Source organism: Tessaracoccus pujii, from assembly GCF_054483895.1.
In genome coordinates this window covers 732,146-1,633,083 of the sequence record NZ_CM137012.1, presented here as the reverse complement: position 1 = coordinate 1,633,083, position 900,938 = coordinate 732,146, and the positions used below count along the sequence as shown (strand labels likewise).

Below are 900,938 nucleotides of genomic sequence, written 5' to 3'. Positions count from 1 at the left end.
TGGCGCCCAGGGCCTCGGCGCGCTCCGTGTCCATGAAGGACGCGTACAGGGCCGCGACCTTGCCCTCGTCGGTGGCGACATCTCCTGCCGGCAGCTCGGTGACGAGCGCCAGCACGTCCTTCTCTGCCTGCTCCACGAGATCGACGAAACCTCCCGCCGACGACCGGTCCGGCGCGATGGTCGCGCTGCGCAGCCAGGTCCCGTTGACGTGACGGAAGAGGTCGTCGCGGGGCCGGACGGCCGGGTCGAAGTGCTCGAAGGTGATGGCAGAAGTCATGCCCGCCAGCCTAGCGAGCGGGCGAAGCCCTGAACCGCGGCGACCGTCGGGGATCAGCGCTCGTCGGCCTCCCACGTGTCCGGGCCCGCGATCACAGCGGCCAGCGCGGCGCCCGTGTCTTCGGCCCGGACTGCCGCGATCTGGTCGCGCAGCAGGTCGTCGTAGCTGGGGCGGGGTACGCGGCGGAAGATGCCGATGGGCGCCTGCCGGAGGACGCCGGTCTCCGTGAGCCGCGACAATGCGAACGCCTGCGACGGGTCCGCCCGCGTCTCGTCGTGGATGACGATGCGGGATTGATCCGCGGTGGCGGTGTCGACGATCTTGAGGTCCCCGTCGGCGTCCCGGATCACGCACTGCTCGCCGCCGGCGAACACGATGGGCTGCCCGTGCTTGAGCGAGATCAGCGCGCCCTCGGGGCCCTTGAGCGTGGCGAAGGCGTCGTCGTTGAAGATGGGGCAGTTCTGGTAGATCTCCACCAGTGAGGCGCCGCGGTGCTGCGTGGCGGCAGTCAGCACCTCGGTCAGGTGCGCGCGGTCCGAGTCGATGGTGCGGGCCACGAACGAGGCCTCGGCGCCCAGCGCCAGCGACACCGGGTTGAAGGGCGTGTCCAGCGAACCGTACGGGGTGGACTTCGTGACCTTGCCCAGCTCGGAGGTGGGGGAGTACTGGCCCTTGGTCAGCCCGTAGATGCGGTTGTTGAACAGCATGATGGTGATGTTCACGTTGCGGCGCAGGGCGTGCACGAGGTGGTTGCCTCCGATGGACAGCGCGTCGCCGTCGCCGGTGACCACCCAGACGTTCAGATCCGGCCGGGTCACCGCGACACCGGTGGCGATGGCCGGCGCGCGCCCGTGGATCGAGTGCATCCCGTAGGTGTCCACGTAGTACGGGAACCGCGACGAGCAGCCGATGCCCGAGACGATGACGGTGTTCTCCCGCTTGATGCCGAACGTGGCCATCATCGACTGGAAGGTGGACAGGACGGCGTAGTCGCCGCACCCGGGGCACCAGCGCACCTCCTGGTCGCTGGTGTAGTCCTTCTTGCCCAGTGGCTGAAGGCTCAGCGGAACTCCGACGAGGCCGGTGGTCATCAGTTCTCCTCCTGAAGTGCGTCGATCTCGGCGATGAGGTCCACCTCGAGCTCGCTGAGCGAGATCGGGAGGCCGCGGACGCGCGAGTAGCTGGAGATCTCGACGAGATAGCGGGCCTGCAGGACGGAGGCGAGCTGGCCGAGGTTCATCTCCGGCACCACCACCTTGTCGTAGGCGCGCAGCACGTCGCCGAGGTTGGCGGGCATGGGGTTGAGGTGCCGCAGGTGGGCGAGCGCCACGTGGCGTCCGCTGAGGCGGACGCGGCGGGCGGCGGCGGTGATCGGCCCGTAGGTGGAGCCCCAGCCGAGCACGAGGACGCGCGCCTGTCCGCTGGGGTCGTCGACGACGACGTCTGGGATGTCGGCGACGATCCCGTCGATCTTGGCCTGCCGGGTGCGGGTCATGAGCTCGTGGTTGTCCGGGTCGTAGGACACGTTGCCGGTGCGGGCAGCCTTCTCGATGCCGCCGATGCGGTGCTCGAGGCCGGGGGTGCCGGGGACGGCCCAGGCGCGGGCGAGGGTGTCCGGGTCCCGGTCGTAGGGGAGGAAGACGTCCTTGCCCTTCTCGTCGGTGGCGTTGGGGCCGACGGCGAACCCGGGCTCGATGGGGGCGATGGCGTCCAGGTCGGGGATCTTCCACGGCTCGGCGCCGTTGGCGAGGTAGCCGTCGGAGAGCATGATGACGGGCGTGCGGTACTTCACCGCGATGCGCACCGCCTCGATGGCGGTCTCGAAGCAGTCCGTCGACGACTTGGCGGCCAGCACCGGCACGGGGGCCTCGCCGTTACGCCCGTGGAGCGCCTGCATGAGGTCCGCCTGCTCCGTCTTGGTGGGCATGCCGGTGGAGGGCCCGGAGCGCTGCACGTTCACGATCACCAAGGGCAGCTCGGTCATCACCGCCAGGCCGATGGCCTCACCCTTGAGTGCCATGCCTGGGCCCGACGTCGTGGTGACGCCCAGCGCGCCGGCGAACGAGGCGCCGATGGCAGCCCCCACGCCGGCGATCTCGTCCTCGGCCTGGAAGGTCATCACGCCGAGGTCCTTGCGCCGCGACAACTCGTGCAGGATGTCCGAGGCGGGGGTGATGGGATACGAGCCGAGGAACAGCTGCATCCCTGCCTTGTGGGCGCCGGTGATGAGGCCGTAGGCGGTGGCGATGTTGCCCGAGATCTGGCGGTAGCGGCCCTGTGGCATGGGGGCGGGCGCCACGTGGTAGCGCACCTCGAACGCCTCCGTCGTCTCGCCGAAGGCGTAGCCGGCGTTGAAAGCCGCGATGTTCGCGTCGCGGATGAGCGGCACCTTCGCGAACTTCTGCGTGAGGAACTTCACCGTGCCCTCCGTGGGGCGCGAGTACAGCCAGCTCAGCATCCCGAGGGCGAACATGTTCTTGGTGCGCGACGAGTCCTTGCGGGAGAGGTCGAACTCGGCGACGGCGCCGGTGGCCAGGCCCGTGAGGTCCAGGGCGTGTACCGAGTAGTTGGCGAGCGTGCCGTCCTCGAGCGGGTTGCTCGCCCATCCGATCTTGGCGAGGTTGCGCTTGGTGAAGTCCGCGGTGTCGACGATGATCACTCCGCCGCGGGGCAGGTCACGCAGGTTGGCCTTCAGCGCTGCGGGGTTCATCGCCACGAGCACGTCCGGCACGTCACCGGGGGTGACGATGTCGAAGTTGGCGAAGTGCAGCTGGAAGCTGGAGACGCCGGGAAGCGTGCCCTGGGGCGCGCGGATCTCGGCGGGGAAGTTGGGCAGCGTGGCAATGTCGTTGCCGAAGCTCGCCGTCTCTGCCGTGAACCGGTCGCCGGTGAGCTGCATGCCGTCGCCGGAATCGCCGGCGAAGCGGATGACTACTCGGTCGAGGGGGAGCTGGTCAGCCACGTGCTATCTACCTCAGGGAATCTCGGGGTCAGTCGTCTGGCCCAGTGTACGGTTCTCGCCCCCAACCCCCGGCCTCGTTGGTTGCGCTGAGGGTGAACGGGCAGAAGTAGACTGCCCCTCATGCTGGCTGCCCGCGACTGGTTCGACGACGCGACGGTGTTCGTCGTCGACGTGCCGTTGGCCTGCTGCGCGCTGGAGACGCAGGCCGCAGCGGGGGAGCGTCCCGCCGTCGATCCGTCGTCGATTCCGCCGGGCGCCGCCCTGGTCGTGACGCTGTCGGGCACCCTCACGGCGCCGCTCGTGCCCGCCGTGCAGGACGCCCTGGATCGGCTGCGGGTCGATCGGACGGTGGTGGCGTTCGGGGCGTGCGCCAGTGCCGGAGGCCCGTACTGGGACTCCTACTCCGTGCTCGCGGGGGCCGGGTCGGTGGTGGCCGTGGACCATTTCATCGCGGGCTGCCCGCCGCCGCCGGAGGCGCTCGACCACTTCCTCGAGGGGGTCCGCCGTGCGCGCCTCGACCTCTGAGCGCCTGGCCGCCCACCCGAACGTGGAGATGGTGGACGCGGGGGCGTGGCGCGGCAGGGTCGCCGCCGCGCGCGCCGAGGGGTTCACGTTCCTGGCCAACCTCACCGCCGTCGACGACGTGGGCCTCTCGGACCACATCCGCGTGCTGCTGTGGCTGGAGAACCCAGACGACGGCGCCCGCACCCACCTGGGCGTCCTCACTCCGCGCGACGATGCCCACCTGCCGGATGTCGCGGACCTGTACCCCGGTGCCGCGTGGCTGCAGCGCCAGGTGCACGACTTCTTCGGCGTGCAGTTCGACGGCGCGGACAACCGTCCGCTCATCCACCACGCCGGAGGTGCCCCGCTGCGCAAGGACGCCCTGCTGGAGCCCCGGCAGACCCGCCACTGGCCGGGGGCGCTGGAGCCCGGCGAGTCCGAGCAGTCGCCTGGCCGGCGGAAGCTGGTCCCACCCGGGGTCCCGGACCCCGCGGTCGTGGCGGATCCGGCCGCGACACCGGCCGACATCGCGCTGTCGGCGACCGGGAGCCGGGTCAGGAGGGTCACGTGAGCGTGGCCCACGGCTCCATCGCGCTGATCGAGGAGCGCTGTACGTCCTGCATGATCTGCGCGCGCGAGTGCCCCACGTGGTGCATCACGCTGACGTCCCACCTCGAGCAGAGCGTCCCAGCGCCCGGGGCTCGTCCCCGCACGCACAACGTGCTCGACACCTTCGCCATCGACTGGGCGCTGTGCATGTACTGCGGGGTGTGTATCGAGCAGTGCCCCACCGACGCCCTGGAGTGGGGAGGCGGTCACGTGCCCTCCGCGGACCGGTTGGTGGACCTGGTGCACCGCCGCGATCAGTTGGCCCCCCGACGGGAGGGCGGTGAGTAGCCCTCTCGCGCAGGCGGCCCGTGATCTCAGACAGGCGGCGTCCACGCGCGCCGTCTGGTTCGGCTTCATCGGCACCTTCGGCATCCTCCTCGGCTCGCTGAGCCCGGCCTATCTCCCGCAGGCCTCGCCCATGTGGGACGTGCTGCGCGGCCTGGGAATCGAGGGAGCCACCACGAAGGTCGTCGGCACCGTCACCACACTGGTGGGTCTGGCGCTGCTGCTGGAGGCCTGGTTCCGGCTGCGACCGGCCCGGCGCCGGGCGATGGGGCAGCCGCAGCTCAGGCACTGGGCGGTGCTCACCATCATGGCCCTGCCGTTGGCGGCCGGGCCGCCGATCTTCTCCCACGACGCGTACTCCTACGCCGCGCACGGGTGGCTGATCCACAACAACCTCAGCCCGTACCAGGTGGGACCCGGGATTCTCCCCGGGTACTACGCGGACCAGGTGGCGTGGGTGTGGCGGGAGACGACGGCGCCCTACGGGCCGCTGTCGCTGTGGATGAGCCACGGGATCGTCCTGGTGGCGGGCCTCGACCCGTTCGTGTCCGCCGTTCTCATGCGGGTGCCGGCGCTCGTGGGCGTGGTCCTGATCGGCGCGCTGGTGCCCCGGATCGCCCACCGGGTCGGGGTGGACCACGCCGCCGCCAGTTGGTTCGCCGTCCTCAACCCCATCCTGATCATCGACTTCGTGGGTGGCGCCCACAACGACGCGCTCATGGTGGGCCTGATGGTGCTGGGCATCTGGCTGGCGATGCGCTGGCGACGGTGGTGGGCGGCGGCGCTCGTCATCGGGGTGGCCGCCGCCATCAAGCAGCCCGCCTTCCTCGCGGCGGTGGCGTTGCCCTTCCTGGTCACGCCGTGGACGTCGTGGCATCCCCGCGACGTCGCCTGGGCGGCCGGGAAGGCACTCGCGTCGCTTGCGCTGGCCGTGGGGGTGTTCGCCCTCATCTCGGTGGGCTCAGGCATGGGATTCGGATGGATCAACGCCATGAACGTCCCCGGGATGGCCGAGACCGTCTCGCCCTTCACGCTGCTGGGGCACGCCCTCCAATACCCCGCCACGCTTCTGGGTCTGGACCCGAGCGGGCGGGCTGTGGTCACCGTCGTGCGCGCCGTCGGCGCCGTGGTGTCGGTGGCGGGCATCGCCGTGTTCGCGTACCGGCACCTGGGGCGCCGGCCGCTGCACTTCCTCGCGTACTCGTTCCTCTGGTTCGCCCTCTGCGCGCCGGCGCTGCACTCGTGGTACCTGCTGTGGGGGGCGGTGCTGCTGCCCATGGCGCACCCGTCGTCCAGGCTGTTGCGGGCAGCGATCGTCATCACGGTCGTCCTGCTGGGATTCGCGGCCATGACGTTCGGGCTGCGCAACGGCCCGTGGATCCTGGTGCTGGTCCTGTTCGCGGCGGCCTACTGGATGATGCACACCCATGAGCTGAGCCAACCGATGGAGGAGCCGCAGCCGGTCAGGGCGTGAGAGGCGTCGTCGGGGGCGCGTAGTCCACGACGACGGGGGAGTGGTCGCTGACGCGCTCGTCGTAGCTGGGCTCGCGGCCCACCCAGGCGGCCGTGGCGCTCCTGGCCAGCGCGGCCGAGGCCAGGTGGTAGTCGATGCGCCAGCCGGCGTCGTTGGCCCAGGCCTGGCCACGCCAGGACCACCAGCTGTACGGACCCTCCGCCTGCGGGTGCACGTGACGCACCACGTCGACGAGGCTCCGGGGGCTGAGGATGGAGCTGAACCACTCGCGCTCCTCCGGCAGGAACCCCTCGGACCGCTGGTTGGTGCGCCAGTTGCGCAGGTCCTGGCGGGTGTGGGCGATGTTGAAGTCCCCCATGACGAGGAACTCGCGCCCCTCGGCCGCCGCCTCCCGCCGCGACGACGTCAGGAGCCGGGCGAACCCGCGCATGAAGCGCATCTTGCGCTGGTACTTCACCTCGCCACCCTCCTCGTGGGGCCACGCGGCGCCCTTTGGGAGGTAGACCGACGCGACGCGCAGTGGTGCGTCGGCCAGGTCGACCTCGAGGTAGCGGCCCTCGGTGGCGAAGCGGGCGAGGTCGCGGTTGACGATGCGTTCGGCCGGCACGTACTCGGGCTGGAGGTCAGGTCCGAACTGGCACGCCGTGCCGTCGAGCGCCCGGACGCGTGCCGGCCTCACCCGGGTCAGTACCGCGACGCCGTTGCGCCCTGCCGTGAGTCCGGTGTCGAGGGTGACGTGGTAGCCGTGGAAGGCCTCGAGCGGCAGGTCGTCGACGCGGCACCGGACCTCCTGCAGGGCGATCACGTCCGCGGCGGTACGGTCCCAGTAGGGGCGGAACCCTCGCCTGAGGGCGGCGCGGATGCCGTTGACGTTATGGGTGCCGATGCGCATGGGGGAGAGTCAGCGGTAGTTGACGTACTGGACCGCGAAGTCGTAGTCCTGCTCCTTGATGAGCGTCTGCACGGTCTGGAGGTCGTCGCGGCTCTTTGAGGTGATGCGCAGTTCGTCGCCCTGAATCTGGCACTTGACGCCCTTGGGGCCCTGGTCGCGCAGCAGCTTCGAGATCTTCTTCGCGTCCTCCTGCTGGATGCCCTGCTTGGTGGTGGCGGTGATCTTCCACAGCTTGCCGGACGCGCGGGGCTCCCCGGCGTCGAGCGCCTTGAGGCTCACGCCCCGGCGCGCGAGCTTGGACTGGAACACGTCCAGGACGGCCTTGACCCGCTCCTCGGACACGGCCTCCATCTCGATGTTCTCGCCCGACCAGACGATTCTGGCGTCGGTGTTCTTGAAGTCGAAGCGCTGGCTGACCTCCTTGGCGGCCTGGTTGAGGGCGTTGTCGACCTCCTGACGGTCGACCTTGCTCACGACGTCGAACGAGCTGTCTGCGGCCATGGGTGTGCCTCCTGCGGGGCTCTGTAGGTGTCCGACCATTCTGCCAGCCGCGCGGGTGGGAGGGTGCGTTGGCGATGTGGCGCGGGCGCTGATATGCTCGTGCGTCGCCGGGATTCCCGGCATGGCAGGTTGCCCGAGTGGCCAAAGGGAGCGGTCTGTAAAACCGTCGGCGTAGCCTACGTTGGTTCAAATCCAACACCTGCCACTAGGCCTCGAATCGGATTGGTTCGGGGCCTAGTTCTGCTTCACCCACCGCCAGAGAGGGGCCGACGATGGCCACCCCACACATCGCCTGCGAGCCCGGCGACATCGCACCACTCGTGATCATGCCCGGAGACCCCCGGCGGGCCGAGCGCATCGCGAACACCCGCATGCGCGACGTCCGACTCGTCTCGGACGTCCGCGGCATCGCGGCCTGGACGGGCACCGTCGACGGGGTGCCGATGACGGCGATGGCCTCCGGCATGGGCGTTCCGTCACTGTCGATCTACGCCACCGAACTCTTCTCGCAGTTCGGCGTGAAGCGGATCTGCCGCGTCGGAACCTGCGGCGGCATCTCGTCGAAGGTCGCGGTGAAGGACGTGATCGTCGCGTCCTCGGCGCACACCAACTCGGCGGTGTCGACGATCGACATCCCGGGGGTGTCCCTGTCGCTGGCCGCGTCCTACGACATGCTGCGCGGCGCCGTCGAGTTCGCACGCGGCCAGGGTCGGCCGGTCCACGTGGGCGCCGTGTTCACCAGTGACCTCTTCTACTCCTCCCGCACGGACGTGATCCCCGGCCTCGACAGGTTGGGCACGCTGGGAGTCGAGATGGAGGCCGCCGGCCTGTACGCCTGCGCGTTGGCCAACAACGCCGAGGCGCTGGCCGTGCTGACCGTCTCGGATCACCTGAAGGACGGCTCCTCGGACCTCTCCGCGGACGAGCGGGAGACCTTGTTCCAGGGCGCCCTCGAGGTGGCGGTCGCGGCGTTGAAGGCCTGACCCACGGCGATTTGTGGCCGCTGGCGGACGGCGTGTATGGTTGGTCGTCGGCTGGCCCCTATAGCTCAGTAGGTAGAGCGTCTCCATGGTAAGGAGAAGGTCTGCGGTTCGATTCCGCATGGGGGCTCGGTTCTTTCCCGGAACATCGGGACGGAACTCTGACGGGGTAGCTCAGTCGGTAGAGCAAGCGGCTCATAATCGCTGTGTCGCGGGTTCGAATCCCGCCCTCGTCACCACAACCGCCACACCAGCGCTCCGCGCGAAGCCAACTAAGGAATGTGACCATGGCCAAGAAGAGTCAGGACGTTCGTCCGAAGATCACGCTCGCGTGCACCGAGTGCAAGGAGCGCAACTACATCACCAAGAAGAACCGCCGCAACGATCCTGATCGCCTCGAGATCAAGAAGTTCTGCCCGCGTTGCCGCACCCACAGGGCGCACCGCGAGACCCGCTGAGCTCCTCCCCCGCATACGCCGAGACCGGCCACCCCACGGTGGCCGGTCTCGTTGCGTATTACACGCCGACCGCGCAACTGTGCAGGGCCGACGCGGCGCCGCGGGTGCCGGTAGCCTTGCGCCCATGCCCATCACCTCCGAGCATGTCGGGCGCCGCTATCCGGCCGCCCCGCCCTATGTGGTCAGCCACGCCAAGATCGCCGAGTTCGCCGAAGCGCTGCGTGACGCCAACCCCGCCTACTCCGGGGAGGATCCCATCGCTCCGCCCACCTTCGCCGCCGTCATCGCGGCCCAGGCATGGGGGAGCCTCTTCGCCGACGACGAGCTGGGCCTGGCGCTCAACCGCACCATGCACACGGACCAGACGTTCACGTTTCACCGGCCGCTGCGCCCGGGGGACGCCGTCGTCGCCGAGCTCAGCATCGAGAAGGTGCGCGGGCGTGGCGCCCTGGACATGATCACGGTCCTGGTGGACCTCGCCGTGGACGGCGTCACGGCCTGTGAGGCCCGCTCCACCCTCATGCACACCCGGGAGGATGACGATGCCTGAGGCATACGCCGGCCTTGAGCTGCCGCCCCTGCGGGTCCGCGTCACCCGCTCGACGGTGGTGCGCTACTCCGGGGCCTCCACGGACTTCAACGAGATCCACTTCTCGGACCGCCACGCCCGCGCCATCGGACTGCCCGGAGTGGTGGCCCACGGGATGTGGACCATGGGGGCCGGCCTGACGGTGGTCACGGACTGGATCGGCGACCCGGCGCGCGTGGTCAGCTACTTCGTCCGCTTCACGCGCCCCGTCGTCGTGCCGGACACGGACGAGGGCACCGAGGTGCTGTACGCCGCGACGGTCACGCACGTGGCCGACGGCCTGGCCACCGTCTCGCTGACCGCCACGTGCGGCGACGAGGCGGTCCTGGGTGCGGCCAGGGTCCAGGTGCGGGTTGACTGAGTGCCGGATCGACCGGCTGTCGGTGGACACCGGCAGCCCGGAGGTCGCGGCCTCGGCCCGCCTGGCGGACCACACGACGCTGCGCGTCGGCGGTGAGGCCCGGCGGTTCGAGGTGGCGACGACGGAGCGCGAGCTGATCGACCTGGTCACGGCTTGCGACACCGCCGGAGAGCCGCTGCTCATCCTCGGCGGTGGCTCCAATCTGCTGGTCGCCGACGACGGCTTCCCCGGCACCGTGGTCCGGGTGGCGCTCAGCGGCCTCGACGCGGACGTGTCCACCTGCGGCGGGGCGGCGATCAGGGTCGCGGCGGGCGAGAACTGGGACGACGTGGTGGCGTACGCCGTCGAGCAGGAGTGGAGCGGGCTGGAGACGCTCTCCGGCATCCCGGGCTCGGTCGGTGCCACCCCCATCCAGAACGTCGGCGCCTACGGCGCGGACGTCTCGCAGACCATCACGTCGGTGCGCACCTGGGACCGCCGGGACCGCACCCAGCGCACATTTCCCCTCAGCGACTGCGGCTTCGCGTACCGCACATCCCGGTTCAAGCGCGAACCCGGCCGCTTCGTCGTGCTCGAGGTGGGCTTCCAGCTTCCCCTCGGGTCCCTCGGCGCGCCGATCGCCTATCCGGAGCTGGCCCGGCACCTGGGCACCGAACCCGGACGGCGCGCACCCGCGGCGCGGGTCCGCGAGTCGGTCCTGGCGATCAGGGCGGGCAAGGGCATGGTGCTCGACGAGGCCGATCACGACACGTGGAGCGCGGGGTCGTTCTTCACCAACCCGCTCCTCACCCCCGATCAGGCCGCCGCGCTGCCGGACGACGCCCCCCGCTACCCGACCGACGAGGGCACGGTCAAGACCAGCGCGGCGTGGCTCATCCAGCACGCCGGCTACGCCAGGGGGCACGGCAACGCCCGCGCCGCCCTGTCGTCGAAGCACGTGCTGGCCCTCACCAACCGGGGCTCCGCGACCGCGGCAGACCTGGTGGCGCTGGCCCGCGAGGTCCGCGACGGGGTGGAGCAGCGGTTCGGGGTCCGACTGGTCCCGGAGGTCAACCTGGTGGGGCTCAGCCTCTGACCCGGGATGCGGTGCGGGGCACGCGTCAGTCCCGACGCTCCAGCACCGCCTGCGCCGCCGCGACGTAGCCCGCTGCGAAGGTGTGCGCGGCGAGCCGCAACGCGTCCCGGCCGGGCAGGAAGGCGCCGTGGTGCAGGCCCACCCCGTCGGCCCGCCCCGTCCCGATGAAGCACATCACGGAGGCGGTGGCCAGGCCGTACTCCCCGAAGTCGTCCGAGCCGCAGGACCGGAACGGCGTCTCCGCCACGATGACGCCCATGGCCGCGAGGATGGGATCGAGCCGCCGCACCAGCCCCGGGTCGTTGACCAGCGCCGGCCCGCCGTGGATGAAGCGCGTCCCCGCCGCAGCGCCCCGCGCCAACGCCACGGCGTCGGCGGTGCGGGCGATGGCGTCGTGCAGGAGGGCGCGGTCGTCGTCGGAGTAGGTCCGGATGGTGCCACGGCAGCGGGCCTCGTCGGCGATGATGTTGGCCGCCGTCCCGCCGGAGATCTGGCCGATGGACACCACCGTTGGGTGGGTGGGGTCGATGATCCGCGTGGGCAGCCCGGAGACGGCGGTCACGATGCTGGCCAGTGTGGTGATGGGGTCGATGGCCACGTGCGGGTAGGCGCCGTGCCCCGGGCGCCCGCGCACCACGATCTCGAACTCGTCGTAGGCGGCGTTGACCGCGCCGGCGCCGGTGGACACCACGCCGCGTTCGACCTGCGGCTGGACGTGCACGCCGACCATGGCCTCGATCTCCTGATCGTCCAGCAGCCCGGAGGCGACGATGTCCCCGGCGCCCGCCGGGGTCACCTCCTCCCGGGGCTGCAGGATGGGCACCATGCCGACGGGCAGATCAAGATCCCGGGCCGCCGTGATCAGGGCCCAGAGCGCGCCGAGATGCACGTCGTGGCCGCAGGCGTGCATGACGCCCGGCCGCCGCGACTCCCATTCGATCCCCGTCGACTCCGTCACCGGGAGCGCGTCCAGTTCGGCGCGGAGCCCCACCGCCGGCCCCGCCGGCCCCAGCCGGGCCCAGGCGCCCGTGTGCGCCAGGTGGGTCCAGTGGGTCCACTCGGCCGCCCGGACGAACGTGTCGCGGGTGGGTTCCTCCTCGCCGCTCAGGTGCGGCTCGGCGTGAATGGCGCGCCGCAGCGCCGCCGCGTCGGGAAGCACCCGGTCGATGCCCTCGATGAGGGCGCTGAGCAGGGCCGACGTCATAGCCACCCAGTCTAGGCCTTCGACGATGAACGGGGGCCGCAGTAGCCTGTCCGGGTGCCTCAGCCCCTCACCAACCCGGTTCGCCCCGCCGCGCCCCGTCGCTCCAGCCTGGTGCGGTTGCTGCCCTACCTGCTGCCGTTCTGGCGGCAGTTCGCGCTGGCTCTGGCCCTGGCGCCCATCGGTGTGGCCATGGCCGTGCTCATCCCCCTGCTGCTGGGCCGCATCGTCGACGGCCCCATCGCCGGGCGGGATCCGTGGGGGGTGGCGCTGTACGCGCTGCTGATCCTGGCGGCCGGGGCCGTGGACGCGTCCATCAACCTGGCCCGGCGATGGATGCTCACCCGGGCCACGTCGTCCCTGGAGGCCAACATCCGCCTGGACCTGTTCGACACGCTGCAGGCCCTCCAACTCGGCTTCCACAAGCGCTGGGAGTCGGGGCAACTGCTGTCGCGGATCATGAGCGACCTCGGGTTGCTGCGCCGCTTCATGTCCTTCGGCGTGCTCATGCTCATCATGAACACCATCCAGATCGTGGTCGTGGTGTCCATCATGGTGGCCATGCACTGGCCGCTCGGGGTCGCGGTGCTGGTCTCGGTGGTGCCGGTGGTGGCGGCCACCACCTACCTCGTCCACCGCTTCGGGCTGGTGTCGCGGCAGGTGCAGGATCGCACCGGAGATGTGGCCTCCGCGGCGGAGGAGGCGCTGCACGGCGTCCGGGTGATCCGCTCCTTCGGCCGGGTGCCCTTCGCGTTCAGTGGTTTCGACCGCCGCGCCGTGGCGCTCCGCGACGCGGGGGTCCACAGGATGAGGCTCGCCTCCGTGCTCTGGACGCTGCTGGAGGTGTTCCCCTCGGTGCTGCTGGTGGTGGTGCTCGGCGGCGCCGCCGTCGCCTCAGCGGACGGGCTCCTGACGCTGGGCCAGGTGGTGGCGTTCGTCACCCTCCTGCTCTCGCTGGCGTGGCCCGTGGGGTCGCTGGGGTTCCTCCTGTCCTTCATGCGTGAGGCGCAGACCGCGGCGGACCGGGTGTGTGAGGTGTTCGACGCGCCCGTGACGATCACCTCCGGCACCCGCCGCATCGCGCGGCCGCGCGGCGCCCTGAGCCTGCGCCACGTCCAGTTCCGGTTCGACGACGCCGACGCTCCCACGCTCACGGACGTGACCCTCGACATCGCCCCCGGTGAGACCGTGGCCCTCGTCGGCGGCACCGGATCCGGCAAGTCCACGATCGTCTCGCTGATCCCGCGCCTTCAGGACGTCACGGGGGGAGCCATCCTCCTCGACGGCGTGGACATCCGTGAGCTGGAGCTCACCCAGCTGCGGTCCCTCGTCGCCACCGCCTTCGAGGACCCGATCCTCTTCTCCATGTCGGCCCGCGAGAACCTGACCCTGGGCCGGCCCGACGCGTCGGACGGGGACATCGCGGAGGCGCTCCGGGTGGCGTCGGCGGAGTTCGTCCACGACCTGCCGTGGGGCCTCGACACCAGGCTGGGCGAACAGGGTCTCAGCCTCTCCGGCGGCCAGCGCCAGCGGCTCGCCCTGGCCAGGGCCATCCTCGTCTCACCCAAGGTCCTCGTCCTCGACGACACCCTCAGCGCGCTGGACATCCACACCGAGGCCGAGGTGGAGGCCGCGCTCAAGGCCACCCTGGTGGGGGTGACCGGCATCGTCGTGGCCCACCGGGCCTCGACGGTGCTGCTCGCGGACCGCGTCGCGATGCTCGTCGAGGGCCGCATCGCCCACGTCGGCACGCACCAGGAACTCCTGGCGACCGTGCCGGAGTATCGAGAGCTGCTGTCCGCCGATTACAGCATCGAGCCCGACCTGGCAGAGGAGGCGGCCCGATGACCGATACCCGCGACACGGCGCTCGAGGACTGGCGCGGCGTCAAGCAGGAGATCTCGGAGGAGACCGACTCCACGGTGGCCCTCAGACCCGCGAGCCGGAGGCTGCTGGCGGACCTGGTCCGCCCCTACCGACGCTGGGGTGCCGTCCTCGTCGTCGCCGTGGTGCTGGAGTCGCTGGCTCGCCTCGCCGTCCCCGTCCTGGTCCAGCGCGTGCTCGACGACGGCATCCCGGCGCTGCAGGGCGGCGTGTCCTCGACGCTGGTCACCCTCCTCGGGGTGATGGTGGGCGCCATCGTCGTGCAGGTCACCTGCCGCTCGTTCTTCCTGCGGAGGTCCGGCGTGATCGGCAACGACCTGCTGCTGACCCTCCGCCGCCGGCTGTACCGGCAGTTCCAGCGGCTGAGCGTCGGGTTCCACGACCGGTACACCTCCGGCAGGGCGGTGTCGCGGATGACCAGCGACGTCGAGGCCGTCCAGGAACTCGTCCTCCAAGGCATCGACGTGGTGGTCGCGGCCCTGCTCACCATCGTCGGCTCCACCGTCATCCTGCTGCTGCTCGATTGGCGGCTGGCGCTGGTGGCGTTCTTCACCTATCCGTTGCTGTGGCTGCTCATGAGGTGGTTCGCCAAGGCGTCCACGCGGGCCTTCCGGCACGTGCGGACCCTGTCGGCCATCGTGATCGTCCAGTTCATCGAGACGATGACCGGCATCAAGGCCGTGCAGGCCTTCCGCCGCGAACCGCGCTCCCGCGAGATCTTCGAGGCGGTGGCGCTGCAGTACCGCGACGCCAACACCACGGCCCTGCGGGTGTTCGCGCGCGCCATGCCGGGCATCCAGTTCGTCGGTCACGTGGGCGTCGTGGTCGTGGTGGCGGTCGGTGGTTTCATGGCGCTCGGTGACCAGTTGAGCGTCGGCACCCTCGCGGCGTTCGTGCTGTACGTGAGGATGTTCTTCGATCCCATGCAGGACATCGGGCAGTTCATCTCGTCGCTGCAGTCCGCGCTCACCGCGCTGGAGAAGGTGGCGAGCGTGATGGACGAGGAGCCCGACGTCCGCGACCCTGAGCACCCCGTCGCCCTGCCGACCGCGCGCGGGGAGGTGGCGCTCGACGGCGTCACCTTCTCCTACATCGAGGGCGCCACCGTGCTCCCGGGGCTCTCGCTCTCCATCGACTCCGGCCAGACCGTCGCCCTCGTCGGGACCACCGGGGCGGGCAAGACCACCATCGCCAAGCTCGTGGCGCGGTTCTACGATCCCCAGGCGGGATCGGTGCATCTCGACGGCGTCGATGTGCGTCACCTCGCCGACGACACCCTGCGCCGCCACGTCACGCTCCTCACGCAGGAGAACTTCATCTTCGCCGGCTCCGTGGCGGACAACATCGCATTCGGCAGGCCCGGGGCAACCCGCGAGCAGGTGGTCGCGGCGGCCCGTGCGGTGGGGGCCGACACGTTCATCGAGGCCATGCCGAGGGGATACGACACGGACACCGGAAAGCGGGGGTCGCGGCTCTCGGCGGGCCAGCGCCAGCTGGTGGCCTTTGCCCGCGTGGTGCTGGCCGATCCGCGGGTCCTCATCCTCGACGAGGCCACGTCCTCGCTCGACGTCCCCACGGAGCGGCTCGTCCAGCGCGCGTTGCGCACCATCCTCGCGGATCGCACGGCGATCATCATCGCCCACCGTTTGTCGACGGTGGAGATCGCAGACCGCGTGCTCGTCCTCCAGCACGGCCGCGTGGTGGAGGACGGAAGCCCGGCGGACCTCGTCGCCGGCCAGGGAAGGTACGCGGATCTGCACCGGGCATGGCTGTCGTCACTGGCCTGACCTGGTTCGCATCTGGGGTGCAAACCGCATATAGTTGGGGATCACCGGTAGTTATTGCCATGGTCGTCGTGTGCTCAAAAGCACCCGGCGCGTGGCGGTCCAACCGCCAAAGGGTAGTAGCTCAATTGGCAGAGCAGCGGTCTCCAAAACCGCAGGTTGGGGGTTCGAGTCCCTCCTGCCCTGCTAGGTAGCCGTCGATTCCGGCCGCCTCGCACGCCTGCCGACACACGTGGTCGGTGAGGCATTTTGTTTGTATATGCGAAGGGAAGTCCAGCGTGAGCGACAAGTCGCGCGACGCAGAGCCGGAGGGCCAGGAGTTCGTCTCCGAGGACGCCAGCGCGCCCGACGCGGACGAGATCGTCGCTGACGAGGACGCCCTCGCGGCCGCCGAAGCCGACGCCATGGCAGCCGACGAGGACGTGACCCTTGTGGGCGCGGAGTCCGAGGACGAGATCATCGCCGGGCTCGAGCACGAGTTCGACGACGAGGACCTCGCCGCGGCGCCCGTCATCGCGCGCAAGACAGCCAAGGCGCCGGTGCGCAAGAGCGCCCCCACCCGGAAGCGCAACGCCGCCCTCGCGGAGGGCGAAGACCCGTACGCCGCCCACAACCCCGCCGAGTTCGTCCGGCAGTCCGCCGGCGAGCTCAAGAAGGTTGTCTGGCCCACATGGCCGCAACTCGTCACCATGTTCGGCGCGGTGCTGGTCTTCGTGCTCATCATGATTTTCTTCGTGGGAGTGCTGGACATGGCGTTCGGCTGGTCACTTCTGCAGATCTTTGGGAGCAATGCATGACCGACTCTGACAACAACGACATCAACTTCGAGATCGACCTCGGCAGCTTGGAGGACGCCGCCACCGACGACGTGGAGATCGACCTCGGCGACCTGTCGGCGGACGCTGACGCTGACGAGTCGCCCGTGCTGCTGGCCGAGGAGCCCGCCACGCCGGAGGAGGACCAGGCCGAACAGGACGCGGACGACGCGGTCGCGGCCGCACTGGCCGAGTTGCGCGAAGAGCTCGAGTCGAAGGTCGGCGAGTGGTACGTGATCCACACGTACTCGGGCATGGAGAACCGCGTGAAGCAGAACGTGGACTCCCGCGCGCAGACCCTCAACATGGAGGAGTTCATCTTCGAGACGGTCGTCCCCACCGAGGAAGTCGTCGAGATCCGCAACAACGCCCGCAAGACGGTCACGCGCTGCGTGCTGCCGGGCTACGTGCTCATCCGGATGGAACTGACCGACGACTCGTGGAGCGTCGTGCGCCAGACCCCCTCCGTCACCGGCTTCGTCGGCCACGGACAACAGCCGGTGGCGCTGTCCATCGACGAGGTCCTCAACATGCTGACCCCGTCCGTGCATGCGAAGGTGAACGCCGAGCAGGCGGGCGCCGCCGTCTCGCGGAAGCGCAAGGTGGAGGTCGTGGACTTCGCAGTCGGCGACTCCGTCATGGTGACCGACGGCCCCTTCACCGGGGTCCACGCCACGATCACCGAACTCAATCCGAACAATCAGCGGCTCATCGCCCTCGTCGAGATCCTGGGGCGCGAGACACCCGTCGACCTCGAATTCAAGCAGGTCGAGAAAGTCGTCTAAGATTGTGCGTTGCGCCCGCCTGCGGGCACTTCCACCCATTTAGGTAAAGGACCCACCCATGCCTCCCAAGAAGAAGGTCGCGGCCCTCGTCAAGGTCGCTCTGAACGCCGGCTCAGCCACGCCCGCGCCCCCGGTCGGTACCGCACTCGGTCCGCACGGTGTCAACATCATGGAGTTCGTGAAGGCGTACAACGCCGCCACGGAGTCCCAGCGCGGCAACGTCATCCCCGTCGAGATCACGATCTACGAGGACCGCACGTTCACCTTCATCACGAAGACGCCGCCCGCCGCTGAGCTGATCAAGAAGGCCGCCGGCATCAAGAGCGGTGCTGCGAACCCGCTGACCACCAAGGTCGGCAAGCTCTCCAAGGACCAGATCCGCGAGATCGCGCAGACCAAGCTCCCTGACCTCAACGCCAACGACATTGAGGCCGCCATGAAGATCGTCGAAGGCACCGCCCGCTCCATGGGCGTCACCGTCGACTGATCCACCCCCCGTTCACTCTCCCTGGTAGGGGACAGCACCCCGCACCAGAACTGGTGGACCGGCCTACGAGGCCGGCAGACAAGAAGGAACCAGCATGAAGCACAGCAAGGCATACCGAGGCGCCGCAGAGAAGCGCGCCGAAGCACAGGCGTACAGCCCCGACGAGGCGCTTCGCCTCGTCAAGGAGATGGCCTCGGCCAAGTTCGACGAGACCGTCGACGTCGCCGTCCGCCTGGGCGTCGACCCCCGCAAGGCGGACCAGATGATCCGCGGCACGGTCAACCTTCCGCACGGCACAGGCAAGACGGCTCGGGTCCTCGTCTTCGCCGCCGGTGACAAGGCTGACGCCGCCCGGGCCGCTGGCGCCGACGAGGTCGGCACCGACGAACTGATCGAGAAGGTGGCCGGCGGCTACCTGGACTTCGACGCCGTCGTCGCCACCCCGGATCTCATGGGCAAGGTCGGCCGCCTCGGGCGCGTCCTCGGCCCGCGCGGTCTGATGCCCAACCCCAAGACCGGCACCGTCACGATGGACGTCGCCAAGGCCGTGGCCGACATCAAGGGCGGCAAGATCGAGTTCCGCATCGACCGCCACGGGAACCTGCAGTTCCTCATCGGGAAGGTGTCGTTCACGCAGGAGCAACTCACGGACAACTACTTCGCGGTGATCGAGGAGATCGTGCGTCTGAAGCCGTCCGCGTCGAAGGGCCGCTACGTCCGCAAGATCGCGGTCTCGGCCACCATGAGCCCCAGCGTGCTCGTCGACACCTCGATGACCAAGCCCCCCGAGGCCTGAGCTCCACCACCCACACCGCGCTCTCGGGGCGGGCACCATCGCGGTGCCCGCCCCGAGGCGCGTCTGGTGACAGGATGGCCCCATGGCCACCGTCGACCTCCGCCGCCAGGGCAGCATCGCCGTCATCACGCTCAACAACCCCGGCAAGCGCAACGCGATGACCGACGACATGTGGCGCCGTGTGCCCGCGCTGATGCGGGACCTCGACGCAGATCCGGAGGTGGCCGTCGTGGTCCTCACCGGTGCGGAGGGAACCTTCTGCGCCGGGTCGGACATCGGTGGGCTCGATGAGCTCCACCATGCCGAGCGCCCCATCAACGCCGAACTGGCCATCGCCCGGAGCCCCAAGCCCGTCATCGCCGCCATCGAGGGCGCGTGCTACGGCGGGGGCCTGGAGTTGGCCCTGGGCTGCGACCTGAGGATCGCCGGGGCCACGGCCACCTTCTCCGTCCCCCCGGCCACGCTGGGGATCGTCTACCCGGTGTCGGCCACCGAGCGGATGATCCACCTCATGGGCCCAGCCGTGACCAAGGAGTTGCTGTTCACCGCGGCCCGCGTGGACGCGGAGCGCGCGCTGGCGGTGGGCCTGCTCAACCGGGTCGTGGACGCCGGAGACGCCCTGTCAGCGGCCATCGGAGTGGGTGAGCAGATGGCGGGCCTCTCGCAGCTCACGCTCCGGGCCTCCAAGGAGATCGTCGACGGCCTGGTCCACCGCGACCTGGAGGCGGAGACGGCCATCTCCTGGGTCCAGCGGGCGAACGCCGGCCCGGACAAGGAGGAGGGGATCGCCGCCTTCCGTGACCGCCGGCCGCCACGCTTCACCTGGCGGCCGGACTGACGCGCGTCCTGGCCGTGGGCGCGGCCGCGTCGTAGGGTGGGGGACCAGCACGACGGAAGGGACGCCCATGACCACTGTCGCCACCGAGGGCTCCGCGACGGGACCGGCCGAGATCGTCCTGGTCAGGCATGGCCAGAGTCTCGGCAACGTTGCCGACCACGCCGCCATAGCCGCCAAGGCGCACCGCCTCGACCTGCCCACCAACGACGAGCTGATCGACCTGTCGGGTGAAGGCCGGCGCCAGGCCGAGGCACTGGGGCGCCACATCGCCGCGCTCCCCGCCGGCGAGCGGCCCACCGTCGTCGTGAGCTCACCCTTTCGCCGAGCCCGAGCCACCGCAGAGCGCGCACTGGCGGCCTTGCAGGGGACGGAGATCCTGCTCGACGAGCGCCTTCGGGAGCGTGAACTCGGCATCTTCGACGGCGTGACGTGGTACGGCATCAAGGCGGAACACCCGGAGGAGTCCGAACGCCGCGACAGGGTGGGGAAGTTCTACTACCGGCCGCCCGGCGGCGAGTCCTGGGCAGACGTGATCCTGCGGATCCGCAGCCTCCTGGTGGAACTGCAGGCGCGCTACGCGGGGGAGCGGGTCTGGCTGTTCAGCCACGAGGCGGTCATCCTCGCCTTCCGCTACGTTCTGGAGGGTCTCGAGGCGGCGCAGGTGGTGGCCCTCCAGAAGGAGGAGCCCGTGGCCAACTGCTCCATGACGCGCTACATCGAGCGCGACGGCGCCCTGCAGCTGGCGGCCCGCGACGACGTGAGTGCGCTGCTGGGCAGCGGCGAGGCCCGCGTGACGCGCGAGCCCGGCCATGCCCGGGAGGGCGGCGACGGAGGCGCCGAGGCGCAGCCGTCGCGGAGGGGGGAGGGATGACCGACGCGCGGGACCGGCCGACCGTCATCACCCCTGCCGTGCTGCGCGACTGGCCCCTGCCGTCGCCGCGGGGGAGCAAGGACGCCCGGGGGCGCGCGCTGATCGTCGGTGGCAGCGTGCCCAATCCAGGCGGTGTGCTGCTGGCGGCGCGTGCCGCCATGCGATCGGGCGCTGGCAAGACCCAGCTCGTGGTGCCTGAGCCGGTGGCGGTGCCCATGGCCGTGGCGATGCCCGAGTCGCTGGTCCGCGGGGCGCAGTGCTCGGCGGAGGGCGATCTCACCTGGGCGGCCGCGACGGTGGTGGTCGACTACTCTCCGGGCGCGGACGCCACGCTGATCGGCCCCGGCATGCTCGACGTCGGCCGAGCGGTCGCGTTGATGGAGGCCGTGGCTCCCCTGCTCCGCGGGACCGTGGTGCTCGACGCCCTGGCGCTGGCCTGGCTCACGGAGGACCCGTCGCGAGGGGGTGCCCTCGACGCGCTGGTCCTCTCGCCCAACCTGAGCGAGCTGGCGTTGACCTTGGGCGTCGACGAGGAAGAGGTGCGCCGGGACCAGGGGGCCGCGGTCCTCCGCCTGGCCGAGGCCACCGGGGCCGTGGTGAGCTCAGGATCCTCCAGCACCTTCATCGGCACTCCCGACGGGCGGCTCTGGCGCAGCGACGAGGGCAACGCGGGGCTGGGAGTCGCGGGTTCGGGCGACGTGAAGGCCGGCATCGTGGTGGGTCTGTGCGCGCGGGGCGCGGAGCCGGCCCAGGCCGCGGTCTGGGCGGCCTATCTGCACGGCACGGTGGGCGGGAGGTTGGCGTCCAGATTCGGGCCGACGGGCTACCTCGCGGGCGAGTTGCCCTCCGAGATCCCGCTGGCCCTCCTCGAGATCGGCTGAAGCCCGGCGGCGGGTGCCCTCAGAGGACCTTGGCGAAGAAGTCCCGGGTGCGCTGCTGCTGTGGGTGGTCGATGACCTCGGCCGGGGTGCCGCGCTCGACGACGACGCCGTCGTCCATGAACACCACCTGGTCCGCCACCTCGCGGGCGAAACCCACCTCGTGGGTCACCACGATCATGGTCATGCCGCTGGCCGCCAGCTCCTGCATGACGCTCAACACCTCGCCCACCAGCTCGGGATCAAGGGCAGAGGTGGGCTCGTCGAACAGCATCAGCTCCGGCTCCATGGCCAGGGCGCGGGCGATCGCGACGCGCTGCTGCTGACCACCGGAGAGCTGGGACGGGTAGTGGTCCGAGCGGTCCGAGAGGCCCACGCGCTCGAGCTGGTCACGGGCCAGGGACTCGGCCGCGGGCTTGGACAGCCCGCGCACCTGACGTGGCGCCTCCATCACGTTCTCGAGAGCGGTCATGTGTGGGAACAGGTTGAAGCGCTGGAACACCATGCCCACCTTGGACCGCTGCTGCGCGATCTCCTTGTCGCTGCGGCGATGCAGGCGGCCGTTCACCTCGCGCAGCCCCATCAGCTCCCCGCCGACGAACATCCGGCCGGAACTGATCTGCTCCAGCTCGTTGATGCAACGGATCAGGGTGGACTTGCCGGACCCCGACGGGCCCAGCACCACGCACACTTCGCCCCTGCCGACGGTGAGGTCCACGCCCTTGAGGACGTGCAGGTGACCGAAGAGCTTGTGAACACCCCGTGCCTCGACCATCGCGCTCATGGGGTCACCTCCAGATTCGGATCGGTGTGCACCGTGCCCGCGGCGAGGATGGCCTGCTGCCGCCGTGACATGCCCTTGGCCGGCTTCGCGCGCCCCGTGGTGTCGGTGTCGAAGCCGCGACCGTAGTACGCCTCCAGGTAGGACTGGCCCACCATCAGGATCGACGTCACCACCAGGTAGTAGATCGCGGCGACGATGAGCAGCGGGACGGGGAGGAAGTTCTTGTTGCCGATGGCGTTGGTGACGAACGTCAGCTCCAGGCTGAACGGGACCGCGAGCACGAGCGAGGTGGTCTTCAGCATGGAGATGGTCTCGTTGCCGGTGGGCGGCACGATGACGCGCATGGCCTGCGGGATGATCACCCGGCGCAGCGTCGTGGAGCGCTTCATGCCCAGCGCCGTCGCAGCCTCCCACTGTCCCTTGTCCACTGAGTTGAGGCCCGAGCGCACGATCTCCGACAGGTACGCGCCCTCGTTGAGCCCCAGGCCCAGGATGGCCGCGACGCCCGCGTTGATGACGTCCTGCGTGGTGAACTCGAAGAACTCGGGGCCGAACGGGATGCCGAGGCTGAGCCGCGGGTAGAGCACCGGCAGCAGGCCCCAGAAGACCAGCTGGGTGTAGACGGGGGTGCCGCGGAAGAACCAGATGTAGGCCCATGCCACCGCCTGCAGGATGGGGTTGGTGCCCATCCGCATCATCGCCGTCGTCACCGCCAGCGTGATGCCCAATGCCATGGCGCCGACGGTGAGCAGCAGTGTCCAGCCCAGGCCGGAGATGATGCGCGGATCGAGCAGGTGCCCGGCGACCACGTCCCAGTGGTAATTGGGGTTGGTCAGCAGGCCGTGGACGAGCATGCCCACGAGCACCAGCACGACGCCGGCCCAGATCCACAGGCTGGGCCTGGGGACCGGGCGGGCGTGGATCAGCTCCGGCGTGGGCTGGCGCATGCTCAGGCCTGCGGGTGGATCTCGGCCATGTCGAGGCCGGCCTCGGTGACACCCCAGCTGTCGAGGATCGCGGCCCATGTGCCGTCGTCCATGAGCGACTGGACCGCCTGCTGGATGGCGGCGGTGAGCTCGACGTCGTCCTGCGCCACGACGATGCCCTGCGGGGCCGCGTCACGCACGCCCCCGACCACCTCGAGCTGGTCGTTGGTCAGCGCCACCGCGTAGGAGGCCACCGTCGAGTCCGCGTAGAAGGCCTTCACCTTGCCGCCCACGAGGTTGGTGGTGACGTCTGACTGCTTGGCGTAGGGGAGGACCTCGATGGGCTCCTGGCCCTCGTCCTCGCAGGCCTGCGTGAACCCGGCGAGTTCCTCCTCCTGCCAGGTACCGGTCTGGACGCCGATCGTCTGGCCGCACAGGTTCTCCGGGTCGAACGCCTCCGGGTTGCCCTTCTTCACGGCGAAGCTGGAGCCCACCGTGATGTAGGAGATCATCGTGAAGTTCGCGGTGCGCTCCTCGGTGACCGTGAACGAGGAGATGCCGATGTCGTACTTGGTGCCGATGCCGGGCAGCAGGGAGGCGAACTCACCGTCGACCACCTCGGTCTCGACCCCGAGCACCTTCCCGATCGCCTTGCCGAGGTCGACGTCGTAGCCGATGGCGGTGGTGAGATCGTCAGCGCGGAACTCGGCCGGCGCATAGTCGGTGGCGGCACCGATGGTCAGCGTGCCCTTGTCTGCGATCTCCTGCGGCAGCAGGGCTGCGATGTCGTCCACCTTTGCCACGCCTGAGACGTCGTAGGTGCGGTCGGTGGAGTCCGCCGGAGCGGAGGAGGGGTCGGTGGTGGTCGACGGGGCGCTGCAGGCGCTCACGGCGAGGGTGGCCAGTAGGCCGGCGGCGAGGATGCGACGCATGAGGGTCCTCTCGGAGTGGAACAGATCAACATGTCGAGGTTAGTGCACGCCGCTCAAGTCGACACGCCCGGGCTCACGGGGCAGCCCGCGTGCCCGATTTGGGGCGGCGTCGGCTCCTGGGTATAGTTCGCAGAGCCGAAGACCGCAGGTGGCATCCCAGCCATAAACGCCGCAAGGCACCCGCGCAGGTGTACGTGTCAGCTTCCCGTTCCACGGGTCGCCCCGCGCCGCCGGCGTCGGGGCGTTTTTTGCGTCACTGCACTTCGGCCCTCCCGCCGCCCACCCGGGCGGACGGAGGCTGTTAGACCGGAAGGAGACCACATGGCGAGGCCGGATAAGGCTGCCAAGGTCGCGGATCTCACTGACCAGTTCAGTAACTCCGCGGCGGCAGTGCTGACCGAGTACCGCGGTCTCACCGTCAAGGATCTGAAGACCCTTCGTCGATCCCTCGGTGAGAACGCAACCTACGCCGTTGCGAAGAACACCCTTGCGGCGATCGCAGCCAAGGAAGCCGGCATCGAGGGAATCGCAGACTCCCTCACCGGCCCCACAGGCATCGCGTTCGTCAGCGGTGATATCGCTGCCGCCACCAAGGGGCTGCGTGACTTCGCAAAGGCCCACCCGTCTCTGGCAATCAAGGGTGGTGTGCTCGAGGGAAAGTTCCTCGACGCCCAGGCCGTCCTGAAGCTCGCGGACCTCGAGTCCCGCGAGGTTCTGCTGGCCAAGATGGCCGGCGCACTGCAGGCCAACATGGCCAAGGCCGTCTACATGCTGGCCGCCCCGCTGTCGCAGGGTGCCCGCCTGTTCGGTGCTCTGCAGACCGCTGCCGAGGCCAACCCCTCCCTGATCGGTGGCGCCGGCTCCGCGCCTGCCGCCGACGCCACAGACGAGACCCCCGCCGCTGATGCGGCACCCGTTGCAGCTGACGCTGCGGAGTGATCCGTTGCAGCGCCGCTGCAATCACTGATCTTTCTACGAAAGGAAACGCCACCATGGCGAAGCTCACCACTGACGAGCTCCTTGACGCCTTCAAGGAGATGACCCTCATCGAGCTCTCTGAGTTCGTGAAGCTCTTCGAGGACACCTTCGGTGTCACCGCTGCCGCCCCCGTCGCGGTTGCCGCCGCTGCCGCCCCCGCGGCTGGCGACGACGCCGGTGCCGACGAGGAAGTCTCGGACAAGGTCGACGTCATCCTGACCTCCGGCGGCGAGAAGAAGATCGCCGTCATCAAGGAGGTGCGCGCTCTGACCTCCCTCGGCCTGAAGGAGGCCAAGGACCTCGTCGAGGGCGCCCCCAAGCCTGTGCTGGAGCAGGTCGACAAGGAGACCGCGGCCAAGGCCAAGGAGGCCCTCGAGGCCGCCGGCGGCTCGGTCGAGCTCAAGTGATCTGACCCCTCAGCTCACAGCGATCAACGGCCCGTCCCCTGCCGGGGGGCGGGCCGTTGCACGTGCTGCCGCGACGCGCCGGGGGCGGGGTTGCGCCGGCCGCCGCGGCCGCTATCATCGTGGCGTAGAGATCAAAGGGGATCGAAGTCGACCGCATGACCAGCAGGGCCTGCGGTAGTTGCCGTCCTGTGCCTATTGCTCTATAGTGGTTGTTTGCCCAGCTATGCGTTGCGCCCCGTGACTTGACACGGGAGCTTCGCCATGCACGGAAACATTTTGCTTCAAGCGTTCTTGGAAGGACCGTATCTTGGCCGCCTCGCGCTCTGCGTTGAAGAACACCAATGTCGTCTCATCCACCGGCCGAATCTCCTTCGCGAAGATTCATGAGCCGCTAGAGGTCCCCAACCTCCTGGATTTGCAGATCGACGCCTACAACTGGCTCATCGGTAACGAGGCCTGGGTGGAGAAGGTAGAGGGACAGCTGGCCGCTGGCCGTACCGACGTCAACACCCGCTCCGGCCTGGAGGAGATCTTTGCGGAGATCTCGCCCATCGAGGACTTCAACGAGACCATGTCTCTGTCGTTCCGGGACCACCGCTTCGAGAGCCCCAAGTGGACCATTGAGGAGTGCAAGGACCGGGACGTCACCTACGCGGCCCCCCTCTTCGTCACCGCGGAGTTCGTCAACAACGACACCGGCGAGATCAAGAGCCAGACGGTCTTCATCGGCGACTTCCCGCTCATGACGGATCGCGGCACCTTCATCATCAACGGCACCGAGCGCGTCGTCGTGTCGCAGCTGGTCCGTTCGCCCGGCGTGTACTTCGAGCAGACCCCGGACAAGACCTCGGACAAGGACATCTTCTCCTGCAAGGTGATCCCGTCGCGCGGTGCGTGGCTGGAGTTCGAGATCGACAAGCGCGACATGGTGTTCGTCCGCCTGGACCGCAAGCGCAAGCAGAACGTCACCGTTCTTCTCAAGGCCCTCGGCTGGTCCGAGGACAGGATCCTCGAGGAGTTCGGCGAGTACGAGTCCATGCGCCTGACGCTGGAGAAGGACTCCGTCAAGACCCAGGACGAGGCGCTGCTGGATATCTACCGCAAGCTGCGCCCTGGCGAACCGCCGGCGCGGGATGCCGCCCAGGCGCTGCTGGACAACTACTACTTCAACCCCAAGCGCTACGACACGGCCAAGGTCGGTCGCTACAAGATCAACAAGAAGCTCGGCCTCGACCTGCCGTTCGACCAGCAGGTCCTGACACTTGAGGACATCGGGGCCGCCATCCGCTACATCGTGGCGCTCCACGAGCACCGCGACACGCTGGGTGACCTTCCGGTGGAGCCTGACGACATCGACCACTTCGGTAACCGTCGTCTCCGCACGGTGGGCGAGCTCATCCAGAACCAGCTGCGCACCGGCCTCGGCCGCATGGAGCGCGTGGTGCGGGACCGCATGACCACGCAGGACATCGAGGCCATCACGCCGCAGACGCTGATCAACATCCGGCCCGTCACGGCGGCGCTCAAGGAGTTCTTCGGCACCTCGCAGCTGTCGCAGTTCATGGATCAGAACAACCCGCTCGCGGGCCTGACCCACAAGCGTCGCCTCTCCGCGCTCGGCCCCGGCGGTCTCTCCCGTGACCGCGCCGGCATGGAGGTCCGTGACGTCCACCCGTCGCACTACGGCCGCATGTGCCCCATCGAAACCCCTGAAGGCCCCAACATCGGCCTCATCGGCTCGCTGGCCTCCTTCGCCCGCGTCAACGCCTTCGGGTTCATCGAGACCCCGTACCGCAAGGTGGTCGAGGGCGTCGTCACGGACCAGATCGACTACCTCACCGCGGACGAGGAGGATCGCTACTCCATCGCGCAGGCCAACGCCCACGTCGGCAAGGACGGGCGGCTCTCCGAGGAGCGCGTGCTCGTGCGCCTCAAGCACGGTGACGTGGACCAGATCCCCGGCACGGACGTGGAGTACATGGACGTGTCGCCCCGGCAGATGGTCTCCATCGCCACGGCGCTGATCCCGTTCCTCGAGCACGACGACGCGTCGCGAGCCCTCATGGGCGCCAACATGCAGCGTCAGGCCGTCCCGCTGATCCGCAACGAGGCCCCCTTCGTCGGCACCGGCATGGAATACCGCGCGGCGGTGGACGTCGGCGACGTGACCCTGGCCAAGAAGCCGGGCGTGGTGACGACGGTCTCGGCCGATCTCCTCGAGATCGCCAACGACGACGGCACCTACCAGTCCTACAAGCTGGACAAGTTCGTCCGCTCCAACGCGGGCACCTGCATCAACCAGCGCCCGCTGGTGAAGCCGGGTGACCGCATCGAGGTGGGGACTCCGCTCGCGGACGGTCCCTGCACGGATCAGGGCGAGCTCGCCCTGGGCAAGAACCTGCTGGTTGCCTTCATGCCGTGGGAGGGCCTCAACTACGAGGACGCGATCATCCTCTCCCAGCGCATCGTCCAGGACGACGTCCTCACCTCGATCCACATCGAGGAGCACGAGGTCGACGCCCGCGACACGAAGCTGGGCGCGGAGGAGATCACCCGCGAGATCCCCAACGTCTCCGACGAGATGCTCGGAGATCTCGACGAGCGGGGCATCGTGCGCATCGGTGCCGAGGTCTCGGCCGGAGACATCCTGGTGGGCAAGGTCACGCCGAAGGGCGAGACCGAGCTGACGCCCGAGGAGCGCCTGCTGCGCGCCATCTTCGGCGAGAAGGCCCGCGAGGTGCGCGACACGTCCCTCAAGGTGCCCCACGGCGAGTCCGGCACGGTCATCGCGGTCCGCGTGTTCAACCGCGAGGACGACGACGAACTGCCTCCCGGCGTCAATGAGCTGGTGCGGGTGCACGTCGCCCAGAAGCGCAAGATCTCCGACGGCGACAAGCTCGCCGGCCGCCACGGTAACAAGGGCGTCATCTCGAAGATCCTGCCCATCGAGGACATGCCGTTCATGGAGGACGGCACCCCGGTGGACATCGTCCTCAACCCCCTGGGCGTCCCCTCCCGGATGAACGTGGGGCAGGTGCTGGAGAACCATCTCGGGTGGATCGCCAAGACCGGTTGGGACGTCTCCGAGGTGCAGGAGGAGTGGGCCGAGCGCCTGCGCGAGGTCGGCCTCGGCCGCATGGACGGCAACGCCAAGGTCGCCACCCCGGTGTTCGACGGCGCCTCCGAGGCCGAGATCAACGGGCTGCTGGCCAACTCGCTGGTCTCGCGTGACGGGGTACGCCTCGTCGACGGCGGCGGCAAGGCCCAGCTCTTCGACGGTCGCTCCGGCGAGCCCTACCCGCAGCGCGTCGGCGTGGGCTACATGTACCTGCTGAAGCTGCACCACCTCGTCGACGACAAGATCCACGCGCGCTCCACCGGCCCGTACTCCATGATCACGCAGCAGCCGCTGGGTGGTAAGGCCCAGTTCGGCGGTCAGCGGTTCGGCGAGATGGAGGTGTGGGCCCTCGAGGCCTACGGCGCCGCATGGGCTCTCCAGGAGCTCCTGACCATCAAGTCCGACGACGTGCCCGGCCGCGTGAAGGTCTACGAAGCGATCGTCAAGGGCGAGAACATCCCCGAACCGGGCATCCCGGAGTCGTTCAAGGTGCTCGTCAAGGAGATGAAGTCCCTCTGCCTGAACGTGGAGGTGCTCTCCGACGACGGCCGGGTCATCGACCTGCGCGATTCCGAGGACGACATGCGCTCTGCCGAGGACTTCGGCATCGACCTCGGCCGCCGCCCCGGCAGCGACAACTTCATGGATGTCGGCGAAGTCTGAGCGCACGGGGGGCGAGCCCCCCGTGGACCCCCCGGTGGGGGTCGATTCGCTCGAACATCGCTGAGGCCGTGGCAGGCGGACGACGTCCGCCTTCCACGAGGGGCTTCGCCCCCATCCTCCCCAGGACAACTTGAACCAGATTCACCCTGATCTCCAGGGCCCGTCACCGGCCACTGGAGGGGAAAGAGAAGCAACGTGCTGGACGTGAACTTCTACGACGAGCTGCGGATCGGTCTCGCCAACGCAGACCAGATCCGCGAGTGGTCGCACGGCGAGGTCAAGAAGCCGGAGACCATCAACTACCGCACGCTCAAGCCTGAGCGCGACGGTCTCTTCTGCGAGAAGATCTTCGGCCCCACCCGTGACTGGGAGTGCTACTGCGGCAAGTACAAGCGGGTCCGGTTCAAGGGCATCATCTGCGAGCGCTGCGGCGTCGAGGTGACTCGGTCCAACGTGCGCCGCGAGCGCATGGGCCACATCGAGCTCGCCGCCCCGGTGACGCACATCTGGTACTTCAAGGGCGTGCCGAGCCGGCTGGGCTACCTGCTGGACATCGCCCCGAAGGACCTCGAGAAGGTCATCTACTTCGCCGCGCACATGATCACCGCCGTCGACGAGGAGGCCCGTCACCGGGATCTCGCGTCCCTGCAGGCCAAGGTGGAGGTCGAGTCCAAGCAGGTCGCGTCCCGCCGCGACGCCGACATCGAGGCGCGCATGCGCAAGCTCGAAGAGGATCTCGCCCAGCTCGAGGACGAGGGCGCCAAGGCAGACATCAAGCGCAAGGTCCGCGAAGCGGCCGAGCGTGAGGCCGGCCAGATCCGCACCCGCGCGCAGCGTCAGCTGGACCGCATCGACGAGGTGTGGCAGCGCTTCAAGAGCCTGAAGGTCCAGGACCTCGAGGGCGACGAGATGCTCTACCGCGAGATGAAGAAGCGCTTCTCGAAGTACTTCGAGGGCTCCATGGGCGCCGAGGCCATCCAGAAGCGCCTCCAGTCCTTCGACCTCAAGGCCGAGTCCATCAACCTGCGCGAGATCATCGCCACCGGCAAGGGCCAGCGGAAGACCCGTGCGCTCAAGCGGCTCAAGGTGGTCGCGGCGTTCCTGTCCGGGCAGAACCATCCCTCGGCCATGGTGCTCGACGCCGTGCCGGTGATCCCGCCGGACCTGCGCCCCATGGTCCAGCTCGACGGTGGCCGTTTCGCCACCTCGGACCTCAACGACCTCTACCGTCGCGTGATCAACCGCAACAACCGCCTCAAGCGGCTGTTGGATCTCGGCGCGCCCGAGATCATCGTCAACAACGAGAAGCGGATGCTTCAGGAGGCCGTCGACTCGTTGTTCGACAACGGCCGCCGCGGCCGCCCCGTCACAGGACCGGGCAACCGCCCGCTCAAGTCCATCTCGGACATGCTCAAGGGCAAGCAGGGCCGGTTCCGCCAGAACCTCCTCGGCAAGCGCGTGGACTACTCGGGCCGTTCCGTCATCGTCGTGGGGCCGCAGCTCAAGCTGCACCAGTGCGGGCTGCCGAAGGCCATGGCGCTGGAGCTGTTCAAGCCCTTCGTCATGAAGCGCCTGGACGACCTCAACCACGCGCAGAACATCAAGGCCGCCAAGCGCATGGTGGAGCGTCAGCGCCCCGTCGTGTGGGACGTACTCGAAGAGGTCATCGCCGAGCACCCGGTGCTGCTCAACCGCGCACCCACGCTCCACCGCCTCGGCATCCAGGCCTTCGAGCCTCAGCTCATCGAGGGCAAGGCCATCCAGATCCACCCGCTCGTCTGCACCGCGTTCAACGCGGACTTCGACGGCGACCAGATGGCCGTGCACCTGCCGCTGTCAGCCGAGGCCCAGGCCGAGGCGCGGATCCTCATGCTGTCGACGAACAACATCCTCAAGCCCGCTGACGGTCGTCCGGTCACCATGCCCACGCAGGACATGATCATCGGCCACTACTTCCTGACGCTGCTGCGTCCGAGGGCAGGCGAGGGCCGCTCGTTCTCGTCGCTGGCCGAGGCCATCATGGCGTTCGACCGCGGGGACCTCGCGATCGGCTCGAACATCCACATCCGCCTGACGAACGTCGTCATCGACGGTGAGGAGGCGCGCCCCGACGGTTCGCACCTCGTGGCGACCACGCTCGGCCGCGCCCTCTTCAACGAGGCGCTGCCGGACGACTTCGCCTTCGTCAACACCGTCGTGGGCAAGAAGGTCCTCGGGCAGATCGTCAACGACCTGGCCGAGCGGTACCCGAAGGTGGTCGTTGCGGCAGCGCTGGACAACCTCAAGGACCTCGGTTTCAGGTGGGCCACGCAGTCCGGTGTGACGGTGTCCATCTCGGACGTCCAGACCCCGCCGCAGAAGGCCCAGATCCTCGAGGGTTACGAGGCCCGCGCGTCGAAGATCGACAAGCTCTACGAGCGCGGCACCGTGACGGAGGATGAGCGCCGCCAGGAGCTCATCGCGATCTGGACGGACGCGACAGCCGAGCTCACCGAGGCCATGAAGGCCAACTTCACGGCGGACAACCCCATCTTCATGATGGTGGACTCGGGGGCCCGAGGAAACATGACGCAGATGCGTCAGATCGCCGCCATGCGAGGGCTGGTGGCCAACCCCAAGGGCGACATCATCGCCCGCCCCATCAAGTCCAACTTCCGTGAGGGGCTGTCGGTCCTCGAGTACTTCATCTCGACGCACGGTGGTCGTAAGGGTCAGGCTGACACCGCTCTGCGTACCGCAGACTCGGGCTACCTGACCCGACGCCTCGTGGACGTCTCGCAGGATGTCATCATCCGCGAGGAGGACTGCGGCACCGAGCGCGGCCTGACCAAGGTCATCGCGAAGTGGACCAGGCCGGGCGCCGACGACATGGGTAAGCCGGTGCGGGTGGCGGCCGAGCCGTTCGCGGAGGGCGCCACGGTGGAGACCTCACCCGAGGTCGAGACCGCCGTCTACGCCCGTGCGCTGGCCGTCGACGCCGTCGACGCGGAGGGGACCGTCCTGGTCGAGGCCGGGACGGACCTGGGGGACGCTGAGATCAACGTCATGGTCGCGGCGGGCCTCACCGAGGTCAAGGTGCGTTCCGTCCTGACCTGTGAGTCCGCGTTCGGCACGTGCGCCCTGTGCTACGGCCGTTCGCTGGCCTCCGGCAAGGTGGTCGACGTCGGCGAGGCCATCGGCATCGTCGCGGCCCAGTCGATCGGCGAGCCCGGCACCCAGCTGACGATGCGTACCTTCCACACCGGTGGTGTGGCCGGGGACGACATCACGCAGGGTCTGCCCCGCGTGACGGAGCTCTTCGAGGCGCGTCAGCCCAAGGGCAAGGCCCCCATCGCGGAGGCCGACGGCGTGGTCCGGATCGAGGACGGTGACCGCAGCCGCAAGCTCGTCATCGTCCGCGACGACGGCGGCGAGGACCTCGAGTACCCGGTGGCGCGCCGCGCCCGCCTGGAGTTCGAGGACCACCACGGCAACCGGACTCACATCGAGGACGGCGTGCGCGTCAGCATCGGTCAGCAGCTGACCGCCGGCCAGGTGGATCCGCAGGACGTCCTGCGGATCCGGGGCCTGCGGAAGGTGCAGGAGCACCTCGTGGAAGAGGTCCAGCGGGTGTACCGCACCCAGGGCGCCCCCATCCACGACAAGCACATCGAGATCATCATCCGGCAGATGCTCCGTCGCGTGACGGTCATCGACTCCGGAGAGACGTCGATGATGCCAGGTGAGCTCGTGGACCGCGCCTCCTACGAGGCGGCCAACCGTCAGGCGTTGACCGAAGGCGCCAAGCCGGCCGAGGGTCGCCCGGTCCTCATGGGCATCACCAAGGCGTCGCTGGCCACCGAGTCCTGGCTGTCGGCGGCCTCGTTCCAGGAGACCACCAAGGTCCTCACGGACGCGGCCATCCAGGGCAAGAGCGACACGCTCAAGGGCCTCAAGGAGAACGTCATCCTGGGCAAGCTGATCCCGGCCGGTACCGGTCTCGAGCGGTACCGCAACATCCGGGTGGAGCCCACCGAGGAGGCCCGCGCGAGCGCCTACACCATGAGCTACGACCCGTACGACTACTCGTTCGGTTCCGATGTGGTCGGCCCCGCCGTCCCGCTCGACGAGATGGACTTCGGCGAGATTCGCTGACACCGTCCCATGGGGAGGGCTCCGGACTCGCGTCCGGGGCCCTCTTCCCTGTTTTGACCCTGGTGACGCGCTGGAGTAACCTTGTGAGGCGTGCCCGGTTGCTCGGGCCCATTTGTGCGTGCCCTGGCATGATCCTGGCGCTCTTATTCGTTGCGAAGAGACCAGACCTGTGCGGAGTTCGCACGGCAACTCGATGCGTCGTGAGGCTGGAAACGGTGACCTTGCCCCCCGCCGACCAGAGTTGCGCCAGGGAAAACCAACGTCCGCCCAGACAACGAAAGTGATACCAACAGGTGCCAACTATTCAGCAGCTGGTCCGCAAGGGCCGCACCGACAAAGTCTCGAAGAACAAGACGCCCGCGTTGAAGGGTTCCCCTCAGCGCCGTGGCGTGTGCACCCGTGTGTACACCACCACCCCCAAGAAGCCGAACTCCGCGCTGCGCAAGGTCGCTCGTGTGCGCCTGAGCTCCGGCATCGAAGTCACCGCCTACATTCCGGGTGTCGGCCACAACCTGCAGGAGCACTCGATGGTGCTCGTGCGCGGTGGCCGTGTGAAGGACCTGCCCGGCGTTCGCTACAAGATCATCCGCGGCTCCCTTGACACCCAGGGCGTCAAGGGCCGCAAGCAGGCCCGCAGCCGCTACGGCGCGAAGAAGGAGAAGTAATGCCTCGCAAGGGTCCCGCCCCGAAGCGCCCGGTCATCATCGACCCGGTGTACGGCTCCCCGCTCGTCTCTCAGCTCGTGAGCAAGATCCTGCTCGACGGGAAGAAGACCATCGCGCAGTCCATCGTCTACGACGCCCTGGAGGGCACGCGCACCAAGACCGGGACGGATCCGGTGCAGACGCTCAAGCGCGCGCTGGACAACGTCAAGCCGTCCGTCGAGGTGAAGTCCCGTCGCGTCGGTGGCGCCACCTACCAGGTGCCGATCGAGGTCAAGCCGGGCCGCCAGAACACCCTGGCCATGCGCTGGCTCGTGAGCTTCTCCCGCGCCCGCCGCGAGAAGACCATGACCGAGCGCCTCATGAACGAGATCCTCGACGCGTCCAACGGCCTCGGTGCCTCGGTGAAGCGTCGCGAGGACACGCACAAGATGGCTGAGGCCAACCGCGCCTTCGCGCACTACCGCTGGTGATCGGATGCCCCCGGGTTTCAACCCCGGGGGCCTTCACCGTCTACTACCCAGAGACATAAGGACTGCACAGTGATCGACCTTTCCAAGGTTCGCAACATCGGCATCATGGCGCACATCGACGCCGGCAAGACCACCACCACCGAGCGCATCTTGTTCTACACCGGCAAGACCTACAAGATCGGTGAGGTTCACGAGGGCGCCGCCGTGATGGACTGGATGGAGCAGGAGCAGGAGCGCGGCATCACGATCACGTCGGCCGCCACGACCTGTTTCTGGAAAGACAACCTGATCAACATCATCGACACCCCCGGGCACGTCGACTTCACCGTCGAGGTGGAGCGTTCGCTCCGCGTGCTCGACGGCGCCGTCGCGGTGTTCGACGGCGTGGCCGGCGTTGAGCCGCAGTCGATGACGGTGTGGCGTCAGGCCTCCAAGTACGGTGTGCCGCGCATCTGCTACATCAACAAGCTGGACCGCACGGGCGCCTCGTTCGACCACTGCGTCAAGACCATCCGTGAGCGCCTGAACACCGATCCGGTGCTCCTGCAGCTCCCGATCGGCTCCGAGGGCGGCTTCCTGGGTGTCGTGGACCTCGTGGAGATGCGGGCGCTCACGTGGCGTGGCGAGACCACGATGGGTGAGGACTACACCGTCGAGGAGATCCCCGCCGACCTCAAGGAGGCCGCTGAGGCCGCCCACGCCATACTGATCGAGCGCGTCGCGGACGTCGACGACGACATCATGGAGCTCTACATGGAGGGCGAGGAGCCCACGGTCGCGCAGGTCAAGGCGGCCGTCCGCAAGGGCGTCATCACCAACACGTTCACCGCTGTGGTCTGCGGCTCGTCGTTCAAGAACAAGGGCGTCCAGCCCCTGCTCGACGCCGTGGTGGCCTACCTGCCGTCCCCGCTCGACGTGCCCGCCATCGAGGGGTTCAAGCCCAACGACGAGTCGGTCCGCATGGAGCGCCACCCGGCCGAGGACGAGCCGCTGTCGATCCTGGCCTTCAAGGTGGCCGCCGATCCGCACCTCGGGCGCCTGACCTTCGTGCGCATCTACTCCGGTGTGCTGCACTCGGGGTCCCAGGTGCTCAACGCCACGAAGGGTCGCAAGGAGCGCATCGGCAAGATCTACCAGATGCACGCCAACAAGCGCGAGGAGATCGAGCAGATCGGCGCCGGCATGATCTGCGCGGTGATGGGCCTCAAGGACACCACCACCGGTGAGACCCTGTGCGACCCGGCCAACCCGATCGTGCTGGAGTCGATGACCTTCCCCAACCCGGTCATCGAACAGGCCATCGAGCCCAAGACCAAGTCGGACCAGGAGAAGCTCTCCAACGCCATCCAGCGCCTGGCGGAGGAGGACCCGACCTTCCGCGTCCACACGGACGAGGAGACCGGCCAGACCATCATCGCCGGCATGGGCGAGCTCCACCTCGACGTCCTCATCGACCGCATGCGTCGCGAGTTCAAGGTCGAGGCCAACATCGGCAAGCCCCAGGTGGCCTACCGCGAGACCCTCCGCAAGAAGGTGGAGAAGGTCGAGTACACCCACAAGAAGCAGACCGGTGGCTCGGGTCAGTTCGCCCGCGTCATCATCGACCTCGAGCCGACGGAGCCGGGTTCGGGATACGAGTTCGTCAACGGCGTCACCGGCGGCCGCATCCCGCGGGAGTACATCCCCGCGGTCGACGCCGGGATCAAGGACGCGCTGCACTTCGGTGTCCTGGCCGGTTACCCCGTGGACAACATCAAGGTGACGCTGACCGACGGCGCCTACCACGACGTCGACTCCTCCGAGCTGGCCTTCAAGCTGGCCGGCGCGCAGGCGTTCAAGGAGGCCGCCCGCCGTGCGGACCCGGCCATTCTCGAGCCCGTCATGGCCGTCGAGGTGACCACGCCCGAGGACTACATGGGCACCGTCATCGGCGACCTCAACTCCCGTCGCGGCCACATCCAGTCGATGGACGAGGCTCACGGCAACCGCGTCGTGCGGGCGCTCGTGCCGCTGTCTGAGATGTTCGGCTACGTCGGTGACCTCCGGTCGAAGACCTCGGGCCAGGCGTCGTACTCGATGGAGTTCGATTCCTACGCCGAGACCCCGAAGGCCATCTCCGAGGAGATCGTCGCCAAGGCCCGCGGGGGCGAGTGACCCCGGTCGCGGCGCACGGCGTCGCGCAGTGACACACGGATGGCCGGGGGAGACCCCGGCCATCCGGCGTTGTCCGCCCGGCCTCGGCCGGCGACGGCTGCGCGATGAACCCGGTTTGACTGAGAACGGTGCTCCTATAGGATTGGTCAGGTATGCGTTTGGGCGCTAAGCTCAGATGCTGACCTCTACTGAGGAACCACAAGCGACGCCCCGCAACCAGCGAGGCGAGATCCCAAGAAGGAGCCCTCGTGGCAAAGGCCAAGTTTGAGCGGACTAAGCCGCACTGCAACATCGGCACCATTGGACACGTCGACCACGGCAAGACCACTCTGACCGCGGCGATCACCAAGGTGCTCCACGACAAGTACCCCCAGTGGAATGCTGTGTCGGCGTTCGACCAGATCGACAAGGCGCCCGAGGAGCGTCAGCGCGGTATCACCATCTCCATCGCGCACGTCGAGTACCAGACCGAGAAGCGTCACTACGCGCACGTCGACTGCCCCGGCCACGCGGACTACGTCAAGAACATGATCACCGGTGCTGCCCAGATGGATGGCGCGATCCTCGTCGTGGCCGCCACTGACGGCCCGATGGCCCAGACCCACGAGCACATCCTCCTGGCCCGCCAGGTCGGCGTTCCTGCCATGGTCGTCGCCCTCAACAAGTGCGACATGATCGACGACGCGGACGCTGACCTGATCGAACTGGTCGAGATGGAACTCGACGAGATCCTGACGGCTCAGGGCTTCGAGGACACCAAGGTCGTCCGCGTCGCCGCGTTCCCCGCGCTCCAGGGCGACGAGAAGTGGAGCGCGACCATCCTCGAGCTCATGGACGCCGTCGACGAGTACATCCCGCAGCCCGCGCGTGACACCGAGAAGCCCTTCCTGATGCCCGTGGAGGACGTCTTCACGATCACCGGTCGTGGCACCGTCATCACCGGCCGCATCGAGCGCGGCATCGTCAAGACCGGCGAGACGGTCGACATCATCGGCATCCGTGAGACCAAGCAGTCCTCCACGGTCACCGGTGTGGAGATGTTCCGCAAGATCCTCGACGAGGGTCGCGCGGGCGAGAACGTCGGCCTTCTGCTTCGCGGCACCAAGAAGGAAGACGTGGAGCGCGGCATGGTTGTCATCAAGCCCGGTTCCACCACGCCGCACACGGACTTCGAGGCCAACGTCTACGTGCTGGCGAAGGAGGAGGGTGGCCGTCACAAGCCGTTCTTCTCGAACTACTCCCCCCAGTTCTACTTCCGCACCACGGACGTGACCGGGGTCGTCCAGCTGCCTGCCGGCACCGAGATGGTCATGCCTGGTGACAACACCGAGATGACCGTGCACCTCAACAAGCCGATCGCCATGGAGGAGAACCTCAAGTTCGCCATCCGTGAGGGCGGCCGCACCGTGGGTGCAGGCAACGTCGTCAAGATCCTCAAGTGATCTTGGCCTGAAAAGCCCGAAGAGGGCCGTGCAGCTTCCGCTGCACGGCCCTCTTCGCGTTCCCGGCGGGGAGGGCTCAGCCCCGCTTCTGGATGGCCACCCACTCATCCCGCAGGCCCACGGTGCGATGGAAGTGCATCGGCTCGTCCAGATCCGCGGCGAAGTAGCCCAGGCGCTCGAACTGCACCACCTCACCGGGCCGCGCGTCGAGCAGCGCCGCCTCAACCTTGGCCCCGGCGAGCACCTCGCGTGAGTCGGGGTTGAGGTCGTCCAGGGCCTCGCCCGTCGCGTCGCCCGGAGCCTCGGCGGTGAACAGCCGCCCGTACAGCGCCACGGTGGCCGACACCGCGTGCGGCGCCGACACCCAGTGCATCGTGGACTTGACCTTGCGGCCGTCGGGTGAGTTGCCACCCTTGGAGGCCGGGTCGTAGGTGGCGAGCACCTCCACGACGTTGCCCTCCTCGTCCTTCACGACGTCGGTGGCGGTCACGAAGTAGGCCCCCCGGAGGCGCACCTCGCGGCCGGGCGAGAGCCGGAAGTACTTCGGCGGGGGCACCTCCTGGAAGTCCTCCCGCTCGATCCAGAGGTCGCCGCTGAACGCGACGCTGCGGGTGCCGTCGTCGGCCCGCTCCGGATTGTTCGCCAGCTCGAAGTGCTCCACCACGGGCTGGCCGGCCTCGTCGACCGGCCAGTTGGTGATACGCAGCTTGAGCGGGCGGATGACCGCCATCCGGCGCTGGGCAGACGTGTTGAGTTCGCGTCGGACGTAGCTTTCGAGGGCCTCGATGGACTGGCGCGAGTTGGTGCGCGTGGTGCCCACCTCTCGGCAGAAGGCGCGGATGGCGGCCGCAGGGTAGCCCCGCCTGCGCAGGCCGCGCAGGGTGGGCATCCGGGCGTCGTCCCACCCGTCCACCACCCCGTCCATCACGAGCCTGGCCAACCGTCGCTTCGACGTGACGGTGTGGGTGAGCTCGAGGCGGGCGAACTCGTACTGGCGTGGGGGCTCGTCGACGCCGAGCCGGGCGAGGAACCAGTCGTAGAGGGGGCGGTGGGACTCGAACTCCAGCGTGCAGATCGAGTGGGTGACGCCCTCGATGGCATCGGACTGGCCGTGGGCCCAGTCGTAGGTGGGGTAGATGGACCACGCGTCCCCGGTGCGGTGATGCACCACCCGGCGGATGCGGTACATGATCGGGTCGCGCATCTGCATGTTCTCGTGGGACATGTCGATCCTGGCGCGCAGAACGCGGGATCCGTCGGCGAACTCGCCGGCGCGCATCCGGCGGAACAGGTCGAGGTTCACCTCCGCGGACCGGGTGCGGAACGGAGAGTCCACACCGGGCCTGCCGAAGCCACCCCGGCCGGCCGAGATGGCCTCGCCGTCCTGGTCGTCGACATAGGCATGGCCCTCGGCGATGAGCTGCTCAGCCCAGCGGTAGAGCTGCTCGAAGTAGTCCGAGGCGTAGCGGACGTCCGCCGGCTCGTAGCCGAGCCACTCGATGTCCTCGACTATGCCCTCGACGAAGCTGGTGTCCTCGGTCTCGGGGTTGGTGTCGTCGAGGCGGAGGATGCAGATGCCGCCGAAGTCCGCCGCCACGCCGAAATCGACGACGATGGCCTTGGCGTGACCGATGTGCAGGAATCCGTTGGGTTCGGGTGGGAACCTCGTCTGCACGCGTCCGCCCCGCTTCCCCACGACGACGTCGGATCTGACGGCGTCGTAGATGAAGTTGGAGGGGGCGGGGGAGGGGTCGGTCATGCCGGTAAGTTAGCATGCCCCCCGCGTCGCGGACGCTCAGCCGGCGGTGGCGATGAGCTGGTTGACTCCAAGGATCACGACGACGGGGATCGCGACGATGACGGCGAGCAGGACGAGCGCGAGGCCGCCCACTCCCATCCAGTACTTGACCGATGCCTGGCGCACCAGCTCGCGGTTCTCGATGGTGCGGTTGAGCAGCCTGAGGTTCTTCTTGTTGGATCTGAAGGCCACGTCGAAGAAGGCGCCGATGAACGGCACCATGCCCACCAGCCAGTCCAGCACCGAGTTGCCGACCATGCGGGTCAGCACCGGGAGCGGGGCCCGGAGGCGGATGGCGTCGACGAGGACCACCCCGCCGAACACGGCGCCCACCGCGGTGCCGGCCCAGGGGATCAGCGACAGCACGGGGTCCAGCCCCACGCGCACCTTGGTACCGGGCACCTGCACCAGGTCGTCGAGCAGGTAGCTGAACGCGCGGGTGAGCTGCGCCGGCTTCGGGGGCGGCGCGTCGGCGAGGTCCGCGCGGATCTTCCCGCGTGCGGCGTCACCCACCACGCCCTGCGCGTGCTGGAGTGCCTTGGCGGGGGTGGGGCCCGGTTCGGTCGTCATGGGTCCAAGTTTGCCCGATAGGGTGAAGCCACTATGAGCGCCACTCCCAGCCCCGCCCGAACCCGCGTCGCACCCTCACCTACCGGCGACCCCCACGTCGGCACCGCCTTCATGGCGCTCTTCGACCTGGCGTGGGCCCGCAAGACCGGTGGCGCATTCGTGCTGCGCATCGAGGACACCGATCGCAACCGCCTGGTGGAGGGTAGCGAGCAGCAGATCTACGACTCGCTCGAGTGGCTCGGTCTGCGGGCCGATGAGGGCCCGCACATCGGTGGCGAGTACGGGCCTTACCGGCAGTCGGAGCGACTGGACACCTACCGCCCGTTCGTGGACCAGCTCCTCGCCGAGGGACATGCCTACCACTGCTGGTGCTCGCCGGAGCGCCTGGCGGAGCTCCGGAAGGAGCAGGAGGCGCTGAAGCTGTCGGTGACCGGGTACGACCGGTTGTGTGTGGGGAAATCGCGCGAGGAGCGGGCAGCGCTGCCGGGCTTCTCGGAGACTCCTGTGGTGCGGATGCTCATCCCCGACGACGTGCCGCTGGAGTTCGAGGACATCGTGCGCGGCATCGTCAGGGCACCTCGGCCGGATGACCAGGTGATCCTCAAGGCCGACGGCTTCCCCACCTACCACCTGGCGGTCGTGGTCGACGATCACCTCATGGGGATCGACACGGTGGTGCGTGGGGAGGAGTGGATCTCGTCCACGCCCAAGCATGTCCTGCTCTACGACTGGCTCGGCTGGGAGCGGCCCGCGTTCGCGCACATGCCGCTGCTGCGCAACACCGACAAGTCCAAGATCTCCAAGCGGAAGAACCCCGCCGCGCGCCTCATGTGGTTCAAGGAGCAGGGCTATCTCCCGGAGGCCGTGCGCAACTTCCTGCAGCTCCTCGGCTACGCCGGCGACGAGGACGCCGAGGTCAAGAGCTTCGACGAGTTCGTGGCCGACTTCTCGTGGGACAAGGTCAACACCGTCGGGCCCATCTTCGACCTCAAGAAGCTGGACTGGCTCAACGGGCACTACATCCGCGCCCTCAGCGCCGGTGAGTTGGCCGACCGCATCCTGGAGTTCGAGCGGGAACGGTGGGCCCCGACTGCGGAACAGGCCGAGCTCCTGCGTCGCGCCGTCCCGATCATCCAGGAGCGCCTCGTCCTGCTCAAGGACGCGCTGCCCCAGCTGGACTACCTGTTCGTCGACGACGCCGCGCTGAGCCTCGAGGAGGAGGCCGTGGCCGCCCTCCCGGACAGCGCCGGGGCGGTCCTGGATGCCGCCGTCGCCGTCGCGGAGTCGGTGCCGTTCGACGCGGCCTCCATCCAGGCCGCGTTGAAGGAGCGCATCGTCGAGGGGATGGGGATCAAGGCGAAGTTCGCGTTCGCGCCGATCCGTGTCGCGGTGTCGGGGCGCCGGGTGTCGCCGCCGCTGTTCGAGTCGATGGAACTGCTGGGCCGCGAGTCGTCCCTGGCGCGCCTGAAAGCCCTGAGCGCAACCCTGCGCTAGGCAACGTCGACGTCCGACGTCACTCCCGGCATCTCCAAGGCGTGAGAGAGCGATCAGTCACGATGCGCCCACCTACTCGTCGAGGCCGCCGGCCCGACCCCGTCCCGCCCTGCCGGTGAACTCGCCTGCTTCATTTCCCCTGCGAAGCTGAGCGCGCCTCGGTCTGCTCGATGATGCGCCAGATGCCGTTGATCCAGTTGGACGACAGCGCGTCCTTCGCACCGTCCAGATCCTTGTTGATGAGGCAGGTGGCGATCGTCTCGTGCTCCACCGCGTGACGACGGATCTTCGACCCCGAGTCGACGATCTCGTACTCGTAGCGGTGTTCGGCCAGCTTGAGGGAGCGCAGGAGGGAGAGCAGTCGTTCGTTGGGGCAGGCGCTGGTGAGGAGCTCGTGCCAGTCGGCGTCCCGCATCGTCACCTCGCGGTGATCGGCCACGGAAGCCGGGAAATCGCGTGCCCACTCGAGTAGCTGGGGAGCGATGCGGTCCCACTCGTCCTCAGGGGTGAGGTCCAGAGCGAGGCATTCGAGCTGGGCGATGATGGGGGCCAATTGTGCGAGCTCGTCGATGCTGGCGGGCGCGAAACGGAAGCCCTTGCCCATCTCCGATTCGATCTGCCCTTCGGTCTCCAGCGCGATCAGCGCCTCCCGCAGTGGGGTGCGGCTGACTCCCAGCTCCGCGGCCAGCGCGGCCTCATTGATGCCGGTGCCCGGCGGGATCGACCCGCGCCGCAGCCGGTTGAGAAGCTCGTCGCGCACCTGCACCCGCAGGGTCTGCCTCTGAATCAGCACTCTTGCTCCGTTTCAGGGCCGCCTGCGTCCCTCCCGGGTTCCGGCGGCCACACATCAGTTTTGTGAAACCGGGGTCTGGGCCCTGGTCCACAGTGTACCGTGCTCCTACATTCAGTATACAAAATTCAGAATGCGAGGAGCTCCGATGAAGAAGCCCACGTTCGTCCTCACCACCGTCGCCGCCGCAGCAGTGCTTCTGTCAGGGTGCGCCATGGGCGGCACGGGGACCACTCCGCAGAGCGCGCCAAGCGTCGCCGTCAGCCCCTCCGGGGAGGTCTCCGGCGAGATCACCGTCTGGAGCTGGGACGTCGCGGCCGCTGCCCTGACGCGCTACGCCGAGGACTACGTTGCAGAGCACCCGGGCACCACGATCGATGTCGTCGATGTCGGGTACGACAACGCCTACGACAAGATCTCCGTCGGCCTGCAGGCCGGCACGGGATTGCCGGACCTGATCACCATGGAGACGGAGCGGATGCCCGGCTACCTCGAATCCTTCCCCGGCGAATTCGTCGACCTGACCCCCGCCATCGGAGCGGATGAGGCCGACTTCGACCCGTCCAAGTGGGCCGCGGCATCTGTCGACGGCAAGATCTACGCGATGCCGTGGGACTCCGGCACCGTCGCCCTCTACTACCGCTCCGACTACCTCGCCGAGGTGGGGGCCACCCCAGCGGACATCACCACGTGGGCCGATCTGACCGCGGTGGCCGAGAAGATCCATGCCAAGAACGGCGCCACGTTGCTGGACGCCGACCTCTCGACGGGCTCGATGTTCCTGCGCCTGCTGCAGCAGCAGGGGGCAGGTATCTTCGACGAGGCCGGAGACATCGTGATCAACTCCGACAAGGCTGTTTCGACCCTGACCTGGATGCAGGAGTTGCGGAGCAAGAACCTCATCAACAACGTCAAGGGCTGGGACGCCCGCGTCACCGCAGCGAAGGCGGGCAAGTCCGCCTTCCTCCCCGAGGCGGTCTGGTGGATGGGCACGCTCAAGGGCGACGCGCCCGAACTGAGCGGCACGTACGGGGTCGCGCCGCTGCCCACGTTCAACGCCGACGACCTCACGACCTCGAACAACGGTGGCTCCAACCTGGTCATCCCCGCCCAGGCGGCCAATGCCGAGCTCGCCATCGACTTCGCGTCCTACGTGCTCATGGATGTCCCGAGGCAGGTGGAGATGTCCGAGACTGACGGGCTGTTCCCGGCCTACCTCCCCGCCCTGCAGGACGCCGCCTTCGAGGCCGAGGACGAGTACTTCGGCGGGCAGCAGGCCTTGAAGGTCTTCGCCGACCTCACCGCGAGCATCCCGCCCGTCTACTTCACCGGCGACTACGCCAAGGCCAGCGAGATCGTGGCCAACGCGACGGTGGAGGCGATCCTGAACGGGACGGATGCCAAGGCTGCGCTGGACGGTGCCGCAGAGGCGATCGCGCAGCAGACCGGACGCACGGTCAGCTGAGGTCCGTGACCACCGCCATGGCGACGGGGCAGAGATCCCAGGCGACGCGGAGATCGCGTCTGTCCCGTCGCACCGCCCGCTCCGGTTGGCTCTTCGCGTCGCCCGCCGTGGTCCTGTTCGCGGTCTTCTTCGTCTACCCCCTGGCGGCCTCCCTGCTGCAGAGTCTGTACACCAGCGACAGGGGCGTCGCGGTGTGGGCAGGGGCCGGCAACTACGTGAAGCTGATGGGCGACGCACAGTTCCGCACCAGCATCGCCAACGCCCTGCTGCTGCTGGTCATCCAGGTCCCACTAATGGTGGGCCTGGCGCTGGGGCTGGCGACGCTGCTCAACCAGGCGTGGCTCAAGTTCCGCACCATGTTCCGGTTGATCCACTTCCTGCCGGCGGTGACCACCCTCGTCGCCTACTCGCTGGTCTTCCGGCTGATGCTGCAGACCGACGGCGGCATCGTCAACCAGTTCCTGGCCCTGTTCGGGGCGGCGCCGATCGACTTCCTCAACAACCCGCTCTGGGCCAAGGCGTCGCTGATCGCTTCCATGACCTGGCGTTGGACCGGCTACAACATGGTGCTCGTGCTCGCTGGTCTGCAGGCCATCGCCCACGAACTCTACGAATCGGCGGCCCTCGACGGCGCCGACGGGTGGCGCACCTTCCGGCATGTGGTCATCCCCGGGGTCAAGCCCGTGCTGCTCTTCGTGTCCATCACGTCGACCATCGGCACGCTGCAACTCTTCGACGAGAACTACACCCTCACCGGCGGGGGACCCTCCGATGCCACACTCACCCCGGTGCTGTACCTGTACCGAGTGGGCTTCCGGCAGTTCGACTTCGGCTACGCCTCGGCCATCGCCTGGGCAGTGGTGCTGATCATCATGGTGCTGTCCCTCGTCCAGTTCTGGCTCACGAGGGGCAGCGATGACTAGCCACGCCCATCCCATGGTCAAGGTCGTCAGCTACCTGGTGCTCCTGGGGGGTGCCGTCGCGTCGATGGTGCCGTTCGCCTGGATGATCATCGCTGCCACCCACACCACCGCTGACCTGTTCGGTACCCCGCCGCCGTTGGTGCCGGGCGACCAGTTCCTCGTCAACCTGGTGCGCCTGCAGGAGTCGACGGGGTTCGCGCGTGTGATGGTCAACTCGCTGCTGATCGCCGTCGTCTACACGGTGTTCAGCTCGCTGGTGTCGGCCATGGCCGGGTTCGCCCTGGCCAAGTACCAGTTCCGGGGCCGGAACCTCGTGTTCCTGTTCATCATGGCCACCATGATGATCCCGATGCAGGTGCTCCTGGTGCCGCTGTTCCAGATCATGGCCTCGCTGGGATGGATCAATACCTACCAGGCTGTCATCATGCCCTTCCTGGCGAGCGCGTTCGGGATCTTCCTCATGCGGCAGTCGTTCCTGAACTTCCCCACGTCGATCATCGAGGCGGCCCGGATCGATGGGGCCAGCGATCTGCGCATCTTCTTCACCACGGTGCTCCCGATCGCCCGGCCGCAACTGGGCGCACTGATGATCTACACGTTCATGTCCCAGTGGAATTCGTTCCTGTGGCCGCTCCTGATGCTCAACGACGAGGCCATGTACACCATCCCGGTGGCCCTCAACACCATGGTGGGCCTGTCCCGCGTCGACTACTCCGGCCTGATGATGGGCTCTCTGCTCACCACCATCCCCATGCTCGTCATCTTCCTGCTGTTCCAGAAGCAGTTCGTCGCCGGCCTACTCGGCGGCGCAGTCAAGGGCTGACTCTCTCCCACCCAACCACGACTCGAAGGACCCGCCATGGCAGTTGTCCATCCCTATATCCCCAACAGCGCGCCGCAGGCCAAGCGGGCCATGCTGGCCGCGGTCCAAGCTGAGTCGGTGGAGGACTTCTACGCCGAGATCCCCTCGCATCTGCGTTTCGACGGCGTGCTGGACCTTCCGCCGGCCATCCTCACCGAGCACGAACTGCGTCGACACTTCACCCAGCTCATCAGCGTCAACTCATCCTCCGACGAGGTGCTGAGCTTCCTCGGACAGGGCACCTACCCGCACGCGGTGCCCGCCGTGGTCACCGAGGTGATCAACCGCGGGGAGTTCCTCACTGCTTACGCGGGCGAGCCCTACGAGGACCACGGGCGATTCCAGGCGTTGTGGGAGTACACCTCACAGCTTGCGGAGGTGCTGCAGACCGACGTGGTCACGGTCCCCACCTACGACGGCTACCAGGCCACGGCCACCTCCCTCGCGATCGCGGGCCGGGCCACGGGGCGGCGACGGGTGCTGCAGGTCAGCGACGTGCTCGACGACAAGCTCGCGCGGGTGCGCGACTTCGTCGACCCGAACCTGGACCTCGTCCCGGTTGCCCCCAAGGACGGGGTGGCGGACCTCGATGCCGCTCGCAGCGCGGTGGCGGACGACCTGGCAGCGATCTGGGTGGAGTCGCCGTCCGCGCACGGTGCGGTGGAACCGAACCTGCGCGAGCTGGCCGCCCTGGCCCATTCCGTCGGGGCGCTCCTGATCGTCGGCACAGACCCCATCGTCCACGGCGTGCTGGAACCGCCGGCCGGTCAGGGCGCCGACATCACTTGCGGTGACATCCAGTCCCTCGGCCTCGGGCAATGGTTCGGCGGCGCACACGCGGGCTTCATCGCCATGGCCGACGACCCGCGCCTCGTGATGGAACTGCCCGCCCGCCTGTTCGGCCTGGTGGCCACGTCCGTGCCCGGCGAGTACGGATTCGGCGACGTGGCCTACGAGCGCACCTCGTTCGCCGTCCGGGAAGACGGCAAGGAATGGGTGGGCACAGCCGCAGCGCTGTGGGGGATCGCGGCCGGGGTCTACCTCTCGCTCATGGGCCCCGACGGGATGGCGGAACTCGGCGAGACGCTGGTGCTGCGCACGCGGTACGCCCAGACCCGGCTCGCGGACGCAGGGTTCCCCACCACCGACGACGCGCTGCACATCCGGGAGTTCAGGGTGCGCACGCCCGTGCCGGCGGCCGAGCTGGTCGCCGCCGCCAGGAGCCGGGGCGTTGAGCCGGGCGTCGTGACCGGCGAACACCTCTTGACGATCTGCATCACCGAAATCCACACCCAGGCCGACATCGACCTGCTCGTCGCCACCCTGGCCGCGGCCGCGAAGGAGAACTGACATGACCGACACCCCAGGACTGCCCGTCGCGGCGAAGCCGGGCCTGCGCCGGTTCCACCAGGCCCGCTGGGACGAGCCGCTGGTGTTCGAGCTCTCGGCCCCCGGCGAGCGCGGCGTGCTGGTCGCCCGGCCCGAGGAGGAGGTCGTGGCCACCACCGGCGGCCTCGACGCGGTGCTGCCCCCGGAGCTGAGGCGCACCAGCCCGATGGGTCTCCCCGAGATGGGCCAGATGCGGGTCCTGCGCCACTACGACCGACTCTCGCAGGAGAACCTGGGCGCCGACCTGAACGTGGACATCGGACAGGGCACCTGCACCATGAAGTACTCGCCCAAGGTCAACGACCAGCTGGTCAACACGCCGAAGCTGCGCGACCTGCATCCGCTGCAGGACCCGGACTCCGTCCAGGGTGCCCTGGCGTTGTTCTGGGAGACCGAGCAGATGATGTGTGCGATCTCGGGCATGGCCAGGGCCAGCATGCAGACCTCCGGCGGCTCGGGCGCCATCTGGGCCAACGTGGCCATGATCCGGGCGTATCACGCTGCCAACGGGGAAGCCGACCAGCGCCGCGAGGTGATCACGACGATCTTCAGCCATCCCAGCAACGCCGCGGCCGCCAAGACCGCGGGCTACGACGTCATCACGCTCTACCCCGATGCTGACGGCTACCCGGACCTGGATGCGCTCAGGTCGGCCATCGGCCCGCAGACGGCGGCGCTGCTGATCACGAACCCGGAGGACACGGGCATCTACAACCCGCGCATCCGCGAGTTCGTCGAGGCCGTGCACGAGGTGGGGGCTCTGGCCTGCTACGACCAGGCCAACGCCAACGGCATCCTCGGCATCACCCGCGCCCGCGATGCGGGCTTCGACCTGTGCCACTTCAACCTGCACAAGACCTTCTCCACGCCCCACGGCTGTGGCGGGCCCGGCGGTGGCGTCAGCGCGGTGGCCGAGCACCTCGTCGACTTTCTGCCCTACCCGTTGATCACCAAGGTGGGGGAGCGCTACGAGCTCGACTACGACCGGCCGCGGTCGATCGGCAAGATCGGTCCCTTCTACGGGGTGACGCCGGTGATCGGCCGCGCCTACGCCTGGATCCGCGCGCTGGGGCCCGAGGGGCTTCGCGCGGTCAGTGAGATCGCCGTGCTCAACAACAACTATCTCCTCAAGCGGGTGCTGGAGATCCCCGGCGCGTCGGCCCCCTACGCCGCAGGGCGGCGGCGGATCGAGCAGGTGCGCTACTCGTGGCAGGAGTTGTACGAGGACACGGGGATCAGCACGGAGCAGATCGGGATCCGCATGTCGGACTACGGCATGCACTACTGGTCCAGCCACCATCCGTTCGTCGTCCCCCAACCCTTCACGCTGGAGCCCACCGAGGCGTACTCCATGGCGGAGCTCGACGAGTACGTGGCGACCCTGGCGGAGGTGGCGCGGCAGGCCCGCGAGGAACCGCGCACGGTGATCGACGCCCCTCACCGCCAGACGATCCACCGGATGGTCAACGAGGAGGCGGACCTCGACGACCCCTCGCGGTGGGCCGTGACCTGGCGGGCGTACCAGCGCAAGTACGGGCAGCCGGGGTGACGCGGCGTCAGCAGGTGATCGGGCTGGTGGTCAACCCGGTGGCCGGGATCGGCGGGCCGGCCGCCCTGAAGGGCAGCGACGGGGCCCGGGTGCAGTCGCTTGCCCGCGACCGTGGATCCTCGTCCCGAGCTCAGGCGCGGGCGACAGAGGCGATCCGGAACCTGCACGGCCCCGTGCTCACGTCGGCCGGGCCGATGGGGGAGCTCAGCGTGCTTGACGCAGGGCTGCCAGCCCAGGTGGTGCATGCCGCCGTCGGGCCCGAGACCTCGGCGGCAGACACCTCCGCCGCGGTGCGGGCGCTGGCCGACGCGGGAGCGACGCTGATCCTGTTCGCCGGTGGTGACGGCACTGCGGGCGACGTCGCGGCCGCGATGGAGGGCCGCTCCGGCGTCGCGGCGCTAGGCATACCCTGCGGGGTCAAGATGTACTCCCCGGTGTTCGCGGTCAGCCCCGCCGTGGCCGGCCGCATGGCCGCGGCCTGGCAGGGCGCAGCCGCACCCCGCACGGAGATCAAGGCGGTGCTCGACATCGATGAGGACGAGGTGCGCGCCGGTCGCGTCGTGCCCCGGCCGCGTGGGGAGCTGCAGGTACCCGTCGCCGGGGGCCGGACTCAGGCGCGGAAGGTCGCCGCCGAGCAGGGCCCGGGGTCCATCCCGGCTGGCATCGCCTCTGCCGTGGCGGACCGCCTCCGACTGGGGAGCTGGCTGCTCGGACCGGGCAGCACGATGGAGGCCGTCGCCGCCGAACTGGGCATCGCCAAGACGCCCCTCGGAGTCGACGTCGTGCACGACGGCACCGTCGTGCTGGCGGACGCGGACGAGGAGCAACTTGTGGCATGGACGGCGGAGCACCCGTCCCGGGCGGTGCTGACCGTCATCGGGGGACAGGGCTTCCTGCTGGGCCGCGGCAACCAGCAGCTGTCAGGTCGGGTGCTCGCCCATCTCGCTACCCCGGCGCTCCTGGTGGTGGCGACCCCCGACAAGCTCCGCGGCCTTGCCGGGCCACTGCTCATCGACACCGGCGACGACCGGGTCGACGCCGCGTTGAGCGGCTACCACCGCATCATCACCGGGGTCCAGGACACCGCCGTCGTGCGGGCCGTGGCCGCCTCGACAGATCAGACACTCAGAGAGGAGTGAGCATGCTGTTGCTCAACAAGCGCGCCATCGTGACCGGGGGCGCAGGAGGAATCGGCGCTGCCACCTGCCGGGCCATGGCACGCGAGGGCGCCGCCGTCGCAGTGGTGGACCTGAACCGGGCGGCAGCCGAGGCCGTGGCGCAGAGCATCGTCGCCGAGGGCGGGCGGGCCGTCGGCATCGGTGCCGACGTCTCCGACGAGGCCGCGGTGGAGAGCGTGGTGGCGCGGGTTGCGGACGAGTTCGGCGGGGTGGACGTGGTGTTCAACAACGCGGGGATCGTGCGGCGGACCACAGCGGTGGAGACTGCGGTGGAGGACTGGGACCTCAGCTTCGCAGTCAACGTGCGGGCCATCTTCCTCATGGTCAAGCACACCGTGCCCCTCCTCGAGGCCGCCGGCGGTGGGTCGATCATCAACACCGGGTCCGGGTGGGGCCTCAAAGGCGGGGGCCGGGCGCTGCCGTACTGCGCCAGCAAGGGCGCCGTGGTGAACATGACGCGCGCCATGGCGATCGACCACGGCCCGGCCAACATCAGGGTCAACTCCGTCAACCCGGGTGACACCGACACCCCCATGCTGGCCGCGGAGGCCGACCAGATCGGGTGGGACATGCGCTCGTTCCTCGCCGACGCGGCGGATCGGCCACTGCGCCGCGTCGGGCTCCCCTCTGAGATCGCCGACGTGGTGGTCTGGCTGGCGAGCGACCGGTCGAGCTTCGTCACCGGCGCCGCCATCCTCGCGGACGGGGGCGGCAACGCCTGACCGGACCCCGTCGAAGGCTCCTGGAGTCCGAGGTCGCGACGTTGAGTCTCCTCCGCTCAAGGGGCTTGACCTTGTAGTTGAGCGAGGTACACTCAAGGCAAAGAGTCCGGCACTCATGACACAGAAAGGACACACACATGCCTGGCTTCGACCCCTTCCGCGACATCGACCGCCTCCTGAGCGACGTCTCTCGCACTCCGGCCTCCGTGGCGATGCCGATGGACCTCTACCGCACCGGCGACGAGTTCGTCGCGCACATCGATCTGCCCGGAGTGGATCCGGGGAGCATCGACATCGACATGGACGGCGCCACCGTGACCGTCCGTGCGGAACGCAAGTCGCCCGTCGAGGACGAGGGCGCGCAGTGGCTCACCCGTGAGCGGGCACTGGGCACCTTCGCCCGCCAGCTGACACTCGGCCGAGGCCTGGCCACGGACAGGATCAGCGCCTCGTACTCCGACGGCGTCCTGAAGCTCACCATCCCGGTGGCGGAGACCGCCAAGCCCCGCAAGATCGAGGTGCAGCACTCCGCGCAGGTCAACCAGATCGAGGGCAGCGTCGACGAGTCGCAAGCCGCGAGCTGATCGCTCCCGCAACGGCGGGGCGTCCCATCGGGGGCGCCCCGCCGTCGTGTCCCCGTGGTGTCAGCCGCGACCGTGGGGCGAGGTCCACCCACTCAGGTCCGGCCCCTTGGGCACGATGCTGAGCGGGTTGAGATCCGTGTGCACCACGTAGTAGTGCCGCTTGATCTGCTCGAAGTCCACGTTGGTGCCGAAGCCCGGCGTCTGGTAGAGGTCGCGGGCGTAGCCCCAGAGGTTGGGCAGCTCGGTGAGCTTGGAGCGGTTGCACTTGAAGTGGCCGTGGTAGACGGGGTCGAAGCGCACCAGCGTGGTGAACAGCCGCACGTCGGCCTCGGTGATCGTGTCTCCCATGAGGTAGCGGCGCCCCGCCAGCCGCTCCTCGAGCCAGTCCATCGCCGTCCAGAGCCGGTCGTAGGCCGCGTCGTAGGCCTCCTGCGAGCCGGCGAAGCCGCACCGGTAGACGCCGTTGTTGACCTCGGTGTAGACGCGGCGCATCACCTGCTCCATCTCGTCGCGGAGGTGGGCGGGCCACAGGTCCGGGGCGTCCTGCTTGTGGAACGCTCTCCACTCGAAGAAGAGGTCCTCGGTGATCTGCGGGAAGTCGTTGGTCACCACTTTCCCCGTGGGCACGTCGACGATGACCGGGACGGTGATGCCGCGCGGGTAGCCCGGGAAGCGCTTCTCGTAGGTGTCCTTGATCCGTGGGATGCCCAGGACCGGGTCCACGCCCCCGGGGTCCAGGTCGAAGGTCCAGGAGTCCGAATCATGCGTGGGGCCCGGCGTGCCCAGGGAGATCACGTCCTCCAGACCGAGGAGGTCGCGGACGATGATGCTGCGGTTGGCCCAGGGGCAGGCGTAGGCCGCGATCAGGCGGTAGCGCCCGGGCTCGACGGGGTGGTCGTCGGTGCCAGGGCGAGGCTCCGCCACGATGCGGGTGTCGATGTAGGTGGAATCGCGGGTGAACTCCCGGCCCTTGACGGAGTAGACGCCGCCGGTGGAGTGTTCGTCGTGCTCGCTCATGCCCCCACGATAACCGTCCCGGCAGCGCGTCAGCCGCGAAGCCAGGCCCGGACGGCCGTGACGCGGTCGTCGACCTCACTCTGCGAGGCCTGGGCAAGCGAGGGGCCGCCGCATTCGCGCCGCAGGTCCGCGTGCACGTGGCTGTGCGGCACCCCCTTGGCGCGCGCGTACTGCGCCACCAGCGAGTTGAGCTCCTTGCGCTTCGACGACAGGGCCCGGTGCAGCGCCACCTCCGGCTCGGCCTTGCGGTCGTCGCGCTCACGCCGCCTCAGCTGCCGGCGCTGCCGGTCCGCCAGCAGGGCGCTGACCTGGGCGGGCTCCAGCAGGCCGGGCAGCCCGAGGTAGTCCTGCTCGTCGGCGGAGGTGGGCTCGGCGTGCATGCCGAAGGCCTGGGAGTCGAACAGCACGTGGTCGAACGTGGCCGATGATTCGAGCGCCTCGAACTGGCCGAGCAGATCGTCGGACGCGGAGTCTCCGCGGTTGGCCTGCTCGATGAGGGCCTCCGTCTCGGCCCAGATGTCGACGGCATCACCGGACTTCGGCCTGCCGAGGACGTGGTCGCGTTGCCGCTCGAGGGTCGCGGCGTGCGCCAGCAGGACCGGGACGGTGGGCAGGAAGACGGTGGCCACCTCACCGCGGCGACGGCTGCGGACGAACCGGCCGACGGCCTGGGCGAAGAATAGCGGGGTGGAGGTGGCGGTGGCGTACACCCCGACGGCGAGGCGTGGCACGTCGACGCCCTCCGACACCATCCGCACCGCCACCATCCACCGCTCCTCCGAGGTGGAGAAGGTGTCGATCCGGGCGGTGGCCTTGGTGTCGTCGGAGAGCACGACGCAGGGCTTGGTGCCGGTCATCTCGTGCAGGAGACGGGCGTAGGCGCGCGCGGTGGTCTGGTTGGTGGCGATCACGAGGCCGGCCGCGTCGGGGACGTGCCGCCGGACCTCGGTGAGCCGCCGGTCGGCTGCCCGCAGCACGGCGGGGATCCACTCCCCGGTGGGCGCCAGGGCGGTGCGCCACGCGTGCGCGGTCAGGTCCCGGGTCATGGGCACGCCCAGGTCCGCGCCCAACTCGTCGCCCGACTTCGTCCGCCAGCGCATCTGCCCGCCGTAGTTCATGAACAGCACCGGCCGCACGACGTGGTCGGCGAGTGCCTCGGTGTAGCCGTACGTGTAGTCCGCCCGTGACTGCTGCACCCCAGGCGCCACATCGTCGTAGGCGACGAACGGGATGGGATGGTCGTCCGAGCGGAACGGGGTGCCCGTCAGCGCCACCCGACGGGTGGCGTGGGAGAACGCGTAGGTGATGGCCTCGCCCCAGCTCTTGGAATCTCCCGCGTGGTGGATCTCGTCGAAGATCACCAGGGTCTCCTTCGAGTGGCAGAGCGCCTCGTACACGTAGGCGCGGGCCGCGACGCCCGCGTAGGTCACGGCCGAGCCGTGGTACTCCTTGGCCCGGCCGCGGCGCGACGAACCGCCCAGGCCCGGGTCCAGTTGAATGCCCACGCGGGCGGCGGCGTCGGCCCACTGGACCTTCAGGTGTTCGGTGGGCGTGACCACGACGATGCGGCGGATGGTGCGCGACGCCAGGAGGGCCGTCGCGATGCGCAGCGCGAAGGTGGTCTTGCCGGCGCCGGGGGTGGCCACGCACAGGAAGTCACGGGGCTGGTCCCGCTCGTACTGATCCAGCGCCGACGCCTGCCACGCGCGGAGCGATGACGCGGTGCCCCACGCCGCGCGTTGCGGGAAGGCGGGAGACAGGTGGTCCAGCGCGGAGGAAGACATACGGTCGGTGACTCTAGCCAAGAGGTGTGTCGGGGCCCAAGCCCCGACACGCCCGGGACACCCGGATCAGCTCCCCTGGGAGGCGCGCATCGACTCGTACGCGGCGAGGGCCCGGGCGCGGCCGTCGCTCAACGCGATCGTGGGTTCGCTGCGTTCGGTGAGGTCGACGTGCCACGAGACGGGGGCTGCAGCGGCGAACCGCCGGGCGCCTTCCGCCGACGGCGAGAGCCAGTGGCGGCGGTACGCGCCGTGCGGGTCGAACCTGGTGGCCTGGGTGTCGGGGTTGAAGATCCGGAAGTACGGGGAGGCGTCGGGTCCGCAGCCGGCCACCCACTGCCAGTTCATGGCGTTGGACGCCGGGTCCCAGTCGGTGAGCGTCCGTTCGAACCAGGCCAGGCCGACGCGCCAGTCGGTCAGCAGGTGCTTGGTCAGGTAGCTGGCGGCGATCATCCGCACGCGGTTGTGCATCCGGCCGGTGGCGAACAGCTCACGCATGCCCGCGTCCACCATGTCCACGCCGGTGCGGCCGCGGCGCCAGAGTTCCGCGGACTCGCCGTCGCCGTCCCAGGGGAAGGACTCCCATTCGGGCCGCCAGCACCGCTCCCCGAGCGTGGGTGCCTCGGCGAGGAGGTCGCGGGCGAACTCGCGCCACGCCAGCTCGGAGAGGAAGGACTCCACCCCCGGCGCGCCGGCGCGCCACGCGGGCAGCGACGTGTGCCAGATCCGGCGGGCGCTGATCTCGCCGACGGCGAGGGCGTCGGAGAGCCCGGAGGTGGCGGTGCGCCACGGCTCGTCGCGCTGCACCGGGTAGTCGGTCACCGGCTCGTCGAGGAAATCGACGAGTCGACGCATCGCGGGCCCCTCGCCGGGCTCCACGGCGGCGGCCACGACGTCCCACCCGCGTCGCATGGCCTGGCGGGCCTCGGGCCAGTCCGGCCCCTCCGATGACGGCCAGTCGTCGGGGGAGGCGAGCTCCGGGGCTTCCAGGGGCGCGGTGATCGGGACCTGCTTGAGCGCCTTGAAGAACGGCGAGTAGACGCGGAACACGCCGCCGGACCCGGTGCGTACGGAGCCGCGGGGCACGAGGTCGGCCGCCGGGTGCAGGTGCAGGCGCGCACCGGACTGCCGCGCCGCGTCCTCGAGGCCATCGTCTGAGGAGAACGGGAAGCCGTGTGTGGTGTGGACCGATGACGCGCCGACCTCGCGGACGACGGCGCCGAGAACATCGTCGGGCCGTCCCCGGCGCACGATGAGCCGGCTGCCGCGGCGACGGAGTTCGGCGTCCAGGACGGGCAGGCTCATCACCTGCCGCTGGGCGGAGGCGGGGTGGGCGGCAGCCTCCTCCGGGTCGAGGATCACCAACGGCACCACGACGCCCTCCCCGGCGGCGGCCACCAGCGCCGGATGATCGTCGAGGCGCAGCACGCGCCGGAACCAGCAGATGGTGCTCATGAGGGCTCCTCGGCAGCCCGCCCGGACGGCGGGACGGTGGGGTCGGTGGGACTGTGGGGGTTCACGAGAGGCGCAGGAGGTGGCCGAGATCCCTGACCCCCAGCTCCTGGGCGAGCGCCAGGTACAGCTCGGCACAGGCCAGGGCGTCGACGACGGCGTCATGGCCGCGGTAGCGCGGGAGGCCCGCGCGGGATCGCAGCTTCCACAGGCGCAGGGCGTCGCGCGGGTGGTCCTCGTCGAACCCGAGGGCGCGGTGGCCCAGCACCATCGTGTCCACCGCGGGCACGTCGATGCTGACGCCGTGGAGCCGCCGCACCGCCGCGGTGAGGAAGCCCACCTCGATGGCCGCGTGGTGGGCCAGCAGGACCCGTCCGGTGAGCCGGTCGAAGATGGCCTCCACCGCCTCTGCGCTGGTGACGGCGTCGGCGAGTTCGTCGTCGGTGATCTGGTGGATGACGGCGGATTGGCCCACCTCCTGGCCGGGGTTGACGTAGAAGTTGGTGGCGGTTCCCATCGGGATGCTGAGTCCGGTCACGTCCACCATGCCCACAGAGAGCAGGTGATCCGTGCCGGGCGTGAGGCCGGTGGTCTCGAAATCCATGGCCAGCAGTGCCACCTCGGCCAGCGGCGTGTGGCGCGGCTGCGGCTCGGTGGTGAGGAAGCGGCGCAGCGCGCCCTCGGGCACCTTGGCCGCCGCGGCGGCGTTGGTGCGCCGGAACGGCCAGATCATGAGATGAACTGGGTCTGGAAGGTCACGGTGAGGGCGGACTGGGCCTTGCCGACGATGGAGAACGCGTCGCGCAGGTGGCGGCGTTCGAAGTCGGAGAGGTCCTCGGGGTCGATGTGGTTGTCGGGCTCCTGGCCGGCGGCCACCTGCCGGCCCTGGTGCTTGAGGCGCGTGTAGCCGAGGAACTCGTAGGCGTCGAGCAGATTGTCCACCTGGGCGCCGTGCTCGGCGGCCGCGAGGAGCCGCCCCCGGGTCGAGACCTGTGGCAGGCCCTTGTGGAGCGCGTGGATGCGGGCGACGTCGACGATGGGGTTGATGCCCCCGAGCTTGATGTCGAGCCGGGCGCGGTGCTGGCCCTTCTTCTCGACGACGAGGCCGCGCAGGAAGCCGATGGGCACCTCGGCGTCGTTGACGTGCTTGGCGAGGTGACCGAGGAAGCGCGTGGACGACGGCGCGGTCCGCAGGACGCGGTGCTGGAGCGCTGCGTAGAGGGTGTGGTCGCCGTGCACGGGCCGCATGTCGAAGAAGATCGACGAGTTGAGCACGGCCTCCGACGTGGGCGAGGCCAGCCAGGTGCCGAACTCACGGCTCCACGCCCCCAGCGTCTTGCGCCAGCGAGGGTTGGTGGCCATGGCCTCTCCCTTGCAGCGCGGGAAGCCGCATTCGACGAGCGCCGAGGTGACGAACTCGGCCAGCTGCCCGAAGTACCCGGAGTGCTCGTCGCGATAGTCGTCGCTGAGGATCAGCGCGTGGTCCTGGTCCGAGGCGAGCGCCTGCTCACCGCGCGCCAGCGAGCCGAGCGCCACCCAGCAGTAGGGAACGGGCGGCGGGCCGAGCCGCTCCTGGCCGAGGTCCAGCAGGCGCTGCCACAGCGCCTCGGTGGTCCGGCTGACGATGCGGGTGATGTCCTCGGCGGTGGCGTCCTGACGAAGCAGCCGGCCCACCAGTTTCGGCACGCGGGCCATGACCCGCGCCAGCCCGGCCGGGTCCGACTGTCGGGCGAGGTCGCCCACCACGTAGAGAGGGCTCGAGCGCTCGAGGCGCATGAGGTCGCCGGAGGTGACCATCCCGAGGATGGTGTCTCCGTCCATCACGGGCAGGTGGTGGATCCGGTGTTCCACCAGGTTCAGCAGCACGTCGAGCGCGAGGGCGTCGTGCGCGATGGTGTGCGGGGCCGTGGACATGGTCTCCGCGAGGGGTGAGGACGGCGGGACGGCCCGTGCCACCACCCGGCGCAGGTCCCGGTCCGTGAGGATCCCGACCAGCCGTTCCTCCTCGGTGACGAGGATCGCCGACACCCGGGCCTCGTCCATCGCCTGGGCGGCATCGCCCACGGTGGCGCCGGAGTGGATGGTGACGGGGGAGCGGGTGAGCATATCGGCCACCGGCATCTGCAGTACGGGGCCGCCCTCGGGGACCTGGCGGGTGACGTCGCTGAGCCGGGACTCGGTCAAGTACCGCCGCACCTCCGGCACGGCGACGAGTTCGCGCACCACGTCCGGGGCGAACGCCCAGAGCAGGGTGTCCTCGAGTGCGGTGAAGGTGAAGCGCGAGGGACGCTCCTCGATGATGGACGACTGGCCGAAGCAGGCGCCCTGCTCGTCGTGGTCGACGAGGTTGCCGCCGGCGTCGAGGATCTCGACGGCGCCCGAGCGGACCAGGAACATGGCGGTGGGCGCCGCGCCGGCGGCGAGTACCACGGTGCCGCGGCGGACGTAGCGTCCCTCGGCCCGCTGCGCGAAGGCGGCGATGCGCCCGGGTGGTAGGAGCGACCATGGCTCGCGGGCGGCGAGGAACGCGGTGATGTCGGCGAGCTCGGACACGGCGGATCCCCCTTGATCGGTCGGTGTCCGCAGCCTACCCCGGCTTGCGGTGGAGACCTCCGGTCTGTGGATAGGGTGAGGGGGCAGTCGAACAGTGGAGGCAGAGAAGTGTCGGAGATCGTGTCGTTCTCACCTGGGTCGGGGAACCGGGTCCAGCCGCGGTCGCGGATCGCCTCTGATGCCCCCGAGATCGACCTGAGCGGCCGGTGGCGGTTCCGCTTCTCGCCGAGGCCGGATGCGGCCCCGCGGGGTGCCGCCGGCGTGGACTTCGACGACTCCGGGTGGGACGAGATCCCGGTGCCCAGCCACTGGGTGCTGCAGGGCCGAGACGACTGGGGCAGGCCCGCGTACACCAACGTCGACTTCCCGTTCCCCGTAGAGCCGCCGTTCGTGCCCGACGACAACCCGACGGGCGACTACCGGGTCGAGTTCGAGCTTCCGGCGGGCTTCGGCGAGCGCGTCCACCTCCGCTTCGACGGCGTCGAGTCGCTCGCCATCGCCTCGCTGAACGGGGAGCAGGTGGGCGTGGTGCGCGGCAGCCGCCTGGCGCAGGAGCTCGACGTCACCGCCCAGGCGAGGCCCGGGCGCAACGTGCTGCACGTGCGGGTGCACCAATGGTCGGCCGCGAGCTATGTCGAGGATCAGGACCAGTGGTGGCTGCCGGGCATCTTCCGGCCCGTGACCGTACTGGCCCGTCCCTCGGCCGGCGTCGACGACGTGTGGCTGCGCGCCGATGTCGACCCCGCCACGGGTGAGGGCCGCCTGATCCCCGAACTCCGCGCCTCCGACGCGGCCTACCCGATCACCGTCACCGTCAAGGAGCTCGGCCTCGCCGCGACCTTCGCGTCCCAAGCCGACGTCGCCCCGATCCCGGCCGGGATCGTCGACCCGTGGAGCGCGGACCGCCCCCGCCTGTACGACGCCCAGGTGAGCAACGCCGCCGAGACCCGGACGCTGCGCGTGGGGTTCCGGCGGATCGAGATCGTGGGCCACGAGTGGCGCGTCAACGGCCGCAAGCTGCGCATCCGCGGCGTCAACCGCCACGAGTACGACCCGGATCACGGCCGCGTGTTCGACAAGGACTCGGTGCGCGCGCAGCTGCACCTCATGAAGCGGCACAACATCAACGCCGTGCGCACCTCGCACTATCCGCCGCACCCGGACTTCTTCGACCTCACCGACGAGATCGGGCTGTGGGTGATCGACGAGTGCGACCTCGAGACCCACGGCTTCGAGCGCGGCGGCTGGGTGGACAACCCCACCGACGACCCCCGCTGGCGAGACACGCTGCTGGACCGGGCCGAGCGGATGTTCGAGCGCGACAAGAACCACCCGTCGATCGTCGCCTGGTCGCTGGGCAACGAGTCGGGGACCGGTGCCAACGCCGCGGCCATGGCCTCCTGGCTGCACCGCCGCGACCCCGAGCGCCCCGTCCACTACGAGGCGGACTTCGAGGGCCGCTACACCGACACGGTCTCGCGCATGTACGCCACCGTGGAGGAGATGGAGGACATGTCGGCCGGCATCGGGCGCAACCTGCACGGCTCGCCAGGACGCATGGCCGAGCTGGCCTCCCGGCCGATGATCCTGTGCGAGTACCTGCACGCCATGGGCAACGGCGCGGGCGCCGTCGTCGACTACGAGGAGCGCTTCGACACCCTCCCGCAGTGGCACGGCGGCTTCGTGTGGGAGTGGCGGGACCACGGGCTGCGCACCGCCACCGCCGACGGCACCCCGTACTTCGGCTACGGCGGGGACTTCGGTGAGGAGCTGCACGACGGGTCCTTCGTCTGCGACGGCATGGTGCTGGCCGACGGCACCCCCACCACGATGCTGGCGGAGTACGCCGCCGTCGTGACGCCGGTCAAGCTCACCATCACCGACGAGGAACTGGGTGTGGAGAACCGCCGACACGACGGCGACACCGCGGACCTGCGCATCGTGTGGCGCGACGAGGTGGACGGCCGCGAGGTCGCGTCCGGCGAGGTGGACATCCGCACCGTCGCGCCCGGCGAGCTGGTGTGCGTGGAGCTGCCCCCGTTCCACCCGCCGGCGGCGGGCGAGCTGTGGCGCACCGTCGAGGCAGTCACCGCCGAGGACGGGCCGTGGGCCGGCGCCGGGCACGTGGTCAGCCGGGTCCAGTCGCTGCTCGCGGAGGCGCCCCGCGTTCCCCGCGCCCCGGTGACGGGCGAGCCGCCCGCTGCCGTCGAGGGTGTCTACGCGCTCGGGGCCGCCCGCTTCGACGCGCGTACGGGCGACCTCGTGGAGCTGGCCGGCCGCGACGTCCGGGGCCCCAGGCTGGAGCTGTGGCGCGCCCCTACCGAGAACGACTCGCTGACCGGGTTCAACTCCTACGTCGACGTCGAGGCCACCGCCTCCCGCGGCGTCGGGGCCCCGGCGCCCGCGTGGCTCGAGCAGTGGCGGGCGGCCGGCCTGGACCGCCTGCACCGCCGCGTGCTCTCGGTGACCCCCGGCCCGGGGCGCCTGACGGTGCTGCAGCGCTACGCCCCGGCAGCCACCCGCCAGGCAGTGACACTCCAGCTCATCTGGAGCCTCGACGGCGACGCCCTGCGCCTCGACGCCTCCGCGGAGCCGACGCAGGGCTGGACGGGCACATGGCCGCGGATCGGGCTGCACTTCGAGCTGCCCGCCGGCCTCAGCCAGGCCGCCTGGTTCGGCACGGGGCCGCACGAGAGCTACGTGGATTCGGCCACCGCTGCGTACGTGGGCCGCTTCCAGTCCAGCGTCGCGGACCTCGTCGTCACCTACGCCGTGCCGCAGGAGAGCGGCCACAGGATGGACCTGCGCGAGCTTGCGCTGCCGGAACTCGGGCTCAGCATCCATGCGGACCGAGCGGCGGGCGAGCTGCCCGGCTTCACGCTCCGCGAGCACGACGCCCACCAGGTCACCGCCGCCAGGCATCCGCACGAGCTGCCGGCATCCACCGCCACGCACCTGTACCTCGACGCGCAGCAGCACGGGCTGGGGTCTCGGTCCTGCGGCCCGGACGTGCGGCCCGAATACATGCTCCGGCCGAGGGCGGCAGCCTGGTCGGTGGGGTTCGTCGTCGAGTAGGTCGGACCAACAAGGGGGCGGGGTCGCGGCGGTTCCTACGAGGAGTAGTATCAATTCCATCGTTGGCGACACCGCGGTGGCCGGCTCCTGGACGGAACCGCCCGGTGGTCGGTCCGCGGTGCTGCCGATCAGACACAACCGTCCGATATCTGGGAGCACCATGACGGCCTCGGCCACCCTCCACGCCACCACCTCCGCCGGCGATGCCTGGCGCGGATTCCAGCCGGGGGACTGGCAGCACTCGGTCGACGTGCGCGGCTTCATCCTGGCCAACTTCACCCCCTACCTCGGCGATGCGCGCTTCCTGTCCGGCCCCACGGCGAAGACGCTCACGGTGTGGGAGACCCTGCAGCGCGACTACCTGAGCGTGGAGCGCGCACGCCGCGTCTACGATGTGGAGACCCACATCCCCGGAGACGTCGACGCCTTCCCGGCGGGCTACATCTGCGCAGACGACGACGTCATCGTCGGCCTGCAGACCGATGTTCCCCTCAAGCGGCCCATGATGCCGGCCGGAGGGTGGCGGATGGTCGAGACCGCCATCAAGGAGGCGGGGCTCGAGCCGGATCAGCGGATCAAGGAGATCTTCACCCGCTACCGCAAGACGCACAACGAGGCCGTCTTCGACATCTACAGCCCCCGCATCCGCAAGGCCCGCAGCGCCCACCTCATCACCGGGCTGCCGGACGCCTACGGCCGCGGGCGCATCATCGGGGACTACCGCCGCGTGGCCCTCTACGGGCTCGACCGGCTCATCGAGGCCAAGCGCACCGACCTCGACTCCGTCGCGGACCAGCCCTTCTCGGAGAACTGGGCGCGCTACCGCGAGGAGCACGCCGAGCAGATCAAGGCACTGAAGAAGCTGGGTAACCTCGGCGCCAGCTACGGCATCGACCTGGCACGCCCCGCGGCGACGTTCCTGGAGGCCGTCCAGTGGACGTACCTGGCCTATCTGGCCTCCGTGAAGAGCCAGGACGGTGCCGCCATGAGCATCGGGCGCCTCTCGGGCTTCTTCGACGTCTACGCCGAGCGCGACCTCGCCGCCGGCGCGCTGACCGAGGAGGGGGCGCAGGAGATCATCGACGCGCTGGTCACGAAGCTGCGCATCGTCCGGTTCCTGCGGACCGAGGACTACGATCAGATCTTCTCCGGAGACCCGTACTGGGCCACCTGGTCCGACGGCGGGTTCGCCGACGACGGCCGCACCCTGGTGACGAAGACGTCGTTCCGGCTGCTGCAGACGCTGCGCAACCTCGGCCCCGCGCCCGAGCCGAACATCACCATCTACTGGGACGCCGCACTCCCGGCAGGCTACAAGGACTTCTGCTCGCTGATCTCCATCGAGACCTCGGCCCTCCAGTACGAGTCCGACGCCGAGATCCGGTGCCACTGGGGCGACGACACCGCCATCGCGTGCTGCGTCTCACCCATGGCCATCGGCAAGCAGATGCAGTTCTTCGGTGCGCGGCTCAACACCGCCAAGGCGTTCCTCTACGCCATCAACGGCGGGCGCGACGAGATGACCGGCGCGCGGGTGGTGGAGGGCTACGCACCGATCACCGGAGACGCGCCGCTGGACTTCGACACCGTCTGGGCGCGCTACGACGAGATGCTCACCTGGGCCGTCGAGACCTACGTCGAGGCGCTCAACATCATCCACTACTGCCACGACAGGTACGCCTACGAGGCGATGGAGATGGCCCTGCACGACGATGAGATCGTCCGCACGCTGGGCTGCGGCATCGCCGGCCTCTCGATCGTCGCGGACTCGCTGGCGGCCATCCGGTACGCCACGGTCACGCCCGTGCGCGACGAGACGGGACTGGTGATCGACTACCTGACGGAGGGTGATTTCCCGCGCTACGGCAACGACGACGACCGGGCCGACGAGCTGGCCCAGCTCGTGGTGTCGACGGTGATGGACAAGATCCGCCGTATCCGGCTGTACCGCGACGCCGTGCCCACCCAGTCCGTGCTCACCATCACGTCCAACGTGGTCTACGGCAAGGCCACCGGCGCGTTCCCCTGCGGGCACGCGGCCGGCACCCCGTTCGCGCCCGGCGCCAACCCGGAGAACGGGGCGGACACCCACGGGATGCTCGCCTCCATGATGAGCGTCGGCAAGCTGTCCTACGACGACGCCCTCGACGGCATCTCGCTCACCAACACCATCACGCCCCAGGCGTTGGGCCGCACCGAGGCCGAGCGCGTGGCCAATCTCGTCGGCATCCTCGACGCCGGCATGGGGGAGGGGCTCTACCACGCCAACATCAACGTGCTCAACCGCGAGACCCTCCTCGACGCCATGGAGCACCCGGAGAACTACCCGCAGCTCACCATCCGCGTGTCCGGGTACGCGGTGAACTTCGTGCGTCTCTCGCGCGAGCAGCAGCTCGACGTGCTGTCGCGGACCTTCCACGAGGCCCTGTGACGCTGACCCTGACGGTCCCGGGATCCGTGGGCCCGAGGGTCGCGGCTCCGGTCGAACGGCGGCCGCGGGCGTCGGCGATGCTCGGCGGCATTCCGGTGGCGCACCACCTCACCCGCTCCGAGCTCCTGGCCGCCCAGCGGTCGGGGGAGGTGGGGTCCGTGCACTCGTGGGAGCTGGTCACCGCCGTCGACGGCCCGGGCACCCGGATGACCACGTTCCTGGCCGGGTGCCCGCTGCGCTGCCTCTACTGCCACAACCCGGACACGATGGCCGCCTCGCGCGGGCTGCCGGTGCTGGCCACCGACCTGCTGGCGCGGTTCCGGCGGTACCGCGGGGTGTTCCGGGCCGCCGGTGGCGGCATCACCCTCTCGGGCGGGGAGGTCCTGCAGCAGCCGGCCTTCGCCGCCCGGCTCCTGAGGGGGGCACGGGAGATGGGCATCCATACGGCGCTGGACACCTCGGGCTTCCTCGGCCGGCGCGCCACGGACTCGATGCTGGCGGACGTGGACCTGGTCCTCCTGGACGTCAAGGCCGGTGACGACGCCACCCACCGTCGGGTCACCGGACGCGAACTGGCTCCCACGCTCGAGTTCGGCCGGCGCCTGTCCGATCTGGGGATCGAGACCTGGATCCGGTTCGTCCTGGTCCCAGGGCTGACCGACGACCCCGTCACGATCGCCGGGGTCGCCGACTACGCGGCCACGCTCCGTGGCCTCACGCGGGTCGAGGTCCTGCCCTTCCACCAGATGGGCCGGGACAAGTGGGCGGAGCTGGGCATGGTCTACGCTCTCAGCGACACGCGCCCACCGTCGCCGGAGGACGTGGACGCGGCGCGGGCCGTCTTCCGGTCCCGCGGGCTCCTGGCCTACTGAGTCCCGGCGCGCGGCACGCCCCGATTTGGCAGCCCGCCCGGGCCGTGCCAGAATGGTCCGGTTGCTCCGCGAGGGGTCGGTGTCCTGTGACGCCATGCCCCACGAGCGAGGTCGAGCAGACGCCCAAGCGCGAGATGTGGCCTTCCCACCCGGAAGGTGTACCTCAACTTGTGGCCGAGGCCCCGACACTCCCGACCTCGGGGGTTGGAGTGACAAGGGGTTATACCCCGCAGGAACGTGAAATTTCCACAGGGCTAGAGAAGAAGGAACGACGTGGCTGGACAAAAGATCCGCATCAGACTGCGGGCCTATGACCATGAGGTCATCGACAGCTCGGCGCGCAAGATCGTCGACACCGTGACTCGCACGGGCGCCAAGGTGGCCGGCCCGGTGCCGCTGCCGACGGAGAAGAACGTGTTCTGCGTGATCCGTTCGCCCCACAAGTACAAGGACAGCCGCGAGCACTTCGAGATGCGTACGCACAAGCGCCTGATCGACATCCTCGATCCGACGCCGAAGACCGTCGATTCGCTGATGCGTCTCGACCTGCCTGCCGGCGTTGATATCGAGATCAAGCTCCCGTGAGGTCTGAAGTGATGAGTGAACGAATTGTGAAGGGCATCCTGGGCACCAAGCTCGGCATGACCCAGCTGTGGGACGAGAACAACAAGATCGTCCCCGTGACCGTGATCCAGGCCGGTCCCTGCGTCGTGACGCAGGTCCGCACGCCGGACACGGACGGCTACTCAGCCGTCCAGCTCGGCTTCGGCGCGATCAAGGCCAAGAAGGTGACCAAGCCGTCCGCGGGACACTTCGCCAAGGCCGACGTCACCCCCCGCAAGCACCTCGTCGAGCTCCGCACCGCCGATGCGTCGGAGTTCACCCTCGGCCAGGAGCTGACCGCTGAGCTCTTCGCCGACGGCGAGATCGTCGACGTGACCGGCACCACCAAGGGCAAGGGCACCGCGGGCGTCATGAAGCGCCACGGCTTCCACGGCCTCAAGGCCTCGCACGGTGTGCACCGCAAGCACCGCTCGCCGGGCTCCATCGGTGGCTGCTCCACCCCCGGCAAGGTGTTCAAGGGGATGAAGATGGCCGGCCGGATGGGCAACGCGAAGGTCACCATCCAGAACCTCAAGGTCCACGCCGTCGACGCGGAGCGTGGACTGCTGCTGGTCCGCGGCGCCATCCCGGGTAACAACGGGTCGCTCGTCGTCGTCCGCAGCGCAGCCAAGAAGGGTGTCGTCTCATGAGCGACCTGACCGTTGACGTCGTCGACGCCAAGGGCAAGAAGGCCGGCAAGGCCGATCTCCCCGCCGCGCTGTTCGACACGCAGACCAACATTCCCCTGATCCACCAGGTGGTCGTGGCCCAGCTGGCCGCGGCCCGTCAGGGCACGCACTCCACCAAGACCCGCGCCCAGGTGCGCGGCGGTGGCATCAAGCCCTGGCGCCAGAAGGGCACCGGCCGCGCCCGTCAGGGTTCGCGCCGCGCCCCGCAGTGGGCCGGTGGCGGTGTGGTCCACGGACCGCAGCCCCGCAGCTACGACCAGCGCACCCCCAAGAAGATGATCGCGGCCGCCCTCCGTGGCGCGCTGTCGGACCGGGCCCGCGAAGGGGCCGTGTTCGTCATCTCCGAGATCGTCGCGGGCGAGACGCCCTCGACGAAGGGTGCCATCGCGGCGCTGACCGGTGTGGCCGGTGACCTGTCCAAGGTGCTCGTCGTGCTCGACCGTTTCGAGGACGTCGCCTGGCTGAGCCTGCGTAACGTCCCCACGGTGCACGCGCTCGCCGTCGATCAGCTCAACACCTACGACGTGCTCGCCAACGACAAGGTGGTCTTCACCTCCGCAGCCCTGGCCGCCTTCACCGCCGGTTCGCCGACGGGGAAGTCCGTCAAGGCCGTGGCGACCGAGTCCGAGGCCGCAGCCGAGGAGAGCCAGGCCGACGAGGCCCCCAAGGCCACCAAGAAGACTGAGGAGAAGGACCAGTGACGACATCGCTGAAGATCCGCGATCACCGCGACGTCATCCTGCGTCCCGTGGTGAGCGAGAAGAGCTACAACCTGCTCGATGACGGGAAGTACACCTTCATCGTCTCCCCGGACGCCAACAAGACCGAGATCAAGATCGCCATCGAGGCCATCTTCGACGTCAAGGTCACCTCCGTGAACACCCTCAACCGCACCGGCAAGCGTCGCCGCACGAAGTACGGGTACGGCAAGAAGGTCGACACCAAGCGTGCGATCATCACCGTCGCTGAGGGCCAGAGCATCGACATCTTCGGAGGCCCGGTCTCCTGACCGGCGAGCCACTGAGAGAAGGAACGAAAACTCATGGGTATCCGTAAGTACAAGCCGACCACGCCGGGCCGCCGCGGCTCCAGCGTGTCAGACTTCGTCGAACTCACGCGCTCCACGCCGGAGAAGTCGCTGCTCGCGCCGAAGCCGAAGACCGGTGGCCGCAACAACACCGGACGCATCACCACGCGTCACATCGGTGGCGGCCACAAGCAGGCCTACCGCATCATCGACTTCAAGCGCTATGACAAGGACGGCGTGCCGGCCAAGGTCGCTCACATCGAGTACGACCCCAACCGCACCGCCCGCATCGCGCTGCTGCACTACGCCGACGGCGAGAAGCGCTACATCATCGCGCCGAACGGCCTGACTCAGGGCACCGTCGTCACCGCCGGTGAGGGCTCGGACATCAAGCCGGGCAACAACCTCGAGCTGCGCCAGATCCCCGTCGGCACCACGGTGCACGCGGTGGAGATGCGCCCCGGCGGCGGCGCCAAGCTCGGCCGCTCGGCCGGCGCCGCCATCCAGCTCGTCGCCCGCGAAGGCAAGTTCGCCACCCTGCGCATGCCCTCGGGCGAAATGCGCCTGGTGGACATCCGCTGCCGCGCGTCGATCGGGACGGTCGGCAACGCCGAGCAGTCCAACATCAACTGGGGCAAGGCCGGCCGCAACCGCTGGAAGGGCATCCGCCCGACCGTCCGCGGCGTCGTGATGAACCCCGTCGACCACCCGCACGGTGGTGGCGAGGGCCGCACGTCCGGTGGCCGTCACCCCGTGTCGCCGTGGGGCAAGCCCGAGGGCCGCACCCGCGACAAGAACAAGGCGAGCAGTCGCCTGATCGTCCGCCGTCGCAAGACCGGTAAGAAGCGCTGATAGGGAGCCTGAGGAAAAATGCCACGCAGCTTGAAGAAGGGCCCCTTCGTCGACGACCACCTGCAGAAGAAGGTGGATGTTCAGAACGACAAGGGCACCAAGAACGTCATCAAGACCTGGTCACGTCGCTCGATGATCATCCCCGACATGCTCGGGCACACCATCGCAGTGCACGACGGCCGCAAGCACATCCCGGTGTTCGTCACGGAGGCGATGATCGGTCACAAGTTGGGCGAGTTCGCTCCCACGCGCACCTTCCGGGGTCACGTGAAGGACGACAAAAAGGCCCGTCGCCGCTGAGGCGCGAGATAAGGAACTGAATCAACTATGAGCAACGAGAACGGCAACAGCCGTCGTCGCGAGAACCTGCTCGGTGATCGTCCTGGCTCGTACGCCATCGCGCGCCACGTCCGGATGAGCCCCACCAAGGTGCGTCGCGTCGTCGACCTGGTCCGCGGCATGAGCGTCAAGGACGCCCTGGTCGCCCTCAAGTTCGCACCGCAGGCGGCTTCCGAGCCGGTCTACAAGGTTGTGGCTTCGGCCGTGGCCAATGCGGAGAGCGCCGAGGCGCTGCGGTCCGACGACCTGTACATCTCCAAGGCGTTCGTCGACGAGGGCGTGACCCTGCGGCGAATCCGCCCCCGAGCGAAGGGTTCGGCCAGCCGCATCCTCAAGCGCGGTGCGCACATCACCGTGGTCGTCGAACCCCGCGAGACGAAGGGAGCCTGATTATGGGCCAAAAGATCAACCCGATTGGCTTCCGCCTCGGCATCACCACCGATCACACGAGCCGCTGGTACAGCGACAAGCAGTACTCGGAGTTCGTGGGTGAGGATGTCAAGATCCGCGGTTACCTCACCAAGACCCTCGAGCGCGCAGGGGTCTCGTCCATCGAGATCGAGCGTCGCTCGGAGCGCGTCACCATCTTCCTGCACGCCGCACGTCCGGGCATCGTCATCGGCCGTAACGGCGCCGAGGCGGAGCGGGTGCGCGCCGAGCTGGAGAAGCTGACCGGCAAGCAGGTCCAGCTGAACATCCTCGAGGTCAAGAACCCCGAGATCGATGCGCAGCTCGTGGCCCAGGGTGTCGCCGAGCAGCTCGGTGCCCGCGTGGCCTTCCGCCGCGCGATGCGCAAGGCTCAGCAGACCGCCATGCGCTCCGGCGCGATGGGCATCAAGATCAAGTGCTCGGGCCGTCTCGGTGGCGCGGAAATGTCGCGCTCCGAGGGGTACCGCGAGGGTCGCGTGCCGCTGCACACGCTGCGCGCCGACATCGACTACGGCTTCTTCGAGGCCCGCACCACGTTCGGCCGGATCGGCGTCAAGGTGTGGATCTACAAGGGCGACGTCGTGGGTACCCGCGCCGAGCGTGCTGCCCAGAAGGCCGCCCGCAATAACGCCCCCGGTGGCCGTCAGCAGCGTCCGGGCCGTCGCCCGGCTCGCGGCGAGGCTCGTGGGGATCGTCCCGAGCGCGGCGGTCGCCGTCGCGCCGACGCAGCCCAGGTTGAGGCCCCGGCTGCGCCCGCCACCGAGAACGCAGGAGCCTGATCATGCTGATTCCTCGTCGCGTGAAGTTCCGTAAGCAGCACCACCCCACGCGTGACGGTGCGGCCAAGGGCGGCACCAAGCTCGCCTTCGGTGAGTACGGCATTCAGGCGCTCGAGTCCTCGTACCTGACCAACCGTCAGATCGAGGCCGCTCGTATCGCCATGACCCGCCACATCAAGCGTGGCGGCAAGGTCTGGATCAACGTGTACCCGGACCGCCCCCTGACCAAGAAGCCTGCCGAGACCCGCATGGGTTCCGGCAAGGGTTCCCCCGAGTGGTGGATCGCCAACATCAAGCCCGGACGCGTGTTGTTCGAGCTCTCCGGCGTGCCGGAGGACGTGGCCCGCGAGGCGCTGCGTCTGGCCATCCACAAGCTGCCCTTCAAGGCACGCTTCATCAAGCGCGAAGCAGGTGACATCTGATGAGTAACTCTCTCGCCGCACACGACCTGCGTGGTCTGTCGCGTGATCAACTCAACGCCAAGGTCGTTGAGTTGAAGGAGGAGCTGTTCGGCCTTCGTTTCCAGGCTGCCACCGGCCAGCTGGAGTCGAGCAGCCGGATGCGCAACGTCCGCAAGGACATCGCACGCATCTACACCGTTCTGCAGGAGCGCAACCTCGGCATCGTCGACGAGCCGGTTGTTGAGGAGAAGTGAATATGAGCGAAGACATCACCACCACTGAACAGCGCGGCGCCCGCAAGGTCGTGCAGGGCGTCGTCGTGTCCGACAAGATGGACAAGACGATCGTGGTCCTCGTCGAGGACCGTGTGAAGCACCCGCTGTACGGCAAGGTCATGACGAAGTCCTCGCGCCTCAAGGCGCACGACGAGGAGAACTCGGCCGGCATCGGCGACCGGGTCCGCGTCATGGAGACCCGTCCGCTGTCCGCGCAGAAGCGCTGGCGCCTGGTCGAGATCATCGAGCGCGCCAAGTAAGTCAAGCGCACGCACAGATCGGCCCGTCCCCGTGGGGGCGGGCCTTTCCGTGTGTCCGGAGGCTGCCGAGCTGCCGGTCGGTCAGTGCGGCACCAGCGCGAGCCCGTTGCTCACCACCCCGTCGATGGCAGCCCAGGCCGGGACTGCGGCGTCGTGACCGGTACCGGCAGTGTGGGCGTCGGAGCGGGCGTCGGGCTGGGCTCGGGTGGCGCGGTGATCAGCAGGGTCTGCGTGGGATGGCCGAGCTCGTGGCGCACGACGATGGGGGCCCGGCTCGTGTGGGTGAGGGTGACCGTGGCCTCGGCGGAGTAGCAACCTGGTTCGGTCAGGTGGGCTCGCGCGAGCCCGGTGGTCACCGCCGTCTCCAGGGGACGTGCGTCATAACTCGCCACCGTCGGCGCCTGTGACCACTCCACCGCCTCACAGCTGGTGGACGCCCCCGCCACGCGCGGTGCCACCGGGCCGACCAGGCGGCCGCTGGCGACGATGGTCACCTCGGACGAATCCGGAACCGCCCTCCCCGGCACCCCGTCGAGGCGCAGTGCGTCCGAGGCCTCCACACCCGCCTCAGCGGTCCCGTGGGGGCTCAGTTCCGTGGTGACCGACGGGGCGAGCACCAGACTCGTCTCGGGCTGCTGCGGCCACCCGGGCGCAGGGGGAGGGGAGACGAACTCGGCCGGGGCGAGCGCTTCTGCCCAGTGGTAATACCCGGCCTCGGGAAACGACAGGGACGTGGAGGCCGCCTCCGCCGAGCCGTCCTCGCCGTAGCGCCCGGAGAAATGTGCTTCGCCCACCCGCCGCTCGTCGCTGGGCGTGGCAGCGGCGAGGTCGTCGAGGGATGTGAACGGGCCGTAGAGGGTGGTGGTGCCGGAGAACCGTGCACCGGGGCGACCACCGGTCAGGGTCACGATGTCCACCGCGGCCTCGCCGGCCAGGGCGACCACGTTGCGGGTGCGCGTGCTGACCGTGGGTGTGAAGCGTGGCGAGAGCGACGCCTCTGCGCCGGCCGCCACCGACACCCGGGCGGGCGCGAGCAGCAGACGCTGGACGGTCCGTTCGGAGGGCACGAAGACACGCGGGGCTGCGCCTGCGAGCCCGGAGAACGTGACGGTGACCCCGCCGTCGACTGGGTCCGACCCTGGCAGGGGCATCGTCACGCCGAACCTCGCAACGCCGGAGCCATCGGTGACGGACGGGGGTGCCGACACAGTGACCGCCCCGGTGCCGGCCACCGACACCGTGATGCCGGGCACAGCGACCCCGGAGCGGGAGGTCACCGATGCCCGCAGCAGCCCGCTGGGCTCCGTGAGCGTCGGGCGCTCCACCCAGTCCAGGTGGGCCGTGTACGGTCCCGCGAATCTGGCCGCCTCGCGTGTCAGCCTCTCGAACTCCGTGCGCGCCCCAGGATGGGCCGCGGTCACCGCCGACCAGCGCTCGGTTTCGCGGGCTGTCTGCTCGGCGCCGTCGACCGTGCGGAGCCGGACGAAGTGCTCGACGGCGGCACCGGTGTCCGCGGCGGGACTCTGCCCGGTGTGGGTGAGGACCCAGGCGAGGTCCGCCGCCTCCGCGTCGGAGACGGTCGTGGTGCCGTTCCCGTGGGGGACCGGGGCGCCGCCGGCAACCCCCGACTGCTTGGTCAGCGGCGTGCCGGCAGGCAGCTCGGTCCATCCGGTGGCGCGCCGCGGCGGCGCGGACATCAGGTCGGCGCAGTAGGCGGTGACCTGCCCCAGGTGGTAGGCGCCGTACCAGTCCCGCCCCGTGCGCGGCATGGACACGGTGTGCCCGGCGCCGGCCAACGGGCCGTCCTGGGGCCGGGCATCGGCCGGGGCGGGCGCGACGAGCAGGGTGAGGATGACGGTGATGAGCAGGACGAGGGCGGGGCGTGGTCTCATGATCAGGGGGCTTCCTGGTTGCGGTGGGGTTCGCACCACTCTTGGTGAGAGCACCGCGCCTTTCCCAGGTCAAGCCCGGCCTGTGGAGAACGGTCCGGCCGCCGTCCCTCGGGCTCAGGAGCCCTCGGGCCAGGAGTCCGGAGTGGGCTGGTTCGTGTCCTCCCCCGCCGGGGAGTGGTCCGTCCACGAGTCCCTGGGACGGTAGCCCAGCTCCAGCATGGTGTTGGTGAGATCCCAGCGACGGTTGGGGTTGTCCGAGACGGCGTAGTAGAGACCGAAGCGGACCGGTGCCTCGATGGCGCACCGCACCACCTCGACGGTGTCGTCCTCGCTCAACCACATCGCGCGCAGCAGATCGAGATCCGTGCCGAGGGTGTCCTTCGTGCTCCAGCCGATCCGCAGCGAGATGAAGTCCATGCCGTGCTGGTCGTGGTAAAAGCGGCCGAGCGCCTCGCCGAACACCTTCGACACCCCGTAGAGCGAGTCCGGGCGGGGGAGCATGTGTGGATACACGGGCCACTGCTCGTCGCGGTCGTACATCCCCATCGCGTGGTTGGACGAGGCGAAGACGAAGCGCCGCACCCCGGCCTCACGGGCGGCCTCCAGCGCGTTGCGCAGGCCTATGATGTTGGCGCTCAGCACGGCGTCCCACGTCGACTCGGGCGACGCCGCGCCCGCCATGTGGACGACGGTGTCCACCCCCTCCATGAGCGCGAGGGTGGCGTCGTAGTCCGTGAGGTCGGCGATGCGGATGGTGTCCGGGTCGTCGTCGTCGGGGTGGCGCCCCTGGAGGACGAGGTCGTACTCGCCGCGCAATCGGCGCGCCAGGAGCGCCCCGATCCCGCCGGTGGCGCCAGTGATGAGGAGTCTGCGCGGTGCCATGACGTCCATCCTGCCAGCGGGGACGACGCACGATGCGGCCTCTGCGGAACGCGTGGGGTAGAGTGATCCTCAGCACTCGGATCGTTCTGCTCTGAGTCCCCGAGCTTTTCTTTTCCTGATGCCATCGCGCTGCGGACGCCTAGTCCGCGCCGGGCAGAACCGCTGCATCACCCCCACACGGGAGTTTTTCTCATGTCTTCACTGTCTTTCGGCGCGCTCGGCGTGCCCTCCACGCTCGCCACCGTCCTCGCGGACCGCGACATCACCCTTCCCACGCCCATCCAGGCCGCGACGCTGCCTGACTCGCTGGCGGGCCGCGACGTGCTGGGCCGTGGCCGCACCGGATCGGGCAAGACCTACGCGTTCCTGCTGCCGCTGGTGGCGCGGCTCGCCGCGTCCGGGACGCGCCGCACCCCGAAGCGTCCCCGGGCGCTCATCCTGGCTCCCACCCGCGAGCTCGCCCTGCAGATCGATGAGGCGCTCGCGCCCCTGGCGGCCACTGCCGGACTCACGTCGCGCACCATCTTCGGCGGTGTCAACCAGAAGCCGCAGGCCCTCGCGCTGACCAGGGGCGTCGACGTGATCGTCGCCTGCCCCGGACGCCTCGAGGACCTCATTTCGCAGGGCGTCGCCTCCATGGGGGGCATCGAGATCACCATCATCGACGAGGCCGACCACATGGCGGACCTCGGGTTCCTGCCGTCCGTCAGGCGCCTCCTGTCGCAGACGCCGAAGGCTGGGCAGCGCATGCTGTTCTCGGCCACGCTCGACAAGGCGGTGGGCACGCTGGTCGACCAGTTCATGCACAACCCCGTCGTCCACGAGGCGGACTCGGCCGAGTCGCCTGTCTCCACCATGACGCACCACGTCCTGCACGTGGCCGACGACCGGCACCTACCGGTCCTCATCGACCTCACCGCGGCCCCCGGGCGCTCGGTCGTGTTCACGCGCACCAAGCACCGCGCCAAGAAGATCGCCAAGCAGCTCAACGCGGCCGGAATCCCGGCCGTGGAACTGCAAGGCAACATGAGCCAGAGCGCCCGCGAGCGCTCGATGGCCGCATTCCACGCAGGCACCGCGCAGACGCTCGTGGCCACGGACGTCGCCGCCCGCGGGATCCACGTCGACGACGTCGGCCTGGTCATCCACGCCGACCCGCCGGTGGAGCACAAGGCCTACACGCACCGCTCGGGCCGCACCGCCCGCGCCGGCGCCGAGGGCACCGTCGTCACGCTCATGCTCGACGCGCAGCGCAACGATGTCCGCGACCTCACCCGCAAGGCCGGCGTCAAGCCCACCGTCACCAGGGCCGACGAGCGGCACCCGGTGCTGCGTGAAATCGCCCCGGGGGAGCGCTCCTTCCCCGGCGGGATCATCAAGGCGGAGGCGCCGGCCCCCCAGGGCGGCGGCCGTCGGCGCGAGCCGGCCCGCGAGGGTCGCGGCAGGGGTGGCGAGCGTGGTCAGAACCCCCGTGCGGCGGGTCCCCGGGTCAACTCGGACGGCCGCCCGGCCCGCCCGGCGCGCCCCTCCGGATCCCGGACGGGCAACGGCCAGAGCGCCTCCGGAGGCGCTGCCGCCTTCTCCACGGCCACCGGCCGCGGGCGTCGTCGGGGCTGATTTCTCCCGTGGGGCACCACGGGGCTAGACTGTTCAAGTTGCCTTGGGTCTGTGCCCTTTCGAGGGGACCTTTCCCGGGTTCACATCGCTTCCTCTCTCTCGAGTTGGATGCCGCCTCCTGGCAAAATCCAGGGGGTTCGTTTCTAGTTCCACCAGGCCTCATGCATGGGAACCGGTGGATCAAGGAGAAGTCAATGATCCAGCAGGAGTCGCGACTGAAAGTCGCCGACAACACTGGTGCCAAGGAGATCTTGTGCATCCGTGTGCTCGGCGGCTCCAAGCGCCGCTACGCCTATCTCGGTGACACCATCGTCGCCACCGTCAAGGACGCGATCCCCGGCGGTAACGTCAAGAAGGGCGACGTGGTCAAGGCCGTCGTCGTCCGTACCGTCAAGGAGCGTCGTCGCGCCGACGGTTCCTACATCAAGTTCGACGAGAACGCCGCCGTCATCCTGAAGAACGACGGGGAGCCCCGCGGCACCCGCATCTTCGGCCCGGTGGCGCGCGAACTGCGTGAGAAGAAGTTCATGCGCATCGTCTCGCTCGCTCCGGAGGTGATCTGACATGGCATCGCTCAGCATCAAGAAGGGTGACCGTGTCAAGGTCCTCTCGGGCAAGGACAAGGGCGTCATCGCCGAAGTCATCGCCGTCGATCCGGCCACCGAGCGCGTCACCGTGCAGGGTGTCAACCTCGTGAAGAAGCACCGTCGCGAGTCGCAGACCGCGGCCGGCCGCAAGGTCGAGGGCGGCATCATCACCGTCGAGGCGCCGATCCACGTGTCGAACGTGCAGCTGGTGGTCAAGGTTGACGGCAAGGAGGTCGTGACGCGCATCGGTTACAAGCGCGTCGAGGTCACCAAGCGCCGTCCCGACGGCTCCGAATACACCAAGGAGCGCTCCGTGCGCATCGCCCGCAAGACCGGTGAGGAGATCTGATGACCGCCACCGTAACCCCCACCGCGATTCCGCGCCTCAAGGCCAAGTACCGCGAGACCATCGTCCCGGCGCTCCAGGAGGAGTTCCAGTTCGACAACGTCATGCAGATCCCCGGTCTGGTCAAGATCGTGGTCAACATGGGTGTCGGCGAGGCCGCGCGCGACTCGAAGATCATCGAGGGCGCCATCAAGGACCTCACCGCCATCACCGGCCAGAAGCCTTCCGTGACGAAGGCCCGCAAGTCGATCGCCCAGTTCAAGTTGCGTGAGGGTCAGCCCATCGGCTGCCACGTCACGCTGCGCGGCGACCGGATGTGGGAGTTCGCGGACCGGCTGCTGACGCTGGCCCTGCCCCGAATCCGTGACTTCCGTGGCCTCAACGGCCGCCAGTTCGACGGCAACGGCAACTACACCTTCGGGCTCTCGGAGCAGGTCATGTTCCTCGAGATCGACCAGGACCGGATCGACCGGGTCCGCGGCATGGACATCACGTTCGTCACCTCGGCCACCAACGACGTGGAGGGTCGCGCGCTGCTCAAGCTGCTCGGCTTCCCGTTCAAGGCCACCGACGATCCGACGAAGCAGAAGTCGAAGCGCGGCCCCGCGTTCTACGCCAAGAAGAAGAAGTGAGCTGACCCATGGCAAAGACAGCACTCAAGGTCAAGCAGTCCCGCAAGCCGAAGTTCGGTGTGCGCGCCTACTCCCGCTGCCAGAAGTGCGGCAGGCCCCATTCGGTCTACCGCAAGTTCGGGCTCTGCCGCATCTGCCTGCGCGACCTCGCGCACGCGGGCGAGCTGCCCGGCGTGACCAAGTCGTCCTGGTGACCGGACACACTTCCACCACGATTCCAAGTTGCGACAGGTCCGGGTCCCCGGAAACCGGCGCGAGAAAGAGGCAATAAGTCATGACGATGACTGATCCGATCGCTGACATGCTGACGCGTGTCCGCAACGCCAATCAGGCGTTCCTGGACTCGACGTCCATGCCGTCGTCGAAGATCAAGGTGGGTATCGCCGAGATCCTCAAGACCAACGGTTACATCGCGAGCTACGAACTGGCAGATGTCGAAGGCCAGGTCGGCAAGACGCTCAAGGTGACCCTTAAGTACGGCGATTCCCGCGAGCGTTCCATTGTGGGACTGCGTCGCATCAGCAAGCCCGGCCTGCGTGTCTACGCCAAGGCCACCGAGCTGCCGAAGGTGTTGGGCGGTCTGGGTATCGCCATCATCTCGACCTCCCAGGGGCTTCTGACGGACCGTGAAGCAAACGCCAAAGCCGTAGGCGGCGAAGTCCTCGCCTACGTCTGGTGACCGGGCGAAGGTAAGGAGAGAAACAGTTATGTCTCGCATTGGCAGACTCCCCATCGCCATCCCGTCCGGTGTCGACGTGTCGCTCGATGGCCGCAACGTCGGTGTCAAGGGCCCCAAGGGTGCCCTGACGCTGACCGTGGCCGAGCCGATCACGATCGACAGGAACGAAGAGGGCCTACTCGAGGTTGCGCGTCCCAACGACGAGCGCGAGAGCAGGTCCCTCCATGGCCTCACCCGCACCCTGGTCAGCAACATGATCGTCGGGGTGACCGAGGGCTACGAGAAGAAGCTCGAGATCGTCGGCGTCGGTTATCGCGTCATGGCCAAGGGCCCGCAGCAGCTCGAGTTCGCTCTCGGCTTCTCGCATCCCGTCGTCGTGAACGCTCCTGAGGGCGTCACGTTCGTCGTCGAGACCCCCACGCGCTTCAGCGTCCAGGGCATCGACAAGCAGCTTGTTGGCGAAACCGCGGCCAACATCCGCAAGCTCCGCAAGCCTGAGCCCTACAAGGGCAAGGGCGTCCGCTACGCGGGCGAGCACGTCCGCCGCAAGGCCGGAAAGGCTGGTAAGTAATGGCCATCTCGCTCAGCAACCGCAAGGGGCTGGCTCCCAAGACGGCGTCCCGCGCCCGTCGGCAGCTGCGTGCGCGCAAGAAGATCAACGGTTCGGCCGAGCGTCCCCGTCTCGTCGTCAGCCGGTCGTCGCGACACCTGTTCGTTCAGGTGATCGACGACGTCCAGGGCACGACGCTGGCGTCCGCGTCCACCATGGAGGCCGACCTGCGCGGCGTCGAGGCGGACAAGTCGGAGAAGGCGCGCAAGGTCGGCACACTGATCGCCGAACGCGCCAAGGCCGCCGGAGTCGAGCAGGTCGTCTTCGACCGTGCAGGTAACAAGTACCACGGTCGGATTGCGGCTCTGGCCGATGCCGCCCGCGAGGCCGGGCTCGGCTTCTAACTCGACGAAAGGAAAGGTTTTTCACGATGAGTGAGACCCAACAGCGCCGCGGTGGCGGCGCGACCGGTGAGCGTCGTGGCCGTGACGATCGTCGTGGCCAGGCTCCCAAGGAAGAAAGCAAGTACCTCGAGCGCGTTGTCACCATCAACCGCGTGTCGAAGGTCGTCCAGGGTGGTCGTCGCTTCAGCTTCACCGCACTGGTCGTCGTCGGCGACGGCGAGGGCATGGTCGGTGTCGGCTACGGCAAGGCGAAGGAGGTGCCGGCCGCTATCGCCAAGGGTGTGGAAGAGGCCAAGAAGCACTTCTTCCGCGTGCCGCTGATCCAGCGCACCATCCCGCACCCGGTCCAGGGCGAGAAGGCCGCCGGCGTGGTCATGCTGCGCCCGGCGTCCCCGGGTACCGGCGTCATCGCCGGTGGCTCGGCCCGCGCCGTGCTCGAGTGTGCGGGCGTGCACGACGTGCTCGCCAAGTCGCTCGGGTCGTCGAACGCCCTCAACGTGGTGCACGCCACGGTGGAGGCGCTCAAGCAGCTCGAAGAGCCGCAGGCCGTGGCGAATCGTCGCGGCATGCGGGTCGAGGACGTCGCCCCGGCGGCGCTCCTCCGCGCTGCCAGGGAAGGGGTGACTCACTGATGGCTGAGTTGAAGATCACCCAGGCAAAGTCTGGGGTGGGCGGCAAGCAGAACCAGCGTGACACGCTGCGGACGCTCGGGCTGAATCGCATCGGCGCCTCGGTGGTCCGCGAGGACCGCCCCGAGGTGCTCGGCATGATCCGCACCGTGGCCCACCTCGTTACCGTGGAAGAGGTGAAGTGATGACGCTCAAGCTGCATCACCTGCGTCCGGCACCGGGCGCCAAGACGGCGAAGACCCGTGTCGGCCGTGGTGAGGGATCCAAGGGCAAGACCGCCGGTCGCGGCACGAAGGGCACCGGTGCACGCAAGAACGTGCCGGCGAACTTCGAGGGTGGCCAGATGCCGTTGCACATGCGCCTCCCGAAGCTGAAGGGGTTCAAGAACCCCTTCCGGGTGGAGTTCCAGATCGTCAATGTCGGCCGTCTCGCCGAGCTGTTCCCCGAGGGCGGCTCCGTGGGCATCGAGGACCTGGTGGACGCCGGCGCAGTGCGCTCCGGCAACCTCGTCAAGGTGCTCGGCAACGGTGACGTGGACGTGGCGCTCGACGTGACCGCCCACGCGTTCTCCGGCTCCGCCAAGGCGAAGCTCGAGGCCGCCGGCGGCTCGGTGACCGAACTCTGAATCGGTTCCACCGCATATTCACCACCGACGGGGTGGGCTCGGACTCTCCGGGCCCACCCCGTCGGCCTTGTTCCCGAGCTGCTCACCGCGGCCTCCGGCGTTTTGGCGCCCGTGGCCCGCTTGATAGGCTTCCCTGGTTGCCGTGCCTCCTGCGCACTGTGCCGTGTTGTCAACGAACCGAAAGTAGGGCCGGATGATCTCCGCCTTGGCCAACGCGCTGAAGACCCCGGATCTTCGCAAGAAGATCCTCTTCACGCTGGGCATCATCGTCGTGTTCCGTCTGGGATCGACCATCCCGTCGCCCAATGTGAACATCTCGCGCATCGACCAGTGCCTGGCGCTGGCCGAGCAGGGGGACTCCGCCGGCATCTATTCGATGATCAACCTGTTCTCGGGCGGCGCGCTACTGCAGCTGACGATCTTTGCGCTCGGCATCATGCCCTACATCACGGCGTCGATCATCCTCCAGCTCCTGACGGTGGTGATCCCGAAGCTCGAGGCCCTCAAGAAGGAGGGCGGCACCGGTCAGCAGAAGATCACCGAGTACACCCGTTACCTCACCCTCGTGCTGGCCGTCCTCAACGCGACGGCGTTCGTCACGCTCGCCCGCACGGGGCAGCTGTTCCAGGGCTGTGACGGGATCCTCTACACCGATGAGCTCCTGCCCCTCATCACCATGGTCCTCGTGATGACAGCCGGCACCGGCATCATCATGTGGATGGGTGAGCTGATCACCGAGCGCGGCATCGGCAACGGCATGTCCATCATGATCTTCACGCAGATCGCGGCCAGCTTCCCCTCCGGCCTGTGGTCCATCAAGCAGAGCCACGAGGGCGTCACGGGCTGGTTCCTGTTCTTCCTCGTCATCGGCATCGGCCTGCTGGTCATGCTGGGCATCATCTGGGTGGAGCAGGGTCAGCGGCGGATCCCGGTGCAGTACGCCAAGCGCATGGTGGGCCGTCGCCTCGTGGGTGGGTCCACCACCTACATCCCGCTGAAGGTCAACCAGTCCGGCGTCATTCCGGTCATCTTCGCCTCCTCCATGCTGTACCTCCCGGTCCTGTACTCGACCTTCAGGCCCGACGGCGTCGTGTCTCAGTGGATCCAGGCGAACTTCACCGGCCAGGGTGCGCAGTCCTGGGTGTACAACCTGACGCAGTTCTTCCTGATCATCGCGTTCTGCTACTTCTACGTCTCCATCACCTTCAACCCGGAGGAGGTCTCGGACAACATGAAGAAGTACGGCGGCTTCATCCCGGGCATCCGTGCGGGGAAGCCCACGGAGCGGTACCTGGCCTATGTCCTGTCTCGGCTGACGGCTCCCGGCTCGCTCTACCTCGCCACCATCGCTCTGATCCCCACCATCGCGTTCATGGCGGTGGGTGCGCAGCAGAACTTCCCGTTCGGCGGCACCTCCATCCTCATCATCGTCGGCGTGGCCCTGGACACCGTCAAGAAGATCGAGAGCCAGTTGCAGCAGCGCAACTACGAGGGGTTCCTGCGATGAGGCTGCTGATCATGGGCGCCCCCGGTGCAGGGAAGGGGACCCAGGCCACGGCACTCGCCGAGCGCTACGGCGTCCCCGCCATCTCGACGGGCGACATTTTCAGGCATCACATCAAGACCCAGACGCCGCTGGGGATCAAGGTCAAGGAGATCATCGACGCGGGGGAGTACGTGCCCGACGATGTGACCGAGGAGATCGTCGCGGACCGGCTCGGCGACGCGGACTGCGAGCCGGGCTTCCTGCTCGACGGCTTCCCGCGCACGATGCACCAGGTGTACTTCCTGGACCGCTACCTCGCCGGCCGCGGCGAGCAGCTCGACGCCGTCGTCTCGCTGCACGTGGAGCCCGAGGCCCTGGTGCAGCGCCTGCTCGCGCGCGCGGAGAAGGAGGGCCGGGCGGACGACAACGCGGACACCATCCGCCGCCGCATGGAGGTCTACGCCGGCCAGACGGCGCCCCTGCTCTTCCACTACGAGAACAAGAACCTGCTCGTCGACGTCGAGGGCACCGGCACGGTCGACGAGGTGCAGCAGCGCATGTTCGACATGGTCGACGCCCACACCGGTACCACGCCGTGAGCATCGAGCTGAAGTCTGCCGCGGAGCTGCGCCTGATGCGTAAGGCCGGTCTGGTGGTCGCCGCTGGGCTGGAGGCCATGTGCGGCGCCGCTGACGTCGGCATCACCACGGGTGAACTGGACGCCATCGGCCGCGACGTCCTGGCCCGCAACAACGCGGAGTCCTCGTTCCTGGACTACGGCTCGGACTGGGGTAACGGGTTCCCCGGGGTGGCCTGCATCTCCGTCAACGACGTGCTCGTCCACGGTATCCCGGGCGAGCGGGTGCTCGCAGACGGCGACGTCGTGTCCATCGACTTCGGCGCGATCGTGGAGGGCTGGCACGGTGACGCGGCCCGCACCGTCGTCGTCGGCGCGCCGGCCCCGGAGGACGTCGCGCTGATCGAGGCCACCCGCGAGGCGATGTGGGCGGGAGCCCGCGCCATGCGGGCCGGTGGGCGGGTGGGTGACGTCTCGCGCGCCATCGAGGACTACGTCAAGACGCTGCCCGTGCGCTACGGCACGCTGCGCGAGTACACGGGCCACGGCATCGGCTCGGAGATGCACATGGAACCCGACGTGCCGAACTGGCACCGCCGCCGCCCCACCCCGAAGCTGGCGGTGGGGATGGCTCTGGCCATCGAGCCGATGCTCACCACCGGTCTGCATCAGACGCTGGAGCTGGACGACGGCTGGACCGTGGTGAGCAGGGATGCGTCGCGGGGTTCCCACTGGGAGAACACGGTGGCGCTCACGGAGCACGGCCTCTGGGTGCTGACCGAACCCGACGGCGGTGCCGAGCGGCTGGGCGACCTGTTCGGGCCGCTGGCGGACTGAGCGCCCCACCCCGTCGGACGCGGGCCCGGTGCTTGCGGCGCGGCCTATGATGGCCCCATGGCGCTCCCTCCGTCCTCCAAGTACCTGCAGCGGGCAGCGGACCCCGTCGACGAGCGGGAACGCGAGTCGCTGACCGCTCGCCTCAACGGTGCGTTCGCGGACGGGCGCATCACCCATGAGCAGTACGCCGAGGCGATGGATGTGGTCTACGCCGCCCACTCGCTGGGGGACCTCGTGCCGGTCATCGAACGGCTGCCCGCCGCCGTCGCCGAGGTGCCGGCCATCGTGGCGCGGGGCGGCAGCACTCCGGCGGGGCGGGTCTCCGAGTCCCGGAACCTCCTTCCTCTGGCCGTCGGTGTCGGTGTCGTCGGGGTGGCGCTGGTGAGCATCCTCGTGCTGCTGCTGATGGTCGCCTTCCTCTGAGCAGGTGCCGTGACGCAGGAATGGCATCACGAGCCGCCCGAGCCGGGCATGACGCCGGCGATGAAGGTGGGGGTCGCGGCACTGGCCGTGACGGTCGCCGCCGCGCTCACCGTCGCGGGTTTCACCGTCGCGTCCCGCTCGTGGCCCTCGACGGACGCGGCACCTGCCGCCACGTCGCCGTCGGCGACCGTGATCGCGTCCCCCGCCCCGCTGCCCGGAGCAGCCGAGTGGATGTTGCCCGACCGGTCCTGGGCGCCCCTGCCACCCGCGGACCCCGCGTCCCCCTGGGCGGCGGCGCAGCGGACCGCCCTCGATGACGTGCGGCCCGCGACCTTGATCGGATGCCCACCGCCGGGTGTCGCGGCGTCGCGGGAGGCCTGGCAGGCCGCCGTCAGGAGCCAGTGGGAGTGCCTCCACGCCGCGTGGCAGCCCACCCTCCGGCAGATCGGCTGGCCCGACGCGCAGCCGGCCCTGGAGTTCTTCGACGGCGCCGGCACGGCCAGCGACTGCGGCTACCTGGAGGCCCCGGCCTTCTACTGCTCCACCGGCGAGGGGACCGTCCACTTCGGAGACGGCCACTTCCACATGGCCCAGACCTGGGATCTGGCCGTCAACGAGATGGTCAACCACGAGTACGGGCACCATCTGCAGCACCTCGCTGGGATCACGGCCGTGAAGATCAGCCTCGATCCGTCGGCCGAGATGGAGCGCCGCGCGGAGCTCCAGGCCACCTGCTGGTCGGCCCTGATGACCATCCACAACCCGGCGGTGCCCTTCAACGACGTGACTCTGGCGTCCTGGCAGGCCCGGCTGGACACCATGCTCGTGGACGGGGTCCACGGCAGCCGGGACTCGATGCGGCACTGGGGGGCCCGGGGGCTCTATGCCGAGACGCTCGGAGACTGCAACACGTGGGTCGCGGCGCCGGAGCTGGTGTCGTGACGCCCGGAGGGTGGCCACCGCCGCAGCCCCGACGGTCCCGCACCGGCGGGGTGCTGGTGGTGGTGCTCCTTGTGTTCGCCGGGGTGGGTCTGCTGGCGGTCGCGTCCGTGATGGGGGCCCTGTCGGATCTCGTCTCGGCGCGGCCCCCCTCGGCGGTGCAGTCGGATCCTCCCGAAGAGCCCCCGCCGCCCAGCGCGGCGCCCACCGTCGCACCGTCGCAGCCCGACGAACGCGGCCTACCCGCCCGGGAGTGGCCGCAGCTGCCCGCCCCCGATTCGACGGACCCGGACTGGGTCACGCTGCAGCAGAACCCGTTGTACGCGACAGCGGTTCCCCCGATGCGCGGGTGCCCCGAACCCTCCAGCGTGACCACCATGACGGCACTGGAGGAGGCGGCGGTGGCCCAGATGGACTGCATCCAGGCGGCATGGAGGCCCGCGATGGCCTCCCTCGGCCACAGCACGGGCGATGTTCCGGTCTACTTCTACGGCGGCGACACCGTGGACACGCCCTGTGGTGAGGTATCCGCCCCGGCCCTCTACTGCTCCGCCCAGGGCGGCGCCATCTACTTCGGCGAGGCCACCCTGAACGGGGCCAGCTGGCACGACTTCGGGGTCAAGGACATGGCCGGCCATGAGTACGGGCACCACCTGCAGTCAGAGGCGGGGATGTTCGTCGCCGAAGTCAATGTGGCCGGTGGCAACGAGGCCGCGCGGCGCCTGGAACTGCAGGCCACCTGCTTTGCGTACGCGATGATCGCGCGGGACTCGTCCTTCACGATGACGCGCGAGGTCTACGACTCCTTCGAGCCGTACCTGCGTGCCGTCATCGAGGACGGCATCCACGGCTCACGGGACTCGATGGCCTCCTGGGGGATGCGAGGGCTCTACTCGGACACGTTGGGCAACTGCAACACCTGGACGGCTGACCCGGCCGACGTCGACTGACCCTCAGTGCGGGTGTCTCGCCCCCGCGTCGGATGCCATCGCGAACGTGCCGCGCGCCCTCCTGACGCCCTGGACGGGATGGTCCGGCAGCAGATCGTGGAGGAAGCCGTAGTCGCGCAGCACGTAGGCGGCCTTGAGGTCGCCGTCGGCGGCGCGGGCGGAGTTGAGCCGCCACCAGTCCGCGATGTCGCCCCAGCCTGGCGCCGCCAGCGATCCGCCGAACTGCCTGACCGCCAGGGACGAGCTCAACGCCGCGAAGCGTAGGCGGTCCTCGAGCGGCCACCCCGCGAGGGTGCCGAGCAGGATGGAGGCTGCGAAGACGTCCCCGGCACCGGTGGGATCGATGGCGTCGACCGCGACGGCGGGGCAGTACGCCTCCTCGCCGGATGCCTGGTCGATGGCGAAGGAGCCCCGCACGCCGTCGGTCACCACCGCGAGGGGCACGAGATCGGCCAGCCTGCGGACGGCGTCGGTGGGCCTGTCCGTGCGCGTGTAATGCAGGGCCTCGACCGCATTGGGGGTGAAGGCGTGGCAGTCCTCGAGCAGGCGCAGGACGGACTGGTCCCAGTGCCCCGTCTCGTCGAACCCCACGTCGGCGAAGATCAGCGTGCCGCGGTCCTTGAGAGTCTTCCACCAGGGGGCGGGACTCCTGAGATCGACGGTGGCGGATCGGGCCGCCGGTGCGGCCAGCAGGTCCGCCTCCAGCGACTCCGGCAGCGGATGCATGTGGGTGACCATGCCACGGTCGTCGTGGAAGGCCATGGACACCGTGAGCGCGGAGTGGAAGTTGGAGAACCGACGCGAGGCGCTGAGGTCGATCTTCTCCTGCCCGCTCAGCGTGTCCCACATCCAGTCTCCGTACGCGTCGTCACCGAAACCGGCCACCAGCCCTGTGCGCAGGCCCAGCCGGGCCGCCGCCGTCGCGAGGTTGGCGATCCCGCCCGGGCAGGAGCCCATGCCCGCGCTGTACAGTTCCTCCCCCGGCTCCGGCAGCCTGGGGAGACCGGTGAAGATGATGTCGAAGAAGATGGTGCCGGTGGTGAGGACGTCCAGCGGGGGATCGCCGGCGCTGCGCCGCGCCTCGAGCGGATCCCAGGGGGAGCACTCCTCGCACACGGTGACGTCGCTGCTCAGGGGGTGGTCGTGCTCGGTCATTCCTTGGCCGCTCCTTCCAGCATGCCGGTGATGAAGTAGCGCTGCAGGAGGAGGAACACGATGATGATGGGCGCGGCGATGATGACTCCGGCCGCCGCGATCAGCGCGTTGTCCGCGGTGTACTGGCCCTTGAAGATGGCCAGCCCGAGCGGGGCGGTGCGCCACCGGGCCCCCGGGCTCATGATCAGCGGAATGAGAAACTCGTTCCACGTCCACATGAACATCAGGACCGCGACGGTGGCGATCGACGGCAGCGACGGCGGCACGACCACCCGCCACAGGGTGCTCATGCCGGTGACCCCGTCGATGGCGGCCGCCTCGATCAGATTGGGTGGAAGGGCCCGGAACTGGGCGCGCATCCAGAACGTGCCGAAGGCCACCGACTGCGCGATCTGGGGAAGCGCGACGGCCCAGATCGTGTCCGTGAGGCCCACGGTCCGCAGGTCGAAGAACAGCGGGATGATGATGGCCTCGGCCGGCACCATGAGGCCGAGCAGGAAGAGGTAGAACAACGCCGTCGAGCCGGTGAAGCGCATGGTGCCGAACGCGTACCCGGCCAGGACCGACAGGGTCAGCGCCGCGCCCACGACCAGTACCGCGACCATGAGTGAGCGGGTGAGCGCCTCGGCAAAGCCGCCGATCTCCCAGGCGTCGGCGATGTTGGAGAAGTGGGGTCCAGGCGTCGTCACGCGGCTCTGTGGGCCCAGCGCGGTGAGCGCGATCGTCAGGATGGGAAACAGCGCGTACGCCGCGAAGAGCGTCAGGACCACGTAGTTGAGCACCTTCTCACCCGCACCGACCCTCATCGCCCGATCACCCTCTCCTCACCGATGCGCGAGATGACGACGTTGATGCCGAACACCAGGAGGGTGAGCACGATGGCCACGGCGGATGCGGAGCCGACCTCCTTGAGGTTGAATGCCCGGTTGTACACCTCGTAGGACGGCACGGTGGTGGCGGTGCCCGGACCGCCGGAGGTGGTGACGTAGACGAGGTCGAAGGTCTTGAGCGCCGCGATGACCGTGAGCACCAGGGCTGTGGTGATCTCGGCCTTGACGCTGGGGAGGCTGATCGCGAAGAACTCACGCACGGGCCCGGCCCCGTCGAGCCGCGCCGCCTCGTACAGGTCGTTGGGGATGCGGCCCATGCCGAGCAGCAGCAGGAGCATCACCAGGCCCGTCGACAGCCAGAACCCGATCATGCCGACGGCGGGCAGGGCGAGGGTGGGATCACCCAGCCACCCGCGGGCCAGGTGGCCGAGGCCGAGCAGTGCGAGGGCGTCGTTGAGGATGCCGCTGGGGGAGTAGATCTGGTGCCAGGCGACCGCCACCACCACCAGGGCGATGACCTGGGGCATGAAGATGACCACGCGGAAGAAGCCCAGGCCCCGCACCTGGCCGCGTCGCAGGATGGCGGCGAGGACCAGGCCGACCGCCAGCGGCATGATCGAGTAGAAGAGGATCAGCGTCAGGGCGTGGGCGATCGCGTCGAGGAAACGACCGTCGCCGAGGAGGTCGGCGTAGTTGCCGAGCCCCACGAACCGGGAGGGTCCGAACCCTGGCCAGTCGTACAGGGAGAACTGAGCGGCCCTGACGAGGGGGTACAGCAGGAAGAGCCCGTAGACCAGGAAGGCGGGCAGGATGTAGAGGTACGGTGTCACCCGGCCCTGGACGACCGCCGACGGCCTGCCCCGCCTCCTCGTCGCGGCTCGCATGCTCAGCCGCCGACGAACGCCTGATAGTCGGCCTCGAAATCAGCCAGCACATCGGTCGGCGACTTCTGCCCACCGAGGACCTCCTGCAGTCCGGTGCCCGCGGTGTCGCTGAACGACGGGGTCGCGTAGTCGAGGTAGGGCAGCAGGGTGCCCTCCTGCGAGACCTTGTCGAAGGCCTCGTAGATGTCCTTCTGCACGCCCGACGCCGGCGCGAGCTCGGCGGTGCGGAGCACCGGCATGCCTCCGTTGTCGGCGATGACCTGCATCGCCTCCTCGCTGGTGATGAAGTCGATGTAGGCGGCCGCGGCGACGGGGTTCTTCGCCTTGGCGGGGATGGAGAAGGGGATGCCGGTGCCGCCGGTGGTGGCCAGCGTCCCGTCGACCGCAGGTGGCGGGGCCATGAAGCGCAGATCCTCACCCACGACGGCCTCCATGTCGGTGGCCAGCCAGGAGCCGCCGGGGAGGAAGACGCCAGTGCCCTGGGTGAACTCGGTCCACGCGGCGTCGTAGTCCAGGCCGTTGGGGGAGGTGCCGAAGTTGCCCTCCGCGCCCCAGGTGGCGAACTGCTCCATGGCGGCGACGTTGGCCTCGTCGGTCCAGGTGGCGCCCGCGTTGCCCATGCCGAGCTGCACGATCGTGTCGGGCTCCACGTAGTGGGCCTGCAGGGGGCCGAACACGTGCAGCGCGGGCCATTTCTCGATGTTGCCCAGCACCATCGGCTGCTCGCCGGCGGCCTTGGCCGCGTCGAGGAGGGCGAGGTAGTCCTCCCACGTCTCCGGGGCCTGGCCGCCGATGGCGTCGAGCTTTGCCTGCGAGTAGAACAGTCCGACGATCTCGCCGGTCTGCGGGAGGCCGTAGAGGTTGCCGTCACCGAAGGTCGTGGCGTCGGTGGAGTAGCGCACCTTGCCGAGCACGGAGGCGGGGAAGCGGTCCTCCCAGCCGTACTGGGTGGCGTAGGGGCTGAGGTCCAGCAGTTGTCCGGCCTTCACGAACTGGCCCATGTCGCCCCGCGCGTTGTTGACCTGCACGACGTCGGGGACGTCGTTGCCGCTGAGCGCGAGCGACACCTGGGCCTTGAGGTCGTCGAACGACTGGCTGGTGCGGGTGATCGTGATGTTGGGGTACTTCTCCTCGAACGCCGCGATCAGCGCGACGAGGGCGTCGTTCTGGCTGCCGCGAACCTCCTGGTCCCACACCACGAGCTCGACGTCGCCCAGCGCGGCGGGGTCGGTCTGCGCGGGAGCCGGTGCGCTCCCGGAGGCGGTGGTGGCGGGAGCGGGTGAGTCTCCCGGGGCGCACGCGGCCAGCACAGCGGCACTGGCAAGTCCGGCACCGTGGAGAAAGTGGCGGCGGTTGATCGGGCGAAGCGTCATGGTCCCTCCTCGGACATCTATATGCTCGATACTGCCACTAAAGACATGGTTGTGAACCCCGCATTGGCGAGTCTCCGGGCGGGAGGCCATGCGCGATCGGGAGGTCCACACCGTCATGAAACTCGTGATCCTGGGTGGCGGCGGCTTCCGCGTGCCGCTGATCTACGACGCCGTGGCCACCAACGCCCTGGCGGCCGCCGGTCGGCCCGCCGTCGACATCACGGAGGTGGTGCTCTACGACACGTCGGCCGCCCGGCTGGACGCCATCGGGCGCGTCGTCGCCGAACAGTCCCGGGGCCTGGTGGACCCGCCGCGCGTGCGCGTCACCACGGACCTGCGTGACGCCCTCGCCGGCGCCCACTTCGTGTTCGCCGCCATCCGGGTGGGCGGGGCGGAGGGGAGGATCAGCGACGAGCGCGTCGCGCTCGATCTCGGCCTGCTGGGGCAGGAGACGGTCGGACCCGGCGGCCTGGCGTACGCGCTGCGCACCGTCCCCGTGATGAGGCACGTGGCGGAGGTCATCGCGCAGGTCGCGCCGGAGGCGTGGACGATCAACTTCACCAACCCCGCGGGCATCGTCACCCAGGCCATGCGGGCGGTTCTCGGTGACCGGGTGGTCGGCATCTGCGACACGCCCATCGGGCTGGTGAAGCGGGTGTCGCGGCTGCTGGGGGTCTCCCTCGAGCACGACCGCGACCGTGTGGACTACGACTACGTGGGGCTCAACCACATGGGGTGGCTGCGGTCGGTGAGCGTCGACGGCGTGGACAGGCTTCCCGGGCTCCTGGCCTCGGACGAGGCGCTGGAAGGCGTCGAGGAGGCCCGGCTTCTCGGCAAGCCGTGGGTCCGGGCGATGGGCGCCCTGCCCAACGAGTACCTGTACTACTACTGGAAGACCGACGAGGCCATCCGCACCATCCGGGACTCCAGCCAGACCCGCGGCCAGTACCTGCACCGCCAGCAGGGCCGGTTCTACGACGAGGTGGCGTGCTGCGAGTCCCCCCTCGGCCTGTGGCGCGAGGCGCTCCGCGAGCGGGAGGCCTCCTACATGGCCGAGGCCCGCGATGCCGACGAGGCCCGGCGCGACGAGGACGTGGCCGGAGGCGGCTACCAGGAGGTGGCCCTGCGGCTCATGACGGCGCTGGCCACGGGGGAGCCCGAGCGGATGATTCTCGACGTGGCCAACCGCACCGACGGGGTCCGCACCGCGGCCGGCCTGCCTGACGACGTGGTCGTGGAGGTGGGGTGCGTCGTCGACGCGTCGGGCGTCCATCCCCTGCCCGTGGCCCCGCTCACCCTCCAGCAGCTCGGCCAGATGGGCACGCTGCGGGCATCCGAGCAGGCGATCGCCGAGGCTGCGCTGACCGGGAGCCCCGAGAAGGCGTGGGAAGGATTCTCCATCCACCCGCTGGTGGGGTCACCGCGGCTCGGGAGGGCGCTCCTCGAGGGCTACACCGCGGCGCACCCGTCGATCGCGGCCCTGCTGCAGGGCTGATCAGCCCGCGGAGAGACTCCCCAGGACCGGGCTCCATTCCTCGACGGAGCGCTCCGCGACGAGCCCCGCCGTCCAGAACGGATCGCGGTCCAGCAGCGCCTCGAGCTCGTCCGCCGACTCCGCCCTGAAGATCAGCAGCGCGCCGGGGAGGCTGCTGCCGACGTAGGGCCCGCTGGTCACCAGGGCCCCGTCGAGGAGCGTGGAGAGGTAGGCGCGGTGGCTCGGGCGCTCGGCGTCGAGGCCGGCGGTGTCGTCTGCGTAGGTGTACTGCACGGCGAAGTAGCTCATGGGCACAGCGTATCCACCAACGGAGACGGCGATGTTTGGCCTAGCGAGGGCGGCAGCGTAGAATGTCCGATTGGTACTGTCCGGCGCGCAGTGGGTGAGCCGGGGTAATGAAAGAGAGTACATGGCGAAGAAAGAAGGAGCCCTCGAGCTCGAGGGCACCGTGGTCGAGGCCCTGCCCAACGCGATGTTCCGCGTGGAGTTGGCCAATGGCCACAAGGTCCTGACGACCATCAGCGGCAAGATGCGCCAGCACTACATCCGCATTCTGCCCGCGGACCGCGTCGTCGTGGAGCTGTCCCCCTACGACCTGACGCGCGGTCGCATCGTCTACCGTCACAAGTGAGCGCTGCGGCCACGGCCGCACCCCACTGGGAAGGGCATCGCCGGTGACGGCGGCGCCCTTTTTTTCATGCCCGGGCCGCGCAGGCGGGGGAGACCGTCCCGGCACCACCCGTTTTGGCGAACCGTGACCCCGTCGCGTAGAGTGGTGCGTCGGTCGTCTATGCCCGGTCACGCACGCGTGCCCGGCTCTGCGGCCAAGCACATCCACCACAAGATTGGGCGCGTCCGCGCTCCCAGTCGCCGATTGAAAAGGTTGCTCGAATGAAGGTTCAGCCGAGCGTCAAGAAGATCTGCGACAAGTGCAAGGTCATCCGCCGGCACGGTCGTGTGATGGTGATCTGCGAGAACCCGCGCCACAAGCAGCGTCAGGGCTGACCCGGGGCCACCAGGCCCCTGGTACGCAGAACACCGCGGGACGGGTCGATCGCCCACTCCGCCGACAACTGAAATCAACGTGATTGCAAGGACCCTCCGGGGTCCCCACCCCTGGGCGAAGGCCAGGGCCCCGTCGGTGCACAGAGCACCACAGGCGGCGGGGACGCGTCACGCCACACACCTTCGCGGTCCGCGACCGGGCTCAGCAGTGAGTCAGGACCGAAACTTGAGAAAGGTAACCGCCTGATGGCACGCCTCGTCGGTGTTGATCTTCCGCGTGAAAAGCGCCTGGAAGTCGCACTCACCTACATCTTCGGTCTCGGTAAGACCCGGGCCGCTGAAACCCTCGCCGCCACTGGAGTCAGTGGCGACACCCGAGTCCACCAGCTGACGGAGGACCAACTCGTCGCCCTGCGCGACCACATCGAAGGCAACTACGAGATCGAGGGCGACCTCCGCCGTACGGTTGCCGCCGACATCCGCCGCAAGGTGGAGATCGGCAACTACCAGGGCCGTCGCCACCGCAGTGGTCTCCCGGTCCGTGGTCAGCGCACGCGTACCAACGCGCGCACTCGCAAGGGCAAGAAGAAGGCCGTCGCTGGCAAGAAGAAGGCGCGCTAACCGCGCCCCTCTGCAGGACTTAGGAGAGAGACTCAATGGCTACTGCAAGCCGCAAGGCGGCCGCCTCCAAAACAAAGGTGCGCCGCAAGGAAAAGAAGAATGTGCTGGCCGGACAGGCGCACATCAAGAGCACGTTCAACAACACCATCATCTCGATCACCGATCCCACCGGTGCCGTGATTTCGTGGGCCTCTGCCGGCACCGTCGGCTTCAAGGGTTCCCGCAAGTCCACGCCGTTCGCCGCGCAGATGGCCGCCGAGGCCGCTGGTCGTCGTGCCATGGAGCACGGCATGAAGCGCGTCGACGTGTTCGTCAAGGGCCCCGGCTCCGGTCGTGAGACCGCGATCCGCTCGCTCGGCTCCGTCGGCCTCGAGGTCGGCGCCATCTCTGACGTGACCCCGACGCCGCACAACGGCTGCCGCCCGCCCAAGCGCCGTCGCGTCTGATCGCCTGAGAGAGAAAAGGACACATAGATAATGGCTCGTTACACCGGCCCCATGACCAAGAAGTCCCGTCGTCTCGGGACTGACCTGGTCGGCAATGACAAGGCCTTCGAGCGCCGTCCGTACCCCCCGGGTGTGCACGGCCGCGGCCGAACCAAGGACTCCGAGTACTCGCTGCAGCTCAAGGAGAAGCAGAAGGCCCGGTTCGCCTACGGCGTCCTGGAGAAGCAGTTCCGCCGCTACTACGAGGAAGCCGACCGTTCCCCCGGCAAGACCGGTGACCGTCTGCTTCAGATCCTCGAGTCGCGTCTGGACAACGTGATCTACCGCGCCGGCTTCGCCTCCACGCGTCGGCAGGCCCGCCAGCTCGTCGTGCACGGTCACTTCCTGGTCAACGGCCAGCGCGTGAACATCCCGTCGTTCCGCGTCCGCGCGCACGACATCATCGATGTCGCCGAGAAGTCGCTGACCATGACGCCGCTCGTGATCGCACGTGAGACCCACAGCGACCGTTCGGTTCCCGCATGGCTGGAGGCGCGTCCCAACCGGATGCGCATCCTCGTGCACCAGCTCCCCGTCCGCGAGCAGATCGTGGTGGACGTCCAGGAGCAGATGATCGTCGAGCTGTACTCCAAGTAACGCACGGGGGCTTCGCCCCCGTGGGCCCCAACGTGCTCGCTCCGCTCGCGCGGCTAGCTGTTCCGGTGAACCAGGCGACTTCGTCGCGGTTCACCGGGCTCCGCGAGCGGAGCGGTCACAGGGGTGCCACTGTCGGAAACAAGTGAATACAGGCCGCGCTGCATGGTGCAGCGTGGGCGCACGGCGGCCGTAGCCCCCGTGCTTCGCACCCTCAAATTGCGGTCGGTGCGGGAAGGATTAACGAATATGCTCATTGCACAGCGCCCCACCCTCGCCGAGGAGGTCGTCTCCGAGTACCGGTCGCGGTTCATCATCGAACCGCTGGAGCCCGGATTCGGCTACACGCTCGGCAACTCGCTGCGACGCACCTTGCTCTCCTCCATCCCTGGCGCCGCGGTGACCAGCATCAAGATCGAGGGCAACCAGCACGAGTTCTCCACGTTGGCGGGCGTCGTCGAGGACGCCACCGAGATGATCCTCAACATCAAGAGCCTCGTGCTGTCCTCCGAGGAGGACGAGCCGGTGGTCATGTACCTGCGCAAGGCAGGTGCCGGCACCGTCACCGCCGGTGACATCCAGCCCCCGGCCGGTGTCGAGATCCACAACCCGGAGCTGCACATCGCCACGCTCAACGACAGCGGGAAGCTCGAGATGGAGCTGGTGGTCGAGCGCGGCCGCGGTTACGTCTCCAGCGTGCAGAACAAGAACCCCGACGCCGAGATCAGCCGCATCCCCGTGGACTCGATCTACTCGCCGGTGCTCAAGGTGACCTACAAGGTCGAGGCCACCCGTGTTGCGCAGCGCACGGACTTCGACCGGCTGATCATCGACGTCGAGACCAAGCCGTCGATCGCGCCCCGTGACGCCATGGCCTCCGCCGGCCGCACCCTCGTGGAGCTGTTCGGCCTGGCCCGCGAGCTCAACACGGACGCCGAGGGCATCGAGATCGGTCCGTCGCCCGTCGACGAGCAGATCGCGGAGTCGCTGAACCTCCCCGTCGAGGATCTCGAACTGTCGGTGCGCTCCTACAACTGCCTCAAGCGTGAGGGCATCCACACCGTGGGTGAGCTCGTGGCCCGCAGCGAAGAGGACCTGCTCGACATCCGCAACTTCGGCTCGAAGTCCATCGACGAGGTCAAGGAGACCCTGGCCGGACTCGGCCTCGCTCTGCGTGACTCGCACCCCGGTTTCGACCCGATGCAGGCCATCGAGCGGTACGACGAGGACAACGACGAGGACGTTGACTTCGCCGAGACCGAGCAGTACTGACCGCCCACACACCGCACACAACTGGAGATTGACTCATGCCCAAGCCAACCAAGGGCGCTCGTCTGGGCGGCAGCCCCACCCACGAGCGCATCATCCTGCGCAACCTCGCCACCCAGCTCTTCGAGCACGGCCGCATCACCACCACGGAGACGCGCGCCCGCCGCATGCAGCCGCTGGCCGAGAAGCTGCTGACCAAGGCCAAGCGCGGTGACCTCCACGCCCGCCGCCTGGTGCTCACGTCCATCACGGACAAGGACGTCGTGCGTCGGTTGTTCGACGAGATCGCGCCCACCCTTGAGGGACGTGAGGGTGGCTACACCCGCATCACCAAGATCGGCAACCGCAAGGGCGACAACGCGCCCCTCGCGGTGATCGAGATCATCACCGAGCCCGTCGTGGCGAAGCCGAAGGCCGCCAAGGCCGAGGCCAAGCCGGCAGCTGTGGCCGCCGAGCCCGAGGTCGCGGAGTCCGAGGACGCTGCTGTCGACGAGGCCGCCGAGGCCGAGGTCGAGGAGGCCGCTGCCGACGAGGTCGTGGTCGAGGATGCGGCGGACGAGGCTGAGGTCGCGGAGACCGACGCGAAGTAGTGGCTGAGCGTTGAAGGGGTCCCTCCGGGGGCCCCTTCAACGCTGTCCGGGGTCCGGCCAACCGGGCCCGGTTTCAGTCCCGTCGCTCCGCGCCGATAAGGTTGAGCGACCTGTCGAGAGGAGACGCGATGTTGCGACGTGCGGTAGCGGGTGCTGCCCTGGCCGGAGTGCTGCTGATGAGCGGGTGCGCCGTGGGCGCCACACCGGCCGTCACCGGCTCGGAGCCGGCGCCGTCGGTCTCCGGGAGCGCGGCGTCGGAGAAGCCGTCGGTGTCCATCGGGGCCGTGACCATCGTGTCGCACCCCTCCCTGGACCTCGTCTACGAGGGGATCCGGGAGGGACTCGCCCAGGCCGGCTACGTCGAGGGCGAGAACCTGACGCTGGACTTCCAGAACCCGCAGGGGGACCAGGCCACGCTCACCTCCATCGCCAACACGTTCGCCGCGTCGGACAAGGACCTGTTCGTGGCAATCGCGACGCCCCCGGCCCAGGCGCTGGCCCAGGTGATCCAGGACCGGCCCATCGTCTTCGCCTCCGTCACCGACCCGGTCGCCGCCGGCCTGGTCGAATCCTTGGAGGCGCCCGGAGGTAACGTCACCGGCACCAGCGACCAGCTTCCCACCGGCGAGCAGCTCGCCGTCATCCAGCGGATCCTGCCCGAGGTGCAGTCCGTGGGCATCGTGTACTCGTCGGCGGAGGTCAACGCGCAGGTGCAGGCCCAGGCCGCCATCGAGGCCGGGGCCGAGCTCGGCATCGAGGTGAAGACCGCCACCATCACCAACTCCTCCGAGGTGCAGCAGGCCGCGGAATCCCTCGATGTCGACGCGTACTTCGTGCTGGTGGACAACACGGTGGTCTCGGCGATGGAGTCCATGATCCAGGTGGCCGAGCAGCGCCAGCGCCTCCTCGTCACGTCGGACCCGGACTCCGTGGAGCGCGGTGCGGCCGCGGCGCTGGCCACCGACTACAAGGCCCAAGGGGTGCAGACCGCCGGCATCATCGCCCGCATTCTCGAGGGGGCCGATCCGGCGGAGACCCCCGTCGAGCTGCAGCAGACGCTTGAGCTCGTCGTCAATCCCGGGGCCGCGGAGCGGATGGGCATCACCCTCCCCGACGACGTGCTCGACGACGCCGCCACCACCTACTGACACGTGGACGGCGTCGGAGCGATCCGCGCCGGAAAACTACGCTTAGCCATCTGCGAACCCCCTCCAAGGAGAATCATGAAGCTCAAGGCCCTCGCGATGGGTGCCGTCGGCGCCCTCGCCCTCACCGCCTGTGGTGGCGCCTCCACCACGCCCACCTCGTCCTCTGACGGCTCACCCGCCGCATCGGCCGCCTCCAGCTCGGCCGCCGCGTCGACCCAGGCCGCGCCGGAGTCGATCAAGGTCGGCGTGGCCACCATCGTGGCGCACCCCGCGCTCGACGCCGCCCAGCAGGGCTTCATCGACGCGCTGGCCGAGGCCGGTTACGTCGAAGGTGAGAACGTGGAGTTCGACCTGCAGAACGCGCAGGGAGACCAGTCGACGCTCACCAGCATCGCCAACACCTTCGCGTCGTCGGACTACGACGGGTTCCTCGCCATCGCCACGCCCACCGCGCAGTCGTTGGCCAACGTGATCACCGACCGGCCCATCGTGTTCGCCGCAGTGACGGACCCGGTCGCGGCCGGCCTCGTCACCTCCTGGGAGGCACCTGACGCCAACATCACCGGCGTGTCGGACCTCAACCCCATGAAGGAGCAGCTCGAGCTGATCAAGGAGGCGCTGCCCGAGGTGGCGTCCGTCGGCATCGTGTACTCCTCCGGCGAGGTCAACTCCGAGGTGCAGGTCGCCGAGGCGGAGGAGGCGGCCGCGGAGATGGGAATCGAGATCATGACGGCCACCGTCACCAACTCCTCGGAGGTGCAGCAGGCCGCCGAGTCGCTCGACGTCGACGCGTACCTCATCCCCACCGACAACACGGTGGTCTCCGCTGCCGAGTCGCTCATCCAGGTGGCCGAGCAGAAGCAGAAGCCCGTCTTCGCCTCGGATGAGTCGACGATGGAGCGCGGCGCCGCCGCCGGGCTCTCGGTGAACTACACCCAGCAGGGCAAGGACGCCGCCGCGGTGTTCCTGCAGCTGCTCGAGGGCACCCCTGCCTCCGACATCCCGGTGGAGACCCAGAAGGAGTTCGACCTCTTCGTCAACGTGGATGCGGCCCTGAAGCAGGGCCTCACGCTGCCCGAGGCCATCGTCTCGCGCGCCACCAAGCAGTTCTGAGACGACCAGCACGATGATCATCGCGTCTGAGATCGGGCTCCTCTACGCCGTCATGGCGTTGGGGGTGTACCTCACCTACCGGGTCCTGGACTTCCCGGACCTCACGGTGGACGGCTCGTTCACGACGGGGGCGGCCACCTGCGCCATCCTCATCGTGAACGGGGCGCCGATCCCACTCGCGATGGTCGCGGGCGTGGTGGCCGGCATGATCGCCGGAGCCGTCACGGGCCTCCTGCACGTCTGGGGGAAGATCAACCCGCTGCTGGCGGGCATCCTCACGCAGATCGCTCTCTACTCCATCAACCTGCGGATCATGGGCAACAAGGCCAACGTGCCGCTGCTGCGCCAGGAGACCCTGTTCTCCGGGCTGCGGGCGGATCGGGTCCTCGGGACGTGGGTGTCCGTGGCGCTCTTCGCCGTCGTGGTCGTCGTCATCGGCGCGCTGGTCTACTGGTTCCTGGGCACCAGCTACGGCGTGGGCATGCGCGCCACCGGCGACAACGAGCTGATGGCACAGTCCCAGGGCATCAACACCGGCATGACCAAGATCGTGGGCCTCATGCTCTCCAATGGGCTGGTCGCGCTCTGCGGCACCCTCGTGGCGCAGTATCAGGGGTTCTCCGACATCTCGATGGGCATCGGCCTCATCGTCGCGGGCCTCGCCTCAGTCATCGTCGGTCAGGCCATCTTCGGCCTGACGGCCGTGTGGCAGGCCGTGATGGCGGCAGCGCTCGGCTCGCTGATCTACCGCGGGGTGATCCAGATCGCGCTCAACAACGGCTTCAACCCCAACGACATGAAGCTGGTCTCGGCTGTCCTCGTGGTGCTCGCGCTCGTGGTGCCCGCGTCCGGTCCGCTGCGGCGCTTCCGCTCTCAGCGTCGGCGCGGCAAGGCGCTGGCAGAGGGGGCGGTGGCCTGATGCTCAAGCTGGTAGGCGTCACCAAGCGGTTCTTCCCGGGCACCGTCAACGAGCGCGTGGCGCTCGACGATCTCACGCTCACGCTCCACGAGGGAGACTTCGTCACCGTCATCGGCTCCAACGGCGCCGGCAAGTCGACCATGCTCAACGTCGTCGCAGGACGCTACCTGGCAGAGGGCGGCCAGGTGGTCATCGACAACCGCGACGTCACGCGGATGCCGGAACACAGCCGGGCCCGCTGGGTGGCGCGCGTGTTCCAGGACCCGATGGCCGGAACCTCCCCGCATCTCACCATCGAGGAGAACCTGTCCATCGCGTTCGAGCGCGGCAAGCGCCGCGGCCTGGGCATGGCCGTCACCAAGCCCAAACGCGCGCTGTACCGCGAGGCTCTGGCGACGCTGGAGCTCGGCCTCGAGGACCGGTTGCAGATGCGCGTCGGCATGCTGTCCGGCGGGCAGCGGCAGGCGCTGAGCCTGCTCATGGCCACCTACGCCCAACCGTCGATCCTGCTGCTCGACGAGCACACGGCCGCACTGGACCCGTCCCGGGCGGAGCTGATCACCCGGCTGACCGGAGAGGCCGTGGCCCGGCATCGGCTGACCACTCTGATGGTCACCCACAACATGCACCAGGCCATCGAACTGGGCAACCGGCTGATCATGATGCACGAGGGCAAGGTGGTGCTGGAGGTGGACGAGGCGGAGAAGAAGCACATCACCGCCGATCACCTGCTCGCAGAGTTCTCCAAGATCAAGGGCGCGACGCTGGCTGACCGCACGTTGCTCGACTGAGGCACGACAAGGCGAGGAGGGGCCCCGGGGATCTCCCCGGGGCCCCTCCTCGCGTGCGACGGTTCGCGTCAGGCGAGTGCGGCCGAGGCCGCCTGCGCCTTCGTGAAGCGCTCGGTGACGTCGGCCCAGTTGACCACGTTCCACCAGGCGTTGACGTAATCGCCCTTGACGTTCTTGTACTGCAGGTAGAAGGCGTGCTCCCACATGTCCAGCTGCAGCAGCGGGATCTGGCCGGCCGGCAGGTTGCCCTGCTGGTCGAACAGCTGGTTGATGTTCATCCGCTGGCCGAGCGTGTCCCACACGAGCATCGACCAGCCGGAGCCCTGGATGCCGTTGGCCACCGCGTTGAAGTGCTTCTGGAAGGCGTCGAAGCCGCCGAAGTACTCGTCGATCGCGGACGCGAGCTCGCCGTCGGGGCGGCCGCCGCCGTCGGGCGACATGTTCTTCCAGAACACCGAGTGGTTGATGTGGCCGCCGAGGTGGAACGCGGCGTCCTTGCTCAGCTTGTTGACGGCGCCGAGGTCGCCCTTGTCGCGCGCGGCGGCAAGCTGCTCGAGCGCGTCGTTGATGCCTTTGACGTAGGCGGCATGGTGCTTGCTGTGGTGCAGCTCCATGATCTCGGGGGCGATGTGGGGCGCAAGCGCGCTGTAGTCGTAGTCGAGGTCCGGGAGGGTGTAGGTCATAGCTCGCTCCTTCAGCTGAAGACTCGCGCCCTGGGGCGCGCTGACAGAGCCATCCTATGCCGTAAAAATAGTTCGTGCTTCAACTATGCCGCGGACGGTCAGTCGAGGCAGAACTCGTTGCCCTCGGGATCCCGCATCACGATGAAGCCGTGGCTCATCGGCGGGTCCGGTTCGAAACGCTGGACCTGGGAGGCGCCCAGACCGACGAGCCGACTCGCCTCGGACTCGAGGACGGCCATGCGCTCGTCGCCGCGCAGGCCCTCGCCGGCGCGGACGTCGATGTGGAGGCGATTCTTGGCCGTCTTGGGCTCCGGCACCTTCTGGATGAAGATGCGGGGGCGGGCGCCGTCCGGGTCCACGAGGGCCATGGCGTCGTCCCAGCGCTCCTCGGGAAGCCCGGAGACGGCCAGGAAGTCCAGCCATGCCGCGACAGTCACGTCCGCCGGGCCGATGCTGCCTCCCGGCGGGGGGTCGACGGCGTATCCCAGGGCCTCCACCCAGAAGAGGCCGAGCCGCCTGGGCGAGGTGGCGTCGAACGTGAGTTGCAGCGCTGGCCGGTACATGAGTTGCTCCCTCCCCGCACCAGCCTGCCACGCCGGCGGCGGGCGGGAGGTCACTCGGGCGGAGAGGCGTGTGACACCTCGAGGATCCGGAAGCCCTTCGCCGAGGTGATCCGCTCCGTCGGGTACCCCTGGTCGATGAGCCAGCGCTGCAGCGAGTCCCCACCGAGGTTCTTGCTCACCACCAGCCGGGCCACACCGTCGGGCGTGAGGCGGGGAAGCCAGGTGAGCAGCAGCGCGTGCAGGGCCTCCTTGCCGATGCGGATCGGGGGGTTGGACCAGATCTGGGTGTAGCGGGCCTCCGGTGCGACGCCCTCAGGGACGGTGGCGCGTACCCGGTCCGCGACCCCTGACTGGGCCGCATTGGTGGTGGTGAGGTCGACGGCGAGCGCGTTGACGTCCACGGCGTCCACCGTGACGTCCGGCGACGCGACGGCAAGGGCCACCGCGATGGGCCCGAACCCGCATCCGAGGTCCAGGAGGTGGCCCGTCTCGGGCGGCTCGAACGCGCGCAGGAGCACGGCCGTGCCGGGGTCGAGCCGGGCGCCGGAGAACACCCCGCCTGCGGTGGTGAACGTGAGGGTGTGGTCCCAGATGGTCGCGGTGATCTGCCTCGTCGTGACCGGTCCGGTCGGCGTGTGGAAGTAATGGCTCACTCGTCCTCCAGGGTGCGCATGGCGCGGGACGCGAGAGCACGCGCCGCGAGATCCTGATCCGGCGGATAGCCGACCTCCTCCAGCGTGAGCCCGCGCGCGGGCATCACCAGCACCTCGCCGTGCCGGGCGCGCTGGGAGGCGACGCGGTGCAGCCAGGCGAGGTCGCGGCGGCCTCCGGCGACGGCGCTCAGCGCACCGACCAGGGACCGGACCATGGAGTGGCAGAACGCGTCGGCCAGGAGGTGTACCTCGATCAGCCCGTCGGCGTGCCGGACGGCGCTGAGCTGCTTGAGGTCGCGGATGGTGGTGGCGCCGGCCCGGGGTTTACAGAAGGGCGCGAAGTCCCGCAGCCCCAGGAGCGACGCGGCGGCGGTGTTGAACGCCTCCATGTCCACGGCGTGACGCAGGGCGACGACGTGCCCGCGGAGCAGCGGGTCCGGGGGCGTGGTGGCGTCCAGCATCCGGTAGCAGTAGCGCCGCCAGATCGCCGAGAAGCGGGCGTCGAATCCGGCCGGGGCGGGGGAGACGGATCGGAGGACGACATCGGCGGGGAGCGCGCGGCGGAGGCGTCGGAGGAGCTCGTCGTAGAAGCGGTCTGGCGCCTCCCCGGGGAGCGCGCGCACGTCGGTGCGCCTGCGCCGCGCGGGGAGCCCGGTCTCGATGACTGCGGCTGGGAGATCCACGTGGCACACCTGGCCGCGGGCGTGGACGCCGGCGTCGGTGCGCCCCGCCGCCATCACCAGGGGCGGCGCGGGGAGGCGCAGCACCTGCCCGATCCACTCCTCCACCACGCCCTGCACGGTCCGGAGGCCGGGCTGCGTGGCCCAGCCGTGGAAGTGCGTGCCGTCGTAGGCGACGTCCAGCCTAAGCCGCATCGATCCTCCGATAGGTGAGGTCGTACACCCGGCGGCCGGCCGCGAGTCCGCGGGCCTCGTACTTCGTGAGGGGTCGCTCGGCCAGCCGCGGGGCCCAGCCGTCGTGGACGTTGGCGAGACCGGGCGCGGCGTCGAGGTGGTCCCGCATCCAGAGGGCGTAGTCCTCCCAGTCCGTCGCCAGCCGCCACAGCCCACCGGGAGCCAGCTTGGCCGCGACCACGTCGGCGAAGTCCGGGCCCACGAGCCGCCGCTTGTGGTGGCGCTTCTTGTGCCAGGGGTCTGCGAAGAAGGTCCACAACTCGCCCACGGAGCCGTCGGCGAACAACTGCCGCAGGCCCTGGGCTCCGTCAGCGACGACGATCCGCACGTTGCTGACGTCGTCGCGGGCGAGGCGGCCCAGGGTGGAGGCGACCGCCGGTTCGAACACCTCGAAGGCCACCACGTCCGAACCCGGGTGCCGCGCAGCCATGGCTGTGAGCGACTCACCGGCGCCGGAACCGATCTCCACGATCAACGGCGCCTCGCGCCCGAACTCGGCCGCCCAGTCGACGGTGGCGCCGTCGGCGAGGGAGGTGGACAGGTGGCCGCGGGGCACCTCGATGACGTAGTGCCCGCGGTGTCGTTCCCAGGACTTCGCCTGCGACTCGTTCATCCGGGCGCTCCGGCGGACGAAGCTGACCACGTCACGGCGCAGGCGAGGGGGCAACGGATCCACCGGACCAGCCTAGTGGTCGTCTCCCACTACCCGCCGCGGGGTGCTCCGGGCAGCGCCTACCCTTGTGGTGTCACCGTCCACGCAGCAGGAGAAGGATCATGCGCACACTGCTCAACATCATCTGGGTCGTCCTCGGAGGGTTCTGGCTCGCGCTGGGCTACTTCCTCGCGGGCGTCATCGCCTGCATCTTCATCATCACCATCCCCGTGGGCGTGGCGTCCTTCCGGATGGCCCGCTACGTGTTGTGGCCGTTCGGCAAGAGCGTCGTCCCCAAGCCAGGGTCCGGCGCCGGCTCCGCCATCATGAACGTGATCTGGTTCCTCATCGCCGGATGGTGGCTCGCGTTGGCCCACGTGGCCGCGGCGCTGGCGCAGGCGCTGACCATCGTCGGCATCGCCAACGCCTACGTGAGCCTCAAGATGATCCCCGTGACCTGCTTCCCGTTCGGCAAGCGCATCGTGGACAACGGCGGCATCTTCTGAGCGGACCCGGACCGGGCCGCCCTGGGCGCGGCTAGACAACCCGACTCAGCGCCCCGCCCTTCTCAGAGGCGCGGCTGGTTCCACCGGCCGGGACGCGTCAGCGTGTCCGTCGAGACCGTGACCCCGTCCCCGTCCACCGAGGCGACGGCCACCAGCAGGCTGAGCGTGGGGTATCCGTGGGGACGGTTGTCGCGGATGATGGCGCGGTCGTCGCCGGCGTCGAGCCGGGCGCTGTCCTCCAGCACCGCCATCCATCCGGACCACCATGGGCCGGCGGGGGCGTCGACGGTGGGCGTGGCGGCGAAGGCCCCCAGCCAGGCGGCGATGCGCGCCGTGGCGGGATCGTCGACGTCGTCGTGGGCCACCATGTGTGTGCCCGGCACCAGGTCCGTCACCCGGGGCTCCCCGCCCTCCCACGAGGTGACCCGTGCGCCTGCGGCGTTCGCCTCCACGAGGTTGAACCCCAGCGTGGTGAGCGGACGGGGGAGGGGGCGTCCTGCCAGGGAGTCCAGCACCAGTGAACCGCGGGAGGTGGGCCGCTCCACGTCCGTGCCGCCGGCGCGGTTGAGGAGGACGGCGAGCCGGTGGTCATCAGCGGCCAGCCAGGCGCCGCCGGCCAGCTCGTCCATCACCCCGCGTACCTGCGGCCGGCCCGGCCACCAGGCGCCGAGGGGGCGCCACGGCCGGAGCGGGTCCTCGTCGCGGACCGCCAGTACCCGGACCGGGCCGACTCCTGGCTCCGGGACCCTGATCACCACCGTGCACATGCCGCGAAGCGTACCGGGGGTTAGACGAGACCCACGGTACGGGCGTCGAACCTGAGAGAATCGGCGCATGGTCATCGTCGTGGGAGTCACGGGCGGCATTGCCGCCTACAAATCGGTCCACCTGGTGCGGCTGTTCGTCCTCGACGGTCACGAGGTGCACGTCGTCCCCACCGAGGATGCCCTGCGTTTCGTCGGCCTGCCCACCTGGGAGGCCATCTCGCGCAACCGGGTCACCACGTCGGTGCACGACGACGTTCCGGAGGTGCGGCACGTGGCGCTCGGGCAGCGCGCCGACCTGGTGGTGGTGGCTCCCGCGACCGCCAACACCATCGCATCCATGGCTGCGGGCCTGGCCTCGGACCTCCTGGGCACCACCCTGCTGGCAACGCGCGCGCCGGTGCTCGTCGCGCCGGCCATGCACACCGAGATGTGGCAGCACCCGGCGACGGTCGCCAACATGGCGACGCTGGCCTCCAGGGGCGTGCACGTGGTGGGGCCGGCCGTGGGTCCGCTCACGGGCGGTGACTCCGGACCGGGCCGGATGAGCGAGCCGGAGGAGATCCACGACCTGGCTAACGCGCTGCTGGCGTCCGGCCAGGACCTGGCCGGCATGACCGTCGCAGTGTCCGCCGGCGGGACCCGGGAGCCCATCGATCCGGTGCGGTTCCTGGGCAATCGGTCGAGTGGACGCCAGGGCGTGGCGCTTGCCGCCGCGGCCGCCGCCCGCGGGGCCAGAGTGCTGCTGGCGGCCTGCAACATCGAAGGCGAGGTGTTGCGCGAGGCGCGCCGACCGGGGATCGAGATCGCGACGGCGGGGTCCGCGGCCGAGCTGTCCGCCGTGATGACGGGGGCGTCGACGGACGCCGACGTGGTGATCATGGCCGCCGCGGTGGCCGACTACCGGGTAGCGGAGGTATCGGAGGGGAAGCTGACCAAGGAGGCGGGCAGCGCCCCCGTCCTGACGCTGGTGGAGAACGAGGACATCGTCGCAGGGCTGGCGGCCCGACGCCGTCCGGGGCAGGTCGTGGTGGCCTTCGCGGCGGAGACGGCCACGGGCGGGGAACTGCTGGCGCGGGCCGTGCGGAAGCGCCGTCGCAAGGACGTGGACCTGCTCGCGGTCAACGAGGTGGGGTGGGAGAAGGGCTTCGAGGCGGCCGACAATCGGCTGATCATCCTCGACAGCGACGACCGTGTCGTGGCTGAGACGGCGGGCAGCAAGCGTGAGGTCGCCGACGCGCTGCTCGACGCCGTCGCGGTGGCGTTGTCCCGGCGACGCTGAGGCGGGTGCCGCGTCCGGCTCGACGAGGGGTGACCCCAGCGTCGAGCCGGACCAGCGTCACTGTTTCGGCCAGAGCTCCTGAGGCATCAACTCGTAGCCGTGGAACTCGCGGGTGAAGCTGCCCGTGCCCTGAGCGACGCCACGCAGGTCGATCGGGTAGGTCACCAGCTCGCTCTGCGGAACCAGCGCCTCGATGGTGGCGTGGCCGTGCCCGTCGAGGTCGCTGCCCTGCACCTGGGCCCTGCGGCCGGCGAGATCCGTGAGCACCGAGCCCATGAACGAGTCGCCCGTGGTGACCCGCACGCGGTCGATGGGCTCCAGCAGGCCCACCTTCCCGGGACCGGCCGCGTCCCGGAGGGCGAGTTGGCCGGCCACCTGGAACGCCATGTCGGAGGAGTCCACCGAGTGCGACTTGCCGTCGTGGAGGGTCACCCGCACGTCCACCATCGGCATCCCGAAGGTGGTGCCGTGCGCCAGTTGCTGCTCAAGGCCCTTCTGGACGGAGCCGATGTAGGCGCGCGGCACCGAGCCACCGACCACCTTGTCCACGAACTCGAAGCCGCCGCCGCGGGGGAGCGGCTCCACCTCGACGTCGCAGACCGCGAACTGCCCGTGCCCGCCGGACTGCTTGACGTGGCGGCCCTTACCCCTCGACGGCGCCACGAACGTCTCCCGCAGCGCCACCCGTACCGGCTCCTCCTTGAAGCCCACCTGGTAGCGGTCCCGGAGCCGCGCCAACAGCAGTTCCTTGTGTGCCTGGCCCATCACCCACAACAACTGCTGCTCGGTGCCCGCGTTGCGCTCCAGATGGACCGTGGGGTCTTCCAGCGCGAGGCGGTGCAGCGCGGAGGCGAGCTTGTCCTCGTCGCCGCGGCTGGCCGCATGGATGGCGACAGGCAGCTGGGGCGTGGGCAGCGACCAGGGCGGCAGCAGTGCGGGGCGGGCGGGATCTGACAGCGTGTCCCCGGTCTCCGCCTTCGAGAGCCGGGTCACCGCGACGATCTCGCCCGCGACAGCCACGGGCTTGGCGAGAATCTCGCCGCCCAGGGTGATGCTCATCGGGCCGATGCGCTCGTCGTCGTCGTGGTCGGGATGCATCGGGTCGGCGTCCGCGCCGAACAGCTCGCGGTGCCCCGAGACGTGGACGACATCGTCGACCCGCAGCGACCCGCTGAAGATCCGGACCAGGCTGGTGCGGCCGGCGAAGTTGTCCGACGTGGTGCGGATGACCTGGGCGATCAACGGGCCCTGGGGATCGCCGGTGGCAGCGGGCAGGGTGGCGCCGTTGGGGGTGGTGATCTGGGGAATGTGGTGCGACGCGGGGGCCGGGAACCCGCGCTCGATCCAGCGCAGCAGCTCCTCGGTTCCCTTGTCGGAGGTGGTGTGCGCGGGGAGGACGGGGAAGAAGCGCCCCGACTCGACGGCGGCCAGCAGGGCGGCGTGCACCTCCTCGGCGGCCAGCTCCTCGCCCTCGAGGTAGCGCTCCATCAGGTCTTCATCCTGGACCTCGGTGATGATGGCCTCCAGAAGGGGGGCGCGGCGCTCGTCGATGAGTGCCAGCTCCTCCTCGGTGGCGTCCCGCGACGTCCTGGTGCCCGACGAGTAGTCGTGGGCGCGCTTGTTGAGCAGCGACAGGTTGCCGACGTTCTCCCCGCCCACCTCGAGGGGGATGAGGGCGGGGATGATGTTCACGCCGAAGGTGTCCTGGACGATCGAGACCATGTGGTCGAAGTCCGCACGCCCCTGATCCAGCTTGGTGATGGCGATGATCCGGGGCATCTCGACGCTCTGGCACTCGTGCCACAGCGCGACGGTGCTGGCGTCGATGTCCTCGCCGGCCGCGACGACGAAGATCGCCGCGTCCGCGGCCCGGAGGCCGGCGCGCAACTCACCGATGTATTCCGCGTGCCCGGGCGCGTCGAGCAGATTGATCTGCACGTCGTTGGTGGGGATGGCGGCCAAGGTCAGCGATGCCCCCCTCTCCGGTGTCTCCTTCTCCCCGCGGTAGCCCTCGATGCGGGCGCGCAGAAGATGTTCGAACAGGGTTGTCTTGCCCGAGCCACTGGCTCCCACGAGGACGACGTTACGGACGTCGCTGGGTGCCGTGATGGCGATCTGGGGACTCGTCTTTGAGGCCATGGCCAATACGTTAGACCCCCTGTGGTGTCCCGTTGGGCGGACCCCCTCAAATCCACCGTCCTCAAGGCGTAGTCAGGCGCTAGGGTTGGGATGGACGGGGCCGACGCAGGCGCCCGGGGGCCTCGCGTGACCCGGCCCGTGCGCAAGGCGCCGGGCGCGCCTTCGCCTGATCGTGGTGCCTCACTGTCAAGTCCCCGGATAGTGGGGGGCCGTGCCTCACATAGTTTTCCCCGTGTAACGGGTTAGCTGGCTCGGGTCTTGAGGACACCGGGGGTGGGTGCTTTCCAGGTGATCTGGTCTTGGAGTCGCCGTGTTTTCCCGGCGGCGAGTCGGGTGAGTTCGTGTTGGATCTCGGTGATGGCGCGGGCGATCGCGGCGGGTTGCAGGGTGGCTTTGTAGGCGGCGAGTTCGGCTTCTTGGGCGGAGCTGAGGACGCCGGCGGCCAGCAGCCGCTGATACGGGGAGCGGGGCTGGTCGTAGAGCCTCTTGCGTCGCCCGATGGTGTCGGTGGACCAGCCGACGGGTTTCTTGGTCGGGGTGAAGAAGTTGAGTCGGTCGTTGACCAGGGTCCAGAGCTGGTTGAGCAGCGTCAGCTCGGTAGGGGTGTCGTAGCGGTGGTAGAAGCCGTAGCGGCGCACGAGGTGGTTGTTCTTCGACTCGATGGTGGCCTGGTCGTTCTTCTTGTAGGGCCTTGAGCGGGTGAAGAACACGTCGCGTTGGCCGGCCCAGTCGATGAGTTGGTGGTTGATGAACTCAGAGCCGTTGTCGCTGTCGATGCCGGTCACGGCGAACGGTACCTGGTCGATGAGCAGGTCGAACGCGCTCCGGATGTGGATGTGGGCGTTGTTGCGGATCGCGTGGGTGAAGGTCCAGCCGGTGTGCATGTCGGTGAAGTTGACGCTGCGGGCGAACTCTCCTTGCAGGGTGGGGCCGCAGTGGGCGACGGTGTCGACCTCGAAGAACCCGGGTTCGGCTTCGACCTCGTCACCGGCTTTGCGGATCTGGATCGAGTTGCGAAGCAGGCTTCCCTGCCTCGTGGCGGACTTCCCGCGGAGTGGGTCTGTGGCTCGGGCAGGGGCCAGGTAGCGGTCGATCGTGGCCGGCGACATCGACTCGAGTTCGGCTCTGACCTCAGCGCTGTACCGATCCTGGCCGGAGACCAGGGAGCCTTCGGTTTCCATTGCGTCGAGCCAGTCGGTCATCGCAACAGCGAGGTACTTGCCGCAGCTGCCCCCGGCAGTGGCCCAGACCAGTTGAAGGACCTTGATCGCATCGTAGGAGTACTTCCGCGGTTTGGTCTTGCGGCGGTCGATCACTGCGACGGTGGCAACCGCCCGACCGGGGGCCTGTTTCAGCCGGGCGACCAGCTGTTGACGGGCGTGATCACGGTTCCAGCCGGTGACCTCGACCACGTGGTCCAGGATCACGCTCTTGCCCTTCCTCGGGGCCGCGGCGTAGGCCTGGGCGTACTTCTTCGTGACTTCGAACCGGGCTGCCATCGACAGCTTCTCCTCAACCTCCACACCCCATCGTGGCCAGCCTCCACGTTCGCGGGGAAAAGTGTGTGAGGCACGGCCCCTACGTACGCGGGGACTATGTGTGAGTCTCGTCGCTGATTTGCCCAGCCGCGCCCCCGCATCGTAAGCTTGGTAGCTGTTGCGCGCCGTGTGGCCAGTGCGGCTCCTTGAGCCGACGCCGCCAGTGCACTCCACAAGTTTGTTTGGAAACGAATGGAAGTTGGTCTCGTGTCTACGTACACCCCAAAGCCGGGCGAAATCGCCCGGAACTGGCATGTGATTGATGCCGAGGACGTCATCCTCGGGCGTCTCGCCGTGGCCGCTGCCACCCTGCTCCGGGGCAAGCACAAGGCCACCTTCGCCCCCCACGTCGACGGTGGTGACTTCGTGGTTGTCGTCAACGCCTCGAAGATCGCCCTCTCCGGCAACAAGCGCAAGGACTCGAAGCGGTACACGCACTCCGGCCGTCCGGGTGGTCTGACGACCATCTCGATCGGTGACCTGCTCGAGAAGGATGCCCGCAAGGCCGTCGAACGCGCCGTGTGGGGCATGCTGCCCAAGAACAAGCTGAGCCGTCAGCTGATCAGCAAGCTCAAGGTCTACTCGGGCCCCGAGCACCCGCATGCCGCGCAGCAGCCGCAGGCCTACGAGATCACCCAGATCGCCCAGTGAGCGAGAGCGAGACGCACCCCATGACCCAGACTGATATCGACGAGACCACCGTCGAGGAGATCACCCCCTTCGTCGACGACGAGAACCGTGAGATCGCCTACCGCTCGGACGCCAACCCGGCCGCCGCCGCCGGCGCCGACGTGCGTCCGGCGATGGTCGCCCCGATGGGCGCCACCGGCCGCCGCAAGGAGGCGATCGCCCGCGTGCGCATCGTCCCCGGCTCGGGCTCGTGGATCATCAACGGCCGCACCCTCGAGGACTACTTCCCCAACAAGGTGCACCAGCAGCTGGTGAGCGATCCGTTCGTGACTGCCGGCGTCAACGGCTCCTACGACGTGATCGCCCGCATCCACGGCGGCGGCATCACCGGCCAGGCCGGCGCGCTGCGCCTCGGCGTGGCCCGCTGCCTCAACGCGGTGGACACCGAGGCCTCCCGCCCCGGCCTCAAGAAGGCCGGCATGCTGACCCGCGACGCCCGCATCAAAGAGCGCAAGAAGGCCGGCCTCAAGAAGGCCCGCAAGGCGCCCCAGTACAGCAAGCGCTGATCCCAGCACTGTCGTCGAACGCCCATCCCCACTGCGGGGGTGGGCGTTCGTCGTCTGCCGGGGGATTCGTCCAGCCGGATCGGGCGGCGGTATTGTCGCCTGCGTGGCACGACTCTTTGGTACCGACGGCGTCCGTGGCGTCGCGAACAGTGAACTGACCGCCGAGCTGGCGCTCGACCTCTCCGTCGCGGCGGCGCACATCCTCGGTGAGGCCGGTGTGTTCGAGGGGCACCGTCCATTGGCGCTCGTCGGCCGCGACCCTCGGGCCAGCGGCGAGTTCCTCGAGGCCGCCGTCATCGCGGGCCTCGCCTCGGCGGGGGTGGACGTGATCCGCCTCGGCGTCCTGCCCACCCCGGGGGTGGCGTTCCTGGTCAACGATCTCGACGCCGACCTCGGCGTCATGATCTCCGCCTCCCACAACCCCATGCCGGATAACGGCATCAAGTTCTTCTCCAAGGGCGGCGTGAAGCTCGACGACTACCTGGAGGACGCCATCGAGGCCCGGATGGGCGAGGGGTGGACGCGCCCCACAGGGAGCGCCGTCGGGCGCATCCGCAGCGACCTGGGCGCCGTCGAGGCCTACGTCGCGCACCTCGTGGGGTCCCTGGGCGAGGACGCCTCGCTGGCGGGCCTGACGGTGGTCATCGACTGCGCCAACGGCGCGGCGTCCACCACCGCGCTTGAGGCGTTCGCGGCGCAGGGCGCGCGGATCATCCCGATCCACGCCGAGCCCGACGGCCTCAACATCAACCAGGACTGCGGCTCCACCCACATGGGTGACCTCATCGAACGCGTCAGGGCGGAGGGCGCGGACCTCGGCATCGCGCTCGACGGCGACGCGGACCGGTGCCTCGCCGTCGACCATGAGGGCAACGTCATCGACGGCGACCACATCCTGGCGATCCTCGCCATCGCCATGAAGGAGGAGCACCGCCTCCACTCGGACACCCTCGTGGCCACCGTCATGAGCAACCTGGGGCTGATCAACGCCATGCGCGAGCACGGCATCCGGGTGGACCAGACGAAGGTGGGGGACCGCTACGTGCTGGAGTCGATGGCCGCGAACGGGTTCGCGCTGGGGGGCGAACAGTCCGGCCACGTCATCATCAACGAGTTCGCCAACACCGGCGACGGCACCCTCACGGGCCTGCACCTGGCGGCCCGGATGATGTCCACCGGCAGGTCTCTTCAGGACCTCGCCTCCGTGATGACCGTGCTGCCGCAGGTGATCATCAACGTGCGCGGCGTGGACAAGCTCCGCGCGGGCGTCGACACGGAGGTGCAGAGGGCCGTGGCGGCGGCCTCGCGTGAGCTGGGCACCACCGGCCGGGTGTTGCTGCGCCCCTCCGGAACCGAGCCGGTGGTCCGTGTGATGGTGGAGGCCCCCACGGACGAGCAGGCCACCCGCATCGCCGAGGACCTGGCGCAGAAGGTCAAGAGCCGCCTCGCGCTCTGAGCGGACCCGCGCGGGAGGGCCGGCGGGTATCCTGGGGCGCACCCAACTGGATAAGGATTGTCCGAATGCTCGCAGACCCCGCCGATCAACGCACGCTGCTCACCCTGGCAGACCTCGATTCCGAAGTGGCGCGGGTGCAGCACGCGGCCAGGGTCCTCCCGCAGCACAAGGCCATCGCCGAGCTCATGGCCTCGCGCCAGCAGGCGACGGATGAGTTGATCTTCTCCACCACGGAGGTCGACGACCTGCAGGTGGCGGTGGCCAAGGCGGAGGCGGACCTCGCGCCGGTGCGCGCCCGCCTCGAGCGCGACGAGCGGCGCATCATCGACGGCTCCGTGTCCGACGGCAAGATCCTGCGCTCCCTGCAGGACGAGGTCGAGCACCTCAAGCGCCGGATCTCCGACCTGGAGGACACCGAACTGGAGCTGATGGGCAGGCTCGAGGACGCGGCCGCCCACCGGGACAGGATCGTGGCCCGCCGCACCGAGATCGAGGTGCGGCTCCGCGAGGAGGTGGCCACGCGCGACGAGCAGGTGGCCAGGCTCAGCCAGGAGGCGAGGGACCTCAGCCTCACTCGGGCGCCCCTCGTCGGCCGCCTGCCCGCGCCGCTGGTGGCGCTGTACGAGAAGATGCGGGCGTCGTCGGGTCTCGGCGCAGCGCTCCTCAAGGCCGGCCGCTGCGGCGGCTGCCAGCTGCAGCTGACCGTCTCAGACCTCGACACCTACCGCCGCGCCTCCGAACATCAGGTGCTGCGCTGCGTGGAGTGTGACCGCATCCTGGTGCGCACGGCGGAATCGGGTCTCTGATGCCGGCGGCGCATCTGGACATCCGCAACATCCCGGCGGAGGTGCGTGAGGCGCTCACCGCGCTGCAGGCGCGCCTGGAGCTGCCCCGCTCCTTCGCGCCGGAGGTGCTCGCCGAGGCGGAACTGGCTGCCGGGATCCCGCCGTCGGAGCACGTGGACCGCACCGACATCGAGTTCGTCACCATCGATCCTGAGTCCTCGACGGATCTGGATCAGGCGCTGCAGATCGAGCGCGACGGACCTGGCTACCTGGTGCGCTACGCCATCTCCGACGTCGCCCACTTCGTTCGCGTGGAGACGCAACTGGAGGCCGAGACGCATCGCCGCGGGCAGACCTTCTACGCGCCCAGCGCCCGCGTGCCGCTGCACCCTCCGGTCCTCGCCGAGGGCGCCGCCTCGCTCCTGGCCGACGGCACGCCACGGCCCGCCATGCTGTGGGAACTCCGGCTCGACGCGGCCGGGGAACTGCGCGACGTGGCGCTGACGCGAGCGCTCGTCCTCAGCCGGGCCAAGCTGAACTACGAGGGCGTCCAACGGGATCTCGACCGCGGCGCGCCGCACCCCAGCATCGCCCTGCTGCCCGAGGTGGGGCAGCTGCGCCAGCGCCTGGAGATCGCCCGGGGCGGTATCTCGCTCAACCTGCCGGAGCAGGAGATCGTCGAGCACGACGGCTCGTGGGAGCTGGAGTTCCGGCACCTGGTGCCGGTGGAGGACTACAACGCGCAGATCTCGCTGCTGACCGGCTTCACGGCGGCCGGCATCATGATCGACGGCGGCGTGGGGATCCTCCGCACGCTGCCTCCCGCCGAGGACTGGTCGCTCGAGAAGCTGCGTCGCGCGGCGAAGTCGCTCGGTGTGTCCTGGCCCACGACGATGAGCTACCCCGAGTTCGTCAGGTCCCTCTCGCCGGAGAATCCCCGCGAGCTGGCCGTGCTGACGAAGTGCACGATGCTGTTCCGCGGCGCCGGCTACCTGGCCTTCGACGGCGCGGTGCCGGACGGACACCTGGAGCACTCCGCGCTCGCGGCGCCCTATGCGCACACCACCGCGCCGCTGCGGCGGCTCGTCGACCGCTACGTCCTCGAGGTGTGCCACGCGCTGGTCAACGGGCTGGAGGTGCCGCAGTGGGCACGCGACGGACTGTCGGTCCTGCCGCAGGAGATGGCCGAGTCCAGCCGCCTCGCGCGGGCCTACGAGAACGAAGTGATGGACCTCGCCGAGGCGTTGGTCCTCCGCGGCGAGGTGGGGCGCATCTTCACCGGGGTGGTCACCGACGTACACCCCAAGACCGGCATCGGGACGGTGCAGGTGCCTGACCCGGCCGTCGAGCTGCGGGTCAAGGCCTCCCAGAAGGAGGTGGGCTCGGAGATCCGGGTCCGCGTGGACAAGGTGGAGGTGCGGACGGGGCGGGTGACGCTGTCGCGGCCGAACTGACGCCACCGTCGAGGCGGTAGGATGGTGCGTGGACGAGTCGGCCAGATGATCGCGGCTGCTTCACGGCAGCTGAGGAAAGTCCGGACTCCACAGAGCAGGGTGGTGGGTAACGCCCACCCGGGGTGACCCGCGGGACAGTGCCACAGAAAACAGACCGCCTGGTGACAGGTAAGGGTGAAACGGTGGTGTAAGAGACCACCAGCGCTCCGGGTGACCGGAGCGGCTAGGTAAACCCCACCCGGAGCAAGACCAAGAAGGTCGGCCACGGCCGGCTGCGGACGCCGATCGAGCGCTGCTCGCGCGAGGCGTCCGGGTAGGTTGCAGGAGCCCGGCGGCAACGTCGGGCCTCAGATAGATGATCATCCTTCGACAAAATCCGGCTTACCGGCCGACTCGTCCCCCAACCGGCCGGCGCCGTGGAGCGCTAGGGTGGCGGGCGTGACAGCCGAGGCAGCACCGACCACCGAGGTGGCCGCCTATCGACGGCGGCTGACCGCGGGATGGGACGAACTGACCTCCGGGGCCGGGACCGGGCCCGCGCAGAGTCTCGTGGCGGACGCCATCGAGGCGCTCGGGCTTCCCGGGCTCCTGGACGCCCGCGACGAGATGGCCCGCCTGGTCCGCGACGAGGGCATCCTCTACGGCGGTGAGGCGGGGCGCAGCTGGGTGGTGGACCCGCTGCCGCTGGTCCTCGGGGCCGACGAATGGGCGGCGCTCGAGGCGGGGCTGGAGCAGCGGGCGCGCCTGCTGGGGCTCGTCCTGCGGGATCTCTACGGCGAGCAGCGCCTGCTGTCCTCGGGTGCCGTACCCCCGGAGATCGTGTGGGGGCACCGGGGATTCCTGCATCAGGCCAGCGGGATCGACACGCCCAGCCACACCTGGCTGCCGCTGGCCGCCATCGACCTAGGCCGCGACGCCCAGGGCACCTGGACGGTGCTGGCCGATCGCACGGACGCGCCGTCGGGCATGGGGTACGCCATGACGAACCGGCGCCTGACCTCGCGCGTCATGGCGGGCCTCCACCACGACGCCCGGCCGGCCCGCCTCCGCAGCTACTTCTCCGCCATGCGCGCCGGGCTCCAGCAGCTCGCGCCCCGCCCTGGCCACACGCCCAAGGGCGTCCTTCTGTGGGCCGGCGCGGCGGGCGAGACCGCCTACGAGCAGGGCTTCCTCGCCACTCTGCTGGGCTACGCCCTCGTCGAGGCCGAGGACCTGGTGCTGCGTGACGGGCAGGTATGGGTCGACTCCGCGGAGGGCCGCGCCCTGGTGGACGTCATCCTGCGGCGCGTGGACTCGGACCTGTGCGACCCGCTGGAATTCCGCAGCGACTCCCAGCTAGGTGTGTCCGGCCTCGTCGAATCCGTGCGCCTCGGGAACGTGGCCACCCTCAACCCGCTCGGCAGCGGCGTGCTGGAGAACCCCGCCCTGCTCGGGCTCCTGCCGGGACTGGCGCCCCAGCTGCTGGGCGAGGAACTGCTGCTGCCCTCGGTGCGCACGTGGTGGTGCGGCGACGATCTGCAGCGCGCGCACGTGCTGGCCAACCTGGACTCCATCGTCCTCAAGCCGCAGGGTCGCGGCCTCGGCAGCGCCACGCTGGCCGGTTGGGAGCTCGACGGGCGCGCCAAGGAGGAACTGAGGGCCCGGATCGCCGCCGAGCCCTGGGCCTGGTGCGGGCAGGAGCCGCTGGAGCTGTCGACCAGCCCGGTGGTCACCGACGCCGGCCTGGAGCCGCGGCGCGTCGTGCTGCGCTGCTTCGGCGCCCAGGTGGACCACTCGCACGTGTTCCTCGCCGGCGGACTGGCGCGCGTGGCGTCACACGACCGGTTCCGCATCACGACGATGAGCGGTGCGCTCGCCAAGGACGTGTGGATCCTGGACCCCACGGAGGTCCAGGAGACCTGGACGCCGACGTTCGACGGCGGCCCCATCGCCATCCAGCGTGTCGCGACACTCGCGCCCCGCGTCGCCGACAACCTCTACTGGTTCGGCCGCTACACCGAGCGGGCCGACGGCACGGTCCGGCTGCTGCGTCTCGCCCTGGACCTCGCCGCGGACCACGGCCGCAGCCCCGGGACACGCGGCGGCCAGGTGCTCGCCGCGATGCTGTCGGCCGCGGAGGGCATCACCGATCTGGACCTGTCGAGTTCGGACATCGGCGGCGCGCTGGCCCGGCTGCGGCCGGCCGTCGTCGACGGTGACGCCCCCGGCTCCGTGGCGCACGCGGTCGCACGCCTGGCAGCGGCCGCCCACGAGGTGCCAGACATCATGTCCTCCGACCTGTGGCACGTGTTGAGCCAGCTGGAGCGCCTCGTCGCCGTGGCCACCGGGCGCGCGGACCTGGCCGGCGTGCTGGACGAGCTCGTCGCCGGCACCCTCGCGGTGGCCGGCATCACGGCGGAGAACCTCACCAGGGACGTGACGTGGGCCTTCGTGGACGCCGGGGTGCGGATCGAGCGGGCTCAGCGCACCCTGGCCCTGGTGCGCCACACGCTCGGCGTCGACCGGGCCGCCGTCGTGGAGAACCAGCTCTCCGACGCCATCCTCGAGGCGGGGGAGTCGTTGATCACCCAGCGGCGCAGGTCCGCCTCCGGCGAGGGGCCCCGTCGCCCGGCGCTCGCCGCGACCCAGCTGCTTCTCAGCGACCGGTCGAACCCCCGCTCGGTGGCCGCACAGCTGGACCGGCTCGTCGAGGACCTCAGGCTGATCGGCGACGACACCCTCGCGGCCCGCTGCACCGACCTGGTGACGGTGTTCGCCAACGCCGACCTCGTGGGGTTGTTCGCGGGTCCGCGCGCCCTGGTCGGCGATTTCGCCGCGGCCGAACTCTCGGAGTTGCGGGCGATCTCCGACGAGCTCACCCGCCGCCACCTCGCCAGGCAGGCCCCCCGCCGGGCGACGCTCGGCGAGTGGAGCCCTGGGGCGTACCTGCGGGAGGACACGTGAGGCAGCGGCCCGAGAACCTGACGCCGCGGCGCTACTACGTCAAGCACCGCACCAGCTACGAGTACCCGGAGGCGGTGACGCTGTGCTACGAGCGCGGCTTCCTCACCCCGCGGGCCACCGCCTCGCAACGGGTGCGCGCGCACGGCACCCGGGTGCTGCCCCACCCGCTGCTGCAGACCGAGCATGTGGACCGCTTCGGCAACACCAGCCACTATCTGGAGATCCACTTTCCGCACACCCACCTTGAGGTGATCAAGGAGGCCATCGTGGACGTCGAGTGGCCGCTCATCGACGTGGACCCGCTCAACCAGTGGACCCTGGCGTCGGCCCGTCGGGCCGTCGCGGGCAACCCCGCCCACCGGATGGACCGCGCGATGTTCGGGCTGCCGACCAAGCACGTGGCGGTCTCGTCGCCGGAGCGGCTCGCGGCCTACGCCGACACCATCCTGGCTCCGGCCCTCGGCTTCGGGGACGCTCTGGTGGAGCTGACCACCGGCATCCGGCGGGACTTCGCCTACCGGCCGGGCGTCACCTCGGTGCGCACCACCGTCGACGAGCTGTTGGACCTGCGGGGCGGGGTCTGCCAGGACTTCACCCACCTGGGCATCGCGATCCTGCGATCGCTGGGCATCCCCGCGCGCTACGTCTCCGGCTACATCGAGACCGCCACCGCACCGGGCCAGCAGAAGCTGGAGGGCGCCGACGCCTCGCACGCGTGGATCTCGGTGCTGTCGCCCGCGGGGACGTGGATCGACATCGACCCCACCAACGCCCAGTTCGCGGACTCCCGCTACATCGTCACGGCGTGGGGCCGGGACTTCGCCGACGTGAGCCCCCTGCGCGGCGTCATCGTCACCGATGCCGCGACGTCCCGGCTGTCGGTGGGCGTCGACGTCGTGGCCATGCAGGGCGACGAGGCGCCTCAGGTGAGCGTCTTGAAGCTGAAGTTGTCGTCGTAGGGGAGGGCACCGTCGACGCCGGCGTCGACCCTCAGCCGGGTGAGGGCAGTGCGTCCGCCGAGGGTGGTCATGAACGCGGTGTCCGCGGCGTCGCGCCCCGTGCAGATCCGCACCATGGAGGTCCGCGGGGCCAGTCCGGTGGCGTCGAGCAGGTACCAGGTCCCGTTCCAGTAGGCCTCGGCGACGGCGTGGAAGTCCATCGGCACCAGGCCCGGCGCGTACACCGACACGAGCCGGGCCGGCATGTTGAGCCCCCGCAGGAACGCGACGACCAGGTGCGCGGAATCCCGGCACACACCCGCGCGGCTGAGGTAGGTCTCCAGCGCGCCGTCGACGACGCGGCTCGAGCCCGGCCGGTAGATCACCTTGGTGCGGACCCACTGGGTGACCGCACTCATCAGCTCGAACCCCGTCAGGCCCGCGAAGTGCGTGTGGCTGAGGTTGGCCAGGCGGTCAGAATCGCAGTAGCGCGACGGGCGGGTGTAGAGGATCTCGTCGATGCCCTGGATGGCGGACTCGGGTGCCGGGGCGAGGACGCGCGCCGCGTAGTCCACGTGGAGGGTGCCGACGGGGGTGTCGCGGAGGCGGTGGAGCCGGCTGCCCGACGGGGCGATCAGCTCCTCGGCCTGCACCTCGTCGTCCCCGACGCGGAAGGTGAGGGTCTCGTCCACCTCCGGGTAGTCGCTGCTGACGGCGACGGAGAAGATCAGGTCAGCGGGGGCGCTGACCTGCACTTCCAGGTGGCTGGAGGCGTGGCGGACGCTCACGCGAGGTCGCCGGGAAGCGTGAGGATCTCGGCGCCGTCCGCGGTGACCACCAGGCTGTGTTCCCACTGCGCCACCCGTGACTTGTCCCTGGTCACGACGGTCCAGTCGTCGTCCCAGAGGTCCGTCTCGTGGGTGCCGAGGGTCAGCATGGGCTCGATGGTGAAGGTCATGCCGGTCTGCATGACGGTGTTGACCCGCGGCTCGTCGTAGTGCAGGACCACGAGGCCGGAGTGGAAGGCGGTGTGCACGCCGTGGCCCGTGTAGTCGCGCACCACGCCGTAGCCGAAGCGCTTGGCGTAGGACTCGATCACGCGCCCGATCACGGAGATGGGGCGGCCCGGGCGCACAGCCTTGATCGCCCGGTTGAGGGCCTCCTGCGTGCGCTCCGTCAGCAGCCGCGACTCCTCGTCGACGTCACCGCAGTAGAAGGTGCCGCAGTTGTCTCCGTGGACGCCGTCCTTGAAGGCCGTCACGTCGATCTTGACGAGGTCCCCGTCCTCCAGCGGGCGGAGATCCGGGATGCCGTGGCAGACCACCTCGTTGACGGAGGTGCAGATGGACTTGGGGAACGAGCGGTAGCCCAGCGCCGACGGGTAGGCCCCGTGGTCCAGCATGTACTCGTGGGCCACCGCGTCGAGGTGATCGGTGGTGACGCCGGGGGCGATGGCCTTGGCGGCCTCGTGCATGGCGTTGGCGGCGATCCGCCCGGCCACCCGCATCCGCTCGATCACGTCCGCCGGCTGCACATCGGATCCGGTGTAGCGCTGCGGCGCGGGCCGGCCCACGTACTCGGGGCGCGCGATGCCGCGCGGGACGTCGCGGAGGGGGGTGAGATCGTGGGGTGTCACTGGGGTCACAGTGCCGCAGTCTACTTCGCCGCGCCTCACCCGTCGTAGCGGAGCGTGGCCAGCGACACGTCCACCTCGGCCTTGTTCTCGTCGTGCCCGATCGTGACGCAGGAGACGTAGACGGCGAAGCGGTCCCTGTCGTCGGTGGGCACCAGGATGATGTCGACGACGTCACCCTCGATGCCCAGGTGCTCCATGTTGCCGACGTGGATGTTGGACGTCAGCCGCCACCCGATGCGGTTGGACACCACGTAGTCCTCGTTGATGAGGACCTCGCGCTTCTCGAAGTCGCGGAACATGCCCGAGGACGCCATGCAGGTGACGAACTGCTCAGCGGCCCTGCTCATCACGCCGGAGAAGCCGTCGGAGACCAGGATGTAGCCGACGTTGACGTTGCTCATCCATCCGGGGGCGATGTCGCGCGTCATGCCGTTGTTGTCGTGCAGCCAGTCGATCCACGCCCCGCGCTCCTCCCACAACGGGCCCGCGGGCGGTTCGATGGACAGGCCGCCGCCGTGCAGCCGCCCGTCGCGGATGTCGCTGCGGGGGACGTCGGCGATCGGGCAGTCGATGGGCTGACCGAACCCGGACTCGACGGGGGTGGGGCTGGGGGTCTCGCTGGGCACCAGCTCGTTCCACTGCGTGCCGGATGGGCGGGCCGAGCGCGCGTCCTCGGGGGTCGCGGCGAAGGGATTGGCGGCGCCGGGGAACAGGATGATCGCGGCCACCACGCCGCCGACCACCAGCAGCGCGATGACCAGCCACAGGACCGTTCCGGGGCCCTTGCGGTCTGGCCCCGAGCCCATCCAACGCCGGCCGTCCCAGTAGCGACGACCCTGCGGCGCCGTCGGATCCGCGTACCATCCGGGCTCTGCCATGGGGCCAATAGTAGGCGCCGGCGAGGGGACGGCCGCCCCTCGAATGCGCGGCCCCACAGGGTCGAACGCCGCGGGTCGTCATGCGCCTGAAACAAATCACGGGCAGACTGGGGCCCATGGATAGGCAGACTGAGTTCGTCCTGCGTTCAATGGAGGAACGGGGCATCCGGTTCGTCAGGCTCTGGTTCACCGACGTGTTGGGCTCGTTGAAGTCCGTCGCGATCGCTCCGGCTGAGGTGGAGGGCGCGATCGCCGAGGGCGTCGGGTTCGACGGCTCGGCCATCGAGGGCTTCGCGCGGGTCTTCGAGTCGGACATGGTGGCGCACCCGGACCCGTCGACCTATCAGGTGCTGCCCTGGCGGCAGGCGGGCCGCTCGACCGCCCGCATGCTGTGCGACATCAAGCTGCCCGACGGCTCACCCAGCTTCGCGGACCCGCGGTTCGTGCTGAAGCGGGCGCTGCAGAAGGCCGGGCAGATGGGCTTCACGTTCTACATCCACCCCGAGATCGAGTTCTTCCTGCTGCGCTCCCTCACCCCGCCCGTCCCGTTGGACGAGGGCGGCTACTTCGACCACACCACTCTGGGCGACGGCACCGACTTCCGCCGCGACGCCATCACCATGCTCGAGCAGATGGGCATCTCGGTGGAGTTCAGCCACCACGAGGCCGCCCCCGGTCAGCACGAGATCGACCTGCGCTACGCGGACGCCCTGACCATGGCGGACAACGTCATGACGTTCCGGGTGGTGGTCCGCGAGGTGGCCGTCAGCCAGGGGATCAACGCGTCGTTCATGCCCAAGCCGTTCTCCGAGCATCCCGGGTCCGGCATGCACACCCACATGTCGCTGTTCGAGGGCGACACCAACGCCTTCTACGACGCCTCGGACGAGTACAACCTCTCCAAGACGGCCAAGCAGTTCATCGCCGGGCTGCTGCGCCACGCGCCGGAGATCACCGCGGTGACCAACCAGTGGGTCAACTCGTACAAGCGGCTGATCGGCGGCGGCGAGGCGCCGTCGTACGCCTGCTGGGGCAGGGCCAACCGCTCGGCGCTCGTCCGGATCCCGCAGTTCACGCCCGGGAAGACCTCGTCGGCCCGCATCGAGTACCGCGCCGTCGACGCCGCCGTCAACCCGTACCTCGCCTACGCCGTGATGCTCAACGCCGGCCTCAAGGGCATCGAGGAGGAGTACCCGCTCCCCGAGGAGACCGAGGACGAGGTGTGGCGCCTCACGGACCGCGAGCGCCAGGCCATCGGCATCCAGGAGCTGCCGCGCAACCTCGACGAGGCCCTGCGTCTCATGGAGGCGAGCGAGCTGGTGGCCGAGACCCTCGGCGAGCACGTCTTCGAGTACTTCCTGCGCAACAAGCACGAGGAGTTCGCCGCCTACCGCAAGCAGGTCACGCCCTGGGAGCTGGAGCGCCACATCCGCGTGATGTGAGCCCGGCCGGTGTCGCTGCAGGGGGGTTGGCGGGGGCCGGGCGTTGAGCCGATGGATGGGTTCGCGGAGCGTCCCCGCGTGGCTTGAGCGTGGCGCCCGCCGCGAACCCATCCATCGGCTCAAACCGCGGGGCCGGGAGGCCAGGGCTCAGAGGGGGAAGACGCGCGCTGCCTCGGCGGCGTGCACCCCCGACGCGCTGACCCGCGCGTCGTGCCAGGCCAGGCGGCCGACGGCGAGGGCCACGAACGTCTCCGGCGGCATCTCCACCACGTTGGGCGGCGTGCCGCGGGTGTGCTTCGGGCCGGTGTCGAAGCCGATCTGCACGGCCGCGAACGGCGGCACCCGCACCTCGATCGACGCCCCGGGGTGCCGCTCACCCAGCAGTGCGCAGCCGGCCCGGCAGACCGCGGCCGTGAGCTCGCGGGGCAGCGGCCTCGGGTCCGCCGCCGCACGGAGCAGCACGGCCGTCAGGTCCGGGCGACGGCGGGCCAGCTCAGCCTCAAGCGCCGGGTCCGCGCCCAGGCGCTCCCGCAGCGCCGCTACGACCGTCGGGGTGGGTTTGAACATGATCGGGCCAGGATATCCGCCCCGCCGCGACACCTGCGCCCCCGGTGGGCCGCGGCGTGACGAGGACTCACCCGCCGGCGGTCCCCCGTCGATAGTCTGGGCGCGTGGCCAGGTATCAGTCGCAGCCGGGGGAGTTCGCCCGCCGCGGGTTCGACTCAGCGACGGCGAGCGCGCGCGTCTGGGAACGCTGGCAGCAGCGGCTGGGCGCGGATCCGCCCGTGGATCTTGCGGTCTTCGAGCCGGTGGCGGACCGGGACCTGGCACTGGACTGCCTGGAGCGCCTGTCCGCGGCCGCGCCTGAGATGTTCGCCCGCATCGTCGACGAGGACGCCTGGCTCCGGCGGCTGGTCCTCGTGCTCGGCGGCTCGTCGGTCCTCGCCCAGACCCTCGTCCGTCACCCGGAGGAGGCCGAGAGACTCCGCGGGGACCCGCGCCCCCGGGGTCGCGGCGGGTGGCGCGAGTTCTTCGCCACCCGAGTCGGCGTGGTCGACGGCGTGGCGAGCGGGTCCGGGGACGCCCTCCGGCTCGCCAACCGGGTGGCGCTGCTCGAGATCGCCGCGCGCGACCTCAGCGCGACCGACCCCTTCGCCATCGCCGACGACATCGCCAACGAGATCGCCTACGTCGCCGACGCGGTGCTGGAGATGTCGCTGGCGCACGCCAGGGCCGAGGTCCCCGGATGGGAGAAGGCCCGGGTCGCGATCCTCGCCCTCGGCAAGACCGGCGCCGAGGAGCTCAACTACATCTCCGACGTCGACGTCGTCTACGTGGCCGAGCCCGCCCCGGGGGCCACCACGGACGAGGCCATCACCGTCGCCACCAGGCTGGCAGCCGCCCAGGCCAGGCTCTGCTCCGCCCACACGGCAGAGGGCACGATCTGGCAGGTCGACGCGGCCCTCCGCCCCGAGGGCAAGGCCGGTCCCCTGGTCCGGACGCTCACCAGCTACCGCTCCTACTACGAGAAGTGGGCGAAGAACTGGGAGTTCCAGGCCATGCTCAAGGCCCGGCCCGCCGCCGGCGACCTCGCGCTCGGCCAGGACTTCGTCGACATGGTGTGGCCGATGGTGTGGCAGGCCGGTGAGCGGCCGGAGTTCCTCGCCGAAGTGCGCGCCATGCGGGAGCGGGTGATCTCGCTCATCCCGGCCAAGCAGGCGGACAAGGAGATCAAGCTCGGTTCGGGGGGCCTGCGCGACACGGAGTTCTCCGTCCAGCTGCTGCAGCTGATGCACGGCCGCGCCGACGAGCGGCTCCGCGTGCGGGGCACGTTCACCGGGCTGAAGGCGCTGGTCGGTAACGGCTACATCGGGCGGGCCGACGGCGCCGAGATGATCGCCGCCTACCGGTTCCAGCGCGTCCTGGAACACCGGGTGCAGCTGAGGCGGCTGCGCCGCACCCACCTGGTGCCCGACGAGGAGGTGGCGGTCCGTCAGGTGGCCCGCTCGCTCGGACTCACGGGTGAGGAGCTGCTCGCCCGATGGCGGGACTCCACCCGCCGCGTCCGCCGGCTGCAGCAGCGCATCTTCTTCTCACCGCTGCTCGACGCCGTCAGCCACCTGCCCACCGATGGGCTCAAGCTCACGCCGGAGGCGGCCAAGACCCGCATGCGCGCCCTGGGTTTCGCGGATCCGCAGGCGGCGCTGGGCCACATCCAGGCCCTCACCCGCGGCGCCGACCGCGGGGCCGAGATCCAACGCCAGCTCCTGCCGGCCATGCTCGAGTGGTTCGCAGAGGGCCCCAACCCGGACTTCGGGCTGCTGGCCTTCCGGCAGCTGTCCGAGGCGCTGGGCACCTCGTCGTGGTACCTGCGGGCGCTGCGCGACGAGGGCTACATGGCGCACCGCCTGGCGCGGGTCGCCTCGTCGAGCCGGTACGTGGTGGACCTGCTCAAGCGCGCCCCGGACCACATCCAGATGCTGGCCGGCACCGACGAACTGCGCCCCCGCTCCGTCGAGGAGCTGACCGACGCCATGACGCGCGCCGCCAGCCGGCAGGATGATCCGGACAAGGCCATCGCCTCCGTGCGGGCGCTGCGTCGGGCCGAGCTGTGCCGCATCGCGTTGACCGACGTGCTCGGCAGCGCAGACCTGGCCACGGTGGGCTTGGCGCTGAGCGACCTCGCGTCGGCCACCATCGACGCCGGCCTGCTGCTGGCGCGCCGACGCGTGGACGCGCCCGAGGTGGGCGTCATCGCGCTGGGCCGCTGGGGCGGACGCGAGATGTCCTACTCCTCGGACGCGGACTGCATCTTCGTGGTCCCCGACGGCGTCGAGGGGGAGGACCTGACCCGCGCCACGGAGCTGGTGCGGCACCTGGCCGACATCGTCGGCAAGCCGGGCCCGGATCCGGCGCTGGTGCTGGACACGGACCTCCGGCCCGAGGGCAAGGGCGGGCCGCAGGTCCGCACTGTCTCCTCCTACGCCTCCTACTACGCCAAATGGGCCTCCACCTGGGAGGCGCAGATGCTGCTCAGGGCCAGGCCCGGCGCCGGGGACAGAAACCTGGCGGCCACCGTGGTGTCGGGCATCGACGGCTTCCGGTATCCGGACGGCGGGCTGCGGCCAGCGCAGGTGGTCGAGATCCGGAAGCTGAAATCCCGCATGGAGAACGAGCGGATCCCCAAGGGGGTCCCGCGGGAGCGGCACCTCAAGCTCGGCCCCGGCGGGCTGTCGGACGTGGAGTGGACGGTCCAACTGCTGCAGTTGCAGCACGCGCACGCCCACCCGGGGCTGCGCACCACCTCGACGCTGGACCCGTTGAGGCTCCTCGCCCGCCTCGACCTGCTGCAGGACTCCCAGGCCGCCCGGCTCGAGGCGGCGTGGGTGCGGGCCAGCGCGCTGCGTGACGCGATCATGCTGGTGCGTGGGCGCGCGGGCGATGCGCTGCCCGCGGACATCCGGGAGCTCGCGGCCATCTCCGTGCTGCTCGGGTACGGCCCAGGGGAGGCCTCCCGGCTGGTCGACGACACCCGTCGCCTCCTCCGCCGCGCCGGCGACGTGGTGGAGACCGTGTTCTGGGGCGGTTGAGACACCCCGTCGGGGGCCGCGGGGCCCGGTGCTACCATCGGAGGCAAACGTGTTCCGGGGTCGGTGCAAGTCCGAACCGGCGGTGACAGTCCGCGACCCCCGAGGCCCAGCAGGGCCGAAGGGTTGACTCGGTGGAATTCCGAGACCGACAGTCAGAGTCTGGATGGGAGGAACACGCGCCACGACGGCGCGCGCACGTCAACTGCGCGCACTCACGCCGTCGTCCCTGCGCGTACCCCGGGACCTGAATCGAAGGACCGGGCAGATGACCATCCAGGAGCGGCGGCGGGCGCGCACCCTCGCGCATCTCGGCGTGTGGTCGGCCTACCCTGCCCGCACCCGCCCCGCGGTGGGGGGCTGGAGGACCACGGTCGCGGCCTTCGCGGCCGTGCTGCTGCTCTGGTGGGCGGTCACCGCGGCCGGGCTCGTCGCCCCGCTCTACCTGCCCAACCCGGTCGACGTCGCGGCCCGCCTCGTGACGCAGGCCACCACCGGCGTCGCCTGGCGGTACCTTGCGCCCACGCTCGGTGCGGCGCTGCTGGGCGCCGTCCTGGCCATCGCCGTGGCCATCCCGCTCGGCGTCGTCATCACCCACTCCCGCCTCCTGGCGGCCGTGGTCGAGCCCTTCGTCGCCATCTCCCAGACCGTCCCGCTCGTGGCCATCGCCCCGCTGCTGGTGCTGTGGATCGGCTACGGCACCGTGCCCATCGCCGTGCTGTGCGCCATCATTGCGTTCTTCCCCATCGTCACCACGACGGTGGTGGGCCTGCGCTCGCTCGACATGCGGGTGGTGGAGAACGCGCTCCTCGACGGGGCCACCGCGTGGCAGCGCCTCGTGCACATCGAGGGACCCATGGCCGCCCCGGCCATCCTCGCCGGCGTCCGCGGAGGAGTGGTGCTTACCATGACCGGCGCCGTCGTCGGCGAACTCGTCATGGGCGGCGCCGGCCTAGGCACGCTCCTCACGCTCACCAGGGAGGCGGCAGACACAGCCGGACTGTTCGCCGTCGTCGCCTGGATCAGCCTCACCGCACTCACCCTGCACGGCCTCGTCCACGTCGCGGAACGCGCCGCCGTCGCCAGACTCCAAGGAGAAACCTCATGATCGCTCGTCGTTGCCTGCTGCTGGGCGGGATCGCCGCCGCCGGCGCCGTCGGACTCGCCGGATGCAGCCGGCCCGACGCCCGCCTGGCCGACGGCGCGCTCACCGTGGGACTCACCTACATCCCCAACGTGCAGTTCAGCGCCTTCTACCTCGGCGTCGCGCAGAGCATCTTCGCCAAGCACGGCCTCGACGTGACCCTGCGGCACCACGGGCAGCAGGAGGATGTGTTCGGGGCGGTGCTGGCGCGCGAGGAGCACGTCGTGTTCGCCTCCGCCGACGAGGCGATGGTGGCCGCCGCCAACGGCCAGGACCTGCGCACGTTCGCCACCAGCTACCAGACCTACCCGTTGGAGGTCATGGGCAGCGCGGCCCTCGGATCGGCCGACGACGGACTGGCCGTGCTGGCGGGGCGCAGACTCGGCATCCCCGGGCACTACGGCTCCAGCTACTACGCGGCGTTGGCCGCCATTCACGAGGCGGGCCTCACCGAGGGGGATGTGACGCTGATGGACATCGGCTACACGCAGCTGAGCGCGCTGGCCGCGGGCCAGGTGGACTTCATCATGGGATTCCGCAACAACGAGCTCATCCAGCTCCAGGCGCAGGGGGAGCCGGTGCTCTCCATCCCCATCTCCGACCCGGCGTCGCCGCGGCTCGTGGGCCCGAGCCTCGTCACTGTCGGGACGGAGGTGTCCGAGGACGTGCTGGCCGCGGTCGCGGCGGCCATGAAGGAGGCGGAGGAGGCGGTCATCGCCGACCCGGAGGCCGCGCTCGACGCCACCGCGGAGGAGGTGCCCGCCCTGGCGGACCCGGCCCAACGCGAGTCCGCCGCCCGGGTCCTGGAGGCGACGACGGCGCTGTGGACGCGCGACGGGGCGGTGGACGTGTCGCTGGACGTCGCGGCGTTCGGCCGGATGGCGGAGTTTCTCGTCGAGGTCGGCGTGATCGAGCAGGCCCCGGCCAGCCCCTACGTGGACCTGGCCTGACCTCGGGATCAGGGGGAGCGGTCAGATCTCGACGAGGGTGCGCCCGTGGCGCCGGCCCGCCAGCAGGTCCTCGCCGGCCGCGATGACTCCGTCGAGGCCGATGCGCGTGGTCATCGCGTCCAACAGGTCGACGTCGACGCCCCGGGCCAGCACCCGCCAGGCGTCGGCGCGGTCGTCGATCTCCGCCCACACCGAGTCGATGCCCGCGAGAGTCACGCCCCTCAGGATGAACGGCAGGACGCTGGTGGGCAGGTCCGCCGAACCGGCGAGCCCGCACGCCGCGACCACGCCGTGCGGCGCCGTCTGGGCGATGGCGTTGGCGAGGATCTGGCCCCCGACCGAGTCGATGACGCCACCGTAGGCGGCCTTCTGCAGGGGCCGGCCGGCGGCGCCCAGCTCGTCGCGCGGGACGACGGTGTCCGCGCCCAGCTCCCGGAGGTAGTCGCCGAGCTCCTCCGGCCTGCCGGTCACGGCCGTCACGTCGAAGCCCGCCGAGGCGAGCAGCATCGTCGCGATCGACCCGACGCCGCCCGTGGCCCCGGTCACCAGGACCGGTCCGTCGCCGGGGGAGACGCCCTCCATCACGAGCCGCAGCACGGCGAGCGCGGCGGTGTAGCCGGCGGTGCCGAGGGCGGCGGCGCGCTCGGGGGTGAGGCCGTCGGGGACGCGGACGGCGAGGTCGGCATCCGCTCGGGCCAGGGTGGCGTACCCGCCGTGCCTGGTCTCCGACAGGCCGGCGCCGTTGAGGACCAGCCACTCGCCCGGTGACCAGCGCTCGTCAGGGGATTCGACGACGCGGCCCACCATGTCGATGCCCGCGATGAGCGGCTTCTGCCGCACCACCCCCGGGCGTCCGGTGACAGCGAGGGCATCCTTGTAGTTGAGGTCCGAATAGACCACCTGCACCAGGACACCCTCGTCGGTCAGCAGCTCCTCGCAGCCCTCCTCGAGGGCCACACCGTCATCTCGCACCACGATTCCACGCATGGCACCACCCTACGGGGTGCGCCCGGGGAGGGACCTGCGATCGGAGTCGAGTTTCGCGGGCCACCAGATGGCGGGCCCGATGTCGTGGCTGAGCGCCGGCACCAGCAGCGTGCGCACCAGGAAGGTGTCGATGAGCACGCCGAACGCGACGATGAACGCCAGCTGCAGCAGGAACAGGATGGGCAGCACCGCCAGGGCCGCGAAGGTCGCGGCGAGCACCAGCCCGGCCGAGGTGATCACACCGCCGGTGACCGCGAGGCCGCGCGTGATGCCCTCCCGGGTGCCGTGCGCGAGCGACTCCTCCCGCACCCTTGTCATGAGGAAAATGTTGTAGTCGATGCCCAGGGCCACCAGGAACACGAACCCGTACAGCGGCACCGACGGGTCGGCCCCCGGCAGGTCCAGCACCCGGTTGAACACCAGCGCGGCGGTGCCCATCGCGGTGCCGAACGACAGCACCGTGGTGATGATCAGCACCACAGGGGCCACGATGCTGCGCAGCAGCAGGATGAGGATGAGCAGGATCACGACCAGCACCAGCGGGATGATGACGTTGCGGTCGCGGATGGACGTGTCGCGGGTGTCGATGTTGGTGGCGGTCTCGCCGCCGATTTGCGCGCTGCCGTCGAGCTCCGCGCGGAGCGCGCGCACGGTGTCGGCGGCCTCGTCGCTGTCCGCGCTGTCGGCGAGCGTGGCCAGCAGCATGACCTGGCCGTCGCTGACCGTGGGCGCAGGCGCGGGTGTTCCGGGCGGGCCGAGCGGCTGCACGCCGTCGGCGGTCACCGGGGCCGTGCCGGCTGGGGAGTCCGCGGCCACGACGGAGACGGAGTCCACGCCGTCGCCGGCGAGGAGGCGGTCGGTGACCTCCTGCAGGCGGGCCTCGTCCGTCAGCACGCGGGCGGGGCTGCCGGAGCCGGCGGGGAAATGCTCCGCGAGCTCGGCCTGGCCGTCGCGGGCCTCGGACCGGCCGAGGACGAACTCGCTCGGCGGCACGCCGTCGGCCTTGAGGGTGGGCACGAACGCCGCGCCGAGGGCCAGGAGGAGGGCGGAGACGATCCACACGGTCCGCGGGCGCCTGGCGACCAGGCCCGCGGCCTTGGCGTAGACGCCGGTGGTCATCTGGGTGTCGTCGCCGCGGTGCGGGTCGAAGCGGGGGCGTCGGGGCCAGTAGGAGGCGCGGCCCATGAGGTAGAGCATGCTCGGCAGCAGGGTGAGCGCGGCCAGCATCGCGAACACGATGCCGATGGCGGCGACGGGGCCGAGGGAGCGGCTGGATCCGAGGTCGCTGAGCAGCAGGCACATGAGCCCGGCGATGACGGTGCCGCCGGAGGCGAGAACGGGCTCGACGACGCCCTTGATCGCGGCCCTGGTGGCCTCCGCCCTGGACGCGCGGCGCTTCAGCTCCTCGGCGTAGCGGGCCGTGTAGAGCAGCGAGTAGTCCGTGGCGGCGCCGATGACGAGGATGAACAGGATGCCCTGGGTCTGCCCGGTGAGCGTGACGACGCCCGCCTTCGCCAGCCACCAGTTGGTCAGCAGCGCCACGCACAGGGCGAACAGGCTGGTGGCCAGGACCGCGAACGGCAGGACGAGCGAGCGGTACACCACCAGCAGGATCACCAGCACCACGGCCAGCGCGACGATGAGCAGCAGCCCGTCGATGCCGCTGAACGCCTCGGTGATGTCGGCCGTGAAACCGGCCGGGCCGGTGACGTACGTATTCACGCCGTCGGGCAGGCCCTCGGGGAGATCGGTGCGCAACTGCTCGACGATCCCCGCGATATCACCCTCGGAGTCCACGCCCGCGAACACCTGCGCTGCCATGCCGTCCTCCGACGGGATCAGCGGCGAGATGCTCTCCACGCCCTCGACGTCGACCAGCGCCGCCGCGCGGTCACGCAGCTCGGCCAGGGTCTCGGCCGAGAGCGCCTCGTCGGAGCTGAACAGCACGATGGCCGGCACCGTCGAGCTGTCGACGAAGTCCAGGTAGCGGTCGCCGACGATCGTGGCCTCCGAACTGGTGGGGAGGAACGTGGATTGGTCGTTGGTGGCCACCTCGTCGATCCGGCCGAAGTAGGGGCCCCCGATCCCAGCGCTGACGAGCCAGATGAGGATGAGGGTGAGGGGGATCGCGATGCGCGCGAGTCTGGTCTTGGGCACGGGCTCAGCCTAGGGTCGCGCGGCTGCGCGGTGGAGGGTCGCGGGGTCGGCCAAACGGTTGATGTCAACGCCGGCGGCCCCCGGCGCTGCACTGCTGCAGGGCCGGGGGCCGCCGTCTGGTCTCACATGTCAGAGCGCGTAGTACAGCTCGAACTCGTGCGGGTGCGGCCGCATCGCGATGGCCTGGATCTCAGCGCGCTTGAGCTCGATCCACGTCTCGATGAGGTCCGGGGTGAACACGCCACCGGCCAGCAGGAACTCGTGGTCCGCCTCGAGGGCGTCGAGCACCGCGCCGAGCGAACCCGGCACCGTCGGCACCAGAGCGTGCTCGTCCGGGGGCAGCTCGTAGAGGTCCTTGTCGATCGGGGCCATGGGCTCGATGCGGTTCTGGATGCCGTCGAGGCCGGCCAGCAGCATGGCCGCGAAGGCCAGGTACGGGTTCGACGACGGGTCCGGGCAGCGGAACTCGATGCGCTTGGCCTTCGGGTTGGATCCCGTGATCGGGATGCGGATGCACGCGGAGCGGTTGCGCTGCGAGTAGACCAGGTTGACCGGGGCCTCGAAGCCGGGCACCAGGCGGTGGAAGGAGTTCACCGACGGGTTGGTGAACGCCAGCAGCGACGGGGCGTGCTTGAGCAGGCCGCCGATGTACCAGCGGGCCATGTCGGAGAGCCCGGCGTAACCGTTCTCGTCGTAGAACAGGGGCACGCCCTCGTTCCAGATGGACTGGTGGCAGTGCATTCCGGAGCCGTTGTCACCGAAGATGGGCTTCGGCATGAAGGTCGCCGTCTTGCCGGCCTCCCACGCGGTGTTCTTGACGAGGTACTTGAACTTCATCACGTCGTCTGCGGACTTCAGCAGCGTGTCGAACTTCCAGTTGATCTCGGCCTGGCCGGCGGTGCCGACCTCGTGGTGGGCGCGCTCGACGATGAGACCGGCGTTGGCCATGTGTCGCACGATGTCGTCGCGGAGGTCACCGAAGTGGTCCACGGGGGCGACGGGGAAGTAGCCGCCCTTGAACTTCACCTTGTAGCCGCGGTTGCCGCCGTCCTCGACGCGGCCGGTGTTCCAGGCGCCGGCCTCGGAGTCGATGTGGTAGTACGACGAGTTCGCCGTCGTCTCGAACCGGATGTCGTCGAAGACGTAGAACTCGGCCTCGGGGGCGAAGTAGGCGGTGTCGCCGATGCCGGTGGAGGAGAGGTACGCCTGCGCCTTCCGCGCGATGTTGCGCGGGTCGCGGGAGTAGGGCTCCTTCGTCAGCGGGTCGTGCACGAAGAAGTTGACGTTGAGCGTCTTCGACTTGCGGAAGGGATCCACGTAGGCGGTGGTGGGATCGGGCATCAGCGACATGTCCGACTCGTGGATCTTCTGGAAGCCCGTGATCGACGAGCCGTCGAAGTTCAGCCCCTCCTCGAAGACCTCGGGGCCGAAGAACGCGGCCGGGACGGTGAAGTGCTGCATGACCCCGGGCAGGTCGCAGAAGCGCACATCGATGGTCTCGATGCCTTCTTCCTTGACGTAAGCCAGCAGGTCGTCTGCGCCTTGGAACATGGGCGGATCATTCCTAACGTGTCGGTGTAGTGGTGCTGACGTTACTGTGGCATCTTTGCTCGGCAGTTGCCGGTGGGTAACAGCACTGTTACAGCTTCGGCGAGGGCGGGGCGGTGCGGGGACCGGCGTCAGCGGGTCTGGCGGGGCATCGACGCGGCCGCCAGGATCAGCATGCCGACGACGAGCCCCGCCAGGAGCCCGATCCCCACCCACGTGCCGGACGCCACCTCCGCGTTGCCGGTCAGATCCACCACGGCATCGGCGGCCCACGTCATGGGCAGGACCCGCGCGACGGCGGCCAGCGCGTCGGGCATCTGGTCCACGGGAGCGAAGAGCCCGGACAGGAAGATCTGGGGCCCGATGAACATCGGCATGAACTGCACCGCCTGGAACTCGGTCCGGGCGTAGGCGCTGGCCAGCAGCCCGAAGGACACCCCGACGAGGGCGTCGAGCAGGGTGATCACCAGCAGCACCCAGAGGGGACCCTCGATGTCCACGCCGAACACGCCCAGCACGAACGTGGCGAGCAGCGAGGCCTGGGCCACGCCGAGCACGCCGAACACCAGCCCGTAGGAGGCCAGCAGGTTCCAGCGGCTCAGCGGTGTGGTGAGCAGCCGCTCGAGGGTTCCGGTGGTGCGCTCGCGCAGCATCGCGATGGACGTGACCAGGAACATCAGCATCATCGGCAGCACGGCCAGCATCGTCGGCCCGATCCTGTCGAACGCCGTCGGCGCCCCCGGCGGGGTGGGCAGGTCGATCATCACATAGTACAGCAGCGAGATGAACACGAGGGGCAGCACCATCACCAGGCCGATGGTGCGCGGGTCCGCGTGCAGCTGGGCCAGGATCCGGGCGACGGTGGCCAACGGTGCCATGCGGCTGCGCTCCGCGGCGTGCCGCGGCCCGCTCATGCCGCGACCTCGCGTCGGACGAGCGCCAGGAAGGCGGCCTCAGGGGTCGCGGCGCCGCTGGCGGCCAGGAGTTCGTCCATGTGCCCGCTGGCCAGGAAGTGGCCCTCGCGCATGAGCAGGACGGAGTCGCAGCGGGTGGCCTCGTCCATGACGTGGCTGGAGACCAGCAGGGTCGTCCCGCCCGAGGCGAGCTTCCGGAAGTGCTCCCACAGCGATTCCCGAGTCAGCGGGTCGAGTCCGACGGTGGGCTCGTCCAGGATCAGCACCTCCGGCTTCCCGACGAGCGCGCAGGCCAGGGACGCCCGGCTGGCCTCGCCGCCGGAGAGGGTCTCGACGCGCCGGTTCGCCAGGGCCGCCAGTTCGACGTAGGAGATCGCGTCGTCGGCGGCCTCGTCGGGGGCGCCGTGGAGGCGGGCGAAGAGGAGGACGTTGGCGCGCACGGAGATGTCACGGTAGATGCTCAGGGCCTGGCTGGTGTAGGACACGCGACGGCGCAGCTGCGGATCCCCGGCAGGGAGGCCGAGAACGTTCAGCGTGCCGGACGTGATCTTCTGGACCCCCACCATCGACCGCATCAGGGTGGTCTTGCCGCACCCGGACGGGCCGAACAGGCCGGTGACGGAGCCGGGGGCGAGGGTGAAGTCGATGCCGTGCAGGATCTCGTTCCTGGCCCGGTGGACGACGAGGCCGCGGGCCTCTGCGGCAGGATGCGCCATGCCCAGGAATCTACTCCTGGCCCGATGTCCCAGGCCCTGGGGACGCATGGCGCGCCGACGCCCCGCCTCCGTGCGGGGGCGGGGCGTCGGCGGTTGTTCAGGCGCTGAACTGCGGCCGGGCGTCGTAGACGCCCTGGTCCAGGATGCCCTCGCGCTTGCCGACGATCGCCGCCACCAGCGCCTGGCCGGTGACGTTGAGCGCGGTGCGCCCCATGTCGACGATGGGCTCCACGGCCAGCAGCAGTCCCACGCCGGCCAGCGGAAGGCCGAGCGTCGACAGCGTCAACGTCAGCATCACCGTCGCGCCGGTGGTGCCGGCGGTGGCGGAGGACCCGAGCACCGCGACGAACGCGATGAGCAGGTAATGGGTGAGGTTGAGGTCGATGCCGTAGAACTGGGCCACGAAGATCGAGGCGAGCGCGGGGAACACCGCGGCGCAGCCGTCCATCTTCGTGGTGGCGCCCAGCGGCACGGCGAAGCTGGCGTACTGGCGCGCGACCCCGAGGTTGCGCTCGACCACCTGCTCGGTGACGGGCATGGTGCCCATCGACGAGCGGGTCACGAAGCCCAGCGAGATGGCCGGCCAGACGTTGCGGTAGAACTGGCGAACCCCGAGGCCGTGCAGCCTGAGGATGGCGGGGTAGACGACCACCCACACGATGATCAGGCCGATGTAGAGCGCCACGACGAAGGATCCGAGCGAGGCCAGCGAGGTCCACCCGTAGGTGGCCACGGCCTTGCCGATGAGCGCCGCGGTGCCGACGGGGGCCAGGCGGATGATCCACCACAGCACCTTCTGGATCACGGCAAGCGCGGACTCCATGAAGCCCACGAGGGGTGCGGCCTTGTCGCCCACCTTGACCGCGGCGATGCCGAAGAGGATCGACACCACGAGGACCTGCAGGACGGAGAAGTTGGGCGCGGCCGTGAAGCCGGCCTCGGCGTCACCTGAGACGCGGATGCCAAGGCCGAGGATGTTGGACGGGATGAGGCCGAGCAGGAACGCCGACCAGGACCCGACACGGCCGGGTTCGGCGGCGGTCTCGGGGTTCACCCCGGCGGTCAGCCACGGCCCGGAGACCAGGCCGACGGCGATGCCGACGACGACGCTCGCGAAGGCCGTCACGGCGAACCAGATGAGCGTCTGAACGGCCAGCCGGGCCGCGTTGGTGACCTCGCGGAGGCGGGCGATGGACGAGATGACGGCGGTGACGACGAGCGGCACCACCAGGAGGGTGAGCAGGCTGACGTACGCGCTGCCCACCTCGGACAGGAGCGTGGCGAGCCAGTTGCGTTCCTGGCCGGCGGGGCCGATGGCGACGGCCACCAGGCCGAGGATCAGGCCGACGACGAGGCCGACGCCGATCTGGAATCCGAGGTTGGCATAGAAGGGTTTGCGGGGCTGCGGCGTCGCCTCAAGGGCGCGCTCAGAGGTGGCTGTGGACATGATGGGGTGTTTCCTTTGCTGGGGTGGAGGGGCCGGCGGAGCGAGGTCAGCGACAGCCGCTGACCTGGACGCGGCAGAGGTCCACCCACAGGCGGACGACGAGCAAAGGCATGCACCCACCTTCCCACGCCGTGCCCGTGGGGAGCAAAAGCGTTCGCCACCGGCGGATCGGGCGCTGCTAGGCTGCCGCGCGTGACCACCACCCCCGCTGAGTACCCCGGCTCCACCCTCGGCCTGCGCGTCTCCGGGCCGGGCTCGCTGGCGTCGTGGCGGGCGCGCGTGGCGGCGATGATCGGCGACTGGGCCGCCAGCATGGTCGTGGCGATCGCGCTGTTCGGCATCGAGGTGATGACGGCATCCGGCTGGAAGTCGTTCATGATCCTGGCCGTCTACTTCGTCGAGGCGAGCCTCCTGACGGCACTGGCCGGGGGATCCTTCGGCCAACTCATCGCGCGGATCGGCATCACGAGGACCGACGGGGGGCCGCTGGGCTGGTGGCGCCCCGTGGTGCGCACCGCGCTCAAGTGCCTCGTGGTCCCCGCGATCGTGGTCGGCGCGGAGCGCCGGGCGCTCACCGATCTCCTCCTCGGCACCGTGGTGGTCAACCGCCGTTGACCGCCTTCAGCGGCGGCCCCACTCCCAGGCGGGCCGGCTGAGCATGCCCTGGCCGTCGACGATGGTCTCACCCAGGTCCTTGACCAGCTCCACCACCTCCAGGTCCTCGTCCGGCACCGCATCGGTGAGGGCCCCCACCAGCGCCGCGGAATGCGTGACCACGACGATCTGGGTGTCCGCCGACGCCCGGCCGATCAGCCGCGCGAGCGGCGCCACGAGGCTGGGATGCAGGCTGTTCTCCGGTTCGTTGATGGCCATGAGCGGCGGCCGGACCGGCGCCAGCAGCGCCGCCAGCCACATGAGGTACCGCAGCGTCCCGTCCGACAACTCGGCGCCGCGGAGGGGACGGAGCATGCCCGGCTGCTGGAGCGTCAGCTCGAACACGCCGTCGCGCACGTCCACGCGCACGCGGCTGCCGGGGAACGCGTCCGCCACGGACTCCGGGAGGGGCTCCTTCCCGCGCTCGACGATGGTCTGCACCGCCGCCGCGACGTCCGAGCCGTCGGAGGCCATCGCCCACGTCCTGGTTCCGACGCGCGGCTGGCGGGCTGGGGCGTCGGCGTCTGTACGCAGCGCGTCGTAGAAGCGCCAGGCGGCGAGGTGATCGCGCAGCGGGCGGAGCTCCGGCGCGTCCGCCAGCATGGAGGCGTGGGTGGGCAGCTGGAAGGGCAGCTCGTGCCAGGGGCCCTCGTCGCGGACCTCGACGGCGGAGCGGCGCCGCCTCGCCACCATGGTGCCGGGCCGCATCACGGGGCCGCCCCAGGCGGCCTCGCGCTTGATCTCCGGGTCCCGGCCGAACGCCGTCGAACAGTCCGGCGTGGGGAGGCCGAGGTCGATGAGGTAGGACAGCGCGTCCGCGCCGACGCCGAGCCGCAGCGACACCGGGCCCACCCGTCGGGTGCCCTCGACGGCGTGCCCGCGGCGCGCCCCGGCCAGCGACTCGGGCCCGGCCCACAGGGCGGAACTCAGACCGCCCTCGCGGGCCAGCGAGCCGACCGCGTCTCCCAGCGCGCAGCCCGCCAGCAGGCGCAGCGCGCGGTACAGGCTGGACTTGCCTGAGCCGTTGGCGCCAGTGACGACGGTGACGCGCCCGAGGCGGACCACTACATCCCGCAGTGAGCGATACCCGGCGACGGCGAGGGTGCGATACATGCCGGCCACCCTAGGCGGCCCCTCCGACGCTTCTCAGGGCTGCCTGCTGGCTGGGGCATCGAGTTGAGCCGATGGAGGGGTTCGACGGCTGGCCCCCGCGTGACCTGAGCGCGACCCTCGCCGCGAACCCCTCCATCGGCTCAACGCACGACCCTCGCCGCGAACCCCTCCATCGGCTCAACGCACGACCCTCGCCGCGAACCCCTCCATCGGCTCAACGCGCGTGCCCGACGGTGGGGTCAGTCGGCCGTCTCCAGCCACGCCTCTTCGAGCCGCTCGTACCGGGCCTCGGCCTCGCGCAGGGCCTTGTCCAGGTCTCCCAGCTGGCCGAAGTCCGTGGCCGCGTCCGCCATCCTGGCGTGCAGGCGGTCGATCTCCGCAGCGGTCTTCTCCAACTGGCCCTCGATCCGGGACAGGTCCTTCTTCCGCTGCCGCTCCGTCGCGGCATCCGATCGCGCGGCCGGGCCGGCGGAGGAGGCCGCCTGGCCCGCCGTGGACTTCGCCCGCCTGCGCCGGTCCAGGTACTCCTCGACGCCGCCTGGCAGCAGCGCGCAGGAGCCGTCGCCGAGCAGCGCGTAGGTGTAGTCCGTGATCCGCTCGAGGAAGTACCGGTCGTGGCTGACCACGATCAGGGTGCCCGGCCAGCTGTCGAGGTAGTCCTCGATGATGGTGAGGGTGTCGATGTCGAGATCGTTGGTGGGCTCGTCGAGGATCATCACGTTGGGCTCGGTGAGCAGCAGCCGCAGCAGCTGAAGGCGCCGACGCTCGCCGCCGCTCAGATCACCGATCCGGGCGACCAGCTTGTCTCCGGTGAACCCGAACTCCTCGAGCAGAGACGACGCCGTGGCCTCGCGGCCGGTGGCGAGCTTCGTCTCCTCCTTGAGGCGCTTGACCGAGTCCAGCACGCGGTCCGCGTCGTCCAGCTCGCCGACGGTCTGCGACAGGTAGCCCAGCCGCAACGTCTTGCCGCGCTTGATCCTGCCCGACTGCGGCTCGCGGTCCCCCGAGAGCAGATCCAGCAGGGTGGTCTTCCCTGCGCCGTTGACGCCGACCAGCCCGATCCGGTCGCCGGGCCCGATGGACCACGTCAACCGGTCCAGGAGCGTGCGGTCCTCGACGGCGTAGGTGACGTTGGTGAGGTCGAACACGTCCTTGCCGAGCCGGGTCACGGCGAACTGCTGCAGCGCCATCTTGTCGCGTGGCTCGGGCTCGTCGGCGATCAGGACGTTGGCGGCGTCGATGCGGAACTTCGGCTTCGACGTGCGCGCGGGCGCGCCCCTGCGCAGCCACGCCAACTCCTTGCGGGCCAGGTTCTTGCGCCGCGACTCGTTGACCGATGCCTGCCGCTGGCGTTCCACGCGGGCGAGCACGTACGCGGCGTATCCGCCGTCGTAGGCGTCGATGACGCCGTCGTGCACCTCCCAGATCCGCGTGCAGATGGCGTCGAGGAACCAGCGGTCGTGGCTGACCACCAGCATGGCCAGCCCCGCCCTGGTGCGGGCCTGCAGGTGGGTGGCGAGGAAGGCGATGGCCTCGACGTCGAGGTGGTTGGTGGGCTCGTCGAGGACGACGAGGTCGTGGTGGCCGAGCAGCACCGCGACCAGCCCGACGCGGCGTCGCTCGCCGCCCGAGAGCGTGTCCAGGCGCCTGTCGAGCTCCACGTCAGCCAGCAGCGCCTCGACGACACCGCGCTTGTCCGCGTCCGCCGCCCACACGTGGTCCGGTTCGCCGTCGACGATCCAGTCTCGCACCGTCTGGGCGTCGTCGCCGACGGTGGTCTGGGTCAGCACGCCGATGGAGGAGTTGGTGGCCACGGTGACGCGCCCGGCGTCCGGCTCGAGGTCGCCGGTGAGGATGCGCAGCAGCGTGGTCTTGCCGTCGCCGTTGCGGCCCACGACGCCGATCACCTCGCCGACGCCGAGGCCGAGGGAGACCGAGTCGAGCAGGATGCGGGTCCCGAAGCCGTGCGTGACGGCCTCCAGGTTGACCAGGTTCGCCACGCGTCAGCGGCCGCGCATGGCGGACCGGGCGCCCTTCATCTGGATGGGGCCCTTCGGGATGGGGGCCTTCGGGCGCATGGCGTCGAGGGCGCGCAGGCGCTGGCTGACCTCGGTGATCTTGGCCGGCGTGAGGGTCTTGGGGAGCTTCTTGATCTCGGCCGCCAGCTTGTCCAGGGGCACCTGGCCGGCACCCTTGCCCATCTGGATGACCTTCACCGCGACCCCGAACGCGACCTGCTCGTGCTTCTTCTTCTCCGCCGCCAGCAGGGGCTTCAGCCGGGCCGGCTCGCCCTCGCCGATCAGGACCAGGCCGCCGGGGCCCAGCGTGCGGTGCACCGCGTCGAGGCTCCTCGTCGCGGTGATCACCGGCGTGGAGATCCACTGCTTGGGCAGCATCTGCAGCGCCACCTCGGCCGAGCCGGCCTGGCCCTCGAAGCGGCGGTAGACGGCCTTGCGGGCACGCCACGTGAACACCGACATGGCGCCCAGGACGCCGGCGGAGATGCCGACGATGCCCCAGATGAGCCAGGCGTCCAGCACGATGCCCAGGATCAGCAGCGCGGCGAACGGCACGACGAAGCCGCCGAGCATGAGCCACGGGAGGACCTTGTCGAACTGCGATGTGACCTTGTAGGTCTCGCGCAGCTGGCGCCACCAGCCCCAGTCCTTGGGGTCTGTGGAGTTCTTCTTCGCCAGTTTGGCGGCTTTCAGTTCAGCCTTCTGCTTCTCCGCTAGCGCCTTGGCTCTCTCGCTGGCCATCGTGTCTCCGTCTCAGCTGATCTTCATGCGGGCGTCCATCGCCGTCCGGTAGAGGCGGCCCGCCCGATACGACGAGCGGACCAGTGGCCCGGACAGCACGCCAGAATATCCGATGCCGCGCGCCTCATCGGCCAGGGCCTCGAACTCCTCCGGCGTGACCCACCTGTCGATGGGGTGGAGGGTGGCGTTGGGTCGCAGGTACTGGGTGATGGTGATGAGCTCGGTGCCGGCGTCGTACAGGTCGCGCAGCGCCTGGCTGATCTCCTCACGCGTCTCGCCCATGCCGAGGATGAGGTTGGACTTGGTGACCAGGCCGGCCTCGCGCGACATCGTCAGCACCCGCAGGGACCGGTCGTAGCGGAAGCCGGGACGGATCCGCTTGAAGATGCGCGGCACCGTCTCGACGTTGTGGGCGAACACCTCCGGGCGGGCGTCGAACAGCTGCTGCAGGAGCTCGGCCCTGCCGGAGAAGTCCGGGGCGAGCATCTCGACGCCGACGCCAGGATTGACGGCGTGGATCTGGCGGATGGTCTCCGCGTAGAGCCAGGCGCCCTCGTCGGGGAGGTCGTCGCGGCAGACGCCGGTGACGGTGGCGTAGCGCAGCCCCATCTTCCTCACCGACGCCGCGACGCGCAGCGGCTCGGACGGGTCGTAGCTCTCGGGCTTGGCGGACTCGATCTGGCAGAAGTCGCAGCGGCGGGTGCACTGGTCACCGCCGATGAGGAAGGTGGACTCCCGGTCCTCCCAGCACTCGTAGATGTTGGGGCAGGCCGCCTCCTGGCAGACGGTGTGCAGGTCGCCGGAGCGCACGATGTTCTGCAGGTCCGTGTAGTTGGGCCCCATCCTCGCGGTGGTGCGGATCCAACTCGGCTTGCGTTCGATCGGGGTCTCGGCGTTCTTCGCCTCGACTCGGAGGAGGCGTCGTCCATCGGGCTGCACTGCGGTCACCCGGACAGCCTACCCGCTGCGGGCCGGGGGTCCCCGGTCGTGGCGGTAGTCTGAGCCGGTGCTCACGCGCCCTGCCCCCTCGACCCCTCCGGTGACCGCTGGTGTCGCGGCGCTGGTGGTCGCCGGCATCGCGTGGGGCACGTCCGGCACGCTCGGCACTCTTCTGCGCGGCACGTCGGGGCTCGGATTCCTAGCCGTCGCGGGGTACCGGATCCTCGTGGGCGGGCTCCTGCTCATGCTCGCGGTGGCGCTGACCGGCCGCGTGCGGTGGCCGCGGCGTCGCTCCGGGTGGACCCGGGTGGCGGCCATGGCCGCGTGCTCGGCGGTGTACCAGTTCGGGTTCTTCAGCGCGGTGGGGTTGCTGGGCGTGTCCATCGCCACGCTGGTCACCGTCGGCTCGGCGCCCGTGCTGGTGCTGATGGTGGACCTCGCCACGGGCCGGCAGCGCCTCACGCAGCCGTTGGCGTTGGCGCTGGGTTTCACCGCCGTCGGTCTGGCCCTGTTCATGGGCGCACCGCCGCAGGGGGCCTCGGCGGCGGATGCGCTGTGGGGGGCGGGGCTGGCGCTGGTGGCGGGGGCGGCGTTCGCGGTCATGAGCCTGCTGGGCGCCAGGCCGGTGCCGGACTACCACGACGCCACCGGCTCGGCCCTGGCGTTCCTCCTCGGGGGCGCGGTGGTGCTGGTCGCCGCCGCCGGCGCGGGCCAGAGCGTCCGGTTCGATCCGGCGCCCGCGAGCGTGGCCCTGGTGGTCGCGCTCGGGCTCATCCCCTCCGCCATCGCCTACCTCGCCTACCTGCGGGGCCTGCGCACGCAGAGCTCGACGACAGGGGTGATGGTGGCGCTCCTGGAGCCGCTCACCGGTGCCGCGCTGGCGTTCCTGGTGCTGGGGGAGCGCCTCAGCCCCGCCGGGCTCGTCGGCGCGGCGCTGCTGCTGGGTGCGGTGGTGCTGTCGTCGCGGCGGGCGGCCGCGCCGCCCCATGCCGTCGAGTGATCAGCCGAGAAGTGGGGCCAATGCGCTCGCCAGCGGGGCCCGAAGGTCGTCGGCCACGCCCTTGACGCTCCACTGGCCGGGCAGTTCCTCGACGATGGAGGTCACGCCCGCGTCGGCGATGCCGCAGGGGATGATGTTGCTGAACCGCTCGGCGGAGCTCAGGACGTTGAGCGCGAAGCCGTGCATGGTGGTGCGCCGTGCCACCCGCACGCCGATGGCGCAGATCTTGCGCTCCGGCCTGCCTGCTCCGGCGGGCAGCCACACCCCGGTGCGGCCCTCGACCCGTCCGCAGTCCAGCCCGTATCCCGTCAGCAGGGTGACGACGGCCGACTCCAGCGTGCGCACGTAGTCCACCACGCCGACGCCCTCCCGCAGCCGCACGATGGGGTATCCGACGAGCTGGCCCGGCCCGTGGTAGGTGATCAGCCCGCCGCGGTCCACGTCGATCACCGGCGTGCCGTCCACGGGGCGCTGGTCCGGCGTGGTGCGCCTGCCCGCGGTGTAGACCGGGGAGTGCTCCACCAGAAGGATCCGCCCGGGAGCGCCCGCCGCCACGTCGTCGTGCAGGGCGCGCTGCCGGTCCCAGGTCTGCTGGTAGTCGGCGAGCCGCTGGCCGAGCCCCTCGTCGTCGTAGGTGAGCATGTCCACGATGCTATCCCGGGTCAGAACAGGGCCGCGGTGAGCGAGACCAGCGGGGGAGCGAGCAGGAGGGCCGGCAGCAGATCCCCGACGGGGATCTGCTTGAGGTTGAGCAGCCGTAGCCCCAGCGCCAGCAGCACCACACCGCCGGTGGCGGTGAGCGCGTCCACCTGGGCGGTGCTCAGCACGTCGCCGGCGAAGTAGCCGACGGCGGTGAGCGAGCCCTGGATCAGCGCCACCGCGCCCGCGGAGGCCAGCACCCCCCAGCCCAGCGTCGAGGCGAACGCCATGGCGGCGAAACCGTCGAGCACGGACTTGACGAGCAGTTGGTCAGCGCCCCGGCCGAGGCCGTCGGAGAGCGAGCCGAGGATGGCCAGCGGGCCGACGCAGAACAACAACGTCGAGGTGACCATGCCGTCGACGAACCGCGACGCGTCGCCGGAGGCCGTGAACCGCCCGCGCAGCCAGGCCGCGCCCTGCTCGAGTCGGTCCTCGACGCGCAGCCAGGAGCCGAGCAGCGCGCCCAGCAAGAGGGCGGCGAGGACGATCAGCATGGCGGCGCCGTCCACGTCCGCACGGAGTGCCTCGGAGCTCATCGCCATGACCGACATGCCGCCGAGCACGATGGTGATGAGCCCCAGGACGGAGGTGACCGTGTCCTTGGTCTTCTCGGGGATGCGGTTGCCCAGCGCGATGCCGATCAGCGAGCCGACGACCACTGTGATGACGTTGACGACCGTCCCGAGCCCGATGAACACGTCCGCCATCCAATCAGATCGCCGCATCCCGGGACGACTCGGGTCCATCCGTGGCAGCGTAGGGGCGTGTGGCGTCAGGCCACCGCGCGGCTTGTTCAAACTTTGTAGAACCTTTAGGGTGGGGTCACCGACGGGAGAAGGGGGGCACCGTGCGCCGACTACTGGGCGAACCGCGCGCCTTCCTCGCCGCCGCCCTGATCAACCCCGTGGAGAGGGTCCGCACCGAGACGCCCGGCATGCGGCGCCGTCGCAGGGTCGTGGTGGGCATCACCACGGCGCTGGGCGCGGTCGCGCTGGGGCTGGCGCTGTCCATTCAGCCGGGAGCCCCCGAGTTCTACGCCGCGACACTGGGTGTCGCGGGGCTGTGGATCGGCGGCGCCTTCCTCTCCGGGCCGCTCTACCTCGGCGAGGGCCGCACCCGCGACGGCGGCCGCAGCAGGGGCGTGCTGCAGGGCTTCGTGCTGGGCCTGATCCTGCTGGCCGTCTTCGTGGCGGGCGCCCTGGTGGTGACCCGGATCCCGGCGCTGGCAGCACCCGTCGAGGACCTCCTGGACCACGCCCGGTTCGGGTCGCTGTGGCTCGTGGCGCTCATCACCGCGATCAACGGCGTGGCCGAGGAGTTGTTCTTCCGTGGCGCCGTCTACGCCTCGCTGGACCGACGATTCAACGGGATCGGCTCCACCGCCCTGTACGCGGCGTCCACACTGTTCACAGGCGTACCTCTCCTGACGTTCGCCGCGGTCTGCCTGGGCCTGCTCACGGCGGCGCAACGCCGCGTCACCGGGGGTGTCCTGGGCCCGATCGCGTCGCACCTCACCTGGTCCCTGGGCATGCTCTTCCTACTGCCGCCGATCCTGAGCCCTGGAGGCTGACATGACCACCCGCACGGCTCTCGTCACCGGGGCCACCGGCCACGTCGGGGCCCAGCTCGTCCCCGCCCTGCTCGACGCCGGGTGGAGCGTGCGCGTCCTGGCCCGCAGCCCCCAGAAGCTCGACCGCGCCTGGCGCGACCGCGTGGAGGTGGCCACCGGCGACGCCACCCGCCGAGGCGACATTGTGCGCGCCCTCGACGGAGTGGAGGTGGCGTACTACCTGCTGCACTCCATGGACGGCCGGGGCGACTACCGGCGCCGCGACCTCGCCCTCGCCGAGACCTTCGCCGAGGCCGCCCGCACGGCGGGTGTGGAGCGGATCGTCTACCTGAGCGGGCTCCATCCCGACGGCGAGCTGTCCGAGCACATGGCCTCGCGCGTCGAGGTGGGCGAGGTGCTCATGGCCTCCGGCGTGCCGACGGCGGTCCTGCAGGCCGGCGTCGTGCTGGGCGCCGGATCCGCCTCCTTCGACATGCTGCGCCACCTCTCAGAGCGGCTGCCGGTGGCCGTGGGGCCCAAGTGGCTGCGCAACCGCATCCAGCCCATCGCCATCGACGACGTGATCCACTATCTGGTGCGCGCCGCCGATCTGCCGGCGGAGGTCAACCGGTCGATCGACGTGGGCATGGACGAGGTGCTCACCTACGTCGAGATGATGCGCCGCTACGCCACCGCGACGGGGCTGCAGCCGCCCATGGTGGTCACGCTGCCGGTCCTCACGCCCAACCTCGCGTCGCTGTGGGTGGGGTTGGTGACGCCGGTGGACCCGGGGGTCGCGCGGCCGCTGGTGGGCAGCCTCATCCACGACGCCATCAAGCGGGATTCGGACGCGGCGCACCTCCTCGGCGACCCGGAGGGAGGCATCACGGGCTTCGACGAGGCCGTCCGGCGCGCCACCGCCGCCGTCGACCCGGCGGGTCCGCGGCGATGGTACGCGCGGGTCGGCTCGGTGCTGCTGGGGGTCGCGCTCCTCGTCGTGGCCGTCAAGGCCGTCCGGGCCTGGACGGGCCGCTGACATGCATGACCGGTACCCGCGGCTCCGCCGCTCCACCACGGCGGACGCCTTCGACCGCGGCGCGAAGCGCTACGACCTCATGGTGGCCCTCAACCCCGGCTACCACCGCGAGCTGCGGCGGGCCGCCGCGGCGCTCGTCGGACGGGTGGGGGCGCGGGAGGGACTGACGCTGATCGACCTGGCCTGCGGCTCCGGCGCCTCGACGCGGGCGCTGGTCGACGCAGCACCCCCGGGCACCACGGTCCTCGGCCTCGACGCGTCCCGCGGCATGCTCGCGGAGGCCACCGGCAAGCGGTGGCCGGCGGGGGTGAGCTTCGCGCAGGTGGTGGCCGGGGAGATGGACCTCGACGAGGTGGGCGGCGGCCGCGACGGCATCCTGACCTGCTACCTGTTCCGCAACGTGCCCGAGGACGCGCGGGACCGGGCGGTCGCGGAGACCTTCGCGCTGCTGAAGCCCGGCGGCTGGCTCGTCGTCCAGGAGTACTCGGTGGCCGGCGATTCCCGCGCCCAGCGCGTGTGGGACGCGGTGTGCCACGCCTGCATCATCCCCCTGGGCGCCGTCGTCGACCGCAACGTCCGCCTCTACCGCTACCTGTGGCGCAGCGTCCGCGAGTTCGACTCGGTGGCGCGTTTCACCGGCCGGCTCGCCGCCGCCGGTTTCACCGGCATCGAGCACCGCACGGCCGCGGGATGGCAGCGCGGCATCCTGCACACCGTCGTCGCCCGCAAGCCCGAGGAGCCCGCATGACCCCCCGCCCGTACCCAGGCCGCGACCCTCGCGCCGTGCGTCACCCCGGCCCCACCGGATCGTCGAGGGTGGGCGACGCGCGCAAGGTCGCGGTGGTGGGCGGCGGCATCGCGGGCCTGGCGGCCGCCGTCGGGCTTGCCGAGCGTGGGGTGGCGGTGACGCTGCTGGAGTCGTCGGACCGGCTGGGCGGGCGGGTCGCGGCCTGGCCCCTGGGCGACGGCCGCACCATGAGCCGCGGGTTCCACGCCTTCTTCCGGCAGTACTACAACCTGCGCGCGCTCCTGCAGCGCATCGACCCGGCGCTCGGCATGCTGGTGCCCATCGAGGACTACCCGCTGCAGCGGCCCGACGGTATGCGCGATTCCTTTACGGGGTTGGCCACCACGCCGCCGTGGTCGGTGATGCAGTTCGTGCTGCGCAGCCCCGCCTTCACCGGGCGGACGCTCGCGGGCGTGAACGTGCCCGCGGCCGTGGAGCTGTTGCGGGTGAAGTTCCCCGAGACGTACTCGGCCTACGACGGCGAGTCCGCGGCCGCGTTCCTCGACCGGCTGCGCTTTCCCGAGGCCGCCCGCGACCTGGCGTTGGAGGTCTTCGCACGGTCCTTCTTCGCCGATCCGTCGCAGTTCGGCGCCGGCGAGCTGGTGGCGATGTTCCACACCTATTTCATGGGGTCGGCCGAGGGCCTGCTCTTCGACGTGCCCGACGACGACTACGACACGGTCCTGTGGGCGCCGCTGGGCCGCCACCTCGAGCGCCTGGGCGTTCAGGTGAGGACGGGTGCGCACGTGGAGGCGATCGGGACCGGGCAGGGCGCGGCCACGGTGGTGGTCGACGGCGAGGCCGGCCCGTTCGACGCGGTGGTGCTGGCCACGGACCCGCGCGCCGGCCGGGCACTGATCGCCGGCCTGGAGGGGCCGGGTCTCGAGCCCTGGCAGCGCCGGGTGGCGGGCACCGTCAACGCCCCGCCGTTCGTGGTGGTGCGGTTGTGGCTGGACCGCGCCGTCGACGCGGCGCGCCCGGCGTTCGTGGGCACGTCGGGGTACGGGCCGCTGGACAACGTCTCGGTGCTGGAGCGCTTCGAGCGGGGCGCCGCGGACTGGGCGCGGCAGCACGGCGGTTCGGTGGTGGAGCTGCACGCCTACGCGGCCGACCCGGCGGTGTCCTCGGATGCGGCGGCGGGCGAGGTCGCGGCGAGGCTGGAGGCGGAGCTGCACCGGATCTTCCCGGAGACGGCGTCGGCCGTCGTGTTGGAGCGCGAGGTGCTGGTGCGCGACGACTGCACGCTCATCGGCCCGGACCGCTGGGCCGACAGGCCGGGCGTGCGGACCCCGTCGCCCCGGCTCGTCGTGGCAGGAGACTGGGTGCGCTGCGACTACCCGGTGGCGCTGATGGAGCGGGCCGCGACGACGGGCTTCATCGCGGCCAACACCCTCCTCGCCGGCTGGGGCGCGGCGGGCCACGACGTGTGGACGGTGCCGATGCGGGGCCTCCTGGGCCGCTGGCCCCACCGCTGAGCCCTGTTCGGTCTCAGGGGACGTTGGGTCGGGGCAGCCGCCCAGCGACCGCCCTCGCCGCGACCCACAGCTTCTCCCGGGTCGGCACGCGGATGCGACCCGAGAACACGTCGTAGTCCGCCGCCTCGATCCTGTCCAGGATCCGGCTGTACAGCACCAGGGCCGTCCCGACGCAGCGCCGCGACGCCGGCGGCAGCAGGTCCAGCCCCCGGGCCCCCTCGGCGTACAGCTCGCGGTTGCGCGCCACCTGCTCGGCCATCATGGAGCGCCACTCGGGCGTGACCCGACGAAGGCGCGGGTCCGCGCCGTGGCGAGCCAGATCCTCCTGCGGCAGGTACACCCGCCCGCGGTCGAGGTCCTCGTCGACGTCGCGCAGGAAGTTGGTGAGCTGGAACGCCTGCCCCAGCGCCCGCGCCGGTCCCATCGCCTCGGGCGTCAGGGGCTCCAGGACCGGCAGCATCATTTCGCCGATCACCGCCGCCGACCCCTCCATGTAGCCGTCGCGCAGATCCTCCCACGTGTCCCACGTCGACCGGGTGAAGTCCGAGGCCATGGCGTCGAAGAACCGCTCGAAGCACTCGGGGTCGGTGCCGCGACGGTTGATGCTCTCGACGATGGCCGCCATCACCGGCTGATCGGCCGTCCCGCGCGCCAACGCGTCGAAGAAGGAGGCGCGGAAGGCGGCCAGGCGCTCGTCCGGCGTGCCGTCGCGGGGGACGGCGGCGTCGTCGGCGTCCACCTTCTCCGGCTCGTCGACGATGTCGTCGGCCAGCCGGCACAGGGCGTAGACCGTGAACACGTCCCTGCGCTGGGACTTCGGCAGCAGCAGCGCCCCCCAGTAGTAGGTGGTGCCGTGGTCGCGGGTCAGCTCGGCGCAGCGGCGGTAGCCCGCCTCGAGGGACGCGCTCACCGGCCCATCTCCGCGACGCGCGCCGCCGCCAGCTTGCCGGAGACCAGCACCATCGGGATCCCGACGCCCGGGGTGGTGCCGGAACCCGCGAACACCAGCCCCGGCACCCGCCGGTCGATGTTCTTCGGCCGGAACGGCCCGGTCTGCGGGAACGTGTGGGCCAGCGCGAACGGCGTGCCCGCGGCCATGCCCTGACGCTCCCAGTCCGCGGGCGTGACGAGTTCCTCGGTGACGATGTCGGTGGGGTAACCCAGGCGCTCCAGCTCGCGCAGCATCCGTTCCCGCAGCAGCGGCCCGTCGACGTCCCAGTCCAGCCGGCCCACCTTGAGGTTGGGCACCGGCTCCAGGAAGTAGAGCGTGTGGCAGCCCTCGGGAGCCGCGCCGGGATCGTCCATCGACGGGACGGACAGGAACCGCGACGGGTCCGTCATGGCCACGCCGTCGTCGAGCAGTTCGCGGAACGACTCGTCCCACGCCTTGCCGAAGTGGATGTTGTGATGCCCCACGCCCTCGGGCAGCTCGCCGCGGACGCCGACGTGCCACACCAGGGCGCTGGGTGAGTAGCGGCCCTTCCGGGCCACCCTCGGCGCCGGCAGGCCCGGCAGGAGCGTGTCGTAGGCCACCGGCAGGTCGGCGGTCACCACGACGGCGTCCGCGGCCACCACCTCACCGTCGGCCAGCCGCACCCCGGCGGCGGACCCGTCGGCGCGGCGCTCCACCCTCGCGACGGGCGTGGAGTAGCGGAACTCGACGCCCGCGTCGGTGGCCGCCTGAGCCATGGCCCGCGGGACGGCGTGCATGCCGCCCTCGGGGAAGAACACGCCCTCGATGGAGTCCATGTAGGTGATCACCGCGTACAGCGCCAGCGCCCGCGCCGGCGCCAGGCCCGCGTACATCGCCTGGAAGCTGAACACGCGGTGCAGCCTGTCGTCGTCGAACCGGCGGGCGACGGAGGGGCCGAGCCGGCCGAAGCCGCCGAGCCGCACCAGCTCCGCGGCCGCGATCGGCGAACGGAACAGGCTGAGCGGGGAGTTGAAGTTGGCGTCGATGAAGTGGGGCAGCTCGACGTCGTTGAGGCGCTTGAGCCAGGCTACGAACTTGTCGAACGCCGCCGCGTCCTTCGCGCCGCTCTGTGCCGCGATCTCGGCGCGCATCGCCTCGTGCCCGGGCCGCACCAGCAGCGTCGACCCGTCTGCGAAGTGCGCGTGGTAGGCGGGGTCCAGGAGCTTGAGGTTCACGTGGTCGGCCACGCGGCTTCCGACGGCGTCGAAGGCCTCCTCCAGCAGCGAGACCATCGTGAAGACGGTCGGGCCGGTGTCGAAGCGGAAGCCGTCGCGCTCCAGCGAGCCGTTGCGCCCTCCCGGAATGGCCTCGCGCTCGATCACGGTGACCCGGTGCCCCGCGCCGGCCAGGTGCATCGCCGCCGCGAGCCCCGACAGCCCGGCCCCCACCACGGCCACGTGCCGCCTGCCGCCGCGGGGCGCGCCGGTCGCGGTGCGACGGCGCCCGATCATGATTCCCTCCACGCCAGCGAGCGGGCGGCCTCGCGGAGTCCGGCCACGCCGCCCTCCACCAGAGTCAGGGGGTCGAGACAGGCGAGGCCTGAGGTCACTTCATCTCCGATCATCGTTTCCAGCTCGTCGGCCACGCCGACGGCGCGGATGGCGTCGGCGAGGCGGTCCACGTCGTCGCGGCTGAAGTCCTGCCCGCCGAGCCGGGCGATCAGCTCGGCGTCGGCGCCGGTCAGCCGTTCCTGAGCCAACGCCAGGAGCACGGTGGCCTTGGCCTCCAGCAGGTCATCCCCTGCGGGCTTGCCGGTGACGGCCGGGTCCCCCCAGACGCCCAGGTACTCGTCGCGCAGCGCGAAGGCCTGCCCCAGGTGGTCGCCGCACGCCATGAGGGCGGACTGGACCGCGGGGCCGGCGTTGGCGGCGGTGGCGCCCAGCTGCAGGGGGCGCGCGACGGTGTAGCGGCCGGTCTTGGCTCGCGCGATGTGCTCGGCGTGCGCGCGGTCGCGGCGGGCCGCCGCGGCTCCCGTGAGGTCCGCGCGCTGGCCGGCGATCAGCTCCACCGACAGCGCGTACCAGACCTCATGCAAGGGCTGGGGCAGGCCGTCGACGAGGCGGTCGGCGATGGTGTGTGCTAGGTCGCCGAGCAGGACGGCGATGTTGCGGCCGAACAGCTCCGGCTCGCCGCTGGCGCCGGCGGCCCGATGCCAGGTGGAGCCCTCGACGTGTGCCGAGGGGCGCCCGCGCCGCGAGTCGGACTCGTCCATCACGTCGTCGTGGATGAGCGCGAACAGGTGCAGGGTCTCCAGCGCGGCCGCGGCGCGGATGAGGTGGCGGTAGCCGGTGGAGCCGTGGGTCCCGCCGGTGGCGATGAAGCCCCAGTAGGCCAGCGCCACCCTCAGGCGCTTGCCGTGCCCGACCAGGAGGGTGCCGAGCCACTGGGGCAGGTCCGCCTGGAGCACGTCGAGCTCGAGGTCCCCGGCGTAGCTCTGCCACTCCACCGACAGCGTGTTGACCTCGGCCGACAGCAGCGCGTCAACGTCGGCGATGGCGGCGTGGACGTCGACGGTGGGGGGCGCCGGGCGCCACGCCGCGTCGGGGTGGGCGGTGGCGATGAGCGGCACCTGGAGGGCGGCCCACGGGCTGTAGACGTGGGGGGTCGCGGTGATCGCGGCCGACAGGTTCTCCCAGGGCACCCACGCCCACTCGGCCACCTCGTCGGCGTTGGGGACGGGCTGCTCGTCCGGCACGAACGCGGCGAACACGGGGCAGATCTCGTTCTCGACGATGCCGGAGGCGTCGACGGCGCGGTAGCGGAAGTCCGGCAGCAGGCTCACCAGGGGACCGACGCTCATCCCGAGCTCCTCGCGGATGCGGCGGCGGGCCGCGTCCTCCAGCGATTCGCCGGGCTTCGGGTGGCCGCAGCACGAGTTGGTCCACACGCCGGGCCAGGTCTTCTTCGCCAGAGCGCGGCGGGTGACCAGCACCTCGCCGCGGGCGTTGAACACGTAGGTGGAGAAGGCCAGGTGCAGGGCCGTGTCCGTGGTGTGCACTGCCACGCGGTCTGCGCTGCCGATGGGCGTGCCGTCGTCGGCGAGGAGGACGACCTCGTCGCGGGCGGCCGCGTTGCCCCTCAGCCTCGGGGATCTCGATTCAGCGATCATGAGCTGTCCAATGTTTGTCTAAGCTTGTGTCGACGATAGCGGGAGAAGGCCGCCGGTGCAACGTCGTGCACAAGGTTTGTTCAATGTTTGCTAGCGTTGACCCTGCACGGACGTTGAGCCGGGGAGGACGTGGATGTACACAGTCAAGCAGGTTGCCTCGCTGACCGGGGTGGCCGAGGCGACCCTGCGGGTCTGGGAGCGCCGCTACGACGTGGTCCGGCCCTCCCGCACGCCCGCGGGGTACCGGCTCTACGACGACGCCCAGGTGGCGGCGCTGCGCGAGATGGCCGCGCTCGTCGAGGCCGGCGTGCCCGCTTCCCGGGCGGCCGAGGCGGTGCGGGGTCTGGCGGGCACGAGGGTCGCGGCGGGGGCCTCGGTGAACGGGTCGGGGGCGCGGGAGCCGTCGTCGGAGCTGCCCGGCGAGGACGCCCTGGTGTCCGCCGCCGAGTCGCTGGAACCGGCCAACCTGGCCGACGTGATGGGCCGCGCCTTCTCCGGCGGTCCGTTCGAGGAGGTGGCCGATCGTTGGATCCTGCCGCAGCTGACCCGCATCGGCGAGGCGTGGGAGTCGGGCCGGTTGTCCGTGGCCCAGGAGCACTTCGCCAGCGCGGGACTCATGCGCGCCATCTCGGCGGTGTTCGACGCCGCCCCCACCGCCCCCACCGGGCCGACGGTGCTCGTCGGCCTGCCGCCGGGGGACCGGCACCAGATCGCGCTGTTCACCTTCGCCACGTGCCTGAAGCGTCGCGGCGTCAACGTGGTCTACCTGGGCGCCGACATCCCCGTCGACGAGTGGGTCCGGGCGGCCGACGGTCGCGGCGCGCGCGGCGCCGTCATCGGGGTGACGGGGGAGCGGTTCGTCGAGCGCGCCCAGACCGTCGTCGACCAGCTGGCCGCGGTCACGCCGCCGCTCTCGGTCTGGGTGGGCGGGTCGCGCCGCGACGCGGTCTCGGGCGTGCATCATCTCCCCGACGCCGTCGCCGAGGCCGCGTCGATCCTCCACGTCAGCCTCGCCGCCGGCCGCATCTGACCCGCCCGCCCGCGTGTCCGCCCCCGCGCCCGTACCCGTCCCCGGGCTGGGAGCGGAGTTGAGCCGGACACGGCTCTCGCGGGGACACCTTGAGCCGGACACGGCCTTCGATGCTCGATCTGGTCGCTTTGAACGATCAAGACACGATTGAGAGCAGTTTCCGGCTCAAGTTGGCCCGCCGGCACGCACTCGCACCACGACGCGACAAGGGGGCGCCACCCCGCAGGATGGCGCCCCCTTGTCGTCGATCAGTGACTCAGAGCCCGAACTCGCCTCCGAAGTCCCCGTCCTCCAGCCGCGCCTTGACGGCCGAGAGGAACCGGGCCGCGACGGCGCCGTCGATGAGACGGTGGTCGTAGCTGAGCGACAGGTACATCATGTGCCGCACCGCGATGGACTCCTGGCCGAACCGGTCCTCGATCACGACGGGCCGCTTGACCAGCGCGCCGGTGCCGAGGATGGCGGCCTGCGGCTGGTTGATGATGGGCGTGTCGAACAGCGTGCCCGCCGAGCCGTAGTTGGTGATGGTGAACGTGCCGCCCGAGAGCTCGTCCGGCATGACCTTGCTGGCCCGCGTCCGCGCGGCCAGATCCGCGATCTTCTTCGCCAGGCCGGTGAGGTTGAGGTCACCGGCATCCTTGATGACGGGAACCAGCAGGCCCTTCTCCGTGTCCACCGCGAGGCCGATGTGCTCGCCGTCGGCGTAGGTGACGGTGCCCGCCTCCGTGTCGATGGTGGCGTTGACGATCGGGAACTGCTTGAGCGCCTCGACGGCGGCCATCGTGATGAACGGCAGGTAGGACAGCGAGGCGCCCTCGCGCTTCTTGAAATCGTCCTTGACCTGCGCACGGATGTAGCTGATTGCGGTGACGTCCACCTCGACGGTCGCGGTGAGCTGGGCCGAGACCTGCAGCGACTCGACCATGCGGGTGGCGATGGTCTTCCGCAGCCGCGACAGCTTCTCCGTGGTGCCCCGCACCTGGGCCGCAGCGGGCGCAGCCTTCGGCGCCGCCGGAGCAGCAGCAGCCGCCGGAGCCGCGGGGGCAGCGGCAGCCTTCGCAGCCTCCGCCTTCGCGGTCTCCGCCGCGGCGATCACGTCCTGCTTGCGGACGCGGCCACCGACGCCGGTGCCCTTCACCGCGGAGAGTTCGACGCCGTGCTCCTTCGCCAGCTTCCGCACCAGCGGGGTGACGTAGGTGCCGTCGGTTGACGCCTCAGCGGCGCGACGCGCCACGGCGGCCTCGACGGCGGGGGAGTGCTCCGGCTTCGGCTCGGCCTTGGCGGGGGCCGGGGCGGGAGCTGGGGCTGGCTCCTTCTTGGCCGGGGCGGATTCAGCCTTCGGTTCGGCCTTCGGCTCGGGCTTGGGCTCCGCCTTCGGGGCGGGCTCGGGCTCAGGTGCCGGCTCAGGGGCAGCCTCAGCCGCCGCGGCGTCGCCGATGATGGCCAGGACGGCGCCCACCTCGGCCACCTCGTCCTCCTTGAACCGGATCTCCAGCAGCGTGCCGGCGGCCGGGCTGGGGATCTCGGTGTCCACCTTGTCCGTGGAGACCTCCAGCAGCGGCTCGTCGGCCTCGACGGTGTCTCCGATCTCCTTCAGCCACCGCGACACCGTGCCCTCGGTGACCGACTCGCCCAGCGCGGGCAGCGTCACCTCGACACCGGAGGACGACGCGGCGGCCGACGGCGCGGACGCGGGTGCGACCGCGGGGGCCTCGGCCGCGGGCGACTCCTCGGCCTCCTGCGCCTCGACGGGCTCCTCCTCCGCGTTCTCCTCCTCGGGCACCGGCTCGGGCTCGGGAGCGGCGTCCTCAGCGGGAGCGGCGGCGGGCGCGGAGCCCGACTCGTCCGCGTCCCCGATCACGGCGAGGACGGCGCCGACCTCGGCCACGTCGTCCTCCTGGAACCGGATCTCGAGCAGCGTGCCCGCCACGGGGCTGGGAATCTCGGTGTCGACCTTGTCGGTGGAGACTTCGAGCAACGGTTCGTCGGCTTCGACGGTGTCCCCAATAGCCTTCAACCAGCGTGAAATGGTGCCTTCGGTGACTGACTCGCCCAGCGCCGGGAGAGTTACTTCGGTTGACATGTGAGATGGCTCCTTTGCAGACCGCGGTAGTTCCCCCAGCCTATAGGTGAATCAGGCGTGCATGTGCAGGGGCCGCCCGCCCAGAGCCCAGGTTGCTTCGGCGAGTGCCTCGCTGAGGGTAGGGTGAGGATGCACGATTCCGGCCAGGTCCTCGGGCGTGGCCTGCCACCCCACGAGCAGGCCGCCCTCCGCGATGAGCTCGGCCACGTCCTCACCGACGGCGTGCACCCCGACGATCGCGCCCTCCCGCCCCCGCACCATGCGCACGACACCGATCTCCCGCTCGCCGGGGGCCCTGAGGATCTGGGCGCGGCCGTTGCCGGTGAGGTGGTAGTCCACCACCTCGGCCTCGGGCCCGGCCTGCTCCGCGGTGAGCCCGACCGAGGCCACCTGCGGGCTGGAGTAGGCCACCCGGGGCATGTCCGAGTCGCGCGGCAGGATCGGGCGCTCCGAACGCCTGCCCTGCAGGTGCGCGATCCGCTCGGCCAGGAAGAGTCCGTGCGCATAGCCGCGGTGCGCCAGCTGGGGCCCGGCCACCACGTCGCCCGCCGCGAACACGCCGCGCACGGCGGTCTGCAGCTGGTCGTCGACGACGACGTGTGCGCCGTCGCTCACCTCGACGCCCGCCTCCACGAGCCCGAGCCCGTCGGTGACGGGACGACGGCCCACGGCCACCAGCAGGACGTCCGCCCGCAGCGTCTCGCCGCCGAGGTTCACCGCGACCCCGTCGTCCCCGGTCTCCGCGCCCTCGACGGTGGCGCCGAGCCGCACGTCCACGCCCCTGCCCCGCAGGGCCCGAGCCAGGATCCTCGAGTGGCCCGGCTCCTCCGCCGGCAGCAGCCGGTCCATGGCCTCCACGAGCGTCACCGCGACCCCCAGGTCCGCCCACATCGACGCGAACTCCACCCCGATCACCCCGCCGCCCAGCACGACGGCGCGCTCCGGCAGCCGCTCCAACCGCAGCGCGTGGTCGCTGGTGAGGATTCGTCGACCATCCACGGGGAGGCCGAGGGTGGCCGGGGCGGCCCCCGTCGCGACGACGACGGCCCGCGCCCGGTGCACCACCGCACCCGTCTCGATGCCGGGCCCCCGGTCGTCGACCATCAGCCGGCCGCGCTCCCGGATCACGGTGATCCCGCGCTGCGCGATGAGCCCCTCGAGCCCGCGGTGAAGGTTCGCCACGACACCGTCGGCATAGCGCCGCACGGCGCCCGCGTCCGTGGCGCCGAGCTGCGCCTCGATCCCGAACGACGGTGCCTTCGCGACGGTGCGGCGCACCTTCGCGGCCTGCAGCCATGCCTTGGTGGGGATGCAGCCGCGGTGCAGGCACGTGCCGCCGAGGGGGGTGTCGTCGACGAGGGCCACCCGCAACCCCAGCTGCGCCGCCCGCAACGCGCAGGCGTAGCCGGCCGAGCCGGCGCCGAGAACGGCCACGTCGAAGGCATCAGTCATGCGCCCCAGTCTCCCACGGCGCACCCACCTTGCCGCCGCTCGGCATAATGGGCGCGTGGGGTGGTTTCGACGGCGACAGCGCGAGGCACAGGTGGCCCGGGAGGACCGCCAGGTGCCCGATGCCCTGCGCGACCACCTGAGCCAGTTCGTCGCCACCCGTCGAGGCGTGGAGGCGTGGGTGGAGCAGCCCACGTCGTTCAACAAGCCGTCGCTGCTGCTGGTGGCCGCCGACGGCGAGTCAACCCGGCGCGGCCTCCCCAGCGCGGCCTACGGCTACGAGTTCGCCGCCCGCTGCAACATCCCCTGCTACGACGCCGGGGTGGTGCCGTACCCGAAGCGCATGCGCGAGTACGGCCTGCGCGCCAAGCGCGCCCGCCAGGCCTGACCCCGCCGGGCAGACCCCCGCCGGGCCGGGCCTCAGCCCTGCAGCAGCTTCGCCAACGCCACGAGCGTCCGGACGCCCACCCCGGTGCCGCCCTTGGGCACGTACCCGTACGGCGCGTCGGCGTTCTCCGCGGGTCCGGCGATGTCCAGGTGCGCCCAGGCCACGCCGTCGGCGACGAAGCGTTCCAGGAACGCCCCCGCCACCAGCGCGCCACCCCAGCGGTGACCGGCACCGGACTTCATGTCCGCGACCGTGGACTTCAGCTGTTCGCGCGTGTGCTCCGTGATGGGCAGCTCCCAGAAGTCCTCGCCCGCCGCCTCGGCCGCGTCGAGCAGCAGGTCCGAGGTCTCCTCGCCGTTGGTGAGCAGGCCGCCGGTACGCATGCCCAGCGCCACCATGCAGGCTCCCGTCAGGGTGGCCACGTCGACGATGAGGTCCGGCTTGTCCTGCCCGGCGCGCGCGATGGCGTCGGCCATCACCAGGCGGCCCTCGGCGTCGGTGTTGTAGTTCTCCACCGTCTGCCCGTCGACCATGGTGAGCACGTCGCTGGACCGGTACGAGGTGCCCGACGGGAGGTTCTCCGCCAGCGCCGCGTAGGCGGTGACCTTGACCTTGAGCCCGAGTGCGGCGATGGCGCGCGTGGCCGCGACCACGGCGGCCGCGCCGGACATGTCGTACTTCATGCCCGCCATCTGGCCGGCGGGCTTGATGTCCAGGCCGCCGGAGTCGAACGTGATGCCCTTGCCCACCAGCGCCAGGTGTGTCACCGCGCCGCGGGGGGTGTAGCTCATCCGCACCAGCCGTGGGCCGCGCGCCGAGCCGCCGCCCACGGCGAGGATGCCGCCGTAGCCGCCCCGCTCGAGCGCCTTCTCGTCGAGGATCTCGACGGTGATCCGCTCGTCGCGCAGATAGCCGCGCGCCGCCTCGGCGAACGTCTCGGGGTAGAGCAGGTTCGGGGGGGTGTTGCCCCAGTCGCGCGCCTGGCAGACGGCCTCGGCGATGGACTTGGCGCGCGTCACGGCGTCCTTCTGCTCGGCGCCGAGCAGCGTGGACACCAGCGCGACCGAGGCCACCGCCGTCGGAGTGTCCTTGGCCGTGATGGGCTCGAACCGGTAGGCCCCCAGCAGGGCGCCTTCACCGGCGGCCTGGAGGAGCTCGGGGTCCGTCACCTCCAGGGAGACGGCCACCTCCAGCCCGGAGGCGTCCGGCAGCTCGGCGATCTTCCGCAGCGCGGAGCCCACCGCGAGCCGAGTGCCCGCCGGGGTGACGTCCGCGTCCCCGAGGCCCACCACCGCCACGCGGGCGCCGTCGACGGCCGGGAGGAAGGTGACGTCCTCGCGCTTGGACGACGCGCCCATGGACCTGGCGAGCTCGGCCACGCCGCGACCGTAGGTCTTCGTGCACGCCTTGTCGAGGTCGCCGACGAGGCCGACGAGGGCCTGGTCCGCGTCGTTGATCGTCACCAGGCCGAGGACGACCACGTCGGTGGACCTCGGCAGGGTCTTGGTCAGGGTCAGGTTCGGATTCATGCGGGTCACCCGGCCAGCCTACCGAGTTGCGAGTTGGGCGTCGCGGCCCACGCAGGTAGCTTTGCCCGCATGATCAAGCGGGCGGGTCTCTTGGCGTTCATCGTGGCGGGCCTTGCCGTCGCGGCCTGGGGCGTGGTGTCGTGGGCGTCGCCGTCGACGTCCTGCCGCGGCATCGAGATGGGCCCGGGCGACACCTGTGAATACTCCAGCCTCACCAACGAGCGCGGCGGCAAGGTCCAGCTCTACGAGGACCGGATCGCCATCGCCCGCCAGCAGGCGCCGTTCGCCGTGGCGGCGGGCCTGGGGATGGTGGCGTTCGGGGTGGTGGTGGCTCGGCAGGGCCGGGTCACGGATGCAGCGACATCGGACCGTAGATGAGGCGGTCCTCCTCGTAGAGGCTCACCTCTGCCACGCCGTGCTGCAGCAGCTCGCCGTAGAACAACCCCAGCCATTCCTCGGCCGCTGCCTGGTCCTCGAAGCTGTGCAGCAGGCCGGCGGACTCGAGATCCGCGACGGCGAACGCGCCGGTCTCCGGCGTCCAGTGGTAGCTCATCAGATGGGATCCCCGCGCTTGATGCGCGCGGCCGGCTGGCGGAAGCGTCGGATCATCAGCGACCGGTTGAACATGTAGACCAGCAGGCCCTTGGTGGAGGCCTCGGGGTGACGCTCGGCCAGCAGCTTCTTGAAGCCGCGCCACATGATGCCCACGTTGATGACGGTGAAGCCCAGCAGCACCCACAGGCTCATCGAGATCCAGCTGGAGAGCAGCACGTTGTTCATGGTGACCATGACCGCGGCCATGACGAGGATCATGGCGGGCAGCATGAACTCGGCCACCGTCCAGCGCGTGTCCACGTAATCGCGCACCAGCTGACGCTCGGGCGAGTTCTCCACCCGCTCCCACGACGAGTTGCGGGCCGTCGAGCGGGCGCGCGCGTCCGCCTTCCGCTGCTCCTTGGCCGAGAGGGTGGGGTGCAGCCGCTCCATCCGGGCCGCCTCGGCGGCGCGACGGGTGGGGGTGGCGCCCTGCTTCTTCCGAATGACCTGCTTCTGCGGGCCGGGCGCCTCGACGGCGGGTTCAGGGGCGACGGCGGGCGTGGGGGACGCCTTGGCCGCCGCCTTCTCGCCCTTGGGGGTGAGCGTCGAGATGCGGTCTGTGGAGCGCGACTTCTCGGTGCGCTCGTACGGGCGGAACAGTGCCACGGTGCGGTGTCCTTGTGCAGGGGTCGGATACGTCCGCCCATTCTACCTGAGGTGTTTCAGGGTTGAGTCAGGGCTCGGGCGACTCCGGTGGGACCTCGGCCGCGCTACCGTGGAGGCGAACATCGCACGTTCCGTGGAAGGACACCCCGTGGCCAGCATTTTCGAACGCATCTCCCTGGTCTTCAAGTCGAAGGCCAACAAGGCTCTCGACAAGTATGAAGACCCCCGCGAAACCCTCGACTACTCGTACCAGAAGCAGCTCGAGCTGCTGCAGAACGTCCGCCGCGGCGTCGCGGATGTCGCCACCAGCCGCAAGCGCGTGGAGCTGCAGGCCACGAAGATGAGCCAGGAGGTGTCGCGGCTGCAGTCGGCCGCGCAGCGCGCCCTGGAATCCAACCGTGAGGACCTCGCCCGCGAGGCGCTGACCCGCAAGGCCGGTCTGCAGACCCAGCTCGACGAGCTGCAGACCCAGCACGCCCAGCTCCAGGGCGAGGAGGAGAAGCTGGTTCGCGCCAGCTCCCGCCTGCAGGCGAAGGTGGACGCGTTCCGCACCCGCAAGGAGACCATCAAGGCCACCTACTCGGCGGCCGAGGCGCAGACGCGCATCAACGAGGCGTTCACCGGCATCTCGGAGGAGATGGGCGACGTCGGCCTCGCCATCCAACGTGCCGAGGACAAGACCCTGCAGCTGCAGGCGCGGGCGTCCGCCGTCGACGAGCTTCTCGCGTCCGGTGCGCTCGAGGACCCCACCGGCACCGTGAAGGACGACATCACGCGCGAGCTGGACGCTCTGGCGTCCGACTCCACCGTCGAGAGCGAGCTGGCGGCCATGAAGGCCCAGCTCACCGGCGGACCCGCCGCGCGCGCGGAGCTCTCCGCCCCCGCCGAGGGCGCCACCGCCCCGGCCGGCGCTGAGGCGCAGCAGGCCGCCTCCCAGGAGGCGCCGGGTCAGGGGTCGCAGGCATGATCGTGAGGATCATGGGCCAGGGCCAGTGGGTCCTGGAGCCCGAGCACCTGATGGAGCTCAACGAACTGGACCGGGCCCTGGAGGAGCGGGTGGACGCGGGCGACGAGCCGGGCATGCTCCTGGCGCTCCAGCAACTCGTGGAGGGCGTGCGTACCCGCGGCATCGAGGTGCCGGAGGACGTGCTGGCGGAGTCGGACCTGGTCCTCCCGGACGTGGACGTCACCCTGGAGGAGATGCGCGCGCTGCTCGAGGAGATCAGCGAGTACTACGGCCTCATCCCCGATGCCGATGACGAACTCCACGAGGGCGACCCGGAGGCCACCGAACTTTGAGAGTCGTCGTCGCCTCCGACGCCCTGGCCGGGCTGAGCGCGGCTCATGCGTCGGAGACCATCGCGCATGCCTTCGCCGAGCGCGGGGCGCAGGTGGTCGTCGTGCCCCTGGGCGTGTCCGGTGCGGCGCTGCGCGAGGCGGTGGGTGTCGCGGCTGCCGGCGCCACCCTCGCCTCACCCGCGGATGCCGCCGAGCTGGGCCGCGTGCTGGCGCAGGCACAGGGTGACCTCGTGGTCGATCTGACCGGCTGCCACGTCGCGGACCTGGGGCGGGAGGTGCTCGACGCGTTCGACGAGCACCCCCTTCCGGCGCTGAGGGCCGCGAAGGAGTCGTGGGCCGGGCGTCGGCTCGTGGCGCTCGTCGACGAGGGGCAGCCCGAACGGCCGCTGACCGGGCTCACGGGCCTGGCCGCGACGGAGGGTCGCGAGCGCGGGGCGGATCTCGGCGCGGTGCTCGCGGCGGACTCGGTCGCGGGGCGGTGGGCGGCGCACCTGGGCCTCGCCTCCGTGCCCGGCGCCGGCGCCGCCGGGGGAGCGGGCCTGCTGATCCAGGCGATGGGCGGCGTGGTGACGGACCCGCTCACCTACCTGGAGGAGAGCTACGGCCTGGCCGGCACGCTGGCGCAGGCCGACGTGGTGGTCACCGGTGCAGATTCGCTGGACTTCCACTCCGTCGGCGGGCCGGTGGTCAAGCGCGTGGTGACCCTGGCCGGCGAGGCGCTGCGCCCTGCGATCGCCATCGTCGGCCACAACTTCGTCTCCGCCCGCGAGCTCCGCCTCGCAGGACTGGAGGCCGCCTACCCGATCCTCCCCGGAGCAGAGGGCGCCCCGACCCCCGAGCAGCTGGCCGACGCGGCCGCCAGGGTGGCGATCACCTGGTCCTGGTGACCGGCGTTCGCCGTCGGCTCAGCCCAGGGATGGGGTTTCCGGCAGAAGCAACGTAGAATCGACACACACCCGAACACCACGAACGACTTGGAGCCAAGCGTGACCGATACCCAGATCCAGACCGGCGTCGTCCTCACCGACGTCGCCGTGCAGAAGGTCCGCGCCCTGCTGGACGCTGAGGGCCGCACAGACCTCTCGCTGCGGATCGCAGTGCAGCCGGGCGGTTGCTCCGGCCTGCGGTACCAGCTCTACTTCGACGACCGTGAGCTCGACGGCGACGTCACTACCAACTACGACGGCGTGCTCGTCGTGACGGACAAGATGAGCTCCCCGTACCTCGGTGGCGCCAGCATCGATTTCGTCGACACCATCGAGAAGCAGGGCTTCACGATCGACAACCCCAACGCGCAGGGCTCCTGCGCCTGTGGGGACTCGTTCCACTGAGTTTCGCCCAAACTTCCTATCGTAGGCCACCCCCGCGGAGACATCTCCGCGGGGGTGGCCTTTTGCGTTAAGGTAGGCGCCAACAGTGGTGTCCTGTGGTCCTGCGCGGATTCTCACGGGGCTGTTGGTCTACGGAAGGGCAACTTGTGAGTGGCAATCCTGCGCCATTGCGTCGGCGATCGGCTCGTGCAGCCTTGCTCGTCGGAGCCTCGGTGTCGCTGCTGGGACTGACGGCGTGTTCCGGCCAGGGGGCCCGCTTCGGTCTTCCCGAGGCGGCCACCGAGCAGGCGCCGATCATGGGCAACGTGTGGGTGGGCGCCTGGATCGCCTCCCTCGTCATCGGCGTGCTCGTGTGGGGGCTCATCGGATGGGCCGTCATCCGCTACCGCCGCAAGGACCAGGACAACATCGACGCCCCTGCGCCGCGCCAGACCACCTACCACCTGCCGCTGGAGCTGCTCTACACGCTCGTGCCGTTCCTCATCATCGGGGTGCTGTTCTTCTACACGGTCAAGGCGTCCGACGCGGTGCTCCAGACCTCGGATGATCCGGACGTCACCATCAACGTGATCGGCCAGAAGTGGTCGTGGACCTTCAACTACATGGAGGCGGACAACCCGGACATCGGCACTGACGCCCACGAGACTGGCACGCTGGAGAAGATCCCGGATCTGTACCTCCCCGTGGACAAGACCGTGCGGTTCAACCTGCAGTCCGCAGACGTCATCCACTCGTTCTGGGTGCCGGCCTTCTACTTCAAGATGGACGTCATCCCCGGCAACCCCAACTCGTTCGAGGTCACGCCCAACAGGCTCGGCACCTACGACGGCAAGTGCGCCGAGCTCTGCGGCGAGTACCACTCGTTGATGCTGTTCAAGCTCCACGTGGTATCCGAAGAGGAGTACGCGGAGAAGATCCAGGAGCTGGCCGCCTCGGGCAACGCCGGCGAGAAGAAGCTGCAGGAGGCCTTGCAGGCCGTTCTGCCCACGGAAGCCCCGGAGGAGGACAAGTGAGCAGCGCCACCGTCACGGAACGCACCTCGCTCCAGCAGGAGGCCCTGGTCGAGCCGCACCGGCTTGGCAAGACCATGATGAAGTACCTGACGACGACGGACCACAAGGTCATCGGCAACATGTACTTCGTCACAGCGTTCGGCTTCTTCATGTTCGGCGGCATCCTGGCGCTGTTCATCCGCGCCGAGCTCGCCGCGCCGGGAATGCAGTTCGTCAACTACGAGACGTTCAACCAGTTCTTCACCATGCACGGCACGATCATGCTGCTGATGTTCGCCACGCCTATGTTCGCGGGCTTCGCCAACGCCATCCTGCCGCTGCAGCTCGGGGCGCCGGACGTCGCGTTCCCGCGCATGAACGGCTTCTCGTTCTGGCTGTATCTGTTCGGCTCGCTGATGGCCTCGGCCGGCTTCCTCAGCCCCGACGGCGCCGCCAGCTTCGGCTGGTTCGCCTACGCACCGCTGTCGAACGCCATCCACTCGCCCGGCGTCGGGCACGACCTCTGGCTCATGGGCCTCTACCTCCTCGGCCTGTCCACCATCCTGGGCGCGGTGAACTTCATCACCACGATCATCACCATGCGCGCCCCGGGGCTCACCATGTTCCGGATGCCGATCTTCTGCTGGAACATCCTGGTCACGTCGCTGATGGTGCTCATCGCGTTCCCGGTGCTGGCGGCCGGGCTGCTGGTGCTCGAGGCGGACCGCGTCCTCGGCTCCCACGTGTTCGACCCGGCCTCGGGCGGCCCCGTCCTGTGGCAGCACCTGTTCTGGTTCTTCGGCCACCCCGAGGTCTACATCATCGCGCTGCCGTTCTTCGGCATCATCACCGAGGTGCTGAGCGCATTCAGCCGCAAGCCGGTGTTCGGCTACTACGGCCTGGTGTTCGCCACGCTGTCCATCGGCGCGCTGTCGGTGTCGGTGTGGGCGCACCACATGTTCGTCACCGGCTCGGTGAACCTGCCGTTCTTCTCGTTCATGACGTTCATGATCGCGGTGCCCACCGGGGTGAAGTTCTTCAACTGGATCGGCACCATGTGGCGAGGATCGTTGACGCTCAACACGTCGATGATGTTCGCCATCGGGTTCCTCACCACGTTCCTGTTCGGCGGCCTCACCGGCATCATCCTCGCGGCGCCGGCGCTGGACTTCCAGGTGTCGGACACCTACTTCGTCGTGGCGCACTTCCACTACGTGCTGTTCGGCACCGTGGTGTTCGCGATGTTCGCCGGCTTCTACTACTGGTGGCCGAAGTTCACCGGCAAGATGCTCAACGAGACGTGGGGCATGGTGCACTTCTGGACGCTGTTCGTCGGCTTCCACACCACCTTCCTGGTGCAGCACTGGCTGGGCGTCGAAGGCATGCAGCGCCGCATTGCGGATTACGGCGCATGGGAGGGCTTCACGTTCCTCAACCAGCTGTCGACGTTCGGCGCGTTCCTGCTCGGCGTCTCGATGCTGCCGTTCCTGTGGAACGTGTGGATCACCCGCAAGGCACCGCTGGTGGGCGTCAACGACCCGTGGGGCTGGGGCCGCTCGCTGGAGTGGGCCACGTCCTGCCCGCCGCCGCGGCACAACTTCGACTCGCTGCCCCGCATCCGCTCCATCAGCCCCGCGCTGGACATGTCGCGTCCGGAGCTCGTGGAGCACGCGGACCTGCACGCCAATGACCCGGGCGAGCTGCTCGACAGGGTCGACCCCATCGTCGAGCCGGAAGGTGCCAAGCAGTGAAGCCCGAGAAGTACGTCTTCTGGTTCATCTTCGTGTTCTTCGCGGTGGTGACGCCCATCTACTGGTTCATGGCGCGTGAGATCGCCGGCACGTTCGTGCTGGGCTTCTCAGGCCTCCTGGGCCTCATGATCGCGGGCTACCTCACCCTCACGGCGCGCCGGTTCGACCCGCGCCCGGAGGATCGGGAGGATGCGGAGGTCATCGAGGGCGCCGGCACCATCGGCTTCTTCGCCCCGAAGAGCGTCTGGCCGTTCTGGGCGGCCGCCACGGTGGCGATCATCTTCCTCGGCCCGGCGCTGTCGCAGCCGTGGATCAGCCTCGTGGGCTTCGGCATCGGCATCTGGTCGGCCAGCGGCTGGATCCTCGAGTTCTACCGAGGCGACTACAAGCACTGAGTGATGCCACAAGGAAGGCCCGCCCCGGTGGGGCGGGCCTTCGCATCTCGCTGGAGGGGCAGCTTGCGCGGCCGGGAGCGATCTAGGAGTAGCAGGGGCAATCGGGCGGGGTCGATCCCACACTGAATACGCCAGTGGCCTTAGTGTGCGGGTAGTTGTCAGGAGCGGCGTGTTGCCACGTGAGCTCGACGTATCCATCGAAGACTTTGTTGGCCGAGTTCGTGGAGAGGAACACGAAGGTGATGGTCTCAGTGTCCCCAGCCGCGATCGTGTAGTCCTCTCCCGGAAGCTTCTTCCACGTGTAGGGACCGGCCGGGCAGTCGGCCCCGCTGGTGCAGAACATCTCTGCATTCGTGATGTAGATCGTCTTATCGTCGTTGTTCGTGACCTCGTAGGTCAGCGCGTAGCCAAACTTGAAGGTTGCGCAGCTGCCTCCTGGTGACTTGCAGGCCGACACAAACTTCATGGTCGGCGCCGGACCGGAGACGGCGAAGGCCGGGGCCGTGGACGCGATGGCGACGGCGGGCACCGACCAGGCGATGCCCTTGGCCACGGTGCGACGATTGATGGGTGCGGCTGAGTCAAAAGCCATAGTGGTTCTCCCCCTTGGGTCCGGCACGTGAGCGCCGAGGCGTACGGACACGTTCACTCTAACACCACTACGGGGCGCGCGAGAATAGCGTCCCGACGGCGAATGTTACAACCTGGGGACAAGCTCATGGCCGATGGTGAGGATCCTTGTCGGCCGGAAGTTAGCCCACAGGCGCTCACCAGCTCTGGTCGAGCGGGCGGCCCTCCTCGTAGCCGGAGCCGGACTGGACGCCCACAACGGCGCGCTCGGTGAACTCCGCCAGGCTCCGCGCCCCGGCGTAAGTGCACGAGGACCGCACCCCGGAGGTGATCCAGTCGATGAGATCCTCCACGCCCGGGCGCCGTGGGTCCAGGTACATCCGCGACGACGAGATGCCTTCCTCGAACATCGCGGCGCGCGCCCGGTCGAAGGCCGACTGCTCGCGCGTGCGCTGCCGCACCGCGCGGGCCGACGCCATGCCGAACGACTCCTTGTAGACGCGACCCTGGTTGTCGACGATCTGGTCCCCCGTGGACTCGTGCGTCCCGGCGAACCAGGAGCCGATCATCACGGACCCCGCGCCCGCGGCGAGCGCGAGGGCCACGTCGCGGGGGTGTCGGACGCCGCCGTCGGCCCAGACGGACTTCCCGCGCTCCTTCGCCGCCTCCGCGCACTCCAGCACCGCGGAGAACTGCGGCCGCCCCACGCCGGTCTGCATGCGGGTGGTGCACATGGCACCCGGCCCCACGCCCACCTTGAGGATGTCGGCGCCGGCGTCGATGAGGTCGTCGCAGCCCTCCGTCGTCACCACGTTGCCGGCGACGATGAGTACACGTCGGCCGGTCTCGGCCGCGAACGCGTCGCGCGCCTCCCGGGCGAGGCTGAGCGCGGAGATCATCTTCTCCTGGTGCCCGTGGGCGGTGTCCATCACGATGACGTCGGCCCGACCCTCCAAGGCGGCCCGGACCTTGGCCCGGATGTCGCCGTTGATCCCCACCGCGACACCCGCGCGCAGCCGTCCCTCGTGGTCGACGGCGGGGGAGTAGATCGCCGAGCGCAGGGCGCCCTTGGGCGTCATGAGCCCCACGAGCCGCTCGTCCGCGTCGACTGCCACCGCCACCTTCTGATGCTGCTCGCTCAACGCGGCGAACACGTCGGCCGGCGTCGCGTCGGCGGACACGCGGGTGACGTCACTGGTCATGACGTCCTTGGCCTGGGCGAAGCGGTCGGAGTCGACGGTGTCCAGCGGGGTCACCAGGCCCACGACGCGTCGGTCCCTGTCGACCACGACGGCCACCCCGTGCGCGCGCTTGCCGATGAGGCCGAGCGTCTCGCCGACGGTCGTGGTGGGGGAGACGGTGACGGCGGTGTCGAAGACGGGGTGCGCGGCCTTGACCTTGTCGATGGACCTGGCCACCACGTCGCCCGGGATGTCCTGCGGGAAGATCGCCAGCCCGCCGCGGCGCGCCATGGTCTCGGCCATTCGTCGCCCGGAGACGGCGGTCATGTTCGCCGCGACCAGGGGTGTGGGCGTGGCCAGCCCGTCGGTGGAGGTGAGATCCACGTCGAGCCGTGAGCTGACCCCCGAGCGGGAGGGGACCATGAAGACGTCGCTGTAGGTCAGGTCGTAGCTGGGGTCACCGTGTAGGAATCGCACGAGGGGCGAGTCTACCCTTCAGGCGAGGCCCGAGGGCGGCCGCACACCGCACCGCGACCCCCCGCCGCCCCCCGCGACCCCCCGCCGCCCCCCGCGACCCCCCTCCGCGACCCCCGCGACCCCCCGCGACCCCCATTCGTGCACGACACGCCGACGAAGAACCTGCCGACGACCGCATGTGGCTCCGGGGGTGCCAAAGGACGGTCATTGGTGCCGCCGCAGTCGGAGAATTGAGGACGGCAGAGCGGGCGCCGGGTAGCGTGGAGTCCACGTCGACCAAGGAGTGGACATGAGCAACACCGAGGCCTCGCCGCAGATGCTGGACTGCGAGCACCACAACCACCCGCCCGCCGAGGTCCAACGGCTCGCGCCGAAGCTCGTCAGCCTGGGCGAGGGCCCCGACGCGATGACGGTCCGACGAACCCTCCCGCAGCTCGAGCGCTCCTTCGTCGGCGCCTGGTGCTTCGCCGACCACTACGGCCCCAACCTCGTCGAGGCCACCGGCGGCATGGACGTGGCCCCGCATCCGCACACCTCGCTCCAGACCGTCAGCTGGCTGTTCGACGGCGAGATCGAGCACCGCGACTCCGGCGGCGTCCACGACCTCGTCCGCCCCGGCGAGGTCAACCTGATGACGTCAGGCTTCGGCATCGCCCACTCCGAGGTGACGACGGCGCAGACCGAGTACCTGCACGGCGTGCAGCTGTGGGTGGTCCTGCCCGAGCACGCCAAGGACATGGAGCGCGGCTTCCAGCATCACCGTCCCGACCCCGTCGAGATCCCGGGTGGCACCGCGCGCGTCATGGTGGGCAGCATCGCCGGCGCGACGTCGCCCATCGTCACCGAGACCGGCCTCCTCGGCGTCGAGGTGATCCTCCGGGCCGGCGCCGAGTGGGAGTTCGACGTGGACCCGGGCTTCGAGCACGGTGCGCTCGTGGACATCGGCGCCGTCGAGATGGACGGCGTGCTGATCGACAAGGACGCCATGGGCGTCCGCGACGCCGGCCTCGACCACCTGCGCCTCCGCAACCCCACGGACAAGGACGCCCGCCTCATGCTGCTCGGCGGCGAGCCGTTCGAGGAGGGGATCGTGATGTGGTGGAACTTCATCGGCCGCAGCCACGAGGAGATCGTCGAGCTCCGAGCGGCGTGGCAGGCCGGCGACGACCGCTTCGGCGGTGTCCGCGGCTACCAGGGAGCGACGCAGCGGCTCGAGGCGCCCCCGATTCCGACGGCGAGGCTCAAGCCGCGCTTCCGCCGTCGACGCTGACCCCGACCGGAAGCGCGGAGGGCGCCGTCTGCTCGACGACGCCCTCCAGCTCTGCAACCCCCGCGAGCCTAGTGGTGCAGGCCCGCCCGTTCGGGGCCGTGACCCGTGCTGTGACGCGGGCCCTCCACCCCGCTGCCGTCGAGCGAGGCGCCGTCGAGCTCCGGGCCGTGATCGTCCAGCCCGTTCAACTCGTGCTCATGAGCCGCATGCGCACCGTGGTGGGACGCCGCCTCAAGCTCCGCGACGCTCGGCTTGGCGATGTCGTGCCCGAGGTACCACCGCGACAGTCGGGCCCGCAGCTTCGACACCCCGCCCGTCTTCCGACGGACGCCTGCGGCGTCGTTCTCGGACCCTGTCTCCAGGACGCGGTGCTGCAGGTGCTGCGTGAGCGTGAACTGCTCGTCGACGCTGAGGGGCACGTGTGCCTCGGAGTAGCCGCCGCCGGGGGAGCGGACGATGACGCCGTCCTCGGAGCCGTGCAGCGCCCGCTCACGGTCCGCCCGCTGCAGGCTGAGCGCGATCCGCTTGGTGATGATGAACGCCACGACCGGGGCGACGAACACCGCGACCCTCGTGAACTGCGTGATCACGTTGAGGTCCAGCGCGAAGCGCGTGGCGATGATGTCGTTGCCGCCCGCGATCCAGAACATGCCGTACCAGGTCATGCCCGCCACGCCGAGGGCGGTGCGCGTGGGCGCGTTGCGCGGCCTGTCGAGCAGGTGGTGTTCGCGCTTGTCCCCGGTGATCCACGCCTCGATGAACGGCCACAGGCCGAGCCCGGTGAACAGGACGCCCATCAGGCCGACGCCGGGCAGGAACACGCTCCACGTCCAGGTGGTGCCCCAGAAGCTGGACTCCAGCGCGGGCATGATGCGGATGGCGCCCTCGACCCAGCCCATGTACCAGTCGGGCTGGGAGCCTGCCGTGACCTTCGCCGGGTCGTAGGGGCCGTACAGCCACACCGGGTTGATCTGGAACAGCCCGCCCATGAGGACGAGGAACCCGAACACGATGAAGAAGAAGCCGCCGGCCTTGGCTGCGTAGACGGGGAACAGCGGGTAGCCGACGACGTTGTTCTCGCTGCGTCCGGGGCCGGGGTACTGCGTGTGCTTGTGGTACACCACGAGCGCCAGGTGCGCCGAGATCAGGCCGAGCAGGATGCCCGGCACCAGCAGGATGTGCACCATGTAGAGGCGCGGGATGAGGATGTCGCCCGGGAATTCGCCACCGAAGACGAAGAACTCCGCCCACGTCCCGATGATGGGGATGGATCTGATCAGCCCGTCGACGAACCTCAGGCCCGTGCCGGACAGCAGGTCGTCAGGCAGCGAGTAGCCGGCGAAGCCCGCGATCAGCGACAACGACAGCAGGCCGACGCCGATCAGCCAGTTCACCTCGCGCGGCTTGCGGAACGCGCCGGTGAAGAACACGCGCAGCATGTGCACGGTGGCCGCGGCCACGAACAGAAGCGCCGCCCAGTGGTGGATCTGGCGCACCAGCAGGCCGCCGCGCACGTCGAAGGAGATGTCCAGCGTGGACGCGAACGCCTCCGACACCGGCATGCCCTTGAGGAGCTGGTAGGAGCCGTCGTACTCGATCTCCGCCATCGACGGCTTGAACCAGATGGTGAGGAACACGCCGGTGATCAGCAGCACGATGAAGGAGTACAGCGCGATCTCGCCGAGCAGGAAGGACCAGTGGTCCGGGAACACCTTGCGCAGCCCCGCGCGGCCGATCTTCGCCAGGCCGATGCGGTCGTCGGCCCACTTCACGGCCCCGGGCATCTGCGGGTTGGTGGCCGGCGCGACCTGGGGCTCAACCGTCGGCGACGACGGCGCGACACTCGTGGGCTTGGCCATCACGCGTCACCTTCCTTGAAGTCCTGGCTCGAGTCACGCTCGAAGTAGCTCGGGCCGACGGGGACCGTGAAGTCTCCCTGAGCCACGAGGTAGCCGTCGCTGTTGACCCGGATGGCCAGCTGCGGCAGCGAACGGGCCGCGGGCCCGAACACCACGACGCCGCTGTCACCCAGGTCGAACGTCGACTGGTGGCACGGGCACAGCAGGTGGTGCGTCTGGCGCTCCCACAGCGAGATGGGGCAGCCCACGTGGGTGCAGATCTTGGAGTAGGCGAGGATGCCGGACACGTGCCAGTCCTTGCGCGATTCGGGGATCTTGATGGAGTTGGGGTCCATCCGCACGAGGATGACGGCGGCCTTGGCCTTGGCCTGGTGGGCCTCCACGCCGTGGAGTTCGCGGAGGTTGGCGGGCTGGGCGTTGACCAGCTGACCCACCTCCAGCATCTCCGGGCGGATGGGCAGCCAGTTCTCGTCGTTGAGGATGAGAACGTCCTCCGCCCAGATGGTCCGCTCGACGGTCTCCTCGCGCAGCCCCTTGACGGGGTGGGGGCCCATGTCCGCCAGCAGGATGACGGCGGGCACCAGGGAGATGCCGACGGCGCCGCCGAACGCGCCGAGGAGGAGCTTGCGACGGCGCACCGCGGACTGCTCCACGCCGTCGTTCCACAGCTCCATCACCGCCGTGCGGTCCTCCTCAGTGGAGGACGCGGCGTGGCGCATCTCGACCGACTCCTCGTCGCCCATCAGCACGCGCGCCCACTGGATCACCGCGACCCCGATGAGCACGGCCGCGAGGCCGCCGGTGAGCCCGAAGCCCACGTTCTGGGCGTTGGCCTGGAGGATGCCGAAGTCGAGGTACATGTCGCGGGGCACCGCGAAGTAGATCACGACGAACGCGATCGCCAGCACCGGCACCGCGGCCAGCATCAGCAGGATGGCCGCGTACGCGCGGTTGCCCGCGCCCTTGTCGACGTCCGTGTAGCGGGGGAGGTGCTCCTCGAGGCCGGGGTTGGCGACGCTGTGCCCAAGGTCGGCGTCGCGCACCGGCAGATTGTCGTGGCTCATCGGGCCCGGGCCCCCTTCTTCGCGATCCAGGTGGCCACCAGCGCGAGTCCGCCGATGCCGAGCACGAAGGCCCACAGGCCCTCGGACACGGGGCCGGCGTCACCCATGGTCAGGCCGCCGTAGTTGGGCTGTTCGTGGACCTCTTCGAGGTACCCGACGATCTCCTTGACGCTCTGGTCCGGCATGACGTCCTTGGAGAACGAGGGCATCTGCTGGGGGCCGGTGCGCATGGCTTCGTAGATGTGGACCGCGCTGGTCTCCACCAGGGAGGGGGCGTACTTGCCGTTGGGCATCGCGCCGCCGCCGCCGACGACGCCGTGGCAGGCGGAGCAGTTGGCGCGGAAGAGGGCGCCGCCGCGGGCGATCTCCTCCTCGGTGAGGCCCTCGGGCGAGTACTGGCTCTCCGCCGGGATGGCGGGGCCGGCGCCGAGGGTGGCCACGTACGCCGCGACCGCCTCGATCTGCTCCTGCGAGTAGTTGACCTGCCGGGCGGGCAGCTGCGCCTGCTCGCGGGCGGCCGGCATGCGGCCGGTGCCCATCTGGAAGTCCACCGATGCCGCGCCGACGCCGATCAGCGACGGCCCCTGCGTGGTGCCCTCACCGCCCAGGCCGTGGCACGACGAGCAGGTGAAGTCGAACAGGGCCTTGCCCTCTTCGATCTGTTGGGTCATCTCGGTCTCCGCTGAGGACCGCTGCGGGCTGACGACGCTGTAGCTGAGGCCGACGACGAGGAGGGCCAAGATCAGCAGCAGTGGCCGCGCCGCCGTATGCCGCCGGAGGTTGGTCAGAAACTTCACGGTGTGTGTCTCCAGGTCTTCTGAGCTAGCGGAGGAAGTAGAGAACGCCGAAGAGCAGGATCCAGATGACGTCGACGAAGTGCCAGTAGTAGGACACGACGTGGGCGCCGACGGTCTGCTCGTGGGTGTGGGTGCGGGTCATGTAGCTACGCGCCAGGACGAACCAGAAGGCGATGATGCCGCCCAGCACGTGGAGGCCGTGGAATCCGGTGGCGAGGAAGAACACGGACCAGTACTGGTTGGTGGAGATGAACAGGCCCTCGTTGAACAGGGTGAAGTACTCCCACACCTGGCCGGCGACGAAGACGGAGCCCAGGATGGCGGTGATGATGAACGCCTCACGCATGCCCCACCGCAGCGGGTTGAGCCACGGGCCCGACGCGCGCCCGGCCTCGGCGGCGTTGGCGCCCAGCTGGGCGGTGATCGACGACGTCACCAGGATTGCCGTGTTGATCGACGCGAAGGTGATGTCCAGGTGCTCGGTGTTGATGGCCCACAGCGACTCGACGCCCGCGGCGGCCGCAGCGTCGTTGGTGATGCTGCGGATCCAGAAGTAGGCGGCGAACAGGGCCGCGAAGAACATCAGCTCGCTGGCCAGCCAGACGATCACGCCGACGGCGACAGTGTCGGGCCGGCCGTAGGGCTTGTTCAGCCGCGCCGAGGGGATCTGATGGACTGCGCCCGTCGGCAGCTGCGCCGGCGCGGTGAGGGTGTCATGATTCGTCGCCACGGGGTCATTATTGCGGTAAAACCCGTTGAGGTCACGCCAGTGACCGGATTAGGCCCACCCCCCTGTGAACGGCCGGATGCCCCGTGCCATAATCCGCGCATGTTTCCCCGGGCTCTGGCCGTACTTCCGCTGCACGCCAAGCCCGACGACGACATCATCCCGCTCGAGGGCGCGCGCTACGTCACGGCCTGGGAATTCCCGCTGTACGCCGTGCTCGCGCTGCTCATCGTCGGGGGCCTGTACGTGTGGGGGGTGCGGACGCTGCACCGCCGCGGGGACCGGTGGCCGGTCTCGCGCACCGTGTCGTTCCTCGGCCTGGGGCTGGGCAGCGTCGCGGTGGCCACGTTCAGCTTCCTCGGCGTCTACGACACGGTGCTGTTCTGGGCCCACATGATCCAGCACATGCTGCTCAACATGATCGCGCCGGTGTTCCTCGTGGCCGGGGCGCCCGCCACCCTGGCGCTCCGCGCGCTTCCGAAGCGTCCCCGGGCGTGGCTGCTGGCGGTGCTGCACTCGACGGTGGCGAAGGTGCTGCTGTTCCCGCCGCTCACCACCGGGCTGATGGTGGCCAGCCCGTTCGCGCTGTACATGTCCGGCTGGTACGAGCTGACGCTGCGCAGTGACTTCTGGCACGACTCGCTGCACTTCTATCTGGTCACCGTGGGCTGCCTGTTCTTCTTCCCGCTGCTGGGTGTGGACCCGGTGCCGATCAAGATGCCCTACCCCATCCGGATCCTGCTGTTCCTGCTCACCATGCCGTTCCACGCGTTCCTGGGGGTGACGATCATGGGGTCGACGCAGCTGATCGCGGAGGAGTGGTACCTGGCGTTCGAGCGGTCGTGGGGCCTGTCGCCGATGGAGGACCAGTCCTGGGCGGGCGGCCTGATGTGGGCCACGGGCGACATCACGATGTTCGCGGCGATGAGCACGATCTTCATCCAGTGGATCAAGGACTCGAAGAGGGAGGCCACGCGGATGGACCGGGCGCTGGACCGGGAGGAGGCCCAGCGCGCCAGGCGGGCCGGTCTTGGCTACGATGACGGCAAGGACAACGCGAAGGAAGACCCAAGATGAGCGAAGCTACCGTCAAGGTGCTGGTTTTCTCCGACGACCGCACCGTGCGCGAGCAGGTCCGGCTGACGTTGGGCAGTCGCGTCGCCAGCGACCTGCCGCAGATCGAGGTGCTGGAGGTGGCCACGCAGGGCGCGCTGTTGCGCACGCTGGACGCGGGCACGGACTACGCGGTGATGATCTTCGACGGCAATGCCCAGCCCTCCGGCGGTTTCGGCCTGGCCCACCAGGTGAAGGAGGAGTACGCCGACTGCCCGCCGGTGATGCTGCTCGTCTCCCGCGAGGCCGACGCATGGCTGGCCTCCTGGTCGCGCGCCGAGGCCGTGGCGCCCTTCCCGATCGACCCTGTCACCATGCCGGTGCAGGCCGCCAATCTCATCCGCGCCCGCCTGGCGCAGGTGGGCTGATGTCGGGCTACACCTGGCCGGACATCCTCACCGGCCTGGTGCGCAGCGAGGGGCTTGAAGCCACCGCCGCCACCTGGGCCCTCAACGAAATCCTCGCGGGGCGCGCCTCGGACGTTCAGATCGCGGCGCTGCTCACCGCGCTGCGCGCCAAGGGCGAGTCCGAGGACGAGATCGCCGGGCTTGCGGATGCGATGCTGGCCAACGCGCTGCCGATCGCCCTGGATCCCGACGCGGTGGACATCGTCGGCACCGGCGGCGACCGCGCCAACACGGTCAACATCTCGACGATGGCCGCCATTGTCGCGGCGGGCGCGGGCGCGAAGGTGGTCAAGCACGGCTCCCGGGCGGCGTCGTCGATGTCCGGCACGGCGGACACCCTCGAGGCGCTGGGCGTGAAGATCGACGTGGAGCCAGCCAAGCAGGCCGGCATCCTCGACGAGGTGGGCCTGGTGTTCCTCTTCGCGCAGCTGTACCACCCGGCCATGAAGAACGTGGCAGGGGTGCGGAAGGCGCTGGGCATCCAGACCACCTTCAACTTCCTCGGCCCCCTGGCCAACCCGGCCCGCCCCCGGGCGATGGCGCTGGGCGTGGCCAACGACGACGTGGCCCCGGTCATCGCACGCGTGCTCGCAGAGCGTGGCACGCGGGGCATGGTGTTCCGCGGCTTCGACGGGCTGGACGAGCTGACCACGACGTCGGAGTCGGACGTGTGGATGATCTCCGAGGGGCGGGTGCACCGCACGGTGCTCGACCCGGAGGACCTGGGCCTTGAGCCCGCGGCCCCGCACGACCTCCACGGCGGCGACCCGGCCCACAACGCGCAGGTGGCGCGCGACATGCTGGCCGGCCAAGCCGGCCCGGTCCGAGACATCGTCGTCCTCAACGCCGCGGCCGCGCTCCTCGCCTACCGGGGGATTTCGACGGTCCTGCCGCTGGTGGACCAGATGCGCGAGCCGCTGCGCGCGGCCAATGAAGCCATCGACACCGGCGCGGCAGCCTCGACGCTGGACCGCTGGGTCGAGGCCACCAACCGCTGACGGCACCCGGGGCAGGTCTGCGCCGCGCTGGGGTTGTCAACCAGTCGAGTCATCTCATCACCCAAGCCGCGACAATCGGTCCCAGCCACAACGCCGGCCCGTACGGGAAGTGCTTCGGACGATCCTCATCCCGCCGCGCCCACAGCGCATGCCCGACGGCGTGCACAGCGCCCAGGGCGGTGCCGAAGAACAGCGCCGCCGTCCACATCGACACCCCCGACTGACCGGCCACCGCACCGATCAGCAGCGCCAGCCGAACGTCGCCGAAGCCGAGTCCGGGGGAGAGGTACCACGCCAGGTACAGCAGCCCGAACGCCGCCACCGCCCCGACGACGGCGCCCACGGCCGCCCGGATGTCCAGCACCGCCAGCCCCACCAGTCCCAGCCCCATCGCCGCGACACCCACGTAGTGCAGCTGTTTCGGCAGGAATGTGGTCCGGAGGTCGACGTAGGCCAGGGGGGCGCCGATCCCGAGGTACGGCACCCACAGCCACCACAGCTCCGTCGGCAGTACCCAGAGCGCCAGGGCCGCCAGGAACGCCCCGGCCGTCACCCCCGCAACGCTCCATGCGTTGACCAGCGTGGCAAAGTCCGGCGCCTCGTCGTCGTCCAGCACGCGCACCCGTGGCACCGCGAGCGCCATGACGACGGCGGCCACCACCGCGACCACCCCGGCAGCCACCCACACCATGCCCCGACCCTAGCCCCTGCCCGGTCCTCCTTGATGGCCAAGGTCGTGCCAGGCGTCCTGCGGTGAGGATCTGCAAAGTGCCAGCACACAAGGCTGCAAAGTGTAAGCGTAGAGCGCTGCAAAGTGTAAGCTTTCCCACGATCCAACCCCGGTTGATAGGAGGCGAGATGGATTACCTTCCCCGGATCGTCGACACGCTCCTATCGGCCCGCCTGGCATCCTCGGGTGCGGTCCTGATCGAGGGGCCCAAGGCATGTGGCAAGACCCGCACAGCCCAGCGGGCGTCCGCCAGCGCGGTTTACCTCGACGTCGATGAGGCTGCCCTTCGTGCGCTGGAAGTCGATCCCGCCTTGGTGCTGTCAGGTGCCGCCCCACGCCTCATCGATGAGTGGCAGCTGGATGGCACTCGTGTCTGGAACTTCGTGCGTGCTGAGGTGGACAAGCGTGGCGCACCTGGACAGTTCGTCCTGACCGGTTCGGCGGTGCCCAGCGATGATGTGCGCCGGCATTCCGGCGCTGGGCGATTCGCGCGGCTGGTCATGCGCCCGCTGTCCCTCTTCGAGTCGGGGGAGTCCACTGGGGTGTTGTCCCTCGAGGCCATGCTTGCTGGCGATCGCCCCACTTCGCCAGCTGATGCCACGACCCCCCAGCGGACAGCAGAACTGGTGGTTCGAGGCGGCTGGCCGTTGAACCTCGGTTTGTCGACGCGTGATGCAGCTGCGGCAAACCGTGACTACCTGCGCACAGTCGCAGAGGTCGACCTCCCACGGATTTCGGGGCCTCGCCGAGACCCTGTGCGGGTCATGCGATTCATTCAGGCACTGGCCCGAAACACGGCGATGGAGCACAACGTGACCAGGTTGGCCACAGAGGCTGAAGGCCTCGACGCCACAGTCTCGCGGCTCTCGGCCCATGAGTATCAGGATGCACTCACCAGGCTCATGCTCCTTGAGGTACAGCCGGCATGGGCGACGCACCTGAGATCTCGGGCGCGACTGCGGGGGAGGCCGCGAACCCATCTCGTAGACCCCTCTCTCGCTGCGGCGGCCCTGGAAGCCAGCCCGACGAAACTCGTGCGAGATCTCAACACCTTCGGACTACTTTTCGAGTCGCTGGCGGTCCGGGACGCTCGTGTCTACGCTGATGCCCTCGATGGTTCGGTCTACCACTACCGTGACTCCGATGGGCTGGAGGTGGACCTGATCATCGCGACCCGGGACGGGACCTGGGGCGCGTTCGAGGTCAAGCTGGGGCCGGGACAGGTGGACCGAGCGGCGTCTTCTCTGCTGAAATTCGCGGCCAAAGTCGACACCGACAAGAGCGGTGCCCCGGCCGTCCTCGGGGTGATCACCGCGAGTGGCTACGGCTACACCAGGCCCGACGGAGTGATGGTGATCCCGATCGGTGCCTTCGGGCCGTGATCCCAGGCGCGCTCGGGGGCAAGGCGCAGGGGCGTACCGGGCTCGCGCCTCGGGTCCAGTGCCAGCCGCCTATCCTGTCCCAATGCCGCGACACTTGAGCCCAGCGGAAGCCAGACGACTCGCCATCTCCGCGCAGGGCCTAGCCGCGCCACGCCCGACGACGCCCACCACCGCGTCCATCAACCGGGCGATCGCACGTATGGGCGTCCTCCAGCTCGACACCGTCAACGTCTTCGAGCGCTCCCACTACCTCCCGCTGCTCGCGCGCCTCGGGCCGTATCCGAAGGCCGCCCTCGACGCCCTCCTCCACCACGACACCCCCGCCACACCGCGCCTCGGCCGCTACACCGAGTACCTGGCCCACGAGGCCACCGTCATCCCCGTCTCGGACTGGCCGCTGTGGCACTGGCATCGCGTCGCCCCGAAGCGCCCGGGCTTCCAGAACTGGGCCACCGAGAACAAGGAGCTGATTGCCGACGTCCTGGCCGAGTTCGCCGACCGAGGCCCGCTGCGCATCCGCGACCTCGACCATCCCCAGAACGTCTCCCTCGGCGGCGGCTGGTGGAACAAGAACGACGTGCACTGGGCAGCGCAGTACCTGTTCCGCACCGGCGATCTGGTCACCGTCGGCCGCCAACGCTTCGAGCGCGTCCTCGCCCCCGCCACCGCCGTCCTCCCACCCGAAACCCTCGAACCCATGCCCAAGCAGGACGCCGTCCGCGAGCTCGTCCGTCGCGCCGCCGTCGCGCATGGGGTCGCCACCCTCGACGACCTGGCCGACTATCCCCGCCTCAAGATCGCCGACGCGCGCCTCGCCGTCGAGCAGCTCGTGGCCGACGGCGAACTCCAGCCCGTGACCGTCGACGGGTGGGCGAAGGACGCGTGGATGCCGGCCGGCCGGCGCATCCCCAGGCGGGTCCATGCCGACGCGTTACTCAGCCCGTTCGACCCCCTGGTCTGGTACCGCCCCCGCGCGGAGCGGCTGTTCGACTTCCATTACCGCATCTCCATCTACACGCCCAAGGAGCAGCGCGAGCACGGCTACTACGTGCTGCCGGTGCTGCTCGACGACCAGATCGCGGCCCGCATCGACCTCAAGAGCGACCGCAAGGCCGGCATCCTGCGCGTCCAGCACGCCCACGTCGAGCCGACACATGAGGGGAGCGTCGACGACGTGGCGAGGCGCGTTGCCTCCCTGCTGACCGAGGCGGCCGAGTGGCAGGGCCTGTCCGACGTCGCGGTGACCGGCCCCGGCACCCTCGCCCCAGCACTGGCCGGACTCGTCAGCTGAGGGTCGCGAACTTCCCGACGCTGGGCGCGTCGGTCGATGTGCTCGATCTAGGGGCGACCGCATCCTACGGCCGACGGGGGACATGGTCCGGCCGTCGATCCTGGCCCCTCAAGTACAGCTGCATCCGTTTCGTGGGCGAGATCACCGGTTTCCTGGTGACTGGATCGAACGTGACGGTCCACTGGTCCGCGGCGTCGTTGAAGCGCTGCGGCTCTACGACCGCGTGGTGGTGGGCGCAGAGCAAGACCATGTTTCCCAGCGATGTGGGCCCGTCGAGGTACCACGGCACGACGTGGTGGGCCTCGCACGCCGTGTCCGGTGCGGTGCAGTTGGGGAAGGCGCAGCCTCCGTCGCGGATGGAGAGCGCCTTGCGCAGCCCGGCGGGGACGAGCCGCTTCGTCAGGCCGAGGTCCAGCACCTCGGACCGGGCGCCGAGAACCGCGGGCGTGAGGTCCGCGTCGCAGCAGAGCCGGCGCAGGTCCCCAGGCGCGATCTCCGCACCCGACGCCAACACGCCCACCGCCTCTGCGCGCTCCCGCAGGTCCGACTCCTGGATGGTGACGACGATCCGCGGCCGGTCTCCGGCCACCGTCGGCGCCCCGCGATGCTCCTTCATCAAGGTGGCGAACGCGTCCGCCCGGCGCTGCTCGGGGGTGCGGCCCTGATCCGCCGCCGCATGGTCGCGCAGCATCTGCGGGCCGGGGCGCAGCGCCCGGACGTCTGCCAGCCGATCCCGCGCCGCGCGTCGGTCCGCCTGCACGTACGCCTCGACGGCCGCCACGAGCGGCGCGGCGTCCACCGCGGGCAGCGACCCCCGGAACCACACCGACCCGTCGCCGTCGTCGCCGTAGCTGAACGCCCGCTTCGCACGGGCCCGTCGCGCCTGCGCCTCGACGTCCGCCACCCGCTGCTCCGGCGTGGGGACCTGCTCGGGTGCGACCTCCGCCAACACCACCGGCGCCAGCTTCGACAACTCGCGCGGCGTGGTGGAGCCCGCGCGCCCGAGGAACACCTCCTCAGCCCGCACAAGCTGCTCCGGGCTCAGCCCGGCCGGCAGCTGCGACATGCCCTGGGAGATGGCCACCGCATGCGCGGGCGAGACGTCACCGTCCAGCGCGGCCTGCTTCACCTGGGAGTGGGCGGCCACGTCGCGTGCCTGGAACACCTTCGCGGCGGCCTCCTTCGCGTCTCGCTGCTCCGTCACAGCAAGGAACGATGTGAGGGGAGTCCCGGCCGCCCTCATCGATGCCTGCGCCCGGTTGGCCTCGTCGGTGAGCACATGGGCGAGCGTCTCCAGCCGCTCCGACAACCGCCGCGCACGCTGCATCAGCCGGAGCCTGGCCGGGGCGTCGAGCCTCTCGCGCTCAGCGTGGTCCACCAGCGACAGCGCGGATTCCAACGCGCTGAGCGCCTGGTCCGTGGTGAGCCGCTTCTGGAACATGCCTCCATGCTAATCGAACACAAGAGCCATTCCAAGCCCCAGGGGAGACTGTTATCCAATCGTGATAATCGAACGCGTGAGCGGTAACGGGCTGAGGGTGGCCCCGGAGGAAGCGACCACCCGATGGAGGTTTGAGACGCCAAGTTCTGGGTACGAGACAGGTAACCATCTACCCCACAGGAGGAATCATGGGAGCCGACGACAAGATCCGCAACGCCGCTGAGGAAGCGGGCGGCAAGGTCAAGGAAGGCCTCGGCAAGGTCACCGACAACGAGCGCCTCGAAGCCGAGGGCAAGGCCGACCAGACCTCGGCCGATATCAAGCAGGCCGGCGAGAAGGTCAAGGACATCTTCAAGTAGCCAGCCCAGCCCCGACGACGGCGGCCGGTCACCTCAGCAGGTGGCCGGCCGCCGCCACGTCCATCCGCTCGCCGAGGAGGGCCCGCGTCTCGAAGGGGCGAGACCCAACGTCACCCGCCCAGCCGCGACAATGCTCCGACGATGACCCCCAGGTACCCGTCGATCTGCCGAGCCGCGACCCCAGCAGCCTCCGATCCCCGACGGTACGGATCCGCGACCTCGTCGCCCTCCTCGGACGTCCGGTGCCGCCACAGGTGCTCAACCACGGAATCCAACGTCACCTCAGCAGGCAGTTCGCCCAGCACCCGCGCCGCGTGCCCGATGACGAACGCCTTTCGCCCGAGCGCCGGCCACTCGTCGAGGATGTAGCGACGGTGCTCCGCGGCCATGGCCAGGATCAGGTCCGCCTCCTCCACCAGGGAGCGCGTCAGCTGCCGTGCCCGGTGCGCGTCCGCCTCTCCGCGACCCCCGAGCTCCGCGGCCATCGGCGGATCGATCCCCTGCCCGACGAGGGCGCGCGTCCCGGCCGACACGAACACCACCCCCTCCGGAGCCGACGCCCCTGCCGCGACCTCGGCATACGCCGACCGGCAGATGTTCCCCGTGCACACGAACAGCACGGTGTACGGCCGCTCACGCCCAGCACCCCCCGCCATGGCCGCCCCGGACGCCACCGGCACGGCAGCCACAGCCCCAGCCCCGGATGACTCGACGGCGCCCTCACCGGCGACGGCGCCACCGGACCCCGCTGGGCCGCTCTGTCGGGGCAGGTGGTCGATCAGATCCAGCCACGCGTTTCCAGGCCGGAAACCGCTGGCCTTGATCCGTTCGAGGCTGAGCACCCCCTCCTCCACGGCCGTACCGCCTGAATCCCCGACGGCGGTCTGCACCAGCCGCGGATCGGCGCCCATCGCTTGGTAGACGCGCCGGGCCACATCGGCCCAGCTGACCCCACGCGACCGTCGCCGGTCAGGTTGTAGGTGCCGGCCGCGACCCCGGCGTCCAGCAGGTGCGTGATCCCGGCGGCCAGCTGCGTGGCGAACGTCAACCGCCCGCTGCGCTCGCCGTCGACGGTGACCCGCTGACCGTGACGGGCGGAGGTCACCAGGTCGTGCACGAACCCCTCGTCCCGTCCCGCCACCCATCCGGTCCGTACGACGAGGTGGCGCGGCACGCCCGCCGCCACGGTCTCGCCGGCGGCCAGCGCCTGCCCGTGCGCGGTGGCGAGGCTCAGCTGGTGGTTCTCCGGGTGTTCGGGGGCGGGGCGGTCGAAGGGGCAGTCCGAGGACACGTGCACGTATCGCATGCCGTGCCGGCGGGCGAGGTCTGCCAGGCGCTGCGCCCGCCCTGCCGCGACACTCCAGCTCTCCCGCGCCCCCGTCTCGCCGGGGCGCCCGGTGGCGGTGGCTCCGTGGGCGTGGACGAGGGTGTCGTAGGCGGAGGCGTCGACGGCGTCGGGGCCGTCGAGGTCCTCGGCGGAGATCCCGTCAGCGCGGGGGAGCGCGGCCCGCAGGGCGCGGCCCAGGGGGGTGTCGGTGCCCAGCACCAGGGTACGGCGCGGCTCGACGGGTGTGGCGTCGGCGAGGAGGGGGTAGAGGGAGTCGCGGTGGGCAACGATGGCGCGGTCGCTGCTGATGGGCCAGGGGATGTGCAGGGCCGGGTCGAACAGGTTGATCGACGAGTACGTTCTCCGCGCCTGAGCGGACCAGTGGTGGTCCAGCAGGTAGGTGAGCGTGGTGTCGTCCTCGAGCACCTGGTGGCCGTTCGCGACGCCGCGGGGGACGAAGGCCGCGGTGTTGGGGTCGAGGTCCGTCGTGAAGGTGCGGCCGTAGCCCTCCCCGGCCCGCAGGTCCACCCACGCTCCCATGGCGCGGCCGCGCACCACGCTGACCAGGCGGTCCCACGGCTCGGCGAGGAAGCCCCGGGTGATGCCGCGCTGCACCATGTGGGTGACGTTGTGCTGCACGGGCTGGAAATCGGGCAGCCCGAGGGCGGTCATCTTGGCGCGGTGCCAGTTCTCCTTGAACCAGCCGTCGTCGTTGTACTGCACGCCCAGGTGCAGGATCAGCAGACCCGGGATCTCGGTGTGGGTGATGCGAAGCTCGTGCACGGGTCTCCTCTCTGGCCGCTGGGTACTACTGGAGCTGGTCCACAACCTTCTGCGCGATCTCCGCCTGCGCCTCACCGGACAGCGTCTCGCCGTCCCCGGCGCCGGGCTGCCCCACGTTGACGAACGTGCCGTCGACGGCCTCGACGGCGGCGCGGATGGTGCGGCCGTGCAGGGTGAGGAAGTACGGCACGGAGCCCTCCGTGGTGACGGGGGAGATGGCCACCAGCTCCGCATCCGGCAACGCCTGCCGCAGCGCGTCGAAGTACTTGGTCGCCGGGTCGGCGAGGCTGTAATCGCCGTCGGAGGTGCCACCGAACGTGACGACGACATCGGGCTCGGCCTCGGCGATAGCCGGGGATAGTGCGGACGAAGCTCGACGTCGCAGGACCTCGGTGCGGTCAGGTAGCCACGCCGGGGGAGGCGAGGTTGATGACGGTGCCCCAGCCGAGTTCTTCAGCGGCGCTGCCCACCCAGCTGTCCGACCGCTCACCGAGCGAGAAGCACTGTTCAGTCCGGATCCCGGCGAGCTGAGATTCGCGGGCGACGGACGAGCATTCCTGGCTGGCACCTGAGCCTGTTGCCGGGACGACAAGGGCGACGCCCCCGTCGGGGAGCGCCGCCCTTGTCATTGCGGTAATGCGTTACCGCTGGGCCTTCGTGAAGCCGGCCGCCTTGGCCGCGTCCTCGGAGTTGAACCACACCTCGGCGATGGTGCGGTCATACCCACCGCTGCCTGCCACGTGGTACTTCTTCGAGCGCTCGTTGCCCTTGATGGTGAAGCCCTCCGGCGGCTCGGTGCCCACGTAGGCGCCCTCACCGTAGGTGGCCTCGACAGCCGCGACACCCGGCTCCTCAACCGGCTCCGGCGTCCCGCCGTCGTGGTAGGCATCCTCGGCCACGCTATGCCCGAAGGCCTCGTCGGCCGGCTCGGGGGTCGTGTCCTCGACGGGCACGTCCGTCTGGACGCTCTCGTCGGTGGGGGTGACCACCTCGTCGGGCTGGCCCTCCGGTGCGGTGTCGGCGGCGAACTTCGCCGCGGTGGAGAAGGTGTCGTTGTTGTTGACGTACGCCTTCGACGGCTCGTGGGCCGTCCAGCCGTCGTCCTTCGGGGCAAGGAAGTGCCGCACAGCGGCGACGGCGCCTGCGACGATCGCGGCGATGGCGAGGAACTTGCCGAACCCCTTCAGCTTGGAGTGCTTCGGCTTCGGGGCCAGTTCGCCCTTCAGTGCCATGACGGCGGCGCCGCCACGCTTGCTGGCCTCGGCGATGGCCGGGTGCTCGGCCGCGGCGTGCAGGACCTCCTGCAGCCTGGGCAGGAAATCGTCCTCCACCCTCTCGCGCGCAGCGTCGACGGCGGGCGTCACGCGGTCCAGCGCGTCCTTGATGTGCGGCTCCAGATCATCCAGCCTGCGTGAGGCGAAGTCCGCGGAGCGGACCCTCGCGTCGTGCAGGATGGGGCCGGCCTGGTGGCGGGCCTCGTCCAACAGGACCTGGGCGCGCTCAATGCCTTCCTTGAGTGCGTGCTGACCGTACTCGGCGGCGGCGGAAGCGGATTCCGCGGCGGCCTTCTTCAGCTCTTGTGACTTCTTCACAAGTACCTCCCTAGTTGTGGCTCGTAATCGAGCAGTTTCTACGCTACCCGCTTGTGGGGTTCATGCAAGGTGCGTTTGAGGAAGATTGGTAGGGGATAGGGTCTGCGCGTGAGCTATCTGGTGTTGGGGAACCTGACGTGCGCCGTTCTACTGGCCGTCTCCGGGTGGGCCAAGCTGCGCGCGACGGCCGAGACGCGCGACGCCTTCCAGGCGCTGCGGCTGCCGGAGTGGCTGCGCCGCTCGCCGGCGCCGTCGCTGCTGCCGTGGGCGGAACTGGTGCTGGCCGTGGTGCTGGTGCTGGGGACGGGCTGGGTGCTCGTCGCGGGCTCGGTGGCCGCGGTGGCGCTGTTCGCCGCCTACGCCGTCGTGATCGGGCAGGCGCTGCGCTTCGACGAGCCGGTGCGCTGCAACTGCTTCGGGGCGCTGGGCTCGCACGACGTCTCCTGGCGGACCCTGGTGCGCAACCTGCTGCTCCTCCTCATGGCCGTGCTGGGGGTCATGGGCGTCCTTGTGGGGGTCGAGCTCTACAACCTGGAGGGCGGCAGCTGGGGCTGGGTGGCGATGGCCGCGCTGAGCACCGTCGTCGTGACGTTGTCGCTGGTACCGGGGCGCGACGCGGGGGCGGGTACCGGGGACAGGCCGCTCGGCTTCGCGGCGAACCTCAGCCTCACCGATGCGGAGACCGGCAAGGGCGTGCAGCTGCGCGCCCTCGCGCACCAGCACCGCGGGATGGTGCTGCTGTTCGTGGTGGCCGGCTGCGGCGGATGCGAGCGGGTCCTCGCCCAGCTGCCCGAGTGGCTGGCGCGGGTGCCCGGGCGCGTCATCGTCCCGGTGCGACCCGCCGGCTACTCCCTGCACGACCCGAAGTGGACGGACCTCACCCACCTCCACGACGACTGGGGCTCCAACGTCGCGCAAGCCCTCGTCGGCCCCTACACGCCTGCCGCGGTGGAACTGGACGCCAAGGGCGCCGTGGTGGGGTCCCCGGCCGTCGGAGAGAAGGCCGTGCGGGACCTCATCCTCCGGACCGCCGCCGAGCCGGAGGCGGCCGGGGCACCCGCGGCCAAGCCAGAGCCGGAAGCGGTGGAGCCCGAGCCTGCCGTCGTCGAGGAGGACGACGGCCTCGAGGACTATCAACGCCTCCCCATCCCAGACGGCGTGCTCCTGCGCCCCGACGGCGAGCCCGTCACGCTGCGGGCGCTCGCCGCGCAGCACGCGCAGCTGCTGGTCACCATCGACTGCCTGTGCGCTCCGGCCCGCGAGGCCATCGCCCGCGTGGGGGAGTGGCAGCGGCGTCTTCCGGTGCTGGAGGCCAAGCTGGTGCCCTCGATCCGCCCCTCGACGGGCACGCTGACCCGGGAGGTGGAGGCGGTGTCGCTGTACGACCACGACGGCGTCGCGGCCCGGGCGCTGCGCGCGACGGGCAAGGTCGCGGCGGTGCTCCTGGGCGCCGACGGCATGATCGCCGGCGGACCGGTCTCCGGGATCGACGCCGTGGAGGAGTTCGTGGCCGACATCGAAGCCCAGCTCCCGCCGTCGGAGTGACCCGCTTGCCCTCCTCTGCCACACTGGTCCAGACCACGAGAGCCAACCGAAAGGACCCTTTGTGAGCACCGCTACGCTCCACACGAACCACGGTGACATCGTCATCGAGCTCTTCCCGGACCACGCGCCCAAGACCGTCGAGAACTTCGTCGGCCTCGCCACCGGCACCAAGGAATACTCCGACCCGGCCACGGGGAAGAAGACCACCGGCAACTTCTACGACGGCCTCACCTTCCACCGCGTCATCGACGGCTTCATGATCCAGGGCGGCTGCCCCAACGGTGACGGTCGCGGCGGACCGGGGTACCAGTTCGGCGACGAGTTCCACCCGGAGCTGACCTTCAACAAGCCCTACCTGCTGGCCATGGCCAACGCCGGGCCCGGCACCAACGGCTCCCAGTTCTTCATCACCGTGGGCCCCACGCCGCACCTCAACCGGCGCCACACCATCTTCGGTGAGGTCAAGGACGAGGCCAGCCAGAAGGTGGTGGACTCGATCGCCACCACGAAGGTCGGTCGCGGCGACAACCCGGTCGAGCCCGTGGTGATCAACTCCGTCACGGTCGCCTGACCCAGATCGTCGAGAACGCCCGCCCGGCTGAGCCCGGGCGGGCGTTTCCGTTTCACAGCCAGCGAGGGGAGCGCGTCAGAGCTCGCGGCGCTCGAACACCCGGGCCGTCGCCCACACCAGCACGGCGGTCAGCGCCGCCGTCGTGAGCGCGGGCCACAGGAGGGAGACCTCGACGTCGGCACCGAGCGCCACCGGCGCGTTGACCATCCCCGCGGGCGTCCAGCGGAGCATCGGGCCCCAGATCCCCGAGATCATCAGCAGGAAGAAGAAGCCCAGCCCGATGCCGGCCGCGCCGGCGCCCGAGTCCACCGCCGCGGAACCCAGCAGCACCACCGCCACCAGCAGCAGCGCGAACAGAAGCCACGCCGCCGTCGCCGCCAGCAGGGGGCGCAACGGCGCGTCGGGGAACCAGATCAGCGTCACGCCCCACGTCACGAGCATCGCGGCCAGGGTGGCGCCCACCAGCAGCACCGCCGTCGAGACGAACTTCGACACCACGAAGCCCGCGCGCGACACCGGCTTGGTCAGCACCATGACGGCGGTGCCCGCGCGCTTCTCGCCGGAGATGGCGCTGCCCAGCATGATGACGAGAGCGAAGGCGACGATCTGGCTGAGGTTCTTGGTCCACTGCGCGTAGGAGTCCACCCAGGTGGGGTCCGGCATCTCGGCGGTGAAGATGTCGCCGCCGAGCGTGGCCAGCAGCTCGGGCGTGTAGGCGGCCGTCGGGGGCCCGGTGACGGCCGAGAACAGCAGGATCCCCGGCAGCACCCAGATCCGCCACGTGCGGACGATCTCCACCAGGTCCTTGGCCAGGAAGGCCCTGAAGCTCCTCATCGGTTCACCCCCACCAGGCCCACGAAGACCTCCTCGAGCGAGACCTCGAGCTCGTCGAAGCGGCGCAGCCCGAGCCTTAGCCCGGCGACGAGCCCGGGGAGTGCCTGCCGCGCGGCGGCGAGATCGCTGACCACCACGTCGATCGCCTCGTCATCCCGCGGCACCGGCATGTGCCGGACCGCCCACGGCTCGGCCGCGACGGCGGCGACCAGCGCCTCGATGCCGTGCGTGACGGCGATGCGCACGGTCGTCGAGCCGCCGTGGGAGCGACGGAGGTCAGCCACGGTGCCCTGCACTACGAGCCGGCCGTGGTCGAGGACGGCCACCTGGTCGCAGATCCGCTCCACGTCGCCCAGCAGGTGGCTGGAGAACAGGACGGTGGTGCGGCCCCGCAGTGAGGCGATCATCTCCAGCACCTCCGCGCGTCCCAGCGGGTCCAGGGCCGACGTCGGCTCGTCGAGGATCAGCAGGTCCGGCGCGTTGATGAGCGCCTGGGCGATGCCGAGCCGCTGCTTCATGCCGCGCGAATAGCCGCCCACGGGGTGGCGGTTCCCGGCCAGGCCGGCCATCTCGAGGAGGGCGTCGGCGCGCTGGGCGAGGACCGGCTCGGCGATGCCGAAGAGGGAGCCGGCCAACCGCATGAATTCCGCCCCGGTCATCCAGGGGTAGAAGCCGGGCACGTCCGGCAGGAACCCGACGCGGGCGTGGACGGCGTCCCGGCCGGCATGGGTGTCGTGGCCGAAGATCGTCGCGCCACCGGAGGTGGGACGCGCCAGGCCGAGCAGGATCCGCAGCATGGTGGTCTTCCCGGCGCCGTTGGGGCCCAGGAAGCCGAACACGGAGCCCTCCGGCACGGTCAGGGTGACGCCGTCGAGGGCGTGGACGTCGCCGTACAGCTTGGTGAGGTCGTGTGTCTCGACGACGTTCAACTCTTGTCCTCGTTCGTGCCGTAGAGGAGGTCGGCGGTGTCTGCGGCCGTGCGGCCGGCCGCGTGGCGCGCTCCGGGCTGGGCCTCCGGCTGCGCGGCTGCGGTGGCGTACCTGGCCTCGCTGCGCCGGACCAGGAGGAAGGCGATCGGGCCGAGGATCTGCACGAAGAGGATCAGCGCCAGCCACACCCACTTGTTCGGCTTCGGCATGAGCGCGTCAGGGGTGCGGGCCCAGGTGACGACGCCCACGATGAGGAACGCCAGTTCGATGACAAGAACGATGCCCAGCACCACGAGGAGCCAGGCGGGGAGGTCGAGGAGCTGCTCGAGAGGCATGTCTGTTCCCTTCTGTCGGGCGGGCGGCGTGTGGACGGACCGCGGCCCGTCGTCGCGCCATCGCCACTAGTCAACCGTAGTCCTCTCCCGCGGCGGAGGAGCCGCGGCGCGGCCGTCGATCCCTTCCGTGAGGAGGTCCGCCTGGGGAGAGGCGCGGGCCGTCTCGAAGGGTTGTGACGAGAGCTTCGAGCGGGACCGGCTGTCGGGGAGGGTTACGACCCTTCGAGACGCCCAACGGTCGCTTCGCGACGTGGGGCTCCTCAGGGGGCGAGGGAGGGTTCCGCCGGTGGAGCGGCGCGGGTTGTCAAATCCGTTCCCTGAGGAGGTCCGTCCGCGGAGCGGCGCGGGCCGTCTCGACGGGTGAGACTCCCGACTTCCTTCTCAGCCAGTTCAGCGAGGGGCAACGGTGATCGGCCCGGGAGATCGCTGCGTTCGGGATCCTACTTGCGCTCGTCGCGAGCCTGGAAGCCCACACGGCGCCGCGAAGCGTAGTACCCCCGACGGCTGGAGTCGAGGATACTGCGGGCTTCTTTCATTGCTCGCTCGTAGTACGCCTGTGCTTCGGGTCCGCTCGCCGAGACACCTCGGTCGCGGTCGTCGTTGCTCATTCGCACGTCAGTCATGATTCACCCTCCTCCTTCATAACAGCGTAGGCCACCGACAAAGTCCGGGCGAGGAGTTCCAGAACGGTTTCGTCGATGCCTGTGAACACATCAGCAACCTCGGCATCGATGTTCAGCATGCCGTAGACCTCGCCTTTGACGTCGAGGATGCCGCAGGTGCTGAAGGTCGCGTACTTGTTGCTACCAGGGATGAACCCCGGCGGCTGGTGTTGTGCCAAATCTGGGTAGGTCTTCGGCTTCCCGGTGCGGGCGGTCCGCCAAGCCTCCTTGTCGGCCAGCCCTCGGCCGCGGGCGGCGAACCGGCGCTGCGAAGGCTGCCCTGAGCTGAACCTGTCCAGCTTCGGCTGCAGGAACCCGTTTGTTGCTTCGAACAGGACACCGCGCACCCGAACGTCCGAGGGCCCGCAGATGTGGTCCGCCGCACTGATGATTGCCTCCTCGACGGATGCCAAGTGCTCCTTGCTCGGCTGTCCGACTTGCCTGGCCAATCGCATCAGAATTGGAAGGTAATAGAACTGAACCAATGCGATGAGCTCCTCAGCAGTGGCCCGCTCGTACTCGCGCGTCCACTTCGAACGCAGGCTTGGCAAGCCCAGGACGGCCATTACGATCACGACCGCCCCTACGATGGCTAGGACTGTGAACCGTCCTGGCGGGATGCTGCCGAGGTAGGCGCCGAGCAGCACCAACCCGACGTTCAGTACGACGATGATGGGCCAATAGAGCCAGCCTGTGACAAGGCTCCTGAGGAAGTCACCACCAGTCCTGGAGATCGGTGGGCTTGCGGTGGGTTGCACGGCCGGGAGTCTATTGCCTCGTTGGGTCCAATCCGGGCTGGTGGACCGGCCAGCTCCGCTAAGAGGCGAGGAGGGCCGCGACCGTTCGCCCCAGCGGATCGTCGACAGGCAGGGGCGGTGCCGGGCCGAGCAGCTCGTGGGCCAGGGCGCCGTCGGGTAGGCCCGCGTGGAGAGGCCAGGCCCACTCGCCGTCGGTCTCGATGAGGCGGACGCCCGGCAGCTCCAGCCACGCCGCGATCCGTTCGGCCTCCTCGACGCTGCCAGCGGGAATCCCGCCGCGCGGCGGGAGGATGGTCTCTGCCGCCGCCATGGCCTCCTCGGCCGCGGTGCGCGCCCGGGCCGAGGGCGCCGTCGTGGCGGCGGCGAGCTTCCCGTAACGGATGACGTGGATGTCCCAGCCCGCGGCCGACGGGATGGCCGCCACGAGCTGCCGGCACAGCGCCAGGGACCGCAGGCGGTGGAAGCGGATGGATGTGCGGTAGTAGGCCGTGAGCCGGTCCGAGATGGTGCCGGCCTCCTCGAAGCGCTCCTGCGCCACCAGCTTGCGCATCCGCACCCGCACGCTCCGCAGCACCGGGCGCACGTCGCCCAGCCAGCTGCTGGACACAGCCTCGGCGATGGCGGGGTACTGGGCGGCGCCGTCGCCCAGCTCACACGGCGCCACGCAGCGGCCCATCTCCCCGAGCGCGCAGGAGGAGGAGGGCTTCTTCGCCGAGAGTCTGGTGGTGCAGCGGCGGAGGCGGAAGGCGTCGTAGAGGGTGAGCGCGGCCTCGTCCGCGGCGTCGCGGCTGCGGAAGGGGCCGAAGTAGGTGCCGTCGTCGCGGACCTGCGTCACGATCGACAGCCGAGGAAACGCCTCGTCGGTGAGCTTCAGCCAGCTGACCTTGCGCTGGTTCTTCGAGCGACGGTTGTAGCGCGGGGCCAGCGACTCGATCATCCGCAGCTCCCGCACCTCCGCCTCCAGGTCCGTGGCGCAGGGCACGAACTCCACGCCGGTGGCCACGCGCACCATCTCGTGGATCCGGCCGCGCTTCTCCGCGGCGGAGAAGTAGGAGCGGACCCGGCGGCGGAGGTTGGTGGACTTGCCGACGTAGAGGACCTCACGCTTGTGCTCGCCGGTGGGGGTGACGGAGTCCGTGTAGAAGTAGTAGACGCCCGCGCACTCCGGGGCCGTGGTGGCCCAGGTGCGCTTGGCCCGCCTGTCCGGGGAGACCTGCAGCGCGAACTCGGTGAGGTCCTCCAGCGTGTGCACACCGAGGTTGCCCACGCGCTCCAACAGGCCGTGGAGGACGTCGACGGTGGCGCGGGCGTCGCTGAGGGCGCGGTGGTTGGGCTCCGTGCCGGCGCTGAAATAGCGGGCAAGGGTGGCCAGCTTGCAGTTGGGCACCTCGTCGCGAAGCAGCGCGGTGCGGGCCAGGGCGACGGTGTCCACGACGGTGGGCCGCGGCCACGCCAGGCCGAGCTGCTCGTATCCGCGCTTGAGGAAGCCGGTGTCGAAGCGGGCGTTGTGCGCCACGATCACCGCGCCTGCGGCGAACTCCGCGAAGGCGGGCAGCACCTGTGACGGCGGGGGAGCGGTGGCCACCATCTGGTTGGTGATGCCGGTGAGCACCTGGATCATGGCGGGGATGGGGGCCGACGGGCGGACGAGGGTCTGGAACTCGCCCAGGATCCGGCCCCCCTGGACCTTCACCGCGCCCACCTCGGTGATCTCCGAATCGGCCGAGCCCCCCGTCGTCTCCAGGTCCACCACCACGAACGTCACCTGGGAGAGGTGGACGCCGAGGTCCTCGAACGAGGGTTGCGCGACGGAGACGGTGGCCATGGGGAGAGGCTAGGTGGGCGGTCTGACAGAACTGTCGGTGGGGTGGGGGAGGGTGGGGCGCATGGCTACCTTGCATGTTGACTGCAACTCCTGTTCCGAGCGCGGCGCCGCGTGCTCGGACTGCGTGATCTCCCTGCTCCTGGGGCCGCCGGACGTGGGCCTCGAGGACGACGAGCAGCAGGCGCTGGTGGTGCTCGCGGAGGCCGGCCTGGTGCCACCGCTGCGGCTCGCGCACGACGGCGGGCACCGGCGCGCGGGCTAGTTGCGGGGCTCCCGATGGACACGGGAACTGGGACTTTGAGAAAAGGCTGAAGGCGCTTAGGATTCTCTCAGACTTACCCCCTCACCTGGAGTACCCGTGAACCGAGTCCGCATCGCCCTCGTCAGCAGCCTTGCTGCCGTCCTCGTCGCCACGTTGGGCATCTCCGCCCAGGCAGACCCGGCCGCCGTCGAGAAGGCCCGCGAGGAACTGGCGCGCATCCACCAGGAGTCCTCCGCCATCGACCAGGAGCTGATCGAGGCCAGCGAGCGCCTGCAGCAGGCGGAGGTGAAGCTCACCACCATCTCGGCTGACCTTCGGACGCAGGAGTCCAAGGTCGAGAAGCTGTCGGCGCAGATCGGCGACGTCGCCACGCTGCAGATGCGCAACGACTCCTTCAGCGTCACCGCCAAGCTCCTCACCAGCGGTTCGTCGGACAACCTGCTCAGCGGCCTCGCCGCGTTCCAGACCGAGATCGACCGCTCGAACGCGGGCGTCCAGCAGCTCCAGCTGGTCCAGGCCAAGCTGGCCACCCTGCGCGAGGACGCCGCCGCCACCGAGGCCGCGCTGAAGAAGGACACCGAGGCCAAGAAGGACCTCGCGAAGCAGTTCGAGGCCAAGGAGGCCGAGGCCGAGCGCGTCTACAACCGCCTCTCCGAGGAGGAGCGTCAGCGTCTCGCGGCCATCGAGGCCGAGCGCCAGCGTGTCGCGGCAGAGGCCCAGGCCGCCGCCGAGGCCCGCGCCGCCGCAGCTGAGGCCGCCAGCCGCTCCCGTGAGACCACCTCCAGCACGTCGGCTCCCGCCGCTGCCGCGGCCCCCAAGGTCGAGGCCGCCGCGCCGGTCAGCGACGGCGCCGCGTCGTCGCGCGCCCAGGGCGCCGTCAACGCAGCGCTCGCCAAGGTGGGCAGCCGCTACGTGTGGGGCACCTCGGGTCCCGACACCTTCGACTGCTCCGGCCTGACCAGCTACGCGTACCGCCAGGTGGGCATCACGCTGTCGCGCTCGTCGCGGACGCAGTACTCCAGCGAGGGCCGGAAGGTCTCGCTGTCGGAGATCAAGCCGGGTGACCTGGTGTTCTACTACAGCCCGGTCAGCCACGTCGCGCTCTACATCGGCAACGGCAAGATCGTCGACGCTGCCAACCCGCGGACCGGGGTGCGGATCGCGAGCCTTCAGTCCATGCCGATCACCGGCGTGCGCCGCGTCGTCGGCTGACGCTCGCCCCCTGGGGTCAGCGGAGGGATGTGATGAACCGCCGCGACTCCGCGACGATCAGGTCCGCGTCGTAGTCCAGCGTCGCCACGTGGTAGCTGCGGTCCAGTGAGGCGAGCCGGACGTCACGCACGTCGCGGCGAATGATCTCCGAACCCAGCGGCTCGACGACGTGGTCCACCGCGGACTTCATGAGCAGGACCGGCGCGTCGATGCGGCGCAGACCCTCCTGCACCTCGCGCCAGAGGCCGGCCATCGTGGCCGCGCTCCTCGCCGAGAAGCGCGGATAGGCCAGCTCCACCACGCCGGGCTTGGCGATGTCGGACGAGATCCCCGGGAAGGACGGCAGCAGCCCCGGCAGACGGGTCACCACCGGTGCCCGCCGGTCCGTCGTCGCGATCGACGGGTTGACCAGCACCACGCCGGCCACCGAATACTGGGCGGCCAGGTGCAGGGCGAGCGCCCCACCCATCGACAGACCGGCCACGAAGACGGTCTTGTGCTGCCCGGCGAGCTCCAGGTACGCGTCCTCGACGGCGCCGTACCAGTCCCACCAGCGGGTGCGCGCCAGGTCCTGCCACGAGGTGCCGTGCCCCGGGAGGCGGGGAGCGACGACGCGGGCCCCGGCCCAGTCGCCGTCGGAGGTGGCCAGCGCCTCGGCCCAGCCCGCGATCGCCTGCACGGACCCGGTGAAGCCGTGGATCATCACCACGCCGACGTCGCCGCCGCCGAGATGGAGCGGGCGCGCCTCCGGCCAGACGGGTGTCGCGGTGGGGCGGGGGAACAGCGAGCGCAGCATGGTCCGAGGATAGGCGCCTTCGGCGATCCGGGTGGGCGGCCCGGCCCCTGCCATAGACTGCGGCGCATGTGGTACCGCCTGTTCAAGACCCTGATCTTCCGCCCCCTGGTGAAGTACGGATACCGGGCCAAGGTGATCGGCGCGGAGAACTTCCCCCGGTCCGGCGGTGCCATCCTGGCCAGCAACCACATCGGGGCGCTCGACTCGCTCGTCGTCCCCGCCATGATGCCGCGACCCCTCACCTTCCCCGCCAAGGCCGAGCTGTTCGCCGGGCAGGGCGGGCTCGCCGGTAAGGCCATCGCCTGGTTCCTCACGGTGGTGGGCATGGTGCCCATGGACCGCAGCGGCGGCCGGGCCAGCGCCGACGCCCTCGGCGCCATCTCCGACGTCCTGGCCGAGGGCCGTGTCGTCGCCATCTACCCCGAGGGCACCCGCTCGCCCGACGGCCGCCTGTACAAGGGCAAGACCGGCATGGCGCGCATCGCGCTCATCAACGGCGTGCCCGTCATCCCCGTCGGGGTCATCGGCACCAAGTCCCACAAGGGCATCTTCGGCATCCCGTGGGCCAGGCGCCCCGTCGTCATCATCGGCAGGCCGCTGGACTTCTCCGAGTTCGGCCACGTCCCCGGCAACACCAAGGTGCTGCGCTGGGTCACCGACGAGGTCCTCGCCTCCATCCAGCGACTGACCGGCCAGGAGTACGCCGACGTGTACGCGGCCCGGGTCAAGCACGGCGACCTCAAGGACACCGGTTCCGACGCCTTCCTCCTCCCGCGCCCCGGCGGAGGCGCGAAGCCCCAGCTGCAGGCGACGGAGCCCGTTGAGTGACCGGCCCGCGCTGATCGACCGCACCCTCCTGCGCCGGCTCGGCCGGCCCAGCGCCGAGCGGATGGGATTCCGCGACCGCTCGGACCTCCTGGGCCGCGTCTACACCGTCGCGGTGGTGGCACGCTCACTGCTGGGGCTGCACGCCGTGTTCGTCAACCTCTTCTACGTGGTCAACTACACCGACAAGCCGCTGGGCGTCGTCGCCGCGACCCTCGCGCTCATCGCCTGGCACCTCTTCATCTCCTGGCGGATGCGCACCCCCGCCAACCGCACGTGGCAGGCGCACGTGGCGGACCTCGGCGTGACCGTCACCCTCATCCTCACCACCGTCGTCACCGTCCCGCCGCTCGCGGCGCCCCTGTCGCTGGCGGGGTACTGGATCAGCGGCTGCGCGGCCTACGCGGCCATCTTCCTCAGCACCCGGTGGGGCGTGGCCTTCGCCCTCGTCACGTCCGCGGCGCTGCTGGGGGTGCCGTCGCACTTCGAACTCCAACGCCTCGGCGCGGCGTTCGTCACCGTCATCCTCATCGCCAGCCTGGGCGTGCTGATCGAGCAGTTCCGGGCCACCATCGTCGAGCAGGAGGAGGAGCGCTCCCGCACCGCGGCGCTCGCGGAGCGGGAACGGCTCTCGCGGATCGTGCACGACGGCGCACTCCAGGTGCTCGCGCTGGTGGAGCGGGAGGGGCCGGGGCTCGGGGGTCGCGGCATCCGGCTGGCGGCGCTTGCCCGCGAATCGGAGGCGCAGCTGCGGGTGCTGCTGCAGGATCGCGAGATCGCGGCCGTCGAGCCCACCGCGTTGGTGGATCTGGCGGCGGCGCTCGACCGGTTCCATGCGGCGCGGGTGACGGTCTCGACGATGGCCAGCGTCGTGAGGGTGCCGCGGCATCTCGCCGCCGAGGTGCAGGCCGCGCTGACGGAGGTGCTGAACAACGTGGAGGCGCACGCCGGCGACGACGCGCAGGCCTGGATCCTGCTGGACCAGGAGCGCGACGACGAAGTGATCCTGTGGGTCCGCGACAATGGAGTCGGCATGGACCCCAGCCAGGTGGTCCAGGCCGCCGAGTCGGGCCGGATGGGCATCAAGGACTCGATCGTGGGCCGGATGACGGCCCTCGGCGGGTCGGCGATCCTCAAATCCTCACCCGGCGCCGGGACGGAGTGGGAGCTGCGGTTCCCCATCGATGTCGAGGCAGTGGAGCAGGAGCGATGACGCACGCAGACGAGGTGCCGGCGCGGCGGCGGGTGATGCTCGTCGACGACCACCCCATGTGGATCGACGCGCTCAGCGAGGACCTCACCGAGGTGGGGTTCGAGATCGTCGCCGTGGCCAAGAGCGGCGTCGACTGCCTCACCCGGGCCCGCGCCAGCCGCCCGGAGATCGTCGTGATGGACCTGCAGATCCCGGCACCCGACGGCGCCACCTGCATCGAGATGCTGCTGCAGGAATTCCCGGACCTCCAGGTGCTGGTGATCTCCGCGTCGGGGGAGCGCGACGACGTGCTCCGCGCCATGAAGGCCGGCGCCAAGGGCTACCTGGTGAAGTCCGCGTCGAAGGAGGAGTTGATCGACGGGGTGCGCAGGACCGCGGTGGGCGACGCGGTGTTCACTCCCGGGCTCGCCGGCCTCGTGCTGGGGGAGTTCCGGCGGATGGTGAACCTGGCCAGGTCGCTGAACGAGGAGAGTCCCGCGCTGACGTCACGCGAGATCGAGGTGCTGCGCCGTGTGGCGAAGGGCATGGCGTACCGGGAGATCGCCGACGAACTGTTCGTCTCCCACCGCACGGTGCAGAACCATGTGCAGAACGTGTTGAAGAAGCTGCAGCTGCACAACCGGGTGGAGTTGACGCTGTACGCCATCGACCAGGGCCTGCACGACCCGTCGGCGTAGTCCACCGTCGGCTCCGGGGCGAGGGCCGATTGCGGCGGTGCAGTAACCTTCGGGGCATGTCTAGCATCATCTCCCGGGAAGAACTACGCGCGCTGCCGATGGTCCAGCAGCCCACGTACCCGGACCAGGCAGCCCTGGACAAGACCATCGACGCGCTGGAGTCCCTGCCCCCGCTGGTGTTCGCCGGCGAGTGCGACGACCTGCGCCACAAGATGGCCGACGTGGCCGAGGGCAAGGCCTTCCTGCTGCAGGGCGGGGACTGCGCGGAGACGTTCGACGCCGTCACCGCGCAGAACATCAAGTCCAAGCTGCTGGTGCAGCTGTCCATGGCCGTGGTCATGACCTACGCCGCGCAGGTCCCCGTCGTCAAGGTGGGGCGCATCGCCGGGCAGTACGCCAAGCCGCGCTCCAACGACCTCGAGACCCGCGGCGGCGTGTCGCTGCCCGCCTACCGCGGCGACGCCATCAACGGCTTCGACTTCACCCCGGAGGACCGCGCCCACGACCCCGCGCGCCTCCTGCAGGTCTACAACTCCTCCGCCGCGACCCTCAACCTGGTGCGCGCCTTCGTCAAGGGCGGCTTCGCCGACCTCCGCGGCGTCCACACCTGGAACGGCCAGTTCGTCCGCGATTCCGAGGTGGAGGCCGAGTACGAGGAACTCGCCTCGGAGATCGACCGGGCGCTGGCGTTCATGGTGGCCTGCGGCGTCCACGACTCGGCCCTCGACACCGTGGACTTCTACGCCTCCCACGAGGCCCTCCTGCTGGAGTACGAGCGCGCGCTCACCCGCGTCGACTCCCGCTCCCAGGAGCTCTACACCTGCTCCGGCCACATGCTGTGGATCGGCGAGCGCACCCGGCAGCTCGACGGCGCCCACGTCGAGCTGCTGCGCCGCGTGCAGAACCCGCTGGGCATCAAGCTCGGCCCCACCACCACCGCCGAGCAGGCCATCGCGCTCGCGGACCGGTTGGACCCGAACCGCATCCCCGGCCGCATCACCTTCATCACCCGCATGGGCGCCAAGAAGGTGCGCGACGTGCTGCCGGGCGTCATCGCCGGCGTCGAGGCCACCGGCCGCAAGGTGGCCTGGGTGTGCGACCCCATGCACGGCAACACGTTCGAGGCCGCCAACGGCTACAAGACGCGTTCCTTCACCGACGTCGTCGACGAGGTGCACGGCTTCTTCGACGTCCACGAGCAGCTCGGCACCTGGCCCGGGGGGCTGCACGTCGAGCTCACCGGCGACGACGTCACCGAATGCGTCGGCGGCGTGATGAACCTCGTGGAGGACGACCTCTCCAGCCGCTACGAGACGGTGTGCGATCCCCGGCTCAACCGCAACCAGTCACTCGAACTGGCCTTCACCGTCGCCAAGCGCCTGCGCTCCGGGCGCCTCGGGCGGGTGAACCCGGTCCAGGAGTACAAGGCCAAGGACCTGTGATCGACCTCCGCTCAGACACCGTCACCCGGCCCAGCGCCGGCATGCTGGCCGCCATGGCCGAGGCCCCCGTCGGCGACGACGTCTACGGCGAGGACCCGACCGTGCTCGCCCTGGAGGCGCACGTCGCGGGGCTGTTCGGCAAGGAGGCGGCGCTGTTCTGCGCCACCGGGAGCCTGTCCAACCTGCTCGGCATCTGGCTGCACACCGAACCCGGCCGCGAGGTGCTGTGCGACGCGCACGCGCACATCGCCCGCGCCGAGATGGGCGCCCACGGCGCGCTGCACGGCGTGACGATGCGCACCTGGGTCTCGTCGTCGGGGCGGTTGGTGGCAGGCGACGCCCTCAGCCTGGTGGCGGTCAACTGCCGCCCGTACCTGGTGGAGACCGCCTGCCTCGAGGTGGAGGACACCCACAACTTCGGCGGCGGCACCGTGCAGGACTACGCGGAGCTCGTGGCGCTGAGCGAGGGGGCGCGGGACCTGGGGGTCGCGACGCACCTCGACGGCGCGCGCCTGGCCAACGCGGTCGCGGTGACCGGCCGGCCGCTCACCGACTACGGGCGGTTGTTCGACACCGTCTCCCTCTGCCTCTCCAAGGGCCTCGGCGCCCCCGTCGGCTCCGTGCTCGTGGGCACGGCCGACGAGATGGCGCGGGCCCGCGTGCAGCGCAAGCGCCTGGGTGCCGGGTGGCGCCAGGCCGGGGTGCTGGCCGCCGCCGGCCTGTACGCGCTGGAACACAACCTGGACCGGATCGTCGAGGATCACCGGGCCGCGTCGACGCTCGCGTCGGCCATCAACGAGGCGTGCCCGGGGGCGGTGGACGAGGCGTCGGTGCAGACCAACATCGTGATGATCCCGGCCGACGGGGCCCCCGGTGTCGCGGCGGGGCTGGCCGAACGGGGCGTGCGGGTCAGCGTGCTGGGGCCGTCGTCGCTGCGGGCGGTCACCCACATGGACGTGACGGAACAGGAGTGTCGCGAGGCGGGGGCCGTCATCGGCGCCGCCCTGGCGTCGCCCTCCGCCTGATCCCACTTCCTCTCGGGTGACGCGTGTGGGTTTGGCTCGGGCTGGGTATGGGTTTGAGCCGATGGATGGGTTCGTGGAGACCCTCCCGCGTGAGGTGAGCGTGGCCTGCTCCGCGAACCCATCCATCGGCTCAACCCCACCCCCCAGCCGGGGCAGCGCCCCAAGCCGCCCCGGCTCAGGCGTCGTAGGCCAGTTCAGCGATGGGGCGCGGCCAGGCGCCCAGTTGGCGCCACACGTGGTCCGGGACGCGGGCGAAGAAGCCGTGCAGGAAGCGCGAGGCCGCGTCGATGTCCTCCGGATACCAGGACCCGCCACCCCCGACGAGGATCCGGTCACCCGCGACGGCGAACTTCGGCGCACCGCAGCCCATCAGGTACTCCATCTGCCGCTGGTGGATCACGTCCGAGGCGAACCGTGGCGCCGAGGAGCGCACCTTGTAGCGGCGGTTGAACTCCTCCCACTCGAACTTCTGCGCCGCCCCGAACAGCTCCCAGTTCACCGACAACGCGTGGAACGGGAACGTGGTGCGGAATTCGCACAACTCCTCGCTGTGGTGGCGGGTCTCCGTGCGCGTGCGGCCCTCGGAGTCCGTGCGCGTGTGGGTGGTCTCCCACTCGTGGCGCAGGCGGAGGAACGGGAGGCCGTCGTTGTCGGAGTAGATGATGTCGTGCGCCTCGTGCCTCCGGCCGCCGCCGGTGTGGTCGAGCAGCGCCAGGTAGCTGTCGTCGCGCGGCACGTAGGTCCACCCCGGGCGCTGGTAGAAACTCAGCGACGGCGGGGCGGCCGGGCCCACGAAGGTCGCGGCGGGGGAGGCCAGCAGGCGAGAGCGGAGTGCGGCGAGCTGCTCGACGGCGGCCGCCAGCTCCTCGGCCGGCTTCGGCGCGTCGACCAGCACGAGGCGGTCGTGGTCCACCGTGACGCGGAACGGCCCCTGGAGCGGCGTCGCGGCGGCCTCGACGAGGGCCTGCGCGTAGCCGGCGTCTCCCGCGGCGGCGGTGAGATCGCCCAGCACCATCGTCTGGCCGGGGATGCTGAGCGTGGGCGCGGCGGTGCGGAAGATCTCGGCGGGCTGGAGGGGGCGTGGCAGGGGCATGGTGACGACGTAGCCGTCGGACCTCCACTGCGAGCACTTGTAGCGGAACGCGGAGAACCCGGTGCCGTCCGAGGCGCGGCCGAGGATCTGGTCGTCCACCGAGCGCTGGAACCCCATCCCGAACGGGGGCACGTTGAGGCCGTAGACGATCCCGATCGACGGTGAGGTCACGAACGTCCAGCCGCGCTCGCGGAGCTGCTTCACGTACTGGTGGCGGTGGATCCCCCACGCGGCGAACCCGAGGGCGGCCAGCGCCGCGACGACGATGAGGATCCAGACGATCTCGGACATGGATACGAGTGTGACAGGCGCGGGGGTCGCGCCGGATCGGAGAGCGGTCGCTCGCCTGCCCGGGAGGAGCTGCAGGATGCTATCTATACAGCGGCTTCTGCGTATATGCGCAGAAGCCGCTGTATAGATAGCAGGGTGCAGGAGCGAGCATCGCTCAGCCGACGGAGGCGACCTCAGGTATCGCCGAACGGCGGGGCAGGACCGCCAGCAGGAGCGCGCCCAGCACCAGCGATCCTCCCGCCAGCATCGTCACCGTCAACGGCTCCACCCCGAGGCCGACGGCGAACACGGCCGCCCACAGCGGTTCGGTGCACATGATCACCGCGGCCGGCGTGGCGGGCACATGGCTCTGCCCCCAGCTCTGCAGCAACAACGCGACCGCGCCGCAGATGATCCCCAGGTACAGCAGCTGCGCCCACGTCACAGGGTCGGTGGGCAGCGGCTCGCGCAGCAGCGGCCACAGCGCCACGCTCACCGCGACACCCGCGCCCGCCTGCGCCACCGTCAGCTGCACCACGGTGTTGCGCGTCACCCGCCTGCCGAGCAGCACGATGTGGACGGCGTAGAGCACGGCGCTCAGCAGCGTGAGGGAGGCGCCGACGGCGAAGTTGGTCGACTCGCCGTCGTGACCCAGCGCGAGCACCGTGATCCCCGCGACCGTCAGCAGCACCGCCACCCACGTCGCCGCCGGCTGGCGCTGGCGCAGGAACACCGCCGAGATCAGCGCGGTGAAGATCACGTACGTGGCCGTGAGGAAGCCCGTGGTCGACGGCGCGATCAGCTGCAGCCCGAGCGTCTGCGTGGCGAGGCCCGCGAACAGCAGCAGCCCCAGGCCGGCGCCGACGGCGGCCTCCCGCAGCGGCATCCGCAGGCGGTGCGGGAACATCAGCGCCAGCGTCACGCCGGTGAGGAACAGGCGGATGGCCACCACCCCGAGCGGCGACATGGTCGCGAACGCGCTCTTCGTCACCACCACCGTCGATCCCCACGCGACGGCGGCCACCAGCAGCGCGGCGACGGGCAGCCAGGCGCCGCGGGGGGAGGTCACGCGGTCACGCTAGCGCAGTTCGGTCAGGCGACGTGGAGGATGACCTTGGTGCCGACCGGCACGGATGTGCCCTCGCCCGGGTCCGTGCCGGAGGCGATGTCCAGCGGGATCGGGAAGTCCGACGACCTCCGCACCTCCACCACCAGATCCAGGTCCGTCAGCAGCTTCGTCGCCTCGTCGGTGCTCTTCAGCCGCACCGACGGGATGGTCACCATCACCGGCCCCAGCGAGCGGGTGATCGTGATGGTGTCGCCCCGCTTGCCCGTGCCGGTCCTGGGGTCCTGCTTGATGATCCGCCCGGCCTCGACCGTCGCGGAGTTCTCCTCCTTGACGCTCACCTTGAAGCCGAGCTTCTCCAGCTCCTTGACGGCCTGATCCGACTTGTCGCCCGTGAGATCCGGGATCCTGATCGGCTCCGGACCCTTGGACACCGTCATGTCGATCACCGTGCCCGGCTTCAGCTGCGCGCCCACCTCCTGCGACGCCTTCAGCACCTCGCCGGCCGGCCGCGACTCGGACCACGCCTCCGTGACGGTGCCCACCGCCATCCGGCCCTCCACGATGGCCCGCTCGGCCGCCTCGCGGGTGGCGCCCACCACCTTGGGCATGGGGTACCGCTCCGGCCCGCGCGACATCACGACCGTCACGGTCGAGCCGCGCAGCAGCCGGTCGCCCGCCGTCGGATCCGTGCTGATCACCAGCCCGGCGGGGACGGTCTCGGAGTACTCCTCGAGGGTCTCGATCACCACCGCGTTGGCCTCGGCCGCCTCGCTGGCCTTCGCCTGGTTCAGGTTCGCCATCGCCGGCACGGTGGTGAACCGCCCCGCCATCCACCACCACGAGCCGACGCCCGCGCCCACGGTGAGCATGACGATGAGCAGCATCGCGATCACGCCGCGACGCCGCCGGTGCACCGGGTCGTGGGAGACGTGCAGCTGGGGGAAGACGGGGGTGCGCTGGCTGCGCGGGCCGGCGCCGGGATGCGGGCGCGGCGAGACCGGCGCGCGGTCCGGGTGGCCGGCCTGCGCGAGGGGCGGCCGACGTTTCCCGGCCGGGTTCGCCGTCGACGAGGCCGCGACCCCGGCGACCGACCCGCCCGATCCCGTCCCCGCGACACTCGCGCCCCGCCAGTCATCGCGCTCACGCCGCACGACGACGGTCTCGGGCGTGTGCGGCGACGACGGCCTGGGCCGCTCGGAGGTCCGCGGATACCCGGGGGAGGGCTCGTCCTCCGCGGGGCTGGCCGGCAGGATCGCCGCGGCCAGCGCCGGATTGTCCGAGCCGCCGGTGCGGGACAGCTCGTGCCGGATGCGCCGCACCGCCGTCAACAGTTCCCGCCCGTCGGCGATCCGGGCCCGTGGGTCGCGCGCCACGCACGCGAGCACCAGCGTGTCCACATAGTCCGGGATCTGCCACTCGGCAGCGTGCCCGATCTCGCTGAGCCGCTCCGACGGCTTCTCGATGTCCACGTTCACGTGCCGGTAGGCGATCTGGTAGTTGTTCTCGCCCGTGTGGGGCTTGCGGCCGGTGAGCATCTCGAACATCATCACGCCGGCGGAGTACACGTCGCTGCGGCCGTCGGGCCTCGAGTGCGTCACCAGCTCCGGCGGCAGGTAGCTGGCCGTGCCGACCAGGACGCCGGTGGCCGTCATCTGCGGGGAGCCCACCTGGCGGGCCAGCCCGAAGTCCGCCACCTTGATCTGCCCGCGGGCGGTGATCATCACGTTCTCGGGCTTGATGTCGCGGTGCACCACGCCGGCCTCGTGCGCGCAGGCCAGCGCGGCGGCCACCTGCTCGAAGATCTCCAACGCCCGGTCCGGCGGCAGCGGGGCCTCGCGGCTGATCACCCGGCGCAGCGTCTCGCCGTCGATGAACTCCATCACGATGTAGGGCTGGCCCTGCGAGCTGCCCTGGTCGAACACGCTGACTACGGCCGGGTGGCTGAGGACGGCGGCGGAGCGGGCCTCCCGGTCGAACTTGGCGGCGAACTCGTCGTCCTCGCCGAGGTCGCTTCGCATCACCTTGACTGCCACCGCGCGCGACAGGCGCAGGTCGCGCGCGCGATAGACCGTGGCCATGCCACCGCGCGCCACCTTCGCCACAATCTCGTAGCGGCCGTCGAGCACGTGACCGACCAACGGGTCGAAAGTGCTGTTCATACCACTCCATGCACGGTCGGGGAAGAGGCCGTACGAGCCCGTCTGGACCCCGAGTGTAGTGCCGGTGGCGCGCCGAGCCGGTGCCGACGCGGCGGCGAGTCGGTGAGGAACCCGGAACAACGTGCCCGCCGCGGGCTAGATTGGGTCACATGACCGCTCTCGTCGGACTCAAGACACGCCTGCGCATGGCCCGCCTCGCCCTCGTGATCCCGCCGGATCAGGCGGACGCCTCAGCCGCCGATTTCGCCGCCCACGGCGCGGACCTGCTGATCCTCAGCCGCGGCGGGCGCAGCGTCGACGAGGCCGCCGAGGTGCTCGACGTGGCCCGCCGTCGCCTCTTCGGGCTGCAGACCATCGTCGCCACGGATTCCGCCGACGTCGGCGAGGCGTGCAACGCCGACGTCGTGTTCTACCGCCGCCCCGGCTGGCGCCCGTTCGGGATCCGCCGCCCGCACGACTTCTCCCTGCTCGGCCGCTCCATCGACGGGCCGGAGGACGCGGACAAGATCGACGGGGACCCGTTCACGTTCGGCTTCGTCGGCCCCGCCGTCGTCGACGGACGGGTGAGCGACGAGGTGGCCGAGATGGCGCGGCAGTACCCGCCCATGTCGCTGCCCGCCGCGCCCGTCTGGTTCGCCGCGGGTGGCATCGAGATGGGCAACCTCGCCGAGGTGCTGGCCGCCGGCGCCCGCCGCGCGGTGGTGTCGACGGCGGTGTTCCGCGCCGCGGACCCGTTCGCGGCCACGCAGGAGCTGGCCGACGCCCTCAAGGCGGCGTGGCTCGTGGAACCCGGCGCCGAGCACTACGGCGACGACGCCTACCACGCCTGACGCCGTCGTCCCCTGCCCGGCTCCCAGACGACGGGGCGTTCCCCGCGCACGGCGGCCGTGACCCACCACGTCGCCTCGACCACCGCCATGCCGACCGCCCCCGCGACGAGGCCCACCGTCAGCGCCGCGGGGTTCGTCGTGTCCAGCACCAGCGCGTCGTGCCACACGGGGATGTAGAACATCAGGAAGTAGAACCCGTACGCGAACGCCACCAGCCCCAGCCGCCACCAGTAGTAGGGCCGCGCGACGGTGGCCAGCACCCACGTGGCCGTCATGATCAGCGCCACGAGCGTCGCCGTCGACGCCTGCTGCTGCACCGCGTCCGGCACCTCACCGAAGCCGCGGGTCATCACGTAGGTGACGGTGGCCACCGCGGTCACCGTGAGGCCACCGGGGACCGCGACCGTCAACGTCCTGCGCACGAAGCCGGGCCGGGCGCGCTCCCGGTTGGGGGCGAGGCTGAGCAGGAACGCCGGGATGCCGATGGTGAACCACCCCACCACCGTCATCTGCAGCGGCAGGAACGGGTTGGGCAGCCCCATGAGCCCGATCACCAGCGCCAGCCCCACGGCGTAGATGGTCTTGGTGAGGAACAGCTTGGCCACGCGCTCGATGTTGCCGATCACCCGCCGCCCCTCCGCGACGACGTGGGGGAGCGTGGCGAACCTGTCGTCGAGCAGCACGATCTGCGCCACCGCGCGCGTGGCGGGCGCGCCGGACCCCATCGCCACACCCAGGTCCGCGTCCTTGAGCGCCAGCACGTCGTTGACGCCGTCGCCGGTCATCGCCACCACCTGCCGGCGCTGCTGCAACGCCCGGACCATCTGCCGCTTCTGCTCCGGGACCACCCGGCCGAACACGTCGTTGGCCTCGACGGCGTCCGCCAGCTCCTCGGATCCGCCGGCGGGGAGTGAGCGGGCGTCGATCGGGTCGCCGATGTCCATGCCCAGCGAGCGCGTGACGGCGCCGACGGAGGCCGCGTTGTCGCCCGAGATCACCTTCACCCTCACGCCCTGGTCCTGGAAGTAGGCCAGCGTCTCCGCCGCGTCCGGGCGGATCAGCTGGTCCAGCACCACCAGCGCCAGGGGGGTGAGGTGCCCGGGGGCGTCATCGTCGTCCACCCGCGCCGCGCAGCTGCCCAGCATCAGCACGCGGCGCCCGGACGCGGCGATCGCGTCGGCTTGGGCGGCGACGGCGGGCCCGGCCAGCACGTCCGGCGCGCCCAGCACCCACGACTCGCCACTGCCGAAGCTCGCCCCGGACCACTTCCGGGCGGAGGTGAACGGCGCCCGGGCGATCACCGGCCACGGCTCGGCAGCGGGCCCGATGGCCGCGGCCACGGCCTGCATCGACGCGTTGGGCGCGGGATCCGCCGCCACCAGCTGCGCCAGCACCTCGCGGGCGCGGGCGTCGTCGCCGGCGAGGCACACGATCTCGCCGAGCGTCATCGCGTGCTGGGTGAGGGTGCCGGTCTTGTCCGCGCACACCACGCTCACCCGCGCCAGGCCCTCGATCGCGGGCAGCTCCTGCACCAGGCACTGCCGCCGGCCCAGCCGGATCACGCCCAGCGCGAACGCCATGGAGGTCAGCAGCACCAGCCCCTCCGGCACCATCGGCACCAGCGCCCCCACCATCCGCAGCGCCGACTCCTGCCACGTCGTGTCCGGCTGGTTGAACTGCACGTAGATGGTCAGCGCGCCCACGGGCACGAGCAGGAACGAGACGTACTTGAGAATCTGGTTGATGCCCTGGCGCAGCTCCGAGTGCACCAGCGTGAACTTCGCGGCCTGCGCGGTGATCTGCGCGGCGTAGGCGTCGGCGCCGATCTTCTGCGCGGTGTAGGCGCCGGACCCGGACACGACGAAGGCGCCCGAGAGCACCTCGTCGCCGGGGCTCTTGGCCACCGGGTCCGCCTCGCCGGTCAGCAGCGACTCGTCCACCTCCAGGTAGTCCGCCGCCACCACGGTGCCGTCCACCACGATCTGGTCCCCGGGGCGCACGACGATGAGGTCGTCGAGCACCACGTCGTCGCGGGCGATCTGGCGGCGTTCGCCGTCGCGCACCACGACGGGGTGCGCCTCGCCGACCACCGCCAGGTTGTCCAGCGTGCGCTTGGCGCGCAGCTCCTGCACGATGCCGATGACGGAGTTGGCGACGATGAGCAACGCGAACGCGCCCTGGCTCGGGCTGCCGGTACTGAGCACGATGACGAACAGCACCAACAGGATGCCGTTGACGCGGGTGAACACGTTGGCCCGCACGATGCCCCACGTGGTCCGGCCGGAGCGCGACGGCAGGGTGTTGACCTGGCCGGCCTCGACGCGGGCAGCGACGTCCGCGGCGGTCAGGCCGCTCAGTTCGGGGTCAGTGGACACGCTGCACGCTCCGCGCGGCGAGCTCGCCCAGCGCGGTGCGGCCGTCGTGGGTGAGGGTGGCCCGGTCCAGCACGGCCAGCGCACGGGTGAGGCTGTCGTCGATGACGGCCTCCACGTGGGCGCGGGCGCCCGAGGCGTCGATGAGCTGTCCGGCGCGGGTGACGTCGCCGTCGGTCAGGCCGGGCGCGCCCAGCAGGTCCCTGAGCTCAGCGGCGGCGTCGGGGGCGGAGTCCCTCAGCGCGGTCAGCACCAGCACGGTCCGCTTGCCCTCATGGATGTCGCCGCCGTAGGGCTTGCCGGTCACGGCCGCCTCGCCGTAGACGCCGAGCACGTCGTCGCGCAGCTGGAACGCGCGCCCGATGATGGAACCGAACTCGCCGAGCGCGTCGATGAGCGCGTCGTCGGCCCCGCCGAGCGCGGCCCCGATCTGCGCCGGGCGGCGGATGGAGTAGCTGGCCGACTTGTATTCCAGCACCCGCTGCGCCACCTCGAGCTCCTCGGCGACCGTGGACGCGCCGGTCACGCCGTACTGGGCCGCGACGTCGAGGTACTGGCCGGCGGTGACCTCCGCCCGCATGAGGCTGAGCAGGGGACGCGCGCGGTCGAGGTGGGGTGCGCCGGAGGCGTCGACCAGGTCCAGGCTCCACATGAGGAGGAGGTCGCCGAGCAGGATGGCCGACGACGTGCCGAACGCCTCGGCGCTGCCGCGGCCCTCCCGGGCCGCATGCAGCTGCTCGAACCGCTTGTGGGCGGCGGGAAGGCCGCGCCGGGTGTCGGCCGCGTCGATGAGGTCGTCGTGCACCAGGGCGCTGACGTGCAGCAGGTCCAGGGAGGAGGCCACCTTGAGGACGGCGGTGTCGTCGTCCGGCCGGCCAGCGGCCGCCACGGAGGCCCAGTAGCAGTAGGCGGGACGCAGCCGCTTGCCGCCGGCGGTTGCCTCGCGGGCCACGTCGAGCATCGCCTCGGCCCCGATGGCCCGCAGCATGGGCTCCTGCGCCGCCAGGTAACCGTCGATGGTTTCGCTGACCGCGGACAGGAGTGTCGCGGCGAGCGGAAAGGCGGGGTCCAGGGAGCGGCTCACGCATCGAGCGTAGTCGCCCGAACCCTATTGTTGCCCCATGCCTGTGACTGAATCGAGCCTGCGGACCGTGGGAGAGCTGTTCCGCTCAGCCCTGGGTCCCCTCTACTCGTTCGAGTTCTTCCCCCCCAGGTCCGAGGACGAGGAGCCCATCCTGTGGGCCGCCGTCGAGGCGCTGGCGCCGCTGGAGCCGTCGTTCGTGTCGGTGACCTACGGGGCGAACGGGTCGCGGCGGGACCGGACGATCAGCGCCACGCGCCGGATCGCGGCGTCTGGCGGGCCGCTGACCGTGGGGCACCTGACGTGCGTGGGGCAGTCCAAGGCGGACCTGTCGGCCGCGCTCGCGGAGTACCGCGAGGCGGGCGTGACCAACATTCTGGCCATCCGCGGCGACATGCCGGGCGGCGGCCCCTGGACCGCGCACCCCGACGGCCTGCCCAACGCCACGGAACTGGTGCGCTTCGTGAAGGCCGAGGGCGACTTCTGCGTGGGTGTCGCGGCGTTCGCGAACCCGCACGAGACCAGCAACGACCCGGACCTCGACGCCCGGATCCTCCTGGACAAGGTGGAGGCGGGGGCGGAGTTCGCCATCACGCAGCTGTTCTTCGAGGGGGAGCGCTACGGCGAGCTCGTGGAGCGGATGCGCGGCCTGGGCTGTGGGATCCCGATCATCCCGGGGATCATGCCGTTGACGGTGATCTCGCAGATCGAGCGGTTCGCTGCCTTGTCAGGCCGGGAGCTGCCGTCTGGTTTCGTCGCGGAGCTGCGGGCCTGCTCGTCGAAGGAGGAGGTCCGGGAGGTGGGCCTGGCCGCGGCGGTGCGCATGTGTCGCGGCCTGCTGGACGCGGGCGCCCCTGGGCTGCAGTTCTTCACGCAGAACCGCTCGAAGGCCACCCGCGAGGTCCTCGCCGAGCTGAAGCGCCAGGACTGACGCCCGTTCCCTGGGGAGCCGCCTCGCCTTTCGCGGGAGTCCATCCGCAGGGATCCGCAATTGGCCCGTCCAGTGGTGATATCTGGTCGGTCTGCCATCCATGGATCCCCACTGTGGAGCGCTCCTCGGGATGATCAGGCGAGGAGGGCCTGCCAGCGCGAGGTGCCGAGGTCCAGCGTCACCATCCGCTGCGTCGCCCGGGTCAGCGCGACGTACAGCACCCGCTCCGCGCCGGGCGCCTCCGCGACGATCGCGTCCGGCGCCACCACCACCACCCCGTCGTACTCCAGGCCCTTCGCCTGCAGCGCCGTCACCACGATGAGCCGGTTCTCGAACTCCCGCAGCCGCACGTCCTGCATCACCAGCCGCTGCACCTCCTGGGCGAGCGACGGCGGGCAGATCACGCCGATCGTGCCGCTGACCTGACCGGCCAGCTCCAGCAACTCCTCGCGCAGCGCCTCGTGAAGGCGCTCGGAGGTGGCGTGCGCCAGCCTCGGCTCCACGCCCGTCGAGCGCACCGCCTTCGGTAGCTCCGCGCCGGGGAACACCTTCGTGATCACCCGCGCCGCCAACGCGAACACCTCGCTGGGGGAGCGGTAGTTGGTGCTCAGCGTGAAGGTCCGGTTCGGGCCCCGACCCACAAGGTCCGCCAACGCTCGCGCCGTCTCCTCCTGATGGGGATAGGAACTCTGCGCCGGGTCCCCGACGATGGTCCACGACGACTGCGGCCCCCGTCGGCGCAGCATCCGCCACTGCATGGGCGTGACGTCCTGGCCCTCGTCGACGAGGATGTGCGCGTAGGTGGTCTGTGGGTCGTCGTCGAGATCCACCACACGTTCGAAGCGCAGCAGGTCCGCCGTGCTCAGCACCTCCGGCACGTCCCCGCCCTCGAGGAACACGTCCATCTCCGGCTCCGGGTCCTCCGGTGCGGCGCCCAGCACGTCGATCAGCTCGTCGAGCAGCGCGATGTCGGCCACCGACCAGCCGCGCACGATCTCCGGCCCCTCGTCGCTGCCGCCCACCCACGCGTAGGACCGCACCAGAGCCTCCCGCTCGGCGGGCGTCAGGTCGGGCGCCACCTGCTCCACGACCGCGGGCTCCGCCAGCCGCGACAGCACGCGCGTGGCGGTGAGCGTGGGCCACCAGGCGTTCATGAACATCGCCAGGCTGGGGTGCTCCCGGACGCGGTCCTCCAGCTCGGCGGGCTCGATGGGCACGTCGTCGGGGAACTTGCGCATCAGCGCCTGAGCCACCAGATCCGTGGCCTGCTTGCGGCCGCGGTTGAGCTTGGTGCCGGACAGGACCTGGTCCCGGATGCGGCCGAGCTCGGACTGGCCGAGCCCGAGCACCTCGCCCTTGACGGTCACCCGCACCCGCAGCGCCTCCGGGTGGTCGATCAACGGGGTGCGCACCAGCCGCCGCAGCACCGAGAGCATGCCGAGGCTGCCCTTGACGGTGGCCGCGGCGGCCTCGTCGACCCGCTCGCTGGTGAGGCCCAGCACGTCGCCGGCCACGCCGCCGATGGCCTTGAGGGTCACCGAGTCCTCCCCGAGGCTGGGCAGCACCCGCTCGATGTAGTTCATGAACACGTTCGACGGGCCCACCACGAGCACGCCGCCCTTCTCGAGGCGGGCGCGGTTGGTGTAGAGGAGGTAGGCGGCGCGGTGCAGCGCCACGACGGTCTTGCCGGTGCCGGGGCCGCCGGCGATCACGGTGACGCCCTGGTAGGGGGCGCGGATGGCCTCGTCCTGCTCGGCCTGGATGGTGGCGACGATGTCGCGCATCGTGCGGCCTCGGGCCCGGCTGAGCGACGCCATCAGCGCGCCCTCGCCGAAGATCGGCAGGTCCGACTCGACCGAGTCGTCGAGCAGGTCGTCCTCGAGGCCGATCACGCGGTCGTCGCGGCACCGGAGGACCCGACGGCGCACCACGTTCATCGGGTCCGCCTGCGTTGCGCGGTAGAACGGCTCGGCGGCGGGGGCGCGCCAGTCGATCACCAGCGGCTCGTACTCCTCGTCGCGCACGCCGATGCGGCCGATGTAGCGCGTCTCCTCGACGGCGAGGTCGATCCGGCCGAAGACCAGGCCCTCGTGCTCGGCGTCGAGGATGGCGAGGCGACGCGCCGCCTGGTAGGCGAAGGCGTCGCGCTCGAACAGCGCGGTGCCGTCCTCCTCGCGGAGGAAGTTGGTGCGGTCGGTGAGGAAGATCTCGCGTCCCTGTTGGGCCATGGACTTCGCCGTCGCGGTGGCGGTGGACAGGTTGGCGTAGACCTTGTCCACGTGCCCCTGTTCCAGGGCGATCTCTCGTTCGAGGTCAGCGCGCGATGTAGACAAATCAATGCATCCTCTGGGTGAGACAGACAGTCAAGCCTACTCGGTGCGCGAGGGTCGCGGCGACGGGTCCGCCTGGCTCCGCCGTCGGCGCTGCCTCGGGTCCTGACGCCTGGTTGATGGCCACAGACGCGCTGTCACACCTATTTGTTTTGACAATTGAGGGACGAAATAGCCCAGCCCCCCTGTCCCAGCGAACTAAGTCATGTCAAACTTGTCCCGTGGACCCTTATCGCCAACGCCTGTTCCCCGGCCTCTTCTTCATCGACGCCGTCCTTGAGGCCGCCGACACCAAGGCGGAGATGTCGCGGCGGATCACGCTGCAGTACCTGCAGCGCGCCGCCATGGCGGGCATCCTCATCGGGCTGTTCTACCTGGCCTACTTCACCGTGCTGTCCGTCGTCGCCTCCGTCCCGGCCCTGGGGGAGGGCGGCTACGGGCTCGGCAAGGCCATCGGTGCCTTCGTGTTCGGCTGGGCGCTGGTGTTCATCTACTACACCAAATCCGAGCTCCTCACCTCCAACATGATGGTCAGCGCCATCGCCGTCTACCACCGCCGGCTCGGGCGGATGCGCGGGCTCCGGCTGCTGGGGCTGTGCTTCCTGGGCAACGCGCTGGGGGGCCTCGTCCTCGCGATCATGGCGAGGTTCTCCACCCTGACGGGCGGCGCCGTCGGCGAGAAGATGCTGGGCGCCGTCGAGGTGAAGCTCGGGTACATGTCCTCGATGTCCGGCGTCGGCGACCTGTTCGTCCGCGCCATCCTCTGCAACCTCATGATCAATGTGGCGATGCTGCTGGTCTACAACGGCTTCCTCAAGGACTCCATCACCATGGCGCTGACCATGGTGATGTCGGTGTTCATCTTCGCGTTCCTGGGGCTCGAGCACTCCGTGGCCAACACCATCCTGTTCACCATCGTGGGCTTCACCCAGGGGGTCGACGTGTGGCCCGCCATCGGCAACGTCGCGGTGGCCCTGCTGGGCAACTTCATCGGCGGCGGCGTGCTCATCGGCGTCTACTACGCCCATGTCAACGACGACCGGCGGCTCGCGGCGCGCGCCTGAGGTCACCGCCGCGCCCGGTTGGTGGGGCGCGCGTCCTCACCCGTGAGGCGCTCGTGCACCTCGTAGACCGCCAGGGCCGCGCTGGCCAGCTCGGCCCACGGCTCGGGGCCGGCGGGGGAGCACGACGACGCGGCCGGGACCGCCCCGACCACGCGCGGCCGGCGCAGCGCCGCCCGCCCCGACGTGGGCTCCAGCCCCCAGGCGAGGTCCGGCCGAGCGCGGGTGAAGTCCCACGTCAGCAGCCGATCCCCGTCCGGGCCGGGCGTCCGCCAGGTCACCACCGGCTGGGCCCCGGTGTGGTCCACCGCCTCGCCCGCCACGCCGCCACGGTCCGCCACCGAGGAGCCGACGGCGGGCGCCAGGGCAGGGCGCGCCCAGCGGGGGCGACGGGGGAGGCAGTCCACCGCGGGCGCCGCGGGGGCGCCGTCGACGACCTCCACCCGGCGCGTGGCCAACCGCCCCTCGAGCAGATCGACCAGCCGCGTGGCGCTCTGCGTGCGGCCGGCGTCGTCGACGACGATCCACCGCCCGAACGTGCGCTCCACCACCAGCCGGGTGGCCAGCAGCGCCGGGGCGCGGCGGGACCGGGTGCCGGCCGGCGGGGCCAGGTCCAGCACGATCCGCGCCAGGTGGGGATGGCCCACGCGGTCCGCGACGTCGGCGAGGGTGCGGTCCAGCAGCAACGCCCGGCGGTCCGCCCGGGTGGCCGGCGCGTCCGGGCGCTCCACGCCGAACCGCCGCGCCGCGAGCCAGGCGTCGTCCAGGGTGTCGAGGGTGTCGCGCCACCGCTCCGCGACCGGCCGCCCGTACCGGCTGCTGAGGACGGCGAACTGCTGCCCGCGCTCGGTGGGCAGCGCGAGCTCGGCGCCGTCGTCGAAGCGGTGGACGGCGGGCGGCGCCTCCGTCATGGCCAGGCCGGCGCGGGCCAGCTCCGCATCGAGGGTGCGGCCCGATTTCTTGAACAGGTCGCGCCAGGGGGCCGGCAGCGTCACGACGGGGGGCAGCTGCCCACGCTCGGCCGCCCACCGGCCGCCCATGGCCTCACCGCAGAGGTCGAGGCGCACCTGGTGGCCCAGTTTCGCGAGCCGGGCGGCGCAGGCCATGCCGGCCAGCGTGCCGCCGCGGATCGTGAGCATGCCGCCCAGGATAGGGGTTGACGTTCTGTCGGTGGGGGGGCATATAGTAGGAACTACCGAACGCCTGTTCTATTAGTTCGGGGAAGCTCTGGTGGAACAGGCGCACGGTATGGGCCGCCCTGGCCCGGCGTAGCTTCGACCCCTACGCCGGGCCAGGGCTCCCGGGTCGAGAAGCACAGTCTGCACCCCCTCATCTCCCCGGAAGGCCGCCATGCGCATGTACGACGAACCCATCCACGTGCTGTTCAGCGACGAGCCCCGCCAGTTCATCTGGCGGGACCGGCTGCTGCTGGTCAAGGAGGTCCAGGGGCGGTGGAGCCGCGCCACGCCGTGGTGGTCCGGGCGGCAGGTGCGCGCGGCGCGGGGCGAGGAGGTCGCGGCGGAGCGGGGCGAGGAGGTCGCGGCCCGCGACCTGCTCGGCGAGCGGGAGGTGTGGCGCGTCGAGGCCGGCAACGGGCGGCACCGCGGCGTCTACGAGCTGGCGCGCACGGTGGACGCAGAGGACTGGGTGCTCCAGGCGGTGCTGGACTGATGTCGGAGTTCGTGCACCTGCGCGTGGCCTCCGGATACTCCTTCCAGTACGGCGCGTCGCACCCCGGTGAGCTGGTGGCCGAAGCGGTGCGCCACGGCATGGACGCGCTCGCGCTCACGGACCGCGGCGGCCTCTACGGCGCGGTCCGTTTCGCCAAGGCCTGCCTCAAGGCCGGGATCGCCCCCATCGTCGGGGTGGACCTGGCGGTGCGCCCGGCCGGGTGGCAGGCCACGCGGCGCCCCTCGGCGGCCCGCGGCGGGCAGTTGCGCGACGAGCGCCTCCCGCGCGTCGTGGTGCTGGCCACCTCCAGGGCGGGGTGGGGCACGCTGTGCGCGCTCATCACCGAGGCCCAGCTCACGGGCGAACGCGGTGATCCGGTGGTCTCCCTCGGCATCCTCGCGCGGCACTGCGCAGGGCACGACGCCGTGGTGCTGCTCGGCGCGGATTCGGAGGTGGGCGAGGCGCTCGCCGTGGGCCGCCCGGATCTGGCGGAGGTCGCGGCCAGGCGGTGGCGCGCGGAGCTGGGCTCCGGCCTGGTCCTGGCCGCCACCAACCACCAGGTGGGTGGCCGCGGGGCGGGGTCGGCGCACCACGCGGCGGGCATGATCCGCCTGGCCCGCCGGCTGGGCCTCCCCGTCGTGCTCACCAACGCGGCACGGATGGCGCGCCGGGAGCAGGCCGCCACCGCGGACGTGCTGGACGCCGCGCGCCGCCTGGCGCCGCTGGACGTGCGCACCATCGACAGGCGAAACGCGGAGGGCTACCTGAAGACGGGGGAGGCCATGGCGGTCGCGGCGGACGAGGCGGCCAGGCTCGCCGGTGAGCCGGACGGCACGGCCCTGCTGCGCGCCACCCGGCACCTCGCCGAGCGGTGCCGGCTGGACCCCGTCGGGGACGTCGGGCTGGGGGAGATCCGCCTGCCGGAGTTCGAGACCCTCGGCACCACCGTCGAGCTGGCGCCCTCGGTGCTGCGGGCGCGCTGCGAGGCGGGCCTGGCGCAGCGGTACGGCGCCCTCACCGCAGAGGTGACCGGCCGCCTCGACGACGAGCTGGCCGTCATCGGAAAGCTCGGTTTCGAGTCCTACTTCCTCACGGTCGCCGACGTGGTGGGCCTCGTCCGGGAGCTGGGCATCCGCTGCGCCGCCCGCGGCTCCGGCGCCGGCAGCCTGGTCAACTACGCCCTCGGCGTCTCAGGGGTGGACCCCATCCGGCACGGCCTGATCATGGAGCGCTTCCTGTCCCCGCTGCGGGTGGCGCTGCCGGACATCGACCTCGACGTGGAGTCCGCCCGCCGCACGGAGGTCTACGACACGATCCTGGCCACCTTCGGCGGCCAGCGGGTGGCGTGCGTGGCCATGATCGAGACCTACCGGGTGCGGCACGCCGTGCGGGACGTGGGCGCCGCGCTCAGCCTGGCGCCGGTGGAGGTGGACGCCATGGCCAAGGCCTTCCCGCACATCCGCGCCCGGGACGCGCGCGCCGCGCTCCGGGACCTGCCGGAGTTGCGCGCCGCGGGCCTGGGGGAGGAGCGGCTGGACGTGCTGTTCTCGCTGGTCGAGTCGCTCGACGGGCTGCCCCGGCACATCGCCCTGCACCCCTGCGGCGTGATCCTCAGCGATTCGTCGCTCGGGCAGCGCACCCCGCTGGAGGCCAGCTTCGGCGGCTACCCCATGAGCCAGTTCGACAAGGACGACGTGGAGGATCTCGGCCTGCTCAAGCTGGACGTGCTCGGCATCCGGATGCAGTCGGCCATGGCGCACGCGCTGACGGAGATCGGGCGCACCTCGCCGTCGGGGCCCCCGGCCCTCATCGACGAGCTGGAGCCCTTCGACGACCCGGCGGTCTACGACATGATCGCCCACCGCGCCACGCTCGGCTGCTTCCAGATCGAGTCGCCCGGCCAGCGGGAGCTGGTGGGCAAGTTCGGGCCGGAGACCTTCCACGACATCATCGTGGACATCTCCCTCTTCCGGCCCGGCCCCGTGAAGTCGGACATGGTCACCCCGTTCCTCGAGGCGCGGCAGGGCTGGGCGGAGCCGGAGTACCTGCACCCCAGCCTCATCCCGGCGCTGGAGCAGACCCAGGGCGTCGTCGTGTTCCACGAGCAGATCATCCAGATCATCTCGGTGGTCACGGGCTGCTCGCTGGCCCAGGGCGACGAGGTGCGCCGGGCGCTGGGGGACAAGGAGGGCCAGGCGCAGGTCAAGGAGTGGTTCTGGCCCAAGGCGCGCGCCCGCGGCTACGAGGACCCCATCGTCGAGCAGATCTGGGACATCCTCGAATCGTTCGCCTCCTTCGGGTTCTGCAAGGCGCACGCGGCGGCGTTCGCGCTGCCCACCTACCAGTCGGCGTGGCTGAAGCGCTATTACCCGGCGCATTTCCTGGCCGGCATCCTCACGCATGATCCGGGCATGTACCCCAAGCGGCTCCTGCTGGAGGAGGCGCGTCGGATGAACATCGCGGTCCTCGGGCTGGACGTCAACCGCAGCACGGCGCAGTACCGCGCCGAGCGCCTGGCCGACGGCGAGGCCCCGATGGCCCTGCCGGAGCACCTCGCCATGGGGGCCCCGCCCAGCACCGACGGGCTGCCTCAGATCGACGGGTGGGGCATCCGGCTCTCGCTGGCGGACGTCAAGGGCATGGGGGAGGCGGAGATGGAGCGCATCGTCGCCGGCCAGCCCTATGCCTCGCTCTCGGACTGCTGGGCGCGGGCGCGGGTGGCGGAACCCGTCGTCGAGCGGCTGATCCTCGCCGGCGCGTTCGACCACCTCTACGGCATCGGCCGGCACGCGTCGGTGCAGCGCCGCGGCCAGGTCACCCGCCGGGATCTCCTCCTGGCGCTGGCGGACCTGCACCGCGAGCGACGGGCGGACGAGCGGGCCGCCACCCGCGCGAAGGGCCGGCGCCGCGCCGTCGCCGGGCAGGACCCCGGTGACCTCGCCTGGGCGCAGCGGCAACGGCTGGGCCACGCGCCGCAGGCGGTGCAGGGCGCGCTGGACTTCGGGGACGCGGAGGCTGAGCCGACGGCGGACGTCCCCGTCACCGGCCTGCCGGAGATGGACGACGAGCAGCGCCTGAAGGCGGAGCTGGAGATCCTCGGCCTGGACGCCAGCCAGCACATCATGGAGCGCTACCTCCCGCTGCTGCGGGCGCTGGGCGCCACCAGTTCCCGCACGCTGCTGGAGCAGCGCAACCAGTCCGAGATCCTCGTCGCCGGGGTGAAGGTGGCCACGCAGACGCCGCCGGTGCGGTCGGGGCGGCGGGTGATCTTCCTGACCCTGGACGATTCCACCGGCCCGGTGGACACCACCTTCTTCGAGGACGCGCAGGGGCCGTATGCGGCCACGGTGTTCTCGTCATGGATGGTGCTGGTGCGCGGCAAGGTCCGCCGCACGGGGCCCAGGGGCGTGTCCATCCGCGCCACCGGCTGCTGGGACCTGGGCCGGCTGGACCAGGCGTGGCGCGCGGCGCTGGCGGAGGGGGCGACGGAGGCGGAGGCGGTCGCGGCGGTGGTGGCCATCATCGACGAGGAGCCCGTGGGGTACAGCATGGTGGGCGAGTGGCGCCCCTCGAAGCCCTCGCCGGAGGTCGTCCCGGCGCCCCGGCCCGGCCCCGCAGGCCAGGACGACGAGCCGCCGCCGGATCCGCAGGAGCACACCCGCGCCGGGGGCATGGGGCGCCGTCGCGTGCTGGTGCACGCCAGCGGCTTCACGCAGTCGCCGTACTCGGACATCAAGCCGGCGGGCACGGGCGCGGCCGAGGCGCCGCGCAAGCTGTGGCATTCCAGCCCGGGAAGTTCGGGGAGGTGACATGCGCGTCATCGCACACGTGGACATGGACGCGTTCTACGCGTCGGTGGAGATGGCCCGCCACCCGCAGCTGCGCGACGTGCCGATGTTCGTCGGCGGCTCCACCCGCGGGGTGGTGCTCTCGGCCAACTACCCGGCCCGCCGGTTCGGGATCAGCGCGGGGATGCCATCGAGCCGGGCCCGGCGGCTGTGTCCCCAGGTGGCCGTCGTCCACCCGGACTTCGACCACTACTCCGCCGTCTCGGCGGGCGTCAGCGAGATCTTCGACACGCTGACGGACAAGGTGGAGATGGCCTCCATCGACGAGGCGTTCATCGACCTCACCACCGCGCTGCGCCGGCTGGGCGGAGACCCGGTCTCCGTCGCGGAGCAGCTGCGCGCCCAGGTGATGGACGAGCAGAGGGTGGCGTGCTCCGTCGGCATCGGCCCCAGCAAGTTCATCGCGAAGCTGGCCTCCAAGCAGGCCAAGCCCGACGGGTTGGCGCGGGTGCGCGACGAGGAGGTCATCGCCTTCCTGCACCCGCTGCCGGTGGAGGCCATCTGGGGAGTGGGGGAGGCGACGGCGGAGCGGCTGCACCGGCTGGGGCTCAGCACGGTGCGGGACCTCGCCACCACCCCCCGCGCCACCCTGCAGAGGGCCCTCGGCGACGGCCAGGGCGCGCTGCTGTCGGACCTCGCCTGGGGCCGCGATGAGCGCTCGGTGCTGTCCCGGGAGCCGGCGGAGCACAGCGTCGGCTCGCAGGAGACGTTCCCGCAGGACACCGACGATGCGGAGGTGGTCGCCACCGAAATCCTGCGGATGGCGGACCGCACAGCCTCGCGGATGCGGGCACAGTCCATGGTGGGGCGCACGGTGACGCTCTCGGTGCGGTTCGCGGACTTCACCACGATCACCCGCACCGGCACGCTCGCCGCGCCCACGGACCGCACCAACGACGTCTACGCCGAGGCGATGCGCCTGTTCACCCGGCTCAACCTCCAGCGCGCCCGGATCCGCCGGGTGGGGGTGCGGGTGGAGAAGCTGGTGCCCAGATCCAGCACCTACCAGCAGCCCGCCCTCGACGAGCCGGCGCGCGGATGGGCGGAGGCGGAGGAGGCGATAGACAAGGCGGTGCTGCGGTTCGGCCCGCATGCCGTGCAACGGGCCCGGCTCGCCCGCCGAAAGGACCCCCGATTGATCCACGCCTGATACCCGTTCGCAACGCGTCATGAGCACGATGGGTGAGATGAAGCTCCTTGTCATCGCCCCCGCCTCCCGCTACGAGCCCGGGCATTTCGGCGAACTCCTCACGGCCCTGGCGGACCGCACCGTGGACCTCGCCGCCGACGAGGGGTGGCAGGCCACCCTCATCGGCCTGCAGGACTGCGGAGACCACGTGTGGCACACCGCGCTGGCCGCGGCGGACGCCGTCGTCCTGCTCGGCGGGCACGACGTGGACCCTCGGGTGTACCACGGCCGCTCCGAATACCCCGGGTCCGGTGACCATCTCGGCACAGCGGACCGCCGCTCCATCGCGGTGGTGCAGGCCTGCGTGGCGGATCGCCGCCCGTTGCTCGGGATCTGCCGCGGCCTCCAGCTCATCAACGTCGCCTACGGCGGTGACATCGCCCAGCACCTACCCACGCACCTCACCCACCGGCTTCCGGACGGCGAGCGCGGCATGCGCGATCACCTCGTCGACGTGGCGCCCGGCTCGCAGCTGGCCGACGCCCTTCCCGGCGAGCAGCTACTGGTGCGCAGCTCTCACCATCAGGGTGTCGAACGGCTCGGCGCGGGCCTGGTGGCCACGGCGTGGGCCACGCATGACGGCGTCATCGAGGGCCTCGAGGACCCGGAGCGCCCGGTGCTGGCCGTGCAGTGGCACCCGGAGGACGCGGGGGCGGAGCCGGCTCAGCTGACCGGGCTCCTCGCCTGGCTGGAGGCGCACGTACGCGCGCAGCGGCTCAGCGCCTGATGTGCCTCAGAGGTCGCCCTGTTGGCGGCGGCGCCACCGCTCCTCGAGCTTGTCCATGAAGTCCTGCGAGGAGGTGGACGACGGGGGCCTGGGGGCCTGCGGGCGCAGCTTGCTTGCGTGCCCGCCGTCGTCCTCGACGCGGCGCCACGAGTGGATGCCGATGAGTGCCCCGCCGAGCATGAGCAGGAAGCCCAGCACGCTCACAGCCGGGTGAACCTGCACGCCCACGAGCAGCACCACGACCCCGACGATGAAGCCCAGCCCCGCGACGGCCGCCCGACGGCGGTGGATCCGGATGGACGACGACCCGCTCAGCGCATCAGCGAGCTTGGGGTCCTCGGCCATGAGGGACGCCTCAAGCTGCTCCAGCAGCTTGCGTTCCTGCTCAGAAAGCGCCATTGGTTCTCCCTCGTCCAGCCTTTCATCCCAGTCTATGCGCGGGGTCAACCCGCTGGAGCCCGCCTCCAGAGAGAGGCTGGAAGCAGTACCGCGCGGGCCCGGACCATGGGCGTGGACCGCGCCACCAGCGCGGCGCGCAGGGCCCGCACCTCGGCGGGGAGCCGCCCGGGATCCGCGGCCGTGCGCGAGAACCGGCTGACCTCGACGGTGTGCGCGATCGCCTTGAGAGCGGCGGCGCCGTTGGCGCCCAGCCCCTCGGCAGCCGCGACAGCCACGGGTCCGGGGGAGCCGTCGGGCCATGGGCGCCCGAAGTCGCGGAAGAGCGACTCCACCTCGAGCCAGGCGGACCCCGCCGCGACCCTCGGGTCCCCGCCCCGCAGCCGCCACCAGCGCTGGATGAGGCGCACGAGCGCGGGCAGGGCCAACAGCACCAGCACGCCGACCCCGACCAGCAGCCAGATCGTCCAGTCGGTTCCGCCGAACCCGCCGGGCGCAGTGGGGGTGAGCGTGGGCGTGGGGGCCTCCGGCGGGAGGGCCGAGGGCGTCGCGGACGCCGACGGGCTGGGCGAGGCCGACGCCGACGGGCTCTCCGAGGGCTGCGCGGCGGGATCGGTGTACTCCGTGGGCCCGTCGTAGGCAGGCGTGGGCTCGAACGGGATCCAGCCGAGGCCGTCGAAGTAGAGCTCGGGCCACGAGTGCGCGTCGTGGGCGGTGACCTCGAAGGAGCCGTCCTCGAGGCGCTCGCCCGGCGCGAACCCGATCGCCATGCGCGCGGGGATCCCCTCGGTCCTGGCCATGGTGATCATCGCGGCCGCGAAGTGGATGCAGTAGCCGGCCCGCTCGTCGAGCAGGAAGCTGCTGATGGCGTCGGTCCCCGTGGACGGCGGCGCGTCGAAGGAGTAGGCGAACTCCTCCGAGCGGAGGAACTCCTGGATGGCAAGGGCCTTCTGGCCGCTGGTCTCGGCGCCGGCCACCACCTCGGCGGTCAGCTCGGCCACCCCGGGGTCCAGCCCCTCGGGCACCGCCAGGGTGACCGCGTCGGTGCTGCCCGCCTCGGCGGCCTCGATGTCCTCGCGCGTCGGGGAGGGCATGGTCGAGACCACTGAGTAGGTGAGGTCGATGGTCTGCTCGAGGCGGTCCGGGCCGGAGGCCACCACACTCATCGTGTCCGGGTCGAAGCTCCAGCTCCCCGCGGCGTCGATGGAGTCGACGGCGAACGGCGCCGGGAGGTATTCCGAGGGGACGCCGGCCATGGTGACCTCGACCTCCACCCGTTCGCCCGGGAACGAGTAGGCGCCCGACAGCCCGAAGCGCGACAGCCGCATGGGCAGGAGCCGTGCCCCTGACGTGCTCAGTTCCGGCAGTGCGACCGTGCGGATGTAGGCCGGCTCGTCGTTGCTTGTGCGGTAGGTCAGCACCCGGCTGTCCTGGGGGCGTTTGAGGTCCTGCTCGAGGCGCACCGTCGGGTCGCTCAGCTGGATGGGGCCGTCGAGGCCCGTGGTGTTCCAGGGCTGCTTCTCGCCCAGGGGCACCAGCGGCGCCAGTAACAGGGCCAGAACAACGGCCACCGCGCCGGCCGCCACCGCCACCTGCGTGCGCGACAGCAGGTAGGCGCCCACCCGCGACGCCTTCCCGGTGACCTCGTCGGCGAGGCCCGTGGCGCTCAGCAGAACGGCCAGGTAGCCCACCACCACGGGCAGCAGGTAGGGGAACTCGAGGTCGGTGACCAGCGTGACGGCCGCGATGCCGTAGGCCAGTCCCAGCGGTGCGATGGCCCACCCCGGCTGTTCCAGCACGTTGATCAGCAGTTCCACCACCAGCACGAGGAGTGCGGTGAGGGCCACGATCAGCCACATCAGGCCGGGGGTGGGCTCGACGGGCGCCGCGCCCGTGCGGATGGTGAGGACCCCCTCGGCCACCAGTGACCCGATGGAGGAGACCGGCGCCATGATCCCGGCGCCGGCCAGCGCCGTCGCCCGCCAGGCGACGTAGGCGCCGACGGCCAGGATCTGGGCAAGGAGGACCAGCGCCCGCGGTAGCCGCAGCGCCGCCAACCCCGCCCCGAGCACGCCTGCCCCAGCCGTCACGACGGCCGCCTCGAGGAGGTAACCGGTGCCCTGCACCATCGTCGCCAGCGGGAGCAGCCCGAGCCACACGGCCACGGCGGCCACGACGCTCGTCCAGGGGTGGTAGCTGAATCTCACCGCGACACCCGGGTCCACACCTGCGGCACCGGCTCGCCGGGCCGGTAGCTCTCCAGGGTCCAGCCGTGGTTGCGCAGGAGCCGGCAGGCGTCGTCGTGCTCGTCGTCGACAGCTCCCCACGCCCGGGCGTCGGGGACCAGCGCCACCAGGCTGCGCGCGCGCCCGCCCGCCGCGACCAGCGCCGCCGCGTCAGCCGCGCGCAGCAGGCCCGTGGCGGCGATGATGGAGGCGGCCGAGGTGAGCGCCTCCGTGTCCGTGACGGCGCGACCGAGCCACGTCTCCTCCGACGGCGCCAGGTCCGTCATCGCCTCGAGCAGGGCGTGCTGGGCGCCGTGCCCGACGGCGTGTCCGGACTCGAACACCGTGCCCGACGGCGCCACCACCGCGAGCCGGTGGCGGCCCTCGACCAGGAGCGCGGCGATGGAGGTGACCGCGGAGACGGCCCACTCGAGGCTTCCCGTCGGCCCCTCCCCGCGGTGGGCGGCGAGGCGGTTGTCCACGACGAGCGTGCTCGACGGGTCCCACGGGTGCTCCTCCAGCCGGACCATGAGATCGCCCTGTTTGGCGGACATCTTCCAGTGCACGCGCCGCATGTCGTCGCCGTGGCGGTGCTCGCGCACCAGCACGTCGTCCTGCCCCGCCTGGCCGATCCGCTGCGGCGTGGCGTCGCCCGCCGCGCCGAGCCCGGCCCCGCCCGTGAGCTCGCCCAGCGGCCACACCCTCGGGGTGACGCGCAGGAGGGAGGAGTCGCCGGCCGAGGTGAACGTGCGGGTGGCGAGCCCGAAGGGGTCCGAGGCGTTGCCGAGCAGGGGCCCGACCTCGAACCGCCCCCTCAGGTCGGCCTCGAGGGTGTAGCCCACGGCCTGGCGCCACCGGCCGAAGCCGCGGGCGATGACGAAGCGGGCCCCGCCGCCGAGCACCTCGGGCGCCTCGTCGAGGAAGCGCAGCGCGCTGGCCTGCGCGGGGGACTGGTTGGCCACCTGCAGCACGATGCGGGTGGAGGAGCCGACGGGGATGGTGGCGGGGGTCAGGGAGCGCTGGTGGCTCACCCGTGGGCCCGCCAGGATCAGGTAGCCGACGGCGAGCAGCGGCAGGACCGCGAGCGTGAGGGCCACCCACATGAGGTCCCGCTCACCCAGGTAGCCCGAGCCGACGGTGGCGGCGGCGCCCAGGACCAGCAGCATGATGCCGCGGCCCGTCAGCCGTGTGCCCCGTTTCGGCAACGTGTCAGCCCCTGTTCGGCGCGGCGGTGGCGTCAACGATGGCGGCGACGATGCCCTCCGGGTCACGCCGCGACACCAGCGCCTCGACGGTGGGCAGCACGCGGTGCGCCAGCACGGACACCGCCAGGGTGTGCACGTCCTCCGGGATCACATAGTCCCGGCCGGCCAGCGCCGCCTCGACGCGGGACGCCCGCATCAGGTGCAGCGACGCGCGGGGGCTGGCCCCCAACCGCAGGTCGGGGTGGTGCCGGGTGCCCTCGACGATGGCCACGATGTAGTCGTTGATCACGGGCGCCACGTAGACCGTCCGGATCGTGCGGATGGCGGCGGCGATGGCGTCGGCGTCCGTGACCGGCGAGATGCTCGCCAGCTGGTCGCCGCCGGCGTTGTGCGTGAGCATCGCCACCTCGGCCTGCCGCGCCGGGTAGCCCATGGTGATCCTCGCCATGAAGCGGTCCCGCTGCGCCTCGGGGAGGGGATAGGTGCCCTCCATCTCGATGGGGTTCTGGGTGGCGATCACCATGAACGGCTCGCTCAGGTGGTAGGTGTGGCCGTCCGCCGACACCTGTCCCTCGGCCATGGCCTCGAGCAGCGCGGACTGTGTCTTGGGAGACGCGCGGTTGATCTCGTCGCCCAGCACGATGTGGGCGAAGATGCCGCCGGGCTTGAACTCGAACTCCCGCGTCGACTGGTTGAACACCGACACGCCCGTCACGTCGCTGGGCAACAGGTCCGGCGTGAACTGGATCCGCTTGACGTTGCCCGAGATGGCGCGGCCCAGCGATTTCGCCAGCACCGTCTTCCCGACCCCCGGCACGTCCTCGATGAGCAGGTGCCCTTCCGCCAGCAGCACGGCCACAGCCATCCGGATCTGATGCGGCTTGCCCTCGATGACCCGTCCCATCTCCTCAGCGATCCGGCGGGCGAGCTCGGACACCTCGGCGAGCGAGGGGGTGGCGGGTTGGTTCACCGGGACTCCTTGGGCTGACGGGTCGGGACGGCGAGTTCCAGCGTAGTTGAGCGCCGCAATGCGCAGCCAACACGCCGAAAAGTGGTGTGCTGGTGGAGGGAAGTGGGGTACGGTGGGGCGAAATGGAGTGAAGTGGATGGAAAGTGGAGCGAAAGGAGGTGCTCGGTCATGTTTCTGGGGACGTACACACCCAAGCTGGACGACAAGGGGCGCCTCATTCTCCCCGCGCGATTCCGCGACGCACTGGAGGCAGGACTGGTCGTCACCCGCACGCAGGAGCGGGCGTTGGCCGTCTACCCCAAGGACACGTTCGAGGCGCTGATGGCCGAGGCCATGTCCGCCCCGAGCACCGTGAAGCAGGTCCGCGATTACCAGCGCATGATGACCGCGGGCGCCAGCTTCGAAGTTCCGGACCGGCAAGGGCGGGTGACCATTCCCCAGATCCTGCGCGACTACGCCGGCCTGGATCGAGACGTCGTGGTGATCGGTGCGATGAACCGCGCCGAGATCTGGGACGCCGAGACCTGGCAGAAGTACTCCCAGGCCAGCGAGGAGAACTTCTCCGAGATGGACGACGAGCTCACCACCTTCCAACGGTTGTGACGGCCCACCCGGTGGCTCCCGGCCGGCGGCCCTGACCTCACTTCCCCGAGGTCAGGTCCACTCCGGAAGGGAACCTCCGGGTGGGGCGCGAGACGACGAACACGCACGAATCAACAGGACAAGGGTCGAGACACATGCAGGGCTACGCCGACGTTCATGATCCGGTCATGCGTGACCGCATCGTCGAGCTCCTGCGCCCGGCCCTGCAGCACCCGGGCGCCGTGTACGTCGACGGCACCCTCGGCCTCGCCGGCCACGCCATCGCCGTGCTCGAGGCGTGCCCCGAGGCCCGCCTCGTCGGCATCGACAGGGATCCCGACGCCCACGCCGTCGCCCGTGAACGCCTCGGTCCCCTCGCCGAGCGCGCCACGCTGGTGCACGCGGTCTACGACGAACTGCCGGACGTGCTCGAGGACCTCGGGCTCACGTCGGTGGACGCCATCCTGCTGGATCTCGGCCTGTCGTCGCTGCAGATCGACCGCCCGGACCGCGGCTTCGCCTACCGCATCGATGCGCCGCTGGACATGCGGATGGACCCGACGGAGGGCGCCACGGCCGCGGACGTGCTCAACACGTATTCCGCGGGGGAGCTTGCCCGGATCCTGAAGTGGTACGGCGAGGAGCGGTTCGCGGACCGGATCGCCCGCGCCGTCGTCGCGGAGCGTGCGCGTGAGCCGTTCACGCGCTCGGGGCGGCTGGTCGAGGTCATCTCCGGCGCCATCCCGGCAGCTGCCCGCCACACCGGCGGCCACCCCGCCAAGCGCACGTTCCAGGCCCTGCGGATCGAGGTGAACCGCGAGCTCGCGGCGCTGGAGGGCGTGATGCCGGCCGCCGTCGACGCCCTGGCGCTGGGTGGCCGGATCGCAGTCCTCGCCTACCACTCGCTCGAGGACCGGCTGGTCAAGCGCACCCTCGCGGCCAGGTCCGCGGACCGCGCCCCCCGGGACCTCCCCATCGTCCCCGAGAACCTCAAGGCCGAGCTGTCGCTGCTCACCCGCGGTGCCGAACGGCCCAGCCCGCATGAGACCGCCACCAACCCCCGGGCCGCCTCCGCACGGCTCCGGGCCGCAGTTCGCATCAGGGAGGCCACCGCATGAGCGCCCAGCCGATCACCGCCGCAGACACCACCGTCACCCCACGCCTGCGCGTGGTCAGGGTGCCCGGGGCCGCCGTGTCCACCCTGGGGTTCGCCGTCATCGTGCTCCTGCTCGTCGCGGCGGGTCTCGGCGCGGTGATGGTGGTCACCACGTCGGTGGGCGCCCAGTCCCGCGAGCTCGCCGCGCTGCGCCGCGAATCCACCGAGCTCGGCTACACCCAGGCCGCGCTGACCTCCCAGCTGCAGAAGGTCTCCAGTGCCAACGCGCTGGCGCTGCGCGCCTCGCAGCTCGGGATGGTGCCCAACCCGTACCCGGCCTTCATCCACCTCGCCGACGGGACGGTCACCGGGGTGCCCACGCCCGTGACCGGTGACGAGCTGCCCTTCCTGCGCGGCCGCCGGTCGGAGGCGCCGCCGGCGTCGGCCACCGTCACCACGCCGAGGCCGGTCGCCCCGTCACCCCAGCTGCCCGACGACCTCGTCGCCGCCGGAACGACGGGGGCATAGCAGTGTCGGACCGTACCCCGCCCCCTCGTCCCGCCAAGGACCCCCGCGGCACCGGCTCCGGGAAGTCCGCGGGCTCCGGCAGGTCCGCGGGCTCCGGCAGGTCCGCGGGCTCCGGTAAGGTCGCCGGCTCCGGCAAGGCCGCCGGCTCCGGCAGGGCCAAGGGCTCCGCCCGAACCTCCGCCGACCGCGCCGCCGCGGCCCGCACCGCGTCGGGCCGCGGATCGAAGTCCGCCCCCCGCCCGGCCGCGAAACCGGCCGCGAAGCGCCCCGCCCGCCCGAAGGCACCCACGGCCACCCCCGCCGCGCGCCGCTACCGCAAGACGATGCGGCTGCCCGTGGGGCGCACCAGCGTGCGGATCCGCGTGTTCATGGTCACCCTCGGGGTCCTGCTGTCCATCGCCGGCGTCCGCGCCGTCCAGCTCCAGGGCATCGACGCCCAGGCGTTCGCCGCTGAGGCCGCCGCGCAGATGCAGTCCACGCGCGAGCTGCCCGCCACGCGCGGCACCATCACCGACCGCAACGGCGTCGTGATGGCCGCCACCGAGCCCGCGATGATCGTGTCCATCGACCCGGACATGATCCGCACCAACGGGGCCGACAAGCGCTACGCCATGAGCGAGAAGAAGCAGGAGGAGGCCGCCGCCGCCCCGGACGCCGTCGCCGACATCCTCGTCAAGCACCTCGGGGGAAAGAAGTCCACCTACCTGGACCTCATCGCCACCCCGGACTCCCGCTACGAGATCGTCGAGCGCAAGGTCTCGGCCGCTCTCTACACGGCCATCCAGGCCGACATGAAGCTCGGCCTGGGCGGGGACGGGACGCGCCCCTGGAAGGGCGTCTTCGGCGACCCGGACCCCATCCGCGTCTACCCCAACCGCTCCGTCGCCGCCAACATCGTCGGCTTCGTCAACAGCGACGGGGCGGGCGCCGCCGGTCTCGAGTACGCCCTCAACGAGAATCTCGACGGCACGGCCGGCGCGATGGTCTTCGACTGGTCGACCTACGGCCGGATCCCGCTGGGCACCAACATCATGACCCCGGCCGTCGACGGCGACTCCTACGAGCTGACGATCGACTCGGACCTCAACTGGATGACCGAGCAGATCCTGGCCGAGTACGTGCGGCAGGCGGGGGCCTCCACCGGCAAGGCCGTCGTGATGAACGTCAAGACCGGCGAGGTCCTCTCCCTCGCCAACTGGCCCGGCTACGATTCCGCCAACCCCGCCGGCGCCGACAACGAGGACCTCGGCAACCGCTCCGTCACGGAGGCCTACGAGCCCGGGTCGGTGGAGAAGGTGCTCACCATGGCGGCCCTGGCGGACCAGGGGCTGGTCACGCCCAGCACCAAGGTCAAGGTTCCGGGGCGGATCGCCTCAGGCGCCGGGTACGTGCGCGACTCCTTCGAGCACGGCGACATCCAGCTCACCGCCGCCGGGGTGGTGGCGCAGTCCTCCAACATCGGCACCATCCTGCTGACCCGGCAGATGGAGAAGGACACCCTCGCCGATTACCTCACCAATTTCGGTCTGGGCTCGAATTCCGGCGTCGGCCTCCCCGGTGAGACGCCCGGCAGCCTGCCCGGAGCGGACATGGCGGACTACACCCGCGACCAGATCTCCTTCGGCCAGGCCCTGTCGGTCAACGCCATCCAGATGGCGGCCGCCATCAACACCGTCGCCAACGGCGGCGTCTACGTGGCACCCACCATCGTGAAGTCCGCCAAACGGGCCGACGGCACGGCCGTCGAGCTGCCGGAGCCCGCCACCCGCCGCGTCGTCTCCGAGGAGGCCGCGGACGCCACGCTGACGATGATGGAGGCCGTGATCGGGCTCAACGAGAACCGCGCCATCCCCGGCTACCGCACCGCGGGCAAGTCCGGCACCGCCCAGCGCTTCGACTCGTCCTGCAAGTGCTACAACGGCTACACCGCCAGCTTCGTCGGCGTGGCCCCCGCGGAGGATCCGCAGATCCTCGTCTACGTGGTGCTGGACCAGCCCACCAACGGCAACCTGGGCAGCCGGCTGGCGCTGCCGGCGGTCAACGACATCCTGGAGCTCGCGCTGCCCCGCTACAACGTGGCGCCCTCGACGACCCCCGCACCTGAGATCCCGCTAACGTTCAGCTGATGGACACGCCGCTTCGCCCCGCGCCCCCGCCCCCCGCGCCGCTCGCGGTGCTGGCCGACGGGTTGGCGCTGCTGGGCGATGCGCAGGCCGGCGTGGCCGTGGCGGGCGTCACGCTGGACTCGAGGGCCGTCGAGCCCGGCTGGCTCTACGTCGCCCTGCCCGGCACCCGTAGCCACGGCGCGTCCTTCGCGCAGACCGCCGTCGAGGCAGGTGCCACCGCCATCCTCACGGACGCGGCCGGCCGCGCCCTCCTCCCCGAGCTGGGCGTGCCCGTGCTCCTGGCCGACGACGCCCGCCACGCGGCGGCCGTGGTGGCGGCCCGGTTCTACGGCGAGCCCGCCCGCGCCATGACCATGCTCGGCGTCACCGGCACCAACGGCAAGACCACCACGGTGGCGCTGCTGCAGGCCGGGCTGGCCGCAGACGGACGGCTCGCGGGCACCATCGGCACCATCGGATTCAGGCTGGGCGCCGAGGAGCTGCGCACCACCCGCAGCACGGTGACCACGCCGGAGTCCCCGGACCTGCAGGCCCTCCTGGCGCTCATGCAGCAGCGCGGGGCCCGGGCCGTGGCCCTGGAGGTCAGCTCGCACGCGCTCGCCCTGGGCCGCGTCGACGGCATGGCCTTCGACGTGGTGGGATTCCTCAACCTCGGCCGCGACCACCTGGACTTCCACCGCGACCTCGACGACTACTTCGAGGCCAAGGCCCGCCTCTTCGCCCCCGGCCGCGCCGCGGCGAGCGTGGTGTGGATCGACGATCCCAGGGGCCGCGAGATCGCCCACCGCGTGGCCACGCACGGTCGCAGCCGGCTGGTCACCGTCGGCACCACCCCGGACGCCGACTACGTCCTCACCGGCTACGGCGCCGTCGCCCCGCTGGGCGGTCGCGCCACCCTGACGCGGGCAGGGGAGCCGCTGGCATTGGAGCTGACGCTGCCCGGCGAGTACAACATGATCGACGCCGCCGTGGCCTTCGCGATGCTCGAGGTGGTGGGCGTCCCCCCGGAGGCGGCCCTCACCGGACTGAGGCACGCGCAGGTCCCCGGACGCATGCAGCGCGTCGACCTCGGCGACGACGCCCCCCTGGTGGTGGTGGACTTCGCGCACACCCCCCAGGCCGTGGGAGCCGCCGTCGACGCCCTGGCCGGCCTCGGCCGCGTCGTCACCGTGCTGGGCTGCGGCGGGGACCGGGACCCGGACAAGCGCCCCGAGATGGGGGCCGCGGCCGCCCGCGGGAGCGACCTCACCATCATCACCGACGACAACCCGCGCACCGAGGACCCCGCCGCCATCCGCGCCCAGACCCTCGCCGGGGCCCAGGCGTCCCGCCGGGCCGGGGCGGAGGTCCGGGAGGTGCCCGGGCGGCGCGCCGCGATCGAGAGCGCGCTCCGGGGGGCCGACGCCGGTACGGTGGTGGCCATCCTCGGCAAGGGACACGAGCGCGGGCAGATCCTGGGGGACCGCGTCGTCGACTTCGATGACGTCGAGGAGGCGACGCGAGCGTGGCGCCGCCTGACCGAGGAAGGGGCGTCCGATGCGGCCGCGCACACTGAATGAACTCGTCGAGCTGATGCAGCCGGCACCCGTCGAACTCTTCGGCGACCCGGCCGACGCCGTGGTGGGCCCGGACGTCGTCATCGACAACCGGGCCGCCACGCCCGGCGCCCTGTTCGTCGCCATTCCCGGCGAGCGGGTCGACGGCCACGCCTACGCCCCAGCCGCAGTGGAGGCGGGCGCCGCCGCCGTCATCGGCCAGGCCCTCACGGCAGCGCCTGTGCCGCACATCCTGGCCGAGGACTCCGTGGCGGCCCTCAGCTGGCTGGCCCGCGGCATCGTGCGCGAGGCCCGGGCCCGCGGCATGATCAGCATCGGCGTGACGGGCAGCTCCGGCAAGACCAGCACCAAGGACCTCCTGGCGCAGGTGTTCGAGGCCGCCGGCCCCACCGTCGCCCCCGCAGGCTCACAGAACAACGAGGTCGGCGTACCGCTCACCGCCTGCCGGGTGGGCGACGACACCGCCTATCTCGTCTCCGAGATGGGCGCGCGGGGCGTCGGCCACATCGCGTGGCTCACCTCTCTGGTCGGCCTGGACATCGGCATGTGCCTCAACGTGGGCCGCGCCCACGTCGGCGAGTTCGGTGGCGTGGAGGCCACGGCTCGGGCGAAGTCCGAGATCGTCGCGGGCCTCGCCGAGGACGGCTGGGCCGTGCTCAACGCCGACGACCCGGCGGTCGCGGCGATGCGCGGGCGCACCCGGGCCCGCATCGCGTGGTTCGGCGAGGGCGACCTGCCCGACGGCGGGCTGCGGGTCACGGCCCGCAACGTCACGCTCAACGCCCTCAGCCAGGCCGCCTTCGACCTCGTGGTCGACGACGGCGAGGGCGAGCGCACCGCCCGCGTGACGCTCACCGTGATCGGGCGCCACCAGGTGGGCAACTCGCTCGCGGCCGCCGCGGCCGCCGTGGCCGCCGGGCTGGACCTCGGCCTCATCGCCTCCGCCCTTTCGGGCGCGGCCCCCCGGTCCAGCTGGCGGATGGAGCTGCACCCGCGCGCCGACGGGGTCCTCATCCTCAACGACGCCTACAACGCCAACCCCGATTCCATGGCGGTGGCACTGCGCACCGCCGTCGAGCTGGGCCAGGGCACCCGCACCGAGCATCCGGAGGCCCGCGTCGTCGCCGTGCTGGGCGACATGCTGGAGCTGGGCCCGATGGCTCCGGCGCTGCACGAGGAGGTGGGCCGGCTCGCGGCAGATCTCGGCGTCGCCGAGGTCGTCGCGGTGGGGGGACTGGCCGAGCACGTGGTGGCCGGCGCGGCCGCCGAAGGGCTGTCCGCGCGCGTCTCGGATCGGGATTCGGTGGCCGCTTCCCTTACCCTGGCACCCGGCGACGTGGTGCTCATCAAGGGCTCCCGCGGCGTCGGATTGGAAACGGTCGCGGCGGAGCTCGCGGACGGAAACGGAGGCGACCAGTGATCAACATCCTGACGGCAGGGGCCTTGTCCCTGCTGTTCGCCATGGTGGGCACCCCGCTGCTCATCAAGTTCCTCACCCGCCGCCAGTACGGCCAGTTCATCCGTGAGGACGGACCGACGGCGCACTACGTCAAGCGCGGCACGCCCACCATGGGCGGGCTCGTCATCATCGGTTCGGCCGTGCTGGCCTACTTCCTCTCCCACCTGGTCAGGTGGCAGGCGCCCAGCCTGTCGGGCGTCCTGCTGGTCGGGCTCGCCGTCGGCATGGGGTTCCTCGGCTTCCTCGACGACTGGGCCAAGATCTCGCAGGAGCGCAGCCTCGGGCTGACCGCGCGCGGGAAGCTGATCGGGCAGTTCGCCATCGGCGGCACCTTCGCGCTGCTCGCCCTCAACTTCCCCGACGACCGCGGCCTGACCCCCGCCTCACCTGCCGTGAGCTTCCTGCGCGACCTCCCCTGGCTGACGCTGCCCCTGGTGCTTGCGGTGGTGTTCATCATCTTCCTCATCATGGCCTGGTCCAACGCCGTCAACCTCACCGACGGCCTCGACGGCCTGGCCGCCGGCAGCGCGACACTCGTGTTCGCGGCCTACGCCATCATCAACATCTGGCAGTTCAACCAGTGGTGCGCACGCACCTCCACCGCCGGGCCCCGCTGCTACGAGGTGCGCGACCCGCACGACCTCGCGGTGGTCGCCATCGCCTTCGCCGGCGCCTGCTTCGGCTTCCTCTGGTGGAACGCCAAGCCGGCCAAGATCTTCATGGGCGACACCGGCTCGATGGCCATCGGCGCCACCCTGGCCGGCCTGTCGATGATGACCCGCACCGAACTGCTGCTGGTCATCCTCGGCCTCCTGTTCGTCATCGAGGTGGGCTCCGTCGTGCTGCAGGTGGGCTACTTCAAGGCCACCAAGGGCAAGCGCATCTTCAAGATGTCGCCCATCCATCACCACTTCGAGCTCCTGGGCTGGGACGAGGTGACGGTCGTGATCAGGTTCTGGATCATCGGCGGCCTCTGCGTGGCGCTGGGCGTGGGCGTCTTCTACGCCGAATGGGTGGTGGGTCAGTGACCGTGGACTGGATCAACGACGCCACGCGTCTCTCGGACTGGCCGTCGGCGCAGGTGGTCGTCGCGGGCCTCGGCGTGTCCGGCTTCGCCGCCGCCGACGGCCTCATCTCGCTCGGCGCCCGGGTGGTGGTCCTCGACGAGTCGGAGGCCCACGCGGACAAGGCCACCCTGCTGCAGCACCTCGACGCGACGGTGCTGCTCGGCCCGGGATCCACCGCGCACCTGCCTCCCGGCACGGATCTGGTGGTCACCTCGCCGGGCTGGCGCCCCAGCGCGCCGCTGCTGCGTCAGGCCGTCGCGGAGGGCGTCCCCATCTGGGGCGAGACCGAACTGGCCTGGCGCATGATGCAGCCGGACCGCGCCATCCCGTGGCTGGCGGTCACCGGCACCAACGGCAAGACCACCACCACCCAGATGCTCGAATCCATGCTCATCGCCGACGGCAGGAAGGCCGCCGCCGTCGGCAACATCGGCCGCCCCATCATCGAGGCGATCCTCGACGACGTGGACTACGACGTGTTCGCCGTAGAGCTGTCCAGCTTCCAGTTGCACTGGATGAACAACGTCAACCTTCACTCGGCCGCGGTCCTCAACCTCCACCCGGACCACCTCGAGTGGTACGAGGGCGACGGCGACCCCATGGCCCGCTACGCGGCGGACAAGGCGAAGATCTACCACGGCGTCACGCACACCTGCGTCTACAACGTGGCCGAGCCGATGACCGAGACCATGGTGGAGGAGGCCGACGTCGTGGAGGGAGCCCGTGCCGTCGGTTTCACGCTCGGCACGCCGGCCGTCTCCATGCTCGGCATCGTCGACGACCTCATCGTGGACCGCGCCTTCGTCGAACAGCGTCGCGATTCGGCCATGGAGCTGGCGAAGGTGGCCGACGTCCAGCCCTACGCACCGCACAACGTGGCCAACGCGCTGGCGGCGGCGGCGCTGGCGCGCAGCTACGGGGTCAAGGCGTCGTCGGTGGCCGGTGGACTCAAGCGGCTGCGGCTGGCCGGCCACCGGATCCAGCAGGTGGCCGACGACGGGGGAGTGCGATGGGTCGACGACTCCAAGGCCACGAACCCGCACGCGGCCAACTCGGCCATGCAGGCCTTCGATTCGTTCGTGTGGATCGCGGGCGGCCAGGCGAAGGGCACCACGTTCGACGACCTCATCCGGCACCACCGGGCCAAGCTGCGCGGTGCGGTGATCATCGGCGTGGATCGTCGGCTCATCGCCGACGCGCTTGCCCGACACGCGCCCGAGGTCCCCGTCCACGTGTTGGACAGCACTGAGACTGGGGTGATGGACGAGGTGGTTGCCCTGGCGGGTGCCTTGGCGCGTCCGGGGGACACGGTGCTGCTCTCCCCGGGATGCGCCAGCCTGGACATGTTCGACAGCTATTCAGCCAGAGGCGAGAAGTTCGCCGAGGCGGTGCAGCGGTACCTAGCCGGATAAGGAGGAAACCCGATGGCGTCCGACGCAGCTTCCCCGGCGCGGCCGATCACCGTCTGGTCCCAGGTCAAGACGCTGGCCGCCTCCCCGATGGCGCCCTACTACTTCATCGTGGCGAGCGTCACCGTTCTGGTGGGCCTGGGCTCGCTGATGGTGCTGTCCGCGTCCTCGGTCCTGGCGCAGGCCACCGAGGACGGCCCGTACTACTTCACCGTCAGGCAGATGGGCTTCCTGGTGGGCGGCGTGGCGGCGGCGCTGGTGCTGAGCAGGCTCAGGCCCGAGCATCTCCGACGGCTGGGCTGGCCGGCGTGGGGGCTCGCGGTGGTGCTGCTGATCCTCGTGGTGACGCCGATGGGCGTCAGCGTCAACGGCAACCGCAACTGGCTGGCCATCGGGAGCCTCCAGTTCCAGCCCTCGGAGTTCGCCAAGCTGGCCCTGGTGGTGTGGTGCGGAGCCGTGTTCCACATCAAACGCGGACGGCTGCACGAGCCGGGCCAGCTCGCCATCCCCCTGATCCCGCTGGGCGGGCTGATCCTCGCGCTCGTCCTGGCCGGCAAGGACCTCGGCACCGGCCTCATCGTCGGCGTGATCCTGGTCCTGGTGCTGTTCTTCGTCGGCACCTCGATGCGCGTGCTGGTCCCGCTGGGCGCCTCCGCGCTGGTGCTGGTGGGGCTCCTGGTGTACGGCTCCGGCAACCGGATGGACCGCATCAGCATCTTCCTCAACCCGGACTCCAACACGGACCTGTCCTCGCAGCCCATGGCCGCGCTCTACGCGTTGGCCTCCGGCGGCTGGTGGGGGCTGGGGCTGGGTGCGAGCAAGCAGAAGTGGGGCGGGCTCAAGACCGGCGCCCACACCGATTACATCTTCGCGGTGATCGGCGAGGAGCTCGGCCTGTTCGGCGTGCTGCTGGTCATCGTGCTGTTCGCGCTCCTCGGGTGGGCCGGTCTGGAGGTGGCCATCCGCTCCGAGGCCATGTTCAACAAGGTGGTGGCCGCCGGCATCACGGGCTGGTTCCTGGTGCAGGCCGTGATCAACATCTTCGTCGTCCTCCACCTGCTGCCCGTCCTCGGAGTGCCGCTGCCCTTCGTCTCCTACGGCGGATCGGCGCTGCTGTCGAGCCTCATGGCCGTGGGGGTCCTGCTGGCGTTGGCGAAGGACACCCCCGAGGCGCGGGTGTTCCTCGCCTCCAGACCCAAGAAGTCACGGCCGCGGATGACCAGCGTCATGGCCGCCACCAGGGAGGACTGACATGCCCAGCATCGTGCTGGCCGGCGGAGGCACCGCCGGCCATACCTCGCCGCTCATCGCCACCGCCAAGGCCATCCAGGAGCGCGCGGACGCGGACATCGTGTGCATCGGCACCGCCAAGGGGCTGGAGACCCGCGTCATCCCGGAGGCGGGCCTCGAGCTGCGCCTCATCGAGCCGGTGCCGCTGCCGCGCACCGTCAACCTCGAGCTGGCCAGGCTGCCCCTCACGCTGACGCGGTCCGTCCGCCAGGCCCGGCGGATCCTCACCGACGCCAGGGCCGACGTGCTGGTGGGCTTCGGCGGCTACGTGTCCATCCCGGCCTATCTCGCCGCCAGGCTGTCCGGCGTGCCGGTGGTGGTGCACGAGGCCAACAAGCTGCCCGGCATCTCGAACCGGATCGGCGCCCGCTTCGCCCGCTTCGTCGCCACCACGTTCAAGGAGACGACGATGCCCGGTGCCCGGCTGGTGGGCATGCCGATGCGCCGCTCCATCACGGATCCCACCGTCACCCCCTCCGAGGCCCGGGAGTCCTTCGGGCTCAGCGCAGACCTGCCCACGCTGCTGGTCAGCGGCGGTTCGCAGGGCGCGCGCAGCATCAACCTCGCCGTCGAGGAGGCCCGCGACGAGCTGCTCGCCGCAGGCATCCAGATCCTGCACGTGCTGGGCCCCAAGAACATGACGGAGTCCCACGTCGTCGTGACGCACCCCCTGGGCGCGAGGTACGTCCCGGTGGCGTTCGTCTCCGACATGGCCGTGGCCTACGCCGCCGCGGACCTCATGCTGGGCCGGGCCGGAGCGGGCACGGTGATGGAGACGGCCGTCTCCGGGCTCCCCGTGATCTTCGTCCCGCTGCCCTACGGCAACGGCGAGCAGGCGCGCAACGCCGCGGAGCTGGTGGCCGCGGGTGCGGGCTTCCTGGTGCCGGACGGGGAGATGACCGCGGCTAGACTGACCCAGCTGGTGCTGGACACGTTCGGAGACCCCGGGCGGCTGTCCGCAATGTCGGAGGCGTGTCGCGGGATGTACCCGTCCAACGCCGCCGACGTGCTCGCAGAGGCCGTCCTCGAGGTGGCCGCACATCGAAAGGGTTCCCACTGATGCTCCTCAATCCCATTGAGGTCCTCCCCGCCGATCAGGTCGGGCCCGTCCACTTCATCGCCGCCGGCGGATCCGGCATGAGCGGCATCGCCCGGCTCTACGCCGAGCTGGGCATCAAGACCTCCGGCTCGGACCGCTCGGACTCGACGGCGCTGCGCAGCCTCGCGCGCGCCGGCATCACCACCTACGTGGGTCACGAGGCGTCGCAGGTCGGCGACGCCCGCACCGTCGTCATCTCGTCGGCCATCCGCGCGGACAACGTGGAGCTCATCGAGGCCCGCCGCCGCGGTCTGCGGATCTGGCACCGCTCCGCCGCGCTCGCCGCCCTCATGCAGGGCAGGCGGGCGGTCTCCGTCGCCGGCACCCACGGCAAGAGCACCACCACCGCCATGACCGCCGTCATGCTGAGTGAGGCGGGCCGGGACCCCAGCTACGTCATCGGCGCCCCGCTGTCCACCACCGGCGCCAGCTCCGCCGTCGGCTCCGGGCCGGCGTTCGTCGTCGAGGCCGACGAGTCGGACGCGTCGTTCCTGCAGTACCCCACCGAGATCGCGGTGATCACCAACGTCGAGGCGGACCACCTCATCAACTGGGGCACGCCGGAGGCCTACGCCGACGGGTTCCGCGCCTACGCCACCCGGCCGCACGTCAAGCACGTCATCATCAACGTCGACGACCACGGCTCCCGCGCGCTCGCCCACGACCTCGTCGGCGAGGCCAAGCACATCATCCGCTACGGCGAGGCGGAGGACGCCGACGTGCGGATCACCGACGTGGAGGCGCACGGCAACGGGGTCGCGGCCACGCTCACCTACGGTGAGGACTCAGGCCGCATCGTGTTGCAGGTCCCCGGCAACCACAACCTCGCCAACGCGTCGGCCGCATACGCCGTCGGCCGCGTGCTCGGCCTCACACACCAGGAGGCGGTGGACGCCCTCGGCCGGTTCGAGGGCACGCTGCGCCGCTTCCAGCTGATCACGCACACCGCGGGCGTGCGGGTCTACGACGACTACGCGCACCACCCCACCGAGATCCGCGCAGCGCTGACCGCCGCCCGGCGTGCCACCGCGGCCGGCAACGAGGCCACGGGCCTGCCGGGCCGGCTCATCGCCTGTTTCCAGCCGCACCTGTACAGCCGCACGGTGGACTTCGCCGACGAGTTCGGCGAGGTGATGACCCTGGCGGACGTCGCGGTGATCAACGACGTCGACGGTGCCCGCGAGGACCCGGTGCCGGGCGTCACCGGGCAGCTCGTGGTGGACGCCGCGCTCAGGCACGGCGCCCAGGACGTGCACTACGTCAAGGAGAAGTACGACCTGCCGGCGGCCCTCAACGAGCTCGCCCGCCCGGGCGACCTGGTCATCACGCTGGGCTGCGGCGATGTGACCATCGTCGGCCCGCTGCTGGCGGACCTGCTCAAGCAGCGCCCCGACGCACAGGTGTCGTGACGGAGGCGCTCCCACCGGGCGAGTTCGCGAAGGCGCTGCAGCACAAGCGGCTCTCCGACCGGCGCCGCCGGTGGATCCTGCGCGGCTCCCTCATCGGAGCCGTCGTGCTCCTCCTGCTGGGGGGCTGGTTGGCGTACTTCTCCCCGGTGTTCGAGACGCGCGCGGTCGTCGTCGAGGGCACGGTGCTGCTCACGACGGAGGAGGTCGCGGCCGCGGCGGCCGTCGAGATGGGCATCCCGTTGATGCGTCAGGACGTGGCCGCCATCACCGAGCGGGTGCGGGCGTTGGCGCCGGTACGCGAGGCGCGGGTGTCGCGGCGGGCGCCGGACACCGTCGCGGTCGTGGTCACTGAGCGGGAGGTCGCGTTCCAGCGCCAGCGCGACGGTCAATGGGACTGGGTGGACGCAGAGGGCGTGCCCTTCCACCGCACTGCGGAGCCGCACGGGGCTGCCATCCAGGTGACCAGCAGCAGCACCGACGAGCGGCTGCTGCGCGACGTGGCCGTCGTCGCCGGCCGCGTGCCCGACGAGCTGCGGCCGGAGGTGGTGCGGATGACCGCCGAGGCGGTCGACCGGATCACCCTCACCCTCGACGGGGGCCGCACGCTGGTGTGGGGGAGCGCGGAGGAGTCGGAGCTGAAGTCCGAGGTGGCCTCGGCGCTGGTCAGCTCCGTCGACGCGAAGGTCTACGACGTCTCGGCCCCCCGCCACCCCACCACCCGGTAGGCCCATCCGCGGCTGAGGTGCGGCGCGGCTCCTGCGCTCAGCCCACCCGGTCATCGGCTGCCGTCAGCGCGCGCTGATCACCTCAGGTGAACCCTGAAGTAGCACTTGAGGTCAATCCGGATCGATTACGTCGTGCCGTTGGACGCTGGCCGCGCCACTCCCATAACCTTCGGGACATGGCAAGTGCATCTCAGAACTACCTCGCGGTGATCAAGGTCGTCGGCGTCGGCGGCGGCGGAGTCAACGCCGTCAACCGCATGATCGAGGCCGGCCTCCGCGGTGTGGAGTTCATCGCCATCAACACGGATGCGCAGGCGCTGCTGATGAGCGACGCCGACGTGAAGCTTGACATCGGCCGCGAGCTGACTCGCGGCCTCGGCGCAGGGGCGGATCCGTCGAAGGGCCGCCAGGCCGCCGAGGACCACTCCGAGGAGATCGAGGAGGCGCTCAAGGGCGCCGACATGGTCTTCGTCACCGCGGGCGAGGGCGGTGGTACGGGCACAGGCGGGGCACCGATCGTCGCGAAGATCGCCCGCTCGCTCGGAGCGCTGACCATCGGCGTCGTCACCCGTCCGTTCTCGTTCGAGGGCCGCCGTCGCTCCTCGCAGGCCGAGACCGGCATCGAGGGGTTGCGCGAAGAGGTCGACACCCTCATCGTGATCCCCAACGACAAGCTGCTGCAGATGACGGACCGCCAGGTGGCCATCCTGGACGCCTTCAAGCAGGCTGATCAGGTGCTCATGCAGGGCGTCTCCGGCATCACGGACCTCATCACCACGCCCGGGCTGATCAACCTGGACTTCGCGGACGTCAAGTCCATCATGAGCCAGGCCGGCTCGGCCCTCATGGGCATCGGGTCGGCGCGCGGTGAGGACCGCGCACGCGCCGCCGCCGAGATGGCCATCTCGTCGCCCCTGCTCGAGGCCAGCATCGACGGCGCCCACGGCGTCCTGCTGTCCATCGCGGGCGGCTCGGACCTGGGCCTGTTCGAGGTCTCCGCCGCGGCGCAGCTGATCGAGGAGGCCGCGCACGACGAGGCCAACATCATTTTCGGCACCGTGATCGACGACGCCCTCGGCGACGAGGTGCGCGTCACCGTCATCGCTGCCGGGTTCGACGGCGGCCAGCCGCAGAAGCGCCAGGCCCGCCCCATCGAGCAGCGTCCTGGGCAACCCTCGCGTCCCGCCGCCCAGGCGGCGGCGGTGTTCACCGCGCCGCAGGCCAGCCCGATGCCCGGCCAGCGCCCGGCCCCCGCGCCCCAGCCGGCGGCCAAGCCCGTGCTGGACGACGACGACCTGGACGTGCCCGACTTCATGAAGTGATCGGCGCGCTTCGGTGCGTCGGGCCCCCATTACCGGCGGTGCGCGCTAGCCTCGTGGCAATATCTATGAAGGAGGCAACGTGGGCGTTCGGAAGCTTGCTGCGTGGATGGGCCTCGTCGAGGACGGCCGCTACCGTGACGACGAGCACCAGGACGTCGACGGGGACCTCACCGACGACATCTACGTGGACGAGGAGAGCGAAGAGATGAGCAAGGTGGCTGCGCTGCCCACGCGCCGACCCGTGCCGGTGGCCGCCGTCCCGCAGAAGGAAGTGGCTGATCTCAGCCGCATCGTCAGCGTCCGGCCGCGGTCCTACAACGAGGCCCGCGTCATCGGGGAGAACTTCCGCGACGGCATCCCGGTCATCATGAACCTGACGGACATGGAGGACGGCGAGGACAAGCGCCTCGTGGACTTCGCCGCCGGCCTGATCTTCGGGTTGAAGGGCAACATCGAGCGCGTGTCGAGCAAAGTGTTCCTCCTGTGCCCGGTCAACCTCGTCGTGGGGCCGGAGGACAAGGAGCGCATCGCCTCCGGCGGCTTCTTCAACCAGAGCTGAGCCCGTGGTCGCCTACATCCTCTGGTGGCTGATCGGCCTCTACATCTGGGTCCTGCTGGCGCGGGTGATCCTCACGTGGATCCCCATGTTCGCGCCCACGTGGACGCCCCGCGGCTTCGTGCTGGTGATCGTCGAGTTCATCTACACGCTCACGGATCCCCCGGTGAAGGCGCTGGGTCGATTCATCAAGCCGGTCCGCATCGGCAACGCCTCGCTGGACCTGAGCGTCCTGGTGCTGTTCATCGGGCTGCAGATCCTGCAGTCCTTCGTCGGTCTCATCCCCTTCTGACCCAGCCCTCAACCCCAGCTGTAGCTGTTGGCCGGGGCGCGAAGCGCTACGCTAGCCTGAACTGAGCCGGGCCTGACCGGTCCGATCCGACTTCTATTGGAGCAACTATGAGCCTGACCCTGGATGAGGTTCGCCAGATCCGCTTCCGCATGTCGCGCCGTGGCGAGACCGGCTACCAGGTCGGTGACGTGGACACGTTCATCGACAAGGTGGAGCTGACGTTCGACGAGTTCGACAAGGAGCGCGAGCGCATGCGCCGCGAGCTCGAGTCCGCTCAGACCTCCAGCGTCTCCGGTGGCAACGATGCGCAGGCCGGTGCCGCTCTGCAGGAGAAGGACCGCGAGATCGAGTCCCTCCGGGCAGAGGTGGACCGCCTCAACGCAGCCATCACCGAGGGCGGCGAGTCCAGTGCTGCCCTGTCGGCCTCCGAGCAGCGCGTGCGGGAACTGTCCGCGGAGAACGATCAGCTGCGCGAGCAGCTGGAACAGGTCCGCTCCGAGTTCGACCGCGTCCGCTCCGAACGGGTCACCTCGGCCGGCGGCGTGCAGCACCTCACCGTCACCTCCAGCGAGGAGGCCGCTCCGGCCGTCACCCGCCTGCTGCAGATGGCCACGGACCAGGCCACCACCCTCGTCAACGAGGCCCAGGTGGAGGCCCAGCGCAAGCTCGACGAGGCCGAACAGCGCGCCAACGAGATCAAGACCGACGCCCGCACCAAGGCGGAGCGCATCGAGTCCGAGGCCCGCGTCAATTCCGAGCAGATGACCAACGAGGCCTCCTCGCGGGCCGCCGCCGTCGACCAGCAGGCCGCAGACCGCCGCCGCGAACTGTTCGCGGACCTGGAGCGGGAGCAGGGCGAGCTCACCGCCAAGGTGAACCACCTGCGCACCTTCGAGTCCAGCTTCCGCGAGAACATGACCGGCGTCCTGCACCGCTTCATGAGCACCCTCGACGGCGAGCGCCCCGAGCCCGATGACCAGCCCGAGCTGGCCCAGCGCTCGGAAACCCCCCGCCTCGACGCACTCGCCGGCGGAGATCAGCAGTAGTCACCCACACCTGTCAACAGGCCGACGCCTTCGGGCGTCGGCCTGTTCACGTGATCGGCGTGTGGTGTACCCTTCCCGAACAGCCCTGAGCAGGAGAGCAGACAATGCCCACGTCGAAGAAAGCCGCCGAGCCGATCGCGGTGCTTCCGGTCCTCGAAGGAGAGGAGCCCTGGACGCCCGAGGAGGTGGCCGAGCAGCGCGCCGAACTCCACGATGAGCTGGCGCGTCTCGAGCGCCGGATCGCGGCCACCGAAGCGGAGCTGGAGGCCCTCCTCAAGGGCGGCACCGACGGCGCCGGCCGGGATCCGGCGGACGTCGGATCCAGCAACTTCGAGCGGGACCAGGAACTGTCCCTGGCGCAGAACGTGCGCGAGATGGCGGAGCAGCTGCGGCTGGCCATCCACCTGTTCGACAGCGGCGAGTACGGCAACTGCGAAGTGTGCGGCAACGCCATCGGCAAGGGTCGCCTCCAGGTGTTCCCCCGAGCCACCCTGTGTGTCACCTGCAAGCAGCGCGAGGAACGGCGCTGACCGCCCGGCGCCGCGGCATCCGCAGGATCGCCGTCGGCATCGGGCTTCTCGGAGTGGGGCTGGACCAGCTCGTGAAGCTGGCCAGCCTCGCCGCGCTTGAGCCGGGCGTCCCGGTGGAGCTGGTGGGGCAGTGGCTCCGCCTCAATCTCATCTTCAACCCGGGCGCGGCGTTCGGCATGGGCGCGGACGCCACCGTCGTGTTCTCCGTGTTCGCCGTCGTGGCCCTCGCCGCCTGCCTCGCCGTGGCGCTGCCGCGGATCACGAGGCTGTGGCACGGCATCGCGCTCGGCCTGCTCCTGGCCGGTATCGCCGGCAATCTGGTGGACCGGATGACGCGGCCGCCCGCTTTCCTCCACGGGCACGTGGTGGACATGTTCCAACTGCAGTACTTCGGCGCCATCTTCAACGTGGCGGACGTCTGCATCACGTCAGCGGCGGCGCTCATCGTGATCGGCGGATTCCGCGATGAGCGGCAGGAGGCCAAGGCCGAGCTGCGGGCCTCCGAGGCGGGGCGCGCGTGAGCCTCTTCATCATCCCCGACTCACTGGCCGGTGAGCGGCTGGACGCCACCGCCGCGCGCATCTCGGGCTACAGCCGCTCCCGCATCGAGACACTCATCGACGCCGGCGGGGTGCAGCTCGACGGGACGGTCATCGGCAAGGGGTCCCACCGCGTCGGCGGCGGGGAGTTGCTGGAACTCACGGACGACGCCGCCCCCGCGGGTGTGCGGGTGTCGCCGCACCTGGCCGACGGCGTGCGGATCGTGTTCGAGGACGCGGACCTCGTGGTGATCGACAAGCCAGTGGGTGTGGCCGCGCACCCCAGCGTCGGATGGGAGGGCCCGTCGGTGGTCGAGCACCTCGCCGCCGCCGGCGTGCGGGTCTCCACCTCCGGGGTGGCCGAACGTCAGGGCATCGTGCAGCGGCTCGACGTGGGTACCAGCGGGCTCATGGTGGTGGCCAAGTCCGAGGTGGCCTACAGCGTGCTCAAGCAGGCCTTCCGGGACCGCACGGTGGACAAGACCTACCACGCGCTGGTTCAGGGCCATCCGGACCCGTTCGAGGGCACCATCGAGGCGCCCATCGCCCGGCATCCCGGCTCGGACTGGAAGATGGCCATCGTGGACGGGGGGCGGCACTCCGTCACGCACTACGAGACCATCGAGGCGCACCGCGCCGCCACGCTGCTGCGCATCCACCTCGAGACCGGCCGCACGCACCAGATCCGGGTCCACATGGCAGCCATCGGGCACCCGTGCGTGGGCGATCCGCTGTACGGGGCCGACCCCGTGCTGGCCACCCGGCTGGGGCTGGTGAGGCAGTGGCTGCACGCCGTCGAACTCGGGTTCACGCACCCCACCTCGGGGGAACAGGTCGTCTTCGGCTCGTCGTACCCCGCCGACCTCGAGCACGCCCTGGAGCTGGTCCGCGAGGGGTGAGTCGCCCCGTCGGGGCCCCCGGTGCGTGGCCGGACCTGTTCCGGTAGGGTTGCCCCGTGCGTAGAGCAAAGATCGTATGTACCCTCGGCCCATCGGCCGAGACTGTCGAGCGTCTGACTGAGCTCCTGAACGCGGGCATGAACGTCGCCCGCCTCAATATGAGCCACGGCGATTACGAGGAGCACGGTAACCGTCTCCGCAACGTCCGGGCGGCGGCGGAAGCCACCGGCGCCACGGTCGGCGTGTTCGCAGACCTCCAAGGACCCAAGATCCGCCTGGGCCGGTTCGAGAACGACCAGAAGGTCTTCCTCGCCACCGGTGCCCGGTTCACCATCACCATCGACGACATCCAGGGCACGGTCGAGCGCTGCTCGACCACCTACAAGGGCCTCCCCGGCGATGTGTCCGTGGGTGACCACATCCTCATCGACGACGGCAAGGTGGGCCTCAAGGCCATCGAGGTGACTGCCACCGACGTGGTGTGCGAGGTCACCGTCCCCGGCACCGTGTCGAACAACAAGGGCATCAACCTGCCCGGCGTCGCCGTCTCCGTCCCCGCGCTCAGCGACAAGGACGAGCGGGACCTGCGGTGGGCGCTGCACCAGGACGTCGACATGGTGGCCCTGTCCTTCGTCCGCTCTGGAGACGACGTCAAGCGCGTCCACGAGATCATGGACGAGGAGGGGCGTCACGTCCCGGTCATCGCCAAGCTCGAGAAGCCGCAGGCGATCGCCAACCTGCAGGACATCATCGATTCGTTCGACATGTTCATGGTCGCCCGTGGTGACCTGGGCGTCGAGCTGCCCCTCGAAGAGGTGCCGCTGGTGCAGAAGCGGATCATCCGCGCGGCCCGCAAGTGGGCCAAGCCGGTCATCGTCGCCACGCAGATGCTCGAGTCCATGATCACCAACCCGCGCCCCACGCGGGCCGAGGCCTCGGACGTCGCCAACGCCATCCTCGACGGCGCTGACGCGGTCATGCTCTCGGGCGAGACCTCCGTCGGTGACTTCCCGGTGGAGACCGTCGCCACCATGGCTCGGATCGTCGAGAAGACCGAGCGTGAGGGCCACGCCGAGATCCACATCATCGACTGGGACCCGCACACCACTGGCGGCATCCTGGCCAAGGCTGCGGCTGAGGTCGCGGAGCGCATCGGCGCCCGGTACCTCGTGGCCTTCACCAAGTCGGGTGACACGGGACGCCGGCTGTCGCGGCTTCGTTCCCCCATCCCCATGCTGGTGTTCTCCCCGGAGAAGTCCACGCAGCGGACCATGACCCTGTCGTGGGGCGTGGACACCCAGGTCACGCCTGAGTTCGCGGAGCAGGAGGAGATGGTCGAGGCCGTGGACCGTCACCTGCGCGAGCGCGGCATGATCGAGGTGGGCGAGCGCATCGTCATCGTGTCGGGCTCGCCCATGGGCATCCCCGGCAAGACGAACAACCTGCGCGTGCACAAGGTCAAGGAGCTCGGCGAGAGCTGAGTCCACCAGACAGCGAAAGGGAGCCCTCAGCGGGGCTCCCTTTCTGCGTTGCGGTGGTGCCCGGGAGGGGAGTCGAACCCCTAAGGCCTTTCGGCCAGACGGGTTTGAGCCGTCCGCGTATGCCATTCCGCCACCCGGGCGCAGCGCGTCAAACATTGTGCCACACCCTGCGTTCCGGCGCTGACTGGGCAAGCTGTGCTGATGCCGAGTAGGATCAGCGCAGTATTTCGGCCACCGCTCGTAGCCGGCCCGAGGAAGAAGTGACCAACAAGATGAACAAGAAGCCCACTGTGATCGTCGCTGAGGACGAGGCGCTCATTCGCCTCGACCTGGTGGAACTCCTCACCGAGGAAGGGTACGAGGTGGTCGGCGAGGCCGGCGACGGCGAAGAGGCCGTCAAGCTGGCCCGCGAACTCGAGCCGGACCTTGTCATCATGGACGTGAAGATGCCCAAGATGGACGGCATCAGCGCCGCGGAGATCATCGCCGAGGAGCGGATCGCCCCCGTCGTCATGCTCACCGCCTTCAGCCAGCGGGACCTGGTCGAGCGCGCCCGCGAGGCCGGCGCCATGGCCTACGTCGTCAAGCCGTTCGGCGCCTCGGATGTGATCCCGGCCATCGAGATCGCCATGGGCCGATTCCAGGAGATCAAGGCCATCGAGGACGAGTTGGTCTCCCTCGAGGAACGCCTCGAGTCGCGCAAGGTGATCGACCAGGCCAAGGGCATCCTGCAGCAGGACCTCGGGCTCACGGAGCCGGAGGCCTTCCGCTGGATCCAGAAGACGGCCATGGATCTGCGCAAGTCCATGCGCGACGTCGCCGAGGGCGTCATCTCGCACAAGAAGAAGTAGCCTTCCGAGGGCTCTCGTGGCGGGGGGCGTGTCTGGCGGGACCCCCGCGCCGGCCCGCTGCCTCCCGCGCACGCACGCCCGCCCGTCGCGCCCCGCCCGCCCGCCGCGCCCCCCGCGCACGCCCCGCCGCGCCCGCCGGCCTGCTTCGAAATGTGCACGACACGCCGGCCCGCTTCGAAATGTGCACGACACGCCGTCGAACCCTGCACCGGAGACCGAATACGACCGCCATGGGTGCAAACGGCGTGTATTGGTGCGCGACGGACGACGCCGCGGCTGGCTCAGCGACGCAGACCGCGCGTCCGCAACGCGGACAGGACGTCCGCGAGCACCTCGTCCCACTGGGCGATGACCTGGTGCCAGGTGATCCGGATGACAACCAGCCCCAGGCTCGCCGCGACCCTGTCGCGCCGTCGGTCCTCTTCGAAGCTGCCGTCCTGTGTGTGGTATTCACGGCCGTCCACCTCGATCACCAATCGGCCGATCATGAGATCCACTCGGCCGAGACCGGGCACCTTCACCTGAAGCCTTGGGCGCAGTCCGGCCGCGCGCAGGCGTTGCCGGACGATGGATTCGAGCGCGGATTCCGTGCGCGAATCGGCGCGCGGCAGGAGGAGCGGGGCGGTCTTCCCGTATTCGAGCAGCATCGATTCGAGCTCTGCGCGGCTGTACAGGCGCTGGTGAAGGATGGAGTCGAGAGCCATGACCACCTCCTCGGGGCCATGGTGGCGGATCGCGGCTCCAAGCGAGGCGGGAATGCCGTCAAGCGGCTGGGTGGTCGGGCCTGCTGGGCTTGAGCACAGGCGTGCACCAGGTGGGAGGCTGCGTCGACGCATGCCGTAACCGAGACGGCGGAGGTGCAGACCGCTCGACGGCATGGTCCAGATGCCGTGCGCCGCGAGCGCGGAAACGCAGGTGAGCGTGGCATCAGCCCGCGCTGCCTCGACCACGTCGGCGTTGGCATCGGGCCTCGCGTAGCGGCTCCGGTCCACCCGCACGAGCGTGCCGTCGCGTTCCTCTGCCTCGATCCGCCGTCGGGAGTAGCCCTCTGCGAGGAGTTCCTTGCGTGTGACGACGCCGCCGGCGCCATGAGAGTGGTAGATCCGCACCCTGCCTTGATCGTCGGGCGTTCCCCGGATTTCCCGGAGCGGCTCGCGCTGTGGAGGGGCGTGCACCAATGTCCACAGTTGTTGCCACTCAAGCCCGGTGGGAGGCTCCGGGGAGGGGTTCGACGGCGTGTCGTGCCCGGGGAGGTGGGCACGGAACGTGCGGTAGACGCGCGGTACGGATGAGCTGTCAGCGGGGAAGGGCGATCATCTGGCAGGTGAGCCGGCCGACGGCGGTGGTGCGGCCCTCGTCGTCGACGATCTCCACCGAGTAGGTGACCACGCGCCCACCGAGGCGGACCGCGGTCGCGGTCCCCGTGACGCGCCCGGAGCGGGCCGCTCGCACGTGTGTGACGCTCAGGTCCACGCCGACGCCCGCGCGCTCCGGGTAGCCGTACGCCATCGCGCCCATCGACGCCAGCGTCTCGATCAGCACGCCCGACGCGCCGCCGTGCAGGAGGCCGAAGGGCTGCTCGTTGCCCTCAACGGGCATCGAGCCGACCACGCGCTCCGGCGTCAGCTCGGTGATCTCGACGCCCAGTTTCACGTCGAGGGGGGAGACGACGTCCGCCAGCCACGGGGGAACCCTGTTCATGGGGGAACTCTGCCACACGTGGCGCGCCTCAGGAGAGGCGCTGCACGCGGCACGATTCGCCGGTGTGCCGGCTTCGGTAGGCTCGCCGGTGTGACTGACTCGGGCAAGCTGCTGTTGATCGATGGCCATTCGGTGGCCTACCGCGCCTTCTTCGCGCTGCCCGTGGAGAACTTCGCCACCACGACGGGGCAGCACACCAACGCGGTGTTCGGGTTCACGTCGATGCTGATCAACGTGCTCCGCGACGAGATGCCCACGCACCTGGTGGTGGCCTTCGACGTGGCGCGCGAGTCGTTCCGCACCGAGCAGTACCCGGAGTACAAGGCCAACCGGGCCAAATCGCCCGAGGAGTTCAAGGGGCAGGTGGCGCTCGTCAAGGACGTCCTCGACGCCCTCAACATCCCCTGGCTGGAGATGCCGGGTTACGAGGCCGACGACATCATCGCCTCGCTGTCGACCCAGGCGGCCGCCGAGGGCTACGACGTCTACATCGTCTCGGGTGACCGGGATGCCATGCAGCTGGTCAATGACCACGTCACCGTGCTCTACCCGCGCAAGGGCGTCTCGGATCTCGCCCGCATGACGCCGGAGACCGTCACCGAGAAGTACCTGGTTTCCCCCACCCGCTACCCGGAGCTGGCGGCCCTCGTCGGTGAGACCAGCGACAACCTGCCGGGCGTCCCGGGCGTCGGCCCGAAGACGGCCGCCAAGTGGCTGGACCAGTTCGACGGGCTGGACAACCTCGTCGCCCGCGCCGAGCAGGTGCCGGGGAAGGCGGGGGAGTCGTTCCGCGCCAACCTCGACGGCGTGGTGCGCAACCGACGTCTCAACGCTCTGGTGTGCGACCTGGACCTGGGCATCACGCTGGACGCCACGCAGCGCCACGAGTGGGACCGCGAGCGCGTCCACCAGCTGTTCGACGCGCTGGAGTTCCGCGTGCTGCGCGAGCGGCTGCTCGAGCTGGCGCCGGCCGAGCCGGCCACGACGGAGAGCTTCTCGGTGCAGGGCGAGCGGGTGGCCACAGGAGGGGTCGCGGCGTGGCTCCAGGCCCACGCCGTGGGCCGCACGGCCGTGCACTTCGTCGGCCATTGGGGCGGCGGAGGTGGGGACGTCACGGCGCTGGCCCTTGCCGCCGCTGACGGTGCGGGTGCCTACATCGACACCGCGGACCTCTCGCCGGCCGACGACGCCGCCCTCGCGGAGTGGCTCGCGAATCCGGCCCACGCCAAGCTGGTACACGGCTCCAAGGGCCCCACGCTGGCCTGCTGGTCACGCGGGTGGGACCTCGTCGGCGTGGCCCAGGACACCCTGCTGGCCGCCTACCTGCTCCGTCCGGACCAGCGCACCTACGACCTGGGCGACCTCGTCGTCCGCTACCTGCAGCGTGAGCTGTCGGCGGAACCCGCCACCGCGGAGGCCCCGCAGGCGGCCCTGGACTTCGGCGACGCGGACGACGGCTCCGTCGACAGGGCGCTGCTGCACGCACGCGCCGTCTTCGACCTCGCCGACGCACTGGAGGCACAGCTGGTCGAGCGCAACGCCACCGCGCTGCTGGCGGACCTCGAACTCCCCTTGCAGCGCACCCTGGCCGAGATGGAGCGCGTGGGCGTCGCCGTCGACACGGCCCGGCTGCAGGCGCTGCGCGACGAGTTCGACGCGGCGGTCGCGGCCGCCCAGCAGGCCGCCTTCGACGTGCTGGGCCACGAGGTCAACCTCGGCTCACCCAAGCAGCTGCAGGCGGTGCTCTTCGACGAGCTCGCCATGCCCAAGACCCGCAAGACCAAGTCCGGCTACACCACGGACGCAGAGGCCCTGGAGTCGCTGTTCGCCAAGACGGAGCACCCCTTCCTCGGCCACCTGCTGGCACACCGGGACCAGATCCGGCTGCGGCAGACCGTCGACGGGCTGCTGGCCGCGATCGGCGACGACGGCCGCATCCACACCACCTACGTGCAGACCATCGCCGCCACGGGACGCCTGTCGTCGACGGACCCCAACCTGCAGAACATCCCCATCCGCACGTCCATGGGCCGCCAGATCCGCTCCGCGTTCATTCCGGGCGAGGGGTACGAGTCGCTGATGTCGGCGGACTACTCGCAGATCGAGATGAGGCTCATGGCCCACGCGAGCGGCGACGAGGGGCTGATCGAGGCGTTCACCTCCGGCCGCGACTTCCACAACGAGATGGCGTCGCTGGTGTTCCGCGTCGAGCCCGAGGACGTCACCGGTGAGATGCGCGCCAGGATCAAGGCCATGAACTACGGCCTGGCGTACGGCCTCAGCGCGTTCGGTCTGTCCAACCAGCTCAAGATCTCCGTGGGGGAGGCGAAGGCGCTGATGGAGGACTACTTCTCCCGGGTCGGCGGAGTCAGCGCGTACCTGGCCTCCGTCGTCGACGAGGCGCGTAGGACGGGGTTCACCGAGACCATGCTGGGCCGACGGCGGTACCTGCCGGACCTCACCACCACGAACCGGCAGCGCCGCGAGATGGCGGAGCGGGCGGCGCTCAACTCGCCCATCCAGGGATCTGCCGCCGACGTGATCAAGGTGGCCATGATCCGCGTGGCGAGCGCGCTGTCACGGGAGGGGTTGGCCAGCCGGATGCTGTTGCAGGTGCACGACGAGCTCGTGTTCGAGGTGGCGCCGGGCGAGCGGGAACGGTTGACGGAAGTGGTGAGGGCGGAGATGACCGGTGCCTTCACGCTGGCCGTGCCGCTCGAGGTGTCGGTCGGGGTGGGCGGCTCGTGGCAGTCCGCCGCCCACTGACTCAGGCCGGGACCGGGGTTCCGTAGAAGAAGATCCGCGAGTCCCAGTCCTCCGTGGAGCGGTTGAAGTCCCAGCAGATGATGATGGCCAGCTGCGGGTCGCCCGTGTAGTCCACCATGACGTCGGAGTTCGGGTCGTAGTCCGCCACCCACACCTTGGTGGCGCCGGTGAATTCGTAGCACTGGACCTGGCCGTCGTCGCCGTACAGCTTGATCAGGTCCCCGGCCGCCAGCTGCGGCTGGCCCCCCGCGTAGAGCTCGTTGCCGAGCGCCTTTCCGGTGCGGTACGTGTGGATCGACAGCAGCGCCTTGCCCGCGTCGCTGCCTGGCATCGGGCCCGCGTTCCACCAGGACGCGGTGCGGGGCTCGTCCTTGGGTGGGGCCGCGATATTGCCGTCCTCGTCCAGGTTGAGCGACACGACCCGCTCGTCGGCGCCCATCGCGGGAATCGCGAAGCGGGTGGGGACGAATCCGCCGGCCGGCACCGTGCAATCCGCCAGTGCCGGGTCGGCCGGAGCGGAGGGGGACGGGCTGGCCGTCAGGGAGGGGATGGCTGACGGGGTGGCAGCCGGCGTCGGGGTGGGGGAGGCGGTGGGCGTCGGTGACGCGACCGGCGCCGCCACAGTGTCCCCGCCGCGGGGGAGGATGAGCGCGATCAGCGCGACGACGGCGACTGCGACGGCGAGGACGACGACCAGCGTCAAGCGGGAGCGACGGGGGTGCGGGGTGGAGCTCACGGAGCCAGCTTATGCAGTGGTCGGTTCGGGCCGGAACGGCCGGCCAGGCCAAGCCGGGAGAGCGGCGCTCGTCAGGTTGCTCTCGACCCCTCATGGCAGCTACGCTGAGCGGGCATTGTGGCCTGCATTCCCTCAGACGGAGTAGGGACCGCGCGTTTCGACAGGGCCCCGGTGCATTGTCATTCATTTTCGGAGCCCTACTACATGACCTCCTCCACTGAGGCATCGACGATCGCCGTCGACGACTTCGCATCACCTGAGGCCTTCATGGCCGCGGTGGACGCCACCATCAAGTACTTCAACGACGGAGACATCGTCTCTGGCATCGTCGTCAAGGTCGACCGGGACGAGGTCCTGCTCGACATCGGTTACAAGACCGAAGGCGTCATCCCCTCCAAGGAACTCTCCATCAAGCACGATGTGGACCCGTTCGACGTCGTCAAGGTCGGCGACGAGATCGAGGCCCTCGTCCAGCAGAAGGAGGACAAGGAGGGTCGTCTGATCCTGTCCAAGAAGCGCGCACAGTACGAGCGCGCCTGGGGCACGATCGAGAAGATCAAGGAAGAGGACGGCGTCGTCACCGGCCACGTCATCGAGGTGGTCAAGGGTGGCCTCATCGTGGACATCGGCCTGCGCGGCTTCCTGCCGGCCTCCCTCGTCGAGATGCGTCGCGTCCGCGACCTCCAGCCCTACGTGGGCATGGAGCTCGAAGCCAAGATCATCGAGCTGGACAAGAACCGCAACAACGTGGTCCTGTCCCGCCGCGCCTACCTGGAGCAGACGCAGTCCGAGGTGCGCCAGACGTTCCTCACCGGCCTGCAGAAGGGCCAGATCCGCAAGGGTGTCGTGTCCTCCATCGTCAACTTCGGCGCGTTCGTCGATCTGGGCGGCGTGGACGGCCTCGTGCACGTCTCCGAGCTGTCCTGGAAGCACATCGACCACCCCAACGAGGTCGTCGAGGTGGGCATGCCCGTCACCGTCGAGGTGCTCGAGGTGGACATGGACCGCGAGCGCGTCTCGCTGTCGCTCAAGGCCACGCAGGAAGATCCGTGGCAGACGTTCGCGCGCCTGCACCAGATCGGCCAGATCGTTCCCGGTAAGGTCACCAAGCTCGTCCCCTTCGGCGCGTTCGTGCGCGTCGGCGAGGGCATCGAGGGCCTGGTGCACGTCTCCGAGCTCGCCGAACGCCACGTCGAGATCCCGGAGCAGGTTGTCTCCGTGGGCGACGACCGCATGGTCAAGGTCATCGACATCGACCTCGAGCGTCGCCGCGTCTCGCTGTCGCTGAAGCAGGCCAACGAGGGCGTCGATGTCGCGGCTGACGACTTCGATCCGCTGCTCTACGGCATGCAGGCGTCCTACGACGATCAGGGTAACTACATCTACCCCGAGGGCTTCGATCCGGAGACCAACGACTGGAAGGAAGGCTTCGACGAGCAGCGCGCTGCCTGGGAAGCCCAGTACGCCCAGGCGCACGCACTGTGGGAGACCCACAAGCGTCAGGTCGAGTCCGCTGAGACCGCGGATCGCGACGCCTCCACGCTCGCCGCGGCCGGCTACACCACCGAGTCCGAGGGTTCGGGCGAACTCGCCTCCGATGAGACCCTGCAGGCTCTGCGGGACAAGCTCACCGGCGGTCGCTGACCGACAGGCACCAAGGAGCCGCCCCCCTCATGCGAGGGGGGCGGCTCCTTGCGTATGTCAGACTGCGCGCCGGCCGGTGACCAGGTTGTAGACCAGGATGGCCAGGGCGACGAGCAGCAGTAGGTGGATGAAGCCACCGGCGACCTTGGCGATCAGCCCGATCAGCCAGAGCGCAATGATGACCACGAACACGATCCACAGGATTCTTGCCATGGACGGAACCTCCTCAGGTAGGTGAGCGTGTCTCCAGCCTAACGGCGATAGCATCGGGCCATGGCACGGATCGCGCTGACGGGGGGCATCGCCTCCGGCAAGTCCATGGTGGCCGACGAACTGGCCAGGCTGGGCGCCGTCGTCGTGGACGCGGATCTCATCGCCCGCGAGGTGGTTGAGCCGGGCTCTGAGGGGCTCCGGCGCATCGTCGAGCGGTTCGGTGCCGGGATGCTGCGCCCGGACGGCACGCTGGACCGCGCCCAGCTCGGTGACCTGATCTTCGCCGATGACGAGGCGCGGGAGGATCTCAACGCGATCGTGCACCCCCTGGTTCGGGCCCGCTCGGACGAGCTGGTCGCGGCCGCACCCCCCGGGTCGGTGGCCGTCCAGGTGATTCCCCTGCTCGTGGAGACGGGCCTGGACAAGGCCTTCGACCACATCATCGTCGTGGACGTGCCGACCGAGACCCAGGTCCGGCGCCTCATGAACCGCAACGACCTCGGCCCCGACCAGGCACGCGCGCGGGTGCGCGTGCAGGCGTCCCGGGCGGACCGCAGGGCGGCGGCGGACTGGGTGATCGACAACTCGGGGGACCAGGCCGCCACGGTCGCCCAGGTCGAGGCGCTCTGGCCCAGCCTCGTCGCCCTCGCCGGGTGAGCGCTACGCGTCGGTGCCCTCCCATGGGGGGCAGGCGCACACCAGGTGGCGGTCGCCGTAGGCGTTGTCCACCCGGCCGACGGGCGGCCAGTACTTGTCCACCCGGAACGCTCCCGGCGGGAAGCAGCCCTGCTCCCGCGAGTACGGGCGGTCCCACTCACCCACCAGGTCCTGGGCGGTGTGCGGGGCGCGCCGCAGCGGAGACTCCTCGGCCGTCATCCCGCCCGCGACCACCACGTCGGCCTCACGCGCGATGTCGAGCATCGCGGTGACGAAGCGGTCCAGCTCGGCCAGGGTCTCCGATTCGGTGGGCTCCACCATGAGCGTCCCCGGCACCGGGAACGACATCGTGGGGGCGTGGAAGCCGTGGTCGATGAGCCGCTTGGCGATGTCGTCGACGGTGACACCGTGGGCGGCGTAGCCGCGGGGATCCAGGATGCACTCGTGCGCCACCCGCCCTCGCGCCCCGCGGTAGAGGATCGGGAAGGAGCCGCTGAGCCTGGCCGCCAGGTAGTTGGCGCTCAATATCGCGACCCTCGTGGCCTGGGTCAGCCCCGCCCCGCCCATCAGCAGCACGTATGCCCAGGAGATGAGGAGGATCGACGCGGACCCGAGCGGCGCCGCCGACACCGCGCCGGGCTCGCCGGTCCGCGGGTCGCCGGGGAGGTGCTCGACGAGATGACTCTTGACCCCGATCGGACCCATGCCCGGGCCGCCGCCTCCGTGGGGGATGGCGAAGGTCTTGTGCAGATTGAGGTGGGAGACGTCTCCGCCGATGTCGCCCGGCCGCACGAGACCCACCATGGCGTTCATGTTGGCGCCGTCGATGTAGACCTGCCCGCCGAACTCGTGGGTGATGTCACACACCTGCCGTACGGATTCCTCGAACACGCCGTGGGTCGACGGGTAGGTGAGCATCACCGCGGCCAGCGCGTCGCCGGCGGACTCCGCCTTCGCGCGGAAGTCGTCGACGTCGATCTCGCCGTCCACGGTGGCCCTGACCGCCACCACCCGCATGCCCGCCATCTGGGCGGACGCGGGATTTGTGCCATGGGCGGAGGTGGGGATGAGGCACACGTCACGCCGCTCACCGCGGGCGCGGTGGTAGGCGGCGATGGTCAACAGCCCCGCGTATTCGCCCTGGGCGCCGGAGTTGGGTTGCATGGAGAACGCGTCGTATCCCGTGATCTCGCACAGCTTCCGCTCCAGGTCCTCGACCATCTCCGCGTAGCCGGCGGCCTGATGGGCCGGCGCGTAGGGGTGGAGGGCGCCGAACTCGGGCCACGTCAGCGGCATCATCTCGGCCGCGGCGTTGAGCTTCATGGTGCACGAGCCGAGCGGGATCATGGCCCGGTCCAGCGCCAGGTCGCGGTCGCTCAACCGCCGCATGTAGCGCATCATCTCGGACTCTGCCCGGTTCATATGGAAGACGGGATGGGCCAGGTACTCGCTGGTGCGCAGCAGCGCGTCCGGGATGGCCGGCTCGTCGGCCAGGCCCGGGCGCTCGTCGATGCCGAAGGCGTCCAGGACCCTGCCGAGCACGTCGAGGTCCGTGGTCTCGTCGAGCGAGATGCCCACCCGGTCACGGCCAACGCGGCGCAGGTTGATGCCCCGATGCTCGGCGGCCGCCAGGATGCCGGCCTGACCCACGCCCACCCGCACCGTGACGGTGTCGAAGAAGTGCTCCGGCTCCACCTCGGCACCGTTGGCGCGCAGCGTCGACGCGAGGGTGGCGGCCATGAGGTGGGTGCGCTGGGCGATGGCGCGCAGCCCGACGGGGCCGTGGAACACGGCGTAGAACGATGCCATGACTGCCAGCAACGCCTGCGCCGTGCACACGTTCGACGTCGCCTTCTCCCGGCGGATGTGCTGTTCGCGGGTCTGCAGCGCAAGCCGGTAGGCCCTGGTGCCCGCGGCGTCCACCGAGACCCCGACGAGCCGGCCGGGCATGGCCCGTTTCAGCTCGTCGCGGCACGACAGGAACGCGGCGTGCGGGCCGCCGAAGCCCATGGGCACGCCGAAACGCTGCGCCGAGCCGATGGCGATGTCCGCGCCCATGGCACCCGGCTCCTTCAGGACGCACAGGGCCAGCAGGTCCGTGGCGACGACGGCGATGCCCCCGGCCTCGCGGACCGCGGCGCACTGCGCGGTGAGGTCGCGCACGTGGCCGTAGGTCCCGGGGTGCGCGAAGATGGCCCCGCACAGGTCGTCGGCGACGAACCCGTCGACCGGACCCACCACGAGTTCCATGCCCAGCGGCCGCGCGCGGGTCGCGAGGACGGCGAGCACCTGGGGGTGCAGGTCGTCGGCGGCGAAGAACCGGCTGCTCGTCGACTTCGCCGTTCGCCTGGCCATCCCCATGGCCTCCGCCGCCGCGGTGGCCTCGTCCAGCAGGCTGGCGTTGGCGATCGGCAGGCCGGTGAGGTCCGCCACCATGGTCTGGAAGTTGAGCAGCGCCTCGAGCCGGCCCTGGGCGATCTCCGGCTGGTATGGCGTGTAGGCCGTGTACCACGCCGGGTTCTCCAGCACGTTGCGCTGAATGGCCGGCGGCGTGACCGTGCCGTAGTACCCCTGGCCGATGAGGGAGGTGGCCACCTGGTTCCTGGCGGCCACGGCGCGCAGCCGCTGCGTGAGCTGATGCTCGGTGAGAGCCTCCCACGTCAACGGGTCCGCCTGCCGGAGCCCTTCGGGGACCGTCTGGTCGATCAGCTCGTCGAGAGAGCCGACGCCGATGGCCTCGAGCATCCGCTCCATCTCGGCCGGGCTGGGCCCGATGTGGCGACGGTGGGCGAAGTCGTCCGGGTCGTAGTCGACCCGCTGCCAGGCCCCCGTCATGCGCCGATGAGTGCGGTGTAGGCGTCCTCGTCGAGGAACTGGTCCACGTCGTCAGGATCGGTGGGGGTCATCCGGAAGAACCAGGTGCCCTCCGCGTCCTCGTTGACCAGCCCGGGATTGTCCGCCAGTTCGCCGTTGACGGCGGTCACCACGCCGCTGATGGGGGCCATGATCTCGGAGGCCGCCTTGACGGACTCGATCACCACCACCTCGGCGCCCGCGACCAGCTCCGTGCCCACCTCGGGCAACTCGATGAACACGATCTCGCCCAGCTCCTTGGCGGCGAACTCGGTGATCCCGACGGCGAAGTCGGACCCGTCGGTGTCGATCCACTCGTGGCTCTCGGTGTACTTGATCATGGGGGTGTCTCCTCAGCGCTTGTAGGACGGGGTGATGAAGGGGAGGTCGACGACATCGACGGGGACGCGCTTGCCGCGCAGCTCCGCCACGACGGTGGGGCCAACGTCCGTGGGGAGCATGGCCATGGCGATGGGGTGGGCCACGGTGGGCCCGTAGCCGCCGGACGTCACGGCCCCGAGGGGCTCGGTGGCGCCCGCGTCGGCGAACAGGAGGACGCCCTCCCGGATGGGGGCCCGGCCCTCGGGGCGCAGCCCGCGCCGCACCCGCGCGGCGCCGTCGCGCAGCTCGGCCAGCACCACCTCGGCGCCGGGGAAGCCGCCCGCGCGCGCCCCGCCGTCGCGGCGCACCTTGGGCACTGCCCAGCCGAGCGCGGCCTGGGCGGGTGTGATGTCCGGGGAAAGATCGTGCCCGTAGAGCGGCATCCCGGCCTCGAGGCGCAGCGAGTCCCTGGCGCCGAGTCCGGCGGGGAGCACCCCGTCGACCGAGAGGAGCGCGCGGGCGAAGCGCTCTGCGTCCGCGTCGGGGACGGAGATCTCGAAGCCGTCCTCGCCGGTGTAGCCGGACCGCGACACCCACACCTCCCGACCCTCCCACTGGAGGGGGAGCGAGTCCATGAAGGTCAGGCCGGTCACCGCCGGGATGAGGGTGGCCAGCGCGGCCTCGGATTCCGGGCCCTGCAGCGCCAGCAGCGCCCTGTCGGTGACGTGCTCGACGGTGACGTCCTCCAGTTGCGCCAGCCAGGCCAGGTCGTGTGCGGTCCGCGCCGCGTTGACCACGAGGAGGAACCGGTCACCGTGGTGGGCGACCATCAGGTCGTCCAGGATGCCCCCGTTCTCGTCGGTGAACAGTCCGTACCGCTGCCGGTGCTCGGCCAGGCCGAGGATGCTGGCGGGGATCAGCCGCTCCAGCGCCACCGCCGCGACACTCGTGTCCCCGGGCCGCGGCCGGACCAGCACCTGACCCATGTGGGACACGTCGAACAGGCTGGCGCGCGAGCGGGTGTGCAGGTGCTCAGGCATCACCCCGGCGAACTGCACGGGCAACTCCCAGCCCGCGAACTCGACGAGCTTCCCGCCGGATTCGAGGTGGAGATCGTGCAGTGCAGTGGTCAGCAGTGACATGGCTTGCCCCTTCCCGCCGGGTGACGGCGCCGTCGGGCGGCGTGATCCACCCTAGCGCCCCCTCTGTCGCGGTGCCTGAGATTTTTGATCCGTCGGCGGGCCTGGCGGCCTCTTTCCAGAGCTTGTCCTGCGTGCGCGGTCCTGGGGCCTGAGAGTTTCCGGGGCGGTTGCTCCTTCGGCATCGGCAGAGCCGATTCTCCCGCGAACGGGCCTCACTCTAGACGACGACGGGGCCCGAGGTCACGCGGCAGCCGTCAGTGGACCCCGGCCCACGCGACCGCGTGGCGAGGCTCCAGCCCGGCGGCGCGGTAGCAGGCGTCGATGACCTCCATCGTGGCGATGGAATCAGCCGCGTCGATCACCACGGGCCCACCGTGCTCGACGGCGGCGACGAACGCGGCGAGCTGCTCGCCGTAGCTGGTCACGTCCGGGGCCACCGTCTCCGTCGTGGACTGCCCGTCCACCGTCACGGTGAGCGAGTTGCCGCCGTGCGGCTTGACGAAGCCCTCGATCTCGAGGGTGCCGAGGGTGCCGACGAGGCGCGCGGACTGCTTCTCGACGTCCTCGAAGAGCGAGCTGGATGCGACGGCGGTGATGCCGCCGGGGAACTCGAGCTGCGCGGTGAGCGCCTCGTCGATCTGACCGCCCGCGAATCTTCGCGCCTCGGCGGACACGACGGTGGGCTCCGCCTTGAGCAGCGTGCGCAGCAGGTGGATGGAGTAGCAGCCGAGATCCATCGTGGCGCCGCCGGCAAGCTCCCAGTTGTACCGGATGTTGCTGCGGTCCGCCACCTGCACGTCGAACACGGCGCTGGCGGACAGGACCGGGCCGATGGTGCCGGCGGCCAGGATCTCCTCCGCGCGGTGGATGAGGGGATGGTGCCGGTAGTGGAACGCCTCCATCACGACCACCGGCAGGCCCGAGACGGCCTCGACGACCCGCCTGGCCTCCTCGGCGTTGGAGGCGTACGGCTTCTCCACCAGGACGTGCTTGCCGGCCTGGGCCGCGCGGACGGTCCACTCGGCGTGGGCGGAGTTGGGCAGCGGGATATAGACGGCGTCCACGTCCGGGGAGGCGAGGAGGGCCTCGTAGGACTCCAGCACCTGCTCGACGCCGTGCTCGGCGGCGAACTCCTCCGCGCGCCCGCGGTTGCGGGCCGCGACGGCGGTGAGCCGCACGTCGTCGTTGGCCCGGGCGGGGGCGATGAGGGCCGAGGGGGTGATCCCGGCGGCGCCGAGGATGCCGAAACGCACGGTCATGGTGGCCTCTCTTCAGTGGTGGTGCGGTCAGTCTAGGGGGGCCTCCGGGAGGGGCATGGCCCGAGGGCTACCTGCTGGCCTCGATCATGGCGCGCAGTTCCTTCTTGAGGTCCGCCACCTCGTCGCGGTGGCGGGCCGCCACCTCGAACTGCAGCTCGGCGGCCGCCTGGTGCATGGCGGAGGTGAGCTCCTCGATCAGCGTGGCCAGCTCGGTCTGCGCCATCGTCGACGGGTCCAGTCCCTTGCGGCCGGAGGGCTTGGCGGCCTCGAGGAGCTCGTCGGTGTCCGCGTCCTCCCGGGCGAGCATCTCCGACACTGCGGCGATGCGCTTGCGCAGGGGCTGCGGGTCGATGCCGCGCTCGGTGTTGTAGGCCACCTGGATGGCGCGGCGCCGGTTGGTCTCCTCGATGGCCGCCTCCATCGACGGGGTGATCTTGTCCGCGTACATGTGCACCTGCCCCGCCACATTTCGGGCGGCTCGCCCGATGGTCTGGATGAGCGAGCGGGCCGAGCGGAGGAACCCCTCCTTGTCCGCGTCGAGGATGGCCACCAGCGAGACCTCGGGCAGGTCGAGGCCCTCCCGCAGCAGGTTGATGCCCACCAGCACGTCGTACTCGCCCAGCCTCAGCTCGCGAAGGAGCTCGATGCGGCGGATGGTGTCGATGTCCGAGTGCAGGTAGCGGGTGCGGATGCCGTGGTCCATCAGATAGTCGGTGAGGTCCTCGGCCATCTTCTTGGTGAGGGTGGTGACCAGGACGCGCTCGTTGCGTTCGACGCGCAGCTTCACCTCGGCCATCAGGTCGTCGATCTGGCCCTTGGTGGGCTTGAGGATCACCTCCGGGTCCACCAGCCCGGTGGGACGGATGATCTGCTCGACGAAGCCGTCCGAGCGCTCCATCTCGTAGGGGCCGGGGGTGGCGGACAGGTAGACCGTCTGGCCGATCCGCTGCACGAACTCGTCGAACTTCAGCGGCCGGTTGTCGATGGCGCTGGGCAGCCGGAACCCGTGCTCCACCAGGGTGCGCTTGCGGGAGGCGTCGCCCTCGTACATGCCCCCGATCTGCGGGATGGTGACGTGGCTCTCGTCGACGATGAGGACGAAATCCTCCGGGAAGTAGTCCACCAGACAGCTGGGCGCCGACCCGGCCGTGCGCCCGTCGATGTGGCGGGAGTAGTTCTCGATGCCCGAGCAGGTGCCGATCTGACGCATCATCTCGATGTCGTAGCTGGTGCGCATCCGCAGCCGCTGCGCCTCCAGCAGCTTGCCCTGGGACTCGAATTCCGCCAGCCGCAGCGCCAGCTCCGCCTCGATCCCGCTGATCGCCCGCTCAATGCGGCCCGGGCCGGCCGAATAGTGCGTGGCGGGGAAGATGTAGATCTCCTGCTCCTCCCGGATCACGGTGCCGGTCAGCGGGTGCATGGTGGCGATGCGCTCGATCTCGTCACCGAAGAACTCCACCCGCACGGCGTTCTCCTCATACACGGGGAAGATCTCCAACGTGTCGCCCTTGACGCGGAAGGTGCCGCGGCCCGCCCCGATGTCGTTGCGGGCGTACTGGATGTCCACCAGGTGCCGCAGCAACTCGTCGCGATCCATCTCGCCGCCGACGCGGAGCGTGACGCGCTGCTCGAGGTACTCCTGAGGCGTGCCGAGGCCGTAGATGGCGGAGACGGTGGCCACCACGATCACATCCCGGCGGGTGAGCAGGGAACTGGTGGCCGCGTGGCGCATCCGCTCCACCTCCTCGTTGAGGGAGGAGTCCTTCTCGATGTAGGTGTCCGTCTGCGGAAGGTAGGCCTCCGGCTGGTAGTAGTCGTAGTAGGACACGAAGTACTCGATGGCGTTGTTGGGCAGCAGGTCCCGCAGTTCGTTGGCGAACTGCGCCGCCAGGGTCTTGTTGGGCTGCATCACCAGCATGGGCCGCTGAAGCCGCTCGGCCAGCCACGCGACCGTGGCGGTCTTGCCGGTTCCGGTGGCGCCGAGGAGCACCACGTCCTGCTCGCCGCTGCCGATGCGGCGCTCCAGCTCGGCGATGGCGCGGGGCTGATCTCCGGACGGCCGGTACTCGGAAATCACCTGCAGCGGCGCCACCTGGCGCTGGAGCTCTTCGATGGGACGCATACCAGCCAGGGTAATAGGCCCCGGCGACAGTCTCGCCGGTGGCGAGCGCCCGTCAGGACCAGGAGCGGATCAGCCGGGGGGACTTGACGCCACGCGCGAGCCAGGCGATGAGGTCACCGGCGGGCCCGCGCACCTCTGCCCGGTCTCCGTCACCCTCAAGCGTGGCCTCGTAGCCCTCGTCGGCCACCAGCCGCAGCGACGGTGGGTGGTGGCGCTCGGTCATGCGCTCCACCTGGAACGCCAGCAGCGACACCGCCGTCTCCGGTGCCAGGTCGGTGGTGGAGGTGTCGCTTCCCATGTCCATGTGGTGCAGCACCACCTCGCCCAGCCGCGCCAGGGGGATCTGCCAGGCGTGGATGGGATAGTCCGGCCGCAGCCACACCCGGGTGTCGTCGCCCTCCAGCGCGCCCAGGAGCTCCTGGAGCTCGCTGGCGGTGGTGTCCAGGTGGATCTGCAGCTCGAGGCCGCCGGCCAGTGCGCCGAGCTCGATGCTGCGGCGCTCCGCGTCGTCCGAGACGTGCATGGTGCAGGGCCGTCCGGAGTGCATGCCGTCGATGACCCTGACGAGGCCGCGGGCCCCGTCGACGAGGTGCGCGGCCACGTGGCTGCGGGTCCAGCCCGGCAGCGTCGTCGGCCTGGCCCAGTCCTCATCCGAGAAGCTGATGGTGTGCCCCAGGAGGAGGGAGGTGTGCTCGCGGACGGCGGCCACCACGTCTGCGAAGCGGGCGCGGCTCGTGGACATGGTCCCAACCTAGCAAAGCCGTACCATGGCGGGCGTGAATGATCGGCTCGTCGTGCGGGGTGCCCGCGTCCACAACCTCAAGAACGTGTCGCTGGATCTGCCCCGGGACGCGCTGATCGTGTTCACCGGGTTGAGCGGGTCGGGGAAGTCGTCGCTGGCGTTCGACACGATCTTCGCGGAGGGCCAGCGCCGCTACGTCGAGTCGCTGTCGGCGTACGCCCGCATGTTCCTGGGCCAGATGGACAAGCCGGACGTGGACTTCATCGAGGGGCTCTCTCCGGCGGTCTCGATCGACCAGAAGTCCACCAGCCGCAACCCGCGCTCCACCGTGGGCACCATCACGGAGGTCTACGACTACCTGAGGCTCCTGTTCGCGCGGATCGGGGTGCCGCACTGCGAGGTGTGCGGCGCGGTGATCGGGCGGCAGACGCCTCAACAGATCGTGGACCGGCTCATGTCCATGGACGAGGGCACCCGCTTCCAGATCCTGGCGCCGCTGGTCCGCGGCCGCAAGGGCGAACACGCGGAGCTGTTCCGCCAGCTCGTCGGCGACGGCTACAGCCGCGTCCGGATCGACGGCGACACCTTCCCGCTGACCGAGCTGCCGGCCATCGACAAGAACCGCAAGCACGACGTCGAGGTGGTGGTGGACCGGGCCGTGGTGCGGCCCAATGCCAAGCAGCGGATCACCGAATCGGTGGAGACCGCGCTGGGCCTGGCCGGCGGCGTGGTGACGATCGACTTCGTCGACCTGCCGGCGGGCGATCCTGAGCGCGAGCGCCGGTTCTCGGAGAAGATGGGGTGCCCCAACGAGCACGACGTCAACATCGACGAGCTGGAACCCCGCCAGTTCTCCTTCAACGGCCCCTGGGGCGCCTGCCCGGACTGCTCCGGCCTCGGCACGCTCCTGGATCCGGACCCCGAGCTGATCATCCCCAACGACGACCTGTCGCTGGCCGACGGCGCGCTGGCGCCCTGGAACACCCCCACCATCAAGGCCCACTACGAGCACGTGCTCCGCTCACTGTCCGAGGAGCACGGCTTCTCCGTCGACGTGCCCTGGCGGGAGTTGAGCGCGGCGGCGAAGAAGGTGCTGCTGCAGGGGGTCAAGGGCAACGTGGTGGTGAGCTACCGCAACCGCTTCGGCCGGGTGCGGTCCTTCTCCCAGAAGTACGAGGGGATCATCCCGTTCATCCGCCGCCGCTACGACGAGGCGGAGACCGACGCCGCCCGCGACCGGTGGGGCGGCTACATGCGCGAGATCAACTGCGCGGCCTGCGACGGGGCGCGCCTCAAGCCCTCCAGCCTGGCCGTGACCGTGGCGGACCGGACCATCGCAGACCTGTCGGCCCTGTCCATCGGTGACGCCGCGACCTTCCTCGCCACGCTGGAGCTGACGGAGCGGGAGGCGACCATCGCCGAGCGCCTGGTCAAGGAGATCAACACCCGCCTGCGGTTCCTTCTCGACGTCGGGCTGGACTATCTGACGCTGTCGCGGGCCGCGGGGACGCTCTCCGGCGGTGAGGCGCAGCGCATCCGGCTGGCCACGCAGATCGGCTCCGGGCTGGTGGGCGTGCTCTACGTCCTCGACGAACCCAGCATCGGCCTGCACCAGCGGGACAACCTCCGCCTCATCGAGACCCTCCACCGGCTCAGGGACCTCGGTAACACGCTCATCGTCGTCGAGCACGACGAGGACACCATCCGCGCGGCGGACTGGGCCGTCGACATCGGCCCCGGGGCGGGCGAGGGCGGCGGTGAGGTGGTGGTGTCCGGCCCGGTCGAGGCGTTGCTCAACCATCCCGAGTCCCGCACCGGCGCGTACCTCTCCGGCCGCCTGTCCATCCCCGTGCCCGCCATCCGCCGCCCCGGCAACGGGAGTCAGATCGTGGTGAGGGGCGCGCGGGAGCACAACCTGCGCGGCGTCGACGTCGCCTTCAACCTGGGCCAGTTCATCGCCGTCACCGGGGTGTCGGGCTCGGGCAAGTCCTCGCTGGTCAACTCGATCCTCTACACCGCCGCCGCCAAGGCCATCTACGGCGCCAAGGCGGTGCCGGGGCGGCACAAGTCCGTGCAGGGTCTGGAGCACATCGACAAGGTCATCCAGGTGGACCAGTCGCCGATCGGCCGGACCCCCCGGTCCAACCCCGCGACCTACACCGGCGTGTTCGACAAGATCCGCACGCTGTTCGCCAAGACCCCCGAGGCGAAGGTCCGCGGCTACCAGCCGGGACGGTTCTCCTTCAACGTCAAGGGCGGCCGCTGCGAGCACTGCATGGGCGACGGCACCATCAAGATCGAGATGAACTTCCTGCCCGATGTCTACGTGCCCTGCGAGGTGTGCCACGGCGCGCGCTACAACAGGGAGACCCTCGAGGTGCACTACAAGGGCAAGACCATCGCCGAGGTGCTGGACATGCCCATCAGCGAGGCGGTGACCTTCTTCGAATCCATCACGTCCATCGCCCGCTTCCTTCAGACGCTGACCGAGGTGGGTCTCGGCTACGTCCGATTGGGGCAGCCGGCCACGACGCTCTCGGGCGGTGAGGCGCAGCGGGTCAAGCTGGCCGCCGAGCTGCAGAAGCGCTCCACGGGACGGACGCTCTACGTGCTCGACGAGCCCACCACGGGCCTGCACTTCGAGGACATCCGGCGCCTGCTCGCGGTGTTGCAGCGTCTCGTCGACGCCGGCAACACGGTGGTGACGATCGAGCACAACCTCGACGTGATCAAATCAGCCGACTGGGTCATCGACATGGGGCCCGACGGCGGCAACCGGGGCGGGCAGGTGATCGCGACGGGAACCCCTGAGGAGATCGCCGTCACCGAGGGGTCCGCCACGGGAACGTTCCTCAAGGCGCTCCTCGACCGCGCCTGAGCCGAGGCTGCGGTGCCGTGGCGGGTCGGTTGGTCCTTGAGCGCTGTGGTCAGGTTGGACGTCGTGTGGTGGGGGCCGGGCCGCCCATGGTGCCGGCCGCGGCGTTTCGCGTTGGCCGTCGTCGAAACACCCCGCACCCGGTGCAGGGAGCCCGGACACGAGGCACAGGCGGCCGCTCTCCCCACGTCAGTACGCATTCGCCAGCTGGCCTGGAGTCAGGTATCGAGGCCGCCCGTGCCTCGTCTCCCGTCTCCCTGCACTGGATTGCCCGTGGCATGGTCGCGTTCGGGCGCGACCCGGCAGGGCGGCCCTGGGTCGAGCCTGTCTGGGCGGGAAGCCAGTTGGGTGATCGTCGGGTTGGGCACCGCTGCGCAGTGCCGCCCTGCCGTTTCCCGCCCTCGCGTCCATGGCGCGTTGCCCTAGCAAGTCCGGTTGCCTGGCTGTCACTTCTGGTGCCGTAGTCGACACCAGAAGTGACGGTCAGCGCTCCTGCCTCCAACTCCGTCCCGCTAAGAGTCAGAGGTGGCGGCGTAGTCGACACCAGAAGTGACATTTAGGCTGTCGGACCCAGCCCATCGACACGCAGGGAGGTCCAAACCCCTGGGGCATTCTCGGTCTGCAGAGTGGTGTCAGCCGGAGATGATCAGGTCGGTGCCCGATTCGGTGAGGGTGGCGCGCACCAGCGGGTCCGTGGCCGGGCCCTGCAGCGGCGTGCCGTCGAGGAGCGCGAAGAGCGAGCCGTGGCACTTGCAGAAGATGCCGTCGTCGCGCACGTCGGAGACAGTGCAGCCCTGATGGGTGCATCGCGACGAGAAGGCGAAGAACGCGCCCTCCTCGGGCTGGGTGACCACGAACCCCCCGTCGAGCACCAGACCGCCGCCGACAGGCACGGAATCCTTGCTCACCGTGACCTCATCGGCGGGGGCTGAGCTGGACGACGTCACATCCGCCGCGCACCCGGCCAGCAGGGCGGTGGCGATGGCGGCACCGGCGGCGATCAGCTCTCTCCGCGTGGTCATGGGCCCACCCTACGCACCTACACTAGCCGGCATGGCCGATCCCGCGAGCTACCGCCCTGCTCAGGGCAGCATCCCCACGGATCCCGGCGTCTACCGCTTCTTCGACGCGTTCGGCAACGTCATCTACGTGGGCAAGGCCAAGAACCTGCGCCAGCGCCTCAACTCCTACTTCGCGGACCCGTCGGCCCTGCACTTCCGCACCCAGACCATGGTGCGCACGGCCGCCAAGGTGGAGTGGACGGTGGTGGCCAACGAGTTGGAGGCGCTGCAGCTCGAGTACACGTGGATCCAGCAGTTCGACCCGCGGTTCAACGTCAAGTACCGCGACGACAAGTCCTACCCGTGGCTCGCCGTGACGATGGCCGAGGAGTACCCGCGCGTGTTCGTCGGACGCGGCGCCAAGAAGCGCGGCACCCGCTACTTCGGCCCCTTCGGGCAGGCGTGGGCCATCCGCGAGACCGTGGACCTCCTGCTGCGGGTGTTCCCGATGCGATCGTGCACCCAGGGCGTGTTCAACCGCGCCCGGTCGTCGGGCCGGCCGTGCCTGCTGGGCGACATCGGCAAGTGTTCGGCCCCGTGTGTGGGGCGGGTCACCGCGGAGGAGCATCGCGTGATCGCAGAGGACTTCTGCTCCTTCATGGGCGGCAACACCGGCGGCATCATCGGCCGCATCGAACGCGACATGTACGCGGCCTCGGCCGAGCTCAACTTCGAACGGGCGGCCGTGCTGCGGGACTCGCTCGGAGCGCTCAGGCGCGTGCAGGAGAAGAACTCGGTGGTGCTCAGCGACGGCACCCGCGCGGACATCGTCGGCCTCGCCGACGACGGGCAGCAGGTGGCCGTCCAGGTGTTCCACGTCGTGGACGGGAGGATCCTGGGCGAGCGCGGCTGGATCGCCGACCGGGCCGACGACCGCCCACTGACCGAGCTGCTGGAGGCGTTCCTCGAGACCGTCTACACCGACGACCTGGAGATCCCGCCCCACATCCTCAGCTCCGTCGAGGCCGAGCGGACGCTGGTGGAGCACCTCAGCCGGCGGCGTGGGTCCAAGGTGTCGATCAAGGTGCCGCTGCGGGCCGAGAAACGCGCCCTGCTGGACACGGCGGTGAAGAACGCCGAGATGGCGCTGACGCAGTCCAAGCTGCGCCGCGCCTCGGACCTGACGACGCGCAACGCTGCGCTCGACGAGATCGCCGACGCGCTCGGGCTGGCGGACCCCCCGCTGCGCATCGAGTGCTACGACATCTCCCACACCATGGGTTCCGAGGTGGTGGGCTCGATGGTGGTGTTCGAGGACGGGCTGCCGCGCACCAGCCAGTACCGACGGTTCATCATCAAGAGCTTCGAGGGGTCCAACGACGTGGCCGCCATCAGCGAGGTCCTCAGCCGGCGGGTGCGTCGCCTGCTCGACGAGCGCTCCTCCGACGTGAAGGTGGACGCCACGACGGGTGAGGCGGCCAGGTTCGCCTACCCGCCGGCCCTCATCGTCGTCGACGGCGGCCTGCCGCAGGTCAATGCCGCGGCGGCGGTGCTGCGCGAGGCCGGCCTCGACGGGGAGATCGCGCTGTGCGGGCTGGCCAAGCGGCTCGAGGAGGTGTGGGTGCCGGGGGAGGATTTCCCGGTGATCCTGCCCCGGGCGTCGGAGGGGCTCTACCTGTTGCAGCGGCTGCGCGACGAAGCCCACCGCTTCGCCATCACGCATCACCGGTCGCGGCGGGCCAAGCAGGTGGTCGAGTCCGTCCTCGACGACGTCCCGGGCCTGGGCGACCTACGGCGCAAGGCGCTGCTCACCTACTTCGGCAGCCTACGGAAGCTGCGGTCGGCCAGCGTCGAGGAGATCGCCGCCGTGCCGGGTTTCGGCCCCCGGCTCGCCCAGACCGTCAAGGCCGCCGTGGCCGACACGGGCGGCGAGGCGATCAATCTCACCACGGGCGAGGTGACGCAGACGTGACCCGATTTGAACATCGTTCAATCTCCAGGGCAAGATGGGGCCACCCCGTACCTCAGGAGCACGACATGACCACCACCACCGCCCCCTCCGTCCGGAGCTTCGCGCCGGCCGACCTCGCCTACGTCGCGGTCTTCGCGGCCCTGATCGCCGCGCTCGCGCTGACGCCCGCCATCCCGATCGGCAGCCTCGGCGTCCCCATCACGCTGCAGACCCTCGGGGTCGCGCTGGCCGGACTCTGCCTCGGGGCGTGGCGGGGCGCGGCGGCCGTGGGCCTCTATCTGCTCGTCGGTCTCGCCGGGCTTCCGGTGTTCTCCGGAGGCAAGGCCGGCCTCGCCGTCCTGGTGGGCCCCACCGGCGGATACCTCGTCGCCTTCCTCGTCTCCGCCTTCGCGGTGGGCCTCGTCGCCCAGTGGGTGGTGCGTCGCGGCCTGAGCCCGTGGACCCCGGTCCTGTTCTTCCTCGGCGTGTTCGCCGCCCGCGTGCTGATCATCTGGCCCCTCGGCGTGGTCGGCATCGCGCGCGCCGTCGGCAAGCCCGTCGGAGACATCTGGCTCAGCGACCTGGCGTTCTGGCCGGGCGACATCCTCAAGGGCATCATCGCCGCGCTCATCGCCTACGCCGTGCACAAGGCCTTCCCGAGGCTGCTGGGCCGATGATCAGCCTGCACGCGGTCACCGTCGTCATCCCGGCCGTGCGCCGGGGCGACGCGGACCACGTGCTGCTTCACCCCCTCACCCTCGACCTGTCCGAGCGACGCATCGCGGTGGTCGGGGCCAACGGGTCGGGCAAGTCCACGCTGCTGCGCCTGCTCAACGGCCTGCGCACCCCGACGGCGGGGACGGTCACCGTCGACGGGCTGGACACGGTCAAGGACGCCAGGGGGGTCCGGTCCCGGGTGGGCTTCGTCTTCACGGACCCGTTGGCGCAGCTGCTCATGTCCACCCCCGTCGAGGACGTCGAACTCAGCCTCCGCGGCCGGATCAAGGGTCGCGGAGAGCGGACGCGCCGCGCCCTGGACCTGCTCGAGGGTCGCGGACTGGGGCATCTGGCGCACCAGAGCATCTACGACCTCAGCGGCGGCGAGCGGCAGCTGGTCGCGCTCACCAGCGTGCTCGCCGTCGACCCGGCGATCCTGGTGGCCGACGAGCCCACCACCCTGCTCGACCTGCGCAACAAGCGGGCGCTGCGACGCACCTTCGCCGGCCTGGACCAGCAGATCATCTTCTCCACCCACGACCTCGAGGTCGCGGCGGACGCGGACCGCGTCCTGGTGCTGCACGAAGGTCGCGTCATCGCCGACGGGGCCCCCGCCGCGGCCCTGGCCGCCTACGAGGACGTGCTGGTGTGAACGCGCACGCGTCGCTGCTCGGGCTGTACGAGCCGGGGGAGGGCTGGCTGTTCCGGCTCCCCGCCGGCGCGAAGTACGTCCTGATGCTCGCCGTCACCGTCCCGCCGCTCGTCGCGGGCACGTGGTGGGCCACCGCGGCCGCCCTGATGGTCGTGCTGGGGCTGCTGTGGACCTCGGGCATCACGCCGTGGCGCGCCCTGCGCATCGGGTGGGTGCTCTGGATCCTGCTCGCCGTCATGGCGGTCTACCACCTCATCTCGCTCAACCCCGGCGCCGCGGTGGTCCAGTCCGGCACCATCCTCGTGGCCGTCCTCGCCGCGAGGATGCTGACCCTCACCACGTCGACGCCGGTGCTCATGGACGCGCTCGGCGCGGCACTGGGCCCGGTCCGGTGGGTCAGGCTCGACCCCCGGCAGGTCGCGTTGGCGGTCGCCCTCATGATCCGCTCCGTGCCCTACCTCATAGGGTCCATCGACGACGCCCGCGACGCCGCCCGCGCCCGAGGCCGGGACCGTAACCCGGCCCTGCTCCTGACGCCCGTGGTGGTCGGGGCCGTGGCGTACGCGGAGCGCACCGGTGAGGCCCTGCACGCCCGCGGACTCCCGGACGACGCCTGACCGGAGCGCATCGGGGCGCGCTCAGGATGCCTCCGGCTACTAGGCTGGCGCCATGACCGATGCCCCGCAGGAGATCGCCCTCATCACCGGCCTGTCCGGCGCGGGCCGCCGGACAGCGGCGCACACCATGGAGGACCTCGGCTGGTACGTGGTGGACAACCTGCCGCCGGTGATGCTGCCCAGCCTGGCCCAGACCCTCCGCGGCTACGGCACCCGGCGGATCGCCGTCGTCGCCGACGTGCGCTCCCGCGAGCAGTTCGAGCAGCTCCCCGAGGCCATCGACCGCCTCAAGGCGGAGGGCGCGACGGTGACCACCGTGTTCCTGGAGGCCGCCGACGACGTCATCGTCCGGCGGCAGGAGTCCAACCGCCGGCCGCTCCCGCTGCAGGGCGGCGACCGGCTGATCGAGGGCATCGAGCGCGAACGAAGGCTCCTGGCGGACCTGCGGGCAGACGCGGACATCGTCGTAGACACCACCTACCTGTCCGCCCGGCAACTGACGCAGCGGGTGGCCAACCACTTCGGCGACGAGGCCACGGACAAGCTCAAGATCGCCCTCATCTCCTTCGGGTTCAAGAACGGGGTGCCCATCGACGCGGACATGGTCTTCGACGTCCGATTCCTGCCCAACCCGTACTGGATCCCCGAACTGCGCCCCAAGTCCGGCCTCAGCAAGGACGTGGCGCAGTACGTGCTCAAGCACGACGCGGCGCAGACCTTCCTGGTCGCCATGGTCAACCTCCTCGAAGGGGTGGCGCCCGGCTACCTGGCGGAGGGCAAGCGTCAGGTCACCGTCGCCATCGGCTGCACCGGCGGCAAACACCGCTCCACGTCCATGAGCGAGGACTTGTCGCTGCGGCTCCAGGGTCGCGGCTTCCCGACCACCGTGCTGCATCGGGACCTGGGCAAGGAATGAGCCTCCAGCATCTTCCGCGGGTGGTGGCCCTGGGCGGCGGACACGGCCTCGCCACGTCGCTGACGGCGCTGCGCCGCGTGACGGACCGGCTCACCGCGGTGGTCACGGTCGCGGACGACGGCGGCTCCTCCGGCCGCCTGCGGCAGGAGCTGGACTGCCTGCCGCCGGGCGACCTCCGGATGGCGTTGGCCGCGCTGTGCTCCGACGACCACGTGGGGCGCACCTGGGCGAGCGTGCTGCAGGCCCGCTTCCACGGTGACGGGCCGCTCGGCGGCCACGCCATCGGCAACCTGCTGATCGCGGGCCTCTGGCAGCAGCTCGACGATCCCGTGGCAGGGCTGGACATGGTGGGGGACCTGTTGCGGACCCGCGGCCGGGTGCTGCCCATGAGCTCGGTGCCGCTGGACATCGAGGCGGACGTCGTGGGCCTGGACCCGCTGGCGCCCGACGAGGTGTGCACACTGTCCGGGCAGGCCACCGTCGCGAAGACGCGGGCCACCGTGCAGTCCGTCCGGCTGATCCCGGACCGCCCCCCCGCGCGGCCTGAGGTGCTGGCCGCCGTGCGCGAGGCGGACAGCGTGGTGCTGGGCCCGGGATCGTGGTTCACCAGCGTGATCCCGCACCTGCTCGTCCCGGAGCTGGCCAAGGCGCTGCTGGAGACGGACGCGCAGCGGGTCCTGGTCCTCAACATCGCTCCTGCCGAGGAAACCGACGGCTTCTCACCGTCACGGCACATCGAGCTCCTCGCGGAGCACGCGCCGGGCCTGATGCTGGACGTGGTCATCGCCGACAGCAGCTTCGCCGACACCGATCACCACCTCGAGGCCTACATCCGCTCCCTGGGCGGGACCCTCGTCACCGCGGACGTGAAGTCGCGCGACGGGTCGCCGACGCACGACCCGAACCGGCTCGCCGCGGTGTTCAGCGAGGTCCTCGGCCGCTGAAGCTGTGCCGGGGGGTGTGGCAGACTGCCCGCATGGCCCTGACCCAGAAGGTGAAGTCCGAGCTCGCCACCGTCCTCGCGCCGCACCCCTCCGTGCGCCGCGCCGAGGTCGCGGCGATGCTGCGCTTCGCCGGCGGCCTGCACCTGGTGGGGGGCCGCATCGTCGTGGAGGCCGAGCTGGACACCGGCTCCGCCGCACGCCGCCTCCGCACGTTCATCACAGACCTGTACAACGTCGAGAGCGACCTGCTGGTGATCAACGGCTCCGGGGTGCGCCGCGGCCCCCGCTACACCCTGAGGGTCGTCCGCGACGGAGAGCAGCTCGCGCGGCTCAGCGGGCTGGTGGACCAGCACCGCCGCCCCGTGCGGGGGCTGCCGCCGTCCGTGGTCGGTGGGTCCCTGGCCGACGCGGTCGCGATGTGGCGGGGCGCCTTCCTGGCCCGCGGGTCGCTCACCGAGCCAGGCCGGTCGATGTCGCTGGAGATCACGTGCCCCGGATCCGAGGCGGCGCTGGCACTGGTCGGCGCGGCGCGCCGGCTGGGCATCTCGGTCAAGGCCCGGGAGGTACGCAACATCGACCGCGTCGTCATCCGCGACGGCGACGCCATCGCCGAGCTGCTCACCCGCATGGGCGCGGGGGAGACGCGCCTGGCCTGGGAGGAGCGGCGCAAGCGACGCGAGGTGCGCGCCAGCGTCAACCGCCTCGCCAACTTCGACGACGCCAACCTGCGCCGGTCCGCCCGCGCCGCGGTCGCGGCGAGCGCCAGGGTGGAACGTGCGCTGGAGATCCTCGGCGAGAACGCTCCGGAACACCTGCGCACCGCGGGCGAGCTGCGGCTGGAACACCGCCAGGCCAGCCTGGAGGAACTGGGGCGCCTGCACGAGCCGCCGCTGACCAAGGACGCCGTCGCCGGCCGCATCCGCCGGCTCCTGGCCACCGCGGACAAGGCCGCCGAGGACGCGGGGCTCCCCACGACCGAGGCCAGCCTTCCCGCGGACATGGCAGACGACGACTGACCCCTCCCCGCCCGCGGAGGCAAACGACCCCCGCTCTTGCCGCGCGTCGGCATCTGGATAGGATGAGGGACGTCCGCATGCGCTTCTCGCGCAAGGTAGCTGAAAGGGATCGATTTCCTCATGACCGTAAAGGTTGCAATCAACGGCTTTGGCCGTATCGGCCGTAATTACTTCCGCGCGCTCGTCGCGTCGGGTGCTGATCTTGATGTCGTCGCCGTCAACGACCTGACCGACAACAAGACGCTGGCCCACCTGCTCAAGTACGACTCGATCCTCGGACGCTTCCCCGGCGAGATCACCTTCAACGACGACGCGCTCACCGTCGACGGCAAGGAGATCAAGGCCTTCGCGGAGAAGGACCCGACGAATCTGCCCTGGGGTGACCTGGGCGTCGACATCGTCATCGAGTCCACCGGATTCTTCACCGACGCCACGAAGGCCCAGGCCCACATCGCGGCCGGCGCCAAGAAGGTGCTCATCTCGGCCCCGGCCAAGAACGAGGACATCACCATCGTCATGGGCGTCAACGACGACAAGTACGATCCGGCGGCGCACAACATCATCTCCAACGCCTCCTGCACCACCAACTGCCTCGCCCCGATGGCCAAGGCGCTCAACGACGGCATCGGCATCGTCAAGGGCCTCATGACCACCATCCACGCGTACACGCAGGACCAGAACCTGCAGGACGGCCCGCACAGCGACCTGCGTCGCTCGCGCGCCGCGGCCCTCAACATGGTCCCCACCACCACCGGTGCGGCCAAGGCCGTGTCGCTGGTGCTCCCGGAGCTCAAGGGCAAGCTGGACGGCTACGCCATGCGCGTGCCCACCCCCACCGGCTCCGCCACGGACCTCACCTTCGAGGCCGCCCGCGAGACCACCGTCGAGGAGATCAACGCGATCGTCAAGGCGGCCGCGGACGGCAAGATCCTCGTCTACACCGATGACGAGATCGTCAGCAAGGACATCGAGACGGATCCCGCTTCCTGCGTGTTCGACTCCAAGCTCACCAAGGTGATCGGCAACCAGGTCAAGGTCCTCGGTTGGTACGACAACGAGTGGGGCTACTCCAACCGCCTCGTCGACCTGACCGTCCTGGTCGGCTCGAAGCTCTGATCTGACTCCCAGTGGTCGATACGACGGCCCTGTGATCCCCGACCGGGATCACAGGGCCGTCGTCGCCTCACAACACCTATGAAGAAGAAAGGCTCACTGTGAAGTCTGTTGCAGATCTGACAGATCTGGCCGGCAAGCGGGTACTCATCCGCTGCGATTTCAACGTCCCGCTGGACGGTGACAGGAACATCTCCGACGACGGCCGCATCCGCGCCGCGCTGCCCACGCTCAATGCGCTGCGCGAGGCCGGCGCCCGCGTCGTCATCATGGCCCACATGGGCCGCCCCAAGGGCCAGGTCAACCCCAAGTACTCGCTGGCGCCGGTCGCCGAGCGGCTCGGTGAGCTGCTCGGCGTCGAGGTGAAGCTGGCCGACGACGTCGTCGGCGAGTCCGCCGCCGCGACGGTCGCGTCGCTGGCCGACGGCGATGTGGCGCTCCTCGAGAACGTGCGCTACGAGCCGGCTGAGGAGTCCAAGGACGAGGCGGCCCGCCAGGAGTTGGCGGCCAGGTACGCGGCCTTCGGCGACGTGTTCGTCTCCGACGGTTTCGGCGTGGTGCACCGCAAGCAGGCGTCGGTCTACGACGTCGCGAAGCTGCTGCCGAACATGGCGGGCTTCCTGGTGGCCAAGGAGGTCGACGTGCTGCGCCGGCTCACCGAGACCCCCGAGCGCCCGTTCGTGGTGGTGCTGGGAGGCGCGAAGGTCGCGGACAAGCTCTCTGTGATCGACAACCTGCTGAAGGTCGCCGACACGCTCGTGATCGGCGGCGGCATGGTCTTCACCTTCCTCAAGGCCCAGGGCCACGAGATCGGCGACTCGCTGCTCGACGAGACCAACCTCGAGACCTGCCGCGGCTACCTTGAGGAGGCCAAGGCCAAGGGCAAGACGATCCTGCTGCCGGTCGACGTGCGCATCGCCGACGGGATGGACTTCGACGCCCGGGAGGTCACGGGAGAGGTGGACGTCGTCTCGGCTCACGCCATTCCCGCTGGGAAGCAGGGCCTGGACATCGGCCCGGAGTCCGAGAAGCTGTTCGCGGATGCCATCACCGGCGCCAAGACGGTGTTCTGGAACGGCCCCATGGGCGTGTTCGAGATCGAGGCACTGTCGCACGGCACGGCCGCTGTGGCCGAAGCACTGACGAAGGTCGACGGTCTCTCGGTGGTCGGTGGCGGAGACTCCGCCGCGGCCGTGCGGGTCCTCGGCCACGCCGACGACGAGTTCGGCCACATCTCGACGGGTGGCGGCGCCTCCCTCGAGTTCCTGGAGGGCAAAGAACTGCCCGGCATTTCTGTACTGGAGGAGAACTGATGACCCGCAAGCCGATCATGGCCGGTAACTGGAAGATGAACGTCGACCACATCGAGGCCACCGGACTGGTGGAGAAGATCCACTACGCACTGCTCGACAAGGACTACGACCCGTCGAAGTCCGAGGCCGTTCTCATCCCGCCGTTCACGGACCTGCGCACCGTGCGCACTCTCATCGACGGCGACCGCCTCCCGTTCCAGCTCGGTGCGCAGACCGTCTCCGAGCACGACAACGGCGCCTACACCGGCGAGATCTCCACCTCGATGCTGGTCAAGCTCGGGGTCTCCTACGTGGTCGTGGGCCACTCGGAGCGCCGCCAGTTCTTCGGTGAGACCGACGCGATCATCAACGCCAAGGCCGCCAAGGCCCTGGCCGCGGGCATCACGCCCATCATCTGCGTCGGCGAGGGCCTGGACATCCGCAAGGAGGGCCGCCACGTCGAGTACACGCTCGAGCAGGTGCGCGGCACCCTGGCCGGCCTGACGGCCGAGCAGGTGGCCGGTCTCGTCATCGCCTACGAGCCCGTGTGGGCCATCGGCACCGGCGAGGTCGCCACCCCCGAGGACGCACAGGAGGTGTGTGGCGCCATCCGCAAGGAGGTCGCCGCACTGTACGACGGGCCCACGGCTGAGGCCGTGCGTATCCAGTACGGCGGCTCGGTCAAGGCGGACAACGTCGCGCAGATCATGGCCCAGCCCGACGTCGACGGTGCTCTCGTCGGTGGCGCCAGCCTGAAGCCGGACGAGTTCGCGGCGGTCGTGCGGTTCTACCAGTTCTGAGGCTCGGCATGGGGAAGCGGCGCGGGCACCACGCCCGCGCCGCTCTTTCCGTTCCGTGGCCCGGCTGCGGTGGGCGAAGCAGGGCCGAATGTGGATTACCGGGCCGCGTCGGATAGTCTTGACGGCGTGATTGTCCCCCTCGTGTCTTGGCCGGTGACGACGCTCTCGATCATTGCGATTGTGCTCAGCGTGTTGCTCGCGGCCACTGTCCTTTTCCACAAAAGTCGTGGCGGAGGAATGTCAGATCTGTTCGGTGGCGGAATGTCGACCTCCATGGGTGGGGCGTCGACGGCGGAACGCCGGCTCGACCGCATCACGGTCGTTCTGGCACTGGCCTGGCTTCTGACGATCATCGGGCTTCTGGTGCTGTACCGCATCGGCGCCTGACCCCGGCACGACCCTTCATCACTGCTCTCAAGGAGAAACACAAGTGGCAGGTGGCAACGCCATTCGCGGCAGCCGTGTCGGCGCCGGTCCCATGGGTGAGGCCGAGCGGGGGGACACCGCTCCGCGGCTCCACGTCTCGTACTTCTGCGCGAGCGGTCACGTGACGCGTCCCGCGTTCGCGATCGACGCACCCATCCCCGAGTCCTGGGACTGCCCCAGGTGCGGGCTCCCGGCGAACACGGACGCGGACAACCCTCCGCCTCCGCCGAAGATCACCCCGTACAAGACGCACCTCGCCTACGTGAAGGAGCGCCGCTCAGACGCGGAAGCCGCTCAGATCCTCGAGGAAGCCGTCACGTCGCTGAGGGCGCGGCGCGCCTCAGGCGAGATCATCTACTGATCCCGACGCCCGGCGGCGCTCTTCAGAACGGGCAGGAGTACTGCTCGGGCAGACCGGAGGCAGCCGGGTCGTCGAGGTACCAGAAGGTGGCCACCTCGCCTCGGATGTGGGCAGCGGGAAGGCTGAGGTCGCCCTTGAGGGCGCGCGCGAGGGCGTCTGCCTTCGCCTCGCCGGTGGCCATCACCCAGATCTCGTCGGAGCGGTTGAGGGCCGGAATGGTCAGGGTGATCCGCTCCACCGGCGCCTTGGGTGCCTCGGTCACACCGATGACGTTGCGGGTGGTGGGATCGAAGCTCGGGTGGCCGGGGAACACGGAGGCGACGTGGCCGTCCTCACCCACGCCCAGCAGCGTGACGTCGAAGTGGGTGTCACCCAGTTCCGCCTCGTAGGCGGCGGCGCACTCGTGCGAGTCCTTCCGGCCGTCCTGGGCCGCCATCATGTGCGTGTCGGCCGACTTGATCGACACCGTGCGCGCCAACCGCGACACCGCCTGCAGGGAATTGCGGTCCGGGTCCGTGGCCGGCACGAACCGCTCGTCCCCCCACCACAGCTGCAGCTTGGCCGCGTCCAGCTCTGAGCCCTCCGCCAGCTCCGCGAACCGTTCGTACATGGCGTTGGCGGCGTTGCCGCCGGTGAGGCACACGTGCACGATGGGCTGCGTCTCCTGCAGCTCGATGAGCCGATCCAGCAGCCGCTGGGCCACGAGGTCGCTCACCTCGTCGGCCCGGGGCATCCGGATGACGCGGGTGTACACGTCAGCGGGCCTCGGCGTCGGCGACGATCTGCGCGCTCGCGGCCTCGAAGATGTCGTCGGCGTCCATGCGCTGCAGTTCCTCGGTCAGGAGGTCGGTCAGGGGACGACGGCGGAGGGCCACCGTGCGCTGTGGCTGGTGTGGCACCTGGTAGAGGGCCGTGCCCTCCGCCACCCGTCGGACGGTGATGTCGCCCTCGGTGGTGGTGAGCCGAACCTCGTTGACGCCCGGGCGGTCGCCGTCGAGGCGCTCCACCGTCACCCCCAGCCGGTCGCTGAGCCACGCGGCCAGCAGCGTCGCGGGGGCGTTGTCCGGGGCGGCCATCACCATGGCGCCCGTCACCTCGGCCTGGGTCTGATCCATGGCGGCCGCGAGGAGCGCGCGCCACCGCGTCAGCCGGGTCCAGGTGAGGTCAGTGTCCCCCGGAGCATGGTTGCGGGCCCGGCGCAGCAGGGCGTCCTGCGGGTCGTGACAGCCCGCAGCATCGGTGATCCTGCGGTCCGCAAGACCGCCGATGGGATCGTCGGCCAGGTGGTCCGGCGCCTCGTGCGGCCACCACACGATGGTGGGGGAGTCCGGGAGCAGCAGCGGCAGGCAGATGGAGTCCGAGTGGTGGCGCAGCTCGCCGTGTAGGCGCAGGACGATGAGGTCGCCCGGAAGGCCCTCGCCCACCTCGATCGTGGCGTCCAGCCGGGCCTCAACGGCGTCGGTGTAGGTGACGACGATCACCCGCGACGGATGTGCGGTGGCGGATGCCTTGGCGGCGCCCAGCACCTCGTCGAAGTGCTCGTCGGTGGTGACGATGAGGAGCGTCAGCACCAGGCCGCTCGCCCCCGCGGTGCGCTTGGCGCTGATGAGCGCGGACGCCACGTCGCGCGACGACGTGTCTGTCAATTCGATGATCATGGGTGGCTCCTCACGGCCTGCGCCAGCTGAAACCGTCACGGGCCAGCATCTCGTGGGCGGACGCGGGTCCCCACGTGCCGGACTGGTACTGCTCTGGCTGATCCTCGACGGAGGCCCAGTAGTTGATCACCGGGTCCAGGATCTTCCAGCTCAACTCCACCTCCTCCTGCTGCGGGAACAACGGCGGGTCTCCGAGCAGCACATCCAGGATGAGCCGTTCATAGGCCTCCGGCGACGACTCGGTGAATGAGCCGCCGTAGCCGAAGTCCATGGAGACCTCGCGGATCTCCATCTGCGTGCCGGGGACCTTTGCGCCGAACCGGAGCGTAACGCCCTCGTCGGGCTGGATCCGCATCACGAGGGCGTTGGTGCCGAGCTCCTCGGTGTCGGTGGCCGTGAACGGCAGGTGGGGGGCGCGCTTGAAGCTGAGCGCCACCTCGGTGACGCGACGCGGCATCCGCTTGGCTGAGCGGAGGTAGAAGGGGACGCCCGCCCACCGTCGGTTGTCGATGTCCACCCGCATGGCTGCGAAGGTCTCGGTCCTGGAGCCCTCCGGCACCCCGTCCTCCTGCAGGTACCCGATGACTGGCCTGCCGCCCTGCCAGCCGGCGGCGTACTGGCCGCGGGCGGTGTGCAGGTCGTAACGGTCCGGGACCCGGGCGGCGGCCAGCACCTTCTGCTTCTCCGCGCGCAGCTGGCCGGCCTCGAAGGACGTCGGCTCCTCCATGGCGGTCAGCGCCAGAAGCTGCAGGAGGTGGTTCTGGATGACGTCGCGGGCGATGCCGATGCCGTCGAAGTAGCCCGCCCGGCCACCGATGCCGATGTCCTCCGCCATGGTGATCTCGACGTGGCTGACGTAGTGGTTGTTCCAGATCGGCTCGAACATCTGGTTGGCGAACCGGAGCGCCAGCATGTTCTGCACCGTCTCCTTGCCCAGGTAGTGGTCGATGCGGAACACCTCATGGGGCTGGAACAGCGCCGAGACCACGTTGTCGAGCTCCCGGGCGGAGGCGAGGTCGTGCCCGAAGGGCTTCTCGATCACCACCCGGTTCCAGTTGGCCTCGTCTCGCTCCGTCATCCCGTGGCGTCGCAACTGAGTCATGACCTGCTCGAAGCTCGACGGCGGGATCGACAGGTAGAAGGCGTGGTTGCCGCCCGTGCCGCGGGCGTCGTCGAGCTCCTGGATGGTGGCGCGAAGGCGGTCGAAGGAGGCGTCGTCGTCGAAGGTGCCGGGCACGAACCGGATACCCTCCAGCAGTTGCTCCCACACCTCCTCCCTGAAGGGGGTGCGGGCGTTCTCCTTCACCGCGTCGTGGACCACTTGCGCGAAGTCCTGGTCCGCCCAGTCCCGCCGGGCGAATCCCACCAGGCCGAAGCCCGGCGGCAGCATGCCGCGGTTGGCGAGGTCGTAGACGGCCGGCATCAGCTTCTTCCGCGACAGGTCACCGGTCACCCCGAAGATGACCAGGACACAGGGCCCGGCGATCCGCGGAAGCCGACGGTCCTGAGGGTCGCGCAGCGGGTTCTCATACGTGTTCATCATGGCCAACCCTAGTCCCCGTTCCTCGGATTTGGCAGGATGGTTTCAGCTCGGCCTCATCCGGCGGTGCACATCTGCCGGTGCACCGTGTAGGGCGGCCACGTGAACGACTCCACCACGGCGCAGCCGTCGAGGGGATCCACCGAGATCATCCAGGTGGTGCCTGGGCCGGGCCGAACGGCCGATTCGGTCCGTAGGCCGCCCTCGTCGATCCATGTGATCCGGGCGTGCACCCGACCCCGGGGACCGACATCGAGCGCCAGTCGCCGCGCGTCCTCCCACAGCGACTCGTCCCGAAGGCCGAGCGCGATGGCCCCGATGTGTCCTGTGCTGGCGAACGTCTGGTCGATGACCAGCGAGTCGCCGACGCGGGCCCGGTCGGCCAGGCCGACGAGCAGCGGCGGGGGGTGGGGTGTCGCAGGGCGCTCCTGCGCCTGCCAGGTCCAGGTGGCGGCCAGGGCCGCAGCCAGAACCACGACCGAGCCCCCGAGGCGGCGCGACCGCGCCATCCCTGCCCATGCGGCCAGCATCAGCGCGAAACCGAAGGGCAGCAGCAGGAGGTAGCGAGGATAGAACATCGGAGTCACGACGGCAGAGACGACCACGTTGGCGGCCACCGGGATGATGACCAATGCCACTCCCAGCAACGGTTCCCCCGAGAGGCGCCTCCCGCCCCCCAGCAGTACCACGATCAGCACCCCGACGAGCGCCCAGAACCAGAGCCCCCCGCTGGCAGATCCGTACAGGGCTGTGACCGACTCCACCGTCGCGGGTGGAATCCACGAGAGTTGTCCAGTGGTCACGCGGCTTGACAGAAGCAGGCTGACAGGGATTCCGGCCGCGGTGCTCCAGGCGAGCAGCGGGGCCCACCGGGCCCGTCGCCGCATCCGCACGGCGACGTGGATGACGTGGATGAGGACCGCGGGCGCCATCAGCATGTTCATCAGGATGGCCATCGTCAGTGCCGCGCCGTAGAGAGCCCATGTCCCTCCGCTGGGAGTGCCCGCCATCAACAACGCCGTGGCGACCATGAAGAACGCCGTGACGAGTGTGTAGCTCCGAGCTTCGAGAAGATAGGGGCTCAGCAGCGGGTTGACCAGGAGGAACATGCCGGCCACCAGCCCGGCGGGCACACCCCACCACCGGGTGGCCAACCAGGCGGTCACACCGATGGACACACCGCCTGCGACGAGGCTGACGGCGCGCAGAGCGGTGAGGGACTGGGCGAGGGGAGAGACGAGAACGTAGTAGACCACCATGGTGCGGTCCACGTGCCCGGTGGCCCGCCAGAGGTCGGCAGGCGGAAATGAGGCGAAGATCATCGTGGCCGCCTCGTCCCGCCACGCTGCCCGATCGTCAAGGTGAGGAGCCCAGACGACGATCGTCGTCACAAGCATCAGTGCGGCGACCAGCCAGGGCCACCAGAGGCGGCGGATGATCGTCTGCACGGGCCCAGCTTGCCGCATGTGCGGGCCGGCAGGGGGGACGGTCTGCTTTGGGCACCCTCGCGCCGCGCGATAGACTGCCGGGAGCTAACTGAGAAGGAATGGGGTGGGTGTGGCCGTCGGCTCCGTCGCTGCGTCCCCGGGGGCCCGCTTCCTGGATGTGGTCAAGGCGTACATCGCCCTCACGAAGCCGCGCATCATCGAACTCCTCCTGGTGACCACCGCACCGGCGATGTTCCTCGCCGCCGGTGGCCTGCCCCCGTGGCGGCTGATCGTCGTGGTCATGGTGGGCGGGCTCTTCGCCGCAGCGTCGGCCAACACCTTCAACTGCGTGATCGACGCCGACATCGACGAGGTGATGCGGCGCACCCGGCGTCGTCCCGTGCCGAGGCATCAGGTCTCCACGCGCAACGCGCTGATCTTCGGCGTCGTGCTCGGCATCCTGGCCACCCTGGTGCTGGGCCTCGGAGCCAACTGGCTCTCCGCCGTCCTCGCGTTGGTGGCCAACGCCTTCTACGTGTTCGTCTACACGATGTGGCTCAAGCGCCGCACGTGGCAGAACATCGTCTGGGGCGGGATCGCCGGGTGCTTCCCTCCGCTCATCGGATGGACTGCCGTGACCAACCGGATCGACTGGGCGCCGCTGATCCTGTTCGCCGTCGTGTTCCTGTGGACGCCTCCCCACACGTGGGCGCTGGCCTTCCGGTACCGCGACGATTACGCCGCGGCCGGGGTGCCCATGCTGCCCGTGGTCTCCACGCCCCCGCGCGTCGCGGCGCAGATCTTCTGGTACACGCTGGGCACCGTCGCGGTGTCGCTGCTGCTGTGGCCGGTCACCCCCACGGGGCCGCTGTACCCGATCGTCGCGGGGGTGCTGGGGGTCGTCTTCCTGGTCGAGGCGGGTGCGCTGTGGCGGCGTGCACGCTCCGGCGCCGATGGGCCGCAGCTGAAGGCGATGCGGCTGTTTCACTGGAGCAACACCTACCTGGCGCTGCTGTTCCTGGCGGTCGCGATCGACCCGCTGATCTTCTAGGGTCCGCCGCCGCGCGCCGCGGACTATCGTCGGGGCATGCAGCCCTTCGCGCGCGAGCCCGATTACGTGAGCGTGCTGCGCGATGGCACCGTCAAGCAGATCAACCCGTTGACAGGGACCGAGGTGTGGACGGTGGCGGGACGCGCCGACCGGCCCCTGGGCGTCCATCCTCGGACCCCTCAGCCTCTGGATCCGGCCGCTCACGGGCGTCACTGCCCCTTCTGCCAGGCCCGCTATCTGGACACGCCGCCGGAGAAGTCCCGGGTGATCCGAACCGGCGGGCAGTGGGAGACGCTCTACCGGAACCCCGCTGAGGATCTGTTCGACACCGTCGCGGAGTTCCGCCGTGTCCCGAACCTCTTCGAGATCCTCAGCTTCGACTACTGGCACAGCAACTACGGATACGAGTTGCCGGAGCGGGTCCGCGTCCGCCGCGACGCCTACCTGGCGTCCCCAGCCGGACGGGCGCACGTGCTCGCCGTCATCGGGGCGAAGCTGCGGGCCTCCGGGCTCACGGCGGTGGAGGTGGAGGCGCTCCCCGTCGAGGAGCGGATCGCCCGCGCGAGCGGGTTCTTCGGCGGCGGCCACGACCTCATCGTGGCCCGGCGGCACTTCGTCGACGGCGCCACCGACGACTCACAGCTCGCCTCGTCTGGGACCCTCACGCCCGACGAGCACGCCCGGTTCGTGTCCTACACCGTCGAGTCGGCCAGGATGGCCTACGACATCAACCGCTACGCCCGGTACGTGGCGGTGTTCCAGAACTGGCTGAAGCCCGCCGGCGCCTCCTTCGACCACCTGCACAAGCAGTTGGTCACCATCGACGAACGCGGTGCGCAGCACGAGGCGACCCTGGCCAGGCTCCGCGACAATCAGAACCTGTTCAACGAGTCGGGCCCCAACTACGCGGCCCGCGGCAACCTCATCATCGCCGAAAGCGAGTACGCCGTCGCGTTCGCGGGCTTCGGCCACCGGTACCCGACGATCGAGATCCACTCCACCAGCGAGGAGTCGGACCCGTGGCAGCAGCGCGACGACGAGGTGCGCGGCATGTCCGACATGATCCACGCAATGCACGCGGCCACCGGCCCGGCCGTCCCGTCCAATGAGGAGTGGCACTACCGCCCGATCGACGTGACCCTGCCGATGCCGTGGCGGGTGCTGCTCAAATGGCGGGTCTCGACGGTGGCGGGCTTCGAGGGAGCGACGACGATCTACCTCAATACCATCGCACCGGCTACGCTGCGTGCCCGGGTCGTTACCGCGCTGGTCGATCTCCGTGAGCGCGGACTCATCGCTCCGGGCCTCGCCATCGGGACGGAGGCGCCCGGCCGCCCCAACCCGTTGCGGTACCGTCGCTAGGCTCCTGCCTCTGCGCTCAGGCGTCCGGCCCGCAGCCCGACCTGCCACGAAGGGACCGTCCATGTCCACCGATATGCCCCGCCCCGCCAGCCCCGGGGTCATCCCCATCCTGCTGGTGGCTGCCTTCGTCGTCATCCTGAACGAGACGACCATGAACGTCGCCCTGAGTTCGATCATGTCCGACCTCGGCATCACGGAACGCACGGCCCAGTGGCTGACCACGGCATTCATGTTGACCATGGCCGTCGTCATCCCTGTCACGGGCTGGCTGCTGGACCGGTTGCCCACGCGCCGGATGTTCGCGCTCGCCATGAGCCTGTTCAGTCTCGGCACCCTGGCGTGCGCCGTGGCGCCGAGTTTCACGTTCCTGGTGCTGGGGCGCGTGGTGCAGGCCACCGGGACCGCCATCATGATGCCCCTGCTGATGACCACCATCATGCAGCTCGTCGAGCGGGAGCATCGGGGCCGGGTGATGGGCAACGTCTCGATGGTGATCTCGGTGGCCCCCGCCGTCGGACCCACCCTGTCCGGCGTCATCCTCCAGGCGGCATCGTGGCGCGGGATCTTCTGGGTGGTGCTGCCGATCGCGCTGCTCATGCTGGTGCTGGGATATCGGCGCCTGACCGACGTCGGTGAGACCAAGGCCACTCCGCTGGACCTCGTCTCAGTACCGCTGACACTGCTCGCGTTCGGGCCGCTGGTCTACGGACTCAGCCTCGTGGGATCCGACGAGGTGGAGGTCTGGGTGCCGATGCTCGCCATCGGGATCGGCGTCGGTGGTCTGGCCGCGTTCATGGGCCGGCAGTTCGTGCTCCAGTCGCGGGACGCGGCGCTGCTGGACCTGCGAACCTTCAGCGACCCGACGTTCACGGTGGCGGTGGTGGTGATGTCGATCGCGATGATGGCGCTGTTCGGCACCATCATCATGTTGCCGCTGATCCTTCAGCGGGCATTCGGCCTGGAGCCGCTCCAGGTGGGGCTGATGCTTCTCCCGGGCGGGATCGCGATGGGGCTGTTGTCCCCGGTGGTCGGGCGGCTCTACGACCGCTACGGGCCCCGGGTGCTGGTGGTGCCCGCCAGCGTCGTCGTGATGGGCGTGTTCGCGTTCTTCGCCACCATCACGATCGCCACTCCGTGGTGGGCGATCACGCTCGGGCACGTCGTGATGAGTGTCAGTTTCGCCGCCATGTTCACGCCGCTGTTCACCGTGGCGCTCGGCTCCCTCCCGCGCGCGCTCTACTCGCACGGATCCGCCGTGGTCGGCACGGTGCAGCAGGTCGCGGGCGCCACCGGCACCGCGGTCTTCGTCACCGTCTTCGCCATGCAGTCAGCTGCTGCCGCCCCGGCCGCGGCATCCGAGGAGGAGGCCATGCTCGCCGGTGCGCGGTGGGCGTTCATGGCCGCGGGCGCCATCTGGACCGCGGCGGTCGTCGCGGGGCTGTTCCTCAAGCGGCCCGCGGACGTCGACGGGCCGGGCTTCGCGGCCCACTGACCCCCGGCGGGTGAAGCCGCACCGCTTCGCGGCCGCCACTTCTTAGGGAGGGGGCGGCGTCAGGCTTCCTCCGCCAGACGGGTCAGCTTCTCGGAGTGGGCAGCCCACCCCTCGACGGGCTCCCACAGGTTGGTGTGTCCGCTGCGCAGCCCTGCCACCCCGTCGATGCCCTCACGGAGGATGTCAGCATGGCCGGCGTGACGGGTGACGTCGCCCAGCACGTGCACCAGCACCCGGCCCAGGGTGGTGTCGCCCTTGTCACCCCACCAGGGCACACGCCCCGGCGTGTCGAGCGGCATCTCACCGATGGCCCGATCCACCACCTCACCCACCTCGCGGTAGAGGCGAACGAGGTCCACGGCCCGCTCACCGGCCGTGGCGTAGAAGTCACCGTTGGGGTCCGCGTCGTAGTCGATCACGGGGAGGGTGAGCGGGGAGGTACGCCCGAAGCAGTCGACGAAATAGCCGTGTTCGACGAGGGAGCAGTGCTTGACCAGCCCCAACAGGTTGGTGCCGGTGACGGTGCGGGGGAGGCGTAGCTCCCGCTCGCTCAGTCCTTCCACCTTCCACAGGAGTCCCTCCCGGGAGGCGCGAAGGTGGCGGAGCAGGGTCTCCTTGATGTCCATGCAGCCATTCTGCCCCCGCGACCCGGCCGCCGCGGCCTACCGACTGTCGTGGGCCGACCCTTCGGGCTAGAGGGTCAGCCCCAGCCGCTCCAGCAGTGGTGCCAGCTGCGGGTCGCGGCCGCGGAACCGGCGGTAGGTCTCCATCGGGTCCACCGACCCGCCCGGGGCCAGAAGCGTGCGCCGGAAGTGGTCTCCGGCCTCGCGCAGGGGACCGGTCTGCTCCTCGAACCACGCCACGGCGTCGGCGTCCATCACCTTCGCCCAGGCGTAGCCGTAGTAGCTGGCCGCGTAGCCGCCGCCCCAGATGTGTGCGAAGTACTGGCTGCGGTAGCGGGGCGGCACCAGGTCGTCGACGAGACCCCACCGGTCCAGGGCCGCGCGCTCGAAGGCCTCCACCTCGTCGGCCGAGGTGGGGAGCTCGTCGAGCGGGGTCATGTGCCAGGCCAGGTCGAGCAGCGACGCCAGTTCGGTCTCCGCCGTCGCGTAGCCCTGCCCGAACCGGCTGGCCTCCTCCAGCCGCGACGCCCACTCGCCCGGCAGCACGCGGCCGGGCGTCCACGCCCAGTGCTCGTTGACCTGGCTGGGGAACTCCACGAAGTCGCGTTGCGTGTTGGCGCCGGACCGGGAGGCGTACTTCGAGTTCGCCAGCAGGCCGTGCAGGGCGTGACCGAACTCGTGGAACATGGTGATCACGTCGTCCCAGCTGATCGACGTGGTGGCGCGCGTGTAGTTGCAGTTGTTGGTCACCACGGGCAGCGTCCGGTCCCGTGTGGACTGGTCCACGATGTTGCTCATCCAGGCGCCGCCCTGCTTGGTGGGGCGGGCCCAGAAGTCCATGAGGAACAGGCCGAGGGTGGAGCCGTCGGCGTCGCGCACCTCGAACGCCTGGGTCTCGGGTGCGTGCCCCACCACCCCGTCGACAGGCTGGAAGGTGATCCCGTACAGCTCGGTGGCCGCGGCGTAGACGGCATCCAGCACCTTGCCCACCTGCAGGTAGCCGCCCAGTTCGGCCTCGTCGAACGCGAACCGTTCCCGGCGCACGATCGCCTCGACGTAGCTCCAGTCCGCCGCCGTGAACTCCTGGCCCGGCGCGAGGTCCGCGTAGCGGGTCCGCAGCTCGGCGGCCTCCTCCCGAGCCTTGGCGAGCGCCGCCCGGGCGAGCGGCACCAGCATCGCCAGGATCGCCTCGGTGCTCGTCGCGGTTCCCGCCTCGGCCACGATCGCCGCGTGGTGGGGGTAGCCCAGGAGTGTGGCGCGCTCGGCGCGGGCGCGGGCGATCGCGACGACCACGGCCCGCGTGTCGAACTCCCCGGCCAGCGCGCGGGTGGTGGACGCCTCGAACAGCCGACGGCGCACCCCGGCGTCGGCCAGCTTGACCGCGAGCGGCTGCTGCGTGGTGTTGACCAGGTCGATCCGGGCGACGCCGTCGCGCCGCAGGGAAGCGCGCTCGTCGTCGGAGAGGCCCACGAGTTCCTCCTCCGTGACGACGATGCCGCCGGCGTTGCGCGCCTCCCGGTTGAGCACCTCGAACCTCGTCGACAGCTCGGCCAGGCGCCGGTTGAGCTCCCGCACCCGGGACTGGGCCTCGGTGGCGAGTTCGACGCCCGCCCGGCGGAACGCGCGGAGCAGTTCGTCGAGCGCGTAGCGGTCCTGCTCGTCGGCCTCCCCGTCGCCGCCCTCGATCCGCGACCGGAGCGCCTCCAGCCGGGCGAACAGGCCGCGGTCCAGGAAGATGGCGTCCCAGTGCTCCGCAAGCCTCGGCGACATCTCCTCGTCGATGGCATCCAGCTCCGGCGAACCGTCGGAGGAGTGCACCGCATAGAAGGCGTTGAGGGTGCGGCGAAGCGTGGCCTCGGCGTCGTCCCAGGCGCCGAGCACGTTGTCGACGGTGGGTGGAGCGTCCTCGTCGCGGAGGCGGCCCAGCGCCGCCAACTGCGCGGTCATGCCGGTTTCGAACGCCGCCCGGTAGTCGGCAGGCGTCGCCGACGCGAAGTCAGGAAGCGTGAAGGGAAGGTCGGTGGTCAGGACCGGGTTGGTGGGCACGGGCACTCCTCGTCGTCGACACCAGCAGCCAGGACACAGCCGCGGTGAGCACTGTCAACCCCACCATATGCAGTATCACGATGCCGACGGGCAGGCCGAGGAAGTACTGCGCGTAGCCGATGACGCCCTGGAGGGCGACCGTGATCAGCGTGAGCCGTGCGGCCCGCGCGGGGCGGCGTTGACCGGTTCGGCTGAACAGCCACACGCAGGCGACGACCAGTGCCACCACCAGCCACGCGGACAGGGAGTGCAGCCGTGCGACGGATTCGATGTCCGCACCGTTGCGGGGGGCCGCGGCGTCGCCGGCGTGGGGTCCCGCCCCGGTCACCACGGTGCCCACCACGATGGAGGTCATGGACGCGGCGAATGTGGCGATGACGAGCCACCGGGCGCCGGGGGCCACAGGCGTGGGCGCCGTGCCGTAGCCCACCCGCAGCGCCCACACGCACACCACGATGAGCACGATCGACAGCAGGAGGTGCGGCGCCACCCAGGACGGGTCGAGGCTGGTCAGCACGGTGATGCCGCCCACGATGGCCTGGAGGGGGATCCCCAGCCCCACGCCGAGCGTGATCCACCACAGCGTGGAGCCGCGACCGCGGTTGCGCCAGGCGGCGATGAAAGCGCCGAGCGCGGCGGCGACAAGCACGAAGGTCAGCAACCGGTTGCCGAACTCGATCACCCCGTGGATTCCGTAGGCCTCGTGCGGAACGTAGGACTCGTCGGTGCAGCGCGGCCAGGTCGGACAGCCCAGGCCGGAGCCGGTGAGGCGCACCACGGCCCCGGTGACGATGATGCCCATATTGCACACCAGGGAGATCCACAGCCAGGTGCGCAGGGCGCGTTCGCCGTCCACCAGTTTCCTCAGGACGTCCACTTGAACACCTTCCACGCGAGCGTCAGGGTTGCCGCACACCATAGTGCGGCCACCAGTAGCGGCCAGCCTAGGGCCTGGCCCTGCGCCGCTGCCCGCAGGGTCTCGCCGAGGGCGCCGGTGGGGGTCCCGGCGACGATGGGGTGCGCCCATGCCGGAAGCCGCGACACCGGGAGCAGTACGCCCATCGGCATGCCCACGAGGTAGAGCAGGTTGGCGACGGCGAGGGTGGCCTCCGGCCGCAGCGAGCCGGCGATGGCCAGGGCGAGACCCGCGAAGGCGCCCATCGAGAGCACGCCGACGGCGAGAGCGACGGCCGCTGACGCCGGCGTGAAGGTGGGATCCCATCCCAGGGCGAGCGCCACCACGGCCAGGACCGCCACCTGGCCGGCCGTGATGAGCGCGATACCCAGGCCCTTGCCCAGGAGGATGCCGGTCTTTCCCAGCGGCGTGGCGGCCATGCGCTCGAGCACGTTGTAGCGGCGCTCGAAGCCGGTGGCGATGGCCAGCGTGGTGAGGCCCGAACTCCACATCGCCAGGGCCAGCACCGAGGGGGCCGTCTCCTGGAGGCCCAGCCCCAACCGGCCGCCGAGGAACCGCCCGCCCAGCAGGATCGCCACCGGGATGACGACCGCCAGCAGGGCCTGCTCGCCGTTGCGCAGGATCAGTCCGGCCTCGGTGGTGGCGTGGGCCCAGACGCGCCGGCCGAGCGTGGCCGGCGCGGCGGCGGGGGCGAAGTCCAGGGTCATGACCGGTCTCCGGTGGTGTGGTGCAGGAAGGCGTCCTCGAGGCTGCCGTGCTCGGTGAGCTCGGTCACGGTGCCGGAGGCGGTCACCCGCCCCCGGTCGACGATGTAGACGTAATCCGCGAGGGCCTCGGCCTCGTGCATGTCGTGGGTGGTGAGGACGACGGCGACACCCGCGGCGCGCACGCGCTCCATCAGTTGCCAGGTGGCCCGTCGGCTTCGTGGATCCAGCCCGGCCGAGGGCTCGTCCAGGAACACCAGGTCCGGCCGGCCGACGAGGGCGCCGGCGAGGTTGACGGCCTGCTGCTGGCCGCCTGACAGGCGTCGGTAGGGAGTGGTGGCGAAGCCCGATATCCCGAGCAGGGAGATGAGACTCTCCACGGGCTGTGGTGATGCGTACAGGCGCGACAGGTACCGCAGCAGGCGGAGCGGGGTGATGCCGGACCAGGCGCCGGTGGCCTGCGGCATGAGGCCGATGCGGGGGAGAACCTGCGGCGATCCCGGTGCGGCCCCGAAGAGGGTGAGGGCGCCGCCTTGGGGGTGCTCCAACCCGGTGCAGCAGCGGATGAACGTGGTCTTGCCGGCCCCGTTGGGCCCGAGCAGCGCGGTGATCCGCCCGGCCTCAGCCTGCAGTGTCAGCCCGGCGAGGGCCTGGACGGGGCCGTACGACACGGTGAGGTGGCGGGCTTCGAGGACGGGCACCCGGACAGCGTAGCGCCGCGACGGCGGGACAACTCCGCGGAGACCGGGGGCCGCCGAGGTCCCAGGCCGTGAGACTTAGGGTGGCCTTCCTTGAATTGTGAAGGAGAATTGGAAAGACTGACGTAGGCTAATTCGAGGAAGGGGTGAGGCAGGTGACCATTGGTGCGCTGGAGGGAACCGATCTCCCGACCCGACGACGCGTCGTCGATCTCATCATGAACGACGGCCCCCAGACGGCCAAGCAGTTGGCCGAGCGCCTGCACCTCACCCCGGCGGCCGTGCGCAGGCACCTTGCCGTGCTGCTGGGCGACGGCACGCTGACCTCCCGCGAACAGCGCGTGTTCGGGGTGCGTGGCCGCGGGCGCCCCTCCAAGGTGTTCGCGCTGACCGACAGCGGCCGCGCCGTGTTCCGCCAGGCGTATGACGATCTGGCCATCGCGGCGCTCAGGCGCCTGGCCCAGGCCGAGGGCCCGGAGGCCGTGCGGGAGGTCGCCGAGGGTCGGGTGGCGTGCATCGAGGACCGCTTCCGCGCCGCCCGGGACGCGGACCCCGAGCGCCCCGCCATGGACCTGCTCGTCGAGGCCTTGGCCGTCGACGGATACGCCCCCTCGATCCGCCCACTGCATTCGGGCAACCAGTTGTTGCAGCATCACTGCCCGATCGCGCACGTGGCCACCGAGTTCCCGGTGCTGTGCGAGATCGAGACCGCCCTGTTCGCGCGGCTGCTCGGCACGCATGTGCAGCGGCTCGCCACCATCGCCCACGGCGACGGGGTGTGCACCACCCACGTGCCGCACCGCCTGCCCACCCCCCAGATCCCGAGAAGAAAGTGACGTCAGATATGACTCAGACTGCACCGCAGGCCCCCGGATTGGGCGCCACGCAGGACGAACACATCGAGGCCCTCTCCAAGTACCAGTGGGGATGGCACGACAGCGATTCCGCCGGCTCCACCGCCAAGCGCGGTCTCAACGAGGGCGTCGTGACGAACATCTCCGGGTTGAAGAACGAGCCCGAGTGGATGCGCGACCTCCGCCTGAAGGGACTCAAGCTGTTCGAGAAGAAGCCCATGCCCACCTGGGGTGCGGACCTCAGCGGCATCGACTTCGACAACATCAAGTACTTCGTGCGCTCCACGGAGAAGCAGGCCCAGACCTGGGAGGACCTGCCCGACGACATCAAGAACACCTACGACAGGCTCGGCATCCCGGAGGCTGAGAAGGCGCGCCTGGTCTCCGGTGTCGCGGCCCAGTACGAGTCCGAGGTGGTCTACCACAAGATCAACGAGGAGCTCGAACGGCAGGGGGTCATCTTCCTGGACACCGACACCGCGCTCAAGGAGTACCCGGAGATGTTCCAGGAGTACTTCAGCACGGTGATCCCGGTCGGGGACAACAAGTTCGCCTCGCTCAACACGGCCGTGTGGTCCGGTGGCTCGTTCATTTACGTGCCCAAGGGCGTCCACGTCACCATCCCGCTGCAGGCCTACTTCCGGATCAACACCGAGAACATGGGCCAGTTCGAGCGGACGCTCATCATCGTCGACGAGGGTGCCTACGTGCACTACGTCGAGGGCTGCACCGCCCCGATCTACTCCTCGGATTCGCTGCACTCGGCCGTGGTCGAGATCATCGTGAAGAAGAACGCGCGCTGCCGTTACACCACCATCCAGAACTGGTCCACCAACGTGTACAACCTGGTGACCAAGCGCGCCGTCTGCGAAGAGGGCGCCACCATGGAGTGGATCGACGGCAACATCGGCTCCAAGGTCACCATGAAGTACCCGGCCGTCTACCTGATGGGTGAGCACTCCCGCGGCGAGACGCTCTCCATCGCGTTCGCCGGTCCTGGGCAGCACCAGGACGCCGGCTCGAAGATGGTGCACTGCGCACCCCACACCTCGAGCTCCATCATCTCCAAGTCGGTGGCCCGGGGCGGCGGACGCTCCTCCTACCGGGGCCTGGTGAAGGTTGAGCCGGGGGCGTCGCACTCCGCGTCGTCGGTGAAGTGCGACGCGCTGCTGGTGGACAACATCTCCCGCTCGGACACCTACCCCTACGTCGACGTCCGCGAGGACGACGTCTCGATGGCCCACGAGGCCACCGTGTCGAAGGTGTCCGAGGACCAGCTGTTCTACCTCATGAGCCGCGGGATGGGCGAGGACGAGGCCATGGCGATGATCGTGCGCGGTTTCGTCGAGCCCATCGCCCGCGAGCTGCCCATGGAGTACGCGCTGGAGCTCAACCGCCTGATCGAACTGCAGATGGAAGGCGCGGTCGGCTGAGGCCCGGCCATTCCTCCCCACCCACCTGTGATGAAAGTGAATTCTGACGTGAGTACTGCAACCATGCCCGACGCCGCACTGAACGTGGCGGGCGCCATCGAGACCATCGAGTCCCACCTGCACCCGGAGCCCAGCTTCGACGTGGCCAGGCACCCCATGCCCACGGGCCGCGAGGAGATCTGGCGGTTCTCGCCGCTCAAGGCGCTCCGCCCTCTCCTGCAGGAGGGCGCCGTGCTCGGCGGACTCGATTGGGCCGGCGACCTCCCGCCCGGCGTCGAGCTGCGCAGGGTGACGCCCGCAGAGGCCCGCGAACTGGCCGTCGAGCCCCCGGTGGACAGGCTGTCCGCCATCGCCGCCCAGCGCACCGCCGAGGCGGTCCACATGGTCGTCGCGGCGGAGTCCGTCATCGACGAGCCCATCGTGCTCACCGCCACCGGCACAGGCCAGCACGCGGCGGAATCCTTCGTCGTGGAGTTCGGCCGCCACTCCCGGGCCACCCTGGTGCTGCACTTCGAGGGGTCGGCCCAGTACGCGGCCAAGTACGACTTCCGCGTCGCAGACGGCGCCGAGATCAACCTGGTCTACGTCAACGACTGGGCCGAGGACGCCGTCCACGGCGCGCAGATCTCGGTGCAGGTGGGCCGCGACGCCCGGGTCCGCACCATCCATGCGTCCCTCGGAGGCAAGGCCATCCGGATCGCCGAACGCGCCAGCTTCGCGGGGCCAGGCGGGGCGATCGAGCAGTTCGGCCTCTACTTCGTCAACGGCGGCCAACACGTCGAGCACCGCATGTTCGTCGATCACAACGAGCCGCACACGAAGAGCAACGTTGACTACCGCGGCGCACTCCAGGGCAAGGGCGCGCATTCGGTGTGGATCGGCGACGTGCTGATCCGCAAGGTCGCCAAGCAGATCGAGACCTACGAGTCCAACAAGAACCTGGTCCTGACCGACGGCTGCCAGGCCGACTCGGTGCCGAACCTCGAGATCGAGACCGGCGAGATCGCGGGCGCCGGGCACTCGTCGACCACCGGCCGCTTTGACGACAACCAGCTGTTCTACCTCAACAGCCGCGGAATCCCGGAGGACGAGGCGCGCCGCCTCATCGTGCACGGCTTCTTCAACGAGATCATCCGCCGCATCGGCGTGTCGGCGATCGAGCAGCGGCTGCTGGCCCAGGTGGAGCGGGAGCTGGAGTTGGTCCACGGCAGCACCGCGACGAAGGCGCACGAATGAGTTTCGTCACCGTCGCCCAGGTCGCGCAGCTGGATCAGGACAAGCCGTTGGCGGTGGACGTCGACGACGAGCTGACCGTCGCCCTGGTGCTGCACGACACCAAGGTGTACGCCATCGAGAACGAGTGCAGCCACGGCAAGGTCGCGCTCAGCGACGGTGACGTCGTGGGCGGGACCATCGAGTGCTACCTGCACGGTTCCACCTTCGACCTGGCCACCGGCCGCCCGCTCAACCTCCCCGCCACCGCACCCGTCCGGGTGTTCGCGTGCCGCATCGAGGGTGACGACGTCCAGATCGACGTCGACGCTCCCGCCACCTACTGACGCACGGGGGCCAGCCCCCACCGACCCCCCACCTCGATTCACTCAGGAGAACCAGCAACCATGTCCACTCTTGTCATCTCAGACCTGCACGTCGACGTCATCACCGAGGAGGGCAACAAGCCCATCCTCAAGGGCGTCAACCTCACCGTGAGGCCGGGTGAGATCCACGCCATCATGGGCCCGAACGGCTCGGGCAAGTCCACGCTCGCCTACGCCATCGCCGGCCACCCGAAGTACGTCATCACGCAGGGTTCGGTGACCCTGGACGGTATCGAGCTCACCGCACTGAAGGTTGACGAGCGTGCCCGCGCCGGCCTGTTCCTGGCCATGCAGTACCCGGTGGAGGTGCCGGGCGTGTCCGTCGCGAATTTCCTGCGCACCGCCAAGACCGCCCTCGACGGTGCGGCCCCGAAGGTCCGCACCTGGGTCAAGGAGGTGGAGGGCGCCCTCGGGCGGATGCAGCTGGACAAGACCTTCTCCGCGCGCTCCGTCAACGAGGGATTCTCCGGTGGCGAGAAGAAGCGCCACGAGATCACCCAGCTCGAGCTGCTCAACCCCAAGGCGGCCATCCTCGACGAGACCGACTCCGGCCTCGACATCGACGCGCTCAAGATCGTCTCCGAGGGAGTCAACCGCTACTCCGAGCAGGGTGACCGCGCGGTGATCCTCATCACGCACTACACCCGCATCCTGCGCTACATCGAACCCACCTTCGTGCACGTGTTCGTCGACGGCCGCATCGTCGCCGAGGGCGGCAAGGAGCTGGCCGACGACCTCGAGGCCACCGGTTACGAGGCCTACGTGAAGGCGTCCGCGGCGGCATGATGCGGTCGGGAGCGGTGGTGGACGGGTCCCTGTGGTCGGGTGCGGGCTGCCCGACGGGGGCCGGCACGCCGTCAAGGCGGCGTGCCTTGCCCAGCGCCCGACCTACCGCGACCGGCCCCCTTCGCTGGCCCAAACCGACCACTGGGCCGTTTCTCCGCTCACATTCGACGCTCACAGACTTGGTGACCACTCATGTTGACTGAACAGATCCGCGGGGACTTCCCGATCCTGCAGCGCGGGGTGGGGGAGTGGCCCCTGGTCTACCTGGACTCGGCCAACACGTCGCAGAAGCCTCGTCAGGTCGTCGACGCGATCGCCGAGCACTACCTGCAGCACAACGCCAACGTGGCGCGCGCCATGCACCTGCTCGGCGCGGAGGCCACGGAGGCGTTCGAGGGTGCCCGATCCAAGGTGGCCGGCTTCATCAACGCCGCGCGTCCCGAGGAGGTCGTGTTCACCAAGAACGCGTCGGAGGCGCTGAATCTCGCGGCGCACACGCTGGGCTCGCGGCTGAAGCCCGGCGACGAGGTGGTGATCTCGGTGATGGAGCACCACTCCAACATCGTGCCGTGGCAGATGGCCTGCCAGCGCAGTGGCGCCACCCTCCGGTGGTTCGACGTGACCGACGAGGGCCGCCTGGACCTGGAAGGCGCCGTCGGCGAGGACCTGATCAACGAGCGCACCAGGGTGGTCTCGCTGACGTGGGTCTCCAACGTCCTCGGGACGAAGAACCCGATTGCGGAGATCGCGGCCCAGGCGCACGCCGTCGGCGCGGTCATGGTGGTGGACGCCTCCCAGGGCGTGCCGCACCAGACCACGGATGTCGCCGCGCTGGGGGCGGACCTGGTGGCGTTCACCGGGCACAAGATGTGTGGCCCCACGGGCATCGGCGTGCTCTGGGGGCGCTACGACCTCCTCGCCGAGCTGCCGCCGTACATGGGTGGCGGCGAGATGATCGAGGTGGTGGAGATGAGCCACTCGACGTACGCTCCGCCGCCGCACCGCTTCGAGGCCGGCACCCCGCCGATCGCGCAGGCCGTGGGGTTGGGTGCTGCCGTCGACTACCTCACAGGCATCGGCATGGAGGCCATCGCGGCGCACGAGCAGGAGCTGACGGAGTACGCGCTGGCGAAGCTCACCGGCATCGAGGGCCTCGTTCTCCTCGGCCCGTGGACAGCCGTGGACCGCGGCAGCGCGATCTCCTTCAACATCACCGACGTGCATCCCCACGACGTGATGCAGGTGCTCGACTCACGCGGCGTCGCCATCCGGGGCGGTCACCACTGCGCCCGCCCCCTGCACAAGCGGCTCGGGCACCAGAGCTCCACCCGGGCATCGTCGTACCTGTACACGACACGCTCTGAGATCGACGCGCTGGCCGACGCGCTCGTGTTCACCCGCAACTATTTCGCCCCGCGATTCGGAGGTTGACCCGTGAATATCGACGAGCTGTACCAGACGATCATCCTCGATCACTACCGCGAGAAGCACCACTCCGGGCTCCGCGAGCCCTACGAGGTGCAGGTGCACCACGTGAACCCGTCCTGCGGCGACGAGCTCACGCTGCGGGTGCACCTCGACGGCGACACCATCCGTGATATCTCGTACAAGGGGGAGGGCTGCTCCATCTCGCAGGCCTCCACCTCGGTGATGACGGACCTGCTGATCGGCGACTCGACGGCCCACGCGCTGGACCTCCACGACAAGTTCCTGGAGATGATGCAGAGCCAGGGCCGCATCGAGCCCGACGAGGAGGTGTTCGAGGACGCCATCGCGTTCGCCGGCGTCTCCAAGTTCCCGGCCCGAGTGAAGTGCGCGCTGCTCGGCTGGTCCGCCGTCCGCGACGCGACGCTGCAGGCCACCTCCCACAACCCCGCCGGCTGATCCGCCCAACCCCCGGCGAACACGCCTGGACAACTCTCGAAGGAGCACCTCATGTACACCCCAGAACAGCGGCCCAGCGACCTCGTCAAGGACGAGCTGCCCCACGTCGACCTCTCCCAACCCGCCGCCCCGGCGAGCGCACTGCCCACCGAGGACGAGATCCTCGAGGCGATGAAGGACGTCGTCGACCCCGAACTGATGGTCAACGTCGTCGACCTCGGCCTGGTCTACGGCGTCCAGGTCGACGAGTACGGCAACGCGACCATCGACATGACGCTCACGTCGCCCACCTGCCCGCTCACGGACAAGATCGAGTACGACACGAAGTACGTCCTCGAAGGCCTGGTCGCCTCGGCGACGATCAACTGGGTGTGGCTGCCGCCGTGGAGCCTCGAGGCGATCACCGAGGACGGCCGCGAACAGTTGCGCGCCATCGGCTACAACCTCTGAGTGGTCCGGGCCCTTCTCCCGCCTGGCGGGGTGGTGCCGTGCTGCCAATTCCCCAGGTTCTTCGGTGTCCAGACACCCCCGAAGTGAGCTACTACGTCGCGTAGTGTCACGGTAAGGGCGTCGCCGCCCCCGCTTCCGAAAGGGGGATCCACGCATGATCAAGAGGTTGTCGGCTGCACTGATCGGCTGGGCCATTGTTCTGGGTGGGGCGCAACAGGGGTGGGCGTCGCCGCCGTCAGAGGACACTTCGACAATCGGGTTGGATGGTGACGGCGGTCCGCGGCGGACAGATGATCCGGCTCCGCCACCCGAGGTCGAGGAGATTCTGGCCTCCCGTCGCGTCGCGCGCGACGCCGCGCTGCGACGCTTTGACGTCACTCCACAGGGAGTGGTGGCCAGTGAGTTGAGCAGTGCAGTCATCTGTGACAGCACTGAACGGGGACGTTCCGACCTACAGCTCCTATATGGTCAACAACTGGCAGCCTCAGCAGTGCTCCAATTGGTGCGGGCCCGCGTCGATGCGCATGGCGCTGAGCCACATGAGTGTCGTGAAGACACAATCCGAACTGGCCGCGTCGGTGGGGATCACATGCGGCGGAACCGGCACCTATCTCGGGACGATGCATTCGGTCCTGAATGGAATCGGGGGCGCGGCTTCGCGTGGGACATCCAGTGGCTGCCCTACACCCCGACATCCGCCGACAAGTCGACATATGTGGGGCGGCTCTATGTGAGCATCCTCGGACTGACGGGATCGGGACGACGTTATCCACTGATCGGAAACATGTACATGGTGTCAGGTGGGCCCCATGCCCCTGGCTACAGCGAGACGAAGACGTACAAACAGCATGTGGAAATCAGCGGCTTCAAGGACTACGGCGCCACGTCCCATGTGCGGGATCCCGCGAGTGGAATGTCAGGATTCGAGGCAGTGCCCTCGAAATACCATATCGATTCCAATAAACTCGTGACAATCCTGGGCGCTCGTGGGCTACCTCTACTGAGTGCGCTATGGAACGAGGACTCGGGCTCGGCATGTGGCTGGCCCTATTCAGCATTCTGTTGACGAGTTGCTCAGGGATTCCGCGAGGCATGTCATCGTCGGATCCGCCGAATGTCACCCCCACGCATCCTGCTCTCGTGACACTTGGCCCCCGGCAGTCTTCCGCCCTGTATTCCGAGGATCCGGTGCTCGCGACGTGCCTGGTCGACGCTCTGGTGCAGCCTGAGGATTTCAGGCGCGACTCGGACGTTGTTTATCGCGATGAGGCACTGGTGTTGCGGCACCCGGCGATGAGGCTCGTGTGGGAGATGAATGGTGACTCTGGTCTCCTTTACGAGAGTGAACCACTGCCGAGGCCGGACCCGGACGGCTGGAATGGTGATCGTGTGAATGGACCGCCGCAGGTGAGCGATCGCTACGTCGTCTTCTACACGAATGACACACCCGAGGTTGCGTCCCCGTGGCAGATCTGGGCCTGGGACAGGCTTCACCCGCATGAGCCGCCCTGGGAGATCGGGGCGCTACCTGATGGCACGGAGATGAGTGGATTCGTCTCTCCGCAGCTCCGGGGCTCGCAGGTCGTCTGGAGCCAGCCCTCGAAGGACCACCCAGGCGAGATCGTGCTGTACGACCTCGATAAGCGACTCGGTCGAGTTCTCGCGGCGGGCGTGGTGTACGCCCCCCAGCTCTTGGATGATCACACCGTTGTGTGGCAGGCGCTCCACCCCGCACGCGAGTATTTCACCACGCTCACGGGTGTTGATCTCTCCACGGGCGCGAGCTGGTCTATTCCGCATGAGTTGGCCGATATCGACATGGGCTATTCGGGATATGTTGCGACTGGTGGACTCTACGTGCTGACCCGTGATCCGGGCGACGGGGGCGCATCCGGTACCTATGGTCTCGTGATCTGGCGCCCTGGATGGCCGGCTGCGATCGAAATCGAGGCAACCGAGCAGAGCGCGTTCCTCAGTGGCGCGTCACAGCTAGTCCAGGACGATCTGTTCACGTACCTGGTCTGGGAAGGTGACTACTACACCGTGCGGGTGATCAACACGAGAACCGGCGTGATTCACGAGGTATATCGGGATTGGGCCGTGCCGCGTTTCGTTGGCGGCTCGCTGCGCCTAATGCGTCTGCTCGACCGAGAGACTTTGGCCACCGGCAGTGTGGAGATTCCGGCATCCGAGTTCGACTCAACAGTGTGCGGCTGACACGTGGTTCTTCGTCATAGTTATACGCGTGGTGACTACCCTGGGCGGATCGTGGCTACCTGTATTGAGCGCGCTGCGGCACGCGTCAGGTCCGAGGCGCCGGTCTCCTGACACTGCTTGTGGCGTTGTCTGCGTGCCAATCGGGTGAACTTCCTGGGCCAGGTCAGGGGTGCGTGGCCTCGAAACCGCGGGGGAATCTCACCCTCACGTGCCACCAGCCGCCGTCACGATCCAGGGTGCATGTCCCCCGGAGCAGGCCGTCGCGCTCCTCGATGCCGATGAGGCCCAGCCTTCGTGGGTTGACCTTCCTGGCGAGCGTGCGGTTGCTGAGCACGGCCAGGAGGTCGCCGCCGTCGTCGGTGACGGAGAGCTGGCACAGCGTTCCGGCGGGGGCGTGCTTGAACATGTTGGTGGTGGCCTCGACGGTGACCTTCGTCAGCGTCGCGGCACGGGCCGGGCTGAGGGGCCCCACGCGCACCTCGGTGGCTGCCATGAAACCGTGTGCGCGCAGGCGCTCTGCCTGCTCCTCCACGGCGGCCTCGAGCGTGTCCGCATCCGCGAAGGGACCGACGAACGACGGCGAGGCGCCGTCCTCATGCTCGCGCAGCGGCGACAGCAGTTGCCGGCGGTCGTGCGCGGACGAGGAACACTCGTCGGCGATCACGGCGAGCTCCTCGGGGATGGGGGGTGACGCGTCCGGGTGCATGGCGAGCACGTGCGCGCGCATCGCGGCGTGCGAAAACGTCTGTGCGACGGTGTCGTGCAGGTCCCTGGTTGATCCGACGGTGACGTTAGGCCCCCACGAGGAACACCTCGCCCACGATCAGGACGCAACGGCGCAGCCGCGGAGGAACCGGGCACGTTGGTCGACTCCCCGATCAACTTTCGGGCATCGCCAGGAGCCCGGAACGGCTGACGGCCGCCCGGAACCGCACTAGCCTCGGGGGCAGGACCCTTGCACCGACCCGGGGAGGCGACGATGCCCACGTTCATGACCGCCGATGGCCTCAGCCTGCACTACACCGACAGCGGGGGCGGCGGCCGTCCGCTCGTCCTGGTCCATGGCTGGCCGCTGTCCGGGGAGGCCTTCTCCGGCAACACGGCGGCCTTCGTCGCGGCCGGGCACCGAGTGATCACCTACGACCGTCGCGGCTTCGGCGCCTCCGACAAGCCGGAGGGCGGCTTCGGCTACGACGTGCTCACCGATGACCTCGCCGCCCTCATCCAGCACCTGGACCTGCGCGACGCCGTCCTGCTCGGATTCTCGATGGGAGGCGGGGAGGTGGCCCGCTACTTCACGCGCCACAGCCACGAGAGGATCGCCGGAGCAATCTTCTCGGGCTCTATCACGCCCGCGCTCTGCATCACGGAGGACAACCCTGACGGCGCCATGCCGATCGACGGGTTCCAGGGCATGGCCGATCAGTGCGCCCAGGACCGGGACACGTTCCTCGACCAGTTCATCACCTGGTTCTACAGCACCGCCGACGGCGGGCTGCAGGTGGACGAGGGCACCCGCCTCCGGGCGCTGGCCATCGCGAAGCAGTCTGACCCGCGCGCCGCCGTAGAGACGATCCTGCTGTGGGCAACGGACCTGCGCGACGATTGTCGAGCCATCGACGTCCCCACCCTTGTCATCCACGGCGACGGCGACATCAACGTGCCGCTGGAGAAGTCCAGCCGCCGCATGGGCGAGTTCGTGCCGGGCTCCGAACTCGTGGTCCTCGAGGGGGCTCCGCACGGCGCCAACGATTCCCACGCCGCCCTCTGGCAGGGTGCCGTCCTGGACTTCCTGGCTCGCCTGTAAGGGCGCAGGGGCCCGGGCGGTAGGCTCGCCCGGTGCGCGATCACAGGGCTGGCCTGAGCTACGGGCTCGCGGCCTACGGGCTGTGGGGCCTCTTCCCGCTGTACTTCCAGTTCTTCGGCCGCTCGGGTCCGTTCGAGGTGGTGGCCCACCGCGCGCTGTGGTCCCTGGGCTTCTGCCTGATCCTGCTGACGGCGCTGCGGCAGTGGGGTCACCTGCGTGCCGTGTTCGCCGACCGGCGGACCGCCGCCTCCCTGGCGCTGGCGGGCGTGCTCATCGTCGTGAACTGGACCACCTACGTGTTCGCGGTGATGACGGAGCGGACGCTGGAGACCGCGCTGGGCTACTTCATCAACCCGCTTGCCGTGGCGGCGCTGGCCATCGTCGTCCTCGGCGAGCGCCTGCGCCGGCTGCAGTGGCTGGCGATGGCGTTCGGCGCGGCCTCCGTGGCGGTGATGGTGGTGGGCTACGGCCAGTTCCCCTGGATCGCCCTGACACTGGCCGGCTCCTTCGGCGTCTACTCGCTGGTCAAGAAACTCGCCGGCCGTTCCGTAGGCGCCCTCCCCGGGCTGGCGATCGAGACAGCCGCGGTGGCGCCGGTGGCCGTGGTCTACCTCGCGGTGCTCACTACGACGGGCGCGTCCACCGCGACGGGCGGGTACGGGGTGCTTCTGGCCACCACAGGCATCGTCACCGCAGTCCCGCTGCTGCTGTTCGCGGCCGCCGCCAGGCGGGTCTCGATGGTCACCATCGCCATCCTGCAGTACCTGGCCCCCATCGGGCAGTTCCTGCTGGGCTGGCTGGTGTTCGACGAGCCGATGCCGGCGGCGCGCTGGGCGGGATTCACTCTGGTGTGGGCGGCGGTGGCGCTCTTCGTCGCCGACGCCCTGCTGCAGACGAGGCCCTGGGGCGCGAAGAAGGGCTGGCGCTAGTGGAAGTAGCGCCAGCCCGACCGGTCAAGCATACACGCCCTCAGCGCTCCAGCCCCCACTCGTGCGCCGGGGCCGCGCGCACGCAGCGCCGGAGCCCGGTTTGCCCTGAGGGCACAACGCAGGGAGACTAACAAGGTGCTACAGGTCAAGGACATCGAGGTGCGCGCGGGCGCGAGGCTGCTGCTGTCACCGGTGTCCTTCCAGGTCATCGCTGGTGACAGGATCGGTCTGGTGGGCCGCAACGGTGCCGGGAAGACCACGCTGACGCGGATCCTCGCGGGCGAATCGTTGCCCGCCGGTGGGGCCGTGACGCGCGCCGGCCAACTGGGCTACCTTCCGCAGGACCCACGCTCGGGGGATCCCGAGCAGATCGCCCGGGACCGGATCCTGGGCGCCCGAGGCTTGGATCAGGTGATCCATCGGATGCGACGCGCCGAGGAGGCGATGGGCAGCCACAGCGAATCCGTCCGCGAGGAGGCCATGGCCGCCTATACCCACGCCGAGGCGGCGCTGATGGCCGCGGGCGGATACGCCGCCGAGGCGGACGCGGCGCGGATCGCCGCCAATCTCGGTCTGGCGGACCGCGTGCTGGGCCAGCCCCTCAAGACGCTGTCCGGCGGGCAGCGCCGACGCATCGAACTGGCGCGCATCCTGTTCTCCGACGCGGAGACCCTGCTCCTCGACGAGCCCACCAACCACCTCGACGCCGATTCCGTGGTCTGGCTGCGCAGCTACCTCCAGGCCTTCCCCGGCGGCCTGATCATCATCTCCCACGACACCGAGCTGCTCGACGCCGTGGTCAACAAGGTCTACCACCTGGACGCCAACCGCGCCGAGCTGGACATCTACTCCATGAACTGGAAGCGCTACCTGCTGCAGCGCGAGACGGACGAGAAGCGACGCAAGCGGGAGCTGGCCAACGCCGAGCGCAAGGCCACCCAGCTGATGGCCCAGGCGGACAAGATGCGCGCCAAGGCCACCAAGGCCGTCGCGGCGCAGAACATGGCGAAGCGGGCCGAGAAGCTCATGGCCGGTGTCGAGGGCGAGCGCCGTGTCGACGCGGTGGCGAAGATCCGCTTCCCGGAGCCGGCCCCGTGCGGCAAGACCCCCCTGCGCGGTCACGACCTCAGCAAGTCCTACGGTTCACTTGAGGTCTTCACGGCCGTCGATCTGGCCATCGACAAGGGCTCCAAGGTGGTCATCCTCGGCCTGAACGGCGCCGGCAAGACCACCATGCTGCGTCTCCTGGCGGGCATGGAGGAGCCCTCGTCTGGCGAGGTGGAGCACGGCCACGGCGCCAAGCTCGGCTACTACGCTCAGGAGCACGAGACGCTCGACGTCAAGCGCAGCGTGCTGGACAACATGAAGAGCGCTTCACCCAACCTCAACGACACCGAGGTGCGCAAGGTCCTGGGTTCGTTCCTGTTCACCGGAGACGACGTGGAGAAGCCGGCCGGAGTGCTGTCCGGCGGCGAGAAGACCAGGCTGGCGCTCGCCATGCTCGTGGTGTCCGCGGCCAACGTGCTCCTGCTCGACGAGCCCACCAACAACCTGGACCCCGCGTCTCGCGGCGAGGTGCTCAACGCCATCCGCACCTACGCGGGTGCGGTGATCCTCGTGACGCACGACCCGGGGGCGGTCGAGGCATTGGAGCCCGACCGGGTTCTCGTCATGCCGGACGGCGTCGAGGACCTGTGGAGCGACGAGTACCAGGAGTTGATCGACCTCGCCTGACGGACGCCCGGAGGCTCCCTCGACGGGCGGAGCTGGCCTGCGAGGGGTTCCGCAGGTTCCTGAGGCTCTGATGTCCTGCGTCAGAACACGCGGCTGACGGTCGCCTCCCACGGCTCCATCACGGCCGAGCGGGCGCCTCCCATCACCGGCACGATCCTGCCGCCGACGTGCGGCCGGGGCCGCTGCCTGGCAGAGGTGTTGCACTCGATGAGGAACACCTCGTCGCCGAGCTTGCGGTAGTAGGCGAAGTAGAACTTGTGGTGCGGATGCACCCACTTCAACGCCCCGATGGTCAGGGCGCGGTGGTTGCGGCGCAGCTGGATCAGCGCCTTGTGCCAGGCATAGACCGAATCCGGGTCCGCCACCTGTTCCTCGGCAGAGAAGCCCTCCTCCGCGTCGGTGCCCACCAGCCACGGCGTACCGTCGCTGAACCCCCCGTCGGGGGTCCACCTCATCGGGACCCGCGAGTGGTCCCGCGAGCCCGCCAGGATCTGAGCCCACGCCTCGTCGTCGGCCATCCCACGGTCCACCAGGGCCTGGTGCCGGTTGATGGACTCCACGTCGCGCAGCTGCCCGACCTCGACGAACGTCTGGTTGATGGCGGCCAGTTCCTGGCCCTGGTAGAGGAAGGGCGTGCCGCGCATGGTCAGCTGGATGGTGGCCAGCATCTTGCCGATGGACGTCCGCACCGCGGGGTCCCTCTCGAGACCCATGCCGAACTTGCTCAGCATCCTGGGGTTGTCGTGGTTGTCCAGGAACACCGCGATCCAGTCGTTGGGCGAGAGGTGCGAATCGTAGGCGCGGTAGAACCTCTTGAGGTAGTAGAGGTGATACCGGTAGGAGTCCCAGCGCACGTGCCCGGGATTGTCGAGCACGTCGAAGTTGAAGATGAGATCCAGCTCGCCGCGGCCGTACCCGCTGAGCAGCCGCCCCAGCTCCATCCCGATGCCGGGCGTCTCACCCACCATCACCCCGATCATGTCCGGGGGCAGCGGGTCGGCGAGGGTGCCGTCAGGGAGCCGACGGCGGGGCGAGGACACCGGCCGCTCCCGCCGGGTGAACCCGTCGCGCCGCAGTCCGCGGAGGAACTCGTGCAGGCGGGGTCCGTAGAAGTAGTGTTCGACGCCGACGAATTCCAGCACCTTCCCGATGAACGGGTGACCGTCCGGCAGGCCCGGTTTCTTGGAGATGTAGTTGATCACGTCCAGGCGGAACCCGTCGATGCCGCGCTGCATCCAGTAGCGCACGATGTCGGCCACCTCGTCGCGGACCTCCTCGTTGTCCCAGTTGAGGTCCACCTGCCCGTCGGCGAACAGGTGCAGCACCCAGCGCTGCGCCTCGGGGATCCACTTCCAGCCCGGCCCGGAGAAGAACGAGGTCCAGTTGTTCGGGGGGGTGTCCGGGTCGCCCTCCACCATGAAGTAGTAGCCGCCGTAGCGACCCTCGGGATCCGCGACCGCCTTCTGGAACCACTCGTGCTCGGCGGAGGTGTGGTTGACCACGAGGTCGAGGATCAGCCGCATGCCGCGCTCGTGGCAGGCCTCGATGAGCTGGTCGACGTCCTCGAGAGTGCCCATCTCCTCGTTGACGTCGCGATAGTCGCTGACGTCGTAGCCCATGTCCTCGTTGGGGGACCTGAAGATGGGGGAGAGCCACACGCAGTCGACGCCGAGGTCCTGGAGGTAGTCCAGCTTGCTGATCACGCCCTGGATGTCGCCCACCCCGTCGCCCGACGCGTCCCGGAAGGATCGGGGATAGATCTGGTAGAACACGGCCTCGCGCCACCACGGGGTGGGGTGTGGGGCGATACCGTGCAGGGGACGGTCACGCTCCGAGTTGACCAGGTCCAGGACTACGTCGAGCATGCCTGGGCCGGTCAGCGGCTCCACGAGCCGCTCGACCCACTTCAGCCGCATCCACTCGATGGTGTAGACCAGGCGCCTCGGCAGCCCGGTCTGCAGCAGGAGCTTGTCGATGATGTCCCGGCCCACCGGGTGGCGGTAGAGCTGGCGGACGGTGTGGCTCTTAGTCAGCAGCCTCGTTGACACGGGCGTTCCTCTCGGACAGGTCATCCACGACGGTGGCGTAGAACTCCTCATGCAGCCGGTACTTCGCGCGGAGGACGACATAGCTCACGATGATCAGGATGAGGGGAAGGACGAGCATCGCGAGGCGCAGGATGGTGAGCCCCTCGCCGGTGACGTCCTCCGGTGTGCGGGCCACGTCGATGCCGGACCAGATGAGCGTGGCGCCGACGACGGCGCTGGCGACGGCGTTGCTCAGCTTGTAGATGAACGGCTGCAGGGAGAACGTGACGGACTCGTTGCGCCGCCCCAGCTTCCACTCGCCGTATTCGACGGAGTCGGCGATGAACATCACCATCAGCAGCTGGATGGCGCCCTGCCCGGCGAACAGCAGCACCCCGGCCACACCCACCAGGAGGAGCGAGGTGCCGGAGACGAGGAAGACGAGGTAGCCGGCCACGCACATGAGCGTGGCGAGCAGGTGGATCCTGGAGCGGCGAAGCACCTTGGACACCAGGGGGAACAGGGCCAGCGCTGCGATCTGGGACACGCCGAGGACGGCCGCGAAGATCGAGTAGGCGCCCTCGTCGAGGAAGTAGTACTTGAAGTAGTACAGCCCGAAGGATGCGGTGGTGAGGTAGCCCGCCATGAACGACACCATGGCCAGCGTCACCCACAGCAGCTGGTCGTTGCCCGCGATGACCGAGAACAGCTCGCGCAGCGGCGTGGTCTCCCGGTGCCCGGCCACACGCTCCCGGGTGAACAGCAGCGTCAGCGTCTGGAACGCCAGCATGACCACGACGAGGCCGACAGCCAGCGCGAACCAGGCAGTTCTGGCGTCGCCGAACACGCTGCTCAGCCAGCCGGTGAGGGGAACCAGCGCCACCACGATGGCGAACAGACCGACGTTGGCGGCTATGCGCGCCACCACGCCGATCTTCTCGCGCTCCTTCTGGTCCTGCGTCAGTGACGGCAACATGGACCAGTAGGAGATGTCGTTGATGGTGTAGGCCACCTCGTAGACCAGGTAGACGGCCGTGAACAGCACCACGTACGCCCAGCCGTCGATGCCGAGATCGGCGAACATCAGCAGGCTGGCCGCCCCCCACAGCACGGCGCCGACGAGGATCCAGGGCTTGAACTTGCCCCACCGGCTGCGGGTGTTGTCCACCACGACGCCCATGACCGGGTCGTTGACGGCGTCGAAGACGCGCATCACCACGAGGATCACGGTGACGGCGGCCAGCTGTGCGCCGGACACGTCGAGCACCTCGGTGAGGTAGAACATGAGGTACAGCGACACCAGCGCCGCGAGCATGTCGCGGCCGAGGGTGCCGAGTCCGAAACCCCAGCGCGTCGCGGTCATGCGAACACAGTAGGACCTGCGCCGGTCATCGGGGGCGGGTGAGGGTGAGGACAGTGACCGCCAGGCGCGTCGACGCCGGGGCGGTGGAAGGGGGCGGGCCGTGGAAGGCGTTGGGTCCCATGGCGATGAGATCCGCCACCTCAGCGGCGGTCAGGTCCAGTGGCGCGGTGAGGGTCTCCGGGCGGTCCATGTCCCAGCCGGGCAGCGACGCCGCGACCGTCTCGGCCTTGTCCGCGGCCACGCCCAGAAGCCCGTAGTGGGCGCGGACGTCGGCGAGGTGGGCGGCTGTGGGGACCGCCACGACGAGGCGCCCGCCGGGTGCGAGGACGCGTTCGAACTCGGACGGGTTGCGGGGGGCGAACACGCAGAGCACGGCGTCGGCGACGCCGTCGCGGAGGGGGAGCCCGGCCCAGGTGTCGGCGACGATCGACATGGCCCTGTGATGGGCCCGCGCGGCGCGTTTCGCGGCCGCCACGGAGACGTCGGTGGCCAGCCCTTCGGCGTCGGGGTGTGCGTCCAGCGCCCGGGCCAGGTAGTGCCCCGTTCCCGCGCCCACCTCGATGATCCGCAGGGCGCCGTCGAGCCGGGCCGCGACGGCGTCGGCGAGGGGCGCGTAGTGGCCGGCGGCGAGGAAGCGGGCGCGGGCGTCGAGCATCCGGGGGGTGTCGGCGTTGGCGGGAGCCGCCCGGCCGAGCAGGTTGGCGTACCCCTGGCGTGCGACGTCGAAGGCGTGGCCGGTGGAGCAGCGCAGCGCTCCGTCGCCGCGGGTGAGCGGCTCCGCGCAGTGCGGGCAGCGCAGCCAGTCGAACCCGCTCACCGGGAGGGGTGCGCCGGGCGTGGGGGCGCGACACCGGGCGGGGACTGCTCCCTCCTCCGGTCGCGGAGGTCTGCTCGGACGAGGACCACCATGCCCACCACGCCGATGACGGTGAACGCGAACCACTGCAGGGCGTAGCTCAGGTGGGGCCCCTCGTTCAGGTCGGGCTCGGCCAGGGTCCGCAGCACGTCCGTCTCCGCGGGCGTCGACTCGATCAGCGCCACGTACCCGTCGACGAGGTCCTCGCCCATCGCGGCGCCGAGGGCGTCGGAACTGATCAGCCGGATCTGGTCCTCGTGCGGCGTCATGGCGCCCTCGTCACCGCGCTCGTTGCGGCGCACGAATCCGGTGACGGTCACCTCGCCCGGCGGCGGGGCCGGGAGCACGCCGTCGGGATAGCCGGGCTGCCGCACGAGGAAGCCCCTGTTGACCAGGAGGAGGTCGCCCTCGTTGGTCCGGAGGACGGCCACCGCCTCGCTGCCGTACGCGCCGTCGAGCGAGCGGTAGCGCACCTGGAACTGTTCCGGCTCGTAGCTGCCCGTGGCGGTGACGCGGTACCACTGGTCCGCGTCGGTGATGGGGCCGGTCATCACCTCGGTGTAGTGAGCGACGGGGAGGTCGCGGTGCGCCTCGACGACCGCGTTGTTCGCGCGCCGCTCGTCGAGGCGCCGCAACTGCCATTGGCCGAGCATGACGAAGACGGTGGCCAGGATCGCGGCGAACACGCCCATCGCGATCCAGCGCCTGACCTGCCTGCTCACTCAGTCCTCCTCAACGGTGCCGCGCACCACGTCTCCGCCGGTGATGGCAGGGTGAGTCACATCCGGCTCGTCGGCCGGGACCACGGGCGGCGGCCTGTGGTCCGCGCTGTTGGCGAACAGCACGGCGAACGCCGGCAGGAGCGCCGCGGCACCCAGGGCCGCCACTTTCCACCATCCCGGAACGACGAGGAACAGCAGGAAGCATGCGGTCCGCACGCCCATGGTGATGAGGTAGCGCCGCTGTCGTTCCTCCAGGTCCAGGGACCGGCCGCGACCCGCGCTGGTGATCAGCGTCGCGTCGCGATCCTTGGCCATGGCCGCCAGCATAGTCCGCGCTCCGCGGCGGCCCCGCCGCAGCGGGGCGGCTTAAGGTAGGTTGCTCCCGTGGCTGAATCAAGAGTCGTCCTCGTCACCGGAGGATCCAAGGGCATCGGCAGAGCGATCGCCGAGGCGTTCCGCGACGCCGGCTACCGTGTCGCGGCAACCTATCGATCGGGCGGCGTCCCAGACGGCGTGCTCGGCGTGACCTGTGACATCACTGACCAGGGGCAGGTGGATCAGGCGTTCGCGCAGGTGGAGGCGGAACTTGGCCCCGTCGAGATCCTCGTCGCCAACGCAGGCGTCACCAGGGACACCCTCCTCATGCGCATGTCCGACGAGGACTGGCAGTCCGTGATCGACACAAACCTCACCGGCACCTTCCGCGTGGTTCGCCGCGCCAGCCGCCCCATGATGCGCGGCCGCTTCGGCCGGATCATCCTCATCTCGTCCGTGGTGGGCCTGCTCGGCTCGCCGGGCCAGATCAACTACTCGTCGTCGAAGTCGGCGCTCGTGGGCATGGCGCGCAGCCTCACCCGCGAGATCGGAACCCGCAACGTCACCACCAACGTGATCGCACCCGGGTTCATCGAGACGGACATGACCGCAGTGCTGCCCGCGGACACCATCGCGGACTACACCAAGCGGATCCCCGCGGGCCGGTTGGGCAGCGTCGACGACGTGGCCCAGGCCGCACTATTCCTGGCCGGCGAGCACGCCGGCTACATCTCCGGCGCCGTCATCCCTGTTGACGGCGGCCTCGGCATGGGTCACTGAGAAAGGACCGTCGATGGGTCTCCTCGAAGGTAAGAACATCCTGGTCACCGGCGTGACCATGCGCACCTCCATCGCCTACGCGGTGGCGGAGATCGCGCAGCGCGAGGGCGCCAGGATCGTGGTCTCAGCGGCCGGGCGCGCCATCGGCCCAGCCCAGCGGGCCATCTCCAAGCTGGACCCGGTGCCGCCGCTCATCGAGCTGGACGTCACGGACCCGGAGCACCTCGCCGCGCTCCCGGGCGTGCTGGCGGAGCACTTCGAGGGCGGCCTCGACGGCATCGTGCACTCGATCGCCTACGCCCACCCGGAGAAGGCCCTGGGAGGCGCGTTCCTCACCACCGACTGGGAGACGGTCGGGGCAGCCCTGCACATCTCCGCCTATTCGCTGCAGTCCCTCACCATGGCCTGCAAGCCGCTGCTGAACCGCGGCGCCAGTGTGGTGGGCCTCACCTTCGACGCCCGGATCAGCTGGCCCACCTACGACTGGATGGGTGTGGCGAAGGCCGCGCTGGAGTCCACCTCGCGCTACCTGGCCCGCTACCTCGGCCCGGACGGCATCCGCTGCAACCTGGTGGCGGCCGGTCCGTTGGACACCGTGGCCAAGAAGGCCATTCCCGGGGCCGGGTCGTTCAACGACACCTGGTCGACGCGTTCGCCGCTGCCCTGGGACACCTCGGACGCCGTCCCGTCGGCCAAGGCCGTCGTCGCGCTCCTCAGCGACTGGTTCCCGGCCACCACCGGCGAGATGATCCACGTCGACGGCGGGCTGCATTCCACCGGAGCCTGACCGCACGCCTGCAGTCGACCGCTGTCAGCGTCCGGTAGGTTGGGGGCATGGCAGCGGTGGCAGAACTTGCGGGTGTGTCGATCAGGCGTGGCGGCGCCACTCTCCTGGACGACGTGAGCCTGGTCATCGGCGAGTCGGACCGCTGGGTCGTCATCGGCCCCAACGGCGCCGGTAAGACCACCCTGCTGCAACTCCTGTCCGCCCAGCTGCATCCCAGCGACGGGATCGTGGGGATCCTCGGGGAGGTGGTGGGCACCGTCGACGTCTTCGAGCTGCGGCCGCGCATCGGCCTGACCTCCTCGGCGCTCGCGGACCGTATCCCCGCGGAAGAGCTCGTGCGCGACGTGGTGCTGTCGGCCGCCTACGCCATCGTCGGACGCTGGCGTGAGGACTACGACGAGTACGACATCACGCAGGCGGACCAGCTGCTCGGCTCGCTCCGGGTGAGCCAGCTGCGGGACCGCACCTTCGGCACCCTCAGCGAGGGGGAGCGCAAGCGCGTGCAGATCGCGCGGGCGCTCATGACGGACCCGGAGCTACTGCTCCTGGACGAACCTGCCGGCGGCCTGGATCTCGCCGGCCGGGAGGCGCTGGTCGACACGCTCTCGGACCTGTGCCAGGACCCCGACTCCCCGGCCACGGTCCTGGTGACCCACCACGTGGAGGAGATCCCAGAGGGCATCACCCACTGTCTCCTGATGCGCGACGGCCGCGTGGTCGCCGACGGCCCGCTGCGCAGCACCCTCACCGACGAGAACCTCAGCCGCACGTTCGACATGCCCCTGCAGGTCACCCACGACGGCGTGCGCTGGAGCGCGAGGAGCCGTCGGTGAACGAGTTCCTCGACTGGGTCCGCGCCAACCTCTGGGCCGGCTGGGGGATCCTCGCGGCGCTGCTCGCCACCGCCGAGCTGCTCACCATGGACCTGACGCTCCTCATGCTGGCCTCGGGGGCCCTCGCAGGTGGGGTGACCGCCCTGATCATCCCGGGGCTCGTCTGGCTCCAGGTCCTCGTCGCGCTCACCACCGCCGTGCTGACGCTGTTCCTGCTACGTCCCACGCTGCTGGAGCGCGTCCGAAGGGCACCCGGGTACCGCTCGTCGCTGGACAAGCTGGTGGGTGCCTCGGGCCGCGCGCTCGGCGAGATCACCGGCAGGAGCGGCGAGGTCAAGGTGGAGGGCCAGATCTGGGAGGCCCGCTCGTTCGACCCGTCGGTGGTCATCGATGCCGGCGAGGAGATCGAGGTCTACGGTCTCGATGGCATCACCCTGATCGTCTATCCCGCACGTCGACAACTCGACAGCTAGGAGAAAGCAATGCCCGACATCACTGTCTGGGTGCTCGTCGCCCTGGCCATCCTCATCGTCATGATGCTGGCCGCCACCCTCAAGATCATCCGCCAGCAGCAGGTCGCGCTGGTGGAGCGCCTCGGCAAGTTCCGCAAGGCGCTGGAACCCGGCCCGCACCTGGTGGTGCCGTTCTTCGACCAGGTCCGCTACACGCTGGACATGCGCGAGCAGGTGGTCCCGTTCCCGCCGCAGGGGGTCATCACCGAGGACAACCTCATGGTGAGCATCGACTCGGTCATCTACTTCCAGATCGTGGACCCGGTGCGTGCCGCCTACGAGGCGCAGAACTACCGCGCCGCCATCGAGCAGCTCACCATGACCACGTTGCGCAACATCATCGGGGGCATGGACCTGGAGGCAGCGTTGACCTCCCGCGAGGAGATCAACCAGCGGCTCCGCATGGTCCTGGACGAGGCCACCGGCAAGTGGGGCATCAAGGTCAACCGGGTGGAGCTGCGCGCCATCGAGCCGCCGCCCACCATCCGCGACGCCATGGAGAAGGGCGCCCGCGCCGAGCGCGACAAGCGGGCATCGATCCTCATCGCCGAAGGCCAGCGCCAGTCCCAGATCCTCTCGGCCGGGGGTGACCGCGAGGCCGCCATCCTGCGCGCCCAAGGCGACAGGGAGGCCGCCGTGCTGCGCGCCCAGGCGGACAGGCAGGCGCAGATGCTGCGCTCCGAGGGCGAGGCCCAGGCCATCACCCGCGTGTTCAACGCCATCCACGCCGCCGAGCCGGACCAGGCGCTGCTCGCCTACCAGTACATGCAGATGCTGCCGAAGTTGGCCTCCGGGGATTCGAACAAGGTATGGATCATCCCGAGCGAACTCAACGATGCGCTCAAGGGCCTCGGCCAGGTGACCGACGCGCAGGGCATCCGCGAGTACGTGTCCCAGGCGGCGCAGAAGTTCGAGGCGCCAGCCATGGTGGACGTGCAGGCGGAGATCGAGGCTCAGGCCGAGCGAGACCGGCAGCGGTCGTCGGAGACGGTCGAGCAGGCCATCGCCGACGCCCAGGCGCTGGATGCGGGCCGAGCGGCGTCGCGCCGGGCCCATCGGGCCAGCCAGTCGATCTCCAGGTCACGCGCCAGGGAGGAGCAGCGCCAGCTGTCCGCCGGCGAGCATCTGCTGGAGGACCACGTCGACGAGCCGGCGCCGGTCAGCGATGAGGGCGAGGGCCAGCCTCACCCGTTCGGGCCCCCGGCCTGACCTTCGCGCAGTCTCGTGGCCAGCACCGAGCTGGCCAGGAGCTGTGCCTGGTGGAAGAGCATCAGGGGGATCACCAGTACGCCGACGGTGGCCCCGGGAAACAGGACGCTGGCCATGGGGACCCCCGTGGCCAGCGACTTCTTGGTGCCGCAGAACATCAGGGCGATCCGATCCTCGCGCGGGAAGCCCAGCCACCCGCCCAACGCCCACGTGAACCAGAACATGAGGGCCAGGAGGGCCAGTGCCAGGGGGATCAGCAGCGCGAGGTCCCGCCATCCGATCTCGCGCCACACGCCGGAGACGCGCAGCTCGGAGAAGGCGCCGTAGACGATGAGCATGATCACTGCCTGATCCAGGAGCTTGAGCCGCTTCCGGTGCGTCGCCATGAAGCCGGCGGTCACCACCCTGGACAGCTGCCCGAGGACGAAGGGCAGCAGGAGCTGCAGCACCACGCCCCACACCTGCTCGAAGCCGATGGATCCGCCGCTGGCCGTCGGGATGAAGGCCATCGCCAGCAGCGGGGTGATCACCACGCCCAGCACGTTCGACGCGGTGGCCGACACCATCGCCGCCGCCACGTTCCCGCCGGCCAGGGAGGTGAAGGTGATCGACGACTGCACCGTCGACGGCACCAGGCACAGGAAGATCAGCCCCACCCGGATGGGCGCCGACAGCACCGAGTCCGGAATCGCGAGGACGGGGAGGGCGAGCACGGGAAACACCACGAACGTGGTGCTGAGGATGGCCAGGTGGAGTTTCCAGTTCCTGATCCCGGAGCGGGTCTCCGCCGCGGAGAGGCGTGCGCCGTAGCCGAAGAACAGCACGAAGATGCCGACGCGCGTCACCACGTCGAGGACCTCGGCGGGGCGGCCGCTGACCGGCAGGAGCAGGCCCAGCGCGAGCGTGGCGAGAATGATGACCAGGATCGGGTCGACCTTCAGTTTCACTGGTGCGCCTCCAGCCGGGCGGGCAGGACCCCGCGCACGGCGTTGGTGACGACGATGGCGTCGGCGCGGCGAAGCTCGGCCACCGTCAGGGGGTGTTCGTGGACGGCCGCGGCGCCGAGGAGTCCTGGATCGGCCAGGACGGCGGCCCGCTGCACGCCGTCGAGCACCCCGAGGTCGAGCGGCGGCGTGACCCAGCGCCCGTCCAGGTGCGCGAACACCGAGGTGCGGCCGCCCTCCAGCACACGACCGGCGTCGTCGAACCCGATGGTGTCGAATGCGCCCACCGCGTCGGCGTCACTGATGGCCTCGTCGTACAGCGCGCGGGCGGACGTCTTGTGCCGGGCCAGAGGGCCCGGGACCCAGGGGTGGTCGGCCAGCCGGACGAGCACGTCCGAGACGACGTCATCCAGGGACGTGCGCGCAACGCTGAAGGAGCCGTCGGGCGACACGTCGACGGCGACGCGCCACCGGCCGGCGGGGGTGGCGCGGACGGCCTCGTCGATCACGCCACCGACGGCCGCGAAACCCAGCTCGCGGGCGGAGGCGCTCAGTCGAGCCTGGTGGCGCTGACCGAGCGTCGCGGTGTGGTCGACGACCCGCAGGGTCTCCTTGAGGGTGACGGTGGGCTCGAGTGTCGCGACGAAGGCTGCCTTCGCGAGGCATTCGGCCCACTCCGCGTCGGCGGTGCTGTCGGCCACCACGCCCGAGCCGATACCGAGCCGGACCGCCCCCTCGGCGTCGATCTCGAGCGTGCGGATGGCGATGCTGAGGTGCATCCGCCAGCCGAGGTCGTCGTCGGAGGGCTCCAGGAGTCCGAGGCTGCCGGTGTACAGGCCGCGACCCTCGCGCTCCACATTCCGGATCAGCCGCATGCTCGCCAGCTTGGGCGCCCCGGTGATCGACCCGCACGGGAAGGTCGCCGCGAGGAGGCCTGACGGCGTGGTGCCCGGGACCAGCCGCCCGCTGACGGTGCTGGTCATCTGCCACAGGCCACCCACGCGCTCCACCTCGAACAGCCGCGACACTCCGACGGTGCCCGGCACCGCCACGCGGCTGAGGTCGTTGCGGAGCAGGTCGACGATCATGAGGTTCTCGGCGCGGTTCTTGGGGTCGTCGCGCAGGGCTGAGGCGTCGGTGGCGGCGGGGGCGGTGCCCTTCATCGGCCGCGCCACGGCCGTGCCGCCCTCGACGTGCATGAACAGCTCCGGGGAGAGGCTCAGCGTCCAGGGCGCGGCGGGGGGCGGCAGGTGCGCCAACACCCGGTAGGCCACGGGCTGGCGCTCGCGCAGCCGGGCGTAGAGGGCCTCGGGGGAACCGACGAGGCGGCCGGTCACCCGGTGGGTGTAGTTGGCCTGGTAGCTGGTGCCGGCCGCGATGGCCTCCTGCACGTCGGCCACCCGGGCCGAGAAGTGGGCGAAGTCGACGTCGTGGGCCACGTCGGCGAGCCAGGCGTGCGCATCCGCGGGCAGGACGGCGAGGGGGTCGGCGGCGGCGCGGTCGGTGAACCAGTACAGGGCGCCGTGCCCCTCGTCGCGCAGGCCTGCGATCGCCTCGCCGAACTCGTAGGGCAGCCAGGCGAAGCAGTGCAGGCCCTCGGCCCATCCGGTGGCCAGCGCGGCGTCCACGGTGCCGAGGGTGACAGGTGTGACGCGCCGCAACCCCGTCAGCAGGGTCGCGCTGCCACGACGGGCGTCGTCGAGCAGCACGAACGGGTCCATGGCCGCAAGGCTATCCCGATCGTCCGCAGGGCGGTCCGGCGGTATCGTCGGTGCGTGCTGATCGACGTCACCGACCCCTCAGATCCGCGGCTGGCGGACTTCGTCGGACTCCGGGACGCGCAGTTGCGCCGCGGCGACGGCGCACGTTTCATCGCCGAGGGCGTCAAGATCATCGAGCGGGCCTTCGCTGCCGGGTGTGCGCCCCGGTCGCTCCTGCTGCAACCGCGGTGGCTGTCCGGGGTGCGGCACCTCCTCGACGACTGGCCGGACACGCCGGTGTACGTGGCCACGGAGGCGCTGATCGAGCGCGTCAGCGGCTTCCACGTCCACCGCGGCGCGCTGGGCTCGTTCGGCCGGCCGGCGGAGGCGTCGTGGGACTCGATCGCCGGGGCCGGCCGCGTGATCGTGTGTGAGGAGATCGTCGACCACGCCAACATCGGGGCGATCGTGCGCGTGGCGGCGGGCCTGGGGTGGGACGCGGTGCTCGTCTCACCCGGCAGCGCCGACCCGCTCTACCGCCGCGCCATCAAGGCCTCCATGGGGGCGTCGCTGACGTTACCGTGGCGACGGATGTCCTCGGACGAGGACCTGGACCGGCTCCGCGCGGCCGGATTCGCCCTCGTGGCCTCCACCCTCTCGCCCGGCGCCGTCGATCTCGCCTCCTTCGATGCGCCGGAGCGGGTGGCCCTGCTTCTGGGTACCGAGGGTCGCGGCCTGAGCGCCGCGTGGCTGTCGGCGGCGGACCACCACGTCACCATCCCTATGACCCCGGCCGTGGACTCGCTCAACGTGGCGACCGCCGCCGCGATCCTGGCCTATCGGCTGGCCCCGTGACACACTGCGACGATGGAGCGCATCGTCAGGCGGTGCGTGGCTGTCGTCCTGATGGTCACGCTGTCGGGCTGCGCTGAACCAGGGTTCCCCCGTGACCCTGACGGGACGCTCGAGCGGGCGCGCGGCGGGCCGCTGCTGGTGGGGGTCTCCGATCACCCACCGTTCACCGAGGTGTCCGACGACGGAAGGGTGGGCGGGGACGAGGCCGAGATCATCGAGGCCTACGCCGACAGCATCGGAGCCACCGTCGAGTGGCGCGAGGGGGCCGAGAGCGAGCTGATGGAGTTGGTGAAGCTCGGGCAGCTGGACCTCGTCATCGGGGGCCTGGCATCCGACTCGCCGTGGTCCACCCACGCCGCCTTCACCCGCCCGCACACGAGAACGATCGGATCCGACGGCAAGGCGGAGAAGCTCGTGTTCGCCGTCAGGATGGGGGAGAATGCGCTGTTGACCAACCTGGAGCGTTTCCTCATCGCGGAGGGGCACCAGGCATGACCAGCGTGACGCCGTCGGCCCTGCCCCCCGAACAGTCCGCCCTGCTGCACAAGGCGATCCGACTGGAGTGGATCTCCCTGGTGGTGATGGGGGTCATCATCGCGGCGGTCGGGATGGTGGCGGGTCAGTCGCAGGCCATGCGCACCGCCTTCGTGGAGGATTCGCTCGCACTGCTCCCGCCGATCGCGTTCCTCATCGGAGTGCGACGCGCCGCACGGCCACGCAGCCCCGAGCATCCCTACGGGCATCATCGGGCGATCGCCGCCGGGCACCTGGTCTCGGCTGTCGCGCTGCTGACCTTCGGGCTCTCGCTGCTCTACAACGGCGCATCCGGCCTCGTCACGGGGGCGCGGCCTCCCGTCGGTGCCGTCATGCTGCTGGGCCAGACCCTCTGGTCCGGCTGGCTGATGATCGTCGTCATGACGCTGAGCGCCATCCCGCCCGTGATCCTCGGACGGATGAAGCTGAAGCTGGCCGAGAAGCTGCACGACAAGGTGCTCGCCGCGGACGCGGACATGCTGAAGGCAGACTGGCAGACGGGACTTGCCACCGTCGCCGGTGTGGTGGGCATCGGGTTCGGGTTGTGGTGGGCGGACTCGCTGGCCGCGGTCCTCGTCTCGACCAGCATCGTCAAGGACGGCGTCACCAACCTCCGTGGCGCCGTCGCCGCCCTCCTCGACGCGAGGGCGACGCCGATCGAATCCCAGGACCCGCACCCGGTGATCGCGAAGCTGCGCGAGGCCGCGCTGCGCACCGACTGGGTGGCCGAGGCGGCCGTGCGGACCCGGGACATGGGCCACGTGTTCCACAGCGAGGTCTTCGTCGTCCCTGTCGAGGGGGCGTCCCTCTCGGTCGGTCGGGTCGAGGAACTGCGCCAACGGTGCTGCGACGTGGACTGGAAGGCGATCGACACTGTGGTGGTGGTCACCGACGAGATCCCCCACGGGCTGTCCGCGCTGGATCGCACCCCGTCCTGAGGAGACGCGCCGGGCCGGCCCCCCGGAGGAGGACCGGCCCGGCGATGCCTGCGGATCAGGGCCGGCCGAGGCCCTTGCCGGGCTTGGGTTCGGTCAGGTCGAGTCCCACGAGGACCGGGTCGTGGTCGGAGGATCGGTAGGGGTCGGCGGCCCACAGCTGCTCCTCGAGGGGCTGCTTGAAGGTCATGTCGTAGTCGAACAGGTCCGACTCGTCGGCGTTGATGTGCCAGGCCGCGGTGCCCGTGACCATCGCCGAGAGGGCGGCGTTGGACAACGCGTAGTCGAGGTAGCCGACCATGCCGTCGAAGACGTAGGTGTAGGCGCCCGCGCCCTCGTACTGCTTGAGCAGGTCGGTGTAGCCGGCGTCGACGAACGCGTCGATCGGGGCCTCGTGGTCGTAGCTGTTGAGGTCGCCGATCACCAGGGTCCGTGCCTCGCCCACGCCGGTGGGGTCGGCGGCGAGCCACTCGGTCATCCGCTCCACCGCGCCCAGGCGCGTGAGGTTGCAGTTGCCGGAGCCGTCGCCGGTGTCGGGATCGCCGACGGCGTTGCAGTTGGAGCCCTTCGACTTGAGGTGGTTGACCGCGACATTGACCTTCTCCGGGGACCGCACCTGCTTGAAGGTCTGCACGATGGTGGGTCGGTTGAGGTCGTCACCGTAGTCCAGCGCGGCCCATTCGCCGACGGGCTGGACCGTCGAAGGCTTGTAGATGAGGGCCTGGATGATGGCGTCCGTGCCCACGACGCCGGTGTTGACGGCACGGTAGGTGTCGGCGCCGAGGTGGGCGTTGAGGGCGGTGACGAGGTTCTCCACGGCGGTGCCGTTGTTCTCGATCTCCATGAGCCCCACGACGTCGGCGTCCATCTCCGCGAGCGCGGCCACGATCTTGGCCTGCTGGCGCTCGAACTCCTCCACGGTGTCCGCGCCGCGGGCGCTGCTGTCTTCAGACCTCAGAGTCGTGAAGTAGTTGAGCACGTTCATGGACGCGACGGTGATGTCGCCGCCCACCTCGGGCACCTCCGGGCGCGGGTTGGCGGCCGTGTGATCGGCCCCCTGCGTCGGCTGGATCTTCCATGCGCCGAAGTTGTAGCTGAGGACGCCGGTGATGTTGCCCACCACGTCGCCACCGCGGAAGTAGTTCCCGGCCGAGAACTCCTCGCCGTTGGGGTGGATGGCAGGGGTCGGATTCTGGGACGTGCGCCCGTCGTCGACGGTGATCCGGTTGGCCAGGTTCACGGCCCGCAGGTTACTCGCGGCGTTTCCCGGCTCGACGACTGCGGTGGGGGTGTGCTGGCGGGACGTGCCGTAGACGATCTCGCCGAAGCGGTCGTAGTTGAAGTACTCGATGATGGTGAGCTCATCGGGGAAGGTGACCAGCATCGACTCACGGCTCTCCGGGGCGGTGAGTGGTAGGCCGAGCTCGAGCGGTGTGACGGTCCTGCCGGTGGCGATGGTCTCGAGGGTGCCCTGCCGGATCTGGGTCTGGCCGTTGAATTCGCTCACCCCACCGGTGACGCGGACCTCGGTGCCGACGGGGACGGTGTCGGCGCCGGGGGCGTAGACGAAGAGGCCGTCGCTGGTGGTGTCGTCGTCGTCGCCGTCGTCCTGGATGAAGTAGCCGTTGAATCCGCCGGTCTGGAAGTTGCCCGTCACCACACCCTCGACGGTCACCTCCGTGCCCGCGTAGGGCGAGGTGTTCGTCGATCCCTGCACGGCGCCGATCTTCAGCACCTCAGGTGCCGGAGGCTCGGCGGGGGGCGTGGCGCCCCCGCAGCCGAATGTGCCGAGAATCGAGAGATCATCCTGGGCGTACGCGACCCACTGGGCCGTGGGGTCGAACGCGTCCGACGGCACTGTGTCGACGACACACGCGCTGCGCTTCAGGGAGCGGTTGGCCGTGGAGAGGTCGCCGCTGATCCATGCTGTTCCCGGATCGTTGCCCGTCTGTCCGAAGGAGTCGACGACTGCGCCGTCCTTGACCAGCTGGATCGCGTCGTCGCCGTTCCAGAGTCCGCTGGCGGTCTGGTCTGCCAGTGCGAGAAGCACCTCGGACGCGGCGCTGTCCACGAGGTGGCGGTAGCCTCCCGGCTCGAGCGTGCCGGTCATCGACCAGGTGTAGTTCGGCGTCGTGCGGCCGTTGGAGAACAGCAGGACCTGGTAGCCGGCCAGGGCGACGGGTGAGCCCGTGGGGTTGTAGATCTCCAGCGCCTTGTTCGAGCTGCTGCCCTCGATGTAGGCGCTGATCATCAACGTGTCGGGCGTGTCGGCGGTGGCCGGCTGCGGCGCCGCGGCCAGCAGGCCGGTGGCCAGCGCCGTGGCGGCGCCGATGGCCGTGAGGCGGGTTCTCATATGCATGGGCGTCTCTCTCGTCGTCGAAGCAACTTCTCGAGAGACTAGGCGACCCATCTGAACCTGAGTAGGCCCTTTGGTGAACGTCAGGTGAACCAGCTCACGGTGGTGGCGTTACTCCGCCGCGACGGGAGTGGCGTGTGGGGCCTTCGGTGAGACCGGCCAGTCGTCCGGGTAGCGCCACGCCAATTCCGCCACCTTCGCGTCGAGTTGGCGGCGTGCGCGCGCCGACAGCCTGTCGCCGAACACGGTTCCGTTGAGGTGGTCCGTCTCGTGCTGGAGGCAGCGGGCCAGGAGGCCGGTGCCCTGCACCTCGATCTGGCGTCCCCACGGGTCCTGCCCCACGCAGCGCGCCTTGTCCGGCCTGGCCAGCTGGGCGTAGCCCCCCGGGAACGACAGGCAGCCCTCATCGGCCGCCTCGAGCTGCCGGTCGACGCCCTCCGGGACGGTGATCACGGGGTTGCAGACCACCCCCACCTGGACCACGTCGTCGGCATCCGGGCACTGGTAGATGAACACCGAGAGACCGACGCCCACCTGCGTGGCGGCCAGGCCGACGCCGTCGGAGGCGCGCATGGTGGCGAACATGTCACGGATGAGGGTGTGCAACTCCTCACCGAACTCGGTCACCGGTGCGGTCTTCTCGTGCATGACCGGTTCGCCCCACCGCGTCATCGGCCGCACGGAGCCGCCCTGGGTGAGATCGTCCTGCGCCATGTTTCCTCCACTTGTCGAGCAGGCAGTTTCCGGCTGCCCAGTATGCCGCACGGGTGTCGTGCCGTGGCCTGGCCGGTCCGTGCGCGACACTGGCGGGCATGGAGCTCCCCCCGGGCTGGTCCGCCGTGCTGGACGAGTACTCGACGCATCTGCGCGTCGATCGCGGGCTGTCGGCGCACACGGTCCGCGCCTACGAGACCGACCTGCGGGACCTGGCGCGCTTCGTCGACGTGGAGGTCCGGCGGGTCACGCTGCCGCGTCTCCGGGGGTGGTTGGCGCTCATGGCCGACGAGGGCCACGCGTCCGCGACGGTGCAGCGCAGGGTGGCCTGCGTGCGCGGCTTCTTCGCATGGGCGCAGAAGGAAGGTCTCGTGGCCGACGACCCCGCCGCGCGGCTGAAGGCACCCAAGCGGCAGAGACGGCTCCCGACGGTGGTGGCGGCAGGCGCCGTCGAGGTCAGCCTGGCCAGCGCCGAGCAGCGGGCGGGCGAGGAGGACGATCCCCTCGCGAGGCGGGACCTCGCTCTAGTGGAGGTGCTCTACTCCAGCGGGCTGCGGGTCTCCGAGTTGTGCGGACTGCTCCTGCGGGATGTGGACCGTGAACGCAGCTCGCTGAGGGTCCTGGGGAAGGGGGGTAAGGAGCGCACGGTCCCGCTGGGGCTCCCGGCACTGCGCGCCATCGACGCCTGGCTGGAGGTGCGCCCGCACGTGGCGACCGACGCGAGCCCTGACACCGTGTTCCTGGGTGCCCGCGGGGGAGTCCTGGACCCGCGGGTGGCGCGACGTGTGGTGCACGCCACCACCTCCGCGGCCGGTCCCGGGGCGGACGTCGGCCCGCACGGACTGCGCCACGCGATGGCGACGCACCTCATCGACGGCGGCGCCGATCTGCGCAGCGTCCAGGAGATGCTCGGCCACGCGTCTGTGGCCACGACCCAGATCTACACCCACGTCTCCTCCGAACGCCTGCGCCAGGCGTACCGGCAGGCGCACCCCCGCGCCTGAGAGCGCGCGCCGGCTACTCCAGGGACAGGGGGTCCAGCAGGGCACCGTCGCGCCACGCCATCCAGTGGAGGTGGCACCCGGTGGACAGTCCGGTGGTGCCGACGCGCCCGATACGCTCCCCGGCCCGGACCCGCCGGCCCTCCCGCACGTCGAGCCCCGGAAGATGCGTATAGGCCATGACCAGCCCGCCGCCGTGGTCGATCCGGACCCGGTAGCCGTACGAGACGTGGAAGGAGGCGTCCACCACCAGCCCCGGCAACGTGGCGACGACGGCGGTGCCGCATGCAGCAGCGATGTCCACCCCGTCGTGCAGTCTCATCTCGCCCGAGACCGGGTGGCGGCGCATGCCGAACGGCGACGACACGGGGCCGCGCACCGGCCGCGATCCCACTGCGGCGACGTGGGCGGCGGAGAGTTGCGGAACGGCGGACGGCCTCGCGCCTGCAGGTAGGAGCCGGATCACCGGGACGCTCAGGTACGCAGTGGGGTCCAGGTAGGATCCTCCGTCGGTCAGGCCCCAGTGCAGGCACGACGATCCGGCGCAGTGCCCCGCCTCGAGCGTGCCGATCCGGTCACCTGTCGCGACGACGTCGCCCTTCCGCACCCCGGGTATCACGGGCTGGTAGGTGGTGCGCCAGCCGTTGCCGTGGTCCACTGAGACTGTGCCGCGGCCGGCCACGTGGCCGGCGAAAAACACACGGCCGGCCGCAGCCGCCAGCACCTCGGAACCGACGTCACCCGCGAGATCGACGCCCCGGTGACCGGCGGCGTAGGGGGACGGCGGCGCGTCGAACCCGCGCAGCACGCGGCCGCCCAGCGGAGGCTCGAGCAGGAAGCCGCCCTCGGCCGAGGCGGTGAGCGGGGTGAGGGTCAGCGTGAGCAGGACCCCGAGGGACAGGAGGAGGGCGCGCATGTCACCTTGATCGCCCGCCGGCCGGTGCGTTTCCCACGTGGATCCCCGGCTGTGGAGAAGGGTGGTGTTTGTGGCGCTGCGCCGGACTGTCTAAGATGAGCTCCGCAACCCTTGTGGGTTGACATCGCATGCGCTGCGCGGGTCACCGCCGGTGGTCGCGTGGTCCCGCTCCCCGGAGCGGGCGCGGCCCCGGGCGCATCAGGCAGGTCCACTCGGACCAACGTAACCACACGTGAGCGTCGCTCACCACAATCAGGCGGGGCGCAGCCTCGCCGCGAAAGGACCGGCCATGGCCGTCGTCACCACCCGCCAGCTCCTGGAGTCGGGCGTCCACTTCGGACACCAGACCCGTCGATGGAACCCCAAGATGAAGCGGTTCATCTTCGCCGAGCGCAATGGCATCTACATCATCGACCTGCAGCTGTCGCTGAGCTACATCGACAAGGCCTACCACTTCGTCCGGTCCACGGTGGCCCGCGGCGGCCAGGTGCTGTTCGTCGGCACCAAGAAGCAGGCGCAGGAGGCCGTGGCCGAGCAGGCCACCCGCGTGGGCATGCCCTACGTCAACCAGCGCTGGCTCGGTGGCATGCTCACCAACTTCCACACCGTCACCAAGCGGATCCAGCGACTCAAGGAGCTGGAGGGCATGGACTTCACCGACGTGCCCGGCTCCGGCCTCACGAAGAAGGAGCTGCTGCAGCTCGAGCGCGAGAAGATCAAGCTCGACAAGACCCTCGGCGGCATCCGTGACATGGCCAAGACCCCGCAGGCGGTCTGGATCGTGGACACCAAGAAGGAGCACCTCGCCGTTGATGAGGCGCGCAAGCTGCACATCCCGATCGTCGGCATCCTCGACACCAACTGCGACCCCGACGAGGTGGACTACGCGGTCCCCGGCAACGACGACGCGATCCGCTCCGTCCACCTGCTGACCCGCATCATCGCCGACGCGGTGGCCGAGGGCCTCATCGAGCGTTCCGCCGGCCGTGGGGGCGAGCAGGTCGCTGCCGAGCCCATGCCCGACTGGGAGCGTGAGCTGCTGGGTGCGGACCAGGCCGTCGCGGCGCCCGTCGTCGAGGCTGAGGCTCCGGTCGCCGAGGAGGCTCCGGTCGTCGAGGCTGAGGCTCCCGTCGAGGCCGAGGCGCCCATCGTCGAGGAGACCCCCGTCGAGGCCGAGGCGCCCATCGTCGAGGAGACCCCCGCCGCCGTGGACGAGGCGCCTGCCACCGAGGCTGAGGTCCCCGCTGAGGACGACACCACCACCGCCGCCAACTGAACAACTCGAGAAGACGGGAAACACCACTCATGGCAATTGCTGCCGCTGACGTGAAGAAGCTCCGCGACGCCACGGGCGCGGGCATGATGGACGCCAAGAGGGCTCTCACCGAGGCCGAGGGCGATTTCGACAAGGCCATCGAGGTGCTGCGCATCTCGGGGCTGGCCAAGGCCGCGAAGCGGGCAGACCGCGAGGCCACCAACGGCATCGTCGCGGGCCGCGACGGCGCCCTCATCCAGTTCGCCTCGGAGACGGACTTCGTCGCCAAGAACGCTGAGTTCGTGGGCCTGGCGGAGGAGATCGTCTCCGCCGTCATCACCTCCGGAGCAACGGATGTGGCCACCGCCAACGAGGCCACGCTGGCCTCCGGCGCGAAGGTCTCCGACGCGGTCCAGGACCTCGGCGTGAAGATCGGCGAGAACCTCTCGGTCGTCAACGCCGCCAACTTCGACGGCGCCACGCACCTCTACCTCCACCGCCGCGCCGCGGATCTGCCCCCACAGGTCGGCGTGCTCGTCGAGTACCAGGGCGACGAGGCGCTCGCGCACCAGGTCGCCATGCAGATCGCCGCGATGTCACCCCAGTGGGTCACCCGCGACGAGGTTCCGGCAGACGTCGTCGCCAACGAGCGTCGCATCGCCGAGGCCACCGCCAAGGAGGAGGGCAAGCCCGAGGGCGCCATCCCGCGCATCGTCGAGGGACGCGTGGGCGGGTTCTTCAAGGACGTCTGCCTCGTGGACCAGGCCGCGGTCTGGGAGGACAAGAAGTCGGTGGGTGACGCCCTCAAGGCGGGCGACACCGAGATCGTACGCTTCGTACGGTTCGCCGTCGGCGCCTGACCCAGGCCAGCACCCCGCAGTTCAAGTGAAGTAGAGTGACGTGCGCCGCGATCCTTTCGGGTCGCGGCGCACGCGCATGATGCGCACCAGCCAGCACGAGGAGGCCCAGTGGCTTATCAGCGAGTCTTGTTGAAGCTCTCGGGGGAGGTGTTCGGCGGGGGACGGCTAGGCGTGGATCCCATAGTGGTGTCCAACATCGCGGCGGAGATCGCCGCAGTGGTGCACTCCGGGACCCAGGTGGCGGTGGTCGTCGGTGGTGGCAACTACTTCCGCGGCGCCGAGCTGTCGCAGAACGGGATGGCGCGGGACCGCGCGGACTACATGGGCATGCTCGGCACCGTGATGAACGCCATCGCCCTGCAGGACTTCTGCGAGAAGGCCGGGATCGAGACGCGAGTGCAGTCGGCGATCAGCATGGCTCAGGTCGCGGAGCCCTACATCCCGCGGCGCGCCGAACGGCACCTGGAGAAGGGCCGCCTGGTCATCTTCGGTGCAGGATCCGGCATGCCGTACTTCTCAACGGACACGGTCGCGGCGCAGCGCGCCCTCGAGATCGGGGCGGAGGTGCTGCTCATGGGCAAGCAGGGGGTCGACGGGGTGTACAACAAGGATCCGAAGACCAATCCGGACGCCACGAAGTTCGACCATCTCACCTACGACCAGTTCCTCACCGAGGATCTGAAGGTGGCCGATGCCACTGCTATCTCGTTGGCGCGTGACAACAATCTCAACATCGTCTTCTTCAACCTCTCCACCCCGGGCAACATCGGGCGCGTGGTCGCCGGCGAGCCGATCGGCACGCTGGTCTCGCGCTAGGCCCACACCCGCAAGCCACCCCAGAGGAGCACCCATGATCACCGAAACCCAGAAAGAAGCCTCCACCAAGATGCAGCATGCGGTGGAGCATGCCCGCGAGGACATGGCCACCATCCGCACCGGCAGGGCCCACCCCGCCATGTTCAACAGGATCACGGCGGACTACTACGGGGCGCCCACCCCGCTGCAGCAGCTGGCCACCTTCACCTCGCCTGACCCTCGCTCGATGGTGATCACGCCCTTCGACCGCAGCGCGATCGGTGCCATCGAGAAGGCGATCCGCGACGCGGACCTCGGCGTCAACCCCAGCAACGACGGCAACTCCGTGCGCATCCTGGTCCCTCAGCTCACCGAGGAGCGCCGCAAGGAGTACATCAAGATGGCCAAGTCGAAGGCCGAGGATGCACGCGTCGCCGTGCGCAACGTCCGCCGCCACTCCATGGACACCCTGAAGAAGGCACAGAAGGACGGCGAGATCAGCGAGGACGAGTTGCGAAGCGCAGAGAAGGCCCTCGACGCCTCCACCAAGAAGTTCGTGGAGAGCATCGACGAGCTTTTCAAGCACAAGGAAGCCGAACTCCTCGAGGTCTGAATGACCCAGAGCATCGCGCAGCCGTCAACCCCGAAGGCGGGCCGGAATCTTCCGGTCGCCGTCGGGGTCGGCGTCGCACTGTTCCTGGTGTTCGCCTTCGGCCTCATCTGGGCCCCGTGGGTCTTCATCGTCACCGCGGCGCTGGGGTTGTGCCTGGCGGCGGTTGAGCTCAACGGGGCGATGCTGCGCAAGGGCATGCGTGCAGAGATCGTGCCCATCGTCCTCGGCACGGCACTCAGCGTGATCGGCGGGTACCTCTCGGCCGTGGTCGACCTGCGCGTGACGCCCACCTCGTTCGTGATCATCTGCCTGGGTGCCACCATCATCGTGGCCCTCGCGTCGCGGCTCTTCCGGGGCGCGGAGGGATTCATCCGCGACATCGCGGCCAGCGCGCTGCTCATCGCCTACATCCCGGCGCTGGGCATGTTCGTCCCGCTGCTCATGGGCGCCCCCGACGGGCAGCTGCGGATCCTCACCGTCATCGTCTGCGTCGTTGCGTCGGACACCGGCGCGTACGCAGTCGGCTCGTTGCTCGGTCGCCACAAGCTGGCTCCGCACATCAGCCCAGGGAAGACGTGGGAGGGGCTGGCCGGGGGCGTGACCGTCACCGCGGCCGTCGCCGTACTGGCCACGGTCTTCCTGCTCGACGCGCCGTGGTGGGTCGGCATCCCGCTGGGCGTGCTGGTCTCCCTGGCCGCCACCGTCGGCGACCTCGTCGAGTCGCTGGTCAAGCGCGACGCCGGCATCAAGGACATGTCCAACTTCCTGCCCGGCCATGGCGGCGTCATGGACCGGCTCGACTCCATGCTGGTGGCATTCCCGGTGGGATGGCTCGTCCTGCACCTGGCCCTCGGCGGCTGACCTCCTCCCCCTCTCGAAGGTGACCCATGACCCGAACCCAGCTGCCCATCGTCTTCGACGCCCCGGCGCGAGGCAAGGCGCCCAAGCACTGGCTTGATCTCAGCGTGGACGAGCGGCTCGAGGCCACGCAGCGGCTGGGCCTGCCCAAGTTCCGCGCCAACCAGATCTCCCGCCACCTCTTCGACCGGCTCGAGGACGACGTGGCGGGTTTCTCGGACATCCCGTCGTCGATCCGCGAGGAGCTGGGAACCCAGCTGTTCCCGAGGCTGCTGGATCGGGTGACCCAGCGCACTGCAGACAAGGGGGCCACGGTCAAGACCCTGTGGCGGCTCCACGACGGCTCCCTGCTCGAGTCCGTCCTCATGCGCTACCCCGGCCGATCCACGCTGTGCATCTCATCGCAGGCGGGCTGCGGCATGGCCTGCCCGTTCTGCGCCACCGGGCAGGGTGGGTTGCAGCGCAACCTCAGCCAGGCCGAGATCACCGTGCAGGCGCTGGCCGCCAACCAGATGCTGGCCGCAGGGGAGGTCCCCGGCGCAACCGGCCGGCTCAACAACATCGTGTTCATGGGCATGGGAGAGCCGCTGGCCAACTACAAGGCCGTCCTGGGCTCCATCCGCACCCTGCTGGCGCCCAGCCCCGACGGGTTCGGCATGAGCGCGCGCGGCATCACGGTGTCCACCGTCGGACTGGTGCCGAAGATCCAGCAGCTGACGAGCGAGGGCCTCCCCCTCACGCTGGCGGTCTCGTTGCACGCCCCTGACGACGAGCTGCGCGACGAGATCGTGCCGATCAACACCCGGTGGAAGGTCAACGAGGTCGTGGACGCGGCATGGGAGTACGCGCGCACCACGAAGCGCCGGGTGTCCATCGAGTACGCCATGATGCGCGACATCAACGATTCGGTGCAGCGGGCGGAGTTGCTCGCCACCGTCCTGAAGAAGCGGGGCGACTGGGGGTGGGTGCACGTCAACCTCATCCCCCTCAACCCCACGCCGGGCTCGAAGTGGACGGCCTCCCGCAAGGAGGACGAGCGCGCTTTCATGCAGACCCTTGAGCGTCGCGGCGTCCCCGTGACGCTGCGCGACACCCGCGGCTCCGAGATCGACGGAGCCTGCGGACAGCTGGCCGCATCCGTGCAGTAGAGAGCGCGGATCCGGGACCCGCCCCCGCAGCCGCCCGTGAGGGTGGCTACTATCATCCCGCTGACAGTCAATCCGAAGGAGTATCGATGGAGCAACAACTGGAGGGTGTCTTCCAGAGTGTCGTCGCCCGCAACCCCGGGGAGGCCGAGTTCCACCAGGCCGTTCGCGAGGTCTTCGAGAGCCTCGACCCTGTGATCAAGCGCCACCCCGAGTACCTCGAGTCCAAGGTGCTGGAGCGCATCTGCGAGCCGGAGCGCCAGATCATCTTCCGCGTGCCGTGGATGGACGACAAGGGCGAGGTCCAGGTCAACCGCGGCTTCCGCGTCGAGTTCAACTCCGCGCTCGGCCCGTACAAGGGCGGCCTCCGGTTCCACCCCAGCGTCTACCTCGGCGTGATCAAGTTCCTCGGCTTCGAGCAGATCTTCAAGAACTCGCTGACCGGCCTGCCCATCGGCGGCGGCAAGGGTGGCTCGGACTTCGATCCCCGCGGCAAGTCCGACGCCGAGGTCATGCGGTTCTGCCAGTCGTTCATGACCGAGCTGTACCGTCACCTCGGCGAGTACACCGACGTCCCGGCCGGTGACATCGGCGTAGGGGGCCGTGAGATCGGCTACATGTTCGGCCAGTACAAGAGAATCACGAACCGCTACGAGTCCGGCGTCCTCACCGGCAAGGGCATCGCCTGGGGCGGCTCGCTGGTGCGCACCGAGGCGACGGGTTACGGCACCGTCGTGTTCGCCGACGAGATGCTCAAGACGCGCGGCGAGTCCTTCGACGGCAAGAGGGTCACGGTCTCCGGCTCCGGCAACGTGGCCATCTATGCCATCGAGAAGGTCCACCAGCTGGGCGGCACCGTCATCAGCTTCTCGGACTCCACCGGCTACGTCGTCGACGAGGCGGGCGTGGACCTGGACCTGCTCAAGCAGATCAAGGAGGTCGAGCGTGGGCGCGTCAGCGACTACGCCGAGCGCCGAACCTCCGCCACCTACCAGGCCGGCGGTTCCATCTGGGACGTCCCTGTGGATGTCGCGCTGCCGTCGGCCACGCAGAACGAACTCAACGGGGACCAGGCGGCCACGCTGATCAGGAACGGCGTCATCGCCGTCGCCGAGGGCGCCAACATGCCCACCACCCCTGAGGGCATCCGCGCCTTCCAGGAGGCGAAGGTCCTCTACGGTCCCGGCAAGGCCGCCAACGCGGGTGGCGTGGCCACCTCAGCGCTGGAGATGCAGCAGAACGCCTCGCGTGACTCGTGGAGCTTCGAGTACACCGAGGAGCGCCTGACCACGATCATGCGCAACATCCACGACATGTGCGCGGAGACCGCCGAGTCCTACGGCGCGCCCGGGGACTACGTGGTCGGCGCGAACATCGCCGGTTTCGAACGGGTCGCGGCCGCCATGCAGGCCTTCGGCCTGGTCTGAGTCAGGGCTCACCCCACAGGGTGCGATAGCGCCGGATCCGCTCAGGGTCCGGCGCTTCGCCGTACCCGGCCCAGAAGGCGTCCTCGTGGCCGCGGCCGAAGTTCCACTCCAACGACCACGACGCGATGGCCAGGTCCGCCCACCGGTCGGCCACGCCGAGCTCGCCGACGTCCACGGTGCCGACGAACGAGCCGTCGGGACCGAGCAGCGTGTTGGGCGCGCAGGCGTCCCCGTGGGTCACGACGAGGACGTCCACCTCGTCCTGGACACCGATCCAGCCGGCGGGTCCGAACGGACAGTCGTCCGGGTCCAGGGTGTGCAGCCGGGCGAGCCCGGCGCCGATCGCGAAGGCCGCCCGGTCCGGCTCTCCTGCCCACCTCGTCGACACGGCCGACTCGCCGGGGAGGCCGACCGTGACGACCAGCCAACCGTCGTCCAGTTCCTCGAAGTCCGCCATCCGCGGCGACGGGTGGCGGCCGGAGAGCCACGAAAGGCGCTCCGCCTCGGGGAGGAGGTCATGCGGGCTCCACTTGGCGTACAACGGGGTGGCGTCGTCGGCGACGAGGCGGGCGGTGAGGCCGCCCAGCTCGTTGCGCCAGACCAACTGCTCGACATGGCGGCGGTTCACGGCGGCCCAGTGGGTGATGGCGAACGGGACGGGGGTCCCGGGAGGGGGAGGGGCGGCGAGCGGCATGGGTCGATCGTCGCACAGCTCCTCGGCCAGGATGCGGCGGCGGGGCCGCGTCTACACTTGCCCGGTGCGCACACTCGTCCTGCTCGGCTCCACCGGCTCGATCGGTACCCAGACCCTCGACGTGGTCTCCACCAGGCGGGACCGGTTCCGGGTGGTCGGGCTGTCGGCCTCGGGCGGGAACCTCGAGCTGCTGGCGCGCCAGATCATCGAGTTCGAGCCGGAGACGGTGGGGCTGGCCAAGGCCAGCGCCGCTCAGGAACTCCAGCGGGCCCTCTACGCGGAGGCGGACCGGCGCGGGTGGAGCTCCGGCCAGTACCAGCTGCCCAAGCTGCTCCTCGGCCCGCAGGCGTCGACGCAGCTCGCCGCCCTCGGATCCGACGTGGTGGTCAACGCCATCACCGGCGCCGCGGGCCTCGGGCCCACCCTGGCCGCGCTCGCTGCGGGCAGCACGCTCGCGCTGGCCAACAAGGAGTCGCTCGTCATCGGCGGGCGGCTCGTCACCCAGGCGGCGGCGCCCGGCCAGATCGTCGCGGTGGATTCCGAGCACTCCGCGTTCGCGCAGGCACTCCGCTCGGGCCGTGCCGACGAGGTGCGGCGCCTCATCCTCACCGCCTCCGGCGGCCCGTTCCGCGGGCGGAGGGCCGACGAGCTGCTGGACGTCACCCCGCAGCAGGCCATGGCGCATCCCACCTGGGACATGGGCCGGGTCATCACCATCAACTCCGCCACCCTCGTCAACAAAGGCCTCGAGCTGATCGAGGCGGCCCTGCTCTACGGCGTGGACTACGACGACATCGTCGTCACGGTGCATCCCCAGTCGATCGTGCACTCCATGGTGGAGTTCCACGACGGATCGACGATCGCGCAGGCATCGCCGCCGGACATGCGGCTGCCGATCGGTATCGCCCTCACCTGGCCCGAGCGGCTGCCCGACGCCGCGGCGCCCTGCGACTGGTCGACCGCCGCCACCTGGACGTTCGAGCCCTTGGACCACGAGACGTTCCCCGCGGTGGAACTCGCCCGGCGTGCGGGGAAGGCGGCAGGCACCGCTCCCGCCGTCTACAACGCCGCCAACGAAGCCTGCGTCGAGGCATTCTGGTCCGGGAACATCGGTTTCCTGGACATCGCGCGCATCGTCGGTGTCTGCGTCGACGAGCATCTCGCGGGCGGGCACGTCGCGGACGAGGACCTCACCGTGGAGGCGGTACTCGGCGCCGACAGCTGGGGCCGGGTCCGCGCCGCCGAGTTGGCGGGCGCATGACCGCCCTGCTCACCGTGGTGTTCGCGGTGCTCTTCTTTGCGCTCATCATGGCGTCGATCGCCCTGCACGAGGTCGGCCACCTCGTCCCGGCGAAACTGTTCGGGGTCCGGGTCAGCAAGTACTTCGTGGGCTTCGGCAAGACGCTGTGGTCCACCCGTCGCGGCGAGACCGAGTACGGCATCAAGGCCATCCCGCTGGGCGGCTACGTGCGCCTCATGGGCATGTACCCCCCGCACCGTCCCTCCGCCAGGCCAGGCTGGCTGAGCCGGATGGCTGACGAGGCGCGCTCGGTGGAGTACGAGGACATCACCGACGCGGACAAGGGGCGCCTCCTCTACGAGAAGAAGACCTGGCAGAAGATCGTGGTGATGCTCGGCGGCCCGCTGATGAACATCGTGCTCGCCTTCGTCATCTTCCTCGGCATCAATGTCGCCTACGGCGTCCCCACGGCCACGTTGACGGTGGCCGCCGTCTCGGAGTGCGCCGTGCCGGTCGACCGGGCGGACCGCACCTGCCGCGACGGCGATCCGGTCACCCCCGCGGTCGAGGCCGGCGTGCGCGAGGGGGACCGCCTCGTCTCGTTCAACGGGACCGAGCTCACCAGTTGGGAGCAGATGGGCGATCTGATCCGGGTCAACCGCGACGGCGAGGCCCGCGTGGTCGTCGAGCGAGACGGTGAACGGGTGGAGCTCCCGGTGGTCACCACGGTGCTCAACAACGTGGCGGACCGGCTGGATCCGACCCGCACGGTGGAGGCCGGATTCTTCGGCGTCAGCCCCTCCATCGAACAGCGGCGCGGAGGCGTGGTGGAGACCGCGGACCAGATGTGGACCATGACGAAGCAGTCGGTGGTGGCCCTGGCCGGCTTCCCGGTGCGCGTCTACAACGTGGCGGCTGATCTGGTCACGGGTCAGCCGCGCGACATCAACTCGCCGCTGTCCATCGTCGGCGCCTCACGCGTCGCCGGTGAGATCGGGGCCAGCACCGAGCTCGAGGTGGCGGACAAGGCCGCGACCTGGCTGTCCCTGCTCGGCTCGGTCAACCTCTTCGTCGCGCTGCTGAACCTCGTCCCGCTGCTGCCGCTCGACGGCGGGCATGTGGCCGCGGCCGTGTGGGAGTGGCTGCGCCGCAGCTCCGCGCGGGTCCTCGGGCGCCCGGATCCGGGCCACGTCGACACCGCAAGGGGACTGCCGGTCACCTACATCGTCGGTGGATTCCTCCTTCTCGGCGGCGTGGTGCTGATCCTGGCCGACATCATCTCGCCCATCAGCATCTTCTAGTGGGCGGGCGGGCCCACCGCTCCGCAGCCGGAGCGGTTCACGCCCCGTAACAGGTAGTCTGGGCGCCATGTCCGTGAACCTCGGTATGCCCGCCGCGCCCGCCCCCGTTCTCACTCCCCGTCGCAAGACCCGGCAGATCAAGGTGGGCAAGGTGCTGGTCGGCGGAGACGCGCCGATCAGCGTCCAGTCGATGACCACCACCAAGACCACGGACATCAACGCCACGCTGCAGCAGATCGCGGAACTCACCGCCACGGGCTGCGACATCGTGCGCGTGGCGGTTCCGAGCCAGGACGACGCGGAGGCGCTGCCGATCATCGCGATGAAGTCGCAGATCCCGGTCATCGCGGACATCCACTTCCAGCCTCGCTACGTCTTCGCGGCCATCGACGCGGGCTGTGCCGCGGTCCGGGTCAACCCGGGCAACATCAAGCAGTTCGACGACAAGGTGGCGGAGATCGCCAAGGCGGCCTCGGACTCCGGGGTGTCGCTGCGGATCGGCGTCAACGCGGGTTCGCTGGACCGGCGGCTCCTCGCCAAGCACGGCGCGCCCACCGCGGAGGCGCTCGTCGAGTCGGCGCTGTGGGAGGCCTCGCTGTTCGAGGACGTCGGCTTCCACGACTTCAAGATCTCGGTCAAGCACAACGACCCGGTGGTGATGGTGCGCGCCTACGAAATGCTGTCGGAGAAGTGCGACTACCCGTTGCACCTCGGAGTCACGGAGGCCGGCCCCGCGTTCCAGGGCACCATCAAGTCATCCGTCGCGTTCGGCTCCCTGTTGAGCCGCGGCATCGGCGACACCATCCGCGTCTCGCTCTCGGCACCCCCGGCCGAGGAGGTCAAGGTGGGCCTCAAGATCCTCGAGTCGCTCAACCTCAAGCCCCGCAAGCTCGACATCGTGTCCTGCCCGTCGTGTGGCCGCGCGCAGGTGGACGTCTACACCCTCGCCGAGCAGGTCACGAAGGGGCTCGAGGGCATGCAGGCCCCGCTGCGGGTGGCCGTCATGGGCTGCGTCGTCAACGGGCCCGGCGAGGCGCGCGAGGCCGATCTCGGCGTGGCCTCCGGCAACGGCAAGGGTCAGATCTTCGTCCGGGGCGAGGTGATCAAGACGGTCCCGGAGGACGAGATCGTCGAGACCCTCATCATCGAGGCCCAGCGGCTGGCGGCCGAGATGGGCGAGATCGGCACGCCTGCCGTCTCCGTCTCCTAGGCTGTCGCGCATGGCTCCCCGGGTTCGCGCGCTGACAAGCGCAGACCGGGACGAGGCCCTCAGCTTTCTGGCCCGCAGCCCCATCGAGAACCTCTTTCTCGCGGCCAAGGTGGCCGCCTACGGCATCGACCGCCGTCGTCTGGGCAACGTCTACGCCTACCAGCAGGGTGGCGAGGTGACCGCGCTCATGCTCGACGGCGGCACGGTGTTCGTCGCCGGATTCGATCCGGGTGCCCTGCCTGCGTTCGTGGGCCAACTCGGCCCCGTGCGGCGCTGCACCTCCATCCTCGGGCCCTCGATCTCAGTGCTCGGGCTCCACCTTGGGCTCACCGAGAGATGGCGGGGATCCTGGGGCAACGTCAGCAACATCCGTGCCCGCCAGCCCCTGATGCTGCTGGAGACGCCGCCCGCCGTCGAGGCCGACCCGCGGGTCCGGCAGCTGACCGTCGACGACTACCCGAGCTACCTCGACGCCTCCGTCAACATGTACACCGACGAGATCGGCAGCTCGCCCTTCAAGTACGGCTCCGGATACGAGCGGTTCGTCATGCAGCGGCTCGTGGACGGCGACGCGTACGGCGTCGTCGACGAGCGGGGCACGGTGATCTTCAAGGCGGACCTCGGCCCCAAGCTGGGGCGGCAGGCGCAGCTGCAGGGTGTGTGGGTGGAACCGGCCCTCCGCGGCCGCGGCATGAGCGTGCCGGCGCTCGCGGGGATGCTCAGCCTGGCCATGCAGCGCTTTCCGCAGATCAGCCTCTACGTCAACGATTTCAACACCCCCGCCATCAAGGCCTACGAGCGTCTCGGGTTCGTGGAGGTCGGCGCCCTGGCCACCGTGCACTTCTGACCCATGGACTAGGCTTTGCTGCGCCCCACCCCCATGAAAGGCGCCCTGAACGATGCTTTCCCGCCTGTCGAGCCTGTTCGTCCGTACGCTCCGCGATGATCCCGCCGACGCAGAGGTGCCGAGCCACCGGTGGCTGGTGCGGGCCGGCTACATCCGTCGCGCCGCCCCGGGGGTGTACTCGTGGTTGCCGCTGGGCCTCAAGGTGTTGCAGAAGGTGGAGGCCATCGTCCGGGAGGAGATGGACGCCATCGGGGCCCAGGAGGTGCGCTTCCCGGCGCTGTTGCCGCGCGAGCCCTATGAGCTGACCGGGCGGTGGGCGGACTACGGGGACAACCTCTTCCGGCTGGTGGACCGCAAGGGCGCGGACATGCTGCTGGGCCCCACCCACGAGGAGATGTTCACCCTCATGGTCAAGGACCTGTACAGCTCCTACAAGGACCTGCCGCTGTCGCTCTACCAGATCCAGATCAAGTACCGCGACGAGGCCCGGCCGCGGGCGGGCCTGCTGCGCGGGCGCGAGTTCATCATGAAGGACTCCTACTCCTTCGACGTCGACGACGCCGGTCTCGAGGCCAGCTACCAGCGGCACCGCGCGGCCTATGAGCGGATGTTCCAGCGCCTGGGCCTGGAGTTCGTCATCGTCTCGGCGATGGCCGGTGCCATGGGCGGTTCCCGTTCCGAGGAATTCCTCGCGGTGGCCGCCAACGGCGAGGACACCTTCGTGCGATCCCCGGGCGGGTATGCGGCCAACGTTGAGGCCATCCGCGTGGCAGCGCCGCCCGACCTGCCCCTCGAGGACGCCCCGGCCATGTCGGTGGTCGAGACTCCGGACGCCGGCTCGATCTCCGCGGTGGTGGAGATTCTCAACCGTGAGCTCCCCGAGCGCTCGTGGACCGGTGCCGACACGCTGAAGAACCTGCTGTTCACCGTCACGGGCGCCGACGGGAAGAGCCGCCCTCTCGCCGTCGGCCTCCCAGGGGACCGCGAAGTGGACGTGAAGCGCCTCGCTGCTGCGCTGGAGCCCGCCGTCGCCGAGCCGTTCGGTCCGGACGACTTCGCGCGCCACCCCGCTCTGGTGGTCGGCTACATCTCCCCGGTCTCGCTCGACGGGAGCCGCGTGCTCGGCAAGGACTCGGCCACCGGCATCGAGTACCTGGTCGATCCCCGCGTGGTCTCGGGCACGTCCTGGGCCACGGGGGCCAACGAGCGCGACAGGCACCTGGTGGGCGTCACCGCGGGCCGGGACTTCGTCGGCGACGGCGTCCTGGACGTGGCCGAGGTCCGCGAGGGCGACCCGGCGCCGGACGGTTCGGGGCCGCTCACGCTGGCACGGGGCATCGAGATGGGCCATATCTTCCAGCTCGGCCGCAAGTATGCCGACGCGCTGGGCCTCAAGGTCCTGGACGCCAACGGCAAGCTGGTCACCGTCACCATGGGCTCCTACGGCGTGGGCGTGTCCCGTGCGGTGGCCGCGGTGGCGGAGGCGACCTGCGACGACAAGGGCCTGTGCTGGCCCCTCGCCCTGGCTCCCTATCAGGTCCAGCTGCTGGCCACGGGCAAGGATCAGTCGATCTTCGCCGAGGCCGAGCGGATCTCCGTCGAGCTGTCGGACCGGGGCCTGGACGTGCTCTACGACGACCGCAAGGCGAGCCCGGGCGTGAAGTTCGCAGACTCCGAGGTGATGGGGATGCCCATCGTCGTCGTCGTGGGTCGCGGCCTGGCCGACGGGGTGGTGGAGGTGCGCGACCGCCGGACGGGGGAGAGGCGAGAGATCCCCGTGGCGGACGCCGTTGATGTGGTCGTAGCGGCGGCCGGGCGCTGACCTCAGGCCCAGCCGGGCCACGACGGCAGGGGAGTGCCCACGGCGCGCGCCGCGTCGACCTGGGCCACCATGAGGTCCAGCCACCGGGGCACCCCCGGCCCCCCCGCCGCGACCAACCGGCCCAGGCCCTCCAGCAGGCCGAGTTCGAGCGCGCCCCATCCGGCTCGGATCTCGGCGCTCGTGGCCATGCCGGTGGGGAGCTCGAAGCTGGCCGGTTGCACCGGAGGGACCCCCGGAACGGCGTCGCGGAGCTCGTTGCGCACCTCCTTGGCATCAGCGAGGCGGGCCGCGCCCAGCGCGCGCAGCGGATCCGCCCCGTCCAGGCGCCCCAGCCCCACCCCCAGCCCGTAGACCAACGCCCAGGCGTGACTCAGGGCGATCGGCAGCGAGGCCGCGACCGTGGTGCCCTGGAAGTGCCGCGGGGCGGCGTCGCTCTGCACCGACGCCGGGCCGTCGCTGCGGTGGGCCCGCGCCGTGCAGGCACCCGAGGCGAAGAGCAGGCGCAGCGGCTGGCGGTCGGCCGCCAGTGCGGCGGCGCGAAGCGCATCCTCCGCCTCCTGCGCGGCGGCGGCCACCGTCTCCCCGGCGGCGACGGCGGACGGGGCCGGGGGCGGTGAGGGGGATGCGAAGACCGGCTCGCCGCCGGCCACCGGGTCCTCCGCGCGCAGCCGGTCCAGGAGCGCGGTGAGGGCAGAGGCGGCCCCCTCGGTGGGCGCCGGCGTGGCGTCGACGGCGGCCAGCAGGCGGGCCACGGCCTGGGCAGCCGCCAGCGTCTCCGGCGCCTGGCTGGGGGTGGGCCCGGGATCCGGGACCGGGCGGGTGGAGGACTCGACGGTGGCGTCCACCCCGCACCCGGACAGCAGGAGAGCGACCACCACCGCGCGTCGGCCACACCTCATGCGTTTCAGCCTATCGGTATGCTTGGGCTTCACAATTGAGGCCAACAACCGGATAGGGAGCCGAAATGCAGGAGAACTCGCTTGCGGCGGTCATCGAACCGATCCTCGCAGAGCACGGACTCGAGCTCGACAGCATGGAGATCACCCCCATCGGGAAGCGTTCGGTCCTGCGTATCGCCGTCGACGGGGACGGCCCCGTCGGTCGCGGACCGCTGCTGGACGACATCGCCCGCGCGTCGTCGGCCATCTCCGCGGCGCTGGACGAGAGCGCGGCCGTGGGGGAGCGTCCCTACACGCTCGAGGTGAGCTCGCGCGGTGTGAGCACCCCGCTCGTGGCGGCCAGGCACTACCGCCGGAACACCGGCCGCCTGGTGAGGCTGTGGCTGGTCGAGGGCGGAGAGATCACCGGCAGGATCCTGGAGGCCGCCGACGAGGCGGTCACCGTGGAGGTCGACGGCGCTCCCCGGACGGTCACGCTCGGCGACATCAGGAAGGCCGTCGTCCAGGTGGAGCTCAACCGCCCCGTGGCCGACGAAGACGGAGAGGATGCATGATGGATGTCGATCTGGCCGCACTGCGCGCTATCGAGCGTGACAAGGAGATCTCCGAGGAGTACCTCATCAAGACGCTGGAGGACGCGCTCCTCAACGCGTACAACAAGACTCCCAACGCGCTGCGCGGCGTCAAGGTCGAGGTGAACCGCAAGTCCGGCAAGGTCAGTGTCCTGGCGCCCGAGTTCAACGACGACGACGAGATCATCGGTTACTTCGACGACACCCCCACAGACTTCGGACGCATCGCGGCCGCGACGGCGCGTCAGGTGATCTTCCAGCGCATCCGGGAGGCCGAGGATGACCAGAAGTTCGGCCACTTCTCCGGCACCGAGGGCGACATCGTCGTGGGCACCATCGCGCAGGACCGCGACACCCGCGCCGTCCGCGTGGACCTGGGCACCCTCGAGGCCATGATGCCGCTGGCCGAGCAGGTGCCCGGCGAGGACTACTCGCACGGCCGGCGGTTGCGCGTCTACGTGGTGGCCGTGCGGCGTGAGCTGCGCGGCCCGCAGGTGATCGTGTCACGTACCCACCCGAACCTGGTGAAGAAGCTGTTCGCGCTGGAGGTGCCGGAACTCGGCCGGGGGATCGTGGAGATCATGGAGATCGCCCGCGAGGCCGGGCACCGCACCAAGATCGCTGTCCGCTCGAACCATGCCGATGTCTCCGCCAAGGGCGCGTTCATCGGGCCGATGGGTCAGCGCGTGCGGGCCGTGACCAACGAGCTGGGCGACGAGAAGATCGACATCGTCGACTACTCCGACGACCCGGCACGGTTCGTGGCGGCGGCGCTCTCGCCGGCCAAGGTGCTGTCGGTGACGGTCGTGGACGAGCAGGCTCGCGCCTGCCGGGCGATCGTGCCGGACTACCAGTTGTCCCTGGCGATCGGCCGCGAGGGCCAGAACGCGCGTCTGGCCGCCCGGCTCACCGGATGGCGGATCGACATCCAACCCGACACCGCGCCCAGCACATAGTGCTCCGCGTCGTCGGGGGGCGTAACATGTCCCGACGATGTCTGTTCACCGTGCGTTCACCTCGCGTTTCCTGAAGCCCCGACACACGTGGGGGCGACTCGTCGTGCTCCTTGCCCCCGTCGCAGTGATGGGCGTCTGGTTGAAGCTCGTGCGCACGGAGCGGTATTTTCCGGACGCCGGCGCCCTCGAGGTGACGGCCCGCATGTGGTCCGACGTCGCCTTCGGCGCCGGGTGGGCCCTTCTGTGGGCGGTGCTCTGCGCCGTCGGCGCGCAGTGGTGGCGGACGTCGGCCTTCTATCTCGCCCACGCCGCGACCCTGGTGCTGGGGCTCTTCTCAATCGTCAGCCACGAGTACGTGATGGAGACCGGCAATCCCCTGACCTGGGAGCAGATCGACTACGCCTGGCGGGCGAGGGGCGAACTGAGCGGGCTCCTGGGGTCGCAGGTCAGCCCATCCATGGTGGGGTGGTTCGTCGCGGTGGTGATCGGCACGTTCGTCGCGCCGCTGCTGCTGGGGCCGACGGTGTCGCGGCTGCTTCGCCGCACGCCCTCCCGGCGGGTCCACCGCGCCGTCGTGGCTGCCACGGCGGTCCTGCTGGCCGCGTCCACGTGGAGCGCCCCCACCATCTCGGCCGCCTTCGCACTGGCCCCACCCGTGCAGCTCATCGTGTCGCCGATCAGGGAGGCCTCCGCCTATCCGGTCAGCCCGGAGGACGCGGACCCGTCCGAGGGGGACGCCGCGCGCCTGGTGCCCCGCGGTGACGCCTCGCGGCGCAACCTGGTGGTGATCACGCTCGAGTCCCAGCGCGCCACGTCGACGCTGCCGGCGACCAGCCAACCGGTCACCCCGGTGCTCGACGCTCTGGCCGGGTCGAGCCTGACCCCCAGCCGCGGCTACACCGTCCTCCCGCACACGTCCAAGGCGATCACCGCCGTTCACTGCGGCCTCGCGCCGCCCACGGACAGCGACAACACCGAGGCGGATCCGGCGGGCCTGCCGATGCCGTGCCTGGCCGATCTCCTGGGCGCGCAGGGCTACGCCAGCGCGTTCTTCCAGTCCGCCACCGAGCACTTCGAGCGTCGCCGCAACACGGTCGAGAACCTCGGGTTCGACTTCTTCCGCGGCGTGGACTCCATGCGCAAGGTCGGGTTCCAGAGGGCCAACTACTTCGGCTACGAGGACGACATCATGCTGGGCCCGCAGCGTGACTGGCTCGAGACGCTCGACGGGCAGCCGTTCCTGATGAGCATGCTCACCGTGACGGGGCACCACGACTACGCTCTCGAGGGCTACGAGCCCATCAGCTTCGTCGAGGACCCGCTGCTCAACGACTACCTCAACGGCATCCACTACCAGGACGCCTTCGTCGGCCGCGTCATCGACATGTTCAAGGAGCTCGGGCTCTACGACTCCACGGTGTTCGTGGTCACCGGCGACCACGGTGAGGGATTCGGTGAGCACCGGATCTTCCAGCACGACAACACCATCTATGAGGAGGGCGTGCGCATCCCCTTCCTCATCCACGACCCCCGGCGCAGCGGTGAGCGCCTGACGCAGCCGGCCAACCAACTGGCGGTCCTGCCCACCGCCGTGGACGCCCTCGGCTTCGACCTGATCAGCGATCACACGTACCAGCCCTCGCTGTACAGCGACGCGCCGCAGGGCCCGCTGGTGTCCACCTGCCTCGACAGAGGGCGGTGCACGGCGGTGGTCGACGGTGACATGAAGCTGATCCACCACTTCGGGGACCGCCGCGACGAGGTCTTCAACCTGGCCGAGGATCCCTTCGAGCTCACGGACCTGGCCGCCTCCACCGACGAGGACTGGATGACCGCGATGCGCGACGAGGCGCTGGCCTGGTACGTGGAGACCGAGGCCGTCTACGCCGCGCACCGGGCGGCACAGTAGTCCATCACTGAGAGAATCTCAGGGTTTGTTTGGTTTTTTCTCAACTCCCGGGTTAGCCTGATTCACGTACCACTGAATCTGCTGAGGAGTTTTTGTTGAAGGCGAAGAAGTTCTGGATCCCCGCTGCTGCCGGCGGCTGTGCGCTCGCGCTGGTCACCGCAGCCGGCGTCGCCACTGCGCTGCACAAGAATGACGTGACCCTCGTGGTCGACGGCGTGTCCCGCACCATCGCGGTGCGCGAGGACACGGTCGCCGAGGTTCTGCAGTTGGAGGACATCAGCCTCGGACAGCACGACGTCGTCCTTCCCGGCCCGGACACCGAGGTCTCCGACGACATGGAGATCAGCGTCGCGTTCGGCCGCGAACTCGAGGTCACGGTCGACGGGGAGAAGCGCACGGTGTGGACCACCGCCCGCACCGTCGGGCAGGCCCTGGCCATGCTCAACCTCGGCGCCACCGATTCGAAGCTCTCGACGTCGCGCTCCACCGCCATCACCCGCGAGGGCCTCACCATGCAGGTGGCCACCGCCAAGGACGTGACGCTCACCGTCGCCGGCACCCCCGCACCGCTCACCGTGGCGGGCACCGTCGCTGATGCGCTCGCGCTCGCCGGCGTCAAGCCAGACGCGGACGACAAGGTGACCCCTGCCGCCGGCACCGCCCTGGAGGACGGTCTGGCCATCTCCGTCATCGACGTCGAGGTCAAGCAGGCGTCGAAGGACGTGTCCATCGCGTTCGAGAAGACCTCGGTCAAGTCCGACAAGCTGACCAAGGGCACCAGCAGGATCACCACCAAGGGGGTCGAGGGCCTCGCCCGGGAGACCTACACCGAGGTGTACGAGGACGGCGTCCTCAAGAGCTCGACCCTCGACGAGCGGGTGGTGTCGCGGCAGCCCGTCAGCCAGGTCACCACCGTCGGTACCAAGGTGGTCGCCCCGAAGCCGGTCGCCAGGACGAGTTCCTCCAGCTCGTCGTCGACGTCGTCGTCGGGTCTCAACCTGGCGCGTGAGGCGATGTGGGACCGGATCGCACAGTGCGAGTCCACCGGACGCTGGGACATCAACACCGGCAACGGCTACTACGGCGGGCTGCAGTTCAACCTCGCCACGTGGCGCTCCGTCAACGGCCAGGACTTCGCCGCGTACCCGCACCAGGCGAGCCGCGCCGAGCAGATCACCGTGGCCAACCGCCTCTACGCCATCCGGGGCACCCAGCCCTGGAGCTGCGCGTAACTCCACAGGCACGACAAGACCCGATGGCCGCTAGGCCATCGGGTCTTGTCGTCGCGCCCGGTCAGCGGCCGTGGTGCCCGCCGCGCGTCGACACGATTCCGGCGTCGATCGCCTTCTGGACGACGTCCGCCTCGGACTGGGTCAGGTCCCCGTCGGTGACGGCCTGGTCCAGTACCTCCTGGTCGGCTGCCGCGCGATCGGCCTCCCGCTCCGCCTGGATCTCGTCGAGCGCGGACTGCACCGTGCTCTCGTCGATGCCGAGCTCCCCGGCCAGGGCCTCGGCGATGGCCGCCTGCCGCTCCGTCCGCGCGGCCTCGCGCTCCTCCTGCGTGTCGTCAGAGGACCGCTCCGCGGGATCGACGGCGTCGCGAGCCGCGTCGAGGGCCTCCTCCAGCGCGTCCTCCTCGACGCCCAGCTTCTCGGCAAGCGTCGCGACGTCGGCGCCGAGCATGCCGCGACCTCCGTGGGCGCCCCTGCCGGTGCGCTCGGTGTCGGTGGAGGTGTCCGCCGAGGCGGTGGCGCTGGGCGTGGGGTCGGTGGTGGTGTCCGCACTGGCCAGCTGGGTCAGGCCGAAGCCGAGCCCCGCGGCCATGGCGGCAGCTGAGATCCCTGCGATCATCTTGTTCTGCATGATGTCTCCTTGTGGTCGTGGACGGGCTGAGTGCCCGACAGGACAACCATCCCGCCGGCCCCTGTCAGGATCCTGTGCGCGGACTGGGGGGTTGCTGGCAGTTGGCCGTAGGCTGCTGCCGATGACTCCGCAACGCACGTGCCTGGGCTGCCGACGGCGCGACGACCAGGGCCAGATGGTCCGCATCGTCCGCCGTGGTGACCTCGTCGTCGACGGCACCAGCCCCAGGCTCCCGGGGCGGGGGGCCTACATCCACAGCACGTGCGTCGGCCTTGCCGTCAAGCGCCAGGCCGTCCGCCGGGTCTTCGGGCCGGGCGTGGATCTGGCGCCGGAGCTGCTTCACCTTGCGCAGTGACGAGGCTGGCTGGTACCGGGCCGTTCTGAACGATATGATGACCAGCGGCCCATGCGTGCATGGGCGCATCGTTCCACGCCCCACGGGGCGGCAACCAGAAGGTGGGCTAACGCTCATGACCACTCGATGAGAACCCAACGATGATTCAGCACAACTAAAGGTCCGCCCCCTTGGAGGTCGGGCCGCAAAGGAGAGTAGTGGCAAAGCCTCGCGTCCACGAGATCGCCAAGGAAATCGGGAAGACAAGTAAAGACCTGCTGGCCTGGCTGGGAGAGAACGGCGAATACGTTCGCGGTCCGTCCTCCACGCTGGAATCGCCAGTGGTGCGCAAGATCCGGGAGGCCTTCGGAGGGTCCCCGGCCGGAAACACCCCGGCCGCCGCTGCTGGCGGCCCCACCGCCGCGCCGGTCGCGCGTCCCCAGACCCCGGCGGCCCCGGCCGCCCAGCCGGTAACCCCCGCGCCTGCGCCGTCGGCCCCCGCGCCCGCTGCCGTCCCAGCCGCCCCCGCTGCCGAGGCGCCCCGTCCGGGCGCGCCCCGTCCGCCCGCACCCGGTCCCCGACCGGCCACCCCGCCCGCGCCTGTGGCGCCTGCCGCTCCGGTCGCTCCGGCGGCTGCGGCCACGCCGGCGCCGTCGGAAGCCCCGAGCGTGCGTCCGCCCGCCCCCGCGCCTCAGCGTCCCACCCCTCCGGGCCAGCGCCCCGGCCCCGGTGCCCCGGCTCCTCGGCCGGGCGCTCCCGGCCCGCGTCCCGGCGCTCCCGCGCCTGGCGCGGCGGCCCCCCGCAAACCCGGCGCCCCGCGGCCGGGCAACAACCCCTTCGCCCCGGCGCAGGGTATGGGGACGCAGCAGCGTCGTCGTCCCGAGACGCCTCGTCCCGGTGTTCCGGGTGCCCGTCCCGGCGCTCCCGCCGCCCCCGGTGACCGGATGCCCAGGCCCGGCGGTACGGGCGGCGTGCCCGGCATGCCGCGCCCGAACCCGGCGATGATGCCCAAGACGGCCAACTCCCAGCTCGGCGCCCCCACGCGCGGCGGCGCCCGCCCCGGTGGTCCCGGTGGTCCCGGCCGCGGCCGCCCCGGCGGCGGTGGTGGCGCTGGTCGCCCCGGCGGCGGCACCGGTGGTCCCGGTGGTCCCGGTATGGGTGGCGGCATGGGTGCCCCCGCGGGCGGTGGTGGTCGCGGAGGCGGTCGCGGTCGCACCGGTGGTACCCAGGGCGCGTTCGGTCGCGGTGGTGCTGCCGGCCGTCGCGGACGCAAGTCCAAGAAGCAGCGTCGTCAAGAGTTCGACCAGATGGAGGCCCCGTCGATCGGCGGTGTGCGCCTCCGCAAGGGCGACGGCGCCACCGTGCGCCTCCGTCGCGGCGCCTCGCTGACCGACCTGGCCGAGAAGATCGGTGTGGAGCCGGCGTCGCTCGTGCAGGTGCTGTTCCACCTCGGCGAGATGGTCACGGCCACTCAATCGGTCGCGGACGACACCCTCGAGGTGCTCGGTGCGGAACTGGACTACAACATCGAGGTCGTCTCGCCTGAGGACGAGGACCGCGAGTTGCTGGAAAGCTTCGACCTGGAGTTCGGTGAGGACATCGGCGACGAGGACGACCTCGAGGCACGCCCGCCCGTCGTCACGGTCATGGGTCACGTGGATCACGGCAAGACCAAGCTGCTGGACGCGCTGAGGCACACCAACCTGGTGGCGAAGGAGGCCGGCGGCATCACGCAGGCCATCGGCGCGTACCAGGTGGTCACCGAGGTGGACGGCACCATCCGCCCCATCACCTTCATCGACACCCCGGGCCACGAGGCGTTCACCGCCATGCGTGCCCGTGGCGCCAAGTCCACCGACATCGCGGTGCTCGTGGTGGCGGCCGATGACGGCGTGATGCCGCAGACCATCGAGGCGCTCAACCACGCCAAGGCGGCCAACGTCCCGATCGTGGTGGCGGTCAACAAGATCGACAAGGAGGCTGCAGATCCCACGCGGGTCCGCGGACAGCTCTCCGAGTTCGGTCTCGTCCCGGAGGAGTACGGCGGCGACACGCAGTTCGTCGACGTCTCCGCGATCACCCGCCAGGGCCTGGAGGAGTTGCTCGAAGCCGTCGTGCTGACGGCCGATGCCGCACTGGACCTCCGCGCCAACCCGGACATGCCCGCTCAGGGCGTGGCCATCGAGGCCCACCTCGACAAGGGACGCGGCCCGGTTGCCACGGTGCTCATCCACCGTGGCACGCTACGCATCGGAGATTCGATCGTGGCGGGTTCGGCCCATGGGCGCGTCCGCGCTCTGGTCAACGACCAGGGCGAGACGATCAGCGAGGCCCCGCCGTCGATGCCCGTGCAGGTGCTCGGACTGACCTCCGTGCCCGGCGCCGGTGACAACGTGCTGGTCGTCGAGGACGATCGCATGGCCCGGCAGATCGCTGATAAGCGTGAGGCCCGCATGCGCGCCGCACAGCAGGCGAAGACGAGCCGCCGCAAGACCCTCGACCAGCTGTTCGAACAGCTCGAAAAGGGCGAGGCGCAGGAGCTCCTGCTCATCCTCAAGGGCGACGGCGCAGGCTCGGTCGAGGCCCTCGAGGACGCACTGTCCAAGATCGAGGTCAGCGACGAGGTGTCGCTGCGCGTCATCGACCGCGGTGTGGGTGCCATCACCGAGACCAACGTCTCGCTGGCGGCAGCCTCCAAGGCCGTCATCATCGGCTTCAACGTGCGGCCCACGCCGCACGCAGCCAAGATGGCGGACAACGAGAACGTGGACATGCGGTTCTACTCCGTCATCTACTCGGCCATCGACGAGATCGAGGCGGCGCTCAAGGGCATGCTCAAGCCGATCTTCGCCGAGGAAGTGCGTGGTCAGGCGGAGATCCGAGACATCTTCCGCTCGTCCAAGTTCGGCAACATCGCCGGCTGTATGGTCACCGACGGCACCATCCGTCGCAATGCCAGCGCGCGTCTCCTGCGCGACGGCATCGTGGTGGCCACCACCTCCATCGCGTCGCTGCGGCGCGAGAAGGACGACGCCACCGAGGTCCGCGAGGGCTTCGAGTGCGGTGTGACGTTGAACAACTTCAACGACATCCGCATCGGTGACGTCATCGAAACCTTCGAGATGGTCGAGAAGGAGCGTTCCTGATGCCCGGACCGAGAAACGCCAAGCTGGCGGATCAGATCAAGGTCATTCTGGCCACGACGATCGAGCGGCGCGTCAAGGATCCCCGCCTGGGGTTCGTGACGATCACGGAGGTGAGGCTCACCGGTGACAACCGGGAGGCCACCGCCTTCTACACCGTCCTCGGCGACGACGAGGCCCGAGCCGGATCGGCGGCGGCTCTCGAGTCGGCCACCGGCATGCTGCGCTCGACGGTGGGCCAGCACCTGGGCATGAAGTTCACGCCCACGCTGGCCTTCGTGAGGGACGCCACCCCAGAGGTGGCGCGCCACATGGAGGACCTCCTCGCGGAGGTGCAGGCCAAGGACGCCCAGGTGGCGGCCGCGGCCCAGGGCAGCACGTTCGCCGGTGAAGCTGATCCGTACCGGAAGCCGCGCGAGTCCGAGGAGGACGACGAGCAGTGACCCAGGCCTCGGGGGTGGTGATCGTCGACAAGCCGTCGGGGGTCACCTCCCACCAGGTGGTGGGTCGCCTGCGCCGCCTCCTGGGTACACGCAAGATCGGTCACGCCGGCACGCTGGACCCGATGGCCACCGGCGTCCTCATCCTGGGCGTCAACCGCGCCACCCGGATGCTCGGCCATCTCGCCCTCCACGACAAGCGATACCTGGCCACGGTGCGGCTGGGGGAGTCCTCTCCCACGGACGACGCCGACGGCGACGTGACCGCCGTGGCCGACGCATCCGCCATCACGGCGGTGCAGATCGAGGCCGCGCTGGAGCCCCTGCGGGGCCATATTCTCCAGGTCCCGAGCGCAGTCTCGGCCATCAAGGTCGACGGGAAGCGCTCCTACGCCCGCGTGCGGGCGGGGGAGACGGTGGAGTTAGCCTCCCGGCCGGTCACCGTGTCCCGGCTGGACGTGGTGGGGGTCCGCACGGACGGAGCCCGGATGGACGTGGACCTGGACGTCGAGTGCTCCTCGGGCACCTATGTCCGGGCGCTCGCACGAGATCTCGGGGCAACGCTCGGGGTCGGCGGCCACCTCACTGCGCTGCGGCGCACCCGGATCGGCCGCTACTGCCTGGAGGACGCCGTCGTGCTGGGCGACGAGGCGCCGCCCCTGATGTCGATGGCCCAGGCCGCCCGCCTGAGCTTCCCCGTCGTCGACCTCACCGACGAGGAGGCGCGTGACGTGGGATTCGGCCGGCCGCTGGCGCGGTCCGTGCCGGGCAGCCCCACAGGCGTGCTGTCTCCCTCCGGTGACCTGCTCGCGCTGTACGAGCCCGCGGGTGAAGGCGCCCGGCCGGTTGCGGTGCTGGTGGGGGCATGACAGATTTGACCACTGTGACGGAGACGGTGGTCGTGATCGGTAACTTCGACGGCGTGCACCGCGGCCATCGCCGCGTCCTGGCCGAGGCGGTCAGGGACGTCGACCACCCCCTCGTCGTGCTGACGTTCTGGCCGCACCCCGTCACGGTGCTGCGCCCCGCCGCGGCCCCCAAGCTGCTCAGCGACCTGCGCACCCGCATCGACCTCCTCAAGGGCGCCGGGGCGCACGAGGTCCGAGTGATCAGGTTCACGCCAGAGGTCGCCGCCATGTCACCGGCGCAGTTCGTCGACCGCTTCCTCCTCCCGCTCCATCCCGTCAGGGTGGTGGTGGGACAGAACTTCCGCTTCGGCCACCGGGCCGCCGGAGACGTCACGACGCTGGCGGAGCTCGGTGAGGGCCGGTTCGAGGTCCTCCCGCTTCCGCTCGAGGTGATCCACGACGAGGTGTCCTGCTCCACAGGCATCCGCGAGCTCCTGGCCGCCGGCGATGTCGCCGAGGCGGCTGAGCACCTCACCCGCCCGTTCCGTTTCCGCGGGGTGGTGGTGGTGGGGGACCAGCGAGGCCGCGACCTCGGCTTCCCCACCGCCAATCTCACCGTCCCGCCGGACATGGCGGTGCCGGCCGACGGAGTGTACGCCGGGTGGCTGACGAATCTCGACGACAGGGGCGGCGCACCCATGCCGGCGGCGATATCGGTGGGCACCAACCCCACGTTCGACGGTGCCGACCGCCGCGTCGAAAGCTATGTCCTGGACCGCACGGACCTTGAGCTCTACGGCGCGGAGGTGGCCGTCGACTTCGTCGAACGGCTGCGCGGGCAGGTCCGCTTCACCGGGATCGAGCCGCTCATCGAGCAGATGCACGCCGACGTCGAGGCCGCTCGACGCTGCCTCGGGGCCTGAACAGGGGCTCAGCGAGCGGTGAGCGACTTCTTGTAGATGGCGTAGTGCTCGCTGGGTTCCGCGTCACCCTCCACCTGAGGCACCTCCGGGCGGTCTACGAAGAGATGCTCACCCGTGGGGTGGTACTCGAGGGAGACGTACAGGGGCACGGCCTTCTCGTTGTTGGGATCCACCGCCAGGTAGACCGCCGAGAAGCCCCGGGCACGCGCCTCGGACTCGAGGTACTGGCTGAGCGCGCGGCCTGCTCCCTTGCGGCGGGCGTGGGGGTAGACGAACATGTTGCGCAGCTCGGGTGTCATGGAATCGGCGTCGAGGTCCAGCACCGCCGTGCCGAGGGGCTCGGCACCGTCGTGGGCGACGGCGAAGATGAGGTCTCCTCGCTCCTGCGCCTCGAAATGCTGGTCCACGAGGCCGAGCTCGGGGCGCGCCTGGTGGGCGCGAAGGGCTTCGAGGTCTGCGGATGTCGCAGGACGGACGCCGATGGCCATCAGGGGCTCCTTGCTCAATCTTCCGGGACGCTCCTACCCTACCCCGTGCTGGGGCGCCGCTTCGGCGCGTGCAGGCGTTTGGAGCCGGTCCCGCCCGATGATAGGGTTCTCAGGTTGCCGTTAGATCGGCCACGGACCAGTCAGAGCCCCGACAGCACCCGCGCCTGGGGCGCCGTGCAGCGATCCGGAAGGAGCCCCATGTACATGGACGCTGAAAACAAGAAGAAGATCATCGACGAGTACGCGACCACCCCTGGTGACACCGGATCGCCGGATGTGCAGATCGCCCTGCTGACCAAGCGGATCGCTCACCTCACCGAGCACCTCAAGGCACACAAGGGTGACCACCACAGCCGTCGTGGCCTCATGCTCATGGTCGGCCAGCGCCGCCGCCTGCTCAACTACGTCGCCAAGAACGACGTCGAGCACTACCGCGCGCTGATCGCCCGCCTGGGCCTGCGTCGCTGATCGCACCGAAAACTCACCTTCTCAGGGCACCCCGGACGGGGTGCCCTGAGTCGTCTCTAGCCCGCCGCGCGAGGGTGGCCGAACCGGTGGGCCGTGACGGAGACCGCCTGCTCCCGCACGTACGGCAAGCACGCCAGGGGCCCCGGCAGTGGCGGGCCGGCATGGACGGTGGCGTCGATCGATCCGCCGAGGTCGGCGAGGAGGTCGCGGGTCCCGAGGTGCCGTATCCGTCCTGACGCGGTGGCGTCGAACGCGGTGTCCGCGACCTCCTCCACCTCGAGCCCTGCGGCGCGCAACACCGCCGCGACCCCGGGGTCCAGGCCCTCCCGCGCCGAGAACCGCGCGGGCGCGCCGACGGCGAGCGCGGCCGAGGCCTCCCGCAGCGCCGGCCACGCCTCCGTGGTCTCCACCCGCACGGTCACGACCGTCGGCCGGTACCGCAGCACGTTTCGCTCCACGGTGAGGGCCGACGGGTCGTGCGACGCGGTGAACACCGTCCTTGCCGCCTCCTCGTCGCCCACCGCCGCCGCGCGCAGCCGGCCCAGGTCGTCGTCGCCCAGCACGCCGCGCGCACCGCGCACGAGCCGCGCCAATGCCGGGGTGGTCGGCTCGCCGCCAGGGCCGGGCCGCCCGGGTGAGGGTTCCCACCGCCCCAGGCCGGCCACGTAATGCGGGCCGCCCGCCTTGGCGCCGGGTCCCACGGCCGAACGCTTCCACCCGCCGAACGGCTGCCGGCGCACGATGGCGCCGGTGATGGTGCGGTTCACGTAGCAGTTGCCCGCCTCGATCCTCTCCAGCCAGGTCTGGATCTCACGCTCGTCCAGCGAGTGGAGGCCGGCCGTGAGTCCGTAGGGGGTGCCGTTCTGCCAGGCGACGGCCTGCTCGAGGGTCGCGGCGTGCATGAGCCCGAGCACAGGGCCGAAGTACTCCACCTGGTGGAACTCGCAGCCTGGGCGGACGCCGGCACGGATGCCCGGGCTCCACAACCGGTCGCCGTGGCGCCGCGGCTCCAGCAACCACCGCTGACCCGGTTCCAGGCGCGTCAGACCACGGAGGAGCTTGTCCCCGGGGGGCTCGGTCAGGGGGCCCATCTGGGCGGCAGGGTCCGACGGCCAGGCCACCCGCAGCGACCCGACGGCATCGAGGAGCTGATCGCGGAACCTCCGCGACCGACCCACCGAGCCCACCATGATCCCGAGCGACGCGGCCGAGCACTTCTGGCCGGCGTGCCCGAAGGCCGAGGTGACAAGGTCCGCCACAGCCAGGTCCAGGTCCGCCGACGGCGTCACGACGATCGCGTTCTTGCCGGAGGTCTCCGCCAGCAACGGCAGCGACGCGCGCCACGACCGGAACAGCGCCGCGGTCTCGGCCGCGCCGGTGAGGATGACCAGATCCACGCCGGGGTCGGTGATCAACGCCCGGCCGAGCGGGCCGTCGTCGAGCACCGCGAACTGGACCACGCCCCCGGGGAGGCCGGCTCGTGCGCACGCCTCGGCCAGGACGGCGGCCGTCCGGCGGGCCGGGGGAGCCGGCTTGAGGATGACCGCGGAACCGGCGGCGAGCGCCGCGGCCACCCCGCCCAGCGGGATGGCGATGGGGAAGTTCCACGGGGGTGCGACCACGGTGAGCGTGGGCGGCACGTGGCGGGCCCCGTCCACCACGTCCAGCGCCCGCGCCGCGTAGTAGCGCGCGAAGTCCACGGCCTCGGACACCTCGACGTCGGCCTGGTCGATCAGCTTGGCCACCTCGTCGGCCGCGACCGTGATCAGCTCCGTCCGGGACTCCTCCAGTTCCTGTGCGAGGCGGCGCAGCGCGGCTGCCCGCTGCGGCGCGGGAACAGCGGCCCATTGCGCGCCGGCGGCGCGGCCGCGGCGCACGACCGCCCGAAGCGCCGGCGCATCGGTCAGCGTCGCGTCGCGCACCGTGGCGGCGCCCAGCGCGGGGACCGGCAGCGAGGCGTGGATGGCCGCCGCCCACTCCTGGTTGGCGGGGAGCGCGGGGTTGGTGTCCTGTGCGTTGGCGAACGCCGGCCCCCCTCGGGGGCGGGCCTGCCGCGCCCAGCTGTCGGGCACCGGGGCGCCGACGAGGCCCGTCGCCGCCCGGAAGCGCGCCTCCTCGCGATCTAGGAACGAGGCGTCGTGCCCGAGCCGTGCGGCACCGGACATGAAGTTCTCGTGCGCCGCGTTCTCCTCGAGCCGGCGGACCAGGTAGGAGATCGCGGAGTCGAACTCGGCGCGCGGCACCACCGGGACGTAGAGCCTCAACCGGCCCACCTCCCCCAGGATCACCTCCTGCAGGGGGACACCCATGCCGGAGAGCATCTCGATGTCGACCTGGCCCGTGACGCCGCGCTCCTTCGCCAGCTCCCAGGCCATGGCCAGTGCGTAGACGTTGTGGCTGGCCACGCCGACGTGCAGCCGCCTGGCGCGCTCCGGGGCGAGGCAGAAGTCGAGGGCGCGCAGGAAGCTGGCGTCGGTGTGCTCCTTGTCCGGGTGCACCGGGTTGTCCCAGCCCCGCAGCTCCGCCTGGACCCGCTCCATCGCCAGATTGGCGCCCTTGACGAGGCGCACCTTCAGCGGGACGCCGCCGGCGGCCTCGCGTCGCCGCGCCAGGTCGTCGAGAAGGTCGATCACCAGGCCGGACTCCTTGAGGTAGGTCTGCACCGCGACGCCGGCCCGCAGACCCAGCAGGTCCGGCTCCAGGACGAGCCGGCTGAACACGTCGAGGGTGAGGTGGAGGTCGCGGTACTCCTCCATGTCCAGATTCACGAACTTGCCGGCCGCCGCTGCCTGCAGCAGGAGCGGCCGCAGCCGGGTGACGGCCTCCTCGACGGTCGCGGCGTGGGCCCACGGGGCGTGCGGGCCGAGGACCGCTGACACCTTGATGGAGACGTAGTCGACGTCGTGGCGGGCCAGGAGGCGCATCGTCTCCCGCAGCCTCCCACCGGCGTGGGCGTCGCCCAGCACCGCCTCGCCGAGGAGGTTGACGTTGAGGTCGCTGCCCCTGCGCCGCGCGCGGCGCAGTGCGGGACCGAGACGGCGGCCCACGTCCACGACGTGGTCGCCGACCAGCGCGCGGAAGGCGGCCCGGACCAGGGGTAGCGCCGGGCGTGGCGCCACCCGGACGGCCCGCAGGCCCACACGCAGCGGCACCGGAAGGAACGGCGCCGGGCGCTTGGCGAGCTCACCGAGCGCCCTCGAGGCCACCGATGCGTCCTCCGGGCGGAGCACGTCGTCGACGAAGTCGAGCGTGAAGGCGAGGCCCTGCGGGTGGGCCAGGACGCGCGCCAACAGCCGTGCGGCAGGGGGTTCGGGATGGCCGGCGCTGGCGGCCGCCCACCGCCTGGCGGTGGCCACTGCCGCCTCGATGGCCTCCGGCGAGGTGACACTGAGCATTCAACCATCGTGGCTCAAGCGGCTAGACTGCACAGGACAACTGAAACAACTGTCAACACAATTCCACCCCCGCCGCCCAGCGCACGTGTCCGTCTGGTCCTCGGTAGTGGTCTTCGGGTGCGCCGTCGGCGGCCCCGCGGGCCTCGATCAAGGACCGGCAGGCGTGGCGAGCATCGCCGTGCGCACGGGTGGCGAAAACCCCCCGAAAGGAGCCTGTCCATGGAAGGACCAGGCATCGAATTCGCTGAGGCCGTTATCGACAACGGCAAGTTCGGCAAGCACACCGTCCGCTTCGAAGCGGGCGTTCTGGCCCAGCAGGCCGACGGCGCCGCCGTCGTGTACCTGGACGACGACACCATGCTGTTGTCGGCCACCACCGCGCAGAAGACCCCGCGCGACTCGCTGGACTTCTTCCCCCTCACCGTGGACGTCGAGGAGCGGATGTACGCCGCGGGCCGGATCCCCGGCTCGTTCTTCCGCCGCGAAGGCCGCCCCGGTGAGGGCGCCATCCTCGCGTGCCGCCTCATCGACCGCCCGCTGCGCCCCGCGTTCGTCAAGGGCCTGCGCAACGAGGTCCAGGTGGTGGTCACCATCATGGCGCTCAACCCCAACGTCATCTACGACGTGGTCGCGATCAACGCCGCGTCGATGTCCACCCAGATCGCGGGCCTTCCGTTCTCCGGCCCCATCGGCGGCGTCCGTGTAGCGCTCATCGAGGACCAGTGGGTCGCGTTCCCGACGGTCGAGCAGGTCGCCAAGTCCGTCTTCCAGATGGTGGTGGCCGGCCGCGTGCTGGCCGACGGTGACGTCGCGATCATGATGGTCGAGGCCGGCGGCACCGAGGCCACGTGGGAGCTCGTCCGCTCCGGCAGGACCGCCCCCACCGAGGAGGTCGTGGGCCAGGGCCTCGAGGCGGCCAAGCCGTTCATCAAGGCGCTGTGCGACGCGCAGTCCGAGCTGGCTGCCAAGCTTCCCAAGGAGACCTTCGACTTCCCGGTCTTCCGGGACTACCAGGACGATGTGTTCGAGGCCGTCTCGGAGCTCGCCTCGGATCGTATGGCCCAGGCCATGCAGATCGCCGGCAAGCAGGAGCGCGACGAGGCCACCCACGGCATCCGTCAGGACGTCACCGAGCAGCTCGCGGGCCGCTTCGAGGGTCGGCAGGGCGAGGTGTCGGCCGCTCTCAAGGCGCTGACCAAGAAGATCGTGCGGCACCGCACCCTCACGGACCAGATCCGCATCGACGGCCGCGGCCCGGCGGAGATCCGCGAGCTGGCCGCCGAGGTGGCGGTCATCCCACGCGTGCACGGCTCGGCGCTGTTCCAGCGCGGCGAGACCCAGATCCTGGGTGTCTCCACGCTCAACATGCTGGACATGGAGCAGAAGATCGACACGCTCTCCCCGGAGAGCACCAAGCGCTACATGCACAACTACAACTTCCCGCCCTACTCCACCGGTGAGACCGGCCGGGTGGGGTCGCCGAAGCGCCGCGAGGTCGGTCACGGCGCGCTGGCCGAGCGGGCCCTCGTGCCCGTGCTGCCGACGCGTTCGGAGTTCCCCTACGCCATCCGTCAGGTGTCCGAGGCCCTCGGGTCCAACGGGTCCACCTCGATGGGTTCCGTGTGCGCCTCCACGCTGTCCCTGCTCAACGCCGGGGTGCCGCTGAAGTCGGCCGTCGCCGGCATCGCGATGGGCCTCATGTCCGAGGACGTCGACGGCGAGACGAAGTACATCGCGCTGACCGACATCCTGGGCGCCGAGGACGCGCTGGGTGACATGGACTTCAAGGTGGCGGGCACGCGGGACTTCCTCACCGCGCTGCAGCTCGACACCAAGCTCAACGGCATCCCCGCCGTCGAGCTCCAGAAGGCCCTGCTGCAGGCCCGCGACGCCCGCCACACCCTGCTGGACGTCATGAACGAGGCCATCGACGTGCCGGATGAGATGAGCCCGTTCGCTCCCCGCATCATCACCGTGCGGATCCCGGTGGACAAGATCGGCGAACTCATCGGCCCGAAGGGCAAGATGATCAACCAGATCCAGGACGACACGGGCGCGAACATCTCGATCGAGGACGACGGCACGGTGTACGTCGGCGCCGAGACCGGTGAGGCCGCTGACGCCGCCGTCGTCATGATCAACGCGATCGCCAACCCGCACATGCCGGAGCGCGGCGAGCGGTACCTCGGTACCGTCGTGAAGCTCACGACGTTCGGCGCCTTCGTGTCGCTCATGCCGGGCAAGGACGGCCTCCTGCACATCTCGAAGCTGCGCCCGCTCGCGGGCGGCGCCCGCGTCGAGAACGTGGAGGACCTCCTCTCGGTGGGTCAGAAGCTGCAGGTGGAGATCTCCGACATCGACGATCGCGGCAAGCTGTCGCTGGTCCCGGTGGTGGAGGAGAAGGCGGAGTCGAACGACTGACCTCGGTCACACGCACATGCCGCAGGGGCGGGTCCGGACGAACCGGGCCCGCCCCTGCGGCATGCACCCGCGGGTGGCGGCGCCCCGCCGTCGATGCTTGGATGGACGTGGATCAAACCAGAAGGGATCACCTCATGACAGAGATTCGTGTGGGCGTGTTCGGGGTCAGCGGCAGGATGGGCAGCGAGGTGGTCCGGGCCGTCACCCGCGCAGAGGGCATGACCCCCGTGGGTGGCGCGGACCTGGGAGAGTCACGGGACCTGGTCAACCGCGCCCAGGTGGTGGTGGACTTCACGCACCCGGACGCTGTGATGGACAACATCGAGTGGTGCCTCGGGCGAGGGCTGCACATGGTGATCGGCACCACCGGCTTCACAGACCAACGCCTTGCGAGGGTGCGGGAGCTCTGCGCGGCGCACCCTGAGGTGGGCGTGCTGATCGCCTCCAACTTCTCGATCGGCGCGGTGCTCATGATGAAGTTCGCCGCACTGGCAGCGCCCTTCTACCCGTCGGCGGAGATCATCGAGCTGCACCACCCCAACAAGGCCGATGCGCCCTCAGGTACCTCCGCCACGACGGCGCGTCGGATCGCGGCGGCCCGCGCGGAGGCGGAGCTTGGCCCGGTCCCCGACGCCACCGTCCACGACGACGGCGCCCGGGGGGCGGTGGTGGACGGCATCCACATCCACGGCGTCCGCCTGCAGGGCCTGGTGGCGCACCAGGAGGTTCTCCTGGGGGCCGCGGGGGAGACGTTGACCATCCGCCACGACTCCTACGACCGGGCCTCGTTCATGCCCGGCGTGGTCGCCGGCGTCCGCCACGTCATGAACCACCCGGGCCTGACCCTCGAGATGGAGTCCGTGCTCGGGATCTGATCCCCTGCAGAGGGCGCGGCGGTCTCGAAGGCTCGCGGACGCGGCCTACTGTGAGATGTCGGTGTGCATGCGGATCAGCTTCACGGGCTCCGCGCCGTCGTCGAGGCCCACCTCCTGATGGGCCCCGTCGGGACCCCATCCGCCACCCGTGAGGAAGGCCCTCAGGGCGTCGTCGCGGGCAGGCACCCACATCGTCGCCACCTGGTAGCCGTCCTGGCGCAGGGTGTCGACGGCGGCGTTGATCAGCCGCGAGCCGTGCCCGGCCCCCCGGTGCCGCGGGTCGACGACGAACTCCGCGATCGTCCCGTCGCGGTCGTCGCGGTCCGGGTCACCGCTGGGGCCCGTGACCGCGAAACCCACCACACCCGGCTCGCCGATCGCCACCAGCACCCGGAGGTGGGCGAGCGGGGGCTTCACGATGGCCTGGTGCCAGGCCCTCGTGGCCTCGTCGGCCGACACCGCCCCGCCGGCCGCGGCCAGCAGGCCGGACCCGGCCCACGCGCGCCGCTGGATGCGGGCCACGTCGACGGCTTCGGCGGGCAGTGCGAGGCGAACGGTATCGACGGCAGACATGAACGCCATCCTAGGCGGCGGCGGTCGCCCGCCCGGCTCGTGACCGCGGCTCATCCACTAGCCTGAGCCCATGACCGACATCAAGACACCCCCGAAGCTCGCTCCCGGCACGCTGCGCGTGATCCCTCTGGGCGGGCTCGGTGACATCGGTCGCAACATGACCGCGTTCGAGATCGACGGCCAGATCGCCCTCGTGGACTGCGGCGTGCTGTTCCCCGAGGACACACACCCCGGGGTGGACCTCATTCTCCCGGCCCTGGACTACCTCGACGACCGGCTCGACGACATCGTCGCCCTGGTGCTCACGCACGGTCACGAGGATCACATCGGCGCAGTGCCCTACCTGCTCAAGAAGCGCGCCAACATCCCGATCTACGGCTCCAAGCTGACGTTGGCGTTCGTCGCCACGAAGCTGCGGGAACACCGCCTGCGGGACTTCGACCTCGATGCGGTCGAGGAGGGCGAGATCATCGAGATCGGCAACTTCGAGTTCGAATTCCTGGCCGTCAACCACTCCATCCCCGACGCGCTGGCCGTGGCGATCCGCACGAAAGCCGGCCTGGTGCTGCACACCGGCGACTTCAAGATGGACCAGCTGCCCCTCGACGGCCGGATCACGGACCTGCGGGGCTTCGCCCGCCTCGGCGAGGAGGGCGTGGACCTCTTCATGGTGGACTCCACCAACGCGGAGACCCCCGGCTTCACCACTCTGGAGCGCGACATCGAGCCGGCCATCTCCCGCGTGTTCGATCAGGCAGCGGGCAAGCTCATCGTCGCCTGCTTCGCCAGCCACGTGCACCGCGTCCAGCAGGTGCTCAACATGGCCGTGCGCTATGACCGCAAGGTGGTCTACGTGGGACGTTCCATGATGCGCAACATGGCCACCGCGCGGGACCTCGGGTACCTCAAGGTGCCCGCGGGCACGCTGATCGAGCTGAAGGACATCGACAAGTACCCGAAGAACAAGGTGGTCATCGTGTCCACCGGGTCCCAGGGCGAGCCGATGGCGGCTCTCAGCCGGATCGCGAACCGCGAGCATCCGGTGATCGAGGTGGGCCCGGGGGACACCGTCCTCCTGGCCAGCTCGCTCATCCCAGGCAACGAGAACTCGGTCTACCGGGTGATCAACGGGCTGTCCAAGCTGGGCGCCAACGTCGTGCACAAGGGCAACGCGCTGGTGCACGTGTCCGGGCACGCGTCGGCCGGCGAGCTGCTCTACTGCTACAACATCCTCACCCCCCGCAACGTGCTGCCGGTGCACGGCGAAGCGCGCCACCTCATCGCCAACGCCAAGCTCGCCGTCGCCACGGGGGTTCCCGAGGCGCGGGTGGTCGTGGCCGGCGACGGTGACGTCATCGACCTCGCCGACGGTGTGGCGCGGAAGGTGGGAGCCATCGACGCCAGCTACGTGTTCGTCGACGGGTCGATCGTCGGCGACATCTCCGAGTCGATCATGGACCGTCGGATCCTGAGCGAGGAGGGGTTCGTCTCCGTGATCACGGCGGTGGACCTGCACAACCGCACCATCATCAGCGGCCCGGACATCCACGCGCGAGGCATCGCCGAGGAGAGCAGCGCGTTCGACGAGGTCCGCGAGCGTGTGGCCACCGCCCTGATCGCCGCGATGCGTGACGGGGTCGACGACGCGTTCAGGCTCCAGCAGGTGACGCGGCGCACGGTCGGGCAGTGGGTGGCGAAGTCCCTGCGGCGCCGGCCTATGATCGTTCCTGTGGTGATCACCACGTGACGGGCGACGTCGGTTTGACCCGTCACGGACCGCCGCGTAGAGTTGGCCCTCGGTGCTTTGCCCCCTCAGGGTTGGGCGCGCCGCGAGGCTTTAAGCAAACAAGAAGGTAGGTCAGTCGTGTACGCGATCGTGCGCAACGGTGGACGTCAGCACAAGGTTGCTGTTGGCGACGTCCTGGACATCGATCTGGTGTCCGAAGAGGTCGGCAACACTGTCACTCTGCAGCCCCTGCTGCTGGTCGACGGCGACTCGATCACCTCGGACGCCAAGGGTCTCGGCAAGATCAGCGTCACCGCTGAGGTGCTGGGAATGAAGAAGGGTCCGAAGATCCGGATCCTCAAGTACAAGAACAAGACCGGCTACAAGAAGCGCCAGGGGCACCGCCAGCGGTACACCCAGGTCAAGGTCACTGGGATCGAGAGCTGAGGAGCTGAACTATGGCACACAAGAAGGGCGCGTCCTCGACGCGCAACGGTCGTGACTCGAACGCCCAGCGCCTCGGCGTGAAGCGCTTCGGTGGCCAGGTCGTCGGCGCGGGCGAGATCCTCGTGCGCCAGCGCGGCACCCACTTCCACCCCGGCGACGGCGTGGGTCGTGGTGGCGACGACACCCTGTTCGCACTGGTCGAGGGCCAGGTGCAGTTCGGCGTGAAGCGCGGCCGCCGCGTCGTCAACGTCGTCTCCGCCTGATCGTCGTCACACTTTTTCGAGAACGGCCCTCCGGGGCCGTTCTTGCTTTCTGGATACACTGAGCTTCGGCTTTGAGAAGGAGCTTTCCCTATGGCTATTCCCTCGTTCGTCGACCGGGTCAAACTGACCGTACAGGCCGGCAACGGCGGCCACGGCTGCACCTCCATCCACCGCGAGAAGTTCGTGCCGCTCGGCGGGCCGGACGGCGGTAACGGGGGCAACGGGGGCTCCATCATCTTCCGCGTCGACGACTCGCTCTCGACGCTGGTCGAGTTCCACCGGCAGTCTGTCCGGAAGGCCGTCAACGGCCAGCCGGGCAAGGGGGACCACCACGACGGTGCCCGCGGGGAGGACGTCGTGCTCGCCGTGCCGAGCGGCACCGTCGTGACCGATGCCGAGACCGGAGAGGTGCTCGCGGATCTCACCGAGCCGGGGGCCGAGTACGTCGCCGCCGCAGGAGGCAGGGGCGGGCTCGGCAACGCGGCGCTCGCCTCCGCTGCGCGCAAGGCCCCCGGTTTCGCACTGCTCGGTGAGGAGGGGGAGAGCCGGCTGGTCCAGCTCGAACTCAAGGTGGTCGCGGACGTCGGCCTGGTCGGTTTCCCGTCCGCCGGCAAGTCCTCACTCATCGCGGCCATCTCGCGTGCGCGCCCGAAGATCGCCGACTACCCCTTCACCACGCTCATTCCGAACCTCGGCGTGGTCGTCGCGGGGGAGGTGACCTACACCGTCGCGGATGTGCCGGGGCTGATCGAGGGGGCGTCCGAGGGCCGGGGGCTAGGCTTCGACTTCCTGCGCCACATCGAGCGGTGCCAGGCCATCGTGCATGTCATCGACCTGGGTACCTACGAGCCCGGGCGGGACCCGGTCACGGACCTCGAGGTGATCGAGGCGGAGCTCGCAGCGCACGGCGGTCTCGAGGACCGGGTGCGGCTCATCGCCCTCAACAAGGTGGACGTGCCCGACGCCCACGACCTGGCGGAGATCGTGCGTCCCGAGTTGGCCAGGTTCGGCCACCGGATCTTCGAGATCTCCACCAAGACGGGCGAGGGCCTCAACGATCTGAAGTTCGCGATGGCTGAGATCGTGGCTGCCCGCCGCGCCGCGCTGCCCGAGGCGGCGAAGCCGAAGCAGGTGCTGCGCCCCGCCCCAGTCGCACGCAAGGCTGCAGGCCCGGAGTTCACCATCGTCCAGAAGGGCGACGGCGAGGGCGGCCTGGTCTGGCGGGTGCGCGGTGAGAAGCCGGAGCGGTGGATCAGGCAGACGGACTTCGGCAACGCCGAGGCCGTGGGCTTCCTGGCGGACCGCCTCAACCGGCTGGGCGTCGAGGACAGGCTGCTGGAGATGGGCGCCAGGCCTGGTGACGCGGTGGCCATCGGCGGCGAGAACGCCGTGGTGTTCGACTTCGCTCCCCAGGTGGAGACGGGCGCGGAGATCCTCAGCCGCCGTGGCGAGGACGTCCGGTTGGAGACCGAGCGCCCCGCCGCCGCGCGACGCCGTCGGATGGACACTGACTATCACGCCGCCAAGGCCTCCGGCATCGACTTCACCACCTCGGGATACGAGCCCGATCCGGAGGTGCGGGGCGACGACGATGAGGCCTGAGGTCTCCGCCGCCACCCGTGTGGTGGTGAAGGTCGGCTCGTCGTCCCTGACCAGGGCCGACGGGCACCTGGACCCCGCCCGGGTGCAGATGCTCGCGCGAGTGCTGTCCTCGCTGCACGACCGCGGTACCCGAGTGGTGCTCGTGACCTCCGGCGCCATCGCCGCTGCGCTGGGGCCGCTGGGGTTGACGCGCCGGCCGCGGGACCTGGAGACCCAGCAGGCGGCCGCCGCCGTCGGCCAGGGGCTGCTCATCCGGCACTACTCGGACGCGTTCGCCGAGCACGGCGTCACCGTCGCCCAGCTGCTCCTCACCGTCGAGGACGTGCTGCGGCCCTGCACCTACCGCAACGCACTCAACACCATCTCGCGGCTCTTCCGCCTGGGCGTGGTCCCCATCGTCAACGAGAACGACACGGTGGCCACGCACGAGATCCGGTTCGGCGACAACGACCGCCTCGCGGCCCTCATCGCCCACCTGGTGCGGGCGGACACGCTGATCATCCTCAGCGACGTGGACGGCCTGTACACCGCGCACCCGGACACCCCCGGGGCGGAGCGGATCGACCGCGTCGACGACATCGCCGCCCTTCGCGTGGATACCTCCCGCGTCGGCTCCAAGGTGGGCACCGGCGGCATGCGCACCAAGGTCATGGCCGCGGACATCGCCACCCAGGCGGGTGTGAGCGTCGTCCTCAGCCATGCCGACCACCTGGAGAGGGCCATCGCGGGCGAGGACGTGGGCACCTACTTCCTGCCCACCCGCAAGCGCCGGCCCCGCCGGCTGCTGTGGCTCGCGTTCGCGTCGGAACCGCGCGGCTTCCTTCACGTCGACGAGGGCGCCCGGCGGGCGCTCGTGGACAAGAAGGCCTCCCTGTTGGCCATCGGGGTGCGCGACGTGGTCGGCACCTTCGCCGAGGGCGAGCCGGTGGAGATCGTGGGGCCGGACGGCCAGCCCGTGGGTCGCGGCTTCGTGGGCTACTCGAGCGCGGAGCTGATCGCCGAGGTCGGGCACAGCAGCGTCGAGGAGGGCCACCGCAGCCAGCGCCCCGTCGTGCACCGCGACCACATGATGCTCGCGGAATAGAGGCAGCCAGAGGATTCCAGCGGACGTCAGCGGCTCCACGCTCGGCCGGTGCCTTGCATCAGGCGTACAGCCCGCACAATCGTTTCCGTAATTTGGGCGACGGTCAACCGATTTCATTCCGTCGCGCGCCCGGCTTAGGCTTGTCCGGTGATAGAGGTCTTCGGGTGGGTGGCGGCTGCCATCGGTGTGGCGTCCAACCTTCCCCAGTTGATCCGGATCCTGCGGGCGAGGACCAGCGCCGGGGTGTCGCTGCGGCTCTGGCAGATCTCGGCCGCCACCACGGGCGCGTGGATGGTGCACGGGTTCCTGGTCCAGAAGGGTCAGATGCAGTGGCCCAACCTCTTGATGTCGCTGCTGGGCCTCGTGATCGTGGTGTTCGTCCTGCGCGACAGGAAGCAGGCCGTCGCCCCCCAGCTCGTGCTGCCGGTGGTGTTGGCGGCCGCACTGTCCGGAAGCGAGCTCCTCTTCGGCGCCATGGCCTTCGGTCTCGTCATCGCGGTGCCGCAGCTGTACGGCCAGGTCTCACAACTGCGCGAGATGGTGTCCGCCCCTGATCTTTCCGGCGTGTCGGTCGGCTACCTGTCGATCATGCTCGTAGTGCAGGTGATGTGGTTCATCTTCGGCCTGTACACCTTCGACTGGGCGTTGATCATCTGCGCCGGCGCGATGACGGCGGTGTGCAGCATCAACCTGACGGTGTTCATCGTGCGCCACCTCCGCGCCCGCGCCCGCGTCGCGCTCGCCGTCTGAGCCGTCCACATCAGCCCGGCCCCGACGTCGGTGCGTGGCCGTCGTCGATCCGCTGCCGTGGGCGCCCCATCGTCGCCCCGCTGCGATCAGGGCCGTGGCTCTGAGTGGAGTTGAGCCGGACACGGCTTTCGGCGGAGGTGCTTGAGCCGGACACGGCATTCGTTCGGGCGCGACGAGCCTGGCCTGGACGTCGCGACGGGTCGATCGTTCAAATCGCCCCGGCGCTTCGTCGACATCCAGATCAGGCTCAACGCCGGCTGTGCAGAAGCGCAATCAGCGTGTCCGGCATGGAGGCGAGGTTCTCGCTGGAGAACCGAAGGACGTGCCAGCCTGCTGCTGTGAGTGCGGCATCGCGTTGCCTGTCCGCGTGGAACGACTCCTTGGTTCCGTGGAACTCGTATCCGTCGATCTCGACGGCGATCTTCAACAGTGGCCAGGCGATGTCGAGGTAGTACGTGACAGTGCCGAGGCGGACCCGAAGGTTCGTCACCCAGCCGTTGATGCGAGCCTCGCGGAGCGTACGGTGCGCCAGCCTCTCCAGCGCGGACCAGGGGGAGTCCCGGGAATCGGCCAGGGCCTCCCGTCGGGCACGGTTTCCACGGCGGCGAGGGGTCATCGCGAGCGCGGCTTGAAGCTGGCCCAACGTGACGACGCGTCGGCGCAGCGCCTCGTCGACAACGCTCGAGCCGATGTCGGGGATCAGATCCAGCACGGTGAGAGGGGGCGAAGTGATAGGGAGGGCGCCTGCACGGTTGACCATCGGTTCGGGGATGAACCGCTCATGGAACTCGAACCCGGACCTGTTCTCCAGAACCCCGGGATGGACCAGTGACACCACCGGGCACTCGAGTTCCGGCCACCAACTCGATCTCGCAGCTGCCCTGCCGACGGCGATATAGGGACGGGTGGAGACTGCGGCGGCGGCCATTCGGGTGCCGAACTCGTGTGCGCGATCCGGCAGCGAATAGATGCCGGGCAGTACCGCCGCCAGTTCGCCGCGACAACGCAGGGCGTTGAGCGCCCTGTCGAGCTCAGGGTGTGCTGTGGAACTGATCACGCCGTCGTGTTCCAGGCGGATCCGGATGTCTTCTCTCATGCCCCCTTGATCGCCGACTGAGCGATCCGTTTCCCGTTGTCACCAGCATCCATGAGCCGGATCTGCGGCTCGACGATGGGGTAGGGCGATATTGATCGTTCCAACCGTGTCGACGTCCATGCCAGGCTCGTCGCGCCACACCGAGAGCCGTGTCCGGCTCAAGGCCCTCCAGCGAGAGCCGTGTCCGGCTCAACTCCCATACATCCCCAGCACCCAGACGGTGAGAACGAATCTCCGCTGAGTCGAGACGGGGGAGGGGCTCGGGCGGGGGCCAATAGACTGATGCCATGGATTTCCGGACCCAGGCCACCGCCGCCCGTCGGGCCGCCGTCGAACTCGCCACGCTCCACCGCGCAGCCAAGGATCGCGCCCTCGCGGCCATGGCCGACGCGCTCGCCGCCGCCGAGCCCGAACTGCTGGCGGCCAACGCCACCGATGTCGCGGCCGCCCGTCAGGCCGGCACACCGGAGTCCATCGTCGACCGCCTCGCGCTCACGCCATCACGCGTCTCGGGCATGGTGCAGGGTCTCCGCGACCTCGCCGCCCTCCCCGATCCCATCGGCGACGTGGTCCGCGGCTGGAGGCTGCCCAACGGCGTCTCCGTCACCCAGGTGCGGGTGCCGTTCGGTGTGGTGGGCATCATCTACGAGGCGCGCCCCAACGTCACCGCGGACGCGGCCGGCATCTGCCTCAAGTCCGGCAACGCGGCTCTCCTGAGGGGCTCCTCGTCGGCGCTCAACACCAACCGCGCCACCGTCGCCGCGCTCCGCAAGGGGCTGGAGGACGCGGGCGTGACCCCCGACGCTGTCCATCTCGTCGAGGGCGGCCGCGAGGTGACGGGCGAGCTCATGCGCGCCCGAGGGCTGGTCGACGTCCTGATTCCGCGCGGCGGGGCGGGCCTCATCCAGGCGGTGGTCGACGGCTCCACGGTGCCGGTGATCGAGACCGGCACCGGCAACTGCCACGTCTACGTCGACGCCGACGCTGATCTCGACCAGGCCCTGGCCATCCTGCTCAACGCGAAGACCCAGCGCCCCAGCGTCTGCAACGCGGCCGAGACCCTCCTGGTGCACCGCGACGCGGCCGACGAGTTCCTGCCGATGGCCCTGGCCGCCCTCGGGCACTCGGGGGTCACCGTGCACGGTGACCCGGCCACTGCCGCCTACTCGGACGCCGTCGTGCCGGCCACCGCGAACGAGTACGACGCCGAGTACCTGACGCTGGACCTCGCCGCCAAGGTGGTGGAGTCTCTCGACGAGGCCCTTGAACACATCCGTGCCTACACCACCGGGCACTCGGAGACCATCGTCACCCGGAGCAGGAAGAACGCCGATCGGTTCGTCGCGGAGGTGGACGCGGCGGCGGTGCTGGTCAACGCCTCCAGCCGGTTCGTCGACGGCGGGGAGTTCGGCTTCGGCGCCGAGATCGGCATCTCCACGCAGAAGCTGCATGCCCGCGGGCCGATGGGGCTGCCGGAAATGACGAGCAGCAAGTACGTCATCGAGGGCGACGGGCAGGTCCGCACATGAGCGCGACGCCCGCCGCCTCGGCATCGCCTTGCTAGGATCGGGCGCCATGAGCCTTCTTCTGGAGACCGCCGCTGCCGCACCTCCCGTGCCGAGCTGGGTGATGGGCGCGTTGGCACTGGCAGTGCTGGTCGGCGTGATCGCCTGGATCGTCGGATTCGGGTCGGGCCGCCCGCACTCCAAGTGAGCACCACGGAGCTCGCACTGGCGCGCAAGGAGAAGTCGCGCCGATACCGGTTGGGCGTGATGGGTGGCACGTTCGACCCCATCCACCACGGCCACCTCGTGGCCGCATCCGAGGTGGCCGCCAAGTTCGCCCTCGACGAGGTGGTCTTCGTGCCCACCGGGATGCCGTGGCAGAAGAGCCACCGTGAGGTCTCGCTCGCCGAGGACCGCTACCTCATGACGGTGATCGCCACCGCGTCGAACCCCCGCTTCTCCGTGTCGCGGGTGGATATCGACCGGCCCGGCAACACCTACACCGTCGACACTCTCAAGGACCTGCGGGCCGAGCGAGGCGACAACACGGACCTGTTCTTCATCACCGGCGCGGACGCGGTGCGCCAGATCCTCACCTGGTACGGCGCCGACGAACTGTTCGACCTCGCGCATTTCGTCGGAGTCACCCGCCCGGGCGTGCCGATGACCCGCGACGACCTGGCCCACCTCCCCGAGGACGCCGTCACCCTTCTCGAGGTGCCGGCCCTGGCCATCTCGTCGACGAACTGTCGCGAGCGGGTCCACGCCCACGAGCCGATCTGGTACCTGGTGCCAGACGGTATCGTGCAGTACATCGCCAAGAGGGGGCTGTACCCGGCCTCCGGATCAGGAGTTCCCAGTGACCGTAGCTGACGACGTGCTCAAGCCCGTCCAGATCGCCGCCCAGGCAGCGGCAGACAAGAAGGGCCACAAGATCGTCGCCTTCGACGTGTCGGAGCAGCTCGTCATCACCGACGTGTTCCTCGTCGCGTCGGCGGGCAATGAGCGCCAGGTCGGCGCCATCGTCGACGGCGTGGAGGAGCGGTTGCTCGCGGCCGGCTACAAGGCCGTGCGGCGCGAGGGGGACCGGGAGAACCGCTGGGTGCTGCTGGACTTCATCGACTTCATCGTGCACGTGCAGCACACCGAGGAGCGCTCCCTGTACAACCTCGAGCGGTTGTGGAAGGACTGCCCGCAGATCCCGCTGGAGCTGCACCTCCCCGAGCCGGACGACGACGAGGCCCCCGACGACGCGGCGCAGTGAGGCTCGAGCACTCGACGCGCCTCCTGGTCCTCCGCCACGGGCAGACGGACTGGAACGCGCAGCAGCGCTTCCAGGGGCTCGCCGACGTGCCGCTCAACGACGTCGGCCGCCGTCAGGCTGAGGACGCGCGCGCGGCGCTGGCCGACGTCCGGTTCGACGCCGTCTATGCCTCGCCCCTGTCGCGGGCGGTGGACACCGCGACACTCGTGCGCCCCGGCGAGCCCGTCCGCACCGATCCGCGGCTCATGGAGATCGACGTCGGCAGCTGGGCCGGGCTGACGTGGGACGAGGTGAAGGCATCCATGCCGGACTACGAGTCCAAGTACGCCAACGGGGTGGACTTCCGCCGATCGCCGGAGGGGGAGACCCTGGCCGATGTCGTGGCGCGCGGGCTGCCGGCTTTCGAGGAGATCGCCGGCGCCCACGCGGGCGGCACCGTCCTCGTCGTGTCCCACGGACTGCTGCTCAACCGGATCATCCACGCGCTGCTGGGCCTTGAGGGACGCGTGCTCGGAGGGTTGGGCAACGCGCACTTCTCGGAGCTCGGTCTAGCCCACGGCGCGTGGCGCCTCGTGGCGCACAACGTGGGAATATTCCACCCGACGTCGCGTTAGGCCAGATATGAAGAGGATCGGGTTCCTGTCCTTCGGCCACTACCGCCATGTGGTGGGGGCCCGGGTGCCCGATGCCGGCGCTGCGTTGCGCCAGCACGTCGAGTTCGCCCGGATCGCCGACGAGGTGGGCCTGGACGGGGCCTGGGTCAGGGTGCACCACTTCGAGGAGTCCCACACCGCACCGTTTCCGTTGCTCGCCGCCATGGCTGCCGTCACCACACGGATCGACGTCGGTACCGGGGTGGTGGATCTGCGCTACGAGAATCCCCTGTACCTGGCGGAGGAGGCCGCCGCGACGGATCTCCTCTCCGGTGGGCGGCTGCAGCTCGGCATCAGCAGGGGCAGCCCCGAGCAGGCCGTCGACGGACAGAAGCAGTTCGGCTACCGCCTGACCGACGGCGATTCGTGGGCGGACCACGCCCACTCGAAGGCCGCCAGGTTCCGCCGTGCCATCTCCGGGGAGCCTGTGGCCCACTCGGCGGCCGCGCAGTTCTCCGGGGACGGCCCGGACCTGCCCATCCGGCCGCTCAGCCCCGGTCTGCCGGACCGGATCTGGTGGGGTGCCGGGAGCCAGGAGTCTGGGGTGTGGACCGGCGAGCAGGGCATGAACCTGCTGAGTTCCACGCTACTGCTGGCCGACGACGGGCGGCCGTTCCACATTCAGCAGGCGGATCAGCTGCGGGCCTACCGCCGTGAGTTCCGGCGGCACGCCCATACCGGCCCGGGACTGGCCGCCGTGACCCGCCCCGTCTTCCCGGTGACCAGCGACGACGACCGCCGATATTTCGGGCTCCGAGGGGACAACCACGACAGCGTCGGCATCCTCGACGGCTCCAAGGCCCGCTCCGGCCCGCAGATGGTGGGATCGGTCGACGAGGTGGCGAGGATGCTGCGCGCCGACGAGGCCGTCAGCGAGGCTGATTACGTGCTGTTCGCCATGCCCAGCCAGCTCGGGGTGGACTACAACGCGCACTGGATGGAGAACCTGGTGGCCGTGGCTCGGGAGCTGGGCTGGGCCTAGCGCCGATCAGACGAGGGGTTGCCGCGAGATCCACTCGTCGAGCCCGATGCGTGGCCCGGTGAAGAACGGCGTCTCCTCGCGCACGTGCAACCGTGCCTCCACCGAGCGCTGGTGGCGCATCGCGTCGGTGAGCCGGTGCAGTTCGTCGGCTTCGAACGCCAGGATCCACTCGTAGTCGTTCAGCGCGAACGACGACAGCGTCGAGGCCACCACGTCCGGGTACTCGCGCCCGGCCAGGCCGTGCTCCATGAGCATCTTCGAGCGGTGGGCGTCGTCGAGGTAGTACCAGTCGTAGCTGCGCACGAACGGGTACACCGTCAGCCACGGGCGGGGCGCGAAGCCCGCGAAGCAGCTGGGCACGTGGGTGCGGTTGAACTCGGCGGGGCGGTGCACGCCCATGACGGACCACACCGGTTCCAGGAAGGAGCCGAGGTCGCTCTGCCGGATGGCGTGGTAGCCGGCCTGCAGCGACGCCGGGTCGTTCGACAGCGTCCACACCATGAGGTCTGCGTCGGCGCGGAAGCCGCCCAGGTCGTAGAAGCCGCGCACGGTCACCCCGGCCGTCCCGAGCGCGGCCTCCAGTTCCACGGCCAGCGCCGAGGCTTCGAACCGGGACGCCGGCAGCGGCGCGGCCGTGGCGAAGACCGAGTACATCGCGTACAGCGGCTGCGCGTTGATGGCCTCGAGGTCCACGTCCTGCTCGTCGCGCTCGTCGCGGCCCGGGTGCTTGCTCATGCGGAGGTCCTGTCGGTGGGGGTGGGGCGGGGCAGGCAGCAGCGGCCTGTGGAGAACCGGCAGCGGCCCTGGGTGGCCACCTCGCCGCGCGCGGCGGCCGCCTTCGCGAGGAGTTCGTCCACCAGGAGGGCCACGAAACCGGCGTCCGTGCCGACGGTGGCCGCGCGCTCGTAGGGCAGGCCCAGGCCGGCGGCCGTCTCGCGTGCCTGGGTGTCGAGGTCGAAGGCCACCTCCATGTGGTCGGAGATGAACCCGATGGGAGCCGCGACAATCCCGTCCACGCCGTCGGCCTGTACCTCGGGCATCCGGTCGTTGACGTCTGGCTCCAGCCACGGAATATGCGGCGCCCCCGACCGTGAGCAGAACGTCAGCTCCCACGCGAGCTCCTCGCCCAGAGCCTGGGATGCCTCGGCGGCCACGGCGGCCGCGACCCTCAGGTGCTGCGCGTCGTAGCGACGCTCGGGCTCGCCGGTGGACGACGCCGCGTTCATGGCGCCGGGGATGGAGTGCGTGACGAACAGCACCCGGAGTGCGCCGTCGCCGATGCGTGCCCGCAGCCGGCGCACGGCCTCGACGAGGGCGCGGGCGTTGGCGGAGACGAACCCGGGCGTCTCGGCGAAGGGGTCCACCTTGTCGATGTGGATGGGGCGGCCGTCGGCGGCTCTCTGGAGATCCTCCCCGTACTGGCGGCATCCGCTGTAGGAGGAGTAGGCCGAGGTGGCCAGCGCCAGGACGCGCTCATGCCCGTCGTCGACCAGGGCCTGTACGGTGTCGGCGAAGTACGGGTGCCAGTTGCGGTTGCCGATCACCACCGGCACGTCCACACCGCGGCGCGCCAGTTCCGCACGCACGGCGTCCATCAGGGCCGCGTTGAGCTCGTTGATGGGGGAGCGACCGCCGAACAGCTCATAGTGCTTCGAGACCTCGAGCAGGCGCTCGTCGGGGATCCCCCTCCCGGCGGTCGCGTTGCGCATGAAGGGCAGCACGTCGGCGGACTCGTTGGGCCCGCCGTACGACGCGAAGAGGACCGCGGTGTACGGGGCGAGGGTCACATGGCCTCCCGGGCCTCGGCGGAGTCGAGATCCTCGACCCCCATGTGGGTGACGGGGCAGTGCTGGGACTCTATGGCGTCCGGGTCAACCACCTCGGGGCCGATGCCGTACAGCTCGGCCATGGCCAGCAGGTATTCCTCCGTGCGGCCGCGCTCGGCGGCGAGCCGGGCCCTCGTGGAGGGCACGTGGAGCAGCCGCGTGGCGAGCCGGCGCAGCGCCAGGGCGGCGTCGTCGTGCGTGAGCGGGCGTTGGGGCAGGCGGGCGGCCTCGTCGTCCACCATGGCCATCACGGCCTGGCGGAGGCCCACGACGGCGGGGTCCACGATCCGGGCCCGCAGCCTGGTCAGGACGTCCGCCACGCCGGCGTCGACGAGCGCCTCCGCGCGCCGCGTGTCGTCGGCGAAGCACGGCTGGATGGAGGCCTGGATGGAGGCCAGGTCCACCACGCGCACGCCCACCAACGCCGCGACCTCCGGTGCCACGTCGCGCTGCAGCGACAGGTCCAGGAAACGCTGCGGGCCGCGCACATCTGCCACATCGATGACGGGTGAGCCCATGCCGCGGCACGTGACGACCAGGTCCGTGCCGGTCAGCGCGTCGGCGAGGGTGGCGACGTGGGCCAGGTCGTGGCTGTCGGCGAACGTGGAACCGCGACCGCTGGCCGAGTGCACGCGCAGCTGGGCCACCCCGCGGGCGCGCAGCGCCGCGACGACCGCGCCAGCATATGAACCGGTGCCGACGATGGTGACCGTGGCCTCGGACCAGTCGGGGATCCCCATGAGGTCCAGGCCCACGCTCACCACGGAACGTCCGGCGCTCTCGAGCGCGGTTTCGTGCGCGATGCGCCGGGAGGTCTTCAGGGCCTCGTCGACGGCGATGCTCAGCGGCAGCGACGCCGATCCGTTCTCCTGGGCCGACGCCAGTGCCCGACGGAGCTGCCCGGCGATCTCGCGCTCGCCCACCACCATCGAGTCCAGCCCGGCAGCCACCCGGAAGACGTGCCCCAGAGCCGCCTCGCCGAGGTAGAGGTCCCAGGAGGGCGCGGCGTCGAAGCCCGCATTGAGGGCGGCACGCAGGTGGGAGTTGGAGGCCCCGCCGGTGGTGTCCAGCAGGATCTCGACCCGGTTGCAGGTGCTGAGCACGATCGCCCCGTTGACCTCCGGCAGGGAGGTGAGGCGGCCGGCGACATCGTCGACGCATGCGCTGACACGTTCAACCTCCGGCAGGCCCTGCCGGTCGTGCTGAATGGAGAACACGCGCATAGTCACAGTGGTCCCTATTCAACCACGCACGCTTGATGAGGCAGAATCGTGTTCAAATGACTTCCATGCTTTCCGCGCTCAGCGGACACCGTCCCGAACGTCTGCCGGTCTGGTTCATGCGCCAGGCCGGCCGGTCGCTGCCCGAATACCGTGCCCTCCGCGAGGGGACCACCATCCTGGAGGCATGCCTGATCCCGGAGCTGGCGGCCGAGATCACGCTGCAGCCGGTGCGACGGCACAAGGTGGACGCGGCCATCTTCTTCTCCGACATCATGACACCGCTGGTCCTGGCGGGCGTCGAGGTGGAGATCCACTCCGGTGTGGGCCCGGTCATCGACAAGCCGGTGCGCACCGCGGCGGACGTGGCCCGCGTCACCCGGCACGCACTGATCGAGACCAGCCCCATCACCGAGGCGGTCCGCATGGTGGTGGCCGAGCTGGGGGAGGACACGCCGCTGATCGGCTTCGCGGGGGCACCGTTCACGCTGGCGGCCTACCTGGTGGAGGGGCGCGGGTCGCGTGATCACCTCGCCGCGCGGGCGATGATGCACGCGGATCCCGAGTCCTGGCACCGGCTGCTGGCCTGGTGCGCGGACCTCTCCGGGCAGTTCCTGAACGTGCAGGTCGACGCAGGGGCCCGCGTGGTCCAGCTGTTCGACTCCTGGGCCGGTGCCCTCACCCGGGCGGACTACGTGGCCCACGTCGCGCCGCACTCCGCCGCCGTCCTGAAGGCCGTGGAGGGACGCGTCCCGCGGATCCACTTCGGCACAGGTACCCGGCACATCCTCACCGACATGGCCGCCTGCGGCGTCGAGGCCATGGGCATCGACTACCGCACACCGCTCGACGAGGCCGCCGCGGTCCTGCCGGGCCTGCCGCTGCAGGGCAACATCGATCCCGCACGGCTCGCCGCGGGATGGGACTCGTTGGAGGCTCACGCGCGTGACGTCGTCGACCGCGGCCGGGCGGCCCCGGCGCACATCGTCAACCTCGGCCACGGCGTGCCCCCCACCACCGACCCGGGGGTGCTCACCGACCTGGTGGCGCTCCTCCACACGCTGTGACTGCCGTCGTCGTCGGCGGGGGCCTCGCCGGGCTCCTGGCCGGGTACCGCCTCACCCAGCAGGGCCGCACGGTGACGCTGCTGGAGGCGTCCACGCGACTGGGCGGGATGATCGCATCCATCGAGATCGGCGGGGTGCGGGTGGACTCCGGCGCAGAGGCCTACGCCGTCCGTGGCGGTGTGGGCCGGGCGCTCTGCGAGGAGCTCGGCCTGGAGGTGGCGGGCCCCGCGGGTCAGCCGCACATCTGGCGGCCCGACGGCGTGTGGCCGATGGCGGAGGGAGTGCTGGGCATCCCGGCCTCCCTGGACGATCCCGCGTTGGGGGCGCTGTCCCCTGAGGACCTCCGCCGCCTGGCGCAGGACGCCGACCTGCCGCCCGAGGTGGGGGCGGACGCCACCACGGTCGGCGAGCTGGTGCGCGCGCGCCTGGGCGACGGCGCCCTCGTCAGGCTGGTGGCGCCCGTGGCGCAGGGCGTCTACTCCCTGGCTCCGGACAGGATGCCGCTGGCGGCCTTCGCGCCCGGGCTCTCCCAGGCCCTGGCGCACCAGGGGACCCTGCTGGGCGCGGTCGCGGCGGTCCGCCGTCCGGGGGTGGCGGCCGTGGAGCAGCCCGTCGGCGGGATGTTCCGGTTGACCGAGGCGCTGGCCGGGGCCATCGTGGCGGGCGGCGGGCAGATCCGGCTCGCCTCGCCGGCGGTGTCGCTGCGACGCTCGGGCGGCCAGTTCGCCGTCGGCCTGCCCGACGGTGAGACCGTGACGGCGGACCGGCTGGTGCTCGCGTCCTCGGCCGCGTCGGCCTGCGCGTTGCTGGCCCGCATCGGCATCGATCTCACGCCTCCGCCGGTGGTGACGGCGCGCCTGGCCGTGCTGGGCGTCTCCCACCCCGGGCTGCTGGAGGGCCCCATCGGGTCCGGGCTGCTCGTGGGCGAGCGCGACGACTCCATCCATGCCAAGGCGCTGACCCACTACTCGTGGAAGTGGCCGGGCGCGCGGCGCGACGGTCAGGAGATCCTGCGCCTGTCCTACCCGGAACAGCTCATCCCCACGCGGGCGGACGCGCTGGCGGATGCCTCGCGATTTCTCGGCATCGAGCTCGCGGACAGGGACGTGACCGGGTTCGCGTCCGTGTCCTGGGAGTCCATGCCCACCCGCATGGAGCACGCCACGCGCGAGTACTACCAGGAGGCCGTCGCAGCGGTGGGCGTGGACCTCGTCGGCGCCTGGGTGGACGGCAACGGGATCGCCTCGGTCATCGCCGGCTGTGATCGGCTGGCACGGTGAGGCTGCGCCTGGGCACCCGCGGCTCTGCGCTGGCCGTCGCGCAGTCGGAGCAGGTCGCCGACGCGCTCCGCGCGCGCGGCCACGCCGTCGAGTTGGTGCGGATCAGGACCGGCGGCGATGTGGAGCGCGGGTCCTTGACGCGGCTGGACACCCTGGGGGTGTTCGCCGCTGAGCTGCGCACGGCGCTGCTCGAAGGTCGCTGTGACTTCGCCGTGCACTCTCTCAAGGACCTGCCCACCGCCGCCGTCCCGGGACTCGTCATCGCGGCCGTGCCGCTGCGGGCGGATGCCCGCGACGCGCTCTGCGCCCGGGACGGCCTGACGCTGAGGGAGCTCCCGCCGGGGGCGACCGTCGGCACCGGATCGCCGCGGCGGGTCGCCCAGCTGCGGGCGCAGCGGCCGGACCTGCTGTACGTGGACGTGCGCGGCAATGTCGGCACCCGGCTGGCCAGGGTCGCCGACGGTGACCTCGACGCCGTCGTGCTGGCCGCGGCCGGCCTCGCCCGGCTCGGCCTGGGCGGACACATCACGGACCTGCTGGACATCCTTCCCGCCCCCGGCCAGGGCGCCCTCGCGCTGGAGTGCAGGGCGGACGACGACGCGGTGAGGGCAGAACTGGCCGCGCTCGAGGATCCCGCGACCCGGGAGGCGGTCGAGGCGGAGCGCACCGTGCTCGCCGGGCTGGGCGGGGGGTGCGCCGCGCCCATCGGCGCCTGGGGGCGCGACGGGGAACTCGTGGCCGGCGTGTTCGCCATCGACGGATCCACGGCCACGCGCACGCGGGTCCAGATGACGGCCCGTGCGGGTGAGACCGCTGCGGAGGAGCTCATCCACCACGGCGCCTCGGACGTGGCCGAACTCGGCGCGAGCCGGCCGTCGCGCCTCGAGGAGCTGCACGACGACACCTCGCTCTGGCGCGGCCCGGCGGTGCTGGCGGGGTTGCGGATCCTGCTCACCCAGGCCGACGGCGCCCTCGCGGACGCGCTGCGGGCCGCCGGCGCCGAGGTGGTCGCGCAGCCGGTCCAACGCCGCGTCACGCTTCGCCCGGACGGCTCGTTCGATCGCGCGGACTGGGTGGCGTTCACCTCCGCGGCCACGCTGGAGGTCATCGCCGAGCTCGGGCTGACGGTGCCGGCGGGCGCCCGGGTGGCCGCCGTCGGACCCCGGACAGCGGCGGCGGCGGAGGCGGCCGGCCTGACCGTGGATCTGGTGCCGGCCGCGGAGTCCAGCGCCGCCGCCCTGGCGCGTGCCTGGCCAGAGGGCTCGGGCCGCGTGGTGATTCCCGGCTCGGCCCTGTCGTCGACGGTGCTGGCCGACGCGCTGCGTGCCAAGGGCTACGGCGTCGAGGTGCTGCCGCTGTACACGATGGAGCCGCTCGACCACCTGCCCGGGGTGCTGGTGTACGAATGGCGCGATGGGCTGTTCGACGCCGTGGCCGTGACGTCCGGATCGGCCGGCGCCGCCGTCGGCCGGCTGCTCGGTTGGCGCGACGACACCGCGGTGGTGGCGTTCGGCCCACCGTCGGCGGAGGCGTTGCGGCGCGAGGGCGCGAGTGTCGCGGCGGTGGCGGCGACACAGGATGCAGAGGGACTGATCCGGGCGATCTCGTCCATAGGAAGGGAACACCCATGATCCAGATGCGGCCGCGAAGGCTCCGCACCACTCCCGCCATGCGCAGACTGGTCCGCGAGGTGGAACCCAGGGCCTCGCAGCTCGTTCTGCCCGTGTTCGTCGCCGAGGCGCCCGGGGCCATCTCCTCGATGCCGGGCGTGCACCGCCACGACCTCGACGGCGTCCGCCGCGTCGCCGAGCAGGCGGTGGCCGCCGGCATCGGCGGTGTGATGCTGTTCGGCGTGCCCGACGACGCAGACAAGGACGACACCGGCACGCAGGGATGGGCCGAGGACGGCATCCTGCAGCGCGGGCTGCGGGCCGTGCGCGACGCCGTCGGCGACGAGACCGTCGTCATGGCCGACACCTGCCTCGACGAGTTCACCACGCACGGACACTGCGGGTTCGTCACCCCGCACGGCCTCGTGGACAACGACGCGACGCTGGCGGCGTACGCGTCGATGGCCATCGCCCAGGCGGACGCGGGCGCCCACGTCGTGTCGCCGTCGGGGATGATGGACGGTCAGGTCGAGGCCATCCGGGCCGCGCTCGACGGAGCCGGACACACCGACACAGCCATCCTCGCCTACGCGGCGAAATACGCCAGCTCGTTCTACGGCCCGTTCCGCGAGGCCGTCACCTCCACCCTGATCGGTGACCGCAAGACCTATCAGCAGGATCCCGCCAACCGGCGCGAGGGCCTTCGCGAGGCCGAGCTGGACCTCGCCGAGGGCGCGGACATGGTGATGGTGAAGCCGGCGGGGTACTACCTGGACGTGCTGGCCGACGTGGCCGCCGTCTCGGATGTGCCGGTGGCGGCCTACCAGGTGTCGGGGGAGTACGCAATGATCGAGGCGGCCGCCGAGCGCGGCTGGATCGACCGCCAGGGGGCGGTCACGGAATCGGTCACCGCCATCGTGCGGGCCGGAGCGGACATCGTGCTGACCTATTGGGCACTGGAACTGGCGGGGTGGATGAAGTGACAGGCATGGACCGGCTCTTCGAGCGGGCGCGCGGCGTGATTCCCGGCGGCGTCTCATCGCCCGTGCGGGCGTTCGGGTCCGTCGGGGGCACGCCGAGATTCGTCTCGTCGGCCCGCGGCCCCTACATCCTGGACGCCGAGGGTGTCGAGTACGTGGACCTCGTCTGTTCCTGGGGCCCGGCCCTGCTGGGACACGCGCATCCCGAGGTGGTGGCGGCCGTGCAGGCAGCCGCTGCGCGCGGGTTGTCCTTCGGTGCCCCCACCGCGGCGGAGGTGGAGCTGGCCGAGGTGATCAGGGCCAGGGTGCCGATGGCCGAGCAGGTGCGCTTCGTCTCCACCGGCACCGAGGCCACCATGACCGCCATCCGGCTGGCGCGCGGCGCCACCGGCCGCGACGCCATCGTGAAGTTCGCGGGCTGCTACCACGGCCACTCCGACGCGCTGCTCGCGGCCGCCGGGTCGGGCGTCGCCACCCAGGGGCTCCCAGGCTCCGCGGGCGTCACGCAGGCCGCGGCGGCGGACACGATCGTCGTGGACTACAACGACATCGAGGCGCTGGCCCGAGTCTTCGACGAGGCGGGGGAGCGGATCGCGGCCGTCATCACCGAAGGCGCGCCCGCCAACATGGGCGTCGTCCCGCCGGCGCCCGGCTTCAACGCCGCCATCCGCGACCTCACGGCCCGCCACGGCGCGCTGATGATCCTCGACGAGGTGCTCACGGGCTTCCGCGTCGCGCCCGCCGGGTGGTTGGGGCTCGAGGGCGGCTACCTGCCGGACCTGGTGACCTTCGGCAAGGTGGTGGGCGGGGGCATGCCCCTGGCGGCCCTCGCGGGCCCGGCCCGGCTGATGCAGATGCTGGCACCGGTGGGGCCGGTCTACCAGGCGGGCACCCTGTCCGGAAACCCGTTGGCCACGGCGGCCGGCCTCGCCACGCTGCGCCTGGCCGACGCCGGCGTGTACGGGGAGGTGGACCGCCGCTCGGCCGAGCTGCAGGTCGCCGTCGCGGACGCACTGACCGCCGCATCGGTGCCGCACGTCGTGCAGAGCGCCGGCAGCCTGTTCTCCGTGTTCTTCCGGGAGGAGCCCGTCGCAGACTACGACGACGCGAAGGCGCAGGACACGGCCGCGTTCGCGCGCTTCTTCCACTCGATGCTCGACCACGGGGTGGCCCTGCCGCCCTCGGCCTTCGAGGCGTGGTTCCTGTCCTCTGCCCACGACGACGCCGCCATGGCCCGGATCACGGATGCTCTTCCGGCAGCCGCTCGGGCCGCCGCGCATTCGTGAGAAGCTAGCCCCGGGCACTTCAGAGAGGAATCAACGGTGAAGTTTCGGTTGGGCACACGCGCGTCCGCGCTGGCGCTGGCGCGTTCGGAGATGGTGGCGGCCACGCTGCGCGAGGCGGGACATGAGGTGGAGATCGTGCCCGTGGCGTCGGCGGGACAGGACACCGTCCACATGCCCGACGGCTACTCGCAGGGCGTCTTCGCGATGGAACTGCGAGATGCGCTGCGCGCCCACGAGGTGGACGTGGTGGTCCATTCGGTCAAGGACATCCCGCTGTCGGACAAGCCGCAGGACCTCACCATTCCCGCCGTGCTGCCGCGCGGCGACCACCGCGACGTGCTGTGCACCCGCGGAGGCGTCACCCTGGCGGCGCTGCCCCGGCACTCGCGCGTGGGCGTCACGTCGTTGCGCCGGATCGCCCAGCTGCGCGCGCTCCGCCCGGACCTCACCTTCGTCGACGTCGGTGGCTCACTCGAGGAGCGCCTGCGCCACCTCGAGCCCGGAGACCTCGACGCCGTCGTGCTCTCCGCGGCGGGCGTCGAAACGCTGGGGCTGGCCGACCGCATCGCCGAGTACCTCCCCATTCTCACGGCCCCGGGACAGGGCGCGCTGGCGCTCGAGTGCCGTCGCGACGACGACGACATCGTCGCCGCGCTCAAGGGGTTCGACGACATCGAGACCCGGATCTGCATCGACGCGGAGCGGGCGGTCCTGGTGGGGCTCGGCACCACCTACATGGCCCCGGTGGGGGCCCTGGCGTCGCGGCGGGGGATCCTGTCGCTCAAGGCCGGTGTCTTCGCCATCGACGGCACCAAGCGCAACGTGCTGGAGGTGGGGCTGCCGACCTCCGAGTTCCACGCCGTCCGCACCGGAGAGAACGCGGCTGCCGCGCTCAAGGAGCGTCGTGCCGAGCGGTTCTTCTCTCCGGAGGCGCTGGCCTCGGTGAAGCTCTCCGCCGAGCACGACGACGAGTCACCGTTCATCGAGGTGCCGGGCGACGACCGCATCCGCGTCCTGCTGCCGCGCCAGGAGGGACGCCTGGCGCAGGCGCTCCGCAAGAACGGACTTCGCGTGGACTGTGTCTCCTTGCAGGAGGCCAAGCTCATCTCGGCGGACAACATCCTCGGCTGGGCGGACTGGGTGGTGCTGCCCTCCGCGCAGACCGTGTGGGCCCTGCGCGAGCGGGGATGGGAGATTCCCGCGAACACCAGGGTCGCGGCGATGGGGTCCACCACGCAGCTGTCGGCAGAGGACGGCGGCATCACCGTCCACCTCGCCCCGGAGGGCACGGCAAGCTCGCAGAAGCTGGTCGAGATGTTCCCTGTGGCGCAGGGGCAGGAGCGCGTGGTCATCGCCTGCGCAGACCAGCTCTCAACGAACCTGGAGAACGGGTTGCGCGCCAAGGGCTACACCGTCGAGCGCCTGGAGATCTACACCATGGTGGACGTCGATTCCCTGGACCCCCGCTTGACTCAGATGTGGTCCGACGGCGCCTGGCAGGCGATCCTGCTGACCCAACCCTCGCTGGCCTCGGCCTACGTCAACCTGCTCGGGCACCGCGACGGCGTGCACGTCCTGGCGTGGGACGAGCCCACGGCCAAGACGCTGGGCGGGCTCGGGGTCCCGGTGCTGGCGGTGGCCAAGTCAAAGGACGAGTTCGGTGTCGCGGCCCTGGCGCGTGAGCTGGTCAAGAGGCGCTGACTAGCGGCTCGCCGCGATTTTCCTTCTGGCTTGAGGTGCGCTATCGTTCTTCGAGTCGCCGGAAGGCGGCGATGGGGCTATGGCGCAGTTGGTAGCGCGCTTCCATGGCATGGAAGAGGCCAGGGGTTCGAATCCCCTTAGCTCCACCGAACGGACAAGGCCCTGCCAATGGCGGGGTCTTGTCCGTTTCTGCGCGACCCTCAGATGTCGTCGGCCTGATATCCCGGGAAGAAGTCCTCCTTCAGCTGCGGGTCCGGCAGACCCGCGTCGCGGAGGGCCCCGCCGAGAGCCTCGACCATCGGCTCCGGGCCGGACAGGTAGACCAGACTGTGGTTGAGCTCGGGCACCAGCCGCTTCAGCACCTCGACCGAGAGGGGCTCGCCCACCACCCTGTGGACGGTGAGCGCGGGGTCAGCCTCCTGCCACTGCCTCAGCTGGTCGCCGAAAGCCACGTCGTCGGAGCTGCTGCCGTAGATGAGGGTCACCGCCAGCGGGTCGCCGTCGTGGGCCCTCTGCTTGAGGATGCTGTGGAACGGCGTGATGCCGATGCCACCGGCCACGAAGACGGTCGGGATATCCGTCTCCTGCCACGTGAAGTCGCCGTCGGGATCCTCCAGGAGCTCGATCCTCTCGCCCGGCTCGAGTCTGGACAGTGCCTGCTTGAAGGTGGTGGACGTGACGCGGGTGGTGACCTGCAGGATTCCCTCGTAGGGCGCGGCGGAATTGGTGAACCACCGGGTGGTGCCCTCGTCGTCGGGATTGTCGTGGGGCACCTCCACCCGCACGAACTGGCCGGCCTCCCAGGCGAGCGGCTCGTCGCTGCGGAAGCGGAACGCCCAGATGTCGGCCGCCTCGTGGGACTTCTCGATCAGGGTCAGGGACATGGGGGCCTCCTGGGGTGAGTGGTCGTCTCCGACGCTACCCCGCCGTCGCGTGCCGCGCCGGGGATTAGCATGTGGGTGCCCACTCCGAGTCGAGTTCAGGAGAAGCCGTGAAAGAGACCCTGCGTCCAGGCATGTCACACACGATGACCTACCAGGTGCCCCCGCACCGCACCGTGCCGCACCTGTTGCCGGAGTCGCCGGATTTCGTGTCGATGCCGGAGGTCCTGGCCACCGGCTACCTGGTGGGCGTCATCGAGTGGGCCTGCATCGAGTCTCTTCATGGGCACCTGGACGACGGCGAGATCACGCTTGGCACCCACGTCGACGTATCGCACCAGGCCGCGACCGTTCCCGGGTCGACCGTCACGGTTCAGGTGAGCCTGACTGACGTCGACCGTCGTGCCCTCGTGTTCGCCGTGACGGCCAGCGACGAGAGTGCCGTCATCAGCACAGGCACGCACAAGCGTGTGGTGGTCGACCGGGAACGGTTCGTCGCGAAGCTGGGGCGCCCCGGAAGCTGACCGCTACCCCTCAGGCCGCCACTGGAGGATGTCGCCGGGCTGGCAGTCCAACGCCTCGCACAGCGCCTCCAGCGTGCTGAACCGCACGGCCTTGGCGCGCCCGTTCTTCAGGACCGCCAGGTTGGCGGGGGTGACGCCCACCTTCTCGGCCAGCGCGCCCACTGCCATGCCGCGTTTCGCGAGCATGACGTCGATGGTCACGACGATGGGCACGTCAGATCACCCCGTCGAGCTCGGTCTTGAGGTCCCGCGCCTCGGCCGCCGTGGCCACGGCCTGCACCAGGAGCGCGCGCATCACGCGGACCAGCATCGCCACCCCCGCGATGACGAGCGAGGCGCCGCAGAGGAGCGCGACGACGCCCGGCGCGACCGCGTCGCCGGGGATGGTCCGGTTGGTGACGGCGGCCACCACCGCCAGGCTGAAGGTGAGCACTGAGGCGGCCGCGATGGCGCCGACGGTGACGTCGACGTAGCGGAACGCCGCGTGGGAGAAGACGGTGTCGCGGCGGACCATCGTGAGCAACCGCCAGATGCACACCCCGCACGCCTGCAGGGCCATCACCCCGAGCGCGAGGATGGTCACGACGGCGACGCGGGTCCAGGCGGGGGCGCCGTCCATGTCGAGCCAGAGCAACGGCAGGAGGACCAGCTGCACGGCGAGCGAGCCTGCGAGCGCGACGGCGATGACGAGGCGGAGCACTGTGATGACAATGCGTCCCATGACGATTCTCCTATCGATAAACAATAGAAATATATCGTGGAACGATAGCCTGGGGCAATCCGCGCTGGCCGGTCTCCCCGGTTTGGATGAGGGTCTGAGCCGGACACGGCATCCGCGGGAGCCCGTTGAGCCGGACACGGCATCCGCGGGAGCACGTTGAGCCGGACACGGCATCCGGGCACCCCCGTCGAGCCGGACACGGCATCCGGGCACCCCCGTCGAGCCGGAACCGGGTCTGGCGAGGGTTTGCTCGTTCAAATCCCGCAGGAACGAGGTTGACACTGGATCCAGGCTCGTCGCGGCTCCGCGAGAGCCGTGTCCGGCTCAACTCCATTCCGACCGGAGAGCGCGACGAACCGGCGAGCACGCACGAGGGGGGCGGCCCTCGCGGACCCGCCCCCCTCGTGCGTGCTCAGGATCAGCCCTCGAGCAGCGCCAGGCGGTCGGGATCGTTGGCGAACACCTCGGCGGCGTTGGCCTGGGTCACGACCACAGGGTCGAGCTGGTAGATGTTGACGTCCACCTTGCCGTTGTTGGCGGTGTCGTCGGTGGCGGGGAGGCCCTCACCGGTCTGCAGCAACTTGATCAGCTCGACGGTCTTCGCGACGAGCGCGTCGGTCGGCTTGGCGACGGTCGAGTACTGCTCGCCGGCGGCGATGGAGATGATCGACTCGTTCTCGGCGTCAAGGCCGGTCACGACGGGCAGGTCCATCCCGGCCTGCTTCACGGAGGTCAGGATGGCGCGGGCGATGCCGTCGTTGGGGGAGAGCACGCCGTCGATGGTCTTGTCCGAGTAGTTTCCGGACAGGAGGGAGTCCATGCGCGCCTGCGCCTTGGCGTTGTCCCAGTCGGGGGTGGCCACCTGCGTGAACTCCTGCTGGCCGGACACCACGACGAGGGTGCCGTCGTCGATCTTCGGCTGCAGGACGCTCATGGCGCCGGTGAAGAAGTTCGGCGCGTTGGGGTCGGCCGGGCCGCCACCGAAGAGCTCGATGTTGTACGGGCCGGGGCCCGTCGCCTCGAGGCCATCGAGGAGGGACTGGCCCTGCAGCTCGCCGGTGCGGATCGATCCGAACTGGACCACGCCGTCGATGGCGGTGGTGTTCTCGATGAGACGGTCGTAGCCGATCACCTCGATGCCCGCGTCGTGCGCCTTCTCCAGGACGGAGCCCAGCTGCGTGCCGTCGACGGGGCCGACGACGATGACCTCGGCGCCCTGCTCGATCATGGCCTCGATCTGCTGCTGCTGCTGCGGCACCTTGTTGTCGGCGGCCTGGATCAGCGAGGCGAAGCCGGCGGCCTCGAGCTGCTCGGCGAACATCACCTCGGCCTCCTTCCAGTTCTGCGTGCCGAGCCAGGGCAGGGCCACGCCGATCGTGGCGTCGGCGGCGAAACCCTCAGCCGCGGCGGCGCTGGAGGAGGTGGAGGAGGTGGGATCGGTGGTCGTGGTTCCCTCGCGTCCGCCACCGCAGGCGGTCAGCGCCAGCGAGGTGACGAGGAGGCCCGTGAGTAGGCCAGCTGCCTTCGTTTTCATTGCAGTACCTTTCGGAAGTTCCCGACCGGCCGATCCGGTTCGGGGACGGGCGTCTGTGCCCGGGTGACATGCGCAGGGCGCACTGGGTGAGGGGTCGGTGCCAATCGGCACCACCCTGAGGGGGTGAAGCGGTTATCTGGCCTGCGTGGGCATCGTGTCGGCGGCGTCCACCACCGGACCCTCCTCCACGGGGACCTCGGGTGCGGGGGAGGGGGGTGCGGCGACGGCGGGCTCGCTGCGGAAGGACCGCATGAAGCTGCCGATCATGGATGGACGTCCCTGCTGCTTGTTGTAGACGTCGAAGGCGACGGCGGCCAGGAGGACGAGGCCCTTGATCACCTGCGTCTGGTCCGCGCCCACGCCCATCAGCATGAGGCCACTGTTCAGCACGGCCATCACGAGCCCGCCGATCATCGACCCGACGACGGTGCCGATGCCGCCGGAGACCGCCGCGCCGCCGATGAACACGGCAGCGATGGCGTCCAGCTCCCACATCGTGCCGTCCGAGGGGCCGGCGGCGGTGGCCCGTCCGACGAACAGGATGCCGGCGATGGCCGCAAGGAAGCTCATGTTGAGCATGACCAGGAAGTAGGTCTTTGCGGTGTTGACGCCCGACAGGGCCGCCGCCGCCTTGTTGCCACCGACGGCATAGATGTGGCGGCCGAAACGGGTGCGCTGGGTGAGCACGTGGTACACGATGACGAGGATCACCAGGATCACGCCCGGGATGGGGAACGACGTGCCGGGGCGGCCGCTGCCGAACAGCCAGGTGACGTAGCCGATGACCGCGACGATCAGGGCGATGCGCACCAGTGTGGCCCACATGGGGGCCTCGACCCCGCGCTCCAGGGCGTGGGAGCGGCGCCGGAACTCGCTCCAGATGATCCAGGCCGCGGCGAGGATACCGAGCAGCAGCGTCGAGTTGTTGAGGCCTGTGAACGAAGGACCCCACTCGGGCAGGTAGCCGGCGCCGAAGAACTTGTACTCGGTGGGCACGGGCACGGAGATGGACTGCGACATCCAGATCACCAGGCCTCGGAAGATCATCATGCCCGCGAGCGTGGTGATGAAGCCGGGGATGCCCACCTTGGCCAGCCAGAACCCGTGCCAGGCGCCGATGAGGGCGCCGGCCAGCAGACCGGCCAGGATGCCGGCCCACCACGGGAAGCCGTAGGTCGCCGTGGTCAGCGCCGTCGTCATGCCGACGAAGCCGGCCACCGAACCGACCGAGAGGTCGATCTGCCCGATCACGATGACCATCACCATGCCGATCGCCAGGATCAGCACGTAGGCATTGCCCGAGATGAGGTTCTGGAAGTTCGACGAGGTGAGCATCCGGCCACCGGAGGCCACGTCGAAGACGACCGCGAGGAGCACCAGCGCAAGGGCCATCGTGTACTGCTGGAGGTTTCCTCCGAGAACTTGCTTCAAAGCCTTCATAGTTTTCTCGTCCGTTTCGGGTCAGGCCGGCAGCGCTGCGGCTGAGGTGGTGCTGGTGGTGGTCATTCGTCGCATGAGGGTTTCCTGGTCGGCGTCGGCCGCGGCCAGTTCGCCGGTGATGCGGCCCTCGCAGATGGTGTAGATGCGGTCGCAGATGCCCAGGAGCTCGGGCAGTTCGGAGGAGATCACGACCACGCCCTTGCCGGAGTCGGCGAGCGCGTGGATGAGCTTGTAGATCTCGTACTTGGCTCCGACGTCGATGCCGCGGGTGGGCTCATCCAGGATCAGTAGCTGAGGCTCGGGGTACATCCACTTGGCGAGCACCACCTTCTGCTGGTTGCCTCCCGACAGGGTGGCCACACCGACGTCGACGCTCGGCGCCTTGATCCGCAGGTCCGTGCGGTACTTCTCCGCCACCGCCGCCTCCTTGCGCAGGCTCAGCAGGAAGCGCGTCACGACGTCCTTGAGATTGGCCGAGACGATGGTGCTCTTGATGTCGTCGATGAGGTTGAGGCCGAGCGTCTTGCGGTCCTCCGTGACGTACGCGATGCCCTGCTCGATCGCCCGGGCGACGGTGGGCGTCTCGATCCGCTTGCCGCCCAGGTGCATCTCGCCCGAGAGCCAGCGCCCGTAGGAGCGGCCGAAGATCGACCGCGCGAGCTCCGTGCGACCGGCTCCCATCAAACCGGCGAAGCCGACGACCTCACCGGCGCGGACGTCGAATTGCGCATCCTTGACGATGAGGCGTCCCGGGATGGAGGGGTGCTCCACGTTCCATCCGCGGATGTCGAAGAGCACGTCGCCGATGTGCGGGGCGCGGGTGGGGTAGCGGTTCTCGATGGAGCGACCCACCATGGCGCGGATGATGCGGTCCTCGTCGACCTGACCGGCCACGACGTCATAGGTCTCGACGGTGCGCCCGTCGCGGATGACCGTCACGGCGTCGGAGATGGCGGCGATCTCGTTGAGCTTGTGGGAGATCATGATCTGCGTGATGCCGCGTGCCTTGAGGCCGCGCATGAGGTCGAGCAGGTTGCGGGAGTCGTCCTCGTTGAGGGCCGAGGTGGGCTCGTCGAGGATGAGGAGCTTGACGTTCTTGGCCAGCGCCTTGGCGATCTCGATCAACTGCTGCTGGCCCACGCCGAGCGTCTTGATCGGGGTGTCGGGGTCGATGTCCAGCCCGACTCGCGCCAGGAGGTCCAGCGCCTTGAGGCGTGCCGACTGCCAGTCGATGAGGAGCCCGGAGGTCACTTCCGATCCGAGGAAGAGGTTCTCCGTGACCGACAGCTCCGGGATCAGGGCCAACTCCTGGTGGATGATCACGATGCCGCGCTCCTCGGACGCCTTGATGCCGCCGAAGCTCATCGCCTCGCCCTCGTAGACGATCTCGCCGCTGTACGTGCCGTGCGGGTAGACCCCCGACAGGACCTTCATGAGCGTGGACTTGCCCGCCCCGTTCTCCCCGCAGATGGCGTGGATGTCGCCTCGGCGCACGTTGATCGTGACACCGTCCAGGGCTTTGACCCCTGGAAATTCCTTGGTGATGCTGCGCATCGCGAGCAAGACGTGACCGTCGTCCATACGTTCCCGTGTCTCCTTCGACTCCGCTGGCGTGCGACATTCGCCGTCGCTGCCCCCGATGTGTAGAAGGTAAGCGGCTTCGGCCATTGGCGTCAATTCTTAAACTCAAGCGTTATCGGATTGTTATCATGCAATCGATACCACTCGGCCTGACTAGGGGCTATGCAATGTGGCCCCGAAGGGCGTTACCCGCCACAGTGACTTCGCGAACTGAAGACAACGTTGATGCTCCCCGCGCACCTCCTGCTAGCCTTCAAGCGTGAACAGGGTCGTTGGCGCGCCGGGCTCGCAGCCCTCACTGCGCGAGGCGAACAGTGCGCGCATCGTTGAAGCAGTGAAGGCGTACGGACGCATCACGCAGGTAGAACTGGCCAGCGCGACCGGGCTGTCGCCGGCCACGGTGTCCAACATCGTCAAACAGCTCCTCGAGCAGGATGTCGTCGTCACCAGCGCCACCACCCGCTCCGGCCGCCGTGCCCAGCTTGTCGCGCTCAAGCCCTCATCTGCGCTCGCGGTGGGAATGCACATCGACCGTCGGTCGCTGGTCCTCGTCATCGCCGACGCGACGCTGGAGGTGCTCGCATCCAAGCGGTTGCCGCTGCCGATGGACCACCGCTCGGACACGACGCTGGACCGGGCCGCCATGCTGGTGGCGGACCTCGCCGACGAGGTGGGCGCCTCCATGGACCACATCGGAGGCCTGGGACTCGCCCTGCCCTCGAGCGTGGGTCGTGGTGGCCGCGCCGGGGCATTCCAGCTACCCGGATGGGAGGAGCTCGACGTCGACCGGCTGCTGTCCGCGCGGATCCAGCGCCCCGTGCTGGTGGTCAAGGAGGCGGACGCGGGGGCGCTTGCCGAGTCCCGCCTGGGAGCGCTGAGGGGGGTCCAGTCTGCGCTGTACGTGCACGCCTCCCACACCACGGAGTCGAGCTTCCTCCTCGGCGGTGTGGTCCATCAGGGGTTTCGGGGCGGTGCAGGCGCCCTCGGGCACGTCCGCGTCGACCCGGCCGGGCAGATCTGCCGCTGCGGCGCCCGCGGATGCCTCAACACCGTCGTCTCGGGTGAGGCGTTGGCCGAGCTGGTCCGGCTCAGTCACGGGGCCATGGACCTGCGCGCCATCGTGAAGGCGGTCCGCGACGGCGACCCGGGATGCAGGCAGGTGGTGGCCGACGCTGGGAGTCTCATCGGCACGGCGCTGGCGGACCTCGCCACCGTCATCGCTCCTGAGCGGATCACGTGGGGTGGGGACCTCGCGACGGTGGGGGAGCCGTTCGTCGTTCCGCTGCGTGACGCCGTCCGTGGCCGCCCCCTCCTGCCCTCCGTCGACGAGCTCCTCGCGGACCCGGCGTTCCCTGTCGACGGCTGCGCACGCGGGGCGCTGGTGGCGATTCACGACCTGATCAACGCCTCGCCCGCCGGATCGATGGAAGGATGATCGCCATGGAAGCTCGCGCGCCGCTGCTCCGGCTCTCGGCCGTCAGCAAGCACTTCGGTGGCGTCCAGGCGCTGGTTGACGTGGACCTGGAGCTCAGCTCTGGCGAGGTCGTGGCACTCGTGGGAGACAATGCCGCGGGCAAGTCGACGGTCGCGCGGATTATCTCGGGGGTGTACCAACCCGACTCGGGGCAGGTGCTTCTGGACTCCAGGCCCGTCACCATCGCGTCGGCCCAAGCGGCCTTCGCGATGGGCATCGCGTCGGTGTTCCAGGAGTTCGCCCTGGCGGAGAACCTGGACGTGACGTCGAACATCTTCCTGGGACGGGAGCTCAGCTCCTCGGGGCTGCTGGATCTGGACCGCATGGACGACCTCGCGAGGTCCTACCTGGACCAGCTCAACGCACGGATCCCCGATCTGAGGGCTCCGCTCGTCCACCTGTCGGCGGGGCAGCGCCAGTGCGTCGCGATCGCCAGGACGCTGGTGCGTCAGCCGCGGCTTGTGGTGCTGGACGAGCCGACGGCTTCGCTCTCGGTGGGCCAGACCGCTGAGGTGCTGAGCTACGTGGAGCGGCTGAGGGACATGGGGCTGGGCGTCATCCTGATCAGCCATAACCTGAACGACGTCCGTGCGGTGGCGGATCGCATCGAGGTGCTCCGGCACGGCCGCAACAACGGATCATTCGACGCCGCGACGGCCAGCTACGAGGAGGTTCTCTCAGCCATCACGGGTGCGACGCGGCGGGTGGCGCAGTGACCGCGCCCGTCCCGCGCTCCACGATGAAGGACGTCGCGGCCCGCGCCGGTGTCGCCGTCACCACCGTGTCGCGCGTCATCAACGGAGACCCGAAGGTGGCAGCCGAGACCCGGGAGCGGGTTCGTGCGGCCATCACCGCGTTGCACTACCAGCCCGATCTCCACGCTGGGAACCTGCGCCGTCGGGGCCGCACCAACACCCTCGGCCTCCTCGTGGGCAATGTGGCCAACCCGTTCTCCGCGTCGGTGCACCGGGCAGTGGAGGATGTGGCGCGCCCTCACCACGTCGCGGTGTTCGCCTCCAGCCTCGACGACGACCCCGCCAGGGAGCGGGAGTCCATCGAGGCGTTCCTGCGCAGGCGGGTCGACGGCCTGATCCTCACCACCGTCGGGCACGACCACACCTACCTCGCGCGCGAGATCGAGCGGGGCACCCCCATAGTGTTCGTGGACCGGCGGCCCTCCGGCGTCATCGGCGACACCGTCCTGTCCGACAACTATGCCGGGGCACGGCTGGCGGTGGCCCATCTGGCCGGGCACGGACACCGTCGCATCGCGTTCCTCGGCGACGACGAACAGATCTTCACCGCCCGCGAGCGGCGCCGTGGTTACCTGGACGAGTGCCGTGAGCTCGGCCTGGACCTCCACCCGGGCCTCGTGGTCACCGGCCTGAGCGACGAGGGCAGGGCGGCCGCTGCGGTCGCGGCTCTGGTCGCCTCCTCCACCCCGCCGTCGGCGCTGTTCTCGGCCCAGAACCTGATCACCATCGGCGCCATCACGGCGTTGCGTCAGGCGGGCGTCGAGCACCGGCTCGCCGTGGTGGGCTTCGACGACATCCCGATGGCGGAGCACCTCACCCCACCGGTCACGGTGGTGGCTCAGGATCCGCGCCGTATCGGTCGGGAGGCGGCCGAGCTCATCTTCGCGCGCATGGACGGCGACACCTCGGCTGCGCGCGAGATCGTGGTCCCGACGAGGCTGGTCTGTCGCGGCTCCGGCGAGATCCCCTCGCCCTGACTGTCCGGAGCCGGTCGTATCATGGCGCCCATGCCCAGAGGATCGTCCAAGCCGTCGGCACTGCTGCGCGTGGCGGGCATCGAGGCGGAGGTGACGTACAAGGCCATCAGGAACCTGCGGGTGAGAGTTCTGCCGCCTGACGGCAGGGTGGCGGTGTCCGTACCCGTTGGTGTCCCGGAGTCGGCCGTGCGCGAGTTCGTCGCGGGTCACAGCGAGTGGATCGCGGTGGCGCAGACTCGGGTCCGCATGGCCACGCCGCCGCGCGAGCCTCTGGTCGACGGTGGGCGCGCGCGGCTGTGGGGGCTCTGGTACGAGCTGCGCACGGAGGCGGCGGCGCGCGCTTCCGCCGTCGTCGAGGGCCGGACCATTGTTCTCTCGGGTCCGGATGAGGATGGGCTCCGGCGAGCGCTGGAGGCCCTCTACCGACGCCAGCTCGACGTGGCACTGCCGGCTCTCCGGGCCCGATGGGAGCCACGCGTCGGCAGGCGGGCCGGATCCATCCGGTTGCGGCGCATGACCACGCGCTGGGGCACGTGCAACACGACGACCGCAGCCGTCACGTTCAACATCGCCCTCGCGGAGCATCACCCCTCGGCGCTCGAGTACGTGCTGGTGCACGAGCTCGTCCATCTGCACGAACGCGGTCACGGGCCGCGATTCGTGTCCTGGATGGATTCCCTGCTCCCGGACTGGCGCGAGCGGAGAAAGAGCCTCCGCGGACGGGCCTGAATCCGGATGCAACCCCTGGGGCCGCTGAGGCGTCTTCAAGGTGAGAGGCCGAGAGGAAGTGCCATGAGCCGAAACGCCCCCGGACGTGTCGTCACCGGAACGCCCCATCGACGCCCTTATGATGCGGGGGACAACGTCCATCGTTCCCACGAAAGGACCTCCGTGACCTTCCCCCTCGGCGTCCGTCGTATCGGCGTGGCCATCCTGGCCTCGGCGGCCCTGCTGCTCGGCGCGTGCGCCCCGGAGGCGACCCCACGCCCGGTACCCACGGTGGGCGCGCCGAGCACCGCAGCGCCGGAGCCGACGGTGCGGCCCTTGCCTCCCTCAACGCCTGCCAAGCCCTCTGCGCCGGTTTCGCCGTCAGTCGTGCCTGAGCCGTCGGTCACACCATCCCCGACGCCCACCCCCACCCCGTCCCCCTCACCGGTGGCGGTGCCTGCGCTCCTGAAGGCCGGGGACGAGGGCGACGCGGTGCGCGATCTCCAGCACCGCCTGCTGCAGCTCGAATGGTTCAGCGGGAAGATCTCGGGGGTCTACGCCGACGCCACGGAGTTGGCGGTCGAGGGATTCCAGACCAAGCGCGGCCTGCCCACCACCGGGGAGGTCGACCAGGCCACCCTGGACGTGCTGCACGGCATGACCCGCCCACCGACGCGTGACGAGATGTACAACGTGCTCCGCCCCGGTCCGGCGTTGTTGGCAGAGGGGAGCAAGGGTGAGGCGGTCAAGGACCTTCAGGCAAGGCTGAAGCAGATCGGCTGGTACGACGCCAAGATCGACGGCGTGTACGGCTCCAGGACGGCCGAGTCGGTCAGGGGATTCCAGGCCAAGCGCGAGATCCCGGTGACCGGCGAGGTGGATCAGCGCACGAAGGACAGGCTGCGCGGCATGACCCGCACCCCCACCACTGATGAGCTCAACAACGTGATGCCCACCAAGGCGCCACCATCCATGGCCTTGGACGACCGCTGCCTTACGGGCAGGGTGATCTGCATCTCCAAGGGGCAACGCAGGCTCGCCTGGGTGATCGACGGCGAGATCCGGATGGCGATGGACGTCCGGTTCGGTTCGGAGCTGACGCCGACCCGCAACGGCGTGTTCTCCGTGTACTGGAAGTCCCGGGACCATGTCTCGAGCCTGTATGACACCCCGATGCCCTATGCCCTGTTCTTCAGCGGCGGTCAGGCGGTCCACTACTCTGCGGACTTCGCCAGGAACGGGTACAACGGCGCGTCCCACGGGTGCGTGAACGTCCGGGACAAGGGCGCGGTCGCGGCCCTCTTCGACGCCGCGAAGGTCGGCGACAAGGTGGTCGTGTACTCCTGACGTCGTACCGGGGGCGGCCCACGGGCCATGTAGGCTGCCGGGAACGGTCGACTGAAAGGCAGCGCGCGTGATCTGGCTCGCCATCGGGATGCAGGTAGTGTCATCCTTCCTGTTCGCAAGTGGGGCGGTGCTGCAGAGCCTGGGCGTGAAGTCAACCTTTGACCCGACGGCGACGGCATCGTCGAACACCCTCACCTTCGCCGGCCTGCTACGGCTGTTCAGGATTCCCAAGTGGCTGCTCGGCCTGGTCTTCGTGTTCGCCGGCGCGAGCATCCACCTCGTCGCGCTGTCCTTCGCGCCGGTCGCCGTCGTCCAGCCCGTCGGGATTCTGGCCGTGCCCTGGTCGGTGCTGCTCGCCTCGCGGATCCACAAGCACGCGCTGACGCGGAAGATGTGGGTCGCGGTAGCCGTCACGGTTGCCGGCGTGGTGGGGTTCACGGTGTTCTCGTCGCTGTTCGCCACTGGTGAGAAGCAGGTCGAATTCCTGCCGATGCTCTTCGCGTTCCTCGTGGTCTGCGTCATCTGCGCAGTCCTGTCCTACCTCGCCACGAAGGCTGCCCCTTGGGCGAAAGCCATGATGTGGTCCTCGGTGGGTGCCACGTTCTACGGGTTGGCCTCCGGTTTCATGAAGGCGGCCATGGACCTGGTGCTGAAGCACGGAGAGTCCTTCGCGGGCTTCCAGGTGGTGGCGACGGTGGCCATGATGCTCGCCTGCTACGGCCTGGGCGTATGGATGATCCAACAGGGCTATGCCTCTGGGCCTGCGGAGATCACCGTCGGAACCATGACGACGGTGGACCCGTTCGTGGCGGTCCTCTTCGGCCTCATCGTCCTGGGGGAGGGCATCGGGATGGGTCCGGGACCTGCCTTGGGCATGCTCGTGACCGGGGCGTTGGCCGTCTACGGCGTGCTCCTCCTCTCGAAGGACCACCCGGATGCGGTGGAGGAGCGGCGCAAGCTGGCCGAGGCCAGCGAGAACGAGCCCGCCTCGGCACCGCCCATGAGCTAGCTTCCCTCGACGGGCAGCGCGTTGAGCGCTACCCGCCCTGACGGTGTGGCCAGCACGATCGTCGAATCAGAGTTGGGCATCGGGAAGAACACGTCCGCCTCGTACGGCAGCCCCGCACGTACGCTGAAGGGATACGGGTCCATGGGGTCGTAGGCCTCCCGCGACTCGTTGTTGAACGCGAAAAGGCCGAACATGTACTCGCCCTCCTCGATCTCCACCCGGATGCGAAGCCGCAGCCCGTCGTCGGTCCACTGGTGGCGCACGATCTCGAAGATGCCGTCGCCATTGCCTTCGAAGGGAATGGAGTTTCCCGAACGGCTCTGCGAGGGCTCCCCTGCCGCGACGGTCGGCGCGGGGCTCGTGGACTCCTCAGCGGCGCCGCCGAGGAACTGCATCCCCAGGATGAGGGCTGCGATCAGGGCCACTGCCCCCAGAACGATCCACAGTGTGGTTCGCGGCGGCCGGGGCGGGCGCATGAGCCCAGGATCCGGCGGTGGCACCGGCGCATGGCCGAACGGCTGACGCGGGTCCCTGCCCTGAACGTCGTGGAACTGGGCGGGACGGTAGCCGGGATCCTGATGGGACCAGGGCGAGTTGTCCGGTCCGCCCGGGGGCGGCCACTGCTGGTTGGTCATAGTGCTGCCAGCCTACCCACGCGGGTTGTCCACACCGCGCAACCCGAGTGGTTGATGGGGCACTGACTGCCTAAGAGTGGGCCATGAGCAGCACACCAGTACTCCGTGGCACCACGCGTGCCGATCTTCTCGCCATGCCAGCCGTCATGCTTGGCTTCCACCCCTCAGACTCCTGCGTTGTCATGGGGCTGAGCGGCAGGACGGTGTCCTTCTGCGCACGCCTGGACCTGGACTGGTTCGTCCACCACTTCGATCAGGTGGCGGATCAGATCATCAACGCCTCGGCGCATGTGCCTGAATGCCGCTTCGTCGTGATCGGTTACGGAGACCCGGACGCGGCCAGCCTGGCCGTCGCCGAACTGGTCGCGGTGGTGGGTGAGCAGCGGGTCCTCGAGGCGATGGTCACCGATGGCCGCACGACGTGGCTCTTCACCTCGGACCTCGAGCCGCAGGAGATCGAGTGCAGCACCAGCGCGCTGGAGGCCCAGGCAGTCTACGAGGGAGTGAGGATCTGTGCGGACAGGGAGGAGGCCGTGGCGCCCGTCGAGCGCCACGAACCTCTCCCCGCTGACGAGGTGGCCTCCGCGGAGGCCCTGGTGATGTCGCTCTCCCCGGCGGACGCGATGGACCTCCTGGCCGAGCTGGTGGAATCCGACGAGCCCCTCAGTCCCACGGAGGCGTGCACGCTGGCCGTGCTGCTGGAGGACGAGGACCGCGTCGCGGCGGTCCTGAGCAGGCTCAGCATCCTGACGGCGGAGGTGATGTGGCTGAACCTGCTGGCCGCCCGGACGGTCGCCCCGGCGGCGTCTGAGGACAACGTCGTGGCGCTGCTGGGGATGGCATCGTGGTTGAACGGTCAGGGTGCCGCCCAGAGCTCCTGCATGGAGCAGTTGGCACGCAGCAATCCCCAGCACACAGTGGGCGGACTCCTCAACCGCCTCCACCGCGAGGGCGTCCCGCCGAGGCGCTGGCACCATTGAGGCACCTCCAGGCTCCCGGAGGGGTGGGTGTGCCGTAGGGTGCAGCCATGCGTTTCGTCGTGTGTGGTGAGGCCCTGATCGATCTCATGCCGGAGGAGATGATTTCCCCTGCCGAGAGTCGCTGGATCGCGCGCTCAGGGGGTGGCCCCTTCAATACTGCGACGGCGCTGTCCAAACTCGGTCAGGACACACGTTTCCTCGGGCGCCTCAGCACGGATGCCTTCGGCAGGCAGCTGCGCAGCCACCTCGACGGCGCCGGTGTGGATCTCAGTCTCGCCGTGTCCACTGCTGACCCCACCTCGCTGGCGGTGGTCTCGCTCGACGAGGCGGGGCATGCCAGCTACCACTTCCACTTCGCGGGCACGTCGGCGTTCAACTGGCAGTCAGGCGAACTGCCGCCCCTCGACGGAGCGGACTGGCTGCATTTCGGCTCCATCGGCGCAGTGATCGGCCCCGGTGCCAAACACATCCTGGACTTCATCCGGAACACGGACGCGGCGGTCAGCTTCGACCTCAACGTCCGGCCCTCCACGCTGCCGGACCGGGCGGAGTACTTCGGCCTCATCGCTGACCTCCTGACCGCCGTCGGGAAGCACGGTGGCATCGCCAAGGCCTCGGATGAGGACATCGCCTGGCTCGTGGACGACGATTCCGACCCCCTCGGCTACGCGGAGGGCTGGGTCGGCGAATACGGGTTGTCCATGTTCATCGTCACGCTCGGCGCTGACGGCGTGGTGGCGGTCAAGCCGGACGGAAGTCGCGTCCGCACTCCCGGACGGCCCGTGGACGTTGTTGACACGGTGGGGGCCGGTGACACGTTCATGGCCGGCTTCCTGTCCGCCTATGCCCAGGATCCCGGAGACGTGGAGGGGGCGCTGGCGCACGGCGCGGCGGCGGCCGCCATCGTATGCACGCGCAAGGGTGCGCAGCCGCCCACGGCTGCTGAGGTGGACGCGCTCCTGGCCTGAGCTGGTGCCGGCACCGGAGGTCGGCCGGGTATATTGAGCAACCGCGTCGCCAGGCGCGTTGATGCCCGAACGCAGGAGAGAGTCGTGAGCCAAGAGGCGGGACACTACGACAAGGTCCAGGCCCAGGAGAAGTGGCAGGCCTTCTGGGAGGAGAACGACACTTTCCGGCCCCTCGACGACGGCAGCCGCGAGCGGCGCTACGTGCTGGACATGTTCCCCTATCCCTCGGGAGACCTGCACATGGGTCACGCGGAGGCCTACGCCATGGCGGACGTGCTGGCCAGGTACTGGCGGCTCAAGGGCTACGACGTCATGCACCCCATCGGCTGGGACTCGTTCGGGCTGCCGGCGGAGAACGCGGCCATCAAGGCGGACTCTCATCCGGCCACCTGGACCTACAACAACATCGAGACCCAGGCCCGGTCCTTCAAGCGCTACGGGCTCAGCTTCGACTGGTCGCGCCGCCTGCACACCTCCGACGAGGACTACTACAAGTGGACGCAGTGGCTCTTCAACCGCTTCTACGAGCGCGGACTGGCCTACCGGAAGGACTCGTTCGTCAACTGGTGTCCCACGGACCAGACCGTGCTGGCCAATGAGCAGGTCGTCGACGGCCGGTGCGAGCGCTGCAAGACCGAAGTCACCAAGCGCAAGCTGAACCAGTGGTACTTCAAGATCACGGATTACGCGCAGCAGCTGCTCGACGACATGGAGCAGTTGGAGGGAGGCTGGCCGGACCATGTGCTGGCCATGCAGCGCAACTGGATCGGCCGATCCGAGGGCGCACACGTGAGGTTCGCCGTCGAGGGCCGCAGTGAACCCATCACAGTGTTCACCACCCGCCCGGACACGCTGTTCGGCGCCACCTTCATGGTCGTCGCCCCCGACGCACCGCTGGCCGCGGAGCTCGTGACCGAGGAGGAGCGGGCCACCTTCGAGACCTACCTGGAACAGGTCAAGAAGGAGACGGAGATCGAGCGGCAGTCCAGCGAACGGGTGAAGACGGGGGTGTGGCTCGGGCGCCACGCCGTCAACCCGGTCAACGGGGAGCGGATCCCCATCTGGGCCGCCGATTACGTCCTTGCCGATTACGGCACCGGCGCCATCATGGCCGTCCCCGCCCACGACCAACGCGACCTGGACTTCGCACGCCAGTACGGGCTCCCGGTGCGCACCGTCATCGATGTCGACGGCACGGATCCGGAACACACCGGTGTGGCCACCAATGGCGACGGCGCCTACATCAACTCCGGCATCCTGGACGGCCTGGCGGACAAGACCTCTGGCGTGGCGCGGATCATCGGACAGCTGGAATCCGACGGCCTAGGCACTGGCACCATCCAGTTCCGCCTGCGTGACTGGCTGCTGTCCAGGCAGCGGTTCTGGGGTTGCCCCATTCCCGTCGTGCACTGTGACGCCTGCGGTGAGGTGCCCGTCCCGGATGATCAGCTGCCGGTCCGGCTGCCTGACCTCCGCGGTGCTGCGCTGGCCCCGAAGGGGACGTCGCCACTGGCCTCGGCCACGGACTGGGTCTCGACCCAGTGCCCGCGATGTGGGGGCCCCGCTCAGCGGGACACGGATACCATGGACACCTTCGTGGACTCGTCGTGGTACTTCTTCCGCTACTGCTCGCCGGGGTACGACAAGGGCCCCTTCGACCCGGACGACGTGAGGCGCTGGATGCCCGTGGCGCAGTACGTGGGGGGCGTCGAGCACGCCATCCTGCACCTGCTCTACATGCGCTTCTTCTCCAAGGTCCTGCGCGACATGGGTCTGGTGGACTTCGACGAACCCATGCTGCGTCTGCTGAACCAGGGTCAGGTCATCAACCAGGGCAAGGCCATGAGTAAATCGCTGGGCAATGGCGTGGACCTCGGCAGGCAGATCGACGAGTTCGGCGTGGACGCGGTCCGGCTGACCATGGTGTTCGCCGGCCCGCCGGAGGACGACATCGACTGGGCGGACCTGTCGCCCGCATCCAGCCTCAAATTCCTGCAGCGCGCCCACCGCATCGCCGCGGACGTGACCTCGACGCGTCATGCCGATGTCTCGCTCGGGGACCCGGCGTTGCGGAAGGCCACCCACAAGGCCATCGGGGAGGTGTCCATGCTGCTGGACTCGGGGCGGTTCAACGTGGCCGTCGCCCGGGTGATGGAGTTGGTCAACGCCACTCGCAAGTCCATCGACGGCTCCGCCGGTCCTGCAGATCCCGCGGTCCGGGAGGCCGCCGAGTTCGTGGCGCAGGCGCTGAGCGTGGTGGCACCCTACGTGGCTGAGGAGATGTGGGAGATGCTCGGTCACGCGCCCTCGGTGGCCCACAGCTCGTGGCCGACGGCGGATCCGGCCCTCACCGTCGACGACACCGTGACCATGGTGGTGCAGATCCAGGGCAAGATCCGGGCCAAGATCGAGGTGCCCACCGACATCTCCGAGGACGACGCACTGGCTGCAGCGATGGCGGATCCCGGCGTCCAGCGGTCGCTGGACGGGCGCGGGATCGCCAAGGTCATCGCGAGGTTGCCCAAGATGCTCAGCCTCGTCCCCAGCTGAGTTCTCCACACCCCTCGGCGGGGATGGAAAATGGGGCGCGGAGCCGCCGAACAAGGAGGCATGGATCCGCGTCAGGCAGACGAGCTTGCCCGGGCCCGTCTGGCGTTCGTGAGCGCGGGGCGGCCCCCGCTGTGCGGGCCCAGGCGCGCCGCGGTGGAGGCAGAGCCGGTACCCGCGCCGTCCACAGAGCTGCTTGAGCCCCTATCCGCGCGCGTGAGCGGTTCCGGTCTTCCACCGCGGCGGCCACTCACGCTGAAACACCTGTGGGTGGTCGCGGTGCTTCTTCTCTGCGGAGTGGGCGTGGCCGTCGCGGCGCTGGCCAGATCCTCGGCCACCGAGATTCCCCTCGCGCCCGTCTCCGTGTCGGCGGCCCCTCAGCCACCCACGCCGAGCCCCGGTCCGCCCGTGATGTTGCGCGTTCATGTGGCCGGAGCGGTGGTGCAGCCCGGTGTGGTCTCGCTGGCAGAGGGCTCGATCGTGCAGGACGCCATCGCCGCGGCCGGCGGGCTGGACGGCGGCGCTGATCCCGCGCAGCTCAATCTGGCCGCCCCGGTCAGCGACGGGATGCAGATCCTCATCGGCACCGAAGACCAACCGCAGGGCGAGGTGCACGGTCCTGCCGCCACGTCGGGTGGTGGGTCCGAGGGAGACGGCGCGGTGGACCTGAACTCCGCCTCCGCCTCGGAACTGGAGTCGTTGCCCGGCATCGGGCCGGTGACGGCGGGCAGCATCGTGGCCTGGCGTGAGGAGAACGGAGGCTTCACCGTCATCGAGGAGCTGCAGGAGGTCAGCGGCATCGGGCCCAAGACCTTCGAGAAGCTGCGGGCGCTCGTCAGGGTCTAGCCCACCGGCCGTCCGTGGGTCGTCAGCGCATCCCCATGACCCGCTTCGCCAGGTCCCGGAGCCAGGATGGCGCGTACAGGCTGAAGAGGAGCGGACACAACACGACGAGCCGGGTCACCGCGGAGGTCGAGCTGCCATTGACCTCGGCCACACCAGCCCTCAGCAGGGCGGTGCGATGCTCCGGGTCGTGCGCCCAGGTCTTGCTCAGACTGGACACCGTGTAGAACTTGTGGCACATCGGCACCGGGACGCGGATGAATCGGCCGAGGAGGGACAGATGGAGGAGCCACGTCCAATCGGCCGAGTACTCGCCGGACTCGTTGCGGTGTATGCCGCCCACCCGACGGTAGGCAGAGCTCCGGAAGACGCCACGATTCGGCACCCACCAGTTCGGGGGACGCAGCGCCAGAGCGATCCCACGCCCCGCTGCCCAGCGCCGGCTCGAGAGGTCGTCGAACACGTGTGTGGTGACTGAGCCGTCCACCTGCGTCACCGTCATGTCGCTGAATGCCAGCACCGCGTCGGGGGCCGACAACAGCGCCGCGGCGAGGCGCTCGGTGTACTCCGGTGCGATGACGTCGTCGTGGAAGGCGAAGAACATGAACTCCCCGTGGGCCCGGCTCATGAGGTCGTTGCTGTTGGCGAGCCAGCCCAGGTTCGTGATCCGGCGGACGACCCGTGTGTCATCGCGCCCCTCAGCGAAGGCGCTGACGATGTTCAGCGTGTCGTCTGTCGAGCAGTCGTCGCCGATGAGTATCTCCAGATGCGGCCAGGTCTGCGCCGCCAGGCTGTCCAGTGTGCGCTGGATGAACGCCGCCCCGTTGTAGGTCGGCACCAGTGCGGTCACGAGCGGGTGGGTGGGTACCGCACCGTGCGCCGTTGGGCTCGTCACGTCACGCCCATCAGCTGGCGGGCAAGACGGTCTGCGAGCCAGGGGGCGGTCGAGAACTTGCCCGTGTCCACCGACACATAGTTGCCGAGGCGGGTGACGCCGAAACGGTCGCGCCTGTGCAGATCCGACGACCGCTCGCCGATGGATCCGAGCCCTTCGGCGAAGACGTGTCCGCCGGCCACGGTGATGGACTCGGCTGCGTCGAGAACGTCGCCGACGCGGGGAATGGCGCCGCAGAGCCCGGCACGCACATCCTCGATGAACTGCACGCGGGCCGGCCCTGTCGGGAGTGCGGGCGCTTCGAGGACGACGTCGGTGCCGTGCGCCACCAGTCCCGACGGGTACCAGGACAGGTAGAAGTCGTGGCCGTTGTAGTTCTTGATGTCCCCGAACGGGCCGAGGGCGACGATCGCGCTGGGGACATCGACGCGGGCGGTCGTTCGCACGAAGAGACACCATCTGACCCGATGGGTCCATCCTCGGGCAGGCCTCAGGCCCGCTGTCAGGTCGATCTCTACCCGTCCGCCCCACAATGCGTTGACGACCACGTCGAAGCGGTCCTCAAATCCGGGAGTGCCGTAGACCGCGATCGTGTCCTCGTCGACACCCGGCGCGACGCCCGTCACCGTGATCCCAGGCAGGAAGGTGACCTGCGGGGTGGCCATCACCGCCTCGGCGAGTGCATCGGCCACCCAACCGGTGTCGACCGAACGCTCGGGCACTCGGTATCCCGCGGTGATCCGATCTGAAGCGATGTTCTCCAACTCCACCCGCGACAGCCGCGACACTGCGGCGTTCGACACGTCCGTCAGGTAGCCGGCCGCCTCGGGATGGTGCCGGACGAGGTCGCTGACGGCGTCGAACTGCGCCCCCAGCGCCTCGGCGTCGATCAGGGAGTCCTGATCGACGAGGTAGATGTCATCGCTGGTTGTGGCATGGGCCCGGATATCACTCCCGATGAGTGGGGAGATGAGCCGGGCGAACGCCAGTCCGCCCGGGAGAACGTGCCGGGCAGTGCTCAGCGTGGTGTCAGCGCCGTACAGGTAGCCGAGGTGGATCTTCCCCTCGTTGTATCGGCTCGCCTCCTGCATCGGCTGGGGATTCCGGTCGATCAGCGTGACGTCAGCCCCGAGCCGGGCCAGATTCATGGCCAGACACGACCCCATGACGCCTGCGCCCAGAAGTCCCACCCGGAGTCGGGGCTTGGCAGCCATGGCTCTCCCTGCCCGGGCCCTGAAAGGGCCCTCTGGCGAAGCGTAGCAACGGTTCTCCACAGCCGGAACAGGTCGTGGGAACAGGAGCTGCGCTGTGCAGATAGTGGGGCATGCAGCCCGCAGAGCGTGATGAGCAGAGCAGGTCGAACGGCCACGACTGGCGCCTGGTTCCGGTAGCCGCCGCGGCGTGGGCGGCTTCCTGGATCGCCACTGCGGGGTGGAGACCGGAGTCGGGACCGTTGGGTGCCCTCGTGGTGGGGCTGGCGCTCATCGCCCTGGTGGCCGCCCGCCTCGGCCGGCTCTGGACCTGCCTTGTGGTCGTGGTCTTCGCGGTGACCTGTCTCACGTCGGGATGGCAGTCGTGGCAGCGGCACAACTCACCTGTGGCGGAGCTGGCCAGGGACAGGGCCATCGGCACCGTCAGAGTCCAGCTCCTCGCCGAGCCTCAGCTCTCCTCGGGCACAACCGTCGCACGGGCAGAGCTGGTGCACGTCGAGGCCCGTGGGCGCCGGATCAGCGCATCGGTGCCGGTGGTTGTTCTCGCCACGGGCACCCCGGGCGCACAGCTGCTCGACGCCGAGGTGGGCGCGCAGTACATCGCGACGGTACGCCTTGGGGCGCCCCGGCCGGAGGAGGCGGTCGCTGCGGTTCTCAGCCTGCGTTCATTGCGTGACGTGGTGCGCCGCCCCAGCCTGCTCGACGCGTCGGCCACCGCCATGCGCCGGGGCCTGCGGGATGCGGTGGCCCACTCGCCGCCGAGCCAGGCGGCGCTGGTGCCTTCCCTGGTGGTGGGGGATACCTCCGGCGTGGACGACGACATGCGGCACCGGTTCCAGGTGACCGGGCTGACGCACCTCATGGCCGTGTCGGGAGCGAACCTGACCCTGATGCTGTCCGTAGTTCTGACGGCCGTCCGCGCCGTCGGTCTCCGCGGGTGGGCCGTTCGGCTGGCTGCCGTGGGCGGGGTGGCTGCCTTCGTTGTGGTCTGTGGGCAGGAGCCTTCGGTGCTGCGTGCCACGGCGATGGGCCTCGTGGCGCTCGCCGCGATCGGAGTCGGCACCGGACGACGCAGCGTGCGGGCGCTCAGCGTCGCCGTTCTGGCGCTGCTGTGGCTGGACCCGTGGCTCGGGCGGTCGGTGGGCTTCGGGTTGTCCGTGTTCGCCTGCGCGGGCATCGTGCTCCTGGGGCCGCCGCTCGTCGGCGCGATGACCCGGTGGGCCCCGCGCTGGGCAGCCGAGGCGGTGGCCGTTCCCCTCAGCGCCCAGATGGCCACCCAGCCACTGGTCACCCTGATCAGTGACCAGGTGTCAGTGGTGGGGGTGATCACCAACGCACTGGCCGGGCCCTTCGTGGGCCCCACCACCGTGCTGGGTCTGGCCGCCGCCATGCTGTGCTGGATTCCCGTCCTCGCGGCCGGACCGGGATGGCTGGCCGGGTGGTGCGCCCAGCCCATCATCTGGCTCGCCGAGGCGGGAAGCTCCCTCCCCACTCCCGCGTGGGAGTGGCAGGCCCGGCCCGCGGCAGTGGCAGTGGTCGTCGTCGCCGTGGCAGCGTTGGTCATGCTGCTGCCCACTCTGCTCCGGACACCGCTGGGAGCCCTCCTCGTCGCGGCCGTCCTCATCCTCGCCTGCCTGGTGCGTCCCGCGCCGCCAGGGTGGCCGGGCCCGTGGTCGGCGGTGTTCTGCGACGTGGATCAGGGTGATGCGACGGTGCTGAGGGCGGGGGAGGGAGCTGCCGTGCTCGTGGACGCCGGCCCGGACGTGAAGGCGACGGCGGACTGTCTCGCCGGTCTGGGTGTGACGTCGGTGCCCTTGCTCATCCTCACGCACTGGCACGCGGACCATACCGGCGGGGCGGCTGCGGTGATCGCCCGGTACCGTCCCGCCCTCATCCTGACGCGCGCGGGGCCACCGCCGCCCTGGCTCGGCGAGGCGGCAGGGGCCGTCGGCGCGGAAGTGCGTCCGGCGCGCCCAGGAGAGGACCTCAACGTGGGGGAGGTGCGGTGGCGGACGGCCTCGGTCTGGGAGCCGGCCGGTGGTGCGGTCCCTGAGGCGGAGGGGGAGGGTGTCGCCGAGAATGACGCGTCGGTGGTCGGCGTGGTGTCGGTCCGGGGACTGACCCTGCTCCTGGCCGGTGACACGGAGCCGGCGGGGCAGGCGGCGGCGCTGCGCAGCGCGCGTCTCCACGGCGTCCCGCTCGCGGCGCACGTGCTGAAGATGCCCCACCACGGCTCGTCCAGGCAGGAACCCAGGCTCTTCGCCGAGACCGGCGCGACGCTGGCCGTGGCATCCGCCGGACTGGACAACGACTACGGGCATCCGGCGCAGGTGACGGTGAGGTTGGCCCAGGATCACGGCATGCGGGTGCTCCGCACGGATCAGCATGGGGCGATCGCGGTCGCGCTGGACGGCGATCGTCTTGTGGCCCGGACGTGGCGTGGGGAGTAGGACGCGCGGATCGTCGCCGGTCACTGGCATGCTAGGGCGCGTGACTTCTTCGCCGTTCGGGACCTCGCTGCTGATCACCGGGCCCGAGAGCCTGCTGGCGCAGCGCCTCGTCGCGGACACCAAGGCCCGTGCGCTGGCGGCCCACCCCGAGGCGGACATCAACGAGATCACAGCCGATGCCCTCGAGAACTCGATGCTCTCCGAGGTGATCGGGGGGTCGCTGTTCTCCACCCACATCGTGGCCGTCATCGACGACGTCGGGGCGTGCCCGCCGGCGGTGGTCGACCAACTGGTGGCCGTCGCCGTCGACCCACCTGAGGAGCTGTGCCTCATCCTCGTCCATCAGGGCGGCATGAAGGGCAAGGCTCTGATCGACAAGCTCAAGAAGGCCAAGGTGCGCACCGAGACCGTGGCCGCGTGGAAGGCCTGGGAGCTGCCGAAGTTCGTCGCCGACGAAGCGCGGCGGCTGGGCCTGCGGATCGGTCAGGACGCGGCCGGTGAGCTCGTGGCCTCCGTCGGGCACGACCTCCGGAGCCTCGCGGCCGCCGTCGGGCAGCTCGCCTCCGATGCGGATACCGGTGAGATCGACGCCGCGCTCGTCAAGCGCTATTTCGCGGGGCGGGCCGAGGTGACGAGCTTCGCCGTCGCGGACGCCGTGCTCGCCGGAAACACCAGCCTGGCCCTCGAGCGGTTGCGGTGGGCGCTGGGCACCGGGGTGGCGACGGTGCTCATCACCAGCGCCATGGCCGGGGCGTTCCGCGGGATGGGCAGGTACGTGGAGGCGCAGGGGTCGCGCATGAGCGACGCCGATCTGGCCCGGCAGCTCGGATTGCCGCCGTGGAAGCTGAAGGACTACGCCCGGACGTCGCGCAACTGGCAGGCGGGGGGCGTGGCGGAGGCCATTCGCCTCATCGCCGTCGCCGACGGCGAGATCAAAGGTGCCGCCACGAACGCGGACTTCGCCCTCGAGCGGATGGTCCTGGGCATCCTGAAGCTGCGCCGGCACTGACCGCCGGCACGCAGAACAGCGCCTTGACGACCGAGGGTCAAGGCGCTGGTCCGGGCGACGCGGAGCGCGTCAGAGAGCGGCGACGGCCGACGAGATGGCCGACTTGCGGTTCGCGGCCTGGTTCGAGTGGATGACACCCTTGCTGACGGCCTTGTCCAGGGCGCGGTTCGCGGCCTTGGCGAACTCGGTGGCCTTCTCGGCCTCACCCGCGGCAAGAGCCGTGCGGAAGTTACGGACATGCGTGCGCAGGGCCGACTTCACGGCCTTGTTGCGCTGCCGAGAGATCTCGTTGGTCTTGATGCGCTTCTTCTGGGACTTGATGTTCGCCACTGGGCAAGCCTCTTTACGGGTGATGATGTTTCGGTCAAGGTGCGTGGGACACGCGACGCTCTAGATTACCCGAGCGGGTCCGGCCTGACAAAATCACGGACCGCCGCCGAGTGGTTCGACCCCTGCGGGGATCCGTGAGACGATGACCTGTCCCGTGTTCACCGACGAGGAGATGCATGCCCGCTCCGCGCCCAGGCAAGACCGACCCTGCCATCATCCGCAACTTCTCCATCATCGCGCACATCGACCACGGGAAGTCCACCCTGGCGGACCGCATGCTGCAGTTGACCGGTGTCGTCGCGGGCAGGCAGATGCGCGCGCAGTACCTGGACCGGATGGACATCGAGCGTGAGCGCGGTATCACCATCAAGTCGCAGGCCGTGCGCATGCCGTGGATCAAGGACGGGGTCACCCACGTCCTCAACATGATCGACACGCCTGGCCACGTGGACTTCACCTACGAGGTGTCCCGATCGCTGCAGGCCTGCGAAGGGGCCATCCTGCTGGTGGACGCCGCTCAGGGGATCGAGGCGCAGACCCTGGCCAACCTCTACCTGGCCCTGGAGGCGAACCTGCACGTCGTCCCCGTGCTGAACAAGATCGACCTCCCCGGCGCCAACCCCGACAAGTACGCCGCGGAGCTGGCCGGGATCATCGGCTGCGAACCGGACGAGGTGCTCCGGGTGTCCGGCAAGACGGGCCAGGGCGTGGCGGAACTCCTCGACGTCGTGGTCGACCAGGTCCCCGCCCCCCAGGGCGATCCGAACGCACCCGCACGCGCACTCATCTTCGACTCGGTCTACGACACCTACCGCGGCGTGGTCACCTACGTCCGGGTGATCGACGGTGAGCTGAGCCACCGCGAGCGCATCCGGATGATGTCCACCAAGGCCACCCACGACCTGCTCGAGGTGGGGGTCATCGCCCCGGACCCGGTCAAGACCGACGCCATCGGCGTGGGCGAGGTCGGCTACCTCATCACGGGTGTCAAGGATGTGCGGCAGTCCCGCGTGGGCGACACCGTCACCGTGGACGCGCACCCCGCCACCACGGCCCTCGCCGGTTACCGGCATCCCAACCCCATGGTCTACGCCGGTCTGTACCCCATCGACGGCGATGATTTCGGCGTGCTGCGGGAGGCCTTGGAGAAGCTCCAGCTCAATGACGCCGCGCTCACCTACGAGCCGGAGAGTTCCAGTGCCCTCGGCTTCGGGTTCCGGATCGGCTTCCTCGGACTCCTTCACATGGAGATCGTGCGCGAGCGCCTGGAGCGGGAGTTCAACCTCGACCTCATCTCCACCGCCCCGAACGTGGTGTACCGGGTGGTGATGGAGGACGGCTCCGAGCACACGGTCACCAACCCGTCGGAGTACCCGGAAGGAAAGATCGCGGAGGTGTACGAGCCGGTGGTGCGCAGCACCATCCTGGCGCCCTCGGAGTACATCGGCACCATCCTCGAGCTGTGCCAGACCCGACGCGGCATCCAGCGTGGTCTGGACTATCTCAGCGAGGACCGCGTCGAGATCCGCTACACGTTGCCGCTGGGTGAGATCATCTTCGACTTTTTCGACGCCCTGAAGTCGCGCACGAAGGGCTACGCGTCGCTCGACTACGAGCCCGACGGCGAGGAGACCTCGGATCTGGTCAAGGTCGACATCCTTCTGCACGGCGACCCCGTCGATGCCTTCTCCGCGATCGTGCACAAGGACAAGGCTTACTCCTACGGGCTCCTGATGGCCTCCAAGCTGAAGGAACTCATCCCGCGCCAGCAGTTCGAGGTGCCCATCCAGGCCGCGATCGGTTCCCGGGTGATCGCGCGGGAGACCATCCGCGCCATCCGCAAGGACGTGCTCGCCAAGTGCTACGGCGGCGACATCTCCCGCAAGCGCAAGCTGCTGGAGAAGCAGAAGGAGGGCAAGAAGCGGATGAAGATGGTCGGACGCGTCGAAGTGCCCCAGGAGGCATTCGTCGCCGCGCTGTCGACCAACGAGTCCACTGCGAAGAAGGCCTGAGCGCCGGGCTCAGATCAGGCCCAGCCGGGCAACGGCGGCCTCCTCGGACCGGAGTTCCGCCACCGAGGCGTCGATCTTCGCGCGGGAGAAGGCGCTGTGGGTGAGGCCCTGCACGATGCTCCAGGAGCCGTCGTTGGTGGTGACAGGGAAGGAACTCACGAGCCCCTCCGGCACCCGGTAGGAGCCGTCGCTCACCACCGCCATCGAGGTCCAGTCGTCGGCCGGGGTCCCAGCGAACCAGTCGCGCACGTGCTCGATGGTCGCGTTGGCCGCCGAGGCGGCACTGGACTTCCCCCGGGCGGCGATGACGGACGCCCCCCGGCGGGCCACCTCGGGGAGATAGTCGAAGGCCACCCATCCGTCGTCGACCCAGTCTGCCGCGGGACGCCCGCAGATCCGGGCATGGTAGACATCCGCGTACTGGGTAGTGGAGTGGTTGCCCCAGATGGTCATCCTGGTGACCTCGTCAGGCCGACGTCGGGTCCGCCGGGCCAGGAGCGAGACCGCACGGTTGTGGTCCAGACGGGTCAGGGCACTGAAGCGCTCGGGCGGAACCCCGTGGGCGTTGCGCTGGGCGATCAGCGCGTTCGTGTTGGCGGGATTGCCGGTCACCACGACCCTCAGGTCACTGGCGGCAGCGGCAGCCAGCGCCTTGCCCTGCGTCGCGAAGATCGCCCCATTGGCCTGAAGCAGGTCAGAGCGTTCCATCCCGGCCTTGCGCGGTGAGGCGCCCACCAGCATCGCCACGTTGACCCCGTCGAAGAGTCGGCGGGGGTCGTCGCCCACTTCTACGCCGGCCAGGACGGGGGAGGCGCAGTCCTCCAGCTCCATGGCGACGCCGGCCAGCGCGGGCATGGCCGCGGGCAGGTCCAGCAGCCGGAGCTCGACCTGCCGGTCCCCGAACACATCGCCCGCGGCGATCCGGTAGACCAGCGAATAGCCGATCTGACCGGCCGCGCCGGTGACCGCGATCCTGATCGGCGCCATGGTCACCGGACGTTCAGGTCGCCGACGAGGACGCAGCGGCGCAGGCGTGCGAAGTTCCTGGCCCGGGTCAGTCCTTCACCCGTGGGGCCCGCGATGGTGAAGGTGCAGTAGCCCTCGCCGCCGATCCCGATGCCGTTGAAGGAGGATCCGTTCTTGACGAAGATCGTGGTCTGGATGCGCTTGGCCATCCTGGTCAGGTGAGACACGTCGCGCGAATGCATGATGGCGGTGTGCCGGTTTCCGTGCTCGAGCTCGCAGGCCAGGTCGATGGCCGCGTCCACATCCGCCGCGCGGACCATCCCGATCACCGGCATCATCAGCTCGTGCACCACGAACGGGTGGTCCCGGTCAGCCTCGCAGACGAGCAGCCGCACGCCCGCCGGGGGCTCCACCCCGATGGCCTTCAGGATCGCTGAGGCCGGCTTGCCCATCCATTCGACGGCCGGGGTGCCGCGGGCGGTGAGGATGACGCCCTCGACGCGGGCCCGCTCGTCGGCGTTCAGCTCGTAGGCGCCGTGCTTGACCATGGAGAACTTCAGCAGGTCGGCGATCGCGTCGACGGCGACGATCTCCTTCTCCGAGGTGCACGGGAGGTTGTTGTCGAAGCTGGCCCCGTCGACGATGCACTTGGCGGCGCGGTCGATGTCGGCGGTGTCGTCGACCACCACGGGAGGGTTGCCAGCGCCTGCGCCGATGGCCTTCTTGCCCGAGCTGAGCACCGTCTTGACGATGCCGGGACCACCTGTGGCCACGATCATGCGCACGTCCTCGTGCGCGATCATCGCGGTGGTGTTCTCGATGGAGGGTTCGGCGACCGTCACCACCAGGTTCTCCGGGGCGCCGACGGCGGAGAGCGCCCGGTTGATCTGCTTGACCTGCCAGACGGAGAGGTCCCGGGCCCTCGGATGCGGACTGAACACCACGGCGTTACCGGCGGCCAGCAACCCGATGCTGTTGCAGGTGATGGTCTCCGTGGGATTGGTGGTGGGGGTGATGGCGCCGATCACTCCGAAGGCGGAGTACTCGACGGTGGTCAGCCCGTCATCGCCGGAGTAGGCCTCGGTGACCAGGTCCTCGACTCCCGGGGTCAGCTCCGCCGCCAGCTTGTTCTTGAGGTACTTGTGCGCGACGTCGCCCATCCCCGTCTGCTGAACCGCCTCAACGGCCATGTAGTCAAGATTCTCGGGGCGCAGCATGACCTCGCGGACGGCCGCGACGTAGCGGCGCCGGTCCGACATCGACCGGGTGAGGTACTCCCGTGACGCCTTGGCAGCGGCCGCGATAGCCGAGTCCATGTCGGCGAAGACGCCGTCGCCTGTGGTGTCCCCGTCGGACGGTAGCTTGGCCAGCACCCGGCGGATCGTCGCTTCGAGCAGAGCAGGATCCAGCTTCATGATTGTTCTCCCATCACAGCGTTCAGTGCATAACTCACAATGTCGGAGTCCTGTTCGACGGTGCCGCCAGAGACGCCGAAGCCTCCCGCGAGGGTCGGGCCGTCGAAGAGCGGCATGCCGCCGCCGAACAGTACGACGCGGCCCGCGTTGCCGTCGGCCAGGCCCGGAAGCGGTCCACCATCACCGGCCAACCGGCCCAGCTCGGACGTGGAGGTCCTGAACGCGGCTGCACTCCAGGCCTTGTTGGCGGCGATGTCGAGTGAGGCGAGCAGCGACCCCGTCATACGGTGCAGAAGAACCGGGTTGCCGGCGGCGTCGACGACAGCCACCACGACGGGCACGTTCAGTTGCGCCGCCCGACGTTCGGCGGCATCAGCCAACTCCTTCGCGCGGCCCAGGCAGGCATCGGCGGACAGGACCGCGCGGTCTGCGGGGCCGCTGAGGGAGGCTGCCACCGCGGCGCGGACCATGCGCTCGATCCGGTCGCGGTCCGCCCACGTCTCCGTGAGGCGAGCCATCGCGTAGACGGCGTCGGAGAGCCGGTTGAGGTACTTGATGAGCTCCGGGCGCACCGGCTCGGACTCGGAGAGGGTAAGGGTGCGGCGCTCGGCTCGGCGCACCACAGTCCGCGCCTGGTGGAATGCCGACGAGCGCTGATCGCGCCCGGGCACCACGAAGGCGCGCTGGGGTCCGGTGATGGCCAGGCAGTCGTCGATGAGCCGCTCGAGGTCGGTGATGTCCGCGTCGCCGACGGTGTCGGCGAGCGTGGCTGTGCCTTTGGCGTCGCTGGCGAGTTCTGCGGCCAGGACGAAGAGTCGCTGCTGCACCTGATGGAGCCGGGCGCGCCAGGGGCCATCGTCGAGGCCCGCCTTGGCCGCCCCGACCGCAGCGTTGGCCTCGTCGACGGTTCCGTAGGCCTCGACGCGCAGGCTCTGCTTCGCCACGCGCGATCCTCCGAAGAGCCCGGTGTCGCCCCGGTCTCCGGTGCGGGTGTAGACGGCGGGCATGACTAGGCGTTCTCGATCTCGACGGCGTCGACGATCCCCACGATGGTGGCGTCGAGGGGGGCCTGGGGGCGATCCGCGGCGAACCGGGCGGAGGAGCCCTTGGTCACGATGACGGTCTCCCCGGTGCCCGCGCCCACCGTGTCCACACACACCTCGGGCGAACCCGTGGCCTCGCCGTTCTCGTCGACGCGGCGGGTCAGCATCAGCTTGAAGCCGATGAGACGTTCGTCCTTGCTCGTCGACACGACGGTGCCGATCACCTTGGCGAGGTACATGTCAGGACCCTTCCTGCAGAGTGATGTGGCGCTTCGCGGCGGCCTCGCGGGCGAGGTCGGTGACGATGGCGCGGGGGTGGAGTCGGATGATGGCGCCGTCAGCCCTGGCCGCGACGGTGGCCTCCGTGACCACGCGCTCGGCCGGGGCATCCGGCTGTGGGGCGCTGCCCGCACCTCCGGCCTGGCGCAGAACCGCCCTGTCGAGACGCGACGCGTCGGACAGCTGCACCCCGAAGGACCGCAGCGTGGCGAGGTTCTTCCGGAGCATCGCCTGGTAGCCGGAGGGCATGTGGGGAAACCAGGAACGCTTGCCCTCGCTGTCCGGGCAGGCGGCGTTGGTGACCACCACGACGGGCTTGCCGCTCATGATGAACTCGGCGATGACGTTGGAGGCCAGACAGTCGCCGACGCCGTGGACCACCTTCGCGACCATGTTGACGGTGAGCGTGGGCACGATGAGGAGGTCGTGGCTGGCCACCAGCGACTTGTCCGCCGGGGTCATGCCGATGCCCGCGATCGTGTCCTGGTCCAGGACCCTGCGGGCCGAGTCCGTCTGGATCCAGTCCAGCGACATCTGGGGATTCAGGCGGGTGAGCGAGGCGCAGGCCTCCTCGAAGCCGAGCAGGGCGCCGGTGAACAGCACGAGCCCGGTCGTCGACGAGGGACTGGGAGCGACCCGCTGGGGCATGAGGCCGACGATCACCTCACGGATGAGGTCTCGCAGCTGCGATTCGTTCATGGGGTCCTCCGCATCGCGGTGCCGAGTGGGGTGGGGAACAGCGGTTCGACGGAGCGCACGACGTCGTGGCCGAGCACATCGTCGAAGACCTCGGCGGCCCGGGGGAAGGAGCTCGATCCGCCGACCAGGTGGATGGCCCCGGGGTCACCGGCGCCGCGGAGGGCGTCACGGGCGATGGTGGCCATCTTCTCTAAAGTGGGGCGGATCAGGCCGAACACCAGCTCGGCGTTGGCCGGGTCACGCTTGAAGTCCTCGGCGTCGGCGTAGTCCATCCCGAGAGCGCCGGAGATGACCAGGGTCATGTGGTGGCCGCCGGTGGCCTCATCGATGGAGAACTCCACTTGCCCGTCGCGCAGCAGCGAGACGCCGGTGGTGCCGTGGCCGACGTCGATGACGGTGCCGTCGCGCACCCCGAGCGCGGTCGCGGCCGCCACCGGTTCGTCGACGATCTCCGCGGTCTGCAGCCCGCAGGACTCCAGCACGTTGCCGAACACCTTCGCGGTGCCGGCGTCGATGCCCGGCGGTGCGGCGACGGTGGCGCGCTCGAAGCGGGTGCCGATCCTCTCCTCCAATGACGTCTTGAGCGCGGCGACGATCCGGACGGCGCCGAGCCAGTCCACCACCACTCCGTCGCGCACCACGGTGGCGCGACGCCACGCCCCAGCCACGGGCGCGCCGGCGTCGTCGACCACCCCGAGCACGATGTTGGCCGTGCCGAGGTCGACGCCGAGGCGCAGTGCGCCGGAGCCGGGGGCGACCTGCTCGGTGCGCACGAGGTGTGCGAACGTCTGCAGGTGGCGGCTGGGGGAGGCGAGCATGGGATCAGTCCTTCACAATGCGCACGTAGTCGCCGGTCCGGGCGCCGACGGCGTTGCCTTCGTCGGTGTCGAGGTGCAGTTCGGCGAGGTAGGAGTCCTTCACGCGGATGAGGAAGTGGTCCAGGCGGCCGCCGCGCTCGCCCTCGAAGAGCACGCTGACGCGGTCCTGGTCGGCGAGCCCCAGCGCGGCCGCGTCGGCGGGACTCATGTGGATATGGCGTCCTGCGACGATCGCCGCGTTGGTGGACGCCACCCGCCCAGCTGGTCCCGAGATCTCGATCGGCGCGGCGTCGTCCAGCCGACCCGACTGGGCCATCGGTGCCGCGACACCCAGCGCGTAGGCGTCCGTGCGACTGAGCTCGACCTGCGTCGCGGGGCGGTTGGGCCCCATGACGCGCACCCGTTCCATGGAGCCCTTGGGCCCATGCAGCGTGACTGTCTCCTCCGCGGCGAACTCGCCGCGTTGCCGCACCATCTTCCGCACGTTCGGCCGGGGGTAGCCGAACAGCGTGAGAAAGTCGGCGTCGGACAGGTGCACGTGCCGGTTCGAGATGCCGACGATCACGCGATTCGGGTCCGCCTCACACAGTCTGGTGAGGACCCTCTCGGCGATCTCGGAGATCAGCTGGGCTTCGGTCATCTCAGGCCTTCGGGAGCAGCTTCTCGACGTCTGCGTGGGGACGCGGGATGACGTGCTGGCTGACGAGCTCGCCGACCTTCGCGGCGGCTGCCGAACCGGCGTCGACGGCAGCCTTGACGGCGCCGACGTCACCGCGGACCATCACGGTGACGAAGCCGGCACCGATCTTCTCGCTGCCGATCAGCGTGACGTTGGCGGACTTGGTCATGGCGTCGGCGGCCTCGATGGCCCCGACGAATCCTTTGGTCTCGACGAGACCGAGCGCTTGGCTCATGCTTGCTTCCTCCTGCTGGTGGTGATGGCGGGGGAGTCCGCCGTCGCCGGGGCGGGTGCCGCGGCGGGTTCTGGGGTGGGGTCTGCCTGAGGTATCTCGGGCGCGGCGGTGGGCTCCTCGACAGCTGGGGGCGCTGCGGAGGGCACCGGCTCGTCGGGGTGGTAGCCGACGGTGGTGCGGTTGAAGACCATCGACTCGACCTGGTCCGAGGGACGGGCGATGACGAGCTTGCTCACCACGCGGCTGACGCGCGCGGCGGCGACCGCGGCGGCGTCGATCGCGGCGTTGACCGCGCCGACCTGGCCGAGGACCTTGATGGTGACGTAGCCGCCACCCTTGGCCAGCTCGTAGCCGACCAGTTCGACGTTGGCGGCCTTGCAGGCTACGTCAGCGGCCTCGATGCCGGCGGCGAGACCGACGACCTCGATCGTCCCTAGCGCTTGCATGGTGGGTCCTTTCCTAGGTGGTGCGAATGAAGTTTCGGAGCGGAATGCGTTTGACGATGCGGGCGGCGTTGGAGCCGACGATCCGGTCGGCCGCACCCCGCTCGAAGTGGCGTGCCACGTAGGGGCGGTGTTCGGGCAGCTTGTCGGTGGTGATGACCACGTAGTCCAGCGCCACGCCGAGGCCGATTCCCAGCCGGGAGGTGACGGCCGCGTCGTGGGCGAGCACGAGCGGGTTGAGGTGGTCGTGCCGCGACACCTCCACGGGGACGCCTTCCTCCTCGATGCCCAGCAGCAGATCGGTCAACTGCTCGTCGGTGGTGCTCTGGTGAACGTGGACGCAGATGGCGGGTGGGCCGTCGATCATCGGGCACCGGCTTCCTCGGCCCAGCTGAGGGCCAGGCCGGTGGCGACGGCGTTGCGGGGTCCCTCGGTGCCGCGGATGTTGGCGCGCCCCGCGACGACGCGGTACTCGGCCAGGGCCTTGGTCACCAGTTGGGGGATCTCGAAGTCGAGCGCCGAGCCGCCCACCAGGACCACGAAGTCGATATCGCGCACGTTGGCGGTGGGGCTCACCTTGCGGAGTGCGCGCACGGCGTTGGTCACGAAGACGCGCTCCTTGGCGCGGATCCGCACCTGCCGGATGGTCTCCAGCGGAAGATCCAGATCCAGGGGCACCATGCCCTCTGGCTTGAGGACCACCACGCGTGCGTAGGCGTGCGGCGGCAGCGGCTCCTCGAAGAATTGGACGGTGCCGTCCTCGTGCCGGATGTTGAACACCGTCTCCACCCGTGCCAGCGGATGTCGCTTGATGTCCTCGGCGGCGTCCCACGAATCCAGGCCCAGCTCGGACTGGATCATCAGCGTGACCATGTTGCCCGCGCCTGCGAGGTGGATCGAGGTGCCGGACCCGTCGGCGTGCATGACTGAGGCGTCTGTGGAGCCTGCGCCGATGTCGAGGATGGCAAGCGGCACGGCCGTCCCAGGGGTGGTCAGCGCGCCGCGGATGGCCATGTCGGCCTCCACTCCGCCCACTTCGACGGGGATTCCGAGCTCTGCGGCCATGTCGGTGGCGATGCGCTGCATCTGCAGCCGGTCGGTCTTGACCATCACCGCGATGCCGACGGCGGCCTCCATGGAGAACTCGTTGGCAATGCCGCCGGAGACCTGGCGCGGGACGTGGGTGTCCACGGCCAGCAGATCGGTGATGCGGATGTCGCGGGGGGAGTGGTTGGTGAGCTGCCCCATCGTGACGCGCACCTTCTCCATCATGCCGCCGACGTTGGTGCCGGGTTCCCCGACGATGTCCTCGACGTGGCGCACCTGCTGGGCCGCGTCCATGATCTCCTCGGAGCCCCGGTCGACGTCGACGTCGACGTGGCGGTTCTCGCCGCGGAAGGTGAGGGTGCCGGCGGGGATGCGGCGTTCCTTGACGTCACCCTTCGGCGTCTTGATGACCACCGCGGAGCGGTTGCCGACCAGCGATCGGGCCAGGGGGACCACCTGCTTGGTGTCCTCGGGGTCCAGCCCGAACAGGGTGGCCAGGCCGAAGGGGTTGGAGAGCACCTCGACGATCCGGCCCACCTCGGCCACCTCGATGGCCGCCAGCATGCCCAGGGGCACCTTCTGGATGAGGGAGACCTCGTCGACGATGGGGATCTTGGTGTGCAGGCGGTTGTGGACGAGGTTGCCGTCGTCGGCCTGAAGGATGGCGCCCGTGATGGTCAGGCGACCGGAGGCGTGGTTGAGCCGCCGGGCCACGTCGTCGTGCGGGTGGCTGCGGTCGGCCACCACGATCAGCGGTTCGGTGGTCGAGGTCGAGTCCAGGTCACCGATGGCGACCGTCTTCCCGACGCCGATGCCGAGCCCGCCGGGGGTGGAGGGGTTGTGGCCGATCATCGTGGACTCCGTGATGATCGTCTCGGTGATGGTCTCCATCGCCACGTCGCCGATGACGGGGGCCGCCTCGTTGATGCGGATGACCTCAACGTCGTCCATCAGCCTGCCGGCGCGGTCGAGGGCCACCCGCAGTGCGTGGACGACGCCCTTGATGTTGGCGTCGGTGCCTTTGATCCCGGTGGTGGGGATGGTTGAGCTCGCCAGAAAGACGAGCTCACCGCCGCGACGCTCGGCCAACGCGACCTCGGTGGTCGCGTTGCCGATGTCGATGCCGGCAACCATCCCCATCGTCGGAGTCCTCTCTTCGGTGTGTGCGGTGGGCTTTTGAGGGTCAGTCGACGCGCAGGCGTCCGCGGCCCTCATAGACGTCGGCTGCCTCGCGGACGAAGCCGGCCGAGACCTTCGCCCCGTAGCTGCCCTCGAGCTCGGCGGCGATGTCGTACAGCTCGGCCTTCGTCGAGCGGTACGGGCGCAGCGCGTTGTAGATCTCGAGGAGCCGCTCGTCGGGCACCTTCACCAGTTCCGCCGCGCGCCGGAGGTTGCGCGCCAGGCTGGCGCGTCCGGAGTCATCAGCCACCTGGGCCTGAAGCTCCAGCGTCTCAGAGGAGATGCGGAAGTCGTCGGGCTTCAGCGCGCCGGAGCGCAGCCCCGCGAAGGTGAGCTCGGAGAGGGGCTTGCCGTTGTTGGTGGTCACCATCTCCGGGTGCTTCTCCGCCAGCGGGTAGTGCTGGCGGCCGATGGTGGCAGCCCCTCCAGCGGCTGCCGTTCCCGCGGGCTTCTTGGCGAACGAGACCTGCTCGCCGTTGAGGTTGGCCATGACCTCGGCCATGATCTGTCGGATGAGTTGTTCTTGATCCATGTCGATTCCTCAGGCCTGGCTGACCTGCAGCGTTTGGGTCTTCTTGGTCAGATCACACAGCCGCGTTTCCTTGTTGTGCAGCAGTGCGGCGATGGCCTGATACTTCGGGCGGGCCATCTGGTCGTTGCGGGTGGGCACCGGTGAGGGAGACTCGCCCTTGGCGTACTTCGCCGCGTTCTTGCCGATGGCGCGGAACACGTCGAGGTCGATGAGCGGCGACTGGCTGAACAGCTCCAGGTTGCTCAACGGGGGGAGGTCCTTCTGGTGGATCACGGTGGTGCCGCGGGACTGCAGCCCGATGCCGATGCCCGAGCCTGACAGCTTGGCTGCCTCGTGGGCGATGAAGCCGACGTCGGCCGTGCGATACACCTTGAGGAGCCGGTAGTGGAGTCCCTCCTCCTCGATGCCCGCGCAGATCTGCTTCAGCACTTCGCCGTGCGGGAGCCCGATGATCGTGGCGAAGATCTGGGAGCTGAACGCCGGCGACAGCGCGATCACCACCTCCTTGGGGTCGGTGCCTCGTTGCGCGGGCCCGGTCTCGGTGAGGGTGATCCGGCCGGCCAACGATTCGGCCGGGATGGAGGGTGACGTCGGTGCGGCAGCCGCCTCGCCGGCCATCTCGCGCACCACCTGCTCGATGATCTGCTTGAGCGTGCTCTGATCGATACTCATTGCGGTCACCTCAAATACTTTCCGGGCTGACGGCCTGACGGATGTCCTTGATCCGGTTCCACAACTCGTCGGAGATCTGGTAGCCGGTCATCGGGCCCGCGTAGTCGTTGGGGTAGTTGACGGCGGAGTTGACGTTGAACTGCTCGTCGAAGATCGCCGCCGTGTGCAGGTAGTCGCCCGCCACACGGCACTTGAGGAGCTTGAACACGGACTCGGCCACGTCCTCGAAGCCGCCCTTGATGAGCGCCTGGACGACGTCGAAGCCGGTCACGGTGCGCTTCATCATCTCCTCGGCCGCCTTGAGGTCCTCCACGACGTTGCGCTTGGGCATGTCGTTGGAGCTGTGGGCGTACGTCGCGGCCTCCACCTCGGCGTCGGTGATCGGCGGGAGCCCGAGCTCACGGAACACGGCCTGCAACGCACGGGTGGCCTTGCGGCGCACCGCCACCACGTCGTCCTCGAGAACAGGGACCAGGCCGCCGTCGACGCGGAGGTCGCGTTGGATGATGTTCCAGTCGTCGTAGTCCTCGGCGTCCCAGTTCGATCCGGCGAACATGTTGTCCAGGTTGGGCGTCGCGCTGTAGCCGGAGCAGATGAAGTCCGTGCCGGGCACGAACTGCATGAGCGAGCGGGCGACGCGGCGCAGGTCCGAGTGGGTGAACGTCTGGTCGTTGCTGGAGGCGCATTCGAGGTCCATCATCATCGCGATGAGGTTCTCGGCCAGGATCGCGCGGATGCCCTGCGGGACCGCGGCGGGGACGCCGACGCAGCTCACGGAGCCGTTCTGCGTGCCCTGGGAGCCGGCGGCCTTGGTGATGAACTGGCAGCGGGCCTCCAGGTAGAGCATGGACTTGCCCTCGGCGTAGCCCATCTGCACCTCGGATCCGGTGCCGGAGGTGAAGCGCATCTTCAGGCCGCGCGAGGCGTAGCTGGAGGCGAGGAACGCCTTCGACCACGGGGTGTCGTCTCCGTCCATGAACACCGCCTCGGTGCCGTAGACCGACACGGTCTCGGCATAGGCGGTCAGACCGCGCATGCCGAGCTGCAGTTCGGTGGCCTCCTCGACGGCGCACTGGGTCAGCACGCCGGGGCGTCCAGTCTGGGCGCCCACCAGCAGGCTGAGGGCGTTGAACGGGGCGTAGCGCACGACGGCGACCGTGGTCTCCATCTCGGCGAAGCCCCGGATGCCTGCCTCGGCGGCGTCTGCAGCGATGAGGACCGGGTGGTCCTGCACGTTGGTGACGTGGCACTGGTTGGCGGGCTGCTTGCGGGCACGCAGCTTGGTGACCGCCATCATCATCTCGAGCACGCTCATCATGCCGACCACCTCGGTGGCCTTCGCCGGCGTCATGGCGGTGGTCAGGGGGATGATCTGGCTGCGGGGGACGTTGATGTCGCACAGCATGCGGGCGAACTGGAGCGAGTCGATGGCCATCGCCTCTTCGGCGCGCTCCAGGTTGATGCCGTAGGTGGCGATGAACGTGTCGAGCATGTCGAAGTCGGCGCAGGCCTTGCCGTCGAGCTCGACGACCTTGCCGCCCTCGATGCGGATCGACGGCTTAGGGTCGTTGGGGCTGTCCATCGCGATCAGGCCCACCTCAGGCCATTCGCTGACGAACCCGTCCTGGTTGACCGGGCGCGCGTCGAGCGCCTCGAACCTCTTGGATCTCATGGGTTGGTCATCCTTCAGATGTAGGGAGTCGTCGAGGACTCGGGGTAGGTGCCCAGCGAGCCGAGCAGGGCGCGCCCGACCTCGCGTGCGGCGACGATGGCCTGCCGGACCGCGCCGGAGTCACCGCTGAAGAAGGAGATGACCTCGTTGGAGTAGCTGGTGCCGGCGGCGGGGCTGGCGTAGCCCACCACCTCGATGGTCGAGGCCTTCACAGCGGTGTCGGCGAGCACGACGCCGATGGCGGCCGGGGCTCCGACGGTGATCCCGAAGGCCTTGCCGATCGGGGCGTTGAACGCCTTCGCCAGAGCGTGCGAGGCACGCGCGGTGTACTGGAACTCGAGGTGGCCGGCTTCGTTGCCGTACACGTCGCCGAAGGTCCTGTCCAGCTCGGACAGCGTCACCTCGACGGCGCGGCGGGCGTCGGAGACGTCCTCGGCACCGAAGACGATGAGGGAGCCGTGGCCGGCTCCGCCCTTGGTGTCGCGGGGGAGCTCGATGGTGAGGACCTCGCAATTGGTGGCCTTGACGGCCTCGTCGGCGGCGAAGATGTGGGGTCCGGCGCCGGTGCGTGCGCCGACGATACCGATGGAGCGGTACTTCGGGTCCAGGTTCATCATCTGGTGCAGCTGGGGGTCCACGTTGGCGATGACCAGGCCGATGGTGTCTCCCAGGGCGTTGGTGCCGACGAACTCGGTGGCCGCGGGCCGCGCGGCGGCGGCCGGGGTGGGGGCGCTGTCGCCCATCTTCTTCATGACTTCAGCCATGACCTTGTTGATCATTTCATCCGACATGTCAGGCCTGCTTCGCGCATCCGGGGAGGATCTTCTCGACGTCGGTGTGCGGGCGCGGGATCACGTGCACACTCACCAGCTCGCCGACCTTGCTGGCGGCTGCCGCGCCGGCGTCGGCTGCCGCCTTCACGGCTCCGACATCGCCTCGGACGAAGACGGTCACGAAACCCGCGCCGATCTTCTCGCTGCCGATGAGTTGGACGTTGGCCGACTTCACCATCGCGTCAGCCGCTTCGACGGCCGCTACGAATCCCTTGGTCTCGACCATGCCTAGTGCTTCTTGCATCACTCGACTCCTTCGTCGTTTGGAAAGTGGCCGACTCTGGTCACCTCGCTGGTCACGATAGGCAGGCTTCCGGTACACGGAGTCGGCCACTTGTTACACATTCCTGCTCAGGCGTGCCCCAGCCGTTGAGGATCCCAGGGGGCGGGTTAGTGTGGTGCTCGCACAGTGGAACGAGGTGGTTCATGGACGTGCAGGACAAGCAGCGCATCATTCAGGAGTTCGTCCCGGGCAAGCAGGTGACGCTCGCCCACGTGATCGCCAACCCAGACGAGCATCTCTACGCCAAGATCGGGTTGACGTCGAAGAGTCGGGGAGCCGTCGGCGTCCTCACCATCACGCCGGGGGAGGCTGCGGTGATCGCGGCTGACGTGGCAACGAAGTCGGCCGGCGTGGAGTTGGCCTTCGTCGACCGGTTCTCGGGGTCGCTCCTCATCGTCGGCCGATTGGGCGACGTTGAGGCCGCCCTGCGCGGTGTGGTGGACACCTTGGAGTCGGTGCTCGGTTTCACTCCGGCCCCGGTGACGCGGACATGACGGCGGCCGGCGTGGAGTGTCCGTCGATCCTGCTGGTCGGCAGTGTCGGATCTGGCAAGACGACCTTCCGGCAGCGGCTGCGCGACGAGGACATCGAGTACGTCAAGACCCAGGCGATCGAGGCCTTCGACGGCATCGTCGACACCCCTGGGGAGTTCCTGCAGCACGGCCGCCTCCGGAGCGCGCTCCAGGTGGTGGCCTTCGACGTGGATCTCGTCGTGCTGATGGTGGATCCCACCACGGGCGGCGCGCGGATCCCCCCCGGGTTCGCCACCTCGTTCAACCGTGACGTCATCGGCGTGGTCACGAAGACCGACCTGGCCACCGCCGAGGAGGTCGCCGCGGCCAGCGCGCTCCTGCGCGACGCGGGCGCCGCGCCCGTCCTGCCCGTCGATTCCGTCAGCGGCGCGGGGTTCGATGCCGTCCGGGAGGTGCTGTGTCCGTCGTAGAGGTCCGCGACGACCGCCTCGCGGGCCTGGACCTGCGCACGCTGATCGACCTGGAGCAGCTCCAGCGCATCCAGGACGACTTCGCGGTGGAGACCGGGCTTGCGATGATCACGGTGGACTCCATGGGCAGTCCCGTGACGCGCGCCTCCGAGTTCAGCGCCCTCTGCCAGTTCCTCCGCCAGGATCCGGAGATCCGGCGCCGCTGCTTCTCCTGCGACGCGCACGGCGGGTTCCAGTCCGCGCTGGAGGGAAAGCCGTTCCTGTACCGCTGTCACGCGGGCCTCGTCGACTTCTCGGTGTCCATCGTGATGGGCCAGCACTACCTCGGCGCCATCCTTGCCGGTCAGGTTCTCCTGACGAAGGGGCAGGAATCGCTGGGCAAGATCCTCGGCAGCACGGATTCGCTCACCGACGCCGGGCCCGTGGCCGACCTGCTGGACCAGGTGAAGGTCGTCGAACTCTCGAAGCTCGAGTCGGCCGCCGACGCCATCGTGCGGTTGGCCAACGACTCACTGACGCGACGCGGCACCAGCTACTACCTCCCGGCTGCGACCGGGCCGTACCTGGGCCGGCTTCAGCCCATCGCAGTGGCAGCCTCCCCGCAGAACCAGGTGCTGGCGCCGCTCCTCCTGGGCAAGTCCAAGGCCCTGCCGCTGGTACCGATCCAGTCTGACCCCCAGCCCCCATCAGCCGACCTCGACGCGAGCAGGGTCGCGGCGAATCTCCACGACGCCAACGTCGCCGCCAACCTCGAGCTCCTCGGCCTCTACCTCGACCGGCTGCTGCCACGGTGGAGCCAGAAGATCCAGGCCTCGAAGCTGGCGGAGTTCGAGGACCTGCTGATCGGGCTGGCGTCGAGTGAGGGCGTGCACCACGGCCGCGACATCTCCCAGGTGGTGATCCGCAACCGCAACAAGCGCCGCCCGGACCTCAACCGCTACGAGTGCCAGGTGTACTGCGAGAAGCTCATCATCCTGCTGCACAACCTGGTTGAGCCGGACCTGCTGCCCAGGGAGCGCACGATCGCCACCCTGCTCAACGAGGTCGAGAAGGACCCCACCAGCTTTCTCACCTCAGCCAAGGCGGCCGAGTACCTCATGTGGTCCGAGTCACACTTCGCCCGACGATTCAAGGACAAGACGGGGCAGAGTTTCATCAACTACGTCACCAGCAAGCGGCTCGAGCGGGCCAAGTTCATGCTGATCCACACCTCCAAGCCGGTGCTGAGGATCGCCACCGAGCTGGAGTTCCAGCCCGCCAACTACTTCTCCCGCACGTTCAAGAAGCTCGTCGGCGTGACGCCGAGTCAGTACCGCCAGGAGCACGCGCAGAAGGGTCAGCCATGAGGGAGTTCCGGCTGGGCACGCACGTCCGGATGGGGCCGGACGCGCTCACCGCGCTCGACGACTTCGCGTCTCGGCGGGTGTTCCTCGTCACCGACGAGTTCCTCTCCACCACGCCGGTCTTCGCGCGGGTGCTGGAGCGGTTGGGGCAGCGGGTGACCAGGTTCACCGACGTGGTGCCCAACCCCACCATCGCCACCATCAGCAAGGGAGTGGCGGTGTACCTGGAGGCGCGGCCCGACGTCGTGGTCGCCTACGGCGGAGGCTCGGTGATGGACGCGGCCAAGGCCATGCACAAGGCGGCGCTGGACTCCGGCTTCGGCGCCACGGAGGGTCTGATAGCCATCCCCACCACGAGCGGCTCGGGCTCCGAGGTGACGTCCTTCGCCGTGCTGACCGACGAACGCACCCACACCAAGATCCCGCTCGTCTCACCGGACATGGTGGCGCGCCTCGCCATCCTGGACCCGGAGGCGGTGATCGGGGTGCCGCAGCGGATCACCGCCGACTCCGGCATGGACGTCCTCACCCACGCGGTCGAGGCGTACGTGTCGACGGGGGCCTGCGACTTCTCCGACGCCCTGGCAGAAAAGGCCGTGGAACTCGTCTTCGTCCACCTCGTGCGCTGCTACACCCACGGTGAGGACCGCGACGCCCGCGGTCACATGCACAACGCGTCCTGCCTGGCGGCGATGGCCTTCGACAACGTGGGGCTGGGGATCACCCACAGCCTGGCGCACGCCCTCGGCGGTCACTTCCCGGTCGCCCACGGCCGGCTCAACGCGATGCTGCTGCCGCACGTCGTGGCCTTCAACGCCGAGCGCAGCACGCTGGCCGCTGCCCGCTACGCCCGCCTCGGCAGGCTCGTGACCCCGTCGGCCACCGGCTCGGCGGCGGTGACTTCCCTGGTGGCGGGGATCCGTCGCCTCAACCAGCAGCTGGGCATCCCTGAGCTGATCGTCGAGGCAGGTGTGGCACAGGACGCGTTCCGGGCCGCGATCGACCAGATGGCGTCCTCGGCGCTGGAGGACGGCTGCACCCCGTCAAACCCGGTGCAACCCACCCGCGAGGATCTGGTGCTCCTTCTGCGGAAGCTCGGCTGAGGATCGCGCCGTAGGCTGGCCGGGTGGCACACCTCCCTGACGGCGACCCGGCCCCTCGCGACGGCTCCCTCCCCGCATCCGCGCTGGATCACGGCCGGCCACTGTCGCTCTACGTCCACGTGCCCTTCTGCAGGGTGCGCTGCGGCTACTGCGATTTCAACACCTACACGCCCAGCGAGCTGGGTGACCTCTCACCGGACACCTACGTGGGCGCTGCGCTCGCCGAGGTGGAGCTCGCGGCCCGCATCCTGGGCCCCCGGCGGGTGGAGACGGTCTTCTTCGGGGGCGGCACGCCCACCATGCTTCCGGCGGAGGGCCTGGCGGGGCTGCTGAGCGCGGTCCGGGAGCGCTTCGAGGTGGAGCCCGGTGCTGAGGTGACCACCGAGGCGAACCCCGAGACACTGTCCCCGGAGTATCTGGACACCCTCCGCGCGGCGGGGTTCACCCGCATCTCGCTCGGCCTGCAGTCGGTGGTGCCGCATGTGCTGCGCGTGCTGGAGCGTCAGCACACCCCCCGGCGAGGCTTGGAGGCGGCGGGATGGGCGAGGGAGGCCGGATTCGAGCACGTGAGCCTGGACCTCATCTACGGCACGCCGGGGGAGTCCCTCGACGACTGGCGCGCCAGCCTCGACGCGGTGGCCTCCGCCCCCGTGGACCACGTCAGCGCCTACTCCCTCATCGTCGAGGAGGGCACCCGCCTGGCGGCGCAGGTGCGGCGCGGGGAGGTGCCCATGCCGGACGACGACGACCTGGCGGACAAGTACCTCCTCGCCGACGAGGCACTGGACGCCTTGGGACTGGCCAACTACGAGGTGAGCAACTGGGCCAGGCCCGGCGGCGAATGCCGCCACAACCTGGCCTACTGGCGGGGCGCCGATTGGTGGGGGATCGGCCCCGGCGCACACTCGCACATCGGTGGCGTCCGCTTCTGGAACCGCAAGCATCCCCGCAGTTACGCGGCCGCACTGGCCGCAGGTGAGTCGCCGGCGCTGGCGCGTGAGGTCCTGGGGGAGGCGGACCGGCGCGTCGAGCGGGTTCTCCTGGAGCTCCGGCTGGCCGACGGGATCCCGCTGGACATCCTCACACCGTCGGAGGAGGCCCGCGTCACGGCCATCGTGCGGCGCGGTCTCGCGGTGGTGGACCAGCACCGGATGCGGCTCACCCGCGACGGCAGGCTTCTGGCCGACGGCGTGGTGCGTGACCTGCTGGACTGACCGGGCAAGGGGTGTCGCGCCCGCCGAACGCCGAGCTGCGCTGATAGCGTCGCGACCCGTGGATCGCTACTCAGGAGACGTGCTGGCCCCGGGCTGGCAGAAGGCCCACCTCAAGCAGACTCGTGACGTACCCATCGAGCTGGACCTCGTGGTGGAGTTCGACGAGTTCTGCGGCGCTGTCGTGGGCTGGGAGAACGGCCTGGTGCTTCTGGAGGACCGCCGGGGCAAGCGGCGCGCGGCGCCCTTCGGTGCGGGTTTCCTCCTCGAGGGACAGCCGGTGGCGCTGCGCCCTCCGCTCAGAGGGACGCCGGCCAGGCCGCAGTACACAGCCTCGGGATCCCGGGCCTCCGTCGAACCGGCGAAGGCGAAGGTCGCGTTGCCGAGCCGTATCTACGTCGAGGGCCGCCACGACGCCGAGCTCATCGAGAAGGTCTGGGGTGAGGACCTCCGCCACGTCGGGGTCGTCGTCGAGTTCCTCGGTGGCATCGACGACCTTCCCGGGATCGTGGCCGAGTTCGCACCCGAACCGGGCCGCCGCCTGGGAGTCCTCGTCGATCACCTGGTCCCGGGCAGCAAGGAGTCCCGGATCGCCCAGCAGGTCTATCGCGCCGGTTACCGTGACACCGTCCTCATCGAGGGGCACCGGTTCATCGACATCTGGCAGGCGGTCAAGCCGCAACGCGTCGGACGGAAGGCGTGGCCGGACGTGCCCCGCGACGTCGACTTCAAGAAGGGCACGCTTCAGGCCCTCGGACTCCCGCACGCAGACCAGGCCGACGTGGCGCGCGGGTGGCAGGCCATCCTGGCCCGCGTGGACAGCTGGCGTGACCTGGAGCCCCAACTCCTCACGCAGGTGGAGACGCTCATCGACTTCGTGACGCAGGACCACCTCAGCGACAGCTGACCCGCGCCGCCCCGATAGGGTGGCCGCATGGATACCGAGGGCATCGCCGATCTGTTGAAGGAGACGGCAGCAGAAGTGGTGATGCCCCGTTTCCGCCAGTTGGCGCAGGGGGAGATCGAGGAGAAGCGCCCCGGTGACTTCGTCACGGTGGCGGACCGCGAGGCGGAGGTGTACCTCACGCGCCTTCTCAAGGCGGCCTACCCCTCCGCGGTCGTCATCGGCGAGGAGGCCGTCCACTCGGATCCAGGGCTGCTCGCGGGCGTGCGGGGTGCCGAGCACGCGTTCATCATCGACCCGATCGACGGCACCCGGAACTTCGTCGCGGGCAAGGATGAGTTCGGCGTGATGCTGGCCGAGGTGCGCGGCGGCGTCGCCACCCGGGGCTGGATCTATCAGCCTCGCACCGGGCGCTCCTACACGACCGAGCGCGGGGCCGGGGCCCGCCTCAACGGCGCCCCCATCGACCGGCCACGCACGGAGCGGGCGCCGCTCGGGGCCACGTCGAAACGTTCCCTCCATGGCTACACCGCGGAAGGACGGCTGAGCCCGGTGGTGGAGAGCCGGTGGTGTTGCGCCTTCGACTATCCCCTGGTGCTGCACGGCGACGTGGACTTCCTCGTCTACACCACGCTGCACCCCTGGGACCACCTGGCCGGATCGCTGATGGTGACCGAGTCCGGGGGGGTCAGCCGCACCATGGACGGACTGTCCTACACCCTGCAGTCGAAGTCGCGTGGACTCGTTGTCGCCGGTGACACCCTCACCTGGATGACCGCGCAGCAGAACTGGCCGGAGCGCTAGGTCAGAGGTTGAGGATGGGCAGCTGGCGCTTGGGCAGCACGCCCTTGGCGGCCAGCTCCGCATACGCCTTGGGCAGCGCCACCGCCAGAGTCTCGTCGGAGAACGGCCACTCGACGGCCGTCGCCGCTGCCTCGGCCGTGAGCCCCTGGTGGATCAGCATCTCGCTGGAGCTGTAGAGCATCGCGATCTCGGCGCGCGCGACGAACGCGAACTCGCGGTCCACGACCGCGCCGTGCCCGGGCACGAAGCGGGTGCCGCCGTTGCTGGCCCCCAGGACGCCGTCGAGGACTGTCGGCCAGTTGGCCAGTGACGTGGAGGCGTCGATCTGGGGGTCGGCGCCCTCTTCGAGCAGGTCGCCGGTGAACACCACGTTCTCGCCGGGCACGAACACGACGACGTCAGTGCGGGTGTGCGCGTCCCCGAAGTGCAGGAGCTCGACCCGCTGCCCGCCCAGATCCACCGCGAGCGCCATGGAGAAGGTCCGCGTCACCGCGGCATCCTCCAGGTTCTCGTGGGCGACGACCTCGACACCGGTCATGCCCGCGAGACCGCCCACATGATCGTGGTGGCCGTGGGTGAGCACGACGTGCGTCACGGGTACCCCGGCCGTCGCCGCCGCGGACGCGACGAGCTGTGCACCCTGCCCGGGAGTGTTGCCGGCGTCCACCAGGAGAGCGGCGCGCTCTCCGACGATCAACCCGACGTTGACCCGGTGCGGTTCGAGCGTGGTCACGAACACGCGGTCGGTCACGGGGGTCCAGGCGAGCGTCATGGCAGCCAGCATAGATGGCGGTTACACTGGCACTCGCCGTCTGTGAGTGCTAGCTGGGGAGGTGACCATGCTCGACGACCGCAAGCTCGATGTGTTGAGGGCGATCGTGACCGACTACGTCTCCAGCCGTGAGCCCGTGGGCTCGAAGGCTCTCGTCGAGCGCCACAGGCTGGACGTGTCCGCCGCCACGGTGCGCAACGACATGGCTGTGCTGGAGGAGGAGGGCTACATCATGCAGCCCCACACCAGCGCCGGCCGGATCCCCACGGACAAGGGGTACCGCCTCTTCGTGGACAGGCTGGCCCACATCAAGCCGCTGTCGCCGGCGGAGCGCAGCGCCATCACCACCTATCTCAGCGGCACCGCCGACGTCGACGATCTCGTCATGCGCACCGTGCGGCTCCTGGCCCAGCTCACGCGCCAGGTGGCGATCGTCCAGTACCCCGTGGCGCAGCGCACCCAGGTCCGCCACGTGGACCTCCTGCTGCTCACCCCGGAGCGCATGCTGGTCATCGTCGTGCAATCCTCTGGCCGGGTGGACCAGACCATGCTGGACACGCCCATCATGGACGAGTCCCGGCTGCAGGCGCTGCGCAACCGGATCGCCGAGGCCATCGTCGGCCGCTCACCCGCGGACGCAGCCGGGGCGCTGGCGTCCATGCTCGACGTGGTGTCCCCGGATGACCGGCCGCTGGCGGCCCCCGTCGTCGCCGCCGTGCTCGAGGCCATCGCCGCCGAGCCGGCCGCGCACGTGGTCGTCGCTGGACTGCCCAACCTCGCGTCCAGCCGGACGTTCGAATCGGACCTGCGCCCCCTGCTGGAGGCCCTCGAGGAGCAGGTGGTCCTGATGCGCCTGCTCGGCGAGGCCGCCGGCGACGACGTGACCGTCCGGATCGGCGAGGAGAACACCGCGGCGGGTTTTCGCACGACCAGCCTGATCGCGTCCGGCTACGGGGCGGACCGCTCCGCGAGCCTGGGCGTCGTCGGCCCCACCCGCATGGACTACCCGTCCCACATCGCCGCGGTCCGAGCCGTGGCGCGCTACGTGAGCCGATTCCTCACCGAAGGCTAGACCCCCCATCCGAAGGCTGACCCAAGAGAAGATATGAGCAAGGACTACTACGACATTCTCGGCGTGGAACGCGACGCGAGCCCAGAGGCCATCAAGAAGGCCTACCGCCGCCGAGCCATGAAGGTGCACCCGGACGTCGCCCAGGAAGAGGGCGCCGCGGAGAAATTCAAGGAACTCAACGAGGCCTACGAGGTGCTCAGCGACCCCAACAAGCGGGCCGTGTTCGACCGTGGCGGAGACCCGATGAGCCAGGGTGCCGGGTTCTCCGGCTTCGGCGGCGGGTTCGCGGGCGGATTCGACTTCTCCAACCTGGTCGACGCCATGTTCGGGGCCGCCGGCGGACGCGGACCGCGTTCCCGGGTCCGGCAGGGCCAGGACGCGCTGGTGCGCGTCTCGCTCCAGCTGCACGAGGCGGTGTTCGGGGTCACCAAGCCGGTGAGGGTGGACACCGCCGTGGTGTGCCCGAAGTGCGCCGGCAAGGGTGGTGAGCCCGGCTCCGAGCCGGTGTCCTGCAGCACCTGCGACGGGGCCGGCGAGGTCACCCAGATCCAGCGCAGCTTCCTCGGCGACATCCGCACCTCGCAGGCGTGCCCCACGTGCCGGGGCTACGGCACCGTCATCCCGCGGCCGTGCGGCGAATGCTCCGGCGAGGGCCGGGTGCGCACCGCGCGGACGCTGCAGGTCCGCATCCCCGCCGGCGTGTCCACCGGGATCCGGATCCATCTGGAGAGCCAGGGCGAGGTCGGCCCCGGCGGAGGACCGGCAGGGGACCTGTACGTTGAGCTCACCGTGCAGCCGCACGAGACGTTCCGCCGTGAGGGCGACAACCTCGAGATGGTGGTGAAGCTGCCCATGACGGCCGCTGCGCTGGGCACCACCGTGGACGTCGGCACCCTGGAGGCGGAGTGGGAGTCCTCGGACCTGGAGGACCGCACCGTCGAGGTCGAGGTCCCGGCGGGCACGCAGTCCGGCACCCGGATCGCGCTCAAGGGGCGTGGCGTGCCGCGGTTGCGCGGTGGGGGCCGCGGTGACCTCGGCGTGACGCTGCTCGTGCAGACGCCCACGAAGCTCGACGACCGGCAGCGCGAACTGCTGCGGGAGCTGGCGGAGGAGCGCGGCGAGTCCATCCCGGAGGCCATCGCAGCCAAGGGCCATAAGGGCGTGTTCAACAAGCTCTCCGAGTGGTTCTCGTGACCGACCCCCTCTTCATCGCCGACCTTCCCGGGGACCTGGCCCCCGGTGGGCGGGTGGTGGTGACGGGCGATGAGGCGCACCACGCCGTCTCGGTCAAGCGTGTCGCCGTGGGAGAGAACGTGCTGCTGTCCAATGGCAGCGGCCTCGCGGTGCGGGCCGAGGTCATCGAGGTGGGCCGCCGCGAGATGGTCACCGAGATCCTGGAGGTCATCGCCGTGCCCTCGCCCGCCCTCGTGTGGGGGGTGGTGCAGGCGCTGGCCAAGGGCGACCGCAGCGACCTCGCGGTCCAGATGGCCACCGAACTCGGCGCGCGCGAGATCCTGGCCTGGCAGGCCACCCGGTCCGTCGTACGTTGGCAGGGTGAACGGGGGGAGAAGGCGCTGGAGAAGTGGCGCGCCATCGCCCGTGAGGCCGCCAAGCAGTCGCGGCGCTTCTACGTGCCGGAGGTCCTGGCGGTGTCGACCACCGACGTCGTGACCGCCATCTCCGGCGTCGATGTTGCCCTCGTGCTGCACGAGGACGCCGCGCAGCACATCGCGGACGTCGAACTTCCCGAGGAGGGCACCGGCGTGGTCATCGTGGGACCGGAGGGCGGAATCTCGCCGGAGGAACTGGACCGGTTCGTCGAGGCGGGCGCCCAGCCGGTCAGCATCAGCGACGGTGTCCTCCGCACCTCGACAGCGGCCGCGGTGGCGCTCGGGCAGCTCGACGTCCTGGCTCGCCGCCCGTGACAGGCTTCTCGTTCGAGGTCACGCGCAGGCTCGAGGACGGACGAGGCCGCGCCGGCGTCATCCACACCCCGCACGGTGACGTCCAGACCCCGGCCTTCATCGTCGTGGGGACCAAGGCCACGGTGAAATCCGTGCTACCTGAGGCCGTCGCGGACCTGGGCGCGCAGGCGGTGCTCGCCAACGCGTACCACCTGTACCTGCAGCCAGGCTCGGACCTCATCGACGAGGCGGGCGGGCTCGGCCGCTTCATGAACTGGCCCGGCCCCACCTTCACGGACTCAGGCGGGTTCCAGGTGATGAGCCTCGGCGCCGGGTTCAAGAAGGTGTTGGCCATGGACACCTCCGGCCTGGCAGATGACGACGTCATCGCTGAGGGCAAGACGCGCATGGCGCACGTCGACGAGGAGGGCGTGACGTTCACGTCCCACCTCGACGGAGACCGGCACCGGTTCACGCCCGAGATCTCCATGCGTATCCAGCACGAACTGGGGGCGGACGTCATGTTCGCCTTCGACGAGCTGACCACGCTGATGAACACCCGCAGCTACCAGGAAGACTCGGTGCGCAGGACGCATCGCTGGGCGGAGCGATGCCTGGCGGAGCACCGACGGCTCACCGATGAGCGCTCGGGCAGGCCGTACCAGGCCCTGTTCGGCGTCATCCAGGGCGCGCAGTACGAGGACCTGCGTCGCCAGGCGGCGCGCGGTCTGGCAGAGGCGGAGGTCGACGGTCAGAGGTTCGACGGTTTCGGTTTGGGGGGCGCACTCGAGAAGGAACGCCTCGGATCCATCGTCGGCTGGATGGTCGATGAACTGCCGGAGGGCAAACCACGCCACCTTCTCGGCATCTCGGAGCCCGACGACCTGTTCGCTGCCGTCGAACAGGGTGCAGACACGTTCGACTGCGTCAATCCGTCACGTGTGGCACGCAACGCCGCCATCTACACTGCCGACGGCCGTTTCAACGTGAACACGGCCAGGCATCGCCGGTCCTTCGAGCCGCTGGAGGAGGGGTGCGACTGCTACACCTGCACCCACTACACGCGCGCCTACCTCCACCACCTGTTCAAGGGCAGGGAGATGCTGTCGGCGACCCTGGCCACGATCCACAACGAGCGGTTCACCGTCCGCCTCGTGGACCGTATGCGGGCGGCACTCGGGACGGGTGACTTCCACGCCTTCCGCGATGAATTCCTCGGCCGCTTCTACGCGTCGCGGCGGCCCGTCGCTTCGGCATAGCTCGGCTCGCGCCGCTTGACGGCGCTGATCACCTGGTAGGTGACCGGGAGGAACAGCGCCTCGATGATCACCTTGTACAGGTACCCCACGACGATGTAGTTGAGCAGCGTGCCGCCGGTGATGATCCCGGCGAAGGCCACGACGCAGAAGATCGTGGTGTCGGCGGCCTCGCCCACCACGGTGGAGCCCAGCAGGCGCGCCCAGAGGGACCCTTCGCTGGAGCGCTGCTTGAGCCTCACCAGCACCCATGCGTTGAGGAACTGCCCGGCGAGATACCCCAGCAGGCTCGCCAACACGATGCGGGGCACGAACCCGAGGATGGCGCCGTACGCGTCCTGGTTGGGCCAGTCCGCCGCGGCCGGTGCGGCGCCGACCGTGAGGAAGGTCGCGGAGGCCAGGATCGATGTGCCGAACCCGAGCAGGATGGCGCGCCGGGCGCCCTTCATGCCGTACACCTCGGCCAGGACGTCGCCCAGGATGTAGGTGAGGGGGAAGAGGAAGGCGCCGCCGTCGGTGATGATGGGCAGGACGGGAATCCCGAAGGGCGTCCACTCCGGGCCGAACTGGATGAGCTTGACCGCCGAGATGTTGCTGATCAGCAGGAGCGCCACGAAGAGCGCCACCACCACGTCGAACACCCCCCGCGGGCGCTCGGCGTACGGGATGGTCGGGGTGGATTTCAGTCCGGTCTCTGTGGGCTGCACCGCCGCATTATACGCCGACATCCAACTGCCAGATGGCCCCACGCGGGCGCGCCACAAGCCCGGGACCAGTTCGTCGGCACCCTGCGCGTAACCCCGCGCAGTGCCCCGGACGGTGGCAAACTTCATTCATGGACGACAATGCAATGGAGTACGTGCCCGACGAATCGGAGCAGCTCGACCAGTTGCAGCCTGCGGATTCGCTGATCGATCGCGGTGTCGAGGACGTCCTGGACGAAGGCTACGTGACGCCCGAACGATGGTCGCCGGCCCAGGGGTTCGGCAACACGCCCGAAGAGATGCGCCGTGGTGAGACGCTCGAGATGCGCCTGAAGCAGGAGGACCCCGAGCCGGTCACCGCAGACGAGGACTGGAACCCCACCCATGAGCCGCGCGAGGTGGGAGCCGTGCGGGCCGGACGCCTGATGGCCGTGCACGGCGGCGGAGGCGCTGAGCACACGCTGGGCGTGGACGTCGGATACGGCGGGGGCGCGGCCAGCGCCGAGGAGGCGGCCATGCACGTCATCTCGGACGACGAGGACGACCTGTCGCTGCTGGAGGGCTGAGTGCCCGCCGGGCACGCCTAGACTGGGTGCTCGTCGGCGGGACGCGCCGATCCAGTCAGACAAGGACACCCGCCCTGAACATGCACTCCTTGGATCAACAGCACGCCACGCGCACCGTCACGGTGCCCGCGTCGATCGACATGGTCAACCTGCTGGGGCCCAGAGACGACTTCCTCCGCATCCTCGAGGACCAGCTCGACGCGGACCTCCACGTCCGTGGCGGGCAGATCACCGTCTCCGGTCCGTCGAACGAGGTGGCCAAGGCCACCGAGGTGATCACCGAACTCGTCACCATCCTCCGCACCGGTCAGGGCCTGACAGGCGAGACGGTGGAGCGGGTGGTCCAGATGGCCGACGATCCCCATGCCGCGGCCGCGGAGATCCTCACGCAGAACATCGTCTCCTCGCGTGGAAAGACCGTCCGCCCCAAGACGCTCAATCAGAAGCGCTACGTGGATGCCATCGACCGCCACACCGTGGTGTTCGGCATCGGTCCGGCGGGCACGGGCAAGACCTACCTCGCGATGGCGAAGGCGGTCCAGGCGTTGCAGGCCAAGGAGGTGAGCCGGATCATTCTCACCCGACCCGCCATCGAGGCAGGCGAGCGTCTCGGGTTCCTGCCGGGCACCCTCAACGACAAGATCGACCCGTACCTCAGGCCGCTGTACGACGCGCTCCACGACATGGTGGACGCGGACTCGGTGCCGAAGCTGCTGACGTCCGGCACCGTCGAGGTGGCGCCCCTGGCCTATATGCGTGGCCGAACGCTCAACGACGCCTTCATCATCCTGGACGAGGCCCAGAACACGTCCATGGAACAGATGAAGATGTTCCTGACCCGGCTCGGCTTCGGCTCCAAGGTGGTGGTCACCGGTGACATCACCCAGGTGGACCTGCCCGGTGGGGTGAAGAGCGGGTTGCGCGGGGTGATGAGCATCCTCGACGGCGTCGAGGACATCGAGTTCTGCACTCTGACCAGCCGGGACGTGGTGCGGCACCGCCTGGTCGGCAGGATCGTGGCCGCCTACGATCAGTACGAGAGCCTGTCCACCGAACGCCGGGGAGCGAAGTGATCGACCTCAACAACGAGTCCGGTGTCGAGGCCGACGAGATCGGTCTCATCGAGCTGGCCCGATTCGCGCTGGACAAGTTGCGCATCCATCCTCAGGCCGAGCTGTCGCTGCTCCTTGTCGACGAGGCCACCATGGCGGACTACCACGAGCGGTTCATGGACCTGCCGGGCCCTACGGACGTGATGAGTTTCCCCATGGACGAACTCCGTGCTCCGGAGGACGACGAGGAGCCCCCGATGGGCCTGCTGGGCGACATCGTGCTCTGCCCCCAGGTGACCGCGCGCCAGGCCGCGGACAACGGCCGCAGCGTCGACGGGGAGGCGGAGTATCTGCTCATCCACGGTCTGCTGCACCTCCTCGGCCACGACCACGCCGAGCCGGATGAGAAGGCCGTCATGTTCGGCCTGAACGACAAGATCATCGCGGCGTGGGATCAGGCGCGCGGTCGCAGCTGAGCCGTAGCCTCGGGCTCGGCGACGCCGTCGCCATCGGGGTGGCGTCCATGGTCGGGGCGGGCGTCTTCGTGGTCTGGGCCCCCGCGGCCGCGGCGGCGGGCGATGCGCTGCTCATCGGCCTGGTCGTGGCGGCCGTCGTGGCGTGGTGCAACGCCAGCTCCTCGGCGCAGCTGGCGGCACAGTACCCGGCCGCCGGGGGTACCTATGTCTACGGGCGCGAGCGATTGGGTGAGTGGGCCGGCTTCCTGGCCGGGTGGAGCTTCGTCATCGGCAAGACCGCCTCGGTCGCGGCGATGGCCATGACTCTGGCCGCCTATCTTGCACCTGTGCCCTGGCGGGTGCCGGTGGCGATCGCGGCCGTGTGGCTGATGGTCGGCGTCAACCTGCTCGGCGTCACCCGGACCGCGAAGGCGGCGATGATGCTGGCGGGTCTCGCCCTGCTTTCCCTGATCTTGGTCCTCTCGTTCGGGTGGAGCGCCGCGACGGGTCGGGTGGAAGACCTGGTGGCCGCGCCGGTCGGGACAGCGGGCTGGTACGGCGTCCTGCAGTCGGCCGGGCTGCTCTTCTTCGCGTTCGCCGGGTACGCACGCGTGGCGACGATGGGTGAGGAGGTCCGCGATCCCCGCCGCACCATCGGAGCGGCCATCATCACGGCGCTCGTGATCGTGCTGGTGGTGTACGCCGTCGTTGGGGTGAGCCTGCTGGCGCTGGTCGGCGCCGACGCCCTGGCGGGCTCCGTCGCCCCTCTGGCGCTGTTGGCCGGCGGCCACCCTGTGGCGGGAGCCGTGCTGACCATCGGGGCGCTCGCGGCGGTGGGCGGCGCCCTGCTGGGACTCCTGTCGGGGATCGGACGGACGTGGCTGGCGATGTCGCGCGTGGGGGATCTCCCACGGTTCTTCGACCTCACGCACCGGCGCACCCAGGTGCCGCACCGGATCGAACTGACGCTGGGCGCGGTGCTCACGCTCGTGCTCCTGGTCACGGATCTGCGCGCCGCGATCGGGTTCTCGTCCTTCAGTGTCCTGCTGTACTACTTCGTCGCCAACGTCGCGGCCTTCACCCAGGGGCCCGCAGAGCGGCGCTACGCCCGGGCGTGGCAGGTTCTGGGCGCGGGGCTGTGCCTGATCCTGGTGGTGACGTTGCCGTGGCAGTCGATCCTCGGGGGGTTGGTGGTGCTGATCGTCGGCATCGCCTGGCGCCGGATCACCTCACGGTCGCTGCGATAGACTCAGGCGGCACACGTGTCCCCGAACCGAGCGAGTTGATCAGCCCCCGTGACCCAGTCCGAATGGATTGAGCTTGGCATCGCCCTGGCCTGTGCGGTCGCGGCCTCCATCCTCGCCGCAGTCGAGACGTCCGTGAGCGTCACCACCAGGGCGCGGGCCGAGCGGATGGCAGAACTCGGCGAACGCGGGGCCGAGCGAATCCGGCTGATCGCCGAGGACCCCGCCCCGTCGATCAATGCGGTGATGTTCACCCGCATGACGCTGGAGATCGCCTCCATCGTGTCGGCCGGGCTGGTGGTGTTCACCCAGTTCGATCTGGACTGGCAGCGTTCGTTGGTGACCATCGGCATCATGCTGGCCGTGTCGTTCATCCTCTGGGGGGTGGCGCCCCGCACGCTGGGTCGGCAGCACCCGGAGCGCACGCTCCGCCTGTTCGGCCCCCTGATCTCCGGCCTCACGACGATCTTCGGCCCGGTCGCCCAGCTGATGATCCTGCTGGGCAACGCGCTGACCCCTGGGCGCGGCTACGCGGACGGCCCGTTCGCCACCGAGGCGGAGTTGCGCGACCTGGTGGACATGGCCGAGAAGCAGGAGCTCATCGAAGCCGGCGAGTCCAAGATGATCCACTCGGTCTTCGAGCTGGGCGACACGCTGGTCAAGGAGGTCATGGTCCCGCGCACGGACGTGGTCTACGTCACCCAGGACAAGACGCTGCGCCAGCTCCTCTCGCTGGCGCTGCGCTCCGGCTTCTCCCGGATTCCCGTGGTGGGCAACGATCTCGACGACATCCTCGGCATCATCTACCTCAAGGACGTCTCCAAGCGCGTCTACGACTTCCCGGACGCCGAGCGTCACGAGACGGTGGGCGAGCTCATGCGGCCCGCTGCCTTCTGCCCGGACTCCAAGCCGGTCAGCGACCTACTCCGTGAGATGCAGCTCAGCCACTCCCACCTCGTGGTGGTCGTCGACGAGTTCGGCGGCACCGCGGGCCTGGCCACCATCGAGGACATCCTCGAGGAGATCGTCGGTGAAATCGTCGACGAGTACGACCAGGACGCTCCCACCGTCGCGGATCTGGGGGAGGGTCGCTACCGGATTTCCTCGCGGCTCCCCGTCGACGAGCTCGGCGCGCTGTTCGGCGTGGACCTCGACGACGACGACGTCGAGACCGTCGGCGGCCTCATGGCCAAACAGCTCAACGTGGTGCCCATCCCGGGTGCACGCACCGTCGTCGGTGACATCGAACTGATCGCTGACCGGGCGGTGGGTCGCCGTCATCAGATCGGCACCGTCCTCGCCCGCCGCCTCACCGAGGCGGACCTCACCACCGAAGAGTCCCCGGAAGGCGACGATGATGACTGACCCTGTGTACCGATCCGGATTCGCCTGCTTCGTGGGTCGCCCCAACGCAGGGAAGTCGACGCTGACCAATGCGCTGGTGGGACAGAAGATCGCCATCGCCTCCAGCAAGCCGCAGACCACCAGACACGCCGTGCGCGGCATCGTGACCCGGGACGACGCGCAGCTGATCCTCATCGACACCCCCGGTCTGCACCGGCCCCGGACGCTGCTCGGCCAGCGCCTCAACGACCTGGTGTTCGCCACCTGGTCCGAAGTGGACGTCGTGGGCGTGTGCCTGCCGTGCGACCAGCGCATCGGTCCGGGCGACAAGTTCATCATCGGCGAGATCGCCAAGCTGCCCCGGCGCCCCAAGCTGGTGGCGCTGGCCACGAAGACGGACCTGGTGAGCAGGGAGCGGCAGCTCTCGCACCTCGTGGACATCTCGGAGGTTGCCACCGAGCTCGGCGTCGAGTGGGCCGAGGTCATCCCGTGCTCCGCCGTGGCGGACGACCAGGTGGACACGGTGCGCGACTCGCTCGTGGGCCTGTTGCCCGAGGGTCCGATGTACTACCCGGACGGCGAGATCACCGACGAGCCCGAGGAGACTCTCATCGCCGAACTGATCCGCGAGGCGGCGCTCGAGGGCGTGCGTGACGAGCTGCCGCACTCGATCGCGGTGGAGATCGACGAGATCATCCCGCGGGCGGATCGGCCCGAGGACAAGCCGCTTACCGACATCTTCGCGTCCATCGTGGTGGAGCGTGATTCGCAGAAGGGCATCATCATCGGGCACCAGGGGGAGCGGCTGCGTGACATCGGCACCCGCGCCCGCGAACAGATCAACCGCCTGCTCGGGACGCGGGTCCACCTGAAGCTCCACGTCAAGGTGCTGAAGGAATGGCAGCGCGACGCGAAGTTCCTCAACCGTCTCGGCTTCTGACCCCTTCTGCTCACCCGGTCTGCGCACTTAGGCTGTTAACGGTAACTATTTGGTCACGGCCCGGGCGATTCCCGCGCGACGCGGCGCGGCCCTCCTAGGATCGCGGCAACAGCCAGTCCTGGTTGACGAACGAAGTCAGAAAGGAACCGCACGTGAAAAAGCGCGTCCTGAAGTTCAGCGCGGTGGCCGCCGTCGGCGCCCTCGCCCTCACCGCCTGTGGCGGGAGCACACCGTCAGCGACCAGCACCTCCTCGGAGGCCGCCGGATCGCTGGAGACCACCATCAAGATCCTCGCCCCCTCCTACTCCGACACCTCGAAGTCGGACTGGGAGACGATCATCTCCGCCTTCAACGAGACCTATCCCGACGTCGAGGTGGAACTGCAGATCGAGGGATGGGAGGGCTTCACCGACAAGGTGTCTGCGCGGATCCAGGCGTCCGATTACCCCGACATCCTCAATGACAACGCGTTCGCCGCGTCGGCAGAGGCCGGCATCCTCTACCCCGTCGACGAGGTCATGTCGGCAGAAACGCTGGCCGCGATCGAGCCGTCACTGCTCGCCAACGGCATGGGTACCGACGGCACCCAGTGGGCAGCGCCTGACATCGCGACGGCCCGCATGATGGCGTACAACATGGACCTGTTCGAGGCCGCCGGCATCGCCGAGCCGCCCAAGACGTGGGCGGAGCTGGAAGAGGCGTCGGCGAAGCTGGTGGCGCTCGGCGACGACGTCCGCGGCTACGGCATGCCCCTGGGCCGGGAAGAAGCCCAGGTGGAGTCCTCGCTCTGGCTCTGGGGCGCCGGTGGTGACTGGGCAGAGGGTGACGTGCTGACGGCGGACACGCCCGAGGCCACCGAGGCCTTCGCCCAGATGAAGAAGATGTTCGAGGCCGGCCACACTCAGGCCAACCTCGAGGACAACCGCGTGGACGTCGCGGACCTGTTCCAGGCCGGCAAGCTCGGCATGATGATGGCGCACTCGGCCATCGTCGCCGACGCGCAGGCCAAGGGCATCAACGTGGCGCTCGCGCCCATCCCGTCGAAGGACGGAGGCGACGGCGTGGCGCTGGGCGTCACCGACTTCATCGTGGCCTTCGACAACGGCGACGAGGACCGCAAGGCCGCCACCGCGGCGTTCCTGGACCTGCTCTACTCGGACGAGTTCTACGAGGGCTGGTACAAGGGCACCGGGCTTCTCCCGGTGACCACGTCCATGATCGAGAAGGGCCAGGCCGAATCGGACGAGATCGGCTCGGCGTTCCTCGAGGCCCTGTCCATCGTCAAGTTCCTGCCGGTGGGCAACCCCTCGTGGGACGCTCTTCAGACCGCGCTCCAGGGCTCGGCGTACAAGGTCGGGGCGGGAGATCCCGCCGAGGTCCTCGCCGAGATTCAGGCGCAGGTCGACGCTCAGGCCTGATCGACGTGCGGGGTGGTGCCGTTCTGCGGTGCCACCCCGCTCCCGTGGGCAAGGACAGGAGAGGGACGACGTGACACTGACCGCCACACCGACGATGGTGCAGGAGGGGAAGAGGCTGAGGAAGCGGTCGGGGTCCACCGCGGCTCTCACCGCGCTGCCGTGGGTACTGCCGACGCTGATCCTCATCCTTGGCGTGGTGCTGTACCCCGCCGGGCTGATGATCTACACCTCCTTCTTCAAGTACAACAACCGCGGCATCCTGCGCGACGAGGCCCCCGTCGGGCTGGACAACTACATCGGTCAGGCGGGGGCATTGACCTTTCCCGGCGTGCCCGTCGGCAGGATCCTGCTCAACACGGTGACGTGGGTGCTGGTCGTGGTGGCGGTCACGGTGGTGCTGTCCCTGCTGCTCGCGCAGTTCCTCAACCTCGAGTTCCGGGGCCGCAAGGCGCTGCGCCTGTTCGTCATCCTCCCGTGGGCCTGCTCGGTGGTCATGACGGCCACCGTGTTCCGCTACGGGCTGCAGGAGAACGTGGGCCTGTTCAACCGCCTTCTCGTTGACACGGGGATCCTGGAACGGGCTCAGGCCTGGACCAAGGACCCCACGAGCGCATTCTGGGTCGCGGTGTTCGTGGCCATCTACGTCTCCCTCCCCTTCACCACCTACACCATCCTGGCGGGTCTTCAGGCGGTGCCCGGTGACGTCCTCGAGGCGGCGCACATGGACGGCGCCAACACGCCCCAGCGCTACTGGCACATCGTGTTACCCCTCCTGCGCCCCGCCATCGCCGTGGCGGCCCTCATCAACATCATCAACGTGTTCAACTCGCTGCCCATTCTCCGGCTGCTGCAGGAGACCCCCGGCTACCACACCGGCCACATCACCACGACGCTGATGTTCGAGTACCAGAGAGCGCTCGGTCCCGGCGTGTCGTCCGCCCTGTCGGTGCTGAACTTCGTGTTCTGTCTGGTCATCATCGCGATCTACCTGATGGTCGTCCAGCCGACGAAGGAGGTGGTCTGAGCCATGGCACAGGCGAAGCCGAGCGCCCTCCGCGGTGGGATCAACCGCCCCCCGAGCCCCTGGACCATAGCCCTGGGATCGATCGCGATCGTGGTCTTCTTCGGGTTCCCGTATGCGCTGATGTTCATCAGCTCGCTGAAGACCCGCCTCGAGATCACCAACATTCCACCGGACTACTTCCCGGCAGAGCCCCGCTTCGACAACTACCTGTCGGTGTGGGCCTCGGAGGTGGATCCGGCGTCGTCCCTCCTGGCCACCGCCGTGATCGCGATGGGTGCCACTCTGCTGGTCCTCCTCATCGCCACCCCCGCCGCCTACTACGTGGCACGGTTCCGGTTCCCGGGCCGGATGCCGTTCCTGCTCCTGGTGCTCTGCACCCAGATGCTCCAGCCCACCGTGCTGGCCGTGGGCCTGTTCCAGGAGTTCAAGGGATGGCAGGGATATGCGGTGTGGGCGGCGCTCATCCTCATCAACGCCGCGTTCAACCTGTCCTTCGCGATCTGGATCATGCAGGCCTTCTTCGCCTCGGTGCCGAAGGAGATCGACGAGGCCGCGCTCATCGACGGACTCGGCCGGTTGCAGACCATGTTCCGGATCTCCCTGCCGCTCGTCTGGCCGGGGATCGTGACCGCCATCGTGTTCGTGTTCGTCAACACGTGGAACGAGTTCTCCGCCGCGTTCATCCTCGTGCAGCAGACCAACCTGCAGCCGCTGACGGTATCAATGCCGCGCTTCCTGGGCCTCTACATCAAGGACTGGCAGTACCTGTTCACCGTCGCGATGGTGGCCATCGTTCCGGTGGTCATCCTGTTCAGCTTCATCGAGAAGCGGCTGATCGGAGGTCTCACCGCAGGTTCGGTCAAGTAGCCGAAACAGCCACGGCCGGTGCTACAGTGGCCAGCGTGGCACGGCATTTCCTGCTCCTTGGTTGCCGCAGCGAGGCCCAGAATCACTGAGCCAGATGTCCTCGCTGCGGTGTCTCGACGCGTCTGGCGCCTGACCCCAGCCCAGGAGTACCTCTGATGTCCCAGTTCACCACCCGCCCGCAGCCCATTCCCGTACAGCAGCCCACCCCCATGCCGGTGCACCGCTACACCCCTTTCATCCCCGTCGATGTGCCGGATCGTACCTGGCCCACGAAGCGCATCGAGAAGGCGCCCCGCTGGTTGTCCACCGATCTGCGTGACGGCAACCAGGCCCTGATCGATCCCATGACGCCCTCGCGCAAGATGCGCATGTTCGAACTCCTGGTGGAGATCGGGTACAAGGAGATCGAGGTGGGCTTTCCCTCCGCCTCGCAGACGGACTTCGACTTCGTCCGTCAGCTGATCGAGGGGAACAGGATCCCTGACGATGTGACCATCTCGGTGCTGACGCAGGCCCGCGAGGACCTGATCAGCCGGACGGCCGAGTCGCTGATCGGCGCGCACCGCGCAACCATCCACATGTACAACGCCACCGCCGAACTGTTCCGCAAGGTGGTGTTCCGCATCTCGGAGGCCGAGTGCGTGCAGCTGGCCACCCGCGGCACCGAGCTGGTGATGAAGTACGCGGACCAGCACCTGCGAGACGTGGAGTTCGGCTACCAGTACTCGCCGGAGATCTTCACGCAGACGCCCACGGACTTCGCCGTCGAGGTGTGCAACGCGGTGGCGGATGTGTGGCAGCCCGGCGAGGGCCGCGAGATCATCTTCAACCTGCCCGCCACCGTCGAGCGCTCGACGCCCAACACCTACGCGGACCAGATCGAATACTTCATCCGCAACGTCCGCAACCGCGAGCACGTCGCGGTGTCGCTGCATCCCCACAACGACCGCGGCACGGCCGTCGCGGCCTCGGAGCTCGGCCAGATGGCCGGCGCGGACCGCGTCGAGGGCTGCCTGTTCGGCCACGGTGAGCGCACCGGCAACGTGGACCTGGTGACGCTGGCCCTCAACCTGTACACGCAGGGCGTGGACCCGCAGGTGGACCTCTCCGACATCGACCACGTTCGCCGCACCGTCGAATACTGCACCGGCCTGCCTGTGCACCCCCGCCACCCCTACGCAGGCGATCTGGTGTACACGGCCTTCTCGGGCTCGCACCAGGACGCGATCAAGAAGGGCCTGGAGTATCTGGAGCACCAGGCGGAGGCGCAGGGCAAGCTGGTCGACGAGATCGACTGGGAGGCCCCGTACCTGCCCATCGACCCCCACGACGTGGGCCGCACCTACGAGGCCGTCATCCGGGTCAATTCGCAGTCCGGCAAGGGTGGCATGGCCTACCTCATGAAGAACGAGTACAAGATGGACCTGCCGCGCCGGCTGCAGATCGAGTTCTCGCGCGTCGTCCAGGCGCACACCGAATCGACCGGCGGCGAAGTCACGCCGACCGAGATGTTCTCCATCTTCGAGCGCGAATATCTGGGGGAGGGGCCCTGGCGGCTGACCTCGGCCGGGTCCACCTCGAGCAACGGGCAGTTCCACGTCGCCGCGGTCGTCGACGGTCCCACCCGCACTGGCGTCGAGGTCGAGGGCGAAGGCAACGGCCCGGTGTCGGCGTTCGTCGACGCGCTCGTGCAGGCCGGTGCGCACGTGCGGGTGCTGGACTACGCCGAGCACGCCCTGGACTCGGGCGGCGACGCCAAGGCTGCCGCCTACGTCGAGTGCGAGGTGGGTGAGGGCGACGATGCCGCAGTCCTCTGGGGCGTGGGCGTGGACCCGAGCATCACCAGTGCGTCGATGAAGGCCATCCTCAGTGCGCTCAACCGCGCTGTGGCATGGACCCTCGCCCCGGCCTGATCGGCGGGAATGCCGAAGCTCACCGATCCGGTCGCCACAGACCCCGACTCCCTCTATACGCGGTTCACGTCCTGGGCGGAGGGGCAGGGCATCGAGCTCTACCCCCACCAGGACGAGTCCGCCATCGAGCTGTTCACCGGTAACAACCTCATCCTGTCCACGCCGACGGGGTCGGGGAAGTCGCTGGTGGCGCTGGCCGGCCACTTCGCGGCGCTGGCGACGGATCGGGTGAGCTTCTACACCGCGCCCATCAAGGCGCTGGTCAGCGAGAAGTTCTTCGCGCTGTGCCAGGTCTTCGGTGCGGAGAACGTCGGCATGGTGACCGGCGACGCCTCGGTCAACTCGGACGCGCCCATCATCTGCTGCACCGCCGAGGTGCTGGCCAACATCGCGCTCCGCGAGGGTGGCTCCGCCGACGTCGGGCTGGTGATCGCCGACGAATTCCACTTCTACTCCGAGCCGGACCGCGGCTGGGCGTGGCAGGTGCCGCTGCTGGAGTTACCCCAGGCGCAGTTCCTCCTCATGAGCGCCACCCTGGGAGACGTCTCGGCGCTGGCCGAGAACCTCAGCCGTCGCACGGGCAGGCCCACCAGCCTGATCAGCGACGCTGAACGGCCGGTCCCGCTGCTGTTCGAATGGTCGAGGACCCCGCTGCAGGAGCGGTTGGTGGACCTCATCCAGGAGCAGAAGGCGCCGGTCTACATCGTCCACTTCACGCAGGCCGAGGCCCTGGAACGCGCTCAGGCGCTGTTGTCGCTCAACCTCATCACCAAGCACGACAGCGCGCGGATCGCCGAGGAGATCGGCGCGTTCCGCTTCGGGCTGGGGTTCGGCAAGATCCTTTCGGGGCTGGTGCGCCGCGGCATCGGGGTGCACCACGCGGGGATGTTGCCCAAGTATCGCCGCCTCGTCGAGCAGTTGGCGCAGACGGGCCTGCTCAAGGTGATCTGCGGCACCGACACCCTGGGGGTGGGGATCAACGTGCCCATCCGGACGGTGCTGTTCACCGGGCTGGCGAAGTACGACGGCACGCGGGTTCGGCGGCTACGTTCGCGCGAATTCCACCAGATCGCGGGCCGCGCCGGTCGGGCAGGCTTCGACACCGTCGGCTTCGTCGTCGTCCAGGCACCTGAGCACGTCATCGAGAACGAGCGGGCCCTGGCCAAGGCCGGGGACGATCCGAAGGCCCGCCGCAAGGTGGTGCGCCGCAAGCCCCCGGAGGGCTTCATCGGCTGGACCGAGGAGACATTCGACCGGATCGTCGTGGCGCAGCCCGAGCAGCTGGTGTCGCGGATGCAGGTCACCCACGCCACCGTGCTCAACATCGCGCAGCGCCCGGGCAACGGCGCGGAGTCGATGCGGGCGCTCCTCGGCTCGTCGCACGAAACGGCTGACCGCAAGCGGGTCCTGACCCGGCACGCCCTGGCGCTGACCCGAGCCCTGCTGCGGTCGGGAGTTCTGGTCAAGCTCGCCGCGCCGGATCTCGAAGGACGCTGGTGCGCCATGGCCGAGGGAGTCCGCGACGACTTCGCCCTCAACCAGCCGCTCGCCCCCTTCGCCGTCGCATCCCTGGCGCTGCTCGATCCGGATTCACCCACTCACCACCTGGACGTGGTCTCGATCATCGAGGCGGTGCTTGAGGACCCGTTCCAGGTGGTGCTGGCGCAGCAGTTCGTGGCCCGGGGCGAGGCCGTGGCGCAGATGAAGGCGGACGGCGTCGAATACGACGAGCGGATGGAGCGACTCGAGGAGATCACCTGGCCCAAGCCGCTCGACGAGCTGCTCCAGCACGCCATGGGCATCTACGCGCAGTCGCATCCCTGGGTGGACGCGTCGGCACTGTCGCCCAAGGCGGTGGTGCGAGACATGTGGGAGCGTGCCATGAACTTCAACCAGTTCATCTCCTTCTACAAGCTCCAACGCACCGAGGGCGGGCTGCTGCGGTACCTCTCCGACGCCTACCGGGCGCTGCGCCACACCGTGCCCGACGAGCATCGCAGCGAGCAGTTCGAGGACCTCGTGGAGTGGCTGGGGGAGACCGTGCGCCAGACGGACTCCTCGCTGCTCGACGAGTGGGAGGCGCTGACGGATCCGGACAAGGTCGCGCTGGCTGCCGAGGCGGCCGCACACGGTGCCCCTCCGCCGCCACCGAGGCCGGTGACGGGCAACGAGCGTGCCTTCACCGCCATGATCCGCACCGCGATGTTCCGGCGGGTGGAGCTGGCCGCCCGCGACGACGTCGACGCCCTGGCCGCCCTGGAGACGGCCTCGGCCGCGCTGGCGGACCCCCCGCTGACCGTACTCATGGACGCCGACGCCTGGGACTCCGCGCTGGCCGGGTACTGGGACGAGCACGACGACATCCTGACCGACGGCGACGCCCGCGGCCCGGGTCTCTTCCGCATCGAGAAGGGCCGGGAACGCTGGACGGTGCTCCAGGTCATCCACGACCCGGCCGGTAACCATGACTGGATGATCCGGGCCGACGCGGACCTGGCCGCCAGCGACGCGGCGGGGGCCGCCGTCGTCCGGGCCGCCTCGTTCTCGCGCCTGGACTGAGCCGAGAAATCTGGACCGAGCAGAGAAGGAGCCACAGTTGCCTGGAACCCAGCGGGGCGTCACCCTGCGCTTCCTCGCCGAGCCGATGGACGCCAACGTCCGTGGCGTGATGAGCGCCGGCAAGGTGCTGGAGTGGATCGACAAGGCCGGCTACGCCGCAGCGGTGGGGTGGGCCGGCACCTACGCGGTGACCGGATACGTCGGCAACATCCACTTCACGCGCCCCATCAACGTGGGCGACCTGGTGGTGGTCCAGGCCCGGGTCGTGCTCACCGGGCGGACCTCGCTGCAGGTGGTGTGCACCGTCTCCAGCGGCGACCCGCGATCGTCCACGCGCGTGCTCAACACCCAGTGCGTCCTGCAGTTCGTGGCGATGGAGGACGGCAAGCCGGTCCAGGTGCCCGCCTTCGAACCCCGCGACGAGTGGGAGCGCGGCCAGCACGACCGTGCCCTGGAGATCAACCTCGCTCGGCGCGCCATCGAGGCCGAGATGGAGAATCAGGACTATGGAGGCGAGACCGGATCCTGCAGGGAGACGCTTCGCTTCCTGGCGGCGCCGACGGACGTGAACTGGGGCGGCAAGGTCCACGGGGGCTACGTCATGAACTGGATCGATCAGGCAGCTCAGGTGGTCGCAGAGCGGTGGCACGCGGGCCCGGTGGCGTCCGTCTTCGCAGGCGGAGTGCGCTTCTACCGGCCGATGTTCATCGGCGACCTCGTGGAGGTGGAGGCCAGGCTGCTCTACACCGGGACCACGAGCATGCACATCTCGGTCCACGTGCGCTCCGGCGATCCCCGGACCCGTGACCTGCGTGAGACGACGCACTGCACCATCGTCTACTGCGGTGTCGACGAGCAGGGGCGCAAGCGGCCCGTGCCGCCGTGGCTCCCGGTGCACCCGGCCGACGTGGCACTGGCTGACCATGCGCGCGCCATGGTCGACATCCGTGAGCGGCTGCTCAGGCCGGTGCCGAAGGAGCTGCCACCGGACCTGTGACAGGGCCCGGTTCAGGCGGAGCCGAAGCGTCGCTCCCGGCCGGCGTACTGCCCCACGGCGGCCCAGAGGTCCCGGCGGTCGAAGTCCGGCCACAGGCGGTCCAGGAAGATGAACTCGGCGTAGGCGGACTGCCAGAGCAGGAAGTTCGAGGTGCGCTGCTCCCCGGAGGAGCGGAGGAACAGGTCCACGTCGGGGATGTCGGGCTCGTCCAGGAACCTCGCGAAGCGCTCCTCGGTGAGGCGCTCCGGATCCAGCTTGCCCGCCTTCGCCAGGCGCGCGATCTCGCGGGCGGCATCGACGATCTCCGCCCGCCCGCCGTAATTGACGCAGAACTGCAGGGTGAGGGTGTTGTTGCTCATGCTCATCTCCTCGGCCACCTCGAGTTCCCTGATCACCGAGCCCCAGAGCCGCGGCCGCCGACCCGCCCAGCGGATCCTGACTCCGAGGTCGTTGAGTTCGTCGCGGCGACGGTGGATGACATCACGGTTGAAGCCCATGAGCCAGCGCACCTCGTCCGGTGAGCGCTTCCAGTTCTCGGTGGAGAACGCGTAGGCCGACAGGTACGGGATGCCCAGCTCCACGGCGCCGTGGATGACGTCGAGTAGCGAGGCCTCCCCTCGGGCGTGGCCCTCGGTGCGCTTGAGGCCGCGCTGCTTCGCCCACCTCCCGTTGCCGTCCATGACGATGGCCACATGGCGCGGGAGAGCCGCCCGCGGAATCTCCGGCGCTGTGGCGCCGCTCTCGTGCGGGGTGGGGCGACGGCGGGGTGTGGGCACGCTCAGAGCCTAGCCGCCTAGACTCTGACCGTGCCCACCTACCGCGACCAGGCTGTGGTGCTGCGAACCCACCAACTCGGTGAGGCGGACCGCATCATCACCCTCCTGACGCGCAGCCACGGCAAGGTCCGGGCGGTGGCCAAGGGCGTACGCAAGACCTCAAGCAAGTTCGGGGGCCGGCTCGAACCGTTTCAGCACATCGATATCCAGTTCGCCGAGGGGCGCGGATCGCTGGAGGTGGTCACGCAGGCCGAGGCCCTGCACGTGAGCAGGCTGGCGGGAGACTATTCGCGGTTCACCGCGGCGGAGGTGCTCGTCGAGGCGGCGGACCGCCTGGTGGCGGAGGAGCACAGCCCCGCCCTGCAGCAGTACCGGCTCCTCCTCGGGGCCCTGCTGGCCCTGGAGGCGGGAGAGTTGCCCGCTCCGCTCGTGGTGGACTCCTACCTGCTGCGCGCCCTTGCCGTGGCCGGGTACGCGGTGTCGACCACACAGTGCGCCGGCTGCGGAAGCACCGACACCCGATGGTTCTCCCCGGTGGGCGGAGGCGCGGTGTGCACCCCGTGCCGCCCGCCCGGTGCCGCCCAGCTGGATGCGCCGTCGTCCTCCCACCTGGGAGCCCTGCTGAGCGGGGAGTGGCCCGCCGCCCTGGCCACGGATCTCGTCACCGCCAAGCGTGTGGACGCCATGGTGGTGACGTACGCCACGTGGCACCTGGACCACGCGCTCCGCTCGCTGCCCTTCTTCGAGCGCTGACGTGAGATCGCGCTCAGTCCGACGAGCAGGCCCCGCAGAGCCCGAACACCTCCACCTCATGGACCACCTCGGTGAAGCCGTTGGCCTGGGCCACGCTGGCCGCCCAGGCCTCGACCTCCTCCGCGGCGATCTCCAGCGAGAAGCCACAGGCGCGGCAGACCAGGTGATGGTGGTGACCGGAGGAGCACCGCCGATAGGAGGACTCGCCATCCGGCGTGCGCAGGACATCCACCTCGCCGGCCTCCGCCATGGCCTGCAGCGCCCGGTACACCGTCGCCAGGCCCACCTTGGCGCCCACCTCGCGCAGCTGGTCGTGGAGTTGTTGAGCGGTGCGGAACTCCTCGGCGCCCTCGAGCAGGTCCCGTACAGCCGCGCGCTGCCACGTCTGGCGCGTGGGTGTGGACCTAGTGCTCGTCATAGTGATCTCCATGCCGGGCATGGCGGTGCCCGTCGTGGACGTAGTCCAGGTGGTCGCCGTGCTGGATCACCCTCACCCCCTGCGTGTGCGCGTACTCGTCGTCGTGGCCCTCTGCCGGGTGGTGGGTGTGGCCTCCGTGATCCTCGACGTAGGGGATGAACCTCGCGGCCCCCCGCAGCCACCGGCCGAACACCCAGGAGAGGGCCAGAAGCAGGATCGCGGTGATCACGATGGTGGCCCCGGTGGCGGTGTCCAGGTAGAGCGAGCCGACGGTGCCGCCGACTGCGGCGAGTGCGCCCAACCCCATGGCGCCGAAGAATGAGGTGGTGAAGCCGACGAACGTCTGTTGCGCGGTGGCCACCGGGATCACCATCAGCGCGCTGATCAGCAACAAGCCGACGGTCCGCATCGAGATCGTGACCGTCACCGCGGCCAGCACCACGACCAGCAGGTTGAGGGCGCGCACCCTGATGCCGAGGACGCGCGAGTAGTCCTCGTCGACCGAGACGGCGAACAGTCGCGGCGCGAGGCCGATGGTCAGGGCGAGGATCACGACGGCGAGCGCGACGATCACCCACACGTCAGCCTCGCTCACTGAGGTGAGGGAGCCGAACAGGAAGGACGAGAGCCCGCCCGCGCCCTGGCCTGCGATCCCGGCCATGAGGACGCCGGAGGCGAGGCCCCCGTAGAACAGGATGGCCAGGCCGAGGTCTCCGGACGCCTTGCCGTGCTGGCGGAGCATCTCGACGATGACGGCTCCTGCCACACACGTGACCAACGCGACGGGCAACGGCGCCCAGCCGGTCATCAGGGCGAGACCGACACCCATGATGGCCACGTGGCCGAGCCCGTCGCCGAGCAGGCTCATCCGGCGCTGCACGATGAAGGTGCCGATGGCGGGGGCGATGAGGCCGCTCAGCACGGCGGCGATCAGCGCGCGCTGCATGAACGGAAGGCCGAGGGCGTCGATCATCGCAGGGCTCCCGCGATGGGGTCGGCGAGGCCGACGACGGACCGCGGGGTCCTGGGGGGCCCGCACTCGTGGGCACCGGGACGTTCAGCGTCGACGACCCGCCCGTCGCACAGGGTGACGGAGCGGTGCAGGACGGACTCCATCGGCCCCAGTTCATGCAGCACCACCAACAGCGCCAGGCCTTCGTCGCCGAGGCGGGCCAGGAGTTCGGCAAGACCGGCCTGGCTGTGCAGGTCCACGCCCGCGAGGGGCTCGTCCATGATGAGGAGCTCCGGGTTGGTGGCGAGCGCCCGGGCGATCAGCACCCGCTGCTGCTGCCCTCCCGAGAGGGCGCTGAACGGCCATCCGGCCCTGTCGTCCAGGCCCACCAGGGTGAGGGCCCGTTCCAGGGCGAGCTTGTCCTGGCGGCCCAACCACTGGAATGCCCTGCGGTGGGCGAGGCGCCCGGAGGCGGCGATCTCCCGCACGGTGGCGTTCGCCACGGCCACCGCCGAATGCTGCGGCACGTATCCGAGGCGTGACCAGTCCCGGAACCCCTCGAGGGGCGTCCCGAACAGCTCGACGCTGCCCTCCTGGTGGGGCACCAGGCCGAGCAGCGTGCGCACGAGGGTGGACTTCCCGGAGCCGTTGCCGCCCAGGAGAGCGACGGCCTCGCCGGCCGCCACGGACAGGGATACGTCACGCAGGATGGGCATTCCGCCGAGGGAGACGTAGAGCCCCTCGGCGCGCAGCGGGTCAGCGGCAGTCATTGGCGGCGGCGAGAGCGGTGAGATTGGCGCGCATGATCGAAGGGTAATCCGTGCCGGGGGAGTTGTCCGTCACCCCTTCGAGGGGGTCGAGGACGGCGGTCGCGAGGCCGAGGTCGCCTGCGATCGAACTGGCGACGGCGTCGGAGGTCAGCGTCTCGAAGAAGATGGTGCTCACCCCGTGCGCCACGGCCTCGTCCTGGATCTCCCTGATCCGCGCGGGCGACGGCTCGGCGTCCGGATTCACGCCCGAGATGCCGATCTCGACCAGCTCGTAGCGGGTTGCCAGATAGTGGAAGGCGGAGTGTGTCGTGATGAACTCGCGACGCTCGCATTGCTGCAGGCCGGACGCGAGTTCGGCGTCGAGGTCCATCAGTGACGAGGCCCCGGCTGCCGCGTTGGCGGCGTAGGCGTCGGCGTTGTCAGGGTCGATCTCCGCCAGCCGGTCGCCGATTCCGCTCACGAGGGCCGCCATGCGGCTGGGGTCGAGCCAGAAGTGCGGGTCGAGATCGCCGTGATCATGTCCGTCGTCCGCGGTGTGTTCCGCTGCCGCTTCGTCATGGTCATGCTCCTCTGCCACCGGCAGCAGGTCGACCAGCTCGGCGACGTCGAGCACCGTGGGGGCCCCCGATTGTTCGATGGCCTCGTCGACGGCAGGCTGGAAACCGCCCAGGTAGATGACGAGGTCCGCGTCGGCCAGCGAGGCGATCTGCTGCGGGGACAGCTCCGTGTCGTGGGCCTCGGTGCCGGGCATGGTCAGCGTCGTGACAGAGCCCCGGTCGTCCAGGACGGCCGAGCTGGCCCACTCGAGTGGGTAGAAGGCGGCCACGACGTGCGGGATCGCCTGCGGGGCGCCTGTCGTCGGGCTGCAGGCCGTCGCAGCCATGGCGAGGCCGGCGGCCAGGGCGGCGATGCAGAGCTTGCTATTCATGAGAACCATTATCAATTAGGGGGGTGTCGCGGTCAAGTCGCAGCGCATGTCACGGTTTGATAACTTCCCCACGAAAGTAAAGACAGCGGCAAGCCGAGGTGGCACGATCGCGACAGGAGCGCGCTTGACAGCGATCGTCGAGCGGCAGTCATCTCCATCGCAAAGGAGCGAACTGAAATGCGCAAGAAGATTTCCCTGGTCTCCGGCCTCGCGGCCGTGAGCCTGCTGGCTACCGGATGCCTCGGCGGCACCACGCCCGACGCGTCCGAATCCGTGGGTGAGGCAACCGCCAAGGAGACCATCCAGATCATGTACGCGTTCTCCGGTGACCAGTCGACAGCCTTCCAGTCGGACATGGACACCTGGGGCGAGGCCAACGGCATCACGTTCGACTGGATCCAGTCCAACGAGTTCGAAGTCCAGATCAACTCGAAGGTCCAGTCCGGCAACGCGCCGGACATCGCGATCTTCCCCCAGCCAGGCATCCTCAAGGCACTGGCAGAGGAAGGCGAGCTCGCCGAGCTCGGCACGCAGGTGGACCTCGATCAGCTGCAGGAGGACATCATCCCCGGCTTCCTCGATGCCGCCACCGTCGACGATGTCGTCTACGGCGCACCGATGGCCATGAACGGCAAGTCGTTCTACTGGTACAACAAGCCCGCCTTCGAGGAGGCCGGCTACACGGTCCCCGAGACCCACGATGACCTGCTCGCCCTGATCGACCAGATCAAGGCCGACGGTGTGGCCCCCCTCTGCTACGGCATGGAGTCCGGTTCGGCCACCGGCTGGCCCGCCACCGACTGGATCGAGGACTACGTGCTGCAGACCGGCGGCACCGAGGTCTACGACCAGTGGGTCAGCGGCGAGATCAAGTTCGACAGCCCAGAGATCCGCGAGGCCTACGCCATCTACGAAGAGGTCCTCATGACCGAGGGCAACGTGTACGGCGGAATCCAGAATTCCTCCTCCAACGCCTTCGCCACCGCGCTCAACCCGATGTTCGATCCCGAGCCGAAGTGCTACCTCGGTAAGCAGGGCAACTTCATCACGCAGAAGGGTTTCTTCCCTGACGACATCTTCGCCCAACTGGACACCGTCGTCGGCATGTTCGTGACCCCGAGCGTCTCGGGTGAAAGCCCCGTTCTCGGTGGTGGCGACCTCGCGGCGGCGTTCACCAAGAACGACTCGAACGTCATGAAGACCATGGCCTTCATGACGACCGATCCCGAATTCGGCGACGCCCAGGTCAACACCGGCGCGTGGTTGTCGCCCCTGAAGACCTTCGATGCGGAGAAGTACCCCAACCAGGTGCTCAAGGACGTCGCGGCCTCCGTGGCCGACTCGTCGGTGTTCCGCTTCGACGGTTCGGACCAGATGCCCGGCGCAGTCGGCTCCGGCAGCTTCTGGACCGGCATGGTGGACTTCACCAGCGGTCGCACCGATCTCGACGCCACGCTGCAGGCGATCGACGCCAGCTGGCCCGCGAGCTGATCGGCGCCCCTTCGAATCCGTGTAGGCGGTGGCCCGGGAAACCTCGGACCACCGCCGACCTCACCCCTCAGGAGCAACTTCATGTACGAAAAGCTCGGCCTCGCGCTCGGCGCGGTCGTGGTGGGTGTGCTGGGTGCGGTGGCGCTGTTCTGGCTGTTGAACAAGGCGTGCGAGCTTCTCCCGAAGAAGTGGGAACTCCGCCTCAAGCCCTATGCGCTGCTGTTGCCGGCCTACGCCGCGATCGGCATCTTCCTCCTCTATCCCGCTGTCGAGACCGTGACCTCGAGCTTCCGCCGTGGCCGTAACGGCCGGCTGCTGGAGTTCGTCGGCTTCGACAACTACTCGCGTCTCTTCAGCGATCCCCGCTTCCTCAACACGCTGATCAACAACGTGCTGTGGATCATCGTCGCCCCCGCCGCCATCGTCGCGGCAGGGCTGCTGGTGGCCGTGTTGGTGGACAAGCTCAAGCCGATGGCGGAGAAGACCGCCAAGTCCATCATCTTCCTGCCCATGGCGATCTCGATGGTGGGCGCCTCCACCATCTGGAACCTCGTCTACGCCTGGCGCCCCGAGGGCTCATCGCAGGTGGGTCTGCTCAACCAGATCGTGGTCTCTCTGGGGGGCTCGCCCCAGACGTGGCTGCAGATGGACACCGCACGGTTCAACACCTTTTTGCTGATGGCGGTCTACATCTGGACCCAGGTGGGCTTCGCCATGGTGCTGCTGTCGGCCGCACTCAAGGGCGTGCCGGAGGACACCATCGAGGCGGGCCGCATCGACGGCGCCTCCGAGGGGGCCATCTTCTGGCGGATCATCCTCCCGCAGGCATGGCCCACGGTCATCACGGTGTTCATCACGGTGCTCATCGGTGTCATGAAGATCTTCGACATCGTCTACGCGATGACCAACGGTAACTACAACACCAACGTGCTGGGCAACGCGTTCTACGCGTCGCTGTTCCGCAACGGTGATCCCGGCACGGCCTCGGCCATCGTCGTGATTCTCATCATCGCCATCATCCCGGTCCTGGTGTACCAGGTCCGCCAGTTCCGGCTCCAGGAGGCGAACTCATGAGCGTCGTAGTCCCCCCGAAGCAGGTCAAGATCAAGCGTGGCGAGGAGGTGGCGCGTTCCGTAGGCTCGGGGAAGTTCCTCTGGCTGATCGAGTCGGCAGTGGTCATCCTCTGCCTGCTGTGGCTCATCCCGACCATCGGCCTCTTCATCACCTCGCTGCGCCCGCGTTCCGAGGCCAACACCAACGGCTGGTGGAACGTCTTCGCCAACCCCACCCAAATGACGATCGACAACTACAGCGAGGTCATGACCACGGGCGCCACCCCCTTCGGCGAGGCGTTCATCAACTCCATGACGGTGGCCATCCCGGCGACGATCATCCCGATCCTCATCGCGGCCTTCGCCGCCTACGTCTTCACGTTCATGGAATTCAAGGGTCGTGACGTGCTGTTCATCGTCATCGTCGGCCTCCTCGTGGTGCCGAACTCGGTGTCCTTCGTCCCCCTGTCGATCATCTTCCAGCAGCTCGGCATCAACGGGCAGTTCGCCACTGTCTGGCTGGCCCACACCGGCTTCGGCATGCCGCTGGCGGTCTACATCCTGCGCAACTACATGGCGTCCCTGCCCAAGTCGGTGGTGGAATCGGCGGAGATCGACGGCGCCTCCCACTGGCAGACGTTCTGGCGGCTGATCATCCCCATGTCGATGCCGGCGCTGGCCTCGTTCGCGATCTTCCAGTTCCTCTGGGTGTGGAACGACCTGCTGGTGGCGCTGATCTTCCTCGGCCAGGGCGAGAACGCGGTCCTCACGATCGCGCTCGCCGGAGTTCTGGGCACCCGAGGTGAGAACTGGCACCTGCTGACCGCAGGCGCCTTCATCTCCATGCTGCTCCCGCTCGTGGTGTTCTTCGCCCTGCAGCGGTACTTCGTCCGAGGCCTCACCTCCGGCGCGGTCAAGGGCTGATCGGTTTACACCCCCGGGTCGCGCCGGCCCGCCGGCCCGGGGGTAGCCTTCACCATCGTGATCGTCCTCACCCGCTTCTCCGCCCCCGGCCCAGGCTTCATCGATGAAGCCCGGGCCGTCGTGGCTTGGTGGGCCCAGCGCCCCGGCTGCCTCGGCATCGACCTGGTCCGCAATCTCGACGACCCGGACCTCTTCGCGATCGTGGGGCGCTGGGTCAACGTCGGCGACTACCGGCGGTCCTTCAACGGATACGACGCCAAGATGATCCTCACCCCGCTGTTGTCGAGGGCGATCGACGAGCCGAGCGCCTTCCTGCCGGTAGACGAACTCGGCGCCAACGTGCCCCGCGGCACACACTGACCAGGAGACTTCATCATGCACACCCGCCTGCTGCTCACCGCCGACGGCGTCTCGGTCGCCGTGCGGGTCGACGATTCGCGGTTGCCGGAGGTCGTCCACTGGGGCCCGGCCATCGGACCGCTCTCCGCCGAGGAGTTCGACGCGCTGGCGTTGGCGGACGTCTTCCAGGTGGGACCCAACAACCCGGACCTGCCGCCGCGCTTCGGCATCCTGCTCGAGGGGCGCTACGGCTGGGCAGGCCGTCCCGGGCTCGTCGGATCCCGGTCCGGCCGCGACTGGACCCCCGACTGGCGGGTCAACGAGGTCCTCGTGGACTCCGATCCGGCGGGCGAACTGGTCACGTCAGGGCCCTGCACCGTGGAGTTCCGCGCGGAGTCCGAGGCGTCCAGGCTGAGCCTGGTCCTGACGCTACAGCTGACGCCCGAGGGCCTGGTCGTCCTGCGCGGCACCGTCACCAACGTGGATGACGACGCCTACCTCCTGGACGAGTTCACGCTCGGGCTGCCCGTGCCCAGCAAGGCCTCCGAGCTCTTCGACTTCGCCGGACGGTGGGGGGTGGAGCGCTTCCCGCAGCGCCGTGAGTTCACCGTCGGTCAGCATCGGCGCGAGGGTCGTCATGGTCGCACCGGAGCCGATTCCGCCTACGTGCTCCACGCGGGTGTGCCAGGCTTCGGTTTCCGCGGCGGCGAGGTCTGGTCGGTGCACACCGCCTGGAGCGGCAATCACCTGCACGTGGCCGAACGCGACTTCATCGGCCAACAGGTGCTGACCGGCGGCGAGCTGCTCCTGCCCGGAGAGGTGGTCCTGGGCCGCGACGACAGCTATGCCACGCCCGAACTCTTCTTCAACTATGCCGACGGGCTGGACCGTCAGGCCGACCGCTTCCACAGCCACCTGCGCAGCCTGCCCCACGCGCCCTCGAGCGACAGGCCCGTCACGCTCAACGTCTGGGAGGCCGTCTACTTCGACCACGACACCCCACGGCTCCTCGACCTGGCCGAACGCGCCGCGGCGCTGGGGGTGGAGCGGTTCGTCCTCGACGACGGCTGGTTCGGATCCCGCCGCGACGACACGGCCGGGCTGGGAGACTGGGTGGTGGCCGCCGACATCTGGCCCCAAGGCCTGCACCCGCTCGTGGACCGCGTCAAGGACCTGGGTATGGAGTTCGGCCTCTGGTTCGAGCCGGAGATGGTCAATCTCGACTCCGACCTCGCCCGCGCACACCCGGACTGGATCATGCAGCCCGCGGGGCGCCTGCCCGTCGAGGCGCGCCAGCAGCACGTACTCAATCTCTCGATCGAGGGTGCCTGGAATCACGTGTTCGCGCAGATGGACGCCATCCTCGGCGAGTACCGGATCGACTACGTGAAGTGGGACCACAACCGGGATCTGATCGACGCGGGCACGGCCCCCCACGGCACGCCGGCCGTGCACGCCCAGACGCAGGCCTACTACCGGCTGCTGGACGCGCTGAGGGAACGTCACAGGGGAGTCGAATTCGAGTCCTGCAGTTCAGGCGGCGCCCGTGTCGACCTGGAGGTCATGCGCCGTGTGGAGCGGGTGTGGGTCTCGGACGTCATCGATCCTCAGGAGCGCCAGCGCATGCTCCCCTGGACCAGCCAACTGCTGCCGCCGGAGTTCCAGGGCAGCCACATCGCCTCCGGCCGCTCCCACTCCACCGCGCGCTGGCACGACATCAACTTCCGGGCCGCCACGGCGGTCTTCGGACACCTCGGGATCGAGTGGGACCTCGCCCAGGCGTCGGAGGAGGAACTCGCTCAGCTGCGGTGGTGGATCGACTGGTACAAGGAGAACCGCCACGTACTGCTGGCCGGTCGCCAGATCCGTGTCGACATGCGCGAGCCTCAGTGCTACTTCAAGGGCGTCGTGACACGCCAGAAGGCCATCTTCTCGCTGTCACTGTTGAGCGTCTCGCCCGTGGTGAGCCTGGGCAAGCTCCAGTTTCCAGGCCTGGACCCGTCGGCAACCTACCGGGTGAGTGTCATCGACAGGCAGCTCGTGCCTCCCATCCACGTCGTCGCATGGGAGGCGTCGGGGTCTCCGCTCGTGCTGCCAGGCGACGTCCTGATCAATGTCGGTATCCGCGCGCCGCAGATGCAGCCGGACACCGCGGTGCTCTTCGAACTCGACCGGGTCTGACATGAGCCCCTGGCCCCTGGACCCCACCACCCGGAGCGTTGCTCTGGCGGTGCTGCGCCACGGGCCGATTTCGCGGGCGGAGGTGGCCCGGATGCTCGGTCTGTCGTCCGGGTCGCTGACCAGGATCACCAAGCCGTTGATCGAAACCGGTGTGCTGGAGCAGGGGCCCCCGTCGGCCCTGGACATCGGCCGGCCACCCCTGCCGCTGCGGATCATCGACGAGGCCGCGCGGTTCCTCGGCGTCAAGATCGTGCCCGGCCACGCCTGGGTGGTGGAGACGGGACTGGCCGGGGAGGTCCACCACTCGGAGGAACTCGACCTCGACACCGCGACACTCGAGTCGACAGCCCAAGGGCTGGCCCGGGTCGTCGGGACATTCCCCGGGGTGTCCGCCGTGGGGGTGTGCCTGCCCGCCTCCGTCGGGCCCGACGGGGTGCTGCACGCCACCCGGATGCTGGGCTGGCCCGGCGGGGGAAACCTGGCGCACCGTCTCACCCACCTCACGGGGAAGGACTGTGCCACCGCCAACGACATCGACGGGTTGACCCTGTTCCAGCACTGGTTCGGGGCCGGCCGGGGTCTGACCCACTTCGCGGTGGTCACGTTCGGGCTGGGTGTGGGATGCGGTGCCGTGGTCGACGACCAGTTGCTGCTCGGCAGGCAGGGCGCGGCCGCGATCCTCGGGCGGCTGTGGCTGCCCGATGGTCGCGTCTTCGGTGACGTGCTGTCGATGGAGGCCGTGACCGAGGCCGCCAGTGTCGCGGCAGGGCGGCCCCTCACGTTCGGCGAGGCTCTCGATGCACCGGAGGCGGTGCCGGCCGTCGAGGACGCCGTGACCGCGCTCGGGTGGATCGTGCGGGCGGCCGCCATCGCCTTCGCCCCGGAACGGATCCTCATCACCGGCGAGGGCATCGACCTCGTGGGCGGCTCCCTCGACCTCGTCCGGGAGGTTCTCTCCCGCGACTGGCGCGAGGACCTCCACGTGCCGGACCTGGTTCTCGCGCCGCTCGACTTCCACGATTTCGCCCGTGGCGCGGCGGTCGCGGCGATCAGGCTGCGGTTCACAGCGCCGTCCTGACGTAGGCTGGGGGGTCGCCGTCGAACCCAGGAGCCCCATGCCCCACATCACGCCACTGCGTCTCCACGCGCCCAGCCGCCGCGACGCCGTCGTCGTGGACCTTCCCGTGGTCCTCGCGCCGATGGCCGGGGTCACCAACGCCGCCTACCGGCAGCTCTGCCGCGAGCAGGGCGCCGGCCTGTACGTCTGCGAGATGATCACCTCCCGGGGACTGGTGGTGGGGGACTCCAAGACGCGCGACATGCTGCAGTTCGACCCGGGCGAGACCACCCGCTCGGTTCAGCTCTACGGCGTGGACCCCGGCGTGATGGCCGACGCCGCCCGGATCCTCGCCCGGGACCACGGCGTGGCGCACATCGACCTCAATTTCGGCTGCCCGGTGCCCAAGGTCACCCGTAAGGGCGGCGGAGGCGTGCTGCCGTACAAGCGGGACCGGTTCCGGTCGATCGTCCGGGAGACGGTCCGGGCGGCCGACGAGTTCGGGGTGCCGGTCACCATCAAGACCCGGATCGGCATCGACGACGACCACGTGACCTTCCTCGACGCCGGGCGGATCGCCCAGGAGGAGGGGGCCGCGGCCATCGCCCTGCACGGCCGCACCGTGCAGCAGGCGTACTCGGGTGAGGCCGTCTGGGCACGGATCGCGGAGCTGGTCAGGGCGGTGGACATCCCCGTCCTCGGGAACGGGGACATCTGGGAGGCCGAGGACGCGCTGCGGATGATGGACGAGACCGGCTGCGCGGGTGTGGTGGTGGGTCGCGGTTGCCTGGGCCGGCCCTGGCTGTTCGGTGACCTGGCCGCCGCGTTCACGGGAGGAGAGTTGCGGCACCGCCCCACGCTCGGGGAGGTGGGCCTCATGCTGACGCGCCACGCGGAGCTGCTGGTGGGATACGTAGGGGAGCGCCACGGACTCACGGACCTGCGCAAGCACATGGCCTGGTACTTCAAGGGCTATCCGGTGGGGGAACTGAGGCGCCGCTTCGCCATGGTGTCGACGCTGGCCGAACTGCGGGACCTGGTGGCGCAGCTGGACCACGACGCCGAGTTCCCCGTCACGGAGCTGGGCACTCCCCGCGGGCGGCAGGGTTCGCCGCGGGGCAAGGTGGTGGTGCCCTACGGTTGGTACGACGACACCTCCGGGTGTGAGCTGGACCTATCTGACGCCGAGATCGGCGTGAGCGGAGGATGAGAATGTCAGAGCAGGGCAACGGACCCGAGAAGAACCAACCGAGGAAGAAGCTGCCGCTCTGGGCTCAGGCGGGCAGGGCTGTGGCGCTGCTCGCTGTGGCCGTCCTGTTCGTCAGCGCCTACTTCCAGTCCACCACCAGCGGCGCGGAGTCGCTCGACTGGGAACGGGTGGGCAGCACCGCCTTCGGTATCGCGGTCATGGGGGTGGCGATGCTTTTCCTCGGGCGCGCTCAGACTCGAAAGTAGCCCCACCCCGGCTGCGTCCCTGGCTCCTCGTTATTGTGAGGCAAACGCCGGACCGTTCACGGCCGGCCCGGCCCCAGGAGGTTCCATGGGTGAAACGGCAACGATCATCATCGACGGGGTGAGCCACGTTCTCCCCCTCATCACCGGCACCGAGGGGGAGCGGGCGATCGACATCTCCTCGCTGCGCTCCAGCACAGGCACCATCACGCTGGACGACGGCTACGGCAACACCGGCTCCTGCCAGTCCGCCATCACATTCATCGACGGCGAGAAGGGGATTCTCCGCTACCGGGGCATCCCGATCGAGGACCTTGCCGAGCGGTCGAGCTTCATCGAGACGGCCGAACTCCTGATTTTCGGTGAACTGCCGGACGAGCAGGAGCGGGCGGAGTTCCGGCTCCTTCTCACGGAGAACGCCGCGCTGCACCGCGACATGCGCAAGCACTTCGATGGTTTCCCTGCCAACGCCCACCCCATGGCGATCCTCTCGGCGATGATCAACGCGCTGCAGACCCATGAGATGACCGAGAGCCAGTTCACCGACGCGCAGCAGTTCAAGTACGCGGCGGCCGGCCTCATCGCGAAGACGCGCACCATCGCCGCGGCGTCGTACAAGTCACACATCGGGCAGCCCATCGCCTACCCGCGCTACGACCTCTCCTACGCCGAGAACTTCCTGCACATGATGTTCTCGGTTCCCTACCGCGATTACGAGCCGACGCCCGAGGTGGCACACGCGCTCAACATGTTCCTCGTCCTGCACGCGGACCACGAACAGAACTGCTCCACCTCGACGGTGCGCATGGTGGCCTCCTCCGGGGCCAACATGTACTCGGCGGTCTCGGCCGGCGTGAACGCGCTGTGGGGAAGGCTGCACGGTGGGGCGAACATGGGCGTCATCGAGATGCTCGAGTACATGCAGGCGAGCGGCACCACGCCCCAGCAGTATCTGGCCCGGGTCAAGGACCGGTCCTCCGGGGTGAAGCTGATGGGCTTCGGCCACCGCGTCTACCGCAACTTCGACCCGCGGGCGAAGATCCTCAAGAAGGCCGCCCACGACCTCCTCAACGCCATGCACGTCACCGACCCGCTGCTGGACATCGCCCGCGAGGTGGAGCAGGCCGCCCTGAGCGATGACTACTTCGCCTCCCGGCGGCTGTATCCCAACGTCGATTTCTACTCGGGCATCATCCTGCGCGCCATCGGCATCCCCTTGGACATGTTCACGGTGATGTTCGCCATCGGCCGGACGCCCGGATGGGTGGCGCACTGGAAGGAGGTCACCGACAATCCGCGGCAGCGGATCTACCGCCCGCGCCAGGTGTACGTCGGCAAGCCGCTGTCGGGGTGGGTGCCGCGCGCCGAGCGCTGAGGCGGCTACGGTGAGAGGTGATGGACACACCGCTACCTCGCACCGCACTCTGGGCCCGGACCATGCATGGGCACGGAGACGACGTCATCACCGCCCACGCCGGGACCACGGCCCGGGCGGATGCCCGTCAGAGCCGTGGCCGGACCGAGCGTGAGGAGCACGAGAGGCTCACGCTGATCCCTGAGGCCTCCTACGCCGTCGGGGCGGGCGAACGCTCCAGGGGGGAGGAACCGGATCCCTTCCGCACCTGCTTCGAGCGCGACCGTGACCGCATCGTGCACTCCGCGGCGTTCAGGCGGCTGGCGGGAAAGACCCAGGTCGTGGTCTACCCGACGGACCACCAACGGACCCGGCTCACGCATGCGCTCGAGGTGGCGCAGGCCGCCGTGGCCATGGCGCGGGGGATCGGGGCGAACGTGACGCTGGCGGACGCCGTCGCGCTCGGTCACGACTGCGGGCACGGTCCCGGAGGCCATGCGTCGGAGGATGCCTTCGACCAGTTCGTCGACGGCGGCTACGACCACGGGCCCTGGGGTGCGGACGTGGTTCTGGCCGATCTGAATCTCACGCGCCAGACGCTCGACGGCATCCGCAACCACTCGTGGTCGCGGCCCGCGCCGGCCACCATCGAGGGCGAGATCGTGTCCTGGGCGGACCGGATCGCGTACTGCGCCCACGACCTCGAGGACGCGGTAGCGGCCGGGATCGTGACGCTGTCGGAGCTGCCGGCCGTGGTGCGCGAGGTGGCAGGCGTGACCCGCCGCCAACAGTTGGCCACCTTCATCACCGCTGTGATCGAGACCACCGCCAGCACCGGCGTCGTGGGCATGGACCCGGTCACCGCCGAGGCGCTGGGCGAGCTCCGCCGGTTCAACTACGAGCGGATCTACACCCGCCCAGAATCGGTGGCCCAGTCCGTCACCGTGGTCCGTGTGCTGACGGACCTGGTGGAGTTCTACCTCGCCACTCCGGATGCCCTTCCAGAGGAATACCGTGCTCAGGATCTCATCCGCGGGGCCGTGACCTACGTGGGCGGGATGACGGACCGGTTCGCCTTCGAGCAGGCGCGCATGCGCCTCGGCTGGGATCCCCGGAAGCTGCCCCGGGGTATCGGCAGGGGCGCGTAAGGGCTGCTAGTACAGTGGCCCCGTGGCGGGCCGGATCAACGATGAGGACATTGCCTCCGTTCGCGAGCGCTGCCGCATCGACGACGTCGTGGGCGGCTACGTGGCCCTGCGCAACGCGGGCGGTGGGTCGATGAAGGGTCTGTGTCCCTTCCATGACGAAAAGACTCCATCGTTCACCGTCACCCCGTCGCGCGGATTCTTCTACTGTTTCGGCTGCGGCGAGGGCGGGGACGTGATCACCTTCCTGCAGAAGCAGCAGAACCTGTCGTTCACCGAGGCCGTTCAGGTGCTCGCGGACCGCGCCGGCATTGTGCTGCGGGTCGAGGACGACGGTGCTCCCGGGCAGGTCCCCGGGCTACGGAAGCGGATCCTCGAGGCCAACGAGGCCGCGCAGCAGTTCTTCGCGGCCCAGCTGGAATCGGCCGAGGCTATCGAGGCGCGTCAGTTCCTGCACAGTCGCGGCTTCGACCGCGAGGTGGCCGCCACATTCCGCGTCGGATACGCGCCGCGGCACGGAGGCGCGCTCCGGCAGACCCTCCGGGCGCAGGGATTCACCGACGAGGTGCTCCAGGCCGCAGGGCTGACGCGCCACGGAGGCCGTGACTTCTTCGTGGGGCGCGTGCTGTGGCCGATCCGCGACTCCGCCCAGGCGGTGCTGGGGTTCGGTGCGCGTCGCATCTACGACGACGACAGGCTTCCGGCCAAGTACATCAACACGCCGGAGTCGCCGGTGTACAAGAAATCCCACGTGCTGTACGGCCTCGACCTGGCCCGTCGCGAGATCGGCAGACGGGCGCAGGCGGTGATCGTCGAGGGCTACACCGACGTCATGGCGGCGCACATGTCGGGCGTCGAAACGGCGGTGGCCTCCTGCGGCACCGCGTTCGGGGACGATCACGCGCGCCTGCTGCAGCGGCTCATGGGTACCCAGGACGGGTTGCACGGTGAGGTCATCTTCACCTTCGACGGCGACAAGGCGGGTCAGGCCGCGGCGTTGAAGGTCTTCAAGGGGGATCAGAACTTCATCACCCAGACCTACGTGGCCGTCGAGCCCACCGGTCTGGACCCTTGTGATCTCCGGCTCCAGCAGGGGGAGGCCGCAGTGCGCGAACTGGTGGCCCGGCGCATCCCGCTGTACCGGTTCGTGATGTCCAACATCGCCAAGAGTCACGACCTGGACCGCGCGGACGGGAGGCTGGCGGCCGCTCGGGAGGGGGCGGAGCTGGTCGGCTCGATCCGGGACCAGTCCCTGGTGAGCCAGTACCTGCGCGAGCTGGCGGGGGTGCTCGGCATGGACCTCGACGAGGTGCGCAGCGAGGCGGCGCGGTCGCGGCATCGGGGCGCTCCGGTCGAGGTCCCGGAGGGCGACGGGAGACCGGCGGCCGATCCGGCGTGGCCCAACCCGAGCGATCCGTCGTTGCGTCTGGAGCGTGACACCCTCAAACTCATGGTGCAGTACCCCACCACGTTCGACGCGGGCTGGAATTCGGTGGAGCCCGAGGACTTCACCCACCCCGGCTACGCCGCGGTGTTCCGCCTGCTGGCGTCGGTGGAGTTCGGGGACGGATGGACAGACAGGCTGCGCTCTGAGGCGCCCACAGACCTGGTGCGGCAGCTGTTGGTCGCGCTCATCGTCGAGCCGCTGCTCCGGGAGGCGGACGAGTCGTATTCCCTGGTCCACACGGCGCGGCTGCGTCTGGCGAGGGTCACGCGGCAGATCGCCGACCTGAAGTCGCGGCTGCAGCGCACCGACCCGGTCAAGGATCCCTCCGGTCACCGGACCCAGTTCGCGAAGCTGACCGAGCTGGAGATGCGCCGCAAGCAACTGCAGGCCGTCGGCCTGGGCTGAGCCGGCGTCGGTGGCCCTGCGGGTGGTGACAAACTCCGGGATTGCATTGTCATGTCCCGTGAGCCTAAAGTTTCTTCATGTCGAGACACTGTGGTCTCGCCGACCTTCAGGAGAAGCATGTCCCAAGGCCGTACCGTCGATCCGTTGAATCCAGTCGATTCCAGAGCTGTGTTCGTCGAGGTCTCCCAGACCGCCGATTACCGTGAGCTGCGTTCCAGCTTTCGCCGTTTCGCTTTTCCGATGACGATCGCCGGAGTCCTCTCATACTTCGTCTACGTCGTGCTGTCCATCTACGCGGTGAACTTCATGGCCTCCCCGTTCCTCGGGATGAGCGGCCTCAACACCGGGATCATGCTGGGGCTGTTCCAGTTCGCGGTGGTGTGGATCTGGACGGCTGTCTACGTCAACTACGCCAATCGGCGCCTCGACCCGCTGTCCGCCCGCATCAAGGAGCGCATCGTGAACGAGGGTGCGGCATGATCTCGCTGCTCGACACCTCCCAGTACGGCAACCCGCTCATCAACATCGCCGTGTTCGCCGTCTTCGTCGCGGCAACCCTGGCGGTGGTCATCACCGTGAGCCGGCAGAAGACCAAGGCCTCGGACTTCTACACCGGGGGTGCCAAGTTCTCCGGCAGGCAGAACGGCTTGGCGATCACCGGCGACTACCTCTCCGCAGCGGCGTTCCTCGGGGTCACCGGTGCCATCGCCCTGTACGGCTACGACGGCCTGCTGTACTCCGTCGGCTTCTTCGTGGCCCTGCTCATTGCGCTCTACCTCGTCGCCGAGCCCATGCGCAACACCGGCAAGTACACGATGGCCGACGTGCTCAGCTTCAGGATGAACCAGAAGCCGGTCCGGACGGCCGCGGCCACGTCGACGCTGGTGATCTCGTTGGTCTACCTGCTCGCTCAGATGGCAGGCGCAGGCGGCCTCGTGGCGCTCCTGCTCGGCGTGTCGGACCGCAACATGCAGAGCCTCGTCATCGCCCTGGTGGGCGTGCTCATGATCGTCTACGTGCTCATCGGTGGCATGAAGGGCACCACCTGGGTGCAGATGATCAAGGCGGTGCTGCTGGTCAGCGGCGCGGCGGTCATGACGTTCCTGGTGCTGATGGGTGACGGATTCAACCTCGACACGCTGGCCCTCGCAGCTCAGCAGGCCGCCCTCGATCCCGCGACAGGCACCGGCAAGGACCTGCTCGAGCCGATGGGGCGATACGGAGCCACGGACTGGACGAAACTGTCGTTCCTGTCGCTGTCACTGGCGCTCATCGCAGGACCCTCCGGTCTGCCGCACGTGCTCATGCGCTTCTACACCGTCCCGACGGCCAAGGAGGCACGTAAGTCCGCAGTGTGGGCGATCATCCTGGTGGGGGTGTTCTTCCTCTTCACCCTGGTGCTCGGCCTGGGTGCGGCCAAGCTCGTGGGTCAGCAGGAGATCCTGGCGGCTCCTGGTGGAGCCAACTCGGCGGCGCCGCTGCTGGCCCTCAACCTGGGTGGCGAGATCTTCATGGGCGTGATCTCGGGGGTGGCGTTCGCCACGATCCTGGCGGTCGTGGCGGGGCTCACCATCACCGCCTCCGCATCGTTTGCGCACGACGTGTACAACTCCATCCTCAAGGACGGGAAGGCCGATCCCGCGCAGGAGGTGCGCGTGGCACGCTACACGTCCGTGGTGGTCGGGGTGCTCGCCATCCTCGGCGGGATCGCGGCGAACGGGCAGAACATCGCGTTCCTGATTTCGCTGGCGTTCGCGGTCGCGGCCTCGGCCAACCTGCCGTCGATCCTCTACACGCTGTACTGGAAGAGGTTCAACACCCGCGGGTCTGTGTGGTCCATCTACACCGGCCTCATCTCCGCCACGCTGCTCATCATCTTCTCTCCGGCCATCTCCGGTTCGCCGTCGTCGATGTTCGGTGAGTCGGTGAACTTTGCGTGGTTCCCGCTGGACAACCCGGCCCTCGTGAGCGTGCCGCTGGCGTTCTTCGCGGGGTGGCTGGGGACGGTCACCTCGCCGCAGCGCGGGGACGAGGAGTTCGCGATCGAGATGGAGGTGCGGTCCATGACGGGGGCAGGGGCTGGCGAGGCGATCTCGCACTGATTCCCGCGGTCCGCTCGCTGTCCAACAGCGAGCGGGCCCGGGCCACCGCCTCACGCTCCCAACGGTGAACAGTGGAGGCCGAGGCGTTCATGGCCCGCGCCGTCTCGGCCAGTGTGAGCGCCTCTCCGTTGAGACCGAATCGATGCTCGAGGACACGACGGTGCCGCGGGGACAGCAGTTCGAGGAAGGCGAGCCCGGGGGAGTCCACCCGGGCGAAGCCGGCCTCGGCCGCCGGGTCCGCGCTGAGCACATCGTCGAGGCTGACAGTCCTGACCATCGCCCTGCTCACCGCCTGGGCGGAGACTCCGGCGGCTGCCGCGGCCTCGGCGATGCCGATGGTCTTGCCGGCGGCGCCCTGCCTGTCGCGTTCCTCCCCGGCGAGACGTGCGGCCCGGCGGTCCGCCCGCGTCGACGTGGGGCGACCCACCCGGTGGCGGGCGCCCTCGGTCAGTGCCCTGAAGACGAACTCGAAGACGAACGTGCTGAACCGTACCGCCCTGGTGTGGTCGTATCGTCGAATCGCCTCGGCCACGGCCACGCAGCCGTCCTGGAACAGGTCCTCGGGCGGGAGCCCGTGGGCGGCGGCGACGCGTCTGGCCTGCTGCATCGCGACCTTCAAACCCAAGGCCCAGAGCCGGTCCCGTGCGTCCATGCCTAAGGCCACCAATGATTCGAGCTCGGGATCCGGGCCGTTGCGCTGAACGAGAAATGAGGCGTACATCCCTGCCTCGACAGCTTTGGCGCACTCGAAGTCATCGCCGGGCTCGAACCAGACGTCGGGCAGTTGCAGAGCGTTGAAGTCCATGGCCTCAGCCTTACGTCCTGAGGGCTCGCGGTCGCGGTCTCTGAGGGCTGCTGTGGACAACTTCGAACGGACAACACTTCTTATCCACACGGAGCACAATGGAGCCATGGAACTGTTCAATCGGCTCGACCCTGCCATCCTTGAGGGGCTCGATGAGGCACTCGGCCACCGCGCTGACGTGCTGGCGCACGGCGTCGGCGAGGGGGTGGTGCTGGTCGGCACACGATCCGCCCTGGCGCGCCGCATCGGCGACACGTGGCGGATCTGGGGCTGGGAAGAGGTCGGCAGTGGGTCATGGCTGGGGGAATCCGGCACATTCCGTTGGCGGACCGTCGAGGGGGAGAGGTTCGAGGCGCAACTCACGGAGCCAGGCCGACTTCCGGAACTGTTCCAGGAACGGGTGCAGGCGTCCACCGTCGTGCAGAGCGTCGTGGACGGTAGCAGAGGCCAGGTGCAGATCGTCGGCCGAAGGAGCCTAGGGCACGATCCCAAGCTCCATTGGTATGCGGTTCCATCCGGAGGAGCGGACCTGGATGACCCCGCCACCCGCGCCGCGGTGGTCGCGGAGACGGACCGATTGGCGGCTGAGTACTTCTGACGGGAGCCCCTGGGCTGTGGGACGCTCGGATTCGCACGGCCCGGATTGATCTGCTAACGTTCTTTTTCGCGTGGATAGTCCACCAATCCCTGGTAGCTCAATTGGCAGAGCATTCGACTGTTAATCGAAGGGTTACTGGTTCGAGTCCAGTCCGGGGAGCCAGCACGAAAGCCGCTTTGACTAGGTGAAACACCAGTCAAGGCGGCTTCTTCGTTTCAGGGCGTGCGGTACACGTGCGATAGCGGAGGGCCGCGAACCTCAGGAGGTTTCGCGCAATGTCCCAACAAACCAACTCCCTCGGTAGCTCACCACTGGGCGCCGATCACCAGGACGAGGGCGGCAATCCGCTGTTCGTCGCCACACCGCGGCGGGCGGCCGGCGCGGCCCTCGTCGGCCTCGTGGGCGCTGAGCGTCTCGTCAGGATGGTTCTCGATGAGCTGGCAACCATGACGGGCCGGCGCTTCGATGAGTCGTCGCCGGTCGCTGAGCTGCTGAGCGCGGCACGGGCGGCTGAGGTCAACCTCTCCGAGCTCGTCGCGGCCGCTGAGGATCAGCTTGCCGCTGAGGCGGTGGCACGATGAGCGCCATCATCTACACAACGCCGGAGTCCGCGCCCGTGGGCACGCTGGCGCACCTGCAGAGCTGGCAGTCGGTCGTCTCCATGCTGGCGATTGAGCGGCGCGACGAGCTCGGTGCAGCCGCGGAGCAACTCCGCGGCGAACTGGTGTCGGCTGTGCGGACCGTGGCCCTCGACGACCAGAGCGCGTCGGCGACGGCATGGTTGGTTGGGTTCGGGCCTGATGGCCCAATATCCGTGGACATTGGGCCATGCCCGGCAGCGGTGTCTGCTGATCTGGCATCGAGGCTGAGGCGGGCCGGTGTGGGTCCCTGGGGCCTCAGTCAGGTGTCGGATTTCCGACAGGTGCCCGGACGTCCGACGCAACGGTGTCGTGGTGGACCCCAAGCACTGCGCCGATAGCCCGCGTGCTCATGCCTGCCACGGCCAGCCTGCCGACCAGCTCGCGGCGGATGGGCGCGGCGAGGTTCGCGGTCTGCTCGGCGCTGTGTGCCGTTCTGCGGGCCTCGGTGCCGTGGGGGTGCCCGGTGTGCGTCGAGGGGGCCGTGGGGCTGTCAGGCGGGCCAGCATGACGAAAGGGGCCGGTTCAAGGGCCCGTTAGTTGAGACCTCAGAGAGAGCGAGGCACAGTCCCGCATAGGTGGCCCGTGGCAGGGGTCACGGGGTGTGCCCCACCCCGGCTAGTACTCGTCGAGGTCGGGGTTCCACTCGATGTCTCCGGGTGTCTCGGTCCACTGCCAGGTGTCCACGTCGGGGTGCTCGGCGTGCCACTGGTCGAGTGCTGCGGCGTAGTTGTCCCACTGTTGGATGGGTCGAGCGCCGGGCCACTCACCGGTGCGGAAGCGGCGCAGCTTCTCGGGCACGGGGTTGTGGTCGTCGGCCTCGGCTCGTCGTCGTCTCATGGGTTCACCTAGATCAGGTCGGGGTCATAGGCGTGGCCGATGGCGGGCCAGGGCTCGGTCCACTGCTCGGTGAGCACTTCGCCGGTCTCCATGTCGATGCGCTCGACAGGCCTCAGGTGTCTCAACTTGATACACCTGAGGCCGGCGTCGTCTCCATCGCACCCGTGCCAGGGCTCGGTCCACTGCTCGGTGTCCACGTCGGGGTGGGCGTTGGCCCATGCGAGCAGCGCGGCGCGGTGGGCGTACCACTGGCGCAGCTCGGTGTCCCCGGGCCACTCTTCAGCACGGAAGCGGCGGAGGTTGAGCGGCATCGGGTTGGTGTCCTCGGCAGGGTGGCGGCGTCTCACGCGGCACCGCGCTGGTACACGCCACGCACGCCACGCGCGGGCGGTAGCTGGTCCTCGTCGAGGGCGGGGACGCTGAGGGTTGCGAGCAGGCGGGCCAGGGTCAGGCGCTGCTGTCTGACCTCGGCCACGGCAGGATGTAGGCGCATGCCCTGCGAGCTGGGCAGCATCAGCCCATCGGTTTCGATCTGATCGCGGAGTGTGGCGACAAGGTCACGGGTTCGGCACGCTTCTTCGAGGATGGCGGTTTCGTGCTCGGCGCCCTCGAAGTCGTCTGTGATGGAGCGCCAGAGTTTGCGGCCGGCGGGGCCTAGGCCGGCGGGTGCGGCGGGGGGTTTGTTCATCTCGGTCATTCCTTTACTGGAGGGGGGCAGGAGGGACAAGGGCGCGTGCCCTCGGCCCTCCTGTGGCGCTGGCGCTGGCCCCCTTCCTTGTGGGCGAGCTAGTAGTTCAGGGATCCTTGGGCAGCGAGGCGGGCCCGCAACGCGATGACGGATGCGACAGACGCCTCAGCGCGAAGGCGATTTGCTTCGTCGATGTCTGTCTGTGTCCGGCGCCATTCGGCCAGGTATGCCTCTTCGATCCGGAGTTGAGGCAGCGTGTCCAATTCGTTGACAAGTTCCTGTAATGCAGATGCCACGTTGGCCGGCAGTGGCGGGTTCGGCCGGTAGGACCCGAGCGGGCCGCCGTTGGCGACGATGGACCCGAGTATGCGGCGCAGGTGCCAGAGTGCGGCCCACTTTGAATAGGCGCCGCTGAGGGAGTCGAGCGCCGCCCGGATGCTGGCCGCGTGTGTCTCCATCTCGGCCTCGATATTGGGATAGACGTCGGGGGCTGCGGCGGTGAGCGCGTCGGCCAGCGTGGTACCGAAGGCGATGGATTCCCGCTTCGCCTCGAGTGCAAGCTCACGATGCGCGGCGGCCTGAGCGCGCAGCTCGGGTTCTGTGGATCGAACCTCAGACGCACTCGTGCCTGCCCTCAGTGCTGTCTTGATGGCTTCGCTGTACTCACGGGCGGCGGTGGTTGCTTCCTGGTCGAGCCGGTACGCGTCGGCCTCGTGTTGCTTGCGTGCCCCTTCGACGCGGGTCCAGGCGTCATACGTGGCGAGGAGGGAGCTGTGGCCGGTGAATAGACCCCGGGGCGGCAGTGCGGTGTTGGGGCTGACGCTGGGACGGGTGTGCCGCTGGGACGGGTGAAGGAATCGCATCTTCGGGCGGGGTGTGCTCATGGTCAGTTTCCGTTCTGGTAGGAGATGCGGCCCTCTAGGCGGGCGCGGTCAATGGCTTCGTACTGGCGGGCGGCATGCAGGGTTTGAATCGCGTGGCGGTCGAGGGTCCCCCCGGTGTCCACGAGGTCGCGGGCTGCGATTTCGTCAGGGGTGGCGACGCCCAGCAAGGCGTCGAACCTGCCCCTCTGGCGGGCTGCTTCGATTTGTTGCGGGGTCATCGTCGCTAGGTCAGCGTGTGTGAGTTGGTCGGACATGTGGGAGTTCTCCTTCGGGTTGAGGTTGAGCGGGTCGGGGGCAACGGCACCGGGGGGCAGGCGGTAGACGCTCACCGGCGGCGGGGGCGTCGGGCCAGGCGTGAGCACTCGGGGCACCCTCGGCCGCGGCCGTCGACGTACTTCTCTGGGTGCTCCCCGCACACATACCGGGGGAACATCGGCAAGGGCTCGGGCGGGGCCTCAGGCGGCCGCTGGGCCAGGGCCGGCGGCGACTCCACGCGGCTGGCGACGGCCGTCGCGGTGCCGATGGCGTGGCAGGTTGGGCACCGGCGCATCGGGTCACCCTGCTTGCCCATGAATCCCCGGACGGGCACGTCCTGCGGGCAGGTGTCGCGGTGGCGGAATCCGCTGGTAATCATCGGGCCACCCCCTCGGCGTCGAGGGCCATGGTCCTTCCGCAGCCCGGGCAGGCCGCCTCGGGTGTCTGCTTCCAGGACAGGCGCAGCACAGGCGCTGGGCGCTTGCAGGCGGGCGCGTGAGGGATCGCCGGGGCCGTGGTCGAGGTCATCGGTTCTTCTCCTTCGAGGTGGTGGTGGTGCGGGTTGAGGTCTTGGCCAGGGGTGTCCGGTCGACGGACCCCCATACGCCCGTGGTTTCGTAGGCGCCGGCCTCACGACAGGCGTCGTGGATCGGGCACGAGGGGCACCAGTCGGCCGCCACCATGGCGCGCACCTGCTCGTCGTCGGAGTAGGGCTCGTCACGGCCGGCGCACCGGGGCGGGGTCCGCTCGTCGAGGGCCTGACGCAGAGCAGAAGACAGGGCCAGATACGGCAGGGGGTTCCGGGGTGCGGTGGGGAACTTCACGGCGGTCATCGGGTCACCCCTGCCAGCCACGGGCAACCGTGGTCGTGGGCCACGGTCACGACATAGGTGCCGGTCTCCGTGTCACGGTAGATGGTGGCGTCCGCGTTGCAGTCGACGCACCCGCCCGGCACCGTGCGGCCCACGAGGGCATCTAGGGCATCATTCCGCCTGGCCTCGATGCGGCTCATAGCTCACCGCCGTAGAGGCATTCGAGACAGGGGTAGCCGGCGGCGTCGCGGTCAGGGCTGTTCGGCCCTCCGCATGAGTGACAAACGGCGGTTTCTGGGAGTGTGTCCCGAGTGTGTCCCAAGTGTGTCCGGGACACGGTTGAAGGGGGTGAAGTGTGTGTGTCCCGTGCCCCGGTATAGGGCAGGGACACAGGGACACACTCACTCACGGCACTTTCGGAGGGGTCGACGGGGCGAAGTGTGTCCCGGGCTTCATAGGCATCAGAGAGCGGGTCGTCAGCCTGCCGATAGGGGCTCAGGATCCGGTGGTAGTTGCCGCGACTCTCCCGGGCGATGGCAACATGGCGGGCGTCCTCCAGCTCGGTCAGGGCGGTCCGCTTGTGCTCCGCCTTGCCTCGCACGGCTTCATCGAGGGCCCGGAAGCTCAATGGCTGTTCGGCGGCCTCCAGCGCCTTGCTGAGCGCTTCCATCAGGGCGGTAGGGCGCCAGCGGGCAGGTGGTGAGTCCGGGTCGCCCTCGTGGCCCTTCCACGGCTCCATGGTGTACGTGGGCGTCGGTCCGGTGCTGTCGATGATGATCCGGGCAACCTCCTGGGTGCGGTCACCCGCGCGCATCGGTCCGGCGTGGCCGCGGATGAATCCGGGGCGGTCCTTGCCGACGCGGAGCACGACGACGCCGCGTAGGCCGCGGCCAAGTGGGCGCAGTACCTCCACGGTGTACGCGGCGCCGGTCAGCCCTGAGAGCTTGGCCTGTCCACCGATGGCGAACCGGCCTCGGCTCTCGCTGTCCTTCGTCACGTGATCCACCTGGGCGACGGCGGCGCCGGTCCTGTCGGCGATCCGGCGGGGTAGCTCACGTGCCCACGTCGTCACGTCGTCGTTGTCCTTCGTCGAGTAACCGAAGGTGCCGAGAGAGTCGGTCACTCCGTCGACAACGGCCAGCGCGAACCGGCCGCGGAGCACGTCGAGCCACGCGGCAAGCTCGCGCTCAGTCGTGTCCGGGCGGACCTCGGGGCGGAGGTAGACAAACCGTTCCCGGAGCGCTTCGGGGTCGGCCCCGAACTCGAGGAGTCGGGCCACCACTGAGGCGGCGTCGCTCTCGAAGTCGACGAACAGCACCCGCTCGCCGATGCCGATGAGCCGAACAGCTTCAAGTTGAAGGATGAGTGATTTCCCGCTCTCGCTCTCCCCGTGGAAGCTGTGAGTGAGGCCGGGGTAGATCAGGCACACTCCATCAGTGCGGGGCATCAGGGAGGGCTTCAGCGGCGCGTGTGTGCCGTCGAGGATCGGCCCCAGGTCCACGGGTGCCCATGTTGGCGGCAGCGTGTCCGCCGGCATGCCCGCGTCCTCGGCCCATGGGTCGAAGGGCTCAACGAGGTCGACGAGGTCGAGGTACTCACTCACCGGGGTTCACCCCCTGCTCGGCGAGCGCGTCGCTGACGACTCCGCCTAGCTCGAGGATGCCTATCTCGGGATACCGCCTCAGCAGCTCGGCCCGTTCTCGGCACGCGGCCGCGGCCTCGGCACGGTCGGGGATCTGCTCCAACAGCGTGTTGCCGATCATCGGGTGACCGGCTTCGATCTGCAGAGCGCGACGCTCCCAAACCGCGGGCATCTCCCCCAGTAGGGCATCCTCGATGAGTCGGCGGGCCATGCTCCCAAGCTGGGCGCTGAGCGCGGCAAGCCGGGCCTGAGCAACGGTGCCAGCGTCAGCCGGCGCCAGGCGAACGGCGCCGTTGTCGCGTAGACTGGGGGTGTCGCCAGCAAACGACTTGTTCAGCGCCTCGGTTCCTCCGCCGGGGCGCTGTTGCGTTGCGGTGGTCATCGGGCACCCCCTCGCGCCAACTCAGCGGCGACGCGATCTCCGACGGTGGCGTCAACGCGCACGGAACCGCGCCGGGCGTGCGCTACGCGGGTCAGGGCGGCCGGCTCGTGCGTGGCCTGCTTCCGGGCGTGGTGCGTGGCGATACGGGCGGCGGAGCGGGGCGAGATTCCCAGTGCCGCGGCGGCGTCGAGCTGCTCCGGGGTCAGGGCGTACTTCTCCCCGGCTTCTTCGGCTTCTGGGTTCCGGTTCCCTCGGGATTCTGACCGGTTCCCGTTCCGGTTGAGTGGCGCCCGGTCGGGCGCGTGACGGCTCACCTTGCGGCGCTCACGGTGGGGATGAGGCGGAAAGCGGCGTCAACCTCGGCGACATCCACGCGGATGATACGGTTGTTGAGCCGGTAGCCGGTGATCTTTCCGGACCGGATCAACCGGCGGATGGTGTCAACGCTGACATCCCAGCGTTCAGCGGCGGTTTCCTGGCGGATGAACCGCCTGGATTCGGGGGGTGTGGTGGTCTTTGTGCGGGGCACGGGGAGCCTCCTGGGGCATCACAAGTTCCCCCTGACCTCGGCCTGTCGCCAAGTTCGGGATAGCACTCGTGAGGCCAACGGCTCACAACCCGTTCATCTACTGGAACTAGCCAGCACAACTAGGTTACACCATGCGGACGTGGGCCACGTCCAAGCGCCCTTCCATCGGCGTGTCGCGCGTCTTCTCCGCGTATCTGCGGATGGTGTCGTCGCGTAGTGGCACCGCTCGGCCGAGGCAGCGAGGGCAGGGCGGGATGATGTACGTAGTCCCGCCGTCCGCGCGGGTGTGGCGCTCCACTGGCGCCCGCTGAGTCACCTTGTTTGGCCGACTCGACTTCGTGGCCCGCGCGGACTGCCTTACCGTGTCCATCGCGAGCTGGCGAAGCGGCGTGCTGTTGTCCCAGACGGCCACGTCGTCGAGGTCCGCAGGCGCCCAAGCGAAGGTCGCCAGCTCCACGGGTGCATGGCCCGCGGTGCAGACAACTTCGAGTTCCATCACCGGACACCCCCGGCCAGCTCGGAGAGCGCGACCGCGATGGCCTTGTCTCTGTCTCGTGCAGCGTGTTGGTACCGCATTGCGGCTTGCGGCGTGGAGTGCCCTAGTCGGGCCATCAGCTCGGCCAGCGTGGCGCCTGTCTGTGCGGCCAGGACGGCGCCGGTGTGGCGGAGGTCGTGCAGCCTGAGGTCAGGTCTCCCGGCGGCCTCGCGGGCCTTGCAGAACGCCGTAGCGCTCTCGTTGGTGATGTGGCCCTTGATGATGCGTCGGCGTCCTGGGCGGCCGTTGAGCGTCGACTGTGAGAGGTGTCCTCCCGAAGCCGCGGGGAACAGCAGACCGGCCGGGCCGGGCTGGGCGTGCTGGGCAAGGTGCTCTCTCACGAGGGGGAGCAGGTGCGGCGGGATGCTCACGTCCCGGATGCCGGCCTCGGACTTGGGAGTCGTGACGAGGCGCTGTTTGTCGACCAGCACCACGGCGCGCCGGATGCGGATACGCGATCCGCGGAGGTCGACGTCCTGGCGGCGAAGCTCGGTCACCTCCCCGAACCTCAGTGCGCACCAGGACATCAGCAGGATGGCGAGCCGGTACCGCTCGGGCATGTTCGCCACGATGGTGGCCAGCTCGTCGAGGCTGGCGGGCTCGGGCTTGTGTGTCGTGCGCGCCTTGGATGCGCCTTGGATGGTTGGCACCTTGACGCGGGGATCCCGCTTGGCGGCGCCGGCCAGGATGCCGCGCAGCAGCGCGTAAGCATGGGCGTTCATCACCGGCGTATCGGGCAGGTCGTCGAGCCACTCCCGGATCACGTCCTCGGAGAGCGTGCGCATGGGCAGGTCTCCGAGCTGGGGGAGGATGCGGGCATCGAGCAGGTTCCTGTAGTGCGCGGCCGTGCGGGGCTTGAGGGGCTCCCCGTCGCTACGGCGGTGCTTGGCGAGCCACTTGGGCGCGTAGTCGCGGAGGGTGTCACCGGCGGCATGCTTGGCCTTCTGGCGATCGGCTGGCGCCGTCCACTCATCGAGCTCAATGAGGCGTCGCTCTGCGTTGAGCCACTGTTCGGCGTCACCGCGGGTCGAGTAGGTCGCCGGGCCGTTGTGCCGTTCTTGGTCCGGGCCCGTGTAGGACGCGTGGAAACGCTTTGAGGGGAGCTTTCGGACGTATCCAAACCCCCGTCGCTTGACCGGCATGCGGCGCCCTTCTAGGTCATGTCGTGCGATCTACATGCGATAACAGAACCAAGAATAGCCTATGTTCTGCCCACTTGTGCCGCCGGACCTAACGCGTTACTGTTGGTCTCAACACGTAGTCAGAGCGACTCCGACAAGGGGTTTCCCAGATTGGTGGATTTCGGGCCGTTACTGGTTCGAGTCCAGTCCGGGGAGCCAATTCGAAGGCCGCTTTGACTAAGCGAAACACTGGTCGAGGCGGCTTTCTTCGTTGCGAGCTGGCAACTTCGGGAACCTAGATCACTCTCCGTCGAAGGCGGACAGAGCGAGCGCCTCCGCGTCGACGAGTGCGCGCTGAGCGGCTTCCTCCTGGTGGTGCTCAGGCAGGCTCGACGGCGCGGCGCATAACCGTGTTCTTCAGCCCTTTGGGCCGGACGAAGGCGAACCCCGCGCGCTCGTAGACCGCCCGGGTGCCGTTGTAGAGGAACGAGGACGACGTCTTCCTTTCTCCGGGCATGTGAGGGTAACCCTCGACCACACCGCCGCCTGCCTGCGCGATCAGGTCGAGTGCACCTTGGAGCGCGACGGTCACCAACCCGTGACGGCGGAAGCGCTTGTCGACGAAGATGCAGGTGATCCGGTAGTCCGGTTCGTCCTCGGCCTCGGCTCTCAGATCAGCCAGGTACTGCTTGCGGTGGTGGATGTTCGGGAGTTCCACGGGTGTGCCGTACTCGGCCCAGGCGATTGCCTCCTGGCCGTCGTCCCCGTCGCGGACGACGAGCGCGGCGTGCGCAACGCCCTTCGCGACCAGTTGCTGCTTCAGTGCGCGGTTGCGGTCGTAACTCTTGTTGCGTTCCTCGCAGTCGGGGTGGAACCAGACGCACCAGCATCCACTGAAGATGCCGTTGTGCCTCTCGACAAGGGCCGCGAACAGGTCCCAAGTCTCCACGGTAAGGGGCGCGATCGTCGTTGGCCCCGGATCCATCGTCGCCATGCAGGCGACGCTAGCCCACAACGAGCGGCACCGGTACCCATGCAGCGACGAGGCCGGCCTTCACAGGCAAGGACTTCTCGGCGATCACACTCTCCGCCGCACCCGTCGTCCGGAAGGTGCTGACCTTGCGCTGCGTGGGGCGCTGTCAGCTCGCATTGCCGAAGGCCTCGACCAGCCAGCCGCGGAGCTCATCGTCGATCTCATTGATGTCGTGGAGCTCCATGTGGTGGACCCACACATTTCTGGAGGGGTGGGCGACCTGCTTGATCCGGGGGGAGGTCACCTCATAGGGCAGGACCACGACAGCACTGCGGGCACGTCGCTCTTGACGTACTGTCCCGGACGCCAGAGGTAGACGAAGCCCTTGCGGCGCCAGAAGGCGATCTGGCTCTTAGTCACCCTGATGGACGCCTCACCGATGTCACGAACGGCCTCCTCCACGGCTGCGTACAGTTTGAGCCCATCGGGAAAGCCATGGAAGAACTCCTCGGGGGTGCGCTCGGCCTCGCCCGTTCCCATGGACCCCAACGTAGCGAACCCCACGCACGCAGGTGCCGCGCAGGCAGGAGTTGCGGACGCGACGAGGCGGGGAGACGCGAAGAGGGTCCATCTCCTAGGCTGTGGCCATGACCATCACCCGGGACGAGCTCATCAAGATCCTGGCTGAGGCGGACCCGGTAGGGCTCATCGCCGGCGGCGCTCCACAGGGTGAGTACGCGGCGGAGGCCGATGCGATCCTCGCGCTGCACGGCGTCCCGAAAGTGACTGAGATCACAGGCGTCTTTGCCGTGAGCTTCAGCGAGCCTGGAGCGTGCACCCGGGACACCGCGCGCTGGATTGCCGAAGAGATGACGCGCCGGGCAGGCGCCTGAAATGTCGCCACTCAGTGGTAGGCATGTGGCCATGAATTTCCTTGAGTCCACGACTCTCACCGGCCGCCTGATCACCTTGGAGCCGCTCACGGATGAGCACGTCGGAGGACTCCGTCAGGCGGTGGAGGACGGCCGCATCCACGACCTCTGGTACACCTCCGCCCCCGCACCCGACGCAGTGGCTGCAGACGTCGCAGCCAAGCGGCGGCAGGCGGAGCGCGGAGCGATGCTGCCGTTCGCGATCCGACGACAGGCTGACGGCCAGCTGATCGGAGTGACCACATTCTGTTCTCCGCTGCCCGCGGTGCCCGCGGTGGAGATCGGCTACACGTGGCAGGCTGCGTCCGCGCAGCGCACCGGCACGAACACCGAGGCGAAGTTGCTGATGCTGGCTCAGGCCTTCGACCAGTGGGGATGCCGTCGAGTGGCCTTCCGGGCGACCTGGTTCAACCACCAGTCTCGGCGGGCCATCGAACGACTCGGGGCGGTGTACGAGGGGCGACTCCGCAACGACCGGATCCTGCGTACGGGCGAGGTGACCGATACTGCCCAGTACTCGATCACCGACGGCGACTGGCCCGCCGTCCGTCGACACCTTCGTCACCTTCTCGACAGATGACCGGGAGGGACGGGCTGTCAGCGCATCGTGCATGGGCTTCAGAAGGTGCCTACGATGCGTGAATGGGTACCACTGCGGATTCGCTAAACAGATCACCGTTCGGCCGGTGGATCAACAGCCCGGCGGGCCGGATCTTCCGCACGACGGCAGGGACCGGCTTCATGGTGGCCGGCCTCATCGCCCGTCGTCGTGCCGCCGGCAAGGCCTCCCTGGCGTGGGGGGTGTTGCCGTTGACCGCGGGCCTCTTCGACGTGTGCTACATGAGCGCGGTGCTCGGCGGCCCCCTGCGCGGCCACGACTGCCGCGCCGTCCAGCGCTGACGGACTGCACAGGTCGGCCTCTCAGCCCAGGTCCGCCAGGTCCCCGAGGAAGGCGTTGGCCCAGTCGTCGATGGTGTGGGTCTCCACCTGCTTCTTGAGCGCACGCATGCGGCGCTGCCTCGATCGCACGGGGTCCGTCGCCGCCTGCATCAGGACCGCCTTCATGCCGTTGAGGTCATAGGGGTTGACGAGGTAGGCCTGCTTGAGCTCGAGCGCCGCGCCCGCAAACTCGCTGAGGACCAGCGCTCCGCTGGTGTTGGGATGACAGGCCACGTACTCCTTCGCCACGAGGTTCATGCCGTCGCGCAGCGGAGTGACCACCATCACGTCGGCGATGCGGTACATGGCGGCCATCGTCGCCCGGGGGAACCCGGAGTGCCGGTACACGATCGCGGGGCGCCCCACCCCACCCACCTCTGAGTTGATCCGGCCAACGAGCTGATCGATGTCGTCGCGCAGACGCTTGTATTCCTCGACGCGTTCGCGTGACGGGGTGGCCACCTGGACGAACACCACGTCCGCCGGGTCGAGCTTGCCCTCCTCGAACAGCTCTCCCATGGCGCGCACCCGCTGACGCAGGCCCTTGGTGTAGTCCAGCCGGTCAACCCCGAGGAACACCAGCTTGGGGTGACCGAGTTCGTCGAGCAGAGCCTCGGCCTCGGCGACGACCTCTGGCGAGCGTGCCAGGTCGGAGAATCCCTGTGTGTCGATGGAGATGGGGTAGGCCCGTGCCACGCTGAAGTGGCCCGCGTTGACCCGGACCCGGTCACGCTCGACCTTGTGGGTGGTGAGTCGACGTACCAGCCGCAGGAAATTGGCCGCGCCGCCGGGCACCTGGAAGCCGATGAGGTCTGCGCCCAACAGGCCCTCGAGGATCTCCTTGCGCCACGGGAGCTGCGAGTAGATCTCGCCGGGTGGAAACGGGATGTGCAGGAAGAATCCGATCTTCAGGTCCGGGCGCATGGCCCGCAGCAGCTGGGGGACGAGCTGCAGTTGATAGTCCTGGACCCACACGGTGGCGCCCTGCTCCGCAACCTCCGCCGCTGCCTGAGCGAACCGCTCGTTCACCGTCACGTAGGCGTCCCACCATTCGCGATGGAACTCCGGGAAGGCGATGGTGTCGTGGAACAGCGGCCAGAGCGTGGCGTTGGAGAAGCCCTCGTAGTACTCCTCATACTCCGTCGAGCTCAGCGGAACGGGGACGACTGAGTAGCCGTCGTGGTCGAAAGGTGCCACCGTCTCGTCCGCGGCGCCGTGCCAGCCGATCCAGGCCCCGCCCTTCTGCCGCATGACCGGCTCGAGCGCCGTGACCAGCCCACCTGGCGATGTGCGCCAATCCACCGTCCCGTCGGGCGCGGTGACCCGATCAACTGGGAGCCTGTTCGCGACGACGACAAAGCTGGCAAGGTGCGGCATTGGTTCCTCCTGGTTGTCACCCCACCCTACCGACTTGTCATGGCCCCACCGCGTGGCAGAGTGGGGCCATGACCTCCTGGCACGCGAAGACACAGGCAGCCCACGATTTCCTTGAGGCCGCCGCCGCCACACCCGGCAGCGTGCTGGTGGCGATGGACTTCGACGGCACCCTCGCCTCCATCGTGGACGACCCGGGCACCTCGTCGCTGCACCCGGACGCGGCCGCGTCGCTGGCAGACCTGGGACCCAAGGTGGGCCAGGTGGCGATCATCACCGGGCGCCCGGTGGCGACGGTACGCGATCTCGGGCAGCTGCAGCGCCGGGCGGGGCTGGACACTCTGATCGTGCTGGGGCAGTACGGCACCGAACGATGGGATGCCCGCACTGGCGTCGAGACTCCTTCGGAGAACCCGCAGAGCGTCGCGGTGGCGAAAGTGCAGATCGAGCGGGCGCTGGCGGATCTGGGGCTGCCCGGCGTGCACCTGGAGGACAAGGGCCGCGCGCTGGGTGTACATGTACGGCGTTGTCCTGACCCCACGGCCGCCTATGCCGCGCTCAAACCCCTCGTCGCCGAGATCGCGGAGGCGAACGCACTGGTGCTGGAGCCAGGCAAGCTCGTGTTGGAGCTGAGGGCCTCGTCTATGTCCAAGGGTGACGCGCTGCGCTCCCTCATCGAGGAGACGGGCGCCACGGTGGTCGCGATGTGCGGTGATGATCTGGGAGATCTCCCGGCGTTCGATCTCCTGCGGGACCTGCGGGCCGACGGACTCGTCACGTGCAACGTGGTCAGCGGATCACACGAGATGCCTGCGCTGACCGACGACGCGGATGTGGTGGCAAGCGGCCCGGCGGGTGTCGCCGCGTGGTTGGCGGCCGTGGCGCGCCACATCGGTTGATCCGTTTCAGTGGGGCGAGCGGGGCTCGAACCCGCGACCCGCGGATTATGAGTCCGCTGCACTAACCGGCTGTGCTATCGCCCCTGGGTCGCCCGCCAGCATATCCCCTGGCGAGGCAGGCGTTCAGAGCCGAGGGTTGGGGGACGGATCGCCCGGCCCGGACTGGTCTCCGCTGGGTTGGTTCATCGACGGGCTCTCGGTGTAGGGGCCGGGATCGTTGCCTGGGCTCGAACTGGGGCTGCCGCTGCTCTCACCCTCCGATGGCGAGGCGGACTGCGGGCTGCCCGACCCCGAGCCGCTGCCTTCGCCCATAGACGGGATGGGCTGCGGCGCGTTCACCGGCGGCTGGTTCTGGAACAGCAGGATGGCCAGGAGTAGAGCCAGCGCGGTGAGCAGAGCCATGAGCAGAAACGACACCAGCATGGTGATCCAGCCGGCCCGGTCGGTGCGTCCCGGCCAGGCGAGGGGCCACAGGCGGGTCGGACCGTGGCCCGTCTTGTCGAGCCAGTGCAACCGGTAGTCCGGACCCGCGGGCTCGCTCAGCGGGGGCGTGCGGGAGAGGTCGATCGCACGGAGGACCCGGTCGGCCTCGACGACGGCAGCCAGGGACCCGTCGAACGCGAGGGCCGCCCACGGGGCCAGGGGTGCGTGGTGGGCGAGTTGGGGGTCGTCGTCGTGCCGGTGGCGGACCGCCATGCGGCCCTCGTCCTGGCCCTCCCCGCCACGCGCCACCACGGTGTCGATGTGCATGGCGTTGATCTCGCCCGAGAAGCGGGCCCGCGCCGCGGCGTCCGCGGAGGCGCCCTCGGACAGGAGGATCAGCATCACGGCGTCGCCTCCCTCCTCGTGGGCGGCGAAGACGGTCCCGGCCGGGGTCGCGGTGAGCCGGGAATCGAGCCAGAAATCGCCCACGCGGGCCGGATCGCCGTCCCGCAACGGGTGATGACCGGCCATCGGTGCCGGTGCTGAGGGACTGTCCTGCGTGCTCATCGGTACCATCAAACCACGCTGAACAAGTACATCCCGGCGGGTCTGAGCGGCAGAGCGTCACCTTGGGTGGCAATGGAGGGGCGCTATCGTAGAGCGCGGGTCACCCGAGCCAGAAGGAGTCACTGCGTGAGCACAACGTCAGCGGAAGAAGCGCACCTGCCCCGCGACGTCGCAGAGGCGGCGCGGCTGCTGGGTCAGGCGATCGGCCAGGTACAGCGGGTGATCGTCGGCCAGGAGCACATGGTGCAGCAGCTGATGGTTGCCCTTCTGGCCAAGGGACACTGCCTCCTCGAGGGAGTGCCCGGCGTCGCCAAGACCTTGGCGGTGCGTTCGTTCGCGACGGTGGTGGGCGGCCAGTTCGCCCGCGTCCAGTTCACACCGGACCTGGTGCCCTCGGACATCGTGGGCACACGCATCTACTCCGCCAAGTCCGAGAACTTCGAGATCGAGCTCGGCCCCGTGTTCGTCAACTTCGTACTGGCCGACGAGATCAACCGAGCGCCCGCCAAGGTGCAGTCGGCGATGTTGGAGCTCATGGCGGAGAAACAGGTCTCGATCGGCGGGATAACCTATCCTGCTCCGAAGCCCTTCATCGTGATCGCGACACAGAACCCCATCGAATCGGAGGGTGTGTACCCGCTTCCCGAAGCGCAGCGGGACCGATTCCTGCTCAAGGTCGACGTGCCCTACCCCCGCGGCAACGAGGAGCTGGAGATCCTGCGCCGGATGAGCGTGTCACCCCCAGAGGCGGATCGCGTGCTGGAACCCACCGTCGTGCGCCATCTGCAGGACATGGCCTCCAACGTGTTCGTCCACAACCTGGTGGCGGAGTACATCGTCAGGCTGGTGCTCGCCTCGCGCACGCCGGCCGAGTTCGGCATGCCGGACCTGACTGCCGTCATCCAGATCGGCTGCTCGCCTCGCGCCACGCTCGGCCTCGTCGCCGCTGCGCGCGCGCTGGCGCTGATCAACGGCCGGGACTACGTGCTCCCCACGGACGTCCAGGCGGTGGCCAGAGACGTGATGGCGCACCGCATCGTCCTCGGCTTCGACGCGGTCGCAGACAACGTCAGCACCGCGGACGTGGTGGAGCGCATCCTGGCCATGGTGCCGGCTCCAACGCCTGTGTGGAGCGAGCAGCAGCGGCAGGCGGCGCACGGGCAGCACGCCCACCAGCCCGGCCGCAGCTGAGGCGGGCCCGTGGCCCAGCCAGGATTCTCCTACCCCGGCCCCCCACAGGGTCAGCCGCTCCCGCCGGACAGGACGGGGGCGGAGTGGTCCGTGCTGCGTCCGCCCTCGGGCCCGACGATCCCGCTGAGCAAGTTGGCCCCCGAGGCGGCCCTGCGCCGCCTCGAACTCACCGTCGTGCGCCGGCTGGAGGGCTTCCTCCATGGCGACCATCTGGGTCTGCTCCCGGGAGCCGGCTCGGACACCAACGACGCCCGCGTGTACCAGCCCGGGCAGGACGACGTGCGCAAGATGGACTGGGCCGTCACCGCGCGCACCACCGTCCCCCACGTCCGCGACACCATGGCGGACCGCGAGTTGGAGGTGTGGGCGCTGCTCGACGTCACGCCGTCGATGAACTGGGGCACAGAGGGCGTCACCAAGCGTGACCTCGGGATCGCGGCGATCGCCACCATCGGGTTCCTGAGCCAGCGGATGGGGGACCGGTTCGGTGGCATGATGATGCGCCCCGATCAGGTGAAGCGGCTGCCGGCCCGCTCAGGGCGGACCGCTCTGTACGGGCTTCTGCGGAAGATGCTGACCGAGCCGATCGTCCCAGATCACGCCCCCGGAGATCTGGAACTGGCAGACGGCATCGAACACATGACCCGCTCCCAACGGCGACGGGGCATGCGCGTGATCGTCTCGGATTTCCTCACCCCGGGGGACGCCGAGCTGGACCCGGCTGTCCCGCCCGCGTGGGAGAGGGCGGTGCGCCGCCTGGCGGTGCGCAACCAGGTGCTGTGCGTGGAAGTCATCGACCGCCATGAACTGGAGTTCCCGGATGTGGGCGAGATGCTGATCCACGACCCCGAGACCTCCTTCGCCCGATATGTGAACACTTCTGACGACGCCGCCCGGCGCAGGATGGACGCGGCCACGAGGGCACAGCGTGAGCGCGTGAAGGTGGCGCTACGGCGTGCAGGCGCCGGGCACATCCAGCTGCGCACCGACCGTGACTGGGTGGCCGACATCGCGCGCTTCGTTCTCAACTACCGGCGCGTGGCCGGGATGCTCCATCAGCCGCCGCAGGGGGTGAGCAAGTAGTGATCCCCGAGTTCCAGAATCCCGAAAGGCTCTGGACCCTGGCCCTGCTGCCGGTGCTGATCATCGTCTACCTCATCCTTCTCCGGCTCAAGGGCCGCGTGGCCCTCAGGTTCACCAATACGGGCGTCCTGGCGCGCGTTGTCGGGTCTCAACGTCGCTGGACACGGCACCTCGCCGTCGCCATGTCGCTGGCGTCGCTGGTGGCGCTCGGCCTGGCCTACGCCAACCCACTGGGCACCGAGCGTCAACCCCGTGAGCGCGCCACGGTCGTGATGGTGATCGACACCTCCCTATCCATGTCGGCAGACGACGTGCCGCCGGACCGGCTCACCGCCGCCAAGGAGGTGGCCACCGGATTCATCCAGGAGCTGCCGGATTCCTACAATGTGGCGGTCGTCGCGATGGACGCCACGCCGTCCATCGTCGTACCGCCCACCACCGACCGCGGAGTGACCGAGCGGGCCATCGACGCGCTGGAACTCGCCGACGGCACCGCCATCGGGGATTCGATCAGCACCGCGCTGCGCGCCGTCGACCAGGCGCCCCCCGGCAACGACGAGGACGAGCCCGCACCGGCCATGATCATCCTGCTCTCCGACGGCACCAACACCGAGGGCCCCGCGCCCGAGAGCGCCGCGGCTGCGGCCGACGAGCGCGGCATCCCGATCTTCACCATTGCCTACGGCACGCAGAATGGTTTCGTGGACGTCGACGGACAGCGCGAGAATGTGGCCCCGGACACCGACGCGCTGGAGGGCATAGCAGAGCTGACGGACGGGCGTGCCGTGGGCGCCGACGACGCTGACTCGCTCGCCGATGCCTACCGCGAGATCGGCTCGGTCGTGGGCTTCGAGGACGTCAAGAAGCCCATCACCGCCCAGTACGCCTTCTTGGCGCTCGGGTTCGCCGTGATCGCCGCACTGGGCGCTGTCATGATGGCGGCCAGGTGGCCGCGATGATCCCCCTGGCTCTCGAATTCCTGGTTCCGCAGCGGCTGTGGGCCCTGCTCGTCATCCCGATCATCGCGCTGCTGTACGTGGTTCTGTCCGGGCGCACGACGCACCGGCCGATGAGCAGCCGCCTGCGCCTCGTGGTGCCGAAGGACGCTGCGTGGAAGCGCCACGGCGCCGTCGTGCTGGCGCTGCTCAGCCTCGGCGCACTGATCATCGCCTGGGCGGTGCCGAAGGACTACGTCGACAAACCGCGGGACAGGGCCACCGTCGTGGTGGCTCTCGACGTGTCCTGGTCCATGGAGGCCGACGACATCGACCCCAACCGGCTCGCCGCCGCACAGGCCGGGGCCAAGGAGTTCGTCGCCTCGCTCCCGGAGCGGTTCAACGTGGCCCTGGTCACCTTCGCCGCGACACCCGACGTCGCTGTGCCCCCCACGATCGACCGGGGAGTGGTGGCCCGCGCCATCGACGCGGTGCAGCTTGCGCCCTCCACCGGGGTGGGGGAGGGGATCTATGCCAGCCTCGATGCGCTCAAGCTCGTTCCGCCTGACCCGGATGATCCGGAGGCGATCGCCCCTGCCGCCGTCGTGCTGCTGTCCGACGGGGCCACCAACATCGGCCGCTCGTCAGCGGGGGCGGCCGCGGCGGCCAAGGAGGCGGGAGTACCCGTCCACACCATCGCCTACGGGACGGACAACGGTTTCGTGGAGCAGGACGGCCAGCGCCAGCGTGTGGCGGTGGATCACTACGAGCTCTCCGAGATCGCCAGGCTCTCCGGGGGGAAGAAGTACGCCGCCGAGAGCAGCGGGCAGCTCCGCGAGGTGTACGAGGCCATCCGGCAGTCGGTGGGCACGGAGAGGGTCCCGGCGGAGGTGACGGACCGCTACGCCGGCCTGGCCATCATCTTCGCGGTGCTGGCCGCCCTCGGCGTCATCTCGCTGGGGGCGCGGTGGCCGTGACCATCGCTCAGCGCCTCGCCGCGGTGCGCGCGGACATCGACGACGCGTGCCGCGCCGTTCACAGGGACCCGTCGTCGGTGAGGCTGCTGCCGGTGTCCAAGTACCACGGCCCGGAGCAGATCCGGGAGGCCCGGGCAGTGGGCTACACGCTCTTCGGGGAGAACAAGGTGGCCGAGATGGCGGCCAAACATGACCTGCTTGCAGGCGAGGGCATCAGGTTCGCGGTGATCGGGCATGTCCAGACCAACAAGGCGAGGCTCGTCGCGGAGCTGGCGGACGAGCTGCACTCCCTGGACTCCGTGCGCCTGGCCGAGACGTTGCAGCGCAGGCTCGAGGTGGCCGGTCGCCGCCTTCCGGTCCTGGTGCAGGTCAACACCTCGGGGGAGTCGAACAAATCCGGCGTCGGCCCGGACGACGCGATCGCCTTCGCCAGGGCACTGTCCTCCTACGACGCCCTCGAGCCGCTCGGTCTGATGACGATGGCCCTCAACACCCCGAACAGTGCCGCCGTCGGCGCCTGCTTCCAACAGCTGGCCGAGGTCCAGGCACGGATCCGCGACGCCGTCGGCGGGGGATGGGGCGAGCTCAGCATGGGCATGTCGGGGGACTACCGCATCGCCATCGCCCACGGCGCCACCACGGTGCGGCTAGGCACCGCCGTGTTCGGGCCGCGCGAGTACTAGCTCAGGTTCTCGATCCTGAGCCGGGGTACGTCCGGGCTCTGCGCCATGCCGAAGACCTGCTCCAGGAAGGAAACCTGTGCCTCCAGCGCCTGACGCCGGGCCGTCATGGTGCGGAAGCCGTGGCCCTCGCCCTCGAAGGTGATGAGGGCCACCGGTTGCCCGGCCGAGCGCACAGCGCCGGCCATCTTTTCGGCCTGGCTGGGCGGCACCACCTTGTCGTCGAGTCCTTGCAGGATCAGCATCGGAGTGCGCAGCTGGTCCAGATGGTTGATGGGGGAGCGCTCTTCGTAGACCGCGCGACCCTCCGGCCATGGCGCGACGAGCCCGTCGAGATAGCGCGACTCCGCCTTGTGCGTGTCGGTGGCCAGGGTGGGCAGGTATCCGATGCCGTAACGGCTGATCCCGGCTGCGTAGATGTCGGTGGACACCAGCGACTTCAGTGTGGTGAATCCCCCGGCGCTGCCTCCTGTGATGGCCACGCGTGCCGGGTCGACGATGCCCTGCGCCGCCAGGGAACCCACGACGGCGGCAGCATCGGCCACGTCGAGCTCACCCCAGCGCCCCCGGAGGCGGTCGCGGTAGGCCCGCCCGAACCCCGTCGAGCCGGAATAGTTGACGTCGACTACCGCGAACCCACGCGAGACCCAGAACTGCACGGTCGCGTCGTAGGACGCGGTCGCCATCGAGGTGGGCCCGCCGTGCGTCATGACGATCAGCGGCGGCCGGTCCGCGTCGGGGAGGTACAGCCACGAGTGGACGGGGCCGGCTGGCCCGTCGGCCCAGTGCGCGATGGGGGTCACGGCGCCCTCCTCGCCGGACTCCGGGCCCGCGACATGACGGACGGACCCATCGGGCAGGATGCTCACCAGGGTGGCGGGGCGGTCCGGCCATTCGGACACCGCATGGATGACTCCGGCGTGGGCGGCCACGGACTCGATCGACGTCGTGCCTGGGTTGGGGTGCGCCACGCCGCCGTTGTCCGAGTCCCACAGGGCCAGGGCACCCCGTCCGTCGGTGAACTCCACCGAGGCGATGAGCCGGTCGTCGACGGCGGCGGCCACGGGGGGAGTCAGCACCCAGGTGGGCATGTCGCAGTCACGGTCGGTGTGCCACGTCCTGCCCCCCTGGACGTGCCAGTTCCAGTAACCCGAGTCGTCGGCAGTGAACGCGGGGACACCGTCGGTCAACCAGAGCGGCCGCTGGGCGGACACGCCCTGCCCGGCGGCGATGGCGTGTGCGTCCGCCGGGTCGGCCAGCGGTGCCGTCCAGACCTCGGCGGTGTCCCAGCTCATGTCCGGGTGGTTCCACTGGTACCACGCCAGCAGACCGGCGCGGAGCTGCAGGCCGGCGTAGAAGTCCGCGCCGGTGACCAGCACCGTCCCCCCGTCGATGTTGTCGGAGCCCAACCGCAGTGCCACGATCTCGGTGCGAGGTTCAGGCGTGGCCGAGTGGTCCTCGCGGACGGCCAGCAGCGCACCGTCTGCGACGCTGAGCAGGAGGCCGCCGTAGACGAACGGCGATCCCTCGGGTGTCAAGCAGACTCGTCGGTCCTCGTCGAGCAGCCATACGCGTCGGGTGCGGTCGTCGCAGTAGGCCAGCGCCCCGCCGTCGACGCTGTAGGCGCCACCGCCGTACTCCATCACCCGCGAGCGCACGGAGGCGTCGGGGGTGAGGTCGGTCACCTGGCCGTCCGACGAGCGGCGCACCGTCACGCGCCCATCCTCAGCGGCAATGGTGGCGAGCCAGAACACGCCCGCTTCCGAGGCCTGTACCTGGGAGACGGCGTCGGGGTACCGGAGGACCGCGTCGAGCGGCATGGGGTCACGCATGGCGATCTGTCTACCCTCTCCCGGGCCCCGGCACAACCGGCCGTTGCGCGTCGGGCGGAAGAGTGGGCACAATGGGCACACACCTGGTCGGGCCTGATCGCAGGGGAAGGCAATCCGGCCCAACCAGGAGGTACACCGATGACTGCTCGTTTCGAGACGATCAGCCACCCAGTGGCGCGGGGAATGTTGATCATTCACTCCGCGTCAGCCGCGCTGTGCCCGCACATCGAGTGGGCCGCCGGTGCGGTGTTGGGCTCCCGCGTCGATCTGGAGTGGACGGCCCAGGCCGCGGAGCCGGGTACCCACCGCGCTGAGCTGTCGTGGACCGGCCCCCCCGGCACGGGTGCGGGCTTGGCCAGCGCCCTGGGGCGGTTGAGCAGGCTGCGTTTCGAGGTGACCGAGGAGCCGGTGCCCGGCAGCGACGGTCAGCGTTACTGCTTCACTCCGACCCTGGGCGCGCTCAGCACCATCATGGGGGTGCACGGCGACACCCTCGTCCCCGAGGACCGGCTCAGGCACGCGGTGGCCACGGACGCACTCGGCGGGGAGCCGCTTCACAAGGCGCTGGAGCGACTCCTGGGCGTGCCGTGGGACGAGGAACTCGACGTGTTCAGGCACGCCTCCGAGGACGCGCCCGTGCGCTGGCTCCACCAGGTGGTGTGAGCGGGAGCACGGACGTGGAGGTCAGTCGGTCACGTTCTCGTTGGTGACCAGCACTGCCACATTGTGGCCGCCGAAGCCGAAACTGTTGTTGATGGCCGCCAGCGGACCTGAGGGCAGGGCCCGGTTGGACGTGGCCACGTCGATGCCGAGATCTGGCTCGATCCTGTCGACGTTGATGGTGCCGGGCACCATCCGGTGCTTCAGGGCGAGCACGGAGGCGACGGTCTCGAGGGCCCCGGCCCCGCCGAGCAGGTGCCCCGTCATGGACTTGGTGGAGGTCACCACGACGTGGTCCGCCTCCGAGCCCAGAGCGGTGCGGATGGACCCGGCCTCGGTGACGTCGCCCTGCGGGGTCGAGGTGCCGTGTGCGTTGAGGTGCACGATGTCGCGTGCGGACACTCCTGACTCCCGAAGAGCCTTGAGCATGGCCTGTGACTGGCCGTAGCCTTCCGGATCCGGCTGCACGAGGTCGTGGCTGTCTGCCGTGATCCCGGCGCCGGCGAGCGTGCCGTAGATCCGGGCCCCGCGGGCCCGGGCCGATTCCAGGGTCTCGATCACCATGAGCGCCGCGCCCTCGCCGAGGACGAAGCCGTCACGGTCCACGTCCCAGGGTCGCGAGGCGCGCTCCGGCTCGTCGTTGCGCCGCGACAGCGCCTGCATCTGGCCGAAGGCGCCGATGGGAAGGGGGTGGATCACGGCCTCGCCGCCACCCACGAGCACCACATCGGCACGGCCGAGGCGGATCATGTCGAGGCCCAGCGAGATCGCCTCGTTGGAGGAGGCGCACGCCGAGACGGGGGTGTGCACGCCGGCCCGGGCGTGGATCTTGAGGCCGAGGTTGGCGGCCGGGGCGTTGGCCATGAGCATCGGGATGGTGAACGGCGAGACGCGGCGGACGCCCTTCTCCTTCATCACGTCCCAGTTGGACAGCAGGGAGTGCAGTCCGCCGATGCCGGTGGCGCACACGACACCAAGGCGGTCCGGGTCGACGTCGTTGTCCTCCCCGAGTCCGAAGCCGGCGTCAGCCCACGCTGCGAGGCCGGCGACCTGCATGAGTTGGGTGGACCGGTCGAGCTTGCGTGCTTCGACGCGGTCGACGACGACGCTCGGGTCGACCGCCGCCTTGGCGGCGATCCGGGTGGGCAGTTCCCGGGCCCAGTCCTCCGTGAGCGCGACGACGCCGGAGCGTCCGGCGAGCATGGCCTCCCAGGTGGAGTCGACGTCGCCGCCGAGGGGGGTGGTGGCACCGAGGCCGGTGATCACGACGGTCGTGGACATGCAGGGACTCCTCGTCAGAAGGGCGGGGTGAAGCGATGGGGTGGGGCGGCCGCGTTGCGACCGCCCCACGTCGGCGTCAGTTGGACGCGCGCTCGATGTAGGCGACGGCGTCGCCCACGGTCTTGAGGTTCTTGGCGTCCTCATCGGGGATGGACACGCCGAACTTGTCCTCACAGGCGTAGATGATCTCGACCATCGACAGCGAGTCGACGCCGAGGTCGTCGACGAAGGACTTGTCCAGCTGGACGTCCTCCACTGCGACGCCGGCGATGTCGTTGACGATCTCGGCGAGATCTGCGCGAATGTCCTCAGTGCTAGCCATGGGTGGCTCCTTTCTCATTTTCTTGACAGTTTGCGGTCAGGGCAGGATCACGGTCTGGCCGGCGAACACGAGGCCCGCTCCGAACCCGATGATCAATGCGCTGTCGCCGGTCTTGGCCTGCCCGGACTCGAGCAGCGCCTCCATCGCCAACGGAACCGACGCCGCGGACGAATTGCCCATCTGGATGATGTCGCGGCCTACCACGACGTCCTCAGGGAGTTTCAGGTGGCGCAACATCGAATCGGTGATCCGGTTGTTGGCCTGGTGGGGGATGAAGCAGTCCAGCTCGTCAGGGGTGAGGCCGGACACCTCCAGGGTCTCGCGGGCCTTCTCCACGATGGCGGTGGTGGCCCACTTGAACACCTCGCGGCCCTCCATGTGAATGTAGGGCCCACCGGCGCCCGGTTCGACGCCGCGCCAGTCGTCGATCTCGATGACGGCGTGCGCCTCGGGCTTGGAGCCCCAGATGGTGGGACCGATCGCGGGCACGTCGCTGGGCCCGATGACGACGGCGCCGGCACCGTCGGAGAAGAGGAACGCGGTGGAACGGTCGTTCATGTCGGTGTAGCGGGAGAGCACCTCGACGCCGACCACGAGCACGTGGGTGGCGGATCCGGCGCGGACCATGCCCTCGGCGAGGCCGACGCCGTAGCAGAAGCCGGCGCAGGCGGCCGACAGGTCGAAGGCGGCCGGAGCGGCCATGCCGAGGTCCTTGGCGAGGATGGCGGCGAGCGCCGGGGTCTGCATGAAATGAGAGATGGTCGCGACGAGAACCGCGTCGATGTCCGAAGGCTGCAGGCCGGCGCGCTCGATGGCCTTCCTGGATGCCTCCAGTGCCAGCGTCTCCGCATCCTCGCCCTCAGCCGCCCAGCGTCGCTCCTTGATGCCGGTGCGCTGGGTGATCCACTCGTCGGTGGAGTCGATCATGGTGCACATCTCGTCGTTGGTCACGACGCGGCTTCCGCGCGCGCCGCCGACGGACATGATCCGGGCGAAGTCGGCGCCGGTGGAGGACTTGAGGGGCATGGGGTGACCTACTCGGACTCGGGTGTGGACTGGCTGTGGGTACGGCAGAATTCTCGGGCCTCGTCGAGCTGCTCCGGGGTGTTGAGGCTGAACAACTCGACGCCCTTGAGGTTGCGCTTGGCGATCCCGGTGAGCGTACCCGAGGGGGGCAGCTCCAGGAGCCCCGTCACGCCGAGGCCGGCGAAAGTGTCCATGCACTTGTCCCAACGCACCGGGTTGGCCACCTGGTTGACCACTCGCTCGAGCGCTTCGGCACCGGTGGCCACCACGGCGCCGTCGGCGTTGCTCAGGAGGTTCGTGGTGGGGGGCTGGGGCGCCAGTGATGCGGCCGCGGCGCGCAGCCGGGCCACGGCCGGTGCCATATGGGCCGTGTGGAACGCCCCGGCCACGCTCAGGGGAATCACCCTGGTGCGGCGCGGGGGAGTCGCGGAGAGGATCTCCAGCTGTTCCACCGTGCCCGCTGCGACGATCTGGCCTGAGCCGTTGTTGTTGGCAGGGGTCAGCCCTGCGGCCTCGATGGCGGCGAGCACCTCGTCGCGATCGCCGCCGATGAGCGCCGCCATGGAGGTGGGCCGGATCGCTGAGGCTTCGGCCATGGCAAGCCCACGCTCGCGGACCAGGATGAGTGCCTCTGCGGCGGTGATCACGCCGGTGAGCGCCAAGGCCGCCAGCTCGCCCACCGAGTGCCCGGCGACGACGCCGACACCTGGGACGTCGGGAAGGAACTCGGCCGCCACAGCCAGCGCGGAGGCCACCAGGAGCGGCTGCGCGATGGCGGTGTCACGGATGGTCTCCGCGTCTGCCTCGGTGCCGTAGTGGGCCAGGTCCAGCCCGGTCGCGGCCGAGTACCCGGCGAGCCGTTCGGCGAACGCGGCCGACTCGAGCCAGGGGGCGAGGAAACCGGGGGTCTGGGCACCTTGGCCAGGAGCAACAATCGCGAGCACGTCATCAACTCTGCCTGTGCGACTCCTCTCGTGCGGGCACGAGATTCACGAATTTGTTCACCCGGTCGTTGTGGGAACCCCACAACGACCGGCGGTCAGGCGTTCAGACGTCCGAGGGAGATGGCCATCCTCAGGACGTAGGCCTCCCGTGCGTCAGTCGGGTTGTAGCCGGTGACCTCCTGGATCCGCTTCAGGCGGTACCGCACCGTGTTGGGATGCACGAACAGCGCTCTGGCCGTGGCTTCCATGGAAGAGCCGCAGTCCAGGAACCCCACGCATGTTTCCAACAGTTCCTTGCTCGCTGCCAGCGCCGGGTAGATCTCCGACGCCAGAGCGCGGCGCGCGTGCCCGTCGCCGGCCAGGGCGCGCTCCGGCAGGAGATCCACCGACAGCAGGGTCTGGGGGCCCTCCGGCCAGGCCTTGGCGGCCCGGTACCCCGAGGCGGCCGCGCGGGCAGACTTGGGCGCCCCGGCGAGGCCGTCGACGGTGGGGCCAACCACCACGGGTCCGTCGGCGAAGAAATCGCCCAGCTTCGAGATGCGCTCGCACGTGTCGACAGGATCCCCAACGCCGGCCCCGCCGGCGATCACCACCAGGCGGTCGCCCTGCAGGGCCGCGAGCACCTCCAGCCCGAACTTCGAGGCGGCCCGCCTCAGCCCGTCCAGCACCGACGCGTCCGCCGGAGCGCCGCCGATGGCCACAGCGACCTTCGACTCCGTGTCCCACCCCAGCGTCGAGGCTCGCGACAGCACGGACTCGTCGGTCTCGGCGCGCACCACCGCGTCGACGATCGTGGCCTCGATTCGCGAGTCCCACGCTCCGCGTGCCTCCGCCGCGCGGGCGTAGATGGCGGCGGCCGCGAAGGCGATCTCCCGGGAGTAGTGCACGATGCCCAACTGGAGAGCCTGGCGGTCCCCGCGGGGGAGCAGATGCTGGATCTGCTCCTCCACCACCTCGGTGGTGGTGCGCACCAGGTCCACGGTCTGCTGGAGGCTGATCCTCCGTGCCATGGCGCGGGGGGCGGCGTCGAAGATGGTCTCCGGCGTGAACGGCTCGCCCGCGAACCACGTGACGAAGCCGTCGATGCCCGAGCGGGCCAGGATGCCGATCCACGAGCGGGACTCCGCGTCGAGTTGGGAGAACCACTCGTGCCGCGTCACGAGGGCCGCCAGTGTCGCGGTGTTCATCTCCGACGTCGAGGCCTGGAGCCGCTTGATGATGCCGGCGCGAGCGCGAGCGGACGAGATGAGCGCCGGGGCGGTCCCTGGTCGGAAGTCCATCACGCCAGCCTAGTGCGACGCGGCCGAGCGGGCGCGGCTAGGCTCACCAGGCATGGGACGCAAGGTGTATGTGATCGGGATCGGACCGGGCGGATTCGGGCAGCTCACCCTGGATGCGGTGGAGGCCATGAACCAGGTGGACGTGTTCCTGGTGGGCGATCACAGCGAGGACCAGCCGGACCTCGTGTGGTTGCGCAGCGAATTGCTGCGCCGGCACGTGAACCGGCCGCACCGCGTCATCACGGTGCTGGACCCCGAGCGGGAGCACCCGGGCGACGTGGACGCGGGTCGGCTCGCCACCTACCGTCACATCCTCGCCGGGCTCCCGATGGACGACACGGTGGGCTTCCTGTCCTGGGGTGATCCAGGGCTCTACGACTCGATCCTGCGGGTGGTCGACGCGCTGAGGGACAAGCTCGCCCTCAGCGTCACGGTGATCCCTGGGGTCAGCGCCCTGCAGGTGCTGGCCGCCGCCCATCAGATCGCGCTCAACGCCGGTGCGTCGGTGCACATCACCACCGGCGCGCGGCTGCTGGCCGAGTACTCCCCCGATCTGGGCGACGTGGTCGTCATGAACGACCACGACCTCACCTGCAGGGGCCTGGCTGAGGAGTTCCCGGAGACGGAGGTGTACTGGGGGGCCTACCTGGGTACCCCGGACCAGGTGCTGGCCAACGGGCCTCTGCGCTCGGTTGCCGCCGAGTTGGCTGCGCTCCGGGGCCGCCTGGTGGAGCACCACGGATGGATCCACGACACGTACCTGTTGCGCCCGGTCCCCTGAGGAGTATGAACAACGTGTAACACGCGCGTGGCGCCTCCTGACCGCCGGCGCGCGTCGTTGCTAGGTTGACCCCGTTCGTAGAGAGTGAAGGGGCATCGACCATGGAAGAGCTGACCACGACGCTGGAGCAGATCGCAGGATTCGTGTGGGGTCCGTTCCTGCTGATCCCGCTGCTGCTGCTCACCGGCCTATGGCTGACAATCAAGCTGCGCGGTATCCAGTTCCGCACGTTGGGGTCCGCCCTGCGGCTCGCCCTGTGGGAGCGCAAGGACGTTGACGCCGAAGGTGGAGACATCTCGCAGTTCCAGGCCCTCACCACCGCCCTTGCAGCGACGGTGGGCGTCGGCAATATCGTGGGCGTCGCCACCGCCATCGCGGTGGGCGGCCCCGGTGCCCTGTTCTGGATGTGGGTCACGGGCCTGGTGGGTATGGCGTCGAAGTACTCGGAGGCGTTCCTCGCGGTCCGGTTCCGCACCGTCGACGCCAAGGGTGAGGCCTCGGGCGGCCCCCAGTACTACCTCAAGAAGGCCCTGCCGGGCGGCTGGGGTGTGGGCCTCAGCATCGTGTTCGCCGTCTTCGCGGTGCTGGCGAGCTTCGGTATCGGCAACATGACGCAGGGTAATGCGGTCGCGGCCAACGCCCAGGACGCGTTCGGCATCGACCCGCAGATCACCGCGATCCTCATGGCGATCTTCGTGGGCCTCGTGATCATCGGCGGCATCAAGGCCATCGGACGCGTCACCGCCGCACTGGTTCCCTTCATGATCGTGTTCTACATCCTGGGTGCGCTCTACATCCTCATCGTCAACATCGCCGACCTCCCCGGCGCTCTGGGGCTCGTCTTCGGCCAGGCGTTCACGGGGACCGGCATGGCAGGCGGCGCCCTCGGCAGCCTCATGATCACGGTGCAGATGGGTGTGGCGCGCGGCATCTTCTCCAACGAGTCCGGCATGGGCTCGGCGGCGATCGCCGCGGCCGCGGCCAAGACCACCCATCCTGTGCGCCAGGGCCTGGTGTCGATGACCCAGACCTTCATCGACACCCTCGTGGTCGTCTCGTTCACCGGCCTGGTGCTGGTCACCACGGGCGTCTGGGATGATGACGCCAGCCCGGCGGTGCTCACGTCGATGGCCTTCAGCCACGGGCTTCCGGGGCAGTGGGGCGGCTACATCGTCGCCCTCGGGGTCATTCTTTTCGCCCTGTCGACCATCATCGGCTGGTCCTACTACGGGGACCGTTGCGTCGAGCGGCTGTTCGGCGTCCGCGCCACCATGGTCTACCGGATCGCGTTCACGATCGTGGTCTACATCGGCGCCACGGTCCCGCTGGGTGTGGTCTGGGCATTCGCCGACGTCATGAACGGGCTCATGGCACTGCCCAACCTCATCGGCCTGCTGCTGCTCTCCGGCCTCATCGCCCGTGAGACCAGCCACTACCTCAAGAACGACCCGAAGCTGCGCGCGGGACGCGCGGAAGTCGACGAGTTCATGGTGGGTCAGCCGCGCTGACCCGGTGCACCTGATGGATCCGGTGGCGGCGTTGCGCGAGTGCGCGTTCTGGTTGGAGCGCGCGCTCGCCGACACCTACCGGGTCCGCGCCTACCGGGACGCCGCTGACGTCGCCGAGGGCATCCCGGCAGCGGATCGGCCCACGACGGAGGCGGGGTGGCGTGCGCTGCCGAAATTCGGGCCGAAGACGTCCGCGGTCGCTGCCGCTGCCGCCGCCGGGGCGATCCCAGAGGCGCTGGTCCGGTCCAGGGAGGCGGGCGCCGCATCCCTGGACCCGGCCGGTGAGCCGCTGCGACTCCTCCTCAAAGGCGACCTGCACACCCACACCTTGTGGTCGGACGGGGGCTCGACCACGGCGGAGATGGCGGCGGTGGCGGAATCGATGGGGCACGAGTACCTGGCGGTGACGGACCATTCACCCAGGCTGAGAGTGGCAAACGGCCTGAGCCGGGATCGGCTCGTCGCGCAGTGGAAGGACATCAGCCGGGTCCAGGAGGAACGCACGCTCCGGCTGTTGCGCGGCATCGAGGTGGACATCCTGGGCGACGGAGCACTCGATCAGGCGGACGACCTGCTGGGCCGGCTGGACATCGTGGTCGCGTCGGTCCATTCGGATCTCAAGGCGGACCAGGCGACGATGACCGCCCGGATGGTCGGCGCGGTCGCCAACCCACACACCACCGTCCTCGGGCACTGCACCGGTCGCAAGAGGCGCGCGGACGGCACCTGGCGTGAGCAATCGCGGTTCGACGCCGACGTGGTCTTCGCTGCATGCGAGATGTTCGGAGTGGCTGTGGAGATCAATTCACGGCCGGAGCGCCAGGACCCGCCCCCGGAGATCCTGGCCGTGGCGGTGGACGCAGGGTGCCTGTTCAGTATCAACACCGACGCACATGCACCGGGCCAACTCGACTTCCTGACCTACGGCGCTGCCCGGGCAAGCGAGGCGGGAATCACCGCGGACCGGATCATCACGACATGGCCGACGGACAGGCTCCTGGCTCACGCGCGGCGCCACCGGGGCTGAGGGAATGCGACACAGCTGCGGCCACGTCATGACGGGTCCCCCCAATCACCCACCACGACGCAGCCGACGCTGGTTCTATGATGACGCCCCGGCCCGACGGATGGCCCAGTGAGCAGCACTGGCATTGGCGGTCGGGCCACTGGGATCAGGACCCGGTGGTGGTGCGCAGCCTGTCCCGGAGCTCGCCGCGCGTGGTGTCGCCAGTTTTCGCCAGCGCGTTGCGGACGTGGAACTCCACCGTGCGCACGGACAGGAACAATTCCCCGGCGATGTCCCGGTTGGTCCGGCCCCTCAGGATGAGCTCGACGATCTCGCGCTCGCGCCGGGTCAGCCGCCCAAGCAGATCCCCGTGCGCCGGCAGGGCCGCGTTCGTGGCTCCGTCAACGCTCGCGGACAGGCCGGTATGCAGATGCTCCAGGCGCTCCCGCCATCGGCCGGCGCCCGCACGCAGCAGCAGCGCGATCACCCCGGACAACTCGTCGGAGCAGTCCTCGGCCCCCTGGCGCGCCCCTGTGTCGATGAGGAACCGGCCCCAGTCCTCCGCCAGGAGCGCCGTGATCATCTGGAGGCTCTGAGGGGTGTCCGTGTGCCTGCGGTGCCTCAGGGCCGCATGGGCCTCGAGGAACAGTCTGGCTGCGGTGTCGTGGTCCTTGGCCCCCACCGCCAGCAGCGCGTCGATGTGGTGGAGCAGGAAGGCCAGCGCCTCGGACGGAACGCCGATGGACAGGAGTTGGGCGCGGGCGGCCCGGGCGGCAGCGACGTCGCCGAGTGCCACGTGGGCGCGCACCCGGAGGACGGCTGATCCGGCTCCGGCGAACCCGCCGGTCAGGGGGCTCAACCACAGCGGACCGAAACTGTCGACGACCGTGCGTGGGTCACCGTCGGCCGCAGCGGCCCATCCCCGTGCCCAGAGCACCGCCCCCATGGCCGAGCTGAACCTCCGGTTAGCCGCCAGGGTGGAGACATGGGTGAGCATGCGGCTGCCCAGGTCCTCGTCCCCGCGGCACCACGGGATGAGCGCAGCGGTTGCCTGGGCCTGCAACGCGCCCACGTCACGGAGGTCATCGAGGGTGACGGCGAGGCCGCGCTCGATCGAGGCCTGGGCGTCGTCCCACTCCCCGGAATTGAACAACAGGCGGTGCTTCACCAACGCTGTCGAGAGCTCGAAGTCCGGGTGGATGGACGCGACGCGCGACAGTTGTTCGATCTGTGCATGGGCCCTGCCGTAGCGCAGCGTTGAGGTGTTGATGGAGGCCGCTATCGACAGGGTGACGGCGTGCGCGGTCGCGGCCGCGGGATGGGCAGCCAGACGCTGCGCGTGCGCCTCCATGGCGTGGAGTGTCGACTCGAGTGATATGCGAGCCTCTCCGAGCAACAACCACATGGTGAGCAGGCCGTCGAGGTTCACCAGATCGGCACTCCGGCCCGGGTCGGCCGGGGCGGCGTCGGCGCGACCGGCGCGTCGTCTGAGTTCGTCCCGCACCGCTCCCATCGACGGCGGCATGTCGAACAGCCCTTGGGAACTGCGGCTACGGCCCAGGGCGGCGAGCGAGTGGGCGAGCAACAACAGGAGCGTGTCGTCGAGGTCCGGGAGGGGAAGTGCGTCGGGAAGCCGCAGGCTCTGCACGCCGGCGCTCATCGCGTCGAGTGCGCAGTGGAGGAGGGATCTGGTGAGGCCGGGGGGAAGCGATCCCACCCGTGGCTCGAGGCTCTGGATCAGGGCTGGACGCCGGGCCCGGAGCGCGAACAGGCACGCCATAGGAAGGTGCGAGACATCCAGGTCACAGGCCCAGGCCATCAGCTGGGTGGCGAGTTCGACGTCGCCCACGCCCGCCGCCGCACGCGCTCCCGCCACGAGGTCGTCGGCCAGGTGGGAGTCCGGGCCTCCTCCCCAGGCGAGAGCACGGTGCTTCAACCCCTCCACCCCCGTCAGCACGCTGCCGAGAGCCGCGTGGACCGCGTGCACGAGAGACTGCGGGGCGGCCGCGGTCAGGGTCGACGCGAGCGCAGGATGCAGCAAGGACAACGATGGCTCGTGGACCAGTCCGGTGGCCCGCAGAGTCGGGAGGTGGACAGGCCCGCTCCCCAGTGAATCGACGGCGGCGGCGAAGTCGCGCGAGGAGAGCGGCCCCCCGAGGGCGATCGTCAGCAGCCCGGCCGCATCCGGGACGCTCAACTCGGTGAACAACCGCTGGGCCTGGGGTTCGGTCAGCGCTTCGTGTCGCCGCGACACCTGGGCCAGTGCGGCGTCCAGCGTGGTTGAGTCCGGGGACCTGAGCTTTTCGACCAGATCCACCAGCTGGCCGGGCGATCCCCCGGTGGCGCGCATGACGGCCTTCACCTGGCGCGTGTCGAGCGGTGCGAAGAGTGTGCTGCGGACAAAGGTGTGCACCTCGTCCTCGTCGAACGGCTCCAGCGCGATGTGGCGGCCCCGCCGTCCGACCGTGATGTGTTGCACCACCCGCTCGGCGAACCACCCTTGGGTCGTGGTGCTCGTCGCCACGAAGAGGGCGGGGACGTTGTCGAGGCGACGGATGACGTGCCAGAAGGCCTCCTGCGACGGCTCGTCCAGGTACTGCAGGTCGTCGACGACCACCGCGAAGGGACCCGGAAGGCGCTCGATGAGATTCACGACGCCGATGGCGAACGTGGGCACTCCCGACCGGACGCGCAGTGCGGCCAGCTCGGTCGCGGTCTCGGGAAGCTGCTCGTCGATCAGCCTGTCGATGGCCCCGAAGGCGACTCCCTGCTCAGACTCGCGCAGGAGATGTGTGTAGGTGGGCATCTGAGTGGCGATCGTGCCGGCCAACCGGGACTTGCCCACCCCCTCCGGTCCGGTGATGAGCAGCACCTGGGTGCGACCGTCGCGGACTGCCTCGACGAGCGCCGCGATCTGGCGCAACTGCGCGACGCGGCCGACCAGTGGCACCACCGCTGACCTCCTGACTAGCTGCCCTGTTCCCCACCCCCCACCTCTGATTGTGGCGCAGCCTGACGGGCGAGGGAAACAAGCGGGTGAAACGTAGCCGTGGGCCTGGGGACGGGGCGGATCGGCGATAGCCTGAGCCAGGAATCCGTCAGAGCCTCGCGCTAGGGTGGGTATCCGGCATGGGCCCCGCTGCGCGTGCCGCCGCTTTTGTTTCATCGAGAGGAACTTTCGTGAGCCAGCACGATGTCGGACCCATCCTCAACGGTCTGCCCACCAACCTGCCCGATATCGATCCGGCGGAGACCGCTGAATGGCTCGAGTCCCTCGACGGCGTGATCGACGCGGGGGGCCGGAACAGAGCCCGCTACGTCATGCTCAAGCTCCTCGAACGCGCCAGGGACCGGCAGATCGGCGTCCCGTCCCTCACCGGCACGGACTACGTCAACACCATCCCCGCCACCACCGAGCCGGCCTTCCCGGGAGACGAGACCCTGGAGCGCGGCGTACGCCGCCTGCTGCGCTGGAACGCCGCCGTGATGGTCCACCGGGCGCAGCGTCCTGGGGTGGGCGTGGGTGGGCACATCGCCTCGTACGCCTCGTCCGCCACTCTCTATGAGGTGGGCTTCAACCACTTCTTCCGTGGCAAGGACCACCCCGGCGGCGGCGATCAGATTTTCTTCCAGGGCCACGCGTCGCCCGGCATGTACGCCCGCGCATTCCTGGAGGGGCGCCTCGCCGAGGAGGACCTCGACGGCTTCCGCCAGGAGCACTCGCACTACGTCGACGGCGAGCTACGGGCGCTGCCCAGCTATCCGCACCCGCGCCAGTTCGACTCGTTCTGGGAGTTCCCGACGGTGTCGATGGGGCTGGGACCCCTCAACGCGGTATATCAGGCCCAGTTCAATCGGTACCTCCACAACCGCGGCATCAAGGACACCTCCCAACAGCGTGTCTGGGCCTTCCTCGGGGACGGGGAGATGGACGAGGTCGAGTCGCGCGGCGTCCTGCAACTGGCGGCCAACGACGAGCTGGACAACCTCACCTTCGTGGTCAACTGCAACCTGCAGCGTCTCGACGGCCCGGTGCGCGGCAACGGCAAGATCATGCAGGAGCTCGAGGCCTTCTTCCGCGGGGCCGGCTGGAACGTGATCAAGGTGGTGTGGGGCCGCGGTTGGGATCCGCTACTGGCCAACGACTCCGAGGGTGCGCTGGTCAACCTCATGAACGCCACCACCGACGGAGACTTCCAGACCTTCAAGGCCAACGACGGCGCTTACGTCCGCAAGCACTTCTTCGGCCGTGACCCGAGGACCGCGGCCATGGTCAAGGACTGGTCGGACGAGGAGATCTGGCGGCTCACCCGCGGCGGTCACGACTTCACCAAGGTGTACTCGGCCTACAAGGCGGCCACCGACTTCACCGGCGCACCCACCGTCATCCTCGCCCACACCATCAAGGGCTACTTCCTGGGCAAGCACTTCGCCGGCCGCAACGCGACCCACCAGATGAAGAAGCTGGCGCTCGACGACCTCAAGGCGTTCCGGGACAGGGTGGACGTCCCCGTCACCGACGAGCAACTCGAGGCGGATCCGTACCGCCCGCCCTACATCCATCCCGGGCAGGAGGATCCCCGGATCAGGTACCTGCAGGACCGCCGCCGCGAGCTGGGTGGGTACGTGCCGGAGCGTCGCGGGGACAAGAAGTTCATCTCGCTGCCGGCGGAGAAGGCCTACGAGTCCTCCCGCAAGGGATCCGGCAATCAGCAGGTGGCCACCACGATGGCGTTCGTGCGCCTGCTGAAGGACCTGATGCGGGACAAGGAGTTCGCGCCACGGGTGGTCCCCATCATCCCCGACGAGGCACGAACGTTCGGCATGGACGCGTTCTTCCCCACCATCAAGATCTACAACCCCCACGGCCAGAACTACACGCCGGTGGACAACGAGCTGTTCCTCAGCTACCGCGAGTCCAAGACGGGGCAGATCCTGCACACCGGCATCAACGAGGCGGGGTCGTTGGGGGCCTTCACGGCCGCCGGGTCGGCGTACTCCACGCACGGCGAGCCCATGGTCCCCATTTACGTGTTCTACTCCATGTTCGGGTTCCAGCGCACGGGTGACGCCATCTGGGCGGCGGCGGACCAGCTGTCACGGGGATTCCTCATCGGCGCCACCGCGGGCCGCACCACCCTCACGGGTGAAGGCACGCAGCACATGGATGGACACTCCCCGATCCTCGCCTCGACGAACACTGCGGTGGTGTCCTACGACCCTGCCTACGGCTACGAGATCGCGCACATCATCAAGGACGGCCTCCGCAGGATGTATGGGGAGAACCCGGAGAACATCATGTACTACCTAACCGTCTACAACGAGCCGCTGGTGCAGCCCGCGGAGCCCGAAGGCATCGAGGTGGAGGGCATCCTGCGCGGCATGTACCGGTACAAGGCAGGCAACAGCGAGGGCGTCGGGCCGGATGCGCGCAGGGCTCAGATCCTGGCCTCCGGCGTCGCCCTCCCGTGGGCGCTCGAGGCGCAGGAGATCCTCAAGGCGGACAACGGCATCGTGGCGGACGTGTGGAGCGTCACATCGTGGGGCGAGTTGAGGCGGGAGGGTCTCGACCTCGATGAGAAGAGGTTCGCCGAGCCCTTCACGGACCACGGGCGCACCTGGGTGGAGGAGAAGCTCGCCGACACAGCCGGCCCGGTCGTCGCGGTGTCGGATTACATGCGCGCCGTCCCTGATCAGATCCGGCAGTGGGTCCCGCGGGATTACATGACGCTGGGCGCGGACGGCTTCGGTTTCTCCGACACCCGCGCGGCGGCCCGTCGCTTCTACAACATCGACGGGCCGTCCATCGCGGTGGCAGTTCTGCAGCGCCTCGCCGCGGCCGGTGAGGTCCCGCAGGAGTGGGCCACCGAGGCGGCAGCCAGGTACAGGCTCGACGATGTGACAGCCGGCTCGTCCGGCAATGCAGGCGGGGACGCCTAGCTTTGTCGGGGGCGTGATGCGAGAACCTCAGCCATCTGGCAGGCTTGGGCCCGTGGACAACGCAGACGGCAAGGGCCTCGCATCGACCAATGAAGGAGTGACCGGAGCAGAGCTTCTGGGGCTTGAACCTGGCTTGGTGGTGCAAGAGCTGGGATGGGACGAGGACGTGGACGCTGATCTCCGTGACGACGTCATGGACATCATCGACGCGGAGATGATCGACGAGCCCATCGAGGCCGTCGACGTGGTCATCCTGTGGTGGCGCGACGAGGACGGCGACGTGGCCGACGGACTCGTCGACGCCCTCACGGACCTCACGGATTCCGGTTACATCTGGTTGATGACCCCGAAGGTGGGACGCCCAGGTTTCATCGGGCCGAGTTCGGTGGCCGAGGGCGTCACCATCGCGGGCCTGTCGCTCACGAGGACGGCCAACGTGGCCGCCGACTGGCAGGCCACCAAGGTCGTCCGCCCCAAGGGCTCACGCAAGTGACAAAGCGGATCGGGGTCATGACCTCGGGCGGAGACGCCCAGGGCATGAACGCCGCGGTGCGCGCCATCGTGCGCACCGGCATCCACGCGGGTGCTGAGGTCTTCGCCATCCGTGAGGGATGGCAGGGCGCCATCGCCGGTGGGGACCATATCGCGCAACTCGGCTGGAGTGACGTCTCAGGCATCCTCAACAAGGGCGGTACGGTCATCGGGACCGCCCGGTCCATGGAGTTCAGGACGCGCGAGGGGCAGATCACGGCCACGCAGAACCTCATCGAGCGCGGCATCGACAGGCTGATCGTCATCGGGGGCGACGGCTCGCTCACGGGGAGCAGACACCTGTGCCTGGGCTGGCCCGCCTACGTCGCGGAGCTGGCCGAATCGGGACGCATCACCCGGGAACAGGCGGATGCGCACCCCCGCCTGCACATCGCCGGCATGGTGGGATCCATCGACAACGACATGTCCGGGACGGACATGACGATCGGGACGGACTCGGCGCTGCACCGGATCACCGAGGCCATCGACGCGATCAGCTCGACGGCCGAATCCCACCGGCGTACGTTCATCGTCGAAGTCATGGGACGCCACTGCGGCTACCTGGCGCTGATGAGCGCGATCGCAGGCGGTGCGGACTACACCTTCCTGCCCGAGTCCCCGCCGCGGCCCGGCTGGGAGGACCGGATGGTGGAGGTGCTGGCCCGGAGTCGCGCCGCCGGCAGGCGCGATTCGATCCTCGTGGTGGCCGAGGGTGCGGCGGATCGGGACGGCACGCCCATCACGGCGGACCGGATTCGTGACGTGCTCCGGGAGAAGGCGGGCGAGGAGGCCCGCATCACCATCCTGGGGCACGTGCAGCGTGGTGGGACGCCATCGGCCTACGATCGTTGGATGGCCACCGCCTGTGGAGTGGAGGCCGTGCGGCGCGTGCTGGAGGCCGACGACGACACCGAGCCGGTCCTTGTGGGAGTCCGTCGCGACGCCGTGAGTGGAACGCCGCTCCTCGCAGCCGTGGAGGCGACCCACCGGATCAGTGACTACATCGCCCGGGGCGACTACGACGCGGCGGTGGAGGCCAGAGGTCACGGCTTCACCACCATGATCGACATCTACCGGATGCTGTCGGAGGCGACGCCCAGCGTGGCGCCGTCGGCCGACGCGAAGCGCATCGCCATCATGCACGCCGGTGCGCTCGCGCCGGGCATGAATCAGTTGGCGCGCGTCGCGGTGCGCTCAGGCCTGGACCGCGGGTACGACATGGTCGCCATCCGGGGTGGCGTGCCGGGCCTGATCAACGGGGACTTCCACGAGGTCGTCTGGTCGGACGTCGAGGGTATGGCCCACACGGGCGGTGCCTCGTTCGGCACGCGCCGCTACGTCCCGAAGGAGAGCGAGCTGTACCAGATGGCGCGCTCCCTCGAGGACAACCGCATCGACGCGCTGCTGGTGATGGGTGGCTTCCACGCGTACGCGACGGTGGACATGATGGAGCGGGAGCGGGGGCGCTACCCGGCGTTCAACATCCCGATCGCGCTGCTGCCGGCGAGCATCGACAACAACCTTCCGGGGTGGCCGATGGCGGTCGGAGCGGACACCGCCCTCAATACGGTCGTACAGTCCATCGACATGGTGCGGATGTCCGCGTCGGCGAGCAAGCGCGCCTTCGTCGTCGAGACCATGGGCCGCACCTGCGGATTCCTTCCGCTGCTCGGGGGCATCGCAGGGGGTGCGGAAAAGGCGTACCTGCCCGAGACCGGGATCTCGCTGGAGGAGCTGTCCACCGACGTGGAGGCGCTCGTCGACGCCTTCGAGACCGGTCGGAGCTTCTACCTGGCGGTCATGGGGGAGGAGACCAGCGAGCATTACACCTCCGATGTCCTGGCCAAGATGTTCGAGGCGGAGGGTCACGGGCTCTATTCCGTGCGTCAGGCGGTGATCGGGCACATCCAGCAGGGTGGCACCCCTTCGCCTTTCGACCGGATCAACGCCACGCGCCTTGCCTACCAGGCCATCATCAACCTGGATCAGCAACTCGGCGAGGGCACCACCACCTACGTCGCCGCCCACAGCGCCGCACCCGGACTGATGGCGCCCCTGCGGCAGGTCACCGATGCGATGGACTGGGAGTTGCAGCGCCCCAAGGATCAGTGGTGGATGACACTACGTTCGGTGTTCGACCAGTTGAGCCGCCGTCCCGGTCAGGAGTGAGAGGCCGGTAGTCGGCTAACACGAGCCGATCAGTACACCGAAGCTCCGGGCCGCCGCGCACTCCATGGCCGTGAGCTGGGCGAGTGCGGGAGAGTCGGGAGCCAGGCTGGTGGCGACGGTGTCGCGGAACAGCAGCGACTGGCTGTCGGAGTCCCGCCGGATGAGGGTGAACTCCACCTTGGCGGCCACGCCGTCTGCCGTCCGGGTTCCGGTGAAGGCGCAGGAGACCGCGGCCGCGGCGCCGGTGAGGGGCACGTCGATGACGACGGACTCGGCGACACCGCCGAATCCCTCCTGCTGATCCGTGACGAGGTCCCTGCACGCCTGGTCCAGCTCCCCCTCGACGCTGGTCAGGGTGACCGCCTGAACCCGCGTGTCCGTGGCGGGATCGCGGAGGCGCACGAGCCGGCGTGAATCCTGGACCAGTTCGTCGGCGTAGATCTCCCAACCCGCGGGAACGGTCACGGTGGCATCGCCGAGATCGATCACCTCCGGCGAGGGCGTCGGTGCGGACGTGGGCCGCGGCGACGTCGAGCCGGCGTCCGACGCCGTGGGGGAGGGCGCCGCAGAACTCGCCGACGGTGCGGGGCTGGTTGACCCTGATGCGTACGCGGAGCCCGACGCGCCCGGAGAGGGTGCCGGGTCAGTCGTCGTGGGTGCGGTGGTGAGGTCCCTCTGGCCGAACGCGAGAAACATGACCGCCACGGCGACCGACAGCGCCACGCCGAGGGTGATCAGCCAGGTCCAGGCGCGACGGGTGCCGTCGTCCGTCGCGGGTGCGGGCATCGCGCGACGGGCGCCACGGGATGGCTGGGGTTCCGGGGCCGACACGGCCGCGACACGCTGTGCGGGACGGCCGGCACCATCGTCGTCGGGGGAGGGGGGCAGGAAGCGGCGGCCCTCGGACATGTCGCCTCCTCCCGCGAAACGGTGGGCGCAGAGGGACTCGAACCCCCGACTCCCTGCTTGTAAGGCAGGTGCTCTAACCAACTGAGCTATGCGCCCGTCATGACCCAACCCTAACCAATGCGGCCACGGCCGGGCCACTCACGCCATTGCGACCACCGCCGGTCAGGCCAATCGTGACCGGACGAGCGCTGCGATCACCTTGCCCTCCGCCCGCCCCTCGGCGCGCGCCGTCACGGCCCTGACCAAGCCGCCCATCGTCTTCATCGTGGGGGGCTCGGCCAGCTTGCCGATCTCCTCGTCGACCAGTCCCACCAGCTCGTCCTCGGTGAGGGGGGAGGGGAGATAGTGCGAGATGAACTCCGCCTCCGCGTTCTCCTTGTCCGCGAGGTCCGCCCGGCCCGCGTCCGCGTAGGTGGCCGCCGACTCCCGGCGTTTGCGCATCTCCTTGGTGATGACGGCCAGTTCCTCGGCGTCGCTCAGCGTGCGCGCCGTGCTGCCGGCCACCTCCTCGACGGTGATGGCAGCCATCATCATCCGGATGTTGGTCTTGGCCACCTCGTCCCTGGCGCGCAGTGCGGCCGCCAGATCCGTCTTCAGCCGGTCCTTCGTCCCTGCCATCAGGCACCTCTTCTCTGTCGAGGCTCCATTGTGGCAGGGCGACGGTGGTGCAACTGCAGGTAGGATTGTCGATTGTGGCTCACGATGATCTCTCCCAGCGCATCTCAGAACTCGCTCGCTCCCTGTCGTCCATCGAGGCGGTGGCAGATGTCGAGACGCTCCGCTCCGAGATCGTCTCGCTCGAAGAGCAGGTGGCCGCGCCCGATCTGTGGGACGACCAGGACAACGCGCAGCGCGTGACCTCCCAGTTGTCGGCCAAGCAGGGCGAGGTCGACAAGTTGATCAGGCTTCGCAGCCGTCTCGACGATGCCGAGATGATGATGCAGCTGGCCGATGAGGAGGGCGACGCCGACGCGCGTGCCGAGGTGGTCAACGACCTCGTCAAGCTCTCGCGGGACATCGAGGCCCTGGAGGTCCGCACCCTGCTCTCCGGCGACTACGATCCCCGAGATGCCCTGATCACGATCAGGGCCGAGGCCGGCGGTGTGGATGCCGCCGATTTCGCCGAGATGCTGATGCGCATGTATCTGCGGTGGGCGGACCGTCACGGGTACCCGGTCGAGATCTACGACACGTCCTACGCGGAGGAGGCCGGCCTCAAGTCCGCGACCTTCGCGGTGAAGGCACCCTTCGCCTACGGCACGCTGTCGGTGGAGCAGGGCACGCACAGGCTGGTGCGCATCTCCCCGTTCGACAACCAGGGGCGTCGGCAGACCTCGTTCGCGGGTGTCGAGGTCCTCCCAGTCACGGAGGAGACCGACCACATCGAGATCCCGGAGGCCGATCTCCGCATCGACGTGTTCCGGTCCTCCGGCCCCGGGGGACAGTCGGTCAACACGACGGACTCCGCGGTGCGCATCACGCACCTTCCCACGGGCATCGTGGTGAGCTGCCAGAACGAGAAGTCGCAGCTGCAGAACAAGGCGGCCGCGCTCCGGGTTCTCCAGTCGCGGCTGCTCGAGCGGATCCGCCAGGATCGGGAGAAGGAACTCAACGCCCTCAAGAGCGACGGCGGGAACTCCTGGGGCGCGCAGATGCGCTCCTACGTCCTGAATCCTTACCAGATGGTCAAGGACCTGCGGACTGAGCACGAGGTGGGCAACCCGGACGCGGTGTTCGACGGGGACATCGACGGTTTCATCGACGCCGGCATCCGGTGGCGCAAGCAGAGCGAGATGCAGTCCTGATCCAAGCGCCCGCGCACTGCGTGTTGCATTAGGCAAGCGTTGAGTGGTGATCTAGACTCGCGTTTCAACTGAGAGTTTCTCAGGATCTTCCCCAACCGTCGGAGTGCCGCGTGATCACGTTCGAGGACGTCACCAAGTTCTACCCTGGCCAGGAGCGCGCTGCCCTGCGAAACATCAACCTCGAGATCGGTCGCGGCGAGTTCGTGTTCCTGGTGGGGCAGTCGGGGTCAGGGAAGACGACGTTCATCCGGTTGATCCTGCGCGAGTACCGGCCCACGAAGGGCACGCTCTACGTGGCGGGGAAGAACCTCAGCACCATGAATCAGTGGAAGGTCCCGGCGCTGCGGCGCCAGATCGGGACGGTGTTCCAGGACTTCCGACTCCTCCCGGGCAAGACCGTGTACGAGAACGTGGCCTTCGCTCTTCAGGTGATCGGGAAGCCGGCGAGGGAGATCCGGTCCATCGTGCCCGACACTCTGGAGCTCGTGGGTCTCGCCGGAAAGGCGGACCGCGCCTCGGAGGAACTCTCCGGCGGCGAGCAGCAGCGGGTGGCCATTGCGCGTGCCTTTGTGAACCGTCCCAAGATCCTCATCGCCGACGAGCCCACCGGCAACCTCGACCCGGAGACGTCGGTCGGCATCATGAAGCTGCTCGATCGCATCAACAAGGTCGACACCACTGTGATCATGGCCACCCACGACTCGACCATCGTCGACCAGATGCGCCGCCGCGTGCTCGAACTCCGTGACGGAGAGCTCGTGCGCGACCAGGCCAAGGGCATCTACGGGTCGGCGTAGGGACGGAGAGACACATGCGGCATTCCCTTCGCGAGACCTGGTCCGGTCTCCGACGAAACCTGGCGATGACCATTGCGGTCATCGTCACCATGGGCGTCTCGCTCGCCCTGCTCGGCGCCGGCCTGCTGACGTCCATGGAGGTCGACCTCGCCAAGCGCAGCCTGTACAACAAGATCGAGATCTCGGTGTTCCTGTGCACCGAGAACACGCAGGGCGGACGATGCGAGGCCGGCAAGGCCACCACCGAGGCGCAGCGGGAGCAGATCCGGCAGACGCTGGAGGCCAACCCGGAGGTCAGCGAGGTGGTCTACGAATCCAAGCAGGCCGCCTTCGAAGAGTTCCAGCGCGTGTTCAAGGACTCCCCGGTGGTCGCCTCCAGGACCGCCGAGGACATGCAGGACTCCTTCCGGATCAGGCTGGTCAACCCCGAGAACTACGCCGGGCTGGTCAGTGAGGCCAAGGGGCTTCAGGGCGTGCAGAACGTCCAGGACCTGCACACCGTGCTGGAGCCCATGTTCAAATGGCTCGGCGCGCTGCAATGGGGAACCATCACTATGAGTGCGCTGCTGCTTCTGGCCGCGTCGCTCCAGATCGCCAACACCATCCGGATGGCCGCCTTCACCCGCCGGCGGGAGATCGGCATCATGCGGCTCGTGGGTGCCTCGAACCTCTACATCCTGCTGCCCTTCCTGTTGGAGTCGCTCATCGCCGGCCTCATCGGCGTCCTGCTGGCTTCCGGTGCCCTCACCCTCGGGTACTGGGTGGTCATCGTGCAGAACGCCCAAACCTCAATCACCGCTTTACCGTGGATTGGCTGGGGAGACCTTGTCACTGCCATTCTGGCCATTGCGGCAGTGGGGATCGCCTTGTCGGTCATTCCCACGCTGTTGGCCACCAGAAAGTACCTGCGCATCTAGCAGCCCCAAAGGAGGGACCAGCGTGAACCGGGAACTTCCCCATGTCCCCCATGCTCGCCACCCAATGACGTCCAGGATCGCCCGCGGCATCGTCGCCGCGATCGCCGGCATCGCGCTCACCGCCTCGCTGGCTGTGCCATCGCCGGCGGACGAGCTCGATGACCGGCAGCGTGAGCTGCAGCAGCAGCTGGCCTCGCAGGCGGATGCCGTCGAGGACGCCAACGCGGATCTGGCCTCCGCGGTGGCCGCCCGTCAGTCCGCGCAGAGCCGCCTCGCCACCGCCGAGGCACAGCTCGCCAAGGCGGAGGCGGCCGAACGCGTGGCCGTCGCACTTGATCAGCAGCGCGCTGCCGAGCTGGAACAGGCGGAAAAGGACCTCGCCCGCGCTCAGGCGGATGTCGCGGCAGCGCTCGCCGCGCTGGACTCGGTCAACAGGCGCCTCGACGAGGAGATCCTGGTCACCACCCAGCAGAACCACGGACTGCTCAATCTGGCCCTGCTGTTCTCAGACGTGACGCTGTCCAACCTCAACCAGCGGGCGCAGCTGGCGGACACGTTGTTCGATTCATCGGCCAAGGAACTCGACGAACTCGAGATGCGTCGCCTCATGCTCGAGGACGCGCAGGCGGCCGCGGACGCGGCCGAGCAGGCGGCGACGCAGGCCAGGGCTGCGGCCGCCGAACAGTTGAAGGCCAGTGAGGCCGCGACGGCGTCAGCCGCCGACCTCCGGGTGCAGGTGGCCCAGCTCGTCGAGGAGTCGGCCGCGGCCGAGCGCGCGGCGGCTGGTCAGCTGGCCGCGGAGGAGGCCCGCCAATCCGCCCTCGCGGCCGAGAGCGCAGCGGTGGAGCAGCGCATCCAGCAGCGGATCGCGGCACAGAAGGCCGCGGCGGAGAAGGCGGCCCGGGAGAAGGCCGCCGCAGAAAAGGCCGCGGCAGAGAAGGCGGCCCGCGACGCCGCGGCCCGCCAGCAGGCCGCCTCCCGCAGCGCCGCCAAGTCGACGGCCCCCGCGCCGGCCAAGGCCCCGGCGAAGCCAGCCGCGACGTCCAGCGGTTCCGGTTTCATCTACCCCGTACCCGCGCGAATCACGTCCTCCTACGGCATGCGTCTGCATCCTGTGCTCGGATACTGGAAGCTGCACGACGGCACAGACTTCGGAGCGGCCTGCGGCACGCCCATCAGGGCGGCGGCCGCCGGTGTGGTCTCGGAGCGGTACTACAACGCCGGCTACGGAAATCGGCTGATGATCGATCATGGCCTCATCGACGGTGACTACGTCACCACCGGCTACAACCACGCGACGCGCTACGTCGTGGGCGTCGGTCAGCGCGTGTCGCGCGGGCAGCTCATCGGTTACGTCGGAGACAGCGGTTACTCCACCGGATGTCATCTCCACCTGATGGTGTGGCAGGACGGTTCGGTGGTCAATCCCATGACGAAGTGGTTCGGCTGAGGCGTGTCATACTGGGCGAATGCCCAGGGAGACCGGACGCAAGCTGATCGCGCAGAACAAGAAGGCCCGGCACGATTACCTCATCGGTGACGTGTTCGAGGCCGGCCTCGTGCTGACCGGCACCGAGGTCAAGACGTTGCGTGCCGGGCGCGCCACGCTCCTGGACGCGTACGCCACCGTCGACGACAACGGCGAGGCCTGGTTGATCAACGCCCACATCCCCGAGTACGAGTTCGGGACGTGGCGCAACCACTCGGCCCGCCGCACCCGCAAGCTGCTGCTGCACCGCAAGGAGATCGCCAAGATCTCCCGGCAGCTCGACGGCTCAGGTAAGACGCTGGTTCCCCTGGCCCTCTACTTCAATGACGGGTACGCCAAGGTGGAGATCGCCGTCGCGACCGGCAAGAAGGACTGGGACAAGCGCCAGGCGCTGGCGGAGCGCGACGCCAAGCGTGAGGCAGAACGGGCCCTGGCCTCCCGGAACCGCTACAACCGGGGCTGAACCGGGGTCCGATCAGGGATTCTCCCGGTGTGGCGGCGGTCCTCTTGGCGGCACACTTGACGCATGAGCGCTTTCCCGCAGCACCCCACCACCCACGTCACCGAGGCAGCGCGCGACCGCGCCGTCGCCCACCTCCAGGCGTGCTACGCGCAGGGGCAGCTCGACGAACGGGAGCTGGACCGCCGTCTCGATCAGGCCCTCGGAGCCAGGGACCGGGCGGAGCTCAACCGCTCGCTCGCTGGCCTGGCCCGGATCGCCCCGGCGCCGCTGCGCCCGGCAGCACCAGGGCAGCCGTCGCCGGTGGACAACGTGGGAGCAGGCCTCGTGCAGCTGTCAGGGCTGTTCACCTCCTTCGTCGGCCCCGCCGTCGTCAAGGCCGTGGCCACGCCGGGCTCGCGGGTGTGGTGGGAGGCGGCGAGGGCGCTCAGCCTGCAGGTGACCATGATGGTGGCAGGGTTCGCCGCCCTGGTGATCGGTCTGGTCCTCGGGTTCGAGGGCCTGATGGGCCTGGTGTGGTTGGCCTGGTTCGCCGCGACCCTCGCGGCAACGGTCAGGGCGTTCAACGGACAATCGGGCACTGGCCGGTTCGAGCGGGTCCTGCTGGCCAAGCCGACGGCGCCGCGCGGACAGTTGCCGCGCACGCGCTACAATGGGTGACGTACAACTCAACAGGGGGGTGACTGGTTTCGACTTGGGACGGTAGTTCCAGGGGAAGCGGGTCGAGGATCCATGCTTATCTCGTAAACGACGCATGGAAACCAATAAGTGCCGACAACAGTCAAGCACGCTTCGTTCTCGCTGCCTGATCAGCGACCGAAGGGTCAGCCCGGACGAGCCTTCGGTCCGGTTACTGGCCTCATCTAGAGGGCTTGCTGAACCACCTGTGTGTCAGGGGTGGTTCGGGACTTCACTGCCACTGGGCTCGTTTGCGACATGCTGACGTGAGTGCAAGAGCCGAGTAGAACGATCTGTCAGCTGCACCCGGAGAAGCCCTGGTTCATCTCTCGAGGACGCGGGTTCAATTCCCGCCACCTCCACCCCCTGGGGCCGTCAGTTCGCTGACGGCCCCTTTTTCCTTGTCAGAAGTGTTTACCCGATCGGCCCTCATCCCCGGCATCGGATTTGACCTGATCCCTGCGCAAGATGTCAGGCGCTAGTGAAGGTGGACGCATCCACTTTCTGAACAGTGGCTAACTAATGAGAATCGCGAGCTGTGATCTTCTCATTAGGAGGACGTTGAGAAGATGGTGGCCGATCTCGGAGTACCGGTGGTCACGACTCAGGCCGACCATGAGTCCCGCCGTCCGGGTCACGTGATGCTGGCTCGGCGTGAACTCTCTCGAATCACGAGCTTGTATGCCACCTCGTCGTCCATGGAGGCGTCCTCGTCGCCAGCGATGAGGTCGAGGAGCGTGCTGACGGCACCGCCTGCGATGGCTTCTTTGTCCGGGGCGATCGTGGTCAGGGATGGAACGGAATAGGCTGCCTCTTCAATGTTGTCGATGGAGGCGATGGCCACGTCTTGTGGGGTGTGTCGGCCGGCGTCGGCGAGGGCGCGAAGGGCGCCGAATGCGAGTAGGTCGGTGAAGCAGAAGATCGCGTCGAAACTCAGGCCGGAGGCGAGGGCCTGGCTCACGCCTGTGCGCCCAGCCTCCCGGCTGAACGAATCTGTGTAGATCATGAGTTGCTCATCGACGGCGATTCCGGCCTCGGCCATGGCTTCCCGGTAGCCCTCCAGCCGCTGGCTGGAGCTGCGGTAGTCCGCGTTGTGGTAGGCGCCGAGCGCGGCGATTCGGCGATTGCCTTGGTCGAGCAGGTGGCGGGTGACGTCTCTGGCGGCCGCGCGGTTGTCGATGGCCAGTGCCGGCCACTGTGAGTGGGAGATCTGTTCGCCGATGAGGATGGTCGGCACTTCGGGCGGGGTCGCGATGAGGTCGTCGTTGACCATGGTCATGGGGGAGAAGATGAGTCCGTCGACCATGTGTGCGGTGAAGTCCTGCAGCGCGCGCGTTTCGCCGGCGAGCGAGCCGCCGGTTTGGCGTGCCATCACGGTGTAGCCGTGTGTCTGCGCGGAGCGCTCCACCAGCTCGGACAGTTCAGCGAAGTAGGGCTGTGAGAGTTCGGGCACGGCGAAGCCGAGGATGTTGGTGCGGCCTTGGCGGAGCCTGCGGGCGGACAGGTTTGGGCGGTATCTCAGTTCCTTGATGGCTGCTTGGACGCGGGCGCGGGTTTCTGGTTTGACGTGCACATAGTCGTTGACGACGTTGGAGACGGTACGGGGGGACACGCCGGCGAGCTGGGCCACGTCGTGGATATTCGCAGTCATATTTTCCTCTGCACTTGACTTTTGCCACGTTGCAGGCGCAGACTATCACTAAAGTGTTTGCAACGTGGCAAAAAGGTGACTTGGAGGTGTGCATGTCGACGACGACAGCCGCGACAGCGGTCAGATCGGCCCCCGCAGGGCGGAAGCGACGGTCGGTCAAGGTTGGGTTGCGGCACGGGTTGGCGTTCACAGCGCCGTTCCTCGCGCTGTATCTGATCTTCGTGATCTACCCCGTCGTCCAGGCAGTACAGATGAGTTTCTTCGACTGGGACCTGCTGGGCTCGGCGCGGGACTTCATCGGCGTGGACAATTACGTGCGGATGCTCGGCGGGGTGAACATCGAGTGGTCGATGCTCCACCTGTTCTGGGCCCGGCTCGCACTGGTGCTCGCGGCGGTGATGCTGCTCATGGGGCCGATCCGGCGCAGGTCGCTCACCGTGTGGCGCGTGGTGGGAGTGCTAGGGATAGTGGCGTTGGCGGGCCTGCTGGGCTTCCATCCGGGGGAGGCCGGTTTCTGGAACGATCCGGTCTTCTGGACTGCGTTGAAGAACACGTTGTGGTTCACCGCCGTCTCGACACCGATCATCGCGATCCTGGGCCTGGTGATGGCTCTGGCGCTGCAGGGCAGGCGTCGGGGGTCGGCCTGGTATCAGGCCGCGTTCTTCCTGCCTTACATCCTGCCGGTGTCGGTGATCACGTTGATCTGGGCCTACTTCCTCTCGCCTAATCAGGGGCTCCTGCAACGACTGCTGGGTTATGTAGGGATCGACCCGTTGTCCTGGCTAGCGGATCCCGAGCTGGCGATGCCAGCGATCATCCTGACCACGGTGTGGTGGACCGTGGGTTTCAACCTGGTCCTCTTCACCGCCGGACTCCAGGATGTCGACAGGTCCCTGTACGAGGCTGCGTCGCTGGATGGGGCAGGGCCGTGGCGCAAGTTCGTGCACGTGACCCTGCCGGGTATCCGCCACGTCGTGCTGCTGGTGATGGTGATGCAAGCCATCGCGTCGTTCCAGGTCTTCGGGCAGGTCAACATCATGACCGGCGGCGGCCCGGGAACGTCCACCGAAGTGGTGATCCGGCATATCTACACAACCGGCTTCCGTGACTTCGATCTCGGCTACGCCTCGGCCATGTCGCTGTTCCTTTTCGTCGTGATGCTGATCGTGTCCGTCGTGCAAATGCGGTTCCTCGGAAAGGACGACACGCTGTGAGTACCTCAACCCTGACCCGAGAGTCCCGCCCCCGCGAGCGGAAGCGAATCTTCGGCACGGCCGCCTATCACGTGGCGATGGTGGTCGCCGTCCTGGTCTGGCTGATCCCGATGATTTGGATGGTGTCGCTGGCGCTCAGCGACAATGCAGCGCTGACCACGAACACGACGAGCCTGCTGCCCCTCGACTTCACCTTGGACAACCTGCTGGGAGTCTTTTCGGTCGGTCTGACCAGCCGCTGGTTCCTGAACAGCGCGGTGGTGTCGATCCTCACCACTCTCGCGACGGTGCTTCTGTGTGCCATGGCGGGCTATGCCTTCGCCCGGATCGACTTCCGCGGCAAGAAGATCATCTACGCCAGCGTCCTGGCCGGGCTGATGATCCCCAAGGAGGCGATGTTCATCCCCCTGTTCACGATGGTCGCGGACTGGCAGATGCACAACACCTATCAGGCGCTGGTGATGCCCCGCATCGCCGCCCCGCTCGGCGTTTTCCTGATGACCCAGTTCTACGCCAAGATCCCCTTGGAGGTCGAGGAGGCCGCTCGCGTGGATGGGGCCGGCCCATGGAAGACCTTCTTCCTCATCATGCTGCCGCTGGCGCGACCCGGGATGGTGTCGCTGGGCATTTTCACCTTCGTTCAGACGTGGAACGACTACCTCTGGCCTCTGGTGTCGGCGACGAAGGCGGAGATGTTCACCATCACCACCGGACTGGCCTCACTCCAGGGCAACTTCGCCCAAGCCACAGAACTCGGCAGCCTGATGGCCCGGGGCCTGATCGGCTCCCTACCCCTGCTCATCATCTTCATCGTCTTCCAGCGTCATCTGATCCGTGGGATCGGCATGACGTCCGGCGGCAAGTAACCAAACCCATCTCACCCCGCTTCACCGTAGAAGGAGAAACCCATGAAGAAGCGCGTCCTGTCCATCCTCCCGCTGGCCCTTAGCGCCGGACTCCTGTTGTCCGGGTGTGGTACCGGCACAGGCACCACACCCGACCCAGAGGCCGGCGACCTCACAGCGCAGATCAGTGCCGTGACCCCTGAGCAGCTCGACGGCACCACCATCACCATGTCGCGGATGTTCGGCGACTGTGAGGAAGCCACCTCGGGCGTCACCGATCCGTCGAAGGCGGGCTCGGAGTGTGAGGCCATCCAGATCCTCACCAACCAGTTCAACGCCGAGAACGAGTACGGCATCACCGTCGAGCGACTCGGCGGCGCGGATTGGAACTCGTACTACGACGCATTCAACGCCTCGGTCGCCGGCGGCGATCCCGCCGACATCGCCAATCTCCACGACTACGCGCTCGGTGACTACGCCAAGCGCGGTCAACTCCTCGGGTTTGATGCCACTGGCGCGGGAATCGACCTCGACGACGCTACGGAGCAGGCGCAAGCCAGCGTGCAGTGGGACGGCACGACTTACGCCGTCCCCTTCGACTCCCACGCCATCCTGGCCCACGTCAACACCGACGTCCTCGAAGAGGCCGGATACGTGGGCGCCGACGGCCGCCCCGTGATGCCGACCTCCCGCGAGGAACTGCTCGAGATGGGCAAGGCGGTCAAGGACAAGACGGGGAAGTACCTGATGTCGATGGGGGTCGCCAACGACGACATGGCCTGGCGTGTGTTCTACTCGCTGGTCGCCCAGCAGGACTCGGCGCTGATCACCGACGACGGCACGGCGCAGATCGACTCGGATGCCGCGAAGGAGGCGCTGGCCCTGATGAACGAGTTGATCGAGGCCGGATACATCCACACGGCCGCCGACTACTCGGGCTCGATCGATGAGTGGAAGAACGAGAAGTCCGCGATCCTGGTCAACGGCACCTGGGTGGTCAACGAGTACGCCGCCACGACCGAGTTCGGCTACGCGGTGACCGACTTCCCGACCATCTTCGACACCCCGGCCGTGTGGGCGTCCTCGCACATGTGGGTGCTGCCCACCCAGAGCGACAACGACCCGGTCAAGTACCGCGCAGCCCTGGAGTTCGCCAAGTTCCTCTACGACAACACCAACGTGTGGGCTATCGCCACTGGCCACATCGCCCCGCGGGTCTCTGTGATCGAATCGGAGGAGTACCAGTCGGCACCCAACCGCGAGTTCTACACCGAGACCGCGCTCAACAACATTCGCTTCGTGCCCCAGACGGAGAACTGGACCGCCATCAAGGAGCTCATCCACTCCCAGCTCGAAGAGGTCTGGTTCAACAACAAGGACATCGACGCGGCCCTGTCAGAAGGCCAGCAGCGCGTCGAGCAAGCCCTCAGCTGAGCACCGCACCCCGACGATAGAAGGAAGAAGCAATGTCGCGCGTCGCCCGACCCACCGTCAGCCTCGACGGGCCCTGGACCCTCGAGATCCTCGGCCACAACCTGCCCAAGCTGACCAGCGTGGTCCAGGTCCCTGGCCCATGGACCACCCAAGTCCCCGGGTACGGCGACTCGCACGACTCGGTCAGGTACAGCCGTCGATTCGTGGTGGAACCGGGCACGCGCGACACCTCCTTCCTTGTCTTCAACGGCGTTAACCATGAAGCCATCGTGTCACTCAACGGAGTGGTGGTGGGTCGCCACCGCGGCGCCTGGGAACCCTTCGAGTTCGACGTCGCCCACGTCCTTCAATCCGGCGAGAACCGGCTCACCGTTGAGGTGCGCTACCCACCCAGACTCGGGTCCGCCGAGGGCCCCGGACAGCTCGAGATCTCGCATGGCAAGCAGACCTGGTACGGCACCACAGCCGGGATCTGGCAATCCGTGCGCCTCGAACATCGACCCACCACCCACCTCCAGGACGTCAGGGTCGTCGCCGACGCAGGAAGTGCACGCATCCGGGTGACCGCGCAGGTGGCCGGCCCCTTCGATGGCGCCGCTGTCACCGTGGTCGTCGAACACGACGGCCATGAGGTGGCCCGCCGTGAGGTACCGGTCGCCGGCGAGGAGATCGACGTTGAGGTGGCCGTACCCGACGCCAAGCTGTGGGGGATCGGAGACCCCCAGCTGTACCAGGTCACGGCCCACCTGGAGCGAGACGGCGTTGCCGACAGCCAACAGCTCAGCACGGGTTTCCGGACCATCGAGGCACGCGACGGCGAGATCTACTTCAACGGGCACCGGCTCGAGCTGAGGGCGGTGCTTGACCAGGACTACCACCCGGGTTCTTCGACGATTCCCGCCAGCGTCGAGGAATGGGAAGCGTTCCTCATCCAGGCCAGGGACCTGGGGTTCAACATGTTGCGCGTCCATATCAAACGCCCCCACCCCAGCTACTACGACATCGCCGATCGGCTGGGCATGCTCGTCTGGACCGAGCTGCCCAGCTGGCTCACCTGGACCCCTGAGGGTGCCAGCGAGGGGGCGGACCTCCTCCACCGCCTCATCGCGCTGGATGGGCACCACCCGAGCATCGTGATCTGGACCGTGATCAACGAAGCCTGGGGACTCGACATGGCCAGCGCCAGGCAACGCGCCTGGCTCAACGACACCTTCCGCGCCGTCCGCGCCGCCACACCTGGATCCCTGATCGTGGACAACTCCGCCTGCTTCCCCAACTTCCACCTCGAGAGCGACCTCGACGACTACCACATCTACCGCGGCATCCCCGAGTCGCGACGCGAGTGGGACTCCATCCTCGACGAGTTCGCCTCCCGACCCGACTGGAGCTGGTCTCCCCACGGTGACGCCATCCGCAGCGGACGCGAGCCGCTCGTGCTGTCCGAATTCGGCAACTGGGGCCTACCCCACGTGCTCGACCAATACGAAGACGGCCATGAACCCTGGTGGTTCGCACTCGGCGCGGACTGGGCCTACGGCGCCGGCGAAGGAACTGGACTCGAGCAACGCTTCCACCGCCTGGGACTGGATCAGGTCTTCGGCTCCTGGGACAGGCTCGTCACGGCGCTGCAGAAGGCCCAGTCCATCTCGAACCGCTACCAGACCACCAGCATCCGGGCCAAACACTCCATCAGCGGATACGTTCTGACCGAACTCAGCGACGTCCAATGGGAGGCCAACGGCCTCTTCGACATGAACCGCACACCCAAACAGTTCACCGCCGAGTACGCGCTCTGCAACGGGCCGCGCGCGGTCGCGCTTCGCCCGCAACGCTACTCCCTGACCACCGGAGAACACATCCCCTGCACCGTCACAGTCACACCCGCCCGCACCGGCCAACCCCGAGGCCCGCAGGCTGGTGAGGTGCGCGTCACACTCGACGGCACCCTTCTGGCGGTCCTACCCGGCGACCCCATAGATTGGACCACCCACGACCTCGTCGTCACGGCACCCGCGCTGCCCGGTGCCTACACACTGATCGCCGAACTCTACGAGGACGACACTCTCATCGCCCGCGATGAGGCCGACCTCGTCGTCACCTCCGCAGCCGCCGAAGCGCATGACTGGCCCATGGTCGCAACAACAGATCCGGCGCTGGCGCTCTGGGCAGGCGCGTTGGGGCTGGAGACGATCGACGCGACGATGCTGGACCTGTCGTCCCCGACCCCTGGCGTGGTCTGGGCCACCAGGCTGTTCGACGACGACGCCCAGCGGTACGCGCGAAACGGCGGCAGGGTCCTCATCCTCGCCGAAGACCCGGAAGCGCTCGGAACAGGGTTCAAACTGCTCACCTTCGCCAGCCTCCGATCACGCTCCGGCGACGGCGACTGGGTACCCCGAACAGACTGGCTCGACCGGACCGGACCCTTCGCCGACATCCCCGGTGACACCATCCTCGGCATCGCGTTCGAAGACATCCTCGGCGATCTCGTCATCAGCGGCATACCCAACGCGATCCGCCCCGCAACCGTGGCTTCCGGCCTCTTCAACGGATGGCTGCAAGGATCCGCATCCACCACCGTGACCACACCATTCAGCCAAGGCCTCGTCACCATCACCACCTACAGGCTCCGCGACACCGTCGACACCGTGCCTATCTCAGCCCCCCTCGGCAGGGCCGTTCTACTCGCCGCATCAGGGGCTTGATGCGGCGGGGCTCGTGAACTCACACGGCGGCATGCCGAGCGCAGGTGCGGTCGCAGGCTGGCAGTGAGCTCGGGCGCGGGTGGGGCTCATGGGACTGACGTTTCTCATGCTGCCTGGCCTCGTGGCGTGCGGTGTCAACATCGACGATCTGGGTGAGGAGCAGGGCCACCGCGTGTTGAAGGTCAGTGGCTGCGAGGTTGCCCAATCCGTAGGCTGCCCTCATGTCCGACGTCACACGTCCAGCCCTGCCGCCGTCGTTCGATGTGTGCGAGGCCGACGAGCGAAGCATGTTACTCACCTTCCTCGACGAGCACCGCGCCGCTGCGGCCGCGACTCTGGATGGCCTCACCGAAGAGGAGGCTCGACAATCCCTGGTCACGTCCGCGACCACCGTCCTCGGCGTGGTGAAGCACCTCACCCTGGTGGAGACGATCTGGTTCACCGAACTGTTGACGGGGACCACGCGAGCGGATCTCGGGCTTCCGGCCACTCCCGTCGAGAGCTTCCACCTCGAACCCCGCGACTCGGTGGAGTCGATCCGTCGTGGTTACGACGAGGCTTGTCGGCGCTCCCGCAAAGCGATCGCGGGCCACGAACTGGACGAAGTGGTCACCGGCCACCGCTTCGGGCCCATGAGGCTGCGCTGGATTCTGCTGCACTGCATCCGCGAAACGGCACAGCACGTCGGGCACGCGGAGATTCTGCGCGAGCAGACGCTGGCCACACGAGACTGACGCGTGCGGCGCGGTTAGGTGGCCTAAGGAAGGGAGCGCACCATGGGAATTCTGGCGGTGGACCTGTTCATCACCCTCGACGGCGTCTACCAGGCACCAGGCGGTCCCGACGAGGATCGTTCCGGAGGCTTCGAGTACGGCGGCTGGCAAGCGCCGTACTTCGACGACGAGTCAGGCGCCATGATCGGGGCCGGCATCGACCGGCTGGACGCGCTGCTGCTCGGCCGTACGACGTATGACATCTTCGCAGGCTACTGGCCGAACCGCGGAGACAACCCGGTGGCGGTGAAGTTCAACGCGGTGCCTAAGTTCGTCGCCTCCCGCACTCTCACCAACGCGTCGTGGGCGGGTACCGCGGTGGTGTCGGACGTTGCGACCGAGGTTGCGGCTTTGAAGGGCCGCTTCAACGAGATTCACGTGATCGGCAGCGGGAACCTGGCGCGGAGCCTGTTCGCGGCAGATCTCGTCGACCGGCTCAATCTGTACCTGTACCCGGTCGTGTTCGGAACCGGCAAGCGATTGTTCGACGGCACGGTCCCTGCCGCGTTCCGTCTCGCTGAGCTGCCGGTCGCGTTCCCGAAGGGCGCCGTGTCGCTCGTCTACGAACGCGCCGGTGTGCCCGTTACGGGGATCGCCATCAACGGCTGACCCCCGGTGGCCCAGCTGAACGCGATCTTCCGAGCGCCCGCGGTCTTGCGCAGTCACCGAGGTTCACCGGGCGTCGACTACCTCGCCGTTCCGCGGAAGGCCGCCATAGAACGCGATGGGCACCGCGGTTGCACTCATCACGTCGACACTGCTGATTGCCTGCAGGTGGAGGTGCGGCTCGGTGCTGTTGCCCGTATTGCCGCAGCGTGCCAACGCCTGGCCCACCTCAACGTGTTGACCCAGTCCGACCCGGATGCTGTCTTGCTGGAGGTGGCACAACGCGACCACGGGGCCGCCGCTGGTCTTGATCATCACGTGGTTCCCGGCAAGGGCCGGCCAGCCAGCAGTTGCCCTGCGTGCTTGGGTGAGGGCGTAGCGGAGCGATGGCAAGCCTCGGAAGGCCGCATGGTCGGGTTCGGAGTCGTGGACGGCGACGATGATGCCGTCCACCGGGGCCAGGACGGGCCGCCCAAAGCCCGGGAAACGCGCCGCCGGTTCGGGGTACAGGAGCGAGGCGAACGTGATCGGCGTGCTGCGACCGGATTCGTCCACCGGGACGAAGTCGATCGCGAAGGACGAGGCGTACAGCGTCGTGCCGTGGCTTGGGACCCGGTTGGCGGGGCTGTTCTGCGTCAGCCACCGGCCGGTGAAGGGGTAGGCGAGGTCAAGGGTCGTTGGCACGGGGCGGCTCCAGTCTCACGGGCTCGACCATCCCATGGTGGACCGCGATCCGGTTCGCTGGACGCACCCACCTGCCGCAGACGGCGGTGACGCTCACCCGATGACCGCTAACGGTCCTTCTTCAGGAGTGGGGACCTGGAAGTGATCGAAGTACTCAGCTGCGATCGCGGGTGGAAGGACGAAATCATCGCCATGGGTCAGCGCTCTGGCCCGCACACGTTCCAGGCACGTGCCCCGATCTGTTGCGAGATAGAGCGTCTCGGGAATCACGCCGTAAGGCGCGAGCAGACGGCGCCAGTCGTCGCGCATGTCCCGTGACCAGAAGGAGAAGTCAAGGACGACATCACGGCCCTGGCCGACGAGTTTGAGGAGACGCGTGCGCAAGTCAGCGTCGATCACGGCCCGAACGGACTCGGGCAAGGGCATCCCGCGCACGCCGCGGTCCCAGGCCTCCTGATCGAAGGAGAGTCGTGCCATACCCGCCGCCTCCAACTGGCGGGCGACGGTGGACTTGCCGGACCCGGCCGGACCGCACATGAACACCACTCGCACAGTCCGAGTCTAGAACGAGGCGGGGTGGGCATGACGCGCGCGTTCATCAGCACCTGGGGCCATGTGCAGCCGCCTGGTCGGCGGTGTCACGTGTCGCCCGTAGCTAAGCGTGAACCGGCACGCGGGGTTTCGTCGACATGTCCTGCTCGGGCGGCGCGAACGCCACGCTCGGCGGCGTGCGGTACGCGTGCACGAATCCGGCGATCGCCAGTATCAACAGCAGCGCGGCGATGCCGAAGGCGAAGTTCGATGCGATCCGGGCAATGTCACCGAGTTGGCTGAAGCCGTAGGGGGTCAGCAGGGCGCCCTTCAGCATGGTCCCCTCGAACATCTTCTGGCGCACTGTCGTCACGTCGGCGAGCTTCTGCTCCAGGGCGGCTATGCCGGGGGCTTCCGCTTCCTTCGCCGCGGTGATCTCTGCCCTGATCTTTCCCAGCTCCGCGCCGAGCTCGCGGTAATTCATGCCGTCGACGTAGGCCACCTGGGTCATCCCGAGTCGGGTGGCCAGCCAGGTGAGGTGCCCACCTAGGTACTCGTTGGCGAAACACTCAGCCTGCTTCCCACTGGTGACGGCCTGGCCGGCATAGTCCAGCACGCACCCCGACCGGTCCTCCGTGAAGGCCGTTTCCTGTGCTACGAGGTCCGTGGCTGCCGGGAAGGTGACGCTCTGCGCCTCCAGCTGGTCGTGGACGTAGGTTTCGGAGAAGTCGGCGCGATTGGCCAGCACCAGACCGAGAATCAGCAGAAGACCGGCCATGGCGAGGAAGCCCCCGCTGACCATGAGATCCAATGTGCGTCTTTTCATGGAGACCACCCCTCCTGTTGAATGGTGATGGTGCCGTGGCCTGGCGCCGCGGCAACCTGGAGATTCCATGGTCGAGCACTCCGCCGGACCGGGGCAACGGCGGTTCCCGCCATCATCTGTGGAGGAAATGCGACAACAGGGATGGGTGGTTTTCCCCATCCCTGGGCCGAGAGTCGGCGTACCGTCAGGCGTATGGGACCGCTGAGCATCCGCGTTCTCCTTGTGGACGACCATGCTCTGCATCGCGAGGGCACGCGCCACATCCTCGAGGAGCACGACGACCTGGAGGTGGTCGGTGACGCCGAGACCGGTGAGGCGGCACTGGCACTCATCGCTCAGCTGAAACCCGACGTCGTAGTCCTCGATATCCGGCTACCCGGGATCAGTGGCATCGAGACGGCGCGAAGGGTCCGCGATCAGCACCCCGGCGTGCGGGTGCTCATGGTCTCGGCCTACGACGACGACGAGTATGTACGCGGCTCCTTCGAGGCGGGGGCGGTCGGGTACCTCAGCAAGTCCGCGCCCGGTCGTGAACTGGTCGAGGCGGTCCGGGCGGTCGCTGCGGGCGCCACGGTGCTTCGGTCAGCGCTGCTCCGGCCGTTGCTGACGCGCGATCAGGTCCAGCCCGGACGGCTCACAGCCCGCGAGTTGGCCGTGCTTCAATTGCTGGCCGAGGGACTACACAATAAGCAGGTGGCGATGCGGCTCGGCATCAGCGCGCGCACCGTCGAGCGCCACTGCGACAGCATCTATGTGAAGTTGGGCGTCGGTTCGCGGACTGAAGCCGTGGTCCGGGCCATCTCCGTCAAGCTGGTCAAGGTCGACGAACCCCGCTGATCCTGCCGCGACCACCACCGCTGGACGGCTGGCGGTCGGCCTGGTGCACCCGCCGGTGCGCGATCCGCGGTTCTGGATCGTTCAGGCCGGAATCTTGACCTGGGCGATCGTGCACGACGTGGTGCTCGTCCTCCTGCACTGGGACCATGTGGCGGGCGTCCCGTCGCCGACAACGTCGGTGCTCCTGCTCATTCCGGTGATGTACGCCGCTCTCAACTTCGGCGTTCGCGGGGGGATCGGCATTGCACTGTGGGCTACCGCCCTCGTGGTCCCGCACTGGTTCCTCAGTCCCCAGTTCAGCGCTGCCCATGTGTGGGTTGAGGTCGGGTACCTGGTGGTGCTTTACGCGGTCGCGGTGGTCGTGGGTCAGCGGGTGGAGCGGGAGCAGCGCGCTCGCCAGAACGCCGAGGCGGCACTCACGTCGGCACGTCGGGCCGAGGCTCGCTACTACACGCTGTTCGAGGACCAGCCCGCGCCCGTTCTGATCAGCGACCTCTCAGGGCGGCTGGTCGAGGCCAACACGGCGGCGAAGCGTCTGCTGGGCACGGTTGTACCAAGGGGAAATGTCGCCGAACTGCTCGGTGTGGACCTGGAGGTCCTGCTCCAAGGCAACCGGTCGTTCCTGACGCTCACCACTGGTGGCAACGGCGAGGTCCTGCTCATGCCCACGGCGCATCGGCTGGAGGACGCCGACGGTACGGCGATGGTGCAGATCGTTCTCACCGACATCACCGAGCAGCACCGGCGTCAGGAGGAGCAGCGCACCCTCGACGACCTGACCGAACGGACACCGCGGGCCGACGAGATGCGACGGCGCCTCGCTCAATCCGCCGTCGTGGCTGATGACGCCACCGTCTCACTCCGCAAGATCATCCAGGGACTGCGGCCGCCCGTCCTCGACGACCTCGCCCTCGTTTCGGCCCTGCGGCAACTTACCGAAGAGACGCGCTCACGCAGTGACGCCATCGTCAGACTCGAGGTCACCGGGGAAGCGGGGCGTCTGAACCCGGACCTGGAGCTCGCCGCCTATCGCATCGCGCAGGAGGCCCTGAACAACGTCGTCCGGCACGCGCACGCCAAGCATGCGACCGTGAGCCTGTGCTTCGCGGACGAGAGCCTTCGTCTCACAGTCTCCGACGACGGGCGAGGAATCGCCTCGACGGGGCCGCGGGCGGGCCCGCGGGTAGCCTGGGACTCATCGGCATGCGCGAGCGGGTCGACATGGCCGGGGGGACGTTCGCCATCGCCGCGCTGCGGCCGCACGGCACTCGGGTGCAGGCCATTATCCCGTTGAGTTCGGTGCGAGGGTCGCACCCCTGAGCTGTGGACCATGCACAACTCCGGCGATCAGCAGGCGGGCGCAAGGGCGTCATTGAGCCATTACAGTGGCCGGTGTGATGCACACTGGAGCGGTCGCCGTCGGACAGCTGCTGGTCGCCACGCAGCCGGGCCGCGGGGGCTACTTCGACCGTTCGGTCATCCTGCTGCTCGAGCACAACCCCGAAGGCACCCTCGGCGTGTGTCTGAACCTCCTCTCGGACCTGCCGGTCTCCAGCATCCAGGAGGGCTTTCGCGACCACATGAGCCCCCCCGTGCGCGTGTTCGAGGGCGGCCCAGTCAACCCGGATGTGGCCATCGCGCTCGGCGAGCCGGCGACTCCGGATTCACCGCCTCCGGGGTGGGAGCGGATCGTCGGAGACATCGGGGTGGTGGATCTCAACTTTCCCACCGAGTTGATGGACACGTCGTTCAGCCATCTCCGCCTGTTCGTGGGGCTGTCGGGGTGGGCGCCGGGCCAGCTCGAGAGCGAACTCATCCGCGGTTCCTGGTTCCGCACCCGGGCGCGCCCGGAGGACGTGTTCGGTCACCCCGAGGGACTCTGGCGGCGGGTACTGCGACGCATGGGAGGCACCGCGGGCCGCTGGTCCACCTGGACCGACGAACCCGGCCACAACTAGCACCGCGCTGTCGCGGCTACGATGGGGACGCGAACGCAAGGAGGCCGGTGTGAGCGACGCCAAGGGCAAAGCCCGCATTCTCGTCATCGATGACGACGCGGCGCTGTCCGAGATGCTGCAGATCGTGTTGAGGCAGGAAGGCTTCGACACGGTGCACTGCACCACAGGGGAGGCGGCTGTGCAGGAATTCCGGCACTCCCACCCCGATCTGGTCCTGTTGGACCTCATGCTCCCGGGTCGGGACGGCGTTGCGGTCTGCCGCGACATCCGCGCCGAATCGGGGGTGCCCATCATCATGCTGACCGCCAAGTCGGACACGGCGGACGTGGTGGGAGGCCTGGAGGCCGGGGCAGACGACTACGTCGCCAAGCCGTTCAAGTCCAAGGAACTCATCGCCCGCATCCGCACCAGGCTCCGGCGCACCAACGGCGACGCGGGCGACGATGCGCTCTCCATCGGGGATCTCACCATCTCGGTGTCGTCTCATGTGGTCCGACGCGGCGGCACGCACCTACCGCTCACGCCTCTCGAATTCGACCTGCTCCTCGCGCTCGCGAAGCGGCCCACGCACGTGTTCACCCGCGAGGCCCTGCTCGACGAGGTGTGGGGTTACCGCAACGCGGCGGACACCCGGCTCGTCAACGTGCACGTCCAGCGGCTGCGGGCCAAGGTGGAGAAGGACCCGGAGCGTCCCGAGATCGTCATCACCGTCAGGGGAATCGGGTACCGGGCCGGTGAATCGGCGGCGTAGGGCCCGGACGGGGGTGCGCCAGCTGTGGTGGAGCTCCCTCCCGCTGCGGGTCCTCATCTCCACGCTCGCCCTCTCGATCGTGCTCATGATGCTCGCGGGCATGGTGCTGCTGCAGCAGGCGACGGTGGGCGTCGTCGCCGCGAAGAAGGCGGCGTCTCTCAACGAGGCCACGGGCGTGTACGCGTTCATGCAGGATCAGCTCCGCAGCCCCGAGAACCGGGGAGTCGCGGTGAACGAGGCACTGAACCGTCTCGCCGATCTGGCGGACGCGCAGGCGGCGCAGTACCGCGTGGTCATCCAGGGCCCCACCTCGCGGCTGGTGTCGGCTGGCATCCGCCCCGAGTCGGTTCCGGGTTCCCTCATCGCCCAGGTGGAACAGGTCGAGGGCATGTTCGTGACCCCCACCACCGTGGTGTTCACGGATCCCGACGCTCAGGCGGAGCCGGGGTGGGCCATCGGGACGGCGCTGACCGGGTCCACGGGGGAGCGGTACCCGATCTACTACATCTTCCCCATGACCACGGAGACCCAGACGCTGCGTGGCCTGCAGGGCGCGGTCACCGGGACCGGGATCGCGTTGGTGGCCGCCCTCGCGCTGGTCGCCTACCTCATCACCAACCAGGTGGTGCGGCCCGTGCGGCGCGCGAGCCAGGCCGCACTCAAGCTTGCCTCCGGACAGTTGGGGGAGCGCATGGCCGTTCGCGGCACCGACGATCTGGCCAGCCTCGCCAAGTCCATGAACCGGATGGCGGCCCAGCTCCAGCAGCGCATCCGTGAACTCGAGACCCTGTCCACCCTCCAACAGCGTTTCGTCAGCGACGTGTCCCACGAGCTGCGCACGCCCATGACCACCATCAAGATGGCCTCGGACGTGATCTACGACTCCCGCTACGCCCTCGACCCCCTCACGGCCCGCTCCGCGGAGTTGATGAGCCTCGAGATCGAACGCTTCGACGGCATGCTGGCAGACCTGCTGGAGATCTCGCGCTTCGACGCCGGCGCCGCGGTGCTCTGCCTCGACGAGACCGACGTCGCCGCCCTCGTGGAGGCCGAGGTCGAGGCGGGTCGTCGGATGGCGGACAAGCTCGGTGTCGCCGTCACTCTGGAACGCAGGGGGCTGGACACCATGGCCGCGGTCGACTCCCGGAGGATCCGTCGCATCCTGCGCAACCTCATCACCAACGCCATCGAGCATGCCGAGGGCAGGCCCGTCCGAGTCGTGGTGGCGGCCAACGAGGCGGCCGTCGCGGTGACGGTGCGCGACCATGGTGTCGGCTTCGAGGCCGAGGACGCGGCGCGCGTGTTCGACAGATTCTGGCGGGCCGATCCCAGCCGAACCCGCGTCGTCGGCGGCTCCGGGCTCGGGTTGGCGATCTCCATGGAGGACGCCCGCCTGCACCACGGATGGCTGACCGCCTGGGGCCGTCCGGGCCGGGGGGCCCAGTTCCGGCTGACGATTCCCCGCGAGCCGGGACATGAGCTGACCACGTCGCCCCTCTCGGTGATCCCCGTCGACGACCGGCCGCCGGAGGTGACCCGGTGAGGCCCCTGATGGCGGCGATCCTGGCCGTGATGGTTTTTGCCGCTGGATGCACGCAGATCCCCACGTCGGGTCCTGTCGAGGAGGTCCCCATGTCGGCGGAGCCGTGGGGCGTCGATCTCGCGCCCCAGCCACCCGAGGAAGGCGTCCAGCCCGCGCGGCTGGTAGAGGGCTTTCTTCAGGCCATGGCCTCCCCTGAGGGCGGATACGCCATCGCCCGACGGTACCTGACGGAGGCCGCGGCGGCGCGCTGGGACCCCACCTCGGCCGCCGTCGTGGACGCGCTGGTCGTCGGGCTGTCCGACGGCACGGTTGAGGGTGTCCAGGTGGGCGTGCTCGACGGCAACGGGCGCTTCGCGGCCGTCCCGCAGGAGTTCGAGCACGACTTCCGCACCGTCCAGGAGAAGGGCCAGTGGCGCATCGCCTCCCCGCCGGCAGGGTTGCTGCTCTCGCGCTACATCTTCGAGCGCTACTACGAGCGCGTTCCGCTCTACTTCACCAGCCGCTCGGGGACCCATGTGGTCCCGGACCCCATCCACGTCCCGGAGATGGTGGTGACACCGACGGCCATCGTCGAGGCCCTGCTCAGCGGACCGTCGGAGGCCATCGCCCCCGCCGTCGCCGACGCCGTCCCCAGCGGCGTCCACCTGGCCGACGGCGGGGCGACCATCGATTCCGCCGGCGTCGTGACGGTTCAGCTGACCGGCTTGTACGACAGGCTGAGCGACGACGCCCGACGCAGGCTGGGGGCGCAGCTCCTCTGGTCCCTGACGGCGGTGCCGCGGGTCACCGGGCTGGTGGTGACCAACGACGGCATCCCGTTCACCCTCCCGGGGGCGCGGGCCGACGGGGTGGTGGAGCTTGCCGGCCAGCAGGGGTACCAGATCCTCTCGCGTGCCTCGACCGTCGACCTGTTCGGCGTCCGCGACGGTGCCCCGGGCCGGGTGCTGGGTGACGATCGCTTCGAGCCCTGGCGTGGGGTCGAGGCGGCGGTGGCGGACCTGGCAGTGTCGCTGGACGGGGACTCCGCCGCCCTCATCGACGAGGGCCGGACGGGTCTGCTCATGGGAACCATCCAGGGTGAGATGACCCCCGTCGAGGTGCCGTACGTGAACCTCAGATCCCCCCAGTTCGTCCTGGGGACGCTGTGGCTCCTCGGCGAGGATGCCGAGGGCAGCACCCGGCTGTTCACGGTCAACCGGATGGGTGACGTGGAGGAGGCCACGGTCCAGATCCCCGACGGGAGAGGTCTTGAGCAGTTCGCCGTCTCGCCCACCCGGGCTCGGGTGTCGCTTCTGCTGTCGGCGGGGGGAGTGCGCGAGGTGGGGATGGCCACGGTCCTCCCGGGGGGCCCGCTCACGGTGGTGGAGTGGCGGCCCCTGCCGTTGGTGGCCCCCTCAGGCCAGATCCTCACGGATCCGAGTGCCGTAGCGTGGCACGGCGAGACATCGGTGGCGGTGGCCGGTGTCGCGGCAGGTCTGCGGTCCGTCTACAGCGCGGAGGTGGACGGCTCCCTCGTCGAGGAGCTCGGCCCCCTCTCCGGTGAGGTGGAGGAGCTGACGGCGATGGCAAGGTTGGGCGGTGGCGCGGTGGCGATCCGGACCTCGGCCGGTGTCACCTGGCGATATGAGGCGCGCACGCGGTGGACGCGGCTGGCCGAGGACCTCACGGCCATCGCCTACGCCAGCTGAGTTGCCCTGTGGAGGGGCGGTGAGGTGCGGCCGGGGCTGACGATCATGGGGGCATGACCCGATTGATCGACGCAGCCGCTGATCTCCTGCTGGGGGCCACCTGCCCTGGATGCTCGACGCCGGGTTGGGGCCTCTGCGGGCTGTGCCTCGCTGCCCTGTCGGTCCCGGTGAGGTGGGTTCATCGGGGGCTTGATGTTCCGCTCAGCGCCGCCTGTCCCTATCGCCCGGTGCTCGCCCATGTTGTCCCGCGCTACAAGGACGACGGCGCCCTCCACCTCGACCGCATGCTGGGCCGTCTCCTGGCGCGGGCCGTGAGCGTCCACGACCCGCCACCGGAGGCCATTCTCGTTCCGGTCCCGTCAAGGCCCGCGGCGGTGCGGGCGCGCGGCTACGACCATGCCCACCGGCTCGCCGTCGCCGCGGCCGGCCGCCTCGGCCTGAGAGCGGTGCGGGTGCTCCGGAGGAGCCCCGATGGTGCGGACCAGGAGGGCCTCGGCAGGGCTCAGCGCGCCAAGAACCTCGCCCACTCCATGCGGGCGCGGCCCACCGTCGCGCCCGTGATCCTCGTCGACGACGTGGTCACCACGGGGGCCTCTCTCGGTGAGTCCCTCAGACGCCTCACGGCGGTGGGGGTGCAGGTCCTGGGTGCCGCAGTCGTGGCCGACGCTGACTACCGTTGAGACACTTCCCGTCAAGCCTGACAGCGTTCGCCGGCAGGGGTAGCGTTGGTACATGTTGAGGCCGCAGGATGGATCGTCAGATCCCCTGCGGTCTGCTGCATCCGTCGCGGGGGAACTCCCCGCGGTGGAGTTGGAGTCGGGCCCCTGGGGCCCCACGACAGACGGAGGAAACATGGACATCGTCGTCACGGGTCGGCACTGCACGATCAACCCCGAACTGAAAGAACTCGTCACGGATCGATTGGCCGCTGTCGAGCGCCTGCGGGATCGGGTCATCCGCGTTGAGGTCGAGTTTCATGCCTCGGAGGGGACGAAGGATCCCTCAGACGCCGTCGAGGTGCAGCTCACCCTCCGGAGTCGCGGGCCGGTCGTCCGGGCGGAAGCCAGGGCCAACGACAAGGTGGCGGCATTCGAGATGGCGTTGGAGCGGCTGAAGGCTCAGCTACGGAAGGCGGCCGACCGCCGCAAGACCCACCGCGGGCTCCGTGCGGGCAACATCGCCGAGATCGCGCATCCTGTGGCCGAGGTCAACGGGCACGCGCAGGACGACGTGGAGACCCATGAGGTCGCCGGTCTTGTCGTCACGGGGGACGGGCCACTAGTGGTGCGCGAGAAGGAGTTCAGCACGGCTCCACTCACTCTGGCCCAGGCCCTCGACGAGATGGAACTCGTGGGACACGACTTCTTCCTCTACCAGGACGCGGACAGCGGCCGCCCGTCGGTGGTGTACCGGCGCAAGGCCTACAACTACGGCGTGATCCACCTCAACGTCTCCTGACCGGTTCTCTGACAGCGCCCCGGCCGTGGCCGGGGCGCTGTCGCGTGTCGTCGTTGCCGGCTGGCGTTAGGATGGCTGGCGGTACCGCCGCGTGAAATCGCGGTGTTCGCGAGATGTGAGGAATCGACCTGTGGGTGTCATGGATTTTCTGAGCGGCCTCGGCTCCGGAGCCCAGCTTCGACGGCTGCAGAAGGTGGCCGACCAGGTCAACTCCATCGAAGAGGAGTTCCAGGCCATGTCCGACGCCGAGCTGCGGGCCGAGACGGACACCTTCCGTCAGCGCATCGCGGACGGTGAGTCGCTGGATCGCCTCATGCCCGAGGCCTTCGCCACGGTACGCGAGGCGTCGGTGAGGGTTCTGGGGAAGCGTCACTTCGACGTGCAGCTCATGGGCGGCGCAGCGCTCCATTGGGGCAACATCGCCGAGATGAAGACCGGTGAGGGCAAGACGCTCGTGGGCACGCTCCCCGCCTACCTCAACGGCCTCACCGGCGAAGGCGTGCACGTCGTCACCACCAATGACTATCTCGCCAAGTACCAGTCCGAGCAGATGGGGCGAATCCACCACTTCCTGGGGCTCGAGGTGGGTGCCATCCTGGCGTCCATGACCCCGGCGGAGCGCCGCGTGGCGTACGCCTCGGACATCACCTACGGCACCAACAACGAGTTCGGCTTCGATTATCTGCGTGACAACATGGCGCTGCGCAGTGACGATCTCGTCCAGCGCGGGCATCACTACGCCATCGTTGACGAGGTGGACTCCATCCTCGTCGACGAGGCCCGCACCCCACTGATCATCTCCGGCCCGGCCGAGGACACCCACGAGTGGTACCCGGTGTTCTCCAAGCTGGTGAGGACCCTGCGCCGCGACGTGGATTACGAGGTGGACGAGAAGAAGCGCACCATCGCGGTGCTGGCGCCCGGCATCGAGAAGGTGGAGGACCGGCTGGGGATCGAGAACCTCTACGAGTCCGCGAACACGCCCCTCATCTCGTACCTCAACAACGCCATCAAGGCCAAGGAGCTCTTCAAGCGGGACAAGGACTACGTTCTGGCCGGCGACGAGGTGCTGATCGTCGACGAACACACCGGCCGCACGCTCGCGGGCCGCCGCTACAACGAGGGCCTGCACCAGGCGCTGGAGGCCAAGGAGGGCGTCCGGATCAAGGACGAGTACCAGACTCTGGCCACCATCACGCTGCAGAACTACTTCCGTATGTACTCCAAGCTGGCGGGCATGACGGGCACGGCCAAGACGGAGGAGTCGGAGTTCCAGAAGATCTACGGGCTCGGCGTCATCCAGATCCCCACCAACCGGCCGATGATCCGCAAGGACCAGCCGGATCTGATCTACCGCACCGAGGAGGCCAAGTACGAGGCCATCGTCAAGGACGTGGTGGACCGGCACGCGCAGGGGCAGCCGGTGCTCCTCGGAACGGCCTCTGTCGCCAAGTCCGAGTTGCTGTCCGGGCTGCTCAAGCGCGCCAACGTGCCGCATGAGGTGCTCAATGCCAAGCACCACGAACGCGAGGCCTCCATCGTCGCCGAGGCGGGCCGCAAGGGCGCGGTCACGGTGTCGACCAACATGGCCGGACGCGGCACGGACATCATGCTGGGCGGCAACCCCGAGTTTCTGGCGGACCTCCAGTTGCGGAAGGCGGGTTTGGACCCGCACGAGACCCCCGAGGCGTACGAGGCCCGGTGGAACGAGACATTGGCGGCCCTGGAGCAGCAGGTGGGCTCCGAGCATGACGAGGTGGTGGCCACCGGCGGCCTGTACGTTGTGGGCTCCGAACGTCACGAATCGCGCCGCATCGACAACCAGCTGCGCGGCCGCTCCGGCCGCCAGGGGGACCCCGGCGAGAGCCGGTTCTATCTGTCGCTCAGCGATGATCTGATGCGCCTGTTCCGGCCTGAGCTGCTGGAACGTGCACTGCTGATGATGAAGGTCCCAGATGACGTGCCCATCGACATGAAGTCGGTGTCGAAGTCCATCGAGAGCGCCCAGAAGCAGGTCGAGGGCCAGAACTTCGAGATGCGCAAGAACGTGCTCAAGTACGACGATGTGCTCAACCGGCAGCGTCACGCCATCTACGGGGACCGTCGCCGCGTCCTGGACGGCGCCGACGTGTCCGAGCAGCTTCGGACCAACGTGCGGCGAGTGGTCACCGACGTGGTACGCAACCACACCGTCGGCATCCCCGAGGAATGGGATCTGGAGACCATGCTCACAGAGCTGCGGACGCTCTACCCGGTGACCATCACCCTCGCCCAGCTCGACGAGCAACTGCCGGAGCAGCATGAGCTGGTGGACATGGTCACCGAGGACGCGCTGCGCGCCTACGACGCACGGGAGGAGCAGCTCGGCGCTGAAACCATGCGGGAGCTGGAACGCCAGGTGCTGCTGACGGTGCTGGACCGGAAGTGGCGCGAGCACCTGTACGAGATGGACTACCTCCGCGAAGGCATCGGCCTACGGGCGATGGCGCAGCGCGATCCGTTGGTCGAGTACCAGCGTGAGGGCGGCGACATGTTCGTCGCCATGATGGACGCCTTCATGGAGGAGGTCGTGGGCTTCCTGTTCAACCTGGAGGTCACGGCGCGTCCGGCGGAGCCGGCCCTCGCCGTCGGCCTGGTGACCGACGAATCAGGGGCACCCATCCGGGTGCCTTCGGAGGAGGAGACACCCGAGCCGCTGGCCAAGGGCCTGGAACGTCACGCCGACACCAATCTCAGCTACTCCGCGCCGGACGAGACCGGTGAGGTGATCCAGACGAACGCGCCGATGGCACGGGCCGCGGAGAAGGTGGGCCGCAACCAGCCCTGCCCGTGCGGATCGGGGCGCAAGTACAAGGTCTGCCACGGCCGTCCGGGGGCCGCTGCGGTCTAGACCCCGCCGAGTCCGTCGGCCTCAGGCGGCCCATGCGGCGGACTGCACACCCACAGGAGTGAGGATCACCAACTCCGAGCACCGCCATGTCGTGGGGCCGGCATCGAGGCGCAGGATGCAACTGACCGAGCGGCCGCCGGAGCACACCCGAACCGTTGCCTCCACTGATCTCTCAGTGGGCATCTGAGACCGGACCCTGCCGACCCTGACCCGGCGGAAACGGCCGCTGTCGACGTAGTGGACCAGGTTCTCAAACGCCGCCGGCGCCAGATGTGGACGCAGCTGGTGCAGCGGCCGCCTGCCCATCACGGCCTCGAGAACCGCCCGGATGAGGTTCATGGCCTGTGAGGGCACCGGATCCGGCGCAGGATGCCTGGGGCGGACACTGGCGAGATGCGTGACAGGTAGTTGGAGGCTCATGGCCTCGACGCTAGGGTCGCCCGGCCGCGACGGCAGCGCCGGCGAGTCCCACCGACAACACATCGGAGCGTTCGGACAACACCTGGGCGGCTCAGGACAACAACTCAGCCACCGAACATCAGCAGGAGTCCGCCGACGGTGAACACCACCATGATGCTCAGCAACGGCAGATGCACCGCCACCCGGCCGGGGTGGGTGCGCAGCGCGATGTCGTGGGTGACCAGCACCCCCGCCACGTGGCCGCCGACGATGAGCAGCACCTGCAGGACGGCGATGAGGGTGGGGTACGCGAACAGCGTGGTGACGGGGGCCGCCTCGGCCATCCCGAACAGGTCCCAGCCTGCCCCCAGCGGGTCGCTGAACCGGATGAGAGTGCGCTGACCCTCCAGGTACAGCATGGTGCCGTAGTGCGCCAGAGCGTAGGCCACGACGAGGGGGATCAGGCCCGGGGCCAGGGAATCCATCTGTATCCCGCGGTAAGGGCGGGTGCCGATCCAGAACAGCGCGTAGATCACCCCGACGCTCGTGAGCAGGCCCAGCGTGCCGATCGGCCAGGCCCACCCCTCTAGCCCCTGGGTGGCGCGCACCCACCAGGCGGTGTTCGACAGGGCGTCGAAGAGCGTGCCGCCCAGCAGCACGCTCGCCAGGGCGGCCAGGTGCTGCGGTGCCCGCCAGGACCCGAGGTTCCGGAGTGGGTCGACCAGCAGCAACACGCCACGGCTGGTGCGACTCCACGGCGACAGCCGCGCCACGATCGTCGCGTACGCCTCGAACGGATCCGCCTGCGCGATCCAGCGCTGGCCCTGGAACAGGACGCCCCCGACCACCCACGCCACCCAGGCGGCGGCGAAACCCCGAAGCACCGGAAGCGTCGCGCCTTCGGGCTGAACCAACTCCAGGTAGAGGAAGGCCAGCAGTGCGGCCGCGGCGGGCAGTCTCGACGCCGCGGCGTTACCAGCCGGGGCGGCGGCCCCCGTGAAGCGGAGCAGCAGCCGAAGCGGGTTGGTCCGCCGGTAGACGGCGCCGAACAGTAACGACATCGGCACGAGGCCCACCCAGAGCAGCACGTAGACGAAGCCGAAGGCGGGATTGTCGATCCGATCCACCCCGAACGTCAGCGCCAGACCGGCCACCAGCCACCCGGACCCTACGAGGATCCGGAGCGGTCGGGAGAACCAGGGGGAGTCCACGACGGCGGTCAGGCGCGGCAACTCCACGCCGTGCTGGTCCCGGAGGCGCGGCGTCCTCCAGGCGAACAGCGCGACCCAGAAGGTGACCACCAGCACGGCCCCCCCGCCGGCGAGCACGAACCCGAACGGGAGCGGCAGGTCGCCCCGGGAGGCGATGCCGTGCAGCGGCGTCACCGGATGACCAGGTCCAGCCAGATGACGTCTGTGACGTGGGACTCCACCTCATAGGTCCCAGCCATCGCCGCCTCGAAGACGATGTCGGTGGGTTCCCCTGCCGCGAGGTCCCGCTCGATCTCATAGCCGTGCACGTGCGCCCGGTCCGCCGTCGGGGTGGTGATCCGAAGGGTCACTTCCGCGCCCAGCTGCACCTCGACCCGCCGCGTGTCCGCCGGCGGATCGGTGACCACCAGCTCGATGGTCTGGGGGGCGGCCGTCGGGGTGCCGCACGCCACGAGCAGGACGACGGCGGTGGCGGCGGCAAGGGACCTGATCGTGCGCAACATGTCGTCGTCGAACCTACTCCGATTCCTGCCTCGGTGCATCTAGTCTGGTCGGGTGAGACGCCACCTCGTGTTCATCCCCATCGCCGCCGAAGAGTTGGGCATCCTGGCGGGCGATCCGGTTGTCGCGGACCGGCCCGCCTACACCGTGACGCCGGAGCTGCTCGAGGAACTCGAGTACACCGAGGCGGAGGCCGAGGACGCGGAGTACGCCGCCCTGGTGCTCGCGTCGATCGCAGGCCTGAGCGAGTACGGAACCAGGCTCGTCGTTGTGGCGGAGGTCGACCCGGCGCTGATCGCCGCGTCGGATGACCCGGCCAACGGCAGGGTCACGCTCACCGGGTGCCCGCCGTCGGCCATGACCGCCTGGTTCTGCGAGGAGCCTGGCGTGGATGTGGCGGACGCGGCCGCCATCGCCCGGGGCCTCACCATCGATCAGGCCTGGGATCTGCCCCAGGTCCAGCAGCTGTTACAGGAGCACGAGCTGCTGTGGAACGACGTCGTCGAATACCGGCGCGGAGAGTAAGGGAGGGTCCTGACATGCCACGTTCCATCTGGAAGGGCGCTGTGTCCTTCGGCCTGGTGTCGATTCCCGTCAAGCTCTACGGCGCCACGGAGGACCGTGACGTGTCCTTCAGGCAGGTCCACGCCAGCGACGGCGGCCGCGTGCGGCAACAACGCATCTGCGAGAAGTGCGGCGAGGTGGTGGCCTATGCCGACATCGCGAAGGGCTACGAGTCCGCAGACGGCCGCGTCGCCATCCTGACCGACGAGGACTTCGACAACCTGCCGCTGAGCACCCTCAAGACCGTGGACGTGGTCCAGTTCGTCGACGGCCACGAGGTGGATCCCACCTTCTTCCAGCGCACCTACTTCCTGGAGCCCGAGGCCGCGGGCCAGAAGCCCTACGTGCTCCTGCGCGAGGCGCTGGCCAAGGAGGACAAGGTGGCGGTGGTCAAGGTGGCCCTGCGCAGCCGCGAGTCGCTGGCGCTGATCCGCCCCAAGGACGATCTCCTGCTCATGCACACGATGTACTGGCCGGACGAACTCCGCGACGGGGAGTTCGCGGCTCCCTCGACCGAGGTCAGGATCTCGGATGCGGAGATGGAGATGGCGAAGCTGCTCATCGCGCAGTTGGAGGGGGAGTTCGATCCCGCCGCCTACCAGGACTCCTACCGCGAGGCCCTCCTCGAGGTGGTGGAGGCCAAGCTTGCTGGGGCTCCCGCGCCGGCGGCGTCGGAGACGTCCCAGCCTGTCGGCGACGTGGTGGACCTCATGGCCGCGCTCAAGGCCTCCGTCGACGCCGCGAAGAAGCGCCGCGAGGCGGCCGCCAGCTGACCGCGGGTCAGCTGCTGAGCCAGGCTGCCGCCCGGCGCTCCAACCCGGCGAAGGCTTCGCGGATGAACGGCTCGATCATGGACTCCACCTTCTTGCCCACCAGCGGAATTCTCACCTTCAGGTCCCCGCTGTAGCGGCCCTGCGTTCCCTGGCCCTGGGGCGTCAGGGCGGTCTGGGCATTGACGTCGATCGGCATCCCGGGCACATCGACCTCGACGGTGCCGCGGATCGACCCGTCCGCCGACGGCGGCTGGAAGCGGAACACCTGCGCGAGAGTCACGGCCTCACCCACGAACTTCGCCAGATTCGCCGGCACCGGCAGCTTCATCTCGAGGCGGGTGGCGTCGTCGGCGATCGTAACGCGGTGCTCGAGGGCCCCGGCGTGCCGGGCCACGTCGGCGATGAACTCCTCATTGCGCATCAGCGCGACGACCGCATCCGGAGCGGCGGCGTACTGGTGGGTGTAATCCAAATCCATGCCTGTCAGCGTAGCCGGACGGACGAACCCTAGGATTGGCCCATGAAGATCGACCTGCACACCCATTCCCGGGTCAGCGACGGGACGGACACCCCGACCAGCCTGGTGATGAAGGCCCACGATGCCGGGCTCGACGTGATCGGGCTCACCGATCACGACACCTTCGGCGGCGTGGCCGAGGGTCAGGAGGCCGGCAAGAGAATCGGTGTGAAGGTCCTGGGCGGCATCGAGATGTCGGCCGAGCACGACGGCGCCTCGGTCCACCTGCTCGGCTACGGCTGTGACCCGTTCGACCGGGAGCTCAACGCAGAGCTGGCCCGCATCCGGTTCGGCCGGACGGACCGGCTGCCGGCGATGGTGGCCAAGCTCACGGCGGCCGGACTCGATGTCACGATGGACGAGGTCATGACGGCTGCGAACGGCGCGCCCGCCATTGGCAGGCCGCACGTGGCGGACGCGCTGGTGGCCAAGGGTTACGTCGCGGATCGCGACGAGGCGTTCGCACGGTGGATCGGTGAGGACGGCCCCTGCTACGTCCATCGGTATGCGTGTGAACTGGAGCGTGCGATCGGCCTGGTGCACGCCGCCAAGGGCGTCGCCGTCATCGCGCACCCGTGGGGCCGCGGCGGCCAGCGGGTACTGCCCGCCCCCTACCTGGAGTCGCTGGTGCAGGGCCACGGGCTTGAGGGAATCGAGGTGGACCATCCCGATCACGACGATGAGACCCGTTCGCTGCTGTTCGAGATGGGCGCGCGGCTGGGCCTGGTGCGCACCGGATCCAGCGATTATCACGGCCTGGGGAAGAAGCGCAATCCACTGGGCGCCAACCTGACCCGGCCGTCGGCCTACCGGGACCTCGTCGCCCGGATCCGCCGTCGCGGCGGCGTCGTCTAGGGCCGCTAGGCTGGGGCCCCGCACCCCGTCGCACCCGTACAGGCAGGCACATCCATGTCAGTTACCCCCGAGGACACGTTCGACCCGGAGGCCTCGCTCGCCCGTTCCACCGAGCGCAGCCTCGAGATCGAGCGGCAGATCGCCCTGGACCCGTCGCGATTCAGGATCCTCACCGGGGACCGCCCCACCGGAAACCTGCACATCGGCCACTACTTCGGCTCCCTGCAGAACCGCGTGCGGCTCGCCTCCCTCGGCGTGGAGACGTTCGTGGTCATCGCCGACTACCAGGTGGTCACGGACCGCGACGGGGTGGGTCCGCTCCGGGAACGCGTCTATTCCCTCCTCACGGACTACCTGGCAGTGGGGCTGGACCCTGAGCAGGTGACGATCTTCACGCATTCGCAGATCCCTGCCCTCAACCAGCTGATGCTGCCCTTCCTCTCGGTGGTCACGGACGCCGAGCTGCGCCGCAACCCCACCGTGAAGACGGAACTCGACGACACGGGTGACCGGCCCATGTCCGGCCTGCTGCTCACCTACCCCGTGCACCAGGCCGCGGACATCCTGTTCTGCAAGGCCAACCTCGTGCCGGTGGGGAAGGACCAACTGCCGCACCTGGAGCAGGCGCGCGTCATCGCCCGTCGATTCGACGAGCGCTACGGCCGTGTGGACGAGAGCCGTGCCGTGTTCCCCGCGCCGGAGGCCCTGCTCAGCCGGTCCGGCATCGTCCTGGGGCTGGACGGCACGAAGATGTCGAAGTCCAAGGGCAACACCATCGAGCTGGGTATGACGGCAGACGAGACGGCCAGGCTCCTCAAGAGGGCCGTGACGGACTCGGACCGCCACATCACCTACGACCCGGCCACCAGGCCGGAGGTGTCCAACCTGGTGAACCTCGCGGCGTTGTGCCTCGACAGGGATCCGGCGGAGGTGGCCGCGGAGATCGGCGACGGTGGCGGTGGCGGGCTGAAGAAGCTGGTCACCGCGGCGGTCAACGACTACTTCGCTCCCATCCGCGCGCGCCGCGCCGAGCTCGCCGCGGACCCCGGCTACCTGGCACAGGTGCTCGCGTCGGGCAACCGGCGGGCCACCGAGGTGGCCGACCGGACGCTCGACGAGGTCCGGGAGGCCATGCAGATGGTCTACTGAGCCACGGCTCAGTCCGCCGTCGGTGCCTCCGGGGCCACGTCCACCCCGCCGCGGGTGCGACGGCGGCGACGGCGGGGCTTGCGCTCGGCGTCGGCGTGCTTGTCCTGCGCGGGGTGATCGCCGGCGGGCTCTGTGGACCGCCGCGAGCGGTGCTTGCGGGCCTCGGTGGGGGAATGCCTGGCCTCGACGGCCTTCTCGCGCGCCGCGATGGTGCCGGGCACCCGCCCCTTGGTGCCCTCGGGGATGTCGAGATCTGTGTAGAAGTGCGGTGACGACGAATACGTCTCGGGCGGCACGGCCAGCTCGAGGTTGAGCGACTCGTTGATCAGCTTCCAGCGGTGCAGGTCCGCCCAGTCCACCAGCGTCACCGCGACCCCTGAATTGCCGGCGCGGCCGGTGCGGCCGATCCGGTGCACGTAGGTGGCGTCGGTGTCCGGGCACTCGTAGTTGATCACGTGGCTGACGCCGATGATGTCGATGCCGCGGGCGGCGACATCGGTGGCCACGAGCACCGTGATGGTGTCCGCCCGGAACTTCTTCAGGGAGCGTTCGCGTGCCTCCTGGTTGAGGTCCCCGTGGATGGCGGCGGCGGCGAAGCCGCGGTCCACCAGCTCGTCGGTGAGCCGCTGCGCTGCGCGCTTCGTCCGGCAGAAGATCATGACCTTCGTGGTCTGGTTGCCCTGCAGGAGCCGCCCCACCATCTCGGGCTTGTCCAGGTCATGGGCCTGGTAGACGAACTGGTCGATGTCCGGAACGGTCATCTTCGCGTCATGGCCCTCGGCGCGGATGTTGACGGGCCGGTTCAGCGTGGCCCGCGCCAGCGTCAGGATGGGCGCCGGCATCGTGGCCGAGAACAGCATGGTCTGGCGGTCCTTGGGCGTCTTGCGCTGGAGGCGTTCGATGTCCGGGAGGAACCCGAGGTCCAGCATCTCGTCGGCCTCGTCGAGGACCAGAACCTGGATCTGCGACAGGTCCAGGGCTCCGCGGTCCGCGAGGTCCAGGAGACGGCCGGGTGTGCCCACCGCGATGTCGATGCCGGACTCGAGGGCGCGCAGCTGCTCGTCGTAGCCGGTGCCGCCGTAGATGGTGAGCACCCGCATCTTGAGGTGCCTGCCGGCGACATCGAGGTCTCGGCCCACCTGGAGGGCGAGCTCACGCGTGGGGCACACGATCAGGGACCGCGGCTTGCCGTGCGTGGGCTTCTCTCCGCCGGACATGGTGACCATGCGGTGCAGGAGGCTGACGCCGAACGCCAGGGTCTTGCCCGTGCCGGTGCGGGCCTGACCGATGAGGTCCACCCCGCTGATGGCGAGGGGGATCGCCAACGTCTGGATGGCGAAAGGATGGACGATGCCGACCTCCGCCAGCGCCGAGGTGATGGATTCGTGGATGCCGAGGTCGGCGAAGGTCTCGTCGATCGGGGTCTCGTTGTCGCTCAGGGCTCAAACCAATCTGGAAGAACTCACGGCGCGGTTGGCGCGCCGGAGGCGGTGCGTTGCTGCCCGCAGGCCCTCAGTCTAACGTAGGCCGCTATACCGCGCCGAAGCCCACCGTGCGGGAGCTGGGTGAGCCGAGGTCCAGGTACGCGATGCGGGCCCCGGGGATCAGCACGCGGCGGCCCTTCTCGTCCGTCAGCTCCAGCAGCGACGAGTTGGCCACGGCATCGCGGAGTTGCTCGGCGAGCTCCTCGGCGGAGGCGGTGGCTTCGATGGTGACCTCGCGGGGGACGTCGGTGATGCCGATCTTGACTTCCATGCCGCCACTCTAGCCAGATCCGCCAAGTCAGCCGTGCAGGCGGGCGACGATGACCGTCACGTTGTCCTTGCCGCCCTGCTCGTTGGCCCATACCGTCAGCGCCTCGGCCAGGGCGCCGGGTCCGGCGCAGGTGGGGGAGAGGGCGGCGACGACGCCGTGCAGTACCTCAGGGGCGCTGGCGTAGTTCCACAGCCCGTCGGTGCACAGCAGCAACCACCCGGCTCCGGCGGGGCGGTGGGAGGTGACCGACGGCGTGACGTCCGTGGACTGCCGCCCCAGCCACTTCGTGAGCGCGTGCGCCTGGCGGGACCGTTCGGCCTCGTCGCGTGTCATGCCCAGCAGCATGCGCGCCTGTGCCATGGAGTCGTCGGTGGACAGCAGCCGCGCCTCGCCGTCGTCTCCGAGCCAGTAGGCGCGGGAGTCACCCACGTTGGCGACCGTGACGAGCCCGGACTCGATGGTCGCGGTGATGAGCGTGCAGGCCGACGGGTCCTCCCGGCCCTCCAGGATGGCGCGGTTGGCGCGGGCGAAGGCCTCCTCAACGGCTACCCCGGGCGGATCGATGAGTGCCGCCACGACGGTGTCCACGGCCACGAGCGAGGCGCGCTCCGACCCGCGGGCAGTGCTCACCCCGTCGGCCACGGCCAGGACGGCCGAGGGCGGCGGCTCAGGGCGGACGGCCATCGCCATGGCGTCCTGGTTGGTGGCGTGCCGCCTGCCCGTGTCGCTGGCCCCGCCCACCCAGTGGGCCGGCTCGCGCACGTAGTGGGCCCGTGCCGAGTGCTGCGGGTGTGCATCCATGCGTCCTCCGTCCGGCCCTGCTGGTTTCATCCTGTCAGAACTCGGCGGGTGGGAGGGCGGGTGAGTCCGCGGTGGGGAGGGCCCGGGCCCAGAGGTCGCCGTGGGTTGCCACCCGCTCCAGCACCCGCGCGGGGCTGATCCGCAGCGGGCCGTCGGGGGTGAGCGCGGCCACCTCCTCCCACGTGAGGGGTGTGGCCACCGAGGGCGTCTCCACCCCCCTCACCGAGTAGGCCGTCACGGTGTTGCGGGCGGCCAGGTTCTGCCCGTAGTCGACGAAGATGAGGTTGGCCCTGGCCTGCTTGCTCATCGTGGCGACGAACTGCGTGGGGTAGCGCTGCGCCAGATGCTGGGCCAGCGCCGTCGCGAAGGCGTGCACCGCGGAGGCGGGGGTGGGCCGGATGGGAACGCTCAGCTGGAGCCCCTTGTTGCCGGAGGTCTTGGGAAATGCCTCGAGACCCATCTGGGCGAGCAGGGTCGCGGCGAGGATGGCGCCCTTGGCGGAGTCGGCGGGCGTGATGCCCGGCCCCGGGTCGAGGTCGACGACGAGGGTGCTCGCCCTCGGCTCGTCGGCCCCCGTGAGGATGAGTCCCTCGGGTGAGCCGGTGGCGTCCCGGAGACGCCACTGCGGGGTGTGCAGCTCGACGGCGGCCAGGTTGGCCAGCCATGCCAGGTCCGCCCGGCGGCCGGCGGTGACGTAGCTGACGGTCCCGGCGGAGGTGGACACGTCAACCGTCCGCACCCAGTCCGGGGCACCCGGGGGCAGGTTCTTCTCGTAGAACGACTCGCCGGCGGTGCCGTTGGGGAACCGCACCCTGGTGATCGCGCGGTCGCTGAGGTGAGGGAGCATCACGTCGGCGATCTCGACGTAGTACGCGATCAGCTCGCCCTTGGTGAATCCGGTGGGGAACAGGGGCTTGTCGAGGTTGCTCAGGGAGAGGGGCAGGCCCTCGATCTCCGTGGCGATGCGCTCGCTCATGCTGTCTCCCACACCCCGCCCAGCTTGCCACGCCCAGGGTGAAATTGTCCGTGGTTGCTGGTTGCATAGGGGGCATGCGCTTCCGGGTCCTGCCTCCACCCCATGTGGGGCCCCCTGCCCTGACGCCGGAGCAGGACGCCGCGGCTGCGCCCTTCAGGGGCGTGTCGGTGGTCGTGGGAGCTCCCGGCACCGGCAAGACCACACTGGTCGCGGCCGCCGCGGCGCGGCGGGTCCGGGCCGGCGGCAGCTTGGACAGGCTCATCGTTCTGGCGCACTCACGCTCCGCCGCCCAGCAGCTCCGCAGACAGATCGCCCGGCAGGTGGACCGCGCCCAGACGTCGCCGCAGGTCACCACCATCCATGGGCTGGCGCTGGGCCTGCTGCGCCGCTACTGGCCGCACGAGGACAGCCCCTGGCGCCTCCTTCGGGCACCGGAGCAGGAGCAGCGCATCCGGGAGCTGCTGGCCGGCATGCCTCCACGGGCCTGGCCGGAGGACGTGACGGCGGCCGTCGGGACGCGCGCGTTCGCCCGGCAACTGCGCGAGGTGCTGGCCCGCGCGCGCCAGCTCTCACTGGATCCGGAGACCATCGCCCGCTACGCCGCGCAGGCGGAGGACGAGTTGTTCGCGTCCGCGGCCCGCTTCGTCGAGGAGTACCTGACGGTGGGGGACTTCTCCGGCACGCTGGACTACGCCGAGCTGGTGTACCGGACGCGCCTGCTGCTCAGGGAGCCGAGCGTCGCGGCGGGGGTGGCGGCCGCATTCGACGAGGTGCTCGTCGACGACGCGCAGGAGGCGGATCCCGCGCAGGTGGGGCTGCTGGCGGACCTGTCGCGGATCGGGCTGCCCCTCATGGCGGTGGGAGATCCGCACCAACGGATCGGCGGGTACCGCGGGGCCAGCCCCACGGCGGTCGCGGATCTCGCTGCGCTGCCCGGCGCGACACTGCACACGCTCGGCACGGGGCACCGGGCCTCTCAGCGGGTGGCGGAGGCCCTTCGGACGCTCAGCTCGAGGATGGACGCGCGGTATGCCCCTCCGTCGCCACTGGCGAGCCTGCTGGCCGGAGAGGTGCGCGCGAGGGTGTTCGACGACACGTCGGCCGAGCTGGCGAGTGTCGCGGCAGAGCTGCGCCACTCGGTCGCGGTGGAGGGACTCGCCTGGGCGGACCTCGCGGTGATCACGCGCGCGGGCCGCGCCCAGCTCAGCGCTGTCGCGGCCGAGCTCATGCGCCTCGGGGTCCCGGTCGACGTTTCGGGAGACGAGATTGCGCTCGCGGAGCAACCCGCGGTCGCGACGCTGCTGTCGGCGGTGTCGGTCGCGGCCCGGGGTGACGGGCCGGAGGCTGACGAGGCTCGCCTCCTCCTGTCCTCCCCGCTGTGCGGTCTCGACGGGGTGTCCCAACGCAGGCTTGGCCGGGAACTTCTGGAGCGGCACCGCTCCCTAGGGTCCTCCTCCGTTCTCCTGGGTCGCTGCCTCACCGAGCCGTCGCTGCTGGAGGGCGTGGACACCGAGGAGGCCTCCTCGGCCCGCGCGCTTGCCGCCCTCCTCGCTGAGGCGCGCCGCGCTCTGGCCGAGGAGGCGGAGGTGCAGCAGGTCCTGTGGGGCCTCTGGGACGCCACCCCATGGCCCTCCACCCTCCGGGACCGGGCCCTGCGCGGGTCCCGTCGGGCCAACGCGGATCTCGACGCCATCGTCGAACTGTTCGACCAGGCGTCGCGGCAGCCGGAGCTGCGCGGCGCCCCGGGCGCCAGGACGTTCCTCAACGAGATCTCCGGTCAGGAGATTCCGGCGGACACCGGGCGGGAACTGGCCGTGTCCCGCCGGGGCGTCCGCGTCGTCACCGCGCACCGGACCCGCGGCCTGGAATGGGAGCGGGTGTGGGTGATCGGTGTGCAGGAGGGGCTGTGGCCCCGCATGACCCGGGCGGGGATGCTGCTGGACGCCTCGCGACTGGGTCCCGAGCGGCTGGAGCCCAGGGGGCCGTCGTCCCAGCTGGCTGACGAGCGCCAGCTCTTCTATGTGGCGTGCAGCCGCGCCCGGACGGGCCTGTCGATCAGCGCGGTGCAGGGTGTCGACGGGGAAGGCGGGCACCCGTCGCGGTTCCTCGCGGAGATCGGGGTGCCCGTGGAGCGAATCCACGGCCGCCCGGGCATGCTGCTGTCCACGGCCGCCCTGGTGGGTGACCTCCGGCGCGCGGTCGTCGACGAGGCTGCCTCGCCTGGCCTGCGGCGAGCGGCCGCCCTACGCCTCGCGGACCTCGCCTCCGTGGATGCCGCGGACGGCACCTCGGCGTTCCCAGGTGCACACCCGGGCACCTGGTGGGGCATCGCGGAGCCCACGTCGGCACCAGCCGTTCCGGGGGGACCCGTGGTGATCACAGGCTCGTCGCTCGAGGTGTTGCTGGAATGTCCCCGTCGCTGGTTCCTCGGGAGGAGGGCCAGGGCGGACACCGGACGCGTCTCGAAGGCCTCCGTCGGCGACGTTGTCCACCTCCTGGCCAAGCACGCCGCCACGGACCACCTCACCGCGGATGAGCTGCACGCCAAACTCGACGAGGTGTGGGAGCGCATCCCGTTCGAGACGGAATGGCTCTCGGCCACGGAGCGCTCCGAGATCGACGAGGCACTCGACAGGTTCGCGCGCTATCACGACCACACCCCCAACGAGCTGCTGGCCGTGGAACGGAGATTCCGCGTCCCACTCACTGTGGCCGGGCGGGAGGTGCTCCTGGACGGCACGGTGGACAGGCTGGAGCGTCAGCCTGACGGGCGCCTGCGGATCGTGGACATGAAGACGGGCCGGCGCGTGCTGCGGGAGGCGGATGTCGTGGATCACGCGCAGCTCGGGATCTACCAACTGGCTGCCACGCTGGGGGCGTTCGACGACATCGCCGCGGGTGAGCGGGCTGTCGCCGCCCCCGCCCTGCTGTTCCTCCGGGACGGTGACGCCCTGCCCACCCTGGTGGCGCAACCCTCGATCGACGAGTCGCCGGCTCTCCCGAAGGCCGAACTCATCGTCGGCCCCACGTGGGTCCACGACAAGATCGCCGAAGGGGTGGCCATCATTGACGGCGGCCGGTTCGACGCGGTCGAGTGCGGAGCGTGCAGGTACTGCGCCTTCACCGCGTCGTGTCCCGCCCGGGGCCCCAGGACGGGGGCCCAGAGATGAGCGTCCACCCCATCCGGACAGCGCGGATCACCTCCCCCGAGCAGCTGATCGACGCCCTGCGGATCCCGTTCTCGCGGGAGCAGCTGGACGCCATCACCGCCCCCCTTGAGCCGGCGGTGATCATCGCGGGGGCGGGCAGTGGGAAGACCACCGTGATGGCTGCCCGCGTGGTGTGGCTGGTCGGCACGGGGCAGGTGCGCCCGGAGGAGGTTCTCGGGCTGACCTTCACCCGCAAAGCCGCGGCCGAGTTGGCCTCGCGGGTCGCGTCGGCGCTGGACCGGGCGGGCGTGCTCACCGGTCAGGAGGGAGAGGGCGCCGAGCTGGTGATGACCTACGACTCGTTCGCCGCCCGCCTCGTCAGCGAGTTCGGCATCCGGATCGGGATCGACAGGGATCCCGTGATGGTCACCGGCGCCAGCCGGTTCCGGCTCGCCACGCGGGTGGTGGCCAACGCGCCCGGTCCCTTCCACAGCATCAGCCGCTTGAGTCACCACACCATCCCGGAACGGGTCCTGGCGTTGGACGCGGAGTTGCAGTCACACCTGGTGAGCGCGGTGGCAGTCGAGAAGGAGTGCGACCGCACGGAGCAGAAGTTCGCCCAGGCCCCGCTCTACCGGGGGGCAACCATGCGCGACGTCGCCAGGGCTTTGGACGCCACGGCGGAGAGACGCGAACTGTTGCAGCTGGTGGAGCGCTATCAGGAGCTCAAGCGGGCGTTGGGGGTGGTGGAATTCGCGGACCAGCTGCGCGAGGCGGTGCGTCTGGTCACCCAGGTCCCGGCCGTCGGGGAGGAGCTCCGGGCGAGATTCCGCGTCGTCCTCCTCGACGAGTACCAGGACACGTCGGCGGCCCAGGCGCGCCTGCTCCGCGAGTTGTTCACCGGCAGCCCTTACTCAGACGCCATGGGCTTCCCGGTGACGGCGGTAGGGGACCCTTACCAGGCCATCTACGGCTGGCGTGGGGCGGCCTCGGGCAACATCCTGGAGTTCCCCCACCAGTTCCGTCGTACCGATGGCACCCCCGCTACGCGGCACACGCTCAGCATCAATCGGCGCAGCGGCCAGCGGATTCTCGACGTCGGCAACGCCCTTGCCCGGGGTCTGGCCGCCGCCCCCGGGGAGGACGGGGTGTCCCTGGTGGCTGCGGAGGGCGCACCCCGAGGGATGGTGGCCGCCGCCACCTTCGACACCTTCCGGGATGAGGTGGACTGGATCGCGGAGTCCGTGGTGGCGAGGCACGAGACGGGCACCGGGTGGGCAGAGCAGGCCATCCTCGTTCGGCGCAACGCGCTCCTCGCTCCGCTCTTCGAGGCGCTGCGGGAGCGGGACGTGCCCGTGGAGATCGTCGGCCTCGGCGGACTGCTGGGCCTGCCGGAGGTGGCCCCCGTCGTGTCGACGCTGCGCGTCATCGACGACGTCACCGCCAATCCCGACGTGGCCACCCTGCTGGCTGGGCCCAGGTGGCAGCTCGGGCTGGCGGACCTGGAGCTGCTGGGGGAGCGGGCCAGGCAGCTGGGAGCGTCGTCGCGGGCGCCTGAGGTCCTCGACGACGCCCTCGTGCACGCCGTGACGCAGGCGGACCCGGGAGAGGTGGTGTGCCTCCTTGACGCGGTCGCGGACCCGGGGGAGGACCTTCCGTTCAGCGCCGCCGCCCGGCGCAGGCTGGCACTCTTCCACAGGGAGATCACCGGGCTGCGCCGGCACGCGTCGGATCCCGTGGCGGAACTCGTCACGCGAGTGGTCTCCACACTCGGACTGGAAGCGGAGCTGCTGGCCGCGGGGGCGGGCACCGGCCAGATCGCGCGGTTCGTCGCTGAGGTGTCCGGTTACACGGATGTGGACGGCGACGGCACGCTCACCGGCCTTCTGGCCTATCTCGATGCGGAGGAGGACTTCGGGGAGGGCCTCCAGCAGGCGGTGCCCACCGAGGCGGACTCGGTCAAGCTGCTGACGGTTCATCGGGCCAAGGGTCTGGAGTGGGACACGGTGTTCCTGCCGGGCCTGGTGGACAAGGTCTTCCCGTCCGAGCCCCGCTCCGGGATCTGGCCCAGCCGCGCCGAAACCCTCCCGGCCACACTGCGCGGCGACGCTGCCGGTGTCCCGCAACTGCAGCACTACACCAAGGACGGCCTGGCCGCGTACCGGGAGGCCACCAAGGTGGACCACCGGCTCTCCGAGGACCGGCTCGCCTACGTTGCCGCCACCCGCGCCAAGCACCTGCTGGTGGCTTCGAGTCACGTGTGGACGCCCGGCAACATCCGCCCGAGACTGGAGTCGCCGTACTTCACCGTGCTGCGCGAGGAGGCCGCGTCGGCAGGCTGCTATCTCGACGAGGCACGGCGGGGCACCGATACCAACCCGGTGCCGGCCGAGCCGCTGCGCGCGTCCTGGCCCGCGTCGATGGACGCGGAGGTGGTGGCCCAGCGGCGGGCGGCGGCGTCGCTGGTGGGGCGGGCGGCCGGCATCGGCGCGGACCCGGCCACGCGGTCGTCCTGGGTCTGGGAGTCGGGCACGTTGTCGGCGGAGGACGAGGCCCGCGTCGCCGCGTGGGATGACACGGCGCGGCACCTCACCGCCCTCCTCCAGCGGCGTGGAGACTACGACGTTGAAGTCCCCGAGGGCCTCTCGACCACCGCCCTCATGGCGCTACGCACGGACCCCTCCGGATTCGCGGGCTCCCTCGCCCGGCGCATGCCGCGGCCTCCCTCGACGGCGGCCAGGGTGGGCGACGCCTTCCACACATGGCTGCAGCGCCGGTTCGAGTTGCCTGCGACGTTGGACGAGGTGGACGCCGCGGCCGCGGCGGAACCTGGCGCGGTGTCCCGGCTGATCGAGGCTTTCGAGGCCGGGCAGTTCGCTCACCTCGTGCCTCTGGGGGTGGAGGTGCCCTTCGTGATGGCCCGCGGCCGCCACGTCCTCCGGGGACGGATCGACGCCGTGTACCAGTGGCCCCGGGACGGGGTGGAGTACCTCGTCGTGGACTGGAAGACCTCGCAGAGACACGCGGATCCGCTCCAGCTCGCCGTCTACCGGCAGGCCTGGGCCGAGGCCCGGAGGATCGATCCGTCGCGTGTGGGGGCCGCGTTCTATCATGTGCTGGCAGACCAGTTGCGAGTCGTCGACGCCCCAGTGGCCCTGATCGATGCCGCGCTGGATGCGGGGAAGGAACCACGATGACCCACTGGAGCGGGCCGTCCGGCCTGGACCGGGGTGCGGCGGCGCGGCTGACCGGTGAACTGGACGCGGCATGGTCAGGAGCCGTCGTGTTGGTGGTCGACGCCGCCGGCAACGTCGCCTCCGCGGGTGGCCGGCCACTGCCGATGCCCCGTCCCGGACAGCGGGCGCCCCACGACATCTACCTGGGGCGGTTCGACGGCAGGTCGTGGTTCGCGCGCCCCGTAGAGAGGCTCGGTGGTGAGACACTCGGCTGGCGCGACGTGGACCCGGCGGACTACGACCCGCTGGCCGCCGCCGTCGCGTTGAGCCGCTGGCATCTCCAGGATCCGGTGTGCGAACGCTGCGGATCCGCTACTTTGCCGGACCAGGGGGGCGCCCGCCGGGTGTGCGTGCAGTGCGGCACGCTTGCCTTCGCACGCATCGATCCCTGCGTGATCGTGGCCATCACGGATCCGGCGGATCGGCTCCTGCTGGCGCGTCAGCGGCAATGGCAACCCGGGAGGGTGTCCATCGTCGCCGGGTTCATCGAAGCGGGGGAGTCCGCGGAGCAGGCCTGCCACCGCGAGGCGGCGGAGGAGGTCGGGGTCCGGCTGGAGCGGGTGGAGTACGTCTCCAGCCAGCCCTGGCCACTGCCCCGCTCACTGATGCTGGGCTTCACGGCGCGCGCCCGGGACGCCCGGGTTAACGTCGACGGCGACGAGATCGCCGAAGGTGCATATTTCACCCGTGGAGGTCTCGCCGCCGCCGTGTCGTCGGGAGAGGTGACGCTGCCGGGTCCGGCCTCGATCGCGCGTCACCTGATCGAGCGGTGGCTCAGCGCGCGCTGAGCCTGTTGGTCTCGTCCTGGATGCGGCTGGCCACTTCGGTCAGCTTCTCCCGGTGCCGGGCCGCGTGGTGTGCGCAGAACAGCAGTTCGCCGCCCGAACGCAGGAAGACGCGGAGGTAGGCTTGCGCGCCACAGCGATCGCAGCGATCGATCGCGGTGAGCGTCGGGTCCATGGCCAATTCAGTCATTGTGGGCTCCCCACCTTTCTTCTTCTCGGTAATCAACGTAGCGGGCCTCCACATTGTTCCCGGGAGGCCCAGGTAATCTGGGCCGGTGCAGACCCCGAAGAGCAAGCAGCCACACTCCAGAGACTATGAGGCGAAGAACCTCCTGGTCCTCGAAGGGCTCGAAGCGGTGCGCAAACGGCCCGCGATGTACATCGGGTCCACGGACACCCGCGGCCTCATGCACTGTCTGTGGGAGATCATCGACAACTCGGTGGATGAGGCGCTGTCCGGCTTCGGCGAGGTGATCGAGGTCACCCTCGGGGAGGATGGCTCCGTGGCGGTGACGGACCGCGCGCGCGGCATCCCCGTCGACACCGAGCCCCGCACCGGACTTTCCGGCGTGGAGGTGGTCTTCACCAAGCTGCACGCCGGAGGAAAGTTCGGAAACTCGTCCTACAACGCGACCGGCGGGCTGCACGGCGTCGGGGCCTCGGTCGTCAACGCGCTCAGCTCCCGGCTCGACGTGGAGGTGGACAGGAACGGCGCCATCTGGGCCATGAGCTTCCGGCGAGGGGTACCCGGTGTGTTCGACGGCGAAGGCCCTACCGCGCCGTTCACACCGCAGGGTGGCCTGCGAAAGGTGGGTCGAGTCACCAAATCCACCACGGGCACCCGGGTGCGGTACTGGCCTGACAGGCAGATCTTCCTCGCTGACGCCGAGCTGTCGCTCAGCCACCTCCACGACCGTGCACGGCAGACCTCCTTCCTCGTGCCCGGCCTCCGGATCGAGGTGGACGATCGCCGCTCCGGTGAGCCGCAGCAGCTGTCCTTCGAGCACCTGGGCGGCATCACGGAGTTCGCGGACTTCCTCGCCCCCGACGCGCCCCTCACCGAGGTCCTGCGGCTGCAGGGACACGACTCGTTCGTCGAGACGGTGCCCATGCTCGACGAGTCCGGCGCCATGACGCCTACCGACGTGGAGCGGGACCTGGAGGTGGACGTCGCCGTCCGATGGGGGACAGGCTACGACTCGCTGGTCAAGTCGTTTGTCAACATCATCGCCACGCCGAAAGGCGGCACGCATGTGGCGGGCTTCGAGCGTGGCCTGACCCGCGCCTTCGTCAAGTCCCTGGACGGCACCCGGCTCCTCAAGGCGGGCGAGGAGGTCATCAAGGACGACTGCATGGAGGGACTGACGGCCGTGGTCACGGTGCGCCTGGCCGAGCCCCAGTTCGAGGGCCAGACGAAGGAGGTGCTGGGCACCCCGCCGGTGCTGAAGCTCGTCACCGGCATCGTCGAGCGCGAGATGAGCGACTTCCTCACCAGCTCCAAGGCCTCGGTCCGTCCTGTGGCCAGGCTTCTGATGGAGAAGGTGGTGGGCGCCTCACGCACCAGGGTCCAGGCGAGGGCACACAAGGAGAACCAGCGCCGCAAGAACGCCCTGGAGTCCTCCACCCTCCCGCCGAAGCTCAAGGACTGCCGCTCCAACGACGTCGACGCCACGGAACTGTTCATCGTGGAGGGTGACTCCGCGCTCGGGACGGCCAACGTGGCACGCAACTCGGAGTTCCAGGCGCTGCTCCCGATCCGCGGCAAGATCCTCAACGTGCAGAAGGCATCCGTGGGCGACATGCTGAAGAACGCCGAGTGCGCCTCCATCATCCAGGTCGTCGGCGCCGGCTCGGGCCGCACGTTCGATGTGGATTCCGCCCGCTACGGCAAGATCATCTTCATGGCGGACGCGGATTCCGACGGCGCCCACATCCGCTGTCTCCTGGCCACGCTGTTCTTCCGCTACATGCGCCCGCTCGTCGAGGCCGGCAGGGTGTACTCGGCGGTGCCGCCCCTGCATCGCTTCGAGTTGATCAACCCCAAGCGTGGGTTCGAGAAGTACATCTACACCTACTCGGACGCCGAGTATCAGCGCAAGGCGGCGGAACTGGCCAAGCGCGGGCAGGCGTACAAGGAGCCTCAGCGCTACAAGGGCCTGGGCGAGATGGACGCCGATCAGCTGGCCGACACCACCATGAGTCCCAGGCACCGGACACTCCGCCGGCTCACCGTCGATGACGCGGGGGACGCGGAACGGGTGTTCGAGATGCTCATGGGCAACGACGTTGCGCCGCGCAAGGAGTTCATCATCGAGGGCGCCTACGCGCTGGAGGCCGACCGCATCGACGCCTGATGCGGCCGGCCTCCACCGGTGTGGCACGGATCAGTCGACCAGGACCACCGAGAGGTGCCGGGGTCCGTGCACGCCTTCGACGCGGCTGAGTTCGATGTCGCTGGTGGCGGAGCCGCCGCTGAGCCAGGTCACGGGCCGGCGGGCCCGCAGCGCCGGGGCGAGCCGGGCGATGCCCTCGGGGACGTCGCTGACCACCTGATCCGAGCGGACCACGCAGATGTGGCGGTCGGGGAGCAGGGACAGGGCACGGCGGCCCTGCCCCTCCGAATGGTCGAGAGCGATCGTGCCGGAGTCCGCCATGGCGACGGCGCAGGTGGACACCATCGCGTCGATGGTGTTGAGCTGCGCGTAGGACAGGGCGGGCTCGTCGGAGTAGAGGATCAGCCCCGCCGCACGCAGGGCGCCGGTCCACTCACCCGGGAAGCCGTCCGGCACGACGACGCTGGTGGCGCCGAGGTCCTGGAGCGCGGTGACGAGCGACCGGCCCACCTGAAGCTCGCCGCACCGGGTCACCGTGGCCTTGTAGTCCTCGACCTTCTCGACGAAGTCCGCGAGGACGTCGACGGTGGCAAGGGGACGCCCATAGGTCCAGTCGACGGGCACGTCGACCTCGGGACGTTTCTCGGTGACGTCCTGCGTTGCCGCCCGCACGCGGCGGAGCACCTCATCACGCGCGCTCACTTCGCGCCTCCTTCGTGGTTCTTCTTCCACCACTGGCGGAAGGTCTGGGTGGGTGGTGCCTCCGTGTCTCGGGCTTCGAGCCAGCGTGATGCGATCGGGATGGGCATCGGGCCCAGCCACTTGCCTGTGAACATCCGCCCGGCGAGGCGGCTTCCCCTCTGCACCGCTTCCAGGTGCGACCCGTCTGCCATGACCCATCCGGCCCCCTTCATGATCGCCTGCTCACCCGTCGGGTGCTTCGAGGTCTTGTAGTCGACCACCTTGTGGCGCAGGTGCACGAGGATGTCGGTGAACGGGATGCGCACCGGACACACGTCGTTGCAGGCGCCGCAGAGCGTCGACGCGAACGGGAGGGCCCTGTCGTTGGGATTGTCCATCCCGCGCAGCTGTGGGCCGAGGATCGCACCGATCGGGCCCGGGTACGGGGAACCGTAGGCGTGGCCACCGACCCGCTCGTACACGGGGCAGATGTTGAGGCACGCGGAACACCGAATGCAGCGCAGCGCCGCCCGTCCTTCCGGGTCCGCCAGGACGTTGGTCCGGCCGTTGTCGAGGAGCACCACGTGCAGGTCCTGCGGGCCGTCCCCGGGCGTGACTCCGGTCCAGAACGAGGTGTACGGGTTCATCCGCTCACCGGTGGAGGAGCGGGGGAGGAGCTTGAGGAACACCTCGAGGTCCTCCACCGTGGGCAGGATCTTCTCGATGCCGACGATGGAGACGAACGTCTCGGGCAGCGTCAGGCACATGCGACCGTTGCCCTCCGACTCGACGATCACCAGCGTGCCGGTCTCGGCCACGATGAAGTTGCCACCTGAGACCCCCATCTTCGCGCGGAGGAACTTCTCCCGCAGATGGGCCCGGGCGGCGTTGGTCAACTCGGTGGGGTCGTCGGAGATCCCCTCGGGCGCCGGAACGCCGTAGCGGCCCATCTCCTCGGTGAAGATCTCCCGCACCTCTGACCTGTTGCGGTGGATGGCCGGCACCAGGATGTGGCTGGGCAGGTCATGGCCGAGCTGCACGATGAGCTCCGCCAGATCTGTCTCCCACGCGGCGATGCCCTCGGACTCGAGGTGTTCGTTGAGATCGATCTCCTGCGTGACCATGGACTTGATCTTGACGACCTCGTCCACACCCTTGGCCTTGGCGATGTCCGAGACGATGCGGTTCGCGTCCGCGGCGTCGCGCGCCCAGTGCACGGTGATCCCGGCAGCGGTCATGGTCTCCTCGGCCTGGATGAGGTACTGCTCCAGGTGGCGGGCCACGCGGTCCTTGATCTGCGCCCCCGCGGTGCGGAGTTCCTCCCAGTTGTCGACCTCGGCCGCGCGGACGACGCGCTTGCCGCGGATGGTGCCGGTGGCGTGGCGCAGGTTCTTTCGCTGCTCCGCGTTCTCCAGTGCTCCCTTCGACGCCTCCGGGAACGGGGGGATGCCCAACCATGAACCGGGCTCCGGTGTGCGACGGGTGTTCATCGCTGTGCCTCCTCGGTATTGGCCAGGATCTCGGCCAGGTGGATGGTCTTGATGCCGGCACGCTGGCGATGCAGCACACCGCCGATGTTCATCAGGCAGGCGTGATCGCCGGCCACGAGGTATTCCGCGTCCGTCGAACGGACATGTCGGGCCTTGTCGGAGGCCATCGCCACCGAGACTGCCGGGTTCTTCACCGAGAAGGTGCCGCCGAATCCGCAGCACTGGTCCGCGTATGGCAGATCGACCAGGTCCATGCCGCGCACCGCCTTCAGCAGCCGAAGCGGCCGGTCGCCGACCTTGGCGATGCGCATGGAGTGGCAGGTGGGGTGGTAGGTGACGCGGTGCGGGAAGTAGGCGCCCACGTCGGTGATGCCGAGGACGTCGACGATGAACTCGGTGAGCTCGTAGGTGCGCGAGGCCACGGCCGTCGCCTCGGCCTCCAGACCCGAGTCGCCCGCGTGGCGGGCCAGCATGGCGTGCTGTTCCCGCACCGAGCCGACGCAGGAGCCCGACGGGGCGACGATGTAGTCGTAGCCACCGAAGGACGACGCGTAGTTGCGCACCGTCGGCAGCGCCTCCTTCCAGTAGCCCGTGTTGGTCATGATCTGGCCGCAGCAGGTCTGCTTCTCGGGATAGGAGACCCGGCAGCCGAGGCGCTCGAGGAGCTTGACTGTGGCGATCGGGATGGAGGGTTTCATGGTGTCGGTGATGCAGGTCGCGAAGAGCGCGACGTGGGGTGCTGTGGTCATCGTTGGCCTTTCGATCAGGGGAGCAGCCAGCTGAGGACTGGCGTGGACATCAGGCCTGAGATCAGGCACAGGAGGACGAGCAGGATGACGCTCCAGATGATGATGCGTCGAAGGATCACCGACTCGGCCCCGGCGATGCCGATGGCGGTGGCGGCCACGGTCAGCGACTGCGGGGAGATCATCTTGCCGACGACACCGCCTGCGGCGCTGGAGCCGACGAGCAGTGCGCGCATGCCTTCGGTGCCGAGGTGGCTGCCCGGGCCGATCTCCGCGCCGACACCGGACTGGAGACCGGAGAACAGGATGTTTGCGGAGGTGTCTGAGCCGGTGACGTAGACACCGATGTATCCGAGGACCGGGGCGACGAACGGGTAGAGGGCGCCGGCTCCGGCGAAGAACAGGCCCAGCGCGAGCGTCTGCCCGGAGTCACCCATCACGTAGGCGAGCGCGACGACGGAGCCGATGGTCAGCATGGCGAACCGGAGCTTCTTGACGGTGGCCCACAGCACGGTGAAGATCCGGGACAGGGACATGCGGTAGATCAGGCCGGTGGCGATGGCCACGAACGCCAGCAGGATGCCGGGGGTTGAGGCCCAGGCCAGCGTGAAGGTCTGGTGTGATGCCGGATCGCCGGCCACGTTGAGCATCTCGGACAGGCCCGGCCACCCGAACTTCACATCGGTGCTGACCAGAGCCGTCTTGACCGCGGGCAGGGCCGCGATGCCGAACACGGCGATGACCAGGATGTAGGGCACCAGGGCCATGAGGATCTGGCGGACGGTGAGCTGGGCGGCTCCGGCATCGGAGACCATGACGTGCCGGTCCTGCCCTTCGATGGACGGATCGATCGGAATGCCGATCCGGCCGGTCGCGGCCCCGCCACCGGTGGGGTGCCAGACCTTGAGGAAGGCGATGGCCACGCCGACGCTGACGACGGCTGCGAAGACCTCGGTGAGGTTGTAGAGCGGGGTGGCGGAGACGATCCACTTGGTCACGCCGAAGCTGGCGCCGACGACGAGGCCGAAGGGCCAGACCTCCTTGAGCCCACGCTTGCCGTCCATGACCGTGAGGAGCAGGAAGGGCACGACCAGGCACAGGACCGCGGTGATCCTGCCCGTGATCGGCGAGATGGCCAGCACGTCGTCGAAGCCACCGGTCTTGGCGGCCATGAGGACGGGGAGGCCGACGGCGCCGAAGGCGACAGGAACCGTGTTGGCCAGCAGCGCCACCATGGCCGAGCGCAGGGGGGAGAACCCGATGGCCACGAGCATGGCGGCCGTGATCGCCACGGGCGCGCCGAAGCCGGCGAGGGCCTCGAGGAGTCCGCCGAAGCAGAACGCGATGAGGAGGCCCAGGACACGCGGATCGTCGCTGATGAGGAAGAACGTGCGGCGGAGATCGTCGAAGCGGCCTGAGGCCACCGTGACCTCGTACATCCAGATGGCGGTCAGCAGGATCCAGACGATCGGAAAGATGCCGTAGACGAAGCCGTGGGCGCTGGTGGCCAGCGCAGTGGTGACGGGCATGCCGAAGGCCGTGACGGCCACCACCAGGGCCGTCGCCCACGAGGCCGGGCCGGCGTGGTGCGCCTTCCAACGCAGCACGCCGAGCGTCAGCAACATGGCCGCTATCGGGACCGCCGCGATCAGGGCGGAGAGCCACTGCGTACCCAGGGGGTTGGTGTCGGGTTGGAATGTCTCCAAGAGCATCGGTGAACTCCGTCGTTCAATTTGGTCAGACCTTAATGTCTGGTCCGACCATATGCAGCGGCGGGTCCGATGTCAACCCCGCGTGGCATGCGCCACAATGGGCCCATGACCACAGGAGGATTCGAATCGGTTCTGGACTTCCTGACCGGTGAGATCCTCTCCGGCCGGGTGCTCCCGGACGCCCGCCTCCCCAACGAACGCGAACTCGCCGCGCAGCTCGGCACGAGCCGGAGCGCGGTCCGCGAGGCCATCAAGGTGCTGCAGGCTCAAGGCGTGGTGACGTCGCAGACCGGTCCGGGACGCGGCACCAGGGTGGTGGCCAGCCAGGGGGTCGCGCTCGGGCGGATCCTCAAGCTGCACGTGGCTCTCGACGCGGTGTCCTTCGAGGAACTGACCGAGACGCGGGTCGTGCTGGAGCGCGCGGCCGCGGAGGCTGCCGCGACGCACGCCGACGATCCGGCGCTCGTGGAGTTGGGCCTCATGGCTGACGGTATGGCTGACGTGTCTGACACGGCGTTGTTCAACGAGTTGGACACCGCGTTCCACGTCGCCATAGCTGGATTGGGGTCCAACCGGCTGATCCGCGACATGACGATCGCCATCCGGGAGGCCGTGGCAAGCCCCATCCTCGACGCGGAGAAGCGGCTCACCGACTGGGAGACGCTCCGACGGCGCCTCGTCGCCGAGCACCTCGGCATCCACCGGGCGCTGCGCCTGCGGGACGGCGCGCAGGCGGCAGACCTCTGCGAGGCGCACATCCGTGGGGCGCACATGGTGCTTCTGCCCCAGGCCTGACCCGGCTCAGATCAGCTGGGTCAGCAGCCCGGTGTCCACGTCGTACATGAAACCGCCCACCTCGGCATGGCCCTTGATGAGGGGATGGTTGGTCACCATGTCGACGTCTGCTCGCAGGCGCGCCTGCTGGTCCGGGCTGGCTCCGAACGAGATCCAGGACGTGTCCGAGCCCGTCTTCGCGGCGATCACCCGGCGGATGTCGTCATCCGTGCCCGAGGCCATGGCGCAGCGCGTGTGGGGCACGATCATGATCCGGGTGACGTGCAGGAGCTGCACGCTCAGGACGCAGCCGGTGAGGACGGAGGTGGAGACCCGACCCCCGGGCGAGCGGAGGATCTTCGCGTCCCCGATACGCAGACCCAGCATGCCCAGCGGCTCGATCCTCGAATCCATGCACGTGACCATCGCGATGCCGGCCCGGGCGATGCCGTCGAAGCCCCCGTCGGTGAAATCAGCCGCGTAGGCAGCGTTGTTGGCCAACAGGTCCTCGAAACTCATGCAGTCTCCCTTCCGCGCGTGATGCTACTCGCCCGGATCCGGTGATCCGGCCCGTCCCGCCAGCGAGGCCACCGGCTGCGACACGGGTGTGCCCGACCCGTCCCGGCGGCCATGAGCGGTGGGCAGGTCCACCGGCGAGCCGCTGGCGGCGGCGGCCACGACCGGTGCAGGGCCGATCGCGGCGATCAGCAGGGTGTCCTCACCCCTGAGGAAGCGGTGGGCTCGGACGCCTCCGGTCGCACGTCCCTTGGCCGGATACTCCGTGAGCGGCGTCACCTTCGCCAGCCCTGTCTCCGTGCCCGGAAGCGAGGAGGAGGAGCCGGAGAGCGTGACCACCACGTCGTGGGTGGGATCCACGGCGCCGAACCAGATCACGGTGGCCCCCGCGTTCAGCTTCACGCCCGACATCCCACCGCCGGAACGACCCTGGGGTCGTACAGCGGCGGCTGGGAAGTGCAGCAGTTGAGCGTCGGAGGTGATGAAGCCGAGATGCGTCGCCGGATCGTGGAGTTCGAGTGCGCCCACCACCTCGTCGCCGTCCTTGAGCGTGATGACATCCCAGCTGTCCTTGGCCAACACGTCGGGATTGACGCGCTTGACCACGCCCAGGGCCGTGCCCAGCGCCAGGCCGTGGGACTCCGGCAGCAGTGTGGTGAGCCCCAGAGGGCGCTCCCCGGCGGCCAGCGGCCACAGCTCGTGCGCCAGGCTGCCGCCCTGCAGGCTGGGGGCGGAGGCGGTCAACGGCACGGTGGGCAGTTCGATGGCACGGCAGCGGATCACCCGTCCCCGGTTGGTCAGCACCCCGAACTCGCCGTGCGCGGTGGTCTTCACGCGCGCCACGACGACGTCGTGTGCGGAGCGCCCCGTGGACGGCAGGTCGTGCTGCGCGTCGGTGCGGGCCACCAGTCCGGATCCGCTGAGCAGCACCCAGCAAGGGTCGTCGGCCAGCTCGAGAGGCGCGGCCGCGGTGGTGATCGCTCCGGAGGAGGCCAGCAGGACAGTGCGGCGGGGGGTGCCGAACTGCTTCGCCACGTCCGCCAGGTCCGTGCTCACCACCCGACGCAGCACCGTCTCGTCATCGATGATCTCCCGGAGACCGGCGATGGTGTCGGCCAGTTCCCCGGCCTCCTTCTCCAGCTCGATCGTGGAGAACCGCGTGAGGCGCCGCAGCTGCATGTCGAGGATGTAGTTGGCCTGGACCTCGGTCAGGTCGAACGCGCCGATGAGGCGTGCCCGTGCCTCGGCGGCATCCTCGGAGGAGCGGATGATGGCGATGACATCGTCGATGTCGGCGATGGCGATCATGAGGCCACGGACGAGGTGCAGCCGGTCCTCGGCCTTGCGCAGCTTGTACTGGGAGCGGCGCAGTGTCACGTCCAGGCGGTGCGCGAGATAGACCTCCAGCATCTCCTTGAGGCTGAGCGTGCGCGGCTGCCCCTCGACGAGTGCCACGGCGTTGATCGCGAAGGTGTCCTCCAGCTTGGTGAGCTTGAACAGCTGCTCCAGCAGCACCTCGGGGTTGATGCCGTTCTTCACCTCGATCACCAGCCGGGTGCCGTGCGCGAGGTCCGTCAGGTCCTTGACGTCTGCGATGCCGGTGAGCTTCTTGTCGTCGACGCCCTTCTTGATCTGCTCGATGATCTTCTCCGGGCCCACCATGTAGGGCAGCTCGGTGCACACGATGCCCATGCGGCGGGGGGAGACCTTCTCGATCCGGGTGGTGGCACGCAGCCTGAACGTGCCTCGTCCGGTGGCGTAGGCGTCGCGGATGCCGTCCAGGCCGACGATCTTGCCGCCCGTGGGGAAGTCCGGCCCTGGGATATGGCGCATCAGGTCCTCGAGCGCGATACCCGGGTTGCGGATCAGCTGCTGCAGCGCCGCGACGACCTCGATGAGGTTGTGGGGCGCGATGTTGGTGGCCATGCCCACCGCGATGCCCGTGGCCCCGTTGACCAGCAGGTTGGGGAAGGCGGACGGCAGCACGACCGGCTCGGATTCCTTGCCGTCGTAGTTTGGCTTGAAGTCGACGGTGTCCTCGTCGAGGCCGCGGGTCATGGCGACGGCGGGGGTGGCCATGCGGCATTCGGTGTAGCGCATCGCGGCGGGGCCGGCGTCGAGGGAACCGAAGTTGCCATGCCCGTCGATGAGCGGCAGCCGCATCGACCACGGCTGTGCCACGCGTACCAGCGCGTCGTAGATGGCGCTGTCGCCGTGGGGGTGCAGGACGCCCATGACCTGGCCCACGACGCGCGCGCACTTCACGTGCCCACGGTCCGGGCGGATCCCCATCTCGTCCATCGAGAACAGGATGCGGCGCTGCACCGGCTTGAGCCCGTCGCGGGCATCGGGGAGGGCGCGGGAGTAGATGACGGAATAGGCGTATTCGAGGAAACTTGTCTCCATCTCCTCCGTGACGTCGACGTCGAGGATGTGTTCCTCCTCGCCCAGCTCGTCGTCGATCGTCGACCTGGCCATCGGGCCGCCTCCTCGCCTCGGGGTCGTTACAGCAACCCGCGCAGCTTATCGCCCAATCCGTCGCCGTCCGGGGCCCGCACCTCCGGGGCGGTGTCCGGGTGCCAACGCTCGTCGCTGGCCGGCACCTCCATGGGAAGACCGTGGGCGAGTGCGTGCTCGCCCGGCGTGAGCTGCCGCAGGGCACGCGCACGCACATGCGCAGGCTGCAGGGTGGCGAATTCGGCATAGAGATCCGGGTCGTGTTGCCCGTCATCGCCCACCAATAGCCACCTGATCTGGGGCAGGTCCCGGGCCAGTTCGCGCAGGCAGCGCCGCTTGTGGTCCATGCCGCTGCGGAACCAGCCGGTGTTCGTGGGACCCCAGTCCGTGAGCAGCATCGCGCCCTGCGGGATGCCGTGGCGGGCGGTGAACCGTTGGATCATGGGGTACGTGTTCCAGGCCCCCGTGGAGACGAAGATGATGGGCGCTCCCGGGTGCTCGGACAGCAGATGCTGATAAAGGCGTGCCATGCCGGGCACGGCCTGTCTCGCCTGCTCGGTGAGGATGAACGAGTTCCAGGCCGCCACCATGGGGCGGGGAAGCCAGGTGGACAGGATGGTGTCGTCGATGTCGCTGACGATCCCGAAGTCCACGTCGTCGGCTATCACCTGGATGCTCGCCAGCGCCGAGGACCCGCCGTCGCCCTCCAGCGTCACCGAGTGCCAGCCCGGGGGCAGCCCGGGGTTGCGCACGCGCACGTCGATGTAGCCGCCGCGGTCCGCCTGGACCTGGATCCGCACGGCGCCGATCACCACGGTGAGGCGGGCGCCGACCTTGGCGGCGTTGAGGAAGTTGCGCCAGCCGCGGCGGTAGATGAGTGCCGAGGCCGCCTGGACGATCCCGAGGTCCGCGGAAGGGCGCAGCACCACGCGGCCGAGAATGCGCAGTTGCTCGGATGTGCCGTACCCGGTGTAGGCGAGGATCGACTCCTGCCAGCCGCGGCCCTGGAGCGCGCGATTGATCAGCGAGTTGATCCTGTCCTCGATGCGGGCGGCGATGAAGGGGCGGGAAGCCATGGCCCTAAAGGTAGTGCAACGTGCCAGAATGGGCGGGTGCGTGAGTCCGTCGACATCGTGAAATTCCTGCCGCCGCAGCTAGTGGCGGAGATCGCCGAATGCGGGTTCTATCCGGATCTGGTGGGGGAGACCGTCGCGCTCGGCCTGGGTGACCGGGAAGTCCTAGACCATCTGGTGCAGCACGAGGCCACGTTCGCCGGCCATGAGTTGCACCGGCACATGACGGTCCTGGTCCGCACTGAGCGCCAGCTCCTCATCTGTCACATCGACGAGGGCGAGGGCAGTAAGACCGAGGCCGTCGCCACCACCGAGGTCGTGGCGCTCCGCGCGATCGATTCCGTGGTCCTCACCCGTGCACTGCAGGACCCGGAGAACCGGTCGGGGCTCAGCGAGACCTGGCTCAGCGTCGTGTGGGGCGCGGCCCGCAGGGTGGATCTGGGTCCGGCCGGCTGCGACGATCCCGCGTGCGAGGCGGATCACGGCTACACCGGCGTGGTCCAGCCCGACGACATCACGGTACGGATGAGCCCGCAGGCCGACGGCGACAATGCGCGGCGGCTGGTGGCGTTCGGAACGAGGCTGCAGAGCGTGATCGGCTGATGCACCACGAGTTCGTCGATCCACGCTACGAGGACCTGGCTCTCGTCAACCTGATGCCCAGCGTGGTGGCCAGGCTCGACGGTGCGGATCCGGTGATCGGGCTGCCCCCGGCGGACAAGTACGTGGTGCTGCTGGTCGACGGGCTGGGGTGGCACCAGTTGCTCGCCTACGCCGACCATGCCGACACGATGTCCACCCTGGCCAGGGGCGCGGCCCGGCTGACGTGCTCCGTGCCGTCCACCACCGCCACGTCACTGACCTCACTCGGCTGCGGCGTCCCCACGGGGGAGCACGGCATCGTCGGCTACAGCTTCTACGAGCCCATGGTGTCCAGGGTGATCAATGCGCTGACCTGGGAGGGAGGTCCCCAGGATCTGAGGTCGTTCGCGCAGACCCCCACCCTGTTCCAGCGTCTCGCATCCGCGGGCCGGTCCTCTGGGGCCGTGACTCTGGGCCGGTTCGCCGGGAGCGCACTGACCCGGTTGGCGTTCAGCGGCAGCACGCTGCACCCCGTCTCCACGGAGGGGGATCCTGAGGAGTTCTCCGGGCTCGTCGTCGACGCGCTCCGGGACGCCGACGTCGTGTACTGCTACGAGAGGATGCTGGACCACGACGGCCACGGCTTCGGCGTGGGCTCGTGGCAGTGGCTGCACCGCCTCGAGATGGTCGACGACCTCGTGGCCCACATCGCTGACACGCTCCCGGCCGGGGTCTGTCTGGTCATCACCGGGGATCACGGCATGATCAACGTGCCCGAGGGCTCACGCATCGTCGCCGAGGACGAAGCCCGCCTGGGGGGATACACCCACCTGGGCGGCGAGCCACGGTTCCGGCACGTGCACGGTGAGGATCCGAGGGCCCTGGCCTGGTCCTGGGAGAGCGTGCTGGGGGAGCGCGGGCACGTGCTCCGGCGTGAGGAGGCCATCGAGGCGGGCTGGTTCGGGCCTCAGGTGACGGGGCTCAGCAGTGCGCGCATCGGAGACGTGGTGGTGGCCATGACTGCGGACTTCGCCGTCATGAGTCACCAGACACCGGGTGAGTTCAGTCTGGTGGGGATGCACGGATCGCTGACCGCGGAAGAGATGGAGGTTCCTCTCCTTCTCCACGGCGGTCGGGGATGAGGATGCGGATCGCGATCGTCATCGACGACTTCTATCCGGCATCCGGGGGCATCGGGCGTTCGGTCGAGACGCAGCTGTCTGAGCTGACCGCGCTGGGACACGAGGTGACCCTGATAGCTCCGGACCGGCATCTGCAGAAGCCCCGGATCGGGCGGATCATCGAATGCCCCACCGTCTACGTCGAGGGGCTGCCTGCCCATCTCAGCATCCTGCACTGCTCGGACCGGCGCGCGCGTCTCATCAGTGACGTGGCCCGCTTCGACGTGGTGCACAGCCAGACGGAGCGGGGTGCCCTGGTGCTCGGCTCGAAGATCGCCCAGTTGCAGGGTGTGCCGCACCTGCACACGTTCCACGCCAACATCGCCGGCACCCACCAGACCGTGCCGGGCTCATTCTTCGGCACCCTGGGCTACCAGGCACTGGTACTGCCCACGCTCCGCCTCGTGAAGCGCGACGGAGTGGCCGGGCGGACCAGATTCCCGGCTGCCACGCGGGAGACCGGAGGGTTGGCGGCCCGGACGGACTGGCGGTCGTTTGCCACGATCGCGCAACTGGTCGACGGCTACACCGTGCCGTCGCCGTTCATGCGCGAGCTGATCGAGGATGCCGCGGGCCGCCCGCTCCGGGGCTACGTCGTCCCCACGGGCTACAACCGGCGGATGAAGCTGGCCATCGACGCGGCCCCTCGCGAGCGCGACGACGCCGTCGTCAGGTTCCTCTCCGTCGGCCGCCTCGCGAAGGAGAAGCGTCTTGATGTGCTGATCAAGGCGTTCCGCCGCGCCGCCCTGCCGAACGCCGAGCTTGTGATCGTCGGCGACGGGGACCAGCGCGACCGTCTCAAGGCACTCGCGGCCGGGTGCGACAGGATCGACTTCCGGTGGCACCTGGCCTCCACCAGTGCCCTGGCCTACGAGTTCCGCAACGCGGACGCCCTCGTCCTCAGCTCCTACCGCTTCGATTCACAGGCCCTGGTCATCGCCGAGGCCGTATCCGCCGGCCTCCCCGTCATGTACTGCGACGACAGGCTGTCGGTCGGCGTGTCGCCGGAGAGTGCGCTGCTGACGGGACCCGACGTCGCCTCCATGGCGGCTGGGTTCCGGTCGTTGATGGATCCTGGCCGAAGGGCAGTCATGTCCGCGGCCACCTCCGGCATCGTCGCGGATCTGGCGCCCGAGCGCACCGCGGAGCGGTACACGGCCGCCTACACCGATCTCATCGAACGAAGGGCGAGGCATGGCTGAACTCGTGTTCCACACCGGCACCATGGACTGCGGCAAGTCGACCCTGGCGTTGCAGTTGGACTACACCCAGTCCACGCACGGACGCAAGGGGCGGGTGTTCACCTCCCAGGACCGGGCGGGCGAAGGGGTGATCGCCTCCCGGCTCGGGCTGAAGGCCGCAGCCCTCGAGGTCGACGGCGCGTTCGACTTCTGGCGCTACATCATCGGGGAGCTGACCTCCGGTCTCAGGGTGGACTACATCATCTGCGACGAGGCCCAGTTCTACACCGCCGCCCACATCGACCAGCTGGCCCGCATCGTCGACGAACTGCAGCTCGACGTGTACGCCTTCGGCATCCTGTCGGACTTCCGGACCAAGCTGTTCCCCGGGTCCCAGCGCCTCATCGAACTGGCAGACCGCGTGGAGACCCTGCCACTCGGGCCCCTCTGCTGGTGCGGCTCGAAGGGCACGCACAATGCGCGCAGCGTCGGCGGTCTGATGGTCACAGAGGGCTCACAGGTGGTGGTGGGTGACACGACCGACGGCTCGGAGGTCCGCTACGAGGTGCTGTGCCGCGCCCATCATCGCCGCCGGATGACGGCCACACGTGCCCGAGCCACGCTCTCGCCGGATCCCTTGCCGTTCGACCCCGAGGACTTCTGACCCAGGATCGCTAGGGCGTGGTCGGGCCGCCGAACATGATCTCGTCCCAGGTGGGGATCTTCGCCCTGCGCTTCCGGGGGCGGGGCTTCCTCGGTTCCTCACCACCGACCAGGGGGTCCTGCGTGGGCTCGGCGGGCGCCGCCACCGCAGCAGCAGGCTCCGACGCGTGTCCGCCCTCGCCATCGGCCACCGGCTCCGGCGCAGTCGCATCATCGAGTTCCTCATCGGCGGACTCGCTGCCGGCCGAGAGCTCCGGCTCCAGCCCTGGCTCGAGGATGCCGGTGTAGATCCGCACGGAATCCTCACTGATGCCACTGAGCATGTCGTAGAGCCGGTCCAGCTGGGAGGTGTCCTCAGTGCCGTCGTGCATCAGCTCCGACGCCGGCATCTCGTCCCCGGGAGGGGGTGGCTCGGGGCTGGAGATGGCGCGCACCAGGGCCATCTCGTCCTTGAAGTCCACCGTGTTCTCCTCCTCGACGGTGGCGTCCACGGACTCCTCGCCGATCATCCAGCGAGCGTCGGCATTGTGCGCCACGGAGAACCTGGCCTTGGGATCGAAGACGAACTCGGCGGTGCGTGATTCCGCCTCAAGGACGAGCCTTCCGACGATGCGCCACTTGAGATCCTCCTGCCGCCAGGCGTCCCACTCGATAGCGTCCGCGTCGATCGCCCGTGACCGGAGGCGCTGCACGATCAGCTCGCCGAGGCGCCGGTGCGTCCCCGCCTCGCCGCGGCGGCGGACCGTGGCCGTCGTCGCCGAGCGGGCGATGTGCTCGCGTTCGGCGATGACGGGCCCCGCGAAGGCCTCGATGCGCTCGGGTTCCATGCCCGTCTCCTCGGCGACGTCGGCCACGGAGGCGCCGGAGCGAATCCGCAGCTGGATCTCGCGGGGGGTCAGAGCATTCACTGTCGGTCCTCGTTCGTCCACGTCGGTGATTTCCTCCACAACTTACCAGCGAGGACCCCACCGCTGCGGGAGGTGCTTGAGCGGCAGCGCACAATGGTGTCCGACACACCACCGGAGCGCGCCCCCGCGCTGCGGATGTGATACACATAGGCCCGTTCGCGGCACAGGAAGGGACACAGAGGTATGGCAACCGATTACGACGCACCCCGCAAGACCGACGAAGAGATGAGCGAGGACTCCCTCGAGGAGCTCAAGACGCGTCGAAACGACAAGAACTCGGGGAAGGTCGACGAGGACGAGGTTGAGGCTGCCGAATCCTTCGAGCTACCCGGCGCGGACCTGTCCCACGAGGAACTGACGGTGCGGGTTCTCCCGCGCCAGTCCAACGAGTTCACCTGCTCGTCCTGCTTCCTGGTGAAGTCGCAGAGCCAGCTCGCCGAGGTCCGCAACGGGCAGAGCTACTGCGTCGACTGCGTCTGAGGCGCGCTCAGAGATCGAGCCTGCTCCGCAACTTCGTTGGGCCCACGTGGGCGAAGGTGGACACCCAGCGGCGTTGGATGAAACGGTTGATCACGATCTGCGACATGCCCACGCCCAGCCCGCTCGCGGCGGCCCAGATGAAGGCGCGCACCATCGGGGTCTCCGGGTCGTTGATGTCCGGCACCTCTTCGCCGGTCGACGCCTCCCAGACCTTGGTCACCAGCTTCTGGGCCACGAGGGTGGTCAGCGCACCGATGACGCCGGCGTACAGCTTCCACATGAGCTTCTCAGTCAGGGCCATGGAGGGGCTTCCTTTCGGTGGGACCGTGACTCCCACCTTAGGGGCTTGGAGGTAGTGTTGAAAGGTGACCTACCGCGAACGCCTGCACATCCCCTGGTGGTGGGTGCTCATCGCTCTGCTGCTCTGGCTGAGTCTCGCTGTGGCGGTGCTGGCCTACGTACCGCAGGGCCCCGCGGTGGCGTTCGCCGCCCTGGCTGCGGCCGGGATCGCGATTGCACTCGTGGCCTACAGCCGGACGCTCATCGTCGTCGACGGTGAGGGGATGGCAGCCGGCCGACACCGCGTGTCCGGGGAGTACATCGGCGGGGCGGTCGCGCTGACCGGCGAAGCCGCTCGCCGGGCCGTCGGGCCTGAAGCGGACCACCGCGCCTTCCTGTTCACCCGGCCCTTCGTCGGGGGCGTCGTCCGGGTGGACCTCGCTGATCCCGCGGATCCCCACCCCTACTGGTTGGTGAGCACGCGACGTCCGGAGGCGCTGGCCGAAGCGATCGACGCCGTCAGGGCGCCCACATGATCATCCCCACGGTCGCGGCAGCTGGCAGCGTGCCCGCCTATGCGCATCCAGGCGACGCCGGGGCTGACCTGCGCGCCGCGCACGACGTGACTCTGAGCCCAGGGGAGCGGGCCCTCGTCGGCACCGGAGTGGCCGTGGCCCTGCCCGCCGGGTGTGTGGGGTTGGTCACCCCCCGGTCGGGGCTGGCCGCCCGTCACGGGCTGAGCATCGTCAACTCTCCGGGCATCATCGATTCAGGTTACCGGGGCGAGATCAAGGTGAGCCTGATCAACCTCGATCCGGCGGAGCCTGTTCGTCTCGCGGCAGGGGACCGGATCGCCCAACTCGTCATCGTGCCCGTGGTGAGCGCCACGTTCGAGGTGGTCGACACGCTGGATGAGACCGTCCGCGGCGCGGCTGGCTATGGTTCTACGGGCGGATTCACCACCAAGTAAGGGACATCAGTGATTTTCGGACGCAAGAAGCGCAACGAGGACGTCGACGACGTCGAACTCGACGAGGCCGATCCGGCTGTCGAGGAAGGCGATGACCCGGCGCCGCACCTCGACGAGGCGGAGCGCTGGGACGCGGAGTTCACCCGCGACGAGGGCCCCTTCGACATCTCGGAGGTGGATCTCGAGGCTGACGCCGACGAGGTGAAGCGGCTGGACCTCGGCACGCTCATCATCACGCCCTTCCAGGACATGACCATGCAGCTGCAGGTCAATCGCGAGACCAACCAGGTGCAGTCCATCCTGGTGGGCGACGGCCAGTCCGCGCTCGAGGTCGCCGTGTTCGCCGGCCCGGGGAAGTCGTCGATGACCGGCGAGATCCGCGACGAGGTCATCGAGGCCACGCGCAAGCAGTCCGGCCGGTGCCAGGCTGTTCGCGGCCCCTTCGGCGCGGAGCTGAGACGGGCGCTGCCGGTGAAGGATCCCAACGGCAACCCCGCCACCCACCTGTCGCGCACCTGGCTGGTGCCCGGTCCGGGGTGGGTGTTGCGGGGCGTACTCCTCGGCAAGGCGACGTTCAACCCCGACGACGAGGAGGCCCAGGTTCACCTCTTCGAATTCTTCAGCAACCTGGTGGTGCGTCGGGGCACCACTCCCGCCGCACCCGGCAGCCTTCTGCCGATGCGCGTCCCCGAGGTGAAGGACTGACAGATGGGCAAGGTGACGTTCGCGGAGCGGATGCGCCGCTACTTCCTCTCCCATGAGGAGCTGGAAGCCGAGGAATTGCGTGAGCAGGCGGAGGATGCCGGGGCGCAGCCGCTCACGGCGTGCGAGATGCGCTCCAGGGTGACGCTGCGGGGCACCATCACCGCGGTGACCTCGGACGCGGCGCATGGCTGGCTGGAGGCCGAGGTCAGCGACGGCTCAGGCACGGTCAAGCTGGTCTGGATGGGGCGCGGCAGGCTCGAATGCCTGCTCCCGGGCAGGCACATCCGCGTCCAGGGGCGGTTGGCCCAGGCCGACGGCGAGTGCGTGATCTACAACCCGGACTTCGAGATCGTCCCTCAGGCGTCGTAGTCGTCAGAGCCGAACAGGGCCGCGAGGTCCGCCTCGGACTCCTGCGTGACCAGGAACAGCAGCTCGTCGCCGCCCTCGAACGCGCGGTCACGCTCGGGGGTGAGGGGGGCTCCGTCGCGAATGATGGCCACCAGCACCGTGTCCCCGGGAAGCTCGACGTCCCTGAGTCGACGACCGGACAGGTGGGAGGACTGCGGCAGGGTCACCTCGGCCAGGTGGGTGGTCGACTTGTTGAACGTCAGCAGCCGCACGAGGTCTCCGGTGGAGACGGCCTCCTCCACCAGCGCAGACATCAGCCTGGGCGTCGACACGGAGACGTCCACCCCCCATTGAGCGTCGAACAGCCACTCGTTGCCGGGATGGTTGACGCGCCCGACGGTGCGCGGAACCCCGAACTCGGTCTTGGCGAGGAGCGAGTGCACCAGGTTGACCTTGTCGTCCCCGGTGGCGGCGATGGCCACGTCGCAGTTCTCCAGCTCGGCCTCCTCCAGGGACTGCAGTTCGCAGGCGTCGGCCTGGAACCAGTCCGCGCCGGGCACCGAGTCCGGTTTGATGGCGGCAGGATCCCGCTCGATGAGGAGGACCTGGTGACCGTTGGCGATCAACTCACGGGCGATGGACCGGCCCACATTGCCGGCCCCGGCGATGGCGACGCGCATGATGCTCCTAGTGCTTGGCCGGCGGATTGGCGAAGAGTGTCTCCAGCTCGTCCGTGCGGTCCGTGTGGCACGCGATGTAGACGAGATCACCGTCCTGGAAGATGGTGTCGCGATCCGGCACCAGGCCGCGACCCACGCGCTGGATGAAGGGGATCGGGGTGCCCGCCGCGGACTGCAATTCGCTGATCCGACGGCCGACCCACCCGTTGTGCACCTTGATCTGCAGGAGTCTGGCGGTGCCCGTCGGGTCACGCCAGACCGGTTCACTCCCCTCAGGGAGCAGGCGACGGAGCACCTGCGTGACCGTCCACTTCACCGTCGCGACGGTGGGGATGCCCAGGCGCTCGTAGACGGCGGCGCGGCCCTGGTCGTAGATGCGCGCCACGACGTTGTCGACGTGGTAGTTCTCGCGGACCACGCGTGCCGCGAGGATGTTGGAGTTGTCCCCCGACGACACGGCCGCGAACGCGTCCGCCTTGCGGATCCCGGCGGCCTCGAGAACCTCGCGGTCGAAGCCGACGCCCTTGATGGTCAGGCCCTTGAAATCCTGGCCCAGGCGGCGGAACGCGTCCACGTTCACGTCGATGATGGCGACGCTGTGGCCACGCTTCTCGAGGCCGGTCGCGAGCATCGAGCCGACTCGGCCGCATCCCATGATGACGATGTGCACCCTGACTCCTTCGGAGACTGTCGCCACAGAACCTACACCCCGATGGCCCAACGGCGCGCAATGACTTTGGGGGACAACAGGTCTACCGTAACCCCGTGAACGTGATGTCGGCGCTCAAGCGCATGGTGGTGGGGCGGCGTCTCACCAACGCCCAGATGGGCGAGACGCTGCTGCCCAAACGGCTGGCTCTCCCGGTCTTCGCGTCGGACGCCCTGAGTTCGGTCGCCTATGCCCCTGATGAGATCCTGATCACCTTGTCCCTGGCGGGCATGGCCGGATTCATGTTCTCCTGGCAGATCGGGCTCGCGGTCGCGGTGGTCATCGCCGTGGTGGTGACGTCGTACCGGCAGACGGTGCACGCCTACCCCAACGGTGGAGGTGACTACGAAGTGGCCCGTGAGAACCTGGGTCACTACGCAGGGCTGACCGTGGCGTCGTCGCTGCTGGTCGACTATGTCCTCACCGTCGCTGTGTCCGTGTCGGCGGGCGTGATCAACGCCAAGGCGATGGCGCCGTTCCTCGACGGCTACGAGGCGTGGACCGCCGTAGGCGTCATCGTGTTCCTCACCGTGATGAACCTGCGCGGAGTCCGGGAGTCGGGCAGCGCGTTCGCCATCCCCAGCTATGTCTTCATCGTCTCGATGCTGCTCATGATCGTCATCGGACTCTTCCGCATCCTCGTCCTGGGCCAGCCTCTCAAGAGCGAGACCGCCGATCTCATCGTGGTCACGGCGGACGGGATCGAGCACACCGCGGGATGGGTCTTCATCGCCATCCTCGCGCGGTCGTTCTCCTCCGGAGCCGCCGCCCTGACCGGTGTCGAAGCGATCGCCAACGGGGTCCCCGCCTTCCGTCAGCCCAAGAGCAGGAACGCCGCGACCGTGCTGGGCCTGCTCGGCGTGCTGGCGATCACGCTGCTGATGGGTATCGTCACGCTGGCGAACCTGACCAAGGTGCACCTCATCGACGAACTGACCGGGACGCACTACGTCAACGAGGCCGGCGAGACCATCCACTCGGCGGCGACCACGGTGACCGGCCAGCTCGCCCGCGTCGTGTTCATGGACTGGTTCGAGCCCGGCTTCTACCTGGTCGTCACCGCCACCATGCTGATCCTCTTCCTTGCCGCCAACACCGCGTTCAACGGCTTCCCGTCGCTGGCCTCGCTGCTCGCCAAGGACGGATTCCTGCCACGCCAGCTCCACACCCGAGGTGACCGGCTCGCCTACTCCAACGGCATCGTGATGCTAGCCCTCGCCGCCAGCGGACTGGTGCTCGCGTTCGACGCCTCGGTGACCGCCCTCATCCAGCTCTACGTGGTGGGCGTGTTCCTGTCCTTCACGATCGGGCAGATCGGTATGAACCGGCACTGGACCCGCGCCCTGCGCACCGAGCATGAGAGCAGGGCCCGGAGCAGGATGAAGCGTGCCCGGGTCATCAACACCGTGGGTGCCACGGCCACCGGTGCGGTGCTGATCGTCGTCCTGCTGTCCAAGTTCGTCCACGGCGCCTACCTGGCCCTGGTGGCGATGGCCGTGATGTTCGCGATGATGATGGCGATCTCGAAGCACTACCAGGCCGTGGCGGAAGAGGTCGCGCTCAGGCCGGACTCCGATCGCGCCCTGCCCAGCCGGGTGCGGGGCGTCGTCCTGGCCCAGCGCGTCAACCTCCCCACGCTCCGCGCCATCGCCTTCGCCCGCGCGGCCCGATCCACGACGCTGACGGCAGTGACCGTGGCGGTCGACGACGACGAGGTGGAGCAGATCCTCGACGAGTGGGAAGCAGAGGACTTCGGTGTCCCACTCAAGGTGATCGCGTCGCCCTACCGCGAAATCACCGGCCCGTTCATCAAGTACGTGGCGGAGCTGCGCAGCGAGAATCCCCGTGACGTCGTGATCGTCTACATCCCGGAGTTCGTCGTGGGCCACTGGTGGGAGCAGCTCCTGCACAACCAGACCGCGCTGCTGATCCGGACCCGGCTGCACTTCATGCCGGGGGTGATGGTCACCAGCGTGCCCTACCAGCTGCGGTCCTCCGGCAAGGCGAAGGAGGCCGCGCACAAGGCCTCGGAACCGCGCCGACGATGAGCGTCGAGGTGACGCTCGAACGCGTCGCGCACGGCGGGTACGTGGTCGGCCGCTCCGAGGGGAAGGTCCTGTTCGTCACCGGAGGGCTCCCGGGGGAGCGGGTGGTCGTCGAGGTCACGGAGACCGGCAGGCGGTTCGACCGGGCGAGGGTGATCGGCGTGCTGGAGCCGGCCGCCGGGCGTGTCCCGGCGCCGTGCCCGATCGCCGACCGGTGCGGCGGATGCGACTGGCAGCACGCGGACCAGGCGACTCAGCTGATCCTGAAGACCGCCGTCGTCGCGGAGCAGTTGGAGCGGTTGGCGGGGCTGCGCTGGGACGGCCAGGTCGAGGCCGCGCCCGGTGGCCTGCTGGGGTGGCGTACCCGGGTGCGCTACGCCGTCGACGACGCGGGCCGGGTGGGTCTGCGCGCCAGGCGATCGCACCAGGTCGTCCCGCTGCCACCCCAGGGCTGCCTCATCGCTGCGCCGGGCCCGTCGGTGGCCGACCTGGAGCGGGTCGCCCGACCGGGCGGGGAGGTGGAGGTGACGGTCGCGGACGACCGGACCGTCGTGGTCGCGGTCCCGGGAACACGCCGGGAGGCGACGGTCCGCCAGGAGGTACGTGGACGCACCTACCACGTGGAGCCCGGAGGATTCTGGCAGGTGCATCCGCACAGCGCCGAAATCCTGACCGGCGCGGTGCTCGAGGGCCTTCGGCCCCGGGCGGGGGAGCGGGCATTGGATCTCTACTGCGGCGTGGGGCTGTTCGCCGGTGCGCTCGTCGACGCCGGCTGCGTGGTGCAGGGGGCCGAGGTGGCACGCGAGGCGGTTCGTCTGGCCAGGCTCAACGTGCCCGAGGCGGAGTTCGTGGCGGGCCCGCTGGAGCGCGGTCACCGCGGCCTGCCGGACTGGGCGGATCTGGTGGTGCTGGACCCCCCGCGCAAGGGTGCCGGGGCCGAGGTCGTGGCGGCCGTCGTGGCGCGGCGACCGCGGGCTGTCGCGTACGTGGCCTGCGATCCGTCGGCGCTGGCCCGGGACCTCGCCACCTTCGCGGCGGCGGGCTACAGCGCCGGCTCCATCAGGGCATTCGACCTGTTCCCCATGACACATCACGTGGAGTGCGTGGCGATCCTCCACCCTCGTCCACGCACCGCTGAGGTGCCCTTAGACTGACCGTGACCGGCGATGGCGCCGACCGCGCATCGCATGGTATCTTGATGTCAAGAGAGTTTGGCGACAGCCAAGTGAAGGAGAAGGATGAGCGTCAACAGTTTCGGGGCCAAGGCGAGCCTCGACGTCAACGGCACCTCGTACGAGATCTTCCGCATCGATGCGGTTCCGGGCTCCGAGAAGCTGCCCTTCAGCCTCAAGGTCCTCCTCGAGAATCTGTTGCGCACCGAGGACGGCGCCAACATCACCCGCGATGACATCGAGTTTCTCGGCGGCTGGGACCCCGCGGCCCAACCCGACCACGAGATCCAGTTCACGCCCGCACGCGTCATCATGCAGGACTTCACCGGCGTGCCCTGCGTGGTGGACCTGGCGACCATGCGGGAGGCGGTCGCAGCGCTCGGGGGAGACCCGGAGAAGGTCAACCCCCTCTCGCCCGCCGAAATGGTCATCGACCACTCCGTCATCGCAGAGGTCTTCGGCATCGCGGGGGCCTTCGAGGCCAACACCGACATCGAGTACCAGCGCAACCGCGAGCGCTATCAGTTCCTGCGGTGGGGTCAGATGGCCTTCGACGACTTCAAGGTCGTACCGCCCGGCACCGGCATCGTGCACCAGGTCAACATCGAACACCTGGCTCGGGTGATCTTCCCCCGCACCGTCGGCGGCGTGCTCCAGGCCTACCCGGACACCTGCGTGGGCACGGATTCGCACACCACCATGGTCAACGGACTCGGCGTGGTGGGCTGGGGTGTGGGCGGCATCGAGGCCGAGGCCGCCATGCTGGGCCAGCCTGTGTCCATGCTGCTGCCGCGTGTCGTCGGCTTCAAGCTCACCGGGAAACTCCCCGAGGGCACCACGGCAACCGACCTCGTCCTCACGATCACCGAGATGCTGCGTGAGCACAAGGTCGTGGGCAAGTTCGTCGAGTTCTACGGCGACGGCGTGGCGCAGGTCCCACTGGCCAACCGCGCCACCATCGGCAATATGTCCCCGGAGTACGGCTCCACGATCGCCGTCTTCCCGATCGACGACAAGACCATGGACTACCTGCGCCTGACCGGCCGCGAGGAGCAGCAGCTCGCTCTGGTGGAGGCCTACGCCAAGGCTCAGGGCCTGTGGCACGACCCGAGTGTCGAGCCGAAGTTCTCCGAGTACATCGAGCTGGATCTGGGCACCGTGGTCCCCTCCATCGCGGGTCCGAAGCGGCCGCAGGACCGCATCCGCCTGGACGAGTCCAAGGCGGCTTTCCGTGAGGCGGTCGCGGGTTTCGTCGGCGCACCGCACGAGGATGCCGTGTACTCGGGCTACGACCGCGCGGTCGCGGCCACCATGGAGGCCTCGGATCCCACCGGACCCGATCCGTCGGCGGTCGACAATTCGCCCGCGCCCGCGGACCCGACGCACCACACCATGCGGCCCCGCGTCCATGCCGCGGTCCCGGTGACCCTCGCCGACGGCACCACCTTCGAGCTGGACCACGGCGCTGTCACGATCGCGTCGATCACCTCGTGTACCAATACCTCCAACCCCAGCGTCATGATCGGCGCCGGCCTGGTGGCGAAGAAGGCCGTGGAGCGCGGGCTCACCCGCAAGCCCTGGGTGAAGACCTCACTCGCGCCGGGCTCACAGGTGGTCACCGACTACTACGACAAGTCCGGCCTGACGCAGTACCTCGACGCCATCGGGTTCAACCTCGTGGGTTATGGCTGTGTCACCTGCATCGGCAACTCCGGGCCCCTCATCACCGAGGTCTCCGAGGCGATCAACGCCAACGACCTCGCGGTGTCGGCGGTCCTGTCGGGCAACCGCAACTTCGAGGGCCGGATCAACCCGGACGTCCAGATGAACTACCTGGCATCGCCGATGCTCGTGATCGTCTACGCGCTCGCCGGCACGATGGACATCGACCTCTTCACGGAGCCTCTGGGGCAGGATCCGGACGGCAACGACGTCTACATGCGTGACCTGTGGCCGACGGAGTCGGAGATCAACGAGGTGATCGGCGGCTCGATCAGCGCGGAGATGTTCACGTCGCGCTACGCGGACGTCTTCGCGGGCGACGAGCGGTGGCGGTCGCTGCCCACGCCCGACGGCGAGACGTTCGAGTGGGAGGCCGATTCCACCTACGTGCGCAAGGCTCCGTACTTCGACGACATGCCGGCCGAGCCGACGCCGGTGCGCGACGTCTCCGGTGCGCGGGTGCTCCTCAAGCTGGGGGATTCGGTGACCACGGACCACATCTCCCCGGCAGGCAGCATCAAGGCGGATTCACCTGCAGGGGTCTACCTCACCGAACGAGGTGTCGAGCGGCGGGACTTCAACTCCTACGGATCACGGCGCGGCAACCACGAGGTCATGATCCGCGGCACCTTCGCCAACATCCGCCTGCGCAACCAGATCGCCCCGGGCACCGAAGGCGGATTCACCCGCGACTTCACCCAGCCAGGCGCCCCCGTCACGACCGTCTACGACGCGTCGGTCAACTACGCAGCGGCCGGCACCCCGTTGGTGGTCCTTGCCGGCAAGGAGTACGGTTCCGGCTCGTCGCGTGACTGGGCGGCCAAGGGCACCGCCCTCCTGGGTGTCCGGGTTGTCATCGCGGAGAGCTACGAGCGCATCCACCGCTCCAACCTCATCGGCATGGGTGTGCTTCCGCTGCAATTCCCGGAGGGCCAGTCCGCCCAGACGCTCGGGCTCACCGGCGAGGAGACCTTCTCCGTCGCGGGCGTGACCCAGCTCAACGACGGGGAGACGCCGTCCACCATGACGGTGACCGCGCAGCGGCCTGATGGAACCGCGGTCACGTTCGACGCGGTGGTCCGCATCGACACGCCGGGGGAGCGCGGCTACTACGTCAACGGCGGCATCATGCAGTACGTCCTGCGCAACCTCGCCAAGGCCTGAGAGCCGAGGCCTCTGAGGGGCGGTCCTCCTGGTGGGGACCGCCCCTCAGCCCGTTCGCGAGGCCTCTCTTTACTTCTGTCGGGGGCGTGCGGTTCAATAGAACGTATGTTCGATGATGACGAAGTGATCCGCGTCTACGTGCCTCCCGGCTGGCCGGGCGCGGTGCGGCCTCCGGGTTCCCAGGGTTGGCTGGCGTCAGCCGAGGGGTTCCTGTTGGACTGCTGTCCCTCGGAATACCGCGGATACCAGGTGCTGAGGCGCCATCCCGTGGTGCTGGCGCGCCTGACGCAGGAATTCGTCGCATCGCAACTGGTGGCTACGCGCACCGGCCTCACCGGCCTGCGGTCCTCACTCGCCGGGGTGGTGGACGCCGCCACCGCGGACCAGGCGGCAGCGGTGCTGCAGCAGGAGGAGGCCAGGCTCGTGCGTGTCGCGCGCGGGGTGGATCTGGTGAATCAGGCGCTCCGTGACGCACGATTCGTGCCCAGGCTGTAGTGGTGGTACGCCGGGGGCCTGGGCCTTTGGGCCTACTATTGTCCGCATGTCCTTGGTGGAAACGGTCCAGAGCCCGCGCGACCTTCGTGCGCTCTCGCGTCGGCAACTGGTCCAACTCGCCGCCGAGATCCGGTCCTTCCTCATCACCAAGGTGAGCCGCACGGGTGGCCACCTGGGTCCCAACCTGGGTGTGGTCGAGCTCACCATGGCCATCCACCGGGTCTTCGATTCGCCGTCGGATCCGATCATCTTCGACACCGGACATCAGAGCTACGTGCACAAGATCCTGACGGGACGTGCCAAGGGATTCGACACGCTGCGGCAGCGTGGCGGCCTGTCAGGCTACCCCGAGCCCGCGGAATCCGAGCACGACTGGGTGGCCAACTCACACGCCTCCACGTCGCTGTCCTGGGCCGAGGGGCTGGCCAAGGGGTTCAGGCTCCGGGGAGAGCAGCGCACGGTCGTGGCCGTCATCGGCGACGGTGCCCTCACCGGCGGCATGGCCTGGGAGGCGCTCAACAACATCGCCGCCAGCCACGACCTGAGACTCGTGGTGGTGGTCAACGACAACGGCCGCTCGTACACACCCACAGTGGGAGGGCTGGCCAATCACCTGGCGGGCCTGCGCACGGATCAGCGCTACGAGAAGACGCTGAGCCTGATCAAGCGCGGCGTGAAGAGGCTCCCGGTGGTGGGGCGGCCGGTCTACGACCTCATGCACGGTGTCAAGACCGGTGTGAAGGACGTGCTGGCCCCGCAGTCGATGTTCTCGGACCTGGGCATCAAGTACATGGGACCTCTCGACGGCCACGACATCATCTCCCTCACCAACCACCTCGAACAGGCGCGTCATTACGGCGGCCCCGTCCTCGTGCACTGCGTCACGCGCAAGGGTCGCGGCTTCCAGGCCGCCGAGGACCACGAGGAAGATCGCTTCCACGCTGTGGGGCGGATCAACGAGATCACGGGTGAGCCGCTCTCGGCCGCGGTGCAGGCCACCTGGACCGACGCGTTCGCCGAGGCCATGGTGCAGGTGGGCCAGCGGCGCCCGGACGTCGTCGCGGTCACGGCGGCGATGCTGTACCCCACAGGCCTCGGCCGGTTCGCCGCGGCATTCCCCGAGCGCACGTTCGACGTGGGCATCGCAGAACAGCACGCCATTGTGTCGGCTGCCGGCCTCGCCAGGTCAGGCCTGCACCCCGTCGTGGCGCTGTACGCCACCTTCCTCAACCGGGCGTTCGACCAGGTGCTCATGGACGCCGCGCTGCACGGCGTGGGAATCACCATCGCCCTGGACCGTGCCGGTGTCACGGGCACTGACGGCCCCAGCCACAACGGCATGTGGGACATGACGCTGCTGGGCATCGTGCCGGGCGTTCAACTGGCCGCGCCGAGGGACCAGGCCAGGCTGGTGGCCGCGCTGGACCGGGCCGTCGACGTGGCGGACGCGGTCACTGTGGTGCGCTACTCGAAGGAGCGTCTGCCTGACGAGCTGCCGGAGGTCGCGCACGTCGGAGAGGGGCTGTCGCGGGTGGACGTCCTCCGGCGCTCCGCGGATGCCCGGGTGCTCATCGTCGGCTATGGCCAATTCGCAGGCATGGCGGTAGCGGTGGCCGAGCGGCTCGGAGACCAGGGCGTGCCGGCCTCGGTGGTCGATCCGCTCTGGGCGCTCCCGGTGAGCGCGGACCTGGTTCACCTCGCAGCCGATCATGACCTCGTGGTGACGATGGAGGACAACCTCGTCGAGGGGGGCGTCGGGCAGAAGCTGCGCGCGCGCCTGGCCGAGGCGGGCGCCGCGTCGCGGGTGCTCACCTTCGGGATTCCGCAGCGCTTCCTGCGGCACGGCTCCCGCGAGGAGGTGCTGGAGGAGATCGGGCTCACCGCCGCCAAGGCGTCGCTGGAGATCCTGGGCGTTGTGCTCAGCGACGCACCCCAGGACGAGACGGTGGGTCGCCCGGCCTAGGGATCCGCTGATCATTTGGGGCATCCGTCCGGGGGTGGGCTTGACGGTGGCTGTGGGGCCGCCGGTGGGGCCGGTGAGGGCCGGTTGCTTGCCCTCCGGCCCTTGTTCAGGGCCCTTTTCTGCGGTTCTGGGCAGGCTGCCGCCAGGGGCTACCCGGTAGCAGCGGCGGTCTTGAGTCTGGTTTCGATCGTGTTCGCGCGGGCGAGCATCAGCAGGTTCGCCGAGGCCATCGCGACCTGGAGCTGGTTCAGGTTCTTCGCCAGCCCGCGGTAGCGGGTCTTGGACAGCCCGAAGTCCCGCTTCACGATCAGGAACACGTGCTCCACCTTCGCCCGCACCGACGCCTTCCTCGACTCGAGTCGCTGCTCGTGAGGGTGCATCGCTCTCCACGTGCCCTGCCGGGCAGCGACCCGCCACTCGACGTGTGACAGGTGGTCGTCGCCGCGGATCTCGGGGCGTTTCGTCACACCCGAATAGCCGGCGTCGGCGTAGACGACCTGGTCATCCTCGCGCACCAGATGGGTGATCTGGTCCAGGTCGTGCACGTTGGCTGCTGTCGCGGTCACCGAGTGCACTAGACCCGTGCCGGCATCGACCCCGGCGTGGGCCTTCATCCCGAAGTACCACTGGCGCCCCTTCCTGGTCTGATGCATCTCGGGATCCCGGGTGCCGGTGGCGTTCTTCGTCGACGAAGGTGCGGCGATGATCGTGGCATCCACGATGCTCCCGCCACGCATGACCAGACCGTCGGCCTCCAGCCGGGCGTTCAACGCGGAGAACATCGCCTCACCCAGCTGGTGCTCCTCCAGCAGGTGCCGAAAATGCAGCAGGGTCGTGGCGTCAGGGACCTGCCTGGTAGCGAAGTCCACACCCATGAACTTGCGCATCGCGTACGAGTCGTTGATCTGATCTTCCACGCCTTCGTCGGAGAGGTGGAACCACACCTGCAGCAGGTACATCCGCAGCATCGTCTCGAGCGGTATCGGCCGCCTGCCGCGGGTCTTGTTGTAGTAGTGCGGCTCGATCAGCTTGACCCAGTCCGCCCACGGCACCACCGCGTCCATCCGCTTGAGGAACTCCTCCCGCTTCGGGACCCGGCGACGCTGACCGTACTCGACCTCAGACAAACTCGGCTGCAACTCATCCACAACCAGCATTCTACCTAGCCAACACGCCATTCACCGGCCAAACACCCACCGACTGCGCATCCACCGACAAACCAGGCTGGCCCATTAATCAGCGGTTCCCTAGGCCTCGAGGGCGTCCGCGATCAGCGGAACCAGGAAGTCGGCCTGCCAGGCCCGTGCGCCGAGGGCGAGCAGCATGTCCCGCGTGACGAGGGGGTGTTCGAAGAGTGCGGCGTGCAGGGCGGCGGGCGGAGCCACCAGGCTGGGCTGGAGTCCTCCCAGGTCACAGGCCAGTTCGTCGACGGCGGGACGCACCTTCGCCCACCGTTCGGCGGCGTCGGGATTGATCCGGTCCCACGTGCGGGGGTGGGGGACACCTGCGTGGGGCGCCCGTCGAGGCGGATAGTGCGCCTCCGGCATGGCCCGGACCTGGTCCAGCGCGCCGAGCCAGTTGCTGAGGTGGCGCTGCCCCGGAGGGGAGCTGAAGGCGGGGATCGCCTGCACCTGGGCGCGCACCGGCACTGAATCCTTCGCGCGGGTGGCCAGCTCCAGGATTGCGGTGTCGTGCAGGATCCACCCGGGCGGGCGGTCGCGGCGCTGGGCGATGGCGTCTCGCTCGAGCCACAGGGCCCGCGCGACCGCGTACTGCCTGGGGACGCGCAGCGCGGTGATGCCGCTCAGCCGCCGCCACGGGTCGGTCCTCGGCTCGGGCTCGGCGGAGTACCGGACGAGGGCGTCGTCGAACTCCTGGTTGGCCCACTCATCGCGACCGGCGAGGATGAGGTCCTCCCGGAGCACCTCGGCCAGTTCCAGCAGGTAGTCCACGTCGAGGGCCGCGTACACCAGCCACGACTCGGGCAGGGGGCGCTTGGACCAGTTGTCCGCTGAGTGGGCCTTGCGGAGCTTGACGCCGAGTTCCGCGAACAGGAGGGCACCCAGGCTCGCGCCGGGCTTGCCCAAGAGCCGGGCAGCCAGTTCGGTGTCGAAGATCCGTGGGGGAATCACTCCCACCCCGCGCATGCAGGGCAGGTCCTGGCTTGCGGCGTGGATGATCCAGGTGGCGTCGCCGCAGGCGTCCACCACCGCGCTCAGATCCGCCGTTCCGTCGGCCTCCAGGGCGACCGGGTCGATCAGCCAGGTCCCGGCGCCCTCACGCCTGATCTGCAGGAGGTAGGCCTTCGGCCAGTAGCGGTGACCGTGCGCACGCTCGGTGTCGAACGCGACGGGCCCCGTCGCCACGCTGAGTGAATCCAGGCACTGCTCGAGCGATTCCACGGTGTCGACGACGGGACGCAGCGGTTCGCGGCTGTGTTCGACGTAGGTCATGAGCGGCGCCCCAGGGGGAGTGGAGCGATGCCGGGTGGGAGGGGCGGCTGGCCCGCCACGTGAGCCATGAGGTCCTCCCAGGCGGTCAGGTGTTCAATGAGGGAGTGTCGCTCGTCCAGCGTAGGGGTCCACGAGCAGCGCAGCTCTACCTCGGCCCGGTCCTCGTCGGCCATCTCGCCGAAACCGCGGCCGTACGAGGCCGTGACCGTGCCCGCCAGGGAGTGCGCCGCACACCCTCGGCTCTCGAGCGCCTCGGTGAACCACGACCACGCCACCTCCGGCAGGAGGGGATCGGTCACCATCTCCACGTCCACGTCCGCCCTGACGTAGGTGACGAGGCGGAACGTGCCACTCCAGGAGTCGTTCCCGGCAGGGTCGTGCAGGAGGATCAGCCGGCCGGTGGCCAGGGGTTCGTCCTCGTCGCCGAGCTCGGCCTCGATCGCGACGGAGTGGGGGGCGATGCGCTGAGGAGAGCCGATCTCGTTCGTGCGGAACCCGCGACGCCAGGTCATGGCGTCGAGCTCGCGGAGGGCCCGCGCGAAGGGCTCCGGAGGTAGAGGGGTCACGTTGGCTGGCACGGGGCCCAGCCTAAGCGGAGGCGCCGCCACAGCCCTGCGGACTCGCCGGGCGGGCAGCTTACGGCCGCCGCAGCCTGAGGCTCACGGAGTTGATGCAGTAGCGCAGATCTGTGGGGGTGTCGTAGCCTTCGCCCTCGAACACGTGCCCCAGGTGTCCGTCGCACGCCGCACAACGCACCTCGACCCGCGGGCGACCCGGCAGCGATTCATCCTTGATGTAGCGGACCCGTTCCTCGGCCAGGGGGGAGAAGAAGCTGGGCCAGCCGCAGTGCGAGTGGAACTTCTCGGTGCTGCGGAAGAGTTCGGCGCCACAGCCGCGACACTCGTAGATGCCCTCGTCCTCGGTGTCGGTGTACTCGCCGGTGTAGGGCATCTCGGTGCCGGCGAGGCGGAGGACTTTGAATTCGAGCGCAGAGAGCTCGGCCCGCCACTGCTCGTCGGACTTGGCCACTGGGGCGACGTAGGGCTCGGTCATGCCGACGATCCTATGCGCAGGCGTCAAGCCTCAGGCGTCCTCACCGTCGAGATCGTCGGGAAGCCGAGTGGGAGTGCCGTCGAGGAGCTCCATGGCACCGAACGCGTAGCGGGCGAGGATGAGCTGGCGGAGGTGAGGACTGTCACCGAGGGGGGCTGTCACGGCCACCGCGCCTGCTCGCAGCGCGGCCTGGGCGTGGGTTCGATACGCCGGAGTGGGCGTCAGGTGGAGGCTGCCGACGGCGATGTGGCGCCGCCCCTGCATCCGCAGGGACTGCACGGCGGCCGCCGTGGCGCGGCCGTCACCGTCCTCGACGGCCAACTGGACAGGGAGGCGATGGTGGGCCGACCACTGGCGTGCTCGCCTCGCCAGGAGAGAGGAGCCGCGGACGTCTCCGCCGCCGGGGGCGGTGAGGACGAGCCCGTCGATTTCCAGGGCTCCGCCGCGGTGCAGGGCCTCGCGCACGCGCTCGTCGAGGATGTTGAGCACCTCGCCCGCGGGGCCGACCGGCCGGCTGATGGCCAGATGGATGTCAGGGGAGTGGGTGAAGCTGTCCAACTCGGACGGGTACGCCGCCGCGGAGACCAGGTCCAGCGGAACGAGGACGGCTTCCGCCACGTCGTCGGCCACCAGACCGGCGACGATCTGCTCCAGGCCTGGATCCACGCCACCCAGACGTGCGAGGTGGATGCGCAGGTCTGGGCGGGCCTCCTGCAGCGCGATCGCGATGCCGGTGAGAGCATTGGCGACCGGCGCTTCATCCGGCCCCTCAGCCACGAGCACGATTGCCGGCGCCGTCATCGACTCTCTCTCATCGGGCCACGGGTGCATGGCAGTTCGGAGATCTAGAGTGGGCGATGGCGGTTTCGAACCGCCGACCTCTTCGGTGTGAACGAAGCGCGCTACCACTGCGCCAATCGCCCCTAGCGAAACGGGAGTCTAGTGGAATCCGCGGGAGAACGCGAACCGGCGACGAGACTCGCGTCAGGTCCACGCGTACTCGGGATCATGCCTCACCCGATTGCGCCCCGGCGGGCACGTCGGGCCCAGCGCGCTCGCGACAGCCGTCGACGCACGGCAGGCCGATCGTTGATTTGTGTCCACTCCGGGGGTGCGCTAATGTTCTCTACGCGCCAGCTGCGGCAGTCCCACAAGGGCAGATGCAGACAGCGCATGCGGACGTGGCTCAGTTGGTAGAGCATCACCTTGCCAAGGTGAGGGTCGCGAGTTCGAATCTCGTCGTCCGCTCGGAGATCAGGTCTCTCCCACCCGATCGGGGAGGGTAAAGCTCCATCCTGGTGGAGTGGCCGAGAGGCGAGGCAACGGACTGCAAATCCGTGTACACGGGTTCAAATCCCGTCTCCACCTCGGGCGGTTGGCGCAGTGGTAGCGCGCTTCCCTGACACGGAAGAGGTCGCCGGTTCAAACCCGGCATCGCCCACGATGAGCCCCTCTCGCCAGGGGCTCATCTGTTTTTTCGACCCGAGCGGGGTCAGAACCTGGCAGTGGACCAGAGTGTCCCTGACTCCGTGATGAGTTCCACCCTCTCCAGCCCGCCGTCGGGCAGCGCGACGACCCACGATCCGCCGGCTTGGTGGGAGCCCAGCGTCCAGTCGCCAGCGCTTCGACGGATTCCGTCGGACCCGACGACGATGCAGTCGTAGGTCATCCGGGCTTGGCCGAGGTGACGGTGCGCTGACGCTCCCTGTCGTCCTTCTGGTCGGCGATGCCCGGCATGTCGGACTGCGCAGGGGCGTCGCCGCACTGACGACGACGGCAGCGCTCGCCAGCCTGGCACTGATCCTGGTCACAGGTCATTCCGGGCAACGGCGGTCTGGGCGAACTAGATCGAACCGGATTGACCGATAAGCAGCATTATGTCAGTTTGTTGCTGCCCAGGTGGTTTGACCGCCTGAACCGAGCCTCGGCCAAGGGGACCCGATCTCCCGTCAATGCAACTAGAAGCCGCCGCGCGGACGGAGAAGTCGTCGGGTTCTGCATCGGCGCCGCGGTGGTGATGGCCGCTGTCATCGAGGGTGTCCGCGGTGGCGGGACGCCAGTGCGGGAGTCCACGCTCAGCGGGTGGAGCACGGGGTGCCACTGGGGGCGCGTTTCCGCGCCTGGAAGGTTCATCACCTGGAGGTGGGCGGTGGCCTTGTCCGCGGAGGAGTGCCGGTAGTGGTGGTGGCCTAGGACCGGGTTGAGCGTGGGGGGCGGCACTGGGGGACCGTCTCCGCGGTGGAGGCTCGGGTCGGATCCCGCGTATGAGGCGGAGCGACCCTCGAGCTCGACGAGACAGGTCCCCACAACGAACGGGCTGACACTGTCGAGTCACGAACCGCCTGAACGCTCTCAACAGCCGCGCGGGGGTGGCTCATTACTCCTGTAGAGGTCGGATCGGTGGCCGATGGCCACGATGGTCACGATGCGGAAGTCGCCGCGTCGTGCGCTGTGGAGGCCTTCGCCGGTTCGCGGCACGGGTCCGTTGATGAATTCCACCGATGCGGCTACTGGGACCTTGACAGAGATCGATCCCAGCACTGACAGTGGGCGTGTGCCCGACGACAACGCGACGCGGCCCCCCTCGGTGCAGGTGGAGGAATTCCTCGCCACGGTCCCCGAGGGGCGCAGGAACGAATCTGGAGAACTGATCCGCATGATGCGCGAGATCACCGGTGAGCCGCCGATCATGTGGGGGCCCAGCATCATCGGCTTCGGCACACAGCATTACCGCTACGGCACCGGACGCGAGGGCGACATGCCGAGGCTGGCCTTCAGCCCGCGCAAGGCCACGCTGACCATGTACGTCAACGAGGGCTTCGACCGCTACGGGGGTCACCTGGCGCGGCTGGGCAAGCACAAGAGCAGCGTCTCCTGCCTGTACCTCAACAAGCTCGCCGACGTAGACCCCGAGGTTCTCCGGGACATGCTCGAGGCGAGCTATGCCCTGTCCAGTGCGACGACGCCGAAGGCAACGACGGTGGACCAGTACGTGGCGTCCGTCCCGCCGGCCGCCCGGCCCATGTTCGACGAACTCCGCGACCTCGTGCGCAACGCGCTCCCCCACGCCGACGAGGTGTTCAGCTACGGCATCGTCGGCTACAAGCACGTCAAGGGGCGCGCGAGGGTGTTCGTCTCAGGCTGGAGGGATCACGTGGCCGTCTACCCGGTTCCGGCGGACCCGGATCTCCAGGCCGAGCTCGCCCCCTTCGTCCGCGGGAAGGGCACCCTGTGGTTCCCGCTGAACAGACCGCTTCCCCGTGAGCTGGTCCTGCGCGTGGTGGATGCCCTGGCCGGTGACGCCGCGCCCCCTGACACGAAGGAACCGTGACGATGGCAGAATCAGCCCGTCCAACCCTCGAAATCCTCCCTGACGAGGGATTCAAGCGCATCCTGTGCGTCGTGGCGCACCCCGACGACGTCGAGTACGGCCTGTCGGCCTGTGTCCACCGCTGGGTGACCCAGGGCGCCGAGGTGGCATACCTCCTCCTCACCTCGGGCGAGGCGGGCATGCAGCGTCCCCCGTCGGAGGTGGGTCCACTGCGGGCACTGGAGCAGCGGGCGGCCTGCGACGAGGTGGGCGTGAAGGACCTGGAGATCCTCGACCACCCCGACGGCATGCTGGTCTACTCGCTCCACCTCCGCCGCGACGTGGCCAGGAGGATCCGACAGTTCAAACCCGACGCGGTCGTCACCAGCGCCTGGGATGTCGAGGTGGGCTGGGGCCTCAACCAGGCGGACCACCGGGTGGCCGGCCTGGTCACCCTCGACGCCGTCCGCGACGCGGACAACACCTGGGTCCACCCCGAGCTGGCCCGCGACGAAGGGCTGGCGAAGTGGGCCACCACCTGGCTGCTCGTGGCGGCGGACAACTCCCCCACGCACGGCGCCGTCCTGACCGCCGACGACGTGGATGCGGGCGTTCGCTCCCTGGAGGCCCATGGTGCGTATCTCGCCGACATCCCCGGCCACCCGGCGCCCCGCGAGTTCATCCCCGGGATGCTCGGACAGCAGGGGCAGGCGATCGGCGCAGAGTACGCGTGCCTGTTCAGGGTCCACCGGCTCACTCGGGAGGCCTGACTCGGGGTGATTGGGGGAAACGGCGACGTGCGGCCGCGCCGTCGCCTAGCGTGGATTCGAAGCGCACTCCGAGCGCCGCGTCTGACAAGGAGTCACCGATGTTCGATTACGACGAGCTGCTGTCCACCCTTCCCATCGATCAGCTCGCGCAGCGGGTGGGGGCGAGCCCCGAGGAGGTCGAGGCCGCCGCCCGCAACGCCCTGCCCGCACTCCTCATGGGTATGGGTGCCAACGCGCAGGACCCCGCAGGTGAGGCATCACTCAGGGGCGCGATCCAGCAGCACGACCCGCAGCTTCTCGACGGAGGCATCGACGTCGACGACGTGGATCCCGATGACGGGGCGAAGATCACCCACCACGTGTTCGGGCCCAACGAGGACCAGGTGGTCAACCAGCTCGGTGGGCTGGGCGGCGGCAACGCGCTGATTCAGAAGCTGCTGCCGATTCTTGCCCCGATCGTCATGTCGTGGTTGGCGGGCAAGCTGATGGGCCGCGACGAGGCGCAGGGGCAGGCGCCGCAGTCCCCTACCGGCGGCGGCCTCGGTGACATCCTGGGCCAGATCCTCGGCGGCGGTCCGGCCGCTCCTCAGGCACCCGCGCCGCAGACCGGTCAGGGCGGGCAGCCGCAGTTCCGCGTGCCGACCTCCGGTCAGGCTGACGACGGTGTGCTCCGGATGCCCGTGCCCCAGTCCCAGCCCACCGGAACCCATCAGCAGGCGCAGCCGGGCGGCCTCGGTGGCGGGATCCTCGGTGACATCCTGGGCGGGCTGCTGGGCGGCGGGCGCCGCTGAGGACGGGCCCGGTCACTCGAACGGCGACGGGTCCCCGGCACCAAGACGGGCGATCACGGGCTCGTCGCCGCTCAGGTCGACGACGGTGGTGGGCTCCACCCCGCAGTCCCCTGAGTCGAGCACGGCATCGATCTGGTGATCCAGGAGCTCCTTGATGGTCCAGCCGTCCGTGAGGGACTCCTCGTGGCCGGGCAGGAGCAGCGTCGAGGACAGCAACGGCGCCCCTACCGTCTCCAGTAGCGCCAATGTGGTGCGATGGTCCGGAATCCGCACGCCGACCGTGCGCTTCTTCGGATGCTGCATCATCTTAGGAACCTCGCGTGAGGCCTTGAGGATGAAGGTGAAGGGGCCGGGCGTGGCCGCCTTCACCGTTCGGAAGATCCAGTTGTCCATCTCCACGTAGGCCCCGAGCTTGGCGAAGCTGTCCACCACGAGGGTGAAGTGGTGCTTGTCGTCGAGGTCGCGGATCCGCCTGATGCGTTCGATGCCCGCGGCGTTGCCGAGGGCACATCCGAGCGCGAAGCACGAGTCCGTGGGATAGGCGATGAGGCCACCCTGCTCCAGGATCCGGGCGACCTGCGCCAGCGATCTGGGCTGCGGGTTGTCCGGATGAACGTCGAAGTACTGGGCCATGGGCTCAGGCTACCGAAGCCTCACAGCACGGCGGCGGAGATGGCCTCCACTTCGTCGGCCCCCAGGTCGAGGTCCATGGCCAGCGCGGAGTCTCTGATGGACTCTGGCCGGGAGGCGCCCGGGATCACGACCACGTGGTCCCCCAGCGCGAGCTCCCACGCCAGAGTGACCTGCTGCGGTGAGACGCCGTGCCCGGATGCGATCTCTGCGAGGATCGGGAACCGCCTGCCCACGGTGGCGGCGCCGCCGCCCGTGCCGCCCAGTGGCGACCACGGGAGAAACGCGATGCCGCGCTGGGCGCAGTAGTCCAGCTCCATCTTGCTCGTATGGTTGAACTTAGGCGAGAACTCGTTCTGCACCGCCGCGAGCTCGCCGTCGCCGAGGACATCGACGGCGATCTGGATCTCCTCCACATTGGCGTTCGAGATGCCGATCTCCGCGATCAGGCCCTCGGCCTTGAAGGCGGCGAAGGTCTCCATGACAGTGGCGTACACGCGCGTGCGGTCAGGCCGGTGCAGGTAGAACAGGTCCAGCGTGTCGACGCCCAAGGTGGAGAGGGCGGACTCCAGACGGCGGCGCAGATAGTCCGGCGCCGAGTTGCGCCCCCATCCCTCTCCCTCGCTCCGCGTAATGCCGGCCTTGGTGGCGACGACGACGTTGCTGACGTCGCCGTCGTAGCTGCGCAGCGCCTTGGCCACGAGCCGCTCGTTGTGCCCCATCGAATCCCAGGTGGGAGCGTAGATGTCCGCGGTGTCGATGAGGGTGATGCCGGCGTCGAGGGCGGCATGCACCGTGGCGAGCGCCTGGTCCTCGGAGGGCTTCGACGGCTTGTCGCTCATCGAGAACGGCATCGCGCCCAGGCCGATCGAGCTCACGGAGAACTGGCCGAGGCGGCGTAGCTTCGTACTGGTCATGGCCCTCACCTTAGCGGCCCCTGTAGGGGTCTACGGGAGAGGTGCGGACGGCGGAGACCTCTACCTGCCCCGGGATGTAGGGCAGAGACACGTCACGCAGTTCGACCACGCAGAGCACGTCGACACTCACCGTCGCCCGCTCCCCGAGCCTCCGTGCCACACCGGACGCGTCGACCCCCACCTCCGTGCGCCGGCACGGCACGCTGCGCTGCGCCAACGCCTGGCGGGCCGCCTCCTCAGCGGACCTGTGGGCCAGGGCGGGACTGCGCTCGATCGACGCCGCGCGGGCGGCGGCGGCCGCGGCGGAACCCACGCTTTGGTCCGCGATGGCGACCCTGGCCAGCGTGATGAGGAGACCGATGAACAGCACGAGCACAGGCAGGATCACCACCGCCTCGATGGAGGGGGCCAGGCCTCGCTGATCCCGCTTCGGGTTCATGAGCCGGTCACCCGTTCGGTGGTCACCATAACCGTCCTGGCCACCTCCCTCGGCCAGACGACGGTCACCGTCCGGCCGCTCACGGTGGCGGTGGTCACCCTCCCACCGCGCTCAACGCTCACCCGGACCCCGGTCAGCGCCCCGTTCGCCGCGACCCCGGCGGCCTCCCTCTCGCCGTCGGCGCGCGATCCGCCGAAGGCCGCGGCGACGGCTGCGCCCTGCTGGGCGGCAGCCAGGGCGGTGGCCTCCCCCCAGTACTGCAGCGACCACTGCAGAAGGCTCAGGAAGACCCCGATGGTGACGGGAAGCAGCACCACGGCCTGTACCGACCCGCTCATCCCCCGCTGATCGTGCTCGACTCTCATGGCGCCATCGTGCCAAGCCCGGGGGTCACGTCCCCCCAGGTTGTGGACAACTCGGCGGCCCCCCGGACATCGCGGGCCCAGGGGCGCCCCCTCCCGGAGGGTGCAATAGGCTGGAGCCGACGCGCTGAGCGTCACAGATTTCACGAAAGGACACTCATGGTCAAGAAGGTAGCCATCCTCACGGCCGGCGGATTCGCCCCCTGCCTTTCCTCCGCCATCGGCGGACTGATCGAGCGGTACACGGCTGTGGCGCCTGAGGTCGAGATCATTGCCTACCGTCACGGGTACCAGGGTCTCCTCAAGGGCGACTTCCTCGTCGTCGACGACACCGTGCGCGCCAACGCTGCGCTGCTGCACAGGTTCGGCGGGTCGCCGGTGGGCAACTCCCGCGTCAAGCTCACCAACGCCAAGGATCTGGTCAAGCGCGGCCTGGTCGAGAAGGGCGCCAATCCCCTCCAGGTGGCCGCCGACCGCCTCGTCGCCGACGGCGTCGATGTCCTGCACACCATCGGAGGCGACGACACCAACACCACCGCCGCCGATCTCGCCGCCTACCTGGCCGAGCACGACTACGGACTGACCGTCGTGGGCCTGCCCAAGACCATCGACAACGACGTGATTCCGATCAGGCAGTCGCTCGGCGCGTGGACAGCCGCTGAGCAGGGTGCGATCTTCGCCAAGAACATCGTCGCGGAGCACAACTCCGGCTCACGCATGCTCATCGTCCACGAAGTCATGGGGCGACACTGTGGATGGTTGACGGCGGCGACGGCGGCCGAGTACCGCAAGTGGCTCGACACGCAGGAGTGGCTGCCGGAGATCGGCCTCTCCCGGGAGGCGTGGGACGTGCACGGCGTGTACGTGCCGGAGGGCGTCATCGACCTGGCTAAGGAGGCCGAGCGCCTCGGCTCCGTCATGGATACGGTCGGCAACGTGACGATCTTCCTCTCGGAGGGCGCAGGGCTCGACGCCATCGTGGCGGAGATGGAGGCCGCAGGCGAGGAGGTCCCGCGTGACCCCTTCGGTCACGTGAAGATCGACAAGATCAACCCCGGCGCGTGGTTCGCCTCCAAGTTCGCCCACAAGCTCAAGGCTGAGAAGGTGATGATCCAGAAGTCCGGATACTTCTCCCGCTCGGCCGCGGCCAACGACGCCGACCTGGCGCTCATCAAGGAGTGCACCGATCTCGCCGTGGACTGCGCCCTCAAGGGCGAGCCGGGTGTCATCGGTCACGATGAGGAAAACGGTGACGTGCTGAGCGCGATCGCCTTCGACCGGATCAAGGGCGGCAAGCCGTTCGACATCAACCAGGACTGGTACGCCGAGCTTCTCGCCGCCATCGGCCAGGACTTCCCTGCCGCTGCCATCGCGCACTGATCGTGCGGCGCGACGCTGCCCGTCCCTGATGAGCCGCGTCGCGCCGACCACGGCCGGGCGCCACTGCCGAGGGTCCGCGCGTGTAGTCTGACCGCGTGCAGATAATCGAACCGTTTCGATCACTGAGGTCGCCAGGGGTGTGGTTCGGCGGTGACTACAACCCTGAGCAGTGGCCCCGCACCGTCCTCGACGAGGACCTGGGCCTCATGCGGGAAGCCCGCGTGAACACCGCGACCGTCGGGGTGTTCGCCTGGTCCTCGCTGGAGCCGACGCCCGGCCACTACACCTTCGGGTGGCTCGACGACGCGATGGACCGCCTGCACGCAGCCGGCGTCAGCGTGATCCTGGCCACCCCCACCGCCTCTCCCCCGCCCTGGTTCTCGCGCCTCCACCCCGAGGCGCTTCCGGTGACCGCCGACGGTGTGCGCCTCCTCCACGGAAGCCGCGACACCTACAACCCCGCCGCGCCCGCCTATCGCGCGGCGGCGATCCGGATCACGCGCGCGCTGGCCGAGCGCTACGGGCGTCACCCCGGGCTGGTGATGTGGCACCTGCACAACGAGTACGGCACCGTGTCCTACGGGCCGGAGACCGACGAGGCCTTCCGGGTGTGGCTGCAGGCCCGGTATGCGCACCTCCACGTCCTGAACGCGGCCTGGAACACGCCGTTCTGGTCCCAGGTCTACGGCGACTGGCGCGACGTCCATGCACCGCAGCGCACCCAGTACCTGGCCAACCCCGGTCACGTCCTGGACTTCAAGCGATTCAGCGCCGACGTGCTGCTGGACTGCCTCCGCGACCAGGTGGCCGCGATCCGCGAGGCCTCCCCCGGCGTGCCCACCACCACCAATTTCATGCTTCCCACCTGGAACCACTACGACCAGTGGGCGTTCGCTCGCGAGATCGATGTGGTCTCCATCGACCACTATCTCGACGACGCGGGACCCGCGGGCGAGATCCACGTGGCGTTCGGCGCCGACCTGGCCCGATCGTTCGCCGGGGGGCGGCCCTGGCTTCTCATGGAACAGTCCACCAGCCTCATCTATGACTACGAGGGCGGACGCATGCTGCCCAAGGAACCTGGCCGGATGCGGCGCAACACCTACCAGTACCTTGCCCGCGGCGCCATGGGGTCGCTGTTCTTCCAGTGGCGCGCCCCTCTTACCGGAGCGGAGTTCTTCCACTCCGCCATGGTCCCCCACGCCGGCCCCGACAGCCGGATCTTCCGCGAGATCGCGACCCTCGGGGCTGAGATGGGATCCATCGCGGAGGCGGTGGCTGCTCCCGAGGACGGTCCGGTGCACGAGACGAGAGTGGCCATCGTCTGGAGCGCAGACGCCTGGTGGTCCGCCGACACCCCGGCGATGCCGTCGGCCGACGTGGGCTTCCTGCCTGCTGTCCGGCGCCTGCATACCGCACTGTGGGAGTTGGGGGTGGTCGCCGATGTGGTCTCCCCGGAGGGTGACCTGTCCCGCTACGACCTGATCCTCATCCCCAGCCTGCTCGCGGTGAGCGACGCGCAGGCGGACGCCTTCACCGGATTCGTCGACGGCGGCGGCAACCTGGCCGTGTGGCACTTCGCCGGATCCACCGACGAGCACCTGCACGTGCGCCAGGGCAGCTACTCGGGCGCGTTCGCGGACCTTGCCGGGATCCGCGTCGAGGAGCACCTCCCCCTGCCCGCAGGGCGCCTGGTCACGCTGTCCGACGGCTCGGCCGGCTCCTCCTGGACCGAGGTGCTCCATCTCGGGGAGGCCGACGCGGTGGCCAGCTACACCGCGGACGCCCACCCGGTGATCGGTCCGGGCGCCCCCGCCATCACCCGACGGAGCCTGCCGGGCGGTGGGCGGGTGCACTACCTGTCCACCCGCCTCGACGACGCGGCGCTGCGCGCCCACCTCACGCGCATGCTGACGGAGGCCGACGTTCCCGTCAGCCGATTCGACGGCCTCGAGCTCGTGCACCGGCGCGCCGGCACCGGACGCTACCTGTTCGCGATCAACCACTCACCCGAGCCGAGGGTGGTCTCCGCCACCGGCGTCGATCTGCTCGGGAAGAGTGCGGTGGACGGGGCGCTGGAGCTGGCCGCCGGTGACGTGGCCGTGATCCGGCTCGAGGCCCGGCACGCAGGGGGTCCGTCGTGACCCGGCTGACCTATCACCGCCCGTCCCGGTCCTGGCTCGACAGGCTGCCGCTGGGCAACGGACGGATCGGTGCCATGGTGGGCGTGGCGGAGGGCTGCGTGCACATCGGCCTCAACGAGGTGACGGCGTGGTCCGGCGGCTCGGGATCTGCGCTTCGCCACCTCGTCGACCCCCAGGCCGCCGCGGACGCGTTGGCTCGTGCCCGGGTGTTCCTGGCGGCGGACGACCCGGCAGCGGCCGAGGAGGCGCTGCGCCCCCTGCAGCACGGCTACGCACAGGCCTTCCTCCCCGTCGGAGACTTGGAGGTCCGCCTCGTCGGTGCCTCGTCCGCCACGGTGACCCGTTCCCTCGACCTGACCGCCGGCGTCCACACGGCGACCCTCGAGACCCTTGCCGTGACGTGGGACATGTCCACGGCCACGTGTCTCGACGACGACGTGCTGGTCCACACCGTGCGCTCGTCGGCCCCCGCCGACCTACACGTGCGCCTGACCACGCCGCTGCGCCGCGTGTCGCTGGTGATTGATCATGGGCAGCTGAGCGTCGTCGCCGCGCTCCCCGCCGACGTTGCCCCGGCGCACGAGCCGACCTGCCCGCCGCTGTCGTGGGAGGTCCCGGGGGTGGATCCGCTGCACGTCGTGCTGAGGCTCGCGGTCGCCTCGGACGGCCTGGTGGAGGCGGACCCGGCGGGTCTGTGGATCCGGGCGGCGACCTCCACCAGCGTCGTGCTCGCGGTGGAGACCACCTTCACCTCGTCGTCCCTGCCCCAGGCGCCCGTCGAGGAGGCCTTGGCCCGCGCTGGTGAGCGGGTCGCGACGGAGGCCCGGGCCGCGCTGGATCGCCACACGGCCGCGCACACCCGGCAGTCGGCCGGCTTCAGCCTGCGGCTGGGCGCCGCGGCGACGGTCGACGGAGACTGCGAGGATCCGGACCTCCGCGTGCAGCGGGCCGTCACCGGGGGCGACGTGGCCGCGCGGGATCCCGGGCTCGTGGCACTCCTCGTGGAGTACGGGCGCTACCTGCTGCTCAGCAGTAGTCGCGAGGATGGCCTGCCTGCCACTCTGCAGGGGGTCTGGAACGTCGAGCTCCAGCCTCCCTGGTCCTCGGCCTACACGCTCAACATCAACCTGCCGATGAACTACTGGGGAGCCGAGCCGACGGGTGCCTCCCGCCCGCACCGTGCCCTGCTCGTGCTCCTGGAGGCGCTGGCCGAACGCGGTGCGGACACGGCCCGTCGGCTCTACGGCGCCCGCGGGTGGGTGGCCCACCACAACACCGACGCCTGGGCCTACTCGCTGCCCACCACCGGGGACGCCTCGTGGGCCCAGTGGCCCATGGGCGGGGCCTGGCTGGTGCGCCAGTTCGACGAGCAGCGCCGGTTCGGCGCCATGGACCCCGCCACCCTCCGTCGCTTCTGGCCGATCGTTCGCGGTGCCGCGCAGTTCCTGCTGGACTGGCTGATCGTGGACGACGACGGCGTGGCGCACACCGAGCCCTCCACGTCGCCGGAGAACCGCTTCGTCCATCGGGGCCGGCCGGCCTCCCTCACCCGATCCTCGGCGATGGACCGGGCCCTGGCCCGTGACGTGCTGCTGTTGGCAGCCCAGATCGCCGCGACGTCCGCGCCCGACGACGCGATCGGCGCGGAGGCGCTCGACATGGCCGCACGCATCCCCGGGCCACGCCTGTCGCCCGACGGCACCGTCGCCGAGTGGGGCGAGGACCGGACGCAGAAGGAGCCGCGGCATCGGCACCTCTCCCATCTGTTCCCCTGGTTCCCCGGCGACGACGAGCCGGGATCGCTGACCGGGGCCCTCGCCGCGACACTCGAGGCTCGCGGCGACGATTCCACGGGCTGGTCCCTGGCCTGGAAGATCGCACTGCGCGCCAGGCTCGGCGACGGGGAGGGCGTGGGCCGGCTGCTGACCATGGTCCTGCGGCCTGCGGAGGACGCGGGTGGCTCGGGCCAGCGCGGCGGCCTGTATCCCAACCTGTTCGCCGCCCACCCCCCCTTCCAGATCGACGGGAACCTGGGATTTCTCGGCGCCTTCGTCGAGGCCCTGCTGCAGAGCCACCGCCCAGGCCGCCTCGACCTGCTGCCGGCCCTCCCGCCACATCTCGACGACGGCGCGGTCTCGGGCCTGGTGGCGCGGCCGGGGCTGTCGGTCGACCTGGAGTGGCGGGCCCGATCTCCCCACCGGATCCGGCTCAGCGCGCGCACGGCGTCGGCCGCGGGCACCTACCTGCTGAGTTTCCCGGCGGGTGAGCGCAGCGTCGTGGTGCCGGCGAGCGGCGCGGTGGTGGTGGAGTTCAGCCCCTCCGGGTGCTGAGCCATCGGACCAGCCCCGCCAGGAGCGCGCCGAGGCCGAGGCCGGTGGCGGCGCCCACGCCGTATCCCACGCCGGTGCCGATCTTCACGCTGCGCGCCGCCACATCCTCGCGCACCGTGCGGCCCGGGTCCGCGGCCGGCGGTGTCACAGGATCCGCGCGCCGCAGGTCGTCGAGGCTCCGCGTGGCGGCGTAGCGGGTGGGCGGAAGGGCTGCCTGGGCCGGTTCACCGTCCAGGTCGATGCCGGTGAGGTGTGGCACACCTGCGGCCCGGTCCGCCTGCTTCTTGGTGAGGAGGGCGGCCCAGATCTCATTCGTGCCCACCCAGGCGGCCGACATGAGGATGATGGTGGCGAGGAGGTTGAACACCAGCATCAGCACGATCACCGGGCCGAAGATGGATGCGGCCGGGTTGTCCGAGAACAGGCCGACGAGGCGTCCGGCCACCTGCTGCAGGACGGTGATGAGCACCGCTCCGATGATGGTGCCGATCAGCCAGGGGCGGGTCTTGGCCTTCTCCCGAGGCATCACGATGAACAGGAACGCCACCAGGATCCAGCTGGCCAGCAGGGTGAGCACCAGCCCCACGGCCTGGAACACGAAGCCGATGCCGGGGAGATGGCTCCAGCCCAGCCACTCGATGACCTGCCTGGAGAATCCGCCGCCGACCGTGGACACGCCGAGGCTCAGCCCCACGCATGCCAGCAGGCCGACGAACGTGAGGAGGTTGAGGCCCAGTTCGACGAAGAAGTTGCCCTTCTCCGAGGCGTCGGAGAATTTCTCCGACCACATGACCCGCACGGCGCGCTTGAGATTGCCCACCCAGTTGGACCCCGAATAGGCGGCCGTGAGGATGGCCACCGCGCCGACCGACGCCCAGTTGCTGAAGGCATGGTCCACGACCTTCCCCAGGCTCTCGGAGAGGCTGGATGCGCCCAGCTGACCGTCGATCGTGGCCTTGATGCCTTCCAGCAGGTCCGGGCGGAGCACCGTCAACGTCAGACCGAGCATCGAGAAGGCGAACATGAGGATCGGCACCATCGACAACACCGAGAAATAGGTGACGGCAGCGGCGAACTGCGGCCCGAGGCGCGTGGTGTAGCGGTCGTTGGCCGCCATGGCGTGCGCGACGACGGGGTGGGCCGTTACCTTCTCGATCCAGTCCTTCACGTCGTCGACCTTACCGGCGGACGCGGCTCGGCGGGGTGGCTACACCGCCCGGGTACGGCGCCTGGCGGCGAGCTCATCCGACGGGTCCGCGCCTCCGGTGCCGTCCTGGACGCCGACGGTGCGCTCACCGGGCAGCGACGCCAGCGTGCCCTCCAGCTCACGCCACACGCTGCTGACCGAGATCATGAACATCCCCTGGCCGCCGCGGCTGAGGTCGAACAGTTCGTTGGCCGATGTCACCTCGTAGACGCTGAACCCGTCGCTGACGAGGGTGAGTTCCGTGAGGTCGTCGATCCCCCGGGCCCGCAGGTGGTCGATGGCCACGCGGATCTGATGCAGTGAGATCCCGATGTCGAGGAAGCGCTTGACCACTCTGAGCAGGAGGATGTCACGGAACGAGTAGAGCCGCTGCGTGCCGGAGCCCTCCGCGTTGCGGATCGACGGGACCACCAGCCCCGTGCGCGCCCAGTAGTCCAACTGGCGGTAGGTGATGCCGGCCACACGATGCGCGACGGGGCCCCGGTACCCGGTGTCATTGGGGACGGGGGTGAACTCGCCGTCGAACAGCAGGGCTTGCAGCGGCTCGGCCTCGGGCGTCTCGGTCACGTTCCCTCACTTCGATGGCGGCTGATCGACAGAGCTGACGCTAACGGCCCTGGCTCAGGTGCAGCCACGACACGCCCGAGCCGGCGACAGAAAGTTGGCGGGGCTTCGGCCGCCGGTGAGTGTGCCCGCGCGTCCGACTGGCACCTATTCGCTGCTGACAACGGCTTATTCACTGTCGAAGTCGTCCGCGTTGACGCTGTCGAGGAAGGCCTTGAATGCCTCCACCTCGTCGGTCTGGGCGGCCTCAACCTCAACCCCGACTTGATCCATGAGTGCGGTCGGACACTCGATGGGCCAGCCGAGGCGCACGGCGACGGCGACGCAGTCGCTGGGGCGCGCATCGATCTCCCGGTCCCCCACGACCAGGACGGCCTGGTACACGCCCTCCTCCACGCTGCGGATCTCGACCCGGCCCGTGCCGGGTGGGATCAGGGTGAGGACCTGGGCGAGGAGATCGTGGGTGAGGGGGCGCGGGGGATCTGTGCCCTCGATGCCGCCGGCGATGGCCGCCGCCTCCATGTTGCCGATCCAGATGGGCAGGCAGCGCGTCCCCTCCCCTTCCTGGAGCAGCAGCACCGGCGGCTCGTCAGGGGAGATCAGGCGGATGCCGAGCACCTCGAGGCGGATCATGTGCCCAGCCTACTCAGTGAATCTGTCCGTGCAGGAGGGCCGCGTGCGCCTGCATGACGACGCGGTACAGGTCCACCACCACATCCGGGGGTGGACCCGAGCGGCGGCGGTACTGGTCCAAGGCCTGCTCGACGACGGCGGCCTCCATGGCCGCCGCCTGTTGCATCACCCTGAGCTGGCGCAGGTCCACGCCGTAGCTCACGAGTTTCTTGGCGGCCACTGCGAGCGCGACCGATTCGCGGCCGAACAGCTGCGAGCCCCGCCTGGGTTGGATGATCTTGAGGCGCTCGAGTTGGATGAGGGAGGCCTCTCCGAGGCCGGACTCGTTCAGCACCTGCCGGCGGGTCATCAGGCCGGGACCGCTGGACGTGCGGGACTGCGGCCTGGCCTCGGTTTCCGTCTCCTGGTCATCCGCCGGTGGATTCAGCGAGGCGGGCTGCTCCCCGCGGTCCAGCGCGTCGAGCTCCTCCCGGATGACCTTGAGCGGAAGGTAGCGGTCCCGTTGCGCGCGCAGGACATAGAGGAGGCGGTCGATGTCGTTCTGGCTGAACCGCCGGTAGCCCGATGGCTGTTGACGGTCCGGGGCGATCAGGCCCTCCGCCTCGAGGTACCTCAGCTTCGATACGGATATCTCCGGGAACTCGGCCCGGATCATCTCCAGTACGCGGCCGATGGTGCGCGCCGCGCCGGGCATCAGCTCAGACCGGGCTCGCTCAGCGAGATCGTGGCACGGTACTTCCCGATCTGGATCTCGTCGCCTTCGCGCAACACTGTGCGCCCGTCCAACAGCGTGCGGTTGACGTAGGTCCCGTTGAGACTGCCGAGATCCTCCAGGTACAGCTTTCCGCCGCTCCGCACGAACTTGGCGTGGTGGCGCGACACGGTGATGTCGTCGAGGAAGATGTCGGATTCGGCATGGCGGCCCACGTTGGTGATGTCGCTGTCGATGAGGAAACGGCTCGAGTCTCCGGGGCCCCGGTTGACGACGAGCAGCGCGTTGCCCGCAGCGAGCCTCTTGACCTCTGCCAGCTCCTGCTCCGTCAACTCGACGGCGGGGCGATCCTCCCCGCTGAACGGGGTCATCGTGGTGGTGTCCCCGGTGGGATCGGTCAGAGGAGTTCCGCAGACACTGCAGAACCGCGCCTCCGCCGGGCTGACGGAGCCACACTGTCGGCACTTCATGCTGGAGCCTCCTGAGTCTTCGACGGGGCGCGATAGGACAACAACGCTACCTGACGAAACCTATCACCCGCTATCAACTGCGTTAGCGAGGTCTGGCGAACTCGTTGTCGGAGACGGCGGCGACCGAGCTGATGTCCACCTCGTCGATCTGGGTGATCCGGACCTGTCCACCCACCCGTTCGCCCTCCACCTCACTGACCAGACCGCCCCGGAAGCGTGCCCCTGCCTCCAGCGTGGCCGGGTCGCCGATGGCCTCGATGACGTAGGGGGCGTCGAGGACCACGTCGTCCGCGGTGAGCCGTCCGTCGGGGGTGGTGCCGAACCACGAGCGCATGACGAGGCGCACCATGTCGTTGATCTCGATGACCTCGGCACCGGCGTCGCGCAGCTCCTCGACGGCATCGAGGACGAGTTCGGCGCTGACGCGCCCCTCCGGGTCCTGGATCTCGATCCGGATGCCCGGCCCGGACACCGGCACGGTGCCCGCGATGATCTGAGCCTGCTCGAGGCGACGTTCCGCCTCCTCGCGCGCCGCCTCGTCGCGGTCCACACCGCTCAGCAGTTCGGTTCGCGCCTGCTCCAGGCTCCGGACCTCCTCCTCCAGCCTGCGGGTCTCCACCGTGACGTTGTCCAGCAGCTGGATGAGGTCCGCCTGTCGGACGTTGGCGAACTCGGGCTGATTGGCCTGGGACCTGAGGGTGACCACGACGATGAACGCGGTGAGGAACAGCGCCAGACCCACGGTGAACTGGCCGCGGCTCGGCCGCAGGAAGGCGCGCAGCAGTCCGCCCCCGGGCCGAGCCCCGGAGGCGCGGCGTGGCGTGTCAGGCATGCAGCAGCGCCCGCCGGATCGCGGCGGCGTTGGTGAAGATGCGGATGCCCAACACCACCACCACGCCGGTCGACAGCTGGGATCCGACGCCGATCTGATCGCCCACGAACACGATGAGACCCGCGATGACCACGTTCGAGAGGAAGGACACCAGGAACACGCGATCCGAGAAGATCCCGTCCAGATAGGCCCGGGTGGCGCCCAGGATGGCGTCGAAGGCCGCCACGATGGCGATGGGCAGGTACGGCGCGAGCACCGGCGGTAGTGACGGCTGCAACAGCAGCCCCACGACCACGCCGGCGATCAGGCCCAGGATGGCGAACACGTCGGTGAAGTCCTTCTGGTCAGTCGGTCGTGGCGTAGCGGAGCGCCATGCCGGGGTCGGCGGGGAGGATGAGGTCGTCGTCGGGCTGTTCGATGTGCATGGACAGCCCGTAGTTCATGGTGAGGAACTGCCACCATGCGGCCGATGCGGACTCGTTGAAGCGTGCCTGCATGGTCCTCTGGTCCCCGATGGCCTCCACCCGGTAGGGAGGGCTGAGGGACACGAAGTCCACGGTGATGGCGGCGCCGGCAGCACGGATGGGGGTCAGCGCGCTCAGGCGCCTGCCGTTGACGGCCACGGCCTCGGCGCCGGCGGCCCAGAGCCCGTTGACGAGCCGGCTGAGGTCGCTGTCGAGCACCAGCCCCTTGGCCTGCGTGGCGTCCTCCGCATCGTCGACGGTGATCACGATGCCGGGGCCCGCCACGGGTACATTCCCGGCCGCCAGTTCCGCCTCGGCGAGGCGCTGGCGCTCGAGGGGATCGCCCAATGCGCTGTCGCCGAGTTCGCGCACCTCGGCCTCCAGTTCAGCTGAGAGAGCCGTGAGCGTGGCCTGCCGGGCGCGGGCGGCTGCGACCCTGTCGAGCAGTTCGGCGCGCTGGGTGGCGGCGCTGCCCGCCCCACGCGTGGTCTGCAACGCGGCGAGGGTCAGCAGGAGCGCCACCAGGGCCACGGCGATGAGGAGCCGTGCGGGGCTCCTCGGCCGCGATGCATGCTCCCGGTACTCGGGTTCGAGGGCTCCCTCCGCCAGGTCGGTGAGGAGACTCATGCTGGCGTCGGGACGCCTCACGCAGCGCTCCTCTGGAGCCGGACCGTCTCGCGGACGTACAGCAGTCCCGCGGCCCAGTAGACCACCGCCCCGAGCGTGCCGAGCACCCAACCCGCGTAGTGGGCCCAGGCCAGGGCCAGGGACGTGGGTGAGCCGAGCAGGATCAGGGGCAGGGCCAGGAGCAGCAGCATGGTGCCCGCCTTGCCCATCAGGTTCACCGGGAGGGCGAGCATCCCGTGACGCCGGAGGACCGGCACGAGGGCGGCGAGCATCAGGTCCCGCGCCACGAGGGCCACGACGAACCACCAGGGGACGATGCCACGTAGGAGGAGAACCACGACGGCCGCCAGGATGTACAGCCGGTCCGCGATCGGGTCCAGCCGGGTGCCGAGCCGGCTCCGCTGCCTCAGCGCCCTGGCCAGGTAGCCGTCGAACCAGTCCGTGACGGCGAAGACGGCCAGCATGATGACGGCGGCGGCGTCGTGGCCTGCGAGGATGAGCCAGCAGAACAGCGGGATCCCGAGCAGACGGATGAACGACAAGGCATTGGGCACGGTGAGCACGGCTTCGGTGTCCCACTGGGGAACCGGGACCGGGGGCGAGCTCTGCACATCCTCAGCCTACGTCAGCGACGGGGGCGCCGGTCGGCGCAACGCGCTCTCGTAGGCCTCCAGCACCCTCGGGCCGACCCGGGGCCAGGTGTAGGGCTCCGCCAGCGCCCGGGCGGCTGACGGGTCGACGGGCTCCGCGAGCCGCCGCTGCAGGGCGTCGCGGGCGGCGGCGACGTCGTCGACGGGAAACCAGGACATGGCCGCCGGGTCGTCGACGACGGCGCGGAAGGCTGGGAGGTCGCTGGCCACCACCGCGCACCCGTGCGCCAGAGCCTCCACCAGGATGAGCCCGAACGACTCCCCGAACCGGTTGGGTGCCATCAGCACGGAGGCGGAATGCAGGACGCGCGTCTTGGCGTCCTCGTCGAGCTGCCCCAGTTCGCGCACGTGGCCCGAGCCCCGTCCGCCCGGGCCGACGGCGACGAAGGTCGCCTCCGGAAGGCTGCGGGCGACCGCCTCGAAGAGTGGGTACCCCTTTCGTGGCTCGTCGAGCCTGCCGACGAAGGCCACCACCGGCGTCGCCCCGCGCGCCGCGGAGCCGCCCGCGGGAAGGGCGGGTGCGTTGATGGCGTTGGGGATGATGTCGGGAATCACGCCCGTGACCGACGTCGCGGTGCGCGCGGCCGCGGTGGAGACGGCGATCGAGACCCGTGCGGGCAGGCGGGTTGCGCGGAGCCGCAGGAGGGGTGTGAGGAGGCCGGGATCGAACGACGCGTGATGGGTGACCACCAGGTGCCGGGCCGCCCGCGCTGACGCGAATCCGATCCCCGGCGTCAGGGGCTCGTGGACGTGGACGACGTCGGCGTCCGCGGCGGCGGCGATCGCCCGCCGAGCCTGCGAGGGGCGCACCGCGAGGCGCGCAACGGACCCGTTGAACCGGAATGCGCGCGGCGCGCCGAGCAGGGTCACGGGGACGCCCCACTCCCCTGCCTGTTCCCCGGGCGCCAACACCAGGGGGCGGTGCCCGTCCTCCTGCAGCCACCGCGCGAGGCTGAGGACGTGGGTGGCCACTCCCCCGGGCTGATCGAGGGAGTAGGGGCACACCAGCACCACGCGGAGGCTCATGAGAAGACCCGGCGCAGCATCAGCCAGTTCTCGGGCGATTGCCGCACCGCCTTGGCGAACCGGTCCACCACACCGCCCATCAGCTCCTCCGCGGTGTTGCCGCGGACGGGGTCGGAGATCTCCAGCCGGAGGCGCTCTCCCTCGAACCGGGTGGTCGCGACTCTCAGATCGGCGCCCGTCCGCAGGGCCACCAGGGCGGGTCCCGGGGGCACGCCGATCTCGCCCCCACCGGGCCAGGGGATCCGCAGCCCCCGGGCCGAGAGGTCGCGATCACTCACCAGGCACACCATCTTCCCGGACATGGCCGCGTCGGCCAGGATCCGGCGCAGGTCCGGTTGGTCCAGCGGATAGATCTCCATGCCCATGGCCCGGCGCGCGTCGCGGAACCGCTCGAACATGCCCGCCGGGAGCCGTTCGGCGACGCTGACCACGTCGATCCCCACGCGCGACGCCCACGCGCCGGCGCAGTCCCAGGAGCCCATGTGCGGCAGCGCCATGACCAGGCCCGGCCCGGCCAGCGACACCCGCAACTTGGCGACGTCCTCGTCGGTGACGTCGAGGACGCTGAGCACCTCGTCATCGGACCACCGGGCGAGGCTGAGGGACCACAGCAGGTTGCGCAGCCAGTTCTCGACCAGCATGCGGCGTTGGCGCGCCGTGGGGCGGGCGCCGGTGGCCCGTTCGACGGTGGCCTCCCAGGCGACGAGCCCTTGCGTCGGCCGGGCCCCCAGGAGGGGGGCGAGCAGCCGCGCCAGGGCGTCGCCCCACCTGCGCGGGAGCCGGCCCCCGATCGCCCACAGGGCACCGGACAGGCGCACGTCAGGCCTGCCAGGCCTCGGCGAGCAGGTCCCGCGCCTCGCCCAGAAGCTGGGGCAACGCTCGGGTCTGCGCCACGATGGGGAGAAAGTTCATGTCGCCGGACCATCGGGGCACGATGTGCTGGTGGAGGTGCATGCCGATGCCGGCCCCCGCGACGGCGCCCTGGTTGATGCCCAGGTTGAACCCGTCCGGCCGCGACACCTGCCTCACGACCTGCATGGCCCGCTGCGTCAGCGTGGCCACCTCCAGCGCCTCGGCCGCGGTCAGGTCCGTGTAGTCCGCGACGTGCCGGTAGGGGCACACGAGGAGATGCCCGGGGGCGTAGGGGAACAGGTTCATCACCACGTAGGCCTGTTCGCCCCGGGCGACGATGAGCCCTTCCACGTCGTCGCGTTGCGGGGACGAACAGAACGGGCACTCCCCGTCGTGCCTGGGCTTGCCGTCACCGCGGATGTAGACCATCCGGTGGGGCGTCCAGAGCCGCTGGAAGGCGTCCGGGATCCCCGCGAACGTGTCGCTGGTCTCCGGCTCAGGCATCGGCCGTCGGCGACTCGTTCGACCGCGAGGCGATGAAGTCCACGACGATGGCGATGGCGTCGTCGACCGGCACCGCGTTGCGCTGCGAACCGTCGCGGAACCTGAACGACACTGCGCCCGCGTCCCTGTCGTCGCCGCCGGCGATGAGCACGAACGGCGCCTTCTCCTTCGCCGCGTTGCGGATCTTCTTGCCGAACCGGTCGTCGGAGTCGTCGAAGTCCACCCGCACGCCTTGGGCGCGGAGCCTCGCCACGATGCCGCCGAGATAGGCGTCGAACTCCGCGGCGACCGGGATCGCGATCACCTGCACGGGCGACAGCCAGGCCGGGAACGCGCCCGCGTAGTGCTCGATGAGTACCCCCATGAAGCGTTCGATGGAGCCGAACTTCGCCGAGTGGATCATCACCGGCTGCTGGCGGCTGCCGTCCGAGGCGGTGTACTCCAACTCGAAGCGCTCAGGCTGGTTGAAGTCGTACTGGATGGTCGACATCTGCCAGGTGCGGCCGATGGCGTCCTTGGCCTGGATGGAGATCTTCGGGCCGTAGTACGCCGCGCCCCCCGGGTCCGCCACGATCGGCAGCCCGGACTCGGCCGCGATCGCGTCCAGGATGGCGGTGGCCTCCGCCCACTGCTCGTCCGAGCCGATGAACTTGTCCTTCTTCCTGCCGTCCTCATCGCGGGTGGACACCTCGAGCGCCACGTCCGTCAGCCCGAAATCGGTGAGCAGCGACAGGACGAACCTGAGCAGGTGCCGCACCTCGTCGGGTGCCTGTTCCTTCGCGCAGTAGCTGTGCGAATCGTCCTGCGTGATCGACCGGACGCGGGTGAGCCCCTGGACCACGCCCGACTTCTCGTCTCGATAGACGGTGCCGAACTCGAAGAACCGCAGCGGCAGGTCCCGGTACGAACGACCGCGCGACGAGTAGATCAGGTTGTGCATGGGGCAGTTCATGGCCTTGAGCCGGTACGCCTGGCCGCCGCGGATCACCGCACCGTGCTCGTCACGCTCGGCGTCCTCGAGGAGTGGCGGGAACATGCCCTCGGCGTAGTAGGGCAGGTGGCCGGAGGTGTAGAACAGCTCCTCCTTGGCGATGTGCGGCGTGCCGACGTAGTCGAAGCCCTCCTCGATGTGCCGGGCCCGCACGTAGTCCTCCATGGCGCGCTTGATCACCCCACCGCGGGGGTGGAACAACGGCAGGCCGGAGCCGACCATCTCGTGGAAGCTGAACAGGTCCAGTTCGACGCCCAGCTTGCGATGGTCGCGCTTGGCCGCCTCCTCGAGCCGGGTCCGGTACGCCTGCAGTTGGTCCTTCGACGGCCAGGCGGTGCCGTAGACACGCTGCAGGCCGGCGTTGCGCTGGTCCCCGCGCCAATACGCGGCCGAGGTGCGGGTCAGCGCCCACCCGTTGCCGAGGTAGCCGGTGTGGGGAACGTGGGGGCCGCGGCAGAGGTCCTTCCAGGCGACGCTACCGTCGCGGCGGACGTTGTCGTAGATGGTCAGTTCCCCGGCGCCCACCTCCACGCTGGAACCGTCGTCGTCCGACGAGGATCCCTTGTCGGCGATCAGCTCCAGCTTGAACGGCTCACCGGCGAGTTCGGTGCGGGCGTCGTCGTCGGAGACGGCGCGCCGTACGAAGCGCTGCCTCTCCTTGACGATCTGCGCCATCCGCTTCTCGATGGCGGTGAGATCCTCAGGCGTCAGCGGGTCGGTGGCGAAGTCGTAGTAGAAGCCGTCCGTGATGGGGGGTCCGATGCCCAGCTTGGCGTCGGCGAAGAGGCCCTGCAGGGCCTGGGCGGTGACGTGACCGGCCGAGTGCCGCAGGATGCTCAGGCCCTCCGGGGTCTCCACGGAGACCGGCTCCACCTCGTCGCCGTCCCCCAGTTCGCGGGCCAGGTCCAGAAGCTCTCCCCCGACCCGCATGGCCACGACGCTGCGGTCCTCGCCGAACAGGTCGAGGCCGGTCGTGGTGGTGGTCAGCGTCACCTGTTCAGCGTGATCGGTACGGCGAACGGTGATAGCTCCACTCATCGTGGCTCCCTGTGGTGTGGCGGGGCGGGTGACTCGCCCATTGTGCCCCTCACGGCCACACGCGTCATCTTCGGGGTTCACGCCCGCAGGTGGCGGAACTCCTCGCTGCGGTCCATGAAGGTGGAGATGAACGGACAGGTGGGGCGGACCTTCAGGCCGGCGTCGGCGGCGTCGGCCAGCGCGAACGCGACGATTCGGTGGCCGTATCCCCTGCCACCGTGAGCCGGGTCGACCTCGGTGTGGAACATGTCCACCACTCCGTCCGCGAGCCGGTAGTCGATCTGGCCGATGAGCTCGCCACCGAGGTGGAGCTCGTAGCGGTTGCGGCTCGCGTTCTTCGTCTGTGTGGGTTCTTCGGTCATACCGAGAGATTACCCGGCGGCCACGGGGCCGACCAGCGCGTGGGTGAGGCGGATCAGGTCCTGGGGCGCCAGTTCCACGTCCAGGCCACGGCGCCCGGCCGAGACCAGGATCGTGTCGTGGCGCAGCGCGGAGTCGTCCAGCACAGTGGGCAGACGTCGCTTCTGGCCCACGGGGCTGATGCCGCCGACGACCATGCCTGAGGAGCGCTCGGCGGCCGCCGGCTCGGCCATGGTCAGCCTCTTCGCGCCCAGCAGGGTGGCCAACGCCCTGAGGTCCAGCCGGGCGCTCACCGGCAGCACGGCCACCACGAGGCGGTCCCCGTCAGAGGCGACGAGGGTCTTGAACACCCGGTCCGCCGGCACGCCCAGCAGTTCCGCGGCTTCCAGCCCGTAGCTGACGGCGCGTGGGTCGTGGGCGTACTCGTGGGTCACGTACGGCACGCTCGCCGCGTCAAGGGCTCTCAGTGCGGGGGTGGCTCCCAGCGGCCGCGCCATGCAACCTCCTCTGTGCTGTGCTGACGGCGCCCATCGATGCCGTGATCACGGCGGCCATCGCCACCCATTCGGTGGCCTGGAGCCACTCCCCCAGGACCAGCCACGCGAACAGCGCCGCGGCCGCCGGCTCCAGGCTCATCAGGATGCTGAAGGTGCCGGCGGCGATGCTGCGGCGCGCATGCAGTTCCAGCGCGTAGGGGATGACCGTGCTGAGCAGCGCAACGAGGGAGACGACCAGCAGCACGCGAGGGTCACCGATCGACCGGTCGGCGAGGGCCAGCCCCGGACCGGCGAGCGCGGTGGCTCCGATGAGCGACCCGGTCGACAGTCCGCTGGTGCCCTCCCATCGCCGCCCCAGCGGACCGGCCAATGCGATGTAGCCGGCCCAGAACGCCCCCGCGCCCAGGGCCAGCGCGATGCCGGCTGGGTCGAGGATCGTCGGGCCGGCGCCGAGCAGGACCACCCCCAGGGCGGCCATGCCCACCCAGACGAGGTCCGCCACGCGGCGCGAGCCGGCCACCGCCAGTGCCAGGGGCCCGACGAACTCCAGGGTCACCGCGAGACCGATCGGAATGCGCGCGAAGCTCAGGTAGATCAGCAGGTTCATCCCGGCCAGGCACAGCCCGAAGCCGACGACCACCAGCCAGTCCAGGCGGGAGCGGCCGCGCCAGCGTGGGCGGGCGATGACGAGCAACAGCGCGCTCGCGATCGCGCCGCGCAGGAACGCGAGAGTGGCGGGATGCGCCGCATCGAACACGCCTTTGGCCAGTGACGCGCCGAACTGGACGGAGGCGATCGCCACCAGAATCAGGGCAACTGGATGGATGCGGCGCACGGTGCTGACACTACCGAGCCCGCCCACTGGCTCACTATCGGTCGGACCTGACACTAACTCCCGGCCAGAGCTCGCAGTCAGGACCACCTGCACCCTCCCGCGACGGAGGGCTCGGGTCTACCGTCGCCCTGGAGCCTCTTCCTCCCCCATCTCGAAGGATCCCTCGCATGTTCTCTCGTCGCGCTGCGGCGGCGCTCGCCGCCGTGTCACTCACGATCCTGACGCTCTCACCGGGCGCCGACGCCGCACCGAGGAACCGGGTGACCGGGCCGTCCGGACCGTCCGCCGGGATGACCCTCTTCGCGACGCACCCGATGGCGTCGAAATCGTTCATCACCTGCGACGGGGGCAAGCTGTGCGCCTCCGGCCAGACCATCACCGACATGAACGTGGACGCCTCCGGGAGGTTGATCGCCGGCTACGGCGACTGGGGCACCAACTCCGACAGCAACACCGGCGCGGCGGGCAAGGTGGCGGCGGTGCCGCTGAGCCTGACCCCCACCGCGCAGTGGGGCGCAGCCTACCTGCTGGGCACCGAGGCGGTCGGCGTCATCCGGCGCGCGGCGGACGGCTCCCTCTGGATCCCCATGACCGACCCCTCCAGCAGGAGCTCGGGGGTCGCGACCGACCGCGGCGGCACGTGGCGCCACATCGCCGACGGCCAGAACATGTACCACACCTTCGACGTGGCTGAGAAGGCCGGTGGGGACCTGTGGCTGTTCGGGTCGAAGGACGTCTCCGGAGTGGGTGCCTCGGGCGTCGTGGCGCGGTCCACCGACCAGGGGAGCACGTGGAGCCAGTCCTACACCCACCGCTACGGGGGCGACAGCGCCGACTGGTCGCGCTTCTACACGGGCATGGTCACCCCGGTGGGCACGGTGCTGACCGGCGGGATGGGCGGCTTCATCGAAGGTTTCGCGTTCGACGGCACTCAATGGCAGGAGGACTACAGCCCGCTGCCGATGGAACCACGGCTCGCAGAGCGGTTCGCCGACGGATACGTCACCGTGTCGGGATCGCGGCCCTACTACGTGTCGTGGACCGGCAGCCCCGCGTCGCGACAGCAGACGGCCCTGAGCTACCCCGCCGGCCTCGGCCTGGAGAACACGGTGAAGGACTTCTACGTCGGAGTCGACGGCGCCCTGTTCTACCTGGCCGGCACCACCGTCGTGCGCGTCGACCCCGACACCCTGGCCTCCCGGATCATCGCCACGGGAGTCTCCGGCACGTCGATCGTCGTGCACGACGGCTACATCTACGCCGGATCCACCGGGGGGACGATCTACCGCTCGGTCAAACTCGACACCGACGGCGTCGCGGACGAGCCGGTCGCCGAGCCCGCACCGGTCAAGGGCGGTGGCAGGAAGAAGTAGCGCCGCGGCTCGGGCGGTCAGCAGCTGAACAGCGCGTCTCCCGCCGCGACATCGCGGCCGACGGCGGCGTCGGTCACCGAATCGGGTGCACCGTCCATCACCGCCACCACCACGGTGCGCGACATGTCCGGATCGGTCACGGCGCCGGGATCCCAGGACACCACGGGGGACCCTGCCGCGACCTCGTCACCCTGGCGGGCGAGCAGGTCGAACCCCTCGCCCGCGAGCCGGACGGTGTTGATCCCGATGTGGACGAGGATGCCCAGATCATCGCCCGCCAGGACGATGAACGCGTGCGGGCTCACCTTGAGGAGGCGCCCGGCGGCCGGCGAGACGACGCTCTGCCGACCGTCCCCCGGCTCGATCCCGACGCCGGGGCCGACGGTCTGGGCGCTGAAGACTGGATCGGGCACGTCCCGCATCGCGATGACGCGGCCGGCGCACGGCGCGGTGATCTGCATCACACACACTCCTTCGGATGTCGATGTGAAACAGACCCTATCGCCGGTGGGCGGACCTGCGTCGAAACCAGCCCCACCTCCTCGGTAGTCTCGCGGGGGACGGGCGTGTCACAGCGCGGGACTGAGGGAGGACGGCCATGTTCTACGGCGGGGACTACAACCCGGAGCAGTGGCCCGAAGAGGTGTGGCGTGAGGACGCCCGCCTGATGCGGGAGGCCCGGGTCAACCTGGTCAGCGTCGGCATCTTCTCCTGGGCCCGGATCCAGCCGGCCGAGGGCGTCTTCGACTTCGACTGGCTGGACCGGGTCCTGGATCTGCTCCATGGACACGGCGTGGGGGTGTGCCTGGCCACGGCCACCGCCTCGCCGCCCCCGTGGGCGGGCGTGAACTACCCCGGGCTCCTGCCCCGCGACCGGGACGGCAGCATCTTCTGGCACGGCAGCCGTCAGGCCTACTCCCCCACCTCACCGGACTACCGGCGCCTCGCGTCCGAGCTGGTCACGGCCATCGCCGGTCGGTACGCCCGGCATCCGGCGGTGCGCCTGTGGCACGTCAACAACGAATTCGGCTGCCACCTTCCAGCCGACTACTCGGACAACGCTGCCCGCGCTTTCCGCGTCTGGCTGGCGGACCGCTACGGGGACGTCGGGTCCCTCAACGACGCCTGGGGCACGGCCTTCTGGTCGCAGCGCTACGCCTCGTTCGACGAGATCGTCCCCCCGCGCAAGGCGCCCTACAGCCTCAACCCCGCCGGGATGCTGGACTTCAAGCGGTTCACCTCCGACTCGCTGCTGAACCTCTTCCTCATGGAGAAGCGCCTCATCGGGGAATCGGGGGCCGCGCACCCCGTCACCACCAACTTCATGGGGGCGTTCGAGCCGGCGGACTACCACCGGTGGGCACCGCACCTCGACGTGATCGCCGACGACAGCTACCCGGACCCCAACGATCCGGCGGCGTGGCGCGGCGCGGCCTTCACCCGCGACCTGATGCGGGCGCTCAAGCCGGACACGCCCTGGATCCTCATGGAGCAGGCGGCCAACGCCGTCAACTGGCGGCCCAGCAATGCGCCCAAGGCGCCAGGGCAGATGGCCGCCCTGAGCATGCAGGCGGTGGCCCGCGGAGCCGACGGGGTGATGTTCTTCCAGTGGCGCCAGTCCAGGGCCGGTTCGGAGAAATTCCACTCCGCGATGCTGCCGCACGCCGGCACCGCCACCCGCTCCTGGCAGGAGGTGGTGGAGCTCGGCGGGGCTCTGGAGGGCCTGCCCGTGCTGGGGCGGGTCGAGGCCCGGGTGGCCCTGATCTACGACTGGGAGAACAGGTGGGCCGTCGAGCAGCCCGATCACCCGGTGACGCTGGACTACCTGGCCCACGTGCAGCGGTGGCACTCCGCCCTGCTCGACGAGGGGATCACCGTCGACGTCGTCGACGCCGAGGCGGACCTGAGCGGCTACGACACCGTGTTCGCGCCGCTGCTGTACCTGCTGACCGAGCGGGCGGCCGCCGGGCTCCGCGGGGTGGTGCACCGGGGTGGATCCGTCCTGACCGGTCCCTTCAGCGATGTGGTCGACGAACATGACCGCTTCAGGCCGGGAGGCTTCACCACCCTGCTGGGTGACCTCCTCGGCGTGCGGGTGATCGAGTTCGGGGCCCTGGCGCTCACCCCGCCTGGCCAGCGGAGCAGCGCCGTGACCGGCGAGCTCGGGGACTTCGAGGGCACCCATGTCGCCGAGGAGATCCTCGTGCACGATGCCGACGTGGTGGCCCGCTTCCGCGGCGGCCGGGCAGACGCCACGCCTGCCGTCACGGTCCGGGCCGAGGGCGACGGGCGCGCGGTCTACGTGGCCACGATCCCTGACGATGCGGGCCTGCGCAGCCTGGTGCGTTTCGTGGCGGAGCCGGTCCGCCCGGCGCCTCCCCGCGATACCGAGCAGGTCACGCGGGGTGGGGTGACGTTCCGCATCGACCACCTCACGCAGAGCGTGACGATCACGCAGCCCTGACCGGTTTGGGTGAGGCCGCCGGCTCAGGGGGCGAACAACTCGTCGACGGCGTCCAGGACGTCGTCGGGCACGAGCGCCGCACCCGCGGCCGCGTTCTGCAGCACCTGCTCCACCTGGGTGGCGCCGGCGATGACCGACGAGATGCCGGGCTGGCCGAGCAGCCATTGGAAGGTCACCTCGAGCATGGTGTGCCCGGCCTGGTCGCACAGCCGCCGGTAGCGCTCCAGCTGGGTCCATTCCACCCCGGACAGCTGCGCCGCCTTGATGGAGCGCATGCGCCCCTCCCCTCCGCCGTCGGCGGTGTACTTGCCGGTGAGCAGACCATTGGCCAGCGGGAAGTAGGGGAAGACGCCCAAGCCCAGCTCGATCGCTGCGGGGAGGAGGTCGCGCTCGATGTCGCGCGCCAGCAGGGAGTACTCGTTCTGGGCGGAGACGAAGGACTCGTGGCCCTCCTCCAGCGAGACCTCTGCCGCTTCCCGGGCGAGGTCGCCAGTGAAGTTGGAGTGCCCGATGTAGCGCACCTTCCCCTCCTCGACGAGGTCCGAGAGAATGGAAAGGGTCTCCCCGATCGGGGTGTCGGGATCCGGGGTATGCATCTGCAGCAGGTCGATGCGATCGGTCTGCAACCGAGTGAGCGAGGCCTCCACGGCGGAGCGGACGTAGCGTGCCCCGCCCTTCGGCCCCCACGCCTCGGCGCCGGGCATCGCGAAGTCCTGGTGGCCGAACTTGGTGGCCAGCACCACCTCATCCCGCCGGCCCGCCAGCGCCTCGCCGAGGAACTCCTCGCTGCGCCCCGGGGTGCCGCCGTAGATGTCCGCGCCGTCGAAGAACGTGATGCCCTGGTCGATGGCGGCGTGGATCACTCGCACGCTCTGCTCAAGCGACTCCGTGGCGGTCCTGGGTCGGGAGAAGTTGTTGCACCCCATCCCCACGACGCTGACCCGCAGTTCTGAGGCACCCGCGTTTCGCTGCTGCATCCACCCAACCTAGACGTGTCCGCCGGCTTCTACCAGCAGCAGTACCCTCCGTCCACGAGCAGGTCCGCGCCCGTGACGTAACTGGCCGCGGGGCTGAGGAGGAAGAGGACCGGGCCCGCGATCTCGTCCGGCATCGCCAGGCGCCCCAGCGGGGTCGTGTCGGCGAACTCGGTCACCAGATCGGCCACCTCCGGGCGTTGGTTCATCGGAGTCATGGTGTAGCCAGGGCTGACGGCGTTGACCCGGATGCCGAGCCCCGCCCATTCGACGGCCAGCGATCGGGTGAGGTGGCTGACTGCCGCCTTGCCGGAGTTGTACTGCGCCTGGGTGAGGTTGCGGTTGGCGATGTGCCCCGAGATCGAGGCGATGTTGACGATGGCGCCCCCGGCCGCGTGGGCGCTCATCGCTCGTGCTTCGGCCTGGCAGGACCAGAACACCCCGTCGACGTTGGTGGCGTAGACGGATCGCCACTGCTCGGCCGTGATGTCCAGCGCGGGGGTACCAGCCCCCACGCCGGCGTTGTTGACCGCAAGCCGGAGAGGACCGAGGCGCTCCTCGACGGCGGCGACGGCCGGTCCCGCGGCCTGGGGGTCGCGGACATCCCAGGCAACTGCCAGGCCCACGCCCCCCGAACGGGTGATCAGCTCCAGCGTCTCGCTCAGGTGCTCGGCGCTGCGCGCCGTGCAGGCCACGCGGGCGCCGGCCTCGGCGAGCGCCACCGCGATCGCCTGGCCGATGCCCTTGGACGCGCCCGTGACCAGGGCCACCTGGTCACGTAGTGAGAACGAGACGGGCACGGCCGTCAGAAGTTGATCATGTGGCCGGCGATGCCCTCGACGGCCTCCTTGAGCGCCTCGGACAGCGTGGGGTGCGCATGGATGTTGCGCCCCACCTCGTCGGCGGTGAGGTCGTAGGCCTGCGCCAGCGTCAGTTCCGGAAGCAGTTCGGTGACGTCCGGGCCGATCATGTGCGCGCCGAGGATCTCGTTGTAGCGTGCGTCCGCGACCACCTTGACGAATCCGGCGCCCTCGCCCAGGCCCCACGCCTTGCCGTTGGCGGCGAAGGGGAACTTGGCCACCTTCACCTCGTAGCCCTTGTCCTTGGCCTGTTGCTCGGTGTAGCCGAACGAGGCGATCTGCGGCTGGCAGTAGGTGGCGCGCGGGATCATGTCGTAGTTGATCGGGTGGGTCTCCACGCCCGCGATGGTCTCCGCCGCCACGACACCCTGGGCCTCGGCCGTGTGTGCCAGCATCATCTTGCCGGTGCAGTCTCCGATGGCGTAGATGTGGGGCACGTTGGTGCGCATGTAGTCGTCGATGCCGATGGCTTTGCGCTCCGTCACCGCGACCCCGGTGGCCTCCAGCCCGTAGCCGTCGAGGCGGGGCGCGAACCCGATGGCGGAGAGGAAGCGGTCCGCCTCCAGCACCGTCTGCTCGCCGCCCGCGGCGGGGCTCACCGTGACCCTGACTCCGGTTCCGGTGTCCTCGATGCCCTCGACCTTGGTGGAGGTCAGCACCGTGACGCCGAGCTTCTTGTAGGCCTTGGCCAGCTCCGCGGAAACCTCGGCGTCCTCCGTCGGAACCATCCGGTCCAGGTATTCGACGATGGTGACCTTGGTCCCGTACTGGCTCAGCACGTAGGCGAACTCGGTGCCGATCGCGCCGGAGCCCCCGACGATGATGGATCCGGGGACCGAGTCGGAGAGGATCTGCTCCTCGTAGGTCACCACGTTGGCGGAGGTCCGGGTGCCGGGCAGCATGCGGGTGGTTGCTCCCACTGCGATGATCGCGTTGGTGAACGTGACGCTGCGCTTCTGCCCGCCGTCGCCGACCACCTCGATGGTGTGGGCGTCGAGGAACGAGCCCCACCCGTCGATCTCGGTGATCTTGTTCTTCTTCATGAGGTAGTGGATGCCCTTGGTCATCCGCTCCGACACCTGACGGCTGCGCTGGTAGGCCTTGCCGTAGTTGAAGGTCACCTCACCCTCGATACCGAATGTCGCGGCTTCGTGGGTGAAGATGTGCGCCAACTCCGCGTTGCGCAGCAGGGACTTGGTGGGAATGCAGCCGATGTTGAGGCAGACCCCGCCCCAGTACTGCTTCTCGATCACGGCGACCTTGAGTCCCAGTTGGGCGGCGCGGATGGCAGAGACATAGCCTCCGGGGCCGGCGCCGAGGACAACGACGTCAAATTCAGAGCTCATGGGCTTCACTGTAGTGCCCTCCCTCCTGGCCTGCGGGGCACCCGCGGCGGTTTCCGGGACGTTATCTCACCCATGAGATAATCTGTCCCGATGAGCGCAACGAGTGAGTCCATCGGACGCATGATCCGTGAGGCCCGGACGGCCAGGGGGTGGTCCCAGCAGAAGCTGGCAGACGAGCTGGGCAGTGTGCAGAGTGCGGTGCACCGCATCGAGAACGGGCAGCAGAACCTGTCGTTGAGCATGATCAACCGCCTCGCCGAGGCGCTGGACATGCCCCTGATCCAGACGGCCACCCAGGGCAGCGTCAATTTCGAGATCAAGGGCCCCAGCCGCCTGGCCGGCGAGATCGACGTGCGCACCAGCAAGAACGCCGCCATGGCCATCCTCTGCGCCAGCCTGCTCAACCAGGGCCGTACCGTGCTGCGGGGCATCGCACGGATCGAGGAGGTCGACCGGATCAGTGAGGTCCTGGCCTCCATCGGCGTCCAGCTGACGTGGACCGGCGACAACGATCTTGAGATCGTCCGCCCCGCCGTGCTCACCCCGGACACCATCGACGCACGTGCCGCGAAGCGCACCCGCAGCATCCTGATGCTGTTGGGCCCGCTCATGCACGAGTTCGACCAGTTCCTGCTCCCCTACGCCGGCGGCTGTGATCTCGGCGCACGCACCGTGCATCCCCACCTGTCGGCGCTGCACAAGATGGGGCTGACCGTCGAGGCCACCGAGGGGAACTACCACGCGGTCGTGCGCAGTATCTCCGACGAGCCCCGGTCCATCACCCTGATCGAACGCGGCGACACCGTGACGGAGAACGCCATCATGGCGGCGGCCCGGACGCCCGGCGTCACCACGCTGCGCAACGCCTCCGGCAACTACATGGTGCAGGACCTGTGCTTCTTCCTGCAGCTGCTCGGGGTGCAGATCGACGGCGTGGGCACCACCACCCTGACGGTCACCGGGCGGGAGCACATCGAGGTCGACGTCGAGTATCACATCTCCGAGGACCCCATCGAGGCCATGAGCCTGCTCACCGCCGGCATCGTGACGAAGTCGGAGATCACGGTGCGGCGATGCCCCATCGAGTTCCTCGAGGTCGAGTTCGCCGTCCTCGACGAGATGGGCCAGGAGCTGGAGCTGTCGGAGGAGTACCGCAGCCGCAACGGCCAGACGCGACTGGTGGATGTCACCGTCAAGCCCTCGGACCTCGTCGCGCCGCTGGACAAGATCCACCCCATGCCGTTCCCCGGGCTCAACATCGACAACCTGCCCTTCTTCGCCGTCATCTGCGCCACAGCCACCGGGCAGAGCATGATCTACGACTGGGTCTACGACAATCGGGCCATCCACCTGAAGAAGCTGTCGGACCTGGGCGCCAACATCCAGCTCATGGACGCCCATCGGCTGCTCATCATCGGTCCGACGAAGTGGCGCGGCCGCGAGGTGGAGTCACCGCCGGCGCTGCGTCCGGCGGTGTGCCTGCTGCTCGCGGCGTTGGCGGCCCGCGGCACCACAAACCTGATGGACGTCTACGTCATCAACCGTGGCTACGAGGACCTCCCCCAGCGGCTCAACAAGCTGGGCGCCTCCATCAACGTCTTCTGGGGCACGCCCGAGACCGACGACTGAGCCCGCTCAGGCGAGGGGCACGGCCTCGAAGGTGAAGCGCGGGTCCACGATGTCGTTCTGCGCGTCCACGAGCCGCAACTCCGGATGGCCGGCCGATGTGGTGGCCTCCAGCACGGAGTACACGATCGAGGCGGTGGATCCCAGCGCGGCGCCCACGTCGCGCGAGCGCAGCCAGTGGGCCAGGAACATGGCCGTGGTCAGGTCCCCGGAGCCCGTGAACGTCCGATCCAGCACCGGAGTTTCAACCTGCCACGCGCCGTCGGGACCCACTCCGATCATCCGCATCGCGTCGTCCGGGGCGTCCGAGCCCACGACCGACGTGACGACCACCACCTGCGGGCCACGGCTGCGGAGCTCCTCGACGGCCTCGAGCACGTCGGCGGTGGTGCGCGTGGGGTGGCCGGTCAGGAACTCCAGCTCGAAGAGGTTGGGCGTCATGATGTCGGCCCTTGCCACCACGTGATCGCGCCAGAACTCGGGGATTCCGGGGCGGGCGTAGAAGCCCCGGTCCACGTCGCCCATCACCGGGTCGGCGCAGAACACCGCGAGCGGATTCTGCTGCCGGATGAGCTCGGCCGCCTCCAGGATCACCGCTCCCACCTCCGGTGTGCCCTGGTATCCGCAGAGCAGCGCGTCCACCGCACCGAGGACCCCGCGGTCGTGGATGCCCTGGACCACGTCCCACACGTCCGAGGCGGGGATGAGGGGCCCGCGCCACGCGCCGTAGCCGGTGTGGTTGGAGAAGTTCACGGTGTAGACGGGCCAGACGTCCACACCCGAGCGCTGCAGCGGAAAGACTGCCGACGAGTTCCCGGCGTGGCCGTAGGCGACGGCGGATTGGATCGAGACAACCGTGGTCATTGGGTCATCCTTGCACCGAAGCTGGCCTGACCACCCCGGCGGCGCGCTGGCGAAGCGTTCCGCGAGGACACTAAGCTTCGTAGCTATGGCCGGTGTGCACGACGACTACCTGTCGCCTGAGTTCATTCCGATGGCCCACCGGGGCGGGGCGTTGCTGACCGACAACCTGGGCATCGAGAACACTGTGCGCGCCTTCGCCAACGCCGTCTCGCTGGGATTCCGCTACCTCGAGACCGATGTGCACGCCACCGTGGACGGTCACGTCGTGGCCTTCCACGACGACGACTTCTCCCGCGTCACGGACATGGACGGCGCCCTGCGCACTGTGACGCTCGACGAGGTGGGCCAGCTCCGCGTCGGAGGCCGCGAGCCCATTCCCACGCTCGACGAACTGCTGGAGACCTTCCCGGACTGCAGCTTCAACATCGACATCAAGCACGCGTCGGCGGTGCGGCCGCTGGCGGAGGTCATCGGGCGCCACGAGGCGGAGCGTCGCGTGTGCGTCGGATCCTTCTCGCGCTCGAACATCCAGCGCTTCAGGTCCCTGTTGCCCCGCGTGGCCACGGCCGTCTCCACCACCGGGGTCGCGGGGATGGCGCTGGGGGCCATGCCCGGCGGCGGGCAGGTGTTCCAGGTTCCCCTCAGGCATGCGTTGGGTCCGATGTCGATCGATATCGTCACGCCGAAGAACATTGAGCGGATCCACAGGGCCGGCCGGAAGATCCACGTGTGGACCATCGATGACCCCACCACGATGCACAGGCTCCTCGACTGGGGCGTCGACGGCATTGTGACGGACCGGCCCGATTTGCTCAAAGAGGTGCTCCGTGCACGAGGGATGTGGTCTACTCGGTAACGGCTGAGGAACGAATCGGGAGCCCGATTCGTTGGTAGGCAGACGAAGGAGGCAACATGGCTGATCGTGCACTGCGCGGTATGGGGCTGGGCTCCAAGACGTTCGAGGACGAGCAGGGGATCGAGTTCGCCGAACGGCGTCAGCTCGCGTTCGACTGCCCGAAGGGCCACCACTTCTCGGTGACGTTCGCGCTCGAGGCGGACCTGCCGACCGAGTGGGAGTGCAAGAAGTGCGGATCCACCGCTGTCCGGGCGGACGGCGTGGTGGGCGAGGAGAAGGCCACCAAACCGGCCCGCACCCACTGGGACATGCTGCGTGAGCGGCGTTCCATCCCCGAGCTCGAGGACATCCTCAACGAGCAGCTCACCAAGCTGCGCGAGTCCGACCGGATCTACTGATCCGAACTCCCCCCACGGTCCGTGGTGTTGTCGTCCTCGACGATCTCGCCGCGGATCGTGTCATGTCCGGCACCGCTCGCCTCCGACGCGTCGATCCCCGGGATCAGCGTCTGTCCGTGAGGTGCCACGTCGCCCTTGATGACGGTGATGGCCGCACCTGAGCGCTGGATCGTCTTCGACGCCCACCAGACGATGGCCGAGCGCACGAACGGCCGGGTGAAGGGCAACAGCAGCAGCAGGCCCAGCACGTCGGTGAGCAGCCCTGGAAGCACCAGGAGCACGCCTCCCACCAGGATCAGCGACGCGTCGGCCAGCCGCCCTGACGGCAGTTCGCCGGATCTCAGCGCCTCCGCCAGCGCCCCCCATGCCTTCCGCCACTCGCGCTGCAGCAGGTAGATGCCCAGCAGGGTCGTGGCCAGGAGGATGGCCAGGGTCCACCAGCCGATCTCCCCGGCCACCCACAGGATGGCCCCGATCTCGGCGAAGACGAGAACGAAGACGGTCACTGCCATCAGGCCGAACTGGAAGGCCCCTCTGCGCACGGCCACGCGATCAGCCCGCCTTGCCGAGGCCGAGGACGCGGCGCACCATGCCCGCGACCTGGCCGAGACGGTGATCGATCCCCCACAGCGTGGTGCGGACCAGCGCCTCCACGACGATGTTGCGGCTCATCTTGGAGTCCCCGAACTCGCGCTCGACGAACTCGATGGGCACCTCGACCACTCGGAACCCGCTCTTCAGGGCGCGCCAGACGAGGTCGATCTGGAAGCAGTAGCCGGCCGAGGCGACCTCGTCGAGGCTGATGCCGCGAAGTGTGGAGGCGCGATAGGCGTTGAAGCCGCCGGTGGCGTCCTTGACGGGGATGCCGAGCCACAGCCTGGTCCACAGCGATCCACCCTTCGAGATGAACTCGCGCGACTTGGGCCAGTTCACCACCGAGCCGCCCTTGACCCAGCGCGAGCCCTTGACCATGTCGGCGCCGTCCTCGATGGCCTCCAGCAGGCGCGGCAACTCCTCGGGTTGGTGGGAACCGTCGGCGTCGTGGGACACCAGCACCCCGTAGCCCTGGTCCAGCCCCCAGTGGAACCCGGCGAGGTACGCGGCTCCCAGGCCCTCCTTGCCCTTGCGGTGCATGACGTGGACGTGGTCGTCGCCCTCGGCCAGGCGGTCCGCCACCTCCCCGGTGCCGTCAGGCGAGTTGTCGTCGGCGATGAGGACATGGGCGTGCGGTACCGCACGGCGCAACCGGGTTGTGATGCTCTCGATGTTCTGCGACTCGTTGTACGTCGGGATGATCACGAGAACTCGGTCGAGCGCGTCCTGGCTGGTCATGCATCTTCTCTCTGCTTGGAACGTCCCCGCCATGCTACTCGGCCGACGCCGGCAAGCGTGGCGGCGCACGCCGCCCACGCCAACCACGGGCTGAGGTGCACGGAGAGGTTGATGTTGGACCGCAGTGGAAGCACCGTGGTCACGCTCGCGGCGTCGTACTCGGCGGTGATGTCCTGCACGCGGCCCCGCGTGTCGATGATCGCGGAGAGGGAGTTCAGCGTGGACGCGGCCACCTCCCGGCCCAGTTCCATCGCGCGCACCCGGTTGATGACCAGTTGCTGGTGCGGCTCGAACGTGCCTGCGTAGGTGTTGGTGTTGGACTGCGACACCACCACCTCAGCGCCACCCCTGATCATCTCGTAGCTGGTGTCGTCGTAGGCCAGTTCGAAGCAGATCAGAGTGCCCACCACGAGCCCCGGGAACCTGGCCGTGGGAGCCGCCACGACGCCCGGCCCCTCACCGGGAATGGACTGACGCCCGATCTGCTGCAGGATCGGTAGCCGCGGGAGGAGAACCTCACGGAAGGGGATCCACTCCCCGAACGGGACGAGGTCACGCTTGTGGTAGACATCGCCCGGGCCGCTCACCGGATCCCACCAGATGCTCGAGGTCTGCCGGGAGTCCGGCACCGGACCGTCGGTGACGGCGCCGACGAACACGGGTGTGTCCGCGAGCCGCACGGCCAGTTCCACCAGGCCGCGCGTGGCGGGATCCGCCATCGGATCGACATCCGTGGCGTTCTCCGGCCAGAGCACGAAATCCACCTCCGCATCTGCCGCGCGGGCCTCCGCGAGCGCGAAAACGGTCTCGCTGAGCGCGTTGTTGGTCACCGAGCGGGCGTAGGTGGCGCTGCCCTTCTCGGCCCGATTCACGCCCGGCTGCACCATGGTCACGGTGACGAACGCCTCGGGGTCCTCGGTGGGGACCAGGTGGGCGAGCCCACCGAGGCCGAACACCGCCGCGATCCCCGCCGCCGCGACCAGCCGCCGGCCGGGAGCCACCAGGGCCACGAGGGCGCCCTGCGCCACCAACGCCACCAGGTACCCGACCCCCGTCACACCCACCCAGGCGAGCAGCCCCGACATGGGCTGATCGACGGTGGTGTAGGCGAGCCGGGTCCACGAGAATCCGCCGAACGGAACCTTGCCGGAGGCGAACTCCATGGCCACCCAGGCGGCGGGCACGAGCACAGGCCACAGCCGCAGGCGCGTCAGGAGGCTCACGGCGACCGCGAGCAGTCCCCACCACAGGGACACGAACGCCACGAGCGCCACACCCACACCGGCGCCCAGCACCGAGACCCAGGAGACGGTCAGCGTGTTCATCGCGAGACCCACCAGGTATCCCAGCCCGAAGACCGTCCGGGGACGGCGCCCGGCCATCAGCCACGTGAACAACGCCAGGCCGGCGATGGTGGCCGGCCAGAGGCCCATCGGGGCCTGACCGGCACCGATCAGCAGTCCGGTGGCGACGGCGAGCACCAGGGATGCCTGGATCGGCAGCGGGGGGCGGAAGATCACGAGGCCCAAGGGTACCCGGCCCCGCTCCCGAAGCCCTGTGTCAGGATGGCCGGGTGAGCTCGCTGATGGCCTTCGACACCTCCTACCTCTACTTCCGTGCCTTCTTCGGCGTGCCGTCGACGTTCCGCGCGCCCGATGGCCGCCCCGTCAACGCGGTGCGAGGCACCCTGGATTTCATCGCGCGGCTCGCGGCCCAGTACGGTCCGGACGCGTTGGTGTGCGCGTGGGACGACGACTGGCGACCGGCCTGGCGGGTGGACCTGATCCCCAGCTACAAGGCGCACCGCGTCATCGAGGCGGCCGGCGGCGACCAGGAACTGGTCGACGACGACCTCACGGTTCAGGTACCCCTGATCCGTGCGTGCCTCGAGGCGCTGGGCATCCCCGTCGTCGGCGCGGCGCACCACGAGGCCGACGACGTGCTGGCTTCCCTCGCCCGCCAGCACGACGGGACCAGCCTGGTGGTGACCGGTGACAGGGACCTGTTCCAGCTGGTCGACGACCACACCAGCGTCGTCTACGTGGCCCGTGGCGTGGCGAAGCACGAGCTGGTGACCCCGGAATGGCTGGCCTCCAGGTATGCCCTGACCCCGGAGCGGTACGTGGACTTCGCGGTGTTGCGGGGGGACCCCTCGGACGGCCTGCCCGGGGTGAAGGGCATCGGGGAGAAGAGCGCCGCGACCCTCGTGACGGCCTACCCGTCGCTCGAGGCGATGGTGGCGGCGGCGGTCGACCCAGCGTCCGGGATGTCGCCGTCGGTGCGCACGAAGCTGCTGGCCGACGTCGACTACCTGGCCAGGGCCCGCGAGGTGGTCACCTGCGTGGACACCCTTGCGCTGCCCAGCCTGGACCGGTCACCGATCGACGGGGCGCGGCTGGACGCACTGACGGAGGACCTCGGGCTCGGCGGCTCCGCGGCTCGCCTGCGTGCGCTCATCTCCTAGCGTGCAGTAGATACAGCGACGAGCTGGCCAGGAGGTTCGCCGCGACGTTTCCCATCGGATGCGCGCGCCCGACCGCGTCGAGGGCGATCCGGGAGTCGATCGCCATCCCGAGGCTCGCGAACAGCGGCTCCAGGTCCGGCAGCGACGAGTGGTGCAGGTTGGGCGTGTCGTACCACTCGAAGGGCAGGTCTCTGGACATGGGCATCCGCCCGGACAGCAGCCGCACCCGGTTGCGCCAGTGGGCGAAGTTGGGCATCGAGACCACCGAGTGAACGGCGATCCGGCCGATCTCCTGCAGGACCTGGCGCGGCCGGCGCACCGTCTGCAGGGTGCGGGACAGCACGACGAAGTCGTAGGAATCGTCGCCGAACTCCCCCAGCTGCGTGTCGAGGTCGAGCTCGATCACGTCTACCCCGCTGCGCAGCGCGGTGACGAGATTGGCCGGATCCATGTCCACCCCGGTCCCGGAGCAGCCTTTCAGGGTGAGGAGACGCAGGAGTTCGCCGTCGCCGCAGCCCAGATCCAGGACGCGCGACCCCTCGGGGATGAGCTTGGCGATGAGCCACAGGTCGGGGCGGAGGGTGTCGCTCATGTCAGGTCCTCCGCTGCGCGCTCCAGATAGGCCCGCACGGTGTCGAAGTAGTCCGGCACGTCGAGCAGGAAGGAGTCGTGCCCCCACGGGGACCTGATCTCGCGGAACGACGTGGGCAGGCGCGCACCCTCCAGGTGCCGGACGATCCGCCTGGAGTGCTCGGTCGAGAACCTCCAGTCCGTGTCGAAACTCACGATCAGGAACCGGACGGGGTCGTCGATGAGTGCGGCGAGGGCGTGATCGTCGGCGAAGGGGTCGAAGTAGTCCATCACCCGGGTCAGGTAGAGATAGCTCAGCGCGTCGAAGCGCGAGAGGAATCGTTCGCCCTGATGCTCGAGGTAGCTCTCGACGGCGAAGTCCACGCCGAAGTTCTTCGCCAGCTCACCCCGCTGCGCCGTACGGCCGAACTTCTCCTCGAAACCGCCCTCGGACAGGTAGGTGATGTGGGCCATCATCCTGGCCACCGACAGCCCCTTCCGCGGCGACGTGCCGGCGGTGAGGAAGCGGCCGTCCATGAAGTGCGAGTCGCGCATGATCGCCTGGCGCCCGACGGCGGAGAACGCGATGTTCTGTGCCGTGAGACGCGACGACGCCGCGAAGATCAGCGCCCTGCCCATCTCGGTGGGATGGGTCATCGCCCACTGGAGCACCTGCATACCCCCCAACGAGCCCCCGACGACGGCAGCGAACCGCTCGATCCCCAGATGGCGGGCCAGCCCGCGGTGAACCTCGACGAAGTCCGCCATGTCCAGCAGCGGGAAGTCCAGGCCGTACGCCTCACCCGTGGCCGGGTTCGTCGACGACGGACCCGTGGTCCCCTGGCAGCCGCCGAGGATGTTGGAGCACACCACGAACCAGACATCCGTGTCGACCGGTTTCCCGGGGCCGATCATGGTGTCCCACCAGCCGGGGCGCGTATCGCCCGCGTGGACACCGGCGGCGTGTGCGTCCCCGGTGAGGGCGTGGCAGATGTAGATGGCGTTGCTGCGGTCCGCGTTGAGCACGCCGTAGGTCTCGTAGGCCACGTCGACCCGGGGCAGGGTGGCTCCACTGCGCAACGTGAAGGGGCGGGCGTCGTCGAACACCGTCACCTGTCTCGTCTCCACGAGGCCGACGCTGCTGTGGGGAGGGCGGTTCACCCCCCCATTCTTGCAGCAGGCCGGGGAGTTCAGATCCCGGAGACGCCCAGCATCAGACCGATGGCGTAGGTGGTGCCCAGGGCGAGGAGCCCACCTGACACCACGCGCAGCACGGCCCTGCCCGCGGGGGCGCCGCCCAGCCGGGCCCCGAGGCCGCCGGTCGTGGCCAGGGCGATGAGGACGGCGACGACGGTGACCGGGATCCGCAGCGGGATGGGCGTCAGCAGAATGGTGAGCAGCGGCAGCACGGCCCCGGCGAGGAATGCGACGGCAGAGGCGAGGGCCGCATGCCAGGGGTTGACGATCTCGTCCTCGGCTAGATGGAAGCGCTGGGACAGGTGGGCCTTGACCGCGTGGCTCTCCCCGATCTCGGCGACCACCCGCTCCGCCGTCTCCCTGGTCAGGCCCTGCCTCTGGTAGGCGGTGGTCAACTCCTCGTCGGCCGCGCGCCGGTTCGAGGTGAGGAGGGTGCGCAGCGAGGCGATCAGGGAGCGCTGCGAGTCCGCGGCGCTGGACACGGACACATACTCGCCCAGCGCCATCGAGATGGCACCGGCGACCACCGCCGCGACCCCGGCGAGCAGGACCGGCGTGACGGTCGGTGTGGCCGCGGCGACGCCCACCACGGTGGCGGAGATGGACACGATGCCGTCGTTGGCGCCGAGCACGCCGGCTCTCAGCCAGTTGAGGCGGCCCGAGAGCTCTGCTGACTCGACGCGGTCTGCGGTGGTGACAGTGGCGCTCATAGGCCCATTCGACACCCGTTTCGGCCCGCCGTCCAGACAGGAAAGGCTACCCTGACGAGCATCGATCCACCCGCGTCTGGAGGACTCATGAGCGAACATTCCACCCCCGGCCCCACCGATGAGGCCGTCATCGACGACACCGAGCTGACTCAGCGCCCCACCGAAGGCCCGGACGAGGGTGAGCATCTGCACGCCTCGGACCATTCGATCGCCGAGGAGGACATCGAGGCCGACATCAGCCACCAGGAGGCGGATCCCCGCCAGCTCTAGATCTTCTCCAGTGCCTGGGCGAGGTCGGCCAGGATGTCGTCGATGTGCTCGATGCCCACCGAGAGGCGCACCATCTCCGCCGGAACACCCGCCGAGCGGAGCTCCTCGTCGGAGAGCTGCGAGTGCGTGGTGGAGGCGTTGTGGATGGCCAGGGACTTCGCGTCGCCGATGTTGGCCAGGTGGCTGAACAGCTCCAACGACTCCACGACGGTAGTCCCCGCATCCCGGCCGCCCTCCACCCCGAAGGACACCAGGCCGCCGAAACCGCCCCTGAGGATGCGGGTGGCGATCTCGTGCGTGGGGCTGGACTCCAACCCCGGGTAGTTGACCCATGCCACCTTCGGGTGGTCGCTGAGGAACTGGGCCACCTTCATGGCGTTCTCGCTGTGCCGCTCCATCCGCAGGTGCAGTGTCTCGATGCCCTGCAGGAGCAGGAACGAGTTCATCGGAGCGATCGCGGCGCCGGTGTTGCGAAGCAGCACGGTGCGGGCGCGGATCACGTAGGCGGCCGGGCCGGCCGCCTCGGTCCACACCACGCCGTGGTACGCGTCATCGGGCCGGGTGAGCCCGGGGAAGCGCTCCGCGTGGGCCGACCAGTCGAACCGGCCCGAGTCCACCAGTACCCCGCCGAGCGAGGTGCCGTGCCCGCCCAGGTACTTGGTGGCCGAGTGCACGGCGATGTCCACGCCGTGGTCGAAGACCTTGGTGAGGTGCGGCGTGGGGACCGTGTTGTCCACGATGAACGGCAGGCCCAGCGCGTGTGCCGCCGCGGACCAGGCGTCGAGGTCCACGACGTTGAGGGCGGGGTTGCCCACCGTCTCGCCGAACACCAGCTTCGTGCGCGCGTCCACGTGCTGCGCCAGCTTCTCGGGTTTGGCGGGGTCCACGAACCGGGCCTCGATGCCGAACTGCTTGAGGGTGTGGGCGAAAAGGGCGTAGGTGCCGCCGTAGAGGGTGGACAGCGCGACGATGTTGTCTCCGCTGTAGGTGAGGTTGAGGACCGAGTAGGTGACGGCGGCTGCCCCGGAGGCGGTGGCCAGCGCGCCGACACCCCCTTCGAGCGCGTTGACGCGGGTCTCGAGGACGCTCTGCGTCGGGTTCATGAGGCGGGTGTAGATGTTCCCGGGCCGCGCCAGAGCGAAGAGGTCCGCGGCATGCTGCGCGTCGTCGAACACGAAGCTGGTGGTCTGGTAGATCGGCACCGCCCGCGCGTTGGTGGCGGGGTCCGCCGTCTCCTGGCCTGCGTGGACGGCGAGCGTTTCGGGGCGGTAGGTCATCGGTGACTCCTCGGGGCCGGGTGTGGTCGCCCCCAAGCTAGCGGCACCGGCGCCGACGCGGGAAGGGGTGTCCGTTTCGCCGTCAGCGGACTCACCGCACCGTCGCGGCCCGCAGGATCACCTCGGCGAGGTCCTGGGGCCGGCTGGCCTGCGGCCAGTGGCCAGACTCGAGATCCACGTACCCGGCATGATGGAGCCGCCTCAGTTCGCTGACGGGCTCGAAACCCTTCTCCTGCCAGCCCCGCAACTCGTCGGCGCTGTACTCGGTGCAGACGTTGACGACCGGCACGTCGTAGCGCCGTTCGTCGCCCAGTTCCTGGATCCCCACCGCGAACTCCCCGGGTGCGGGAGTCATGTGACTCTCCAGTTCGGCCTTGGCCGCGTCGTCGAGGTCTGCCGTGTCGGGGCCGTCGAACGCCGCCCATCCCGGGAACGGGACCACGCCGTCGACGGGCTCGAACCCGTCCAGGATGGGGGAACCGTGCGGGATGGGGAAACCGCCCACCAGCACCACGCTCGCCACCTTGTCCGGACGACGGTCGGTCGCGGCCCACGCCGCGGCACAACCCGCCGAGTGGCCCACCAGCACCACATGCCCCGACGAGTTGTCGATCTCGGTGACGACGGCCGCCACCAGGTCCCCGTAGGTCACCGACTCCGGGTCACGGCCGTCATGGCCGGGCGGGGTGAGCGCCACGACGCGGTGCCCGGGCCTCTCCAGGAACGGGACGACCTTGTCCCACGACGAGCCGTCGAGCCAGAGTCCGGGGATGAGGATGATGTCCATCGGTGACCTCCTGCTGACACGCTACCGGGGTCCCCCGCGCCGCGCTAGCACTCGACGACGTTGACCGCGAGGCCGCCGGTGCTGGTCTCCTTGTACTTGCTGTGCATGTCCAGGCCGGTCTGCCGCATGGTGGCGATGACGGCGTCCAGGGAGACGATGTGACGTCCGTCCCCGTGCAGCGCTAGCCTCGCCGCGGTGACCGCGGTGCTGGCTGCGATGGCGTTGCGCTCGATGCAGGGCACCTGGACCAGACCGCCGATGGGGTCGCAGGTGAGGCCGAGATGATGCTCCATCGCGATCTCGGCCGCGTTCTCCACCTGCGCCGGTGTGCCGCCCAGGACGGCGCACAGGCCGGCGGCGGCCATGGCGCAGGCCGAACCCACCTCGGCCTGGCACCCTCCCTCCGCGCCCGAGATGGACGCGTTGGCCTTGATCAGGCTGCCGATGGCCGTGGCGGTGAGCAGGAAGTCGCGGACCTGAGCAGCCCCGGCCGCCGGATGGGAGTCGAGGAAGTAGTGGACGACGGCGGGGATGATGCCGGCGGCTCCGTTGGTGGGGGCGGTGACCACGCGCTCGCCGGAGGCGTTGGCCTCGTTGACGGCCAACGCGTAGACCTGCAGCCATTCGGCCCCACGCTGCCTGCCCTGCTCCTCGGCCTGGAGCTGCTCCATGACGCCGGCGGCACGGCGCGGCACCCGCAGCGGTCCCGGCAGGGTTCCTCGGGCGCCGAGGCCCGCGTCGATGCTGCCCATCATGGCGTCCCAGATGGCGTCGAGTCCTGCGTCGGTGGCGGTGTCGGACCTGATCGACTGCTCGCAGGAGCGCGCCACGTCGGCGACGCTTCGCCCACGCTCCGCGCACACCCGCATGAGTTCCGCCGAGGTCTCGAACGCCACTCCCCCCTGGCCGGGCCCCGTGCGGTCGTCGTCGTCGCCTTCCCGGCGGATGAATCCTCCGCCCACTGAGTAGTAGGTCTCCTCCAGTACCTGTGTTCCGGCGTCGCCGAGGGCACGCAGGGTGACAGCATTGGGATGGGCAGGCTTGCGCGTGAGTGGCGCGAAGCGGACGTCGTCACGGGTGAACGCCACCCGGCCGGTGCCGGGGAGGTCGATCGGCTCACCGTCGGGGTGCCGCGCCCACGCCCCCCTCACGGCCTCCGGTTCGCACGTCTCGGGCCGCATCCCCTGCAGACCCGCCACCAAGGCGTCCGGGGTGCCGTGGCCGATGCCGGTGGCCCCCAGAGACCCGAAGAGCACGATCTCCAGGCGGGCCACGGGGCCTGGCCGGGATGCGAGGCGCGCAGCGAAATCCGCGCCCGCCCGCATGGGACCGACGGTGTGCGACGACGACGGACCGATGCCGATCGAGAACATGTCCAACGCTGACACGTAGCAGCCACCCATGCAGCCCAGACTAGTCCCGCGTGAACTACGACGCTCCGTCGTAGTTATCGGGGGTCCCTGCCCGACGTATACCCCGACCCGTATAGGCTATGGGTAACACCACTTCTTCGGAGGAGCCTCAATGAGGAGACTTGTCATCTTGGGCGGCGGCACCGCCGGCACGATGGTCGCCAACAAGCTGCGGTCGGCGTACCCGCCGGCGGAGCTCGAGATCACCGTCGTCGACCGCGACGACGACCACCATTACCAGCCCGGCTACCTGTTCCTGCCGTTCGGCATCTACGACGAGAGCAAGATCGTGCGCTCGCGTCACCACTTCATCCCCGACGGTGTGGAGTTGGTGCTGGCGGAGATCGACAGGGTCGACGCCCCCGCCAAGCGCGTGCACCTCGCCGACGGCCGGGAACTGGAGTACGACACCCTGGTCATCGCGACGGGGGTGGAGCCGCGCCCGGACCTGACGCCCGGCGCGGATGCCGAGGACGTCCACCACTTCTACGACCTGCCGCGCTCACTGGCTCTCACCGAGGCCATCAAGGAGTTCCGCGGCGGACGGCTGGTCGTCCATCTGACGGACATGCCGATCAAGTGCCCGGTGGCGCCGCTGGAGTTCACCTTCCTGGCCGACGCGTACTTCCGGGAGCGCAACGCCCGCCAGAAGGTGGAGATCGTCTACGTCACCCCCCTCGACGGAGCCTTCACCAAGCCCATCGCCTCGCGGGAACTCGGCACCATGTTCAAGGACCGCGACATCAAGCTGGAGGCGGACTTCGCCGTCGAACGCGTGGACACCGAGGCCAAGGAACTGGTGTCCTACGACGACCGCCGGGTCCCCTACGACCTGCTGGTGTCCATCCCGCTCAACTTCGGCGCTGAATACGTGGCCCGCTCCGGGCTGGGTGACGACATGAACCTGGTCCCGTGTGACCAGAAGACCATGCGGTCCCTCGAGCACCCTGACATCTTCGTCCTGGGCGACGGCGGCACCCTGCAGACGTCCAAGGCCGGCTCGGTGGCGCACTTCTCTGTCGATGTGTTCATGGAGAACTGGCCCCACTACCTCGCCGGCGAGGAACTGCCGCACCACTTCGACGGTCACGCCAACTGCTTCATCGAGACCGGCCACGGTAAGGGCATGCTGCTGGACTTCAACTACGGCACCCAGCCCTACACCGGCAACTTCCCGCTGCCAACCGTGGGCCCGATGAAGCTGCTCGGCGAGTCCCGCAGCAACCATCTCGCCAAACTGGCCTTCCGCTTCATCTACTGGGAGTTCCTGCTCCGCGGGCGGCCGCTTCCCTTCACCACGGACATGCATCTCCTGGGCAAGCGGGTGGAGGGCGACGCGTCCGGCACGTCCAACAAGGACCTCGTCCTGGGGCTGCTCGGCAAGCGAACCCACGCCGCGCCCACCGCTCGAACTCCGCGCAAGGCACCGAAACCCTCAGCCCGGCCGGCCAAGGGCGCCCGCCCCGCGGTGAAACCTCCGCGGGCCGCTGCACCCGCCCGGGACTCCGCGCCCGTGCCGGAATATGTCCCCGCCAAGGGCGTTGACTCAACAACCGACCCAGCGTCGGTGCTTCCCGATCCGATCGTCCCCAAATTCTAAGGAGAACGCAGTGCCCACCACCCGCATCGCTGGCCGAGCCGTCGACGTCAACGACGAGGGCTTCCTCACCGAGTACAACCAATGGGACGAGGAAATCGCCCCCACCCTGGCCGGCTACGCCGGCGTCGGGGACCTGACCGAGGAACACTGGAAGGTGCTTCGTTTCCTGCGCGCCGACTACCCGGCCCGCAAGGAGACCGCCACCCTCCGTCGCGTCTCCAGCGTCGGCGGCTTCGACATGAAGCAGCTGTTCACCCTGTTCCCCGGCAAACCCGCCAAGAAGATGGCCTACATCGCCGGGCTGCCCAAGCCCAAGGGCTGCGTCTAAGAAGGACACTGACCATGACAGACACCACTGACACCCCGATCATCCCCGACTTCGGTGGCAGCGCCCGCCCGGCCGCCACCCCGACGTCCAGCAGCTCCCCCGCGCGGCCCACCGCGGCCAAGCCGGCGGACTTCGTAGCCCCGCCCTCTGGCGAGGCCGCGCCCCGCAAGATCTGCTTCGTTGCCTCCAAGGGCAACCTCGACATGGCCTATCCGGCACTCATCATGGCCAACGCAGCTCTCGGTGAGGGTATCGAGACACACATCTTCTTCACCTTCTGGGGCTTCGACCTGGTGACCGAGCGGACGATGGACGACCTGAAGTTCACCATGCTCGGCAACACCGCGATGCACCTGCCGATGGCCCCCTCGATGCCCCTCTGGGCAGGCATGGGCGCCATCCCGGGCATGACGAAGATGGCCACGAAGATGATGAGGAAGCAGCTCGACGACCTGGAGATCCCGGGCGTGCGCGAGATGCTCGACATCATCGTCGCCTCCGGCGGGCACCTATGGGGCTGCAAGCTCAGCTTCGACATGAACCGGCTGACCCGGGCGGACCTCTACGAGGGCGTCGAGGACGTCATCAGCGCCTCCGACTTCATCGAGTTGGCCGAGGGCGCTCAGGTAATCTTCGTCTGAGCCGAGCGCGTGGACAGGAGTGGGCCCTGTCGTCACACAGATCGGCGCCTTCCCTCAGGCCGAGGGAAGGCGCCGATCTGTCGTCGGTCATGGCGCCCGTTTTCTGACCGCGTGATGCCGATCAGTCAAGCGCACAGGCCGTTCACGGACTCAGGTGAAGAGGCTCACTCCGCCAGGGCCCACGAGAAGACCCAGGATGATGAGGACGATTCCCCACACCAGCTGGCTCCTGACGATGGCGAGGATGCCGGCGATGACCAGCACTGCTGCGATGATCCACAAGATGGTACCCATGGTGTTCTCCTTCTCTGGGGTGAGGTGTCAGATATGGTCGCGACGCGGGTCGTCGCGGAGGTCGCCCGTGATCGGGTCGTCGTTGGAGTGGAGCCCCTGGCCCATGTCGTCGCGCAGCGAGTCCCGCAGCGTGCCGTCGTCACCAGGGGTACCAGGGACGTCGGTGTGAACGTCTCGGACCTGATCCTGACCCATGTCATCCCGCAGGGCGTCGCGGAGGGTGCCGTCGTCGCCCGTGGTGGCGCGCGGATCGTAGGCCACATCGTCGTTCAGATGGTCCACACGAGTGTCGTCGAGCCGGTCGCCCTCGACGCGGTCGTCGCCGAAGCGGTTCTCGGTGACGTGACGGTCAGCGCCCGTGTGCTGGGCCCTGCCCTCAGCCTCGAGGCGCTCGTTGTCCGTGAGATCTCCCCACGCCTCCTTGGCGCGTCCGCCCACTTCGTCTCCGGCCCTGCGCATGCTCTCTTCGATTCCCATGATTCCTCCTCGGTTTCGAAACGGCTCCACCCGCCGGTGCGAGTGGTGTCTTATCCTCCACGTACCCAGTTGCGAGGCTTTCAAACAGGACCTGGGTAGGTGCCGATGGAGGAGGGGATTTGATGGTCAGGGACGTCCCGGAGGACAACGATCGAGACGAAGCACCCGGGGAGCGGCTGGACCGCCAGTGGAGCGAGCTCCTTCAGGAGCTCAGGGTCACCCAGACAGGCATCCAGCTCCTCGGTGGTTTCCTGCTGATCCTGCCGTTCCAATCACGCTTCGCAGACCTGGGACCGGGGCTGACGCTGGTGTTCCTCACGGCTGTTGTCACCGCCACCCTGTCCACGTTCTGCGTGCTGGCACCCGTGGCGATGCACCGCGCGCTCTTTCGCAGCCATCAGAAGGACGTGCTTGTGGACACGTCGGACGTGCTCACCAGGATCGGGCTCACGCTCCTGGCAGTCACGACGGTCCTGGTGGCCGCACTCGTCTTCGGATTCGTCGCGGGACCGGTCCCAGGCGTCGTGGCGGCAACCGTCGCGTCCTCCGTGTGCCTCGTGCTCTGGTGGGGCCTGCCGATGCTGATCACGCGCAGGCGCCCCGAAGGGCGGCGCTACGGCGACTCGGAGAACCGGCGGTGACTCGTCACGCCGCCTCAGACCCCATCTCCTGACGAAGGTCGGCCAACACGCGGCTCAGGATGCGGGAGACCTGCATCTGGCTCACCCCGAGCCTGCGCCCGATGTCGGCCTGGGCGAGGTCCTCGACGAACCGCAGGTGCAGGACGCGCCGCTCCAGGGGACCGAGGCGCCGCATGGCCGAATGCAGCGTGACCAGGTCCGGCAGGAGCTCAAGGTCAGGATCCTCCGCCGGCAGCTGGAGGGCCGCGGGGGCCTCGCCCGTGGGCGACGCCGCGTCCAGCGACAGGGGCCGGAAGGCGAGGGCCAGGCCTTCACGCTCGGCCGAGCGGGGCCCGTCGTCATCCGGCTTGAGCTCCTGGAGCCGACGAGGGGGCCGGATCATCCACCCGGAGCGGAAGTGACGCTTGATCTCGCCCGTGATGGTGGCCACGGCGAAGGGGACGAAGTTTCCCGCCTCCTGGCGGAATCGTTGAACCGCGCAGACCAGGCCGACGCGCGCGACCTGGACAAGATCGTCCAGGTCGATGCCCCGGTTGGCGTAGCGCCTGGCCAGGGACTCGCAGAGGTCCAGGTGCAGGACCACCACCTCGTCGAAGAGGCGTTGCCGGACGCGCGGGCTGCGTGCCGAACTGAGCCGCTGAAGCAGGTCCAAAGCGCGCTCGTCGCGATCGGTGAAGGGTGCGGGGACGGGGTTGCTGACACGTGCCATGATCAACTCGCCTTTGCAGTGAGTCGGAGTCGGCACGTGGGTTGAACCGCTCTGTCTTGCCTCCACACTGCCACGGGCCGAGCCGTTTGACAACCATATGATCGTAAAAAGTGGCATGGTCGGTGGCATGAGGAATCGACATGGGACGCGCGCATGACCGGCCAGAGAGTGGTCGTGGCCGGGGCCTCGGGGCTCATCGGCAGGACGTTGGTCCAGGACCTGAGGGCCGAAGGGATCCCCGTCACCACGCTGGTGCGGCACCCTCCCCGCACACCGGACGAGGCGCAGTGGTTGACCTCGGACGCGCTCGATCCGCGGGTGCTCGAGGGAGCACGCGCGGTCGTGGTGCTCAACGGGGCGAGCATCGGGCGTCTGCCGTGGACCCCCAGCTACCGCCAGACCCTGTGGCAGTCGCGTCTGGTGCCGACGAGGGTGGCGGCCACGGCGGTGCGCGCCCTGGGGCCGGACGCTCCGGCTCTGGTCTCGGCCTCCGCCGTCGGCTACTACGGCTCTGCGCCGGGCCGGGTACTCGACGAGTCGTCGCCGGCCGGCGACACGTTCCTGGCCCGGCTCTGCGTCGCGTGGGAGGCGGAGGCGAGGCAGGGTGCCGGGGGCGCGAGGGTCGCGGCGGTGCGGACTGCCCCGCTCGTGCACCCCGATGCGGTACTCAAACCCCTGATCCTGCTCACGAAGTTCGGGCTGGGTGGCCCGATCGGGCGCGGGACGCAGGTCTGGCCGTGGATCTCCCTCGACGACGAGGTCCGCGCCATCCGGCACGTCATCGACTCCGACATCGACGGACCCGTGAACCTCACGGGCCCCACCCCTGCCACGGCGTCGGATCTGGGCCGCGCCGTGGCCCGGACGCTCAGACGGCCCTTCTGGCTGCCCGCCCCCGAATTCGCCTTGAGACTCCTCCTGGGGCGCGACGCAGCCGATTCGCTCCTGACCTCCGACGCCGACGTCCGGCCACGCGTGCTGGAGGCGTCCGGCTTCTCCTTCCGGCACCGCACCGTCGACGAGGCCGTGGCGGCGGCGCTCGCACCCACCTGATCGGTGATGGAGCGCCAATGCTCCCTGCCCGACGGCAGGATCACCTACCCCAGGGTGGCCACGGCGGCCGCACGCCGCTCCTCGGTGCGTTCCGCGACGAGCGCAGTCAGGGCGGGCGGGATCTCCGCCGACACCTGACTCAGCGTCTGCGCGGCGAGGACGAGGTCCTGAACGCGCCCGAACGCGGCGGTCACGGTCTTCCAGAACTCCGCTGCCTCACGGTCCGCGGGGCGGGCATGGGGCAGGTCGGCCACCAGGTCGTGCGCGTACCGCGCCGCCTTCGCCGCCTTGCGGACGGAGTGCCACAGCGTCGGATCCGACGGGTCGAGGGAAGCGCGGCGGCGGCGTCGCTCCACACGGGCTTCGGCGCGGAGCCCGAGTCGACGCAGTTCTGTCGCCGCAGGTCGCCGACCGACCCGACCGGCCCCCGCGGTGAGCAGGAGAGCCACCAACCGCTCGTGCAGGGCGTCCCAGCGTGGCGTGGACATTGCCGCGAGAAGGTCCGCCCGGGCGTCATCGTGACGATGCTCGAGGGCTGTGCGGAGTGGGCCGACGGACTCCTCGGCGATGCCCGTCCCCGCAACAAGGTCGTCAACGAGGGCACGAAGTACCTCGAGGTCCCGTGGGACGCCGAGCAGGGCTCCAGCCCACTTCAGCTCGCTCATGAGCGCGGGCATCTGTCGCGACTCGATTGTGGGAGCGAAGACGGTCAGGAGGCTGCGGATCCTCCGCAGGGCCGCGCGGCCCTGATGGACCGCATCCGGCTCATCCGAGGCGATGGCGCTCTCAAGGGCCTGAAATGCGCCGTATTCGCGGCAGAGCGCCGCCAGGAGGGCGTCGAAGGCGGTCCTCCTGCTCTGGCCTCCGCGGGAATCCGGGTCGAAGGCGCGCTGGGCCATCGACCCGTGGGCGGCGGGGAGCAATCCGGCGGCCAGCATCAGCCCCTCGGCATCGTCGAGGGTGCTCGCCGGCTCGCCGGAGGCCAGTTCGATCTCGACCTCGCGCCACTGCCGCGCGCGGCTGGTCGGCTCCCCCAGTAATCTGGCACTGACCTCCTCGACCACCAATCCCAGCCGGACCCGCCCGCCCGCGCCGAACAGTGAGGTCACGCGGCGCCGGGTCCGCAGGCGGAGCACGGGGAGGAGGGGATGATCGCCCACCACGTCGGCAACGGTGGCACGCAGCGACGACGGCACGCGGCGTGGGGAGCCTATCGGCAGGTGATGCTCCAGCCGAGCACCGTCAGCGCCGGGCGTCGTGAGGTGCCAGCCGTCATCCTCGCCGCCGGTGCGACGCATCAGGGTGATGCCTGAGTGGGCAAGATCTCGAGCCGGAGTGTCGAAGTGCTCCGCGCGCAGCCGCAGGGTCCTGGTCGGCGACGACGGCCCCAGCGCGTCCAGCGGCGGCGGTGCGGCTCCCTCGGGCAGGAGGAAAGAGCGCTCCCGCTCGAGCGCCGTGTCCGCATCCTCGCGCCGGGGCCACATGGTGTGTCCCAGATTAGTGGAGTCGGCGCCTCAGCGAGCCTGCCTGCCGTCAGCCAGTGGTGAAACCCGGGTGCCGAGGTGAAAGCGGCTCGTATGCTGGCGGCGTGATCGAGTTTCGCAACGTGTCCAAGGCCTACCCGGACGGCACCGTGGCGGTTCGAGGCTTCTCGCTCATAGTTCCGTCGCACCGCTCCGTGGTGCTGCTGGGATCCTCCGGCAGTGGGAAGACCACTCTCCTGCGCATGGTCAACCGCATGGTGGAACCAACCTCCGGCAGCGTCCTCATCGACGACGAGGACGTGCGCGACGCGGACCCGGTGAAGCTCCGTCGTTCCATCGGCTACGTGCTGCAGAGCGGCGGTCTGCTCCCCCACCGCACGGTCGCCGACAACGTGGCCACCGTGCCGATTCTCAACGGCGCCGGCCGGCGGGACGCGCACGCCCGTGCTCTGGCGCTCCTGGAGAGGGTGGGGCTGGCTGCGTCTCTCGCCCGCCGCTACCCGGCGCAGCTCTCCGGTGGCCAACAGCAACGCGTGGGGGTGGCGCGGGCGCTCGCGTCGGATCCGAACATCCTGCTGATGGACGAGCCCTTCGGCGCCGTGGACCCGCTCGTGCGACGTGATCTCCAGGACGAGCTGCTCCGCCTGCAAGCCGAGCTCGGCAAGACGATCGTGTTCGTCACCCACGACGTCGACGAGGCGTTCCGGCTGGGAGACGAGGTGGTGGTCCTTCGGCCGCAGGCCGACGTCGCCCAACGCGGCACGCCCGTCGAGATCATGGCCAACCCAGCTGACCTGTTCGTGCGCACGTTCATCGGGGCGGACCGGGGTCAGCGCAGCCTCCGCATCGAGGAGATCCAGGGCCGACGCGTAGCGGTGGACGCCGGCGGCCAGGCGGTCGGGATCATCACGTGAGGTGGGCGACGAACAACTGGCCGCAGGTCCTTGAGCTGGTGCTCGGCCACCTGCTGCTGACCGTGCCGTCCGTGGCGATCAGTATCGCACTGGCTCTCCCGCTGGGGAGACTGGCCTTCCGCCGTCCGCGCGCCGGAGGGACGCTCCTGGCGGTCGCAAGCCTGCTGTACGCCGTGCCCGCTCTTCCACTCCTCATCGTGATCCCGGTGGTGTTCGGCACGCCGTTGCGTTCGCCTGCCACCATGATCGCGGCGCTGAGCCTCTACGGGGTCGCGCTCCTGGTGCGCAGTGTCGCGGACGGTTTCGGGTCCGTGGACCGGCAGGTCCGCGACGCAGCGGTCGCCGTCGGGCACTCCCCCTCCAGCATCCTGTGGCGTGTCGACCTGCCGCTGGCGACGCCCGTCATCCTGGCCGGCGTACGTGTGGTGACCGTCTCGACCGTGGGGCTCGTGACCATCGGCGCCCTGATCGGCGTGCCCAGCCTGGGGACTCTCCTCACCGATGGGTTCCAGCGCGGCATCGTCGCGGAGGTCACCACCGGAGTGGTGCTCACCGTGGTCCTGGCCCTGCTGCTCGACGCGGTGCTGATCGCCGCTGGGCGGATGATCACGCCATGGGTCGCTCAGTCCCCCCGGCGCGTGTCCGTCGTGGAGGTGCGCCGATGACCCTCGTCGCTGATGCCCTGGCATGGTTGGGCGATCCCAGCCACTGGCAAGGCCCCGGCGGCATTCCGCGGCGAGTGGCCGAGCACCTCCTCATCACGGGGGCCGCGGTGGCGCTGGCCGCCCTCATCGCGGTCCCTGTCGGGGCCGCCGTGGGACACACCCGGCGGGGTTCCGGCGCGGTGGCGGCCGTTACCGGAGCCGCCCGCGCCATCCCCTCCCTCGGCCTCCTCACGCTGTTCGGGTTGTGGTTGGGGATCGGTCTCGAGGCGCCGCTGCTCACGTTGGTGGTGCTGGCCATCCCGTCGCTGCTGGCGGGCGTCTACTCCGGGGTTCAGGCCATCGACGCGGCCGTCCCAGAGGCGGCGCGCGCCATCGGCTTCAGCCCCATGCAGGTCGTCATGCAGGTGGAGGCGCCGCTGGCGCTCCCAGTGGCCCTCGGTGGGTTGCGGGCGGCCACCCTGCAGGTGGTGGCCACGGCCACCCTGGCCGCCTACACCGCGGACTTCGGGCTGGGCCGCTACCTGTTCGCCGGACTCAAGACCCGCGACTACGCGCAGATGCTCGGCGGTTCCCTCATCGTGATCGTTCTCGCCCTCACACTGGAGGTGGCCCTGGCAGCGGCACAGCGCTGGTCCTCACGCGTGGCCCATCCGGCTGGCGCCTCCCCCCGAACCTTCCCCTCACCGAGTCCCACAGAAAAGGAATCCTCATGAATCGCACAGTGTCCCGCTTCGTACCGCTCGCCGTCGCCGGGGTGCTCGCCCTGACGGCGTGCGCCGCGGGTGACCCCCTCGCCACAGGATCCGCGGCGCCGGCCACCACCACTTCCGCGCAACAGTCCGGCCCTATCGTGGTCGGCTCGCAGGACTACTACTCCAACGAGATCATCGCCGAAATCTACGCCCAGGCGTTGGAGGCCGAGGGATACGAGGTGGAGCGCCAGCTGCGCATCGGGCAGCGTGAGGCGTACCTGCCCGAGATCGAGGCCGGCAGCATCGACCTCTTCCCCGAGTACAGCGGCCCGCTGCTGCAGTATTGGAAGCCGGGAGCCACGTCGCGGCTGCCCGAGGATGTGTACGCCGAGCTCGAGGGCGTGGTGCCCGATGGCCTCCGCGTGCTGGCCCAGTCCGAGGCCACGGACCAGGACTCCTATGTGGTGACCCGGGCGTTTGCGGACGAGTGGGATCTGGTGACGGTGGCCGACCTCGAAAAGGTCACCACACCCCTCACGCTGGGCGCCAACTCCGAGGCGGAGACCCGGCCCAACGGTCCGTCAGGGCTGGCGGAGAAGTACGGCATCGAGGTGGGCTTCACACCCATCGAGGATGGCGGTGGCCCGCTGACGGTCAAGGCGCTGCAGGACGGCGACATCCAGCTGGCCATCATCTACACCGCTGACCCCTCGATCGCCCAGAACGACCTGGTCTCCCTGGAGGACAACGAGGGCCTGTTCCTGGCCTCCCACGTGGTTCCGCTGGCCAGCGAGGACGTCGACGAGAACGCTGCAGCGATCATCGACGAGGTCAGCGCGGCCATGAGCCCCGATGAGCTGATCGCCCTCAACGCCCGCAGCGTGAGCGAACAGCTCCCCGCCGCCGACATCGCGGCCACCTGGCTGGAGGAGGAGGGCCTCAGCTGACGCTCACCTGAGCCGGCAGAACGCGTCCACGTGGTCGACGCGGCCCGAGACGATCAGCTCGTCGCCCTCCTCGATGACGGTTTCGGGGATGGCGTAGATGAAGTCCTGTCCGGGCCGCTTGACCCCCACCACCGTGATCCGGTTGTGGGTGCGCACCATGGACTCCCGCAACGTCTTGTGCAGCGTCATCTTCGGTGCGCGCGTGCGTGCGATGGCGAACCCGTCCTCGAACTCGAAGTAGTCGATCATGAAGCCCGACACGGCGTGCGCCACCCGACGGCCTGTCGAGGCCTCGGAGTACACGACGTGGTGGGCGCCGATCCTCTCCAGGATGGCACCGTGCTCGCGGGTGGCTGCGCGCGCCCAGATCTCCTGGACGCCCGCCTCGGACAGCGCGAGCACGGTCATGATCGACAGCTCCACCTTGCTGAGCGCGACCACCGCCTTACGGAGTTGCTGGACCCCGATCTGGTCGAGCGCGTCCCGGTCCGAGGAGTCCATCTCGATGACGTGGGTGAACTCATCGGCGTACCGGGTCGCCAACGCGTGGTCGTCCGTGACGGCGATGACGGGTACGTCCATGTCCTCGAGCGCCCGGACAGTGGCGGACCCGAACAGGCCCAGGCCTACCACCAGGACGGTGTCGTCGGAGATTCTGCGATCTGCTCTAGCCGACAATGGGGTTCTCCTCCGGTAGGACGTAACGACGGTGGCGCGCGCGGATGGCCAGAGCCGCGGCTACTGAGACGGTGCCCACGCGGCCGAGGTACATCAGCACCATGAGGACGACGAGCGACTGCGGTGTGAGGTGTGCCGTGATGCCTGTGGAGAGGCCCACCGTACCGAACGCCGAGATGGTTTCGAACAGGACCTGTTGCAGGGTGAAGCGCTCCTGGACGACGATGAAGAAGGTAGCCAGGGCCACCGCTGTCGCACCGAGCATCACGACGGCGAGGGCCGCGCGTTGCACCGTCGCGGGAATGGCTCGGTTCCCCACCACCACCTGTGGCTCACCGCGCAACTCAGCCGCGACGGTGGCGAGGATGATGCCGATCGTCCCCACCTTGATCCCACCCGCGGTTCCGGCCGAGCCTCCTCCGATGAACATCAGGACGTAGTACAGCCCCAGGGTGGATTCGTTGACGGTCCCGTAGTCGATCGAGTTGAACCCGGCCGTCCGCGGGAAGACGGCTCCTGCCAGGATGGCCATGGCCCGGTCATCGACGGGCATGCCTCCGAGAGTGCGGGGGTTGTCCCATTCGGCGAGCGCGAACACCACAGCCCCCAGCACCAGCAGCGACACCGTGACGAGGATCGTGAGCCGCGTGTGCACGCTCCACCCGGTGGTGCGGCGCCCGCGCCGGAAGATCCGTCGACCCACTTCGAGGATCACCGGGAAGCCCAGGCCGCCCACGATGAGCGCCACGCAGATGGGAACGATGACGGCCGGATCGCCGACGAAGCTCATGAGGTTGTCGCTGTAGAGCGCGAACCCGGCATTGTTGAACGCCGAGACGGCGTGGAAGGTGCCCTGCCATACGGCAGAGGCCCAGCCGTCGGTGTATGGGCGGAAGGAGAAGGTGAGGACGGCGGCGGTCAGCGCCTCAGCCGTCAGCATGACCAGCGCGATCATTTTGGGAACCCGGAGGACCGAACCGACCCCCCCGTGCAGCTCCTGACCTGCCACCAGGGAGCCCTGCAGCGAGATCCTCCCCGTCGCCACCAGGGTGAGCAGGCTGGCCAGGGTCACGATGCCGAAACCGCCCACCTGGATGAGGCCCATGATGAGCACCTGACCGAACGGACTCCAGAAGACGGCGGTGTCAACGGTGGTCAATCCGGTGATGCAGATCGCCGACACGGCCGTGAATGCGGCATGGATCAACGGGGCGGATTCTCCCGTCGCGGTGGCGGCCGGAAGCAGGAGCAAACCCGTGCCCACTAGCACCGCGATGAGGTACACGGCGGGGATGACACGGGCGGGATGACCCAGCCATCGAGTGAGCCGCATGCGCCGATTCTAGGTCTCTTCACTGCTCGGATACCGCAAAGGGCCTCCGATGGCATAAGATTGACCAGCGGCCACACACGTGGTCCAGGCAAGAAGGAATAAATGTCATGGCCACTGGCACTGTCAAATGGTTCAACTCAGACAAGGGCTTCGGCTTCATCGCTCCCGATGACGGCTCGGCCGATGTGTTCGCGCACTTCAGCGCGATCGCTGGTTCGGGACACCGGAACCTCGAAGAAAATCAGAAGGTCGAGTACGAGACCGAGCGCGGGCCCAAGGGGCTCCAGGCCGCGAACATCCGGGCCCTCTGAGTCTGCCTGACCGCGACCCCCCGTCGGACTGATGTCCGGCGGGGGGTCGCACTGTCTCCAGGGGCAGGCGTCAGCCCCGGGTGATCATGCCGGCTCGATGACGAACGGCAGCATCATCTCGTTGTCCTCATGCTCGACGATGTGGCAGTGCCACACGAACCGCCCCTCCACGCCGAAGTGGGCCTTGATGCGGGTCACCTCGCCGGGGTAGGCGATCACGGTCTCCTTACGCCCCGTCTCCCACGGTTCGGGTGGCCGGGCTGTTCCCGGGACGAGCCGGACCGTCGGAGACATCCCGGTCCCCACGCCCACGGTGATGGCCTGCCGGTCGACCACCTCGAACGTCACCTCGTGAACGTGCATCGGGTGGGCGTCCATCGTGGTGTTGTAGAACTCCCAGATCTCGGTGGTGCCGGCCGTGACCGTCACCGCCACCTCGTCCTCGCCCCACATGTGGTGCATGGCCTCGACGGGCTCCTCAGCAGGGTTCCCCTCGTGGAGTGTGCCCAGCATCGCCGCGATCGGCACGCCCAGCGCGTCGGACATCACCTCCAGCAGCGCGAGGCGTCGGACGGTGGGGTCGCCCTGCACCGGGGGCACCGCCGGAAGCGTCAGCAGTGCCGGCGGCGTCGTCGGGTCTGTCGACGTTGCGGGGCGGACGCGGAACTGCATGATGCGGCCGGTCGAGGCGCGGTCGGCGGCCTTGAACTTCGGGGCGCCGAAGGGCGCGTCGGGGCCGGCGTTGTTCAGCGGGTAATCCCCTACCGGGACCGCGGTGAAGTCCACGATGAGGTCGGCCCGCTCGGCAGGCCCGAGGAGGACCTGGTTCTTCCGGGCTGCGGTCAGGTCGACTGCTGCCGCCAGGAGGCCGCCCTCGTTGCCGATCTGCCACACGGAGACGCCCTTGACGGGAGAGAAGTCCGCGATGAGGAACCGCGACTGGCACCCGTTGAGCAGCCGCAACCGGTAGCGCCGCTGCTCGACGGTATGGAACGGCCAGGCGCGCCCGTTCACGATGATCACGTTGCCGAAGAACTCGGGGTTCCAGATAGGTGGGATCTCACCGTCAGGAATGAAATCGGTGGTGACGCCGTCGAAGAACGCCCGGGCGTCGGGGTAGAACAGCGAGCCGTCGGCGTTGAAAGAGCGGTCCTGGATGGCCAACGGGATCTCGTAGTAGGTGGTGTCCGGCGAATCGCCCACCTGTGGCGCAGGTCCTGGCAGTACCGCCGGATTCCCGCTGCCGCCGACCGTGATCTGGTCCTCGCCGGAGTCGCCGCCTCGCAGGATCAGGAACCCTGCAGGTCCGGCGTACACGTTCAGGCGCGTCAGTCCCAAGGTGTGGTCGTGGAACCACAGCGTTGAGGCCCGGTTGTGGTTGGGATACTGGCACACGGCGGTCCCCGCGGCCCACGTCGCCCCGTAGCGCTGCTTCGCCTCGTCCGCGAAGGTCTCGTACCACGTGCCCTCGGCTGCGTAGCCCTCCGGAGCGACCTCCGCCGGAAGGTACCAGGCTTCCGGGTACCCATCGCTCTCCTCATGCACGCCGACCGCGCCGTGCACGTGCGTCACCATCGGCACTGGGCCCCAGTAGCGGGTGTACTCGTCCTCAGACAGCGCGTCGGCCTCGTCCTTGGTGCCGGTGGGTACGTAGGTCTTGTCGTCGAAATCGGGGGCCGTGTCGCGCCCCTCAGGCCCGCCGGGCGGGTTCGCCCAATGCAGGGTGGGGTCAACCGGCAGTAAGTGCGGCAGTGGCGTCCCGTCGGCGGAGACCAGCTCGTTGGCCCACGTGACGCGGATGGGCTTGTCGACGACGCCTTCAATGGTGAGCGACGGCGCGTGGAAGATGCCGCCGTCGGTGGGGCCGTATCCCCACACGGTGGTGTTGGGCAGCGGCTCGGGAAGAATCTGCTGCCTGAATTGCCGCATCGAGATCCGATAGACGTCCATGTCCGCGGATGTATCCGCCCTCGGCATCGCAGGGGGGACAAGGAGGGGTGTCCGGAACTTCCTGATCTTGTTCGGGGCGAGAGTCCCACCTGGGAGGGCGGCCACTGCCTGGGGCACTCCCCCCGTGCCGACGCTGTAGAGCGTCAGGACTCCCGCGGCGCCGCCTACGAAGAAAACTCTACGGGAGAAGAGGGTGCCGGACTGTCGACCGGCTGGGTCTTGGGCCATGAATCAGTCTCACACGACGGCGTTTCGTTGTGAACCCCTTTCGCGCGGACCCTTTTGTGACGGGGAGCCGGAGGTAATACTGGATCATGCGGGAACGCCCTCCCCACGGTTCGTTCGACGACCTGTTCGACCGCGACTTATCCGCCGCGCTGGACGCCACTGCGGCTGAGCACAGTGCGGCGCTCGCCACCCACCTGTTCGCGGCGCTGTCCCGCGTCAAGAACCGCGGCACCCCTCTGCGCGGCGCAGAGAGCTTCGGCTCCGACGGCGCGGTCCGGCTGCGATTCGCGGACGGCACCACCGTGCTGGCACGAGGTGACGGCAGGGGCGGCCTGGGCTTCGCGGCAGTCGCAGTGCTCCGTGGAGCGGCCGTGCTGCTGTCGGACGTGCGCCGGGGCCCTGAGGGCGTTCGCGCGGTGTTGACGTGGGAGCGGCGTCACCGCGTGGAGATCGAAGTCCTGGGGGGCGACCAGCCAGGCTGAGCAGCCGTCCGGGGGCTGCCGACGCCGTATGTCCCCTCCGGAGTGGCCGGGTTACGCGCCGGGCTCCGTGGGGCGTGCTGGATCCGGAGCGGGGTCCGGCTCCATGAGGAAACCCCCGTCAGGTCGTGGGCGAGCACGATCAGAAGAACCAGCAGGACGCTCCCTACGCTGAGGGGGTGTGAGCCCGGCGGCGCGCGCCAGTTCGGGTGCCACGCCAAGCACGAGGATGGCCAGGGAGATCAGCACGGCCACCCATCGGAACCGCCGGAACGTGCCTTCGGTGGTGGTGGAACGCTCGCCGCGGAGTAGGCCGACAGCGCAGCGATGTCCCGCTGCCCGCCGTCCCGCACTCAATCGCTCACCCGCACTATTCTAGCGCAGGGGGACCGGCAGATCCGATTTCAAGAATGGCGGCTCCTTCCGCCCCTGGGTCTCTCAGTCGGCCGATGGAGATCGGTCAGGCGGGGTGACGCTCAGCGGGCCGTCAACGGCCGCAACGGTCGGGGCGTTGCCAGGGCCACTCCGCGACCCTGTCAGCCAGCGGTCGGTCGAGATGTGACCGGTCGGCGCGCACCCACGACCGCACGGTGACGTCGCCCTCCCCCTCAGCCGGATAGAGATACACACATCCGATAACGCTCCCGTCCGCTGGGTCCAGAACCGTGAAGGTGAACCCCTTGCCAGAGGAGAAATCCTCGGCATGGCGGGTCAGGTCGGCGTGGTTGGCCGCGAGTGACATGGCATTGACCGGCGGCCAGTCGCCCTTCGGATAACCGGGCGTAGCGCGGATGTGCTCGATGCTGGAGGTCCACGCCCCATGGTCGGCCTCGTTGTGCTGAGGCCCGAGCGGCTCGAGCACGAATTGATTCGTCACGAGGGACTTCGGTGGCTCGAAGCCGACGGGCACGAACGGGGCGGATCGCATGTGATCGACTGTACCGAATTGGCTCCCAGCCGCAGATGGACGGGTCGGCTCGTCGCCCACTCTGGGAAGTCGCCGCACTGCTACCGAAGAGCCCGCGGCGAAGGATCAGAGACCCAGGGTGCGCGGCAGCCACATCGAGATCTCCGGGACGAAGACCACGACGAACAGGCCGAGCACGATGGCAAGCAGGAACCACAGCAGCTTGCCGATGACCGGTTCAAGCCGGATGCCCGCCACACGTGTACCGACGAACAGCACGTTGCCGACAGGCGGAGTGATGACTCCGACGCAGAGGTTGTAGACGATCATGGTGCCGAAGTGCACCCGGTCGATGCCGAACTGGTCGATGATGCCGATGAACATCGGCACGAAGATCAGGATCGCCGGGGTGGGATCCATGAAGGTGCCGACCAGGAGCAGGATCACCATCATGATGATCAGGATCAACGTCTTGGAGTCCGTGAGGCCGAGGAGGGCCTCCGAGATCATCTGGGGGATCCGTGCGAAGCTCATCACGAAGGACAGGATCGATGAGACACCCACGAGCAGCATGACGATCGCGGTCGTCCGACCTGCATCGATGAGGATGCCGGGGATCTCCTGCACCTTCACGGTGCGGTAGATGAAGCTCAACACCAGGCAGTACGCCACGGCGATCGCGGAGGATTCCGTGGCCGTGAACCAGCCGATCAGGATGCCGCCGACGACGAGGAAGATCATGAACAGCGACGGGACGGCCCGCCAGAGGACGAGCATCGCCTGACTGAACGTGGGATGCACGTCGGCCGCGGCGTCTGCCACGCGGTTGTTCTTGTAGGTCAGCCACACGACCAGCGCCACCGACAGGGTCCACACGAGACCGGGCCCGACGCCCGCCATGAACAGCGCCGCGATGGACGTCGAGGACACGAGCGAGTAGACAATGAACGTGTTCGAGGGCGGGATCAGCATGCCCGCGGGAGCGGACGCTACGTTGACCGCGGCCGCCCAGGAGGGCTTGTAACCGTCCTTGACCAAGCGAGGGTGCATGACCTGACCGACGGCCGCAGCGGCCGCCACGGCCGCTCCGGACACGGCGCCGAACATGGCGTTGGCGGCGACGTTGGTCTGCGCCAGGCCGGCGGGCATCCGGCCGACCAAGACCTTTGCCGCATCCACGAGTCTGCCGGCGATGCCGCCCTTGTTCATGATCACACCGGCGAGGATGAAGAAGGGGATGGCGAGAAGTGTGAAGTTGTTGATGCCGGTGAACATCCGGGACGCGGAGTTCTCGGCCGCCAACGTGACGTCGCCAACGACGACGATCATGGCGAGGAATGACGGCACACCGATGGTGACACCGATGGGCAGCGACATCACGATTCCGACGACAACGCCCGCGACCAGCACGATTGTGGCAAGTGTTGCTGCATCCATGGTCAGCGATCCCCTTCCTGGTCACCCTCATCGGCCCTGTGGGCCTCGGGATGGGCGGATTCTTCTTCGAGCTCGTCGAGCTTCGTGGTGGTGTCCTCGGGACTTTCCTCAAGAAGGGTGATGACGGTCTCGTCGGCGATGACGGGCAGCTTCGGCTCGAGCGCAGCGGTGGGGTCCTCCACGGTAAGCGGTCCTTCTCCGCGGAGGTCCTCGAGGATGTGGTTGAGAGCGTAGAACACGATGAACAACCCGGCCACGGGCATCATCAGGTACATCCAGCCGATGTTGACCGGAAGGGAAACAGAGTTCTGGAGCCAGGCGTTCATCGCGCTCTCCCAGCCGCCCAGGATCAGCACCAACACGGCGAAACCGATGATGATGAGTTGGATGACCACCGCGGTGACGTAGCGCACGGGCTTCGGGACCCGCTCTGCGACGAAGGTCACCGCCATGTGGCCGCGTTCGCCGAATACGAAGGCGATACCGATCAGGGAGGTCCACACGAACAGGTAGTTGGCGGCCTCACCGGTCCACGCAGGTGCCGATTTCAGCACCTGGCGCGCGAAGACCTGCCACACCACCACGAGGGTCAGCACAGCGAACAGGAGAGCGACGAGGACGGCGAGGAGCCGGTCGATCCCCTTCTTGACTGCAGTCACTTGTTTCCTTCCAATGATGCGGTGGAGACGACCTCACCGGCCGTCACCACCGCACGCGATGGGCTACGTCAGGCGGCGCCGCGCGCAGCGTCCCAGAGGGCCTTCTGCGAGTCGGTGGTAAGGAACTGCCCCTGCAGCCCTTCAAGTGCCGCGGCGAATGCCTGGGTGTCGACGTCGTTGAACTGTGCACCGCCGGCCTCAGCCTGGGTCACCGCTTCCTCGGTCTTCTCGCTCCACATCTCGACGTGCTCATCCATGGTGGCCTTCCACTCTTCGTCGAAGGTGGCGCGGTCCTCTTCCGACATGGAAGCCAGGACGTCGGTGTTGATGATCAGGTAGTCGAGGCCCACCAGGTGGGTGGTGCGGGAGAAGTACGGCGCCACCTCGAAGTGCTTGACCGTGTAGTACGAGACCTCGTTGTTCTCGGCGGCGTCGAGCACACCGGACTGGAGACCGGTGTAGACCTCGCCGTAGGCCATCGGGGTGCCTTCGGCGCCGAGCGCCTTGGCCATGGCCAAGTGGAGGTCGGACTCCTGGACGCGCAGCTTCTTACCGGCGAGGTCCACGGGGGTCTGAATCGGACCCTCGGTGTTGTAGACGTGGCGTGCGCCCTGCGTGAAGCCACCCAGGACAGTGATGGACTGTTCGTCCTCGAGCGAGGTGAAGAGCTCGCCCACGATCTCCTCGTTCTGTATGACGCTCATCTGGTGCTCGACGCTGTCGAAGGCCAGCGGCATGTTGAACACGAGGAAGTCCTCGTTGAGGTTCTCCAGCTGGGTGCCCGACACGATGGCCATGTCGACGGAGCTGTTGGAGACCATCTGCAGCGCCTCTTGCTGTGCGCCCAGGGTCTCGTTTGGGTAGACCTCGATGCTCCAGCGGCCATCGGTGGCCTCGGAGAGGCGCTCGTTGAACGACTCGAGCGCGATGGTCGAGGGGTGCTCCTCGGTCTGGTTGAGCGACAGGCGCATGGCCTTGCCGCCACCGTCTTCGGGGGCCGCGGACGTGGCCACCACGTCACCACTGCCGCCACCACATGCGGCGAGGCCGAGCACGAGGATGGAAATGGCACCGATGGAAAGCGGCTTTGAGCGCTTCATGATCTACTCCTTTGGAAACATTCGCGAGCGCGACCCAACTGCGGATCTTGACCGTGAGTCTCTCGAATGAAGTCCGGCAGGCACCTGGGGTTGCCACTTGTTGCCCGCCTGTTGGGTGAGGACATGATCCCGTGCATGTGCTTGATCCCGTCGATGTCGACGGCGGCGTGACGCCGTCGCGCGGGTCAGAGTGGGCGGCCTAGGGAATCGGTCTTGAAGGACTGGGTCTTGAACTTGTTCAAAAACGCCCAGAACTCTCCGGCACTGGTCTCGACGATCGTGGCGCCGTCCTGCCAGATGGCGTTTTCCAGGTCGTGGCCACTGCCGATGGGGTCGCCCTGATTCTGGTGGATGTTGTGGACTCCCAAGCCGCTCGTGAACGGTTCGCCGAACACGTAGAAGCGGATGCCTTGGTTGATGATCTTTTCCAGATCGGTGAGCGCCTGGATTCCGGTGCCGCTGTTCCAGCGCGGGTTCCAGCGGAGCCACGAGAGCAGGCGGGACAGGCAACTGGCGTAGCGCACGGTGTAGATCAGGATGGGTGGATGCAGCGGGGCCGATCGGATGTAGTCAAGGGCACCGGAGGTCGGCGTCGATGTCAGGTCGTGCCATCCGTCGGCGAGGGTCTTGAGGCCACTGAAGTCGCTGGTGCGGATCCTCACCTTCCGCCACTGGATGCCGTCTGGCAAGTTCTTGGGATCGACGTCGATCGCGCACTTGTAGTTGCCGAGGGGCGTGTGCACCACGAGATTTCCGTGGTAATACCTCCCGAAGTTGTCAGGCGGATCCCGGAAGTAGTCGTGCTTGGCCCCGATGACCAAGCCGTAGCCGCTACTCAGGGGCATGTCTACTCCTCTTCAGTAGGGCAGGATTCGCAAGCGCGGATCCCGCGTCGGTGCCGCTGGTTGTCCACCACCGCCAGGGCAGCGTCGACACTCACCGCCACCTTCCGCCGAGCGAGGCTCCCTGGCCGAGGCCTGAGGCGTATGGAAACCGCCGCGCCTCGACCAGAGGGCGTCCTCACGCTTTGTCGATGCAGAAGCCCAGGTCGTCGTACGCGTAGTGCCCGCTCCCGACCACCGAGTTGACGATCGCCCGGTCGTGTGTGGAGATCCGCAGCACGTAGCCGCACGGCTCGAGGGCTGAGGTGTCGAGTTTCCAGGTCGACCCTCCTGGCGCACCAACGGTCGTCAGCGTCGTGGACGTGGTCAGAGCCCCTGGAGGCACCACAACGCTGCCGCCGGGGGTCAGGCCGAGGCTCCAGCGGTCCAGCCACTCGTCGTTGGCGTCGAAGGTCCCTTTGATGACCATGCCTTGAGTGAACTTCCCGCACGCCTGGAGTCCGAGCTGTCCCGGGTTGACGGCGACGTGGGCGCCGTTGACCAGGTTTCCGTCGCGCCCGAGCCCGGTGTTGTCGAGCCGGATGCGCTGAGTCTGCGCCACCAGGAAGGGGGAGCCGACCTCGAGCCGGATGAGCCAGCTGCCCTCGCCACCGGTGTCGACGTAGCCGAGCACGCCCAGCCCGTTGGTCCACCACACGGGCCACTGCACTGAGCCGTCGGCCGCCGGGGTCACCCACGCCCCACCGCCCAGGTTGTCACTGGCCCAGAAACTGGTGGTGACCGGCTCGAACAGACCGCCGTTCTTGCTGACCTGCAACCGGTACGTCGTGCCCGCGAGCGCCGGGTCGGTCGGACCATGCACGACAACCCGGCCGCCGAAGGGGCAGCCCCGGACATCGGCCGCGATGCCGTTGTAGGCGGACACCGCGCCCGGGATGGTCACGCCTGTTGACGGGTTGATGAACGACGTGTTCACGCCGCCGACGATCGTCATTCTGGCGGTGCCGTCGTAGCCCGCTCCAGGGTGGACGTGGACATGCGCGTCGAGCCGGTTGCCCCAGTGCGGAGTCCAGTTCGGGTCGGTGGTGGACGGAGCGGCGTTCCACGACAGGACGGCCCGGACCTTGTGAATGCCCGGCTTGTCGCAGTGCCGTCGCACCTTGTTCAGATCGACGGGCAGGGTGGCTGCGTAGCCTAGGCCGCCGGCCGGCATGGTGACGAAGTCGTGGGCGTTGATCTCGACCGTGCCGACATACTCCCAAGTGCAGTCGTCATCCCAGTCCGCCCAGAACGCGACGTATTCGGTGCTCCCCGCCGTGCAAGGAGCGCCGCTGAAGCCGGTGGGCAGCTTGACCCTGAAGGCCGCGACGAGCTCGGCCGCATTGTTGTCGAGGCCCACACACGTGAGCTCTTCGTAGCTCGTGTTGCCCAGGCCCTCGTTGTCCTCGAAGAGGTCCTGCCAGGCGATGCCGACGTCCTTGAGCTTGATCGACAGGCTGGACAGCTCTGACGCGGTCAACGAGGCCGACATCACTTGCGCGGCCTCGAGCGCGGCCAGACGCGACGGTGGCGGCGGTTGGAGGACGAGCTTGGCAACCGAGTTGTCGACGGCGTCCTTGGAGAGCTTGCGCAACCGCTCCTTGCTGTAGACCTTGGCCAGCTGGACGGCGTCCAACGCGGCGCCGGCATGGTTGGGGGGCAGGGGCTGAGGATTGAGCGACACAGGGCCGATGGGGTCAGGCAAGGGAGGCACCGGGCCGAAGAGATCGAAATCCAGGTCCGGAATGAGTTCCTCGAGGAGGTTCAGGTCCTTGACCTTGTCGAGCAGGTCCGGGTGCAATTCGACCAACTCCGGCCAGCGGACCAGTGGGCGCGGACGGACCTGGATGGTGTCCTCCTGCACCTCCCCCCACACTGGCACGAAGTCCGGGTCGCCTGCGGGCGGCACCTGCTGCCACGACAAGATCGCGCGGACCCGCGGGAGTTGCGGGGTGAAGCAGAAACGTCGGCGCGGTGCGTAGGTCACCCCGACCACGTGGCTGAAGGCGTGGTCCGGATCGCCGGTGCAATCCTTGCCGATCGAGATGTCATGGACCTGGGTCGCCGACAGTCCGGCGTCGACCCACGACCCGCTCTCCAGCACGAAGAACCGCACGTACTGCGTCGAGCCTGGGGTGCACGGGCCACCGGAATAGCCGAAGGCGCGCTTGATCACGATCGTCGCCTCGAGACGGTTGCGCTCCGGGTGGTAACCGAGGCAGCCGATCTCCTCATAGACGGTGTTGGACTTCTGCTCGTCGACCACGTCGAAAGGACCGTCGACGACTTTGCCGAAGTAGTTCGGGTTCACCGCCAGCAACGTGGTGAACCTGCTGCGGCTCTCCGGTACGTCCGCCGCAGCGCTGGGGGCGGATTCCGTGGACTGGGCAATCATGGCAATCTCCCGCGGACTGGCCGGCTGTTCCGACCGTGCACGCTTCAGGAGGCGGCACCAGGCCCCTGTGATACGGGCATCGAGGTGCACTTTCGTTGGCACCGACTTCGACGCGCCTGACGGCGAGGCGAACGACCTGGTTATCGCGGTCGTCGGCGCGACCGCGATAATCGGGCAGTGTCGGCGCGCCTAGCTTCTTGGCATTGAACACCAGCGGGTCTCCCGTGCTGGGGTCACAGTCACGCAGGGCGGTGGACCGCGGAGTCGAGCAGTCCGATGTCGCGGACGGGACGCGGTCGCCTTTCGACGAGCGAATCGGGCACCACCGAGGGCGGCAGATCAGTGCGTTCGGTGGAGCAGATGCACCTTGGCGTGGTGGCCGCCGCTGTCGAGCTTCGCGTCACAGGTGTACAGCGGTGCATCAAGCGCCTCGGCCAGAGCGAGGTACGCGGCGTCGTAGCTCGTGTACTGGTGACGCAACTGCCAGATCCGATCAGCCAATGGGGCGACCTCGTAGCCATTGATGGCGAACGCGAAGTGGTCGCGACGAACCTCCTCCGCGACAGCGGGATCGAGTTTGCCGCCCAGGAGCAGGCCCCGGAGTACTGACAACACCTCGACGTCGAGCAGGTGCGGCGCGTGCACGTCTCCGGTGAGAGCATCCAGCAGCTCGTCGGCCACCTCGCTGCCGATCAGCGCCTCGACCATCGCGGAGGCGTCTAGCACGATCACCGGCGGCCCGCCTGCACGGCAGCGACGATGTCGTCGGAACTGGGCCCGCTGGAGCGGTCCCGCGCCCTGAGCCGAGCAACGATCTGCTCGTTGGTGGGCCGTGTGGCGATCTTGGCCAACTCTGCGGCGACGTAGGCCGACAACGACATGCCTTCTGAGGCCGCCCTTTCCTTCAAGGTAGCGGCGACATCGTCGGAGACGTCACGGATATATAGGGTCGTCATAACACCATGCTAGCACTCTGCTAGCATGTGCAGTCAACACGACCCACCGTCTCACCGCGGTATGAGCGGACGTTAGCGAGGTGTTGTCTATTGTCCGCGAGTGTGTGTCGTCTTGTCAGCGCCAGTTGGTTGATCCCGATCCTCTGAGGACGAAGAGTCCGGCCGTGCCCAGGGTGCTGGCTGCGAGTAGCCAGTTGAAGGGTCCTGGTGTCAGCTGCTGGCCCGTGATGTCGGAGAACCGGAGAGCCGTGGCGAGGGTGTCACCGATGAGGAGCCAGATGACCGACACCAGCGATGATGTCAACAGGCCGGCTGCGTGCCAGCGGGAGGCTGTGATGATAGCCAGGGTGAGTAGCGCTCCGGCGGCGAAGGCGTCGTAGAGGTTGTGGTTGATGTCGGTTGAGTCGCTCCAGACCACCATGAGAGGGGTGAGGGTGCCGATGAGCATCAAGCAGCGCAGGCATAGATAGACGAGGCGGGCCCTGGGCAATGTGGCTGTGATGTCTGGCGTTGGGTCGATCAGCAGGATGGATCCGAACACGGGCATCCAGGCCACGACGAACTGCCGCGTATAGCGCGGCCCGTCAGCAACTGGGATGTGCATCGACTGGTCTTTGAACAGCCACACGCACAGCATTGACACGAGCACGGCGGCGAGGAACAGCGGCCAGCGCCATAGTCGTGCCGACATCTGCACGGTCACTGTTGTGGCTCATAGGTGTCCATGGCGTCTGAGAACACGAACGGCAGGTAGATCGCCAATGCTGTGGCGATCGCGCCGATGCACAGGAACAAGGCCACCCAGGGACGGTGACGGCGGCCGTTGTGCACAATGAAGACCAGGCCGGAGCAGATCGCGACGGCGGTGACGAGGTTGAGAAACGTCGTAGCGGCAAGGAATCTGGGGATCGGTCGGCCTCCCGTCACCATCCACGTCGCCATCTCGGTTGTGAACAACTCGGGCCAACCCCTCCAGAAGAAGGTCCGATGCCCCAGGAAGAGGGCGAACAGCACCCCGGGGATGCTCCAGAAAGTGGGTACAAGCAGGGCAACTGCCGAGCCAACTGACACGCCGGCCAGCAATGCTGCTGGCCCGGTGAAGAACTGCCAGGGCAGCGTCATGCCACGGGCGTCAGCTGCGCAAAACCAGCAGGTAAGACTACCCACAGCCAGCGCCACGGCCTGAACGATCAAACCTTGGATTGCAACTGCCAACGAAATGTGCGCCACAGGGCGCCAACGCGGCACACTCGCAGGGAGCCCTTCCTGAACGTCGGGGCCGATGTTCAGCAGCACAAGCGCCACAACCGCAGCAGCCGATGCAGGCGACAGCAGGAGTGTCGCCCCACTCCATACCGAGAGCATCCAGGCCCAGTCAAGCCTCCAGCCGAAGGGGACTCCGTCAACGGGCTGCACATTGACCATCACCGCCAACTGAGCCAAAGCAAGGACAGGAAGAATCAACTTCCACGTCGCTCGGAGCCACATGCCGATAGCACTCACTCCTCGGCCTCCCCGATCATGCCAAGGAGCCATTCCTCATTCATCTCAGGACAGATGGCCCCCTGGTACACAATGTGACCACTCCGCAGCACGATGACAGAGGACGCCAAAGACAAAACGTCCTCGATCAGGTGGCTGGACAGCACAACGGTGCCGCTCGTTCGTTCTCGGATCAGCTGAACCATGGTCGCCCGCTGGCGCGGATCCAGACCTGTGCTTGGCTCATCGAGCAGCAGGACCGTAGCCTCCGCGGCCAAGGCCTGCGCCAACCACACTCGACGGACCATTCCTCCTGACAACTTGCCCAGTTTGTCTCCGCTGCGGGCGCTGAGCCCGACCGCCTCAAGCGCCTCGGCCGTGCGGGCCTCAGCCACTGGCCGGCTCAGGCCGCGCATCCAACTGAGATAGCTGACAAACTCGAAAGCCGAGAGATTGCGGGGGACAGCGCCGGACTGCGGCATGTAGGCGACGTGCTGGAGCGCCGCCAAACGGGCTCATCACAGATGAGGGTGTAGGGCATGGTCGGCGCGTCGGGCCGGGTAGGGGTCGAGGTCTCCCGATGATGGAAGTTCTCACACTGCCCATCTGGAAGACCTCGACGTGTCTGATGCTACCCCTGAGGCGGGGTTCGCCTGCCCTGACCTGACCCGGTTCTGCCGGCTCGACGAGCTCGGCCTGGAGGTCACCGGCCAACTGCTGGAGCCGGGCCGTGCGGTGCTCGCCTGCCGGGTCGTGGAACCGGATCAGTGGTGCCGACGCTGCGACTGCGAGGGCCTCGCGCGTGACACCGTGATCCGGCCGTTGGCGCACGAGCCGTTCGGCTGGCGGCCGACCACGTTGCTGGTCACGATCCGTCGCTACCGCTGCACCGGCTGCGGGCATGTGTGGCGACAAGACACCAGCCGGGCGGCCGAACCGCGGGCGAAGCTGTCACGCCGCGGGCTGCGGTGGGCGTTGGAGGGTCTGGTCGTTCAGCACCTCACCGTCGCCCGCGTCGCCGAGGGGCTCGGGGTGTCGTGGACCACCGCCAACACGGCGGTTCTGGCCGAAGGCAAGCGGGTCCTGATCGACGACCCGACCAGGTTCGACGGCGTGAAGGCCATCGGCGTCGATGAGCACGTGTGGCGCCACACCCGCCGCGGCGACAAGTACGTCACCGTCATCATCGACCTGACCGGCATCCGCGACCGCACCGGCCCAGCCAGGCTGCTCGACATGGTCGAAGGGCGCTCCAAGCAGGCATTCAAGCAATGGTTGACCGAACGCGACCAGGCATGGCGCGACGCCGTCGAGGTCGTCGCGATGGACGGGTTCACCGGGTTCAAGACCGCCACCACCGAAGAGCTGCCCGACGCGACCGCCGTCATGGATCCCTTCCACGTCGTCCGCCTCGCCGGCGACGCCCTCGACCGATGCCGCCGACGCGTCCAACAGGCCATCCACGGCCACCGAGGCCGCACCAGTGACCCGCTCTACTCGGCGCGCCGAACCCTGCACACCGGCGCTGACCTCCTCACCGACCGGCAGAAGGACCGGCTCACTGCCCTGTTCGCGGCCGATGATCATGTCGAGGTCGAAGCCACCTGGGGCATCTACCAACGCATGATCGCCGCCTACCGCGAAACCGACCGGACCAGAGGCCGGGCCCTGATGACCAGCCTGATCGCCTCCGTCAGCCACGGCGTCCCCGCCGCGTTGACCGAGGTGATCACACTCGGCCGAACACTGAAGAAGCGAGCCGACGACGTGCTGGCCTACTTCGACCGACCCGGCACCTCGAACGGGCCCACCGAGGCCCTCAACGGCCGCCTCGAACACCTCCGCGGATCAGCACTCGGCTTCCGGAACCTCACCAACTACATCGCCAGATCACTGCTCGAGACCGGCGGATTCAGACCCCGACTACACCCTGGATTGTGATGAGCCGCCAAACGCTCACGGCGATCATAGGGGTCCAGGTCATCGACGCTGACCCGTCCCGCGGTGGGTTCGAGAGCCCCCGACAGAGCGCGCAGGAGTGTTGTCTTCCCAGCGCCATTGGCGCCCAGCAGAGCAGTCACTCCCCCGGTCAGAGCAAACGAAGCATCAGAGACCGAGGGAGCCCTCGTCCGGGGATACCGAACGGTCAGAGCCTCAGCACCGATCAACTAGATCTGGCCTTGAGACTGACTGCCGCATGGATCTACCGCCCAGGCGACATCAACGCACGTCTTCGCCGCGCCGGTCCACGGGCCGTATGTGGGCGCCCCGTAACTCACCTTGTTCGCGACGCTGGTGTAGGACGTGCTCGTCGTGTTCGTGCTGCGCACAGACACTGTCTGGGCAGAGTTCCAGGCGTAACCCATCACATAGATTCCCCGACCGTTGTATACGCCGGCCTTTGCTGTTGCATTGTTCCGCACGTAGACGATATCCATGGCAATGTTCCCGTAGGCCCTCCCCGCTTCCACTCCGTTCTGCGTCACGGTCCTTCCGGAAAAACTGTAGGCAGCATCGGCAATTGAGGCAGATCCGAAGGCGAGGCACCCAACGATCAAAGCGCCCATGACATGTGATTTTCGGCTTGACATTTTGCTCCTCAGCGTGAATACAGGGAGCGTAGCAGCAGCGTCCGAGTAAATCGGAGAGACCCTCACCAGCGCTGACTAAAGTTACTATACTCAGTGACTATTGAGCATCCCAATCAGGCTCATCACAATCCAGGGTGTAGTCGGGGTCTGAATCCGCCGGTCTCGAGCAGTGATCTGGCGATGTAGTTGGTGAGGTTCCGGAAGCCGAGTGCTGATCCGCGGAGGTGTTCGAGGCGGCCGTTGAGGGCCTCGGTGGGCCCGTTCGAGGTGCCGGGCCGGTCGAAATAGGCCAGCACGTCGTCGGCTCGCTTCTTCAGCGTTCGGCCGAGTGTGATCACCTCGCTCAACGCGGCGGGGACGCCCTGGCTGACCGAGGCGATCAGGCTGGTCATCAGGGCCCGGCCTCTGGTCCGATCGGGTTCGCGGTAGGCGGCGATCATGCGTTGGTAGATGCCCCAGGTGGCTTCGACCTCGACATGGTCATCGCCGGCGAACAGGGCGGTGAGCCGGTCCTTCTGTCGGTCGGTGAGGAGGTCGGTGCCGGTGTGGAGGGTTCGGCGCGCCGAGTAGAGCGGGTCGCTGGTGCGGCCTCGGTGGCCGTGGATGGCCTGTTGGACGCGTCGGCGGCATCGGTCGAGGGCGTCGCCGGCGAGGCGGACGACGTGGAAGGGATCCATGACGGCGGTCGCGTCGGGCAGCTCTTCGGTGGTGGCGGTCTTGAACCCGGTGAACCCGTCCATCGCGACGACCTCGACGGCGTCGCGCCATGCCTGGTCGCGTTCGGTCAACCATTGCTTGAATGCCTGCTTGGAGCGCCCTTCGACCATGTCGAGCAGCCTGGCTGGGCCGGTGCGGTCGCGGATGCCGGTCAGGTCGATGATGACGGTGACGTACTTGTCGCCGCGGCGGGTGTGGCGCCACACGTGCTCATCGACGCCGATGGCCTTCACGCCGTCGAACCTGGTCGGGTCGTCGATCAGGACCCGCTTGCCTTCGGCCAGAACCGCCGTGTTGGCGGTGGTCCACGACACCCCGAGCCCCTCGGCGACGCGGGCGACGGTGAGGTGCTGAACGACCAGACCCTCCAACGCCCACCGCAGCCCGCGGCGTGACAGCTTCGCCCGCGGTTCGGCCGCCCGGCTGGTGTCTTGTCGCCACACATGCCCGCAGCCGGTGCAGCGGTAGCGACGGATCGTGACCAGCAACGTGGTCGGCCGCCAGCCGAACGGCTCGTGCGCCAACGGCCGGATCACGGTGTCACGCGCGAGGCCCTCGCAGTCGCAGCGTCGGCACCACTGATCCGGTTCCACGACCCGGCAGGCGAGCACCGCACGGCCCGGCTCCAGCAGTTGGCCGGTGACCTCCAGGCCGAGCTCGTCGAGCCGGCAGAACCGGGTCAGGTCAGGGCAGGCGAACCCCGCCTCAGGGGTAGCATCAGACACGTCGAGGTCTTCCAGATGGGCAGTGTGAGAACTTCCATCATCGGGAGACCTCGACCCCTACCCGGCCCGACGCGCCGACCATGCCCTACACCCTCATCTGTGATGAGCCCCCAATCAGTGAGGATGATCCTCACAGCACACCGCCACAATTGCGACTGTCGGACACACGACGGCGGTTGCGACATCCTGTTGCGCGTCTCGTAGGGTGCAGATGATCGTGTCACGCTCGGCGACGACGGTCGTTTGCCGGGCCGGATTTGGTTTCGGGTTGTCGGCAGCGTCAGGCTGCCGATGAACACTTGAGCGAGCGGCCCGGCGTGCATTTTTTGCACCATCCACGCGGGGCCGCTCTGACGCGTAGAGGCCGCGCTGATGATCACGGTGAGCCATGACCCTGTGGATGTCGATATTGCGTTGCGGCAGGGGGAGGTGTCCTGTCCGGGTTGCTCGGCTCGGCTGCGCCCGTGGGGATCGGCCAGACCCCGGCCGGTACGCCACGACAACGGGGATCCGCGGGCGGGGCAATCATCATCCCGGCCATCGCACCAGCCACGACGCCATCGTCAAACAACGTGAAGGGCGACCCCTTCCGCACATCTCGGCATGACCGGTACTTCCCACCCCCATGGCAGGAGTCGAGGCCGGGCCCGTTGATCGACACTCTCGACGACGAGAGATAGATCAGAGCCGACCACGGGCCCAATGCGTGGGCCAGTTGATATCCAAGCCCGCTGGGGTGCCCCGAGATCGTTCGCCGGTGCTGCAGCCGACAGACGAAGGACCTCGACGGTCTGCTGGAAGGCAGTCTCGGACCTCGCGCTGGAAACCTAGCCCGGTCCCAACCGCCGAAAGCCACTCGAGTGGGGAGTTGCCCAGCCGTGGTCGGTGGGCGTGGGCGCTGCAGCTGACAGCGGACCTTCGAGGTTCATCCGGACGCAGCGGGAACGCTCTCGGCATACCCGCTCAACCGTAGAGCGCGTTTCATAGTTGCCCGATAGTTGTCCAGGTGGAAACGAAGAAGCCGCCCGGACTGGTGTTTTACCTAGTCAAAGCGGCTTTCGCGCTGGCTCCCCGGACTGGACTCGAACGAGTAAGGGATACAAGTCGATCGCACAAGTGCGCGCGACCCCAGCCTCAAGATTGCTGGATGCCCGCGGCCCTCGATGCAACTCTGTCCGCTCATGGGACGGCGTCCCACGAAGGTTAGGGATGCACAGGGGATGCAACCCTTATCGCTAAGAGATGTAAACCATGTTGACAAGGTGTTTCACTTGTCGGGCTGACAGGATTTGAACCTGCGACCCCTTGACCCCCAGTCAAGTGCGCTACCAAGCTGCGCTACAGCCCGCCGTCGCCATTTCTGGCAACTCGGATAGCTTAGCGACTTTGCCCGGACTTGGCACATCGGCCCATCCGGCCTCTGAGCGGGCGGTCGGGCAGCCGTCACGCCGACGCCTGCCCGACCGCATCAGGTCACCTGAGGTCACTCCTCGAAGCTGGCGTCCATCGTGATCTCAACGCCGGCAAGGGCCTTGGAGACAGGGCACTCTGCCTTGGCCGTCTGGGCGAATCCGAGGAACTCGTCCGCGGTCAGTCCGGGAACCCGCCCCACCACAGTGATGTGGCTCTCGGTGATGCCGGTCCCCGGCACGAATGTCACATCGGCCTTCGTGTCGAGGGAGGCGGGCGGGGTGTCGTTCTTGGCCAGGATGTTCGACAGCGCCATGGAGAAGCATGTGGCGTGGGCCGCCGCGATCAGTTCCTCGGGGTTGGTGGCACCTGGCCCTGACTCCGCCCGCTTGGCCCAGGCCACATCGAAGGACGCAAGGCCGGAGGTGACGAGCTCGACGCGTCCGGCGCCTTCGAAGAGGCTGCCTTCCCAGTGTGCCTGTGCGGTGCTGACTGTTGCCATGGTGGGTCTCCTATCGTTGGCCCCGGGTGGGGTCCACTTCAGTAGACCTCAACCCAACCACACCGCGACCCCCGACGGGAAGGGCCGACGGCAGCTCAGGCGCGATCCTTGCGCTTCTCGCGCGCCCTGATCTCGACGTGCACGGGCGAACCGACGAAGCCGAAGTCCTCACGAAGGCGACGCTCGATGAACCGCTTGTACGGCTCATCCATCAGGCCGCTGGTGAACAGCGCGAAGGTGGGCGGGCAGGCGTGCGCCTGCGTACCGAAGAGGATCCGCGGCTGCTTGCCGCCCCGCACGGGGTGCGGGTGGGCAGCGGCGAGCCTGCCGAGGAAAGCGTTGAGCTTCCCCGTCGAGATCCGGGTCTCCCACCCCGCTGCGGCCGCCTCGATGGCCTTGCTCAGCTTGTCCACGTTGCGGCCGGTGAGCGCCGAGATGTTGACCGTGGGGGCCCAGCGCCACCCGGTGAGGTCGCGCTCGATTTCACGGTCGAGGTACTTCCGGCGCTCCTCGTCGGTGAGATCCCACTTGTTGAACGCGATGACCATGGCTCGCCCCGACTCCTCGATGGAGTTGAGGATCCTCAGATCCTGGTCCGTGAGCGGCTGGGAGGCGTCGATCACCATGATGCACACTTCGGCACGCTCGATGGCGGCCTGCGTGCGGAGGCTCGCGTAGTACTCGTGCCCGCTGGCCTCCTTCACGCGCCTGCGGATGCCGGCGGTGTCGATGAGCCGGTACACCACGCCGCCCACCTCGACGATCTCGTCGACGGGGTCGACCGTGGTGCCGGAGACGTCCGAGACGACCACGCGCTGCTGGTCGGCCAGCTTGTTGAGCAGCGACGACTTGCCCACGTTGGGCTTCCCGACGATGGCGACGCGGCGCGGACCGGCCGCCTGCACCTCCGGCTCGCGGGGAGCCTCTGGCAGTGCGGCCAGGATGGCGTCGAGCAGGTCACCCGAGCCGCGACCGTGCATGGCCGAGACGGGGTAGGGCTCCCCCAGTCCGAGATTCCACATACTGGCGGCCATCGCCTCGTGCCGCTGGTCGTCCACCTTGTTGGCGGCAAGTACCACCGGTTTCTGCGACCGGCGCAGCACGCGCACCACGGCCTCGTCCTCGTCGAGCGTGCCGACGGTGGCGTCCACCACGAACAGCACCGCGTCCGCCAGTGAGATGGCCAGTTCGGCCTGCTCGGCGATCTGGGCAGCCATGCCCTGGGCGTCGGACAGCCAGCCGCCGGTGTCCACCAGGACGAACTCGCGACCGTTCCAGTTCGCGTCGTACGACACCCGGTCCCGAGTGACCCCCGGCTTGTCCTGGACCACCGCCTCGCGGCGCCCCAGAATCCGGTTGACCAGCATCGACTTGCCGACGTTGGGCCGTCCGACGACGGCGACGATCGGCTTGCGAAGCTCGCTCACAGTGGCTCCTTATGCTGGGTGCGGACTGCCCATCCTACCGGCGCGGGAGAAGACCGACGATTCGCTCAACCACCTCGTCGGGGCTGAGCCACGTGGAGTCGATGACCGTGACCCCCTCGGCTGCCTCCGTGAAGTTCGACACCGTCGAATCATCGCGATCGCGACGCAACACCTGATCGGTCACCTCGTCGTGGCTGGCCCGCCCGGCCACCTCGGCCGCCCGCCGCGACACTCGCGCCTCAGGATCGGCCACCAGCAGCACCCGGACATCCGCGTCGGGCGCCACGACGGTGGTGATGTCGCGACCCTCGACGACGATCCGCCGGCCGTGGTCGGCGATGATGCGGCGCATGATGGATGTGAGCAGGCGCCGCACCTCCAGGTTGGTGGCGATCTGGGACACAGCGGCTGAAATGCGCGGCTCGCGGATCTCCGCCGTGACGTCAAGCCCGTTGACGAGGAACGACGGCGCCTCGGGCGAGGTGCCCACGTCCAGCCGGCACTCGTTCACGAGCGCGGCGGCCTGCTCCCCCGTTGCCCCCTCCGGATACCGCCGCAGATACTCCGTCGTGGCGGCGCGGTACAGCGCACCGGTGTCCAGGTAGCCCAAGCCCAGCCGCCTGGCGACGAGCTTGGCGGTGGTGGACTTACCGGACCCGCTGGGCCCGTCGATTGCGATCAACTGCGTCATTGACTACCTCCCCGATCGGCCCAGCCGGTCCATCCGCGGGCCACGATGTTGGCCCTCAACTGCTCCGCGACGTCGCGCTCCACCGCGATCGACAGGTAACCCACCTCGCGGACCGGATCGTGCGTGAGTTCGAAATCCTCGACGTTGAACCCTGCCTCGCCGATGTCGGTGAACAGGCGGCCCAGGGCTCGTGGCTCGTCGGGGATCTCGACGGTGACCTGGACCGTGTCCAGTGGATCGTGGCCGTGCTTGCCCACGAGCGAATGGGCCCCCGCCTGGCCGACCGCGAGGAACCGCTCCAGTTCGTCCGGCTGGTCGAGCACGCCGATGAGGTGGGTGAGGTCCTCGGCCACCTCGGTCAGCTCGTGCCGCACCGCCTCGGCGTTCGAGGTGAGGATCTGGCGCCACAGACCTGGGTCCGAGCCCGCGATGCGGGTCACGTCGCGGATCCCCTGTCCGGCCAGCCGCAGATGATCGCTGGGTACCGCGCGGAGGTGCGACGCGGTGAGGATGCTCATCAGGTGCGGGACGTGGCTCACCTGCGCCACGGCCTCGTCGTGTGCGTCGGGCGCCATCGTGACCACACGGGCACCGACGTCGCGCGCGAGCGCCTCGACGGCGGCGACATCCTCGGGCGTGTTGCCCTCGACGGGTGTCACCACCCACGTGCGGTCCCGGAACAGGTCACCCGAGGCCGTGAGCGGGCCCGTGAACTGCGAGCCGGCCATCGGATGCGAGCCGACGTAGCGGCGGTGCTCGGGCGCAAGCGCCGCGACCGCCTGCAGGATGGGTGCCTTCACCGAGCCGACGTCGGTGATCACCGCGCCGGGAAACTTCGCCAGCACCTCGGCGACGAGGTCCGGGATTACCCCGGGCGGTGTGGCCACCACCACGAGGTCGGGATCATCGGTGGCCTCGTCACTGATCCTGCCGGCGCCCAGTCCGGCAGCCACCAGGGAGTGCGACGGCACGATGTCCCACAGCATCACGTCGTAGCCTGCCCTCGTCAGGGCCAGGCCGAGCGACGACCCCACGAGGCCGGCGCCCAGAATCAGAACGGACCTGGCCACTACCGACCCTGTCCGAGCGGCTCCGCGAAGGAGGCTGACTCACTCGGCAGCACGTCGGGGCTCCTGTCCGCCCAGCTCGGCCGGGATGTTCGCGGGCCGCGGCCCCTGGTAGTCGGGCCCGTAGGCTCCGGGCGCCGGACGCCGCTTCCGCATGGGCGCCGCGACCCCGGGGGCCAGCCTCCGGGAGGTGATGAGGAACCCGGTGTGGCCCGAGGTGCCGTGCCCGGGCCTGATGGCCAGCCCCTCGGCGTGCCAGTCCCGCACCGTGGTCTCCGTGGCGTGCGGCTCGGTGAAGCCCCCGTGTGCGCGGAAGGTGTCGGCGACCTTCCCCAGCTGGGTGGCAGTGGCCACGTAGCAGGTGAGCACGCCGCCGGCGATGAGCCGCTCCCCCACCGCGTCGATGCACTCCCAGGGCGCGAGCATGTCCAGGATGGCGCGGTCGATGGGTTCATCCTCGATGGCTTCGACGAGGTCGCCCACCGTCAGCGTCCATGCCGGGTGCTCCCCACCCAGGAACGTCTCGACGTTGCCGCGGGCCACGTCCGCGAACTGCTCGCGGCGCTCGTACGAGTGCAGCATCCCGTCCGGGCCGATGGCGCGGAGCAGCGCCAACGACAGGGCCCCGGAGCCGACGCCCGCCTCCAGCACCCGAGCGCCTGGGAAGATGTCGGTCCACATGATGATCTGGGCGGCGTCCTTCGGGTAGATGACCGCCGCGTCGCGGGGCATCGAGACCATGAACTCGCTCATCAGCGGCCGGAACGCCAGGTACTGCTGCCCACCGGCGGAGGTGACGGTGACCCCCTCCGGGCCGCCGATCAGGGCATCGTGGCTCACGGCGCCCTTGGTGGTGTGCCAGACTCCCCCCTCCTTGAGCAGGACGGACTTGCGCCGGCCCTTCCCGTCGGTGAGTGTGACCCGCTCGCCGGGCTGTAGTGGGCCGGTCTTGACGCCTGACAGATTCATGAGACTTCCTTCAACTCGCGCCACACCCCGGCCAGCTCAACCCACGAGGCGCTGGTCAGCCCCGTGGAGGAGACGTGCATCCGCGGATGTGGCGGGAGGTGCACCATGGACGGCACAGCGTAGACCACGGCGCCGGATGCCAGTGCCGCGGCCGTTCCAGGGATGGAGTCCTCCAGAGCGACGGCGTGGCGGGGGTCCACCCCGAGGCGCGCCGCGGCCGTGAGGTAGCCCTCGGGATCCGGCTTCGCCCGCGACACCTCGTCGACCGTGACGGCGAAGGCAACGTTTCCCGGCAGGCGTTCCCGGGCGGCGTCGAGGATGATCCGGTCGCTGGCTGTGACGATGGCGCAGGGCACATCGGCGTCCGCGAGTTCGGCCATCAGTTCCCTGGCTCCCGGGAGCCAGGGCAGGTCGTGGGCGCGGATCTGCGCGGCGATGCGGTCGTGCAACTCGCGCCACACCCACTCCGCCCGCTCAGGGATGCCCATGTCGGCGGCCATCATCTGCGCGGTGATCAGCGCGTGTTGCCCGTGGCAGGCGAGCATCTTGTCCTCGCCCCATTCCACGCCGTAGTCCGCCAGCATCTCGCGCTCCGTGGCCGCCCACAGCGGCTCGGTGTCCACCAGGGTGCCGTCGAAGTCCCACAGCACCGCGCTGGGCTCAGCCGGCATTGAAGTACTTCGCCTCGGGGTGGTGCACGACGATGGCGTCGGTGGACTGCTCAGGGTGCAGCTGCAGCTCCTCGCTCAGTTCGACGCCGATGCGCGACGGGTCCAGCAGCTCCACCAGCTTCGCCCGGTCCTCGAGGTCCGGACAGGCCGGATACCCGAACGAGTACCGCGACCCCCGGTAGGCCTGATCCCGGATGGCTGCGTGGACATCCGTGCTGGGCCCGAAGCCGAGCTCCTCCCGGATCCGGCCGTGCCACAGCTCCGCCAAAGCCTCGGTCAGCTGCACCGAGAGCCCGTGGAGTTCCAGATAGTCGCGGTAGGAGTTCGCCTCGAACAGCCGCTGGGTGGCCTTGGCCACCTCCGACCCCATGGTCACGAGTTGCATGGCGAGCACGTCGGGGCCGTGGGCCGCTGCCTCGTCCTCGTCGCGGAAGAAGTCCGCCAGGCAGAGCCGCTTGTCGCGGCGCTGCCGCGGGAACGTGAACCGAGTCACTTCCCGCGACGGGTCCTCCGGCGAGCCGACAACGAGTGTCTCCCCGGAGGAGTGGACGGGGAAGTACCCGTAGACGACGCCGAAGTTGGCCAGATTGTCGGTCTTGATCCGGTCCAGCCACATCCGCAGCTGAGGCATGGCCTCGGTCTCCACCAGTTCTTCGTAGGAGGCTCCGCCGCGCAGCGGCTTCAGACCCCACTGGCCGAGGAACGTGGCGCGCTGGTCCAGCCATGCGGCCACCTCGGCGAGGTGGATCCCCTTGACCACACGGGTCCCCCAGAACGGCGGGGCGGGCACATCCACGCCGCGGGCCACCTCCGAGCGGACACCCAGCTCAGGTTCGGTCAGCTCGATCAGCGAGGTCTTGGCGTAGCGGCGTTTCCGCGGCTCCGGGAGAGCCGCACCGGGCAGGCCCTGCTTGACGGCCATCACCGCGTCCATGAGGGCCAGCCCCTCGAACGCGTCCTTGGCGTAGCGCACCTCACCCTCGAACAGGTCCCCCAGATCGTGTTCGACGAAGGCGCGCGTCAATGCTGCCCCGCCGAGCAGCACAGGGTACTTCTCCGCCAGTCCCAACCGGTTCAACTCCGCGAGGTTGTCCTTCATCACGAGGGTGGACTTCACCAACAGACCGGACATGCCGATGGCGTCCGCGCCATGGGCCTCGGCGGCGTCGATGATGGCCTGGATCGGTTGCTTGATGCCGATGTTGATCACCGTGTAGCCGTTGTTGCTGACGATGATGTCGACGAGGTTCTTGCCGATGTCGTGTACGTCACCGCGGACGGTGGCCAGGACCAGGGTGCCCTTGCCCGTGTCCGTGTCGGCCTTGTCCATGTGCGGCTCGAGGTGGGCCACGGCCTGCTTCATCACCTCAGCCGACTGCAGCACGAAGGGCAGCTGCATCTTGCCGGAGCCGAACAGCTCGCCCACCACTTTCATGCCGGCCAGGAGGTCCTCGTTGATGATGTCCAGCGCGGCCTTGGACGTCAGTGCCTCGTCCAGGTCCGCAGCGAGTCCCTTGGACTCACCGTCGATGATGCGGCGCTGCAGCCGTTCCGCCAGGGGCAGGGCAGCCAGTTCCGCAGCGCGGGAGGCGCGCACGGAGGCGGCGGTGACGCCCTCGAACAGATCCAGGAACCTGGTGAGGGGGTCGTACTCGCCGTCGCGACGGTCGTAGACCAGGTCCAGCGCCACCTGACGCTGTTCCTCGGGGATGCGGTCCATCGGGATGATCTTGGCGCTGTGCACGATGGCCGAGTCCAGGCCGGCGGTGACGCATTCGTGCAGGAACACCGAGTTGAGCACCATGCGGGCGGCCGGGTTGAGGCCGAAGGACACGTTGGACACGCCGAGCGTGGTGCGGACCCCCGGGTAGCGCCGCTTGAGTTCACGGATGGCCTCGATGGTCTCGATGCCGTCGCGCCTCGTCTCCTCCTGGCCGGTGGCGATGGGGAAGGTGAGGCAGTCCACCAGGATGTCCCCGACGTGCATCCCCCAATTGCCGACGAGGTCGTCGATGAGGCGCGAGGCCACCTTCACCTTCCAGTCCGCGGTGCGGGCCTGGCCCTCCTCGTCGATGGTGAGAGCCACGACGGCCGCGCCGTGTTCCTGCACCATCGGCATGATCCGCCCGAAGCGGGATTCGGGGCCGGAGCCGTCCTCGTAGTTGACGGAATTGACGATGCTGCGACCGGCGAGGCGCTCGAGGCCGGCCTCCAGCACTGGCGGTTCGGTGGAGTCCAGCACGATCGGCAACGTCACCGACGTGGACAGCCGGGCGGACAGTTCCGCCATGTCCGCCGTGCCGTCGCGGCCCACGTAGTCGATGCAGAGATCCAGCACGTGTGCGCCGTCGCGGGCCTGGGCCTTGGCGATGTCCACGCACTCGTCCCAGTGTCCGGCGAGCATCGCCTCCCGGAACGCCTTGGATCCGTTGGCGTTGGTACGCTCCCCGATGCTGAGGTAGCTGGCGTCCTGCGCGAACGGCACCTCGATGTACAGCGACGACGCGGACCGCTCGTCCTCGGGCTGCCGGGCCACCACCTCGCGTCCGGCGTAGCGCTCGGCCAAGAGGCGGATGTGCTCAGGGGTGGTGCCGCAGCAACCACCGATGACTGCCAGGCCGTACTCCTCCACGTAGGCGCCCAGCGCGTCCGCGAGGCCCTCGGGGCCCAGCGGATAGCGGGCGCCGTCGGCGGTCAACTCGGGGAGACCCGCGTTGGGCATGGCCCCGATCGCGATGCCGGCGCGCCGCGACAGGTGGCGCAGGTGCTCACTCATCTCAGCCGGGCCGGTGGCGCAGTTGAGGCCGATGCAGTCCACCCCCAGCGCCTCCAGGGAGGTAAGGGCGGCGCCGATCTCCGAGCCGAGCAGCATGGTGCCGGTGGTCTCGACGGTGACGTTGACCAGGATGGGCAGCGCGACCCCGAGCCGTGTCCGCGCCCGTTTGGCGGCGATCACTGCCGCCTTGGCCTGTAGGAGGTCCTGGCACGTCTCGATCTGCACGCCGTCGATGCCGCCGCGGATCATGGCCTCCACCTGCGACTGGTAGGCGTCGCGGATGGCGGCGAAGCTGACGTGACCCAGAGTGGGCAGTTTGGTGCCGGGCCCCATGGAGCCAAGCACGAATCGTGGCCGTTCCTCGGTGCTGAACTCGTCCGCCACCCGACGGGCGATGCGGGCCGAAGCCTCCGCCAGTTCCTCCAGCCGGTCGACGATGTCGTACTCCGCCAACGCCGCCAGGTTGGTGCCGAACGAGTTGGTCTCCACGGCGTCGGCACCCGCCTCGAAGTACGCGCGATGCACCGACGCCACCACCTCGGGCCGGGTGACGTTGAGGATCTCGTTGCAGCCTTCGAGGCCCTGGAAGTCCCCCTCCACGGAGAGCTCACCGAAGGACTGCAGCATCGTGCCCATCGCCCCATCGGCGACGAGGACGCGACGGTTGAGCAGGTCTGTCAGGCTAGTTGGCACGAGCACAGGCTACCGGCACCACGGTAGAGTGGGACAATGCAGTTCACGCCGTTGGAGGGCCTACGCGAGCCCGCCGTCGTCATCGCCTTCTCGGGATGGAACGACGCCGGCAATGCCGCCACGGACCTGCTCAGCCATCTCATCGAGGCCTACCCCGGCTCTGATGCCGGCATCATCGACGACGAGCGCTACTACGACTTCCAGCACACCCGCCCCCTCCTGCAGCGCGCCGCTGACGGCCCGTGGGTGGAGTGGCCCGCAGTGCGAATCCGGGTGGTTCACCACCCGGACCGTGACCTCGTCATCATGCTGGGGCCGGAACCCAACCTCCTGTGGCGCACGTTCGCCGCGGAGCTGATCGGGCGCATCAAGCAGGTCGAGCCCGAGATCGTGCTGTTCCTCGGGGCCATGCTGAGCGACACACCGCACTCGCGTCCGCTTCCGGTGGGGCTGTACACCTCGGATCCCGCCGTCGAGCGGTCCCTGGACATCCAGAACAACGACTACACCGGCCCCACGGGCATGATCGGCGTGGCCAGCCAGCTCCTCATCCACGAGCGGATTCCTGCCGCGTCGCTCTGGGTGTCGGTGCCGCACTACGTGTCCACGCCGCCCAATCCGAAGGCGCAGGACGCCCTGCTGACGGAGCTCGAGGGCGTCCTCAAGATCGCCCTGGACCACAAGTCCATCCCCGAGGACGCCGTCCGGTGGGCCACAGCCGTGGATCAGCTGAGCCAGCAGGACCCGGACATCGCCGAGTACATCGAGCAACTGGAGGAGGCCCGGGACCAGGAGGAGGTCCAGGAGGCCACGGGCGACACGATCGCCGCCGAGCTGGAGAAGTTCCTGCGCCGCCAGATCGATGACGGGAGTGACGGTCCGTCCGCCGGTGGGTAGTCGTCCGCATGCCGGCCACGGGTTAAGCTGGCCACACCTTCGGCGTCGCTGTGGCTCGGAGACCGACGCCGATGTCGCGGGTCGGACATGGCCAACCAGAGGGGCATCGTGAACAGTTCACCCCGCGGGGCCGACCGCCTCGAATTCCCGTCAGTTTCTGAGGTGGCCGCGCAACTCGATCACGTGTCCAAGAAGCTGCGGAGCGACGAGCGCCCGATGGCAGCCGCGCTGGTCGATGCCGCGGTGGAGATGTCCGGGGCAACCTGGGGCACCATCACGATCCGGGAGGACAACCGGTACCGGTCCCTCGTGGTCAGCGACGAACGGGCCCTCGAACTGGATCTCCTTCAGTACGCCGTCGGCTCCGGGCCGTGCCTGGACGCTATCGAGCATGACTCCACCTACATGGTGAGCGAACTGTTCGAGGAGACGCGCTGGCCCGAGTACGCCGCCGGCGCCAGCAGCCTGGGCGTGCGCAGCATCTACTCCCAACCGCTGCACCTCCTCGACGACGACTTCAGTGTGGCCAGCCTCAATCTGTACTCAGACACGCCGGCCGCGTTCGACGAGCGGGCGGAGACCGGTGAGGCGGCCGTGGTGGCCACCTTCGCGGCGCTGGGCAGCTCGATCGTGCTGAGCAAGACCAAGGCGGATCACCTCGAGAAGGCGCTGCTCACCAATCGGGAGATCGCCATGGCCATCGGAATCCTCATGGGTCGACACACCCTCAGCCATGATGCCGCGCTGAATTTGATGAGGCTGGCCAGCCAACACACCAACAAGAAGATGATCGCCATCGCCCAAGAGGTCATCACCACCGGTGAACTTGCCCTGCAGCGCCCCGAGCACAGCCGGTGACGGTGGACTCATCCGCTGTCATGGGTCGCCGTCGCCGAGGTCAACTGGCGTGCGCTGTCGTCGTCAACGTGACGTTGCAGCCACATCTCCAGGACTGCGAGCCGCCACAGGGTAGTGCCGCCGGCGCGATGGCCGGTCTGGTCCGGCGAGGTGAGCATGGTCTGCAGAGCGCACGGTTCAACGAGGCCACGATCCGCGGCCCTCTGGGATCGCAGGGTGTCGCTGACGAGGTCAAGCAGCGGTCCCTGCAGGAGTGTCAACGCCGGCACCGGGAAGCGGCCCTTCGGTCGGTCGGTGACAGGATGCGGCAGCAGGTCCAGGCCCAGCTCCTTGAGCGGCCCTTTTCCGCCGTGCGCCAGCTTGATCTCACGGGGGCAGCCTGCGGCGAGCTCGACCACCTCGCGGTCGAGGAACGGGACGGACGCCTGAAGTCCCCAGGGCCTGCACATCGAGTCGACCCGCGCGACGGGTTCGTCGACCGTATGCAGATGCGTGGACTCATGGAAAAGGTCGCCGGCGAACACCTCGTCGGCGCCCAGGCCGCACAGCACCGTTGAGGTGTGCGCCGAGACGTGCCGGGACAACAGGTGGAACGCTGTCGCCTCATGGCTGCCCATCGGCTCACTCATGTCCTCGATCGCCTCAACCACGGCGGGCACCAGGTCTCGTGTGAGCACGTGCAGAGGGTGGTGATGGGTGCCGAACCTGCGCGACACCATGCTCGAGTACGCGAACTCGTCGCCATGGAGGTCCCCCGCGCGGTCGAAGCCGATGCTGAAGGTGTTGATCGGCCCGCGGTGGCAGTCGGTGAGCAGTGCCACCAGCAAGCTGGAATCCAGGCCGCCGGACAGCAGCACTGACACCGGCCCGGCCTCTGGGAGCCGTCGACGTACCGCCGCCAGCACAGCGCTGCGGGTGGCCTCGGTCCATTCCTTCGAGGACCACCCGGCACGGTCCTCGCCCGGAGTGCGGGACGGCTGCCAGTACACCCGGTCCCGGATCCCATCCGCATCGATCACCCGGAGAGTCGCCGGCGGCAGCTTCTCCACGCCTCGCAGGATGGTGTGAGGCGGCGGCACGACCGCATGTCCACTCAGATAGTGATGCAGCCCTACCGCGTCGATCGTTGTGTCGATCCCGCCCGAGGCCAGCAGCGCCGGCAGCGTGGACGCGAATAGCATGCTGTCGCGCCGCCGCGCCAGGTACAGCGGCTTGATGCCCAGATTGTCGCGAGCCATCAGCACTCTGCGGTGTGACCGGTCGGCGAGGACGAACGAGAACTCCCCGGTGAGACGCTCGATGAAACCCTCACCCCACCGGGTGTAGGCGGCCAGGATCAGGCGTGGGTCGCGGGTGTCGCCGTCGTGTAGCGCATCAGCCAGCTCCCGGCGCAACTGGTCCCGATTGAGCAGCTGTCCATCAAGCACGATCGTCGTGCCGACCGCCGGATCGGTGGCCGGTTGAAGGCTCTCTGTTCCTCGCTCCGGCATCCCGAGCTGGCGGTGGGCAAGGACGGCGAGTTGGTCACCGCAGATGCGACGCGGCCCCCAACGCCGGCCCTGCAGGGCTTCGATCATTCTGCTGACGGCGTCGACGTCGAGGCGCACCCCGTGGCGGAGGGCGACTGCCCCGGCGATGCTGTTCATGCCCTGAGGGGCAGTAGGTCCACCGAGGTGGGTTCATCGGGTGGCGGGTCGAACGAGCGCATGAGTCTCTCACCTCTTCAACGCAAAGGAGAGACCGTCACCGACTCCCCTGGCATGTGTGTGCGGGGCGGGACGCACCGTGAAGAACCCACCCCACCGGGAGTGAGCCGGCTTCTTGACTCAGCAGAACCATACCCCAGCGGGGTTCGATCGGGAAGAGCGGGCGACCCCCAGCAGCATCCGCCTCAGCCCTCGGACCGGCCGGTCTAGTGGGCGCAGGCCACCACGGCCGCATCGCGAAGCTGCCGGACCATGGCGTCAGGATCCGGCGCGCTGTAGACGGCGGACCCGGCCACGAAGGTGTCCGCGCCGGCCTCGGCGCAGCGACCGATGGTCTCGATGCTGACTCCCCCGTCGACCTGCACCCAGATTGGCCTGGACCCGATCAGTTCCCTCGTCCGACGGATCTTCGGCAGCACCAGGTCCAGGAACTTCTGCCCGCCGAACCCAGGCTCCACCGTCATCAACAGCACCATGTCCAGCTCGCCGAGCATGTCGGCGTAGCCCTCGATCGGCGTCGCCGGCTTCAGCGCCATCGATGCCCGGGCACCGAGCCTCCGCAGCTCGCGGGCCAACCGAACCGGGGCCGCCGCGGCCTCCGCGTGGAACGTCACCGACTCGGCGCCCGCCTCGGCGTAGGCAGGGGCCCAGACATCCGGATTCTCGATCATGAGGTGGATGTCCAGCATCTGGCCCGTGACCTTGCGCAGCGCCTCGACCACCGGAAGACCGATGGTGAGGTTGGGCACGAAGTGGTTGTCCATGACGTCGACATGGATCATGTCGGCGCCGGGGATCCGGGCGATCTCAGCCGCGAGGTTGGCAAAATCGGCGTTGAGGATGCTGGGGGTGATGCGCATGTCAGACACCTTAGTGGCCGCTCACCCGCGCAGGAGGGCGAGGTACATCGCATCCGTGCCGTGCCGGTGGGGCCACAGCTGCACGTCGTCACCCAGGGCGCAGTCCGGCACCTCGGGAAGTAGATCCGGGGCGTGCAACCGCCGCACGCCGGGCCGCTCGGCCAGCACGTCGTCGACCACCGCAACCGTCTCCGCCCGATGCGGGGAGCAGGTCACGTAGGCGACCACCCCACCCGGGACCACCGAGTCCAGCGCGTGCCGCAGCAGCGAGCGCTGCAGGTCCCCCAGTGCCGTGACGTCCTGGGCGGTGCGCCGCCACCGGGACTCGGGCCGGCGACGCAACGCGCCGAGCCCGGTGCAGGGCACGTCCACCATCACCCGCGCGAACGAGCGGCCCCACGCGGGGGCGGTCCCGTCCGCCGCGACCGTGGCGTGACCGTCCGGGTAGGCCGCGAGGGCCTGGCGTACCAGGCGGGCGCGGTGCTCCTGCGCCTCGCCGGCCAGCAGCCATTCCTTCCTCTGCCTGGCGAGTCCGACCAGGAGCGCCGCCTTGCCGCCGGGACCGGCGCACAGGTCCAGCCAGGGACCCGTCGGGGCTTCCGCTTGGGCAAGCGCCCACGCCACGAGCTGCGAACCCTCGTCCTGGACACCGGCGCGGCCCTCACGGACCGCCGGCTGATCGGCCGGAGCGCCCTGCGCGACGGATCCGAAGGGCGAGAAGCGGGTGGGGACGGCGCCGACGAACTCGTCCCGCGTGGCCAGGCCGGGGCGCACCACCAGGGTGGGCCGGGGGTTGGCATTGTTGGCCGCCAGGGCTTCCGCCAGCTCCTCGGCGGGGAGAAGGTCCGCGTAGGACTCGACGATCCATCTGGGATGGTGCGCTCGGAGGGCCAGCGCCCCGATCTCGTCGGCCCCGGCGGCGAGCTCGTCGGTCCACTCGTCGAGGGACCGGGCGGAGACCTTGCGCAGGATGGCGTTGACCACCCCTGTGACGCGTTGCCCGACGGTGTCGCGGGCCAGCTCGACGGTGGCACCTACCGCCGCGTGGCGCTTGACACCCATGGTGAGCAGCTGATGCGCGCCGAGCCGCAGGATGTCGACGACGGCGGGCTGCAGCGATCCGAGCTGGCGACCGGCGGCGGCCTCGATGATGCGGTCGTAGGTGCCCATGAGCCGGCAGGTGCCCGCCACCAGCTCCGTCACCAGAGCGGCGTCGCGCGTCGCGAGCCCCGCACCGGCGAGCCGCTTGGCCAGCGCCAGGTTGGCGTACGCGCCGTCGCCGGTGACCTGGCGGAGCACGTCGAACGCGACCCTGCGCGGCGTCATGCGAGCACCGTCCCGACTACGCCGGCGCGAGCCCATTCCGATGCGGGCATGCGCCGCCGGCCGGGGGCCTGAACCTCCAGCAGCTCGAGCGCGCCGGCACCGGTGCCCACCAGGACCTGTCGCTTCGTCGCCATCAGCTCCCCCGGGGCCAGCGCCGGAGTCTCCTCCGCCGCCGTGGCGCGGTGGACCTTGAACCGCTGCCCGTCCAGCTCGCACCACGCCCCGGGGTCCGGTGAGCAGCCGAGGATCAGCCGCCGCACCTCATCGGCGGGCCGGGACCAGTCGATGCGGGCCTCCCCCACTGTGATCTTCGGTGCCACGGTGATGCCGTCCGTGGCCTGCGGTGAGGGCTCGATGCCCCGGGCCACGAGGTCCATCGCCTCAACCAGCTGTCGGGCCCCGGATTCGGCGAGCGCGGTGAGCAGCTCGCCGGCCGTGGCCTCGGGCATGGGCCGCGACTCCATGAGGTAGACGTCCCCGGCGTCGAGCTGGCGCACGATCCGGAAGCAGGCGGTGCCGATCTGCGGGTCGCCGGCCATGATGGCTCGCTGCACCGGGGCGGCGCCGCGCCATCGCGGCAGCAGCGAGAAGTGGAGGTTGATCCAGCCGTGAGCCGGGATGTCCAGGGCGGACTGCGGTAGCAGCGCCCCGTACGCCACGACGGCGCACGCGTCGGGCGCGATGTCGCGCAGCCGGTCCTGGAAGTCCGCGTCGCGGGGATGCGCGGGCTTGAGCACCTCGAGGCCCAGCTCCGCGGCTCGCGCCGCTACGGGGGAGGGCGTCATCGTCCTTCCGCGCCCCGCCGGGGCGTCCGGGCGCGTCACGACGGCCACCACCTCATGGTCCGACGCCACGAGCGCCTCCAGGGAGGGGACCGCCACCTGCGGGGTCCCCGCGAACACGAGCCTCATCTGTCCTCCAATGCCTCGGGGTCGACCTGGATGCTGATCAGCCCCCGTTCCTTGCGGGCCGAGCGGATCGCCGCGGCGCTCTTGACGCGCGCCGTCAGGTCCCTCGAGCGCTCGACTGGGACGCGCAACAGCACCGCCCAGCGTTCGGGGCCCACCTCGGTGGGGCCGAGGATATCGACACCGTCCCAATCGTCGTTGTCCAGGAACTCGCGCACGCCGTCGGGCTCACCGACGACGCGCGCCAGCTTGACCGACGGGCTCAGCCCGGCGTCGGCCCTGTCCGCCAGCTCGCGGGCGGCGAAGCCGGCGAGGTCCGCGCGGACCAGCGCCTGGACGGCGGGGTGGGCCGAGGGCCCGACGATGAGGACCGATCCGCCCTCCACGGGCCCCCGCGCCAGGGCCGCCGCGTTCGACCAGCGGCGCACCGACTCCTCGGCCACCCTCAGCTCCGCTCGGTTGAGGGACACCTCTGCATCCAGGATCAGCACGCCGGCGTACCCGGCCGGCGCCGGGGGCTCGGCCCCGGGGGTCGCGACGACGATGGCCGGCTCGCCGGGCGCCTCGGCGCGGATGCGGTCCGCCGAGCTGTTGAGGGCGAGCACCCCCGGGAACGCCCTGGCCAACTCCTCGGCCGTCCGCGCGGCCCCCGCCAGCGGCGTCCGGAGGGTGCCGGTATGGCAGTGCGGGCAGGACCAGCGCACCGGCGTGTACCCGCACAACGCACACTCCGGCACCCCGCGGCGCTTCTCGCGCATCGGCCCACCGCACTTGGCGCACAGCGCGCGATTGAGGCACCGGGCGCAGCTCAGCGCGGCCGAGAAGCCGCTCATCGGTACCTGTACCAGCACCGGTCCCTTCGCCAGATGGTCCCGCAGGAATCGGAAGGCCACAGACGGGATCCGCAGGCGCGCAGCGCTCGGGTCCCGCTCGCGGTCCTCCTCCACCACGGCCCGCACCGGGGTCGACACCCTCCGCGCCTGGGCCGGCGCCAGCGCCAGGTCCCTCAGCCATCCGCGTTCGACCAGCGCCTGCGCGTCGGTGCTTCGCCCATGGCCGGCCAGCAGCAGCGCCGCCCCTTGGCGGGCGGATCGCATCACGGCCACGGCCCGGGTGTGCGGGTACGGGGCCCGCGGCTCGGCGTGGGCGTCGTGGCCGTCGTCGACGACGACGATGAGGCCGAGGTTGTGCAGCGGGGCGTACACCGCGCTGCGGGTGCCGACGACGACGCGGGCCTGACCCCGCGCGGCGGCCAGGTACGCGCGATAGCGGGCCGACCGGCCGGCCTCGGCGGCGAGGGTGCCGACCGCGCCGTGCCCGAAGACCGAACGCAGCCGGGTGCCCATGGCCTCCAGCTCCCGCATCGTGGGGACCACCACCACCGCTGACCTGCCCGAGCGGAGGGTGGCGTCGACGGCCTCGATCACACCGCCGGCCAGATCCCCGGGGCCGCCGAAGACCGACGCGGCCTGCCAGAGCACCCGGGGCGAGTGCCCCGTCGCGAGCGCATCGAGCAGCGCCTCCCCGTCGGGATAGCAGGGCATCACGCCGGCATGGTCGAGCGGCTTCGGCTCCGGCCACTCGCGCTGGGGGGCCTTCTCGGTGGCGGCGTGCCGCAGCGGGACCGCCAACCGGGCCACATCCGGCCACGTGCCGGCGTAGTGGTCCGCCACCGCCCGGATCAGCTCGTAGACGGCCGGGGTGACGATGGGCTCGGAGGACACCACCTTGCCGAGGCGTGCGAGTGAGGCCACCTCCGAGGTGTCGGCCAGCTCGATGAGCCAGCCGTCGCGGACTGTGCCGGCGAACGGCACCTTCACCCGCGCCCCCACCACGGCGGCCTCCGCGAGCGGCTCGGGCACCTCGTAGTCGAACAGCCGATCCAGGTGGGCCAGCGGAACGTCGACGGCGACCCGCGCCACCCGCGGGGGCATGTCAGCCCTTGACGACGGCGGCGAGCGCCTCAGCGCGGTCCGTGCGTTCCCATGTGGCGTCGGGCAGCTCGCGGCCGAAATGGCCGTAGACCGTGACGCCGCTGTAGATGGGGCGCAGCAGGTCCAGGTCCCGGATGATGGCGCCCGGACGGAGGTCGAAGGTGGCCAGAACAGCGTCGCGGATCCGGTCCTCGGGGACGACGGCCGTGCCGAAGGTGTCCAGGTAGAAGCCCACCGGGTGGGCGGTGCCGATGGCGTAGGCCACCTGCACCTCGCAGCGGTCCGCGAGGCCGGCGGCCACCACGTTCTTCGCCACCCAGCGCATCGCGTAGGCGGCCGACCGGTCCACCTTGGAGGGATCCTTGCCGGAGAACGCGCCGCCGCCGTGGCGGGCCATGCCACCGTAGGTGTCGACGATGATCTTGCGGCCGGTCAGGCCCGCGTCGCCCATCGGGCCGCCGATGACGAACTTGCCCGTCGGGTTCACCAGCACGCGGCTCGCGGAGTGGAAGCCGTAGCGCTCCAGCACGGGGGTGATCACCTCGCGCTGGATGTCCGGCTGGATCCGGTCCAGCGAGATGTCTGCGCTGTGCTGGGAGGACACCACCACCGTGTCGATGCCCACGGGGCGCCCGTCCGGGCCGTACTCGACGGTGACCTGCGTCTTGCCGTCCGGCCGGAGATAGTCCAGCACGCCGGTCTTGCGCACCTCGGTGAGGCGCTCCGCCAGGCGGTGTGCCAGGTCGATCGGCAGCGGCATGAGGGTGGGGGTCTCTGTGCAGGCGTAGCCGAACATCAGCCCCTGGTCGCCCGCGCCCTGGTGGCTGACGGCGTCGACCTCCGCGCCGACGCGGTGTTCGTACGCGTCGTCGACGCCCTGCGCAATGTCCGGTGACTGCGCGCCGATGGCCACGGTCACGCCGCAGGAGGCCCCGTCGAAGCCCTTGCGGGAGGAGTCGTACCCGATCTCGAGAATCCGCTCACGGGCGAGGCTCGCCACGTCGACGTACCCGGTGGTGGAGACCTCGCCGGCCACCACGACAAGGCCGGTGGTGACGAGGGTCTCCACCGCCACGCGCGCACCGGGATCCTGCTCCAGGAGCCCGTCGAGCACGGCGTCGGAGATGGAATCGGCGATCTTGTCCGGGTGGCCCTCGGTCACGGACTCGGAGGTGAAGAGACGGCTCATCGGAGCACTCCTAGCGCGGCGACAAGCCGCAATCGTGGGGTTGACGTCTGCGGCAACAAGCCGCCCCCTGGACTACTGGTGGTGCGTCGGGTCAGGACGCGGGGGTGCTGCTCTCCTGGTCCGCGAACGGGTCCACGAACGAGAAGGCGGGGTCCGCGTCGGCGGCCGTGCGTTCGGCCTCCTCCTGCGCGGGGTCGATCTGCGTGTACTGGAGCAGGCCCTCGTTCATCTCCCGCAGGGCGATCGACAGTGCCTTCTCCTCCGGCGCCGCGGCGACCATGGGGCCGACGTTCTCGAGGAGCCCCTCACCGAGCTGGGAGTAGTAGGCGTTGATCTGCCGGGCGCGCTTGGCGGCGAACAGGACGAGGCGGTACTTGGAGTCGATGTTCTCCAGCAGCGAGTCGATCGGCGGGTAGGTGATGCCTTCTGGCTGAGTGTTCAAAATGATCCTTCTCACAGTGTGGCCCTGATCACAGGCCCATCAAGCCTACCAAAGCCGCGACCGTTTCCTCGATCTCCGCGTTCTCGACCACGAAATCCGCCTCGGCGGCCGCCTCCAGCTCGAGTCTGGCTGTCGCGAGACGTCGCTCCTGGGCGGCGTCGTCCTCAGTGCCTCGACCGCGCAGCCGCGACACCAGTTCGTCCCAGGTGGGCGGGGTGAGGAACACCAGCCGGGCTGAGGGGAGGTTGCGCTTGACCTGACGGGCGCCCTGGAGGTCGATCTCGAGAATGACGGGACGGCCGGAGGCAACCGCCTCGACGACGGGGCGGCGCGGGGTGCCGTAGTAGTGCGTGCCGTGCACGACGGCCCACTCGAGCAACTCACCGGCCTCGATGAGGCGACGGAACTCGTCGACGTCGACGAAGTGGTAGCTCTCCCCGTCCACCTCGCCCGCGCGGGGCAGACGGGTGGTCAGGGAGACGGAGTAGAACGGCTCCGGGTGCAACTCACGAAGGCGCGCGCAGACCGTCCCCTTGCCGACGGCGCTCGGGCCGGAGATCACCCAGACGTCAGAGGTACTGCTCACCCGCCCGAGCTTAGGTAGCGCGGCGCTACTTGAACAACTCGGTGAGACGCTCCACCTGGTGCCGGCCCAGTCCGCGGATCCGACGGTTGGGGGCGATCTGGAGGTTTTCCATGATCTCCGAGGCGCGGGTGATGCCGACGCGGGGCAGGGAGCGCAGGAGATCGACCACCTTGATGCGCGACAGCGTGTCGTCGTCGACCGCCTTGGTGAGCGCGTCGGTGAACGACACCGTGCCCTTCTTCACCTGCTCCTTCAGCTCGGCGCGTGCGCGCCGGGCCTGAGTGGCCGCTTCGCGGGCGGCTTCGAGTTGAGCACTGCTCAATTGAGGAATCGCCATCGGAAGTCCCCTTCACCTCAATGACCTAGATAACCCCTGGTGGGGCTCCCTGAAATGTACCGCGCGAAGGCCCGGCGCGACGCTAAACGCTCGACGAATCAGGCGAGCTGTCGCGTCGCTTCCAGGAGCGGCTCGAGCCGGTCCTGCAGAGCGGATTCCCCTGCGCCGATCACCTCACGGCTCGCGGTGGGCAGGACGTGGCCGAGCGCGTCGCCGAACGTGGCGCGGAGACCGTCGATCGTGCCGCCCTGGGCCCCGATGCCGGGCACCAGGATGGAGGCGTTGAACCGTGCCAGGTCGCAGCCCAGGTCGGCGTGGGTACCGCCCACGACCAGGCCGACGGCGTGGTCCGCCCGCGGGTTGAGCTCTGCGATGGTGTCCACGACGTGCTGCGCCACGCTGACGTGCCCGCTGCGTGCGAGCTGGATGGCGGCACCCTCCGGGTTGGAAGTCCTCGCCAGCACGTAGAGGCCATGGCCCCCCGCCGCGGCGGCGTCGATGGCGGGCTGGAGCGCGCCGACACCGAGGTACGGGCTGAGGGTGATCGCGTCCGCCCTGGTGGGCGCGTCGTCGCCCAGGAACGCTGCGGCGTATCCGGCCATGGAGCTGCCGATGTCCCCGCGCTTGACGTCGAGGATGCTCAGCGCGCCGGCCTGGCGGATGTCGTCGAGCACGCGCTCGAGCACCGCCAGCCCGCGGGACCCGAAGGCCTCGAAGAACGCCGACTGCGGCTTGAACACCGCGACCCGTTGCCCCAGCGTCGCGACGATGCCGCGCGCGCACCGTTCAAGTCCGGTGAGGTCGGCCGGAAGGCCCCACGCGTGAAGTACCGACGGCATGGGGTCGATTCCCACGCAGAGCCGGCCCCGCTCGGCGGTGATGGCGGACAGTCGGGAGGCGTAGCTCATCGGTGGGTCCTTCCGACCTCACGGAGGCCGCGCACCAGCGCGACGCCCTCGTAGATGAATCCGGTGTACAACTGCAGCAGGCTGGCGCCGGCGTCGAACATCCGGGCGCCGTCGCGGGGGGTCATGATGCCACCCACTCCCATGACGGGCAGTTCGGTGGAGCGCGTCAGGTGCTCGACGAACCGGAGCGCCGTCGCGGTCAGGGGGGCGCCGCTGAGGCCGCCCGCTTCCCGGGCCAGCCGGGCGTCGACGGGGGCGAGCCCCTCCCTGGACAGGGTGGTGTTGGTGGCGATGACCCCGGCGGCGGCCGAGTCGTTGAGCACCGCGATGGTCTCGGCCAGGTCGGTGCCGGTGAGATCCGGGGCCAGCTTGACGAACACCGGCACCGGCCGCGCCGAATCGAGCCGCGCCGCCTCGGCGGTGAGCGCGCGGATGAGCGCACTCAACTCGTGGGCCGCCTGAAGGCTGCGCAGGCCCGGCGTATTGGGACTGGAAACGTTGACGGCCACGTAGTCCGCCAGGGGTGCGAGGTGACGCAGTGAGGTGAGGTAGTCCTCCACCGCGGCCTCCAGCGGCACCACCTTCGACTTGCCGATGGAGATGCCCAGCGGAAGGCCGAGCGCGCCGTTGCCACGCGCCACGCCTTTGCCGAGCAGGGTCGCGGCGAGGGCCCCTGCGCCGTGGTTGTTGAAGCCCATGCGGTTGACGATGCCGCGGGAGGCCACGGCCCGGAAGACGCGCGGGCGGGGGTTGCCCGGCTGAGGCAGCGCCGTCACGGTGCCCAGCTCCGCGAAGCCGAAGCCTAGCCAGGACCACGCCTGCGCGGCGATGCCGTCCTTGTCCAGCCCTGCCGCGACACCGATGCGGTTGGGGAACCGCACCCCTGCCACCGTCACAGGATCCGCCACCGGGGCGCGGTGCCCGGCCGGCATCAGAGCCAGCGCCCGGATCATGTCTTCGTGCACCCGCTCGGGGTCTCCCCCGGCGTAGCGGAAGAGGCCCGCGCGGAGTCCCCGGTAGCCGACGCGCAGCGCCTCCGTGCCCAGGGAGGTCACCGCGCCGCCCACTCCTGCAGGGAGCGCACCTCCAGCTCGCCCCGCTGTAGCGCCTCGATGCCCTGGGTGGCCGCGGCCAGCCCGGGCACGGTGGTGACCACAGGGACGTCGGCCAGCACGGCGGCCGTGCGGATGAGATAGCCGTCTTCGCGGGTGCTCGCACCTGTCGAGGAGCCCTCCGGGGTGTTGAAGATCAGGTCGATGTCACCGGCGATGATGAGGTCGACGATGCTCGGCTGATCGCTGCCCTCGGGCATCTCGGACAGCTTGAGCACCTCCTCGGCGGCCACGCCGTTGCGGCGCAGCACCGAGGCGGTGCCGGTGGTGGCCAGCACCTGGAAGCCCAGGTCCACGAGCCGCTTGATCGGCCAGATGGCGTGCCGCTTGTCGCGGTCCGCGATCGAGACGAACAACTTGCCGGACGTGGGCAGCGGGCCGCCCCCGGCGTCCTGCGACTTGGCGTAGGCCGTGCCGAAGTTGTCCGACAGCCCCATCACCTCGCCCGTGGAACGCATCTCCGGGCCGAGTAGCGTGTCGACGAAGGCACCTGTGGCCGTGCGGAAGCGGTTGAACGGCATCACGGCCTCCTTGACCGCGATCGGGCTCCCCGGGAGCGGGGTGGAGCCGTCGCCCTCGGCACGCAACATCCCGCTGAGGCGCAGGTCGGCGATGCTGCGGCCCAGCATGATGAGCGCGGCGGCCTTGGCCAGGGCGGTGTTGGTGGCCTTGGACACGAACGGCACCGTGCGCGACGCGCGGGGGTTGGCCTCCAGCACGTAGAGCGTGTCGGCGTGCAGCGCGAACTGGATGTTGAGCAGACCGCGCACGCCCACCCCCTCGGCGATCTCGCGGGTGTAGTGCCGGATCTGCTCGATCAGCGCGTCGCCGAGGGTGATCGGCGGCAGTACGCAGGCGGAGTCACCGGAATGGATGCCGGCCTCCTCGATGTGCTCCATGATCCCGCCCACGTACAGGTCCACGCCGTCGTAGAGGGCGTCGACGTCGATCTCGACGGCGTCGTCCAGGAACCGGTCCACCAGCACCGGCCGGTCCGCGTCCACGTCTGTGGCCTTCGCGATGTAGGTCTCCAACGCGTCGTCGGTGTAGACGATCTGCATGCCGCGACCCCCGAGCACGTAGCTGGGCCGCACCAGGACGGGATAGCCGATGTCCCCGGCGATGGCCTTGGCCTCCTCGGCGGTGGTGGCCATGCCGTGCTTGGGGGCCGGCAGCCCGGCGCGCGCCAGCACCCGGCCGAAGGCGCCGCGCTCCTCGGCGAGGTTGATCGCCTCCGGCGAGGTGCCGACGATGGGCACGCCGGCGTCCTTGAGCGTCTGGGCGAGCTTGAGCGGGGTCTGGCCGCCGAGTTGGCAGATGACGCCGGCCACGGGACCCGCCTGGAGCTCCGCGTGGTAGATCTCCAGCACGTCCTCGGCGGTGAGCGGCTCGAAGTAGAGCCGGTCGGAGGTGTCGTAGTCCGTCGAGACGGTCTCCGGGTTGCAGTTGACCATGACCGTCTCGTAGCCGGCCTCGCGCAGGGCCATGGTGGCATGCACGCACGAGTAGTCGAACTCGATGCCCTGCCCGATCCGGTTGGGCCCGGACCCCAGGATGAGCACGGCCTCCTTGGTGCGCGGGGGCACCTCGTTCTCCTCGTCGTAGGAGGAGTACATGTAGGGCGTCGATGCGGCGAACTCGGCCGCGCAGGTGTCCACGGACTTGTACACGGGCCGGATTCCGAGCGCCCAGCGAACCCCGCGCACCACGTCGGTGCTGAGGTTGCGCAGGGAAGCGATCTGCGCGTCGGAGAGGCCGTGGCGCTTGGCGTGGCGCAGCAGTTCGGGGGTGAGCTCGGGCGCCGCTCCCACCTCCCGCGCCACATCGAGGATCAGCGACATCTGGTCCAGGAACCAGGGGTCGATCTTCGTGGCCTCGTAGGCCTGCTCGACGGTGGCCCCGGCCCGCAGCGCCTGCATGACGAGCTGGATCCGGCCGTCGTGCGGCTTCGAGGCCCGCGCGAGCAGGTCCTCGACGCTCTGCAGAGGCGCCACGAAGTCGAACGGCGCCGACGGGTCCTCGAGGGAGCGCAACGCCTTGCCCAAGGCCTCGGTGAAGTTGCGCCCGATGCCCATGGCCTCGCCGACGGACTTCATGTGGGTGGTGAGGAAGGGGTCCGCTGCCGGGAACTTCTCGAACGCGAACCTCGGCACCTTGACGATGACGTAGTCCAGGCTGGGCTCGAAGCTCGCCGGCGTCTCCAGGGTGATGTCGTTGGGGATCTCGTCGAGTGTGTAGCCCACCGCGACCTTCGCGGCGATCTTGGCGATGGGGAAGCCCGTGGCCTTCGACGCCAGCGCCGAGGACCGCGACACACGGGGGTTCATCTCGATGACGATCATGCGGCCGTCGTCGGGGTTGATGGCGAACTGGATGTTGCAGCCGCCGGTGTCCACGCCGACGGCCCGGATCACGCCGATGCCCACGTCGCGCATCCGTTGGTACTCGCGGTCCGTCAGCGTCATCGCCGGCGCGACGGTGATGGAGTCACCCGTGTGGACGCCCATGGGATCGAAGTTCTCGATGGAGCAGATGATCACGACGTTGTCTTTCGTGTCGCGCATCACCTCCAGCTCGTACTCCTTCCATCCCAGGATGGACTCCTCGATGAGCACCTCGGTGACCGGGGAGGCCGACAGGCCCGCGCCGGCGATCTGGCGCAGCTCAGCCTCGTCGTGAGCGAACCCGGAGCCCACACCGCCCATGGTGAAGCTGGGCCGCACCACGACGGGGTAGCCGAGCACCTCGGCGGCGGCCACCACCTCGTCGAGGGTGTGGCAGATCTGGGACCTGGCCACCTCCGGCACGCCGCCCGGGATGTCGGTCATCGAGAGCACGATGTCCTTGAACTGCTCCCGGTCCTCGCCCTTCTGGATCGCTTCGATGGAGGCGCCGATCAGCTCGACGCCGTACTTGGCGAGCACGCCGTTGTCGTGCAGCGAGACGGCCGTGTTGAGTGCCGTCTGGCCGCCGAGGGTGGCGAGCACCGCGTCCGGCCGCTCCTTGGCGATGACCCGCTCCACGTACTCGGGCGTGATCGGCTCCACGTAGGTCGCGTCGGCGAAGTCGGGATCCGTCATGATCGTGGCCGGGTTGGAGTTGACCAGGATCACCCGGAAGCCCTCCTCGCGCAGCACCCGGCACGCCTGGGTGCCGGAGTAGTCGAACTCGCACGCCTGCCCGATGACGATGGGGCCGGAGCCGATGACGAGGATCGAGGAGATGTCCGTGCGGCGGGGCATCAGGCGTCCTTTCCATACATGACGTCGACGAAGCGGTCGAACAGGTAGTTGGCGTCGTGGGGGCCGGCCGCGGCCTCCGGGTGGTACTGCACCGAGAAGCCGGCCACCCTGCCGTCGCGGCGGAGCTCGAGGCCCTCCACGACGTCGTCGTTGAGGCACACGTGGCTGACCGTCACCTCTCCGAAGGGGGTCTCGACGGCGCGGTCCAGCGGCGCGTCGACGGCGAAGCCGTGGTTGTGTGCGGTGACCTCGACCTTGCCGGTGGTGCGGTCCATCACGGGCTGGTTGATGCCGCGGTGGCCGAACTTGAGCTTGTAGGTGCCCAGCCCGAGAGCCCGGCCGAAGAGCTGGTTGCCGAAGCAGATCCCGAAGTACGGGATGCCGGCGCGCAGCACCTCGCGCAGCACCTCCACCGGCCCGTCGGCCGCGGCCGGGTCGCCTGGGCCGTTGCTGAAGAACACCCCGTCCGGGTTGAGCGCGCTGATCTGCGTGAACGTGAAGCCGGCGGGCACCACGTGGACGTCGAGGCCACGCGCGGCGAGTTCCTTGGGGGTCATCGACTTGATGCCGAGGTCCACCGCGACGACGGTGCCCCGCCGCCTGCCGACGGCCGGAACGGTGTAGGCGGCGGGAGTGGTCACATCCGCCGTGAGATCGCGCCCGGCCATGGCGGGCTGCTCCAGGACCCGGGCCAGCAGGGCGTCGGAGCTGGTGGTCTCCGTCGAGATGCCCACGCGCATGGCGCCGCGGTCGCGGATGTGGCGCGTCAGCGCCCGGGTGTCGATCTCAGAGATCCCGACGACGCCCTGGGCGGCCAGCTCCGAGTCCAGGCTGCGCCGCGAGCGCCAGTTGGAGGGCCGCGGGGAGGGGTCCCGCACGATGTAGCCGGCCACCCAGATACGGGAGGACTCGTCGTCCTCGTCGTTCCATCCGGTGTTGCCGATGTGCGGGGCGGTGGCGAGCACCACCTGCCCGCGGTAACTCGGGTCCGTCAGGGTCTCCTGATAGCCGGACATACCGGTGGAGAAGACCAACTCGCCGAAGGTCTCACCCGCCGCGCCGAAGGACCGGCCACGAAATACGCGCCCATCCTCCAATACCAGAATCGCAGGAAGGGAACTCATGCGCACCTCGCTTGATCGTCAGTTCGTGTTCGGCTTGGCCGCTAGGGCCTTGGACAGTAGTCCGTTGAGGAAGGTTGGGGAGTCGTCCGTCGAGAGGTCACCGGCGAGGCGGACCGCCTCGGAGATGACCGCCGCGGGCGGCACGTCGGAGTAGTCGAGCTCGAACACCGCGATTCGGGCCAGGTTACGGTCCACGGCCGGCATCCGGTCGAGCGGCCAGTTGCTCGACGTGGAATCCGCGATCCGCTGGTCGATCTCGTCGAGGTGTTCGGCGACGCCGAGGATGATGCGGGTGGTCAACTCGCGCACCACAGCGCCGGACAGCGTGCGCTGCTCGGCGAAGGTCTCGGTCAGCGAGTCGTCGCGCAGCTCCGCCTGGTACAGGATGTCCAAGGCGGCCTTGCGGGCCTTGGTCTGCGCCGAGTAGTGGGGCGTGGGTTCCATCTACGAGCTGACGCGGCCCTGGTAGGAGCCGTCGCGCGTGTCGACCTTGATCCGCTCGCCGGTGGTGATGAACAGGGGCACCTGGATCTCCTTGCCCGTCTCCAGCGTGGCGGGCTTGGTGCCTCCGGTGGAGCGGTCCCCCTGCAGGCCGGGCTCGGTGTAGGTGACCTCGAGCTCCACGGAGGCGGGCAGCTCGATGAACAGCGGCTCCCCCTCGTGCGTCGCGACGATGGCGGTCTGGTTCTCCAGCATGTAGTCCTTGGCGTCCCCGACGGTCTCGGCGGGCACGTGGAACTGCTCGAAGGAGGTGTTGTCCATGAAGATGTAGGCGTCGCCGTCGAGGTACAGGTACTGCATCTCGCGGCGGTCCACCGTCGCGGTGTCCACCTTGGTGTCCGAGTTGAACGTGCGGTCGATGATCTTGCCGCTCAGGACGTGCTTCAGCTTGGAGCGGACCACGGTGTTGCCCTTGCCCGGCTTGTGGTGCTGGAACCACAGCACCTGCCAGAGCTGACCGTCGAGGTCGAGCACCATTCCGTTCTTGAGATCATTGGTTGACGCCATGAAAGGCTCTCCTCGTTCGCAGTGACTGTGCGGGCGCTGTCCGGCCAACGTGGCACTCTACCCGAGAGTGCCGCCGATCGCCTATCCGAGCTCGGCATAGCCGGCCTCCAGCACGGCCTCGTCGGGTCCGTCGATGATCACCGGGGCGCCCTGGGCGGCGAGGCCCACGAGGCGCAGGCGGCTGCCCCTGGCCTTCTTGTCCAGGCTCATGATGCCCCGGAGCTGCGGGTAGGCGTCGCCGTCGTAGCGCAGCGGCAGCCCGAGGCCGCCGAGGAGGTGATCGTGGAGCTCGACTGTCGCGGCGTCCAGGCCCAGCAGGTCACGGGAGACCCGTGCCATCCATGCCATGCCGACGCTGATGGCGTCACCGTGGCGCCAGGTGTAGTGGGCGTGCGCCTCGATGGCGTGGCCCAGCGTGTGGCCGTAGTTGAGCGCCTCGCGGCCCACCCGCGAGCCGCTGGAGGTGGACTCGCGGAAGTCGGTGGCCACGACCGCCGCCTTGACGTTGACCGCCCGCGTGACGATGTCGGCGAACCGCTCCCCCGTGACGTCGAGGCAGTCGGCCAGGTCCTCGGTCGCCAGCTCCAGGATCCGGCGATCGGCGATGAACCCGCACTTGATCACCTCCGCCAGGCCCGCCCGGACGTCGCGCTCGGGCAGGGTGTCGAGGAGTGCCAGGTCGCACAGCACGGCGTGCGGATCGTAGAACGCCCCCACCAGGTTCTTCCCGGCGGGCAGGTTGATGCCGGTCTTGCCGCCCACCGCGGCGTCGACCATGCCGAGCACGGAGGTGGGCACGCTGACGTAGCTCACGCCCCGCAGCCAGGTGGCGGCGACGAAACCGGCCAGATCCGTGGTGGTGCCTCCCCCGATGCCCACGACCATGTCGTTGCGCGTCAGCCCCGCCGCGGCGAGCGCGCCCCAGCAGCGTGCCAGGACCTCCGGCGTCTTGGCCGCCTCGGCCTCGGGGACCTCGATGAGGAGGGCGCCGTGCCCGACGAGCTGCGCGGCCACCCCCGCCACCCCGGCGAGCGCGGCCGGGTGGATGATCGCCACCCGGTCCGCGCCCACGACCAGGTCTGGGAGACGCTCGAGGGCCCCCCGCTCGATGTGCACGTCGTAGGGGCCAAGTGCGGACCCCACCCGGATGCTCACTGTGTCTCCCGCTCCGCCGCGAGGGCGTCGGCGATCTCGTTGCTGCCGCGCCCGTCGGTGTCCACCACCTGTGTGGCCAACGCCTCGTAGACCGGGGTGCGCTCACGCAGCAGCTCGATGAGACGGCCGCGCACATTGCCCAGCAGCAGCGGCCGCACCGTGTTCATGCCGACGCGGCGCGTGGCCTGGCCGATGGACACCTTCAGCCAGATCACCTCGTGGCCGTCCAGGGCCGCCCGGATGGCTGGGTTCAGGACGGAACCGCCCCCCAGCGCAACCACGTCGTGGCTCTGCAGGAGTTCGATGGTGGCGTCCTGCTCGAGCGCGCGGAAGTGGGCCTCCCCCTCGTCGGCGAAGATCTCCGCAACCGGTTTGCCCACCACCTCCTCGATCCGCTGGTCGACGTCGACGAAGGTGCGGCCGAGTTTCCTGGCGAGGCGCTTCCCGACGGTGGACTTGCCGGCCCCGGGGGCGCCGATGAGGACGATGCTCATCGGCCGACCCGCAGCCCGCGGGCGGCGACGTCCGAGAGGTAGGCCTGCGCGTTGCGTCGGGTCTCGCCCACCGAGTCACCGCCGAACTTCTCCAACACCGCCTCGGCCAGTACCAGGGCGACCATGGCCTCGGCCACGACGCCGGCGGCCGGGACGGCACAGACGTCCGAGCGCTGGTGGTGCGCGGCGGCCGCCTCGCCGGTGGCGGTGTCGATGGTGCGCAGGGCCCGGGGCACCGTGGCGATGGGCTTCATGGCGGCCCGCACGCGCAGCACCTCGCCTGTGGACATGCCGCCCTCGGTGCCGCCCGCGTGGTGCGTGGCGCGCTGGATACCGGCCTCGCCGGGGAGGATCTCGTCGTGCGCCGCGGACCCGCGACGCCTGGCCAGAGCGAACCCGTCGCCCACCTCCACGCCCTTGATGGCCTGGATGCCCATGAGGGCGCCGGCCAGCCGCGCGTCGAGGCGACGGTCCCCCTGGCTGTGGGAGCCGAGGCCGGGCGGCAGTCCCCAGGCCACCACTTCGACGACGCCGCCGAGCGTGTCGCCCTCCCGATGACACGCCTCCACCTCGGCCTGCATGGCCTCGGAAGCCGCCTGGTCGAAGCAGCGCACGGGGTCGGCGTCGATGGCGGCGAGGTCGGCGGCAGTGGGCAGATCGGCTCGCGCGGCCCGCACGGGGCCCAGTTCGACGACGTGGCTGAGCACCTCGATCCCGAGCGCCTGCCGCAGGAACGCCTGCGCGACGGTGCCCAGGGCGACCCGGGCCGCGGTCTCGCGGGCGGAGGCCCGCTCGAGGATGGGGCGCGCCTCATCGAAGTCGTACTTCTGCATCCCCGCCAGGTCCGCGTGACCGGGCCGCGGACGGGTCAGCGGGGCGTTGCGGGCGAGGGCGGCCAGCACGTCGGCCTCCACTGCGCCGGGGGCCATCACCTGGTGCCACTTGGGCCACTCGGTGTTGCCGATCATGATCGCCAGGGGCGAGCCGAGCGTCTCGCCGTGGCGGAACCCGCCGAGCAGCGTCACCTCGTCGGCCTCGAACTTCATCCGCGCCCCACGTCCGGCGCCCAGCCGGCGGCGCGCCAGGTTGGCCGCGATCTCCTCCACTCCGACCTCCACATGCGCGGGGATGCCCTCCATGGTGGCGATGAGGGCTTGGCCGTGGGATTCACCGGCGGTCAGGTATCGAAGCATGGGCGCCATTGTGTCAGAGACCCGCGCGGCGCCTCAGTTCCTGCTCAGCTGCCGATCGGCACTCCTCGAAGGTCATCCGGGCGCCCGTGAGCAGGTAGAACTGGTCCACCGCCTGCCCGGCCAGGAGGTCCAGCCCGCTGAGCGCCGTCCGCCCGGCCGCCACCGCGGCCTCGCCCAGGGGCGTCGGCCACGGATCGTAGACGGCGTCGAACACGACCGCCGCCGCCGCGGCCAGCGCCCGGGCGTGCGGGGCCGTCGCGGCCACCGGAATGGTGTTGGCGACGAGGTCGACGGCGCCGAGGTCCTCCCCCAGCACCCCCGCCTCCGCGCTCACCCCGAGAGCGGAGGCCAGGTCAAGCGCCCCGGCCGCCCGCTCGGGGGTGCGGGCGAGGAACTGGACCTCGCGCACGCCGAGACCAGCCAGCGCCACCAGGATGGACCTGGCGGTGGCGCCGTTGCCCAGGATCGCCGCCCGGCCGGGCACACCGAGGCCGTGCGCACGCCAGGCGCGCACGAAACCGGGCACGTCGGTGTTGAAGACCCGTGCGCCCCCGTCGCCGAAGATGAGCGTGTTCCCGGCACCCAGCAGGCGGGTGGGTTCGTCGGCGTCCCCGAAGGCGAGAATCGCCTCCTTGTGGGGCGCGGTGACGCTCAACCCCGCCCACGCGGGATCGTCGAGCCTGGCCCACACGAAATCGTCCAGGTCCGCAGGGGCCACGGTGTAGGCGTCGTAGGACCAGTCCAGGCCGTGCGCCGCGTACCCGGCGCGGTGGATGGCCGGGGACAGCGAATGGTCGGCAGGGTCTCCGACGACGCCGGAACGCCTCAGCATCGGCCGGTGTTGGCCTGGCACCACGCCTGGAAGAGCGCCACGTTGGCGTTGTGCTCCTCGAGGGTGTCCGCGAAGCGGGTCTCACCGGTGTCCAGGTCCACGGTCACGAAGTACAGGGACCCGATGTCCGCCGGCGACAGGGCCGCCTCGAGCGCCGTTTGGCCGGGGTTGCTGATGGGGCCCGGGGGGAGGCCGGTGTTGAGGTAGGTGTTGTAGGGCGACGCGGTGGCGCGGTCCTGGGCGGTGGTGGTCACCGAGCCGGACTTGCCCACCGCATAGTGCACGGTGGAGTCCATCTGCAGCGGCATGTCCTGCTCCAGACGGTTGTAGATGACCGCGGCCACCTTGGGCTGGTCCGCCGGCACGTTGACCTCGCTGGCGATGATCGACGCGATCGTCACCACGCTCAGGGGGTCCACGGACATCTCCGCCGCGCGGCCCTCGAGGCTGATCGACTCCGCCACCAAACCGAACTGCCTGACCTGCGAGGTCAGGATGGCGGCGGCCTGCGGCGGCTCCTGCACGGCATACGTCGAGGGGAAGAGGAAACCCTCCAGTTTGCCGCCCGCGAAGTCGGGCAGCGGGAAGACGCTGGTGTCGGCGGCCGCGGCCGTGATGTCGGCAGCCGCGAGACCGGTCTTCGCGGCGATGATGGACACCTGCTCGAGGGCGGTGGTGCCCTCCGGGAAGGTCACCATGAGCCGTTGCTGGTTGGCCGGGTCCAGCAGCATCGCGAAGGCCGTCTCAGCCGGCAGTTCCTTCCTGAGGTTGAACCGGCCGGCCTGCAACTGGGAGGACTCGCCACTGCGCTGCGCCACCTGCCGGAAGGTCCGGGTGGACTTGATCACCCCGGCCTCGGTGAGCAGATCGCCGATCTGCGTGATGGTGGCGCCGCTCGGGATGACCACCTGCACCGGGTCCGTCCCCTCACCCATGAAGTCATCCTCCGTGCGCCACGCGATGTAGGCGTCCTGCGCCTTCGAGTAGACGAACCATCCGCCGCCCACCAGGACGGCCACGGACAGGAGCACGGCGAACGCGCTGCGCGCGTAGTAGCCGATCTTGCGCCAGTCCAGTTGGCTGTCGTTGTCGAACAACGCGGGGCTCACGGTTCCTCCTTCGGTGCGGGTTCGCCGACGGGGGCGCCCCCACGCTCCTCGCCGTCGATGGCCCGCTGCAGGATCTCGACGGCTGCCGCCTGGTCGATCACGCTGCGCTGCTGCTTCGTGCGGCGTCCGGCGCTGCCCAGACTACGGGATGCCGCGACGGTACTCATTCTCTCGTCGACCAGCCGCACCGGCACCGGCGCGACGACGGCGGCCAACGCCGCCGCCCTGGCCAGGACGTGCTGAGCCGCGATCGCGCGCTCACCCGAGAGCGTCAGCGGGAGGCCGACGTAGATCACGCCGGGCTGGTACTCCGCCACCAGCGCGCCAAGGCGGGCCAGCTCGCCCGCCCCGGCGGGCACGGTCTCCACCGGGTAGGCGAAGGTGGTGCCGCGGTTGCTGGCGGCCACCCCGATGCGCGCCTTTCCCCAGTCGATGCCCAGCCGTGCGCTCTCAGGCACGCGTCTCCAACGCCTGCCGGACCGCGGCGATCGCCTCGGGGGCGGCGCCGGCGTCCGTGCCGCCGCCCTGCGCGAGATCGTCCTTGCCGCCGCCCTTGCCGCCGAGCGCGGCACAGGCCGGGGCGATGAGCTGTCCAGCGCGCAGACCCAGGCCGCGCGCCGCGTCATTGGTGGTGACGAGGACGCTGGGCTTGTCCGCCCCGCCGACCAGCGCCACGACCGCGGCGCCGGAGCCCAACCGCTCCCTGAGGTCCAGCGCCAGTGTCCGCAGGTCCGCCCCCGCGACACCGGGCACCTCAAGCCCCAGGAACCTGACGCCGCCCACGTCGACGGCCTTGTCCGCCATGCCGGGCGCCGAGGCGAGAAGGCGCTCGGAGTTGAGGGCCGCGATCTGCTTCTCGGCTTCCTTCAACTGCGCCACCAGCCGCTCGACGCGGCCGACGAGCTGGTCCGGCTGCACCCGGAGCGAGTCCGTGAGCTGGGACACGAGCGCCCGCTCCGCCGCGAACTTGGCGAACGCGTCGTGCGCGACCAGAGCCTCGACGCGTCGTACCCCGGAGCCGATGGAGGCCTCGGACAGCAGGTTGAGCACCCCGATCTCCGCGGTGGTGCCGACGTGCGTGCCGCCGCACAGCTCGCGGGACCAGGGTCCGGCCAGCTCCACCATCCGGACCATGGGCGGGTACTTCTCGCCGAACATGGCCATGGCCCCGAGCGCCTTGGCCCGCTCCAGCGGCATCTGCTGGGCCGTCACGGCGAAGTTGTCGGCGATCGCCTGGTTGGCGCGCGCCTCCACCTCCGCCTTCAGCTGCCCGGAGAGCCCCTGAGGGGAGGAGAAGTCGAAGCGCATGTAGCCGGGCTTGTTGTACGAGCCCGCCTGCGTGGCCGTGGGGCCGACAAGCTCCCGCAGCGCCGCGTGCACGATGTGCGTGGCCGTGTGGGCCTGGCTGGCGCCGTGCCGGGCGAGGGCGTCCACCCTCGCGTCGGCCGCGGCACCGAGGGCGAGCTCGCCGAACACCTCGACGCGGTGCACGGTCAGTCCGGGGACCGGCTTCTGCACGTCGAGCACCTCGAGCGTGAACCCCTCACCCACGATGGTGCCGTGGTCGGCGTCCTGGCCACCGGCCTCCGCGTAGAAGGGCGTCTCCTCCAGCACGATCTCCACGGTGCTGCCGTCCCGCGCGCGGTCCGTCGTGACGCCGCCGGAGATGATGCCGCGGATCCGGGTGGACACGTCGAGGTCCGTGTAGCCGAGGAACGGCACCTCGCCGCGATCGCGGAGCTCCCGATAGGCCTCCATCGAGGCGGTGACGCCCTTCTTCGACTTGGCGTCTGCCCGGGCCCGCTCCTTCTGTTCCTTCATGAGCTCGTCGAACTTGGCCCGATCGACGGTGAGACCCTGCTCCGAGGCCATCTCCATGGTCAGGTCGATCGGGAAGCCGTAGGTGTCGTGCAGCTGGAACGCGGGCGCGCCGCCGAGCGTCGACGAGGCCTGCGCCTTCGCCTCCCCCACCGCCATGTCGAACAGGAGCGTGCCGGCCTGCAGCGTGCGGCGGAACGACTCCTCCTCCGCGACCGCGGCCTGCGACACCCGGGCCCAGTTCTCCGCGATCTCGGGGTAGGAGACCTGCATCAGGTCCCGGGAGACGGGCAGCAGCTCCCCCAGCACCGGGTCCCCGACGCCCAGCAGGCGCATGGACCGCACGACCCGGCGCAGCAGGCGGCGGAGGACGTAGCCGCGGGCCTCGTTGCCGGGGGTCACGCCGTCGGTCATCAGCATCAGCGACGAACGGACATGGTCCGCGACCACCCGGAAGCGCACGTCGTCGGTGGGGTCAGCGCCGTAGCGGCGCCCGGAGAGCTCCGCCGCCTTGGCGATCACCGGGAACACCTCGTCGATCTCGTACATGTTGGCCACGCCCTGCTTGAGCAGCGCGACCCGCTCCAGGCCGGAGCCGGTGTCGATGTTCTGGCTGGGCAGCGGCCGCAGCACGTCGAAGTCGTCCTTCTTCCGGACCGCGGACAGTTCCTCCTGCTGGAACACCAGGTTCCAGATCTCCAGGAACCGGTCCTCATCCGCCTCGGGGCCGCCCTCGGCGCCGAACTCCGGACCCCGGTCGATGTAGATCTCCGAGCAGGGGCCCCCGGGCCCGGGCACGCCCATGTGCCAGTAGTTGTCCTTGAGGCCGCGCTCCTGGATGTGCTCGCGCGGAACGCCCACCTGCCGCCACAGGTCGATGGTCTCCTGGTCCCCGTAGAGCGCAGTCACCCAGACCTTGTCCGGGTCGAAGCCCCAGCAGCCGTCGGCCTCTGAGCCCGTGACGAGCTGCCAGGCGTAGTTGATGGCGCCTTCCTTGAAGTAGTCACCGAACGCGAAGTTGCCCAGCATCTGGAAGAACGTGCCGTGCCGCGTGGTCTTGCCCACCTCGTCGATGTCCAGGGTCCGCACGCATTTCTGCGACGACACGGCGCGCTTGAAGGGGGCCGGCTCGTCACCGAGGAAGTACGGCTTGAACGGCACCATGCCGGCGTTGACGAACAAGAGCGTGGGGTCGTTGTAGAGCAGCGACGCGCTGGGCACGACGGTGTGGTCGTTGGCGGCGAAGAAGTCGACGAAACGGCTCCGGATCTCGGAGGTCTTCATGCGTGGGGTCCCTTGAGTGGTCAGTGGGTGGGTGCGTTGATGTTCAGCTCGTCGCGGAGCTCGGCCTCGCGCTGGGCCATGGCGGCGCGGAAGGTCGCCATGAAATCGCCGAAACCGGCGGCCGCCTCATGGCCCTTGGCCACCATCTGCTCCTGCACACCCTTGGGGGTCAGGCGGTGCATCAACTCCTTGCCCCGGAGGACCACGACGACGGTCAGGCCGACGCCGACGAGGATCCAGAACAGGCGGCTCATGTCTTCTTCCGTCCCTTGAGCGCCTTGCGGATGCCGTAGCTGAAGGCGGCCGTCTTGACGAGCGGCCCCCCGAGTGTCGCGGCGAACAGCGTCGACATCTGGGCGGCGTTCTCGGTCACCACGGTGGCGTGGCCGGAGGCCCGGCTGACGTCGTCTGTCACGAGGCTCAGCTTGGCCAGCTCCTCGTTGGTGGCCAGCACGGTGCCCTTGAGCTCCTGCAGGATGGGCACGGAGTTGTGGCCGACATCGCGCACGGTGAGGCGCACCTCATCCAGCACCCGGCTGAGCTTGAGCAACGGAACGGCCAGCAGGGCGACGAGCACGCACAGCGCGATCGCGGCGATCAGCCCGGCGATGTCTCCAACGGTCATGGTCCTGTCCTCCTTGGATCTGCGGACGGCGTAACTCTAGCCGACGGGTCCCCGGCCAGGAGCCCGCGCAGCAGCGAGACGCGCTCCGCGATGGCCGCCTCCTGCCCGTGATCGGTCGGGCGGTAGTAGGCGGCGCCCTCCAGATCCTCCGGCAGGTACGTCTGCGCCACCACCCCGTGGGGGAAGTCATGGGGATAGCGGTAGCCCTGCCCGTGACCCAGCTTCTCGGCCCCGGCGTAGTGGGCGTCGCGCAGATGCGGGGGCACGAGGCCACCCTTGCCGCGCCGCACGTCTGCGATGGCCTCGTCGAGCGCCACGTAGGCGGCGTTCGACTTCGGCGCCGTGGCGGCCGCGACGGTGGCGTGGGCCAACGTGATCCGCGCCTCGGGCATGCCGAGCAGCTGGACTGCCTGCGCCGCCGCGACGCAGGTCTGCAGCACTCCCCCGGCCGCCATGCCGATGTCCTCGGAGGCCGAGATCATCAGTCTGCGGGCGATGAACCGCGGGTCCTCCCCCGCCTCCAGCATGCGGGCCAGGTAGTGCAGGGCCGCGTCGACGTCCGAGCCCCGGATGGACTTGATGAAGGCCGAGATGATGTCGTAGTGCTGGTCCCCGTCTCGGTCATAGCGCACGGCCGCGCGGTCCGCCGAGGACTCGACCGCCGCCTCGTCGATGGTCCCGGTGCCCAGTGACTCCGCCGCGGCCGCCGACTCCTCCAGGTAGGTCAGCGCCCGGCGCGCGTCGCCGCCGGAGAGCCGGATGATGAGGTCGCGGCCTTCGTCCGACAGCTCGAACGTCTCACCCGACGCGCGGCGCAGGCCGCGCTCGTCGGTGAGCGCACGGGCCAGCAACCCCACCAGATCCTCCGTGCTGAGCGGCTGGAGCCGCAGCAGCAGGGAGCGGGACAGGAGCGGCGAGATGACGGAGAAGGACGGGTTCTCCGTGGTGGCGGCGATGAGGGTGACAAGGCGGTTCTCCACGGCTGGCAGCAGCACGTCCTGCTGAGCCTTGGAGAAGCGGTGCACCTCGTCGACGAACAGGACGGTGGCGTTCCCCCGCGCGAGCTCCCGGCGGGCGGTCTCCAGCTCGGCACGGACCTCCTTCACCCCGGCCGTGACGGCCGACAGCTCGACGAAGCGCCTGTTGGTCGCCTGGGAGACCACGGAGGCGATGGTGGTCTTGCCCACGCCCGGGGGACCCCACAGGAACACCGACATGGGCTGGCCCTCGGCCAGGCGCCGCAGCGGCGAGCCGGGCGCCAGCAACTGGCGCTGGCCCACGATCTCGTCCAGGGTCCGGGGCCGCATCCGCACCGCGAGCGGGGCCTGCGGGTTCGTGGCGTCGCTCAGCGTGCCGCCCCTCGCCGGGGGCGCGGGGTCCGGGTTGCCGAACAGGTCGAAGCTCATCGGCGCCACTCTAGCCGGGCCGAGTTTGTTTGAAACCGGAACCTTCCTAGGATGGGCGGTTGTGGCCTCGCACCTCGGAAACTCCTTCTCGCGGCGCCGTCGCATCGCCATCATCCTCACGCTGGGGATGTTGACGGGCCTCGGACCGTTCACCATCGACCTCTACCTACCCGCCTTCCCCGCGCTGAAGGCGGACCTGCTGCTGTCCGACGCGCAGGTTCAGTTGACGCTCTCGGCCACCACCCTCGGTTTCGCGACCGGCCAGCTCCTCGTCGGGCCCCTCAGCGACCGCCTCGGCCGCAGGATCCCGCTGATCGCCTGCTCGATCCTGCACGTCCTGTCGTCGGTGCTCGTCGCCACCGCGCCCACCATCGAGTTCCTCACCGCCATGCGCGTGCTCCAGGGCGTGGGTGCCGCCGGCGGCGCCGTCGTCGCGATGGCCATGGCGCGCGACCTGTTCAGCGGCCGCCCGCTCGTGGTGATGCTGTCGCGGCTGGCGCTGATCTCAGGGTTGGCGCCCATCGTCGCGCCCATCGTCGGCTCCTGGATGGTGGGATTCATGGACTGGCGGGGCGTGTTCTGGGGCCTCGCGGCCTACGGCGCCGTCGTCATCGTGCTCATCGCCGTCACGACGGTGGAGACCCGGCCCCCGTCCGAGCGGACCTCAGGTGGTCTCAAGCCCATCGGCCTCGCGTTCAAGGCCGTGTTCACCGACCGGATGGCGCTGGGGGCCATCCTGGTCGCGGCGTTCGCGTTCGGGGCGCTCTTCTCCTACGTGTCCAGCTCCTCGGTGTTGCTTCAGGAGGTCTACGGCCTCACTCCCCGCGGCTTCGGCACGGTGTTCGCCATCTGCTCGTTCGGTGTGTTCGTCGGCGTGCAGCTCGGCAGCCGGCTGGCGCAGCGTTGGGGACCTCAGTGGGTCCTGGTCCTGGCCACCGGCCTCATGGTGACCGCTGGCCTGGCGGTGCTGCTCGTCGACGCCGCGGACGTCGGCTACCAGCCGCTCATCCCGGCCCTCTTCACGCTGACGTTCGGCTTCGGCCTGGCGGCCCCGTGCGGCCAGATCCTCCTGCTGCACAACCACCGGAGGCACTCCGGCACGGCGGCCTCCCTCATGGGGGCGGTGACGCAGGTCGTCGGGTCCGCGGTGGGCCCGCTCATCGGGCTGGTCCCGATGACCAGCGCGGTCCCGATGGGTACCGGCATCCTGGTCTGTGCGGTGTTGTCGACGGCCGCACTGTGGCTGGTGCTCCGCCCGCGCAGCGTCCCCAACGTCCTCGGCGGCTGACCGCGCCACCCCCCGTCCCGCCCTCCCGCGGACCCGCCCTCCGCGGGCACGACACGCCGACGAGGTCTCACCTCGAGCGCCCCTGAGGCCCCGCTTCGCACATTCACCGTGCTTTCGGGTACGTGAGCGACGCCGGGCTCCTCAGGGACCGGGTGGGTCGCCCCACGACGCTCAGGTGGCGGGGTGAGCGGCCCCCTTCGCCTCGGGCTTGGCGTCCACCCCCGCCTCCTTGCGCTGCTGCGCGGAGATCGGAGCCGGGGCCTGGGTCAGCGGGTCGTACCCGCCGCCGCTCTTCGGGAAGGCGATGACGTCGCGGATCGAGTCCGACCTGCTCAACAGCGCGACGATCCGGTCCCAGCCGAACGCGATGCCGCCATGGGGCGGCGCGCCGAACTGGAACGCATCGAGGAGGAAGCCGAACTTCTCCTGCGCCTCCTCGGCGCCGATCCCCATCACCTTGAACACGCGCTCCTGCACGTCGCGACGGTGGATACGGATGGACCCGCCGCCGATCTCGTTGCCGTTGCACACGATGTCGTAGGCGTATGCCAGCGCGCCGCCCGGGTCGGTGTCGAACGTGTCGAGGCACTCGGGCTTGGGCGAGGTGAACGCGTGATGCACGGCTGTCCAGGCGCCCTCGCCGACGGCGACGTCACCCTCGGCCTTCGCGTCCGAGGTGGGCTTGAACAGGGGGGCGTCGATCACCCAGAGGAAGCTCCACGCGTCCTCGTCGATGAGACCGCACCGCTCGCCGATCTCGTTGCGCGCGGCGCCCAGCAGCGCCTGCGACGACGTCCTCGCACCGGCCGCGAAGAAGATGCAGTCGCCGGGCTTGGCGCCGGTGGCCGCGGCGAGGCCGTCGCGCTCCGCGGCGGACAGGTTCTTGGCGACGGGCCCGCCCAGCTCGCCGTTCTCGTCGAGGGTCACATAGGCCAGGCCCTTGGCGCCGCGCTGCTTCGCCCACTCCTGCCACGCGTCGAACGTGCGGCGCGGCTGCGAGCCGCCACCGGGCATCACGATGGCGCCCACGTAGGGCGCCTGGAACACGCGGAAGGTGGTCTCGGCGAAGTAGCCGGTGAGCTCGCTGATCTCGAGATCGAAGCGGAGGTCCGGCTTGTCGGAGCCGTAACGGTCCATGGAGTCGAGGTAGGTGATCCGGGGGAACGGTGCGTCCAGCTCGGCGCCGATCAGCGTCCAGATCTCCTTGATCAGCGCCTCGCCGAGCTCGATGACGTCGTCCTGGTCGACGAAGCTCATCTCCACGTCGAGCTGGGTGAACTCCGGCTGCCGGTCGGCGCGGAAGTCCTCGTCGCGGTAACAACGGGCGATCTGGTAGTAGCGCTCCATGCCGGCCACCATCAACAGCTGCTTGAACAGCTGGGGGGACTGCGGCAACGCGTACCAGGAGCCGGGTGCCAGGCGGGCGGGGACGATGAAGTCACGCGCGCCCTCCGGCGTGGAGCGGGTGAGCGTGGGCGTCTCGATCTCGACGAAGTCACGCTCCCCCAGCACGCGCCGCGCGGCCTTGTTCACGTCCGAGCGCAGGCGGATGGCGGCGCCCGGCGCGGGACGGCGGAGATCCAGGTAGCGGTACCGGAGACGAGCCTCCTCGCCGACCGTGACCCGCTCGTCGATCTGGAACGGCAGCGGCGCGGACGTGTTGAGCACCTCGAGGTCGGTGATCGCGACCTCGATCTCGCCGGTGGACAGGTCTGGGTTCTCGTTGCCCTCCGGCCGGACCTCGACGACGCCGGTGACCTTGATGCAGTACTCGTTGCGCAGGTCATGGGCGCCGGTGGCCTCCAGCAGCTCGTCGCGGATGACCACCTGCACGCGCCCGGAGGCGTCGCGGAGATCGATGAAGGCCAGGCCGCCGTGGTCGCGGCGCTTGGCCACCCATCCGGCGAGGACGACTTGCTGACCGTTGTGCTCGGCGCGCAGGGTGCCGGCGTCGTGGGTGCGGATCACGGTATTCCTCTCGTTCGGCTGCATAGACGGTGCAGCTCGCCCGCACATCGTAGCCGTTGGCTAGCCGCCCACGGCGCCCACGGATGGCCGCAGGTCGCCCCGCGGCGGTTGCCAGGTCTCCGGGGAGGCGGGGATCTGCTCCCCGGAGCGGATGTCCTTGACCGAATCGTCGTGACCTGCGCCGAACCAGACGAACGGGATGCCGCGACGCTCGGCGTAACGGATCTGCTTGCCGAACTTGTCCGCCTTCGGCGCCACCTCGACGGCGATGCCCCGGGCCCGCAACGCGCCGGCCACCTGGATGGCCACCTCGCGGGATTCCTCGTTGTCCACCGCCACGAGCACGGCGCTGGGCACGCTCCTCGAGGCCGTGAGCAGACCCTTTCCGATGAGCGGAGCCAGGATGCGCGTTATGCCGAACGAGTAGCCGACGCCTGGGAAGGTGACCTTGCCATCGCTGGCCAGCGAGTCGTAGCGGCCGCCGGAGGCCACGGAGCCGAGCTTCTCCGACCCCACCAGGAAGGTCTCGTAGACCGTGCCCGTGTAGTAATCCAGGCCGCGGGCGATCTTGAGGTCCGCCACCACGCGGCCCGGCGCCGAGCGTCGCGCCACGCGGATCAGCGCGGCCAGCTCGTCGAGGCCCTGATCCAACAGGTCGTGGGTGACGCCGAGGCCGCGGACGGCGTCGACGAAGGACTCGTCCGTGGCCTCGATCCCCGCCAGCGCGACGCAGGCCCTGGCCTCCGCGCCACCGATCCCCAGCTCGTCGATGAGCAGGGCGACCACTGCGTCCGGACCGATCTTGTCGAACTTGTCCACCCGCTGCAGCACGGCGGCGGGATCCTCCAGGCCCACTCCGCGGTAGAACCCCTCGGCGAGCTTGCGGTTGTTGACGCGCAGCGACACCGGCGGGAGGCCGAGGTCGCGGTGGAGCCGCTCGAACACGTCCAGGGCCACCAACGGGATCTCGACGTCGTGGTGGGCGGCGAGCGCGTCCTGGCCCACGATGTCGATGTCCGCCTGCGTGAACTCCCGGTAGCGCCCCTCCTGAGGCCGCTCGCCGCGCCACACCTTCTGGACCTGATAGCGCCGGAAGGGGAATGCGAGGTGGCCGGCGTTCTCCAGCACGTAGCGCGCGAACGGCACGGTCAGGTCGAAGTGCAACCCCAACTCGTCCGCGTCGCCCGGCTCGGCGTGCAGCCGGCGCACGACGTAGATCTCCTTCTCGATCTCGCCCTTGCGCGACAGCTGTGCCAACGGCTCCACGGCGCGGGTCTCGATGGGTGCGAAGCCGTGCAGCTCGAACGTGGTGGTGACCACGTCGAGGACGCGGTTCTCGACGATGCGGCCGGCGGGGAGGAACTCGGGGTAACCGCTCAGCGGCTTGGGGCGGGACACGGCTTCCTCACAAACTGTCGTGCTGCAGGAACGGGTTGGACTCGAGCTCCTGGGCGAGGGTGGTGGGCTGCCCGTGGCCGGGAAGCAGTGACGTCTCGGCCGGGAAGTGCTCGACGATACGCCGCAGCGACTCGCGCATCTCGGACATGTTACCGCCGGGCAGATCGGTGCGGCCGATGGTGCCCGCGAAGAGCACATCGCCGGTGAACACCACCGAGGTGCGTGCGGAGGTGAACTGGAGAAGGGTGGAGCCCCGGGTGTGACCGGGCGCGGGGAAGGGCGTGAGGATGAGGCGCGCCAGGTCCACCGGCGCGTCCAAGCCTCGCAGATCTGCCACCGGAGGAAGTGTCGCGGACCCGGTCAGTTGCAGCATCAGCGCGGCACCCTGCGGGCCCAGCCCGTCCCCGGGCCGCGCCAGGAGATGCTGATCCGCGGATGCCAGGTAGAGCGGGATGTCCCACCGGGCGGCCAGGAGATGGGCATCCCCGACGTGGTCGAGGTGGCCGTGCGTGGCCACGAGGGCCACCGGCCGCAGCCCCCGCTCGGCGACGGCGGCCATCACGGGTTCGGCGGCCGTGATGCCTGGATCGACGATGATGCACTCGGGCGTGTCCTCGTCCGGTGAGACGAGGTAGCAGTTCGACTGCCAGGGCGAAACCTGAATGGGCTGGATGAGCACGACGACACCCTATACGGCTAGATTGGGCGCATGAGCGAACCCCAAGCGCCCTCCGATTTCGGCCGCGTCGACGCCGACGGCACGGTCTATGTCCGTGTGGGTGACACAGAACGAAGTGTCGGGCAGATCCCCGATTCCACCCCTGACGAAGCAATGGCGTTCTACGTCCGGCGGTTCGAGAACCTGGCCGCCGAGGTGGGCCTGCTCGAGTCCCGGGTCGCGGCCCAGGCGATGTCGCCCGAAGAGGCACGCACGGCCATCACGACCGCCCGCGGAAACGTTGCCGAGGCCAACGCCGTCGGCAACCTCGAGGCCCTGACCCGGCGCCTCGATGCCCTGCTGGAGGTGCTGCCGGCCCAGATCGAGGCCCGCAAGGCCCAGCGGGCCGAGCAGAACGCCGTGACGGTGGCCGCGAAGGAGGCCATGGTCGAGGAGGCCGAGAAGCTGGCCGAGGGCGACGACTGGCGCGGCGGCGTGGACCGCTTCCGCGTCCTGCTCGACGAGTGGAAGGCACTCCCCCGCGTGGATCGGGCCACGGACAACGAGCTCTGGCACCGGTTCTCGTCGGCGCGCACGCAGTACACGCGCCGCCGCAAGACGCACTTCGCCGAGCTCAACCAGGTCCGGGACGGCGCCAAGGCCGCCAAGGAGGCCATCATCGCCGAGGCGGAGCCGTTGGCCGCCTCCACCGACTGGGGGGCCACCTCGGCGGCCTTCCGCGACCTCATGCAGCGCTGGAAGGCCGCCGGCAGCGCCCGGCGCGCAGACGACGACGGCCTGTGGGCGAAGTTCCGCGCCATCCAGGACTCGTTCTTCGAGGCCCGCACCGCCGCGCAGAGCGCCGTGGACGGGGAGCAGTCGGAGAACCTGGCCGCCAAGCAGACGCTCGTCGAGCAGGTGGAGAAGGACCTCGAGGGCGTGACTGACGTGGAGGCCGCCAAGACCATCCACCGGGACTTCCTCGCCAAGCTGGCAGACCTCGGCCACGTGCCGAGGGGCGCCATGCGTGACCTCGACGCCCGCGTGCGCACCGTCAGTGAGAAGGTGGCCGCGATGGAGGCCGACGAGTGGCGCCGTACGGATCCCGAGGCCCGCCGTCGCGCTGAGGACACGGTGCGCATGTTCGAGACCCAGATCGCCAAGCTGGAGTCGGATCTGGCGGCCGCAGAGGCCAAGGGCGATGCGAAGAAGGCCAAGGACGCCAAGCAGTCCATCGAGACCTACACCAGCTGGCTGGACCAGGCCCGCGAGACGCTCGCGGACTTCACGGCCCGCTAACCGGACACACGGAACACGTCGTAGACACCGGGGATCCGGCGCACCTGGGCGATCACATGCTGCAGGTGCGTCGGATCCGCTGATTCGAACGTCATCTTGCCGCTGAACTGGCGCTGCTTGTTGGTGGTGATGTTGACCGCGATGATGTCGACGTGGTGCTCCGACAGCACCGACGACACGTCGGACAGCAGCCGGGCCCTGTCGATGCCCTCGATCTGGATGGTGACCAGGAAGCTCGCTCCACGTTCGTGACCGGACCAGGCCACGTCGACGATGCGCTCGGGCTCGCGCATCAGCGCCGGCACGTTGGAGCAGTCCGCGCGGTGCACCGACACCCCTTCGCTGCGGGTCACGAACCCGATGATCTCGTCACCCGGCAGCGGGTAGCAGCACTTGGCGAACTTCGCCACCACCGCGTCGTCCCCGTCGACGAGGATGTGGGCTCCGTCGCGCACAGGCCGCCGGCGCTGCTTGACCACGACGTCCTCGGTGACCGTGTCGACGGCCTCCTCCTCCCCGCCGTGCAGCACGATCAGCTTCTCCACCACGCCCTGCGAGCCGAGGTGGCCCTCACCGATGGCGTTGTAGAGGCTCGGCACATCCTTGAAACCCAGCTCGTTGGCCACAGCGGTGAGGTTCTCGAGGGTGAGCAGACGCTGCATGGGGATGCCCGTGCGGCGCAGGTCCTTGGCGAGCGCATCCTTGCCCTGCTCGATCGCCTCGTCGCGACGTTCGCGGGAGAAGTGCTGCTTGATCTTCTGACGAGCGCGAGTCGATACGACGAACCCGAGCCAGTCCCTGCTGGGGCCGGCGCCCTCCGCCTTCGAGGTGAGCACCTCCACCTTGTCGCCCTGGGCCAGCCTGGTGCTCAGCGCCACGAGGCGGCCGTTGACGCGCGCCCCGATGCAGCGGTAACCCACCTGCGTGTGCACCGCGAACGCGAAGTCCACGGGCGTGGCGCCGACCGGCAGCGCGATCACCTCGCCCTTGGGTGTGAACACGTAGATCTCGTCGGAGTTGATCTCAAACATCACCGAGTCGAGGAACTCGCTGGGATCCTCCGTCTCCTTCGACATGACGCCGAGCTGATGCATGGCGCGCAGCCCGGCCTCCTCCGGCGTGACGCCGTGGCGGAGGTCCTCCTTGTACTTCCAGTGCGCCGCGACACCGTACTCGGCGCGGCGGTGCATCTCGTGCGTGCGGATCTGCAACTCGACCGGCTCGTTGTTGACCCCCAGGACGGTGGTGTGCAGGGACTGGTACAGGTTGAACTTCGGCCCGGCGATGTAGTCCTTGAACCGGCCCGGAATGGGTTTCCACGCGGCGTGCGCCACGCCGAGCACCGCGTAGCAGGTGGCGGTGTCCGCGACGAGGACGCGCAGCCCGATGAGGTCGTAGATCTCCTTGAAGTCGCGGCCCCGGACCATCATCTTCTGGTAGATCGAGTAGTAGTGCTTGGGCCGGCCGTACACGGTGGCGGTGATCTTCGCCTCACTGAGCAGGGTCTGGAACTCTGCGATGAGCTCGCGCAGGTAGCGCTCGCGGTAGGGCGCCTGCTGCGCCACCATGTCCACGATCTCCGCGTACACCTTGGGCTCGATGACGGCGAACGACAGGTCCTCGAGCTCCCACTTGATGGTGTTCATGCCGAGGCGGTGTGCCAGGGGGGCGAAGATGTTGAGGGTCTCCGTGGCGATGCGCACCTGCTTGTCCGGCCGCAGGAAGCCCAGGGTCCGCATGTTGTGCAGGCGGTCCGCGAGCTTGATCACCAGCACCCGCACCTCCTCGGAGGTGGCCATGATCATCTTGCGGATGGTCTCGGCCTTCGCGGTCTCCCCGTAGGTCAGCTTGTCCAGCTTGGTGACGCCGTCCACCATCCGCGCCACCTCGTCGGAGAACTCCACCCTGAGCTGCTCCAGCGAGTAGTCCGTGTCCTCCACCGTGTCATGGAGGAGCGCGGCCACCAGGACGGGTTCGGTCATGCCCAGTTCGGCCAGGATGGTGGCCACCGCGAGCGGGTGCGTGATGTAGGGGTCCCCGGACTTGCGCTTCTGGCCCTCGTGGTAATGCTCGGCCACCCGGTAGGCGCGCTCGATGAGCTCGAGGTCAGCCTTGGGGTGGTTGGACCTGACGATCCGGAACAGCGGGTCCAGGACGGCGGACTTCGACCGCACCGCGCCCAGCCGGGCCAGCCGGTGCCGCATGCGCAGCCGCGGCTGCTCGGGGCCGGTGACGAGGCGGGAGGCACCCGTGAGCGAGTCTTCGGACATCCGCCGCCTCCCTCCACTGCCTCAGGCGCCCAATCCTAGCCGCTAGTCGTCGTAGTGACGCGCGAGGAGGGCGTGGGCGTCCTTCGCCGGCGGTTGCGCCCGCCGCACCACGATCAGCTCGTCGCCGATCTCGATCTTGCCTGCGGTCTGGTCGTAGAACCGGCGCAGCGTCCCGTTGCGGATGATCCCGATCACCCGCTCGCCCTGGACCGCCGACGGGGGCTGCCCGGCCTCGTGGGACTCGGCCAGGCGCTGGTGGACCTCAAGGCCCTCGGCGCCGGTGAGCATGTCCTGCATGATGGTCCCGAGCTCGGGGCCGATGGCCGAGAGACCGAGCAGGCGTCCGACGGTTTCGGAGCTGGTCACCACGGACGAGGCCCCGGACTGGCGCACCAGGGGGACGTTCTCGTGCTCCCTGACGGCCACCACCACCCCCGCGGTGGGGTTGAGCTGGCGCACGGTGAGGGTGGCGAGGATCGCCGTGTCGTCCCGGTCCAACGAGATGATGACCTGTTTGGCCTTGCTGATCTCCGCCCGGCGCAGCAGGTCACGGCGCGTGGCGTCGCCCTGGAAGGCCGCAAGGCCGTCGAAGTTGGCGTCCGCGACGGCGCTGGCGTGGGCGTCGATGACCAGAATCTTCTCGGCCGGCTCGCCTTGGCGGCGCAGCGTGTTGACGGCGCTGCGCCCCTTGGTGCCGTAGCCGATGACGACGACGTGGTTACGCATCTTTCTCCTCCAGAACAGGTCCGCGATGCTGCGGCTGCCCTCCTTCGTCAGCACCTCGATGGTGGTGCCGACGAGGAGGACCAGGAAGCCGATGCGCAGCGGGGTGACGACGAGCACGTTGATGAGCCTGGCATGAGCGGCCACCGGGGTGATGTCGCCGTAGCCCGTGGTGGTCACCGTGACCGTCGAGTAGTAGAGCGCGTCCAGCAGCGAGACGCCGTCGCGAGCCGTGTTGTCCACGTAGCTCTCGTGGTCCAGCCACACGATCATCGTGCTGATCAGGAGCAGCAGCAGCGCCATCAGCGCCCGGCGGGCGAGTTCCTTGAACGGCGACGCGCTGATCCTGGGCAGGCTGACCAGCGACAGCACCCCACCGCGACCCCCGGGCTCCAGCTTGGCCATAGCTCAGACTGTCAGCACTGAGGTGAGGTTGTCGATGCCCATCTCGGCGAGCCGCTCGCGGCCGCCGAGGAAGCTGAGCTCGATGAGGACGCTGACGTGCACCAGATCCGCGCCCATCTGCTTGAGCAGCGCTGCTGTGGCCCCGACGGTGCCGCCGGTGGCCAGCACGTCGTCGACGACCAGGACCCGCGCTCCCGGGCGGATGGCGTCGCGGTGCATCGTGAGCGTCTCGAAGCCGTACTCCAGCTCGAAGGACTCGCTGATGGTCTCCCCCGGCAGCTTGCCCGGCTTGCGCACCGGCACGAACCCCGCACCCAGCGCCAGCGCGACGGGGGCGGCGAAGATGAACCCGCGAGCCTCCATGCCCACCACCACGTCGATCCCGCGCGGCGCCGTCGTCACCAGTTCCGTGACCGCCGCCTGGAAGCCGAGCGGCGAGGCCAGCAGGGGCGTGATGTCCTTGAACACCACACCTGGGCGGGGGAAGTCCGGCACGTCGGCGATGAGCCCGCCGACCAGGGCTCTCCGTTGGGCGGCTTCGTCCATCATGGCTTGCCCTTTCGTTCGGCCCTTGAGCCGGGCGTGCGCCGCTGCTGACGTACCGCGGTGGTCACCATGGTGATGCCCTCGGTGGCCATCAGCGGCTCGGCCGCGGCGTCAAGGGGGCTGCGGTGCGTCGCCTTCTGGGCGGCGCGCGACTTGCGTCGCTCGATCTGTGCGCGGTGCTCCGTCATGCCCGGCTCCCGCTCGCGCAGCCACGCCAGGATGGGCGCGGCGATGAAGAGGGAGGAGTAGGCGCCGGCGATCATGCCGACGAGCAGCGCCAGGCCGAGGTCCGCCAGCGGGCCGCTCTGCAGCGTGGCGCCGGCGATGAACAGCGCCAGGACCGGCAGCACACCGATCACGGTGGTGTTGAGCGAGCGCACCAGCACCTGGTTGACGGCCAGGTTGGCCTGTTCCGAGTAGGTCTTGTTGGTGTGCTCGATGCCGGCGACGTTCTCGCGGATCTTGTCGAACACCACCACCGTGTCGTACAGCGAGTACGCCAGGATGGTCAGCACACCGATCACGGTCGAGGGCGTCACCGTGAACCCGACGGCCGCGTAGATGCCCACCGTGACGAACAGGTCGTGGAAGACCGCGATGATGGCCGCCACCGACATCTTCCAGTCCCGGAAGTAGACCGTGATGAGGGCCATCACCAGCACGATGAACACCACGAGCGCGATGGTGCCCTGACGGGTGATCTGCTCGCCCCACGAGCCGCTGATCGCGTTGTAGGTGACGTTGTCCACCGTCGTGCCCGCGATCTCCGCCACCTCCGCACGGACCGTCGTGGTCTCGGCCGGGGTCAGGGCCCGGGTCTGGACCCGGATGGCGTCGTCGCCGAGGGCGAACACCTGCGAGTCCAGGTCCTTGACGGCCACGTCTGCCACCTGGGCGCGCACGTCGTCGACGGTGCTCTGCTGGATGGCCATCGGTGCCTGGAAATCCGTGCCGCCGCTGAACTCGATGCCCAGCGTCAGGCCCCTGATGGGCAGCAGGAGCAGTGAGATGGCGATGACGGCCGCCGAGATGATGAACCACCTGCGCCGGTTCTTCATGAAGTCGTAGCTCAACTGGCCCGTGTAGAGCCGCTCGGCGATCCCGAGCTTCCTGGCTGACATCACGCCTCCTGGGGGGTGGTCGTCGGGACGGTGCCCGGCCTGCGGCGCGTGCGGCGGCCGATGAGGGAGTCCCGGGTGACGCCCATGTGGCGGGCGTCCAGACCGGAGAGCCGGTGGCCCTCACCGAAGAACTTCGTGCGTCCCATCAGCTCGACGAGTGGCTTGGTGAAGAAGAACACCACGGCCAGGTCCAGCAGGGTGGTGAGGCCGAGCGTGAACGCGAAACCCTTCACGGCCCCGACTGCCAGCACGAACAGCACCACGGCGGACAGCAGCGACACAGCGTCGGAGATGACGATGGTGCCGCGCGCCTTCCGCCACCCGGCCACCAGCGCGGACTTGAGGCTGCGGCCTTCACGGATCTCGTCGCGGATGCGTTCGAAGTAGATGATGAACGAGTCTGCGGTGACGGCGATGCCGACGATGGCGCCGGCGATGCCGGGCAGGTTGAGCGCGAAGCCCATCACCTGACCGAGCAGGACCATCATCGCGTACGTGGCCGACGCGGCCACCGCGAGCGACAGCACCACGACGATGCCCATGCCCCGGTAGTAGAGGAAGCTGTACAGGGCCACCACGATGAGGCCGATGATGCCTGCGATGATGCCGACCCTCAGCTGCTCGCCCCCGAGGGTCGCGGACACCGTCTCCACCTGGGAGGGCTCGAACGACAGGGGCAGCGACCCGTACTTCAGCACGTTGGCCAGACCGGCGGCTGATTCCGCCGTGAAACCGCCGCGGATGATGGCCTCACCGTTGGTGATGCGGTCCTGTGCGGTGGCTGCGGACTCCACCTTCCCGTCGAGGACGATGGCGAACATGTTGCGTGGCTCGGCCGCACCCACCAGCGCGCCCGTCAGCGCGGACATGTTGGCAGTGCCGGGACCGTTGAAGCTCAGCGTGACCGCGTACTGCAGCTCGCCCTGGGGAATGCCGAAGGATGCGGTGCTGAGGTCCTGGCCGCGGACGGCCACCGGGCCGAGAAGGAACTTCTGCAGACCCTCGGGATCACACACCACCTGGGATCGGGTGGGGTCCTCGGTCACGTCGTCGCCGCAGGTGTAGTCCAGGAACCCCTGGTACTCCTCTTCCGTGGGCTCGTAGGCCAGCACCTCCGCGATGGGCAGCTGGTCCGTGGGCACCTCGCCTGCGCTGGGCGACGGCGAGGGGCTGGGGCTGGGGGGTGCCGTGGGCAGGCCCGGCACCGGGGAGGCCGACGGGTCCGGTGACGACGACGGGTCCGCCCCGGTGCCGGCGCCCACCTGGAGCACGGGGCGGAAAGCGAGCTGGGCGGTGGCGCCCACGAGCTCCACCAGGTCGTCGCGCGCCACGTTGGGGGCGGAGACCACGATGTGGCGCTCGCCCTGCACCACGACGGATGCCTCGCCGACGCCGAGCCCGTCGACGCGCTGCTGGATGATGCTGCGCGCCAGTTCGAGGGACTCCATCGGAACCGAGTCGTTCTCGGCGGTCAGGGTGATCGTCTGGCCGCCCTGCAGGTCCAGGCCGAGTTTAGGGGTCCAGGTGCTCGTGGCCGCCATGATGACGTAGAGCCCCGCGATGATGAGCAGGAAGACGGTGAGGACGACGCCGGGGCGCCCCCTCTTAGCTGTGGTGGCCACTGTTACTTGGTGTCCTCCGGGCGCTGTTGCGCGCCGCGATCCTGGAAGAAGTCGTCATCGGCCGGAGCGTCCTCGGCGGGCGTCACAGCCTCACCGGAGGTGACGTCCTCGCCCAAGGACAGCTCGTCGGGGGTCTCCCCCTCGACGACGTTCTCGTCGGTGAACTCGAACTCCTCGTCGTCTGCTGTCACGGTCCGCGCCACGTTGCCCTTGAGCACCGTGACCTCCACCCCGGGGGCGAGTTCGACGATGAGCTGCCGCTCTCCGACGTAGGCGATGGTGCCGAACATGCCGGAGGTGAGGAGGACGCGCGACCCCACACTCAGGCTCGACTGCATCTCCTGGTGCTGCTTCGCCCGCTTCTGCTGCGGGCGGATCATCAGGAAGTACATGACCGCGAACAACGCGATCATCATGAGAATCAGATCAAAAGGCATAGTTTCACTCCGAGAGACGGTGGGCCACCGCTCAGGATAGCGGAGGTGAGTGGTGCAGGTCCGTCCGGCAGCGCGGCGCGGCGCGGATCGGGGCGGGTCAGTCGGTGTACTCGAGCATCTGATGGACGCCGTCGAGGATCTCCACCGGCCGGTAGGGGAACTGCACGAGCGATGCGGCCGTGGAGATGCCGGTGAGGACCAGGACCGTGTGCAGCCCCGCCTCCATGCCGGCGACGATGTCGGTGTCCATGCGATCACCGATCATGCCGGTCTCCTCCGAGTGCGCCCCGATCTTGTTCAACGCTGAGCGGAACATCATGGGATTGGGCTTGCCCACCACGTAGGGCTCCCTCCCCGTGGCCTTGGTGATGAGCGCCGCGACGGCGCCCGTCGCCGGCACCACGCCGGTGGGCGTGGGGCCCGTCGCGTCCGGGTTGGTGGCGATGAACCGGGCGCCAGCGTCGATGAGCCTGATCGCGGTGGTGATGGCCTCGAAGGAGTAGGTTCGGGTGTCGCCGATGACGACGAAGTCCGGGTTGCGGTCCGAGAGCACCATGCCCGCGTCGTGCAACGCCGTCGACAGGCCCGCCTCGCCCACCATGAAGCAGGAGCCGCCCGGGATCTGCTCGGCCAGGAACTTGGCGGTGGCCATGCCGGAGGTCCAGATCCGCTCCTCAGGCACGTTGAGCCCGGAGTCCCTGAGCCGGGCCGACAGGTCCCGCGGCGTGTAGGTGGCGTTGTTGGTGAGCACGAGGAACGGCGTCCCCGTGGCCACCCAGTGGTCGATGAGCTCCTGCGCGCCCGGGAGCGCGCGGTTGTCATGCACCAGCACGCCGTCCATGTCGGTGAGCCAGGCCTTGATGTCTGCACGCGTCCGCATGCCCGTAGGCTACCGGCCCGCGCGTGCCCGCAGCCGCCGGTGTCAGTCGAACAGCGCGGGGTTCGACGACGGCACGCTCATGCCGAGATGGGTATAGGCGGCCCGGGTGGCCACGCGGCCGCGCGGCGTGCGCACCATGAATCCCTGACGGATGAGGAAGGGCTCTGCGACCTCCGCGACCGTCTCGATCTCCTCACCGACGCTGAGCGCCAGCGTGGACAGGCCGACGGGCCCGCCGTCGAACAGGCGGCACATGGCGTCCAGCACCGCCCGGTCCAGCCGGTCGAGGCCGCGCTCGTCCACCTCGTAGAGCTCCAGCGCCGCCCTGGCCACGGAGCGGTCCACGTCCGGGTGGCCGCGCACCTGCGAGAAGTCGCGGACGCGCCGCAGCAGGCGGTTGGCGATCCGCGGGGTACCCCGTGACCGGCGGGCGATCTCGCGCTGCGCGTCGTCGTCGATCCGCACGCCCAGCTTCCCCGCCGAGCCGGCGACGATCCCCTCAAGGTCCGCCGCGGCGTAGAAGTCCAGCTGGGCGGTGAAGCCGAACCGGTCCCGCAGCGGCCCGGGCAGCAGGCCGGCACGCGTGGTGGCGCCGACGAGCGTGAACGGCGGCAGCTCGATCGGGATGGCGGTGGCACCCGGCCCCTTGCCGACGATGACGTCCACCCGGAAGTCCTCCATGGCGAGGTACAGCATCTCCTCCGCCGGCCGGGAGAGGCGGTGGATCTCGTCGAGGAACAGGACCTCACCCTCGTCGAGGCCGGAGAGGATCGCGGCCAGGTCCCCGGCGTGCTGGATGGCGGGGCCCGACGAGATCCGGAGGCCGGTGCCGAGCTCCGCGGCGATGATCATGGCCAGCGTGGTCTTGCCCAGGCCCGGCGGGCCGGAGAGCAGCACGTGATCCGGCGCCGTGCCTCGATGGCGGGCGGCGTCCAGGACCAGCGCCAGCTGTTCGCGCACCCGCGGCTGGCCCTCGAACTCGGCGAGCCGTTTCGGCCGCAGGGCGGCCTCGTAATCGCGATCCTCGACGTCCGCCGTCGGATCGACCTCGGGGTTGATCACTAGCGCCTCGCCAACGAGTTGAGCGCCGCGCGCAACAGCTTCGCCACGCCGACGGAGGGGTCCTCCTCGACGAGGTGGGCGACGTTGTCACACGCCGCCGCCGCGTCGCGCGCGGACCAGCCCAGCCCCTGCAACCCGTCGCTGACCTGCGCGCGCCACGCGTCGCCGTCCACGGGCGCGGGCCCGTCCCCGACGGGTGCGTCGGCGAGGAGGAGCACCTTGTCCTTCAGTTCGATGATGAGCTTCTGAGCACCCTTGTGGCCGATACCGGGGACCGCACACAGCCGCTTGATGTCCTCCGTGAGCACCGCGCGGCGCAACTCACCGGGGGTGAGCACGGAGACGATGGCCAGCGCCAGCTTCGGGCCCACGCCCGTGGCGGTCTGCGCCAGCTCGAACGCCTCCCGCTCACCCTCGTCGCCGAAACCGAACAGCGTCATCGAGTCCTCGCGGACCACCAGAGTGGTGTGCAGGGTGGTGCGCTCCCCAGGGCGGAGCCCGGCCGCGGTCTGGGGTGTGGTGAGCACGCGGTAGCCGACGCCGCCGACGTCGATCACGCCGGCGGTGGCGCCCGCCGTCACGACGGTGCCGGTCAGTTGGGCGATCATCGGTTCCCCTTCGCCGCCGCGACCGCGGCCGCGTAGCGGTTGGTGGCGCCGCCGCGCCAGGCGTGACACACCGCGACGGCGAGCGCGTCCGCGGCGTCGGCGGGCTTCGGCGGCTCCGTGAGCCGCAGGATCCGGGTGACCATGAGGGAGACCTGCGCCTTGTCCGCGCTGCCCGATCCCGTCACCGCGGCCTTGACCTCCGACGGCGTGTGGAACGCCACCGGCAACCCACGGCGGGCGCCGTTCAGCGCCGCGACCCCGGCGGCCTGGGCGGTGTCCATCACCGAGGACAGGTTGTGCTGCGAGAACACGCGCTCGATGGCGACGGCGTCCGGCGCGAAGTCGTCGAACCATTCCGCCAGGCCCACCTCGAGGGCCAGCAGCCGCTGGGCCACGTCGAGCCCCACCGCGGTGCGGACCACACCCACTGCCACCAAGGTGGGGGGGCGGCCGACGGTGCCGTCGACGATGCCCACACCGCAGCGGGTGAGTCCGGGGTCGATGCCGAGGATGCGCATGGCCTGGGTGATCAGTCCTCGGACTCGAGGGCCTCGGCGACCTCGGGGGTCACGTCGAGATTGGTGTAGACGTTCTGCACATCGTCGGAGTCGTCCAGGGCGTCGATGATGCGGAACACCTTCTGCGCCACGTCCACGGAGTCGACCTCCTGCTCGAAGGAGGGGACGAACTGCACCTCGGAGGAGTCGTAGTCCAGCCCGGCCGCCTCGATGGCCTTACGGACCTCGACGGTGTCGTTGGGGTCCGAGACCGCCTCCCACACGTCGCCGTCGTCGTCGACCTCTTCGATGCCGGCCTCGAGGGCCGCCTCGAGCAGGTCGTCCTCGACGATGTCCCTGCCGCCCTGCTGCTTGGGAACGGTCACCACGCCCTTGCGGGAGAACAACCGCAGCACGGAGCCGACGTCGGCCATGGTCCCGCCGTTGCGGGTGACCGCGACGCGCACGTCCGAGGCGGAACGGTTGCGGTTGTCCGTCAGGCACTCGATGAGGATGGCGACGCCGGCCGGGCCGTAGGCCTCGTACATGATGGTCTCGTAGTCCGCCCCGCCGGACTCGGCGCCCGAGCCGCGCTTGACGGCGCGGTCGATGTTGTCGTTGGGCACAGAGGACTTCTTGGCCTTCTGGACCGCGTCGTAGAGCGTGGGGTTGCCTGCCAGGTCCCCGCCGCCCAGCCGCGCCGCGACCTCGATGTTCTTGATCAGCTTGGCAAACAGCTTCCCCCGCTTGGCGTCGATGACGGCCTTCTTGTGCTTGGTTGTTGCCCACTTGGAATGGCCGCTCATCCGGACCCACCTTCTCGCGCTCGTGTCAGACTGCTCGTGACAGCTTATCGCGGGTCAGGGAACCACCTTCGAGAGCAGCGCCACGGCGTCGCGTGTCGTCCAGCCGAGGTCCGCGCACAGCCGCTGGACGCCCACTCCGTCGGGCGTGTCGATGCCGATGCCCGCCTCCCGGCAGCCCGCGTCGCGCATCGCCAGCAGGCAGTGGCCCATCAGCGCCAGCGAGATCTTCCTCCCGCGATAGGCCGGGTGCACCCCGAACCGCTCGATCCACCCGATGGGCGTGCCGTCGTCCTCGGTGTCGCCCAGGCCGCTCATGGCGTAGCCGACCACCTCGTCCCCGGCGCGCGCGATGAAGGACCACTCGGGGCGGAAGTCCGGGTCCGCGACCCTGGCGGCCCAGGTCTCCCGGGTCACCTCCTTGCCCATGCCGTCGAAGCACACGTTGTGCAGCTGACGCACGGGCTCGGAGTGGGCGGTTTCGAAGGGCTCCAGGAGCACACCGTCGACGGTGGGCACGGTGAGCGGGACCGTGAGGTCGCGTTGGAGGTCGTAGGAGTAGCGCTCGGGCGTGAATCCCAGGTGGGAGGCCACCCGAGCCAGGCCTGGTCGGCCCAGCTCCGCGTAGCAGCCCAGCCACAGCGGTTGTCCCGGCCGGAACTCGTCGCGCCACGCGGCCGCGTGGGTCATCTGCCAGTGCAGCAGCGCCGTGCCGATGTGCAGGTGACGGTGGGTGGGGTGCACGCCGCCCATGAGGTACATCCGCGGCGGGTCCGTCTCCGCGATGTAGGTCACGCCGTAGGCCGACAGCGACTGGTAGGAGTCGAACCCACCCACGGCGTGCGCCACGAGCAGGTTCCGGCCGGTGATCGACGCCGCGACCCCGGAGAGGACGGAATCCTCCAACGCGTCGAGCTGGTCCCGGAACTGGTCCAGGTCTTCAGCATCGTCCGGGCCGAGGAGTCGCCACGCGAGGTGAGGCTCCACGTAGGCGTCCATGCCGTCCGCTACCGCCAGATCCGGGACTCTGGGGCCGAGGCCGGCGCCGCCTGATCCCAGAGCCTCCGCCAGCGGGGGGCCGTCGGCGTGGGGCGCTCGCCCGTCCCGCCGCCGTGGCGACGCTGGACGGTCCACCAGGAGAGCTCGCCCTCGTGCACCAGCTCCTCGACGCGGGCCTGCAGCTCGGCCGAGGCCTCCACCAGGGACCGCCCGCGGGTGTAGATGGGTGCGCCGAAGCGGATCGACACCTTGGGCCTGCTCCGCAGAGCCAGCTTGAGGATGTCCTTGAGCTTGAAGGTGCCGACGATGCCCACCGGCACGATGGGCACGTTGTGCTGGTTCGCGAGGTCCGCCGGGACCGTGGAGAACTCGCCCACGAGGCGGCGACCGACCGGCTCGTCGGCGAACACCACCACGTTGTGGCCGCGGGCGATCGCACGGGAGGGCGCGATCATGGTGGGCCGCACGCGCGACGGGAGCGCCAGCCGGAGCAACTGGTAGTCCAGGGCGCCCTGCTCGTTGGCGGCGAACACGACGGGCGGCTGCAGGCCGGCGATGCTGTCTCCGGAGACGAGTTCGACGTCGAGGCGCAGGCTCAGCATCCGGAGCATGAGGTGCCGGCCGGAGAGCCGGGCGCGCAGGCTCAGCCTGTCGCGGGAGGCCTGGGTGCGCGCGGGGGCACCGGCCGGTGTGCCGGGCCGGAGCAGGTCGGAGGCGATCTGCGCGATGTCGCGGGGCCAGGTGAGCCGCGGCCCGCGATGACCGCGGCGGCTCTGCGCCCAGGACGACAGCTGACGGCTCATCGCACGTCGCCCAGCGCCAGCCCCGGTCCGCGTAGCACCGTGATGGACGGGGTTGGACCTACGTGGTTCGAGGCGATCTCCAGCGCGTCTGCGTAGGTGGTGGCCGCGCGGTGCCCCAGCAGTGCGGCGCTGCGCCGGTCCCCGCCCACCCAGACGACGTCCGAGAAGTGCGCGGCCGCCCTGGCGGTGGCGTACCACTGGTGGAACACCCGGAGGGGGTGCTCGGCGAACTGCTTGCGGTACAGGTCCAGGTACCACTCGTCGTCGATGGCGCGCGGCTCGTAGACCGCCGCGATCTCGGCGGGGTCCGTGGTCTGCGGCAGGACGGTGGCGAAGAAATCCGCAGCCGCGCTCTGGCGCCTGTTGGAGAACCGCTTGCGCAGCGGATGGAAGGCGATGAGCGCCCCACCTTCGCGCGTGTACGGGGTGCCGACGTGCGACCCGGCCCGGGTCACCAGAGCGTGATGCGCCGCACTGAGCGGCGAGCCCACCGGATCCCCCTCGTCGATGGATGCCCCCCACACCGAGGTGACCAGCACGTCGGATCGGCCCTTCAGCTCCACCGCGTTGGCGGCCTTCCAGACCAGCCGTGAATCGGCGAACACCCGCGCATGGTCCCCGCCGAGGACGTCGACGACGGCGTAGTCCGCGCGGGGGTTGCCGTGCAGCAGCTGCGCCCCCTGGCGCGGCAGCGCCGCGACGATCTGGCGAGCGCCGGCGAGCGACAGCTTGTCCGCCAGGCTCCACTCCCACTCGCGCTTCGAGGCGAACCGCAGCGAACGCGACAGCAGGGGTTGCCCCAGCACCGCCACCACAGCGAACGTGCGAACCGTGTCGTGGACCAGGCGTTCCACGGCCCGGCAGTACTCGTCGTCGCGCTCCACGCCTTGGAGGCGGTTGAGGGTCCGCACGTCGGCGAGGCCCGCGACGAAGGGGCACTGCTCCCCGGAGTCCGCGCGGGCCGAGACGAGCACCACGAGATCCGACGACGCCACGCGCCGGTTGAACCTCACCGGGGCACCGTCGACGTCACCGAGGGTGACCAGGTCCGATGCCGTCACGTCGTGGCTGCTGACCAGGCCGTCGGGCAGGAAGGAGGTGGCCACCCGGTCGCCCAGGACGTCGGTGATGTGGGCGGCGTTCCAGCGCTGCCGCAATCCTGTGGCGATGACGAGTTCGACGTCGTCCACCCCGGCCCGCGCGGCCGTCTCGAGCACCCGCTCCACCAGCGTGCGACGGATCTCGAACTCGGGGCGCGGCAGCGGCCGCGTGGAGTCCACCACCACGATCGTGAGCCGGGTGTCCGGCTTCAGCTGCGCGGCGAGGGGCTCCGCCCCGAGAGGCGCGGCGAGCGCCGCGTCGATCAGGGCGACGGGATCCGTCGAGGGGACGGCGTCTGCCGGGTACACCACCCTGGTGCCCAGCCCCATCCGCTCCTGGCGGACGTCTGCGCCGGCCATGGTGAGCAGTGGCGGCGTCTTGTCATCGACCTCCAGTACGAATCCTGGACGAGACATCGGATGTTCCTTTCCGTTCACGACATCCTCCAGCGCGGCAGCGGCGACATGGCGGGCCATTCGACGATGGACCAGCCCTTCGTCTTGGCTGCCCGCATCAGGCCGATGTCCGGGCTGACGGCCACCGGGTTTCCGACGGTGGTGAGCATGGGGAGATCGACATGGCTGTCGGCATAGCCGTAGGACTGGCTGAGGTCGAGGTCGTGCAGCGCCGCGTAGTGGGTCAGCCATGCTGAGCGCGACTCCCCCACCATCGGCGGACCGCTGAGGAAGCCGGTGCAGCGCCCCGACTCGTCGGTGGCCAGCTCCGCCGCGAGGATCGTGTCGAACAATCCCTCGAACGGCCGGGTGAGGGGCCGGATCACTCCGGTCATGAGGATGGTGGTGTGGCCTGCGTCACGGTGCTCCCTGATCCGCCGGATGGCATCAGGCGACATCCGGTCCAGGATCTGGGGTGCGAGACGCTCGTCGACGTAACTCTCCAACGCGGCCAGGTCCGCCCCCGCGTAGCGGCGGTAGATGGAGCGCAGGAACACGCCACGGTCCCGGCGCTCGGCGCCCAGGTACATCGGCAGCTGCGCAGCGACCCGCGCGACCTCGATCGCCCGGCGCATCGGGGACAGCTCCGGCAGCCGCGCCCACAGATAGGTCTCGACCACGTTGGTGGCCATGACCGTGCCGTCGAGGTCGAACGCCGCCAGCACCGTGCCGGGCTCGGCCGGTTTGAGGTCGCGGAAGGTGGCAGAGCGCGCCTGGCGACGCTTGCGTGCCGCCTCGAGGCGGCGCACCGGGTTGGTGATGGCCGGGATGTGCACCTCCTCCAGGTAGTGCCTCCACGTGTAGGAGGCGGAGTCGAAACCGAACGACTCCTTGTCCTCCGGGTGCAGGGAGTGGTGCAGCACCAGGGCGGCGTCGTCGACGAAGTGCAGCTCGGACTGGAGGTACTCGCCGTACAGCGTGAGGTACTTGCTCAGGAAGTCCAGCTGCTTGCCGGACTTGTCGAGCTGGGTGGCCCAGGCCCGGGTGGTCTTGCCGCGGGGCGCGAAACTGAGCGCCGCGTTGCCCAGCGCCACGCCCTTCTGGGCCACCCACATGAACTTCTCGATGGGCTCGGCCCCGGGGAAGGTCCACGTGGCCAGCGGGGTGGAGCCCTGGCCGGAGGTGTAGGGATGCTCCGAGAAGTAGCTGCGGACGTGCTCATACACCCCGCGGAACGTGAGCGGGTTCCTGGCCCCCGACGAGCCGTGGTAGTACTCCGGACGCCCGATCTCGGGGGTGGTGGCGCACACGGCGATGATGCCGTTGACGATGAAGTCGCACGGGATGATGTCGATGACCGCGTCCGGCGAGGCGGGGAACTCGGGCAGTTGGCCCCGGCCGTAGGCCAGGATCAGCGGCTCGGCCATCTTGAAACCCTCGATCCAGCCCGGGTAGGGGTGGCGCAGCGACGATTCGACGATGGCGGGACGGTAGATGGAGACGCGGAAGTCCTGGCCGAGATCTGCCACCACCCGCTCGCCCAACGCCTTGGCGAACGTGTAGACGTCCGTCCAACCCAGCGAGCGCGCGCGCTCCGTGCCCGCCTGGACCAGCTCCCGCTTGACCCACTCCTCACGCCGACGCTCGGTATCCCGCGAGGTGGTGAGGTAGCCGGCCTTGGCGTGCAGCGCCTCTGCCTCCTTCCGGAGGGCCGTCAACTGGCCGGCCTCCCGGGAGCGGGCCTCGATGTGTTCCTTCATGGCCAGCGCAGCCACGGTCTCGGCCTCGTAGTCCACGTCGTGGACGTGCGCCGCCTCCGGGATGGCGCCTCGCCGCCTGCCGGCGGTGTAGGCCGTGGAGACGTGCACGTAGTGCGGCACCTTCACCAGCGTGCCCGCGTCGTCGGAGCACGCCTGGCGCAGCTTCGTCAGCAGCGCCTTGGTGCCGATGACGTTGGTCATGAACGCCTGGTCGATGGGCGGGTCGAAGGAGACGTCCCCGGCGCAGTGCAGCAGCACGTCCAGGTCACGCGGGAGGTCCGGCACGTTGGGCAGGTCGCCCTCGATGACCTGGACGCGGGAGGCCATCAGCGCCTCGATGCCGCCGGAGGCATCCACGATGGGCTTGAAGATCTTCTTGGCCAGCAGCGAGGCGACGCGCTGCTGCGCCGTGACGGAACCCTTGCGGCGCACGAGGACGGCGGTGGTGGTGTCCGGGCACTCGGTGAGCACCTTCCACAGCAGTTGCTCACCGATGAACCCGGTGACGCCGGTCATCACGATCTTCTTCGCCTTGAGCAGGTCCGCGATCCGGCCGTTGAGCAACGGCGGGACGTGCACCAGCTTGGGGTTGACCTCGCCGAAGGTGCTCGCCGGTGGCCTAGGCATGCTCGTCTCCCCCGGCGACGCTGAGCGCCTCCTCAATGGTGAACCGGCCCAGGTAGAGGGCGGTGCCGATGATGGCGCCCTCCACTCCCTGCGGCACCAGGAGCCGGAGGTCCCGGAGGTTCTCCAGCGTGGCGATGCCGCCGGAGGCGATCACCTTCTGGCCGCTGCGCTTCGCCACCGCCAGGAGCAGGTCCGTGTTGGGGCCGGTGAGCATACCGTCGGCGTTGACGTCCGTGACGACGAACCGCTCGCAGCCCGCCGCGACCAGCCTGTCCAGCGTTTCCGGCCACGGCCCACCCTCGGTGGTCCAGCCTCGCGCCGCCAGGTTCTCCCCCCGCACATCGAGGCCGATGGCGATCCGGTCCCCGTGCTCGGCGATGATCCGCTCGCACCACTGCGGGTTCTCCAGCGCGGCGGTGCCGATGTTGACGCGGCGCGCGCCGGTGGACAGCGCCCGCTCGAGGGAGGCGTCGTCGCGGATGCCGCCGGAGAGCTCCACGTTCAGGTCGAGGCGCCCGACGATGGAGCGCAGGAGCTCGGCGTTGCTGCCTCGCCCGAAGGCGGCGTCGAGGTCCACGAGGTGGAGCCACTCGGCTCCACCGTCCTGCCAGCGCAGCGCGGCATCGAGCGGGTCACCGAACTCCTTCTGCGACCCCGCGATCCCCTGCACCAGTTGGACGGCCTGGCCGTCCTGCACATCGACGGCGGGCAACAGCTGCAACTTCTCCACAACGCCCAACCCTATCCGAAACCGACGCGTGCGCCGGCTACCAGGAACCGAGCCAGTTGCCGATGAGCCGGGCCCCGGCGGCTCCGGACTTCTCGGGGTGGAACTGGGTGGAGCTCACGGCGCCACGCTCAACCGCGGCCACGAAGGTCGCGGCCTCGTGGCGGGCCGTGGTGACGAGCGCGTCCTCAGGCGCATGCGTGGCCGCGTAGCTGTGCACGAAGTAGAACCGCTCCCGGGCCAACCCGGCGAAGAGCCGGGTGCCCTCGGGGGGCGCCACGGTGTTCCATCCCATGTGTGGCAGCCGGCGGGCCTGCAGTTGCTCGACGCGACCGGCGAACAGGCCGAGCCCGGGCGTGTCGACGCCGTGCTCGGTTCCGCCGTCGAACAGCACCTGGTGCCCCACGCAGATCCCGAGGAGCGGGCGCTCCGCCGCGACCCAGTCCGCGATCAGCTCGACGCCACCCGCAGCTCGGAGCCCCGCCATGCAGGCGGCGTAGGCCCCCACGCCCGGCACGACGAGCGCGTCCTGCCGGCGCAACGCGTGCAGGTCTGCCGACACGACCAGCTCCGCACCGGCGTTCACCAGGGCGCGCGCGGCGGAGTGCAGGTTGCCCGAGCCGTAGTCGAGCAACCCCACCCGGCGGGTCAGAGCGCCCCCTTCGTGCTGGGCACGCCCTGGACGCGCGGGTCGATCTCTACCGCGTCGCGCAACGCGCGGGCCAGGGCCTTGAACTGGGCCTCGACGATGTGGTGCGGGTCGCGGCCGGCCAGCAGCGTCAGGTGAACGCACAGTCCGGCGTTGAGGGCCAGGGCCTCCACCACGTGGTACGTCATGGAACCGGCGTAGGCGACGCCCGAGCCGCCGATGCGCGCATAGACCTGCCCCTCCGGCTCGCCCTTGCACACCACGTACGGGCGGCCCGCGACGTCGACGACGCAGTCCGCGACCGCCTCGTCGAGCGGCACCACCGCGTGGCCGAAGCGCCGGATGCCGGCCTTGTCGCCCAGCGCCTGCCGCAGCGCCTGGCCGAGGCAGATGGCGGTGTCCTCGATGGTGTGGTGGCCGTCGATGTGGAGGTCGCCGGTGGCCTGGACCGTGAGGTCGATGAGGGAGTGCTTGGCCAGCGCGGTCAGCATGTGGTCGTAGAAGCCCACCCCGGTGCTGATGGTGGAGCGGCCGGTGCCGTCCAGGTCCACGGTGACCGTGATGCTCGATTCGCTGGTGGCGCGTTCGACGGTGGCGGTGCGGGTCACGGGGTGGTCCCTTCGATGGTGGGGTTGAGGTCGACCAGTGCGTCGCGGAGGATGGCCATCTCCGTCGGGGTGCCCGCGGAGACACGGAGGAAGCCGGCGGGTCCGGTCTCCCGGACCAGGATGCCTCGATCGAGCAGGTCCTGCCAGACGCGGTGCCGGTCGGAGAAGCGTCCCATGAGGGAGAAGTTGGCCTGGGAGTCGATCACGGCGTAGCCGCGCCCGCGCGCCCAGTCCTCGAACCCGCGCGCCTCGGCGGCGAGCTGGCGGACCTGAGCGAGCAACTCCCCGGCGTGCGCCAGCGCCACCCGGGCCACGGCCTGGGTCTGGGTGCTCAGGTGGTAGGGCAGCCGGACGATCCGGCAGGCGTCGACGATGGCCGGGGCGGCCGCCAGGTAGCCCACGCGACCCCCGGCCAGCGCGAACGCCTTGGACATGGTGCGCGACACCACGAGCCGAGGATGCCGGTCAAGGATCTCCAGCGCCGACGGCGTGGCGGCGAACTCCTGATAGGCCTCGTCGACGACGACGATGGCGTCCGTGCCCGCGCAGATCTCGTCGATGACCTCCAGCGGCACGACGGTGCCGGTGGGGTTGTTGGGGGTGGCGATCAGGACCACCGTGGGTTCGTGCTCCCGGATGGCCTCGAGCACCAGCTGCGCGTCCAGGGTGTAGTCCGCGTTCCTGGCGACCGTGACGTAGTCCGTGCAGGTGTTGCGCGCGTACTCCGGATACATCGAGTACGTCGGCGTGAACGCCAGCACCCTGCGACCCGGGCCCCCGAACGCGGTGAGCAGGTGAGCCATGATCTCGTTGGAACCGTTGGCCGCCCAGATCCGCTCCGCCGTCAGCCCGTGGCCGAGGTAGGCAGCCAGGTCCTCCCGCAGCGCCGTGGCCTCCCGGTCCGGGTAGCGGTTGAGCGTGCCGGCGGCGGCCACCAGGGCGGCGGCCATCTCGTGCCGGATGAGGGGCGACGGCGGGTACGGATTCTCGTTGACGTTGAGCACCACGGGCACGTCGAGCTGCGGGGCACCGTAGGGCTCCTGGCCCACGAGGTCGGCGCGCAGCGGCAGGTCTGCGAGCGTGATCACCGCGCCCTCCGGACGGTGATGGCATTGGCGTGTCCCGGCAGGTCCTCCGCGAGCGCGAAACGCTCCACGCCGTCGGCGATGGCCATGAGCGCCTCCTCGGTGTAGCCGATCACGTGCACGGTCTTGATGAACGAGCGCACGGTGAGCCCCGAGGAGTGGCAGGCGCAGCCGGCCGTGGGCAGCACGTGCGTGGACCCGGCCGAGTAGTCCCCCAGCGACACGGGCGCGTAGTCGCCGACGAAGATGGCCCCCGCGTTGCGGATCCGGTTGGCCACGGCTTCGGCGTCCGCGGTCTGGATCTCGAGGTGCTCCGCGGCGTAGGCGTCGGCCACGGCGACGGCCTGGTCCACGTCGCGCACCAGGACGACGGCGGACTGGGGGCCGCTCAGCGCCGTGCGGATCCGCTCCACGTGCCGGGTGGCGGGCACCTGCACGGCGAGCTCCGCCTGCACGCGCGCCGCGAGATCAGGAGACGCGGTGATCAGCACGGAGGCGGCCAAGGGGTCGTGTTCGGCCTGTGAGATGAGGTCCGCGGCCACGAACGACGCGGTGGCGGTGTCGTCGGCGATGATCGCGATCTCGGTGGGGCCGGCCTCGGAGTCGATGCCGACGAGCCCTCTCACGAGCCGCTTCGCCGCGACGACGTAGATGTTGCCCGGTCCGGTGACGAGGGACACCGGCTCGCACAGCCCCGGCACGCCGTGGGCGAACATGGCGATGGCCTGGGCGCCGCCGACGGCGTAGACCTCCTCGACACCCAGGATGTGGCACAGGGCGAGGATGTTGGGGTGCGGCAGCCCGCCGAACTCCTTCTGCGGCGGTGAGGCCACGGCGATGGAGGGTACGCCGGCCACCTGCGCGGGCACCACGTTCATGATGACGCTGGAGGCGAGCGGCGCTAGGCCGCCCGGCACGTACAGCCCCACGCGCTCCACGGGGATGTTGCGCAACCCCACGCGCGCGCCGTCGGCGAGGATCGCGGGGGCGGGGTTGGTGTCGCGCTCCAGCTGCTCGGCCACGAGGCGGCGCCGCCTGATGGCCTCGGCGAACGCGTCGGCCAGCGCGGGGTCCAGCTCCTCGGCCGCCGTGGCCAGGGCGGCGGCGGGCACCCGGAGGGTGTCCGGGGTCACGCCGTCGAAGCGCTGGCAGTACTCGCGCAGCGCCTCCTCCCCCCGGTGGGCCACGTCCTCGACGATGGGGGCGACGATGGCGACGGCCGCCTCCACGTCGAATTCCCCCCTTGGAAGGTGGGCACGGTAGGCGTCGTCGACGCCCGTCAGATCCAGAACTCGCAGCACGGGGCCCAAGTCTAGTCCGAGGCGGTGGCCTCCTCCGCCGGACGGTCCACGCGCGGCTCCGGCCAGAAGGCCGCCATCAGCATGATCGGGGTCGTGGAGGCGAACGGCGCCACCACCAGAGCGGCCATGGAGCGCAGCGCCAGGTCCACACGCACCACGTCCCCCGCGCGGGCCGCGGCGAGCCGCTCGATGAACCCGGACTCGCCCACGAACAGTCCCACCTGCCACGCGGTGAGCGCACAGCCCAACGAGGCGATGAGCGGCACGGCGATGACCACCCATCCGAGACGGTGCAGGATCACCCAGCCGACGGCGCCTATCACCAGCCCCACCACGCCGGTGACGACGGCGAAGGTCACGTCGGCCGCGACGATGCTGGTGTGCGCGCGCTCGTTGATGGAGGCCGTCATGTCGTCGTTGACCGTGTAGGCGGGCAGCGGGGTGAGCCCTGACCAGAGCAGCCCCGCCAGGACGCCGAGGACGACGGCGCCGGCCAGGTACAGCCCCACCCTCCAGGCAGGCGTGTTCCAGAGCTCCGCCAGTTGACCCTTGCGCGAGAAGACCAGCACCTCGTCCGACATCACAGTTCCTTCCCGACGCCGACGCAGCTGGGTCCGAGGACCGCCTTGAGGTCTGCAAAGAGCGCCGAGGTGAGCTCCACCCGGAACCCGTCCCCGAGCCGGAAGGTCTTGACCTGGTCACCCGTGCGCAGCTGCAGGTGCACTTCGGCGGAGCCGGGGTACTGGGCCAGGATCTCCTTGATCCGGTTGACCACGCCGGGCGTGCAGCGCACGGCGGGGAGCGTGAGGGCGAGCGGGCCCGCGTTACCCTCGGCGCTCATGTGGGGCGCCACGATGTGCTGGGCGCGCATCCTGCCGCGGTCCTCGCCGGACTCGACGGTGCCCTCCACGGAGACGATGGTGTCCGGCGCGAGGTGCGCGGCCACCTGGTCGTAGACCCGCGGGAACACCGTCACCTCGATGGAGCTCGTGAGGTCCTCGAGGACCACCTGGGCCCAGATGTTGCCGGCCTTGTTGACGCGGCGGTTGACGGAGGTGATGAGGCCGCAGAGCTTGGTCTGCCCGCGGTAGCCCTCGCCGGCCGCGGCGGACGCGATGGGGCGCTCGCTGTTGGCCTGCAGCACGTGCTCGAGACCGTTGAGCGGATGGTCGGAGACGTAGAGGCCCAGCATCTCGCGCTCGAACGCCAGCTTCGTGCGCCGGTCCCATTCGTCGATCAGCGGCACCTGCTCGCGCGTCGTGGCGCCACCCGGGTCGTCCACAGGCGCCAGGCCGAAGTCGAAGCCGTCCTGCCCGTTCTCCGCGTTGCGCTTGACGTCGATGATCGAGTCCACGGCCGTCTCGAAGATCCCCATGAGCGCGCGCCGCGTGTGGCCCATCTCGTCGAAGGCGCCCGCCTTGATGAGCGACTCGATCACGCGCTTGTTGCACATGAGCAGCGGGGACTTGTCCAGGAAGTCGTGGAAGTCCGTGGCGGGCCCGGTGCGCTGGCGCTCGGTGATCCACGCCGTGACCACCTTGTCGCCGACGTTGCGGACCGCGCCCAGGCCGAAGCGGATGTGGTCGCCCACCGGCGTGAACTGCGTCTCCGACGAGTTCACGTCCGGCGGCAGCACCTGGATGCCCATCCGGCGGCACTCCGCCAGGTACAGCCCGGACTTGTCCTTGTCGTCGCGCACGGACTGCAGCAGCGCGGCCATGTACTCGACGGGGTGGTTGGCCTTCAGCCACGCCGTCCAGTACGAGACCAGACCGTAGGCCGCCGAATGCGCCTTGTTGAACGCGTAGTCCGAGAACGGCAGGAGAACGTCCCACAGGGTCCGCACGGCGTTCATGGAGAAGCCGCGCTCCTGCATGCCGCCCGAGAAGATCTCGTACTGGGCGTCCAGTTCCGACTTCTTCTTCTTGCCCATGGCGCGGCGCAGCAGGTCCGCGCTGCCCAGCGAGTAGCCCGCCAGCTGCTGGGCGATGGCCATCACCTGCTCCTGGTAGACGATGAGACCGTAGGTCTCCCCCAGGATGGGCTCCAGTGCCTCCGCCAGCTCGGGATGGACCGGCTCCACCGGCTCGCGGCCGGTCTTGCGGCGCGCGTACTTGTTGTGCGAGTCCGCGCCCATGGGGCCGGGACGGTACAGGGCGCCGACGGCCGAGATGTCGGCGAAGCAGTCCGGCTGCATCTGGCGCAGGAGCGCCCGCATGGGGCCACCGTCGAGCTGGAAGACCCCGAGCGTGTCGCCGGCCTGGAGCAGCGCGAAGGTCCGGGGATCGTCCAGGCTGAGCGTGTCCAGGTCCACCTCGATCCCCTTGTTGAGCTGCACGTTGCGCACGGCGTCGTCGAGGACCGTGAGGTTGCGCAGGCCCAGGAAGTCCATCTTGATCAGGCCGAGGGACTCGCACCCCGGGTAGTCGAACTGGGTGATGATGGCGCCGTCTGCCTCGCGCTTCATCAGCGGGATGATGTCGATCAGCGGCGAGGCGGACATGATCACGCCCGCGGCGTGCACCCCCCACTGACGCTTGAGCCCCTCCAGGCCCATGGCGGTGTCCACGACGGTCCGCACGTCCGGCGAGGTCTGGTAGAGCTCGCGGAACTCGTTGGCCTCGTTGTAGCGGTTGTGCTGCTCGTTGAACAGCTCGGTGAGCGGGACACCCTTGCCCATGACGTCGGCCGGCATGGCTTTGGTGATCTGCTCACCGATGGAGAACGGCATGTCCAGCACCCGGGCGGCGTCCTTGACGGCGGCCTTGGCCTTGATGGAGCCGTAGGTGATGATCTGCGCCACCTTGTCCGAGCCGTACTTCTCGGTGACGTAGGCGATCACCTCGCCGCGACGACGGTCGTCGAAGTCGATGTCGAAGTCCGGCATGGAGACGCGCTCGGGGTTGAGGAACCGCTCGAACAGCAGGCCGTGTTCGATGGGGTCCAGGTCCGTGATGCGCAGCGCGTAGGCGCACATCGAGCCGGCACCCGAGCCGCGGCCCGGCCCGACCCGCACGCCGTTCTCCTTGGCCCAGTTGATGAAGTCGGCCACCACCAGGAAGTAGCCGCTGAAGCCCATCTGCGTGATGATGCCGGTCTCGAACCGGGCCCTGTCCCACACCTCGTCGGGCACCCCGCCGGGGTACCGGATCGCGAGGCCCCGCTCCACCTCCTTGACGAACCAGCTGTCCTCCGTCTCGCCGTCCGGGCAGTCGAAGCGCGGCATGTAGGTGCCGGTGCCCTCGTCGAAGACCGTCTCGACACGCTCGGCGATGGCCAGCGTGTTGTCGCAGGCCTCCGGCAACTCCTTGAACAGCAGCCGCATCTCCGCCGGGGACTTCATGTAGTAGCCGTTGCCGTCGAACTTGAACCGGTCCGTCTGCGCCTTGCGGGAGCCGGCGGACACGCACAGCAGGGTGTCGTGCGCGTCCGCGTCCTCGGCGTGGACGTAGTGCGAGTCGTTCGTGGCCACCAGCGGCAGCCCGAGGCTCTTCGCGATGCGGAGGAGGTCCGTGCGCACCCGCGTCTCGATGTCCAGGCCGTGGTCCATCAGCTCCACGTAGAAGTTGCCTGCCCCGAAGATGTCGCGGAACTCGGCGGCGGAGGCCAGCGCGTTGTCGTACTGGCCCAGCCGCAGGAACGTCTGCACCTCGCCGGAGGGGCAGCCGGTGGTGGCGATGAGGCCCTTGCCGTACTGGTTGAGCAGTTCCCGGTCCGCCCGCGGCTTGTAGAAGAACCCCTCCAGTGAGCTGCGGGTGCTCAACCGGAAGAGGTTGTGCATCCCCTCCTGATTGGAGGCCCACATCGTCATGTGCGTGTAGGCCCCCTTGGAGGCCACGTCGTCGCCGGTCCCGTCCCCGAACTGCACCCGCTTGCGCTCGGAGCGGTGCGTGCGGGGCGTGAGGTAGGCCTCCAGGCCGATGATGGGCTTGACGTTGAAGTTCTTCGACGCCTTGTAGAACTCGTAGGCGCCGAACAGGTTGCCGTGGTCCGTGATGGCCAGCGCCGTCATGCCGAGGTTCTCGGCCTGCTTGAACATGTCCTTGACGCGGGCGGCGCCGTCGAGCATGGAGAACTCGCTGTGGTTGTGGAGGTGGACGAAGGTGTCGGTCATCGTCGTCTCCTCCCTCCGTCACCGTGCGACGGGTCCCCACCATACCCGCCGTCGACGATGGTCGCGGCGCGGCGCGGCCGGTGGCTCACGCCACAACCCCCAGGACCTGCACGGCGACGATCTTGGCGACGATACCCAGCGCGAACAGGGCGGCGTATCCGGCGTCGATCCGCCCGTCGCTGACCCGCGAACTCGCGAACGACAGGATCGCCGGCTGCCCGACGTAACCCGCGAACCCCCCGGCGGCCCGGGGTGCGCTGAGTCCCAGCAGCCGGGACCCGGCGAGGAACAGCACCGCCGAGACGGCCACGATGATGGCCGCCAGCAGCCCGGCGCGCAGGCCCGTGGCGGTGAGCGCCTGCTCGGCGAACAGGGGGCCGGAGGCCAGCCCGACGCTGGCGAGGAAGAGCAGCAGGCCAAGCTGCCGGATGGTGAGATTGACCGTCAACGGCATGGCCCAGATCAGCGGACCGGTGCGGTGGGTGGCGCCGAGTACCATGCCCACGAGCAGCGGCCCGGCCGCGGAGCCGAGCGAGAACGCGGCGTCTCCGGGCAACGGCACGCTGACGGCGCCGACCAGCAGACCGGCCACCAGCCCCAGGCCCAGCGCCAACGCGTCCACCTCCGCGACGCGTCGCTCCGAGTCGCCGAGGAACGCCGACAGGTCGTCGAGCTCCTCCTGAGGGGCCACCGCCAGCACCCTGTCGCCGAGTTGCAGGACGAGGTCGTCGCGGGCCAGCAGGTCGGTGTCGCCGCGTCGCACCCGGGTGAGCACCGCGCCGAAGCGGCTGGGAAGGTTGAGCTGCGCCACGCTCCTGCCCGCCACCGCCGGCGAGGACACCACCAGGCGCGTGAAGTCGACGGCGCCCCGGTCATCCGTCAGTTCACGGCTCAACCGGTGGCCGAGGTATCCGATGGCTTCCTCCACGGCGGCCGGTGAACCCACGACGAGCACCTGGTCCCCGGCCTGCAGGTCCTCGCCGGGGGCGAGCACGCGGGTGCGCGCGTCGCGCACGAGGTAGCTCATCTTGATGGTCTCGTCGGCCCAGCCGGGCACCCCGCGCTGCGCGGTGGCCCGCTTGACGTGCACGGACTCGGCCACGATGCCGTCGGCCGAGGCCGGCGTGGGGTCGTTCGTCGCGGGCCAACGGCGGCCCACCACCAGAGCCACCACGAGGATGGCCAGGACGACGCCGACCGGATAGCCGAGGGCGTAGCCGACGGCCGCGTCGGGGCTCCCGGTGGCCGAGGTCGCGGCCGCCAGCGCCGGGGTGGACGTCAGCGCGCCGGCCAGCAGGCCGGCGATCATGCCGGTGCCCAGGCCCAGCCAGGAGCCGATGAGCACCGCCAGCGCGGTGACGGCGCCGAGCACCGCGACACCCATGACCATGAGGGGCAGCTGGCGTCTGAGATCCGCGAAGAACGTCTCCCCGGCCGCGATGCCGACGGCGTAGACGAAGAGCGCCAACCCCAGCGTGGAGACCAGTGCGAGGCCGTCGCCGAGGGCCGGGTCAAGGGCACCCAGCGCCAGCCCCACGAACAGCGCACCGGCGGCGCCCAGCTTCAGCGGACCGAACGGGATGATCCCGACGGCGGCGCCCACCGCCACCACCAGCATGATGGTCAGCAGGGGCGACGAGGCGAGCAGGTCCAGCACAGTCAGCAGGCTACTCTGCCGCGGGCAGGGTTCAGCTGTGGGCGGGTTGGTTCAGCCAGGTGAGCTGGGAGGCGTCCTCGGCGATGTGGTGGACGAGCTCCGCGTTGAACTGCGCGCCGTACTCCGCCGTGATGTGGGCCTGGAACGCGGCGTCGTCGCGGTACTGCTCGAACACGAACCAGCGACGCGGGTGCTCCTCCCTGGTGAACGGGAGGAACTGCACGTTGCCAGGTTCGGCGCGCACCTTGTCCGTGAGGCCGGCCATCAGCTCGGCCACGCGGTCCTCGTGCCCGGGCAACGCGGTGAACTCGGCGAAGAGTGTCTTCATGAGCAGACTCTAGCCATCAGACCAGCAGCTGGCGGGCCTCCGGGCCGATGGGCCGCGGCAGCTTCGAGGTGCCACTGAGCTGCGCGTCGACGCCCTGCGCGCAGGACCGTCCCTCCGCGATGGCCCACACGATCAACGACTGCCCACGCCCGGCGTCGCCGCACACGAACACGTTGTCCACGTTGGTGCGGTACAGCTCGTCGCGCACGATGTTGCCGCGCGGGTCGAGGGCCAGACCGAGCTCCTCGACCAGACCGGTCTGCTCCGGTCCGCTGAAGCCCATCGCCAGCAGGACCAGCTGGGCCGGCACGTGGCGCTCGGTGCCCTCGAGGGGCACGAACCGGCCCGCCTCGAAGCGCACCTCGACGATGTCCAGCCCCGCCACCCGGCCCGCGTCGTCGCCGACGAAGCGGTTGGTGGACACGGCGTAGACCCGGTCGCCGCCCTCCTCGTGGGCGGAGGTGATCTTGAACGTCATCGGGTAGGTGGGCCACGGCTGTCCGTGCGGACGGGTCTCGGGGGGTGTGGGCATGATCTCCAGCTGCGTGATGGAGCGCGCGCCCTGCCGGATGGAGGTGCCGAGGCAGTCGGCGCCGGTGTCGCCGCCGCCGATGATGACCACGTCCCTGCCCTCGGCGGTGATCTGGTCCGGCACGTCCTCGCCCAGCGCGCGCCGGTTGGCCTGGGGAAGGAACTCCATGGCCTGATGGATCCCGGCCAGCTCGCGCCCCGGGACGGGGAGGTCGCGCGGCACCGTCGAACCGATGGCCAGCACCACCGCCTCGTAGCGTTCCAGAAGCTCGCGGCCGGTGAGGTCGACGCCGATCTCGACGCCGGTCTTGAACTGGGTGCCCTCCAGCACCATCTGCTTGAGCCGGCGGTTGAGGACGGCCTTCTCCATCTTGAACTCGGGGATGCCGTAGCGCAGCAGGCCGCCGATGGCGTCGGCCCGCTCGTAGACCACGACGGTGTGTCCGGCCCGTGTGAGCTGCTGGGCCGCCGCGAGGCCCGCGGGGCCGGAGCCGACCACGGCCACCGTCTTGGCGGTGTGCCACTCGGGCTGTTGCGGCACGACGCGGGAGTCCTCCCACGCCTTGTCGATGATGGCCACCTCGACGTTCTTGATGGTCACCGGGTCCATGTTGATGGCCACCACACAGGCGGTCTCGCACGGCGCCGGGCACAGGCGTCCGGTGAACTCCGGGAAGTTGTTGGTGGCGTGCAGCCGGTCCAGCGCGGCCTGCCACTCGTCGCGCCAGACGAGGTCGTTCCATTCAGGGATGAGGTTGCCCAGCGGGCAGCCGTTGTGGCAGAACGGGATGCCGCAGTCCATGCAGCGCCCGGCCTGGGCCGAGATGATCGGCAGGAGGGCCCGGCCTGGGCTGCCCGGGTAGACCTCCTTCCAGTCGTGCACGCGCTCCTCCACCGGGCGGCGATCCGCCACCTGGCGGGGAGTGGTCATGAATCCTTTGGGATCAGCCATGAGCGGCCTCCATCATCAGTGTGGTGGTTTCCTCGACGGTGAGCCCGTCGGCGACGGACTGGGCCTGGACGGCCATGATGCGGGCGAAATCGCGGGGCTGGACCTTGGTGAACCGCAGCCGCAGGTCCTCGTCGCCGAGCTGCAGGAGTTCGTCGGCCACCAGCGATCCGGTTTCGGCCCGGTGCTCGCCCAGGAGGGCCCGGATGCGGGCGATGTCGGCGTCCGTGGGGTCGACGGGGTCCGCCAGTTCGGTGTTGAGACGCAGCGGGTGGAGGTCCAGCACCCACGCCACGCCGCCGGACATGCCCGCGGCGAAGTTGCGCCCGGTGGGGCCGAGGACGAGGACCTCGCCGCCGGTCATGTACTCGCAGCCGTGGTCTCCCACGCCCTCGACGACGGCGGTGGCCCCGGAGTTGCGCACGCAGAACCGCTCGCCCACGAGTCCTCGGAGGAACATGGCCCCCGAGGTGGCGCCGTAGCCGATGACGTTGCCGGCCACGATCTGCTCGGCCGGGTCGAAGCTCGACTCCGACGGCGGGGTGACGACGAGCCGGCCGCCCGAGAGCCCCTTGCCGAAGTAGTCGTTCGAGTCGCCGATGAGGCGCAGGGTGATGCCGCGGGGAAGGAAGGCGCCGAAGCTCTGCCCACCGGTGCCGGTGAGCGTGAACTCGATGGTGCCGGCGTCCAGTCCGCGCCCGTCCGTGGCCTTGGTGACCTCATGCCCGAGCATCGTGCCGACGGTGCGGTCCACGTTGCGCACGGTGAGCGAGTGGCGCACCTGCTCGCCGCGGCTCAGCGCGGGCTCCGCGAGGCGGATCAGCTCCACGTCCAGCTTGGCGTCGAGGCCGTGGTCCTGCGTGGTGGTGCAGTGCCGGGGGGTGCCTTCGGGCACGTCGATCTCCGCCAGGACGGGGCCAAGATTGAGCCCGTGGGTCTTCCAGTGGCCCACCGCCTTGCCCACGTCGAGCAGGTCCACGCGGCCGACCGCCTCCTCGATGGAGCGCAGGCCCAGCTGGGCCAGCAGCTCGCGGACCTCCTGGGCCATGAACATGAAGAAGTTGACCACGTGGTCCGGGTCGCCGTGGAACTTGCCGCGCAGCTCGGGATTCTGCGTCGCGACGCCCACCGGACAGGTGTCCTTGTGGCACACGCGCATCATGATGCAGCCGGAGACCACCAGCGGGGCCGTGGCGAAGCCGAACTCCTCGGCGCCCAGGAGGGCGGCGACGATGACGTCGCGCCCCGTCTTGAGCTGTCCGTCGCACTGCACGACGATCCGGTCCCTGAGGCCGTTGAGCAGCAGCGTCTGCTGCGTCTCGGCCAGGCCCAGTTCCCACGGGGCGCCGGCGTGCTTGACCGAGGTGAGCGGCGCCGCGCCCGTGCCACCGTCGTGGCCCGAGATCAGCACCACGTCGGCCTTGGCCTTGCTGACGCCCGCCGCGACCGTCCCGACGCCGATCTCGGAGACCAGCTTGACGTGCACCCGCGCCGACGGGTTGGCGCACTTCAGGTCGTGGATCAGCTGCTTGAGGTCCTCGATGGAGTAGATGTCGTGGTGGGGCGGCGGGGAGATGAGGCCCACGCCGGGCGTCGAGTGGCGCGTCTTCGCCACCCACGGATACACCTTGGGGCCGGGCAGCTGCCCGCCCTCGCCCGGCTTGGCGCCCTGCGCCATCTTGATCTGGATGTCATCGGCGTAGGTGAGGTATTCCGACGTGACGCCGAAGCGGCCGGAGGCCACCTGCTTGATGGCGGAACGGCGCGACGGGTCGTGCAGCCGCTCCGGGTCCTCGCCTCCCTCGCCGGTGTTGGACTTGGCGCCGATGCGGTTCATCGCCACGGCGAGCGTCTGATGCGCCTCCATGGAGATGGAGCCGTAGCTCATCGCGCCCGTGGAGAACCGCTGGACGATGCTCTCGACCGATTCCACCTCGTCGATGCTGATCGGCTGCGCCGGCTTGAAGCCCATGAGGGAGCGCAGCGTCATGATGCGCGACGAGTTGTCGTCGACCAGCGAGGTGTAGCGCTTGAACATCGCGTAGTCGCCGGTGGAGGTGGCGTGCTGGAGGCGGAAGACCGTCTCCGGGTCGAAGAGGTGCGGCTCGCCCTCGCGGCGCCACTGGTACTCGCCGCCCACCAGCAGGTTTCGGTGCGCCAGGGGGATGCCGTCGCTGGGGTAGGCCGTGGTGTGGCGCGCCTTGATCTCGTCGGCCAGCTCGCCCAGCCCGAGGCCGCCCAGGCGGCTGGTGGTGCCGGTGAAGTAGCGGTCCACGACGTCCTGGCTGAGGCCGACGCATTCGAAGATCTGCGCGCCGGTGTAGGAGGCGATGGTGGACACGCCCATCTTGCTCATCACCTTGAGCACGCCCTTCGACAGCGCCTTGGCGACGTTGGCGATGGCCTTCTCCGGCGACACGTCGACGTACATCTCGCGCCGTGCCAGGTCCTCGGCGGTCTCGAACACCAGGTACGGGTTGATGGCGGCGGCGCCGAAGCCGATGAGCAGCGCCATGTGGTGCACCTCGCGGACGTCGCCGGCCTCCACGACGAGGCCCACCTGCGTGCGGGTCTTCTCCCTCACCAGGTGGTGGTGCACGGCCGCGGTCAGGAGCAACGACGGGATGGGCGCCAGCTGGGCGGTGGAGTGCCGGTCCGACAGCACGATCGCGCGGGCGCCGCCGCGGATCGCCGCGGAGACCTCCTGGCAGATCTCGTCGATCTTCTTCTCCAGGGCGCGGCCCCCGCCGGCCACCTTGTAGAGGCCGCGGACCACGTGGGTGCCGTAGCCGGGCAGCTCACCGTCCTGGTTGAGGCGCACGATCTTGGCCAGCTGCTCCGAGTCCAGGATGGGCCGGTTCATGGTGATCTGGCGCGCAGCCTCGGGCGTGGGCTCGAGGAGGTTGCGCTCGGGGCCGATCTTGGTGGTCAGCGACGTGACGAGCTCCTCGCGGATGGCGTCGAGCGGCGGATTGGTCACCTGCGCGAACAGCTGCTTGAAGTAGTCGAAGATCAGCCGGGGCCTGCTGCTGAGGACCGCGATCGGGGAGTCGGTGCCCATCGAGCCGATCGGCTCGGCTCCGGCGTTGGCCATCGGCGCGATGATGAGCCGCAGCTCCTCCTCGGTGTAGCCGAACACCTGCTGCCTGCGGATCACGGAGGCGTGCGAGTGGACGATGTGCGCGCGGCTGGGGAGCTGGTCGAGCTCGATCTTGTTCTCGGACACCCACTGGCCGTAGGGGTGCTCAGCGGCAAGCGCGCCCTTGACCGCCTCGTCGGATTCGATGGTGTGCTTCTCCAGGTCCAGCAGCAGCATGCGGCCCGGCTGGAGCCGTCCCTTGCGCACCACGTCACCGGCCTCGATGGGAAGGACACCGGCCTCGGAGGCGAACACCACCAGGCCGTCGGCGGTCTCCCAGAAGCGCCCGGGGCGCAGGCCGTTGCGGTCCAGGCAGCCGCCGATGATGGTGCCGTCGGTGAAGGTCATGCAGGCGGGGCCGTCCCAGGGCTCCATGATCATCGAGTGGTACTCGTAGAACGCGCGACGCTCGGGATCCATCTCCGCGTGGCCCTCCCAGGCCTCCGGGATCATCATGAGCACCGCGTGGGGCAGCGAGCGGCCGCCGAGGTGCAGCAACTCCAGCACCTCGTCGAACGACGCCGAGTCCGAGCCGTCGGGGGTGCAGATCGGGAAGAGCTTCTCCAGGTTGCCGGGGAACTTGTCCGACGTGAGCAGTGCCTCGCGGGCCCGCATCCAGTTGCGGTTGCCGCGCACGGTGTTGATCTCGCCGTTGTGGGCGATCATCCGGTAGGGGTGCGCCAGCTCCCACGCGGGGAACGTGTTGGTGGAGAATCGTGAGTGGACCAGGGCCAGCGCCGATTCGATCCGCTCGTCGTGCAGCTCCGGGAACACCTCCTCCAGCTGGGCGGTGGTGAGCATGCCCTTGTAGACCAGCGTGCGCGAGGAGAGCGACGCGAAATACACGCCCACCTCGTGCTGGACGCGGCGGCGCAGCACGTAGGTGGCGCGGTCCAGCTCGATGCCTTCCTGGCCCTCGCGGCCGGCCACGACGAGGTGTTCGAAGTGCGGCATGGCCCCGATGGAGATCGGCGAGAGCGTGGCGGTCTCGACGGGCACCTCGCGCCACGCGATGACGTCCAGCTCGACCTCGTCGGCGAGGGCCTCGATGGCCGCCTTGGCCTCGGCCCGGGCCTGGTCGTCGACGGGGAGGAAGGCCATGCCGACGGCGTACTCCCCGGCGTCCGGGAGCAGCGCGTCGACGACACCCCTGAGGAAGCGGTCCGGAACCTGGATCAGGATGCCAGCGCCGTCACCGGCGGCCTCGTCCGCGCCGGTGGCCCCACGGTGGTCCAGGTTGCGCAGCGCCTCAAGACCCTGCGAGACGATCTGGTGCCGGGGCACGCCGTCGAGATGGGCGACGAAGGCCACACCGCAGGCGTCGTGCTCGTAGGAGGGGTCGTACAGACCCACCTTCTCGCGGTGCGGGAACACGCTCTGAGCCATCTGCTGGTCCTCCTCGGTCACTTCCAGGACACGCTGCGGCCGGGCCGTAGCGTGGAAACAGTATGCGGGCGGCATTCCGCGGGCAAACCGATATCAGGCCCCGCGAACGAGCGTAAATAGATTGTTACCTGCTCGAAACATCACGCGAGGACGGTCACCGCGTCGCCCTGCCTGACCGTGAGCGACGCCGCCGCGAGGTCCAGACGGAATTCGGCCTCCTCGGCGCCCCCGTGGCAGCGATAGGTGAGGGCGGTGTTGTCGCGCTGGAGCACCTCTACCGACGAGCCCGCCAGCCAGGGGTGGCGGCGACGGAACGCGATGGCCGACTGGTAGGTGCGGTGCATGCTCTCCCCCAGCGGCGACAACTCCGCCGGCGAGGCCGGCAGCGGCGGGCGAACCTCGTCGTCGCCGTGCCACGCCTCGGTCTTGGTGCCGGTGAAGCCCTGCTCGTCCCCGTAGTAGATGCTGGGCATGCCGGGCAATGTCATCAGCACGGTCGCGGCGAGCGCGGCCCGCGGGGCGCCGAGGATCGTGGCGATCCGGGTGACGTCGTGGTTGCCCACGAAGATCTGCGGCAGGAACTCGCCGCAGAACCCCGCGTGACGCTCGAGGGCGTGGGCCAGTTCCCAGAGGTTGGCGTCCTTGAAGGAGCTCCAGACCGCCTTCCAGAGCTCGTACTGGGTCACCGAGGACAGCGTGGACTCGCGGATGAAGCCCGCGTAGTCACCGTGAATGACCTCACCCAGGAGCACGGCGTCGGGGAACTCGGCGCGGACGCGGGCCGCGACGTCGCGCCAGAAGCGGGTGGGCACGGCGTAGGCCACATCGAGGCGCCACCCGGCGATGCCTCGGCGCAGCCAGTGCAGCATCGCGTCGGACACCAGATCCAGGACGGCGGGGTTGTCGTGGTCGAGCTCAACGAGGGACTCGTGTCCCTCCCAGCCCTGGGGGTGGCCGTCTCGGTGGCGGATCAGCTCGGGCCGCTCGGTGACGAGGCGGTGCTCGCGGGCCACGTGGTTGAACACGCCGTCGAGCATGAGGTGGATGCCCCGGGCGCGGCCCTCGGCGATGAGCCGGTCGAAGTCCGCGTCGTCGCCGAGCCGGGGGTCGATGCGGAAGTGGTCCAGGGTGTCGTAGCCGTGGGAGACGGACTCGAAGACCGGTCCGAGCAGGAGCCCGTTGCAGCCGAGCTCGACGAGGTAGTCCAGCCACGCCTCCAGCCGCGTGAGCCGGTGGGCCGGCTCACCGTGCTCCCCACGGATGGGAGCGCCCGTCGCCCCCAGGGGGTAGACCTGCCACCAGATCGCGTGTTCCATCAGGCCCATCGGTGTCTCCTCGTCGGTCGTGCCGCCAGGCTACTCCGACCCATGCCGGTGTCGCGCTCGGCGTCGGCCGGTTCTGCGGTGGGGAGTTGAGCCGGACACGGCTCTCGCCGACACTCGATGAGCCTGATCTGGCTCTCATGGGGATGGCAGCGCTGACATCGGCTCAGCCTCGTGTTGAATGCCGTGTCAGGCTCGTGGCCCTTGACCGAGAGCCGTGTCCGGCTCATGCAGCCTCCGCAGGAGCCGTGTCCGGCTCAACCCCGCTACCGGCCAGAACCCGACGAGACGGGAAGCCGCGACACCGCGCGTCAGCCGGCGATGAGCCGCTGGAAGTCGTCCTTCAATTCGCCGGCGGACAACCCGTTCCACACCACGCGCAGCAGCCGGTCCTCGCCGAAGCCAAGCACGTAGGTGCCGTGGTCCACCTCGTAGCCGCCGGACGGCAGCTGCTTGCCGTCGGCGATGTCGATGCCCAGGCTGAGCGCCGCTGACTTGATGTCGTCGAGGCTGCCGGTGAGCCCCACGAACGAGTCGTCGACGCGGGACAGGTAGGTCTTCAGCACCTCGGGGGTGTCGCGCGCCGGGTCCGTGGTGACCACGATGAGGGTGATGTCGTCGACGAGGTCCTCAGGCAGCCGGCGCCTGGCCGTGGCCATGTCCGCCATGATGCCGGGGCACACGTCAGGACAGTTGGTGTAGCCGAAGAACAGCGCCACCGCTGTGGTGGTGGGACCGGTGGCCAGGTTGTAGGGCTGACCAAACTGGTCCGTGAGCGTCACATCCGGCAGCGGGTTCCCGCCGTCGGCCAGCGACGTGCCATGCCACTCCCCTTGCCCGGCGTTGACGCTGGCCACCGGCCCGTCGTCGGCGGGTGAGCATCCCGCCACCAGGCCGAGCGCGCCCAGGCCGAGCACGGACCGCCGACCGATCACCGGCGCGCCCGCTCCACGCCCTCGGCCAGCTCGTCGGTCAGCCGGCGCAGACGGGCCAGGTCCGTCTGCAGCTCCAGGCCGTCGGAGTCCAGGCACTTGAGCAGGGCCGAGCCGACGATGACCAGGTCCGCGTACCGACCCACCTCGGCCGCCTGATCCCCGTTGGACACGCCGAGACCGATGCCCACCGGGAGCCCCGGGTCGACGGCGCGGGCCCGGGCGGTGATCACCGGGGCGGCGTCCGAGGTGGCGGCCCGGGCTCCCGTGACGCCCATGACGCTGGAGGCGTAGACCCAGCCGCGACAGGAGGCCATGGTGAGGGCGATCCGCTCCTCCGTCGACGACGGCGCGATGAGGAACACCCGGTCCAGGCCGTGGGCGTCGGTGGCGTCGAACCACTCCGGGCAGTCGTCCGGCGGCAGGTCCGGGGTGATCACGCCGGCGCCGCCGGCGGCTGCCAGGTCCCGGGCGAACGCGTCCGGCCCGTAGGCCTCGATGAGGTTCCAGTACGTCATCACCATGGGCGTGGCTGTGGTCTGCGCCACAGCCTCCACTGCGAGGAAGGCGTCCTTCGTTCGCACGCCGCGCGCGCGGGCTTTGGCGGTGGCCTGCTGGATGACCAGCCCGTCCATGAGCGGGTCCGAGTACGGGATGCCGATCTCGACGATGTCCACGCCGCGACCCTCGGTGCCCTCGGTGATGGCCCTGACCGCCAGGATCGAATCCGCGACACTCGGGTACCCGACCGGCAGATACCCCACCAGCGCCGGGCGCCCCGTGTCGAGCGCCCTCGCGACGACCCGGCCGGAGATCCCCAACCGCGCCGGGTCCGTGAACTGGCTCATTCCATTCCCCCCACGGTCTGGTCCGGCACGCCGGTCAGGCCGAAGTATTCGACGGCGGTGGCCACGTCCTTGTCACCGCGACCCGACAGGCACACCAGGATGGAGGGCCGCGCCGACGGGTCCTCGGCCGCGATCCGCAGGCCGAGGCGTCGGGCGCCGGCCAGCGCGTGCGCCGTCTCGATGGCCGGGATGATGCCCTCGGTGCGGCTGAGCTGCTTGAAGGCGTCCATGGCCTCGTCGTCGGTGACGCCCTCGTAGACGGCGCGTCCGGTCTCCGCCAGCCAGGCGTGCTCGGGGCCGACGCCGGGATAGTCCAGGCCCGCGGAGATGGAGTGCGACTCGATGGTCTGCCCGTCCTCGTCCTGCAGCACCATTGTGCGGGCGCCGTGCAGCACGCCCAGCGACCCCGCGACGATCGTGGCCGCATGCCGCCCCGTCGCCACGCCCTCCCCTTCGGCCTCGAAGCCGTAGAGCTTCACGGACTCGTCGGGGATGAAGTCGTAGAACATGCCGATGGCGTTGGAGCCGCCACCCACGCACGCCGCGACATAGTCCGGCAGTGCGCCGTGGTCCTCAAGCATCTGCCGGCGAGCCTCGGTGGAGATGACCCGCTGCAACTCGCGCACCAGGTACGGGAACGGGTGGGGGCCGCCGACGGTGCCGATGAGGTAGTGCGTGGTGTCGACGGTGGTGACCCAGTCGCGCATGGCCTCGTTCATGGCGTCCTTGAGCGTGCGGGAGCCGGCCGCGACCGCGAACACCTCAGCGCCCAGCAGCTGCATGCGCGCCACGTTCAGCGCCTGGCGCCTGGTGTCCACCTCGCCCATGTAGACGCGACACTCGAGCCCCAGCAACGCCGCCGCCGTCGCCGTCGCCACGCCGTGCTGCCCCGCGCCGGTCTCGGCGATGACGCGCGTCTTGCCCATCCGCTTGGTGAGCAGCGCCTGCCCGAGCACATTGTTGATCTTGTGCGCTCCGGTGTGGTTGAGGTCCTCGCGCTTGAGCAGGATCCGGGCGTTGCCGCACAACTTCGAGAAGTTGTCCGCCACCGTGATGGGCGTGGGGCGGCCGGAGTAGTCGCGCTGCAGCCGGGCCAGCTCGGCCCGGTACGCCGGGTCCGCCTGAGCGTCCTCGAACGCGACGGTGAGCTCAGTCAGCGCGGCCTGCAGCGCCTCGGGGACGAAGCGGCCGCCGTAGCGCCCGAAGTGGCCCTTCTCGTCTGGCATGTTCATGCGGGAGACCTTTCTGCGGCGGTCATGAAGTCTGCGATGGCTCGGCTGGGGTCCCCGTGCCGGACCAGGGCCTCGCCGACGAGGATGACGTCGGCGCCCTGCGCCGCGACCGTCGCGGCATCGTCCGGGCGGAGGATGCCGGATTCGGCCACCCGCACCGGCCCGCCCCCGATGTGCGCCGACAGCGCGCCGAAGGTGGCCAGGTCCACGTCGAGGGTCTTGAGGTTGCGGTTGTTGACGCCGATCAGCTCGAACCCGAGCGCCAGCGCCCGGTCCACCTCGTCGACGGTGTGCGTCTCGACCAGCGGGGTCATGCCCAGGTCTGCGGTCAGGGCGCCGAAGCGGGTGAGCTGCGCGTCCGTGAGCGCCGCGACGATGAGCAGCACCAGGTCCGCGCCGTGCGCGCGGGCCTCGAGGAACTGGTACTCCTCCACCATGAAGTCCTTGCGCAGCACGGGGATGCCGACGGCGGCGCGCACGGCGTCCAGGTCCGCCAGGGACCCGCTGAACCGCCGTCGTTCGGTGAGCACGGAGATGGCGGCCGCGCCCCCGGCCTCGTACGACGCGGCGAGCGCCGCCGGGTCCGAGATGTCCGCCAGCGCGCCCTTGGAGGGCGAGGACCGCTTCACCTCGGCGATCACGGCGAGCTCGGGCGCCCGGAACCGCGGCATGGGGTCCAGCGCGGGCGCGGCCAGCTCGGCCTCGCGCATCACGTCCGCGAAGGGGACGCGCGCCCTCCGGTCTTCAAGATCCAGCCGGACTCCGGCGATGATGTCGTCGAGGACGGTCACGGCTGCCCGTAGCCCATGGCCTTCATGACCATGGCGACCACGCCGGCGATGAGGACGATCACTCCACCGGCGATGACGAGCGCCCAATTGGGACCCATCAGCGATCCGGCTGCCGCGATGATGAACCCGAGGGCGGCGATGCCCGCGGCGGTCCAGGCCATGGGGCTCTTGCCGTGGTGGTAGTACTGCGGGGTACGCGCCATTGCCGGGCCTTTCGTCGCTACTCGTGCTCGTGGCGAGACTACCCTGCGGGCCCCGCGCGGTGCACGTCCTGTTCACCTGTCGGGTCCGCGCCCTCGTCCATCGCCTTCCAGAGATCGACGGGGTGCTCCCCGGCGGTCCGCGGGCGCGCCACCCAGCCGGGCCCCCACCAGGCCATGGCCAGCAGACCCACCAGCGCCACCAGGAACCCGACGAGCGCCACCCACTGCCCGGCCTGACCCGCCCACCCGGCGGAGGCCACGGCGAGCACCACCAAGGAGGTCCCGAGGACCCGGAGCGGCACGCCTCGCAGCATCAGCGACAGGCCCAGCCCGGCGGCCACCGCCCAGGCCAGGGAGGCCACCGCGCTGCCGCCGGCCTGCGCCGAGAAGCCCGCGGTCAGCGCACCGGCCAGTGCCAGCAGCGTCACCGGCCACCGTCGCGTCACGCGGTGCCCATCGCCTCGGCACGCGCCAGCGCCGTGATCACGGCCTGCGCCTTGTGCCGGCACTCGGCGTCCTCGGTCTCCGGCACCGAATCCGCGACGATGCCCGCACCGGCCTGCACGTGGGCCACGCCGTCGGAGAGCACCGCGGTGCGGATGGCGATGGCGACATCCGAGTTGCCCGCGAAGTCGAAGTACCCGACGACCCCGCCGTACAACCCCCGCCGCGACACCTCCAGCCTGTCGATGATCTCCATGGCACGGACCTTCGGGGCGCCCGAGAGGGTGCCGGCGGGAAAGCAGGCCAGCACCGCGTCCAGCGCGCTGCGGCCAGGCGACAGGCGCCCTGAGACGGCGGCCTCGAGGTGCATGATGTGGCTGTAGCGGTGGATGTTCATGAACTCGTGCACCGTGACGCTGCCGGGCTTGCAGATCCGGCCGAGGTCGTTGCGGCCCAGGTCCACCAGCATGAGGTGTTCGGCCTTCTCCTTGGGGTCCGCCAGGAGCTCCTCGCCCAGTCTGCGGTCGTCCTCCGGCGTCGCGCCGCGGGGCCGCGAGCCGGCGATGGGGCGCGTGGTGACCAGGCCGTCCTGCACGGTCACCAACGCCTCCGGGCTGGATCCGACGACGTCGAAGCCGGGCAGTCGCAGCAGGTACAGGTAGGGGCTGGGGTTGGTGAGCCGCAGCGCCCGGTACACCTCCAGCGCGTCGGAGGTGACGGCGACGTCGAAGCGTTGGGACACCACGATCTGGAACGCCTCCCCGGCGCGGATCTCCTCCTTGGCCTCCTCCACCATGGCCATGTACTCGGCGGACGTGCGCTGGCGACGGATCTCGGGCGTCACCGGCGCGCCCTCCTGCGCGGCCAACGACGGCCGGGGGGCGCGCACCTTCTCCGCCATGTCCTCCACGGCCGCGACCGCCCCGTAGTACGCCCGCTCCACGCCCTCGTCGGTGCCGTCGAAGTTGATGGCGTTGGCGATCAGCCACAGGTCTCCCGTGTGGTGGTCCAGCACCGCCACCTCGCTGGTGAGCATCATCACCAGCTCCGGCAGCTGGAGGTCGTCGACGGTGCTGTCCGGCAGCCGCTCGAGTCGGCGGACCACGTCGTAGCCGAGGTAGCCCACCATGCCCGCGTGGAAGGGCGGCAGGCCCTCGACGATGGGGGTGGCCAGCTCGAGCAGGGTGGCGCGCAGCACCTCCAGCGGGTCGCCGTCTCCGACGCCGACGAGGTGGTGCCCGATCCAGTGCGCCTTGCCGTCCTGCTCCGTGAGGGTGGCGGCGGTGCGGACCCCGATGAAGGAGTACCGCGACCACACGCCCGCCTCGGCGGACTCCAGCAGGAAGGTGCCCTCGCGGGCGCCGCACAGCGCCTGGTACACACCCACCGGGGTGACGTCGTCCGCCAGCAGCTTGGCGTACACACTGATCACCCGGCGGTCCAGGGCGAGTTCGGTGAACTCCTCCAGCGACGGGGTGATCCTCATCAGAGCTCCCCAGCCGTGAGGGGGGTGAAGAAGCACGTCCGGTTGCCGGTGTGGCAGGCGGCCCCGACCTGGTGGACGCGCAGCAGCAGCGTGTCGCCGTCACAGTCCAGGGCGACGTCCACCACCTCCTGCGTGTGACCCGAGGTCTCCCCCTTGACCCAGTACTCCTGCCGCGACCTCGACCAGTACGTCGCCCGGCCGGTGGTGAGGGTGCGGCGCAACGCCTCGGCGTCCATCCACGCCAGCATGAGCACCTCCCCCGTCTCGGCGTCCTGGGCGACGGCGGGCACGAGTCCGTCGGAGTTGTACGCGATGGTGGCAGTCATGGGTGACATTCTGCCCTGCCTAAGCTGGGGGCCATGACCTTCGCCCAGCGCCAGCGCGCCGCCCTCGTCGACCTCCTGCGTGACCTCGGCCCCTTCGCCCCCACCCGATGCGGGGGGTGGCAGACCCAGGACCTCGCCGCGCACCTCTACGTGCGCGAGCACCGCCTCGACGCGCTGCCGGGCATCGCGGTGCCGCAGTTGGCCGGGCGCACCGAGCGGATCCAGACCGAGGAACTGCACCGCCTCGGCTACCCGGCGGTGGTCGACGCCGTGGCCCGCCCGGGTTGGATCATGCGGCCGCTGGACAAGCTGGTCAACACCAGCGAGCTGTTCATCCACCACGAGGACGTGCTGCGCGCCAACGACGGCGGCCAGGAGCTCACCGCCGCGGAGCAGCAGGAGTTGTGGCCGGTGGCGAAGTTGCTTGCCCGCAAGGCGCAGGTGGCCTACGGCGGGCGCGTGCTGATCACCCGCACGGACACCGCGCAACAAAGTGCCCTCGGGCAGGGCAACCGCCCCATCCATCTCTCCGGGCTGCCGTCGGAGCTGGTGCTGCTGCTCAGCGGGCGTGACGCGGACGTCGCGGTGGGAGGTGAGCCGGACGCCATCGAGGCCTGGCGGGACGCCGTCTCGGTCCTCTGACCGGAAGGCGGCTCGCGTCTGCTCGGTCCGCGGTGGAAGATGAGGTATCAGGGACGCGACGGCTCGCTCTTTACCGGTGAAGTCCTGAGGTCCGATCCCCGGAGGTGCCCCATGTCACCCTCACCGCGCTGCATCCTCGATGCTCACGCCCCTGCGCGCCGCGCTCCCCATCGCGGGACGTTCGCGCCGCAGCCCTACTACGTCCCCATGCCCTACTACGTGCCGATGCCCTACTACGTGCCCATGCCCTACTACGGCTCGGCCCGGCGGCCTTCCAGACCCGCGACGTCCCTGGCCCCGGCCGGTCGGGCGCCGTGACGGCGTCGCTGGCCACATCCGCCGCCGAAGCGTTCGTCGCTTTCCGCGAAGGAGACACTGCCCGGTTGGGCGAACTCGTGGCCCTCCTCACCCCGCCACTGTGGGCGGTGGCCCGGTCCTCGGGCCTCACCCCTGCGCAGGCGGAGGATGTGGTGCAGACGGCGTGGCTCGCGCTCGTGAGCAAAGCGTCGACCATCGTCGAGCCCCAGGCCGTCTTCGCGTGGCTCCTGACCACGACGAAGCGGGAGGCCTGGCGCGCGGCGCGCGTGCCCGCCACGGCCGAGCTGAGCGACGCCGTGGCGGCGCGCGCCCCCACGCCTGATGCGGTGGCCGAGAACCACGACCTCAGCCGCCGCCTCTGGGCCCACGTCAGGCAGCTCAGCCCCCGCTGCCAGGCGCTGCTGCGCGTCATCGCGTATGCCGCCGCACCTGATTACGCCACCATTTCGGCCGCGCTCGGCATGCCGGTCGGCTCCATCGGCCCCACCCGGGGACGGTGCCTGGCCACGCTGCGCCGCGCGCTCGCCGACGATCCCTCCTGGAGCACCGCATGACCACCAACGACGCCCTTCAGCCCCTCGACGCGGACGACGTCGCCCTCTTCGGCGCCCTCGCCACCGCGCAGGCCGAGCTGGACCCGCTGCCCATCGGCATGATGGAACGCCTCACGTTCGCGCTGTCGCTGGCGCTGATGAACGCCGAGCTGGCCGCCCTGGACGGCCGGCCGCTGCTGGCGGCCCGGGGCCTGGACCCGGCGGTGACCGACACCGTCACCTTCACGGCCTCTACCCTCAGCCTCATGGTGGTGCTGAGCGAGGTCGACGGTGGGGTCCGGGTGGACGGCTGGGTCACCGGAGGCGGCGTCACGGTCGAGGCCCGCACGTCGGACACCGTCGATGTCCGCGTCTCCGACGCCACCGGGCGCCTGGTCTGGCCGTTGGTCCCCCACGGCCCGCTGCGCTTCCTCATCCAACCCAACCGCCCCGACCAGCGCCCCGTGGTCACGCCTACGATCGAGGTGTAGGTGATCGATTCCGCACCGGAGCTCTATGAACGGGCCCGTGCGGCGCTCGCGGAGCACCGCACGGCTGAGGCGAGTGCGCTCCTGAGCCGGGCCGCGGGCGCATGCCCGTCCTCCGATGTGGAGCTGGGGCTGCGGATCCGGATCTCGAGGGCGTGGATCACGTTCGAGGAGCAGGGCTGCGCGCCGGCGCTGGAGGCGCTCAGCGCGGCCGCGGCGGAGGCCCGCGCTCGCGGGTTGCCGCACGTGGCGCGCACCGCGGAGGTCCAGGCTGGCAGCCTGCTCGCCCGCTCCGGTGACCGCCCGGCCGCCTGGCGCGCCCTGCGCGGCATCGACCCGGACTCCCTGGCCGCGCCGGACCGGATGAGGCTGCTGCTCAACCGCGGCACCATCGCCTCCGAGTTGCGGCGCTTCGACGAGGCCGCCGCGGACCTCTCGCTGGCCGCGGACCTGGCGGACGAGCTCGGCGTCCGCCCCGTGTCGTTCATGGCGCGGCACAACCTGGGCTGGGTCCGGTTCCTGCGCGGCGACCTGCCCGCCGCGCTGCGGGAGATGCATGACGCCGAGGCCCTCGACGTGGACCTGGATCGCTCCGTGGCCCGCCAGGACCGGGCGAGGGCGCTGGTGGAGGCCGGCCTCATCGACGACGCCCACGAACTCCTGCTGATGGCCCGCGAGGGCCGTCCGGGCGCCCAGCAGACGGCTGAGGTGGACCTGGATCTCGCCCGCTGCGCACTGCTGCTGGGACACCCCGACGAGGCGCTGGAGCGCAGCCGTGCCGCGGCCCGCGTCTTCCGGCGCCGCGGCGCCGACGGCTGGCACCGCCGGGCGGTGCTGCTCCAACTCATGGCCCGGCCCCGGATCGCGGCGGCCCGGGCGCTGTGGGAGGCGTCCCTCGAGGTGGGCGACAGGCTGACGGCCGCGCAGGCGGCGGCGGCCGGGATGCGGGCCCCGTCGGCCAGGGACGCCGACGTCGCGGATCTCACCCCCGACGTGGCGTGGCTCTCGCGCTCACCCGTCGTCTCGCTGCGGCTGGCCGGGCTGGTGGCGCTGGCTACCGCCGCCGCCCGGCGTGGCGACGCCGACGAGGCGCGCCGGGTGCTGAGGCGGGCCAACGCCACGCTGGTCCACTCGCAGCTCGGCCTGGCCAGCCTGGACCTCCGCACCGCATCCGCGCTCCACGGGGAGGCGGCCGCGGCGTTGGACCTGGAACTGGCCGCGCCCCGCGGGCCCAGCGCGCTCGTCGAGGCCGCCGAGAGGTGGCGCGCCGCCACCCGGCCCCAGCCGCGGGTCAGCCCGGCGGCGGACCCCCGCGTCCGGGAGGCAGCCACAGAACTGCGGCGGCTGCGCGCCGAGTTCGATCCCGCGGGGCCCAGCGTCGAGGATGACACGCGGGCCATCGTCGCGGGCGAGCGCGAACTCCGCTCCCTCACCTGGGGCGCGGTCACCGACCTGCCGCCCACCGCCACCACACTGACCGCGGCGGCCCTGCGCCGCGCGGCACGCGCGCACGGCTGCAGCCTGGTGGTCACCGTCCGGAGGGGCGACACGGTGATGGCTGTGGTGCTGGGCGAGGGCCCGGATGTCGTGCTGTCCCTGGGCTCGGCCGAGCGCGCCGCGGAGCTGGTGGAGGCCGCGCGGGCGGACCTCACCGCCCAGGCGAACCTGCATCCGGCCCACCCGCTGGCGGGCGCGGTCGCGGCGTCCCTGGACGCCCGCCTGGCCGAACTCGGCGGCCAGGTCGCGGCGCCGCTGGAGGACCTGCCCGGCCAGCTCGTCGTGGTCCCCACCCGCGTGCTGGCCGGCGTGCCGTGGCTGGCGCTGCCGCAGCTGCGAGGCCGTCCGGTCACCGTCGCGCCCACGGCCTCCAGCTGGGCGGCCTCCGGCAGGGTGGTGCACCGCCCGCGGGTGAGCGTGCTGATCGGGCCGGCGCTGCCGTTCGCGGCCCAGGAGGCGGACGCCATCTCGGGCTGCTGGCCGTTGGTGCGGGCCGTGGGATTCCCCGAGGCGCTGGCCGCCGACGACGTGGTGCACGTGGCGGCGCACGGCGAGCACCGTGGCGACAACCCTCAGTTCTCCAGCCTCCTGCTCGCCGACGGGCCGGTGTTCGCCCACGAGCTGGAGGACATCGCGCTGCGGGCCAGCCACGTGGTGCTGTCGGCGTGTGAGGTGGGGCGCGCCACGCACCGGCCCGGCGACCAGCCCCTCGGCCTCACCGCGACCCTCCTGTCCGCGGGCGCCGTCTGCGTCATCGCCCCCGTCGCCCCCATCGGCGACGAGTTGGCGGCCGCCGTGATGGCCGCCTACCACGCCGAGCTCTGCGGCGGGGCCGACGCAGCGACGGCGCTCGCCAGCGCCACGCACTCCCACCCGAGCGCGGGCGCCTTCGTGTGCTTCGGCGCCCCGTGGCGCGCCACCGTCTGACCGGAGTCGCGACGTATCACAGTGCGCCGTTGGCCCTCCTGTCTCATCGACGGTGCACTGCGCATCGAGACTGACTAGGAAAGGCGCAACCATGGTTCAGGCAATGGGTCCCACCTACGCCGGCGGCACCCAACCCATCACCAAGGACGGGTACGACGTGCTCTACCTGCCCGACGTCAACAACCACGAGCTGATCGCCCAAGGCGAGGCCCCGGTCTTCTACTACATCCCCAACCGCATCCGGATGGCCCGCAAGGAGGGGCCGGACAAGGGCGATTACCTGTTCAACCTGGTGCGGTTCTCGGGCACCGGCGGCGAGGGCGTGATCGGCGGGGGCGGGGACGTGGCCGGCGGCATCCTCACCTTCTCCGTCACCGGCGCGCTGCCGGAGCAGACCAGGCGGCAGGCCGAGGCCGCCATCACCGCCCAGATGGTCGACAGCACCGACGTGTTCTGGGGCATCAAGAACGCCCGCAAGCCACCGATGTTCCGCCCCGCGGTGATCGCGCAGACGACCACCAGCGTGTCCAACATGGCTCCCACACCCACCGGCTTTCCGACGGCCGACCAGCCCACCCGCGGCGCCCGGCCGCGCGGCTTCCGCACCGTCGGCATGCCCGCCAACCGGGCGCTCACCCGCGACCCGGAGCCCGGCGACACCCCGGCCACCGACAACAACCTGGACCCGTGGTACTCCATGATGCAGGGCCAGGGCAGCGGCTCGATCGACCCCACGGGCACGCACGCCTTCTCCGGCCTGCTGGGCGTCTACCCGGCCAACATCGCCTGGGCCGCCTTCCACGGCACCGCCAGCCCGCTCATCGTCATCCAGAACTTCAAGCTGAAGGTCTGGTCCCCGGTGTGCACCATCAAGATCGACGGCAACTGGGACTCGGTGTTCACGCACTTCTCGGCCGCCGCGTCGGGCCGCTACCTGTGGGCCAAGGTGGACGCGCAGGCCGAGTTCAACAACATGCGCAAGTCCGGCACGATCAAGGTCGACGTCAAGGTGGACACCACGTTGCCCGGCGCCGACGAGATCGCACGGAAGATGGATGAGCGTTCGGATCTGGTGTTCAACAAGTTCATGGAGATGGCACAGAAGACCATCTTCGATCAACCTCAGCCGGACGTGGAGGCCGCGCAGGCCTCCTCCGGCGGCTCGTTCTTCTCGCCCTGGGGCGTGGGGCTGTCGCTGAAGTACCGCCGCGACGAGAGCCACCTGGACCTGCACTACGAAGAGACCCGGCAGTTCGCCTACCTGCAGGACCACACCATCTCCAGCTCCCTGGCCGGCATGGCCGATGAGATCAAGGCGGATCCGGAGGCGGAGCGCAAGTACTTCCTCACCGTCTACCTCGACGACTGGCCGCAGCGCCTCGCCCGCGTGGTGCGCCCCGTGGCGAGTTGGGAGGACCGCACCGTGCAGTTCCTGTCGGTGCAGATCGGATACCCCAACACCGGCGGCGAGCTGAACTGGCAGGGCCACAGCTTCTCCGGCAGCGACGGCAACGACCCCACGTGGAAGTTCCAGACCGCCAAGAAGGTGGCCGGCGATGTCAGCAACCCGCCGGCCGGCTGGACGCCGGACCTCACCTACGTCAAGCGCAAGGTGCACCTGGCCGAGCCGCCCAGCGAGGCGCTCAACCCGTACCACCGGGTGCAGATCGAGCGCAACGTGATCGACCTGGATCCCGAACCCAACGGCACCCTGCTCAACGACACCACGCTGGAGGTTCGCGCGGACAACGCCGGCCGGATCGCGGTGGGTCCCATCGGCCTGGGCGTGATGCTGGAGGACCGCTCGCAGACCGTCGAGGTGGTGATGGAGGCCACGGACCGGGAGTACCGGCCGCTCGGCCTGGCGCCGGTGCGGTTCCGGTGGGGATTCGAGGACGTCGACGCGGACCGCAGCTGGACCATCTTCTCCGGTGATCCCGAGATGTTGCCCTACTACCGCTATCAGGTCTCCGCCACCGTCAAGGGCACCCTTTTCCGCAAGGGGCAGAGCTGGACGGGGCCGTGGGTCAACGCCAACGGCAACGGTCCCCTGATCGTGGACGTGCCCCCGCCGGACGCCGAGGGCGTGGTCACGCGCTCGCTGACCGAGGATCGGGTCCGCAGGCTCCGCGAGCTGGCCGCGCCGTCGAGCCGGGAGCTTGCCGCCGACGACCAGGTCTACGCGCTCGCGGCGGTGGCGGACGAGGCCCCCGAGGCCGACGCCCAGCCCGAGGCGGCCCCCGAGGCCGACGCCCAGCCCCAGGCGGCCCCCGAGTCCCGCGAGGCGCGCGGGACACCGGCCACCTTCCTGTCCTACCCGCTCTGAGGATGCGGTCATGGCCAGCATCGCCGCGGTCAGACGGGACCCATCGGGGGCGCCGTCGTGCTCAGTGACCTTCCTGCTCAGCCGCACCCCGGCGCCGCACGAGGCCATAGCGGACCTCGTCGTCACCGCCACCCTCGCCGTCGAACTGCACTGCGAGCTCGAGGACCTGGCCTGGGTGGAGTTCAGCCTGGACGGGGCCGAGCCCGTTCGCGCCGAGTCCCGGGGACCGTTCGGCACGGCGGCGCTGGCCACGACCCTGACCGGTGATGAGGCCCGAAGCCTGCTCACCGCCCTGGCCGGGCGAGGCGGAGGGCCGGACCTGGTGATCCGCGCCCGCCGCACCGACGACCTCGCCGGCCAGTGGCGGCGGCCGGTCGCCGAGCTGATCACTCCGCTCATGGCGGAGAACCCGGACCGGATCGTGCACCTGGTGACCGCCGAGGGCGGCACCGTGCGCGACGTCTTTCCGGCCCGCTCCACCGCTCGCACCCGGGGCCCGGGCCGGGAGCTGCTGACACTGCGCCGGAACGAGGCGGTCCCCCTGATGCAGGCCATCCGCCCGCAGGCCGCGGTGATCCGGCCGCTGCTGGCCGAGAGTCTGGTGCTGGCCACGCCGCTGGCGCCCCAGGAGACGGGGCCGGTGCTGGACGGCAGGCCGCTGCTGGCTGACCGGCAGGGCGACAACCGCTGGTACCTCCCCGAGATCCTGCTCGACGTCCCATCCCCGGGACAGGACCCTGACTCCTCGCCCTTCCGGTTCGATCTGGTCCAGGTGGGTCACCAGGCCGACGGCTCCCCCGCGCTGGAGGCCACCGTCGTGGTGACCCTGCTCGCCCGGCCCTCCGCCGCCACCCTCGCACCCTGGGAGAGCGCGGGACGGCCCACCCTGAAGCCAGTGCCCTGCGTGCCCCAGATCGGGCTGCATCTGCCCTTCCGCGATGACCACGGCGCCGCACGCACCGAGCTGGTCACCGCGAACTCGGTTCAGGTCACCGGAGTGCTGGGCGAGGACGGCTCGAGGATCACGGCCACGTTCGTGCTGCAGAACAACTGGGCCCGCCTCGCCTACGGGGCGCTGTCAACCCCTGGGTTCCAGGCGGAACCCGCCGTCGTCGAGGTGGGCCTGGCACACAGCGGCTGGCGGACCGAGCGGACGCAGTCCATGCTGACTGTCGATCGTCTCACCGCCCCGAAGATCATGGCGCTGAGGCGAGGCGATGACGCCACCCGCCCGATCGCGGCCACGCAACTGCTGGCCATGGCCAAGGCGCAGATCCGCCTGACGCCGGCGATCGCCCTCGAGAAGTTCGACCTGACCCAGCTAGGCGTCGTCAAGCACGTGAAGGTGAGCGCCACCGCCACCACGAGGCTCCCCGCGCTGCTAGCGTGCGCCGACCACCCGCAGCTGTACCGGCAGCGCGGCGGCGACGGATGGGAGGCCGTCGGATGCCGGCCCGCGCTGCGCCTGGGCGAGACGCAGTACCGGCCGTGGCAGCCGGAGCCGGTCAGCACCGCCGGGGTCAGGGTCTTCCGCTCGCTGACCCAGCCCGGCAGGTTCCTGGTCATCCCCGAGAACTACGCCGTCGGCCGCTACCCGGCAGACGACCCGGAGCGGGCGTACGAGCCCACGCTGCTGCTCACCTCCACCATCGACGTGGAGAACCCGGCCAACATCCGCTGCGTGCTGGCGGCGGCGCTGGAGCCCGAGCCTGACGCGGCGGACTTCTCGCTCCTTGCCGGTGAGCTGCGCCAGCGGCTGGGCCGGCCGGTGGAGCTCGTCGGGCCGTGGCAGGCGGGCGTCGCGCCCGAGATCAGCTGGGCGGTGCCGGGCTCGGACCGCGTGGACTGCGTGCTGATCGACACCGGGTTCACCTTCATGCTCACCACCGACATCCCCGGCCTGCTCACCCTCCGAACCCTGCTGCGGCGCGGCGGGCTCGTCGGGTCGGCCCGGTACGCCATCCCGGGTGGAGATTCCGCGGTCAGCACGCTGCGGCTCGACCTGAGCCGCGTCGTCGGGCCGGCCGGGGGGCCGGTGACCGCGGAGCGGATAGGCGACGAGGTGCGGCTGGCCAACCGGCTTGACCGGCGCGTATCGGTGAACCGGGTGGTCGCCGACGGCGCCGTCGTGGCCTCACCGTCGCTGCTCCTCGCGCCCGGGCAGGAGGCCACCGTGTCGCTGTCACCTGGAACGACTGGCGAGCTGGCGCTGGACCACTCCGTCGAACCCGGCATGGAGAGCCTGGACGAGACCCGCAGCTACATCGAGGATCTTCACCTGGGCGTCACGTTCGTCGCCACCGGGGACCTGGCCCAGATGGCGGGGCTGGAGATCGAGGCCACGTTCCTCGGCGCCGCCGCGGACCCCATCACCCTGACCCGCACCCAGCGGCAGGCCGAGCGTCAGTTCGTGCTCCCGCTGACCACCTACGCCACCGACCCCGCCGTGATCTTCACCGTCACCGCGGTGGCCTCGGACGGCACCCGCACCGCAGCTCCACCGGTCGACTGGCCGGTGCGCACCCGCGGCGTTCTCGTCCCCATTCCCACACCCGTACCGCAGCCCTGAGCCACAGCGCTTGACGAAAGGACACTCCCATGACCGGTTACTCGCTCCACGTCGGACTCAACGTGGTAGACACCTCCAGCTACATCCCGGCGCCCGCCGTGCTCGCCGGCTGCGTCAACGACGCCAACGACATGGAACGCCTCGCCGGTGGGCAGGGGTTCCGCACCCGCACGATGCTCGACGGGGCCGCCACGTCGTCGGCGCTGCTGTCCGCGCTCGGCGACATGGCCCGCGCCACCGTCGCCGGGGACATCGCGCTGATCACCTTCTCCGGCCACGGCGGCCAGATCGGCGACACCAACGGCGACGAGGAGGACCGGCTCGACGAGACCTGGTGCCTCTACGACCGCCAGGTGCTCGACGACGAACTGCACCGCATGTGGGCGCAGTTCCCGGCCCGCGTGCGGATCGTCGTCACCTCGGACTCGTGCCACTCCGGCACCGTGGCGCGCAGCATCCTGGCCATCGCCACCCGCGAGGCGCTGGTGCGCAACCCGCTCGGCCAGGAGTACTGGCCGGAGGACGTGCACCTCACGAAGCTGCGCCCGCGGGCGTTGGCACCCAGTGTCGCGGCGGCGGACGCGGTGCGGCGCCGGGACGTCTACAGCGCCGCGCAGGCCGTGGCCGGGCACACGCGCAGCACCGACATCGCGGCGGAGGTGATCCTCATCTCCGGCTGCCAGGACAACCAGCTCTCCAGCGACGGCGACGTCAACGGCCTGTTCACCGAGGCGCTGTTGGGGGTCTGGGGAAACGGGTCGTTCAGCGGCGACTACCGCGCCTTCCACAGCACCATCGTGCGGCGGATGCCCATGGACCAGGTGCCCAACTACTACACGGTGGGCAACGTGAGCGCCTCGTTCCAGGCGCAGAGGCCGTTCACGATCACGGCGCCGCCGCTCTCCGTCCCGGTCGACCCAGGAGGCTGGGGCGGTGGCCAGGGTGGTGGCCAGACGGGCACCACCCGCCGGACGCTGCGCCAGGGCGACAGCGGCGAGGATGTCCGCTACCTGCAGCAGAAACTGGTCGACGGCGGCGCGTGGCTGAGCATCGACGGGCGCTTCGGACCCGCCACGGCCAACGCCGTGCGCGCGTTCCAGTCGCGGAACGGCCTGACTGCCGACGGCGTGGTGGGCCCGCAGACGTGGGCCGCGCTGGAGGGGGGAGGCTCGTCCGGCGGCGGGACCGGCGGCGGCACCTCCACGGGAGGAGGTTCGGGCGGCGGCTCCGGCTCTTGGGGCGGCGGCGGGTCCGGCGGGTGGAACGGTGGATGGAACGAGCCCACGGGCGGCAACCAGGGCGAACCGAGCAACCAGGGCGGCTCCAGCGGTGGTTGGGGCGGCGAACCGAGCAACCAGGGCGGCGGCGGCCAGGGCACGCAGGCCCGCCCGACGCTGCGCCGCGGCGACCGCGGCGAGCACGTGCAGTACCTGCAGAAGCGCCTGACGGACTTCGGCTACGTGCTCACGGTCGACGGCCAGTTCGGCCCGGGGACCGAATCCCAGGTGCGCAGCTTCCAGCGAAGCCAGGGCCTGGCCGCCGACGGCGTCGTGGGCCCAGCCACCTGGGCCGCACTGGGCTGACCCGGGCGGGCTGAGCAGCCCCCTCCGGGTCGGTGAGCAGGGACCCGGAGGTCAGCCGGCGACGACGGTGAACACAGTCTTCGAACGCGGCTCCACCTGCACCCGGTTCGCCACCTCGGCCCACGCCTTGTAGTGGTCGGTCGTCTTGTGTGCGGCCAGGTCGTCCTCGGTGCGGTAGGCCTCGACCAGGGTGAACCGGGTGGGGTCGTCGGCCTGCTGGAGCACGTCGAACCTCAGGCATCCCGGCTCCTGCAGCGACGCGCGGCTGTTGACGACGCACGCCTCGGCGAACTCGTCCTCAGCTCCGGCCGCGACAGTGACGTAGGCGTGGAACAGGTACATCGGTCCTCCTCAGGACAGCTTCGACAGGATCAGGTCGCGGACCTTGGCCGCGTCGGCCTGGCCGCGCATCGCCTTCATGACCTGGCCGATGAGGGCACCGGCGGCCTGGACCTTGCCGTCGCGGATCTTCGCCGCGACATCCGCGTTCGCCGCGATCACCAGGTCGACGGCGGCGCTCAGCTCGCCCTCGTCGGACACCACGGCAAGCCCACGCGCCGCAACGACGTCGGACGGCTCGCCCTCCCCCGCCAGCACGCCCTCGATCACCTGCCGGGCCAGCTTGTCGTTGACCTTGCCGTCGTCCACCAGCCCCTGCACCGCGGCCACCTGGGCCGGGGTGATGGAGAGCTCCTCAAGCTCGACGCCGGCCTCGTTGGCGCGCCGCGCCAGCTCCGTGACCCACCACTTGCGCGCCGCGCCGGGCGAGGCGCCGGCAGCCACCGTCGCCTCGACGAGCGACAGCGCGCCGGACGAGACGATGCTGCCGAAGTCGATGTCGCTGAAGCCCCATTGATCCTGGAGCCGACGGCGGTGCTCGGACGGCCGCTCTGGGAGCGTGGCGCGCAGCTCCTCCACCCACTCGCGCGATGGCGCGATGGGCATGAGGTCCGGCTCGGCGAAGTAGCGGTAGTCCTCCGCCTCCTCCTTCGAGCGGCCCGGCGACGTGGTGCCGGTGGCCTCGTGGAAGTGGCGCGTCTCCTGCTTCACGCGGCCCCCACCGTCGAGGATGGCCGCCTGGCGGGTCATCTCGTAGCGGATGGCCCGCTCGACCGAGCGCAGCGAGTTGACGTTCTTCGTCTCGGTGCGGGTGCCGAGCACCTGGGCACCGATGGGCATGAGCGAGATGTTGGCGTCGCAACGCAGGGACCCCTGCTCCATGCGCACGTCCGAGACGCCGAGGGCCCGCAGCAGGTCGCGCAGGTAGGACACGTAGGCCTTCGCCACCTCCGGCGCCTTGTCCCCGGCGCCCCTCACGGGCCGGGTGACGATCTCGATGAGGGGCACGCCGGCGCGGTTGTAGTCGATCAGCGAGTGGCTGGCGCCGTGGATGCGGCCGGTGGCGCCGCCCATGTGGAGGGCCTTGCCGGCGTCCTCCTCCATGTGGGCGCGCTCGATCTCCACCCGATAGGTCCGGCCGTCGAGCTCGAGGTCCACGTAGCCGTCGAACGCGATCGGCTCGTCGTACTGGGAGGTCTGGAAGTTCTTGGTCATGTCCGGGTAGAAGTAGTTCTTCCTGGCCATCCGGCACCAGTCAGCGATCTGGCAGTTGAGCGCCAGGCCGATCCGGATGGCGGACTCCACCGCCTTGCCGTTGATCACCGGCAGCGAGCCGGGCAGGCCGAGGCACACCGGGCAGACCTGGGTGTTGGGCTCGCCGCCGAACTCGACGGTGCAGCCGCAAAACATCTTGGAGTTGGTGTTGAGCTCCACGTGCACCTCGAGCCCGAGGACGGGCTCGTAGCGGGTGAGGAGGTCGTCGTAGTCCACCGTGTCGCTCATGCGGACACCGCCTTCTGGCCGTCGGTCATTGTCGTCAGGAGAGGCGCGCCCCACGTGGCTTCGAGCGCCCGCTCGACGACGCCGCCCACGCGGTACAGCCGCGGATCCTCCATGGGAGGGGCCATCACCTGCAGGCCGACGGGGAGCCCGTCGCTCAGGCCGATGGGGAACGACGCCGAGGCGTTGCCCGCCATGTTCGACGGGATGGTGCAGAGGTCCGCCATGTACATGCTCATGGGGTCCGCCATGCGCTCGCCGATCTTGAAAGCGACCGTGGGCGTGGTGGGCGAGACGAGGACGTCACAGGCCTCGAAGGCCTTGTCGAAGTCCTGTTGAATGAGGGTGCGGACGCGCTGCGCGGAGCCGTAGTAGGCGTCGTAGTAGCCGGCCGAGAGGGCATAGGTACCGATGATGATGCGGCGCTTGGCCTCCTTGCCGAAGCCGGCGTCCCGGGAGATGTTCATCACCTCTTCGGCGGAGCGGGTGCCGTCGTCGCCGACGCGCAGGCCGTAGCGCATGCCGTCGAAGCGTGCGAGGTTGCTGGAGAGCTCGGCGGGCTGGATGAGGTAGTAGGCGGGCAGCGCGTAGCTGAAGGCGGGGCAGGACACCTCCACCACCTCGGCGCCGGCCTCGCGGAGGAGGTCGACGGCCTCCGCGAAGCGGTCCAGGACGCCCTGCTCGTAGCCCTCGCCGCCGAGCTCCTTCACCACGCCGACGCGCACGCCGTTGAGGTCGGGGGCCGTGGCGGCGCCGGCGAGGTCGCCCACGGGCTGGTCGATGGAGGCCGAATCGTGGGCGTCGTAGCCGCCGATCACCTGCTGCAGGAGAGCGGCGTCGAGGGCGGTGCGGGCGCAGGGGCCGGGCTGGTCCAGGCTGGAGGCCATGGCCACCAGGCCGTAGCGCGACACTCCGCCGTAGGTGGGCTTCACGCCGACGGTCCCGGTCACGGAGCCCGGCTGGCGGATGGAGCCGCCGGTGTCCGAGCCCACGGCGAGCGGCACCATGAACGACGCCACGGCCGCGGCCGAGCCGCCGCCGGAGCCGCCGGGGATGCGCTCGGTGTCCCAGGGATTGCGGGTGGGGCCGAAGTAGGAGGTCTCCGTCGACGAGCCCATGGCGAACTCGTCCATGTTGGTCTTGCCGACGATGACCAGCCCGGCGTCGCGGAGGCGCGTCACGACGGTGGCGTCGTAGGGCGGCACCCACCCCTCCAACATGCGGGAACCGCAGGTGGTGGGGTGGTCGGTGGTGCAGAAGTTGTCCTTGACGCCGATGGGGATGCCGGCCAGCGGGCCGAGCACCTCCCCTGCCGCGCGGCGGGCGTCGATGGCTCTGGCCTGGTTCAGCGCGTTCTCGGCGTCGATGGAGAGGAAGACGTTGAGGGCGCCGTTGAGCTCCGCGATCCGCTCGAGGCAGGCGCCGGTCAGGTCCTCGGAGGTGAGGGCGCCGTCGGCCATGAGGGCGGCCAGCTCGTGGGCGGGCTTGGCGAGGAGGGGGTTCATGCTCACTCCTCCCCCAGGATCTGGGGCACGCGGAAGCGGCCGTCCTCGCTGTCGGGGGCACCGGAGAGCGCCTGGTCCTGCGTGAGCGACGCGGTGACCACGTCGTCACGGAACACATTGGTCAGCGGCATGGCGTGGGTGGCCATGGGCACGTCCGCGCCGGCCACCTCGGAGACGCGGCGGACGGACTCGAGGATGACGTTGAGCTCGGGGGCCAGCTCCGCGCATTCCTGCTCGGTGAGCTGGATGCGGGCGAGGCTGCCCAACCGGGCCACGTCGTCGGCGGTGATACCCACGGTGCTCCTTCAGTCGACGGGTGCCGCGGCGGCGGCTCGCCCCATCTTAGGACCCGGCGGGTTACGGGTGCGTGGGGCCGTCAGGCTCCGGGCGGCGGGCCCCAGCGCCGCCGGCGTTGATCATCTCGAGCATCCGTGAGCGCTCCGTGGTGTAGCGGAGGGTTCGGCCGTCGGGGAGTTTTAGCTGTTGTCCGTCTGTGAGGGTCGCGGCGAATCGCTCCTTGCCGAGGTGGCCGTTGAGGCGGATGGCCTCCCCCTTGGCGGGTGTGGCCTTGACGGTGAGCCCGCTGCGGTCGGCCCTGGTGGAGGTTCCGGTGACGAGGAACTCGTCGGCCACATCCCCCTGGGGCGTGATGAGGGCCAGGGAACCGTCGAGCTGGGGCATGCGCCTGCGGATCGCGCCGGCGATGAGGGCCAGGAGGACGACGGCGGCGAGGACGCCCGCGGCGGCGGCAAGCGCCCACGACGGAAGGGCGCCCAGGAGGCTCGGTGCGGGCTGACCCTCGTCGACGGGGCCGCCGGTGGGAGCCGCCGTGGCGCTGGACTCAGCCTGCGAGGCGGCGGCCGTGGTGAGGGTCACGGGCTGCGATGTGGCCTGGAACGTCTGGGCGAGCCCGAGCTGGGCGAGCTGCGGCTGCCAGGGGGACGTGACTGTCGCGGCGAGGGCGACGGCGGCGTCCGTGCCCGGGGGCAGCGTGAGCGTGACGGTGCTCGTCTGAGTCTGTCCGGGTGCGAGCTCGAGGGTCGCGGGTTCCATGCCGACGGCGGCGCCGTCGACGCCCGGCGTCAGCTGGACGGCGGCCACCGTCGTGGGCAGGTGGGTGGCCGTGGAGGTCCAGGTCGCGGTGAAGGTGGCCCGGGCGTCGGTGATCTGCGGCTCGGAGACAGCCACGGTGACGGGCTGCTCGAGATCCGGGGCGAGGACCTCGCCGACGCGGAACCGCTTGATCTCCTCGGAGAGGCCTGAGAGGAAGCCGACGATGTCCCCAGGGGTGGCCACGTCGGCGTCGGGGAACACCTGGGCCAGGAGGCCGGCGTCGGACTTCGGGCCCAGCGAGAGGGCGAAGGCCCCCACCTGGCGGCCCGTGGTCGCGGCGGCTGCGGAACTTCGCAGCGCGTCCCAGGCCGGGGCGTCGGGGGTCTCATAGCTGGAGCCCTCCGCCGCGTCGAGCTCGCCGTCGGTGAGCAGCACGAATGCGGCCACGTCGGAGGCGCCATCGCGGGTGAGGGCCTCGACGCCCTCGTCGATGGCTGCGCCGATGTCGGTCTGCGTGCCCTCGGGCGTGTCAGGGAGCGTGGCGAGGAGTGTCGCGGGGTTGGGGTCTGTTCCTTCGAAGACGGTCTGGGCGCCGTCGTCGAAGGTGATGAGGGTGACGTGGTCGTCTGGGGTGAGTGACTCGAACAGTCCGCTGAGCGCCTCCCGGGCGCGGCCCCAGCGGCCGTCGTCCTTCATGGAGACGGAGGTGTCAACCACGAGGATGAAGTCTGTGGCTTGGTCCTGGATGCCGAGTGTCGCGGCGAGGGTGTCGAGTTGCTCGTCAGCGGCCGCCGACAGGCCTCCTACTACGGTATATAGTAGGCTGACTAGCACCGCGAGTGTCGCTCTGAGCCCCTTCACATGTCCCCCGAACTTGACTGACCCGTCCCACGGCGCTACGCGCGTGGATTGTACATTGACGGGGGGTCACCCCGACCACTACTTTAACCTCCCTCTTTCATGAGGCGGCTTGAGAGCTGTCAGCTGGGCTGTCGGAGCCCGATTTGAACACTGGGCCGGTTGAGGGCGTGACTGTTGGCCGGCTGACGCTGCCGGGCGGCGGTTCTCCAGGTTTCCTCGGGTAGTGGCGGTCGGTTGGGGTCAGGCTGGTGGGATCGCGGCGATCCGGGCGAACGCGGCCACGAGGTGCTCAACCCAGGGCCAGCTCTTCGGGAGGCGCAGCCGTCGCCGCCGGGCGCCGTGGACCAGTCGGGCCGGGACGTGCAGCAGCCGATACCTGAGTGCCTTGGGTTCGGCCTTGGCGAGGTCACCGTCGAGGGCCAGCATCTTGAACCAGGCGACCAGGTCGGCGGCGATCATCGTCAGGGTCAGCCAGGTCTGGTTGATGCTGAACTCGCGCGACGGGAAACGTCCCAAGCCCGAGTCCTTGGCGTGACGGATCCGGTCCTCAACCCGGGCATGCGCCCGATGCCGGGCCTCAAGGAACTGCAACTGCCCCGCGGCTGTGTTGGTGGCAAACGCTTGATACCGCCACCCGTCGGCCTCTTCAAACAGCGACAACTGCGCCCCCGGATGCGGGCGTTCCCGGCGCAGGATCACCCGCATCCCCGCCGGCCAACCATCGAGATTGAGCAGTCCTGTGACCTCGGCGACCTCCCCGCCCTCTCGAACCTCACCATCGGCCTTCAGCGCCGGAGACCATGACCCGACCGGCAACTGCGTGATCGCATCGCGCACGTTCTCGCCGATGGTGAACCCCACGCTGTAGTGCAAGATCCGGCCTCTGACTTGGCCTTGCGCATGGAGCCAGTCCAGCAACTGGTGGGAGGCGCCGGCCCCGTCACAGCGGATCAACAGGTTGCGGCGATACGGCATCGGGATCTGGGTGATCGCCTCGCCCAGGACCTGAATGTGATCCACGGCGGTGTTCGACCCCGCCCGACCGGTTCGCAGCGCGGCGGCGAGGAACTCGTGCGTGTTGTCGCACCACACACCGATCGGGTGATACCCGAAGGTTCGTTTGAACGTCGGCGACGCGAGTTCCTTCTCCGAATGCGTGACCACGATCGTGGCATCGACATCCAACACCACGGTGCTGCCGAGATCGGTGCCAGCGACCCGAGAGGCCGGAACTCCGCCAGCGCCTGTCAGCTGGGCCCAGACGTGGCGCCGGACACGGGCCCGGGCCGTGGCGATCTTCCTACGCCTGGCGTCCGTGACCTCATCCAGCGCCCGCCACACCGTCGGAGCTGAGGCGACCGGCCCCAGCACTTGGGATTGGTGACGCAGGACGTCGATGTCGGAGATCGCCTCACCGCCGTCGGCGAGCAGCACCGCGACATCGGTCAGCACCTGGCCGCGGTCATGGACCGAGGGGACGAAACCGCGCCTGGCCATCGCTGTCGAGAGACCACCGGTCAGCCCGACCCGGTCAGCCAACAAGCGAAGCCCGATGCTGCCTGCGTGGGCGACCACCCCGGTCCCGTCACCTGTGACTGACAACCCCGACGACCACGCAGTATCCTTCACTTGCCGAGTGCCTTCCGCTATGGGTCTTTTGAGCTTCGCAACTCCAAGTATCCCGTAGTCAGAAGGCACTCTGGCTCATTTACGGCACAGGTCGCCCACACGCCATGAACGATCGAGGTTAACCGACGGGGGGAACAAGCGTTTGTCCTCCTCAGGGGACCTGGATTTTCCCCTTGACTTCTCCTTGAAAGGGGGCAACCGCCATGGTTGCACTGTTCTCTCACCTCTCCGCGCTCCTCCACGTGGTCGGCCGTCGCTTCGCCGACAAGACCAAGGGCGCCACCGCCGTCGAGTACGGCATCATGGTCGCCCTGATTGCAGTTGTGATCATCGCGGCTGTTGCGCTCATCGGAACGAATCTCGACGCGATGTTCGACGCTGTCGGCCTGAAGATTCCGCAGACGATTCCGGCCTGAGCTCTCGTCTACTCAACTGAGCCCTCCAGTGCATCTGAACGGGGAAGACAACCGAACTCGTGGCGGAAGCACCGGTGCCGCTGCTGTGGAGTTCGCCCTTGTCCTCCCCGTTCTCTTGGTGCTTCTACTCGGCATCCTTGAATTCGGCTATTACTTCTTCCTGAATGCTGCAGCGGCCGGAGCCGCGCGAGAGGGCGCGAGAGCAGCTGCGATCTCCAGGGTGGCTGAAGACGGAGAGATTGTAGCTGCAGCCACCTTTGCAAACACGACATTCACGGACCACCCCGCCTCTGCGGTCGCGCACCCCGCTGCACTCGACGGGGAAGGTTTATGCCAGCCTGGACAAGCAATCACCGTCGCAGTTGCATACGACTATGACTCTCTAACCGGATTCTTCACCGGTTCCAAGATGAAGGCAGAGGGGATTGGAGAGATGCGATGCGGAGGTTGAGGACGCAACGCGGGGCGGTCGCTGTCATGGTAGCCACTCTCATGGTGGTGCTAATCGGTTTTACCGCCTTGGCCGTTGACCTAGGAGCCCTGTGGATGGATCGCAAGGAACTCCAGAACGGGGCCGACGCTGCTGCTTTGGCGTTGGCGCAGAGTTGCGCGGAGGCGGCCAATTGCGTATCGGGCAAGTCGGTGGACGTTTCATCTTCAGAATGGACCGAAGCTGAAACTCTCGCCTTCGGGAACAAAAGGGATGCTATCGCCACCGAGGTGGAGGTGGTTTCTATTGAATACACCATCACGGAGACAGAAAAGTCCGTCACTGTTGCTTTGGCCTCCGAGCGACAGCATTGGTTCGCTCCCGTCATCGGCCAGAACAGTTCTGCGATGAGCGCATCCGCAACTGCGTCGTGGGGTGGAATCACTGAGGCGTTCGTTCTACCGTTGACTGCTTCTGACTGCGTGGTCACCAAGAAGTGGCTTGATTCGGGGGAGGACGTCACACTCTACGTCCTCAGCAATAGGAACGACAAGACAGAGGCTCCGAATACCGATGACGATGGTTGCCCAGCCGATACCTCGGGGCCACACATCATTCCTGGCGGCTTTGGCTGGCTGGATGTAGCCAAGGGCGGAGACTGCGAAGTGTCATCCGTCCTGGGAATGGTTCCGGGCGACACAGGAGTCTCCGGTCCAACATCAGACAAGCTGTATGGCTGTGACGATGTTCTGGACGACCTCGTGGGCGAAGAGGTGCTTCTTCCGTTGTATGAGCATGCTGCAGCGCAAGGGGACAGCGGGTACTTCAGACTTGTCGCATTCGCGCACATTCGGGTTGAGAGTTATTGTCTGATCGACAATAGCAAGCGGCCTTGGTTCGGACCGGATGGTGTCAGCTGCAACCCGAACCCCCCTCCGGGTAAGCCGGAGTTGGGGCCCTTCATCACGGGAACCTTCCTAGCTCGCGTCTCTCTCGATGCCTTCATTGGCGGCAGCGACAATGGGTCGCAGGCTGTCCAACTGACCGGATAAGCCCGGCCTACAGATTCGAGATCTTGCCCATGAATCGACGCGTGTTCGCTGCCATCGTCGCTGCGCTACTCACCCTGGTGGGAGGCGTTCTTGTTGCCTCGTACGTCCGAGGCGCCGATCAACGTGCGCTCGACAAATTGCAGCCCACGAGCGTTCTCGTGGTCACTGAGCAGATCCCCGTCGGCTCGGCGGCCGGCCTTGGCACGAATGTTGAGGTGAGAGACTTGCCGGCCTTGTCTGTCGCCTCGGGCGCCTTGACCGACGTAACGACTATCGCCGATTTAGTCACCTCGACCACGCTATATCCTGGAGAGCAGTTGCTTCCCGAGCGCTTCGTGGCCGTCGAGGATCTAACGAATGATCAAGTTGTCTTGCCCCCAAACTTTGTCCAGGTCACGGTCGTTCTCTCGCCGGAGCGGGTGATCGGAGGGCGGCTGAAGGCGGGCGACACCGTCGGCGTTGTGATGTCGACCGGTGAACCGGCCAGCACAGAGACAATTCTTCATCGAGCGTTGGTCGCTCGCGTGCAGGGTCTTCAGCCGGACGAGGAGGCAGGGGAGAACGCTCCTCCGGACGGTTCGCAGTTCATCACGTTCGCCGTTACAGCGATTGATGCCGAGCGCATCGTGTGGGTGGCCGAGCATGCGTCCATGTGGCTGACTCTCGAGCGCGAAACCTCACTGGTCGAGGGCACGAAGCAGGTCACGCTCGAGAACGTGGCCTCATGAGCGCCATTCTTCTCGTCGCGCGCGCCCCGTACGTGGTCGACCAGGTCACCATTGCCACCGGCGGCCAGGTCACGAGCCTGGTGGGCGGAGAACTCCGGGATCCGGATGCGCTGGCACGCACTATGGGTGCGACTCCTGCTCCCGAACTCGTTCTCCTCGAGGCTGACCAGGATCCGCAGGGCGCACTAGCCGTCGCGCACTGGGCGAAGGAGCGCTTCGGACTTGCTGTCGTTCTGGTCACCTCCGACCCGACGGGACTGGCCCTGCCTGCGATGCGAGCCGGGGTCAAGGACATGATTGCGCCCGACGCACAGGCCGTGGAGTTCCGCGACATCATCGCTCGCAATAGGCGTGTTGCTGTGTCTGCGCGGGCCCAGCCGGTCAAGAGCGGGCTGATCGTCACCATCGCCTCCCCCAAGGGCGGGGTTGGCAAAACGACCGTCGCCACGAACATTGCGGTGGGATTGGCGCAGCGGTTTCCGGAGACCGTCGTGCTCGTGGACCTGGATCTCCACTTCGGGGATGTGGCCAGCGCGCTGAACCTGAATCCGACATATTCGCTTCCCGATACCGTGCGTCCCGCTGTGAGCGGTGACGCACTTGCGCTGAAGACATACCTCACGCGGCACGAGAGCGGCCTCTGGGTCGTCCCCGGATCTGAGTCCCCGGCAGCTGCTGACTCGGTCACGGTGGACGATGTGACCGCGCTGCTCCGAACTCTTGCCCAGTCGTTCGCGTACGTCGTCGTCGATACCTCGCCTGGATTGTCCGAGCACACTCTGGCCGCCTTGGATCAGACCGGTGAACTGGTGCTGGTCACCGGGCTTGATGTGCCTGGCGTCAGGGGGCTCCGCAAGGAGATCGAGACCCTGAGCCAACTGGCGCTGCTGCTTGAGTCGCGTCACGTCGTCCTCAACTTCGCCGACAACTCCCGCGGGATCACTGTCGCTGACGTGGAAGCCACCATCAACGCGCGGGTCGACGTCGCGCTGCCCACCTCCAAGGTCGTCCCCATCTCCGTCAATCAGGGAATCCCTTTGTTGCAGAGCGGGGGCAGGGACCCGCTGACGCGGCAGTTGGCGACACTCGTCGATCGCATCGCGAAGACTGCGCCTGAGAACTCGAAGGGCCGCCTCTTCGGCGGCAAGGCGAAGGGCCCTGCAGATGGGGCTCGCTGACCGACTGAGGGCCGCACGCGGCGATGTGACGCCGCCAGATGCGCCGGGCGCCACCACCGCAGTCCCGCAACCGCAGGCCGCTCCACTTCCGCCCACCAAAGGTTCGCCATCGGTGGCCTCGACGCCACACCAGGTGCAGGTGCCAGTAGGCACCCCACCCCTGCCGACCGCTCGGGCTCAGCGTGAGGCGGTGCCGGCGGCATCCCTGGCAGCCCGCGCGAATCCAGGGTCGCCCGCGCAAGACGCCATGCGGGCGCTCAAGGAGAAGACAACCACCACTCTCTACGAGCGTTTGGGCACGCGTCTGGCCGACTCATCACTCACCGACGAGCAACTACAGCAGTTGGTGCAGCAGGAACTGACCGCGGTGATCGAGGGTCAGAATCTGGCGATGACGGGCGTGGAGCGTAGGCGCCTGATCGAGGAGGTCCAATCCGATGTGCTCGGACTCGGACCCATCCAGGGCCTGCTGGCAGATCCGTCGGTGACCGAGGTGATGGTGAACGGTCCGCACAATGTCTACGTCGAGCATGGAGGGCGCCTCTACCGCTCAGACGTGACGTTTCGGGACGAGACGCATCTGCGTCAGATCATCGACCGCATCGTCGGCAAGATTGGCCGTCGCATCGATGAGGCGTCACCGCTGGTGGACGCGCGCCTGGAAGATGGCTCACGTGTCAACGCCATCATTCCCCCCCTGGCGTTCAGCGGCTCCACCTTGACGATCCGCAAGTTCAGCCACGACGCGCTGACCGTTCCGGACCTGATCCGCCTGGGCACCATGTCGCCTGAGATCGCGGAGCTCTTGTCGGCTTGTGTGAAGGCACGGCTCAACATCATCATCTCCGGTGGCACCGGCACCGGCAAGACGACCCTGCTCAACGTGGTGTCATCGTTCATTCCCCAAGGGGAGCGCATCATCTCCATCGAGGACGCGGTGGAGCTTCAGCTTCAACAGGAGCACATCGTGCGGCTCGAGTCGCGTCCACCGAACATCGAGGGAAAGGGCGAGATTTCGATCCGGGACCTTGTCCGCAACGCCCTGCGCATGAGGCCGGACCGCATCATTGTCGGCGAGGTCCGCGGGGCTGAAGCCCTGGACATGCTTCAGGCCATGAACACCGGCCACGACGGATCGCTCTCCACCATCCACGCGAACTCACCCCGCGATGCCCTCTCGCGCCTGGAGACCCTGGTATTGATGGCCGGAATGGAGCTTCCGCTTCGTGCCATTCGCGAGCAGGTGGCCAGCTCCATCGACCTCATCATCCAACTCGGGCGTCTCCGCGACGGCACCCGACGCATCGTCGCGGTCACCGAGGTTCACGGTATGGAGGGCCCGACGGTGACCATGCAGGATGTATTCCTCTTTGACTACTCTGCCGGAGTCGACCGCGACGGGCGCTTCCTCGGGCATGTCGTGCCCACCGGCGTCCGCCCTCAGTTCACCGATCGTTTCGCTGACCTCGGGATCGCCCTGTCCCCGCGCGTGTTCGGCGCAGACATCCGGATGCGCTGATCCACATGCCCTCCCTGCTCTCGATAGCCTCCATCCTCGCGGGCATCGCCTTCGCCATCCTGATGTGGTTGCTGTTACGCCCCAATGCACGCGAGGTGCCGCTGCACCGCCGCAGGCCTACTGCTGCCACCCGACGCACAGCATTTGCCGGGGTGGCCGACGCCGCCACCCGAGGGGTTGACCGGATCCTCGCCTCCCGAAGCCTGTCCCTGGCAGAGCGGCTGGATGTCGCCGGGATCCGGATGCCGGCGGCCCAGATGGTGGTGCTCGTGCTGTGCGCCGAAATCGTGGTGCTGGCCCTTGGGTTGGTCCTAGGCCGCCCGTTCCTCGGCCTCTTCCTCGTACTCGTCATCCCGCTGGCGGTCGTCGGCGTGATCTACATCAAGACGGAGCGCAGGAGAACGGCCTTTTCGCTTCAGTTGGATGAGACGGCTCAGATGCTGGGTGGCAGCTTGCGGTCTGGATACTCATTCACCCAGGCGATGGCAACCGTCGGGCGAGAAGCCGCGTCACCAACGGCTGAGGAGTTCACCCGGATCACCAACGAGCTCCGGGTGGGAAGGCCCCTGTGGGAGGCCATGAATCAGACGGCCACTCGGATGCGCAGCGATGATTTCGCGTGGATTGCGCAGGCTGTGGCCATCAACAGGGAGGTGGGGGGAAACCTGGCCGACGTCCTCGACGGTGTTGCACACACCATCCGGGAGCGGGCCCAACTCCGGCGCCAAGTGGCGTCGCTCAGCGCAGAGGGTCGACTGTCCGCGATCATCCTCGTAGCGCTGCCCTTCGTGATTGTTGGGCTCCTGATGTTCATGAACCCCACCTACCTGTCACTCCTGTTCACCCATCCAGTTGGCTGGCTGATGCTGGGCGCTGCCGGGGTTCTGCTGACCGTCGGCAGTTTCTGGCTACACAAGACCGTCCAGATCAAGTTCTGAATTCACCCATGACATCACTGACGCTGGCAATAGTCGCCTTCGCCACCGGGCTAGGCGCACTTGTCTGGTTGCTCGCCGCGGGACCGGACCAGGTGAGGTCCCGCGCGCTCGAGAATCTTCAGCGCGGAACCGCAACGCGAGGAGCCACTCCCCGGACTCAGCAGGGCAACCTGCGGGTCGCTCAGCTCATCGATTCCCCGACGAGGAGGGGCAGGCTGGAGCAGGCACTCGCCAAGGCTGGGTTCCCCGGGGGCTGGACGGTCGACCAGCTGTTGTCCATCAAGGTGCTGGGCACTGTCCTGGTTGCGGTGCTCATGTTTCTTCTGTGGATGGGAGGACGGTCTTCCCTCGTCCTGCTCTTCGGGATCGCGCTCACGATTGGAACCTTCTTCCTTCCCGATCTGCTTCTGCTGAACACTTATCAGAAGCGACGCGAGCAGATCGACCTCGAACTCGCTGACACCCTGGACCAGATGAGCATCGCCGTTCAGGCTGGGTTGGGCTTCGATGCGGCGATGCTGCGCGTGGCCCGCAACGGTACTGGAGTGTTGGCGCAGGAGTTGGTCCGCACTATGCAGGACATCCAAGTTGGACAGACCAGGCGCAACGCGTATGAGGACCTGGCTCAGCGGACGGGCTCTGTCCCATTGCGACGCTTCGTCCGCACGGTCATTCAAGCTGAATCCTACGGAATCCCTTTGGCCGACGTGCTCAACGCACAAGCCGACGAGATGCGAATCGCCAGACGCCAGAGAGCCGAACGCAAGGCCATGGAGATTCCGGTCAAGGTGGTCTTCCCTCTCATCCTCTGCATCCTCCCCGTCATCTTCATCGCCATTCTGGGTCCGGCGGTGATCTCCATGATGGAAACGCTGTTCCCAGCACTCGGAGGATGAGCCCACTTCTCGCAGCAGCGGGCGTCTTCATCGCTGCGGTCTTAGCCGCGTTCCTCACCCGACAGCTCTCTCGCGCCGCGAAGTGGTGGTGGGCCGGAGCCGCGGCCGCACTGGTTCAGCTCTGGGCCCTGGTATCCACCACGGGTTGGGAGGCATTGCCGTTCACAGTGGCCGCCATCGCCTGGGGCACAGGCATAGCGGTCGATCTGGCAGAGCACCGCCTGCCAGATCTGATCACTCTCGCTCCCGTGCCGCTCTTCTTCGCACTTTTCCTTCCCTCAATGTCCGCTTCCGGGGAGTGGCGGCGGCTTGGCGAGGCGGTGCTCGGCTCACTGCTGACCGCCGCAGTGCTCTTCGCGCTGGCCTACATCAACCCCGACGGATTCGGCCTGGGTGACGTGAAGCTGGGACTCACCACCGGGGCCGCACTCGGCTGGTTCGGACTAGGGACAGCGCTCCTCGGGTTGGGAGCCGCATTCATCCTCATGGCAGTGATCAGCGGCCTCCTGCTCGCCACCAGGAGAATCAAGCGGGATGCGGAGATAGCCTTCGGACCCTTCATGGTGCTGGGCGTCCTCGTCGCCCCCGCTGCCGCCAACCTCCTCGGCTGGTGACGGCCGACCCTCACGCCCCGGTGAGAATCAGGTAGAACATCCGGCCAAGGAAGAAGAGCCCAACCGCGATGGCGACCACGACGAACGGGATCAGGATGCGCTGAATCTTCTTCCACCTCGTACTGGGCACCCCCGTCGGCCCCCAGGAGCCGCGACCCACCTGCGCCCGCACGGGGGTGTCACCGTTGAGGTTGAGGTCGGAGAAGATGCGCACGGTCCCAGCTTAGGCGAGCTTCGAGAGTCAGCCCCGCGTAAGCGACTCCTCCACCAGCTCAGCGGCCTTCCGCAGCGACTCCAACTGCGGGACCACGTCCTCACGCCGCCACCCGCCCATCCCGCACGCAGTGCCGAGGAGCAACCCATCGAACGAGTCCACCCGGATCGCTCGCAGCACCTTGAGCGCGGCGCGGACGAGGTCGTCGGTGCTCTGCAGCGCGCGCGCCGTGTCGACGACCCCGAGGATCAACCCGCGACCCTCGTCGCGCCACTGAGCCAACTCATCCAGATCCACCAAGGCAGCATCCACGGAGACCCCGGCGAAACCCGCTCGCCGCGCCAGGTCCAGCCAGCGGCCCGGCGCACAGCAGTGCAGCCACGCGCCGTCGGCCAGCGGACGGAGTGTCTCCACGATTCCGGGCGGGTCCACCCGCCGATGCCGGGAGAATCCGCTCGCCGTGGGCACGCGCCCCTCCGCCACCGCCATCATCGAAGGCTCGTCCACCTGCAGCCACAGCGTGGCGCCCGGAACCCGCCGCGACACTTCCGCCCGCAGTCCCGCCACCCCCTCCACCAAGGCCTGCGCCAGTTCGCGCCGGGCCCCGTGGTCGGCGAGGAGACGGTCCCCCATGGGTCGCTCGACGGAGGACGCGAGCGTCCATGGCCCCGCGACGGCCACCTTGAGCACACCGTCGAACCCCTGAAGGAGTTCCTCGGTGTCGTCGAGGTCGCGTCGCCACTGGGCGCGGGCCGCGCGATGCTCGGCACCTGAGTGCGGCGAGAGCCGCCATCCGGCAGGCTGCATGTCGAACCCGAGACCGGAGACGAGCCCCAGCGCCCGCCCGATCATGTCCGACCCGACCCCGCGGCCCGGCAGTTCCGGCAGCGGCAACACCTCCGGCAGCGCCTGCGCCATGGCGCTCAGCGCGCCGCGGAAATCGGTGCCAGGCAGGGAGCCCGCGGCGGTGATCAGCATCTGAGTGCCTCGGCGATCACGGCGCTGCCCACCACGCGGTCGCCGTCGTACACGACGACGGTCTGTCCGGGCGCGACGCCGTGCCCAGGTTCGTCCAGGCGCACCGTGAGCCCTCCGTCGGTGGCCGAGATCGTCGCGTCCTGCGGCACGCCGTGTGCCCGGTACTGCGCCTGCCCCCGCCATGGCCCCCGAACGGGTTGCCCGGTCCATGTGGCACGGATGCCGCTGAGGTGCGTGACCGCCAGGTCCTCCCTGGCGCCCACCACGACGGTGTTGGCCACCGGCTCGATGCGCAGCACGTAGCGGGGCTCCCCCGACGGCGCCGGAACCCGCAGGTCCAGTCCCTTGCGTTGCCCGACGGTGTAGCGGTGCGTCCCCCGGTGCTCCCCCAGCAGCGCCCCTTGGGCGTCGACGATCGGACCCGGTGCATCGTCGAGGTATCGGCCGAGGAATCCCTGCGTGTCACCGTCGGCGATGAAGCAGATGTCGTGGCTATCGGGCTTCTTCGCCACACCCAACCCGAGTGCCTGCGCCTCGGCGCGCACCACCGGCTTCTCTACGTCGTTGAGGGGGAACAGGCACCGGGCGAGTTGCTCCTGCGTGAGCATCCCCAGCACGTAGGACTGGTCCTTGGCCGCATCCGCCGCGCGGTGCAGCGAGACCGTACCGTCGTCGTGGCGCCGCAGGTCGGCGTAGTGACCGGTGGCCACGGCGTCGAATCCCAGAGCCACGCCGCGATCCAGCACTGCCGCGAACTTGATCTTCTCGTTGCAGCGCAAGCAGGGATTCGGCGTGCGGCCGGCGCGGTACTCGGCGATGAAGTCGTCGACGACGGCCTCATGGAACTCCTCGGCGAAGTCCCACACGTAGAACGGGATGTCCAGCTTGTCCGCCACCCGCCTGGCATCGTGCGAATCCTCCAACGAACAGCAGCCGCGTGCGCCGGACCTGTAGGACGCGGGGTTCTTGGAGAGCGCGAGGTGCACCCCTGTCACGTCATGCCCGGCGGCGACGAGGCGCGCGGCGGCGACGGCGGAGTCCACCCCGCCCGACATGGCCACCAACACCCGCACTTCTGGCTCCTCTGCTCGGCAATGCTCCACTCTACCGAGCGAGCCCGTCGGACTTATCCACAGCCTACGATCCTCGGCTGGAAATGGTCTGTGTGGTCGATAATCTTGGGTCATGCTTGAAAGCGCGCCTGCCCCCCTGGTCCCGGTCACGGTGGCCGAGGGATATGCCGCGCTCGACCACGCCCACCGGCACCTCATCGCAGCGGAGATCGCCGAGGTGATCGCCATCGCGCACCTCATGGACGTGTACCGCATCGACGACGACGCAGTCCAGGTCGGAATGGAGGACCTGATCCAGCCCGGCGCGGACGGCACCCCCAGCATCGGCGAGTTCCTCTCGTTGGAAATCGGTGCGCTCCTGGGCCTCTCCCCGCTGTCGGCGATGGGTCGAATCGCAGACGTACTCAATGTGCGCCACCGCCACCCCGCTCTCTGGGAGGCGGTGCTCGCCGGGCGGGTGCGCTGGTGGCAGGCAGCCGACGCAGCCGGCCGGGCCCAGCACCTCAGCGCCGCCGCCGTCGCGCTGCTGGACCGCAAGCTCGCGCACGCCCTGGCACTGATGCCTTGGGCCCGGGTCCTGCGGAATCTCGATGGCTGGATCCTTGCCGCGGATCCCCAGACCGCTGCTGACGCCGAAGCCCGGCATCGCACCGAGCGAAAGGTCGTGCTCAACCAGATCCGGGACGGTCACATCGAGATCTGGGGACGCCTCGCCCCGGCCGACGCACTCGCATTTGATCAGGCCATCAATGAGATCGCCAAGGCGATGCCTGCCCACCTCGATCCGGCACACCCGCTCCTGGCAGACCTCTCCACGGAAGCCCTCGCCAAGGCAGATCTCCAAACCCGCCGCGCCGCGGCGGTCGGGGAACTCGCCCGACGCACTTTCGGGCAGGACATCCTGCCCACCCATCAGTTGTTCGTCCACATCACCGGCTCGGATCCTTGGCTCACCGGAGACCCCACTCCCGGTCTGGAATTGTTGCCCGACGGTTCGGCCACCGGCATCGCCCGCGTCGATCGCTGGGGCTGTCTCCCCACCGATCGTCTCCGGGAACTGCTTGCCGATTCCCGCGTAATCGTGCGCCCCGTCCTGGACCCCAACTCGATCCCCGCCGTGGACCACTACAACCCCACGGGCCTCATGCGCCTGGCCATGGAGGTGCGGAATCCGGTGGATGTCTTTCCCTTCGGCACCCGGATTGCGCGCGGCTGCGACGCGGACCACACCCGGCCCTTCGTCGACGGCGGACCTCGCGGCCAGACGTCGCCGGACAACCTCGGGCCGCTCTGTCGTTTCACCCATCGCGCGAAGACCCACGGCGGTTGGCGGCTCACCCAGCCGGAGCCGGGCCAGTTCCATTGGCGCTCTCCTGCCGGCTACGAGTACCTCGTCACCTCCCAGGGCACCACCAGGATCTCGGCTCCCCGCCCAGCCCGCGGACCTGCCCCACCCGTTCTACTCCGTGGAGATGACCCACCCCGCGACGACCCGGCATGGGATCTGCTGCCGGACCGAACCCCGCCCTTGTCCCTGCTCACCCTCGCCACCTGAGCGTCCCTGCGCGCTACCGGCACCGCGGCCGAAAGGCGTGAAGGCGTGTTGAGCACCCTGCGCGCGCGTCGCCCATCCCCTAAAGGGACCGCGCGGCGTCCAGCGCGCCGTCTGGATAGAACGGTAGGCCGGCCTCGCCGAGGGCGTCCAGCCGATGCCAGGCGACGACGCTCTCATCGTCGATCACTTTTACCCGAGCATCGAGCGGCCACGCCTCGAGGCCCGGACACTCCACTGCGAAGATGTGAACCACCTCGTGTCCAGCCCGGCCGAGAAAGCTGAAGATGTTTTCCGTAACGGTGAGTAGCGACTCCCCAGTGACCACCACTCCCAGCTCCTCCAGGAACTCACGCCTCAGGGCGTCGGCGGCTCGCTCACCGAACTCGATTCCCCCACCGATGGCGCGCACGAAGGGGCGCTCACCCTGGCTGCCATCGAACTCCTGCACAAGGACGCACCCGTCACGGACGGGCAGACCGACGGCGAGGTTGCGGATGCGCTGATCGGCTGGGTCCATGGAGGGCAGCGTAGACCTCCAGCTCGACGCCGGGCGCTGCGCACCGTCCCCAGCGGCCCACGCAGCCCGCTCACTGGCGCCACCGCAGGGCAGGTCTGCGCGAGTGGTGCGTCACGACCCTTCGAGACGAGCCGCGCCGCTCCGCGGGCGACTCTCCTCAGGGATCGGGAAGGGACCACCCGCGTTGCTCTGCGGGCTCTCGTCAGCGAGCTGCGGAGGGTGGGGGGCGGCAGGGCGGCTGCGCGCAGGGATGCCCAGCCCTGGTGGCAGCAGAAGGAACCCGCCTGAGCAGACTCGTGCCAGGGCCGCTCTGACGGCACGCACCCGAAGCCAGCCGTGCCATAGGACTACGAGTGCCGGGAGACATGACACGAGGCACGGGCGGCCTCAACTACTCGCACCGGGTGCAACGCGCCGCGATCAGGCCGACGGTGGGCACGGGCCGCCCGTGCCTCGTGTCATGGCTCCCGGCACCCACCACTGGGTCCAGTGAGCGGGCGGGTTTCGTCACGACCCTTCGAGACAGCCGCCGGTCGCTTCGCGACGCCGGCCTCCTCAGGGAGCGAGCAAGGGGTCAGAATGCGGAGCGGGCGACGCTCAAGGCCTCCGGGAGGACCTCCACCAGCCGTGAGATGTCGGATGTCGTCGTGGTCCAGCCCAGAGAGAACCGCAACGACTGCGTCGCCTCGTCGGCCGTCCGCCCCATCGCCAGCAGCACCTCGCTCGGCTGGTGCACCCCCGCGCGGCACGCGCTCCCCACGGACGCGTGCACGCCTCGCTGGTCCAGCAGGAACAACAGGTCATCCGCCCGCACCCCGTCGAACGTCGCATTGACGATGTGCGGCGCCCCGTCAGGCCGACTGTTCACCCGACCACCAGCCAAGACGCATGCCTCCGCCACGCGATCACGCAGCGCCGAAAGCCGCGACACTTCAGCCCCCAACTCCCCCACCGCGACACTCGCCGCCCGCGCGAACGCCGCCGCCAGCGCCACCGGCTGGGTACCGGACCTCACATCGCGCTCCTGCCCTCCCCCCAGACCGACCGCCGCGGGTACCACCGAGCGCCGCGCCAGCAGCGCGCCGATGCCCACCGGCCCGCCGATCTTGTGCGCCGACAGGCTCATCAGATCCAGGCCACTCGACGAGAAGTCCACCGGCACGTGCCCCAACGCCTGCACCGCGTCGGAGTGCGTCCACGCCCCCACAGCCGCCGCCAGTTCCGCGACGGCAGACACCGGCTGAAGAACGCCCGTCTCGTTGTTCACCGCCATGACGGACACCACCGCAACCGCGGCATCCAGCATTGCCGAAGCGGCATCCAGGGACACGACGCCCTCGCCGGTCACCGGGAGCACCTCCGCCCCCCGCTTCACGGCACCGAGCACCGCCGGATGCTCCACGGCCGACACCAGGCACCGCGACCGTCCCCGCGACCGACCCGCCTCCCAGCCCCCCACCACCGCGATCGTGTCCGCCTCCGAGCCGCCTGAGGTGAAGATGACCTCTGTCGGGTGGGCCCCCACGGCCGCGGCGAGTTCCTCCCGCGCCTCCTCCAGCCGAGCCCGGGCCCGCTGCCCCGGCCGATGCAGCGACGACGCGTTGCCGTGCACACCCGCAGCCGAGACGAACGCGTCCAGGGCCTGCGGTCGCAACGGCGTGGTGGCGGCGTGGTCGAGATAGGCGGACTCCACAACGGACCTCTTCTGCATTCAGGCGCCCCGGCGACGGCGGGCGCAGCGTCCATGCTAGCCACGCCGCACCCTCGGCAAACCCCCCAGCGAAGTGGGGTTTTGGTCCAGAAAGTGGCACAATAGGGCGCTGCCCCCTGTGAACCCCGCGGAAGCTGACGATGACCCCACCCACCACGCCTGATACGAGCGCCCTCGGCGCACGCATCACCCCCCATGGCGTCCGCTTCGGCCTCTGGGCCCCACGCGCCTCCGGGGTCGAACTGGCGCTCATCGATCCGCTCAACCAGCAGCACAACATCGACATGACGCGCGACGAGCACGGGATCTGGACCGTCGAGGTGCCGCGCGTCGACGCCGAGCAGCACTACGGTTACCGCGTACACGGCCCGTGGGACCCGTCCTCGGGCAGCCGCTTCAACCCGGCCCGCCTCCTGCTGGATCCCTACGCCCGCGCCATCAGCGGAGGCGTGGACTTCCGCGGCCCCATCCTGGATCACATCCCCGGCAACCCGTTCTCCATCTCGCCGTCGGATTCGTTCGGTGCCGTCCCGCTCAGCGTCGTCGTGGCCGACACCCCGCCGCCCACGCCCATCGCGCGCCGGCGGCCCATGTCGGAGACCATCATCTACGAGGCGCACCTGCGCGGCTTCACCAAGCTCCACCCCCAGGTGCCCGAGCACCTGCGTGGCTCCTACCTGGCGCTGGCGGACCCCTCCGTCATCGAGTACCTCACCGGCCTGGGGATCACGGCCGTCGAGCTGCTGCCGGTGCACCACTTCGTGTCCGAGCCCTTCGTCGCGACGAAGGGCCTGCGCAACTTCTGGGGCTACAACACGCTGGGCTTCTTCGCCCCGCACGCCTACTACGCCACCCGCGGCACCGTCGGCAACCAGGTGGCGGACTTCAAGCAGATGGTCTCCGCCCTGCACGAGGCGGGCATCGAGGTAATCCTCGACGTGGTGTACAACCACACCGGAGAGGGCGGCCACGAGGGCCCCACGCTGTCGATGCGCGGCCTGGACCACGACGCCTACTACCGCCTCACCAACGACCGCCGCGACGACTACGACGTCACCGGCTGCGGCAACTCGGTCAACACCTCGCACCCGATGGTGCTGCAGCTGGTGCTGGACTCGATGCGCTACTGGGTCACCGAGATGGGGGTGGACGGCTTCCGCTTCGACCTGGCCACCACGATGATCCGCGACGAGCACCACCACGTGGACCACAACCACGCGTTCAAGGCTCTGGTGGCCGCGGATCACGCGTTCACCGGCGTCAAGATGATCACCGAGCCGTGGGACATCGGCCCGTACGGCTACCAGGTGGGCGCCTGGGGTCCCGGCTGGTACGAGTGGAACGACCGCTTCCGCGACCACATCCGCGACTACTGGCGCGGCGCCGTGCACGGCGTTCAGGAGCTGGCCACCCGGCTCGCGGGATCGCCGGACATCTTCGACGAGCCCGGCCGCTCGCCGCAGTCCAGCATCAACTTCGTCACCGCCCACGACGGGTTCACGATGCGTGACCTGGTGAGCTACGACGTCAAGCACAACCTGGACAACGGCGAGGCCAACCGCGACGGCTCGGACAACAACCGCTCCTGGAACCACGGCTGGGAGGGTGAGACGGAGGACCCCGGGATCAACGCGCTGCGCCGCCGCCAGGTGCTCAACCTGATGGCCACCCAGCTGCTGGCCGCCGGCACCCCGATGATCACGGCAGGCGACGAGTTCGGCCGCACGCAGAAGGGCAACAACAACGCCTACTGCCAGGACTCGCCTCTGTCCTGGGTGAGCTGGGACATCCCGTTCGAGTGGCTCGAGGTGCAGAGCCGGATCGCGGCGCTGATCAAGCTGCGACAGTCCCACACGGTCCTGCGGCCGGTGGACTTCGCGTACCACACCGAGATCATCAACGACGACGGCGAGAACCTGCAGCGCGTGGACCTCACGTGGATGGACGGCCAGTTCGGCGAGATGAGCCACGACGCCTGGCACGACGGTGCTCGCCGGCTGTTGGGCATGTACGTCTCCAACGAGACGGAGGCGTTCCTCACCTGGTTCAACTCGTCCGCCGAACCCCTGCCGCTCACGCTCCCCACCATCCCCTGGGGCTACGGCTACGAGGTGGTGTGGCACAGCGCGGATGCCGACGAGGTGCCCGACGGCGTCCTCCCGGCCCTGGCGGAGCTGACCATGCCGGCGCGGTCCGTCGTCGTGATGCGGGTGCAGGTGCCCATGAGCGCCCGCGAGCTGCTGGCGCTGCAGGCCGAGGCCGAGCCGTCGTCGCTGGACCTGCTGTCCTGAACGGTGCGGCCTGGGGGCGGTCCGGCTAGGCTGACGCCCGTGAGTGCGGATATCCCAGCCATGACCCTCAAGCGCATCGTTCGGACCGACGGCGGCTTCGGCCGCATCCCGGTGACCGGCGTGACCCCCACCATCGAAGGCGGTGTGTATCCGGTCAAGGCCGTGGTTCACGAACGCATCCTCATCCAGGCCAACGTGTTCCGGGAGGGCCATGACGCGGTGAACGCCTCCGTCATCCTCACCTCGCCGGGTGGCACGCAGCGCCGCGTCGACATGAAGCAGGTCGACCCACAGGGCCTCGACATCTGGCAGGCCTACGTTCGGATGGCCGCCGAGGGCGACTGGACCTTCCGCGTCGAGGGCTGGAGCGACCCGTGGGGCACGTGGCGGCACAACGCCGAGGCGAAGCTCCCCGTCGCCATGGACGTGGACCTGGTGTGCATGGAGGGGCGCGAGCTTCTGACCCGCTCCGCCCAGCAGGCGGAGGCCATGCGCGTCCCGGGCGCGGCCAGCCTGTTGCGCGGCGCCGCGGAGACCCTGACCGGGTACACGGACGTCGAGGAGGTCCTGGAGCTCATCACCTCGGCCCCCATCACGCGTGCCATGGCCCGCTTCGGCCCGCGCGAATTCGTCTCCCCCACGGCCGAGTTCCCCATCCGCGTGGAGCGCCGCCGGGCGCTGTACTCCTCGTGGTACGAGTTCTTCCCCCGCTCGCAGGGCGCCTGGGTGGACGACGACGGGCACTGGCACTCCGGCACGTTCAACTCCTCGCACGAGCGCCTCGAGGCCGCCGCCGCGATGGGCTTCCACGTGGTGTACCTGCCGCCCATCCACCCCATCGGCACCGCGTTCCGCAAGGGCAAGAACAACAGCCTGGAGCCTGGCCCGGAGGACCCGGGCTCGCCGTGGGCCATCGGCTCGCCCGACGGCGGCCACGACGCCATCCACCCTGATCTGGGCGACTTCGAGGACTTCGACGCCTTCGTCTCCAAGGCCCGTTCGCTGGGGCTGGAGGTGGCACTGGACTTCGCGCTGCAGGCCTCGCCGGACCACCCGTGGGTGGTGGAGCACCCGGAGTGGTTCACCACGCGTCTCGACGGCACCATCGCCTACGCGGAGAACCCCCCGAAGAAGTACCAGGACATCTACCCGATCAACTTCGACAACGACCCCGTGGGCATCTACCACGAGGTGCTGCGGATCGTGCGGTTCTGGATCGACCACGGCGTCTCGATCTTCCGCATCGACAACCCGCACACCAAGCCGGTCGAGTTCTGGGACTGGCTGATGTCGAAGGTGCACGAGACCAACCCTGAGGTCATCTTCCTGGCCGAGGCGTTCACCAAGCCGCAGATGATGGCGGCCCTCGGGAAGGTGGGCTTCCAGCAGAGCTACACCTACTTCACGTGGCGCACCCAGAAGTGGGAGCTCACCGAGTACCTCACCGAGCTGTCGCAGGAGATGGCGTCGTTCTACCGACCCAACTTCTTCGTCACCACCCCGGACATCAACCCGTTCCACCTGCAGTCCGGCAACCCGGCGGCGTTCTCCATCCGCGCCATCCTCGCCGCGACACTCGCGCCCACGTGGGGCATCTACTCCGGCTTCGAGCTGTTCGAGCACGAGGCGCTGGCCCCGGGCAGGGAGGAGTACCTCAACTCCGAGAAGTACGAGTACCGGCCACGCGACTTCACCGCCCAGCCCAACCTCAACCTGCTGCTCGGCAAGCTCAACGAGATCCGCGAGGCGCACCCGTCTCTGCAGCAGCTGCGCGACATCCACTTCCACCACGCCCCGCACGATCAGGTGATCGTCTTCTCCAAGAACGACGGCGCGGACACCGTGCTGGTGGTGTGCTCCCTGGACCCGGACAACACGGTGTCCTCGGACGTGATGCTGGACTTCGCCGCCCTGGGCGTGGAGGGCCGGGAGAACATCCGCGTGGTCGACGAGCTGACCGGCGAGGAGTACGTCTGGGGCGAGCGTTCCTGGGTGCAGCTGTGGCCCGGCAAACCCGCGCACATCTTCCACGTGGTGGCTCAGTGACCTCGGAGGACTCCGCACTCCTGCAGCAGCTGTGGGACCTGGCGGTGTCGTCGCGTTGGTTCTCGGGCCGCGGCGGGCGTCCGGTGGACGTCGAGCTGGGTCCCTGGGCCGGTCCGACGCTGCGCCCCGCGCTGCTCGTGGTGGAGTTCGACGACGGGCACCGCGAGCGCTTCCACGTGCCGCTCCTCTACCGCGACGGCGCCCCCATCGACGCGTGCGACGAGGGCGGCGTGCTGTTGCGGGCCCTGTATGACGAGGCCCCCGGATTCGAGCGGTACCGGGCGGTGGCCAACAACCTGACCGCCCGTCGCTACGCCGGGGAGCAGTCCAACACGTCGGTGTTCTTCGGCGACCAGCTGCTGGTCAAGGTGTTCCGCCGCCTGGAGCCGGGGCGCTCCGTGGACGTCGAACTGCACGCCGCACTGGCGGGCACCGGGGTGGTCGCCGAGCTGTACGGCGCCTGGACCTGGGACGGCACGGATCTTGCCGTGTTCCTCGAGGCGCTGCCGCAGCCGACCGACGGTTACGTGCTGGCCTGCGAGTACGCCGGAGAAGGCCGCGACTTCACCGACCACGCCCGCGCGTTGGGGGAGGCGCTCGCCACCGTGCACACGGTGCTTGCGCAGCGCCTGGCGACGGGCACCGTCGACGGCGCGCAACTGGCAGCGGACTGCCGCGCACGCTTCGCCGCCGTGGCCGACGAGGTGCCCGAGGTGGCCCCCTACCGGGAGGCCGCCGACGCGGCCTTCGCCGCCATCTCCGACGCTCGCCTCCCCGCGCAGCGCGTGCACGGCGACTGCCACCTCGGGCAGGTGCTGCTCAGTGAGGGCCGGTGGCGCTACGTGGACTTCGAGGGGGAACCCCTCAAGACCATGGCGGAGCGGCGCCTCCCGGATTCGCCGCTGCGGGACGTGGCCGGCATGCTGCGCTCCTTCGCCTACGCCCAGGCTGCGGGCGGCGCGTCGGCGCAGTGGCTGGCCGGGTGCCGCGAGGCGTTCCTGAGCGGCTACGGGCTCGATCCGCACGCGGAGGACCCGGTCCTGGCGGCGTACGAGACGGACAAGGCGGGCTACGAAGCCGTCTACGAGGCGCGCTTCCGTCCGCACCTGCTGTCGGTGCCGCTGCAGCACCTGGCCACGTTGATAACGATCCCGTAACCCTGATGGCGGGATCCCCCGCACTGGGCCGTCCGCACCCGCAGCGGCCCCCGGCACGCTAGATTGGCGCGCACAGACATCGCTTCGAAGGAGTCAAGAAAATGGCGCACGACCGCTTCGGTGGACTGACCGGCTGGGACTTCGAAGGGTTTCACAGCGGTGGCGACACCGAGCTGTGGAAGCGCCTCGGCAGCACCGTGGTCACGGTGGACGACGAGGAGCGCGGCAGCGTCACGGGCGTCCGATTCGCCGTCTGGGCACCCAACGCGAAGTCCGTGCAGGTCATCGGAAACTTCAACTGGTGGACCGGCGACGCCCTGGAGCTGATCCCCGGCTCGGGCGTCTGGGGCACGTTCATCGAGGGCCTCGGCGAAGGCACGCTGTACAAGTACCGCATCGAGACGCAGGACGGCCAGTGGATCGAGAAGGTCGACCCCATGGCCAGGTTCAGCGAGCAGGCGCCGGCGAACGCGTCGATCGTCTACGAGTCGAAGTACGCCTGGTCGGACGACGAGTGGCTGGCCAAGCGCCGCGCCTCGAAGGCCCACGCGGAGCCGATGAGCGTCTACGAGGTGCACCTGGGCGGCTGGCGCAAGGGCAAGAGCTACCTGGATCTGGCGGAGGAGCTGGTCAGCTACGTCAAGTGGCAGGGCTACACCCACGTCGAGTTCATGCCGCTGGCTGAGCACCCCTTCGAGCCCAGCTGGGGCTACCAGATCTCCGGGTACTTCTCCCCCACGTCGCGCTTCGGCAAGCCCGACGACCTGCGCTACCTCGTCGACAGGCTGCACCAGGCAGGCATCGGCGTCATCATGGACTGGGTGCCCGGGCACTTCCCCAAGGACGACTGGGCACTGGGCCGCTTCGACGGCACCGCGCTCTACGAGCACGCGGATCCCCGTCAGGGCGAGCACCAGGACTGGGGCACCTACATCTTCAACTACGGACGCAACGAGGTGAAGAGCTTCCTCGTGTCCAACGCGCTGTACTGGATCCAGGAGTTCCACATCGACGGCCTGCGCGTGGACGCCGTCGCCTCCATGCTGTACCTGGACTACTCCCGCGAGGACGGTCAATGGGTGCCCAACCAGTACGGCGGCCGCGAGAACCTCGACGCCATCGACTTCCTCAGCTACTGCAACCGCCACCTGTACGAGCGTGAGCCGGGCGTGCTGATGATCGCCGAGGAGTCCACCAGCTTCGCCGGCGTCACCAAGCCCGTCCACGAGGGCGGCCTCGGCTTCGGCTTCAAGTGGAACATGGGCTGGATGAACGACACGCTGCGGTACCTGCAGCTGGACCCGGTGTACCGCCAGTACGAGCACAACCTCCTCACCTTCGGCATGGTCTACGCCTACTCCGAGAACTTCATGCTGCCCATCAGCCACGACGAGGTGGTCCACGGCAAGGGCTCCATGATCAACAAGGTCCCGCAGGACGACTGGCGCAAGTTCGCCACGCTGCGCGCCTACTACTCGTTCATGTGGAGCTTCCCAGGCAAGCAGCTGGTCTTCATGGGCTGCGAGTTCGGGCAGCGGCCGGAGTTCAGTGAGTCGGTGTCCCTCGAGTGGTGGGTCACCGAGCTGTGGGGCCACGGCGGCCTGCAGCGGCTCTTCCGCGACCTCAACCACATCTACCGCGCCAACCGCCCACTGTTCGAGCTGGACAACTCACCCAAGGGATTCAGCTGGATCAACGCCGACGACGCGGGCCGCAACACCATCGCATGGGTGCGCCACGACGAGGACTACAACCACATCGCGTGCGTGACGAACTTCTCCCCCGAGCCGCTGATCGACTACGAGATCGGCCTCCCGGAGGCCGGTGCGTGGGAGGAGATCCTCAACACCGACGCTCCCGTCTACGACGGGTCCGGCGAGTTCGGCAACCTCGGTGAGGTGACCGCCCACGAAGAACCCTGGGGCCACTTCCCGGCCCGCGCGCTCGTCACCGTCCCGCCGCTCGGCTCCGTCTGGCTGCGCCGTGAGGCCAAGGCCGCCGTGCGCCCGGCACCGGTCCAGGGCGAGGACGCCACGAACGCATAACAGCCCGTCGCAGTCCGCTGCGGTCACCCGGGGTGGTGGCCGTGGCGGGCACCGGGTACGGTCGGCCGGGTGAGCGACTTCAAGGTGTCCGTGGACATCGCCGGCGGCGTGGGTACGCTGCGCTGGGCTGAGCAGGAGGTCGACGTCGACACGCTGCAGCGTGCGCTGTCGCTGGCCTCCGACGACGCCATCCTCGCCCACGACCTCCGCCGGCTCCAGGTGGAGCTGCCCGAGTGGGACACCGCCGCCCGGGTGGCGCTGCACCGCTGCGGCTTCCGGCTGGAGGGACGCCTGAGGGCGGCCGTGGAAGCGGAGCCCGGCGTGTTCCGCGACATCCTCATCTACTCGCGCCTCGCCGTCGACACCGTGTACGGCCCGCACGGCTTCTCCGGTGTGCTGGATTCGATCCTGCCCACCAAGCGCGTCATCGCGCATGCCCTGTTCCGCGACCAGCAGGGCCGCGTGCTGCTGCTGGAGACCTCCTACAAGGAGGACTGGGAACTGCCCGGCGGCATCGTCGAGCCGTTCGAGGCGCCGCGCGCCGGAGGGGAGCGCGAGACCCTGGAGGAGCTGGGCATCGAGGTCACCTTCGGGCAACCGCTGCTGGTGGACTGGATGCCGCCCTATCTCGGCTGGTCCGACGCGGTGGAGTTCATCTTCGACGGCGGGACGCTGGGCCCGGAGGTCGCGGCGGAGCTGGGCACCGACGACCGCGAGATCCGCGCCATCCACTGGGTGGAGCCGGAGGGCGTCGCCCTGCACGTCACGGAGCTCTCAGCCCGCCGGATCGCCTTGATGCTGGCCGGCTACCGCGGCTTGACCGAGAACGGCCACCCGGTGGCCCCCCTCCCCTGACCCCTGCCGAAGTTCCCGCCGCCCCGACATGAGTCAGCGGCGGGGGTAGGCGGAGGGACACAATGGACACATGGCCGACGCTGTGCGCGACGTGACACTTCTCCCTGCTGACGAAGTGACGCTCGCACTGGGCGTCGACCCCGCCTCGGGCCTCAGCGCCGGCGAGGTGGCGGCACGGCAGGACCTCTACGGCCGCAACGAGCTGCGCTCCACTCCCCCGGAGCCGGCGTGGCGACGGCTCGTGCGACAGTTCGCCGATCCGCTCATCTACCTGCTCCTCGCCGCCATCGTCATCTCCGTGGTCGCGTGGGCGGTGGAGGGCGCCACCGGTGTGCCGGTCGACGCGCTGGTGATCGCGGTCATCGTGCTGGCCAACGCCGTCATCGGGTACGTGCAGGAGAACCGGGCCGAGCGTGCCGTCGCCGCGTTGGCGGACATGACCGCCACCCGCTCCACCGTTCTGCGCGACGGCCTCCTCACCGTCGTCCCCTCCGCCGAGCTGGTCCCCGGCGACGTGCTTGTCCTCGCCGAGGGCGACGCCGTCGGCGCCGACGCGCGGCTGCTCACCGCGTCGTCGCTGCGGGTCCAGGAGGCCTCCCTCACCGGCGAGTCGGAGGCGGCGGAGAAGTCGCCGGCCGCGCTGGAGGAGGCCACCCTCGTCGGCGACCGCGCCAACATGGTGTTCAAGGGCACCGCCGTGGCCCACGGGGTCGGCCGCGCCGTCGTCACCACCACGGGCATGGCCACCGAGATGGGCCGGATCGCCACCCTGCTCGACGAGACCGAGGCCGAACCCTCGCCGCTGCAGGTGGAGATCGCGAAGATCTCCACGACGCTCGGCCTCCTCGTGGTGGCCATCGCCGTGATCGTGATGGTGACCACCGCACTGGTCAACCGTGTCGACACCCTCGACGGCGCGGTCGACATTCTCCTCATGGGCGTCTCTCTCGCCGTGGCCGCCGTCCCCGAGGGACTCCCCGCCATCCTCTCGCTCGTCCTCGCCATCGGCGTGCAGGCCATGGCCCGCCGCAACGCCGTCATGAAGGATCTCCATTCCGTGGAGACCCTCGGGTCGGTCTCGGTGATCTGCTCGGACAAGACCGGCACCCTCACCCGCAATGAGATGACGCTGCGCGAGATCGTCACCGCCTCCGGGCGAGTGGTGCTGGGCGGTACCGGCTACGCGCCCGAGGGTGAGGTGACCGTCCACGGAAGCCGCGACACTGCCCTCGCCGAGGCCCGCCGCGTCCTCCTGGGCGGGTCGGTGGCCAACGACGCGCAGCTGGCCCTGGTGGACGACGCCTGGCAGATCCAGGGCGACCCCACGGAGGCCGCGTTCCTCGTCGCGGCCCGCAAGCTCACCGGGGGTGAGCCGACGGAGGGCTACACCCGCACCGCGCAGGTGCCGTTCAGCTCCGAGCGGAAGATGATGTCGGTCCTCACCAGCCACCCCACGCATCGCCCCAGGCACCTGGTCTTCGCCAAGGGCGCCCCCGACGTGCTGGTGGAGCGCTGCACCGCCGAACAGGTGGGCGGCGACGCGGTTCCGCTGACCGAGGCCCGGCGCGTGGAGCTCGCTGACGCCGTCGTGGAGCTGAGCGGCCAGGGCTACCGCACGCTGGCGGTGGCCTGGCGCGACGCGGACCCCTCCGAGCACCACACCTTCGACGAGGACGCCGAGCGCGACCTCACGTTCGGCGGCATCGTCGGCATCATCGACCCGCCCCGCAGCGAGGCCGCGGCCGCCATCGCCGAAGCCCACCGGGCCGGCATCCGCACGGTGATGATCACCGGAGACCATCCGGTCACGGCCGCCCGCATCGCGGCGGACCTGGGGATCGCCGAGGAGGGCCACCAGCCGGTGGTGGTCACCGGGGAACAGTTGGACCTCATCGAGGCCGGGGACCTCGCCGCCGCGACCCGGCACGCCCGCGTCTACGCCCGCGTGGCCCCGGAGCACAAGCTCCAGGTGGTCGACGCCCTCCAGGCGGACCGGCACATCGTGGCGATGACCGGCGACGGCGTCAACGACGCCCCCGCCCTGAAGTCCGCCGACATCGGCGTGGCGATGGGCATCACCGGCACCGAGGTCACCAAGGAGGCCGGGAAGATGATTCTCGGCGACGACAACTACGCCACGATCGTGGCCGCGGTGCGCCAGGGCCGGGTGATCTTCGACAACATCCGCAAGTTCATGCGCTATCTGCTGAGTTCCAACATGGGCGAGATCGCCACCGTGTTCCTCGGTGTGACGCTGGGCATGTTCATCGGCCTGGCGGATCCTGCCGATCCCGCGGCCACCGTCGTGCCGCTGCTCGCCACGCAGATCCTGTGGATCAACCTGGTCACCGATTCCGGCCCGGCGCTGGCCATGGGCGTGGACCCGGAGATCGACGACGTGATGGCCCGCCCGCCGCGGCGCCACGACGACCGCATCATCGACGCGCACATGTGGCAGCGCATCGTCTTCATCGGCGCGCTGATGGGCGTGCTCAGCCTGGTGGTGTTCGACCTCACCCTCCCCGGTGGCCTGATCGGCGGCCTGGAACATCTCGCCCCTGCCCGGACCCAGCTGGCCACCGCGCGCACGACCGCCTTCACGGCGCTGGTGGCCATGCAGCTGTTCAACGCGCTCAACAGCCGCTCCGATCTCCTCAGCGCCTTCGATCACCTCTTCACCAACGGCTGGCTGTGGCTGTCGCTGGGCGCGGCCGCGCTCGCCCAGGTGCTGGTGGTCTACGTGCCGTTCCTCCAGCACGCGTTCGGAACGGTGGCCCTGGGGTGGCAGCACTGGGCACTCGCTCTCACCGCGGGTGCGACCGTCCTGGCGTTCGAGGAGGCCGTCAAGATCCTCCGACGCGGCGCCGCTCGGGGTCGACGCTCTCCCTGACCACCGCTTAGGGTGGACGACGTGCCTGAACTTCCCGTGTCCACGTACCGGCTGCAGCTCAACGCCGGTTTCACTTTCGCCGACGCCGCCGCGCAGGTGCCCTACCTCGCGACGCTGGGGGTGAGCCACCTCTTCTGCTCACCCATCCTCCAGGCGGCTCCCGGCTCGGTCCACGGCTACGACGTGGTGGACCACAGCCGCCTCTCCGAGGAGTGCGGCGGCGAGGACGGCTTCCGGCGCCTGGCGACGGCGGCGAAGGAACACGGGCTCGGCCTGGTGGTGGATGTGGTGCCCAACCACATGGCGGTGCCGACCCCGCTGTGGCTGAACCGGGCCCTGTGGGACGTGCTCCGCTCCGGCCCCCAGTCCGCGCACGCCGGCTGGTTCGACATCGACCTCAGCCGCGACCGCGCCATCCTCATGCCCGTCCTCGGGCGTCGGATCGGTGACGAGCTGGCCGAGGGCACCATCGCCCTGGCGGAGCGTGAGATCGACGGCCGCCCGCAGCCGGTGGTGGCCTACCACGACCACGTGTTCCCCATCCGGCCCGGCACCGAGGGGCTCCCGCTGCGCGAGCTGCTGGATCAGCAGTGGTACCGCCTGGCGTACTGGAAGGTGGGCAACGAGGAGCTCAACTACCGACGATTCTTCGACGTCGACACCCTGGCCGCGATCCGCGTCGAGGACCAGGACGTCTTCGATGCCAGCCACGCCCTCCTCATCCGGTTGTTCGACGAGGGCCTCATCGACGGCTTCCGGATCGACCACCCCGACGGCCTCGCCACACCACGCGGCTACCTGCAGAAGCTGCAGCGCGCCACCGGTGGCTGCTGGGTGGTGGTGGAGAAGATCCTCGAGCCGCACGAGACGCTGCCCGCGGGCTCGCGCTGCGCCGGCACCACCGGCTATGACGCACTCCTGCGGGTTGCCGGCCTGTTCCACGACCCCGGTCAGCTTCCACGGCTCAACGAGCTGTGGGAGCGCGTCGCCGGCGCGGAGGGCTGGTTCGGCGCGACGCTGCAGCAGGCCAAGGACGAGGTGGTGCGCACCATGCTGTTCGCCGAGGTGAACCGCCTGGTGTCAATCGCGGTGGCCATCTGTGAATCCGACGTGGCCCTGCGCGACCACACGCGGCGGGAGCTCGAGCACGCCATCACGGCGCTGCTGGTCAACATGGACCGCTACCGCGCCTACGTGGAACCCGGCCTGCCGGCCTCCTCGGAGGAGCGCGCGGTGATCGACGAGGCCGCGGACCGCGCCCGGCCGGATCTGACCGCGGACGAGCAGGCCACCCTGGACCTCGTCGTCGCGTTGGCCTGCGGCGACATCCGCCCCGGGGAGCCCGGCGGTTCCGAGGACCTGCCACCCGTGGGCGCCACGACGGTGACCACCGAGCTGCCCGAGGAGGATCAGGGCTTCGCGGAGCTGCGCGCCGAGTTCATGATCCGCTTCGCGCAGACCTGCGGCCCCGTGATGGCCAAGTCCAAGGAGGACACCGCGTTCTACCGCTGGAACCGGTTCGTGGGGGTCAACGAGGTGGGCAGCGAGCCCACGCTGGTAGGCGTCTCCGTCGACGGGTTCCACAGCTTCTGCGAACAGATGAGCGCCACCTGGCCCTCCACCATGACCACCCTGTCCACCCACGACACGAAGCGCTCCGAGGACGTGCGGGCGCGGCTGGCGGCGACGCTCGAGCACGCCAAGTCATGGGAGGCCTGCGTGGCGGAGCTGCGCGCCGCCACCGAGATGCAGCGCACCGCCGTCGACGGCGCCACCGAGCTCCTGCTGTGGCAGACGGTCGCCGCCACCTGGCGGCTGGCCGGCACCGCGGCGGGGGCGGCTCCGATCACCGCCGAGCGCCTCGACGGGTACCTCACCAAGGCGATGCGCGAGGCCAAGGCGCACACCACGTGGGCGGCTCCCGACTCGGCCTACGAGGAGGCCGTGCTGGGGCTCGCCCACACCGCGCTGACCGACGAGCGCTGCGGCGCCGCGTTGGACGCCTTCACCGCGACGGTCGCGGACTCCGTCCGCTGCGTGGTGCTGGGCACCAAACTCATCCAGCTGGCCATGCCGGGTGTCCCGGACGTCTATCAGGGCTGCGAGGTGGTGGACCTGTCGCTGGTGGATCCCGACAACCGGCGCCCGGTGGACTTCACCGCCCGTGCGGACCTGTTGGCCGCCGTGGACTCCTCCACGCAGCAGAGCCTGGACGCGGAGAAGCTGCTGGTCACCAGCCGCGCCCTGCGTGTCCGGCGCGAGTTCCCGGACGCGTTCCGGGGGGAGCACGCCACGTACGCGCCGGTGCCGAGCACCAGCGGCCACGCCGTCGCGTTCGCGCGCGGCACCAGCGACGGGGGCGTGCGCGCGGTGGCCGTCGCCACCCGGCTCCCGGCCCTGCTGGCCGAGCGCGGCGGCTGGGGCGAGCACCAGGTGATCCTGCCTGAGGTTGCGTTCGTCGACGCCCTCACCGGGCGCGAGTTCGCCGGCGGCTCCACCGCCGTGGCCGAGGTGCTGGCCACGCTCCCGGTCGCCCTCCTGGTGGCCCGATGAGGCCGCAGGTGTGGGCCCCGCGGGCCACGCGCGTGGACCTGGTCACTCTGCGAGGCGACCAGCCGATGGCCGCCAGGGGCGACGGCTGGTTCACGGCCACCGCGGAGCTCACCCACGGCGACAGGTACGCGTTCCGCCTGGACGGCGGGGATCCGCTGCCGGACCCCCGCGCCCTGTCACTGCCCGACGGCGTCCATGGGAGCGCCGCCGTTGTCGACCCGTCCCTCCTGAACCGGCGGACGACGTGGCAGGGCCGAACCCTCCGCGGGGGTGTGCTCTACGAGCTGCACGTGGGCACATTCAGCGAAGCCGGCACCTTCGACGGCGCCATCGGGCGCCTGGACCACGTCGTCGAGCTGGGCGTCGACGCCGTCGAGCTGATGCCCGTGGCCGCCTTCCCCGGCGAGCGGGGCTGGGGCTACGACGGCGTGGCGCTCTACGCCGCGCACGAGGCGTACGGCGGGATCGCCGGGCTGGTGCGGCTCGTCGACGCGTGCCACGAGCGAGGCCTGGGCGTGCTGATCGACGTGGTGCACAACCACTTCGGGCCGGAGGGCAACTACCTCGGACAGTTCGGCCCCTATCTCACGGACCGCCACTCCACGCCGTGGGGCGACGCGGTGAACCTCGACGGCCCCGGCAGCGACGAGGTGCGCCGCTTCCTCCTCGGGTCGGCCCGGCACTGGCTGGTCGACGTCGGGGCGGACGGCCTGCGCCTCGACGCCGTGCACGCCTTGCGCGACGACTCGGACCTGCACTTCCTGGCGGAGCTGGCGCAGCACGCGGACCGCTGGTCCCAGGAGGTGGGCCGCGAGCTGACCCTCATCGCCGAGTCGAACCTCAACCAACCGGCCATGGTCTCCCCGGTCGGCTCGATGCCCGGGGCCAGGGGCATGGACGCGCAGTGGGCCGACGACGTGCACCACGCGCTGCACAGCTTCTTCTCCGGCGAGACGCAGGGCTACTACGTGGACTTCGGCGCCGCGGACGTCCTGGCCAAGGCGCTGAGCCGGGTCTTCGTCCACGACGGCACCCTCTCGACCTTCCGCGGGCAGGACTGGGGCGCCCCGGTGGACCCGGACAGCCCGCACTACGACGGGCACTCCTTCGTGGTGTCCCTGCAGAACCACGACCAGGTGGGCAACCGCGCCGTGGGTGACCGGTTCGCCGCGCACGCGTCGGTGGACCTGCAGGCGGCCGCGGCCGCCCTCTACCTGCTGGCCCCGTACACGCCGATGCTGTTCATGGGCGAGGAGTGGGCGGCCTCCACGCCGTTTCCCTACTTCAGCCACCTCGGACCGGACCTCGGACCGTTCGTGACCGTGGGCCGCGCCCGCGAGTTCAAGGCCACCGGCTGGAGCGCACCCACGCCGGATCCGCAGGCCGAGGCCACGTGGCGCTCGGCCGTGCTGCGGTGGGAGGAGCGCGGCGACGAGCCCCACGCCCGGATGCTCGCCTGGTACCGCCGGCTGATCGAGCTGCGCCGCAGCGAACCCGCGCTCCGCTCGCCGGGCCTGGGGACCACCCGCGTCGAGGTGCTCGACGCGGACACCGTCGCGCTGCACCGCGGCGACGTGCGGATCATCGCCACCCGGGGCACCGCGCCGGTGCCCGTGAGCGGCGAGATCCTGGCCTCGTGGCGCGGGCCCCAGGGTCGCGGCCCGGGGGCGGTGGTCGTCCGCGGTTGAACCGGGGCTGGTGTGCGGCCAAGATGGGCACCATGACTGATGTGAACTTCTCGCGCCCCGGCGCCGTGGATCTCTCCTCCCTTTCCCAGCCCGTGGCCACCGGCGGCGGCTACGTGGTGACGGTGACGGAGGCGGACTTCCAGGGGTTGGCGGCACGCTCGGCGCAGCATCCCGTCATCCTCGAGTTCCACTCCCCCCGGGACCCGGCGGGGCAGGGGGTCACCGCCGCGCTGGTGGATCTGGTCAACGCCGCCGGTGGCCGCTTCCAGCTGGGGCGGGTCGACGTCGACGCCGAGCCCCGCCTCGCGCAGGCCCTCCAGATCCAGGCGGTGCCCACCGTCGTCGCGGTGATCGGCGGCCAGATGGCACCGCTGTTCCAGGGCACCAAGACGCGTGAGGAGATCTCCGCGATCCTGGACCAGATCGCGCAGCTCGCCGTGGCCAACGGCATGACGGGCCGGGCGCAGCCCACGTCGGGGGCCAACCCGGCCGGCGCCGCGGCGGCCGAGCCCGCCGCCAACCCGCGCTTCGCCAAGGCCGATGCGGCGCTCGAGGCCGGAGACTTCGCCGCCGCGGTGCGCGAGTTCGACGCGCTGCTCAAGGAGACCCCGGGCGACGCCGAGGTGTTGGCCGGGCGCGCGCAGTCGGCGCTCCTGGACCGCAGCACCACGTTCGACCCTGCTCAGATCACCCAGCGCGCCGAGTCGCACCCCGACGACCTGGCGGCCCAGCTGGACGCCGCGGACCTGGAGGTCATCAACGGCCGCTACGACGAGGCGTTCGAGCGTCTACTGGGCCTGGCGGCCCAGTCCGGGCCCGAGGACCGCGACGCCATCCGCGTGCGGCTCCTGGAGCTGTTCGAGGTGGCCGGGCGAGCCGAGCCGGCAGTCCTGAAGGCGCGGCGGCGGCTGGCCAGCGTCTTGTTCTGAGCCCCGGACGTCCGGGTGCCGCGCCACTACGATGAGCCCATGGCACATGAGCGCGCCGGGCAGCCGGCCCAGGACCAGGATCTGATCAACGTCGACGAACTTCTCGCCGCCTACTACGACCGCACCCCGGACCCCACCAACCCCGACGAGATGGTGGTGTTCGGCACGTCCGGGCACCGTGGGTCCTCGCTGGACACCGCGTTCCAGGATCTCCACATCGCGGCCACCACGCAGGCCATCGTCGAGTACCGCGCGGCGCAGGGCACCACGGGTCCCCTGTTCATCGGCAAGGACACCCACGCTCTCTCGCTGCCGGCGTGGAAGACGGCCATCGAGGTGCTGAGCGCCAACGGCGTCGAGATCTGCGCCGAGCGGGAGGACGAGTACACACCCACCCCTGCCGTGTCGCGGGCCATCATCCGCTACAACCGCGAGCACACCGCGCTGGCCGACGGCATCGTCGTCACCCCGTCGCACAACCCGCCCCGCGACGGCGGCTTCAAGTACAACCCGCCCAACGGCGGGCCGGCCGATTCGGACGCCACCAAGGTCATCGCCGCGCGCGCCAATGAGCTCATGGCCACCCCGTCGGAGATCCGGCGGAGCCGCTACGAGTCGGCAGAGGTCAACCGCTACGACTACCGCACGCCCTACTGCCAGGAGCTGTCCACCGCGCTGGACTTCGACGCCATCAAGGCCTCCGGGCTCGTCCACGGCGCGGATCCCATGGGCGGTGCGTCGGTGCAGTACTGGGAGCACCTGGCCGAGCTCGGTCTACCGATCACGGTGGTCAACCCCACGGTGGACCCGCGGTGGAGCTTCATGACGCTGGACACCGACGGCAAGATCCGCATGGACTGCTCCTCGCCCAACGCCATGGCCTCCCTGGTCAACCAGCGCGACCGGTTCACCGTCGCCACCGGCAACGACGCGGACTCGGACCGGCACGGCATCGTCACGCCCGACGCCGGGCTGATGAACCCCAACGCCTACCTGGCCGTGGCGATCAACTACCTGTTCGCCCACCGCCCCGGGTGGTCGGCCGACGCGGGCATCGGCAAGACGCTGGTGTCGTCGTCGATCATCGACAAGGTGGCCGCCAAGCTCGGGCGCCGGCTGGTCGAGGTGCCCGTGGGATTCAAGTGGTTCGTCCCCGGCCTCACCGACGGCTCCATCGGATTCGGCGGCGAGGAGTCGGCCGGCGCGTCGTTCCTGGCCATGGACGGCTCCACCTGGACCACGGACAAGGACGGGCTCCTGCTCGCCCTGCTCGCCTCCGAGATCATCGCGGTCACCGGCAAGAGCCCCTCGGAGCACTACGCCGAGTTGGAGGCAGAGTTCGGCCGCTCCTACTACGCGCGGGTCGACGCGGACGCGAGCCGGGAGCAGAAGGCCCGCCTGGGCAACCTGGGCGCGGCGGACGTGACGGTCACCGACCTGGCCGGCGAGGAGATCACCGCGGTGCTGTCGCACGCGCCCGGCAACAACGCTGCCATCGGCGGAATCAAGGTGACCACCCCGAGCGGCTGGTTCGCCGCCCGCCCGTCAGGCACCGAGGACAAGTACAAGATCTACGCCGAGTCCCTCAAGAGCGCCGAGCACCTGGCGGCCATGCAGGCCGAGGCCAAGGTCCTCGTCGATCAGGCGCTCGCCGGCTGACGAAAGCGGGTGGGCCCGGTCAGATCCCGTCGGCCTCATTGGGGCTGTCTAGGGAGACCGGGTCCATCCGCATGGTCTGCCGCAGGCCGGAGCGCTGGATCACGCGCTGGATGGTGAGGTCGCGGCGGTCTGGGTCCCCCACGTAGCGGATCTCGCGCAGCCCTTGCCCCTGGGCAGCGGACTCGAAGACGAAGTGGCCGTACCCCAGCACCTGGCCCACCAGGGAGCGGTACATCGAGATGTCGAGGATCCGTGTCATCGGCATGGTGGCCAGCGACCGGTCGAACACGCCGTGGACGCGGAACACCCGCATGTTGGTGATGACGAAGCGGTCCATGTGCGCCACGTGCACCTTCCACAGGCCCACGGCCAGAGCCGAAGCCCCCAGGACGACCGGGATGAGCCAGAGGTCCCGCGCGCCGAGGGCGGCGACGAGGAGCGGGATGCCGAGGGCGGCCAGGGCGTACCACCAGAAGGTGGCCGCCCAGTGCTTGCGGACCTCGTCGATGATCACCTCCCCCTCCTCCACCAGGAGGTGCCCCTGCACATCGGGCTCCACGAGGCTCCGGAAGAAGGTCACCTCAGGCGGCCAGGGAGGTGAAGAACCGTCCGATCGCCTCGAAGGCCCCGAAGAAGGTGCGAACCGCCTGGGCGGCGTCCTCCGGGCGCGTGAACAGGTAGAACAGCACGAATGCGGCCACCAGCACCAACAGGGCCTTCTTCAGCCAACCAATCACGGCGTCCTCCTCGCGTCGGCTGTCAGTCTGCAGCATCCCGCCGCGGTACCGCCTCCGACGCGCCGACGGCGCCCCATCTTGGGAGACCCCGACGGTCTCCCATGGCCCGCGGTGTGGAAAACTGGCGCCCATGGACAACTCAGATCTCTTCATCTGCATCGATCACGTCGGCCTGGCCGTCCCGGACCTCGATGAGGCCGTCAAGTTCCACACCGAGGCCTTCGGGTGGCGCGAACTCCACCGCGAGGTCAACGAGGAGCAGGGCGTCGAGGAGGCCATGATGGGCACCGGCGAGCAGGGCGAGGAGAACGCCAAGATCCAGCTTCTGGCACCGCTGCGCGAGGATTCGGCCATCGGCAGGTTCATCGCCAAGAACGGCCAGGGCATCCAGCAGCTGGCCTACCGCGTCGCCGATCTGGACCACGTCTCGGCGGTGCTGCGCGAGCGCGGCCTGCGCCTGCTCTACCCGGAGCCCAAGCGCGGCACCGGCGGCTCCCGGATCAACTTCGTGCACCCCAAGGACGCCCGCGGCGTGCTGCTGGAGCTCGTCGAGCTGCCGAAGGAGCCCGCCGGGCACTGAGTCCGGCCGCGACAACGGAGGGCAGGGTGCGCGCACCCTGCCCTCCGTTGTCTGTGCGAGCGACTACGCTCGGACCTGACAGCCCCGTCGACGAGAGGATGTGGTGGTGTCCGCACCAGGCAGTGACTCCGACACCGAAGAGACCGGTCTCAACCTGTTCGACGACCGAGCCACGGCAGCAGGGAGTTTCCCGCACTCCATGCTCGGCTACGACAAGCACGCCGTGGACACCTACGTCCGCGAGGTCGAGACCAGGGTCAGCCAGTTGAAGATGCAGGTGCGCGAACGCACCCGGGAGATCGCTTTCATCAAGGCCGAGCAGGGCACCACGGACTTCACCAGGTTGGGCGCCCACGCCACCGGGCTCCTCCGGTCCGCCGAAGCCCAGGCCGGGGAGATCGTCACGCAGGCGCAGAAGGAGGCCGAGCGGATCAAGGCCGAGGCCCGCCGAACCGCGGCCACCCTTCGCGAATCGGCCCAGCAGGAGGCGGACGACGTGCGGCTCACCGGCCTGGCCGGCCTGCGTGAGCTGCGCCAACAGCAGGCGGACGCGGGGAAGTCGGCGCTGGAGATGGCCCGGCGAGACGCGGACCTCATCGTCGCCGACGCGCGGATGAAGGCCACGTCGCTGGTCGAGGCCGCCCAGCTGCAGGCCACGTCGCTGCTCGAATCGGCCAAGATCGAGGGAGCCCGCCGCGCCCAGGAGGCGGCACGCGCCGCCGGCGAGATCCGCCTCGCCGCTGAGCGCTCCGCGGAGGAGACGCTCGCCGCCGCCTCCGCCACCGCGCGGGAATCCGAGAAGGCCGTCGTGGAGCGGCTGGCGCAGGCGGACAAGGAATCCTCGGACGCGGCCGCGCGTGCGGCGGAGGCCCGCGACGAGGCGCAGCGGATCCGGGCGCAGGCGGTGGCGTCGGCGGAGGAGATCCGCCTCGCGGCCACGCGCCAGAGCGAGGAGACCATCGCCACGATGCGTGCCCGGGCACAGGAGGCCGAGACGGCGCTGGAGGAGAAGACCGCCTGGCGCAAGGAGCAGCTCGAGCGGGAGATCGCCGCGCTGGAGGGCCGCCGCACGACGGCGCTCGCCCAGCTGAGCAACCTCCGGGCGCTCGCCGAGGAGTCCAGCCGCTTCGAGGACGACATCACCACCGTGATCCGGAAGGATGACGCGCCCCAGTGACCGAACCCCCCGACGAACTCCAGGAGCCGGCCCCGGCTCCCGCTCGCAGCCCCAGGCGTCGTCACCTTCTCCTGCGCGGCGCCCGGTCCGTCGCCCGCGGCGCCCGCAGCATCCTCACCCCCACCCCCGAGCCCGTCGTCATCCCGGTGCCGCCGTCTCCGCTGGATCCGCAGGACCGTTCCCCGTGGCCCTCGCCGTTCGTGTTCGGCTTCATGGGTGCCCTCGGAGTCCTGGTGGCGGTTGCTCTGGCCCAGGCGGTCATCACGGTGCAGAGCGTCCTGATCCTCGTGGTGATGGCCCTGTTCCTGGCCCTCGGCCTCAGCCCGGCCGTCGAGTTCCTGACCCGGCGCCGGGTGCCGCGCCCCCTGGCCGTGACGATCGTCACCATCGGCCTCCTGGCGGTCATCGCACTCGGCGTCACCGCCCTGGTGCCGGTCCTGACCCAACAGACCGCAACGCTCACCCGCAACATGCCCGGACTCCTGCAGAACCTCGCCCGGCACCCGCAGATCGCCGCCTGGGAGGAGCAGTACGGCATCACCGCCACCATCACGGAGTTCTTCTCCTCGGGCGCACTGCTCAACAACCTCTTCGGTGGCCTGTGGGGGGCGGGCAGGCTGGTGGCCAACCTGGTGTTCTCCGTGATCGTCACCCTGGTGCTCACCATCTACTTCCTGGCCTCGCTTCCCACCATCAAGGAAACCCTCTACGCCTTCTCACCCAGGAGCCGGCGGGCCCGCACGAGGTATCTCGCCGACGAGATCTTCCGCGGTGTCTCCGGCTACATCACCGGCATGTTCGTCATCGTGTCCGTGGCCTCCGTCTGCGCCTTCGTGTTCATGAACCTCGCCGGGCTGGGCAGCTACTCGCTGGCGCTGGCCTTCGTCGTGGCCCTGTTCTGCTTCATCCCCCTGGTGGGCTCGTCGCTGGCGATGGCATCCGTGGCCATCGTGGCGTTCGCCGTGGACCCCGCGATCGGCATCGCCACCATCATCTACTTCCTCATCTACCAGCAGTTCGACGCCTACGTCCTCTACCCCACCGTGTTGAAGCGCACCGTCAAGGTGCCAGGCGCGCTGGTGGTCCTGTCCGCCATCATCGGAGGCATGCTCTTCGGGGTGATCGGGGCCGTGATAGCCATCCCGACGACGGCCGCGATGCTGCTGCTCTACCGTGAGATCGCTCAGCCGGCGCTGGACGCCGCCTGAGACCACGGTATGTTGGCCCAGTGCGTTTGGTGGTAGCGAAGTGTCAGGTGGATTACGTCGGCAGGCTGACGGCCCACCTTCCGATGGCCACCCGGTTGATCCTGGTCAAGGCCGACGGGTCCGTGTCGGTGCACGCCGATGACAGGGCGTACAAGCCCCTCAACTGGATGAGCCCGCCCTGCACCATCACCGTCGACCACCCGGATGCCGAGGCCGTCGACGCGCTCGGCGTCACCGAGGTGTGGCAGGTGCGGGCCCGGGACGGAGACACGCTGCGCATCTCGCTGGCGGAGGTGCTGCACGATTCCGCCCACGACCTGGGTGTGGACCCCGGCCTGCAGAAGGACGGCGTGGAGGCCCACCTCCAGGCCCTCCTGGCCGAGCACCCGGCCACCCTCGGCCGGGGGCTGACCCTCATCCAGCGCGAGTACCTCACCCCCATCGGCCCCGTCGACCTGCTGCTGCGCGACGAGGCGGGCGGCTATGTGGCCGTGGAGGTCAAGCGCCGCGGGGAGATCGACGGTGTGGAGCAGCTCACCCGCTACCTGGACCTGATGAACCGCGACCCCCACCTGGCTCCGGTGCGGGGCATCTTCGCCGGGCAGCAGATCAAGCCGCAGGCCCGGACATTGGCCACGGACCGCGGCATCGACTGCCGCCTCATCGACTACGACGCCCTGCGCGGCCTGGACAACTCGGACGAGCGGCTCTTCTAGTGGCCAGGCGCCCCTCCAAGCACCTGCGCGCCCCCCGGCCACTGTTGGCGGGCGGGGCGCAGCGCCGGGTCAGGAAGGCGGGGACGGACTACATCGCACGCGACGTGTCCGCCCAACGGGCCACCAAGGACTACCGTTGCCCCGGCTGCCAGCAGCGGATCCCGGTGGGTGTGGCGCACATCGTGGCGTGGCCTGACACGCCTCCGCTGGGCGCCGATTCCGGGCTGGAGGTCCGACGGCATTGGCACACGCACTGCTGGACGTCCTTCCGATGACCCTGCACGAGATGGTCGTCGGCTCGGGCCCCGTGGAGGCCGTGTTCCTCCACGGGCTGTTCGGTCAGGGGAAGAACTTCGGCACCGTCGCGGCCCGCCTCGGGGACGTGGCCACCTGCCACCTCGTCGACCTGCCCAACCACGGCCGCTCGTCCTGGACCGAGGAGTTCTCCCTGGACGGCCAGGCGGACGTGGTGGCCGGCTGGCTCGAGTCCCGGTTCCAAGGTCCCGTGGCGCTGATCGGGCACTCGTTGGGCGGCAAGATCGCGATGCGGCTGGCGCTGCGCCGCCGCGAACTGGTGGACCGAATGATGGTCCTGGACATCTCGCCGGCCCGCAACGTCGCGGCGGCCCAGTTCGTCAACCTGGTGGCGGCCCTGCGCACGCTGGACCTGGACACGGTCCGCAGCCGAACCGAAGCCGACGACGAGCTCCGCGAGCTCATCCCCTCGGACGTCGTACGCCGGTTCCTCCTGCAGAACCTCAGGCGAAAGGGCGCGCACTGGTCCTGGCAGGCCAACCTGGACCTGCTGGGCGATTCCCTCCACGCCGTGGGCGGCTGGCCCCCCATCGAGGGCACCTTCGACGGCCCGGTCCTGTGGGTCAACGGAGGACGTTCCCCCTACGTGCTGCCGGAGCACCTCGAGCCCATGCGGCGACTCTTCCCGCGGGTGCTGCAGCTCACGCTGAAGCGCGCCGGGCACTGGGTCCACTCAGACGACCCGGACGGATTCGTGACGGTGGCCCGCCACTTCCTCACCGACGGCCGCTGACCCCGGATCAGCCGAGCGTGACCGAGGAGATCCGCGCCTCCGCGATCGGCGAGGTCAGGTCCCCCCCGTCGACGCCCTGCGCCGCGATGCCCGCCACCACGTCCAGGCCGGCCTGATCCATCGAGGCGAACACGGTGTACTCGGGCGGCAGCGGCGTGTCCGCCCAGACCAGGAAGAACTGCGAGCCCCCCGTGTCCGGCGGCTGCCGCTTGGCCATGGCCACGGTGCCCGCCGGATACGTGGGCGGCGGCACGAGCTCATCAGGAATGGTGTAGCCGGGGCCACCCGTGCCGGTGGCCGTGGGGTCACCGCACTGCAGGATGAAGATGCCGTAGTCCACCAGGCGATGGCAGGCGGTGTCGTCGAAGTATCCCTGCTCCGCGAGGGAGACGAAGGAGTTGACCGTGCAGGGCGCAGTGGCCCGGTCCAGCGTCAGGTTCACGTCACCGGCGGTCATGTGCAGCGTCACCCCGACCGTGCCCTGATCGGACACGTTGCCGCTGGGCGGCGGGTCGACGGGGCGGGCCGGCTGGCCGTCGGAGGGGTACTCACAAGTCACTCCGCTGGCCGCCTCGACGGGGCCGGTGTTGGACTCGTTGGCGTTCTGGCAGCCGCCGAGGGCAACCATCGCCGCGACGGTCACGAGCGTCAGGGGTCGTGTGCGCACGCAGGACAGCTTGGCATAGATTGGGCGCATGGTCACACTCTCCAAGATCTACACCCGCACCGGCGACGCCGGCACCACCCGGCTCTCCGACAACTCGGAGGTGCCGAAGACGGACCTCCGCGTGGAGGCGTACGGTCACGTCGACGAGGCCAACTCCGTCATCGGGGTGGCCGTGGCCGTCGGAGGGCTGCCGGAGCGGCTGGTGGAGATGCTAGCCCTGATCCGCAACGAACTGTTCGACGTGGGGGCGGACCTCTCGACGCCCCTGAACCCGTCTCCCGCCTGGCCACCGCTCCGCATCGAGCAGGCATCCGTGGACCGGCTTGAGGGCTTCTGTGACGAACTCCAGGAGACGTTGCCCGTGCTGCGCAGCTTCATCCTCCCCGGGGGCACGCATGCGGGCGCCCAGCTGCACGTGGCCCGCACCGTGACGCGGCGGGCCGAGCGGGCCGCGTGGCGCTGCGTGGAGGCCCACGGCACGGATCCCGAGGGCGGCGTCAACGTGCTGGCCATCACCTACCTCAACCGGCTCTCGGACCTGCTGTTCATCATGTCCCGCTCAGCCAACGGCACCGACGGCGAGATCCTGTGGGTACCGGGGACGGACCGGGTCAAGCCTGGCCGCGCGTCGAACTAGCGCGGCGAGTCGGCGCTGCTGGGGATGTAGTGGCTCCCGGGCGGCGCCGACTCCAGCCAGCTCATCAGGGCCAGCACCTCGTCGCTGGCCATCGCCAGCGTGTGGACGCGCCCGGTCACGCGGTCCTTCACCGTGACGATGAGCGAGTTGTCGAACAGCGCGATCGATTCGATGCCCTCCGGCGAGCGCTGGTGCAGGTAGGTGGTGCTGGCCCGCTGCAGAACGAGGTGCGGGGAGAGCCCGAGCGAGAACGAGCGGAACCACTCCAGGCTCTCGCCCCTGAAGCGGGCCATGCCGAGCACCCAGCCCACACCGGGAGCATCGTCGCGCACCCGCCGCGCGCAGTCGAACAGGCCACCTTGGCCCGTGAGCCACCGGCGGCGCAGGTAGAGCAGCACGAAGGGCAGCAGTAGGAGACCGACCACCACCAGGGTCGTCACCGCGAACTGCCACACCATCTGCCGGTCACTCCCTCCTGGGCTCCTGAGCCATTATGCGACTCAGGGCAGCTCCCCCATGAAGGAGAGCCGCCCTGAGCGGTTCGTCGTGCTAGGTCGTGGCCCGTTCACCGGCCCGGATCTGTGCCTGCAGGATGCGCAGGTGATGCAGCTCGTCATCGTTCGCGTCGCCATGCATGGCCTTGGTCTCGAGCGTGGACGCCTCACGGCGCGCCTCCTCGAGGCCCACCTCGTGACCGAGCGTCGCGCTCTGGCTCAGGACGGAGACCCGGCCGTTGGCGACGGAGATGTAGCCGCCGTCGACCGCCAGTGCCTCGCTGCGGCCGTCTGCCGTCACGATCTCGACGACGCACGGCACCAGGACCGCCATCAGTGGCTCGTGGCCGGGCAGGATGCCGACGTCGCCCTCTACAGTGCGCGCGATGATGTTGATGGCCGTGCCGGACCAGACCAGCCGGTCCGCCGCGACGACCTCGACGTGGAGCGGGGGTCGGGACACGATCAGTTTTCCTTCTGGATCTTCGACCAGTTGGCCATCACGTCGTCCATGCCGCCCACGTTGAAGAACGCCTGCTCCGAGATGTGATCCACGTCGCCGCGGGTGATCATCTGGAACGCCTCGATGGTGTCGGCCAGCGGGACCGTGGAGCCGGGGATGTTGGTGAACTTCTCAGCCATGTAGGTGTTCTGCGAGAGGAACTGCTGCAGACGACGCGCGCGGTTCACCATGATCTTGTCCTCTTCGGACAGCTCGTCGATGCCGAGGATGGCGATGATGTCCTGGAGCTCCTTGTTGCGCTGCAGGATCTGCTTCACGCGCACCGCGGTGTCGTAGTGCTCCTGGCCGATGTACTGCGGCGACAGGATGCGGCTCGACGACGTCAGCGGATCCACGGCCGGGTAGAGGCCGCGGGAGGCGATCTCACGCGACAGCTCCGTCGTGGCGTCCAGGTGTGCGAAGGTGGTGGCCGGCGCCGGGTCGGTGTAGTCATCAGCGGGCACGTAGATGGCCTGCATCGACGTGATCGAGTGACCCTTGGTGGAGGTGATCCGCTCCTGCAACTGCCCCATCTCGTCCGCCAGGGTGGGCTGATAGCCCACCGCGGACGGCATCCGGCCGAGCAGGGTGGACACCTCGGAGCCCGCCTGGGTGAACCGGAAGATGTTGTCGATGAAGAGCAGCACGTCCTGGTTCTGCACGTCGCGGAAGTACTCGGCCATGGTCAGCGCCGAGAGGGCGACGCGGAGACGGGTGCCCGGGGGCTCGTCCATCTGGCCGAACACCAGCGCGGTGTCCTTGAGGACGCCGGCCTCCTCCATCTCGTTGATGAGGTCGTTGCCCTCACGGGTCCGCTCGCCCACACCGGCGAACACCGAGGTGCCACCGAAGTTGTGCGCAATGCGGTAGATCATCTCCTGGATCAGGACCGTCTTGCCCACACCGGCGCCGCCGAACAGCCCGATCTTGCCGCCCTTGACGTAGGGGGTGAGGAGGTCCAGCACCTTGATGCCGGTCTCCAGCATCTCGGTGCGGGGCTCGAGGGCGTCGAACTTCGGCGCGGCGCGGTGGATGGGCCACCGTTCCGTGATCTCGACGGTGGAGGGATCAACGTTGAGCACGTCGCCGGTCACATTCCACACGTGGCCCTTGGTGACGTCGCCGACCGGCACCGTGATGGGGGCACCGGTGTCGCGCACCTCGGCGCCGCGGCGCATGCCGTCGGTGGGCTTGAGCGCGATGGCGCGCACCAGGTTGTCGCCGATGTGCAGGGCGGTCTCCATGGTCATGGTGCGCCGTTCGCCCATCACCTCCGTCTCGACGAGCAGGGCGTTGCCGATGCCGGGGATCTGGTCCGCCGCGAACTCGACGTCCACGACGGGGCCGATGACGCGGGCAACTCGACCGACGCCACCGGTGGTGGCCGGCTGCGTCTCGCTAACAGTGGCAGTCATTAGTTCCTCATTCGTTTGACGGCTACTCGGACAGCGCCGAGGCGCCACCGACGATTTCAGTGATTTCTTGGGTGATCTCGGCCTGTCGGGCCTGGTTCGCCTCGCGGGTGAGTTCCTCGATGAGCGACTGTGCGTTGTCCGTGGCCGATTTCATCGCCCGCTGACGGCTGGCCAGCTCCGAGGCAGCCGACTGCAGCAGCGCGCTGTGGATGCGGTTGGCCACAAACAGCGGCAGCAGCGAGTCCAGCACGGTGGAGATGTCCGGCTCGAAACGGAAGAACGGGTTGAGCTCCTCCGGGTCCGGATCCGGATCCGGATCCGTGGGGGCGTCCTCGACGACGAGCGGGAGGAGGCGGCGAGCCACGGCCGTCTGCGTCAGCATGGACACGAAACGCGTGTTGACGACGTGGAGCTGGTCCACCCCGCCCTCCTCGGTGGGCTGAAGGAACTTCTTCAGCAACACGTCGGAGATCTCCCGCGCCTCGGCGTAGCTGGGCCGGTCCGAGAAACCCGTCCAGCTCTGCTGGATGGGCCGCTTCCGGAACTCGTAGTACGCCACGCCCTTCTGGCCCGTGATGTACATGGCCACGTCCTGGCCCTCGCCCTTCAGCTTCGTGTGGAGCTGCTCGGCCGCCTTGATGACGTTGGCCGAATAGGCGCCCGCAAGGCCCCGGTCAGAGGTGATCAGCAGGATGGCCGAACGCTGCGGCTCCTCCACGTCCACCAGGAGGGGATGCTCCAGGTCGTGGGCGCTGGCCAGGGCCGAGACGGCCCGGGTCAGTTCACGAGCGTAGGGCGCCGCCGAGCGGGCCGCCTGCTGGGCCTTGATGATCCGCGACGCAGCGATCAGTTCCATGGCACGGGTGATCTTCTTCGTCGTGCTCACCGACTTCCGGCGCTCGCGAAGCTCCCGCAGACTGCTAGCCATGGATCAGCCCCGCTTCTGGCGGACGATCGTCTCCTGGCCGATCTCCTGGTCCTCGAGCGGCTTGTGCTCCTCGCGGCCGACGAGCAGCTTGCCCTCGGACGTGCGGAACACGCGCTTGAAATCGGCCAGGGCCGTCAGGGTCGGGGCCTTGAGGTCGTCGCCGAACAGGAAGGTGTCGGCAATGGACTGCAACACGGTGGAGTTGTGACGCAGGTAGTCCAGGAACTCCTGCTCGAAGCGCAGCACATCGTCGACCGGGACGTCATCGAAGTGGCCCTCGATACCCGCCCAGACGGACACGATCTGATCCTCGACGGGGTAGGGCGCGTACTGGCCCTGACGCAGCAGCTCCGTGAGACGCGCACCCCGATCCAGCTGACGACGGCTCGCGGCGTCGAGATCCGAGGCGAACATCGCGAACGCCTGCATGTCCCGGTACTGCGCGAGGTTGATCTTCAGCGACCCGGACACCGCCTTCATCGCCTTGACCTGCGCGGCGCCGCCCACGCGGGAGACCGACACGCCGACGTCGACCGCCGGGCGCTGGTTGGCGTTGAACAGGTCCGACTGCAGGAAGATCTGGCCGTCGGTGATGGAGATGACGTTGGTGGGGATGTAGGCCGACACGTCGTTGGCCTTCGTCTCGATGATCGGAAGGCCGGTCATCGACCCGCCGCCGAGCTCGTTGGAGAGCTTGGCGCAGCGCTCCAGCAGGCGGGAGTGGAGGTAGAAGACGTCACCGGGGTACGCCTCGCGGCCCGGGGGCCGGCGCAGCAGCAGAGACATGGCGCGGTACGCCTCGGCCTGCTTGGTGAGGTCGTCGAACACGATGAGAACGTGGTTGCCCGCGTACATCCAGTGCTGGCCGATGGCCGACCCGGAGTAGGGGGCGATGTACTTGAAGCCCGCCGGGTCCGAGGCCGGGGAGTGCACGATGGTGGTGTACTCCAGGGCGCCGGCCGCCTCCAGCGTGCTGCGCACCTCGGCGATGGTGGAGCCCTTCTGGCCGATGGCGACGTAGATGCAGCGCACCTGCTTCTTCTTGTCGCCGGAGGCCCAGTTGGCCTTCTGGTTGATGATCGTGTCGATCGCGATGGCGGTCTTGCCCGTCTTGCGGTCGCCGATGATCAGCTGGCGCTGGCCGCGGCCGATGGGGATCATCGCGTCGATGGCCTTCAGGCCGGTCTGCAGCGGCTCCCGCACCTCCTGGCGGTCCATGACGCCGGCGGCCTGCAGCTCGAGAGCGCGGCGTCCCTCGATGCCGCTGATCTCACCGAGGCCGTCGATGGGATTGCCCATGGCGTCCACGACGCGGCCGAGGTAGCCGTCTCCGACCGGGACCGAGAGCACGTCGCCGGTGCCGTGCACCATCGAGCCCTCGTCGATGCCCTCCGAGTCCCCGAGGACGACGACGCCGATCTCGCGCTCGTCCAGGTTGAGGGCGATGCCCAGGGTGCCGTTCTCGAATCGCAACAGCTCATTGGCCATCGCCGAGGGCAGGCCCTCGACACGGGCGATGCCGTCACCGGAGGTCACGACGGTGCCCACCTCGGTCCGTGAGGCAGCCTGGGGCTGGTAAGACTGGACGAAGTCGTCCAGCGCACTGCGGATGTCGTCCGGACTGATGGTCAGTTCAGCCATTGCGTTTCTACTTTCGTCTACAGGGTGGAGAGTTGCCGGCGGGCGTGGTCCAGCCGAGCGGCAACGGTGGATTCGATGACGTCATCGTCGATGGCGACATTCATGCCGCCGAGGACGGAGGGGTCCACGTCGATCTGCAGAGAGACCGTACGGCCGATCTGGGCCTCCAGCGCCGCCTTCAGGCGTGCGATGCGGGCCTCGTCGAGCGGACGGGCCACGGTGACACGGGCGATCTTCTCGCCCGAGACCTCCGCGGCCATCTCGAGGATCGTGTCCACCGTCTGGGCGATGTTGCGACGGCGGGCGCGGACGGCGCGTGCGGCGAGTGTGCGGGTGGCAGGTGCCACCTTGCCCGCGATCAGCGTGTCCACGAGCTCCTGCTTGGCCGCGACCGGGTAGGTCTGGTTGCGCAGCGTGGCGGCCAGTTCCCTGTTCCCGTCGATGGCGGAGGTCAGGGAGTGCAGCTGATCCGCCACCTCGTCGATGACGCCGGCGCGGTGGGCGTGCTGGAGCGACAGCCGGATGCCCTGCCTCTCGAGGCCCGCCACCATGTCCGCCCCAGTTTTCCACGAGGCCTTGACGGCCTCCGTGATCACCGTGAGCGTGGCCTCGGAGACCCGCCCCCGGAACAGCCTGGCGGCCAGGCCCAACCGGTCCTCGACCGAGGCGGAGGGGTCTGAGAGGGAACGACGCAGCATCGGTTGGCCGTCGATCAGGTCGACGACGGCGAACAGCTCGCTGGCGGTCGTGGCATCGGTGACGATGGAGTCCACGGCGCCGTCGAGCCCGGCGGGTGCAGCGTCGCGGGCCCTCATCGGGCCTGACCTGCCGACTCGAGCTCAGCCAGGAACCGGTCCACGGTCCGCATCGCGAGCTCGTCGTCGCTCAGGGACTCGCCGACGATCTTGCCCGCCAGGACGGTGGCCATGCCGCCGACCTCGCCACGCAGATCCTGCATGACCTGCGAGCGCTCGGCCTCCAGCTGCGCGCGCCCGGCCTCGAGGATCCGGTGGGATTCCTTGGCGGCGTTGTCGCGGGCCTCGGCCACGATCGTGGCCGACTGGTTCTTGGCATCCTCGCGGATGCGCGCGGCCTCTTCGCGGGCAGCGGCCAGTTGGTCGCTGTACTCGGCGAGCGCAGCCTCGGCCTTGGCTTCCGCCAGTGCCGCACGCTGCATGCCGCCCTCAATCTTGTTCGAGCGCTCCTCGTACATCTTCTCGAAGGCCGGAACCACAGCCTTGCGCATGAGAGCGTAGATCAGCAGCATCAACAGGATGCCGACGACGATCTCCGAGAGATAGTGGGGCATCAGCGGCCCCAGGTCGATCTCGAGAAGCGCCCCGGTGAAGGGGGTCATGATGCTGCTCAGAGGACGAAGGCGAGGGCGATGGCGATGATGGCGAGCGCTTCAACGACGGCGAAGCCGATGAAGGCGGTGCCCATCATGGCGCCGCGGGCCTCGGGCTGACGGGCGGTGCCGTTGATGACCGACGCGAAGATCCAGGCGACGCCGAGGGCCGGGGCGATCGTCGCGATCGCGTAGCCGATCATGTTCAGCGAGCCGGAGATTTCGAGGAGGGACATTGTTTTCCTTTCGGATGGCTTCTTAGAACGGGCTTGTTTCTAAGGAGTCGGATTGACTTAGTGCGCCTCGGCGATCGAGGTGGACACGTACTGGGCGGTGAGGACCGTGAAGATATAGGCCTGCAGGGCGCCGATGAACAGCTCCAGGCAGAGGATGATGAGGCTGAACGCCAGCGAGACGGCTCCGGCGACGTTGTAGAACAGGTTGTCCGCCTGCGAGATCAGGTAGCCGCCTCCCACCACGAACACCATGACCACGAGGTGGCCGGCGAACAGGTTGGCGAACAGACGCAGCGCCAGCGTGATCGGGCGCGTGATGAACGTGGCCAGGAACTCGAGCGGAATGACCAGGACGAGCAGGTAGCCGGGGACGCCGTCGGGGATGAGGGACTTCTTGAGGAAGCCGCCGAAACCCCACTTGGCGAATCCGGCGCCGACGTAGACGAGCCACGAGAGAATGGCCAGGCCGTAGGCGTATCCGACGTTGGAGAACGTGGGGTACATGAAGACGAACAGCTCACCGAACCAGTTGTTGACCAGGATGAAGGAGAACAGTGCGAGCAGGTAGGGCAGGAACTTCTTGAAGTCGTGGTGGAGGATGTCCCGGGCGATGCCGTTGCGCACGAACTCGTAGACGTACTCACCGAAGAACTGCGCCTTGGACGGCTTGACCTTGAGGTTGCGGGAGGCGAGCCACCAGAGAAGCATCACCAGGGCCGCGCCGATCACCGCCTGCACCAGCGGCCGGTTCACCCAGTCGGGCAGCACACCCGGCCAGACGGAGTACCAGAGGAAATCTTCCGTGCCCGGGGGGTGGTATTCGCTACCGCCGTCGATCTCCATCGGAAGTAGTCCAAGTGTCACGTACCGCTCCCGTATCGCTTGATGATGATGTAGATGCTGGTCACCAGGCCCAGGATCAGGCCCAGGGGCAACATCCATGAGGTGTTCAGGAAGTAGTCCCCCACCCAGCCGAGGCCACCGTAGAAGATGATCCCACTGAGCAGATAGCTGAGCACGAGCATGCCGTCGTCGGAGCGCCTCCCAGGTCCTTCTGGCGCGTTCTCTGACGGTGAGTTGCCCATGTCGTGTGTGAGCCTAGCGGAAATGGGACGGCGAATCATATTCTGTCTGACCCTCAGCCCTCACCCGGGGGGTGGTATTCCGTGTCGTAGATGGGGACCCGCTGCCGCGACGCCACGAGCACCACGCCGGTGACCCAGGCCAGCACCGTCCCGGCGACGCTGAGGAGGAGCCAGCCGTCGCTGACCAGCGGCGCCACCGCCGGATGCCCGAGAATGAACCACAGCCCCGCCGCGATCCCCACCACGCGCACGGCGTAGCTGACCAGCACCAGCGCCATGCCCTGGAAGTCGGCCAGTTCCGAGGCCACGACTTCGATGGCCTGCCCAACGGAGTAGAAGATGACGACGGCGGCGAACCCGAGCACGGCGGTGAGGACGGCACCTCCGCCACCGGCCAGAGCGGCGGCCAGGATGATGAGGCCGCCGACGAGGTGGCCCCCGACCAGGCCGCCCAGCATCATCTGCCGGGCGCGGCGCGTGGCGGGCGTCAGCCTGCGCTCAGCCACGGCCCGCCCCGTCGACGACGTCTGGATCCGGTCCTAGCGACGAGGGCGCGTGGCGCACCGGCCGCACCGTCAGCCCCAGGACCAGCAGTAGAGCCAGGCCCACCACCCATCCGGTGTGCGGCCAACTGGACAGCGCCATGACGACCAGCCCCACCGAGACCACGGCCGTCCAGCCGTACATGAGCAGGACCGCGCCCCAGTGCGAGTGACCACGGGCCAGGAGCCGGTGGTGCAGATGCTGCTTGTCCGGATGGAACACGTGCTGCCCGTTCCAGGTCCGGCGGATCCAGGCGAGGCCCAGGTCCAGCAGCGGAAGAGCGAGGACCGCGAGCGGAAGCAGGATCGGCAGCAGCGCCGGCAACAGGTTGCCGTCGCGGTGGTCCGTGGCGCCCGGATCCAGTTGGCCCGTGAACGAGATGGCGCTCATGGCCATGAGGAGCCCCAGCAGCATGGCCCCGGAATCTCCCATGAACATCTTCGCCGGATGGAAGTTGTGCAGCAGGAAGCCCATGGCGATGCCACAGGTGGCCACCGTGATGAGGCTGGCTGTGGTGGCGCGCACCAGCTCCTGCTCGTAGGCCAGCACGTAGGTGTAGCTGAAGAACGCCCCGGAGCCGATGGCGACGATGCCCGCGGCCAGCCCGTCGAGGCCGTCGACGAAGTTGACGGCGTTGACGCACAGGGCGATGAAGAACACGGTGATGAGGATGCTGCTGGCGTCGTCGAGCGCGATGATGCTGGTGGGCAGCGGGATCCAGTAGATCCGCACGCCCTGCAGCACCGCGACGCCCGCCGCGAGCACCTGCCCGCCGAGCTTGACCATGGCCGGCAGGTCGTACATGTCGTCGAGAACCCCGATGACGCAGATCACCAGCCCGGCCCAGAGCACGGCCCAGGCGTCGTGCTCGACGGTGGTGTAGCGGCCCAGGAACGGCATCTGCAGGGCCAGCAGGAACGCCACGGCCAGCCCCCCGAACATGGCCACGCCACCGAAGTAGGGGATGGGCTGGGTGTGCACGTCACGGCTGCGGACCCGAGCCAGAGCCCCGGTGCGCACCGCGACGCTCCTGGCCGGGCCGGCGAGGAGATACGTCGTGCCGGCGGCGACCAGCAGTACCAGCAGGTATTCGCGCATCCGCGGCCTAGCCCCGGGCTTCGATCTCCGGGGCCACCTCGCGCAGCGCGTCGAGGGGAATAGCGCCGAGGCGGAGGACCCGGCCCTCCGGTGCGGAGGCGAAGTCCACGATGGTGGAGGCCACTCCGCCTCCGGCCGCTCCGCCGTCGAGGTAGACCGCGACCCGGTCTCCCAGCTGCGCCACCGCCTCGTCACAGGTTAGCGCTGCCGGCTGACCTGAGACATTGGCGGAGCTCACCGCCAGCGGGCCGGTGCGCCGCAGGAGGGCGCGGGCGTCGTCGTGGTCCGGGACCCGGACCGCCACCGTGCCCTTCGTCTCGCCCAGCGACATGCCGGAGCGGGACTGGGCCTTGAGGATGAGGGTGAGGGCCCCCGGCCAGAACGCCTTGGCCAGCGCCGCCGCGGCAGCGGGCACCTCCTCGGCGATGGCGCGCAGCATCGACGGCTCCGCGATCAGCACGGGTGGGGGCATGTCCCGGCCGCGCTCCTTGGCGTCCAGCAGCCCCTGCACCGCAGCGGCGTCGAAGGCGTCCGCGCCGATCCCGTAGACGGTGTCCGTGGGCAGCACGATGCACTGCCCGGCGCGGACGGCGGTCACGGCCTCCGTGAGGCCGGCCTCCCTGTGGGTGTTGAGGTTGAACGCTGTCGTCACGGGGCAATCCTGCCACTAGTCGGGAGCCGCACGCCCGTGACGAACCGGGGGCGCCCGGTGAGGTCCGGCCGCGACACCACATCGGCGAAGCCCGCGGAGGTCACGAGCGCGACGACGGCGGCCGCGTGGCTCTCGTCGTGTTCGGTGGCCAGCAGCCCGCCCGGGCGCAGCAGCCGAGCCGCGACCCTCACGACCACGCGCAGCGCGTCGAGTCCCTCCGCCCCGGAGAACAGCGCCATCCCAGGGTCGTGGTCGACGACGTCGCTGGGCAGGAGTCCCCGATGGGACTCGGGGATGTAGGGGGGGTTGGCGATGACCAGGTCGACGGTGCCGTCGAGGTGGGTGAAGGCGCCGGCCATGTCGCCGTGCACCACGTCCACGACCAGCCCGGCGAGGTTGCGGGTCAGGTACGGCAGGGCCTCGCCTGACAGCTCCACGGCGTGCAGCTCCACCCCACCCAACTCGTGGCCGATCGCCGCGGTGATGGCGCCGGATCCGGCGCACAGCTCCACGACGCGTCGCCGGCCCACGCCCCGCTCGCCGAGGCGCGCGAGGGCCCAGCCCACCATCTCCTCGGTCTCCGGCCGCGGGATGAACACCCCTGGGCCCACCTTGAGCGTCTCGTGGCGGAAGTGCGCCACCCCCGTGAGGTGCTGCAGCGGGATGCCCGAGGCCCGGCGCCGCGCCATGTCGTCGATGGCCGCGCGCTGGGCCGGCGTGACGCCGTCGACCAGGATGAGCTGCGACGGCTCGACACCGAGGACGTGGGCGACGATCTGGCGCGCCTCCGGCCCGGGGCTGGGCGATCCCGCCCTGGCCAGTCGGCCCGCCACCTCGAAGGCGGCCTCGCTCACCCGCCCACCCCGGAGAGGCGCTCGGCGAGGTCCTGCTCCGCGAGGGCGTCCAGCAGCGGGGTGAGGGCGCCCTCGAGGACCTGGTCCAGGTTGTGCGCCTTGTATCCGATGCGGTGGTCCGTGATCCGGTTCTCCGGGTAGTTGTAGGTGCGGATCCGCTCTGACCTGTCGACCGTGCGCACCTGCGACTTGCGGGCCTGGGACGCGGCCGACGCGGCCTGGGCCTCCGCCAGCGCCGTCAGGCGGGCGCGCAGCATGCGCATCGCCGAGTCGCGGTTCTGCAGCTGCGATCTCTCGTTCTGGCACGACACGACGGTGTTCGTGGGCAGGTGCGTGATGCGCACGGCCGAGTCCGTGGTGTTGACGCCCTGCCCGCCGGGACCGGAGGAGCGGAACACGTCGATGCGGAGATCGTCGTCGTTGATCTCGACCTCGTCGGCCTCCACGTCCGGCATCACGAGCACTCCGGCGGCGGAGGTGTGGATGCGGCCCTGGGACTCGGTGACCGGCACCCGCTGGACGCGGTGCACGCCGCCCTCGAACTTGAGCCGGCCGTAGGGGCCGAACTCCAGCGCGGCCGTCCCCTTGACGGCCACTGTGACGGACTTGTAGCCGCCGAGGTCCGTCTCCTGGGAGTCCAGCACCTCGATCTTCCACCCGGTCTGCTCGGCGTACTTCGAGTACATCTTCAGCAGGTCCGCGGCGAACAGCGCCGATTCGTCGCCACCCTCCCCGGACTTGATCTCCAGCAGCGCGTCTGCGTCGTCGTTGGGGTCACGCGGGGCAAGGAGCTTGCTGAGCCGGGCGGTGGCCACCTCGAGCTGGGCGTCCAGGTCCGCCACCTCGTCGGCGAACGACGGCTCGTCCGCGGCCAGTTCCGCCGCCGCCCCCCGGTCCTCCAGGAGACGCCGGTAGTGGTCCATGCCCTCGACGATGGGCTTGAGCGCCGAGTAGCGCCGTCCCACCTTCCGGGACCGGGCCAGGTCCGCGTGCAGGTCCGGGTCCGACAGCTGCCGCTCCAGGTCCCGGAACTCGTCGACGAGGGGTTGGGCGTTGTCGAACATGGCGGTGCTCCCTTGGGTGGCGGCAAACGAAACGGGCGCCGGGCGGGTGGATACCCGTCCCGACGCCCGAGTGCGAAGCTAGGGCTTCTTGGCGTAGCGCTTCTCGAAGCGGGCCACGCGGCCACCGGTGTCGAGGATCTTCTGCTTGCCGGTGTAGAACGGGTGGCACTCGGCGCACACGTCCGCGCTCATCGGCTTCTTGCTGGTGCTGCGGGTGGTGAAAGCGTTGCCGCAGGTGCAGTGCACCTGGGTGTCAACGTATTCAGGGTGGATGCCCTGCTTCATGGTGGAACTCCTCGTTTCAGTGGCCGGGTCGCTGGTCCGGATGGACCTGGAGAGTGCGTGAACCGGCGCGACCCCCAATTGTGCCTCGCCGGCCCACCAATTCCAAGTCCGCGGGTCAGCCGTCCGACGCGGGCGTGGTCTTCATGACGCTGAGCAGGAACTCGTGGTTGCTGCCCGTCTTGGTCATCCGGGACTTGAGCGTCTCCAGTGCCTGCTGGTCGTCCAGGCCGGACAACGCGCGGCGCAGCTTCCAGATGATGTTGAGCTCGTCGCGGCCCAGCAGCAGGTCCTCGCGGCGGGTGCCGGAGGCGTCCACGTCGATGGCCGGGAAGATCCGCTTGTCCGCGAGTTCGCGGCGCAGGCGCAGCTCCATGTTGCCGGTGCCCTTGAACTCCTCGAAGATCACCTCGTCCATCTTGGAGCCGGTCTCGATGAGCGCCGTGGCGAGGATGGTCAGCGAACCGCCGTTCTCGATGTTGCGGGCGGCGCCGAAGAACTTCTTCGGGGGGTACAGCGCCGCGGAGTCCACGCCACCGGACAGGATGCGTCCCGACGCGGGTGCAGCCAGGTTGTAGGCACGACCCAGGCGGGTGATCCCGTCGAGGAGCACGACGACGTCGTGGCCGAGCTCGACCAGCCGCTTGGCCCGCTCGATGGCCAGCTCCGAGATCATGGTGTGGTCCTCGGCGGGGCGGTCGAACGTCGAGGCGATCACCTCACCGGAGACGGTGCGCTGGAAGTCCGTGACCTCCTCGGGGCGCTCGTCCACGAGGACCACCATGAGGTGCACCTCGGGGTTGTTGGCCGCGATGGCGTTGGCGATGGTCTGCATGATCATCGTCTTGCCGGCCTTCGGAGGCGACACGATCAGCCCGCGCTGGCCCTTGCCGATGGGCGAGACCAGATCGATGATCCGTCCCGTGATGTTGGTCTGGACCGTCTCGAGGCGGAGGCGCTCCTGCGGGTACAGGGGGGTGAGCTTGGCGAACTCGGGGCGCCCCTTGGCCTTCTCGGGATCCTCGCCGTTGACCGTGTCCAGCCGGACGAGCGGGCTGTACTTCTCCTTGCGCTCCCCCTCCCGCTGGGTGCGGATGGCGCCCGTGATGACGTCGCCGCGGCGCACGCCGTAGCGGCGGACGGTGGACATGGACAGGTAGGCGTCCGTGGACCCTGGCAGGTAGCCCGTGGTGCGCACGAAGGCGTAGTTGTCCTGAATGTCGACGATGCCGGAGATGTTGGCGAGCACGTCGCCCTCGCCGACCACCGGCTCGGCCTCCATGCGCTCCATGCCCTGGCCGCCGCGGACGGGGCGGCGGTTCTGGCGGTCCTGACGCTCCGGGCGGTCGCGGTTGTTACGCCGACGGCGGCTGCGCCGTCCGCTGCCCTGGTCGTCGTCGTAGGTGCCGGGGTCGATGCTCACCGAGGTCGAGGGGGCCGCGGCGGCCGGGGCGGCCGTCGTGGTGGCTGCGGGCCTGGAGCCACCGCCCATCGCGGCCTCCAGCAGTTCGCCCACCTCGTTGATGGTCTCCGGGAGCGGGCCACGCTCGCGATTGCGGCGGCGACGGTTGTTGCGGCCGCCCTCCTGCTGATCGCGGGTTGCGTCGTCGCGCTGCGGCTGCTGCTCCGACTGGACCTGCTGCCCGGACTGCGCCTGGGGCTCTGGCTGGGGCTGGGCCTGCGGCGCGGACTGGGCCTGATCGGCCGCCTCCTGCCGGGGACGGCGCTGGCGCCGGGCGGGCTGCTCGCCGCCGGAGGCCGACGGCGGGGCCTGGGTCTGAGCCTGCGGCGCGCTGCCGCCCTGGATGGCGTTGACCAGGTCTCCCTTGCGCATCGCGGAGACCCCCTTGATGCCCATGCTGCTGGCGACGGATTTGAGCTCGACCAGCTTCATGGTGGAGAGGTCAGTGGATTGGCTCAACGAAAAGTTCCTTCCATGGAGCCGTGGGGGCAGCTGACGTAGCGCGCCCGACGGCGTCATAAGTGATGGAGTACTGAGCGCCAGAAAGCCGGTGTGTAATGGATCGCCACGGCGGCGCCTCGGGGTAAACCAGTCACCACATTAGCAACTGTTCGGGTCACGGCCAAAGAATGGCCATCATCGGGCCAGGAGTTCCACACCGCCGGCGGGGCGCAGCGCGTGGATCGCGAACCCGTCGGTGGTCACCGCACCCACCCCGGCCAGCTGCTCCGGGAGGCCGACGGCGATCACCGTGGGCCCGGCCCCCGAGATGGCCGCCGGCACGCCCGCGTCGCGGAGGCGGGACATCAGATCGTAGGCCGGGCGCATCAGGTCCGCGCGGTAGCGCTGGTGCAACCGGTCCGCGGTCGCGTCGAGCAGCAGGTCCGGGCGCAGCGTCAGCGCGAGCGGCAACGCGGCCGCGGCGATCGCCTGCGCGACGGCGTCCGTGCGGGCCACCGTCGCGGGGAGCACCCTGCGGGCCTCGTCGGTGCGGCACTCGAAATCCGGCACGAACGCCACCGCCTGGAACCCGACCGGCAGCGGCAGCTGGACCAACGACACCTTGCCCTCGCGCGCCCACGCGAGAATGGCGCCGCCCCACACGGCCGCGCCGGCGTTGTCCGGGTGCCCCTCGGCCTGCGTGGCCATCCTGGTCACTGACGCTCGGTCCACGGGCTCCCCCGGCCGCGCGACACCCCACGCCAGCGTCAGGCCGGCGACGATGGCCGCCGCGGACGAGCCGAGCCCGCGGGAATGCGGAATAGTGTTGCGGCAGGTCAGCCGCATGCCGGGGGGACGGCTCGCGCCGAAGGCGGCCAGGCCGTCGAGGAGCGAGGAGACGACGAGGTGCCGCTCGTCCAGCGCGACGTCGCCGGCGCCCTCACCCGTCACCACCACGTCGAGGCCCGGTTCGTCGAGCAGGTCGAGGGTGAGCTCGTCGTACCAGTCGAACGCCATGCCGACGCAGTCGAACCCCGAGCCCAGGTTTGCGGTGGTGGCCGGGACCCGGACCGTGAGCTGGCGCATGGGTCAGAAGCCCTCGACGCGCATGACGCGAACCTCGGAGCCCACGAACTCCGCCCGTCGCAGCTCCTCGGTGACCAGCGCGAGGTCGCTCTCCCTGGTGAGGTGGGTCATCACGCCCAGCCTGGCCGCGAAGTCCGCCTCCGCCGCTCCGCCCTCGCGATAGCTCTGCTGCACGACCCGCAGGGACACGCCGTGCTCGCCGAAGATGGCCGCGCACTTGGCCAGGACACCCGGGCGGTCCACCACGTCGAAGCTGACGTAGAACTGCGCCTGCGACTCGCCGATGGGGGCCACCACGCGGTTGAGCGCGCTGGATCCCTGATGGCTCGCGGTGCCGCGGTGCCGGTTGCGCGCCACGGTCACCACGTCGCCCATGACGGCGCTCGCGGTGGGCGACCCGCCGGCCCCCTGGCCGAGGAACATCAGCTCACCGGCGTCACGGGAGTTGACGAAGATGGCGTTGTAGGCGCCGGAGACCGACGCCAGCGGGTGCTTGTTGGCCACCATGGCGGGGTGGACCTTGACGATCACCCTGCCGTCGTCGGTGAGCTTGGCGATGGCGAGCAGCTTGATGGTGCAGCCCATCTGCTCGGCCGCGGCGATGTCTCCGGCGGTGACCCCCGTGATGCCCTCGCAGAACACCTCGTCGCGCTTGACCTCCGTGTGGAAGGCGAGCCCGGCGAGGATGGCTGCCTTGGCGGCCGCGTCGTGACCCTCGACGTCCGCGGTGGGATCCGCCTCCGCGTAGCCCAGCTGCTGGGCCTCGGCGAGCGCCTCGTCGAAGGTGCTCCCGTCGGTGACCATCTTGTCCAGGATGTAGTTGGTGGTGCCGTTGACGATGCCCATCACGGCCGTGATGTCGTCGCCCACGAGGGACTCGCGGAGCGGTCGGACGATGGGAATGGCGCCAGCCACGGCAGCCTCGTAGTACAGGTCCACGCCCTTGGCGTCCGCGGCCCGCGACAGCTCACCGAGGTCGTCCGCGAGGAGCGCTTTGTTCGCCGACACGACGGAGGCGCCGTTGGCGATGGCCGTGAGCAGGAGGCTCCGCGCGGGTTCGATGCCGCCGATCAGTTCGATGACGATGTCCAGGTCCGTGCGCGCCACCAGCGCCTCCAGGTCCGTGGTGAGCAGCGCGGGGTCGATGCCCGGGCGCGGCGTGTCCGCGCGCCGTACGCCGACGCCGACCAGTTCCAGCCGGCGCCCGATGCGTGACTCCAGCGTGGCGCCCTCGTTGAGGATGATGCGGGCCACCTGCGACCCCACCACACCGGCGCCCAGCAGCGCCACCTTGAGCGGCTTGCTCACTCTCCCACGTCCAATCTCATCAGGTCCTCCAGAGTCTCGCGGCGCAGCATCACACGGGTGACGCCGTCCTTGGCGGAGAGCACGGGCGGCTTCGGGATCTGATTGTAGTTACTGGCCATACTGCGCGCGTAGGCGCCCGAGCCGGGCACGGCGATCAGATCGCCGATGGCCACGTCGGCCGGGAGGAATACGTCGCGGATCAGGATGTCGCCGCCCTCGCAGTGCTTCCCGACCACCCGGCTCAGGACCGGCTCCGCCGTCGAGTTGCGGTTGGCGATCGCGGCGGAGTACTCGGCGGCGTAGAGGGCGGGGCGGATGTTGTCGCTCATCCCGCCGTCGACGCTGACGTAGACGCGGGATCTGTTGGCCTCCAGGTCCACGATCTTGACGGTGCCCACGCGGTAGATGGCCACGCCGGCCGGACCGCAGATGGCGCGGCCGGGCTCGATGGACAGGTGCGGACGCTTGAGGCCGAAGCCGCGACACTCGTGCTCGATCATCTCCTCGAACGCCGCGGCGATGTCCGAGGTGGCCGTCGGGGTGTCCGCGGAGGTGTAGGCGATGCCGAAGCCGCCGCCGAGGTCCAGCTCCGCGAGTTCGACGCCGGTGGCCGTGCGGAACTGCGACGCCAGCCGCATGGTGCGCCGGATCGCCACCTCGAAGCCGTGGGTGTCGAAGATCTGCGAGCCTATGTGGCTGTGGATGCCGGCCAGGTCCAGGTACTGCGAGCTGTGGCAGCGCACCAGCGCGGTGAGGGCCTGCCCGCCGGTGATGGACAGGCCGAACTTCTGGTCCTCGTGGGCGGTGGCGATGTATTCGTGCGTGTGGGCCTCGACGCCGGTGGTGACGCGCACCATGACGCGGGCGCGGTGGCCGCCGTCGGCGCACGCGCGCTCGAGCCGGGCGATCTCGTCGAAGGAGTCCACGATGATCCGGCCCACGCCCTGCTCGAGCGCGAACACGATCTCCTCGTCGGACTTGTTGTTTCCGTGCAGCCCGAGCCGGGCCGCGGGCATGCCTCCGGCCAACGCGATGCGCATCTCGCCCATGGTGGTGACGTCGAGGTTGAGGCCCTCCTCCGCGGCCCACCGCGCGACGGTGCGGGTCAGCAGCGCCTTGCCCGCGTAGTAGACGTCCCAGCCGGGGAACGCGGTGCGGAAGTCCGCGGCGCGGGACCGGAAGTCCGTCTCGTCGATGACGTAGGCGGGGGTGCCGTGCTCGTGGGCGATCTCGGTGAGCGGGAGCCCGGCGACGACGATGCGGCCCTGGTCGTCGCGGTAGGTGCCGCGCGGCCAGAGCTTGAGGTCGAGCGCGTTGAGATCCGCGGGCACGTCGAGCCACTGGGGCCCGCCGTGCGCCGCGTCCGCGTGGATCGACCCGGCGATGTGCATGTGCGTCATGCCGCAAGCCTGCCAGAGCGCCGCGCCCCGGCGCCATCGGCGCCGTCAGGCCGAGACGCTGACGCTCTCCAGGCCCCGCAGCACGAGCGAGGTCGGGTCCGGCACCTCGACCCCGTCGGCGGTCACCCTCACCCCGCCGCAGACTGCTCCGAGGCACTCGTCATCGAACCGGACGCCCCAGAGCGTGAAGAATTCCCCCAGGGTGATCTCAGGGTTGCCGTCGCCCTCCAGCCACACCTCGCCGCCCGGGTCGTGGGTGTGCACCGGGGCCTGGACGGCCCGCAGCCGGTCCGCCCCGATGAAGGCGGGGATGTCCACCCGCTCACCCTCGACGGTGACGACGAGCGTGAGCACCCACGGGTCGGTGTCGGTGCCCAGCGGCTGCTCGGGCAGACCTGCCGCGCGAATGTAGGACACGGCGTCGCGCGGCGCGTCCCACGGCGGAGGGCTCTGCCGCATCTCCGCGGGGGCGGGCTCGGGGCGCGCCACGCAGGCGGTGAGGAGAACAACGGCCAGGACGGCGGACAGGATCGTGCGCACCAGGCCACCGTAGCGGGGGATCACGGTGTCCCCGGGGAGGTGCTAACCTTTCCGGGTCCAGCCCCCGTAGCTCAGGGGATAGAGCACCGCCCTCCGGAGGCGGGAGCCGAGGTTCGAATCCTCGCGGGGGCGCTTCGCGCCGGCTGGCAGGAGACCGACGATGACCCACACCAGGTTCACGGCGGCTGCCGACACCCCCACGCGCTGGCCCGCTGCCGTTGGCCTCATCGCGCTGTTTGTCCTCACGCGATCCGTGTCCTTCCTCATCCTGGGCCTGGAGCAGGTCGCCTTCGTGGCCAACGACGTGTCCTACTACGGCTACCACCTCTTCCGCCTCGACGAAGGGGAACCCGGCGTGATGGCCGAGTACCCGGTGCCTGCCGTGTGGATCCTGCAGGGCATCTACCGGCTCGGCGGCGGTTGGCAGACGTGGACCGCCGTCTACGTGGCCGTCTTCGTGCTCCTCGACGCCGCCGTGGCGATCACCCTGTACCGCCGCTCCAACGCCGCCGGCGCGCTCTTCTGGATCCTGTTCACCGGCGTCCAGGGGCCGATCGTCTGGTACCGCTTCGATCTCATTCCCGCCGCCCTCGTCGCCTGGGCGTGCCTGTTCGTGACCAGGTTCCCGAAGCTCGCCGGCGGCCTGGTGGGCCTGGGCGCGGCCATCAAGCTGTGGCCGGCGCTCCTCATCGGGCCCATGCTCTCGCCGCACCCCTGGCGCTCCACGCGGGCCCGGGGCAGAGTGATCGGTTTCGCCGTGGTGGGGTTCGGGCTGGCCGTCGCCTCGCTCGTCACCAGCGGATGGACCCGGTCCGCCTCCCCCCTGACCTGGCAGGGGCAGCGCGGGCTGCAGATCGAGTCCGTACCGGCGTCACCCCTGATGTTCCTGCGCACCTTCACGGACAATCCGTCGTGGAACATCTTCCTGTCGCCCTACAACGCGCTGGAATTGCAGGGACCCTACGTCGGCGGGCTGCTCACGGTGTCCACGGTGCTGACGGTGCTCTCACTGCTCGCCGCGGTCTTCCTCAGCTACCGCCTCATGCGCCGCCTGCATGACGATGACGAGCGTCTCCACGAAGCCATCCTCCTGGCGATCCTGACGATCGTGCTTGCCACCGTGATCGCCAACAAGACCCTGTCCCCGCAGTACGTCCTGTGGCTGGGCGGTCCGGTGGCCGCGCTGCTCGTGGCCAAGACGAGCGCATGGCTGCGCAGCCACCTCATCGTGCTCGCCGGGTCCCTCATCGCAGTGGGCCTGCTCACCCAACTCACCTACCCCTGGGGCGCCTACGGCATCATGGCCATCCCCCTGGGGTCCGGGCCCGAGACATCCGTGCTGCTGCTACGCAACATGGCGCTTGTCGCCCTGACCGCTTACGCGTTCGGCCTGACCGTCCTGGCGAGCCGGGGCCCCGGACTGTCGGCGGCACCTCGTCGGTGATGTGGGTAAGCTGCCACCAAGAGCAGCCGCAGACGTCTGCGGCCACCAGGACTCACAGAGGGGATCGTGGCCTCCGCCACTCACACATGTCAGCACCTGACTCACTTGACGCCTTCGGGGCTAATTCTTGGCTCATCGACGAGATGCGGGAGGCGTACGAGGAGGACCCACAGTCCGTCGCTGAGGAGTGGCGGGAACTCTTCGCCACCGACGATGCCCCGGCGGCACCGCCGCCGGCCAGCGCGCCGGAACCCACCCCTCCGCCGCAGGCGAAGCCGGCACCAGCGAGACCGGCGGCTGCGGAGCCGTCCGCACCGAAACCAGCCGCAGCCAGGGCGGAGACCACGACGCCCGACGCCCCGAAGTCGACCAAGAGCCAGGTGGAGCGCGTGCGCAAGGGCGGCGACGCCCCGGCCAACCCGGGCACCGGGTCCACGTTGTCGGCCAACGCCCCCAACCCGGCTCTGCGCCCCGCCCCGTCGGTCGTGGCACCGAAGTACACCGTCCTGCGCGGCGCGCCGATGCGCACGGCGAAGAACATGGAGACCTCGCTGACGGTCCCCACCGCCACCTCGGTGCGCTCCGTGCCGATGAAGCTGGTCATCGACCAGCGCACGGTGATCAACAACTTCCTGCGCACCTCCAAGGGCGGCAAGGTCTCCTTCACGCACCTGATCGGCTACGCGATGGTGAAGGCGCTGGCGGCCATGCCGTCCATGAACAACGCCTACGACATCATCGACGGCAAGCCCAACCTGATCGAGAACCCGTCGATCAACCTGGGCATCGCCATCGACATCCGCAAGGGCGAGACCCGCCAGCTGCTGGTGCCCAACATCAAGGGTTGCGAGAACCTCAACTTCTTCCAGTTCTGGTCCGCCTATGAGTCCGTGGTCAAGAAGACCCGCGACGGCGAGCTCCAGGTCAGCGACTTCGCAGGCACCACCGCGTCGCTCACCAACCCCGGCGGCATCGGCACCAACCACTCGGTCCCCCGCCTCATGACGGGGCAGGGCGTCATCCTCGGCGTCGGCAACATCGACTACCCCGCTGAGTTCCAGGGCATGAGCCCCTCCCGGATGACGGATCTGGGCGTGTCGAAGGTCACCACGCTGACCAGCACGTACGACCACCGGGTCATCCAGGGCGCCACCTCCGGCGAGTTCCTCAAGAAGATGCACGAGCTGCTGCTCGGGCAGGACCGCTTCTACGACGAGATCTACGAGGCGCTGCGCATCCCCTACGAGCCGCTGCGCTGGTCGCCCGATGTGTCGGCCCACCGCGATTCGCAGGTGAGCAAGACGGCCCGCGTGCTGGAGCTGGTCAACGCGTACCGCACCTTCGGCCACCTCGTGGCGGACACCGATCCCCTGGAGTACCGCCAGCGATCGCACGAGGACCTGCGGCTGGAGGCACACGGCCTGTCCATCTGGGACCTGGACCGCGAGTTCGCCGTCGGCACCTTCGGCGGGAAGGAGCGGGTGTACCTCCCCCTGCGCGACATCGTCGGCATCCTGCAGGACTCCTACACGCGCACCGTCGGCGTGGAGTACATGCACATCGCGGACCCGCGCCAGCGGGAGTGGTTCCAGCAGCGGATGGAGCGGCCGCACCAGCCGCTCACGCACGAGGAGCACATGCACGCCCTGGACAAGCTCAACGAGGCCGAGGTCTTCGAGACCTTCCTCCAGACGAAGTTCGTGGGCCAGAAGCGCTTCTCGCTGGAGGGCGGGGAGTCCCTCATCGTGCTGCTCGACGAGATCGCGCAGCGCGCCGCCCACGACTCCCTCGACGAGGTGTGCATCGGCATGCCGCACCGCGGCCGGCTCAACGTGCTGGCCAACGTGGTGGGCAAGAAGTATGCCTCCATCTTCAAGGAGTTCGACGGGCAGGTGGACCGCAGCGGCACCGGCGACGTCAAGTACCACCTGGGTGCTGAGGGCACGTTCGTGGCGTCCAACGGCGCCACCATCAAGGCGTCGGTGGCCGCGAATCCCTCTCACCTGGAGGCCGTCAACCCGGTGCTTCAGGGCATTGCGCGGGCCAAACAGGACACCCTCGGGGCGGACGACTACCCCGTGCTCCCCCTCACCCTGCACGGCGACGCGTCCTTCTCCGGCCAGGGAGTGGTGTTCGAGACCCTGCAGATGAGCCAGCTGCGCGGCTACAAGACCGGCGGCACCATCCACGTGGTGGTCAACAACCAGGTGGGCTTCACCACCGCGCCCACGGAGTCACGCAGCTCCACCTACTGCACGGACGTGGCCAAGTCCATCTCCGCACCTGTGCTGCACGTCAACGGCGACGACCCGGACTCCTGCATCCGGGCGGCCCGCGTGGCCTTCGACTACCGGCAGAAGTACCACAAGGATGTCGTCATCGACCTCATCTCCTACCGCCGGCGCGGGCACAACGAGGGCGACGACCCCAGCTTCACCCAGCCCAACATGTACGACCTCATCGAGCAGAAGCGCTCGACGAGGCGCCTGTACACCGAATCGCTGATCGGCCGTGGCGACATCTCGATGGCGGACGCCGAAGACGTGATGAACCGGTTCCGGTCGCGGCTGGAGAACGTGTTCCGCGAGGTCCGCGAGAGCACCGAGGCGGACGACGACTACCGCAAGGTGCCGTACTACCCCACCAAGCCGGATGCGCGCCTCACCGAGATCACGCAGGAGATGCTGAAGACCATCGCCGACGTGCACACCCAGTTCCCGGACGGGTTCATGGTGCACCCCAAGGTGATGCCCCAGCTGGAGCGCCGCGCCCAGGCCATCCTGGAAGGCCCCATCGACTGGGCCACCGCGGAGATGATCGCCATCGGCTCCCTGCTCATGGAGCGTCGCCCCGTGCGGCTGGCCGGCCAGGACTCGCGGCGGGGCACCTTCTCGCAGCGGTTCGCCGCGATCGTGGACCGGGTGACCAACGAGGCATGGGTGCCGCTCAAGCACCTCACGGAGGACCAGGGCACCTTCGACGTGTTCGACTCCCTGCTCAGCGAGTACGCGGCGCTGGGCTTCGAGTACGGCTACTCGGTGGCCCGGCCGGACGCCCTGGTGATGTGGGAGGCGCAGTTCGGTGACTTCGTCAACGGTGCCCAGATCATCTCCGACGAGTTCGTGGCCTCGGGCAACGCCAAGTGGACCCAGAAGTCCGGCGTGGTGCTGCTCCTCCCCCACGGCTTCGAGGGGCAGGGTCCGGATCACAGCTCGGCCCGCCTCGAGCGGTGGCTGCAGCTCTGCGCCGAGAACGCGCTGGCCGTGTGCCAGCCGTCCACCCCGGCCAGCTACTTCCACCTGCTGCGGCAGCACGCCTATGTCAACTTCCACCGCCCAGTGGTGATCGCCACGCCGAAGTCCATGCTGCGCAACAAGCTGGCCACCTCCACCCCGGAGGACTTCACCTCCGGGGCATGGCATCCGGTGCTCGACGACCCCACCGTCGAGGACCCGGCCACGGTGGATCGCCTCATCCTCTGCTCCGGCAAGGTGCGGTGGGACCTGGTGGCCAGCCGCGACAAGCGGGGCCTGGCGGGCAAGGTTGCCATCGTCTCGCTGGAGCGGTTGTACCCGCTCCCCAGCGAGGAACTGGCCGCGGTGCTCAAGCGGTACGCCCACGTCACCGACGTCCGCTTCGTGCAGGACGAGCCGGAGAACCAGGGCGGGTGGCCGTTCCTCTCCGCGCACCTGCCCGCGGACGTCAAGCGCCACTTCCCCGAGTACGACCTGCGCATGACGCGGGTCACGCGGGAGTGGTCGTCAGCGCCGTCGGTCGGGTCGCTCAAGGTCCACAAGACCCAGGAGGAAGCGCTCCTCGACGCGGCGCTAGGCTGAGCCGGTGTACTTCACCGACCGTGGGCTCGAGGAGCTCGTCGACCGGCGCGGCCACGAGGAGATCACCTTCGAATGGCTCGCCGAACAGCTGCGCACATTTGTGGATCTGAACCCGGAGTTCGAGACTCCGGTGGAGCGGCTCGCCTCCTGGCTGGCCAGGCTCGACGACGAGGAGGACGACTGATGCTCGATCTTGACGCGCTCACCGGGCGCTACCGGCACCTGACCGGTGCCGAGCCGGAGGGCCTGTGGTTCGCGCCCGGGCGGGTGAACCTCATCGGGGAGCACACGGACTACAACGACGGCTTCGTACTGCCGTTCGCCTTGGAGCGCAAGGCCGTCATCGCCGCCGGCCGTCGCGACGACGAGCGTCTCGTCATGGTGTCGTTGGAACTCGACGACGAGGTGGACGTCGCGCTGGCGGACCTGAAACCCAGCACCGACGGGTGGGCGTCCTACCTGGCCGGCGTCGCGTGGGCGCTGCGCGAGGCAGGCCACCCCGTCGGCGGAGCCACGCTCGTGATGACCTCCGACGTGCCGCTGGGCGCGGGCCTGTCGAGCTCGGCAGCCATCGAATGCGCCACCGTCGCGGCGCTGGCGGACCTCTACGGCCTCGAGATCGCCAAGATCGACAGGGCCAAGCTGGCCCGCGTGGCCGAGAACAGCTACGTCGGCGCCCCCACCGGGCTGCTGGACCAGGCCGCCAGCACCCTGTGCGAAGAGGATTCGGGCCTGTTCCTGGACTGCCGCACCCTCGAGACGCAGCAGGTGCCGCTGCCGATGGCGGACCAGGGCTACGAGATCCTGGTGCTGGACACCAAGACCCCCCACAGCCACGTCGACGGCGAGTACGGAGCGCGCCGCGCCTCCTGCGAGGAGGCGTGCGCCATTCTCGGCGTCCCCGCCCTGCGGGACGTCACGGACCTCGACGACGCCCTGGCCCGCCTGGACGACGACACGCTGCGCCGTCGCGTCCGTCACGTGGTGACGGAGAACGAGCGGGTGCTGCACGCCTTCGAGCTGGCCAAGGCCGGCGACCTCGTCGGTCTGGCTCCCCTGCTCGACGCCTCCCACACCTCGATGCGCGACGACTACGAGATCACTGCCCCCACCGTCGACCTCGCCGTGGAGGCTGCCCGCCGCGCCGGGGCCCTGGGCGCCCGCATGACGGGTGGCGGGTTCGGCGGCTGCATCATCGCGCTCACCCGCGCCGGGGAGTCGGACGGCATCGGCCGGTCCATCGCGGCGGAGTTCGCCGAAGCCGGCTACGGGGCCCCGGAATGGTTCTCCGCCACCCCAGCCCCCGGCGCGGGTCGGTTGATCGAGGCCTGAGTTCGCTCAGCCCAGGCGTTCGAGCTCGCGTCGGCCCACGGCCAGGACGGCGGTGACCACCGTCGCGAGCACGAACGGCGCCACGATCAGGCTGCCGATGAACTGCGCCCTGTCCGTCGTGGTCAGGAAGCTGCCCACCACCATGAGGTGCAGCAGGGACGACGCCACCACGAGCCCCAGCGCCCAGGACACGCGCCGGACGACCAGCCAGGCGATCAGCACCAGACCGGCCCCGTAGGCGACCAGCACCGCCGCGACGCCGACGCCGAAGAGCCTCGAGTTGGCCACGAGTGTCGCGGCTCCGAGCCCGATGCCGGCCAGGCCTGTCAGGGCGGTCAGCACCACGCAGATGGCGAGAAGGGGACGACGCAGGACGGCTTGCACCCCCCGAGCCTGCCGCACGCGGAGTTCTCACGCAAAGTTGGGGTCAACCTTGGGCGTGGATCCCGCGCCACGCGCCCTGATTGCCTAAGGTGGAGCGCGGGAGTAGCCTTCTTGAGCTTGCTGGCTATTCTTGCCTCGACCTGTCCCCACACGAAGGAGCCCCCACTATGGATTGGCGCCATAAGGCCGCCTGCCTCACGGAGGATCCCGAGTTGTTCTTTCCAGTCGGAAACACGGGCCCCGCTCTGCAGCAGATCGAAGAAGCGAAGAAGATCTGCCTGCGGTGCGTCGTGCGTGAGCAGTGTCTGTCCTGGGCCCTCGAGGCGGGCCAGGACCATGGCGTGTGGGGCGGCCTGAGCGAGGACGAGCGGCGCGCCATCAAGCGCCGTGCGGCACGCTCGCGGTTGCGCAACTCCTGAGCGGGCGCGGCACACTGGACCCATGACCATCAGGGTTCAGGCTGCATTCGACGCCGTCCCGCGCGTCCAGTTCCTCCCCCCCGATCTGCGCTACGACGCGGCAGGCGACTACCCGCTGTCCATCGGTCACGGCGCCACGAACTCGCAGCCCTCCACGGTGGCCTACATGCTGGACCTGCTGGACGTCGCCCCCGGGCACCGCGTGCTGGACGTGGGCAGCGGCTCGGGCTGGACCACCGCGCTGCTGGGGGAACTCGTCGGGCCGGCGGGTGAGGTGATCGGTGTGGACATCGTGCCTGCCCTGGTGGCGATGGGCCGGGAGAACCTGGCGGGGCGCTGGCCGTGGGTACGCATCGAGCTGGGAGCCGACGGCGTTCTCGGGTGGCCGGAGGCGGCCCCCTTCGACCGCATCCTGGTGTCGGCCGACGGCGGCGCCGTCCCCGGTGGCCTCGAGGATCAGCTCGCCCCCGGTGGGCGTATGGTCATCCCCGCGGATCACGTCATGGTGGTCGTGGACCGCGCCGCTGACGGCGCCCTCTCCCGCAGGCAGGCGAAGGGCCGCTTCAGCTTCGTGCCGCTGCGTTGACTCAGGCGCGCACCGCGGCCGTCAGATCACCACAGGCGGCACGGGCAGCGCGATGGTGGCGACGGCGCCCTGGGCGTCGGCCCGGTTCTCGATGGTCAGCGTCCCGCGCAGGTCCTTGATGAGCGTGGAGATGATCGCCAGGCCCAGCGAGGTCTGGTTGCCCAACCGGAAGTCCTCCGGCAGGCCGTGCCCAGCGTCGACGATGCGGATGGTGAGCAGGTCCCCGTCGCGCTCGGGCAGCACCTCGACGTTGCCGGAGGAACTGTCCATGCCGTGCTCGACGGCGTTCTGGCACAGCTCGGTGATCACCATCGACAACGAGGTGGCCATGTCCGCCGGGATCACCCCGAAGGTCCCGCGGCGCCGCGCCTTCACCGTGCCGTGGGACGCGGCCAGATCCCCCACCATGTCCAGGATCTTGTCGCACACCTCGTCGAAGGCCACGGCCTCGCCGAGGCTGTAGCTCAGCGTCTCGTGCACCATCGCGATCGACGACACGCGCCGGGTGGCGTCACGAAGGGCCTCCTTGCCCTCCGGTGACGACAAGCGCCGCGACTGCATCCGTAGCAGCGCCGCGACCGTCTGCAGGTTGTTCTTCACCCGGTGGTGGATCTCCCTGATGGTGGCGTCCTTGGTGACCAGCATGCGGTCGCGGCGACGGAGGTCCGTGGTGTCGCGGCAGAGCACGAGCATGCCGGCCGACGAGTATTCCAGCCACAGCGGTAGCAGCACGAACCGCATGGACGCGTTGCGGGCCTCGACGTCGAACTCCAGGGTGAGCCGGCCGTTGAGGTCCGCGTCGACGGTCTGCCCCATGGACTCGACGCCGGTGCGCAGCTGCCTGGTGAGGTCGCGGAAGTGCTCTCCCTCGATGTCGCCGACGGCGCCGAGCCGCCGGAAGCCGGTGATGGCGTTGGGGCTGGCATACGAGATCACGCCGTCCGGCTGCACCCGCAGCACCCCGTCGGCGGCACGCGGGGCGAGCGCCTTGTCCGACGGCGTCACCAGCGGGAACTCGCCGCGCATCAGCATCTGCGTGAGGATCTCGGCGGCCTCGATGAAGTTCTCCTCCAGCGCGCCCGTGGCGCGCATCCCCATCTGGTTGGTGTGCCGCTCGATGACCGCGATCGGCCGCTCGTGGCGCAGGACGGGGATGGCCCAGACGTCCACCGGGATGCCCGCGCCGATCTCGTTGTCGCTGGTCTCGGCGATGGCGTGGGTCATGAACGCCACCGTCACCTGATGGTCCGGCTCGTACTCGATCAGCTCGCCGACGATGTCCTCCTCCAGCGCCGTCGGCCCCGTCACCGGGCGCACCTGGGCGGTGCAGGCGAACACGTCGCCCTCCTCCGTGAGCGGCTTCCACAGCACAAGGTCGGAAAAGCTGAGGTCAGCCAGGAGGTGCCACTGGGTGACGAACGCGTCCAACCACTCGTCGTCGGTCAGCTTTCCGAGGTCTCGCATCACGGGCCCAGCTTGCCATGGATGGGCTTTAGCATGCGCGGGGGTCGATCTGGCACAATGTGGTGTCCTGCAGCTACTGAACTACAAGGAGATCCTCATGGGCAAGACCGGACGCAAGCGTCGCGCTCGCCGCAAGAACAAGGCCAACCACGGCAAGCGTCCCAACACCTGACCGAGGCCCACGCCAAATCAGCCCCCGCGGTTCTCTGCGGGGGCTGTTGCATGCGGGGGGGCTTTCAGAGACGGTGCATCACGCGCAGCGTCTGGATCCGCGCGGTGAGGGTGGACGGCGCCGGTGCCGTCGGCTGGCTGCGCTGGATCATCTCCGTGATGGTGGATTCGATCTCGAAGTTCTCCATACATCGCTCACAGGCGTGCAGGTGGAGCCGGATGAGATCGGCGTCGCGCTCCAGGAGTTCGTTGTGCAGGAACGAGTGCACCTGGGACAGGGCCTGTACACACTCGTCCATCTCGTCGTGCTCGTGGGAGTACATGTCGGGATCTGCCATCACCGTCCCCCGCTCCGTCGTCCGATGCCGTTGTCCCGCGCGTACTCGGCCAGAAGATCACGCAGCTGCGCGCGGCCGCGGTTGAGCCGGCTCATCACCGTGCCGATCGGGGTGCCCATGATCTCGGCGATCTCCTTGTAGGAGAATCCCTCCACGTCGCTGAGGAGCACCGCCATCCGGAAGTTCTCCGGGAGCTGGGCCACGGCCTGGGCGACGATGCCGTCCGGCGTCTGGTCCAGTGCCTCCATCTCAGCGCTGCGCAGGCCCGCCGAGTCGTGTGAGGCGGCCCGGGCGAGCTGCCAGTCCGAGACCTCCTCGTCGCCGCTGGACTTCGGGGACCGCTGCGCCTTGCGGTAGGCGTTGATGTAGGTGTTGGTGAGAATCCGGTACAGCCAGGCCTTGAGGTTGGTGCCGGGGGTGAACGTGTGCCGCGACGCGAACGCCTTGGCGTAGGTCTCCTGCACCACGTCCTCCGCGTCGGCGGGGTTGCGGGTCATCCGCAGGGCGGCGGCGAAGAGACGGTCCAGATGGCTCAGCGCTTCCTCCTCGAACGCCTCCGCATCGGCGTCGAGGATCTCGGCGGCCCCCTCGGCCGCGGCAAGCTCGCTGTCCATCAGGACAGAGAATAGCGCCTGGTCCACGATCGCCTCTGCGCAGGCCAGCGCAGCGGACGAATCGCTGTGCAGGAGGCGGGCTGGCGCGGCGGGCTTCATGCCCGTGACAACACACACCCCCGGGGGTCTATTCCCGTTCGATCAGTTGCGGTCCGTCGTTGCGCACCGAGTTCACGGCGCGCGAAACCCGCCGATGCCCCAGGGAGATGGGTGTCCGCAGCAGCGCCACAGCCACCGTCGCGTTCGTCAGGCCCGGGTCCAGCCACTCGTCCCAGGCGTCGCGCGGCACGGTCATCGGCATCCGGTCGTGCACCCAGCCGAGTTCGTCGGTGGCCTCCGTGGTGATGATGGTCGTGGACGACAGCCAGCCTTCGGGACCCTTCCAGAACTCGTAGAGTCCGGCCATCACGAACAGCCCCGTCTGCGGGTACAGGAAGTAGGGCTGCTTGACGGGCCTGGGGGCGCCCTCCGGCGTCTCGGCGCGCCACTCGTAGTAGCCGACGGCGGGCAGCAGGCAGCGGCGGGCCGCGGCGGCCTTGCGGTAGGCGGGCTTCTCGGTGAGGGTCTCGACGCGGGCGTTGATCATGGTCGAACCGGGGACCTTCGCCCAGCTGGGGACCAGGCCCCACCGCAGCGGCACCAGCTTCCGCGTGACACCGTCGTCGCCCGATGCGCGCTCGAGGACGCCTGGAACGAGGTCCGTGGGGGCGATGTTGAAACGGGGGCGCGCCACCTCGGCCATCTCGTCGGCCACGAAGGAGATCTCGAACTCCTCCACCAGTTCGTCAGGGTTCGCGGTGGCTGCGTATCGTCCGCACATGCACAAAGCCTAGTAGTGTAACGACATGAGTCTGTTGCGGTTCGTTGCCCGGAGTCTGTTCGCCAGCTACTTCATCGCGGAGGGCGTCAAGGCTGTCACCAAGCCCGCCGAGAGCGCGCCCGACGCGGAGCGCTTCACCTCAGCGGTGTCCCCGCTCCTGCAGCGCGTCGTCCCCGCGGATATCGCCTCGTATGTCCCCGAGAACGCCGAGACGTGGGTGCGCATCTCGGGTGTCGCGCAGATCGTCGGCGGCGCCATGTACGCCACCGGCATCGGCAGGCGCCTCGGCGCGCTGCTGCTCGCCAAGGCCTCGGTACTCAATCTCGCCATCGCCCTGCCGGACAAGGGAGCCTCCTCCGTGGCCAAGGACGCCTCGCGCCCCGAGGTGCTGCGCAATGCGGCCCTGCTGGGCGCCGCTGTGCTCGCGGCCCAGGACACCGAGGGCCGGCCCAGCCTGTCGTGGCGCGCGGATCACGCCGCCAAGGTGACGGAGAAGAAGGCCGCGGCCATCGGTGACGACGTGAGCCGGTCCGCCCACCGGGCCGCCGCCCGTGCCGAGAAGCAGGCCCGGCAGCTGTCGAAGAAGGCGCGCAGGTCGGCCAAGGCGTTCACCAGGAAGATCGAGGCAACCGTCAGCTGATGACGAGTCCGCTCCCGTTCACACAGGCGCCCGTCAGGGGCGAGGTGGTCGTGCCCGGCTCGAAGTCGGAGACCAACCGGGCGCTCGTCATCGCCGCGCTCGCCGACGCTCCCAGCACCCTCACCGGCGCCCTGGAATCGCGCGACTCGGCGCTGATGATCGGCGCGTTGAGAGCGCTCGGGGTGCAGGTGGTCGAGCGCGGGGACAGCGTCGTGGTGACGCCGCCCGAGCGCTTCAGCGGAGCGCCCTCCATCGACTGCGGTCTGGCGGGCACGGTCATGCGCTTTGTTCCTCCCCTGGCGATGCTGGCAGACGGCCCGTCGTCCTTCACGGGGGATCCCCACGCGAGCGAGCGGCCGATGGCGCCGCTGATCGACGGCATGCGCCAACTCGGCGCACAGGTCTCCGGCGAGGCGCTTCCCTTCACGGTCACCCCGCCCCGTGAGGCACACGGCACCGCCAACATCGATGCGTCAGGCTCCAGCCAGTTCATCTCGGGTCTCCTGCTCGTCGGCGCCAGGCTCCCTCGTGGCCTGACCCTTCGGCACACCGGGCAACGGCTCCCCTCGCGTCCCCACATCGCCATGACCGCCGCCATGCTGCGCGACGTCGGGGTCCAGGTGGCGGAGCTCGACGACCGCACGTGGCAGGTGTCGCCCGGGCGCATCGCGGCCCGCAGCCACACCATCGAGCCGGACCTCACCAACGCGGCCGTCTTCCTCGCCGCGGCTGCCGTCACGGGCGGCCGGGTGACGGTTCCCGGCTGGCCGGCCCGCAGCCTCCAACCTGGGGCGCTGTTCCTCGACGTGATCCAGGCCATGGGCGCCACCGTCGAGCACTCCCCGGACCGCGTCTCGGTCTCCGGCCCGGGCTCGCTGGCGGGGATCGACGTGGACCTGACGACGGCCTCCGAGCTGACGCCGGTGGTGGCCGCCCTGGGGGCGCTGGCCGAGGGGGTGACCACCGTCCGGGGGGTGGCCCACATCCGCGGGCACGAGACGGATCGTCTGGCGGCGCTCGTGACCGAGCTGCGCCGCCTCGGTGCCGAGGCCGAGGAGACCGAGGACGGGCTGCGCATCGTCGGGGGCGGGGATCTCAGGCCCGCGGTCCTGCACACCTACGCCGATCACCGCATGGTGCATTTCGCGGCGCTGCTGGCGTTGCGGGTACGCGGGATCGCGGTGACGGATCTGGAGTGCGTGTCCAAGACCATGCCGCACTTCGCCCGGGACTGGCGCGGGCTCGTCGGCCCATGAGGCGCCCGTGAAGTCCCTGCGCGAGGATGACCACAGCGGATTCGACCGCCCACGGCGTCGGACCCGGCCCCGCACGAAGGAGCGCCCGGACTACTCGGCTCTGCCTGTGGCGCGCGTCATCTCCGTGGATCGCGGCCGCTACCGGTGCACGCTGGACGGCCAGGACGTGACGGCGGTGCGGGGGCGGCTGATCGACCGCAAGGGTGGGGTGCTCGTCGGAGATCGCGTGCGCCTGGATGGCGACAGCACCGGCCAGGAGGGCACGCTGTCGCGCATCGTCGAGGTGCTGGAGCGCTCGACGGTGCTGCGCCGGTCCGCCGACGACGCGGACACATTCGAGCGTCCGATCGTGGCCAACGCGAACCAGCTCTTCATCGTCACGGCCCTGGCCGACCCGCCCCCCAGGGTGGGAATGATCGACCGCATCCTGGTGGCGGCGTTCGACGCGCGGATCGACCCGGTGCTGTGCCTCACCAAGGCTGATCTGGCCAGCCCGGAGGAGCTCCGCATCGCCTACGAGCCGCTCGGTGTGCCCATCCTGGTCACGGACCCGGAGGCGGACCTCACCCACATCCGGGAGGCGCTGAAGGACAGGGTGACGGTGTTCGTCGGTCACTCGGGCGTGGGCAAGTCCACGCTGGTCAACCGGCTCATCCCGGGCGCTGGCCGCGCCGTCGCGGAGGTGAGCGAGCTCACCGGCAAGGGTCGGCACACCTCCACCTCGGCGATCGCGATGGAACTGCCGGGCGGCGGCTGGATCGTCGACACTCCGGGCGTGCGCTCCTTCGGGATCAGCCACGTGCAGACCACCTCCATCCTGGGGGCGTTCCCGGACCTGCTGGAGCTGGCGGAAGGGTGTCCGCGCGGTTGCCGGCACGACACCGGCGTCATCGAATGCGCGCTGGACGACGCCGTCGCCGAGGGGAAGCTCGCGCCCGAGAGGCTGGCGTCGTTCCGCCGCATGGGCCGGGCCTTCGCCGGAACCGCGGCGCCGACCCGGTAGGTTGGTGACCATGGCTGTCTCGAAGGACCTCACCGACGATCTGCGCCTGGCGCACCTCATGGCAGACGACGCGGACTCGTTGTCGATGAACAGGTTCAAGGCGCAGGACCTGCGCTTCAGCAGCAAGCCGGACAACACCCCTGTCACCGAGGCGGACACCGCGGTCGAGGAAGCGATCAGGCGCACGTTGGCGCGAACCCGCCCGCGGGACGCCGTGCACGGCGAGGAGTTCAGCGACACCGGGGAGTCGTCACGGCGGTGGATCATCGACCCGATCGACGGCACCAAGAACTACCTTCGGGGCGTGCCGGTGTGGGCCACGCTGATCGCCCTCGAGGTGGACGGGCGGATCGCGGCGTCGGTGGTCTCGGCGCCCGCCCTCAGCCGCCGCTGGTGGGCCAGCACGGGTGGCGGCGCCTACACGGGCCGCTCGATCCTCAGCGCCACTGAGCTGCGGGTCAGCCGCGTGGCGGACCTGGCGGATTCGTCGCTGTCCTACTCGGACATCGCGGAATGGGTCGAGACGGACCGGGGGCAGGGGTTCATCAACCTGATGCGCGACTCGTGGCGCACCCGAGCCTACGGCGACTTCTGGAGCTACATGCTGGTGGCGGAGGGCAGCGTGGACGTGGCGTGCGAACCGGACCTCGCCCTCTACGACATGGCCGCCCTGGACGTGATCGTCCGCGAGGCGGGCGGCAGGTTCACCAACCTCGACGGTGCCGACGGCGTCAACGGCCCCGGGGCGGTGGCCACCAACGGCCTCCTCCACGAGGCCGTCCTGGACTACCTCCGCTCCCCCACCGCCTAGAGAACGCGGACGCGGACCGTCTCGTCGAGGGACTCGAGCTCGGCGAGTAGACCGTCGTACTTCTCGCCCTGCACGTCGGTGACCACATAGCCGAGCGGGCCGCGCGTGGCCAGCGTCTGGGAGCCGATGTTCATCGAATGCGAGGCGAACAACTGGTTGAGCCTCGCCAGCACACCGGGCACGTTGTGGTGCAGGTGCACGATCCGGGCGGTGGTGGTGGGGCCCGCGGGCACCTCGGGCAGGTTCACGCTCATCGACGTCGAGCCGAGGGTCTCGTAGTCGTGCAGCTTGCCGGCGACGAAGCGGCCGATGTCCACCTGCGCCTCCTGCGTCGAGCCGCCGACGTGGGGGGTGAGGATCACGTTGCTGAGACCCTGCAGCCTCGACACGAACGGCTCGTCCTTGGCCTTGGGCTCCGACGGGAAAACGTCGATGGCGGCGCCTGCGATGTGGCCGGAGACGAGGTTGTCGTAGAGGGCGTCGAGATCCACGACGCCGCCGCGGCACAGATTGAGGAACAGGGACCTCGGGCGCATCATCGCGAACTGCTCGGCGCCGAACAGGCCCTTGTTCTCGGCCCGGCCGTCGACGTGCAGCGACACGGTCTCGGACTGCGCCAGCAACTCCTCGAGCGAGTCCACGCGGCGGGCGTTGCCGAGCGCCAGGCGGTCCACCAGATCGTAGTAGAGCACACGCATGCCGAGCGCCTCCGCGACGATGGACAGCTGCGAGCCGATGTTGCCGTAGCCGATGATGCCCAGCGTGCGGCCGCGCACCTCGTGCGAGCCGATGGCGGACTTGTCCCAGATGCCGGCGTGCATGTCGCGGTTACGGTCCGTCAGGCGGCGGGCCATGGAGATGATCTCGGCGATGGCCAGCTCCACCACGGAGCGGGTGTTGGAGTAGGGGGCGTTGAACACCGCGACGCCGTGGTCCGTGGCCGCATCGAGATCGATCTGGTTGGTGCCGATGCAGAAGGCGCCGATGGCGCTGAGCTGCGGCGCCGAATCGAGAACGCGGCGCGTCACGTGGGTGCGCGAGCGGATGCCGAGATAGTCGACACCCTCCAACGCGGCCATGAGGTCCCGTTCTGCCAGCGCACCCGCCCGGGTGTCGACCTCGTAGCCCTTGGCCTCGAGGGCCTTCACGGCATCGGCGTGGATGTTCTCAAGTAGCAGTGCCTTCACGAGGCGACATTCTACGGCTGCGCGACGGCGGCGCCCGCACGCGTCCGCTAGCGGCGTACGGTGCCCGGGTCAGAGGCTGAGGGTGGCCTCGACGAGGGCGTTGGTGTACGGGTGCTGCGGTGAGCCGAGTACAGCGGCCACGTCGCCCTCCTCGACGATGCGGCCGGCGTTGACCACCACCACCCGCTCGCACATGTGACGCACGATGGCCAGATCGTGCGACACCAGCACCAGAGCCAGCGACCGCTCCTGCACCTCGCCGCTCAACAGGTTGAGCACCTGCGCGCGCACCGAGACGTCCAGCGCGGAGACCGGTTCGTCGGCCACGAGGAGCGACGGGTCGCTGATGAGCGCGCGGGCGATCGCCACGCGCTGCCTTTGCCCGCCCGAGAGTTGGTGCGGGAACCGGTCCAGCATCTCCTCCGCCAGGCCCACGCCGTGCAGCGCTCCCGCGATGACCTCGCGGGTGGGTTCGGGGATGTCGCCGCGACCCCGCAGCACCGGTGAGCGCAGCGGCTCCGCGACGATGTCCTGCAGCCGCATCCGCGGGTTGAGGGAGGAGTTGGGGTCCTGGAACACCATGGACGCCGAAGCCCGGAGGAAGCCGCGACGCTTCTCGGGCAGCCCGACGATGGAGCGGCCGTCGAACAGGACGTCCCCCCGCGACGGGGGTTGCAGCCCCAGCATCAGCCGCGCCATGGTCGTCTTGCCGGAGCCGGATCCGCCGACGATGCCGAGTCGCTCGCCATGCTCCACCACCAGGTCCACGCCGTGCAGGGCGACGAACGGCCTGCCTGCCCGGCGGAAGGTGACCTCGGCGTCGCGCAGTTCGACGAGGCTCATGCGGAGACCCCCGGGTAGTAGTCCGCGACACTGGGCAGCAGCTGCCCGACCGGCACCCGGTCGATCCGGGCGGACGCGATGAGCCCTTGCGTGTAGGGATGCCGGGGGTGTGCGATGACCTCGTCGATGGCGCCCTGCTCGACGATCTCGCCTTCGAGCATCACCGCGACCCTCTGGCACACCTGCCGCACCACCGCGAGGTCGTGCGAGACGAACACCGCCGCCCTGTCCGCCAGCTGCACGGCCAGGAGTTCCAGGATCTGACGCTGGACGAGCACGTCGAGGGCGGTGGTGGGCTCGTCGCACAGCACCAGGCCTGGCCGGTTGGCCAGGGCCATCGCGATGAGCGCGCGCTGCCGCTGACCGCCGGAGAGTTCGTGCGGGTAGGAGTCGGCGATCCGCTCGGGCTCCGAGATACCGACGCGCCCGAGCCAGGTGAGGACCTCGTCGCGGATGGTGCCGCGCCGCTCGATGTGGTGCAGCGCCACCACCTCGCCCACCTGCCTCCCCACCTTCATCGTGGGGTCCAGCGCGGTCATGGGCTCCTGGAAGATCATGGACACCTCGTCGCCGCGCAGCTTCTGCAGGTCCCGCTCGGGGAGGCCGACGAGTTCGCGGCCGCCGAGCCGGATGCTGCCCGTCACCTGGGCGTGCGCGGGCAGCAGGCCCATGATGGCGAGGGCGGTGACCGACTTGCCGGAGCCGGACTGGCCGATGATGCCCAGGCGCTCGCGCTCGTCGACGGTGAAGCTGATCCCGCGCAGGGCCGGCTTCTGGCGCCGGCCGAAGGAGACGTGCAGGTCCGTGACCTTGAGGTAGCTCATCGGATCTCCCTCAGCCGCGGGTCGAGGAGGTCGCGGAGACCGTCGCCGAGCAGGTTGAACCCCATGGTGGCCACGGCGATGGCCAGCCCCGGCCACAGCGCCAGCTGCGGGTCGCTGAAGATGTGGCCCTGCGCCTCGCGCAGCATCCGGCCCCAGGTGGGCGAGTCCGGGCCGGAGCCGAGCCCGAGGTAGGACAGCCCCGCTTCGGCGAGGATGGCGATGCCGATGCTGACGGACACCTGGACGCCGACGACAGGCGCGATGTTGGGCAGGACGTGGCGCCATGCGACGGCCAGGTACGGGATGCCACTGAGGCGGGCCGCCTCCACGTAGCCCTGGCTCATCACCTGCAGCGTGGCGGCGCGCGAGATCCGCACGAACGCGGGGATGGAGGCCAGCGAGATGGCCATCATGGCCGTCCACGTGGAGCCGCCGAGGGCGGCGGCGAACAGGATGGCCAGCAGAAGGGCGGGGAAGCCGTAGAGGATGTCTGCGAGGCGCGCGGGGATCTCCCCGGCCCAGCCGCGCACCATGCCGGCGAGGATGCCGAGCGGCACCCCTATGCCGGCGGCCACGGCCACGGAGGCGATACCCACCAGCAGGATGATCCGGGCTCCGCTGAGCACCCGCGACGCGATGTCGCCGCCGAGCCCGTCTGTCCCGAGCAGGTAGGGCCAGCCGGGCGGCTGGAGCCCGCTGGAGACGACGGCGTCCGGCGGGAACGGGGTCCAGAAGGCCCCGACGAGCGCCATGAGTACCACCAGCCCGATGAGGGTCGCGCCCACGTAGAGGGTGCCGCGCTTCATCGCGCCTCCCCGCTGCGGCGCAGGCGCGGGTCGATCACCTGGTAGGCGATGTCCACGATGAAGTTGATGGCCAGCACCGCCCACACCAGCAGCAGCACGATGGCCTGGACCACGCCGAGGTCGCGCTGGGACACCGCCAGCAGCAGCGACGAGCCCAGTCCGGGGAGCGCGAACACCTGCTCGATGATGATGGCACCGACGAGGAGGGTGGCGAGCTGCAGCCCGATGACGGTGAGCAGGGAGATGGCGGTGTTACGCAGCCCATGGCGCCACAGTGCCCCGGTGCGGGACCATCCCACGGCGCGGGCGGTGCGGAAGTAGTCCTCATGGAGCACCTCGAGCACCGAGCTGCGCACGTAGCGCGATATGACGCTGGCCTGCACGATGGCCAGCGACGTCACGGGCAGGATGAGGTGCCGGATCCACTCGCCCACGGACTCCCAGTAGGACACGTATCCGCCGGCGGGCAGCCAGCGCAGCTGGACGGCGAAGAGGACCACCAGCCAGATGCCGGCCCAGAACGCGGGCACCGCAAGGCCCACTTGCGAGAGGGCGGACACGGCCACGCCGTCGAGGTGGCGGCGCCGCACGGCCGCGTAGGCCCCCACCGGGAGCGCGATGACGATGGCGGCGATCATCCCGAACAGGATCAGCCAGACCGAGACCTCCAGCCGCGACGCGATCAGGGGCGCGATGGGCCGGCGGCTGAGGTAGGACTCGCCGAAGTCGAACCGGACCGCGTCCCACAGCCACTCGAGGTAGCGCGTGAGGAACGGCCGGTCCAGCCCGAGTTCCGCGCGCAGCCGCGCCGCCTCGCCAGGCGAGGCGTTCGTGCCGAGGATCACCTGGGCGATGTCGCCAGGGAGTGCGTTGGTGGCCGCGAAGATCAGCAGGGATGCCAGCAGGAGGCTGGCGAGCAGCCAACCCACCCGCGCGCCCACCCGGCGCAGGGCCACGGGGGTCAGCCCCTGGCGGCGATCGTGGTGAGATCGAAGGCGAGGCTGATCTGGTTGGCCTGGATGCCGGAGATCTCGGGGGTGGTGATGACGATGTTGGGCAGCAGGAACAGCCAGTCCGCGGCCGCGTCGTCGGCCAGGATCCGGGCCGCTTCCTGCAGCTTCTCTACCTGCTCGGCAGGGGTGCCCGCGTCTGCCTCCGTGACGAGACGCTGGAACCGCGGGTTGTCGTAGCCCCAGTAGTACTCGGGGTTGGCGAAGGCCCCGAGGTCGCGCGGCTCCACGTGGGCCACGATGGTCATGTCGTAGTCGTACTGGGTGTAGACCAGATCGAGCCAGCGGGCCGGGAACTCGAGCTCGTCGAGCTGGACGTCGATGCCCACCTCCTTGAGCTGGGCCGCGATGAACCGGCCGGCGGGCGGGCCGTAGGGCAGGTTGGGCACGCGCAGCCTCAGGGTGAGCCCGGCGGCCAGGCCGGCCTCCGTGAGCAGCTCCCGAGCCTTGTCCGGGTCATAGGGGTAGGTGTCGGCAAGGTCCTCGTACCAGGGATCCGTGGGCGGCACCATGGAGCCGATCAGGGTGCCCTTGCCGCCCCACGCGGCGTCGATGAGGGCCTCGCGGTCGATGGCGTGGTTGATCGCCTGGCGCACCCTGAGGTCCTGCAGGGCGGCAGTGCGATGGTTGAAGCCGAGCACCACCTCCCCGTCCGTGGTGCCCTCGTGGACGGTGAAGCGCTCCTCGTCGGCGAACTGCTCGATGGCCTGCGGGACAGTCAGGTTGGACACGATGTCCAGCTGGCCGGCCAGCATGGCGGTGTTCATCGCGTTGGGGTCCGCGTAGTAGCGGAAGAAGACCGATTCGAACCGGCTGGGGGTGGCCCAGTAGCCGGTGTCCGCCCGCAGCTCGACGAAGGAGCCCTCTTCCCACTGCACGAACTGGAAAGGTCCGGAGCCGGCGGGCTGGGTGTCGAGATTGGCGGCGCCGGTGGGGTCCGTGACGATGCCGGCGGGACCGGTCATCTCGTAGAGCCACTGGTTCGACGGCTGGGTGAGGGTGACCTCGACGGTGTTCTCGTTCACAGCCTCGATGGTGTCCACGACCGCCCACTTGCCCGAGATCTGGTCCGTGGCTTCCGCGCCGCGGTTGCGTTCGAAGCTCTCGACGACGGCCTCCGCGGTGACGTCCGTGCCGGACGAGAAGCGGGCGCCCGAATCGATGGTGAAGGTGTAGACCGTGTTGTCCGCAGAGGCGACCCACTCGGAGGCCAGCAGCGGGCGGATGGTGCCCTCGCCGTCGAGCTTCACGAGCGTCTCGTACACGTTGTACAGCAGCACGAAGGGGGTGCCGGCGCCGGAGACGGTGATCATGTCCAGGCCGGCGGGCTCCCCCGTGGCACCGATGTTGAGCGTTCGCGTTTCCTCGCCCTCAGCCGGGGGGCGCGTGCACGCACCCAACGCCACCGACAGAAGGAGGACCATCACGATCCCCAGGGTGCGGGCTCGGCGCATGTTCTTCGGTTCCCTTCCGGCAACGGTCAACGGCCCGCTCAGTGTACCCGTCGGCACCCTCCGCCTTTCCCTTCACTTCACGAGGGGCGTAATCGGCCGTGATTGGGCAGGATGGGCGCCATGACAGAGGATCACCGGCACGGCTTCTCGTGGCACGGCACTGGCAGGGCGTTGCAGCGGGCGTCGATCCGGGCGTTCGACCTCTCGGAGCGCACCGCGCGGCGCGGCTGGCGCTCCCAGCAGCGGCGCGTCGGGAGGTGGCGCTCGCGGCTGTTCATGATCCTGCAGATTTCGCTGGCGGCCGGAGCGTCGTGGTGGATCGCGCGGTATGTGCTGGGGCATGAGGCGCCGTTCCTGGCCACGGTCGCGGCGATCATCTGCCTGGGGTTCTCGTTCGGCCAGCGGCTGGGGCGCGTGGCGGAGGTGGCCGTCGGGGTCACCGTCGGGGTGTTCCTGGGTGACGTGTTCGTGCACTTCTTCGGCACGGGGGCGTGGCAGATCGTGCTCGTGGTGGCCATCGCCATGTCCATCACCACGTGGATGGGTGCCCGCACCTTGATGGTGACGCAGGCGGCGGTGCAGGCGGCCGCGGTCCTGACGGTGCTGCCCGGCGCGGACACGGGGGTCGCGCGGTGGCAGGACGCTTTGGTGGGGTGCGCGGTGGCGCTGCTCTTCGCGACGGTGGCGCCCACCACCCCCATCGACCGGCCCCGGATGATCGCCGCGAAGGTCCTGCACGAGGCGGCGCTGACGGTTCGCGCCATGGTGGGCGCGCTGCGTACGTGTGACGTCGACGCGGCCGAGCAGATCCTGGAGCGCGCGCGATCCACGGAGGACGAGCTGTCCTCGCTGCTGACGGCGGCGTCGGAGGGCATCGCCGTCGTGCGGTCCTCGCCGTTCCTGCGCCGCCACCGCGACGAGGCGTTGCAGATCTCCGATCTCGTGGTCCCACTGGACCGGCTGATCCGGAATCTGCGCGTCCTGGCGCGGCGGGGTGCGGTCGCGACCTACCGGAACGAGAAGGTTCCCGAGGAGTACCTGACGCTGCTGACAGAGTTCGCGCAGGTGACCGACGAGTGTGCGGCAGAGCTGTTCGCCCGGCGCAGGCCGACGGCGAAGCTGGCGGACCTGCGTGCCCTCGCGGAGCGCTCGGCGCACATGCCGATCCTGCCGAGACTGTCGTCGACGGTGGTGCTGGCGCAGGTCAGGTCCATGCTGGTGGACCTGATGGAGCTCTGCGGCGAGGACTACACCGACGCGCGCGACGCGGTGCCCGACATGGACTGAGCGGCCCGTCGACCTGTCAGGCCTCCCGCGTCTCGACGATCGGGTGCACGAGCACTCCGCCACCTGCGTGGGGCGCGGCCTTGGTGAGCTGCGCCAACACCATCTCGAGCGCGATCCTGGCCACCTCGTCGACCGGCTGCCGGACGCTCGGCAGACGGATGGCCCTGGCCACGGGGGTATCGTCGAAGCCCACCACGTCGCCTCGCGCCACCGACTTGTCCGCGGTGAAGGCGCCGAGCGCCAGGCTGTCCGACGCACACACCGCCCCCGTTGCTCCGCGGGCAAGCAGCTCCGCCATGCCAAGTTCCCCAGCCGCGACCGTGTCCTCCCCATCGACGGTGAGCCTCGCCGCCTCGTCATCGGTGAGGCCCAGCGCCTGCTGCCAGCCCGCGCGCCGATCCGCGCCCACGGGCGACCCGTCCGACCAGCCGAGGAAACCGATGTGCTCGTGGCCGGTGCGGCGGAGGAAGCGTGCGGCGGCAGCGGCCCCGACCCTGCCGTCGACGTCGACCCACAGGCCGTGGTCCGGCCCGGTCCAGGGCCGTCCGAATGCCGAGAACGGCACCCCGGCCTCGGCCAGGCGGGCGGGGCGGTCGTCGTCGGGCCATGTGTCGGTGATGACGCACCCGTCGATGGCGAGAGTACGGCGCAGCTCGACGAGCGTGTCGATCTCCTCCTCGTTCGACGTGGCCGGGAACACCACGACGCGGTAGCCGCGCCGGTCAGCGGCGGTGATCAGCTCGCGGGCGAAGTCCCCCATGAACGAGCCGGAGATGCCGTTGCGGGGGTTGCTGAGCCTGAGCCCGAGCGTCATGGCGCGCTGGTTGCGCAGGGCGCGCGCGGCCGCCGAGGGGCGGTACCCGGAGGCTTCGATGGCGTCCTGGACGCGGGCTCTGGTCTCGGCGCGGACGCGCTCCGGGAAGTTGAGGACGTTCGAGATCGTCTGGCGCGAAACTTTGAGCTCCGCCGCCAGGCTGGCGAGCGTCGGCTTCTTCATCGGGCCTCCGTTGATCGTTCAAGGTAGCCGCCATGGTCCAACCCTGCGGAAAGGGGTGTCAACGAATCCGGAGGAATCGTTACCGATCTGACACCCGCCGGAGGCCTGGCCGACCCTCCCGCATGCCGCGGCGGATGAGCTCGCCGTCCACATTCACACCGACGCCGTCGGAGATCTGAGCGGGGTGGCGCGGGTCGAGAAGGCCGGCCACATCACCACCGCCCTGCTCGCCGAGCTGTTGACCGGCCTGGACGTGACGGTGCAGCCGGTGATCGACCTGCCCGACATGCCGCCCGAGGACCAGTACGTGCCGTCGGTGCGGTTGAAGAAGGCCATCCTGCTCGGCCTGGATCGCGAGTTCCATCGGGCTACCGACACGAGGTCACGCCCAGCGGCAGCCGCATGCTCGCGTAGCGTCTGGTGTATTCGCAGGTTCACCGGTCGATCTGGCGCTGCTGGGCCTCCGAGTAGCGGTCCCCCACGGCGCTGAGCTGGGCGCCGGCGATCTCACTGAAGTCGTCGTCGCTCAACGCCAGCTCGGTGGCGGCGATGTTCTCCTCCAGCCGGTGCAGCTTCGTGGTGCCTGGGATGGGCACGATGAAGTCGCCCTGTGCGAGGATCCACGCCAACGCCACCTGCGCGGGGGTGGCCCCGTGCCGTTCCGCGATCCTGCCGAGCAGCTCGACGAAGGCGCGGTTGGCGTGTCGGGCCTCCGGGTCCGTGAAGCGCGGGATGGAGTTGCGGAAGTCACCCGCCTCGAACTCCTTGTCGTCGCTGATCGCGCCGGTGAGGAACCCCTTACCCAGCGGGCTGAACGGGACGAAGCCGATGCCGAGCTCCCGCAGCGTCGGCAGCACCGAGTCCTCCGGCTCCCTCCACCACAGCGAGTACTCGCTCTGCAGCGCCGTCACGGGCTGGACGGCGTGCGCGCGACGTATGTTGGCGGCGCCGGCCTCGGACAGCCCGAAGTGGAGCACCTTTCCCGCCTCGATGAGCTCCTTCACCGCCCCGGCCACGTCCTCCATGGGAACATCAGGATCCACGCGGTGCTGGTACAGCAGGTCGATGTGATCCGTGCGGAGCCGGGCGAGCGAGTCGTCGACCGAGCGACGAATCGTGTCCGGCCGGCTGTCGAGGCCGGTCACCTGCCCCGTGGACAGCTCGAAGCCGAACTTCGTGGCGATCGACACCTGGTCCCTCACAGGCTCCAGGGCCTCGCCGACGAGCTCCTCGTTGGTGAACGGCCCGTACACCTGGGCGGTGTCGAAGAACGTCACTCCGCGGTCCACGGCGGTGCGCAGCATCGTGACCATGTCGTCGTGCGGCGGGAACGGCGGGAAGCTCTGGCTCATGCCCATGCAGCCGAGACCGAGGGCGGACACCGTCAGGCCGGTGCCCAGAGTGCGTGTCAACATGCGTTTCTCCTAGATGAGGTCAGGGGTGTTCCTCAGGCTACGGGCGCGCTACGTACCGCAACAGTGCCTGTCGGACCAGGCACTGGCAGTACACCCCAGGGCAGTGATCAGAAGCGCAGGATGGCCGCGACCTCGGCGCCCTCCGACACTTCCTGGGACGTGGCGTGCACCATGCCCCCGAAGGCGAGAGTGTCCGCCGCCGCCTTGTCCTCCGTCTCGCAGTCTGCGAAGCGGTCGTCCTGGCCGAGCCGCACCACCGGCACCTCGCTCCCCGCCACCCGTTCCCAGCACCAGGGGTTGGTGTGCATGAACAGCGTGTCCACGCGGCCCTGGGCTGCGGCATCGCTGATCAGCTCGAGGCTGTCGGAGACCCGCTCCCCTCCGCTCATGTCGTGGTAGCGGGCGATGGTGGCGCTGCGCTCGGCGCGCAGCCGCGCCTCGACGATGGGCCACGCCAGCTGGTGCAGCTCGTCACCCGACAGGTCGTCGGGGTTGCGCAGGACGGCCTCGTCGAGCACATTGGCGTAGGTGTTGACCTCGCGGTAGGCGGCTACGTTCTGCTCCAACCCAACGAGCACCAGCGGCGCGGTCTGGCCGGCCAGCACGTCGTGCAGGCCCGCGGCCATCTCGCGGAGGAAACGCATCAGGTCGTCCTTCTTGGCGTCGTCGTCGCCGGCCCCGTGTCCGTAGAACACGGAGCGCCCTCCGCGGCCCCCGCTGAGCGAGCGCGCCATGGCATCGGATCGTGGACCCTCGGGCTCCACCACGTCGGAGATCTGGGTGGGCACATCGTCGAGTTCGATCTGGCGCACCGTGTGCCGGCTGCCGTCCATGAGGCGCACGTGGCCCTGGCTGATGGCGAGCAGCAGGAAGTGGGCGTCGCCGGACAGCAGCCGCATCAGCGGGCCCGTGACGAAGCGGTCGCCTGCCGTGGCGAGCGTGGGAAGCGACGCCGGGATGCGGACCATCCGGTGCTGGCCGGGTTTGATGAACATCGCCAGACCGTCGCCCATGGACTGCCAGGCCAGGCCGTCGCCCTGCAGTTCGCGGGCCGGAGCTAGCAGTGCGTCGACGTCCGGGCGACGCATCTCCTGCAGGAGAAGGGCTTCCATGCCACTGACGAGGTTCTTCCACTGCACCTGATCGGCTTGGACGCCGCTGCCGTAGCGGTGCGTCGGCATGAGAAGGGAGACGTGCATGCCGTCAACCTCCGAGACGGCGAGCGACTGGATGTCCGAACGGGTCAACAGATCCATGTGATCCTCCTTGTATCGGCTTCGTTCCAGCCTACGCGTGGAGGGCGGTCGGCGTCAGGGTTCGGTGACCTCCGGCAGGTAGGGCGATGCACCCGGCCGGGAACGATGCCTGCGAGGTGACCAGTGCCCTCAACCGCGAGGCCCGATCCATGGTGCGCTCCGGGGGGACGAAGGATCCGGACCGGCCTGATGGCCGATCCGGATCCTTGTTGTGGTAGCGGGGACAGGATTTGAACCTGTGACCTCTGGGTTATGAGCCCAGCGAGCTACCGAGCTGCTCCACCCCGCGTCGCTCGACCAACTATAGGTCAATGTCTGCGGACAAACCAAATCGCGACGAGACTCACACATAGTCCCCGCGTACGTAGGGGCCGTGCCTCACACACTTTTCCCCGCGAACGTGGAGGCTGGCCACGATGGGGTGTGGAGGTTGAGGAGAAGCTGTCGATGGCAGCCCGGTTCGAAGTCACGAAGAAGTACGCCCAGGCCTACGCCGCGGCCCCGAGGAAGGGCAAGAGCGTGATCCTGGACCACGTGGTCGAGGTCACCGGCTGGAACCGTGATCACGCCCGTCAACAGCTGGTCGCCCGGCTGAAACAGGCCCCCGGTCGGGCGGTTGCCACCGTCGCAGTGATCGACCGCCGCAAGACCAAACCGCGGAAGTACTCCTACGATGCGATCAAGGTCCTTCAACTGGTCTGGGCCACTGCCGGGGGCAGCTGCGGCAAGTACCTCGCTGTTGCGATGACCGACTGGCTCGACGCAATGGAAACCGAAGGCTCCCTGGTCTCCGGCCAGGATCGGTACAGCGCTGAGGTCAGAGCCGAACTCGAGTCGATGTCGCCGGCCACGATCGACCGCTACCTGGCCCCTGCCCGAGCCACAGACCCACTCCGCGGGAAGTCCGCCACGAGGCAGGGAAGCCTGCTTCGCAACTCGATCCAGATCCGCAAAGCCGGTGACGAGGTCGAAGCCGAACCCGGGTTCTTCGAGGTCGACACCGTCGCCCACTGCGGCCCCACCCTGCAAGGAGAGTTCGCCCGCAGCGTCAACTTCACCGACATGCACACCGGCTGGACCTTCACCCACGCGATCCGCAACAACGCCCACATCCACATCCGGAGCGCGTTCGACCTGCTCATCGACCAGGTACCGTTCGCCGTGACCGGCATCGACAGCGACAACGGCTCTGAGTTCATCAACCACCAACTCATCGACTGGGCCGGCCAACGCGACGTGTTCTTCACCCGCTCAAGGCCCTACAAGAAGAACGACCAGGCCACCATCGAGTCGAAGAACAACCACCTCGTGCGCCGCTACGGCTTCTACCACCGCTACGACACCCCTACCGAGCTGACGCTGCTCAACCAGCTCTGGACCCTGGTCAACGACCGACTCAACTTCTTCACCCCGACCAAGAAACCCGTCGGCTGGTCCACCGACACCATCGGGCGACGCAAGAGGCTCTACGACCAGCCCCGCTCCCCGTATCAGCGGCTGCTGGCCGCCGGCGTCCTCAGCTCCGCCCAAGAAGCCGAACTCGCCGCCTACAAAGCCACCCTGCAACCCGCCGCGATCGCCCGCGCCATCACCGAGATCCAACACGAACTCACCCGACTCGCCGCCGGGAAAACACGGCGACTCCAAGACCAGATCACCTGGAAAGCACCCACCCCCGGTGTCCTCAAGACCCGAGCCAGCTAACCCGTTACACGGGGAAAACTATGTGAGGCACGGCCCCCCACTATCCGGGGACTTGACAGTGAGGCACCACGAATCGCGAGCGACGCGGGGGCGGAAGTCAGGCCGGCCGCGCCTCGGGGACGGACGTCTTGGCCGGGTCACGCTCGACGAGGTCACCCAGCACGTCGTCGATCCGCGTCATCAGCTCGTCGGGGATCTCCACCCCGCTTGCCTTGACGTTCTCGGCGATCTGCTCGGGGCGGGAGGCGCCGATGATGGCAGCCGCCACGTTGTCGTTCTGCAGCACCCACGCCACCGCCATCTGCGCCATGCTGAGGCCCAGCTCGTCGGCGATCGGCTTGAGGCCCTGCACCCGGGTGAGGACGTCGTCGCGCATCCAACGACTGATCATGCTCTGGCCGCCCTTGGTGTCGGTGGCCCGCGAACCCTCCGGCGCCGGCTGGCCGGGCAGGTACTTGCCGGTCAGCACGCCCTGCGCGATGGGCGACCACACGATCTGCGAGACGCCCACCTCCTGCGACGCGGGCACCACCTCGTCCTCGATGACCCGCCACAGCATCGAGTACTGCGGCTGGTTGGACACGAACGGGATCTTGAGTTCCTTGGCGAACCGGGCCGCCTCACGGATCTTGTCCGCCGGCCACTCGGACACACCGATGTAGAGCGCCTTGCCCTGGCGGACGACATCGGCGAAGGCCACCATCGTCTCCTCCAACGGCGTCTCCACGTCGTAGCGGTGAGCCTGGTAGAGATCCACGTAGTCCGTCTGCAGGCGTTCGAGGGAGCCGTTGATGCCCTCCATGATGTGCTTGCGGGACAGCCCCGTGTCGTTGGGCCCCTTCGGACCCACCGGCCAGTAGACCTTCGTGAAAATCTCCAGCGATTCGCGGCGCTCACCCTTCAACGCCTCGCCGAGCACCACCTCGGCCGCCGTGTTGGCATAGACGTCTGCGGTGTCGAACGACGTGATGCCGTGCTCCAGCGCGGCGCGCACGCAGGCCGTGGCGGTGTCCGCCTCCACCTGCGAGCCGTGGGTCAGCCAGTTGCCGTACGTCAGCTCGGTGATCTTCAGGCCCGAGTTACCCAGATAGCGATACTTCATGCAACAAAACCTACTCCGCTCCGGCGACGCCCGCGCGCCGCTACCGTGACGTCCATGGAGAAAACCGAGCTGGCCTGGGCTTCCGGGACCTGGACCACACCCCCCGCGGACTCGCGCGAGGACGGCACCGACCTGGTGGTGGCCGCGGTGCAGGGATCCGACGCCTGGCGGGTCACCTCCTACGGCTTCATCCACGACAACGAGCACGCCCTCGTCGCCCCCTTCCGGCAGGACACCGCCATGGAGGTCGTGTTCACCGCGGACTACGCGGAGCAGTTCGACCAGGCCGGCCTCTTCGTAATGGCCGCCGCGGACTGCTGGGTCAAGGCCGGCGTCGAGTTCGCCGACGGCCACCCACAGCTCGGCGCCGTCGTGACCAACCCGGTCTCGGACTGGTCGACCGCCCCGATGGACGCGTGGCACGACCGGCGGGTGAGGGTGCGCGTCTCCCGCTCGGGTGACGCCCTGACGGTACGCGCCGGCCTCGACGGCGAGGAACTGCTGCTGGTACGGGTGGCTCCCTTCCCGCGCGACGCCCGCGCGGCGGCCGGCCCGTTCACATGCGCGCCGACGAGGGCGGGGCTGGTCGTGCGCTTCCACGAATGGACCGTCGGCCCAGCCGACGGCGCCCTCCATTGAGCGCCTGGCCGGCCCGACGCCGTGGGCTAGCCTTGCGCGCATGACCGAGGCCGCCCTGCAGTACGAGCTCACCCAAGCCCGCCTCGACAACGGCCTTCAGGTCGTCGTCGCACCGGATCCCGGAGCTCCCGGGGTCGCGGTGAACCTGTGGGTGGAGGTGGGCTCGGCGGATGAGAGCCCCGGCAAGACCGGATTCGCGCACCTCTTCGAGCACCTCATGTTCCAGGGATCGGCCAACGTGGCCAGCGGCGAGCACATGTCCACCGTCGAGTCCCTGGGCGGCACGGTCAACGCCACCACCTCCACGGACCGCACCAACTACTTCGAGACGGTTCCACGAGGCGCCCTGGACCTTGCGCTGTGGCTGGAGGCGGACCGGTTCGCGTCCCTCGCCATCACGCCGGCCAATTTCGAGGCCCAGCGGCAGGTGGTCAAGGAGGAGAAGCGGCAGCGCTACGACAACCAGCCCTACGGCGACCTCCTGGAGCTGCTGACCGCACAGCACTTCCCGGCCGAGCATCCGTACGGGCACCTCACCATCGGGTCCATGGCGGACCTCGACGCCGCCTCCCTGGCGGACGTGGCCGAGTTCTTCGACGCCTGGTACCGGCCGGCCAACGTGCGCCTGGTGCTGTGTGGCCCCCTCACCGCCGCCGAAGGGATCGAGCTGGCGGAGAAGCACTTCGGCCGCCTGCCCAGCAGGGCCGCCGCCCGACGGGCCGACGTCACCGACCCGTCTCGGGGAGAACCCTCGACGGTGGAGGTCACGCGCCACGTGCCCCACTCCCTGGCCTACCTCTCCTGGGCCACCCCACCGGCGGCGCACGTCGACCAGCCCGCCATCGACCTCGCGCTGTCGGTGCTCGCCGAGGGACACACGTCCCGCCTGCACCGCGCCCTCGTCCGGCACGGCGACGTGGCCCACGAGGTGCACAGCGCGTCCCTGACGCACCGCTCCGCGCCGTCCATCGCGGCGCTGCTCGGCCGCCCCGCCGAGGGCGTGAGCCTGGGCCAGCTGTCCCGTGCCATCAACGACGAGGTGGCCAGGTTCGCCGCCGAGGGCCCCACTGACGAGGAGCTCGCCCGCGCCGTCGCCCAGTACGAGCGGGACTGGCTCTGGGACCTGGCCACCACCGGCGGACGCGCGGACGCGATCAACGAGGCCTGGCTCATCCACGGCTCACCCGAGGACGTCAACACCCATCTCGCCGACGTCGTGGCGCTCACCGGCGCCGACATCGCGGCCGCGGCCGGGCGCTGGCTCGCGCCCCCGTCGGCCCACCATCTCCACTACGCCGCGGAGGCCTCCCGATGAACCGCCCAGACGTCACCCTCGGCCTGCCCTGGCAGTTCCCCACCCCCACCATCACCACCTTGGACTCGGGGATGACCGTGTGGCACTTCCACCTGCCGGGGCAGCACATCGCCACCTTCGAGGTGGTCCTGCCCGCCCCCCTGACCGCCGAGCCGCGGAACCTGGAGGGGGTCGCGACGGTGGCGCTCCACGCCATCGACGAGGGCACCCGCACGCACCCGGACGGTGCCATCGGGGAGCTCCTGGAGGACCAGGGCGCCACCCTGCACGGCACGGCCCGCCAGCGCTACACCACCCTGGGCGGCCAGGCACCCTCGCGCAGGCTCGCCCGGGTGCTGCCGTTGTTCACGGAGGTGCTCAGCGAGCCCGCCTTCGCGGAGCGCGACGTGGCCCACCACGTGGAGGCACAGGTGGCCGACTACGAGTCGAAACTCGCCTCACCGTCGTCCGCGGCCCGGCTGGCGCTGCGGCGCGAGCTGTTCGGCCCGGAGCATCGAGACGGCCGGCCGGCCGCCGGAACCCCGACGACCCTCACGGCCATCACCCCCGAGCACGCCCGGCTGTGGCACGCCGCGCACTTCTCGCCAGCAGGCGCCACCCTCATCATCGCCGGAGACTTCACCTCGGCCGAAGCCATCACGGCGCTGGGGTCCTGGGCCGCCGCCGGTGGCCAGCAGGTCCCCGTCGCGCCCGCGCCCTCACAGGCGCCACGCATCGTCGTGGTGGACCAGCCGGACGCCGTGCAGGCCACGGTGGTCATGGGTCGCCGGAGCGTCACCCGGCAGGATCCCCGCTGGGCGCCGCTGCGCCTGGCCGGCCACGCGCTGGTGGGCGCATTCGCCAGCCGGCTCAACCTTGAGCTGCGGGAGCGCCTCGGCTACACCTACGGCATCGGGGGCGGCTTCTCCCCCGGCACGGACGAGGGACTCTTCACCGTGGGGGGAAGCGTCCGCACGGAGGTCGCGGCGGACTCCGTCGCCCGCCTCCTCGACGGTCTGGCCGTGCGTGAACCGTTCAGCGCCGAGGAGATCGACGACGCCCGGCGCTACCTGATCGGTGTGGCCCCGCTCGCCAACGAGACGTCCGCCGACATCGTGGACCAGGCCTCAGCTCTGGCCGCCGCGGGCCTGCGGCCCGGCTATCTCAACGACCACTACGCCGACCTGGCGGTCGTGACCGCCGAGGAGTCGACGGCGGCCTTCCGCGCGGAGGTGACACCCTCGGGCACCACAGTCGCGATCGCGGGGGACGCGGACGCCCTGGTGCCGGCTCTGGCGGCCATCGGCCTGGACGCCGAGATCGTGGATCTGCGCGGCTGAGGCCGATCAGCCCAGCGCGTCGGCGGCCTCCTCGATCTTCGCCTCGGCGGCCCTCATCTTCGCCTGGAAGACCGCCAGGTCGCCGTCGCGCAACGCCTGGTCCGCCGAGGCGAACAACGCCTGCGCCTCGTTGAGGAAGTTGCGCGCCCGCACCTGTGCGTCCTCCGGCGACGACGGCTCGCCCGGGTCGATCGCCGGCTCGTCGACCGGCTGCTCGCCGGTATCGGCGCCCGCGTCGCCCTGGAACACCTGGTCCAGCGCCGACTGCAGCGTCTCGCCGATGCCGATCTGCTCACCGAATCGCACCACGATGAAGCGCAGCGCCGGGTAGGCGCCCGTGGTCCCCGTGGTCTGCGTGAAGATGGGCTGCACGTACAGCAGCCCGCCACCCAACGGCAGCGTCAGCAGGTTGCCGTAGATGGCCGCCGCCGACGCGCCCTGCCTGTTGAACGGCAGCAGCTTGTCCGCGACCAGTGGATTGGTCGCGATGAAGTTGTACGTCTGGCCGGGGCCGGCGATCTGTTCGGCATCCGAGAGCTTCAGCACCCTCATGCGCCCGTAGTCCTCCGTGGTGGCATCCGCGTTGACGGACATGTACACGCTGAGGTTCTCGCGGTCCTTCGGCACGAACACGGTGGTGTTGGCGAAGTGGGGAGCCTCGTCGTTCGGCCACCGGATGGTGAGGAAGTACGGCGGCTCCTTCAGCCCCTGCTGGCCGGCGCGCACCGGGTCGTTGGGGACCTGCCAGATGTCCGTCTGGCGGTACCAGGTGTTGGCGCTGGTGGTGTGGTACCGGCCGAGGATCTCCCGCTGCGCCTTGAACAGGTCCTGCGGGTAGCGCAGGTGCTCCAGCAGCTCCTGGGAGATCTGGTCCTTCGGTGTGATGACCCCCGGATACACCTTCTCCCACGTCTTGAGGATGGGGTCTTCCTCGTCCCACTCGTAGAGCGTGACGGTGCCGTCGTAGGCGTCGACAGTGGCCTTGACCGAGTTGCGGACGTAGTTGACCTGCTGGCCCATGAGCAGCCGGTCGGCCGAGGTGCGCGAATCGGAGATGGACTGCGTCCAGTCGCTGCGCATCGAGTTGGGGAAGTTGTCGGTGGTGGTGTAGGCGTCGATGATCCACACGATGCGGCCGTCGACGACGCTGGGGAACGGATCCGAATCCACCGTCAGCCACGGCGCCGCCTCCTGCACGCGCTGAACCGGAATCCGGTCGTGCAGGATCCGCGACTCGTCGTTGACCCGGTCCGAGAGCATCAGGTTGATGTCGCCGAAGCGGATGGCGAAGGCCGTGCGCACCAGCGGGTTCCCGATCGGCACGCCGCCGTCCCCCGTGTAGGTATACAGGGATTCGGTGCGTCCCTCGCCGCCCGACGGGGTGTCCAGCTCGACGGGATCCAGACCCTCCGGCGCACCGACGACGACGTAGTAGTTGGTGGCCTCGCCGAAGTAGATGCGGGGCTCGTGCTCCGGCAGCGTGCCGACGGTGGGGATGCCCCCGGAGAAGAACACGGGCTCGCCGTTGGCCTTGCGCTGGTTACCGTAGGCCGCCACCATGCCGTAGCCGTGGGTGTAGACGGTGCGGCGGTTGTTCCACGTGTCACCGGACTCGACCGAATTGAGGTCCAGCTCACGCACCGCCACCACGGAGTCAGTGGCCTTGCCCCCGATGACGTAGCGGTCGATGTCCAGGGTGTCGGGGAACGTGTAGTAGCCGCGCACCTGCTGGAGCTGCTCGAAGGCCGCCGGAACGACGGTGGGGTCGATCAGCCTGATGGCCGGGAGCGCCTCCGCATCCTGCCGCAGCTGCCCCGCGCCGGCCAGCGTGGTGGCCTCGTAGTCCTCGATCTCCACGTCCTCGATGCCGTACGCGAAGCGCGTGGCGTCGATGTTGTTGGCGATGTAGGGACGTTCCTTCTCCGCCTCGTCGGGAGTCACCTCGAAGCTCTGCACGATCCACGGGTAGAGCATGGACAGGAGCAGCGAGGACACCACCAGCAGCGCGATGCCCGCGCCCGGGATGCTCCAACGCAGCAGCCAGGCGTTGACGAAGGCGAGAACGGCCACGATCACGCAGATCATGGCGATGATCGCGGCCACGGGCACCCGGGTGGTGAAATCCGTGTAGCCGAGGCCCGTGAAATTCTTGTTGGCCACGAGGCTGAGGCCGAACCTGTCCAGCACGGCGTTGGCCGCGATGAGCAGCATGATGATGCCGAGCATGATGGACAGGTGGCGCTGCGCCCCCACACCGGCGGCCGAGTTGCCGCGGCCGCGCATGGCAGAGGAGTTCAACGCACCCGTCATGAAGTGCACGGCACCCGCGGCGAACGCTCCGGCGATCAGCGCGAAGAGCAGATAGCCGACGACGAACCTCAGCCACGGCTGAGTGAACACGTAGTAGCCCGCGTCCAGCCCGAAGTACGGGTCGTCCCACCCGAAATCGGTGGCGTGCCACCAGGCCAGGAACGTGTCCGTCATCCCCGACGCCGTCATGCCGCCCAGGATGCCCAGCACCACGGCGGGCACGGCCATCAACATCTTCGATCTGCGGTCCAGAGCGTCGCGCAGCTGGATCAGGAACTCCGAGTCCAGGTTGGCCCGGCGCACCTTCGGGCGCAGCCGGTAGGCGATCACCTGGCTGAAGAACACGACGGCGGCCAGGAGCAGGCCGAACACGACGAGCAGGCCGACGCGTGCGGCCAACTGCGTCGTGAACACCGTCTGGAAGTTGAAGCTGCGGAACCACAGGTAGTCCGTGACCACCCGGGCCGAGATGACGCCCGCCAGCGCCAGCGCGCCGACGATCAGGATGGTCCACAGGAGGGGGCCGCGGCCCGCGGGGGCATCGGGATCCAAGGGATGAGCGGTCACGCTTGTTCACTCCTGAACGTGTCGACGAGGGCCTCCGTGAGCCCGGGGACGAGGTCCTCCGCGCCGAGGAGGTCCTCTGGATTGGTCACGAGGCGGGCGAGCCCGTGGCGGGTCCCGTCGCGCAGGACGCCCACCACGATCCGCACATCGGTCTTCTCCGGATGGGCGGCCACGAACGCTGCGGCCTCCTCCGCATCATCGGGCAGTTCGCCCTCATGCTCCGGGGCGAGGAAGGCGCGTTCCATCGCCAGCGCGCAGCCCTCGACGGTGTCCGGCCAGAAGATACTCGACAGGCGCTTGACCACGTTGTCCGTGGCCTGGAAGTCCTCCTGCTCGATGGCCGTCAGCGCATCGTCAGAGCCCTCGGGGACCCGCCCCCGCAGCTGGGGCTCCACCTCCAGCAGCGTCTGGGTGGTGACGAGGGCGAACAGCCGCGCCGGCTGGTCCCACCCCGAGGTGGATACATGGCGTTCCACATCCATGAGGCAGGCGATGAGCTTGGACGAGTCAGCCACAGGTGGGCACCTCCGCGGTGTTTCCTTCGTTGATGAGTTGGAGCGCCGCGATGGCGTCCTTGAGCGTGCTCACGGTCACCAGCAGCACGTCGGTGTCCAGGTTGCCCACATCCGCGCAGTTCCCCTCGGGCACGAGGAAGACGGTGCCGCCGTCCCGCTCCGCACCCTTGATCTTCTCGCGCACGGCGCCGATCTTCGTCACACGGCCGTTCGGATCGATCTCGCCGGTGCCCGCCACCACGGCGTCGTTGATCAGGTGGCCCTCGGTGATGCGCTCGTAAAGGCCCAGGGCGAACACCAAGCCTGCGCTCGGGCCGGTGACGGACTGGTCCACGCCGAACTGGATCTGCGGCGAGTACCGGTAGCCCGTGTCCAGGCTGACGCCGACGACGGCGCGGCGGGAGTCCGTGGGGCTGGCACTGGCGGTGACGCTGACGGTGACCTCCTGCCCGTCGCGCAGCACCGTGAAGACGATGACGTCGCCCACCGCGTGCGTCCCGACCTGAGCGATCACGTCCTCGCGGGTCTTCATGGCGATGTCGTCGACGGCCGTGAGCAGGTCACCTGGCTCGAGCCGGTCCGCGCTGGGTCCGGAGAGCACAACGCTCTCAACGCGCGGCAGCTCCGTCACGGCGACGCCGGCGGCGCGGAGCGCGGCCACCGTCGCGTTGATCCTGGACTTGTCCATCATGGCCACGGCTTCGTTGCGCACCTGGTCCGTGGTCTTGCCCGGAGGGTAGATGACCTCGCGCGGCATGGCGTCGGAGTCGTTGGAGAGGTAGACGAACACGGCCTCGGGCAGGCTCAGGGAGGAGTCCGCCCGGGTGGTGGACACCGTCGTCATGAGCAGGCTGCCGTCCGTCTCGAACGTCGGAAGCCCGGACACCTCGATGACGGGGACGTCCTCCGCGGAGCCGAGGACGTCGATGGTCTGGCCGGGCCGCCAGGCGACATAAGGCACGGGCAGCACCACCAGCAGCGCCGCCAGGGCCACGAACAGGAGCGAGGACACGATCGCCACAGCGTTGCGCGACACCGACACTCCCTCCTGCAGCTACCAGATCACCCTAGCAAGGGGCGGCAAGCCGTCGCGCGGCGCTTGCTCCATGCGGAAGAATGGACCAGGAGGAGGTCACTTGATGTCCAACCCTGACCCGTTCGGATCCTTCGACTTCGAGCAGTTGCGCAAGATGCTCGAACAGATGGGTTTCGGCGACGCCGACCAGCTCAACCTCGACGAGTTGCTCGCCCACGTCCAGCGTCTTCAACAATCCGGCGGCGGCGCCATGTTCGGGCTGACCAACGCGGACCGGGACCCGGACGCCGCGTGGCGCACCACACTGACGGCCGCCAGGCAGCTGGCCTCGCCGGCGGGGTCGGACCCCGAGCTGCGTCCTGAGGAGAAGACCCTCATCGCGGACACCGAGCGCCTCGCCCAGGCGTGGCTGACACCGCAGACGTCCTTCCCCGAGACGGGCCGCCCGGCCCGCGGCCTCACCCGCGGCGCCTGGCTGGACGAGACGGGCCCCGGCTGGCGCGCTGTGATCGAACCCATCATCGACGGACTCGCCGAGGCACTCAAGCGCGGCACCGTCGACGACGCCGGCAAGGAGATGGAGCCCATGGGGGCCTTCCTCGCGCCCATGATGAAGCAGTCGGCGTCCCTGATCTACCGCGACAGGCTCAAGCGCGAGTTGGCGAAGGTGGCAGGCGACATCCTCACCGGCACCGAGATCGGGTTCAACCTGCTCGGCTCACCGGACGTGGTGCTCATCCCCGCCAACGTGGCCGCTTTCACGGCAGACCTCGACGCCAGCGAGCGTGACGTGACGCTGTTCCTCCTGCTCCGTGAGGCCGCGCGGCAACGCCTGTTCCACCACGTCGGATGGCTGTCTCCGCAGCTGAGCGCGCTACTGGCGCACTTCGCCCGCGAGATCAGCATCGACTTCGACTCCATCGCGAGCCAGTTCCAGCCCGAGAACCTGCAGAACCTCTCCATCGAAGATGTCGTCGCGGTCGGCGAATCCGTGCGCGGGTCGTTCTTCCAGCCGGCCAGCACCCCCACCCAGGTGGAGATCCTGCACCGGCTCGAAGTGCTGCTGGCGCTGGTGGAGGGCTGGGTGGACCACGTCGTGGCCAGGGCGGCGGGCCCCTGGATGCCCAACGCCGCACAGTTGGAGGAGGTCATGCACCGCCGCCGCGCCTCCAACACGCCCGTCACGGGAGTGTTCGCCGAGCTGCTGGGGCTGGACCTGCGGCCCAGGCTGGTGCGGGACGCCAAGAACCTCTGGGCCGCCGTGGAGCACCACCGCGGGCTCGAGGGTCGCGACGCCGTCTGGGACCACCCGGACATGCTTCCCACCGCAGCCCACCTCGCCGACCCCTTGTCCTTCGCCACGGGGGTGGCGCCCGTGGAGCCCGTCGAGGATGCCATGGACAGGGAACTGCGCAGGCTGCTCGAGGGCCCCGGGGCCTGATCCCTTCCAGCGGTTCTTGACGCGGCAGCGCCCGGAGCGCTTAACTGGGGCGCGTGAGTCCCGGTGGCTCGTTACGCAGGGGAAGGCGGATCGAGCGGCCGGGACTCCACGCGTTCAGCCGGAGTGTCTCGTTGTGAGTGCACCGGGCTGCGCCTAGAGTGAAACCGCGGCTGCCGATTTGGGCAGCCACCCCAACAAGGAGGAAAACATGGCTACGGAGATCTGGGAAGGCTCCTTCTACTGCGTCAAGTGCAAGGAGAAGCGCGACGCCAAGGGCGAGGTCGTCGTTAATGCCAAGGGCACCAAGATGGCCAAGGGCAAGTGCCCCGAGTGCGGCACGAACCTCAACCGCATCCTCGGCAAGGCCTGAGCAAGGTCACCACTGGCCCCCATGCGGGCTTCCAATGGGGCGGTCGCCATCGGCACCGCCCCATTGTGTTGTCCACTCCCGGGACGATGTTGTCCGCTTCACCCCAGGTGTCGTCGTGACCCGGCCCGGACTGGCTGAGGATCGTCTCGACCATGAGGCTGGTGACGTGTCCGATCCCCTCGTTTCGGTGGTGGGTGCGCCGCAAGCCATCCACCCCCTCTCCGTCGCCCTGCGCCGCGCGCACCTGCGGCCCGTTCCGGTCGCCCCTGAGGATGCCCTGCGGAACCCTGGGGTGACGCTCGACGCGCGGCTCATCGTCTTCGCCTCCCCACCGGGCGCCCAGCTGCCGCTCGAGGCGGAAGCGTACGCGGCCGGAACCGGTGCGCTGCACGTGGCGTGGGACGCCGCCGCGGCCGCGGTGGGCCCCTTCGTGTCGCCCGGGCTCGGTCCCTGCCCCGCCTGCCTCGCCCACCGGAGTGGGCCTCAGGCGCCCGGCGCCCACCGGGCACTGGTCAGCTGGGCGAGTTCTTGGGCGGCCCTCCAGGCGCACGCCATCGTCCGCGGGAGCACGGACCTGGTGGCGTTGAGCTGGGCCTGGCAGCTCGGCCGGCCCGGGCTCAGTCTCGTGGGCTGGCAGCGGCTGCCGGACTGCCGGGCGGCGGGATGCGCTCAGCCCTGATGCCCCCGGATGACCTCCAGGGCCCCTCCGCCGTAACGCTCCGCCTTCACCTTCCCGATCCCCGGCAGCCGCAGCAGCTCCCCCTCGGAGGAGGGCGCGGCCTCGGCGATGGCCTGCAGCGTGGCGTCGGTGAACACCACGAAGGCGGGCACGGACGCCTCCTCGGCGGTCAGCTTGCGCCACGCGCGGAGCGCCTCGAACAGGCCTTCGTCGTAGTTGACCTCGCATCCCTCGTGCCGGCTGAGCTTCCGCTCCGCCGGGGTGTGCAGCTGGGATCCACAGACTCTGCAGGTGCGGGAACGTACCGAGGTGGTCCTCTGCTTCGGCGCCCTGCTGACCGTGGCGGGTCCGGAGACCTGGTCCGCGATGAACCGGGAGCGCGTGGCGCTCCCCCGGCCGGCCGCCCAGCTCACGCGCAGCTCCTTCTTGGCTCGGGTGAAGCCGACGTAGAGCAGCCGACGCTCCTCGGACAGCGCCGGCTCCTCCTGGCTGAGGACGAAGGGGATCATGCCCTCGCGCACCCCGACGATGGCCACCCCATCCCACTCCAGGCCCTTGGCGCCGTGAAGAGTGGTCAGCGTCACCGCATCCGCCACGGGAGCCGACTGCCACGAGGCGCGCTCCCGCAACCATTCCGTGGCGCGCTCAGCGGGCCATGTGTCATGCTTGGCGGCCTCCTCGGCCACCATGGTTCGCAGCGCCGTGAGGGATTCCCAGCGTTCCCGCTGCCGACCCTGACCCGACGGCGCCTCCGTCCGCCATCCGAGGCCGGTCAGCACCGCCTCCATGGTGTCCACCGCTGGGGAGTCCGCCGCCCGCTCGGTGTGGCGGCCGAACTCCAGCATGGCCTGACGGACCTCGGCCCTGTCGTAGAACTTCTCAGTGCCCCGCACGGAGTACGGGATGCCCCGCTCGCTGAGGGCGGCTTCAAGTGAGGGTGACTGGGCGTTGATCCGGTACAGGACCGCCAACTCGGACCACCGGGACCCGCGGGCGTGCACGTCCCGCAACCAGTCCGCGACGGCCGAGGCCTCCGCCGCCTCGTCCGGGTAGCCGGCGAAAGTCGGCCTGGGACCGGAGGCCTTCGTGGGCGTGAGGGCTCCCGGCCCCCCGGCCCGGACCCGGAGCACCTTGTTCGCCGACGACAGCACCTCCGGCGTCGAGCGGTAGTTGCGGAACAGGCGCACCGTCTCTGCGCCGTCGACAGCGGTGGCGAAGCCGCGAAGATACGAGGCGTCCGCTCCGGCGAAGGAGTGGATGGCCTGGTTGGGATCCCCCACCACGCACACGTCCTGGCGGCCGTCCACCCAGAGGGTGATGAGGCGGTGCTGCAGCGCCGAGACGTCCTGATACTCGTCGACAACGAAGTGCCGGTACGTCTGCCGGATGGTTGTCGCGATCTCCGGATGCTCGGTGAGCAGCACCGCGTTGCACATCAGGATGTCGTTGAAGTCCACGCTGCCCTCGCCGGTCTTCTGCTTCTCGTAGATCGTCATCACCGCCGAGACCTGCGCCGCCGAGGCCCCGGCCACCGAGCGGGCTCCCGCCACCTCCGGGTAGCGGCTGGCCGAGACATTGCTGGTCTTGGCCCAGGAGATCTCGCTGTCCAGGTCCCGCACCAGCGCCGATTCGGACTTCCCGAGCACCTGATGGGCGGCGCGCGCGACCAGGCCGTAGGTGTTCTCCGCGACCCGGGGGAACTCCACACCGTAGGCGTGCGGCCAGAAGAACTGGCACTGCCGCAGCGCCGCGGAGTGGATCGTCCGGGCCTGCGCGCCACGTACCCCGAGGGCGGAGAGGCGGGCCCGCATCTCCCCCGCGGCGCGTGTGGTGAAGGTGACCGCCAGGGTGGCACCGGGCTGGTACCGGCCCTGGCTGACGGCGTACGCGATGCGGTGCGTGATGGCACGGGTCTTGCCCGTGCCGGCCCCCGCGAGCACGACCACGGGCGACTCGAGGAGCGTGGCGACGCGGCGCTGCTCGGGGTCCAGGGCATCCAGGATGGGGTCACTCACCCGCCCATTGTGGACGCCGCCGCCGACAGTTCCTACTCGCACGGCCGGCCCCGACGAAGTGTCGGTGCCCGCCAGTATGGTTGCTGGCGACGTGGAGAGGAGTCTGGGGCTCATGGCGCTGACGCTGGTTCGGGGTACCCGATGGGGCCCTCTGGTGGACCATGCGGCCGCGCACCTGCAGGCGCTGGGCCTCGGCCCGTTCGACCGGGCAAGGGTGGTGGTGGCGTCCCGGGAGACGGGCCGGCTCGCCGGGCAGGGCGTGGCCGCCCGCCTCGGGATCTCCGCCGGGATCGCGTACGTGACGCCGGCCGCTCTCCTGCGCGAGCTGGCCGAGCGGGCGGGCGTCGCGCAGGATCGGGCGCGGTGGCTCGGTTCACCGCTGGATCTCGCGGTCTGGGGCGCCTTGGACGAGGTGGCCCAGGACCATCCGCTCCTCGCGGCCGCATTGGAGGCGGACGCCGGGCGCCCAGGGCGCCGCCGCGCCACCGCCATCAGGCTCGCCCGGCTCCTGCGCGGCTACGTCGACGTGGCACCGGAGGTGATCGGCGCCTGGATGGAGGGAGCCGGCGACGGCGCGGACGGGCACCCCCTCCCCGAGGCCACCGCGTGGCAGCCGCCCCTGTTGCGGGCCGCCACCGCCAGCCTGGAGGTGGATCCGCTGCACATCCTCGCGGCCATCACCGAGGCCGCCGCCACGGACCCCACCCCCACAGTGGTCCTCGCCGTGGACCACGTCACCGTCCCGCAGGCCGGGGTCTTCGACGCCCTGGCTGCCGGCGTCGGCGTCACCGCGCTGCAGATCTCGGGCTCCCCAGGCGCTGTCTGGGCTCAGGCCCTCGCCACGCGGATCGTGGACCTGCCGGGCGCCACGGACCCGGCGCCCGAGGTGGAGATCCACGAGTCCCACGGCGAGGCCCGGCAGGTGGAGGTGCTGCGCGACGAACTCACCCGCGCCTTCGCGAAGGACCCCACCCTCGAGCCGCGCCACGTGGCGATCGTCTGTCCGCAGCCGGAACGCTACGCGGACCTCCTGGATGCCGCGTTCGCCCCAGGGGATCCCACCACGCATCCCGGGCGGACGCTCCGTGTGCAGCGGGTCGAGTCAGCCCCCTCGGTGGGTCTGGTGGAGCTCCTCGTGGAGCTCCTGCGGCTGGGCGAGTCCCGCGCCACCGCCAGCGCCGTCGTCGAGCTCCTGCTCCGGCCTGCCATCGCGCATCGCTGGCGGCTCACGGATCGCGCCGCCGTCACGGAGCTGGTCAGCGGCGCAGGCATCCGGTGGGGCATGGACCTCACGCACCGGGCGGCGTTCGGCCTGCCGGAGGTGGGGCAGAACACCTGGCTGCGGGGCCTTGACCGGCTGCTCGTCGGCCTCGCCGTCGCCCCCGGCCACGAGGCCGGCGTCGGCCTGTCGGGCGCCGATGCCGTCTCTGCCTCGGACATGGACACCGTCGGCGCACTGTGCGAGATCGTCTCCAGGCTGCGCAGGCTCGTCGCGGTCACTGATTCCCCGGCCACCATCGCCTCGTGGGTGGGCCGCTGCCGCGAGGCGATGGAGACCCTTGTGGGACTTCCGCGCACCGAGGATTGGCAGCTCACCGTGACGGCGCGGACGCTCGCCCGGCTCGCCTCGGACCACCGCACCGACGAGACCCTCCTCACCCGCCACGAGTTCGCCCTCATGCTGGAGGAGGCCGCCTCCACGCGGCGCACCCGGGCCGCCGCAGGCAACGGCTCACTCATGGTGGTGGGGCTCGGTGAACTCATGCACGTGGAGTTCCGCCTGGTCGCGCTGCTGGGCGTCACCGACGACGTGGTGCCCGGGCGCGTGGGGCTGCCGCCGGACAGCATCGCCCTCGGAGACCTGGCACCGGACCCGCGAGCCCGCCGGCTCGAGCAGCTCCTCACCCACGCCCGCTCCGCCGAGCGGGTGCTCATCGTGCGCCAGCGGCGCTCGCAGCGCACCAACGACGAGATGCCCGTCCCCGTGGCTCTGAGCTGGCTGCTGGATCAGCTCGGCGGGAGCCACCGGGCCGTGACCCACCCGCCCATCGCATCCTCCGAGTCCAACTTCGAGGGCACGGCGCCCAGCTTCGACGCCCCAGCCCTCGCCGGCGTCCTGGCGCGGCGACGCCGAAGCTCTCTCCTCGGACGCCACGCCAGGCGTCGGCTCGCTGCGCGCACCCTCCCCGTCGCATCGATCCCGGGGCCGGTGACGCTCGCGCAGCTGTCGAGGTTCCTGGCGGATCCGGCCAAGAGCTTCCTGCAGTCGGCCGCCGGCATCACCCAGTACCAGGACGCCCAGCTCACAGACGAGATCGATCTGGAGACCAAGGGACTGAGCCGGTGGGCCATCATCGACGACCTCCTGGAGTCGTGGAAGGCCGGCACGGACGGGCGGGCGGCCGAGGAGGCCTTCCGGCAGCGTGAACAGCACCCGCCGCTGGCCATCGGCCGCCTGGGTTTCGCCCAGGCCCGCGCAGACGCCGAGGAGCTCTGGCGCGCCGCCGAACCGGACTGGAACGCGGAGCTGGCAAGCCATCAGGTGCACCTCCGCCTCTGCCTCGACGGCCTGGGTGAGGTGGCTCTGGTGGATGAGATCCGCACCCGCGGCGGGGTGGCGGTGGCGCTCACCGCGAGTTCGGGCGAGGACAAGCTCATCGGTCCGTGGCTGGAGTCCCTGGCGTTGGCAGCCTCCGGTGGCGGGCCGGCCGTCTCCCGCGTCCACCGGCTGATCCGGCCCGGCTACAACGGGACCGTCGTGCCGGAGTCCCGCACGCTGGCCACGGAGGACGTGGCACAGGCCCGGGCCGTGCTGGAGCTCGTCGTCCGCGCGTACGTGCTGGGGCAGAGGCGGCTCCTACCCGTGCCGGCGGCCGCGGCGATCGCCTACGCGCAGGACGAACTGCACGGGGGGGCGGACCGCGCAGCATGGACCGGAAGCTTCCGGAGCTACCACCCCAAGTGGAGCTGGCCCGGTCGGGCGTGGCAGCTGTTCTACGATTCGGACGTCGCGGAACTGTTCACCGACGCGCCGCTGCCCGAGGACCCGGGCCCGCCGCGCGGGTCGGCCTTCGAACAGTGGGCGCTCGCGCTCTACACCCCGATGCTCGGAGGTTTCCGATGACCGCACCGTCGCCCTTCGATCTCGCCGGCCCCCTCCCCACGGGCAGCACCCTGCTGGAGGCCAGCGCCGGCACCGGGAAGACCTACACCATCGCGGCGCTCACAGCGAGATACATCGCCGAGGAGGGCCTGGACGTCAGCCGGTTGCTTCTGGTCACGTTCGGCCGCCACGCCGCCAGCGAGCTGCGGGCGCGCATCTTCGGGCGGCTCACCCAGACCATCGCGGCCCTCGACGCCGTCCTGGCGGGCCACGCGCTGCCGGATCCGCACGACGAGGTCTCCGCGCTCCTGGCCGGGACGGACGCGGCCGTGCACCGGGACCGGCTCGCGGAGGCCGTCGCCCGGTTCAACGAGGCCACCGTCCTCACCACCCACTCCTTCTGCCAGGCGATGCTCTCCGAGCTGGGCATCCTCGGTGACTGGGATCCGTCCGAGGCTGTGGGGCCGGACCCGGCGGAGCTCATGACCCAGTGCACCACGGACGCCTACCTGCAGCGCTACCTCACCGACAGCTCCCCCGCCGTGACGCCCAAGGAGGCGCTGCAGATCGGCAGAGCCGCCTGCGAGACCACCCTTCCCCTGGCGCCCTCGGCCGGGCCACACGTCGAGTTCGCGACGCGGGTGCGCCAGATCTACAGCCACCGCAAGACCGTCCAGGGCCTGTGCACCTACAACGACATCGTCGGCCGGCTCCGCGCGCTCCTCGAGAGCCCCGGCACCGGGCCCGCGGTCGCGGACGCCCTGCACCGTCGCTTCGCGGTGGTGCTGGTCGACGAGTTCCAGGACACGGATCCGGACCAGTGGGCCATCCTGGACCGGGCCTTCGTCTCCGGTGGCACACCCACCGTGCTCATCGGGGATCCCAAGCAGTCCATCTACGCCTTCCGCGGCGCAGACCTCCAGAGCTACCTTGCAGCGAAGGGGGCCGCCACGGTGCACACCCTCACCTGTAACCGGCGGTCGGACCGGCCACTGGTGGACGGGGTCGTCGAGCTGTTCGGCGCCGCACCACTGGGCGACGCCTCGGTCACGGTGCTGCCGGTGGGCTCCCAGCACGGTTCCCGGATGAGCGGCCTGGCGGGGCAGGCGAGGCTCTGGATCCGCGAAGGCAAGGCCGGCCGGCTGGACGGCCGTTCACCCGCCGCCGCCATCGACGAGGACCTCGTGCTCACCATCAGCAGGCTCCTCGAGCTGGCGCGTCTCCCGGACGGTGCCGGGGGAACCCGCGCGGTGGAGCTGTCGGACATCGCGGTGCTGGTTCGTCGGGGCGCGCGGGCACATCAGCTGCGCACCGTCCTGGAGGCCGCCGGCTATCCGGCGGTCCTCACCGGAAGCCAGTCCGTGTGGGAGCAGCCGGCCGCCGCGGAGTGGGCCACCCTCCTGCGCGCCATGGCGGAGCCGACGCAGGCCACCATCCGCCTGGCGGCCCTCACCTCCCTCATCGGCTCGGACCTGGCGGACATGCTCACGGACGGCAGCGTCGAGCCCGCCCGGGTGAGCGTGCTGGTCCGCGCGCTGGCCCGCCGCTTCGCTGACAGCGGGGTGGCCGGGGTGTTCACCGCGCTCCGCACCAGCGAGCATCTCGACGCCAGGGTCCTGGGAGAGCGGGACGGCGAGCGGCACCTGGCGGATCTCGCCCACATCGCAGAGCTGCTGGACGGGAGCGGCGAGTCGACGCTCAGCGCCCTCATCGCGCTGTGCGAACGGCCGCTTCTGCCGGAGGAGGGCGGTGACGCCATCCGGGTGGCCGGCGATGAGCAGGCCATCCGCGTCATGACCATCCACGCCGCCAAGGGGCTGGAGTTTCCGCTTGTGCTCCTCCCGGAGACAGAGGGCGTCCAGGCTTCGCGAAAGAAGCCGTTCAGCATCGTTACCGGCGGGCGTCGCCATCTCTACGTCGGCCCCGCGCCGGACTGGCGCGACGAGCTGGCGCAGGATCTCGACGCCCAGAACCTGGCCGAGGAGCTCCGGCTGCTCTACGTGGGCCTGACCCGGGCACGGCACCTGAGCGTCGCCTGGCACGTCGCCCCCGAGCGCGCGCCCTCCGTCGCGAAGCGGCCCATGGCACTGCTGCTGGATCGGCTGGACCGCCGCTCGAACGGTGCGACGGCGGCGCCCGTGCTGTGGGTGCACCGCTCACCCATCTCGGACAGGCAGGAGCTCCAACGCCCCGTGATCGCGCGCGAGGAGCCGGCCCTGCGGCTGGCGACCCTGAGTCGTTCCATCGACACCACGTGGCGCCGGACCTCCTATTCCGGTCTCACCCAGAGCCTCCACGAGCAGGCGCCGGCTCACCTGCTGTCGGACGAGGCCGCGGAGGTCGACGTCGCCCCTCCGGCAGCGTCGGACCCGGCGCTGGACGCCCCCTCACCGATGACCGCGCTCCCGGCCGGACCCGCATTCGGCACGCTGGTACACGAGGCCCTCGAGCTCCTGGACTGGACACCCGGGAGGTTGGCGCCTCATGCGCAGGAGGTGATGGACGAGCTGGCTCCGCAGCACGGCCTCGACCCGGAGCGTGGAGCCGTCCTGGCGTCGGCACTGGTGGCGGTCTGCACCACGCCGCTGCTCCCCCTCACCGCCAACGCCCTTACCGACATCCCCCTGGCGCGCCGCCTTCCCGAGCTGGATTTCGATCTGCCCCTGGCGGACCGCGGGGCGGCCGTCACGCTGGCCCAACTCGCCGCGCTCATGGCCGCGCACCTGCCCGCGTCGGACCCGCTCGCCGAGTACCCGGCGCGGCTGGCGGCCTCGGAGGCGGCCGACGCCGTGCTCAACGGCTTCCTGACCGGGTCCATCGACGCCGTGCTGCAGCTCGATGACGGGCGCTTCCTGGTGGTGGACTACAAGACCAACCGTCTCGCACCGGCCGGTGAGACGGGGGTCACCGTCGGGCACTACATCGTGCCGGCCATGGCGGAGGCCATGATGCAGGCGCACTATCCCCTGCAGGCCATGCTCTACTGCGTGGCCCTCCACCGGTACCTCTCCACCCGGCTTCCGGGATACTCGGCGTCCGCGCACCTGGGCGGCGTGGGCTACCTCTTCGTGCGCGGGATGGCCGGGCCGGACACCCCCGTGGTGGCCGGCACGGCGTGCGGCGTGATGGCCTGGCACCCACCGGCGCCCCTCGTCGAGGCCGTTTCAGACCTGCTGGAAGGCCACCATGCCTGAGATCCCGATCGCCGCCACGGGGGTGCTGCGTCACTTCTGCGAGGCGGGAATGCTGCGCCCCATCGACTTTCACGTCGCCCGCCGGCTGGGCTCGCTCGCCGGTGAGGCGGACCCGGAGGTTCAGCTCGCCTTCGCCATCGCCGCGCGTGAGCTGCGGCTGGGCTCCGTGTGCGTGGACCTCCACACCGCCGCGAAGGATCTGCTCCCCGAGACGGACCTCGACGACGGACTCGACGACGAGGCATGGGCCGCCCTGGACTGGCCGGAGCCGGAGGGGTGGCTGCAACGCATCGCGCTATCGCCTGCCGTGGCCGGGCCCGAGGACCCCGGTAAGCCCTTCAGGTTGGAGGGCACACTGCTCTACCTTGATCGCTACTGGCGTCAGGAGCGAGGTCTGGCCGTGCACCTCCGCCGCCGCAGCGCCCTGATGCCCGCACCCGGGCCGGCGGCCCCGCCGCCCTCGCCGGTGGACACCGCCGACACCCACCAGGAGGCTGCCGTGGCCGCCGCCCTGAGCCATTCCACCACCGTCATCACCGGTGGCCCCGGCACCGGCAAGACCACCATCGTGGCCCGGATCCTCACGGCCCTCGCCCCGGCGGGGCCGAGGATCGCCCTGGCCGCCCCCACCGGGAAGGCCGCCGCCCGGCTGCAGTCGGCTGTGGCCGGCAGGATCCCTCCCGGGTCGGAGCTGTGGGGCGGTACGCTCCACAAGCTCCTCGGGGCCCGGCCGCGTACCAGCAGGCTGGAGCATGGGCCGGCCAACCCCCTCCCGTTCGACGTCGTGGTGGTCGACGAAACCTCCATGGTGTCCTTGGAGATGATGGGGGCGCTCATGGCGGCGCTGGATCCCACCACCAGGCTCATCCTGCTGGGTGACCCACACCAGCTCCGGTCGGTGGAGGCGGGCGCGGTGCTCGCCGACATCGAACAGGCGGCGGATCTCGTCACCGCACCAGGAGGCCGGCTGGTGCGGCTGCTCACCAACTTCCGCTCCAACCAGGAGATCAACCTGCTGGCCCAGGCCATCCTCGCCGGGGATGCGGAGACGGCCAGGGGCCTGCTGGAGGCATCATCCGTGCTGCACCTGGTGAACTTCGACGGCACGCCGGACCCGGCCTCGTTGCCCAGCCTGCGCGATGATGTGCTGCCGGCGGCCCGGGCCGTGGTGGATCACGCCCTGTCCGGTGACGGGCAGGGCGCCGGGCTGGCGATGAACGCCCACCGGATTCTCTGCGGGCACCGCGAGGGCCCGTTCGGCGCCGGCCATTGGGCCCGGACCGTACGGGCCTGGCTGTCCAGTCAGATCGACGGATACGGCTTCGAGTCCCGGCCCTACGCGGGCCAGCCCCTCCTCATCCAGCGCAACACGGATCTCTACAACAACGGTGACACCGCGGTCGTTGTGCGGCGTCCCGGCGACGGTGAGCTCATGGCGGTCGTGGACCTGCCCAACCGCCCGCTGTGGGTGTCGCCGTGGCTGCTGGACGACGCCGCGGATCTGCACGCCATGACCATCCACAAGTCCCAGGGCAGCCAGTTCGGGGCAGTGTCCGTGGTGCTGCCCCCGGCCGGATCAGCGCTGCTGACCCGGGAGTTGCTCTACACGGCGGTGACGCGCGCCCAGGACACGGTCCGGATCTACGGCACGTGGGACACGCTGGCAGAGGCCATCTCCACCCCGGTGCGCCGGGCGAGCGGGCTCGGCCGGCGCTGACCCCTCACCCGGCGGTCCGCACCTCCGCGATGGCCTCTGCCACATGGACGAGGTTGTCGTTGTTCAGGGCGGCCACGCACATGCGCCCCGCGTCGGTGCCGTAGATCCCGTGGTCCGCCCGCAGCGCCACCATCTGCGGCTTGGTGAGGCCGGAGTAGCTGAACATGCCCATCTGCTGCGCGATGAAGCCCATGTCCTGGACCCCCCTCGCCTCCAGAGCGGCCACCAGGCCACGGCGTAGCTGCTTGATCCGGTCACGCATCGCGGCCAGCTCCTGCTCCCATCCGCGCCGCAGATCCGGATCCGACAGCACCGCGGTGACCAGGGCCGCGCCGTGCGTCGACGGGTTGGAGTAGTTGGTGCGGATGCAAACCTTGAGCTGGGACAGGACCCGCCGCGCCGCGTCCGCCGTCGAGGTGACCACCGACAGCGAGCCGATGCGCTCTCCGTAGAGGCTGAACGACTTGGAGAAGGAGGTGGCGATGAAGAACTCCAGGCCGGAGGCGACGAACTTCGCCACCACCGCCCCGTCCTCCTCGATGCCGAACCCGAAGCCTTGGTAAGCCATGTCCAGGAACGGCATGAGGTCACGTTCGCGCAACACCTCGATGACCCTGTCCCACTGGTCCGGGCTGAGGTCGTAGCCCGTGGGGTTGTGGCAGCACGCGTGGAGGACCACGATGGTGCCGGCATCCGCCTGGCCGAGGTCCGCCAGCATGCCGTCGACGTCGATGCCCTGCAGCGCCGGCTCGTAGTAGCGGTAGTCCTTCACCGCGAACCCGGCCCTGGTGAACAGCGCGCGGTGGTTCTCCCAGCTGGGTGAGGAGATCATCACGGTGGCCGAGGGCTCGATCTGCTTGAGGAGGTCCGCCCCCACCTTCAGCCCGCCGGTGCCGCCGAGCGTCTGAACCGTGACGACGCGACCCTCGGCCAGCACCTCCGCGTCAGCGCCGAACACCAGTGACCGCACGGCCTCGCGGTAGGCAGGCAGGCCGTCGATGCCGAGGTAGCCCTTCGGCTTGGACTCGGCAGCGAGCCGCTGCTCCGCCGTGCTGACACAGCCGAGCAGCGGAATTCTGCCGTCCTCGTCCAGGTAGACGCCGACGCCCAGGTTCACCTTCCCCGGCCGCTGGTCGGCCACGAAAGCCTCGGTGAGTCCGAGAATGGGGTCTGCGGGGGCGAGCTGGACACGATCGAACAGCGACATGGGGGCACCTCTTTCCTCGGTGGCCCAGCCTAATGCCCTGCGGCCGGGTGTCCAGATACCCATCCGACACGCGCCACCGGGATCGGCGAGGTGCCAGACTTCTCAGTGTCGCCGCGACCACGCCACCGACGGAGGGACCTCATGAGGATCAAGTTCGGTCAGTCCAGGCAGTCGACGATCGGGATCGAGTGGGAGCTCGCCGTCGTCGACGCGCACACCATGGAGCAGGTGCCGGCGGCCGACGTGGTGCTGTCCCGGGTCGACGATCCGGTCAACGGCCCCATCCGCTCCGAGTACCTGACCAGCATGATCGAGATCGTCTCCGGCGTGCACGCCACCGTGCCGTCTGCGGTGAAGGAGATGCGCGGGCACCTGGAGCGCGCCCTGGCGCTCCTCGAGCCGCGGGGTTTCACGCTGCTCGGCGCGGGGGCCCACCCTTTCGGTGATCCGGCCCGCCAGCTTCCCGGCGACAAGCCGCAGTACCGCCGCGTCACGGAGCGCAACGGGTGGTGGGGTCAACAGATGGCCATCAACGGCCTCCACATCCACACCGGCATCGACCACCGCGACAAGGCGTTGCCGATCGTCTACGGCATGGCCCGGTTCGCGCCGTACTTCATCGCGTTGTCGGCCTCGTCGCCGTTCTGGATCGGGGAGGACACCAGGTTCGCCTCGCAGCGCACGATGATCTTCCAGCAGCTACCCACCAACGGCCTGCCCTATCACATGAGCGATTGGGCGGAGCTGGAGCGCTACGCGTCGCAGCTCGAGGGGGTCGGGTTGATCCAGAACCCCTCGGAGATCCGGTGGGACGTGCGGCCCTCGACGTGGGGGACGGTGGAGAACCGCACGATGGACTCGGTGCCCACGTTGATGGAGATCGGTGCGTTGACCGCCTTCAACCAGTGCCTCGTCGAGCGGATGTCACGGGCGTTGGCCCTGAACGAGCCCATCCACCGCCTACCCTTCTGGTTCATGCGGGAGAACAAGTGGCGGGCGGCGCGCTACGGGCTCTCCGCGGACATCATCACTCCCCGCAAGGACGAATACCTCATCCACGTCAGCGACGGCATCCTCCGCTGGGTGGTGGAGCTCACGCCCATCGCCGAGGAGCTGGGGTGCGCGGAGAGCCTGGCCCACGTCGAGGACCTCGTGCGGCTGGGTCCGAGCTACCTTCGGCAGCGGCGCGTGGCGGGCGCCCACGACGGGGACCCCGTGGCGGTCACCCGGGCCATCGCCGCGGAGCTCCGCGCCGGTCAGCCATCGTTCAAGGAGTCCAGGTGAAACCCTTCCTTCTGCTCAGCACGCGGCCCGAGGACGACGCGGCGGCGGGCGAGCTGGAGGCCGTGGCGCGGCTTGCGGGCCTCGCCGCGGACGACGTGGTGCAGGTGCGCGTCGAGGCCGCTCCCGCGCCGGTGGTCGACCTCGACTCGTACTCGGGCGTGTTCCTCGGTGGGGGGCCCTTCAACTCCAGCGACACGCACAAGTCCGCCCTGCAGGTGCGGGTGGAGGCGGACCTGGACCGGATCATCACCGAGGTGGTGGAGCGCGACTTCCCCTTCTTCGGCCTCTGCTACGGGGTGGGAGCGCTGGCCGGCCGGATGGGCGGGGTGGTGGACCGCAGCGTCGGCGAGGACGTGGGAGTGGTCACCGCCACACTCACCGACGAGGGCCGCGCGGATCCCATCTTCGACGGCGTGCCGGATCAGTTCCACGCGTTCACCGCCCACAAGGAGGGCTGCCGGATCCTGGCCCCGGGAGCCGCGCTCCTGGCCACGGGAGTGACCTGCCCGGTGCAGGCTTTCCGCCTGGGGAAGCGCGTCTACGCCACCCAGTTCCACCCCGAACTGGACTCCGCCGGGCTGGCGGCCCGCATCCGCATCTACCGCGACGCCGGCTACTTCGACCCGGCCGACACCGAGGATCTGGTGGCCCTGGCGGAATCGTCGACGATCACGCACGCCGTCCACGGCATGCTGCGCAACTTCGTGGGCCTGGCCCGCGAGCGCGACGGTCAGTCGAGGTAGTCCCGGATTAGGAACGCTTGAACGCTATGCAATCCAGTTTGTTAGGCACTAGGTCGACTACCGCTGTGGGGTGAAATATCACCGACTGAAGGGGTCGCAATGTCCACCACCACAACCAACTCCCTCGGCAGCTCACCACTGGGCGCCGATCACCAGGACAACGGCGGCAATCCGCTGTTCGTCGCCACACCGCGCCGGGCGGCAGGCTCGGCCCTCGTCGGCCTCGTGGGCGCTGAGCGCCTGCTGAGGATCGTCCTCGATGAGCTGGCAAGCATCACGGGCCGGCGCTTCGATCTGTCGTCGCCGGTCGCTGAGCTGCTGAGCGCGGCGCGTGCGGCTGAGGTCGACTTCTCGGCCCTCGTCGCGGCCGCTGAGGATCAGCTTGCCGCTGAGGCGGTGGCACGATGAGCGCCATCATCTACACAACGCCGGAGTCCGCGCCCGTGGGCACGCTGGCGCACCTGCAGAGCTGGCAGTCGGTCGTCTCCATGCTGGCGATTGAGCGGCGCGACGAGCTCGGTGCAGCCGCGGAGCAACTGCCCTATGAGAGCATGTCACGCGCCCGGCTGGAGCTGCTGCTCCACGCCATCGACAAGGCCATCGAGGCGCAGGACGCGTTCCGTGCCGAGTGTGCGGCGGCGGCACGATGAGCGCGGGGGTCGAGGTGCTGGACCACGGCCAGGTGCTAGAGGTCCGGTTGCCCTCGTGGCTCACCGACGACGAGCGACAGGCCATCGTCGAGGAAGTGCGGCGGTTCATCGCGGAGCAGGTTGAGGCGGTGCTGGGGCGATGAGCGCGACGCGGTTCAACGTCCGGCCGGCGGATGCCCAGAGCACCGTTCTGAAGCCGACGCCGGGGAAGGGCAGGCGGAAGGCACACCTGTACTGGATCGCGGATGGCGACGCGGCCAGAGCGATGGGGTTGGGCGAAGCGCTCGCGTTGTGCCGCCGCGCATGGGTCCCGCTGGACAGCCCACTGACCGTGACGGCGTCTCTGCTCTCCGATGGCTCGGTGGTGACCGACAACGCGCCTGACGCGTGCCGGGTGTGCGACTCGATGTACAAGGCGTGGGCGCGGCGGTACTGGGGCAACGAGGGCCACTGACCGCCGAACGACGGGCGGGCCGATTCCTACGGGGGTCGGCCGTTTCAACTTCCGCGTCCACGGATGCAGAAGCTGGGTGCAGGTCCGTCTGGGGGCTCAAAAGGTGGCGTCCAGCACTTCGCCGGTCAGCGGGTTGATGCGCTCGTCGGGATCAGGTGCGTGATATTCACGCACCTTGGCCAGGTCCGCACGGACGGGCGCGGTGGAGGCAGCGTTGGGCTCAGGTGGTGCATCGCGCACCACGTGCTGCGTGTCCGGTAGCCGTTACGGGCGGTGATCGCGTGGGCGGTGCTGTGTGCCGTTCTGCGGGCCTCGGTGCTGTGGGGGTGCCCGGTGTGCGTCGAGGGGGCCGTGGGGCTGTCAGGCGGGCCAGCATGACGAAAGGGGCCGGTTCAAGGGCCCGTTGGTTGAGACCTCAGAGAGAGCGAGGCACAGTCCCGCATAGGGGGCCCGTGGCGGGGGTCACGGGGTGGGGGCCAGGGTCCGACGCTCGGTCTGCCCCACCCCGGCTAGTACTCGTCGAGGTCGGGGTTCCACTCGATGTCTCCGGGTGTCTCGGTCCACTGCCAGATGTCCACGTCGGGATGCTCGGCGTGCCACTGGTCGAGCGCTGCGGCGTAGTTGTCCCACTGTTGGATGGGTCGAGCGCCGGGCCACTCACCGGTGCGGAAGCGGCGCAGCTTCTCGGGCACGGGGTTGTGGTCGTCGGCCTCGGCGCGTCGTCGTCTCATGGTTCACCTAGATCAGGTCGGGGTCATAGGCGTGGCCGATGGCGGGCCAAGGCTCGGTCCACTGCTCGGTGTCCACGTCGGGGTGGGCGTTGGCCCATGCGAGCAGCGCGGCGCGGTGGGCGTACCACTGGCGCAGCTCGGTGTCCCCGGGCCACTCTTCAGCACGGAAGCGGCGGAGGTTGAGCGGCATCGGGTTGGTGTCCTCGGCAGGGTGGCGGCGTCTCACGCGGCACCGCGCTGGTACACGCCACGCACGCCACGCGCGGGCGGTAGCTCGTCCTCGTCGAGGGCGGGGACGCTGAGGGTTGCGAGCAGGCGGGCCAGGGTCAGGCGCTGCTGTCTGACCTCGGCCACGGCAGGATGTAGGCGCATGCCCTGGGAGCTGGGCAGCATCAGCCCATCGGTTTCGATCTGATCGCGGAGTGTGGCCACCAGGTCACGGGTCCGGCACGCTTCCTCGAGGATGGCGGTTTCATGCTCGGCGCCCTCGAAGTCGTCGGTGACGGAGCGCCAGAGCTTCCGGCCGGCGGCTCCGAGTCCGGCCGGGGCGGTGGGGGTCTTGCTCATCGGTCGTGTTCCTCTCGTGTCGTCGAGGGGGCCGGCCCGCCGGGTGCCCAACCAGAAAAGCACCGGCGGCCGGCCAGTCTCAGGGATGCGGGCGCTACCGGACCGCGTAGGGGGCCAGGGTCCGACGCTCGGCCGCGTTGACCTGGGCGAGGTCGAGGGTCACGCCGGTGACGTTGCGCACCTGGTCGAGGTGGACGGTTGCGAGGTCGTCGGCGGTCATGGTCACCAGCTCGGGCAGGGGCCGGGCGTTGACGCTGCCGCCGGAGGTCCGGGCCGCGCCCACCCACCAGCCTTGCAGGCGGCGGACGCGGGCCAGGATTTCGGCGCGCTGCCGGTTGGCGCGGTCGAGGGCGTCGAGGTAGCGGGCCACGTCGCGGCCTACGAGGGTGCGCAACCAGTCGGCCAGACCGACGGCGGTGTCGGCGCTGCCGTCGAGGTAGTAGAGGTTCGTCCGGGCGTTGTCGCCGACAATCTCAGCGAGGCGGGCCAGGTCAGCGGCGGCGGCGTCGAGGGCTTCTCGGTCCCGGTTGAGGTCCGCCGCGGCGGTGGTGGGGTTGCCGTCGAGGCTGGCGGTCAGGTCGGTACGGCGGGCGTCGAGGTCGCGGGCGGTGTCGGCGCGTAGTGCCGTGGCGCGGGCAGCAGCAGCGGCGGCCATGTCCGTGATGCGGTCCCATCGCCACAGGGCCCGGCACATGGGTAGGGGCAGGTCCTCCACGGGGGCCGGGTAGGCGCCCCACCGGTTACGGGCAGGCTCGGCCAGCTCGGCGCGGAGCTGGTTCTCGGGTGGCAGGTCTGGGCCGGCTCCTCGGAGCTGGTCCTCGGTCATGTTGGCGTAGTCGAGCACCACGCCCGGATCAAGGGCGGTGGTGGTCTCGTCGATGGTGGCGGTGTCGGTCACAGTCGGTTCTCCTGGGTGAGGTTGCCGTCTTGGTCGACGGCGGAGAGCAGGGCGCTCAGCTTCTGGTTCTGCACGGTGAGTTGGTCGCGGACCGTCATGGGCTGGCGGGCCTGGCGGATGAAGTCGACGAGCTCGGCGTCGGTCATGGTCCCGACGAGGTCGAGCGCGGCGCGGTCGTAGGTCACGGGTTCACTCCTTCGAGGTGTTCGGTCACGGCTACCCGGTCGAGTAGCCATCGGCCGCCGGTGAGCCGGCCACCGAGCTGGGGCGCCAGGCGTCGCGCGGTGCGCTCGGAGCATCCGAGCTGGGCGGCGGCTTCATGGGTGGTCATGGCATCAGGTTGCACGTCGGCATCCTCGGCGGCGTCCGTGTGTCCCGCTGCGGCCAGGGCCTCGGCTAGCTGGGCGAGCTGGCGCGACGGCGGCAGAGCGTTCCGGGCCCGGGCCCGCTGTGCCACGGCGACGGCGTAACGGCATGCTTCGAGGGCCGGGCCGGTGAGCAGCACGGCACCGGGCGGCAGGCGGTAGACGCTCACCGGCGGCGGGGGCGTCGGGCCAGGCGTGAGCACTCGGGGCACCCTCGGCCGCGGCCGTCGACGTACTTCTCTGGGTGCTCCCCGCACACATACCGGGGGAACATCGGCAAGGGCTCGGGCGGGGCCTCAGGCGGCCGCTGGGCCAGGGCCGGCGGCGACTCCACGCGGCTGGCGACGGCCGTCGCGGTGCCGATGGCGTGGCAGGTAGGGCACCGGCGCATCGGGTCACCCTGCTTGCCCATGAATCCCCGGACGGGCACGTCCTGCGGGCAAGTGTCGCGGTGACGGAATCCGCTGGTAATCATCGGGCCACCCCCTCGGCGTCGAGGGCCATGGTCCTTCCGCATCCGGCGGCGGTGCGGGCTCGTCGAGCGGCACGGGCCTTCCTGCGATGGGTGGGCCACTGCGTGGCGTTGGTGGACCTCATCGTTTCTTCTCCTTCATCGTGGTGGTCGAGGTCTTGGCCAGGGGCGTCCGGTCGACTCCCCAGACTCCGTGCGTTTCGTAGGCGCCGGCCGCGTGGCAGGCGTCGAGGGCCGGGCAGGACGGGCACCAGGCCAACGTGACAAACTCACGTTCGTCTGGGTCCTCGGAGATCGGCAGCAACGAACCGTGGCACGGCACCTGGCGCCCGTCGCGTGTCAGCTCTTGGAGTCGGTCACCGAGTAGGCGGTGGGCGGCCACTGCGGCAGTGTTGCGGCGGCTCACTGGTTCACCCCGTAATGGCAGTCGAGGCACTCGTAACCCATGAGATCCCGCTCTGAGCTGTTGGGACCTCCGCATACGGGGCAGGCGGGCCTGTCGTCTTCCGACGGTTCCGACGGTTCCGACGGTTCCGACGGTTTGATCTGGCCCTGTGTTGAACCGTCGGAGTGCTCGGTTTCCGATGGTTCCGACGGTTCCGACGGTTCCGACGGTTCCGACGGTTTGATCTGGCCCTGTGTTGAACCGTCGGAGTGCTCGGTTTCCGATGGTTCCGACGGTTCCGACGGTTCCGACGGTTTGATCTGCCTATCCGGCGAACCACCGGAGAGCGCATCTAGTGCGGCATCGAACTGGATCCGGCGGGCCTTGCGGCGGCTCACCGTCCGGCCTCGCGCGCCGGCGTTCCCGTTCCCGTTCCTGACGTACCCCCTATGTGTTCAGGAACGGGAACGGGAACGGGCCGTTCCCTGAGTGCCTTCGCCACGTCACTGGCCAGGCTGTTGGAGCATCCGAGCGCCTGTTGAATCGCCTTCACGGTGGCGCGTGGTCGGTCTGCCTCGGGCAGCTCGTCGAGCTTGTCGAGGGCCTCGGCCATCGTCATGGCTCCCCGGCTCGTCGGGCCCTCCGTGGGCCTCGCGGCTGACTCTGGGGCCTGCTCGGGTGAGTAGACGTACCAGCGCAGTTTCCCGCTGTCGAGGGCTTCCAGGTGAAACAGGCCGGCGTAGGGTTCGCCGCGCTCGGATGGGCAAGCCGCGCGCAGGCTTCCATGCCGGTCCTTGCGCAGGGTCAGCCGCGCCTTGCCACCCCGGCCGGGGGCGAACGCGTCGACAACCTCCACGCGGATCGAGGAACCCCCGACCGCACGGGCCTTCGCCGCTGTCCCGGTGGGGCCCTGCTCGCGACTCTCCCGGTTCTTGGCCAGGTGGTCGACTGCGACGACGCACGCACCCGCCCGTGCCAGCGGCTTGAGTACCTTCGCGTGCGCGGCAGTGAAGTCGTCGGGGCTGTTCGAGCTGTACCCGAAGATCGGCAGCAGCTCCCCGACGGAATCAACCATGGCGACGTCCGGCCGCCACGCGACGCACGCACGGATCACGGCGAGCAGGTGCGCGCCGTCGTCGGGTTCCACGTACCTGAACCGGTCAGGGTCGCTCAGAACGTCGGAGTCCACGCGCAGGTCGAGCAGGCGCTGAACGGTAGCCTCCGGGCCGTTGTGGTCAAGGTCGATCACGACCGCGCGCCCACCGTCGGCCAACGACTCGGCCACGCCACACAACACGAGCCAGCTTTTCCCGCTCTCCGGGTCACCGAACACAAGGTTGACCTGACCGGCGTAGAACAACGCCATGCTGTCTGTCCGGTGAACCCATCGCGGCCGGGGTCGAGCCGGGGCGCCGCCGGCCATCATTGCGGCGATATCGAAGAACAGCCCGGGCTTGTCGTCCACGTCATCCGGGAACGTTCCGGGAACGTCAGGAGGAATCTCAGCGAGGGGCGTTCCCGTTCCCGTTCCTGCCGACATAGGGGGTACGTCAGGAACAGGAACGCGGAACGTCTCATCCACGAACGGATCGAACGGCGGCTCAACGTCAGCCAGGCGCGTGGCGTCGATGTAGCTCGTCACGCGGCCACCCCCTCGATGATGGCGACGACGAGGGCCTCTAGATCGGCGCCGATCGGCGTGGGGTACCGGCGGAGTAGCTCCGCGTGCTCGCGTGCCGCTGCGGCCTGCTCGGTGAGCCGTGCGTGCCGTTCTGCCAGGTCCTCCCGGGTGGCCTGCCCGTGGAACTCACCAGCACGCGGCCGTGCGTTGTCTAGGTCCTCGGCGCGGCGGATCCAGTGCCAGGGCATGGCCTCGGTGATGGCGTCCTCGAGCATGCGGACGGCGTACTGCGTCAGGCCGTCGGCGACGTTCTGAGGTAAGCTTGAGACAGAGCCGCGAAACTCTTCGATGCCGTCCGGGCCACCAACCGGGCGGCATTTCGCAATAGTGCAGGTCATCGGCCACCGCCGACTGAGTCGAGCTCAGCGAGCTCCGCATCGGCAGCCTCGGCCTCGGCCAGCATTGAGCGGGCACGGCGGGCTTGGGCCGATTTCAGGGCAAGACGCGCGTAGTACGCCTTGCGAAGATGGGTGGCCTTGCGGGGATCCCCGCCGGCCTCGGCCAGGAATCGAGCATCCAGCGCGGCGCGCGCAGGGGCCGTTCGTGCGGTTCGGTCATCGGTCTTCGCCCACGAATCATGGGCGGCGATGGAAGCTCGAAGCTTCCTTTCGGCATCGGCAGCCATAGCGAGGAATCCCTCCAGGGGAGTTCTCTCGCGAGTGGCCCATACTCACGAACTTGGTTCGTCGCCGATCACAACGGGCTCAGTGCTGACTAGGTTAGCACAGCGTCCCACCTGCCAGCCGTCCGAACGATCGAGACAGCGGCGGGTGTGTGACAGCGAGGACAGACAACGGCGGTGCTGAAGGGCTCCATGGTGGCGGCGTGAGCTGCCCTGTCGAGGTCGCGAGGGATCTCGATGCTTCGGGCAGGCATGTCTGCGTGCGGGTCTGACAGCTCGGTATCGAGGCGGCGGGTGATGGTCTCGCCGAACTCGTCGCTACCGCTCTCCTCCCATTGCTGGCGGGCGTCGAGCAGCTCCGCGCGGAGTCCTTGCGGATGTCCGTCGCGGCCTCCGACGATCTCGAGGCGGCGCAGACCGTCGGCCACCACAACGCGCGCCATGGCCCTTCCATCGCGCGGGCAGCGAATCGTCTTCTCGACTCTCATCACAGCTCCCCCAGGTTGAGCGATCGGGCCTCGGTCACCGCGCGCTCCTCGGCGCGGGCTCGGGTGTAGCGCTGGAGCATGTCGGGCGTACTCCATCCAGCCATCGCCATGAGGCCACCCTCAGAACCGCCCTTCTCCAGCCACCTATGGGCGCCTGTGTGGCGCAGGAGGTGCGGGTGGAACCCGTCGACGCCGGCGCGGTCCGCGCGCATCCTCAGCGTCTTGTGCAGGGCGTCATAGCTGAACGCCTTCCCGCGGTCACCGAGCCACAAGGCGCTTGTGGTGGCGAGACGATGGGACCGGCGGAGTCGGCGGTAACGGTCGATCGCCAGGGCAACCTCCGGGGCCAGCGGGACAACGCGACCCTTCCCGCCCTTCCCGCGGCGCACGATGATGTGCGGCGGGTCCTTGGTCAGGTTGAGGTCTTCGATCTGGAGGGCCACCACTTCGCCGGCGCGCATCGCGGTGGTGAACATCAGACGGAGGATGGCTTCGTCGCGCTTGTCGCGCATCTCGGTGCCGCGGCAGGCGTTGAGCAGCGCGCGGAGCTGGTCGTCGCTGAGGGGTTCCACCACTTCTTTGTCCAGCTTCGGCGCCTTGATGCCTAGGAGCTGGTCGACGTCGGTCTCCCCCTCGTCGGCCAGCCAGGCGGAGAACCGGCGCACGGCCAGGTGTCGGGACACGGCGGTGGCTGGTCTCGCGCCGTCGGCCAGGAGGGCGTCGACGAAGCTTCGCAGGCGCACGCGCGTCAGCTCGGGAACCTGATCGTTGTCCTCGCACCACCGGAGGAACGCGCGAACGCCGTCACCGTAGGACTTCACAGTCTGCGGCGACTTGCGTTCAGCGCGGAGGGCAAGCTCCCATGAGGCGAGCATTTCGGCCAGGTCTACGGCAGGTGCTGGGCGTTTCGGCATGCCGTCAGTCTAGCCCAATATCCTTGACTAGAGCGCTGTGCGCCCCTAGACTAGGGGAAGAACTCCACAGATTCGGCCAATATCCCTAGTCAACTCGATTAGCGGCGAGTCAGGCGAGATTCCGTCAGTCCAGATAATCCCGGAGGACCTGGGAGCGCGACGGGTGGCGCAGCTTCGACATGGTCTTGGACTCGATCTGCCGGATGCGCTCGCGCGTGACCCCGTAGACCTTGCCGATCTCGTCAAGGGTCTTCGGTTGACCATCCGTGAGGCCGAATCGCATCGACACCACACCCGCCTCGCGCTCGCTGAGCGTGTCCAGCACGTCGTTGAGCTGCTCCTGCAGGAGCGTGAAGTTGACCGCGTCCGCGGGGACGACGGCCTCTGAGTCCTCGATCAGGTCACCGAACTCGGAATCGCCGTCCTCGCCCAGCGGGGTGTGCAGCGAGATGGGCTCGCGGCCGTACTTCTGGACCTCGACGACCTTCTCCGGCGTCATGTCCAGCTCGACGGCGAGCTCCTCAGGGGTGGGCTCACGTCCCAGGTCCTGCAGCATCTGGCGCTGCACGCGGGCCAGCTTGTTGATGACCTCCACCATGTGCACCGGGATGCGGATGGTGCGGGCCTGGTCCGCCATGGCGCGCGTGATGGCCTGCTTGATCCACCAGGTGGCGTAGGTGGAGAACTTGTAGCCCTTGGTGTAATCGAACTTCTCCACCGCGCGGATGAGGCCCAGGTTGCCCTCCTGGATGAGGTCCAGGAACAGCATGCCGCGGCCGGTGTAGCGCTTCGCGAGCGAGACCACGAGGCGCAGGTTGGCCTCGAGGAGGTGGTTCTTGGCTCGGCGCCCGTCTTCGGCGATCCACTCCAGGTCCTCGCGCTCGTCCTGCTTGAGCTTGTCCGTGGTGTGGATGCGCTCGTCGGCGAAGAGGCCGGCCTCGATCCGCTTGGCCAGCTCCACCTCCTGGACGGCGTTGAGCAGCGCCACCTTGCCGATCTGCTTGAGGTAGTCCTTGACCGGGTCAGCCGTGGCCCCGGCGGAGACGACCTGCTGCTCCGGCTCGTCGGCGTCGTCGGAATCAGAGAGCGCGAAGCCCTCCTCCTCGACGAGCTGCTTCACCAGCGGCGCCTCGCTGGCTTCGTTGAATGAGGAGTCGTCAACCTCGTCGAGGGAACGCTTCTTCCCGCCAACAGTGAGGACCACGTCGTCCCCCTCGCGCTTGAACTGGACTTCGACTTCGCCGGTGGATGCCTGGGCGACGGTGGGCACTTCCGCCTTGGCGGCTGCCTTGGCCCGCGTGCGCGGGGCGGCTTTGACAGTGGATTCGCCGGCGGCGGCCGGCTGCGCGGCGCGGGTGCGAACGGCTGCCCGGCGGGTTCGTGTCGGCTTGCCGGTTCCTTCAGCGTCCTGCGTCACATTGGTCCTCTCGCGGGCATCTACTGGTTTCAGCGCGTGCGTCGCCCCGCCTTAGTCAAGGGTGACGCGCCCCCCATTCTTGCACGCGCCGGGCGACCACTCAAACGAACACCCGTCAGGGTCGTCCCGTACGATCTGGGTCGCAATTCTCAACCGGCTGCCCGCGCGCGGGAACCCTTTTCGCACCCCATGCGTTGTTGGAGATGACGAGTACGAAAGGTTGCCAGAGATATGAACACTACTGTGCGTACACGAACCAATGACGGCATCGACGGCAAGGACGCGGTGGGGCTGTACCTCGACGCCATCGCCAAGACGCCGCTGCTCAACGCCCTCGACGAGGTGGAGTTGGCGCGGGCGATCGAAGCCGGGCTCTACGCCCGCAAGATCCTCGACGGCGAGATCGAGTCGGCGGTGCCGGCCACCGACGAGGAACTGCAGGAGGTCGCCGCAGACGGCGAGCGGGCCATGCAGCGCTTCATCCAGGCCAACCTGCGCCTCGTGGTGTCCGTCGCCCGCAAGTACGGGCGCGCCCAGATGCCCATGCTGGACCTCGTCCAGGAAGGCAACACCGGTCTCATCCGCGCGGTCGAGAAGTTCGACTACGCCAAGGGTTTCAAGTTCTCCACCTACGCCACATGGTGGGTGCGGCAGGCGATCTCGCGCGGTATCGCCCAGCAGGCACGCATCGTCCGCCTCCCGGTGCACGTCGCCGAGCAGGTCAACCAGGTCTCCGCGGTGCGCCGCAACCTGGAGCGTCAGCTGGGCCGGGATCCGGAACTCTCCGAGATCGCCGACGAGCTCGGCATCGAGGAGAGCAAGATCGTGGATCTCATCCGCTACTCCAGGGACCACGTCTCGCTCGACGCACCCGTCGAGGCGGACGGGGACACCGCACTGGGCGACCTCATCGCACGCGAGACCTCGCCCGGGCCGGATGAGATGGTCCTGGACGCGGAGGAGCGCGCGCGGCTCGAGGGGATGCTGGCGGGCCTGGACGAGCGCTCCCAGGACGTGGTGCGTCGCCGCTACGGCCTCCTCGACGGCCGCCAGGCCAAGCTCGCCGACATCGGTGTGCACTGGGGCATCACGGCGGAGCGGGTGCGCCAGATCGAGCGGCAGGCGCTCGCCACGCTGCGCGCCGGTCAAGGGCTCGCCGCCTGACCACCCGCTGCGTCCCCTGAGCACCGCGGCCCGCTCCCCCTCCCCCGGGAAGCGGGCCGCGGTCTGTGTCCGGGGCGGTGTCACGACAAGACGCGGATGAGCCCCTCCTGCGCGCACGACGCCACCGCCACGCCGCCCTGGAACAGCCTGCCCATGGCGAAACCACGCGCGTGTGAGGCCGACGGCGACGTCATGTCGTAGAGCAGCCACTGGTCCACGCGCACCGGGCGGTGGAACCACATGGCGTGGTCGATGGACGCGGCCTGCATCGACGGTGACAGGAACTCCACGGGGTGGGGCACCGTCGAGACGCTGAGCAGCGTGATGTCCGACAGGTAGGCCAGCACCGCCGCGTGCAGCAGCGGGTCGTCGGGCATGGGCTCCCTCGTGCGTACCCAGGCCCGCATGCTGCCGCCACCGTCGACCATCTCCGGTCGCGCCGCAAGCCGCACGTCCAGCGCGTCCCACTCCGCGACCAGCCGAACGCTGGCCCCGAAGCGCCGCTCCAGCACGTCGTGCAGCGATGGGCAGGACTCCGGCACCGACACGTCGACCGGTGGCGCCACGGAATGGGTGAGCCCCTCTTCCGGTTGCTGGAACGAGGCGGTCATCTGGAAGATCACCGAGCCCCCCTGCCTGGTGACCACTCGACGGTTGCTGAAGGTGGCGCCGTCGCGCATCACCTCCACCTCGAAGTCAAGGGGCTGATCGATGGCCCCGGGGCGCAGGAAGTAGGCGTTGAGCGAGTGGACCACCCGGTCCGCGGGCACGGTCCGCGCGGCCGCGACGAGGGTCTGACCGAGCACCTGACCGCCGAAGAGGCGCTGCAGCAGCGTGGTGGGGTGCGGCCCGCGGAACCGGTTCTCACCGGTGGCGTGCAGGTCGAACAACGCGATCAGTTCCGTAACGTCCTTGGGCACGAGGACCATCGTGCCACTCAACGGGCCTGACGGATCGCCTGCCTGATGCGCTTGGCCGAGATCGGCACCGCTGTGCGCAGCTGTTGCGCGAACAGGCTGACCCGAAACTCCTCGAGGAGGAAGGCGATTTCCTCCACCTCGGGCGGCAGCGGCCCTGGCGGCTGCGCGTCGGTCAGCTCGGCGTACGCATCCTCCACGTCGTCGATCTCCGCCTGGAGACGGGCGTCACGCTCGGGCTGGGAGGCGGCGGCCTGCAGCCGCGCGACGGCGGCCTCGGCGTACCGGGGAAGGTGCGTCAGCCACGGGTCGGGGGTGGCCGAGATGAACCGCGCGAAGAAGAGGTTGTCGAGCTGGGCGCTGACGTCGCGGCGCACCGGGCTGGCGGCGGCGAATCCCGCGAGGAGAAGCCGGGCCTGCGTGACGGAGGCCAGGGCCTGGGCGGCGATGGACACCACCTGCCGGGTGCGCCCGGGGCACTCCTGCCGGACCGCCAGCGCGACCCTCGCGTAGTCGGCCTCCGAGCGAACGTCCACGATCGGGCCCTGCTCGGCGGCGAGCTGCTCCCCCGCCTTGAGCCAGGCGTCGGCCAGAAGCTCCGGCACGCTCGGGTACGCCGAGTCCGCCAGCGAGAGCTTCTCGTGCCGGCCGAGGTGCCCCACCACCCACTTCGTCGGATCCGGGTTGGTCAGCGTGAGGAGCCTGCGGACCCCGAGCGTGTGGGAGCGGGCGGCCTTCTGCGGCGAGTCCAGCACCTGCACGCCCACCGTCCTGCCCTCGTCCACGAGCGCGGGGTAGCCCAGCACGCCCTTGGCGACGGCGCTCTCCCGCGGGACGGTGCCGAAGGTCCAGCTCCGCTGACCGGAACTCACCAGGTCTCCCGCGGAGGCGGTGAGCTTCGCCGCGACCCTGGGGGCGAGGGTCACCGCCAACATGTCCAGGTCGTCTCCGCGTGCCACTTCTCGTCCGTTGTCGACGACGACGAAGGTGGGACGGAGGTGGCCGCCGATCGTCGTCGGGGCGAAGCTGTCCGGCCCGACGACGACGCCGGTCAGCGCCGTGAGTGCCCGCGCGAGCGCCTCGGGAAAGCTGCCCTCGCCGACCTCGCCGCGACCCTCGAGCCAGGCCAGCGCCCGCGCGGCGTAGTCCGGGGCCGGGACGAAGCTGGTGCGCAGCGCCTTGGGCAGCGAGCGGATGAGCTCGGTGGCGAGTTCGCGGCGCAGACCGGGGACCTGCCAGCTGAAGCGGGCGCCGTCGAGTTGGTTGAGGAGTTCCAGCCGGACCGTGATGGTCACGCCGTCGCTGCCGGATCCCGGGTCGAAGACATAGTGGATCGGCAGTGTGTGCGGCCCGGCCCGCCACCGGTCCGGGAAGTCCGAGGGCCGCAGCTGCCTGGCGTCGACGACGGCGTCGTCGATCATCAGCCTGGGCCACTGCTCCTCAGGGATGGAGCGCAGCCACGCGTCGAGGGTGGCGGCCGAGACCACGTCCGCCGGGATGCGCTCGTCGTAGAAGGCGTACAGCGCGTCGTCGGAGATGAGGAGATCCGGCCGGCGCATCCGGTCGGTCATCTTCATGGCCTCGTCGAGCACGGCCCGGTTGGCCACGACGAGGCGCTGCCTGGTCTCCCAGTCCCCCTCCACGAGCGCGCTGCGCAGGAAGATCTCGCGGGCCTCGACGGGGTGGGTCGCGGCGTAGTTGGTGCGCCGGCCGGCGATGATGGGGACGCCGAACAGGCTGACGGTCTCGCTTGCCACGACGGTCCCGGAGCGACCCGACCAGCGCGGCTCGGACAGCGTGCGCGTCAGCACGTGGCCGCCGACCTGCTCGATCCACTCCGGCCGCACCTCGGCCACGGTGCGGGCCCACAGCTGAGAGGTCTCCACCAACTCGAAGGCCACCACCAGAGGCGGCGTGGAGCGCGCCAGCGACGACCCGGGCTGGATCGCGAACCGGGCGCCGCGCGCCCCCTGGTACAGCGTGAGGGGACGCCGCCTCCCGGGCTGGCCCTTCGTCTTCTCCTGCTCTGCGAGACCGACGTTGGACAGGAGCCCCGTCAGCAGGCAGGTCAGCACCTCGGGCATCGGTGCGTCGCCGGTGGCGTCGAGGTCCAGCTCCTTGACCGCCTCGCGCAGCTGGGAGACGAGGTCCTCCCACTCGCGGAACCGGACGAAGTTGAGGTACTCCTCGCGGCACATGCGCCGGAAAGCGTTGCCGGACAGCTCCCGACGGCGCCTTCGCAGGTAGGTCCAGACGTTGAGCAGCACCTCGAAGTCTCCACCCTCGAGGCTGGTTCTGGCCGCCTTCTCCTGCCGGGTGCCCGTGTGTGCGGTGTGGCGCAGCGGCGCGCCGTCGGGTTCCACCGCGGCCGGGACGTCCGTGCCCCAGAACCTGCGGTGCAGCTCGTCGGCCTTCGCCTGGAACTCGGTGGGCCGTTCGCGGATGTCGGGCACCGTGAGTCCGGCCACCAGCACCAGCACCGTGCCGAGCGTCTTGCGGCGTGCGCCTTCGATCAGCATCCGGCCGAGCCGCGGGTCCACCGGCAGCCTGGCCAGCATGCGGCCGGTGCGGGTGAGCCGGACGTGGTCATGGCGCTTGCGGGGATGCAGGGCGCCGAGCTCGGTCAGCACTCGGACGCCGTCGTTGATCTGTGAGATCACGGGCGCCTCGACGAAGGGGAAGGACTCCACGTCACCGAGCCCGGCCTGCGCCATGAGGAGGATGACGGTGGCCAGGTTGGTGCGCAGGATCTCGGGCTCGGAATACAGCGGGCGGGAGTCGAAGTCCTCCTCGCTGTAGAGGCGCACGGCGATGCCGGGGCCGAGGCGGCCGCAGCGCCCCGCCCGCTGGTTCGCCGAGGCCTGGGACACCGGCTCGATGGGCAGCCGTTGCACCTTGGTGCGCGCGGAGTAGCGCGAGATGCGGGCCGTGCCCACGTCCACCACGTAGCGGATCCCGGGCACGGTGATCGAGGTCTCCGCCACGTTCGTGGCGAGCACCACCCGTCGGCCGCTGTGCGGCTGGAACACGCGCTGCTGCTCGGCTGAGGAGAGCCGGGCGTACAACGGCAGCACGTCGAGGCCGGTCTTGAGCTTGTCGATGGCCTCGGCCGCGTCGCGGATCTCGCGTTCACCGCTGAGGAAGACGAGGATGTCGCCGGTGGAGGACTCCGTGACGATCTCCTCCACCGCGCCGGCGATGCCGTCGATCTCGTCCTGGTCCTCTCCCAGGGGGCGGTAGCGGGTCTCCACCGGGAAGGTGCGCCCCGACACTTCGACGACGGGTGCGCCGTCGAAGTGCTCCGAGAAGCGGGCGGTGTCGATGGTGGCGGAGGTGACGATGATGCGCAGTTCGGGCCGCTGCGGCAGCAGTTGCTTGAGGTAGCCGAGGAGGAAGTCGATGTTGAGGCTGCGTTCGTGGGCCTCGTCGATGATGATCGTGTCGTAGCGGCTGAGCAGTCGGTCGTGGGTGAGCTCGGAGAGCAGGATGCCGTCCGTCATCACCTTGATCCGGGTCTGGGCCGTGACCTTGCGCGTGAAACGCACCTGGTAGCCGACGAACGCGCCCAGCTCGACGCCGCACTCCTCCGCGATGCGCTGCGCGACGGTGCGGGCCGCGATGCGTCGCGGCTGGGTGTGCGCGATGCGCTCCCGGCCCGCCAGGAGGCAGATCTTGGGCAGCTGCGTGGTCTTGCCCGAGCCGGTCTCCCCGGCCACCACCACCACCTGGTGGTCGCGGATCAGGCCCGCGATGCGCTCCGCCTCCGCCGCGATGGGCAGGGAGGCGACGACCTCGACGTCGGGGGGACGCGTGGAAGGGTCCGGGCTCATCGAGTGATGAACAGCGGGCACTCCGCGTGGGCCATCAGGCCACGCATCAGGCCGCCGAGGCTGAAGCCGGGAATGTGGGACTGCCCCACGCCCAGCACCAGGAGGTCGTAGCCGGCACTGCGGCTGACCAGTTCGTTGATGGGGGTGTCCGCGGCCACCAGCACCTCGTACTCCACGCCGGGATGGCGGGCCGCCACGGTGGCTGCGATGGCCTCGATACCGCCCTTGGCGAACCGCACCTGCTGGTCGAGGTCTGAGGGGCTGAGCCGCTTCGCGAACAGACCCACCGGGGGCTGAATGGCGTGGACGATCTCGAGACGGGCGCCCAGCCGCTCGGCCTGGAGGAATCCGGCCTCAAGAATCTGCTCGGACCCAGGGCTGGTGGTGAGGCCCACCCCCACCACACCCTTCTGCCCGACGGGGTCGGGGTGGGCGGCCGCGGAGATGACGACGACGGGGCAGGCGGCATTGGCCACCACGGCCACCGACGTGGAGCCCACGAACATGCGCTCCAGGCCGGTGGCGGCGCGCCGGCCGACCACCACGAGGCTCGCGATCTCGCTGAGGCGGGCCATGACGCCGCCTGGGGAGCCCATCACCACCTCGGTCTTGATCCGGTCCTCCGTGAGGCCCATCCCCAGGGCCACGTCCTTGGCCTGTTCGTTGGCGGTGACACCGGCGGACTGGAGCACCTCGGGGTCGTAGACCACGCCCCACGCGCCCGCCATGAGGGTGTCGTCGACGGCGTTGACCAGGAGAAGCTCGCCGCCGTAGCGCAGCACTGTGCCCGTGCCGAAGCGGACGGCGCGGAGGCCGTCGTCGCTGCCGTCGACGCCGACGACCACCAGGGGTGTGGTGCGTTCGCTCATGTCTGGACTCCTCACTGTTGGATGACGCCGGAAACGACGCGCCCGGCGATGGTGCTCGCGGTCACGGCCAGCCCCACCGGCCTGTTGCCTTCGAGCCAGCTGCTGCTGGCCACGTCCGCATCCGCCGGGCCGCTGATCCCGCGCACGAGCACGGACCAACCTGTGGCGGTCTCCTGATCGATCTCGTCCACCTGGAACGCGACATCGGTGCGCTGGGTGAGCCCCGCGAGGAACGACTGCGGGGACGTGTGGAACACGATGGCGCCGTCCACCACACGGAAGTTGACCGGCACGACGGCGATGCCGTCCGGGGCCATCCACGCGACGCGTCCCACGACGGCCTCGGTGAGGAGCGCCCAGCATTCGTCGGCGTCGAGCCGAGAGAAATAGGTCACGGGCTGAGGCTCGGTGGTCATGCCTCCACTGTAGTGCTCGCGCGGCGTCCGGGGAGGTCAGAACGTGGTGCGGCCGCCGAGCTTGGTGGCGAGCTCGTCGTCGATGCCGTCGGCGATCTGGCTGAGCGCGAACAGTGCCTGGTGCAGGTGCGCCGGCACGAACGGCTGCGCCGCCACCGACAACTGCACGAAGACGCGGTCGCGGTGGAGGGCGAACCGGCCATATCGCGATTCCACGTTGAGGTCGTTAAGCACCTCGCAGGCGCGGGACCTGCCGATGACGTCGTGCACCAGGGCCGAGAACAGCACCAACTCGGCGCCGTCCGGGGTGGACCGCAGGAACACCATCGTGGAGCCCACGCGGATGGCGACGTCGCCCAGCTCGTTGCGCAGCGTGGGGTGGCGGTACAGCCGGCGCAGTTCGTCGTCGACCAGCGAGTCCAGCTCGGCGCGGGAGCCAGGCATGACGGCGGTCTCCTCGCGCGAGAGCTTCCGCGGCGTCAGTGGCGCCCACGGCGCCTCTCCCTGCAGGATCTCGGCCAGCTGATCCGGATGGAGGAATACGGGGTGCAGGACCCCGAAGACGCCCGTCAGGGTGCTGGTGGCGAGTTCGGCCAGCGTCGACGACGCCTCCTGGTCCACCTCGGCGTGGAAGCGCAGCACCCCGTCGCCCTCGGTCCACCCGAGGCCCCGCAGCGCCTCCGCCTCCTCGGGAGTGGGCTGCCCGGCGTCGGAACCCAGCACGTAGCCCGCCACCACCAGCGGCGCCACCATGGAAAACCTGAGGCCGGGACGCAGCGCCGCGGCGTCCGGATCAGCCACGGAGATGGTGAGGTCCTCTGTCCCGTCCATGACGGACAGCACCTCGCCCAGGCGGAGGGTGAACTCCTCCCAGGCATGCCGCTGGGTGGCGTCGAAGTCGAAATCGCGGTAGTCGGCCACTGGAGTACCTCCTCGCGGATCAACCTAGCAAACCCCGCTGGGCTGCAGGCCACCCCGCAAACCCTAGGCTGGGCGGCATGTGGGAGGCGCTCGAGGGGTTCAGCACGATCGGTCTGGTGGTGGCCGTCGGCTTCGTCCTCGCCCGCGCGCGGCTGGTGGGCCGGTCGGCGCAGCGTGCGCTGGGCGACGTGGCCTTCTACGTCGGCCAGCCCGCGCTGGTCCTGGTGGCGGTCGCCGGCGCGGACGTGCGGCTGCTCGTCGGCTGGCACGTCGTGGCCTTCGGTGGGGCCTGCGTGCTGGCCGGGTCGACGTTCGCGCTGCTCATGGCCCGGCGGTGGCGGACGGGCCGCGCCGAGGCCGCCATCGGCTACCTGGCCACGAGCTACGTCAACGCCGGCAATCTCGGGATGCCCATCGCGGCCTTCGTCCTGGGCGACGCCGCCTGGGCGGCCCCGGCGATGCTGCTGCAGGTGCTGATCCTGCAGCCGAGCGCCGTCGCGGTCCTGGAGTCGTCGACGGCGGGGCGCGGACGCTCTGTCGTGCGCAGCTTCGCCACCCACCCGCTCGTCATCGGCGGCCTCATCGGCCTGGCGGTCAACCTCAGCGGCTGGCAGGCCCCGACGGCGCTGTGGGCGCCACTCACCCTCCTGGCAGACCTCGCGATCCCCGCGATGCTCCTGGCGTTCGGCATGTCGCTGCACTCCAGCCCCCTGCCCCGCCGATTGTCGCGGCGCATCGTGGCGGCGATCGTGACGAAGTCGTTCGTCGTGCCGGCGCTGGCGCTACTCATCGCCCTCGCGATCGGCCTCACCGGCACCCCGCTGCGCGCCGCCGTCGTGCTGGCCGCGCTGCCGACGGCGCAGGTGGTGTTCGTGCACTCCGTCCGCTATCAGGTGGGGCTCCGCCTGGTGCAGGCGACGACGCTGTGGTCCACGCTGCTGAGCGTCCCCGTCATCGTCGCGGCCGGGGCGCTGCTGCACTGAAGCCGCTAAGCTGGCGGCCCGCCCGCAGCACCTTGGAGCGCCATGTTCGATCCCACTTCCTGGGACGCGCCGTTCGTTGTCGTGGTGTCGGCACTGTTCGTCATCGTCATGCTGCGCGCCAACGGCGCCTACTGGCTCGGGCGGGCGCTGGCCGCGGGTGCCCGTCGCACCCGGTGGGAGCGGCTTCTGGCATCGCGGCACTACGCCACCGGAGCGCGTTGGCTGACCAGATGGGGCGCGCCGGCGGTCTCGCTCTCGTTCCTCACCATCGGGATCCAGACCATGGTGAATCTGGCTGCGGGAGTGGCGCGGATGCCGCTACGCCGCTACCTTCCGGCCGTGGCCGTCGGCTGCCTCATGTGGGCCTTCATGTACGGCACTGTGGGGTTCATCGGGTGGGTCGCGGTGCTCGCCCTGTGGGACCGTTCGCCGCTTCTCACCGTCGCCCTCCTGGCGCTGGCCGCGGCGGGCATCCTCTGGGCCGTCGCCCGCCGCGATCCGTCACCGGAACCCGTCCCCGCGGAGTAGGCTGCCGCCCGTACCTGCCCAAGGAGGCACCCATGGCGGATCAGCGCCGCGCAGACCGGCTGCTGCGTTCGCTGCGGCTCAAGCCCACACTGCCCGCCTCCGCCGAGGCTCCCTCCACGGAACCTGCCCCCACACCGAGCACCGTCCCTGCTCGTGTCACCTCCATCGTGGACGCGGGCATCTACGCCGACGGCAGGCGGGTCGCCACCCCGGAGACGTTCGAGGAGGCCTTCCGGCTCCTCGACCAGCAGCCGGACGGCTTCGCCTGGATCGGGCTGTACCGCCCGAGGCACTCGGACATGGCCCTCCTGGCCGAGGAGTTCCGGCTCAGTCCCCTCGCCGTCGAGGACACGATCACCGCCCACCAGCGGCCCAAGTTCGAGCGATACGAGGACGTGCTGTTCCTCGTGCTGCGCGCCGCCCACTACGTCGATCGCAGCGAGACGGTGGACTTCGGCGAGGTGCACGCCTTCGTCGGCGACAGGTTCGTGGTGACCGTGCGCCACTCGGAGACCCCGGACCTCACCCGCGTGCGGCAGCAGCTGGAGTCAACGCCGACGGTTCTGGCGAAGGGGCCCAGCGTGGTCCTGCTGCGGCTGCTCGACGGCATCGTCGACGACTACACCCCCGTCGCGATGGGCATCGAGAACGACATCGACGAGATCGAGACGCAGGTGTTCACCGGGAGTTCCCGGGTGTCGCGGCGCATCTATCAGCTCTCCCGCGAGGTGATCGACTTCCAGCGGGCCGTGCGGCCCCTCAAACAGATCATCGAGGGAGTGCGGGGTGACCGGGTGTTCGCCTCCGCCGGGGAGCGCCGCCGCCAGGAGCTGCGCGACATCGAGGACCACGCCATCGCCATGATCGAGCGGGTCGACATCCTCCGCGAGACGCTCAAGGGCACCCTGGACCTCAACATCTCGCTCCAGGCGCAGCGACAGAACGAGGAGATCAGCAACATGACCGCCTCCAGCTTGAAGCAGGCGGAGGAGACCCGGCGGATCGCCGCGTGGGCCGGCGTCCTGTTCGTGCCCAGTCTGGTCACGGGCACCTACGGCATGAATTTCGCCTACATGCCCGAACTCGACTGGGTGTGGGGCTACCCCTTCGCCCTTGTGCTGATGCTGGTCACCGGGGTGGGGATGTACACAGTGTTCAAGCTCAAGGGCTGGCTGTAGCCCTCCCGAACCCTCAGGACAGCTTGCGGGCCGCGCCCTTGTCCGCGGACTGCGCCAGCATCCCGAAGATCTTCAGGGCGGTCGACACCTCGCGCACGCGGTTCTTCGGCGCCCACCCGGCGGCGTCCCGCGCGGCGCGCCGAGCCGCGAGGGTGTCGTCGTCCACGTTGAGCGTCAGGGAGCGGTTGGGGATGGAGATGGTGATGGTGTCCCCGTCCTCGATGAGCCCGATCGCGCCGCCGGAGGCAGCCTCCGGCGACACGTGCCCGATGGACAGCCCCGAGGAGCCGCCCGAGAAGCGTCCGTCGGTGATCAGTGCGCACTGCGGGCCGAGGCCCAGCGCCTTGAGGTAGGAGGTGGGGTACAGCATCTCCTGCATGCCGGGGCCGCCCTTGGGGCCCTCGTAGCGCACCACGACGATGTCGCCGGGCTGGATCCGCTTGCCGAGGATGGCCTCCACCGCGTCGTCCTGCGACTCCGTGACCACGGCACGCCCAGTGAACTCCCACTGGGCCTCCGGCACGCCGGCGGTCTTGACGATGGCGCCGTCGGGCGCGAGGTTGCCGCTGAGCACGGCGAGGCCACCGTCGAGGGTGTACGGGTGCTCCACGGAGCGGATGCAGCCGCCCTCGGCATCGGTGTCAAGCGTGTCCCAGCGGTTGGTCGACGAGAAGGCTTCGGTGGTGCGAACGCCGCCGGGAGCGGCGTGGAACAGCTCGACGGCCTCTGGGCGGGCCTTGCCGCTGCGGATGTCCCAGTCGTCGAGCCACTCCTGCATCGTGCGGGAGTGGACGGTCGAGACGGCGTCGTCGAGCTTGCCGCCGCGGTACAGCTCACCGAGGATCGCGGGGACGCCTCCGGCCCGGTGAACGTCCTCCATGTAGTACTTCGGGGAGTTGGGCGCCACCTTGGCCAGGCACGGGGTGATGCGGGAGATGGCGTCGATGTCGTCCATGGTGAAGTCCACGCCGGCCTCCTGGGCGGCGGCGAGCAGGTGGAGGACGGTGTTGGTCGAGCCGCCCATCGCCACGTCGAGCTTCATGGCGTTGGAGAACGCTGCCTTGGTCGCGATGGAGAGCGGGAGGACGGACGCGTCCTCCTCGTCGTACCAGCGGCGGCACAGCTCGACGACGAGCCGGCCGGCCTCCTGGAACAGGCCCTTGCGGGCCGACGCCGTGGCCAGCGTCGAGCCGTTGCCCGGGAGCGCCAGCCCCACCGCCTCGAGGAGACAGTTCATGGAGTTGGCGGTGAACATGCCCGAGCAGGAGCCGCACGTGGGGCACGCGTTGGCCTCGATCCGGCCCAGCTCGTCGTCGGTGACGGATGGATCCACCGCCGAGACCATGGCGTCGACCAGGTCCAGCGAGGTCACGACCCCGCCCTCCTTCACCACCGCCTTGCCGGCCTCCATGGGTCCGCCGGAGACGAAGACGGCCGGGATGTTCAGCCGGAGGGCGGCCAGGAACATGCCGGGGGTGATCTTGTCGCAGTTGGAGATGCACACCAGCGCATCCGCGCAGTGCGCGTTGACCATGTATTCCACCGAGTCGGCGATCAGCTCACGGCTGGGCAGCGAGTAGAGCATGCCGCCGTGACCCATCGCGATGCCGTCGTCCACGGCGATGGTGTTGAACTCGCGGCCGATGCCGCCGGCCTCGGCGATGGACTCGGAGACGAGCTTGCCCATGTCACGGAGATGCACGTGGCCGGGCACGAACTGCGTGAACGAGTTGGCCACGGCGATGATCGGCTTGCCCCAGTCCGAGTCCGTGATGCCCGTGGCGCGCCAGAGGGCGCGGGCGCCCGCCATGTTTCGGCCGTGGGTGGTGGTGCGGGACCGGAGTGCCGGCATGGGGAACCTCCAAGGGCTAGCGACGTACCCGGCCAGGATACCCGCCGGCCGTCTCCTCGCCCGTGGCCGTCCGAGCCCTACTCCCCCGTCGCGACGGGTCTGGAGGTGTGGCTGTATTGCGACCAGGACCCGGGATACAACCGACCCCGCCCGAGCCCGGCGTACTCGAGGGCGATCAGGTTGTGGCAGGCGGTGATCCCGGACCCGCAGTAGGAGATGACGCGCGAGGCGTCGTCGACCCCCGCGAACCGCTCCCGCAGCGCCTCCGGCGTCCTGAACCGCCCGTCCTCGGTGAGATTGCCTGGCAGCGGATAGTTGCGCGCTCCCGGGATATGGCCGGCCTTGGGGTCGATCGGCTCGTTCTCGCCGCGGAAGCGCTCCTCGCTGCGGGCGTCGATCACGAACTCGCCCGCTGCCGCCTCTTCGATGTCGGCGAGCGCGGCGTCGGGCCAGGAGGCGGGCGGGAACTCGGCACGGGGCCGGCGCCGCACCTCTGTGGTGAGCTCACCGTCCCAGGCCTGGATCCCGCCGTCGAGAAGGGCCGCGTCCCGGCCGAGGATGCGCAGCAACCACACGAGGCGCCCGGCCATGGCGCCTCCTGCGTCGTCGTAGGCCACGACGGTGTCGCGCTCACCGATGCCGAGGTGGCTCATACCCTCGGCGAAGGTGTCGTGATCAGGCAGTGGGTGCCGGCCGCGGGCGGGCGACGGTGGGTCGGCCAGGACGTCGTCCATCGGCACGAACACCGCGCCGGGAAGGTGACCGGCCGCATAGGCGTCGGCGCCGGATCGCCCGTCGAGGTAGTGCCGCACGTCCGCGACGACCGCGTCGGGATGCGCCGCGAGCCAGGTCTGGTCAACCACCGGAGGAATCACGTCACCAGCCTATGCCGCCGCTGTCCTGGCTGGGGAGGGGGGTTGAGCCTGACACGGCTTCCGTGGGGAAACGATGAGCCGGGACCGGGCTACCGCGCGGCGCTGATGAGGGCGAGCAGCGCGGCGGCGTAGGCCTCGGCCGCATCCTCGGCGATGAAGGAACGCGCCGGCTGGCTGGGGATCTCGATCACGACGGCGAACTCACCGGTCTGGGACCTGCCTAGCGAGCGGAAGGTGCCGCCGAGCAGCTCGCGCAGCTGTTCCTCGCGCGGGAGCCACAGCGCCTTCTCCGCCGGCACGGAGTCCAGCGCCCATTCGGTGGTGCCGTTGAACGCCAGCAGCGTCCCGGTGGGGTGATCCCGCGCCTCCACCACCATGTTGGCGAGGGTGAAGACCTCGTCCTCCAGGTCCATGGCACGCACGACGAAGCGGTCACCCTCACCCGGATGCCACACCACACCGGCCTGGGCCAACCGCTCCGCGGTTGTCACTGAGATCATCTCGTGCCTCCTCGCACCTGCTGAGCCGCTAGAGGATCTTGCTCAGGAAGTCCTTCGTGCGATCCTCCCGCGGTGAACCGAACAACTCGGCGGGCGGTCCCTGCTCCACGACGGTGCCATCGGCCATGAACAGCACCCGATCGCACACCTCCCGCGCGAATCCCATCTCGTGCGTGACGATCACCATGGTCATCCCCTCACCCGCCAGGGTCCTGATGACGGCCAGCACCTCACCCACCATTTCGGGGTCCAGGGCGCTGGTGGCCTCGTCGAACAGCATCACGTCGGGCTTCATCGCCAATGCCCGGGCGATCGCCACGCGCTGCTTCTGGCCGCCGGACAGCTGGGCGGGCCGGGCGTCCACCTTGTCCGCGAGCTGGACGCGGTTGAGGAGCTCGAGGGCAGCGTCGCGGGCCTCGGATCGCGACATCTTCTTCAGCTGCACCGGGGCCAGCATGATGTTCTCGGCAACGGTCATGTGGGGAAACAGGTTGAAGTGCTGGAACACCATCCCGATGCGCTGACGCACAACGTCGATGTCCGTCTTCGGATCCGTCAGGTCCTGGCCTTCGAAGATGATGCGCCCGCTCGTGGGCTCCTCGAGCTTGTTGAGGCAGCGCAGGAAGGTGGACTTGCCGGACCCGGAGGGCCCGATGACCGTGACCACCTCCCCCTCGCGGATCGCGACGTCGAGGCCCTTGAGCACCTCGAGGTGCCCGAACGACTTGCGCAGGTCCTGGACCTCGAGGAGCGTCTGGCCACTGGGTTGCGTGCTCACTTGTTGAACCTCCGGTCGACGGCATTGGAGAGCATGGTGAGGGCCTTGATGACGATGAGGTACAACGCGCCCACGATCAGCCAGATTTCAGCGGACCTGAAGTTGTTGGCGATGATCTGCTGGCCCTGGTACGTGAGCTCGGCGAGACCGAGAACGGCCAGCAGAGAGGTGTCCTTCAAGGTGATGACGAACTGGTTGATGAACGACGGCGTCATGATCTTCACGGCCTGCGGAACCACCACCATCTGCATGGACTTCATCCACGGCAGACCCAGCGACCGGGCGGCCTCGAGCTGGCCCGGGTCCACCGACTGGATGCCACCGCGCACGATCTCGGTCATGTAGGCGCCGGCATTGAGCGCCAACGTGAGGATGCCGGCGGTCAGGACATCGAGCCTCACCCCGGTCAGCGTGGGCAGGCCGAAGTAGATGAAGAACGCCTGCACCAGCAGCGGGGTCCCACGGAACACGTCCACGTAGATGCTCGCGATGACGTTGAGGACGGGGTTGCCACCCACCTTGAAGAATCCCAGGACCAGACCGAGGATCAACGCGAACACCAGCGAGAGTGCCGTGGCCGCAATGGTCATCACCATGCCCTTGCTCAACGCCGGGAGGGCCGACGCCAGGAGGTCGAAGAAGCCCTGGCGTTCAGCGCCGGTGGGGGCCTCGAGATAGGTGTCGAGCAGCGCCTGGTAGGAGCCGTCGGCCTTCATCTCGGCCAGGCCCGCGTTGAACGCCGCGAGCAGCTCGGGGTTCTGACCCTTGTTGACGGCGAAACCGTACTGACCCCCGGGCTCCTTGGGCGTCACGGCCTTGAGTCCGTTGCCCTGCTTGATGCCGTAGGCGAGGACCGGATAGTCGTCGAAGACCGCTGCGGCGTTGCCGGAGTTGACCTCGGAGTACATCGTGTCCGCCTGAGGCAGTGCCTTGACCGAGAACCCGTACTGATCCTTGATCGACTCGGCGAAGGCCAGGCCCTCTGCACCCGTCTTGGCCACCACGATCTGCCCATCGAGGTCTTCGTACGACGTGATCGGCGAGTCGTCCTTCACGGCCATCTGGATGCCGGAATCGAAGTACGGATCGGAGAAGTCGAAGATCTCCTTGCGCTTGTCGGTGATGGACATCCCGGCGATCACGCCGGCCACCTGGTTCGACTGTAGGGCCTGGAGCGCCGCGTCGAAGCCCACCGACTTGATGTCGACCGTGAAACCCTTTCGTTCTGCGATGGCGGTGATGAGGTCGATGTCGATGCCGGTGAGTTCGCCGTTGGCGTCGCGGAACTCAAACGGCGCGAACGTGGTGTCGGTGGCGATCGAGTACGTCTTGCCGGCCACCGCGGGATCGATGCTCGACACCGGCTGTCCACCCGTCGACCCGGCGTCCAGGTACCTGTCGAGGATCTTCTGGTAACTGCCGTCCTCCTTCATGGCGGCCAGTTGGGCGTTGAACGCAGCCAACAGAGCGCCATTCTGGCCCTTGCTCACCGCGAAGCCGTAGGACCCGCCCGGCTCCTTGGCGGTGACAGTCTTGAGTCCGTTGCCCTGCTTGATGCCGTAGGCGAGCACCGGGTAGTCGTCGAAGACGGCGGCCGCGTTACCGGAGTTCACCTCGGAGTACATCGTGTCCGCCTGCGGCAGGGCCTTCACGGCGAAGCCGTACTGGTCCGCGATCGACTCAGCGAACCTCAGCCCCTCCGCTCCGGTCTTGGCCACGACGGTCTGCCCGCGCAGATCCTCGTACGACGTGATGGCCGAGTCAGCCTTGACAGCCATCTGGATGCCGGATTCGAAGTACGGATCGGAGAAGTCGAACGTCTCCTTGCGGACGTCGGTGATGGTCATGCCGGCGATCACCCCGGCCACCTGTCCGGACTGCAGCGACTGCAGGGCGGCATCGAAGCCCACGGACTTGATGTCGACGGTGAACCCACCTCGCCGGGCGACTTCACGGATGAGATCCATGTCGATGCCGGTCAGTTCACCGCCGGTGTCACGGAACTCGAACGGCGCGAACGTCGTGTCCGTGGCGATCGCGAACGTCCTGCCCACCAGCGACGGGTCCGGCGTGGGCTCAGCCAGCGCGGCGGGTGCCGCCAGGAAGCCGACCACCAGGAGCGCCACGACGGCGGCCCAGAGCCGATGCACACGAGCCTTGACCTTCAGCCTGTTCACAGTTCGTGTCCTCTCTGTGGGCGCCCCCGCTGGACGCTGGCAGAACGATATCCCAGATGGGCCAGGCCGACGCGTCAACGTCTGCCTGGCCCATCTGGAGCTCAGCCGGTGCGGTCAGCTGCAGCCGCTGGTGGAGCCGCACCCCTCGCACACGTAGCAGGACCCGCTGGGCCGCATCTTCGTGCCGCAGGTCATGCACAGGGGCGCGTCGACCTCACGGCCCGTGAGCGACTCCATCAACTCCGCCGTGGTCTGTGCGGTGCCGAAGTGCGACGGCGACGGCGCGTCGATCAGCGAGGGCTGACGGGCCCCGTCGACCTTGAAGTTGTCGCCGGCGTCGTTGCGGAGGGATACCGCCTCCGGCATCGCCGCCTCGTCCTCCTCCGAGAGGTAGGAGCCGGTCTCGACGTAGCGGGCCCGCTCCGAGGCGGTGTAGATACCCAGTTCGGCCCGATCGTCGAACGTCAGGTAGTCCAGTGCAAGGCGTCGGAAGATGTAGTCCATGAAGGACTGAGCGATCCGGATGTCCGGGTCATCGGTCATGCCCGCGGGCTCGAACTTCAGGTTGGTGAACTTCTGCACGAAACTCTCCAGCGGCACGCCGTACTGCAGGCCGATGGACACTGCGATGGAGAAGGCGTCCATGACGCCCGCGAGGGTCGATCCCTGCTTGCCCAGCTTGAGGAACACCTCACCGATGCCGCCGTCCTCGTAGGCGCTGGAGGTCATGTAGCCCTCAGCGCCGCTGACGGAGAAACTGGTGGTACGCGAGGCGCGGGACTTCGGGAGCCGCTGCCGCTTGGGACGGTACTCGATCCGCACCTCAGGCTCTGCCTTCTTCTCCTCCTTGGCCTCCCCGTTGCCCTCGGAGAGCGGCTGGCCCACCTTGCAGTTGTCGCGGTAGACCGCCAGCGCTTTGAGGCCGAGCTTCCACCCTTGGAGGTAGACGTCCTCGATCTCCTCGACCGTGGCGGTCTCCGGCAGGTTCACCGTCTTGGAGATGGCACCGGAGAGGAACGGCTGGACCGCGGCCATCATCCGGACGTGGCCCATCGGCTTGATGGAGCGGGCGCCCATGGCGGTGTCGAAGACCTCGTAATGTTCCGCGGCCAGGCCGGGTGCGCCGATGACGTGCCCATTGACGCCGATGAACTCGACGATGCCGTCGATCTCCTCCGAGCTGTACCCGAGCCGCTTCAGCGCGCGCGGGATGGTCTGGTTGACGATCTGCATGGATCCGCCGCCGACGAGCTTCTTGAACTTCACCAGGGAGAAGTCGGGCTCCACGCCCGTGGTGTCGCAGTCCATCATGAAGCCGATGGTGCCGGTGGGGGCGAGCACCGACGCCTGGGCGTTGCGGAAGCCGTTCGTGGCCCCCAGAGTGACCACGCGATCCCACTCGCGGGTGGCGACGGTGTGGAGTGGACGGTCCTCCTGGAGCACGCGGAGGTCGTCGTTGGCGGCCTGGTGCTTGCGCATCACCCGCTGGTGGGCCTCCGCGTTGACGGCGTACCCGTTGTAGGTGCCGACGATCGCCGCGAGTTCAGCGGAGCGGCGGTAGGACGCGCCGGTCATGATCGAGGTGATGGCCGCCGCGGTGGAGCGGCCGCCCTCGGTGTCGTAGCCCTTGCCCATGGCCATGAGCAGCGCGCCGAGGTTGGCGTAGCCGATGCCCAGCTGGCGGAAGTTGCGCGTGGTCTCGCCGATCGACTCGGTCGGGAAGTCCGCGAAACAGATCGAGATGTCCATCGCGGTGATGATCAGCTCGACGGCCTTGACGAACAGCTCCGCGTCGAAGGTGCCGTCGGCCTTGAGGAACTTGAGCAGGTTCAGCGAGGCCAGGTTGCACGAGGAGTTGTCCAGGCTCATGTACTCCGAGCAGGGGTTCGACGCCGTGATGGGACCCGTGACGGGGTTGGTGTGCCAGTCGTTGATGGTGTCGTGGTACTGGATGCCCGGGTCAGCGCACTCCCACGCCGCGGTGGAGATCTTGCGGAAGAGCTCGTTGGCGTCCACCTCCTCGATGACAGAGCCGTCGGTGCGCGAGCGCAGGCCGAACGCGCTGCCCGCCTCCACCGCCTCCATGAACTCGTCGGTGACTCTCACCGAGTTGTTGGCGTTCTGGTACTGCACCGAGGTGATGTCCTTG

Annotated in this window: 862 protein-coding genes, 16 tRNA genes, 2 other RNA genes, 9 pseudogenes and 2 riboswitches (2 of these 891 running past the window's edge); of the genes and pseudogenes, 458 read left to right on the top strand and 431 right to left on the bottom strand. The window is 69.5% G+C overall.

From position 1 onward, the window contains the following. The 3 genes in view from ACX1D0_RS08005 to ACX1D0_RS07995 are tightly spaced (at most 53 nt apart) and all read right to left on the bottom strand, a layout consistent with a single transcriptional unit that may run on beyond the window. On the bottom strand, positions 1-277 hold the 5' portion of the coding sequence (locus ACX1D0_RS08005) for a M13 family metallopeptidase (protein ID WP_459020333.1). 1,673 nt of this gene lie to the left of the window's left edge; only the first 277 of its 1,950 coding nucleotides appear in the window; its start codon is at positions 275-277; its stop codon lies beyond the left edge, outside the window. 53 nt (positions 278-330) lie between these two features. Continuing rightward, complete coding sequence (locus ACX1D0_RS08000; protein ID WP_459020332.1) at positions 331-1,368, bottom strand: 2-oxoacid:ferredoxin oxidoreductase subunit beta; 1,038 nt, start codon at positions 1,366-1,368, stop codon at positions 331-333. Continuing rightward, the gene (locus tag ACX1D0_RS07995; RefSeq protein ID WP_459020331.1) at positions 1,368-3,239 is read right to left on the bottom strand and encodes a 2-oxoacid:acceptor oxidoreductase subunit alpha; all 1,872 of its coding nucleotides are present in this window, start codon (positions 3,237-3,239) and stop codon (positions 1,368-1,370) included. The genes ACX1D0_RS08000 and ACX1D0_RS07995 overlap by 1 nt, the downstream gene beginning before the upstream one ends. Positions 3,240-3,359: 120 nt before the next feature. On the opposite strand from ACX1D0_RS07995, the gene ACX1D0_RS07990 reads away from it, so the two are divergent. Genes ACX1D0_RS07990 through mptB form a run of 4 tightly spaced genes read left to right on the top strand, consistent with a single transcriptional unit; the run spans position 3,360 to position 6,111 of the window. Next, positions 3,360-3,764 (top strand): NADH-quinone oxidoreductase subunit B, encoded by a 405-nt coding sequence (locus tag ACX1D0_RS07990; RefSeq protein ID WP_459020330.1) that lies wholly within the window; start codon positions 3,360-3,362, stop codon positions 3,762-3,764. Then, positions 3,745-4,314, top strand: coding sequence for an NADH-quinone oxidoreductase subunit C (locus ACX1D0_RS07985; protein WP_459020329.1), 570 nt, complete (start codon positions 3,745-3,747; stop codon positions 4,312-4,314). Before ACX1D0_RS07990 ends, ACX1D0_RS07985 begins: the two co-directional genes overlap by 20 nt. A gap of 2 nt (positions 4,315-4,316) precedes the next feature. Further along, the gene (locus ACX1D0_RS07980; protein WP_459020419.1) at positions 4,317-4,640 is read left to right on the top strand and encodes a 4Fe-4S binding protein; all 324 of its coding nucleotides are present in this window, start codon (positions 4,317-4,319) and stop codon (positions 4,638-4,640) included. Beyond that, positions 4,633-6,111 (top strand): polyprenol phosphomannose-dependent alpha 1,6 mannosyltransferase MptB, encoded by a 1,479-nt coding sequence (mptB, locus tag ACX1D0_RS07975; protein ID WP_459020328.1) that lies wholly within the window; start codon positions 4,633-4,635, stop codon positions 6,109-6,111. Before ACX1D0_RS07980 ends, mptB begins: the two co-directional genes overlap by 8 nt. On the opposite strand, the gene ACX1D0_RS07970 is transcribed toward mptB, so the two are convergent. Both ACX1D0_RS07970 and ACX1D0_RS07965 read right to left on the bottom strand, forming a co-directional pair. Continuing rightward, complete coding sequence (locus ACX1D0_RS07970) at positions 6,101-7,003, bottom strand: exodeoxyribonuclease III (RefSeq protein ID WP_459020327.1); 903 nt, start codon at positions 7,001-7,003, stop codon at positions 6,101-6,103. The two genes, mptB and ACX1D0_RS07970, sit on opposite strands and share 11 nt — an antisense overlap. Positions 7,004-7,012: 9 nt before the next feature. After that, on the bottom strand, positions 7,013-7,504 hold the full coding sequence (locus tag ACX1D0_RS07965) for a YajQ family cyclic di-GMP-binding protein (RefSeq protein WP_459020326.1): 492 nt from the start codon (positions 7,502-7,504) through the stop codon (positions 7,013-7,015). Positions 7,505-7,627: 123 nt separating this feature from the next. Here ACX1D0_RS07965 and ACX1D0_RS07960 point away from each other — a divergent pair. The 8 genes from ACX1D0_RS07960 to ACX1D0_RS07925 all read left to right on the top strand — a co-directional run bounded on the left by ACX1D0_RS07960 (position 7,628) and on the right by ACX1D0_RS07925 (position 10,967). Beyond that, a tRNA-Tyr gene (locus tag ACX1D0_RS07960) sits at positions 7,628-7,709 on the top strand. A gap of 67 nt (positions 7,710-7,776) precedes the next feature. Then, entirely contained in the window at positions 7,777-8,487 is a 711-nt protein-coding gene (gene deoD / locus ACX1D0_RS07955; RefSeq protein WP_459020325.1) for a purine-nucleoside phosphorylase, read from the top strand. A 54-nt stretch (positions 8,488-8,541) separates the two neighbouring features. Continuing rightward, positions 8,542-8,614 (top strand) — tRNA-Thr (locus tag ACX1D0_RS07950). 33 nt (positions 8,615-8,647) lie between these two features. Further along, positions 8,648-8,723: transfer RNA gene (locus ACX1D0_RS07945), tRNA-Met, on the top strand. Positions 8,724-8,771: 48 nt separating this feature from the next. Beyond that, complete coding sequence (gene rpmG, locus ACX1D0_RS07940) at positions 8,772-8,942, top strand: 50S ribosomal protein L33 (protein ID WP_458994554.1); 171 nt, start codon at positions 8,772-8,774, stop codon at positions 8,940-8,942. A gap of 124 nt (positions 8,943-9,066) precedes the next feature. Then, positions 9,067-9,492: an FAS1-like dehydratase domain-containing protein gene (locus ACX1D0_RS07935; RefSeq protein WP_459020324.1), complete on the top strand. Its 426-nt coding sequence runs from the start codon at positions 9,067-9,069 to the stop codon at positions 9,490-9,492. Beyond that, positions 9,485-9,892: a MaoC/PaaZ C-terminal domain-containing protein gene (locus ACX1D0_RS07930; protein ID WP_459020323.1), complete on the top strand. Its 408-nt coding sequence runs from the start codon at positions 9,485-9,487 to the stop codon at positions 9,890-9,892. The genes ACX1D0_RS07935 and ACX1D0_RS07930 overlap by 8 nt, the downstream gene beginning before the upstream one ends. Positions 9,893-9,899: 7 nt before the next feature. After that, entirely contained in the window at positions 9,900-10,967 is a 1,068-nt protein-coding gene (locus tag ACX1D0_RS07925; RefSeq protein ID WP_459020418.1) for a UDP-N-acetylmuramate dehydrogenase, read from the top strand. Between the two features lie 25 nt (positions 10,968-10,992). Here the strand turns inward: ACX1D0_RS07925 and ACX1D0_RS07920 are convergent, their stop codons facing one another. Next, positions 10,993-12,171 carry a M20 metallopeptidase family protein gene (locus tag ACX1D0_RS07920; RefSeq protein ID WP_459020322.1) on the bottom strand — a complete coding sequence of 393 codons (1,179 nt, stop codon included), beginning with the start codon at positions 12,169-12,171 and terminating at the stop codon, positions 10,993-10,995. Positions 12,172-12,225: 54 nt separating this feature from the next. Here ACX1D0_RS07920 and ACX1D0_RS07915 point away from each other — a divergent pair, with 54 nt between their 5' ends. The 10 genes from ACX1D0_RS07915 (at position 12,226) to ACX1D0_RS07870 (ending at position 21,309) form a co-directional block, all read left to right on the top strand. Continuing rightward, entirely contained in the window at positions 12,226-14,016 is a 1,791-nt protein-coding gene (locus ACX1D0_RS07915) for an ABC transporter ATP-binding protein (RefSeq protein ID WP_459020321.1), read from the top strand. Next, a complete protein-coding gene (locus ACX1D0_RS07910) occupies positions 14,013-15,839 on the top strand; it encodes an ABC transporter ATP-binding protein (RefSeq protein WP_459020320.1) in 1,827 nt (608 codons plus the stop codon). The genes ACX1D0_RS07915 and ACX1D0_RS07910 overlap by 4 nt, the downstream gene beginning before the upstream one ends. A gap of 110 nt (positions 15,840-15,949) precedes the next feature. Beyond that, a tRNA-Trp gene (locus ACX1D0_RS07905) sits at positions 15,950-16,022 on the top strand. Between the two features lie 92 nt (positions 16,023-16,114). Next, the gene (gene secE / locus ACX1D0_RS07900; protein WP_459020319.1) at positions 16,115-16,633 is read left to right on the top strand and encodes a preprotein translocase subunit SecE; all 519 of its coding nucleotides are present in this window, start codon (positions 16,115-16,117) and stop codon (positions 16,631-16,633) included. Then, a complete protein-coding gene (nusG, locus tag ACX1D0_RS07895; protein WP_459020318.1) occupies positions 16,630-17,436 on the top strand; it encodes a transcription termination/antitermination protein NusG in 807 nt (268 codons plus the stop codon). The genes secE and nusG overlap by 4 nt, the downstream gene beginning before the upstream one ends. 58 nt (positions 17,437-17,494) lie before the next feature. After that, positions 17,495-17,923 carry a 50S ribosomal protein L11 gene (rplK, locus tag ACX1D0_RS07890; RefSeq protein WP_459020317.1) on the top strand — a complete coding sequence of 143 codons (429 nt, stop codon included), beginning with the start codon at positions 17,495-17,497 and terminating at the stop codon, positions 17,921-17,923. Positions 17,924-18,017: 94 nt separating this feature from the next. Continuing rightward, positions 18,018-18,719 (top strand): 50S ribosomal protein L1, encoded by a 702-nt coding sequence (gene rplA / locus ACX1D0_RS07885; protein WP_459020316.1) that lies wholly within the window; start codon positions 18,018-18,020, stop codon positions 18,717-18,719. A gap of 82 nt (positions 18,720-18,801) precedes the next feature. Then, positions 18,802-19,557 (top strand): enoyl-CoA hydratase/isomerase family protein, encoded by a 756-nt coding sequence (locus ACX1D0_RS07880; protein ID WP_459020315.1) that lies wholly within the window; start codon positions 18,802-18,804, stop codon positions 19,555-19,557. Positions 19,558-19,624: 67 nt separating this feature from the next. Continuing rightward, positions 19,625-20,428 carry a histidine phosphatase family protein gene (locus ACX1D0_RS07875; RefSeq protein ID WP_459020314.1) on the top strand — a complete coding sequence of 268 codons (804 nt, stop codon included), beginning with the start codon at positions 19,625-19,627 and terminating at the stop codon, positions 20,426-20,428. Next, positions 20,425-21,309, top strand: coding sequence for an ADP-dependent NAD(P)H-hydrate dehydratase (locus ACX1D0_RS07870; RefSeq protein ID WP_459020313.1), 885 nt, complete (start codon positions 20,425-20,427; stop codon positions 21,307-21,309). The genes ACX1D0_RS07875 and ACX1D0_RS07870 overlap by 4 nt, the downstream gene beginning before the upstream one ends. Before the next feature lie 19 nt (positions 21,310-21,328). Here the strand turns inward: ACX1D0_RS07870 and ACX1D0_RS07865 are convergent, their stop codons facing one another. The 3 genes from ACX1D0_RS07865 to ACX1D0_RS07855 all read right to left on the bottom strand — a co-directional run bounded on the left by ACX1D0_RS07865 (position 21,329) and on the right by ACX1D0_RS07855 (position 23,948). After that, positions 21,329-22,081 carry an amino acid ABC transporter ATP-binding protein gene (locus ACX1D0_RS07865; RefSeq protein WP_459020417.1) on the bottom strand — a complete coding sequence of 251 codons (753 nt, stop codon included), beginning with the start codon at positions 22,079-22,081 and terminating at the stop codon, positions 21,329-21,331. 5 nt (positions 22,082-22,086) lie between these two features. Next, positions 22,087-22,944, bottom strand: a complete 858-nt coding sequence (locus ACX1D0_RS07860; protein WP_459020416.1) for an amino acid ABC transporter permease — start codon at positions 22,942-22,944, stop codon at positions 22,087-22,089. A 95-nt stretch (positions 22,945-23,039) separates the two neighbouring features. After that, the gene (locus ACX1D0_RS07855) at positions 23,040-23,948 is read right to left on the bottom strand and encodes an ABC transporter substrate-binding protein (protein ID WP_459020312.1); all 909 of its coding nucleotides are present in this window, start codon (positions 23,946-23,948) and stop codon (positions 23,040-23,042) included. 321 nt (positions 23,949-24,269) lie between these two features. Here ACX1D0_RS07855 and rplJ point away from each other — a divergent pair, with 321 nt between their 5' ends. The 8 genes from rplJ to tuf all read left to right on the top strand — a co-directional run bounded on the left by rplJ (position 24,270) and on the right by tuf (position 37,979). After that, entirely contained in the window at positions 24,270-24,887 is a 618-nt protein-coding gene (gene rplJ / locus ACX1D0_RS07850) for a 50S ribosomal protein L10 (protein WP_459020311.1), read from the top strand. Between the two features lie 53 nt (positions 24,888-24,940). Beyond that, entirely contained in the window at positions 24,941-25,333 is a 393-nt protein-coding gene (gene rplL / locus ACX1D0_RS07845; RefSeq protein ID WP_459020310.1) for a 50S ribosomal protein L7/L12, read from the top strand. Positions 25,334-25,640: 307 nt separating this feature from the next. Continuing rightward, on the top strand, positions 25,641-29,114 hold the full coding sequence (gene rpoB, locus ACX1D0_RS07840) for a DNA-directed RNA polymerase subunit beta (RefSeq protein WP_459020309.1): 3,474 nt from the start codon (positions 25,641-25,643) through the stop codon (positions 29,112-29,114). A 195-nt stretch (positions 29,115-29,309) separates the two neighbouring features. Next, positions 29,310-33,248 (top strand): DNA-directed RNA polymerase subunit beta', encoded by a 3,939-nt coding sequence (rpoC, locus tag ACX1D0_RS07835; RefSeq protein WP_459020308.1) that lies wholly within the window; start codon positions 29,310-29,312, stop codon positions 33,246-33,248. A gap of 293 nt (positions 33,249-33,541) precedes the next feature. Beyond that, a complete protein-coding gene (gene rpsL, locus ACX1D0_RS07830; protein ID WP_077340453.1) occupies positions 33,542-33,913 on the top strand; it encodes a 30S ribosomal protein S12 in 372 nt (123 codons plus the stop codon). Continuing rightward, on the top strand, positions 33,913-34,383 hold the full coding sequence (rpsG, locus tag ACX1D0_RS07825) for a 30S ribosomal protein S7 (RefSeq protein WP_459020307.1): 471 nt from the start codon (positions 33,913-33,915) through the stop codon (positions 34,381-34,383). Before rpsL ends, rpsG begins: the two co-directional genes overlap by 1 nt. A 105-nt stretch (positions 34,384-34,488) precedes the next feature. Further along, complete coding sequence (gene fusA, locus ACX1D0_RS07820; RefSeq protein ID WP_459020415.1) at positions 34,489-36,537, top strand: elongation factor G; 2,049 nt, start codon at positions 34,489-34,491, stop codon at positions 36,535-36,537. 248 nt (positions 36,538-36,785) lie between these two features. Next, positions 36,786-37,979 carry an elongation factor Tu gene (gene tuf / locus ACX1D0_RS07815; RefSeq protein ID WP_459020306.1) on the top strand — a complete coding sequence of 398 codons (1,194 nt, stop codon included), beginning with the start codon at positions 36,786-36,788 and terminating at the stop codon, positions 37,977-37,979. A gap of 76 nt (positions 37,980-38,055) precedes the next feature. Here tuf and ACX1D0_RS07810 read toward each other — a convergent pair whose 3' ends face one another. Together ACX1D0_RS07810 and ACX1D0_RS07805 are read right to left on the bottom strand one after the other, a co-directional pair. Then, positions 38,056-39,738: a glutamine--tRNA ligase/YqeY domain fusion protein gene (locus tag ACX1D0_RS07810; protein ID WP_459020305.1), complete on the bottom strand. Its 1,683-nt coding sequence runs from the start codon at positions 39,736-39,738 to the stop codon at positions 38,056-38,058. Between the two features lie 36 nt (positions 39,739-39,774). After that, a complete protein-coding gene (locus ACX1D0_RS07805) occupies positions 39,775-40,347 on the bottom strand; it encodes a DUF4112 domain-containing protein (RefSeq protein ID WP_459020304.1) in 573 nt (190 codons plus the stop codon). Positions 40,348-40,380: 33 nt separating this feature from the next. On the opposite strand from ACX1D0_RS07805, the gene gltX reads away from it, so the two are divergent. Then, positions 40,381-41,841, top strand: coding sequence for a glutamate--tRNA ligase (gltX, locus tag ACX1D0_RS07800; RefSeq protein WP_459020303.1), 1,461 nt, complete (start codon positions 40,381-40,383; stop codon positions 41,839-41,841). A 130-nt stretch (positions 41,842-41,971) separates the two neighbouring features. Here gltX and ACX1D0_RS07795 read toward each other — a convergent pair whose 3' ends face one another. Beyond that, the gene (locus ACX1D0_RS07795; protein ID WP_459020302.1) at positions 41,972-42,634 is read right to left on the bottom strand and encodes a GntR family transcriptional regulator; all 663 of its coding nucleotides are present in this window, start codon (positions 42,632-42,634) and stop codon (positions 41,972-41,974) included. Positions 42,635-42,779: 145 nt separating this feature from the next. Here ACX1D0_RS07795 and ACX1D0_RS07790 point away from each other — a divergent pair, with 145 nt between their 5' ends. The 8 genes from ACX1D0_RS07790 to ACX1D0_RS07755 all read left to right on the top strand — a co-directional run bounded on the left by ACX1D0_RS07790 (position 42,780) and on the right by ACX1D0_RS07755 (position 51,303). Beyond that, a complete protein-coding gene (locus tag ACX1D0_RS07790) occupies positions 42,780-44,096 on the top strand; it encodes an ABC transporter substrate-binding protein (protein ID WP_459020301.1) in 1,317 nt (438 codons plus the stop codon). A 5-nt stretch (positions 44,097-44,101) separates the two neighbouring features. Further along, the gene (locus tag ACX1D0_RS07785; RefSeq protein WP_459020300.1) at positions 44,102-45,019 is read left to right on the top strand and encodes a carbohydrate ABC transporter permease; all 918 of its coding nucleotides are present in this window, start codon (positions 44,102-44,104) and stop codon (positions 45,017-45,019) included. After that, positions 45,012-45,842 carry a carbohydrate ABC transporter permease gene (locus tag ACX1D0_RS07780; protein WP_459020299.1) on the top strand — a complete coding sequence of 277 codons (831 nt, stop codon included), beginning with the start codon at positions 45,012-45,014 and terminating at the stop codon, positions 45,840-45,842. The genes ACX1D0_RS07785 and ACX1D0_RS07780 overlap by 8 nt, the downstream gene beginning before the upstream one ends. A 36-nt stretch (positions 45,843-45,878) precedes the next feature. After that, positions 45,879-47,231 carry an aminomethyl-transferring glycine dehydrogenase subunit GcvPA gene (gcvPA, locus tag ACX1D0_RS07775; protein ID WP_459020298.1) on the top strand — a complete coding sequence of 451 codons (1,353 nt, stop codon included), beginning with the start codon at positions 45,879-45,881 and terminating at the stop codon, positions 47,229-47,231. Between the two features lies 1 nt (position 47,232). After that, positions 47,233-48,819, top strand: a complete 1,587-nt coding sequence (gcvPB, locus tag ACX1D0_RS07770) for an aminomethyl-transferring glycine dehydrogenase subunit GcvPB (protein ID WP_459020297.1) — start codon at positions 47,233-47,235, stop codon at positions 48,817-48,819. Next, entirely contained in the window at positions 48,816-49,958 is a 1,143-nt protein-coding gene (locus ACX1D0_RS07765; protein WP_459020296.1) for an ATP-NAD kinase family protein, read from the top strand. The genes gcvPB and ACX1D0_RS07765 overlap by 4 nt, the downstream gene beginning before the upstream one ends. Before the next feature lie 2 nt (positions 49,959-49,960). Beyond that, positions 49,961-50,719: an SDR family NAD(P)-dependent oxidoreductase gene (locus ACX1D0_RS07760; RefSeq protein ID WP_459020295.1), complete on the top strand. Its 759-nt coding sequence runs from the start codon at positions 49,961-49,963 to the stop codon at positions 50,717-50,719. Between the two features lie 137 nt (positions 50,720-50,856). Continuing rightward, entirely contained in the window at positions 50,857-51,303 is a 447-nt protein-coding gene (locus ACX1D0_RS07755; RefSeq protein ID WP_459020294.1) for an Hsp20/alpha crystallin family protein, read from the top strand. A 60-nt stretch (positions 51,304-51,363) separates the two neighbouring features. Here ACX1D0_RS07755 and ACX1D0_RS07750 read toward each other — a convergent pair whose 3' ends face one another. The 5 genes from ACX1D0_RS07750 to ACX1D0_RS07730 all read right to left on the bottom strand — a co-directional run bounded on the left by ACX1D0_RS07750 (position 51,364) and on the right by ACX1D0_RS07730 (position 58,106). After that, the gene (locus ACX1D0_RS07750) at positions 51,364-52,320 is read right to left on the bottom strand and encodes a glutathione S-transferase family protein (RefSeq protein ID WP_459020293.1); all 957 of its coding nucleotides are present in this window, start codon (positions 52,318-52,320) and stop codon (positions 51,364-51,366) included. Between the two features lie 29 nt (positions 52,321-52,349). Beyond that, on the bottom strand, positions 52,350-54,104 hold the full coding sequence (locus ACX1D0_RS07745; RefSeq protein WP_459020292.1) for a DEAD/DEAH box helicase: 1,755 nt from the start codon (positions 54,102-54,104) through the stop codon (positions 52,350-52,352). A 66-nt stretch (positions 54,105-54,170) separates the two neighbouring features. Further along, the gene (locus ACX1D0_RS07740; RefSeq protein ID WP_459020291.1) at positions 54,171-55,556 is read right to left on the bottom strand and encodes a cryptochrome/photolyase family protein; all 1,386 of its coding nucleotides are present in this window, start codon (positions 55,554-55,556) and stop codon (positions 54,171-54,173) included. Between the two features lie 61 nt (positions 55,557-55,617). Beyond that, on the bottom strand, positions 55,618-56,286 hold the full coding sequence (locus ACX1D0_RS07735; protein WP_459020290.1) for an exonuclease domain-containing protein: 669 nt from the start codon (positions 56,284-56,286) through the stop codon (positions 55,618-55,620). Beyond that, positions 56,283-58,106 (bottom strand): DUF294 nucleotidyltransferase-like domain-containing protein, encoded by a 1,824-nt coding sequence (locus ACX1D0_RS07730; RefSeq protein ID WP_459020289.1) that lies wholly within the window; start codon positions 58,104-58,106, stop codon positions 56,283-56,285. Before ACX1D0_RS07730 ends, ACX1D0_RS07735 begins: the two co-directional genes overlap by 4 nt. 120 nt (positions 58,107-58,226) lie before the next feature. On the opposite strand from ACX1D0_RS07730, the gene ACX1D0_RS07725 reads away from it, so the two are divergent. The 14 genes from ACX1D0_RS07725 (at position 58,227) to rpsQ (ending at position 70,138) form a co-directional block, all read left to right on the top strand. Then, a complete protein-coding gene (locus tag ACX1D0_RS07725) occupies positions 58,227-61,181 on the top strand; it encodes a glycoside hydrolase family 2 TIM barrel-domain containing protein (RefSeq protein ID WP_459020288.1) in 2,955 nt (984 codons plus the stop codon). A 160-nt stretch (positions 61,182-61,341) separates the two neighbouring features. Next, positions 61,342-63,612, top strand: a complete 2,271-nt coding sequence (gene pflB / locus ACX1D0_RS07720) for a formate C-acetyltransferase (RefSeq protein WP_459020287.1) — start codon at positions 61,342-61,344, stop codon at positions 63,610-63,612. After that, positions 63,609-64,484 carry a pyruvate formate-lyase-activating protein gene (gene pflA / locus ACX1D0_RS07715; protein WP_459020286.1) on the top strand — a complete coding sequence of 292 codons (876 nt, stop codon included), beginning with the start codon at positions 63,609-63,611 and terminating at the stop codon, positions 64,482-64,484. Before pflB ends, pflA begins: the two co-directional genes overlap by 4 nt. A gap of 273 nt (positions 64,485-64,757) precedes the next feature. Next, positions 64,758-65,069, top strand: coding sequence for a 30S ribosomal protein S10 (gene rpsJ / locus ACX1D0_RS07710; protein WP_015071250.1), 312 nt, complete (start codon positions 64,758-64,760; stop codon positions 65,067-65,069). 8 nt (positions 65,070-65,077) lie between these two features. After that, positions 65,078-65,737, top strand: a complete 660-nt coding sequence (rplC, locus tag ACX1D0_RS07705) for a 50S ribosomal protein L3 (RefSeq protein WP_459020285.1) — start codon at positions 65,078-65,080, stop codon at positions 65,735-65,737. Further along, positions 65,734-66,477, top strand: a complete 744-nt coding sequence (gene rplD, locus ACX1D0_RS07700) for a 50S ribosomal protein L4 (protein ID WP_459020284.1) — start codon at positions 65,734-65,736, stop codon at positions 66,475-66,477. Before rplC ends, rplD begins: the two co-directional genes overlap by 4 nt. Continuing rightward, positions 66,474-66,785: a 50S ribosomal protein L23 gene (gene rplW / locus ACX1D0_RS07695; protein WP_459020283.1), complete on the top strand. Its 312-nt coding sequence runs from the start codon at positions 66,474-66,476 to the stop codon at positions 66,783-66,785. Before rplD ends, rplW begins: the two co-directional genes overlap by 4 nt. A 33-nt stretch (positions 66,786-66,818) precedes the next feature. Further along, on the top strand, positions 66,819-67,655 hold the full coding sequence (gene rplB, locus ACX1D0_RS07690) for a 50S ribosomal protein L2 (protein WP_459020282.1): 837 nt from the start codon (positions 66,819-66,821) through the stop codon (positions 67,653-67,655). 18 nt (positions 67,656-67,673) lie between these two features. Beyond that, positions 67,674-67,955 (top strand): 30S ribosomal protein S19, encoded by a 282-nt coding sequence (rpsS, locus tag ACX1D0_RS07685; RefSeq protein WP_459020281.1) that lies wholly within the window; start codon positions 67,674-67,676, stop codon positions 67,953-67,955. 27 nt (positions 67,956-67,982) lie between these two features. Beyond that, positions 67,983-68,384, top strand: a complete 402-nt coding sequence (gene rplV, locus ACX1D0_RS07680) for a 50S ribosomal protein L22 (RefSeq protein ID WP_459020280.1) — start codon at positions 67,983-67,985, stop codon at positions 68,382-68,384. A 2-nt stretch (positions 68,385-68,386) separates the two neighbouring features. Beyond that, on the top strand, positions 68,387-69,202 hold the full coding sequence (gene rpsC / locus ACX1D0_RS07675; protein ID WP_459020279.1) for a 30S ribosomal protein S3: 816 nt from the start codon (positions 68,387-68,389) through the stop codon (positions 69,200-69,202). A gap of 2 nt (positions 69,203-69,204) precedes the next feature. After that, complete coding sequence (gene rplP / locus ACX1D0_RS07670; protein ID WP_459020278.1) at positions 69,205-69,624, top strand: 50S ribosomal protein L16; 420 nt, start codon at positions 69,205-69,207, stop codon at positions 69,622-69,624. After that, positions 69,624-69,857 carry a 50S ribosomal protein L29 gene (gene rpmC / locus ACX1D0_RS07665; protein WP_182782377.1) on the top strand — a complete coding sequence of 78 codons (234 nt, stop codon included), beginning with the start codon at positions 69,624-69,626 and terminating at the stop codon, positions 69,855-69,857. Before rplP ends, rpmC begins: the two co-directional genes overlap by 1 nt. Before the next feature lie 2 nt (positions 69,858-69,859). After that, positions 69,860-70,138: a 30S ribosomal protein S17 gene (gene rpsQ, locus ACX1D0_RS07660; RefSeq protein ID WP_459020277.1), complete on the top strand. Its 279-nt coding sequence runs from the start codon at positions 69,860-69,862 to the stop codon at positions 70,136-70,138. A 110-nt stretch (positions 70,139-70,248) separates the two neighbouring features. On the opposite strand, the gene ACX1D0_RS07655 is transcribed toward rpsQ, so the two are convergent. Both ACX1D0_RS07655 and ACX1D0_RS07650 read right to left on the bottom strand, forming a co-directional pair. After that, entirely contained in the window at positions 70,249-72,030 is a 1,782-nt protein-coding gene (locus ACX1D0_RS07655; protein WP_459020276.1) for an Ig-like domain-containing protein, read from the bottom strand. A gap of 114 nt (positions 72,031-72,144) precedes the next feature. Further along, positions 72,145-72,912 carry an NAD-dependent epimerase/dehydratase family protein gene (locus ACX1D0_RS07650; protein ID WP_459020275.1) on the bottom strand — a complete coding sequence of 256 codons (768 nt, stop codon included), beginning with the start codon at positions 72,910-72,912 and terminating at the stop codon, positions 72,145-72,147. A gap of 192 nt (positions 72,913-73,104) precedes the next feature. Here ACX1D0_RS07650 and ACX1D0_RS07645 point away from each other — a divergent pair, with 192 nt between their 5' ends. The 17 genes from ACX1D0_RS07645 (at position 73,105) to ACX1D0_RS07565 (ending at position 84,193) form a co-directional block, all read left to right on the top strand. Further along, positions 73,105-74,529, top strand: coding sequence for a DEAD/DEAH box helicase (locus tag ACX1D0_RS07645; protein WP_459020274.1), 1,425 nt, complete (start codon positions 73,105-73,107; stop codon positions 74,527-74,529). 194 nt (positions 74,530-74,723) lie between these two features. After that, positions 74,724-75,092, top strand: a complete 369-nt coding sequence (gene rplN / locus ACX1D0_RS07640) for a 50S ribosomal protein L14 (protein WP_068749476.1) — start codon at positions 74,724-74,726, stop codon at positions 75,090-75,092. 1 nt (position 75,093) lies between these two features. Further along, positions 75,094-75,465, top strand: a complete 372-nt coding sequence (rplX, locus tag ACX1D0_RS07635; protein ID WP_459020273.1) for a 50S ribosomal protein L24 — start codon at positions 75,094-75,096, stop codon at positions 75,463-75,465. Next, positions 75,465-76,094: a 50S ribosomal protein L5 gene (rplE, locus tag ACX1D0_RS07630; protein WP_459020272.1), complete on the top strand. Its 630-nt coding sequence runs from the start codon at positions 75,465-75,467 to the stop codon at positions 76,092-76,094. The genes rplX and rplE overlap by 1 nt, the downstream gene beginning before the upstream one ends. Positions 76,095-76,102: 8 nt before the next feature. Continuing rightward, a complete protein-coding gene (locus ACX1D0_RS07625) occupies positions 76,103-76,288 on the top strand; it encodes a type Z 30S ribosomal protein S14 (RefSeq protein ID WP_459020271.1) in 186 nt (61 codons plus the stop codon). Positions 76,289-76,368: 80 nt separating this feature from the next. Further along, positions 76,369-76,773: a 30S ribosomal protein S8 gene (gene rpsH / locus ACX1D0_RS07620; protein ID WP_459020270.1), complete on the top strand. Its 405-nt coding sequence runs from the start codon at positions 76,369-76,371 to the stop codon at positions 76,771-76,773. 28 nt (positions 76,774-76,801) lie between these two features. Then, entirely contained in the window at positions 76,802-77,344 is a 543-nt protein-coding gene (gene rplF / locus ACX1D0_RS07615) for a 50S ribosomal protein L6 (RefSeq protein ID WP_459020269.1), read from the top strand. After that, positions 77,344-77,727 carry a 50S ribosomal protein L18 gene (gene rplR / locus ACX1D0_RS07610; RefSeq protein ID WP_459020268.1) on the top strand — a complete coding sequence of 128 codons (384 nt, stop codon included), beginning with the start codon at positions 77,344-77,346 and terminating at the stop codon, positions 77,725-77,727. The genes rplF and rplR overlap by 1 nt, the downstream gene beginning before the upstream one ends. Positions 77,728-77,753: 26 nt before the next feature. After that, entirely contained in the window at positions 77,754-78,359 is a 606-nt protein-coding gene (rpsE, locus tag ACX1D0_RS07605) for a 30S ribosomal protein S5 (RefSeq protein WP_459020267.1), read from the top strand. After that, complete coding sequence (gene rpmD, locus ACX1D0_RS07600; RefSeq protein ID WP_459020266.1) at positions 78,359-78,541, top strand: 50S ribosomal protein L30; 183 nt, start codon at positions 78,359-78,361, stop codon at positions 78,539-78,541. Before rpsE ends, rpmD begins: the two co-directional genes overlap by 1 nt. Further along, positions 78,541-78,981 carry a 50S ribosomal protein L15 gene (rplO, locus tag ACX1D0_RS07595; RefSeq protein WP_459020265.1) on the top strand — a complete coding sequence of 147 codons (441 nt, stop codon included), beginning with the start codon at positions 78,541-78,543 and terminating at the stop codon, positions 78,979-78,981. Before rpmD ends, rplO begins: the two co-directional genes overlap by 1 nt. A gap of 193 nt (positions 78,982-79,174) precedes the next feature. Further along, positions 79,175-80,488 (top strand): preprotein translocase subunit SecY, encoded by a 1,314-nt coding sequence (gene secY, locus ACX1D0_RS07590; protein ID WP_459020264.1) that lies wholly within the window; start codon positions 79,175-79,177, stop codon positions 80,486-80,488. Continuing rightward, positions 80,485-81,066, top strand: coding sequence for an adenylate kinase (locus ACX1D0_RS07585; RefSeq protein ID WP_459020263.1), 582 nt, complete (start codon positions 80,485-80,487; stop codon positions 81,064-81,066). Before secY ends, ACX1D0_RS07585 begins: the two co-directional genes overlap by 4 nt. Continuing rightward, positions 81,063-81,881 (top strand): type I methionyl aminopeptidase, encoded by an 819-nt coding sequence (map, locus tag ACX1D0_RS07580; protein WP_459020262.1) that lies wholly within the window; start codon positions 81,063-81,065, stop codon positions 81,879-81,881. Before ACX1D0_RS07585 ends, map (ACX1D0_RS07580) begins: the two co-directional genes overlap by 4 nt. A 57-nt stretch (positions 81,882-81,938) precedes the next feature. Next, entirely contained in the window at positions 81,939-82,304 is a 366-nt protein-coding gene (locus ACX1D0_RS07575) for a DUF1707 SHOCT-like domain-containing protein (protein ID WP_459020261.1), read from the top strand. A 9-nt stretch (positions 82,305-82,313) separates the two neighbouring features. Next, a complete protein-coding gene (locus ACX1D0_RS07570) occupies positions 82,314-83,246 on the top strand; it encodes a neutral zinc metallopeptidase (protein ID WP_459020260.1) in 933 nt (310 codons plus the stop codon). Then, complete coding sequence (locus ACX1D0_RS07565; protein ID WP_459020259.1) at positions 83,216-84,193, top strand: neutral zinc metallopeptidase; 978 nt, start codon at positions 83,216-83,218, stop codon at positions 84,191-84,193. The genes ACX1D0_RS07570 and ACX1D0_RS07565 overlap by 31 nt, the downstream gene beginning before the upstream one ends. A gap of 3 nt (positions 84,194-84,196) precedes the next feature. On the opposite strand, the gene ACX1D0_RS07560 is transcribed toward ACX1D0_RS07565, so the two are convergent. From ACX1D0_RS07560 to ACX1D0_RS07545, 4 genes are read right to left on the bottom strand one after another with little or no spacing between them, the layout of a single operon-like run. Then, a complete protein-coding gene (locus ACX1D0_RS07560) occupies positions 84,197-85,348 on the bottom strand; it encodes a carbohydrate kinase family protein (RefSeq protein ID WP_459020258.1) in 1,152 nt (383 codons plus the stop codon). Beyond that, on the bottom strand, positions 85,345-86,154 hold the full coding sequence (locus tag ACX1D0_RS07555) for a carbohydrate ABC transporter permease (RefSeq protein ID WP_459020257.1): 810 nt from the start codon (positions 86,152-86,154) through the stop codon (positions 85,345-85,347). Before ACX1D0_RS07555 ends, ACX1D0_RS07560 begins: the two co-directional genes overlap by 4 nt. Beyond that, positions 86,151-87,062, bottom strand: coding sequence for a carbohydrate ABC transporter permease (locus ACX1D0_RS07550; protein ID WP_459020256.1), 912 nt, complete (start codon positions 87,060-87,062; stop codon positions 86,151-86,153). Before ACX1D0_RS07550 ends, ACX1D0_RS07555 begins: the two co-directional genes overlap by 4 nt. 2 nt (positions 87,063-87,064) lie before the next feature. Then, positions 87,065-88,435 carry an ABC transporter substrate-binding protein gene (locus ACX1D0_RS07545; RefSeq protein WP_459020255.1) on the bottom strand — a complete coding sequence of 457 codons (1,371 nt, stop codon included), beginning with the start codon at positions 88,433-88,435 and terminating at the stop codon, positions 87,065-87,067. 88 nt (positions 88,436-88,523) lie between these two features. Here ACX1D0_RS07545 and ACX1D0_RS07540 point away from each other — a divergent pair, with 88 nt between their 5' ends. Then, positions 88,524-89,930 carry a family 4 glycosyl hydrolase gene (locus ACX1D0_RS07540; RefSeq protein ID WP_459020254.1) on the top strand — a complete coding sequence of 469 codons (1,407 nt, stop codon included), beginning with the start codon at positions 88,524-88,526 and terminating at the stop codon, positions 89,928-89,930. Here the strand turns inward: ACX1D0_RS07540 and ACX1D0_RS07535 are convergent, their stop codons facing one another. Then, positions 89,931-90,218, bottom strand: a complete 288-nt coding sequence (locus ACX1D0_RS07535) for a YciI family protein (protein WP_459020253.1) — start codon at positions 90,216-90,218, stop codon at positions 89,931-89,933. It lies immediately after the preceding gene. 121 nt (positions 90,219-90,339) lie between these two features. Here ACX1D0_RS07535 and infA point away from each other — a divergent pair, with 121 nt between their 5' ends. The 11 genes from infA (at position 90,340) to ACX1D0_RS07480 (ending at position 98,465) form a co-directional block, all read left to right on the top strand. Beyond that, positions 90,340-90,561: a translation initiation factor IF-1 gene (infA, locus tag ACX1D0_RS07530; protein WP_068749455.1), complete on the top strand. Its 222-nt coding sequence runs from the start codon at positions 90,340-90,342 to the stop codon at positions 90,559-90,561. A gap of 260 nt (positions 90,562-90,821) precedes the next feature. Then, positions 90,822-90,935 carry a 50S ribosomal protein L36 gene (gene rpmJ, locus ACX1D0_RS07525; protein ID WP_020575560.1) on the top strand — a complete coding sequence of 38 codons (114 nt, stop codon included), beginning with the start codon at positions 90,822-90,824 and terminating at the stop codon, positions 90,933-90,935. A 246-nt stretch (positions 90,936-91,181) separates the two neighbouring features. Beyond that, positions 91,182-91,556, top strand: a complete 375-nt coding sequence (rpsM, locus tag ACX1D0_RS07520) for a 30S ribosomal protein S13 (RefSeq protein ID WP_459020252.1) — start codon at positions 91,182-91,184, stop codon at positions 91,554-91,556. A 35-nt stretch (positions 91,557-91,591) separates the two neighbouring features. Continuing rightward, positions 91,592-92,002, top strand: coding sequence for a 30S ribosomal protein S11 (rpsK, locus tag ACX1D0_RS07515; RefSeq protein WP_459020251.1), 411 nt, complete (start codon positions 91,592-91,594; stop codon positions 92,000-92,002). A 30-nt stretch (positions 92,003-92,032) separates the two neighbouring features. Next, positions 92,033-92,638 carry a 30S ribosomal protein S4 gene (rpsD, locus tag ACX1D0_RS07510; protein WP_459020250.1) on the top strand — a complete coding sequence of 202 codons (606 nt, stop codon included), beginning with the start codon at positions 92,033-92,035 and terminating at the stop codon, positions 92,636-92,638. Positions 92,639-92,884: 246 nt separating this feature from the next. Then, a complete protein-coding gene (locus ACX1D0_RS07505; RefSeq protein ID WP_459020249.1) occupies positions 92,885-93,907 on the top strand; it encodes a DNA-directed RNA polymerase subunit alpha in 1,023 nt (340 codons plus the stop codon). Positions 93,908-93,942: 35 nt separating this feature from the next. Continuing rightward, entirely contained in the window at positions 93,943-94,494 is a 552-nt protein-coding gene (gene rplQ, locus ACX1D0_RS07500) for a 50S ribosomal protein L17 (RefSeq protein ID WP_459020248.1), read from the top strand. 128 nt (positions 94,495-94,622) lie between these two features. Next, positions 94,623-95,642, top strand: coding sequence for an ABC transporter substrate-binding protein (locus ACX1D0_RS07495; protein WP_459020247.1), 1,020 nt, complete (start codon positions 94,623-94,625; stop codon positions 95,640-95,642). 75 nt (positions 95,643-95,717) lie between these two features. Continuing rightward, complete coding sequence (locus ACX1D0_RS07490; RefSeq protein WP_459020246.1) at positions 95,718-96,755, top strand: ABC transporter substrate-binding protein; 1,038 nt, start codon at positions 95,718-95,720, stop codon at positions 96,753-96,755. A 13-nt stretch (positions 96,756-96,768) separates the two neighbouring features. Then, positions 96,769-97,674: an ABC transporter permease gene (locus ACX1D0_RS07485; protein ID WP_459020245.1), complete on the top strand. Its 906-nt coding sequence runs from the start codon at positions 96,769-96,771 to the stop codon at positions 97,672-97,674. Continuing rightward, positions 97,674-98,465 (top strand): ABC transporter ATP-binding protein, encoded by a 792-nt coding sequence (locus ACX1D0_RS07480; RefSeq protein ID WP_459020244.1) that lies wholly within the window; start codon positions 97,674-97,676, stop codon positions 98,463-98,465. Before ACX1D0_RS07485 ends, ACX1D0_RS07480 begins: the two co-directional genes overlap by 1 nt. A gap of 68 nt (positions 98,466-98,533) precedes the next feature. Here ACX1D0_RS07480 and ACX1D0_RS07475 read toward each other — a convergent pair whose 3' ends face one another. From ACX1D0_RS07475 to trmB, 5 genes are all read right to left on the bottom strand, one after another. Next, positions 98,534-99,148, bottom strand: coding sequence for a superoxide dismutase (locus ACX1D0_RS07475; protein WP_459020243.1), 615 nt, complete (start codon positions 99,146-99,148; stop codon positions 98,534-98,536). 98 nt (positions 99,149-99,246) lie between these two features. Then, positions 99,247-99,711, bottom strand: coding sequence for a VOC family protein (locus ACX1D0_RS07470; protein ID WP_459020242.1), 465 nt, complete (start codon positions 99,709-99,711; stop codon positions 99,247-99,249). Positions 99,712-99,761: 50 nt separating this feature from the next. After that, entirely contained in the window at positions 99,762-100,364 is a 603-nt protein-coding gene (locus tag ACX1D0_RS07465) for a class I SAM-dependent methyltransferase (protein WP_459020241.1), read from the bottom strand. Further along, positions 100,361-101,239 (bottom strand): tRNA pseudouridine(38-40) synthase TruA, encoded by an 879-nt coding sequence (gene truA, locus ACX1D0_RS07460; protein WP_459020240.1) that lies wholly within the window; start codon positions 101,237-101,239, stop codon positions 100,361-100,363. Before truA ends, ACX1D0_RS07465 begins: the two co-directional genes overlap by 4 nt. Then, entirely contained in the window at positions 101,229-101,954 is a 726-nt protein-coding gene (gene trmB / locus ACX1D0_RS07455; RefSeq protein WP_459020239.1) for a tRNA (guanosine(46)-N7)-methyltransferase TrmB, read from the bottom strand. Before trmB ends, truA begins: the two co-directional genes overlap by 11 nt. Positions 101,955-102,052: 98 nt before the next feature. Between trmB and ACX1D0_RS07450 the strand changes: the two genes are divergently transcribed. Further along, positions 102,053-102,436, top strand: a complete 384-nt coding sequence (locus tag ACX1D0_RS07450; protein WP_459020238.1) for a YccF domain-containing protein — start codon at positions 102,053-102,055, stop codon at positions 102,434-102,436. A 62-nt stretch (positions 102,437-102,498) separates the two neighbouring features. On the opposite strand, the gene ACX1D0_RS07445 is transcribed toward ACX1D0_RS07450, so the two are convergent. After that, complete coding sequence (locus ACX1D0_RS07445; RefSeq protein ID WP_459020237.1) at positions 102,499-103,203, bottom strand: NRDE family protein; 705 nt, start codon at positions 103,201-103,203, stop codon at positions 102,499-102,501. Positions 103,204-103,270: 67 nt separating this feature from the next. Here ACX1D0_RS07445 and coaBC point away from each other — a divergent pair, with 67 nt between their 5' ends. Continuing rightward, positions 103,271-104,482 carry a bifunctional phosphopantothenoylcysteine decarboxylase/phosphopantothenate--cysteine ligase CoaBC gene (coaBC, locus tag ACX1D0_RS07440; protein ID WP_459020236.1) on the top strand — a complete coding sequence of 404 codons (1,212 nt, stop codon included), beginning with the start codon at positions 103,271-103,273 and terminating at the stop codon, positions 104,480-104,482. Between the two features lie 57 nt (positions 104,483-104,539). Here the strand turns inward: coaBC and ACX1D0_RS07435 are convergent, their stop codons facing one another. Further along, complete coding sequence (locus ACX1D0_RS07435) at positions 104,540-106,621, bottom strand: elongation factor G-like protein EF-G2 (protein WP_459020235.1); 2,082 nt, start codon at positions 106,619-106,621, stop codon at positions 104,540-104,542. Positions 106,622-106,863: 242 nt separating this feature from the next. Next, positions 106,864-108,120: an integrase catalytic domain-containing protein gene (locus ACX1D0_RS07430; protein ID WP_459017860.1), complete on the bottom strand. Its 1,257-nt coding sequence runs from the start codon at positions 108,118-108,120 to the stop codon at positions 106,864-106,866. Positions 108,121-108,366: 246 nt separating this feature from the next. Between ACX1D0_RS07430 and rplM the strand changes: the two genes are divergently transcribed. The 8 genes from rplM to ACX1D0_RS07390 all read left to right on the top strand — a co-directional run bounded on the left by rplM (position 108,367) and on the right by ACX1D0_RS07390 (position 116,952). Further along, the gene (gene rplM, locus ACX1D0_RS07425) at positions 108,367-108,810 is read left to right on the top strand and encodes a 50S ribosomal protein L13 (protein ID WP_459020234.1); all 444 of its coding nucleotides are present in this window, start codon (positions 108,367-108,369) and stop codon (positions 108,808-108,810) included. 20 nt (positions 108,811-108,830) lie between these two features. Next, positions 108,831-109,355 (top strand): 30S ribosomal protein S9, encoded by a 525-nt coding sequence (rpsI, locus tag ACX1D0_RS07420; RefSeq protein WP_459020233.1) that lies wholly within the window; start codon positions 108,831-108,833, stop codon positions 109,353-109,355. Positions 109,356-109,458: 103 nt separating this feature from the next. Further along, entirely contained in the window at positions 109,459-110,811 is a 1,353-nt protein-coding gene (glmM, locus tag ACX1D0_RS07415; RefSeq protein ID WP_459020232.1) for a phosphoglucosamine mutase, read from the top strand. Positions 110,812-110,876: 65 nt separating this feature from the next. Further along, entirely contained in the window at positions 110,877-111,617 is a 741-nt protein-coding gene (locus ACX1D0_RS07410) for a zinc ribbon domain-containing protein (protein ID WP_459020231.1), read from the top strand. After that, positions 111,617-113,050, top strand: coding sequence for an RNB domain-containing ribonuclease (locus ACX1D0_RS07405; RefSeq protein WP_459020230.1), 1,434 nt, complete (start codon positions 111,617-111,619; stop codon positions 113,048-113,050). The genes ACX1D0_RS07410 and ACX1D0_RS07405 overlap by 1 nt, the downstream gene beginning before the upstream one ends. 33 nt (positions 113,051-113,083) lie before the next feature. Next, positions 113,084-113,450, top strand: an RNA gene (gene rnpB / locus ACX1D0_RS07400) — RNase P RNA component class A. A gap of 38 nt (positions 113,451-113,488) precedes the next feature. Then, positions 113,489-115,993, top strand: a complete 2,505-nt coding sequence (locus ACX1D0_RS07395) for a circularly permuted type 2 ATP-grasp protein (protein ID WP_459020229.1) — start codon at positions 113,489-113,491, stop codon at positions 115,991-115,993. Further along, positions 115,990-116,952 carry a transglutaminase family protein gene (locus ACX1D0_RS07390; protein ID WP_459020228.1) on the top strand — a complete coding sequence of 321 codons (963 nt, stop codon included), beginning with the start codon at positions 115,990-115,992 and terminating at the stop codon, positions 116,950-116,952. The genes ACX1D0_RS07395 and ACX1D0_RS07390 overlap by 4 nt, the downstream gene beginning before the upstream one ends. On the opposite strand, the gene ACX1D0_RS07385 is transcribed toward ACX1D0_RS07390, so the two are convergent. The 3 genes from ACX1D0_RS07385 to ACX1D0_RS07375 are packed head-to-tail and all read right to left on the bottom strand — an operon-like array spanning position 116,916 to position 119,445. Further along, entirely contained in the window at positions 116,916-117,719 is an 804-nt protein-coding gene (locus ACX1D0_RS07385) for a transglutaminase-like domain-containing protein (protein ID WP_459020227.1), read from the bottom strand. The genes ACX1D0_RS07390 and ACX1D0_RS07385 overlap by 37 nt on opposite strands. Beyond that, positions 117,716-118,576, bottom strand: a complete 861-nt coding sequence (map, locus tag ACX1D0_RS07380) for a type I methionyl aminopeptidase (RefSeq protein ID WP_459020226.1) — start codon at positions 118,574-118,576, stop codon at positions 117,716-117,718. Before map (ACX1D0_RS07380) ends, ACX1D0_RS07385 begins: the two co-directional genes overlap by 4 nt. A 26-nt stretch (positions 118,577-118,602) precedes the next feature. Beyond that, positions 118,603-119,445, bottom strand: a complete 843-nt coding sequence (locus tag ACX1D0_RS07375) for a DUF2510 domain-containing protein (RefSeq protein WP_459020225.1) — start codon at positions 119,443-119,445, stop codon at positions 118,603-118,605. 149 nt (positions 119,446-119,594) lie between these two features. Between ACX1D0_RS07375 and ACX1D0_RS07370 the strand changes: the two genes are divergently transcribed. Further along, the gene (locus tag ACX1D0_RS07370) at positions 119,595-120,887 is read left to right on the top strand and encodes a glutamine synthetase family protein (protein ID WP_459020414.1); all 1,293 of its coding nucleotides are present in this window, start codon (positions 119,595-119,597) and stop codon (positions 120,885-120,887) included. Positions 120,888-121,034: 147 nt separating this feature from the next. On the opposite strand, the gene ACX1D0_RS07365 is transcribed toward ACX1D0_RS07370, so the two are convergent. Next, positions 121,035-121,454, bottom strand: a complete 420-nt coding sequence (locus ACX1D0_RS07365) for a sterol carrier family protein (RefSeq protein ID WP_459020224.1) — start codon at positions 121,452-121,454, stop codon at positions 121,035-121,037. 104 nt (positions 121,455-121,558) lie between these two features. Between ACX1D0_RS07365 and ACX1D0_RS07360 the strand changes: the two genes are divergently transcribed. The 3 genes from ACX1D0_RS07360 to ACX1D0_RS07350 all read left to right on the top strand — a co-directional run bounded on the left by ACX1D0_RS07360 (position 121,559) and on the right by ACX1D0_RS07350 (position 126,568). After that, on the top strand, positions 121,559-124,477 hold the full coding sequence (locus ACX1D0_RS07360) for a bifunctional [glutamine synthetase] adenylyltransferase/[glutamine synthetase]-adenylyl-L-tyrosine phosphorylase (protein ID WP_459020223.1): 2,919 nt from the start codon (positions 121,559-121,561) through the stop codon (positions 124,475-124,477). Positions 124,478-124,523: 46 nt separating this feature from the next. Continuing rightward, positions 124,524-124,656: riboswitch (FMN riboswitch) on the top strand. Between the two features lie 86 nt (positions 124,657-124,742). Continuing rightward, the gene (locus tag ACX1D0_RS07355; RefSeq protein WP_459020222.1) at positions 124,743-125,582 is read left to right on the top strand and encodes an ABC transporter permease; all 840 of its coding nucleotides are present in this window, start codon (positions 124,743-124,745) and stop codon (positions 125,580-125,582) included. Then, positions 125,579-126,568, top strand: coding sequence for an ABC transporter substrate-binding protein (locus tag ACX1D0_RS07350; RefSeq protein ID WP_459020221.1), 990 nt, complete (start codon positions 125,579-125,581; stop codon positions 126,566-126,568). The genes ACX1D0_RS07355 and ACX1D0_RS07350 overlap by 4 nt, the downstream gene beginning before the upstream one ends. Before the next feature lie 21 nt (positions 126,569-126,589). Here the strand turns inward: ACX1D0_RS07350 and ACX1D0_RS07345 are convergent, their stop codons facing one another. The 6 genes from ACX1D0_RS07345 to ACX1D0_RS07320 all read right to left on the bottom strand — a co-directional run bounded on the left by ACX1D0_RS07345 (position 126,590) and on the right by ACX1D0_RS07320 (position 134,337). Further along, the gene (locus ACX1D0_RS07345; RefSeq protein ID WP_459020220.1) at positions 126,590-127,555 is read right to left on the bottom strand and encodes an MDR family oxidoreductase; all 966 of its coding nucleotides are present in this window, start codon (positions 127,553-127,555) and stop codon (positions 126,590-126,592) included. Between the two features lie 9 nt (positions 127,556-127,564). Continuing rightward, entirely contained in the window at positions 127,565-129,712 is a 2,148-nt protein-coding gene (locus tag ACX1D0_RS07340; protein WP_459020219.1) for an MMPL family transporter, read from the bottom strand. A gap of 129 nt (positions 129,713-129,841) precedes the next feature. Continuing rightward, positions 129,842-131,263 (bottom strand): type I glutamate--ammonia ligase, encoded by a 1,422-nt coding sequence (gene glnA / locus ACX1D0_RS07335; RefSeq protein ID WP_459020218.1) that lies wholly within the window; start codon positions 131,261-131,263, stop codon positions 129,842-129,844. Positions 131,264-131,391: 128 nt separating this feature from the next. After that, the gene (locus tag ACX1D0_RS07330; protein WP_459020217.1) at positions 131,392-132,174 is read right to left on the bottom strand and encodes an ABC transporter permease; all 783 of its coding nucleotides are present in this window, start codon (positions 132,172-132,174) and stop codon (positions 131,392-131,394) included. After that, positions 132,171-132,890 (bottom strand): ABC transporter ATP-binding protein, encoded by a 720-nt coding sequence (locus ACX1D0_RS07325; protein WP_459020216.1) that lies wholly within the window; start codon positions 132,888-132,890, stop codon positions 132,171-132,173. Before ACX1D0_RS07325 ends, ACX1D0_RS07330 begins: the two co-directional genes overlap by 4 nt. Positions 132,891-132,987: 97 nt before the next feature. Continuing rightward, entirely contained in the window at positions 132,988-134,337 is a 1,350-nt protein-coding gene (locus tag ACX1D0_RS07320) for a dicarboxylate/amino acid:cation symporter (RefSeq protein WP_459020215.1), read from the bottom strand. Positions 134,338-134,529: 192 nt separating this feature from the next. On the opposite strand from ACX1D0_RS07320, the gene ACX1D0_RS07315 reads away from it, so the two are divergent. Further along, positions 134,530-134,952, top strand: coding sequence for an RDD family protein (locus ACX1D0_RS07315; protein ID WP_459020214.1), 423 nt, complete (start codon positions 134,530-134,532; stop codon positions 134,950-134,952). A gap of 6 nt (positions 134,953-134,958) precedes the next feature. Here the strand turns inward: ACX1D0_RS07315 and ACX1D0_RS07310 are convergent, their stop codons facing one another. The 4 genes from ACX1D0_RS07310 to ACX1D0_RS07295 all read right to left on the bottom strand — a co-directional run bounded on the left by ACX1D0_RS07310 (position 134,959) and on the right by ACX1D0_RS07295 (position 139,811). After that, positions 134,959-136,104: an AAA family ATPase gene (locus ACX1D0_RS07310; RefSeq protein ID WP_459020213.1), complete on the bottom strand. Its 1,146-nt coding sequence runs from the start codon at positions 136,102-136,104 to the stop codon at positions 134,959-134,961. A 239-nt stretch (positions 136,105-136,343) separates the two neighbouring features. Further along, the gene (locus ACX1D0_RS07305; protein ID WP_459020212.1) at positions 136,344-138,104 is read right to left on the bottom strand and encodes an ABC-F family ATP-binding cassette domain-containing protein; all 1,761 of its coding nucleotides are present in this window, start codon (positions 138,102-138,104) and stop codon (positions 136,344-136,346) included. Positions 138,105-138,107: 3 nt separating this feature from the next. After that, entirely contained in the window at positions 138,108-138,863 is a 756-nt protein-coding gene (locus tag ACX1D0_RS07300; protein ID WP_459020211.1) for a DUF4191 domain-containing protein, read from the bottom strand. A gap of 12 nt (positions 138,864-138,875) precedes the next feature. Further along, a complete protein-coding gene (locus tag ACX1D0_RS07295) occupies positions 138,876-139,811 on the bottom strand; it encodes a lipoyl synthase (RefSeq protein WP_459020210.1) in 936 nt (311 codons plus the stop codon). Between the two features lie 58 nt (positions 139,812-139,869). On the opposite strand from ACX1D0_RS07295, the gene ACX1D0_RS07290 reads away from it, so the two are divergent. Beyond that, positions 139,870-140,802 carry a DMT family transporter gene (locus ACX1D0_RS07290; protein WP_459020209.1) on the top strand — a complete coding sequence of 311 codons (933 nt, stop codon included), beginning with the start codon at positions 139,870-139,872 and terminating at the stop codon, positions 140,800-140,802. On the opposite strand, the gene lipB is transcribed toward ACX1D0_RS07290, so the two are convergent. Next, complete coding sequence (gene lipB / locus ACX1D0_RS07285; RefSeq protein WP_459020208.1) at positions 140,803-141,444, bottom strand: lipoyl(octanoyl) transferase LipB; 642 nt, start codon at positions 141,442-141,444, stop codon at positions 140,803-140,805. A 20-nt stretch (positions 141,445-141,464) separates the two neighbouring features. Next, positions 141,465-142,247 carry a DUF554 domain-containing protein gene (locus ACX1D0_RS07280; RefSeq protein ID WP_459020207.1) on the bottom strand — a complete coding sequence of 261 codons (783 nt, stop codon included), beginning with the start codon at positions 142,245-142,247 and terminating at the stop codon, positions 141,465-141,467. Between the two features lie 101 nt (positions 142,248-142,348). Here ACX1D0_RS07280 and ACX1D0_RS07275 point away from each other — a divergent pair, with 101 nt between their 5' ends. The 4 genes from ACX1D0_RS07275 to ACX1D0_RS07260 are packed head-to-tail and all read left to right on the top strand — an operon-like array spanning position 142,349 to position 146,348. Beyond that, positions 142,349-143,071, top strand: a complete 723-nt coding sequence (locus tag ACX1D0_RS07275) for a CPBP family intramembrane glutamic endopeptidase (protein WP_459020206.1) — start codon at positions 142,349-142,351, stop codon at positions 143,069-143,071. Position 143,072: 1 nt separating this feature from the next. After that, entirely contained in the window at positions 143,073-144,086 is a 1,014-nt protein-coding gene (locus tag ACX1D0_RS07270) for an NAD(P)H-binding protein (protein ID WP_459020205.1), read from the top strand. Between the two features lies 1 nt (position 144,087). Continuing rightward, the gene (locus tag ACX1D0_RS07265; RefSeq protein WP_459020204.1) at positions 144,088-144,834 is read left to right on the top strand and encodes a class I SAM-dependent methyltransferase; all 747 of its coding nucleotides are present in this window, start codon (positions 144,088-144,090) and stop codon (positions 144,832-144,834) included. Beyond that, the gene (locus ACX1D0_RS07260) at positions 144,831-146,348 is read left to right on the top strand and encodes an FAD-dependent oxidoreductase (protein WP_459020203.1); all 1,518 of its coding nucleotides are present in this window, start codon (positions 144,831-144,833) and stop codon (positions 146,346-146,348) included. Before ACX1D0_RS07265 ends, ACX1D0_RS07260 begins: the two co-directional genes overlap by 4 nt. 13 nt (positions 146,349-146,361) lie before the next feature. On the opposite strand, the gene ACX1D0_RS07255 is transcribed toward ACX1D0_RS07260, so the two are convergent. The 4 genes and pseudogenes from ACX1D0_RS07255 to idi form a co-directional block, all read right to left on the bottom strand. After that, complete coding sequence (locus tag ACX1D0_RS07255) at positions 146,362-147,258, bottom strand: phytoene/squalene synthase family protein (RefSeq protein ID WP_459020202.1); 897 nt, start codon at positions 147,256-147,258, stop codon at positions 146,362-146,364. Next, the gene (crtI, locus tag ACX1D0_RS07250) at positions 147,255-148,772 is read right to left on the bottom strand and encodes a phytoene desaturase family protein (RefSeq protein WP_459020201.1); all 1,518 of its coding nucleotides are present in this window, start codon (positions 148,770-148,772) and stop codon (positions 147,255-147,257) included. Before crtI ends, ACX1D0_RS07255 begins: the two co-directional genes overlap by 4 nt. Beyond that, a pseudogene (locus ACX1D0_RS07245) lies at positions 148,769-149,680 on the bottom strand (polyprenyl synthetase family protein); the annotation flags it as partial. The pseudogene ACX1D0_RS07245 and the gene crtI, both read right to left, overlap by 4 nt. A 207-nt stretch (positions 149,681-149,887) precedes the next feature. Further along, positions 149,888-150,430 (bottom strand): annotated as a pseudogene (gene idi / locus ACX1D0_RS07240) (isopentenyl-diphosphate Delta-isomerase); the annotation flags it as partial. 133 nt (positions 150,431-150,563) lie between these two features. On the opposite strand from idi, the gene ACX1D0_RS07235 reads away from it, so the two are divergent. Further along, positions 150,564-151,460 carry a MerR family transcriptional regulator gene (locus tag ACX1D0_RS07235; protein ID WP_459020200.1) on the top strand — a complete coding sequence of 299 codons (897 nt, stop codon included), beginning with the start codon at positions 150,564-150,566 and terminating at the stop codon, positions 151,458-151,460. Positions 151,461-151,716: 256 nt separating this feature from the next. On the opposite strand, the gene sucB is transcribed toward ACX1D0_RS07235, so the two are convergent. After that, a complete protein-coding gene (gene sucB / locus ACX1D0_RS07230) occupies positions 151,717-153,543 on the bottom strand; it encodes a 2-oxoglutarate dehydrogenase, E2 component, dihydrolipoamide succinyltransferase (RefSeq protein ID WP_459020199.1) in 1,827 nt (608 codons plus the stop codon). 51 nt (positions 153,544-153,594) lie between these two features. Next, positions 153,595-154,995 carry an FAD-dependent oxidoreductase gene (locus ACX1D0_RS07225; protein WP_459020198.1) on the bottom strand — a complete coding sequence of 467 codons (1,401 nt, stop codon included), beginning with the start codon at positions 154,993-154,995 and terminating at the stop codon, positions 153,595-153,597. A gap of 55 nt (positions 154,996-155,050) precedes the next feature. Here ACX1D0_RS07225 and ACX1D0_RS07220 point away from each other — a divergent pair, with 55 nt between their 5' ends. Next, positions 155,051-155,380 (top strand): hypothetical protein, encoded by a 330-nt coding sequence (locus tag ACX1D0_RS07220; RefSeq protein ID WP_459020197.1) that lies wholly within the window; start codon positions 155,051-155,053, stop codon positions 155,378-155,380. Positions 155,381-155,412: 32 nt separating this feature from the next. Here ACX1D0_RS07220 and ACX1D0_RS07215 read toward each other — a convergent pair whose 3' ends face one another. After that, a complete protein-coding gene (locus ACX1D0_RS07215) occupies positions 155,413-156,909 on the bottom strand; it encodes a leucyl aminopeptidase (protein ID WP_459020413.1) in 1,497 nt (498 codons plus the stop codon). Positions 156,910-156,978: 69 nt separating this feature from the next. Here ACX1D0_RS07215 and ACX1D0_RS07210 point away from each other — a divergent pair, with 69 nt between their 5' ends. Further along, positions 156,979-157,287, top strand: coding sequence for a hypothetical protein (locus ACX1D0_RS07210; RefSeq protein WP_459020196.1), 309 nt, complete (start codon positions 156,979-156,981; stop codon positions 157,285-157,287). On the opposite strand, the gene ACX1D0_RS07205 is transcribed toward ACX1D0_RS07210, so the two are convergent. Further along, positions 157,256-157,462, bottom strand: coding sequence for a hypothetical protein (locus ACX1D0_RS07205; protein WP_459020195.1), 207 nt, complete (start codon positions 157,460-157,462; stop codon positions 157,256-157,258). The two genes, ACX1D0_RS07210 and ACX1D0_RS07205, sit on opposite strands and share 32 nt — an antisense overlap. Then, positions 157,462-158,112: a DUF3043 domain-containing protein gene (locus tag ACX1D0_RS07200; RefSeq protein ID WP_459020194.1), complete on the bottom strand. Its 651-nt coding sequence runs from the start codon at positions 158,110-158,112 to the stop codon at positions 157,462-157,464. Before ACX1D0_RS07200 ends, ACX1D0_RS07205 begins: the two co-directional genes overlap by 1 nt. A gap of 148 nt (positions 158,113-158,260) precedes the next feature. Here ACX1D0_RS07200 and ACX1D0_RS07195 point away from each other — a divergent pair, with 148 nt between their 5' ends. The 7 genes from ACX1D0_RS07195 (at position 158,261) to ctaF (ending at position 163,880) form a co-directional block, all read left to right on the top strand. Then, a complete protein-coding gene (locus ACX1D0_RS07195; RefSeq protein WP_459020193.1) occupies positions 158,261-159,079 on the top strand; it encodes a PspA/IM30 family protein in 819 nt (272 codons plus the stop codon). After that, a complete protein-coding gene (gene pspAA / locus ACX1D0_RS07190; protein WP_459020192.1) occupies positions 159,076-159,411 on the top strand; it encodes a PspA-associated protein PspAA in 336 nt (111 codons plus the stop codon). The genes ACX1D0_RS07195 and pspAA overlap by 4 nt, the downstream gene beginning before the upstream one ends. Next, a complete protein-coding gene (locus tag ACX1D0_RS07185) occupies positions 159,408-160,298 on the top strand; it encodes a glycerate kinase (protein WP_459020191.1) in 891 nt (296 codons plus the stop codon). Before pspAA ends, ACX1D0_RS07185 begins: the two co-directional genes overlap by 4 nt. A 99-nt stretch (positions 160,299-160,397) precedes the next feature. Next, positions 160,398-160,742, top strand: a complete 345-nt coding sequence (locus ACX1D0_RS07180) for a HesB/IscA family protein (RefSeq protein WP_527252172.1) — start codon at positions 160,398-160,400, stop codon at positions 160,740-160,742. A 95-nt stretch (positions 160,743-160,837) separates the two neighbouring features. Continuing rightward, on the top strand, positions 160,838-161,755 hold the full coding sequence (gene ctaC / locus ACX1D0_RS07175; protein WP_459020190.1) for an aa3-type cytochrome oxidase subunit II: 918 nt from the start codon (positions 160,838-160,840) through the stop codon (positions 161,753-161,755). Positions 161,756-161,829: 74 nt separating this feature from the next. Continuing rightward, the gene (gene ctaD, locus ACX1D0_RS07170) at positions 161,830-163,485 is read left to right on the top strand and encodes an aa3-type cytochrome oxidase subunit I (RefSeq protein ID WP_459020411.1); all 1,656 of its coding nucleotides are present in this window, start codon (positions 161,830-161,832) and stop codon (positions 163,483-163,485) included. Then, entirely contained in the window at positions 163,482-163,880 is a 399-nt protein-coding gene (ctaF, locus tag ACX1D0_RS07165) for a cytochrome c oxidase subunit 4 (protein WP_459020189.1), read from the top strand. Before ctaD ends, ctaF begins: the two co-directional genes overlap by 4 nt. An 82-nt stretch (positions 163,881-163,962) precedes the next feature. On the opposite strand, the gene ACX1D0_RS07160 is transcribed toward ctaF, so the two are convergent. Together ACX1D0_RS07160 and ACX1D0_RS07155 are read right to left on the bottom strand one after the other, a co-directional pair. Further along, positions 163,963-164,433 (bottom strand): hypothetical protein, encoded by a 471-nt coding sequence (locus tag ACX1D0_RS07160; RefSeq protein ID WP_459020188.1) that lies wholly within the window; start codon positions 164,431-164,433, stop codon positions 163,963-163,965. Between the two features lie 214 nt (positions 164,434-164,647). Then, a complete protein-coding gene (locus ACX1D0_RS07155) occupies positions 164,648-166,108 on the bottom strand; it encodes a GuaB1 family IMP dehydrogenase-related protein (protein ID WP_459020187.1) in 1,461 nt (486 codons plus the stop codon). Between the two features lie 289 nt (positions 166,109-166,397). On the opposite strand from ACX1D0_RS07155, the gene ACX1D0_RS07150 reads away from it, so the two are divergent. Continuing rightward, positions 166,398-167,378: a pirin family protein gene (locus ACX1D0_RS07150; protein ID WP_459020186.1), complete on the top strand. Its 981-nt coding sequence runs from the start codon at positions 166,398-166,400 to the stop codon at positions 167,376-167,378. Between the two features lie 68 nt (positions 167,379-167,446). Here ACX1D0_RS07150 and qcrB read toward each other — a convergent pair whose 3' ends face one another. Genes qcrB through ctaE form a run of 4 tightly spaced genes read right to left on the bottom strand, consistent with a single transcriptional unit; the run spans position 167,447 to position 171,828 of the window. Beyond that, positions 167,447-169,237, bottom strand: coding sequence for a cytochrome bc1 complex cytochrome b subunit (gene qcrB, locus ACX1D0_RS07145; protein WP_459020185.1), 1,791 nt, complete (start codon positions 169,235-169,237; stop codon positions 167,447-167,449). After that, positions 169,237-170,301, bottom strand: a complete 1,065-nt coding sequence (qcrA, locus tag ACX1D0_RS07140; RefSeq protein ID WP_459020184.1) for a cytochrome bc1 complex Rieske iron-sulfur subunit — start codon at positions 170,299-170,301, stop codon at positions 169,237-169,239. Before qcrA ends, qcrB begins: the two co-directional genes overlap by 1 nt. Continuing rightward, the gene (qcrC, locus tag ACX1D0_RS07135) at positions 170,298-171,098 is read right to left on the bottom strand and encodes a cytochrome bc1 complex diheme cytochrome c subunit (RefSeq protein ID WP_459020183.1); all 801 of its coding nucleotides are present in this window, start codon (positions 171,096-171,098) and stop codon (positions 170,298-170,300) included. The genes qcrA and qcrC overlap by 4 nt, the downstream gene beginning before the upstream one ends. 25 nt (positions 171,099-171,123) lie before the next feature. Further along, on the bottom strand, positions 171,124-171,828 hold the full coding sequence (ctaE, locus tag ACX1D0_RS07130) for an aa3-type cytochrome oxidase subunit III (RefSeq protein ID WP_459020182.1): 705 nt from the start codon (positions 171,826-171,828) through the stop codon (positions 171,124-171,126). A 99-nt stretch (positions 171,829-171,927) separates the two neighbouring features. Here ctaE and ACX1D0_RS07125 point away from each other — a divergent pair, with 99 nt between their 5' ends. From ACX1D0_RS07125 to trpD, 3 genes are read left to right on the top strand one after another with little or no spacing between them, the layout of a single operon-like run. After that, a complete protein-coding gene (locus tag ACX1D0_RS07125) occupies positions 171,928-172,902 on the top strand; it encodes a cytochrome c oxidase assembly protein (protein ID WP_459020181.1) in 975 nt (324 codons plus the stop codon). Beyond that, positions 172,899-173,306, top strand: coding sequence for a response regulator (locus ACX1D0_RS07120; RefSeq protein WP_459020180.1), 408 nt, complete (start codon positions 172,899-172,901; stop codon positions 173,304-173,306). Before ACX1D0_RS07125 ends, ACX1D0_RS07120 begins: the two co-directional genes overlap by 4 nt. Then, a complete protein-coding gene (gene trpD, locus ACX1D0_RS07115; RefSeq protein ID WP_459020179.1) occupies positions 173,306-174,343 on the top strand; it encodes an anthranilate phosphoribosyltransferase in 1,038 nt (345 codons plus the stop codon). Before ACX1D0_RS07120 ends, trpD begins: the two co-directional genes overlap by 1 nt. Before the next feature lie 49 nt (positions 174,344-174,392). On the opposite strand, the gene ACX1D0_RS07110 is transcribed toward trpD, so the two are convergent. Further along, positions 174,393-175,034 (bottom strand): prepilin peptidase, encoded by a 642-nt coding sequence (locus ACX1D0_RS07110; protein ID WP_459020177.1) that lies wholly within the window; start codon positions 175,032-175,034, stop codon positions 174,393-174,395. Positions 175,035-175,201: 167 nt separating this feature from the next. On the opposite strand from ACX1D0_RS07110, the gene ACX1D0_RS07105 reads away from it, so the two are divergent. Together ACX1D0_RS07105 and ACX1D0_RS07100 are read left to right on the top strand one after the other, a co-directional pair. Further along, positions 175,202-176,455: an ATP-binding protein gene (locus ACX1D0_RS07105; protein ID WP_459020176.1), complete on the top strand. Its 1,254-nt coding sequence runs from the start codon at positions 175,202-175,204 to the stop codon at positions 176,453-176,455. 82 nt (positions 176,456-176,537) lie between these two features. Continuing rightward, entirely contained in the window at positions 176,538-177,746 is a 1,209-nt protein-coding gene (locus ACX1D0_RS07100) for a winged helix-turn-helix domain-containing protein (protein WP_459020175.1), read from the top strand. Positions 177,747-177,810: 64 nt separating this feature from the next. Here ACX1D0_RS07100 and ACX1D0_RS07095 read toward each other — a convergent pair whose 3' ends face one another. After that, entirely contained in the window at positions 177,811-179,187 is a 1,377-nt protein-coding gene (locus tag ACX1D0_RS07095) for an HNH endonuclease signature motif containing protein (RefSeq protein WP_459020174.1), read from the bottom strand. A gap of 188 nt (positions 179,188-179,375) precedes the next feature. On the opposite strand from ACX1D0_RS07095, the gene ACX1D0_RS07090 reads away from it, so the two are divergent. Further along, on the top strand, positions 179,376-179,546 hold the full coding sequence (locus tag ACX1D0_RS07090; protein WP_459020173.1) for a CsbD family protein: 171 nt from the start codon (positions 179,376-179,378) through the stop codon (positions 179,544-179,546). Between the two features lie 110 nt (positions 179,547-179,656). Here ACX1D0_RS07090 and ACX1D0_RS07085 read toward each other — a convergent pair whose 3' ends face one another. The 4 genes and pseudogenes from ACX1D0_RS07085 to ACX1D0_RS07070 form a co-directional block, all read right to left on the bottom strand. Next, a complete protein-coding gene (locus ACX1D0_RS07085; RefSeq protein ID WP_459020172.1) occupies positions 179,657-180,388 on the bottom strand; it encodes an arsenate reductase/protein-tyrosine-phosphatase family protein in 732 nt (243 codons plus the stop codon). After that, entirely contained in the window at positions 180,325-181,656 is a 1,332-nt protein-coding gene (locus tag ACX1D0_RS07080; protein ID WP_459020171.1) for a dTDP-4-dehydrorhamnose 3,5-epimerase family protein, read from the bottom strand. The genes ACX1D0_RS07085 and ACX1D0_RS07080 overlap by 64 nt, the downstream gene beginning before the upstream one ends. 25 nt (positions 181,657-181,681) lie before the next feature. Then, entirely contained in the window at positions 181,682-182,146 is a 465-nt protein-coding gene (locus ACX1D0_RS07075) for an SGNH/GDSL hydrolase family protein (RefSeq protein ID WP_459020170.1), read from the bottom strand. A gap of 151 nt (positions 182,147-182,297) precedes the next feature. After that, positions 182,298-182,552, bottom strand: a pseudogene (locus ACX1D0_RS07070) (sunset domain-containing protein); the annotation flags it as partial. Positions 182,553-183,356: 804 nt separating this feature from the next. Here ACX1D0_RS07070 and ACX1D0_RS07065 point away from each other — a divergent pair. Beyond that, positions 183,357-184,793 carry a MauE/DoxX family redox-associated membrane protein gene (locus ACX1D0_RS07065; RefSeq protein WP_459020169.1) on the top strand — a complete coding sequence of 479 codons (1,437 nt, stop codon included), beginning with the start codon at positions 183,357-183,359 and terminating at the stop codon, positions 184,791-184,793. A gap of 61 nt (positions 184,794-184,854) precedes the next feature. Further along, positions 184,855-185,364, top strand: coding sequence for a peptidylprolyl isomerase (locus ACX1D0_RS07060; protein ID WP_459020168.1), 510 nt, complete (start codon positions 184,855-184,857; stop codon positions 185,362-185,364). A 75-nt stretch (positions 185,365-185,439) separates the two neighbouring features. Here ACX1D0_RS07060 and ACX1D0_RS07055 read toward each other — a convergent pair whose 3' ends face one another. The 6 genes from ACX1D0_RS07055 to ACX1D0_RS07030 form a co-directional block, all read right to left on the bottom strand. Further along, entirely contained in the window at positions 185,440-186,198 is a 759-nt protein-coding gene (locus ACX1D0_RS07055; protein ID WP_459020167.1) for an ABC transporter permease, read from the bottom strand. Next, complete coding sequence (locus tag ACX1D0_RS07050) at positions 186,195-187,127, bottom strand: ABC transporter ATP-binding protein (protein WP_459020166.1); 933 nt, start codon at positions 187,125-187,127, stop codon at positions 186,195-186,197. The genes ACX1D0_RS07055 and ACX1D0_RS07050 overlap by 4 nt, the downstream gene beginning before the upstream one ends. Continuing rightward, entirely contained in the window at positions 187,124-187,462 is a 339-nt protein-coding gene (locus ACX1D0_RS07045) for a PLD nuclease N-terminal domain-containing protein (RefSeq protein WP_459020165.1), read from the bottom strand. Before ACX1D0_RS07045 ends, ACX1D0_RS07050 begins: the two co-directional genes overlap by 4 nt. Before the next feature lie 440 nt (positions 187,463-187,902). Further along, positions 187,903-188,085 carry a hypothetical protein gene (locus tag ACX1D0_RS07040; RefSeq protein ID WP_459020164.1) on the bottom strand — a complete coding sequence of 61 codons (183 nt, stop codon included), beginning with the start codon at positions 188,083-188,085 and terminating at the stop codon, positions 187,903-187,905. Continuing rightward, complete coding sequence (locus tag ACX1D0_RS07035; protein WP_459020163.1) at positions 188,082-188,882, bottom strand: GAF domain-containing protein; 801 nt, start codon at positions 188,880-188,882, stop codon at positions 188,082-188,084. The genes ACX1D0_RS07040 and ACX1D0_RS07035 overlap by 4 nt, the downstream gene beginning before the upstream one ends. Positions 188,883-188,940: 58 nt before the next feature. Further along, positions 188,941-190,707: a DEDD exonuclease domain-containing protein gene (locus ACX1D0_RS07030; RefSeq protein ID WP_459020162.1), complete on the bottom strand. Its 1,767-nt coding sequence runs from the start codon at positions 190,705-190,707 to the stop codon at positions 188,941-188,943. A 61-nt stretch (positions 190,708-190,768) separates the two neighbouring features. Here ACX1D0_RS07030 and ACX1D0_RS07025 point away from each other — a divergent pair, with 61 nt between their 5' ends. Beyond that, positions 190,769-190,969, top strand: a complete 201-nt coding sequence (locus ACX1D0_RS07025) for a hypothetical protein (protein WP_459020161.1) — start codon at positions 190,769-190,771, stop codon at positions 190,967-190,969. 96 nt (positions 190,970-191,065) lie between these two features. After that, a complete protein-coding gene (locus tag ACX1D0_RS07020) occupies positions 191,066-192,181 on the top strand; it encodes a C40 family peptidase (protein WP_459020160.1) in 1,116 nt (371 codons plus the stop codon). A gap of 16 nt (positions 192,182-192,197) precedes the next feature. Here ACX1D0_RS07020 and ACX1D0_RS07015 read toward each other — a convergent pair whose 3' ends face one another. Next, a complete protein-coding gene (locus ACX1D0_RS07015) occupies positions 192,198-192,977 on the bottom strand; it encodes an alpha/beta hydrolase (RefSeq protein WP_459020159.1) in 780 nt (259 codons plus the stop codon). A 66-nt stretch (positions 192,978-193,043) separates the two neighbouring features. Here ACX1D0_RS07015 and ACX1D0_RS07010 point away from each other — a divergent pair, with 66 nt between their 5' ends. From ACX1D0_RS07010 to ACX1D0_RS06990, 5 genes are read left to right on the top strand one after another with little or no spacing between them, the layout of a single operon-like run. After that, positions 193,044-193,805, top strand: coding sequence for a lysophospholipid acyltransferase family protein (locus tag ACX1D0_RS07010; RefSeq protein ID WP_459020158.1), 762 nt, complete (start codon positions 193,044-193,046; stop codon positions 193,803-193,805). Beyond that, positions 193,798-195,015: a sensor histidine kinase gene (locus tag ACX1D0_RS07005; RefSeq protein WP_459020157.1), complete on the top strand. Its 1,218-nt coding sequence runs from the start codon at positions 193,798-193,800 to the stop codon at positions 195,013-195,015. Before ACX1D0_RS07010 ends, ACX1D0_RS07005 begins: the two co-directional genes overlap by 8 nt. Next, positions 195,012-195,692: a response regulator gene (locus tag ACX1D0_RS07000; RefSeq protein WP_459020156.1), complete on the top strand. Its 681-nt coding sequence runs from the start codon at positions 195,012-195,014 to the stop codon at positions 195,690-195,692. The genes ACX1D0_RS07005 and ACX1D0_RS07000 overlap by 4 nt, the downstream gene beginning before the upstream one ends. A 56-nt stretch (positions 195,693-195,748) precedes the next feature. Next, on the top strand, positions 195,749-197,134 hold the full coding sequence (locus ACX1D0_RS06995) for a class II 3-deoxy-7-phosphoheptulonate synthase (protein ID WP_459020155.1): 1,386 nt from the start codon (positions 195,749-195,751) through the stop codon (positions 197,132-197,134). Then, positions 197,131-198,159, top strand: a complete 1,029-nt coding sequence (locus ACX1D0_RS06990) for a threonine aldolase family protein (RefSeq protein WP_459020154.1) — start codon at positions 197,131-197,133, stop codon at positions 198,157-198,159. Before ACX1D0_RS06995 ends, ACX1D0_RS06990 begins: the two co-directional genes overlap by 4 nt. A gap of 175 nt (positions 198,160-198,334) precedes the next feature. On the opposite strand, the gene ACX1D0_RS06985 is transcribed toward ACX1D0_RS06990, so the two are convergent. From ACX1D0_RS06985 to pknB, 3 genes are all read right to left on the bottom strand, one after another. Next, positions 198,335-199,543, bottom strand: coding sequence for a hypothetical protein (locus tag ACX1D0_RS06985; RefSeq protein ID WP_459020153.1), 1,209 nt, complete (start codon positions 199,541-199,543; stop codon positions 198,335-198,337). Positions 199,544-199,697: 154 nt separating this feature from the next. Then, a complete protein-coding gene (locus ACX1D0_RS06980; RefSeq protein WP_459020152.1) occupies positions 199,698-200,591 on the bottom strand; it encodes a DMT family transporter in 894 nt (297 codons plus the stop codon). Between the two features lie 23 nt (positions 200,592-200,614). Then, a complete protein-coding gene (pknB, locus tag ACX1D0_RS06975; protein WP_459020151.1) occupies positions 200,615-202,750 on the bottom strand; it encodes a Stk1 family PASTA domain-containing Ser/Thr kinase in 2,136 nt (711 codons plus the stop codon). 149 nt (positions 202,751-202,899) lie between these two features. Here pknB and ACX1D0_RS06970 point away from each other — a divergent pair, with 149 nt between their 5' ends. Next, positions 202,900-203,580, top strand: coding sequence for a thiamine phosphate synthase (locus ACX1D0_RS06970; RefSeq protein WP_459020150.1), 681 nt, complete (start codon positions 202,900-202,902; stop codon positions 203,578-203,580). Here ACX1D0_RS06970 and ACX1D0_RS06965 read toward each other — a convergent pair. After that, positions 203,568-205,955: an HAD-IC family P-type ATPase gene (locus tag ACX1D0_RS06965; RefSeq protein ID WP_459020149.1), complete on the bottom strand. Its 2,388-nt coding sequence runs from the start codon at positions 205,953-205,955 to the stop codon at positions 203,568-203,570. The genes ACX1D0_RS06970 and ACX1D0_RS06965 overlap by 13 nt on opposite strands. Beyond that, entirely contained in the window at positions 205,945-207,036 is a 1,092-nt protein-coding gene (locus ACX1D0_RS06960; RefSeq protein WP_459020148.1) for a polyprenyl synthetase family protein, read from the bottom strand. The genes ACX1D0_RS06965 and ACX1D0_RS06960 overlap by 11 nt, the downstream gene beginning before the upstream one ends. 37 nt (positions 207,037-207,073) lie before the next feature. Here ACX1D0_RS06960 and ACX1D0_RS06955 point away from each other — a divergent pair, with 37 nt between their 5' ends. Further along, positions 207,074-207,964 carry a methylenetetrahydrofolate reductase gene (locus ACX1D0_RS06955; RefSeq protein ID WP_459020147.1) on the top strand — a complete coding sequence of 297 codons (891 nt, stop codon included), beginning with the start codon at positions 207,074-207,076 and terminating at the stop codon, positions 207,962-207,964. Between the two features lie 134 nt (positions 207,965-208,098). On the opposite strand, the gene ACX1D0_RS06950 is transcribed toward ACX1D0_RS06955, so the two are convergent. Continuing rightward, entirely contained in the window at positions 208,099-210,297 is a 2,199-nt protein-coding gene (locus ACX1D0_RS06950) for a HelD family protein (protein ID WP_459020146.1), read from the bottom strand. A gap of 218 nt (positions 210,298-210,515) precedes the next feature. Between ACX1D0_RS06950 and ACX1D0_RS06945 the strand changes: the two genes are divergently transcribed. Then, positions 210,516-211,358, top strand: coding sequence for a formate/nitrite transporter family protein (locus tag ACX1D0_RS06945; RefSeq protein WP_459020145.1), 843 nt, complete (start codon positions 210,516-210,518; stop codon positions 211,356-211,358). A 2-nt stretch (positions 211,359-211,360) separates the two neighbouring features. On the opposite strand, the gene ACX1D0_RS06940 is transcribed toward ACX1D0_RS06945, so the two are convergent. Continuing rightward, on the bottom strand, positions 211,361-212,494 hold the full coding sequence (locus tag ACX1D0_RS06940) for a hypothetical protein (RefSeq protein ID WP_459020144.1): 1,134 nt from the start codon (positions 212,492-212,494) through the stop codon (positions 211,361-211,363). Between the two features lie 217 nt (positions 212,495-212,711). Here ACX1D0_RS06940 and ACX1D0_RS06935 point away from each other — a divergent pair, with 217 nt between their 5' ends. From ACX1D0_RS06935 to ACX1D0_RS06920, 4 genes are read left to right on the top strand one after another with little or no spacing between them, the layout of a single operon-like run. Then, entirely contained in the window at positions 212,712-213,026 is a 315-nt protein-coding gene (locus ACX1D0_RS06935; RefSeq protein WP_459020143.1) for a DUF6504 family protein, read from the top strand. After that, complete coding sequence (locus ACX1D0_RS06930; RefSeq protein ID WP_459020142.1) at positions 213,026-216,835, top strand: DNA polymerase III subunit alpha; 3,810 nt, start codon at positions 213,026-213,028, stop codon at positions 216,833-216,835. Before ACX1D0_RS06935 ends, ACX1D0_RS06930 begins: the two co-directional genes overlap by 1 nt. Position 216,836: 1 nt before the next feature. Continuing rightward, positions 216,837-218,024 (top strand): DNA polymerase IV, encoded by a 1,188-nt coding sequence (dinB, locus tag ACX1D0_RS06925; protein ID WP_459020141.1) that lies wholly within the window; start codon positions 216,837-216,839, stop codon positions 218,022-218,024. Between the two features lie 37 nt (positions 218,025-218,061). Further along, a complete protein-coding gene (locus ACX1D0_RS06920) occupies positions 218,062-218,790 on the top strand; it encodes a gamma-glutamyl-gamma-aminobutyrate hydrolase family protein (protein ID WP_459020140.1) in 729 nt (242 codons plus the stop codon). Between the two features lie 6 nt (positions 218,791-218,796). Here ACX1D0_RS06920 and ACX1D0_RS06915 read toward each other — a convergent pair whose 3' ends face one another. The 4 genes from ACX1D0_RS06915 to ACX1D0_RS06900 are packed head-to-tail and all read right to left on the bottom strand — an operon-like array spanning position 218,797 to position 223,586. Then, complete coding sequence (locus ACX1D0_RS06915) at positions 218,797-219,189, bottom strand: SCO2097 family morphological protein (protein WP_459020139.1); 393 nt, start codon at positions 219,187-219,189, stop codon at positions 218,797-218,799. Between the two features lie 44 nt (positions 219,190-219,233). Continuing rightward, the gene (locus ACX1D0_RS06910; RefSeq protein WP_459020138.1) at positions 219,234-221,393 is read right to left on the bottom strand and encodes a transglutaminase TgpA family protein; all 2,160 of its coding nucleotides are present in this window, start codon (positions 221,391-221,393) and stop codon (positions 219,234-219,236) included. Then, positions 221,390-222,577, bottom strand: coding sequence for a DUF58 domain-containing protein (locus ACX1D0_RS06905; protein WP_459020137.1), 1,188 nt, complete (start codon positions 222,575-222,577; stop codon positions 221,390-221,392). Before ACX1D0_RS06905 ends, ACX1D0_RS06910 begins: the two co-directional genes overlap by 4 nt. A 43-nt stretch (positions 222,578-222,620) precedes the next feature. After that, positions 222,621-223,586 carry an AAA family ATPase gene (locus tag ACX1D0_RS06900; RefSeq protein WP_459020136.1) on the bottom strand — a complete coding sequence of 322 codons (966 nt, stop codon included), beginning with the start codon at positions 223,584-223,586 and terminating at the stop codon, positions 222,621-222,623. Positions 223,587-223,754: 168 nt separating this feature from the next. Here ACX1D0_RS06900 and mraZ point away from each other — a divergent pair, with 168 nt between their 5' ends. The 20 genes from mraZ (at position 223,755) to pyk (ending at position 244,597) form a co-directional block, all read left to right on the top strand. Next, positions 223,755-224,189 (top strand): division/cell wall cluster transcriptional repressor MraZ, encoded by a 435-nt coding sequence (mraZ, locus tag ACX1D0_RS06895; RefSeq protein WP_459020135.1) that lies wholly within the window; start codon positions 223,755-223,757, stop codon positions 224,187-224,189. Positions 224,190-224,323: 134 nt separating this feature from the next. Next, a complete protein-coding gene (gene rsmH, locus ACX1D0_RS06890; protein WP_459020134.1) occupies positions 224,324-225,286 on the top strand; it encodes a 16S rRNA (cytosine(1402)-N(4))-methyltransferase RsmH in 963 nt (320 codons plus the stop codon). Next, positions 225,283-225,792 (top strand): cell division protein FtsL, encoded by a 510-nt coding sequence (gene ftsL / locus ACX1D0_RS06885; protein ID WP_459020132.1) that lies wholly within the window; start codon positions 225,283-225,285, stop codon positions 225,790-225,792. Before rsmH ends, ftsL begins: the two co-directional genes overlap by 4 nt. Before the next feature lie 2 nt (positions 225,793-225,794). Next, complete coding sequence (locus tag ACX1D0_RS06880) at positions 225,795-227,918, top strand: peptidoglycan D,D-transpeptidase FtsI family protein (protein WP_459020131.1); 2,124 nt, start codon at positions 225,795-225,797, stop codon at positions 227,916-227,918. Then, positions 227,918-229,477 (top strand): UDP-N-acetylmuramoyl-L-alanyl-D-glutamate--2,6-diaminopimelate ligase, encoded by a 1,560-nt coding sequence (locus ACX1D0_RS06875; protein ID WP_459020130.1) that lies wholly within the window; start codon positions 227,918-227,920, stop codon positions 229,475-229,477. Before ACX1D0_RS06880 ends, ACX1D0_RS06875 begins: the two co-directional genes overlap by 1 nt. Next, positions 229,455-230,894, top strand: coding sequence for a UDP-N-acetylmuramoyl-tripeptide--D-alanyl-D-alanine ligase (locus ACX1D0_RS06870; RefSeq protein WP_459020129.1), 1,440 nt, complete (start codon positions 229,455-229,457; stop codon positions 230,892-230,894). Before ACX1D0_RS06875 ends, ACX1D0_RS06870 begins: the two co-directional genes overlap by 23 nt. Next, entirely contained in the window at positions 230,891-231,961 is a 1,071-nt protein-coding gene (mraY, locus tag ACX1D0_RS06865; RefSeq protein ID WP_459020128.1) for a phospho-N-acetylmuramoyl-pentapeptide-transferase, read from the top strand. Before ACX1D0_RS06870 ends, mraY begins: the two co-directional genes overlap by 4 nt. Next, the gene (murD, locus tag ACX1D0_RS06860) at positions 231,943-233,412 is read left to right on the top strand and encodes a UDP-N-acetylmuramoyl-L-alanine--D-glutamate ligase (protein ID WP_459020127.1); all 1,470 of its coding nucleotides are present in this window, start codon (positions 231,943-231,945) and stop codon (positions 233,410-233,412) included. The genes mraY and murD overlap by 19 nt, the downstream gene beginning before the upstream one ends. 12 nt (positions 233,413-233,424) lie before the next feature. Continuing rightward, entirely contained in the window at positions 233,425-234,660 is a 1,236-nt protein-coding gene (ftsW, locus tag ACX1D0_RS06855; RefSeq protein WP_459020126.1) for a putative lipid II flippase FtsW, read from the top strand. A 1-nt stretch (position 234,661) separates the two neighbouring features. After that, on the top strand, positions 234,662-235,759 hold the full coding sequence (gene murG, locus ACX1D0_RS06850) for an undecaprenyldiphospho-muramoylpentapeptide beta-N-acetylglucosaminyltransferase (protein ID WP_459020125.1): 1,098 nt from the start codon (positions 234,662-234,664) through the stop codon (positions 235,757-235,759). After that, positions 235,756-237,207: a UDP-N-acetylmuramate--L-alanine ligase gene (murC, locus tag ACX1D0_RS06845; RefSeq protein WP_459020410.1), complete on the top strand. Its 1,452-nt coding sequence runs from the start codon at positions 235,756-235,758 to the stop codon at positions 237,205-237,207. The genes murG and murC overlap by 4 nt, the downstream gene beginning before the upstream one ends. Beyond that, positions 237,204-237,932 (top strand): cell division protein FtsQ/DivIB, encoded by a 729-nt coding sequence (locus ACX1D0_RS06840; RefSeq protein WP_459020124.1) that lies wholly within the window; start codon positions 237,204-237,206, stop codon positions 237,930-237,932. Before murC ends, ACX1D0_RS06840 begins: the two co-directional genes overlap by 4 nt. Positions 237,933-238,108: 176 nt before the next feature. After that, complete coding sequence (gene ftsZ, locus ACX1D0_RS06835; RefSeq protein ID WP_459020123.1) at positions 238,109-239,254, top strand: cell division protein FtsZ; 1,146 nt, start codon at positions 238,109-238,111, stop codon at positions 239,252-239,254. Positions 239,255-239,360: 106 nt separating this feature from the next. Further along, the gene (locus ACX1D0_RS06830; RefSeq protein WP_459020409.1) at positions 239,361-239,813 is read left to right on the top strand and encodes a cell division protein SepF; all 453 of its coding nucleotides are present in this window, start codon (positions 239,361-239,363) and stop codon (positions 239,811-239,813) included. Between the two features lie 4 nt (positions 239,814-239,817). Further along, positions 239,818-240,102: a YggT family protein gene (locus ACX1D0_RS06825; protein WP_459020122.1), complete on the top strand. Its 285-nt coding sequence runs from the start codon at positions 239,818-239,820 to the stop codon at positions 240,100-240,102. Positions 240,103-240,209: 107 nt separating this feature from the next. Beyond that, positions 240,210-241,148 (top strand): DivIVA domain-containing protein, encoded by a 939-nt coding sequence (locus tag ACX1D0_RS06820; protein WP_459020121.1) that lies wholly within the window; start codon positions 240,210-240,212, stop codon positions 241,146-241,148. 104 nt (positions 241,149-241,252) lie between these two features. Beyond that, the gene (locus tag ACX1D0_RS06815; RefSeq protein WP_459020120.1) at positions 241,253-241,678 is read left to right on the top strand and encodes a TraR/DksA family transcriptional regulator; all 426 of its coding nucleotides are present in this window, start codon (positions 241,253-241,255) and stop codon (positions 241,676-241,678) included. After that, positions 241,642-242,199, top strand: a complete 558-nt coding sequence (gene lspA / locus ACX1D0_RS06810) for a signal peptidase II (protein WP_459020119.1) — start codon at positions 241,642-241,644, stop codon at positions 242,197-242,199. The genes ACX1D0_RS06815 and lspA overlap by 37 nt, the downstream gene beginning before the upstream one ends. Continuing rightward, a complete protein-coding gene (locus ACX1D0_RS06805) occupies positions 242,196-243,116 on the top strand; it encodes an RluA family pseudouridine synthase (protein ID WP_459020118.1) in 921 nt (306 codons plus the stop codon). Before lspA ends, ACX1D0_RS06805 begins: the two co-directional genes overlap by 4 nt. A 56-nt stretch (positions 243,117-243,172) precedes the next feature. Next, positions 243,173-244,597, top strand: a complete 1,425-nt coding sequence (pyk, locus tag ACX1D0_RS06800) for a pyruvate kinase (RefSeq protein ID WP_459020117.1) — start codon at positions 243,173-243,175, stop codon at positions 244,595-244,597. Between the two features lie 54 nt (positions 244,598-244,651). On the opposite strand, the gene ACX1D0_RS06795 is transcribed toward pyk, so the two are convergent. Then, a tRNA-Leu gene (locus ACX1D0_RS06795) sits at positions 244,652-244,737 on the bottom strand. Between the two features lie 132 nt (positions 244,738-244,869). Between ACX1D0_RS06795 and ACX1D0_RS06790 the strand changes: the two genes are divergently transcribed. Beyond that, positions 244,870-245,448 carry an ANTAR domain-containing response regulator gene (locus ACX1D0_RS06790; RefSeq protein ID WP_459020408.1) on the top strand — a complete coding sequence of 193 codons (579 nt, stop codon included), beginning with the start codon at positions 244,870-244,872 and terminating at the stop codon, positions 245,446-245,448. A gap of 281 nt (positions 245,449-245,729) precedes the next feature. On the opposite strand, the gene ACX1D0_RS06785 is transcribed toward ACX1D0_RS06790, so the two are convergent. Together ACX1D0_RS06785 and ACX1D0_RS06780 are read right to left on the bottom strand one after the other, a co-directional pair. Further along, the gene (locus ACX1D0_RS06785) at positions 245,730-246,557 is read right to left on the bottom strand and encodes an endonuclease domain-containing protein (protein ID WP_459020116.1); all 828 of its coding nucleotides are present in this window, start codon (positions 246,555-246,557) and stop codon (positions 245,730-245,732) included. A 187-nt stretch (positions 246,558-246,744) separates the two neighbouring features. Beyond that, on the bottom strand, positions 246,745-247,149 hold the full coding sequence (locus tag ACX1D0_RS06780) for a PaaI family thioesterase (protein WP_459020115.1): 405 nt from the start codon (positions 247,147-247,149) through the stop codon (positions 246,745-246,747). Positions 247,150-247,239: 90 nt separating this feature from the next. Between ACX1D0_RS06780 and polA the strand changes: the two genes are divergently transcribed. After that, the gene (gene polA, locus ACX1D0_RS06775; RefSeq protein ID WP_459020114.1) at positions 247,240-249,915 is read left to right on the top strand and encodes a DNA polymerase I; all 2,676 of its coding nucleotides are present in this window, start codon (positions 247,240-247,242) and stop codon (positions 249,913-249,915) included. Position 249,916: 1 nt separating this feature from the next. Here the strand turns inward: polA and ACX1D0_RS06770 are convergent, their stop codons facing one another. Then, positions 249,917-250,651: a class F sortase gene (locus tag ACX1D0_RS06770; RefSeq protein WP_459020113.1), complete on the bottom strand. Its 735-nt coding sequence runs from the start codon at positions 250,649-250,651 to the stop codon at positions 249,917-249,919. Between the two features lie 204 nt (positions 250,652-250,855). Here ACX1D0_RS06770 and rpsA point away from each other — a divergent pair, with 204 nt between their 5' ends. Next, a complete protein-coding gene (rpsA, locus tag ACX1D0_RS06765; RefSeq protein WP_459020112.1) occupies positions 250,856-252,295 on the top strand; it encodes a 30S ribosomal protein S1 in 1,440 nt (479 codons plus the stop codon). Between the two features lie 57 nt (positions 252,296-252,352). Here the strand turns inward: rpsA and ACX1D0_RS06760 are convergent, their stop codons facing one another. Beyond that, positions 252,353-252,508 (bottom strand): lmo0937 family membrane protein, encoded by a 156-nt coding sequence (locus ACX1D0_RS06760; protein WP_459020111.1) that lies wholly within the window; start codon positions 252,506-252,508, stop codon positions 252,353-252,355. Between the two features lie 60 nt (positions 252,509-252,568). Between ACX1D0_RS06760 and coaE the strand changes: the two genes are divergently transcribed. Further along, positions 252,569-253,165 (top strand): dephospho-CoA kinase, encoded by a 597-nt coding sequence (coaE, locus tag ACX1D0_RS06755; RefSeq protein ID WP_459020110.1) that lies wholly within the window; start codon positions 252,569-252,571, stop codon positions 253,163-253,165. Positions 253,166-253,168: 3 nt separating this feature from the next. Here the strand turns inward: coaE and gcvP are convergent, their stop codons facing one another. The 6 genes from gcvP to ACX1D0_RS06725 form a co-directional block, all read right to left on the bottom strand. After that, positions 253,169-256,000, bottom strand: a complete 2,832-nt coding sequence (gene gcvP / locus ACX1D0_RS06750) for an aminomethyl-transferring glycine dehydrogenase (protein WP_459020109.1) — start codon at positions 255,998-256,000, stop codon at positions 253,169-253,171. Then, the gene (gcvH, locus tag ACX1D0_RS06745) at positions 255,997-256,359 is read right to left on the bottom strand and encodes a glycine cleavage system protein GcvH (protein WP_459020108.1); all 363 of its coding nucleotides are present in this window, start codon (positions 256,357-256,359) and stop codon (positions 255,997-255,999) included. Before gcvH ends, gcvP begins: the two co-directional genes overlap by 4 nt. Positions 256,360-256,371: 12 nt before the next feature. Next, on the bottom strand, positions 256,372-257,481 hold the full coding sequence (gcvT, locus tag ACX1D0_RS06740; RefSeq protein WP_459020107.1) for a glycine cleavage system aminomethyltransferase GcvT: 1,110 nt from the start codon (positions 257,479-257,481) through the stop codon (positions 256,372-256,374). A gap of 126 nt (positions 257,482-257,607) precedes the next feature. Then, positions 257,608-257,693: riboswitch (glycine riboswitch) on the bottom strand. A gap of 42 nt (positions 257,694-257,735) precedes the next feature. Beyond that, positions 257,736-258,740, bottom strand: a complete 1,005-nt coding sequence (locus tag ACX1D0_RS06735; protein WP_459020106.1) for a Gfo/Idh/MocA family protein — start codon at positions 258,738-258,740, stop codon at positions 257,736-257,738. Between the two features lie 67 nt (positions 258,741-258,807). Beyond that, complete coding sequence (gene uvrB / locus ACX1D0_RS06730) at positions 258,808-260,862, bottom strand: excinuclease ABC subunit UvrB (RefSeq protein WP_459020105.1); 2,055 nt, start codon at positions 260,860-260,862, stop codon at positions 258,808-258,810. A 52-nt stretch (positions 260,863-260,914) separates the two neighbouring features. After that, positions 260,915-261,604, bottom strand: a complete 690-nt coding sequence (locus ACX1D0_RS06725; RefSeq protein ID WP_459020104.1) for a maleylpyruvate isomerase family mycothiol-dependent enzyme — start codon at positions 261,602-261,604, stop codon at positions 260,915-260,917. A 25-nt stretch (positions 261,605-261,629) separates the two neighbouring features. Between ACX1D0_RS06725 and uvrA the strand changes: the two genes are divergently transcribed. Continuing rightward, positions 261,630-264,482 carry an excinuclease ABC subunit UvrA gene (uvrA, locus tag ACX1D0_RS06720; protein ID WP_459020103.1) on the top strand — a complete coding sequence of 951 codons (2,853 nt, stop codon included), beginning with the start codon at positions 261,630-261,632 and terminating at the stop codon, positions 264,480-264,482. Between the two features lie 629 nt (positions 264,483-265,111). Here the strand turns inward: uvrA and ACX1D0_RS06715 are convergent. After that, a complete protein-coding gene (locus tag ACX1D0_RS06715; protein ID WP_459020102.1) occupies positions 265,112-265,501 on the bottom strand; it encodes a Rieske (2Fe-2S) protein in 390 nt (129 codons plus the stop codon). A 31-nt stretch (positions 265,502-265,532) separates the two neighbouring features. Between ACX1D0_RS06715 and uvrC the strand changes: the two genes are divergently transcribed. The 12 genes from uvrC to ACX1D0_RS06655 all read left to right on the top strand — a co-directional run bounded on the left by uvrC (position 265,533) and on the right by ACX1D0_RS06655 (position 276,285). Then, entirely contained in the window at positions 265,533-267,452 is a 1,920-nt protein-coding gene (gene uvrC / locus ACX1D0_RS06710; RefSeq protein ID WP_459020101.1) for an excinuclease ABC subunit UvrC, read from the top strand. A 65-nt stretch (positions 267,453-267,517) separates the two neighbouring features. Beyond that, positions 267,518-268,108: a biotin transporter BioY gene (locus tag ACX1D0_RS06705; protein WP_459020100.1), complete on the top strand. Its 591-nt coding sequence runs from the start codon at positions 267,518-267,520 to the stop codon at positions 268,106-268,108. Further along, the gene (locus ACX1D0_RS06700; protein ID WP_459020099.1) at positions 268,105-268,800 is read left to right on the top strand and encodes an energy-coupling factor ABC transporter ATP-binding protein; all 696 of its coding nucleotides are present in this window, start codon (positions 268,105-268,107) and stop codon (positions 268,798-268,800) included. Before ACX1D0_RS06705 ends, ACX1D0_RS06700 begins: the two co-directional genes overlap by 4 nt. Continuing rightward, complete coding sequence (locus ACX1D0_RS06695) at positions 268,797-269,417, top strand: CbiQ family ECF transporter T component (RefSeq protein WP_459020098.1); 621 nt, start codon at positions 268,797-268,799, stop codon at positions 269,415-269,417. The genes ACX1D0_RS06700 and ACX1D0_RS06695 overlap by 4 nt, the downstream gene beginning before the upstream one ends. A 52-nt stretch (positions 269,418-269,469) precedes the next feature. After that, positions 269,470-270,333, top strand: coding sequence for an RNase adapter RapZ (rapZ, locus tag ACX1D0_RS06690; protein WP_459020097.1), 864 nt, complete (start codon positions 269,470-269,472; stop codon positions 270,331-270,333). Then, complete coding sequence (locus ACX1D0_RS06685; RefSeq protein WP_459020096.1) at positions 270,330-271,277, top strand: gluconeogenesis factor YvcK family protein; 948 nt, start codon at positions 270,330-270,332, stop codon at positions 271,275-271,277. The genes rapZ and ACX1D0_RS06685 overlap by 4 nt, the downstream gene beginning before the upstream one ends. A 32-nt stretch (positions 271,278-271,309) precedes the next feature. Continuing rightward, positions 271,310-272,293: a DNA-binding protein WhiA gene (whiA, locus tag ACX1D0_RS06680; protein WP_459020095.1), complete on the top strand. Its 984-nt coding sequence runs from the start codon at positions 271,310-271,312 to the stop codon at positions 272,291-272,293. 120 nt (positions 272,294-272,413) lie between these two features. Beyond that, the gene (gene gap, locus ACX1D0_RS06675) at positions 272,414-273,409 is read left to right on the top strand and encodes a type I glyceraldehyde-3-phosphate dehydrogenase (RefSeq protein WP_459020094.1); all 996 of its coding nucleotides are present in this window, start codon (positions 272,414-272,416) and stop codon (positions 273,407-273,409) included. A 98-nt stretch (positions 273,410-273,507) separates the two neighbouring features. Then, entirely contained in the window at positions 273,508-274,719 is a 1,212-nt protein-coding gene (locus ACX1D0_RS06670; RefSeq protein WP_459020093.1) for a phosphoglycerate kinase, read from the top strand. Next, positions 274,719-275,498, top strand: coding sequence for a triose-phosphate isomerase (gene tpiA, locus ACX1D0_RS06665; RefSeq protein WP_459020092.1), 780 nt, complete (start codon positions 274,719-274,721; stop codon positions 275,496-275,498). Before ACX1D0_RS06670 ends, tpiA begins: the two co-directional genes overlap by 1 nt. A 126-nt stretch (positions 275,499-275,624) precedes the next feature. Further along, positions 275,625-275,885, top strand: coding sequence for a preprotein translocase subunit SecG (secG, locus tag ACX1D0_RS06660; protein WP_459020091.1), 261 nt, complete (start codon positions 275,625-275,627; stop codon positions 275,883-275,885). Between the two features lie 43 nt (positions 275,886-275,928). Next, a complete protein-coding gene (locus ACX1D0_RS06655) occupies positions 275,929-276,285 on the top strand; it encodes an RNA polymerase-binding protein RbpA (RefSeq protein ID WP_459020090.1) in 357 nt (118 codons plus the stop codon). Between the two features lie 22 nt (positions 276,286-276,307). Here the strand turns inward: ACX1D0_RS06655 and pgl are convergent, their stop codons facing one another. Genes pgl through ACX1D0_RS06635 form a run of 4 tightly spaced genes read right to left on the bottom strand, consistent with a single transcriptional unit; the run spans position 276,308 to position 280,931 of the window. Next, complete coding sequence (pgl, locus tag ACX1D0_RS06650; protein ID WP_459020089.1) at positions 276,308-277,039, bottom strand: 6-phosphogluconolactonase; 732 nt, start codon at positions 277,037-277,039, stop codon at positions 276,308-276,310. Position 277,040: 1 nt separating this feature from the next. Beyond that, positions 277,041-277,943 (bottom strand): glucose-6-phosphate dehydrogenase assembly protein OpcA, encoded by a 903-nt coding sequence (locus ACX1D0_RS06645; RefSeq protein WP_459020088.1) that lies wholly within the window; start codon positions 277,941-277,943, stop codon positions 277,041-277,043. A 10-nt stretch (positions 277,944-277,953) separates the two neighbouring features. Then, a complete protein-coding gene (gene zwf, locus ACX1D0_RS06640; RefSeq protein WP_459020087.1) occupies positions 277,954-279,486 on the bottom strand; it encodes a glucose-6-phosphate dehydrogenase in 1,533 nt (510 codons plus the stop codon). 53 nt (positions 279,487-279,539) lie between these two features. Continuing rightward, entirely contained in the window at positions 279,540-280,931 is a 1,392-nt protein-coding gene (locus ACX1D0_RS06635) for a glycosyltransferase family protein (RefSeq protein ID WP_459020086.1), read from the bottom strand. A 103-nt stretch (positions 280,932-281,034) separates the two neighbouring features. Here ACX1D0_RS06635 and ACX1D0_RS06630 point away from each other — a divergent pair, with 103 nt between their 5' ends. The 3 genes from ACX1D0_RS06630 to ACX1D0_RS06620 all read left to right on the top strand — a co-directional run bounded on the left by ACX1D0_RS06630 (position 281,035) and on the right by ACX1D0_RS06620 (position 284,815). Then, positions 281,035-281,961 (top strand): heme o synthase, encoded by a 927-nt coding sequence (locus ACX1D0_RS06630; RefSeq protein WP_459020085.1) that lies wholly within the window; start codon positions 281,035-281,037, stop codon positions 281,959-281,961. 36 nt (positions 281,962-281,997) lie between these two features. Next, positions 281,998-283,323, top strand: a complete 1,326-nt coding sequence (locus ACX1D0_RS06625) for a DUF4921 family protein (protein ID WP_459020084.1) — start codon at positions 281,998-282,000, stop codon at positions 283,321-283,323. A 61-nt stretch (positions 283,324-283,384) separates the two neighbouring features. After that, positions 283,385-284,815 carry an MDR family MFS transporter gene (locus ACX1D0_RS06620; protein WP_459020083.1) on the top strand — a complete coding sequence of 477 codons (1,431 nt, stop codon included), beginning with the start codon at positions 283,385-283,387 and terminating at the stop codon, positions 284,813-284,815. A 59-nt stretch (positions 284,816-284,874) separates the two neighbouring features. On the opposite strand, the gene ACX1D0_RS06615 is transcribed toward ACX1D0_RS06620, so the two are convergent. The 5 genes from ACX1D0_RS06615 to ACX1D0_RS06595 all read right to left on the bottom strand — a co-directional run bounded on the left by ACX1D0_RS06615 (position 284,875) and on the right by ACX1D0_RS06595 (position 289,805). Continuing rightward, positions 284,875-285,441, bottom strand: coding sequence for a DinB family protein (locus tag ACX1D0_RS06615; RefSeq protein ID WP_459020082.1), 567 nt, complete (start codon positions 285,439-285,441; stop codon positions 284,875-284,877). A gap of 66 nt (positions 285,442-285,507) precedes the next feature. Further along, a complete protein-coding gene (locus tag ACX1D0_RS06610) occupies positions 285,508-287,484 on the bottom strand; it encodes a M3 family metallopeptidase (RefSeq protein WP_459020081.1) in 1,977 nt (658 codons plus the stop codon). Beyond that, on the bottom strand, positions 287,435-288,361 hold the full coding sequence (locus ACX1D0_RS06605) for a COX15/CtaA family protein (protein WP_459020080.1): 927 nt from the start codon (positions 288,359-288,361) through the stop codon (positions 287,435-287,437). Before ACX1D0_RS06605 ends, ACX1D0_RS06610 begins: the two co-directional genes overlap by 50 nt. After that, positions 288,349-289,107 (bottom strand): ABC transporter permease, encoded by a 759-nt coding sequence (locus ACX1D0_RS06600; protein WP_459020079.1) that lies wholly within the window; start codon positions 289,105-289,107, stop codon positions 288,349-288,351. Before ACX1D0_RS06600 ends, ACX1D0_RS06605 begins: the two co-directional genes overlap by 13 nt. After that, the gene (locus tag ACX1D0_RS06595) at positions 289,104-289,805 is read right to left on the bottom strand and encodes an ABC transporter ATP-binding protein (RefSeq protein WP_459020078.1); all 702 of its coding nucleotides are present in this window, start codon (positions 289,803-289,805) and stop codon (positions 289,104-289,106) included. Before ACX1D0_RS06595 ends, ACX1D0_RS06600 begins: the two co-directional genes overlap by 4 nt. A 215-nt stretch (positions 289,806-290,020) precedes the next feature. Between ACX1D0_RS06595 and ACX1D0_RS06590 the strand changes: the two genes are divergently transcribed. From ACX1D0_RS06590 to ACX1D0_RS06545, 10 genes are all read left to right on the top strand, one after another. Continuing rightward, complete coding sequence (locus ACX1D0_RS06590) at positions 290,021-290,638, top strand: helix-turn-helix transcriptional regulator (RefSeq protein ID WP_459020407.1); 618 nt, start codon at positions 290,021-290,023, stop codon at positions 290,636-290,638. An 8-nt stretch (positions 290,639-290,646) separates the two neighbouring features. Then, positions 290,647-292,089, top strand: a complete 1,443-nt coding sequence (gene sufB, locus ACX1D0_RS06585) for a Fe-S cluster assembly protein SufB (protein WP_459020077.1) — start codon at positions 290,647-290,649, stop codon at positions 292,087-292,089. Positions 292,090-292,137: 48 nt separating this feature from the next. After that, positions 292,138-293,325 (top strand): Fe-S cluster assembly protein SufD, encoded by a 1,188-nt coding sequence (gene sufD / locus ACX1D0_RS06580; RefSeq protein WP_459020076.1) that lies wholly within the window; start codon positions 292,138-292,140, stop codon positions 293,323-293,325. After that, entirely contained in the window at positions 293,322-293,648 is a 327-nt protein-coding gene (locus tag ACX1D0_RS06575) for a Rieske (2Fe-2S) protein (RefSeq protein ID WP_459020075.1), read from the top strand. The genes sufD and ACX1D0_RS06575 overlap by 4 nt, the downstream gene beginning before the upstream one ends. Before the next feature lie 60 nt (positions 293,649-293,708). Next, positions 293,709-294,473 carry a Fe-S cluster assembly ATPase SufC gene (gene sufC / locus ACX1D0_RS06570; RefSeq protein ID WP_459020074.1) on the top strand — a complete coding sequence of 255 codons (765 nt, stop codon included), beginning with the start codon at positions 293,709-293,711 and terminating at the stop codon, positions 294,471-294,473. Positions 294,474-294,665: 192 nt separating this feature from the next. Continuing rightward, the gene (locus ACX1D0_RS06565; protein ID WP_459020073.1) at positions 294,666-295,904 is read left to right on the top strand and encodes a cysteine desulfurase; all 1,239 of its coding nucleotides are present in this window, start codon (positions 294,666-294,668) and stop codon (positions 295,902-295,904) included. A gap of 3 nt (positions 295,905-295,907) precedes the next feature. Continuing rightward, a complete protein-coding gene (sufU, locus tag ACX1D0_RS06560) occupies positions 295,908-296,357 on the top strand; it encodes a Fe-S cluster assembly sulfur transfer protein SufU (protein WP_459020072.1) in 450 nt (149 codons plus the stop codon). 51 nt (positions 296,358-296,408) lie between these two features. Continuing rightward, entirely contained in the window at positions 296,409-296,807 is a 399-nt protein-coding gene (locus ACX1D0_RS06555) for a metal-sulfur cluster assembly factor (protein ID WP_459020071.1), read from the top strand. Positions 296,808-296,961: 154 nt separating this feature from the next. Further along, entirely contained in the window at positions 296,962-297,873 is a 912-nt protein-coding gene (locus ACX1D0_RS06550; RefSeq protein WP_459020070.1) for a hypothetical protein, read from the top strand. A gap of 74 nt (positions 297,874-297,947) precedes the next feature. Further along, complete coding sequence (locus ACX1D0_RS06545) at positions 297,948-299,024, top strand: hypothetical protein (RefSeq protein WP_459020069.1); 1,077 nt, start codon at positions 297,948-297,950, stop codon at positions 299,022-299,024. Positions 299,025-299,187: 163 nt separating this feature from the next. On the opposite strand, the gene ACX1D0_RS06540 is transcribed toward ACX1D0_RS06545, so the two are convergent. Then, positions 299,188-299,790, bottom strand: a complete 603-nt coding sequence (locus tag ACX1D0_RS06540) for a sensor histidine kinase (RefSeq protein ID WP_459020406.1) — start codon at positions 299,788-299,790, stop codon at positions 299,188-299,190. A 213-nt stretch (positions 299,791-300,003) separates the two neighbouring features. On the opposite strand from ACX1D0_RS06540, the gene ACX1D0_RS06535 reads away from it, so the two are divergent. The 3 genes from ACX1D0_RS06535 to ACX1D0_RS06525 all read left to right on the top strand — a co-directional run bounded on the left by ACX1D0_RS06535 (position 300,004) and on the right by ACX1D0_RS06525 (position 303,494). Next, positions 300,004-300,831, top strand: a complete 828-nt coding sequence (locus ACX1D0_RS06535; RefSeq protein WP_459020068.1) for an alpha/beta fold hydrolase — start codon at positions 300,004-300,006, stop codon at positions 300,829-300,831. Positions 300,832-300,863: 32 nt separating this feature from the next. Next, positions 300,864-301,760: an EamA family transporter RarD gene (rarD, locus tag ACX1D0_RS06530; RefSeq protein WP_459020067.1), complete on the top strand. Its 897-nt coding sequence runs from the start codon at positions 300,864-300,866 to the stop codon at positions 301,758-301,760. Positions 301,761-301,895: 135 nt separating this feature from the next. Continuing rightward, positions 301,896-303,494, top strand: coding sequence for an ABC-F family ATP-binding cassette domain-containing protein (locus ACX1D0_RS06525; RefSeq protein WP_459020066.1), 1,599 nt, complete (start codon positions 301,896-301,898; stop codon positions 303,492-303,494). A gap of 80 nt (positions 303,495-303,574) precedes the next feature. Here ACX1D0_RS06525 and ACX1D0_RS06520 read toward each other — a convergent pair whose 3' ends face one another. From ACX1D0_RS06520 to ACX1D0_RS06500, 5 genes are read right to left on the bottom strand one after another with little or no spacing between them, the layout of a single operon-like run. Then, entirely contained in the window at positions 303,575-305,542 is a 1,968-nt protein-coding gene (locus ACX1D0_RS06520; protein ID WP_459020065.1) for an alpha-glucosidase, read from the bottom strand. Next, positions 305,520-306,884 (bottom strand): glycoside-pentoside-hexuronide (GPH):cation symporter, encoded by a 1,365-nt coding sequence (locus ACX1D0_RS06515; protein WP_459020064.1) that lies wholly within the window; start codon positions 306,882-306,884, stop codon positions 305,520-305,522. Before ACX1D0_RS06515 ends, ACX1D0_RS06520 begins: the two co-directional genes overlap by 23 nt. 25 nt (positions 306,885-306,909) lie before the next feature. Further along, a complete protein-coding gene (locus ACX1D0_RS06510) occupies positions 306,910-307,701 on the bottom strand; it encodes a putative RNA methyltransferase (RefSeq protein ID WP_459020063.1) in 792 nt (263 codons plus the stop codon). Then, positions 307,698-308,462, bottom strand: a complete 765-nt coding sequence (locus ACX1D0_RS06505; RefSeq protein WP_459020062.1) for an SURF1 family cytochrome oxidase biogenesis protein — start codon at positions 308,460-308,462, stop codon at positions 307,698-307,700. The genes ACX1D0_RS06510 and ACX1D0_RS06505 overlap by 4 nt, the downstream gene beginning before the upstream one ends. Next, entirely contained in the window at positions 308,463-308,777 is a 315-nt protein-coding gene (locus ACX1D0_RS06500) for a DUF3099 domain-containing protein (protein WP_459020061.1), read from the bottom strand. A 69-nt stretch (positions 308,778-308,846) separates the two neighbouring features. Between ACX1D0_RS06500 and ACX1D0_RS06495 the strand changes: the two genes are divergently transcribed. From ACX1D0_RS06495 to ACX1D0_RS06475, 5 genes are read left to right on the top strand one after another with little or no spacing between them, the layout of a single operon-like run. Further along, positions 308,847-309,557 (top strand): beta-ketoacyl-ACP reductase, encoded by a 711-nt coding sequence (locus tag ACX1D0_RS06495; RefSeq protein WP_459020060.1) that lies wholly within the window; start codon positions 308,847-308,849, stop codon positions 309,555-309,557. A 13-nt stretch (positions 309,558-309,570) separates the two neighbouring features. Next, positions 309,571-310,344, top strand: a complete 774-nt coding sequence (gene fabI / locus ACX1D0_RS06490) for an enoyl-ACP reductase FabI (RefSeq protein ID WP_459020059.1) — start codon at positions 309,571-309,573, stop codon at positions 310,342-310,344. A gap of 47 nt (positions 310,345-310,391) precedes the next feature. Beyond that, on the top strand, positions 310,392-311,177 hold the full coding sequence (locus ACX1D0_RS06485; RefSeq protein ID WP_459020058.1) for an ABC transporter ATP-binding protein: 786 nt from the start codon (positions 310,392-310,394) through the stop codon (positions 311,175-311,177). Continuing rightward, positions 311,174-311,650, top strand: coding sequence for an NfeD family protein (locus tag ACX1D0_RS06480; RefSeq protein WP_459020057.1), 477 nt, complete (start codon positions 311,174-311,176; stop codon positions 311,648-311,650). The genes ACX1D0_RS06485 and ACX1D0_RS06480 overlap by 4 nt, the downstream gene beginning before the upstream one ends. A gap of 60 nt (positions 311,651-311,710) precedes the next feature. Next, a complete protein-coding gene (locus ACX1D0_RS06475) occupies positions 311,711-312,898 on the top strand; it encodes an SPFH domain-containing protein (RefSeq protein WP_459020405.1) in 1,188 nt (395 codons plus the stop codon). Here ACX1D0_RS06475 and ACX1D0_RS06470 read toward each other — a convergent pair. Continuing rightward, the gene (locus ACX1D0_RS06470; RefSeq protein ID WP_459020056.1) at positions 312,874-313,845 is read right to left on the bottom strand and encodes a bile acid:sodium symporter family protein; all 972 of its coding nucleotides are present in this window, start codon (positions 313,843-313,845) and stop codon (positions 312,874-312,876) included. The two genes, ACX1D0_RS06475 and ACX1D0_RS06470, sit on opposite strands and share 25 nt — an antisense overlap. Further along, positions 313,842-315,563, bottom strand: a complete 1,722-nt coding sequence (locus ACX1D0_RS06465) for a chorismate-binding protein (RefSeq protein ID WP_459020055.1) — start codon at positions 315,561-315,563, stop codon at positions 313,842-313,844. Before ACX1D0_RS06465 ends, ACX1D0_RS06470 begins: the two co-directional genes overlap by 4 nt. Positions 315,564-315,617: 54 nt before the next feature. Here ACX1D0_RS06465 and ACX1D0_RS06460 point away from each other — a divergent pair, with 54 nt between their 5' ends. From ACX1D0_RS06460 to ACX1D0_RS06450, 3 genes are read left to right on the top strand one after another with little or no spacing between them, the layout of a single operon-like run. After that, a complete protein-coding gene (locus ACX1D0_RS06460; protein WP_459020054.1) occupies positions 315,618-316,397 on the top strand; it encodes a TrmH family RNA methyltransferase in 780 nt (259 codons plus the stop codon). A gap of 12 nt (positions 316,398-316,409) precedes the next feature. Further along, the gene (locus ACX1D0_RS06455; RefSeq protein WP_459020053.1) at positions 316,410-316,892 is read left to right on the top strand and encodes a transporter substrate-binding domain-containing protein; all 483 of its coding nucleotides are present in this window, start codon (positions 316,410-316,412) and stop codon (positions 316,890-316,892) included. After that, positions 316,889-317,869 carry a cation diffusion facilitator family transporter gene (locus ACX1D0_RS06450; protein ID WP_459020052.1) on the top strand — a complete coding sequence of 327 codons (981 nt, stop codon included), beginning with the start codon at positions 316,889-316,891 and terminating at the stop codon, positions 317,867-317,869. Before ACX1D0_RS06455 ends, ACX1D0_RS06450 begins: the two co-directional genes overlap by 4 nt. 55 nt (positions 317,870-317,924) lie before the next feature. On the opposite strand, the gene ACX1D0_RS06445 is transcribed toward ACX1D0_RS06450, so the two are convergent. Both ACX1D0_RS06445 and def read right to left on the bottom strand, forming a co-directional pair. Further along, positions 317,925-320,225 carry an ExeM/NucH family extracellular endonuclease gene (locus ACX1D0_RS06445; protein ID WP_459020051.1) on the bottom strand — a complete coding sequence of 767 codons (2,301 nt, stop codon included), beginning with the start codon at positions 320,223-320,225 and terminating at the stop codon, positions 317,925-317,927. 108 nt (positions 320,226-320,333) lie between these two features. Next, complete coding sequence (gene def, locus ACX1D0_RS06440) at positions 320,334-320,936, bottom strand: peptide deformylase (RefSeq protein ID WP_459020050.1); 603 nt, start codon at positions 320,934-320,936, stop codon at positions 320,334-320,336. 98 nt (positions 320,937-321,034) lie between these two features. Between def and ACX1D0_RS06435 the strand changes: the two genes are divergently transcribed. After that, positions 321,035-321,940, top strand: coding sequence for a tyrosine recombinase XerC (locus tag ACX1D0_RS06435; protein ID WP_459020049.1), 906 nt, complete (start codon positions 321,035-321,037; stop codon positions 321,938-321,940). A 13-nt stretch (positions 321,941-321,953) separates the two neighbouring features. On the opposite strand, the gene ACX1D0_RS06430 is transcribed toward ACX1D0_RS06435, so the two are convergent. Continuing rightward, positions 321,954-322,853: a M23 family metallopeptidase gene (locus ACX1D0_RS06430; RefSeq protein ID WP_459020048.1), complete on the bottom strand. Its 900-nt coding sequence runs from the start codon at positions 322,851-322,853 to the stop codon at positions 321,954-321,956. Between the two features lie 289 nt (positions 322,854-323,142). Between ACX1D0_RS06430 and rpsB the strand changes: the two genes are divergently transcribed. The 7 genes from rpsB to gdhA all read left to right on the top strand — a co-directional run bounded on the left by rpsB (position 323,143) and on the right by gdhA (position 329,806). Continuing rightward, entirely contained in the window at positions 323,143-324,129 is a 987-nt protein-coding gene (gene rpsB / locus ACX1D0_RS06425; RefSeq protein WP_459020047.1) for a 30S ribosomal protein S2, read from the top strand. A gap of 29 nt (positions 324,130-324,158) precedes the next feature. Next, entirely contained in the window at positions 324,159-324,968 is an 810-nt protein-coding gene (tsf, locus tag ACX1D0_RS06420; RefSeq protein WP_459020046.1) for a translation elongation factor Ts, read from the top strand. A gap of 108 nt (positions 324,969-325,076) precedes the next feature. Then, the gene (gene pyrH / locus ACX1D0_RS06415) at positions 325,077-325,784 is read left to right on the top strand and encodes a UMP kinase (protein WP_459020045.1); all 708 of its coding nucleotides are present in this window, start codon (positions 325,077-325,079) and stop codon (positions 325,782-325,784) included. A 37-nt stretch (positions 325,785-325,821) separates the two neighbouring features. After that, entirely contained in the window at positions 325,822-326,376 is a 555-nt protein-coding gene (gene frr, locus ACX1D0_RS06410; RefSeq protein WP_459020404.1) for a ribosome recycling factor, read from the top strand. Further along, positions 326,377-327,237, top strand: a complete 861-nt coding sequence (locus ACX1D0_RS06405; protein WP_459020044.1) for a phosphatidate cytidylyltransferase — start codon at positions 326,377-326,379, stop codon at positions 327,235-327,237. It abuts the gene before it with no gap. Positions 327,238-327,263: 26 nt separating this feature from the next. Continuing rightward, positions 327,264-328,382 carry a dual-specificity RNA methyltransferase RlmN gene (gene rlmN, locus ACX1D0_RS06400; protein WP_459020043.1) on the top strand — a complete coding sequence of 373 codons (1,119 nt, stop codon included), beginning with the start codon at positions 327,264-327,266 and terminating at the stop codon, positions 328,380-328,382. Between the two features lie 86 nt (positions 328,383-328,468). Continuing rightward, the gene (gdhA, locus tag ACX1D0_RS06395) at positions 328,469-329,806 is read left to right on the top strand and encodes an NADP-specific glutamate dehydrogenase (protein WP_459020042.1); all 1,338 of its coding nucleotides are present in this window, start codon (positions 328,469-328,471) and stop codon (positions 329,804-329,806) included. A 1-nt stretch (position 329,807) separates the two neighbouring features. Here gdhA and ACX1D0_RS06390 read toward each other — a convergent pair whose 3' ends face one another. Then, positions 329,808-330,500: a phosphotransferase gene (locus ACX1D0_RS06390; RefSeq protein ID WP_459020041.1), complete on the bottom strand. Its 693-nt coding sequence runs from the start codon at positions 330,498-330,500 to the stop codon at positions 329,808-329,810. Between the two features lie 64 nt (positions 330,501-330,564). On the opposite strand from ACX1D0_RS06390, the gene dxr reads away from it, so the two are divergent. The 5 genes from dxr (at position 330,565) to ACX1D0_RS06365 (ending at position 336,920) form a co-directional block, all read left to right on the top strand. Then, a complete protein-coding gene (dxr, locus tag ACX1D0_RS06385; protein WP_459020040.1) occupies positions 330,565-331,761 on the top strand; it encodes a 1-deoxy-D-xylulose-5-phosphate reductoisomerase in 1,197 nt (398 codons plus the stop codon). Next, positions 331,758-333,041: a M50 family metallopeptidase gene (locus tag ACX1D0_RS06380; RefSeq protein ID WP_459020039.1), complete on the top strand. Its 1,284-nt coding sequence runs from the start codon at positions 331,758-331,760 to the stop codon at positions 333,039-333,041. The genes dxr and ACX1D0_RS06380 overlap by 4 nt, the downstream gene beginning before the upstream one ends. A gap of 67 nt (positions 333,042-333,108) precedes the next feature. Further along, the gene (ispG, locus tag ACX1D0_RS06375) at positions 333,109-334,251 is read left to right on the top strand and encodes a flavodoxin-dependent (E)-4-hydroxy-3-methylbut-2-enyl-diphosphate synthase (RefSeq protein ID WP_459020038.1); all 1,143 of its coding nucleotides are present in this window, start codon (positions 333,109-333,111) and stop codon (positions 334,249-334,251) included. A gap of 10 nt (positions 334,252-334,261) precedes the next feature. After that, positions 334,262-335,098: a GNAT family N-acetyltransferase gene (locus tag ACX1D0_RS06370; protein WP_459020037.1), complete on the top strand. Its 837-nt coding sequence runs from the start codon at positions 334,262-334,264 to the stop codon at positions 335,096-335,098. A 52-nt stretch (positions 335,099-335,150) separates the two neighbouring features. Beyond that, positions 335,151-336,920, top strand: a complete 1,770-nt coding sequence (locus ACX1D0_RS06365) for a proline--tRNA ligase (RefSeq protein WP_459020036.1) — start codon at positions 335,151-335,153, stop codon at positions 336,918-336,920. 2 nt (positions 336,921-336,922) lie between these two features. Here ACX1D0_RS06365 and ACX1D0_RS06360 read toward each other — a convergent pair whose 3' ends face one another. Further along, the gene (locus tag ACX1D0_RS06360) at positions 336,923-337,819 is read right to left on the bottom strand and encodes a hypothetical protein (RefSeq protein WP_459020035.1); all 897 of its coding nucleotides are present in this window, start codon (positions 337,817-337,819) and stop codon (positions 336,923-336,925) included. A 65-nt stretch (positions 337,820-337,884) separates the two neighbouring features. Here ACX1D0_RS06360 and rimP point away from each other — a divergent pair, with 65 nt between their 5' ends. The 4 genes from rimP (at position 337,885) to ACX1D0_RS06340 (ending at position 342,488) form a co-directional block, all read left to right on the top strand. Further along, on the top strand, positions 337,885-338,373 hold the full coding sequence (rimP, locus tag ACX1D0_RS06355; protein ID WP_459020034.1) for a ribosome maturation factor RimP: 489 nt from the start codon (positions 337,885-337,887) through the stop codon (positions 338,371-338,373). Continuing rightward, positions 338,373-339,347 (top strand): transcription termination factor NusA, encoded by a 975-nt coding sequence (gene nusA, locus ACX1D0_RS06350; protein WP_459020403.1) that lies wholly within the window; start codon positions 338,373-338,375, stop codon positions 339,345-339,347. Before rimP ends, nusA begins: the two co-directional genes overlap by 1 nt. Before the next feature lie 37 nt (positions 339,348-339,384). Next, positions 339,385-341,256 carry an LTA synthase family protein gene (locus ACX1D0_RS06345; protein WP_459020033.1) on the top strand — a complete coding sequence of 624 codons (1,872 nt, stop codon included), beginning with the start codon at positions 339,385-339,387 and terminating at the stop codon, positions 341,254-341,256. 95 nt (positions 341,257-341,351) lie between these two features. After that, positions 341,352-342,488 carry a resuscitation-promoting factor gene (locus tag ACX1D0_RS06340; protein ID WP_459020032.1) on the top strand — a complete coding sequence of 379 codons (1,137 nt, stop codon included), beginning with the start codon at positions 341,352-341,354 and terminating at the stop codon, positions 342,486-342,488. A gap of 61 nt (positions 342,489-342,549) precedes the next feature. Here ACX1D0_RS06340 and ACX1D0_RS06335 read toward each other — a convergent pair whose 3' ends face one another. Next, entirely contained in the window at positions 342,550-343,119 is a 570-nt protein-coding gene (locus ACX1D0_RS06335) for a hypothetical protein (protein WP_459020031.1), read from the bottom strand. Positions 343,120-343,240: 121 nt separating this feature from the next. Between ACX1D0_RS06335 and ACX1D0_RS06330 the strand changes: the two genes are divergently transcribed. From ACX1D0_RS06330 to ACX1D0_RS06310, 5 genes are all read left to right on the top strand, one after another. Further along, positions 343,241-343,474 carry a YlxR family protein gene (locus ACX1D0_RS06330; RefSeq protein WP_459020030.1) on the top strand — a complete coding sequence of 78 codons (234 nt, stop codon included), beginning with the start codon at positions 343,241-343,243 and terminating at the stop codon, positions 343,472-343,474. Positions 343,475-343,671: 197 nt separating this feature from the next. After that, positions 343,672-346,599 carry a translation initiation factor IF-2 gene (gene infB, locus ACX1D0_RS06325; RefSeq protein WP_459020029.1) on the top strand — a complete coding sequence of 976 codons (2,928 nt, stop codon included), beginning with the start codon at positions 343,672-343,674 and terminating at the stop codon, positions 346,597-346,599. Then, positions 346,599-347,039: a 30S ribosome-binding factor RbfA gene (rbfA, locus tag ACX1D0_RS06320; protein WP_459020027.1), complete on the top strand. Its 441-nt coding sequence runs from the start codon at positions 346,599-346,601 to the stop codon at positions 347,037-347,039. The genes infB and rbfA overlap by 1 nt, the downstream gene beginning before the upstream one ends. Next, positions 347,036-347,905: a tRNA pseudouridine(55) synthase TruB gene (truB, locus tag ACX1D0_RS06315; protein WP_459020026.1), complete on the top strand. Its 870-nt coding sequence runs from the start codon at positions 347,036-347,038 to the stop codon at positions 347,903-347,905. Before rbfA ends, truB begins: the two co-directional genes overlap by 4 nt. Then, entirely contained in the window at positions 347,902-348,807 is a 906-nt protein-coding gene (locus ACX1D0_RS06310) for a bifunctional riboflavin kinase/FAD synthetase (protein ID WP_459020025.1), read from the top strand. The genes truB and ACX1D0_RS06310 overlap by 4 nt, the downstream gene beginning before the upstream one ends. An 8-nt stretch (positions 348,808-348,815) precedes the next feature. On the opposite strand, the gene ACX1D0_RS06305 is transcribed toward ACX1D0_RS06310, so the two are convergent. Continuing rightward, a complete protein-coding gene (locus tag ACX1D0_RS06305; RefSeq protein WP_459020024.1) occupies positions 348,816-349,295 on the bottom strand; it encodes a GNAT family N-acetyltransferase in 480 nt (159 codons plus the stop codon). A gap of 204 nt (positions 349,296-349,499) precedes the next feature. On the opposite strand from ACX1D0_RS06305, the gene rpsO reads away from it, so the two are divergent. After that, positions 349,500-349,763: a 30S ribosomal protein S15 gene (gene rpsO, locus ACX1D0_RS06300; protein WP_459020402.1), complete on the top strand. Its 264-nt coding sequence runs from the start codon at positions 349,500-349,502 to the stop codon at positions 349,761-349,763. Between the two features lie 56 nt (positions 349,764-349,819). Here rpsO and ACX1D0_RS06295 read toward each other — a convergent pair whose 3' ends face one another. After that, on the bottom strand, positions 349,820-353,158 hold the full coding sequence (locus ACX1D0_RS06295) for a proline dehydrogenase family protein (protein ID WP_459020023.1): 3,339 nt from the start codon (positions 353,156-353,158) through the stop codon (positions 349,820-349,822). 219 nt (positions 353,159-353,377) lie between these two features. Here ACX1D0_RS06295 and ACX1D0_RS06290 point away from each other — a divergent pair, with 219 nt between their 5' ends. Beyond that, positions 353,378-355,579 (top strand): polyribonucleotide nucleotidyltransferase, encoded by a 2,202-nt coding sequence (locus ACX1D0_RS06290; RefSeq protein ID WP_459020022.1) that lies wholly within the window; start codon positions 353,378-353,380, stop codon positions 355,577-355,579. Between the two features lie 134 nt (positions 355,580-355,713). Continuing rightward, on the top strand, positions 355,714-356,454 hold the full coding sequence (dapB, locus tag ACX1D0_RS06285; RefSeq protein WP_459020021.1) for a 4-hydroxy-tetrahydrodipicolinate reductase: 741 nt from the start codon (positions 355,714-355,716) through the stop codon (positions 356,452-356,454). A gap of 45 nt (positions 356,455-356,499) precedes the next feature. On the opposite strand, the gene ACX1D0_RS06280 is transcribed toward dapB, so the two are convergent. Then, positions 356,500-357,027 carry a GNAT family N-acetyltransferase gene (locus ACX1D0_RS06280; protein ID WP_459020020.1) on the bottom strand — a complete coding sequence of 176 codons (528 nt, stop codon included), beginning with the start codon at positions 357,025-357,027 and terminating at the stop codon, positions 356,500-356,502. 70 nt (positions 357,028-357,097) lie between these two features. Between ACX1D0_RS06280 and ACX1D0_RS06275 the strand changes: the two genes are divergently transcribed. The 6 genes from ACX1D0_RS06275 (at position 357,098) to ACX1D0_RS06250 (ending at position 362,899) form a co-directional block, all read left to right on the top strand. Beyond that, positions 357,098-358,774 carry a ribonuclease J gene (locus tag ACX1D0_RS06275; protein WP_459020019.1) on the top strand — a complete coding sequence of 559 codons (1,677 nt, stop codon included), beginning with the start codon at positions 357,098-357,100 and terminating at the stop codon, positions 358,772-358,774. 117 nt (positions 358,775-358,891) lie between these two features. Next, entirely contained in the window at positions 358,892-359,200 is a 309-nt protein-coding gene (gene rplU / locus ACX1D0_RS06270; RefSeq protein ID WP_459020018.1) for a 50S ribosomal protein L21, read from the top strand. 11 nt (positions 359,201-359,211) lie between these two features. Beyond that, positions 359,212-359,463 carry a 50S ribosomal protein L27 gene (rpmA, locus tag ACX1D0_RS06265; RefSeq protein WP_459020017.1) on the top strand — a complete coding sequence of 84 codons (252 nt, stop codon included), beginning with the start codon at positions 359,212-359,214 and terminating at the stop codon, positions 359,461-359,463. A gap of 90 nt (positions 359,464-359,553) precedes the next feature. Next, complete coding sequence (obgE, locus tag ACX1D0_RS06260) at positions 359,554-361,065, top strand: GTPase ObgE (protein WP_459020016.1); 1,512 nt, start codon at positions 359,554-359,556, stop codon at positions 361,063-361,065. Continuing rightward, positions 361,055-362,149, top strand: coding sequence for a glutamate 5-kinase (gene proB, locus ACX1D0_RS06255; protein WP_459020015.1), 1,095 nt, complete (start codon positions 361,055-361,057; stop codon positions 362,147-362,149). Before obgE ends, proB begins: the two co-directional genes overlap by 11 nt. 147 nt (positions 362,150-362,296) lie before the next feature. After that, positions 362,297-362,899, top strand: a complete 603-nt coding sequence (locus ACX1D0_RS06250; protein WP_459020014.1) for a PQ-loop domain-containing transporter — start codon at positions 362,297-362,299, stop codon at positions 362,897-362,899. A gap of 247 nt (positions 362,900-363,146) precedes the next feature. Here ACX1D0_RS06250 and ACX1D0_RS06245 read toward each other — a convergent pair whose 3' ends face one another. Continuing rightward, positions 363,147-363,995: an endonuclease domain-containing protein gene (locus ACX1D0_RS06245; RefSeq protein WP_459020013.1), complete on the bottom strand. Its 849-nt coding sequence runs from the start codon at positions 363,993-363,995 to the stop codon at positions 363,147-363,149. Between the two features lie 287 nt (positions 363,996-364,282). Between ACX1D0_RS06245 and ACX1D0_RS06240 the strand changes: the two genes are divergently transcribed. Genes ACX1D0_RS06240 through ACX1D0_RS06215 form a run of 6 tightly spaced genes read left to right on the top strand, consistent with a single transcriptional unit; the run spans position 364,283 to position 368,399 of the window. Continuing rightward, positions 364,283-365,524, top strand: a complete 1,242-nt coding sequence (locus ACX1D0_RS06240) for a glutamate-5-semialdehyde dehydrogenase (protein ID WP_459020012.1) — start codon at positions 364,283-364,285, stop codon at positions 365,522-365,524. 46 nt (positions 365,525-365,570) lie between these two features. After that, a complete protein-coding gene (locus ACX1D0_RS06235) occupies positions 365,571-365,708 on the top strand; it encodes a hypothetical protein (RefSeq protein ID WP_459020011.1) in 138 nt (45 codons plus the stop codon). Continuing rightward, positions 365,705-366,373, top strand: a complete 669-nt coding sequence (gene nadD / locus ACX1D0_RS06230) for a nicotinate-nucleotide adenylyltransferase (RefSeq protein WP_459020010.1) — start codon at positions 365,705-365,707, stop codon at positions 366,371-366,373. The genes ACX1D0_RS06235 and nadD overlap by 4 nt, the downstream gene beginning before the upstream one ends. Further along, the gene (gene rsfS / locus ACX1D0_RS06225) at positions 366,360-366,764 is read left to right on the top strand and encodes a ribosome silencing factor (protein ID WP_459020009.1); all 405 of its coding nucleotides are present in this window, start codon (positions 366,360-366,362) and stop codon (positions 366,762-366,764) included. The genes nadD and rsfS overlap by 14 nt, the downstream gene beginning before the upstream one ends. Further along, a complete protein-coding gene (locus ACX1D0_RS06220) occupies positions 366,761-367,378 on the top strand; it encodes a histidine phosphatase family protein (protein ID WP_459020008.1) in 618 nt (205 codons plus the stop codon). The genes rsfS and ACX1D0_RS06220 overlap by 4 nt, the downstream gene beginning before the upstream one ends. Positions 367,379-367,385: 7 nt before the next feature. Continuing rightward, complete coding sequence (locus ACX1D0_RS06215) at positions 367,386-368,399, top strand: LLM class flavin-dependent oxidoreductase (protein WP_459020007.1); 1,014 nt, start codon at positions 367,386-367,388, stop codon at positions 368,397-368,399. Positions 368,400-368,405: 6 nt separating this feature from the next. On the opposite strand, the gene hemQ is transcribed toward ACX1D0_RS06215, so the two are convergent. The 3 genes from hemQ to ACX1D0_RS06200 are packed head-to-tail and all read right to left on the bottom strand — an operon-like array spanning position 368,406 to position 371,448. Continuing rightward, positions 368,406-369,134, bottom strand: coding sequence for a hydrogen peroxide-dependent heme synthase (gene hemQ, locus ACX1D0_RS06210; RefSeq protein WP_459020006.1), 729 nt, complete (start codon positions 369,132-369,134; stop codon positions 368,406-368,408). Then, positions 369,131-370,186, bottom strand: a complete 1,056-nt coding sequence (locus ACX1D0_RS06205; protein WP_459020005.1) for a ferrochelatase — start codon at positions 370,184-370,186, stop codon at positions 369,131-369,133. The genes hemQ and ACX1D0_RS06205 overlap by 4 nt, the downstream gene beginning before the upstream one ends. Next, a complete protein-coding gene (locus tag ACX1D0_RS06200) occupies positions 370,183-371,448 on the bottom strand; it encodes a glutamyl-tRNA reductase (protein WP_459020004.1) in 1,266 nt (421 codons plus the stop codon). The genes ACX1D0_RS06205 and ACX1D0_RS06200 overlap by 4 nt, the downstream gene beginning before the upstream one ends. 56 nt (positions 371,449-371,504) lie before the next feature. Between ACX1D0_RS06200 and hemE the strand changes: the two genes are divergently transcribed. From hemE to ACX1D0_RS06160, 8 genes and pseudogenes are all read left to right on the top strand, one after another. Next, positions 371,505-372,512 (top strand): uroporphyrinogen decarboxylase, encoded by a 1,008-nt coding sequence (gene hemE, locus ACX1D0_RS06195; RefSeq protein ID WP_459020003.1) that lies wholly within the window; start codon positions 371,505-371,507, stop codon positions 372,510-372,512. Further along, positions 372,509-373,792 (top strand): protoporphyrinogen/coproporphyrinogen oxidase, encoded by a 1,284-nt coding sequence (locus ACX1D0_RS06190; RefSeq protein WP_459020002.1) that lies wholly within the window; start codon positions 372,509-372,511, stop codon positions 373,790-373,792. Before hemE ends, ACX1D0_RS06190 begins: the two co-directional genes overlap by 4 nt. Continuing rightward, positions 373,789-374,673, top strand: a pseudogene (hemC, locus tag ACX1D0_RS06185) (hydroxymethylbilane synthase); the annotation flags it as partial. The gene ACX1D0_RS06190 and the pseudogene hemC (ACX1D0_RS06185), both read left to right, overlap by 4 nt. A 45-nt stretch (positions 374,674-374,718) precedes the next feature. Continuing rightward, positions 374,719-375,423 (top strand): uroporphyrinogen-III synthase, encoded by a 705-nt coding sequence (locus tag ACX1D0_RS06180; RefSeq protein WP_459020401.1) that lies wholly within the window; start codon positions 374,719-374,721, stop codon positions 375,421-375,423. Then, positions 375,420-376,385, top strand: a complete 966-nt coding sequence (gene hemB / locus ACX1D0_RS06175) for a porphobilinogen synthase (RefSeq protein ID WP_459020001.1) — start codon at positions 375,420-375,422, stop codon at positions 376,383-376,385. The genes ACX1D0_RS06180 and hemB overlap by 4 nt, the downstream gene beginning before the upstream one ends. Next, positions 376,382-377,668 (top strand): glutamate-1-semialdehyde 2,1-aminomutase, encoded by a 1,287-nt coding sequence (gene hemL, locus ACX1D0_RS06170; protein WP_459020400.1) that lies wholly within the window; start codon positions 376,382-376,384, stop codon positions 377,666-377,668. The genes hemB and hemL overlap by 4 nt, the downstream gene beginning before the upstream one ends. Positions 377,669-377,704: 36 nt before the next feature. Next, positions 377,705-379,369: a hydroxymethylbilane synthase gene (gene hemC, locus ACX1D0_RS06165; RefSeq protein ID WP_459020000.1), complete on the top strand. Its 1,665-nt coding sequence runs from the start codon at positions 377,705-377,707 to the stop codon at positions 379,367-379,369. A 73-nt stretch (positions 379,370-379,442) separates the two neighbouring features. Then, positions 379,443-379,515, top strand: a tRNA-Ala gene (locus ACX1D0_RS06160). A 54-nt stretch (positions 379,516-379,569) separates the two neighbouring features. Here the strand turns inward: ACX1D0_RS06160 and ACX1D0_RS06155 are convergent. Beyond that, the gene (locus ACX1D0_RS06155; protein WP_459019999.1) at positions 379,570-380,253 is read right to left on the bottom strand and encodes a ferredoxin--NADP reductase; all 684 of its coding nucleotides are present in this window, start codon (positions 380,251-380,253) and stop codon (positions 379,570-379,572) included. A 107-nt stretch (positions 380,254-380,360) separates the two neighbouring features. On the opposite strand from ACX1D0_RS06155, the gene ACX1D0_RS06150 reads away from it, so the two are divergent. After that, positions 380,361-380,774 carry a thioesterase family protein gene (locus tag ACX1D0_RS06150; protein ID WP_459019998.1) on the top strand — a complete coding sequence of 138 codons (414 nt, stop codon included), beginning with the start codon at positions 380,361-380,363 and terminating at the stop codon, positions 380,772-380,774. 3 nt (positions 380,775-380,777) lie between these two features. On the opposite strand, the gene ACX1D0_RS06145 is transcribed toward ACX1D0_RS06150, so the two are convergent. The 5 genes from ACX1D0_RS06145 to mmsA form a co-directional block, all read right to left on the bottom strand. After that, positions 380,778-380,987, bottom strand: a complete 210-nt coding sequence (locus ACX1D0_RS06145) for a helix-turn-helix domain-containing protein (RefSeq protein WP_459019997.1) — start codon at positions 380,985-380,987, stop codon at positions 380,778-380,780. A gap of 1 nt (position 380,988) precedes the next feature. Then, entirely contained in the window at positions 380,989-381,495 is a 507-nt protein-coding gene (locus ACX1D0_RS06140) for a DUF2975 domain-containing protein (protein WP_459019996.1), read from the bottom strand. A gap of 418 nt (positions 381,496-381,913) precedes the next feature. Continuing rightward, on the bottom strand, positions 381,914-383,029 hold the full coding sequence (locus ACX1D0_RS06135) for a substrate-binding domain-containing protein (RefSeq protein ID WP_459019995.1): 1,116 nt from the start codon (positions 383,027-383,029) through the stop codon (positions 381,914-381,916). 132 nt (positions 383,030-383,161) lie between these two features. Beyond that, a complete protein-coding gene (locus tag ACX1D0_RS06130) occupies positions 383,162-384,469 on the bottom strand; it encodes a sugar ABC transporter permease (RefSeq protein ID WP_459019994.1) in 1,308 nt (435 codons plus the stop codon). Positions 384,470-384,490: 21 nt separating this feature from the next. Next, entirely contained in the window at positions 384,491-386,050 is a 1,560-nt protein-coding gene (gene mmsA, locus ACX1D0_RS06125; RefSeq protein ID WP_459019993.1) for a multiple monosaccharide ABC transporter ATP-binding protein, read from the bottom strand. Positions 386,051-386,309: 259 nt separating this feature from the next. On the opposite strand from mmsA, the gene ACX1D0_RS06120 reads away from it, so the two are divergent. The 6 genes from ACX1D0_RS06120 (at position 386,310) to ACX1D0_RS06095 (ending at position 392,320) form a co-directional block, all read left to right on the top strand. Continuing rightward, entirely contained in the window at positions 386,310-387,485 is a 1,176-nt protein-coding gene (locus ACX1D0_RS06120) for an ROK family transcriptional regulator (RefSeq protein WP_459019992.1), read from the top strand. Positions 387,486-387,490: 5 nt separating this feature from the next. Further along, entirely contained in the window at positions 387,491-388,240 is a 750-nt protein-coding gene (locus ACX1D0_RS06115) for an ATP-binding cassette domain-containing protein (protein WP_459019991.1), read from the top strand. Continuing rightward, entirely contained in the window at positions 388,237-389,256 is a 1,020-nt protein-coding gene (locus ACX1D0_RS06110) for a LacI family DNA-binding transcriptional regulator (protein ID WP_459019990.1), read from the top strand. Before ACX1D0_RS06115 ends, ACX1D0_RS06110 begins: the two co-directional genes overlap by 4 nt. Positions 389,257-389,286: 30 nt before the next feature. Next, positions 389,287-389,985 (top strand): M48 family metallopeptidase, encoded by a 699-nt coding sequence (locus ACX1D0_RS06105; protein ID WP_459019989.1) that lies wholly within the window; start codon positions 389,287-389,289, stop codon positions 389,983-389,985. Between the two features lie 162 nt (positions 389,986-390,147). Further along, complete coding sequence (locus ACX1D0_RS06100; RefSeq protein WP_459019988.1) at positions 390,148-391,311, top strand: L,D-transpeptidase family protein; 1,164 nt, start codon at positions 390,148-390,150, stop codon at positions 391,309-391,311. Positions 391,312-391,456: 145 nt separating this feature from the next. Further along, positions 391,457-392,320, top strand: a complete 864-nt coding sequence (locus ACX1D0_RS06095) for a DMT family protein (protein ID WP_459019987.1) — start codon at positions 391,457-391,459, stop codon at positions 392,318-392,320. On the opposite strand, the gene ACX1D0_RS06090 is transcribed toward ACX1D0_RS06095, so the two are convergent. Next, the gene (locus ACX1D0_RS06090; protein WP_459019986.1) at positions 392,317-392,955 is read right to left on the bottom strand and encodes a hypothetical protein; all 639 of its coding nucleotides are present in this window, start codon (positions 392,953-392,955) and stop codon (positions 392,317-392,319) included. The two genes, ACX1D0_RS06095 and ACX1D0_RS06090, sit on opposite strands and share 4 nt — an antisense overlap. An 83-nt stretch (positions 392,956-393,038) precedes the next feature. Here ACX1D0_RS06090 and ACX1D0_RS06085 point away from each other — a divergent pair, with 83 nt between their 5' ends. The 4 genes from ACX1D0_RS06085 to ACX1D0_RS06070 all read left to right on the top strand — a co-directional run bounded on the left by ACX1D0_RS06085 (position 393,039) and on the right by ACX1D0_RS06070 (position 398,296). Next, positions 393,039-393,935 carry a DUF4192 family protein gene (locus ACX1D0_RS06085; RefSeq protein ID WP_459019985.1) on the top strand — a complete coding sequence of 299 codons (897 nt, stop codon included), beginning with the start codon at positions 393,039-393,041 and terminating at the stop codon, positions 393,933-393,935. Between the two features lie 47 nt (positions 393,936-393,982). Further along, positions 393,983-394,903, top strand: a complete 921-nt coding sequence (locus ACX1D0_RS06080) for a carbohydrate kinase family protein (RefSeq protein WP_459019984.1) — start codon at positions 393,983-393,985, stop codon at positions 394,901-394,903. 84 nt (positions 394,904-394,987) lie between these two features. Further along, positions 394,988-397,453, top strand: coding sequence for a leucine--tRNA ligase (leuS, locus tag ACX1D0_RS06075; protein ID WP_459019983.1), 2,466 nt, complete (start codon positions 394,988-394,990; stop codon positions 397,451-397,453). Between the two features lie 60 nt (positions 397,454-397,513). Next, entirely contained in the window at positions 397,514-398,296 is a 783-nt protein-coding gene (locus ACX1D0_RS06070; protein ID WP_459019982.1) for a ComEA family DNA-binding protein, read from the top strand. 22 nt (positions 398,297-398,318) lie between these two features. On the opposite strand, the gene ACX1D0_RS06065 is transcribed toward ACX1D0_RS06070, so the two are convergent. Continuing rightward, positions 398,319-399,188, bottom strand: a complete 870-nt coding sequence (locus ACX1D0_RS06065; RefSeq protein WP_459019981.1) for a glycosyltransferase family 2 protein — start codon at positions 399,186-399,188, stop codon at positions 398,319-398,321. Beyond that, positions 399,185-400,402: an FAD-dependent oxidoreductase gene (locus ACX1D0_RS06060; protein ID WP_459019980.1), complete on the bottom strand. Its 1,218-nt coding sequence runs from the start codon at positions 400,400-400,402 to the stop codon at positions 399,185-399,187. The genes ACX1D0_RS06065 and ACX1D0_RS06060 overlap by 4 nt, the downstream gene beginning before the upstream one ends. Positions 400,403-400,512: 110 nt before the next feature. On the opposite strand from ACX1D0_RS06060, the gene ACX1D0_RS06055 reads away from it, so the two are divergent. Next, positions 400,513-402,849, top strand: a complete 2,337-nt coding sequence (locus ACX1D0_RS06055; RefSeq protein ID WP_459019979.1) for a ComEC/Rec2 family competence protein — start codon at positions 400,513-400,515, stop codon at positions 402,847-402,849. 40 nt (positions 402,850-402,889) lie between these two features. Further along, complete coding sequence (holA, locus tag ACX1D0_RS06050) at positions 402,890-403,858, top strand: DNA polymerase III subunit delta (protein WP_459019978.1); 969 nt, start codon at positions 402,890-402,892, stop codon at positions 403,856-403,858. Between the two features lie 69 nt (positions 403,859-403,927). Here holA and rpsT read toward each other — a convergent pair whose 3' ends face one another. Continuing rightward, on the bottom strand, positions 403,928-404,188 hold the full coding sequence (gene rpsT, locus ACX1D0_RS06045) for a 30S ribosomal protein S20 (RefSeq protein WP_459019977.1): 261 nt from the start codon (positions 404,186-404,188) through the stop codon (positions 403,928-403,930). A gap of 176 nt (positions 404,189-404,364) precedes the next feature. Here rpsT and lepA point away from each other — a divergent pair, with 176 nt between their 5' ends. Beyond that, the gene (lepA, locus tag ACX1D0_RS06040; protein ID WP_459019976.1) at positions 404,365-406,200 is read left to right on the top strand and encodes a translation elongation factor 4; all 1,836 of its coding nucleotides are present in this window, start codon (positions 404,365-404,367) and stop codon (positions 406,198-406,200) included. Between the two features lie 9 nt (positions 406,201-406,209). Here the strand turns inward: lepA and ACX1D0_RS06035 are convergent, their stop codons facing one another. From ACX1D0_RS06035 to pduA, 16 genes are read right to left on the bottom strand one after another with little or no spacing between them, the layout of a single operon-like run. Beyond that, positions 406,210-407,193 (bottom strand): malate dehydrogenase, encoded by a 984-nt coding sequence (locus ACX1D0_RS06035; RefSeq protein ID WP_459019975.1) that lies wholly within the window; start codon positions 407,191-407,193, stop codon positions 406,210-406,212. Next, positions 407,190-408,581 (bottom strand): aldehyde dehydrogenase family protein, encoded by a 1,392-nt coding sequence (locus ACX1D0_RS06030; RefSeq protein ID WP_459019974.1) that lies wholly within the window; start codon positions 408,579-408,581, stop codon positions 407,190-407,192. The genes ACX1D0_RS06035 and ACX1D0_RS06030 overlap by 4 nt, the downstream gene beginning before the upstream one ends. After that, complete coding sequence (locus ACX1D0_RS06025; RefSeq protein ID WP_459019973.1) at positions 408,578-409,588, bottom strand: cob(I)yrinic acid a,c-diamide adenosyltransferase; 1,011 nt, start codon at positions 409,586-409,588, stop codon at positions 408,578-408,580. The genes ACX1D0_RS06030 and ACX1D0_RS06025 overlap by 4 nt, the downstream gene beginning before the upstream one ends. A 2-nt stretch (positions 409,589-409,590) precedes the next feature. Beyond that, on the bottom strand, positions 409,591-409,863 hold the full coding sequence (locus tag ACX1D0_RS06020; RefSeq protein ID WP_459019972.1) for a EutN/CcmL family microcompartment protein: 273 nt from the start codon (positions 409,861-409,863) through the stop codon (positions 409,591-409,593). Between the two features lies 1 nt (position 409,864). Further along, complete coding sequence (locus tag ACX1D0_RS06015) at positions 409,865-410,602, bottom strand: flavoprotein (RefSeq protein WP_459019971.1); 738 nt, start codon at positions 410,600-410,602, stop codon at positions 409,865-409,867. Next, the gene (gene eutJ, locus ACX1D0_RS06010; RefSeq protein WP_459019970.1) at positions 410,599-411,420 is read right to left on the bottom strand and encodes an ethanolamine utilization protein EutJ; all 822 of its coding nucleotides are present in this window, start codon (positions 411,418-411,420) and stop codon (positions 410,599-410,601) included. Before eutJ ends, ACX1D0_RS06015 begins: the two co-directional genes overlap by 4 nt. A gap of 4 nt (positions 411,421-411,424) precedes the next feature. Further along, positions 411,425-412,060: a phosphate propanoyltransferase gene (pduL, locus tag ACX1D0_RS06005; protein ID WP_459019969.1), complete on the bottom strand. Its 636-nt coding sequence runs from the start codon at positions 412,058-412,060 to the stop codon at positions 411,425-411,427. Between the two features lies 1 nt (position 412,061). Next, a complete protein-coding gene (locus ACX1D0_RS06000) occupies positions 412,062-412,334 on the bottom strand; it encodes a BMC domain-containing protein (protein ID WP_459019968.1) in 273 nt (90 codons plus the stop codon). Next, entirely contained in the window at positions 412,331-412,780 is a 450-nt protein-coding gene (locus tag ACX1D0_RS05995; RefSeq protein ID WP_459019967.1) for a BMC domain-containing protein, read from the bottom strand. Before ACX1D0_RS05995 ends, ACX1D0_RS06000 begins: the two co-directional genes overlap by 4 nt. Positions 412,781-412,793: 13 nt before the next feature. Next, complete coding sequence (locus tag ACX1D0_RS05990) at positions 412,794-413,144, bottom strand: glycerol dehydratase reactivase beta/small subunit family protein (RefSeq protein ID WP_459019966.1); 351 nt, start codon at positions 413,142-413,144, stop codon at positions 412,794-412,796. Beyond that, entirely contained in the window at positions 413,141-414,964 is a 1,824-nt protein-coding gene (locus ACX1D0_RS05985) for a diol dehydratase reactivase subunit alpha (protein WP_459019965.1), read from the bottom strand. Before ACX1D0_RS05985 ends, ACX1D0_RS05990 begins: the two co-directional genes overlap by 4 nt. A gap of 43 nt (positions 414,965-415,007) precedes the next feature. Next, a complete protein-coding gene (locus tag ACX1D0_RS05980) occupies positions 415,008-415,535 on the bottom strand; it encodes a diol dehydratase small subunit (RefSeq protein ID WP_459019964.1) in 528 nt (175 codons plus the stop codon). Between the two features lie 9 nt (positions 415,536-415,544). Further along, the gene (locus tag ACX1D0_RS05975) at positions 415,545-416,207 is read right to left on the bottom strand and encodes a propanediol/glycerol family dehydratase medium subunit (RefSeq protein WP_459019963.1); all 663 of its coding nucleotides are present in this window, start codon (positions 416,205-416,207) and stop codon (positions 415,545-415,547) included. A 10-nt stretch (positions 416,208-416,217) separates the two neighbouring features. After that, on the bottom strand, positions 416,218-417,879 hold the full coding sequence (locus ACX1D0_RS05970) for a propanediol/glycerol family dehydratase large subunit (protein ID WP_459019962.1): 1,662 nt from the start codon (positions 417,877-417,879) through the stop codon (positions 416,218-416,220). A gap of 14 nt (positions 417,880-417,893) precedes the next feature. Beyond that, positions 417,894-418,670 (bottom strand): propanediol utilization microcompartment protein PduB, encoded by a 777-nt coding sequence (gene pduB, locus ACX1D0_RS05965; protein ID WP_459019961.1) that lies wholly within the window; start codon positions 418,668-418,670, stop codon positions 417,894-417,896. A 1-nt stretch (position 418,671) separates the two neighbouring features. Then, positions 418,672-418,959, bottom strand: coding sequence for a propanediol utilization microcompartment protein PduA (pduA, locus tag ACX1D0_RS05960; RefSeq protein ID WP_459019960.1), 288 nt, complete (start codon positions 418,957-418,959; stop codon positions 418,672-418,674). A 179-nt stretch (positions 418,960-419,138) separates the two neighbouring features. Here pduA and ACX1D0_RS05955 point away from each other — a divergent pair, with 179 nt between their 5' ends. The 7 genes from ACX1D0_RS05955 to ACX1D0_RS05925 are packed head-to-tail and all read left to right on the top strand — an operon-like array spanning position 419,139 to position 425,303. Next, a complete protein-coding gene (locus tag ACX1D0_RS05955; RefSeq protein WP_459019959.1) occupies positions 419,139-419,489 on the top strand; it encodes a BMC domain-containing protein in 351 nt (116 codons plus the stop codon). After that, positions 419,486-419,938 carry a EutP/PduV family microcompartment system protein gene (locus ACX1D0_RS05950; protein ID WP_459019958.1) on the top strand — a complete coding sequence of 151 codons (453 nt, stop codon included), beginning with the start codon at positions 419,486-419,488 and terminating at the stop codon, positions 419,936-419,938. The genes ACX1D0_RS05955 and ACX1D0_RS05950 overlap by 4 nt, the downstream gene beginning before the upstream one ends. Next, a complete protein-coding gene (locus ACX1D0_RS05945; RefSeq protein ID WP_459019957.1) occupies positions 419,926-421,284 on the top strand; it encodes a PocR ligand-binding domain-containing protein in 1,359 nt (452 codons plus the stop codon). Before ACX1D0_RS05950 ends, ACX1D0_RS05945 begins: the two co-directional genes overlap by 13 nt. Further along, the gene (locus ACX1D0_RS05940; protein ID WP_459019956.1) at positions 421,281-422,384 is read left to right on the top strand and encodes a 1-propanol dehydrogenase PduQ; all 1,104 of its coding nucleotides are present in this window, start codon (positions 421,281-421,283) and stop codon (positions 422,382-422,384) included. Before ACX1D0_RS05945 ends, ACX1D0_RS05940 begins: the two co-directional genes overlap by 4 nt. A 23-nt stretch (positions 422,385-422,407) precedes the next feature. Continuing rightward, a complete protein-coding gene (hemW, locus tag ACX1D0_RS05935) occupies positions 422,408-423,598 on the top strand; it encodes a radical SAM family heme chaperone HemW (protein WP_459019955.1) in 1,191 nt (396 codons plus the stop codon). Between the two features lie 58 nt (positions 423,599-423,656). Beyond that, on the top strand, positions 423,657-424,502 hold the full coding sequence (locus ACX1D0_RS05930) for a DUF3097 domain-containing protein (protein WP_459019954.1): 846 nt from the start codon (positions 423,657-423,659) through the stop codon (positions 424,500-424,502). Between the two features lie 27 nt (positions 424,503-424,529). After that, complete coding sequence (locus ACX1D0_RS05925; protein ID WP_459019953.1) at positions 424,530-425,303, top strand: inositol monophosphatase family protein; 774 nt, start codon at positions 424,530-424,532, stop codon at positions 425,301-425,303. Between the two features lies 1 nt (position 425,304). On the opposite strand, the gene ACX1D0_RS05920 is transcribed toward ACX1D0_RS05925, so the two are convergent. Continuing rightward, positions 425,305-426,075, bottom strand: coding sequence for an MBL fold metallo-hydrolase (locus ACX1D0_RS05920; RefSeq protein ID WP_459019952.1), 771 nt, complete (start codon positions 426,073-426,075; stop codon positions 425,305-425,307). A 67-nt stretch (positions 426,076-426,142) separates the two neighbouring features. On the opposite strand from ACX1D0_RS05920, the gene hrcA reads away from it, so the two are divergent. The 4 genes from hrcA to tgt are packed head-to-tail and all read left to right on the top strand — an operon-like array spanning position 426,143 to position 430,310. Continuing rightward, positions 426,143-427,147: a heat-inducible transcriptional repressor HrcA gene (hrcA, locus tag ACX1D0_RS05915; protein WP_459019951.1), complete on the top strand. Its 1,005-nt coding sequence runs from the start codon at positions 426,143-426,145 to the stop codon at positions 427,145-427,147. Between the two features lie 33 nt (positions 427,148-427,180). Continuing rightward, entirely contained in the window at positions 427,181-428,341 is a 1,161-nt protein-coding gene (gene dnaJ / locus ACX1D0_RS05910; protein ID WP_459019950.1) for a molecular chaperone DnaJ, read from the top strand. Continuing rightward, positions 428,338-429,072 carry a 16S rRNA (uracil(1498)-N(3))-methyltransferase gene (locus ACX1D0_RS05905; RefSeq protein ID WP_459019949.1) on the top strand — a complete coding sequence of 245 codons (735 nt, stop codon included), beginning with the start codon at positions 428,338-428,340 and terminating at the stop codon, positions 429,070-429,072. Before dnaJ ends, ACX1D0_RS05905 begins: the two co-directional genes overlap by 4 nt. Next, complete coding sequence (gene tgt, locus ACX1D0_RS05900; RefSeq protein ID WP_459019948.1) at positions 429,069-430,310, top strand: tRNA guanosine(34) transglycosylase Tgt; 1,242 nt, start codon at positions 429,069-429,071, stop codon at positions 430,308-430,310. The genes ACX1D0_RS05905 and tgt overlap by 4 nt, the downstream gene beginning before the upstream one ends. On the opposite strand, the gene ACX1D0_RS05895 is transcribed toward tgt, so the two are convergent. Continuing rightward, a complete protein-coding gene (locus tag ACX1D0_RS05895) occupies positions 430,277-431,014 on the bottom strand; it encodes a queuosine precursor transporter (RefSeq protein ID WP_459019947.1) in 738 nt (245 codons plus the stop codon). The genes tgt and ACX1D0_RS05895 overlap by 34 nt on opposite strands. A 128-nt stretch (positions 431,015-431,142) precedes the next feature. Here ACX1D0_RS05895 and ACX1D0_RS05890 point away from each other — a divergent pair, with 128 nt between their 5' ends. From ACX1D0_RS05890 to ACX1D0_RS05835, 12 genes are all read left to right on the top strand, one after another. Then, positions 431,143-431,577: a DUF5709 domain-containing protein gene (locus tag ACX1D0_RS05890; protein WP_459019946.1), complete on the top strand. Its 435-nt coding sequence runs from the start codon at positions 431,143-431,145 to the stop codon at positions 431,575-431,577. A gap of 74 nt (positions 431,578-431,651) precedes the next feature. Next, the gene (locus ACX1D0_RS05885; protein ID WP_459020399.1) at positions 431,652-432,650 is read left to right on the top strand and encodes a PhoH family protein; all 999 of its coding nucleotides are present in this window, start codon (positions 431,652-431,654) and stop codon (positions 432,648-432,650) included. After that, a complete protein-coding gene (gene ybeY, locus ACX1D0_RS05880; protein ID WP_459019945.1) occupies positions 432,647-433,105 on the top strand; it encodes an rRNA maturation RNase YbeY in 459 nt (152 codons plus the stop codon). The genes ACX1D0_RS05885 and ybeY overlap by 4 nt, the downstream gene beginning before the upstream one ends. Further along, positions 433,078-434,331 carry an APC family permease gene (locus ACX1D0_RS05875; protein WP_459019944.1) on the top strand — a complete coding sequence of 418 codons (1,254 nt, stop codon included), beginning with the start codon at positions 433,078-433,080 and terminating at the stop codon, positions 434,329-434,331. Before ybeY ends, ACX1D0_RS05875 begins: the two co-directional genes overlap by 28 nt. 48 nt (positions 434,332-434,379) lie before the next feature. Then, complete coding sequence (locus tag ACX1D0_RS05870) at positions 434,380-435,693, top strand: hemolysin family protein (RefSeq protein WP_459019943.1); 1,314 nt, start codon at positions 434,380-434,382, stop codon at positions 435,691-435,693. Then, positions 435,686-436,612: a GTPase Era gene (era, locus tag ACX1D0_RS05865; RefSeq protein ID WP_459019942.1), complete on the top strand. Its 927-nt coding sequence runs from the start codon at positions 435,686-435,688 to the stop codon at positions 436,610-436,612. The genes ACX1D0_RS05870 and era overlap by 8 nt, the downstream gene beginning before the upstream one ends. Positions 436,613-436,764: 152 nt before the next feature. Then, the gene (locus ACX1D0_RS05860; RefSeq protein WP_459019941.1) at positions 436,765-438,030 is read left to right on the top strand and encodes an extracellular solute-binding protein; all 1,266 of its coding nucleotides are present in this window, start codon (positions 436,765-436,767) and stop codon (positions 438,028-438,030) included. A gap of 70 nt (positions 438,031-438,100) precedes the next feature. Continuing rightward, complete coding sequence (locus tag ACX1D0_RS05855) at positions 438,101-439,054, top strand: carbohydrate ABC transporter permease (protein WP_459019940.1); 954 nt, start codon at positions 438,101-438,103, stop codon at positions 439,052-439,054. A 3-nt stretch (positions 439,055-439,057) separates the two neighbouring features. Further along, on the top strand, positions 439,058-439,921 hold the full coding sequence (locus ACX1D0_RS05850; protein ID WP_459019939.1) for a carbohydrate ABC transporter permease: 864 nt from the start codon (positions 439,058-439,060) through the stop codon (positions 439,919-439,921). A 155-nt stretch (positions 439,922-440,076) separates the two neighbouring features. Next, positions 440,077-441,834 carry a 2-isopropylmalate synthase gene (gene leuA, locus ACX1D0_RS05845; protein ID WP_459019938.1) on the top strand — a complete coding sequence of 586 codons (1,758 nt, stop codon included), beginning with the start codon at positions 440,077-440,079 and terminating at the stop codon, positions 441,832-441,834. 9 nt (positions 441,835-441,843) lie between these two features. Continuing rightward, positions 441,844-444,393: a DEAD/DEAH box helicase gene (locus ACX1D0_RS05840; RefSeq protein WP_459019937.1), complete on the top strand. Its 2,550-nt coding sequence runs from the start codon at positions 441,844-441,846 to the stop codon at positions 444,391-444,393. 37 nt (positions 444,394-444,430) lie between these two features. Next, entirely contained in the window at positions 444,431-445,390 is a 960-nt protein-coding gene (locus ACX1D0_RS05835) for an acyl-CoA thioesterase (protein ID WP_459019936.1), read from the top strand. A gap of 11 nt (positions 445,391-445,401) precedes the next feature. Here the strand turns inward: ACX1D0_RS05835 and ACX1D0_RS05830 are convergent, their stop codons facing one another. Next, a complete protein-coding gene (locus ACX1D0_RS05830) occupies positions 445,402-446,109 on the bottom strand; it encodes an isoprenyl transferase (protein ID WP_459020398.1) in 708 nt (235 codons plus the stop codon). An 87-nt stretch (positions 446,110-446,196) separates the two neighbouring features. On the opposite strand from ACX1D0_RS05830, the gene recO reads away from it, so the two are divergent. Further along, on the top strand, positions 446,197-446,919 hold the full coding sequence (gene recO / locus ACX1D0_RS05825; RefSeq protein WP_459019935.1) for a DNA repair protein RecO: 723 nt from the start codon (positions 446,197-446,199) through the stop codon (positions 446,917-446,919). Positions 446,920-446,932: 13 nt separating this feature from the next. Here the strand turns inward: recO and ACX1D0_RS05820 are convergent, their stop codons facing one another. The 4 genes from ACX1D0_RS05820 to ACX1D0_RS05805 are packed head-to-tail and all read right to left on the bottom strand — an operon-like array spanning position 446,933 to position 449,987. Beyond that, complete coding sequence (locus tag ACX1D0_RS05820) at positions 446,933-447,337, bottom strand: Fur family transcriptional regulator (protein WP_459019934.1); 405 nt, start codon at positions 447,335-447,337, stop codon at positions 446,933-446,935. After that, the gene (locus tag ACX1D0_RS05815) at positions 447,324-448,310 is read right to left on the bottom strand and encodes a metal ABC transporter permease (RefSeq protein WP_459019933.1); all 987 of its coding nucleotides are present in this window, start codon (positions 448,308-448,310) and stop codon (positions 447,324-447,326) included. The genes ACX1D0_RS05820 and ACX1D0_RS05815 overlap by 14 nt, the downstream gene beginning before the upstream one ends. Beyond that, the gene (locus ACX1D0_RS05810) at positions 448,307-449,059 is read right to left on the bottom strand and encodes a metal ABC transporter ATP-binding protein (RefSeq protein WP_459019932.1); all 753 of its coding nucleotides are present in this window, start codon (positions 449,057-449,059) and stop codon (positions 448,307-448,309) included. Before ACX1D0_RS05810 ends, ACX1D0_RS05815 begins: the two co-directional genes overlap by 4 nt. Beyond that, a complete protein-coding gene (locus tag ACX1D0_RS05805) occupies positions 449,046-449,987 on the bottom strand; it encodes a metal ABC transporter substrate-binding protein (protein WP_459019931.1) in 942 nt (313 codons plus the stop codon). Before ACX1D0_RS05805 ends, ACX1D0_RS05810 begins: the two co-directional genes overlap by 14 nt. Before the next feature lie 177 nt (positions 449,988-450,164). On the opposite strand from ACX1D0_RS05805, the gene ACX1D0_RS05800 reads away from it, so the two are divergent. The 13 genes from ACX1D0_RS05800 (at position 450,165) to ACX1D0_RS05740 (ending at position 464,936) form a co-directional block, all read left to right on the top strand. Continuing rightward, positions 450,165-451,478 carry an ABC transporter substrate-binding protein gene (locus tag ACX1D0_RS05800; protein ID WP_459019930.1) on the top strand — a complete coding sequence of 438 codons (1,314 nt, stop codon included), beginning with the start codon at positions 450,165-450,167 and terminating at the stop codon, positions 451,476-451,478. An 81-nt stretch (positions 451,479-451,559) separates the two neighbouring features. Further along, positions 451,560-452,552, top strand: coding sequence for a carbohydrate ABC transporter permease (locus tag ACX1D0_RS05795; RefSeq protein ID WP_459019929.1), 993 nt, complete (start codon positions 451,560-451,562; stop codon positions 452,550-452,552). Next, positions 452,549-453,454, top strand: a complete 906-nt coding sequence (locus tag ACX1D0_RS05790) for a carbohydrate ABC transporter permease (RefSeq protein ID WP_459019928.1) — start codon at positions 452,549-452,551, stop codon at positions 453,452-453,454. Before ACX1D0_RS05795 ends, ACX1D0_RS05790 begins: the two co-directional genes overlap by 4 nt. A 57-nt stretch (positions 453,455-453,511) precedes the next feature. Continuing rightward, positions 453,512-453,814, top strand: coding sequence for an antibiotic biosynthesis monooxygenase family protein (locus ACX1D0_RS05785; RefSeq protein WP_459019927.1), 303 nt, complete (start codon positions 453,512-453,514; stop codon positions 453,812-453,814). Between the two features lie 15 nt (positions 453,815-453,829). Continuing rightward, on the top strand, positions 453,830-455,974 hold the full coding sequence (locus ACX1D0_RS05780) for an alpha-galactosidase (protein WP_459019926.1): 2,145 nt from the start codon (positions 453,830-453,832) through the stop codon (positions 455,972-455,974). Between the two features lies 1 nt (position 455,975). Beyond that, on the top strand, positions 455,976-457,052 hold the full coding sequence (locus ACX1D0_RS05775) for an ROK family transcriptional regulator (protein ID WP_459019925.1): 1,077 nt from the start codon (positions 455,976-455,978) through the stop codon (positions 457,050-457,052). A gap of 37 nt (positions 457,053-457,089) precedes the next feature. After that, the gene (gene dusB / locus ACX1D0_RS05770) at positions 457,090-458,241 is read left to right on the top strand and encodes a tRNA dihydrouridine synthase DusB (RefSeq protein WP_459019924.1); all 1,152 of its coding nucleotides are present in this window, start codon (positions 457,090-457,092) and stop codon (positions 458,239-458,241) included. A 2-nt stretch (positions 458,242-458,243) separates the two neighbouring features. After that, positions 458,244-458,486 (top strand): hypothetical protein, encoded by a 243-nt coding sequence (locus ACX1D0_RS05765; RefSeq protein ID WP_459019923.1) that lies wholly within the window; start codon positions 458,244-458,246, stop codon positions 458,484-458,486. A gap of 85 nt (positions 458,487-458,571) precedes the next feature. Continuing rightward, a complete protein-coding gene (locus ACX1D0_RS05760; RefSeq protein ID WP_459019922.1) occupies positions 458,572-459,858 on the top strand; it encodes a citrate synthase in 1,287 nt (428 codons plus the stop codon). A 62-nt stretch (positions 459,859-459,920) separates the two neighbouring features. After that, positions 459,921-460,985: an HD domain-containing protein gene (locus ACX1D0_RS05755; RefSeq protein WP_459020397.1), complete on the top strand. Its 1,065-nt coding sequence runs from the start codon at positions 459,921-459,923 to the stop codon at positions 460,983-460,985. Positions 460,986-461,007: 22 nt separating this feature from the next. Next, complete coding sequence (gene dnaG, locus ACX1D0_RS05750; RefSeq protein WP_459019921.1) at positions 461,008-462,834, top strand: DNA primase; 1,827 nt, start codon at positions 461,008-461,010, stop codon at positions 462,832-462,834. 51 nt (positions 462,835-462,885) lie between these two features. Continuing rightward, positions 462,886-463,314 (top strand): DUF485 domain-containing protein, encoded by a 429-nt coding sequence (locus ACX1D0_RS05745; protein ID WP_459019920.1) that lies wholly within the window; start codon positions 462,886-462,888, stop codon positions 463,312-463,314. Beyond that, the gene (locus tag ACX1D0_RS05740; RefSeq protein WP_459019919.1) at positions 463,311-464,936 is read left to right on the top strand and encodes a monocarboxylic acid transporter; all 1,626 of its coding nucleotides are present in this window, start codon (positions 463,311-463,313) and stop codon (positions 464,934-464,936) included. Before ACX1D0_RS05745 ends, ACX1D0_RS05740 begins: the two co-directional genes overlap by 4 nt. Here the strand turns inward: ACX1D0_RS05740 and ACX1D0_RS05735 are convergent. Beyond that, entirely contained in the window at positions 464,842-465,741 is a 900-nt protein-coding gene (locus tag ACX1D0_RS05735) for a sigma-70 family RNA polymerase sigma factor (protein WP_459019918.1), read from the bottom strand. The two genes, ACX1D0_RS05740 and ACX1D0_RS05735, sit on opposite strands and share 95 nt — an antisense overlap. Positions 465,742-465,847: 106 nt before the next feature. Here ACX1D0_RS05735 and ACX1D0_RS05730 point away from each other — a divergent pair, with 106 nt between their 5' ends. The 3 genes from ACX1D0_RS05730 (at position 465,848) to ACX1D0_RS05720 (ending at position 466,920) form a co-directional block, all read left to right on the top strand. Further along, on the top strand, positions 465,848-466,339 hold the full coding sequence (locus tag ACX1D0_RS05730) for a hypothetical protein (RefSeq protein ID WP_459019917.1): 492 nt from the start codon (positions 465,848-465,850) through the stop codon (positions 466,337-466,339). Between the two features lie 86 nt (positions 466,340-466,425). Further along, a tRNA-Asn gene (locus tag ACX1D0_RS05725) sits at positions 466,426-466,501 on the top strand. A 113-nt stretch (positions 466,502-466,614) separates the two neighbouring features. After that, complete coding sequence (locus ACX1D0_RS05720) at positions 466,615-466,920, top strand: hypothetical protein (RefSeq protein ID WP_459019916.1); 306 nt, start codon at positions 466,615-466,617, stop codon at positions 466,918-466,920. A gap of 675 nt (positions 466,921-467,595) precedes the next feature. On the opposite strand, the gene ACX1D0_RS05715 is transcribed toward ACX1D0_RS05720, so the two are convergent. From ACX1D0_RS05715 to ACX1D0_RS05665, 11 genes are all read right to left on the bottom strand, one after another. Then, positions 467,596-467,817, bottom strand: a complete 222-nt coding sequence (locus tag ACX1D0_RS05715) for a hypothetical protein (RefSeq protein ID WP_459019915.1) — start codon at positions 467,815-467,817, stop codon at positions 467,596-467,598. A gap of 8 nt (positions 467,818-467,825) precedes the next feature. Further along, positions 467,826-468,164 carry a hypothetical protein gene (locus ACX1D0_RS05710; protein WP_459019914.1) on the bottom strand — a complete coding sequence of 113 codons (339 nt, stop codon included), beginning with the start codon at positions 468,162-468,164 and terminating at the stop codon, positions 467,826-467,828. Then, positions 468,161-468,505: a hypothetical protein gene (locus ACX1D0_RS05705; RefSeq protein ID WP_459019913.1), complete on the bottom strand. Its 345-nt coding sequence runs from the start codon at positions 468,503-468,505 to the stop codon at positions 468,161-468,163. The genes ACX1D0_RS05710 and ACX1D0_RS05705 overlap by 4 nt, the downstream gene beginning before the upstream one ends. A 98-nt stretch (positions 468,506-468,603) precedes the next feature. Then, positions 468,604-469,389: a hypothetical protein gene (locus tag ACX1D0_RS05700; RefSeq protein ID WP_459019912.1), complete on the bottom strand. Its 786-nt coding sequence runs from the start codon at positions 469,387-469,389 to the stop codon at positions 468,604-468,606. 2 nt (positions 469,390-469,391) lie between these two features. Continuing rightward, complete coding sequence (locus tag ACX1D0_RS05695) at positions 469,392-469,643, bottom strand: hypothetical protein (RefSeq protein WP_459019911.1); 252 nt, start codon at positions 469,641-469,643, stop codon at positions 469,392-469,394. A 71-nt stretch (positions 469,644-469,714) separates the two neighbouring features. Then, positions 469,715-470,023 carry a hypothetical protein gene (locus tag ACX1D0_RS05690; RefSeq protein ID WP_459019910.1) on the bottom strand — a complete coding sequence of 103 codons (309 nt, stop codon included), beginning with the start codon at positions 470,021-470,023 and terminating at the stop codon, positions 469,715-469,717. Further along, entirely contained in the window at positions 470,020-470,172 is a 153-nt protein-coding gene (locus ACX1D0_RS05685) for a hypothetical protein (protein WP_459019909.1), read from the bottom strand. Before ACX1D0_RS05685 ends, ACX1D0_RS05690 begins: the two co-directional genes overlap by 4 nt. Continuing rightward, positions 470,169-470,477, bottom strand: a complete 309-nt coding sequence (locus ACX1D0_RS05680; protein ID WP_459019908.1) for a hypothetical protein — start codon at positions 470,475-470,477, stop codon at positions 470,169-470,171. The genes ACX1D0_RS05685 and ACX1D0_RS05680 overlap by 4 nt, the downstream gene beginning before the upstream one ends. After that, positions 470,474-470,656 (bottom strand): hypothetical protein, encoded by a 183-nt coding sequence (locus tag ACX1D0_RS05675; protein WP_459019907.1) that lies wholly within the window; start codon positions 470,654-470,656, stop codon positions 470,474-470,476. The genes ACX1D0_RS05680 and ACX1D0_RS05675 overlap by 4 nt, the downstream gene beginning before the upstream one ends. Continuing rightward, complete coding sequence (locus ACX1D0_RS05670) at positions 470,653-472,059, bottom strand: AAA family ATPase (RefSeq protein WP_459019906.1); 1,407 nt, start codon at positions 472,057-472,059, stop codon at positions 470,653-470,655. The genes ACX1D0_RS05675 and ACX1D0_RS05670 overlap by 4 nt, the downstream gene beginning before the upstream one ends. Beyond that, positions 472,052-472,480 (bottom strand): hypothetical protein, encoded by a 429-nt coding sequence (locus ACX1D0_RS05665; protein ID WP_459019905.1) that lies wholly within the window; start codon positions 472,478-472,480, stop codon positions 472,052-472,054. The genes ACX1D0_RS05670 and ACX1D0_RS05665 overlap by 8 nt, the downstream gene beginning before the upstream one ends. Here ACX1D0_RS05665 and ACX1D0_RS05660 point away from each other — a divergent pair. Next, a complete protein-coding gene (locus tag ACX1D0_RS05660) occupies positions 472,468-472,743 on the top strand; it encodes a hypothetical protein (protein WP_459019904.1) in 276 nt (91 codons plus the stop codon). The two genes, ACX1D0_RS05665 and ACX1D0_RS05660, sit on opposite strands and share 13 nt — an antisense overlap. A 47-nt stretch (positions 472,744-472,790) precedes the next feature. On the opposite strand, the gene ACX1D0_RS05655 is transcribed toward ACX1D0_RS05660, so the two are convergent. The 6 genes from ACX1D0_RS05655 to ACX1D0_RS05630 form a co-directional block, all read right to left on the bottom strand. Further along, positions 472,791-473,009 (bottom strand): helix-turn-helix domain-containing protein, encoded by a 219-nt coding sequence (locus ACX1D0_RS05655; RefSeq protein WP_459019903.1) that lies wholly within the window; start codon positions 473,007-473,009, stop codon positions 472,791-472,793. Positions 473,010-473,133: 124 nt separating this feature from the next. Beyond that, positions 473,134-473,505, bottom strand: a complete 372-nt coding sequence (locus ACX1D0_RS05650; RefSeq protein ID WP_459019902.1) for a hypothetical protein — start codon at positions 473,503-473,505, stop codon at positions 473,134-473,136. Next, positions 473,505-474,686 (bottom strand): tyrosine-type recombinase/integrase, encoded by a 1,182-nt coding sequence (locus ACX1D0_RS05645; RefSeq protein ID WP_459019901.1) that lies wholly within the window; start codon positions 474,684-474,686, stop codon positions 473,505-473,507. Before ACX1D0_RS05645 ends, ACX1D0_RS05650 begins: the two co-directional genes overlap by 1 nt. A gap of 358 nt (positions 474,687-475,044) precedes the next feature. Continuing rightward, the gene (locus ACX1D0_RS05640; RefSeq protein WP_459019900.1) at positions 475,045-475,659 is read right to left on the bottom strand and encodes a GNAT family N-acetyltransferase; all 615 of its coding nucleotides are present in this window, start codon (positions 475,657-475,659) and stop codon (positions 475,045-475,047) included. Between the two features lie 145 nt (positions 475,660-475,804). Beyond that, positions 475,805-475,960 carry a hypothetical protein gene (locus ACX1D0_RS05635; RefSeq protein WP_459019899.1) on the bottom strand — a complete coding sequence of 52 codons (156 nt, stop codon included), beginning with the start codon at positions 475,958-475,960 and terminating at the stop codon, positions 475,805-475,807. After that, on the bottom strand, positions 475,939-476,178 hold the full coding sequence (locus tag ACX1D0_RS05630) for a hypothetical protein (RefSeq protein ID WP_459019898.1): 240 nt from the start codon (positions 476,176-476,178) through the stop codon (positions 475,939-475,941). The genes ACX1D0_RS05635 and ACX1D0_RS05630 overlap by 22 nt, the downstream gene beginning before the upstream one ends. Before the next feature lie 107 nt (positions 476,179-476,285). Between ACX1D0_RS05630 and ACX1D0_RS05625 the strand changes: the two genes are divergently transcribed. The 3 genes from ACX1D0_RS05625 (at position 476,286) to ACX1D0_RS05615 (ending at position 477,470) form a co-directional block, all read left to right on the top strand. Continuing rightward, entirely contained in the window at positions 476,286-476,531 is a 246-nt protein-coding gene (locus ACX1D0_RS05625) for a hypothetical protein (RefSeq protein ID WP_459019897.1), read from the top strand. Positions 476,532-476,562: 31 nt separating this feature from the next. Then, complete coding sequence (locus tag ACX1D0_RS05620) at positions 476,563-477,150, top strand: GNAT family N-acetyltransferase (RefSeq protein WP_459019896.1); 588 nt, start codon at positions 476,563-476,565, stop codon at positions 477,148-477,150. A gap of 62 nt (positions 477,151-477,212) precedes the next feature. After that, entirely contained in the window at positions 477,213-477,470 is a 258-nt protein-coding gene (locus tag ACX1D0_RS05615; protein ID WP_459019895.1) for a hypothetical protein, read from the top strand. Between the two features lie 21 nt (positions 477,471-477,491). Here ACX1D0_RS05615 and ACX1D0_RS05610 read toward each other — a convergent pair whose 3' ends face one another. After that, positions 477,492-478,886, bottom strand: coding sequence for an alpha,alpha-trehalose-phosphate synthase (UDP-forming) (locus ACX1D0_RS05610; RefSeq protein WP_459019894.1), 1,395 nt, complete (start codon positions 478,884-478,886; stop codon positions 477,492-477,494). Positions 478,887-478,954: 68 nt separating this feature from the next. Here ACX1D0_RS05610 and otsB point away from each other — a divergent pair, with 68 nt between their 5' ends. Next, positions 478,955-479,782 carry a trehalose-phosphatase gene (gene otsB / locus ACX1D0_RS05605; protein WP_459019893.1) on the top strand — a complete coding sequence of 276 codons (828 nt, stop codon included), beginning with the start codon at positions 478,955-478,957 and terminating at the stop codon, positions 479,780-479,782. A 10-nt stretch (positions 479,783-479,792) separates the two neighbouring features. Here the strand turns inward: otsB and ACX1D0_RS05600 are convergent. Both ACX1D0_RS05600 and ACX1D0_RS05595 read right to left on the bottom strand, forming a co-directional pair. Beyond that, positions 479,793-479,866: transfer RNA gene (locus tag ACX1D0_RS05600), tRNA-Ile, on the bottom strand. Positions 479,867-479,905: 39 nt separating this feature from the next. Continuing rightward, positions 479,906-480,772 carry a hypothetical protein gene (locus tag ACX1D0_RS05595; protein ID WP_459019892.1) on the bottom strand — a complete coding sequence of 289 codons (867 nt, stop codon included), beginning with the start codon at positions 480,770-480,772 and terminating at the stop codon, positions 479,906-479,908. Between the two features lie 72 nt (positions 480,773-480,844). Here ACX1D0_RS05595 and ACX1D0_RS05590 point away from each other — a divergent pair, with 72 nt between their 5' ends. The 5 genes from ACX1D0_RS05590 (at position 480,845) to ACX1D0_RS05570 (ending at position 485,641) form a co-directional block, all read left to right on the top strand. Continuing rightward, a complete protein-coding gene (locus tag ACX1D0_RS05590; RefSeq protein WP_459019891.1) occupies positions 480,845-481,963 on the top strand; it encodes an AAA family ATPase in 1,119 nt (372 codons plus the stop codon). A gap of 93 nt (positions 481,964-482,056) precedes the next feature. Beyond that, positions 482,057-483,046, top strand: a complete 990-nt coding sequence (locus ACX1D0_RS05585) for a DUF58 domain-containing protein (protein ID WP_459020396.1) — start codon at positions 482,057-482,059, stop codon at positions 483,044-483,046. Then, positions 483,046-484,005 carry a VWA domain-containing protein gene (locus ACX1D0_RS05580; RefSeq protein ID WP_459019890.1) on the top strand — a complete coding sequence of 320 codons (960 nt, stop codon included), beginning with the start codon at positions 483,046-483,048 and terminating at the stop codon, positions 484,003-484,005. The genes ACX1D0_RS05585 and ACX1D0_RS05580 overlap by 1 nt, the downstream gene beginning before the upstream one ends. Beyond that, positions 484,002-484,958 carry a VWA domain-containing protein gene (locus ACX1D0_RS05575; protein WP_459019889.1) on the top strand — a complete coding sequence of 319 codons (957 nt, stop codon included), beginning with the start codon at positions 484,002-484,004 and terminating at the stop codon, positions 484,956-484,958. The genes ACX1D0_RS05580 and ACX1D0_RS05575 overlap by 4 nt, the downstream gene beginning before the upstream one ends. Beyond that, positions 484,955-485,641 carry a YggS family pyridoxal phosphate-dependent enzyme gene (locus tag ACX1D0_RS05570; RefSeq protein WP_459019888.1) on the top strand — a complete coding sequence of 229 codons (687 nt, stop codon included), beginning with the start codon at positions 484,955-484,957 and terminating at the stop codon, positions 485,639-485,641. The genes ACX1D0_RS05575 and ACX1D0_RS05570 overlap by 4 nt, the downstream gene beginning before the upstream one ends. Here the strand turns inward: ACX1D0_RS05570 and ACX1D0_RS05565 are convergent. Continuing rightward, on the bottom strand, positions 485,638-487,470 hold the full coding sequence (locus ACX1D0_RS05565; RefSeq protein WP_459019887.1) for an alpha/beta hydrolase family protein: 1,833 nt from the start codon (positions 487,468-487,470) through the stop codon (positions 485,638-485,640). The genes ACX1D0_RS05570 and ACX1D0_RS05565 overlap by 4 nt on opposite strands. 138 nt (positions 487,471-487,608) lie before the next feature. Between ACX1D0_RS05565 and ACX1D0_RS05560 the strand changes: the two genes are divergently transcribed. Further along, entirely contained in the window at positions 487,609-488,133 is a 525-nt protein-coding gene (locus ACX1D0_RS05560) for a DUF3145 domain-containing protein (protein WP_459019886.1), read from the top strand. Positions 488,134-488,154: 21 nt separating this feature from the next. Here ACX1D0_RS05560 and ACX1D0_RS05555 read toward each other — a convergent pair whose 3' ends face one another. The 5 genes from ACX1D0_RS05555 to ACX1D0_RS05535 form a co-directional block, all read right to left on the bottom strand. After that, a complete protein-coding gene (locus tag ACX1D0_RS05555) occupies positions 488,155-489,411 on the bottom strand; it encodes a beta-ketoacyl-[acyl-carrier-protein] synthase family protein (protein WP_459019885.1) in 1,257 nt (418 codons plus the stop codon). Positions 489,412-489,487: 76 nt separating this feature from the next. Further along, the gene (locus ACX1D0_RS05550) at positions 489,488-489,733 is read right to left on the bottom strand and encodes an acyl carrier protein (protein WP_459019884.1); all 246 of its coding nucleotides are present in this window, start codon (positions 489,731-489,733) and stop codon (positions 489,488-489,490) included. A 36-nt stretch (positions 489,734-489,769) separates the two neighbouring features. Beyond that, complete coding sequence (locus ACX1D0_RS05545) at positions 489,770-490,759, bottom strand: beta-ketoacyl-ACP synthase III (RefSeq protein ID WP_459019883.1); 990 nt, start codon at positions 490,757-490,759, stop codon at positions 489,770-489,772. Between the two features lie 8 nt (positions 490,760-490,767). Then, positions 490,768-491,703, bottom strand: coding sequence for an ACP S-malonyltransferase (locus tag ACX1D0_RS05540; protein WP_459019882.1), 936 nt, complete (start codon positions 491,701-491,703; stop codon positions 490,768-490,770). Positions 491,704-491,798: 95 nt separating this feature from the next. Then, positions 491,799-492,890, bottom strand: a complete 1,092-nt coding sequence (locus ACX1D0_RS05535; protein WP_459020395.1) for a PucR family transcriptional regulator — start codon at positions 492,888-492,890, stop codon at positions 491,799-491,801. Positions 492,891-493,035: 145 nt separating this feature from the next. Here ACX1D0_RS05535 and cobF point away from each other — a divergent pair, with 145 nt between their 5' ends. The 3 genes from cobF to ACX1D0_RS05520 all read left to right on the top strand — a co-directional run bounded on the left by cobF (position 493,036) and on the right by ACX1D0_RS05520 (position 496,299). Further along, entirely contained in the window at positions 493,036-493,764 is a 729-nt protein-coding gene (cobF, locus tag ACX1D0_RS05530; RefSeq protein ID WP_459019881.1) for a precorrin-6A synthase (deacetylating), read from the top strand. 101 nt (positions 493,765-493,865) lie between these two features. After that, the gene (locus tag ACX1D0_RS05525) at positions 493,866-495,272 is read left to right on the top strand and encodes an alanine/glycine:cation symporter family protein (protein ID WP_459019880.1); all 1,407 of its coding nucleotides are present in this window, start codon (positions 493,866-493,868) and stop codon (positions 495,270-495,272) included. A 13-nt stretch (positions 495,273-495,285) separates the two neighbouring features. After that, a complete protein-coding gene (locus tag ACX1D0_RS05520) occupies positions 495,286-496,299 on the top strand; it encodes a PHP domain-containing protein (protein WP_459020394.1) in 1,014 nt (337 codons plus the stop codon). A gap of 145 nt (positions 496,300-496,444) precedes the next feature. Here the strand turns inward: ACX1D0_RS05520 and ACX1D0_RS05515 are convergent, their stop codons facing one another. Beyond that, positions 496,445-499,231 (bottom strand): AAA family ATPase, encoded by a 2,787-nt coding sequence (locus tag ACX1D0_RS05515; protein WP_459019879.1) that lies wholly within the window; start codon positions 499,229-499,231, stop codon positions 496,445-496,447. 176 nt (positions 499,232-499,407) lie between these two features. Here ACX1D0_RS05515 and aceE point away from each other — a divergent pair, with 176 nt between their 5' ends. The 3 genes from aceE to ACX1D0_RS05500 are packed head-to-tail and all read left to right on the top strand — an operon-like array spanning position 499,408 to position 504,918. Then, entirely contained in the window at positions 499,408-502,218 is a 2,811-nt protein-coding gene (gene aceE / locus ACX1D0_RS05510) for a pyruvate dehydrogenase (acetyl-transferring), homodimeric type (protein WP_459019878.1), read from the top strand. Between the two features lie 16 nt (positions 502,219-502,234). Next, the gene (locus ACX1D0_RS05505; RefSeq protein ID WP_459020393.1) at positions 502,235-502,711 is read left to right on the top strand and encodes a DUF3052 domain-containing protein; all 477 of its coding nucleotides are present in this window, start codon (positions 502,235-502,237) and stop codon (positions 502,709-502,711) included. Continuing rightward, complete coding sequence (locus ACX1D0_RS05500; RefSeq protein WP_459019877.1) at positions 502,708-504,918, top strand: 6-phosphofructokinase; 2,211 nt, start codon at positions 502,708-502,710, stop codon at positions 504,916-504,918. Before ACX1D0_RS05505 ends, ACX1D0_RS05500 begins: the two co-directional genes overlap by 4 nt. Positions 504,919-504,933: 15 nt before the next feature. Here the strand turns inward: ACX1D0_RS05500 and ACX1D0_RS05495 are convergent, their stop codons facing one another. The 3 genes from ACX1D0_RS05495 to ACX1D0_RS05485 all read right to left on the bottom strand — a co-directional run bounded on the left by ACX1D0_RS05495 (position 504,934) and on the right by ACX1D0_RS05485 (position 506,445). Further along, positions 504,934-505,827, bottom strand: coding sequence for a hypothetical protein (locus ACX1D0_RS05495; protein ID WP_459019876.1), 894 nt, complete (start codon positions 505,825-505,827; stop codon positions 504,934-504,936). Positions 505,828-505,849: 22 nt separating this feature from the next. After that, positions 505,850-505,923: transfer RNA gene (locus ACX1D0_RS05490), tRNA-Val, on the bottom strand. A gap of 66 nt (positions 505,924-505,989) precedes the next feature. Continuing rightward, positions 505,990-506,445, bottom strand: a complete 456-nt coding sequence (locus ACX1D0_RS05485; protein WP_459019875.1) for a GatB/YqeY domain-containing protein — start codon at positions 506,443-506,445, stop codon at positions 505,990-505,992. Between the two features lie 74 nt (positions 506,446-506,519). Between ACX1D0_RS05485 and prfB the strand changes: the two genes are divergently transcribed. From prfB to ssrA, 7 genes are all read left to right on the top strand, one after another. After that, positions 506,520-507,632 carry a peptide chain release factor 2 gene (gene prfB / locus ACX1D0_RS05480; RefSeq protein WP_459019874.1) on the top strand — a complete coding sequence of 371 codons (1,113 nt, stop codon included), beginning with the start codon at positions 506,520-506,522 and terminating at the stop codon, positions 507,630-507,632. 110 nt (positions 507,633-507,742) lie between these two features. After that, complete coding sequence (gene ftsE / locus ACX1D0_RS05475; RefSeq protein ID WP_459019873.1) at positions 507,743-508,429, top strand: cell division ATP-binding protein FtsE; 687 nt, start codon at positions 507,743-507,745, stop codon at positions 508,427-508,429. Between the two features lie 14 nt (positions 508,430-508,443). Next, complete coding sequence (gene ftsX, locus ACX1D0_RS05470; protein WP_459019872.1) at positions 508,444-509,346, top strand: permease-like cell division protein FtsX; 903 nt, start codon at positions 508,444-508,446, stop codon at positions 509,344-509,346. A 64-nt stretch (positions 509,347-509,410) separates the two neighbouring features. Then, entirely contained in the window at positions 509,411-510,796 is a 1,386-nt protein-coding gene (locus tag ACX1D0_RS05465) for a M23 family metallopeptidase (protein ID WP_459019871.1), read from the top strand. A 19-nt stretch (positions 510,797-510,815) separates the two neighbouring features. Then, complete coding sequence (gene smpB / locus ACX1D0_RS05460; RefSeq protein WP_459019870.1) at positions 510,816-511,298, top strand: SsrA-binding protein SmpB; 483 nt, start codon at positions 510,816-510,818, stop codon at positions 511,296-511,298. Between the two features lie 63 nt (positions 511,299-511,361). Next, positions 511,362-511,955: a DUF1707 domain-containing protein gene (locus tag ACX1D0_RS05455; protein WP_459019869.1), complete on the top strand. Its 594-nt coding sequence runs from the start codon at positions 511,362-511,364 to the stop codon at positions 511,953-511,955. Between the two features lie 15 nt (positions 511,956-511,970). Then, positions 511,971-512,338, top strand: a transfer-messenger RNA (tmRNA) gene (gene ssrA / locus ACX1D0_RS05450). Between the two features lie 269 nt (positions 512,339-512,607). Here ssrA and ACX1D0_RS05445 read toward each other — a convergent pair. Continuing rightward, entirely contained in the window at positions 512,608-513,624 is a 1,017-nt protein-coding gene (locus ACX1D0_RS05445) for a LacI family DNA-binding transcriptional regulator (RefSeq protein WP_459019868.1), read from the bottom strand. Between the two features lie 14 nt (positions 513,625-513,638). On the opposite strand from ACX1D0_RS05445, the gene ACX1D0_RS05440 reads away from it, so the two are divergent. The 6 genes from ACX1D0_RS05440 to ACX1D0_RS05415 all read left to right on the top strand — a co-directional run bounded on the left by ACX1D0_RS05440 (position 513,639) and on the right by ACX1D0_RS05415 (position 521,204). Next, positions 513,639-514,838: a carbohydrate ABC transporter permease gene (locus ACX1D0_RS05440; RefSeq protein ID WP_459019867.1), complete on the top strand. Its 1,200-nt coding sequence runs from the start codon at positions 513,639-513,641 to the stop codon at positions 514,836-514,838. Continuing rightward, positions 514,835-515,704: a carbohydrate ABC transporter permease gene (locus ACX1D0_RS05435; protein ID WP_459019866.1), complete on the top strand. Its 870-nt coding sequence runs from the start codon at positions 514,835-514,837 to the stop codon at positions 515,702-515,704. Before ACX1D0_RS05440 ends, ACX1D0_RS05435 begins: the two co-directional genes overlap by 4 nt. 42 nt (positions 515,705-515,746) lie before the next feature. Then, the gene (locus ACX1D0_RS05430; RefSeq protein WP_459019865.1) at positions 515,747-517,117 is read left to right on the top strand and encodes a type 2 periplasmic-binding domain-containing protein; all 1,371 of its coding nucleotides are present in this window, start codon (positions 515,747-515,749) and stop codon (positions 517,115-517,117) included. Positions 517,118-517,149: 32 nt separating this feature from the next. Further along, positions 517,150-519,822 (top strand): glycoside hydrolase family 2 protein, encoded by a 2,673-nt coding sequence (locus ACX1D0_RS05425; protein ID WP_459019864.1) that lies wholly within the window; start codon positions 517,150-517,152, stop codon positions 519,820-519,822. 221 nt (positions 519,823-520,043) lie between these two features. Continuing rightward, the gene (locus tag ACX1D0_RS05420; protein ID WP_459019863.1) at positions 520,044-520,556 is read left to right on the top strand and encodes a DinB family protein; all 513 of its coding nucleotides are present in this window, start codon (positions 520,044-520,046) and stop codon (positions 520,554-520,556) included. A gap of 42 nt (positions 520,557-520,598) precedes the next feature. Beyond that, positions 520,599-521,204, top strand: a complete 606-nt coding sequence (locus tag ACX1D0_RS05415) for a dihydrofolate reductase family protein (protein WP_459019862.1) — start codon at positions 520,599-520,601, stop codon at positions 521,202-521,204. 63 nt (positions 521,205-521,267) lie between these two features. Here ACX1D0_RS05415 and ACX1D0_RS05410 read toward each other — a convergent pair whose 3' ends face one another. From ACX1D0_RS05410 to ACX1D0_RS05400, 3 genes are all read right to left on the bottom strand, one after another. After that, a complete protein-coding gene (locus ACX1D0_RS05410) occupies positions 521,268-521,885 on the bottom strand; it encodes a M23 family metallopeptidase (protein WP_459019861.1) in 618 nt (205 codons plus the stop codon). A 93-nt stretch (positions 521,886-521,978) separates the two neighbouring features. Further along, the gene (locus ACX1D0_RS05405; RefSeq protein WP_459019860.1) at positions 521,979-522,437 is read right to left on the bottom strand and encodes a P-loop nucleotide/nucleoside kinase family protein; all 459 of its coding nucleotides are present in this window, start codon (positions 522,435-522,437) and stop codon (positions 521,979-521,981) included. 103 nt (positions 522,438-522,540) lie between these two features. After that, on the bottom strand, positions 522,541-523,242 hold the full coding sequence (locus tag ACX1D0_RS05400) for a hypothetical protein (RefSeq protein ID WP_459019859.1): 702 nt from the start codon (positions 523,240-523,242) through the stop codon (positions 522,541-522,543). 192 nt (positions 523,243-523,434) lie between these two features. Between ACX1D0_RS05400 and ACX1D0_RS05395 the strand changes: the two genes are divergently transcribed. The 10 genes and pseudogenes from ACX1D0_RS05395 (at position 523,435) to ACX1D0_RS05350 (ending at position 534,367) form a co-directional block, all read left to right on the top strand. Further along, a complete protein-coding gene (locus ACX1D0_RS05395; protein WP_459019858.1) occupies positions 523,435-524,079 on the top strand; it encodes a response regulator transcription factor in 645 nt (214 codons plus the stop codon). Positions 524,080-524,173: 94 nt separating this feature from the next. Beyond that, entirely contained in the window at positions 524,174-525,373 is a 1,200-nt protein-coding gene (locus ACX1D0_RS05390) for a sensor histidine kinase (RefSeq protein WP_459019857.1), read from the top strand. A 103-nt stretch (positions 525,374-525,476) separates the two neighbouring features. Further along, positions 525,477-526,037, top strand: a complete 561-nt coding sequence (locus ACX1D0_RS05385) for a YqgE/AlgH family protein (RefSeq protein WP_459020392.1) — start codon at positions 525,477-525,479, stop codon at positions 526,035-526,037. Between the two features lie 49 nt (positions 526,038-526,086). Then, a complete protein-coding gene (mtrA, locus tag ACX1D0_RS05380; protein WP_459019856.1) occupies positions 526,087-526,788 on the top strand; it encodes an MtrAB system response regulator MtrA in 702 nt (233 codons plus the stop codon). Between the two features lie 85 nt (positions 526,789-526,873). Continuing rightward, positions 526,874-528,331 (top strand): MtrAB system histidine kinase MtrB, encoded by a 1,458-nt coding sequence (mtrB, locus tag ACX1D0_RS05375; protein WP_459020391.1) that lies wholly within the window; start codon positions 526,874-526,876, stop codon positions 528,329-528,331. Continuing rightward, positions 528,328-530,019, top strand: coding sequence for an LpqB family beta-propeller domain-containing protein (locus ACX1D0_RS05370; RefSeq protein ID WP_459019855.1), 1,692 nt, complete (start codon positions 528,328-528,330; stop codon positions 530,017-530,019). Before mtrB ends, ACX1D0_RS05370 begins: the two co-directional genes overlap by 4 nt. 53 nt (positions 530,020-530,072) lie before the next feature. Then, a complete protein-coding gene (locus tag ACX1D0_RS05365; protein ID WP_459019854.1) occupies positions 530,073-530,699 on the top strand; it encodes a ComF family protein in 627 nt (208 codons plus the stop codon). Between the two features lie 172 nt (positions 530,700-530,871). Continuing rightward, positions 530,872-531,477 (top strand): ribosome hibernation-promoting factor, HPF/YfiA family, encoded by a 606-nt coding sequence (gene hpf, locus ACX1D0_RS05360; protein WP_459019853.1) that lies wholly within the window; start codon positions 530,872-530,874, stop codon positions 531,475-531,477. 139 nt (positions 531,478-531,616) lie between these two features. Next, positions 531,617-534,137: pseudogene (gene secA / locus ACX1D0_RS05355) on the top strand (preprotein translocase subunit SecA); the annotation flags it as partial. Positions 534,138-534,262: 125 nt separating this feature from the next. Next, positions 534,263-534,367, top strand: a complete 105-nt coding sequence (locus ACX1D0_RS05350; protein WP_459020390.1) for an SEC-C metal-binding domain-containing protein — start codon at positions 534,263-534,265, stop codon at positions 534,365-534,367. Positions 534,368-534,388: 21 nt separating this feature from the next. On the opposite strand, the gene ACX1D0_RS05345 is transcribed toward ACX1D0_RS05350, so the two are convergent. The 3 genes from ACX1D0_RS05345 to ACX1D0_RS05335 form a co-directional block, all read right to left on the bottom strand. Further along, complete coding sequence (locus ACX1D0_RS05345; RefSeq protein ID WP_459019852.1) at positions 534,389-534,787, bottom strand: Rv3235 family protein; 399 nt, start codon at positions 534,785-534,787, stop codon at positions 534,389-534,391. A gap of 104 nt (positions 534,788-534,891) precedes the next feature. After that, the gene (locus ACX1D0_RS05340; RefSeq protein ID WP_459019851.1) at positions 534,892-536,151 is read right to left on the bottom strand and encodes a hypothetical protein; all 1,260 of its coding nucleotides are present in this window, start codon (positions 536,149-536,151) and stop codon (positions 534,892-534,894) included. Further along, positions 536,148-536,480 (bottom strand): cupredoxin domain-containing protein, encoded by a 333-nt coding sequence (locus ACX1D0_RS05335; RefSeq protein WP_459019850.1) that lies wholly within the window; start codon positions 536,478-536,480, stop codon positions 536,148-536,150. Before ACX1D0_RS05335 ends, ACX1D0_RS05340 begins: the two co-directional genes overlap by 4 nt. A gap of 52 nt (positions 536,481-536,532) precedes the next feature. Between ACX1D0_RS05335 and ACX1D0_RS05330 the strand changes: the two genes are divergently transcribed. Next, entirely contained in the window at positions 536,533-537,003 is a 471-nt protein-coding gene (locus ACX1D0_RS05330) for a DUF6912 family protein (protein ID WP_459019849.1), read from the top strand. Positions 537,004-537,017: 14 nt separating this feature from the next. Further along, positions 537,018-537,815, top strand: a complete 798-nt coding sequence (gene ku / locus ACX1D0_RS05325; protein WP_459019848.1) for a non-homologous end joining protein Ku — start codon at positions 537,018-537,020, stop codon at positions 537,813-537,815. 7 nt (positions 537,816-537,822) lie between these two features. Here ku and ACX1D0_RS05320 read toward each other — a convergent pair whose 3' ends face one another. Continuing rightward, positions 537,823-538,293 carry a DUF2505 domain-containing protein gene (locus ACX1D0_RS05320; protein ID WP_459019847.1) on the bottom strand — a complete coding sequence of 157 codons (471 nt, stop codon included), beginning with the start codon at positions 538,291-538,293 and terminating at the stop codon, positions 537,823-537,825. 42 nt (positions 538,294-538,335) lie between these two features. Here ACX1D0_RS05320 and ACX1D0_RS05315 point away from each other — a divergent pair, with 42 nt between their 5' ends. Both ACX1D0_RS05315 and trpS read left to right on the top strand, forming a co-directional pair. Next, a complete protein-coding gene (locus ACX1D0_RS05315) occupies positions 538,336-539,187 on the top strand; it encodes a PHP domain-containing protein (RefSeq protein ID WP_459019846.1) in 852 nt (283 codons plus the stop codon). Positions 539,188-539,241: 54 nt separating this feature from the next. Then, a complete protein-coding gene (gene trpS, locus ACX1D0_RS05310) occupies positions 539,242-540,336 on the top strand; it encodes a tryptophan--tRNA ligase (protein WP_459019845.1) in 1,095 nt (364 codons plus the stop codon). Positions 540,337-540,344: 8 nt separating this feature from the next. On the opposite strand, the gene ACX1D0_RS05305 is transcribed toward trpS, so the two are convergent. The 4 genes from ACX1D0_RS05305 to ligD form a co-directional block, all read right to left on the bottom strand. Continuing rightward, positions 540,345-541,775: a DEAD/DEAH box helicase gene (locus ACX1D0_RS05305; protein ID WP_459020389.1), complete on the bottom strand. Its 1,431-nt coding sequence runs from the start codon at positions 541,773-541,775 to the stop codon at positions 540,345-540,347. A 91-nt stretch (positions 541,776-541,866) separates the two neighbouring features. Beyond that, positions 541,867-542,091, bottom strand: a complete 225-nt coding sequence (locus ACX1D0_RS05300; protein WP_459019844.1) for a DUF3107 domain-containing protein — start codon at positions 542,089-542,091, stop codon at positions 541,867-541,869. A gap of 27 nt (positions 542,092-542,118) precedes the next feature. Continuing rightward, on the bottom strand, positions 542,119-542,892 hold the full coding sequence (locus ACX1D0_RS05295; protein WP_459019843.1) for a PP2C family protein-serine/threonine phosphatase: 774 nt from the start codon (positions 542,890-542,892) through the stop codon (positions 542,119-542,121). A gap of 34 nt (positions 542,893-542,926) precedes the next feature. Next, positions 542,927-543,868 carry a non-homologous end-joining DNA ligase gene (ligD, locus tag ACX1D0_RS05290; RefSeq protein ID WP_459019842.1) on the bottom strand — a complete coding sequence of 314 codons (942 nt, stop codon included), beginning with the start codon at positions 543,866-543,868 and terminating at the stop codon, positions 542,927-542,929. Positions 543,869-543,942: 74 nt separating this feature from the next. On the opposite strand from ligD, the gene ACX1D0_RS05285 reads away from it, so the two are divergent. The 3 genes from ACX1D0_RS05285 to nudC are packed head-to-tail and all read left to right on the top strand — an operon-like array spanning position 543,943 to position 551,041. Continuing rightward, complete coding sequence (locus ACX1D0_RS05285; RefSeq protein WP_459019841.1) at positions 543,943-547,038, top strand: ATP-dependent helicase; 3,096 nt, start codon at positions 543,943-543,945, stop codon at positions 547,036-547,038. Next, positions 547,035-550,214: an ATP-dependent helicase gene (locus tag ACX1D0_RS05280; protein WP_459019840.1), complete on the top strand. Its 3,180-nt coding sequence runs from the start codon at positions 547,035-547,037 to the stop codon at positions 550,212-550,214. Before ACX1D0_RS05285 ends, ACX1D0_RS05280 begins: the two co-directional genes overlap by 4 nt. After that, positions 550,211-551,041, top strand: coding sequence for an NAD(+) diphosphatase (gene nudC / locus ACX1D0_RS05275; protein WP_459019839.1), 831 nt, complete (start codon positions 550,211-550,213; stop codon positions 551,039-551,041). Before ACX1D0_RS05280 ends, nudC begins: the two co-directional genes overlap by 4 nt. Here nudC and ACX1D0_RS05270 read toward each other — a convergent pair. After that, on the bottom strand, positions 551,028-551,228 hold the full coding sequence (locus ACX1D0_RS05270) for a DUF7455 domain-containing protein (RefSeq protein ID WP_459019838.1): 201 nt from the start codon (positions 551,226-551,228) through the stop codon (positions 551,028-551,030). The two genes, nudC and ACX1D0_RS05270, sit on opposite strands and share 14 nt — an antisense overlap. Positions 551,229-551,313: 85 nt before the next feature. On the opposite strand from ACX1D0_RS05270, the gene ACX1D0_RS05265 reads away from it, so the two are divergent. Next, a complete protein-coding gene (locus ACX1D0_RS05265) occupies positions 551,314-553,392 on the top strand; it encodes a DNA gyrase/topoisomerase IV subunit B (RefSeq protein WP_459019837.1) in 2,079 nt (692 codons plus the stop codon). 30 nt (positions 553,393-553,422) lie between these two features. Here ACX1D0_RS05265 and ACX1D0_RS05260 read toward each other — a convergent pair whose 3' ends face one another. Genes ACX1D0_RS05260 through ACX1D0_RS05245 form a run of 4 tightly spaced genes read right to left on the bottom strand, consistent with a single transcriptional unit; the run spans position 553,423 to position 558,000 of the window. Next, a complete protein-coding gene (locus tag ACX1D0_RS05260) occupies positions 553,423-554,073 on the bottom strand; it encodes a LutC/YkgG family protein (RefSeq protein ID WP_459019836.1) in 651 nt (216 codons plus the stop codon). Next, complete coding sequence (locus ACX1D0_RS05255; RefSeq protein WP_459019835.1) at positions 554,070-555,542, bottom strand: LutB/LldF family L-lactate oxidation iron-sulfur protein; 1,473 nt, start codon at positions 555,540-555,542, stop codon at positions 554,070-554,072. Before ACX1D0_RS05255 ends, ACX1D0_RS05260 begins: the two co-directional genes overlap by 4 nt. Then, positions 555,539-556,291 (bottom strand): (Fe-S)-binding protein, encoded by a 753-nt coding sequence (locus tag ACX1D0_RS05250; protein WP_459019834.1) that lies wholly within the window; start codon positions 556,289-556,291, stop codon positions 555,539-555,541. Before ACX1D0_RS05250 ends, ACX1D0_RS05255 begins: the two co-directional genes overlap by 4 nt. A gap of 14 nt (positions 556,292-556,305) precedes the next feature. After that, complete coding sequence (locus ACX1D0_RS05245; protein WP_459019833.1) at positions 556,306-558,000, bottom strand: L-lactate permease; 1,695 nt, start codon at positions 557,998-558,000, stop codon at positions 556,306-556,308. Between the two features lie 105 nt (positions 558,001-558,105). Here ACX1D0_RS05245 and ACX1D0_RS05240 point away from each other — a divergent pair, with 105 nt between their 5' ends. Further along, on the top strand, positions 558,106-558,795 hold the full coding sequence (locus ACX1D0_RS05240) for a FadR/GntR family transcriptional regulator (protein WP_459019832.1): 690 nt from the start codon (positions 558,106-558,108) through the stop codon (positions 558,793-558,795). A gap of 6 nt (positions 558,796-558,801) precedes the next feature. Here the strand turns inward: ACX1D0_RS05240 and ACX1D0_RS05235 are convergent, their stop codons facing one another. The 3 genes from ACX1D0_RS05235 to ACX1D0_RS05225 are packed head-to-tail and all read right to left on the bottom strand — an operon-like array spanning position 558,802 to position 562,823. Continuing rightward, positions 558,802-559,293: a beta-class carbonic anhydrase gene (locus ACX1D0_RS05235; RefSeq protein ID WP_459019831.1), complete on the bottom strand. Its 492-nt coding sequence runs from the start codon at positions 559,291-559,293 to the stop codon at positions 558,802-558,804. A gap of 24 nt (positions 559,294-559,317) precedes the next feature. Continuing rightward, positions 559,318-561,768, bottom strand: a complete 2,451-nt coding sequence (locus tag ACX1D0_RS05230; protein WP_459019830.1) for a DNA gyrase/topoisomerase IV subunit A — start codon at positions 561,766-561,768, stop codon at positions 559,318-559,320. A 26-nt stretch (positions 561,769-561,794) separates the two neighbouring features. Beyond that, entirely contained in the window at positions 561,795-562,823 is a 1,029-nt protein-coding gene (locus ACX1D0_RS05225) for an App1 family protein phosphatidate phosphatase (RefSeq protein WP_459019829.1), read from the bottom strand. A gap of 36 nt (positions 562,824-562,859) precedes the next feature. Here ACX1D0_RS05225 and ACX1D0_RS05220 point away from each other — a divergent pair, with 36 nt between their 5' ends. The 4 genes from ACX1D0_RS05220 to ACX1D0_RS05205 are packed head-to-tail and all read left to right on the top strand — an operon-like array spanning position 562,860 to position 566,428. Continuing rightward, positions 562,860-563,423, top strand: coding sequence for a DUF5998 family protein (locus tag ACX1D0_RS05220; protein ID WP_459019828.1), 564 nt, complete (start codon positions 562,860-562,862; stop codon positions 563,421-563,423). Continuing rightward, positions 563,423-564,544, top strand: a complete 1,122-nt coding sequence (locus tag ACX1D0_RS05215; RefSeq protein ID WP_459019827.1) for an alkaline phosphatase family protein — start codon at positions 563,423-563,425, stop codon at positions 564,542-564,544. Before ACX1D0_RS05220 ends, ACX1D0_RS05215 begins: the two co-directional genes overlap by 1 nt. A gap of 2 nt (positions 564,545-564,546) precedes the next feature. Then, positions 564,547-565,785 (top strand): glycosyltransferase, encoded by a 1,239-nt coding sequence (locus ACX1D0_RS05210; protein WP_459019826.1) that lies wholly within the window; start codon positions 564,547-564,549, stop codon positions 565,783-565,785. Beyond that, positions 565,778-566,428: a thymidine kinase gene (locus tag ACX1D0_RS05205; protein ID WP_459019825.1), complete on the top strand. Its 651-nt coding sequence runs from the start codon at positions 565,778-565,780 to the stop codon at positions 566,426-566,428. The genes ACX1D0_RS05210 and ACX1D0_RS05205 overlap by 8 nt, the downstream gene beginning before the upstream one ends. A gap of 10 nt (positions 566,429-566,438) precedes the next feature. Here the strand turns inward: ACX1D0_RS05205 and sepH are convergent, their stop codons facing one another. After that, positions 566,439-567,335: a septation protein SepH gene (gene sepH, locus ACX1D0_RS05200; RefSeq protein ID WP_459019824.1), complete on the bottom strand. Its 897-nt coding sequence runs from the start codon at positions 567,333-567,335 to the stop codon at positions 566,439-566,441. A gap of 183 nt (positions 567,336-567,518) precedes the next feature. Here sepH and ACX1D0_RS05195 point away from each other — a divergent pair, with 183 nt between their 5' ends. Further along, positions 567,519-567,815 (top strand): DUF4193 domain-containing protein, encoded by a 297-nt coding sequence (locus tag ACX1D0_RS05195; RefSeq protein WP_459019823.1) that lies wholly within the window; start codon positions 567,519-567,521, stop codon positions 567,813-567,815. Between the two features lie 7 nt (positions 567,816-567,822). Here ACX1D0_RS05195 and ACX1D0_RS05190 read toward each other — a convergent pair whose 3' ends face one another. Continuing rightward, positions 567,823-568,116 carry a DUF4235 domain-containing protein gene (locus ACX1D0_RS05190; RefSeq protein WP_459019822.1) on the bottom strand — a complete coding sequence of 98 codons (294 nt, stop codon included), beginning with the start codon at positions 568,114-568,116 and terminating at the stop codon, positions 567,823-567,825. A gap of 64 nt (positions 568,117-568,180) precedes the next feature. Here ACX1D0_RS05190 and ACX1D0_RS05185 point away from each other — a divergent pair, with 64 nt between their 5' ends. Genes ACX1D0_RS05185 through ACX1D0_RS05170 form a run of 4 tightly spaced genes read left to right on the top strand, consistent with a single transcriptional unit; the run spans position 568,181 to position 570,138 of the window. Further along, entirely contained in the window at positions 568,181-568,630 is a 450-nt protein-coding gene (locus ACX1D0_RS05185) for a DUF3093 domain-containing protein (RefSeq protein WP_459019821.1), read from the top strand. Next, positions 568,627-569,064, top strand: coding sequence for a dUTP diphosphatase (gene dut / locus ACX1D0_RS05180; protein WP_459019820.1), 438 nt, complete (start codon positions 568,627-568,629; stop codon positions 569,062-569,064). The genes ACX1D0_RS05185 and dut overlap by 4 nt, the downstream gene beginning before the upstream one ends. Positions 569,065-569,073: 9 nt before the next feature. Then, positions 569,074-569,769 carry a DUF3710 domain-containing protein gene (locus ACX1D0_RS05175; RefSeq protein WP_459019819.1) on the top strand — a complete coding sequence of 232 codons (696 nt, stop codon included), beginning with the start codon at positions 569,074-569,076 and terminating at the stop codon, positions 569,767-569,769. 3 nt (positions 569,770-569,772) lie between these two features. Beyond that, positions 569,773-570,138, top strand: a complete 366-nt coding sequence (locus tag ACX1D0_RS05170; RefSeq protein ID WP_459019818.1) for an OB-fold nucleic acid binding domain-containing protein — start codon at positions 569,773-569,775, stop codon at positions 570,136-570,138. On the opposite strand, the gene ACX1D0_RS05165 is transcribed toward ACX1D0_RS05170, so the two are convergent. Both ACX1D0_RS05165 and ACX1D0_RS05160 read right to left on the bottom strand, forming a co-directional pair. Beyond that, entirely contained in the window at positions 570,126-570,797 is a 672-nt protein-coding gene (locus tag ACX1D0_RS05165; RefSeq protein ID WP_459019817.1) for a potassium channel family protein, read from the bottom strand. The genes ACX1D0_RS05170 and ACX1D0_RS05165 overlap by 13 nt on opposite strands. Positions 570,798-570,804: 7 nt before the next feature. Then, on the bottom strand, positions 570,805-571,452 hold the full coding sequence (locus ACX1D0_RS05160) for a potassium channel family protein (protein WP_459020388.1): 648 nt from the start codon (positions 571,450-571,452) through the stop codon (positions 570,805-570,807). Positions 571,453-571,562: 110 nt separating this feature from the next. On the opposite strand from ACX1D0_RS05160, the gene ACX1D0_RS05155 reads away from it, so the two are divergent. The 5 genes from ACX1D0_RS05155 (at position 571,563) to dxs (ending at position 580,067) form a co-directional block, all read left to right on the top strand. Beyond that, positions 571,563-573,554, top strand: coding sequence for an APC family permease (locus ACX1D0_RS05155; protein WP_459019816.1), 1,992 nt, complete (start codon positions 571,563-571,565; stop codon positions 573,552-573,554). Then, on the top strand, positions 573,551-574,705 hold the full coding sequence (locus ACX1D0_RS05150) for a class I SAM-dependent RNA methyltransferase (protein ID WP_459019815.1): 1,155 nt from the start codon (positions 573,551-573,553) through the stop codon (positions 574,703-574,705). Before ACX1D0_RS05155 ends, ACX1D0_RS05150 begins: the two co-directional genes overlap by 4 nt. 84 nt (positions 574,706-574,789) lie before the next feature. Further along, positions 574,790-577,609: an aconitate hydratase gene (locus ACX1D0_RS05145; protein ID WP_459019814.1), complete on the top strand. Its 2,820-nt coding sequence runs from the start codon at positions 574,790-574,792 to the stop codon at positions 577,607-577,609. 105 nt (positions 577,610-577,714) lie between these two features. Further along, positions 577,715-578,104: a hypothetical protein gene (locus tag ACX1D0_RS05140; protein ID WP_459019813.1), complete on the top strand. Its 390-nt coding sequence runs from the start codon at positions 577,715-577,717 to the stop codon at positions 578,102-578,104. Positions 578,105-578,150: 46 nt separating this feature from the next. Next, on the top strand, positions 578,151-580,067 hold the full coding sequence (gene dxs / locus ACX1D0_RS05135) for a 1-deoxy-D-xylulose-5-phosphate synthase (protein ID WP_459019812.1): 1,917 nt from the start codon (positions 578,151-578,153) through the stop codon (positions 580,065-580,067). 149 nt (positions 580,068-580,216) lie between these two features. Here dxs and ACX1D0_RS05130 read toward each other — a convergent pair whose 3' ends face one another. The 6 genes from ACX1D0_RS05130 to ACX1D0_RS05105 all read right to left on the bottom strand — a co-directional run bounded on the left by ACX1D0_RS05130 (position 580,217) and on the right by ACX1D0_RS05105 (position 584,496). Beyond that, entirely contained in the window at positions 580,217-581,206 is a 990-nt protein-coding gene (locus ACX1D0_RS05130; protein ID WP_459020358.1) for an IS5 family transposase, read from the bottom strand. A gap of 108 nt (positions 581,207-581,314) precedes the next feature. Next, complete coding sequence (locus tag ACX1D0_RS05125; RefSeq protein ID WP_459019811.1) at positions 581,315-582,520, bottom strand: HRDC domain-containing protein; 1,206 nt, start codon at positions 582,518-582,520, stop codon at positions 581,315-581,317. Then, positions 582,517-583,098 (bottom strand): DUF3000 domain-containing protein, encoded by a 582-nt coding sequence (locus ACX1D0_RS05120; protein ID WP_459019810.1) that lies wholly within the window; start codon positions 583,096-583,098, stop codon positions 582,517-582,519. Before ACX1D0_RS05120 ends, ACX1D0_RS05125 begins: the two co-directional genes overlap by 4 nt. Positions 583,099-583,156: 58 nt before the next feature. Next, the gene (msrB, locus tag ACX1D0_RS05115) at positions 583,157-583,573 is read right to left on the bottom strand and encodes a peptide-methionine (R)-S-oxide reductase MsrB (RefSeq protein WP_459019809.1); all 417 of its coding nucleotides are present in this window, start codon (positions 583,571-583,573) and stop codon (positions 583,157-583,159) included. Between the two features lie 30 nt (positions 583,574-583,603). Continuing rightward, a complete protein-coding gene (locus ACX1D0_RS05110) occupies positions 583,604-584,374 on the bottom strand; it encodes a sirohydrochlorin chelatase (protein WP_459019808.1) in 771 nt (256 codons plus the stop codon). Positions 584,375-584,424: 50 nt separating this feature from the next. Beyond that, positions 584,425-584,496 (bottom strand) — tRNA-Val (locus ACX1D0_RS05105). Between the two features lie 252 nt (positions 584,497-584,748). On the opposite strand from ACX1D0_RS05105, the gene ACX1D0_RS05100 reads away from it, so the two are divergent. From ACX1D0_RS05100 to ACX1D0_RS05090, 3 genes are all read left to right on the top strand, one after another. After that, positions 584,749-584,821, top strand: a tRNA-Gly gene (locus ACX1D0_RS05100). A 49-nt stretch (positions 584,822-584,870) separates the two neighbouring features. Beyond that, positions 584,871-584,941 (top strand) — tRNA-Cys (locus ACX1D0_RS05095). A 1-nt stretch (position 584,942) separates the two neighbouring features. Continuing rightward, positions 584,943-585,014: transfer RNA gene (locus tag ACX1D0_RS05090), tRNA-Val, on the top strand. A gap of 51 nt (positions 585,015-585,065) precedes the next feature. On the opposite strand, the gene ACX1D0_RS05085 is transcribed toward ACX1D0_RS05090, so the two are convergent. Beyond that, positions 585,066-585,242, bottom strand: coding sequence for a hypothetical protein (locus ACX1D0_RS05085; protein ID WP_459019807.1), 177 nt, complete (start codon positions 585,240-585,242; stop codon positions 585,066-585,068). 885 nt (positions 585,243-586,127) lie between these two features. Here ACX1D0_RS05085 and ACX1D0_RS05080 point away from each other — a divergent pair. The 3 genes from ACX1D0_RS05080 to ACX1D0_RS05070 all read left to right on the top strand — a co-directional run bounded on the left by ACX1D0_RS05080 (position 586,128) and on the right by ACX1D0_RS05070 (position 588,444). Then, a complete protein-coding gene (locus ACX1D0_RS05080; RefSeq protein WP_459019806.1) occupies positions 586,128-586,904 on the top strand; it encodes a DUF1801 domain-containing protein in 777 nt (258 codons plus the stop codon). Positions 586,905-586,906: 2 nt separating this feature from the next. Continuing rightward, positions 586,907-587,653 carry a PIG-L deacetylase family protein gene (locus ACX1D0_RS05075; protein ID WP_459019805.1) on the top strand — a complete coding sequence of 249 codons (747 nt, stop codon included), beginning with the start codon at positions 586,907-586,909 and terminating at the stop codon, positions 587,651-587,653. Between the two features lie 98 nt (positions 587,654-587,751). Beyond that, positions 587,752-588,444: a DUF937 domain-containing protein gene (locus ACX1D0_RS05070; protein WP_459019804.1), complete on the top strand. Its 693-nt coding sequence runs from the start codon at positions 587,752-587,754 to the stop codon at positions 588,442-588,444. A gap of 12 nt (positions 588,445-588,456) precedes the next feature. Here ACX1D0_RS05070 and ACX1D0_RS05065 read toward each other — a convergent pair whose 3' ends face one another. The 4 genes from ACX1D0_RS05065 to ACX1D0_RS05050 are packed head-to-tail and all read right to left on the bottom strand — an operon-like array spanning position 588,457 to position 590,795. Continuing rightward, positions 588,457-589,077, bottom strand: coding sequence for an L-threonylcarbamoyladenylate synthase (locus ACX1D0_RS05065; protein ID WP_459019803.1), 621 nt, complete (start codon positions 589,075-589,077; stop codon positions 588,457-588,459). Between the two features lie 20 nt (positions 589,078-589,097). Beyond that, a complete protein-coding gene (locus ACX1D0_RS05060) occupies positions 589,098-589,991 on the bottom strand; it encodes an aldo/keto reductase (protein WP_459019802.1) in 894 nt (297 codons plus the stop codon). Between the two features lie 10 nt (positions 589,992-590,001). Beyond that, positions 590,002-590,430, bottom strand: coding sequence for a TadE/TadG family type IV pilus assembly protein (locus ACX1D0_RS05055; protein ID WP_459019801.1), 429 nt, complete (start codon positions 590,428-590,430; stop codon positions 590,002-590,004). After that, positions 590,427-590,795 (bottom strand): hypothetical protein, encoded by a 369-nt coding sequence (locus tag ACX1D0_RS05050; protein ID WP_459019800.1) that lies wholly within the window; start codon positions 590,793-590,795, stop codon positions 590,427-590,429. Before ACX1D0_RS05050 ends, ACX1D0_RS05055 begins: the two co-directional genes overlap by 4 nt. A 156-nt stretch (positions 590,796-590,951) precedes the next feature. On the opposite strand from ACX1D0_RS05050, the gene ACX1D0_RS05045 reads away from it, so the two are divergent. The 3 genes from ACX1D0_RS05045 (at position 590,952) to ACX1D0_RS05035 (ending at position 596,646) form a co-directional block, all read left to right on the top strand. Continuing rightward, positions 590,952-592,172, top strand: a complete 1,221-nt coding sequence (locus ACX1D0_RS05045) for a pyrophosphate--fructose-6-phosphate 1-phosphotransferase (protein ID WP_459019799.1) — start codon at positions 590,952-590,954, stop codon at positions 592,170-592,172. Positions 592,173-592,267: 95 nt separating this feature from the next. Next, positions 592,268-594,316, top strand: coding sequence for a beta-galactosidase (locus tag ACX1D0_RS05040; protein WP_459019798.1), 2,049 nt, complete (start codon positions 592,268-592,270; stop codon positions 594,314-594,316). After that, positions 594,313-596,646 (top strand): glycosyl hydrolase family 95 catalytic domain-containing protein, encoded by a 2,334-nt coding sequence (locus ACX1D0_RS05035; RefSeq protein WP_459019797.1) that lies wholly within the window; start codon positions 594,313-594,315, stop codon positions 596,644-596,646. The genes ACX1D0_RS05040 and ACX1D0_RS05035 overlap by 4 nt, the downstream gene beginning before the upstream one ends. Here ACX1D0_RS05035 and ACX1D0_RS05030 read toward each other — a convergent pair. From ACX1D0_RS05030 to ACX1D0_RS04955, 16 genes are all read right to left on the bottom strand, one after another. Then, positions 596,627-597,814 (bottom strand): YhjD/YihY/BrkB family envelope integrity protein, encoded by a 1,188-nt coding sequence (locus tag ACX1D0_RS05030; protein WP_459019796.1) that lies wholly within the window; start codon positions 597,812-597,814, stop codon positions 596,627-596,629. The genes ACX1D0_RS05035 and ACX1D0_RS05030 overlap by 20 nt on opposite strands. 39 nt (positions 597,815-597,853) lie before the next feature. After that, positions 597,854-598,420 carry a MerR family transcriptional regulator gene (locus ACX1D0_RS05025; RefSeq protein ID WP_459019795.1) on the bottom strand — a complete coding sequence of 189 codons (567 nt, stop codon included), beginning with the start codon at positions 598,418-598,420 and terminating at the stop codon, positions 597,854-597,856. A 165-nt stretch (positions 598,421-598,585) separates the two neighbouring features. Further along, positions 598,586-599,050, bottom strand: coding sequence for a bifunctional nuclease family protein (locus ACX1D0_RS05020; protein WP_459019794.1), 465 nt, complete (start codon positions 599,048-599,050; stop codon positions 598,586-598,588). Between the two features lie 13 nt (positions 599,051-599,063). Then, the gene (ftsR, locus tag ACX1D0_RS05015) at positions 599,064-599,744 is read right to left on the bottom strand and encodes a transcriptional regulator FtsR (protein WP_459019793.1); all 681 of its coding nucleotides are present in this window, start codon (positions 599,742-599,744) and stop codon (positions 599,064-599,066) included. Continuing rightward, complete coding sequence (locus ACX1D0_RS05010; RefSeq protein WP_459019792.1) at positions 599,744-600,232, bottom strand: double zinc ribbon and FHA domain-containing protein; 489 nt, start codon at positions 600,230-600,232, stop codon at positions 599,744-599,746. Before ACX1D0_RS05010 ends, ftsR begins: the two co-directional genes overlap by 1 nt. A gap of 82 nt (positions 600,233-600,314) precedes the next feature. Then, complete coding sequence (locus tag ACX1D0_RS05005) at positions 600,315-601,064, bottom strand: DUF881 domain-containing protein (protein ID WP_459019791.1); 750 nt, start codon at positions 601,062-601,064, stop codon at positions 600,315-600,317. Further along, complete coding sequence (locus ACX1D0_RS05000; RefSeq protein ID WP_459019790.1) at positions 601,057-601,389, bottom strand: small basic family protein; 333 nt, start codon at positions 601,387-601,389, stop codon at positions 601,057-601,059. The genes ACX1D0_RS05005 and ACX1D0_RS05000 overlap by 8 nt, the downstream gene beginning before the upstream one ends. Positions 601,390-601,408: 19 nt before the next feature. Further along, entirely contained in the window at positions 601,409-602,176 is a 768-nt protein-coding gene (locus ACX1D0_RS04995; RefSeq protein ID WP_459019789.1) for a DUF881 domain-containing protein, read from the bottom strand. Then, positions 602,173-602,766, bottom strand: a complete 594-nt coding sequence (locus ACX1D0_RS04990; protein WP_459019788.1) for a CDP-alcohol phosphatidyltransferase family protein — start codon at positions 602,764-602,766, stop codon at positions 602,173-602,175. The genes ACX1D0_RS04995 and ACX1D0_RS04990 overlap by 4 nt, the downstream gene beginning before the upstream one ends. Positions 602,767-602,775: 9 nt before the next feature. Continuing rightward, the gene (locus ACX1D0_RS04985; protein WP_459019787.1) at positions 602,776-603,831 is read right to left on the bottom strand and encodes a glycosyltransferase family 4 protein; all 1,056 of its coding nucleotides are present in this window, start codon (positions 603,829-603,831) and stop codon (positions 602,776-602,778) included. After that, complete coding sequence (locus ACX1D0_RS04980) at positions 603,828-604,649, bottom strand: LpxL/LpxP family acyltransferase (RefSeq protein WP_459019786.1); 822 nt, start codon at positions 604,647-604,649, stop codon at positions 603,828-603,830. Before ACX1D0_RS04980 ends, ACX1D0_RS04985 begins: the two co-directional genes overlap by 4 nt. A gap of 1 nt (position 604,650) precedes the next feature. Further along, on the bottom strand, positions 604,651-605,187 hold the full coding sequence (locus ACX1D0_RS04975) for an HIT family protein (protein WP_459019785.1): 537 nt from the start codon (positions 605,185-605,187) through the stop codon (positions 604,651-604,653). Next, positions 605,180-607,216: a threonine--tRNA ligase gene (gene thrS, locus ACX1D0_RS04970; RefSeq protein ID WP_459019784.1), complete on the bottom strand. Its 2,037-nt coding sequence runs from the start codon at positions 607,214-607,216 to the stop codon at positions 605,180-605,182. The genes ACX1D0_RS04975 and thrS overlap by 8 nt, the downstream gene beginning before the upstream one ends. A gap of 77 nt (positions 607,217-607,293) precedes the next feature. After that, positions 607,294-607,578 (bottom strand): GNAT family N-acetyltransferase, encoded by a 285-nt coding sequence (locus ACX1D0_RS04965; protein WP_459019783.1) that lies wholly within the window; start codon positions 607,576-607,578, stop codon positions 607,294-607,296. A gap of 9 nt (positions 607,579-607,587) precedes the next feature. Then, positions 607,588-608,073, bottom strand: coding sequence for a Cys-tRNA(Pro) deacylase (gene ybaK, locus ACX1D0_RS04960; RefSeq protein ID WP_459019782.1), 486 nt, complete (start codon positions 608,071-608,073; stop codon positions 607,588-607,590). Then, positions 608,030-608,908 carry an EamA family transporter gene (locus ACX1D0_RS04955; RefSeq protein ID WP_459019781.1) on the bottom strand — a complete coding sequence of 293 codons (879 nt, stop codon included), beginning with the start codon at positions 608,906-608,908 and terminating at the stop codon, positions 608,030-608,032. The genes ybaK and ACX1D0_RS04955 overlap by 44 nt, the downstream gene beginning before the upstream one ends. A gap of 167 nt (positions 608,909-609,075) precedes the next feature. Between ACX1D0_RS04955 and ACX1D0_RS04950 the strand changes: the two genes are divergently transcribed. Then, positions 609,076-610,281: a hypothetical protein gene (locus ACX1D0_RS04950; RefSeq protein ID WP_459019780.1), complete on the top strand. Its 1,206-nt coding sequence runs from the start codon at positions 609,076-609,078 to the stop codon at positions 610,279-610,281. 17 nt (positions 610,282-610,298) lie between these two features. Here ACX1D0_RS04950 and ACX1D0_RS04945 read toward each other — a convergent pair whose 3' ends face one another. Next, complete coding sequence (locus ACX1D0_RS04945; protein ID WP_459020387.1) at positions 610,299-610,742, bottom strand: PTS sugar transporter subunit IIA; 444 nt, start codon at positions 610,740-610,742, stop codon at positions 610,299-610,301. A gap of 137 nt (positions 610,743-610,879) precedes the next feature. Here ACX1D0_RS04945 and ACX1D0_RS04940 point away from each other — a divergent pair, with 137 nt between their 5' ends. Next, positions 610,880-612,745 carry a beta-galactosidase gene (locus tag ACX1D0_RS04940; protein WP_459019779.1) on the top strand — a complete coding sequence of 622 codons (1,866 nt, stop codon included), beginning with the start codon at positions 610,880-610,882 and terminating at the stop codon, positions 612,743-612,745. Positions 612,746-612,768: 23 nt separating this feature from the next. On the opposite strand, the gene ACX1D0_RS04935 is transcribed toward ACX1D0_RS04940, so the two are convergent. From ACX1D0_RS04935 to lpdA, 3 genes are read right to left on the bottom strand one after another with little or no spacing between them, the layout of a single operon-like run. After that, entirely contained in the window at positions 612,769-613,722 is a 954-nt protein-coding gene (locus ACX1D0_RS04935) for an aldo/keto reductase (RefSeq protein ID WP_459019778.1), read from the bottom strand. A 29-nt stretch (positions 613,723-613,751) separates the two neighbouring features. Next, entirely contained in the window at positions 613,752-614,519 is a 768-nt protein-coding gene (locus ACX1D0_RS04930; RefSeq protein WP_459019777.1) for a glucose 1-dehydrogenase, read from the bottom strand. Positions 614,520-614,524: 5 nt separating this feature from the next. Then, complete coding sequence (gene lpdA, locus ACX1D0_RS04925) at positions 614,525-615,925, bottom strand: dihydrolipoyl dehydrogenase (RefSeq protein WP_459019776.1); 1,401 nt, start codon at positions 615,923-615,925, stop codon at positions 614,525-614,527. 90 nt (positions 615,926-616,015) lie between these two features. Here lpdA and relB point away from each other — a divergent pair, with 90 nt between their 5' ends. After that, a complete protein-coding gene (gene relB / locus ACX1D0_RS04920) occupies positions 616,016-617,554 on the top strand; it encodes a type II toxin-antitoxin system RelB family anti-toxin (protein ID WP_459019775.1) in 1,539 nt (512 codons plus the stop codon). Between the two features lie 6 nt (positions 617,555-617,560). Here the strand turns inward: relB and pdxY are convergent, their stop codons facing one another. Then, positions 617,561-618,415, bottom strand: coding sequence for a pyridoxal kinase PdxY (pdxY, locus tag ACX1D0_RS04915; protein WP_459019774.1), 855 nt, complete (start codon positions 618,413-618,415; stop codon positions 617,561-617,563). Between the two features lie 85 nt (positions 618,416-618,500). Between pdxY and ACX1D0_RS04910 the strand changes: the two genes are divergently transcribed. Next, a complete protein-coding gene (locus ACX1D0_RS04910; RefSeq protein WP_459019773.1) occupies positions 618,501-619,271 on the top strand; it encodes a glycerophosphodiester phosphodiesterase family protein in 771 nt (256 codons plus the stop codon). Between the two features lie 56 nt (positions 619,272-619,327). Further along, positions 619,328-619,669: an RNA polymerase-binding protein RbpA gene (locus tag ACX1D0_RS04905; protein ID WP_459019772.1), complete on the top strand. Its 342-nt coding sequence runs from the start codon at positions 619,328-619,330 to the stop codon at positions 619,667-619,669. Here ACX1D0_RS04905 and ACX1D0_RS04900 read toward each other — a convergent pair. Genes ACX1D0_RS04900 through lnt form a run of 3 tightly spaced genes read right to left on the bottom strand, consistent with a single transcriptional unit; the run spans position 619,663 to position 622,521 of the window. Further along, entirely contained in the window at positions 619,663-620,217 is a 555-nt protein-coding gene (locus tag ACX1D0_RS04900; protein ID WP_459019771.1) for an FxsA family protein, read from the bottom strand. The two genes, ACX1D0_RS04905 and ACX1D0_RS04900, sit on opposite strands and share 7 nt — an antisense overlap. 4 nt (positions 620,218-620,221) lie before the next feature. After that, a complete protein-coding gene (locus ACX1D0_RS04895; RefSeq protein WP_459019770.1) occupies positions 620,222-621,001 on the bottom strand; it encodes a polyprenol monophosphomannose synthase in 780 nt (259 codons plus the stop codon). Beyond that, positions 620,998-622,521, bottom strand: coding sequence for an apolipoprotein N-acyltransferase (gene lnt / locus ACX1D0_RS04890; protein ID WP_459019769.1), 1,524 nt, complete (start codon positions 622,519-622,521; stop codon positions 620,998-621,000). Before lnt ends, ACX1D0_RS04895 begins: the two co-directional genes overlap by 4 nt. Before the next feature lie 53 nt (positions 622,522-622,574). On the opposite strand from lnt, the gene ACX1D0_RS04885 reads away from it, so the two are divergent. After that, positions 622,575-623,465: a 5'-3' exonuclease gene (locus tag ACX1D0_RS04885; protein ID WP_459019768.1), complete on the top strand. Its 891-nt coding sequence runs from the start codon at positions 622,575-622,577 to the stop codon at positions 623,463-623,465. Here the strand turns inward: ACX1D0_RS04885 and metW are convergent. Genes metW through ACX1D0_RS04870 form a run of 3 tightly spaced genes read right to left on the bottom strand, consistent with a single transcriptional unit; the run spans position 623,455 to position 625,942 of the window. Continuing rightward, positions 623,455-624,057, bottom strand: coding sequence for a methionine biosynthesis protein MetW (metW, locus tag ACX1D0_RS04880; RefSeq protein ID WP_459019767.1), 603 nt, complete (start codon positions 624,055-624,057; stop codon positions 623,455-623,457). The two genes, ACX1D0_RS04885 and metW, sit on opposite strands and share 11 nt — an antisense overlap. Beyond that, positions 624,054-625,196 carry a homoserine O-acetyltransferase MetX gene (gene metX, locus ACX1D0_RS04875; protein ID WP_459019766.1) on the bottom strand — a complete coding sequence of 381 codons (1,143 nt, stop codon included), beginning with the start codon at positions 625,194-625,196 and terminating at the stop codon, positions 624,054-624,056. Before metX ends, metW begins: the two co-directional genes overlap by 4 nt. Positions 625,197-625,225: 29 nt before the next feature. After that, positions 625,226-625,942, bottom strand: a complete 717-nt coding sequence (locus ACX1D0_RS04870; protein ID WP_459019765.1) for a VIT1/CCC1 transporter family protein — start codon at positions 625,940-625,942, stop codon at positions 625,226-625,228. 87 nt (positions 625,943-626,029) lie between these two features. Here ACX1D0_RS04870 and ACX1D0_RS04865 point away from each other — a divergent pair, with 87 nt between their 5' ends. Further along, entirely contained in the window at positions 626,030-626,212 is a 183-nt protein-coding gene (locus ACX1D0_RS04865; protein ID WP_459019764.1) for a hypothetical protein, read from the top strand. Here ACX1D0_RS04865 and ACX1D0_RS04860 read toward each other — a convergent pair. The 3 genes from ACX1D0_RS04860 to ACX1D0_RS04850 form a co-directional block, all read right to left on the bottom strand. Continuing rightward, a complete protein-coding gene (locus ACX1D0_RS04860) occupies positions 626,209-627,489 on the bottom strand; it encodes an O-acetylhomoserine aminocarboxypropyltransferase/cysteine synthase family protein (RefSeq protein ID WP_459019763.1) in 1,281 nt (426 codons plus the stop codon). The two genes, ACX1D0_RS04865 and ACX1D0_RS04860, sit on opposite strands and share 4 nt — an antisense overlap. Positions 627,490-627,580: 91 nt before the next feature. Beyond that, entirely contained in the window at positions 627,581-628,276 is a 696-nt protein-coding gene (locus ACX1D0_RS04855) for an alpha/beta fold hydrolase (protein WP_459019762.1), read from the bottom strand. Between the two features lie 44 nt (positions 628,277-628,320). Next, positions 628,321-629,679 (bottom strand): L-serine ammonia-lyase, encoded by a 1,359-nt coding sequence (locus ACX1D0_RS04850; RefSeq protein ID WP_459019761.1) that lies wholly within the window; start codon positions 629,677-629,679, stop codon positions 628,321-628,323. Between the two features lie 121 nt (positions 629,680-629,800). Here ACX1D0_RS04850 and sqr point away from each other — a divergent pair, with 121 nt between their 5' ends. From sqr to ACX1D0_RS04835, 3 genes are read left to right on the top strand one after another with little or no spacing between them, the layout of a single operon-like run. Beyond that, a complete protein-coding gene (gene sqr / locus ACX1D0_RS04845) occupies positions 629,801-631,288 on the top strand; it encodes a type III sulfide quinone reductase, selenoprotein subtype (RefSeq protein ID WP_459019760.1) in 1,488 nt (495 codons plus the stop codon). 10 nt (positions 631,289-631,298) lie between these two features. Next, a complete protein-coding gene (locus tag ACX1D0_RS04840) occupies positions 631,299-631,616 on the top strand; it encodes a TusE/DsrC/DsvC family sulfur relay protein (protein WP_459019759.1) in 318 nt (105 codons plus the stop codon). A gap of 14 nt (positions 631,617-631,630) precedes the next feature. Next, positions 631,631-632,257: a DsrE/DsrF/DrsH-like family protein gene (locus tag ACX1D0_RS04835; protein WP_459019758.1), complete on the top strand. Its 627-nt coding sequence runs from the start codon at positions 631,631-631,633 to the stop codon at positions 632,255-632,257. 150 nt (positions 632,258-632,407) lie between these two features. Here the strand turns inward: ACX1D0_RS04835 and ACX1D0_RS04830 are convergent, their stop codons facing one another. Both ACX1D0_RS04830 and ACX1D0_RS04825 read right to left on the bottom strand, forming a co-directional pair. Next, the gene (locus ACX1D0_RS04830) at positions 632,408-632,551 is read right to left on the bottom strand and encodes a GPGG-motif small membrane protein (RefSeq protein ID WP_182799952.1); all 144 of its coding nucleotides are present in this window, start codon (positions 632,549-632,551) and stop codon (positions 632,408-632,410) included. A gap of 27 nt (positions 632,552-632,578) precedes the next feature. Continuing rightward, positions 632,579-633,028: a CsbD family protein gene (locus tag ACX1D0_RS04825; protein WP_459019757.1), complete on the bottom strand. Its 450-nt coding sequence runs from the start codon at positions 633,026-633,028 to the stop codon at positions 632,579-632,581. Positions 633,029-633,150: 122 nt separating this feature from the next. On the opposite strand from ACX1D0_RS04825, the gene ACX1D0_RS04820 reads away from it, so the two are divergent. Next, the gene (locus tag ACX1D0_RS04820) at positions 633,151-633,669 is read left to right on the top strand and encodes a DUF6328 family protein (protein ID WP_459019756.1); all 519 of its coding nucleotides are present in this window, start codon (positions 633,151-633,153) and stop codon (positions 633,667-633,669) included. A 4-nt stretch (positions 633,670-633,673) separates the two neighbouring features. Here ACX1D0_RS04820 and ACX1D0_RS04815 read toward each other — a convergent pair whose 3' ends face one another. Continuing rightward, complete coding sequence (locus ACX1D0_RS04815; protein ID WP_459019755.1) at positions 633,674-634,378, bottom strand: sigma-70 family RNA polymerase sigma factor; 705 nt, start codon at positions 634,376-634,378, stop codon at positions 633,674-633,676. Positions 634,379-634,531: 153 nt separating this feature from the next. Here ACX1D0_RS04815 and ACX1D0_RS04810 point away from each other — a divergent pair, with 153 nt between their 5' ends. Further along, entirely contained in the window at positions 634,532-635,431 is a 900-nt protein-coding gene (locus ACX1D0_RS04810) for a TIGR01777 family oxidoreductase (protein ID WP_459019754.1), read from the top strand. 44 nt (positions 635,432-635,475) lie between these two features. Here ACX1D0_RS04810 and ACX1D0_RS04805 read toward each other — a convergent pair whose 3' ends face one another. Beyond that, positions 635,476-636,915: a CYTH and CHAD domain-containing protein gene (locus tag ACX1D0_RS04805; RefSeq protein WP_459019753.1), complete on the bottom strand. Its 1,440-nt coding sequence runs from the start codon at positions 636,913-636,915 to the stop codon at positions 635,476-635,478. Positions 636,916-637,019: 104 nt separating this feature from the next. Between ACX1D0_RS04805 and ACX1D0_RS04800 the strand changes: the two genes are divergently transcribed. From ACX1D0_RS04800 to ACX1D0_RS04785, 4 genes are read left to right on the top strand one after another with little or no spacing between them, the layout of a single operon-like run. Continuing rightward, positions 637,020-637,829 (top strand): ABC transporter ATP-binding protein, encoded by an 810-nt coding sequence (locus ACX1D0_RS04800; RefSeq protein ID WP_459019752.1) that lies wholly within the window; start codon positions 637,020-637,022, stop codon positions 637,827-637,829. Further along, positions 637,826-638,494, top strand: coding sequence for an ABC transporter permease (locus tag ACX1D0_RS04795; RefSeq protein WP_459019751.1), 669 nt, complete (start codon positions 637,826-637,828; stop codon positions 638,492-638,494). Before ACX1D0_RS04800 ends, ACX1D0_RS04795 begins: the two co-directional genes overlap by 4 nt. Beyond that, on the top strand, positions 638,491-639,207 hold the full coding sequence (locus ACX1D0_RS04790; protein WP_459019750.1) for an ABC transporter permease: 717 nt from the start codon (positions 638,491-638,493) through the stop codon (positions 639,205-639,207). The genes ACX1D0_RS04795 and ACX1D0_RS04790 overlap by 4 nt, the downstream gene beginning before the upstream one ends. Continuing rightward, positions 639,204-640,133, top strand: a complete 930-nt coding sequence (locus tag ACX1D0_RS04785) for an ABC transporter substrate-binding protein (protein ID WP_459019749.1) — start codon at positions 639,204-639,206, stop codon at positions 640,131-640,133. The genes ACX1D0_RS04790 and ACX1D0_RS04785 overlap by 4 nt, the downstream gene beginning before the upstream one ends. A gap of 3 nt (positions 640,134-640,136) precedes the next feature. Here ACX1D0_RS04785 and ACX1D0_RS04780 read toward each other — a convergent pair whose 3' ends face one another. Both ACX1D0_RS04780 and ACX1D0_RS04775 read right to left on the bottom strand, forming a co-directional pair. Then, complete coding sequence (locus tag ACX1D0_RS04780; protein ID WP_459019748.1) at positions 640,137-640,811, bottom strand: potassium channel family protein; 675 nt, start codon at positions 640,809-640,811, stop codon at positions 640,137-640,139. After that, the gene (locus ACX1D0_RS04775; RefSeq protein ID WP_459019747.1) at positions 640,801-642,144 is read right to left on the bottom strand and encodes a TrkH family potassium uptake protein; all 1,344 of its coding nucleotides are present in this window, start codon (positions 642,142-642,144) and stop codon (positions 640,801-640,803) included. Before ACX1D0_RS04775 ends, ACX1D0_RS04780 begins: the two co-directional genes overlap by 11 nt. 107 nt (positions 642,145-642,251) lie before the next feature. Here ACX1D0_RS04775 and ACX1D0_RS04770 point away from each other — a divergent pair, with 107 nt between their 5' ends. Then, entirely contained in the window at positions 642,252-642,455 is a 204-nt protein-coding gene (locus tag ACX1D0_RS04770) for a cold-shock protein (protein WP_459019746.1), read from the top strand. A gap of 84 nt (positions 642,456-642,539) precedes the next feature. On the opposite strand, the gene ACX1D0_RS04765 is transcribed toward ACX1D0_RS04770, so the two are convergent. After that, positions 642,540-644,405: a multicopper oxidase family protein gene (locus ACX1D0_RS04765; RefSeq protein WP_459019745.1), complete on the bottom strand. Its 1,866-nt coding sequence runs from the start codon at positions 644,403-644,405 to the stop codon at positions 642,540-642,542. Positions 644,406-644,719: 314 nt separating this feature from the next. Between ACX1D0_RS04765 and ACX1D0_RS04760 the strand changes: the two genes are divergently transcribed. Continuing rightward, entirely contained in the window at positions 644,720-645,115 is a 396-nt protein-coding gene (locus tag ACX1D0_RS04760) for a hypothetical protein (RefSeq protein WP_459019744.1), read from the top strand. 484 nt (positions 645,116-645,599) lie between these two features. Here ACX1D0_RS04760 and ACX1D0_RS04755 read toward each other — a convergent pair whose 3' ends face one another. From ACX1D0_RS04755 to ACX1D0_RS04705, 11 genes are all read right to left on the bottom strand, one after another. After that, positions 645,600-646,040, bottom strand: coding sequence for a GNAT family N-acetyltransferase (locus ACX1D0_RS04755; RefSeq protein ID WP_459019743.1), 441 nt, complete (start codon positions 646,038-646,040; stop codon positions 645,600-645,602). 105 nt (positions 646,041-646,145) lie between these two features. Further along, positions 646,146-647,456 (bottom strand): TRAP transporter large permease, encoded by a 1,311-nt coding sequence (locus ACX1D0_RS04750; RefSeq protein ID WP_459019742.1) that lies wholly within the window; start codon positions 647,454-647,456, stop codon positions 646,146-646,148. 2 nt (positions 647,457-647,458) lie between these two features. Then, entirely contained in the window at positions 647,459-648,115 is a 657-nt protein-coding gene (locus ACX1D0_RS04745) for a TRAP transporter small permease (RefSeq protein WP_459019741.1), read from the bottom strand. A gap of 68 nt (positions 648,116-648,183) precedes the next feature. Continuing rightward, positions 648,184-649,215 carry a TRAP transporter substrate-binding protein gene (locus ACX1D0_RS04740; RefSeq protein WP_459019740.1) on the bottom strand — a complete coding sequence of 344 codons (1,032 nt, stop codon included), beginning with the start codon at positions 649,213-649,215 and terminating at the stop codon, positions 648,184-648,186. Positions 649,216-649,400: 185 nt separating this feature from the next. Further along, the gene (locus tag ACX1D0_RS04735; protein WP_459019739.1) at positions 649,401-650,060 is read right to left on the bottom strand and encodes a DUF2278 family protein; all 660 of its coding nucleotides are present in this window, start codon (positions 650,058-650,060) and stop codon (positions 649,401-649,403) included. Positions 650,061-650,235: 175 nt separating this feature from the next. Beyond that, positions 650,236-652,491, bottom strand: a complete 2,256-nt coding sequence (locus ACX1D0_RS04730; protein ID WP_459019738.1) for a hypothetical protein — start codon at positions 652,489-652,491, stop codon at positions 650,236-650,238. 339 nt (positions 652,492-652,830) lie between these two features. Beyond that, positions 652,831-653,223, bottom strand: coding sequence for a type II toxin-antitoxin system VapC family toxin (locus tag ACX1D0_RS04725; protein WP_459019737.1), 393 nt, complete (start codon positions 653,221-653,223; stop codon positions 652,831-652,833). Beyond that, a complete protein-coding gene (locus ACX1D0_RS04720; RefSeq protein WP_459019736.1) occupies positions 653,220-653,447 on the bottom strand; it encodes a FitA-like ribbon-helix-helix domain-containing protein in 228 nt (75 codons plus the stop codon). Before ACX1D0_RS04720 ends, ACX1D0_RS04725 begins: the two co-directional genes overlap by 4 nt. Before the next feature lie 115 nt (positions 653,448-653,562). After that, entirely contained in the window at positions 653,563-654,150 is a 588-nt protein-coding gene (locus ACX1D0_RS04715; RefSeq protein WP_459019735.1) for a hypothetical protein, read from the bottom strand. Continuing rightward, a complete protein-coding gene (locus ACX1D0_RS04710; RefSeq protein WP_459019734.1) occupies positions 654,147-654,950 on the bottom strand; it encodes a hypothetical protein in 804 nt (267 codons plus the stop codon). The genes ACX1D0_RS04715 and ACX1D0_RS04710 overlap by 4 nt, the downstream gene beginning before the upstream one ends. Beyond that, entirely contained in the window at positions 654,947-655,438 is a 492-nt protein-coding gene (locus ACX1D0_RS04705; RefSeq protein WP_459019733.1) for an ATP-binding cassette domain-containing protein, read from the bottom strand. The genes ACX1D0_RS04710 and ACX1D0_RS04705 overlap by 4 nt, the downstream gene beginning before the upstream one ends. 112 nt (positions 655,439-655,550) lie before the next feature. Between ACX1D0_RS04705 and ACX1D0_RS04700 the strand changes: the two genes are divergently transcribed. Continuing rightward, complete coding sequence (locus ACX1D0_RS04700) at positions 655,551-656,870, top strand: ISL3 family transposase (RefSeq protein WP_459019732.1); 1,320 nt, start codon at positions 655,551-655,553, stop codon at positions 656,868-656,870. Here ACX1D0_RS04700 and ACX1D0_RS04695 read toward each other — a convergent pair. From ACX1D0_RS04695 to metH, 9 genes and pseudogenes are all read right to left on the bottom strand, one after another. Next, positions 656,807-657,097 carry an ATP-binding cassette domain-containing protein gene (locus ACX1D0_RS04695; protein ID WP_459019731.1) on the bottom strand — a complete coding sequence of 97 codons (291 nt, stop codon included), beginning with the start codon at positions 657,095-657,097 and terminating at the stop codon, positions 656,807-656,809. The genes ACX1D0_RS04700 and ACX1D0_RS04695 overlap by 64 nt on opposite strands. A 545-nt stretch (positions 657,098-657,642) precedes the next feature. Then, positions 657,643-658,962, bottom strand: a complete 1,320-nt coding sequence (locus ACX1D0_RS04690; protein WP_459019730.1) for an ISL3 family transposase — start codon at positions 658,960-658,962, stop codon at positions 657,643-657,645. Positions 658,963-660,236: 1,274 nt separating this feature from the next. Continuing rightward, positions 660,237-660,310, bottom strand: a tRNA-Pro gene (locus ACX1D0_RS04685). A 135-nt stretch (positions 660,311-660,445) separates the two neighbouring features. Beyond that, on the bottom strand, positions 660,446-660,874 hold the full coding sequence (locus tag ACX1D0_RS04680) for an OsmC family peroxiredoxin (RefSeq protein ID WP_459019729.1): 429 nt from the start codon (positions 660,872-660,874) through the stop codon (positions 660,446-660,448). Positions 660,875-660,969: 95 nt separating this feature from the next. Next, positions 660,970-662,301, bottom strand: a complete 1,332-nt coding sequence (gene der / locus ACX1D0_RS04675) for a ribosome biogenesis GTPase Der (protein ID WP_459019728.1) — start codon at positions 662,299-662,301, stop codon at positions 660,970-660,972. Positions 662,302-662,335: 34 nt separating this feature from the next. Then, a complete protein-coding gene (cmk, locus tag ACX1D0_RS04670; RefSeq protein WP_459019727.1) occupies positions 662,336-662,992 on the bottom strand; it encodes a (d)CMP kinase in 657 nt (218 codons plus the stop codon). Then, a pseudogene (locus ACX1D0_RS04665) lies at positions 662,989-664,065 on the bottom strand (prephenate dehydrogenase); the annotation flags it as partial. The pseudogene ACX1D0_RS04665 and the gene cmk, both read right to left, overlap by 4 nt. A gap of 36 nt (positions 664,066-664,101) precedes the next feature. Then, positions 664,102-665,699 (bottom strand): annotated as a pseudogene (locus ACX1D0_RS04660) (HAD-IA family hydrolase). Beyond that, a complete protein-coding gene (metH, locus tag ACX1D0_RS04655; RefSeq protein ID WP_459019726.1) occupies positions 665,689-669,168 on the bottom strand; it encodes a methionine synthase in 3,480 nt (1,159 codons plus the stop codon). Before metH ends, ACX1D0_RS04660 begins: the two are co-directional and overlap by 11 nt. 36 nt (positions 669,169-669,204) lie before the next feature. On the opposite strand from metH, the gene ACX1D0_RS04650 reads away from it, so the two are divergent. After that, positions 669,205-670,065, top strand: a complete 861-nt coding sequence (locus ACX1D0_RS04650) for a proteasome assembly chaperone family protein (protein ID WP_459019725.1) — start codon at positions 669,205-669,207, stop codon at positions 670,063-670,065. A 108-nt stretch (positions 670,066-670,173) separates the two neighbouring features. Continuing rightward, a complete protein-coding gene (locus ACX1D0_RS04645) occupies positions 670,174-670,923 on the top strand; it encodes a GAF domain-containing protein (protein WP_459019724.1) in 750 nt (249 codons plus the stop codon). A gap of 8 nt (positions 670,924-670,931) precedes the next feature. Here ACX1D0_RS04645 and ACX1D0_RS04640 read toward each other — a convergent pair whose 3' ends face one another. From ACX1D0_RS04640 to ACX1D0_RS04520, 25 genes are all read right to left on the bottom strand, one after another. Beyond that, positions 670,932-672,569 carry an asparagine synthetase B family protein gene (locus tag ACX1D0_RS04640; protein ID WP_459019723.1) on the bottom strand — a complete coding sequence of 546 codons (1,638 nt, stop codon included), beginning with the start codon at positions 672,567-672,569 and terminating at the stop codon, positions 670,932-670,934. A 266-nt stretch (positions 672,570-672,835) separates the two neighbouring features. Then, entirely contained in the window at positions 672,836-673,489 is a 654-nt protein-coding gene (gene rpe / locus ACX1D0_RS04635; RefSeq protein WP_459019722.1) for a ribulose-phosphate 3-epimerase, read from the bottom strand. 21 nt (positions 673,490-673,510) lie between these two features. Further along, entirely contained in the window at positions 673,511-674,851 is a 1,341-nt protein-coding gene (locus tag ACX1D0_RS04630) for an RsmB/NOP family class I SAM-dependent RNA methyltransferase (RefSeq protein WP_459019721.1), read from the bottom strand. Beyond that, a complete protein-coding gene (fmt, locus tag ACX1D0_RS04625) occupies positions 674,812-675,726 on the bottom strand; it encodes a methionyl-tRNA formyltransferase (RefSeq protein ID WP_459019720.1) in 915 nt (304 codons plus the stop codon). The genes ACX1D0_RS04630 and fmt overlap by 40 nt, the downstream gene beginning before the upstream one ends. Beyond that, positions 675,723-677,657 carry a primosomal protein N' family DNA-binding protein gene (locus ACX1D0_RS04620; RefSeq protein WP_459019719.1) on the bottom strand — a complete coding sequence of 645 codons (1,935 nt, stop codon included), beginning with the start codon at positions 677,655-677,657 and terminating at the stop codon, positions 675,723-675,725. The genes fmt and ACX1D0_RS04620 overlap by 4 nt, the downstream gene beginning before the upstream one ends. Position 677,658: 1 nt before the next feature. After that, positions 677,659-678,846 (bottom strand): methionine adenosyltransferase, encoded by a 1,188-nt coding sequence (gene metK / locus ACX1D0_RS04615; protein WP_459019718.1) that lies wholly within the window; start codon positions 678,844-678,846, stop codon positions 677,659-677,661. 91 nt (positions 678,847-678,937) lie between these two features. Beyond that, positions 678,938-679,291: a DNA-directed RNA polymerase subunit omega gene (gene rpoZ / locus ACX1D0_RS04610; RefSeq protein ID WP_459020386.1), complete on the bottom strand. Its 354-nt coding sequence runs from the start codon at positions 679,289-679,291 to the stop codon at positions 678,938-678,940. Between the two features lie 25 nt (positions 679,292-679,316). Next, complete coding sequence (gmk, locus tag ACX1D0_RS04605; RefSeq protein ID WP_459019717.1) at positions 679,317-679,874, bottom strand: guanylate kinase; 558 nt, start codon at positions 679,872-679,874, stop codon at positions 679,317-679,319. A gap of 25 nt (positions 679,875-679,899) precedes the next feature. Further along, a complete protein-coding gene (mihF, locus tag ACX1D0_RS04600) occupies positions 679,900-680,211 on the bottom strand; it encodes an integration host factor, actinobacterial type (RefSeq protein ID WP_459019716.1) in 312 nt (103 codons plus the stop codon). 98 nt (positions 680,212-680,309) lie between these two features. Further along, on the bottom strand, positions 680,310-681,119 hold the full coding sequence (gene pyrF / locus ACX1D0_RS04595; RefSeq protein ID WP_459019715.1) for an orotidine-5'-phosphate decarboxylase: 810 nt from the start codon (positions 681,117-681,119) through the stop codon (positions 680,310-680,312). Next, positions 681,116-682,174 (bottom strand): quinone-dependent dihydroorotate dehydrogenase, encoded by a 1,059-nt coding sequence (locus tag ACX1D0_RS04590; protein WP_459019714.1) that lies wholly within the window; start codon positions 682,172-682,174, stop codon positions 681,116-681,118. The genes pyrF and ACX1D0_RS04590 overlap by 4 nt, the downstream gene beginning before the upstream one ends. Then, complete coding sequence (gene carB, locus ACX1D0_RS04585; protein ID WP_459019713.1) at positions 682,171-685,473, bottom strand: carbamoyl-phosphate synthase large subunit; 3,303 nt, start codon at positions 685,471-685,473, stop codon at positions 682,171-682,173. Before carB ends, ACX1D0_RS04590 begins: the two co-directional genes overlap by 4 nt. Further along, a complete protein-coding gene (gene carA / locus ACX1D0_RS04580; RefSeq protein WP_459019712.1) occupies positions 685,473-686,597 on the bottom strand; it encodes a glutamine-hydrolyzing carbamoyl-phosphate synthase small subunit in 1,125 nt (374 codons plus the stop codon). The genes carB and carA overlap by 1 nt, the downstream gene beginning before the upstream one ends. 18 nt (positions 686,598-686,615) lie before the next feature. Continuing rightward, positions 686,616-687,041 carry a transcription antitermination factor NusB gene (gene nusB / locus ACX1D0_RS04575; RefSeq protein ID WP_459019711.1) on the bottom strand — a complete coding sequence of 142 codons (426 nt, stop codon included), beginning with the start codon at positions 687,039-687,041 and terminating at the stop codon, positions 686,616-686,618. Continuing rightward, positions 687,042-687,605, bottom strand: a complete 564-nt coding sequence (gene efp / locus ACX1D0_RS04570; protein ID WP_459019710.1) for an elongation factor P — start codon at positions 687,603-687,605, stop codon at positions 687,042-687,044. An 81-nt stretch (positions 687,606-687,686) separates the two neighbouring features. After that, entirely contained in the window at positions 687,687-688,760 is a 1,074-nt protein-coding gene (aroB, locus tag ACX1D0_RS04565) for a 3-dehydroquinate synthase (protein ID WP_459019709.1), read from the bottom strand. Continuing rightward, the gene (locus ACX1D0_RS04560) at positions 688,757-689,254 is read right to left on the bottom strand and encodes a shikimate kinase (protein WP_459019708.1); all 498 of its coding nucleotides are present in this window, start codon (positions 689,252-689,254) and stop codon (positions 688,757-688,759) included. The genes aroB and ACX1D0_RS04560 overlap by 4 nt, the downstream gene beginning before the upstream one ends. Further along, entirely contained in the window at positions 689,251-690,447 is a 1,197-nt protein-coding gene (gene aroC, locus ACX1D0_RS04555; RefSeq protein ID WP_459019707.1) for a chorismate synthase, read from the bottom strand. The genes ACX1D0_RS04560 and aroC overlap by 4 nt, the downstream gene beginning before the upstream one ends. Before the next feature lie 13 nt (positions 690,448-690,460). Continuing rightward, positions 690,461-691,279, bottom strand: coding sequence for a shikimate dehydrogenase family protein (locus tag ACX1D0_RS04550; RefSeq protein WP_459019706.1), 819 nt, complete (start codon positions 691,277-691,279; stop codon positions 690,461-690,463). After that, positions 691,273-692,388, bottom strand: a complete 1,116-nt coding sequence (gene mltG, locus ACX1D0_RS04545; RefSeq protein WP_459019705.1) for an endolytic transglycosylase MltG — start codon at positions 692,386-692,388, stop codon at positions 691,273-691,275. Before mltG ends, ACX1D0_RS04550 begins: the two co-directional genes overlap by 7 nt. Then, positions 692,385-692,846 (bottom strand): Holliday junction resolvase RuvX, encoded by a 462-nt coding sequence (ruvX, locus tag ACX1D0_RS04540; protein ID WP_459019704.1) that lies wholly within the window; start codon positions 692,844-692,846, stop codon positions 692,385-692,387. Before ruvX ends, mltG begins: the two co-directional genes overlap by 4 nt. After that, the gene (gene alaS / locus ACX1D0_RS04535) at positions 692,839-695,490 is read right to left on the bottom strand and encodes an alanine--tRNA ligase (protein ID WP_459019703.1); all 2,652 of its coding nucleotides are present in this window, start codon (positions 695,488-695,490) and stop codon (positions 692,839-692,841) included. Before alaS ends, ruvX begins: the two co-directional genes overlap by 8 nt. A gap of 20 nt (positions 695,491-695,510) precedes the next feature. Next, a complete protein-coding gene (locus ACX1D0_RS04530) occupies positions 695,511-695,744 on the bottom strand; it encodes a hypothetical protein (protein ID WP_459019702.1) in 234 nt (77 codons plus the stop codon). Beyond that, positions 695,741-696,115, bottom strand: coding sequence for a DUF948 domain-containing protein (locus tag ACX1D0_RS04525; protein WP_459019701.1), 375 nt, complete (start codon positions 696,113-696,115; stop codon positions 695,741-695,743). Before ACX1D0_RS04525 ends, ACX1D0_RS04530 begins: the two co-directional genes overlap by 4 nt. Next, positions 696,112-697,521: a replication-associated recombination protein A gene (locus ACX1D0_RS04520; protein ID WP_459019700.1), complete on the bottom strand. Its 1,410-nt coding sequence runs from the start codon at positions 697,519-697,521 to the stop codon at positions 696,112-696,114. Before ACX1D0_RS04520 ends, ACX1D0_RS04525 begins: the two co-directional genes overlap by 4 nt. Positions 697,522-697,582: 61 nt before the next feature. On the opposite strand from ACX1D0_RS04520, the gene ACX1D0_RS04515 reads away from it, so the two are divergent. Beyond that, a complete protein-coding gene (locus ACX1D0_RS04515) occupies positions 697,583-698,809 on the top strand; it encodes a multidrug effflux MFS transporter (RefSeq protein WP_459019699.1) in 1,227 nt (408 codons plus the stop codon). 171 nt (positions 698,810-698,980) lie between these two features. Here the strand turns inward: ACX1D0_RS04515 and aspS are convergent, their stop codons facing one another. The 3 genes from aspS to ACX1D0_RS04500 are packed head-to-tail and all read right to left on the bottom strand — an operon-like array spanning position 698,981 to position 702,854. Continuing rightward, on the bottom strand, positions 698,981-700,777 hold the full coding sequence (gene aspS, locus ACX1D0_RS04510; RefSeq protein ID WP_459019698.1) for an aspartate--tRNA ligase: 1,797 nt from the start codon (positions 700,775-700,777) through the stop codon (positions 698,981-698,983). 60 nt (positions 700,778-700,837) lie between these two features. Continuing rightward, positions 700,838-702,175 carry a histidine--tRNA ligase gene (gene hisS, locus ACX1D0_RS04505; protein WP_459019697.1) on the bottom strand — a complete coding sequence of 446 codons (1,338 nt, stop codon included), beginning with the start codon at positions 702,173-702,175 and terminating at the stop codon, positions 700,838-700,840. A 7-nt stretch (positions 702,176-702,182) separates the two neighbouring features. Next, a complete protein-coding gene (locus ACX1D0_RS04500; RefSeq protein WP_459019696.1) occupies positions 702,183-702,854 on the bottom strand; it encodes an MBL fold metallo-hydrolase in 672 nt (223 codons plus the stop codon). Positions 702,855-702,884: 30 nt separating this feature from the next. On the opposite strand from ACX1D0_RS04500, the gene ACX1D0_RS04495 reads away from it, so the two are divergent. After that, a complete protein-coding gene (locus ACX1D0_RS04495; protein ID WP_459019695.1) occupies positions 702,885-704,132 on the top strand; it encodes a DUF349 domain-containing protein in 1,248 nt (415 codons plus the stop codon). Here the strand turns inward: ACX1D0_RS04495 and ACX1D0_RS04490 are convergent. The 35 genes from ACX1D0_RS04490 to hisI all read right to left on the bottom strand — a co-directional run bounded on the left by ACX1D0_RS04490 (position 704,129) and on the right by hisI (position 744,858). Beyond that, positions 704,129-706,402, bottom strand: coding sequence for a RelA/SpoT family protein (locus ACX1D0_RS04490; protein ID WP_459019694.1), 2,274 nt, complete (start codon positions 706,400-706,402; stop codon positions 704,129-704,131). The genes ACX1D0_RS04495 and ACX1D0_RS04490 overlap by 4 nt on opposite strands. A 42-nt stretch (positions 706,403-706,444) precedes the next feature. Continuing rightward, entirely contained in the window at positions 706,445-707,530 is a 1,086-nt protein-coding gene (locus tag ACX1D0_RS04485; protein WP_459019693.1) for a potassium channel family protein, read from the bottom strand. Positions 707,531-707,533: 3 nt separating this feature from the next. Further along, a complete protein-coding gene (locus ACX1D0_RS04480; protein WP_459020385.1) occupies positions 707,534-708,076 on the bottom strand; it encodes an adenine phosphoribosyltransferase in 543 nt (180 codons plus the stop codon). After that, positions 708,076-709,197 (bottom strand): protein translocase subunit SecF, encoded by a 1,122-nt coding sequence (secF, locus tag ACX1D0_RS04475; protein WP_459019692.1) that lies wholly within the window; start codon positions 709,195-709,197, stop codon positions 708,076-708,078. The genes ACX1D0_RS04480 and secF overlap by 1 nt, the downstream gene beginning before the upstream one ends. Next, the gene (gene secD, locus ACX1D0_RS04470; protein ID WP_459019691.1) at positions 709,197-710,819 is read right to left on the bottom strand and encodes a protein translocase subunit SecD; all 1,623 of its coding nucleotides are present in this window, start codon (positions 710,817-710,819) and stop codon (positions 709,197-709,199) included. The genes secF and secD overlap by 1 nt, the downstream gene beginning before the upstream one ends. Positions 710,820-710,821: 2 nt before the next feature. Beyond that, positions 710,822-711,256 carry a preprotein translocase subunit YajC gene (gene yajC, locus ACX1D0_RS04465; protein WP_459019690.1) on the bottom strand — a complete coding sequence of 145 codons (435 nt, stop codon included), beginning with the start codon at positions 711,254-711,256 and terminating at the stop codon, positions 710,822-710,824. 97 nt (positions 711,257-711,353) lie between these two features. Continuing rightward, complete coding sequence (locus ACX1D0_RS04460; protein ID WP_459019689.1) at positions 711,354-712,136, bottom strand: HAD-IIA family hydrolase; 783 nt, start codon at positions 712,134-712,136, stop codon at positions 711,354-711,356. Between the two features lie 42 nt (positions 712,137-712,178). Then, positions 712,179-713,198 carry a Holliday junction branch migration DNA helicase RuvB gene (ruvB, locus tag ACX1D0_RS04455; protein WP_459019688.1) on the bottom strand — a complete coding sequence of 340 codons (1,020 nt, stop codon included), beginning with the start codon at positions 713,196-713,198 and terminating at the stop codon, positions 712,179-712,181. Beyond that, on the bottom strand, positions 713,198-713,806 hold the full coding sequence (gene ruvA, locus ACX1D0_RS04450) for a Holliday junction branch migration protein RuvA (RefSeq protein WP_459019687.1): 609 nt from the start codon (positions 713,804-713,806) through the stop codon (positions 713,198-713,200). Before ruvA ends, ruvB begins: the two co-directional genes overlap by 1 nt. Further along, a complete protein-coding gene (gene ruvC, locus ACX1D0_RS04445; RefSeq protein ID WP_459019686.1) occupies positions 713,803-714,324 on the bottom strand; it encodes a crossover junction endodeoxyribonuclease RuvC in 522 nt (173 codons plus the stop codon). Before ruvC ends, ruvA begins: the two co-directional genes overlap by 4 nt. A gap of 11 nt (positions 714,325-714,335) precedes the next feature. Beyond that, a complete protein-coding gene (locus ACX1D0_RS04440) occupies positions 714,336-715,109 on the bottom strand; it encodes a YebC/PmpR family DNA-binding transcriptional regulator (protein WP_459019685.1) in 774 nt (257 codons plus the stop codon). Between the two features lie 54 nt (positions 715,110-715,163). Further along, the gene (locus ACX1D0_RS04435) at positions 715,164-716,105 is read right to left on the bottom strand and encodes a GNAT family N-acetyltransferase (protein ID WP_459019684.1); all 942 of its coding nucleotides are present in this window, start codon (positions 716,103-716,105) and stop codon (positions 715,164-715,166) included. Between the two features lie 8 nt (positions 716,106-716,113). Beyond that, positions 716,114-716,908 carry a lysophospholipid acyltransferase family protein gene (locus tag ACX1D0_RS04430; RefSeq protein ID WP_459019683.1) on the bottom strand — a complete coding sequence of 265 codons (795 nt, stop codon included), beginning with the start codon at positions 716,906-716,908 and terminating at the stop codon, positions 716,114-716,116. After that, positions 716,905-718,425, bottom strand: coding sequence for a lactate racemase domain-containing protein (locus tag ACX1D0_RS04425; protein ID WP_459019682.1), 1,521 nt, complete (start codon positions 718,423-718,425; stop codon positions 716,905-716,907). Before ACX1D0_RS04425 ends, ACX1D0_RS04430 begins: the two co-directional genes overlap by 4 nt. Positions 718,426-718,442: 17 nt before the next feature. Continuing rightward, positions 718,443-720,791: an HAD-IB family hydrolase gene (locus ACX1D0_RS04420; RefSeq protein ID WP_459019681.1), complete on the bottom strand. Its 2,349-nt coding sequence runs from the start codon at positions 720,789-720,791 to the stop codon at positions 718,443-718,445. Beyond that, positions 720,784-721,521 (bottom strand): bifunctional 1-(5-phosphoribosyl)-5-((5-phosphoribosylamino)methylideneamino)imidazole-4-carboxamide isomerase/phosphoribosylanthranilate isomerase PriA, encoded by a 738-nt coding sequence (priA, locus tag ACX1D0_RS04415; RefSeq protein ID WP_459019680.1) that lies wholly within the window; start codon positions 721,519-721,521, stop codon positions 720,784-720,786. The genes ACX1D0_RS04420 and priA overlap by 8 nt, the downstream gene beginning before the upstream one ends. Positions 721,522-721,558: 37 nt before the next feature. Then, a complete protein-coding gene (gene hisH, locus ACX1D0_RS04410) occupies positions 721,559-722,158 on the bottom strand; it encodes an imidazole glycerol phosphate synthase subunit HisH (protein WP_459019679.1) in 600 nt (199 codons plus the stop codon). A gap of 8 nt (positions 722,159-722,166) precedes the next feature. Continuing rightward, the gene (hisB, locus tag ACX1D0_RS04405; protein WP_459019678.1) at positions 722,167-722,775 is read right to left on the bottom strand and encodes an imidazoleglycerol-phosphate dehydratase HisB; all 609 of its coding nucleotides are present in this window, start codon (positions 722,773-722,775) and stop codon (positions 722,167-722,169) included. Then, on the bottom strand, positions 722,772-723,863 hold the full coding sequence (locus tag ACX1D0_RS04400) for a histidinol-phosphate transaminase (protein WP_459019677.1): 1,092 nt from the start codon (positions 723,861-723,863) through the stop codon (positions 722,772-722,774). Before ACX1D0_RS04400 ends, hisB begins: the two co-directional genes overlap by 4 nt. Continuing rightward, positions 723,860-725,161, bottom strand: coding sequence for a histidinol dehydrogenase (gene hisD, locus ACX1D0_RS04395; protein ID WP_459019676.1), 1,302 nt, complete (start codon positions 725,159-725,161; stop codon positions 723,860-723,862). Before hisD ends, ACX1D0_RS04400 begins: the two co-directional genes overlap by 4 nt. Positions 725,162-725,172: 11 nt before the next feature. Continuing rightward, entirely contained in the window at positions 725,173-725,742 is a 570-nt protein-coding gene (locus tag ACX1D0_RS04390) for a hypothetical protein (RefSeq protein WP_459019675.1), read from the bottom strand. After that, entirely contained in the window at positions 725,742-729,275 is a 3,534-nt protein-coding gene (dnaE, locus tag ACX1D0_RS04385) for a DNA polymerase III subunit alpha (RefSeq protein WP_459019674.1), read from the bottom strand. The genes ACX1D0_RS04390 and dnaE overlap by 1 nt, the downstream gene beginning before the upstream one ends. An 85-nt stretch (positions 729,276-729,360) precedes the next feature. After that, entirely contained in the window at positions 729,361-730,938 is a 1,578-nt protein-coding gene (locus ACX1D0_RS04380; protein ID WP_459020384.1) for an aspartate:alanine exchanger family transporter, read from the bottom strand. A gap of 25 nt (positions 730,939-730,963) precedes the next feature. After that, positions 730,964-731,260 (bottom strand): putative quinol monooxygenase, encoded by a 297-nt coding sequence (locus ACX1D0_RS04375; RefSeq protein ID WP_459019673.1) that lies wholly within the window; start codon positions 731,258-731,260, stop codon positions 730,964-730,966. A gap of 16 nt (positions 731,261-731,276) precedes the next feature. Next, on the bottom strand, positions 731,277-732,743 hold the full coding sequence (gene gltD, locus ACX1D0_RS04370) for a glutamate synthase subunit beta (RefSeq protein WP_459019672.1): 1,467 nt from the start codon (positions 732,741-732,743) through the stop codon (positions 731,277-731,279). Then, a complete protein-coding gene (gene gltB / locus ACX1D0_RS04365; RefSeq protein ID WP_459019671.1) occupies positions 732,736-737,265 on the bottom strand; it encodes a glutamate synthase large subunit in 4,530 nt (1,509 codons plus the stop codon). The genes gltD and gltB overlap by 8 nt, the downstream gene beginning before the upstream one ends. Before the next feature lie 140 nt (positions 737,266-737,405). Continuing rightward, positions 737,406-738,590 (bottom strand): alpha-amylase family protein, encoded by a 1,185-nt coding sequence (locus ACX1D0_RS04360; RefSeq protein ID WP_459019670.1) that lies wholly within the window; start codon positions 738,588-738,590, stop codon positions 737,406-737,408. 308 nt (positions 738,591-738,898) lie between these two features. After that, the gene (locus ACX1D0_RS04355; RefSeq protein WP_459019669.1) at positions 738,899-739,522 is read right to left on the bottom strand and encodes an SCO family protein; all 624 of its coding nucleotides are present in this window, start codon (positions 739,520-739,522) and stop codon (positions 738,899-738,901) included. Beyond that, positions 739,519-740,367 (bottom strand): tryptophan synthase subunit alpha, encoded by an 849-nt coding sequence (gene trpA, locus ACX1D0_RS04350; RefSeq protein WP_459019668.1) that lies wholly within the window; start codon positions 740,365-740,367, stop codon positions 739,519-739,521. Before trpA ends, ACX1D0_RS04355 begins: the two co-directional genes overlap by 4 nt. Further along, complete coding sequence (trpB, locus tag ACX1D0_RS04345) at positions 740,364-741,599, bottom strand: tryptophan synthase subunit beta (protein ID WP_459019667.1); 1,236 nt, start codon at positions 741,597-741,599, stop codon at positions 740,364-740,366. Before trpB ends, trpA begins: the two co-directional genes overlap by 4 nt. Then, positions 741,596-742,390: an indole-3-glycerol phosphate synthase TrpC gene (trpC, locus tag ACX1D0_RS04340; RefSeq protein ID WP_459019666.1), complete on the bottom strand. Its 795-nt coding sequence runs from the start codon at positions 742,388-742,390 to the stop codon at positions 741,596-741,598. Before trpC ends, trpB begins: the two co-directional genes overlap by 4 nt. Continuing rightward, positions 742,387-742,593 (bottom strand): HGxxPAAW family protein, encoded by a 207-nt coding sequence (locus tag ACX1D0_RS04335; protein WP_459019665.1) that lies wholly within the window; start codon positions 742,591-742,593, stop codon positions 742,387-742,389. The genes trpC and ACX1D0_RS04335 overlap by 4 nt, the downstream gene beginning before the upstream one ends. A gap of 38 nt (positions 742,594-742,631) precedes the next feature. Next, positions 742,632-743,039 (bottom strand): hypothetical protein, encoded by a 408-nt coding sequence (locus tag ACX1D0_RS04330; RefSeq protein ID WP_459019664.1) that lies wholly within the window; start codon positions 743,037-743,039, stop codon positions 742,632-742,634. Continuing rightward, positions 743,036-744,523 carry an anthranilate synthase component I gene (locus ACX1D0_RS04325; RefSeq protein WP_459019663.1) on the bottom strand — a complete coding sequence of 496 codons (1,488 nt, stop codon included), beginning with the start codon at positions 744,521-744,523 and terminating at the stop codon, positions 743,036-743,038. Before ACX1D0_RS04325 ends, ACX1D0_RS04330 begins: the two co-directional genes overlap by 4 nt. Further along, on the bottom strand, positions 744,523-744,858 hold the full coding sequence (gene hisI, locus ACX1D0_RS04320) for a phosphoribosyl-AMP cyclohydrolase (protein ID WP_459019662.1): 336 nt from the start codon (positions 744,856-744,858) through the stop codon (positions 744,523-744,525). The genes ACX1D0_RS04325 and hisI overlap by 1 nt, the downstream gene beginning before the upstream one ends. Positions 744,859-744,882: 24 nt before the next feature. Here hisI and ACX1D0_RS04315 point away from each other — a divergent pair, with 24 nt between their 5' ends. From ACX1D0_RS04315 to ACX1D0_RS04280, 8 genes are all read left to right on the top strand, one after another. Next, on the top strand, positions 744,883-745,491 hold the full coding sequence (locus ACX1D0_RS04315) for a TIGR03085 family metal-binding protein (RefSeq protein WP_459019661.1): 609 nt from the start codon (positions 744,883-744,885) through the stop codon (positions 745,489-745,491). 111 nt (positions 745,492-745,602) lie between these two features. Beyond that, positions 745,603-745,809, top strand: a complete 207-nt coding sequence (locus ACX1D0_RS04310; protein WP_459019660.1) for a hypothetical protein — start codon at positions 745,603-745,605, stop codon at positions 745,807-745,809. Beyond that, entirely contained in the window at positions 745,806-746,363 is a 558-nt protein-coding gene (locus ACX1D0_RS04305) for an RNA polymerase sigma factor (RefSeq protein WP_459019659.1), read from the top strand. Before ACX1D0_RS04310 ends, ACX1D0_RS04305 begins: the two co-directional genes overlap by 4 nt. Next, positions 746,360-746,833 carry a hypothetical protein gene (locus ACX1D0_RS04300; protein WP_459019658.1) on the top strand — a complete coding sequence of 158 codons (474 nt, stop codon included), beginning with the start codon at positions 746,360-746,362 and terminating at the stop codon, positions 746,831-746,833. The genes ACX1D0_RS04305 and ACX1D0_RS04300 overlap by 4 nt, the downstream gene beginning before the upstream one ends. Continuing rightward, the gene (locus ACX1D0_RS04295) at positions 746,834-749,254 is read left to right on the top strand and encodes a CHAT domain-containing protein (RefSeq protein ID WP_459019657.1); all 2,421 of its coding nucleotides are present in this window, start codon (positions 746,834-746,836) and stop codon (positions 749,252-749,254) included. It begins immediately after the preceding gene. A 91-nt stretch (positions 749,255-749,345) separates the two neighbouring features. After that, positions 749,346-751,580, top strand: a complete 2,235-nt coding sequence (locus ACX1D0_RS04290) for a hypothetical protein (protein ID WP_459019656.1) — start codon at positions 749,346-749,348, stop codon at positions 751,578-751,580. 10 nt (positions 751,581-751,590) lie between these two features. Beyond that, positions 751,591-754,149: a hypothetical protein gene (locus ACX1D0_RS04285; protein ID WP_459019655.1), complete on the top strand. Its 2,559-nt coding sequence runs from the start codon at positions 751,591-751,593 to the stop codon at positions 754,147-754,149. A gap of 29 nt (positions 754,150-754,178) precedes the next feature. Continuing rightward, the gene (locus tag ACX1D0_RS04280) at positions 754,179-755,732 is read left to right on the top strand and encodes a peptidoglycan-binding protein (RefSeq protein ID WP_459019654.1); all 1,554 of its coding nucleotides are present in this window, start codon (positions 754,179-754,181) and stop codon (positions 755,730-755,732) included. A gap of 51 nt (positions 755,733-755,783) precedes the next feature. On the opposite strand, the gene ACX1D0_RS04275 is transcribed toward ACX1D0_RS04280, so the two are convergent. The 6 genes from ACX1D0_RS04275 to ACX1D0_RS04250 form a co-directional block, all read right to left on the bottom strand. Continuing rightward, positions 755,784-756,074, bottom strand: a complete 291-nt coding sequence (locus ACX1D0_RS04275; protein ID WP_459019653.1) for an antibiotic biosynthesis monooxygenase — start codon at positions 756,072-756,074, stop codon at positions 755,784-755,786. Positions 756,075-756,083: 9 nt separating this feature from the next. Continuing rightward, positions 756,084-757,574: an Asp-tRNA(Asn)/Glu-tRNA(Gln) amidotransferase subunit GatB gene (gene gatB, locus ACX1D0_RS04270; protein WP_459019652.1), complete on the bottom strand. Its 1,491-nt coding sequence runs from the start codon at positions 757,572-757,574 to the stop codon at positions 756,084-756,086. Next, positions 757,571-759,076 carry an Asp-tRNA(Asn)/Glu-tRNA(Gln) amidotransferase subunit GatA gene (gatA, locus tag ACX1D0_RS04265; protein ID WP_459019651.1) on the bottom strand — a complete coding sequence of 502 codons (1,506 nt, stop codon included), beginning with the start codon at positions 759,074-759,076 and terminating at the stop codon, positions 757,571-757,573. Before gatA ends, gatB begins: the two co-directional genes overlap by 4 nt. Positions 759,077-759,078: 2 nt before the next feature. Continuing rightward, the gene (gene gatC, locus ACX1D0_RS04260) at positions 759,079-759,372 is read right to left on the bottom strand and encodes an Asp-tRNA(Asn)/Glu-tRNA(Gln) amidotransferase subunit GatC (protein WP_459019650.1); all 294 of its coding nucleotides are present in this window, start codon (positions 759,370-759,372) and stop codon (positions 759,079-759,081) included. A 61-nt stretch (positions 759,373-759,433) separates the two neighbouring features. Further along, positions 759,434-760,963 (bottom strand): vWA domain-containing protein, encoded by a 1,530-nt coding sequence (locus ACX1D0_RS04255; protein WP_459019649.1) that lies wholly within the window; start codon positions 760,961-760,963, stop codon positions 759,434-759,436. A 267-nt stretch (positions 760,964-761,230) separates the two neighbouring features. Continuing rightward, positions 761,231-762,640 (bottom strand): IS1380 family transposase, encoded by a 1,410-nt coding sequence (locus ACX1D0_RS04250; protein WP_459020375.1) that lies wholly within the window; start codon positions 762,638-762,640, stop codon positions 761,231-761,233. 182 nt (positions 762,641-762,822) lie between these two features. On the opposite strand from ACX1D0_RS04250, the gene ACX1D0_RS04245 reads away from it, so the two are divergent. From ACX1D0_RS04245 to ACX1D0_RS04205, 9 genes are all read left to right on the top strand, one after another. Continuing rightward, positions 762,823-763,035 carry a Flp family type IVb pilin gene (locus ACX1D0_RS04245; RefSeq protein ID WP_459019648.1) on the top strand — a complete coding sequence of 71 codons (213 nt, stop codon included), beginning with the start codon at positions 762,823-762,825 and terminating at the stop codon, positions 763,033-763,035. 85 nt (positions 763,036-763,120) lie between these two features. Next, positions 763,121-763,486, top strand: coding sequence for a TadE/TadG family type IV pilus assembly protein (locus tag ACX1D0_RS04240; RefSeq protein WP_459019647.1), 366 nt, complete (start codon positions 763,121-763,123; stop codon positions 763,484-763,486). After that, entirely contained in the window at positions 763,474-764,517 is a 1,044-nt protein-coding gene (locus ACX1D0_RS04235; RefSeq protein ID WP_459019646.1) for a pilus assembly protein TadG-related protein, read from the top strand. The genes ACX1D0_RS04240 and ACX1D0_RS04235 overlap by 13 nt, the downstream gene beginning before the upstream one ends. Positions 764,518-764,558: 41 nt before the next feature. Beyond that, on the top strand, positions 764,559-765,245 hold the full coding sequence (locus ACX1D0_RS04230; protein WP_459019645.1) for a Flp pilus assembly protein CpaB: 687 nt from the start codon (positions 764,559-764,561) through the stop codon (positions 765,243-765,245). 32 nt (positions 765,246-765,277) lie between these two features. Continuing rightward, positions 765,278-766,423 carry a CpaE/TadZ family protein gene (locus ACX1D0_RS04225; RefSeq protein ID WP_459019644.1) on the top strand — a complete coding sequence of 382 codons (1,146 nt, stop codon included), beginning with the start codon at positions 765,278-765,280 and terminating at the stop codon, positions 766,421-766,423. Beyond that, positions 766,410-767,942 (top strand): TadA family conjugal transfer-associated ATPase, encoded by a 1,533-nt coding sequence (locus ACX1D0_RS04220; RefSeq protein ID WP_459019643.1) that lies wholly within the window; start codon positions 766,410-766,412, stop codon positions 767,940-767,942. The genes ACX1D0_RS04225 and ACX1D0_RS04220 overlap by 14 nt, the downstream gene beginning before the upstream one ends. A 5-nt stretch (positions 767,943-767,947) precedes the next feature. Continuing rightward, positions 767,948-768,880 carry a type II secretion system F family protein gene (locus ACX1D0_RS04215; protein ID WP_459019642.1) on the top strand — a complete coding sequence of 311 codons (933 nt, stop codon included), beginning with the start codon at positions 767,948-767,950 and terminating at the stop codon, positions 768,878-768,880. Between the two features lie 8 nt (positions 768,881-768,888). Continuing rightward, entirely contained in the window at positions 768,889-769,776 is an 888-nt protein-coding gene (locus ACX1D0_RS04210) for a type II secretion system F family protein (protein WP_459019641.1), read from the top strand. After that, the gene (locus ACX1D0_RS04205) at positions 769,773-770,390 is read left to right on the top strand and encodes a prepilin peptidase (RefSeq protein ID WP_459019640.1); all 618 of its coding nucleotides are present in this window, start codon (positions 769,773-769,775) and stop codon (positions 770,388-770,390) included. The genes ACX1D0_RS04210 and ACX1D0_RS04205 overlap by 4 nt, the downstream gene beginning before the upstream one ends. Before the next feature lie 10 nt (positions 770,391-770,400). Here ACX1D0_RS04205 and ACX1D0_RS04200 read toward each other — a convergent pair whose 3' ends face one another. Genes ACX1D0_RS04200 through mnmA form a run of 3 tightly spaced genes read right to left on the bottom strand, consistent with a single transcriptional unit; the run spans position 770,401 to position 772,655 of the window. Continuing rightward, positions 770,401-770,604: a hypothetical protein gene (locus tag ACX1D0_RS04200; protein WP_459019639.1), complete on the bottom strand. Its 204-nt coding sequence runs from the start codon at positions 770,602-770,604 to the stop codon at positions 770,401-770,403. Between the two features lie 27 nt (positions 770,605-770,631). Continuing rightward, complete coding sequence (locus ACX1D0_RS04195) at positions 770,632-771,582, bottom strand: uroporphyrinogen decarboxylase/cobalamine-independent methonine synthase family protein (RefSeq protein ID WP_459019638.1); 951 nt, start codon at positions 771,580-771,582, stop codon at positions 770,632-770,634. After that, entirely contained in the window at positions 771,576-772,655 is a 1,080-nt protein-coding gene (gene mnmA, locus ACX1D0_RS04190) for a tRNA 2-thiouridine(34) synthase MnmA (protein WP_459019637.1), read from the bottom strand. Before mnmA ends, ACX1D0_RS04195 begins: the two co-directional genes overlap by 7 nt. Before the next feature lie 112 nt (positions 772,656-772,767). Between mnmA and ACX1D0_RS04185 the strand changes: the two genes are divergently transcribed. Further along, positions 772,768-774,210, top strand: a complete 1,443-nt coding sequence (locus ACX1D0_RS04185) for an HNH endonuclease signature motif containing protein (protein WP_459019636.1) — start codon at positions 772,768-772,770, stop codon at positions 774,208-774,210. Between the two features lie 79 nt (positions 774,211-774,289). On the opposite strand, the gene ACX1D0_RS04180 is transcribed toward ACX1D0_RS04185, so the two are convergent. Next, a complete protein-coding gene (locus tag ACX1D0_RS04180) occupies positions 774,290-774,727 on the bottom strand; it encodes an NUDIX domain-containing protein (RefSeq protein WP_459019635.1) in 438 nt (145 codons plus the stop codon). A gap of 574 nt (positions 774,728-775,301) precedes the next feature. Next, the gene (locus ACX1D0_RS04175; RefSeq protein ID WP_459019634.1) at positions 775,302-776,438 is read right to left on the bottom strand and encodes a cysteine desulfurase family protein; all 1,137 of its coding nucleotides are present in this window, start codon (positions 776,436-776,438) and stop codon (positions 775,302-775,304) included. Between the two features lie 134 nt (positions 776,439-776,572). Here ACX1D0_RS04175 and glgX point away from each other — a divergent pair, with 134 nt between their 5' ends. From glgX to pgm, 10 genes are all read left to right on the top strand, one after another. After that, positions 776,573-778,729 (top strand): glycogen debranching protein GlgX, encoded by a 2,157-nt coding sequence (gene glgX, locus ACX1D0_RS04170; RefSeq protein WP_459020383.1) that lies wholly within the window; start codon positions 776,573-776,575, stop codon positions 778,727-778,729. 60 nt (positions 778,730-778,789) lie between these two features. Beyond that, positions 778,790-780,775 (top strand): alpha-1,4-glucan--maltose-1-phosphate maltosyltransferase, encoded by a 1,986-nt coding sequence (locus ACX1D0_RS04165; RefSeq protein WP_459020382.1) that lies wholly within the window; start codon positions 778,790-778,792, stop codon positions 780,773-780,775. Further along, positions 780,772-781,932 (top strand): phosphotransferase, encoded by a 1,161-nt coding sequence (locus ACX1D0_RS04160; RefSeq protein WP_459019633.1) that lies wholly within the window; start codon positions 780,772-780,774, stop codon positions 781,930-781,932. The genes ACX1D0_RS04165 and ACX1D0_RS04160 overlap by 4 nt, the downstream gene beginning before the upstream one ends. 101 nt (positions 781,933-782,033) lie before the next feature. Further along, on the top strand, positions 782,034-783,977 hold the full coding sequence (gene glgB / locus ACX1D0_RS04155; RefSeq protein WP_459019632.1) for a 1,4-alpha-glucan branching protein GlgB: 1,944 nt from the start codon (positions 782,034-782,036) through the stop codon (positions 783,975-783,977). Between the two features lie 69 nt (positions 783,978-784,046). After that, complete coding sequence (locus ACX1D0_RS04150) at positions 784,047-784,832, top strand: NUDIX hydrolase (protein ID WP_459019631.1); 786 nt, start codon at positions 784,047-784,049, stop codon at positions 784,830-784,832. Between the two features lie 70 nt (positions 784,833-784,902). After that, positions 784,903-787,722, top strand: coding sequence for a cation-translocating P-type ATPase (locus ACX1D0_RS04145; protein WP_459019630.1), 2,820 nt, complete (start codon positions 784,903-784,905; stop codon positions 787,720-787,722). A 21-nt stretch (positions 787,723-787,743) separates the two neighbouring features. Next, complete coding sequence (gene treY / locus ACX1D0_RS04140) at positions 787,744-790,275, top strand: malto-oligosyltrehalose synthase (RefSeq protein ID WP_459019629.1); 2,532 nt, start codon at positions 787,744-787,746, stop codon at positions 790,273-790,275. Then, positions 790,272-791,963 carry a malto-oligosyltrehalose trehalohydrolase gene (treZ, locus tag ACX1D0_RS04135; RefSeq protein WP_459019628.1) on the top strand — a complete coding sequence of 564 codons (1,692 nt, stop codon included), beginning with the start codon at positions 790,272-790,274 and terminating at the stop codon, positions 791,961-791,963. Before treY ends, treZ begins: the two co-directional genes overlap by 4 nt. A gap of 32 nt (positions 791,964-791,995) precedes the next feature. Next, a complete protein-coding gene (locus tag ACX1D0_RS04130; RefSeq protein WP_459019627.1) occupies positions 791,996-792,892 on the top strand; it encodes a tetratricopeptide repeat protein in 897 nt (298 codons plus the stop codon). A gap of 39 nt (positions 792,893-792,931) precedes the next feature. Continuing rightward, on the top strand, positions 792,932-794,551 hold the full coding sequence (pgm, locus tag ACX1D0_RS04125; RefSeq protein ID WP_459019626.1) for a phosphoglucomutase (alpha-D-glucose-1,6-bisphosphate-dependent): 1,620 nt from the start codon (positions 792,932-792,934) through the stop codon (positions 794,549-794,551). A 19-nt stretch (positions 794,552-794,570) separates the two neighbouring features. Here the strand turns inward: pgm and ACX1D0_RS04120 are convergent, their stop codons facing one another. Further along, positions 794,571-795,098 (bottom strand): PH domain-containing protein, encoded by a 528-nt coding sequence (locus ACX1D0_RS04120; protein WP_459019625.1) that lies wholly within the window; start codon positions 795,096-795,098, stop codon positions 794,571-794,573. A gap of 34 nt (positions 795,099-795,132) precedes the next feature. Then, entirely contained in the window at positions 795,133-795,324 is a 192-nt protein-coding gene (locus tag ACX1D0_RS04115; RefSeq protein WP_459019624.1) for a hypothetical protein, read from the bottom strand. 94 nt (positions 795,325-795,418) lie between these two features. On the opposite strand from ACX1D0_RS04115, the gene mce reads away from it, so the two are divergent. The 6 genes from mce (at position 795,419) to ACX1D0_RS04085 (ending at position 800,017) form a co-directional block, all read left to right on the top strand. Next, a complete protein-coding gene (gene mce, locus ACX1D0_RS04110; protein ID WP_459019623.1) occupies positions 795,419-795,868 on the top strand; it encodes a methylmalonyl-CoA epimerase in 450 nt (149 codons plus the stop codon). Positions 795,869-795,974: 106 nt separating this feature from the next. Continuing rightward, positions 795,975-797,045 (top strand): DivIVA domain-containing protein, encoded by a 1,071-nt coding sequence (locus ACX1D0_RS04105; protein ID WP_459019622.1) that lies wholly within the window; start codon positions 795,975-795,977, stop codon positions 797,043-797,045. Continuing rightward, the gene (locus ACX1D0_RS04100; protein WP_459019621.1) at positions 797,042-798,253 is read left to right on the top strand and encodes an AI-2E family transporter; all 1,212 of its coding nucleotides are present in this window, start codon (positions 797,042-797,044) and stop codon (positions 798,251-798,253) included. The genes ACX1D0_RS04105 and ACX1D0_RS04100 overlap by 4 nt, the downstream gene beginning before the upstream one ends. Positions 798,254-798,273: 20 nt before the next feature. Then, a complete protein-coding gene (gene nucS / locus ACX1D0_RS04095; RefSeq protein ID WP_459019620.1) occupies positions 798,274-798,969 on the top strand; it encodes an endonuclease NucS in 696 nt (231 codons plus the stop codon). Continuing rightward, positions 798,969-799,244, top strand: a complete 276-nt coding sequence (locus tag ACX1D0_RS04090; RefSeq protein WP_459019619.1) for an Rv1322 family protein — start codon at positions 798,969-798,971, stop codon at positions 799,242-799,244. The genes nucS and ACX1D0_RS04090 overlap by 1 nt, the downstream gene beginning before the upstream one ends. Further along, the gene (locus ACX1D0_RS04085) at positions 799,241-800,017 is read left to right on the top strand and encodes an alpha/beta fold hydrolase (protein WP_459020381.1); all 777 of its coding nucleotides are present in this window, start codon (positions 799,241-799,243) and stop codon (positions 800,015-800,017) included. The genes ACX1D0_RS04090 and ACX1D0_RS04085 overlap by 4 nt, the downstream gene beginning before the upstream one ends. Positions 800,018-800,024: 7 nt before the next feature. Here the strand turns inward: ACX1D0_RS04085 and ACX1D0_RS04080 are convergent, their stop codons facing one another. Beyond that, positions 800,025-800,714, bottom strand: a complete 690-nt coding sequence (locus ACX1D0_RS04080; protein WP_459019618.1) for a peptidylprolyl isomerase — start codon at positions 800,712-800,714, stop codon at positions 800,025-800,027. Here ACX1D0_RS04080 and ACX1D0_RS04075 point away from each other — a divergent pair. Next, a complete protein-coding gene (locus ACX1D0_RS04075) occupies positions 800,713-801,321 on the top strand; it encodes a cob(I)yrinic acid a,c-diamide adenosyltransferase (RefSeq protein ID WP_459019617.1) in 609 nt (202 codons plus the stop codon). The genes ACX1D0_RS04080 and ACX1D0_RS04075 overlap by 2 nt on opposite strands. On the opposite strand, the gene ACX1D0_RS04070 is transcribed toward ACX1D0_RS04075, so the two are convergent. The 21 genes and pseudogenes from ACX1D0_RS04070 to ACX1D0_RS03970 form a co-directional block, all read right to left on the bottom strand. Beyond that, positions 801,318-801,779: a DUF2550 domain-containing protein gene (locus tag ACX1D0_RS04070; RefSeq protein ID WP_459019616.1), complete on the bottom strand. Its 462-nt coding sequence runs from the start codon at positions 801,777-801,779 to the stop codon at positions 801,318-801,320. The genes ACX1D0_RS04075 and ACX1D0_RS04070 overlap by 4 nt on opposite strands. A gap of 91 nt (positions 801,780-801,870) precedes the next feature. Continuing rightward, the gene (locus ACX1D0_RS04065) at positions 801,871-802,278 is read right to left on the bottom strand and encodes a F0F1 ATP synthase subunit epsilon (protein WP_459019615.1); all 408 of its coding nucleotides are present in this window, start codon (positions 802,276-802,278) and stop codon (positions 801,871-801,873) included. A gap of 2 nt (positions 802,279-802,280) precedes the next feature. Continuing rightward, positions 802,281-803,732: a F0F1 ATP synthase subunit beta gene (gene atpD / locus ACX1D0_RS04060; RefSeq protein WP_459019614.1), complete on the bottom strand. Its 1,452-nt coding sequence runs from the start codon at positions 803,730-803,732 to the stop codon at positions 802,281-802,283. Between the two features lie 22 nt (positions 803,733-803,754). Continuing rightward, positions 803,755-804,660, bottom strand: a complete 906-nt coding sequence (locus ACX1D0_RS04055) for a F0F1 ATP synthase subunit gamma (protein ID WP_459019613.1) — start codon at positions 804,658-804,660, stop codon at positions 803,755-803,757. 3 nt (positions 804,661-804,663) lie between these two features. Beyond that, on the bottom strand, positions 804,664-806,301 hold the full coding sequence (gene atpA / locus ACX1D0_RS04050) for a F0F1 ATP synthase subunit alpha (protein WP_459019612.1): 1,638 nt from the start codon (positions 806,299-806,301) through the stop codon (positions 804,664-804,666). Between the two features lie 17 nt (positions 806,302-806,318). After that, on the bottom strand, positions 806,319-807,116 hold the full coding sequence (locus tag ACX1D0_RS04045; RefSeq protein WP_459019611.1) for a F0F1 ATP synthase subunit delta: 798 nt from the start codon (positions 807,114-807,116) through the stop codon (positions 806,319-806,321). Further along, positions 807,113-807,658: a F0F1 ATP synthase subunit B gene (locus tag ACX1D0_RS04040; protein ID WP_459019610.1), complete on the bottom strand. Its 546-nt coding sequence runs from the start codon at positions 807,656-807,658 to the stop codon at positions 807,113-807,115. The genes ACX1D0_RS04045 and ACX1D0_RS04040 overlap by 4 nt, the downstream gene beginning before the upstream one ends. An 8-nt stretch (positions 807,659-807,666) precedes the next feature. Continuing rightward, positions 807,667-807,885, bottom strand: coding sequence for an ATP synthase F0 subunit c (locus ACX1D0_RS04035; protein WP_068751291.1), 219 nt, complete (start codon positions 807,883-807,885; stop codon positions 807,667-807,669). A gap of 57 nt (positions 807,886-807,942) precedes the next feature. Then, entirely contained in the window at positions 807,943-808,728 is a 786-nt protein-coding gene (gene atpB, locus ACX1D0_RS04030; RefSeq protein WP_459019609.1) for a F0F1 ATP synthase subunit A, read from the bottom strand. Positions 808,729-808,745: 17 nt separating this feature from the next. Then, positions 808,746-808,970 (bottom strand): hypothetical protein, encoded by a 225-nt coding sequence (locus tag ACX1D0_RS04025; protein WP_459019608.1) that lies wholly within the window; start codon positions 808,968-808,970, stop codon positions 808,746-808,748. 53 nt (positions 808,971-809,023) lie between these two features. Then, a complete protein-coding gene (locus ACX1D0_RS04020; protein WP_459019607.1) occupies positions 809,024-809,476 on the bottom strand; it encodes a hypothetical protein in 453 nt (150 codons plus the stop codon). After that, positions 809,469-810,611, bottom strand: coding sequence for a glycosyltransferase family 4 protein (locus tag ACX1D0_RS04015; RefSeq protein WP_459019606.1), 1,143 nt, complete (start codon positions 810,609-810,611; stop codon positions 809,469-809,471). The genes ACX1D0_RS04020 and ACX1D0_RS04015 overlap by 8 nt, the downstream gene beginning before the upstream one ends. Positions 810,612-810,633: 22 nt before the next feature. Further along, positions 810,634-811,230: pseudogene (locus tag ACX1D0_RS04010) on the bottom strand (L-threonylcarbamoyladenylate synthase); the annotation flags it as partial. Between the two features lie 29 nt (positions 811,231-811,259). Beyond that, positions 811,260-812,117, bottom strand: a complete 858-nt coding sequence (prmC, locus tag ACX1D0_RS04005; protein ID WP_459019605.1) for a peptide chain release factor N(5)-glutamine methyltransferase — start codon at positions 812,115-812,117, stop codon at positions 811,260-811,262. Further along, positions 812,114-813,181 carry a peptide chain release factor 1 gene (prfA, locus tag ACX1D0_RS04000; RefSeq protein ID WP_459019604.1) on the bottom strand — a complete coding sequence of 356 codons (1,068 nt, stop codon included), beginning with the start codon at positions 813,179-813,181 and terminating at the stop codon, positions 812,114-812,116. The genes prmC and prfA overlap by 4 nt, the downstream gene beginning before the upstream one ends. 78 nt (positions 813,182-813,259) lie before the next feature. Continuing rightward, a complete protein-coding gene (gene rpmE, locus ACX1D0_RS03995) occupies positions 813,260-813,466 on the bottom strand; it encodes a 50S ribosomal protein L31 (RefSeq protein WP_459019603.1) in 207 nt (68 codons plus the stop codon). 115 nt (positions 813,467-813,581) lie between these two features. After that, positions 813,582-815,321 (bottom strand): transcription termination factor Rho, encoded by a 1,740-nt coding sequence (gene rho / locus ACX1D0_RS03990; RefSeq protein WP_459020380.1) that lies wholly within the window; start codon positions 815,319-815,321, stop codon positions 813,582-813,584. A gap of 240 nt (positions 815,322-815,561) precedes the next feature. After that, on the bottom strand, positions 815,562-816,452 hold the full coding sequence (gene thrB / locus ACX1D0_RS03985) for a homoserine kinase (RefSeq protein ID WP_459019602.1): 891 nt from the start codon (positions 816,450-816,452) through the stop codon (positions 815,562-815,564). A gap of 3 nt (positions 816,453-816,455) precedes the next feature. Further along, positions 816,456-817,760 (bottom strand): homoserine dehydrogenase, encoded by a 1,305-nt coding sequence (locus ACX1D0_RS03980; RefSeq protein ID WP_459019601.1) that lies wholly within the window; start codon positions 817,758-817,760, stop codon positions 816,456-816,458. Beyond that, positions 817,757-819,160, bottom strand: a complete 1,404-nt coding sequence (gene lysA, locus ACX1D0_RS03975; protein ID WP_459019600.1) for a diaminopimelate decarboxylase — start codon at positions 819,158-819,160, stop codon at positions 817,757-817,759. Before lysA ends, ACX1D0_RS03980 begins: the two co-directional genes overlap by 4 nt. Before the next feature lie 45 nt (positions 819,161-819,205). Next, entirely contained in the window at positions 819,206-819,700 is a 495-nt protein-coding gene (locus ACX1D0_RS03970) for a hypothetical protein (protein ID WP_459019599.1), read from the bottom strand. A 60-nt stretch (positions 819,701-819,760) separates the two neighbouring features. Between ACX1D0_RS03970 and ACX1D0_RS03965 the strand changes: the two genes are divergently transcribed. The 5 genes from ACX1D0_RS03965 to galK all read left to right on the top strand — a co-directional run bounded on the left by ACX1D0_RS03965 (position 819,761) and on the right by galK (position 826,312). Beyond that, positions 819,761-819,832, top strand: a tRNA-Arg gene (locus ACX1D0_RS03965). Positions 819,833-819,860: 28 nt separating this feature from the next. Further along, positions 819,861-821,144 (top strand): glycosyltransferase 87 family protein, encoded by a 1,284-nt coding sequence (locus ACX1D0_RS03960; protein ID WP_459019598.1) that lies wholly within the window; start codon positions 819,861-819,863, stop codon positions 821,142-821,144. A gap of 86 nt (positions 821,145-821,230) precedes the next feature. Continuing rightward, a complete protein-coding gene (locus ACX1D0_RS03955; protein WP_459019597.1) occupies positions 821,231-824,980 on the top strand; it encodes a multifunctional oxoglutarate decarboxylase/oxoglutarate dehydrogenase thiamine pyrophosphate-binding subunit/dihydrolipoyllysine-residue succinyltransferase subunit in 3,750 nt (1,249 codons plus the stop codon). A gap of 4 nt (positions 824,981-824,984) precedes the next feature. Then, complete coding sequence (locus ACX1D0_RS03950) at positions 824,985-825,164, top strand: DUF6104 family protein (protein ID WP_459019596.1); 180 nt, start codon at positions 824,985-824,987, stop codon at positions 825,162-825,164. Next, positions 825,164-826,312 (top strand): galactokinase, encoded by a 1,149-nt coding sequence (galK, locus tag ACX1D0_RS03945; RefSeq protein ID WP_459019595.1) that lies wholly within the window; start codon positions 825,164-825,166, stop codon positions 826,310-826,312. The genes ACX1D0_RS03950 and galK overlap by 1 nt, the downstream gene beginning before the upstream one ends. 6 nt (positions 826,313-826,318) lie before the next feature. On the opposite strand, the gene ACX1D0_RS03940 is transcribed toward galK, so the two are convergent. Continuing rightward, positions 826,319-826,696 carry a hypothetical protein gene (locus ACX1D0_RS03940; protein ID WP_459019594.1) on the bottom strand — a complete coding sequence of 126 codons (378 nt, stop codon included), beginning with the start codon at positions 826,694-826,696 and terminating at the stop codon, positions 826,319-826,321. 167 nt (positions 826,697-826,863) lie between these two features. On the opposite strand from ACX1D0_RS03940, the gene ACX1D0_RS03935 reads away from it, so the two are divergent. Beyond that, entirely contained in the window at positions 826,864-827,115 is a 252-nt protein-coding gene (locus ACX1D0_RS03935) for a WhiB family transcriptional regulator (protein WP_459019593.1), read from the top strand. A gap of 22 nt (positions 827,116-827,137) precedes the next feature. Beyond that, the gene (locus ACX1D0_RS03930; RefSeq protein WP_459019592.1) at positions 827,138-827,701 is read left to right on the top strand and encodes a protein-L-isoaspartate O-methyltransferase family protein; all 564 of its coding nucleotides are present in this window, start codon (positions 827,138-827,140) and stop codon (positions 827,699-827,701) included. A gap of 21 nt (positions 827,702-827,722) precedes the next feature. Here ACX1D0_RS03930 and ACX1D0_RS03925 read toward each other — a convergent pair whose 3' ends face one another. Then, positions 827,723-829,165 carry a sensor histidine kinase gene (locus ACX1D0_RS03925; RefSeq protein WP_459020379.1) on the bottom strand — a complete coding sequence of 481 codons (1,443 nt, stop codon included), beginning with the start codon at positions 829,163-829,165 and terminating at the stop codon, positions 827,723-827,725. A gap of 97 nt (positions 829,166-829,262) precedes the next feature. Here ACX1D0_RS03925 and ACX1D0_RS03920 point away from each other — a divergent pair, with 97 nt between their 5' ends. Continuing rightward, complete coding sequence (locus ACX1D0_RS03920; RefSeq protein ID WP_370585812.1) at positions 829,263-829,337, top strand: 50S ribosomal protein bL37; 75 nt, start codon at positions 829,263-829,265, stop codon at positions 829,335-829,337. A gap of 64 nt (positions 829,338-829,401) precedes the next feature. Here the strand turns inward: ACX1D0_RS03920 and ACX1D0_RS03915 are convergent, their stop codons facing one another. The 3 genes from ACX1D0_RS03915 to ACX1D0_RS03905 all read right to left on the bottom strand — a co-directional run bounded on the left by ACX1D0_RS03915 (position 829,402) and on the right by ACX1D0_RS03905 (position 831,108). Beyond that, the gene (locus tag ACX1D0_RS03915; protein ID WP_459019591.1) at positions 829,402-829,674 is read right to left on the bottom strand and encodes an anti-sigma factor; all 273 of its coding nucleotides are present in this window, start codon (positions 829,672-829,674) and stop codon (positions 829,402-829,404) included. Next, positions 829,674-830,288 carry a sigma-70 family RNA polymerase sigma factor gene (locus ACX1D0_RS03910; protein ID WP_459020378.1) on the bottom strand — a complete coding sequence of 205 codons (615 nt, stop codon included), beginning with the start codon at positions 830,286-830,288 and terminating at the stop codon, positions 829,674-829,676. Before ACX1D0_RS03910 ends, ACX1D0_RS03915 begins: the two co-directional genes overlap by 1 nt. Before the next feature lie 127 nt (positions 830,289-830,415). Continuing rightward, complete coding sequence (locus tag ACX1D0_RS03905) at positions 830,416-831,108, bottom strand: SOS response-associated peptidase (RefSeq protein ID WP_459019590.1); 693 nt, start codon at positions 831,106-831,108, stop codon at positions 830,416-830,418. 25 nt (positions 831,109-831,133) lie between these two features. Between ACX1D0_RS03905 and ACX1D0_RS03900 the strand changes: the two genes are divergently transcribed. The 4 genes from ACX1D0_RS03900 to ACX1D0_RS03885 are packed head-to-tail and all read left to right on the top strand — an operon-like array spanning position 831,134 to position 834,818. After that, on the top strand, positions 831,134-831,748 hold the full coding sequence (locus ACX1D0_RS03900; RefSeq protein ID WP_459019589.1) for a DoxX family membrane protein: 615 nt from the start codon (positions 831,134-831,136) through the stop codon (positions 831,746-831,748). Beyond that, complete coding sequence (gene aroA, locus ACX1D0_RS03895) at positions 831,748-833,004, top strand: 3-phosphoshikimate 1-carboxyvinyltransferase (protein WP_459019588.1); 1,257 nt, start codon at positions 831,748-831,750, stop codon at positions 833,002-833,004. Before ACX1D0_RS03900 ends, aroA begins: the two co-directional genes overlap by 1 nt. Positions 833,005-833,011: 7 nt before the next feature. Then, on the top strand, positions 833,012-834,007 hold the full coding sequence (rsgA, locus tag ACX1D0_RS03890) for a ribosome small subunit-dependent GTPase A (protein ID WP_459019587.1): 996 nt from the start codon (positions 833,012-833,014) through the stop codon (positions 834,005-834,007). Between the two features lie 10 nt (positions 834,008-834,017). Next, a complete protein-coding gene (locus tag ACX1D0_RS03885) occupies positions 834,018-834,818 on the top strand; it encodes an inositol monophosphatase family protein (RefSeq protein WP_459019586.1) in 801 nt (266 codons plus the stop codon). Here ACX1D0_RS03885 and serA read toward each other — a convergent pair. From serA to ACX1D0_RS03855, 6 genes and pseudogenes are all read right to left on the bottom strand, one after another. After that, positions 834,815-836,008 (bottom strand): annotated as a pseudogene (gene serA, locus ACX1D0_RS03880) (phosphoglycerate dehydrogenase); the annotation flags it as partial. The gene ACX1D0_RS03885 and the pseudogene serA overlap by 4 nt on opposite strands. A 66-nt stretch (positions 836,009-836,074) precedes the next feature. Then, positions 836,075-836,848 (bottom strand): ABC transporter ATP-binding protein, encoded by a 774-nt coding sequence (locus ACX1D0_RS03875; protein WP_459019585.1) that lies wholly within the window; start codon positions 836,846-836,848, stop codon positions 836,075-836,077. Continuing rightward, positions 836,845-837,672: an ABC transporter ATP-binding protein gene (locus tag ACX1D0_RS03870; protein ID WP_459019584.1), complete on the bottom strand. Its 828-nt coding sequence runs from the start codon at positions 837,670-837,672 to the stop codon at positions 836,845-836,847. The genes ACX1D0_RS03875 and ACX1D0_RS03870 overlap by 4 nt, the downstream gene beginning before the upstream one ends. Beyond that, positions 837,669-838,478 (bottom strand): ABC transporter permease, encoded by an 810-nt coding sequence (locus ACX1D0_RS03865; protein WP_459019583.1) that lies wholly within the window; start codon positions 838,476-838,478, stop codon positions 837,669-837,671. Before ACX1D0_RS03865 ends, ACX1D0_RS03870 begins: the two co-directional genes overlap by 4 nt. Further along, positions 838,475-839,434, bottom strand: a complete 960-nt coding sequence (locus ACX1D0_RS03860; protein WP_459019582.1) for an ABC transporter permease — start codon at positions 839,432-839,434, stop codon at positions 838,475-838,477. Before ACX1D0_RS03860 ends, ACX1D0_RS03865 begins: the two co-directional genes overlap by 4 nt. A 5-nt stretch (positions 839,435-839,439) precedes the next feature. Beyond that, entirely contained in the window at positions 839,440-840,942 is a 1,503-nt protein-coding gene (locus ACX1D0_RS03855; RefSeq protein WP_459019581.1) for an ABC transporter substrate-binding protein, read from the bottom strand. Between the two features lie 120 nt (positions 840,943-841,062). On the opposite strand from ACX1D0_RS03855, the gene ACX1D0_RS03850 reads away from it, so the two are divergent. Further along, entirely contained in the window at positions 841,063-842,229 is a 1,167-nt protein-coding gene (locus ACX1D0_RS03850; RefSeq protein ID WP_459019580.1) for an FUSC family protein, read from the top strand. Between the two features lie 16 nt (positions 842,230-842,245). Here ACX1D0_RS03850 and ACX1D0_RS03845 read toward each other — a convergent pair whose 3' ends face one another. From ACX1D0_RS03845 to ACX1D0_RS03825, 5 genes are all read right to left on the bottom strand, one after another. After that, positions 842,246-843,226, bottom strand: coding sequence for a LacI family DNA-binding transcriptional regulator (locus ACX1D0_RS03845; RefSeq protein ID WP_459019579.1), 981 nt, complete (start codon positions 843,224-843,226; stop codon positions 842,246-842,248). Positions 843,227-843,379: 153 nt separating this feature from the next. Beyond that, positions 843,380-843,562 (bottom strand): hypothetical protein, encoded by a 183-nt coding sequence (locus tag ACX1D0_RS03840; RefSeq protein ID WP_459019578.1) that lies wholly within the window; start codon positions 843,560-843,562, stop codon positions 843,380-843,382. A 98-nt stretch (positions 843,563-843,660) separates the two neighbouring features. Then, positions 843,661-844,641: an aldo/keto reductase gene (locus ACX1D0_RS03835; protein ID WP_459019577.1), complete on the bottom strand. Its 981-nt coding sequence runs from the start codon at positions 844,639-844,641 to the stop codon at positions 843,661-843,663. 107 nt (positions 844,642-844,748) lie between these two features. Next, positions 844,749-845,897, bottom strand: a complete 1,149-nt coding sequence (locus ACX1D0_RS03830; RefSeq protein WP_459019576.1) for a baeRF3 domain-containing protein — start codon at positions 845,895-845,897, stop codon at positions 844,749-844,751. A gap of 212 nt (positions 845,898-846,109) precedes the next feature. Further along, positions 846,110-846,186, bottom strand: a tRNA-Met gene (locus tag ACX1D0_RS03825). 158 nt (positions 846,187-846,344) lie between these two features. Between ACX1D0_RS03825 and ACX1D0_RS03820 the strand changes: the two genes are divergently transcribed. Beyond that, the gene (locus ACX1D0_RS03820; protein ID WP_459017860.1) at positions 846,345-847,601 is read left to right on the top strand and encodes an integrase catalytic domain-containing protein; all 1,257 of its coding nucleotides are present in this window, start codon (positions 846,345-846,347) and stop codon (positions 847,599-847,601) included. 97 nt (positions 847,602-847,698) lie between these two features. Here the strand turns inward: ACX1D0_RS03820 and ACX1D0_RS03815 are convergent, their stop codons facing one another. Further along, a complete protein-coding gene (locus ACX1D0_RS03815) occupies positions 847,699-848,703 on the bottom strand; it encodes an aldo/keto reductase family protein (protein WP_459019575.1) in 1,005 nt (334 codons plus the stop codon). Positions 848,704-848,757: 54 nt separating this feature from the next. Here ACX1D0_RS03815 and ACX1D0_RS03810 point away from each other — a divergent pair, with 54 nt between their 5' ends. The 3 genes from ACX1D0_RS03810 to ACX1D0_RS03800 are packed head-to-tail and all read left to right on the top strand — an operon-like array spanning position 848,758 to position 851,976. After that, a complete protein-coding gene (locus ACX1D0_RS03810) occupies positions 848,758-849,342 on the top strand; it encodes a DUF1349 domain-containing protein (protein ID WP_459019574.1) in 585 nt (194 codons plus the stop codon). 40 nt (positions 849,343-849,382) lie between these two features. After that, positions 849,383-850,657 carry a M16 family metallopeptidase gene (locus ACX1D0_RS03805; RefSeq protein WP_459019573.1) on the top strand — a complete coding sequence of 425 codons (1,275 nt, stop codon included), beginning with the start codon at positions 849,383-849,385 and terminating at the stop codon, positions 850,655-850,657. Beyond that, entirely contained in the window at positions 850,654-851,976 is a 1,323-nt protein-coding gene (locus ACX1D0_RS03800; protein WP_459019572.1) for a M16 family metallopeptidase, read from the top strand. The genes ACX1D0_RS03805 and ACX1D0_RS03800 overlap by 4 nt, the downstream gene beginning before the upstream one ends. Positions 851,977-851,982: 6 nt before the next feature. On the opposite strand, the gene ACX1D0_RS03795 is transcribed toward ACX1D0_RS03800, so the two are convergent. The 3 genes from ACX1D0_RS03795 to ACX1D0_RS03785 are packed head-to-tail and all read right to left on the bottom strand — an operon-like array spanning position 851,983 to position 856,404. Further along, positions 851,983-854,853, bottom strand: coding sequence for a UPF0182 family membrane protein (locus ACX1D0_RS03795; protein ID WP_459019571.1), 2,871 nt, complete (start codon positions 854,851-854,853; stop codon positions 851,983-851,985). Then, positions 854,850-855,368: a PPA1309 family protein gene (locus tag ACX1D0_RS03790; RefSeq protein ID WP_459019570.1), complete on the bottom strand. Its 519-nt coding sequence runs from the start codon at positions 855,366-855,368 to the stop codon at positions 854,850-854,852. The genes ACX1D0_RS03795 and ACX1D0_RS03790 overlap by 4 nt, the downstream gene beginning before the upstream one ends. Then, on the bottom strand, positions 855,361-856,404 hold the full coding sequence (locus ACX1D0_RS03785) for a YlbL family protein (RefSeq protein ID WP_459019569.1): 1,044 nt from the start codon (positions 856,402-856,404) through the stop codon (positions 855,361-855,363). Before ACX1D0_RS03785 ends, ACX1D0_RS03790 begins: the two co-directional genes overlap by 8 nt. A 103-nt stretch (positions 856,405-856,507) precedes the next feature. Between ACX1D0_RS03785 and ACX1D0_RS03780 the strand changes: the two genes are divergently transcribed. The 3 genes from ACX1D0_RS03780 (at position 856,508) to ACX1D0_RS03770 (ending at position 858,894) form a co-directional block, all read left to right on the top strand. Continuing rightward, the gene (locus tag ACX1D0_RS03780) at positions 856,508-857,845 is read left to right on the top strand and encodes a zinc-dependent metalloprotease (RefSeq protein ID WP_459019568.1); all 1,338 of its coding nucleotides are present in this window, start codon (positions 856,508-856,510) and stop codon (positions 857,843-857,845) included. A gap of 208 nt (positions 857,846-858,053) precedes the next feature. After that, the gene (locus tag ACX1D0_RS03775) at positions 858,054-858,215 is read left to right on the top strand and encodes a DUF5679 domain-containing protein (protein ID WP_176715192.1); all 162 of its coding nucleotides are present in this window, start codon (positions 858,054-858,056) and stop codon (positions 858,213-858,215) included. Positions 858,216-858,381: 166 nt separating this feature from the next. Next, positions 858,382-858,894, top strand: coding sequence for a hypothetical protein (locus ACX1D0_RS03770; protein ID WP_459019567.1), 513 nt, complete (start codon positions 858,382-858,384; stop codon positions 858,892-858,894). Here the strand turns inward: ACX1D0_RS03770 and ACX1D0_RS03765 are convergent. Then, positions 858,885-860,909, bottom strand: coding sequence for an ATP-dependent DNA helicase UvrD2 (locus tag ACX1D0_RS03765; RefSeq protein WP_459019566.1), 2,025 nt, complete (start codon positions 860,907-860,909; stop codon positions 858,885-858,887). The genes ACX1D0_RS03770 and ACX1D0_RS03765 overlap by 10 nt on opposite strands. A gap of 91 nt (positions 860,910-861,000) precedes the next feature. Between ACX1D0_RS03765 and ACX1D0_RS03760 the strand changes: the two genes are divergently transcribed. From ACX1D0_RS03760 to recD, 3 genes are read left to right on the top strand one after another with little or no spacing between them, the layout of a single operon-like run. Continuing rightward, positions 861,001-864,033 (top strand): exodeoxyribonuclease V subunit gamma, encoded by a 3,033-nt coding sequence (locus tag ACX1D0_RS03760; RefSeq protein WP_459019565.1) that lies wholly within the window; start codon positions 861,001-861,003, stop codon positions 864,031-864,033. Next, on the top strand, positions 864,030-867,206 hold the full coding sequence (locus ACX1D0_RS03755) for a UvrD-helicase domain-containing protein (RefSeq protein ID WP_459019564.1): 3,177 nt from the start codon (positions 864,030-864,032) through the stop codon (positions 867,204-867,206). Before ACX1D0_RS03760 ends, ACX1D0_RS03755 begins: the two co-directional genes overlap by 4 nt. Then, positions 867,199-868,923 (top strand): exodeoxyribonuclease V subunit alpha, encoded by a 1,725-nt coding sequence (recD, locus tag ACX1D0_RS03750; protein ID WP_459019563.1) that lies wholly within the window; start codon positions 867,199-867,201, stop codon positions 868,921-868,923. The genes ACX1D0_RS03755 and recD overlap by 8 nt, the downstream gene beginning before the upstream one ends. Before the next feature lie 4 nt (positions 868,924-868,927). On the opposite strand, the gene ACX1D0_RS03745 is transcribed toward recD, so the two are convergent. Further along, positions 868,928-870,130, bottom strand: a complete 1,203-nt coding sequence (locus tag ACX1D0_RS03745) for an amino acid aminotransferase (RefSeq protein WP_459019562.1) — start codon at positions 870,128-870,130, stop codon at positions 868,928-868,930. 141 nt (positions 870,131-870,271) lie between these two features. Between ACX1D0_RS03745 and ACX1D0_RS03740 the strand changes: the two genes are divergently transcribed. The 6 genes from ACX1D0_RS03740 (at position 870,272) to ACX1D0_RS03715 (ending at position 873,261) form a co-directional block, all read left to right on the top strand. Further along, positions 870,272-871,414, top strand: coding sequence for a carboxylate-amine ligase (locus ACX1D0_RS03740; protein ID WP_459019561.1), 1,143 nt, complete (start codon positions 870,272-870,274; stop codon positions 871,412-871,414). Then, positions 871,411-872,157: a glutamine amidotransferase gene (locus ACX1D0_RS03735; protein ID WP_459019560.1), complete on the top strand. Its 747-nt coding sequence runs from the start codon at positions 871,411-871,413 to the stop codon at positions 872,155-872,157. The genes ACX1D0_RS03740 and ACX1D0_RS03735 overlap by 4 nt, the downstream gene beginning before the upstream one ends. Before the next feature lie 99 nt (positions 872,158-872,256). Next, positions 872,257-872,565, top strand: a complete 309-nt coding sequence (locus ACX1D0_RS03730) for a hypothetical protein (protein WP_459019559.1) — start codon at positions 872,257-872,259, stop codon at positions 872,563-872,565. After that, positions 872,562-872,807 (top strand): hypothetical protein, encoded by a 246-nt coding sequence (locus tag ACX1D0_RS03725; RefSeq protein WP_459019558.1) that lies wholly within the window; start codon positions 872,562-872,564, stop codon positions 872,805-872,807. The genes ACX1D0_RS03730 and ACX1D0_RS03725 overlap by 4 nt, the downstream gene beginning before the upstream one ends. Then, on the top strand, positions 872,804-872,950 hold the full coding sequence (locus tag ACX1D0_RS03720) for a hypothetical protein (RefSeq protein WP_459019557.1): 147 nt from the start codon (positions 872,804-872,806) through the stop codon (positions 872,948-872,950). The genes ACX1D0_RS03725 and ACX1D0_RS03720 overlap by 4 nt, the downstream gene beginning before the upstream one ends. Then, on the top strand, positions 872,947-873,261 hold the full coding sequence (locus tag ACX1D0_RS03715) for a hypothetical protein (protein WP_459019556.1): 315 nt from the start codon (positions 872,947-872,949) through the stop codon (positions 873,259-873,261). Before ACX1D0_RS03720 ends, ACX1D0_RS03715 begins: the two co-directional genes overlap by 4 nt. 96 nt (positions 873,262-873,357) lie before the next feature. On the opposite strand, the gene ACX1D0_RS03710 is transcribed toward ACX1D0_RS03715, so the two are convergent. The 15 genes from ACX1D0_RS03710 to ACX1D0_RS03640 all read right to left on the bottom strand — a co-directional run bounded on the left by ACX1D0_RS03710 (position 873,358) and on the right by ACX1D0_RS03640 (position 881,834). After that, the gene (locus tag ACX1D0_RS03710) at positions 873,358-873,501 is read right to left on the bottom strand and encodes a hypothetical protein (protein WP_459019555.1); all 144 of its coding nucleotides are present in this window, start codon (positions 873,499-873,501) and stop codon (positions 873,358-873,360) included. Between the two features lie 269 nt (positions 873,502-873,770). Next, positions 873,771-873,992: a hypothetical protein gene (locus tag ACX1D0_RS03705; protein ID WP_459019554.1), complete on the bottom strand. Its 222-nt coding sequence runs from the start codon at positions 873,990-873,992 to the stop codon at positions 873,771-873,773. 7 nt (positions 873,993-873,999) lie between these two features. Beyond that, a complete protein-coding gene (locus ACX1D0_RS03700; RefSeq protein ID WP_459019553.1) occupies positions 874,000-874,218 on the bottom strand; it encodes a hypothetical protein in 219 nt (72 codons plus the stop codon). Then, a complete protein-coding gene (locus ACX1D0_RS03695; RefSeq protein WP_459019552.1) occupies positions 874,215-874,559 on the bottom strand; it encodes a hypothetical protein in 345 nt (114 codons plus the stop codon). The genes ACX1D0_RS03700 and ACX1D0_RS03695 overlap by 4 nt, the downstream gene beginning before the upstream one ends. Before the next feature lie 94 nt (positions 874,560-874,653). Continuing rightward, complete coding sequence (locus tag ACX1D0_RS03690; RefSeq protein WP_459019551.1) at positions 874,654-875,457, bottom strand: hypothetical protein; 804 nt, start codon at positions 875,455-875,457, stop codon at positions 874,654-874,656. After that, positions 875,454-875,642, bottom strand: coding sequence for a hypothetical protein (locus ACX1D0_RS03685; RefSeq protein ID WP_459019550.1), 189 nt, complete (start codon positions 875,640-875,642; stop codon positions 875,454-875,456). The genes ACX1D0_RS03690 and ACX1D0_RS03685 overlap by 4 nt, the downstream gene beginning before the upstream one ends. After that, a complete protein-coding gene (locus ACX1D0_RS03680) occupies positions 875,639-876,025 on the bottom strand; it encodes a MerR family transcriptional regulator (RefSeq protein WP_459019549.1) in 387 nt (128 codons plus the stop codon). Before ACX1D0_RS03680 ends, ACX1D0_RS03685 begins: the two co-directional genes overlap by 4 nt. Positions 876,026-876,293: 268 nt before the next feature. Next, positions 876,294-876,419, bottom strand: a complete 126-nt coding sequence (locus ACX1D0_RS03675; RefSeq protein WP_459019548.1) for a hypothetical protein — start codon at positions 876,417-876,419, stop codon at positions 876,294-876,296. Continuing rightward, positions 876,416-876,700: a hypothetical protein gene (locus ACX1D0_RS03670; RefSeq protein WP_459019547.1), complete on the bottom strand. Its 285-nt coding sequence runs from the start codon at positions 876,698-876,700 to the stop codon at positions 876,416-876,418. The genes ACX1D0_RS03675 and ACX1D0_RS03670 overlap by 4 nt, the downstream gene beginning before the upstream one ends. Before the next feature lie 373 nt (positions 876,701-877,073). After that, a complete protein-coding gene (locus tag ACX1D0_RS03665; protein WP_459019546.1) occupies positions 877,074-878,321 on the bottom strand; it encodes an AAA family ATPase in 1,248 nt (415 codons plus the stop codon). Then, on the bottom strand, positions 878,318-878,698 hold the full coding sequence (locus tag ACX1D0_RS03660) for a hypothetical protein (RefSeq protein WP_459019545.1): 381 nt from the start codon (positions 878,696-878,698) through the stop codon (positions 878,318-878,320). The genes ACX1D0_RS03665 and ACX1D0_RS03660 overlap by 4 nt, the downstream gene beginning before the upstream one ends. Beyond that, positions 878,695-878,985 (bottom strand): hypothetical protein, encoded by a 291-nt coding sequence (locus tag ACX1D0_RS03655; protein ID WP_459019544.1) that lies wholly within the window; start codon positions 878,983-878,985, stop codon positions 878,695-878,697. Before ACX1D0_RS03655 ends, ACX1D0_RS03660 begins: the two co-directional genes overlap by 4 nt. An 89-nt stretch (positions 878,986-879,074) precedes the next feature. Beyond that, entirely contained in the window at positions 879,075-879,425 is a 351-nt protein-coding gene (locus ACX1D0_RS03650; protein ID WP_459019543.1) for a hypothetical protein, read from the bottom strand. A gap of 44 nt (positions 879,426-879,469) precedes the next feature. Then, positions 879,470-880,384, bottom strand: coding sequence for a tyrosine-type recombinase/integrase (locus tag ACX1D0_RS03645; RefSeq protein WP_459019542.1), 915 nt, complete (start codon positions 880,382-880,384; stop codon positions 879,470-879,472). A 124-nt stretch (positions 880,385-880,508) separates the two neighbouring features. Continuing rightward, the gene (locus ACX1D0_RS03640; protein ID WP_459020377.1) at positions 880,509-881,834 is read right to left on the bottom strand and encodes an RNA polymerase sigma factor; all 1,326 of its coding nucleotides are present in this window, start codon (positions 881,832-881,834) and stop codon (positions 880,509-880,511) included. A 198-nt stretch (positions 881,835-882,032) separates the two neighbouring features. Between ACX1D0_RS03640 and ACX1D0_RS03635 the strand changes: the two genes are divergently transcribed. After that, positions 882,033-882,965 carry a sigma-70 family RNA polymerase sigma factor gene (locus ACX1D0_RS03635; RefSeq protein WP_459019541.1) on the top strand — a complete coding sequence of 311 codons (933 nt, stop codon included), beginning with the start codon at positions 882,033-882,035 and terminating at the stop codon, positions 882,963-882,965. Between the two features lie 80 nt (positions 882,966-883,045). On the opposite strand, the gene ACX1D0_RS03630 is transcribed toward ACX1D0_RS03635, so the two are convergent. From ACX1D0_RS03630 to ACX1D0_RS03610, 5 genes are read right to left on the bottom strand one after another with little or no spacing between them, the layout of a single operon-like run. Then, the gene (locus ACX1D0_RS03630) at positions 883,046-883,894 is read right to left on the bottom strand and encodes an acyl-CoA thioesterase (protein ID WP_459019540.1); all 849 of its coding nucleotides are present in this window, start codon (positions 883,892-883,894) and stop codon (positions 883,046-883,048) included. 8 nt (positions 883,895-883,902) lie between these two features. Then, positions 883,903-887,712 carry an ATP-dependent RNA helicase HrpA gene (hrpA, locus tag ACX1D0_RS03625; RefSeq protein WP_459019539.1) on the bottom strand — a complete coding sequence of 1,270 codons (3,810 nt, stop codon included), beginning with the start codon at positions 887,710-887,712 and terminating at the stop codon, positions 883,903-883,905. Further along, complete coding sequence (locus ACX1D0_RS03620) at positions 887,709-888,581, bottom strand: universal stress protein (RefSeq protein ID WP_459019538.1); 873 nt, start codon at positions 888,579-888,581, stop codon at positions 887,709-887,711. The genes hrpA and ACX1D0_RS03620 overlap by 4 nt, the downstream gene beginning before the upstream one ends. An 11-nt stretch (positions 888,582-888,592) precedes the next feature. Next, entirely contained in the window at positions 888,593-888,997 is a 405-nt protein-coding gene (locus ACX1D0_RS03615; protein WP_459019537.1) for a pyridoxamine 5'-phosphate oxidase family protein, read from the bottom strand. A 36-nt stretch (positions 888,998-889,033) separates the two neighbouring features. Further along, the gene (locus tag ACX1D0_RS03610) at positions 889,034-889,918 is read right to left on the bottom strand and encodes a T3SS (YopN, CesT) and YbjN peptide-binding chaperone 1 (protein ID WP_459019536.1); all 885 of its coding nucleotides are present in this window, start codon (positions 889,916-889,918) and stop codon (positions 889,034-889,036) included. 77 nt (positions 889,919-889,995) lie between these two features. On the opposite strand from ACX1D0_RS03610, the gene ACX1D0_RS03605 reads away from it, so the two are divergent. Genes ACX1D0_RS03605 through ACX1D0_RS03595 form a run of 3 tightly spaced genes read left to right on the top strand, consistent with a single transcriptional unit; the run spans position 889,996 to position 892,607 of the window. Then, a complete protein-coding gene (locus tag ACX1D0_RS03605; protein ID WP_459019535.1) occupies positions 889,996-890,901 on the top strand; it encodes an AEC family transporter in 906 nt (301 codons plus the stop codon). Positions 890,902-890,943: 42 nt separating this feature from the next. Then, the gene (locus tag ACX1D0_RS03600) at positions 890,944-891,429 is read left to right on the top strand and encodes a DedA family protein (protein WP_459019534.1); all 486 of its coding nucleotides are present in this window, start codon (positions 890,944-890,946) and stop codon (positions 891,427-891,429) included. A gap of 32 nt (positions 891,430-891,461) precedes the next feature. Then, complete coding sequence (locus ACX1D0_RS03595; RefSeq protein ID WP_459019533.1) at positions 891,462-892,607, top strand: magnesium and cobalt transport protein CorA; 1,146 nt, start codon at positions 891,462-891,464, stop codon at positions 892,605-892,607. Positions 892,608-892,620: 13 nt separating this feature from the next. On the opposite strand, the gene ilvD is transcribed toward ACX1D0_RS03595, so the two are convergent. From ilvD to ACX1D0_RS03565, 6 genes are all read right to left on the bottom strand, one after another. Continuing rightward, positions 892,621-894,459, bottom strand: coding sequence for a dihydroxy-acid dehydratase (gene ilvD, locus ACX1D0_RS03590; RefSeq protein ID WP_459019532.1), 1,839 nt, complete (start codon positions 894,457-894,459; stop codon positions 892,621-892,623). Between the two features lie 77 nt (positions 894,460-894,536). Further along, positions 894,537-895,334, bottom strand: coding sequence for a sulfurtransferase (locus tag ACX1D0_RS03585; RefSeq protein WP_459019531.1), 798 nt, complete (start codon positions 895,332-895,334; stop codon positions 894,537-894,539). Between the two features lie 89 nt (positions 895,335-895,423). Next, complete coding sequence (locus ACX1D0_RS03580) at positions 895,424-895,834, bottom strand: pilus assembly protein CpaE (RefSeq protein WP_459019530.1); 411 nt, start codon at positions 895,832-895,834, stop codon at positions 895,424-895,426. Between the two features lie 28 nt (positions 895,835-895,862). Further along, entirely contained in the window at positions 895,863-896,612 is a 750-nt protein-coding gene (locus ACX1D0_RS03575) for an amino acid ABC transporter ATP-binding protein (RefSeq protein ID WP_459019529.1), read from the bottom strand. Further along, positions 896,609-898,789: an amino acid ABC transporter substrate-binding protein/permease gene (locus tag ACX1D0_RS03570; RefSeq protein ID WP_459019528.1), complete on the bottom strand. Its 2,181-nt coding sequence runs from the start codon at positions 898,787-898,789 to the stop codon at positions 896,609-896,611. The genes ACX1D0_RS03575 and ACX1D0_RS03570 overlap by 4 nt, the downstream gene beginning before the upstream one ends. A 114-nt stretch (positions 898,790-898,903) precedes the next feature. Next, on the bottom strand, positions 898,904-900,938 hold the 3' portion of the coding sequence (locus ACX1D0_RS03565) for a vitamin B12-dependent ribonucleotide reductase (protein WP_459019527.1). The gene runs 818 nt beyond the window's last position; the window shows 2,035 of its 2,853 coding nt (coding positions 819-2,853); its start codon lies beyond the right edge, outside the window — the gene reads right to left on this strand; its stop codon occupies positions 898,904-898,906.

Excerpts from the sequence above, each read along its gene's own strand:
- ACX1D0_RS07865 (WP_459020417.1), bottom strand. The coding sequence starts at position 22,081 with ATGGTCGAGGCACGGGGTGTTCACAAGCTCTTCGGTCACCTGCACGTC.
- ACX1D0_RS07310 (WP_459020213.1), bottom strand. The coding sequence starts at position 136,104 with ATGTATCGCACCCTCGCCGTCGCCGGGTATCGCTCACTGCGGGATGTA.
- ACX1D0_RS06875 (WP_459020130.1), top strand. The coding sequence starts at position 227,918 with ATGGACACGCCGCTTCGCCCCGCGCCCCCGCCCCCCGCGCCGCTCGCG.
- rpsM (WP_459020252.1), top strand. The coding sequence starts at position 91,182 with ATGGCACGCCTCGTCGGTGTTGATCTTCCGCGTGAAAAGCGCCTGGAA.
- gatA (WP_459019651.1), bottom strand. The coding sequence starts at position 759,076 with ATGAACCCCCTCCTCGCCAAGCCCGCCCACGAGCTGGCCGCCCTCATG.
- ACX1D0_RS06705 (WP_459020100.1), top strand. The coding sequence starts at position 267,518 with ATGACCACCACCACCGCCCCCTCCGTCCGGAGCTTCGCGCCGGCCGAC.
- ACX1D0_RS06135 (WP_459019995.1), bottom strand. The coding sequence starts at position 383,029 with ATGAAAACGAAGGCAGCTGGCCTACTCACGGGCCTCCTCGTCACCTCG.
- ACX1D0_RS04195 (WP_459019638.1), bottom strand. The coding sequence starts at position 771,582 with ATGCTGATCACCGCCGCGGGCTCCCTGCCTGGCACCGATTTCCGCGGC.
- ACX1D0_RS05125 (WP_459019811.1), bottom strand. The coding sequence starts at position 582,520 with ATGACCTACGTCGAACACAGCCGCGAACCGCTGCGTCCCGTCGTCGAC.
- thrS (WP_459019784.1), bottom strand. The coding sequence starts at position 607,216 with ATGAGTGGAGCTATCACCGTTCGCCGTACCGATCACGCTGAACAGGTG.
- ACX1D0_RS04055 (WP_459019613.1), bottom strand. The coding sequence starts at position 804,660 with ATGGCTAGCAGTCTGCGGGAGCTTCGCGAGCGCCGGAAGTCGGTGAGC.
- ACX1D0_RS06215 (WP_459020007.1), top strand. The coding sequence starts at position 367,386 with ATGAAGAGGATCGGGTTCCTGTCCTTCGGCCACTACCGCCATGTGGTG.
- lysA (WP_459019600.1), bottom strand. The coding sequence starts at position 819,160 with ATGACGCACATGCACATCGCCGGGTCGATCCACGCGGACGCGGCGCAC.
- pduB (WP_459019961.1), bottom strand. The coding sequence starts at position 418,670 with ATGTCGGATGAAATGATCAACAAGGTCATGGCTGAAGTCATGAAGAAG.
- ACX1D0_RS03915 (WP_459019591.1), bottom strand. The coding sequence starts at position 829,674 with ATGGCAGATCCCGACATGTACTCCCACGAGCACGACGAGATGGACGAG.
- ACX1D0_RS06330 (WP_459020030.1), top strand. The coding sequence starts at position 343,241 with ATGACTCCGCAACGCACGTGCCTGGGCTGCCGACGGCGCGACGACCAG.
- ACX1D0_RS05680 (WP_459019908.1), bottom strand. The coding sequence starts at position 470,477 with ATGACCGCCGTGAAGTTCCCCACCGCACCCCGGAACCCCCTGCCGTAT.
- ACX1D0_RS05695 (WP_459019911.1), bottom strand. The coding sequence starts at position 469,643 with ATGTCCGACCAACTCACACACGCTGACCTAGCGACGATGACCCCGCAA.
- rplL (WP_459020310.1), top strand. The coding sequence starts at position 24,941 with ATGGCGAAGCTCACCACTGACGAGCTCCTTGACGCCTTCAAGGAGATG.
- ACX1D0_RS04855 (WP_459019762.1), bottom strand. The coding sequence starts at position 628,276 with ATGGACATCATCCTCATCCCCGGACTCTGGCTCGACGGCTCGTCGTGG.
- recD (WP_459019563.1), top strand. The coding sequence starts at position 867,199 with ATGCCTGAGATCCCGATCGCCGCCACGGGGGTGCTGCGTCACTTCTGC.
- hemQ (WP_459020006.1), bottom strand. The coding sequence starts at position 369,134 with ATGAGCAAGCACCCGGGCCGCGACGAGCGCGACGAGCAGGACGTGGAC.
- ACX1D0_RS04180 (WP_459019635.1), bottom strand. The coding sequence starts at position 774,727 with ATGGACCCAGCCGATCAGCGCATCCGCAACCTCGCCGTCGGTCTGCCC.
- ACX1D0_RS05430 (WP_459019865.1), top strand. The coding sequence starts at position 515,747 with ATGAAGAAGCGCGTCCTGTCCATCCTCCCGCTGGCCCTTAGCGCCGGA.
- ACX1D0_RS05160 (WP_459020388.1), bottom strand. The coding sequence starts at position 571,452 with ATGGGATGCGGCCGAGTCGGCTCGATGCTCGCGACCGGCCTCGAGAAG.
- ACX1D0_RS04035 (WP_068751291.1), bottom strand. The coding sequence starts at position 807,885 with ATGTCCCTCCTCGAAATCTCCGGCTCGCTGAACATGATCGGCTACGCG.
- ACX1D0_RS07585 (WP_459020263.1), top strand. The coding sequence starts at position 80,485 with ATGAGGCTGCTGATCATGGGCGCCCCCGGTGCAGGGAAGGGGACCCAG.
- ACX1D0_RS05170 (WP_459019818.1), top strand. The coding sequence starts at position 569,773 with ATGGGCAAGGTGACGTTCGCGGAGCGGATGCGCCGCTACTTCCTCTCC.
- ACX1D0_RS05620 (WP_459019896.1), top strand. The coding sequence starts at position 476,563 with ATGAATTTCCTTGAGTCCACGACTCTCACCGGCCGCCTGATCACCTTG.
- ACX1D0_RS03730 (WP_459019559.1), top strand. The coding sequence starts at position 872,257 with ATGTCCACCACCACAACCAACTCCCTCGGCAGCTCACCACTGGGCGCC.
- ACX1D0_RS07045 (WP_459020165.1), bottom strand. The coding sequence starts at position 187,462 with ATGCCTCTCGAGCAGCTCCTCGACCTCCCCGCCTGGCTCCTCGTGGTG.
- ACX1D0_RS03840 (WP_459019578.1), bottom strand. The coding sequence starts at position 843,562 with ATGGCCTTCTTCAACCGCACCGACGGCACGTACTGGTCCTCGGGCGGC.
- ACX1D0_RS04275 (WP_459019653.1), bottom strand. The coding sequence starts at position 756,074 with ATGTACCTGTTCCACGCCTACGTCACTGTCGCGGCCGGAGCTGAGGAC.
- ACX1D0_RS05150 (WP_459019815.1), top strand. The coding sequence starts at position 573,551 with ATGAGCGTCGAGGTGACGCTCGAACGCGTCGCGCACGGCGGGTACGTG.
- ACX1D0_RS06780 (WP_459020115.1), bottom strand. The coding sequence starts at position 247,149 with ATGAACAGGGTTCCCCCGTGGCTGGCGGACGTCGTCTCCCCCCTCGAC.
- ACX1D0_RS07120 (WP_459020180.1), top strand. The coding sequence starts at position 172,899 with ATGAGCGAAGCTACCGTCAAGGTGCTGGTTTTCTCCGACGACCGCACC.
- rplB (WP_459020282.1), top strand. The coding sequence starts at position 66,819 with ATGGGTATCCGTAAGTACAAGCCGACCACGCCGGGCCGCCGCGGCTCC.
- ACX1D0_RS04460 (WP_459019689.1), bottom strand. The coding sequence starts at position 712,136 with ATGCGGACGCGTGCAGACATCAAGGCCTGGCTCACCGACATGGACGGC.
- dusB (WP_459019924.1), top strand. The coding sequence starts at position 457,090 with ATGCCCCACATCACGCCACTGCGTCTCCACGCGCCCAGCCGCCGCGAC.
- rpmA (WP_459020017.1), top strand. The coding sequence starts at position 359,212 with ATGGCACACAAGAAGGGCGCGTCCTCGACGCGCAACGGTCGTGACTCG.
- ruvC (WP_459019686.1), bottom strand. The coding sequence starts at position 714,324 with ATGCGCATCCTCGGCATCGACCCCGGACTCACCCGCTGCGGTGTGGGC.
- ACX1D0_RS05205 (WP_459019825.1), top strand. The coding sequence starts at position 565,778 with ATGGCTGAACTCGTGTTCCACACCGGCACCATGGACTGCGGCAAGTCG.
- atpA (WP_459019612.1), bottom strand. The coding sequence starts at position 806,301 with ATGGCTGAACTGACCATCAGTCCGGACGACATCCGCAGTGCGCTGGAC.
- ACX1D0_RS06070 (WP_459019982.1), top strand. The coding sequence starts at position 397,514 with ATGGATCCGCGTCAGGCAGACGAGCTTGCCCGGGCCCGTCTGGCGTTC.
- ACX1D0_RS05255 (WP_459019835.1), bottom strand. The coding sequence starts at position 555,542 with ATGAACACCCGTCGCACACCGGAGCCCGGTTCATGGTTGGGCATCCCC.
- rlmN (WP_459020043.1), top strand. The coding sequence starts at position 327,264 with ATGACCCGAACCCAGCTGCCCATCGTCTTCGACGCCCCGGCGCGAGGC.
- ACX1D0_RS05795 (WP_459019929.1), top strand. The coding sequence starts at position 451,560 with ATGTACGAAAAGCTCGGCCTCGCGCTCGGCGCGGTCGTGGTGGGTGTG.
- rpmD (WP_459020266.1), top strand. The coding sequence starts at position 78,359 with ATGGCTGAGTTGAAGATCACCCAGGCAAAGTCTGGGGTGGGCGGCAAG.
- aroC (WP_459019707.1), bottom strand. The coding sequence starts at position 690,447 with ATGCTTCGATACCTGACCGCCGGTGAATCCCACGGCCAAGCCCTCATC.
- ACX1D0_RS07270 (WP_459020205.1), top strand. The coding sequence starts at position 143,073 with ATGACCACCCGCACGGCTCTCGTCACCGGGGCCACCGGCCACGTCGGG.
- ACX1D0_RS06335 (WP_459020031.1), bottom strand. The coding sequence starts at position 343,119 with ATGCAGAACAAGATGATCGCAGGGATCTCAGCTGCCGCCATGGCCGCG.
- ACX1D0_RS07000 (WP_459020156.1), top strand. The coding sequence starts at position 195,012 with ATGACGCACGCAGACGAGGTGCCGGCGCGGCGGCGGGTGATGCTCGTC.
- ACX1D0_RS04480 (WP_459020385.1), bottom strand. The coding sequence starts at position 708,076 with ATGGACGAAGCCGCCCAACGGAGAGCCCTGGTCGGCGGGCTCATCGCC.
- ACX1D0_RS04790 (WP_459019750.1), top strand. The coding sequence starts at position 638,491 with ATGACCCTCGTCGCTGATGCCCTGGCATGGTTGGGCGATCCCAGCCAC.
- ACX1D0_RS04420 (WP_459019681.1), bottom strand. The coding sequence starts at position 720,791 with ATGCCTAGGCCACCGGCGAGCACCTTCGGCGAGGTCAACCCCAAGCTG.
- ACX1D0_RS07880 (WP_459020315.1), top strand. The coding sequence starts at position 18,802 with ATGGCCACCGTCGACCTCCGCCGCCAGGGCAGCATCGCCGTCATCACG.
- ACX1D0_RS06485 (WP_459020058.1), top strand. The coding sequence starts at position 310,392 with ATGGCAGCGGTGGCAGAACTTGCGGGTGTGTCGATCAGGCGTGGCGGC.
- ACX1D0_RS04025 (WP_459019608.1), bottom strand. The coding sequence starts at position 808,970 with ATGGGCAACTCACCGTCAGAGAACGCGCCAGAAGGACCTGGGAGGCGC.
- ACX1D0_RS07040 (WP_459020164.1), bottom strand. The coding sequence starts at position 188,085 with ATGACTGACGTGCGAATGAGCAACGACGACCGCGACCGAGGTGTCTCG.
- ACX1D0_RS04815 (WP_459019755.1), bottom strand. The coding sequence starts at position 634,378 with ATGGCACGTGTCAGCAACCCCGTCCCCGCACCCTTCACCGATCGCGAC.
- ACX1D0_RS06235 (WP_459020011.1), top strand. The coding sequence starts at position 365,571 with ATGAGCCTTCTTCTGGAGACCGCCGCTGCCGCACCTCCCGTGCCGAGC.
- ACX1D0_RS06830 (WP_459020409.1), top strand. The coding sequence starts at position 239,361 with ATGGGCCTCGTCGAGGACGGCCGCTACCGTGACGACGAGCACCAGGAC.
- ACX1D0_RS05295 (WP_459019843.1), bottom strand. The coding sequence starts at position 542,892 with ATGGATGCACACCCGCAGCACTCGGCACGGGCCCACTACGTGCGCGAG.
- pknB (WP_459020151.1), bottom strand. The coding sequence starts at position 202,750 with ATGAACAGCACTTTCGACCCGTTGGTCGGTCACGTGCTCGACGGCCGC.
- gltD (WP_459019672.1), bottom strand. The coding sequence starts at position 732,743 with ATGGCTGATCCCAAAGGATTCATGACCACTCCCCGCCAGGTGGCGGAT.
- ACX1D0_RS06345 (WP_459020033.1), top strand. The coding sequence starts at position 339,385 with ATGTCTGTTCACCGTGCGTTCACCTCGCGTTTCCTGAAGCCCCGACAC.
- ACX1D0_RS03695 (WP_459019552.1), bottom strand. The coding sequence starts at position 874,559 with ATGAGCAAGACCCCCACCGCCCCGGCCGGACTCGGAGCCGCCGGCCGG.
- whiA (WP_459020095.1), top strand. The coding sequence starts at position 271,310 with ATGGCCCTGACCCAGAAGGTGAAGTCCGAGCTCGCCACCGTCCTCGCG.
- zwf (WP_459020087.1), bottom strand. The coding sequence starts at position 279,486 with ATGATGAACACGTATGAGAACCCGCTGCGCGACCCTCAGGACCGTCGG.
- ACX1D0_RS07485 (WP_459020245.1), top strand. The coding sequence starts at position 96,769 with ATGATCATCGCGTCTGAGATCGGGCTCCTCTACGCCGTCATGGCGTTG.
- cmk (WP_459019727.1), bottom strand. The coding sequence starts at position 662,992 with ATGACGCAGTTGATCGCAATCGACGGGCCCAGCGGGTCCGGTAAGTCC.
- dnaJ (WP_459019950.1), top strand. The coding sequence starts at position 427,181 with ATGAGCAAGGACTACTACGACATTCTCGGCGTGGAACGCGACGCGAGC.
- rpsE (WP_459020267.1), top strand. The coding sequence starts at position 77,754 with ATGAGTGAGACCCAACAGCGCCGCGGTGGCGGCGCGACCGGTGAGCGT.
- ACX1D0_RS07125 (WP_459020181.1), top strand. The coding sequence starts at position 171,928 with ATGTTTCCCCGGGCTCTGGCCGTACTTCCGCTGCACGCCAAGCCCGAC.
- ACX1D0_RS05760 (WP_459019922.1), top strand. The coding sequence starts at position 458,572 with ATGGGTGAAACGGCAACGATCATCATCGACGGGGTGAGCCACGTTCTC.
- mmsA (WP_459019993.1), bottom strand. The coding sequence starts at position 386,050 with ATGGACGACGGTCACGTCTTGCTCGCGATGCGCAGCATCACCAAGGAA.
- ACX1D0_RS05535 (WP_459020395.1), bottom strand. The coding sequence starts at position 492,890 with ATGAACACCGCGACACTGGCGGCCCTCGTGACGCGGCACGAGTGGTTC.
- ACX1D0_RS07535 (WP_459020253.1), bottom strand. The coding sequence starts at position 90,218 with ATGAGCTACTTCGCCGTGCAGTACACCTACGCAGACGACACCGCCGGC.
- ACX1D0_RS03620 (WP_459019538.1), bottom strand. The coding sequence starts at position 888,581 with ATGAGCGAACGCACCACACCCCTGGTGGTCGTCGGCGTCGACGGCAGC.
- gltX (WP_459020303.1), top strand. The coding sequence starts at position 40,381 with ATGAGCGCCACTCCCAGCCCCGCCCGAACCCGCGTCGCACCCTCACCT.
- ACX1D0_RS04485 (WP_459019693.1), bottom strand. The coding sequence starts at position 707,530 with ATGGCCAAGCTGGAGCCCGGGGGTCGCGGTGGGGTGCTGTCGCTGGTC.
- ACX1D0_RS05215 (WP_459019827.1), top strand. The coding sequence starts at position 563,423 with ATGCACCACGAGTTCGTCGATCCACGCTACGAGGACCTGGCTCTCGTC.
- ACX1D0_RS05920 (WP_459019952.1), bottom strand. The coding sequence starts at position 426,075 with ATGACGCTCGCCTGGACCCCCGTGACCGACCGCGTGTTCGTGACCACG.
- ACX1D0_RS07860 (WP_459020416.1), bottom strand. The coding sequence starts at position 22,944 with ATGCTCGTCCACGGCCTGCTGACCAACCCCAATTACCACTGGGACGTG.
- ACX1D0_RS06295 (WP_459020023.1), bottom strand. The coding sequence starts at position 353,158 with ATGCTCAGTGTCACCTCGCCGGAGGCCATCGAGGCGGCAGTGGCCACC.
- rplE (WP_459020272.1), top strand. The coding sequence starts at position 75,465 with ATGACCGCCACCGTAACCCCCACCGCGATTCCGCGCCTCAAGGCCAAG.
- ACX1D0_RS03865 (WP_459019583.1), bottom strand. The coding sequence starts at position 838,478 with ATGAAGCGCGGCACCCTCTACGTGGGCGCGACCCTCATCGGGCTGGTG.
- ACX1D0_RS05735 (WP_459019918.1), bottom strand. The coding sequence starts at position 465,741 with ATGGACTTCAACGCTCTGCAACTGCCCGACGTCTGGTTCGAGCCCGGC.
- ACX1D0_RS07480 (WP_459020244.1), top strand. The coding sequence starts at position 97,674 with ATGCTCAAGCTGGTAGGCGTCACCAAGCGGTTCTTCCCGGGCACCGTC.
- ACX1D0_RS05395 (WP_459019858.1), top strand. The coding sequence starts at position 523,435 with ATGGGACCGCTGAGCATCCGCGTTCTCCTTGTGGACGACCATGCTCTG.
- rho (WP_459020380.1), bottom strand. The coding sequence starts at position 815,321 with ATGGGCATCAAGGGGGTCTCCGCGATGCGCAAGGGAGACCTGGTCAAC.
- ACX1D0_RS05225 (WP_459019829.1), bottom strand. The coding sequence starts at position 562,823 with ATGGCTTCCCGCCCCTTCATCGCCGCCCGCATCGAGGACAGGATCAAC.
- dut (WP_459019820.1), top strand. The coding sequence starts at position 568,627 with ATGATCATCCCCACGGTCGCGGCAGCTGGCAGCGTGCCCGCCTATGCG.
- ACX1D0_RS07215 (WP_459020413.1), bottom strand. The coding sequence starts at position 156,909 with ATGAATCCGAACCTGACCCTGACCAAGACCCTGCCGAGGTCCACCGAC.
- mce (WP_459019623.1), top strand. The coding sequence starts at position 795,419 with ATGGACAACTCAGATCTCTTCATCTGCATCGATCACGTCGGCCTGGCC.
- truA (WP_459020240.1), bottom strand. The coding sequence starts at position 101,239 with ATGCGGCTTAGGCTGGACGTCGCCTACGACGGCACGCACTTCCACGGC.
- ACX1D0_RS07325 (WP_459020216.1), bottom strand. The coding sequence starts at position 132,890 with ATGGCGCATCCTGCCGCAGAGGCCCGCGGCCTCGTCGTCCACCGGGCC.
- hpf (WP_459019853.1), top strand. The coding sequence starts at position 530,872 with ATGGACATCGTCGTCACGGGTCGGCACTGCACGATCAACCCCGAACTG.
- ACX1D0_RS05525 (WP_459019880.1), top strand. The coding sequence starts at position 493,866 with ATGGAAGAGCTGACCACGACGCTGGAGCAGATCGCAGGATTCGTGTGG.
- ACX1D0_RS04145 (WP_459019630.1), top strand. The coding sequence starts at position 784,903 with ATGGCCGACGCTGTGCGCGACGTGACACTTCTCCCTGCTGACGAAGTG.
- ACX1D0_RS06305 (WP_459020024.1), bottom strand. The coding sequence starts at position 349,295 with ATGGCCATCGGCGTCCGTCCTGCGACATCCGCAGACCTCGAAGCCCTT.
- ACX1D0_RS05545 (WP_459019883.1), bottom strand. The coding sequence starts at position 490,759 with ATGCCCCTCAAGTCCTCCACCGGCGCCGACTTCGCCCGGATCATGTCC.
- ACX1D0_RS04325 (WP_459019663.1), bottom strand. The coding sequence starts at position 744,523 with ATGAGGATCACCCCGTCGCTGGAGGAGTTCACCGAACTCGCCCTGGAC.
- ACX1D0_RS03885 (WP_459019586.1), top strand. The coding sequence starts at position 834,018 with ATGGCTGTCTCGAAGGACCTCACCGACGATCTGCGCCTGGCGCACCTC.
- ACX1D0_RS07450 (WP_459020238.1), top strand. The coding sequence starts at position 102,053 with ATGCGCACACTGCTCAACATCATCTGGGTCGTCCTCGGAGGGTTCTGG.
- ACX1D0_RS03725 (WP_459019558.1), top strand. The coding sequence starts at position 872,562 with ATGAGCGCCATCATCTACACAACGCCGGAGTCCGCGCCCGTGGGCACG.
- thrB (WP_459019602.1), bottom strand. The coding sequence starts at position 816,452 with ATGCGCCAGCTCACGGTCCGGGTCCCGGCCACCACCGCAAACCTGGGC.
- rplX (WP_459020273.1), top strand. The coding sequence starts at position 75,094 with ATGGCATCGCTCAGCATCAAGAAGGGTGACCGTGTCAAGGTCCTCTCG.
- ACX1D0_RS07965 (WP_459020326.1), bottom strand. The coding sequence starts at position 7,504 with ATGGCCGCAGACAGCTCGTTCGACGTCGTGAGCAAGGTCGACCGTCAG.
- ACX1D0_RS04435 (WP_459019684.1), bottom strand. The coding sequence starts at position 716,105 with ATGGACGCCTACGTGGAGCCTCACCTCGCGTGGCGACTCCTCGGCCCG.
- ACX1D0_RS06820 (WP_459020121.1), top strand. The coding sequence starts at position 240,210 with ATGAGCCTGACCCTGGATGAGGTTCGCCAGATCCGCTTCCGCATGTCG.
- ACX1D0_RS04130 (WP_459019627.1), top strand. The coding sequence starts at position 791,996 with ATGACTGATGTGAACTTCTCGCGCCCCGGCGCCGTGGATCTCTCCTCC.
- qcrA (WP_459020184.1), bottom strand. The coding sequence starts at position 170,301 with ATGAGCCACGACAATCTGCCGGTGCGCGACGCCGACCTTGGGCACAGC.
- ACX1D0_RS05465 (WP_459019871.1), top strand. The coding sequence starts at position 509,411 with ATGACGTCCAGGATCGCCCGCGGCATCGTCGCCGCGATCGCCGGCATC.
- ACX1D0_RS04560 (WP_459019708.1), bottom strand. The coding sequence starts at position 689,254 with ATGAGCATCGTCCTCATCGGCGCCCCCGGGGCCGGCAAGTCCACCGTC.
- ACX1D0_RS05485 (WP_459019875.1), bottom strand. The coding sequence starts at position 506,445 with ATGGCAGGGACGAAGGACCGGCTGAAGACGGATCTGGCGGCCGCACTG.
- ilvD (WP_459019532.1), bottom strand. The coding sequence starts at position 894,459 with ATGCCGGCACTCCGGTCCCGCACCACCACCCACGGCCGAAACATGGCG.
- ACX1D0_RS04735 (WP_459019739.1), bottom strand. The coding sequence starts at position 650,060 with ATGCCCCTGAGTAGCGGCTACGGCTTGGTCATCGGGGCCAAGCACGAC.
- ACX1D0_RS04640 (WP_459019723.1), bottom strand. The coding sequence starts at position 672,569 with ATGAACAGCATCGCCGGGGCAGTCGCCCTCCGCCACGGGGTGCGCCTC.
- ACX1D0_RS03675 (WP_459019548.1), bottom strand. The coding sequence starts at position 876,419 with ATGAGGTCCACCAACGCCACGCAGTGGCCCACCCATCGCAGGAAGGCC.
- ACX1D0_RS04115 (WP_459019624.1), bottom strand. The coding sequence starts at position 795,324 with ATGCTGCAGACTGACAGCCGACGCGAGGAGGACGCCGTGATTGGTTGG.
- dapB (WP_459020021.1), top strand. The coding sequence starts at position 355,714 with ATGACAGAGATTCGTGTGGGCGTGTTCGGGGTCAGCGGCAGGATGGGC.
- ACX1D0_RS04935 (WP_459019778.1), bottom strand. The coding sequence starts at position 613,722 with ATGCAGCAGCGAAACGCGGGTGCCTCAGAACTGCGGGTCAGCGTCGTG.
- ACX1D0_RS04680 (WP_459019729.1), bottom strand. The coding sequence starts at position 660,874 with ATGGCAACAGTCAGCACCGCACAGGCACACTGGGAAGGCAGCCTCTTC.
- ACX1D0_RS05415 (WP_459019862.1), top strand. The coding sequence starts at position 520,599 with ATGGGAATTCTGGCGGTGGACCTGTTCATCACCCTCGACGGCGTCTAC.
- qcrB (WP_459020185.1), bottom strand. The coding sequence starts at position 169,237 with ATGGCCAAGCCCACGAGTGTCGCGCCGTCGTCGCCGACGGTTGAGCCC.
- ACX1D0_RS04015 (WP_459019606.1), bottom strand. The coding sequence starts at position 810,611 with ATGCGCGAATACCTGCTGGTACTGCTGGTCGCCGCCGGCACGACGTAT.
- ACX1D0_RS06905 (WP_459020137.1), bottom strand. The coding sequence starts at position 222,577 with ATGCTGCTGGTCCTGGGCGCCGCCGCCACCGTCGGCTCGGGCTACCTG.
- ACX1D0_RS07345 (WP_459020220.1), bottom strand. The coding sequence starts at position 127,555 with ATGCGTGGAATCGTGGTGCGAGATGACGGTGTGGCCCTCGAGGAGGGC.
- ACX1D0_RS05840 (WP_459019937.1), top strand. The coding sequence starts at position 441,844 with ATGCCGAAGCTCACCGATCCGGTCGCCACAGACCCCGACTCCCTCTAT.
- ACX1D0_RS05625 (WP_459019897.1), top strand. The coding sequence starts at position 476,286 with ATGACCATCACCCGGGACGAGCTCATCAAGATCCTGGCTGAGGCGGAC.
- ACX1D0_RS05400 (WP_459019859.1), bottom strand. The coding sequence starts at position 523,242 with ATGAAAAGACGCACATTGGATCTCATGGTCAGCGGGGGCTTCCTCGCC.
- ACX1D0_RS06870 (WP_459020129.1), top strand. The coding sequence starts at position 229,455 with ATGCGGCCGCGCACACTGAATGAACTCGTCGAGCTGATGCAGCCGGCA.
- ACX1D0_RS07935 (WP_459020324.1), top strand. The coding sequence starts at position 9,067 with ATGCCCATCACCTCCGAGCATGTCGGGCGCCGCTATCCGGCCGCCCCG.
- ACX1D0_RS06600 (WP_459020079.1), bottom strand. The coding sequence starts at position 289,107 with ATGACCCTGGACTTCGCCCCCGCCGCCGCGCCGGCCACGCTCGGCCGG.
- ACX1D0_RS05675 (WP_459019907.1), bottom strand. The coding sequence starts at position 470,656 with ATGAGCCGCATCGAGGCCAGGCGGAATGATGCCCTAGATGCCCTCGTG.
- ACX1D0_RS05210 (WP_459019826.1), top strand. The coding sequence starts at position 564,547 with ATGCGGATCGCGATCGTCATCGACGACTTCTATCCGGCATCCGGGGGC.
- ACX1D0_RS05705 (WP_459019913.1), bottom strand. The coding sequence starts at position 468,505 with ATGAACAAACCCCCCGCCGCACCCGCCGGCCTAGGCCCCGCCGGCCGC.
- ACX1D0_RS06700 (WP_459020099.1), top strand. The coding sequence starts at position 268,105 with ATGATCAGCCTGCACGCGGTCACCGTCGTCATCCCGGCCGTGCGCCGG.
- ACX1D0_RS05925 (WP_459019953.1), top strand. The coding sequence starts at position 424,530 with ATGGATACCGAGGGCATCGCCGATCTGTTGAAGGAGACGGCAGCAGAA.
- ACX1D0_RS04870 (WP_459019765.1), bottom strand. The coding sequence starts at position 625,942 with ATGAGCGCCACTGTCACCACCGCAGACCGCGTCGAGTCAGCAGAGCTC.
- uvrB (WP_459020105.1), bottom strand. The coding sequence starts at position 260,862 with ATGCGTCCCATCGAAGAGCTCCAGCGCCAGGTGGCGCCGCTGCAGGTG.
- ACX1D0_RS07010 (WP_459020158.1), top strand. The coding sequence starts at position 193,044 with ATGTGGTACCGCCTGTTCAAGACCCTGATCTTCCGCCCCCTGGTGAAG.
- hisI (WP_459019662.1), bottom strand. The coding sequence starts at position 744,858 with ATGTCACCCATGACTGCCACCATCGCGTACAACTCCGACGGACTCGTG.
- ACX1D0_RS06115 (WP_459019991.1), top strand. The coding sequence starts at position 387,491 with ATGGAAGCTCGCGCGCCGCTGCTCCGGCTCTCGGCCGTCAGCAAGCAC.
- ACX1D0_RS04045 (WP_459019611.1), bottom strand. The coding sequence starts at position 807,116 with ATGAGGGCCCGCGACGCTGCACCCGCCGGGCTCGACGGCGCCGTGGAC.
- gap (WP_459020094.1), top strand. The coding sequence starts at position 272,414 with ATGACCGTAAAGGTTGCAATCAACGGCTTTGGCCGTATCGGCCGTAAT.
- ACX1D0_RS05495 (WP_459019876.1), bottom strand. The coding sequence starts at position 505,827 with ATGTCCGAGGGCCGCCGCTTCCTGCCCCCCTCCCCCGACGACGATGGT.
- ACX1D0_RS06620 (WP_459020083.1), top strand. The coding sequence starts at position 283,385 with ATGTCCACCGATATGCCCCGCCCCGCCAGCCCCGGGGTCATCCCCATC.
- rpmJ (WP_020575560.1), top strand. The coding sequence starts at position 90,822 with ATGAAGGTTCAGCCGAGCGTCAAGAAGATCTGCGACAAGTGCAAGGTC.
- ACX1D0_RS05270 (WP_459019838.1), bottom strand. The coding sequence starts at position 551,228 with ATGACTGAATTGGCCATGGACCCGACGCTCACCGCGATCGATCGCTGC.
- ACX1D0_RS06450 (WP_459020052.1), top strand. The coding sequence starts at position 316,889 with ATGACCAGCGTGACGCCGTCGGCCCTGCCCCCCGAACAGTCCGCCCTG.
- ACX1D0_RS04520 (WP_459019700.1), bottom strand. The coding sequence starts at position 697,521 with ATGAGCTTCGACCTGTTCGGCAACCCGGACCCCGCGCCCCCGGCGAGG.
- ACX1D0_RS03910 (WP_459020378.1), bottom strand. The coding sequence starts at position 830,288 with ATGGACAGCGAGCTTGCCGCGGCCGAGGGGGCCGCCGAGATCCTCGAC.
- sucB (WP_459020199.1), bottom strand. The coding sequence starts at position 153,543 with ATGTCAACCGAAGTAACTCTCCCGGCGCTGGGCGAGTCAGTCACCGAA.
- nusA (WP_459020403.1), top strand. The coding sequence starts at position 338,373 with ATGGATGTCGATCTGGCCGCACTGCGCGCTATCGAGCGTGACAAGGAG.
- ACX1D0_RS05995 (WP_459019967.1), bottom strand. The coding sequence starts at position 412,780 with ATGCAAGCGCTAGGGACGATCGAGGTCGTCGGTCTCGCCGCCGGCATC.
- ACX1D0_RS04300 (WP_459019658.1), top strand. The coding sequence starts at position 746,360 with ATGACCACCAACGACGCCCTTCAGCCCCTCGACGCGGACGACGTCGCC.
- ACX1D0_RS04805 (WP_459019753.1), bottom strand. The coding sequence starts at position 636,915 with ATGTGGCCCCGGCGCGAGGATGCGGACACGGCGCTCGAGCGGGAGCGC.
- metW (WP_459019767.1), bottom strand. The coding sequence starts at position 624,057 with ATGAGCGACACCCTCCGCCCCGACCTGTGGCTCATCGCCAAGCTCATC.
- ACX1D0_RS05280 (WP_459019840.1), top strand. The coding sequence starts at position 547,035 with ATGAGCGTCCACCCCATCCGGACAGCGCGGATCACCTCCCCCGAGCAG.
- ACX1D0_RS04775 (WP_459019747.1), bottom strand. The coding sequence starts at position 642,144 with ATGCGGCTCACTCGATGGCTGGGTCATCCCGCCCGTGTCATCCCCGCC.
- ACX1D0_RS07625 (WP_459020271.1), top strand. The coding sequence starts at position 76,103 with ATGGCAAAGACAGCACTCAAGGTCAAGCAGTCCCGCAAGCCGAAGTTC.
- aroA (WP_459019588.1), top strand. The coding sequence starts at position 831,748 with ATGACGAGTCCGCTCCCGTTCACACAGGCGCCCGTCAGGGGCGAGGTG.
- ACX1D0_RS06025 (WP_459019973.1), bottom strand. The coding sequence starts at position 409,588 with ATGCCCGCCGTCTACACCCGCACCGGAGACCGGGGCGACACCGGGCTC.
- ACX1D0_RS07575 (WP_459020261.1), top strand. The coding sequence starts at position 81,939 with ATGGCGCTCCCTCCGTCCTCCAAGTACCTGCAGCGGGCAGCGGACCCC.
- ctaD (WP_459020411.1), top strand. The coding sequence starts at position 161,830 with ATGATGAAGTACCTGACGACGACGGACCACAAGGTCATCGGCAACATG.
- ACX1D0_RS05335 (WP_459019850.1), bottom strand. The coding sequence starts at position 536,480 with ATGTTGCGCACGATCAGGTCCCTTGCCGCCGCCACCGCCGTCGTCCTG.
- ACX1D0_RS07265 (WP_459020204.1), top strand. The coding sequence starts at position 144,088 with ATGCATGACCGGTACCCGCGGCTCCGCCGCTCCACCACGGCGGACGCC.
- ACX1D0_RS03870 (WP_459019584.1), bottom strand. The coding sequence starts at position 837,672 with ATGAGCTACCTCAAGGTCACGGACCTGCACGTCTCCTTCGGCCGGCGC.
- ACX1D0_RS08000 (WP_459020332.1), bottom strand. The coding sequence starts at position 1,368 with ATGACCACCGGCCTCGTCGGAGTTCCGCTGAGCCTTCAGCCACTGGGC.
- ACX1D0_RS06935 (WP_459020143.1), top strand. The coding sequence starts at position 212,712 with ATGTACGACGAACCCATCCACGTGCTGTTCAGCGACGAGCCCCGCCAG.
- ACX1D0_RS06515 (WP_459020064.1), bottom strand. The coding sequence starts at position 306,884 with ATGACCGCGACGCGCTGGGGTTTCGGACTCGGCACCCTCGGCCGCGAC.
- ACX1D0_RS07355 (WP_459020222.1), top strand. The coding sequence starts at position 124,743 with ATGACCATCCAGGAGCGGCGGCGGGCGCGCACCCTCGCGCATCTCGGC.
- ACX1D0_RS06455 (WP_459020053.1), top strand. The coding sequence starts at position 316,410 with ATGGAGCGCATCGTCAGGCGGTGCGTGGCTGTCGTCCTGATGGTCACG.
- ACX1D0_RS04390 (WP_459019675.1), bottom strand. The coding sequence starts at position 725,742 with ATGTCGGACGAGGTGCTGGTCTTCTCGCGCAAGGGTCAACTGGCGGAG.
- hrcA (WP_459019951.1), top strand. The coding sequence starts at position 426,143 with ATGCTCGACGACCGCAAGCTCGATGTGTTGAGGGCGATCGTGACCGAC.
- ACX1D0_RS04860 (WP_459019763.1), bottom strand. The coding sequence starts at position 627,489 with ATGACCTACCGCCCCGAAACGCTCGCCGTCCACGCAGGCCAGGAGACG.
- rpsD (WP_459020250.1), top strand. The coding sequence starts at position 92,033 with ATGGCTCGTTACACCGGCCCCATGACCAAGAAGTCCCGTCGTCTCGGG.
- ACX1D0_RS04750 (WP_459019742.1), bottom strand. The coding sequence starts at position 647,456 with ATGGATGCAGCAACACTTGCCACAATCGTGCTGGTCGCGGGCGTTGTC.
- ACX1D0_RS05665 (WP_459019905.1), bottom strand. The coding sequence starts at position 472,480 with ATGACCACCGCAACGCAACAGCGCCCCGGCGGAGGAACCGAGGCGCTG.
- ACX1D0_RS06475 (WP_459020405.1), top strand. The coding sequence starts at position 311,711 with ATGATGCTGGCCGCCACCCTCAAGATCATCCGCCAGCAGCAGGTCGCG.
- ACX1D0_RS06015 (WP_459019971.1), bottom strand. The coding sequence starts at position 410,602 with ATGAACGAATCGCAGCTGCGAGACCTCATCCGTGAGGTGATCGTCGGC.
- ACX1D0_RS05230 (WP_459019830.1), bottom strand. The coding sequence starts at position 561,768 with ATGGCCAGGTCGACGATCGACGACGAGCTGGGCGAGGAGGAACACATC.
- sqr (WP_459019760.1), top strand. The coding sequence starts at position 629,801 with ATGAGGAGACTTGTCATCTTGGGCGGCGGCACCGCCGGCACGATGGTC.
- ACX1D0_RS06970 (WP_459020150.1), top strand. The coding sequence starts at position 202,900 with ATGACCGCTCTCGTCGGACTCAAGACACGCCTGCGCATGGCCCGCCTC.
- ACX1D0_RS05505 (WP_459020393.1), top strand. The coding sequence starts at position 502,235 with ATGCGAGAACCTCAGCCATCTGGCAGGCTTGGGCCCGTGGACAACGCA.
- ACX1D0_RS05890 (WP_459019946.1), top strand. The coding sequence starts at position 431,143 with ATGGACGACAATGCAATGGAGTACGTGCCCGACGAATCGGAGCAGCTC.
- ACX1D0_RS04245 (WP_459019648.1), top strand. The coding sequence starts at position 762,823 with ATGGTTGCACTGTTCTCTCACCTCTCCGCGCTCCTCCACGTGGTCGGC.
- ACX1D0_RS05110 (WP_459019808.1), bottom strand. The coding sequence starts at position 584,374 with ATGACGGCGCCGGCAATCGTGCTCGTGGCTGAGGGGCCGGATGAAGCG.
- ACX1D0_RS06000 (WP_459019968.1), bottom strand. The coding sequence starts at position 412,334 with ATGAGCCAAGCGCTCGGTCTCGTCGAGACCAAAGGATTCGTCGGGGCC.
- rpmC (WP_182782377.1), top strand. The coding sequence starts at position 69,624 with ATGAGTAACTCTCTCGCCGCACACGACCTGCGTGGTCTGTCGCGTGAT.
- rplQ (WP_459020248.1), top strand. The coding sequence starts at position 93,943 with ATGCCCAAGCCAACCAAGGGCGCTCGTCTGGGCGGCAGCCCCACCCAC.
- ftsX (WP_459019872.1), top strand. The coding sequence starts at position 508,444 with ATGCGGCATTCCCTTCGCGAGACCTGGTCCGGTCTCCGACGAAACCTG.
- ftsW (WP_459020126.1), top strand. The coding sequence starts at position 233,425 with ATGGCGTCCGACGCAGCTTCCCCGGCGCGGCCGATCACCGTCTGGTCC.
- ACX1D0_RS05810 (WP_459019932.1), bottom strand. The coding sequence starts at position 449,059 with ATGACTGCCGCTGACCCGCTGCGCGCCGAGGGGCTCTACGTCTCCCTC.
- ACX1D0_RS04730 (WP_459019738.1), bottom strand. The coding sequence starts at position 652,491 with ATGATTGCCCAGTCCACGGAATCCGCCCCCAGCGCTGCGGCGGACGTA.
- ACX1D0_RS04940 (WP_459019779.1), top strand. The coding sequence starts at position 610,880 with ATGTTCTACGGCGGGGACTACAACCCGGAGCAGTGGCCCGAAGAGGTG.
- ACX1D0_RS06555 (WP_459020071.1), top strand. The coding sequence starts at position 296,409 with ATGTACACCCCAGAACAGCGGCCCAGCGACCTCGTCAAGGACGAGCTG.
- ACX1D0_RS04165 (WP_459020382.1), top strand. The coding sequence starts at position 778,790 with ATGACCCTCAAGCGCATCGTTCGGACCGACGGCGGCTTCGGCCGCATC.
- ACX1D0_RS07750 (WP_459020293.1), bottom strand. The coding sequence starts at position 52,320 with ATGAGCGAGCACGACGAACACTCCACCGGCGGCGTCTACTCCGTCAAG.
- ACX1D0_RS04895 (WP_459019770.1), bottom strand. The coding sequence starts at position 621,001 with ATGACCAGCCAGGACGCGCTCGACCGAGTTCTCGTGATCATCCCGACG.
- nudC (WP_459019839.1), top strand. The coding sequence starts at position 550,211 with ATGACCCACTGGAGCGGGCCGTCCGGCCTGGACCGGGGTGCGGCGGCG.
- yajC (WP_459019690.1), bottom strand. The coding sequence starts at position 711,256 with ATGCCTTTTGATCTGATTCTCATGATGATCGCGTTGTTCGCGGTCATG.
- ACX1D0_RS07330 (WP_459020217.1), bottom strand. The coding sequence starts at position 132,174 with ATGAGCGGGCCGCGGCACGCCGCGGAGCGCAGCCGCATGGCACCGTTG.
- ku (WP_459019848.1), top strand. The coding sequence starts at position 537,018 with ATGCCACGTTCCATCTGGAAGGGCGCTGTGTCCTTCGGCCTGGTGTCG.
- ACX1D0_RS04720 (WP_459019736.1), bottom strand. The coding sequence starts at position 653,447 with ATGACGACCCTATATATCCGTGACGTCTCCGACGATGTCGCCGCTACC.
- rpsQ (WP_459020277.1), top strand. The coding sequence starts at position 69,860 with ATGAGCGAAGACATCACCACCACTGAACAGCGCGGCGCCCGCAAGGTC.
- ACX1D0_RS03720 (WP_459019557.1), top strand. The coding sequence starts at position 872,804 with ATGAGCGCGGGGGTCGAGGTGCTGGACCACGGCCAGGTGCTAGAGGTC.
- rplO (WP_459020265.1), top strand. The coding sequence starts at position 78,541 with ATGACGCTCAAGCTGCATCACCTGCGTCCGGCACCGGGCGCCAAGACG.
- ACX1D0_RS05345 (WP_459019852.1), bottom strand. The coding sequence starts at position 534,787 with ATGAGCCTCCAACTACCTGTCACGCATCTCGCCAGTGTCCGCCCCAGG.
- ACX1D0_RS06365 (WP_459020036.1), top strand. The coding sequence starts at position 335,151 with ATGCTTTCCCGCCTGTCGAGCCTGTTCGTCCGTACGCTCCGCGATGAT.
- ACX1D0_RS05805 (WP_459019931.1), bottom strand. The coding sequence starts at position 449,987 with ATGAATAGCAAGCTCTGCATCGCCGCCCTGGCCGCCGGCCTCGCCATG.
- ACX1D0_RS04440 (WP_459019685.1), bottom strand. The coding sequence starts at position 715,109 with ATGAGCGGCCATTCCAAGTGGGCAACAACCAAGCACAAGAAGGCCGTC.
- rpsS (WP_459020281.1), top strand. The coding sequence starts at position 67,674 with ATGCCACGCAGCTTGAAGAAGGGCCCCTTCGTCGACGACCACCTGCAG.
- ACX1D0_RS03605 (WP_459019535.1), top strand. The coding sequence starts at position 889,996 with ATGTGGGAGGCGCTCGAGGGGTTCAGCACGATCGGTCTGGTGGTGGCC.
- ACX1D0_RS03805 (WP_459019573.1), top strand. The coding sequence starts at position 849,383 with ATGACCGAGGCCGCCCTGCAGTACGAGCTCACCCAAGCCCGCCTCGAC.
- ACX1D0_RS03850 (WP_459019580.1), top strand. The coding sequence starts at position 841,063 with ATGACAGAGGATCACCGGCACGGCTTCTCGTGGCACGGCACTGGCAGG.
- ACX1D0_RS05140 (WP_459019813.1), top strand. The coding sequence starts at position 577,715 with ATGTTCGATGATGACGAAGTGATCCGCGTCTACGTGCCTCCCGGCTGG.
- ACX1D0_RS03800 (WP_459019572.1), top strand. The coding sequence starts at position 850,654 with ATGAACCGCCCAGACGTCACCCTCGGCCTGCCCTGGCAGTTCCCCACC.
- ACX1D0_RS04910 (WP_459019773.1), top strand. The coding sequence starts at position 618,501 with ATGGCCGGTGTGCACGACGACTACCTGTCGCCTGAGTTCATTCCGATG.
- ACX1D0_RS04945 (WP_459020387.1), bottom strand. The coding sequence starts at position 610,742 with ATGCAGATCACCGCGCCGTGCGCCGGCCGCGTCATCGCGATGCGGGAC.
- gcvH (WP_459020108.1), bottom strand. The coding sequence starts at position 256,359 with ATGATCAAGTACACCGAGAGCCACGAGTGGATCGACACCGACGGGTCC.
- ACX1D0_RS05980 (WP_459019964.1), bottom strand. The coding sequence starts at position 415,535 with ATGGATCAAGAACAACTCATCCGACAGATCATGGCCGAGGTCATGGCC.
- rplF (WP_459020269.1), top strand. The coding sequence starts at position 76,802 with ATGTCTCGCATTGGCAGACTCCCCATCGCCATCCCGTCCGGTGTCGAC.
- ACX1D0_RS07645 (WP_459020274.1), top strand. The coding sequence starts at position 73,105 with ATGTCTTCACTGTCTTTCGGCGCGCTCGGCGTGCCCTCCACGCTCGCC.
- ACX1D0_RS05420 (WP_459019863.1), top strand. The coding sequence starts at position 520,044 with ATGTCCGACGTCACACGTCCAGCCCTGCCGCCGTCGTTCGATGTGTGC.
- ACX1D0_RS05565 (WP_459019887.1), bottom strand. The coding sequence starts at position 487,470 with ATGCGTGACCCCATGCCGCTCGACGCGGTCCTCCGGTACCCCGACGCC.
- ACX1D0_RS05555 (WP_459019885.1), bottom strand. The coding sequence starts at position 489,411 with ATGTCCACGACCGTCGTGATCACCGGCCTCGGTGCCACCACCCCCCTC.
- ACX1D0_RS06275 (WP_459020019.1), top strand. The coding sequence starts at position 357,098 with ATGACCGACATCAAGACACCCCCGAAGCTCGCTCCCGGCACGCTGCGC.
- ACX1D0_RS06445 (WP_459020051.1), bottom strand. The coding sequence starts at position 320,225 with ATGCATATGAGAACCCGCCTCACGGCCATCGGCGCCGCCACGGCGCTG.
- rpsH (WP_459020270.1), top strand. The coding sequence starts at position 76,369 with ATGACGATGACTGATCCGATCGCTGACATGCTGACGCGTGTCCGCAAC.
- ACX1D0_RS05085 (WP_459019807.1), bottom strand. The coding sequence starts at position 585,242 with ATGACCTACGACTGCATCGTCGTCGGGTCCGACGGAATCCGTCGAAGC.
- ACX1D0_RS05575 (WP_459019889.1), top strand. The coding sequence starts at position 484,002 with ATGATCCCCCTGGCTCTCGAATTCCTGGTTCCGCAGCGGCTGTGGGCC.
- rbfA (WP_459020027.1), top strand. The coding sequence starts at position 346,599 with ATGCCCGGACCGAGAAACGCCAAGCTGGCGGATCAGATCAAGGTCATT.
- ACX1D0_RS05365 (WP_459019854.1), top strand. The coding sequence starts at position 530,073 with ATGACCCGATTGATCGACGCAGCCGCTGATCTCCTGCTGGGGGCCACC.
- ACX1D0_RS03875 (WP_459019585.1), bottom strand. The coding sequence starts at position 836,848 with ATGAGCCTCGTCGAACTGCGCGACGCCGAGGTCACCTTCCGCCGGGCA.
- ACX1D0_RS05560 (WP_459019886.1), top strand. The coding sequence starts at position 487,609 with ATGACTGCTCGTTTCGAGACGATCAGCCACCCAGTGGCGCGGGGAATG.
- ACX1D0_RS03655 (WP_459019544.1), bottom strand. The coding sequence starts at position 878,985 with ATGGCTGCCGATGCCGAAAGGAAGCTTCGAGCTTCCATCGCCGCCCAT.
- pgm (WP_459019626.1), top strand. The coding sequence starts at position 792,932 with ATGGCACATGAGCGCGCCGGGCAGCCGGCCCAGGACCAGGATCTGATC.
- ACX1D0_RS04175 (WP_459019634.1), bottom strand. The coding sequence starts at position 776,438 with ATGCAGAAGAGGTCCGTTGTGGAGTCCGCCTATCTCGACCACGCCGCC.
- ACX1D0_RS04620 (WP_459019719.1), bottom strand. The coding sequence starts at position 677,657 with ATGCCCCCGCGGGTGGCGCGGGTCGCCGTCGACGTTCCGCTGGCCCAC.
- ACX1D0_RS07745 (WP_459020292.1), bottom strand. The coding sequence starts at position 54,104 with ATGTCTTCCTCCGCGCTGGACCACCTGTCTCCCGCCTTCCCGCAACGC.
- relB (WP_459019775.1), top strand. The coding sequence starts at position 616,016 with ATGAGCGCAACGAGTGAGTCCATCGGACGCATGATCCGTGAGGCCCGG.
- eutJ (WP_459019970.1), bottom strand. The coding sequence starts at position 411,420 with ATGCTCGCCTCCCCCAGCCGCCACCTGCAGACGTTCGCACACCTCGTG.
- ftsZ (WP_459020123.1), top strand. The coding sequence starts at position 238,109 with ATGGCAAGTGCATCTCAGAACTACCTCGCGGTGATCAAGGTCGTCGGC.
- prfA (WP_459019604.1), bottom strand. The coding sequence starts at position 813,181 with ATGTTCGACAACGCCCAACCCCTCGTCGACGAGTTCCGGGACCTGGAG.
- ACX1D0_RS05690 (WP_459019910.1), bottom strand. The coding sequence starts at position 470,023 with ATGATTACCAGCGGATTCCGCCACCGCGACACCTGCCCGCAGGACGTG.
- ACX1D0_RS04285 (WP_459019655.1), top strand. The coding sequence starts at position 751,591 with ATGGCCAGCATCGCCGCGGTCAGACGGGACCCATCGGGGGCGCCGTCG.
- ACX1D0_RS06915 (WP_459020139.1), bottom strand. The coding sequence starts at position 219,189 with ATGGCGCTTTCTGAGCAGGAACGCAAGCTGCTGGAGCAGCTTGAGGCG.
- ACX1D0_RS04290 (WP_459019656.1), top strand. The coding sequence starts at position 749,346 with ATGGTTCAGGCAATGGGTCCCACCTACGCCGGCGGCACCCAACCCATC.
- ACX1D0_RS07365 (WP_459020224.1), bottom strand. The coding sequence starts at position 121,454 with ATGTTCAAACCCACCCCGACGGTCGTAGCGGCGCTGCGGGAGCGCCTG.
- ACX1D0_RS03955 (WP_459019597.1), top strand. The coding sequence starts at position 821,231 with ATGTCAGCACCTGACTCACTTGACGCCTTCGGGGCTAATTCTTGGCTC.
- rpsI (WP_459020233.1), top strand. The coding sequence starts at position 108,831 with ATGACCCAGACTGATATCGACGAGACCACCGTCGAGGAGATCACCCCC.
- ACX1D0_RS06435 (WP_459020049.1), top strand. The coding sequence starts at position 321,035 with ATGGAGCTCCCCCCGGGCTGGTCCGCCGTGCTGGACGAGTACTCGACG.
- pflB (WP_459020287.1), top strand. The coding sequence starts at position 61,342 with ATGACGGCCTCGGCCACCCTCCACGCCACCACCTCCGCCGGCGATGCC.
- rimP (WP_459020034.1), top strand. The coding sequence starts at position 337,885 with ATGCAGGAGAACTCGCTTGCGGCGGTCATCGAACCGATCCTCGCAGAG.
- ACX1D0_RS06085 (WP_459019985.1), top strand. The coding sequence starts at position 393,039 with ATGAGCAGCACACCAGTACTCCGTGGCACCACGCGTGCCGATCTTCTC.
- ACX1D0_RS06575 (WP_459020075.1), top strand. The coding sequence starts at position 293,322 with ATGAGTTTCGTCACCGTCGCCCAGGTCGCGCAGCTGGATCAGGACAAG.
- ACX1D0_RS05815 (WP_459019933.1), bottom strand. The coding sequence starts at position 448,310 with ATGATCGACGCCCTCGGCCTTCCGTTCATGCAGCGCGCGCTGATCGCC.
- dxs (WP_459019812.1), top strand. The coding sequence starts at position 578,151 with ATGTCCTTGGTGGAAACGGTCCAGAGCCCGCGCGACCTTCGTGCGCTC.
- ACX1D0_RS07875 (WP_459020314.1), top strand. The coding sequence starts at position 19,625 with ATGACCACTGTCGCCACCGAGGGCTCCGCGACGGGACCGGCCGAGATC.
- ACX1D0_RS06565 (WP_459020073.1), top strand. The coding sequence starts at position 294,666 with ATGTTGACTGAACAGATCCGCGGGGACTTCCCGATCCTGCAGCGCGGG.
- ACX1D0_RS04315 (WP_459019661.1), top strand. The coding sequence starts at position 744,883 with ATGACCTTCGCCCAGCGCCAGCGCGCCGCCCTCGTCGACCTCCTGCGT.
- obgE (WP_459020016.1), top strand. The coding sequence starts at position 359,554 with ATGGCTATTCCCTCGTTCGTCGACCGGGTCAAACTGACCGTACAGGCC.
- ACX1D0_RS05240 (WP_459019832.1), top strand. The coding sequence starts at position 558,106 with ATGACCACAGGAGGATTCGAATCGGTTCTGGACTTCCTGACCGGTGAG.
- ACX1D0_RS07790 (WP_459020301.1), top strand. The coding sequence starts at position 42,780 with ATGAAGAAGCCCACGTTCGTCCTCACCACCGTCGCCGCCGCAGCAGTG.
- ACX1D0_RS05020 (WP_459019794.1), bottom strand. The coding sequence starts at position 599,050 with ATGATCCGCCTCGAGGTGCTCGGCATCCGCCTGATCTCCCCTGACGAG.
- ACX1D0_RS04375 (WP_459019673.1), bottom strand. The coding sequence starts at position 731,260 with ATGAAGACACTCTTCGCCGAGTTCACCGCGTTGCCCGGGCACGAGGAC.
- rplJ (WP_459020311.1), top strand. The coding sequence starts at position 24,270 with ATGGCGAGGCCGGATAAGGCTGCCAAGGTCGCGGATCTCACTGACCAG.
- ACX1D0_RS05740 (WP_459019919.1), top strand. The coding sequence starts at position 463,311 with ATGATCTCGCTGCTCGACACCTCCCAGTACGGCAACCCGCTCATCAAC.
- ACX1D0_RS03630 (WP_459019540.1), bottom strand. The coding sequence starts at position 883,894 with ATGGTCCTCGTGCCCAAGGACGTTACGGAACTGATCGCGTTGTTCGAC.
- ACX1D0_RS03755 (WP_459019564.1), top strand. The coding sequence starts at position 864,030 with ATGACCGCACCGTCGCCCTTCGATCTCGCCGGCCCCCTCCCCACGGGC.
- glgB (WP_459019632.1), top strand. The coding sequence starts at position 782,034 with ATGGCGCACGACCGCTTCGGTGGACTGACCGGCTGGGACTTCGAAGGG.
- ACX1D0_RS06390 (WP_459020041.1), bottom strand. The coding sequence starts at position 330,500 with ATGCCGCTCGCCGCCCCTCCCCCTCCCGGGACCCCCGTCCCGTTCGCC.
- fmt (WP_459019720.1), bottom strand. The coding sequence starts at position 675,726 with ATGAGGCTCGTGTTCGCGGGGACCCCGCAGGTGGCGGTCCCCTCCCTG.
- ACX1D0_RS04820 (WP_459019756.1), top strand. The coding sequence starts at position 633,151 with ATGGTCAGGGACGTCCCGGAGGACAACGATCGAGACGAAGCACCCGGG.
- ACX1D0_RS03705 (WP_459019554.1), bottom strand. The coding sequence starts at position 873,992 with ATGAGACGACGACGCGCCGAGGCCGACGACCACAACCCCGTGCCCGAG.
- rpsK (WP_459020251.1), top strand. The coding sequence starts at position 91,592 with ATGGCTACTGCAAGCCGCAAGGCGGCCGCCTCCAAAACAAAGGTGCGC.
- gatB (WP_459019652.1), bottom strand. The coding sequence starts at position 757,574 with ATGAGCGACACGGTGGACTACGACGACCTCCTCACCCGCTACGAGCCC.
- ACX1D0_RS04850 (WP_459019761.1), bottom strand. The coding sequence starts at position 629,679 with ATGGGTGGCTGCTACGTGTCAGCGTTGGACATGTTCTCGATCGGCATC.
- rplV (WP_459020280.1), top strand. The coding sequence starts at position 67,983 with ATGAGCAACGAGAACGGCAACAGCCGTCGTCGCGAGAACCTGCTCGGT.
- ACX1D0_RS04085 (WP_459020381.1), top strand. The coding sequence starts at position 799,241 with ATGACCCTGCACGAGATGGTCGTCGGCTCGGGCCCCGTGGAGGCCGTG.
- ACX1D0_RS03930 (WP_459019592.1), top strand. The coding sequence starts at position 827,138 with ATGACCATCAGGGTTCAGGCTGCATTCGACGCCGTCCCGCGCGTCCAG.
- ACX1D0_RS07235 (WP_459020200.1), top strand. The coding sequence starts at position 150,564 with ATGTACACAGTCAAGCAGGTTGCCTCGCTGACCGGGGTGGCCGAGGCG.
- ACX1D0_RS04760 (WP_459019744.1), top strand. The coding sequence starts at position 644,720 with ATGCGGGAACGCCCTCCCCACGGTTCGTTCGACGACCTGTTCGACCGC.
- mihF (WP_459019716.1), bottom strand. The coding sequence starts at position 680,211 with ATGGCGATTCCTCAATTGAGCAGTGCTCAACTCGAAGCCGCCCGCGAA.
- gcvP (WP_459020109.1), bottom strand. The coding sequence starts at position 256,000 with ATGACGGGGGCCTGGCAGCGGGTCGACTACGACCCGGACGACTTCGCC.
- atpB (WP_459019609.1), bottom strand. The coding sequence starts at position 808,728 with ATGGAGATCGACGGCGGTAGCGAATACCACCCCCCGGGCACGGAAGAT.
- ACX1D0_RS06310 (WP_459020025.1), top strand. The coding sequence starts at position 347,902 with ATGACAGATTTGACCACTGTGACGGAGACGGTGGTCGTGATCGGTAAC.
- ACX1D0_RS04210 (WP_459019641.1), top strand. The coding sequence starts at position 768,889 with ATGACATCACTGACGCTGGCAATAGTCGCCTTCGCCACCGGGCTAGGC.
- ACX1D0_RS03595 (WP_459019533.1), top strand. The coding sequence starts at position 891,462 with ATGGCGGATCAGCGCCGCGCAGACCGGCTGCTGCGTTCGCTGCGGCTC.
- ACX1D0_RS05350 (WP_459020390.1), top strand. The coding sequence starts at position 534,263 with ATGGCACGGGCCGCGGAGAAGGTGGGCCGCAACCAGCCCTGCCCGTGC.
- ACX1D0_RS07740 (WP_459020291.1), bottom strand. The coding sequence starts at position 55,556 with ATGAGCACCATCTGCTGGTTCCGGCGCGTGCTGCGCCTCGACGATCAT.
- ACX1D0_RS06405 (WP_459020044.1), top strand. The coding sequence starts at position 326,377 with ATGACCCAGAGCATCGCGCAGCCGTCAACCCCGAAGGCGGGCCGGAAT.
- sufC (WP_459020074.1), top strand. The coding sequence starts at position 293,709 with ATGTCCACTCTTGTCATCTCAGACCTGCACGTCGACGTCATCACCGAG.
- ACX1D0_RS07920 (WP_459020322.1), bottom strand. The coding sequence starts at position 12,171 with ATGACGTCGGCCCTGCTCAGCGCCCTCATCGAGGGCATCGACCGGGTG.
- ACX1D0_RS06645 (WP_459020088.1), bottom strand. The coding sequence starts at position 277,943 with ATGATCATCGAATTGACAGACACGTCGTCGCGCGACGTGGCGTCCGCG.
- ACX1D0_RS05730 (WP_459019917.1), top strand. The coding sequence starts at position 465,848 with ATGGAACTGTTCAATCGGCTCGACCCTGCCATCCTTGAGGGGCTCGAT.
- pyrF (WP_459019715.1), bottom strand. The coding sequence starts at position 681,119 with ATGAGCTACGCCTCCCGACTGTCCGCCATCACCGCCGAGCGGGGCCGG.
- ACX1D0_RS07300 (WP_459020211.1), bottom strand. The coding sequence starts at position 138,863 with ATGGCCAGCGAGAGAGCCAAGGCGCTAGCGGAGAAGCAGAAGGCTGAA.
- carA (WP_459019712.1), bottom strand. The coding sequence starts at position 686,597 with ATGAGTTCCCTTCCTGCGATTCTGGTATTGGAGGATGGGCGCGTATTT.
- ACX1D0_RS03635 (WP_459019541.1), top strand. The coding sequence starts at position 882,033 with ATGAACACTACTGTGCGTACACGAACCAATGACGGCATCGACGGCAAG.
- ACX1D0_RS03650 (WP_459019543.1), bottom strand. The coding sequence starts at position 879,425 with ATGGCGCGCGTTGTGGTGGCCGACGGTCTGCGCCGCCTCGAGATCGTC.
- ACX1D0_RS04205 (WP_459019640.1), top strand. The coding sequence starts at position 769,773 with ATGAGCCCACTTCTCGCAGCAGCGGGCGTCTTCATCGCTGCGGTCTTA.
- ACX1D0_RS03855 (WP_459019581.1), bottom strand. The coding sequence starts at position 840,942 with ATGCGCCGAGCCCGCACCCTGGGGATCGTGATGGTCCTCCTTCTGTCG.
- ACX1D0_RS03780 (WP_459019568.1), top strand. The coding sequence starts at position 856,508 with ATGTCCAACCCTGACCCGTTCGGATCCTTCGACTTCGAGCAGTTGCGC.
- rpsO (WP_459020402.1), top strand. The coding sequence starts at position 349,500 with ATGGACGCTGAAAACAAGAAGAAGATCATCGACGAGTACGCGACCACC.
- ACX1D0_RS07755 (WP_459020294.1), top strand. The coding sequence starts at position 50,857 with ATGCCTGGCTTCGACCCCTTCCGCGACATCGACCGCCTCCTGAGCGAC.
- coaE (WP_459020110.1), top strand. The coding sequence starts at position 252,569 with ATGGCACGGATCGCGCTGACGGGGGGCATCGCCTCCGGCAAGTCCATG.
- lipB (WP_459020208.1), bottom strand. The coding sequence starts at position 141,444 with ATGCTCACCTACGACGACGAGGGGCTCGGCCAGCGGCTCGCCGACTAC.
- ACX1D0_RS06430 (WP_459020048.1), bottom strand. The coding sequence starts at position 322,853 with ATGCGCGCCCTCCTCCTGTCCCTCGGGGTCCTGCTCACGCTGACCCTC.
- ACX1D0_RS05050 (WP_459019800.1), bottom strand. The coding sequence starts at position 590,795 with ATGAGAGTCGAGCACGATCAGCGGGGGATGAGCGGGTCGGTACAGGCC.
- rplD (WP_459020284.1), top strand. The coding sequence starts at position 65,734 with ATGAGCGACCTGACCGTTGACGTCGTCGACGCCAAGGGCAAGAAGGCC.
- ACX1D0_RS07855 (WP_459020312.1), bottom strand. The coding sequence starts at position 23,948 with ATGCGTCGCATCCTCGCCGCCGGCCTACTGGCCACCCTCGCCGTGAGC.
- galK (WP_459019595.1), top strand. The coding sequence starts at position 825,164 with ATGCTCGATCTTGACGCGCTCACCGGGCGCTACCGGCACCTGACCGGT.
- hrpA (WP_459019539.1), bottom strand. The coding sequence starts at position 887,712 with ATGAGCCCGGACCCTTCCACGCGTCCCCCCGACGTCGAGGTCGTCGCC.
- nusG (WP_459020318.1), top strand. The coding sequence starts at position 16,630 with ATGACCGACTCTGACAACAACGACATCAACTTCGAGATCGACCTCGGC.
- ftsL (WP_459020132.1), top strand. The coding sequence starts at position 225,283 with ATGAGCGCCCAGCCGATCACCGCCGCAGACACCACCGTCACCCCACGC.
- trpA (WP_459019668.1), bottom strand. The coding sequence starts at position 740,367 with ATGAGCCAGTTCACGGACCCGGCGCGGTTGGGGATCTCCGGCCGGGTC.
- ACX1D0_RS06240 (WP_459020012.1), top strand. The coding sequence starts at position 364,283 with ATGGATTTCCGGACCCAGGCCACCGCCGCCCGTCGGGCCGCCGTCGAA.
- ACX1D0_RS05315 (WP_459019846.1), top strand. The coding sequence starts at position 538,336 with ATGAAGATCGACCTGCACACCCATTCCCGGGTCAGCGACGGGACGGAC.
- rpsC (WP_459020279.1), top strand. The coding sequence starts at position 68,387 with ATGGGCCAAAAGATCAACCCGATTGGCTTCCGCCTCGGCATCACCACC.
- ACX1D0_RS07260 (WP_459020203.1), top strand. The coding sequence starts at position 144,831 with ATGACCCCCCGCCCGTACCCAGGCCGCGACCCTCGCGCCGTGCGTCAC.
- ACX1D0_RS07030 (WP_459020162.1), bottom strand. The coding sequence starts at position 190,707 with ATGGCCACCGTCTCCGTCGCGCAACCCTCGTTCGAGGACCTCGGCGTC.
- ACX1D0_RS07655 (WP_459020276.1), bottom strand. The coding sequence starts at position 72,030 with ATGAGACCACGCCCCGCCCTCGTCCTGCTCATCACCGTCATCCTCACC.
- ACX1D0_RS04550 (WP_459019706.1), bottom strand. The coding sequence starts at position 691,279 with ATGCTGAGGCGTTCCGGCGTCGTCGGAGACCCTGCCGACCATTCGCTG.
- ACX1D0_RS03835 (WP_459019577.1), bottom strand. The coding sequence starts at position 844,641 with ATGTTGACACGCACTCTGGGCACCGGCCTGACGGTGTCCGCCCTCGGT.
- ACX1D0_RS04950 (WP_459019780.1), top strand. The coding sequence starts at position 609,076 with ATGTTCTCTCGTCGCGCTGCGGCGGCGCTCGCCGCCGTGTCACTCACG.
- ACX1D0_RS03740 (WP_459019561.1), top strand. The coding sequence starts at position 870,272 with ATGAGGATCAAGTTCGGTCAGTCCAGGCAGTCGACGATCGGGATCGAG.
- ACX1D0_RS04310 (WP_459019660.1), top strand. The coding sequence starts at position 745,603 with ATGTCACCCTCACCGCGCTGCATCCTCGATGCTCACGCCCCTGCGCGC.
- ACX1D0_RS05755 (WP_459020397.1), top strand. The coding sequence starts at position 459,921 with ATGCATGGGCACGGAGACGACGTCATCACCGCCCACGCCGGGACCACG.
- trpB (WP_459019667.1), bottom strand. The coding sequence starts at position 741,599 with ATGAACATGCCAGACGAGAAGGGCCACTTCGGGCGCTACGGCGGCCGC.
- ACX1D0_RS05595 (WP_459019892.1), bottom strand. The coding sequence starts at position 480,772 with ATGAGCACGCAGGACAGTCCCTCAGCACCGGCACCGATGGCCGGTCAT.
- ACX1D0_RS06030 (WP_459019974.1), bottom strand. The coding sequence starts at position 408,581 with ATGAAGCTGGATCCTGCTCTGCTCGAAGCGACGATCCGCCGGGTGCTG.
- rpmE (WP_459019603.1), bottom strand. The coding sequence starts at position 813,466 with ATGAAGCAGGGCATCCACCCTGAATACGTTGACACCCAGGTGCACTGC.
- ACX1D0_RS07095 (WP_459020174.1), bottom strand. The coding sequence starts at position 179,187 with ATGTTCCAGAAGCGGCTCACCACGGACCAGGCGCTCAGCGCGTTGGAA.
- ACX1D0_RS03580 (WP_459019530.1), bottom strand. The coding sequence starts at position 895,834 with ATGATCTCAGTGACAACCGCGGAGCGGTTGGCCCAGGCCGGTGTGGTG.
- proB (WP_459020015.1), top strand. The coding sequence starts at position 361,055 with ATGAGGCCTGAGGTCTCCGCCGCCACCCGTGTGGTGGTGAAGGTCGGC.
- murD (WP_459020127.1), top strand. The coding sequence starts at position 231,943 with ATGGGTGGTGGGTCAGTGACCGTGGACTGGATCAACGACGCCACGCGT.
- ACX1D0_RS06130 (WP_459019994.1), bottom strand. The coding sequence starts at position 384,469 with ATGAAGGCTTTGAAGCAAGTTCTCGGAGGAAACCTCCAGCAGTACACG.
- ACX1D0_RS04765 (WP_459019745.1), bottom strand. The coding sequence starts at position 644,405 with ATGGACGTCTATCGGATCTCGATGCGGCAATTCAGGCAGCAGATTCTT.
- ACX1D0_RS07470 (WP_459020242.1), bottom strand. The coding sequence starts at position 99,711 with ATGTACCGGCCAGCGCTGCAACTCACGTTCGACGCCACCTCGCCCAGG.
- ACX1D0_RS07545 (WP_459020255.1), bottom strand. The coding sequence starts at position 88,435 with ATGACGCTTCGCCCGATCAACCGCCGCCACTTTCTCCACGGTGCCGGA.
- ACX1D0_RS06940 (WP_459020144.1), bottom strand. The coding sequence starts at position 212,494 with ATGCTCACGATCCGCGGCGGCACGCTGGCCGGCATGGCCTGCGCCGCC.
- smpB (WP_459019870.1), top strand. The coding sequence starts at position 510,816 with ATGCCCAGGGAGACCGGACGCAAGCTGATCGCGCAGAACAAGAAGGCC.
- ACX1D0_RS07055 (WP_459020167.1), bottom strand. The coding sequence starts at position 186,198 with ATGAGGAGCTTCAGGGCCTTCCTGGCCAAGGACCTGGTGGAGATCGTC.
- ACX1D0_RS04070 (WP_459019616.1), bottom strand. The coding sequence starts at position 801,779 with ATGGTGTGGCAGTTCGCGGTGACGACCCTGGTGGTGGTCGGTCTCCTA.
- ACX1D0_RS04810 (WP_459019754.1), top strand. The coding sequence starts at position 634,532 with ATGACCGGCCAGAGAGTGGTCGTGGCCGGGGCCTCGGGGCTCATCGGC.
- carB (WP_459019713.1), bottom strand. The coding sequence starts at position 685,473 with ATGCCCCGCCGCACGGACATCTCCTCGATCCTCGTCATCGGCTCCGGC.
- ACX1D0_RS04785 (WP_459019749.1), top strand. The coding sequence starts at position 639,204 with ATGAATCGCACAGTGTCCCGCTTCGTACCGCTCGCCGTCGCCGGGGTG.
- rplR (WP_459020268.1), top strand. The coding sequence starts at position 77,344 with ATGGCCATCTCGCTCAGCAACCGCAAGGGGCTGGCTCCCAAGACGGCG.
- ACX1D0_RS07370 (WP_459020414.1), top strand. The coding sequence starts at position 119,595 with ATGGAGGAACGGGGCATCCGGTTCGTCAGGCTCTGGTTCACCGACGTG.
- ACX1D0_RS03820 (WP_459017860.1), top strand. The coding sequence starts at position 846,345 with ATGGCAGCCCGGTTCGAAGTCACGAAGAAGTACGCCCAGGCCTACGCC.
- ACX1D0_RS05780 (WP_459019926.1), top strand. The coding sequence starts at position 453,830 with ATGCACACCCGCCTGCTGCTCACCGCCGACGGCGTCTCGGTCGCCGTG.
- lepA (WP_459019976.1), top strand. The coding sequence starts at position 404,365 with ATGCCCGCTCCGCGCCCAGGCAAGACCGACCCTGCCATCATCCGCAAC.
- msrB (WP_459019809.1), bottom strand. The coding sequence starts at position 583,573 with ATGACCGAGCCCTACGTCGCCCCAGTGGCCAAGTCCGACGAGCAGTGG.
- ACX1D0_RS04360 (WP_459019670.1), bottom strand. The coding sequence starts at position 738,590 with ATGGGCCTGATGGAACACGCGATCTGGTGGCAGGTCTACCCCCTGGGG.
- ACX1D0_RS07015 (WP_459020159.1), bottom strand. The coding sequence starts at position 192,977 with ATGCTGCGCTCGCTGTTCCCCCGCCCCACCGCGACACCCGTCTGGCCG.
- ACX1D0_RS05685 (WP_459019909.1), bottom strand. The coding sequence starts at position 470,172 with ATGACCTCGACCACGGCCCCGGCGATCCCTCACGCGCCCGCCTGCAAG.
- atpD (WP_459019614.1), bottom strand. The coding sequence starts at position 803,732 with ATGACTGCCACTGTTAGCGAGACGCAGCCGGCCACCACCGGTGGCGTC.
- ACX1D0_RS06380 (WP_459020039.1), top strand. The coding sequence starts at position 331,758 with ATGACCGCCCTGCTCACCGTGGTGTTCGCGGTGCTCTTCTTTGCGCTC.
- ybaK (WP_459019782.1), bottom strand. The coding sequence starts at position 608,073 with ATGGCGCGGCCGCTGGGAGCCACCCCCGCACTGAGAGCCCTTGACGCG.
- nusB (WP_459019711.1), bottom strand. The coding sequence starts at position 687,041 with ATGGAACCCACGCCCCACTACTCGGCGCAGACCAAGGCCCGCAAGGCC.
- ACX1D0_RS05610 (WP_459019894.1), bottom strand. The coding sequence starts at position 478,886 with ATGCCGCACCTTGCCAGCTTTGTCGTCGTCGCGAACAGGCTCCCAGTT.
- ACX1D0_RS03845 (WP_459019579.1), bottom strand. The coding sequence starts at position 843,226 with ATGAAGAAGCCGACGCTCGCCAGCCTGGCGGCGGAGCTCAAAGTTTCG.
- mraZ (WP_459020135.1), top strand. The coding sequence starts at position 223,755 with ATGTTTCTGGGGACGTACACACCCAAGCTGGACGACAAGGGGCGCCTC.
- ACX1D0_RS05645 (WP_459019901.1), bottom strand. The coding sequence starts at position 474,686 with ATGCCGGTCAAGCGACGGGGGTTTGGATACGTCCGAAAGCTCCCCTCA.
- dinB (WP_459020141.1), top strand. The coding sequence starts at position 216,837 with ATGCGCGTCATCGCACACGTGGACATGGACGCGTTCTACGCGTCGGTG.
- ACX1D0_RS07090 (WP_459020173.1), top strand. The coding sequence starts at position 179,376 with ATGGGAGCCGACGACAAGATCCGCAACGCCGCTGAGGAAGCGGGCGGC.
- ACX1D0_RS07505 (WP_459020249.1), top strand. The coding sequence starts at position 92,885 with ATGCTCATTGCACAGCGCCCCACCCTCGCCGAGGAGGTCGTCTCCGAG.
- ACX1D0_RS07280 (WP_459020207.1), bottom strand. The coding sequence starts at position 142,247 with ATGGACCCGAGTCGTCCCGGGATGCGGCGATCTGATTGGATGGCGGAC.
- ACX1D0_RS06500 (WP_459020061.1), bottom strand. The coding sequence starts at position 308,777 with ATGGCCAAGGATCGCGACGCGACGCTGATCACCAGCGCGGGTCGCGGC.
- rpe (WP_459019722.1), bottom strand. The coding sequence starts at position 673,489 with ATGCGCATCACCCCCAGCATCCTCAACGCCGATTTTGCCAACCTCGCG.
- ACX1D0_RS05190 (WP_459019822.1), bottom strand. The coding sequence starts at position 568,116 with ATGGCCCTGACTGAGAAGCTCATGTGGAAGCTGTACGCCGGCGTCATC.
- ACX1D0_RS07810 (WP_459020305.1), bottom strand. The coding sequence starts at position 39,738 with ATGACCGACCCCTCCCCCGCCCCCTCCAACTTCATCTACGACGCCGTC.
- ACX1D0_RS06360 (WP_459020035.1), bottom strand. The coding sequence starts at position 337,819 with ATGAGGTGTGGCCGACGCGCGGTGGTGGTCGCTCTCCTGCTGTCCGGG.
- ACX1D0_RS07410 (WP_459020231.1), top strand. The coding sequence starts at position 110,877 with ATGCTCGCAGACCCCGCCGATCAACGCACGCTGCTCACCCTGGCAGAC.
- rpsB (WP_459020047.1), top strand. The coding sequence starts at position 323,143 with ATGGCCGTCGTCACCACCCGCCAGCTCCTGGAGTCGGGCGTCCACTTC.
- ACX1D0_RS03660 (WP_459019545.1), bottom strand. The coding sequence starts at position 878,698 with ATGACCTGCACTATTGCGAAATGCCGCCCGGTTGGTGGCCCGGACGGC.
- ACX1D0_RS05715 (WP_459019915.1), bottom strand. The coding sequence starts at position 467,817 with ATGAGACGACGACGAGCCGAGGCCGACGACCACAACCCCGTGCCCGAG.
- ACX1D0_RS03905 (WP_459019590.1), bottom strand. The coding sequence starts at position 831,108 with ATGTGCGGACGATACGCAGCCACCGCGAACCCTGACGAACTGGTGGAG.
- era (WP_459019942.1), top strand. The coding sequence starts at position 435,686 with ATGACTGACCCTGTGTACCGATCCGGATTCGCCTGCTTCGTGGGTCGC.
- ACX1D0_RS04495 (WP_459019695.1), top strand. The coding sequence starts at position 702,885 with ATGAGCGAACCCCAAGCGCCCTCCGATTTCGGCCGCGTCGACGCCGAC.
- ACX1D0_RS06625 (WP_459020084.1), top strand. The coding sequence starts at position 281,998 with ATGCAGCCCTTCGCGCGCGAGCCCGATTACGTGAGCGTGCTGCGCGAT.
- ACX1D0_RS07405 (WP_459020230.1), top strand. The coding sequence starts at position 111,617 with ATGCCGGCGGCGCATCTGGACATCCGCAACATCCCGGCGGAGGTGCGT.
- ACX1D0_RS06465 (WP_459020055.1), bottom strand. The coding sequence starts at position 315,563 with ATGGACCCGTTCGTGCTGCTCGACGACGCCCGTCGTGGCAGCGCGACC.
- ACX1D0_RS05820 (WP_459019934.1), bottom strand. The coding sequence starts at position 447,337 with ATGACGAGCACTAGGTCCACACCCACGCGCCAGACGTGGCAGCGCGCG.
- ACX1D0_RS04530 (WP_459019702.1), bottom strand. The coding sequence starts at position 695,744 with ATGAGCCGCCTGTTCTGGATCCTCGTCGGCGTCGGCCTGACCGTCGTC.
- ACX1D0_RS06760 (WP_459020111.1), bottom strand. The coding sequence starts at position 252,508 with ATGGCAAGAATCCTGTGGATCGTGTTCGTGGTCATCATTGCGCTCTGG.
- tpiA (WP_459020092.1), top strand. The coding sequence starts at position 274,719 with ATGACCCGCAAGCCGATCATGGCCGGTAACTGGAAGATGAACGTCGAC.
- ACX1D0_RS05145 (WP_459019814.1), top strand. The coding sequence starts at position 574,790 with ATGAGCGTCAACAGTTTCGGGGCCAAGGCGAGCCTCGACGTCAACGGC.
- ACX1D0_RS04430 (WP_459019683.1), bottom strand. The coding sequence starts at position 716,908 with ATGAGCCGTCAGCTGTCGTCCTGGGCGCAGAGCCGCCGCGGTCATCGC.
- ACX1D0_RS07495 (WP_459020247.1), top strand. The coding sequence starts at position 94,623 with ATGTTGCGACGTGCGGTAGCGGGTGCTGCCCTGGCCGGAGTGCTGCTG.
- ACX1D0_RS07760 (WP_459020295.1), top strand. The coding sequence starts at position 49,961 with ATGCTGTTGCTCAACAAGCGCGCCATCGTGACCGGGGGCGCAGGAGGA.
- gcvT (WP_459020107.1), bottom strand. The coding sequence starts at position 257,481 with ATGTCACTGCTGACCACTGCACTGCACGATCTCCACCTCGAATCCGGC.
- treZ (WP_459019628.1), top strand. The coding sequence starts at position 790,272 with ATGAGGCCGCAGGTGTGGGCCCCGCGGGCCACGCGCGTGGACCTGGTC.
- ACX1D0_RS07550 (WP_459020256.1), bottom strand. The coding sequence starts at position 87,062 with ATGCGAGCCGCGACGAGGAGGCGGGGCAGGCCGTCGGCGGTCGTCCAG.
- ACX1D0_RS04040 (WP_459019610.1), bottom strand. The coding sequence starts at position 807,658 with ATGACCCCCTTCACCGGGGCGCTTCTCGAGATCGACCTGGGGCCGCTG.
- ACX1D0_RS04425 (WP_459019682.1), bottom strand. The coding sequence starts at position 718,425 with ATGTCTCGTCCAGGATTCGTACTGGAGGTCGATGACAAGACGCCGCCA.
- ACX1D0_RS06370 (WP_459020037.1), top strand. The coding sequence starts at position 334,262 with ATGGCTCCCCGGGTTCGCGCGCTGACAAGCGCAGACCGGGACGAGGCC.
- dnaE (WP_459019674.1), bottom strand. The coding sequence starts at position 729,275 with ATGACCGACACCTTCGTCCACCTCCACAACCACAGCGAGTTCTCCATG.
- ACX1D0_RS04965 (WP_459019783.1), bottom strand. The coding sequence starts at position 607,578 with ATGACCGAAGAACCCACACAGACGAAGAACGCGAGCCGCAACCGCTAC.
- rapZ (WP_459020097.1), top strand. The coding sequence starts at position 269,470 with ATGACCGATGCCCCGCAGGAGATCGCCCTCATCACCGGCCTGTCCGGC.
- secY (WP_459020264.1), top strand. The coding sequence starts at position 79,175 with ATGATCTCCGCCTTGGCCAACGCGCTGAAGACCCCGGATCTTCGCAAG.
- ACX1D0_RS06930 (WP_459020142.1), top strand. The coding sequence starts at position 213,026 with ATGTCGGAGTTCGTGCACCTGCGCGTGGCCTCCGGATACTCCTTCCAG.
- efp (WP_459019710.1), bottom strand. The coding sequence starts at position 687,605 with ATGGCGTCAACCAATGATCTCAAGAACGGAATGGTGCTCGACCTCGAC.
- ACX1D0_RS03645 (WP_459019542.1), bottom strand. The coding sequence starts at position 880,384 with ATGCCGAAACGCCCAGCACCTGCCGTAGACCTGGCCGAAATGCTCGCC.
- ACX1D0_RS07735 (WP_459020290.1), bottom strand. The coding sequence starts at position 56,286 with ATGATCTGGCCGTTCCGGCGCACCAACGCCGCCGCGGCGGCCAAGGTG.
- ACX1D0_RS06155 (WP_459019999.1), bottom strand. The coding sequence starts at position 380,253 with ATGTCCCTGACCCTGATCGAGAAGTCCCACGAGGCGGCCGACATCTGG.
- ACX1D0_RS06105 (WP_459019989.1), top strand. The coding sequence starts at position 389,287 with ATGCCCAGAGGATCGTCCAAGCCGTCGGCACTGCTGCGCGTGGCGGGC.
- ACX1D0_RS07555 (WP_459020257.1), bottom strand. The coding sequence starts at position 86,154 with ATGAGGGTCGGTGCGGGTGAGAAGGTGCTCAACTACGTGGTCCTGACG.
- ACX1D0_RS03900 (WP_459019589.1), top strand. The coding sequence starts at position 831,134 with ATGAGTCTGTTGCGGTTCGTTGCCCGGAGTCTGTTCGCCAGCTACTTC.
- ACX1D0_RS06245 (WP_459020013.1), bottom strand. The coding sequence starts at position 363,995 with ATGAGAGAAGACATCCGGATCCGCCTGGAACACGACGGCGTGATCAGT.
- ACX1D0_RS06920 (WP_459020140.1), top strand. The coding sequence starts at position 218,062 with ATGAAGCTCCTTGTCATCGCCCCCGCCTCCCGCTACGAGCCCGGGCAT.
- ACX1D0_RS05650 (WP_459019902.1), bottom strand. The coding sequence starts at position 473,505 with ATGGAACTCGAAGTTGTCTGCACCGCGGGCCATGCACCCGTGGAGCTG.
- hemB (WP_459020001.1), top strand. The coding sequence starts at position 375,420 with ATGATCCAGATGCGGCCGCGAAGGCTCCGCACCACTCCCGCCATGCGC.
- ACX1D0_RS07110 (WP_459020177.1), bottom strand. The coding sequence starts at position 175,034 with ATGGTGTGGGTGGCTGCCGGGGTGGTCGCGGTGGTGGCCGCCGTCGTC.
- pdxY (WP_459019774.1), bottom strand. The coding sequence starts at position 618,415 with ATGACCACGGTTGTCTCGATCCAATCCGCCGTCGCCTACGGCCACGCC.
- aceE (WP_459019878.1), top strand. The coding sequence starts at position 499,408 with ATGGGCCCCGCTGCGCGTGCCGCCGCTTTTGTTTCATCGAGAGGAACT.
- ACX1D0_RS06985 (WP_459020153.1), bottom strand. The coding sequence starts at position 199,543 with ATGTCCGAGATCGTCTGGATCCTCATCGTCGTCGCGGCGCTGGCCGCC.
- ACX1D0_RS06140 (WP_459019996.1), bottom strand. The coding sequence starts at position 381,495 with ATGGGACGCATTGTCATCACAGTGCTCCGCCTCGTCATCGCCGTCGCG.
- ACX1D0_RS05615 (WP_459019895.1), top strand. The coding sequence starts at position 477,213 with ATGGGTACCACTGCGGATTCGCTAAACAGATCACCGTTCGGCCGGTGG.
- ACX1D0_RS06615 (WP_459020082.1), bottom strand. The coding sequence starts at position 285,441 with ATGGACATCAAGGAGACCCTGCTCCGCCACCTTCGCGCCTCCCGGGAG.
- ACX1D0_RS07350 (WP_459020221.1), top strand. The coding sequence starts at position 125,579 with ATGATCGCTCGTCGTTGCCTGCTGCTGGGCGGGATCGCCGCCGCCGGC.
- ACX1D0_RS07970 (WP_459020327.1), bottom strand. The coding sequence starts at position 7,003 with ATGCGCATCGGCACCCATAACGTCAACGGCATCCGCGCCGCCCTCAGG.
- ACX1D0_RS05985 (WP_459019965.1), bottom strand. The coding sequence starts at position 414,964 with ATGGGGATGGTTGCCGGCATCGACATCGGCAACGCGACCACCGAGGTC.
- ACX1D0_RS04830 (WP_182799952.1), bottom strand. The coding sequence starts at position 632,551 with ATGGGTACCATCTTGTGGATCATCGCAGCAGTGCTGGTCATCGCCGGC.
- gcvPB (WP_459020297.1), top strand. The coding sequence starts at position 47,233 with ATGACCGACACCCCAGGACTGCCCGTCGCGGCGAAGCCGGGCCTGCGC.
- ACX1D0_RS05250 (WP_459019834.1), bottom strand. The coding sequence starts at position 556,291 with ATGACCACAGCACCCCACGTCGCGCTCTTCGCGACCTGCATCACCGAC.
- ACX1D0_RS04740 (WP_459019740.1), bottom strand. The coding sequence starts at position 649,215 with ATGAAGCGCTCAAAGCCGCTTTCCATCGGTGCCATTTCCATCCTCGTG.
- ACX1D0_RS04770 (WP_459019746.1), top strand. The coding sequence starts at position 642,252 with ATGGCCACTGGCACTGTCAAATGGTTCAACTCAGACAAGGGCTTCGGC.
- ACX1D0_RS05010 (WP_459019792.1), bottom strand. The coding sequence starts at position 600,232 with ATGAAGTGCCGACAGTGTGGCTCCGTCAGCCCGGCGGAGGCGCGGTTC.
- ACX1D0_RS06055 (WP_459019979.1), top strand. The coding sequence starts at position 400,513 with ATGCAGCCCGCAGAGCGTGATGAGCAGAGCAGGTCGAACGGCCACGAC.
- metK (WP_459019718.1), bottom strand. The coding sequence starts at position 678,846 with ATGAGCCGTCTCTTCACCTCCGAGTCCGTGACCGAGGGCCACCCGGAC.
- ACX1D0_RS04905 (WP_459019772.1), top strand. The coding sequence starts at position 619,328 with ATGGCTGATCGTGCACTGCGCGGTATGGGGCTGGGCTCCAAGACGTTC.
- ACX1D0_RS05765 (WP_459019923.1), top strand. The coding sequence starts at position 458,244 with ATGTCAGAGCAGGGCAACGGACCCGAGAAGAACCAACCGAGGAAGAAG.
- ACX1D0_RS05955 (WP_459019959.1), top strand. The coding sequence starts at position 419,139 with ATGGACGTGCAGGACAAGCAGCGCATCATTCAGGAGTTCGTCCCGGGC.
- ACX1D0_RS07435 (WP_459020235.1), bottom strand. The coding sequence starts at position 106,621 with ATGGCCTCAAAGACGAGTCCCCAGATCGCCATCACGGCACCCAGCGAC.
- tsf (WP_459020046.1), top strand. The coding sequence starts at position 324,159 with ATGGCAATTGCTGCCGCTGACGTGAAGAAGCTCCGCGACGCCACGGGC.
- ACX1D0_RS05060 (WP_459019802.1), bottom strand. The coding sequence starts at position 589,991 with ATGACCAGTACGAAGCTACGCCGCCTCGGCCAGTTCTCCGTGAGCTCG.
- ACX1D0_RS06290 (WP_459020022.1), top strand. The coding sequence starts at position 353,378 with ATGGAAGGACCAGGCATCGAATTCGCTGAGGCCGTTATCGACAACGGC.
- ACX1D0_RS07205 (WP_459020195.1), bottom strand. The coding sequence starts at position 157,462 with ATGAGCTACCACTGGACGCCGGAGACCGGCGCGTTCGCCGTCGCGGAT.
- ACX1D0_RS05320 (WP_459019847.1), bottom strand. The coding sequence starts at position 538,293 with ATGGATTTGGATTACACCCACCAGTACGCCGCCGCTCCGGATGCGGTC.
- ACX1D0_RS07100 (WP_459020175.1), top strand. The coding sequence starts at position 176,538 with ATGCCGCGACACTTGAGCCCAGCGGAAGCCAGACGACTCGCCATCTCC.
- ACX1D0_RS05590 (WP_459019891.1), top strand. The coding sequence starts at position 480,845 with ATGGAGGGGCGCTATCGTAGAGCGCGGGTCACCCGAGCCAGAAGGAGT.
- lpdA (WP_459019776.1), bottom strand. The coding sequence starts at position 615,925 with ATGAGCTCTGAATTTGACGTCGTTGTCCTCGGCGCCGGCCCCGGAGGC.
- ACX1D0_RS07475 (WP_459020243.1), bottom strand. The coding sequence starts at position 99,148 with ATGACCTACACCCTCCCGGACCTCGACTACGACTACAGCGCGCTTGCG.
- ACX1D0_RS07375 (WP_459020225.1), bottom strand. The coding sequence starts at position 119,445 with ATGGCAGAGCCCGGATGGTACGCGGATCCGACGGCGCCGCAGGGTCGT.
- ACX1D0_RS06815 (WP_459020120.1), top strand. The coding sequence starts at position 241,253 with ATGCCCACGTCGAAGAAAGCCGCCGAGCCGATCGCGGTGCTTCCGGTC.
- ACX1D0_RS05550 (WP_459019884.1), bottom strand. The coding sequence starts at position 489,733 with ATGGCTAGCACTGAGGACATTCGCGCAGATCTCGCCGAGATCGTCAAC.
- def (WP_459020050.1), bottom strand. The coding sequence starts at position 320,936 with ATGGCGCAGGACGATCTCACCCAGGGCGGCTCCGTGCGGCCGATGACG.
- ACX1D0_RS07490 (WP_459020246.1), top strand. The coding sequence starts at position 95,718 with ATGAAGCTCAAGGCCCTCGCGATGGGTGCCGTCGGCGCCCTCGCCCTC.
- ACX1D0_RS05045 (WP_459019799.1), top strand. The coding sequence starts at position 590,952 with ATGGTCAAGAAGGTAGCCATCCTCACGGCCGGCGGATTCGCCCCCTGC.
- ACX1D0_RS07930 (WP_459020323.1), top strand. The coding sequence starts at position 9,485 with ATGCCTGAGGCATACGCCGGCCTTGAGCTGCCGCCCCTGCGGGTCCGC.
- rpsG (WP_459020307.1), top strand. The coding sequence starts at position 33,913 with ATGCCTCGCAAGGGTCCCGCCCCGAAGCGCCCGGTCATCATCGACCCG.
- ACX1D0_RS03615 (WP_459019537.1), bottom strand. The coding sequence starts at position 888,997 with ATGACCACCGAGCCTCAGCCCGTGACCTATTTCTCTCGGCTCGACGCC.
- ACX1D0_RS05235 (WP_459019831.1), bottom strand. The coding sequence starts at position 559,293 with ATGAGTTTCGAGGACCTGTTGGCCAACAACGCTGCCTACGCGGCTGAT.
- ACX1D0_RS06685 (WP_459020096.1), top strand. The coding sequence starts at position 270,330 with ATGAGCCTCCAGCATCTTCCGCGGGTGGTGGCCCTGGGCGGCGGACAC.
- ACX1D0_RS05850 (WP_459019939.1), top strand. The coding sequence starts at position 439,058 with ATGGCACAGGCGAAGCCGAGCGCCCTCCGCGGTGGGATCAACCGCCCC.
- ACX1D0_RS06995 (WP_459020155.1), top strand. The coding sequence starts at position 195,749 with ATGTCTAGCATCATCTCCCGGGAAGAACTACGCGCGCTGCCGATGGTC.
- gcvPA (WP_459020298.1), top strand. The coding sequence starts at position 45,879 with ATGGCAGTTGTCCATCCCTATATCCCCAACAGCGCGCCGCAGGCCAAG.
- ACX1D0_RS06280 (WP_459020020.1), bottom strand. The coding sequence starts at position 357,027 with ATGTCTGCCGTCGATACCGTTCGCCTCGCACTGCCCGCCGAAGCCGTC.
- secF (WP_459019692.1), bottom strand. The coding sequence starts at position 709,197 with ATGTCAGCCAGGAAGCTCGGGATCGCCGAGCGGCTCTACACGGGCCAG.
- pduL (WP_459019969.1), bottom strand. The coding sequence starts at position 412,060 with ATGACCGAAGCCCAGCTGATCTCCGAGATCGCCGAGAGGGTCCTCACC.
- ACX1D0_RS07540 (WP_459020254.1), top strand. The coding sequence starts at position 88,524 with ATGCGCGATCGGGAGGTCCACACCGTCATGAAACTCGTGATCCTGGGT.
- rplK (WP_459020317.1), top strand. The coding sequence starts at position 17,495 with ATGCCTCCCAAGAAGAAGGTCGCGGCCCTCGTCAAGGTCGCTCTGAAC.
- ACX1D0_RS07320 (WP_459020215.1), bottom strand. The coding sequence starts at position 134,337 with ATGTCCACAGCCACCTCTGAGCGCGCCCTTGAGGCGACGCCGCAGCCC.
- infA (WP_068749455.1), top strand. The coding sequence starts at position 90,340 with ATGGCGAAGAAAGAAGGAGCCCTCGAGCTCGAGGGCACCGTGGTCGAG.
- ACX1D0_RS04650 (WP_459019725.1), top strand. The coding sequence starts at position 669,205 with ATGCAGTTCACGCCGTTGGAGGGCCTACGCGAGCCCGCCGTCGTCATC.
- hemE (WP_459020003.1), top strand. The coding sequence starts at position 371,505 with ATGACTTCCATGCTTTCCGCGCTCAGCGGACACCGTCCCGAACGTCTG.
- alaS (WP_459019703.1), bottom strand. The coding sequence starts at position 695,490 with ATGAAGACCTCCGAGATCCGGAGCCGTTTCGTCGACTTCTTCGCCGCC.
- murG (WP_459020125.1), top strand. The coding sequence starts at position 234,662 with ATGCCCAGCATCGTGCTGGCCGGCGGAGGCACCGCCGGCCATACCTCG.
- ACX1D0_RS03745 (WP_459019562.1), bottom strand. The coding sequence starts at position 870,130 with ATGTCGCTGTTCGATCGTGTCCAGCTCGCCCCCGCAGACCCCATTCTC.
- ACX1D0_RS04080 (WP_459019618.1), bottom strand. The coding sequence starts at position 800,714 with ATGCGCCCAATCTATGCCAAGCTGTCCTGCGTGCGCACACGACCCCTG.
- ACX1D0_RS06790 (WP_459020408.1), top strand. The coding sequence starts at position 244,870 with ATGAACAAGAAGCCCACTGTGATCGTCGCTGAGGACGAGGCGCTCATT.
- fusA (WP_459020415.1), top strand. The coding sequence starts at position 34,489 with ATGGCGCACATCGACGCCGGCAAGACCACCACCACCGAGCGCATCTTG.
- ACX1D0_RS03600 (WP_459019534.1), top strand. The coding sequence starts at position 890,944 with ATGTTCGATCCCACTTCCTGGGACGCGCCGTTCGTTGTCGTGGTGTCG.
- ACX1D0_RS07445 (WP_459020237.1), bottom strand. The coding sequence starts at position 103,203 with ATGTGCACGGTGGTGATCAGGGTCCCGGAGCCAGGAGTCGGCCCGGTC.
- ACX1D0_RS06060 (WP_459019980.1), bottom strand. The coding sequence starts at position 400,402 with ATGGCTGCCAAGCCCCGACTCCGGGTGGGACTTCTGGGCGCAGGCGTC.
- ACX1D0_RS05990 (WP_459019966.1), bottom strand. The coding sequence starts at position 413,144 with ATGATCGACGGCCCACCCGCCATCTGCGTCCACGTTCACCAGAGCACC.
- ACX1D0_RS05300 (WP_459019844.1), bottom strand. The coding sequence starts at position 542,091 with ATGGAAGTCAAGATCGGCATCACCGACGTCCCCCGCGAGGTCACCATC.
- ACX1D0_RS05800 (WP_459019930.1), top strand. The coding sequence starts at position 450,165 with ATGCGCAAGAAGATTTCCCTGGTCTCCGGCCTCGCGGCCGTGAGCCTG.
- ACX1D0_RS05425 (WP_459019864.1), top strand. The coding sequence starts at position 517,150 with ATGTCGCGCGTCGCCCGACCCACCGTCAGCCTCGACGGGCCCTGGACC.
- ACX1D0_RS06550 (WP_459020070.1), top strand. The coding sequence starts at position 296,962 with ATGATCAAGAGGTTGTCGGCTGCACTGATCGGCTGGGCCATTGTTCTG.
- mtrB (WP_459020391.1), top strand. The coding sequence starts at position 526,874 with ATGATGCTCGCGGGCATGGTGCTGCTGCAGCAGGCGACGGTGGGCGTC.
- ACX1D0_RS05520 (WP_459020394.1), top strand. The coding sequence starts at position 495,286 with ATGGATCCGGTGGCGGCGTTGCGCGAGTGCGCGTTCTGGTTGGAGCGC.
- ACX1D0_RS07990 (WP_459020330.1), top strand. The coding sequence starts at position 3,360 with ATGCTGGCTGCCCGCGACTGGTTCGACGACGCGACGGTGTTCGTCGTC.
- rpmG (WP_458994554.1), top strand. The coding sequence starts at position 8,772 with ATGGCCAAGAAGAGTCAGGACGTTCGTCCGAAGATCACGCTCGCGTGC.
- rplN (WP_068749476.1), top strand. The coding sequence starts at position 74,724 with ATGATCCAGCAGGAGTCGCGACTGAAAGTCGCCGACAACACTGGTGCC.
- coaBC (WP_459020236.1), top strand. The coding sequence starts at position 103,271 with ATGGTCATCGTCGTGGGAGTCACGGGCGGCATTGCCGCCTACAAATCG.
- ligD (WP_459019842.1), bottom strand. The coding sequence starts at position 543,868 with ATGAGCGAGCGCATCGCCACGGAGATCGAGGGCCTGCCCCTCTCCCTG.
- ACX1D0_RS05790 (WP_459019928.1), top strand. The coding sequence starts at position 452,549 with ATGAGCGTCGTAGTCCCCCCGAAGCAGGTCAAGATCAAGCGTGGCGAG.
- ACX1D0_RS05940 (WP_459019956.1), top strand. The coding sequence starts at position 421,281 with ATGAGGGAGTTCCGGCTGGGCACGCACGTCCGGATGGGGCCGGACGCG.
- ACX1D0_RS07150 (WP_459020186.1), top strand. The coding sequence starts at position 166,398 with ATGAGCAACACCGAGGCCTCGCCGCAGATGCTGGACTGCGAGCACCAC.
- ACX1D0_RS07805 (WP_459020304.1), bottom strand. The coding sequence starts at position 40,347 with ATGACGACCGAACCGGGCCCCACCCCCGCCAAGGCACTCCAGCACGCG.
- rplP (WP_459020278.1), top strand. The coding sequence starts at position 69,205 with ATGCTGATTCCTCGTCGCGTGAAGTTCCGTAAGCAGCACCACCCCACG.
- ACX1D0_RS05975 (WP_459019963.1), bottom strand. The coding sequence starts at position 416,207 with ATGAGTATCGATCAGAGCACGCTCAAGCAGATCATCGAGCAGGTGGTG.
- ACX1D0_RS06200 (WP_459020004.1), bottom strand. The coding sequence starts at position 371,448 with ATGCGCGTGTTCTCCATTCAGCACGACCGGCAGGGCCTGCCGGAGGTT.
- ACX1D0_RS06715 (WP_459020102.1), bottom strand. The coding sequence starts at position 265,501 with ATGACCACGCGGAGAGAGCTGATCGCCGCCGGTGCCGCCATCGCCACC.
- ACX1D0_RS07210 (WP_459020196.1), top strand. The coding sequence starts at position 156,979 with ATGATCAAGCGGGCGGGTCTCTTGGCGTTCATCGTGGCGGGCCTTGCC.
- ACX1D0_RS06080 (WP_459019984.1), top strand. The coding sequence starts at position 393,983 with ATGCGTTTCGTCGTGTGTGGTGAGGCCCTGATCGATCTCATGCCGGAG.
- trpS (WP_459019845.1), top strand. The coding sequence starts at position 539,242 with ATGTCAGTTACCCCCGAGGACACGTTCGACCCGGAGGCCTCGCTCGCC.
- ACX1D0_RS07430 (WP_459017860.1), bottom strand. The coding sequence starts at position 108,120 with ATGGCAGCCCGGTTCGAAGTCACGAAGAAGTACGCCCAGGCCTACGCC.
- ACX1D0_RS03775 (WP_176715192.1), top strand. The coding sequence starts at position 858,054 with ATGGCTACGGAGATCTGGGAAGGCTCCTTCTACTGCGTCAAGTGCAAG.
- rsmH (WP_459020134.1), top strand. The coding sequence starts at position 224,324 with ATGCAGGGCTACGCCGACGTTCATGATCCGGTCATGCGTGACCGCATC.
- ACX1D0_RS04215 (WP_459019642.1), top strand. The coding sequence starts at position 767,948 with ATGCCCTCCCTGCTCTCGATAGCCTCCATCCTCGCGGGCATCGCCTTC.
- uvrA (WP_459020103.1), top strand. The coding sequence starts at position 261,630 with ATGGCGGGCGTGAATGATCGGCTCGTCGTGCGGGGTGCCCGCGTCCAC.
- ACX1D0_RS04075 (WP_459019617.1), top strand. The coding sequence starts at position 800,713 with ATGGTCACACTCTCCAAGATCTACACCCGCACCGGCGACGCCGGCACC.
- ACX1D0_RS04630 (WP_459019721.1), bottom strand. The coding sequence starts at position 674,851 with ATGGGCTCGCGCCGGCGTAGTCGGGACGGTGCTCGCATGACGCCGCGC.
- ACX1D0_RS03830 (WP_459019576.1), bottom strand. The coding sequence starts at position 845,897 with ATGGATCTGTTGACCCGTTCGGACATCCAGTCGCTCGCCGTCTCGGAG.
- ACX1D0_RS06955 (WP_459020147.1), top strand. The coding sequence starts at position 207,074 with ATGCCTGTGACTGAATCGAGCCTGCGGACCGTGGGAGAGCTGTTCCGC.
- ACX1D0_RS07780 (WP_459020299.1), top strand. The coding sequence starts at position 45,012 with ATGACTAGCCACGCCCATCCCATGGTCAAGGTCGTCAGCTACCTGGTG.
- ACX1D0_RS06535 (WP_459020068.1), top strand. The coding sequence starts at position 300,004 with ATGCCCACGTTCATGACCGCCGATGGCCTCAGCCTGCACTACACCGAC.
- ACX1D0_RS05630 (WP_459019898.1), bottom strand. The coding sequence starts at position 476,178 with ATGGGAACGGGCGAGGCCGAGCGCACCCCCGAGGAGTTCTTCCATGGC.
- ACX1D0_RS03925 (WP_459020379.1), bottom strand. The coding sequence starts at position 829,165 with ATGCGAGACCTCGGAAAGCTGACCGACGACGAGTGGTTGGACGCGTTC.
- ACX1D0_RS05700 (WP_459019912.1), bottom strand. The coding sequence starts at position 469,389 with ATGAGCACACCCCGCCCGAAGATGCGATTCCTTCACCCGTCCCAGCGG.
- ACX1D0_RS03810 (WP_459019574.1), top strand. The coding sequence starts at position 848,758 with ATGGAGAAAACCGAGCTGGCCTGGGCTTCCGGGACCTGGACCACACCC.
- gdhA (WP_459020042.1), top strand. The coding sequence starts at position 328,469 with ATGGAGCAACAACTGGAGGGTGTCTTCCAGAGTGTCGTCGCCCGCAAC.
- ACX1D0_RS05165 (WP_459019817.1), bottom strand. The coding sequence starts at position 570,797 with ATGCGCGTCGCCATCGCCGGGGCCGGCAATGTGGGCCGGTCCATCGCC.
- ACX1D0_RS06725 (WP_459020104.1), bottom strand. The coding sequence starts at position 261,604 with ATGTCCACGAGCCGCGCCCGCTTCGCAGACGTGGTGGCCGCCGTCCGC.
- ACX1D0_RS05775 (WP_459019925.1), top strand. The coding sequence starts at position 455,976 with ATGAGCCCCTGGCCCCTGGACCCCACCACCCGGAGCGTTGCTCTGGCG.
- ACX1D0_RS06735 (WP_459020106.1), bottom strand. The coding sequence starts at position 258,740 with ATGACCGTGCGTTTCGGCATCCTCGGCGCCGCCGGGATCACCCCCTCG.
- ACX1D0_RS04975 (WP_459019785.1), bottom strand. The coding sequence starts at position 605,187 with ATGCCTGAGCCGGAGACCAGCGACACGTTCGCGGGGATCCCGGACGCC.
- trpD (WP_459020179.1), top strand. The coding sequence starts at position 173,306 with ATGTCGGGCTACACCTGGCCGGACATCCTCACCGGCCTGGTGCGCAGC.
- ACX1D0_RS04280 (WP_459019654.1), top strand. The coding sequence starts at position 754,179 with ATGACCGGTTACTCGCTCCACGTCGGACTCAACGTGGTAGACACCTCC.
- ACX1D0_RS06590 (WP_459020407.1), top strand. The coding sequence starts at position 290,021 with ATGAACGACGGCCCCCAGACGGCCAAGCAGTTGGCCGAGCGCCTGCAC.
- ACX1D0_RS04185 (WP_459019636.1), top strand. The coding sequence starts at position 772,768 with ATGCTTGAAAGCGCGCCTGCCCCCCTGGTCCCGGTCACGGTGGCCGAG.
- glnA (WP_459020218.1), bottom strand. The coding sequence starts at position 131,263 with ATGTTCCAAGGCGCAGACGACCTGCTGGCTTACGTCAAGGAAGAAGGC.
- ACX1D0_RS05720 (WP_459019916.1), top strand. The coding sequence starts at position 466,615 with ATGTCCCAACAAACCAACTCCCTCGGTAGCTCACCACTGGGCGCCGAT.
- otsB (WP_459019893.1), top strand. The coding sequence starts at position 478,955 with ATGACCTCCTGGCACGCGAAGACACAGGCAGCCCACGATTTCCTTGAG.
- ACX1D0_RS07560 (WP_459020258.1), bottom strand. The coding sequence starts at position 85,348 with ATGACCGAGCACGACCACCCCCTGAGCAGCGACGTCACCGTGTGCGAG.
- ACX1D0_RS05970 (WP_459019962.1), bottom strand. The coding sequence starts at position 417,879 with ATGAGATCCAAGAGGTTCGAGGCGCTCGACGCGCGCCCGGTCAACCAG.
- ftsR (WP_459019793.1), bottom strand. The coding sequence starts at position 599,744 with ATGCCCGGCGCGGCGCGCACCATCGGCCGCGTACTGGAGATGATCCGG.
- ACX1D0_RS03715 (WP_459019556.1), top strand. The coding sequence starts at position 872,947 with ATGAGCGCGACGCGGTTCAACGTCCGGCCGGCGGATGCCCAGAGCACC.
- ACX1D0_RS05285 (WP_459019841.1), top strand. The coding sequence starts at position 543,943 with ATGCGCTTCCGGGTCCTGCCTCCACCCCATGTGGGGCCCCCTGCCCTG.
- ACX1D0_RS03815 (WP_459019575.1), bottom strand. The coding sequence starts at position 848,703 with ATGAAGTATCGCTATCTGGGTAACTCGGGCCTGAAGATCACCGAGCTG.
- ACX1D0_RS07870 (WP_459020313.1), top strand. The coding sequence starts at position 20,425 with ATGACCGACGCGCGGGACCGGCCGACCGTCATCACCCCTGCCGTGCTG.
- ACX1D0_RS04525 (WP_459019701.1), bottom strand. The coding sequence starts at position 696,115 with ATGACCGTTGGAGACATCGCCGGGCTGATCGCCGCGATCGCGCTGTGC.
- ACX1D0_RS05445 (WP_459019868.1), bottom strand. The coding sequence starts at position 513,624 with ATGACTGCGAATATCCACGACGTGGCCCAGCTCGCCGGCGTGTCCCCC.
- ACX1D0_RS05640 (WP_459019900.1), bottom strand. The coding sequence starts at position 475,659 with ATGGCGACGATGGATCCGGGGCCAACGACGATCGCGCCCCTTACCGTG.
- ACX1D0_RS05385 (WP_459020392.1), top strand. The coding sequence starts at position 525,477 with ATGCACACTGGAGCGGTCGCCGTCGGACAGCTGCTGGTCGCCACGCAG.
- ACX1D0_RS04835 (WP_459019758.1), top strand. The coding sequence starts at position 631,631 with ATGACAGACACCACTGACACCCCGATCATCCCCGACTTCGGTGGCAGC.
- rplA (WP_459020316.1), top strand. The coding sequence starts at position 18,018 with ATGAAGCACAGCAAGGCATACCGAGGCGCCGCAGAGAAGCGCGCCGAA.
- gltB (WP_459019671.1), bottom strand. The coding sequence starts at position 737,265 with ATGGCTCAGAGCGTGTTCCCGCACCGCGAGAAGGTGGGTCTGTACGAC.
- sufB (WP_459020077.1), top strand. The coding sequence starts at position 290,647 with ATGACTCAGACTGCACCGCAGGCCCCCGGATTGGGCGCCACGCAGGAC.
- ACX1D0_RS04985 (WP_459019787.1), bottom strand. The coding sequence starts at position 603,831 with ATGAGCCTCCGCGTGGTGCTGGTGTGCCCCTACTCCCTCGATCAGCCC.
- ruvA (WP_459019687.1), bottom strand. The coding sequence starts at position 713,806 with ATGATCGCCCAACTGACCGGCACCGTCGTGACGGCGGGCGCCACCGCC.
- leuA (WP_459019938.1), top strand. The coding sequence starts at position 440,077 with ATGTCCCAGTTCACCACCCGCCCGCAGCCCATTCCCGTACAGCAGCCC.
- ACX1D0_RS05950 (WP_459019958.1), top strand. The coding sequence starts at position 419,486 with ATGACGGCGGCCGGCGTGGAGTGTCCGTCGATCCTGCTGGTCGGCAGT.
- ACX1D0_RS04865 (WP_459019764.1), top strand. The coding sequence starts at position 626,030 with ATGAGCGAACATTCCACCCCCGGCCCCACCGATGAGGCCGTCATCGAC.
- ACX1D0_RS04235 (WP_459019646.1), top strand. The coding sequence starts at position 763,474 with ATGCGGAGGTTGAGGACGCAACGCGGGGCGGTCGCTGTCATGGTAGCC.
- ACX1D0_RS05075 (WP_459019805.1), top strand. The coding sequence starts at position 586,907 with ATGGCAGAATCAGCCCGTCCAACCCTCGAAATCCTCCCTGACGAGGGA.
- ACX1D0_RS03935 (WP_459019593.1), top strand. The coding sequence starts at position 826,864 with ATGGATTGGCGCCATAAGGCCGCCTGCCTCACGGAGGATCCCGAGTTG.
- crtI (WP_459020201.1), bottom strand. The coding sequence starts at position 148,772 with ATGATCGGGCGCCGTCGCACCGCGACCGGCGCGCCCCGCGGCGGCAGG.
- ACX1D0_RS05005 (WP_459019791.1), bottom strand. The coding sequence starts at position 601,064 with ATGCCTGACACGCCACGCCGCGCCTCCGGGGCTCGGCCCGGGGGCGGA.
- ACX1D0_RS04825 (WP_459019757.1), bottom strand. The coding sequence starts at position 633,028 with ATGGGAATCGAAGAGAGCATGCGCAGGGCCGGAGACGAAGTGGGCGGA.
- ACX1D0_RS05745 (WP_459019920.1), top strand. The coding sequence starts at position 462,886 with ATGTCCCGTGAGCCTAAAGTTTCTTCATGTCGAGACACTGTGGTCTCG.
- ACX1D0_RS03960 (WP_459019598.1), top strand. The coding sequence starts at position 819,861 with ATGACCCACACCAGGTTCACGGCGGCTGCCGACACCCCCACGCGCTGG.
- ACX1D0_RS05055 (WP_459019801.1), bottom strand. The coding sequence starts at position 590,430 with ATGAACCCGAAGCGGGATCAGCGAGGCCTGGCCCCCTCCATCGAGGCG.
- ACX1D0_RS05070 (WP_459019804.1), top strand. The coding sequence starts at position 587,752 with ATGTTCGATTACGACGAGCTGCTGTCCACCCTTCCCATCGATCAGCTC.
- ACX1D0_RS04220 (WP_459019643.1), top strand. The coding sequence starts at position 766,410 with ATGGGGCTCGCTGACCGACTGAGGGCCGCACGCGGCGATGTGACGCCG.
- ispG (WP_459020038.1), top strand. The coding sequence starts at position 333,109 with ATGTCCGTGAACCTCGGTATGCCCGCCGCGCCCGCCCCCGTTCTCACT.
- ACX1D0_RS05065 (WP_459019803.1), bottom strand. The coding sequence starts at position 589,077 with ATGGCCCAGTACTTCGACGTTCATCCGGACAACCCGCAGCCCAGATCG.
- uvrC (WP_459020101.1), top strand. The coding sequence starts at position 265,533 with ATGGCCGATCCCGCGAGCTACCGCCCTGCTCAGGGCAGCATCCCCACG.
- ACX1D0_RS07910 (WP_459020320.1), top strand. The coding sequence starts at position 14,013 with ATGACCGATACCCGCGACACGGCGCTCGAGGACTGGCGCGGCGTCAAG.
- fabI (WP_459020059.1), top strand. The coding sequence starts at position 309,571 with ATGGGTCTCCTCGAAGGTAAGAACATCCTGGTCACCGGCGTGACCATG.
- ACX1D0_RS07225 (WP_459020198.1), bottom strand. The coding sequence starts at position 154,995 with ATGACTGATGCCTTCGACGTGGCCGTTCTCGGCGCCGGCTCGGCCGGC.
- ACX1D0_RS04335 (WP_459019665.1), bottom strand. The coding sequence starts at position 742,593 with ATGGCGCGTACCCCGCAGTACTACCACCACGGCAAGAGCCCCATGGCC.
- ACX1D0_RS06090 (WP_459019986.1), bottom strand. The coding sequence starts at position 392,955 with ATGACCAACCAGCAGTGGCCGCCCCCGGGCGGACCGGACAACTCGCCC.
- ACX1D0_RS04490 (WP_459019694.1), bottom strand. The coding sequence starts at position 706,402 with ATGTCCGAAGACTCGCTCACGGGTGCCTCCCGCCTCGTCACCGGCCCC.
- ACX1D0_RS05455 (WP_459019869.1), top strand. The coding sequence starts at position 511,362 with ATGAGCGCTTTCCCGCAGCACCCCACCACCCACGTCACCGAGGCAGCG.
- ACX1D0_RS07650 (WP_459020275.1), bottom strand. The coding sequence starts at position 72,912 with ATGGCACCGCGCAGACTCCTCATCACTGGCGCCACCGGCGGGATCGGG.
- ACX1D0_RS07105 (WP_459020176.1), top strand. The coding sequence starts at position 175,202 with ATGGATTACCTTCCCCGGATCGTCGACACGCTCCTATCGGCCCGCCTG.
- ACX1D0_RS06020 (WP_459019972.1), bottom strand. The coding sequence starts at position 409,863 with ATGTACCTCGCCAAGGTGATCGGCACCGTCGTGTCGACGAGCAAGGAC.
- rpsA (WP_459020112.1), top strand. The coding sequence starts at position 250,856 with ATGACCTCCTCCACTGAGGCATCGACGATCGCCGTCGACGACTTCGCA.
- ACX1D0_RS07025 (WP_459020161.1), top strand. The coding sequence starts at position 190,769 with ATGGCTACCTTGCATGTTGACTGCAACTCCTGTTCCGAGCGCGGCGCC.
- ACX1D0_RS05245 (WP_459019833.1), bottom strand. The coding sequence starts at position 558,000 with ATGCTCTTGGAGACATTCCAACCCGACACCAACCCCCTGGGTACGCAG.
- deoD (WP_459020325.1), top strand. The coding sequence starts at position 7,777 with ATGGCCACCCCACACATCGCCTGCGAGCCCGGCGACATCGCACCACTC.
- pspAA (WP_459020192.1), top strand. The coding sequence starts at position 159,076 with ATGATCGTGAGGATCATGGGCCAGGGCCAGTGGGTCCTGGAGCCCGAG.
- cobF (WP_459019881.1), top strand. The coding sequence starts at position 493,036 with ATGGGACGCAAGGTGTATGTGATCGGGATCGGACCGGGCGGATTCGGG.
- ACX1D0_RS04755 (WP_459019743.1), bottom strand. The coding sequence starts at position 646,040 with ATGCGATCCGCCCCGTTCGTGCCCGTCGGCTTCGAGCCACCGAAGTCC.
- ACX1D0_RS05195 (WP_459019823.1), top strand. The coding sequence starts at position 567,519 with ATGGCAACCGATTACGACGCACCCCGCAAGACCGACGAAGAGATGAGC.